Consider the following 903,487-nt stretch of genomic DNA (forward strand, 5'->3'; position numbering starts at 1 on the left):
CCATGCCCGCCGGCCGCCTCGCCGAACCCGGCGACGGGCTCGCGGGCAACGGCCGGCGCGTCCTCACCTATGCCGATCTGCGCGCCACGTGCCGGGGCACCGATCCGCGCCCGCCCGCCCGCGACATCACCCTGCATCTGACCGGCAATATGGAACGCTTCATCTGGGGCTTCGACGGCCGCAAATTCTCCGAGGCCCCGCCGATCCGCCTGGGCCTGGGCGAACGCGTGCGCTTCGTGCTGGTCAACGACACGATGATGGAACACCCGATCCACCTGCACGGACTCTGGAGCGAACTGGAAAACGGCCAGGGCGCCCACCGGCCCTACAAGCACACCATCACCGTCAAGCCCGGCGAACGGCTCAGCTACCTGGTCACGGCCGACGTGCCCGGCCTGTGGGCCTATCACTGCCACCTGCTCTACCACATGGAGGTCGGCATGTTCCGAACCGTGGTGGTGGCATGACCCACGCTTCGCTCCGGGCCGCCGCCGGCACGGCCGCGCTCCTCGCCACCCTCTCCGCCACGCCTCACTCGGCCCGCGCCCAGGCCATGGCGCCCATGCCCGGCATGCCAATGCCCGGCATGGACGCGAAAGGTACGGACGCGAAAGGCATGGACGCGATGCCCGGCATGGATGCCATGCCGGGCATGACGGACGGCCCGGCCGCCACGCCGGCCCCAACCCCGGTCCCAACCCCGACCCCGACCCCCATCCCCCCTGGGGTCACCTATGTCGGCGGCATGCCTCCGGTCATGGACCACAACACCTACCTGCACGCGCTGCTCGACCAGTTCGAGGCCCGCGCCGGCGCCCGGGGCGGCCAGTTCCGCTATGACGGCCAGGCCTGGTTCGGCACCGATTACGACAAGCTCTGGCTGAAATCCGAGGGCACGCTCGGCCCCGGCGGCCGGTTCGGCGACGGCGACCACGAACTGCTCTATGACCGCGCCGTCACCCGCTATTTCGACACGCAATCCGGCATCCGGCTCGACATCGACGACGGCCCCGCCCGCGCCTGGGGCGCATTCGGCGTCGAAGGCCTGGCGCTCTATTTCTTCCAGTTGGAGGCCACCGCCTATGTCGGCGACCACGGCGTCGCCGGCCGCGTGCAGGGATCATACGATCTGCTGCTGACCAACCGGCTGATCCTGCAACCCCAGGCCGAACTCAACGCCTATTCCGCCGCCGACCGCGCCCGCGGCACGGGCGCCGGCCTGTCCGACCTCGATACCGGGCTCAGGCTCCGCTACGAATGGCACCGCAAGTTCGCCCCCTATCTGGGCGTGGCCTATCACGATCTCTTCGGCCGGTCCGCCCGCTTCTCCCACGAAAGAGGGCAGGGGGCGCACACGCTCGGCGTCACCTTCGGCATCCGGATGTGGTTCTGACGGCCAGGGAGCGGTCCCCGGCCTGGCCGCCGCCGGAGCGACTCTCAGAACCGCATCCGCACCCCGCCGAAGACGGCGCGCGGCGACCCGGCATAGATCGACCCGGTCCGGGTCGCCAGCACGGCGGCCCCCGCCTGCCGCCCGTTGGCCTGCAGCACGTCGGTGATATTGGCCGCCCCCGCGACATAGGTCGCATCGGCCAGGTTCCGCACCTCGACATAGCCATGCAGCCGGTGCGCCCAGCCCATGCGGCGGGGCGGGTCGTAATGCAGCTCCAGATTGACCAGCCCATAGCCCGGTGCGCGCAGCCGGTTGGCATTGTCCAGCCAGTACGCGCTGCGCCACGTCACCTCGACAGAACCGCCCAGCCCCTCCAGCAGCCCGTCCGGCTGGTCGTACAGCACCCGCGCATTCAGGAAATTCGGGATCACGCCGGGAATATTCCGCCCCGACCGGTCGAAGGCGCGCGACAGCGCGCTGTTGGACAGGATTTCGGTATAACGCGTATAGATCTGGTTGTCGTAGGTATAGCTCAGCCTGACCCGCGCGCCCGGCAAGGTCCTGTGCAGCGGCGCCCACTCCGCCCCCAGCTCGACGCCCCGATGCTGCGTCGCCGGCGCGTTGAATGCATAAGACCCGACACTGTTCACCCCGGCCGACTGGCTGACCAGCTCGTCATGGTAGAATTCGTAAAACCCCGTTGCCTGCAGGCGTAATGCCCGCGACGGATGCCAGTCGGCGCCCAGATCGATCCCGACGCTGGTGGTGCTCTTCAACTGCGTGTTGTTGCCGTACGTGCCCTGCGGGGTCACGAACAGGTTCGACGTCGCCGGTGTCGCATAGGCCGTGCCGACGCGCGTATGCACCGTCCAGTCCGAGGCGGGCGCATAGACCAGCGCCGCCTCGGGCGCCAGGTTGAAGAAAAATCGGTCGGCGGTAACCCAGGTCCGGGCCTGCCCGCGCGCGCTGTAACTATACAGCGTCTCCACCGCCCCCAGGTCGGAATAGGTGCCCCCCAGCCCGATGACGGCATGCCAGCGCGGCGCGAATTGCCAATCCTCCTGGAACCGCGCGCCCAGATTCCATTGATGGCCATAGGCGGTACTGTTCAGCGCCCCCCGCGTCGCCCCGCCTTCCGGCGTCAGGTTATAGACTTGGTAGCCGAAATCCAGATAATCGAAATTCACCCCGGCAAAGCTGGTCAGGTTCGTGGCGCCGACCCGCCCGCGATTCGTGATGTCGCTGCTGACCGCATAGGAATTGTACGGGCCGACGAAACTGGTGACCGAGGTCGGCTGGTCGACATGCCGCTGGTCATAGGTGAATTGCGTGCGCCAGGTCGTCCGGCTGTCGATATCATGCTCCCAGCGCAACCCCACGATGCTGCGCCGGTCGAACCGGCCCAGCCCGGCCTGCTGGGGACTCAGCGCCCGCGTCGCGCCATAACGGCCATTCACCAGCAGATTGACCGTCGCGCATCCCGCCGCCGCCTGCGCGGCATCCGCGCATCCCGCCTGATAGGGATTCCGGCGATACTGGTCCAGCGACAGCCGCAACGGCAGGAAGGCATCCGTCACGTTATTGACGAATTTCAGGACCAGCCGGTCCGACGGCGTCAGGCTGACGCGCAGCCGCGCATTCTCCGTCGCGGTCGCATAACCGCTATTGGCGATGAACCCGTTGCTCCGCACGTCGCTGCCGAAGACCATCAGGTCATAGGCCCGGTTGCCGGCGCCCAGCGTGACGTAAGTGTTGATCATGCCGAAACTGCCGAAATCCGACCCCAGCTCCAGCCCATGGATGTCGGCGCCGTCGCGGGTGCGGAAATCGATCGCGCCATTGATCGCATAATTGCCATACAGCGTCGAGGCCGGCCCCTGGAACACGTCGACCCTGTCATAGGCATGCGGATCGATCAGGTCGGACCGCGCCGTGCCGTCGGGCTGGGTCATCGGAAACCCGTCCTCCAGCACCTGGATGTTCTTCAGGCCATAGGATTGCCGATCCCCCGACCCGCGGATCGACACCACGACGTCGCGCGGCCCGTTGCCGGCAACGAAGCTGACGCCGGGCACGGTGACCAGCATGTCCGCCACCGTCTGGGCGGCCTGCCCGGCAAAGCTGCTCCGCCCGGCGCCGTACGTGGTCTGCCCCGCCGGCGTCGCGGTGGCCGGGGCGCGCGCCACGCCGGTCACGGTAATCCGCTCGGGCCGCGGCACCGGGCGGGGGGATGGCGGCGTCGCGGCAATCTGGGCCATGGCGGCCTGGCCGCAGGCCAGCACGGCAGCACCGGCCGCCGCGCCCAGCGCGCGGCGCACGGATGGAAAAATGTCGGTCATGATGGATAAACCTGAAAAAACAGCATGAATCGCCACGCGCCGGGCGGCGCGCGGATCGCGGAATGTCTGTTCAGGTCAGGGCAGGGGGCCCCTGCGGGCAAAGCGGCGAACGCTGGCGGAACGGCGGCCCGCGCACCGGCGGAAACATCCAGGCCATGCCGGCCGGCCGGCGGTGCGGCAGCCCGACGCCGGCCAGGCTTCCCCCCAGGGCCGGCATGTCCAGCGCGTCGGCCAGCAGCATCAGCCCATCGTCACCCGCCGGGTGATGGTGCGCCGTATCCCGGCTTGCATGGTCCTGGTCAAGCACGCCGTCACACAGCACGACCAGGCCCGCCAGGTGTGCGGACGGGTCGTCCAGCACCACCTGCGGCGCCGCCAGCCCGCCCAGGGTCAGGCGCGCGACCACGGCAAGCAGGACCAGCGGCCACAACGCCGCCCATCGCCTCGCCCTGTGTGTCAGCCCGGTCATGACGGCGGCTTTACAAATTTTACCGGAAAATGACCAGGGGGCCATGCAGGCGGCCACGCAGGAGGATAATATGCTCACGCCGCCGCGACCCCCCGCGGGCTCTCTCCCGAAGGTACGAATTGGGAAAGTAATTATTCAAATCAGGACCATAAACCACAATATATTACGTCATTGAATAATTTATTTAATTTGCAAGTCACATATGAATTAAGACAGTTATGATAAACGCTCGATTGGATACCAGGATTTCATGACCAAGCGGCAGGAGGCAGCGGACCGAAACCAGGCTGGACTGGAGCGGAAGATCTGGCATGCCAGCCTCGTCGTCGGCTTCTGTGTGCTCGGCTTCGCGGTCGCGCTGATCCTCCCCGCCTACGGCGTCTACCGGCAGACCAGCCGCGACGCGGCGGACATCCGATATTTCCGGCAGGTCCTCGACACCGCCATCCTGATCTCGCACGAGCGCGCGCCGGCCAATATCCTGATGTCCACCCCTCCGGACGACCAGGCCGCCGCGCGCCAGGCGCTGCAGGATGCCCGGCACGCCACCGACCAGGCCATGGCCCGCCTCGCGGCGCCGCCCCTCCCCGCCGGCGGAGACGCCCCAGGGGATGCCCCAGGGGATGCCCCAGAGGATGCCACGGGGGGTGTCACAGGCGATGGCCGTGCCCGCCCGTTGCCGCCGGTGGCGCTGTTCCGGCGCGCCGCGGCGCGGCTCCGATCCGCCCGGCGCGACGTCGACCACATCGCCGCCCTTCCGCCCGGCGCCCGCACCACGCAGGGCGTCCAGCAGGCCGTCCTGGGGATGATCGCCGCCCGCGACGCGTTCCAGGACGCGATCGTGATCGCGATCGCCACCTCCGCCGGCGGCAGCCATCAACTGACGGCCTACGAGACGGTCGGCGCGATGATCGTCGATCTGCGCGACTATGCCGGCCGGACCGTGTCCCACATCATCGCGCCGGTCATCGCGCGCCAGCCGATCCCCGTCGCCGATCTCGCCGACAGCGACAGCGCGCGCGGCCGCGTCCTCGAACTCCGGCGCCTGCTGCTGGCGCAGCGGGGCCTGTTCGCCGACAGCGCGGCCGCGCCGGCGCTCCTCGATACGATCCAGACGGACTATTTCGGCAGCGGCCTCGCCCTGCTCGACCGGGTGATCGCCGAAGGGCGGCAATCGGGGCAATACACGATCGACGCCCGGGATCTCACGCGCCGCTACGTGGCGACCATGAATTCGATCGAACATCTCAGCGCCGTCTTCATCGACCAGATCGCCCGGCATTTCGAAATCCGGCGGCAACAGGCCCTGACCCACCTGGCCTGGATCAGCATCGCGACATGCGCCTCCCTGCTGGTCCTCGGCAGCCTGCTCCGCACCATTCGCGTCTCGGTGCTGCGCCCGCTCCTGGTCGCCCGCGCCATCATCATTGACCTCGCCGAACACGGCAGCCAGGCCCCGCTGCCGCCGCTCGGCCCATCGCACGAGATGCACCGGCTCTCCGAAGCCCTGTCCTGGCTGCGCGACAGCCTGCGCGAGCGCGAGGAACGCACCGCGGTCCTGCAGCGTGAAGCCGAGCGCGATCCCCTGACCGGCCTGTGGAACCGCCGCGCGCTCGACCGGTTCGTCCGCGCCAGGGCCCGCGGCGCGGACAAGCGCGGCGCGTGCCTGATGCTGGTGGATATCGACCATTTCAAGCGGATCAACGACCGCCACGGCCACGCCGCCGGTGACGAAGTCCTCCGTCATTTCGCCGGCCTGCTGAAATCCTGGCTCCGCGCCGACGACATCCTCGTCCGCTTCGGCGGCGAGGAATTCGCCATCCTGCTGATGACCGACGACCTCGACGCCGCGACGCGGGTCGCGCAGATGCTCAAGGCGGCGATCGAACGCACCGCCATCACCCTTCCCGGAACCGACGCCACGCTGCGCGTCAGCGCCAGCTTCGGCCTCGCCAGGGGCGCCCTGCGAAACGGGGGGTGGGACAGCCTGCTCAAGGACGCCGACACCCAGCTCTATCGCGCCAAGGAAGCCGGGCGCAACCGCATCTCGATCGCCTGAACCGCGACCGGCCCCGGCTCCCGCCGGCTCTCTCCCCGGGGCAACCCGGGCCCGTTCCATGCTTTCTGATGCACGGGCTATGCCCCGACGCGCTTTTTTGTTGCGATGCCGAGACCTACCCGCTCTGATACCCATCTGGAATCGGAGTTATTTGCAAATCTCAAATTAATTTGTAATTATATAAATTAACAAATTTACACGGTGAAAATCCGGCGGCGGGACGGCCCCTCTCCGGAATCGCACGCTCCAACCGAGGCCCGATCGACGATGGAACTGCCGGCGCTCATCTATCTTGTCGCGCTGATCGACACGGGCTCGGCCGCCGGCGCGGCCGAGGCCCTCGGCGTCGGGTCCTCGACCGTCAATCACGCCGTCGCGGCGCTCGAACAGGCGATGGCGGCGCCGCTCCTGTCGCGCAACCCGCGGCGGCGCCACGCCGCGATCGTCCCCACCGCCCACGGGCAGAGCCTCTATCGCGCATCGGTCACCCTCCTCCATTGGTGCCTCACCCTGGTCGACCCGAAGACGGCGGACCGGGACCAGCCCGTACCCCAACCCATGGCGGACACACCATCCGGCCCCGGTCTCCCGAACACATTCCCGGACACCCTCCCGGACACCTTCCCTGACGGCCCCTTCGACGGCCCGGCCCCCTCCGCCGCCGCGCTGCGCACCCTGCTGGACACCACGCTCACGCTGCGGATGATCGGCTATTTCCTCACGGTGTGCGAGGTGGGCAGCATCGCCGGCGCGGCGCGCAAGCTCTCGCTCACCCAGCCGACGCTCACGCGGCAGGTGCGCAGGCTGGAATCCATCCTCGGCGCCGCGCTGCTGGACCGCTCCGCGCACGGCGTGCGTCCCACCGCCGCCGCCCGCGCGCTGCTGCAAGGCTGCCGGCGCGCCGACCGGACCTACCGCCGGATCATGCGGGACGAGACGCTCAGCTATTTCCGCCAGTTCCGCAGCCTGCGCCTCGCCTCCATGATGCCGTCCAGCAGTGACAGCTCGCTGACGATCCTGCTGGCGAATCTCGTCCGCTTCTGGCGGGACCGCCGCTATCAGCCCACGCTCGTCATCTCCACGATCGCGGCCCCCACCCTGGTCGATGGCCTGCTCCGCGCGGAGTACGACGCCGGCCTGACCGACCTGGTCGACATCCCGCCCTGCCTCGATCATATCGACCTGGAAAGCTCCGCGCTGTTTCTCGTCTCCGGGCGGGACCGCGCGGCCCCCGCGCGGGGCGGCGCGCGCGCGGTCATCGCCGCCGGCGTCCTGGCCGTGCCCGCTTTCGGCACCGGCCTGCGTTACCTGACGGACCAGTTCCTGGACCACGAGGCCATCACCCCCGCCGCGATGATCGAAACCCAGTCCGTCTCGCTGATGCTCCGCCTGGTGGTGGACGGCACGTGCTGCGCGCTGATGCCCGCGGGCTCCTTCCGCGCGCATGAGGTCGATGCCCTGCCGCTGCCCCGGCGCTATCGCATGACCACCCGCCTGATCTGGAAGAAGGACCACGCCAACATGGCCAGCATCGAGCGCCTGCGCGACAGCCTGCTGGACATCCAGGCCCGGCGGCGTGTCCAGCCCGACGCCCGGCGGGCCGGCGGCGGCGTGGCCCGGACCGTGGCCGGAATCGTGGCATGACCCCGTCCTTCCCCGCCGCGCCTCCGGCGTCCCGCCTGCTGCCCCCACGCCTGCGCCGCCGCCGGAACGCCACGGTGGCGCTGCTGATGGCCGCCGGATGCATCAGTTATGTCGATCGCGCCGCCCTCTCGGTCGGCGGCACCACGATCATGGCCGACATGCATATGTCCTATACCGGCATGGGCTGGCTGCTGTCGGTCTTCGCCTGGGCCTATCTGGTCTGCCAGATTCCGGCCGGCCTGGTCGCCGACCGGCTGGATGCCAGGCGCCTGCTGGGCGCCAGCCTGGTGCTGTGGTCCTGCGCGCAGATCGCCTTCGGCCTGGTCGGTGGTATACCGGGCCTGTTCGTATGCCGCGCCTTCCTCGGCCTGGGCGAGGCCCCGCTGTTCCTCGCCGGTACGCGCGCCCTCGTCCGCTGGTTCCGCCCGCAGGAACGCGGCGGCCCGATCGGCCTGTTCAACGGCTCGGCGGCGCTCGGCCCGGCGCTCGCGCCCCCCGCGCTGGTGTCCGTCATGCTGCTGTGGGGCTGGCGGGGCATGTCGGTCGCCGTCGGCAGCGTCAGCCTCGTCCTCGCGGCGGCCTGGATGCTCCATTATCGCGATCCCGCCGACATGCGGCTTTCCGCCGCCGACCGGCAGGCGCTGGCCGTGCCGGATCACGAACCGCCCGCCGCGCCGGCGGCGGTGCTGCGCGACGATCTCGGCGTGCTGCTGCGCCAGCGCGCGACCTGGGTCGTGGCGGCCGGCTATGTCGGCGTGATCTACCTGACCTGGCTCTACGCCACCTGGATGCCCGCCTGGCTGCAGACCGTCCATCACCTCACCGCCGGCCGGGCCGACATGCTGTCCGCCCTGCCGCAATTCTTCGGCTTCGCGGGCTGCGTCTCGGGCGGCGCGCTCTCCGACCACCTGGCCGCGCGCGGCATGCGGCCGCTGGATGCCAGCCGCCGGCCGCTGGTCTGGGCCATGCTGGCGGCATCGGCCGCGACCGTCCTGGCGGCGGTCCATGCCGGGCTCGCGGTCTCGGTCGCGCTCATGGCGCTGGCCCTGTTCGCCGGCGGCATCGCCATGACCTGCGGCTGGACGCTGGGCACGATCATCGTCGCCGAACACCGCGTCGCGACGCTCGAAGCCATCCAGAATACCGGCGGCTCGCTGGGCGGCGCGCTGGCGCCCGCGATCACCGGCATGCTGGCCGACCGGTTCGGCTCCTTCTCACCGTCGCTGATCGTCGCCGGCCTGGTCGGCGTCGCCTGCGCCGCGATCTACCAGTTCGGACTGCGCGACGGCGACGTGGCCGCCCGCGACGCGGCGCGGCGGCCCTTCGCCACCCACGCCTGACAAGACATGTTCTGAAATAACAAGGATTGATCGTATGAAGTCACGACTGGCCCTCTCGCTCTCGACCGTCCTGGCCGGTCTGGCGATCGTTCCGGCCGTCATGCTGGCCGGCCCGGACCGCGCGGCCGCGGCCACCCCCGCGCGACCCGCTCCGGCCCATCCCGCCCCAGCTCATCCCGCTCTGGCCCATCCGGCTCCGGCCCATCCCCCCCACCGCGTCTCCCACCCGCCGCGCGGCGCGCGCGCGACACCCGCCGCCCCGGCGCCACAGGCCGAATCCATCGCCGTGTTCGGCCATGGCTCGACCCGGCAGATGACCAGCGTCACCCGCACGATGATGCGGCAGAGCGTGCCCGGCACCTCGCCCCTCAAGGTGCTCAGCCAGTTGCCGGGCGTGTTCTACCAATCCGCCGATCCGTTCGGCGCCTACGAATATTCCAGCCAGCTCTTCATGCGCGGCTTCAACCAGAGCCAGCTCGGCTTCACGCTGGACGACATCCCGCTCGGCGACCAGCAATTCAACAATTACAACGGCCTCTCCGTCACGCGCGCCATCATTTCCGACAATGTCAGCGGCGTCGACGTCTCCCAGGGCGCGGGCGCGATCGACGTCGCCTCCACCAGCAATCTCGGCGGCGCGATCCAGATCCATTCCATCGACCCGTCGCACACGCGCGGCGGCACGGTCGGCCAGACCTTCGGCAGCAACGCCGCCACGCGCACCTTCGTGCGCCTGGACAGCGGCGATCTCAACCCGTCCGGCACCCGCTTCTTCGTCGCCTATGCCCGTACCGACATGGATCTGTGGAAGGGCCACGGCTACGATTATTCCGACCAGGTGAACGCCAAGCTGGTGCAGCCGCTGCCGCGCGACTCGTCGCTCAAGCTGTTCTTCGACTGGAGTTCGATCCAGCAATTCGACTACCAGGACATGACCCCCAATTACCTGCACACGGTCGGTCCGAATCTCGCGAACTACTATCCCGACTACACGGCCGCGTACCAGGCCGCCCTCGGCCACTATCCGCAGGCGTTCCTCGCCACGAACGACCCGTTCGACGCCGCCTATTACGCGGGCACCGCCAACCGGGTGGATTATCTCGGCGGCCTCACGCTGGACGAAAACCTGACCTCCGACCTGGACTGGAAGACCACGCTCTACGGCCATGGCGATTCCGGCTACAGCACCTGGTCCACGCCCTACATGCCCTCGCCGAACGGCGCGCCGCTGTCGCAACGCATCCAGACGCCGGGCATCGCCCGCGGCGGGTTCGAAAGCGCCGCGACCTGGACGCTCGCGCGCCACAAGCTCAATGCCGGCGTGTGGTACGAATATGGACGCTTCACCGAAGGCCGCTATTTCACCCAGGCGCCGCTGCTGGGGCAGGGGACGCTGGGCAACCCGACCGGCGGCTTCCCCGCCGACCAGATCTTCGCCAATGCCTGGCAGGAAGTCTTCACGTCCAACAGCTTCGTCTTCCACCTGCAGGACACATTCACGGTCACCAGGCAACTCACCGTGAATGCCGGCTTCAAATCCATGGCCGTCTGGGCCGGCAACCGGGTGCCGGTGCAGGACGCGGTCCTCAATGGCGGCCTCGTCGCCCAGGGCGACCTGACGGCCTCCAACGCCTTCCTGCCGCAGGTCTCGGCCAACTGGCATTTCCTGCCGCATCACGAACTGTTCTTCGACGTGTCGCACAATATGCGCGCCTTCCCCCAGGACGGGTTCGGCACCAACGTGTCCGCCACCCCCTGGACCGCGTCGCAGGCCGCGTTCCAGAAAACCAGGAACACCCTGCGCCCCGAAACCGACTGGGTGTACGAAGGCGGCTACCGTTACACCAGCCCGTTCCTCAGCGCGCTCGCCTCGCTCTACCGCGTGAATTTCTCCAACCGGCTGCAGCTCATCACCAGCCAGGCCGGCATCAACCCCATCACGGCGGTGCAGAACGTGGGCGGCGTCACCACCAACGGCGCCGAGGCCAGCATGACGATCCGCCCGCTTCCGGGCCTGTCGCTCTATAATTCCTTCTCTTATGCCCACTCGACCTACGACCAGGACGTCGTCACCGCGTCGGGCATCGAACCCACCCGCAGCAAGCTGGTGCCGAACTATCCGTCCTACATGTACAAGGGAAACATCACGTACCAGTGGCGCAAGTTCGACGTGCATGTCGACGGCAACTACATCTCCAGCCGCCAGCTCACCTACACCAACGACCTGCACGTTCCCGGCTATTTCCTGGCCAATTTCGGCATGCGCTACAATTTCGGCGATGCCGGCGTGTTGCGCGGGGTCACCGCCAGCTTCAACATCTACAACCTCGCCAACAAGACCTACATCGCCACCACCAACGAACTCGGAAACAATTTCGTCAATACGGGATATAATTATTTCCTGATGGGGGCGCCGCGCCAGTTCTTCGGCACGATCAGCGCGAATTTCTGATGCGCCGCTCGGGGTTTCTGATTTTTTCCGCCTGCGTCGGCAATCTTCTGGAATGGTACGATTTCGCGGTCTATGCGCTGTTCGCGCCCTATATCGCGGCATCCATCTTCCGGGCCACGGATGATTTTTCCCGCCTGGCGCAAAGCCTGCTGGTCTTCGGGCTCGGCGCCGTCGCCCGCCCGCTGGGCGCGCTGCTCATCGGGCTGTACGCGGACCGGCGCGGGCGCGGCCCCGCCCTGCTGCTGACCTGCCTGCTGATGGGTGCGGGCACCGGCATGATCGTGCTCGATCCGCCCTATGCGGCCGCCGGGCGGATGTCCATCGTCATCCTCTGCGCCGCGCGCATCCTCCAGGGCCTCTCCGCCGGCGGCGAAATCGGCGGCGCCGCCGCCTTCCTGGCCGAACAGGCCCGTCCGGGCCGGCGCGGCCTCTCCGCCTCCTTCCTGCAGGCGACGATGGGCCTGTCCAACATGCTCGGCGCCGCCGTCGCGGCGACGCTGACCACATTCCTCGATCACGACCAGATGGCGCATTGGGGCTGGCGGGTGCCGTTCTGCATCGGGCTGGCCATCGTCCCCGTCGGCCTGGTCCTGCGCCGCGCCGCGCCGGCCGCGCCTCCGCTATCCGTCCCCCGCCAGGACCGCGCGCACCATCACGGCCTCGCCGTCCTCCGCGCCCTGGCGGGCCGGCATCGCGGCGCCCTGGCCGCCGCGTTCGGCCTCTCGGTGCTCTGGGCGGCGGCCCCCTATGCGCTGGTCATCTTCTTCCCGCTCTACGCCCAGACGGCGCTCGGCGCGTCGCCCCATGCCAGCTACGTGGCCTATCTGCTCGGCAATGTCGCCCTGGTCCTGGGCGCGCTCGCGGCCGGCAGGCTCGCCGACCGGCTGGGGGCGCGGCGCGTGCTCGTCGCGGGCGCGATCCTGCTGGCCGTGCTGCCGGCGGCGATGATGGGCGTGCTCGGCCACCGGCACGACCCGGCGACGATGGCGGCGGTCGCGGCCGGGCTCTGCGGGCTGGTCGCGCTCTTTGTCGGGGCGGCGCCGCTCGGCATCGCGGGACTGTTCCCCGCGCCGGTCCGCGCGACCGGCATCGCGCTGTCCTACAACGCCGCGACGTCGGTGTTCGGCGGCTTCGCCCCGGCCGTGCTGGCGGCGCTGGGCACGGGCATCCACGGCATCGCCGCCCCGGCGCTCTACGTCGCGGCGGCGGCGATACCCGCCCTGCTGGGCCTGGCCGCCCCGGCTTTCGCCGGCGCGGGGCTGGAAATCCCTATGGGTCATGCTGCCGAAAGCATACCCGCGCACACCCCTGGCGATGAAAGAATGGCCATGACGACACAGCGGAGGCACGGGGCGTGACCAGCGTGGTACTGACGGGCGAGGACCTGCCGCTGCCCGACCTCGTCGCCATTGCCGACGGGGCGCCCGTGCTGCTGTCCGACGCGGGCATGGCGCGCCTCGCCGCCGGCCAGGCGGTGCTCGAGGCCGCTCTGGCGCGCGGCGACGGCGTCTACGGCACCACCAGCATGGTCGGCGCCTTCAAGGACAATCCGGTGGCGCCCGAGGACCGGCCGAACTACGCGCTGCGCCTCGCGCAGTCGCATTGCCTGGGCGTCGGCGCGGCGCTGCCGGTCCGGGTGGTGCGCGCGGCGATGGCGGCACGGCTCAACGCCCTGCTGGGCGGCCATACCGGCGCCGGCCCGGGCCTCGCCCACGGGCTGCGCGACCTGCTGAACGCGGGCATCACGCCGATCGTGCCGGAATACGGCTCCATCGGCTGCGCCGATGTCGGGCTGATGGGCCATGTCGGCGCGGCCCTGATGGGCGAAGGCCAGGCCCTGGGGCCCGAGGGCGGCGCGCCCGTGGCCGTGCGCATCCTGCTGCGCCGCCACGGCCTGGGGCCGATGTCCCCGGGGCCCAAGGACATGATGTCGGTCCTGTCCAGCAACGCGGTGGGCGTGGCGGGCGTCGCCCTGGTGGCGGCCGAGCTGCGCGCCCGCCTGCCGCTGCTGCTGGGCGTCTACAGCCTGTCCTGCGCCGGCTTCGGCGCCTTCGGCATCCCGTGGGAGGCCGCGCGCCGTACCGGCATGGCGGCGGAAATCCGCATCGCGCGCTTCCTGCAGCGCATCAACCCGCCCGGCGGCTGGACGCCGCGCCGCAACCTGCAGGACCCGCTCAGCTTCCGCTGCATGCCCCAGATCGGCGGCGCCTTCCTGGCAACGCTCGACCGGGTCGAAACCGCGCTGGCGCACGGCCTCGCCCGATGCGACGACAATCCCATCCTGCTGGACGGCCGGGCGATGACCTCGGGCGCCTCGCTGCCCCTGACCCTGGCGCTGGACGCCCAGGCCCTGGTCCTGGCGCTGTGCCATTACGTCCGCGGCGTGCTCGGCCGCATCCTCGCCCTGTGCCGCGAGGACCTGTCCGGCCTGCCGCGCAACCTGACCTTCGATCCGGGGCGGCAGGTGGCGTTCGGCGCGGCGACCAAGCTCGCCGCCGACCTGTCCACCGCCATCCTGCGCGAATCCACCCCCGCGTCGCTCTACCAGGTGCCGGTCGCCAACGGGTTCGAGGACGAAGCCAGCTATCTGCCCTCCATCGCCCGCGCACTGCGCCTGCAATGCACGCTGCTCCACCCGCTCGTGGCGCTGGAGGCCATGGCCGCCCGGCAGGCGGTCCGCCTGTCCGGCGCAACCCCCGGCGGCCTGGCGGGCGAGATCATGGCCCGGCTCGCCTGCGACACGCCCTGGCTCGACGATGGCGGCGCGGTGGCCGACGCGGTCGCCCGCGCCGAAACCGCGCTGGCGGCCGTCGCCGGGCGGCTGGCGGCCGACCCCGCCCCCGAATTCCGCCACCCCGGCCCCGCGCCGGCGCCCATCGCCGAAAGGACGCATGAGGATGCATGACCTGCTCCTGACGGGCACCATCGTCACCCCGGCCGCCCTCCTCCCGGACGGCTGGGTGGCGATCGACTCCGGCCGCATCGCGCGGCTCGGCCAGGGCCCGGCCCCCGCCGCCCGCCGGGTCGTGGAGTACGGCCCGGACCTGATCCTCCCCGGCGGCATCGACGCGCAGGTCCATTCCCGCTCGCAACAGGGGCAGGAGGATTTTCTCTGGACCACCCGCGCCGCGGCGGCGGGCGGCATCACCACCATCGCGGACATGCCCTACGATGCGGGCTTCCTGGTCTGCACCGCCGACCGGCTGCGGCAGAAGGCCGCCGAGGCCGCCGGACAGGCCCGCGTCGATTTCGCCCTGTGGGGTACGATCGCGCCGGACGACGGCCCGGCCCATATTCCCGACATGGCCCGGGCCGGCGCCTGCGGCTTCAAATTCTCCACCTTCGGCACCGATCCCGAACGCTTCCCGCGCATCCCGGCCGACCTGCTGGCACGGTGTTTCGAGGCAGTGGCTCAAACCGGCCTGATCGCCGGCGTGCATAACGAGGACGATGCCATGGTGCGCGCGCGCCTCGATGCGGTGGCCCGCGCCGGCATCACCGACTGGCGCGCCCACGGCCTGTCCCGCCCGCCGCTCAGCGAAACCCTGGCCATGGCACAGATCTACGAAACCGCGGCGGCGACCGGCTGCTCGGCCCATGTCGTCCATTGCTCGGTCGCGCGCGGCTACGCGCTCTGCGCCGCCTACCGCCAGCAGGGCTTCGACACCACCGCCGAGGCCTGCATCCACTACCTGGTCCTCGACGAGGAAAACGACGTCGCGCGGCTGGGCGGCCGGGCCAAGGTCAATCCGCCGATCCGCCCCCGGGCCGAGGTCGAGGGACTCTGGGCCCACCTGGCCGCCGGCAACGTGACGATCGTCTCCACCGACCACGTGTCCTGGAGCCTGTCGCGCAAATCCGCCCCCGCGATGCTCGACAACGCCTCCGGCGCGCCGTCGCTCGAACTGCTCTACCCGCTCTTCCTGACCGAACTCTCCCGCCGGTCCCTGCCTCTGTCGCTGGCCGCCCGCCTGCTGGCCAAAAATCCCGCGCGCCTGTTCCGCATCGCCGGTCGCAAGGGCGCGCTGGCCCCGGGGCGCGACGCCGACATCGCCATCGCCCGGCGCCAGGACTGGACCTACGACCCCCAGGCCAGCCCCCACAGCATCGCGGGCTGGAGCCCCTATGCCGGCCGGCCGCTCGACTGGCGCATCGCCGCGACCTGGCTGCGCGGCGAATGCATCTTCGACGGCACGCAGGTCACGGCCGAACCCGGCCATGGCCGCTTCGTCACGCCGGACCAGTCGTGATCCCCTCCGCCTGCGTCAGGCCCGGCCGGCTGTGGGACGACCTCATGGCCCTCGCCGCGATCACCGACCCGGCGCGCCCCTATACGCGCCGCTCCTTCTCGGACCGGTTCCTGACCGGCCGCGACTGGCTGCGCGCGCGCTTCGCCCAGGCCGGCCTGGATTGCCGCATCGACGATGCCGGCAACCTGATCGGCCGCCGCGCCGGCACGCGGCCGGGGGCGGGCACGCTCATGGCCGGCTCGCACTCGGACTCGGTCCCCGACGGCGGGCGGTTCGACGGCATGCTCGGCGTCCTGGCGGCGCTCGAGGCCGCCCGGGCCCTGGCGGAGTCCGGCCTGGCCCTCGATCACGATCTCGAAGTGGTCGATTTCCTGGCCGAGGAACCCAGCGAATTCGGCCTGTCCTGCATCGGCAGCCGTGGCCTGTCCGGCGCGCTCTCCGCCGGACAGCGCGCCCTGGTCGCGCCGTGGGGCGAAAGCCTGGCCGACGCCATCGCCCGCATGGGCGGCGATCCGGCGCGCCTCGACGGCCCGCGCCGCGACGATATCCGCGCCTTCCTCGAACTCCATATCGAACAGGGCACGGTGCTCGAACGGGCGGGGCGGCCGATCGGCGTGGTCCAGGCCATCGCCGGCGTGACCCGGGTCGAAATCCGCTTCGCCGGCCGCGCCGACCACGCCGGCACCACCCCGATGGACCACAGGCAGGACGCCGCGGTGGCCGCCGCCGCGATCATCGGCTTCGTCTCCGAACGGGCCGGCGCGCTGGCCGCGTCGGGCAGCGGCCATGTCACGGCGACCTGCGGCGTGGTCGATATCGCGCCCAACGCCGCGAATGTCGTGCCGCGCGCGGCCCGGCTGGTGGTCGATATCCGCGTCTCGCACCGGCCGGTGCTCCAGACGCTGCTCGACGCCCTCCGCGCCGCCTGCGACCGCGCGGCGGACCGGGCGCGGGTGCGCCTCGCGGCGTTCACCATCCTGTCGGACAGCCACCCGGTCGCGTGCGACCCGGCGCTCGCCGCGCGCATCGCCGCCGCCGCCGACGGGCTGGGCCTCGCGCATTGCGCAATGGTCTCCGGCGCCGGGCACGACGCCGCCTTCGTCGCGCGCCTCGCCCCCGCGACGATGATCTTCGTGCCCTGCCGCGACGGGCGCAGCCATGACCCGGCGGAATGGTGCGCGCCCGACGACGCCGCGCGGGGCGCGCGCGTGCTCGCCGATACCATGCTGGCCTGCGACCGCGGGCCGTAACCGCACGAAAGGGATACCCGTCATGGGCAGAATTCTGGTCGAAAAGGACGTCGAATCCGCGATATGCGGCGGGTCGATCTTCGCCTGCGGCGGCGGCGGCTGGGTCGAGCACGGGCGCATGCTCGGCACGGCGGCGGTCAATGCCGGCCAGCCGGAACTCGTGGCCCTCGACGAAATCGCCGATGACGCCATCATCGCCACCGCCGCCGCGATCGGCGCGCCGGCCGGCACCACCGACTGGCAGATGCTGGGCGTCGATTACGTCAACGCCGTGCGCCTGGTGCAGAAGGAACTGGGCGCCCCCATCTACGGGCTGATGATCGGCCAGAACGGCAAGTCCAGCACGCTGAACGCCTGGCTGCCCGGCGCGATCCTCGGCACCAAGGTGGTCGACGCCGTGGGCGACATGCGCGCCCACCCGACTGGCGACATGGGATCGATCGGCATGGCCAACTCGCCCGAAACCATGATCCAGGCGGCCGTGGGCGGCAACCGCGCGCGCAATGCCTATATCGAGATGGTCGCCAGGGGCGCCACCGCCCGCATCTCGCCGATCCTGCGCACCGCGTCCGACATGTCGGGCGGCTTCATCGCCTCCTGCCGCAATCCGCTCCCGGCCCGGTACGTGAAACGCCACGCCGCCGCCGGCGGCATCTCCCGCGCCCTCGCACTGGGCGAGGCCGTGATCGCCGCCCGGGCAAAAGGCGGCCACGCGGTCGTCGACACGATCGTCCGGGTGCTGGACGGCACGATCCTGGCCCGGGGCCGGGTGAGCCGCAAATCCGTCACCTACACGCCCGACGCCTTCGATGTCGGCACGATCACGGTCGGTCGGGGCGATTCCGCGCTGACCCTGCACGTCATGAACGAATACATGGCGGTCGACGACGCCGGCGGCACGCGCCGCGCCTCCTTCCCCGACATCATCACCACGCTGGCGCCCGACGGCTACCCGCTCAGCGTCGGCGAAATCGCCGAGGGCACGGAACTGCTCGTCCTGCACGTGGACAGGACGAAATTCCCGCTCTCCTCCTCGGTCCTCGATCCCGCCGTCTACCCGCCGGTCGAACGCGCCCTGGGCATCGACCTGGCGACCTACGCGCTGGCGCCGGCCGCGCCGTCCATGCCGACACAAGGGGACGCTCCATGACCCATCGCCATTTCGGCCTGGCCTCCGGCACCAACCTGCGCTGTCGCGGCTGGCGGCAGGAAGGATTGCTCCGCCTGCTGGAAAACGTCCTGTCGGTCGCCGAGGACCCGGACAATCTCGTGGTCTACGCCGCCCTGGGCAAGGCGGCGCGCGACTGGCCCGCGCACGACGCCATCGTGCGCGCGCTCACGACGATGGACGAGGACGAGACCCTGATCGTGCAGTCCGGCAAGCCGATCGGCCTGGTCAAGACCCATTCCCGCGCCCCGATCGTGGTGATGGCCAACTGCAACATGGTCGGCCAATGGGCCAGGGCCGAGGAATTCTACCGGCTCGAAAAACAGGGCCTGATCTGCTGGGGCGGGCTGACCGCCGGCGACTGGCAATATATCGGCTCGCAGGGCGTCATCCAGGGCACGTACGAAATCTTCCGCCGCATCGCCGACCGCCATTTCGACGGCACCCTGGCCGGACGGCTGATCCTGACCTCCGGACTGGGCGGCATGGGCGGGGCGCAGCCGCTGGCCGGGCGTCTGGCCGGGGCGGTCATCCTCTGCGTCGAGATCGACCCCGCGCGCATCGCCAGACGGATCGACAGCGGCTATCTCCAGCACCGCGCCGAAACCCTCGACGACGCGCTAGCGCTGGCCGCCGCGGCGCAGGCGCGGGGGCAGGCCTGCTCGATCGGCCTGCCCGGCAACGCCGCCGACATCTTCCCGCAGATCCTGGCGCGCGGGATCGTCCCGGACATCGTGACCGACCAGACCTCGGCCCACGACCTCGTCCACGGCTATATCCCGGCCGGCCTGACCCTGGCGCAGGCCCGGACGCTGCGCGACAGCGACCCCGACCGCCTGGCGGCCCTGTCGCTGGCCTCGATCGCCCGGCACGTCCGCGCCATGCTCGATTTCCGCGCCGCGGGCGCCGTCGTGTTCGACAACGGCAACCTGATCCGCACCCAGGCGCAAAAGGCCGGGATCGAGGACGCCTTCGACATCCCGATCTTCACCGAGGCCTATCTGCGCCCCCTGTTCGCCCGGGCGATCGGACCGTTCCGCTGGATCGCCTTGTCCAACGATCCCGGCGACATCCGCCGGATCGACGATTACCTGCTCGAAACCTTCACCGACGACCCCTCGGTGGTCAACTGGATCACGCTGGCGCGCGACCATATCCCGGTCGAGGGCCTGCCCGCGCGCATCGCCTGGCTCGGTCACCAGGCCCGCACCACGGTCGGCCTCGCGGTCAACCGCATGGTGCGCCAGGGCACGCTGTCCGGCCCCGTGGCCTTCACCCGCGACCATCTGGACGCGGGCGCCATGGCGCACCCCAACATCATGACCGAAAACATGCGGGACGGCTCGGACGCGATCGCCGACTGGCCGCTGCTCTGCGCCATGCTCGCCTGCTCGTCGCAGGCCGACCTGGTGGCGATCCATTCCGGCGGCGGCGGCTATGCCGGCTACATGACCAGCGCCGGCGTCACGCTCATCGCCGACGGCTCGGTCGAGGCGGACGAACGCCTGCGCCTGGCGCTTACCAACGACACCAGCCTCGGCGTCATGCGCTACGCCGATGCCGGCTACGACGCGGCGCGGGACGAGGCCGCGCGCCAGGGCATCCGCCACCTGGACCTCAGGCAGGGCGGATAGCGCCCGCCGCGGCCTCCCGCGCCGGCACTGTTTGGAAAAATCAAAGATATACTCTCCCGCCACGCGCGGGCGCCGACGCGCGTCATGCCTTGTCTATGCGGCCGTTTCAAGGCAACCATGTCGAAAGGACCACCATCGACCGTGCGGGGGCACGTCGATACATTCTGGGGGGAGGGCGCTGGTTGGGGTGGAGACCGTGCCGGTCGGCTGAAGTCAGGCGGGGCATCGATACGGCCGCCCTGCTCGTCGCACTCTTCGGGCTCTGCGCGCTGGCCACGCGTTTCCTGCTGTCGGACGATTCCGGCTACTCCTCGTTCTGGTCGGCGAACGCGGCCATGCTGGTCGCCCTGCTCACCCTGCGCCCGGCGCTCGCGGCGGCCGTGCTCGCGGCCTGCCTGTGCACGAATCTGCTCATCAACCAGCTCAGTGCCCTGTCCCCGCCCGAATCCGTGCTGGCCTGCATCCTCAACGTGCTGCAGGCTGTGCTGGCCGCGCCGTTCACCCGGCGCTTCTGCGGCGCAGTCACCAATCTGATGCGCCCGCGCCGCTTCGCGGCCTTCACCGTCATCGCCCTGCTGTCCGCCGCCGCCGAGGCCGCGCTGGGCGTCGCGGTCGAACGGATCTTTCTGAACGACCCCGGGGTTCCCCTCCATGAATGGGTGCAATGGGTGCTCTGCGACGCGCTGGGCCTGCTGCTCGCCACGCCGGCCGTGCTGCATCTGGTCCGCGCATCCCCGCGCCGGCCGGCCACCCGCCCGCATGTCGACACCGGCGCGCTGACCCTGCTCCTGCTCTGCGCCGCGCTGGCGGTCCTCAGCTTCGCCTGGGCCCGCTCGCCGCTCTTCCTGTTCGTCTATCCGGCATTGGCGATGCTGGCCTTCCATGCCCGGGCCGCCTGGGTCTTCACCGCGATCTTCTTCGTCTCCATCCTCGCCTCGGCGCTGACCGCGCATGGCCTGGGGCCGATCGCCCGCCTGTCGCCGGACGGCCACCTGATGCGCGAGGACATGCTGCAGCCCTATCTGTTCTCGCTGCTGCTGGTGGTGCTGCCGATCAACAACGCGGTGGGCGAGAAGCGCCGCTACACAAGCCGGCTGCTGCTGCTCAAGGCCAATCTCGAATATGCCGCGACCCATGACGCGCTGACCGCCACGATGAACCGCCAGATGTTCGAAACGGTGCTCGGCGCGCTGATCGCCCGGCATGCCTCCGGCATCGTGCTGTTCATCGACATCGACGATTTCAAAAGCATCAATGACGGCCTGGGACACCAGGCCGGCGACGAATTCCTCAAGGCGTTCGGCGCCAGGATGCGCGAACTGGTCGGGGGCCTGCACGGCAGCGTCGGCCGCTTCGGCGGCGACGAATTCGCGGCGATCGTCCCCGGGGCCTTCTCCCCGGCCGAACGCGACCACCTCTGCGCCTCCATCTCCGACGCGCTGCGCGCGCCCTACTGCTTCGCCGGGATCACGCGGTCGGTCACCGCCAGCATCGGCGCCGCCATGATCGACCCCGGCAGCGCCGGCGCCGATGATCTCATGCGCAAGGCCGACATCGCGCTCTACATGACCAAGGCATCCGGCCGCAACGGCTACACGCTCTTTGGCATGCCGCCCGCTGCCAATGCCGTCCCGCCGCCGCCCATGATCATGCTGCAATAGGGAAAGGCCCGGACTCTTCGCCAATCCTCACCCGCCCTCATCACTGGCCTGGCCGGCGATCGGCGCGGGCGCACCGATCTTCTGCCACGTCGGATCCGGATCGAAGCGGGTCATGGCGCTGCCGAGGGCCGGTGTATCCGGCCCAAGATCCTTCGCATAGATTTCGCCATCCTGGTTGACGATGAATGTCATCACGCCGGAATTTCCCCAGCGTACCGGCCACGCGACCAGCCCGAAACCGCCCAGCATCAATCCATCGGCGATATAATCATAGGCACCGCCACGTGCATGGGGCCCCTGCGCCGTCAGCACGCGAAAGAAATAGCCATGATATGGCTGGGGCTTGCCGGTCCCGCCCGGGTGATAGCCGCCCGCGTACGCCTCGGCGACCAGCGGTCCCAGCGGGCTGGGCGGCTGTCCTTCCTCCGTGGGCCAGTAAAGCCCGTCCTGCTTGCCTGGACTGCTTAAAAGTCGTTGAGCGTAGACATGCACCTTGCGGCCATCATGCAGTCCTTGGGCATACTCGTACTGCGCGTCCACGTAGGCCAGCATGACCTGCTGCGTATACAGCTCGTTCGCGCCGATACGACGATCCAGAATTTCATCGAGCCCTGCCGGGACGTCGAAGGACCAGCCGTGCTGCGAATGGGTCAGGGGAATCGGGAAAGGCCACTGATCCGCGCCGATCGATAATATCGCTGTCCCGTCATGGATGGCGATCGCGTGGCCGGCGTCGTAGGCCGCGACGAATCTGCTCTCGCCGGCCCGATCGGCCGCCGGGTCGCCCGAACTTATGGCACGCAGCCCCGCCTCGCCGAACACCGTCCTGAGTTCGTCGCGATCGTCCGCGCGCGCGCCGAGGACCAACGCCATGATCGCGGCTTCCGGCGTGGCGAAATATTCGCCCGTCGCCGCCGGAGCCGCCGCGAAAAGCGGCAGCACAAGCGGAATGATGGCAAGCCGTCGCCGCAACGATGTGCCCATCATCAACGTCCTCCTCTCCGTCCGCCGCCACCGCGCATGCCCCCGCCACGCATGCCCCCACCGCCTCCACCGCGCATGCCCCCACCACGCGCGGCACCGGCACCGGACATGCTGGCGCGGCTTGCACGGCCCTGCGCTGCCTGCGCGCGCGCGCCCGCACCGTTGCCGATGCTCTGAAAGGCCGGAGCACCCGCGGATGCCCGACGGTTCTGTGATCCGGCTCCGGAAAATCTACCTTCCCCGCCGGTGCGTGGACTATTCCGAAGCGCTTGCGCAGTGCCGCCGCCACCGGCGGGGGGGCGGATATTCGGTCGATTGCCGGCGCCCGCATTCGGGCGCTGGATCGCCCCCGCGTTCCCTCGCCTGGTCGGGGCCTGCCGATTCTGACCGATATTGGACGTCCCGGGCGCGGCGCGGCCGCGGAACGCTTCGCGTTGTGCCGAATTGGCGCCGGTGCCGGGCCGATATTGTTGGCGCACCTGCGGATTGGCATAGGCCACGCCGCGTCGGTGGTCGGGATTATGCTGCCAGTTGCCCGAGGTCACGGCGGCACCGTTCGCGCGAAAATTATTGTAGCGGTTCGCATTGATGCCGTTGAAGCGGCTTGCGTTGATATTGACGTTGCCGGCTCCCCAATTCGGTTGCCCCCAGCCCCAAAGCGAATTTGTAATGGCGATACCCGCACCGAATGCCAGTCCGGTCGCCAGGGCCGACGCCGCATATGCACCGGTCGGCGGCGGGTAATATGCCGGCGGATAGGATGGATCGGGCCAGGTGCCGTAAGCAACGTTCGGGTCGTAGGCCGGCACGTAGACTGTATCGGGCTGCGCAGGCGTGATGACATAGTTGGGCCCCTCGTGCGTGACCGTCTGCCGCGCGGTGCTCTTGAGCGTCCCGGCAGCCTCGGCACGCCCCCGCAGCGCCTGCACGGCGGCCAGGACGTCGGACTGTTGCGCCAGGAAAGCTTCACCCAGCTTCTGCGTCCAGTCGATATTCTCGCTCATTGTGTGCAGAATGTCCGGAAACGGCACCAGCGACTTCACGCTGGCGTCCCAGTCCTGTCCATCCAGCGCCCGGATCAGCGCGTCACCTTTCAAAGTCCCGTTGCCGGGTGCCCGTACCCATCGATCGGCCATCACGATCTCAAGGGGATAGGTGGACGCCGCCAGAATCTGGGTCAGCAACGCGTCCGGATAGAGCGCGATCGGCGCGACCATCTGCCGCAGTTCTTCCTTTGAAACATGCGTCGTGGCGGCGTGCGGCGCTGCGGGCGTCTGCGCCGTGACCGATTGCGCGACGACAACGGGCGGGACCAGGGTATAGAGGGCCAGGGGCACCGCCAGTACGTATGTCCATCTCGCCACGATACAGCCTCCATTGCAGGGCGCGTTCGCATCCGGCTTCATTTGGACGACATGCCTTCGACATATGTGCCGGGGTCGCCGTCGGACCCTGTCGTTGCAAACGATGGTTCCGAATTGACGGCGGTATCGCAAAAAAGATGATCCCCACGGCAATTTGCCGCAAGAATCACTTCATGGAAATGACCAGGGCGTCTCCGCCCAGACTCAGCATCAGCCCCTTCCGCTTCGCGTGGAGATGCAACACGACGCCGGAGCCGTTTTGCAGCCACATCTGCCCGGCACTCGCGGTGCCGACGGCGAAGCCGTAACGTGCCCGTCCGTAGCTGCCGGGAAATTGCTTGATGTCATGAAGGTCGAAAACCTCCCCGGTCGCATCGACCGACGAAATGCCGAACCCACCGATACCCAGGCCGCCAAAGCGGATCGGATAGGTCTTTCCGCGGAAGGTGAGGGTGCCGTTTCCGCCGCCGCCGCTTCCGATGAACGCCACCTGAAACTCATGCAGTTCGACATAGCCGTCCGGGACGCGCCCCGACGAACCGCCCTGCTGGTCGCTCGATCCTTCCGAGCATCCGCCAGGAAAAATCGCCAGGGCGGACGCGGCAAGCAGCATCCCCGGAAACACCATTCTATGCCATCGAGAGACAATCCCTGACATGACGGGTACCTTTGCAACCAGGACCGGTATGTTGCTTGAAGGAAAACCTTCCGGATGGCCAAAGCGGCCCGTGCTCGATTCGCTCATCCGGGGCAGCGGCTCAACGGGCTGCGGACCGTAAAGGTTGAAGCGGTAACAGAGGTATGAACGGACACGCGGCCGTTTCCGGGTACGACGACGATAACCGGCCATAAGGCGGAAACTCCCGCTGATCTGGCCCGCTATGATCTGGCCTGCTACAGGACGCGGCCCGTTCGGTGACGGACTTGCGGCGCGCCCAGCCTGTGTCGCGGCATGAGAGGCATCGGATGATTGGTGCATCGGATGATTGTGGCATCAGATGATTCTGGCGGCCTTCCGACATCTGTCGATATTGAGCATCGGCGGGGTGGCGGGCATCCTGTTCCCGTCTCTCATGTTCGCGGCGGAATTCGGCTATCGCTTCGGACGGCGCATCGCTTCACGGAAATCGGAAAAGAGTACGGATCTCGCGGCAAGCGCCACGTTGACGACGGGAATGATCGGCCTGCTCGCGTTTACCTTGAGCCTGTCCATAAACTTCGCGCAGGACCGCTTCGAGGCACGCCGTGATCTCGTGCTGGCCGAAGCAAACGCCATCAGCACGGCATGGCTGCGCGCGAACTTGATCGATGGCGCCGAGTCGGCTGTGCTCGCGGCGGAAATCGAAGAGTATGCCCGCGTCGCGCTCGCCTATACCACGGCGGAGTCGAATGCGGACATCCCCGGACTGGTCGAGCGGATGGGCGCCTTGCAGGCCGGCATATGGCGCTCCATGGGCATGATCGCCCGCCATGCCTCCAATCCGGTGACGATCGCGCTGGCCAGCGCGTTGAATGACATGTTCGACCTTTTCACATCGCAGCGATTTGCGTACCAAAGCCACGTGCCGACGAATATCGTGCTGATGCTTTATCTCGAGGCACTCGCGACGATCGGTGCCCTGGGCTATCAACTGGGCCTCGGCGGCGATCGGCACATCGTCCTGACCACGTTGCTGCTGATGATGTGGTCAGGCGGCATGATCCTGATCATGGATCTGAATCAGCCGCGCATAGGAAGCATTCGCGCCGATGCCTCGCCGCTGATATGGACGATCCGGGGATTCGGCGGCCCGGCCCAGATGCACTGACCGGATGCGCTGACGGGATAAGACCGCTCCTCATTCTCGATGCCTGCCGAAAATCGCCGAAAGCAGGTACCCCCAACCCGAAAGCCCGATAAGCTGTCGAGAATCTTCACGACCGGGATCTGCCCTAGATCGGCGGCGCCTTCGCCCAGGGATAGCCGGCGCGCGCGCGCCGGTAGCCGTAACTGAACAATGCCCGCATATAGCCCTGGTCGAACGGCCTTGGCAGCTTCATGTCGAAGTCGGGGCCGATATAGGCCAGATTGAAATCGATATTGTCGCGCCGGGTCGTGTTGTACAGCCGCATGACGTCATTGATCCCGCTGGCCGTGATCATCGTGGATATCGCCCGTCCGGCGATGCCCAGCGTGCTCCGTTCCGTCGCCGCCCATTCGGGGTCCAGACGACCGTTGCGGATGACATAGGCGGTCGCCGCGACCACGGGCTGACCGGCGGCCATGCGCTGGCGCCGCAGCCGTGTCAGCGCGGCTGGGTACAAGAATGCCTGTGCGAAGGCGCCGCCGTCCACATGCATCTCCTGATAAGGCCGGCCGTCCAGGACGACGTCGAACATGGTCGGCGGAAACGCGCCGGGCACCGCGGCGGACGCCAGCAGGATGCGACGGATCGTGTTCAATGCCCGGGGGTGTCCGCTTGCGGCAATGGCGCCGATATTCCAGATCACCGGCTGCTGGGCGTCGAGGTCGGTGGTCCCGACGAAGAGCAGCCGCCCATCGGCGTAGCCGCGTGCCAGCGCCGCCAGCATGTCCGCGTTCAGGTATCGCGAGATGGTCCGGAACAGCGGGGCATTGTCGCTCATCGCGTCGTTGAACAGCGCGGCGGTGAAGAAGCGCCGCAAAAGCACGTGGGATGGCGTCAGTTCGGTATAGACGGCGCGCAATTGCGGATCATAGCCGGATCCCAGATAGGCGAACGGCGCGGTCAGCGCCCCGGTGCTGACGCCCGTCACAAGCTGGAATACCGGTCGCGTGCCCTGGTCGGACCAGCCGCACAGCACGCCCGCGCCGAAGGCGCCGTTTTCTCCGCCGCCCGATACCGCCAGCAATTGCAGCGCGGGCAGCAACGTACCCGGCACCAGGCCGCCCGTCCGCCGCATGCGCTCCAGGGCCGCCAAGACCTCGGCTTCCATGGGCTCCGTCCCGTAGAACGGGAAGAAACGCTCGTTCGGTACGCCCAGCACGCTGGCCTGGCGCGTCCGGGCCAGCGGTACGGCCGGCCCCCGCATCGGCAGGCTGCATCCGGTCAACAGGGCGGCCACGCCGCCGCCGGCGGCAAGGCCCAAAACTCTCCGACGTGCTGTCGACCCCGGCGCGTGAAGATCCGGACCGTATCCCATGGCCATTCTCGTTCGCGCTCACACCCTTCGGCATGTCCGCGGGCGGCGGCACACAAACCGGTTCGGTCTCTGCAAGACGTATGGATGTGGAAAAGTTTCCGATAATTATATCGTGTGGGCGTCACGACGGCTCGACGCTGCTCCGGCGTTGCAACCCATCGCCTACGCGTCTCGGCCCATGTCGCCGCTTCGCATGGTGATCGGCCGGTCCACCATCAGGATCGACGCCAGCCCGGCCATGACCAGCGCCGCGGCGCACATATACCACGCAACGTCGAACCGTCCCGTATACGACACAATGTACCCGGTCACGATCGGGGCGAGAAGACCGAGCGAATTGCTGAAAAGAGAAACCGAAATTACCAGAAAAATCGGCGTCATGGTGTGAAAACGCGGCAACAGGCCGATCATCACTGCCCCGCCGAGGCAGCCGGCCACGGCGCAGAGATAGAATAAGGCGGTGCTGGTTCCCGATCCGGCCACGTCGATGCGCAGAGCAAATCCGATTCTCAAGCACTGTTCTTTCCGAAACAAAACTCTTAATGACTGCCCCGCTGCGCGCCATCGGACAACGCGCCGTGATCGCGGACCGAAATCGTCGTCCCGGCAACCGCCAGGCCGCACGGGCTCGCCGGATCGCGCGGAAACAGCAGCAGCGCGATCAGCCCGCTCCAGCCGGTCTGATGCGATGCGCCCAACCCGGCTCCCGTCTCGCCATGGTAATATTCATGGAACAGCAGATGGTCGCGAAAATGCGGGTCGCTCCGCAACAGGGCGCTGCCGCCCAGGGCAGGACGGCCGCCGTCTTCCGCCGGCGCATACAAGGCGGCCAGCCGGTCCCGCAGATCGTCGGCGACTGCCGCCAGGCTCGCCTGGCGGCCCGACCCGACCGGAAACTCCACCTTGAAATCATCGCCGTAATAGCGGTGGAATTCATACAGCGAGTCGATCAGCAGGTAATTGACCGGCATCCAGACCGGCCCGCGCCAGTTGGAATTGCCGCCGAACACGCCCGAACGCGATTCACCCGGCTCGTATTCGACGCGATAGGTCTGGTCGCGATGCGTAAAGACGAACGGATGCGCCTGATGATATTTCGACAGCGACCGCACGCCGTAATCGGACAGGAACTCCGCCTCGTCCAGCGCCCGGCGCAGCAGCGCCTTCAGCCGATGCCCGCGCAGCAGCGACAGCAGGTATTCGGCGCCCTTGCCCGGCTCCTGCCAGCGCGAGATCAGCGCGGCCAGGTCCGGATGGTGCCTCACGAACCAGCGGGCCCGCTTTGTGAAATCCGGTAGCTGGATATCCGAGCCGGGCCGCAGGATCTCCACCGCGAACAGCGGGATCAACCCCACCATCGACCGCAGCCGCAGCGGCACCCGCGCGTCCGAAAGATCCAGCACGTCGTAATAGAATTCGTCCTCCGGGTCCCACAACCCGCACCCATCGCCGCAGACCCGCTCCATGGCATAGGCGATATAGAGGAAATGCTCGAAGAATTTCGTCGCGATGTCCTCATAGACCGCGTCGCCATGCGCCAGTTCCAGCGCGATGCGCAGCAGGTTCAGCGTATACATCGCCATCCAGGACGTACCGTCGGCCTGGCTCAGCATGCCGCCGGTCGGCAGCGGCCGCGACCGGTCGAACACGCCGATATTGTCCAGGCCCAGGAAACCGCCCTGGAAGATATTGCGCCCGCCGGCGTCCTTGCGGTTCACCCACCAGGTGAAATTCAGCATCAGCTTGTGGAAGATCCGCTCCAGGAAAGCAACATCCCCCTTTCCGGTCATCGCCTTGTCGATCTGATAGACGCGCCAGGCCGCCCGCGCATGCACCGGCGGATTGACGTCGCCGAACGCCCATTCATAGGCCGGCAACTGGCCGTTGGGATGCATGTACCATTCACGCGTCAGCAGAATCAGTTGCGCCTTGGCGAAATCCGGGTCGATCAGCGCGAAGGTGATGCAGTGAAACGCCAGGTCCCAGGACGCATACCACGGAAATTCCCATTTATCCGGCATCGAGATGACATCGTAATTGTCGACATGCCGCCACTCGGCATTGCGTCCGTTCACCCGGTCGCGGGGCGGTTCCGGCTGAGTCGGATCGCCCGTCTGCCACGCCGAAACATTGAAATAATAGAACTGCTTCGACCACAGCATGCCGGCGAAGGCGGCGCGCTGCACGGCCCGATGCCCCGAATCGGCAACATCCTGCTGCAGGACGGCATAGAATTCATCCGCCTCGGCGCGCCGGTCGTCGAACACACGATCGAAATCGGCGAAGGGCGCTCCCTCGGTCCCCGCCGGCCGCAGGCGCAGCCGCACGCGCGCGCTGCCGCCCGGCGGCAGCACCAGCCGATGCAGCATGGCGCATTTGCTGCCCACCCCTTCCGGATTGACGGCCGCCCGCTCGCCATGGACGACATAATCGTTGATTCCGTCCTTGAAGTAACCAGACGCCTCCATGCCGAAGATCCGGCGGAAATTCGTCTCGTTCTCGCAGAACAGGATCTCCGGTGCCCCGTCGGCATACAGGCGCAGTGCGGGAAAGAGCGGATGCGCCGTCTCCACGACATCCTCCGCCACCTTCCGGATCCGCGCACGCGCGATCTCGGTCGTCCAGCTCCACATGTTGCGCGCCCAGAATTGCGGCAGCAGATGCAGCACGGCTTCCTCAGGCCCCCGATTGACCACGGTGACGCACATCAGCGTGTCGTCCACATCCGCCTTGCCGTATTCGACGGTCACGTCGAAATAGCGCCCCTCGTCGAAAACGCCCGTGTCGACGATCTCGAATTCAGGATCACCTTGTCCGCGCCTGCGATTTTCCTCGACCAGTTGCGCATAGGGAAACGCGGCCTGAGGATATTTGTACAGCATCCGCATATAGGAATGGGTCGGCGTGCCATCCTGGTAATACCACAGCTCCTTGACATCCTCGCCATGGTTGCCCTCGGCATTGGTCAGGCCGAACATCCGTTCCTTCAGGATCGGATCACGCCCGTTCCACAGCGCCAGCCCCAGGCACCAGCGCAAATGGTCGTCCCCCCAGCCGGCAATGCCGTCCTCCCCCCAGCGATAGGCCCTGCTGCGCGCGTGATCATGCGGGAAATAATCCCAGGCCGTGCCGCCGGCGCTGTAATCCTCGCGCACCGTTCCCCATTGACGCTCGCTCAGATAGGGCCCCCAGCGCCGCCACGGCGCGCCCTCGGCAATGCGCGCCAGGCGGCGCCCCTCCGTGGTCTCGAACAGAGTGCGGCGTGGGGGGATCGCATCCATCATCGTCGGTCGAGCCTCACGGGTTGCGCGCCTCGGCCAGCATCCGCTCGATGCGGATCAGCTCGCCCAGCGACCAGGCCTGGAAAGGGCAGCCGCCCGGCACATGCGGCGGATCGCCGTCCGCGACCTCCGACACATGGCCCAGTCCAGCCGTCTCGAGATGCGCCTGCAACGGCGCCAGGAACCGCGCGCGCGCCTCCGCCCGGGCGGCCGGCCCCGCGCCGCGCACCCGCAGCCACGCCTCCACGAACGGCCCCATCAGCCAGGGCCAGACGGTTCCCTGGTGATAGGCCGCATCCCGCGCCGCCGGATCGCCGCGATAATGCGGCCGGTATTGCGGATCGTCCGGCGCCAGCGAGCGCAGCCCCAGCGGCGTCAGCAGCGCCCGTTCCACCAGGGCGACGACGCCACGCGCCAGATCGCCCTCCACCACGGGGCAAGGCAGCCCGCCCACCGCCAGGATCTGGTTCGGGCGGACGCACCCATCCGTCGCGCCGGGCCGATGGTCGGCATCGACCACGTCGAACAGCCCCCCGCTGGCCGGGTCGGGAAACCGCGCGGCGAAGGCCGCCCGCGCCGCCCGCTCGACCGGCGCCCAGCGCGCCGACCACCGCCCGGCAATGAACAGGGCATTGATCCACAGCGCCTGGATCTCCACCGGCTTGCCGATGCGCGGCGTCACCGGCCGGTCGCCGATCCGCGCATCCATCCAGGTCAACTGGCTGCCCGGCACGCCGGCACGGACCAGCCCGTCGGCATCGCAGCCGATCCCGTGCCGCGTCCCGCGCAGATAGCCATCCAGGATCGCCTCCACCGCGGCGGCCAGCACGGCTGCGTCGCGCGGCGCATGGCCGGCCGCCGCCGCCGCATCCAGGAAATCCCCGACCGCAACGACGAACCACAGCGACGCGTCCACCGCATTGAATTCGGCGACATCCCCCGCGTCGGTAAAGCGGTTGGGCAGCATGCCGCCATCCACCAGCCCCGCCCACAGGCACAGCAGCGCATCCGCCTCCTCCAGCCGCCCGGTCGCCAGCAACAGCCCCCGCATCGCGACGAAGCTGTCACGCCCCCAGTCGGTGAACCAGGGAAACCCGGCCAGGATCGTCCGGCCCCCACCCCGCCCGACCACATAGCTCGCGGCCGCCACCCCATGCGGATCCGCCGCCCCCGCACGCCGCGCGCGCTCGGCACGGGCCAACCCCTCCGCCCGTTCCGCCGCTCCCTCCTGGGCCGCGGCCGGACCCGCCGCATCCTGCCCGCCCTCCGCCTGCAGGATCAGCACCGCCATGCCGTCCGTCGGCGCGAAGGTGAACCGCCCCGGCGACGCCAGGTCCTCGACATCGTCCAGCCCGCGCGCCTGCTCCGCCCGATAGAGGAAATTCCGGTACCACACCGGCTCCGGCTGATACGCGCCGTTGCCCGCCGCGACGATCGCCGGCAGCGCGGCATAAGGCCGCCAGACGACGCACCCCTCCCGCACCGCGCTGCCCAGCGCGCAGACCGGATTCTCCCGGTGCAGCGCGTGATAATCGCGGCCCGAGAGCAGCGGCCGCACATGCAGCCGCCACGGGCCCACCCCCTCCTTGTCCAACCCCGCCGTGCCTGTCCACGCCGCGCAGGTCCACGCCGCGCAGGTCCAGCGCAGCACGGTCTCCGCCGTGTCGCGCGCCACGAACAACTCCTGGCCGATCGCGGTGCCGTCCGGCAGCACGAAATCCCAGCGCGGCCACGGCACGCGCGCAAAGCCGGCCAGATGCGCCGCGCCGTCGGGAAACACCACATCCGGCAGATAAAGCTGGGTGCTCAGCGGATAGGTGCCGGACGGCGTCTCCATCCAGACATCCAGCCCGTTCACCAGCACGACACGCCCGCCCGGCGGCCGGGTCGCGGCCAGCAGCAGCGCGTGATAGCGGCGCGTGCGCGCCCCGCCCACCGTCCCCGACGCGAAACCGCCCCGGCCGTCCGCCTCCAGCCACTCTGCGTCGCGCTCCATGATCGCCCGCACTCCCGCATGGGACATGCAGGACATCCCCGGCATCGAAACCAGGCAAGCCCCTCCCGGCCGAAATCACGATCTATTGCTCCTGGCGCCCCACATTGACCGCGCGCGCGAAATACGCTGAATTCCCCGGCGCATCGCCGGTCGAGGACCCATGGCCCAACCCAATTCCGCCGCCCCGCCCGCCCCCCAGCCTGCCATCGCGGTGCGGAACGTGACCAAGACCTACGCGTCCGGCTTCCAGGCCCTGTCCGACGTCACCCTGGACATCCGCCCCGGCGAGATCTTCGCCCTGCTCGGCCCCAACGGCGCGGGCAAGACGACGCTGATCAGCATCATCTGCGGCATCGTCACGGCCACCGGGGGCACTATCCGGGCCAACGGCCACGACATCGCCCGCGACTACCGCGCGGCACGGCGCCAGATCGGCCTGGTGCCGCAGGAACTCAGCACCGATGCGTTCGAAACCGTGCTCGCCACCGTCCGCTTCAGCCGCGGCCTGTTCGGCCGGCCCGCCGATCCCGCCTATATCGAGAAGATCCTGCGCGACCTGTCGCTGTGGGACAAGCGCGACAGCAGGATCGTGACCCTGTCGGGCGGCATGAAACGCCGGGTGATGATCGCCAAGGCCCTGTCGCACGAACCGCGCATCCTGTTCCTCGACGAACCCACGGCCGGCGTCGACGTCGAACTGCGCCGCGACATGTGGCAGATGGTGCGCGCCCTGCGCGACACCGGCGTCACCATCATCCTGACCACCCATTATATCGAGGAAGCCGAGGAAATGGCCGACCGGATCGGGGTGATCAACAAGGGACGGATCATCCTGGTCGAGGAAAAATCCCGCCTGATGCACAAGCTGGGCAAGACCCAGCTCGTGCTCCGGATGCAGGCCCCGCTGGCCGAATGTCCCGCCGCCCTCGATGCGTGGCAATTGGAATGCACGGCCGGCGGCACCGAACTGGTCTACACCTACGACGCGCAGGCCGCCGATACCGGCGTGGCCGCCCTGATGCGGCAGATCGACGCGCTGGGACTCGAAATCCGCAACCTGCAGACCCGGCAAAGCTCTCTGGAAGACATCTTCGTCAGCCTGGTGCGGAGCGAATCATGAATCTTCATGCCATCGGCGCCATCTACCGGTTCGAGATGAGCCGTACCTGGCGCACCCTGCTGCAGAGCATCGTCTCGCCCGTCCTCTCCACGACCCTCTATTTCGTGGTCTTCGGCGCGGCGATGGGGGCCCATATGCGCATGATCGACGGCGTCGCCTACGGGGCCTTCATCGTGCCGGGCCTCGTCATGCTCTCGCTGCTGACGCAAAGCATCATGAACGCCTCCTTCGGCATCTATTTCCCGAAATTCCTCGGCACGATCTACGAGGTCCTGTCCGCTCCGGTCTCGCCCCTGGAAATCGTGATCGGCTATGTCGGGGCGGCCGCCAGCAAATCGCTGATGCTGGGCCTCATCATCCTGGCGACCGCCCGGCTGTTCGTGCCCTTCGGCATCGCCCACCCGCTGCCGATGGCGGCCTTCCTGGTCCTGACCGCCGTGACCTTCAGCCTGTTCGGCTTCATCATCGGCATCTGGGCCGATAATTTCGAGAAGCTGAACCTGGTCCCCATGCTGATCGTCACCCCCCTGACCTTCCTGGGCGGCAGCTTCTATTCGATCGGCATGCTCCCGCCCGCCTGGCGGACCGTGACCCTGTTCAACCCCGTCGTCTATCTCATCAGCGGCTTCCGCTGGAGCTTCTACGGCATATCCGAAATCGCGGTAGGGATCAGCCTGGGCATGACGCTCCTCTTCATGGCGCTCTGCCTGGCCACGATCTGGTGGATCTTCAAGACGGGCTACCGCCTGAAACGCTGAACGCTGAACGCTGAACGCTGAACGCTGAACGCCGGGGGGCCGGGCAGGGCAGGGGGCTACCCCTACCGCCCCGGCCCCGGATCGCCCCGCACATTGACATGCAGAGCGTACAGCGAATGCGTCGCCGCCATGAACAGGCGATTGCCCCGCACGCCGCCGAAGCACAGATTGGCGCATCGCTCCGGCAGCGGAATATGGCCCAGCCGCACGCCCGCCGGCGTAAAGACCGTCACGCCGCCCCGCTCCGCCGCCCCAGCCGCACCACAGACGCCCCTCCGCGTCACAGCGCAGCCCATCGGCCAGTTCTCCGTCCCCGGCCGTGACCAGCACCGATTTGCGGACGATGGCGCAACGCCCGTCATCCAGCACGCAGGCCCAGATCCGGTTGGGCTCCGCCCCGGTCTCGATGACGTACAGGATCGTCTCGTCCGGCGAGAAGCACAGCCCGTTGGGATTGGCGAAATCCGCGCAGGCCAGATGAATCCCGCCCGCCGGATCGATGCGGTACAGGTTGGTCGTCGCCTCGGCCGCCGCCCCGCAGCCGCCTTCATACACGCTGCGCAACCCGTAATCCGGATCGGTGAACCAGACCGATCCGTCCGACGCGCACACCACGTCGTTGGGCGAATTCAGCCGCCCGCCCCCGACCCCGGCACGCGCGGCCAGCACGGTGATCGTCCCGTCATGCTCGGTGCGCGTCACCCGCCGCGTCTCATGCTCGCACGTCACCAGCCGCCCCCGCCGGTCGCGGCTATGGCCGTTGGCGAAATGCGACGGCGCGCGAAAGACCGATACCGCCCCGTTCTCCGCGCACCAGCGCATGACCCGGTTGTTCGGGATGTCGCTCCACAGCAGGAACCGCCCGTCGCCGAACCACACCGGTCCCTCCGCCCAGGCCATCCCGCCGGCCAGCCGCACGACCGGGCTGTCGGGCGGCACCAGCGCCGCGAACGCCACCGCATCGCCGCCCGTCATCGTTCCAACTCGCCGTCCATGCGCGCGCCCGGCAGATGGCGGGGGCGATAGGCCACCACCCCGGCCACCAGCACGGTACCCACCAGTACGCTGCTCTCGATGGCCTGGACCAGGCCATGCGTGGCGCTGAACCACGGAATCCAGAATCCCGCCAGCCCCTGGCCCAGCGCCGCGACGGCATAGCTCGTGCCCATGCCCAGCGACCGGCTGTCGGACGCGAAACGCTGCGACAGGTAATGCGGCACCAGCGCGAACACGCTGTTGCCGAACGCCCCGACCACGAACGCGCTCGCCAGCATCGCCTCCATGGTGCGCGCGGTGACGAACGGCACGATCACCAGCATCGTCACGATGAAATAGGCACCGAACACCACGCGTTCGCCCAGCCGGCCGGCCAGCGCGCCGCACAGCGGCTTGCCCAGCAACGACCCCACGCAATAGGCCGCGATCAGCGGAAAGACCTGCCCCGGCGTCAGGTGGCGCACCGTCCGCAGCAAGGTCGGATAGAAACTGTACAGCGCGGCATTCTGGAACTGCAGCACCGCCATGAACACCAGCGCCTGCACCGCCGCGCCGTCCAGCCGGAACATCCAGCGCCGCGGCGCGGCATGCCGTGTCGGGGAAGATGCCCGCGCGGCCTGCAATTTCAGCCAGACCGGGCTCTCCGCCACGTTGCGGCGGATAAAGATCGCCAGCAGCGCCGGCGCGATCCCGATCAGGAACAGCCCCCGCCATCCCCAGCGCGGCAGGATGACCGCCTGCGCCGCGGCCGCGGCAAAGAACCCGCACTCATATCCCGCCATCATGATGGACGACGCCAGCGACCGCGCGCGCGGCGGCACGCTTTCCATCAGCAGCGCGGCCGACGCGGTCCATTCGCCGCCGAAACCGATGCCGAACAGGAACTGCACCACCACCATCGCGGCATAGCTCCAGGCCAGCGCCGTCATGCCGGAAAACACCGCGAACCAGATCACCCCGATCATGAAGGTCAGCTTGCGGCCATAGCGGTCGGCCAGCCAGCCCCAGCCGGTATTGCCGAGAATCCGCCCGACGCTCTGGGCGGTGATGATCAGCCCCATCGCCGTCAGGCCGGCATTCAGGCTGCGTCCCATGTCCGGCAGGCACAGCAGCAGGGCCACCTGGTCGAACGCATCCAGAAACCAGCCCAGAAATGCCGCGATCGTCACCCGCCAGTACGGCATCAGCAATCGCACGGGACTCGCAAGCGTCTCATCCGCGTCCAGCGCGGACGGTATGGCGGTGCCTTGTGTCAGCACGTCTTGTTCTCCTGTCGCCAGGTTTTTCGTTATTCTTTATTCTTGCGCCGGAGTCCTGTATCGGATCTCGGCATCGGTCCGGCATCTGGCGTGGCTCCAGATGTACGGGCCGGTCCGGCGATCCGACAACAGCAATTCGTTCCACCGCACGTCACGATATGGTGCATCGCCCATAATATGGGTTCGCCGGCCGCCGATATCCCCCGAGCATCCCAGGATCGTTCCCGAACCATTCCCAAGCCATCTCAGGATCGCGCCCTGGTCCGCGCCGCGCGAATATGCTTACGATTCCGCATGAGCAACGATATGCCGATCACCCGCCTGACCGTTCCCCCGCTGCACGCCGTCACCCGCGACCTGGCCGCGACCGCCGGCGGCGGCAGGGCGCCCGACCTGGTCATCACCGGCGCGCGCGTCCTGTCGACCTATTCCGACCGGATCCTGTCCGACCGCGAGATCTGGATCGCCCACGGCCGCATCGCCGCCGTCAAGCCCGCCGGAAGCTGGCGACGCCTCGCCGCCGCCCCCGCGCAGCTTTACGACGCGCGCGGCGGCCTGCTGGCGCCCGGCCTGGTCGATCCGCACCTGCATATCGAAAGCAGCATGATGACGGCCTGCGCCTATGCCGAGGCCGCCTTGCTCAACGGCACCACCACGATCTTCTGCGACAGCCATGAAATCGGCAATGTCGCCGACGTGGCCGGCATCGAATGGATGCTGCAGGATGCGCGCCAGGCGCCGCTGAACATCTTCCTCACCGTGCCCAGCACCGTCCCCGCCACCGATCCCGCATTCGAAACCGCGGGCGGCGACCTCACCCCCGCCAAGATCGGCGCGCTGTTCGACAATTGGCCCGAGGCCGTGGCGCTGGGCGAGAAGATGGATTTCGTGCCGCTCTGCCTGGGCGATTCGCGCAGCCACGCCGTGGTGGCCGAGGCCCTGAAACGCGGCCGGCCGGTCAGCGGCCATGTCTATGGGCGCGAATTCGTCGCCGCCTATGCCGCCTCCGGCGTCACCGACACGCATGAGGCCGTCACGCGCGAGATCGCCGACGACCTGATCGAGGCCGGCATCTGGGTCTTCCTGCGCGGCGGCCCGCCGACCACGCCCTGGCATTCGCTCCCCGCCGCGATCCGCGCCGTGACCGAATGGGGCGCCAGCCCCAAGCGCGTCTGCGTCTGCACCGACGACCGCGATGCCGACGATCTGTTCCTCTTCGGCCAGGACTGGGTGGTGCGCCAGGCCATCGCCGCCGGCATCCCCCCGGCCCAGGCCTGGAGCATGGGTTCGCTCAATCCCGCGACCCGCTTCGGCATGGATGGCGAATTCGGCGGCCTGGGCGGCGGTCGGCGGGCCGACATCGTGCTGCTCGATGACGACCGGCAGGTCCGCAACACCTGGTACGGCGGCGCCCTGCTGGTCGAGGACCGCAAGGTCACGCCCATCCTGGACCGGCAACTTTCCCACGGGCGCTATCGCTATCCCCCGGCGGCCTACCGGACGATGCGCCTGGGTCCGCTCGCCGACCTCACGCCGCCCCTGCCGCGCGACCCCGTCACCGCCAACGTCATCCGGATCGGCCGGCCCGGCGACATCGCCCTACTGCACGAACGGATCGACCTGGCGCCGGCCCCGGACTGGCGGACCCATCTCGATGCCCATGATCTCTGTTTCGTCACCGTGCTGGAACGCCACGGCCGGCACGGCCACGCGGCGCACGGGCTGCTCCAGGGGTTCGGCCTGACCGACGGCGCGGTGGCCAGCAGCGTGGGGCACGACGCGCACAACGTCATCGTCGCCGGCCGCGACCCGGCGGACATGCGCCTCGCGGTCGAAACCATCCGCGACGCGGGCGGCGGCGTGGTCGTGGTGGCGCAGGGGCGGGTCCAGGCCCTGGTGAAGCTGCCCGTCGCGGGCCTGCTGTCGGACGAACGCGCCACCGTGGTGGCCGAACAGACACGGCGGCTGAAACAGGCGTGGAGCGCCCTGGGCTGCCGCATGCCCTATATGGGCTTCAACCTGATCCCGCTCTCCGTCGTGCCGGATATCCGCCTGACCGATCGCGGCCTGATCACCGTGCCGGCCATGCGGCAGGTCCCGCTCTTCGAGACGGCCTGACCCCCGCCGCCGGTTTGGGGCGGCGCGCGCGGCCCGTCGCCGAAACGGCAACAGCCCGTGCGCGTCTTTGTGTTGGATTTTCCGTTACGTATCCGTCATTTTCTGCCCGCCGCGCCCAGGCGTGCAACTATGCCGCGCTCACCCATGACGCGCGCAATCACGACGAAAGAATAGTCCGAAGCATGTTCCAGACCGCACCGCCGCCCGACCGCCCCCGCCGCCTCCCGCTCGTCCTTGGCGCCCTGTTGCTCGCCGCGACGGCGGGCGCCGCCCGGGCCGAACCCCGCAAGGTGATCCTCGATGATGACGGATTCAGCCTGGCGCAATGGCTGGTCATCAAGGCCCCCGAGACGCAGGTGCTCGGCGTCGCCACCGTCAGCGGCGACGTCTGGCAGAAAGAGGCCACCGCCAACGCCCTGCGCGGCGTCGAAATCGCCGGCCGCCCCGACATCCCGGTCGTGCCCGGGGCCACCGACCCGCTGCTGAATTCCGAGGCTCTGACCGAACGGTGGGAAAGCCTCTACGGCAAGCTGGTCTGGAAAGGCGCCTGGATGAAGCACTGGGTCGAACCGACCACCCAGGCCCTGCCGCCCTATCACGGGCCGGACGTCGTGCCCGACCTGCCGCTCGGCAATCCCGTGAAACAGCCCTCGGCCGAACGCGCCGCCGATTTCATGATCCGCATGGTCCATCGCTATCCGGGCCAGGTCAGCATCATCGAAACCGGCCCCTTCACCAACCTCGCGCTCGCCCAGCGTCTGGACCCCGCATTCGCCGGCCTGGCGAAGGAACTGGTCTATATGGGCGGCAGCCTCAACCCCCGCCAGACCCGCACCGATGCCGTCGCCGCGCAGTTCGCGCGCGAATTCGTCAATTCCCCCCGGCGCGAATTCAATATCCGCTTCGACCCCGAGGCCGCCAGCATCGTGCTGCGCGCCCCCTGGCGGCATATCGTCATGGTCCCCGCCGACCCCGCGACCGACACCGAACTCACGCCCGACCTCATCAAACGCCTCGGCGCCGCCGACACGCCGGTCGCCCACGCCCTGCGCACCCGTCCCGCCGGCTTCCCGCTATGGGACGAAATCGCCACCCTCGTCTGGCTCGATCCGTCCCTGATCGTAAAGAAGACCGAATTGTTCATCGACGCCAACAGCCAGTTCGGCCCCGGCTACGGCGACATCCTGTCCTGGACCCCCGGCTACGAACCCGGCCTCGGCGAACGGAAGAACATCGTGGTCCAGAAAGTGGACGTCCCCCGGCTCGAAGCCGAAATGACCACCCTCGTCGCCCGCCCCCAGCCTCCGGTCAGCGGCCGGCCCCTCCCGTGACGGGGGGCATAAAAGGACTCTTCTTTTGTCTTCCGAAAAAGAAGCAAAAAGACTTTTATTAGTTATGGAGTTCGGTGTGCGTTCGGGCACACCGGACTCCAAACAATCAAGGTTTTTTCGGTATTCAAAAGATCATATCTTGGTCGAACTTCGGCGGATGTTTCGTCCTTGTCGAAACCAGGGCGCTCAGCGCGGGCCGGAATCAGGTCGGCGATGGTCTGGACGATGACCATGGTTACGACAGTGGCGGAGGTTTCGCCTCATTGTGACCGGAGGCACCATCCGTGCGGGCAGGGCTGGAAGGGCTGTATGCGTTCGAATTGCTGCCGAAAAGTTCCGTGACGATTTCCTTGTCAAGCGTCTCTTGAGGGTTTTCGCCACTGGGCGGCGTTATCAGGTCGGTCGTGGATGCGGATTCCGTGACGGCAGATGCCGTTGAACCCGTCGATGTGGGGGTCCATCCCATGCTGGTTTCTTTGGCAGCATAGATAGCATCGGGCCGCTCGCCATCGAACGCGCTTTGTGGATCGACAAGAGAACTGCTGACCCATTCGCCGGCCCGTGGAGAGGCCGTCAAATCGTAAGAGAACGCATAATTTGTTTCAGAACCCGCGGTAGTTTGTGTCGTGGTTTCCGTGATGTTTATGGAAAGGGAAGACGTGCCGTCCACGCTTGCCAGATTTGCAATTACATTATTTTTGTTGATTTCATACAGAGCCGTTTGCAGGTCCGATGCATCGGGCGGTAGAGAACTGGTGGCTGCCTGCTCTGCTTCGTTTGCGATCGTGCTGTTGGCAATGCTGTCAACAAAATTCTGCTCCAACCCGATCAGTCTGGAACTGTATGAGTTTGGATTGAGCAGATCCGTCTCGTCGAGAGAAAAATCGGATTCCTGTTCAAGAGTATGGGCGGCTCCATAGGCGGCAATTTTTTCTTCGTCGCTGCTGGATGAACTGTTGATGACGGCAGCGGCCGCATCGAAAATTTTTGCTATGGTATTCAAACCATCGTCGTCGTTGTTCCCGGCATAATCCAATGCCTGTTGCGCTTCGTTCGACAAATCGATCGAATCGCCGTCAGCCTTCATGGTCGTTTCGGAAGAGTCTTCAGTATAATATCTTTTATTATAATTCCCAACCCCGCCATCTTGGTCCGACCCGGCCGGTATTTGTGTCCATGAACCGGACCACGAAAGATTTGTGGTCGTGATGTTTGTCATGATTGCGATATCCTCACAAGTGCGATCTATCGAATTTTTATAATGATTTTATGGAAAATAAAGGATCGAAATATGATGCTGCTTCAACAGGCCCCGATGCCTCTGCCGCGCATTGGGGTATTGTTGTCGAATTGGAAGGATATATTGGATATGCATAATAATTAGGATAGTAATAATCAAATGGTGCTATGCTGTATAGGTATGAAAATTTAGCCTCGAATGAACACCCGTAACCGAGGTTTGTCGACGACATGGCTGTGATAACAATATCGACACTCGTCTGGGGTTGACCCGTTCCCGATACGGCCATGAGCGTTTGTCCGTTTTCTATGGTAGAGTTCGTAATTTGAGGAGAAAATGTCGATGATGAGCTAACGATTTGTATTGTTACGGCACTAGATGATCCATTGTACACACTCATATTTCCCACCGTTTGGTTTTGGGCATGTGCACAAAATGGAATGATGGAAAAAAATATTCCAAAAATGGCCAAAATTGACGTTCTCGTATCGGCATATATTTGCAAATTCATTCAATCGGCCTTTGAAAAAGAAGGTAATCCAGTGGAAATTACGCTATCAAAGGCCAAGAGGTTCACCAAGGCGATGTTTTCTAAAATTTAATTTTATCACAGCCTTCCAAATATGTGCACCTTCGAAGGGAAAGACATGGTCGCAGCAGCCAGCACCTCATCCGAAAACCAGCGAAGGCTCGCGCAGCCTGCCCGGCCAAATTCCCACGTTGCCCGTAAGTTAAGACGGGCCAGAGCAGATCCAGCCCAAACAGAATCGTTGGAACGGGTGAAGATGCTCGATAAAATAACAACATAGAGTATTTCCGCTGAACCGGTGTTCAACGGAAATACTCTAGTGTCCTGCCCGAGAAATTCTTATGAGAATTTCTCGGGCCAGCAGGCCACTAAAATATTGATTCTAGTGTCCTTTCGATTCCAAAATTCGCTTGCGAATTTCGGAATCAGGACACTAGATATCGAACGGCGCGTTGTCGATCACGTTCTTCATCACGAAGAACGTGCGCGTCTGCCGCACGCTCGGCAGCGCGATCAGTTTCGCAGCGTGCAGGCGGTTGAAATCCGCCATGTCACGCACCCGGATCTTCAGGAAATAATCGAAATCCCCGGCGACCAGATGGCAATCCAGGATCGCCGGAATCTCCCGCGCCGCCCGCTCGAACGCCGCGAAACTTTCCGGCGTCGAACGGTCCAGCACCACGCCGACGACCACCAGCGCCCCCAGATCCACCTTGTCCGGGTCCAGCACCGCCCGCACCGTGCGGATATAACCCGCCTCGACCAGCCTCTGCGTGCGCCTGTGACAGGTCGCGGCGCTGACATTCACGGCCTGGGCAAGGTCGGCATTGGCCATCCGCCCATCCGCCTGCAATAGCCGCAGGATCTTGCGATCGATCTTGTCCAGCCCATCCGCCATGAAAGATCATTCCACCAGACAACGTTATAACGGACACTCATACCGTATTTGCGCCATGCATGAAAGCAAGGCCAAAAATCCAGCCCGACTTGGAAAGCACCCACCGCGATCGGAATGATAGGCTCCATGCCGGTTCCACCGCACGAGGTTCGTCATGCTGTCCCGCTTCGCCCGTTATCCGCTGACCTTCGGTCCCACCCATATCCAGCACCTGCCGCGCCTGACCGAATATCTCGGTGGCGACGTCCAGATCTATGCCAAGCGCGAGGACTGCAATTCCGGGCTCGCCTTCGGCGGCAACAAGCTGCGCAAGCTGGAATATATCGTCCCCGACGCGATCGCCTCGGGTGCCGACACGCTGGTCTCCATTGGCGGGGTGCAATCCAACCACACCCGCCTGGTCGCGGCGGTCGCGGCCAAGATCGGCATGAAATGCCACGTGATCCAGGAAAGCTGGGTGCCGCATGACGACGCGGTCTATGACCGGGTGGGCAATATCCTGCTGACCCGCCTGATGGGCGCCGAGGCGCAACTGGTCGATGAAGGCTTCGATATCGGCATCCGCGACAGTTGGCTGCGCGCGTTGGACGAGGTCCGCGCCAGGGGCGGCAAGCCCTATCCCATTCCGGCCGGCGCATCGGTCCATAAATTCGGCGGCCTGGGCTATGTCGGCTTCGCCGAGGAAGTCCGCGCCCAGGAAGCCGAGATGGGCATCACGTTCGACTATGTCATCGTCTGCAGCGTCACCGGCTCGACCCACGCGGGCATGGTGGTGGGCTTCGCCGCCGACGGCCGGGCCCGCAACGTCATCGGTATAGACGCCTCCTTCACCCCGGCCCAGACCAGGGCCCAGATCCTCGACATCGCGCAGAAGACCGCCGCCCTCGTCGAAGCCCGCCCGATCGTCGAAGACGACATCACGCTGATCACGGACTACGCCTACCCCGCCTACGGCGTCCCCTCCCGCGAAACGATCGAGGCCATCCGCCTCTCCGCCCGGCTCGAAGCCATGATCACCGACCCGGTCTACGAAGGCAAATCGATGCAGGGCCTGATCGACCTGGTGCGGAAGGGCACCTTCCCCAAGGGCGCGAACATCCTCTACGCCCATCTCGGCGGCGCCCCCGCGCTGAACGGCTACAGCTACACGTTCCGCAACGGATAGTGTCCCGGCTGCGAAATCCGCGCGCAAAAGCCCCCGGCAATCGCTCCAGAGTTGGAGAAAGGATCGCAGAGTTTGAATACGCTATCGATGGCGCGAGCGCCATTCTTCCCGTGTGATTTCCCAGATTTCAACCGGGAGGCGCCCTGACACGAAATCCCGATCGCCCGAGGCGACGATGCGCATTCCGGCGCTCTCGGAGATGCGCCGAGAGGGAATGTTGGCAATCGCCTTTGGCACCCGGAGCACCGCCCTTCCGAGTGTCTCGAACCAGTAGTCGGTCACAGCGTCGGCGGCCTCTGTGGCCAGACCCCGGCCCTGCCACTCCGGGGCGAGCCAGAAGCCTCTATTGTTGTCCGGTTCGTCCGTCAGGCTGATGATGCCGATCAGTTGATCCGCCGCGCCATTCGGCCTGATGGACCAGTGCCACGCCGTTCCTTCTTCCATCTCCGGAAGCGCCATGTCACGGATGAACGTCAGCGCGCCATCGGCCGGATACGGCCATGGGATCGTGGACATGAACTGCACGATTTCCCAGCGTGGGAAAATCTCCTGCACCGCCGCGGCATCGGAGAGATCGAGTGGACGCAAGATTAAGCGACGGGTTTCCAGTGTCGGGATCGCGGCAGTCAAAATTTCCTCCAAGCCACACTGAAATTCCATGTGCCGGCAGGTCGCGGTACAACCACTTCAGGCATTTCCACAGCGAGCTTAAATTGCACCTTGTTCGATGACGGCTGGAGCCTGAAACACGAACCCCAACGAATAAAAGTCTTTTTGCTTCTTTTTCTTCAGAAAAAGAAGATTCTTCCCCCACCCCAACGAACACCCTGCGCCGCGCCCCCTACGACACCAGGGGCAGGGACGCCTCCAGTCCCGGCACCGCGGCATGCGCTTCCAGTTGCCCGCGCCGGATCGCATGCAGGCGCAGATAGGCAAGCAGCCCCAGCGGAATCACCAGCGCCATGGCATAGCCCGGCGTCATCGGGTCCTGTGTCCGGGCGATCAGCCAGGCGGTCACCGGCTGGGTCAGGCCGCCGAAACTGGACACCGCCAGCGCATAGACGATCCCGAAGGCGAAGGAGCGGCCGCGATGGCCCAGCGCCTCCAGCATCGCCTGCCAGATCCCCACGGCCATGATGCTGGCCAGCAGGAACATGCCGATATTCAGCGCCAGTTGGCTGGCCAGCCCCGGCCGGTGGATCGCGTCGTAATACAGCGGCAGGCTGGCGGCGGCGGTCAGCAGCCCGACCAGGATAAAGGGCGTCCGCCGCCCCGGCCAGCGTATGGCAATGAAAATTCCCGCCAGCATGCCCACCACGCCGGCGGCCAGGCCCGCCGCCATGCCCGTCATCGCGGTCGCGGGCGGCAGATGCAGGACCGACACCGCGTAGCTCACGCCGAAATTCCGCAGATAGGTGCTGATCGTGATGCTGGTGATGGCCAGGAAGACGAACGGAATGACCGGCCACAGCGATGCCGGCTCGCCCGACATGAACTCACCCGAGGGGGACTCACCCGGCACGGCTCCGGCCGGCGGCGGCGCGGCGGCCTGATGGGCGACGGCGGAACGCCGCAGCACCAGCCCGACCGGCAGGATCGCCAGCCCGGCCAGGAACGGCACCCGCCATCCCCACGCGTACAGCGCATCGTGCGACAGCACCAGCGACAGCACCAGCCCCAGCAGGACCGCCAGCAGCGACCCCAGCAACTGGGTCATGTATTGCAGCGTGCCGAACACCCCGCCCAGCCGCCCCGGCGCGGCGCTGAAGATCAGCGCGGTCGCCGGCCCCACCTCGCCGCCGTCGGAAAACCCCTGCAGCAGCCGGGCAATGATGACGGCAACCGGCGCCAGCGTGCCGATCACGCGGGTCGACGGCGTCACCGCCAGCAGGAACGACCCCGCGGCCATCATCGCAAAGGTCAGCATCAGCGCCGGCCGCTGGCCATGCGTGCGCGCATACCGCCCGATCACCACCGCGCCCAGCGGCCGCAGCACGAAGCCCACGGCAAAGGTCATCAGCGAAAGCAGCAGGCTGATCAACCGGTTCCCGTTGGGAAAGAAGGCATGGCCGATCATCGGCGCAAAGAACGCATAGGCCATGAAATTATAGAATTCGAGAAAATTCCCGACACAGGCGGCGGCGATGATGGCGGGCAGGGAACGGCCCCTTTCAACCGGCTCAGGCATCTTCGGTCTCCTCGGACGATCTGCCGGCGGGCGGCGGCGCAACGCAGGCCGGCTCCCGATATGGCCACAGCCATCATTCCGGTGCAAACACGAATGCATGCGGCATCACCCCGCCGCCATTGCCCCTCGTCCCCCTCGGGGCGCGCCGCTCAGCCCGTCCCGGCAAACGGGTCTGCCACATGCGGCCACAGCGGCGCGCGCGCCCGGGGCAGGCGCAGCGCCGTCATGTCGGGCACCACGCAGCCGGCGACCGGAACGAAGACGACGTCGTCCGCGATCGCGGCGAAGGCGTTGTAGAAATGCTGCGCCGATTTCACGACGACGGCATCCTTGTCCGCCAGCGTAATACCCATGTTGCCGAACACGTCCGGCGAGAAGACCTGCTGCCGGCGCGCGGTCACGACGATGTCGATCCCGTCCACCGCAATCCACGCGCTCCGGCCCATATAGGCCGCGCCGCCGCTCAGTCCGGTCTGCACCAGATTGTCCGAACAGCGCCGCACATGGGCCGTCACGTCGATCGGATCGCCCGATGCCGGGCCGCATTTCCCTCCCAGCCGCAGCGGAAACGTCGCGCCTTCGCCCGCTTCGGTGCAGAACGCGACGGCAGCCGGGTCCCAGATGCAGCCCAGCGCCACGTTCGTCACACCATGCGCCAGCAGGTCACGCAGGATGATCGTATTGTCCGACGGCGCGCCCCCGCCCGCATTGTCCGACACGTCGGCGATCACCAGCGGCCTGGCGGGCCTGGACGCGGCGCGCGCGGCAATGCGCGCCCGCGCCGCGTCCATCGTCAGGCCGGACGGCACGCTCGCCGCCCGCATGGCCCAGATCTCCCGGCCCAGCGTCCGGGCCAGCGCCGCCGCCCGGTCCGCGTCCCCATCGGCGATCACCAGCATCTTCGCCCCGACATCCGGCACGTCGGCCCAGGGAAATCCATGGACGAACGAAACCGACAGGATGCCGTCCTTGCCCTCCAGCGCCGTCATGCGATCGACGAAGGCGCGCACCGGCCCGTGCGGCGTGCGCCAGATCCCCAGCATCCGGCAGTCGTGATACGCCATGACCGGCCGGATCGCCCCCGCCGCCGTGCGCACCGCCAGCCAGTACAGCTCGGCCGAACGCTCCCGGATATCGTCGTGCGGATATTCCTTGTAGGTGACGATCAGGTCGGCCTGTTCGCGCATCGGCTCCGTCAGGTGGCAATGCAGGTCCAGCACCGTGCCCACCACGGCCTCCGGCCCGGCCGCAGCCCGCACATGGGCCAGCACGTCGCCCTCGCAATCGTCGTATCCCACGGCCACCATCGCGCCATGCATCGACAGCAGCACGATATCGACCGGCAGCGCCGCCTTCAGGTCGCCGACGACCAGGTCGCGCAGCTCTTCATGGACCGATGCCGGCGTACGGCCCCCGGGCTGGGCGAAGCTGCAGATGCTCTCGACGACCTCGTGCCCCCCGGCCGCCGCCATCTCCCGCCAGGTCCGCAGCGGCAGGGTGGCCGGCGTCGCGGTGGCCAGGCTGCCCCCGGTCCGGTGCCATTCCCGCGCGCCCATGAAGGCACCCCGCCCCGTGACGATCGGCGAGAACGTATTGGTTTCCGTCCCCAATGTGGCAATGAAGATCTTCATGTCTCTCTCCCGTCATGCCTCTCCCGTGGTCCCGGGCGGCACGCAGCCATCCATGTCCGCCGCGATGGCGGCGCAGTCGATGCGGCCCCGGCGGCCGATGAAGACCAGGCGCGTGCCGTCCGCGCCGGCCGCGCGCGCCGGGGCCGGCCCGACCGTTACCCGCTGGCCCACCATCTGGAACAGCAGGGGCGCCGCCTCCCGCCCATGCAGGCGCAAGATCCCCTTGGCCCGCAGGATCGTGGCCGCATGGCGCTGGATCGCCGCCTGGAACGTCCCGAAATCCAGGGCCCGCGCGCTCCGCCAACTGACCGAGGCGAACAGCGACGACGCATCCGCGCCATCCTCGGCCCGAAACCGCGCCCCCTGGCGTGGCACCGTCGCGCGCGCATGGCCCGGCGCGGCCGCCAGCAGCAGCCCCGGCAGGTCCGCCGCGTCGGCCGGGCGCAGGATCAGGTCCGCCCGCTTGCGGGCATGCAGCGCCGCCAGGACCCGCTCCAACACGGCGCCGGACAGCAGGTCCGTCTTCGACAGCACCACCAGGTCCGCATCGCGGATCGACGCGGCGCGCAGCGGATCGTCGAAATAGCCCCCGTCGGCGGCCATGTCGGCGGCCATGTCGGCGGCATCCGCGACGCAGACCACGGCCTCCAGCGCCGCGGCTTGCCAGATCACCGGGTCCAGCAGCGCATCGCGCACCGCGCCGATCCGCGACACGCCGCTGCATTCGACCAGCACGGCATCCGGCGGGTCCGGCCGCGACAGCACCATCCGGATCGACGCCAGCAGGTCGCCCTGCAGCGAACAGCAGACGCACCCGTTCTTCAGCGTGACGATCCGCTCGCCGGCCTGTTCGATCAGGTCGGAATCGATGGCCAGCGCCCCGAAATCATTCACCAGCACCGACAGGCGCAGCGGCGCGCACCGGTTGACGATGCGGTTGATCAGGCTGGTCTTTCCCGCCCCCAGAAAGCCGCCCACCACCACGACCGGAACCGCCATGGCGGCACCTCCCGGCGCGCTAATGCCGCCGCCCCCGGACGGGCCGTCCGGGGGCGGCATCGCGCCGCAGCGTCCCATCGTCGATCACCGGCTGGCCATTGACCAGCAGATGGCGCACGCCCTCCGACGGCCGGTTCAACGCCGCGAAATCGGCCCGGTCGCCGATCGTCCGGTCATCGAAGACGCACAGATCGGCATCGCACCCTTCCTGCAACCGTCCCTTGCGCCGCATTGCGGGGGCGGCGGGCGCGACGATGCTGGCCGGCAGCCACGAACATTTGGCCATGGCCTCCATCAGCGACAGCATGCCGCGCTCGCGCATATAGACGCGCAGGAACCGGGCGAACGTGCCCGACGAACGCGGGTGCGACACCGCATCGGCGGGCAGGGGCCACGCATCGCCGCCATAGACCGTGCCGTCGGGCAGGGTCCAGGGCATGGCGTCCGATGCGATGATCCCGCCCGGATACAGCACCGACACGTCCAGCAGGTCCCGATGCCGCGCATCGCCCTCGACATCCAGGAAATGCCACAGCACCAGGTTCTCGGGCCGCTCGGCCCGCGCCTGCAGCAATTCGGCGCGGCTGCCGATCCGCCGCCCGTCATCCAGCCGCTGCAGCGCGTCATAGCCGCGGCCGGTCCGCTCGGGAAAGGCCGGATCGGCGAAGAACGGCGCGCCGATCACCGTCGACGCCACCCCGTACGGATAGGCCTCCACCGTCACCTTCAGCCCCTGCGCTTGCGCGGTGCGCACCAGGTCCGCCGCGCGTTCGACATCCATCAGGCTGGTACTGTTGAAATGGCAGATATGCATGCGCGCGCCGGTCGACCCGGCATAGCCGATCAGCCGCGTATAGGCCTCGATCGAACTGCGCGGATCGATGTTCGACGCATAGGCGACATGGGTATAGGTCGGCACGTCGTACTCGGCCGCCAGGCTGCAGATCCGCGAAATCTCCTTCACCCCCGCGCCGGGGACATAGGCATTCGGGATGCCGATCCCCACGCCGCCCTCATCCAGCCCCTGCCGCACGCGCGACAGGATGTCCTCCAGCTCCGCATCGCCGGCCACGGTCTCGACCCAGCGCGGATCGTCCATGCAGCGTCCCATGAAGCTCAGCGACGGCTCCAGCGTCCGTCCGGTCATCGCCGCGATACGCGCGAAGACCCAGCCGACCGACACGCCGTAATTCAGCACGCGGCCGCTGCTTTCCTGCGCGTCGTACCAGCCCGCCACCGGCAGGCTGCCGACCTCGCATTCCAGCGTGGTCGTCACGCCGTCGAACGCCTGCATCCGGTCCGCCGGAACCGATTGCCCATGGGCATGGATATCGATGAATCCGGGCGCCACGACCAGCCCCGTGGCGTCGATCTCGCGCAGGGCGGACCCCGTGACGCCCCCCACCCGCATGATCGCGCCATTGCGGATCGCAACGTCGCCGATCGCATCCAGCCGCGTCTCGGGGTCGATCAGCCGTCCCCCCCGGATGATCAGGTCGTACATGCATCCCCCTCGCGCACCGCATGATGATTATGCCCCATGGATTCTCGTTCTTTTTTGAAAAAAAGAACCAAAAAACTTTTGGACGTTAAGGGACTGCGGCATGCGCCCGGCACAAAATCCCTTAACGAATAAAAGTCTTTTTGCTTCTTTTTCTTCAGAAAAAGAAGAAATACCCCACCCATCAGAAATCACACCCGAACCGCCCGCCGACAAAGCGGGGCTCGCCGGAAATCCCCATCAGCACGGTGGTCGCCGCCACCGGCACGACGTCGATATAATGCCGGTTCAGGATGTTCGACGCATAGGCGGTGACGAACCAGCGCCCGTTCCGCGGCCTGAGGGTGATGCTGCCGCCCATCAGGAAATAGGCCGGCACGACATAGACGCCGCTTCCGCGCGGCTGCAGGCTGTCCTGCAGGTCGCGATAGGAATAATTCCCCTCGAAGGTCAGCGTATAGCGGCGGAACACCGGCCGCGTCTCGTACGACACCTGCCCGTTCAGCGTCAGCTTGGGCATGCCCATGTCGGCGCCGTCATAATTGGTATAGACCGGGCTGTAGAAACCGGTCCTGGTAAAGTTCGCCGCCACGGCGGCCGAATTCACCTGCTGGTAATCGGTGTATTTGCCGCGCAGATAGCCGATGCTCTGCGACAGGGTCAGGCCGCGGACCGGATTGGCCTCGATCTGGAATTCCGTGCCCCACAACTGCGCATGCGGAATATTGATATAGGACCCGTACGTCCCCGGCGCCCCCTCGGGGTTATAGGCCCCCAGCGCGCCCGGAATCACCAGGGTGCCCAGCATCTGCTTGTCGTGGTAGTCGTCCCAGAACAGCGCGCCGTTCAGGCGCAGCCGCCGGCGAAAGAAATCGCTCTTGAATCCGACTTCATAGGCCAGCACCCATTCGGGCTTGAAAGGCTGGATCTGCACGTTCGCGACCGTCGTGTTGGTGGTAAAGCCCCCGGGCTTCACGCCGCGCGCTATATCGGCATACAGCAGCAGGTTCGGCCGGGCCTGCCAGGACAGGCCCACCTTGCCGGAAAACTGGTTGGTCAGCGCGCCATGGGTCGGAAACGGATTGGCGCTGGCGCAGGGCGCTGGATCGGCGCCGCAATGCGCCCTCTTGGTCGCCGAGGGCAGATAATAATATTGCGCGACCGTATCGCCGACCAGGCTGCGCGTATCCGACTGGTGCTGCAGCCCGAAGGTGAATTTGACCGTATGGGTGATGTGATAATCCAGCGTCGCGAACTGGCTGAAATTCTCCTGCGGCTGGTTGTGGAAACTGTCGCGGATATAGCCCGCGGTATCGCTCATGTCGAACCAGTTCGCCCCGAAGGCGCGCGCCCGGTTATAGTACAGACCCGCAATCCACTCCAGCCGCCCGTCCAGCACCGGCCGCCCTTTCAGGCTGACCTCCTGCGAAAAGACGTTGCTGTTGCCGGCAAAGAAACTGTCCCCGGACCGAAAGGCCGACGCATCGCGATCGACATATTCATGCCGCTGCTGCTGGCTGAAATTGCCGATCGTCTGCAGCGTGGCCCAGCCCAGGTCGCGCGCCGCCTTCAGGGTAATCCCCCACGTCACGTCGTCATAGGACGGGATCGAATTCGGCGCGATGCCCACCAGCTTGGCAAAGGCGGGATTCAGGCTCCATCCCGTGGCATAGATGTTCCGGTCGCGCGGCATGTGGCTGACCGCGCTGAAATCATCCAGGATAAACCCGGCGGTGGCGTCGGATTCGTCCATCGACCAGTTCGCAATCAGGTCGATGTCGGTCTTCGCGTCGGGCTGCCAGGCCAGCCGGCCGCGCAGCGCCCCCAAATTGGCATTGCCGATCGATTGTCCGGTGACGCGGTTGAACCGATAGGCGCCGCCCTGCACGGTCTGGCCGGCAAGGCGATATTGCAAGCTGTTGGTGATCGGGCCCGAGACATAAAGCGTGGTCTTGCTCCTGTCCCGCGTCGCCAGATCCTCCGACGCACCGTAATGCAGCGTCCTGGTCGGCGCACGGCTTTCGATCCGCACTTCGCCGCCCGTATCGGCCATCCCGTGGGTAAAGCCCACCGGCCCGGGATCGACGCCGACAGTGGCGATGTCGAACATCTGCCCGCTGCTCATCGGCGACAGCGGATAGGCCACGCCGTCGAAATAGGTCATGACCGACGGCATGTTGTTCTGGGTATAATCCTCCAGCCCGATCCCGCGCAGATAGAATGACGGCGCGTTCGATCCGCTTTCCGTCTGGATCGTCAGGTTCGGCACCAGTTTCTGCAGATCCATGACAGTGTTGACATGGTGCGAGATCAGCGCCTCCTCGCTCAGCATCGTCGTCGATCCCGCCTGGTGCTGCTGCGCGTCGAAACCGAACCGGCTGGCATGGGCGACCACGTCGATCGCTTCCGGACTGGCCGCCGCCGCGCGGCGCCGCGCCGGGCGGACCGGGGCCTGCGCCACCGCGACCGCCCCGCCGTCCGCCGCCGGGCGCCGATGATGGCCGGGCTTATGGATGGGCCTCCTGCCGTCGGCCGTCGCGGCCAGGGCCCCCGGCACCATCTCCCCCCCGATCGGCAGGCAGGCCAGTGCCGTCGTCACGGACAGCACCGTCAATAATCCGGCTCGACCTGATCTCATATTCTCTCTCCGGTATATTTCTCATGGCGCTGGATGGCTGGCACGCCCGATGGGTCCGTCTCCGATAGAATGTTATTATATCGTAACAAAATAAGACATGCGGCGGCCGGGGGCCGGTTCTCAGGGCTCCAATTCTCAGGGTCCCGATTCTCAGGGTCTTGGATCGGACCGCGTGTCTATGGACGCTTCACATGCCGCCGCGCCACGGTCCGGATATCATCCGATTCCATCGATATCCTTCCGCAGCGCCTCGATATTCGCCAGCCGCTCGGCCACGCCCGGTCCCATGGATTGCTCCAGCAGCGACACCAGGCAGTTCGCGACGCACAGCGCCGTCGAATAGCTGTCGAAAATCCCCGCGCCATCCACGACGCAGCGCAGCGTCAGGACGGACGGGTTGGGGCTGGCCGGCGCGCCGATATGCGTCAGTTGCAGGACCTTGGCGTTCCGTTCCAGGGCCGCGCGCATAAGCTGCGTCAGCACCGGCGGCCGGCGCCGCATGCCCACGACGACCAGCAGGTCCTCCGCCCCCATCGTCGCGACATCCTCGCCCATCGCCATGCCAAGCTGCGGCAGGACCTGCACATTGTCGTGCAGCAGCGACAATTGCGCCCGCAGATACAGCGCGATCAGCACCGAATTGCGAAAGGCCACGATGCGGATCTTCCGCGCCTCCCGCAGCATCTGTACCGCCGCATGCAGCGTCTCGCCGGAAATCTCGGCCATCGTCCGGCGCAGATTCAGGATTTCATGTTCGGCATACCGCCCCAGGTCGTAATCGACGTCGCCGATCCGGTGGCGGCGCTGCAACGCCACCAGCGGCGACCCCAGCGACGCCTGGTCGCGGGCATGGGTGCGGGCCTGCTGGTAATTCTCATATCCCAGGCGACGGAAGAAGCGCGCCGCAGTCGGGTTCGACACATTGGCCCGCGCCGCAAGCTCGCTGGCGGTAAATCCCGAGAAATTCCCGTCCAGTTCCAGAATCACCGATGCCAGGCGCTGTTCACCGGCCGTCAGCGCGTCATGAATCTTCATGATCCGGGCCCCGATCGAAACATCTGAGTCGTCGTTCATGTGCCTCTCACCGAACGCAGGAGAAGTGAAACATAACCATCATTCCAATTTCAATATGAAAATGATTTTTCATTACGTCCTTGACACGGGGCGGGTGGATGCGGCGCAGTATGGCCGTGCAGCCGCTGGGGCAAGGGCTTCGTCATGTCCGTCGATCCTTTTTCCGTCCTCTCCCGACCGGACCGGGCGCCGCCCGCTTTCCGTCCCTGTTCCGCCGGCCGCGCGGCCGCGTCGCGCGTCATGCCCCGCTGGCCTGGATATGCCGCAACGCCCCTCCTGTCACGGCCCCGTCCGGCGGCATGAGCCGCGTCATCATCCTCGCCGCCGCCTGCGACCCGGATCGCCTCGCGCGGCACCGGCGGCCCGACATGTATCCGCTGCCCGGCATCGTGGGGACCCGATCATGACGATGACGCAAGACACGATGACGCAGGACACGGTGCCGCACGACGCGGCGTGCCGCGCGGCACAAGGCGGCGCCCTCGACCGGCTCTATCGCCAGGTCGACCGGCGCGTGGTCGCCGTGCTGGCGATCGCCTACCTGCTCGATTGCATCGACCGGATGAATATCGGCTTCGCCCAGCACCAGATCGCACAGCGGATCGGCCTGTCCACCGCCGATTACGGCGTCGCGGCCGGCATTTTCTTCATCGGCTACGTGCTCTTCGAAATCCCCTCCAACCTGCTGCTGCCCAGGGTCGGCGCGCGCCGGACATTCTTCCGCATCATGGTCCTGTGGGGCCTCGCCTCGGCCGCCATGGGCCTGCTCCACGACCGGTACGGCTTCTACGTCATGCGCTTCCTGCTGGGCGTGTTCGAAGCCGGCTTCGCCCCGGCCTGCATGTATTACCTCACGCTCTGGTACCCGCGCGACCGCATGGCGACGGTGGTCTCCGTCCAGCAGACCGCCGGCCCGCTTTCGGGCGCAATCTCGGGGCCGCTCTCCGGCTTCCTGCTCCAGGCCATGGACCATGTCGGCGGCCTGGACGGCTGGCGCTGGATGTTCGTGCTCGAGGGCCTGCCGTCCGTGCTCATGGGCATCGTCGTGCTGGCCGTGCTGTGCGACCGGCCGGCCGACGCGCGCTGGCTGTCCCCGGCCGAACGGGCGGTGCTCACCGCGCGCGCCGCCACGGCCGGCGCCTCGCATGCCGGCTTTCGCGCCGTGCTGCGCGACCGTGCGGTCCATGTCCTGGCGCTGGCCTATTTCTGCCTGATCTGCGGCCTGTACACGATCAATTTCTGGCTGCCCGCGATCATCCGCCGCGCCGGCGTGCAGTCCGACCTGCGGGTCGGGCTGCTCTCGGCCATGCCCTATCTGGTGGCGACCGGCGGCATCCTGCTGTGGGGGCGCCGCTCCGACCGGGCGCGGGAACGCCGCTGGCACAGCGCGATCCCGGCCTTCGCCGGCGCGGCCGGCTTGCTGCTGGTCATCGCCGCCGGCCATCATCTGTGGGGGGCGCTGGCCGCCCTCTCGGCCACCGCGGCGGCGCTCTACGCCGCCTACGTGATCTTCCTGTCCGTGCCGTCGGACCGCCTCAAGGGCCCTGGCGCCGCCGGCGGCTACGCGCTGATCAATTCGCTCGGCCTGCTCGGCGGCTTCCTCAGCCCGATGATCATCGGCCAGCTCGCCCGCCTCACCGGCAGCCTCGATGGCGGGCTGGCCTGCATGAGCCTGGTCGTGGCCCTCGGCGGCGTGGTGCTGTGCCTGGCGGTCCCGCCCGGGCGCCGGGCACCGGCGGCCGGCGCCGCCCTGCCGAAATAGGCCGCGCCATGTCCGTCCAGCCGAAATACGCGGTCTTCGCCCTGCTCTATCTCGGCTGGTGCGTGTCCTATCTCGACCGCGCGGCAATGACCCTGTCCGTCCCCGCCATGCTGCACGACATTCACATGTCGCCCACGCGGCAGGGGTTCGTGCTGGGCGTGTTCTATCTGGGCTATTCCTGCATGCAGATACCCGGCGGATGGCTGGCCGACCGCTTCGGGTCGAAACCCGTCGTCCTGGCCGGACTGGTCCTCTGGTCGCTGTTCACGCTCGGCACTGGACTGGTCGCGACGGCCTCGGCGCTCCTGCTCGTGCGGCTGCTCTTCGGCATGGGCGAGGGGATCTTTCCCGCCGCCAGCATCAAGGCCCTCTACGACGTGTTCCCCGCCGCCGCCCGGGACAAGGCGCCCTCGGCGCTGATGTCCTCCAACTATTTCGGCTACCTCGTCGCCCCCGTCCTGCTGCTGCCGCTGCTGGCCTGGGGCGGCTGGCGCCGGCCCTTCCTGGTCATGAGCATCGCGGGCCTCGCCTGTGCTGCGGCCTATCTGGTGCTGGCCCCGGGCCGCGCGCGGCGATCCGCCCCGCGTGCCCCCGCATCCGGCCGCATGTTCGCCGACGTGCTGCGGGTGCGGGGCATCCGGCGGCTGATGGGGGTGTGGTTCCTGGTCAGCTTCATCAACAAGGCGCTGGAAAGCTGGATGCCCACTTACCTGCTGCATGAACGGGGCGTGTCGCTCAAAGCGGCGGGCGTGCTCCTGACGCTGCCCTATGTCGCGGCGACCCTGGCGGCGGCTTCCGGCGGGTGGATCATGGCGCGCTGGTTCCGCGACCGCGAACATCATTTCATGTCGGCCAACATCATATTGTCCTGCGCGGCCTTGCTGGCCATGGCGCACGCCCCCGGCGTGAACGGCGTCGTGGCGGCGGAAACCTGCCTGTATTTCTTCAAATCCCTCGTCTTCGCCGCCATCCTCTCCCTGCCCGCGCGCATGCTGTCCGCCGATCGCGCCGGATCGGGCTTCGGGCTGATCAATTTCGGCGGCCAGTTCGCCGGCTTCGTCGCCCCGCCGGTCATCGGCGCCCTGCTGGGCGCCTTTCACAGCTATCCGCTGGTGTTTCTCAGCCTGGTGGGCGCCGGGGCGCTGGCGCTCGTCTTCAATGCCGCCTGCGGGCGCTTCCCGTCCGCCTTGCCCCTAGCGGAGTGATATCGATGGAACTCTGTGACGCGACCGCCCTGGACCTGCTGCATCTGTTCCGCACCCGCCGGGCCTCGCCGGTCGAAGCGCTCGATGCCTGCCTGGTACGGACCGACCAGGTCAATCCGGCCGTCAACGCCGTAGTGGCCGAGGACCGCGCCGCCGCCCGCGCCGCCGCCCGCCGGGCCGAGGCCGCCTGGCATCGCGGCGAACCCGACGGCGCGCTCTGCGGCCTGCCGCTGGGGGTCAAAGACACCCACGTCACCGCCGGCCTGCGCACCACCTTCGGCAGTCCCCTGTTCCGCGACCACGTCCCCGCCGCCGACCAGGCGCTGGTGGCCCGGCTGCGCGCGGCCGGCGCCGTCATCATGCACAAGACCAACACGCCGGAATGGGCCGCCGGCGGCAACACGCGCAATCCGGTCTATGGCGCCACCGGCAATCCGTTCGACCCCGCCCTGAACGCCGCGGGGTCCTCCGGCGGCTCCGGCGTGGCGCTGGCCTGCGGCATGGCCACCCTGTGCACCGGCTCCGACACGGGCGGCAGCCTGCGCAACCCGGCTGCCTATAACGGCATCGTGGGCATGCGCCCCTCGGCCGGCCTGGTGCCCAGCGAAACGCGGCCGCATGGCTGGTCCTGCCTGCCGGTCGACGGCCCGATGGCGCGTACCGTGGCCGACACCGCCCTGCTGCTCGGCACCATGGCCGGCGACCAGGCCTACGACCCGCTGGCCTACACGCTGCCCGGCCGCGCGGTCCGCGGCGGGGCCGGCGCCTATACGCCGCTCGCCCCGATCGACCTCGCCGGCCTGCGCCTCGCCGCGACCGAGGATTTCGGCACGGCCCCCACGGAATCGATCGTCCGCCGGGCCTTTCGCGACAAGCTGCCCGCCATCGCGGCCCTGTTCGGCGCGGCGGACCTGGCATCGCCCGACTGCACGGGTGCCGACGACGCCTTCGCCGTGCTGCGCGGCGCCATGTTCCTCGCCGCCCACGGCGCGCGCTATCGCGACCATTACGATCAGCTCGGCCCGAACATCCGCGCGAATGTCCAAGAGGCCCTGTCCTACACGCTCCAGGACCATGCCCGCGCCGCGACCGTCCAGACCAGGATCTACCGCGCCTACCAGGCGTTCTTCACCCGCTACGACATCCTGGTCAGCCCGGCCGTCACCGTCAGTCCCCGTCCCTGGACCGAACTCTACCCGACCGAGATCGACGGCGCGCCGACCCGCAGCTATTTCCACTGGCTGGCGCTGGCCTACATGGTCACGCTGTCCGGCCATCCCGCCATCAGCATCCCCGTCGGCACCGATGCGCGCGGCATGCCCTTCGGCCTGCAGATCGTCGGGCCGCGCGGCGGCGACGCAATGCTGCTGCGGGTCGCCGCCGCGATCGAATCCGCCTTCGCCGCCACGCCGGACCTGTGCCGCCCGGTGCCCGACATCGCGGCCCTGCGCCGCATGCCCCCCATCGCCGCCCGCCCCGGCTTCGGCGATCCCGAATGAGCGCACCCCCCGAATGAGCGCACCCCTCGTCGTCGCCGTCGGCGCGCTGGCGATCCTGGCGGTCATCGTCCTGATCGCCCGCTTCCGGCTGGAACCGATCATGGTGCTGTTCGGCGTGGCGGTGCTGGTGGCCGTCGCGACCGGGCGGATGCCCTCGGCCGGCGTCGCCTCGTTCGAAGCCGGCGCGGGCCACGCGCTGGGGCATATCGCCTTCGTCATCGCCTTCGGCACGATGCTGGGCCGCATCGTGTCCGAAACCGGCGCCGCCGAACGCATCGCCCGCACCCTGGTCGCGCGCTTCGGGCCGCGCAACATCCATTGGGCGATGATGACGGTCGGGCTCGCGGTGGGGCTTCCGGTCTTCTTCGATGTCGGGTTCGTGCTGCTGGCCCCGCTGGCCTTCGTCGCGGCACGGGCGGCCGGACAGCCGATCCTGCTGGCGGCGCTGCCCCTGGCCGCCAGCCTGTCGGCCGCGCACGCGCTCATGCCGCCGCATCCGGCGATCATGCTGGCCATCCAGGCCTATGGCGCCGGCGTGCCCCGCATGGTCCTGCTGGGGGCCATGGCCATGGTGCCGGCCGCGATCGTCGCCGGCCCGCTCTTCGCGGCCCTGGTCGTCCCGCGCCTGCGCGTGACCGGCGTCAGCACGCTCGAGGCCCAGTTCCTCGAACGCGCGACCGACCGCCTGCCGCCCTTCGGCCTCAGCCTGCTGGCCGTGCTGATGCCCGTCCTGCTGATCCTGGGCGGCATGCTTGCCGCCCGCCTGCTGCCCGGCGCCGGCGGACGCTGGCTTGCCGATTTCGCCGGCAGCACCGATATCGCGCTGGTTCTCTCCACGCTCTTCGCCTGCGTCGCCCTGGGCACCGCGCGGGGCATGGGCGGGCGCGACCTGGCCCGCCATCTGCATGACTGCCTGGCGCCGATCGCCTTCGTCGTGCTGCTGGTCGGCGCCGGCGGCGGCTTCGGCCGCGCCCTGATCGATTCCGGCATCTCGGGGGTGCTGACCGCGCTGGCCCTGCGGATGCACATGCCCGTGCTGCTGCTGGCCTGGGGGCTGGCGGCGATCATCCGTCTGGCCACCGGCTCGGCCACCGTGGCGATGAGCACCGCCGCCGGCATCCTCGCCCCCCTGGCGCATCAGGCCGGCCTCGCGGCGCCCGAGGCCCTCGTCCTGGCCACCGGCGCCGGATCGGTCGCCTTCGGGCCGGTCACCGACCCTGTCTTCTGGCAGGTCAAGGAATATCTGGGCCTCTCGGTCGGCCAGACCCTGCTGACCTGGTCCTGCATCGAGACGCTGATTTCCCTCATGGCCCTGGCCGCCGCCATGATATGTAATATATAACAATGAGTTACACAGACCAGGAGACGACGATGCCCTTCGCCACCCTGCCGACGCCCTGCGTCCTGATCGATATCGACCGCGTCACCGCCAACATCCGCCGGGCGCAGGATTATGCCAACTCACACGGCTTCGCCCTGCGCCCTCACGTCAAAACACATAAAATCCCAACTTTCGCCCACATGCAGGTCGCCGCCGGCGCCCGCGGCATCACCTGCCAGAAACTCGGCGAAGCCGAGATCATGGCCGACGCCGGCCTCGACGACATCCTGGTCAGCTACAACATCATCGGCTTCGACAAACTCGCTCGCCTCGCCGCCCTGGCCCGCCGCGTGAAACTGACCGTCGCCGCCGACAGCGCCCACACCATCGCCGGCTATCTCCGCACGGCCCGCGCCGCCAACGTACAATTCGACATCCTGATCGAATGCGACACCGGCGGCGGCCGCTGCGGCGTCCAGACCCCGGACGAAGCCGTGGCACTGGCGCAAATGCTCGACGGCGGCACCGGGGCGCGGTTCGGCGGCGTGATGACCTATCCGGCTGCCGGCAAGACCGCCCTTGCGGCCGAATGGCTCGCCGTCGCCTCGGCACGCTTCGACGCCGTAGGCATCCCCCTGCCGGTCGTCTCCGCCGGCGGCACCCCGGACCTGTGGCGCGCGCACACGCTTCCCGGCCTGACGGAATACCGACCCGGTACTTATATCTACATGGACCGCTCGCAGGTCGCCGCCGGCGCGGCCCGGCTCGACGAATGCGCGCTGACCGTTCTCTCCACCATTGTCAGCAAACCAACGCCGAACCGCGCCATCATCGACGCTGGCACCAAAACCCTGACCAGCGATCTGCTGGGCATGGACGGGTTCGGCCATGTCCTGTCCTGTCCCGACGCGACGCTCACCGGACTCAGCGAAGAGCACGGTATCCTGCGCGGCGGCGGCCTGCCGCGGATCGGCGACCGGGTCCGCATCGTGCCCAATCATGCCTGCGTCGTCAGCAACCTGTTCGACAAGGTCTATGTCGTATCCGGTGATCGCGTCGTCGACGCCGTAACCGTCGCTGCGCGCGGATGCGTGACCTGATTCTGACGCCAGTGAAACAGGACAAGCCAATGGTCAAGAAAATATTCGGGGCGGCCCATGTTCCCCTCTCCCCGGCAGTGCGTGCGGGTGATTTTGTCTTTGTTTCCGGCCAGGTCCCGGTCCGGGATGGCAAGATCGTTGCCGGCGGCGTGATCGAACAGACGCATGCGGTGATGGAGAACATCGCCTCCGCATTGCAACTGGCCGGATGCGCGATGACCGACGTCGTCAAGACCTTCGCCATTCTCAGCGACGCGAAGGATTTCGATGCTTTCAACCAGGCTTATGCCGCCTGGTTTCCGTCCGAGCCACCGGCCCGCACGACCGTCGAGGCCAAATTGATGATCGATATCGCGGTCGAGATCGAAGTTGTCGCCTATCGTCCGCTCTAGGCCTGTAAATCCGAAATCACACGGGAACCTGACGGGGTCATATCATGCGGGTGTTTGTCGCGTCCCTGGCGACTGAAACCAATACGTTCTCGCCGATACCCACCGATCGGTCGAGTTTCCTGTCCGCCTTCTATGCGCCGCCGGGGGCGCATCCGCCAACCCCCACCTTGTGCTCGGCCGTCTTTCCGGTCCTGCGCGATCGGGCGCGGCGGGACGGATTCACATTGATCGAAGGGACCGCAACATGGGCCGAGCCGGGCGGCCTGGTGCAGCGCGAGACGTTCGAAAGCCTGCGCGACGAGATATTGGCGCAGTTGCGTGCCGCATTGCCGGTAAATGCGGTCGTGCTGGGGCTGCATGGCGCCATGGTGGCGCAAGGCGAGGACGATTGCGAGGGCGACCTGATCGCGCGCGCACGTGCGATCGCCGGGCCGGACACGGTGATCGGCGCGACCTTCGATCCGCATAGTCACCTGACTCCGAAACGCGTGGAGAATCTCGATATCCTGAACGCCTTCCTGGAATTTCCGCACACGGATTTCGTCGCGCGCGCCGAACAGGCCGTGGATCTGGTGCTGCGGGCGGCCCGGCGCGAAATCCGGCCGGTCATATCCACGTTCGACTGCCGGATGATCGACGTCCTGCCGACCAGCCAGCAGCCGATGCGCGGCTTCGTCGACCGCCTGCGCGCGTTGGAAGGCCAGGATCGGATCCTCAGCGCCTCGATCATTCACGGCTTTCTGGCGGGCGACGTGCCCGAACTGGGGACGCGGATCGCGATCGTCACCGACAATGCGCCGGAACGCGGCAAGCGGCTGGCCCGGGAAACGGGCAACGCCCTGTTCGCCATGCGCGGTACGACCAGTATGCCGAAACTGGGGATCGGGCCGGCATTGGTCCGTGCCGCCGGGGCCGCCGCGACCGCCGGCGCGCCTGTGGTGCTGGCCGACATATGGGACAATCCCGGCGGCGGCGTGGCGGGCGACGGCACATTGATACTCGATGCGATGATGAAGGCCGGGATGGACGACATCGCGGTCGGGACGATCTGGGATCCGATCGCGGTCATGTTCTGCCTGGCCGCGGGCGAGGGCGCGCGGATCGCCTTGCGGTTTGGAGGCAAAAGCGGTCCCGGCGCCGGAGAACCGATTGATGCCGACGTGATCGTGCGGCGTGTCGTAGCCGAAGCCTGGCAGAGTTTCGGCGCCAGCCGGGTACCGCTGGGCGCAAGCGCGGTGGTGCGACCGGCCGGCACGCACATCGACATCATCCTGAACACCAACCGTACCCAGGCTTTCGACCCAGATATATTCGCCGGCCTGGATATCGATATCGCCGCCAAGCGCTATCTGCTGGTGAAATCGACAAATCATTTCCACGCGGCGTTCAAGCCGATCGCCGCTGAAATTCTATACGTCGATGCCGGCACCCATTATCCGTCCGATCCGCGAAGGACGCGATACCGCAAGCTGACGCGCGCCATCTGGCCGCGCCACGAAGATCCGCACGGGGCCGAGACATAGGGCAGATTCCGTTCAAACGGAATCGCGGGCCGCGGCGGACCGACACAGCGGCGGACGGCCGCCCTGTCCGGCGGAATGCATCATCTTTCGGTGATCGGCGTCGTCGGACAGGCGGTTTCAGGATTGAATTTCCGGCCCTGCCCGTCAATCATGCCGCCAAACCCACCGGGAAGGGAATATCATGTCCAATGATGGAATGACGGCGCAAATGGCGAAAAAACCGGGTTTTATCGCCGCTCTCGACCAAAGCGGCGGCTCGACCCCCGGCGCTCTGCGCCATTACGGCATCCCCGACAGCGCTTATGACGGCGAAGAGGAAATGTTCCGGCTGATGCACGAGATGCGCGTGCGTATCATGACGGCGCCGTCTTTCAGCGGGGACAAGGTCATCGCGGCCATCCTGTTCGAGCGTACGATGGACGGCTTGGCGGAAGGCAAGCCCGTCCCCAGCTTCCTCTGGGAAGATCGGGGGATCGTGCCGTTTCTGAAAGTCGACAAGGGGTTGGAGCCCGAACGGAACGGCGTCAGCCTGATGAAGCCAATCCCCGGTCTGGACAACCTGCTTGCCCGTGCGGTGAAGCTGGGCGTGTACGGCACCAAGGAACGCTCGGTCATCAATCTGCCGGATCGCGAAGGCATCGCCGCGATTGCGAAGCAGCAATTCGATCTGGCCGAGCAGATCGCAGCCCACGGCCTCGTCCCCATCCTGGAGCCGGAGGTCCTGATCAAGAGCCCCGATAAGGCGGGCGCCGAAGCGATTCTGCTGGAAGAACTGACAAGGGGCCTGGACGCGCTGCCTGGCAGTTATCCGGTCATGTTGAAGCTGACGATTCCCGAAAAACCGGATCTCTATCTGGATCTGATGACGCATTCGCGCGTGCAGCGCGTCGTCGCGTTATCGGGCGGTTATACGCGGGCCGACGCGTGCAGGCGCCTGTCGGCCAATCACGGCATGATCGCCAGCTTCTCGCGCGCATTGGTCGACGATCTGAAATATACGATGAGCGAAGAGGTGTTCGACGCGACACTGGCAGCGGCGATAGACGAAATTTACCAGGCGTCCACCGTCAAGCTTTGAAGCCCCATTGCCGCCTTCCCCCATCCGTCACGGATGGGGGAAGGCGGGGGCCGTCCGTCTATGCCGATCAGGCCGGCGCATGCCGGAAGTGATCGATTTCCTTTCATCACTCCACCGTTATTCCTGCATATATTGCGGTTTGGCGGCGCACCCGATAGGGTCATAAAAAATAATAAAAACGAGTACCTCGGACATGGATGTCGTACTAGGGGTCGATGTCGGTACCGGCAGTGCCCGTGCCGGGATTTTCACCACCGATGGCCGGAAGCTCGGTGCGGGCAGCAAGTCGACACGGACATGGCATCCGCGCCCGAGACACGTGCAGCAATCCTCGATCGATATCTGGCAGGCCGTGTGTGACAGCGTCGCCGCGGCGATCGCGGCGGCCAGGCAGAATGTCGCAGGGCCTTTGAATGTGCGCGGTATCGGGTTCGACGCGACCTGCTCGCTGGTAATGCTGGATCGCGACGGCGCGCCTCTGTCCGTCGACATGGACGGGACGCCCGGCCAGGACGTGATTCTGTGGATGGACCATCGTGCCCTTGCCGAGGCGGCGGAAATCAATTCCAGATCCTTCGACGTGTTACGTTATGTCGGCGGCGTGATCTCGCCCGAGATGGAAACGCCGAAATTATTGTGGATAAAAAGGAATCTTCCTGACCAATTCGACCGCGCGGGCTATTTTTTCGATCTGCCTGATTTCCTGACCTGGCGTGCGACGGGCGCCGATTCGCGCTCGCGCTGTTCGACTGTCTGCAAATGGACCTATCTGGCGCATCAGGACCGGTGGGATGACTCCTATTTCCGGTCCATCGGGCTGGGCGTGCTGGTCGACGAGGCCTATCGCCGCATCGGCACCGATATCCGCCCCCTGGGCGGCCGTGTCGGAGCCGGCTTGTGCGCGGAAGCGGCCGAAGAACTGGGCCTTTCCCGGGGGATTCCCATCGCCGTATCGGCGATCGACGCACATGCGGGCGGCATCGGGCTTATCGGCGCTGCGCCGCAGGCCGGCGGGGCTGCTTCGTTCGATCGCCGCCTCGCGCTGATCGGCGGAACATCGAGCTGCCATATGACGGTATCGCCGGATGCGCGTTTCGTGCCCGGAATCTGGGGCCCCTATTTCGATGCCATGGTGCCGGGCATGTGGCTGAATGAAGCGGGGCAGTCCGCGACCGGCAGCTTGGTCGATTTCATCATTGCCACGCATCCGGTATCCGACGCGCTGCGCCGGCGGGCCGAGGAAGATGATCGGACGGTCTATCAGGTACTGAACGGCATTCTGGCCATGATGGACGGCGCGGGGCCGGCGGGCGCGCAAACGCGCGACTTGCACGTCATGCCGGATTTTCACGGCAACCGCTCGCCGCATGCCGATCCGGACCTGCGCGGGATGATCAGCGGATTGACCCTGTCCGCGAGCGAGGAGGATCTGGCGCGGCTCTATCTGGCGACCATCCAGGGGCTGGCGTACGGCACGCGCGACATTATCGAGGCCCTGAATCGGCAGGGCTATGCGATCGACACGATTTTGGCGACCGGCGGCGGGACCAGGAACCCGGTGTTCGTCCGGGAGCATGCCAATGCCACGGGGTGCCGGATTTTGCTGCCCGAGGAACCGGATGCCGTCTTGCTGGGGAGCGCCATTCTGGGGGCGGTGGCGGGGGATGTGTATCCGTCGATCGGCGTGGCGATGGCGGCGATGAGTCGGGTGGGAGCGGAGGTGCGGCCGGATGGGGCGACGCGGGCGTTTCATGAGGCGAAGCTGGAGGTCTTCAGGCGGATGTACAGGGATCAGATGGATTATCGGCGGATCATGGGAAAGTAGTGGAAAGTTGGTTTTGGGGAGCGGATCATGGATGGAGCCGTGAGGCGTGTCGGGTTCGTCATGAACCTGCGGGGGCGGGCGTTGGGCAGGAAGAGGCATGGTGCCGGCATGTTGCTGTCGCCGGCTGTTGTGCTTCTTCTGGTGTGGTCGCTGGTTCCTCTGGCGATGACGTTGTGGTATTCGACACGTAATTACAACCTGGTGGATCCGACGCTGCATGGATTTTCGGGTGTCAATAATTATTGGTATTTGCTGACCGATCCGGATTTCCTGACTGCGCTTTTGAATACTGCGATTTTGGTCGGTGGGGTACTGGCGATCACCGTGGGGCTGGGGACCGTGCTGGCCGTGCTGTTCGACCAGGCGTTCCTGGGGCGCGGGGTGGCGCGGGTGCTGGTGATCTCGCCCTTCTTCATCATGCCGACCGTGTCCGCCCTGCTGTGGAAGAACCTTATGCTGCATCCGATCTATGGCGTCTATTCCGCCATGATGCGGGCGGTCGGGCTGACCCCGGTGGACTGGCTGTCGAACTATCCGCTGGCGACGCTGGTGATGATCGTGGCGTGGGAATGGCTGCCTTTTGCGATCCTGATCCTGCTGACGGCGATCCAGTCGCTGGACTCGGAACAGAAGGAGGCCGCACGGATGGACGGCGCGGGGCCGCTGGCGCAATTCCGCTTCATCATCCTGCCGCACCTGGCGCGGGCGATCACGGTCGTCATCATGATCGAGACGATCTTCCTGCTGGCGGTGTTCGCCGAGATCGCGGTCACCACGGCCGGCGGGCCGGGGGTAGCGTCGACCAACCTGGCCTTCTTGATCTATTCCCGCGCGCTGCTGCAATTCGATGTGGGCGGCGCCTCGGCGGGGGGCGTGGTGGCCATCGTGATCGCCAATATCGTGGCGGCGTTCCTGCTGCGCGCCGTCGCCCGCAACCTGGAGACCTGACGCCATGCCTGCCCGTCATGCGAGAGTGAAGCGCGCGGCCATCGGCGCCCTGGCCTGGGCCGTGGCGCTGTGGGTCTTCTTTCCCATCCTGTGGATGGGGCTGACCGGCTTCAAGAGCGAGGCCGATGCGATCTCGACCCCGCCGCAACTGATCTTCCACCCGACCCTGGCCAGCTATCGCGAGGTGTTCGCGCAGGAGAATTACTGGCATTTCGCGGCAAACAGCATCGCCATTTCCGTGCTGGCCACGATCGTGGTCCTGCTGCTGGCGATTCCGGCGGCCTATGCCATGGCCTTTCATCCCGGGCCGCGCACGCGCGGCACGCTGCTGTGGATGCTGTCCACCCGCATGCTGCCCTCGGTCGGCGTGCTGGTGCCGATCTATCTGCTGGCGCGCAATACGGGACTGCTGGATACCCGTACCGGGCTGGTGGTGATCTATGTGCTGACCAACCTGCCGATCATGGTCTGGATGCTGTACACCTTCTTCCGCGAGGTGCCGGTGCCGATCCTGGAGGCCGGGCGGATGGACGGCGCCACGCGCTGGCAGGAGATCACCCAGGTGCTGCTGCCGCTGGCCCTGCCGGGGATCGCCTCGACCGGCCTGCTGTCGATGATCCTGTGCTGGAACGAGGCGTTCTGGTCGCTGAATCTGACATCCTCGTCGGCGGCGCCGCTGCCGACCTTCATCGCGTCCTTCTCGTCGCCCGAGGGGCTGTTCTTCGGCAAATTGTCGGCGGCGTCGACGCTGGCGGTGGCGCCGATCCTGGTGTTCGGCTGGCTGAGCCAGAAGCAACTGGTCCGGGGGCTGACCTTCGGCGCGGTGAAGTAGCCGGATCATTCAATAAAAACAACAAGAACGGGGGGTGTCATGGCGACAGTGGAGTTGCGGGACGTCCGCAAGACCTATTCGGACGAGGAGATCATCAAAGGGGTCTCGATGACGATCCGGGACCGGGAATTCGTGGTCTTCGTCGGGCCGTCAGGCTGCGGCAAATCGACCCTGCTGCGCATGATCGCGGGGCTGGAGGAGATCAGCGCGGGGGACCTGCTGATCGACGGCGCGCGGGTGAACGACATGGGGCCGGCCGAGCGGGGGCTGGCGATGGTGTTCCAGTCCTATGCGCTGTATCCGCACATGAATGTGTACCGGAACATGGAATTCTCGCTGCGCCTGGCCGGCATGCCGGAGGCCGAGCGGCGGCACCGCATCGCCGACGTCGCGCGGATCCTGCAACTGGAGCCCTATCTGAACCACAAGCCGGGGCAGTTATCCGGCGGCCAGCGGCAGCGCGTGGCGATCGGGCGGGCGATCGTGCGCAACCCCAAGGTCTTTCTGTTCGACGAGCCGCTGTCCAACCTGGATGCGGCGCTGCGCGGGCAGATGCGCGTGGAACTGGCCACCCTGCATCGCCGGCTGGGGGCGACAACCATCTATGTGACGCATGACCAGGTCGAGGCGATGACGATGGCCGACCGGATCGTGGTGCTGCGCAAGGGGGTGGTCGAGCAGATCGGCACGCCGCTGGAGCTGTATCACCGCCCGCGCAACCTGTTCGTCGCGCAGTTCATGGGATCGCCGGCGATGAATTTGCTGCCGGCGCGCGTGGTGGCGCGGTCGGACCGGGAGATCACGGTGACGACCGGGCCGCTGACCGTGGTCCTGCCGATGGACGGCACGGCGCTGGAGACGGGGGCCAGCGTCACGCTGGGGGTGCGGCCCGAGCATGTCGGCCTGCATGACGGCGGCACCACGCAGGGGCTGGTGGAGATCAGCGAGCGGCTGGGGGCGGCCACCCTGCTGCATGTGCGCCTGTCCGACGGGACGCAGATCGTGGTGCAGACCGGCGGCGACAATGCCGACAGGCCCGACACGCCGGTCAGCGTCGCCCCCGACCCGGAACATTGCCACCTGTTCGACGCCGACGGCATGGCGCTGGATCATTCGGCGGCGCACCCGTTGCTGGTCGGGTCCTGAGGGCGGATATCGAGAGGAATCGGATCGTATGTACACGCAAAAGTTGCGCCTGGACGGCCGCACGGCGGTGGTGACGGGCGGCGCGCAGAATATCGGCCTGGCCTGCGTGACGGCGCTGGCGGAATTCGGCGCGCGGGTGATCATCGCCGACCTGGACGGCCGGCTGGCGGAAGGCGCCGCCGCCGAATTGCGGGCCGGGGGGCTGGATGTCGCGGGGGCGACGCTGGACGTGACCAGCACCGAAAGCGTGGACGCGCTGGCCGCCCGGCTGAAGGCGGAGGAGGGACATGTGGATATCCTGGTCTGCAATGCCGGGATCTGCATTTCCGAGGTCAGGGCCGAGGACATGACCGATGCGCAATGGCTGAAGCAGGTGGACATCAACCTGAACGGCATCTTTCGCTGCTGCCGGACCTTCGGGCGGATCATGCTGGAGCAGGGGGGCGGCGCGATCGTCAATATCGGGTCGATGTCCGGGCAGATCGTCAACAAGCCGCAGGAGCAGGCGGCCTATAACGCGTCGAAGGCCGGGGTGCATCAATATACCCGCTCGCTGGCGGCGGAGTGGGCGACGCGCGGCATACGGGTGAATGCGGTGGCGCCGACCTATATCGAGACGACGCTGACGCGCTTCGGCATGGAGAATCCGCGCCTGTACGACGCCTGGCTGGAGGGGACGCCGATGCATCGGGTGGGGCAGCCGGACGAGGTGGCGTCGGTGGTGCAGTTCCTGGCGTCGGATGCCGCCAGCCTGATGACCGGGGCGGTCGTCAATGTCGATGCCGGATTCACGGTCTGGTAGGCGAGGCGGACCGGGCGGCATGCCGCCCGGTCCTGTTGGATCCCGGTCCTGTTGGATCAGGTCCGGCTGGAGGTCATTTCTGGTAGCCGGCCTGGCGCATCGCGCGATTGGCGATGGCGTTGGCGGATTTCAGCCCGCCATCGAGGCTGGTCGCGCCGGTGAGCATGGCGGCCACGATCTGGCCGATCTGGGTGCCGATGCCCTGGAAGGGCGCGATATCGACGAATTGCGCGCCGACATAGGGGCGGGGCTGCGCGGTCTGACCGGACGGGTTGGAGTGTTCGATCGCCTGGAGGACGAAGTCCGAGAACGGCGCGACCTTCTGGTATTCCGGCGACTGGTAGGACGAAGTACGGGTGCCTGGAGGGATGTTCACCCACCCGTCGGTCTTGGCGACGAGCTGCACATACTCCTTGGACGTCGCCCATTCGATGAAGGTGCGCGCGGCATCGGCATGGGTCGAGGTCGCCGGGATCGCCAGGTTCCATGACCACAGCCAGGTCGGGCCGCCCTTGAAGACGCCGGTCGGCATGGCGGCGAAACCGACCTGGTCGGCCACGCTGCTCTGCTTCTTGTCGAACACGGTGCCGGCGGCGCTGGTGGCGTCGATCCACATGGCGCAATGGCCGGTGACGAACAGGGAGAGGTTTTCGTTGAACCCGTTGGCGCTGGCGCCGGGCGGGCCGTATTTGGTCATGACGCCGGTATAATAGGCCAGCGCGTCATGCCAGGCCGGCGTATCGATCGTGGCCTTCCAGTCCCGGTCGAAATACTGGCCGCCGAAGGCCGTGACCAGGGTGGTGACATAGGCCATGTTCTCGCCCCAGCCGGGCTTGCCGCGCAGGCAGATGCCGTAGATGCCGGCGGCCTTGTCCGTGGTCTTGGCGGCGAAGTCGCGGATCTGGTCATAGGTCGGGGCGGCGGGCATGGTGATCCCGGCCTTGGCGAACAGGTCCTTGCGGTACAGGGTCATCGCGCTTTCGGCATAGAAGGGCAGGGCGTAGAGCTGTCCCTGGTAGCTGATGCTGTCGCGCACGGCCGCGATGATGTCGCCCGCGTCGTATGCGGCGGGCAGGTTGTCGAACTTGTCCAGCCAGCCCAGTTTCGCCCAGAGCGGAACCTCGTAATTGCCGATGGTCAGAATGTCGAACTGGCCGGCATGGGTCGCGATGTCGGTCGTCACGCGCTGGCGCAGGACATTTTCCTCGAGCGTGACCCATTGCAGGTGGATGTCGGGATGGGCGGTTTCGAACACATGCGACAATTTGCGCATTTCGATCATCTGCACGTTGTTGACCGTGGCGATGGTCAGGGTCGTGTCGGCGCGGGCCGTGGCGAGGCCGGCCAGGGAGACGGCGACCAGGGAGGCGGCCCCGCCGGCGAGGAGGGCGAGGGTCCGCAGGACCGGCTTTTTCATGTCTGTCGTCATTTTTCTTTTCTTGTTTTTCTTGTTGTCGTCGGGAACGCGCGGAAGAAGAACGGCGGTCAGCTCATCCAGTTGCCGCCATCGATATTGTAGGTCTGCGCGACGATATAGTCGGCATCGGGCGAGGCGAGGAACACCGCGAGGCCCGCGATTTCCTCGGGCCGGGCCATGCGGCCGAACGGCACGGCGGCGCCGACCATGCGCTTCTTCTCGCCGGGCTGCAGATGTTCGTATTGCGCGAAGCGGCGGTCCACGTCGTCCCAATGCTCGTTGTCCACCACGCCGGGGGCGATGGCGTTGACGTTAATGCCGTATTTGATCAGGTCGAGGCCGGTGCTCTGGGTGATCGAGATCACGGCGGCCTTGGACGCGCAATAGACGGCGACCAGGGCCTCGCCGCGCCGGCCGGCCTGGGAGGCGAAGTTGATGATCTTGCCGCCCTTGCCTTTACCGCCCTTGCCTTTACCGCCCTGGCCTTCACCGTCCTTGCCTTGCGCGATCATCTGGCGGGCGGCGGCCTGCAGGGTGAACAGCAATCCCTCGACATTCACCGCGAAGACCCGCCGGTAGCTGTCGCGCGTGATCTCGACCGTGGGGGCCAGGTCGAAGATCCCGGCATTGTTGACCAGGATGTCGAGCCGCCCGTGGCGGGCGACGACATGGGCGATCGCCGCGTCGATCGAGTCCTGGCGGGTGACGTCCAGCGCGATGCCGGAATGTCCGCCGCCGGGCTGTCCGTCGCTGGGATGTCCGTCGTCCAGGGCGGCGGCCGTCGCGGCGGCGCCGTCGCCGTTGAGATCGCCGATGACGACATGCGCGCCTTCCTGGGCATAGCGCGCGGCGATCGCCTTGCCGATGCCGCGCGCGGCCCCGGTGATCAGTGCGGTCTTGCCCGCCAATGGCTTGGGGTTGGCCATTTTTATTGTCTTTCTTCCTTGGCTGGGGGATCGCCGGCGGCATGGCCGTAGCGATCCAGGACGTCCCCGACCGCCTGAAGCAGCAGAGCGTCGGGGGTGGCCGGCAGGGCGCCGGATCGGACGCGATCGTACAGGCGCGGCAGGTACTGGCTGACCAGGGTGGGGGGCAGGGGGGCGGATGACAGGCGTGCGCGCAACGCCTGTACCGCGGCCCCGGCCTCGGCCGTCGGCCAGTAATACCGGATACGATCGCTGTAGCTGAAATGGCGCAGCAGGTGCTGGGCGTCCGGAGCGCCGGGATAATGGCCGGCCCAATGGGCGGGAGCGGCCAGCATGAGGCGCTCCATCGTATCGCGCAGCGACGGCGCGCCAGGGTGCAGGAAGCCCGACATCGCATCCAGGCCGTACAGTGCCTCACGCAGCGCGAAGGTCAGTTCGGGGCCGACCTTGAGGATGGCGAAACCATCCCGCACCAGTGAGGCCAGCGCGGCGTCCGGCTGGTAGTCGGTCGAATGGGCCTCGAACACCAGGCCGGGCATGTGGTCCAGCGTGGCCGACAGGGCCCGGGCGCGGTCGGGCCGGTAGATCGCGACGTCGTCATGGCCGAATTCCACCCCCGGTTGCACGACGAGGCCCAGCACCCGGGACCAGGCGGCGGGCGCGTGTTGGGCGAAGGCGGCCTGGTGGATCCGCCAGGTGGCCAGCGCGGCGTCGGGGGCGGTCGGGGCCAGATGGTCCAGCGCCTCGGTCGCGCCGCCCGGCGTCGGGATTTCGGTGCCGATGACATAGAGCGGTCCGGTTTGGCCCGGCGTGATGCGGCCCGGCGTGACCTGGCCCTGGGTTTCGGCGCGCGCGGCCAGGCGGGCGGCGCGCTGGGCGACGATCGCGTCGGGCAGGTGCGCGGGCTCTCCCCGGCAGCCCATGCTGGCGTCGAGATGCAGCTTGCGGAATCCGGCCCGGACATAGGCGGCGATCATGTCGCCGGCCCGGGCCATGGCGTCGTCGGGCGGCAGGTGCCGCCACGGGTTGGGGCCGAGATGGTCGCCGCCCAGGATGATCCGCGCCGGCGGCAGTCCGATCCGGCCGGCGATGGCGAAGACGAAATCGCGGAAATCGGCCGGCGTCATGCCGGTATAGCCGCCATCCTGGTTGACCTGGTTGCAGGTGGCCTCGATCAGCGCGTGGGTGCCCCGGGCGCGGGCATGGCGCAAGGCGGCCTCGATCACCATCGGGTGGGCCGAGCAGACCGAGACGATCCCGCGCGGATGATCCTGGTCGCGCAGCGGGCGCAGGGCGGCCAGCGGGCCGTCGCTTGTGGCGGCGGTTTCCGGAGTCATGCCGCGGCTCCGGCGCCGTGGGCGAGTACGGCATCCAGTTCGGCGAAGGTCGAAACCCCTTCCATCGGGCCGCGGACCGTCACCGCGCGGGCGCCGGCGGCGTTGGCGTAGCGGAGGCTGTCGCGCGGGGCGCGGCCTTGCAGGCGGCAGGTTACGAAGGTGGCGCCGAAGCAGTCGCCGGCGCCGGTCGGGTCGATTTCCTGCGCCGGGCAGGCGGGCAGGTGCAGCGTTTCGCCACGGCCGTAATAGCTGGCGCCCCGGGCGCCGCGCTTGACGACGATTTCGGACACGCCGGCGCCGAGGATTTCCCGCACCGCCTCGTCCTCGGTCTTCGCGTCGGTCAGCATCATCAGTTCCGGGCCGCTGGGCAGGAAGATGTCGCAATGCTGCAGCATCATTTCCATCGCCGCGCGCATTTCCGGAATATCGAGCATTTCCTTGCGGATATTGGGATCGAAAGACAAGGTGCCGCCGCGTTGCCTGATATGTTTCAGCGCCGTCGCGACCTCATCGATGATGCGGAAGGAAAAGAGGGACGAGCCCATGACATGCAGGTGGCGCGCGCGGTCCAGCAGGCCGAGCGCCTGGTCGGTCAGGCTGACCAGGCCGCAGGCGGAATGGCGGATATTATAGACGAAATCGCGCTCGCCATCCGGCCGGTAGCGGACGAACGCGGTGCCCGTGGCCTGGTCGGGGGCGACGCGGATCGCCGAGACGTCGACGCCGTCGCGCCGCAGCCGCTCGATGTTCAGCATGCCGAAATCATCGTTGCCGACGCAGGAAACCAGCCCCGCCGGATGGCCGAGCCGCGCCACCTGGTCGATGAAGATCGCCGGCGCGCCCGAGGGATAGGGGCCGCGCAGGGCCATCGGTTCGCGGAAGCCGTGGCCGGTCTGTTCGGCCATGATCTCGGCGAGGGTCTCGCCGATGGTCACGATCATGTCCGTCATTCCCGTCATGTCCGCCGGGGCCGGGCGCGGGGCCGTGTCGGATCTCATGTCACGGGGGCTCCAACGTCTTGGGTGTCTTTACGCGTGCTGGGCGGGCGGGCTGCGTCAGCGGACCTGGCGCGCGATCGTGCGTAGAGCCGTGCCGGGTCGCCGGATGGCGGGGCGGGCGCGAAGCCCAGATCGGCGAGCAGAAATGGGGAGGGCGTGTCCGGCCGGTCCGCGGTGATCAGGAAATCGGTGGCCTGGAGCAGCACGGCGCATGGCGGGGTGGAGGCGCCGTGCCGGCCGGCGTCGAGCAGGGACGCGGTGGCGCGCGCGGCCCTGGCCGCGGCCTGGTGCAGCGGGAGCGAGGCGTTGGCGTGCAGGGCCAGGCCGGTCCGGGCGATCCAGGCGGTTTCCAGGACGAACAGGTCGATGTCGTGCAGCGCCAGCGCGCGGATGGCGGCCGGTCCGTCGATGTCCGGCCGGTCGGGGTGGCACTGGCCGCCCAGCAGATGCACCTGTCCGCCGCCATGCTGGCGGGCGGCGGGCAGCGCGTCGAGCGACGTCACGACGATGTTCAGGTCGGGCGCGGGCGGCAGATAGGGCGGCAGCAGGGCCGGCAGCGTGCCCGGACCCAGCAGTACGGTCATGGGCGGCCGCGCCAGCCGCGCCGCGATCATGGCCATGGCGCGGTGCTGCGGCGTCGAGAGCGGGCATTGCGCGTCGCGCGCGCCGTGGCGGACGGCGCCGGTCGCGCGTGCGCCGCCGCTGGTGCGGATGGCCAGGCCCTGGTCCTCGAGATAGGCGAGGTCGGCGCGGATGGTGACCGTGGAGATGCCGCATTCGCGGGCGAGCGCGTCGACCCGCACCTGTCCCTGCTGCCGGATCCGTTCGGCGATGTGCAGGCGGCGTTGCAGGACCGTGCTTCGGGTACCGATCGACATGGCGCGATCATCTTTCATATCGAAAGAAAGGACTTTCGATGTGAAGCTGTATGCGCCTGCCGGGGGGAGGGCGCAACGGCGTTGCTGCCGTTTCACGCCGACGTGTTCGGGATTTTTACAGAGTGCTTCGGACGGCCGCGGCGAAGGTCAGGGTGCAGCGCAGGCCGGGGTGGTTATCGTCCAGCGTGAGTTCGGCATCGTGCAGCCCGGCGATCGCGGCGACCAGGCTGAGGCCCAGGCCGTTGCCCGGCGTCGTGCGGCTGGATTCCAGCCGGAAGAAACGTTGCAGGACCTTCTGCCGCAGGCCGGCGGGAATGCCCGGCCCGGTGTCGCTGACGGTGATGTGGACCCGTTCGCCGGTGCGCCCCGCGTCGAGGGCGAGTGCCGCGCCGGGGCCGGCATGGGTGATCGCGTTTTCGATCAGGTTGGCCACGAGCTGGGTCAGCAATTCGGGATCGCCCTGGACCGGCAGGGGGAGGGGGCCGGGCTGGAACGTCATGGTCTGGCCGCCTTCCTCGGCGACGGGGGCGTAGGCTTCGTGCAAGGTTTGAAGCAGCGGGCGCAGGTCGAGCGCGGTGAAGCCCGCGCGCCGGCTGCCGGCCTCGATCTGGGCGATACGCAGCAGGGCGGAGAAGGTGGACAGGATGCGGTCCAGCTCGCCGCCGGCGCCGGCCAGCGCCTCGCGCAGGGCGTCGCGGGTCAGGTCGTCGCGTTCGGCCAGTTCAAGCTTCTGCCGCAGGCGGGTCAGGGGCGTGCGCAGATCGTGGGCGATGTCGTTGGTGACCTGCGACAGGTTCAGCATCAGGGTGGCGATGCGGTCGAGCATGGCGTTGAGGCTGTCGGCGAGATGGTCGAATTCGTCGCCGCCGCCGCCGCGCGCGATGCGCTGCGACAGGTCGCCATCCATGATCGCGCGGCTGGCCACGCTGATCCGTTCGACCTTGCGGGCCATGCTCATGCTGAGCAGAAAGCCGGAGACGAGCCCCAGCGCGAGGATCGGCCCCAGGCACCAGAGGAAGGCGCGGGCGAGGGACTGGCGCATTTCGGCGACCGAGTAGACGTTCAGTCCGACGAACAGGAAGCGTCCGTCGGGCAGGACGCGGCCCTGGCCGTGGAGGACGGTCGGTTCGGGATTATTTTCATGGCCCAGGCGATGGTCGCGCAGCATCAGCCGGATCCCGGGCACCGGGCGCAGCGCGTGCATGTTGCCGGCCAGCGGTTTGCCGTCGGCCGATTGCAGAAGGTACTGGAATGCCGGCGAGCGGCGGGCCAGGGAGTCGATGACCGTCTTGTACGGATCGCCGTGGAGCGCCGGGTCGGCGGCATCGGCCATCACCTCGGCCATCTCGGCGGCGATCGAGGCATCGACCTGCCGCGTCATGAAGCCGGTCGCCGACCACAGGATGACGACGAGCAGCGCCATCCCCGCCAGGGCGAAGAACGCGGCGTAGGCCAGGGTGAGGCGGAAGACGGTCGTGCGCCACAGCCGCCAGCCGCGCCGCGATCCAGCGGGCGCGCTAACCGGCAACGGGATCGGGCGCGCGCAGGCAGTATCCGGCGCCGCGGACGGTGTGGATCAGTTCGACATGGCCGCGATCGACCTTGCCGCGCAGGCGGCTGATATGGCTTTCGACCAGGTTGGTCAGCGGGTCGAAATGAAAATCCCAGACCAGTTCCATCAACATCGCCCGCGTCAGGACCTGGCCGGCATGACGCATCAGGATTTCGAGCAGCTTGAGTTCGCGCGGCTGCAGGTCGATCGCCTTGCCGGCGCGGGAGGCGGTGCGGGTCAGCAGGTCGATTTCCAGGTCGGCGACCCGCAGCACGGTTTCGCGCGGGCCGCGGGCGGCGCGCCGGCCCAGCGCGCCGACGCGGGCCGCCAGTTCGACCAGTGCGAAGGGTTTGACCAGGTAATCGTCGCCGCCGGCCCGCAATCCGGCCACCCGGTCATCGATGCCGTCCATCGTGGTCAGGAACAGGACGGGGGCCTGGAGGCCGGTGGCGCGCAGCCGGCGCACGATCGACAATCCGTCGAGGCCCGGCAGCATGCGGTCGACGATCAGCAGGTCCCAGTCCTCGGCGGCGCGTTTCAGGCCGGCATGGCCGTCGGCGGCGACGTCGATTGCGTGGCCTTCGCCGCCCAGCCCCTGGGCGATGAAGGCGGTGGATTCCGGATCATCCTCGATCAGCAGGATACGCAAATCGTCCCTCTCCCCGCGCCGCCGCCCTTTGCCGATGGGCGGACTGCCGGCACCCCGTACGCCAGGAAACCGGCGACATCGTCAAGGGGAATCGGGCGCTGCCGGCATCATCGCCGGCGCGGGAGGGGCGCGGGCGATCGGCGGGAGGTCATGGGTGCATGAACAGGCCCAGCGCGCCCGTTTCGTCCTGGCCGTGGGCCAGGCGGACATAATCCGCGATGGCGGGGTGGTGGGTTTCCATCCTGTGGCGATGGGTGGCGGTCAGGACCACGACCCCGGCGCCGGCGCCCTCGGCCGCAGCGATACCGGCGGGCGAATCCTCCCAGACCAGGCAGTCCTCGGCGGCGACGCCCAGGATGCCGGCGGCCAGCAGGAAGCAGTCCGGGGCCGGCTTGCCCCGCGCGACGTCGTCGGCGGTGATGAAGACGGGCGGAATCGGCAGGCCGGCGGCGCGCAGCCGGACCGTGGCCAGCGCGCGGGGCGCCGAGGTGACGATCGCCCAGCGATCGGTGGGCAGCGCGCGGACGAAGGCGTCGGCGCCCGGCAGGGCGATCGTGCCCTCGGCATCCGCGATTTCGGCCTGGGTGATGCGGTCGGCCTCGTGCTCGGGGTCGATGTCCGGCAGGTTCAACTGGCGGATCGTTTCGACCGCGCGGACACCGTGCAGGACTTTCAGCACCGAATCCGGCGCCAATCCATGCCCTTCGGCCCAGCGGCTCCAGACGCGGTTGGCCGAGGCGATGCTGTCGAGCAGCGTGCCGTCCATGTCGAACAGGAAGGCCGCGTAGGCACGTTGCATCGGCCAGAGGGGCATCGAGAGAGGCGGCTGAAGGGGCGTTTCGTGCTGCATCCTGTCGTGCCTTTTCGTGTCTTGCCGTGTCGTGCGCGATGTCCGGGCGGTCTGGGCAGGGGTAGACTAGCTGCAGGTGCGGCACGCCGCTACCCGGCGCGGCCGGCGGCGGCGTGCCGCCAGCTTCGATCGCGAAATGGCGGTGTACACTTTCCGGTGCGTCCTGCTGCAAGGCGCGGATGGCGGTGAGCCTGGGGCGTGCGGTGCGCGCGCGCCCCTCGGCGACGTCCATGCGCAGCCGGCTCGGCCGTGGGCGGCCACTCATTCGCCGACGGCGTCGTCCCGCCCATGATGTCGCGCAGCAGTTCCAGGGCTTGCGGTCATCATGGCTGGGGCGTCAGCCGTGCGATCCATTTTTTAGGTGTTTTGCTGCGATGATGGCGGCCCGATCTGCTAGCCCGACACACCGACACCAGAAACCCCACGGACGAACGGATCTCCGATCATGAGGGTGACGGTGCTTCGACGGTGAAGACGTCAGCTTTCTCGGCTCAACGCTTATTCTCGCCGGCCATTTTCCCCAGCTCATCGAATGCGGCTATCGGCAATGCTGAGCTTGGGCATCAGGTCGATTCCTTTCCTACTCGGTCCTGTCGAGCAGCACCTTTACGGCCTCTTTCGCCGCCACGAAGGGGGCGACTTCATTGAATACTTGAGCCAGAAGAAGGGCGCCTTGGAAGAGTATATTGATCTGGCGCCCTAGATCACCTGCCCGCTTGTATCCGGCAGCTATACAGAGTGTGGTGAAGCGCTCCTCAACCCGCCGGGGAGCCTTCGCACCATGTCTGGCGATCTCAGCATTCTTTCCAGAAAATTCCTGGCTGGCCTTAATCCCCAGACATCCACGGGTTGGCTCCTTTTCCATCATCTCCCTGCGAATATCAAAAAAGCGCAATATCTGCTCGCGGGGATCGGCATTCGATGGCAGGGGATCGAATAGCTCCCGAATAATGTCCTCGCCATAGAAGTCCAACACGGCTTCGATCAGATCTTCCTTCGATGGGAAGTATTTGTAGAGCGTGCGCTTCGAAATGCCGCTTTCAGCGAGAATGGTGTCGACGCCGGTCGCGTGAAAACCGCCATCGTAAAACCGGCTGAAGGCCAGCCGGACGATCTCCTCTCGCTTGCTCTCCGTGCCAGGCATCTCAGCTTACCCTGCTCCAATTGAGGTGCATTCCTATAGCCAATGCCCTTGACGATGTAAACAGATCGGTTTACACAGCCTGTGTGTAAACCGATCTGTTTACCGCCTGCCAAAATACCCGAAATCAGAAAAGGGCTCCCGATGTCTTATCAGAACAAAGTCGCCTTGGTCACAGGCGCCAACCGCGGGATCGGAGCGGCAATCACGCGCGAACTCCTCAAATCGAATGTCGCCAAGGTCTATGCCACGGCGCGCCGTGCTGATTCACTGCCACACTTCGGCGACAGTCGCGTGGTTCCGCTGCAGCTCGATGTGACGAGCGACACATCCGTCGCGAACGCCATTCACGCGGCGAAGGATGTCGATATCCTCATCAACAATGCCGGCACTATGGCCTACGGCAACTGGATCGACAGCGCCCAGGACGTGATCGAAGCCGACATGAACACGAATTTCTATGGTACGCTTCGTGTCACACGCGCTTTCCTGCCGCAGTTCACGTCACGGGGTTCGGGCACGATCGCCAACGTGGTCAGCATCGTCGGACTGGCGCCCGTGCCACTTCTGGCCGGCTATTCAGCGTCCAAAGCCGCCCTTCAGTCGTTCACTCAAAGTCTGCGCGGCACACTGGCCAAGTCGGGCATCACCGTCCTCGGCATCTATCCAGGCCCGGTAGACACGGATTTGGCAAAGGGCATCCCTCTCGCAAAGGAGCAGCCTGAGGTGGTTGCCGCGAAAATCATTCAGGGCATTGCCGAGAGCCAATCGTACATCTTCCCGGACGCCATGGCGCTGCAGGTCGAACTTCTCTGGGCATCCAACGGGCGCGAGCTAGAGGTCGCGCTCCGCGCCGCGGAAGAGGGTGCCGCAGCATGAAGCCGGCAATCCTTGTAACCGGCGCCACGGGTTCCACCGGAGCGTCCACCGTCCAGCAACTCCTTGATCTTGGTTATCCCGTTCGTGCCTTCGTCCACCGCGAAGATGAGCGGTCGCATAAGCTGGCAGCCGTCGGCGCCGAAGTGATGGTCGGCGACCTTCTCGATTTCCAGGCCGCGCGCAAAGCCTTCGCGGGCATGCAACGGGCCTACTTCGTGTATCCGATCTACCCCGGCGTCACGCAAGCCTCGGCACAGTTTGCTCAAGCTGCCCGCGAGGTTAAGGCAGAGTTTATCGTCAACATGTCGCAGAAGTCATCGCGTTCGGACGCGAAGAGCAATGCGGCGCTTCAGCACTGGCTCTCGGAACAGGTGTTCAACTGGGCGGGAATCCCAGTTGCCCATCTTCGGCCGACTTATTTTGCCGACTGGTCCGGGGCGTCGAGAGCCGCTTTCTAGCCCAACACCTGGATGAGGTGGCTCGGGATCATCGTGAAGGCATTTTTGCCGGCACCAATGATTTCATCGAGAAAATTGGCAAACGCCGGGTTCGCGGCAGCGCGGGCACTCTCGACGGGGTATAATGACAAGCCCGCCAGTGCCTCGCGTCCCTTCGATGCCGGGCGTGATGGCTTTGTAATGGGCGAAGGCGCCGGCATCCTCGTGATTGAGTCCTTGCATCACGCCTTACATCGCGGTGCGCCACCCCTGGCCGAACTCGTCGGCTACGGGACCAGCGCAGACGCGTATCATCTCACTGCTGGCCCGGAAGACGGCAGCGGTGCCGCACGGGCAATGCTTGCCGCCTTGAGGCAGGCGGATATCGAGCCGTCCCTGGTGCGCCACCTTAATGCGCATGCGACATCCACGCCGGTCGGGGACCGCAGCGAGATCGCTGCAATTAAAAGCATCTTCGGGCCAAAGCCCGGACTGGCGATCAGCGCGACCAAGTCGGCCACGGGTCACATGCTCGGCGCGGCAGGCGGGGTCGAGGCGATCTTCACTATCAAGGCTCTTCACGACCGAGTGGTGCCACCAACGCTCAACCTGATCGACCCCGATCCGCTCGCTACGGGTCTCAATATTGTCGGCCCGACGGCGCGACCCTGGGATTTCCAATACGCGATCTCAAACGGCTTCGGCTTTGGCGGCGTCAACGCGAGCGTTCTCTTTCGCCGCTGGGACGGGCGCTGATAATGCTCGCAACCTGGGCTTTGCGATCTCTGACAGCTGGCGCGGACTTCAAGGAGTAGAATTCATGCAATTTAGAAAGCTTGGCGGCACGGGGCTTCAAGTGTCGCGGCTGTGCATCGGCACCGGCACGTTTGGGAAACAGACTGACGAAGCCGAAGCGTTCCGCGTTCTGGATGCCGCCGCTGATGCCGGTGTGAACTTCATCGATACCGCCGACATTTATCCGGGCGTCATGGAACTGGCAGAGGTCGGCCGGGCTGAAGAAATCACAGGCCGTTGGCTGAAGGACAGGCGGGGGCAATTCATCATCGGCACGAAGGCCGGCTGGCCCATGGGCCCCTTCCCTTGGGACCAAGGTTGCTCTCGCAAGCATCTGCTTTCTGCGATCGATGAGTCGTTGCGGCGTCTGAACACGGATTATATCGATCTTTATCAATTACATCGGGATGACGCGGACACACCGTTGGACGAGACAGTCGAAGCCCTCGACATCATTGTTCGGTCGGGAAAGGCACGCTACATCGGCGTATCGAATTTCCTGGCATATCGTCTGGCACGAGCGATCGGGCGCCAGGACATGCTGCGGCTCGCGCGGTTCGTATCCGTCCAGCCGCGGTATAACCTTCTGACTCGGGACATCGAGCGCGAATTGCTGCCGCTGGCAAAAGAAGAGAACATCGCTGTAATACCGTTCAACCCCCTGGCCGGCGGCCTTCTCACCGGTAAATACAAACGGGACGACAACCCTGAGCAAGGGCGATTCTCAGCCGAGGTCGGGCGGTTTGGTGCGATGTACCGAGACCGCTACTGGCACCAGCGCGAGTTCGACACGATCGACGAGCTCCGCAGTCTAGCTGACGGCCAGAATACATCCATGCCGACAATGGCGATTGCATGGATCTTGGCCAATCCGACGATAACGTCCGTCATCCTCGGGGCAAGCAGGACGGCGCAGCTGACCGATACGCTGGCGGCCGTAGACTATGATCTCTCGCCAAATCTCAAAGCTGAATTTGACGCACTAACAGAGGCCTATCGCTGAGACGAGGGTGGAGGGTTCTGCCTGGAGAATAGAACTGAGCAACGCTGCCTGACCCCGTTCGAGGATGTTCTCGGTTGAGGAAATAGTCGAGCTTTCTACAGCACTGGCAACCATTTGAACGTCACCCAGACCCAACACCCATGGAGTTTCAGCACATCGCTTCCACAGGATAGCCAGGGGGTCTACTCCTCGGCGCGTAACTCTCGAACCCCTCGGCCGAGCCGCCTACGCAACAGGTTCCGCAGAGTCCCCGTATCATCGTACCCGACTTCACTCGCAATATGATCGAGGTCCTGCCCTAACGAGATCAGATGCTGCGCCCGTTCGACCCGCAGGTCCTGGAAGAAGGCAAGTGGGGACTTGCCGAGCACGGCCTCGGTGCGGCGTTGCAGCGTGCGCGGCGTAACAGCTAGGGCTTTCGCCGCGGCCTGCAGCGAAAAGCCCGAGGTCAGGTGCTCGCGCGCCCATCGTTCGAATTGCTCGATCAACGGATCGGCGTGCGCCAGAAAATCCGGGATGATGTATCTGGCTTGTGAGGGGCGTCGGTCGATCAGCATGAACCGCGCGACAAGCGCAGCCAATTCGGGGCTCGTCTGGCGCATGAGCCACAGGGCGAGATCCAAATGTCCCATCGCCGCCCCTGCCGTCACGATTCGGCCGGAGGCGGCTATCATACGTGTATCGTCGAGACGGACGCGCGGGTAGCGTTGTCGAAATAGTGGTGCAAGCGACCAGGTCGTGGTCGCCTCATGACCGTCGAGAAGCCCGGATTCGGCGAGCAGGAATGTTCCAATGCAAGCCGCCGCAATGCCCGCACCGCGTGCGTGCCAGGCGCGAAGCTGTATGGCCGTCTGCAGGACGTCCTCGCGATCCAAGGCCCGGAGCAGTTGCTGCGGCTGCTTGGCGTTGAGCGCTGGCACAACGACCCAGTCAGGTCTGCGCACGCGGTGCAGCAGCTCGACAGTCACCGTCAGGCCGAGACCAGTGCGGACCTGCTCCTGCAAGCCGACGACCCGTGCTTCGAACGGTGGGCGGGCGATACCTTGCATCACGGCCAACTCATTCGCCGCCGCGATGGTGTCCAGCAACACCGCCAACCCCGTGTCGAAAACGCCCTCGAGCGCGAGGATAGCAAGTCGCATGTCGCAAATGACCCGGAGATTGTCACATACGACCGTAGCCTAAGCGTCGTGGAAAATCTACGGTACGGGCTAGTGGCGCATGCAGGATGCGCAGGCCTCTGACGAATGATGAAGTGACACGATGCAACTCACGCCAGAACTCTATTTCCTTGTGCTGATCGCGTGTCTGACCGTGTTGATGTGGATTCCCCATACGATCGCCCGGGTTTTGACGCGTGGCCTCATGCCGGCGTTGCGCAACCCCGATCCATCATATACCGCCGACCCGGCATGGGCCGAGCGAGCAAGACGTGCCCACGCCAATGCCACCGAGAATCTGGTTGTATTCGCACCGCTGGTCATCGTCGCGACGCTCCTGGGCGTGCACACGCCGGCAACGGTCATCGCGGCCAAGATCTATTTTGGCGCGAGGATTGTCCATTACCTCGTCTATGCAGCCGGCATACCCGTCGTAAGGACGCTCGTCTTTGTTGTCGGCGTCGGCGCCACCTTGGTGTTCGCGGCCGCGATTCTCGGCCATGCCTCTTAGATCTGGCCACCGCGATCTCCGGAATTTCTTCCGAGCTTCGAGGACACCGTGACGAATCTCCCAATGGCGCGGGCGGCAGCACCGGTTGAGAAACAGGTAACGAGGCAGGAGCCCCTTGATGCCCCGGTATGGGCGGCTCTGACATCGGGCAATCGGGCGCTGGCCGAAGGAGGCCCACGGGCAAAGTGCTATCTGCCCGACGTTGCCCCCTTTGGGGCCATCGCGGACCGATCCGACGCATCCTTTGCTTCCCTGGTGAAGCTTGTCGCCCGCAACGGGCGGGTTGTGCTGGAGACGATGGATGCCCTCGTCCCGCCATCCGGTCTGACGGTCGAAATGCAGAAGCCGATCCTGCAGATGGTTCTGGAAACGGCACAGGTCAGTGTTCCGCCCGGCCCCGACTATGTTGATCTGAGACAGTCGGACGTGGCGGAGATGATGGACCTCGCCGCTCGCACCAAGCCCGGCCCGTTTGGCCCGCGGACGATCGAGTTGGGCCGCTATATCGGTTTTCGTTTCGACGGGGTGCTGGCTGCGATGGCCGGCGAACGGATGCGATTCGATCGCTTCGTGGAGATCAGCGCTGTGTGCGTTGACCCGGCATACCGAGGCAAAGGCTATGCCGCTTGCCTGATGATGCAGCTTGCGCGCGCGATCAGGGAACGTGATCTGATCCCGTTCCTGCATGTGTTCGAGGACAATGAGGGTGCTATCGCGCTATACAAAAAACTAGGCTTCGTTATCCGAGAGCGCTTTTTCGTCACGAGCTTACGATCGGCCTCAATATAGCGCCGTCGCGCCGGCCGAAATCTCGCGGACGAAGTCAAGAAACGCCCGAACCTTGGCAGGGGGAAGATGCCGAGACGGGTGATAGGCAATGAGCGGATATCGCTCGTCGGACCAATCGGCTAGAATCTGCACGAGTTCACCTCGTGCGAAAAAGGGTGCCATGCCAATCCCAAGACTCTGGAAGATCCCCTGACCCGCGATGCAGGCAGAGAGAGCCGCTGACGGGTCATCGGTCATGAACCGACCCGTCGGGGTCTGGATTTCGATAACCTTGCCGCCCCGGTGGAATTCCCATGAAAACGGGCGGCCGGTCTGGGGATCGCGAAACAGCAGGACTTCGTGGTGCTCGAGATCATGAGGCGTCGCCGGCATGCCGTGCTTCTCGAGATAGGCGGGCGACGCGCAAGTCAGTACCGGCACCTCAAGCATCTGTCGCGCGATCAGGGATGACGTATCCGGCGGCCCAAAGCGCACAGCCACGTCGATCCCGGCCATCATCTCCTCACGATAATTACTGGTCGTCAGATCGACGGACAACAATGGGTACCGGGCGAGAAACTCCTGCATACGCGACGCCAGCACCGTGCGTGCGAACCACGGATCGACAGAGACACGAAGGCGGCCGTTTATCAGCACCGCGGTGCCGGCCGCCTGGGCAGCAGCCTCTTCGAGCCCAGCGAGAAGCGGCATGACCTGGGCATGAAAGCGCAGCCCTTCCTCAGTCAGCACGACATCTCGCGCATTGCGATCGAAAAGGCGGACGCCGATGCGCGCTTCTAGCCGCGCAACTGCTCGACTGACACCGGAGGGCGTCAACCCCAGCATCTTCGCGGCTCGCGCGAAGTTCCCAGTATCCGTCACGGCCGCGAGAACGCCCGCCCCGGTCAGCAATCGCGTATCGAACGTCAATCCTGGGCTCCCTGCAGCAGTTCAATCTGAGCATGCATCCGCATGCCACAACAATGATTCTGAGTCACTATAACTTTGATATTAATGCTCTGGCCTCACCATCCATAGCGGCGTAGATGGACCCATCCTGGTTGCTTCGATGAGGGTGGAATGAAGGACGTATCGCGCAGAGCCCTGTTGGCCGGCGGAGAACTTCCGGCCGCTGGCGCAGCGCTTAATGGCGGTCGGGCCGCCGCATCGCAGCCACTGTCGCAAGAGCTTTGGGTAGGTATCGGCGTTCCCTTCACTTAGGCCCTACCCTTCCACGACCCGAAGATCGCTGCCCTTTACGGCACCTTCGAGCGCGGCCCCCGGGCGGCCCTCGCCTGGCCACGCTCCTTTTCCGACTAATTTCTTGGGAGTGACATCATGTACGCAATCACGGGTATCACTGGCAAAGTGGGCGGCGCGCTCGCGCGCAAGCTGCTGGCGGAGGGACATGCGGTGCGCGCCGTACTCCGTGACGCTACGAAAGCAGGTCCTTGGGCAGCGCAAGGCTGCCAGATCGCCTTTGCGGGAATGGAGGAACCGGCGCGGCTAGCGGCTGGATTTGAAGGGGTAGAAGGCGTTTTCATCCTTCCGCCTTCGGAGTTCGATCCGGCGCCAGGCTATCCCGAAGCCAGGATCGTCATTGATGCGGTGACCGCTGCGCTCAAAGCCGCCAAACCCAAGAAGATCCTCTGCCTATCGACCATCGGTGCCGATGCGCCGCACGACAACCTCCTGTCTCAGCGTACGTTGATGGAGGAGGCGGTCGGCGCGCTAGGACTTCCTGTCACCTTCCTGCGGCCGGGTTGGTTCATGGAGAATGCGTTGTGGGACGTGGCCTCGGCTCGCGAGGGCATTTTGCACTCCTTCTTGCAGCCCGCCGACAAGCGCTTCCCCATGGTGGCGACGCAGGATGTCGGATCCACCGCGGCAGAGCTGCTTGTGCAGGATTGGGATGGCGCACGTGTCGTCGAGTTGGAAGGTCCTGTGCGAGTGTCACCCAATGACGTGGCATCGGCCTTTGCGACGGCACTCGGCCGGTCCGTCCGCGTCGAAGTCGTGCAGAGATCGACCTGGGAGGAACTCTTCACATTACAAGGCATGAACCACCCTCTGCCCCGCATCCGCATGCTCGACGGCTTCAATGAGGGGTGGATCGATTTCGCTGATAACGGTGCTTCGGCAATTAAAGGCCCGACGCCACTGGCTGACGTGATCGCGAAACTCGTTCGATAGAGCGATGGCCATGCAGGCGATAAAGTGTGAGATCCGACGAAATCGTTTCAATTTTCCTGGCCTAATTTCAGGTAATCGAGCATGCTGTGGAGCTGTGGAGCTGTGGAGCTGTGGAGCTGTGGAGCTGTGGAGCTGTGGAGCTGTGGAGCTGTGGAGCTGTGGTCAGCGCGTCGCGCGACGCAGGAAGCAGGAAGCAGGTTGACGCCGAACGGTCGCGCGGTCCGCGCCTGTACTTTCCGGATCACCTGCCGTGCAGTGACGGCATCGGACGCGCCGAGCCCGAGAAAGCCGAACCCGCCCACCTCTGACATGGACGCCGCCAAGGTTGAAGTCGAAGCGTCAGAGAGTGTCCGATCTTCTGTGTATGAGTGATCTGGTCCATGCTTCACCGAAAGGAAGCATGAATGACCATCTCGAAGGAACTCCTGGACGAATTGCTGACAGGCGTGGAACGTGCTGAAGATCTGCTCGGAGACGCCGGGCTGCTGAAGGAGCTGAAGATTCGGCTCATGGAGCGTATGCTCGGTGCGGAGTTGACCGCGCATCTGGGCTATGAGGAAGGCAAGGCTGTCCGGCCGGCGCCGGCCAGACTGCCTTCATCAAGAGCCGCGACGAAGACGCGCATGGCGTCGATCCGATCCATGATTGTTCCGATCTATGCAAAACTGACTTCCATTCTGCATAAATTCACCCGAAATCGGCAACAGATTACCGTCAGGGCACGGCAATACCGCCCGTCACGACTGACAGGACCACATTAATGCACCCGCCCATCCGCACCCGCTTCCGCCATGCCCAGGTGAACGACGTTTCGGTCTTCTATCGCGAGGCTGGCAACCCCGCGCACCCGACCCTGCTGCTGCTGCACGGTTTTCCCAGTTCGTCGCATATGTTCCGTGACCTGATCCCGCTACTGGCCGAACGGTTCCACCTGGTCGCGCCGGATCTGCCGGGCTTCGGCTTTACCCAGGCGCCCGCGCGCGGCGACTATGCCTATACGTTCGACAATCTGGCCCGCACCATCGAAGGCTTCGTCGATGCGATCGGCCTGACGCGTTATGCGATCTATGTGTTCGACTACGGCGCACCCGTCGGCTTCCGCGTGGCCTTGAGCCGGCCGGAGCGGGTTACGGCGATCATCTCACAGAACGGCAATGCCTACGAAGAGGGATTGAGCGACGGTTGGGCGCCGATCCGCACCTACTGGACCGACCCGACACAGGAAAATCGCGACGCCATCCGTTTTCTGCTGACCTTCGAGGGGACGAAGTGGCAGTACGTGCATGGGGTGCCCGACGAATCAAAGGTGGCGCCGGAATCCTACACGCTGGACCATGCGCTGCTGACCCGTCCGGACAATGACGAGATCCAGCTCGATCTGTTCCTGAATTATGCCAGCAATGTTGGGCTCTATCCCGCGTTCCAGGATTATTTCCGGACCCGCAAGCCGCCTGTCCTGGCCGCCTGGGGCCGACATGACCCGTTCTTCCTGCCGCCGGGCGCGGAAGCATTCCGCCGCGACAACCCGAATGCGGACGTGCATCTGCTCGATACCGGGCATTTCGCGCTGGAAACGCATGCGGTTGAAATTGCCGGCTTGATGGAAGGCTTCCTGGGCCGGGTCATCGCGCGGACCTGATTTCAAGCCAAGGCATCGCACGGGCTGATGCACTGGTTTGCAGGGCCCTACCGGCTCTATCTCCGCCGGACGTGTCCGCAGGCGTGCCGGCCTGGGCGCGGGTCAGGCCGCGTGGGGCGCGAGTACGAAACTGGCGGTATCCAGCAGGAAGCTGCCGTCGGCCTCGATCGCGAAATGGCGGCGTACACTTTCCGGTGCGTCCTGCTGCAAGGCGCGGATGGCGGTGATCCGCGCCTGGGGCGCGCGGGTGCGCGCGACCCAGTCGGCGAAGTCCATGCGCAGCCGGCGCGGGGTGACGGCCTGCACGGCGAAGCCGGCGCGGCCGCAGGCGGCCACCCATTCGGCGATGGCGTAGTCCCGCACATGCGTGATGTCGCGCAGCAGTTCCAGGGTTTGCAACCAACTGTCGCACAGCGGATCGGCGGGGGCGACGACGTCGGCGAAGATGGCGAAGCCGCCGGGTTTCAGCACCCGGCGGGCCTGGCGCAGTCCGGATTCCATGTCGCGCCAGTGATGAGTGGAAAACCGGCACAGCACGGCGTCGAACCGGGCGTCGGCGAAGGGCAGGGATTCGGCCGCCGCCTGCCGCGTGACGATGTTGGCCAGGCCCCGTGTGGCGGCGGTGCGCGCCACGGCGTCCAGCATGTCCGGCGTGATGTCGCAGGCCGTGACCTGGCCGACATGGGGGGCGGCGCGGTAGCTGACATGGCCGCCGCCGCAGCCCAGGTCCAGCACGGTTTCCAGCCCCCGGCCGGCGACGGATCGTTCGATCTGGTCCAGGTCGGCGCCATCGGCATGGACCGCGCTGGCCACGTACTCGGCAGCGCGGGGGCCGTATCGTTCGGCGGTGAAATCCTGGTGCGTCTCGGTCATGGGGGGCTCCTGCGTGGTTGTGCCCGGATCGGCTGTCCGGCGGCGCAGGCAGGATGGTATGGCGTATAATCGGGTATAAGATCCAAATTTATACGGGTATGAAAACCACCATGACGCTTCGTGCCGCAATGCCGCCATCCGATCCGCGCCGGGCGCTGGGGGCGTTTTTGCGTGCGCGGCGCGAGGCCCTGTCGCCCGCCGACGCGGGGATGTATCCGATGCCGGGCCGTCGCCGCACGCCAGGGTTGCGGCGCGAGGAGGCGGCGCAGCTCTGCGGGATCAGTACGACCTGGTACACCTGGCTGGAGCAGGGGCGGCCGGTCGCCTGTTCGGCGGCGACCCTGGCGCGGCTGGCCGAGGCGCTGCGCCTGTCGCGGGCCGAGCGGGCCTATCTGTTCGAACTGGCGCGGCAGACCGATCCGCGCCCGCTCGATGCCGGCGCCGCGCCGTGCGTGCCGCCCGAATTGCTGGCCTTGCCCGGACTGGTCCTGGTGCCGGCCTATCTGCTGGACCGGTCCTGGTCGGTCAGGGCCGCGAACGACGCGGCGCGGCGGCTGTTCGCGGCCTGGATCGGCGGGGCGGAACCGAACCTGCTGCGCTATGTGTTCCTGGACCCGGGGGCGCGGGGTTTCCTGGATGACTGGGAGGAGAGCGCTCGGCGCATCCTGGCCGAATTCCGGGCCGAGATGGCGCGGCTGTCGGAGGATGCGTCGATCGTGGCGATGCTGGACCGGCTGCATGGCGAAAGCCCGGATTTCGCCCGGCTGTGGCGCGGCCATGCGGTGCTGCCGCGGGCCGGCGGGCGGCGGCGTTTCCATCATCCGCTGGACGGGACCGTGTCCTATGTCCAGGCGACGCTGGTTCCGGCCGGCCATCCGGACCATAAGCTGGTGATCCTGACCCCCGTCACGGAATAGGGGCCCACGGAATAAAGGCCCACGGAATAGGGGCTATGGCGGCGAGATGGCCCAGTTTTTGCGGATTGCGGACAATATAGATCGTGGCGATCCGGCTGCCGTGCCCCTCGTTGCGCCACTCCAGTGCCGTGGTCTGGGGCAGCCCGTCGGCTTCTTGCGTCACGTAGCCCGGCAGGGCGTTGACCGGCCCGCGATAGAGCAGCTTCGCCGGTCCCGGTTTCCTGGCGGCCAGGCCGGCGAACAGGCGCAGCAGCTTCTCCCGCCCCCGGATGGGATTGAGGGCGGCCGGACGCAGGCCGCCCCCATCGGTATAGGCCACGGCGTCCTCGGCCAGCAGCGTGCGCAGCGTGTCGATATCGCCCTGCTGTACCGCCCTGTAGAAGGCGTCGGTCAATCGGGCGGCGCCGGCGGTGTCGAGCGTGATGGTGTTGGGCATGATGGTGTCGGGCGCGGTGGTGTCGGGCATGGGGGTGTCGTGCAGGCGTGCGCGTGCGCGGCCGGCGGCCTTGCGGCAGGCCGTGGCGCTACGGCCCACCATCGGGGCGATTTCGGCGAAGGGCAGGTCGAACACGTCATGCAGGATGACGATCGCGCGTTCGACCGGCGAGAGGCGCTGCAGCGCCAGCAGGATGGCGACCGAGAGATCCTGCCGCCGCGCCAGGGCGGCCTCCTGCGGTGCGGCGTCGTCGTCGATCACGGGTTCGGGCAGCCAGACGCCGACATAATGTTCGCGCCGCGCCCGGGCCGAGCGCAACTGGTCGAGGCACAGGCGGGCGGCGATGGTCAGCAGGACGGAGCGGGCGTCGCGTACCGCCGCCCGGTCGGCCGCCCGCCAGCGCAGGAACGCATCCTGCGCCACGTCCTCGGCCAGGGCCAGGGAGCCGGTCATGCGATAGGCCAGGCCGATCATTTCGGCGCGGTGGGCCAGAAAGGGGCCGAGACCGTCGGGATCGGGATCGGGATCGGGATCGGGGGCGGTCAGGAGGCGGTCTCCGGCGGCGGGGCGACGGCGAAGCCGATCGCGATGCGGTTCCAACTGTTGATGGTGCAGATCAGCAGGGTGAGATCGACCTTTTCCGTGTCGGTGAAATGGGGGTTCAGCGCCTGGTACACCGCATCCGGCGCGCCGTCGGTGGCGATGCGGGTCAGGGTTTCGGTCCAGGCCAGGGCCGCGCGTTCGCGGGGCGTGTAATGCGGGGCCTCGCGCCAGGCGGACAGCAGGTAGAGGCGGGCCTCGCTCTCGCCGGCGCGGCGGGCGTCGCGCGTGTGCATGTCGATGCAGAAGGCGCAGCCATTGATCTGCGACGCCCTGGTCTTCACCAGTTCGATCAGGCTGCGTTCCAGCCCGCTGGTGGTGACCGCGCGTTCGAGGGCGAACAGGGCGGCCATGGTCCTGGGGGCGGCCTTGGCGTAGTCCAGTCGTTGGGTCATGGGACTCTCCCGTGCTGATGGGTTACGGGATCAAGACGGGACAGCGCGGCCGGATGTGACGGCGGCCCTGCTTTTTGTCGATTTTTTTATGGTGTTTTTTATGTCGGGGCTCCGGCCGGGCGGATGCGGTAGGCGCAGCGCCGGGCGCCGGAGGGGATGTGGTCGCGCCGTTCGACGACGACCGTGGGGCCCAGCACGTCCTGGAAGATGTCGTGCTCTGCCCGGCAGAAGCCGGCGCAGGCGGTGGCGGCGGCGCAGATCGGGCAGTGATTTTCGATCAGCAGGAAATGCCCCCCGGCCTCGGCGTGCCATTCGGCCATGTAGCCCTCGCGCGAGCGGATGGCCGCCAGGGCGGCGATGCGCGCGGCGAGGCCGTGGATGCCGTCCAGTTCGCGGCGATAGGCGGCGCGGGTTTCGGCCTCCCGCGCCGCGATCAGGCGGTTCAGCAGGTCGGGCCCGCCCATGTCGTGCAGGAGGCGCAGCAGACCGGCCGTCAGTTCGGCATGGGTGTCGGGGAAATGCCGCCGGGCGGCGTCGGTCAGGTGCCAGGTCTGCGCGGGGCGCCCCACGCCGCGCGGTTCGGTGCGGGTTTCGACCAGCCCGTCCTGTTTCAGCCGTGCCAGATGCTGGCGCGCGTTCTCGCCGGTCGTGCCGATGGCCTGGCCGAGTTCGGCCGCCGTCAGCGGGCCGCGCATCTTCAGCAGCATCAGGAGCCGTTCGGTGGCGGGGCGGGCGGGTGCCGCGGCGTCCGGCGGGTGGCTTGACATGGCGATTGGGAGCCTAATAAACAAAGTATATGCTTTGAAAATAGCAGGGTCGGTCGCGGTTGCAAGCGGGGCGCGGCCGGGATGGCCGGCCGCAGGGGAGTTCGGGCGATGGACGCCGCCATGTTTTCTTGTCTGCCCCTTCGCCGCCATCCCCTTCGTTCCGGGTGGCGGGCGGCCGGGCGATGAGCGCCGCGCCTGCCCGCTGGGGCGCGCTGTTTTCCGGCGGCAATGCGCCGCGGACCCTGGTGCTGGCCGGCGGCGTGGCGCTGCATGCGGTCAATCTTTATATCGCCACGACCATCCTGCCTTCGGTGGTGCGGGATATCGGGGGCCTGGATTATTACGCCTGGAGCACGACCCTGTTCGTCGCGGCGTCGATCCTGGGGGCGTCGCTGTCGGGTGGGCTGCTGGGGCGGGCGGGCGTGCGGGGCGCGTACGGGTTCGCCGCCGCGCTGTTCGCGGCCGGATCGCTGGCGTGCGGCCTGGCGCCCGCGATGCCGGTGCTGCTGGCGGGGCGCTGCGCGCAGGGGTTGGGCGGCGGCATTCTGCTGGCGCTGTCCTATGCGATGATTCGCCTGGTCTTCGCCGAGGCGCTGTGGCCGCGGGCCATGGGGCTGGTTTCGGCGATGTGGGGGGCGGCGACCCTGGTCGGCCCGGCGGTCGGCGGCCTGTTCGCCGAATGGGGGGCGTGGCGGGCGGCGTTCTGGTCGCTGGTGCCGGTGACCGGGCTGTTCGTGGGGCTGGCGGCGTCCGTGCTGCCGCGCGATGCCCGCGTGCCGGCGCCGTCGCCGCTGGCCTGGCGGCGGGTCCTGCTGCTGACCACCATGGTGATGGCGGTGTCGGCGGGCAGCGTCGGCAGCCGGCCGGGCTGGAACCTGGCGGGGCTGGCGGGGTTCGGGCTGCTGGCCGCGTGGCTGGTGCGGCTGGAGGCGGGAGAGGGCGGCGGGCCGCGCCTGTTTCCCACGGGGGCGCTGCGGCCGGGGACGAAATTGAACGCGTTGTATGCGATGATGTCGCTGCTGGCGGTGACGGTGACCACCAGCGAGATCTTCGCCCCGCTGTTTCTGCAGAGATTGCAGGGACGATCGCCGCTGGTCGCGGGGTATCTGGCGGCGCTGATGTCGGGGGCCTGGTCGGTCGGATCGGTCGCCAGTGCCGGCATGCGCGGGCCGGCGACGTCCCGCGCGCTGATCGCCGCGCCGTTGCTGGGGCTGGCGGGGATGGCGGCGCTGGCGATTCTGGTGCCCGCGCCCTCGGCCGGAGGGCGGGACGTGCTGCTGCCGATCTGCCTGGCGCTGATGTCGGTGGGGTTCGGGGTCGGGCTGGCCTGGCCGCACCTGCTGACCCGCGCATTGCAGGCGGCGCCGGCCCATCAGCGCGACCTGGCGGCGTCATCGCTGACCAGCCTGCAACTGTTCGCCACCGCCCTGGCGGCGGCGCTGGCGGGGATGGTGGCCAACCTGGCCGGGTTGAGCGTGCCGGGCGGGGTGGCGGGCACGGCGGCGGCCGCGTTCTGGCTGTTCGCCGTCTTCGCGGCCGCGCCGGCGCTGGGCCTGGTGACGGCGGTGCGGATCGTCCGGCGCGGGCGGGCGCGGGACGTCGCGACGGGGAGGGAGACGGCGGTGCCGGAGGGGTAAAAGGGGCATGGCGATGGGGGGCGGGAGGCCGCGCTCTCTGCGCTTTCGCCTCGATGCGGTGTCATCGCCATGACGTCGCCGAGGGTCCTTTTATCGGCAGATGGATGATGACCCGCAATCCGCTGGGCTGGGCGTCGCGCAGATCCAGCGTACCGCCATGCCGGCGCACGATATCGGCGACGATCGAGAGGCCGAGGCCGAAATGGGCGTCATGCCCGGCATCGGAATCGGCATGGGCATGTAGCCGGGAAAACGGCAGGAGCGCCGCGTCACGCCGGCAGGCGGGGATGCCCGGTCCGTCATCCGCGACTTCGAGACGAGCCCAGTCGCCGCCGCCGCGGACATCGACCGTCACGGCGGTGCCATGACGGCATCCATTGTCGATCAAATTGCCGATGACGCGCGTGATGCCGAGCGGCTGGCAGGAGCAGAGCGGTCCCGATGCCCCCTGATAGCGCACGTCGCGACCGACCTCGGCGAAGGATCGGCAGACATCCGCGGCCATCGTGCCGAGATCGATGTCCTGCCATGCCTCGTTCTCGTCATATCCCTTGAACAGCGCCATCGCGTTATCGAGCATGCGCGCCATGAGGTCGATATCGCGGGTCATGCCGGCCCTGCCGGACTCGTCGTCCGCCAGTTCGATGCGCATGGCCATACGGGTCAGCGGCGTACGCAGATCGTGGCCGACCGCCATGAGCAGGCGTCGTCTTTCCTCCGCCGATCGCGTCAGGCGCGACTGCATCAGATTGAAGGCCCGGATGGCCAGGCGGATCTCCGACGGTCCGCTTTCTTCCAGCGGATCGGAATCGTCCCGGGCGCCGAAGCGTTCGGCGGCTTCGGCCAGCCGTCCCAGGGGGCGCCCGACAGACCAGGCCGACCAGGACACGAGCACGCCGATACCGAGCGTGATCGTTCCCAGCCAAAGCGCCAGGGGCAGGGTCGCGAGAACGATCCCGGTGCGGCTGACATGGGCGTAGTTGCGGACAATGAACGTGACCCGCTGGTCTTCGAACACCACATGCGAGGCCCCATGCCGCCACCCGTCGGCGGCGCAGTTCGTGACCAGCGGCACCCGCCGGTCATGCGCGATCACCGTGTAGAGCGCGCGCCGGAGTGCCCGCGTCGCCAGCGCGTCGGAAAGGACCGGACAGGGCACGGAAGCGCCGCTGACGATACCGAGTCCGGGCGTCGCGAGCGAGCCGGCCACCGCGCCGCGCGCGGCCTGGGGCGTCGCCTCGATGGCGCGGATCGCGCTGGAGATGGCAAGCGCATCCGGCCACGGTCCAAGCGGAACGCCGGAATCCTTCACATGGAAGGAGACAAAGATGCCCGCCGCCAGCACCAGCGTCGCCACGCCGCTCGATCCGAGGATGAGCGCCATCTGGCTCCGCAGGGAACGCGGCAGCCTCACGCGGGCAGGCTCCAGCCCTCGGCCACGTAGCTGGCCCGGACTTCCCGGGTGATGGCCTTGGCGGCGTCCGCCATGTCGGCGTCGAGGCCATGGCGCCGTCCGAGCAGCAGGTCCAGCGTTCCGCCGATCGCCATGTGGATCGGCATCGCCGTGCCGAGGGTCACGGCCGCCGGGACGATCAGGCCGGGCTTGCGGCCGCTGTCGGCCTGCACGTCGAAGGCGATTGCCGGCCGCCGGTCGACACGGCGGGGATCGTCGAGGCGGATATGCGCCAGGAGTTCCGAGCGCCCCGCGCCGAACCCGATGACGGTCCGTTCCATCGCGTCGCCTGGATCGGCGCGCATGAGGACGACGCGCAGGACGGGCATGTCCGGCGCCGAGTCTCCAGCCATCAGGAGTGCCGCCGGAGCACCCGCTCTGCGCAGTTCGGTGACCAGGTCGGCCGCCAGGGTTGCTGTGGCCAGGGTTGCTGTGGCGAGGGTCGGCGTAGCTTGGCCGCCGGTCCCCGGTCCCGAGACCGTGACGAACAGAACCGGCGGCGGCGGCAGGGCGGCGAACGGCACGACCGCGCCGGGCTGGACATGCTGCACATGGGCGCTGCCGCAGGCGCAGAGCGGAAGCGCGACCAGAAGGGGCGCGATCCCCATACGGGACGATCGGCCGGGCCGGCGCGGGGCTGAGAGATGGTTCATGTCCCTGTTACGATCCGATGCGGCCAGCCCCCCGTCCCGCCGTGCTTCCGTCGTATTTTCCTTTTCTTTCCGCGTGGGCCCGAGCGAGTTCGATGAGGTCCGAGGGGGATCGAGCCCCGCGCCGCGTATCATGGCCGAACGGATGATATGGCGGGGACACATGACGGGATGGCGCGCCCTCCGTGCGATCGATGGCCGGTCTCCGGAATTCTCGACATGGCGCGGACAACAGGCAAGGAAGCAGGGGATGCCGGGCGAGAGCCGGAGATATGCGACGGCGTCGGACGATGAACTGCTTCGATGGTCGGGGGACGGCGACCGCCATGCCTTCGACCTGATCGTCGCCCGTCATGGCGCCTATGCGCTGCGGACGGCGATTCGCTTCACGGGTCATGCGGAAACGGCGGAAGACCTTGTCCAGGACGCATTCGTCCGCGCCTGGACCCATGTGCGGCACTTCGATGGCGCGCGTGCGCAGTTCACGACCTGGCTGTACCGTGTCATCGTCAACCTGAGTATCGATCTGCGCCGCCGCAGACGCATGGACCCGCTGCCCGATGATTTCGACATGATCGACGACAGCCCCGCCGCCGACAGCCAGCTCGCGGCCCGACAGGAGCGGCGCGCCCTTGTCGAGGCGCTGCGCGCGCTTCCCGTCCGCCAGCGCGCCGCCATGTCCCTGGTCTATGACGAGGGTCTGTCGGGCGCGGAAGCCGCGCGGCGTCTCGGCCTTTCCGCCAAGGCGGTGGAGCGGCTGCTGGCGCGCGGGCGGGCGCTGTTGCGCACGCGGCTGGCGCCGTGCGGTACCGCGGACGGAAACGCCCTGAACAAAGGATGAGCGACCATGATGAATCCTGAACGTTTCAGTGTGCTGGCGGAAACCTACGGCGCCGTGCTGGCGCGCTGGCCCGAATCCGAACGGCAGGATGCGCAGGCCCTGCTGAAAATGTCCGCGACGGCGCGCGGGATCCTGGCGGCGCAACGGGACGTGGATGACCTTATCGCGCGTGCTTTCGAGGAAGAGGCGAGCCTGTTTGCCCAGCGGGCGGCTCATGAGGATCCCGAGGCTGCCGTGACGCGGCTGCGGGCCGGCGTGGCGGGGCGGATTGCCGCGGAAGCGACGCCGAAACGCGGGCCGGGCGCGCGGTTCGGGTGGCGCTTGCCCGGCCTGGTTCCGGGGCGTGTCGCGGCGGAGAACGGTGTCCTGGCCGTCCGCTGGACGGCCATGATGTTCGGCGGCGGCGTGGTGGTGGCCGGCGGATTGTGGCTGGGCTGGATACAGGCCGGCGGCGCCCCTGTCGGCCTGTTCAACGCCCTGCTGGTCGCCCCGCTGGGAGGCGGCGTATGACGAACATGCCGCATGACGGGCGGCGCGTCCGCCGATGGGTCCTGGCCGGGTCCGTGTTGCTGAACCTGTTCCTCGCGGCGGTCGTCGGCGGGCAATATCTGCGCCATCGCACCGAGGGCGCGCATCAGGCGACGGCGCTGGCCACCTTCCTGCAGAACGCAACCGAGCATCTGTCGCCGGCGGATGCGGCGGCGTTCCGTTCGGTCCTGTGGCAGGACGCGCCACGCTATGTCCAAGCCCATGAAAACCTGGCGCGGGCGCGGGCGGATATCGACAATCAACTCCTCGCCCCCCATTTCGATGCGGCGGCGACGCGGGCGGCGATGGCGCGGTGGCAGGCCGCATGGAACGGGTTCGTCGGCGATTTCAGCGATGCGCTGGTCGAAGCCATATCGCACCTGTCACCCGAGGGGCGCCGTACGCTCGTCAACAGCGCGCCGCATCGGAAAACGGATTTTTTCCAGCTCCTGACTAGGGGGAAGTCCGCCGTCGGTCCGTAGCAGAAGGGCGGCCTGCAGCCAGGCCGCCCTTCTGCATTCACCAGACCGACGGATTTCTCCCTTATGTCGCATCGTCATTCGCGTGTCCGCTCCGGGACAAAATCGCCGCTGCCTGTCGCTTTGCTGGGATGCGGACTGCTTTTATCGGGTTGCGCGCCCTCCTTGCCGCCTGGGCCAAGTTTCACGATCATGCCCCGCCCTGGCGAGAGCTTCGCGATTTTCCAGCAGCACGATGCGCAGTGCCGGATCTATGCCCAGACGCAGACCGGCCTGTCGCCATCCCAAGGGGAGGCGTCCAGCGGGCTGCGCAGCGCGGCGCTCGGCACGGGGATCGGCGCGGCGTCCGGCGCGCTGCTGGGCAGCGCGTCGGGGAACGCGGGCCGTGGCGCCGCGATCGGCGCCGGCAGCGGGTTGCTGCTGGGTTCCGTGCTCGGCGCTGCGCGCGGGCGGCAGACCGCGCAGAGTTTCCAGCATCGTTATGACGGCGCTTATGCGCAATGCATGGTCGGCAATGGCGAGCAATTGCCGCCGCCGCCCGTGGCCTACATGCCGCCGCCTGCGATCGTCTATCCGCCGCCGGCGGTCCTCTACCCCGCGCCGTGAATAAAAAACGAGAACCGCCGTCGCATCGACGCGGCGGCTCCGTATCACGGATCGGATACAGCGTCGGAGGACCAGATGACGATGTTTCGGACTCTTTCGTACCTGGGCGGATTCGTCGCGATCTGTGGCGTGGTCATGTTGGCCATGAACGCGTTGGCCGGAGCCGCGCGGGCGCAGTCGCGGGACCCGCAGCAGGACAGGCGTCTCGCGAGCTTCCGGGCGGCGGACACCAATCGGGACGGACGGATTTCGCGAGACGAATTCGAGGCTTTCGCCCGCGCACGGATTGCCGCGTCGGGCGGGATGCGTGCGGCGATGTTCGGCCGGATGGATCCGGACCAGCAGAAAGCCCGCCTGGAGGAACGCTTTTTCCAAATGGATGACGATCACAAGGGTTATCTCACGCCCGCCGATTGGCAGCCGCAATCCTGAGCGGGCACGCCGTGCCGCGTGTCCACTTTCTTCTGGAGACAAACACGATGTTCGATCGTTTTCCGAAGTCCGGCCTCTCGGCCGCAGCCGTTGCAACTGTGCTGTCGGTCGCGTCGGCGCAGGCGGCGACGGCAACATATTGGGGGCCGCGCGGCGGCGTGACGGTGCATACGCGGGGCGCCGGACCATGCTGCTACCGCCCTCATTGGGGCGTGGGTGCCGTGGCGGCCGGTGTCGCCGCGGGCGCGGCCCTGGGTACGGCCGTGGGCGCGGCCGCGAGCCACCCGCCCTATGCTTATCCGCCCTATTACGCCTATCCCGCCTATGTCGTGCCGCGTCCCGTCATCTATCCCGCGCCGGTGGTGGTGCGTCCCCCGGTCTATGTCTATCCCGTGCCATGATTTCGGCCGAACGTCGCCCCTCATTGCCGGAGACGTGGGCGGCGCAGATACGCGTGACGGCGGCGGGCGGTGCCCTGATCGTGTTGTCCGGCTGCGCGGGGGCCCATGTCGATGGGCCGGCGACGGCGCGGGATGTCCGGCCGGTCGCCCCTGTCGCGGTGGACGTCACGTCGCGTGTGGTCCCGACATCGGCAAATGCGGGCGCGATGGACAGCACCATGAGCGCGCTTGTGGCCGGACTCGTCCAAAGCCTGCGGAAAGCCCATATCGCCGCGCATCCAGCTTCGGGCGATGAGGCGCCGCCACATGAAGCGGGCCGGGAACTCGCCCTTGTCGTCGACGTCTCCAGATTGCAGTCCCGGCAATGCCTGGACGCGGGAATCAATATTTGAGTGGCCTGCTGATCCGAGAAATTCTCATAAGAATTTCTCGGGCAGGACACTGGTCGGCTTCGGCGCCGGGAAGAGCTGTCTGCAAGCGCATGTCATGCTCGTCGATATGCGCGGGATGCGGCTGGACGCCCTGCTGGACTTCACGGTCAGGGCGGATAGCGGCGCGATGCCCGGTGTGGCCGTCAGTGCCTGGAATCCGATCGGCCTAGCAGGCTGTCGGGTTGGGTGCTGCGGTGGTGAGGCTGGAGGAGTTGACGGCGTTTACGCAGCCGTCAACCGCGCGATTCTTCGGCAATTATATGCGAGGGCGACGAGGGTCCATTCGGTTGCGGCGTTGGCGAGACCGCGGAGGTGGAAGCGGGTGAAGCCCATAGCGCTCTTGATGATGCCGAAGACCGGTTCGACGGTCTGCTTGCGTAAGGCGTAGAGGGCTTTTTCCGGGTCCTGTTGCAGTCTGGCCTTCATTTTCAGGCGCCATGGCTCGGTGATCCGGCGCGGTTCTTTGGGGGGTGGCTCTGGCCGGAAGTCATAGGGGCGCCGATCGACGGGACGCCCGATGGCGACCAGAGGGTCCACACCCCTGGCCTGCAACGCCTCGACGGCTTTGCGGCTGGCAAAGCCCGTATCGGCGAGGACGGTTCGTGGCAGGCCGATCCGCTCTTCCATACCCAGGATCGTATCGGCGAAGCTGGGCGCGTCTGCCGTGGTCGCGACAACCCTATGTTCCAGGATCAACTGGCTGCCCTCGGCACAGACCACGGCCTGGGCGTTATAGGCTTGCCGGTATTCATGCGCGTCGGAACGGCGCATCAGCTTGCTGTCCGGATCGGTCAGATTGATCTGCCGGTCAGGGGGCGGTTCGTCGTCCGGCTCTTTCGGCGGGCGGCCGCATCGTCCCTGCTTCGCATCAAAGGCCGCCTTCTTGCGTTCGTATTCGGGCCGGGCGGCCTCGGCCCGCTCGCGGGCTTCCGCTTCCAGCCGCGCACAGGCTTCATCCAGCTTGGCCTTCAGGGTCTCCCGGCGGGCCAGTTCGTCCGGCAGGGCCTGGTTGTCCGTGTCGGTCGCATCCGCCGCCTCGGCCCGCTCCATCAGGCCGGCAATATCGGTGGCCAGCATCTCGCGCAGTTCTTTCGCGCGATCATAGCGAATGGAACGGTATTTCGAGGCGTTGGCATCGATCTTCGTGCCGTCGATCGACACCGTGCCAAGCCGCACCAGCCCCATCTCGCGTGCCAACTCCAGCACGTGCAGGAACGCCGCCTCGATCGCCGCGCGGTTGCCGCGCCGGAACGTCGCGATCGTGTCGTGGTCAGGATGCAGGTTCGCCGCGACAAAGCGCATGCCGATGTCGCGATGCGTCGCCCGTTCGATCCGACGCGATGAGAATACGCCGTTCGCATAGGCGTAAATCAGCAGCCCCAGCATCAGGCGCGGATGATACTGCGCCTTGCCGCCCGTCCGCCGAGGTACTGAGAACGCCCCCAGCGGCACCCGCTCCACCGCCGCCACAATAAAATGCGCCACATCGTCCGCCGGCAGCCACGATTTCAGATCCGGCGGCAGAAGATACGGCTGCGATCGGTCAAACGGGATGAACCTGCTCATCCTCAATGCTTACCCCAGATCACCGAAAGCAGGTACCCCCCAACCCGACAGCCTGCTAGGTTGTTATTTTATCGAGCATCTTCACCCGTTCAAACGAGTCCGTTTGAACGGGATCTGCTCTAGCCGTCCATGGCGGGGTCACGATCACGCGCGAAGCCACCGGCGACGGTCACGAAAACGCCGACCGGACCGTCAAGGCGATCGTCAAAAGAATGGTCGGATATTACCGGGACAATGGGTGGCTTTCCGCTCCGGCAGGCAGCGGCTGAATAGCAGCGGCTGAATCATCGTGAATGATCGACAGGGCAAGGGCCCGTCTCGGGATGGCGGAATTCCGACCGTTCGCGCGGCATGCCGCCTCCGAAATTCATGAGACGAATTCTCGTCATGAATTTCGGAGATCGGTCGGTCGTGGAGAGGCGGTTTTACATGGCCGTTCAGTCCTGCGCGACCTGAAGCTGCTCGAGGTCGGCGATCAACCCGGGTCCGGTCGGTTCCCATTCCAGCCGCCTGCGCGTGCGGACGCTGGAGGCGCGCATGTCGAGCGCCGCGAACATGGCGAACCGTCCGAAAAACGCCTGGGCCTCGTCGGGCGCGATGGACCGGACCGGCAGGTCGAGGCGCCGGCCGATGGCGTGGACGATATCGCGCATCGTCACGCCTTCCTCGGCCACCGCGTGATATATCGCGCCGGATTCGGCCTTCTCGATCGCCAGCCTGTAAAGACGGGCCACATCGCCGACATGCGCCGCCGGCCAGTGACTCGCGCCGTCGCCGACATAGGCGCAGGCGCCTTTCTCGCGAAATATCGCGATGAGGGGCGTGATGAGGCCCTGCTTGGCCGTGTCATGAACCTGGGGAAGGCGCATGACCGAGGCGCGGACGCCCCGTGGGAGCAGCGCAAGCGCCGTCTGTTCGGAGACGCGCGGGAATGGGAAATCCGGCGGGATCTGGTCGTATTCGGTCGCAGCGCGACCCGGCTCGGCCAGTCCCGCCAATCCCCCCGTGACGATGAGGGGCCTGGCGGAGCCGGCGAGCGTGGCGCCCAGGGCCTCGATGGCGCGACGATCCGTTTCGCAACTCGCCGCGAAATTCGACCAGTCATGGACGAACGCCAGGTGGATGACGGCGTCCGAGGCTTCGGCCCCCGTGCGCAGGCTGTCGAGATCCGCGAGCGTGCCGCGCTGGATCTCGGCGCCGGCGGCGGCGAGGGCGTGGGCGCCTTCTTCGGAACGGGCCAGGCCGAGGACGTCATGCCCGGCGGCGATCAGCTCCCTGACCGTGGGAAGGCCGATGAATCCGGTGGCACCGGTAACGAATACACGCATGGGCAATGTCTCCCCGTTTCAGGCAGGACAAATCTCGTCCCGTGTCCTATGCTGGTAAAGTAGTGACGTTATCATATTATAAAGAGTACCAGGATGAGCTTGCATCCGGCCGGCGAGAAGCGCCTCGGCACGTATTTGAGGGACCGTCGGGCGAAGCTCGACCCGGCCGCCTTCGGCTTTCAGCCGGACCGCCGGCGCACCCCCGGCCTGCGCCGCGAGGAAGTCGCCCAGCGGGCCAATATCAGCCCGACCTGGTACACATGGCTCGAACAGGGGAGAGGCGGCACGCCGTCGGCGGACGTGCTGGACCGGATCGCCCGGGCGCTGATGCTGACCGATGTCGAGCGCGAGCATCTGTTCCTGCTCGGGCTGGGGCGGCCGCCGGAGGCGCGCTATCGCAAGAGCGACGGTGTTACGCCGCGCCTCCAGCGGGTGCTCGATGCGCTGGAGTCGAGCCCCGCAATCATCCGTACCGCGACATGGGACGTGGTGGCCTGGAACAAGGCGGCGACCGTCATGCTGGGGGATTACGGCGCGCTGCCGCCGGCGCGGCGCAATATCCTGCGCACCCTCTTCCTCGATCCGGGCGCCCGCGCGATGCAGCACGATTGGGAAAGCGTGGCGCGCTTCGTGATCGGGGCATTCCGGGTCGATGCGGCGCGCGGAGGGGCGGCGGAGGAGATCGCGCCTCTGGTGGATGAACTCTGCCGGCTCAGTCCCGAATTTCGGGCGATGTGGCGCGACAACGGCGTCAGCGCCGCGCCCGGCGAGATCGTCAAGCATATCCGCCATCCGCTTCTTGGGCCGTTCGCCTTCGAATATTCGGTTTTTTCGGTCGATGGGCGCCCGGACCTCACATTGGTCGTCTATAACCCGGCGACGCCGGAAGATGCCGAAAAGATCAGGTTGCTGATGAAACGCGGCTGATGATGCCGGGATCGTTCCGCGCTTTCGTTCGTGGTGCGCCGCCGGGTGCGTCGTCGCAATCATTCGTTACCCTGTCTGCTCTTCCTGTGCGGCCGGTCGATCTGCGAGGAAGGGAGAAACCGATGGAGGAGCGTTTCATGACGTCTGACGGCCTGTGTCCGGCGCGGCCCCGCCTGCGCGGCCGGGGTTGACGCGGCGCGCCATGTCCAGGACGATCGTCATCGTCGGGGGTGGGGCGAGCGGCGCCCTGCTGGCGGTCCTTCTGGCGCGCCAGGCCGATCGCCCTGGCGTGGTGGTGGTCGAGCCGCGCGCGGAAATCGGACCCGGCCTTGCCTATTCGACGCGCAGCCCGGGGCATCTGCTGAATGTCCGCGCGGCGAACATGAGCGCGTTTCCCGACCGGCCGGACCATTTTCTGGACTGGCTGCGGCGGGACCATGATCCCGAGGCCGATGGCGGCCTGTTCGCGCCGCGCATGGCATATGGGCGGTATCTGCGTTCGCTGGCGCAGGCGGCCGGCATCGTGCATTGCAGGACGATGGCGACGGCGGTGACGGTGGAGGGCGATGCCGCCCGCCTGGTCCTGGCCGATGGAACGGTGCTGGGCGCGGACCATGTGGTGCTGGCATTGGGGCATTTTCCGCCGGTCGACCTGCCGCATGTCAGCGACGATGCCGTTGCGCGGCGGATCTATTATCGGGATCCGTGGGCGGACCATGCCCCTATGCCCGATCGGGACGCGCCGGTCGTCCTGATCGGCACCGGCCTGACGGCGGTGGACATGCTGCTGCGATTGCGCGAGGAGGGGCATCGGGGGCCGGTGACCATGATCTCTCGCCATGGGTTGCCGAGCCTTGGCCATATCCCTTGCGCGCCATGCGCGCAGGCGGCCATCCCGCCGGGGACCGCGCCGGCGGCTCGCGCCTATCTTCGGGCGTTGCATGCGGCATTGAGGGACGGCGTGGCCTGGCCCGCGGCGATCGACAGCCTGCGCGGCACCAGCAACCTGTTATGGGCCCGGCTGCCGCTCTCGGAGAAAATCCGCTTTCGGCGGCATCTCTTTCATCGTTGGAGCGTGGCGCGCCACCGTATGGCGCCGTCGGTCGCGGCACGGGTGGCGCATGACATGCAGCGTGGCACGCTTGCGATCCGCAGGGGACATGTCCATGCCCTGGCGGCCGGCGGGGATGGCGGCGTCCTGACGCTGCGGACCGCGCGGGGGACGGAGATCCTCGCGGCCTCGCGCGTCATCAATTGCTCGGGGCCGGCGACCGATTACCGGCATGTCGGGTCCGCCCTTCTGCGCGGGTTGCTGCGTACCGGACAGGCGGTTCCCGGCGAGATGGGCGTGACGCTGGCGACCGGGGCGGGCGGGGCCGTACGGGATGCGGCGGGGCATTGCTCGCCGGTCCTGTCCGCGATGGGGCCGATGCGGGCCGGCACCCTGTTCGAAACGACGGCGATTCCCGAAATCCGGCAGCAGGCCGCCGAACTGGCGGCCCGGCTGGGCCGGGCATCATCGTGATCGCCGGCCACGGCGTGGGCGCTCTTGTTCCGGTGCCGCTATTCCGATGCCGCGCCGGCATGGCCCGCTGCGGTCCCGTCGAGCAGGGCGATGACGGGGGCGGCCATGGCGTCCAGCACGGCGCGTTCGGGGCGGAGGCGGGCCATGACGCGGATGCCCAGCACGAGCGCCAGCAGATGGCGGGCCAGGATGTCCGGGGCCAGCGGGGGGGCGATCGTGCCGTCGGCCTGGCCGGCCGCCACGCGATCGCGGAAGAAGGATTCGATCCAGTCCAGCCGGTCGGTCACCGCCTGGCGGCATTCGGGGTCATGGGGCGCGATCTCGAGCGCCGTGTTGACCACCAGGCAGCCCCGGCGGCGGGGATCGGCCAGCGATTCCGCGATGATCGCCTGGAAGAGTCCCATTATGGCCCGGCGCGGCGGCTGGCCGTCCGCCTGGGCGATGTAGCGGCGGACGGTGCCGTGTTCGGAATAATGCTGGAGCGCGCGGCGAAACAAGGCGCGCTTGTCGCCGAAGGCGTTGTAGAGGCTGGCGCCGGTGATCCCCATGCTGTCGGCCAGGTCGCGCACCGACGTTGCCTCATACCCCCGGGTCCAGAAGCAGTCGATCGCGGCCGCGAGCGCAGCGTCTTCGTCAAATTCCCTCGGCCTGGCCATGTGCGGCAATGCGCTCCGTTCCGGTTTTGTCTTTCTTGAATGGTTTTAGATCGATCGATACAAAAAAGGCAAGGTTCCGGCGGGACCGGTCTTCGCCGGGTGTTGGAGTGCCCTGGTGGACTGCAAGGAGATGCTATGATCCGGTTTTATTTCCATCCCACGCCCAATCCGGCCAAAATCGCCCTGTTCCTGGAAGAGACGGGCCTGGAATACGAACTGGTGCCCGTCGATACCCGCAAGGGGGAGCAGCACGATCCGGCCTTCCTGGCGATCAATCCCAACGGCAAGGTGCCGGCGATCGTCGATACGGACGGTCCCGGCGGAAAGCCGGCGCGGGTGTTCGATTCCAATGCCATCCTGCTCTATCTGGCGGAAAAGACCGGGCGGTTCCTGGGGGATGCCGAGGATCGGCCGGATTTGCTGTCCTGGCTGTTCTTCATCGCGACGGGGGTCGGGCCGTTTTCCGGCCAGGCGGTGCATTTCCAGCATCACGCGCCGGACAGGCTGGAGTACGCGGTCAATCGCTATCGCCGGGAGATCGCGCGGCATTACCGCGTGCTGGACCTGCATCTGGCCGGCCGCGACTATCTGGTGGGGGGCGGCTATACGATCGTGGACATGGCGGCCTGGGGCTGGATCCGCATGGCGTCGCGGGTGCTGGCGGTGCAGGACGATCCGCTGGGGCCCTTTCCCAATCTGCGGCGGTGGTTCCTGACCGTCGATGCCCGGCCGGCGGCGGCGCGGGCGCGGCAGGTGGGGCAGGGGCATGATTTCAAGACGGAAATCGACGAGGCGGCGCGGCGCGCGCTGTTTCCTTCGAATTATCCGGCGGATGATCCGGCAGATGATCCGGCGGGTGCGTGACGGAGGGGGCGGTGATCAGTCGCCGGCGGTGCGTCCCGCGGTGAGTGAGGCGGGCAAGGCGGTGCTGTTCGGGCAGAGGGCACCGGAATCGAAGGAGGCGGGGACCTGAAGGCCGCAACCCGAACGCCGGACGGGCTGCCGCGTTGTTGCGGCACGTCGCGCGCGGGTTTGCGCAGGATCAAGGCGGGGCGGGCCGGGCACGCGTAGAGGCGTGCATTGTCGAAGCGGCGGGAGCCGCGCGGCGATCAACTGGCGGAGCGATGTCATGAAGGCGTTCGTCTATAACGGTCCTGGCCGGATGGCGGTCGAGGAGCGGCCTGTCCCCGAGATCCGCGATCCGGGCGATGCGGTGGTGCGGATGACCAAGACCACGATCTGCGGCACCGACCTGCATATCCTCAAGGGCGATGTGCCGACCTGTCTGCCCGGTACGGTCCTGGGGCATGAAGGGATCGGGCTGGTGGAGAAAGTCGGCGCGGCGGTGACGGCGTTCAGGCCGGGCGACCGGGTGCTGATCTCGTGCATCTCGTCCTGCGGCAGATGCGCCTATTGCCGGCGGGGCATGTTCTCGCACTGCACGACGGGGGGCTGGGTGCTGGGGAACCGGATCGACGGCACGCAGGCCGAGTTCGTGCGCACGCCCCATGCCGATACCAGCCTCTATCCGCTGCCGGACGGGGTGGACGAGGAGGCGCTGGTGATGCTGAGCGACATCCTGCCGACCGGGTTCGAATGCGGGGTGCTGAACGGCAAGGTGGCGCCGGGGAGCACGGTCGCGATCGTCGGGGCCGGGCCGATCGGCATCGCCGCGCTGCTGACGGCGCAGCTTTATGCGCCCGCCCGGATCATCATGATCGACCTGGATGCGAACCGGCTGCAGACCGCGCTGCAATTCGGCGCGACGGACGTGGTCGATAGCGGCCGGGGCGACGCCGTCGCGACCGTGATGGCGCTGACCGAGGGGCTGGGGGTCGATACGGCGGTCGAGGCGGTCGGCATTCCCGCGACGTTCGAACTCTGCGAGGCGATCATCGGCGCCGGGGGGACCATCGCCAATGTCGGCGTGCACGGGACGAAGGTCGACCTGCACCTGGAACGCCTGTGGGATAGGAACATCACCATCACCACCCGGCTGGTCGATACGGTCACCACGCCCATGCTGCTGAAGAGCGTGGCGTCGCGGCGGATCGATCCGGCGCGGCTGGTGACGCATCGCTTCACCTTCGACAGGATCCTGGATGCCTATGCGGTGTTCGGCCATGCGGCGGAGGAAAAGGCGATGAAGGTGGTGATCTCGGCCGCCTGACGCGGGGTCCGGGGACGGTGTCGCTGGAGCTGGCTCGGTGGCCGCGGCTCACATGGCCAGCAATTCCTGCTGCGCGTGCGCGGCGATCACGCCGTGGCGGTCGGGGTGCAGGCCGGCGACCGTGACGGTGAGGCCGCGTTCCTGGAGCTTGGCGAGGGTCTTTTCCAGCATGCCGACCGAGGTGATGTCCCAGAAATGGGCCTCGGTGACGTCGATGACGACGGTGTGGGCCGTGGTCTGGAAGTCGATCGCGTCATAGAGCAGGTCGGCGGAGGCGAAGAAGAGCTGGCCCTTGACGACGTAGCGGTCGGTGCCGTCCGTGCCGTGGCGGGTGATCGCCACCAGTGCCATCACCCGCCAGGCGAAGAACACGCCGCTGAGCAGCACGCCGACCGCCACCCCGGCCGCCAAATCGTGGGTGGCCACCACCACGCCCACCGTCGCCAGCATGACCAGGCTGGACAATTTGGGGTGGCGCAGCAGGTCGCGCAGCGATCCCCATGCGAAGGTGCTGATCGACACCATGATCATGATGGCGACCAGCGCCGCCACCGGCACCTGGGCCACATAGCGGTGCAGCAGCACCATCAGCGCCAGCAGGAACGCGCCGGCGGTGAAGGTGGACAGGCGTCCGCGCCCGCCATAGCGCAGATTGCCGACCGTCTGGCCGATCATGCCGCACCCGGCGATGCCGCCGAACACTCCGGCCAGGATGTTCGACAGGCCCAGCCCGGTGCATTCCATGCGCGGATCGCCGTGGGTGTCGGTGGCGTCGTCGACCACGCGGGCGGTCATCAGCGATTCCAGCAATCCCACGGCGGCCATGGCGATCGCGTAGGGCAGGACGGTTTCCAATGTCGCGATATCGAGCGGCACATGCGGCAGGGCCAGGCCGGGCAGGCCGGCCGGCAGCGCGCCGAGGTCGGCGACCGTGCGGACCGGCATGCCGTGCCACATCGTGATCGCCGTCAGCACGACGATGCAGACCAGCGGCGAGGGGATCGCGTCGTTCAGCGGGGGCAGCAGATAGATGATCGCCAGGCCCAGCGCGATCAGCGCGTAGCTGTGCCAGGTCACGTGCAGCATCTGCGGCACCTGGGCGGAGAAGATCAGGATGGCCAGCGCGTTGACGAAGCCGGTGCGGATCACGGTCGAGACGAAGCGCATCAGCACCTGCAGGCGCAGCAGGCCGAACAGCATTTGCAGCAGGCCGGCCAGCAGGGTCGCCAGCAGCATGTAGGGCGTGCCGTGCCGATGCACCAAAGCGGCGGCGACCAGGGCGACCGAGCCCGCGGCCCCGGAGATCATGCCGGGCCGGCCGCCGGTTATGGCGATCGCGACGCTGATGACGAACGAGGCGTAGAGCGACACGGCGGGCGAGACGCCGGCGACATAGGAAAAGGCGATCACCTCGGGGATCAGGGCGAAGGTGCCGACCATGCCGGCCAGCACCTCGCGCAGCGGGGCATGGGCCCACTGTGCGCGGTACGCTGAGAATTGCATGAGGGAGAAGGGTCCTTTGCGCGTGATGAGGGGATGTCGTCGTTTCGCGGCCCGACGCGGCAATGGTCCCGCGACTCTAGGGGCGGGCGGACGAAAGGGCAAGGCAAGGCCGCGGCGCGTCGTGCGGGCGGGATGAAGTTTACTTTGCGATGTTCCTATTTATTGCGGAACGATCGGTGTGGAACGCTTCACCGCGATCGAAGCGGGCGGGAACGATGGCGGAAGGCGGGGGGATGCGGCTGGATCTCTTTCGGAGCTTGTGGGGTCATGGCGGGTCGTGGGCCGAGGCGATCGCCGAATTGCGCGCGGCCGGGTTCGACGGAATCGAGGCCCGCGTGCCGGCGACCTTGGCCGAGGCGCGGGAGCGGGGACGATTGCTGCGGGATGAGGGCGTGCCCTATATCGCCATCGTGCTGACGGGCGGCGGGGTGATTCCGGACCAGTCGGCCGGCGTGGCGGCGCATCTGGCGGATCTGCGCGACGGGCTGGAGCGCGCGGCCGCGCTGGCGCCGCGTTTCGTCAATGTGCTGGGCGGGTGCGACCGCTGGCCGGCGGCGCAGCAGGTGGAGTTCATTGCCCGCGCGCAGGAGATCGCGCGCGCGGCCGGCGCGAGCTGCGTCTTCGAGACGCATCGCGCGCGGATCCTGGCCACGCCGTGGGTGACGCTGGAGGTCGTCCGGCAGCATCCCGACGTGCTGTTCACCACCGATATCAGCCATTGGGTGGTGGTCAGCGAGCGCCTGCTGGATGATCCGGCCGATGATTTCGGCGCATTCGTCGCACGGGTGCATCATATCCAGGCCCGTGTCGGCTATGACCAGGGACCGCAGGTGCCGCACCCGGCGGCGCCTGAATATCGGCGCGAATTGCTGTTCCACCAGGACCATTGGGAACGGGTCTGGCGGGCCCAGCGGGCCCGGGGAATGGCGGTGACGACGATGACGCCGGAATTCGGCCCGGACGGGTACCTGCACCGCCTGCCCTTTACCGGGACGCCCGTCGCGGATCTGTGGGACCTCAATGCCTGGATGGGGCAGGCCGAGCGGGCGCATTTTTCACGATTCATGTCAGCTTGCGCGCAGGATGAAGACGATGACGACAGAGCATGATCCCTTGACCGCCCGCGGGGATTTCACGGCCATACCGGTCGTCGATATCGCCGGCTTGTACAGTGCCGATCCCCAGGCGCGCGCCCGGGTGGCGGCGGCCCTGGGGGAGGCCGCGCGCAATGTCGGGTTCCTGTATATCTCCGGCCACCAGGTCGCGCCGGAGCTGATCGGGAATGTGCGGCAGGCGGCACGGGATTTCTTCGCCCAGCCCTTCGACGACAAGATGCGCCATTATATCGGCGCGTCCGCGACCCATAAGGGCTATGTGCCGGAAGGCGAGGAGGTGTACGGCACCGGCCGTCCCGACCGGAAGGAAGCGTTCGACATCGGCTATGAGGTGCCGGGGGACCATCCGCTGGTGCGGGCGGGCACGCCGCTGCTGGGGCCGAATGACTGGCCGGCGCTGCCGGGGTTCCGCGCGGCGGCCCAGGCATATTACCAGGCGGTCTTCGCGCTGGGGCGGACCCTGTTTCGCGGCTTCGCGCTGGCGCTGGGGCTGACCGAGGGATATTTCGACGACCTGGCGCGCTTTCCGCCCTCCAAGCTGCGGATGATCCATTATCCGCATGATGAGGACGCCGAGGACGCGCTGGGGATCGGCGCGCATACCGATTACGAATGCTTTACCATCCTGCTGGCCGATGCGCCGGGGCTGGAGGTGCTGAACGGCAAGGGGGAATGGATCGATGCCCCGCCGGTCGAGGGGGCGTTCGTGGTGAATATCGGCGACATGCTGGAGGTCATGACCGCCGGGGCGTTCGTCGCCACCGCGCACCGGGTCCGCAAGGTGAAGCAGGAGCGCTATTCCTTCCCGCTGTTCTATGCCTGCGATTACCACACCCAGATCCGGCCGCTGCCGGCCTTCGCGACGGCGGGGCAGGCTTATGAGACGATCACCATCGGCGAGCATATGTGGGCGCAGGCCCTGCAGACCTATCGCTATCTCGGCCGGCGCGTCGCCGAGGGGCGGATCGCCCTGCCGGACGGCGCGCGGCGTCCGGCCAGCTTCGGCCATCTGGGCAAGGCGGGAGCGTAAGGCAGGCGTTTCGGCGCGGGCCGGGTCAGCAGGTGGATTGCAGGATCCGGCGGAAGGTTTCGGCCATCAGGCTGGCGTGGGAATCCCGCTTGACCAGGAAATGGAACTGCGTGACCAGCGGCAGGCCCGCGCAGTTCAGGCGGCGGAACTGGCCGCTGGCCTCGAGCGGGGTGGCGAAGATTTCGGGCAGGAAGCCGATGAACTGGCCGGTCAGGATCAGCAGCGCGCGCGCGTCGATATTCTCGGCCGCGGCGGAGAAGGTGAGGGTGCGCCGCGTGTCCTCCCAACCCGGCGCGGTGGCCGCGTCGGAGACTTCGATCAGGCGGTGGCCGTCCAGCATGTCGAAGGTGATCGGGTCGTCTGCCCGGGCGAAGAGCGGGTGCCGGCGGCCGCAATAGAGATGCAGCGTCTCGGTGAAGAGCGGCGTCGTCTGCAGGTTGGGTTGCACGTGCGGGCGCAGGGTGATGCCGGCGGTGGCGCGGTCGTCGAGCACCGCGTATTCGATTTCGTGCGACGCGGTCGATCGGAGGTCGATGACGACGTCGGGGTGGGCCGACGCGAAGAGTTCCAGGGCCCGGACGATGCCGGTCTCGCCATAGACCAGCATGTTGTCGGTGACGTAGAGCGTGAAGCGGCCCGACAGGATGCCGCTGGCGGAATTGACCCGGTCGCGGAACCGTTCGATGTCGCGCAGCAGGTCGGTGGTCGCGTCCAGTACCTGCGCGCCTTCGGGCGTCAGGGCGAAGCCGCCGCGCCCGCGCTTGCACAGCTTGATCTTCAGGCGGTTTTCCAGCGCCGCGATGTCGATGCTGATCGAGGATTTGCTTTTGCCCAGCGCCAGTTCGGCCGCGGCGAAGCCGCCCTTCTGCGCGACGGTGCGAAAGACGCGCAGCAGGCGCAGATCGACTTCGGCGAGCTGGCCGCTGAAGGCGGCGGCCGGGCGGGCGGCCATGCGCGCGGTCGGTCCCTTGGTCGTGGTTCTGTGCATCGTGTGGAATTATGGGTCAAAAGCCGGTTCGCGCCAAATCGCCGGGCCAGATCTTCAGGCCAGATCCTCAGGCCAGATCTTCAGGCGGTGCCCTGACACGGGGTGGCGCGTGCGGTAGGGTGATCGGACCGGTGTCGGAACGGGGTGGTGGTCATGCGGGTGGGGCTGGGTGGTTTCTTGGTGTTTTCCCTGCTCTTTTCCCTGGCTCCGGGGGGTGGGCCGCGCGCGGCGGAGAAGGCCGGGCCGATGCCGGCGGCCGCGCGGGCGCTGGTCGCGCGCCACCATATGCAGCCGATCCCGCAGGAAGGGGGCTGGTTCGCCCAGGTGCTGCGCACGCCCGAGATGCTGCCGGGCGGGGCGCTGCCCGCCCGCTATGGCGGCCGGGCGCATCCGCTGTCGACCGCGATCTTCGTGCTGGAAACGAGACGGGATTTTTCGGCCCTGCATCGCCTGGCGACCGACGAGGTGTGGCATTTCTACGGCGGCGATCCGATCCGGATGCTGCTGCTCTATCCGGACGGGCGGGGGCGGACGGTCACGCTGGATGGCGGCAACCCGCTGTTCGTCGTTCCGCAGGGTGTCTGGCAGGGGTCGATGCCGGCCGGGCCGCGCGGCTGGTCGTTCGGCGGCACGACGATGGCGCCGGGCTTCATGCCCGAGGATTTCGTGCTGGGCGATCGGGCGGCGCTGGCCCGGGCCTATCCGGGGTTTGCGGATGCGATCGCGCGGCTGACCCGGGGGGCGTCATGAGGGCGTGCCTGAAGCGGGGTGTGGGGTTGGGTCTGGGGTTGGGCCTGGGAGCCGCCATCGGTTTGCTGGCGGTTGCCGCGATGCCGGCGCGTGCGCAGGGGCTGGATGCGTCGCGTGTGCCTTTCGTCACGATCGCGCCGGGCGTTCGCATGAAGGAGCTGACCGGACTGGCCGCGCCGCTGCGTTCGGCGCGGCAGAGCGTCGCGCTGTTTCGGCTGGATGCCGGGCATGGCAATCCGTCCAGTCATAATGAGACGTCGGAGGAGATCTTCGTGATCGTCGCGGGGCGGGGCGTCGTATGGCTGGACGGCACGCCGCATCCTGTTTCGGCGGGCGACGTGGTGCGGATCGCGCCACGCGTGCGGCATCGTGCCGTGGCCGGGCAGGGGGACGCGCTGTGCTTCTATGCGATCTCGGCGCCGCCGTTCCGGCCCGACGATTATCACCTGGATGCGGGGCCGTAGGGCCCGTAGGGCCGCCGGCGCTACTCGCCCGATAATTTGCGCAGGATATGCAGGGCGGCGACGCGCTCGCACGCATCGAGGGGAGCGAGGGTCAGTTCCGTGATGCGCAGCGCCTCGGGGATGCAGGTCCGGACCAGGGCCTCGCCGTCGGGCGAGAGGGAGACGATGCGCTGGCGCCGGTCCTCGGTGTCGCTTTCGGTCCTGACCAGATCGCGGTCTTCGAGCCGGGCGACGATGCCGCGCAGGGTGGCGTGGTCGATGGCGGTCATGCGGCCGATCCGGATCAGCGGCGCGGGCTGTTCCTCGCGGATCGCGACGAGGACCGCGAACTGCACCGCGGTCAGCCTGTGGTCGGGGATCGTTTCCTGAAAGATCGCGGTGTGGCGCTGATAGGCGCGGCGCAGCAGGTGGCCGATCTGGCTGGAGAGGTCGTAGGCGGCAGGCGGCTCGGACGGTGCTGCCGCCGGTCGCGGTTCGGCGGTCGGGTGCGCCTGGGCTGCGCTGGGTAGGGTCGCCTGTTTCATGTCGTTTCCCTTGTCGCGCGTTCGCGGGCCGGTGGCAATAGGCGGCGGCGTCACCTTTGGGAGAAGATGACGCCTTTCAGAAAGACGGAATTTCGCAAGCGGCGATGGGTGGGGGACATGGAACGATTTCGTTTCGAAACGGACTTGTGTGGGGCATAAATAACGTATACGCCATAAATGGATCGACGCGGACCGGCTGGGGTGTCGCAATGGCTTTGGACCTTTCTTTTGACAGCACGGCCGCCGGCATGGCGGCGGACGGCGCGCAGGCCGATGCGCTGTATCGCCGGCTGACCTGGCGGATCGCGCCCTTTCTGTGCCTGGGGTTTCTCGCGGCCTATGTGGACCGGGTGAATGTCGGCTTCGCCAAGCTGCGCATGGCGGCCGATCTGGGGCTGGGAGAGGCTGCCTATGGCCTGGGCGCCGGGTTGTTCTTCGTCGGGTACGTGCTGTGCGAGGTGCCGAGCAATATCCTGTTGCAGCGGGTGGGCGCGCGGTTCTGGCTGGCGCGGATCATGCTGACCTGGGGCGTGGTGTCGGGAGCGATGTGCCTGGTACACACGCCCATGGCGTTCTATGCGCTGCGGCTGCTGCTGGGCGTTGCCGAGGCCGGGTTCATGCCGGGGGCGCTGCTGTATCTGAGCCAGTGGTTTCCGCCGGAACGCCGGGGGCGGCTGACGGCGCTGTTCATGATCGGGATTCCGCTGTCGAGCGTGCTGGGGGCGCCGCTTTCGGGCTTTATCCTGGCCCATTTCTCGGGGGTGGGCGGCATTGCCGGCTGGCGCTGGCTGTTCGCCGTCGAGTCCCTGCCGCCGGTCCTGCTGGGCCTGTGGGCGCTGTTCGGCCTGCCGGACCGGATCGAAACCGCGGACTGGCTGGACGCGCGGGAAAAGGGCTTTCTGCGGGAGCAGTTGCGCCACGGCCATGACGATCATGCGATCTCGCGCCTGTGGCAGGCTTTTGCCGATCCGCGGGTGTGGCATGTCGGGCTGATCGACGGGGCGATCCTGCTGGGGCTTTATACGGTGGCGTTCTGGTTCCCCACCTTTCTCAAGGGGCGCGGTGTCGCCGATCCGATGACGATCGGGCTGATTACCATGGTGCCGCATCTTTGCGCCGTATTCAGCATGGTCCTGAATGGCTGGCATTCGGACCGGACGGGGGAGCGGCGGCTGCATGTCGTGCTGCCGGTCCTGCTGGGGGCCTTTCTGCTGGGGTGCAGCGTGCTGGCCGACGGCAGCCTGGCGGTGTCGGTCTGCCTGATCGCGCTGGCCAATGCCGCGATCCTGGGGGCCCTGCCGCCCTTCTGGTGCATTCCGGCGAATTTCCTGCGCGGGCCGGCGGCGGCGGCGGGGCTGGCGATTGCCTGTTCCTTCGCCAACCTGGCAGGGTTCTTCGCCACCGGGATCATCGGTTGGACGATCCAGCGGACGCACAGTCCGGACCTGGCGCTGGTGCTGTTCGCCTGCGTGATGGCGGCGGCGGCGCTGAGCCTGTTCCTGATCCCGCGGGAGATCGTCGACCGGGCATAGAGCATTTCATCACGCATCTTCGCCCGTTCAAACGGGTCCGTTCGATCGGGACCTGCTCGGGCGGCGTGGATGCGGGAATGGTTTGTTGCCTTTCAGATATATAGCGTATACACCATTAATGCCCGGCGATGGCGCGGGCGCACGGGAACGGGATGGCGAAAAATGGTTGAATCGGTAAGAATCGGTATCGTCGGGGCAGGGCTGGGCGGCGTGGCCGCGGCGGGCCTGCTGGGGCGGGCCGGTTATGACGTAACCCTGTACGAGCAGGCGCCATCGTTCTCGCGCCTGGGGGCGGGGATCCAGTTCGGGCCGAACGTGATGAAGATCATGCGCCGGCTGGGGCTGGAAGAGCGGATCGAGGCTGTGTCCTGCCATCCGGATTTCTGGTTCAGCCGCAATGGCGCGGACGGCGCCTATCTGTCGCGCATTCCGCTGAATGCGCAGCATGACCGCTATGGCGCGACCTATGTCACCATTCATCGCGGCGACGTGCATGAGATCATGCTCGGCGCGGTCGATCCGGCGGCGATCCGTTTCGGCAAGAAGCTGGTCGATTTCGAGGAGAATGCGTCGGGCGTCGTGCTGTCCTTCGAGGACGGCACCATCGATACGGTCGAGATGCTGATCGGCGCGGACGGGCTGAATTCGCGGGTGCGCGAGACGCTGCTGGGCCCGGAAGATCCGCTGTTTACCGGCTGGATCGGCCATCGGGCCCTTATCCCGGCGGCGCGCCTGTCGGGCCTGGAGGTCGAGCCCTGCGTCAAATGGTGGTCGTCCGACCGGCATATGATGGCGTATTTCCTCGACAGGAACAGGGACGAATTCTATTTCGTCACCGGCGAGCCCGCTGCGGACTGGCCGCGTGGCGTGGCGTGGCAGCCCAGCACGCGCGCGGCGCTGCACGAATCGTTCAAGGGCTATTGCGACACGGTGCAGGCCTATATCGAGGCGGCCGAATCGGTGACCAAATGGCCGCTTTTTACCCGCGATCCGCTGCCGCTGTGGCACAAGGGGCGTGTCGTCCTGCTGGGGGATGCGTGCCATCCGATGAAGCCGCACATGGCGCAGGGCGCCGCCATGGCGATCGAGGACGCGGCGGTGCTGGTGCGCTGCATCACCGAGCTGGGCGTGGGCGACATGGCGGCGACGTTCGAGACCTATCGCCGTCATCGCGTCGAGCGGGCGTCGCGCGTGCAGCAGGTTTCCAATGCCAATACCTGGCTGCGGGCCGATGAGGATCCGTACTGGGTGTACGGCCATGACGTCTACGCCATCGACCTGAACGCCTGACCCGTCGGGACGCGCGCATGGAGCGGAGCATGCAGGAGATCACGGTGAACGGGACGCGGCACGTGGTGCAGGCGGCCGCCGAGACGCCGCTGCTCTATGTGCTGCGCAACGACCTGGGATTGAACGGCCCGAAATACGGGTGCGGCCTGGGGGAATGCGGCGCCTGCACCGTGCTGGTCGACGGCAGGGCGGCGCGGTCGTGCAGCGTGCCGGTCGGGCTGCTGGCCGGGCGCGCGGTCACGACGCTGGAAGGGCTGGTCGCGCCGGACGGAACCCCCGATCCGGTACAGCAGGCCTTCATCGACGCGCAGGCGGCGCAGTGCGGCTATTGCCTCAACGGCATGATCATGACCGTGCGAGCGCTGCTGAACGTCAATCCGGCCCCGGGCGAGGGCGAGATCCGCGAGGCGCTGCGGCATAATCTGTGCCGCTGCGGCACACACGTGGAAATCCTGCAGGCGGCGCGCCGGGCATGTGGGGTGTCGTGCGGCATGCCGTGCGGGGCGTCGCGGTGAGCGCGGCGGCCGACGGCTTCGGCGGGGGGGCGGGCTGGCTAGCGATCGTGCGGCCGCCGCAGCCGCCCGGCGGGCTGGCGGCGCGGGCGGCGCCGGCGGGCGAGGCGCCGGACGAAATGTTCGTCGTCGTGCATGCCGAAGGCCGGGTCACGGGCTATTGCGGGCATGTCGACCTGGGTACCGGCATCCGCACCGCGCTGGCGCAGATCGTCGCCGAGGAACTGGACGTGCCGTTCGGCCATGTCACGATGGTGCTGGGCCACACGGGCAGGACGCCGGACCAGGGGGCGACGATCGCCAGCGAGACCATCCAGGTCAGCGCGATTCCGCTCCGCCGGGCCGCGGCGCATGCGCGGGCCGTCCTGCTGGACCTTGCCGCGCTGCGGCTGAACCGGCCGGTGGCGGACCTGGATCTGCGCGACGGGCGGATCGTCGGCGCGCCGGCCCTGCTGCGGGATGCGCCGCTGACCTATGGCATGCTGCTGGAGGGCCAGGCGCTGCGCGTCCGGCTGGACGAGCAGGTCGCGGTCAAGACGCCCGATCGCTACCGGATCGTGGGGCGGGCGGTGGCGCGGGTGGATATTCCCGACAAGGCCACCGGGCGCGCGGTCTATGTGCATGATGTCCGGGTGCCGGGCATGCTCCATGGACGGGTCGTCCGCCCGCCTTACGGCGGTTTCGATCATGGGGGCTTTGTCGGGCACAGCCTGCGGTCGGTCGATCGCGCATCGGTCGCGCATGTTCCCGGCCTGGTCGATGTCGTCACCATCGGCGATTTCGTCGGCGTGGTGGCCGAGCGCGAGGAAGACGCGGCCGAGGCGGCGCGGGTGCTGACGGTACGCTGGGACGTGCCCGTGCTGCCTGGCCTGTCGGATCCGCCGGCGGCGCTGCTGGCCAATCCCGCCACGCCGCGCCGGCTGCTGGATCGTGGGGATGTCGAAGCCGCGCTGGACGGGTTGCCGGGCCGGATGGACCGGACCTATTCCTGGCCCTATCAGATGCATGGCTCGATCGGGCCGTCCTGCGCGGTGGCGGACTGGCGGGCGGAGGGCGTGACCGTGTGGTCCGGGACGCAGAACCCGCACATGCTGCGCGCCGACCTCGCCCAACTGGCGGGGGTGGAAGCGGCGCGGATTTCGATCGTCCGGCACGAGGCCGCGGGCTGCTATGGGCGCAACTGCGCCGACGATGTCTGCGGCGACGCGCTTTTGCTGTCGCGGGCGGTCGGCCGCCCGGTGCGGGTGCAACTGACCCGCGCGCAGGAGCATGTCTGGGAGCCCAAGGGCGCCGCGCAACTGATGCAGGTGCGCGGCGGTATCGCCGCGGACGGCAGTCCGGCGGCCTATGATTTTTCGACGCGCTATCCGTCCAATGTCTCGCCCCTGCTGGCGCTGGTGCTGACCGGGGTGGTGCCCGCCGCGACGCCGGGGGTGACGCAGATGGGCGACCGCACCAGCATCGCGCCCTATGCCTACGGCAATGCGCGGGTCACCGTGCATGACATGCCGCCGATCGCCCGGGCCTCGTGGCTGCGGGGGGTGTCGGCCATGCCGAACAGCTTTGCGCATGAATGCTATATCGACGAGCTGGCGGCGGCGGCCGGAGTCGATCCGCTGGATTATCGCCTGCGCCATCTGGCCGACGCGCGGGCGGCGGCGCTGCTGCGCGCGCTGGCCGCGCGTGCGGGCTGGGTGCCGCGCGCGGGCATGCGGCGGCCGGACGGTCAGGCGCGGATCCTGCGCGGGCGGGGCGTCGCCTATGCGCAATATGTGCATGGCACCTTTCCCGGCGTGCCGGCGGCCTGGGCGGCCTGGGTCGCCGACGTGGCGGTCGACCGCAAGACCGGCCATGTCCGGGTGACCAAGGTATGGGTCGGCCAGGATGCCGGCATGATGGTCAACCCGGCCGGGGTGCGGCACCAGGTCCATGGCAATGTCGTCCAGTCGGTCAGCCGGGCGCTGAAGGAACAGGTGGCGTTCGACGCGCGGGGCGTGGCCAGCCGCGACTGGGGCACCTATCCGCTGCTGACTTTCGACGAGGTGCCCGACATCGACGTGCTGCTGGTCGAATGCCAGGACCAGCCGCCGCTGGGGGTGGGCGAATCCGCCTCGGTCCCCAGCGCGGCGGCGATCGCCAATGCGATCTTCGACGCCACGGGCGTGCGGTTTCGCGACGTGCCCTTTACGCCCGAGCGCATCCGCGCCGGGCTGGAGGACGCGCTGGGGCCGTGGCGCGAGCCGGTCGCGCCGGAACCCGAACCGGAACCCGAACCCGAGCCCATGCCGCTGGCGGCGGCGGCGCCGGGACAGGCCGGCGGGTGGCGGCGCTGGCTGGCGCCCGGGGTGTTCTGTGCCGCGGTCATGCAGGTGACGAGCACGGCGATGCCGTGGCGGCCGGCCATCGCGCCGATCGCGCGTCCTGCGCCGTCGCTGTTTTCGGCCGCGCTGGTGGAGCGCGGGCGGCAGGCGGCGGCGGCGGGGGATTGCGCGGTGTGCCATACCGCGCCGGGGGGCGTGGTCAATGCCGGCGGGCTGGCGCTGGAGACGCCGTTCGGCATCATTCATTCCACCAACCTGACGCCGGACGAGGAGACGGGGATCGGGCGCTGGTCCTATGGGGCGTTCGCCCGGGCGATGCGTCACGGGATCAGCCGCGACGGGCGCCATCTTTATCCGGCCTTTCCCTATACGGCCTTCGCGAAGATCGACGAGGCCGACATGCAGGCGCTGTATGCCTATCTGATGGCGCAGCCGGCGGTGCGGAACGTCGTGCCGCAGACCAGGCTGGCCTTCCCGTACGCCGTCCGGCCGATCATGGCGGGGTGGAACGCGCTGTTCCACGACCCGTCGCCGTTCGTGCCCGATCCGGCGCGCTCGGCCGCCTGGAACCGGGGGGCGTATCTGGTCGAGGGGCTGGGCCATTGCGGCGCGTGCCATACCCCGCGCAACGCGCTGGGCGCCGAGCGGCGCCGGACCCGCTATCTGGCGGGGGGCGAGGCCGAGGGGTGGGATGCGCCGCCGCTGGGCGCGCTGTCGCGATCGCCGGTGCCGTGGAGCGAGGATGCGCTGTTCGCCTATCTGCGCACCGGCTTTTCCGACCGGCACGGGCCGGCCGCCGGGCCGATGGCGCCGGTGGTCGCCGAGATGGCGCAGATGCCGGAAGGCGACGTGCGGGCGATCGCGGTCTATGTCGCGTCGCTGGATCCGCGCAACGCGGCGCCGGGCGCGGCGCGCGCGGCGGAGCAGGCGCGGGAACGCGCCGAGGGCCAGGCGGCGCTGCGCCTGCGGGACAGCGCGGGCGTGGGGGAAGGGGCGCGGATCTTCGGCGGCAGTTGCGCGGCCTGCCATGAGGGCGCGGCGCCCCACATGTTCGGCGCGCGTCCGTCGCTGGCGCTGAACGGCAACCTGTTCGCCGACCGGCCGGACAACCTGGTGCGGGTGATCCTGGACGGCGTCGGGCATCCGGCGACCCCGGAGGCCGGCGCGATGCCCGGCTTTCGCGAGACCTTGAGCGATGCGCAGATCGCGGCGCTGGTGCGGTATCTGCGCGCGACCTTCGCCCCCGGCCGGCCGGAATGGACCGGCCTGCCGGGCCGGGTGGCGGCGTTGCGCGCCGCGCCGCGCCACGGGATCGTGGCCCGGCCGCATGCGGCCCCGTCGCCGCGGGGGACGCCGTGATGCGGTTCCTGCCGTCCTGGCGGCCGGTGGCGGGCCATGGCGCGGTGGCGCCGGATGAGCGCCTGCCCTGGGGGCATACGCTGCTGATGGGCGCGCAGCACGTGCTGGCGATGTCCGGCTCGACCATCCTGGGTCCGCTGCTGATGGGTTTCGACCCGAATGTCGCGGTGCTGTTCTCGGGCCTGGGTACGCTGCTGTTCTTCGCGGTGACGGGCGGGCGGGTGCCCAGCTATCTGGGATCGAGCTTCTCGTTCATCGCGCTGGTGGTCGCGGTGACGGGCTATGCGGGGCATGGCGCCAATCCGGACGTGCCGCTGGCCGCCGGGGGGATCGTCGCGGCGGGGGCGGTCTATGCGCTGGCGGGGCTGCTGGTCTGGGCGACCGGCACCGGCTGGATCGAGCGGCTGATGCCGCCGGTGGTCACCGGGGCGGTGGGAGCGGCGATCGGCCTGAACCTGGCGCCCGTCGCGGCCCAGCGGATCGGCGCGCGGCCCGCCGAAGCGGTGTTCGGGCTGGTCACGCTGCTGACGGTGGCGGTGTTCTCGCTGCATGCGCCGCCGGCGATGCGGCGGCTGTCGATCCTGTGCGCCATGGTGGTGTCGTGCCTGGTCTATGCGCTGGCCGCCAACGGGCTGGGCCTGGCCCCGCCGATCGATTTCGGCATAGTGCGGGCCGCGCCCTGGTTCGGCCTGCCGCCGCTGCGCGCGCCGCGCTTCGAGACCCATGCCATGCTGGCCATCGCCCCGGTCGCCCTGGTGCTGCTGGCGGAGAATCTGGGCCATCTGAAGGCGCTGGGGGCGATGACCGGCCGCAATTTCGATGCCCTGGCCGGGCGGGCCTTCCTGGGCGACGGTCTGGCGACGATGCTGGCGGGCGCGGGCGGCGGCACGGGGGTGACGACCTATGTCGAGAATATCGGCGTGATGGCGATCTCGCGGGTCTATTCCACCCTGGTGTTCGTCGCGGCGGCGCTGTTCGCCGTCCTGCTGGGGTTTTCGCCCCGTTTCGGCGCGGTGCTGCGGATCATTCCCGATCCGGTGCTGGGTGGACTGGCGCTGGGAGTGTTCGGCCTGATCGCCGCGACGATGGTGCGGATCTGGATCGAGCATAAGGTGGATTTCGCCGATCCGCGCACGCTGTTCACCGTCGGGGTCACGCTGATCGCGGGGGCGGGCAACCTGACGATCGCCATGGGCCAGGTCGTGCTGGGCGGGATCGCCACCGCCACGATCGCGGCCATCGGGCTGAACCTGATCCTGGGATGGCGCGGCCGGCGTCGCCCCTTGCCTTCCGAAAAGGAGTAGACGCAGCATGTCAGTCAGCGATTTCGAGATGGTCGAGGCGTGGGGGCAGGTGCTGTCCCTGTCCGGCATCGCGGCGGGGCAGACCGTGACCATCCTGACGTCGAGCGACACGCATCCGCAGACCCTGCGGACCGCGATCGTCGCCGCCCGCGCGAAGGGGGCCATCGTCAACCGGCTGGACCTGCTGCCGGTGAATGGGGGGACGTCGCTGTCGCGCGATCCGCTGGCCTATGTCGGCACCACGCCGCTGACCGGCAACAAGGCGGCGCTGGCGATGCTGAAGGCCAGCGACCTGGTGCTGGACCTGATGACCTTGCTGTTCTCGGCGGAACAGCATGAGATCCTGTCGGCGGGCGGGCGCATCCTGCTGGCGGTGGAGCCGCCCGAGATCCTGCTGCGCATGGTGCCGACCGAGGAGGATCGGCGGCGCGTGCTGGCGGCATCCAGGGTGCTGCGTGCGGCGCGGCAGATGCGCGTGACCTCGGCGGCCGGGACGGACGTGACCTTCGCGCTGGGGGAGTATCCGATCCTGGAGGAGTACGGGTTCTGCGAGCGGGCGGGACGGTGGGACCACTGGCCCAGCGGCTTTCTGGCCACCTGGTCGAACGAGGGATCGGCGCAGGGGACGATCGTGCTGGATCGCGGCGATATCCTGCTGCCGCAGAAATCCTATGTGCGCGAGCCCGTCACATTCACCATCCGCGACGGCTATGTGACGGACATCGCGGGCGGGCTGGATGCCGATCTGCTGCGGGGATACATGGAATCGTTCGGCGATCCGGAGGTCTATGCGATCTCGCATGTCGGGTGGGGGCTGCAGAAGCGCGCGCACTGGTCGGTGCTGGGCCTGTATGACCGCGAGGCCACGATCGGCATGGATTCGCGGGCCTGCGCCGGCAATTTCCTGTGGTCCACCGGTCCGAACAACGAGGCCGGCGGCACGCGCGACACGGCGTGCCATATCGATATTCCGATGCGCAACTGCACCGTCATGCTGGATGGCGACGCGGTGGTGCGGGACGGCGAACTGGTGAATGACGGATTGGGGAACGCGGCATGAGCGACAGGCTGGACGGTGGCGCGGCGCGGCGCGGCGAGAGCGACGAGGCGCTGTACCAGCGCCAGGGATTCGGGCGCGAGATGGGCATCGTCGGGCAGGTGGGGCTGCTGATCGTCGATTTCGTCAACGGGTTTGCTGATCCGGTGGCCTTCGGCGGCGGGAACATTCCGCAGGCGATCGAGCGGACGAAGCCGCTGCTGGCCACGGCGCGGCGCCTGGGCTGGCCGGTCGCGCATACCCGCATCGTCTTTGCCGATGACGGGTCGGATGCCAACGTGTTCTCGCTGAAGGTGCCCAGCCTGCTGGGGCTGACCGAGACCAGCCCGGCCAGCGCGATCGTGCCCGGACTGGCGCCGGTGGACGGCGAATATGTGGTGCGCAAGACGGTGCCGTCGGCGTTCTCGGGCACATCGCTGGCGGCATGGTATGCCCATCGCGGGGTGCAGACGCTGGTGGTGGCGGGCTGCGTCACCAGCGGGTGCATCCGCGCCAGCGTGATCGACGCGATGTCGCTGGGGTTCCGGCCGATCGTGGTGTCGGATTGCGTGGGCGACCGCGCGATCGGCCCGCATGAGGCCAATCTGTTCGACATGGCGCAGAAATGCGGCGACGTGATGGAGTACGACACGTTGCTCGCGCGCCTGTCCAATCGCTGATCGTTTCAATATTTTCATATATATATTCGGGATTCGCCATGAAACCGCTCTATCGCATCGGCCAGATCGTCCCCAGTTCGAACGTCACGATGGAGACCGAGATCCCGGCGATGCTGGCGGCCCGGCAACTGATCCGGCCCGAACGGTTTCTGTTCCATTCCAGCCGGATGCGGATGAAGACGGTCAGCAAGGACGAGCTGGCGGCGATGGACGAACAATCCGACCGTTGCGCGCTGGAGCTGAGCGATGCCCGGGTCGACGTGCTGGGCTATGCCTGCCTGGTGGCGATCATGTCGATGGGGACCGGCTATCACCGCGTGTCCGAGACGCGGCTGCATGCCCGGACCCGCGAGAACGGCGCGCCGGCTCCGGTGGTGACCAGCGCCGGCGCGCTGGTCGAGGGGCTGAAGGTGATCGGCGCGAAGAAGATCGTCGTCGTCGCGCCCTATATGAAGCCGCTGACCAGGCTGGTCGTCGATTACCTGGCGCATGAGGGGTACGCGGTGATCGATCACGTGGCGCTGGAGATTCCGGACAACCTGGACGTGGCCGCGCACGATCCGGAGCGCCTGCCCGGCATCGTGGCCGGGCTGAATTACGCCGAGGCCGATGCGATCGTGCTGTCGGCCTGCGTGCAGATGCCCTCGCTGCCGGTGGTGCCGAAGGTCGAGGCGCTGACCGGCAAGCCGGTGATCACCGCGGCGATCGCCACGACCCACGCGATGCTGGGCGCGCTGGGGCTGGAGCGGGTCGCCCCCGGCGCGGGGGCGCTGCTGTCCGGTGCCTATTGAGGAAAAGCCTTGAGGAAAGGGAGAGGATCGCGATGACCGACAGCCGGTTCCTGTATGGCGCGAACGTGCGTGCCAACGACATCCGCCAGCATTATCTGCGCTATGGCGGCACGGGTGCGCCGCTGGTGCTGATCCCCGGCATTACCAGCCCGGCGATCACCTGGGGGTTCGTGGCCGAGCGCCTGGCGGTGACGCATGACGTCTATGTGCTGGACGTGCGCGGGCGCGGCCTGTCCGAGACCGGGCCGGACCTGGCCTATGACCTGGACAGCTATGCGGCGGACGTGCGCGGCTTCATCACCGCGCTGGACCTGCCGCCCTGCGTGGTGCTGGGCCATTCGATGGGCGCGCGCATCGCCATCCGCACGGCGCGGCGGGATGGCGCCGGCATCGCGGCGCTGGTGCTGGTCGATCCGCCGGTCAGTGGCCCGGGCCGCCGGGCCTATCCGGCGCGGATCGAATGGTATGTCGATTCGATCCGCGAAGCGCGGCGCGGCATGGATGCCGAGGCGATGCGCCGCTATTGCCCGACCTGGACCGAGGCGCAGCGCCGCCTGCGCGCCGAATGGCTGCATACGTGCGACGAACTGGCGACCCGCGTCACGTTCGAGAAATTCCATACCGAGGACATCCACCAGGACATTCCGCACCTGGCGCCGCCGACCCAACTGGTCATCGCCACGCGCGGCGATGTGATCCTGCCCGAGGACGAGGCGGAAATCCGCGCCCTGCTGCCGTCGATCGCGACCGTGCGCGTGCCCGATGCCGGCCACATGATTCCCTGGGACAATCTGGATGGTTTTTGCGACGCGGTGTCGGGCTTTCTGTCCCCGGCGCGGACTTGAGGGATATGCTGGACCCATGACGGCATTTGACGGGGTGATGCGCCGCGCGGGCGGCGTTGTGTTGCTAGCCTGTCTGGTGGGGAGCGTGGCCGCGGCGCGCGCCGCCGTGCCTGTCGCCGTGTCTGCCTGTGCGCCGCGAGCGATCGGGGCGCTGCATGTCACGGACGTGACGGTGGCGGAGGCATCGGCGCAGGGCGCGGCCTGTGTGGTGACGGGACGGATCCGCACGCATGGCGCCGGGGTGCCGGACGGCAGCGCCGGATTCCGGCTGAGCCTGCCGCGCGCCTGGAATGCCAGGTTCCTGATGCTGGGCGTCGGCGGGTTTGCCGGGAACACGACGCCGTCGGCCAATGGGCGTGATATCGCCGGGGCCGCCGCGGACGGTTATGCGGTGGGGATTACCGATACCGGGCATGCGGATGCGCCCGGCACGGCGTTCGTGGACGGGCGCTTCGCCCTGGATGCCGACGGGCATCCCGACCGCGCCAGGCTGGCCGATTATGACTGGCGGGCGACCCACCAGGCGACATCGGCATTGAAGGCGCTGGTGGCACGCTATTACGGCGCGCGGATCGACCATGCCTATTTCGACGGATGTTCGAATGGCGGCCGGCAGGGCATGATCGAGGCCGAACGTTTTCCCGGCGATTATGACGGCATCATCGCAGGCGATCCGTTTCTGACCCTGCGGCTGATGCTGGGGGACATCAAGGTCCAGCAGGCCAACCTGGCCGCGCCGGACGGCCGGCTGCGGCCGTCGGACCTGGCGCTGATCGACCGGTTTACGCTGTCGGCCTGCGATGCGCTGGATGGGCGGGCCGATGGGCTGATCCAGAATCCTGCCTTGTGCCATCCGGATTTTGACCGGCTGCTGTGCCGGCCGGGGCAGAAATCGGCATGCCTGGCTCCGGCCCAGGTGCGGACGGCCCGCGCGTTCGTGGCCGACACCACGGACAGGCGGGGCGGGCGCGTCTATCCCGGTTTCGCGGTGGGTCACTGGGGTGCGGGACTGGCCGCGGCGATGCAGTTCGGCATGCAGGAGGCCGGGCCGCCGGCCGGCGCGACATGGCCCGACCATGCGGGGCCGATGGAATATCAGTTCGACGACCAGGCCTTGAAATATCTTGTCATGCGTGATCCGTCCTTTTCCCTGCTGCGTTATCCGGTCGGCCCCAGCGGCATCGTTCCCGACGCGGCGCTGGCGGCCTATGACGGCGCGGTGCGGGACGGCAATGCGGACGATGCCGGGAAGATGGCGGCGTTCCTGAAAAAGGGCGGCAAGATCATCTTCTATCACGGCTATGCCGACATGGCGATTTCGCCCTACAGCACGATCGATTTCTTCAATGCGCTGCAGGCGGCGGCGCCCGATGCGACGCGGGGCGCCAGGCTGTTCATGGTGCCCGGCATGGCGCATTGCGGCGGCGGAGTGGGGCCGGACAGATTCGATACGCTGTCGCCGCTGGATCGCTGGGTGGCGACGGGGCAGGCCCCGGCGCGGATCGAAGCCGCGCCGTCGGTGGCTTCGGGGCATGCCATGCCGCTCTGTGCCTATCCCGCCCAGGCCCGTGCGGGCGCGGGACAGGCGTGGGCCTGCCGCTGACGTAAACGGGGGTGGGGCCGAAAGCCTGGTGGTGTTTACGGAATAATTAAAAAACGATTTCGAATCGACTTGCGTCCGGAATAAGTCGCGTGTACACCACTAAATGGAACGAATGCGCAATGTCGTGACCCGAAGCCTCCATATTCCCCGGCATGGGGAGGAACGCCCGGAGCCGGACATTGTGCAGGATATCCCGAAACAGGACCGCCCTGGTCCCTGAAGGCGAGGGCGTGCCGCGTCGGGACGGGGAGGCGGCGATTGGCGATGGTGGTTTGATCCTTCGGGCGTCGTTCGAATTTTTGTAGTGTATACACTATATATTGTGGCTGAGTCCGGCCGGTTCGCGCCACGCGCGGCCTGATGACGGATATCCTTTAGGAAAGGCGGGAAGTTTTCATGAGCAGAAGGCGTTTGACCTATCTTCTGGCGACATCAATGCTGGTCTGTCCGGGTCTGGACGCCGTGGCGCAGACGGCGGCTTCGCAACCGGCCGGCAAGGCGCCGCATGCCGTGCATGGCACGGCCGCGCGGCGGGCGCCGGCCGCCGCCCGTTCCGTCGCCTATCATGGCGACAGCCAGGGTGAGTCCGTCGGCGTGGTCGGCCATGGCTCGACCCGTCAGGAACAGACCCTGACCACGGCGCAACTGATGTCGCGCATGGTGCCCGGCACGACGCCGCTGAAGGCGCTGGGCACGCTGCCCGGCGTGTCGTTCAATTCCTCCGACCCGCTGGGCGTCGATCTGTGGTCGCAGAGCTTCTATGTGCGGGGCTTCTCGGCGCTGGGCTTTACGCTGGACGGCATTCCGCTGGGCAGCCAGGGCTATGGCGGGCTGGGCGCGAACATCAACACCGCCATTTCCAACCTGAACATCGCCAAGGTGACCGTATCCCAGGGGGCCGGGGCCGTCGACGTGCCGGCGGCCAATAATCTGGGCGGAGTGATGCAGTTCTATTCGATCGATCCGTCGGACCGGCGGGGCGGCACGCTGTCGCAGACCTTCGGCAGCAACCAAGCCTATCAGACCTTCGTGCGGCTGAACAGCGGCGTGCTGAATCCGTCCGGCACCAAGTTCTTCGTGTCGTACAGCCGCACGGACGAGAACAAGTGGAAGGGCTATGGCAGCCAGTTCCTGCAGCAGGTCAATTTCAAGCTGGTGCAGCCGATCGGCCAGAGCACGAAGATGACCGCCTTCTTCGACTGGGACCAGAGCGAAGCCGATACCTATGGCGATTTGTCGAAGAACATCATCAACACGCTGGGCTATCGCGTCGATTACTACAAGCCCGACTATGCGGCGGCCTATCGCACGGCGCTGTTCGCGCATGGCCTGCCCGGCGGCAGCCTGCCGCCCGGATACGCCGGCCTGGACGACCCGATCGACGCGTCGGTCTATGACGGGCCGGCCACGGGCCACGATTATCTGGGCGGGATCAAGTTCGATTCCCAGCTTACCGACAAGCTGCGCTGGCAGACCATGCTGTATGCGCACGGCAAGTCGTGGAACGCGTTCTGGACCAACCCGTGGGTGACGTCGCCCAATGGCGCGCCGCTGGTCGAGCAGAACGAGGGCTCGCGCCAGGTGCGTGCCGGCCTGGATACCGGCCTGACCTATCATATCGCCCATCATATGGTGAATCTGGGCGTGTGGTACGAGAACAGCCAGCCGCAGGATTTCTATAAATTCTATCAGGAGCCGATCCTGGGCCAGGGGACGCCGGTCGATCCGGTCAACGCGCTGCCGCCGGCCTTTGCCGAGCAATGGCGCTATGGCTACCGTTACGACCTGGTGCAGACCCATCTGCAGGACACGTACCGGGTGACGCGCAACCTGACGATCAATGCGGGTTTCCGTTCGATCCTCTATACCGGGACCAACCACATCATCGAGAACGATCCGGCCTATACCGGCATGGCGACGCTGCCGACGGGCTCGATCTCGAACAACGCGGCGTTCCTGCCGCAATTCAGCATCAATTACCGTTTCCTGCCGCATCATGAAGTGTTCTTCGATTTTGCCGAGAACATGTCGGTCATGACCGGTTCGGGCTATAATCAGGGCAGCCCGTGGGGCGGCCCCACGCAGGCGGCGTTCGATTACACCAAGACGCACCTGAAGCCCGAGACGGCGTATGTCTACGAACTGGGCTATCGCTACACCTCGCCCTGGGCGGTCGGGCTGCTGGCGCTGTACCACACCGATTATCTGCACCGGCAAGGCAGCGTGAACCTGGGATCGATCTACAATTCGGTGTCGGTCCTGGAAAATGTCGGCAGCGTCAACATGAACGGCGTCGATGCCAGCCTGAACCTGATGCCGATCCGTGGCCTGTCGATCTATAACAGCATCAGCTATAACAGTTCGCGCTATGCCAACAACCTGAATACCGGCGATGTCGTTTATGACATCAAGGGCAAGCAGGCGGTCAATTACCCCGAACTGATGTACAAGGGCAGCCTGTCCTATACCTATCGCGGCGCGTTCGCGCATATCGACACGATGATGATGGGGCGGCGGTATCTGAGCTATACCAACGATGTGTCGGTGCCGCATTACTGGCTGACCAACCTGGGGGCCGGCTATCATTTCGGCGATTACAGCGTGCTGAAGAATGTGACCGCGTCCTTCAACGTCTATAACCTGACGAACATCAAATATATCGCGAACATGGGCGAACTGGGCAATTCCTTCAGCGGAGACGACCAGTCCATGCAGGCCGGCGCGCCGCGCCAGCTCTACGGCACGATCAGCACGAATTTCTGATCGGCGGCTTCCGGCTCCGCGCGGGATCGCGGGGCCGGATTACAGGTGGCGTGTTCGTTCCGGATGTGGGGTGGTGGCCTATGGAACCGATGTTTTCACACTGAAGTAAGATCAAAAAAATAAATATTCATAAAAAAATTTCTAAAGTCGTGTCGTTCCATTCCAATTCGATTGTCAATTCGGGATCCATATGGTGTGTCAATCAAAAACGTTTCTTGACAGAATTAATTGGAGGATCGATTAAATCTGTATCCGGGATGTCTGCCGCATCCAGGGTGAGTGCACATCGTGGAATTTCGGTCTCACCACCCATCAGTTTTTATGGAGTCTGGATTGACGTGCTGAATCTGGCTGTGATTCAAGGATTCTGCCCTTGTGAGGAGCGGATTTGGCATGACCCCGGCTATTGTGGAAATGGCGGCTGGCATTGCGGCGGATTTGCAGCGTCGGTTGCCTGGACAGCGCAAGACCCAGCGTGACAAACTCGCGCTGCTTGTCGCCACCATGCTGGACGTTCGCAGCGCCAATCTGATGGTGTTGGCGGCTTCGTTGCCGCGCGCGGCAGAACGAGCGGACATGCGTTACCAGTGGATCGCTCGGTTCATCGACAACCCCCTCGTGGTCTGTGATGAAGTCATGGAACCGTTTGCGCGCGAGGTGCTCACCAAGGCCGCCGAAGACGGGCGTGTGGTGCTGATCATGGACCAGACCAAGGCCAATGACCGCCATCAGATCCTGATGCTCTCGCTGCGTTTTGGCGAGCGCGCGTTGCCGCTGGCCTGGCGGGTCGAGGCGACGGAAGGGGCGATCGGGTTCGCTGTTCAGAAGGACCTGCTCCAAGCGGTTGCCGGCTGGCTGCCTTCCCAGGCCGAGATTTGCCTGATGGCGGATCGGTTCTACGGCACGCCGGATCTGATCGCGTTCGCCATCGCCCGAGGCTGGGGTTATCGGCTGCGCGTGAGGTCCAATCTGCGGGTCGCCGCGGGCGGCCACAAAACCTCCCTGGCCGAACATGTCACTGACAAGCGTCCCTATCTGACCGACGTCGCGCTCACCCATCGGCGTATTGTCACCAATATCGGCATCATCAACGCGCCCGGCCATGCCGAGCCGTGGATCATTGCGATGTCCGACACCCCCAGCTACCTGACAACACTGGATTACAGCGCACGATGGGGCATCGAGCCCATGTTCTCCGACTTCAAATCGCGCGGCTTCGGTCTCGAACACAGTCAGTTGCGTTCCCCCGAACGTCTCGGCCGGTTGGTGCTGGTGATGAGTATCGCTTTGTATTTCGCCGTCTCCACCGGCCTGTGCGACGCACAAACCAATCCATCAGCGGACGAAAAAAAAGCCCCAGACGTCAACCCGCGAACATGAGCCGCAGCAGGCTCTCCTGGTTCACGCGCGGCGTCCGGCGCATTGTCAGGCTCCTCCAGTTCCGCAAACCAATGCCGCCATTATGGGCATCCGGATGAAACTGATGGGTGGTGAGGAATTTCGGTAGTGATGCTGATTGGAAAATCGTGAGCAAATAATCTCAATGACATTGAACGTGGGCCGGCTTTGCGTTCGTATCGAGGATGGTTCCGATGAGTCGAGATGCCTGTTGTCGCCTATCCCACGCCGACACCCGCAACGCGTGGTGCGAGAGGTTGCACGCCGCCTTGATGGCCGGTGTTTCCGTCTTCACTCTGCTTGTCACTTATGGTGCCGCGCACGCGCAGGCCGCCGCCATCGAGGAGGCGCATGGCAGCTTGCCGCACGGGCCGGTTCGCACCGCCAAGCGTGGTCCGGCTGCACGGGGCGCACTGGTCGTCCGCCCTGCGGTCCCGGCACCGGCCGAGGCGATCAGCGTCGTCGGAAGCGGTTCCACCCGCCAGATGCAGTCGGTGTCCGCCCGCGACCTGGCCTTCATTGTGCCAGGTGTGACGCCGCTGAAGGCTGTCGGCAATCTGCCAGGTATCCAGTTCAGTACCTCGGACCCGCTCGGCATCGATCTGTGGTCGCAGAGCTTCTATATGCATGGCTTCACCAGCGACCAGCTTGGCTTCACCCTCGATGGCATCCCGCTGGGCGGGCAGGGCTATGAATCCTATAACGGCGTTCCCGTCAGCCGCTCGATCAGCAACGAGAACATCTCGCGTACCGACGTGTCGCAGGGTGCAGGGAGTCTGGATACCCCGGCCACCAGCAATCTGGGCGGTACGGTCCGCTTCTACGGCAACGACCCCAGCGACAGGATGGGGGGAGACGTCTCGCAGACCTTCGGCAGCTATGCCGCGTTCCGGACTTTCGTGCGCTTCGATAGCGGGTTACTCAATCCCAGCGGGACGAAATTCTACGTCTCGTACGACCGAAAGGCGGAAGACAAATGGCTGGGCGGGGATTCGCAGTTCCAGCAGATGGTGAACGCCAAGCTGGTGCAGCCGATCGGCGCGCGTACGACTTTCAAGACCTATTTTGATTGGTCGTGGGAGGCAGCGGCGTCCTATATCGATAACAGCCTCGAAGAGCTGAAGAAGGTCGGATACGGTATCGATTATTACTATCCCGACTACGGCGCTGCCCTGAATGCGGCGAATGGAATCTACCCGGAGCAATATAGGGACCTGTCCGATCCGAAGGATGCTGCATATTATCGGGGGATCGAGACAAGCCGGTACTATCTGGGCGGCATGAGTCTCGACAGTCGGTTGACTGATTTTCTGGAATCCAAAACAACATTCTACGGCATCGGCAAGCGCTACGATGCGTGGTGGACGTCGCCCTATGTCGGTTCGCCCTCGGGTGCGCCGCTTTCGGCGCAGGATCAGGCGATGGGCACGCAGCGGATCGGTTTTCAGACCGATCTGATCTACCACATCCGGCATCATACACTCGATGCCGGGTTCTGGTATGAGAATATGACGTTCGATCCCGCAATGGAATATTATAACGAGCCGAATAGCCCGGATGCGGCCCCATATGACGAAATCGCGCATAGAGGCAGTCCGTTCCTGACGCATTGGGCCTATGGCTTCAACACCAACACATATGTCTTTCATCTGCAGGACACGTACAGGGTTCTTCCACACTTGACGGTGCACGGAGGGTTCCGGAGCATGGTTGTCGATGCGCAGGACCATATCCTGTATAACGACGCCGGCTTTACGGGGTCGTCGCAGTTGCCGCACGGATCGCTCGATGCCGTTGCGGCGGCGTTGCCGCAGTTCAGCGCCAATTGGCGCTTCGCCCCGCATAACGAATTCTATTTCGACATATCGAAGAACATGCAGGCCTATCCGCAGAACGGATTCAACTCTGCCTCGCCCTGGGGGGCGGAAACCGTCCAGGATTTCGTCGGCCTGCGGAAAATGCTGCACCCCGAGACCGACTGGGTGTATGAAATCGGCTATCGGTTGAACGCGAGTTACGTGATGGGCCTTATAAACCTGTATCACGTCGATTTTTCAAATCGTCAGCAGGCGGTGTCGGTCGGCCCCCTGGCGGAAGCGCATGCTCTGTTCGAAAATGTGGGGTCTGTCGACATGAATGGCGTTGATGCCAGCGTGACGGTGACGCCGGTGCGGCATCTGTCGCTATATAACAGCATCAGCTACAACAGTTCGAAATTTGAAAGCAACCTGACGTCCGGCGGGATCATATATGATCTAAAAGGAAAGCAGGAACCGAATTACGCGAAGCTGATGTATAAAAATTCGATCAATTACCATCGAAATGGCTTCAGTGTTCATTTCGATACGATGTATATGGGCAAGAGGTACCTGAGTTACATTAACGATACCGCCGTTCCGTCCTATTGGCTGGAAAATTTTGGTATCAGCTACGCGTTCCGGCATGTGGCTGTAGCACAAAACCTCAAGTTCGACTTCAGCATCAACAATATCACCGATGAAAAATACATCACCAATATGGGAAGTGGCGGCAATCCCCTATCCGGTGATTACAATACGCTGCAGGTCGGCGCGCCTCGCTCGTTTTACGGGACCGTCAGCGCACATTTTTGAGGGTGGCCAGAAGTCGATCATTCCGCAACGATGCGCCAGGGTTATTTTGGATTTTCGACGGTTTGCGTCGGTATGGCTTTCAATCTCGAAAAGATTGAAACTTAACTCTCGTTTGTTGTTCCGGATGCGGTGGCTGGGGTGGTGGGTTGGTATAAAAGTTACATATTGGTTAAAAAATATAAACAAAATAGGATTGGTTCCGTTTTCGGGGCGTCTTTATAGATAGCCCGGTTGTCAGATACGCCACGGGACCATGATCCGCATTTTTCGTCCGCTCCGCGCCCTGCCTTTGTTACTTGTCGCCGGGGGATGCAGCACGATCGGGCCGACGCGCCTGGACCAGGACCAGAGCGATTATTCCCGGGCCGTGACCAGTGCGGGCAAGCAGCAGACGCTGCTGAATGTCGTGCGTCTGCGCTATGCCGACACGCCGGGTTTCCTGGACACCACGCAACTGATTTCCGGCTATCAACTGCAGCGCAATGTCTCGCTGGGCGTCGGCACCTATTCGGCCAGCCGGCCCTTTGGCGGGGCGGCGGTGCAATTCCAGGAAAGCCCCACCTTCACCTTTCAGCCGGTGACCGGCGATGCCTATGCGCAGAGCTTCCTGCGCCCGCTGCCGCCGGGCAATCTGTTGCCGCTGGTGCTGGGCGGCCTGCCGATCGACGTGCTGTTTCGCCTGGCGGTGCAGTCGGTCAATCTGATCAGCAATGCCGGCGCGCTGGGCGGCGATGCCGGGCGGGGATCGCCGGTCTTCTTCGACCTGATCTATGATCTGCGGGTGCTGCAGGTGGCCGGATTGCTGGGCATTCAACTGGAGCACAGCACGGCCGCGAACGGCAAGGAACCGGTGGCCGATCGGGTCTATCTGTCGATCGCCTCGACGGACAATGCGGCGCTGATGCCGGTCGTGCGTGAGGTGCGCCGCCTGCTGGGCATGGCGCAGGATGACGAGCGGGTTGAGGTCGTCTATGGCGGGGGCAGGCCCCGGCGCGGGCAGATCCGGCTGCTGACGCGTACCATCCTGGGGGTACTGGGGCAGATCGCCTATCAGATCGATGTGCCCGAGGACGATATCCGCTCGGGCCGCACCCGGCCGACGATCAAGCTGATCGGGCGCGAAACGCGGCCCATCGTCGTGGTGCACGTGACCAGGGAACGGCCGGAGTCGGTGTTTTCATGGACCACGTACAACCATAAATATTACTGGATCGCCGACGACGATTTCGACAGCAAGCTGGCCTTTACGATGCTGCAGATCCTGCTGGAACTGTCGAAGACCAGCAAGGGGCCCAGCACGATCGTGACGATCCCGGTCAACGGGTGAAGAGCGGGAGCGCAATCAGAACGCGGTCGAGACCGAGCCGATGACCGCGATCCCGCCGCCGACGAGGTAGAGGGGGGCGGCGCCGGCGATGGTGTGGCCGCCGACGACCACCGGGTGGGCGTTCGCGGTGACGCTCTGGATGCCGGAGAGGTAGTTTTCGGCACCGATATTGACGATATTCATCTGGATCTGCGGGTGGCGGGCGAAGCCGACGCTGTGGAAGCGATAGCCCAGCGTCATGTTGGCGGTTTCGTACGAGGGCATCTTCTGGTCGTTCATCAGGGTCGCGTATTGCGCGCCGATATAGTTGAAGCTGAAATTTCCGAAGACCGATCCGTTGTCGTAGGACAGGCCGATCGCTGCCGTGACCTCGGGGCTTTGCACCGCGGTCTTGCCGGCGGTGGGGAGCAGCACGCCGTTGGTGGCGAAATTATTGTCCATGGTGGCGTGCAGGTACTGGGCCGAGACATATGGGCTGACATGATGCCATGGCCGCAGCCCCAGTTCGACCTGCGCGCCGCGCGACGTCTTGCCGCCGGCCTGGATCGGTTCGGGGATCGGCAAATTGCCGATATAGACGTTCGACGTGACCTGGTTGTTGGTGATGTTGTAGTTGAACAAGGCGAGCGCGACATTGACCAGCCCGTAATGACGATAGCCGATTTCCTCGCCGATCGCATATTCGCCGGTCATGGGCACGAAGGACGAGGTCGGTCCCGGCCGGCCGGGCGAGAAGAGCTGGCCGTAGGCCTCGACAGAGGCCGGGGCGCGATAGGCGGTCGTGGCGTCGAGATAGATCTGGTCGTGCGGGGTCAGCCGGTAGCTGGCCGAGATCTGCGGCAGCGGCTGGGCGTAGGCGCCGCCGGCATAGCGGATGGCGCCCGGCGTGCGGTTGACCATGTCGCGGAAGATCATCAGATATTTCAGGCCGGCATTGAGGACTAGCCGGCCGCCGAGCAATTTCAGCGTGTCGGACACGTACAGCGCGTTCATCTGGTGCTGGAAATGCTGGTCGAGCGTGTTGTAGCGCACGCCGTTCGCCATCCGGATGGGATAGGCGCCTTCGTGGTTGGCCATGCCGCCCTGGGCGTTGACGCCTTCGTACCAGATCTGTTCCAGGAGATCGACATAATTATAGGAATAGCCGGCCTGAAAAATGTTGTTCCCCTTTTCCCAGGACAGGCCGCTATCCAGCACGAAGCTTTTCTGCGGCACGGGGTTGATCTGCTCGACGGTCGCCTCGCCGGGCACGCCGTTCAGGGTGAACTGGGCGGGCAGGTTCAGGTTGCCGGCCGGCTGGTTGCCGTACCAGGATCTTGTATTGTTGATGTTGGTGCCGCCGAAATAATATTCCTCGTAATCGGCGAAGGATGGGGTCAGGTGGACATGCAGCCCGTCGGCCAGCCGGGCCTTGAAGGGCAGCATCATGATGAGGGAACGCCGGGTGTACTGGTTCAGGCCGATCCAGTTATAGTCGCCACGTGTGTAGTCTTTGTCGTAATTGTAGTTGATTCCGTAGGCGTGCCAGGCCGCCATGGTCATGGGGCGGTAATTGCCCTGCTGCCAATTGTCGTAGGACAGGATGAATGCCAGGCTGGTGTCCGGCGTCCAGTCCTTGCGGATTTCGGAATCGACGTGATATTTCCTGAAGGTGCCGGAACCGCGCCATTCGTCGTTCGTAGTCGAGGAGAAGGAGGCGAAGGCCTTGATCCCGCTATGGCCGAGTTCGCCGCTGTCCAGGCGGATGAATTCGCGTTCGAGGGATTTCGAGCCGTAGGAGAGATTCGCCGTGCCGCCGAAATTGTCGGCGGCATGGCGCAGCGTGATCTTCAGCAATCCGCCCACGTCGTTATAGACCGGCGAGGTGATGTCGGGCGCGCCCTGGTTGACGGTGATCGCGGCGATATTGTCGGTATCGACCGCCGCCTGGACATAGGGCGTATAGTTGATCGAATCCGCGATCGGCATGTCTTCGTAGGTGAAGCCGATTTCGGTCTGCATCAGGCCGCGCATCGACATGGCCGTCGTCGACTGGCCCAGCGGGTCGGTGCTGGCGGCGACCACGCCGGGCAGGTTGGCGATCATCGCGATCGCGTTGGTGGTCGGCGATTGCTTGGCGATGAAGTCGCGGGTGATCGTGCTGCGGCTTTTCGCGACGGTCTGCGGCGCCATCAGGCCGCCGCCGGGCGTGGTGTTGGTGACGCCGTTGGCGGTGGCCATGCCGCCGGTCACGGTGATGTCCTCGGAGGCGGCGGGCGGGCGGGCGGCGGCGTGTCGATCCGCGGGCCTGGCCTTCTTGCGCTGCGTGGCGGCGGGTGTCGCCGCGTGGCCGGGGCGGAGCGGCACGGCCGCGCCCAGAACGATGGCGGCCGAGGCCAGCAGCAGCAGGGCGCGCGGGCTTCGTCGGAGATGCGGCGCGCCGGCGGGCAGGGGGCGGGCCGGTTGCCCCGCGGACGACCTTGTCCGGTCTTGGTCTGTCATCGGTTGGTTCCTCCGGCCAAGTCTCGCGCGGGCCGTGATCGTTCACTATGATGCGATGTGGAAATGATATGGTCCGTGTCGGGGGTCGTTCGGACGTGGCTGTCAGTCGACCGGCGGATGGTCCACGCCGCTGCCCGCGGCCTGGGGCGGCAGGACGGGCAGGATCAGTGCCGAGCGGTGGGCGGCGTCGTGCCAGATCGTCTGCGCGGCCTTGACGATGGCGGCGGAGTGTCCGAACGGTGCCCCGGTATTCGGGTTGGGGGCGAATTGCGGGAAGTCGCTGGAGGAGATTTCCAGCCTGATCCGATGGCCGGGCAGGAACAGGTTGCTGGTCGGCCAGACCTTGATCCGGTATTCGTAGATCTGGTTCGGCGTGATCGGCGTGGGGTCGGTCAGCGACGCGCGGTAGCGGGCGACGACGATGCCGTTATTGAGGTTGATCGCGCTGCCGTCGGGATGGACGTCGACCAGCTTGGCGGTGAAATCCGTATCCCTGGCCGTGGTGGCGGCATAGAGGATGACGGTGATCGGTCCCGTGACGTTCAGCGGCGCGGTCAGGACATTGCTGGTATAGACCAGGATGTCCGGGCGCTGTTCGATGGCCGATTGATCGAACTGGCCCTGCGGGCCGGAATTCCACGCGCAGCAGGAATGGCCGCCGATGCTGGGAACCGGATTGGCCGGATCATAGACGAAATGGTCGCTGGGCGCGGTCAGCCTGGCCGGGTCGATTGTGCCGTGGGGCGGCGCGGCGGGGGAAGGGGGCGTGCTGCCCGGCGGGGTCGTCGTCAGCGCGCCGTCGCCCATGACCGAGGATGCGTCCCGCGCGCTGCCCAGATACCATGTCTGGTAGGTCGTGCCGGCCACCGGCCAGCGATCGGCGACATGCCAGCGATTTTCACCCATGGTGAAGTAGTCGATGCGCGGGCCGGTCTGCACGCCGTCATCCTTGCCCTTGAGGAAATGGTCGAACCAGGCGAGCATCAATTCATTGACCGGACTGTCGGAGACGGGGCCGATCGCCTTCAGGCGCGGGCTGACCAGGCTGTCGGGCCGCCCCCAGCCCAGATGTTCCCAGGGGCCGAGGATGATGCGCTGGTTGCGCCGCGCCGCGGGGGTGCCGCCCTGGGTGCGCATGCCGTTGAAATTTTCCAGCGCGCCGGTCAGGAACGAATCATACCAGCCGTCGAAGGCAAGGACCGGCACCTGCACATTCGGATAGCGCGAACGGATTTCGAACGCTTTCCAATAGCCGTCGCGCGACGGGTGACGGATGGCGTCGTAGAAATAGGGCGCGACCTTGGGGTCGCCGGGGCGCAGGGGCGGAAAGGACAGATAGGGCGTGTCGCGCAGCCAGGCCGCCGGATTCATGCCGTCGGCCCGCAATTCGGCCGCCAGCGCGGTATCGCCGCGGTTGGCGGCGGCGCTGGAGGCGATCGTCTCCATCATCCATGGTGCGATGAAGGCCAGGCGGAATGCCCCGTCCTCATATGTCCAGCCGTCATAGTAATCCGAGCCCGTGTTGGACGGGACGATGGTCTTCAGTGACGGCGGCGACGCGGTGGCGGCCAGCCATTGTGTCGCCCCGACATAGGACGAGCCGTACATCCCGACCTTGCCGTCGGCCCCGGGCAGGCGGGCGGCCCATTCGACCGTGTCATAGCCGTCATCGCGGTCATAGCGATATTCGTAGAACGTGCCGCCGGATTTTCCCTGGCCGCGAATGTCCTGCACCACCACCAGATAGCAGTGCGAGGCGAACCAGTCCGGCGTCTGGAAGCGCGACGGCTGGACCTGCGCGGCGTCCTTGCCATACTGGGTGCGCATCAGGATGACCGGGACCGGCGCCGTGCTGTCCGGGCGATAGATGTCGGCGCGCAGGATGGTGCCGTCGCGCATTTTCGCCGGGACGTCGGCCTGTTTCGTGACATGGCAGGAACCGCGCCCCGCGGCGGCCGGCCATGGCGCGGCCCGGGGATGGCCGGGCAGGGCCTGCAATGCGGTCGCGAGCGACGTGCCATGGAGCAGCGCGCGCAGCCATCCCGATCGGGTCTTCGACAATTCTACGGTCCTTGACATCTCTCTCACTCGGTCATGTCGGCGTTCATGGTGCGTCACAGGCGCATACGGCGGGTTTATTTTAATTATTGATATATGTTATTAACATATACTTGGTCAGATTGATTGGATCCTGGAGGTGTCTTCTGATGAAGTATCCTGTTATCGAAACGTAATGGAGTGGGGCGCATGTTCGTCGTCTTGGCCCGGTGAGCCGGACCATGCAAAATCTCCTAACGAATAAAAGTCTTTTTGCTTCTTTTTCTTCAGAAAAAGAAGATGCTCTCAGCGCCCGGCCGCCTCGAGGTGTATGAAGTGTATAATGTCCCCTGCACGAAGCTTATGCATGAACGTTGCGTGGTCAAATTATAATTTCTCGTCTATGATATTGATCTAATGAATAATAGGCGCATCGATCTCAATCTGGCGACGATCTTCCTGGCCTTGTGGTATGAGCGCAGCGTCAGCGGCGCGGCCGTGCGGCTGGCCCTGACGCAGCCGGCGGTCAGCAATGCGCTGAAGCGGCTGCGCACCGCCTGCGGGGATGAATTGTTCGTCCGCACGCGCGGCGGGATGCGGCCGACGGTGCGGGCCACGATGATGGCGCCTCAACTGGAGCGCGATGTCGAACAGATCCGTCTGGCGCTGGGCGGCAGCCGGGATTTCCTGCCGGAGACGGCGACGCGGCAATTCGTCGTCGGCATGACCGCGGGCCTGGACCTGGCGGCCGGACCGGTGCTGAGCGCGATGCTCTGGCGGGCCGCGCCGCTGACGATGACGCGATTCCGGGCGCCGGAGACGCGGCAGGCCGCCGACCTGCTGGAGCGGCGGGACATCGAGCTGGCGGCGACCATTCGCGGCCTGCCGGACCATCGCTGCGCCGAAATGACGGTGGGGCGTTATCATTTCGTCTGCCTGTACGATCCTGCCGGATGCGGCCTGGGGCCGGTCATCGGGCGGGAGGAATTTCTGGACGTGCCGCATATCCTGACGGAGGCCGCCACGCGCGGCACGATCGTCGAGACGATGTTGCGCCAGGAGGGGCTGCGCCGGCGGGTCCGGGTCGTCGTCAGCAATTTCGGCGCGTTGCCGGCGTTTCTGCTGGGTCAGTACGCGCTGGCGGTGGTGCCGCATTATGTCGGCTATGCCCTGGCCCGGCAGTCCGGGCTGCATGTCAGCCCGCTGCCGGTGCCGATCACCGGCGGCGAGGTGCATATCCTGATGCGGCTCGACGGGCTGGCGGATGCCGGGCTGATCTGGCTGCGCCTGCAACTGGCCGAGGCGTTGCGCATGGCCCTGGCGGATGGCCGATAGGGGAGATCGTCATGCGGCACGGGAGGCTGGCGAGGGGTCGAAGCGCCCTTTTTGGAATCACGCGCGCAATAGCTCCGCCAGGCGGGTGAAATCCGCCCCCCTCGGGTCGGTCGCGCGCCAGGCCAGGCCGATCCGGCGTCCGGCCCGGGGGTCGGTCAGTGGGCGGCTGCAGGTCAGGGCGCCGTCGCCCGTGCGGTCCTGGATCCGGTCCTGGATCCGGTCCTGGATCGCCAGGGCGGGCATCAGGGCGATGCCCTCGCCGGCCGCGACCATATGACGCAGCATTTCCAGGCTGGGGGCGACGCGCGGGTTCGCCGCCCGCTGCGATTCGGCCGGCACGTGGCAGAGCGAGACGGTTTGCGCGCGCAGGCAATGCCCGTCTTCCAGCAGCAGCAGGTCCGGCCGGGCCAGGTCGGTGACGGAGAGTGCCCGTTGGGCCGCCAGCGGGTGGTCGGCGGGCAGCAGGGCGTGGAACGGTTCGAAGAACAGGGGTTCGGCCACCAGGCCGGGCTGGTCGGCGGGCAGGGCGATCAGGGCGGCGTCCAGCGTGTAGTCGGCCAGCGCGGCCAGGAGGGGCTCGGTGCGTTCCTCGGTCAGGCGCAGCGACAGGCCGGGCAGGCGGGCGCGCAGCAATTGCAGCAGGCCCGGGATGTAATAGGGGCCGAGGGTGGGGATGACCCCCAGCGCCAGCCTGCCGTCCAGCGGGGTCGTGTGGGTGCGTGCCAGTTCCAGTACGGCGCGGCTTTCGCGGACGACGCGCCCGATCTGGGCCAGCAGGGGGGTACCCTGCGGCGTCGGGCGGGCGCCGCCGCGCCCGCGCTCGAACAATGCGCAGCCCAGCAGGGCCTCCAGCTTGCGGATCTGTTCGCTCAGCGCCGGCTGGCTGACGCCGCAGCGTTCGGCGGCCCGGCCGAAATGGCCGGTTTCGGCGACGGTCAGCGCATATTCGCAATCGCGCAGGGAGAGGCCGGACAGGGAGGTGGTCTGCATGCCTTGCTCTATATCATAAGTATTGCCTATCGTGATGATATAGAGAATCGATTTTCGTTATTGAATGGCGTCCCTTAGCGTGCCGGTGACGCCATTGTGAGCGCAAGGGAAGAGCGAGAATGTCCGACATATCCCACAGGCCGGTACTGACCACCACGGCGGGTTCGCCGGTGCCCGACAACCAGAACAGCCGGAGTGCCGGCCCGCGCGGGCCGCTGCTGCTGGAAAACTATCAGTTGCTGGAGAAGCTGGCGCACCAGAACCGCGAGCGGATTCCCGAGCGCGTGGTCCATGCCAAGGGTTCGGGCGCCTATGGCACCTTCACGGTGACGCGGGACATCAGCCGCTATTCCCGTGCCCGCCTGTTTTCGGGAATCGGCAAGCAGACCGAGGTGCTGGCCCGTTTCTCGACCGTGGCGGGCGAGCGTGGCGCGGCCGATGCCGAGCGCGACGTGCGCGGTTTCGCCCTGAAATTCTATACCGAGGAGGGCAACTGGGACCTGGTCGGCAATAATACGCCGGTCTTCTTCATCCGCGATCCGATGAAATTTCCCGATTTCATCCGCACGCAGAAGCGCCATCCGCGGACCAATCTGCGTTCGGCCACCGCGATGTGGGATTTCTGGTCGCTGAGCCCGGAAAGCCTGCACCAGGTTGCGATCCTGTTTTCCGACCGGGGCCTGCCGCAGGGCCATCGCTTCATGAACGGCTATGGCAGCCACACATTTTCCTTCTGGAACGATGCGGGCGAGCGGTTCTGGGTCAAGTTCCATTTCAAGACGCAGCAGGGCCATCGGTTCTGGACCAATGCGGAAGGCAATGCGGTGATCGCCCAGGATCGGGAGAGCGCGCAGCGGGACCTGTACGAGGCGATCGAGCGCGGCGAATTCCCGCGCTGGACCGTCCATGTGCAGATCATGCCGGAACTGGAGGCCGAGACGACGTCCTATAACCCGTTCGACCTGACCAAAGTCTGGCCGCACAAGGATTATCCGCTGATGGAAGTCGGGGTGCTGGAGCTGAACCGCAATCCGGCGCATTATTTCGCCGAGATCGAGCAGGCGTCGTTCTCGCCGTCGAACATCGTTCCGGGGATCGGGTTTTCGCCCGACAAGGTGCTGCAGGGCCGGCTGTTCGCCTATGCCGACGCCCATCGCTATCGCGTCGGCACGCATTACGAGGCGCTGCCGGTCAACCGGCCGCACGCGGCTTCGGTCCATACCTATCATGCCGATGGGGCGATGCGCTTCGACGCGCCGCGCGGCACTGATGCGTATTACGAGCCGAATTCCTTCGGCGGTCCGGTGGAGGACCGTTCGGCCGCCGAACCGCCATTGCGCATCAGCGGGGACGCGGCCTGGTACGACCATCGGGCGGGCAATGACGATTACAGCCAGCCGGCCGCTTTGTTCCGGATGTTCGATGCCGGCCAGCGGGCGCGCTTCTTCGCCAATATCGCCGCCGCGATGCAGGGCGTGCCGCGGGAGATCGTCGAACGGCAACTGGCCCATTTCGCCAAGGCCGATCCGGCCTGGGCCGAGGGCGTGCGGGCGGCGCTGGAGGCCGCTTCGGCCGGGGCGCCGTCATATTTGAAAGAGGGCGTGGAATGAACAGGAACACGCATCGGATGCTGATCGTCCGGGTTGCGGCTGCATCCTTGTCGGTCGCGCTGTCCGCCTGTTCCATGGCGGATGGTGCCGGGGTCTGCACCAATTGCGTCAGTGACGCGAATCCCGTCGGCAATGGAAACTTCCCCTGAAAGCCGGGGCCCGGTCCGTCGCAATGTCGGCTGAAGCGACGGATCGGGCCAAGACCGCCGCTTTGCGCCGGCGGCCGCGTGGGGTCAGGGGCCGGGCGGCGTGCCGCCGGCCGGCCGGCCCGCGTGTTCGGTCACGGTTGCCGAGGGGGTGACGACCCGGTTGGTGACGGTGAATGAAACCGCGTCCATGGTCGTGATATCGACCTGGTCCCCGACCTTGAGCGTGGCCAGCAGGTCCTGCATCGGCTTTTCCCGTACGGTCACGGTGCGGGTCATCTGTGCCGGGTCGATGACGGTGACGATATGGTGCGGCGCGTCGATCGCCAGGATTCGCACCCGTTCGCGGCGAAAGGAGATCATGGTGCCGTGGGGGTGGCGGTTGGCCAGGCCCTGGGCCGAACTGACCGTTGATTCCGGCATCGGGCTGCCGGGGGCCGCGATGTCGGCGGCGATCGTCTGGAAGAAGCGGATGCGGATCTTGTCCCCCGGCTGTACGCGGGGCAGGTGGCGGGCGCCTCGCGGGATGTGCACCGTGACCAGGCCGTCCGCCTGGTCGCGCAGCAGCACCGTGCCGGTGGCCGGATCGACCGTCTCGACCGTGCCGGTGGTGACCTGGTTGCCGGTGATGGCCGAGGCCTGGGCGCGCGCGTCGTGCGCGGCCGTCGCGGACAGGGCCGCCCCGGCCCCCGCGAGAAGCATGCCCGCAAGCTGCATGACAGGGAGGATGCGGGAAGCGCCGCGTGCTTTCGTGGGAGCCGACATGTGCATTCTCGTCCTTCCTCGTCCGGAAAATGGAACGATGTCATGTTCTTATCCTGCGGCGATCTGTCAAGGTGGCGCGCATCCTGCCGGGGCAGGTCGCCCCCGGGATTCTCCCGGCTGGATCCCCCCACGGATCCCCCTTGTGGGGATTGCGTTTGATCCGTAGTGGCGGTTTGGACGATGGAGATCCGGGCCGGCGGCCATGGTGACGGTATCATGTCCGGGAAGGGAAGGAACGGTCATGTCGGGGACGCCGGTGGAACCTGGAACGCGGATAGAAACGGACAGCCTGGGGCCGGTTGCGGTGCCCGCCGACCGGCTGTGGGGCGCGCAGACGCAGCGTTCGCTGGAATATTTCAGCATCGGGCGGGATTTGATGCCGGCCGAGATGGTCGATGCCTATGCGATCATCAAGAAGGCGTCGGCCCTTGCCAATCGCGACGGCCGGAATTTGTCCGAAGAGGCGGCGGGGCTGATCTGCCAGGCTTGCGACGAGATCCTGGCCGGACGGCACCGGGACATGTTTCCGCTGCATGTCTGGATGACCGGCAGCGGCACGCAATTCAACATGAATGTCAACGAGGTGATCGCGAACCGGTGCTGCCAGATGGCCGGCACCGCGCTGGGCAGCAAGAGCCCGGTTCATCCCAACGACCATGTCAACATGTCGCAATCCTCGAACGATACGTTTCCCAGCGCGATGCATGTCGCGGCGGCGCTGGGGGTGGTGCGGCGGCTGGAGCCCGAAGTGACGGCGCTGCGCGACGCGATCGACGCCAAGGCCCGGGCCTGGGCGGATATCGTCAAGATCGGGCGGACCCATATGCAGGATGCGACGCCGCTGACGCTGGGCCAGGAATGGTCGGGCTATGTCAGGATGCTGGATGAGGCGCTGGAGCGGCTGGGGGCGGCGCTGCCGGCCTTGTACCGGCTGGCGCTGGGCGGCACCGCGGTGGGGACCGGCATCAATGCCGCGCCGGGTTTCGCCGAGGCGGCCGCCGCGCGGATCGCGGCGCTGACGGGCCTGCCCTTCGTCACCGCGCCCAACAAATTCGCCGTCCAGGGCGCGCATGACGCGCTGGTTCAGCTTTCGGGCACGCTGCGGGGCCTGGCCGGGTCGCTGTTCAAGATCGCCAACGACATCCGCCTGCTGTCCTGTGGCCCGCGTGCCGGGTTTGCGGAATTGCGGATTCCCGAAAATGAGCCCGGTTCGTCGATCATGCCGGGCAAGGTGAATCCGACCCAGGCCGAGGCCCTGACGATGATCGCGGTGCAGGTGATGGCCAATGACGTGGCGGTGGGGTTCGGCGGTGCCGGCGGCTATCTGGAGATGAATGTCTACAAGCCGCTGATTATTCATAATATCATGCAGTCGATCGGCCTGCTGCATGACGGGTGCCGGAATTTCCGGACGTTCCTGGTCGCCGGCACCGAACCGGACCGGCGGCGGATCGCCGAACATGTCGCGCGATCGCTGATGCTGGTCACCGCGCTGGTGCCGGTGATCGGCTATGACAAGGCGTCCCGCGTCGCGCACCATGCGATGGCGCATGATTTGAGCCTGCGGGACGCGGCGTTGCAGTTGGGATTCGTCAGCGCGGAGATGTTCGACCGGATCGTCGATCCCGCCAGGATGGTTGCCGGCGGAAGGGCCGAGAGCGGAAGCACTTAATCCGTATGGTATCGGCGGGGGAATCATCGCTATTGATCCTGCTGGTTCCGTAACGGCTGAGTTTAATACCGAGGGAATGTTCCGCGGCTGGATTAACGCGGCCGGAGATGTTTTTGTAGCTACCCACAAGGATGATGATTGAGTACGGCGCGACAATCAGGATGAGAACCCATTGCGCATTGGGAAATTTTGCCGGGGGTCTGACTGTTACTCATTAGGTTGCACCTCTTGCTTCACCCGTCGATCCCCCTTGCCGCCCGATCGGGCGGCAATGGAGACGTTGCCGCCGCAGGCGCTGTAGCCGATCGCCCGACGCACCCGCCCCGTTCTTCTGCTCCACCCAGGCCTGATCGTGCTTTTGATACGGGAGGCACGCGTGAATTAGATCCCATGCCGCACGCGATATTCTTTCAGCGTAGCGTTGATGAATATGCTGTCGACACCCGCAGCAGAAAGGGTCGCCGTTCGCGACAGGGGAACATTTCATGTGAGGCAACAGGCCAGGTACAGGAAACATTTTTGCTGAGGTAATGCGCGAGGCGGCGTCGGTGAGCGAAAGAGCTTGCCGATCTCACGGTCGCGATCGGGCTCGTGAACGTTTATAACCGCGTGGTCGTCGATTTTCGGGCCACACCATTGGCCGTCTGCGCTGCTGCGTTTGTTTCGTGATCAATTGACGGCTGAAGCCGACGCTCAAGGATTGGCGAATTTGAGATCACCGATCTTGGATACGATGGTCTTGAGAAGGGGGGATGTATTGGCTTCGTTGTAGCCCAGCGACAGGTCGATCGTCGGCGGAACGCCGGCGAGTGGTCTGCTGACGACAGTCGGGGGCAGCAGGTTGCGCGCATAGAGCGGCATCAGGGCGATGCCGCGGGTCGAGGTGACCAGCGACATCGCCATCGCGAGGTTGTCGACATCGTGGTCGGGCGTGAGATCGATGCCCAGTTTCGCGCCGTAGGCGTCGGTCACCGCCCTGAGCGCCGGGGACTTGTCGTGAGGAACGCCGACGAGTTCTTCCCCGATGATGTCCTCGCTGGTGACGGCACTGCGTGCCGTGAGCGGATGATCCACCGGCATCAGCACGATCAGCGGCTCATCGATCAATCGCGTGAAGACGATTCCCGGCGCGTTGCGTTCGTGCCGGAGAAAGGCGAGGTCGATCTTGCCGCGCATCAATCCCTCGGCCAGGTCAGGCGATGAGAGGCTGAGAAGTACGACCTCGGTATTCGGCAGTTCGTCACGCATGATGCGCATGACCGCCGGTAGCCAGTCGAATTCATAGCCGGTCAGGAAGCCGAGGACGAAAGACCGCTTGGCGGGCACTGCGGCGCGGCGCGTGGCCTCGACCGTCGCTTCGACCTGGACGAGTACGGCGCGCGCGTGGTCGAGAAACACGCGACCCGCGGCGGTCAGTTCAATGCCCTTTGCACCGCGGATCAGAAGCGCGCACCCAAGCTCGGCCTCGAGATCGCGCATCTGCCGGCTGAGGGATGGCTGCGCGGTATGCAGCCGCTTCTCTGCCGCGACGGTCAGGCTGCCTTCCTCGGCGACGGCGATGAAATACCGGAGATGACGAAGATCCATAATCCATACCTTACAAGCATGGATCCCAAGAAACAAAGTCTTTTTCCCCGAAGAATTCGAAGCCTATTCCTCTCTCACCGGCCGGATTGTCCAGCCGAGTTTACGCAAGCCCGAAATCCACGATGGCCGAGCCAGACAATCAAGGTATGGCATGGTCAACTGGAACATTATTTCGAATGGAGAATAACATGACTACGCCCGTCGTTCTGATCACCGGCGCACTCACCGGCATCGCCCGCGCCACCGCTTTCGCCTTCGCCGGGAAAGGGGCGAAGATCGTCGCCTCCGGCCGCCACGACGACGCGGGGGCTGCTCTCGTCGCGGAACTGCGCGCCGTCGGCGCGGAAGCGGAATTCGTCCGCGCCGACGTGCGCCACGAGGACGACGTTCGTGCCCTCGTCGATGAGACCGTCAGGCGCTTCGGCCGGCTGGACATCGCCGTCAATTCCGCCGGCACCGAAGGCACGCCCGGCCCGGCTGTCGACCAGACCCCCGAGAGCTATGCCGCGACTTTCGACACCAACGTCCTCGGCACGATCCTCAGCATGAAGCATGAACTGCGCGTCATGCAGGCTCAGGGCAGCGGCAGCATCGTCAACATCTCCTCGACCTTCGGGCACGAGGGTGGCGCCGGCGCGTCGATCTATGCCGCGAGCAAGCATGCGGTCGAGGGCCTGACCAAGTCGGTCGCGCTGGAGGTCGGCAGCCTTGGCATCCGGGTCAACGCCGTGGCGCCGGGACCGATCCAGACCGGCATGCTCGACCGCTTCACCGGCGGCGAGGAGGTCAAGGCCTATCTGGCGACCCTCAACGCCCAAAAGCGGATCGGCCAGCCCGACGAGATCGCGCGCGCGATCCTCTACATCGCTTCGGACGACGCCAGCTTCGTCACCGGTCACATCCTGACCGTCGACGGCGGCAAGTCGGCCGGCTGACCCCAAGGGGGGCCGGGCTCGAAACCCGGCCCCCGCTGGCATGTCCGACATCCCCCGTTTTCAACCCCCATTCAAAAGGTCCCGTCATGTCAAACGATCATCTGAAACTCTATGAGTCGAGCGGCTCGCCCAATTCGCGCCGTGTTCGCATCTTTATCGCGGAGAAGGGAATTTGCGTCTCGCGTATCCCCGTCGATCTCGGCGCGAGGGAGCAGTTCTCCGAAGCCTACGTCAAAATCAATCCGCGCCAGGTCGTCCCGACGCTGGTTCTCGAAGACGGGACGGCGATCGGCGAGGTGCCGGCGATCCTGCGTTATCTTGAAGAGGCCTATCCCGGCACGCCGTTGCTCGGCACATCGCCCGCGGACAAGGCGCTGGTGACGATGTGGGAACGCCGGATGGAGCTTGAGGGCTTTGCGGCGGTGATGGAGACCATCCGCAACAAGGTTCCGGGGCTCAAGGGGCGCGCAATCGCCGGCACGCACGGTTACGAGCAGATCCCGGGGATCGTGGAGCGCGGCTACCAGCGGATCGCGGATTTCCATGCCGATCTCGAAACCAGGCTCGGCGAGGCGCCGTTCGTCGCGGGCGACCGGTTCAGCGCGGCCGACATCACTGCCGTCGTCGCGATCGATTTCGCGGCCAAGGCGTTGGCCCTCCCGATCCCGGACGGGAATAGCGCGACGCGCCGGTGGTACGACAAGATCGCCGGGCGCCCCAGCTTCGCGGCCTGAACGATTGCCGCCGTCCCCGACCAGGGCGGCGGCTTAACGGTCATTCATGGTTTTCGGCGGCATATCGGAACGGAATATCCGAACGGGGCGAAGACCTGTTCGTTACACCGCGCCGATGGGCTCGTCAGCTTCGTCGTTGATGTCGATTGACCCCAGCCGGGCATTACGGCGGAGAACCTGTGGCGGCTGCCCAAAAGCGCGAAGAAATGCTCTCCTCATGTGGTCGCGGTCGCTAAAGCCGGTTTGCCGGGCCACCATGTCGATCGGATGGCGGCTTTGCTCCATGAGATTGCGCGCGCCCTCGACCCGAAGATTCTCGATCGCCTTGGCCGGAGACTGGCCCGTTTCGGCGTGGAAGGCACGGCTGAACTGACGCGGGCTGAGGTTGGCCGCTTCGGCAAGGTCGGGGACGGTCAAGGGCTTATGAAGGTTATCGCGTGCGTAGGCGAGGGCCGCCTGGATGCGGTCCGATTTCGGCGAGAGTTCGAGCAAGGTGGAGAACTGCGACTGCCCGCCGCCGCGACGGTGGTAGATGACCAGTTTTCGCGCCACGGCCTTGGCAATCTCGGGTCCGAGATCGTTCTCGATGAGCGCCAGGCCGAGGTCGACACCGGCCGTCATGCCCGCCGACGTCCAGATCGGCCCGTCGTTGATGAAGATGCGATCCTCTTCCATCTTCGCCTTCGGATAAGTCCGCTGTAGCGCGCGCGCATGAATCCAGTGGGTGGTGGCGCGCCGTCCATCCAGGAGTCCCGCCTCGGCCAGGACGAAGGCGCCGGTGCAGACCGCTGCAACCCGCCGATGACGCTTGGGCGCGTCCCGCATGAATTCGATGACGCCAGGGGTTGAGGGTGCAATCACGGCGGCACCGCCGACGACAAGCGTGTCGAACGGCTTTTCCGTGAACTGCTCTGTTTCCAGCTTCAGGCCAGTCGAGGTTTTGATCGGGCCGCCCTCTTCGGACACGTAGTGGAACGCGTAGGGCTCGGGATCGACCATAGAATTGGCCACTTCGAAGCCCGCCACCATGGCCAGCGCCATCAGCGAATAGCCGGGGTAAACGAGGAAAGCGATGTCACGCATGGCGTCCCGCCCTATGTCCTAAATGTCCGCTTATATGACATTTGAGACTTTTGGCTGCAAGCTTAGTGTCTGTCCACGGGCTCAATCACGAGCCGTCGAGACGGAGAAACACGATGAGCAGTCCATCCACCAAAGGCGTCGCCGTGATCACCGGCGCGTCGACCGGCATCGGCGCGATCTACGCCGATCGCCTCGCCAAGCGCGGCTATGACCTGATTCTGGTCGCCCGTAATGAGCAGCGGCTTCAGACGGCCGCCGCGCGCCTGCAGGCCGAGACCGGAGTGACGGTCACCCCGCTGGTCGCCGACCTGAACAATCACGCCGATCTGGCGAAGGTCGAGGCGTTGCTCCGCGACGATCCCAAGATCACCATGCTGGTCAACAATGCCGGCGTCGGCTCGGTTGCCTCGATCCTGCAGGCCGATGTCGACGAGATGGAGGCGATGATCGACCTGAACATCACCGCCCTGACTCGTCTGACCTACGCCGCCGCCCCGGCCTTCGTGGCCCGCGGCGCCGGCACCATCATCAACATCTCGTCGGTGGTGGGCGTCGCGGTGGAGGCCCTGAACGGGGTCTACAGCGCCTCGAAATCCTACGTGCTCAGCTTCGGTCATTCGCTGCAGAAGGACCTGGCCGACAAGGGCGTCCGCATCCAGACGGTGCTGCCCGGCGCGACCGCCACGGCGTTCTGGGACGTCGCCGGCTACGCGCCCCAGAAGACCGCCGAAATCACCATGCAAGCCTCCGACCTGGTCGACGCCGCCCTGGCCGGCCTGGACGCGGGCGAGCTGGTGACCATCCCGGGCCTTCACGAAGGTGAGGCCTGGACCCGTTGGGAAAAGGATCGTCGTGACCTGGCCCCGAAGTTCCTCAACCCGAAGCCCGCCCCGCGCTACCACGTCGCCTGACGTGCGCAACGCACCCCGCTAAGGCCCCCCGCCCCTTGGGGCGGCGGCCGTCACCGCAAGGCAAATCGCATGTTTCTGCTGAGCGGCTGATGCGCATCCTGCTGCGGCGCGTTTTGCGTGGCCGGCAGATAAACCGCCAATTTCAGTCCAAAATCCTCGCTGGCCTGGAATGTCGTATATTCGTAACAGATCGGGCCGTTGATTGGATGATGTAGCCGTTTGGTTCCCGATGAGGGCGCTTGGACGGCGTGGTCCTTCCACCAGTGCGCGAGTTCCTTGCACCCTGCCTGCACGCGCTCCAGCAACTGTACGAAAGCGCGATCATACGCCCAGAGGTCATAAGTCGGCCGAGACAACCCGGGAGCCGAGATGGTCGTTATTCCAGGCGCTTCACACATGGTGCCGATGGAGGCGGCGGAACGGTTCAACGAAGAACTGATTCGCTTCCTCCGAACCATCGAGACCTGAACGTCCGAGAACCAAATCCGGCCGATGTCCGGACCATGCCTTCCATGCGTCTCGGAGCCAGCCAGCGGCGGGCCTCCCCTCTCAGGAGAGCGGGCGGTTGTCCCGGCAGCCCATGGAAGGGGCCGATGGCCGATGCCGTGCGCAGGCGGTGACGGTCGTAGGGGCGTGCCTGTGTATCCACCGGAGTCCACCAGGCGATGACATTGGACCCGGATCACGCCTCGGGGGCAGCCCACCTCTGGACACTAACATCCGCCAGCGCCTCGAATATAGCCGGCGTGCGTTCCAGGCGGGCGATCGTTCGCGCGCCTTCGAGGGCCGCAACCAATGCGGCTGCGCTAGAGGATGCGCGCGCGGGAGCGAAGCCGCATCCCCTGAAATGCTCCGCAATTATCTCGGTCGAATCGACAAATCCGCGCGCTACCCGTTTGGTCAACTCGGCATCGAGCGCCGGCAGCTCGTTCGCCAGATTTTGCATGAGACATCCATACTGGAAATCGGAGGCAACCATTTCGGCCGCGAATGTACTGAAAATCCGATTAACAAAATTCAGAGCATCGCCTGTCGTCTTCGCCGAGATGTCCCGCAATACGGCAATTCGACATGCAATGTAATGGTCGATTGCTTCTTCTGCGAGCTGAGTCTTTCCGCGAGGAAAGTGAAAGTAGAACGATCCTTTAGGCGCACCGCTTTCTTCAAGGATCTGGGTCAATCCAGTCGCAGTGTAGCCTTGGATGCGAAACAGCCGTTCCGCCGCGGCGATCGCGCGAGCGCGTGCGTCAGTCTTACGTGCCATGCCGCGAATATACCACGCTTCGCTTGACTCCGCTATGGTGATCGCCATACTATGTCGATCACCATATAAAAAGTTCGGCGCCGTCTTGGCGATGGGGGCGGCCGCCTTGGTTGCGGCTTCACTGCGACCGGGCCACGCAAACCCATGGGAGGAACTGATTTGACGACACCGACATATGGCGGGGGAACGCTTCCCACGGGGGTCCGCTCGCGCATGATCCGTGGGGTCAATGGCCTCGATGTCCATATTCTCGAGGCCGGTTACGAAAGCTCAGGCAGGCCGCTCGCACTGCTTCTGCATGGCTTTCCGGATCTGGCTTACGGCTGGCGGCATCTGATTCCGATCCTGGCCGATGCCGGCTACCATGTCGTGGCACCCGACCAGCGGGGTTTTGGCCGCACCACCGGTTGGGTGAACGGCTATGATGCCCCTCTTGGGCCCTTCAGCCTCTTGAATATGACGCGTGATGCCCTCGGACTGGTTTCGGCGTTGGGGTTTCGACGGACGGCGATGCTTGTCGGGCACGATTTCGGCTCGCCCGTGGCGGCCTATTGTGCGCTGGCCCGACCTGACGTCTTTCCCTCGGTGGTGCTGATGAGCGCACCGTTCCCCGGTCCGCCGGCGTTTCCGTTCAACACTGCGGAAAGCGAGGCAGCGTCGGTCCAACCGAACAATCAATTTCAAAATTTGGCGACGGCGCTGGCGGCGCTGGACCCGCCGAGAGCGTATTATCAGCAATATCTCAGCGGGCGGCGGGCGAATGATGACATGTGGCACCCGCCTCAGGGTTTACGCAGATTTCTTCGCGCATTTTTCTACGTCAAGAGCGCTGACTGGCCAGGAAACAAGCCCTATCGGTTGAAGGGAGGAACCGCCGCAGACCTTGCACAGATGCCTACTTATTACGTGATGGATCTCGGCAAGACGATGCCTGAGACGGTGGCTCCATTCGAACCGTCCGCCGCCGAGGTCCAGGCCTGCAAATGGCTCACTGAGCCGGAACTTGGGGTGTACACGGAGGAGTATGGCCGCACCGGGTTTCAGGGCGCCCTGCAGGCTTATCGCGTCTTTTCCGACCCTGACCTAAACGCTGAGTTGCGCCTGTTTTCGGGCAAGGCGATCGATGTCCCGTCGCTCTTCATCGGCGGGAAGAGCGATTGGGGCACCTATGCGGCGCCGGGCGCGCTCGATCTTATGAGGACGAGGGCGGCGACGAGGATGGGTGGCATCGCGTTGATTGACGGTGCCGGTCACTGGATCCAACAGGAACAGCCGGCTCGGCTCGGCGCGCTCCTGCTCGCCTTCATCAACGAGGTTGGTGGGACGGATCAATGGTCAGTTCGCTGAAGCGTTCTTCGGGCTCCGCCCATCAAACGGACGCGGCACCATCGCCTGGGCCGGGGCGACCGAGACAAAGAAGGCGATCGACGCGGCGCAGTCAGCTTTCAAGGGCAGGTCGATGACGCTCGCCGGTGAGCGTGCGGCGGCGTTGCCGGGCACCTCGCGGAGCATGTCTCTGATCGGCGTGCCGAAGCTCGGCCTCGTTCGATTTGGGGGCGGCGACGTGCGAGCTTCTGGTCAGCTCGCCCCGGCCCAGGCCACCGCGTCAGCCCCTGCGGGGATCCGCACGGGACTTGAGGGATCGGTCACCGCGCGCCATACGGCTTTGGCGACATCCTGCGGATGCGTGATCGGTCCTGGTTCGCTGAATCCAGCCATGAAGCCCTTGACGAGCTACGCCGGATGCACGAAAGCCCGACCAAGACGTGGACCGTCGCACAATTGGCGAAGGAGGCTGCGCTTTCCCGTTCGGCCTTCTTCGAACGTTTCAATCGGGCCGTCGGCCTGGCACCGATGACCTACTTGCTGAACTGGCGCATGGCTCTGGCCAAAAACATGCTCCGGCGGAGCGAGGTTGGTATCGCCGAGATCGCGCAACGTGTCGGCTACGGCTCCGCGAGTGCTTTCAGCGTCGCCTTCACCCGCCATGTCGGACTGCCGCCGGCGCGCTATGCGCGGCAGCAATCCGTTCCTGCGCCCTGACCGATGCGGGCGGCGCATCCGGCGACCGAGCGAAGCGGGGAATGGCTTGACTATAAGAGCATATGCTCCTATATGCTCCGTATTGGAGCATATGCTCTTATGTTCGCGCGGAGTAGAACCATGAGCGAAGCTGACTTTCTCGTAAGCGGCGCGACGGGCCGGACCGGCGGCGTCGCCATAGACGAACTGTTGAAGATGGGTAAGCGCGTCCGTGCCTATGTGCGCGCCGATGATGAGCGGGCGGCTGCCCTGAGGGCGCGCGGCGTCGATATCGCGGTCGGGGATTTCACCGACATCGACCGGATCCGGGCTGCGATGGAAGGCGTCAAATCGGCCTATTTTCTTTATCCGATTGCGCCCGGAATCATCGGAGCCGCCGCCTATTTCGCGCAAGCCGCGAAGGAAGCGGGCGTCGCCTCGATCGTCAACATGTCGCAAATTTCGGCGCGCCGGGAGTCGGCGAGCCATGCCGCGCAGGACCATTGGGTGTCCGAACGGGTGTTCGACTGGTCTGGCGTGGCGACAACCCACATTCGCCCGACCTTCTTTGCCGACTGGCTGGTGTACCCGCATTTCGCCAAGGAAATCTGGGCGAAGAAAAAGATCGAATTCCCCTTCGAGAATGGCCGCCACGCCCCGATCAGCACTGACGACCAGGGACGAGTGATCGCCCACCTCCTGGCCAGGCCGGCGGGCCATGAAGGCAAGATCTATACCCTCCATGGTCCGGTCGAGATGAACCATACCGAAATCGCCGCCGCCATGAGCGAGGTGCTCGACGCCAAGATCGAGTACGCGCCGACTTCGATCGAGGCGTTCAAGGACAAGATGGAAAATCTCTACGGATTTCCGCCGTTCCTCGTGCAGCACCTTGTCGAGGTCGCGCAAAATTATCGCGACGGGATCTTCTCGGGCGTCAACGATGCCGTCGAGACGATTACCGGGACGCCGCCGCTCTCGGTCCAGCAGTTCATCGCGCGGAATCGCGCCGCATTCGCCTGAGCGCGATCCCGGACAGGTCGAGGTTTCAAAATGTCATACACCCAAGATGAGCGTCATCCGTTTCTGGATGATCTGACGCCTGACGCCGAACTCGTCAGCTCGGTGTTGCGCGGCTCGGTGATCGGGCGGGAAGATGTCCGGCTCGCGGTCAACGCCGTCGGAACCTTCTACGCCTCGCAGACACCGACGTTCGTTCAGACCGCCGGCTCGCGGCTTTTCATCGAATATGACGCCGTCCTGACGAGCGGCGAAAGCCTGAGCGCGAGCGTCGTCGTCGACCACAACGCCGATGGCTCTGTGCCGCGCGTGAGCGTGCGGATGAGCCCGCTGGGCGCTGTGCTGTCTCTGGCCTCTCATCTGCGGGATGCGCTCTCGAAGCAGTTGCCGGAAGGCATGTTCCTTTGAATTGACACCCGCCGGCCCGGCGCGAATTGGTTCCCGCCGGCTGCGATTCTCAAAATGGAGTTTGTCATGGACGTCACCAACGCCACCGTCTTCATCACTGGCGCAAATCGTGGTTTGGGTCTGGCCTTTGCACGTGAGGCGCGTCGTCGCGGGGCGGCAAGGGTTTATGCGGGCATGCGCAAGACGAGCGGTTTCGACGAGCCTGGCCTCATTCCGGTCAGGATCGATGTCACCGACAAGGCGTCGATCGCCGCGGCTGCGGAACTGGCGGCGGATACCACGCTGCTGGTCAACAACGCCGGCATCGCCGCCCTGATCGACGGGCCGCTGGCCGCCGATGTCGAAGCGCAGTCCGCCCGCATGTTCGAGACCAACTATTATGGCGTGGTGCGCGTCACGCAGGCCTTTGAGCCGATATTGTCGAACAAACCGCAGGCCGCCATCATCAACGTGCTTTCCGACATTGTCTGGCTTCCGCGGCCCATTCTGGCACCCTATGCGGCGTCGAAGGCGGCAGCCTGGAACTATACGAACCAGCTTCGCTTTTACCTGCATGAGCGCCGCATCCAGGTTCTCGGGCTGCATGTCGGGTTCGTGGACACCGACCTGACCAACGGGATCGACGTGCCAAAGGCCAGCCCGGATGACGTCGTGCGCCAGACCTATGACGCTCTCGCCGCCGGCAAGAACGAGATCATGGCCGACAAGGGGACCATGTTGCTGAAGAGCACCCTTGCGGCGGAGGCGCCCGGCTATATCACCCCGCCGGCCGGGCTTTCGTAGAAAATTGAAAGGGCAAAGCGATGCTGCCGGTCAGCCAGCCTCTCGGAATCGATCAATGCAATTGCTTCGCCATCAGGAAGGCGAACCGGCAGGTCTCCCGCTTCTACGATGCCCACCTTGAGCCGACGGGCCTGCGCATCACGCAATTCCTCACCTTGGCGGCCCTGAACGAGGTAGGGAGCGCGGCGGTTAACGCTCTTGCCGAACGGTTGGACATCGAACGGACGGCGATGGGCAAAATGGTCGGGTTTCTGGAACGGGACGGCTTGGTCTGTATCAGGCCCTCTGCCACGGACGGCCGAAGCCGCCTGGTCGAACTCACCGAGGCGGGCCGCCGCCTTCACGACGAAGCGGCGCCCCTTTGGCAGGAAGCTCAACGACAATTCGTGCAACTGAACGGCACGAAACAGGTTGCCACGTTGCAGGGGGCCTTGAAGAGCATTGTGACGGGCGATGATGGCCCGTGAAACGAGGTGCTTGCCTTTAGCCGGTCGCACCCCGCATAACATTCATCACCCGCAAGGAGAGCCGACCATGACATTCGTGACGACCAAGGATGGCGTGAACATCTTCTACAAAGATTGGGGACCGAAGGACGCCCAGCCGATCATGTTCCACCACGGCTGGCCGCTCAGCGCCGACGATTGGGACGCGCAGATGCTGTTCTTCCTCGGCCAGGGCTACCGCGTCATCGCTCATGATCGCCGCGGCCACGGACGTTCGAGCCAGGTCGGCGACGGTCATGACATGGACCATTATGCGGCCGACGCCTCCGCGGTCGCCGAGTCCCTGGACTTGAAGAATGCCATCCATGTCGGTCATTCGACCGGAGGCGGCGAGGTCGCGCGCTATGTCGCCCGGTATGGTCAACCGCAAGGCCGGGTAGCCAAGGCGGTCCTGGTCAGCGCGGTTCCGCCGTTGATGGTCAAGACGGACCACAATCCCGGCGGCACGCCGATCGACGTCTTCGACGGCTTCCGCGCGGCCTTGGCCGCCAACCGGGCGCAGTTCTTCCTCGATGTGGCTTCGGGGCCGTTCTACGGCTTCAACCGTCCGGGCGCGAAAATCTCGCAGGGCGTCATTCGGAACTGGTGGCGCCAGGGAATGATGGGGAGCGCCAAGGCCCACTACGACGGTATCAAGGCGTTCTCGGAGACCGACCAGACCGAGGATTTGAAAGCGATCACAGTGCCGACGTTCTGCATCCAGGGCGATGACGATCAGGTCGTGCCCTACAGGAACGCGGTCGAGTTGCAGGTCAAGCTGATAAAGTCCAGCACCCTCAAGGTCTATGCGGGGCTTTCGCATGGCCTGCTGACCGTGAATGCCGACCGCGTCAATCCCGACCTGCTCGCATTCATCCGTGGCTGAGCTTTGATCCTGGACCGTTGAAGGTCCATCAAGTCGGCGCGAGGGGCACAGTGCCCCTCGCGTGCAAGTTTAGCCGCGGGGCGGACTTTCCGATCCGGCGGAATTTCCCGCCGTAACCGCTCATCTTTTGCCGCAAAATTGTGTTGGCAAACCGCTGCACAAGGTGAAATCATTACTCCTTAACACAGACCACCTATCATGATGGTGAGGCGACTCTGTCTTTCACCGCGTCACGCCGCCGTTGCTTCCGAAGAGCGATCGTCGCCGCCAGGCGCAAGATGGCAAACCAGCTTGCCGGCCGCAGCTTGTCCAGTCCCGCCAAAATTCTCGACGCCCGGACGAGTTGGTCCGCCGGGTAATCCTCCGGCAGCTTCGAGAGAATTTCCGTTGCTTTATCGCGGTTGCGCTTGGCCATTTCCCGATCGGCGCGCGCGAGCAACATGCGCAGTTCTGTCCTTGTCGCATCGGTGCAGTAGGCTGGCTGTCCTGGCTGTTGGCGCCACGATTCTGCGAGGGAGCCGGCGTCGAACGCGTCGAACCCAAATGCCTCCACAAGAGCCATGATGGCTCTGCGGCTCGCCAAATCATCGCCAGCGACCGGTAGTGCGATGCGGCGCCGTCTCCTGCGGGCCTACATTGATCGGCCAGCCGGGATGCCATGATGCTGTTGAACGCTTTGACCACCGGTACGCCGAGCTTTCGGGAGATCCATTGAGACTCCGGAAGGCCCTGGTCGATTTCCGGGATCGCCCCATCACGTCGCGGGTAATAATTGCCGGCATCGACAATGATCGCGTCGCCAGGAAGCGAGCTGACGACCGATTTTGGCAGATCGGGAACACGACCGAACGGGATGGCAAGAACAAGGACCGCGGCACCCGCGGATATGTCCGTAATGTCGATGGGCTCGGCGCCTGTGCTTTTGGCGACATCCCGAAGGCTCGCCGGACCTCTCGAATTTGCAATCCGGACAACGTATCCGAGCGCGACAAGCCGCTTGGCCAGGCCTTGTCCAACAGGGCCAGCGCCAATAACGCCAATTTGCTGCATTTGGGTTCCCTTTCATAACTCTTGATAGTTACGAAGGTATACTGCTATGGGGTTTCCACAAGACGGCACGTTTTTGTGCTTCGGTTACAAGGAGAGAACCGATGCCACCGACGGCAAATGGACAGTCGCAGGCAGATGTGGAGCCGGTCGCTTCGTGCGCACCGCATGATGTGCTCACTCACCTTGGCGATAAATGGACGATTCTTGTGTTATCGATGCTCGCTCAAGCTCCGGACAATCGCGCAAGGTTTTCGGAGATAAAACATGGGGTGCGGGGAATTTCTCAGAGAATGCTGACTTTAACTCTGAGGATGCTGGAACGAAACGGAATCGTATCAAGACATTATTTTCCAGAAGTGCCGCCCCGCGTTGAGTATCAACTGACTTCCATGGGGAAGAGCATGCTGCATCCGATCGAAGTCTTTACGAGTTGGATCAAGGAGAACTGGCCGGCCATGGAGCAAGCGAGAGGTGCTTACGATGCTGCCGCGAGTGTCTCGAGTTGAGCCGATGCAGTTCAATGGTTTCTACCCGTTTTCAAATCACTTTTTGGAATTATTCGCCTTAGCCGGAACCACGAATTGTTCGATTCTGTCAGCAATTTTTTATTTATAGGCGAGCTCCCTTATTGTGCCCGAAGCCCTGGTTAACGCCACCATCATCTCGGCTGACGCCGGAGACATACGCGACGGACGCCGCCTGATTGAACGGGTGCCCGGCCTCGGCCGCGGGCCGCTCGCCGAAGGCTCCGGTGTTCGGATGCGACGATCGCCCAGCGAAGCTCCCGGAACTCATCCGTGCGGCAGGAACGGCCGCATCCTGCTTGTGCCGCAAGGCACGCAGATCTCCGCGCGACATCCACCTATCATTCTCGTGTTTCGACGTCGCTTAGCCGGCGTGGCAACTGGATTGCGCCAAGAAAGGTGAATGCGTGGAGGCCGCAGAGAATCAGAAACGTCCAGGCATATGCGCTCGAAACGGCGTGATCGGCGGCGTGCGGTCGCAGCTTCCAGGCCAGGAAGGTTGCGCAAACGGTCGTCATTGTAGGGCCGCCGAGACGTTGAACGATGTTCAGCGAGGTCGTCGCCATCGGTATTTTCTGTCGGCTGACCGAAGCATAGGCTGCCGTCAGCGATGGCAGGCCCACCCCGCTCATACCCATTCCCCTCAAAAGCAGAGCGGGTATGAGCACCAGCAGATTCAGCCCTCGGGTGGCGAGGTAAAGCATGGGCAATGTGGCGACGAGTGTCAGGAGAGCGCCCCCTGCGGACACGCGCCGAATGCCGAACCTATCCGTCAGCGCGCCCATGAAGGGATTGGCGAGCATCATGCCGATGCCCAGCGGCGCCAGCATCCAACCCATTTCGCCCGGCGTTCGGCCACATGCCTGGATGAGGAACGCCGGGATGAGCATCTGGCCGGCGAACATGCCGCCGTTTGAGAGGAATTGCGTGATGGCCGCCGTGGAGAAGACCTTGCCTTCGAACAGGCGCAGGTCGATCAGCGCATCGTCGCCCTTTCGTCGCGCCGTCCACAAGAAGCCGACCATCATCGCGATTCCGCCTGCCAGAATGACGCGCCCCACCATGTCGTCGAGACGCTCGGAGCCGTACAGGAACAGAACCAAGCCGGGCGAGAGCAGCGTGAGACCGAACCAGTCCAACGTCCGTCGCGTCGTCTCATGCCGGTCGCTGGGCAGGAGCAGGATCACCAACACAAGGGCGACCGCCCCGACCGGCAGATTGACCAGAAACAGCCAGCGCCATGACGCATATTGCAGGATGGCGCCGGCGATGATGGGACCGAGGACCGGCGCCAGCAGGACCGGCAGCGCCATATAGCCCGCTACGCGGGCCATGTGCTTGCCTGCGGCCCGCGCGATCATCATCTGGGTCATGGGCGCCAGGAGGCCGCCGCTGATGCCTTGCAAGACCCGGAATCCGATCAGCGAGGGCGCCGACCAGGCAAGGCCGCATAGTGCCGAGAAGAGTGTGAATGCCGAGAAGCACCACAGATAAAGCGCCTTGGCACCGATGCGGTCGACCAGCCATCCGTTCAACGGCAGAACCAGGGTGAGCGCCAACAAATAGCCGCTGGTGACCCACTGTATCGTCGACAGGCTGCTGTTCAGCTCCGTCGCAAGGCTCGACAGGGAGACGTTGACGATCGTCGCATCCAACTGTGCGAGCAAAGCCCCGAACAACGCGACGCCCGCAATTTTCCAGACCGAGGGATCGAGCCGATCGCCCGCTCTATCAGCCGTTTCAGAATCGTTCTGTTGCATGGCCGCCGTTGAACCGGCCGAAGTGCCGCGCCGAGAACAGGGAGATCAGGAATGCGCCGGCGCCCAGGGCGACCATGTCTGTCGTATTCCTCAACTGGAAATCCCCGACGCGGCAGACCAGCAGGTAGCCGACGACGATATTGAAGAAGCCCCAAAGCACATTGGTGGTCGAAGAGGACAGGCCTTGTCCTGGCGGCATTGCGAATGGGCTCTGGAATGGCCGTCCCATCATACCGCTCACGACATGCGGCACCGCATTCGCCAGGAAGAAGCCCCCGAAGAAATAAGCAAGAAGTGGGAGCCAGGACATGTCAGGCGCCCCGTGTCGATAGGAGGTCGATAATGTCTTGGGTTGTGGCGGTCTCGCCGAGCTTTGGAAAAATCCGCTCAACGCTGTTGGCATGCGCCTCCGCGCCGAGGTCGGTCATGGCGTCGACGGCGAGGGTGACATTGAAACCGAGTTCGTGGGCCTGGCGTGCGGTCGATTCGACGCCGACACTCGTCGCGACGCCGCAGACCACGACGTGGGTGACGCCGGCGGACTTCAGGTAATCCTCAAGCCCGGTGTTGGTGAATGCCCCCCAAGTTTTCTTCGACACAAGATGATCCTGCGGCTGCTGATTCAGGTCCGGCAGCAATTCGGACCAGTCCGGCGGAAGGCCGCCGCCCGAACGGCTCTGCTCCGTCCGACCCGGCGCCATCCCGACGACATTGACCAGGATTACGGGAAGATCACGTTGACGGAAGGCGTCAGCCAAACGGCTGGCGTTCTTCAACACCTCAGCGAAGGGATGGGCGCTGGGCATCGAGGCGACGATCTTCTGGAGATCGACAACGATCAGGGCGGTTCTGGGGTCGAGCTGAGTCGCAGCCATGATGGCCTCCACGGATTCGATGTTTGATTGTTGCCGCAGGCTGACCTGGGGCTCCGAGCGCATGAGGTCAGGACTCGCCGACCTGCCGGATGACGGGGATCGCAGCGACGAGCGCTTCCCGTTGAGCCGGATCGAGTTTAGCGAGAGCGCGCACCAACCAGTCCCGCTTCATGGCGCGATGCTTCGTCCTCACCGCTGCGCCAGCCTCGGTTAGCGCGAAAAGTACCTGACGGCGGTCGGTCGGATGGGGCTGCCGCTTGACCAGTCCCTCCTGCTCGAGGCTTCCTAAGATGACGCCCATAGACTGCGGCTTCATCAGTTCTGCGCGCGCCAGGTCTGCCGTGTTCATCGGACCGCCCTGCTCGAGGCGCGACAGCACACCCATCTGCGAAAGAGCCAGCTCGGTCGGGTTCGCCTCGGTGCGAAGCCGTCGCAGCACCCGGCTGATAGCGGTCGTGAAATCCTTGGCGACGATTTCTAATGATCGGTCAGTTTCATCCGTCATACCCCATGCATATTATAAGACAGACTAACTTGCAAGTTTATCTGTTTATTGCGATTGGCGCCGCAGCACGGTCAACTGACGCGGCCCGGCGTGGGCTGCGGCATAGGCCACCGCCTCGTTGGCCTCATCCAGTCCGAATTCGGCAAGGCGATACGGACGCCGCATTCGGACAGTTCGGTTCACCGGCGATGAAGCGCACGACCGAAGGTCGATCTGCGACGCGGCCGGCGAGCCGATCGATTTGGTCCTGGATTTCCTGGCAAAGTTTTCCAATGTCTCCTGACTGCGGCCAGTGACCGCGACCCGCCCCGCGCTCATCGCCAATGCCATCGCGATTCCTGCGCCGCCGAAGCCCCCGGTTCCGCCGTTGACGACAAGCGTCTCGCCAGCCTGCAGATTGCCTGCAAGTAGACCTCCGGAGGGAACCAACAGTCGGGCGAGGGCCGTCCATCGTCCGGCGTCGGTTGCCTCGATCTGACCGATCGGCGTGTCTCGCCGATCGGGTATCTGTCGGCCTGGCGTATGTTGCTGGCCAAGGCCGCTCTCGTGTCGAGCAAGCGGCCAATGATGGAAGTGGCCGAGATCGCGGGTTTGGATCGGTCAGCGCGTTCAGCACCGCGTTCAGCCGCGTCACAGGATTGTCGCCGACGGTTTACAGCCAATTGGCGGCAAGCTGAGGCGAGTCTTCAAAATTGCCGCTGGCCCGACCTTTCTGGAGATCGGACGCGTTCGCCGCAGTCAGCCGCCGTGAACCCGCAGCCACCCGGCGACGCGGTCGATCACCGGCTGTTCGATGTCATAGTAGCCGTGCGGCGATAGCGAGCCGCACGCGCTTTGCGACCGCTGGGCGCCGCCGCTGACCGGTAACAACTGCACACTCGGAGAGTGGATCATGGCCGCGACGATGCGCTCTGCCATTGCGGGAGGCGCCACGTCGCAAGCATCGTCGCGGTTGGCGACGATCAGGGCGGGGACCCGCACGTCCTGCGGCCTGGCATCGAAGACGGTCTCCGTGCTGCGACGCCCGGGAACACTCACCGACTCGGTCAGCACCACGCCTGCAATCAGCCCAGGCCCAGCCCGGGCGGCGGCGTTCATCGCCGCGATCGTTCCTTGGCTGGTGCCGACCAGGAACACCGGCGCCTGAAACCGATCCCGAGCATAGTCAGCTACGTCATCCACCAGGCGGCCGTATGCGGGAGAACTGCGCACGCCGCGCAGGTTCGCCTGATCGATGGTGTCTGGGATCACCACGGCATAGCCCTTCGCCACCCAAGCCGCCCGCGTGCGGACGACGAAATTGTTGTCGTGCCGCGGATCGCCGTCGCGCCCTACGCCAACGTCGCCCGTTCCCCCCGGGAGCATGACCAGCGTGGCGCGCGGACGAAGCGGCGCATCGAGCAGCACACGCTGGGTGACTCCATCGCCTGATGGCAGATCCACAACTTGTTCACCGGCGGCGGAGGTCGACCACGCCGGCTCGGGCTGCGCAAGGGCCGGAGTGGATACGGCAAGTAAGACTGTTGCGGCAGCGAGTAGCGAAAAGTTCAGCATGGCGAACCATCCCAGTCCTCCGTTTGTCGCTCCGCTACACCGCAGGGGATGAACGACGAGGGTGGGTGCCCAAGAAGAGACTGCCGTCCCGAACGCCGCCTTCATTCGGCTACGATGGACGATAGCTGACGTGGATTCATATAATCCCGGAAATGTACGACCTTGCCGTCCCGGGTCTTGATGAACCAGACGTAGGAGATTTCCCTGACCGTGTCGTCGGCAACGCGCCGGTGATGTCCCGTGGCTTCGACGATCAGTTCATCATCCGCTACCAGCGCCCGCACATCGCTGAGCGCGCCGAAGCGGATGAGCGATGGCAACCGGCTCATATAGCCCGCGATGGCGTCACGCCCGACAAGCTCACGCGGGGCGCCCTCGGGTGCAAATGAAAATTCGTGAACTGCCTCGGGTGCGTAAATCGTCATCCATCGCCCGATATCTCCCGCGCGAAGCCCTTCGAGCGCCTGTTCGAACCAGTCCGGCAAACAAGATGTTGGGGTCATGAGGCAACCTCGCTATAATTCGGACCATGGGTCCAACAGCCTCTTCTATATCGGACTATCAGTCCGAAACGCAAGCCGTGCGGCGTGGGCGTCGCCCGCTTTCCCCTGTCGCGATGCTGGCGGCCGCCGACAGGCTGTTCGCCGCAAGCGATGTTCCGGGGAACGTGACGATGGACGCCATCGCGGCCGCTGCCGGGGTTGGCAAGGGGACGCTCTTTCGCGCCTTTGGCAGCCGTGACGGGCTTCTCGATGCGCTTTGGGCGTCCAAGATCGCGGCCTTACGCGAGGAGGTCGAGCGGGGTGCGCCGCCGTTCGAAGCCGCCACGACGCCAGAGGAGCGGCTTGTGGCGTTCCTGGATGCGATTCTGATGTTCAAGCTGGACAACCGGCATCTGATCCGTGCCCGCGAGGTCGGCGCAGGTCTTCTGCAATCACCTCACTACCGCTGGATGCACAAGATCGCGCAAACGCTTATCGAAGATGCCACGAGCCCAACGACGGCGGACGACTCGCTCTATGTCGCCCACGCGCTGCTGGCTTCGCTGCATATCGATCTCATCGACGAACTGCTCGCGAGCGGTCTTTCGCTACAGGCGATCCGGCGCGCACAGGCCATGCGTGTCAGGGCTGTGGTCGACCACGCCGGCTCGGGCTGTGCGAAGCGCTCCGACCGACGATAGTGGGCCGGGGCCCGGCGCTGGCTACTGCTGAGCCGGCGCCAGCCAACCCTTCCCCTGCGCCAGATCAAGCGTCAGATCCCAGTGGTCCAGAAAGCCGCGTCCGATATCGCCGTCCAAGATAAGGTCGCGAACGATCGCCGCATCCCGCACCGTCACACCGGGACGAAGTGGCATGGTGAGGGGCTGAGGCTTGTCCTCCCCCGCCTTCACGCCCACGAGATCCGCGACGTGGGCGGCGATCAGGGTCGGACCATTGTTGCCGGTGTCCAGCTCCATCCAGGCGGGGCCATCGGCTGTCGGCACGGCCACGTCCACGGTAAGGGCGGCGCCTTGTGCGTCGCGTACGGGCCGTACGGTGATCCCCTGAGCGGTCTTGATGCGAGCCTCTCGGCTAGCGCTGGTTTCCAGCACGAGGCGGTGAAGGTGCGACTGGATCGTCACGGTGTGCCCGGCAAAGAGGTCCAAGCCGATGCCGCCACTCAGGGGCTGCGTGCCCGGGGGTAAGAACTTCATGAGATCGACGACAATGACTTCCGGCGCCTTGGCCTGAAAGCCGCCAGCCCGGAACGTGGCGGCGTTACAACGTTGGCTGTCCAGCCGCTCTCCGATCGCCCGAAACCCTGTGACACGTCCCCAGGGCTTGCAGCCGATAATGGCTGCAACCGTCGGTGTGACGGCGCTGACGCCCCAGCCGGTGTCAAAGAGAAAACGCCCAAGATGGCCATCGACGGTGACATCTAACGCCAACCCCACACCTGGCACTTCTTGCAAAGGCAAAACGTCGGGCGAGTCGGCCATGGCCGGCTCGCTTATCATGAACGCGCAGGCCAGAACTGCGGTTAATTTGGGAAGTTTCACGACGATCTCTTGCAATCCGTTGAACAGGAGGCGTGAACCGCTCCGGGATTGGCGGAGACCGGTTTGCACAAATTAGGCTGCCATAGGGACACGGTCTATAGCGGCGTAGAACTGTTGTTCGGCCTCGGCCGGCGTGATGTTGCCGATGGGCTCGAGGATGCGGCGGTTGTTGAACCACCCATTCCAGCGTCGCATATTCGACGGTATCGAACGATCGCCACGAGCCGCGCCTGGCGCGATGACGGCGGCGTCGACTGGGGCTTCGGTCGCAATCGGGGGTTGGGGCTCTGAGATGATTCGCACCGCACTACAGCGTCGTCGCCTGCCGATGGCCCCATCAAAAAGGGCACGGACCTGACGCGCTTAAGCTTCCGCCTCCCACTGCCATGGAAGGCGGGCATTGTGCGGCTATGCGATGGCGTGAAGCTTGCCCGGCGCGGTCCATTCGGCGCCCTTCATGAAGTCGTCGTTGGGAGTGGCCGCCAGGTGGTTGGTGTAGTTGGAGATGAGCTTGGTGGCCGCCAGGACCAGCACATCGAGCACGGACTGGTTGGTGTAGCCCGCGGCCTTGAAGGCGGCCACGTCCGTCTCACTGACGACACCGCGCTGGCGGGTGATTTTGGCAGCAAACTGCCGCAGGGCCTCCAGCTTGCTATCGGCGATGGCGCGGCCTGCCCGGATCGCTTCGATATCGGCCGGGTTCACCTTTGCCATCTTAGAAAGATTGGTGTGCCCCGCCATGCAGTAGGTGCACTCGTTTTCGTAAATGATCGAGAGATAGGCGATATTCCGTTCTTGAGCGGTGAAGCTCGTCTTCTCCGCGATACCCCACAGAGTGGCATAAGCTTCCAGGGCGGCGGGACTTTCCGCGAGCACGCGGTGCAGATTGGGCACGAAGCCCCACGCCGCCTGGACCTCATTGAGGATTTGGGCCGACTCAGTGGGGGCTGTCGTCGCGTCGAGAAGCGTGAATCCGTTGATCATGGTGAGCCTCCGTTCGAGGAAGGCTGAGAGATGAGGGCGCGCCAGCACGGCCGGTCGCCTTGATCCGTCGACGAGCGCCGACGCGCTAGCCGCGGTGTTTCTGCTGGCCAAAGGTCAGAAGGCAGATTTGCCGATAGATGCGCCGCCATCGACATGCAGCGCCTGTCCCGTGACGAAGCCCGCATCTTCGGACAGAAGAAATGCGATCGCCGCGGCGATCTCGTCGGGCTTGCCGAAGCGCCGCATCGGCACCGCCGTAAGATAGCGGCGCTCTCCGTCGGAGCCCGGCGGATTATTGGCGCGGAAGAGTTCCGTCTCGGTCGGTCCCGGTGCGACGGCATTGACGGTAATCCCCGTCTCGGCAAGCTCCAGCGCCCAGCCTCGGGTAAAGCTGGTCAGGGCTGCCTTGGCGGCCGCATATGCGGTACGCTGGATGCTTCCGAGCACGGTCAAGCTGGTGATATTGACGATACGTCCCCAGCCGCGCGCTTTCATGCCGGGCAGAAACACCTGGGCGCTTTGTACGGCGGGATGAAGATTGACCCGCATCACCTCATCGAGCGTCGGGAGATCGACCGCTCCCAGCAATTGCGGGCGAACGAGGCCGACATTGTTGACCACACCATCGACCTCGAAACGGCCGCTGAGATCGGTCAGCACCGCATTGGTCGCGGCACCGTCCCCGAGGTCGATGGGCACAAGCTCGCCCGGAAAGTCGTCGGTCCGGTGGCGGGCGATGCCGATGACGTGGTGCCCAGCTTTAACCAGGCGATGGGAGAGCGCCAAGCCTATGCCCTTGCTGGCGCCGGTGACGAGGAACGTACGAGACATCAATTTGCACTCCGTCCGGGGCTCCGGGCGCGTTGAAGATCGGAGCCCGCGTTTCCTCAGGCCGTGGCACGCGCCGCGTGACGAAGCGCGGGCAGCATGCCCGCGGGTTCAGGACGGCGTGTGTAGTCCGGGTTCACCTCGGCGTAGAGGATGACGCCGTCCTGACCGATGACGAAGCGGCCCGGCATCGGCAGGGTCCAGCTGTCATCGCCATTGAAGGACGGCAGATCGTTCTTGAGGTCCTTGTAGAGGTCGACAAGATAGTCAGGCATGGCAAAGCGCAGACCAAAGGCGGCGGCAACGTCGTTGTGCTCGTCCGAGAGGATCGGAAAGGAAAGTTCGTTCTGGCGGACCGACTTTCGGCTGTTCACCGAGGTTTGCGGTGAAATGGCAATCAGGCTCGCGCCGAGCTTTTCGAAAGCCGGGAGCGCCTCCTGAAGCGCCTGCAATTCCATGTTGCAATAGGGGCACCAGACACCGCGATAGAAGCTCACGACCAGGGGGCCATGGGCGAGCAGATCGCGCGAGGAGACCGGTTTGCCGTCCGGGTCGTTCAACGTGAACGCGGGCATCTTGTCACCGGCCTTGAGCGCGCGGCCGGCAGCGCCCGAGGCGATCAATTCCGCCGTCGCCCGATGCATGGTCTCGATCACCGAATAGGGCACGTTATACGGCGGCTTGCCCGCTTCGAAGTCGCCCTTGAAGGCGTCGAGCTTCTCTTGAAGGGTGATGATGGCGCTCCCTGATTGGCGTCTTGATGTGACGAGAATGATGCGCCCCGGTGGGGCTGCGTAGGCGGCTTTCCCGAATAGGCGTTATTCCTGAGAGGAATGCGGATCAGGCTGCGTCTGCGCGGAAGGGGTAATCCGTGTAGCCGCGCTGATCGCCGCCGTAGAAGGTCGACCGGTCATAGCGGTTGAGCGGCAGAGAGAGCCGAAGGCGCTCGGGAAGGTCCAGGTTGGCGATAAAGGCGCGGCCGAAGGCGACGGCATCCGCGCGGCCCGTGGCGATCGTTCGATGCCGTCGAATATGCGACGCTGGAAGGGGTGGACTGGTTCAACAACCGCCGCATCCTCGAGCCCATCGGCAACATCACGCCGGCCGAGGCCGAACAACAATTCTACGCCGCTATAGACCGTGTCCCTATCGCCGCGTAATTTGCCCAAACCGGTCTCCGCCAATCCCGGAGCGGTTCAGTTGCGTGGTGCGCTGGCTGACCTCGGCCGATGGACGATCGAGATCGTCAAGCGCAGCGATCGGGCCGAAGGCTTCGTCGTCCTGCCGAAACGCTGGATCGTGGAGCGCAGCTTTGCATGGCTCGGGCGCTACCGCCGCCTCACGAAGGATGTCGAGGCAACAATCTCGTCATCCCACGCGTGGTTGATGATCGCCCATATCCGCAAAGTTCTGCGGAAAATCAATCAGACCGCTTTCTGATTCAGGCTCTAAGAGACTGATATCAATGGAACAGATACCAAGGCATGGTCGCCCAGGGATTTCCGACGGCAGGCGAAGTCGAAGTGCGACATGAATGACGGCATCTTAAGCCGACCGCGCCGGCTGGGCTGCCACGGACCTGCGTTTATCATTTTCCCCGACCAGATTTCCAATCAGGTTTCGGACCCAGCGGTGGCCTGCATGCCCATGACATCTCTCGTGCCAAATCAGGCTGACATTGAATTGCTCACCTAGCCAGGGCAGGTCAACCATCGTGAACTTTTCTGATTGTCTAAGAAATAGCCGCCTGGGCACGAGAGCAACCAAATCGCTGTCTGAGACGATCTCCGGCAGGAACAAAAAGGAGGCCGCTGATACGACGACGTTGCGTCGATAGCCAAGTGTCGCCAAAGCGCTGTCCACTGGCGTTTCGAAGCCGCCGCCTTGCGGTGAGACCACGACGTGTTCCAATTCGACATATTCGTTTATTGTCATGCCCGATTTCAGCCGAGGATGACTGTGCCTTCCTACGAGGACATAACTTTCATCGAATAGGTGGTACGTCCGCAAGTGCGCGGCCGACCGTTCGGGAGTAGCGATAACGAGATCGACTTCTTTATTCCCCAATTGCTGCTCGATCAGCTCGGGTACCAGATGCCGTACCGCCACCCGTACTCCCGGCGCCGTCTGCCGGAGAGCCAAGACGAACGGCATCACCACTGCTGCCTGGATGTAGTCAGAACAGCCGATCGATACGGTCAGTTCTGCCTTGCCTGGATCAAAGTCCTGATGAGAATGCAGCGCGTTGCGCACGTGATCCAGCGCGTCTCTCAGTTGCGGCGCAAGTTCGAGTGCCTTGGCGGTCGGGATCATGCCTCGACGCGTCGGGAGCAGAAGCGGGTCGTCAAACAAATCCCGAAGCCGTGCCAGTTGCGCGCTTACAGCCGGCTGACTGAGATGCAGTTTAGTTGCCGCTTTCGTGACGTTTTGTTCGGTAAGCAGCACTTCGAGTGTCGCCAAGAGATTGAGGTCGATGCGACTGTCATCCACGCCGTCTATTCCTGGTCGCCGTTTAATCGATTTCATATATGATGGTCGTGGCGCGACACGTCAACGGCTTGGGCCGCTTGACCGGAAGGTGTCTGTGTTCGCGTCGGACCGCTTGCGACGAAAGCGATCGGCGCTGTTCTCACGATTGGTAGATGACCGCCAAACTGGAGCGTGTTGAGCCGCGCCTCGGCGACGGGCCAATGCACACCCCGTGCAAGTGCCGCAAACGTCGCGATCAGCGACTAGATATGCGTCATTTGGATACCATGGGTTAAGATAATCGATTTCACAAATCTCTGTCAGATGCCCATGTTGATGCTCGTCGGGCTTCCAATCCCGATCCGGAGGCATCGAGTGATCTTAGTCAGCATCCCATACCCGAATAGCCTAGCGCGCGGTTTGGCGCGAATCGCTGCAACGACAAGCATTCTGCTTGTGATCGAGGAGCCTCGCCGCGCCATCGACAGCGTAAGTGTCGAAATCGATGTCGGCACCACCGAGCCCAGCGCGCCCGCGCAGGCACGCAAATTTCTCGAAGATGTCCGTGTCACCAGCGCGCAAGCCCTGGCGAGAAATTGATGCCGATCGGCAACATCAATCAAGCGGACAAAGCTCCCAACAACTACGGAGATCATTTCGTGAGAAGAAATATTCTCGTCGTTTACGCGCACCCTGAACCCACCTCGCTGACACGGCAGTTGGTCGACGTGACCGCTGAGACGCTGTCGGCGGCGGGGCACACCGTGGTCCATTCCGACCTCTACGGCATGAAGTGGAAGGCGGTGTACGACGCCGATGACTTTCCGACGCGCGACAACCCCGAACGGCTGTCGTTCATCATGGAATCGGGCCATGCTTACGCAAGCGGGCGTCAGACGCCAGACGTGATCGCCGAGCAGCAGAAGCTGCTCGAGGCCGATGCTGTGGTCCTACAATTCCCGCTGTGGTGGTACGGCGTGCCCGCGATCCTGAAGGGCTGGATAGAGCGGGTCTATGCCTTCGGTTTTGCCTACGGCTATCAGAATGGCTCCAACGAGTTCCGCTTTGGCGAGGGCATCCTCAAGGGCAAGCGAGCGTTGGTCAACGTGCAGGCAGGCGGCCCAGTGGTCGATTATGGCCCGCGGGGTATCAACGGGCCGATCGAGCAACTGTTGTTCCCGCTGACTCATGGCGCGCTGTTCTACCCCGGCATGGACGTGCTGCCGACGCACGCGGTCTATGGCGCGGGTCAAATTTCCACGGCGGAAGAAGTGGAGGCGATCAAGGCAGCATGGCGTGTGCGTCTCGCCGGGCTATTCACCGACACGCCGATTCCCTTCCGGTCGCAAAACGGCGGCGACTTCCCCGATCGCCACACCATGGCCGACCATGTTGCGCCGGGCCAAACCGGCCTCGTCGCGCACTTTGCCGATCTGGTCGACTCATAAAGAGCGACACCGATGTCGCCCGCATTGATCGCGCTTGCCGTGGCGGCCTTCGCCATCGGCACTACGGAATTCGTCATGATCGGGCTTATCCCGGATGTCGCGCGCGATCTTACGGTAACGATACCCCAAGCCGGTCTGCTTGTGACTGGCTATGCCCTGGCCGTGACCGTTGGTGCGCCGACGGTCACGGCCCTTACCGGGAGGCTTCCCCGCCGCGGGCTTGCGGTTGGGCTGATGGGCCTATTCACGCTCGGTAATCTGCTTGGCGGCGCTGCGCCGACTTATGAAGTGCTGCTGGCCGGGCGGATCATGACCGGAGTGGCGCACGGCGTGTTCTTCGCAGTCGGCGCGCCGATTGCGATGAGCCTGGCGGATCGTGAGCGCGGCGCGCAGGCGGTGGCGATGATGTTCGCAGGGCTCACCCTTGCAATGGTGATCGGTGTCCCGTTCGGCACAATCGTCGGACAGAGCCTTGGGTGGCGCGCACCGCTGCTGGCGGTGGCTGTGCTCGGATGCCTCGCGACAGCGCTATTGCGACTTTTGTTGCCGCGGGAAATCCCCCACGCTCGGCCCGCCGGATTGCAGTCGCAGTTCGCCGTACTGGCGAAGCCCCGCCTCCTGGCGCTCTATTTCATCGCCATGACGGGGTTCGGCGGATCATTCGTGGTTTTCACCTTTCTCGCGCCGCTGCTGATGGAGGTCACCCATGTGTCTCCGGCCGCAGTCAGCTTGGCGCTTATGGCATTCGGCGCAGCTGCGATGGTCGGGAATTTTGGCGGGGGCCGGCTTAGCGATGCACTCGGCACGCGGCGCGGCCTGACAGCAGCGCTGGTCGGTCTTGTCCTGGCGCTTGCGGCGCTGCCCTTTTCGGCCCCGCACGTCCTGACAATGTTCACCAACCTGCTCCTCTGGTCTGCCTGCTGCTTCTGTCTTGGCCCCATCGTTCAGTCGGGCGTGGTCGCGGCCGCGGAAGAGGTCGCGCCCGACGCGGTCGCGACTGCTTCGGGCTTCAACATCGCCGCGTTCAACTTCGGCATCGCAACATTCTCGGCGATCGGCGGTCTGCTCGTGGCCGGCCCCGGTATCATGACGACGCCCTGGGGGGGCGCAGCTGCTGGCTGCGCTGCGCTTGTCGCCAGTTTGTTCGTCCGCTCGCGGCAGCCGGGGCGCATGCCGATTTCCGGAGAAAGGTCCGGTTCTGCAGCCCGATCAACCATTAATGAAAGCACTGTCTTATGAAGACCTACGTCGTGCGCGCCCCCGGCGGTTTAGATCGTCTCGAAATCGTCGAGCGGGATGACCCGGGCGAGCCCGGACCCGGTGAAGTACGCGTGGCGATCCACGCGACCTCGCTCAATTTCCATGACTTGCTCGTCGCTAACGGCGGTATCCCTACCGAAGATGGTCGTGTCCTCATGGCCGATGGCGCTGGCGTTGTCGAGGCAGTGGGCGCAGGCGTTGCCGAATTTACCCCGGGCGATCATGTCGTTTCGACTTTCTTTCCGCACTGGATCGCCGGCAGACCCTTCACCGCAGTCGGCAACTTCGCGGGGACGCCAGGCGATGGGATCGACGGCATGGCGGCGACGCATGTCGTGCGCCCTGTCTCGGCCTTCACCCGGGCGCCCAAGGGCTGGAGCCATCCCGAAGCCGCGACTATTACCACCGCCGGGCTTACCGCTTGGCGCGCGCTCGTCGTCGACGGCGCGCTGCAGGCGGGTCAAACCGTGCTGACCATGGGAGGCGGCGGCGTGTCAATCGCCGCACTTCAACTCGCCAAAGCGATGGGTGCGAATGTAGTAGCCACCTCGTCCTCAGACGAAAAACGCGAGCGCCTACGCGCGCTCGGGGCAGATCACACGATCAACTACAAAGCCACGCCCGAATGGGGCAACGAGGTCTTGCGGCTGACGGGCGGAGAAGGCGTGAGCCATGTCGTCGAAATCGGCGGGCCGGGCACCTTGCCACAGTCGGTCAGGGCCACACGGGTTGGCGGGCATATCGCGCTGATCGGCGTGCTCACCGGGCGCGAGGGTCAGGTGCCGACGATGGAGCTGATGCGCAAGCAAATTCGCCTGCAGGGATTGATCGTCGGCAGTCGGCGCGATCAGCAGAATTATATCGCAGCGCTTGAAGCGACCGGCGTCCGTCCCGTCATCGACCGCAGCTTTGCCTTCGGGGAGTTGCCCGAGGCCTTCGCCTATCAGCTGAGCGGCGAACATTTCGGCAAGATCTGCGTCGAATGGTGAAGGGTGAAGCCTCTTTTCGCGCAGAGGCGGCCCCTTCGGTGGGGCGCTCGGCACGGAGCGAGCGATGAGCAGAATCGGGCTGTCAGACGCGACGGCGACCGACGATCTCGCCGGATCGCGCGGCACCGGATGCCCACCATCGCGCAGGGATATATCGAGAGCGGCACGGGCGCCGACATGGGCTGCGCCGCAATTGCGACGCACTGGACGCGCGTACGCTGAGATCCCGCTATATGCGCGACGTTGCCGCGCGCTCGATCGCGACGGAACTCTTTGGCCGAAGCCGGCCGTCGGGATTGAGCATCACCTCGACGATCGAGGGGTCTTCGAGGAAGGCGGCGATTGCCGGGCCGAGCGCGGTGCGCAGCATGCGCGCGCCGCGTGAGAAGGCCTCGGAATGGAGCGGAGCTGCCGCCACGATCGTCCCCGTCGTTGGCCAATCGCGGCATGCGGTTGGCGACGGGGATGATTAGAAAAGGAAGAAAATGGGGTGGTTCAACAAGTATTCAGATGGCGTAGTGGCGTGGCGCAGAGCAGAGAAAAAATACTTGCGCCATGCGAAGTAGATTCTTTCGTTGATGTGAGCGCCGGGCGTGCACGATCTCTACGTCACGACGCGATCTTGCCGAATGTTGTGAGCGTGGCGCATCAATGGGCGAGTCTTGCATCGTGCAAAACCCGCCCACCGGGATCTAGCGTCCGCGGCCCGCAAAGGCCTCCACGCGCTGACGAGCGTCGCCCATCAACTTTCCCATCTGGTCGATCGTCATGTAGCGAATGTGGGTCGGTGCGGTGTCCGCGTTGCCGGCATCGAACGGCGGCTGCGGGTCGTATTCGAGCGCGAGCTGCACGCATTGCGCCGTGTCTTCGTCGCGCAGCTCGGAGATGAGGGTCAGGGCGAAATCCGCGCCCGCCGTCACGCCACCGCCGGTGATAAGGTTGCCGTCGCGTACCACACGCGCTTTCTCGGGGACGGCGCCGAAAGCGCGCAGCAAATCGAGCCACGCCCAATGCGATGCCGCACGGCGGCCGGTGAGGAGCCCTGCGGCCCCGAGAATGATCGAGCCCGAGCAGACCGATGTGATGTAAGTGGCCGTCTTGGCCAAGCGTTGCACGGCCGAGAGGTACTGCGGGTTTTCCATCGCGTTGATGCAGCCGAGCCCGCCGGGGACCAGCAGCACGTCGCATTGCTCGATGGTGTCGAGGTCGGCAAGTTGGTCGAACACCAGGCCGCCAGTCTTTACCGGCGCGCCGCCGATCGAGGCGACGATCACCGTGATGTCGGGTACCAATGTGAGGAACTGATGCGGGGCGGTGAAGTCGAGCTGCGTCACTTCATCGTAAACGGGGATCACGACCGTGGTCATGCGAGTGTCCTTTGGCCCCCCTCTCGGGCGGCCTTGCTGTTTGGGATTAGTGGGAGTGGCCTCTCGCGTTACGTCGGCACGCGATGGGCGGTTTTTGGTTTCGATTGCGGGCAACCGGGACGGGCCCGCGGCAGGTAGGCCGGGCGCGGACGCCCGGCTTATCCACGCATCAGGCGGCCTTTCGCACGCTGAGCGGCGGGAAAGCTGAATCGCGTTCCGTCGCGAAGGTGTTGTTGAAGATGTTGGTGATGAAGCTGAAAGCAGTCTCGGCGACGATATCGATGATCTGCTGATCGGTGAAGCCGGCAGCGCGCACTTCCTCGACGTCGGCGGCTTCGATGTGGCCGCGCGACTTGGCGATCTTGTAGGCGAACTGCAGCGCTGCGTCGGCCTGCGGATCGGTTGAGTGACCGTCGCGGTTCAGCTCCATGTCGTCGGCGGCGAGGCCCTGGAGTTTTCCGCCGAGGAAGGTGTGGGCGGTCAGGCAGTAGCTGCAGCCGTTCACCTCGGCGGTCATGATATGGATGCGCTCGCGGGTCTTGTGACCCAGGCTCTTGCCGAGCGTCGCGTGCATGTCGGCGATCGCCTTCAGGGCGTCCGGTGACTGCGAAATCATCGCGAAGAAGTTGGGGACCAGGCCGAGGACCTGCACATAGTTGCGCAGGATGGGCAGGGATTTGGCGGGTGCTTCTTCGATCGTGGGGATGGCGATGCGGGCCATTGTCTTTCTCCTTTGAGCGGGGCCACCTCGGCTCCGGTGAGGAGAAAATGCGACATTACGGCCAAACTAATAATACGCTCATTTCGAGACTATTGCTTTCACTGGGTGAAAGAAGATCGAGCGCCCAATAGGGTTGTCGCTCGGCTCTGAAAGGCTACCCGGCCTTCAGATCCGAAAGCGCTGCGCGGAGCTGGCTGGCGGCTAGGTCAAGGAAGACGCGCATCTTGAGCGGCATCTGACCACGGGCTGCATGGATCAGATGCACAGGGATAGGATCGACGTCGAAGTCGCCGAGCACCTGCACCAGCGTTCCGGCGCGCAGGGCATCCGCGCAGTGATAGCGATAGAGCCGGCTGAAGCCGGTGTTGCGCAGCGTCGCCTGCAATGCGGCCTCGGCCGACGTGACGGACAGGCGAGCGGTGATGTCGACAGCAAAATCGCGCTTTGCCCCCGCATCGCGAAAGGTCCAGGTCGTCGTCGCTGGGCCCGCAAAGATGACGCAGGGCAGCTTCTCCAAGTCCTTTGGATGCTTGGGGGTGCCGTGGCTGGCCAGCAACTCCGGCGAGGCGCAGACCAGCGTGTCCATCGTACCGACACGCGTCGCGATCATGCTGCTGTCCGGCAACGCGCCGAGACGCACCGCCATGTCGACGTGATCGTCATAGAGGTGGAGGTTGCGATCGGAGAGGAGCAGGCGGACGTTGATTTCAGGGAAGGAGGCGAGGAAGTCCGTGACGATTGGCAGGATATATTTCTGGCCGAACAGGAATGGCGCCGTCAGCACCAGCTCGCCGCGCGGGCGATTATATTCACCCGATGCGGTTCTTTCGACCTCATCGATCTGCTCCATGATCCGCTTGACGCCCTCGACGTAACTCGCGCCGGCGTCGGTCAGCGTGAGCTTGCGAGTCGAGCGTTGGAGGAGCTTCGTCCCCAGATGCGCCTCAAGGTCGCTGATTTTCCGGCTGACGGTCGGTAGCGGGATGTTCAGCTCCTTTGCGGCGGCAGTCATGCTGCCCCTCTCCACGGCCAGCAGCACGATCGACATCGCTTCGAGGCGATCCACTTATTTCACTCCATGTAATTTCACGGAGCCAGTCTAGTTCTTATTGCGCCTGCTGTAACTATGCCGGTTAGCCGAGCGTCGCCTGGGCTATGCGGTCGCGCAGGCGGGGAACGACAAAATCGACGAAAGCGCGGAGCTTCAACGGAAGGCGGTTCTGCCGGTCATAAACGAGATGCACCGGCCGCGGCGACGGCTCGAAGCCCTCAAGCACGACGGCCAGGCGCTGCGCTCGGACCAGTTCGGCGACCTGGTAGGAGACGGCACGGACGAGACCCGCGCCGGCGAGGGCGGCATCAATCGCCGCGTCAATCGTGTTGACGCAAAGACGGGCCCTGAAAGTCGCGTTCACCGGGACACCTTCGGCCTCGAATGACCAGGTGGTCGGCGCAGACACGCTTTCGAAGCTGATCACGTTGTGCTGCGCCAGCTCCTCCAACGTTTTGGGGATGCCCTGCGTCGCAAGGTAAGTCGGGCAGGCGCACATGACCCTTCGCACCGATCCGAGGCGGGTCGCGATCAAGTTGCTGTCCGGCAGGTCGCCGATTCGCAAGGCGACATCAACCTGGTCGTCGAGGAAGTGGGTCACCCGATCGGTCAGCTCCAGTTTCACGGCGACGTCGGGGAAGGCTTCAAGGAAGCGCGTTACCACGGGCAGCACATGCAGCCGGCCGAACATGATCGGCGCCGTCACCACGAGGTCGCCCTTGGGCTCGGTATATTCGCCGGCCGCAGCGCGCTCTACCTCGCTCAATTGCTCGAGGATGGCTTTGGCACCCGCGACGTAGGACCGGCCTGCCGGCGTCAATTCAAGCCCCTTGGCGGAGCGGATGACAAGCGTTGCGCTGAGATGCGCTTCCAGTTCCGCGACCTTGCGGCTGACCGTGGCGAGCGGCAGCCGCAATGTGCGGCTCGCCTTCGAAAGGCTTCCGCTCTCTACGGCTGCGAGCAGCACGGACATGGCGTCGAGACGGTCCAAAAGGCCTTCCGCTGAATGAGAGGTCTCCTACCGATATTAGCGTCTGCCTCTTAATCTCGGAAGGGGCGAAAAGGGTCTTCGAGAGGGACGGCAACCAAGCCGGTTCGTCCACGCCAAGGAGACCCACATCATGACCACCCAAACCTATCACCGCACCGCCACCGTCAACGGCCGCAAGATCTTCTATCGCGAAGCTGGCGACCTGGCCGCGCCGACTATCCTGTTGCTGCACGGCCTGCCCACCAGCAGCCAAATGTTCCGCGATCTGATCCCCGCCCTGGCTGACCGTTTCCACCTGATCGCCCCGGATTATATCGGCTTCGGCCACTCCGATGCGCCCTCGCGCGACGAGTTCACCTACACCTTCGATAATCTGGCCACTCACATCGCCGGCTTGGTCGATGTTCTCGGGCTGGAGGACTACATCCTCTACATGCAGGACTATGGCGGCCCGATCGGGCTCCGCCTGTTCACGCAGCGCCCGGAGAAGGTGAAGGGCTTCATCATCCAGAACGCCAACGCCTACATGGAAGGCGTCGGCGACGCGCCCAAGAGCGTGCTGCTGCCGCTGTGGGAGAACCGCACGCCCGAGACGGAGAAGCCAGCGCGCGACTTCGTGAGCATCGAAGGGACCAAGTTCCATTGGCTGGTCGGCGCCAAGGACCCCGAGGCGATCAATCCGGACAATTGGGTGCTCGATCAGGCGCTGCTCGATCGCCCCGGCGTGCAGGATTATCAGGTCGACCTGCTGGAGAACTACAAGTCCAACATCGCCCTCTATCCGGAGTGGCAGGCCGCTTTCCGCGAGCACACGCCGAAGACGCTCATCGTGTGGGGCAAGAACGACCCGTTCTTCATTCCGCCCGGTGCGCGCGCCTACCTCAACGATCTGCCTGACGCCAAGCTGGTCTGGCTCGATGCCGGTCATTTCGTCCTGGACGAAAACGGCCCGCAGGTCGCGACCGAGATCAAGACGGTTTTCGCCTAACGCTTTCACACAAGGCTGGTCGCACGGCTCCCGGCGGCCAGCCCGTTCCTGATCGAGGAGATCGGCCATGACTTCCCCAACCGACATCGTGAAATCCTTTTACGGCGCCTTGGAACGCGGAGATGCTCCGGCGGCGCTGGGGCTCCTCTCACCCGACATGGAATGGAGCGTGGTCGCCGGCTGGCCATACAAGCCTACCGGCCGCGGCCCTCAAGCAGTGGCCGAAGGCGTCCTCATGCCCGTGCTGAAGGACTGGCGTGATTATGCGCTGCACGGAAGCGACCTGTTCGCTGCTGACGGCGATAAGGTCGTCTCGATGGGCATGATGACCGGCACCCATGTGGTGACGGGCAAACGGCTTGAAGCTGCCTATGTCCATGTGTGGGAGGTCGCCGGCGGCCAAATCGTGCGGATGCGGCAGACCGTCGATACCGCCCGCGTGCTGGAGGCCAGGTCGTGAGCACGAACCCGGTCTGCGCTCTCACTCTACCGGGGGGCGTTGCGGGGTCTCCCGCAGATGGGGATGTGCCGGCGACCTCGGCGCCGGCCAGGGGGAAGGCTTTCCCCCGGCTAGATCAACGCTTCCTGCGTTCCGGCCGCCTTGCGCTTGACCCAAGGCTCGGGCGTCCGGTTCATCTCAATCAGTTCGTCAGGAAAGCAGCGTTTTTGGAACGACATCAGGTCGTCAAAGCTACCATGGAGCCAAGTGTCGTACTCGTTCGGCATCAACAGAACGGGCATCCGATCATGCACTGGCCGGATGGCCTCGTTGCAGTCCGTCATGGCGCCCGAATAAACCGGACCCCATTCCTCGCTGTCGCGCCACAATCCGCCCCAGCCAAAGATGGGCTGGTCTTTGACATTGAACCATGTGCGGTCTTCGAACCCTTCGCGCCCTCTGCTTCGGCAAAGCCCGTCACCGGGATGATGCAGCGCCATTCGGGTTTGCGCGCGAGATCGACCCAGAAGCCCTTGGCGAGATCGGCAATGTTGTTGACCGGGATGGGCTTCGATCCGGGCTTCATCATCTTCAATCGGACGGGAAAGCCCCAGGTCATCGACTGTAGAATGCGAGCGCCATCGCGTTCGCGCATCACCATGCCGGGCGTGCCCGGGTAGACTTCTTCACCGGCGTTGGAAGCTGGCGCTGTCGAGACGCCGAAGTGATCGGCAAGATCCTGCAGGCTGCTCTGCGGTCATCAGCCGTGGTCGAAAGAAGCCGGCCGCTCCAAGCGACGCCGTGCTCATCCACGGTTTGGGTCGTTGCTGCGGCGGCTGCGCGGGTTTCGCCGAGCCGAAGCAGCTCAACTGCCCACTCCTGACCGCGATTCGCGAAGCCAAAATCGATCGTGGCAGCGCCTTCTCCCGGAACTTCGTAAGTCGGTACGAGCCCGGCGCGATGCAGCGCGTATGCGAAGCGCAGCTCGAAGAGGCGATCTTTGTTCTGTCGTCCGACGCCGCCGTTAGCGTTGATTACTGCAATAATGGGCTGAGCAGCAGCAGAACCCGCCAGGTCGCTCATAGCCTTGATTGCGAGTTCAGCCTCTGCTTGGTGTCAAACGAATTGAAGAACTGACCCCTCGTGTTGCCTCATCTGAAAATGTTACTGAGGATCGTCGACGGAAAGGGAGCCGGGATATCCTCCCGCCGCGGCGGGAGGATATCCCGGTGACGCCTCTTTCCAGTGCCGACCGAGGATGAACTGTTCGGCGGCCTGGGGACGCCACGCCTTGAGAGTGATTTGAACGATCCGGAGCTGCCTGTCTCCGAAATGCCCGGGATCGATCTCATGGAGACGGCGTAGCGCCTCCGTCGCGGGCAGCGCCGGCTCCGCCTCAAGCCACGCCCGGATCTGCGCTTCGTGAGGATCGAACATACTCGGCCGTCGCGGAATGGGCTTCTGACGCCGGTAAGGGCGACGGTGCGTCGGACGGGTTTCGCCCGCCTGCCAGGTCGATAGCATCGGACTCTGCCGGTTGCACGCCCAGGCCCCGGCGGTCGACACGCCGGCCCAACTCCTCCTGCGCCGCCCGAATCTCCGCGAACAGAAGCACAGGATCGGCCGAGGCCAGCATCGCCTCGATTTTTCCCTTGTCGGTCGGGGTGACATCCGGATGAGCCAGAACACGCGCTGCCGGCGGCAGGGGCGGATGATAGCGCTTGATAACCCGCGCGCCGGTCCGCGTCTTCTCACGCAGCTTGAACGACGGCTGGAACAGATTGCCATGAAGCCGCGCAGACTCGTAGAGCCCGGCCAGGGCCGCTGCCGATTCCGCGCCGACCAGTCGGCCATACCCGACGAGCCGCCTGACGATGGCGCCGTTCTTCTGCTCAACCCAGGCCTGGTCATTCTTCCGGTAGGCGCGGGCGCGGGTGACGACCAGTCCCTGGTTGCGGCACCACGGAACCACGAGATCATTCATGAAGGCGCTGTCATTGTCGAAATCGACACCGAGCAGATCAAATGGAAACAGCTGACGCGCCCGGTCGAGAGCGGCGATCACCAGGCTGCTTTCCCGCATCAGCACCGCAATGCACTCGGTCCAGCCGGTCGCGATGTCGGTCAGCACCAGAGTCTGCACGAAGCTCCCCGTCGACGACGGACCCGAATGAGCCACGAAGTCCACCTCGACATAGCCGGGCGGCGGATCGTGCCAGTCACCGAACGTGCGCACCGGGACCGAGCGTCGAACCGCCGAACTCAGCCCGGCACGCCGCCTTTGGCCCCCGCACGCCACAATGCGAACCGGCGAGAGAAGGCGGTCCATCGTCGCCGTGCTGACAGTCAGCAACTTTTCGCGCAAATCGGCGTCCAGGCTGAGACGGCCATGCCGTTCCAGCGCTGGCAGAAGCACGGGGATCATCGCCCTGAGCCGCCTGGAGCATAAACGGTCGGAAACCTCCCACACGGCTACCAGGGCGTCGCGGACGTCGTCCCCATAGCGTGTCGCAGTCCGCTTCCCAAGGCGGGGAGGCTCCTCGTCTTTGCGAAGGAGCCGAATCGCGTGCTTGCGATGATAGCCCGTCACCGCCACGAACTCGTCGAGAACAGGCGTCTTTTCGGACCCGCCGCATGATCGGTAACGATCCCTGATCGCCGATACCAGTTCGACCCGCGTCGCCATGCTGATCCGCCTCGCCATTCTTCGCCTCCCGGCCAGAACGACAATCGACGTCATCACCAGCCCGGAACGCAAACCCTATCGGTAACATTCAGCGTGAGGCAATGCGCCCAACATCGGAAGCGACGCCAGCGCACAACCATCTCTCGCTATGGTCGCTTTTGTCGATCCCGATCGCCGTCCTCAAGGAGGCCGCCGCGGTTCCCGTGTTCTGGGTCCTGTTCTTCACCTTCTTCATCTGCGGGGCGAGTACCAACGGCTTGATCCAAACCCACTTCGTTCCGCTCTGCGGGGATTTCGGCATTCTTCCCGTGGCGGCTGCGGGCGTCCTAGCGATGATGGGGGTCTTCGATCTTTTTGGAACAGTGGGATCGGGATGGCTGTCGGACCGGTTCGACAATCGCCGGCTGCTGTTCTGGTACTACGGTCTGCGTGGCCTCTCCCTTGTCTATCTCCCCTTCTCGGACTTTTCCCTGTGGGGCCTATCGTTCTTCGCCATGTTCTACGGGCTCGACTGGATTGCGACGGTTCCACCGACTCTTAAACTGACGATCGAGCGCTTTGGCCGCGACAAGGCCAACATCGTTTTCGGTTGGATCTTCGCCGGCCATCAGATAGGCGCGGCAGCGGCCGCGTACGGCGCTGGCGTAACGCGCACGCTGCTTGGCAGCTATCTGCCGGCGTTCTTCGTGTCAGGTATGCTCTGCCTAATCGCGGCACTCCTCATAATCGTTGTGAGCAGAAGCCCGAAACTCGGCGTTCAGCCCGCGTGAGGTGCTCAAGAGTAGCTGGCAGAGTCTTCTGGCTAGCTTCCGCTCGGATATCTGGAGTTCGAGGCGCGATCAGGCCGTCCCGATGACGGCGATGGTCGGCGCGGTAATTTTCGCCCGCTCCGTCGATGACCGAGAGCTTTCCGACCAGATCGAGGCCATCAAGCGCTGGCTCCTGGCGGACTCATCTGAAATCCGCTCTCCCAGCCGTGAGACATTCTTTGCCTCAAAAGACACGTGCGGGATCATGGGCAAGGAATGCAGAGCCCGTGGGCCTTCTGCAGGGCCAACGTCATGCGCGGCGTTGCGCGTCCGCCTTTCAACACACCCTTGCTCGGCCGACACTCGTCTAAGCCCGTGGTGTCTAGGTGGTGTCTAACACAAAAAAGCGAAAGGCCGCCTTACGGCGGCCTTCTCGTAACGCTCTGATTTCCTTGGAGGAAATTGGAGCGGGCGAAGGGATTCGAACCCTCGACCCCAACCTTGGCAAGGTTGTGCTCTACCCCTGAGCTACGCCCGCATCGTGTCGGTGAACGGCGGTTTAGGGGAAAGCGGGGGGGCTGGCAAGGGGGTAAAATTCATCTGGGGCGTTTTTTGTCGTTCGTCCGCATCGGCGCTTGTGGGACGGGAGGCGGGCGACAATGTTATGGGGTATCATGGTGATGTCGTTGGGCGCGCCGGTCGGGTGACCGGGCCCGGGGACGGCCGGGCGTGGCCGGGGGCGGGCAGCGGCGGATCACCAGTCAGGCAAGCAGGATCGGGTTTCATGGAGTACATCATCGGTCAGTCCCGCACAGGACGAGGTGGCGCCGCGGCGGACGCCGTTGGCGGCCTGGTGGACGAATCGGGCGTGCCGACGGCCGCCGCTGTGGGCGCCGCCGGGGGAGGCGGCGATGCCGGATTGATCGTCGATGGCACCCAGGACAGTTTCATGCAGGACGTGCTGGAAGCCAGCCGCAGCCTGCCGGTGCTGGTCGATTTCTGGGCGTCCTGGTGCGGTCCGTGCCGCCAACTGACCCCGGTGCTGGAGAAGATCGTCCGCTCGGCCGGCGGGCGGGTGAAGCTGGTGAAGATCGACATCGACGCCAATCGCGCGCTGGCCCAGCAACTGACGCAGGTCGGGCTGCCGTTGCAGTCGATTCCCCTGGTGGCGGCCTTCTGGAAAGGGCAGATCCTGGATCTGTTCCAGGGGGCCCTGCCGGAGAGCGAGATCCGGCGCTTCGTCGAGGGGCTGTTGAAGGAAGCGGGCGGGGGCGGCATGCCGTCGGCCGACCTGATCGCCGCCGCCCGGGCCGCGCTGGAGGCCAACAGCGCCGAGGAGGCGGCCGGCCTGTTTTCCCAGACCATCGAGATCGAGCCCGAAAACCCCGCGGCCTGGGGCGGGCTGGCGCGTGCGCTGATCCTGATGGGCGACGAGGACGCCGCCGAGGGCGTGCTGGCCGACGTGCCGGCCAAGATCGCCGACCATGCCGAGGTCACCGGCGCCCGCGCCGCGCTGGAGCTGAAGCGCGAGGGACGCAAGGCCGCCGAGGCCGCCGAGGGGCTGCGCCGGCGCCTGGCGGCCAATCCGGCGGATCACGAGGCCCGCTATGAGCTGGCCGCCGCCCTGAACGCGGCCGGCAAGCGGCAGGAGGCGGCGGACGAGCTGCTGGCCATCATGCGCCAGGATCGGGCCTGGAACGACGACGCCGCGCGGCTGCAACTGATTCGCCTGTTCGATTCCTGGGGCCATGACGACCCGGCGACCCTGCAGGCGCGCCGCCGCATGTCGTCGCTGCTGTTTTCATGACGGGTCGCCCGGCGGCGGCGCGGCGTTGAGCCGGGGCGAGGATATCCCGCGCGCCCTGCCGCGTCCGCGCGACATGACGCTGGCGGATATCCCGCCCGAGCTGGGCCTGTTCCCGCTGCGCGAGGCGTTGCTGCTGCCGCGCGGCAAGTTGCCGCTGAACGTGTTCGAGCCGCGTTATGTCGCGCTGGTGGAGGATGCGCTGGCGGGGGCGCGGCTGATCGGCATGATCCAGCCGCGCGGCGACGCGCTGGACGAAGACGCCGAGGATGGAGACACCGCGGACGGGGACGCCGCGGCTGGGGACGAATTCGGATTCGCGGGCCCGGCGGCATTGTATGACATCGGCTGCATCGGGCGCATCACCTCGATGACCGAGCGGGCGGACGGGACCTATGCGGTGACCCTGACCGGGCTGAGCCGCTTCCGGTTGCTGCGCGAGGCGCGGCCGCGTCGCGGCTATCGCCTGGGACGAATCGACGCCTCGTCCTTCGCCGGGGATCTGACCGAGGGCGAAGGGCTGTTCTTCGACCGGCCGCGGATGATCGCCGCGCTGCGGCGCTATTGCCGCCGCCGCGGTTTCGGCGCGCGCTGGACCGTGATCGAGCAGATGGACGACGAGGCCCTGTTGATCACCCTGCCGATGATCTGTCCCTTCGCCACGGCGGAAAAGCAGGCGCTGCTGGAGTCGGGCACGCTGAATGACCGCGCGCGCACCTTGCAGGCGCTGCTCGATCTGGGCGGCCATGGGGTGGATGACGAGGGGCGCCCATCCTGAACGCCCGCCCCCAACACCTGCCCCCAACACCCGCCCTGGACGCCGGTCCGGCCCTCTTGCGTGACGGGTCTTCACCTCGGCCGGTCTTGGCTTTAGAACCCTGTCGAATGCGTCGCACATGGCGCGCGTCGAGCGGGAAAGCCATCTGATGTCCGAAACCGTCCAGCCGCCTCTGGATCCGCGCCTGCTGTCCATCCTGGTATGCCCGGTCACCAAGGGGCCTCTGATCTATGATCGCGAGGCCGGGGAGCTGATCAGCCGCCAGGCCAGGCTGGCGTTTCCGATCCGCGACGGCATTCCGATCATGCTGCCCGACGAGGCGCGCAGCCTGGACGCCTGACGCCGGAGGGACGGTTCAAGGCCCGGATTGTTCGAGGCCCTGATTCAGGCCTTGGTGGGGACGGACATGTTGTCGATCAGGCGGACCGTGCCCAGCCGGGCCGCCGCCAGCAGGCGCGCCGGCCGGCCGTCATAATGCGCCAGGGACGCCAGGTCGGCGTCGGCCCGCAGTTCCAGATAGTCGATTTCGGCGAAACCGCCGGCCACCAGTCGCTCGCGCGCCTGCGCCAGCACGGCGGCGACGGAATCGCCGACCGCGATCCGCCGTGCCGCGTCGCGCAGGGTTTCAGGCAGGCGCCGCGCCTGGTCGCGTTCGGGGCCGGCCAGGCGGCGGTTGCGCGACGACATGGCCAGGCCGTCGGCCTCGCGCAGCGTCGGGCAGGCGACCAGGCGGATCGGGATGTCCAGGTCGGTGGCCATCCGGCGCACGACGTGGATCTGCTGGAAATCCTTCTCGCCGAAGAAGGCCATGTCGGCCTGGCTTTGCAGGAACAGCTTGCACACCACCGTCGCCACCCCGTCGAAATGGCCGGGACGGTGGGCGCCGCACAGCCCGGCCGACACGCCGGCGACCGAAACATGGGTGGCGAAGCCCGCCGGATACATCTCGGCGACCGTGGGGGCGTACAGCACATGGACCCCGGCATCGGCCAGCAGGCGCCGGTCGTCGTCCCACGTGCGCGGATAGGTTGCCAGGTCCGACGGATTGTCGAACTGGGTAGGATTGACGAAGATCGAGACGATCACCCGGTCCGCCTGCGCCAGCGCGGCGCGCGCCAGGCTGAGATGCCCTTCGTGCAGCGCGCCCATCGTCGGGACCAGCCCCACGGTCAGGCCCTGCCGTTTCCAGTCGCGCACCGTCTGCCGCAGGGCGGCGACGGCGTCCAGCGTATGCATCGGGGGGCGCGGCATCCGTCCTGCGATCTCCTTCGGGCGTGGCGAGGTTGGTTGGCCGAGATATATCGGCGTGTTTCGCGCCCAGGGGAAGGGGGAGAAGGGAAGAGCGGAGCGCCGTTCCGCCGCGTCTTTCGCCCCGGATGGCTTCTCTGCTATGAACGCCTCGGTCCCGGCAGGAGGCATCGTTGATCCAGACCATCCGTTTTCTTGGGCTGACCGCCCTGCTGTTCTCGCTCGCGGCCTGCGGGGGCGGGGACGACAAGAAGCTGACCCAGAAGGAACGGTGGCAGAAGATGGGTTTCGAGGCCGGCCTGACCAAGACGGCGAGTCAGTAAGGGGCGGCCTGGCGGATCAGGGGAGCGGGTCCGCCCATTCCTCGGCCGGCACCAGGTCCACGCCGACCGTCAGCACGTCGTTGCCGCCGCCCAGGATCAGCCCGTGCACCGGGCTGATATCGGCATAGTCGCGGCCCCAGCCCAGCACCACGTGTTCGTCGCGCACCACGATCCCGTTGGTGGGGTCCAGCCCGACCCAGCCATGGGCCGGGCCCAGCCAGGCCGCGACCCAGGCGTGGGACTGGTCCGCCCCCAGGCGCCGCTGCTGCCCCGGCGGGGGACGGGTGCGGATATAGCCTGACATGTAGCGGGCCGGCACGCCGAGCCAGCGCAGGGCGCTGATCATCAGATGGGTGAAGTCCTGGCACACGCCCTCGCGCCGGGCCAGGATCTGGTCGACCGGGGTGGACAGGGTGGTGACCCCGGCGCGGAAGCGGAATTCGCGGTGGATCCGCCCATTGAGGTCCAGCAGGGCCGCCAGGATCGGCCGGCCGGGCGTGAAGCATTGCGCGGCATAGCGGCCCGCATCCGGGCTGGTGGCGCACATCGGGCTGTCGAACAGGAATTCCGCCGCCGCCCATGCCGCGTCGCCGCCGGCCCTGGCGGTGGCGACGATGTCCTCCCAGGCCGGGGTGGCGGTCTCGGGCGGGGGCGGAGGGAAGGCGACGTCGACCTCGGAATCGGCCAGCACGTCGAACGTCGTGTGGGGGGCTTCGTGATACAGCCAGGTGACGCGATTGCCGAAATAATCGGCGCCATCGACCCGCCGCACCGGGGCAGGCGTGATTTCGAGCCGTGTCCAGCGCACGACCTGGCCCGGCAGGTCGCGGGGGGTGACGTGGACGATATGGGCGGCAAGGTCGACCGGGCTGCCATAGGCGTAGCGGGTCAGGTGACGGACGCGATAGATCATGATTCGTCGATGGCCCCGAGTTTGGTGCCGGGTTCGCCATCGGGTTCGCCCCTGGAGCCCGCGCGGTCGGCATAGCGGCCGCCGCCCACCGCGCGCGGCGGCGTCAGCACGACGAAGTAGCGCCGGGCGATCTGCTGCCCCAGCCAGCGCAGGGATTCGCGGATTTCGTCGATCGTCCCGGGCAGGGCGGCGGCCGCCTGGTCCTGCTGCGGGGCGGCCAGCACCGTGTCCACCAGCCCGCGCAGCCGCTCCATGACCGCGTCCGCCGTGCCGGTCAGGCCGGCGCCGTCGCCCGGATCCAGCTCGGCCAGGGTTTCGGCGATCATCGCCATCTGGTAGGCGACGCCGCGCGGGTTGCCTTCGTCCAGCAGCAGCAGGTCGAGCACCGGGGCGGGCTGCAGCAGCGCGAAATAGCGCGACCGGTAGGTGATGACGCAGTCGCTGAGTTCCAGCATCAGCCGCAGCGCGCCCTCCATGCGGCCGCGCTGGGCCACGTCCTTCTGCCGCAGCACCAGCGCCGTTGCGGTCAGCAGCGCGCCTGCGCGTTCCACCCGGCGGCCCAGATCCATGAACTGGCGGCCGCCGCTGCGGACCATGTTTTCAGCCGTCAGGCCCGAAATGGTCGCGCCGAAGCGCAGGATACTGTCCGTGACGCTGCCGATCCGCTCCAGCGTGCGGCCCGGGTCGCCGGGTACCCGGGCCTCTTGCAGCCGGGCGCGCAGCGTGTCCGCCCCGTGGACGATGGTATCGAAGGTTTCGACCGTCAACCGGTCGCGCAGGCCGGCGGCGACCCGCACGATTTCGGAGAGCAGCCGTTGCGGCAGGGCGGAGTCGAAGGTGACGGCGGACAGGGCGCGCACCAGGGTCGCGTAGCCGGCGCCGATGGCGGTTTCCTCCTGCCACAGCCCGACCGCGCCGGCCAGGCGCAGCACCGTGTCCAACTCCACCCGTTCACGCGGGGAGCCGTCCACCCGGCCGACCCGGCGCGTCACCACGCGCAGCACGCGTCCGGCCTCTTCCAACTGTTCCAGATAGCGGCCCAGCCAGAAGAAATCGTCGGCCGCGCGGCTGGGCAGGTCGCCCTGTCCGCGGCGGATCGCCAGGGTCGGCGTGGGGGACACGGCGCTGCCGACCAGCTCGGCCGAGTCCTCGACCGTGACCCAGACGTCCTTGGTCACCACCGGGCCGTCCAGCGGGCTGCCCGGCGGCGTGTCGTCGTCCGGCAGCAGCCGGGCCAGCCCGCCGGGCATGACCTGCCATTGCGCCCCGTCGAACAGCGCGAACAGGCGCAGCACCACCGCCCCGGGTTCGATGCCGTTCGGCCGGATCGACGGCATGACCGAGGGGGCGATGGCCTCGACCGCCACGAAACGGCCGGGATGGCGCCGCAGCACGTCCAGCGTGTCGCCGTCCGCCCTGTCCAGCCGCTGGGCGGCCGCCTGGGGGTCGGCGGCACGGCGCAGCCACCATGCCCCGCGGTCGCCCCCCAGCAGGGTGTCGATCGCGCCGTCGATCGCGCCGTCGGAGGCCGGCCAGATCGTCCGCAGGTCGGGCAGCATGAGGTCCTGGCCCAGCAGGTGTCGGGCCAGGGCCGGCATGAAGGCGGCCAGGCCCGGGGCCTCGACCACGCCGGCGGCCGGATGGTTGACCAGCTTCACGGCGCCGCCGCGCGCCGCGTCCAGCAGGCCGGCGATGCCGGGGACCGGGCCGCCTTCCAGTTCCAGGGGGTCGACCGTCCAGCCGTCCTGGCGCAGCAGCAGCACGTCCACCCGGCGCAGGCCGCGCACCGTCTTCAGCCACAGCGCGCCGTCGCGCATCGCGAGGTCGCCGGCCTCGGCCAGCACGCAGCCCAGTTCCCGCGCCAGGATCACATGTTCGGCCCACAACGTGCCGCGTGGGCCGGGGGTCAGCAGGGCCAGGCCGGGATTGCGGTCCGCCAGGCCGGCCTGGCGGTACAGGCTGTCCTGCCAGGCATCGAAGAACGGCGTCAGGGTCCGGACCTCGCGCCCCGAGAACAGTTCGGGCAGGACGCGCGCCATCTGGCGCCGGTTTTCCAGCGTGTGGCCGACGCCGTTGGCGCGGCCCACGCGGTCGGCCGCCACGCGCCATTGGCCGTCCGGCCCGCGCACCAGGTCGACCGCGTAGAAGGACAGGAAACGGTCGATGACCGGTGCGCCGGCCGCCGCCGAAGCGCTTGCGTCCGCGCTGCCCATGCGCAGATAGCCGGGTGCGGGATAGACCAGCGGGGGCGGCAGGATGCCGGCGGACAGCAGGCCGCGCGCGCCGTACAGATCGCGCAGGATCTCTTCGAGGAGGCGCGCGCGCTGGGTCACGCCCTCGGCCAGGCGGGCGAATTCCTGCGGCGGCAGCAGCAGGGGAATCGGATCGCATCCTGCCAGCCCGCCCGCCGCGGACGGGCCGGTCTGGTCGTGCAGCGCGCGCGCGATCTGCCTGCCGCGTTCGAGCAGTTCGCGATGGCCGAGATCGCTGATGGTGCCCAGCAGCCGGCGCCAGTGCGGCCGGACGCCGCCACGGCCGTCCACCATTTCATCCAGGGGGATGCGCGCGAGATCCATGATGCTGGATGTATGGGCGAATGCCGGTCAACAGTAAACGGAATTGCGGGCCCGGCGGACCAGATCGTGGATGAAGGCCAGTTTTTCCAGAACCGGCGGCGCCAGGACGAACGGGTAGAAATCGGCCTGGCCCATCGAGCGGTTCAGGCTGTTGATCGCGTAGGTCAGGGGCATCCAGGCCCGTGCCACCGGTTCGAACGATTCGACGTCATAGGGGTCGAAATCGATGTCAGCCTGCGGCGCTGGGCTGGCCTGCGGCGCCGGATTGCCGGGAGCCTGCGCCCCGACCGACAGGCCATAGGCCCGGGCGGTTTCGAGTGTCGCGACGATGTGCAGGTAATGCGCCCAGGTCTCGGCGAAATCCTCCCATGCATGGGTGGTGGCGTAGTCGCTGACATAATGGTCCTGCCAGCCGGGGGGAGGGCCCGACTGGTAATGGTGCTGCAGGGCCGCCCGGTAATCGGCGCGGTCGTCGCCGAATATGGCGCGGCAGGCCGCCAGGGCCCCTTCGTCCCTATCCCCGCTCTCGTCTCCGCCCCCGTCGCGGACCAGCAGGTTCCAGTAATAATGGCCGACTTCGTGGCGGAAATGGCCCAGCAGGGTGCGGTAGGGCTCGCCCATCGCGACGCGCATCGTCTCGCGCGCCGCATCGTCGGCCTCGCGCACCGCGATCGTGACCACGCCGTCCTGGTGGCCGGTCATCGCCCGCGTGCCGTCCGCGGCATCCTCGAGGAAATCGAATGCCAGGCCGTCCCGCGGGTCGTCCTGCCGCGTGCGGATCGGCAGGCCGAGGCGGAGCAGCGTATAGATCAGCCGGTGCTTGGCCGTCTCCAGCCGCTGCCAGCGTTCGGCATTGCCCGGGATGGCGAGGTCGGGGATCACCCGGTTGTGGCGGCAGGCCAGGCAGAAGGCCTCGCCGCCCTCGGGCACCAGCCAGTTGCAGACGCCATGCGCGGCATTGGCGCAGAATCGGTACGTCGCCCCCTCGGCCGCCCGCACCGACAATGGGCGCCAGACTCCGCCCTTATCGTCCTCGCCCGTCGCCACGGGTTCCAGCGCGCTGAGATCATTTTCCTCGGGCAGGTACCCCAGCGTGTGACCGCACCGCTCACAGACCGTGTTTTCGAAGAACAGGACCTGATCGCAGGCCTGGCAGACGAACAGCTTCATGACGAGGGTCTCCATGCCGTTTCACGCGCTTGCACAACGTTTTGATCGGCATGGTGTTCCGCTCCGGCAGGGCGTGGAGCGTCCGGGACCCGAATGGGTTGAAGTCGGCCGCTTCGGCCTTGTGAAGTGGTTTGATATTATTATTTTTTATTAATTTATTGTAAATTTTTTAATGAATGGAATAAAAATTTTACAATACATGTTGCGAGGCAACCTGCGAGTGTTCGAGAAGACAATATGGTATCGTCAAGTTACGACAGCGAAACGGTCAGGTCGATCCGGCGGTTCCAGGGCTCGCACTTCATCACCAGTCTCTTTCAGCTTGTCTCGACCATCGGCCTGCTTCTGGCCTGTTATGTCCTGCTTTATGCGGGTCTGGCCCATGGATGGTGGGGGGTCCTGCTGCTGACCCCTCTTGCCTCGGGGCTGTCCATCCGTGTCTTCGTGCTGCAGCATGATTGCGGGCATGGATCAATGTTCAGAAGCCGGTGGGGCAACGATGCGGCTGGCCGCCTCTGTTCGCTGCTGACATTGACCCCTTATGACCACTGGAAAAAGCATCACGGCCTGCATCATGGTTCATGGAACAACATGGACACGCGCGGACGTTTGTCGGACCTGTATTCGGACTGCATGACGGTGGCGGAATATGGGAAGATGACACGCTTGCGGAGGTATATATACCGGACCAGCAAGAATCCTGTCCTTACCATCTTCCTGATGCCGCCGCTGATCTTCTTTGTTATTTACCGAATTGCGTTCGATACGCCGCGCCACTGGGTGAAGGAACGTGTCGGCGTCTATCTCACCAATCTCTGCCTGCTTATCGGGTACGGAACGCTTGCCTGGCTGGTCGGACCGAAATCCGTCGCGCTTGTCAGTTTCATGGTGATCTATCCCGCCGCCGTGATCGGTGTCTGGCTGTTCCTCGTGCAGCATAAATTCGAAGGTGTTCAGTGGTCTGGAAATCCACAATGGAATATTTTCGATGCCGCGGTGACCGGATGCTCCTTCCTGCGGCTTTCAGGAATCCTTCGTTGGTTCACAGGGGATATCGGGACTCACCACATACACCATCTGGCCCCCGGGATTCCCAACTACCGCCTGGTCGCCTGCCACGAAGCGCATCCGGTTTTTCAAAACGTAAAGATACTCACCTGGCAGGACGGAATCCGGGAGGCCTGGACCAATAAGCTGTGGGACGAGAGTGCCCAGGCCATGGTGGATCTGCGCTCTGTGCGCCATCTTTTGCAGTAGATCGGGCGGGTACATTTGAGTCGAGATTGTCAGGAAGCATCTTTGCATCGCGGCCATTCGGGTGCGGCTGCGAAATGGTGCTTGAGCCGTGACGTGGTGGCCTCGATCCCGGCATGCCAGCGATGTCCGCACATTGCGGCGTTCGGATGGTCGATCGCATTTCGCCGAAAAAGCGACATGGAAAATTTCACAAATTGGCAAAACCGGTGTATAGGTGTTTATCTGCCGATCTGGGGGTAAGCCATGTCCACCATCCGCTGGAATGTCGCGATTTCATCTGAAGTGGATCAGTCCGTTCGCATGTTTCTCGCCGCCAATGGAGGGGGGCGCAAAGGCGACCTGTCCCGTTTTATCGAAGAAGCCGTGCGGTCCTACCTGCTGGAACAGGCTGTAGACCAAGCCAAGAGAGCGACCCAGGATATGAGCGAAGCTGAACTGGCCGATTTGGTGAATGAAGCCGTGCAGTGGGCACGCGGGCACTGAATGCGGGTTGTTCTGGATACCAATATCCTTGTTTCCGCTCTGATTTACCCTTGTGGTGCCCCTGACGCGATCTATCGCGCCTGGCGGGCGCACCGCTTCGATCTGGTCACGTCCACGACCCAGCTTGAAGAACTCAGGCGCGTCAGTCGCTATCCCAAACTCCGACCGATTCTGCCGCCTCACCGTGTCGGGGCGATGATCAACAATATGCGCAAAGTATCTGTGGCCGAGCGGCTCCCTGCCTTACCGGCTGACGTGACGATCAACGATCCCGACGATACCTTTCTCCTGACGATGGTGCTGGCGTTCGATGCCGATTACCTCGTAACCGGCGATCATCGTGCCGGTCTGCTGGAGAAGGGCCGGTTTCAGAGAGCACGCATCGTTACCCCCTCAGAGTTCTGTTCCATCGTCCTTGGTTGAGTGGTTTCAGGCCAGTTTTGGCCGCCGGCCGCGCCGGCGTTCCGGCAGGCGGATGACGGGCGGCCTCGGTCGAGGATGTTCTGGCTCTGACGTTGGAGGCGCTGTTATTTTGTGAAGGACATGCCCGATGTGGCGTTTCCATTTTCAATGAAGAAGGAGGTCATTCCGATAGATTATGCCGCCCTTCATGACGATTTTGATGTTTCGGGCATTGCCGAGGATGTCTGCGTGCGCCAGGGGGTTGCCGTCCACCACGATGAGATCGGCTGCTGCGCCGGGTTGTACGATACCGAGTTTTCCTTCCATACCAATCAATTTGGCAGCGATTGTCGTCGCACTTGCAACAATGTCGAATGCGGGCAGCACGCGGGCGCGGATGGCGAATTCCTCGTTCTGCCGGGGATGGGCCGCACCCAGGAGGTCCGTTCCAAACGCCATCGTCAGTCCGGCCTCCTGCATGATCGCAAGGCTTTCCATGCCGCGGATCCGGACATCGGCGACCTTGGCGATCGACACCGGGGGCAGTCCGTATCTGTGTCCGTCGCTTGCCAATGCCTCGTATGTCACGAGCGTGGGGACGGCGATCGCACCGCGGCTTGCCGCCAGCGCCGCGGTGGGCGCATCGATGTTGTTGCAGTGTTCCAGCGAGTACACGCCTGCGCGCACAGCACGTTCGATGGCGTCGGGCATGTAGAGATGCGCAGCCACGTACGTGCCGTTGTCGCGCGCCTCCTGCACCGCCGTCTCGATCTCCGCCACGGAATATCCCTGCGCGGCGATCGGATCGGTCGGTGACGATACGCCGCCATTGGCCATGATCTTGATGAACTGGGCGCCCTCGCGCATCGTCTCGCGCACCGCGACACGCACCTCGTCCACGCCATCGGCCACGCGGCCCAGAGCGCCAAAATTGCGTGCCCAGCGCTTGGCGTCATACGTATCGTAACGAATCCGGTTATCCGCATGCCCGCCCGTGCGGGAGAGGGCCTTGCCGCAGACGATGAGGCGGGGGCCGACGATATGCCCTTCCTCGATCCCCTCCGCCAGACCACGCGTCGCGCCGCCGACATCACGTACTGTGGTGAAGCCGCGCGCCAACATGCCCTTCATGATCGGAAGCGAGCGGGCCATGGCGAGCGCATCCGGAAGCTGCGCGTTGGCGGTAAGATCCATCGTGCTGGCGACGACGTGAACATGGCAGTCGATCAGACCCGGCATCAGGGTCGCCCCGCGGAGGTCGATCACCTGTCCGGCCTTTTGGTCGAAGGCGGCATCGGTCGCGACGATCGTGCCATTCTCGACCAGGACATGGCCTTCGCGGGGCTCGCGCGCAGTGCAGTCGACGATCGACGCATTGCGAAACAGGATCTGGCTCATAACACCTCGGGTACGATGGATCTGATGATAAAGATGTCTGGGAAAAAGGTTTGCGGCCCCTAAAGCGCTTCGAGCACCAGGCGCTCGGTTCGCGGCCCGAAGAGCAGGACGACGCCGCCGCCGAGCAGCAGGGTCGCGGCGATCGCCGCGAAGACGCCGGGGACGCCGATATGCGGCATCGCTTCGGCCACCAGGACGGGCGAGACAATGGCCCCCAGGCGTCCGATCGCGGACGCGCTTCCGCAGCCGATCGCGCGGAGATGCGTGGGGAAAAGCTCGGGCGTGTAGGCGTAGAGACTGCCGTAGGCCCCGCTCAGACAGGCCGAGAGGGCGGAGGCGGCCGCGATTACGCCCGCATCGCTGCCCGCGATGCTGATCGCGCCGCCCGAGGCGACGCAACCGAGCAGAAACGACGTGATCGTCTGGCGACGGCCGATCACTTCGATCAGGGCACTGGCCAGAAGATAGCCGGGTAGCTGCGCCGCATAGATCAGTATCGAGAAGCCGAAACTATGCACCATCGTCATCCCGCGTGCGATCAGCAGGCTCGGCATCCATGTGAATACCGCGTAGTAGCTCGCTGTCAGGCAGAGCCAGACCGTCCATGCGACGAAAAGCCCGCGACGATGCCGCGCCGAAAGCAGGCCACCGCCGTAAGGCAGCACGGGGACAGGCAGTATCGCGGGCTCGGATAAGCCGGATACGGGACCCAGTACCGTGCCGCGTGCGGCGATCTGCGCCTCGATCCCGCTCATGACGCGCGCGGCCTCGTCGGGGCGCCCGATACTCTCCAACCAGCGCGGCGACTCCGGCAGCCGCCTGCGCCACCAGAGCAGCGCCAGCACGGGGAGTGCCGTCAGGCCGATCGCCTCGCGCCAGCCTGCGGGGCCGCTCGGCACCACGATCCAGCCGATCACGGCCGCCGCGACGAAGCCGCAGGAGAAGAACGCCGCCAGCGCGCTGACGAAGGCGCCGCGATATCGCGCGGCCACGAATTCGCTGAGATAAGGCGCCACGATGGCGGATTCCGCCCCGGTCCCGAGGCCCGCCAGGATCCGGCTGGCGAGGAACGCGGGATAGGACGATACGAGCGCGGAAATGCCCGAGGCCACGCAGAACACCGCCAGGGCCCCCATCATGACCCCACGGCGGCCGAACCGGTCCCCCACCGCACCGGCACCCAGGGCGCCGAAGAAGAAACCGATATAGGTCGCGCTGCCGACCAGGCCGAGCCTGGCCCCGCTCAGGGCCCATTGCGTCTTGAGCACCGGAAGCACGAAGGCGATGATCGCGGAATCGAGGCCGTCGAACGTATAGCCGGCGCCCCCGATAAGAAGCAGCACGAGATGGAAGCGCGAGAACGGCAAACGTTCGATCCGCTGGCCGATGGTGCTCATGGCGGTGCGCCGCGGGCGGCCGCGATCTCGCGGCGGAACAGGGCACGCCAATAATGCAGCAGGTCGTCGAAATAATCCTCGTCCTGCCGCAGCACCTGCTGCGCGACCATGCCGCGCATCAGGCACATCGTCGCGTTCAGGATCGTCCGTGCCTGTTGCGGCGTGAGCGAGGTGCTTCGGGCGAGATGCTCCCAGATGCGATCGAGCGCCGCATGAAACGTCGCCACGACCGGTATCAGGCGCAGCCGGAAGGCCTGATTGTTGCGGGCCTCCGGCAGATACTCCAGCGTGACGTGGAACAGCCGTTTCGCCATCATCTGCCACAGATAATCGACGATACGGTCGGTATCGATGGGAAGAAGCTCGATCCTCGAGGCGAAATCTTCCAGCGCCGAGGTCGCCTCGCTCAACTGCCACGAGATCGCGGCGACCACGAGGTCTTCCTTGTGCGCGAAATGATGGGTCAGCGCCCCGCGCGATACCTGCGCCCGTTCGGCCACGTCCTGCGTGGTCAGGCGGGTGTAGCCGTTCTCATGGAGAAGATCGATCGTCGTCTCGAGCAGCGCCATGCGCGTGGTCTCGCTGCGCTCGGCTTGCGAGCGCCGGCCGCCGGATCTCGTCTCCCGCCGCAATTGCACCTCCATGATGAATCTCCGGTCGCAGATCAAGCACGCGGGAGTGTAGCGGTGGGGTGGCCATCCCGCCAAGCCGCCGGGCGCCAGGTCATCCGTACGTCGCCAATAGGCCGCGGGCGATCAGCGGCGCCGTTGCGAGCTGAACGAGCGTTTCGAAACTTCTGAGATCGACGGAAACGAAATGGCGGGCGTCGTGCAGCAGATTGATCGTGCCGATCACCGTACCGTTCCAGCGCACCGGGAAATTGACGGCGCTCGCGCAACCGAGGGATGCGATGATCGCGTGGTCCGCATAGGCCGCCCGCACCGCATCCTCGTCCGGAGCATGAAAGATGCGCGCCTCGAACAGCGCGGCTTGGGCCCAGGGCGCGTCTGCCACCGGCTTCGCCCCGCCGATCGGATAGCGGGCCGGGTCGTTCGTCCAGACGCGCCGGCAAAGGGCCGCTTCCGGATCGTGCTGCAGGATCGTCGCAAGCCGATATCCCGGATCGTCGAAAAAGGCCGCCATCAGAGCCGAGAAGCCCGCATCGGGTTGTGGCGTGTCCGCGAAGGCGCGCAGGACGCCGGCGACGGATCGCATCAGAATTCCGCCCCCACCGTCACCATCGCCGAGAACGGCGCGGCGACATAATAGGAGGGGGTGTTGCCGGCGATCGTGGTGCCGTAGATCCCCTTCGTCATCCGTGCGTTCGGCTGGATAACGGCGACCTGGCTCAGATACGGGACATCGGAGAGATTGGCCAGATTGAGCCGGATGCTCGGTTTGTGCAGCATGCCCATGTTCGGCAGACGGTAGCCCAGTCCGAGATCGACCGTCTTGTAGGCGGGCATCGACTGGTCGTTCATGAAAGTCGCATACTGGCTGTCGACCCATTTGAACGTCAAGTTGGCGAAGAACGGGCCGCGCGTGTAATTGACGCCGAGCGTGGTGATGAATTTCGGGCTGGCGACCATGGTCCGCCCCTTCGTCGGCAGGAGATCGCGTCCTACGGCGAGGTTGTTGTCGAGGCGGGCATCGAGGTACTGGCCGTTCACATAGGGCGAGAATCCCAGGAACGGCTTGAGCGCCACTTCGGCCGTCACGCCGCGGATCGTCTCGCCGCCGGCGGAGATGGCCTGCTGGACGGGTGCGCCGTTCAGATAGGTCAGCGCCACGAGCTGTCGGTTCGTCAAGTTCATGTTGAACAGCGCCATGTCGAAATCGAACATGCCATGATAACGCATGCCGATTTCCTCGCCGATGCTGTATTCGGCGCGCGCGGAGGGATTCCCCGCCGACGTCACCTTGCCCGTCGTGACGTTGAAGGAGGTCGGATAGGTGCTCAACGTCACCGGCGGCCGCGTGTTCGTCGTGCCGTTGACGTAGAGCTGGACCTGCCGGTTCACCTGCCAGGACATTGCGACACGCGGCATCGGCTGCGTGATCGCCGACGAGTAATGATAGGGCGCGCCCGGCAGCTCGTTGGTGCCGGAGAGATAATACATCATCGCCTTCAGCCCGGCCGTGAGCTTGACCCGATCCTGGAACAGGCTCTGCGTGTCGGAGACGTAGAATTCGTTGATCTGCGAGCTTTCCTGGAAATGGTTGCCGGTATAGATCGCCCCGTTCGGCGCGCGGAGGACGTATTTGCCGAAAGCGTTGGGAGAATTGCCGTCCGAGTCGAGCGGCGTGTAGCCGCCGACCTGCTCCATGTTCCAATGGTCGTACCAGTACCCGGCGATCAAGTGGTTCGTGGTGGTCGGGTCGTATTGCACGTATGCGTTGACGCCGGTTGCGAACTGCGTCTGGTTGGAATGAACCATTGCCGGCGTAACGGCGCTCGGAAGCCCCGGATCGACCTTCTGATCGCCGAAGTAGAAAGCATTCCTGTTGATGGTCGTCTGGCCAGGGCTGTCCACCTGCGTCCAGTGAAAATACGGCGTGATGTGCAGTCTCAGATTTTCGGCAAGCGCGACTTCGTTCTGCCATGACAGGAGAACGTTCTGCCGGTTGTATACGTAAGATTTCCAGTAATTCGTGGTCTTTCCGGGGAGGTAATTCGATGCATAGGTATTTTGGGAGAAATTGTCTCCGGCCGTGTTCGATGCCTCCCAACCGGCGAGGGTGAAGGGCGCGAGGCGGGCATTGTCCCAATCCGAATATGAGATGAAGAGCGACGATTTCGCGCTGTCACGCCATTCCCTGACCGCCTTGAAATCCACATGATCGCGCGTGTTGCGTCCGGGGCCCGTGTAGTTGTCCGCAGCCGCCCGCGCGTAGGACGCGAACAGCCTGATGCCGGAATGACCGATCTCGCCGCTATCGGCACGGGCGAAGACACGCTGTCCGCGAAATGAGCCGTAGCTGTAATCCACCATGGCCCCGCGGCGGCGCGACGGGTCGCGGACGGATTCGATCAGTTCGCCGCCGGATGCGGTTTGAACGGGATCATTGATGCGCGATGTGCCGGCGATCAGGGTGATGTCGGAAATGTTCTCGTTGTCGGCCCAGGTCTCGGTGTATGGCCAGTAATAGGCCTGATCGACCCCGGGCGCCCCCTCGATGGTCCAGCCCATTTCCGTCGAATCGAGTCCGCGCACCGAAATATTGTTTCGGACCGACAGACCATAAGCGTCCGAGGAGCCGAAATTCACGCCCGGCAGGGACGCCGCGATCTGCAATGGCGACGAAGCGGCACCGCGCTGCTGAATGGCCGTTGCGCTGATCGAGTTTGTCGCCTCGGGTGCATGCTGACGCTTCATGAGCCCACCGGCGAGGGTTCGCGCGGCACTGACCTGTATTTCTTCCGGGTCTTGCTGCAGGGAGGCGGATGCCGGTTTCTTGGCCACGCCGTGCGCGGCCTTGGAGGGCGCCCCCAGTGCCCCGGAAACAGGGGGTGCGACCTGCGTCAGCACCGTGGCGCAGAGCAGGATACCGGGGCTGGAGACGATCTTGCGCATTGTGCTGATTGCCTTGGCGAGGGGGTGGTTCGCTTCATTATCGCCCTACGAATCGATATCGCAACTAAAAACATACGAGTCGGTTCGTTTTTGCGTGGGCACTGTTCAGTGCGCCGCCACGATCGGGGCGTAATTTTGCAGCCGCGCCCGAATGGCTTCAGTGCGAAGGAAACGTCCTGACCGATCGCGATTCAGATGTCCAATGCACGCAATGCGGTCCCATGCCTTTCCCCCCCCATCTACAGTAGGCGGACGGCCGGTTACTGGTCATGATTGCCGCTCGATTCGAGCAGCAGGTAATCGCCTTCGGGCGCCGAGCCGGTGCCTATCTCGACGAAGTTGCAAGCACGATAGAACGCCATCGCCGGCTGGTTGGCGAGCAGGCACTTGAGCCGGTAGCGTTTCGCCGGCCAGCCCGGCAGCGCGCGTAACAACGCCCGGCCGACGCCGCGCCGAAAATATGACCGTTCCACGTGCAGGTGGTGGATGAAATCATCCGGCTCCCAGAGCGACATGAAACCAGCAAGCCGTCCCCCTTGTCCATAAGCGACAAGCAGCCTTTCCCCGTCGGTCTGCGCGTCGAAGTCGGCCAGGGCGAATGCGCTTTCCGGTTGCCATGCAAAGGTTTCACGCCGCGAACGTAGAACAGTTCGCGCAGGGCCGGCCTATCTTCGGCGACACCATCACGTATGAAAATCGTCATCATTCTCTTGTCTGGCTGGGAGAATCCGGGAATGCAAGCTTCCGTATCCTCTTCCCCAACCCGGGGGTGAAGGGGACGATTATCCCCTTCCGGGTGTAGGGCAGCGCCCTGCGTCTCCACCCCCGTTAGAGCGCATCTTGACCTGTTCAAACGAGTCCGTTTGAACGGGACTTGCTCTGGTGTCCTGCCGAGAAATTCTTATGAGAATTTCTCGGACCAGCAGGCCACTAAAATATTGATTCTAGTGTCCTTTCGATTCCGAAATTCGCTTGCGAATTTCGGAATCAGGACACTAGGCGAACCGTCGCAGGTCCAGCGTGCGCGGCTGCTCCAGCGAGCGGGCGGGCACGGGGGCCGCCATGGGGCCCACCGTGTGGCCGAACGGGAAGAAGCGCGTGCGGCGCCGCGCCTCGGCCTCGTTCGCGTTCACCGGCCGGGTTTCGTAATTGCGGCCGCCCGGGTGTGCGACATGGTAGGTCAGGCCGCCGATGCTGCGGCCGGTCCAGCCGTCATACACGTCGAAGACAAGCGGCGACTGTGCGCCCACGGTCGGGTGCAGGGCGCTGGGCGGGTTCCAGGCCTTGAAGCGTACCCCGCCGACATATTCGCCCTGCCGGTCGGTGCGGGTCAGCGGTATGCCCACGCCGTTGCAGGCCAGCACGTAGCGTTCGTCCACCCAGCCCGAGACGCGGACCTGCACCCGCTCGGCGGAACTGTCGACATAGCGGACGGTGCCGCCCGAGCCGGGTTCCTCGGCCAGGGTGTGCCATGGTTCCAGCGCGTGGCGCAGTTCCAGCGTCATGCCCAGCAGCGGGATCGTGCCGATTTCGGGGAAGCGGAATTCGAAATGCGGCGCGAACCAGGCTGCGTCCAGCGGCGCGCCCAGCGCGCGCAGTTCGGCGATCGCGTCCTCGAAATCCTGGCGGACGAAATGCGGCAGCATGAAATCGTCATGCAGGCGGGTGCCCCAGCGGACCAGGCGCCGGTCATAGGGCTGGTTCCAGAAGGCCGCCACCGCCGCGCGCATCAGCAGCATCTGTGCCGCTGCCATCTGGTGATGGGGCGGCATTTCGAAGGCGCGATATTCCACCAGCCCCAGCCGGCCGGAGCTGCTTTCGGGGGCATAGAGCTTGTCGATGCAGAATTCGGTGCGGTGGGTGTTGCCCGTCATGTCCGCCAGCAGGTTGCGGAACAGCCGGTCGGTCAGCCAGGGCGGCGTCGGCTGGTCGGGCCGCACCTGCGCGAAGGCGATTTCCAGTTCCGCGACGCTGTCGCCGCGGGCCTCGTCCACCCGGGGGTGCTGCGAGGACGGGCCGATGAACAGCCCGCTGAACAGGTAGGACAGCGCGGGATGGTTGTGCCAGAAGCCCAGCAGCGATTTCAGCAGGTCGGGCCGGCGCAGGAACGGGCTGTCGCCGGCGCGGGCGGCGCCCATGACCACGTGGTTGCCGCCGCCGGTGCCGACATGCCGCCCGTCGACCATGAATTTCTCGGCCACCAGCCCGACCTGCCGCGCCTGTTCGTACAGTTCCTGGCTGCGGGTGACGTGCTCGTCCCAACTGGCGGCGGGGTGGACATTCACCTCGATCACCCCGGGATCCGGCGTGATCGAGAAATTCAGCAGGCGCGGGTCGCGCGGCGGCTGGTAGCCCTCCAGCACCACCTTGCGGCCGAAGGCGCGGGCCGTGTCCTCGATCGCCGCGCAGAGATCCAGCCAGTCCTCGGCCGCGTAGAGGGGCGGGAAGAAGACGTGCAGGATGCCGCCCCGGGCCTCGACCGCGAGGGCGGTCCGCACCAGTTCGGGCTCTTCGCGGCCGACCGCGACCAGATGCTCGGCGATCGCGCGGTCCAGGCCGATCCGGCCGCCACCGGGATGAGGGGGCAGGGCGGGTAGGTCGGACAGTTCGGGTTCAGCCCCGTCCGGAATGCTGCCCGGAATGCCCGGAATATTGCCCGGAACATTGCTGGGAACGCCCTGGCGCATCCATTCCGGCGCGCCGTTGCCGGCCGGCCCGGCCCGGCGGGCCAGGCCCGGATGGGGCGGCAGCGGCGCGACGGGCGCGAAGGGGTCGCGCGCCATGTCCTGGTCGATGCTGCCGTCCTCGGCCCAGAGCAGGCTTTGCAGCGGCAGGCGGAAGCCGACCGGCGCGTCGCCCGGGACCAGGAACATCAGGTCGCCGCGGAAGAACCAGCGCCCGGACTGCCAGCGCCGTACCCCGTCGCGCACCACGACGCGCAGCGGCAGCACGCTGCCCACCGGCATGTTCAGCCCGTGGCCATAGACCCGGGCCAGGCGCTCGCGTTCCAGCGGATCGCGCAGCTTGGCGTCCTCGACGATCACGTTGGCGGGCAGGCGGTGCTCGCGCCACAGATAATAGTGGATGTCCTCGTAGGCCGGGCTGACCAGGCCGGGATCGACCTGCAGCCGTTCGGCCAGCGCGCGGCAGAAGGCGGCGGCGTCCTGTTCGGTCGCGTCGTCGCGGTCATCGTCCGAGGCCAGCAGCGCCGGGTCGGTCCAGATCGGCTGGCCGTCGCGGCGCCAATGGCACAGCAGCGCCCAGCGCGGCAATTGCTCGCCGGGATAATGCTTGCCCAGCACGTGCTGGATCGCCGCCCCGCCGGACCAGAGCGGCAGCAGGCGGCGCAGCAGCCGCCCGGCATAGGCCCGCTTGGTCGGGCCCAGCGCGTCGACGTTCCATTCCGGCGCGTCCATGTCGGCGGCGGCGATGAAGGTCGGCTCGCCCCCCATGGTCAGGTCGACATCCCCGGCCTGCAGCGTCGCGTCGACCGCGCGGCCGGCCGCGAGGATCGCCTGCCATTGCGCGTCGTCATAGGGGCGGGTGGTGCGCGGCGTCTCGAGCACGCGGGTGACCGACATCGTGAAATCGAATTCGGTCTCGCATGGCTCGATCAGGCCGGTGATCGGGGCGGCGGAGGCGGGTTCGGGGGTCGCGGCCAGCGGGATGTGGCCCTCGCCGGTCAGCAGGCCGGACGTGGCGTCCAGGCCGATCCATCCGGCGCCGGGGAGATAGACCTCGGCCCAGGCATGGAGGTCGGTGAAATCCGCGCTGGGGCCCTCGGGGCCGGTCACGGGCTTCTGGTCCGCCACGAGCTGGATCAGATAGCCCGAGACGAATCGGGCGGCGAAGCCCAGGTGGCGCAGGATCTGTACCAGCAGCCAGGCGCTGTCGCGGCAGGAGCCGCAGGCGCGTTCCAGCGTTTCCTCGGGCGTCCAGACACCTGGTTCCATCCGTACGACATAGGCGATGCGCTGCTGGATCTGCTGGTTCAGCGCGACCAGCATGTCGACGGTGTGCCGGGGCGTGCGGTCGATCCCGTCCAGCAGGGTCGCGAGCAGGGGCCCCGGCGTCTCGCGGACCCGGTACGGCGCCAGTTCCCCGGCCAGCACGGGGTCATAGGCGAAGGGCCATTGTTCGGCCTGGGGCTCGAGGAAGAAATCGAACGGGTTGATCGTCGCCATGTCGGCGACCAGATCGACCGCGACGTCGAAATGGGTGATCCGCTCGGGGAAGACGACCCGCGCCTGGTAGTTGCCCGAAGGATCCTGCATCCAGTTGATGAAATGCGGTTTCGGCTCGATCCGCAGCGCGTAGGACAGGACGGGCGTTCGGGCATGGGACGCCGGGCGGAGCCGGATGGTCTGTGGTCCCAGCGAGACCGGACGGTCGTAGCTGTAGCGGGTGCGATGTGTCAGCGCGACATGCAGGGTCATGCATCGACCTTGGTCAGTGATCTTCCGGACGGACCTGTTCCGGTCCGGTGACGGTAGACCAGCTCGGCCGCCCGCGAACAGGGGAAATACCCAAAATTCACATCATCCGGCTCCGAAATGATCGCACTGTCGAGAGCGTGCCGATTGGCCCTTGGCGGCGACCCGTTTTCTTGCTTGGCTGTCTGGAAATCGGACCAGCAGGTGGGTGGACATGAATCCTTCGCGCCTGATCTCCCCTCATGCCGGGGAGAGCACGGGACAATGAGCGACCTGACAGAGCGCAACGCGCAGCCGGGGGCGGGCCTGTTCGTTTCCTACGACACGCCGGAATTTTTCTGCGAATTGATGAACCGCCGGGACATCCCCCCTGACGGCCCTCCGCCAGACGGCCCCCCCTCTGACGGCCCCTTTGGCGGCCCCCCCCTCGGCGGCCCCCTTGGCGGCGTGGCGGTGATCCGCGAGAGGCTGGCGCATTTCGGCCTGGGCGAACTGCGCCAGCGGGCCCTGGCGGCAGAGGCCGACCTGTATAACCTGGGCATCACCTTTACCGTCTATTCCGACCGGGACGCCATCGACCGGATCCTGCCCTTCGACCTGATTCCGCGCGTGCTGACCGCGGCCGAGTGGGACCATGTGGATCGCGGGGTGCGGCAGCGGGTCGCGGCGATCAATCATTTCCTGTGGGACATCTATCACGAGCGCCGGATCCTGCGCGACGGGATCATCCCGGCCGAACTGGTGCTGGGCAATGCCAATTACCGGCCGGAAATGGAGGGGCTGGACGTTCCGGGCGGCGTCTATGTCCATATCAACGGCACCGACCTGGTGCGGGACGGGGCGGGACGGTTCCTGGTGCTGGAGGACAATGCCCGTACGCCGTCGGGCGTGTCCTACGTCATCGAAAACCGCCACATGATGCTGCGCAGCATGCCGGACCTGGCCAGCGGGCTGGACCTGATGCCGGTCGACGAGTACGGGCCGCGGCTGCGCCAGGCGCTGGCCGAGGTGGCGCCCCAGGGCGTGGATGCCCCGCAGGTGGTACTGCTGTCGCCGGGCATCTATAATTCGGCCTATTTCGAGCATGTCTTCCTGGCGCGCGAGATGGGCGTGCCGCTGGTCGAGGGGCGCGACCTGGTGGTCGAGGACGGCCGCGTCTTCATGCGCACGGTCGCCGGGCTGCGGCCGGTCCATTCGATCTATCGCCGGCTGAATGACGATTTTCTGGATCCCGCGGTCTTCAATCCCGACAGCATGCTGGGCGTGCCCGGGCTGATCGACGCCTATCGCCGCGGCAACGTCACCATCGCCAACGCGGTGGGCACCGGGGTCGCGGATGACAAGGCGGTCTATGCCTACATGCCGCGCATCATCCGCTATTACCTGTCGGAAGAGCCGATCCTGTCGAATGTCGAGACCCATATCTGCGCCGAGGCGGACGGGCTGGCCTATACGCTGGCCAACCTGGAGCGGCTGGTCGTCAAGCCGGTGGGTGAATCCGGCGGCTATGGGCTGATCATCGGTCCGCATGCCAGCGCGCTGGAGATCGAGGAATTCCGCGCCAAGCTGATCGCCGATCCATCGAACTATATCAGCCAGCCGGTGATCGACCTGTCGGTCTGTCCGACGCTGTGCGAGGCGGGCGTCGAGGCGCGGCACGTCGATCTGCGCCCCTTCGCCGTGACGGGGCGTTCGACCTGGGTGCTGCCGGGCGGACTGTCGCGGGTGGCGCTGCGCAAGGGGTCGCTGGTGGTCAATTCCTCGCAGGGCGGCGGGTCGAAGGATACGTGGGTGCTGGCGTCATGAGCCAAATCATCGTCGATGCGTCGCCGGGCGGCGCGATGCCCAACCTGCTGTCGCGCTATGCCGAATGCACGATCTGGCTGGCGCGCTACATGGAGCGGATCGAGAACCTGGCCCGCCTGATCGACGTGACGGAAACCTTCGTGCGCACGCGCAGCACGGTCAGCGGCTGGCTGTCGATCATCCAGATCAACGCGGACGAGGAGCGGTTTTTCGCCCGCCACGACACGGCGTCGGAGGAGAACGTCGTCGGATTCTATGTCACCGACCGTGAGAATCCGAACTCCATCGTCTCGATCGCCCATGCGGCGCGGGAGAATGCCCGGTCGCTGCGGCCGCTGATCTCGACGGAGATGTGGACGCAACTGAACGTGTTCACCAACTGGATTCGCGGGCTGGGCGCCAGCGACATCCGCTCGGCCAATCTCTCCAGCCTCTGCGCCCGGCTGAAGCAGGATTGCCAGACCCATCACGGGATTACCGAGGGCACGTTCTATCGCGACCAGGCCTGGCTGTTCTATCTGATCGGCCGCAACCTGGAGCGCGGCGACCAGATCACGCGGCTGATCGATATCAAATATCATACCTTGCTGCCCAGTGTCGCCGGCGTGGGGTCGGAGCTGGATCTCGGCCAATGGGCCGCGGTGCTGCGCTCGGCCGCCGCCTATCACGCCTTTCGCCGCACCCTGCTGCCCGGGGACATGACGCCGGCCAATGTCGCGGGGTTCCTGCTGAAGAATGACGGATTTCCCCGTTCGCTTTCGACCAGCCTGCGGCAACTGCACTGGGCGATCGGCCATCTGCGGACCGATTACGGGCTGAAGAACGGCTATGCGGTGGCCGAGCGGGTTGAGGAGCTGCGCGCCACGCTGGCCGAGCAGACGATCAAGGACATCATCCTGCGCGGGCTGCACGAATTTCTGGACTGGGTGCAGCGCGAACTGCAGCTTGTGCAGAACGAGATTGCGCAGGCTTTCTGGCCGCCGGTCGTGCCGGCCGCCCTTTCCGCCGCCGGTCCCGCTGCGCAGGGGCAGTCCCAGGGCTGAGCGTGGCGTGATGTCGGGGAATGGCGTGACGGCCGGGGCGGGGCGCCCCCTGCCGGCCAGCCTGTATGCCGAGACCGCCCGCGCGGCGGCGCCGACCCCGGCGCTGGCCGCCGATATCGCGGTCGGCACCGTGCTGATCGGCGGCGGGATCACCGCGCTGTCGGCGGCGCTGCATCTGGCCGAGGCCGGGCATGACGTGGCGGTGCTGGAGGCCAATGTCCCCGGCTGGGGGGCGTCGGGCCGCAATGGCGGGCAGGTCAATCCCGGACTGAAACCGCCGCCGTCGCAGGTCGAACGCGATTTCGGCCCCGAACGCGGCGGCCGGCTGGCGCGGGCGGCATGGAACGCGCCCGACCTGGTGTTCGAGCTGATCGCGCGTCATGCGATCGATTGCGCGCCGGCGCGCGGCGGGACGCTGCGCGCGGCCACCGCCGACGACCAGGTGCCCGCCTTGCGGCAACTGGCCGAGGAGTGCCGGGCGCGGGGCGGTCCGGTTGTCTGGCTGGACCGGGCGGAGATCGCCGCGCGCACCGGCGCCACCCATTACCGGGCGGGCCTGCTGGATGCGCGCGGCGGGCAGGTCAATCCGCTGGGCTATGCGCGCGGCCTGGCCGAGGCGGCGATGCGCCGGGGGGCGGGGATCTATGGCGGCACCCGGGCCCTGTCGGTGCGCCGCATCGGCGGGGGCTGGCATGTTGGCACGCGGGACGGTTCGGTGCGGGCCGAGCGGGTCGTCTTCGCCACCAACGGCTATGCCGATGGCTTGTGGGATCGTCTGCGCCGGTCGGTGGTGCCGGTGTCCAGCGCGATCCTGGCCACCGCGCCGCTGCCGGAGGCCGCGCGCGCGCGCATCCTGGCGGCACGGGAAGTGCTGTACGAGCTGGGCGAGATCACCACCTATTACCGGATCGACGATGCCGGGCGGCTGCTGATCGGCGGCCGTTCGCAGTGCGGCGAGCGGAGCGGCCCCGATGCGTTTCCGTTCCTGAAGCGCCATGCGCTGCGGCTGTGGCCGTTCCTGCGCGATGTGGCATGGACCCATGGGTGGAACGGCCGGGTGGCGGTGACCCTGGACCATTATCCGCATTGGCACGAACCCCTGCCGGGCATTCTGGCCTGCGTGGGCTATAACGGGCGCGGCATCGCCATGGCGACCCTGCTGGGGCGCGAGATCGCCCGCCGCGCGCTGGGGGCGGCGGCCGAGGAGATGCTGCTGCCGCCCGGCGCGTTGCGCCCGATCGCATGCCACGGCGCATGGCCGATCGGGGTATCGGCCAAGATCCTGCAGGGGCGCGTGGCCGACGCGCTGTCGCGTCTGCGTTCGGGGGAGCGTTCGCGCGTGGGCGCCTGACGACGGGTCGGCTCGACAGCGCGGGCCGTCCCGGCCATCATCGGCGCCGCCGCCTGCCGCCGAAATCGTCCGCCGAAAGGAGCGTAGCGCGCAATGGTCTCCCGTCCTGCCGTGCTGTTCGTCTGTATGGGCAATATCTGCCGCTCGCCCCTGGCCGAGGCGGCGTTCCGAGCGGCGGCCGCGCGGCATGGGCTGGATGTCCGGATCGATTCGGCCGGCACCGGCGACTGGCACGCGGGCGATCCGCCCGACCGGCGGGCGCAGGCGGTGGCCCGTCAGGCCGGGATCGATATTTCCGGCTATCGCGCCCGGGCGGTGACCGTGGAGGATTTCCGCCGCTTCACCCATATCCTGGCGCTGGATCACGACAATCTGCGGACGTTGCGCGCGCGCCGTCCGCCCGACGCCACGGCGCATCTGTCGCTGCTGCTGGATCATGTGCCGGGCCATGCCGGCCGGCCGGTGCCCGACCCGTATTACGGACAGATCCGGGATTTCGAGACCACATGGGACCTTGTCTCGCAGGGGGCCGAGGCGCTGGCGCGCGCGCTGGCCGGTGCCCCGCCCCGGGATATCTGAACCATGGGGCGCATGTGGCGGCCGCCGGCCGTTCTTCTGCCAGCGCTTTTTCTGCCAGCGCTTTTTTTGTCGGCCCTTTGTCTGCCGGTCCTGCTTCTGTCCATGATGCCGGCCGCGGCGCGGGCGGCGCCGCCGGTCGACAGGCTGCGCCTGCCGCCGGGCTTTCATGTCGCGGTGCTGACCGACCGGGTGCCTTCGGCGCGGGAAATGGCGATCGGGGCGCAGGGCACCCTGTTCGTGGGGTCGATGTCCGCCGGGGCCGTCTATGCCGTGCCGCTGCTGCCGGGCGGCCGGGCCGGACGGGTGCGGGTGGTGGCGCGCGGCCTGACCATGCCGGTGGGCGTCGCCTTTCGCGATGGCGACCTGTACGTGTCCGAACCGCGCGACATCCTGGTGCTGCGCGGGATCGAGGACCGGCTGGACGATCCGCCCGCACCGGCGGTGGCGGTGTCCGGCCTGCCCTGGCGGGCGGGCGACCATGGCTGGAAATTCATCGCCTTCGGCCCGGACGGCAAGCTGTACGTGCCGATCGGGGCACCGTGCAATATCTGCGATGTCGGGCACCGGTTCGGCAAGCTGATGCGGATGAATCCCGACGGCACGGGGCGCGAGGATGTGGCCTGGGGCATCCGCAACAGCGTCGGTCTGACCTGGCAGGACCTTGGGCAGATCCTTGGGCAGCACCTTGGGCAGCACCTTGGACAGCCGGGCCGTTTCGTGTTGTGGTTCACCGATAACGGGCGCGACCTGATGGGGGACGATGTACCCAGCGACGAGCTGAACCGGCTGGACCATGCCGGGGAATCGTTCGGTTATCCCTATTGCCATCAGGGCGACGTGCCGGATCCGGTCTTCGGCCGGCTGCACGCCTGCGCCGAATTCACGCCGCCGGTGCTGAAGCTGGGGGCGCATGTCGCGGCGCTGGGCCTGCGCTTCTATGACGGGGCGATGTTTCCGCACGAATACCGGGGCGCGCTGCTGATCGCCGAGCACGGGTCGTGGGACCGCAGCCGGCTGGCGGGTTATCGCGTCATGACGGTGCGTTTCGGCGCCGATGGACGGGTGGCGTCCTATGCGCCGCTGCTCGACGGATTCCAGCAGGACCAGATCCCCTGGGGGCGTCCGGTGGATGTGCAGCCCCTGGCGGATGGCAGCGTGCTGGTCAGCGACGACCTGGCCGGGGCGATCTATCGCGTGACCTATGACGGCGCGGCGCGCGGCGCGCGGTAGGGCGCGCCTTGCGGCCGTCCGGCGCCTTGTCTAAGAGGCTGCTTCAGAAGCCCTGCGACCGGCGATCCGACGCGCGTTTTCTGTGCTCCGATGCCCAGGGCTTCTGATGCTCAGGGCTTCTGATGCCCAGGGCTTCTGAAGCAGCCTCCAGGGCGCGCACAGGGCAGGGGCGGTAAGGAGCAGCGATGGCGGAGACCGGCGGAAGCCCCGGAACGAACGGATCGGGCGCGGACTGCGTGCTGGACCTGATGCCCGAATCCGGGATCGGCTATCTGACACAGGCGCTGGCCGATATCGGGCGGGGCCTGGCAATGTGGCGGCTGGGCTGGGCGCTGGGCTGGGTGGATATCAAGCTGCGCTATCGCGGTTCGCTGCTCGGCCCGTTGTGGCTGACCTTCTCCACCGCCGTGATGGTCGCGGCCATGGGCCCGATCTATGGCCTGCTGTTTCATATGGACATGCGCACCTATGTGCCGTTCCTGGCGGTGTCGCTGGTGCTGTGGGGGTTCGTCAGCGGGGTCGCCAATGACGGGGCGACGATCTTTACCGGTGCCGCCGGGCTGATCCAGGCCGCGCGCCTGCCCTTTACGCTGCACGCGCTGCGGGCGCTGGTGCGCAACAGTCTGATCCTGCTGCATAACGTGATCGTCATCGTGGTGGTCTTCGCGCTGTGCGGCGTGGTGCCGGCCCACCTGGGGGGCGCGCTGCCGGCCGTGGCGCTGTGGGGGATCGACAGCCTGGCGCTGTCGCTGCTGCTGGGGGTGGTGGGGACGCGCTTTCGGGATATCCCGCCCATCGTGTCGAGCCTGATGACGATCGCCTTCTTCGTGACCCCCGTGTTGTGGGAGGCGCGGCTGGTGACGGTCGATCCGCGTTTCCTGCTGTTCAATCCGTTCTATGCGCTGCTGGACATCATCCGTGCCCCGCTGCTGGGCGCGCCGGCGGCGCTGTCGTCCTGGGTGGCGGCGCTGGCGTACAGCGTGCTGCTGTGGGTGGGCATGCTGCTGCTGTTCGCGCGCCTGCGGTCGCGGCTGGCATACTGGGTCTGACGCCATGGCCGGAATCGATGTCAGCGATCTGCAGATCGCCTTTCCCCTGTATCACGGCAATGCCGCCAGCCTGCGCAAGCGGATGGGGCGCGCCATGTCGGGGCGCCTGGGCCATGATGCGCGCGACCGCGTGGTGGTACGCGCGCTCAACGGACTGAGCTTTTCGGTGCGGCCCGGCGAGCGGCTGGGGCTGATCGGCCGGAACGGCGCGGGCAAGACCACGCTGCTGCGCGCGCTGGCGGGGATCTATGAGCCGGTGGGCGGGCGCGTGAGCGTGCGCGGGCGGATCGGCGCGCTGCTGGATACGAATCTGGGCATGGTCGCGGAACTGACGGGGCGGGAGAATATCCGCCTGCGCGGCCTGTATTCGGGGCTGGATTCCGCCGCCATCGCCGGGGTGGAGCAGGACGTCTCGGCCTTCGCCGAGCTGGGGCCGTTCCTGGACCTGCCGCTGCGTTCGTACAGTTCGGGCATGCAGATCCGCCTGGCCTTCGGCCTGGCCACCGCCGGCCGGCCGCAGGTGCTGCTGATGGATGAGTGGTTCCTGGCGGGCGACGCGGCCTTTCTGAGCCGGGCGCAGTCGCGCCTGGAACGGATGATCGAAGAGGCGGATATCCTGGTGGTCTCGACCCATCAGGCGGAGATCCTGGCGACCTGGTGCACGCGGGTGCTGTGGATGGACCAGGGGCGGATCCGCATGGACGGGCCGCCGGGCACAGTGCTGCCAGCTTATCTGGGCCGAGCCTGACCGGACATGCGCGCTGGAGGCGATCCTGCGCGCGTTTCCTGTGCTCCGGTGCTCGCGGCCATCCAGGCCGCTCCGCTCCGGTGCTCGGAAACACACGCCGGGCGCGGCCCTGTCGGGCCGCTCTCGCTCACTAGAGCATTTCCACTGAACACTGGTTCAGTGGAAATGCTCTATGTCGTTATTTTATCGAGCATCTTCACCCATTCAAACGATTCCGTTTGAATGGGATCTGCTCTAGCCCACATGTCCGGTCAGGCTCGGGGCTGTTGAAGCAACCTCCGGCGATTTCCGGGACGATATTTTCAGGATTTTCGGGGAATGGCGCGAGTGACGGGGCTCGAACCCGCGACCTCCGGCGTGACAGGCCGGCGCTCTAACCAACTGAGCTACACCCGCAGCGGCGCGGGGTTTTCGGCCCCGCATCCGTTCGTGGAGGGCGAATTAACAAAGGCGGGCGATTCTGGCAACAGGTTCCGCCGGAAAAAATGACGGCGCGATGATTCGCGCCGCCGGAAGCGGGAAACAGGCGGGCTTTCAGGCGGCGCCCGCGTCGCCCAGCGCCGCCGCGCCGTCCAGGGTGGCGGCCACGGCATGCACGGTCGCGGCGATGCGGACCGCGGTCTGGACCTGTTCGGTGGTCAGTCCGGCGTCACGGACCATTTTTTCATGGCTTTCGACGCACATGCCGCAGCCATTGATCGCCGAGACGGCCAGCGACCAGAGTTCGAAATCCAGCTTCTCGACCCCCGGGCGGCCGATCACGTTCATCCGCAGCCGGGCCGGCATCTGGGCGTAGTCGCCGCCCACCATGTGGACGAAGCGGTAATAGATATTGTTCATGCCCATGATCGCCGCGGCGGCCTTGGCGGCGGTCAGTGCCTCGGGCGTCAGGACGGATTCGTATTCGGCGACGATGGCGCGCGTCACGTCCGCGTTGCGCGCGGCGAGCGCCGACGCCACGAAGGTGCCGGCCCGCTGCTGCGGGGTGAGCGTGATGTCGTTCGCCAGCGAGCCGAGATTGAGCTTGAGATCCTTCGCGTAGTCGGGAAGGCGTTCCTTGAGCGAGTCGATCGACATGGCCAGGGCCCTGTTGCTGTGCGGCGCGGTTCGCGACCGGCCGGCCGGCCCGTCACGTTGCGACGCGGATGGAGGGGATTCGGAAAGGATGGATATGTCCGGCCGTGCCGGATGGGGCATGGGTGCGGGCCATGCCCCCGCCGGCGGGCGCCGGCGGAATCCGGTCCGGCCCCGGGGGCCGGACCGGCCAAGGTGATCAGACCTTGAGGAAGGCTTCGCCCTGCTTCCAGTTGCAGGGGCACAGCTCGTCGCTCTGCAGCGCGTCGAGGATGCGCAGGATTTCCTGCGGGTTGCGGCCGACCGAGAGGTCGTTGACGCTGACATGGCGGATGATGTTGTCCGGATCGACCAGGAAGGTCGCGCGATAGGCCACGCCGGCATCGCCCGACAGCACGCCGCAGGCGTCGGACAGTTCACGCTTGATGTCGGCCAGCATCGGGATCTGCAGGTGCTTCAGGTCCTCGTGGTGCAGGCGCCAGTTCAGGTGCACGAACTCGCTGTCGATCGACACGCCGTACACCACGGTGTCGCGGTCCTTGAACTCGCCGGCCATCTTGCCGAACGCCACGATTTCGGTCGGGCAGACGAAGGTGAAGTCCTTCGGCCAGAAGAAGACAAGCTTCCACTTGCCTTCGTCGGTCTTGTCCGAGATCTGCACGAATTCGCCGGTCAGGCCCGCGGCGCCACCGGCGACGGAGGTCAGGTCGAATGCGGGGAATTTGTCACCGATCGTCAGCATCAGCATGCTCCTTGCATCAATGGTCCTGGCGCGGCGCCGCAATGCGGTCCGCGCCGTGTGGGCTATTCTATAAGCGCCGATGGCGATATCATGCCAATGAATAATTTATATCCGGATGATCGAAGGGATCGATGACACCACTGCCCTCGGCCCAGCAACTCCGCTATCTTATTACTCTCGCCGAATTGCGCCATTTCGGACGGGCAGCCCAGGCCTGCGCGGTCACGCAATCGACCCTGTCGGCGGGGATTCTGGCGCTGGAACGGCAACTGGACGTCCAGTTGCTGGACCGCAATGTCGGCAAGCGGGTGGTGTTCACCCCGATCGGCGACGAAGTGGCGGCCCGGGCGCGCTTCGCGCTGGATTCGCTGCAGGCGGTGCAGGACGTGGCCGATGCCTCGCGCGCGCCGATGAGCGGGCTGTTGCGCATCGGGGTGATTCCGACCATCGGCCCGTTCGTGGTGCCCGGCCTGGTCGCGCGCCTGCGCCGGCAGTTTCCGCAGATCCGCGTGTCGGTGAACGAGGACGTGACCGGCAACGTGCTGGACAAGCTGGCGCTGGGCCGGCTGGACCTGGCGCTGCTGGCCATGCCCTGTCCCTGCGAGGGGGCGGAGACGTTCCCGCTGTGGCGCGACGAATTCATGCTGGTGCTGCCGGCCGGCCATGCCCTGGCGCAGTGCGAGTCGATTCCGGTCGCACGGATCGCCGCCGAGCGCATGGTGCTGCTGGAGGACGGGCATTGCCTGCGCGACCAGACGCTGGCGCTGTGCCGCCAGGAGCGGGGCTGGACGACGACCGAGGGCGAGGAGGAGTTCGTCGTGACCTCGCTCCATACCCTGATCGACATGGTGGCGGACGGGCTGGGGATCGCGCTGCTGCCGCGCCTGGCGGTGGAATCGGGCATATTGCGCGACCTGCCGGTCGTGGTACGGCCGGTCACGGGCTGCCAGGCCTGGCGCACCATCGGCCTGGCCTGGCGTCCGCGTTCGCCGCGCGCCGCCGATTTCCGTCTGCTGGCCCCGCATATCCGTCCGCCGGAGGGGAAGGCGCAAGGGGCGAAAAATGGCCCGGAAGGGCGGGAAAGTCGGGATTTTTCGGGACTGCGCGGTTGACTCTGTGCATCCGGGCCGGTATTCGGCGCGTCTTCGCGGTGTCAAGCCGCCAATGAGGATCAGGTCATGAAGATCAGAAACAGCCTGAAGTCGGCCAAGGTGCGTGACAAGGACTGCCGTGTCGTCCGTCGTCATGGCAAGGTCTACGTCATCAACAAGAAGAATCCGCGCATGAAGGCCCGCCAGGGCTGATTGTCCGGACGGCCTTGGCCGTACGGTTTCTCTTGCACGACGCGCATGCCCGCGTTCCTGGCCGGATGACCGGTCGGGGACGCGGGCGTATGTGTTTGCGCCTGCCGGCCGCTTGTGTCCTGGCCCTGTCGCTGGGAGCGGGCCTGTGCCCGTCGCGGGCCGCGGCTCCGCCGGCCGGGCAGAAGGCCCCGGTGATGACCCCGCCCGCCGGGAAGGCGGGTTCCGGCCAGGTTTCTCCTGATCGGGTTTCCCCCGGCCAGGTTTCTCCGGGCCAGGCGGTTCCGGGGAAGGCCGTTCCCGGGCAGGCGGATCTGGCGCTGCTGGTGGCCGAACTGGCCCGTGCGAATACGCGCGCCCTTGCCGCCGAACTGGAAGTGCGGATCGAGCAGGTGCGGCTGCGGCCGCTGTCGCCGACCACGCGGCTGCTGCTGCGGCGGGCCCAGGGGCATCTGGCGGCTGGCAAGCCGGTGGATGCGGTCGAGGACCTGGACGATGCCCTGGTGCTGCAGCCCGAGGTCGGAATCCTGTGGCGCGACCGGGCGCAGGCCCGGCTGGCGGCCCGTGACCTGGACGGCGCGATCGCCGATCTGGGCAGCGCGCTGCAGCATGACCCGAATGACGGCGTGGCCTGGCAGGTGCTGTCGGCGGTCGAGGAGCAGCGCGGCGACTGGCAGGCGGCCTATCGCGCGTGGCAGCACGCGATGGCGCTGGATCCGATGATCGAGGGCGGCCATGCCCATGCCGAGCGGCTGCGGCTGCGGGCCTTCGGCCAGCCGACCTGACGCGGCTTGCTTCATCCGCGCGTCCACCCCCTGTCGCCATTCGGACATTCTGTGCCATCATCCCCGTCATGACGGAGCGCACCGCATGGCGAGAGACCGCGCGCGACCGGGCGCGGCCGGTCGCGCCCGCGCCCGATCGCGCCGCGCTGCGCGCGGCGGCGCTGGCCCATCTGGCGCGTTTCGGCACCACGAGCGCGGGGTTGCGGCAGGTGCTGGAACGGCAGGTCCAGCGCTGGGGCCGCCGCGCGGCTTCCGCCGGCCTGCCGTCCGAGGATGTCGCGGCGCAACTGGCCCGGGCGTTGGACGACATCGCCCCGGTGGTGCGCGACATGGCCGATCTGGGGGCGGTGGACGATGCGGCCTTCGCCCAATCCCGGGCGCGGTCGCTGACCCGTACCGGCCGGTCGCGCCGCGCCGTGGAGGCCCATCTGGCGGCCCGGGGGGTGGCGGGGGACCTGGCCGAGACCGTGCTGGACGATGCGCTGGGCGCGCGGGGCGGCGAGGGACGGGATACCGAACTGGCCGCCGCCCTGGTCTTTGCCCGCCGTCGCCGCGCCGGCCCGTTCGCGCCGCCCTGCGACGCGGAGCCGGCTGGCGAGGCGGAGTCGGGGCAGGCGGCCGAAGCCGCGGCGCGGCGCCGGCGGCTGGTGCTGGAGGCGATGGCGCGCGCGGGTTTCGGCCGCGCGGTGGCCGAGGCGGCGCTGGACATGGACCCGGCGGAAGCCGAGGACCGGATCATCCGGATGAAATCGGCGTGACGGAGCGCCTTGCGGCATCGTGGCCGGCCCGGGCCGGGGCGCGCTGGCTGGCGCTGGTCTCGGCCGTGCCGCTGGCGGCGTGCGGGGGCGGGGGCTGGAACGGGCGGCTGCAATGCGCGCCCTATGCCCGGTCGGTCACCGGGTTGCAGTTGCAGGGGGCGGCGGCCGGGTGGTGGCGGCAATCGGCCGGGCGCTATGCCCATTCCAGCATGCCGAGCCCGGGCGCGGTGCTGGTGTTCCGCGCCACCGGGCGCCTGCCGGAAGGGCATGTCTCGGTGGTGCGGCAGGTCGAGGGGACGCGGGCGATCCTGGTGGACCAGGCCAACTGGGTGCCCGGACGGATCGATCACGGGGTGCCGGTGGTCGACGTGTCGCGCCGCAATGACTGGTCCGCCGTACGGGTCTGGTGGCAGCCGGTTCACAGCATGGGCAAAAGCGTCTATCCGACATACGGCTTCATCTCGCGCGACCTGCCGGAGCGTCCGTCACCGGATGCCTGAGCGGCGCGGGGGTAAGAGGCCGCTTGCATGACGCGCCCGGCGGGGCCATGTGATGGAGCGTTTCGGGTATGCCGCTCCAAAAAGCGGACGGTCCGGAATTTGGAATTCAAGGGCAGTTCAGCGTCGCGGCGCGGAAACGGGGATGTGTAATGGGTAGCTTGAGCATCTGGCACTGGCTGATCGTGCTGGCGGTCGTGCTGGTCCTGTTTGGCGGCGGCAACAAGATCAGCACGCTGATGGGCGACGTTGCGCGCGGCATGAAATCGTTCAAGAAGAACATGGCCGAGGACGAGCCCGCCGAAGGCGCCGCCGCAGGGCCGACGGGCCATATTGCCCCGCCGAATCCCGCCGCCGGCGCGCAGCGCGACGCCAGCTTCTCGGGCAGCGGGCATTCCTCCGGCACGCCGTGACGCATGGCGGGGCCTGCGAGAGGGCCTGACAAGGACGAGACGAGAGCCAGACGCGACCATGGATCACGTGACAATGCCCGACCCGTGGGCCGGCGCGGTGCAGGACATCATCGCGGCTGGGCGGCGGATGGACCGCTTCGGCTGGGTGCCGGCGACCGCCGGCAATATCAGCCGGCGCCTGCCCGACGGACGGATCGCCATTACCCGTTCCGGCGGCCATAAGGGGCATCTGGCGGAAGACGGCGTGATCGCGGTCACGCTGGACGGGCAGGCGGTGCAGGCGGGCGACCGGCCCAGCGCCGAGACGCTGCTGCATTGTCAGCTTTATGCCCATTCCGATGCGCATGCTCCCGAGGGGCGCGCTCCTGGGGGGCGCGCCGAGGAGATCGGCGCGGTGCTGCACGGCCATTCGGTGGCCGCGACCGTGCTGTCGATGCTGCCGGGCGAGGCCATCCTGCTGACGGGGTACGAGGTGCTGAAAGTGTTCGCGGGGCAGGACACCCACGACACGACCGTGCGCGTGCCCGTCTTCGACAACGACCAGGATATTGCCCGCCTGTCCCGCGTGGTGGCGCCGCATCTGGGCGCCATGCCGGCCGGCTATGTCATTCGCGGCCATGGCGTCTATGTCTGGGGCCGGACGATGGACGTCGCGCTGGCGCGGCTGGAAGGGCTGGAATTCCTGCTGGCCTGCGAACTGGAAAGAAGGAAGCTCGCCCCATGAGCCGCCTGACGGTCTATCGTGACGACGATCCCGATTCGCCGCTGCTGCGCACCGAGGATGCGCCCCGCATCGCCGAGGCGCTGGGCGCGATCGGCGTGCGCTTCGAGCGCTGGGACAGCCCGGTGGTGCCGCCGCGCGACGCCGCGCCCGAAGCGGTGCTGGAAGCCTATCGGCCCTATCTGGACATGCTGATGGGCGAGACCGGCGCGGGGTCGGCCGACGTGGTGCGCATCAATGCCGCGACCCCCAACCTGCCCGCCCTGCGCGACAAGTTCCTGTCGGAACACACCCACAGCGAGGACGAGGTGCGGTTCTTCGTCCATGGCTGGGGCAATTTCGTGCTGCATGTCGCGGACAGGATCTATGACGTGCGCTGCGTGGCGGGTGACCTGATCTCGGTCCCCGAGGGCATTCCGCATTGGTTCGATGCCGGGCTGGAGCCCGATGTGGTGGCGCTGCGGGTGTTTACCGATACGACGGGCTGGATCGCGCATTATACCGGCGACGACATCGCCGCGCGCTTTCCGGTGACCTGAGGGGTTGCGGCCGATGCTTGGGACGGACGCGGCGGACGCGATCGAGGCGGTGCTGCTGGACATCGAGGGCACGACCATCCCGGTTTCGTTCGTGCACCAGGTGCTGTTTCCCTATGCGCGCGCGGCGATGCCGGGCCTGCTGGCCGAGCGGGCCGCCGATCCCGCGGTGCGGGCGGCGCTGGCCGAGATCGCCGGCCTGGCCCCCGGCGTGGCGCCGCTGGCGCAGTTGAATGCCTGGATGGACCGCGACGAAAAGATCGGCCCGCTGAAGGCGCTGCAGGGGCTGGCCTGGGCCGAGGGCTATCGCACCGGGGTGCTGCGGGCGGCGTTGTATCCCGACGTGCTGCCGGCGCTGCGGTGCTGGCATGCGGCCGGGCTGCGGCTGGCGGTCTATTCCTCGGGCTCGGAGGCGGCGCAGCGCCTGATCTATGGCCACACGACCGAGGGCGACGTGACCGGGCTGTTCGACGGGTTCTATGACCTGAGCATGGGCGGCAAGCGCGACGCCGCGTCCTATCGGGCGATCCTGGCCCGCGCCGGCTGGGCGCCGGGGCGCACGCTGTTCCTGTCCGATATCGTGGCCGAGCTGAACGCGGCTTCCGAGGCCGGGCTGCGGACCTGCCAACTGGTCCGGCCCGAGGACGGCACCGTGGCGGGCGCGGTTCACGCCCGGGCGGCGACCCTGGACGAGGCCGCGCGGCAATTCGGCCTGAGGCGGGCCGCATGAGGACGCACCTGCATACCGGCTGGCGCCATGTCCCGGTCGAAATGCGGGGCATGGCCGCGGCGCTGGGCAATTTCGACGGCGTGCATATGGGGCATGCGCACCTGCTGCATACGCTGCATTCCGCCCGCCCCGACCTGGGCCTGGCGGTGGTGACGTTCGAGCAGCATCCGCGCGAATTGTTCCGGCCGCAGGACCCGCCCTTTCGCCTGACCCTGTCCGAGGAAAGGCTGGCCGCGCTGTCGGCGCTGGGCGTGCGCCAGGTGTTCGAGATTCCGTTCGACACCGAATTCAGCGCGCTGAGCGCCGAGCGTTTCGTCGCCGACGTGCTGCATGATGCGCTGGGGCTGCGGCACGTGGCCTGCGGCGCGGATTTCGCCTTCGGCCACCGGCGGGGGGGCAATGTGGCGTTCCTGGCCGACCGGGCCGAGGAGCTGGGCATCGGCCTGACGGTCGTGCCGCCCCTGTCGGATGCGGGGGGGCCGTTTTCCTCGACCCGGATCCGCCGGCTGCTGCAGGACGGCTATCCCGAGCGCGCGGCCGAGGAGCTGGGCCGCCCCTGGTCGATCCGCGGCGTGGTGCAGCATGGCGACAAGCGCGGGCGTCTGCTGGGCTTTCCGACCGCCAATGTGCCGCTGGGCCGGCATCTGGAGCCGGCGCGCGGGGTCTATGCGGTGACGGTGCGGCTGTCGGACGGGCGGTCCTGGCCCGGAGTGGCCAATATCGGCCGCCGCCCGACCATCGCCGACGGCCAGGAAAGCCGGCTGGAGGTCCATCTGCTGGATTTCGAGGGCGACCTGTATGGCGAGACCCTGTCGGTGGCGCTGCATACGCTGCTGCGTGAGGAGCGGCGCTTCGCCGGGCTGGACGCGCTGAAGGCGCAGATCGCCGAGGATGCCGCCACCGCCCGGCTGTACCTGGCCGACCTGGCGCGGCTGGGGGCGCATTCGGCGCCGTGACGCGCACAGACGCCTGACGGGGCGCGCCGGATGGCGGGGCGCTTGACCGCGGGGGGTGGGGCTCCGCATAAGGTGGGGCTTTCGCGGCCCCCGTACCGCATCACGATAGCCAGAAATACAGGGTCATGAGCGAGCCAAAGTCACAGGATCTCTATCGGGAGACGGTCTTCCTGCCGAAAACGAGCTTCCCCATGCGGGGCAGCCTGCCGAAGCGGGAGCCGGAGATTCTGGAGGACTGGGCGCGGAGCGGCCTGGACGGGCGGCTGCGCGCGCAGGCCGAGGGCCGTCCGCCCTTCATGCTGCATGACGGCCCGCCCTATGCGAACGGCAACCCGCATATCGGCCATGCGCTGAACAAGATCCTGAAGGACGTGATCAACCGCGCCCATCGCATGGCGGGCTTCGCGGTGCATTACGTGCCGGGCTGGGACTGCCACGGCCTGCCGATCGAATGGAAGATCGAGGAGGAATACCGCAAGGCGGGCAAGAACAAGGATTCGGTGCCGATCCTGCAATTCCGGGCCGAATGCCGCGCCTATGCCCAGAAATGGCTGGACGTGCAGGCGGCCGAATTCCGCCGGCTGGGCGTGCAGGCGGAATGGGAGCGGCGCTATGCCACGATGGATTTCGCCTCGGAAGCGACGATCGTCGAGGAAATCGGCCGCTTCCTGCTGAACGGGCTGCTGTATCGCGGCCTGCGCCCGGTGATGTGGAGCCCGGTCGAGAAGACCGCCCTGGCCGAGGCCGAGATCGAATATCGCGACCATGAATCCACCACGATCCATGTCGCCTTTCCCTTCATCCACGATCCGACGCCGGCCCGCGCGCTGCAGGACGTGTCGGCCGTCATCTGGACCACCACGCCCTGGACGATCCCGGGCAATCGCGCCATCGCGTTCGGGCCGGGCATCACCTATGCCGTGCTGCGGGTCGACGGCGTGACCGACAGCGCCGCGCTGGAACCCGGCGCGCGCCTGCTGGTGGCCGAGGACCTGATCGCGCGGTTCTGCGCGGCCGCCGGCATCACCGAGCATCATGTCCTCTATACCCTGCCGGGCGAGGCGCTGACCGACGCGCTGTGCGCCCATCCGCTGCGCGGCGAGGGCTATGATTTCGAGGTGCCGCTGCTGGCGGCGGATTTCGTCACCACCGATGCGGGCACCGGCCTGGTCCACATGTCCCCCGCCCATGGCGAGGAGGATTTCGCCGTGTCGGTGGCCAACGGGATCGAAATCCCGGAACTGGTGCTGGATGACGGGCGCTATGCCGCCTGGGTGCCGCTGTTCGCCGACATCCATGTCTTCAAGGCCGCCGATCCGGTCTGCACCGCGCTGTCGGCGGCGATGGTGCGGGCCAGCGAGGCCGGCGCGGCCCCGGCGGGGCTGGTGGCGCGTTCGACCATCCTTCATTCCTATCCGCATTCCTGGCGGTCGCGCGCGCCGGTGATCTATCGCGCCACGCCGCAATGGTTCATCCGCATGGATGGCGAGGGCCATCTGCGCGGCCGCGCCCTGCGTGCCCTGGAGGACGTGACCTTCGTGCCGGCCCAGGCGCGCAACCGCCTGACCGCGATGGTTGCCGACCGGCCGGACTGGTGCATCAGCCGCCAGCGCGCCTGGGGCGTGCCGATCGCCGTCTTCGTGGAAAAGCGCACCGGCGAGGTGCTGCGCGACCCGGCGGTCATGCAGCGCATCGTCGATGCCTTCCGCGCCGAGGGGGCGGATGTGTGGTACAGCGCGCCGGCCGCGCGCTTCCTGGGCGAGGGGCGCGACCCCGAGGAATATGAGCAGGTCTTCGACATCGTCGATGTCTGGTTCGAGAGCGGGTCGAGCCATCGCTTCGTGCTGGGGCGCGACGGGCTGCCCTTCCCGGCGGATCTGTACCTGGAAGGATCGGACCAGCATCGCGGCTGGTTCCAGTCCTCGCTGCTGGAAAGCGTGGGCACGCGGGGGACCGCGCCCTATCGGGCGCTGGTGACCAACGGCTTCGTGCTGGACGAGCAGGGGCGGAAGATGTCCAAGTCGCTGGGCAATGTCGTCGCCCCGCAGGACGTCAACGACTCGCTGGGCGCGGACATCCTGCGCCTGTGGGTGATGAATTCCGACACCAACGAGGATCTGCGCATCGGCAACGAGATCCTCAAGCAGCAGGGCGAACTGTATCGCCGCCTGCGCAATACGCTGCGCTGGCTGCTGGGGGCGCTGGACGGCTTTGCCGACGCCGAGCGCGTGCCGTACGAGCAGATGCCCGAGCTGGAGCAATGGGTGCTGCATCGCCTGACCGAGCTGGGCGGGCAGATCGACCGTGCGGTGCGGACCCATGAATGGGTCGGCGTCTATGCGGCGGTGCATGGATTCTGCGCCACCGACCTGTCGGCGTTCTATTTCGACGTCCGCAAGGACGCGATCTATTGCGACGGGGCGGACAGCCCGCGCCGCCGCGCCGCGCGCACCGTGCTGGACCATCTGCATCGCTGCCTGACGACCTGGCTGGCGCCAGTGCTGGTCTTTACGGCGGAAGAGGCCTGGACCGCCCGATTCGGTAACGAGAACAGCGTACACCTGCAGGCGTTCCCCGTGCTGCCCGAGGAATGGATCCGCCCCGACCTGGCCGATCGCTGGGCGAGGCTGCGCGCGGTACGCCGAATGGTGACGACCGAGATCGAGGCCGCGCGGCGCGACGGGGTGATCGGGTCCTCGCTGCAGGCCGCGCTGGACCTGCCGCTGTCCGAGGAAGAGGCTGCGCGTTTCGCCGATATCGACTGGTGCGAACTGGCCATCGTCTCGCAGACCTCGGTGACGGTCGAGCCGGGCGCGGCGTCGATCTATCTGGCCGACGGCGCAGAGGCGGGCGCCACGGAGGACGGGGGCGCCACGGTGAAGGGCGCCCATGGCGTGCCGCGCGTCTCGGTCGCGAGCGGCCATAAATGCGCCCGCTGCTGGAAGGTGCTGGACGAGGTCGGCACCCATGAGGCGCATCCCGCACTGTGCCTGCGCTGCGTCGCGGTCGTCGAGGCGGCCGGGGGCGTGCAGGGCGCATGACCGGCGATCCTTTCTCCACGATGTCCGCGCCGGCCGTCCGGCCGGACGGCGCCGGGCGGTGCCGGGCGATCGGGGCGGCCCTGTTCGCGGGTGTGCTGCTGCTGGACCAGGGCAGCAAATACTGGATCCTGCACGGGTTCGACCTGCCGGATCGCGGGTCGGTGCCGCTGCTGCCGGTCCTGAATTTCACGATGGTGTGGAACCGCGCCATCACCTTCGGCATGCTGGGCGGGCTGGCGGGGGTGGGGCGGGTGGTGTTCCCGATCGTCTCGCTGCTGATCGTGGCGCTGCTGGCGGTGTGGGTGGCGCGGACCACCCGCCCTCGGGTGGCCGCGGCGCTGGGGGCGATCATGGGCGGGGCGGTCGGCAACGTGATCGACCGGCTGCATTACGGCGCCGTGGTCGATTTCATCCACGCCCATGCCTATGGCTGGTCCTGGCCGGTCTTCAACCTGGCGGACGCGGCGATCGATTGCGGGGTCGCGGTCCTGCTGTTCGACAGCCTGACCGACCGGCGCGGCTAGAGCCATATCCATTCACACTGGTTCACGGATATGGCTCTAGCTCGTTGTTTTGGCGAGCATCTTTATCCGACCGGATGCGTCCATCCGGTCGGATGATGCGCTAGTGTCCTGCCCGAGAAATTCTTATGAGAATTTCTCGGATCAGCAGGCCACTAAAAATATTGATTCTAGTGTCCTTTCGATTCCGAAATTCGCTTGCGAATTTCGGAATCGGGACACTAGGCATCACGCGGCGAACAGGGTTCCTGACCAGAGTCCTTGCCGCAGACGGGCAGGAACGGTAAGAGGCACAATCATGACGTCTTCAGTCGCTCGTTTCGCTCCGTTCGTCCTGCTGATGGCGGGCGGATTCCTGCTGGCCGGATGTTCCGGGTCGGATGTCAGCCGGGCCTTCGGCCTGGAACGCGATTCGCCGGACGAATATACGGTGACGACGCGCGCGCCGCTGTCGATGCCGCCGTCCGAGGCATTGGCGGTGCCGCACAGCGATGCCGCGCGCCCTCAGGATGAAAGCCCGCGCCTGCAGGCGCTGGAGACGCTGTCGCCGAACGTGGCGCTGCAGGGGGCCAGCGGCGCCGCCAGCACGGGCCAGGCCGCGCTGGTGAACGAGGCCAGCAGCGCGGCGGGCGCGTCCAACCAGGGCGAGTTGGGCCAGGCCGGCCAGGGCTTCGTCGACCAGTTGATGTTCTGGCATGGCGGCGGCGCCGGCAGCGTGGTGGACGGTGCGGCCGAAAATCGCCGCCTGCGCCGGAACGCAGCACTGGGCAACAGCCCGACCCAGGGGGCCACCCCGACCTTGAAGGGCGGGTCGTAACCGCCCGCGACCGGTTCCGGCGATTACCCGCTCCGCCCTTTCCGGGCGGTTTCGGCGGCGCGGCGGTGGCATTCGGTACGGCGTAAGGCGGATTGGGCCTCTTGATGAGCGATGGTCGCGCCCTGTCCCGACCGGCATCGCCCCTTGCCCATATGCGGGACAGGATGGCCGAGGCGGATGCCGCGTTCAGGGCCGGTCTCGATACCGCCGCGACCGAGGCCGACATCCTGCGGCTTGCGCGAAACCTGCTCGGCCTGTGCGACGAGGTTGCCGAGACGCTGCGGCATCTTGTTCCGGTGAAGGCCCTGGCCTGCCGGGCCGGATGCGATACGTGCTGCCACAGTCTGATCCAGGTGAATCCGGTCTTCGCCATTCTGGCGATGGCGGAGGCGCGCCGGATCTTTTCCGCCGACCAATTCGAGATTTTGAGGAACAGGCTGGTTTCGGGCAGCTCTTTCTGCCCGTTTCTGTTCGACGGCGCGTGCGCGATCTATCAGAGCCGCCCGATGGTGTGCCGTGGCTATTACAGTTTCGACCTGGCGCTGTGCAGGCAAGGCGATTATTGCGAGAAGGATCTGGGATACCAGGGTGACGGTGCGCACGCCGCGCATCAGCTCATGATTTTTCTGTTTGCCCTGGAAAAGCGTCTCGAATCGATCGAAGAGTCTCTGGGCCTCGATTCCGGGCCGGTCTTCCTGCATGCGGCGGCGCGCGTTCTTCTGGAGGGGCCGGACGCGGCGCGGCGCTGGCGGACGGGGGAGCGTGTGTTTCCCGGCGCCTTGCTGGATGCGGCGGGCGATAATCCCTAGTCTGGTCCCATGATCGACTCGTCCAGCCTGCCTGCCCGCCCGGTGATCCGGCGCCTGTCGGAACAGGTCGTCAACCGCATCGCGGCCGGCGAGGTCATCGAGCGTCCGGCGGCGGCGCTGAAGGAACTGGTCGAGAATGCCATCGATTCCGGGGCGCGCCGCATCGCGGTGCTGCTGGAGCGGGGCGGGATCGACCGGCTGGAAGTCGTTGATGACGGGTGCGGCATGACGCCGGACGACCTGATGCTGGCGGTGGAGCGGCATTGCACCTCGAAATTGCGCGACGAGACCCTGGTGCGGATCGACACGCTGGGCTTTCGCGGCGAGGCGCTGCCCTCGATCGGGGCGGCGGCGCGCCTGCGTGTGACCTCGCGCCCCCACGGGGCCGACGGCGCCTGGCGCATCGCGGTGGAAGGCGGGATGGTCGGCGCGCCGGAACCCTGCGCCGGGCCGCCGGGCACACGGGTGGTCGTCGAGGATCTGTTCTTCGCCACGCCGGCGCGGCGCAAATTCCTCAAGAGCCCGCGGGTCGAATCCGGCCATGCCGACATCACCGTGCGCCGCCTGGCGCTGTCGGTGCCGCATGTGGCGTTTCGCCTGCAACTGGATGACCGGGTGGTGTTCGACCTGCCGGCGCAGGACATGGCGGATCGTGTTGCCGCGCTGCTCGACGCCGAAGGTGCGGACGGGATGCTGCCGGTCGAGGGGCGCAAGGGCGAACTGGAACTGAGCGGTTTCGCCTGCGGCCCGTCGGTGCATCGGGCCACGGCGGCGGGGCAGATCCTGCTGGTCAATGGCCGGCCGGTGGTCGATCCGGTGCTGCGCACCGCGGTGCGCGTGGCCTATCGCCACGTGATCGAGCATGGGCGCCATGCGGTGGTCGCGCTGTCGCTGCGGATTCCGCCCGATCAGGTCGACGTGAACGTCCATCCGGCGAAAACGGAATTGCGTTTCGCCGACGCGGCATCGGTGCGCGGGCTGGTGATCGGCGCGCTGGGCCGCGCACTGGGCGGCGGCGCGGGCGTTGCCGGGGTTCGGCCGGGGGTGCTGCAATCGCGCGTGGCGGCACCGGCGCGGATCTGGTACCCGCCGCCCGACGCGCCGTCCGTGCGGGGGAATTCGGTGCCGATCCTGTCGGCGCCGGGGCGCGATCCGTTCGCCGCCCGGCTGGAACTGGGCGCCAGCCCCGCGGCGCGGATGCTGGACGGGCCGACGGCGCCCGATTCGGTGCACGGCCCGGCGCCCGGCCCGGGATCGGGATCGGAGCCCGTGTTCCCGCCCGGCATGCCCGGCGGGTCGGTCCGGGCCCTGGATGGATTGCCGCCGGATGCGTTTCTTCCGGATGAATTTCCATTGGGGGCCGCGGTGGCGCAGGTCATGGGGACCTATGTCATCGCGGTCTCGGGCGACGGGTCGCTGGTGCTGGTCGACCAGCATGCCGCGCATGAGCGCCTGACGCATGAGCGGCTGCGCGCGCAGTATCTGGACGGCACCCTGCGGGCGCAGCGCCTGTTGCTGCCGGACGTGGTGACCCTGCCGCGCGGGCAGGCCGAGCTGCTGATGTCCTTCGCCGGGACGCTGGCGGCGCTGGGGGTGGAGATCGAGTCCTTCGGCGGCGACGCGGTGCTGGTGCGGGCCTTGCCGGCGCTGCTGGGCACCGACGATCCGGCCGCCCTGCTGCGCGACCTGGCCGAGGAACTGGCCGAGGACGATCTGGCCGGCCCGGGCGAGGCGCGGGCCCTGGACGGCAGGCTGGACGCGGTGATCGCGCGGATGGCCTGCCACGGCAGCGTGCGGGCCGGCCGCAGCCTGAACCGGGCGGAGATGGATGCGCTGCTGCGCGACATGGAGCGCACGCCGCGGGCCGGCACCTGCTCGCATGGGCGGCCGACCTGGATCAAGCTGAGCCGCGCGGACCTGGAAAAACTGTTCGGCCGCCGGTAGCCGCCAAAGGGACGGGACAAACGCCGGGATGGCGGGGCGGTTGCGCGGATTGCAAGCGGAATCGTCGCTGCTCGGCAGAACGTGAGCGGCGCGCGGCTGGTCTCGCCGACGGAACGGCGATAGGCTCGGCGGCATCTTTTCACGGACGATGAGACCGACGTGCATCCCATCCTGCTCCCGCTTGTCACGTATCTGCCGCTGGGCGGCGCCCTGGCCATCCTGCTGATGCGCGGCACAGCCGAAGCGGTCGAGGGGGCGTCGCGCTGGGTGGCGCTGTGGACCAGCCTGCTGGTCTTCGCCCTGTCGGTGGTGATGTGGGGCGAGTTCGATCCCCGGCAGCCCGGCTTTCAGTTCGTGCAGCAACTGGACTGGGCGCCGTCCTTCGGCGTGTCGTACCATGCCGGGGTGGACGGGATCAGCCTGCTGTTCGTGCTGCTTTCGACCTTTCTGACGCCGCTGGCGGTGATCGGCGGGTGGAAGCTGGTGACCACGCGGGTGCGCGACTACATGCTGGCGGTGCTGCTGCTGGAGACCACGCTGGTCGGACTGTTCTCGGCGCTGGATCTGGTGCTGTTCTATGTGTTCTATGAGGCGACGCTGATTCCGGGCAGCCTGATGATCGGTGTGTGGGGCGGGCCGCGCCGCGTCTGGGCGTCGATCCAGTTCTTTCTGTTCACGTTCGGCGGGTCGCTGTTCATGCTGCTGGCGCTGCTGGTGATGTGGAACGTCACCGGCACGACCGACGTGCCGGCGCTGATGCACCTGAATTTCCCGCGTGCGCTGCAATGCTGGCTGCTGCTGGGCTTCGTGGTGGCGTTCGGGGTCAAGCTGCCGCTCTTCCCGCTGCATGCCTGGCTGCCCGACGCCTATGCCGAGGCCCCGACGCCGACCACCGCGCTGCTGTCGGGCGTGCTGTCGAAGGCCGGGGCCTATGGGCTGCTGCGCTTCGGGGTCCTGATGTTTCCCGACGCGGCGCGGCTGTTCGCGCCCTATATCCTGGCGCTGGGGGTGGTCGCGGTGATCTATGCCGCCATCATCGCCCTGGCGCAGACGGACATGAAGCGGGTGATCGCCTATTCCTCATTCTCGCATATGGGGCTGGTCGCGGTCGGGCTGTTCACCCTGACGCCCGAGGGGGTCGACGGCGCCATCTTCCAGATGCTGTCGCACGGCGTGATCATCACCGCCCTGTTCTTCTGCGTCGCCGCCGTGGCCTGGCGGGCGGAAACCCGCTCGATCGACGCTTTCTCGGGGGTGGCGCACAAGATGCCGGTGCTGGCCACGCTGGCCATGCTGTTCGTGATGGCCAATGTCGGCCTGCCGGGTACCGGCGCCTTCGTCGGCGAATGGCTGGTCATGGTCGGCGCCATCCATGTCTCGTTCTGGGTCGCGCTGCTGGCCGGCAGCAGCATGATCCTGGGGGCGGTCTATATGCTGGTCTTCTATCGCCGGATCTGGTTCGGGACGGCCGGGCACGGGGTGGTGGCCATGCTGCGCGACCTGACGGCGCCGGAACTGGCGGTGCTGGTGCCCTGCGCGCTGGTCACGCTGTGGATGGGCATCCATCCGGGCAGTTTCCTGCGCGTCTTCGACCCGGCGGTGGTCGGGGCCTTCAATCCGCCGGCCCAGGCGGCCGCGGCGGGAAAGCTGCATCTCGCGCTGCGCTGAGCCTGCAAGCCGGGCCTGCAAGCAGAGTTCGTCCGGGTGAGCGGGCGCATGGCGGGATGGCGGCGCGTCAGCGCAGCAGGCTGTCCCGGGCGGCGGCGACCACTTCGCGGGTCAGCGCGTCCAGCAGGCGGGTGCCGATGCGCACATGCTGCCAGTAGAGCGGCACGTTCAGGAAACGCTGGTCCATCAGGCTGACCAGCCGGCCGGCCGCCAGGTAGCCGGCGACCATCGGCAGCGGGTTCATGCACCAGCCCAGCCCCGCCAGCGCCGCGTCGACGAAGGCGTTGGTCGAGGGCAGCCAATGGGTGGGGGCTCGGGACGCCAGGGTTTCGGGGACCGTGCCCAGCGTCGCCATCCATCGTTCCTGCAGATGGTCCTGCCGGTCGAAGCGCAGCATCGGCGCGCGGGCCAGGGCGGCGGTATCGACCCCGTGGGCGAACCAGCGCGCCATGAAATCGGGCGACGCGGTGGCCACGTAGCGCAGCGCGCCCAGCGGAACGGTGCGGCAGCCCTGGACGGGCGTGCGGTCGGTGGTCACGGCCGCCAGCACGTCGCCGGACCGCAGCCGTTCGGCGGTATGGTCCTCGCCCGCGACGACCAGGTCCACCAGCCGATCGCCGCGCCGGGCGAAGGCGGCCATGGCCGGCACCAGCCAGGTGGCCAGGCTGTCGGCGTTCACGGCGACGCGGATCGTCGGCGGGCCGGCGGCGGGCAACAATTCCGCCAGGCCCGGGAGGGCGGAGGCCATTTCGCCTTCCAGCAGGCGCACATGCTCGACATGCGCGCAGAGCCGTGCGCCGACCGGCGTGGCGGTGCAGGGCTGGCCCCGCACCACCAGGATCGCGCCCATGCGTTCCTCCAGCGCGCGCACGCGCTGCGACACGGCCGAGGGGGTGACGCCCAGCGCGCCGGCCGCGCGCTCGAAGCTGCCTTCGCGCACCACGGCGGCCAGGGCGGCCAATGCGGCGTAATCGAGCATGGCGAATTTAGCTGTCCTTAATCGAATATAGAAAATGAAGCTGGATTACGCTGCTTTCCCCGGCCATGGAAGGCCCCATGTTCACGCTTTCCAGCTATCTCAGCGGCTTCGGGCTGACGGCCGCGCTGATCGTCGCGATCGGCGCGCAGAATATCTTCGTCCTGCGCCAGGGGTTGCGCCGCCGGCATGTCGCCGCCGTCGTGGCGTTCTGCGCCCTCTCGGACCTGGCGCTGGTCTCGGCCGGGGTGGCCGGGGTCGGCGCGTTGCTGCGCACCGTGCCGGGCCTGGTCGGGGGGCTGACCCTGGGCGGGGCGGCGTTCCTGTTCTGGTACGGGCTTGGGGCGCTGCGCCGTGCCGTCGCCCCCGGCGCGCTGGCGGCCGAGGGGCCCGACGGGCCGGAAAGCCTGGCCGGGACCCTGGCGCGGGCCGCGTCGTTCACCTTCCTGAACCCGCATGTCTATCTGGATACGGTGCTGCTGATGGGCGCGGTCGGCGGGGCGCTGCCGCTGGCGGCGCGGCCGTGCTTCGTGGCCGGTGCCGGCACGGCCAGCCTGCTGTGGTTCCTGGCGCTGGGCTTCGGCGCCCGGCTGCTGGGCCCGTTCTTCGCGCGGCCGGCCGCCTGGCGGGTGCTGGACGGCGCGGTCGCGGCGATCATGCTGGCCCTGGCCGCCAACCTGGTCATGCGTGGCCTGGGTCCGCTGAAGCTGGTGCTGTGAGGCCGAAATCCGGCGGACCGGCGACCTGATCGACCGGGCGGGGTGAAAACCGCCCGGTCATTCCATCGGTCCGGCCATCACGTCAGTAAAGCTGGGGAACGATCATTCCCTCGGGGGTCGGCTGGCGGGTATAGTCGGGGTGATAGACCCGTTCCGGCAGGATGACCTCGGGCTTGGTGACCTCGGCATAGGGAACCAGCGACAGGAGATGCGCCATGCAGTTCAGCCGCGCGCGCTTCTTGTTCACCGCCGGCACCACCCACCAGGGCGCTTCCTCGATGTTGGAGCGTTCCAGCATCTCGTCCTTGGCCAGGGTATAGGCCTCCCACCGGCGCCGGCTCTCCAGGTCCATCGGGCTGAGCTTCCATTGCTTCAGCGGGTCTTCGATCCGCGCGCGGAAGCGCATTTCCTGTTCCTCGTCGGTGATGGAGAACCAGTATTTCACCAACTGAATGCCGCTGCGGACCAGCATGCGCTCGAATTCGGACACCGAGCGGAAGAATTCCGCATAGTCCGAGTCGGTGCAGAAATTCATGACCCGCTCCACACCGGCGCGGTTGTACCAGCTTCGGTCGAACAGCACGATCTCGCCCGCCGCCGGCAGGTGGGCAACATAGCGCTGGAAATACCATTGGGTGCGTTCGCGGTCATTCGGCGCGGGCAGGGCGGCGACCCGGCAGATGCGCGGGTTCAGGCGCCGGGTGATGCGCTTGATCACCCCGCCCTTGCCGGCGGCGTCGCGGCCTTCGAAGATGATGACCATGCGGTGGCCGGTCTCTTTCACCCAGTCCTGCAATTGCACCAGTTCGCCCTGCAGGCGCAGCAATTCCCGGAAATAGTGTTTGCGGAACGCGGCGCTCTCGTCGGAGTCCGCTCCGGCCAGCCGGCTGTCATCCAGTTCCAGCTCGATTTCCTCGTCCAAGTCGTCGAGGATCTCGTCGCGCATGCGTTCGCGCGCGTCGGCCGGGGAAATGTCCTGCCCGTGGCTCTGCCGCATAACCGTCAATCCTCGCTCCGGCTGGTGGGGTCGATGCGCATCCCGGACCGGCCGGCCGGTCCGGCCGAACGGCTGATGCGCTTGCGGCACGGGATGCAGGCCCGTGTCCGAGCCGCCTGCATAGCGCGCGCGCCGCCGGGCCGGGAGGGCGGGATTAAAATTTCATCAAACTGTTACGGTGTTGCAGGCGCGATCAGGCCTTTTCATGGCCGGACAGGCCATGATGCGCGGCCAGGCCGGCCGCGCTGCGGCTGAGCGTGCCGAGGATCTGGCCGTGGCCTGCCGGAAATATCGGTCTTCGCCCGCAAAGACGTCCTATTTTTTATTTCGGTTGATAAACTATCTTCCTGCCAATAGAACTTTGCGTACTCCAAAAGGTCGGGGTGGGGCGAGACGGGTGCATGGCGGACTGTTCCGGTCCGTCGCCCGGGGCGCGCGAAGCAGGGAGCTGCATGGTGACTCTTTCGTCCATCGACGGATCGGCCGTCGTCAGCCCGGACACAGGTCATTTGGCCGTCGGCGGCCCCGCCGGGGCCTATGGCTGGCGGCCGATCGTCGTGATGGCGATCCTGTTCTTCAGCATCGGCTTCGTCACCTGGCTGAACGGGCCGCTGATCACCTTCGTGCAGCTTGCCTTCAATCTGAGCGACGTGGCGGCGTTCCTGGTGCCGGCCTGTTTCTACCTGGCTTATTTCGTCTTTCCGCTGCCCGCGACCTATGTGGCGCGCCGCACCGGGTTGAAAACCGGCATGGCGGTGTCGCTGATGGTCATGGCGGGCGGCTCGGCCGTCTTCGGCGAATGCGTGACCGCGCGCTGGTATCCCGGCGCGCTGGCCGGGCTGGCCGTGATCGGGGCGGGGCTGTCGCTGCTGCAGATCACCATCAATCCCTATGTCAGCCTGCTGGGCCCGCATGCGCGGGCGGCGCAGCGCATCGCCATCATGGGGACTGCGAACAAATGCGCGGGCATCGTTGCCCCGTTGGTCTTCGCGTGGCTGGTGATGCGCGATATCGGCGGGATCGCGGCGCAGGTCCAGGCCGCGCCGGACCAGGCGGCGCGCGACGCCATCCTGGCGCGCTTCACCCATGCGGTGCATGCGCCCTATCTGGCGATGGCGCTGCTGCTGGCGGGCATGGCGGTGTGGGTCCTGCGCTCGCCGCTGCCGCCGATCGCGCTGGAGGGCGGGGGCCATGAGGCGGGCGCAGTGGCTGGTGCCGGGGCGGGGAGCGGCGGCCTGGCCGGCCTGGCGCTGGGCGTGTTCGCGATGTTCCTCTATGTCGGGGTCGAGGTCCTGGCGGGTGACGCCATCGGCATGTATGGACGCAGTGTCGGCCTGTCGCTGGATGTCACCAAATATCTGACGGCGCTGACCCTGGCGGCGATGATGGCGGGGTACCTGACGGGGATGGTGGTGGTGCCGCGCTTCGTGTCGCAACTGCGCTATATGGCGCTGTCCTGCGTCATGGGGCTGGTGCTGTGCGCCGCCGTGTGGTTCAGCGCCGGCCTGGTCTCGGTGCTCTGCGTCGCCTTGCTGGGATTTGCCAATGCGATGATCCTGCCGGCGCTGTTTCCCGTCGTCATGCGCCGGATGGGGCGCCATGCCGACCACGCGACGGCGCTGCTGGTCATGGCGTTTTCGGGTGGGGCGGTGCTGCCGCAACTCTATGTCCATCTGGCGCAAGGCTGGGGCACGCATGCCGCCTTCGTGCTGGTGGCCGTGCCGGCCTATCTGGTGATCCTGGGCTATTTCGGGCTGATGCGCGGGCGGGATGAGGCGGGCGAGGCGGTCTGAGGGTGCTGTTTCGTCGGCTCCCCTGGGGTCGAGGCGGGGCTATGTGCCTTGATCGGTCGGGCGTCGTATCCGGATTGGCGCTCGCGTGGGAAATGGGTTGGGTATGTCGCCGGCAAATTCGGCGATTGCCCGGGTTCTGTCGGTAGGGCGTCGGGAGGCATGCCGGGTAACGGACTAAACGCGAAGAAAGGAGACCTGCGGCTTTCGCCTCGTGTCAGACTCCCAAGCAGTTATGCCGGTTGCCCGAAAGCTGACATTGTCAGGCGAGCCGCAATAGACGGAGTTTGGGACTTTGCCGCCGTTCGTCGCTTCTTCGCCGAACGGCGGCTTTCGACGGGACCTGCCGCTTCATTTAAAGGGGCGAGGCGGAACGCGTTAAAAACCCGACCGAGGCCCTGCCGCGCTCTAACCGAGGCGTACACCGACAATTTCACCTGCCTGCACCCGAAAATCGAGCACGAGGGAATCGTCCGTGTGGGCTCCCACCGAAAATGCAGGTGCAATCGCTGCCGTGATGGCGCGATTGCCAACAATGAGGTTGTCGAACAGAGCGTTCTCACGGGCCAGGAAAGGCGCCTTGCTCTCGTATGATGACACCGCCTGAAGTTTCTCGCGCAGGGTCCGATCAATCGCCATCGTAGCCTCACCTGCGGGTAGAAACGGACGGAAATCCTCGGCGATGGCTTCGTACCGCGCCTGTTTCCCGATTTCGCGTCCGGGATAAGCGGACATCAGCTGAAAGCCACAGGCACGCGCACGCAGACAAAGCAGGATGTCATCATAGCAGCTCATCACGGTTGCCTGAACATCCTGAAGCGCTTTGAGGTACTTGCTAGAACCAAATGTATCCTTCTTCACCGCGCGGAGTGCTTCGGTTGCGGCCTGCAGATCCTTGACGAGGTGGTCATACACCTTGTTGAGTTTAGCCTCGTGCTGCTCGATCGTGTGCAAAACTTCAGGCGCCAGTTCGCCGGAGAGAACCGCCCGCGCGACCTGCCGAAAATAGCGAATGGAGCCGGTCAGCGTTGAACGGCGTTCGTCCTGCTGAAAGCGCGAGACATCGGCAAGCATCGTCTTGATCTCGTCGAGCGCCTCCTCAATGCGTTGCATCTGCTGCTGCTGAGCTATCGCGGTGGCGGCGGTCATGAAGATGGCTGGGCCGGAAATGCCGATAGCCGTTACTTGGTGAAGATCGACCATACCCTTGTGGCCCTTGGCCACCCCGACATAACCACCCACTTTGTCGCTCCAGGAAAGCGCAGCCTTCGCGCTGTAGATATTCTTCCCCGAGAGCATCTGCTCCGCACTGAAAAGAGGCTGCAATGCTGTCAGCAAAGGCGCCAGTTGACTTCTTGTACGGCCATCAGGGACCATAAACGACCAATCCCGAGCCGATTCCTCCGGGATCGCAGCGAGCGAGAAAGCATGCCGGCCGTCATCGCCGACTATGCTGACTGCGGTGTCCGGCTCAGATCGAATTGCCAGAGCCCGGCTGTCGGGACTTGGCAGTCGTCCGTCTGCGGCCACGATCCCACGCAAGTAGGCTATCTCGACCAGAGCTGAGACAAATGGAACCCAGGCGTCTGTGCTCAGCACACCCGCCGCCGACTTGCCGGCCGCACTCGCGGCCTCCCTGACCAGTGCAGCGCGAGCTTCAGGCTCCGCCGTTAGAAGATGTTGCTTGGCGAACACGTTGATGAGGATAGCCTCACGCTGGGCGACATCGAGGCCGGCAGTGGGGATGCCAATCTTTTTGCAGGCTGCAAACAGAAGTTCGTCATAGCTGTGCTTGCGACCCGCCATGCTACCCGCTTGCGCCGAAAAGTTTTCCGTTAGGAAAAGCGCCAGGCGATATATCTCATCGGCTATCTGGTCCCGATAGGTGCTGTGGTCGGGCTGATAACGCAGATAGGCGCGCGAGTGTCTTAGATAACTGAAGGGCGAACTAACCAAAAGATCCACGATTGGAGTGAGCTCTTCATTGGAGCATAGATCAAGAACGTCATAGAGGCTGATCGAATACTTTTCTTCTAACGGATCAATCATGAAGCCTCCGGATAGCCGACCCAGCGATTTGCGCGACGTTATGGCCGATTTCAGCAAAAGCTGAAGTTGAGGTCAACGATGCTGATTGGTCGTAGGCTGTCATGAACGTGAACATCTTGAATGGCTGCTTTCGGTCACCCCTCCCCGATAACCGCCATGCCGCTCCCCTCACAACCCGGACCTATGATCTATGCGAGCCGATGCCTATTTTTGGGGACAATGGTTTATCCCGCTTGAGTGATGGAATGGTGTGCGTGGCGGTTGATGGTGGTCGGTCAGCGGCCATGGGGGTGAAAGCCGGACCGTTGGGGGTCCGGCTCGGAGTGTCAGGTGTCAAGTGGCGGGCTGTTTTGAGGCGGCGTCGATCTCGAGTGCCAGGCGGGCCATTTTCAGGGCGCCGTCGCGGCTGGCGGCGCCGCAGATGAAGCGGGCCGGGTGGGCGAAGACGGCGTCGGGGACGCCGGAGATCCTGGCCAGGGCGTCCCTCTCGAGGCCGGCCCATGCTTCCGGCAGGGAGACGCGCTGGCCGAAATCGCCGCGCTTGGGCGGGATGGCCTTGACGTTCCACTGGTCGGGGCTGGCCGGGGAGACCACGTAGACGACCGGCAGGTCGTGCTCGAAAATCACCTTCTCGGTGGGCATTCCCGTTTCCATGACGAGGATGCGCTTGTCGTCGGCCTGGTCGTAGGCCGCCATCACCCGGTTCGCCGCCTTCAGCCCGGCGCGGGCGCGGTCGACCATGTTGACCAGGTGGGCGGCCACCGCGACGGCGGCGTTCGCGAAGCCCTGGGCCTCGCGCGCACGGGCCGCTTCCGGACCGTGGAGTTCGGCGGTATCCCAGGCCGGGCCGCAGGCCGACACGATGTCCGCCAGGGACAATTTTCCCATCTTCGCGACGCCGTTATCGTCCTGGTCGACCGGCAGGACCAGCGATTGGTCGATAATCTGCCAGAGCGCGGCGAGTCCGTCCGCGTCCATCGGCGTGGCGAGCGGCGTGGCGAGGATGTTGCGCAGCGCCGCGACGCCGTACGCCTTCCACAGCAATCCGGCGGCGCTGTAGGGCGTGCCGTCCGCGCGGAGCGGCTTGTCCTTCATGTGGTGGTCGTATCGGCCGTTGGACGGGTCGTACGTGCCGCCCACGTCGAACACGATGTCGGCCGAGCGGATGCGGTCGGGCGCGCGGGTGCGCGCGAAATCGAGCCGGTCGATGGGCGTTTCGGCGAGCACGCGGCCGCGCAGGTCCCCCTGCGGCGCGAGCGCGTAGTGAAGGATGACGTAGCCCAGCGTTTCGTCGACATGGAAATTCCCCGAATGGGTCAGCGCCCTGACGGTTGCCGTTTCATCTTCGAGACCGATGGGCGTGTGTTCTGGCATAGGGGCACCTGCTGAGAAACGAGGGGGCTGGCAAACGAGGGTGGATTGCCGATCGTGCCCCGTCATGCCGCACGGGCGGCCGCCAGACAATATTCGTGGCCAGACAATATTCCTTGCCGGGCCTGTCGGTCCTCCCCTGAGAGGCACCTCTGGAGGGCGCCTCTGGGGGGTGCCTCTGGGGGCGGGACGCGGCGTTTGCAATCCGGCGCGTCCTGGCGGATCATTTCGGCCGGGACACGGATCGGAAGGGCGGGTGCGGCATCATGCGGATCGAGGCATCGGGGCGGGGGATCGTCGAGCGTCCGCTGGATCCGGCACTGCAGACCATGGCGATCGACCGGGTGTTCTGGAGCCATTTCTCCCCCAACCTGGCCCCGTCCGCCTGGGTGATCGGCGTGCTGGTCGGCCTGATGGGCCTGGATGTGCGGACGGCGCTTCTGGCGCTGGTGGCGGGCAATGTGATCGGCGGCCTGCCGGTGGCGCTGTGTGCCGCCATGGGGCCGGCGACCGGGCTGCCGCAGATCGAGGCCTCGCGCCTGGCCTTCGGCATGGCGGGCAAGCGGGTGCCGGCGCTGATCAACTGGGCGAGCTGCGTGGGGTGGGACGCGGTGAACAACGTGCCGTCCACGGTCGCGCTGGTGCTGCTGGCGCGCGCCTGCGGCGTGGCGCTGCCGTTCTGGCTGGCGCTGGGGCTGCTGGCGCTGGCGCAGGTGCTGGCCGGCGCGGCGGGACACGACGTGGTGCAGGCGATCGAGAAATATCTCGGCTGGGTGCTGCTGGCGGCCTTTGCGTGTTCCGGCGGATTCGCGCTGCTGCATCTGGGCGCCGTGCCGCCGCTGCCGCACGAGGTGGGCTTGGCTGGCGGGACGGCGCGGGGGGCCGACCTGGCGCTGGCGATCAGGGCGGTGGCCAGTTTCAACCTGGCCTGGGCGGTCTATGCGTCGGATTATACCCGCTATCTGCCGCGCGGGACGCCGCCGCGCCGCATCATTGCCCTGACCTTCGGCGGGGTGTGCGCCTCGGCCCTGATGATGGAGATGTTCGGATTGCTGACGGCGCGGGCGATGGGGGATGCCTCGCCCGGCGCGGTCATTGCCGGGCTGGGCCACCTGGCCGGCCCGCTGGCGCCCCTGGCGCTGGCGGCGATCGCGCTGTCGTCGGTGGCGATCAATGCCGCCAACGACAATACCGCCGCCTATGCCCTGATGTCCGCCGGCATCCGCCTGAGCCGTCCGCTGAGCGCCGGGGTGACGGCGGGCCTGGCCTATCTGCTGTCGGTCGCGGGGGCGGGGCGGTTCGCGGCCCTGTACGAGAATTACCTGCTGCTGGCGCTGTACTGGATCGCACCCTGGTGCGGAATCGTGCTGGCCGACTGGTATGGTCGCGGCCGTGCGCACCCCCGTGACGACGCGCCGGACGGGTGGGCGCCGGGGGCGAGCCTGTTCGTGGGGGTGACGGTGCTGACCATCCTGCTGTTTTCGGCCACCCCGCTTTATACCGGGCCGGTGGCGCGGGCGCTGGGCGGTGTGGATATCGGCTATCTGGTCGGGTTCGTGGCCGCGGCGGCCGGGCAGGCGCTGCTGGTCCGGCGCGGCCGCGTGGCCCGGCCGGTGCCGGAGATTGCGTGATGCCCGATCCGATATTTGACTCGGTGTTCGACCCGGTGTTCGACCTGATTCTGCGCCGGGGGCGCCTGGCGGATGGACGGAGGGTGGATATTGCGGTCGATGGCGGGCGGATCGCCGCCATCGCGCCCCGGATCGACGCCGCTGCCCGGCAGGAGATGGATTGCGCGGGGCATCTGGTCACGCCGCCCTTCGTCGATGCGCATTTCCACCTGGACAGCACGCTGTCGGCCGGCCGGCCGCGCCATAATGCCAGCGGCACCCTGCTGGAAGGGATCGCGCTGTGGGGCGAATTCAAGCGGGAGATGGACGAGGCCGACCTGTACGACCGGGCGCATCGCCTGTGCCGGATCGCCATCGCCCAGGGCAATCTGGCGATCCGCAGCCATGTCGATATCGGCGATCCGCACCTGCGCGCGGTGCGGGCGCTGCTGCAATTGCGCGCCGACATGCGGCCCTGGCTGCAGATCCAACTGGTGGCCTTTCCGCAGGATGGGTATCTGCGCAATCCGGCGGCGCCGGCGCTGCTGGCGCGGGCGCTGGAGATGGGGGTGGACGTCGTGGGCGGCATCCCGCATTTCGAGCGCACCGCCGCCGACGGCGCGGCCTCGATTGCGGCATTGTGCCGGATCGCGGCCGAGCGCGGCCTGCCGGTGGACATGCATTGCGACGAGACCGACGATCCGGCCTCGCGCCATGTCGAGACGCTGGCCGCCGAGACCGTGCGGTTCGGCCTGCAGGGGCGGGTGACCGGTTCGCACCTGACCTCGATGCATTCGATGGACAATGCCTATGCCGACAAGCTGATCGCGCTGATGGCGCAGGCCGGCCTGGGGGTGGTGGCCAATCCGCTGATCAATATCAGCCTGCAGGGCCGCTATGACACCTATCCCAAGCGGCGGGGCATGACCCGGGTGCGGGAATTGCGCGCGGCCGGCCTGCCGGTCGCCTTCGGCCATGATTGCGTGATGGATCCCTGGTACCGGCTGGGCAGCCACGACATGCTGGAGGTCGCGGCGATGGGCGCGCATGTCGGCCATCTGATGGGCGAGGCGGATTTGCGCGGCTGTTTCGACGCGGTGACGGGCGATGCGGCGCGGGTGATCGGGCTGGACGGATACGGGCTGGCGGTCGGGCGGCCGGCCGATCTGGTGGTGCTGCAGGCGGCCGATCCGATCGAGGCGCTGCGCCTGCGGCCCGCCCGGCTGGCGGTGCTGCGCGCCGGGCGGGTGATCGCCGCCACGCCGCCGCGCGTCACGACGCTGGACCTGGACGGGGTGCAGGTGCTGGACCTGGCGGACCAGGGAGTGGACCAAGGGGCGGGAGAGTCGCGGGCGTCCGCATAGCCGGCCCGCCTTGCCGGTCCGCCTTGCCGTGCGTGTCTACCGCGCGTCTTCATGCGCGCGGGCGAACCAGGGGGTCATGCGCGCCAGGGCCTCTTCCAGCCGGTCGGTCGAGACCGCGAAGCTGAAGCGCATGAAGCGATTGCCCTCGACCGGATCGAAGTCCAGGCCCGGCGCGGTGGCGACGCCGGTTTCGGTTAGCAATCTCGTGCAGAAGGCCAGGCTGTCCTGCGTCAGGTGGCCGATATCGGCATAGATGTAGAACGCGCCGTCCGGCGGGGCGATCCGCGAGACCCCGAGCGCCGGCAGCCGTTCCAGCATCAGGTCGCGGTTGCGGCGATACATGCGGACATGGCCCTCCAGCTCCTCGCGGCAGTCGAAGGCGACCAGGCCGGCATGCTGGCTGAGCGAGGGCGGGGTCAGGAACATGTTGCCCACCCGGGTCTGGGCGGCGTCGATCAGCGCCGGCGGCACCACCAGCCAGCCCAGCCGCCAGCCCGCCATGCTGAAATATTTGGAGAAGCTGTTGACCACCAGCGCCTCGGGCTCGTCCTGCAGCACCGAGCGCACCGGCCCGACATAGCTGAGGCCGTGATAGATCTCGTCGGAGATGATGCGGATGCCCCGCGCGCGGCATAGCGCGGTGATGGCCTGCATTTCTCCGGCCGACAGCACGGTGCCGGTCGGATTGGCCGGGCTGGCCAGGATGACGCCCGCCGGCGGCGGATCGAGCGCGGCGAGGGCCGCCGCGGACAATTGGAAGCGCGCATCAGGGCCGCAGGGGATCTCGACCGGTTCGAGATGCAGCGCGCGCAGCGTGTTGCGATAGGCGACGTAGCCCGGACGGGCCAGCGCCACGCGCGCGCCGACCGGAAAGCAGCAGAGCAGCGCCATGACGAAGGCCGGCGACGCGCCGCAGGTCAGCCAGATCTGCTCGGGCGTTACCGTCACGCCGTAGGTTTCCTGGTAATGGCGGGCGATGCGCGCCTTGAGCGGCGGGCTTTCCCAATAGCCCATGGAATCACTGTCCAGCACGCGGTGCGCCGTGGCGATCGCGGCCTTGGGCGCGCCGGTCGAGGGCTGCCCGAATTCCATATGCACGATGTCGCGTCCCTCGGCGGCCAGGCGATGCGCGAGCGTGCTGAGGGTGACGGCGTGGAACGGATCGATCCGGGGGACGGTCATCGTGGCATCCAGGACAAGAGGCGAAAGGCGGGTCGGCCCGGCTTAATCGGTGGCGGTGCGGGGAACAAGGCCGGCCGCCCCTCGGGCCGCCCCACGGGTCGTAGCGCATCTTCACCCGTTCGAACGAGTCCGTTCGAACGGGATCCGCTGGCTGGCGACATGCCGGATATGGCCCTCGGGATCGCGGCATGAAAAGGCCCGGGCGTCATAGGGCCTGTCGGCGAAGTCCGTCAGGATCATTGCCACCCCGCTCCTGGCGCGGGCGTGAAGCGCGTCGCAATCCCGGGCGGTCAGGCCGCTTGCCCGGGTTTCACGCCTGCCGACCTCGTCCGGCCGGCCGCCTATGCGATGGGCGGGCGGGCGAAGCTGCCTTCGCGCAGGCTGGCTTCGATCTCTTCCAGCGACCGGCCCCTGGTCTCGGGCACGAAGCGCAGCACGAACAGGAAGGCCAGCGCGTTGATCGCGCCGAACAGCAGGAAGGTGCCGCCGGCGCCGACCGACTGGACCAAGGACAGGGTCGTCAGCGAAATCAGCAGGTCCGCCCCCCAATGGGACGCGGCGACCAGGCTGGTGCCCTTGCTGCGTACCGACAGGGGATAGACCTCGGCCCCCACGATCCAGATCGCGACCGACAGGCTGCCGACATTCAGGACCGCATAGGCCAGCAGCGCCACGACCATCAGCCAGGCATGTAGCCCGTCGGTGCGGCCGCTCTGGAACAGGACGGCCAGGACGAACAGGGCCACGCTGGCCCCCGGCAGCAGGCGCAGCATCAAGGCCCGGCGGCCGATGGCCTCGACCGCCCAATTGCCGATCAGGGTGGCGGCGATCATCGCCACGCCGACCGCCACCGAGGTCAGCAGGGCCGAGCCCTGGCCGAAACCGGCGCCGGAGAAGATGGTCGGCGCGTAATACAACACCGCGTTGATGCCGCTGAGCTGGCACAGCAGCGCGACGCCGACCGAGGCCACCAGGGCCGGCCGGATCCACGGCTTGCCCAGTTCCGACCAGGGGGCCTGCCGGTCATGGGCGTCGATGATGTCCTGCAATTCGCGTTCGGCCATGTTGTGGGTGGGACGGACCCGGCGCAGCACGCCGCGCGCGCCCTCGAAATCGCCGCGCATGGCCAGCCAGCGCGGGCTGTTGGGCAGGAACGCCATGCCCAGCAGCAGCACCACCGCCGGAATGATGCCCAGCCCGAACATCAGCCGCCAGCTTTCGTGCCGCAGCACGTAGCCGGTGATGAAGGAGACGAGGATGCCCGACACCACCGCCAACTGGAACATCCCGACCAGCCGTCCGCGCCGCGCGGCAGGGGCCAGTTCCGAGATATAGAGCGGCACGATCTGCGACGCCGCGCCGACCGCCAGCCCCAGCACGAAGCGGGCCAGCGTCAGCATCACGACATTGTTGGCCAGCGATGCCAGCGCGGTGCCCACGATGAAGACGCATGCCGCCGCCATGACGGTGCGTCGGCGGCCGCCCCAGTCCGACAGCGGGGCCGAGCCCATGCAGCCCAGCAGGGCGCCGGCGATGATCGCCGAGGTGACGATCTGCTGCCCGGCAATGCCCAGATGGAATTGCGGTGCGATCTGCAACAGTGCGGCGGAAATAATGCCGGTATCATAACCGAATAATAACCCACCGGCGGCTGAAATTCCCGCAATCACGTCGACAATCAAATTGGCGTTTGATCGGTTTTCTTGTTTCATTCCTGCAATCTATGAAACGACCGTACGAAAATCAAACAATAACACGGTCAGAAAGGCGCGGCTTGCCGCCTGCCGACGCATTTGTGATGAAGAAACGCCGACCCGGGGGGAACCTGCTGCGCCGGTTTTCGCCCGTGGGGAGCGGGCCTGGGAGGTCTCGGGCCAAGGCGGTCTCGCGGATGTGACGTCGCATCGGGCCGTGGCCGGAAGCCTGGATGGGGAGGCGGGATGGATCGGGCTTGACCCGCCCCGTGGCCGGGGGTCTATGGTTCGTCCTGTTCTCCGGGGAGTCGCATCAGGGCGGCTGAGAGAGGGGCGAGCCCCTGACCCGTCGAACCTGATCCGGGTCATGCCGGCGAAGGGATGGGAATTGAGCGCGGCGCCGGGACGGCGTTGCGGGAATGACATTTCGCGCCGGCGCGGCCCCTCGAACGCCAACGAGGAACGCGCCATGAACATTCATAACCCCAAAGACGCCTTTTCGGACGCGGGTGCGGGCACGGTTTCGGCGGACGCCGCGCCGCGCCGGCCGACGCGGGCTCCCGCGACCGGTGACGTCACCGTCGGGCCCCGGGCGGGCGGGCGTAAGGTCTATCAGTCCGGCGTGCTGTTTCCCGGCCTGCGCGTGCCGTTCCGCCAGGTCGACCTGCATCCCAGCGCGGGCGAGCCGCCGGTGACCCTGTACGATTCCTCGGGTCCCTATACCGACCCGCTTGCCACGATCGACATCGCGCGCGGCCTGGATCGGGTGCGCGAATCCTGGGTCGTCCGCCGGGGCGACGCCGAGCCCGTGGCGGCGCCCCGCCAGGTGCGGAGCGAGGATAATGGCGGCGCCACGGGCGCGCTGCTGGCCCCTGCGTTCGACGACGGCCGGCGCGTCGTCCGCCGGGCCCGGACGGGGCACGGGACGGGGCAGGGAACGGGGCGGGGGCTGACGCAACTGGAATATGCGCGCGCCGGCATCGTGACCGAGGAAATGGAATTCGTGGCGATCCGGGAGAATCTGCGCCGGGAACGGGGTGACGCCGCCCTGCGGGACGGCGAGGATTTCGGGGCCAGCATTCCGGATTTCGTCACCCCAGAATTCGTGCGGGACGAGGTGGCGAGGGGCCGGGCGGTGATTCCGGCGAACATCAACCATGCCGAGCTGGAACCGACGATCATCGGCCGCAACTTCCTGGTGAAGATCAACGCCAATATCGGCAATTCCGCGGTGCTGGGCCATGTGGCGGACGAGGTGGACAAGATGGTCTGGGCCACGCGCTGGGGCGCCGATACGGTGATGGACCTGTCGACCGGGCGCAATATCCACAATATCCGCGACTGGATCATCCGCAACAGCCCGGTGCCGATCGGCACCGTGCCGATCTACCAGGCGCTGGAGAAGGTCGGCGGCGTGGCCGAGGACCTGAACTGGGAGGTGTTCCGCGACACGCTGATCGAGCAGGCCGAGCAGGGGGTGGATTATTTCACCATCCATGCCGGGGTGCGGCTGCCCTTCATTCCGCTGACCGCGGCGCGCGTGACCGGGATCGTCTCGCGCGGCGGGTCGATCATGGCCAAATGGTGCCTGGCTCATCATCGCGAGAGCTTCCTGTACGAACGATTCCCCGAGATCTGCGAGATCATGCGGGCCTATGACGTGACGTTCAGCCTGGGCGATGGGCTGCGCCCCGGCTCGATCGCCGATGCGAACGACGCGGCGCAGCTCGCCGAGCTGCGCACGCTGGGCGAATTGACCCGAATCGCCTGGGACCATGGGTGCCAGGTGATGATCGAGGGGCCGGGCCATGTGCCGATGCACAAGATCAAGGCCAACATGGACGAGCAACTGGCCCATTGCGGCGAGGCGCCGTTCTATACGCTGGGGCCGCTGACGACCGACATCGCGCCGGGATACGACCATATCACCAGCGCGATCGGGGCGGCGATGATCGGCTGGTTCGGCACCGCGATGCTCTGCTACGTCACGCCCAAGGAGCATCTGGGCCTGCCCGACCGCGACGACGTCAAGACCGGGGTGATCACCTACAAGCTGGCGGCCCATGCGGCCGACCTGGCCAAGGGGCACCCGGCGGCGCGGCTGCATGACGACGCGGTGTCGCGCGCGCGCTTCGAATTCCGCTGGGAGGACCAGTTCAACCTGGGGCTGGATCCGGAGACCGCGCGCTGCTTCCATGACGAGACCCTGCCGAAGGAAGCGCACAAGACGGCGCATTTCTGTTCGATGTGCGGTCCCAAATTCTGTTCGATGAAGATCAGCCAGGATATCCGCGACGCCGCCAGGGCCCAGAATAACAGTGCCCAAAATGACAGTACTCCAAATGACGGGATGCTGTCGCCGGGTGAGATCGCCGCCGGGCTGGCGGAAATGGGCGCGCGTTTCCGGGCGGGCGGCGGAGACATCGACGTGGCGGTGGGCGGCGCGCCGGTCGGGGACTGACCCGGTATCGTCGTTTCCGACTGCCTTTGGCCGGCCCCCTTTTTGGCCCGGCCGTCCTGACCCGGTCGTCCGGTCAGGCGGCCGGGATCTCGGCCGCGCGGAACCGGGCGGTGGCCGGGTCGGCCTGGTAGGCATCGGCGGTGGGGTAGGGCGCGCGCGCCAGATCGTCCACCGCCGCGATGATCCGGTCGGCTTTCTCGTCGGTCATCAGCACGCTGAAATTCAGGCGGGTCCAGCCGGGCTTGCGCAGTTCCTCGCCCCGCAGGATCGCGTCGCGCAGGGCGTGCGATTCCGCCTGGCCGATTCCCAGCAGCCGGTGCGCGTACGGCCCGGCGCAGGCGCAGCCGCCGCGGGCCTGGATGCCGTGGCAATCCGACAGCATGCGCGTGAAAAGCTGCTGGTGGATCAGCCCGCCATGGCGCGGGTCGCGCACCTGGAACGAGAAGATCGGCAGGCGGGATTCGGCCCGCGGGTTGCCCAGGATCGCGAGATTCGGATTGCGGTCCCAGACCTGGCGCGCCCTTCGGTAGAGTTCGGCATGGCGCGCATCCATCCGCGCCTGGCCGATCGCCTCCTTGACCAGGAAGGCCAGGGCGGCGCGGATGTCGCCGATCACGTTCGGGGTGCCCGCTTCCTCACGCGTGGCCAGTCCCTCGGCATAGTCATGGCCCCAGGGCGAGACGAACCGCACCGTGCCCCCGCCGCTGAAGGTGGGCGTGCGGCGCGACACCGCCGCGTCGCGGACGATCATCACTCCCGACGCGCCGGGGCCTCCGATGAATTTATGCGGCGACAGCACGACCGCGTCCTTCTCGAACGGCGTGCCGGCGCGCATGTCGATCGGCAGGTAGGGGCCGCCGCCGGCATAATCCCAGACCACCCGCGCGCCATGCGCCTTGAGCAGCGCGCTGACCGCGTCGATGTCGGTGACGATGCCCGTCACGTTGGACGCCGCCGAGAAGGCGCCGACCTTCAGCCGGTGCGGATCGGCCGCCTGCAGCGCCGCGCGCAACTGCGCCAGGTCGGGGCCGCCGTGCGCGTCCTCGGCGATTTCCACGATCTCGGCGCCGCTTTCCCGCCAGGGCAGGATGTTGGAATGATGCTCGTAGGGGCCGATGAACACCAGGGGCGCCGCCCCGGCATCGCCGGCGCCCAGCAGATGGACCAGCCGGTTCAGCCCCGCCGTGGCGCCCGAGCCGGTGAAGATCGTCGAGAAACCGGCGCCCGCGCCGCACAGCCGGGCGATTTCGGCCCGTGCCGCCCGGCGCAGGCGGCTGGCCTGCTGCCCGCAGAACGAGGCCTCGGTATGGCTGTTGGCGTAATAGGGCAGGATGCGCGTCAGCACGAAATCCTCGATCTGCCGCAGTGCCCGGCCCGAGGCCACGTAGTCGGCATAGAGCAGCGGCCGGACGCCGAACGGACCGTCGATCGGCGCGCCTTCGCCGATCACCCCGTCCCGCAGGGCCGCCAGGTCGTGCGCCTGCAATGAGGCGGTGAACGTGGCGAAAGGGTTCTGCTGGTCCGGCATCCTGTCATCCATCCCGTCATGGTCCGCGTGCAATATGTCCGAGGTGAAATTAGGCGGGAAATGGCGAAGAAACTTTATCCTTCTCTGCGTTGAAACGGGATATTTTGGGTCATATGATCGGGTATGGACGAAAAACTGGATCGTTTTGATCTGTCATTGCTGCGGGCCCTGCAACGGGATGCCGCGCTGTCGCAACGTGAGCTGGCCGATATCGTGGGGCTGTCGCAGAATGCGTGCTGGCGGCGGCTGCATGCGCTGCGCGAGCGCGGGCTGATCCGGCACCAGACCGTGCGGCTGGATCCGGCGGCGCTGGGGCTGGGGCTGACCGTCTTCGTGCTGGTGCGCACGCGCCATCATTCGCGCGAATGGCTGGAACGTTTCCGCAATGCGGTCACCGCCATTGCGAACGTGATCGATTTCTATCGCATCGCCGGCGAGTACGACTACATGCTGAAGGTCGTGGCCACGGACATGAACGCGTTCGACGAGATCTATCAGCGGCTGATCGCGCAGGTCGAACTGGATACGGTCACGTCCTACATGGCGATGGAGGCGATCTGCGACCGGCGGGACCTGCCGCTGTGACGGGGCGAGGTCGCTATGACGGATGGGCGGCGCGGGCGTGGCGGACATAGTCCAGCACGGCATGCAGATCGTCCATGACGGCCAGGGCCTTGGCGCGGATATCCTCGGTCGGGTCCAGCAGGTCGGGCACGACGATCACCGGAATCCCCGCCGCATGGGCGGCGCGCGCGCCGCTGTGCGAATCCTCCAGCGCCAGGCAGCGTTCCGGCGCCTGGCCGATGCGCCGCGCGGCGGTCAGGTAGGGTTCGGGGTCGGGCTTGCCCCGCGTGACGTCGTCGCGGGTGACGATGGCATCGAAGCGCCGGTCCAGCCCGACTTGCGCCAGATGATGGTCGGTGCGGGACCGGCTGGACGAGGTGGCGATCGCGCGGGGCAGGCATTCCCGGTCCAGATAGTCCAGCAGCGGTTCCACGCCGGCCTTCAGCACAAGGCGTCCGGCCGCGACGAGGGCGCTGAGATGGGCTTCCTGCCGGGCGAAGAACGTCTCCAGCGGGAAATCGGGGCCGTACGCCTCGCGCACCAGGGCGCGGCAGCCATCGGCCGGCACGCCGACCAGCCGCCGGCAGAAGGCGGGCGGGATGTCGACGCCCAGGCTGGCCCCGGCGCCGACCAGCGCTTCGTTCGCCAGGGTCTCGCTGTCCAGCAGCAGCCCGTCCATGTCGAAGATCACGCCGTCGATCGGGCGGGGCTGGAAAGGAGACGCATCCGGCATCGTTCATCCCGTCATTGACGAAGAGGGCTGGGGAAGATGTCCCGGAAATGGGGACGGCGGGGATCATAGCGGGCCGGCCGGCCTGTGGTAACCACTTCCCTTAAACTACTCCCTGGCAACCTTTGGGGATGCCGACGCACGCGCGGGGCCGGCGGCGTGGCGCCGTCCGGTCCCGTGCCGGTTCATCTGTCGCGAGTCGTTCGGGGTCAGGCCGTCAGAACCTGTCCGCCGCGCTCTTGACCGCTCCCTTGGCCTTCTCGGCCACGCCCTTCAGTTTCTGGGCGGTGCCGCGGGCCTCCAGGCCCGGATTGTTGGTCATCTTGCCGACGCCGCGCTTGACCTCGCCGACCATCGTATCGGCATGGCCTTTCAGCTTGTCCTTCAAACCACTCATGTCCGTTCCTCCGTCATGACGGATACCGGCCACAGGCCGGCACGCGCTTCAACGTCCGGCACGGCGGATAGTTCGGAACGGCACCGGTCCGGTCAAGGCGTTGTGAGCATGCCGGATCAGCTTGCCCTATCAGGGTTGTTCGTCACCGATGGTCACGCCGTGGCCGGCCCCGTCGCCGTCGCTGCCGGAGGCCGCGACGGATCGTCCATGCGTGCCGCCGCAGGGCATGCCGCCGGAAAAATCTCCGCCGGCCATTCCCATGCCGCCCATCCGGCCGCCCCCGCTTATGCCTCCCCCGCCCATTCCACCGCCCATTCCGCCGCCGAAGCCCATGCCGCTGCCCATGCCGCCGAAGCGATGATGGCCGCCCATTCCGCCCTGGCCGGACCCGGGGCCGCAACTGGCGGAATCGCCGCCATCGTCGCCGCAGGCGGCCAGCATCGGAACTGCCAGCAGCAGGCAGCACAGGAGGAGGCGGGAATGGGTCATGATCGGGTCCGCGCGGTGCAGTGTCAGGTCGGCCGATTGTGCGGCCCCGGGCCGGCCAGGGAAAGAAACCGTATGTAACCGGCCGGGAGCGTGGATCGTTGTTGCTGATGGATGGGGCTGATGGGTGGGCGCCATGAGCGGGGCCGCTGTGAGCGGACCGGCGGACAATGTAGCTTGGCGATATTTTATGTTGCGGATGACACGACATGACCGGACGCGCCAGGGCGGAATTTTCGCGGTTTTCCCGGGAAAATTTTCCGGAACGGCCGGTTCCTGCCCTGGAAGATGAACTGGAATTAACTCCACGATCATCCGTTCGTGTAACATAAAGCGACAGTTTCGGATCTTGCCGAGTCGGATTGCGGCGGATGACGGGCCATGTCGCCGGCGCATGCCCGGATTGCCGGCCATCGGCGGAAAATGGAGCGAATTTTGCGGCCCTGCCGGCGCGGGACCTTGATCTTGTCGGGTTTTGCCCGGATGGTGTCCGGCGCGTTACAGGAGGCTGTGTTTTCGTTCAGGCGCCCCCGTCCGGGGATAATGAATTTACCGGCCCGGGACTTACCGGTCGGGGTCGATGCGTCATGACGTGGCTGGACGATTCGCCCTTCCCCGCCTCCGGTATCGGCCCGTTCAGCAAGCGGACAATCCAGGACACATGTTGCGCCGGCCACGTGACGGCGGCGCGGTCATTTTCGGCATGGTACACAGGATAGAGTATATAGAGTATGAAGACTAAAGGCGGCATCCGCATCGCAATCGCAGGCGTCGGCAATTGTGCCAGCGCCCTGATCCAGGGCCTGCATTACTACACCCCGGCGCGGGGCGCCGAGGACGTGGTGGGGCTGATGCACGAATCGCTCGGCGGCTACCGCCCGTCGGACATCGAGGTGGTGGCGGCGTTCGATATCGATGCCCGCAAGGTCGGCACCGATGTCAGCCGCGCCATCTTCGCGCGTCCGAACTGCGTCGTGACCTTCCAGCCTGAGGTGCCCGACAGCGGCGTGACCGTGCGCATGGGCGCGGTGCTGGACGGCCTGTCCGAGCACATGGCGGCGTATGACCCGCAGCGTACCTTCGTGCGTGCCGACGTGCCCGAGTCGACCAAGGCCGACATCGTCGCCGAACTGCGCCGCAGCGGCGCGCAAATCCTGCTGAACTACCTGCCGGTCGGCTCGGAGCAGGCCGCGCGCTTCTATGCCGAGTGCGCGCTGGAGGCCGGAGTCGGGTTCATCAACAACATTCCCGTCTTCATCGCCAGCGATCCGGAATTCGCGTCGCGTTTCGCCGCCAAGGGGCTGCCGATCATCGGCGACGACATCAAGTCGCAGCTTGGCGCCACCATCGTGCATCGCGTGCTGACCGACCTGTTCGCCAAGCGCGGGGTGAAGCTGCTGCGCACCTATCAGTTGAATACCGGCGGCAACACCGACTTCCTGAACATGAAGAACCAGCAGCGGCTGGAGTCCAAGAAGACGTCGAAGACCGAGGCCGTGCAGGCGGTCGCCAAGGTGCGCATGGAGGACGAGACCATCCATGTCGGCCCCAGCGACTACGTGCCGTGGCAGAACGACAACAAGGTCTGCTTCATCCGCATGGAAGGCCAGTTGTTCGGCAATGTGCCGATGGAGCTGGAACTGCGCCTGTCGGTGCAGGATTCGCCCAATTCGGCCGGGGTCGCCATCGACATGATCCGCTGCTGCAAGCTGGCGCTGGACCATGGGGTCGGTGGCGTGCTGGCCGGTCCCAGCGCCTATTTCTGCAAGCATCCGCCGGTCCAGTACACCGATGACGAGGCGCATGAACTGGTCGAGGCCTTTATCGAGACCTATGCGGTCCAGGCCGTTCCCGCCTGATGAAATGCCTGATCGTCGCCGCGGGGCAGGGTAGCCGCCTGCGTGACAAGGGGCCGCTGAAGCCGCTGGTGCCCATCCGGGGGCGTCCGCTGGTTGCCGAAGTCATCGATCGCGCCCGGCGCGGCGGGGTCGATGAATTCGTGATCGTGAACGGCTATCGCGGCGGCGAATTGCAGGTTGCCCTGGACGGCATGGCCGAATGCGAGGGCGTGCGCGTCACCCATGTGCATAACCCCGCCTGGGACCGGGCCAACGGCGTATCCGTGCTGTGCGCCCGTCCGTTCCTGGACGGGGCGTTCCTGCTGACCATGTGCGACCATGTGCTCGATCCCGGGATCAACCGCCTGATGGCGTCGCTGCCGCACCGGCCCGACAGCGTCACGCTGGGGGTCGATTACGACGTGGCGCGCATGCTGAACGATCCTGACGATGTGACGCGCGTGCGCTGCCGGGACGGCCGGATCGAACGCATCGGCAAGTCGATCGACGATTTCAACGCGTTCGATACCGGGATCTTCCACTGCACGCCGGCCATGTTCGACGCGCTGGAAAGCAGTCAGGCGGAAGGCGAGGACAGTATTTCCGGCGCGATGAATACGCTGGCCCGCTGGCGGCGCGCCCATGTGTGCGACATTGGCGGCCGGCTATGGATCGATGTCGACGATCCGGTGGCCTATGACAAGGCCGAACGCCTGATGGCGCAGGGTGCGCTCTGAAGGGGGCCGCCCCAGCCGGGAAGACGCGATGGAACAGGGACGGATAGTCGTGGCCCAGCCGGATCCGGTCAGGCGGACGTCGGAAATCGAAGAGCCGACCAACCTGTATGTCATTCATCCGGTCTCGGCCTGGCTGACGCGGCGTTTCGCGCGGCTGGGCGTGTCCCCCAACGCGGTGTCGCTGGCCGGCATGGCGGCCGGGCTGCTGGCGGGCGTCGCCTATCATGCCGGCTTTCTGCACGGTTGCGATCCGCGCGCCGTGCTGGTCGGTTTCGCGCTGATGGTGATCTGGCACGTCATGGACGGCGCCGACGGGCAACTGGCGCGCCTGACGGGCCGATATTCGCAGACCGGCAAGATTCTGGACGGGGTGTGCGACTATGTCACCTTTGCCGCCGTCTATGTGGGGCTGGCCCTGTCGCTGGCCCCGCGTCATGGCGGCTGGGTCTGGGCGCTGGTGGCGGTGGCCGGATTCTGCCACGCCGTGCAGTCGGCGGCCTATGAACGGCAGCGCCAGGATTACAATTTCTGGGGCTGGGAGCGGGGGGCGTCGCCGCTGGCCCGCAATGTCGTCCCGTCCGGCCGGCGGGCCGGGGACGTGCTGTTCGGCCTGTATGCCCGGATCGAGGCGCTGACGACCGCGCTGGGCGAAAGCGGGCTGAATGGCCGCCTGGCGGTGATGCTGGCGGCCCATCCCGACCGCGCGCCGGATATTCGCCAGCGCTACCGCGCGGCCTTCGCGCCGCAGGTGCGGCGCTGGTCGGTGCTGTCGGCCAATTACCGCACGCTGGGACTCTTTCTGTGCGCGCTGCCGGGGCGGCCGCTGGCCTATTTCGCCTTCGAGATCGTGGGGTTCTCGGTCATCCTGCTGGGGCTGCTGCGCCGGCAGCGCCGGTGCGACGCGCGCTTCCTGGCGGCGCTGGAGGGCGTGGCGGCCGAGGCGCCGCCCGCGCGCCCCGCGCCCGCGAGAGCCCTGTCCGTTAACGTCCGTTAGTGTTCAGTCCCGCGTCGTGATCAGCAGGTAGGCCGCCGACATCATCAGCAGCAGCGACGGCGTCAGCGCGGTCAGCGCCGGGTTGAGGTCGAACAGCAGGCCCAGGCGGCTGGTGATTTCCTGCCCGAGCGAGAAGATCGTGGCGATCGCCACCCCGATCGCCATGCGATAGCCGACATTCTGCGCGCGCGGCGGCCCGAACACGAACGGCGCCGCGCAGGCGATCAGCGCGATCATCGCGAACGGGATGCTGATCCGCTCCCAGAGTTCCTGTTCGTAGCGCGTGGCAGGGAGGTGATGGCGCTTGAGGTCCTGGATATAGCGGTAGAGCGCGATCGGCGGCGCGCTTTCGGGCGGCAGGCTGAGGAAGCGGATCTGCCGCGACGACAGGAAGGCGGGCCAGGCCAGGCTGTCCAGGTGATCGGTGCGGAATTGCGACGCGGCGATCGTCTTGCGCGTCACGTCGCGCAGCATCCACACGTCGTCGGCGCCGATCCGCGCCCCGGCGGCGTGCAGATATTCCGTCATGCCGCCATCGGGGGCGAAACGGTAGATATCGACGTCTTCGGCCTGGGTCTCGACGGGAAAGCGGCGCACGCTGAGGAACTGGTCGTCGCCATGGGCCCAGAAGCTTTGGCCGCGCTCGCCCGCGACGCTGGCCAGGGCGTTGTCGTGCCGTTCCTGCGCCATCTGCCGCGTCGGCGGCACGACGAACTGTGCCAGCAGGAACAGGGCCACGACGATGGGGGCCACCAGGCGCAGCACCGCGGCGATGATGCGCGTCTCGGACAGGCCGATCCCCTGCAGCGCGGTCAGTTCCGAATGTTTCGCCAGCCCCCCCAGCCCCAGCAGGCAGGCCAGCAGCATGGCGATGGGCGTGACCTGCAGGAAGCGCGCGGGACTGAGCAGCGCGGCATAGGCCACCGCGTCGGCCAGCCGGTACCGGCCGTGCCCGACCAGGGGGAGCTGGTCGACGAATTCCAGCAGGCTGAACAGGGCGGTCAGCCCCATCGCCACCAGCAGGAAGGCGCGCAGCGTCACCATCTGGATATAGCGGTCGAAACGCTTCATGCCCGGCGGACCCGGTCCGTCAGGCCCGCCGCGATCTGGTCGCGCAGCAGGAAGGCCGCCAGGGCCGCCAGCATCGCCGGCGCCCACCAGATGCCGGGCAGCGTGCCGACCATGCCATGCTGCACCCAGGTCCGCGCCGAGGTGTAGAGCAGGTAATAGACGAAGAAGATCAGGATCGCGGTGCCCAGCTTGCCGTAGCGGTTCTGCCGCGGGCGTCCGCGCGCCAGCGGCACCGCCAGCAACGCCAGCAGCAGGGTGGTGAGCGGCGTCGAAAGCCGCCACTGGAATTCCGCCACGTCGGCGGCGTCGTGCGAGCGGGCGATCCGCAGGCTGCCGGCGGCCACCGAACTGTAGCCCGGCGTGGCGGCCTGATGGCGGTTCGGATCCTGGGTCAGAGCGCGCACCGTCATGATCCGGTCCTGGCCGCCGGGCTGGGTGGCGATGTCATAGACATGGGCATTGCGCAGCACGACCAGGCGCTCCGGCGGGGTCTTTTCCGCCGGGCCTTTTGCCACCTGACCGTTTTCAGCCGGGCCGTCTTCCGTCGGGAAGCCCAGTTCGGCGTGGATGATCTGGGTTTCCTTCGCGTGGCGGATCCGCACGAAGACGTCGCGCGCCGGCGTGCCGGGGCCTTGGCGGCGGGTCAGGAAGATCACGCGCGCGCCGTTCTGCACCACATAGAAGGTGCCGGCCTGCATCGCGTCGACATCCAGAGTCAGGGCGGCGGCCTGGGACAGGTCGTGCAGCCGGTGATAGGCCCAGGGCCGGACGATCAGCGACAGGCTGCCCACCGCCAGGGCGACGGCGCCGGCCAGCACCATGACATGGCGCAGCATCATCCCCGGAGTTACGCGCAGCGCATGCAGGGCCGTGATCTCGGAATTGCCGTACAGCGTGCCCAGCGCCAGCACGATGGACAGGTACAGCGAGACCGGCACCAGCACTTCCAGCCCGATCAGCAGCTTCAGCGCGACCAGGGTCAGGATCGTATGGGCGGACAGCAGGCCGTTGACCGCTTCGGACAGGAAATCGGCCGCGCTGTAGCTGGCGAACAGGGCCATGCAGATACTCAGCATCGCCGCCATCGGCTTGCCGATTTCACGCAGCAGATAGGTCCGAATGATCAAAGGGGCATACCGTCCATGATGCGCGCCGATCCTGGCTGCCGAATTCCGGCTGTCGGTCCCGGCAGGTCCGTCCCGGCGCGGCCAAGACCAGGCATCGGAGCCGCGCGCACCCTGTTTCCGGACGGGCAGGCATCATAGGCAACCGGTTTCCGGCCGTCAAACACCGGGTCGATGGGCCGCGTTCCGGCGCGGTGCCGCCTGGTCCGCCAGCCCGTCCGGCGGCAGGACGGGCGAGCCGGTCCGCAGCAGGTGAACCAGCCAGCGGCGCGACTGGCGGCGCCAGGCGCGGCGTTGCGGCCCCCGCCAGCCGCCGGACCGGGGGGATGGCATGTCCAGCCGTTCGGTGATGGCGTCCAGGATACGCTGGGCCCGCGCCCCCCAGGTCATGGTGTGGCTTTCGGCCAGGGCGGTCCGCGCCAGCCGCCCGGCCAGCGCCGGATCGTCCAGCAGCCGGCGCAGGGTCCGGGCCAGGGCCGGCGGAGCATCCGGCTGGCACAGCAGCGCGTTTTCCCCGTCGCGCAGGACTTCGCGCACGTCGGGCGTGTTGCCCGCCACGATCGGCCGGCCGGACGCCATGTAGAAGAACAGCTTCAGCGGCAGCACCGTCGAGCCGAAGCGCGCCAGCGGCTGCAGCGACGGCGGGATCAGCAGCACGTCGGCGGCGTGGATATACTGGCCGAGGATCTCGGGCGGCTGGAAGGGGACGGCCCGGACATTGGGCAGCGCCTGCGCCATGGCCTCGATCGGGCCCTCGCCATAGGAGCCGACCAGGATGAACAGCAGGTCGGGCAGGAGGCGCGCGGCCTCGATCATCACCGCCAGTCCCTTCTTGTGGTTGACCCGTCCGGTATAGACCACGGTCTGCGCATCGGCCGGGATGTCCAGCGCCCGCCGGGCCGCGTCGCGCCCGATCGGGGCGTCCAGCCGTTCGGGTTCGAACCCGTTGCGGATGCATTGCAGCTTGTCGGCGGGAATCCCCAGCTCGAGATATTTTTGCCGCGTATAGTCGGAATGGCAGATATTGACCACGAAGCGCCGGTGGCACATCAGCCGGTACAGAAAGGGGCGCAGCGGCGGGATCTGGTCCGGCCAGGGCCGGTAATGGTCGAACACCACGCGCTGGCCGAACCGGATCGCCACCCAGGCGATCCACAGATTGCGGGTATAGACGAGATCTGCCCGGCGGAAGGCGCTGCGCCAGACGATCGTCAGCCCGCAGGCCAGATGGCGTGCCCAAGGCGGCGAGAGCGGTGCCCAGGCCCGCGCCACCGCCAGGCCCGTCGCCTGCCGCAAGGCCGCGGATGCGGCCTGGTCCGGCAGGGGCACGTGCAGCGCCGCCCCGGTGGTCAGCCGCGCCAGATAGCGCGCGGTGGTCAGGAAGACCTCGGCGTCGGCCTCGGTGCTGGGAAGCGGGTTTTCGAAGGCGAACAGGATGCGTAACGCCCCGCCTTGAACCGCATCGGTGGGGGGCGGGCTGGTCTGTGTCATGTCGAAATCCGCTTTTCGTCCCGCCAGGCCGGGCTGGCGGCGCATATGAGCGGGAATGCCGGTTGCTGTCCAGAACCGCTTCATCCGGAACCATTTTGTCCGGAAGAGTCGGGGCCGTTCGCCGGGGCTGGTACCGGCGGGCGGCGGCCGTGGCATCAGGCATCTCGCGCGGGCGTGCAACCATCTCGGTTCCGCGACGCTAGAGGTGAGTTACCGGACAAAGCGTCCTGCCCGCGCCTCAGGAGCCAACGGTCATGCCTGACCTGACATTCACTGAAATCCTGTCTCGTCTGATGGTGCTGCGCGCGCAGGTCTCGGGCCCTCATTCGGTGCCGGTCGCCCGGAACTGACTCACCGGTAATGGCATGTCGTACAGAAGTATCGGGTATTGGAGGCCGGGATTAAATCCCGAATTTGATGGTGACCATCAAATCAACACAAATTTCGTAATGTAATTTCTTTTGAAGATATTATGGCCGGGATCGTGCCCGCCACCACCTTGTTTTGAATGGAGAATGGCTATGACAGACAATGTGGCGATGATCGACAGGGACCCCCTGCTGCTGGCCGGCGCCACCGCCCATGCCCTTGAGCCCCGCGCGCTTGACGCGGACGGTTCGGCTGCGGCCGCGCGGCATCATGCGGACGATCTGATGCATCATGTCCGCGCGCCGGTCTTGACGCAGGATGAGCGGATCGGCGGAGCCAAGATGTCGCGGCCGACGCCGGCGCAGCAACTGGGCAAGCGTATCCAGGCCCTGCGGAAGGCCGCGGGCATGAACCAGTACCAATTGGCCGACCGGCTGGGCATGTCGCGGTCGGCCGTCGCGTTCTGGGAGACCGGGCGCGAGAGCAGCGCGCGCAAGCATATTCCGCGCCTGGCCCGTCTGTTCGGCGTGTCCGAGGAAGCGTTCCTGACCGACCAGCACGACGAAAGCCATGAGATGACGCTGACGTCCGACGAGCACGACCTGCTGGTGCTGTACCGGATGCTGGATGCGACGGACAAGCTGTCGGCCCAGAAATGGATCGAAAAGCGGGTCGTGCGCCAAGGCCAGTGATGCCGGGGACAATGATCTCGGAAGCACCTGGGATCCCGGACGCACCCGGCCGGGTCCGGGTCAGCGCGCCAGCGTGACCAGGATCGGCCGGTGGTCCGACGGGCCGTAGGGCAGGGCGCTGCACGACACGCAATGCAGGGCGCGCGCCACGCAGCGATCCAGGCGTAGCGGCAGGACGCCGTACATGCGGTGCGTTGCCGTTCGCGGGCCCAGATCGGTGAAGCCGGGCGGGCAGGTCGGCCCGACGGCGTTGAAATCGCCCATGATGACGTCGATGTCGGGACAGGCCGACAGGATGTGGCGGATCTGCCGCCGGTTGGCGCGCTGGCCATGGTCCAGATGCACGTTCGCGATGCGCAGTCCGCCCGTGCGCCCCTCCATATGCCCATCCATGCGGATGATCTGTGCGGCGCGCGGCGCGACCGAACGGCGGATGGGGACCGGCAGGTCGCGGCGGGTCGCGGCGGGCAGCATCAATTGCGTCGCCTGGACCGGATGCGGGCTCCACATGGCCGGGGCGTGCGGACGCGGCGGCGCCATGGCGCGGTGGTACCGGCCGCCCAGCAAGTCCGGCAGCGCGTCCAGGCCCGCCGTCGTTTCCTGCATCAGCACCAGGTCCGGTGCGACGTCCCGGATCAGCCGGGCCACGTCGTGGCAGCCGGCGCCGCGCCGTACCAGCAGGTTCCAACTGAGGATACGCAGCATGTGCCGGCCTATTGGAACCGGCACGGCCGGTCGATCGTGGGGGCCTGGTCGGTCTGGATGACCATCAGCGTCACCGGTCCGTCGCCGACATTGCCGGCATTGTGTCCGATATGTCCCCTGGCGTCACGGCGGGACATCTGGTCCTCGCCCAGCGAGAGGTCGCCGGGCCCCATGACCACGCGGGTGCCGTCCATCGCCTCGACGAACCATGTGCCGCGCAGGGGAATGATCCATTGCACCGTCGGGTCCGGGTGCCAGGTGCCGTCCCAGTGCGCCGGCTGCACGGTCGAAATGATGGTCGTGCGGCCGGGCGGCAGCCGGTCCTGCCATTGCGGGCCGGCCGGCTTCGACATGGATTTCAGGATGTAGCGGTGAAAATGGCAGCGCGTCAGGTGGCTGACGCCTTTCGAATCGGTCCAGTTGTGCCAATAGACGCCCTGCGGGGCGGCGTCGGACGCGGTTGCGTCCGCTGGCATCATCGCCGGCATCATTGCCGGCATCATTGGTGGAATCATCGTGAGCATCGTCGTCAGAATTCTCGCGCGCGCCCAGTGCGCGTGCAACCGGCGATGGAGCGGATCGGTGTCGGTCATGGCCGCATTCCTCCTGCCCGCCGATCATGCCCGTCCCGCCGTGTCCTGTCCGGTCCTTGGACTTCAAAAATCCTTTTATTTGCCTCGGGCCCGGATCGCGGGGATTCTGGACGCGATGTCTTGCGGTCCTGCCTGGCGGCCCTGCCCGGCCGGGCCCGGTCGAAAGGGGTGGGATGAACGCGGAAACGCAGGGAGCGGCGCAACCTGCCGCGGCGGCGGTGGTCGATGTCCGGGATCTCGTCAAGGTCTTCGGGACGCATCGGGCCCTGGACGGGCTGTCCTTCGCGATCGCGCCGGGTGAGATCGTGGCCCTGCTGGGATCGAACGGTGCGGGAAAATCCACGCTGATCGGCTGTCTGCTGGGGTTTCTGCTGCCCGGCAGCGGCACGGTCTCGATCTGGGGGCAGGAGGCCGGGGCGCTGGATGCGCTGCGGCGTGCCCGCATGGGCTATGTGCCGCAGGCGATGAATGCGTTCGGGTCCTTTCGGGTCGGGCAATTGATCGCCTATCTGGGCGGGTTTTACGCCAGCGTGCCGCAGGCGCCCGATCCGGCGCTGCTGGCCTGGGCCGATCTCGACCCTGCGGCGCGGGTCGGGCGGCTGTCGGGCGGGCAGAAGCAGCGCCTGGCCATCGTGCTGGCGCTGCGCCATCGGCCGGATTTCCTGATCCTGGACGAGCCGGTCGCCAGCCTGGACCCCCAGGCGCGGCGCGATTTCATGGCCCTGCTGGACGAATATTGCGCGCGGACGGGCGCCTGCGTGCTGATGTCCTCGCATATCCTGTCGGACCTGGAGAAGGTGGCGACGCGCGCGCTGTTCATGGCGCGGGGGCGCATCGTGCACGACACGCCGATGGAGCGGTTTCGCCGGGCCACGCGCTGGATCGTGCCGGCGGGCGATGGCGGCGCGGCGCCGCCCACCGGCCCCGCCGGCCCGATCGCGGATCGGCTGCCCGCGCCGCTGACCTGCCTGGGGCGCGACGCGGCGACGGGCGCGCTGCTGGTCGACGGCTGGGACGACCGGCTGGCCGACGCGCTGCAGGCCGCCTTTGCGCACCCGGTCAGCGTGCGCCATCCGGACCTGGAGGCCGCGTTCCTGGAGATCACCCGGTGACGGGGATGGCGCGGCCGGACCTGCCCTCGCCGGTGTCCGCGCTCGGTGCGGCGCTGCGCGTCTATGGCAGCCGGGCCTTCGTCACCGGCAATCCGGGGCTGCTGGCTACGGCCCTGTATCTGGTGCAGATGCCGGTATGGATCGGCCGGCTGCGTCGCCATCCGCCGGGGGTGATGCCCGATATCGGGCAGAGCGGGCATTTCAACCCGATCTTCCTGGCCGGCATGTTCGGGATCGGCGCCGTCGGGTTTCACTGCATGCGGCAGATCCGCAACCCGCTGGCCGCGACGGTGCCCGGCCTGGTCGATGCCGAGCGCCGGGCCGCATTGCTGGTCATCTTTCTGCTGTGCGCGGCGCTGGTCCTGCCCCTGGTGCTGGCCGGCGTGCCCGCGCCAGGGGCGGCGGCCTTCGTCACCCTGGCCGCGCTGGGTGTCGGCGGGCAGGGCGAGCGGGGCGAGCGCGCCTGGGTCAAGGGGGTGCGGGGCGAGCCGACATCGACGACCAGCGCCCGCTCCGCCAGATGCGGACGGATCGCCAGCACCGCGTCCCGCAGCGCGGCGACCGGCACGGCCAGGATGACGATCGGGCAGCGCGCGGCCAGGGCCAGCGGGCCGGCGGTGACGCCCGCCATCGGCGCGGCCTCGTCGGGCGGCAGGGCAGGGTCGTGGACCAGCAGGCGGCAATGGGCGCGCAGATGGACGGCGATCAGCCGCCCGAAGGCGCCGAAACCGATCAATCCGACCTGGGGCGGTCGAGGGGCAGGGAAATGGGGCAGCATGAACGGGGCTTTCTTCGAGCCGCGTCGCCGCTGGTATCCGGATAGAGTCAACCGCCGACGACGCAGCGGTTGAGTACAGAACGCAATCCCCGCCGCTATGAGAGCGGCGCGTAATAGAGTCCGGCCAGGGAAGGGGCCGGCAGGGTGGGAATCGTCGTCATGCGCGGCAGCTAGCGCCTTCTACCCCGCGCGGTCAATCCCTTCCGGCAGGGTGCCTTCCATGACGACATAGCGCAGGCCGCTCTTGACGAAGGGCGCGCCGCGCGGCGCCAGCCCGAAACGGCGATAGAATGCGACGGCGGTCAGCCGGGCATCCAGGGTGATCCCGGTGAAGCCGAGCGGGCGCAGATCGGCGAAGGCCCGTCGCAGCAGCGCGCTGCCGATCCCCTGGCCCTGGCATTCGGGCAGCACCGCGCATTTGCGCAGCCGCACCGTGCGGCCGTCGACGGGAAAGAACGACCCGCACCCCGCCAGGACACCGTCGGCGAAGGCACCGTAATGCAGCGCGTCGGCGTCGCCGGGCACCAGGCACTCCTCGGCCGTCCGGCCGGGCCACAGCACTGCCCGGCGGATGGGCATGCAGTCGGTCAGGGCGATGCGCGTGATCCGCATGTCGGGCATGGGGGTCCCTTTTCACGTTCAGGGGTGGGGGCGACCAGCAGCCAGGCGCCGGCCACCTGCAGCGGCAGCCCGGCGACCAGCATGATGAAGCCGGCCCAGTGCTGGTCCTGCAGCGGAGTCAGGTCCCACCGGCACAGCACGTCCAGATAGGGAGCGTACAGCACCCGGGGGGCGGTCATCCAGACCACCGCCACCACCGTCATCGGCACGCCGCCCAGCAGGGCATAGAGCCCCGCCCCCGGGTTGCTGCGGATGATGCGGGTGCCGGGCAGGACCTGCGCCCAGAACAGCAGGCCGGCCAACAGGTCCAGCAGGCCCAGCGGCGCGCTGAACAGCGCGTTGGCCAGCGAGCGGTCCAGCACGGCGGGCAGTCCGGTGACGATCGCCAGCCCGCCGAACAGCACGGCCGCCACGCCGGGGTCGCGCAGCCAGCCCGTGGGGGACGCAGCGCCGCCCGCTTTGCCGGGCCGGGCCAGCAGCAGGAAGGGCGGCACGACCTGCCCCAGCACCATCAGGGCGAGCGTGTATTGCGCCATCGAGGCCAGCGGGTCGCGCAGCCCCAGGCAGGATGCCGCCAGCAATGACGCCCCCGCCGCTGCAGCCGGCAGCCGGCGCCATGTCCCGCGCGCGGTCCCGGGTTGCGTGGGCCCGGGATGTCTGGAGCTGAGGACGGCGATCGCGATCCCGGTCAGGATCGCGGCGGCCATCCAGGCGCCGACGGCCAGGGGGCTCCATACGGTTCCGGGTCCATCGGTCACAGGCACATCGATCACACGCCGATCATAGGACGGACCGGATGTCGCTTGCCATGCCTGACGGGTCGCCCAGTTGCGTCATGCCGTAACGGGCCCGCATATGCCCGTCCGGCCCGACCAGCGTCAGAACCGAGAGATGGTTGATCCGACCGTCCGGGCCCGCGTCCTGCCAGCCGATCCGCCAGGCCCGCGCGATGGATTCCACGTCCCGGGGCCGTCCGGTCAGGCCGATCGGCGCCGGCCGGAAATTGGCCAGGAAATCATGCAATGCGGCCGGCGTGTCATGGGTGGGGTCCAGGGTCACGAACACCACGCGGACCCGTGCGGCGTCACGCCCCAGCCGGTCGAAGACCGGGGCCAGGGCGTTCAGCACCGTGGGGCAGACGTCGGGGCAGCGGACATAGCCGAAATAGACCAGAACGGCCTGGCCGCGCAGGGATGCCAGGTCGAACGGCCGGTTTCGATCGTCGCGGAGTTCCAGGGCGGGCGCCGCCGCGGCCGGAACGGCAGAGCCGCTGAACCGGGCGAAGTCGCGGCCGGACAGGGCGCCGAGCCGGGTGTACAGCGCCAGCACCGCCAGTGCGGCCGCCCCGGCGCAGCCTCCGCGCCAGAGCGACACCCGCCAGCGGGGGGACGTCACGCCGTGCCTACCACAGCACCCAGCCGGGCGCGCGGGTCACATGGTGCAGGAACGGCCACAGGATCGGCACATAGGCCGCGGCGGCGGCGACCAGCGTCACGCCGGCCAGGATCCAGACATGTTCCAGGGCCCGCGCCAGGGGGGAAGGCCCTGCCCCGGCCGGGGACGGCGGGGCGTCGATTGCGTGATCGGCCGGGCCGCCGATGGCCTGGGCGAAGGGAACCGGCGGCGGCGCGGCGCGGCGGCCGAACAGGATCGTGCCGAAGAATACCGCGAAGAACGCGTATGTCGCCAGCCACAGCACCACCCCGCCTGCCGCCACCAGCGCCAGCGGCACCGACGCCGCGCCGTACAGCGCATGATAGGTGCCGTGCGGCAGGGCCGAGATCCAGGCGCGGCGCGGCACGCCATACAGCCCGGCCCATTGCATGCCCACGGCGAACAGCATCATCCCCGCGAACCACAGCCAGGCGGCCGCCAGCGCCAGGCGCCGGCTGACCAGCCGCCGGCCGGTCAGATGCGGCACCATCCAGAAGGTGATGGCCATGAAGGTCATCGCCGTCACGCTGCCGACCGTGACGTGGAAATGGCCGGGGACGAAAATGGTATTGTGGACGATGGCGTCCAACTGCCAGCTTCCGTTCACGATGCCCGTGGCGCCGCCCAGGATGAAGGTCACGGCCGCCAGCACCTGTGCCGCGACGCTGGGATCGCCCCAGGGCAGGGCGCGGAACCAGCCGAACAGTCCGGTCCCGCCGCGCAGCCGCCCGGCATATTCCAGGCTGAGCCCCAGGGTGAAGGCGGTGATCAGGCTGGGCATCGCCACCGACATGGTCAGCACGACCAGAATGCCGCGCCAGACCTGCGAAAAGCCGGGGTCCGCGAACTGGTGGTGGGTGCCCACCGGCAGGGCGAACACCATCAGCAGCGCGAAGGTCAGCCGCGCCATCGGGTCCGATACCAGCTTGCCGCCCGCCTGGCGCGACAGCAGCCCGTACCAGGAAATATAGGCCGGCATCAGCCAGAAATAGACGATCGGGTGTCCGGTCAGCCAGAACAGCGTGCGGTCGATGATCGGATCGACGGCGGCGATCAGCCCGATCGACCACGGGTCGAGCTGCAGCACCAGCTCGGCCAGCGCGCCGATGCCGGCCATCACCCACATCAGCATGGTCACCAGGCTCATATAGGTGACCAGCGGCGTGACCTGGCCGGGGCGGGCGCGCTTCCACGTGGCGCGCATCGCCAGCAGGATCGGCAGCGGCATCGTGCTGCCGATCGTCAGCAGGGTCATGCCGAAATAGAAGAACGGGCTGCCCTTCAGCGGCGGATAGAACGTCCACAGCACCGAGGACGAATTGTCGAACATGGCATAGAGCAGGCAGGCCGTGCCCGCCGCCATCAGCCCGAAACAGGCGCGCCACGGCGCCAGGCCCGGCGTCACCCCCAGTTCGCGCGCCGGCAGGTAGACCAGCAGCCCGCAGGTGACGAAGAAGGTGAAGACATAGCCGTTCAGCACGCCGTGGATCGTCAGGCCCTGATAATAGGTCTGCAGCAGCGGCCGCAGGGACGGATAGGCGTTGATCCCGGCATAGTTCAGCGCCTGCAGCGGCCCGATGGTGGCGCCGACCAAAAGGGCGCCGAAGCCCGCGACCAGGAAAGCCAGCATCATGCGCCGCATGGCCGCGTCGCGCCCAATGCCTGCGTCGCGCCCGGTGTCCGCGCGCGGTCCGGTGGCCTGCGCTGCGACCTGGATATTCATGACGGGGTCCCCGTCGTGACGGCTTGCGATGGCGTGACGACGATCCGCGCGACCATGGCATGGTGCAGCATGCCGCAATATTCGTTGCAGATGATGTGGTACACGCCCGGGCGGCGGAACGTGTATTTCACCGAGCCCACCACGCCCGGCACCGCCGTCAGGTTGACCGCCGTGCCCTGGATTTCGAAACCGTGCAGCACGTCGGCGCTGGTGACGTAAAAGGTGATTTCGGCCCCGGCGGGCACGCGGATGACGTCGGGCGACCAGTGCCAGGCCCGCCCCACCACGTAGACCGCATAGGCGTTCGGCCCCGTCCGCACGATCTTGCCGTCGGCGAACGCGGCTTCTCGCGCCGGGTCTGCCGGGTCGGTGTAGAAGGCGCCCGTCGCGGACACCAGCCCGTAATCCCGCACCACATAGAACATCGTGCCGATCGTCAGCAGCGCCAGCATGACGATCACGCAGAACGTCCAGACCCGTTCGTGCCGTTCGGCCGAGGCGTGGAACGCAGCCTCGAAGGGGGTCATGCCCTGTTCCTCGCTCATCACCGCTCTCCCTGCGTCATGCGCGATGAAGGAAAATCAACGACACCAGGCCCCAGACCAGCAGGATGGCGGCCGCCAGCACGCCGCCGACCACCCAGGTGCCGACCGGGCGCACCGATCCGGGGTGTGGCGGCAGATTGCCGTTGCTTTCCATGGTCATTGGGCGTTTCCGGAGCCGCTTCCTGGGCCGTTTCCGGACAGGCTCTGGACGAAGGCGGCGACCGCCTGCATGTCGGCATCATTCATTCCCCGGACCTCCATGACCATGATCTTGCCCATCGGGTCGCGATCGCTGCCCCGTTTCCAGCGGCGCAACTGCCCCAGCACATAGGGGGCGGACTGTCCCGCCAGAGGCGGAAAGGGGCCCATGCCCTGCCCCGCCGGCCCGTGGCAGCCCGCGCAGGGCATGACCCCGGCGCCGCCGCCCCCGGTTTCGAACACCGTCTGGCCGCGGGCGTGGCGGCCGGCCGGCACCGGCACCAGTGCCTCGGCATCGGCTTCGACGGGGGCGGACTGCGCCGCGTAATAGGCTGCGACCGCGCGCATCTGTTGCGGCGTCAGTGCCCGGGCGAACGGCGTCATCCAGAAGCTGGTGCGCTTGCCGGCGGCGAAGAAGGAAAGCTGCTGCTGCAGATAGGCCGGGGCGGCGCCGGCCAGGCGCGGGATCGCCATGTCCGGCTGCCCGGCCCCGTTCATCATGTGGCAGGCCGCGCAGCCGACATGGCCGGCCTGGACGCCCCGTTCGGCGATCAGGCGGCCGGCCGCCACGTCCGGGCTTTCGGCGGCAGGTTGCGTATCCTGGGCAGAGGGTTGGGCAGGGGCATGGGCCGGCATTCCGGCCAGCAGGCAAGCGCCCGCGATCGCCAGGGCGCGTACGCGCCGCCGCCGCGCCTGTATCCTGCCCGCCAGTCCGTGCATGCCGCTCTCCCCCACGGGCTTTGCCTGGATCGCCTGCCGCGGGATCGCCGACGAAGCCGACCGGTCGTGAAACCTCGGTGTCCGGCCGCTTCACGCGGTCGCGACGGGTGCGTTTTGCACATCTTTCGCTTCCGTGACAACTGCGGCCGGCCTGGCTTCGGACGAGGGGCGGAACATGCCGCGTGCCGCGTGCCGCATGCCCCTGGCGATGACGGCGCCGGCGGTTACAATATGGTGAGGGGTAGCGCGCAATCCGTGCCGTTCGTGCATGAATGGACCGGCGGGCGCAGCGCGCCGCCAGACGGGAACGAAGTGCATGCTCCTGGCCGAAACGATTCTTGCCTCCGGCGGGCATGCGCCCGGTGTCGAGCATGTCGCGCCCGCCGACATCATGACGCCGGCCGACCGGTACCAGGAATTGTTCGTCGCGGTGCAGAGCGGCCGGGTCTTTCCGGACAGCAAGAGCTTCGTCGATTGCGTGCCGCGCCGCGCGCCCGAGGCGATCCTGCGTGCCTATCGCGCCGGCAACGCCGCCGCCGGATTCGACCTGTCGCGCTTCGTGGCGGAGAATTTCACGCCCGAGCCCGTCGTCGCCAGCCGCTATGTCTCGGATCCCGGCCAGTCGCTGGCCGCCCATATCGACGGTCTGTGGGGCGTGCTGTCCCGCCATCCGGACGACCACGCGGCCCATGGGTCGCTGCTGCCGCTGCCGCATCCGTACGTGGTGCCGGGCGGCCGGTTTTCCGAACTGTATTACTGGGATTCCTATTTCACGATGCTGGGTCTGGCCGCGGGGGGCAAGCACCGGCTGCTGCACGCGATGGCCGATAATTTTTCCTTCATCATCCAGGCCTATGGCCATATCCCCAACGGCAACCGCAGCTATTATCTCAGCCGTTCGCAGCCGCCGGTCTTTGCGCTGATGGTCGGGTTGCTGGAACGGCACGGCCTGCGCCAGGCGGTGCGTTACCTGCCGGATCTGCTGCGGGAATATGCCTATTGGATGGACGGGGCCGACGGGTTGTGCCCCGGCGAGGCCCGCCGCCACGTCGTCTGCCTGCCGGACAACATGCTGCTGAACCGCTATTGGGACGATCGCGACACCCCGCGCGAGGAAGCCTATTGCGAGGATGTGGCGACGGCGGCGGCCGGCACGCGCCCGGCCGCGGACATCTATCGCGACCTGCGGGCCGGCGCCGCGTCGGGATGGGATTTCAGTTCGCGCTGGCTGGGTTCGCCGGACGACCTGTCGAGCATCCGCACCACCGCGATCCTGCCCGTCGACCTCAACAGCTTTCTCCATCTGCTCGAACGTCAGATCGAACGGCTGAGCCGCCTGGCCGGGGACGAGGCGCGTGCCGTCCTGTTCCATCGGCGCGCCGCCATCCGCCGCCGGGCCATCGACCGGTATTTCTGGCAGCCGGAGCAGGGGGCGTTCGTCGATTACGACTGGGCGTTGATGCGGCATCGGCCGCAGGTCACGGCGGCTTCGGCCGTGCCGCTCTATGTCGGGCTGGCCAGCCATCACCAGGCGCACCGCGTCGCCGCCACCCTGGCCGAGCGGCTGTTGCTGCCCGGCGGGCTGGCGACCACCGAACAGCACAGCATCCAGCAATGGGACCGCGCCAATGGCTGGGCGCCGCTGCAATGGATGGCCATTCACGGCATGCGCCGCTATGGCCTGTATGCGCAGGCGCGCGACCTGTCCCATCGGTGGCTGGCCACGGTTGCGGGCCTTTATGCGCGCGAGGCCAAGCTGGTCGAGAAATACGCCATCGGATCGGCCCCGGACGGACTCGGCGGAGGTGGCGGCGAATATCCGCTGCAGGACGGGTTTGGCTGGACGAACGGCGTCACGCGCATGCTGCTGGCCGACTATGCCGACCACCACGCCCATCATGCCCGCGCCGGACGCGTGCGGCACTGAGGCGCGGGCCAACGATGTACCCGCACCTGATTTGGTGCGGCCCCGCCTGGAACCATCCCGCCCCATGCCGGTTGATAGGCGCACAGAGGGGGAACCGCAATGTCCAGGTTCGCGCGAGATGGCGACGGCCCCAGGCGGCCGATGCCGACGCCTAATCCGGGCCCGTTCAATCCCGACGACCCGATGCCCGACGAGGGGCCGCCGGACGACGACCCGTTCGAGCCGGATGACGATGATGCAGGGCCGGTTCTATGACATTTCCCGATCGCAGTCCCGACCCCGAGCATGAGGGGGTGCCCGGCCCCCATCCGCAGCCGCCGGTGCCCGACCAGGTTCCGCCGGGAGTCGACCCGCACAAGCCGGCGGGGCCACCGGGGCCGCCGCACCCGCACGAGCCGCCGCTGGAGCACGACCCCCATGGCGACGGCGAAGTCCGGCCGGAGCGCGACGGGTGATTGCCGCCCGGTGAAGGAGATCGGGCGAATTATGATCCCGGGTTACGATCCCGTGTTGTGGTTTGGGGCGGGTCAGATCAGCCGGGCGCCCACGATGAGCAGCACGGTTGCCAGCACGGTGCGCTGCACGCTTTCGCGGATGCGGCCGACGAACAGGCTGCCCAGGATGATGCCGGGGATCGATCCGGTCAGCAGCGCGATCAGCATGGCCGGATCGACCGACCCCAGCAGCCAGTGGCCCAGCCCGGCGACCAGGGTGAGCGGCACCGCATGGGCGATGTCCGAGCCGACGATGCGCGCGGTGGACAGGCGCGGATACAGGACCAGCAGCGCGGTCACCCCGATCGCCCCCGCCCCGACCGAGGACAGCGACACCAACAGGCCCAGCAGCGCGCCCACGAGGATGGTCAGCACATGGGCCTGCCGGTCGGTCAGGCGTTCGGAAAAGCCGGCCAGGCGCGTCATGATCGCCGCGCGGAACATGATGCAGGGCGCCGTCAGCAGCAATGCCACGCCCAGGCTGCGTGAAATCAGGTGCGTCGTGGAGAGCGACGGCGCGCCCAGCGCATGCAGGGCCAGCAAGGTCAGCGCCGCCGCGGGAATGCTGCCCGACGACAGGCGGCGCACGATTTTCCAGTCCACGCCGCCGGCAGATCCGTGCACGCTCGTGCCCACCGCCTTGGTGATGGCGGCATAGAGCAGGTCGGTGCCGACGGCGGTCTGGGGATGAATGCCGAACAGCAGGATCAGCAGCGGCGTCATCAGCGACCCGCCGCCCACGCCCGTCACCCCGACGAGGAAACCCACGCCCAGCCCGGATAGCGAGTAAAGTGGCTGAAACGCGTCACTCAAGGTCATGGACAGGTCCCCGAAAGCTGATCGATAAACGGATCGATCTCATTGCACGATATCATGAGAGTCTTACGAATTGAAATCATCGCGGTGGGATAATTTTTTAATAAACGAAAACGCATGGTGATATAATCCGCCCGCATGGTCAATGGGGCCGCGCGATGGAGAAAAGCCGCGGGCCTGTTCGCACCCGTCCGCTTCCATCACCCCCTGTTTCCGTCATATCGTGCCGGATATTGTGCCGGACAGGATACCGAGCCAGACATGGGCGCCAGACATGGGCGGCGGGGCAGCGCGGGCAAGGGGCGATATGGGGCGGATCCATCCGGCATGACCGTGCGGCGTCGATGATCCTGCTGCTTCCTCTGGCCGTTCTGGCCGTGCTGCTGTCCGGGGTGGTCTTCTGCTGGCGGCCCCTGCCGGCGATGGCCCCGGCCTGGGACGGCGCGATGGCCTGCGGCGTGGCGGCCTATGCGCTGCTGCTGTTCCTGTTCGTCCTGACGGGGCGCCCGCTGCGCCTGCCTTTCTATGACGGCAAGTTCTTCATCCGCGCGCATCGGTTGCTGGGGTGGCTGGCGGTTTTGCTGCCGCTGCTGCATGCCCTGCTGCTGCTGTGGGCCGAGCCGCTGACCCTGCGTTACCTGCTGCCCGGCGCCCCGGCCTATATGCTGGCGGGCGGCCTGGCGGCGGGGGGCATGGCGCTGCTGGGCGGTCTGGCGATGCCGGCCGCGCGGGCGCGCCTCTGGCGCAATGCCGCGTCGTTCCGGCGGGCGCATGGTGCCGCGGCCCTGGTGCTGCTGGGGCTCGCGACGGTCCATATCGCCGCCGCGCGGCTGCATGTCACGACGCGCGGGCAGGTCGCCGCCCTGGCCGTGACCGCGCTGGTCTGCGCCGTCCTGCCTTGGGTCGGCCGGCATGGCCGCCTGCCGCCGGTCGCCCCCGGACGGCGGCGGCGCGCGACATCGGCCATTGCGGTCCGCCTGTCGCTGGGGGTGGGGGCGGCGTCGCTGGGCCTGTCGCTGCTCTATGCGGAATGGCTCGGGCGCTGGGTGGCGCCGTGAAGGGCCGCGCGGCGGGATGGGGGATGACGGCCGCGCTGGCCGGCGTGCTGGCGGCGATGCTCGTCCTGGCCGGGTGGGGCTATCGTCCCCGGTCGGGGCATGCCGACCCGCTGCCCGTCATGTTCCTGCATCGGGCGCACAGCGCCTATAATTGCGTGCAATGCCATCATGACAGCCTGGATCCCGGACTGTCGGCGCTGCCGCATCGCAAATGCATCCTCTGCCATGTCACGCGGCCCGACCTGGCGGTGGGGGCGCGGGCGACATTCCATGATTTCTGCGAATCCTGCCATCTGGCACGGCGGCGCGACCATTTGGCCGCCGGTCCGATCCGCCTGTGCCACGAATGCCATACGCCCCGGCCGGGCGAGCGCGCGCAGGATATTCTTTGACGGCCTGACCGGGTCGCCGGGCGCCATGTGCGGTCCGGTTTGTGAAATATTCCTGACATGGCGTCGTGGGCTCTGACCGCGGCGCCGTGTTTTCCTTATGCTGGCTGGCTGTTTCGGGTGGACCGGGCGAGGGGTGCAAGGAAATGGCGGGATCGGCGATGCGTTGCATGTTCGGAAGCGTGGCCGGAGCGATGCTGGCGGTGGCGGCCGGCGTGAGCCCGGTGGCCGACGCGGCCCGTGCCGCGGATCCGTCCTTTGCCGATCGGGTGCGGCATGCCGATGTGTCGCGCGGGCGCGACCTGGCCGACAGCATGTGCTCGGACTGTCATAATTTCGATCGCGACGGATCGGCGATGATGGGGCCCAACCTCTATGGCCTGATGGGCACGCACATCGCCGCCATTGCCGATTACAATTTCTCGCCCGCCCTGCTGGCGCGCCGGCAGCAGGTCTGGACGGTCGATACGCTCTCTGCGTGGCTGAAGGATCCGGCCGGCTTCGCGCCGGGCACCCGCATGGGGTTCGACGGCATCGTCTCGGACCAGGACCGGGCCGATATCATCGCCTATCTGGGCAGCCTGTCCGGCGGCAAGTGACGCGCCGGAGGTTGTTCTTTTTTGAAAGAAGAACTTACGGTTTTCAGAACTCACGCCCGCCGCGCCGCGGGCAGCATCCGGCCCAGGATGCCGTCGCGCCGTACGTAATGCCGCCATAGGACGACCGCGGCGTGACCGAAGGCAAGGGCCATGATGGTCCAGGCGCCGTAGTTATGCAGGGTCGCGACGATGTGGTGGCCGGTCTTGTCCAGCCGGCAGGGGACGCAGGTCAGATGGGCGCCGAAGACGAAGAGGGGGCGCGTGCCGCTCCACCGCCATTCGAAACCGGCCATCGTTTCCGCCACCAGCAGGGCGTAGAGCGCCAGATGGACCAGGATGGCCAGCCGGTTGTCCGCCGGGCCGGCGGTCGTCCGCCGCCGCCGGGCGAACAGCCAATAGAGCCGGAAGAGCAGCAGCACGGCAAAGGCGAAGCCGATGCTGGTGTGGATGTCGCGGGCTGTGCCCTTCCAGCCCGCGCCGAACCAGGACCAGGTCTCGCCCATGGCGAATTGCAGCAGCACGATACCGGCCGTCGCCCAATGCAGGGCACGGGTGAGGCGGTCATAAGCCTGGACCGGGGCAGGGGGCACGCTGGTTGTCATGTCGATCATTTCGGTTGAGCCGTCGCAGGCTTGTAGCCGTCCGTCAGGGTGTTCAGGAAGGCGACCAGATCGTCCATTTCGGCTTCGGACAGGATCGGCTGGCCGCCGGTCTTCTGTGCGGCGAAGGGCATGTCGTCGCGATCCACATTGCCGCGCAGGTCGGGCGGCAGGCCGTTATAGGGCAAGGCCCCGTCGGGCCGGGTTCCGTCGGGCCGGATGTCGGGCTGGCGGCCGTACCAGCGCGCGGGGTCGGTATCGCGCGTGACGTAGAATGCGACCACGTCGCGCAGCGACTTCAGCACGCCGTTATGGAAGAACACATGGCGCGTCGCGACGTTGCGCAGGGTCGGGGTCATGAACAGGCCGCAATAACGGCGGTTTGCCGCATCGCGCGCCGGGGCCAGGTCGGTGCGCAGGGGGCCGCACAGGCCCATGTCGTAGCGGCCCATCCCGGCCGGCGGCCGGACCCGCGGATTGTCCGGTACGCCGATATCCTTGAAGAAGAAATCGGTGAACTGTCCGACCGAGGTCGAGCCGTCCTTGCCGGGGCCGATGCCGGCGGTGTGGCAGGAGGCGCAATTGGCGCGGTCGGCATCGTTGAACAGCGCCATGCCGCGCTGCTCCTGCGGGGTCAGCGTCGCCAGGCCGCGCGTATAGTAATCATATTTGCTGGTATAGGGGTGGAAGGACGAATCCTCGTGCTGGAAGGCCGCCAGCGCCGTGCCGATCGCCCGGATCGCCTGCTGCGGGGTGGCGAACACGTCCTGGCCGAACAAACCGGTGAACTGGCGCACATAGTCCGGATTGCGCCGCACCCGGGCCCGCACCGAATCGATGTCGGGATTGGCCATTTCGAACGGGGTGGTCAGCGGACTGACCGACTGGACCGCCACCGAGGCCATGCGTCCGTCCCAATCATAGCCGCCGCCGGGTCCGCTGGCCGATTCGTCGGGATTTTCCAGCGTGGCCGAGAAATCCGGCACCTCGTCCCTGTAGGTCAGGGTCGGCACCGCGCGGACGCCGGGAGTGTCCAGCCGGGCGCCCCCCATCTGCACCGCCAAATCGTTGCGCGGCGCATAATGATTGGCCGGATCGTGGCAACTGGCGCAGGATTGCCGGCCGGACGCCGACAATCCGGGATCGAAGAAGAGCTGCCGCCCCAACTGGGCGACAGGCGACAGGGGCGCCGCCGCCATGACCGGCGACGACGCCCCCCAACAGGCCGGGATCAGGGCGGCGGCCAGCGCCCAGACGGCCGCGCGCCCCTTGCCATGCCGCGTCATCGCGGCGGCCTTGTCCGCAATCCGGTCAACGGGCCGGGATCGCGAACATCTTGGCCATCGGCACCACCGGCGTCTGGACGAACGCGCCGTCGGCCGGCTGTACCGCGACGCCGTCATTGGCGTGGCCGATATGCTGCTTGATGCCGAACGCGTCTTCCAGCGTCCGCAGCAGCGAATAATGGTTGTACGGGGTGTCGTCCTGCACGCCCTTCACGCCGTGGTTGGTGATGACCAGCGTCGGGATGCGCCCGCCGCCCTGGTTGACCACGCCCTTGTGCGGCTGGCCGGGGGCCACGGGGTGATAGCCGCAGCAGCCCTGCACGCCCGCGCCGCCGCTGTCATCCTCGTCGAACGTCACGACGATCGCAACATTCTTCTTCGACGTCCACAGCGGCGAGGCCTGGATATGGTCGACCAGGGTCCGGACGTAATCGTCGCCGGTGGTCAGCAGAGGCGAGGGGCCATAGCCGTGGCCCTTGCATTGCGGGTGGTCCTTCATCGGGCCCGACGGGCCATGGTCGTCGTGGCACTGGTCCGGCACGAAATAGGCGAAGCGCGGCAGGCTGCCATCGGCCAGATCGTCGAAGAACGCCTGTTCGGTGCGGTTATGGGCGTGGAAATCGGGCGCTTCGCGGATATCGTCGAAATTGACCGACGGGTTGTGCTTGGACGCGTACAGCCCGCGCACGTCGGCACCCTGGTCGTCCGGCGCCGGATAGGTGGGCATTTCGGGCATGGTTTCGCCCGTCTGTGGATTGGTCGGCATGCTTTGGTTATACATCGACCAGGAAATGCCGGCCGTGTTCAACTGAGCGAAGAAGTTCGGCACCGTGAAATGGTGGGCGACATACGCCTTGGTTTTCTTGATGCCGTTGCAGGGACGGTTCATCGGCGCCATGTCCGGCTTGCCGGCCACGATGGCCTTGTCGGCCGGCTGCGGGGTGCCGTCGGCCTGGCAGTACCAGGCGTCGTCATCCAGTACGCCTTCCTGGTCGCCGGCCATCATGGCGATGTAGTTCGGCTCGCTGGGGTGGGTGATGCCGTAATAGTTCGTCGCCGAATTATATTTTTGCGCCAGCGCCGTCATGTGGGGCGAGCTGGCGGGCTGCGCGCCGATGATTTCGCCGTACTGGCGGTTTTCCATCTCGATGATGATGATGTTGTCATAGCGCGGCACGCCTTCCAGCATCGCCGCGCCATGGTGATGCGCGCCGTGATGCTGTGCGGCCAGCGCCTGGCCTCCGGTGACGAGCGCCGAGGTCGAGAGCAGGACGGCCCCCACCCGGGAGAGGATCGATCGTGTCGCCATGGCGTGTCTTCTTTCTGTGCGCATGCGCTCGAGGGAGCCGGACGCCGGCGCGATGTCCCGGCACGGATGACGCCGTCTTTAGCGCCATCAGCAACCGGGCAGAAGCGGCGAACTTTCCCTGTCATGTTAAAGTTTCAAGAAATTCTGGACGTTGATTTAAAGAGGAACGATTTGGAGATGGACGTTTCGACCATGCGGCGGGCGGCGCTGCCCTGGGTCGCGTCCTGCATGGCGCGGCCTGAATGCCAGGCCGCGACGGTGGTATTTTTTACGATTTCTTCTTGGCGGCGGCCGCGGCCTGTGCGGCCGCTTCGGCCGCCGGGTCCTGCGCCACGGTGTAGATGTCCAGCGCCGCGGGCTCGGTCGCCGTCCTGGCGTGGGCGATATAGAGCTGCTTCAGCCCGCCGACATAGGCCGAGACCTTGCCGGTCCTGGTGTCGATGCGCTGTATTTCCGAGAAATGATCGGCGTCGTCGCGATGGAAGACGCTGAGCCCCTCGGCGCCGCTGATATAGAGGCGCTTGTTCTTGCCGTCCCAGGTCTCGCCGTCGGCGGTGTCGACGCAATCGGCGGTGGACAGCAGATTGCCGGTGGTCGAGTCGATCACGAACAGCTTGCCCGGCTTGCGGCCGACCACGAACAGGCGCTGGGTCTTGGCGTCATAGGCCATCGGCGTGTTCATGTTCAGGCCGGGGATGGTCCAGATCGTCTTGAGCCGGCGGGCCTGCAGGTCGACGACGGCGATCTGCTTCCTGTCGCGCAGGTTGGCGAACAGCAGGTTGCGCCCGTGATCGACGACCATCGATTCGATGTTGGCCGACGGGATGCCGATCCGCGCGACTTCCTTGTGCTGCCTGACGTCGATGACGCTGATCGACGAGTTCTCGGAATGGTCGTTCTTGCCGCCGTTGCCGACATAGAACAGGCCGGCCTTCTTGTCGAAGACGGCTTCATCCGCGCCGGGACGCAGCGTGATGACCTTGACGATCTTCAGCGACGGCACGTCGACGACGACGCAGCCCAGCTTGTCGTCCGAAACGAAGAGCTGATGCTGGTCGGCGACATAGGCCGGGGTGTGCGGCAGGCCGAAACCGCCGGCCGAGGCGAGGTGCGTGCCGTCGCTGAGGCGGAACATCTCGGCCGTGGCGTGCTTTTCGGCCATGACCAGCAGCAGATTGTCCTTCTTGTCGATCGCGAAATGATCGAAGCCGCCCTTGGTGATTTCGGGCAGCTTGGTGCTGTGCAGGAACTGCACGGGCCCGGTATCGGCGTTCAGGGGCGCGGCCGACGCGGCGTTGCAGCCCAGGCAGCCCAGCATTGTCGTGCCGAGCAGCAGAGCGATCTTTTTACGAAACATGATGCACCTTTCTTGTCCTTGGCGTCAGTTCGCGATCGTCCCGGGGTCTTGCGGGTCGCAAGGAGGGCCGGGCGAACGGCGAAATGAATGCCGGATTTGTAGTCGGGTGCGGCGTGGCTGTGCGTGAACGTTACGCAGCAGGATTGCGGCTGATTTTTTAAAGATTTGAGGAAAATTTAACGTCAGCCGCGAGACAGGCCGGTTTCGGTCCGGTCGGGCGTCGTGCGGCTGCCGGGCAGCAGCCTGCGACGCCATTGCGCGGCGCGGCGGCTGAGCTGTTCGAGGCACAGATATACGACGGGGGTGGTGAACAAGGTCAATGCCTGACTGACCGCCAGGCCGCCGATGATCGCGATCCCCAGCGGGTGGCGGACCTCGGAGCCGTAGCCGTTGCCGACGACCAGCGGCAGCGCGCCCATCGCGGCGGCGAAGGTCGTCATCATGATCGGACGGAAGCGCAGCAGGCAGGCCTGGCGGATGGCCTGATGCGGCGTCAGGTCGTGGTCGCGTTCGGCCGCGATGGCGAAATCGATCAGCATGATCGCGTTTTTCTTCACGATGCCGATCAGCAGGATCACCCCGATCATGCCCATCAGCGAGAAATCCTGCCCGAACGCCCACAGCGCCAGCAGCGCGCCCACCCCGGCCGAGGGCAGGGTGGACAGGATGGTCAGCGGATGGACATAGCTTTCATACAGGATGCCCAGCACCATGTAGACCGCCGCCAGCGCCGCCAGGATCAGCAGCGTCTCGCTGCTGGAATTGTTCTTGAACTGCGCCGCATTGCCGGTGAAGGCGCCGTGGATCGAGGCCGGGATCTTCAGTTGCCGTACCGTGTCCTCGACGATCTGCACCGCCTGGCCCAGCGACACGCCGGTCGGCAGGTTGAACGAGACCGTGGTCGCGACCCCCTGGCCCTCATGATTGATGGCCAGCGGAATATGGCCGGCGCTGCTGAGGCTGACGACGCCCAGCGGGACCATGGTCTCGGCGGCGGTGGACACGGCCGAGCCGGTCGAGGCCGAACGGCCGCCGGCCAGCGTGTTGGCGATCTGGTTGCGGAAGGATTGCGCGCTCTGCGCCGTCGCGGCGGTGGCCGCCGCCGGGTCGCCGGCGCGGACGCGGATCGTGTTGGCCTGCGTGCCCCCCTGTGCCGCGCCGCCCGCGACGCTGACCCACACCTGGCGCAGCGAGGCCGGGTTCTGCCAGAAGCGGGGGGCAGCCTCCATCACCACCCGGTACTGGTTCATGTCGTTGTAGATGACCGAGGCCGCGCGCTGGCCGTAGGCGTCGTACAGCGTGTTGGCGATCAGTTGCGGCGTGATCTGCGTCCGCGCCCCGGCGTCGCGGTCGATCGCGACGTTCATTGCCAGCCCGCCCAGCAGCACGTCGGACGAGACGTCCATCAGTTCCGGCCGGGTCGACAGTGCTGCCACCAGCTTCTGCGTCCAGGCGTAGAGCGCGGTCGTGTCGTCGCCCTGCAATGTATAGAGATAGGCCGCGTTGCTGGGCCGCGCGCCGATGCGGATGGCGCCGCGCTGCAGCGCATAGAAGCGCGCGCCCGTCATGTCGTGCAGGCGATGGTTGAGATTGGCGATGGTGGTCGCGGGCGGATGCGGCCGCTTCGACTTGTCGGTCAGGGCGATGAACAGATTGCCCTGGTTCGACGACCCCCTGCCGCCGACGAAGCCCGCCACCCCCGCGACGTCCGGGTCCTTCTGCAGGGCGGCCAGGGTCTGGTTCATCTTCTGGTTCAGGGCGTGGAAGGAAATCGCCTGGTCGCCCATCAGCCGGCCCAAAAGCACGCCGCTATCCTCGTCGGGGAACAGGCTTTGCGGCATGGTCAGGTAGATCGCCACCGTCAGGCCCAGCGTTGCCGGCAGGCTGAGCAGCATCGGCGCCCGGTGCGCCAGCGCCCAGTCCAGGCAGCGCCCATAGACGCGCAGCATGGCCAGGTGCCCGCGTTCGACCCACCCGGCCAGCCGGCCCGCGCCGCCGCCGGCGTCGTGCAGGGTCAGCCGGGCGCACAGCATCGGGGTCAGGCTGAGCGACAGGGCCATCGACATGCACAGGGTCACCGACACCGTGACGGCGAATTCGTGGAACAGCCGCCCGGTGATCCCGCCCATCAGCAGGATCGGCAGGAAGACGGCGATCAGCGAGACGGTGATCGAGACGACGGTGAACGCGACCTCGCTCGCGCCGCGCAGCGCGGCCTGGAAGGAGGAGAGGCCGGATTCGACGTGGCGGGTGATGTTTTCCAGCACCACGATGGCGTCATCGACCACGAAGCCGGTCGAGATCGTCAGCGCCATCAGGGACATGTTGTCCAGCGAGAAGCCCAGCAGGCTGATGACGCCCAGGGTGCCCATGATCGCGGCCGGGATGACGATGGCCGGAATCAGCGTCGCGCGCAGCGTGCCCAGGAACAGCAGCACCGTCAGCACCACCAGCAGCGCCGACAGGAACAGGGTCATGCGCGTGTCGGCCAGCGACGCCCGGATGGTCTGCGAGCGGTCCATGAAGGTATGGAGCTGGATCCCCGCCGGCAGCGTGGCGCGCAGATGCGGCAATTCGGCGTGCAACTGGTCCAGCGCCCGCACGATATTGCCGCCCGCCTGCATGAAGACCATCATGACGATGGCCGGCTCGCGCCCGAAATAGCCGGCATTGCGTACGTCCTCGACAGAGTCGACGACCTGCGCCACGTCGCTCAGCCGGACCGGCCTGCCGTTGCGATAGGCGATGACCAGGTCGCGATAGGCCTGGGCGCTGCGGGCCTGGTCGTTGGTCTGCAGCGTGAAGCGCATGCCGCCCTGGTCAATGAAGCCCTTGGGCGTGTGGGCGTTGGCCGAGGCCAGGGCGGCGCGGATATCCTCGAACCCGATGCCGAACTTGTACAGCGGCAGCGGATCGATCTCGACGCGCACCGCGGGCAGCGCGCTGCCGCTGATCTCGACCAGCCCGACGCCCCGGATCTGCGACAGGCGCGGCAGCAGCAGGCTGGAGGCCTTGTCGTACAGCTCGGGCAGGGGGCGGTTGCCGGATGTCAGCGCCAGCATGATGGCCGGCGGGTCGTTCGGGTTCGCCTTGTAATATTCGGGGTTCTGCCGCAGCGTGGTCGGCAGGTCGGCGCGTGCCGCCTGGATCGCGGCCTCGACGTCGCGGGCCGCGCCGTTGATGTCGCGCGACAGGGCGAATTGCAGCGTCAGCCGCACCATCCCCTGGCTGGATTGGGACGTCATCTCCTCGAGGTCGGCGATCGCGGCCAGATGGCGTTCCAGCGGCTCGGCGACCGAACTGGCGACCTGCTCGGGCGAGCCACCGGGCTGCTGGGCCAGGACCTGGATGACGGGGAAGTCGATATTCGGCAGGTCGGCGACCGGCAAAGCGAGATAGCCCAGGACCCCGCCCAGGATGCAGGCCAGGGTCAGCAGCGTGGTCGCCACCGGCCGGCGAATGAACAATCCTGTCACTGTCATGTCGGGTATCCGCGTCTCGTCCGAAGGGGCCGGCGATGGGCCGCGATGGGCTGGCGGGGATGCTGCGCGAATGTCTCTTCCATGCTCCCGTGGCCCATCGCCTTATGTCCGTGACCGCCCTGCCTCCGTCCAGCGCGGATGGGCTAAATTATTCTCAACACTGTCGGGACGGGCGTGCCGAGGGCGGTTTTCCGCCGGTCTCGCAGCGGGGGGCTGTCCGGCATGGCGCGGGGGCGGGCAAGGCGATAGAAGGGCACATGGCATCATCCGCACCATCACGGACCGGGCTTCCGCCCGGCTGCAGGGCCTCGGGGAGGCGCCGCGCCTCGCGCGGCGGATGGTGGCTGGTGCTGTTCGCCCTGGTGGGGCGCCTGGCGCTGGGCGGGGCGGGCGTTCCGGCGGACGGCATGGCGTGGCCGCCGGCCGCGTCCGCCGTCCTGGGCGTGCTGTGCGACGCAGCCACGCCCGGCGGGGGCGCGACCGACGGGTTTGTAACTGGCGCGCCGCACCGGCATGGCCCGCATCGCCTGGCGGCCGACGGCGCGGTGCTGGCCCTGCCGGGCCAGGATCTGCCGGACGCGATCCTGCCGGTGCCCATGGTCCTTGCCGGCGGCCTGCCCGGCCCGTCGCGTGGAGGATGGATGCGCCCGCTGTCGCGCGGGCCGCCCCGCGTGACCCGTACGGCCGCCCATCCCCGAGGGCCGCCGATCCTGTCCTGACATCACATCGCATCGCCGTCGCTCCTTCCCCGTCTCCGGGGATGGTCCGTTTCGCATTGCCGTCAGGACATGCCCTTATGATCCGTCTTTTCCGCGCCGGCCCCTGGCCGGATTACCGTACCGTCTGGCGCTGGCATTTCTATGCCGGGCTGCTGTGCCTGCCCTTCGTCGCATTCCTGTGCCTGACGGGGACGCTCTATCTGTTCAAGCCGCAGATCGAGGCCCGCATCGACCGGGCCTATGACCATCTGCCGCCGCCCCCGCCGGGCGTGCAGGCCGCGACGCCGGGGGCGGCGGTCGCGGCCGCGCTGCGCGCCGTACCCCGGGGCCGTTTCCTGGCCTATGAACTGCCGTCCTCGCCCCATGCGGCGCTGCGGGTGCTGATCGGGCGGGGCGGGGATGCGGTGCGCGTCTATCTCGACCCCGTCACGCTCGTGGTGCTGAAGCGCGTGTCGGAGGAGTCGCGGTTCGAGCGGGTGGTCTTCAACCTGCATGGCCAGTTGCTGATGGGCAATGCCGGCTCGATCATCATGGAACTGGTGGCGTCCTGGACGATCGTGCTGGCGGTGACCGGCCTGTATCTGTGGTGGCCGCGCCGGGGGGCGGGGCAGGGCTGGGGTGGTGTCGTCTATCCGCGGCTGGGCGCGGGCGGGCGCACGGCCTGGCGCGACGCCCACGCGGTCACCGGCCTGTTCGTCTCGCTGTTCCTGGTGCTGTTCCTGGCCAGCGGCCTGCCCTGGTCCTTCGTCTGGGGGCATGCGCTGAAGGCGGCCGAGGATCGGCTGGCGCCGATCCTGCCGGTGCCGGGCCCCTCGGTGCCGGACTGGCAGATCGGCCATGTGCCCGCCCGGGTGGAGATCGCCGGCGGGGCATCCGGCATGGCGGCGATGCCCGGCATGGAGATGGACGGCCCGACGCGCGCGGCCATGCCGGCGGCGGGGTTCGATCCGGCGGCGCTGGATCGCGTGGCGGCGGCGGCGATGCGGCTGGACCTGCCCGCGCCGGTCCTGGTGACGCCGCCAGCCGGCGTGGGACAGGGCTGGGGCGTGCGATCCGATACGCAGAACCGTCCGCGCCGGGCCTCGGCCCGGTTTGCGGCCGACGGGCGGATGCTGTCCTTCACCCCGTTCGCGGCCAAGGGACCGGTGGACCGGATCGTGGCCTATGGCGTGGCGGCGCATGAGGGGCAATTATTCGGCTGGCCGAACCAAATGGCGAACCTGCTGGTCGCCACGGGGCTGCTGACCATGAGCGTCGCGGCGACAATCCTGTGGCTGCGCCGCCGGCCGCTCGGCCGGCTGGGGGCCCATCCGCGCCATCCGGAGGGCCGGGTCGGCTGGGGCGGGGTGCTGCTGGCGCTGGCGCTGTGCCTGCTGCTGCCGGAACTGGCGGCGTCGGTCGCGATCCTGCTGGCGGCGATGGCGGTCGGGCGCCGTTTTCGCCTGGGGTGACGAGTGCCCTGGGATGAGGGATCAGGACGCGGGCGGCAGCAGCCGGCGCAGGCGGGCGGCGATCTCGCCCGCGTCGGCGTCGACCGGGAACAGCGAGACCAGCCGGTTGTCCCCGTCCATCAGATACAGCACCGAGCTGTGATCCATCAGGTAGCCGTCCGGCGCCCGGGCGTCCGGATGGCGGCGCGCCATGGCGCGGAATTCCGCCAGCATATGGTCGATATCCGCCGCATTGCCGGTCAGGCCCACGATCCGGGGCGAAAAGGCGGCGACGTAGCGGTGCAGCGCCGCCGGCGTGTCACGCTGCGGATCGACCGAGACGAACAGGGGCACGATGTCGTCCTGCCGGGGCCCCAGCCGGGCCAGGGCCGCGGTCACGGTGGACAGGGTCAGCGGACAGACATCGACACAGTGGGTATAGCCGAAATAGACCAGCGTGTAGCGGCCGTGGAACGAATCCTGCGACACGATGCGACCCTGGTCGTTCATCAGCACGTAATCGCCGCCGATCCGGGGCGGTGTGCCGGCGCCGATCGCGGCGCGGTACAGCGCGGCGGCGCCCAGCAGGCATATTCCGGCCAGCGCGACCGCCAGCCCGGCCCGCCTGTCCCGCGATCCGTTCCGCCTCTTGCTCTTCTGCCTGTCCTGCCGCCGTGTCATGGCCCGATTATAGGCGCCTGGCCGCCCGGAGCCCAATAGCGGGGCCGGCGGTCAGCGCAGAAAGACCTTCGGCACGCCCTCGCTGTTCAGGCAGGACATCACGATCACGCCGCTCCACAGCAGCAGCGACAGGCCGGCGGCGGCGCGCGCGCGCAGCATGCCGGCCGGGCCGCCGCCCAGCGCCGGCATATAGACCCGGCGGTGGCAGAAGGCGGCCAGCGCCAGCGCCAGCGCGATCAGCAGCAGCTTGGGCGTCAGATAGCCCCGGCTGCCGATATGCACCGGGTCGTAGAAAAACAGCGCCACGCCGCTGAGCATCGCCACGGCGAACAGCGTGTGCAGCCAGGGCACGATCAGCCGGGTGATCGCGGCCAGCGCGGCATGGCCGTTGCGGCGGAACAAAGCGGCGCCGAAGATCATGTCGATGCCGAAGAAGCCCGACATGCTGATGATGTGAACGATCCGGACCAGGTAGTGAACCGGCTGCATCCAGTAATGGTACATCCGGCTGTCGAGTGCGATCAGCACGGCATAGGGCAGGCGCATGAACGCGAAAGGATGGGACATCATGGGTTTCCGCAGCGGCGAACGCGTCACCGCATAGCACGTCAAGTTGACAGTGCGAACCAGTCGCATTAGCAGCGAAGCACGATTCTGCTGGATCCGCCCATGCGTGCCGCGCCTTTCTTCCGTCCGCGCCTCTCTTTCGCCCCGGCGCGCCGCGCCCGCGGCCCGATGGCCGCCATGCGCCTGATCCTGGCGGCGGGCGCGGCGGGCATGGTCCTGTCCCCGGCCGCCGCCCTGGCGCAGGACCCGGTGCATCTGGTCGTGAAGAACCATCATTTCAGCCCGGACCATGTGACCGTCCCGGCCGGCCAGCGCTTCCTGATGACGCTGACCAACCAGGACGACACGGTGGACGAATTCGAGAGCTATGACATGAAGTTCGAGAAGATCGTCGTGCAGGGCGGCACGATCACCGTCCATGCCGGGCCGCTGCATCCCGGCACCTATAAATTCTTCGACGATTATCACCCCGACCTGGCCACGGGCACGGTGACCGCGGACGGCGCGGCGCAGGAAGGAACGCACTGAGATGCTGGGCAGTCTGCTGATCGTCTTTCGCGAGGTGATGGAAGCCGGGCTGATCGTCGGCATCGTGCTGGCCGCCACGCGTGGCATTGCCGGGCGCGGCCTGTGGGTCGCCGGCGGGATCGGGGCCGGGGTGCTGGGGGCGGCGATCGTCGCGCTGTTCGCCGGGGCGCTGTCGCAGGCGCTGTCGGGCAACGGGCAGGACGTGTTTTCGGCGGCGATCCTGTGCCTGGCGGTCGTCATGCTGGGCTGGCACACGGTGTGGATGGCCCGGCATGGCCGCGAACTGGCGCGGGACATGCGGGACATGGGCGACGCGGTGGCCAGCGGGGCACGTTCGCTGCCCGCTCTGGCCGTGGTGGTGGCCGTCGCCGTGCTGCGCGAGGGGGTCGAGGTCGTGCTGTTCCTGTACGGGATCGCGGTTTCGACCGGGTCGGGCCCGGCAGCCATGCTGGGCGGCGGCCTGCTGGGGGTGGCGGCCGGCGGTGCGCTGTCCTGGGCGCTGTATCGCGGCCTGGTGGTGATCCCGATGCGGCATCTGTTTACCGTCACCGGGCTGCTGGTCGCGGTGCTGGCGGCGGGTATGGCCAGCCAGGCGGCGGCCCTGCTGGCCAATGACGACCTGATCCCGGCCCTGGGCTATGAGATCTGGGACTCGTCCTGGCTGCTGTCCGATGGCAGCATGGCGGGACGGGCGGCCAAGGCGCTGACCGGCTATTCCGACCGTCCCACCGGCGTGCAACTGGTGGCCTGGGCGGTGACGCTGCTGGTGCTGCTGGTGGCCGGCTACCGGGTCGGCCGCCGCCCCGTCCGTGCCGATGCTTAACCTGATCAGGAAGAAAAAAACGATGATGGTCCGGAATCTTGCCGCCTTCCTGCTCGCCGTGCCGCTGGGGGGCGTGCTGAGGGCCGCGCCCGCGCTGGCGCGGGAATATCCGATCGGCGGCCCGGTCTATGCCCATGACATGGAGATCGCCGCCAATTACCTGGTGGGGGTCGAGGTCGCGCCGATGATGGCGGGCATGCCGACCGGCCCCGGGTCCATCCATCTGGAAACCGACATCCATGCCACCGCCGACAATGTCTGGGGCTTTCCGGACGGGGCCTGGGTGCCGTACCTGACGATCACCTACAGGCTGACCCGCGCCGGCAGCCCCTGGACGGCAACGGGCACGCTGCACGCCATGACCGCCAAGGACGGCCCGCATTACGCGGACAATGTCCGCATGGACGGGCCGGGGACCTATACGGTGGAATTCCGCTATGGCGCGCCCGAGGCGAACGGTTTCATGCACCATGTGGACAAGGAGACGGGCACGCCGGGCTTCTGGGCCCCGTTCGGCGAATCCTTCACCTTCGCCTATCCGCAGAAATAAATTCGGGCAGGACACCAGGGGGTGTCGGACGATGGCCCTGTGATGAACGATTCCGGCCGAGGCGCCGATATGCCCCCCGGTTTTTCGGATGATTTTCGCGACGCGCTGGATCGGCTGTTCGTCTGGCGGCGCGACGTGCGGCATTTCCGGACCGATCCGGTGGACCCGGCGGTGCTGGACCGGCTGCTGGCGACCGCCTGCCTGGCGCCCTCGGTCGGGCTGAGCGAGCCGTGGCGCTTCGTGCGGGTCGAGGCGCCGGCGCGCCGGGCGGCGGTCCGGGCGGATTTCGCCCGCTGCAACGCGGACGCGCTGGCCGCCCGGACGGGGGCGGAGGCCGCGCGCTATGCGGCGCTGAAGCTCGCGGGCCTGGATCGCGCGCCCCATCATGTCGCGGTATTCTGCGACGCTGATCCTGCCCAGGGGCGCGGGCTGGGGCGCCGGACCATGCCCCAGACCACGACCTGGTCGGCGGTGATGGCCATCCATACATTCTGGCTGGCCGCCACCGCCGCGGGGCTGGGGGTGGGCTGGGTGTCGATCCTGGACCCCGCCCGCGTCGCCGCCATCCTGGAGGCCGAGCCGGGCTGGAATTTCCTGGCCTATCTGTGCGTCGGCCATCCTGAAACGCCGGCGGATTCCCCCGAGCTGGAACGCCAGGGGTGGGAGCGGCGCAACCCCGCCCGCCGGGCCTGGATCATGCGCTGAGGCGCCGGCCGCCATGTTCGGTCCCCGGCCCGTATTCCGCCGGGACGACGGAAAACAGCCGCGCGGCGCCCTGCGGCGGCGGCGGGTCCAGCAGGCGGGGCGTGCGTCCCGCGGCCAGTCCGTCGAGCAGGCGCAGCGGCCCGCCATGCGTCATGACGCCGGCCGGCCGGCCCGCCTGCAGCATGTCCGTCCAGAACGCGCCGACGCGCCGGCGCAGCGCATGGCCGCTCTCGCCGCCGGGCGGGGCGAAACCTTCGGGGTCGGCGGCCCAGGCATCCAGCGCGGCCCGGTCGATCCGCGCCCAGGCCAAGCCCTCCCACGCGCCGAAATCCAGTTCCGCCAGGCGGGGATCGACATGCAGCGCCAGCCCGGCCCGTTCGGCGACGCGCCGGGCCGGCAGGTGGCAGCGCGCGGCCGGCGCGGTGTACAGCACGCGCAGGCCCGCCCCGCGCGCCAGCACCGCCAGCCCGTCGGCGCGGGCCTCCCATCCCGGGCGGGGCGGCAGGTCCAGCCGCCCGTAGCAGGTACCGGGCGCGACCTGCACCGGCGGGTGACGCACCAGCAGGAAGGGCAGCGCCGGGTGCATGCCGGCTGCCGGGTCGTCGGGGGGATGTGGGGTCATCGGCGCTTTCTTCACCTCGCGTCTGCGCAGGACGCCGTCGGCCGCGATCGTGCCAGCCGGCCCGGTGGCCGTCAAAGCGGATTTCGGCGGCCATCCGGCCTGGGCGGCGGCGGCGCGCCATTTTCCTGACAGGCGGATTTCTTGACAGGCGGGGCGCAGCTTCTATGAAGGGCGCGATGGTTCCGTCGCGCGCGGATGAAAAGGCGTGCGAGGATTAAAAGGGAACGCAGTGCGGGCCGGCCGGTCCAATCCTGCGGCTGCCCCCGCAACTGTAAGCGGCATGTTCACGCATCGCCGGGCGTTCGGGCCCGGGGCCACTGGGGTTCTCGTCTCCGGGAAGGCCATGCGGAACGTCTTGCCGCAAGCCAGGAGACCTGCCGTCAGCACTGATTGCGACCGGGAACCGTCGGGCGGGGTGATCCGACGGGCGAGCTGGGGATCCGTTCCGGGGGAAGGGCGGGCCCGTCTCGTCTCGTGGCAATCGCGCATGGTCACGAGAACGAAACTTGATGCACGATTTTCGACAGGTCCTGTCCCGCTCGACCTTCTTTGCCTCGGCCCTGTCCGCCGGGATGTTCGCCGGCTGGAACGGCGCGCTGGCGCAGGCGCCCGATGCGGCGGAAGAGAAGGCCGCGGCGCGGCCCGGCGCGCCGGTTGCGGCCCCGACTTCGGCCCCGATTTCGGCATCGGCCCCGGCATCGGCTCCGGCCCATGTCGCCATGGGCGCGCAGCATGTCCGGGTGGCGCTGGGCGGGGACCAGTTGCCGGAATCCGTCACCGTCAGCGCCGCCCGCCGCCCCGTTCGCATCGATGAGATCGGCACCAGCGTCAGCGTCATTACCGAAGCGGACATCGCGCTGCGCCAGCGTCGCACCCTGCCCGACCTGCTGCTGCAGGAGCCGGGGCTGAACCTGGTCCAGACCGGCGGGCCGGGGGGCACGACCTCGATCTTCATGCGCGGCACCAATGCCAACGAAGTGAAGGTGCGGCTGGACGGCATGGACATCAACGATCCCAGCAATCCGAACGGCGCGTTCGATGCCGCGCAGTTCCTGACCGACGGGATCGGCCGGGTGGAGATCCTGCGTGGTCCGCAAAGCGGCCTGTACGGCGCGGATGCGATGGGCGGGGTCATCGACATCACCTCGATCGCGGGCGAGGGGCCGATGAAGGCCACGCTGCGCGTCGAGGGCGGCAGTTTCGGCACCACCGGCGAGGCGCTGGGACTGCGCGGCAGTCGGCAGCGGTTCCATTATTCGGTCTATCTGACCCACAGCCACGTCTCCAGCGTGCCGGTGACGCCGCCGCGGCTGATTCCGCCGGGGCTGAACGTGCCGGGCAACGGCAACGACAATCGCTCGGCCAATATCCGCCTGGGCTATGACGTGACCGACAATTTCGACCTGGGGCTGACGGCGCACCTGACGCAGGCGACGTACCGCTATGTCGACAGCGACTACAACACCTATCCCCCCGAGCCGACCCAGGGCCGCAGCACCCAGAACCTGAACGAGGCCGTGGTGCGCGGCACGGCGCATCTGCGCTCGTTCGGCGGGCGGTTCGATCAGATTCTCGGCGTGGGCTACACGGCCTATCGCAGCCGCGATCTGACGGTGGACGAACCGGTGGGGCCGGACGACGGCAATCCCAGCTTCTATCGCGGCGAACGGGTGAAGATCGACTGGCACGGCACCGCCGACCTGGGCCGCGCGGGCAGTCTGCTGGTGGGGGCCGAACATATCCACGAGGCCATCCTGAACAGCCCGATCTCGGCGCATACCGATACCAATGCCGGGTACGGCCAGTATCAGGGCCAGTGGCGCAAGATCCTGTACGGCGCGGCGAACATCCGATACGATTCCAATTCGCGCTACGGCAATTACGTGACGTGGCGCGCGGCGCCCGCCATCCATGTGCCCGGCACCGGCACGGTCATCAAGGCCAGCGCCGGGTCGGGCTATCACGGTCCGTCGCTGAGCCAGTTGTTCGTCAGCTATCCGGCCTATTTCTTTTTGGCCAATCCGAACCTGAAGGCCGAGCGCCTGCTGGGCTATGATGCCGGCATCGAACAGCGCCTGCTGCGCGGGCGGCTGACGATGGGCGCGACCTGGTATCAGAGCAAGGTCGACAACCTGATCACCACCGGGCTGTCCGGCTATGACTATACCTATGTCAATGTCGCGCGGGCCCGTCTGCATGGGGTGGAATCCTTCATCGGCTGGAAGGCGCTGGACACGCTGGACCTGATGCTGAACTATACCTGGACGGTCGCGAAAAATGCCGATACGGGCCAGGAATTGCAGCGCCGGCCGGAACACAAGATCAGCTTCAGCCCCGTCTGGCGCGCCACGCGCGACCTGACGGTCTCGGGCAGCCTGGTGTTCCTGAGCCATTGGCGCGACGTCGATCGCTACGGCATGCAAAGCGATGTCCGCGCCCCCGGCTACGTCACTATCGACATCGCCGCGCGCTATCGCGTCAACCGCCACCTGTCGGTGTTCGCGCGGGCCGACAATCTGCTGAACCGGCAATATGAAAATCCGATCGGCTATCTCCAGCCCGGCCGGGCCGGCTATGGCGGCGTGACGCTGGCCTACTGACATGCGCCTGCCCGCCCGCGCCCTGCTTGCCTCTGTAATGGCCGCCCTGCTGCTGGCGATTCCGGCCATGGCGCGCGCGGGGGCGGCGGCGCGGCACCGGATCGTCTCGCTGAACCTGTGCACCGACCAGATGCTGCTGCTGCTGGTCCCGCCGCAGGACATCGCCGGCCTGTCGCCGCTGGCGCGCGATTGCGCCTATTCGATGTTGTGCGATGCGGCGCGGGCGGTGCCGACGATCCGCCCGACGGCCGAGGCCGTGGTGGCGGCCCGGCCCGACCTGGTGGTCGGCGGAAACTATACGGCGATGACCGCCCTGCTGGCGGCGCGCCAGGCCGGCTTGACGGTGGTGCAGTTCGCGCCGGCCGAGCGGCTGGCGGACATACCGGGCCAGTTCCGCGCGCTGGCCGAGGCGGCCGGCGTGCCCGAACGGGGCGCCGCCCTGGCCGGCGCGTTCGAACGGCGCCTGGCCGCCCGGCCGATCGCCCGGCCGGCCGCGCCCGGGGGCGGCGACCCGGTCGCCGCGCTCTATGCCGCCAACGGCTTCGTGACGGGTACGGGGACATTGGCCGACGATATGCTGGCCCATGCGGGGTTCCGCAACTTCGCCGCCACCATGGGGCATCGTCATGCGGCCTATCTGCCGATCGAGGATCTGATTGCCCGGCCGCCCGACCTGCTGGTGCTGATCCGTTCGGAGACCGGCACCTCGCTGGCGCAGGACCTGTTGGACCATCCGGCGCTGCGCGCGGCCTTTCCCGGCGCGCATCGCCTGTCGCTGCCCGGCCGGCTGTGGCTGTGCGGGCTGCCGCAGACGCTGGATACGCTGGACCGGCTGGCGCAGGCCCGCCAGGCCCTGGAGCATTTCGCCCTGGAGCATGTCGCCGGGGAACGTCCCGCCCCGGAATATTCCGATCCGGCGCAGGAGGCCGGCCGATGATCGATCGCCGCGACCTGCCCTTGCTGGGCGCCTTGGCCGGCGCCGTCCTGGCGTTGCTGCTGCTGTCGCTGGCCTGGGGGGATAGCCGCATCGCCTTCCTGCCGGCGCTGCGCGACCTGCTGGCGGGGCGGCACAGCGCCGGCGCGGTGATCCTGGGCGAGCTGCGCCTGCCGCGGGCCCTGCTGGCGGCGTCGGTCGGCGCCACGCTGGGCCTGTCCGGCGCGGTGCTGCAGGGCTATCTGCGCAATCCGCTGGCCGATCCGGGCATATTGGGGGTATCGGGCGGCGCGGCCCTGGGGTCGGTCCTGGTCTTCTATACCGGGCTGACGGCGGTGTCGGTGCTGATGCTGCCGCTGGGCGGGCTGGCCGGGGCGCTGCTGGCGGTGCTGCTGCTGATGGGCCTGGTGGGGCAGGGCGGGGCGCTGGTCCTGCTGCTGGCCGGGGCCGCGCTGAGCAGCTTCGCCGCCGCGCTGACGGCGCTGGCGCTGAACCTGATGCCCAGCCCCTATGCGTCGTTCGAGATCATGCGCTGGGTCATGGGGTCGCTGACCGACCGGACCTTCACCCATGTATGGGTCAGCCTGCCCGGGATCATCGCCGGCTGGATCCTGATGATGACGACCGCGCGGGCGCTGGATGCGCTGGCGCTGGGCGACGAGGTGGCGGAAAGCCTGGGCTTTCGCCTGCGCGGCGCGCGCGGGGTGCAGGCGCGGGTGATCCTGGGCGCGGCGCTGGCGGTCGGGTCGTCGGTCGCGGTCAGCGGGGCGATCGGCTTCGTCGGGCTGATCATCCCGCATCTGCTGCGGCCGCTGACCGGGCACCAGCCCGCGCGGCTGCTGCTGCCGGCCGCGCTGGGCGGGGCGTTGCTGCTGCTGGTCTCGGACGCGGCGGTGCGGCTGCTGTCGGGCGGCACGGAATTGCAGATCGGCGTGGTCACCGCGCTGATGGGCGCGCCGGTCTTCTTCCACCGGGTGGTCGCCATGCGCCGGGGCGTGTCATGAACGGCCTGCCCAGGGATGGCCTGCCCAAGGATGGTTTGCCCAGGGATGGCTTATATGTGCGCGGCGCCACCCTGTCCCTGGCGGGGCGGACGATCCTGGACGATGCGGCGGCGCGGCTGGCGCCGGGCGAGGTGCTGGGGCTGATCGGCCCGAACGGCGCGGGCAAGAGCACCTTGCTGCGCGTCATGGCCGGCATGCAGCGGCCGGATGCGGGCGGCGCCGTGCTGGATGGGCGCGACCTGGCGGCGGCGGCGGCCGGATGGCGGGCCCGGCACCTGTCCTTCCTGCCGCAGGAGGACGTGCCGCCGCCGCCGATGCGGGTCGAGGACCTGGTCGCGCTGGGCCGCCTGCCGCACCGGGCCCATCCGGAACGGGCCCGCGACCGGGAGGCGATCACCCGCGCGCTGCGCGAGACGGACCTGCTGGACCTGCGCGCGCGGCCCGGCAGCATGCTGTCGGGGGGCGAGCGGGCGCGGATGCGCCTGGCGCGCGCCCTGGCGGTCGAAGCCGCCTATCTGCTGGCCGACGAGCCGGTCGCGGCCCTGGACCCGGCGCACGCGCTGAACGTCATGGCGTCGTTCCGGCGGCTGGCGGCGGGGGGGACGGGGGTGGCGGTGGTGCTGCACGACCTGGCGCTGGCGGCGCGCTTCTGCGACCGGGTGATGCTGATGCAGGCCGGGCGCGTCGTGGCGGACGGCCTGCCGCAGGACGTCCTGACCGACATGGCCATGCAGGCGGTCTATGGTGTCGCGGTCCGGCGCATCGGCCAGGCGGTCATCCCCTGGTCGCTGACGGAGTGAGGGCGCGCAACACGGGGCGGCTCGCGCCCTGCCGCCGATTTCATGAAAGATACACAAAAGTAATGGACGGTTCCGGGTAGAAGAAGCCCGTCTTTCATCTGGGTGTGCTGTCCGCGATGAACGTGATTCTGAACGACCGGCTTGCGTCGGCCAGTTACCGGACCGTCTTCCTTTCCGACGTACACCTGGGCACGCGCGATTGCCGCGCGGATCTTCTGTCGGAATTCCTGGGCGGCATGACGTGCGAACGTCTCTATCTGGTCGGCGACATCATCGACGGATGGAAGCTGAAACGCTCCTGGTTCTGGAACAGCCATCACGATGACGTGGTGAACCAGATCCTGCGCATGGGCCGCAAGGGGACCGAGATCGTCTATATCCCCGGCAATCACGACGAGATCCTGCGCCGCTGGCTGCCGCATCAATTGGAGGTCGCGGGCATCCGCCTGTGCGAAACGGCCGAGCACGTGACCGCGGCGGGCAGGAAATTCCTGGTCCTGCACGGCGACGAGTTCGACAGCGTCGTGCGCTATGCCCCGTTCCTGGCGATGCTGGGCGACCGGGCCTATACGGCGGCGCTGATCGTCAATCGCTGGTTCAACCTAGTGCGCCGCCGGCTGGGCCTGCCCTATCGCTCGCTGTCGAAATGGCTGAAGCGGCAGGTCAAGGGCGCGGTCATGGCCATCGACCGGTTCGAGACCGCGGTGGCGGACGAGGCAAGGCGCCGCGGGATGGACGGCGTGATCTGCGGCCATATCCACCACGCCATCATCAAGGACCTGGACGGCGTGCTGTACATGAATGACGGCGACTGGGTCGAAAGCTGCACCGCGCTGGTCGAGCATCATGACGGCAGCATGGAATTGCTGGACATGACCGATGTGCGCCGCCGCCTGCCGGCGAACGCATCGCGCCTGGCGTCGCTGCTGTTTCCGGCCGGCGTCTGAATGACGCCGTCTGCCGTGGTTCTGGATCGTGCCGGGCCCGTATCGGTGGATTGTGTGTCGGCGGATCATGTATCGGCGGACCATGCCTTGCGCCTGCTTGTGATCACCGATGCCTGGTATCCCCAGGTCAACGGCGTGGTGCGCACCGTGTCGCGCCTGGCGGACGAATTGCGCGCGATGGGGGTGACCGTGTCGGTCATCGGTCCGCACCTGTTCCGGACCATCCCCTGTCCGACCTATCCGGAAATCCGGCTGAGCGTGCTGCCCTATCGCCGGTTGCGCCGGCTGATCGGGGCGTTTGGTCCCGACGCGATCCATATCGTGACCGAGGGGCCGCTGGGGCTGGCCGCGCGGCGCTGGGCGATCCGCAACGGGCGATGCTTCACCTCGTCGTTCCATACGCGGTTCCCCGAATATATCCGGGCGCGGAGCGGGCTGCCGACCCGCGTGCCCTATGGGTTCCTGCGCTGGTTCCACGGCGCCGCGGCGCTGACCCTGGTGCCGACGCCCAGCATGCTGGGCGAGTTGAGCGATCGCGGCTTCCGCCATCTGGAATGCTGGACGCGGGGTGTGGATACCGACCGGTTCAGCCCCGACTCGGCCGGCCATGACTGGCAGGCGCTGTACGGCGTTCCGGGGCCGTACATGCTCTATGTCGGCCGGGTGGCGATCGAGAAGAACCTGACCGCGTTCCTCGATCTGGACCTGCCCGGCACCAAGATCGTGGTCGGTGACGGGCCCGACCGCGCGGACCTCGCCGCGCGCTATCCCGGCGTCGTCTTTACCGGCTACAAGGAAGGCGCCGACCTGGCGGCGTCCTATGCCGCCAGCGACGTGTTCGTGTTTCCCAGCCTGACCGACACGTTCGGGCTGGTGATCCTGGAGGCCCTGTCCTGCGGCCTGCCGGTCGCGGCATTCGACGTGACCGGACCGCGCGACATCCTGCCGCGGGGTGTGTCCCCGCTCGGCGCGATCGGGCCGGATTTGCGGGCCGGCATCCTGGCCGCCCTGAACGGCGACCGCGCGGCCTGCCGGGCCCATGCCGCGCGCTTCAGTTGGAATGCCTGCGCGCGGATGTTCCTGGATGCCGTCGTCCGGGCGCAGGGGGTGAGTGTGCCGCGTTGAGGGGCGTCATTCAGCGGCGCCGGCTTCAGATCCGGGTGCCGTACAGTCCCTTGTGCGGCGAGACATGCAGGATATAGCTGTGCGGCGGAGCGGCGGCCCGGGGCCGGTCGCCGAGAGTCCAGTCGCGGATGGAATGGCTGAGTTCCAGCTCGTCATGCGGTTCCCATTCGACGGCGAAGACATGCCGCCGCCAGGACAGCGAGGCCGCGATCTGCGTGGGGGCGCGGGCATAATGCAGGGCGAGCCGATCCTGGCGGGCGATCTGCCCGCCCGCGGCGACCAGCATGGCCACCCCCGCCGCCACGGTCGCGACATGGCCGACATGGCGGAACAGGCGTTCGTGCAGATAGGGCAGGATCCGGCGCATCAGCAGGGATGACAGGATGGCGGCGGCGGCCACTGCGGCGCCGGCGGCCAATCCCCGCGCGTCCAGCAGGCCGAACGCACCGTACAGGGCCAGTTTGAGCAGATGCAGCATGATCTCGTTGGCCGCCCGGGTCGCGACGATTTCCTCCTTGCGCAGGCCCAGCCGGTAATAGAACCCGTTGAAGAGCAGTCCGACCGCACCGGTAAAGCCCGACAGGAAGCCCGCCGCCGCCCCGATGGCCGACAGCCAGGCCTGGCGCGGCGTCCCGCCATCCGCACCCTTGCCGTTCACCATATGGGGCGTCCTGCGAAAGAGCAGCGGCACATTGCCCACCAGGAACAATCCCAGCAGCAGGTTCAGATAGACCGGGTCCATGCGGCTGAGCGCCCACGCGCCCAGCATGGCGAAGGGCAGGGCGGTGGGGGCGAAATGCCGCACCACGTCCCAGCGCACCGCGCGCCGGAACGCGGCGATGCGGGCCAGCGAACTGGCGGCGGTGCCGATCGACAGGGCGGCCGGCACCTGCGCGGCCGGAACGGCCAGGCCCAGCAGCGGCATCAGGATCAGCCCGGCCCCGCCCCCCGAGACCGCGCTGAGGCCGAAGGCGAGGGTCGAGACGGCAAAGATCAGGCTCCATAGCAGCATCGGTGTCCGGGCTCCCGCGGGCGGGCCCGCTGCGCCGGGCCGCGCGGGCAGGATGCCGGATTCCGGCAGAGCCTGTCAGCTTACATTCTCCCAATCGTCCGTTCCGGCGTATCCGGCGACGTTCTTTAACGGGCGACGATTCTTAAAAAGCCCCAATCTTTTGCCGGCAGCCCTTACGGGCGGTGGGCGGCGGCCGCTATTGTGCCGCGCCCCATGACGGACGAGCCATGACGGACGACCAACCGCCCCCGCGCCTGCTGCTGGTCGAGGACGACCCCGATACGGCCGCCTATGTCCGCGACGGCCTGGCGCAGGACGGGATCGCCGTCACCTGTGCGGCCAACGGCACCGAGGGGCTGTCGCTGGTCTTTTCGCGTGAATGGGACATCATCGTGCTGGACCGGATGTTGCCGGGCATGGACGGGATGGCCGTCCTGGTCCGCCTGCGCGAGGCCGGGATCCGCACGCCCGTGCTGTTCCTGACCACCATGGACGGCGTCGCCAGCCGGGTCGACGGCCTGCGCGGAGGGGCGGACGATTATCTGGTCAAGCCGTTCGCGGTCCGGGAACTGGCCGCCCGGGTGGCCGTGCTGCTGCGGCGAGCGGGGCCGGCGCGGCATGTCACCACCCTGCGGATGGCGGGAATCACGCTGGACCTGCTGACCCGCGAGGTTACGCGCTATGGCGACAGGCTGCATCTGCAGCCGCAGGAGGTGAAGATTCTGGAATATTTCATGCGCAACCCGGGAACGGTCCTGTCGCGGCAGATGCTGCTGCTTTATGCCTGGAACGTGGATTTCCCCGTGCGTACCAATATCGTCGAAACCCATATCAGCCGCCTGCGCGACAAGCTGGGTCACGACGGACGGCAACTGATCCAAACGGTCCGCGGTGTCGGCTATATCCTGAGGGACGTGGATCTTGACCATTCCCGTGGCGGTTAGGGGGGCGGTTAGGGGCAGGCTGGACGCGCTCTATCGCATCACCTCCAGCCTGTCCTTCCGGATCGTGCTGCTGTTCGCCGGCTTTCTGATGCTGTCGGGCGCGCTGGCGATCCTGCTGTCGGGGCTGCAGAGCCAGCATTCGCTGGAAAAACAGATCCGCCGGGCCGTCCGGGCCGAGCGGACCGAGGTCATCTCGGCCGCCGGGGGGATGGACCTGGCGCATTTCCGGCCGGTGGTCCAGAACCTGGTCCGCCATGAGCCGGATTTCTTCTATCTGCTGGAAGACGGCGCCAACCGGGTGCTGGCCGGCAACATGCTGCATCTGCGCCCCCAGCCGGGCAGCCGCTGGCTGTCGCGGGCGCACCGCCAGCTTTATGGCGAACCGGAAAGCGCGATCTACGGCGAGGGCGTGCTGCTGAATGACGGCGGCTATTTCTTCGTCGGGTTGAATGCACGCTCCCTGACCGAATTGCGGCGCGATTTCTGGATCATCGTGGGATGGAGCCTGGTGGGATTCTCGGTGCTGGGGGTGGGCGGCGGGATGATCCTCAGCACCATCATCCTCGGCCGGATCGAGACGATCAGCGTGACCGCGCGCCGGATCATGAGCGGGGACATGGCGCAGCGGATTCCCTATCAGGGCGCGGATGACGAATTCGACCACCTGGCGCACAGCCTCAATGCCATGCTCGAGCGCAACGAGCGCCTGATCTCCAGCCTGCAGCAGGTGTCCAACGACATCGCCCACGACATGCGCCGTCCGCTGTCGCGTCTGCGCCGGCGGCTGGAGGCCGCCGCCCTGGCCGAGCGCCTGCCCGATGCGGCCCGCGACACGATCGAGGACGCGCTGGGCGACCTGGACGCGGCGCTGGAGACCTTTTCCTCGCTGCTGCGCCTGTCGCAGATCGAGGCGGAGATTTCGACCGGCACCTGCGCCCGAGTCAGCCTGGACGACCTGACCCGCCGGATCACGGACCTCTATGGCCCGGTGGCCGAGGACCGGGGGCAGGTCCTGATCGTGCCCGGGCCGGTGCCCGGCACCGTCGCCGGCGATCCGGTCCTGCTGATGCAGATGCTGTCCAACCTAGTGGAAAACGCCATCAACCACACGCCCGCCGGCAGCCGGATTTCCCTCGACGGACGGCTGGCGGACGGCAGGATCCTGCTGGTGGTGGCCGATGACGGGCCGGGCATTCCGCCCGACGCCCGCGAGCGCGTCTTTCAGCGGTTCGTCCGGCTGGATGCCAGCCGCTCGGTGCCCGGCAGCGGGCTGGGGCTGAGCCTGGTGCGGGCGATCGTGCGGCTGCATGGCGGGACGATCAGCCTGTCGGACAATCGTCCCGGCCTGCGCTGCACGATCATCCTGCCCGATGACGCTGCGGCCGGCGACTCGCCGCGCAGCCCGGCGGCCTGACCCGTCGCGGCGGAAGCCACGGTCTCCGGCCGCCGATCCGGTAGGGCGGCGCCTTGTCCAATCGATGGACCGAATCGTGTTTCGTATGGCAAAATATGAACACGAGGCAGGATCCGGAGCACGCAGTGAGATCGAACATCAATGGTATCACATTGACTCGGCATGTGTTTTGGTCCGATTCGGGGAGAGTTCTCGGTCGGGATGGCCGCGATATGACAGTACCGTTCCTGTTTGGATAAAGATAACATGACGTTAGGCGGCAAGTTGGGGATATATGATCAATTATTGGACGATCCCTTTATAAAGTTCCTTAAATCCATAGAAGGGTCGACCGTTCATTTTTTTCCTAAATCAGGAAATGCCGGTGACGGATTTATTTCGAGTATAACTTATCATCTTTTTGAGCATTTCAATATAAAATATATCTCTCATCCGCAGTCGGATACCGTCGAGGATGCACTTGTCCTGATCGGAGGCGGCGGAAACCTGATCGAAGGCCGGTATCATGACGTTTATGACCTGATTCAACGGCATGTCGCACGCAATCGCGTCGTGTTGCTCCCTCACAGTATCGTGGGTTTTTCGTCCATCCTGGAGCAGACATTCGGAAGCCTGACCGTTTTTTGCCGCGATGCTGTGTCGTGGCGGCTGGCCTTGCTGAACGGTGCGAATCCGGAACGCACGCATTTATCGCATGACGTCACCTTCTTCGCGGACGATACGTATTTTTCCCGTTATCTCACGCCGGGCAAGGGAACCCTTCAGGCGCTGCGGACGGACGGGGAAGCGGCCGGAGTCGCGCGCATTTCCGAGAAAAATCAGGATATTTCTCTTTCCTGGAACGGCGATTTGTGGACGTCGCCCGTATTCTGTCACCAGGTGACCGCCAGTTTGGCGGCGTTTCTTTCCCAATTCGAATCAGTATATACGGACCGCCTGCATATTTCGATATTATCGGCTTTTTTGGGAAAGCGTGTTTTTCTGGCCCCGAATGCCTATTTCAAGAATCGGGCGGTCCATGAACATTCGATGGCCGTGCGTTTCCCCAACGTGCAATTTTTCAACACGCTTCCGACCGTCGAGGAGGACGAGGCGCCGGCTGCGGAGAGACCCGAGCTCGCACCCGCCGGATCGGAACTGGACTATGTCGGAACGATAAGCGACCTGCAGAAATCGGTTTCTGAGCTTCAGGACGCCCTTGTACGGTCCAAAGCGGAATATGACGAGAAAACCGGTCTTCTGGAAGGAGAGCTGGCTGATGGAGCATCCGCCCTTTCCGTCGCCACGCAGAACCTGATGCGGACCCAGGAGGAATTGGCGCATTATCGCGAGAGCCTGGCCAGAGAGGTGGCGCTGCGCAGCCAGACCGATCGGCAGATCGAGCTGCAGCGGCATCAGTTCGAAGAAATCCTGGAAGCCAGGGATGCGTTGGAGGCGGACCTGCGCAACGAGCAGCAGCGCGAAGAGAGGCTGCGCGCCGATGAGGCGCGGCTGCGTGCCGATGCGGCCCGCAAGATCGTGGGCCTGGAGGAGAACATCCGTCATCTGCAGCGTGAGATCAGCGTGCTGCGTTCATCGACGTCCTGGCGGGTCACGGCATCGCTCCGGAATGTCGGGGAAATGATTCCCGGGCGCGTTCGTGGCTGGATGCGGGGAAATACGTGATGTCGAGTCCGGAGATCGTCTCAGCCATGCGGCCGGCTGGAGTCAGCGAGCGCATGCCCTATATTTCGCGCGCCCTGGCCGATGTGGCCACGGAGCGGCTGAAGCGGATCGGGTATTTCTCGGCGGCGGATTATCACGATCTTCACCGGGATATAAAAGAGAGCCCCTATCACCACGCGCTTCTGTTCGGAGCTTGGGAGGGCCGGCAGTTATTCAAGGGGCCTGCGATCGCGCGGGCGCTCGTGGCGGCCGAATATCTCGATCCGGCCGTGGAGACGGGCCTGTCCGAGGACGATGCGCGTTACCTTCGCCGCAGGGGCGTGGCCATCTATACCAGTTCCCGCGGGAACATCTTCATGAAGGAAATCGCCGAGGATCTGGGCCGCAATATTGCGGAACTGGAGATACCGGTGCGCTTGCTGGACGAGACCGCCGTTCCCGACAAGACTGCGATCGCGATCTACATGGCCCCGCATGAGTTCTTCTTGATCGGGCAAGGACGGCGCTGGCTGAGCGACGCGAATATCCGCGACGCCTTCATGTACAACACCGAGCAGATTCCCAGTAGCTGGTTTGCATCCGCTTTTCCTGCGCTTCTGATGGCAAAGGGAATTTTCGATATTTCGGCCTCGTCGGCGGCGCTCTTTCAGAATGCGGACATTCCGGCCATGCATTGGGAGCCGGGGCTGGAGGGGGATGTCGCCCCGTTGAGCCGGCAGGATGCGGAGCATCCTCTGGTGAAAGTCCTGCCGCGGAGTGCCAGGAACGTTTCGGTAAAATACAGGACGTGGTTCGAGCGCCCGATCGATATTAATTTCTTCGGTTCGAACAGTCCGAGGCGCGATGACGTTCTCGCCCGATGCAGCGCGCCATTTTCGCGATACGAGACCTGCATCCATTATCGGCACCAGATGCATGGGCCGGTGGGCAGGAAATTCAACGAACGCGCGCTGACCCGAGTGGCGACCCATGTCGCGCGATGCTCGAAAATCAGTCTGAATATCCACAGGGACGAGTTCTGCTATTTCGAGTGGCACAGAATGGTTCGCCAAGGAATGGCGATGGGATCCCTGGTCGTGACCGACCATTGTCTGCCGCATCCCCGTTTCAAGCCCGGTGTGCATTATTTTGAAGAAGATGCGCGCCATATCCCCAATCTGGTCGACTGGATCCTGCGTGACGAAGACGGGCAGAAGACGGCGCTGCGTCTGATCGCCGGCTCTTCTGATCTGATCTTCGATGAAGAGCAACGAAGAAATCGCACCCGAATGGCGCTCAATTTTATCCTGTCCAAGATCAGGAGGGGCGGATGATGTTCAAGCGAACCTGTCCACGCCTGATACCCTTCGACGTCCTGTTTGAAGAGTGCCGGAGTCCGCATACCGAGCTCGACTGCATCACGGTCGCCGTAAGCCTATATAATTACGATAAATTTATCATCGAATGCCTGGAATCCATCCATGAGCAGACTCACCGGAACATCGATCTGATCGTGGTGGACGATTGCTCCACGACATCGGCGCCCGTCGATGTCGTCACAGGGTGGATGAAGGAGCATCACGACCGTTTCCGGCGGACGACTCTCCTGCGTCATCGGCGCAATCAGGGGCTGGCGGAAGCGCGGAATACGGCATTCTTCCATGCGCGCACCGATCCTGTTTTCGTCATGGATGCGGACAATCAGATCTATCCGCGAGCGCTGTCGAAGCTTTATGAATTCGTCCAGTTCCGCGAGTATGACGCGGCATATACGCAGCTCGAGTTTTTCGGTGAAGAGCGGCGCCTGGGCTATGCGGATTTCTGGGACAAGGGGCGTTTCCGTTACGGAAACTACGTCGATGCCATGGCCCTGATTTCCAGGTCGGCATGGGAAGAGGTCGGAGGCTATTCCCATGTCCAGGGCGGGTGGGAGGACTATGAGTTCTGGTGCAAGTTCATCGAAGCGGGCATGAAGGCCGCCTATGTGCCGCAGATCCTTTGCCGCTATCGGGTGCATGGCACCTCGATGCTGCGCACCGATACGGCCGCCAATCATGATCGCATACGTATCGAAATGATCATGCGGCATCCCTGGCTTCAGATATAGAGCGGATCCCATTCAGACGGAATTCGTTTGGACGGGTGAAGATGCTCGATAAAACAATAACTTAAAGCATTTCCACTGAACCGGTGTTCAGTGGAAATGCTTTAAGACGCCGACACGTCTCGGCGTCGGGGTGCGTCGGGCTGTTTCACATGGAAATCTGGTGCCGACACTCGGATTTGAACCGAGGACCTACTGATTACGAATCAGTTGCTCTACCCCTGAGCTATGTCGGCACGACGCGTGCGCTATATCCGACTTGCGGCATGCCCGCAATATGTTGAATGACTATCTCCGTCACGAAATTGAATTATAGTGCGGCATGTGATGAGCGAGACGATCTCTGCCCGGGCTTCCCGTTTTCGCCGTGCGGCCGGCTGGCCGCAGCGGCCGGCGGCCATGCGGCATGTCTGGACGATCGGCGGGCTGGTCGAGTGCCGGGGCTGCGGGATGTTCCAGCGCATGCCCGCGCTGCAGCCGGGCCAACTGGCCGCATGTGCCCGCTGCGGGCAGACGCTGGAATGGCGGCGGCGGACCTCGCCGCTGCAGACGCCCCTGGCCTTCTGCATCAGTTCCTGCGCGCTGTACCTGGCGGCGCTGGCGTCCTCGCTGATGACATTGGACGTCTATGGGCGCGAGCGCACGGTCGACCTGGTGACCGGCCCGATGGAATTGCTGCATGAGGGATGGGGCGAGGCCGGGATCCTGGTCGGGCTGGTGACGGTGATCGCCCCGGCCGTCGTCATCGGCATGATGTTCGCCATCCTGTATGCGGCCAGCCGCCGCGCGCTGCCCGACTGGGCCCCCCATCTGCTGGTATGGTACGAGAAGCTGCGTCCCTGGTCGATGATCGAGGTCTATGTCCTGGGGATCTTCGTCGCCTATACCAAGCTGACCGACCTGGCCCATGTCGATGTGGGGCCCGCCGTCTATCTGATCTCGGCGCTGATGCTGACCATGGCGGCCACCGATTCCACCCTGGATACCGAACTGATCTGGCGCCATCGCCGCGTCGATTCCGTGACCCGGATGGAGGATGGGCGCCGGGTGCATGTGCGCTTCGCCCATATCGACACGATCGCCATGCCGCCGCCCAGCCATCTGGTGGCCTGCCAATCCTGCGGCCTGGTGGGCGAGCTGAACGAACCGGTCAGCAACCTGCGCTGCGTCGGGGTCTGTCCGCGTTGCGACCATCGGGTCTGGCGGCGGGCGCCCGAGACGCTGGCGCGCACCACCGCGTTCCTGATCGCGGCGATCGTCTTCTATGTCCCGGCCAACCTCTATCCCGTCATGACCTTCTTCAAGATCGGCGGGGGCGGCAGCCATACGATCATCGAGGGGGCGATCGAACTGTGGCAGGACGGCATGGTGCCGCTGTCGCTGCTGGTGTTCTTCGCCAGCATCGCGGTGCCGATGCTCAAGATCGTCAGTCTGAGCTGGATGGTGGTCTGCACCTGGCGCGGCTCGTCCTTCGCCCTGGTGCAGCGGACGCGCCTGTTCCACCTGGTTGACATTATCGGCCGCTGGTCGATGATCGACGTGTTCATGGTCTCGATCCTGGTGGCGGTGGTGCGGTTCAATTCATTGGCCAACGTCACGGCGAATGCCGGCATGGTGTCTTTCGCCGCGGTGGTCGTCCTGACCCTGTTCGCGGCATCCAGCTTCGACCCGCGGGTGATGTGGGACGCGGCCGGCCTGAACGGCCCGTCGCCCGACGGCGTGCCGTCCGCCGTCGTGCAGGCGCGTCCCGGCAAGGCCATGGCGGAGGACGGAGCGACAGAGAGCGGAACGATGGAGCCGAAGCAGGCGTGACGGACGACCCCCAAGATTTTCCCGGAGGCCGGCGCCCTGTCCCGCCCCGGGCTTCGGCCCGCAAATACCGTTTTTCGATCGTCTGGCTGGTTCCGGTGGTGGCGCTGGCCATCGCCCTCTATCTGGGCTGGAAGGGGTTCGAGGGGCGCGGGCCGGAAATCACCCTTACCTTCGATACCGGCGACGGGCTGACCGCCGGCCAGACCCAGGTCAAGAACAAGTCCGTGACGCTGGGCACGGTGCAGAATGTGCGCCTGACCCCCGACATGCGCCATGTCGAGGTCCGCGTGCGCATGAGCGCCAATGCCGCGCCGATGCTGACCGACCATGCGCGGTTCTGGGTGGTGCGGCCGCGCCTGAACGGCGCCAGCGTCACCGGGCTGGAGACGCTGCTGTCGGGGGCCTATATCGCGATGGACCCTGGCGAGCCCGGCGGGACCAGCACCACGGACTTCACCGGCCTGGAATCCCCGCCCGGCCTGCGGTCGGACGAGCCGGGCAGCACCTATACGCTGATCACCGGGTCGCTGGGGTCGATCGGTCCGGGCGCGCCGGTCTTCTTCCGCGACGTCGATGTGGGGGAAGTGCTGGGCTATACCATGCCGCCGGGCGGGGTCGGGCCGATCCTGATCCAGCTCTTCATCCGTTCGCCCTATGACAGCTATCTGCGGACCGATACGCGTTTCTGGAACGTCTCGGGCGTGCAGGTCGGGTTCGGGGCCGGAGGGCTGAAGGTCAAGCTGCAATCGATCCAGGCGCTGTTCTCGGGCGGGGTCGCCTTCGGCCTGTCGCCGCAGCGTATCGGGCAATCGGCCCCCGGGGCGCCGCGCGATTCCGTCTTCCGCCTGTACGGCAGCCAGGAAGAGGCCGACAATGCCGGCTATCGCGAGCGGCTGTCGCTGGCGACCTATCTGACCAATTCGGTGTCGGGCCTGGCGGTCGGCGCGCAGGTGACGATGTTCGGCATCCAGGTCGGAACCGTGACCGGCGTGAAGCTGGACCTGGACCAAAAGGCCGGCACCGCCCGGGTGCGCGTCGGCATGGAAATCCAGCCGGAACGCATTCTGGCGGCCGGCGAGATCCACCGTGGCGCCGGGCCTGAACTGGTGCGGGCGCTGGTCGATAACGGGCTGCGGGCTTCGGTCGATACCGCCAGCTTCCTGACCGGCGAGGCGATGATCGACCTGAATTTCGTCAGGAACGCGCCGCCGGCCACCGTCGCGGTCGAGGGCACGGCCCTGGTCATCCCCAGCAAGGCGGGGGGGATGAGCGGCGTCATGGATTCGCTCTCGACCGTCGCGGACAAGATCGCGGCGTTGCCGCTGACGCAGGTGGGCGACAACCTGAACAGCCTGCTGGCCCATTCGGACGCACGGATCAACAGCCCCGAACTCCGCCAGGCGATCGTCGCCCTGCGCGATTCGCTGCGCAGCGTGCAGGGTCTGACCAGCGATGCGCGCAGCGGCATGCATCCGCTGCTGCAGCGCCTGCCGCAGATGAGCGCGCAATTGGATGGCGCGCTGAAGAACGCGAACCTGCTGCTGGCCAGCTATGGCGGCGACACCGATTTCCATCGCGATCTGCAGCAGATGCTGGTGCAACTGGACGAGACCGCGCGCTCGGTGCGGTTTCTGACCGATTTCCTCAATCGCCATCCTTCGGCGCTGATTACGGGACGCTAGTCGATGACGTTGCCTGGCATGTCGCCCGGGTCTTTATCCGGCCCCTTCTCCGGCCGTTCGGCGTCGCGCCGAGGGGTTCTGCAGGCCGGACTCGGCCTGCTGGCCGGCGCGGCGCCGCTGGCGGCCTGTTCGTCCGATCCCGCTTTCTACGCCCTGGCGCCCTGGCCGGGGACGGCCCAGGGGGGCGCGCCGGCGGTGATCGAAATCCGCACCCCCACGGTCGCCCTGTCGCTGGATCGCGACCGGATCGTGCGCAGCGACGAGGCGTACCGGGTGCGCTTGGCCGGCGGCGCGGCCTGGAGCGAGTCGCTGCCGGGCATGATCGCCCATGTCCTGGCCACCGACCTGCAGCAGCGCCTGCCGGGCAGCGCGGTCTTCGCCCAGAACGATGCGGTGGCCACCGTGCCGCAGGCGGTGGTGGAACTGAGCGTTACCCGCTTTGCCGGCGATTCGCGCGGCTTCGCCGTGCTGGCCGGCAGCCTGGGCGTGCACCGGCCGGGGGCGGGAGGTGCCGCCGGCGCGCTGTCGCTGGCCGGGCCGATTTCCGGATCCGGGACCGGGGCCATGGTGGCGGCGCTGAGCGCCCTGCTGGGGCAGGTCGCGGACCAGGCGGCGGCGCAGTTGCGCGCGCTGCCGGCGGCTTGAGCCCGAGCGGGCGGGCCAAACGAAAAAAGGCGCCTCGCGGCGCCTTTTTTCGTGACGGGACACGAAATTTCAGAGCTTCTCGACCTGGCTGTATTCGAGATCGACCGGCGTCGAGCGGCCGAAGATCGAGACGCTGACCTTCAGGCGCGCCTTTTCCTCGTCCACTTCCTCGATCGTGCCGTTGAACGAGGTGAACGGGCCGTCGGACACGCGCACCTGCTCGCCGATCTCGAACGTGACCGAAGGGCGGGGGCGTTCCACGCCTTCCTGCGCCTGCTTCATGATCCGTTCGGCCTCGGCAGCGGGAATCGGCGACGGACGGGTCTTGCTGCCCAGGAAGCCGGTGACCTTGGGCGTGTCCTTGACCAGGTGCCACGCCTCGTCGGTCAGTTCCATGTTGACCAGCACGTAGCCCGGGAAGAATTTCCGCTCGGCGCTGACCTTCTGGCCGCGCCGCACCTCGACCACCTCTTCGGACGGCACGAGGATGTCGCCGAAATGGTCGGACAGGCCCTTCTGCGCCGCCTGTTCCTTGATGTGCTGGGCGATCTTCTTCTCGAAGCCGGAATAGACGTGAACCACGTACCAACGTTTTGCCATGGTCCGTTCCTCAGCCTCCCAGCCCAAAGAGTTCCCGTACGCCCAGGCCGATGATCTGGTCGACGACAAAGAAAAATACCGACGTCATGGCGGCCATCGCCAGGACGGCCCCCGTCGTCACCAGAGTGGCGCGACGCGTGGGCCACGTGACCTTGCCCGCTTCGGCGCGGACTTCTTGCACAAATTTCGCGGGACTGACCGACACGAAACACCCTTCTCGTAACACCACCACACGGCATCCCATCCGACGAAACCGGCGGACAGGGGCCGAAAACCACTCGCTGCATGTCGGGGGCATCGGACCCGGACCGGACGGGTCTGTCCCGACCGGCGCGGATGGCAGGGGTGGAGGGTCTCGAACCCCCAACCTCCGGTTTTGGAGACCGGCGCTCTAGCCAATTGAGCTACACCCCTGCATGCCGCCTTCGGCGTCGACCAACGGATAGCGGAAACACGCTGTCTTGGCCACCCGTGCGAACCCGGCGCAGGTTGCGGAAAAGAGTATGCCCGGCATCCAAAGTCAAGGGGGTGGATGCGATTCCTTGTCGCCTCCCCGGCGCCTCCCCGCCGTCGATGGCCGGGCATGGAGGATTCCGGTCTCCGATAGCGGGTCTGTATCCGGGATGGGCGCGGGGCTTGCCGCCGGGAACGGTTCGGGGCTATGAAGGCGCTGCTGAGCGGGCGTAGCATAGTGGTAATGCAGTAGCCTTCCAAGCTTCTGAGGAGGGTTCGATTCCCTTCGCCCGCTCCAAATTATGTTCCATGGATGTCCGCTAAGTTCCTCAATGGCTTGAGACCGAAGGGCTACCGTCGGGTCAAGTTCCACCGAGGTCCGTGGAAAGCTCCCCAAAGCACCGCGATTTAAGGCCGAGATTGAGGCCATTTTTGCGGTTACGGCGAATGCCGGTTTGTTGGTGGAGAAGATAGAGAGCGCAGGGAAACCATCCGTCCTGATCCGCGCATCGGGACGGAAATGGACGCATGGCACTCTCCGATTTCGCCGTCAGGCAGGCAAAGCCCGCGATGGCCGCGTATTCGCTTGCCGATGGCGATGGGCTGGCCCTCTACGTGCCTTCGGGTGGGGGCAAAATCGTGGCATTTTCGCTACTGCTGGCAGGAAAAGCAGAGCTGCTTATCCCTGCGTCATGGGCGCCGGACTGGGCTGTCTCAGGTGGAACGCATCTTTGGCAAGGACGTGCCGCCTGTTCTGGGCAAGCTGTCGATCTACGATGTCCGTCGTGATCACCTGCGCGATGCGCTTAGCAAGGTCGAACGGCGTGGTGCCCTCGGCGTGGCGAAGAAGATTCGCACCTGGGTTCGGTCAGATGCTCCGAATTCAATGCGCAGCATTATCTCAGAAGCCAACGAACAGAATATCCAGCGCACGCGTGATGGCATCGTGATGGCTATCGATGGAACAGACGGGCTTACGGAGTTCCGAGAACGGAACACTTGCCAAAGCCTGCGTCAGCAGGACGTGCGGCACATCCTCTATCTCGATAATCGGATTCAGCTCGCTGATCGGTGGCGGCGCATCGGAGGCCGGGATCAGGGGAACGACCATCCGGGTTGCCAGTTTGGACAGGAGTTCCGCCTGAACATCGACCACATACCCCGCGCGATGTTTGCCCGGCATGGGATAGACATCGAGACGCGCCATCAGAACGCCCGATAGTCGGCCAGCGGCAGGCCGTGCGTCTCGACATGCTCGTTCCAGGACTGGATCGCGTCACCGTTCTCGGCGAGCCAGTTTTCGCGCCTGCGGGCGGCGAGCGCCGCGACAAGACCCTGCTCGCAGGCCTGCGAGACGTTGAGGCCCAGACTGCGTGCTTCCGTCAGGAGATGCGTGGGCAGGGTGATATTGGTGGCGCGTCTGGCGCCGGGTGTTGCTGACATTGCATGGACTCCTTCCAGCAGCCAATATGCGCATAGAGAATGCGCATTTCAAGGATCTTCCACGCCTTGCTGAATTGGGGCGGCCTCGCCCGGCGGCGGTTCGTTGTCATTGGCAACCTCGCCATCCGGCGTTCGAATTCCTCGCGAACGATTTGCCGTCCCGGCAGGCGGGCCAGGACGAGGATCAGTGCGTCCGTCCGCGCCGTCATGGCTGGAGATGGAGTGGCGGATTCGCTGACGTCCGGCGGTTTGTTATCGTTGGCCGGTGATTGTGGCTCGGCGTTCGATATGCGGCTTTTGTCCGTCATCGTCCTGCCCTTTCCGTCTGGAGAGGACAGCACCATTACGCGCCGGAAAACGCAGCTCAATCAGAAAAAATCAGGCATTTACAATGGATTGTCGGTGTGTGTCGGCACGCTACGTACTGTGGCGTAGTCAGGCGTGCATGTGGCGGTGTCTTCAGCCCGAACGGGGAAAATCACAGGTTGATGATGGACGAAATTGAGAGCTGGTTCAGCGTGTGCTGGTGTTCATTGCCGCCGCTCATGGTTTTTCTTGCTGGCCGACCATTTTTAATACAGATTGTCGCCGGGCTCGCGACGCTGCCCGCCGCCTGCGCTTGGACATATGATCCGGTACGGTGAATGCGTCGTCTCCGTTATATGCTCGTACCTTTCGGACGTGGCGAACGGATGTCGGGAATGCAGGCCCTGACCTCGATCCGTCGTTCGCTACGGACGGAGATACGAATATGCGAACTCCCCACCCTAAAACGATGGCGCGTATCCTGCGTGAAGCATTGGCTGAACATGATTTGAGGATCAGCCATTCTACTGCTTTGGAACTGGTCGCTAAACAGCTTGGCCATGCAGATTGGAATGTGCTGGCTGCGCAAATAGGTCCAGATAGTTCAAATATCCAGCAGGATGCAGAGAGCGCGGCCAGTCATGGCAAAGTGCCGGAGGGCTGGTTTGTCAGCGGTCGCTCAGATTTATTTCGTCATGACTTGTTACCTGATGCCGGTCCAGATCGTAAGCCGGCTCTACTGATTGAAAGCCGCGCTCCGCAAGAGAGGGTGGCTGTCGCGAAGGCAGGCGAGTTTTTGACGGTTATGCAACGCATTTCCGCAGTGCCTTACCGAGGTAAATCAGTCAGTTTCCGCGCGCAAATAAGCTGCGTGAGCGCCATAGGCAACGGCCGAATCTGGATTCATGCGCGTGGTCAGAGCCGAGATGCACTGGCATTCGAGAATCTGGGTTTGAACCGGGGACCTGCTGGTCCGATTACCGGCACGACCGGATGGACGCACCGTACTGTCACGATCGAGGTGCCAGATGAAGCAGTGTATGTAGGATTTGGCATTTTATTTGGTTCGGGTACAGGTGTCTTTCGGGCTGCGAATTTGTCCTTTGGCCTTGCGGAAGGGGATGAACGCCCAAGCCCGCTACCAGATACACCGCGTAATCTTGATCTTGTTTTAGCCGACTGATTTGAGGTGTAAAGGTTGTCTGCTTCCATACGACGAGGGGGCAGACAGCCATTTCGCTTTTGAGGGGCTCAAATTGCGCGAACAGGGCGGCACGGCATCATGGCGGTTCCTTGAGAAGAGAAGACCGTCAGCGCGCGGGGTAGCGGAGCGGGCTGAATCGCGTGTTCGCTCGGCCTACATGCGGTGCAGGGCATGGTCGAGAGGCGCGTCGCATGGGAGTGAGTGCATGGCACCCATCTGCGCCTCCGTCGAGATGCCGATGGTCCGGCGGATCGGGGAAGCGACTCGGACGCGAGACGATTCCTCCGAGATGTTCGTGGGGCCATTCGACAAGGTCTTGAAACGAGGCCAAGTGGAAGGCTATGATGCCTTTGCAACTCAAAAAGTTGCCCGTTGACCAATGGATTAGAGGCGGAATTAAGGTTTCTTCGCCCGCTCCATCCTTTTCCGGCCTCTCATGTCCGATTTCCGTATGTTCCGCCCCGGTGTGACTGCGTCTTCCTGTGAGCGCGGCCCGCGCCCGGGTCTTGTGCTGGCCATATGCTGTCTCAGCCTGCTGCTGGTCATGATGGACGTGACGATCGTCAACGTGGCGCTGCCCGCGATTCGCGGCGCGCTCGGCGGCCGGCTGTCCACCCTGCAATGGGTGGTCGACGCTTATACGCTGGCGGTGGCGAGCCTGCTGGTGCTGGCGGGTTCGACGGCCGATCGAATTGGCCGCCGCCGCATCTTCCTGGCCGGCATCGCCCTGTTCTGCCTGGGCTCGGCCCTGTGCGGCATGGCGCCCGGCGCGACCGCGCTGGTGCTGGCCCGGGCGTTCCAGGGGGTGGGCGGGGCGATGCTGAATCCGGTCGCGCTGTCGATCGTCGCGAATGTCTTCGTCGACCCGGCGGCCCGGGCGCGGGCGATCGGCATCTGGGGCGCGATGTCGGGGGTCGCGCTGGCGCTGGGCCCCGTGGCCGGCGGCGTGCTGACGACCTATGCCGGCTGGCGATCGGTGTTCTGGATCAACCTGCCCATCGGGCTGGCGGCGATGCTGCTGACCCTGCGCTTCATTCCCGAATCGCGCGCGGCGCGGGTGCGCCCCGTCGATGGCCCGGCGCAGTGCCTGGTCGCGCTGAGCCTGGCGGCGCTGACCGCCGGGCTGATCGAGGCGCGCGATTACGGCTGGCATGCCCTGCCGATCCGCCTGGCGCTGGCCCTGTCGGCGGCCGGACTGGCCGCGCTGGTCCTGGTCGAGCGGCGGCGCGCCCTGCCGCTGCTGGATCTGCGCTTCTTCCGCGCGCTGCCCTTCACCGGGGCGATCCTGATCGCGATCTGCGCCTTTGCGATCTTCAGCGGCTTTCTGTTCCTCAACACGCTCTATCTGCAGGATGTGCGGGGATTCAGCGCCCTGCGGGCCGGATTCTGCACCCTGCCCTTCGCGCTGGGGGTGGTGGCCTGCGCGCCGCTGTCGGGGCGGCTGGTGGCGGCGCGGGGCGCGCGGCTGCCGCTGCTGCTGTCGGCGGCGGGGTTGGGGGGTGGGGCGCTGCTGCTGACCGGGCTGGCCGCCGCGACCCCGCTGGGGGTGCTGCTGGCGGCCTATGGGCTGTGCGGATGCGGGTTCGGGCTGTGCAACGCGCCGATCACCAACGCGGCGGTGTCCGGCATGCCGCGCGACCAGGCGGGGCTGGCGGCCAGCCTGGCCTCGACCAGCCGGCAGGTCGGCGCGCTGCTGGGTATCGCCCTGTCGGGGACCATGACCGGCGTGGCGATGCGCGGCGCGGCGGACGGGCGCGCGGCGATGGCGCAATTGCCCCAGGCCAGCCACGGCGTGTGGTGGGGCATGGTCGCGCTGTCGGGCGTGATCGCCGGGCTGGGGCTGCTTTCGACGGGCGCGCGGGCGCTCCGCAGCGCGCAGGCGGTCCGCGCGCTGCTGGAGGTTTCCGTCCCGCCGCCAGTCACAGGACCGACAATACGCCCCCATCGACATATAATGTCTGGCCGTTGACGAAGGACGATGCGTCCGAGGCCAGGAAGACGGCCGCCCCCTGCAGTTCCTCGACCCGGCCCCAGCGGCCGGCCGGGGTGCGCTTCTTCAGCCAGGCATTGAATTCGGGGTCCTCGACCAGCGCGCGGTTCAGCGGCGTTTCGAAATAGCCCGGGCCGATCGCGTTGACCTGCAGCCCGTGCCGGGCCCAGTCGGCGCACATGCCCTTCGTCAGGTTCTTCACCGCCCCCTTGGATGCGGTGTAGGGCGCGATGCCGGGCCGCGCCAGTTCGCATTGCACGCTGCCGATATTGATGATCTTGCCCGCGCCGCGCGGGATCATGTGGCGCGCGACGGCGGTGCCGACGAAGAAGACGCTGTCGAGGTTGGTGCGCATCAGTTCGGCCCAGTCCTCGGGCGGGAAGGCGTCCAGCGGCGCGCGGCGCTGGATGCCGGCATTGTTGACCAGGATGCGGATCGGGCCGTCCGTATCCTCGATCTTGCGCACCCCGGCCTCGACCGCCGCGCGGTCCGTCACGTCGAAGGCGCGGGTCAGGACGGTGCGCGCGCCGCCTTCCGGCGCGGTCTCGCGCAGCGTGGCGGCGGCGTGTTCCAGCCGGTCGGCGTCCCGTCCGTTCAGGATGACATGGGCCCCGGCATCGGCCAGGCCCGCGGCGATCGCCAGGCCGATTCCGCCGCTGGAACCGGTGACCAGCGCCAGGCGTCCGGTCAGGTCGAAGATCGGCAATATCGGCATGGCAGACATTTCCTGTTCATGTTTGGATTCTTATGATGGGATGTCTATCCGGACAGGAACGGCACGGCCTTGTCCATATTGCGGGCGCGGCTTTGCGCCCTTGGGGCCTATAAGTTTGCGTGAGCGAGGCGGGGCGGGAGGGACGGGCAGGCATGTCAGACACGCGGACGACACGCGCGGCCCCGGCGCCATCCCCGGCCCCCGCGCCCATTGCCGATACCGCCCGCCCTGCGTTGTCCACCGTTCCGGTGCCGGAGCTGCGGGAGCCCGGCGTGCGCCCGACCATCATGGATGTCTCGGCCCGGGCCGGGGTCTCGCGCATGACCGTCTCGCGCGCCCTGCGCGCGCCCCACCTGGTGCGCGCGGAGACGCGCCGCGCCGTCGAGCGGGCGATCGCCGAGCTGGGTTATGTCCCCGATCGCGCGGCCGAGGCCCTGTCGACCCGGCGCAGCGGCTTCGTCGGGCTGATCCTGCCGACCCTGACCAACACCAATTTCGCCGACGCGGCGCGTGGCCTGACGGAAATCATCCGCGGCGCGGGATACGAATTGCTGATCGGCTATACCGATTACGACGAGGGCGAGATGCTGCGCCATGTGCGCGACATGCTGGGAAGGCGGGCCGAGGCCCTGGTGCTGCCGGCCGGTCCGCGCGGCCCGACCCTGCGCCGCATGCTGGCGCCCGAGGCGATCCCGATCGTGCAGATGGCCGGGCTGGCCGGCCGGCCCGTCCATCCCATGGTCGGCTATTCGAACCGCGAGGCCGGGCGCATGGCGGCGCGCCACCTGATCGCGCTGGGCCATCGGCGCATCGGCGCGCTGGGCGCCGAGGGCGACGGCCTGTCCTGCGACCATCGCGGCGGCGAGCGCCTGGACGGTTTCGCCGAAGCCCTGCGCGAGGCCGGACTGTCCGATGCGCTGGTGCTGCGCATGGGCAATCCGCCGGTGTCCTTCACCCATGGCGCGCGGGCCATGGGACATCTGCTGGACCGCGCGCCGAAGGTGCAGGCCGTGTTCGCGGTGTCGGACCTGGTGGGGGTGGGGGCGCTGATGGAGTGCCACCGCCGGGGGGTGCGGGTGCCCGAGGATATGTCGCTGATCGGCTTCGGCGGGTTCGAGATCGGTCGCCAGGTCGTGCCGGCGCTGACGACGGTCGCGGTGGATTTCCGGGCGATCGGCGAACGGACCGGCCGCATGGTGCTGGACCTGCTGGCCGGGCGGCGCGACGTGCCGCGGATCGTCGATCTGGGCGTGACCCTGGTCCGGCGCGAGACCACCCTGTTCCGCGCCGCCGAGACGGCCAGGGGCGAAATGGCCGGGGCTGAAACGGCCTGGGCTGAAACGGCCGGGGCTGAAACGATCGGGGCCGAAACGATTGGAGCCGACGCAACCGTGGCGCGCATGCCGGCCTGACCGGACGGGCGGGGCGGCATGCGGACGCATCATATATTACACGGGCTTCATCGTCTTGTTGCGCCGTATCGGTCAGCATGCTAGACGCCCGGCCAGCGGCAGGCGGGAGACTCTCCCGGCCGCCGGCATGCTGGCAGTGTTCTGGATCTGGGATGGAAAGGCCGACCGTGGTTTCGGGTGGAACGACAACAATACCGATCGCCTCCGTTGCCAATGGCCTGCCTGGTCGTTACGCGACGGCCCTCTATGACCTCGCCGCCGATCAATGGCAGCTTGACGCCGTTCTGGACCAGGCCGCGGCCCTGTCGCGCCTGATCGGCGGCAGCGCCGAATTCCGCACCCTTCTGACGGATCGTACGCTCGACGTCGCCGAGGCCACGCGCGCGCTGAACGCCGTCCTCGATGCGCAGGGATTCGGCCCGATCATCCGTAATTTCGCGGGCGTCGTCGCCCGCAACCGCCGCCTGTCCAGGCTGGCCGAGATCCTTGACGCGCTGGCGGCGATCGCCGCCGCCCGCCGGGGCGAGACCGTGGCCGAGGTCGTTTCGGCCCATCCCCTGACGGACCTGCAGCGCATCCAGCTTCGGAGCCGCCTCGCCGAGGCCGGCTATTCCAAAGTCAATATTCAGGAGCGCGTCGATGCGGCGCTGCTGGGCGGTCTGGTCGTGCGCGTCGGCGCGCGGCTGTACGACACCAGTCTCCGTTCTCGCCTGACCCGCCTGCACCACGCCATGAAGGGAGCCGCGTGATGGAAATCCGTCCCGCCGAGATTTCGGATATCCTCAAGCAGCAGATCGCCACGTTCGACAACCCGGTCGACGTGGCCGAGACGGGCACCGTCCTGTCGGTCGGCGATGGGATCGCCCGCGTCTATGGCCTGCGGAACGTCCAGGCCGGCGAGATGGTCGAGTTCCCGGCCACCGGTCAGCGCGGCATGGCGCTGAACCTGGAAAACGACAATGTCGGCGTGGTCATCTTCGGCGACGATTCCGACATGCGTGAAGGCGATACGGTCGCCCGTACCGGCAAGGTGGTCGAGGTCCCGACCGGCAAGGCGCTGCTGGGCCGCGTGGTCGACGCGCTGGGCACGCCGATCGACGGCAAGGGGCCGCTGGTCGGCGACGTGATCATGAAGCGCGCCGACGTCAAGGCGCCGGGCATCATGCCGCGCCAGTCGGTCGGCGAGCCGATGCTGACCGGCATCAAGGCGATCGACGCGCTGGTGCCGATCGGGCGCGGCCAGCGCGAGCTGGTCATCGGTGATCGCCAGACCGGCAAGACCGCCATCCTGATCGACACCATCGTCGCGCAGAAGCAGGTCAACGCGCTGGGCGACGACAAGAAGTCGCTGTACTGCATCTATGTCGCGATCGGGCAGAAGCGCTCGACGGTGGCGCAACTGGTCCGCACGCTGGAGGAAGCGGGCGCGATGGACTATTCCATCGTGGTCGCGGCCACCGCGTCCGACCCGGCGCCGATGCAGTATCTGGCGCCCTATGCCGCCTGCAGCATGGGCGAATTCTTCCGCGACAACGGCATGCATGCGCTGATCGTCTATGACGATCTGTCGAAGCAGGCGGTCGCCTATCGCCAGATGTCGCTGCTGCTGCGCCGTCCGCCGGGGCGTGAGGCCTATCCGGGCGACGTGTTCTATCTGCATTCCCGCCTGCTGGAGCGCGCGGCGAAGATGTCCGACGCCTATGGCGCCGGGTCGCTGACGGCGCTGCCGGTCATTGAAACCCAGGCAGGCGACGTGTCGGCCTATATCCCGACCAACGTGATCTCGATCACCGACGGCCAGGTGTTCCTGGAAACCGACCTGTTCTATCGCGGCATCCGTCCGGCGGTGAATGTCGGCGGCTCGGTGTCGCGCGTCGGTTCCGCCGCGCAGATCAAGGCGATGAAGCAGGTTGCCGGCAAGATCAAGCTGGAACTGGCGCAGTATCGCGAAATGGCCGCCTTCTCGCAGTTCGCCTCGGACCTCGATCCGGCGACGCAGAAGCAGCTTGCCCGCGGCGCGCGCCTGGTCGAGCTGCTGAAGCAGCCCGAGACCTCGCCGCTGCAGGTCGAGGAGCAGGTCTGCATCCTGTTCGCCGGCACCCGCGGCTTCGTCGATGCGGTGGCGGTGGACCGGGTCATCGCCTATGAGCGGCAATTGCTGTCCGAACTGCGCACCGCGGGCAAGGACATCCTGGATTCGATCCGCACCGAGCGGCAGATCACCAAGGAAACCGAAACCCGTCTGACCGAGTTCCTGACGCGCTTCGGCCGTCAGTTCGCGGGCTGAGGGCAGGCCGGCATCCATGGCATCCCTCAAGGAACTTCGCGCGCGGATCGGCAGCGTCAAATCGACGCGGAAGATCACCAGCGCCATGAAGATGGTGGCGGCGGCCAAGCTGCGCCGGGCGCAGGCCCGCGCCGAGGCCGCGCGTCCCTATGCGGCGGCGATGCGCCGGATGCTGGCGGAACTGGCGGCCGGCACCCGGGGCGAGGCCGCCCTGCCGAAGCTGCTGGCCGGCACGGGGGCCGACAAGGTCCATCTGCTGATCCCGATGACCAGCGATCGCGGCCTGGCCGGCGCGTTCAACGCCAACATCAACCGCACGACGCGCGACCTGATCCGCCGCCTGCAGGCCGAGGGCAAGACCGTCCGCCTGCTGCCGGTGGGGCGCAAGGGCCATGACTACCTGATGCGGGAATTCTCGGCGCTGATGGTCGGCCATGTCCATGGTTCGGGCGGCAAGGAGGTCCCGTTCTCGGCCGCGGCCGAACTGGGCGGGCGGATCGCCGCGATGCTGGAGACGGGGGAATTCGACGTCTGTACCGTCGTCTATAACCGCTTCCGCAACGTCATGTCGCAGACGCCGACCGAATTGCAACTGGTGCCGCTGTCGGTGCCGGCCAATGACGGCGCGCCCGCGATCGACGCCCCGGCCTATGAATTCGAGCCCGGCGAAGAAGAATTGCTGGCCAGCCTGCTGCCGCGCAACCTGCAGGTCCAGCTCTATGCCACCATGCTGGAAAGCGCTGCGGGCGAGCAGGGGGCGCGGATGACGGCCATGGACAACGCCACCCGCAATGCGGGCAAGGCGATCGACCGGCTGACGCTGACCTATAACCGCACGCGCCAGACCAACATCACCAACGAACTGATCGAGATCATCTCGGGCGCCCAGGCGGTCTGAGCCGATGCCCGGACCGATTTCGTTTCCTCGCCGCAGGAGCTAACCCATGTCGGACACCACACAGTACCAGGCTCCTGTCGCCACGCAGGGCCAGTCGCAGAACAGCAACGTCGTCGGTCGCGTGACCCAGGTCCGCGGCGCGGTGGTCGACGTGCAGTTCGAGGGCACGCTGCCGCATATCCTCGATGCGCTGCACGTCTCGTTCAACGGCCAGACCCTCGTGCTGGAAGTGGCGCAGGAGATCGGTGAGCACGAGGTGCGCTGCATCGCCATGGACTCGACCGATGGCCTGATCCGCGGCGCCGAGGTCGTGGCGACCGGCGCGCAGATTTCGGTTCCGGTCGGCCCCGGCACGCTGGGCCGCATCCTGAACGTGATCGGCGAGCCGATCGACGATCGCGGCCCGGTCAAGGCCGAGAAGCGCTATACGATCCACCGCAAGGCGCCCGCCTTCGACGAGCAGGCGGCGGCCAGCGAGATCCTGGTGACCGGCATCAAGGTCGTCGACCTGCTGTGCCCCTATCTGAAGGGCGGCAAGATCGGCCTGTTCGGCGGCGCCGGCGTGGGCAAGACCGTCATCATCCAGGAGCTGATCAACAACATCGCCAAGGCGCATGGCGGCGTGTCGGTGTTCGCCGGCGTCGGCGAGCGCACGCGCGAAGGCAACGACCTGTATTACGAAATGCAGGATGCCGGCGTGATCAAGCTGGGCGAGGACACGACCGAGGGCTCGAAGGTGGCGCTGGTCTATGGCCAGATGAACGAGCCGCCGGGTGCCCGTGCGCGCGTCGCGCTGTCGGGCCTGTCGCTGGCCGAGTATTTCCGTGACGAGGAAGGCCAGGATGTCCTGTTCTTCGTCGACAACATCTTCCGCTTCACCCAGGCGGGCGCCGAGGTCTCGGCGCTGCTGGGGCGCATTCCCTCGGCGGTGGGCTATCAGCCGACGCTCGCGACCGAGATGGGCGCGCTGCAGGAACGCATCACCTCGACCAAGAAGGGGTCGATCACCTCGGTCCAGGCGGTCTATGTCCCGGCCGACGACCTGACGGACCCGGCGCCGGCCGCGACCTTCGCCCATCTGGACGCGACCACGGTGCTGAACCGCTCGATCGCCGAGATGGGCATCTATCCGGCCGTCGATCCGCTGGATTCGACCTCGCGCTCGCTGGATCCCAAGATCGTGGGCGCGGAACATTACCAGGTCGCCCGCGACGTGCAGCGCATCCTGCAGACCTACAAATCGCTGCAGGACATCATCGCGATCCTGGGCATGGACGAACTGTCCGAGGACGACAAGCTGCTGGTGGCGCGCGCGCGCCGCATCCAGCGCTTCCTGTCGCAGCCGTTCCACGTTGCTGAAGTCTTCACCGGCGCGCCGGGCAAGCTGGTGTCGCTGGAAGACACGGTGCGCTCGTTCAAGGCGATCGTCGCCGGCGAATATGACCATCTGCCGGAAGGCGCCTTCTACATGGTCGGTTCGATCGAGGAAGCGGTGGCCAAGGCCGAGAAGATGAAGGAAACGGCCTGATCGGCCATGTCCTGAAGGGGCGCCCCCCCGGGTGCCCCGGTGAGGCTTTGAAAGCCGGAAGACCGGAGCAGTTCGTGTGATTCGTCGAATGACGGAGTGCTCCAGCGTGCCGCGCGCATCGTCGCGCAACGAGGCCGGCGCCTCGTCGCGATCTGCTTTAAGGAAGACAGGCCATGCCGATTGAGGTCGAGATCGTCAGCCCCGAGAAGGTTCTCTTCTCGCGCGCGGTCGATATGGCGGTGATCCCGGGTCTGGAAGGCGACATCGCCGCCATGCCCGACCATGCGCCGATGATGATGCTGCTGCGTGGCGGTGTCGTCGAACTGCATCAGGACGGCAAGGTGACGGACCGGTTCTTCGTCGCGGGCGGGTTTGCCGACATGACGGCGACCCGCTGCACGATCCTGGCGGACGCGGCCACCGCGCTGTCCGACCTGTCGGTCGAGGCCGCCCAGGCGCGCCTGCAGGAGTTGCAGGCGTCCTATGACGCAGCGGACAAGATGGATGTACCGGCCCTGGACCTGCTGATGGCCAAGATGCAGTCGGTTCGCGCCGAGATCGAAGCCGCGGGCGGCGCGGCGGCGTAGAGCGGATCGCAGCCGCCGCGCGGCGGCTGCCGTGCGGCGCGTCAGCCGCGCCCGCGATAGCCGGGGACGTCCTGCGGCGGAATCCAGACCCCTTCGGGCGGGGTGCCGCTCTGCCAGAACACGTCGATCGGCATGCCGCCGCGCGGATACCAGTAGGCGCCGATCCGCAGCCAGACCGGATTGAGCAGATCGACCAGGGTGGTCGCGATCTGGACCGAGCATGCCTCGTGGAACGCGCCGTGGTTGCGGAAGCTGGTCAGGAACAGTTTCAGCGACTTGCTTTCGACGATCCACTGATCGGGCACATAGTCGATGACCAGGTGCGCGAAGTCCGGCTGGCCGGTCACGGGGCAGAGCGAGGTGAATTCCGGGGCGGTGAAACGCACAAGATAGCGCCGGTCGCGATAGGGCGCGGGGACGCGCTCCAGCGTCGCGTCCTCGGGGCTGGCGGGCTGGATCGTCGGCTTGCCGAGCTGGGTCAGCGTCTGGCTGCCGTCATCGGGGCGGGAAGGTGCGCTCACGTCGGGGTTTCCTTGCGCAAGAAAAGGGGCGTCGTCTCGGATCGGGGTGATGTCAGAGCCGCCTCCGGCCCGTCAAGCGTCCTGTTTGCCGCCCGTTTTCGGGCGGCGGCGCTTTCACACCGCGCGGACGCCATGGTAACAAGGCCGTATGGCGCACGCATCCAAAGCCGAATTCCCCGATCCTGTGCTGATCACCACCACCGACGAACTGACTGCCGTCATCGAACGGTTGCGGCAGGAGCCGTTCGTGACCATCGATACCGAATTCGTCCGCGAACGGACCTATTGGCCGGAACTTTGCCTGGTGCAGTTGGCCGGCCAGGCCGACGTCGTGGTGGTCGACACCCTGGCCGCCGGCATCGACCTGGCCCCGCTGGGGGCGCTGCTGGACGATCCGGCCGTCGTCAAGGTGTTCCATGCGGCACGGCAGGACCTGGAAATTTTCCTGCATCTGTTCGACCGGCTGCCGGAGTCGCTGTTCGATACCCAGGTCGCGGCGATGGTGGCGGGCTATGGCGACCAGGTCGGTTATGACAATCTGGTCTCGTCCCTGACCGGGGCGCATATCGACAAGACCCATCGTTTTTCCGACTGGTCGGCGCGCCCGCTGTCTCCGGCGCAGATCAGCTATGCCGCCGCCGACGTCACCCATCTGCGCACCGTCTATCAGGTGCTGCTGGACCGGCTGGGCCGCGAGGGGCGACTGGACTGGGTCGCGGCGGAACTGGCGGTGCTGTCCGTTCCCGCCACCTTTCGCCCGGACCCCGAGACGATGTGGGAGCGCATGCGTCCGCGCACCGCGAACCGGCGCATGCTGGGCATCCTGCGGGCCATCGCCGCCTGGCGCGAGCGCGAGGCCCAGCGGGTGAACGTACCGCGCCAGCGCCTGCTGAAGGATGAAAGCCTGCTGGAGATCGCCGCGACAGCGCCCGCCGATCCCGACGCGCTGGCCCGGATCAGGGGCGTGTCGCGCGGTTTCGCCGAGGGCAAGGGCGGCGCCGGCCTGCTGGAGGCCCTGGCGGACGCCAAGGCGCTGCCCGACAGCGCCCTGCCGCGTCCGCCGAAGGCGCGGGAGGGTCAGCGCCCGTCCCCCGCTTTGGTCGCGCTGCTGAAGGTGCTGCTGGCGGCGTGCTGCGAGGAGCATGACGTGGCGCCGCGCCTGGTGGCGTCCGCGGACGATCTCGACCGGCTGGCGCTGGAGGCCGAGCCCGACCTGCCGCTGATGCAGGGCTGGCGGCGCAAGGTGTTCGGCGACGACGCGCTGGCGCTGAAATCCGGGCAGATGCTGCTGGGGGTCGACGGCACGCGGATCAGGCGGGCCCGCATCTGACGGCCCGTCGGAACCACGACTTTCGATCGTATGCGTAACGACGGGGCCGGCTGCGGGCATGCGCTGGTTTTACAGGGGTTGTGAACAGGTTATACCCAGCCTTGTCCACAAGATTTTGTGGTCGAACTGTTGAGTGTCCCCACGATATAGGATTAGTGTCCGTGCATCCTTCGTAAGGAGAGATGGCATGGCTATGGAATGGACCGAGGAGACGATCGCCCGTCTTCGCGAGCTTTGGCAGCAGGGATTGTCGACGGCCGAAATCGGGCGTCAGCTTGCGGTGACGAAAAACGCGGTCGTCGGCAAGGCGCATCGCCTTGGTCTCCAGTCGCGCCCATCGCCGATCCGCCGTCCAGCGGCGCCTGCCCGTGCCACGGAGTCCAGGGGCATGGAGTCCAAGCCGGTTGCGGCGGCGGCACCCGCGTCCGCTGCCGCGCCGACGGCGAACGTGACCCCGCTGCATGGGGATGCGCCGAAGGTTGCGCCCATCGCTGCCGCCCCCATTGCTACGGTCCCGATCGCGGCGGAAACCGTTCCGGCCGAGGTCCGTCCGGTCCCCGGCCAGATTGCCGCTTCGGCCGCTGTCGCGCCTGGCGGTCCGACGCCTGACGCTCCGGCCGTTGCCCCGGCTGCCGCGCCGGCGGTCGCCCCGGTCCCAGCGGTTGCCGCCCGGCAGGGGGCGTCCGAGGCCGGGCCGGCCGAAACCCGTGTCGAAGCCCGTCCGCCGTTGCGCGCGGTCGGCACGCCCGCGCCGCGTCGCAGCGGCCTGACCTGTTGCTGGCCGCTGGGCGATCCGGGCACGCCGGGCTTTCATTTCTGTGGCGCGACCCCGGTGCCCGGCAAGCCGTACTGCGCCGAACATGCGCAATTGGCCTATGTGAAGCTGCGCGACCGGCGCGACAACGTGGCTTGATCGGGGCTTGACCGGGGCTTGACCGGGGCTTGCGTCAGGGGGAACTGAATACTCTCTTTGCCTGCCTGTCACGATAGAAAAAAGGCCGTTGCGGAGTCTCGATCCGCGACGGCCTTTTTTTTCGCCTGTGCGCCGGACGTCCGGCCGGATTCACGTCCGGCCGGACGGTCAGGTTCAGATCGTCTCGGGCTCTTCCGGCGCGGCGGCCGGAGCCGGGGTGTCCAGGCCGGCCGGCAGGGGGGCGGTGCCGGTGATCATTTCCAGATGGCCGGTCACCTGGCCGCCATCCTCGACTTGCAGGCGGCGGCATTTCGCCTTGCCCAGCAGGCGTCCCGTGGCGCGGATCGTCAGGCTGCCGCGCACGGTCAGCGTGCCGTCGATGGTGCCGGCCAGGTCCGCGTCCTCGACCTCGACCTCGCCACGGAACATGCCGCCATGGGCGACCTGCAGTTCCTGGGCGTGAATCATCGACGATTCGACCGTGCCTTCGACCACCAGGCGCTCGGCGTCCTGGATCGTGCCCTGCACGCTGATGCCGCGGCCCACGACCAGGGTCCGGCGGTCGAGATTTTCCTTGCGCTGGCCCTGCGGCATGCCGGGGCGGACCGGCTGGGCGGCGCCGGGAACCGGAGCGGGGGACGGGGGCGGCGCGGGAGGAAAGGGGGCACGAGCCATGGCGGCAGATTCCTTGGACGGGGGAGAAGAGGGGGATGCGGTGCCGGATGCCGCGACGGGAGAGAGGGGCCGGCCACCCGCCGGCGGCGGCGGGAAATGCGTCTGCGGACTGGCCGGGCGGCCGGCCGAGGACGACCCGCCTTGGGCGGGGGCGTCGTCTTCTGGCTTGCGTCGTTTGAACAAAAGATACCCCGCTGGTCTTCGATAGGGTGGCGCCGGGTGGGGGCCCGGCCGGTCAGGGACAGGGGTCTTCTGGAGAATCCGGGCTTTCCGGGAAAGCCGGATTTTTCGAAAAACCGATGTCAGGAACGATTACACGCAGGGATCGGAGCCGAACAAGCACCATGCGTCAAGCATCCGCACATGAAATCTGTTCCATTGCGGGCGTCTCCCTTCCGATGTTAGAGCCCGTCCGGGAATGACGGGCTCCGAGCGCGTGCCGGCGTCTGGATGACGATCTTGTCCATTTGATGGCGGGCGAACGGAAGATGCTGCCGCCGGGGCCGAAGGAGCGAAATGTCTGTGTCGATTGAGAAGGATACGGCGGACGGAGAGGCGGCGGAATGCCGGTTCGACCTTCTGGGGATCGGCAATGCGATCATCGACGTGCTGGCGCCCGTCGAACCGGACTTTCTGATCGCGCAGGACATGATTCCCGGCAGCATGATGCTGATCGACGCCACGCGGGCCGAGGCGCTGTACGACATGATCCCGCGCGAGCGGGAGATGGGCGGCGGATCGGCGGCGAATACCTGTGTCGTGGCGGCCAACATGGGCGCGCGCGTCGCCTATCTGGGCAAGGTGGCCGATGACGGCCCGGGCCGCACCTTCGCCGCAGATTTGCGGGATTCGGGCATTCATTTCCCGTCCTCGTTCCTGACCGGCGCCATCGCGCGCCGCCAGCCCACCGCGCGCTGCCTGGTCATGGTCACGCCGGACGGGCAGCGGACGATGAACACCTATCTGGGCGCCTGCGTGTCGTTCGGGCCCGAAGACGTCATGGCCGACATCGTCGCCAGCGCCCGCGTGACCTATCTGGAAGGCTATCTGTTCGATCCCCCCCACGCGCAGGACGCGTTCCGCCATGCCGCGGCGCTGGCGCACGGGGCCGGGCGGCAGGTGGCGCTGTCCCTGTCCGACCCGTTCTGCGTCGCGCGCCATCGCGATGCCTTCCGCGCGCTGGTCAGGGGACATGTCGACATCCTGTTCGCGAATGAAGAGGAAGTCTGTTCGCTGTACCAGACCGAGGATTTCGCGGCCGCCGCGGCCCATGCCGCGGCCGACACGCATTTCGCGGTCCTGACCCGTTCGGCGCAGGGCAGCGTGATCATCAGGGGGGATGAGCGGATCGACGTCGCCCCCGTGGCGACCCAGGTGGTCGACACGACCGGCGCGGGCGACGCCTATGCCGCGGGCTTTCTGGCCGGCTGGACGTCGGGCCGGACCCTGGCGGAATGCGGCCGGCTGGGCAGTGTGGCGGCGTCGGAGATCATCTCGCATTTCGGGGCGCGCCCGCTGCTCAACCTGCGGCAGGATATCGCGCTGTAGGACGCCTGCCGGGCTCTTTCATGTTCCGTTCGAGGCGTGGCGGCGGACCGCCGCCTGCCATATGCCCAGCATGAGCGCCAGGAAGGCGAAGCCCGCCGCCGGCGCCAGGCAGGCCAGCGTGGGCTGCCGCGCGCGGCCCAGGATCGCCAGTACCGGCGCGTAGCTGATGGCCCCCAGCGGCACGACATAGGTCATCAGCACGCGAAACCAGCGCGCATACAGGTCGAACGGATATTGCCCGGCCTCGACCCCGCCATAGGTCAGTACGTTCGCGACCTCCAGGCTTTCGATCGTGCGGAAGGACAGGGCCGCCTGCCCGACCAGGACCCCCAGGAAGAAGGCGACGCCGCCCGCGATCGTCCAGGCCAGCATCGGCAGGCTGAACAAAGCGGGCCGCACCTGCGCCGTCGCCAGGCCGATGGCGAGGATCGCGCCGCCCTGCGCCAGGCGGGCCAACGGCCGCAGCCGGAACTGGTGGCCCAGGACCTGCAGCACCGTCCAGCGCGGGCGCAGCAGGACGCGGTCGAATTCCCCGGTGCTCAGAAACTCCTCGCCGAACGCCTCGAAGCCGCGCCCGACCATCTCGGCCAGGGCGAATTCGACATTCACCAGGCCGTAGAACAGCGCGACCTGTCCGACGCTCCAGCCATGCAGGGTGCCGAAGCGGCGGAACAGGATCAGGATCGCGGCGAAACCCATCAGCGTGGTGGCCAGGTGCCCCGCGAGCTGCAGCGCGAAGGCGCCCGGATAGCGGACCTGACCGGCCAGCGAGGCGCGCAGATAGCGCAGCCAGAGCCTGACCCCGTTCATCCGCCCTGGACCTCCAGCCGGGCCAGGGTCCGCCGCAGGGCCGCCCGGCCGGCCAGGGTCAGCAGCGCGACCCAGGCGGCCTGCTGGCCCAGGGCCATGGCCGCGCGCGGACCGTGCAATGTGCCCAGCCAGAACCGGCAGGGCAGGTCGCCCAGTCCGGCGAAGGGCTGCAGCAGAAGCAGCACCTGCGCCTTGTCCGGAAACAGGGCCAGCGGCAGCATGTTGCCCGACAGGATCAGCGACAGCGGCGTGATGACCGCATTCGCCCCCAGCGGCGAGAGGGTGCGCACCGTCACGATGTTCAGCAGCACGGTGATGGCCGCCGAAAGCGCCAGGCCCAGCAGGATCGACAGGGTGAAGAGGACCGCGTCGGCGGCCGAAGCCGGCGCGTGCAGCGCCCATGCATCCAGCCCGGCCAGCTTCAGCGCCAGCCCGGCGAATCCCGCCATCAGCACCGCGCGCGGCACCAGCCGCCCGAGGATGCGCGCGGCGGCGCGGCAGAACCACCACCACCAGATATCCACCGGCCGCAGCAGGTCGTGCGAGACCGCGCCGCTGCGCACGGCCAGCGCGATATCCGGATCGCACCCCCACGGCATCAGGGCCAGCGCGCCCTGCATGATCCAGACATAGGTGACGGTCTGGCGCAGGGTGAACGCCCCGTGGCCTGTTCCCCCATATCCGGCATAGAAGGCGGCATAGATCATGATATTGACCGCCCCCCACCAGCATTGGGTGACGAAGCCGGCCAGGGCCGCGGCGCGGTGGCGCGTCGTCACCTGCCAGCGGGCGCGAAAGGCGGCCAGATAGGGGCGTGCGGCCATCATTCCGCGGCGCCGTGGCGTTCGTAGAAGCGGCTGATCACGTCCTCGATCGACGGGCGGACGATGCTGATGTCGGCCAGCCTGCCCCCGGCCGCGTCCAGCAGCCGGACCAGGTCGGCGGCCGGGACGCGGGCAGGGTCGAAATCCAGTTCCAGCACGCCCTCGCCGTCCGACAGGCGGGTCACGCCGTCCGGCAGCGCGATCGGGGGCACCGTCCCGTCGAAGCTGGCGACCAGCCGCCGGCCCGACAGGGTGGTGGCGCGCAGGGTCTCGAACGGGCTGTCGGCCAGCACCCGCCCATGGCCGATGACGATGACGCGCCGGGCCAGCGCCTCGATGTCGTGCATGTCATGGGTGGTCAGCAGGACGGTCGTCCCCTCCTGCCGGTTGAGGTCGTGGATGAAGGCGCGCACCGCCAGCTTCGACGGCGCGTCCAGGCCGATCGTGGGTTCGTCCAGGATCAGCAGCGGCGGGGCGTGCAGCAGGGCGGCCGCCAGTTCGGCACGCATGCGCTGGCCCAGCGAGAGCTGGCGCACCGGCTGGTCCAGGATGCCCTCCAGCCGCAGCGTCTCGACCAGCCGGGCGCGCCGCACGCGATAGGCGTCGGGCGGCACGCGATAGATGTCGCGCAGCAGGGCGAAGCCGCCATCGACCGGCAGGTCCCACCAGAGCTGCGAGCGCTGGCCGAAGACGACGCCGATCCGCCCCACATGCCGGATCCGGTCGGCCCAGGGGATCAGGCCGCCGATGCGGACATGGCCGGCGCTGGGGCGCAGGATCCCCGACAGGATCTTGATCAGCGTGGATTTTCCGGCGCCGTTCGGGCCGATCAGCCCGGTGATCGTGTGCGGCGCGATCGTGAAGCTGACGTCGCGCAGCGCCTCGATCACGCGCCGGCGCCGGGGGGCGAATGGCAGGGCCAGGGAAAAGCCCCGGGAAAAGCCCAGGGAAAAACCGAGGCGTCGCCCGGCGCCGGGGGGCCTGGCGGGGGCGGCGATGCGGTAGCTCTTGGACAGATCTTCGACGACGATGCGGGCGGGCGGCAGGGTCATGGGGTCCGGCGAGGGCTGTGTCGGGCGCGGGGCGGCCTGGGTAGTATTTTGAGAGTAGCATTTGGGGGGCGGCGTTGCGCGTGGTGAAGTTTCGCGTGCAATCCGCGCCGCTCCCCTCTATCTACCGCCGGGAATACGGAATCATCCGTCGGTCCGCTCCGTGACGCAAGGGCACGCGGGCGGCCCGGCACGCCCGTCGGGTGCCCGCGAAGGAAGTCAGGTCACACACGTTATGGATATTCGCAATATCGCCATCATCGCCCACGTCGACCATGGCAAGACGACGCTGGTGGACCAGTTGCTCAAGCAGTCCGGTTCGTTCCGCGAGAACCAGCATGTCGCCGAACGCGCCATGGACAGCAACGACCTGGAGCGCGAGCGCGGCATCACCATTCTGGCGAAATGCACGTCGGTGGTCTGGAAGGACACCCGCATCAACATCATCGACACGCCGGGCCACGCCGATTTCGGCGGCGAGGTCGAGCGCATCCTCAGCATGGTGGACGGCGCGGTGGTCCTGGTCGACGCCGCCGAGGGCGCGCTGCCGCAGACCAAGTTCGTGGTCGGCAAGGCGCTGGCCCGCGGGCTGAAGCCGATCGTGGTGGTGAACAAGATCGACCGTGGCGACGCCCGCCCGGACGAGGTGCATAACGAGATCTTCGACCTGTTCGCCGCGCTGGGCGCGAATGACGAGCAACTGGATTTCCCGATGCTCTACGCGTCGGGCCGCCAGGGCTGGGCGGATGAGGAACTGGAAGGCGCGCGCAAGGACCTGGCGCCGATGTTCGACCTGATCGTGCGGCACGTGCCGCCGCCGCAGGTGGACAAGGACGCGCCCTTCGCCATGGTCGCCACCATCCTGGAAAACGACAATTTCCTGGGTCGCGTGCTGACCGGCCGGGTGGAGCAGGGACGGGCGAAGGTCAACATGCCGGTGCGCGTGCTGCGCCCCGACGGCTCGGTGGTCGAGACCGGGCGCCTGACCAAGCTGCTGTCCTTCCGCGGGCTGGATCGCGTGCCGGTGGAGGAGGCCGAGGCCGGCGACATCATCGCGGTCGCGGGCCTGTCCGAGGCGACCATTCCCGAAACCATCGCCGCGCCCGAGATCACCGAGCCGCTGGCCTCGACCCCGGTCGATCCGCCGACCCTGTCGATGACCTTCCGCCTGAATGACGGCCCGCTGGGCGGGCGCGAGGGCAAGAAGGTGACGTCGCGCCAGATCCGCGACCGCCTGTTCAAGGAAACCGAGGGCAATATCGCCATCCGCGTGACCGACAGCCCCGAAAGCGAGGCGTTCGAGGTCGCGGGCCGCGGCGAATTGCAGCTTGGCGTGCTGATCGAGACGATGCGCCGCGAGGGTTTCGAACTGACGATCGGCCGGCCGCGCGTGCTGTTCCGCACCAACGAGGAGACGGGCGAGCGCGAGGAGCCGTTCGAAGAAGTGCTGATCGACGTCGATGAGCCCTATTCCGGCGTGGTCGTGGAAAAGATGGCCCTGCGCAAGGGCCTGATGCAGGACATGCAGCCCTCGGGCGGCGGCAAGGTGCGCCTGACCTTCCTGATCCCCTCGCGCGGGCTGATCGGCTATCACGGCGAGTTCCTGACCGATACGCGCGGCACGGGCATCATGAACCGCCTGTTCGCGGGGTACCAGCCCTGGGCCGGGCCGATCGAGGGTCGGCGCAACGGATCGCTGATCTCGTCCGAAGACGGGGCGACGACCCAGTATTCGCTGTTCTCGCTGCAGGATCGCGGCACGCTGTTCGTCGATGCCGGCGAAAAGGTCTATGTCGGCATGATCATCGGCGAGCATTCGCGGGAAAACGACCTGGAAGTGAACCCGATCCGCGAAAAGAAGCTGACGAACATCCGCGCCGCCGGCAAGGATGACGCGCTGCTGCTGACGCCCCCGCGCAAGATGAGCCTGGAACAGGCGATCGCTTATATCGAGGATGACGAGCTGGTCGAGGTGACGCCGACGGCGGTGCGTATCCGCAAGCGCTACCTGGACCCGCATGAGCGCAAGAAGCGCGAGCGCCAGGGTGCTTCCGCCTGATCGCGGCGCGTCGTCCAGGCGCGCCCGGCCAGGATGTGCGGACGGGGGGTCCCGGCCGCGCGGATCGGCCGGGTGCGCGGGGCATTTCCCAGGGAAGACATATTTCGTAATCCTTTTAAAATTGCGATTGCGTTGCAATTGAGGCAAAACTTACAAAATATCGTTTCCTTATATGATTTTAATACGAGACGAGGGCGGTCCGGCGTGCTAGCAACGGCGGGCACGGACCGTGTACGGTGTCGCTTACTCGCCCGAATCGGCAAGATAATCCCCGGCTCGCGGTCCAGGCATTGGGATGACGTCCTGATTTCTGGAGAGATTCAATGATCGTTTCGACTCGTCGGTTCCTGGCCGCCCTGTCCACCGTTGCCTTGATCGGCGCCGCCGTTCCGGCGATGGCGCAGGAAACCCCGGCAGCTCCGGCCGCGCCCGCCGCTCCGGCTGCTCCCGCGGCCCCGGCGGCGCCCGAGGCTGCGCCTGCCGCTCCGACCGCCCCGGCTGCTCCGGCCGCCCCGACCGAAGCGCCGAAGAAGCACGGCCACCACAAGCATCACAAGAAGAAGGCCGCCGCGCCCTCGAAGTGATCGCCTGATCACGCCACGGCCGGATTGCGGTCCGGCCCGGATGGAAGAGCGGAGACGCAGTCGCGTCTCCGCTCTTTTCATTTTGCGGTATAGATCCGGTGATAGCGCGCGCCCAGCCCGGTCAGCAGTTCGTACCCGATCGTGCCGGCGGCCAGGGCGGCGGCCTCGATGGGGCAATGCGGGCCGATCAGGTCCAGCGCCGTGCCGGGGGGCAGCGGCGTGTCGTCCAGCTCGGTCACGTCCACCGCCAGGCAGTCCATGGACATCCGGCCGACGATCGGCAGCCCGATCTCGGGCCGGGCTGGCAGGATCGCGGTGCCGTGGCCGCCGATCGCGCGGGGGAATCCGTCGCCGTAGCCCACGGCCAGGGTCGCGATGCGGCTGGGCCGGTCGGCGATGAAGGCCGCGCCGTAGCCCACGGCCGTGCCGGGGCCGATCATGCGCGTCTGGACGATCCGTGCCTGCAGGCGCACCACCGGCCGCATCGGGTTGGGCCAGCCGGGCGTGGGATTGATCCCGTACAGCGCGGCGCCGGGGCGCACCATGTCGAAATGCCACACGTCGCCCATGAACAGGCCCGACGACGCCGCCAGGCTGGCCGGAACGGGGGGCAGCAGGTCCCGCAGGCGCAGGAAGGACGCGCGCTGGGCGTGATTGGCCGGGTGCGCGGGCTCGTCCGCGCAGGCCAGGTGGCTCATGACCAGCAGGGGGGTGATGCCCGCCAGGGCGTCGGGCCGGTCCGCCATCGCCCGCAGATTGTCCTCGGACAGGCCGAAGCGCGACATGCCGCTATCGACCTGCAGCACGGCGGGCAGAGATGTGCCGCGCACCCGTGCCAGGCTCCGCCATGCCGCAACCTGCTCGACGCTGTTCAGGACGGGCACCAGCCCGTGCGCGTGCAGGTCGGCCTCGGTGCCCGGCATGGCGCCGTTCAGCACGACGATGGTGCTGTCCGCGTCCAGCAGGGGACGGATTTCAACCCCTTCGGCCAGGTGGGCGACGAAGAACGTCCGGCAGCCGGCGGCATGCAGCACCGGCACCACCTTCCGGGCCCCCAGCCCGTACGCGTCGGCCTTGACCGCGGCGGCGCAGACGATTCCAGGCGCGAGCCTGTCCCGCAGCGACCGGTAATTGGCGGCGAGCGCGTCGAGGTCGATGGTCAGGATGCCGCCGGCCCAGGATGGCGGCAGCGGGGACGGGTCGTCCGCCGTCAGCATGGAAGGACGGGCCGCCGGCCGCTGGCCGGCCGGCGCTGGGTGGAACGCATCGCGGGCTCCGGGGCGGGTCGTGCGGTGATCGTATTACAAATCCACCCCGTGACAAATCCCGCGTTCAGGCCCGGGGTTCGGGCTCGGGAGTCAGGTGCGGTGCGGCACGCCCTTGCTGGTGGAATATTCGAAATGCAGCGCGGTGTCGGGCCGGACGATCGGGTGGATGGCATGGGCCGCCATCGCGCCCTCGCTGAATCCCTGCAGAATCAGTTTCAGCTTGCCCGGATAGGCGGCGACGTCGCCCACCGCGAAGACGCCCGGCAGGCTGGTCTCGCAGCTCGACGGCACGACGGGAATGGTGCTGCGGATCGAATCGATCCCCCATTGCGCGATCGGGCCCAGATCGGTCGACAGGCCGAAGAAGGGCAGCAGCCGGTTGCCGGGCAGGAGGCGCCGTTCGCCGTCCAGCGTCGTCACCTCGACGCCGTCCAACTCGCCATCCGTGCCGTGCAGGCCATGCAACTGATAGGGCACCACCTTCTCGATCCGTCCGGCCGCCACGGCCTCGTCGAGCTGGCGCAGGCTTTCCGGGGCGGCCCGGAAACGGTCGCGGCGATGGACCAGCCAGATCTTCTCGGCCACGTCCTGCAGCGACAGGGCCCAGTCGATGGCGGAATCGCCGCCGCCGGCGATGACGATGCGCGTGCCGGCGAATTCGGCCCGGCGCCGGACGTAATACTGCACCGCGCCGCTGGCCTCGAATCCCTCCAGCCCGGCCAAGGGCGGCCGGTTGGGGCCGAAGGCGCCCGCCCCGGCGGCAATGATCACCGCCCGGGCATGGATGACGTCGCCTCGGTCGGTGCCCAGGGTGAAGGCGCCGCGATGGCCTGCCAGCCGCTCGACCCGGCGGCCCAGCAGGCGCGGCACGGCGAAGGGGGCGATCTGCCGGTCCAGGGCCTCGACCAGGGCCGCGCCCTCGATCGCCGGATGCGCCGGGATGTCGTAGATCGGCTTTTCCGGATACAGCGCCGCGCATTGGCCGCCGATATGGTCCAGCGCGTCGATCAGCACGCAATCCAGTTTCAGCATGCCGCATTCGAACGCCGCGAACAGGCCGGTCGGGCCCGCGCCGATGATGGCGACGTCGGTCGAAAGAGGGTGGGCGTCCGTCATGGTCGAAATCCGTCCTGATGCGCTGCTGCAATCCTGCCGACGGGTTGTGCGGCCTGCGCGGGCCGAGTGCAAGCGGGAACGGGGTCTTGTGCGCCGGCCGCGCGGGCGCGCACTATGGGCGCATGGAACAGCTCGCCGTCACCCTGCCCAGCCAGGACGCGACCGAGGACCTGGCGCGTCGCATCGCATCCGCCGCCCGGCCCGGGGACGCGATCCTGCTTTCCGGTCCGCTCGGCGCGGGCAAGACGGTGTTTTCCCGCGCCTTCCTGCGCGCCGCCTGCGCCGATCCGCAGATGGAGGTGCCCAGCCCGTCCTACACGCTGGTGCAGGCGTACGACTCGCCCCTGGGGCCGATCGCGCATTTCGACCTTTGGCGCCTGGGCGGCCCCGACGCGCTGTACGAACTGGGCTGGGACGATGCGTGCGACGGCATCGTGCTGGTCGAATGGCCGGACCGGCTGGGCGCGCTGACGCCGGCCGGGGCTCTGCACGTCACGCTGGCGGTCGCGGATGACGGCGCCCGCCAGGCCACGCTGGCCGGCTGGGCCGACCGCCCGGTCTGGGCTGAGCTGGCCCAAGGAATGGCCCAGGGAACAGCCGGGGAAACAACGGCCGGGGGAACGACCTGGGGCGCGGCATGAGCGATCGGCCGCGCCTGCCCGCGCGGGCCATGGTGTTCGCGGCCGGGCTGGGGGGGCGCATGCGCCCGCTGACCGATGCCGCCGCCAAGCCGCTGCTGCGGGTCGACGGACGCGCCATCCTGGACCATGTGCTGGACCGGCTGGACCGCGCGGGCGTGCCGGAGGTGGTGGTCAATGCCTTCTGGCAGGCCGACCAGGTCGAAGCCGCCTTGCGGCGGCGCGCCGCATCGGGCATCGGCCCGCACGTCGTGGTCCGGCGCGAGGCCGCGCTGCTGGAAACCGGCGGCAGCGCCGCGGCCGCCCTGCGCGACGGCGCGCTGGGGCCGGCCCCGTTCTTTCTGCTGAACGGCGATTCGCTCTGGCTGAACGGTCCGGTGCCCGCCCTGCACCGCCTGGCCGCCGTCTTCGATCCGGCACGCATGGATGCGCTGCTGCTGCTGGCGCGGGCCAGCCTGGCGGTGGGCGAGGTCGGGCGCGGCGATTTCGTGATGGACGCGGCGGGCCGGCTGCGCCGTCCGGCGCCGGGGGCGGTCACGCCCTATATCTTCACCGGGGTGCAGATCGCGGCGCCGTCCTTGTTCGCCGGCGCGCCGGCCGGGGCGTTCAGTCTGAACGGCCTGTGGGACGCGGCGATCGGGCGCGGGCGGCTCTATGGCATCGTGCATGACTCGGTGTGGTGCCACCTGTCGCGGCCGCAGGACCTGCCCGCCGCGACCGCCGCCCTGCGGGTCGCGCGCGATCCGGACGGGGTGGACCAGGACGTGATTCGATGAGCCGCGTGGCCAGCGTGCCGCCGCACGTGCCCTTCCTGGATCAGGTCGCAGACCGCTGGATGGCCGGAATCGCCGACGACCCGCAGCGCAGCGGCGACGGGCTGATCCTGCTGCCGAGCCGCCGCGCCGCCCGCGCCCTGACCGAGGCCTTCCTGCGCCGGGCCGATGGGCGGCCCCTGCTGCTGCCCCGGATCGCGCCGCTGGGCGGGCTGGACGAAACCGGGCTGGCGGTCGCCGCGCCGGGCGCGCTGGACCTGCCGCCCCCCGTCGAGCCGCTGCGCCGCCTGGCCACGCTGACGCGCCTGATCCTGCAGGCCGGCGACGCGTTCGGCGATGTCCGCACCATCGACCAGGCCTGGCCGCTGGCCCAGGCGCTGGCGGACCTGATGGACGACGCCGAATGGGCGGAATGCGACCTGGCCGAACGCCTGCCCCTGGCGGCCGAGGGCGATTTCGCCGAACATTGGCATCTGACCCTGCGTTTCCTGTCGATCGTGACCGGAGTCTGGCCCGCCTGGCTGGCCGAGCAGGGGGTGATGAACCCGGCCGCCCGGCAGGTCGCCCTGCTGCATGCCCAGGCGGCGCGCTGGCGCGACACGCCGCTGCCGGCCGGCGAACGGCTGTGGGCCGTCGGCTTTACCGCCGCGACGCCGTCGGTGCTGGCGGTGCTGCAATCGGTGCTGGCCATGGACATGGGGTCGGGGGAAACGGGCCGGCTGGTGCTGCCCTGGGTCGATCTGTCGCTGGATGAGGCGGACTGGAACGCCCTGCCGGACGGCCACCCGCAATCGGGCATGGCCCGCCTGCTGGCCGGGCTGGGCGTGGCCCGGGCCGACCTGGCGATCTGGGCTGATCCGCCCGCTGCCGCACAGTCGGCAACGGGGGCGGCAACGGGGCCGGCAACGGAAGCGGCAGCAGGGGCGGCCTGTCCGGCGGGGCGCGGCGCGGTGCTGGCCAGCGCGCTGCTGCCGGCGGCGGCGCTGGGCGAATGGCTGCGGGATCCGGCGCCGGCGGACCTGACGGGCCTGTCGGTCCTGCGGACCGCCGACCAGCAGGAAGAGGCGGCCGCCATCGCCCTGCTGCTGCGCCAGGCGATCGTCCGGCCCGGCCACCGTGCCGCCCTGGTGACGCCCGATCGCGCGCTGGCCGGGCGTGTCGCCGTGGAACTGGCGCGCTGGGGCGTGGTGGCGGACGACAGCGCGGGCGAGCCGCTGGGCGCGACGCCGCCGGCGGTCTTCCTGCGGCTGGTGGTCGCGGCGGTGGCGGGCGGCTTGTCCCCTGTCGCCCTGCTGTCGCTGTTGAAGCATCCGCTGGCCGCCTGCGGCCTGCCGCCGGGCGTGTGCCGGGCCTCGGCCCGCCTGCTGGAGCGCGCCGCCCTGCGCGGCCCGGCCCCCCGGCCGGGCATCGACGGGCTGCGCGACCGCCTGGCGGTGGCGCGCGACGACCCCCAGGGCGCCCTGGCCGACCGTCCCGATGCGCCCGAGGACCTGGTGGGGTTCGTCGACCGGGTCGAACGCTGCCTGGCGCCGCTGCTGTCGCTGGCCGACACGTCCGTGGCGCTGCCGGTTGCCGACCTGCTGGCGGCCCTGGTCGAGGCGGCCGAGGCGCTGGCCGCCACCGACCGGCAGGACGGGGCCGACCGGCTGTGGTCGGGCGAGGACGGCAACGCGCTGGGCCAGCACCTGGCGGCGCTGATCGCCTTCTGCGACGTGCTGCCGCCGCAGCGCGTGGCCGTGCTGGACGGGCTGCTGGCCGCGTCGATGAGCGGGCAGGCGGTGCATTCGCGCCGGGCCCTGCGTGGCCGGGACGACAATGCGCTGCATCCGCGCATCTTCATCTGGGGCCTGATGGAGGCCCGGCTGCAATCCGTCGAGACCATGGTGCTGGGCGGGCTGGTCGAATCGGTATGGCCGCCCGCGACCGATCCCGGCCCGTGGATGAGCCGCCCGATGCGTGCCCGGGTCGGGCTGCCGTCGCCCGAGCGGACGATCGGCCAGGCCGCCCATGATTTCGTCAGTTGCGCCTGTGCCGCGCCCGACATCGTGCTGTCGGTCCCCGGCCGCCGCGACGGCGCGCCCACCGTGCCGGCGCGCTGGCTGGTCCGGCTGGATGCGTATCTGGCGGGCCGCCGGCAGGCGCTGCCCGCCCATCCCGCCTTGTCCTGGCTGGCGCAGCTTGACCGGCCGGCGGACGCGCCGCGCCCCGTCGCCCCGCCGCGCCCCCGTCCGCCGCTGCCGATGCGCCCGCGCAGCCTGACGATCACCGAGATCGAAACCTGGATGCGCGATCCATACGCCATCCATGCGCGGCACGTCCTGGGCCTGCGCCGCCTGCCCGAGATCGAGGAAGCCGCGGACGCCGCCGATTACGGCAACATCGTCCATGGCGCGCTGGACCGCTGGTTCCGCCGTCCCGCCCCGGATCGCGGGGCAGAAGGGGTGGGGGCGGCCGGATTGCGTGCCCTGTTCGCCCAGGAACTGGCGGCGGCCCGGCTGCGCCCCGCCCTGGCGGCCTGGTGGGCGCCAAGGCTGGCGCGCATCGCCGACTGGGTGATCGGGGCCGAAGCCGCGCGGCAGGCCGGACGGGGTGGAGACGCACCGGTCCTGACCCGTACCGAGCAGGCCGGCCGTGCGCTGCTGACCGGCCTGCCGGGGGGCGATTTCGTGCTGCGCGGCCGGGTCGACCGCGTCGATCGCGCCGCCGACGGCGCGCTGACCCTGTTCGACTACAAGACCGGCACCCTGCCGCGGCGCAGGAGCGTCTTCGCCGGCTGGCAGTCGCAACTGGTGCTGGAGGCCGCGATGATGGAGCGCGGGGCCTTCGGTCCCGAACTGGCCGGCCCCGTCGCCGAACTGCTCTATTGGCGCCTGACCGGCGGGCCCGAGGCCGGCGAGGTGCTGCCCGTGGCGACCGGCCAGGAACTGGCGGACCTGATCGCCGCCGCCTGGGACAATCTGCGCGGGCTGATCGCGATGTATGACGACCCGGCCCAGCCTTATCTGTCGCATCCGCATCCGGACGAAAGCCCGCGTTTCGCCGATTACGCGCGCCTGGCGCGGGTGGCGGAATGGAGTGCCGCGCGCGACGAGGCCGGCCCGTGACGCCCCCGCGCGACGCGATCGGCCTGGCCAATCTCCGCCAGTCCGAGGCCTCGGACCCGGCGGCGTCGGTCTTCGTCTCGGCCTCGGCGGGCAGCGGCAAGACCAAGCTGCTGATCGACCGGCTGCTGCGCCTGATGCTGCCGCGCCCGGCGCCGGACGGCACGCTGGCCGCCGGGTCGGACCCGGCGCGGATCCAGTGCCTGACCTTTACCAAGGCGGCGGCGGCGGAGATGGCGATCCGCCTGCAAAGCCGCCTGGGGCGGTGGGTCACGCTGCCGGATGCGGCGCTGGACCGGGAACTGGCCGGCCTGTCGGTCCCGGCCTGCGACCCGACGCGCCGGGCGGCGCGGGAATTGTTCGCCCGGGTGCTGGACCTGCCGGGCGGCATGCGGATCGGCACGATCCACGCCTTCTGCCAATCCCTGCTGCGCCGCTTTCCGGTCGAGGCCGCGATCAGCCCGCATTTCACCCTGGTCGAGGACACCGATGCGCGCATCGCGATGCGCGAGGCGGCGGACAGCGTGGTCGGGACGGGGGGCGACGCGGTGGCGATCCTGGCCGGGCAGATCGGCGCGGGTGATTTCGCCGCCCTGCTCGGCGGCCTGCAGGCGCGGCTGCGGCAATTGCAGCCGGTGATCGGCGCGCTGGCGCGGGATCGCGCCGGGGTCGAGGCGGCGATGATGCGGGCGGTGGGCGCACGCGGCCGGGACGCGGCCGCCGTGCGGCTGGCCGCCTGTACGGTCCCCGGCGAATCCGTCCTGCGCGAGCGGCTGCGTCTCGTGGCCGAACTGGCCTCGCCCGCCATGCGCCGCACCGCGCAGTCCATGCTGGATTGGCTGTCGCTGCCACCCGGGGACCGCGCCGCGCAGTGGAACGTCTGGCGCGGCGCGCTGGTCAAGCAGGATGGCGAGCCGCGCCGCCGCGGCGGCCTGAACGCGAAATTCGACGAGGCCCACCCCGCGATCGGCGATGCGCTGCTGGCCGAGGCGGCGCGGATCATCGCGGTGGACGAGGAATGCCGCGCGATCGCCGTACTGCATGTCAGCATGGCGCTGCTGGATGTCGCGGTGCCGGTGCTGCGGCAATATGGCGAACGCAAGCGCGGGCGCGGCCTGGTCGATTATGACGACCTGATCGACCGTACCCTGGAATTGCTGAAGGATCCGGGCGCCGCCTGGGTGCTGTACAAGCTCGATGGCGGCATCGACCATCTGCTGCTGGACGAGGTGCAGGACACGTCGCCCGAGCAATGGGCGATCGCGGGCGGCCTGACGGCGGAATTCTTCGCCGGCGCGGGGACGCAGGATGCGGACGCGCCGCCGCGCACCCTGTTCGCGGTCGGCGACTACAAGCAGTCGATCTATTCCTTCCAGGGGGCCGACCCGGCGGCGTTCCGTCAGTGGCGCGGGCGCTTCCGCCAGCGGGTCCACGATGCCGGAAGCCTGTGGAAGGAACCGGCCCTGACCGTCTCCTTCCGTTCCACCGCGCCGGTGCTGAAGCTGGTCGACAGCGTCTTCTCGCTGCCCGAGGCCGCCAGCGGCCTGGTCGAGCCAGGGGGCGGCGTGCCCGAGCATCTCTCGGCGCGGCCGGGGCAGGGGGGGCGGGTGGAATTATGGCCCCTGACCCCCAGCGACGAATCGGGGCAGGAGGCCGATCCCTGGTCGGCCCCGCGCGAGAATGGCGGGCAATCGACCGCCGCCCAGCGCCTGGCGGACTCGCTGGCGGCCTGGATCGTCGCCGAGCTGCGCCGCCCGCCCGAGCCGGGCCGGGCGCCGCTGACACCCGGCGACGTGCTGGTGCTGGTGCCCAGGCGGTCGAATTTCGTGCGGTCGCTGATCCGGGCGTTGAAGACGCAGGACGTGCCGGTGGCCACGCTGGTGCGGACCGGCCTGGTGGACCAGTTGGCGGTGCAGGACCTGATGGCGCTGTGCGATGCGCTGCTGCTGCCCCAGGACGATCTGACCCTGGCCTGCGTGCTGACCTCGCCGCTGGGCGGCGTGTCGGATGACGGGGTGCTGGACCTGGCGGCCGGGCGCGGCGGCCGGCCGCTATGGGCCGTGCTGCGCGACCGGCATGCGGAACGGCCCGACTGGCACGCCGCCTGGACGATGCTGGCCGCCTTGTTCCGCCGCGTCGATTACGCCTCGCCCTACGGCCTGTTGTCCGAGGCGCTGGGTCCGCAGGGCGGCCGCGCCCGGCTGCTGGCCCGGCTGGGCCCCGAGGCGGCCGAACCGGTGGACGAATTGCTGTCGGCCGCGCTGCGCTACGAATCCCTGCATCCACCCTCGCTGCAGGGGTTCCTGCATTGGCTGCGTGCCTCGCAGGAGACCGTCAAGCGCGAGCCGGACGCCACCGCCGACATGGTGCGGGTGATGACGGCCCATGGCGCCAAGGGGTTGCAGGCGCGGCTGGTGATCCTGCCGGATACGGCAGGCACGGCGAAATTCGATGGCGGCATCGTCTGGGCGCGCGACGACGTGGACGGGCTGGACCTGCCGCTGTGGGTGCCGCGCGCCGAGATGGGGATCGGCGTGACCCGGGCCCTGCAGCAGAAGCTGCGCGATGCGGCGACCGAGGAATATAATCGCCTGCTCTATGTCGCGCTGACGCGGGCCAGCGACCGGCTGGTGGTCTGCGGCTGGCAGCAGAAACGCACCATTGCGGACGAAAGCTGGTACATGCTCTGCCGCCGCGGCTTCGAACGCGCGGGCGCCGAGGAACGGCCGTTCGATCTGGGTGGGGGAAGTTGGGGCGAGACCTGCCTGGTGCTGGAGGAAGCGGCGCGCGTCGCCTCGACCGAACGGCCCGCGGCGGTGCCCGCCCCGGTCTTGGCGCCGCTGCCCGGCTGGATGGGCCGGGCGCCGGACTGGATCCCGGTTCCGCCCGCCCCCGAATCGCCGCTGCTGCGCCCGCTGGTGCCCAGCCGCCCCGACGACGCGCCGCTGGGGCCGCAGCCGGCGGTACGTTCGCCCCTGGCGATCGCGCGGGCCAGCCGCCCCGCGGCGCGGGAACAGGCCCTGCGTCGCGGACAGATCATCCATGCGTTATTGCATTACCTGCCCGGGCAACCACCCGCATCGCGGGCCGATGCGGCGCGCGCATGGCTGGCCCGTCCCGGGCACGGGCTGGATGCGGCCGAGCAGGCCCGGCTGGCCGGACAGGTGCTGGCGGTGATGGAACACCCCGCCCTGATCCCGCTGTTCGGCCCGGCAAGCCGCGGCGAACAGCCGGTGGCGGGGGTCGCGGGCGGTGCGGTGATCGTGGGGCAGGTCGATCGCATGGCGGTGCTGCCGGATGCGGTGCTGCTGTGCGATTTCAAGACGAATCGCCGCCCGCCCGACGATGTGGCGGCGACCCCGGTGCTGTATCTGCGGCAGATGGCGTCCTATCGCGCGCTGCTGTCCGCCCTCTATCCGGATCGGCCGGTTCGTTGCACCCTGGTCTGGACTGAAGATGCCCGAATCATGGAACTGCCCGATTCGCTGCTGGCGTGCCATGCTCCGGACGACCCGGCCCCGGGTGGGCCCGGAGGATGGCAATCTTGAAACACGGCGGCCCGGCGCCATGTCCAGATGGAACCCGCCACTGGAACCCCCATTGGTACTCAAGGAGTAATGTGATGAGCGAAAATACCGTGGCCGTCAGCGATGCCACTTTCGAAAGCGATGTCCTGAAGGCCGAGGGGCCTGTGCTGGTGGATTTCTGGGCCGAATGGTGCGGCCCGTGCAAGATGATCGCCCCGGCGCTGGACGAGATCGGCGCTGAACTGAAGGGCAAGCTGACGGTCGCGAAAGTCAATATCGACGACAACCCGTCCACGCCCAACAAATATGCCGTGCGGGGCATTCCGACCCTGATCCTGTTCAAGAACGGCCAGCCGGCCGCGACCAAGGTCGGTGCCCTGCCCAAGAGCCAGTTGAAGGAATGGGTCAAGGGCAGCCTGTAGGGCCCTTATGGCGGAGGGTCATGGGGCCGAACCTCATGATCCTCCGCCATAAAGAGTCCCCGGCGCGTCAGGCCGACCAGTTGGCGAGGGTGGCGTGGCCGTGCGCCAGCCCGGCCCGGACGCCGGGACTGCACAGCGCCGCCAGTTCCCCCTGGTGGTCGTAGGTCGGCATCAGCCGGTTCAGCAGCGCGTTCTTCGCGGTCGCCGGGTGGAAATAGATTTCCGACAATCCGTCGGGCAGGTGCGCGGCCAGGGCGGCGACCCGGTCGGCGGTCATATGGCCGCTCCAGGCGATGCCGAAGCACCAGTCATTGGTGCGCAGTCCCGCGCGGCGGGCCTGATGGCGCAGCAGGCCGGTCCAGCGGCGCAGCACCGCCGATCCCATCGAATCGCTGTAGGTCCCGGCCCCGATCAGCGGTTCGGGCGGTTCCATCGGCACCCGGACGGCCCGCAGCCCATAGCGCAGGCCGGTGCGGATCATCATCCGTCCGACCGTGGGGTGCAGGTGCATGTGCTTGTGGGCGTTGGCGTGGTCCAGCCGCAGCCCGGTCCGGGCGAAGGCGGCGAATTGCGCCTCGATCTCGGCGGCCAACTGGCGGCGTACCGCCGGGCGAAAGAAATAATTGACGCCCAGCCTGAGCTGATTGCCCGGAAACTGCCCGCTCTGGCCGACCAGCAGGGGAATCGCGTCGTGCGGCAGGACCGAGGGCCCCTCGATCGCCACCAGATGCAGCCCGACATGCAGCCCCGGCAGCCGCCGCGCCCGCGCCACCGCATCGGCCGCCGCCGGGCCGGCCACCATCAGGCTGGCGGTCGAGAGCAGCCCGTCGCGGTGGGCGATCTCGATGGCTTCGTTGACTTCTTCCGACAGGCCGAAATCATCGGCGGATACGATGACGCGCTTCATGGGATGGGTCCCCGTCGCGCGCCGGGGCGGCCGCCCCGGCGCGCGACCGGACTCAGGCCGCGCGGCGGTCGCGCAGGAACTGGAAGAATTCCACGCCCTCGCGCAGGCGGCGCTTCATCATCTGCGGGCTGCGCACCATCTCGCCGACGATCGAGGCGATCTTCGGCGCGCGGAAATAGAATTTCCGGTAGAATTCCTCGACACTGCCGAAGATTTCGGTGTGCGACAGGTGCGGATAGTGCAGCGGCGCGATCTGCACGCCGTTCTCGTCGATCAGCTCGGCGTTGCTTTCGTCCAGCCAGCCATTCTCGGTCGCCTGGCGGTGCAGGAACGTACCGGGATAGGGCGCGGCCAGCGACACCTGCAGCGTGTGCGGGTTGATCTCGGTGGCGAACTTGATCGTCTCCTGGATCGTCTCCTTGGTCTCGCCGGGCAGGCCCAGGATGAACGTGCCGTGGATCTTGATCCCCAGCTCGTGGCAGTTCCTGGTGAATTCGCGCGCCACTTCGACGCGCATGCCCTTCTTGATGTTGTGCAGGATCTGCTGGTTGCCGCTCTCATAGCCCACCAGCAGCAGGCGCAGCCCGTTATCCTTCAGCACTTCCAGCGTCTTGCGGGGCACGTTCGCCTTGGCGTTGCACGACCAGGTGACGCCCATCTTGCCCAGTTCCCGCGCGATCGCCTCGGCGCGCGGCAGGTCGTCGGTGAAGGTGTCGTCGTCGAAGAAGAATTCCTTGACCTGCGGGAAATATTGCCGTGCCAGGCGGATTTCGGCCGCCACGTGCTCGGGGCTGCGGGTGCGGTAATGATGGCCGCCGACCGTCTGCGGCCACAGGCAGAAGGTGCAGCGCGACTTGCAGCCGCGGCCGGTATAGATCGAGATATACGGGTGCATCAGGTACCCGATGAAATAATCCTCGATCTTCAGGTCGCGCTTGTACACTTCGGTGACGAAGGGCAGGCTGTCCATGTTCTCGATCATGGCGCGATCGCGGTTATGGACGACGACCCCGTCGGCGTTGCGCCAGGAAATGCCGTCCACGTCCTTCAGGTCGCGGCCCTCGGCGATCTCCTTGATCGTGAAGTCGAATTCGTTGCGCGCCACGAAGTCGACCGGCGCGCCCTTCAGCAGGCTTTCCTCGGGCTGGACGGCGACCTTGGCGCCGACCATGCCGATCTTCAGCGACGGGTTGGCGTCCTTGAGCATCTGCGCCACCCGCACGTCCGACGCGAAGGACGGGGTCGAGGTGTGCATCACGACCAGATCGCGGTTGCGCACGTCCTGCAGGATCGGCTCCATCCCCATGCGGGCCGGCGGCGCGTCGATCAGGCGGCTGCCCGCGACCAGGGCGGCGGGCTGCGCCAGCCAGGTCGGATACCAGAAGGACCGGATTTCCCGCTTGGCCTGATAGCGGGACCCGGCGCCGCCGTCGAAACCGTCGAAGGAAGGGGGTTGCAGGAATAATGTCTTCATCATGATACGCAGATCCTCGGGCGTGGGGATTGGGGGTCCGGCACGGCCTGCTTTGCTATGTCCTTGGTCGCGTGGGCATGCGCTACTCGCCCGGCGCGACGGGGTGGGATGGAGGCGTCATAACCGAATGTGGCGCGAGATGCATCGTCTGTCCACGCCATGCCACGCGCGTGCCGCTGACGCTACCGACCATGACGCCCGCCGAGATCCAGTCCCGCACCGGCAGCATCAGCAGCGGCAGCAGGCTGCGCTGGGCCAGCAGCCGGTCCATCACGAAGGCGGTGACGGCGCGGCTGAACCAGACGGCCAGGAACACGCCCCAGCTCCAGCGCGCATGGGGTTGCAGCAGGACCGCCAGCGCGGCCCAGAACAGCGGGAGCTGGATGGCCGACGCGGCATAGCCGGCCGGCTCCAGCGTCTTCACCGTCCGGCCCCAGCGCAGTTCGTGCGTCAGCACGTCGCCGAATCCCGGTTCGCCGACCGTGGTCCAGGTCATGCACGAGGCGATGGCGATCTCCAGCCCGCGCTCGCGCACCAGCCGCCCCAGCATCGCGTCGTCGGCGACGTGGTGTACCAGGGCCGGCAGGCCGCCGATATGCTCCAGCGTCTCGCGCCGCAGCGCCATGGTGGCGCCCAGGCAGTCCTGCCGCCCCAGATAGCGCGACAGCATCACCCCGGGCAGGAAATTATGGTTGATGTGGCAGGCCGCCAGCAGGCGCGCCATGCTGGGCGTGGCCGGCAGGCCGGCATAGAGCGTCGTCGCCAGCCCGACCCCGGGCTGCGCCAGCGCGTGGACGACGTGGCGCAGATAATCCGGCGCGACATGGATGTCCGAGTCGGAGATGACCAGGACATCGTGCCGCGCGCGCGGCAGCATGTTGATCAGATTGCCGATCTTGCGATTGACCCCGTGATAGGTCGGGTCGATCACCAGGTCGATCGCAACCCCGGGATGGCGTGCGCGCAGGCGCTGCACGATGGCGATCGCCGGGTCGCCCGCATCCTGCACGCCGAAGACGATCTGCAGATACGGATAATCCTGCGTGCAGAAGCTCTCCAGAGCCTCTTCCAGCAGGGGCTCGTCGCCATGCAGGGGCTTCAGGATCGTGACCGGCGGCAATGCGTCGCCGGCGGGGACGTGCCGCTCGTTCCAGCGGAATCGGGCGACCAGCCCCGTGCCCAGCGCCGCCTGCATGCAACCGGCTGCCGCGACCAGGGTGGCCAGACCGGCGGGTGAGACAAGGGCATGCAGCGGCGCGAACATTCTCTTTCCGGCAGGGGGACGCGGGCCGTCAGCAGACGGAGGCGGGGTCGACGAAGGGGTGGCACATAGGATTCGGGCCGGCGCCGGCGGGGGCGGTCAGCCCTCGGAGAACGCCTTGACCTTCTTCTCTAGCAGCGAGATCAGGTTCTGCACATTCCCCGACGCCAGTGTCGAGCTGAAATCGGAGCGTTGTGCAGCAACTTGGCTGATGTGTGCATTCAGCAACACATCGACGATGTGCCAGCCCTGGGGGCCGGGACGCATCACGTAATCGATCTCGGTGCCGTCGGGATCGTCGGTCGAACCGATATGGGTGGTCACGATCTGGTCGCTGCCCACGGGCGAGGGGCGCGGCGCCGGATTGACGTTGAAACGGGCATCGCCCCCCGGCTTGAAGCTGGAGACGTAGCGCGCCACGGTGAACTGGCGGAACACGGACAGCAATTTCTGCCGGTCGTCCCCGGACAGCCCGCCATAGCGCAGGCCCACCGATGCCCGCAGCACGGTTTCCAAATCATAAACCTTGTCCACCACCGGGGCCAGGATCTGGGCGCGCTGGGCGAAGGAACTGCCGGTCGCGGCCTGGATCTGCTGCAACGCGGCGTAGAGCGCGCTGACGGGACCGACCGCCGCTGCCGGGGCCTGCGTTCCGGCCTGGGCCCCGGTTTGGGCCCCAGTTTGGGCAGAGGCCGCGGCGGGACCAAAGACCGGCGCGGCGACCGGCAGAACCGCCAGGCCCACGCCCAGCGCCACGGGGAGGGAAAACGTCAAGCGTCGCATCACCATCATGATTTCGGTCCGATTGTCGCCTTTAGCAAGGGTGGGGATACGCGCGCGGCGTTGCCGGTTCGAACGCCCAGGGCGTTTCGCGCGCATGCGGCGATGGCCTGTGCGTCGAGACCTGCCTCGCGATATTGGGCGTCCTGAGTGTTGTGGTCGATGAAGCGGTCCGGGAGCGTCATGGGCCGGACGCGGACGGTGTCGAGCAGTCCGTTGCGGGCCAGATGGTGCATGACGAAGGCGCCGAATCCGCCCTCGGCGCCGTCCTCGACGGTCAGCAGCACGGCATGGTTGCGGGCGAGGTTGTCGATCAGCGCGGTGTCCAGCGGCTTGGCGAAGCGCGCGTCGGCGATGGTGGGCGGCAGGCCCCCGGCGGCCAGCAGGTCGGCGGCCTTCAGCACGTCGGCCAGGCGGGTGCCCAGCGACAGGATGGCGATGCCGCCCTTTTTCGCGCCCGGACTGGCGGCCCATCTCGCGGATGATCCGTCCGCGGCCGATTTCCAGCACGCTGCCCTGTTCGGGCAGGGCCAGGCCCAGCCCGTTGCCGCGCGGATAGCGCAGCGCGATCGGCCCGTCATCGAAGGCGCATGCGGTGGCCGTCATGTGCAGCAGCTCCAGCTCGTCGCTGGGGGCCATGATGGTCATGCCCGGCAGGCAGCCCAGATAGTTCAGGTCGAACGACCCGGCGTGGGTGGCGCCGTCGGCGCCGACCAGGCCGGCGCGGTCGATGGCGAAGCGCACCGGCAGGTTCTGCAGCACCACGTCGTGCATCACCTGGTCGTAGGCGCGCTGCAGGAAGGTGGAATAGATCGCGCAGAACGGGCGCAGCCCCTCGGTCGCCATGCCGGCGGCGAAGGTCACGGCATGCTGCTCGGCGATGCCGACATCGAAGAACCGCTCGGGGCAGGCGCGGGCGAAGGCGTCCAGCCCGGTGCCCGACGGCATGGCGGCGGTGATGGCCACGATCCGTTCGTCCTGCCGGGCGCAGCGCACCAGTTCGCGGCTGAACACCGCGGTATAGCTGGGCGGTCCCGGCGGGGCCTTGCTCTGCTCGCCGGTGACGACGTTGAACTTCGCCACGGCGTGATATTTGTCGCCCGCCGCCTCGGCCGGGCGATAGCCGCGGCCCTTCTCGGTGACGACATGCAGCAGGATGGGGCCCTTGTCGTCGGCGTCGCGCAGGTTGCGCAGGATGGGCACGAGCTGGCTCATGTCGTGGCCGTCGACCGGACCGACATAATAGAAGCCCAGCTCCTCGAACAGCGTGCCGCCCGTGATCATGCCGCGGGCATATTCCTCGGCCTTCTTGGCGGTGCGTTCCAGCCGGTCGGGCAGGCGGCGCACCATCTTGCCGGCCAGGTCGCGCAGGCCGAGGAACTGGCGCGAGGACATCAGCCGCGACAGATAGGCGGACATGGCGCCGACCGGCGGGGCGATCGACATCTCGTTGTCGTTCAGCACCACGATCAGGCGCGAGGCGCCGGGCCCGGCGGCCGCGGCATTGTTCATCGCCTCATAGGCCATGCCGGCCGAGATCGAGCCGTCGCCGATCACGGCGACGACATTGCGCTCGCGATAGGCGGGATCGTGGGCGGCGCGCAGATGGTGCGCCACGGCCATGCCCAGCCCGGCGGAGATCGAGGTCGAGGAATGGGCGGCGCCGAACGGGTCGTATTCGCTCTCGGAGCGGCGGGTGAAGCCCGACAGGCCGCCCGGCTGGCGCAGGGTGCGGATGGCCGCGCGCCGCCCGGTCAGGATCTTGTGGGGATAGGCCTGGTGGCCGACATCCCAGACGATCCGGTCGGCAGGCGTGTCGAACACCGCATGCAGCGCCACCGTCAGCTCGACCACGCCCAGCGACGCACCCAGATGCCCGCCCGTCGTCGATACCGCGTCCACCGTCTCGGCCCGCAGTTCCTCCGCCAACTGCCTCAATTGCTCGATCGACAGGTTGCGCAGGTCCGCCGGATACGAAACCCGATCCAAAAGCGGAAAGCGCCCGCGCGTCGGCTCGCCGCCGGGCCCGGTACGGCCGGCTCCGAATCCGGACGTGCCGGCGGGCTGTTGGGGGGTCGGCTGATCCATGACGTTTACGCTCATTTTATGTTTGCCAGGTAGCCGCCCGGGGGCGGGCGATTCCTGATCCGGTCTGTTTGCGACGTCACCGAGCCGGATACGCGTAACGCCTTCTGGTCCGATGCGGTTTGCTTTTACTCCCGGAGCCGCAGCAAATACAGAGTCTCCCTGAAAGGTGTGGTGATTAGGGCACAGTGCGTGCGTTGGGAATTGAGTAAAGCCCCCGAATTGTCCTATACCCCCCAAAACGGGATCGCGGCGCGTCGTTCGTCCGCAACCTCGATATGAGTCTCGCGCACGGCTTGGACCGCCCGCACTTGTTATCCTCCGTGCGAACGTGTCCATAATAAGGTCACATGTTTTGAAAAAGGCCGGCGCGCAGCCGGTTCAGGAGCTGAGGTTTCATGGCCGTTCCTTTAATGCAGGCTGTCAGGGTGGGTGCTTACGTCGTCAGGCAGCACATCACCGGCCGGAAGCGCTATCCGCTCGTGCTGATGCTCGAGCCGCTGTTCAGGTGCAATCTGGCCTGCGCCGGGTGCGGCAAGATCGACTATCCCGCGCAGATCCTGAACCAGCGCATGAGCGTGCAGGAATGCCTGGACGCGGATACCGAAGCCGGCGCGCCCGTGGTCGCCGTCGCGGGCGGCGAGCCCCTGCTGCACAAGGAAATGCCCGAGATCATCCGGGGCCTGATCGCGCGCAAGAGATACGTCTATCTCTGCACCAACGCGCTTCTCCTCGAAAAGAAGATGGACGACTACGAGCCGTCGCCGTTCTTCTCGTGGGACGTGCATCTGGATGGCGACCAGGTGATGCACGACGCTTCGGTCTGCCAGGACGGCGTCTATGAACGCGCCGTCGCCGCGATCAAGAAGGCCAAGGCCCGCGGCTTCCGCGTGTCGATCAACTGCACCCTGTTCGATGGCGCCGATCCCAAGCGCGTGGCCGCCTTCTTCGACGAAGTCATGGCGATGGGCGTCGACGGCATCATGACCGCGCCGGGCTATGCCTACGAACGCGCGCCGGACCAGGCGCATTTCCTGAATCGCCAGAAGACCAAGCAGCTTTTCCGCGACATCTTCCGCCTGGGCAAGGGCAAGAAGTGGCGCTTCACGCAGTCGCCGCTGTTCCTGAACTTCCTTGCGGGGAACGAGCAATATCATTGCACCCCCTGGGGCAAGCCGCTGCGGAACGTGTTCGGCTGGCAGCGTCCGTGCTACCTGCTGGGCGAGGGCTATGCCAAGACGTTCCAGGAACTGATGGACGACACCAAATGGGACGATTACGGCACGGGCAATTACGAAAAATGCGCCGATTGCATGGTCCATTCCGGTTATGAATCCACTGCCGTGATGGACGCCGTGCGCCGCCCCTGGCACATCGCTAAGGTCGCCCTGTTCGGGCCCGAGACCGAGAAGCCGATGGCGCCCGAGATCTCGCTGGCTAACCAGCGCCCGGCCGAATACGTCTTCACCCAGCATGTCGAGGCCCGCATGGCCGAGCTTGCCGCGGCGAAGAAGCCGGCCAAGCCGCCGCGGGTCACGGTGGTGGACGCCCCGGTCGCGGCGGACGCCGCGGACTGATCTCCCCCCGGCCGGTATCCGGCTGGCGGTATCCGATCGCGTCGAGGGAATGGCGGGGGTGTCCCCGCCATTTTCCTATCGGGCGTCTTATATCGGCCGTCTTATATCGAGCGTCCGGCGCGCAACGTCGCCCAGGCGATTTCACCGCATCGCGATCTGCTTTAGGATGCGGCCATCATGATCGCGCCGCTCGTCGTCATTGTTCTTCTCGTCCTTCTCAACGGCGTCTTCGCCATGGGGGAACTGGCCCTGATCTCGGCCCGCCCCGCCCGGTTGCGGATCCTGCACCGCAACGGCGTCAAGGGCGCCCAGCGGGCCCAGCGCCTGGCCGAGGACCCGCAGAGCTTCCTTCCCACCGTGCAGGTCGGCATTACCCTGGTCTCGATCCTGGAGGGGACCTATGGCGGCACCCAGATCGAGGCCGGGCTGACGCCCTGGCTGGGCGGGTTCGCGCTGCTGCGCCCGTTCGCCCCCGAACTGTCGATCGCCATCGTCGTGGTCTCGATCACCTCGCTGATGCTGGTGCTGGGCGAACTGGTGCCCAAGCAACTGGCGCTGCGCCATCCCGAGATCATCGCCGCGCGCCTGTCGCTGCTGCTGGAAGGGCTTGCCCGGCTGGTCCGTCCGGCGGTCTGGGTGCTCGGCCGGTCGTCGAACCTGGTGCTGCGCCTGATGGGCGTGGGGTCGGCCACGCGCGAGGCCCTGACCGAGGAGGAACTGAAAGCCTATATCGCCGAGGGCGCGCAGTCCGGCGTGCTGGAGCAGGCCGAGCGCGACATGATCGAGCGCCTGCTGCGCCTGGCGGACCGGCCGGTGCGTGCGATCATGACCCCGCGGAACGAACTGGTCTGGATCGAGCGCAAGGCCAGCCGTGAGGAACTGCGCCGCATGCTGCGCCAGACCGCCTATACCCGCATCGTGGTCTGCGACGGCGGGGTGGACAATCCGGTCGGCGTCATCCTGGCCAAGGACATGCTGGATTGCCTGCTGGATGGGCGTCCCGTCTCGATCGAGGCCGGGCTGCGCAAGCCGGTGGTGGTACCCGATACGATTTCCGCCTTCGACATGGTGGAGCGGATGCGCACCGTCGCCGCAGGCATGGCCCTGGTCCTGGACGAGTACGGCTCGTTCGAAGGCGTGGTCACCGCCTCGGACCTGTTCGAGGCCATCGTCGGCGAGCATCACGAGGCCGGAGGCGCGCCCAGCGCCCATCTGGCGCCGGACGACGTGCTGGTCCTGGACGGGTTCATGCCGGTCGACGAACTGAAGGACCGGCTGGGCCTGGCCGACCTGCCCGACGAAGGCAGCTATCACACGCTGGGCGGGCTGATCCTGGCGCTGCTGCGCCGGGTGCCGGCGGCGGGAGACAAGGTGGTGTTCTCCGGCTGGCTGTTCGAGGTCCAGGAGATGGACCAGCGCCGGGTGATGCGGGTCAGGGCCAGCCGGCAGGCCTTCGCCGAAAACTGAAGGGCCGCCGGCCGAAGGCTCATCCCCCTCTGTCCGGCGATCAGTGCACCGTGTGGAAACGATGCCCGGCCAGGTCGCGCTCGGCCGCGAAGGACGGCCATTCGTCGCGGGCCAGGGCTTCCAGCGACGGGGTGGGCATGCCCAGCCGGTCGGCATAGATCCACAGATAGGTCAGCGCCCGGTGGACGTAGTCCCGCGTCTCGGTGCTGGGCAGGCTTTCGATGAACAGCAGCGGGTCGTCCCCGCAATCATTGGCCGCGTCCTGGCGGGCGATCGCCGTCGGGCCGGCATTGTAGCTGGCCAGCATCCGCACCAGGTCGCCGCCCGGCACGTGGTGGACATCGCCGCGCTGTTCGGTCAGGTGCGCCAGGTAGAGGACATAGAGCTGCCCGATCTCGAGATTCACCGCCGCATTGTGCAGCAGGGCGGGGGAGGCGGCATAGCGTCCGGCGCTGCCGGTCACGAAGCCGGCGGTGACGGGCATGATCTGCATCAGGCCATGCGCGCCCGCGCCCGAAATCGCGCCGGCGTCGAAATTCGATTCCAGCCGCGTCAGGGCATAGACCAGCGCCGGATCGACCTTGAAGCCATGGCGCGGCGACAGGGTCGGGGTGGGGAAGCGGGATGGCTGGGCGGGCCGCGTCCCGTCCCGGGTCGCCAGCAGGCCCGCCAACTGCGCCGACAAATCCTTCAGCCCCGCTTCGTCGGCCACAAGCTGGATCGAGCGGCACAGGGCGGCGTCGCCCTGCACGTCCGGCCACAGGCGCCGCAGCGCGGCCTCGGCCCGTGCCGTCTCGCCGACCTGCAGCAGCGCGAAGGCCCGGCGTCCGGCGGGCGTCGCGGCCACCGCGTCCACGTCGATTTCGCCCATCACCGGCGCGCCGGCCTGCAGCACGGTCCGGTCATCGGCCGGGATCGGGGCATCGGCCATCTGGTAGGCGTCGCGTCCTGCCGGGCGCCGGCCCAGCAATTGCGCCGCCAGCAGGCCGTAGAACGTGTGGGGGGCCGCCGCCGCGCGATGCAGCCAGGGTTGGTAGGCGGCCAGGTCGCCGGTATTCCTGTGGGCCCGCGCGGCCCAGAAGGCCGCGCCGGCCCGCACGCTGGCCGAGGTCAGTTCGGCGCGCGACGCCCCCTCGAACAGGGGTTCGGCAATGTCGGGGCGTCCCCGGCGCCAGGCCGCCAGCCCGGCGACATAGCCCGCCAGCCCGATCCGCCCGCCGGACTGGATGAAGGCATCCTGCCCGGTCCGCAGCGCCAGGGCGATCTCGCCGGCGCTGAACAGCGCCATAGCGACCTCGGCGCGCAGTTGCGCGGCATAGAGCGTGCTGATCCCCGGCGTGATCTTGATCAGATGCAGGGCGCTGCGCGCGCCCTTCGCGCCCTGTCCGGCGCGTTCGCGCACCGTGCGGTCCAGCAGCGGATTGCGGGTGAAGGCCCGGCTGGCCGGATCGTCCTCCTCCGGCAGGCGCACCGGTGCGGCCTCGCCGCCCGCCACCAGCGCCACCGCCGCCGGGGCGGGCGGCACGCCGGCCCCGTGCGGCGACAGGCCGGCCAGCAGGGCATGGATCGCCGGCGCGTCGGCCAGGCTGGAAAAGGTGCGCAGCCACAGCCGCAACTGCCCCGGGGTCGCGTGATAGGCCGGGTTCAGATAGCGGTCGGCCAGGATGTCGCCCAGCAGCGTGTCGTCCGACAGGCGCGCGGTCTCCTGGATCGCGGCGTCGAACGCGCCGTTGCGCTGCAGCATGAAAATCCGGCGGACCCGCGCGACGTCGTCGGGCGCCAGCGGCCGGGCCAGCCCGACCGGCCCGCCGCCGGGCGGTGCGATCCGCGGCACGGCCAGCGCCGTTTCATCGGCCGGCTCGCCCCGTCCGGACGGGTGCCCGTCCGGCGTCTGGGCGGCCGCGCCCTGGGCACGCAGCGGACAGAAGGCCGCGCCAGCCAGAAAGGCCGCGCCGGCCAGCAGGGCCCGGACCGCGAACTGTGGGGGGGTGTGTGTTATCCCTCGCATGGCCGAGGGGCGTCTAAGGGGTTATGCGCCGAAAAGCAACCCTTTTTGGGGCGCGATGCCAGTATGACGCCAGAACAGAAAATTAAACGCCAGGAAAAACTGCCATTTAGCGCCTGTCATCGTCAGTGAATAAATCGTGTGTTTCGGCGCAATAGACACGGTTTTCGCCTTGGTTCGAACATAGTTCCGGCGGTGTCGCGCCATATTGTTTCAGGGTGTTTGCTTGTCCTGATCCAGTGTTGTGCGCAGCAACAGAATGTCCTTCCATGCGTCGCGCCGGGCGGCCGCGCTGGCGGTCAATTGAGACGGATGGCGCATCGGCAGGACGGGCAGTTTCTCGGCCGATCCGGGCACGGTCATCGCGCGCCAGCGTCCGCGCAGGCGGGCGATGCCGCCCTGTTCGCCGGTCAGCAGCCGGGTGGGTGTATTGCCCATCAGCAGGACCCGCCGCGGGGCGGCCAGGACGATCAGCCGGTGCAGGAACGGCGCGCAGATCCGCAACTCGGCCGCCGAGGGCGGGCGTTCGCCCGGTGGCCGCCAGGGAATCACCGGCGCCACCAGCATGTCGTCGCGCGTCAGCCCCACGCTGGCCAGCATGCGGTCCAGCAGGGCCCCGCTCTGTCCGGCGAAGGGACGGCCGCTGCGGTCCTCGGCGGCGTCCGGCGGCTCGCCGATCAGCAGCAGGCCGCTCTCGGCCCGTCCCTCGGGCAGGATGGTATGGGTCGCGGTATCGCGCAGGGGGCAGTCGCCGAACGCGGCGATCGCCGCCTGCAGCGCGGCCAGCGTGGGGGCCGCCGCCGCCTGTTGCTGCGCATGCCGCACCGCGCGGTCCAGCACCGTCAGGCCGTCTTCTCCGCCGCCCGTCCGGTCCGGTGTGGCCATAGGGTGGGCTGGGGCGCGGGCTGGAGCGGTCGCGGGCGGGATGGCGTGGGCCTGCTGCCCGGCGGGGCGGGGCGCGTCGTCCGGCGGCCGGCGTTCCGGCCCGTGCGCGCGCAGGGGCACCGAGGGCGGCTCCGAGGGCGGCCCCGAGGGCAGCCCCGAGGGTAGCAACGACGGCGGCGGCGGCGCGTTCAGCCAGTCGGTCGGCCGCTCGGCGAAGGCCACGTCCGCGCCCCATTCGACATAGAGCTGCAACAGGGCGAGTGTATCCGTCATCCGGTTATATCCATGATCCGGTTTGGGCAGCCTTCCGCACGGGGTGAGTGTCCCTGGCCGTCGGCCGGGGTGGCGTCCGGGCGGCGTCCGGGGCGGCGTTTGGCAGTTTACCCGACGCAGGGTAGGGTCCGCCATCATGCAGCGTTTTCGCCTCGTATGCACGGCCATGCTGGCCACCGTGATGCCGCTCGCCGTGCCGTTTTCCTTTTGCGGGGCGCGGGCGGCCGCGTCCGTCGCCCCGGTGCCGTTTCCATCGACGCCGCTCTGGCCGGACGGGCTGTCGGGCGCGTTCCTCGTCGGCACCGTCGCGGCGATGGAAGGCGACGATGCCGTCGCGGGCGTGGCGTTCCGCCAGGCCTATCGCCTCGACCCGGCGCGTCCGGTCCTCTTGCAGCAGGCCTTTCTGTATAGCGCGCTGGCCGGCGATTCGGCGGCGGCCGGCCTGGCGGCCCGCCTGCCCGGGCAGTTGATGGCCGAACTGGTGATGGGCGACGACGCGCTGCTGGCGGGGCGCTGGGCGGACGCGCAGGCGCATTACGACCGCGCGCCGCGCAACGCGATGCTGGCGGTCATCCGGCCGATTCTACAGGCCTGGACGCTGCTGGGCAGCGGCGATGCCGGCCGCGCGCTGTCGGTGCTCGATCCCTGGACCGCGGACCGGTCACTGGGCGGGTATTATGCGGTGCATGCCGCGCTGATCGCCGATGCCGCCGGCCTGCATGTCCGGGCCGATGCCTATTTCCGCGCCGCCCTGGCCGCGTCGCCCGGGCATGACCTGTTCTCCACCCGGGCCGTGGGCCATTGGCTGGTCGGTCAGGGCCGCCGGGCCCAGGCCCTGCAACTGGTCGACCGGCTGGCCGTGTCCATCCCCGCCTTGTCCCTGGCCAAAGACGGGATCGTCGCGTCGCTCGCCCGGACGCCCGCCGCCACCCCGCGCCAGGGAATCGCCCAGGCCTATGCTTTCCTGTCCGCCCTGATCGGCCAGGAAGCCGAGCGCCTGCCCGATCCTCCCGGCCAGGACGCGCGGGTGGCGGGGCTGCGTGACCTGCGCATGCTGCTGCTGCGTTTCGCGCTGACCCTGGATCCGGCCTTCGGCCAGGCGCGCCTGATGCTGTCGGCGCTGCAATATGATGCCGGGCAGGCCGCCGCCGCCCGCGACACCATCGCGCAGGCCGCGTCGTCCGATCCGCTGGGGACGGTCATCCGGGTGCAGCAGGCGCGGCTGGACGCGGCCACCGGCAGGGCGGACGACGCCGCGCGCATCCTGCACGACCTGGTCCGGGCCCAGCCCGGGCAATCCCAGCTATGGCAGGTGCTGGGCGACGTGCAGTCGGCGCGCCAGGACTGGCCGGGGGCGATCGAGTCCTACAGCCGCGCTGTCGCCGCCCGGGGGCGTCTGTCGGGCGACGACTGGACGCTGCTGTTCGGCCGTGCCGTGGCCCTGGATCGCGCCGATCGCTGGCCCCAGGCGCAGGCGGACCTGCAACATGCGCTGGACCTGGCGCCGAACGAGGCGATCCTGCTGAATTACCTGGGATATTCCTTGGCCGAGCGCGGCAGCAACCTGCCCAGGGCCGAAACCATGCTGCGCCGCGCGGTCGCGATCGACCCGCAGGATGCGGCGATTCGTGACAGTCTGGGCTGGGTCCTGGTGTGCCGGGGCCGGGTGGCCGAAGGGCTCGGCCTGCTGGAACGCGCCGCCGAGCAGACGCCCGAGGACCCGGCGGTCAATTACCACCTGGGCGTCGCCTATTGGAAATCGGGCCGCAAGCTGGAGGCTGTCAATCAATGGCACGTGGCCCAGTTGTTGCCCGCCGAGCCCTCGGACGCGCGAAAGATCCGCGCGGCCCTGGCCGATGCGGCCCGCGAGGGCCATGACGTGTCCGCCGGCCAGGGCCGCGCGGACCGGAAGAAGGACTGAACCGACCGTGATTGGCCCGTTGCACGAATCCGCCCACGCCAAGATCAATCTCTATCTGCATGTCACGGGGCGGCGTCCGGACGGCTATCACCTGCTGGACAGCCTGGTGGTTTTCGCCGACGCGGGCGACGTGCTGAGCCTGCATCCTGCCCAGAGAAGACCGGAGACAGGAAGACCGGAGATAGGAAGACCGGAGATAGGAAGACCGGGGGCGGTCGGCCTGGATATCACCGGCCCGTTCGGCGCCGGCCTGGTCGCCGACGGCGACAGCAACCTGATCCTGCGCGCCGCCCGGCTGCTGCGTGCCGAACTGGACGATACGGATCTGCTGGCGCCGGTGCGGATCGTGCTGGAAAAGAACCTGCCGGTGGCGTCGGGCATCGGCGGCGGTTCGGCCGACGCGGCGGCGGCGCTGCGCCTGCTGCTGCGGGCCTGGCCCGGCCGCGCGCCGACGCGCGAGCGGCTGATGGCCCTGGCCGTCGAACTGGGCGCCGACGTCCCGGTCTGCATCGATCAGCTTCCGGCCCGGATGGGCGGCGTCGGCGAGAGGCTGGGCCCCGCGCCGGCCCTGCCGGCCTGCGGCCTGATGCTGGTCAATTGCGGCGAGGCCGTCGCCACCCCGGCGGTCTTTCGCGCGCGCGCGCCGCATTTCACGCCTCCGGCCGCCCTGCCGGCCGCCTGGCACGACGTAGCGGCCATGGTGCGCGACCTGGCGGCCCTGACGAACGATTTGCAGGATGCCGCCTGCATGATCTGCCCGACCATCCGCACGGTGCTGCAGGTGCTGGAGACCGCGCCGGGCTGCCGCCTGGCGCGGATGAGCGGCTCGGGCGCCACCTGCTTCGCCCTGTTCGACACCCCCCAGGCGGCGCGGGACGCCCGGGACGCGGTGCGCCGGCCCGGCTGGTGGGTATGGGCCGGCGGGCTGCATGCGCCGGCCGATCAGCGGGTGACGGCGTGATGCCCCGCTTTCGGCTGGCCGCTGGATGATGACCTGACCGCCGGAGGGAAGGCGTCAGGCGCGGCGCCGAATGGCCGCCGCCAGCACGCCCAGCCCGGCCGCCAGCGCGGCCCCGGCCAGGACGCTGCGAATCGTGGTGGTGACCAGGATCGGCATGGTCTTGCGCACGTCCAGGTCGAACCGGCCATGCGCGGCATAGGCCCCGGTCACCGGGGCGAACAGATTGTCGGGCGCGTCGGCTTCGGCGGCGTCCTTTTCCAATTGCCTTGCATAGGCATGGAGCGATTGGCGCCGGTCCATCAGAGACGGGACCAGCAGCCCCGCCGCGCGGCGCCCCAGCCCCGAAAGCCCGACCCGGACATCGCGATGCCGCCCGAACGCGGCGCGGCTGATCGCCTCGGCGGCGATTTCGGGTTCATAGACCGGCGCGGTCGGCTTCAGGCGCTTGCCGGTATGGTTGCGGGTCCAGGAGAAGCGCGGGGTGTTGATCGCCGGCAGATGCACCAGCGCCAGGTGGATCCGGTCGCCGTCGCGCAGGATTTCCGGCCGCAGGCTTTCGGTAAAGGCGCGGATCGCCGCCCTGGCGCCGCTTTCGACCGCGCGCAACGGCAGCGGCAGGGACAGCGCGGCCAGATTGACGATGGTGCCGCAGCCCCGCCGCCGCATGCGGGTCAGCGCGGCCTGCGTGCCGTGGACCGTGCCCAGATAGGTGACCTCGGTCGCGCGCCGGATGTCCGCGGGCGGCAGGGTGACGAACTGGCCGCAGACGTCGGCGCCGGCGCAATTCACCCATAGCGTGATGGGGCCCAGGCGGGATTCGATCGATTCGGCGGCGCGGTCCAGGGCGGCCGCGTCGGCGACGTCGGCGGTCACGGCCATGGCGCGGACATGCAGTTCCGCCAGTTCCGCCGCCGCGGCCTCCAGCCGGTCGGAATCGCGGCCGATCAGTGCGACGTCGCATCCGGCGCGGGCCAGGGTGCGGGCCGTGGCGCGGCCGATTCCGGCGCCGGCTCCGGTAATGACGGCGACCTGGTGGGGCATGTCTGGATGGCTCCGGGCTGACGATCACGTGCCCGCCGTGTTTGCGCCGGGATTCGCCGCGCCGCAAGCCGCCTGGCGCCCAGGGCGAGGCGCGGCTTTCGAGGCGTGGCTTCAGAGATATTTCAGCGCGACGAAGCCGCCTACCAGAACCAGGCCGAAGGCCGAGGCGACCAGGGTCAGGCGCTGTTCGATGAAGGTCTGGATCGGCGCGCCATAGGCCCGCAGCAGCCCGGCGACCAAAAAGAAGCGCATGCCGCGCGTGACCAGGCTGGCCAGCAGGAAGGGCACGATCGGGAAATGCGCCGCCCCGCTGGCGATGGTCACGATCTTGAACGGGATCGGGGTCAGGCCCTTGACCAGGATGATCCAGACGCCCCAGTGGCGGAACTGCTCCTGCATCGCCGCCAGCCGGTCTTCGGCATGATAGAAATGCACGATCGGCATCGCCACGTGCTGCAGCAGGAAGGCGCCGATATACCAGCCCAGCAGCCCGCCGCAGACGCTGGCCACAGTGCACAGCCCCGCCAGCGCCCAGGCGCGGTCGCGATGCGACAGCACCATCGGGATCAGCAGCACGTCCGGCGGCAGGGGGAAGACGCTGGCCTCGGCGAACGAGACCGCCGCCAGCCACAAGGGCGCATGCGGACTGGCCGCGAGGGTCAGGGCGCGGGCATAAAGTCGATCGAGCATCTCGGGCCGCCTGGTCGGGTGTTCGGTCGGGCGCCGCGGCATGCGGGCACGGGTCTTTGTGGCAATGCCATGCCCGGACCGGCGGCGGCAAGACGCGTCCGGCGTGCTGGCGCGATCGTGTGGAAATCGGGCCGCTGGGGATTTGACTGCCTTGGGTCGGCGCCGCGTCAGCACACCAGGGTCACGGTGACGCGCAACCCGTGCGGGGCGCGGTTGCCCAGCCGGATATCCCCGCCCAGGCCCCAGATGATGTTGCGCGCGATCGCCAGGCCCAGCCCGGTGCCGCCGGTTTCGCGGTTGCGGCTGGATTCGGCCCGCACGAAGGGTTCGAACATCCGTTCGAGATCCTCGGGCGGCAGGCCCGGCCCGTCATCCTCGATCAGGATGGTCGTCACCATCTCGCCGCGGGTCTCGCCCGCCTCGGACGGGCGCGGCGGCAGCAGCGTGACCCGCACCCCGTGGCCATAGGTGACGGCGTTGACCACCAGGTTGTTCAATGCGCGCTTCAGGCCGACCGGGCGGGCATGGATCGTCACCGCCGGCGGTTCGGCGCCGAAGCCGATCGCATCGGCGATATCGGGGTGCATTTCCGCCGCCTCGTCCAGGATGGTCTGCAGCAGCGCCGTCAGGTCCAGCTTGCCCATCGGTTCGCGCCGCGACGTGTCCCGGCCGAAGGCCAGGGTGGCCGAGACCATCGATTCCAGCTCGTCCAGGTCCATCAGGAATTTCGCGCGCAGATCGTCATCCTCGATGAATTCCGACCGCAGCTTCAGCCGGGTGATCGGGGTGCGCAGATCATGGCCGATCGCGGTCAGCAGCAGGGTACGGTCGGTCAGGAAGCGCCGGATGCGGCTGGCCATGGTGTTGAAGGCCCGGCCGGCGCGCGCGATTTCCAGCGGTCCGTCCTCGGGCAGTGGCGGCGCGTTCACGTCGCGGCCCAGCGCCTCGGCCGCCGCGGCCAGCGTGCCCACCGGCGCCACCAGCCGCCGTACCCCCCAGACGATCAGGATGCTGCCCGCCACCGTCATCAGCAGGAAGGCGGTGGGAAAGGTCGGCGAACGGAACGGGTTGGGCGGCGGCATCGTGTAATGGATGGTCAGCCAGCGCGTCTCGTCCGGCAGCAGGAAGGCCACGGCCCGTCCGGGCGTGCCCCGCTGGGCGCTGAACAGCACGTGCCGGGGCCGCAGATGCGGCGGCAGCGGCGGAATATTCTCACGCGTGTGCATGAAGGCCAGCCACGACATGCGCATCCGGTCCGCCGCCGGGGGGTTGTCCACAGCCTGGTCGATCATGTCGGGTTCGGGCCCGGGACTGAGCGTCGCGCGGAAGCTGGGCGGCAGGTGCAGCGCGTCCAGTTCCGCCGCGCGGTCGGCCGGCGGCGTCTCGACGATCGAACGATAGATCATGCCGACCCGGTTCTGGGTCTCCTGCTGGACCATGCGGCGGTCGAAATCGATCCGGTCCAGCGCATGGATCGTCAGCCCGATCGCCTCGATCACGCCCAGTCCGACGATCAGCAGCAGGCTGGTCCGCGCGGCCAGCGACCGGGGGCGCAGCCAGTCGGCGATCCGCCGCAGCCGGCCGCGCCGCGCCGCGGGGCCGTCGGGCGTGGCGCCGGACGCCGCCGGCTCCATCATGCGCGGCACGCCGCCGGAATCGACCGGGGCATCAATAACGGAGGCATCAATAGCGCTCGACATCGGATGCCAGGACATAGCCGCCGCCCCGCACCGTCTTGATAAGCTGCGCGTTGCGCCCGTTATCCTCCAGCTTGCGGCGCAGCCGGCTGATCGCCACGTCGATCGCCCGGTCGAACGGCCCCGCCTGACGCCCGCGCAGCAGGTCGAACAGCATGTCGCGGGTCAGCACCCGGTTGGCGCGGTCCAGCAGCGCCATCAGCAGGTCGTATTCCCCGCCGGTCAGCGGTACTTCGGTCCCGTCCGGGTTCAGCAGCCGCCGGCGCGACTGCTCCAGCGTCCAGCCGGAAAAATGCAGGTTCCGCTGCTCAATGGCGGTCCTGGACTCGGGCGTCTCGCCGCTGCGGCGGAGCACGGCGCGGATGCGCGCCAGCAATTCGCGGGGATTGAAGGGCTTGGGCACGTAATCGTCGGCCCCCAGTTCCAGCCCGATGATCCGGTCCGTCTCCTCGCCCATGGCGGTCAGCATGATGATCGGCACATTGGCCTGGCTGCGCAGCCAGCGCGCCAGTTCCAGCCCGCTCTCGCCCGGCAGCATCAGGTCCAGGACGATCAACTGGTAATGGCCGGCCTGCCATGCCTTGCGGGTCTCGCGCCCGTCGCGGGCGGTGGTGACGCGGAACTGGTTGCGTTCCAGGAAGCGGGCCAGAAGGTCGCGGATTTCACGATCGTCATCGACGACCAGGATATGCGGCAGAAATTCCATGCCTGTCATCCTATCGCCAAATCGCGGCCGCCGACATCCGGTGTTTCATTCGGTTGCAATGGGGACGTGGGACGAAAAACCGGCGCCGATGCGTCGAAGCCTGTGACAGCACGGCCGAGTTCGTGCAGGTATGGGGCATGGAATCTCGCCCCCTGTCCCCGGCCGTGCGTCCGTCCGGCCGTTTCGTATGTCTGGCGGTCGCGTGCGGCGTGCTGCTGGGCGCCTTTACGCTGCCGGCCGGGCCTGCCGATGCCGCCGGCCCCGCGCTGCCGGCCGGCGGTTCGCCCGGGGCTCTTGTGGGCAATCCGGTCGTCGGGGCCCCGCTGCCGGACGATTTCTTCCTGGGCGACGCGGCGCGCGACATGAATACGGGCGACGAGCCCGAACTGGCGGGGCCCGCCCTGCCGGTCGCGCGGCCGGCGGCGGCGCCGGCCCGGCCCGCCGGCGTGACGAGCCTGGCCAACCGGCATCTGGGCAGCCTGATCGATCGCGAGGTCGTGGCGCCCGACGGCAGCCATGTGGGCCAGGTGATCGACGTGCTGCTGGACCAGGACGGCCATCCCGCGGCGGCGGTGGTGGATGTCGGCGGCTTCATGGGGGTGGGCAACCGGCGCGTCGCCATCGCCTGGGACCAGTTCGTGCTGGGCGGCATGACGGAGAAGAGCCCGGTGAAGCTGCGCCTCAGCGCGGCCGAGGTCCGTTCGGCGCCGTCCTATGACGCGTCCTCGATGAACGTGACGGTGGTGCACGGGCCGCCGCCACCGCCGCCGGCCGCTCCGGCCGCCTCGGCGCCGGCCGACGCCGAGCCGCCGCCGGTCTCGGTCGAGGCCCAGCCCCAGCCGGCGCCGCCGCTGCTGCCCGATTCCGCCGGTCAGGGCAGCCGGGGCGACGCGCCGGCCGAAACGCGCCCCGCGTCGCCGCATGCGGGGCTGATGGCGCGATGATCATGGTCCATCCATATCCATACCGTGGCCGGGGGTCTTCCGGCCGGGGTCTTCATGGTCCGGGGTGCGATGCGCCGCGTCCCGGGGGCGGGCCTGCGTGAGGGTGTTTCCACGCAATAGCCAGCGTGGGCTGGACGGGCTGAATTTCTTCGTTGCGAATCTGCAGGCCGCCTTCGGGTCGTTCATCGCCGTCTACCTGACCGGCGCCCACTGGACCCAGGGACAGATCGGCGTGGTGCTGAGCATCGGTTCGGTCACCGCGATGGTCAGTCAGGTGCCGGCCGGCATGCTGGTCGACCGGCTGCGCGACAAGCACCGCGTGGCCGGATTGTCGATCCTGGCCGTGATCTTCTCATGCCTGCTGCTGGCGCTGTTTCCGCAGCAGATGCCGGTCGCGGTGGCGGAGATCCTGCACGGCCTGGCGAGCTGCACGCTCAACCCGGCGATCAGCGCGATCACGCTGGCGGTCGTCGCGACGCAGATCGCCCGCTCGGCCGGCGCCGGCGTCGGCCTGCTGGGCGAGCGGTTCGGCCGCAATGCCAGCTTCGCGGCGGTGGGCAACGCGATCGCCGCCGGCCTGATGGGGGCGGTGGGCTACTGGGTGTCGCCCCAGGCCACGTTCTTCCTCGGCGCCGCCCTGGCGGTGCCGGGATTGCTGGCGCTGATGATGATCGAGCGCACCGAGCCCGCGGCCTCGGTCAACACGGCGGCCCTGGCCGAGGGGGAGCGCGCCCCGCGCGAGATGGGACGGGTTTGGGATCTGCTGCGGGACCGGCGGCTGTTCTCGTTCGCCGTCTGCGTCGCGTTCTTCCATCTTTCCAACGCCGGCATCCTGTCGCTGGCGGCCGGGCAGGTGACGAAGGATGCGGGCAATATCGCCGAAATCGTCATCGCCGCGTGCATCCTGCTGCCGCAACTGGTCGGCGCCGTCCTGTCGCCGCATGTCGGCCGGCTGGCCGAGACGATCGGCCGCCGCCCGGTGATGCTGGTCACTTTCGCGGCCCTGCCGTTGCGCGCCGCCCTGCTGGCCACGACGACCAATCCCTATCTGATCGTGGCGATTCAGCTCCTGGACGGGATCAGTTCGGCGTCGTTCGGGGTCATGATGCCGCTGGTCGCCGCCGACCTGACGCGGGTCAGCGGGCGGTTCAATCTGTGCATGGGCATCCTGGGCCTGGCCATGGGGGCGGGGGCCAGTTTCTCGACCACCCTGGCCGGCACCGTCGCCGACCGTTCGCCGCCGCTGGCGTTCGTACTGCTGGCGGCGGCGGGGCTGGTCTGCGTGCTGCTGGTCTGGCTGCTGATGGGCGACACCAGGCACCGGAACGGGGCGCCGGCCGCGTCGCTCAGCGATCCAGCCAGGCGGGAACCGGCAGGTTCCGTTCCCGCAGGAAGGACGGATTGAACAGCTTGGACTGATAGCGGCTGCCGCCGTCCGCCAGGATGGTGACGATCCGGTGGCCCGGGCCGAGGCGCCGCGCCACCCGGATCGCCGCGGCGACATTGATGCCGGACGATCCGCCGACCGACAGGCCCTCATGGATCAGCAGGTCGTAGATCAGGTCCAGGGCCTCGGGGTCGGGCACGCGCTCGGCGTCGTCGATGGCGATGCCGTCCAGGTTGGCGGTCACCCGCGACTGGCCGATCCCTTCGGTGATGGAATTGCCGGCGATGCCCAGGTCGTTGGCCTTCACCCAGCCGTACAGGCCCGATCCCTCGGGGTCGGCCAGGACGATTTGCGGCCGCGCGCGCCCTGCGGCCGCGGCGCAATCGGCCAGGCCCAGCGCCACGCCGGCCAATGTGCCCCCGGTGCCGCAGGAGCAGGTGAAGGCGTCGATATGCCCGTCCGTCTGGTTCCAGATCTCGCGCCCGGTGGTGGCGCGATGCCCCTCGCGGTTGGCGACGTTGTCGAACTGGTTGGCCCACACGCCGCCGGTCTCCTCGGCCAGGCGGCGCGAGACATGGACGTAGTTGCCCGGATCGCGATAGGGCTTGGCGGGGACCAGGCGCAGATCGGCCCCGATCATGCGCAGGAAATCGATCTTCTCCTGGCTCTGCGTCTCGGGCATCACGATGACCGAGCGATAGCCGCGCGCATTGGCCACCAGGGTCAGGCCGATGCCGGTATTGCCCGCCGTGCCTTCCACCACCGTGCCGCCCGGCTTCAGCAGGCCGCGCCGCTCGGCATCGTCGATGATCGCCAGCGCGGCGCGGTCCTTGACCGAGCCGCCGGGATTCATGAACTCCGCCTTGCCCAGGATCTCGCATCCCGTCAGGTCCGACGCGCGCCGCAGCCGGATCAGCGGCGTATGGCCGATCGCCGCGGTCATGGTGGGCGAGGACGTGGTCCAGCCGACGGAGGACGGGTTTGCACTTTCGGCCATAAGGCAGCACCTTCTCTGCAACTGAGGCGGGATTCGCGCGCTCCGGCGCACAATGTGCATTCTTGCGATGGGAAACAAGATGATCGAGGACGTAACGCCGGCCGATAGCTGGACGGCCCTGAGGGAGCGCGGGCGCGCCCGGCTGGTCGATGTCCGCACCGAGGCGGAATGGATGTTCGTGGGCCTGCCCGACCTGGCCGGCATCGACAAGCAGGTCCTGCCGCTGTCGTGGCAGTATCTGGGCGGTCAGCCCAATCCCCGATTCGTCGAGCAGTTGCGGCAGGCCGGACTGACCGAGGACGACGAGATCTATTTCATCTGCCGGTCGGGCGCGCGCAGCCGGTCCGCGGCCATGGCGGCCCGCATGGCGGGATTCGCCCATGTCTTCAACGTGGCCGACGGATTCGAGGGGCCGCACGACGCGTTGGGCCATCGCGGCGCCGTGGCCGGCTGGAAGGCCGAGGGCCTGCCCTGGCGCCAGGGATAGAGCGGGCCGCGACTAGGCTCCCCGGTCAGGTTGCGCGGTCAGGCGCGCCGTTCAGCCGTGCTTCGGCGGGTCCACCAGGTCCGGCGGCTCGGCATCCGCGTCATAGAGCACCTGCAGCACGGCGCACCACGGATAGCGCGGGTCGTAGCTGTGGCCGGTTGCGTCCGCCAGCCTGCCGTCCGGCCCCACCGGCACGTGCGTCAGGGTGACCGCGTCGTCGACATTGCCGCCGATGATGCTGATCTGGCGGCCGAAGGGCGGGCCATTCTGGTCGGTCGCGACCACGATGCCGCAATGGGCCGGAAACCCGTACTGGGTCGGCAGGTCGGCGAAGCGCACCGATTTGCTGGCGCCGCGCCCGACACAGATCAGGTCGCCCAGCGCCGGGGCATAGGCCGCCGGGTCGCGTGCCCGCACCCCGCTTTCCGTCCCCGCCGCCGCGGCGTTGATATAGGTCGAATGGTTGGGCGAATAGGCGAAGCGGTCATTCGCCCCCGCCACCCGCATGACGTAGGAGATGAAGGCCGCCGACCAGGCATAGAAGCCGTCATGGACGAAATCGGTGATGTGGCCGCCGGCAGTGTGCTTGCCCGTCCAGGCGACCTCGGTTTCCCCGGGGTCCTGGCCGATCCACCAATATTCGCCCACGCGCTGCCACAGGCCGGGCATGCGCTCGGGCTTGACCGACGGGGTCTGCGGGTCGGGCCGCTGTTCGGGGTCGTCGTCATCCACCGGCCGGCCGAACAGCCGCCATTCCCGCATGGCGATCGCCACCACGTCCTGCCGGGTGAAGGGCTCGAAATTGCGGGTGGCGAATTCCGGAACATGCTCGTCCACCGCCAGCGGGCCCTGGCCGTTGGGATATTGGGCTGTCGGCGTGCTGGCCGGATGGGCGGACGGAAGATGCTGGCTGGCGCAGGCGCCCAGCAACAGCAGGGGCGCCATCACGACGGTCTTGCGCGGCATTGTCTCTCCATTCGGCGTGCCCCGTTCAGCGGGCCGGGCGCCGCGAGCGGACGGGCCGGCACCCTACCCATAGGGCGCGCGGCCCGGCGGGGGAAGGGTGTCGTTCACCGGAAACCGGGCGGAAGCCGGGCTGCTTCACGAAAACGGCACATAACTAAAACCGTTTTTTATTGAGCCTCCGGCGATATCGGCGTCGAGTGGGGGCGACGGGTTATCCGTCACTTGCATACGAGGGAAAGACTTGGCCGGGGTGGTCTCGCCCCGGTCTTTTTTTTGCTTGCTGCCCATCGCGTCCGTCCGGCGCTGCGTTGCCGGGCCGGAGCGCCGTCCCGGTCCTTGATGGGGACGACAGGGCATTAGTATACGAAGGAGAGAACCATGCCGATGGAAACCCTAGCCATTGCAGGCATTCCCGTTCCCGTTTCGCGAATCGCGCTGGGAACCTGGGCGATCGGCGGCTGGATGTGGGGCGGCCCCGACGATCGGCAGGCCATCGCCACGATCCACGCGGCCCTGGATCTGGGCATCAATCTGATCGATACCGCCCCGGTCTATGGTTTCGGCCATTCCGAGGAAATCGTGGGCCAGGCCCTGGCCGGGCGGCGCGACGCAGTGGCGATCGCCACCAAGGCCGGACTGGACTGGAAGGACGGCAAGCCCTTCCGCAATGCCGCCCCTGCGCGCATCCGCCAGGAAATCGAGGATTCGCTGCGCCGGCTGCGCACCGACCGCATCGACCTGTACCAGGTCCACTGGCCCGACCCCGCGGTGCCGGTCGACGAGACCGCGCGCGAATTGGAACGGCTGCATCGCGAGGGCAAGGTCCTGGCGCTGGGCGTCAGCAATTTCTCGGTCGCGCAGATGGAACAGTTCCGCGCCGTGGCACCCTTGGCCGCGGTCCAGCCGCCCTATAACCTGTTCGAACGCGCGATCGAGGCCGATATCCTGCCCTGGTCGGTCGCGCACGGCCTGGCGGTGCTGGCCTATGGGCCGCTGTGCCGCGGCCTGCTGTCCGGGCGGATGTCGGCCGACACCAGCTTCGATGCCGATGACCTGCGCAGCGTGGACCCCAAATTCCGCGCCCCGCGTTTCGCCCAGTATCTGGCCGCCGTCGCGGCGCTGCAGGATTTCGCGCGGCAGCGTTTCGACCGTTCGGTCCTGGCGCTGGCGGTCCGCTGGGTGCTCGACCAGGGGCCGACCATCGCGCTGTGGGGCGCGCGCAAGCCCGAACAGATCGCGGGAATCGATCAGGCGGTCGGCTGGCATCTGTCGGCCGACGACAAGGCCGAGATCGACCGCATCCTGGCCACCCATGTCACGGACCCGGTGGGGCCGGAATTCATGGCGCCGCCGGGCGGCTGAACGCCGGCCGAATGCGGGAAGGCGCGGCCGGCGATCGCGGCCGGCCGCGTCAATTGCCGGGCTGGTCGCCCGGCTTCGGGGTCTCGATGCGCTGCCAGGCGCCGCGGCTCTCCATGCAGCGGGCGTAATTCTGGCGCAGCCGCCGGAACTGGTTGCCCCCGCCGCCCGCCTGCAGCGCCGATCCCGACGGGGCGGCGGCAACCGAGGCGTCGGTCTGGCAGAAGGCGTCGTCCGATTTATATTCGGCGCTGTCGCGGTCCAGGATGGCCTGGTAGCCGCCGACCGAACCATAGACCGTATGTTCCTTGTGCCGGGCCTGCGCCGGATCCGTAAGGCCCGCAAGCGCGGCGAGGATCGCGCCGAAGACCACGCCTGGAACGGCGATGCGAATGGCCGGACGCTGCGGCCGCTTGCGTTCGATGACGGTCATTCTCTCTCCTGGCCGCGTCCCCGTGGCGGCATCCGTTCTATCCCTGCCCGCCGCGCGGGTGAAGGGGGCGCCGGGCGTGCGGGGGGAGGGGGGACATTGACCCTTTGCCGGGCTGTCCCCATTATTTTGCCGATATGGGGTCTCCGGCGCAGATCGGAACGGCAGCGGCGTGCCTGCCGGCGTACCCGGGCCAGTGGCAGGGAGATGACGCACCGTCGTGAGCACCGATCCTTATGAAATCCTCGGCCTGTCGCGTACGGCCAGCCAGGACGATATCCGCAAGGCATACCGCAAGCTGGCCAAGAAATGGCATCCGGACCTCAATCCCGGCGACAAGGCGGCCGAAGAGAAGTTCAAGGCGATCGGTACGGCCCACGCGCTGCTGTCGGACCCCGAACAGCGCGCGCGCTTCGACCGGGGCGAGATCGACGCGGCGGGGCAGGAGCGCGGCTGGGCGCCGCCGGGCGGCGGCTATCGCGACCAGGCCGAGGGCGCGCAGGGGTTCCGCTATTCCGCCGGCGGGTTTTCCGAGGATGATCTGGGCGACATATTCGGCTCGATGTTCGGGCAGCAGCGCGGATTCCGCCGCCGGCCACAGGGGCCGATGCGGGGCGAAGACCGCCATTTCTCGCTGACCGTCAGCTTCATCGACGCCGTCAACGGCAGCACGGCCCGTATCACCCTGCCGGGTGGGGGCACGCTGGATGTCCGCATCCCGCCGGGGGTCGAGGACGGCCAGGTCATGCGCCTGCGCGGCAAGGGGGGCGAGGGGCATCAGGGCGCGCCGCCGGGCGACGCGCTGATCACGCTCAGCATCGCCCCCAGCACGCAATATACCCGCGACGGCGACGATATCCGCATGACCCAGCCGATCGGGCTGAAGACCGCCGTGCTGGGCGGCTCGGTCACGATCCCGACGCCGGGCGGCCCGGTGGCGATGAACGTGCCCGCGCACTCCGACAGCGGCCGCGTGCTGCGCCTGCGGGGGCGGGGGGTCAAGGCCCATGCGGGGCGCGAGGCCGGAAATCTCTACGTCACGCTTCAGGTCACGATCGGCCAGCCGGACGCGGCGCTCGAGAAATTCCTGAAATCATGGACGCCTCCCGGCGGGCCGGATGGCGGGGCGGCATGACGATCACGATCGAAACCCTGTGCCTGCGCCTGGGCGGCGTTACGGTTGCGGATATCGAGCATTGGATCGATTCCGCATGGCTGCGGCCCGAGGGTGCGCCGGGCGACTACCGGTTCCATGACATCGACGTGGCGCGGGCGCGGCTGATCGCCGAACTGCGCGCCGATCCGGGCATCGGCGATGACGGCATGGGGGTGGTGCTGTCGCTGCTGGACCAGCTTTATGACGCGCGGCGGCAGATGATCCGCCTGCGTGCGGTGCTCGACCAGCCGCAGGCGGCGGACCTGCGTACCCGCCTTGCCGGCCTGCTGGAGCAATGCGTCATCTGACGGAATCGGCCGGCTTGCCCTGCAGCGCGCGGCGCTGATTCTGCAGGTGTCGGCGATGGCGGGCATGGATGGCGCGTACCGCTTCGGACATGGCGGGGCGCGGCCGGCGGGACCGTGCCGCGGGACGGGAAGCCGGGCGGACGGCGGGCGGAGGTGCCATGGAAAGACCTTGAACCTGTCTGCGAACCTGCAAGGGCCGCGCGGCGGACCTGCCGGGCGGTGGATGCAGGATCGCCCGGGCCCGTGTCGGAATTGCGGCGGGGTGTCGCCGGGTGTCGCCGGGGCGGCGGCATGGAAGCGCGGCGCCGGCCTCTGGCCTGGCGCGCCGCTTCGGGCGATAAGGCGTCATGCGCCTGATTCACACGTCAGACTGGCAGATCGGCAAGGTCTTCCGTTTCGCCGATGACGACATCCTGTCCGTCCTGCAGCAGGAAAGGCTGGAGGCGATCGGCCGCATCGGCCGCCTGGCCCGGAGCGAGGGGGCGGACGCGATCCTGGTCGCGGGCGATGTCTACGATTATGCCCGCCCGGCCGAACGGACGCTGCGCCAACCGGTCGAACGCATGCGGCAATTCCCCGACCTGCGCTGGCACCTGATTCCCGGCAATCACGATTTCCACGAACCGGACGGATTGTGGGACCGTCTGCTGCGGATGGGCCTGCCGGACAATATATCCGTGCATCTCGGCCATGATCCGGCGCCGCTGGATGCGGCGGGCACGGCCTGGATCATTCCTGCCGGGCTGGGGCATCGCCACGTCATCGGCGACCCCTCCGCGCGGATGGATGCGGCCCCGACGCCCGAGGGCGCGATTCGCCTGGGCCTGGCCCATGGTTCGGTCCGCGATTTCGGCGACGGCGCGCCCGACCATAACCGGATCGCCATCGACCGCGCCCGGCAGGCCGGCCTGACCTATCTGGCGCTGGGGGACTGGCACGGCGCGGTGCGCATCGATTCGCGGACCTGGTATTCCGGCACGCCGGAAATCGACGGGTTCGACCTGGGCGGTGCGGGCGGCGGCCAGGCGCTGCTGGTCACGCTGGACGGGCCGCGGGCCGAGCCGGCCGTCGCCGTGCATGATGTCGGCCGGTTCCGCTGGGCGCGCGAACAGGCGGTGCTGACCGGCCTGGCCGATATCGACGCGCTGGATGGCCGCCTGCGTGCCATCGACCGGGACGATCCCAGCCGCGTGCTGGTGCGCCTGGCGGTCAGCGGCGCCCTGCGCCTGTCCGAGCTGGAGGCGTACCAGGCGCGGATCGTGGGCGCGCTGGGTTCGGCGCTGCGCCTGTTGCGGATCGACGGCATGCCCGGCCTGGCACCGTCGCCCGACGATCTGGACGCGTTCGGGCCGGCCGGCGCGGTGCGCGCCGCCGCCGATGCCCTGGCCCATCAGGCGCGCGAGGGCGCGGGCGAGGCCGGCGAGATCGCCGCCGCCGCCCTGCAGCGCCTGCATCTTCTGGCCCGCGAGGGCGCGGCATGATCCTGACCGGGCTGGAAGTCGAGCAGGTCCGCCGCTTCGGCGATCCCGCGCGCCTGGCGGGGCTGGGGCCCGGGCTGAACCTGCTGGCCGCGCCGAACGAATCGGGCAAATCGACCCTGCTGGCCGCGCTGCGCGCCGTCTTTTTGCTGCCCCATGGCTCCAAGAGCCGGCCGATCGCCGAGTTGCTGCCCTATGGCGGTCGCGGCGCGCCGCGTATCGCCGTCGATTTTCTGTGTGACGGCACGGCCTGGCGTCTGGAAAAGCGTTTTTTCGGCCGCCCCTTCGCGGAACTGGTCGGCGACGGCGTCACCCTGCGCGGTGACGAGGCCGAATCGCGCCTGCACGCCCTGATCGGCGTCGAGGCCGGCAAGCGCGGCGCCGAGGCGCTGGGCCTGCTGAACGCGCTGTGGGTCGGGCAGGGGCAGAGCCTGGTGCAGCCCGATTTCTCCGACCCCGCCCGTTCGACCTTGCGCGCATGCCTCGAGGCCGATCTGGGCGCCATGACGGGGGGCGAGGCCGCGCAGAAGATCCTGGCGCGCGTCCAGGCGGATCTTTCGGTCCTGCTGGATGGGCGCGGCAATCCCAAGGGCCGCTATCGCGCCGCGATCGAGGGCGAGCAGGCGGCGGCGGCCGAGCTGGCGCGGCTGGACAGCCGCCGCCAGGTGCTGGAGGACGATCTGGAGGCGATGGAGGCGCTGCGCCGCCGCCTGGCGCATGAGGACGACGCCGACCGGCGCGAGGCGGAACGCGCCGCGCTGGCCGAGGCCAGGCGCCACCGCGACCGGCTGCGCGACCACGATAATCGCCGGCGCGAGGCCCTGGCCCTGCGCGACCATGCGGCCGGCCGCCTGTCCGCCGCCCGGCAGGATGCCGCCCGCCGCGCGGAATGGCAGCGCGAGGGCGCCGCGCAGGCCGCCCGCCTGGATGAACTGACCGCTGCGCTGGATGCCGCCCGTGCGGCGCATGCCCAGGCCCGGGCCGCCCATGCCGCGCGTTTCGCCGCCCTGCAGGACGCCGATGCGCGGCGCCAGGCCGCGCGGCGCCTGCTGGATCGTGCCGCCGGGCGGGTCGAGCGCACCCGTCTGGCGCAGGAACGGCGCGCGGCGGCCGCCGCGCGCGACCGGCTGGACCAGGCGGCGCAGAGCGTCACGCGGGCTGCCGCGCGGCTCGCGGCCTGTACGATCGACGAACGGAGCATGGCGGCGATCCGTGCGGCCGATCATGCGCTCCTGGCCGTCCGCGCCGCCAGTCAGGCCCAGGCCACCGTGCTGGACGTGGCGTTCGAACCCGGCGGCCAGGGGCGTATCCTGCTGGATGGCCGCGTGCTGGCCGACGGCCGGACGGAACTGACTGACAGCGCCGTGCTGCGCGTCGCCGGGATCGGCACCCTGCGCATCGAACCGGCCAGCCATGGGCGCGAGACGCTGCGCGCCGACCAGGCCGCGGCCGAGGCCGCCCTGCGCGAGCGGTTGCATGAGGCCGGCTGCGCCGACCTGGCGGCGGCCGAGGCGGCGATGGCGGAGCGGCGCCAGGCCGAGCTGGCCTTCCAGACGGCGCGGAGCGTGCTGGGCGGGCTGCTGGCCGAAGCGGGCCGGGAGCCCGCCACCGCCCTGGCCGAGGCGACGCGCCGCGTGGCCGAGCTGGATGCGCGTATCGCCCGGCACGCCGCCCAGGCGGGCGAGGACGGCGATGCCGGCGCGGCCGCTGACGATGGCGATCCGGCTGCAGCCCTGGAGACGGCCCGCCAGGCGATGCAGGCGGCCGAGGACCGGCACGCCGCCGCGCAGCAGGCCCTGTTCGCGCCGGACGAGACCTTGCGCCGCGCCGAGGCGGATACCGCCCGGCTGGATGCCGAGGCCCGCGCGGCCCGGGACGCGGCCGGGCGGCTGGTGCACGACCTGGCCGCCGCCCGCGCGGTGGAACCCGACGACGCGCTGGCGCAGCGCCTGGCCACCGAACAGGACGCGTTGCGCCAGGCCGAGCACGCCGTGCTGCGCATCGAGGAGACGCGCCCCGAAGGGACCGAGGCCCTGGCAGACGCGGCGATCCAGCGGCTGGACCGCATTATCCAGGATGGCCAGTCCCGCCTGACGGCGCTGAGGCAGGACATGGCGGCGCGCGAAGCCCGCATCCGCGCGGCCGAGGGCGACGGGCTGGACGAGCGGATGGCGGCGCAGGAGCGGCTGCGCGATTCCCACGCCGCCGAGCGCGCCGCCTGCACGCGTGAGGTCGCGGTCCTGCGGTGCCTGCGCGATGCGGTCGGCACGGCCGAACGCGCGGCGACCGAACGCTATCTGGCCCCGTTGAGCCGGGCGATCCAGCCGGCGCTGGCGGCCCTGTTCCCCCGCGCGGTGGCGAGCCTGGACCCCGATTTCGCGGTGTCCGGCCTGACGCGGCGCATCGACGAGCCCTTCGCCGCGCTGTCGGACGGCACGCGCGAGCAGATCGCCGTACTGGTCCGGCTGGGACTGGCCGAATTGCTGCAGGCGCGCGGCCGTCCGGCCATGCTGGTGCTGGATGATGCGCTGACCTATGCCGATACCGGCCGGCTGCACAGGATGTTCGATATCCTGACCGATGCCGCCACCCGCATGCAGGTCCTGGTCCTGACCTGCCGGACGGAGCTTTTCACCCCGCTCGGGGCCCGCCCGCTTGCGATTGAACCGGTGACGGGCGAATCGGTGACGGGCGAGCCGGTGGCGCGCCCGCCGGAATAGCTGGCCGTTTCGTTCACGAATATGTTATCATTAACAATCTTTCGTATACCGGTCATGCCGATGTTATACGGGGCGACATGCCGCATGCCTGGATCGGGCTTCGGCCGGCCAAAAGACTGAAAAAGATCGAAACAAAAAACGATCGTTTCGGAAACGATCGCCTCGGTATGATGCCCTTCCGGACGGTGCCCGGCGCCCCCCGTCCGGTTCGTTTGTAGATGGATCCGAATGACCCGCACCTTGTTCGGGACGGCGCTGCTGCTGTCCGTTTCCAGCCTTACCCTGTCCCACGCCTATGCCCAGGCGGCGCAGCCAGTTGTCCAGGCGGCGCAGCCATCTGTCCAAACGGCGCAGCCAGGTGTCCAAGCGGTGCAGCCGGTCGTTCGGTCGGCGCAGCCGGGGGGCCAGCCGGCTGCGCGACCGATGACGGTCGGGGGATATGCCAACCGCGTGCCGGCGCGGGTCGTGACGCCGGCGCAGCCCGCCGCTTCGTCCGGACAGGGCGGCTTCTTTCCGGCCAGCTATGACGACTGGATCCGCGGCAGCACCATGACGGGCGACTGGGGTGGCGCGCGCACCAACCTGGAAAATCACGGCGTGCATCTTCAGGGCCATTACCTGGAAGACGCGGCGGGCAACCCGGTGGGCGGCAAATATGCGGGCGTGCGCTACGCGCATGAATTCGGCATCGGCGCCGATATCGACCTGGCCAGGCTGATCCATCACGACCTGGGCATCTTCCATATCCTGATCACCGAGCGCGCGGGCCTCAGCCTGGCGAACGGGCCTCTGGGCGGCGCGGTCGATTCGGTGCAGCAGATCTTCGGTTCGGGCGAGACGGTGCGCCTGACGCGCCTGTCGCTGGAAAAGCACTTCAATCCCTATGTCTGGATGGAAGCGGGCTGGATCAACACCGAAAATGACTTCGGCCAGTCGACCCAGCATTGGGGCATGTCGCTGTACTGCCAGTTCCAGACCAACGCGATCTGCGGCATGCCGCAGGGCATCGCGATGAACAGCGGCTACGGCTTCTATCCCACGGCCCATCCGGGTGCGTGGATCAAGCTGTTTCCCGCCGGGAACGACCATTACCTAGTCTCGGCCGGGATCTATAACGTCGACAATACGATCGTGAACACCCATAACGGCTTCAAGCTGGGCCTGGGGGATTCGACCGGCACCTACCTGCCCTTCCAGTTGGGCTGGCATCACGGCAACGATTACCACGGCGAATACGAAGGCAACATCAAGGTCGGCGGCTACTGGGACACGTCCGAAGTGGCGATCGTGACCACCAAGATCGGCGGCTATCAGCCCAAGAACGTCGATCTGCTGGACCTGCCCACCGACCAGGTCCGCGGCCGCTTCGGCGGCTGGGTGGAAGCCGACCAGATGATCCAGCGCGACGGTCCGGGCAGCAGCCGCGGCACCGTGCTGTTCGGCTCGTTCGTCTGGGGTGATCCCCGGACCGCGCTGACGCCCTATTTCGCGACCTGGGGCCTGGTTCGCAAGGGCACGTTCGCCGACCGGCCGAACGATACGATCAGCTTCGGCGGCAAGATCGCGGTGCTGAACCCGAAACTGGCCGAATATGCCGAGACGCTGCAGCAGCAGGGGCAGAAGGCGCTCCGCCCGTCCAACGAGCCGGGCATCGAGCTGAATTACGGCTGGCGTCCGACGCCGTGGGCCACGCTGCGCCCCGGCCTGCAATATGTCTGGCATCCGGGCGGAACCAACCGCTATGCCAACGCGCTGATCATCGACATGGAAACCGGCCTGACCTTCTGACGGGCGGGTCCGGGGCCGCTGCCGGCCCCGGTTGACGGCGGATCCGGTTGACGGCGGGCCCGGCGGCAGGGAACATGCCGGCATGTCACGTCTGGATCATACATGCCCCTTTCTTGCGGTCCGCATCGCGGTGCTGACCGTCTCGGACACCCGCGTGCCGGAAACCGATACGTCCGGCACCATCCTGGCCGAGCGGATCGTCGCCGCCGGCCATCATCTGGCCGACCGCGCCATCGTGCCCGACGACGTGGACCGCATCGCCGCGCGCCTGGCCGCCTGGGTGGCCGATCCGGCGGTCGATGTCGTCATCTCGACCGGCGGTACCGGGGTGACCGGCCGCGACGTGACGCCCGAGGCCTTCGCCCGCGTGGTCGAGAAGCCGATCGAGGGGTTCGGCGAATTGTTCCGCATGCTGTCGTACCAGAAGATCGGCACCTCGACGATCCAGTCGCGCGCGACGGCCGGGGTCGCCAACGGGACCTATCTGTTCGCGCTGCCCGGCTCGTCCGGCGCGGTCAAGGACGGCTGGGACGACATCCTGGTCTGGCAGTTGGACAGCCGCCACCGTCCCTGCAATTTCGTGGAATTGATGCCCCGCCTGCGCGAACACCTGCCGCCCTCGCACGATTGAGGCGGTCATTCGCGCCATTCACTTCCGCGCCATTCACTTCATGGAGGGACGATGCGATGCGCGACAGAAAGCTGCTGATCCTGGCCGGCGATTATGTCGAGGATTACGAAATCATGGTGCCGTTCCAGGCACTGTCGATGCTGGGCTTTGCCGTCGACGCGGTCTGCCCCGGCAAGCGGGCCGGGGACTATGTCCTGACCGCGATCCATGATTTCGAAGGCGCGCAGACCTACAGCGAAAAGCCCGGCCATCGCTTTGTCCTGACGGCGGATTTCGACCGCGTCAATGCCGCCGATTATGCCGGGCTGGTCATTCCGGGCGGTCGCGCGCCGGAATATCTGCGTCTCGATCCGCAGGTCATCGCCCTGGTCCGCGCCTTCGTCGACCGGCCCATCGCCGCCATCTGCCATGGAGGGCAATTGCTGGCCGCGGCCCGGATCATCGAGGGGCGTACCGTCTCGGCCTATCCGGCCTGCCGTCCGGACATCGAACTGGCGGGCGCCATCTATGCCGACATCGCCGTCGACCAGGCCGTCACCGACGGCATGCTTGTCACGGCGCCGGCCTGGCCGGCCCATCCGCGCTGGCTGGCGCAGTTCATCGCCGCGCTGGGGGTGCGCATTTCCCTGTAACGTCGCCGGCCCGGCTTCGGCGCGGGCGTGTCATTGGGGCGGGTGACATTGGCAGGGGCGGACAGGTGTGCATCATTACGCACCTGGGCGCCGCGCCTGTCGTGCGGCGATCGCCCGTTGACAAGGGAGAATTCCGTCTTGCGCACCACCCGTCACCTGCTGGCCCGTGCGGCCCTGGCCGTCACTGTGGCGACCGGCACCGCCGCGGCCGTCCTGCCGCAGACCGCCGCCTTCGCCGCGGCGCCGCCGGCGCCCAATGCGCCGCTGAAGCTGAAATCCCTGGTCGTCACCGGCAACAAGCAGGTCACGACGGACGAGATCCTGGCCGCGATTCCCTTCCACCAGGGCGACACCGTCACGCGCAACCAGATCGACGCCGCCGTGCAGGACGTGATGGGCGTGTACCAGAAGAAGAATGTCGGCCTGAAATTCGGCGAGAAGCTGAAATTCGCCGGCAACGCGGTCAATATCCAGTGGATCATCGAGGAACAGGCCCCGCAGGCCCCCGCCGCGCCCGCGGCGCTGGTGGTCGACAAGATCGTCTTCGAGGGCAACAAGAAGATTTCCAGCGACGATCTGGCGGCGGCGATTCCGCTGCATGCCGGCTCGCCGATCGACCAGGCATCGATGGCGGCCGCGCAGACGGCGGTGCAGAAACTGTACCAGAAGCGCGACATCACCGCGTCGATCCAGGCCGTGCCCACCCAGCCGCAGGGCGACAACCATGTGATCCTGACGTTCCAGATCTCGGAAAAGTCGGGCGACTGACCCCGGCGGGCGCCCCTCGCGGGCGCCCATTGCCGGCCGCAGGGTAATTACAGCAGAGTAATTACATGTGGGAATCGGCGACCGACGGGCGGTTCAGCATCGCCATCAATTCGCGCCGCGTGTCCGAATTGGTGCGAAACACCCCCAGCATGCGGCTGGTCACCATCGACACGCCCGGGCGGTGTACGCCGCGCGTGGTCATGCATTGATGGCCGGCTTCCAGGATCACCGCGACGCCGTGCGGCTGCAGCACGTCGTTGATCGTGTTGGCGATCTGCGCGGTCAGCCGCTCCTGGATCTGCAGCCGGCGCGCATAGGCCTCGACCACCCGTGCCAGTTTCGAGATCCCGACCACCCGCTTGTTCGGTAGATAGGCCACATGGGCCACGCCGATGATCGGCACCATATGGTGTTCGCAATGACTCTCGAAGCGGATGTCGCGCAGCAGCACGATCTCGTCGTAATCATCGACTTCGGCGAAGGTGCGCGACAGAATCGCGGTCGGATCGACGCCGTACCCCTCGAAGAATTCCTCATAGGACCGCACGACGCGGCCGGGCGTGTCCAGCAGCCCCTCGCGCGACGGGTCCTCGCCGGCCCAGCGCAGCAGGGTACGGATCGCGTCTTCCGCCTCCTCGCGTGAGGGGCGGGGCAGGGAAGCCGGATCGGTCATGGTCATGGAAGGTGTCTTGCCAACGTGTCTTGTTCAGGGGGCGGCGGCTTCAGGCGGCGGTGCGGCCGGTGTCGCCCGGACCGGTCGCCGGGGTCAATGCCCGATCGAGGACCGGATCAGACGCCCGGATCAATGGATAATGGCGCGGTAATAGGGACAATCCAGGCTGAAAGGCGGGATCTCGACGTCGAACTGCCGGTGGGTCAGGGGATGGATCATGTGGAACAGCCCCCGCATGAAGCCGGTCGGCGTCTGCAATGCCGCGCCCGAGGTATATTCGAAAGCCTGGCTGGGTTCCAGGGTCGGCTGCTCGCCTACCACCCCGTCGCCATGGACATGTTCGATCCGCCCCGCCGCGTCCGTGATCTCCCATGTCCGCCGCAAGAGCTGGACCAGTTCGCTGCCGTGATTTTCGATCCGGATGCGATAGGCCCAGGTAAAGCGATGCTCCTCGGGATGGGATTGGTCGTCCAGCCAGAAGGTCCGGACGATGACGCGGATCGTGCCCGTGGTCGCCTCATAGCAGGGGGCGTGTTCCATGGCCTCGGCCAGGGCGGCATCCGGGTCGGGGTTCATCCCGGGCGGCGGCGGTCTGTCTTGGGCCATGGCGCGTGTTCCTGCCTGCCTTATCGTGCGCGGACCGCCGCCAGGCCGCGGTCCAGGTCGTCCTTCAGATCCATAATATCTTCCAGCCCGACGGAAAAGCGGATCACGCCGTCGGTGATGCCCAGCCGCGCGCGTTCCTCGGCGGTGATCTTCATGTGGGTGGTGGTCGCCGGATGGGTGACCATCGAACGGGCATCGCCCAGATTGTTCGAAATGGCGATCAGCCGCAGCGCGTTCATGAAGGCGAACGCCGCCGCCTTGCCGCCCGAGACCTCGAACGCCACCAGGGTCGAGCCGCCGCTCATCTGCCGGCGGGCCAGTTCATGCTGCGGGTGATCGGGCCGTCCGGGATAGAACACGCGCGCAATTCCCTCGGCCCCGGCCAGGTGATCGGCGACGGCGGCCGCGTTGCCGGTCATCGCCCCGACGCGCAGGGCCAGCGTCTCCAGCCCCTTCAGCATGACCCAGGCATTGAACGGTGACAATGCGTTGCCGGTATTGCGCGTAAAGGGCTGCAGCGTGTTGGCGATCCAGTCCTTGCGGCCCAGCACGGCCCCGCCCAGCACGCGGCCCTGGCCGTCAATATGCTTGGTACAGGAATAAACGACGACGTCCGCCCCCAGTTCCAGCGGCTTCTGCAGCAGCGGCGTGGCGAAGACATTGTCCACCACGACCAGCGCCCCGGCCCGGTGCGCCAGTTCGGCGATCGCGCTTATGTCCAGGATGTCCAGCATCGGGTTCGACGGGCTTTCCAGCAGCACCGCCGCCGTCGGCCGGGACAGCGCGGCCTGCCAGGCCTCCAGGTCGCCCCCGTCGACGAACGCCGTCTCCACGCCATAGCGCGGCAGCAGGTTGGCGACGATCCAGTGGCACGACCCGAACAGGGCGCGCGACGCCACCACCCGGTCGCCGGCCTTGACGTGCGACAGCAGGGCCGACGATACGGCGCCCATTCCCGTCGACGTCGCGATGCAGGCCTCGGCGCCTTCCAGGTCGGCCAGGCGGCTTTCCAGCGCCGCGACCGTGGGATTGCCGAAGCGGCTATACTGGTAATGCGTCACGTCGCCGAGAAAGGTCGCCTCGGCCTGCTCGGCATCGTCGTAGACGAAGCCCGACGTCAGGAACATCGCCTCGCTCGTCTCGCCGAACGGCGTGCGCTCCAGCCCGGCATGCAGCAGGCGGGTCGCGGGGCGATAGGCAGGGGTGGTCGAATCGTTGCTCATCATGAGCTCCCGGGAACAGAATCGTCAGAAGGGCCGGGGCAGGGGGCGTCCGGTATCGAACCGATCCGGCCGTCCCGCGTCCCGACGCGGCAATCCGACCGTGGAAACCATGACGCCCGCGGATTCTGGCGGAGTCAGGCCTCTTTAGCGCGTCTTTTTAACCTCGCCGCAAGCCGGCCGATCCAAATCACGAGGGCCCGCCGGACCGCGGTCCGCCAGACGTCTGGGTTATTGCGGATCGGGACAGGGCTCGTCAACCGTGCCGGCGGGCATGGGTCCGCCGGGTGGATTGCATGCGCGGCGGCGCTGGGTTATACGGACCGCAGCGCCGCGGGTGTAGTTCAATGGTAGAACGGCAGCTTCCCAAGCTGCATACGAGGGTTCGATTCCCTTCACCCGCTCCATAGCATCTTCTGTGGATGTCCCACCGAGTTCAACAAAAGCTTGAAATCGTGGGAAAATGATTCGGTCGGATTCCGCCGGCCTCCAGGGAGAGCGCCCTGCAGCGCCGCGATTTAAGGCCCTCGTCGCACTGCCGGTGAAAGGACGCCGCTCGATCCGGTTTCACGGTCGTTGCGGCACCTGACTGTTGTCCTTGCGATCGTTCGGGCGACGTCCGGTCCGATGGCAGAATGGTCACGCGGGGGCGATCAGCCTCAATGTCGGGAAATATGTACGGTAGCGCGCCACATCGCGGGTCAGCAATTCTTATCCGGCGATGGCGGCGTGGGCCCCGATGAAGAGGTCCGGCAAGGGGGATCGTTTCGCACCGCCACGCCGTTTATAGGCGAGGAAGGACTTGCCCGCGAGAAAAGCCGCTTCGTAGGGAGGGTCCTCCCGGTCGAACAGGGTCCGGGGAAGGGCAGCCTCGAGGTCTTCGATACGGGAATAGCGGATCGAGACCTCGGCATAGACGATCGGGGGCATAGACGATCGGGTTGATGACCGGACGCGAGCGGTCGGCGGCGCGCGCGACGGCGTCGGCCGACCATTCAAACCACCGATCGTCTTCCGTCATGATGTCGAGCAGGACATTGGCATCGACCAGGACCGATGTCATTCAGTCGCGCCGGGTCAGAGCCATGATGGCGTCGGTGCTCATGGACACGTCACCCCGGCCGCGCAGATGCGCGACAAGCCTCGCGCCGCGTGTGTCGCCGTGGCGAGGCGTGGCGCGTATCAGGCGTACGCCCTCGCCGTCGAACTCGAAATCGACGTCGGTATGCGGCAATAGCCCAGCTTTCTCGCGAATTTCGGCCGGAATGGTGACCTGTCCCTTGGAGGTAATGCGCATGACCGGATCTCCATACTCTTACTGAAGTAAGAAATCCGCCTCTCTTGCGCAAGGACTGCCTTGAGTCGGGGGCATGGTGGCGCAGTAGCGCGGTGCACGCGCCAGGCGGTGCGCGATGACGCGCGGTCAGTGCTGCGCGTGCGGGTGCGTCTTCTGGAATTGCTCGATCGATTGGCGCAAATCGTCCGTCCCGGCCGCCCGCATCGTGTCGCGATAGGCCGTGCCGCCCCATACCCACCGGTCGGTCCCGTTGATGATCAGGTCGTGCATGCCGCCATGCGTCCGGCGCGACAGTGAAACCGGGCCGCTGACCGAATCCAGCACCTTGACCCAATCCTGCTGCCCCTTGCGCAGATAGACCGACGTCGAACAGCCCGCCGACCCGCACAGGGCGGCCGATTGCAACTGCACGAACAGCGCGACCTCGCCCGCCCGGGTCGAAAGTGGGGCCGAGCCCACCAGTACCACGGGCGTGTCGCCCCGCTTCGCCGCCGCGTTCAGGTCGGATGCGCTGAGGCTGCGCGCGGTCCGGTCCAGCACGCTGCCCGGCTGCTGGGTCAGCGAGACCGGGCCGCCCGTCATGGCCTGGCGATGCGTCACATGGCCGGACGCGGCCGCGCTGCCCGATGCAAGCAACAGCGGCGCCAGCAGCAGCATCGCCGCAGGGAACGCGGGCAGGATCGCAAGGGTGTGACGGGGCGGGCGGTTCATGCGACAAGGTTCCGTCGGTTCGCGTCGGCCGGCCGACGGGCCGCCGGCCGGGATCGGCCGGGGGCGGCCAAGGTCAGATTACCCCGGATTGGCTGCCGGGCGGCAGACCACTAAAATTATTGTCTTATCCGGTGTCCACCGTGAATCCGACATCCGGCGGATTTCGGAATCCCGATTCGGAATTCCGATTTGGGGCGCCGGGCGGATCGGAGCGGAGTTGCGACACATGAACCAGGCTGAACGGACGCGGCCGGGCCTCTATCGGCATTACAAGGGCGGGCTGTACACGCTGATCTGCGTCGGCCGCCATTCCGAGACCGAGGAATGGCTCGTCACCTATCGCAGCGAGGCGCGCGGCGATTACTGGGTCCGGCCGCTGGCCATGTGGGTCGAGGACGTGGACGGCCTGCCGCGCTTCCAGCCGATCGATACGCCGGACCAGTCATAGCGTCCTGCCCGGCCACGCCGTCGTTCTTTCAGGCTGTTGCCTTTTGGAAACGGCCGCAGCACCATCGCCGCATGGTCCGATCCGTCTTCGTCTCCCGTCTTGCCGTCTTTTGTCTCGCCGCCGGCCTGACCGTCTTGCCGGCCGTCCCCCCGGCGGCGGGCGCGGCCGAGCCGCCCGATCCCGCCGCCGCGGCCTTCACGCGTCTTCGCCAGGATCCGGCCCGGCTGGACGCGGTGCTGCGCGCCCTGCCCAAGGGGGCGGACCTGCACAACCATCTGGCCGGCGCCGTCTATGCCGAGAACATGTTGGACTGGGCCGCACGGGACGGGCTGTGCGTCGCCCCCGCCCAGGGGCGGATCCTGGCGGACAAATGCGCCCCCGGGCCCGAATCGGGCCGGGTGCCCGCTGCCGACCTGGCGGCGCATCCCGACCTGCGGGCCGACATGATCGACGCCCTGTCGATGCGCGATTACGTACCTACGCCGGCCGACCGGTCCGGCCATGACCATTTCTTCGCGACCTTCGCCCGGTTCGGGCCCGCGCAGGCGGCGCATGACGGCGACATGCTGGCCGAAGCCGTCGCCCGCGCCGCCGAGGACCATGTCCTGTATCTGGAACTGATGATCTCGCCGCAGCTTGGCCCGGTCGCCGATCTGGGATCGCGTTTCGTGCTGCAGGGGGACGGTTTCGCCGATGCCGACCGGGCCATCGCGCCCGCCCTGCCGGCCCTGGTCGCCGCCGCCCGGCATCAGGCCGATGCGATGGAATCGCGCATGCGGGCCGTCCTGCAATGCGGCACGCAGGCGGCGCATCCCGGCTGCGGGGTTACGGTCCGCTATCTGTACCAGACCATCCGCACCATGCCGCCCGCCATGGTCTTTCCGCAGCTCGATTTCGGCTATGCCCTGGTCAAGGCCGATCCGCGTTTCGTCGGCATCAATATCGTGGCGCCGGAAGACGACGCGGTGGCGATGCGCGATTACGGCCTGCATATGCGCATGTTCGGCTGGCTGGCCCGTCGCGACCCGCAGGTGCGCCTGTCGCTGCATGCCGGCGAACTGGCGCCGGGGCTGGTCCCGCCCGAAGGGCTGCGCTTTCATATCCGCCAGGCGGTCGAAATCGCCGGCGCCCGCCGCATCGGCCATGGCGTGGACATTCTGCACGAGGACGACCCCGACGGGCTGATGGCCGAGATGGCCCGCCGTCGCGTCATGGTGGAAATCAACCTGACCAGCAATGACGTCATTCTCGGTGTCGCGGGGGCCGCGCACCCGTTCAACGCCTATCGCGCCGCCGGCGTGCCCGTCGCCCTGTCGACGGATGACGAGGGCGTGTCGCGCATCGACCTGACCCACGAATACGCGCGCGCGGCCGCGACCTATCAGCTCGATTACGCGGCGCTGCGCGACCTGTCGCGCAGCGGCCTGGAATACGCGTTCCTGCCCGGCGACAGCCTGTGGGCGCGGACCCGTCCCTTCCGCATGGTGGCGGCCTGTGCCGCCACGCCGTCCGGTCCCGTCCCTGCGGGCGGCGCCTGCCATGATTTCCTGGCGCACAGTCAGAAGGCCCGCCTGCAATGGACATTGGAGGCACGGCTGCATGCATTCGAGACCGGCATGATCCGCCAGGCCGCGCTGATGGACGGCCATGCGCAATCCGCCGGGCAATGATTCCCTAGTGGCCTGCCCGAGAAACTCTTGTGAGAATTTCTCGGACCAGCAGGCTACTAAAGTATTGATTCTAGTGTCTTTCGATTCCAAAATTCGCTTGCGAATTTCGGAATCAGGACAGTTGGGCAATGAAAAGAAACGCATGACGATGCCATTACGCTTCCCGCGCCTATCCCTCTCGCGTCGCCTGTCCGGCGCGGTCGCCGGCCTTGCCCTTGCCTGGGGCTTGGCGGCCTCGGCGCCGGCGTACGCCGCGCAGATTCCCGTCCGCGTCGTGGTCGTCACGACGTTCGAGATCGGCAAGGATACCGGCGACATGCCGGGCGAATTCCAGACCTGGGTGGAAAAGCTGCCGCTGAAGCAGGTCCTGCCGGCGCCGGGCACCTGGCATGGGGTCATGCGCTACAACCCCGGCCTGCAGGTCCTGGGCATCGCCAGCGGCGAGGGGCCGGAACACATGGCTTCGGCGATCACCGCGCTGGTGCTCGATCCGCGCTTCGACCTGCGCCATGCCTATTTCGTGCTGGCGGGGATCGCGGGGATCGATCCGAATTTCGGCCCGGTCGGCGCGGCGGTCTGGGCGCCGCGCGTCATCAATGGCGGCCTGGCCCACGCGATCGACGCGCGGGAAATCCCGCCGGACTGGCCGGACGGCTATACGCCGGTCCAGGGCAGCACGCCCGACGAGCGGCCCGTGCCGCCGCTGCATTCGCTGTCGGGCGACATGGCCTATACGTTCAATCCTGCCCTGGTGCGCTGGGCCTATGACCTGACGCGGCAGGTGGCGCTGCCGGACACGCCGGCGCTGCAGGCGATCCGCGCGCGCTACGCGGGTTATCCCCGGGCGCAGAAGCCGCCCGCCGTGCTGCTGGGCGACACCCTGTCCAGCGAGACGTTCTGGGTGGGCGCGCGGATGAATCGCTGGGCCGAGCGCTGGGTGGCATATTGGACCGCCGGACAGGGCGTATTCGCCACCACGGCCGAAGAGGATGTGGGCTTCATGCAGGCCCTGACCCTGCAGGCCCAGGCCGGGCGGGTGGATCCGGATCGCGTGCTGGTGCTGCGCACCGCCAGCAATTTCGACATGCCGCCGCCCGGCCAGACCGCCGCCGCTCTGCTGAAATCCGAAGCGAGCGAGGGCGGCTATTCCGGCTATCTACCGTCGATCGACGCGGCCTATCGGGTCGGCAGCGTGGTGGTGCGCGAACTGGCCCTGCATTGGGACCGCTACGGCGCGCGCACGCCCGGAACGCCGGTCAAATAGGACAGGCCGGGACTAGAGTCGTATCCGTTCACACTGGTTCACGGATACGGCTCTAGATCATTGTTTTGGCGAGCATCTTTATCCGATCAGATGATTCCATCTGATCGGATGATGCTCTAAACACCTAGCGGGGCCAGCTTGCCACGATCCGCGCGGCTAGCTGGTCCAGCACCGCTTCCGTCAGGCGGGCCGTATCGTCATCGGTCGCCGCCGATCCGTCGCGCGTGACGAAGGCGCGCTGATGCAGGATCGGCGCCCGCGGATCGTGCGGAATGATCGACCAGTCCGCATCCAGCGACGCCGTCCCGTCGCGGGTGACGTCCAGGCGGCTGACATTCACCGCCAGCCGCCAGGCCGCGGGCAGCACCTGCGGCTGGTCAGTCACGAACAGGTCGCTGCGTGCCTGGCCCAGCCGGGCGGTGATCAGGTCGGTCGCTCCCAGCGACAGCCGGCTGGCCCAGCGCCCCCGGTCGCTGCGCAGGATCCGGTTGCCCGTGCGCACCACCAGGTCCTGCCCGTCCAGATAGTCCGGCAGCACGACCCGATCCACCGTGACCGTCCTGGCGGCGGGGCCGACGGGGCCCGCCGGCTGGGCGCCCGCCGCGATGGCCGGGGCGCCCAGCGTATAGAAGCGCACCGGCGGCGACGCGCAGCCCGCCGGCAGCAGCCCCGCCAACGCCAGCCCAACCAGCGCGGCCAGGAAAGCGGGCGGCCATGAAGCCGCGCGGCGGCACTCTCGGATCGTCATGGGCGGCGTCCCAACAGCAGAAGTTGCGGGTTGCGTTCGACGTCGCCGGCAAAGCCGCGCAGCGCGGCGGCGGCGGCCGAGAGGTCGCGCAGGGTGGAATCCAGATTGGCCCGTTCGGCCGAGCGGGGCGAGGTCAAGTCCTGCAGGCCGGCCAGGCTCTGGCGCGCCTGCAGTACCGTCTGGTTGACGTTGTTCAGCACGGCATGCATGTCGGCGCCGCGCGCCTCCAGTTGCTGGGTGCCGGCGCCGGCCAGCGTGTCGATCGCCTTCAGCGTGGTGTCCAGCCGCAATTGCAGATCCACGATCGCCTGGGTCGCGGCATCGACGGCGGCGCGCGAATGGTCCGAGGTCTGGCGCACGCTGGCGACTAGCGGCGGCAGGTCGTGGTCCAGCCGTTCGGCCAGTTCCCGGATGTTCTGCATGGCGCCCCGGGCGTCGGTCGCCAGTTCCGTCAGCGGCAGTTCGGTCAGGGTTTTCTGTATTTTCTGGATTGCCGACTGGCGCATGGGGATTTCGGTCATCGTCGCGATGTCGGGGTGCAGCACCGCCGGCGCGGTGGGATCGAAATCCAGGTCGATCTCGGACTGTCCGGTCACGAAGCTCTGCAGGTTCAGCGACGCGCGCAGCCCCAGGCGGATCAGGTCCTGCAGGGTCAGCCGCACAGCGTGCCGTCCCTGGCCCGCCAGGCTGACACGGTCGGGCCGCAATTCGACCGTCACGGGGATATAGGCCGCATGCGTCCTGGCGTCGAAGGTGATGCCTATCCCGTCCACCGCGCCCACGCGCACGCCGCGAAACGTGACCGGCGCGCCGAGCGAGAGGCCCGACGTCGATCCCTGGAAGATCACCACCGCGCGCGTCGTCCGGGAGAAAAGCGAGATGTTGCCGAAGAAGATCAGCGCCGCCAGGCCCAGCGCCAACCCTCCGATCACGAATGCGCCAACCGCTGTCTGTCTGTTCGCCATGGGTCACTCGTGCCTTTCGGCTGGGGTTTCGGGGCGGGCACGGTGCATGAAAGCGAAAACCTGCGGGTCGTCGCAATGATCGCGCAGCCAGGACGGCGACCCGTGCGCGATCGGTCTGTGGCTCTGCGCGTCCAGGAAGAGCCCGTCGTCGGCGATCGCGAACAGGCTGGGCAGTTCGTGGCTGACGATCACGATCGTCGCCCCCAGCCCGTCGCGCAGATTGACGATCAGCTCGTCCAATCGCGCCGAGGTGATCGGATCCAGCCCCGCCGAGGGCTCGTCGAAGAACAGGATGTCGGGGTCCAGCGCCATGGCACGCGCCAGGCCCGCGCGCTTCTTCATCCCGCCGCTGAGTTCGGCGGGATACTGGTCGATGGCGGACAGCATGCCGACCAGTCCCAGCTTCAGTTCGACCAGCCGCCGGATGGCGGCGGCATCCAGTTGGGTGAACATCTGCATCGGCAGGGCCACGTTTTCGCCGACCGTCAGCGAACTCCACAGCGCAGCGCTCTGGAACAGCACGCCGAAGCGGCGGTTGACCGACACGCGGTGCGCGTCGTCGGCGCTCCAATAATCCTCGTCCCCTACCAGGTAGCGGCCCGTCCGGGGGCGCAGCAGCCCGATCATGCTTTTCAGGACCGTGCTCTTGCCGCAGCCCGAGCCGCCCATGACGGCGAAGATGCTGCCCCGGCGCACCGTGAAGGAGACATCCTGCTGGATGACCTTCGATCCGAAGGCCAGGGTCACGCCGTCCAGCGCCATCAGGATCTCGCGGCTGTCATCAGCCGAAGGGGCGTTGGTCGAGGGGGCGCTGGCCGGAGGGGTATCGGCCGGAGGGACGTCGGTCATGCGTCAGATCCCGATCGTGGTGGCGATCACGGCGAAGATCGCGTCCACGGCAATGACGCCGACGATCCCCACCACCACCGCCCGGGTGGCCGCCACGCCGACGTCGGCGGCGCTGCGGCCGGCGCGCAGGCCGATCCGGCAACTGGTCAGTCCGATCAGGATGGCGAAGGCGATGCTCTTGGCGAACCCGAATTCGAACTGGTTCAGCGCCACGGCATTCAGCGTCTGATGCAGATAGCCCGGGCCCGTCACGGCCAGCATGCTGATCGAGACGGCAAAACCGCCCAGCATGCCGATCAGGCAGCCATACAGGTACAGAAACGGCATGGTCGCCACCAGGCCCAGGATCGAGGGCAGGATCAGATAGCTCGATACCGGAATGCCGAACACGGTCAGGGCGTCGATTTCCTCGTTGCCCTGCATGGTCGCGATCCGCGCGGCATAGGCCCCGCCGGTCCGGCCGGCCATGATGATCGCCGTCATCACGGCCGACATCTCGCGCACCATGGCGATCCCGACCAGGCTGGCGACATAGATGTCGGCGGCGAATCTGCGCAACTGCACCGCGCCGACGAAAGCCAGGATCGCGCCGACCAGGAAATTCACCACGCTGACGATCAGCAGCGCGGACGGCCCCGCGTCGCGGATATTGTCCATCAGGTCCGTCATGCGCATGCGGCCGCGCCCCGCGAGGGCCGCCAGGCCGCCGCGCGCCGCCTCGACGCCGAGTTCGGTCATCGTCCCGATTTCGGTCAGCCCGTCGAGCGTGCGCCCCCCCAGCGCGGTGACGGGCGCGAAGGCACGACGGTGCGGCGCGGCCGGGGCGGGGGCGGATTCGGGCAGCAGATCCAGCAATTTCCGCGCCGAGTCCGGCAGCGTGTCGGCCTGTATCGCCAGGTGGTCCCGCGCGGCAAGCTGCTTGACCTGCCACAGGAACCCGACCAGCGCGGTATCCCACCGGCCCAGCGCGGCGGTGTCGAAATGGATGGGCCGGTCCGGCAGGGCCTGCCGCAGCCCGTCGGACGGCAGCGCCGGAACCCGTCCCTGCTGCGCGATCCATGCGCCGGACAGGACGATCACATTGGCGTCGTCATCGGTGCGCAACTGCCAGGCGGGCCGGTCGTGATCGCTGTCCAAGACCTCTCTCCCCGCGCGGCGGCTGCGTCCCGAGACCATCTTCGTCGGATGGCGGCGCCGCGGCAAGGGGCGTGGTGAGATCAGTATGCCGGCCGCAGCAGTACCCGCGCCTGGTCGGGGGCCACGTCGCGTCCGGCATAGGCGGCGGCCAGATCGTCCATCACCATCCGCGCGACGGATTGGCGATAATGGATCGGATCCCAGAAATTGTCGCGCGTCGCGGTCACCGGGCCCGGGATGTCGAAATCGACCACCATCGCGCGCGGCGCGGCGCGGGCGGCGGCCAGCACGGCGGCGCGGCAGGCGGCGCGTTCCGCGGTCAGTGCGCCGCCGGGCATGCCCTGCATCTCGCGCGCACTGGGCGGAAACCACAGGATCTTGACGGTGCCCGCCGGGATCGCGGCCAGCAGGGCGCGCAGCATCGGCATGGATTGCGGCGCCGGCGCCGGCCCGTCCGCCATCCGCCGGTCGACCGGCCAGCCGGCGAACAGCGCATCGACCCGGCGCCGGTCATACTGGCTGTCGGGCGGCACGAAGCTGGTATAGCCGTCCGATCCGTAGCGCTGGCGCTTGTGCCCGATCAGCCACATGAATTGGTTCGCGGCTTCCTGCACCGCGTACAGGTTCATCATCTCGGCGTATCCCCGCCAGGGCGACCCGGCATACATCCAGTCCGGCATCGGCCTGTTGGGGCCGGACAGCGCCTGCGCCGAGGCCGAGCACCAGGCGAAATCGACGTCGATCAGCACCGCGCGCGGCGCCGGATGATGGCGCAGGAACAGCCGCAGCAGCCGGTCCTGCTCCCACGGGCTGGCACTGTTCATGGCCATGTTGGCGAAGCGCGCGCCGAACGGCCGGTCCATGATCGCGGGTTGCAGCAGCCGGCCGGTCGATGTCCCGACCATCGCGGAATCGAAACGCGGACTGACGGCCAGGGCCGGCATGGTGAAGCGCGCATTGGTGGAAATCGGAATCCTGTGCCAGCGCGGCGACAACGGCAGCATGTCCCACGGATCGACGATGACGACGAACAGGAAGACCACGAGACCCGCGCCGGCCAGCGCCGCCGCGAATGCCAGCGCGAAGCGTCGCCACGCCGCCTGTGCGGAATGCGTCAGAGCGGCGGAATGGGCCGGGTCGGGCCGGGACATGTCAGAACTGGAAATAGATGAAGGCATCGGGAATCCGTCCGCCGATCAGCAACAGCAGCAATACGAAGGCAATGCCCGCCGGCACGGCCAGCAGTGTGGTCGGGCGCAGCATCCGCAGCACCGCATCCTGCGAGGACGGGCCGATCAGGGCGACGCCCAGCGCGATCCAGAACACCGCCGCGTCGCGCGGCCAGGCATGGCCTACGCCCTGCAATCCGGCCATGGCGCGCAGCACGCGCCCCGCGGTGGGAAAGTCCGGCGCGCGGAACAGCACCCACCCCACGATGACGAACAGCATCGTCAGCGCCCAGGCCGCCACGGCCGGCAGGCGCAGCGCCAGGCGGCTCGCCAGCCGCGTCCAGGCATGGTTCACCGACAGGGCCAGCCCGTGCAGCACGCCCCAGGCCACGAAGGTCCAGCCCGCCCCGTGCCACAAGCCCCCCAGCGCCATGGTGGCGAACAGGTTGGCGCTCTGCCGCACCGCCCCGTGCCGATTGCCCCCCAGCGGGATATAGAGGTAATCGCGCAGGAAGCGCGACAGCGTCATGTGCCAGCGCTGCCAGAACTGCCGGATGCTGGTCGCGCGGTAGGGCACGTCGAAATTGAACGGCAGCCGCAGCCCGAACAGCAGCGCCATGCCGATCGCCATGTCGGAATAGCCGGAAAAATCAAAGAAGATTTCCAGCGTATAGGACAGCGCCGCCACCCATCCCTGCGCCAGGTTCAGCGCCGCGCCATGCGCCGCCTGGTCGAAGAGCGGATTGCAGGTCTGGGCCAGCGTATCCGCCAGCCCGACCTTCTTGGCCAGTCCCAGCAGCAGCAGCATGGCCCCGCGTGAAAGGTTTTCCCACAGGTCCGGCCCGTGCGGGTCGGTGTCGAATTGCGGCACGATCTCATGATGGCGGACGATGGGCCCCGCGATCAGTTGCGGAAAGAAGGTGACGAATTCAAGGAAGTCCAGCGCGCTGCGCACCGGCCGCGCGCCGCGCAGCAGGTCGGCGTGATAGGCGATCTTCTGGAACGCGAAGAAGGAAATGCCCAGCGGCAACGTGATCGCCCAGGCCAGGTGCCGCCAGCCGGCCAGATGCGCCACGCTGTCGGCGAAGAAATTGGCGTATTTGAAAAACCCGAGCGTCAGCAGGTTGATGACGATTCCGCCGATCGGCCAGATGCGCCGGCGGCTGGTCGCCCAGGCCCGGCCCAGCCCCCAGTTCAGCAGGGTCAGCGCCACCAGCGCGGGCACGAAGCGCCAGTTCCAGAACCCGTAGAACAGCAGCGACGCGCCCACCAGGACGAGCTGCCGTGCCACGCGGCGTCCGGCGCACAGATGAAACAGCAGCAGCGTCGCCGGCAGAAAGCCCAGCAGGAAAGACTGAGTCGTAAACAGCATCTATAGGAACGCGGCCTTATTGGTGGCGAAAGGTCACGACCAGGACGTCGCGATAGGCCGGCTGGGCGGGGTCGATCGGCCGTACGGCGGTGACCCCGTGATAGACGCGATTATCGTCGACCAGCGCCGCGTCCAGCGGCTCGGCCAGCATGAAATGCCCGATCTCGCGCCGATGCAGGTCGTGGATGGACGTCTCGCCGCTGGCCACGTTCTCGCGCCGCACCATCAGCACCAGCACCCAGTCCACGCCGTCGCGATGCAGCCCCTCGGGCGTGGGCTCGCCCGGCTCGTCCGGGCGGGCCTCGATGCGGAACTGGTGGATCTCGGCATGCCAGATGTCCGGCTGCCCCGCCGGCGCCGTCAGGTCCGTCGCCACCCGCTGCATCAGGCGCAGGATGGCCATCAGCGCCGGGTGGGCGCCGATCGCGTCCTCGACGGGACGGAACCAGCGTTCGATTCCGCCATTCAACTCGTTGTAATCGCGGCTCTGATAATGCGGCTGGTGCTTCTTGCGCTCGATCCCCTCCGCCGAGACGGCGAAGGTCGCGTGGCGCCGCCGGCGATACCGCCCGCCATCGGCCATGTAGCGATCCAGCCCCAGCCGGTTCCAGCTTGCGGTGAAACCTTCCCAGTCCGCCAGGCCGTACGACGCCAGCATCGGGCGGATGTCGGCCGCCCGCAGGAAGCTGAATCCCTCGGTGCGCAGATGTTCTTCCAGCGGCGGAAGTTCGGGCAGCGGCGGTTCGGGCGCGGGCAGGGGCGGCGTGCTGTCTTCACTCATGGGTCTTGTCCGGATCGGGGGCGTTGGTGTTCGCGGGCGGGGCCGCGGGCCGATCCCCCTCGACGCGCAGCGGGCCGCCGCCGAAATTGCTCAGCAGGGAAACGGCGGTCGGCATCGGGAACTTGACCTTTTCCCTGACCATGCGCAGCCCCAGCCGGCGATTATATTCGCGTGACACCTTCCATTTGTTCCCCGCCGTGGTGCGGAACGAGCCGATCAGCTTGGCGCCGTTGCCGTCGGCGCTGTCCAGGCCCAGGAACGTGAAATCGGTCAGGATCATCGGCCCGAATGCCTCGTCGGCGCGCAGTTCGGCCACCTGGTCGGCCAGGATCGCCGCCACGCGGTCGGGGTCCTCGCCCAGATCAAGCATGAAGGTCACGATCACGACGTTGAAGTCGCGCGAGGTGTTGGCGACCGAGGTGACGGACGAGAACGGAATGATATGCACGTCGCCCGACGTGGTCCGCAGGCGCAGGGTGCGGATCGACAGATGCTCGACCGTGCCGGACACGCCGCCCGCCGTCACCCAGTCGCCCACCTGCATGGCATTTTCCACCAGCATGAAGAAACCGGTGATGAAATCCTTGACCAGGCTCTGTGACCCGAAGGCGATCGCCGCACCCAGGATGCCCGCGCCGGTCAGCAGCGGCGTCACGTTCAGCCCGATCTGCGACAGGGTCGTCACCGCGACGATGATGATGATGACCGTCAGCAGCACCGTGCGGATGATCGGCAGCACGGTGCGCAGCCGCACCGCGCGCGACAGCTGCTCGGTGTCTTCATAGCGCCTGACCTGCCGTTGCAGCGCCGCGTTCGCGGACTCCCACACCAGGGCGGCCACCGTGATGGCGATCAGGATCGACAGGATCGCCGCCAGGATCTGCGTGCCCAGCGTGCCGTGCAGGAAGAAGGCGACGCTGGGAATGCCCCAGGCCTGCATCAGGACCACGATCGTGACGAAGACCAGCAGGCTGGACAGCATGCGCCGCGCGAACGGGTAATAGTAATCGGCCCGCGCCTGCAGCCCCGGATAGCGTATCTCGGTCTCGTCACTGATGTGGAACAGCCGGTTCTGCGCGCCGAACGCCAGCACCGCCGCCACCCGCGACAACAGGATGACCAGGACCGTCATCAGGGTGGTACGCCAGATCCAGCTATAGCCGCCGCGCAGTTGCGTGGCCCAGACCAGCCACAGCGCCAGGTCGAACACCATGGCGGGCAGCCACCAGAACCGCGCCATATGGGCCAGGATGCTCCAGAAGGTCCGCTTGCGCAGCCGCGACGGCGGTTGCAGCGCGTTGGCCACCGGCATGCGGATCCGCCAGATGAACACCGCGATCAGGATATGCTCGATCAGCACGATCGCGCGGATCAGTGCCTGGGTGCCGCGCGGCGGCATGTGGAACAGCACGCCCAGCGACGACAGGCAGACGACGATCGAGCCCACGGCGACCAGCAGGTTCCACCAGCGGGTGACGATCCGCGCCGTGCGGTCCGATGCCCGGCACAGCCGGATCGTCGGCGATTTCGGCACCATGACCATCTCGACCAGCAGGCAGATCATCCGTGCCGCGACATAGGCGTTGGTCACCATCAGCGTGACCAGTTCGGCCTGCTCGTCGCCCACGATCGCGGCGCCCGCATAGCCGATGCCCAGGAACAGCGCCACCGGCAGCAGCTTGATCAGCAGATGCAGCAGCGAGAAGGGCACCCGCCGCAGGATGCGCAGCGTCTCGTGCTGCTTGCGGTCGTCCTGCCGCCGCGTGTCCTGCGTTTCCTGCTGGGTCTCGTCCTGCGGGGCGGGTTCGGGGCGGGCTTGCGCCTCTTCCTGCGCCTCGCGGTGGTTCAGCCGCCGTTCGGCCTCGATCGCGCGGCCGGTCACCGCCCGCAGGGGGCGGCGCAGCAGGATCGCCAGGCCCCGTTCCGCCGCCAGCGCCGCCAGGATGACCAGCCCGGCGGGGCCGAACGCGCCGAACAGCGCCTGGCGCAAATCCGGGGTCGCGAATTCGGTGCGCACCCAATGCCCGACGAACGCCAGGTCGGAAAACAGGCCGGCAAACTGGCGGGCCTGGCGGGCCGTGGCCTGGCGCATCCCCGACAATTCGCCGATGATGTCGCTGCCCAGGCTGTTGGGCTCCAGCGCCATCTTTCCGCCGCCCGGGGCGGCACCGGCCGCCGGCGCGGGGCCCGATCCCGACGTTGGCGCCGGCATCGACCCTGCCTGGGGCAGGCCCCTGGCGATCACCGACAGGGTGCGGATGAATTCCTCGCGCCTTTTCGGATCGTTCAGGACCGCCAGCGCCTGCTGCGCCTGCTGGGCCGTGATCGCGGCGGCGGGCGCTTCGGCCAGGGCCCGCCCGCCCGTGATCGACAGGACCAGGACGGCGATTGCCATCAGCATGCGTGCAAGGGCGACGGGGCGCCGGGGGCCGGAGAGGCGGGCGGAAGGAACGGGCATGAATGCGGCTTGCCTCAAGCTGCCGCCACGGGGCGGACCGTGGCGGGGTGATGGTCGGGCGCCGCCGGGTGCGCGGCGCGGCTCAGAAGATGATCCCCGGGCGATGACCTCGGACGACGCTCAATCCGCGACGATACCGATCCTTGCCCGTGCCGTCACGGTTCCGCCGTCCAGGCGGTACAGCGCGTCCAGGATGCCGGCCTGCAGGCTGCCGGGGCCGGCGGCCGCGTGTGCGGCCATTTCTCCCGCCAGGCCGATCAGCACCATGGCATGCGCGCAGGCGGCCATCGCGTCGGGTTCGACCGCCAGGCAGGCGCCGGCGATCGCGGTCGCGCTGCAGCCCAGGCCGGTGACCCGGGTCATCATTTCATGGCCGTTTTCCACCCTGGCCACGCGCGTGCCGTCGGTGATGAAATCGGTGGCGCCGCTGACGGCGACACAGGCGCCGCTGGCCCGTGCCAGGCCGCGCGCGGCCGCCAGCGCCTCGGCGGCGGCGGCCTGCGAATCGACGCCCCGGCCGGTCGGCGGCGTGCCCGCCATCCGCGCATGCAGATGCGCCAGGGCCAGGATCTCGGATGCATTGCCGCGAATGGCGCGGGGGGCGTCGGCCAGGCTTGCGACCGCGACTCGGGAGCGGAAATCCAGCACGCCCACGGCCACCGGGTCCAGAATCCAGGGCGTGCCGGCCTGTTGCGCCGCACGGGTCGCCAGCGCGATCGCACGGGCCTGCGGCGCGGTGATCGTGCCGATATTCACCACCAGGGCATCGGCCAGGGCGGCGAATTCCGCCACTTCCTCCTCGGCCCCGACCATGGCGGGTGACGCGCCCGCCGCCAGCAGCGCGTTCGCGGTGCTGTTGGCGACGACCAGGTTGGTGATGTTGTGGACCAGCGGCGCGGCGGCGCGGATTTTCGCCAGCGTGGCGGCGGCGGCTTGGGGGGTGAAGAGGAAAGCGGACATGGGCGGGGCGCCTTTCGTCGGGATCGGCGGGTTCAGCCCGGGGGCGCGAAATTGACCAGCGCCTCTTCCTGCCGGCGAATGACGCAGGTGCCGGCCAGCAGATCGTGCAGCCCCTGCTTGCGCGCGGTCCACATGACCATCAGGAAACCGATTCCCATCAGGATGAAGGACAGGAACTTGCCGAAATACCGCCCGGCCGCGCGGCCGATGGTGATCCGGCTGCCGTGAATGTCGGTCACGCGCATCCGGCAGGCCATCTTGCCCGGGGTCGCCTGCAGGCGCGAGGATTCGAACAGGATGTAGTAAAGCGCCGGCAGAATGAACTGCACCAGTTCGTACAGCCCCGACCCATGCCAGGCCGGGTGGATGAACTGATAGGAATATTCGGCCGGGATGTCGCTGACGCGGACCAGGTCGGAAATCTGGTATTTTCCGACCCCCGGTCCGCTGTTCATCAGCGTGACCGTCAGGCTGGGCGACAGCAGCAGGCCGACGACCCAGCCCGCGACGCTGATGATGCAGGCGTCGATGCCCCAGGCCAGCACGCGAAACCAGAACCCGGCATAGACCCAGACAGAGCGCGGCTCCATGCGGCCCGGCGGCACATAGGGCGATCGCGAAGCGAAAGGATCGCTGCCGGGCGGCAGATCGGACATGGAACTGTTTCCTTCCGGCAAGGGCCGCGCAATGGCCGCCAGCTACGCCAGTCAGCTACGATAGGACCCGTTGATGTCGATATAGCCGTGGGTCAGGTCGCAGCTCCATGCCACGCCGGTCCCGTTTCCCAGTCCCAGATCGATCTCGATTTCGATTTCGCTGCCCTTCATATGGGCCACGACCGGCGTTTCGTCATAATCGGGCACGACGGTGCCGTTGCGCGCGATCCACACGCCGCCGATGGCGATCGACAGCGTGTCGCGGTTGGCGGGCTCGCCGCTCTTGCCCACGGCCATCACCACCCGGCCCCAGTTCGCGTCCTCGCCCGCGATGGCGGTCTTGACCAGCGGGGAATTCGCCACCGCCATCGCCACGCGCTGTGCGGAATCGTCGCTGGTGGCGCCCGTCACCTGGATGCGGATCAGCTTGGTCGCCCCTTCGCCGTCGCGCACCACCAGCAGCGCCAGTTCCAGCAGCAGGCTGTCCAGCGCGGCGGCGAATTCGGCCAGCGCAGGGTCGGTCTCGGACTCGACCGGCGGATTGCCGGCCTGTCCGGTCGCGAACAGCAGGACCATGTCCGACGTCGAGGTGTCGGAATCCACCGTCGTGCGGTTGAAGCTGCGTGCCGCGCCCGCTGCCAGCAGCGGCTGCAGCACGGCGGCCGGCAGGGCGGCGTCGGTGGCGACGAAGCACAGCATGGTCGCCATGTCGGGCGCCACCATGCCGCTGCCCTTGGCAATGCCCTGGATCCGCACGGTGGTGCCGGCGATCGTCGTCTCGCGCACCGCGGCCTTGGGGAAGGTGTCGGTGGTCATGATGCCGCGCGCCGCATCGGCCCACCCGGTCTCGGACAGGGTGGCGTACAGCCCGGGCAGCGCATCGGAAATCTTCTGGTAGGGCAGGATCTCGCCGATCACGCCCGTCGAGGCCAGAAAGACCTGGCTGGCGGCGCAGCCGACCAGCCGGGCGGCATCGGCCGCGTTGGCCTGCGTCGCCTCGAAGCCGGCGCGGCCGGTGAACACGTTGGCGTTGCCGGCATTGACCACCAGCGCCCGTGCCTCGCCCTGCGGCAGGGCCGCGCGGCACCAATCCACCGGGGCGCCGGGGCATTTGCTGCGCGTGAACACCCCCGCCACCGTGGTGCCGGGCGCGAATTCGGCCATCACCAGGTCGGTGCGCCCCGTATAGCGGATGCCCGCGGCGGCGGCACCGAACCGCACGCCGGCCAGCGGCGGCAGGGCGGGCAACGGGCGGGCTAATGGAGAATGGGGAAGGGATTGAGCCATCGGTCCGGTCTTCTTTCTGCGCGGCTTCGGGGCGATCCTGCCGGCCCGCCCCGGCTGGGGCGGGCGGCTGTGGGCGGATGGAAAACCACCGGGCCGCCCGCCCGGCTTGCGTCGTCTTACTTCGTCGCGGGCGCCGCCGGCGTGGCCGGGATCGGCTTGCCGGTGGGGTCGTAACGGACGACCTTCACCGCCGCCACGGCCTTCTCGACCGCATCGCGGACACCCTGCTGGATCAGCTTCTGGCGGATTTCATCCCGCACGTCGGCCAGTTTGGGCACGGAGGCGGTGCGCGTGTCCAGCACTTGGATGACATGCCAGCCATATTGTGTATGGACAGGGACCTGGCTGAAGCTGTGCGGCTTCATCGCGAACGCGGCGTCCGAGAAGGCCGGCAGCATGTCGCCCTTCTTGAACCAGCCCAGGTCGCCGCCATTCTGCTTGGCCGACGCCTTGTCGGTCGACAGCTTGGCCGCCAGCGCGCCGAAATCGGCCCCGCCCTTCAATTGCTTGATGATATCCTGCGCCTGGGCCTCGGTCGCCACCAGGATATGGCGCGCATGGATCTCGGGCTCGGGCTTCTTGTTCGCGTAATTCTGCGTGTAATAAGCCTGGATCGCGGCATCGGTCAGGCCGGGCGTGACCTGCTGCGACAGATAGGCGTTCTGCAGCGCGTTGGCCGCCGCCGCGTTCATCTGCTGCTGAACCTCGGGCTGGTTCTGCAGGCCCGATCGGGTCGCCGCCGCCTGGATCGCCTTCTGGTCGATCAACTGGTTCAGCAGCATCGGGAAGATCATGTTCGGCGGGAGCTGGCGCAGTTGGGCCGGCATGGTGGCCGCCGCCTGGCGCACGTCGTCCAAGTGGATATCCTGGCCGTTCACGCTGGCGACGACCGGGTTCGGATTGGCGGGCGCCGCCGGCGCCGCGGCCGGCGGCTTGGCCGTGGCGGGGGCCGCTGCCACCGCATGAGGGACGGAGAACGCAGGGACAAGCAGGGCCGCCGCCAGAATGGAAGCCGCCGGGCTGGAAAGCCGCATATGGAAAAACCCTAACAGAATAAGAAATAAGACGCGCGGCGCATCATGGCCGAGCCCGCCTGGTCCTGCAAGGCTACCTCGGCGCCATCGCGCCGGCCGCGCCGGCTTTGCCTCGGCGGTGCTTCGACTTCGCCCGAGTTCGCCCGAGTTCGCCCGAGTTCGGTTGACCCGTGGCGGCGCGGGTCCTATCTCAGATGCCGCGCGAGAATGCCATTCCTTACAGTTCCTGCCCGCCCGGGGTTCGGCCGGGTGCGGGGCCGCGCCATTCCGGAAGGTCTACATGTTCGCCAGTCTTGCCCGTGCCCTGTTTGGAACCGCCAACGATCGCTCGCTCAAGGCGTTCCAGCGCCGCGTGCCCGAGATCAATGCGCTGGAGCCCCAGGTCCAGGCGCTGGACGACGCGGCGCTCTCGGCCAAGACCGCCGAATTCCGTGCACGGATCGCGGCGGGCGCCACGCTCGACTCCCTGCTGCCCGAGGCCTTCGCCGTGGCGCGCGAGGCCGCGCGCCGCGTGCTGGGCATGCGCCATTTCGACGTGCAGTTGATCGGCGGCATGGTGCTGCATGCCGGGCGGATTGCCGAGATGCGCACCGGCGAGGGCAAGACCCTGGTCGCCACGCTGGCGGTCTATCTCAGCGCGCTGGCCGGCAAGGGCGTGCACGTGGTCACGGTCAACGACTACCTGGCCCGCCGCGATGCCGAGGAAATGGGCAAGCTCTACGGCTTTCTCGGCCTGACCACCGGCGTCATCGTGCCCAACCTGTCGGACGAGGAACGGCGCGCCGCCTACCATGCCGACATCACCTACGGCACCAATAACGAATTCGGCTTCGATTATCTGCGCGATAACATGAAGTACCGGATCGAGGACATGGTCCAGCGGCCTTTCTGCCACGCGATCGTGGACGAGGTGGATTCGATCCTGATCGACGAGGCCCGGACCCCGCTGATCATCTCGGGGCCGGCCGAGGACAGTTCCGACCTGTACCGCTCGGTGGACGCGATCGTCCGCGAGTTGGTCCAACTGCCCGACATGTACGAAAAGGACGAAAAATTCCGCTCGGTGATCCTGACCGACGCGGGGTCGGAACAGGTCGAGACGATGCTGCGCGCCGCGGGCGTGCTGCACGAGGGCGGGCTGTACGACATCCATAACATCGCGGTGATCCACCACGTGCAGCAATCGCTGCGCGCCCATACGCTGTTCGCGCGAGACGTCGACTATATCGTCCGCGGCGGCAAGGTCGTCATCATCGACGAATTCACCGGCCGCATGATGGATGGCCGCCGCTATTCCGACGGGCTGCACCAGGCTCTGGAAGCCAAGGAGCATGTCGAGATCCAGCAGGAAAACCAGACGCTGGCCTCGATCACCTTCCAGAATTATTTCCGCCTCTATCCCAAGCTGTCGGGCATGACCGGCACCGCGATGACCGAGGCCGACGAATTCGCCGAGATCTACAAGCTGGACGTGGTCGAGATCCCGACCAATCTGCCGGTGGCGCGCAAGGACGAGGACGACGAGGTCTACCTGTCCGCGCGCGAGAAATACGAGGCGGTCAGCAATCTGATCGAGGACATCGCCAAGACGCCCCAGCCGGTGCTGGTCGGCACCACCTCGATCGAGAAGAGCGAGTATCTCTCGGAACTGCTGAAGAAGCGCGGCATCCGCCACAACGTGCTGAACGCCCGCTTCCACGAGATGGAGGCGACCATCGTCGCCCAGGCGGGCGCGCCGGGCGCGATCACGATCGCCACCAACATGGCCGGCCGCGGCACCGACATCAAGCTGGGCGGCAACGTGGAGATGCGCATCCGCCAGGAACTGGCCGAGGTGACGGACCCCGAGGAACGGGCCCGGCGCGAGGCCGAGATCCGCGCCCAGGTCGCCGAATACCATCAGATCGTCACCCAGGCGGGCGGGCTGTACGTCATCGGCACCGAACGGCACGAGAGCCGCCGCATCGACAACCAGTTGCGCGGCCGCGCCGGTCGCCAGGGCGATCCGGGCAATTCGCGCTTCTTCATCTCGCTCGAAGACGACCTGATGCGCATCTTCGGCAGCGAGCGCATGGGCGGCATGATGCAGCGCCTGGGCCTGAAGGAAGGCGAGGCCATCGTCCATCCCTGGATCAACAAGGCGCTTGAACGCGCGCAGAAGAAGGTCGAAGCCCGCAACTTCGACATGCGCAAGAACACGCTGAAATATGACGACGTCATGAACGACCAGCGCAAGGAGGTCTATGCCCAGCGCCGGGAATACATGGCGACCGAGGACCTGTCGGCCACGGTGCAGGAGATGCGCGCCGACGTCATCCACGACATGGTGGCGCGTCGCATCCCCGAACGCAGCTTCGCCGAGCAATGGCAGAGCGCCGAACTGGCCGAGGATGTGCGCCAGCTCCTGGGGCTGGACCTGCCGATCGCCGACTGGGCGCGCGAGGACGGGGTGGACGAACGCATCATCACCGAACGGCTGGAACAGGCCGCCACCCAGCTCCAGGCCAGCAAGGCCGCCAATTTCGGCCCGTCGGTGATGCGCTATATCGAAAAGCAGGTCCTGCTCGGCACCTTCGATTCGGTGTGGAAAGAACATTTGCTGGCGCTGGATCAGATGCGCCAGGGCATCGGCCTGCGCGCCTATGGCCAGAAGGACCCGCTGAACGAATTCAAACACGAGGCCTTCCAGCTCTTTACCTATATGCTGGACGATCTGCGCGCGCGCGTGACCTCGTCCATGGCGCGGGTCGAGATCGCGCCGCCGGTGCTGGACAATCCCTTCGGCGGCGTCGCCGAACTGCATGCCGACCCCGAGGTGCCGGGCCTGGCCTCCGAGCCCCCGCCGGGTGTCCTGGCCGGCGTCGGGCAGGCTTCCTTCGCCGCCCCGGCCGCCATGACGCTCGCCACCCCGATCGGCGCCGCGGCGATCATGCCCGACGATCCGTCGAGCTGGGGCGAGACGCCGCGCAACGCGCCCTGCCCCTGTGGCTCGGGCAAGAAATACAAGCACTGCCATGGGCGCCTGGCCTGATCCGGCGGGCGGTGTGCGGCAGGGCATTTTTTCAGGACGAGAGTTAGAGACGAACGATGGCGGGTCATTCCCAATTCAAGAACATCATGCACCGCAAGGGCGCGCAGGACGCGCGCCGTGCCAAGCAGTTCGCCAAGGTCATTCGCGAAATCACCGTCGCCGCCCGTTCGGGCATGCCTGACCCGGCGGCCAATCCGCGCCTGCGCGCCGCGATCTCGGCGGCGCGCGAGGTCAACATGCCCAAGGACACGGTCGAGCGCGCGATCAAGAAGGCCACCGGCGCCGGCGGCGGCGACGATTATGTCGAGGTCCGCTACGAGGGCTATGGCCCGGCCGGGGTCGCGGTGATCGTCGAGGCCCTGACCGACAACCGCAACCGCACCGCCTCGGACGTCCGCGCCGCCTTCTCGAAACATGGCGGCTCGCTGGGCGAGACGAATTCCGTCTCCTTCATGTTCACCCGCCTGGGCGTGATCGCCTATCCCGCCGCCACCGCCGGCGAGGATGCGATGCTGGAGGCGGCGATCGAGGCTGGCGCCGACAACGTCGAAACCAGCGCCGAGGGGCATGAGATCACCTGTCCGGTCGAGTCCTTCTTCGCCGTCCGCGACGCGCTCGAGGCCCGGTTCGGCGAACCGGCCAGCGCCAGGTTCGACTGGCGTCCCGGCACGGTCGTGACCCTGGACGAGGAAAAGGCTCGGGGCGTGCTGAAGCTGATCGACGTGCTGGACGAAAACGACGACGTCCAGGCCGTCTATGCCAATTTCGACCTGCCGGACGACGTGGCCGAGAGGCTGTCCGCCTGAGCCGGCGCATGGTCCGGCTGCTGGGCATCGACCCCGGCCTGCGCTTCACGGGCTGGGGGATCATCGATGTGGACGGCAACCGGCTGTGCCATGTCGCCGACGGCGTGATCGCGACCGACGGCGACGCGGCGGTGCCCGACCGGCTGCGGCGGCTGCATGACGCGCTGCTCGACCTGGTGCGCGTTCATGCCCCGGCCGAGGCCGCGGTCGAGGAAACCTATGTCAACCGCAACGGCGCCTCGACGCTCAAACTCGGCTATGCCCGCGGGGTGGCGCTGCTGGTGCCCGCGCTGGCCGGGATCGGGGTTTCCGAATACGGTGCCATGGCGGTGAAGCGGGCGGTGGTGGGCACCGGCGCCGCCAGCAAGGACCAGGTCGAGATGATGGTGCGCCGCCTGCTGCCCGGAGCGACGATCCGCCGGGCCGATGCGTCCGATGCCCTGGCGGTGGCGATCTGCCACGCCCATCACCGGGCCAGCGCACTGCGCGTCATGGCCGGGACGCGCATGGCATGATCGCGCAGTTGACCGGCCTGGTGGGACAGGTCGAAGCCGATCGCTGCGTGGTCGACGTTCATGGCGTCGGCTATCTGGTCCATGCCTCGACGCGCACCCTCGCCGCGTTGCCCCACCCGCCCGAGGTCGCGCGCGTGCTGGTCGAGACCGTGGTGCGCGAGGATGCGTTCCTGCTCTACGGCTTCGCCGAGCCGGCGGAACGGGACTGGTTCCGCCTGCTGACCACCGTGCAGGGGGTGGGGGCGAAGCTGGCGCTGGGGATTCTCTCCGCCCTGTCGCCGGCCGATCTGGCGGCGGTGATCGCCGCGGCGGATAAGGCCGGCCTGACCCGCGTATCCGGGGTGGGCGCGCGCCTGGCCGAACGAATCCTGTCGGAATTGCGCGGCAAGGCCGGCCGCATTGCGGTGCCGCCCGGCGCGGTCCTGCCGGCCGCTGCGGGCGGCGGGGTGGAGGCCGACGCGCTGCTGGCGCTGGCGGGCCTGGGTTTCCGTCGCGCCGAGGCGCAGCCGGTGGTGGCGCGCATCGTCGCGCGCCTGGATGACAAGGCGGATCTGGACGTCGTGATCCGCGAAAGCCTGCGGGACCTCGCGAAATGACCGAACAGCCCCCGCGCACCGTCGATCCCGCCCGTACCGGCGACGACGCGCTCGAGGCCGGGCTGCGCCCGCAGACCCTGGAGGATTTCACCGGGCAGAAGGCCAGCCGCGAGAACCTGGCGATCTTCATCGCCGCCGCCCGCCAGCGCGGCGAGGCCATGGACCATGTGCTGCTGCACGGCCCGCCGGGCCTGGGCAAGACGACGCTGGCGCAGATCGTGGCGCGGGAACTGGGCGTCGGCTTTCGCGCGACCTCGGGCCCGGTCATCCAGCGGGCGGGCGACCTGGCGGCGATCCTGACCAACCTGCAGCCGCGCGACGTGCTGTTCATCGACGAGATCCATCGCCTGCAGCCGGCGATCGAGGAAGTGCTCTATCCGGCGATGGAGGATTTCCAGCTCGACCTGATCATCGGCGAGGGGCCGGCCGCCCGCTCGGTGCGGATCGACCTGTCCCCCTTCACGCTGGTCGCCGCCACCACCCGGGCGGGGCTGCTGGCGACCCCGCTGCGCGACCGGTTCGGCATCCCGCTGCGGCTGGTGTTCTACACGCCGGACGAACTGCGCCAGATCGTCTCGCGCGGGGCACGCAAGCTGCAATTCGACCTGACATCCGACGGGGCCGAGGAAATCGCCCGCCGTTCGCGCGGCACGCCGCGCATCGCCGGCCGGCTGCTGCGCCGGGTGCGCGATTTTGCCGCCGTCTCGCGCGGCGGCGGGCCGGTCGACCGTGTCCTGGCCGACGCCGCGCTGTCGCGGCTCGAAGTCGATGCGCTGGGCCTGGACGGGATGGACCGCCGCTATCTGCGCCGCATCGCCGAACACCACCATGGCGGTCCGGTGGGGGTGGACACCCTCGCCGCCGCCCTGGCCGAGGCCCGCGACACGCTGGAAGACGTCGTCGAACCCTATCTGATCCAGGAGGGATTGGTGCTGCGCACCAGCCGCGGCCGCATGCTGGGCGAACGTGGCTGGCGGCATCTGGGCCTGGTCCCGCCGCCCCGCCAGCCGGGCCAGGGCGATCTGCTGCACGGGGGGGATCCGCTCCGGGGGGATGGCCCGCCGGAGGACGGGGCATGATGCACAGCATCCCGTTCCGCATTTATTACGAGGACACGGATGCGGGCGGCGTCGTCTATCACGCCCGCTACCTGGCGTTGGCCGAACGCGCCCGGACCGAGGCGATTCGCAGCCTGGGCCGCCCGGTTGCGGCCCTGATCGACGAATTCGGCCTGGCCTTCGTGGTGCGCCGGGCCGGCATCGACTATCGCCGGCCGCTGCGGCTGGACGATGTCGTGACCGTGGTCACCCGCCTGACCGAACTCAGCCCGGCCAGTTGCCGCCTGGCGCAGGATTTCCTGCGCGACGGCACGCCGTGCGCGACGCTCGATGTCCACCTGGCCTGCGTGCGGGTGGCCGACGGCCGGCCTGCCCGATTTCCGCCTTCATGGCGTGATCTGCTGAACGGATTGGCGGATTAGGGCGGGCCCGCATTCCCGGGCATGACGGGCCGTCCATGCCGGTCCGGATTTATTCGTCGGGGCAGGCGCGAACCGCCGCCGGGGGTGCTTCTGCTTTCCTGCGGAAGCCTATAAGGAACGCACTGGAGTGCAGTGTCAGGCTGCCCCGACTCGGCCGCGGCACGCGAGGCGGCACGGCCATGGGCAGAAGGTGCAGGAGGCATTTTTGGACCAAGCGGTTAACGCGGCTAACCTGGGCGCGGCTGCGTCGGGTTTGTCGCTCTGGAGTCTGTTCATCCACGCGGCGATCGTCGTCCAGCTGGTGATGATCGGGCTGGCCATCAGCAGCGTGGTCGTGTGGGGCATCATCTTCGACAAGGTCGTGACCCTGCGGCGCGTCAATCGCCAGGCGACCGAATTCGAAGACAAGTTCTGGTCCGGCGGCAGCCTGGACGACCTGTACGAATCCGACGGCGCGAAGCCCCAGCATCCCCTGGCCGCCGTCTTCGGCGCGGCGATGGGCGAATGGCGCCGTTCGGCCCGCATTCCGGGCGTCGACCTGGTGCGCGGCGGGGTGCAGGAACGCGTGGACCGCGCCATGACCATCACCGTGACGCGCGAAATGGAACGGCTGGGCCGCTGGATGATCTTCTTGGCAACCATCGGACCGGTGGCGCCGTTCATCGGCCTGTTCGGCACGGTCTGGGGCATCATGCATGCCTTCGGGTCGATCGCGGCGATGCACAATACCAATCTCAGCGTCGTGGCCCCGGGTATTTCCGAGGCCCTGTTCGCCACGGCCATCGGCCTGGTGACCGCCATTCCGGCGGTGATCGCCTATAACGTCATCAGCAACAACCTGGCGGTGTTCGAGGACCGGATGGCCGGGTTCGGCACCGAATTCGCCGCCATCCTGTCCCGCCAGTCCGAGGAAAGAGGCTGAACCATGGGCGTTTCTCTGGGCGGAGGGGGCGGTCGCCGGGGGCGCCGCCGTCCCATGTCGGACATCAACGTCACCCCGCTGGTGGACGTCATGCTGGTGCTGCTGATCATCTTCATGGTGACGGCGCCGATGATGACCAGCGGCGTGAATGTCGACCTGCCCAAGACCGACGCCGCCCCGGTGAATGCGGACACCAAGCCGATCACCGTGTCCATCCGTTCGGACGGCGCGCTGTATCTGGGCGACAATCCGGTTTCGGCCGATCAACTGGTCGACCAGCTGCGCACGGCCGCCGAGAATGATCCGGCGCATCGGATCTTCGTGCGGGGGGACGCCCATATCGATTACGGCCGGGTGATGGAAGTGATGGGCCGGATCACCGCCGGCGGCTTCACCCATGTCGCCCTGCTGGCCCAGCAGCCGCCCTCGGGCGGCGGCGCGCCCTGATTTTCCTCCGTCCTGGGAGCGTCCTCGTCGTGGTTCCGCCGCGTCGTTCCGAACGTATCCTGATGCGGCGCTCGATCGTCGCGTCCGGCGTCATCCATGCGGCGCTGCTGCTGGCGGTGATTCTGGGGCTGCCGATGCCGGTGCCCCCCGAACCGCCGCCGCCGCCGACCATCGAGATGGAATTCACCAGCTCCGACAATGGCGGCATGCCCCACAAGGCCGAGAAGCCGGCGACCAAGCCTGCGCCAGCCCCGGCCCCGGTGAAGCAGGAGGCCCCGCCGGCCCCCACGCCGCCGACCAAGGCGCCGAACGAGGAGCCGCCGCCGCCTCCGCCGCCCCCGCCCCCCATGCCGCCCCCGCCGGAGCCGAAGCCGGTGCGCCAGCCGCCGAAGCCGGTCCCGCCGAAGGTCCAGCAGCCGACGCCCGAAGCGGTGCATCAGCCGCCGCCCCCGCCGCGTCCGGCGCCGCCGCAGCCCACGCATACGACCAGCCCGCCGACGCCGCAGCCCGAACCGACCGCGCCGCCCAAGGTGCGGCAGCCGTCGCGCATCACCCAGCCGAACGAGGCGAAGAAAGCGGTGCCGGACACGCATTCGCTGCTGGCGACCCTGGATGCCTTCCGTGCGGACCAGAAACAGACCCATCCGCCCAAGGCGCGGGCGAACCCGCTGCAGGGCGGCGCGCCCGAAGGCGGCGGGGCGCCGGACGGCGACATCACCAGCGCGCTCAGCGCGGCCCAGCAGGGCGCGATCGGCAATGCGGTCCGCCGCTGCTATACCGAGGACACGGCCGCGCGCGATTATGCCACTTTCGTCGCCCATCTGGTGGTGACGGTCGATGCGACGGGCACGGCCCGCATCGTCCAGTTCGCGCCGGAAACCCAGGCGCGGATGGCGGCCGACGGGTCCTATCGCGCCCTGGCCGAACGCGCGCGCGCGGCGGTGCTGAGCCCCACCTGCGCCCAGCTGCCACTGCCAAAGGCGATGCTGGGGCAAACGCGGCAACTGAAATTCGTTTTCCGCCCATGAGGCAGCCTGCCTGCCGGACTGTCGCCCGGCCCGGGGGAGGCCAGGCTAATGCAGGCCAGGATAGTGCAGGCCACCCTGGGCGGTGCGTACGAGGAGAAGATTATGCGTCCGAATGACCTTGCGTGGATTTCCGATACCGATGCGTCGTTTTTGGCGTCCCATCTCGGCCGGCGCACCTTGATGGGGGCGGGGGCCGGCCTTGCGGGCGGTATCCTGGCCGCGCCGCTTTCGGCCCTGGCGCAGCAGGCGCCCGCCCCCGGCGCCGCCGAAATCACGGTGGACCAGGCACGCACCGCGCCGATCCCGATCGTCATTCCCGTGCTGGGCGGCGACATGGGCCAGCAGATCAGCGGCGTCGTGTCGGCCGACCTGGGCAATTGCGGCCTGTTCGCCCCGGTCAGCGGCGCGCTGCCGGTGGGCGTGCCGGATTTCGGCACCTACAAGTCGCTGGGCGCCCGCGCGCTGGTCAGCGGCACCGCCACCAGCAGCGGCGGCGCGCTGCGGGTCGAATTCCGCCTGTGGGATGTGCTGACCGGCCAGCAGATCCAGGGCACGGCCTATACCGCCGGCGTGAACGAGGCCCGCAAGATCGCCCATATCATCGCCGACGTGATCTATGAGCGGATGCTGGGCGAGAAGGGCTATTTCAACACCCGCATCGCCTATATCGCCCGCTCGGGCCCCCGCGCGCACCAGACGACGCGCCTGGCGATCATGGACCAGGACGGCGCCAACAGCCATTATCTGTCCGGCGGGCAGTGGCTGACCCTGACTCCGCGCTTCAGCCCCACCAGCGACCAACTGGCCTTCATGTCCTACGCCAACAACCGGCCGCGGGTGTATCTGCTGAACCTGGCCACCGGCCGGCAGCAATTGCTGGGCGATTTCGAAGGGATCTCCTTCGCGCCGCGCTTCGCGCCCGACGGCCGGTCGGTCGTCATGTCGGTCACGCGCGGCGCGGGGTCGGATATCTATACGGTCGACCTGGTGTCGCGCGTCAAGCGGCAGCTCACCGCCTCGGGCGCCATCGACACCAGCCCGTGCTACAGTCCCGACGGCTCGCAGATCGTCTTCAATTCCGATCGCGGCGGCTCGCCGCAGCTTTATATCATGAGCGCGGGCGGCGGCGGCGCGCGGCGCATCTCCTACGGCACGGGCACTTATGGCTCGCCGGTCTGGTCGCCGCGCGGCGACCTGATCGCCTTTACCCGCATCGCCAACGGCAGCTTCTCGCTGGGCGTCATGGCGCCTGACGGCACCGGCGAACGGATCATGACCCAGGGCTTCACGGTCGACAGCCCCAGCTTCTGCCCGAACGGGCGGGTCATCGCCTTCTGCCGTCAGTCGGCGGCCGGCCCCGGCGGAGCCGGCTTCTCGACGGGCATCAGCACGGTGGATATCACCGGTTTCCATGAGCGGCCGATTCCGGTCGGCGGGGCGTCCGACCCGGCCTGGTCGCCGCAGAACGGTTAAGTTTTAAAGACCGGAAAGGCACATTACTGTGCTTTTCCGGTCAATACTGACAGAAGATATCCGCCGCGCGCGAAGGGCATCTTGACCTGCCACCGCGTCTGGCGTTAACGGGCGGGTGGTCTCCAGTGTTCGCAACGTTCTGTCGCCCGGTTGTTGACGGAACAAAACGAGTGTCGGGACCAAGTCCTTACCCGACTACTTAATCATAATGGTTCCGTGCGGGAACCGATCTCAGGATCTAAAATAATGAGACTGAAGCTTCTTGGTGCGCTTGGCATGGCCGTGCTTCTGGCGGCGTGCTCTGGAAATAAGGAAACGGGGGCAACGACGGGTACCGGGGCCGCCGCGCAGACCTCGGGCGTCACGCCGGGCAGCGAGGCCGACCTGGTCGCCAATGTCGGTGACCGCGTGTTCTTCGACTTCAACAAGAACGCGCTCTCCAGCGAGGCCCAGGCCACTCTCGATCGCCAGGCCGCCTGGCTGGCCAAGTATCCGCAGGTCACGATCGAAGTCGCGGGCAACTGCGATGACCGTGGCACCGAGGAATACAACATCGCCCTGGGCGAGCGTCGCGCCAATGCGGCGCGCGACTACCTGGTGGCGAAGGGCGTCGCCGCTTCGCGCATCACGACGATCTCCTACGGCAAGGATCGTCCGACGGCGACCGGCGACGACGAGCAGTCGTGGGCCCAGAACCGCAACGCGATCACGTCGGTTCGCTGAGCGTCTCGGCAGACTCTCCATCTGTCCGAACAAACCGGCCAGGCGCATGTCGCCTGGCCGGTTTTGTTTTGCGCGCAGCGTTCCGTCCCCCATGTCCTTCCTTCGCGTCCGTCACGGGGCCCGCGCGGCATCTTCACGCCTTCGGGGCGCAGGTGCATAACAGGGGCGGTCTCTCTGACCTCGTATCGTCGCGTGCGATCATGGCCGGCCTGTGGGCGGTGCTGATCCACTCTTGGGGAATCCGTTCATGCGGCTTGCTGCATTCCGCCCTTCTTCGCCATTTCATGGTCGCGGCATCCGGCCCGCGCGGGCAGGGGGGCTGGCGCTGCTGGGTCTGCTGGCCGGCCTGACCAGCCTGTCGCCGCTGCCGGCCCGGGCGCAGGATGTGACCAGCCGCGAAGGCATCGCCCTGCAGGACCAGATCATGGATTTGCGCCAGCAGATCTTGCAGCTCCAGGGGGCCATGGCGTCCCAGCCGGCCGGCGGTGGCCTGCCGCCGCCCGCGGCGCAGGGTGCCGCCCCCGCGGCCAATGGCGACCTGACGGCGCAATTGCTGGAACGCGTCGCCACGCTGGAACAGCAGGTGCGCGACATGCGCGGCGAACTCGACCAGTTGACCAACCAGGTCCAGCAGCAGAACGCGGCGGTGACCAAGCAGATCGACGACATGAACTTCGCCATGCAGAATGGCGGCCATGGCGCGGCCCCCGCACCCGAATCGGCGCCGGCCGCCGCCGCCCCGGCGGCGCCCGCCGCGCCCGCGACCAGGGCCACGCCCGAAACCTTGCTGCGCGACGGCAACGCCGCGCTGATCCGCGGCGACTACGCGGCGGCCCAGGCGGCGGCGCAGAAGGTGCTGGCCGGTCCGCGCAATGCGCGTCAGGTCGACGCGCAGTTCCTGCTGGCCCAGTCGCTGGCCGGCCAGAAACAGTACCGGCAATCCGCCGTAGCCTATTACGATACCTATAATCGCGCGCCGCATTCGGCCCGCGCGCCGGACGCGCTGCTGGGGGTCACGGCCACGCTGCTGGCCCTGGGCGACAAAAGCTCGGCCTGCCAGGCCCTGGCGAAGCTGAAGGCCGAATTCTCGTCGCCCGCCCCCCGGGTCAAATCGGCCGAAGCCATCTATCGCGCTCGCGCGGGGTGCCGCTGACCGCGTGACGGCGCCCGGCGAGACACCGCCCGGGGGCCAGGGCGGAGCGGGGCCGCTGGATGACGCGGCCTTCGCGGCGGCGATCGCGCCGCTCGGCCCGTGGCTGCCGGACCGGCCGGACATGCCGCCGGTCGGGCTGGCGGTCTCGGGCGGGGCGGACAGCCTCTGCCTGGCCTTCCTCGCCGGGCGCTGGCGGCGGCGGGTCCGTGCGCTGATCGTCGATCACGGCCTGCGCGCGGCCTCGGGGGGCGAGGCCCGGCTGACGCGCGACCGGCTGCATGCCATGGGCATTCCGGCCGACATCCTGATGCTGGACGGGCTGCACCCCGGACCGGGGCTGGCCGATCGGGCGCGCCGTGCCCGCTATGCCGCGCTGGCGCGGGCCTGCCGCGCATACGGAATCGTCGACCTGCTGCTGGGCCACCATGCCGACGACCAGGCGGAAACCATCCTGATCCGCCGGCGTGCCGCCAGCGGCCCCGACGGGCTGGCCGGCATGGCGCGCGTCTCGATCCTGCCCGATATGCGGCTGGTGCGGCCGTTGCTGTCCTTCGGTCGCGACCGGCTGCGTGCCACGCTGCGCCATGCGGGGCTGGAGTGGGTCGAGGATCCGTCCAACGCGGACCCGTGTGCCGAGCGCGCGCGGGTCCGCGCCGCCCTGGCGCATGATCCCGATCGCGCGGCCCAGGCCCTGCTCGAGGCCGGCCGGCAGGGCGCCGCACGCATGGCCCGCGACGTGGCGCGGGCCGCGCGGCTTGCCGATACCGCCACGGCCGCCGTCGGCGGCTGGGTGGCGCTGCGGGGCGATCCGTCCTGCCCCCGGGATCTGGCATTGCTGATCCGCGCGGTCTCGGGGCGCGACTATCCGCCATCGGCCCGTGCCGTGGCCGCGCTGTGCGCCGGCCCCAGGGCCGTCATATCGGGCGCGGTCACTTTGGGCGGGGTGTGCCTGGTTCCGGCGGGGGCCGCGCTGCGCCGGGCCGGCCTGTCCTGGCTGCTGGTGCGCGAGGAGGCGGCGATGCAGCCCCCGGTCCCGGCCCGGCCGGGCGGCATGTGGGATGGGCGCTTCGTGCTGTGTGCGCCGCCGGGCACGGACCTGTCGGGGGTGACGATCGGCGCCGCCGGGCCGCCCGCTTGCTGGGCGCCGCGGCACTGGCGCTCCGTCTGGCCCGCCCGCGCGCTGCGCACGGCGCCGGCCCTGCACCGGGCGGGCCGGGTGGTCGCGGTGCCGGGACTGGCGATCTGCCATGCGCCGGATCTGGCGGCGGTGCGGCTGCTGCCGGCCGCGGGCGCGGCGGCGACCGAAAGCGCGCGCTTCGCCGGGGGGCCGGGGGCGGAATTCTGATGCCCGGGGCAAGAAAGACCGCTCATGGGGGTGTGAATGTGACCCGAAGCGCCTATGTATGGGTGAACATAAGGTTGAAAAGGCGCGTTGCCGCTGGTCAGAATAGAGCCGCCTCGCGTGCCCCGGCACCGTGCGGGAGCCGGGGGCGTCAGCGTATGGAACAATGGGCAAGATGAACAATTTTGGCCGGAACCTGGCCCTGTGGGTAATCATCATCGTGCTGCTGTTGCTGCTGTTCAACGTCTTCCAGCCCGGAAGCGCGCAGCACGCGTCGCAGCAGCTCGCATATTCCGATTTCATCGGGGATGTGAATGGCGGGCGCGTGCGCTCGGTCGTGGTGCAGGACCATAACATCTCCGGCACCCTGACCGACGGCACGTCGTTCGAGACCTATACCCCGCAGGATCCGACCCTGATCCCCCTGCTGACGGGCAAGGGGGTCGAAGTGGTGGCGAAGCCGCTGGACAGCGATTCGAACCCGTTCCTGCGCTATCTGATCAATTATGCCCCGATCCTGCTGATGTTCGGCGCCTGGATCTTCATCATGCGCCAGATGCAGGCCGGCGGCGGAAGGGCGATGGGCTTCGGCAAGTCGCGCGCCCGCATGCTGACGGAAAAGCAGGGGCGGGTGACGTTCGATGACGTCGCCGGCATCGACGAGGCCAAGGGCGAACTGCAGGAAATCGTGGATTTCCTCCGCGACCCGCAGAAATTCACCCGCCTGGGCGGCAAGATCCCCAAGGGCGTGCTGCTGGTCGGCCCGCCGGGCACCGGCAAGACCCTGCTGGCGCGCGCCATCGCGGGCGAGGCCAACGTGCCCTTCTTCACCATCTCGGGTTCGGACTTCGTCGAGATGTTCGTCGGCGTCGGCGCCTCGCGCGTGCGCGACATGTTCGAGCAGGGCAAGAAGGCCGCGCCCTGCATCATCTTCATCGACGAGATCGACGCGGTGGGCCGCCATCGCGGCGCCGGCCTGGGCGGCGGCAACGACGAGCGCGAGCAGACGCTGAACCAGATGCTGGTCGAGATGGACGGGTTCGAGAGCAATGAGGGCGTGATTCTGATTGCCGCGACCAACCGCCCCGACGTGCTGGACCCGGCCCTGCTGCGCCCCGGCCGCTTCGACCGTCAGGTCGTGGTGCCCAATCCCGACGTGGTCGGACGCGAGAAGATCCTGCGCGTGCATATGCGCAAGGTCCCTCTGGCCTCGGACGTCGATCCCAAGGTGATCGCGCGCGGCACGCCGGGTTTCTCGGGCGCCGACCTGGCCAACCTGGTGAACGAGGCCGCGCTGATGGCCGCCCGCCTGGGCAAGCGTACTGTCGCGATGCTGGAGTTCGAGAACGCCAAGGACAAGGTGCTGATGGGCGCCGAACGCCGCTCGCTGGTCATGAGCGAGGACGAGAAGCGCATGACCGCGTATCACGAGGGCGGCCACGCCCTGGTGGCGATCCTGACGCCGGGGGCCGATCCGGTGCACAAGGCCACGATCATCCCGCGCGGTCGCGCGCTGGGCCTGGTCATGAGCCTGCCGGAAGGCGACCGCTATTCCAAGAGCCGCGCGAAATGCCTGGGCGAACTGACCCTGGCCATGGGCGGCCGCGCGGCCGAGGAAATCATCTTCGGCGCGGACAACGTGTCCAACGGCGCCTCGGGCGACATCAAGATGGCGACCGACCTAGCCCGCCGCATGGTGTCCGAATGGGGCATGAGCGAGAAGCTGGGCATGATCGCCTATGGCGATAACGGGCAGGAAGTCTTCCTGGGCCACACCGTGACCCAGAACAAGAACGTGTCCGAGGAAACGGTCCGCGAGATCGACGACGAGATCAAGAGCCTGATCGACGCCGCCTATATCCGCGCCCGCACCCTGCTGATCGAGCATATCGACCAGTTGCATCGCCTGGCCCAGGCCCTGCTGGAGCACGAGACCCTGTCGGGCGAGGAAATCCGCCAGGTCCTGCGCGGCGAGCAGATCGAGCGCATAGTGGTGGACGATCCGATGCCGGAAAATCGCCGCGCCTCGGTACCGCCGACGCCGCCGGCCGCGCCGCTGCCCTCGCCCGGCGGTGGGGGGCTGGATCCGGCGCCGCAGCCGGGCTGAGGCCCCCATCATCGGGTCTGAACGACAGGCGGGGCCCATGCTCCGCCTGTTTTCTTTCGGGCGCGCGTCCCCGCGTTTTCTTATGAGCGCGCGTCCCCGCATTTTCTTATGAGCGCGCGTCTCCGCGCGACGAAAACATGCCACGGAAACATGCCATGAGAACATGCCGGGAAGCACGTTGTGGATGATACGCGGCTGATCGAGCCTGTGGGGCTGCTGTTCGGCCCGGACGCGCGCGACGCGGTGCGCGCCGGCCTGGCCCACGGGCTGGCCGGCGGTCCCGCCGCCTTCACCCTGGCCCGGCTGATCGGGGATGGCGCGGCGCGGCTGGTGGCGGCCGGCGATATCCCCCCCGGCTGGCTGACGGCGCTGGAGCGCGTCACCGCCCCCCTGCCATCGGCGGGTCTGCCCGATGGGCCGCTGGTGATGGGAATCCTGAACGCCACCCCGGACAGTTTCAGCGATGGCGGACGCCATGAAGCGGCCGCGGACGCGGTGCGCGCCGGCATGGAGATGGTGGCGGACGGGGCCGCCCTGCTGGATATCGGCGGCGAAAGCACGCGCCCCGGTGCGGCCGTCGTCACGCCGGGACAGGAATGGGCGCGCGTGGCCCCCGTCCTGGCCGGGCTGCGGGCCGAAATCGATCGGACAAGAATCGACGGGGCCGATATCGCCCTGTCGGTCGATACGCGCAACGCGGCCACCATGTCGGCCGCGCTGGCGCTGGGGGCCACGGTGATCAACGACGTCTCGGCCCTGGCGCATGATCCGGACGCGCTGGCGGTGGTGGTCGATGCCGCGTGCCCGGTGGTGCTGATGCATATGCGCGGCACGCCGCAAACCATGGCGCGGCTGGCGCATTACGACGACGTGGCTGTCGACGTTACGCGTGAACTCGCCGCCCGCGTCGCGAGCGCGGTCGCCGCCGGAATCGATCGCCGGCGCATCATCGTCGACCCGGGCATCGGCTTCGCCAAGAACGCGGCCCAGAATGCCGAACTCTTGTCCAGGCTGCCGATTCTGGCCAATCTGGGCTGCCGGGTGCTGCTGGGCACCTCGCGCAAGCGCATGCTGGGCGAATGGTCGGGGGTGGCGCGCGCCGCGGACCGCGACCCGGGCACCCTGGTCAGCAGCCTGCCGGGCCTGGCGCTGGGTAACACGATCCTGCGAGTCCATAACGTACCGGCGATGGTACAGGCCGTACGGGTATGGCAGGGCGCGTGGCGCTGCGATAATTGGGATCGCGGCGAAAGACAGGGACGGCCAGGGATGACCCAGGGATGACCAAGACGAGAAAATTATTCGGCACTGACGGCATTCGCGGCACCGCCAACCAGGATCCGATGACGGTCGAGATCGCCCAGAAGCTGGGGCAGGCGGCGGGGCTGCGCTTCATGCGCGGGGCGCACCGGCACCGGGTGCTGCTGGGCAAGGATACCCGCCTGTCGGGATACATGATCGAATGCGCCCTGGTCTCGGGCTTCCTGTCCGCCGGCATGGACGTCACCCTGGTCGGCCCGATGCCTACCCCGGCGATCGCCATGCTGACCCGTTCGCTGCGCGCCGATCTGGGGGTGATGATCTCGGCCTCGCACAACCCGTTCGGCGATAACGGCATCAAGCTGTTCGGCCCCGACGGCTTCAAGCTGTCCGACGAGACCGAGGCCGAGATCGAGTCCCTGATGCGCGCCGACCTGGGCGACCGGCTGGCCGCGCCGGAGAGGATCGGCCGGGCCTCGCGCCTCAACGACGCTGCCGGCCGCTATATCGAGAATGCCAAGGCGTCCTTCCCGCGCGGCCGGCGGCTGGACGGGCTGCGCATCGTCATCGATTGCGCCAACGGCGCTGCCTATCGCGTCGCACCGACCGCGCTGTGGGAACTGGGGGCCGAGGTGATTCGCATCGGCTGCGAACCCAACGGCGTCAACATCAATGAAAATTGCGGTTCCACCCGCCCGGAATCCCTCTGCGCCGCGGTGGTCGCGCACCGGGCCCATATCGGCATCGCGCTGGATGGAGACGCCGATCGCGTACTGATCGCCGACGAGCAGGGGCGCCTGATCGACGGCGACCAGATCCTGGCCCTGATCGCGCGGTCCTGGGCACGCCAGGGGCGGCTGCATTCGGCGCAGATCGTCGCGACCGTCATGTCGAACATGGGCCTGGCCCGCTGCCTGGAAGGAATGGGGCTGGAACTGGTGCGCACCGCCGTGGGCGACCGCTATGTGGTGGAGCGCATGCGTGAACTGGGCGCCAATGTCGGCGGCGAGCAATCGGGCCACATGGTCCTGTCCGATTTCGCCACCACCGGCGACGGGCTGGTCGCGGCGCTGCAGGTGCTGGCGGTACTGGTCGAGGAAGCCCGTCCGGCCAGCGAAGTCTGCCGCATGTTCACCCCGTTCCCGCAGATGCTGCGCAATGTCCGCTTCGCCGGCCGGAGCCCGCTGCTCGCTCCCTCGGTCCAGGATGCAAGCCGCCGGGCCGAGGCCACGCTGGGCACCGCCGGCCGGCTGGTGCTGCGCGAAAGCGGCACAGAGCCCCTGGTCCGCGTGATGGTCGAGGCCGAGGACCCGGCGCTGGTCGAACGCGTGGTCGGCGAAATGTGCGCGGCGATCGATTCCGCCCAGGTCGCGGCATAAACGCATGAAGGGCCGCGTTCTGGTCACAGCCGGCAGCGATTCCGGCGGCGGCGCGGGAATCCAGGCGGACATCAAGGCGATCACCGCGCTGGGCGGGTTCGCCATGACGGCGCTGTCCGCCCTGACCGTGCAGAATACGCTGGGGGTCGCGGCCGTGCTGCCCGTGCCGCCGGATTTCGTGACGCAGCAGATGCGATGCGTGATCGACGATCTGGGGGTCGACGCATTCAAAAGCGGCATGCTGGACAGGGCGGAAATCATTCTGGCGGTCGCCGATATCGTCGCCGCCCATCCGGCGATCCCCTATGTGCTGGATCCGGTGATGGTGGCGAAGGGCGGGGCGCGCCTGCTGCAGGACAATGCGGTCGAAACGCTCAGGCGGCATCTGGTGCCCCGGGCCAGCCTGCTGACCCCCAATCTGCCCGAGGCCGAGGTCCTGGTCGGCCGCCCCATCCGTACGGTGGCCGACATGCGCCGCGCGGCCGAGGAATTGCGCCACGCCGGGGCCGCGTCCGTGCTGGTCAAGGGCGGTCATCTGGAAGGCGATGAACTGACCGACGTCCTGGCGACCCAGGGCGGGATCGAACTGTTCACCGATACCCGCCTGCCGACGCGCCATACGCACGGCACCGGTTGCACCCTTGCCAGCGCGATCGCCACCGGTCTGGCGCAGGGCCTGGCGTTGCGTGACGCGGTCATCCGGGCCCGGACTTACCTTCGGGCCGCCATCGCCGCGGCCCCGGGCTATGGGGCCGGGGCCGGACCGCTGGATCACGGCGTCACCATCCGGCCGGAATGGCGCCCGGAAGGATGAAATCCGATCGTGACGGGGCGGAAGCGGCCCGTCAGGCGAATATGCCCGGACGATGAAAGGCGCGCGCCGTTCAGACGTTTCCGGGGGAACGATTCGCGGCATCGGCCATCCGCAGGATCACCGGCACAAGGCGTGAGACGTGACACGGGCGCAGCACGCCCAGTCGGCGCAGCCCCTGGATGCTGCGCGCCGCCAGCCAGGCGCAGCCCAGGGTCAGGTCGCGCGTCAGGCGGCCGCGCGCCGGAACGCCGCAGGGCGGGGCGGCGGCCTCATTGTCCGGAAGCGGTCCGTCCTCGGGTTGCCGGGCAGGGGGGGCGGCATGGCGCAAGGTGCCGGCCCGGCACCAGGCCTGCAGCGGAATGTCCGGCGCGGCCGAACGCAGCCCGCTCATGCGCGGACATCCAGCCGCCCGCGGGTCCGGGCAGGTACGAAGATCAAACAAAAAGCCATGAATCTGGCCTCCTGCCGTTCAAGCGGTTGCTCGAATCCAGGAGGCCGCCCGCTGTCAGCAGACAGACGGCACGGTCGCACCCGGACAAGGACATGGCCCGCGGACGAACCGGACACCGGGCTGGCTGCCAGGCGCCGCGTCCCCGCAGGCGATTCTAGATCGGGGTTTCATCATCGTTTCTTGTTCGGTGTATCGACGCACGAACAGCGTTCGGCCGCCGATTTCGGTCGCAGCCGGTATAATGGATCCGCCGCCCCGTTCAAGGGGAAAAACCCGCGTCGGAACGAAATCGTATCATTGGCGTTCATAGCCGGTGGAAAACCGCCGCGGAACACAATTGGCTAACTTCTGCGTGAAACCGCATGGCGACCCAGCCTTCCTCGCTCGGAATAATTGTTTTTGTTAAAAACTACACCTATAGGTAGAAATTGGTAACAGGTGAAACCTATGGTGGTTGGCATGCGCGTTTTACTCGTAGAAAGTGATGGCGTTGAAGTCGGTGATACGGCCAGCACCCTGCGTTCGATCGGTCACCCGTTCGATCATGTCGTAACGGGGCAGGCGGCCATCGCGATGCTTCAGCGCTTCGATTATGATGTCGCGCTGATCGAGCTGATGCTGCCCGACATCGATGGCTATGAAGTCCTGCGCAAGGCGCGGGCGGTGCGCCTGCACACCCCGATCCTGGCACTGTCCAGCGTCGCGACGCCCCAGGCCAAGGTGCGGGCCTTCTCCGCCGGGGTCGACGACTACATCACCAAGCCCTATCACACGTCCGAGTTGGCAGCGCGGATCCAGGCCGTGGTGCGTCGCTCGAAAGGCTACAGCCAGCCGGAATTGCGGGCCGGGTCGCTGAAACTCAATCTCGACAGCCGCGAGGTCACGGTGGGCGACCGCCCGGTACGCCTGACCGGCAAGGAATATCTGATCCTGGAACTGCTGCTGCTGCGCAAGGGAGTCGCGCTGAGCAAATATGCCTTCCTCGATCATCTCTATGGCGGAATGGACGAACCCGACATGAAGATCATCGACGTGTTCATCTGCAAGTTGCGCAAGAAGCTGCAGCAGGCGGGTGCCGGCAACCTGATCGTCACCGTCTGGGGCCAGGGCTATATGCTCAAGGACGCCCTGCCCGTCCGCCCGTCGCGGCATCCGGGGCGGGGCGCGCTGCAGCCTGCCGTTTAGTTGAGTATCTGCCATGAATCTGAAACTCTCCAGATTCATGGCAGATACTCCATAGAGCGACATCCAACCGCCCGCCTGCCATGGCGGACACGGCGTGCATTTCATCCGTGTCAGGCAAAAAAAACGCAGGATCCGAAGATCCTGCGAAGTTAACGTGATGGTTCACTGATGCGATGCCCCCATCGCCCTTTCCTTATGGCACCGCATGGCGGGATCCGACATGACCTGCATCAAGTCCCGATGAACATTTCGTAAGGTCCGCGTCACCCGGAGCGATCCCGCAACGAAGGGTGGTTGAGCCCACGGCCCGCTGCCCGTACAGTCCCGTACGGTCAGGGGCGGCCGCCGCGTGGTGCCGCTGCGGCCTTCGGGAGGCGGATGATTCATGTCGGATGCGGACAGGGCCGGGGCGGTTGGCGCGCCTGCCGGCGGCGGGCCCGCCACGTCGCGCGACCCGCGCACGCACGGGCTGTGGGAACAGACCGCGCCGGCCCCGCCCGTGACGGCGCCGCTGGCCGGCCGGGTCGCCGCCCGGATCGCGATCGTCGGCGGTGGCTTCACCGGGCTTTCCGCGGCCCTGGCACTGGCCCGGTCGGGCCATGACCCGGTGGTGCTGGAAGCGGCGGAAATCGGGTTCGGCGGGTCCGGACGCAATGTCGGGCTGGTCAATGCCGGCATGTGGGTCAGGCCCGACGACCTGTCGGCGACGCTGGGGCAACCGTACGGCGAACGGCTGCTGACCCTGCTGGGCGACGCGCCGGCCGAAGTCTTCGCCCTGGTCCGCCGCCACGCGATCGCCTGCGAGGCCCAGCCGGTCGGCACGCTGCATTGCGCCGACACGGCGCGGGGCCTGCGCGAACTGCAGGAACGCGCCCGGCAATGGCAGGCGCGCGGGGTGGCGGTGCGGCTGCTCGATAAGGCCGAAACCGGCCGCATGACCGGCAGCCCCCATTATCGTGCCGCGCTGCTGGATCCGCGTGCCGGCACGATCCAGCCTCTGGCCTATGCGCGCGGGCTGGCGGCGGCGGCGATCGGGGCCGGGGCGCGCCTTTTCACCGGCTCGCCCGTCACCGGCTGCACGCGGTCGGGCGGGCAATACCGGCTGGACCTGCCGCAAGGTCATGTGCTGGCCGACCAGGTGATCGTCGCCACCAATGCCTATGGCACAGGTCCCTGGTCGATGCTGGCGCGCCAGTTGGTGCCGGTCAGCTATTTCAACTGTGCCACGCCGCCGCTGCCCGCCGCCCTGCGCGCCACGATCCTGCCCGGGCGGCAGGGGGCATGGGACACCCGGCAGGTCATGCGCTCGTTCCGGCTGGACCATGCCGGCCGGCTGGTCGTCGGCAGTATCGGCGCGCTCGCCGGGCCGGGCCTGGCCCTGCATCGCGACTGGGCGCGGCGTACGATCGCGCGCCTTTTTCCGCAGCTTGGCCGCCAGTTCACGTCATCGGGCTTCGCGGCCGAATGGTATGGCACGATCGGCATGACCCATGACCATTTGCCCCGCCTGCACCGTCTGGGGCCGGGCATGATCGCGCTCTGCGGCTATAATGGCCGGGGCATCGCGCCCGGAACGGTGTTCGGGCGGGTCCTGGCCGACCTGGCGCGCGGCGCCCTGGACGACGGGACGGCCCCGCTGCCGGTGACCGGCATCCGCCCGCCGGGCCTTCGCGCGGCCCGCCGTATCTTCTACGAAGCGGGGGCCTGCATCGCCCATGCGGCCGATGCGCGGTAAGAGGCTGTCTCACAAGCCCTGCTGTCGGCGATCCGACGCGCGTCTTCAGCGGGCCGCTCTCGCTCGACAGCAGGGCTTGTGAGACAGCCTCTAAGATCCGGCCCCGGCGGCCCGGAAATATGCCCTCTTTTGCGATCACCTGCCGACAGGATGGAAGATGACCGACCTTGTTGCCGAAACCCGTTCCCTGCTGGCCGCGCTGGGCGTCGCGGCCGATGCCCTGACTTCTGATAGCCTGGCATCTGATAGCTTGGCGGGCGATCCATCGGCGGGCGGCCTGCCGGTACGCTCGCCCGTGACGGGGCAGGACATCGCGCGGGTGGTTACGGCCACGCCGCAGGCGGCGCGGGACGGCATTGCCGCCGCCCATGCCGCGTTTCGCGCCTGGCGGCTGGTGCCGGCGCCGCGCCGTGGCGAACTGGTCCGGCTGCTGGGCGAGGAACTGCGCGCCGCCAAGCACGCCCTGGGCCGGCTGGTGTCGATCGAAGTCGGCAAATCCCCTTCGGAAGGCCAGGGCGAAGTCCAGGAAATGATCGATATCTGCGATTTCGCGGTGGGCCTGTCGCGTCAGTTGCACGGGCTGACGATCGCCACCGAGCGGCCCGAGCATCGGATGATGGAAACCTGGCATCCGCTTGGCGTCACCGGCGTGATCTCGGCCTTCAACTTCCCGGTCGCCGTCTGGTCCTGGAACGCGGCGCTGGCCCTGGTCTGCGGCAATCCGGTGGTGTGGAAACCGTCGGAAAAGGCGCCGCTGACCGCGCTGGCCTGCCAGGCGGTCTTCGCCCGCGCCGCCGCTCGCTTCGCCGAAAGCGGCGCCCAGGTGCCGGACGGGCTGCTGGTGGTGCTCAATGGCGGGCGTGAGATCGGCGAAATCCTGGTCGATCATCCCGACGTGCCGCTGGTCTCGGCCACCGGATCGACGGCGATGGGCCGCGCGGTGGGCCAGCGCCTGGCCGCCCGCTTCGCGCGCGCCATCCTGGAACTGGGCGGGAACAACGCCGCCATCGTCACCCCGTCGGCCGACCTGGAACTGACCCTGCGCGGCGTCGCCTTCGCCGCCATGGGCACGGCCGGCCAGCGCTGCACCACGCTGCGCCGTCTGTTCGTGCATGACAGCATCCATGACGCTTTCGTCGCCCGGCTGCGCGCCGCCTACCAGTCGGTCACGGTCGGCAGCCCGCTGGACGAAGGCAATCTGGTCGGCCCGCTGATCGATGCTGCGTCGTTCGCGCGCATGCAGCAGGCGCTCGACGCCGCCCGCGCGTTGGGCGGGGTGGTGACCGGCGGCATGCGCGAAAGCGCCGATCTCTATCCGGATGCCTTCTATGTCCGGCCGGCGCTGGTGGAAATGCCCGCGCAGGCCGGCCCGGTGCTGCAGGAAACCTTCGCGCCGATCCTGTATGTCATGAAATATTCGGATCTCGACCAGGCGATCGCGCTGCAGAATGCGGTGCCGCAGGGCCTGTCTTCGTCCATCTTCACCACCGATCTGCGCCAGGCGGAACGATTCCTGTCCGGCGCCGGGTCGGATTGCGGCATCGCCAACGTCAATATCGGCACGTCGGGGGCCGAGATCGGCGGGGCCTTCGGCGGCGAGAAGGAAACCGGCGGCGGCCGCGAATCCGGTTCGGACGCCTGGAAGGCCTATATGCGTCGCGCCACCAACACGATCAATTACGGCGCGACCCTGCCCCTGGCGCAGGGCGTGTCCTTCGATATCGGCTGAGGAGGCCACGGACGATGGAGGGCATGCGCGACCTGGACGCCGCGCGGACGGCGGCGGTACTTCCGTTTGCCGCTCTGGTCGAAACGCTGGAACGCGTCCTGCCGGATTATCTCGCCGGCCGTATCCTGTGCCCCGAGCGCCAGGTCACGCAGGCCCCGGTCGAGGGCGGGGTGCTGCTGTCCATGCCCTGCGCGGGGCCGGACCTGATGTGCCACAAGCTGCTGACGGTCTATCCCGACAATCCAGCGGCGGGGCGGCCCGCCATCCAGGGACAGGTGACCTGCATCGACGGCGCGACGGGACGGGTCCTGTTCGCGATGGACGGCCCGACCGCGACCGGCCGCCGCACCGCCGCGGTGACGCTGGTCGGCATCCGCCATCTGCTGCCCCAGGCGCCGCGTCGCGCCCTGATCTACGGCACCGGGGCGCAGGCCGCCGCCCATGTGCTCGCCCTGGCCGAAACCTGGCCCGGGATCGGCCTGGTCATCCAGGGCCGTTCGGCCGGGCGCGAACAGGCGGTGGGCGAACGCACCGGGATCGCGGTCGAGGCCGCGTCGTCGGGCGCGGCATGCGATGACGCCGACGTGGTCATCCTGGCGACGACCGCCCGCGCGCCGCTCTATGACCAACCGGCGCGCGCCGGCCGCCTGGTGGTGGGGGTCGGCGCCTTTCGGCCTGATATGGTGGAAATCGGACCCGTCACCATCGGCGGCAGCGCGCTCTATGTCGACGACCCCGCCGGCGCCCCCTCCGAAGCCGGCGACTTCATCCAGGCCGGCGTCGACTGGGAGCGCGTCCATCCGCTGGCCGAAATCCTGACCGGCCACGCCCCGCCGCTGGACCGGCCGATCCTGTTCAAGAGCGTCGGCTGCGCCGCCTGGGACCTGGCCGCCTGCCACGTCGCCCGGCAGGTCATGGCCCGGGGGACGATGGCCGTTTAGAGCATCATCGGATAAAGATGCTGGCGCCGGTCACATCAGGTCGCGGGCGATCCGTTCGGACCAGTCGCGGCGCGCGACCGGCCGGCCGTTCTCGAACGCCTCCAATTGTCCGATCAGGTGGAAATGCGTCGTATCCGACGTCATCTCCGTGCGGGTGACGATCTTCGTCATCCAGCCCTCGCGCCCGGTTTCATAGCTCTGGGTCAGGACATGGCGCGCCGAGAGCGGATCGTCGTCGCAAATCGTCAGGTCCCGCTTGAGACTATGCGAAACGATGCTATCGATCCCGTCCAGGCGATAGATCCCTTCTCCGAAGACCCCGCCCTGCGCATCGGTGACGTAGCGCATCGTGCCGGTCACGCAGTCCTGCTGGCTGTACCGGGCAATTCGGCCGGGATCCAGGACCGTCATCGGTGTCGGCGGTCCATGGGCCGGCGGCGGAAAGGCGATGGCGGCGTCCTGCTCCGCCATCGCGCCGCTCCGCCGCGGCAGCAGCAGCCGTCCGTCCCGCAGTGACAGGGTCGCGGCGTGGGGGGCGGGCCAGATCATCGGCCAATAGGCGGTTCCGATCGCGATCCGCATTCGGTGCCCCGGGGCGAAGCGATGCCCGCAATCGTTCAGAACGATCGTCAGGTCGAACCATTCGCCCGGCACCCGCGGTTCCGGCGTCTCGTGGCCGTTGCGATGCGTCAGGTTGGTCACCTGATAGCTGACTCGCGTGGCCCTGCCGTCCGGTGCGACGTCCGACAGGGTCACGACCGCATGCGCCACGGGCACATCCACGGCGGCGCGCAGCTTCAGGCGCGGCGCGCCCAATATGTCGCAGGACTGTTCCAGCGCGGCGGTCTCGAAGACCAGCGCCCCCCCGCCATCCAGCCGCTGGTCGGTCGGCATTTCGCCGACGCAGCCGGTACCCATCCATTCGCCGCCGGCGCGGCCATGGCTCTGGGGCGAGCGGATGCGCATCACCGCGTCGCCGCCATCGGCCGGGCCCAGCCCATGGTCCGCGCGCAGATGCAGGGTCAGCGGCGCGATCTCGGCCGACGGCCAGGCGGTTTCGGCCGCCCACCGGCCGGGAATGGCGGCGCATGTTCCGTCGGGCGCATAGAAATCGGTGATGTAGGCGCGCAGCATCGGCTCGGCCATGATGCGGGTGTCTTTTCCCTTCAGCCAATGGTCCCACCACCGCACGGCCTCCTGCAGGAAGCCGATCGCCGGCCCCGGCGCGCCGTCATGCGGATAGACATGTCCCCACGGACCGATGATCCCGCGCCGCGGCGCCGTCAGATGTTCCAGCAGGCGCGGCACCGCGTTGGTATAGCTGTCGACCCATCCGCCCACCGCCAGGACGGGGCAGGCGATATCGGCATAATTTTCGCAGACCGAGCCGTGCTTCCAGTAGGAATCATAGCGCTGGTGCGCCAGCCACTGCGCGGGAAAGAACGGCAGGGCGGCAATCCGCTCCAGCCATTGCGCGCGCCAGTCCGGTCCCACGATCTCGGGATAGGGCGGCCGCGCCTGGAAGGCCAGCATGATGCTGCCCCACCACAGATTGTCGTTCAGCAGGCAGCCGCCCATGTAATGGATGTCGTCGGTATAGCGATTGTCGGTGGAATAGACCGTCAAGATGGCCTTCAGGGCCGGCGGCCGGCGCGCCGCCACCTGCAGGCAGTTGAAGCCGCCCCAGGACTTGCCCATCATGCCCACCGCGCCGGTGCACCAGTCCTGTTCCGCGATCCAGGCGATCACCTCCAGCGCGTCATCCTGCTCCTGCTTCAGATATTCATCCGCCAGATGCCCGTCGGATTCGCCGCTGCCGCGCATGTCCACCCGCACGCAGGCATAGCCCTGTTGCGCGAAATAGCCGTGCATCGGCTCGTCGCGCACGCGCGTGCCGTCGCTCTTGCGATAGGGAATATATTCCAAGATGGCGGGTACCGGCATGCGGCCGGCATCCTCGGGCAGCCACAGCCGGGCGGCCAGGCGGCATCCGTCCGACAGGGGGATCCAGATATGGTTCTCGATATGGACGGACATCCCATATGCTCCCACGGCGCGATGCCGATCGTGAAAGGATCTTGAAACGACAAGAAGGAAAAAAGTCGCCCGGATGCTAGGCGTCCTGGACGACGGCATGCGGGGTGCGCATGATCAGCGGCCGGCAGATCGCCATGGCGGCCACCCCCACGGCGGTCAGGGCCGCGATCAGCAGCCAATAGGCCGAAATTCCGACGCTGCCCCACATGCCGCCGATCCAGCCGCTGGCCAGATTGCCGGCGAATATGGTCAGATACCATACCGCCATCGTCATCGATTCGTATCCCGGCCTTGCCAGGCGCGAGAACAATCCCATCGCCGCCGGGCTGAAATACAGGTCGCCGACTTCCCAGCCCGCGAAATACAGCGCGGCCAGCCAGGGTGATGGCGCCCGGCCGCCCAGCACGACCGACAGCGCGCCCAGCAGGCACTGCATCGCCAGGATGATCGCCGCCCCGATCAGCATCTTCGTGCCGGGGCCGGGTTCGCGCCCGGCACGTGCCTGCGCGGACCAGCGCAGGGTCAGGACCGGCGTGCCGATCAGCACCATGGCCGGCGGTATGGCCTGCAGCCATGCCATGCCGATATCCGACGGGCCGGTGCCCAGCCAGCGGACCAGGGCATTGGCCTGCTGTTCATAGCTGATCCACAGGAAAACGGACGATATGCTCAGCACTGTCAGCAACGCGGCCGGGTGGCCGCCCGAGACGGCGCGGCGGCCGCGCGACGCCGCCCATTCGGCCTGCCGTTCCGGCAGATGCCGGGCCCCCAGGACATACAGCGCCAGGCCCAGGATCATGCCCGCCGACGTCGCCATGAAGGCCGCGTTCCACCCCGCCCTCTCGGCCAGCAGGGCGCAGACCAGGGGGGCGGCGGTGGCCCCGATATTGATCCCGACATAGAAGATCGAAAAGCCGCGTTCGCGCCTGGGATCGTCCGGTTCGTACAGATCCGCCATCTGCGCCGCGATATTGCCCTTCACCCCGCCCGTGCCGACCACGATCAGCAGCAGCGCCGCCAGGAACCAGCGCGGCGTGGTCAGCAACAGATGCCCCGCCACGATCAGCAGGCCGCCGCCGATGATCGTGGCCCGCTTGCCGAACAGGCGATCCGCCAGCAGGCCGCCGAGCAGCGGCGTCAGATAGACGAATCCCGAATATACGCCATAAAGTTCGGACGAGATCCGTACCGTTCCGGCCTGTGCGGGGTCCAGATGCAGCAGGGCGCAGACCGCCTGATATCCCGCGACATGCGTCGGCGCATCCGGCAGCACCACCGCCGTCATGTAGACGATCAGCATCGCGCGCATGCCGTAGAAGGAAAACCGCTCCCACATCTCGACCAGGAACAGCAGCACCAGTCCCGGCGGATGGCCGAACAGGATGCGCGGCGACGGTCTCGCGCCCGGCGCCGGCATCAACCCGTTGCCCAGCATGCCGGAAAATATGCCCTCTCACGCAAGGTCCGCCCTCCTGCAATCGATGCCGGCGACCCGGCATCACCTGTGGCGCCCCGGCCATCAGAGACCGGTCGTGCCGTTCACGACATATTTGCCGGCCAACGGATAGGCGGTGCCGCCGCAGGTGATGGTGTCGGCATGGACCGAATGGTTGTAGCTGATGCTGCTATAGATCGACAGGCGCGCGCGACGCGCTGGATGTGACGATCTGCTTCGGCATGCCCCCCGGCCCTATCGGCCCATCAGCGCCAGCCCTTCGGCCACCGAGACGAATTCGCCGCCCCGATCGACCCGGGCCGCGCCGAACCGGTCGACGAACAGGGCGCGCACCGCCGGGACGAAGGACGTGCCGCCGGTCAGGAACACCCGGTCGATTCCGTCCTCGGTCAGTCCCGCGTTGGCCAGGGCTTCGCCGATGGCGGCATCGAACTGCGCCAGGTCCGGCGCGATCCAGGATTCGAACTCGGCCCGCGCGATCGCGCGTTCGATCCGGATGTCCTTGTAGCTGAAGCGCAGGACCGTGCTGTCGGCGGCCGACAATGCGCTCTTCGCCGCGCCGACCGCGCGATACAGCGCCTGCCCCTGCTGGTCGGCGACCAGCATCGCCAGCGCATTCAGTTTCGCGGGGTCGGAGGCCGTGCGCGCCACCTCGGCGATCGCGCGCAGGGTCTGCGGCGTGCGCATCAGCGACAGGCGGTGCCAGCGCGCCAGGCTGGCATACCATTCGATCGGCACCGGCAGCGGCGCGCCGCCCATGATGCGATAGGTGCCGTCGCGCCCCAGTTCGGGTGATACCACCCGGTCGATGATCCGGTAATCGAACTGGTCGCCCGCGATCCCCACCCCGGCATGGCCCAGCGGAACGGCGCGCCCCGCCGCCGGGTCGAAGCGCAGGACCGAGAAATCGCTGGTGCCGCCGCCGAAATCGCCGACCAGAATGGTGGCCGGCGCCTGCAGTCGCTGCGCGAAGCGCCAGCCCGCGGCCTCGGGCTCCAGCGCCACCGCGATCTCGCCGAACCCGGCCGCGCGGAATCCGTCGCGCAGCCGCTGCTCGCCGAACGCATCGTCGGGCGCATCGCCGGCAAAGCGCACCGGGCGCCCGACAATGGCCTGCGCCTGCGCCGGATCGACCCCTGCCGCGCGCGCCAATCCGGCCACGAACTGCCCGACCAGCATTTCCAGTGTCAGGCGCCGCCCCAGCAGCCGCGTCTCGCTGAACGAGGTCTGCGCCAGGTACGATTTCATCGACATGATCAGCCGGCTTTCCGCCGGATCGTCCAGATAGGCATCGATCGCGGCGGCGCCGATCGCCTCGTGCAGCATCAGCCGCCCGCGCTCTTCCTCCTGCCACAGGCACAGCAGCGTGCGGCAGGTTTCGGATTCCGCATGTCCGGGAAAGGCGAACCGCGCCGTCCGCGTGCCGCCATCCGGGGTCGCGACCACGACGACGCTGTTGGTGGTGCCGAAATCGATGCCGATCCGGGCGCGGGGGGAGGGCGCGGTGCTGGACATCCGGCGGTGCATAGGCGCGGCCGTCCATCCTGTCCACCCGCCCATTCCAGGCGTTCCGGCGGGCTATCCCGCCCGGCGGAAGGTCAGGTTCAGCCGTGCCCGCCCCGTCGCCGGATGCTCGCCCTCGGCCAGCGTGTGGATCCCGTGATGGGCCAGGCGCGCGGGCCCGCCCCACGCCACGACGTCGCCATGCGCCAGCCGCACGCGCCGCACCGCATCGCCGCGCGCCGTCCCGCCCCACAGGAAGATCGCCGGCAGGCCCAGCGACACCGACACGATCGGCTGGCCGAAATCGCGCTCATTGCGGTCCTGATGCAGCGTCAGCCGCGTCCCGGGCTCATAACGGTTGATCAGGCAGGCATCGGGCAGGAAGCCGGAAAACCCGGCCCGCGCCGCAGCCCGCGCCGCCAGCGCGCCGAACAGCGCAGGCATGGCCGGCCAGGGCCGGCCCGACAAAGGATCCTCTGGCGTGTACCGATAGCCGCGCGCGTCCGACACCCATCCTTCGGCGCCGCAATTGGTCATGGCGACCGACATCATCCGCCCGCCCGGGGTGGACATGCGGCGAAAGGGCGCCAGATCCGCAATGTCCGCGATGGCGGCCAGCAGGTCCGCCGCCGCCGCGCGCGCGAAGCCCGCCAGCCTGATCGCCCCCGGTCCCAGCACCTCGTCCGGGCCGGGGCCCAGGTCCAGTTCCCCCAGCCCCTCCGGTTCCCGTCCCGTCCTACGCGGCATCGTGAAACACCATCCCCAGCACATGCCGCCGCCCCGACAGCACCGTGCCGACCCCATGGCGCATCGTCACGCGATATGGCCCGCGCGCGCCCCGTACCGGCCGGTGATGGACGGCAAACGCCACCGCATCCCCTTGCCGCAGCGGCACGCAATCGGCCCGGGACTGCATGCGCGGGCGCTGCTCGGTCAGGATGAAGGCGCCGCCGGTGAAATCCACCTCCGGCTGCGACAGCAGGATGGCGACCTGCAACGGAAAGACCAGCGCACCGTACAGATCCTGGTGCAGGCAATTATAATCCCCCGGCCCATAGCGCAGCAGCAGCGGCGTCGGCCGGCACTGTCCCCCCGCATGGCATGCCTGCAGGAAATCCTCGTGCCGCGCCGGAAATCGCGCTGCCTGGCCCAGCCGCGCCTGCCAGTCATTGGCGATGGTGGCCAGCGCCGGATACAGTGCCTGCCGCAATTGCGCGACCAGCGGCGGCAGCGGATAGGAAAAATACCGGTATTCCCCGCGCCCGAACCCGTGCCGTTCCATGACCACCCGGGCGCGGAACCCGTCCGCGCCATCATACAGCGCCGCCAGGTCCGCGGCCTGCGCGGCGTCCAGCAGCCCGGGCATTACCGCCCAGCCCCGGGCGTTCAGGCCCTCGGCCAGTCCTGCCTGCATCATGCCGGCATCCGTCACGGCAGCACCGCGCCCTCTCGGGCGATCAGCGCCCGCTTGCGCGCGATCCCCCAGCGATAGCCCGACAGCGACCCGTCGGTACGCACCACCCGGTGGCAGGGAATGGCCACCGCCAGCGCATTGGCGGCGCAGGCCCCGGCGACGGCGCGCACCGCCTGGGGCGCACCGATCGCCCGGGCCACGTCGCGATAGGTCGCGACCTGTCCGGGCGGGATCGCCCGCAGCGCCGTCCAGACGCGGCGCTGGAACGCCGTGCCGCGAATGTCCAGCGGCAGGTCCAGCCCGGTTCCGGGCGCCTCGACGAATGCCACGACCTGCGCCACCCGCTGCTCATACTCCGCGTCGCCGCCGATCAGCGTCGCCTTCGGAAACCGATCCTGCAGATCGCGCAGCAGGGCGTCGGGCGCGTCCCCCATCAGGATGGCGCACACGCCCCGCTCGCTGCTGGCCACCAGGATCGCCCCCAGCGCGCATTGTCCGACCGCGAAATGCAGGCTCTCTCCGGCACCCCCCTTGCGATAGGCGCTCGGCTGCATGCCCAGCGCCCGGTCCGCATGCGCATAGAACCGGCTGCTCGATCCGAATCCCGCCTCGTACAGCGCCGCGGTTACCGTGGCTCCGCCGGCCAGCGCCGCGCGCAGGCGCCCGTCGCGATGGGCGGCGGCATAATCATGGGGCGTCAGCCCGGTCTCGGCACGGAACGTCCGATGGAAATGCGCCACGCTCCATCCGCAGGCGGCGGCCAGTTCCTCGGTCGTGGGCACGGTCTCGGCCTGTTCGATATGGCGGCATGCGGCGGCGACGATCGCGCACGCCTCCGCCACGGGGGCCGCATCCGGACGGCAGCGGCGGCAGGCGCGGAAACCCGCCGCACGTGCTGCCTCCCGGCTGTCATAGATGCGCACATTCTCGGGCCGGGCGGTGCGCGACGGGCAGGACGGGCGGCAATACACGCCCGTGGTCGTCACCGCGTACCAGAATAATCCGTCCGCCGCACGGTCGCGTGCGACGATCCGCCGCCAGCGCGGGTCCTGATCGGTCGTCTCCGGCACCGGCCGGACGGCAAGGGGCATATCCATCGGCTGCATCCCGTCTGTCGTGATGTCCATGCCCTCGATCCTGCCGTCTCGCCGGTGGCCCCGCATCCCGGATCCTGCTCCCGAATTTCACCCGGTGCGCGCGGCGTGCCCCCATCCGGATCGAGGGAATATTGGCGCCGTCGCCCACCATCGCCACCATCCGGCGCAAATTCCTGGCGCACATCCTGCGCCATGCCGTGCCGCATATCCAAAAAGAACCGCCTCAATCGATATCCGGCCGGATCGCTTCGGCAGCCGGGCGCTGGGGCGCAATGTCGGCGGGGCCGACCGTATCGGCATAATGGTTGCCGAAATGGCTGCGGACGTAGTTCACCACCGCGGCCACCTGGGTGTCCGACAATTTGTCGGCGAACCATGGCATGCCGCCGAAACCGTTCAGCACGACATAGGCCGGATAGCCTGCCGCCGCGAGCTTGGGATTGCCCGCCAGCGCCGGGAAACGCGCTGCCCCTGCGGCCCCGCGTCCGTCCGCCATGTGGCAGCCCTGGCACAGTGTGCGATAGATCGCGCCGCCATCATTGGTGGCGATCGCACGCCCGGCAATGGCGTCCGCGCTGTCGGCCCGTGCCGGAACGGACAGGGCGGGGGAGATCAGCGCGGCCAGCAGGATCAGCGCCGGCAATGAGTGGTTCAGACGGATCATCAGGCGGCTCCGATCGCGCGGCGATGCAGGCGGGTGACGGCGTCCAGCGACGACAGGATCGCCCCTTCCTGCCAGCATCCGAAGAATGAGGCATGCTCGCCGGCCAGTACCAGGCGGTTATCGATCGCGCACAGGTCGCGATAATGCATCTTGCGGGCCTGTTCGCTCCACAGCGCGCAACAGCCCAGCGTCCAGGGCACGCGGCTCCATGCCACAGCGGCGCCGGTCGAAAATTCCTTGCGGTATTGCGGATGAATCACCGCGCCCTGGGCCAGCGCCGCCTCGATCCGCTCGGCCGGGCTCAGGCCCGCGAAACGGAATGCCTCGGCATCCTCATACATGTAGCCGCCCAGCAGCACCGCCTTGCCGCGCGAGAAATAGCCCGTGCTGGGATAGGAAATCTGGTTGATCGGCAGGTCGGTGAAACTGATGCCGCCATAGATCTGCTCGTCTTCCTCCCAGAAGCGCCGGTTGAATTCCAGACCGATCTTGACCGACGACAGATAGGGCACGGCGGCGATCGCCGCCTTCATCGGGCCGCCGACCTGCACGTCCAGTTGCGACAGCACCGACAGCGGAATGGTGCAGACGCAATAATCGGCCTGCGCCACGCGCGGCGCATTGCCGTGCGCCTCGTCGATATAGGACACGCTGACGCCGTGCTGATCCTGATGGATCGCCGTCACCCGGCAGCGCATGGTGATCAGGTCGCCGACCTGGCGGGCAAACCCCTTGCCGATCTGGTCCATCCCGCCCACGGGCTGAAACATCGTGGTCTGGTGGTCCAGGCTGGCATTGGTGGCCAGCGCCAGCCACAGCCCGGACCGCATCAGCGCGTCGCGCGGCAGCGGGTCGGACGGCACGGGCGCGCCGTCCGGGCCGCCGCCCTGTGGCTTGGCAAAGCCCCGGCGCTGCGACGTCATGACGCTTTTGGTATAGGCGAATGTTCCGTCCAGCATGCCGCACGCCTTCAGCGCCTGCAGCAGATGCTCCCGCTCGTCGTCGCCGACCGGCAGGTCCAGCCTGTGCTGGTCGATCGCCTTGGCCAGCAATTCCGAGGTATGGCCGGCATAATCGGCCGCGATGGTGCGATAGCGCTGCTTTTGCCCGCCGAAGGCCCCCGTCGCATGGACATAGGCGTTGAAATTGACCTGCACGAACGGTTCCAGCGCCACGCCGAACGCCCGGCAATAATGCAGCAGCGCCTGGTGGTGGTACGGGATGCGCCAGGGACCGGGATTGAAATAATTTCCGGGCGCGAAGCCGATATTCTGCGTGGCGCCGCCCAGTTCGGTAAACCGGTCGCCGCCGTGCAGGCTGAAATTCCGGCCGCCGGCACGGTCCTGATATTCCAGGATCCGCACCGAATAGCCGGCCTTGCGCAACTCATAGGCGGCCAGCATGCCCGCCAGCCCCGCGCCCAGCACCAGCACCGACGTGCCGGGCCTGGCGCCATCCAGCCTGGGCGGACCCGCGAAATCGCGCCCGGCGGCGTGGCCCAGGGCGGTCATCGCCTGATACAGCGCGGCCGACCCGCCCACCGCGCCGATCCGCGACAGAAGCTGGCGCCGCGTCTGCGGCGCAAATTCCGGGCTGCTGGTCATCCTGTTACGGTCCTTCGTCGATCTCGGGCGCCGATCTCGGGCGTCTCGTTTCGGTCTTCGATATGGCCTGCGGGCCATTTCCGCAACAGCGGGTGCGCGACGCTCCGGCATGGCGGCATTGGAAGTACGGCGCGATCTGTCCTATGCGGTCGTCATGACCGTGCTTACGCTCCGCCCCGTTGCGCGCGCCGACGCTTCGGACCTGATCCGCGCCAATCGCGACAGCCGCGATTATCATGCCCCCTGGGCCCGGCCCTTCACCGACCCGGACGGGTTCGATACCTGGTTCGCCCAATGCGCCACCGGTTCCGCCGTGGGGCTGGTCGCGCGCCATGGAGGCGATGGCGGGGTGATCGGGGTCTTCACCCTCAGCCAGATCGCCATGGGTGCGTTTTGCAGCGCGTATCTGGGCTATTACGGCATGCGGGCTTATGCGCGGCGGGGGCTGATGACGCAGGCGCTGCGCCTGACCCTGGCCCATGCCTTCGACGAATTGGGCCTGCACCGGGTCGAGGCCAATATCCAGCCCGGCAATCTGGCCTCGATCGCCCTGGTGCGCCGCGCCGGTTTCCGACAGGAGGGATTCTCCCCCCGCTATCTGAAGATCGACGCGGCCTGGCGCGACCATGAACGCTGGGCCCGCCTGTCGGACGACCCGGTAGACGACCCGGTTCCAGGCTGAAACCGGGGGCAGGGGGATGCGATCCGTCGCGGCCCCCTGCCGGCCCGGAATCAGCGCATCGTGTCGGCGGTCGGGATCTTCAGCGTTGCCGCCAGGAAGGATTCGCGCGCCTCATCCACGTGCGTGCGCAGCGCCGGGTCGGTCAGCATATGCGTGCCCGGCAGCAGCAGCAGGTTGTACGGACGCCCGGCGCGGATGAAAGCCTGCGTCAGCTTCATCGTGTTTTCGAAATACACGTTGTCGTCGGTCAGCCCGTGCATGATCAGCAGCGGTCGCGACAGTTGCGCGGCATAGGTCAGCACGTTGCTGGCCGCGTAGCCCTGCGGATCGTCCTGCGGCGTGCCCAGATACCGTTCGGTATAGGCCGTGTCGTAATCGGCGAAATCCGCCGGCGGCGCGCCCGCGACCCCCACCTTGAAGACATCCGGCCGGCGGATCGTCGCCATCGCGGTGAAATACCCGCCGAACGACCAGCCATAGACGCCCACCCGCGACAGATCCAGTTCGGCATAGCGTTTTCCCAGCGCCGCCAGCCCGTCGGCCTGGTCGCGCAACGGCAGGTCGATCAGGTCGTTCTTGGTCGCCCGTTCCCAATCATGGTCGCGCCCCGGCGTGCCGCGCCCGTCCAGGCTGACGACGATATAGCCGTGATCGGCCAGGCACTGGCTTTCCAGATATTGGCGCGGCGCCTGCAGCACCTGCTTGTATCCGGGCCCGGCATAGACCGACAGCACGACCGGATAGCGCCGCCCGGGCACGAAAGCGGCCGGGCGGATGATCATCGCATCCATGTCCAGCGCCCCGGCGCGGGTATATTGGATATGCGGCGCCAGGGTCGGGGTTTCGGCCACGCCGGGCAGGGTGGCCAGCACATGGCCGTCGCGGTCGCGCACCACGGTCGCGGCGCTGCCGTCCGCGCCCATCATGGCGTCGGTAAAGACCGCATGCCCGCCCTCGGCGAACGATGTGGCGTGCAGCCCCGGCTCGGGCGTCAGCCTGACCGGCGCGCCCCCGCGCAGCCCCAGCCGATAGACCGCGTTCTGTGTCCGGTCCGGATTGGCGGTGACGGTCACCGTTCCGCCCGCCGCGTCCACATCGTCCAGCGAGACGAAGGGCAGGTCCGGCGGCGTGATCGCGTGGTCCAGCGTGCCGTCGGCATGGCGCAGTTCCAGCCGCCATGCGCCGCCACGCTCGGCTGCCCACAGAAAGCCGCTGCCATCCGGCAGCCAGCGCGGCAGGGCGTGCCCGCGCCCCTCGCCCGAGGGCGTGATGTTGATCCAGGCCGGATCATGCTCGGTCAGCAGCGTCGCGACCCGGCCGGTGGCCGGATCGACGCGCAGCACGCGTTCCTCGGTCTGCGCGCGGTTCAGCACCACCAGCGACAGGGCGCCGCGGCCTTTCGGCCAGACCACCCGCGCCAGATAGGGGAAGGCATTGCTGTCCCACGCCACCCAGCGCGTCGGCCCGCCCGTGCGCGACACCAGGCCAAGCCGCACCCGCGCATTCGCCGTCCCCGCGCGGGGATAGCGGAATTCGACCGGCGGGGTCGCGGGGTGCTCGGGGTCGGCGATGTAATGGCGCTCGACGCCGGATATATCGGCTTCCTCGTACAACAGCGTCTGCCCGTCGGGCGCCCACCACAGCCCGTCCGGCCGGCTCAGTTCCTCGGCGGCGGCAAATTCGGCCAGCCCGTGCGTCAGCGTCTCGCTGCCGCCGCGCGTCAGCCGCACCGGGCGCCCCGCGGTGCGTCCGGTGCGCAGGCCGATCACATACACGTCGTTGTCGCGCACCGCCGCGACCTGCCGTCCGTCCGGCGACAGGCGCGGCGCGATCCAGCCCCGGCCCGGCAGGTCGGTGACCTGCCCGCCGGCGACCGCCACCTGCATCAGCCGGTCCCCCTGGCTGACCAGCGCGGTGGTCCCGTCGTCGGACAGGGCGAAATCGGTGATGCCGGTCAGCGACATCCGCGCCCGCTCGCGCCGCGCCTTCTCCTCGACCGAGAGTTTTTCGGGCCCGTCCGCCGGCCGCGCAAGTTCGACCGCGCGGCTGCCGGCCAGGTCATAGCGCCACAAATGCAGGCTGGTCTCACGCGGGCCGCTGCGCAGGAACAGCACCGATTTCCCGTCCGGCGTCGGCTGCGCGTGGCGCGGCAGGCCCAGGGTGAAATTCCGCGTCGCCGCCAGATCGGCGTAACATTGCCCTCCGCTCCCGGACGCGGCGTTTGCCGCCCCTGCGGCGGCGCCGGCCGCCAGGACCAGCCCCGGCAGGCCGAGCGCCAAATATCGTCCCAGGCGCCGGGCGCGCCCTCTTTGCAGTGCGTTCTTCATGAATGGTCCATGGTTCGTTCAGATCGACGGAACGATGAAGCCCCGCACCACGCGGCGCAAGCGGTCACGCGGCAACGAAACGAAATCGTCCGGGAAACGAGATCCTCCGGGCGCTGCCGATCCCATCGCCATCGCGCGGCTTCACCCCCTCGCACGGGACGCGCCGCTCGGATATGAGGCTGCTGTCCTCACTGATCGAAACATCCGCCCATGCCCAACCCCTTCGTCCGCCTGCTTCCCCTGATCGCCGCGATCGCCATCCTGTCCTGGGCCAGCGCCTATCCGGTGGTGCGCATCGCCTTGCGCGACCTGCCGCCCGTGCCCCTGGCGGCGATGCGCTACAGCGTGGCGGCGGTGCTGGCGGCCGCTTGGCTGGCCTGGGCGCGCCCGCCGCTGCCGGCGCCGCGCGACCTGCCGCGCATCCTGGCCTGCGGCGTGATCGGCATCGCGCTGTACAATGTCCTGTTCAACAGCGGCGAGGTCACGGTATCGGCCGGCGCCGCCAGCCTGCTCATCAGCGCCGCCCCCCTCATGGCCGCGCTGATCGCGGTGGCGACCATGGGCGAGACCCTGTCGCGCTGGGGCTGGGGGGGATCGCTGCTCAGCTTCGCGGGGGTGGTGCTGATCGCCCAGGGGCAGATCGGCGGCATCGCGTTCGGCTCGGGGGCGACCCTGGTCTTCGGCGCGGCCGTCTGCGGCGCGCTTTATACCTCGCTGCAGAAAAGGCTGGTGGTGCGGTACGGCGCCCTGCCCAGCATCAGCTACATCCTGCTGGCCGGCGCGCTGTGCCTGCTGCCCTGGCTGCCGCAGGCCCTGGCCATCATGCCGCACGCCCCCGCGCGCTGCTGGGCGGCGGTGCTGGAACTGGGCATCTTCCCCGCGGCGATCGGCTATGCCGCCTGGGCCTTCGTCATCGGCCATATGGGGGCGGCGCGCGGGGCCGGGCTGCTCTATCTGCTGCCGCCGGCCACCCTGGTGCTGGCCTTCGTCCTGACCGGCGAGATCCCCAGCCCACGCACCCTGATCGGCGGCGCGATCGTCATGGCCGGGGTCGTGCTGACCAACATGTACGGCCGCGCTCGCCCCGCCTGATTCAGCACCCCGTACCGTTCCGCGCGCCCGCATCATCGCGCGGCAGGGCCGGAAGCAGCATCGCGGCCAAGGCAGCGTCCGCGTCGCAGCGCCGGACCGGATCACGCAGTTCGGTCACGAAGCGAAAATAATCCGGCGTCCAGCCCGGCACGCCCTCGGACGATACCAGGCGATAGATATCGATCACGCTCGGGGTGGGGGCGTTGGCGGGTTCCTGTCCCAATTGCCGTCGCGCCTCGATCAGCAGCAGCGCCGGCTGCCCCGCGATGCGCCCGCGCGCGAAATGTATGCTCGCAGTCCCGTCTTCCCCGGTGTGCGGCGTATCGGTCAGATGATTCCGCAACGGCCGCTTTCGATCCGGGCCGTCATCGGCGCCGACCACGCGCCAGCCCCTTCCATCCGTCCCGCGCGGTTCGGTGACCAGAAACACGTGATAACTCCAGGCATTTCCATTATCCCGCCAAGTACGAAAGATCGCCACGTCGCCGCCATCCGTCGCCGCGCCATGCAGGATCGTCAGGCCGTCCCGCACCGTGACTGGCACCAGGTCCGTCGGCATGACCCGGGCAGCTCTCGCGTCGCCGCGCGTCGTCGCCGGCTTCATGCAGGCCGCCACGCAGAGTGGCAGCATCGTCGCGCGGCTGATCCGCCTTCCTGTCTCGAAAATTTTCCAAGACATCTGTCCACGCCTCATAATTCCAGATGCAGGAACTGGTTGAACGTGCTGGGCACGTAAGACCCGAACGCCGCCCCATCGACGAATCCGCGCCGGCGATACAGCGCCAGCGCCGCCGCGAAGGACGGTCCGCACCCCGTCTCCAGGCTCAGCCGCGTCATCCCCCGCGCCCTGGCTTCGGCGATGATATGATCCAGCAGCGCCGCGGCCGCGCCCCGACGCAAATGCGCGGGGTGGGTGCGCATGGATTTCACTTCGCCCGTCCCGTCATCCATGGTCCGCAGGGCCCCGATCGCCGCGATCTCCGCACCGTCCCACGCGCTCCAGACCGTGATCGCCGGATCGCGCAGACCGGACAGATCCAGCGCGAAGACATGTTCGGGTGGCGTGCCGGCCCGCATGCCCGCCAGATGCAGCGCCAGCAAAGCCCGTGTCGGCGCGCCGGTCAGATCGTCGACGCGAATGGAAAAATTGCGGATATTCTTCATGCTTCGCAGACTCCTCTTTCGTCGATCCTCATCGTCCGGCGCAGGAACTCCCCGATCTCGGTCAATAGTACGGCCTGATACGCCGCCCGATCGAAACCCGGTGGATCCTGCGACGGCGGAAAATCCGACCTGATCCGATGGGGTGGAAATGGACTCAGGAACGAAAAATGCCCGGCCCCCGCGACCAGCCCGCAGGCGATGCGCCCGGCATCCGGCACGCCCTGCCGCACGATATCGGCCAGCCGGGGCGGGATCAGCGTATCGTGCTCGGCGAAGCGCATCAGGATCGGCATGTCCACGCCCGACAGCGCGCCCGGCGGGCCGAACCATCGCGTCGCGGGGGCCAGCAGCACCAGCGCCGCGATGCGCCGGTCCCGCGTCACCGCGATCGGCCGCGGCGGGCCGCCGGACAGGCCGGCCCCGCCGCTCCACGGCTGGCCGCCGGCCGCCGCCAGCACGGAATAGCCACCCATGGAATGGCCGATCATCGCGACCCGCGCCGCCGGATTCGTCCCGATCATCGGGTCGGCCAGGGCGGCATCGACGCACAGGCGCAGATGGCGCGGGCGATTTTCCAGATTGGACAGGCTGCCCGCCAGCGCATTGTCATTCAGGCTGTTGCCCGGATGTTTCGGCATGGCGACGATGAATCCCTGCCGCGCCAGCCCGATAGCCAGGTCGCGATGGACCCAGGGCGTACCGCCATCGCCATGCGACAGCACCACCAGCGCACGCGGTCCCGGAACCGGTCGCCCGTCCCGCGCCAGTTCCAGGGGGTACGACCCGACATGATGCAGGCGCGGCGCGTCCCCGCTCGGGTACAGCAGATTCAGCTCGATGATTGCATCCTGCGCGATGTCCCGTACCGCCAGGCAGCGATGGCCGATCGCATGGCCCATTGCCCGGTTCTCCTTTCCCGCGCTCGGCAAGGCTTTTTACAGACATGCGGGCATTCATGACGGGCTTGCTTCCACCGCCCGCGCGGCGGCCGCTTTTCGAAGCCCGGCCCAGGTCAACCCGTAAATGCACAGGACGACAAGGACAAGTGCTCCGATCTGGTATGGTGCGATCCTCTCGCCCAAAAAGGGGACCGCGAGCGCCAAGGTCAGCGTCGGCCAGGGCGTCGTGATCGAACTGGCCAGCGACACGTCGATATGCCGGATCGCATGGAACCACACGATCAGTTCCAGGTAATAGGCCAGCCCCATAAGGATCGCCGTCGGCTGCGAGACGGCCGCAACAAGCGCGGGCAGGACGGAACGGCCCGTCGTGGCGGCGAGCAAGGCGAGGAGGAAGAGGGTCGAGATCGCAACACGGACAAAGGTGACCTGCACCGGCGTCACCGGCGTGCGGCCCAGTTCCTCCTTGATGATCACATGGGCGACGCTCCACAGGAGCGGGACAGCGAGCGAGGCCAGAAACCAGACCGAGAGAGTCGCCGCCCGTCCCGTTCCACCGGTTCCAAGATAATAGAGGGTTCCGATCAGGACCGCCGTCAGGCCCAGTTCCGCCGCGGTCTTGCGCCGCTTGAGGAACAGCGTCTCCCACAGGATGGCAAAGAGCGGATAGGCCTGAATGGCGATGGCCGCGTTCGTGGCGCCGGCCTTCTCGATCCCCAGCACGTAGAGATACGTCGACAGGCCGAACATCGTCCCGGTCATCAGCGCGACGGCAGCCATGCGTCCCGTCTCGCGCGGGGGAATGGCGACACCGAAGACGCCCCTGTCGCCTCGTATCCATTCCAGCACGCAAGCCGGCGCCGCGAAGACGACCTGCCAGACGGAGAGCGCCGCCGCGAAGGCGAGAGCGCCGACCCCGTCGGGGCGGGAGTTGGAAATGATGGGCATGATCCCCAGAAGAACGAGGCAGCCGAAGGAAAGCGCGATGCCCTTCGGGGCGGCGTGGGGCGACATTGCATTGTTCCTGAAATCATTGCATCGATTGCTATGAAAACTGCATCTTTCGTGACATGCGAAACAAGGAAAACATTGATCTGCGCGCAATTTGGCATCCCGATCTGAGCAGGCGGCGCGGACCGAAATATCTGCAGATCATCGCGGCGATGGCCGAGGACATCGCCTCGGGCGACTTGCCCGCGGGCGCGCGCCTGCCGCCGCATCGCGTGCTCGCCTGGCAGCTCGGCCTGTCGCCCAATACGACCAGCCGCGCCTATGCCGAGGGGGTGAAACGCGCCCTGCTGCGCGGTGAGGTCGGGCGCGGCACCTTTGTTCGGGTCCCATCGTCGCGACCCACGGGCGGCGAGGCCGGAGATCTGCGCCGCCAGGGTCATGGTCCTGTCGATTTGTCGCGGAACCTGCCGCTGGCGGGGCTTGCCGAGCCGCATGTCCGCCGCGTGCTCGACGAAATCGCGCGGGGACCCGGGCTGTCCGCCATGCTCGACGACCAGACCGATGCCGATCTTTCGCGGCACGCAGGCGCGGCGGCGCGCTGGCTGGCGCTGTGCGGGCTGGAGGCGGCGCCCGAGGAGATCATCGCGACGAACGGCGCCCAGCACGGGTTGTTCTGCACCCTGATGGCGCTTTGCCGACCCGGAGACCTGCTGCTGGTGGAGGCGCTGAGCTATGCGCCCCTGCGTGGCATCGCCGACCGGCTCGGTTTGAAACTCCGCGCCGTGGCGATGGATGCCGAAGGACTCTGCCCCGCATCGCTGGAAGAGACCTGCTGCGGCACGTCCCCGAAGGCGCTTTACCTCACGCCGACATTGCAGACCCCGACCGCCGCGACGCTGTCGTATGAGCGCCGTCGGGCCATCGCCCGGATCGCGCGGCGTCATGACCTGATCCTGATCGAGGACGACGTCTTCGGTCCGTTGAAGCCCGACCGCCCGGTCGCGATTGCCGTGCTCGCGCCCGAACGGACAATCTATGTCACGAGCCTTTCGAAATGCGTGGCGCCGGGACTGCGTGTCGGCTACCTTCGCGCCCCGGGCAAGCTTGGGCCGGCGCTGCGCCATGCGGTCAATCTCAGCATCTGGATGACACCGCCGGTTACGTCCGAAATCGCGGCGCGGCTCATCCTCGACGGCACTGCCGCGCATCTGATCGCGGCGCAACGTCACGCCGCCGCGCGGCGCCAGCGTCTTGCCCGGCGCGTACTGAGTGATTTTGACTATGCATCCGACCCGCATGGCCTCCATATCTGGCTGCCTCTCTCCGCCGGATGGCGTGCCGACACGTTCCGCCTGGCGGCGGAGGGATGCGGCGTTCTGGTGGCCGAGGCGCAGCGTTTTGCCGCGCATCCCGCCGACGGCCCCGAATCCGTCCGCCTCTGCCTCAGCCATGAACCCAGCGAGACGCGGTTGCACGACGGGCTCGCCGCGATCGCGACGTTGCTCCGTCCGCCACCTTTGACGGATCCCATGCTCGTCTGAACACAAGAAGACAGGATCTCGGCGCGCTGCGCCTCGATCCGCTTAGATGTTTCCCAGACCGGTTGCGTTCGGCGCATTTTGCGCGCTTGACGTCCGTTGCCAATTCCGTTCAGTCTGAATCCGGCAATGGACTCTGCCGGGCCTCATGTTTTCGGGGTCGAACCGCCCCTGTGGGCTGATGATTCCTACCTCGCCTATTGGCACCAAGGGGTGGAGTCCGAATCGAGTCATGCCGAGCCTCTCTTTTTCGTCGTGCAAGAATAACGAGGCCGCCGCCTCGCGTGAGCGCGCGCTTATTCATATTCCACGGACATATATGACGGCCTCTTTTCACCATCTGGTCGCCGGATGGTCTGCGACCCTGCGCGCGACCCTCAAATGGGCCTGCCTGCTGGTACCCATGGCGGCAATCGTCGGCAGCCTCTGCGCCCTGTTCCTTTGGCTGCTGGATGAGGTGACGACATACCGCGTCACGCACTCATCGCTGCTCTTTCTTTTGCCACTGGCGGGTATCGCGACCGGGCTCCTCTATCATTGGTTCGGCCGGTCGGCCGAAGGCGGCAACAATCTGATCGTCGACCAGATCCACGAGCCCGGAGGCGGCGTGCCGCTCCGTATGGCGCCCCTGGTCCTGGTCAGCACCGTCATCAGCCACCTGTTCGGCGCCTCCGTCGGGCGCGAGGGGACGGCGGTGCAGATCGGCGGCAGCATCGCCGGCGGCTTCGTGCGCCTGTTCCGGCTGGAAGACCGGGCGGTGCGGATTCTCCTGATGTCCGGCATCGCCGCCGGATTCGGCGCCGTTTTCGGCACCCCCATCGCCGGCGCGGTGTTCGGGCTGGAGGTGCTGGCCGTCGGCCGGATCGAATACATGGCACTCTTGCCCGTAGCTGTCGCCGCGATCATCGCCGACTGGACCTGCCATCGCTGGGGCATTCATCACGTCCCCTATCATCTTGGCTTCGCGGGTTTTCCCGACACCACGGGCGACGCGTTCCACACGGACCCGCTCCTGCTCGCCAAGGTCGGCCTCGCCGCCATTGCCTTCGGCCTGGCAAGCCTGGCGTTCGCCGAGGGCGTACACCGGCTGGCCCCTGTCTTCCGCACCCTCTGCCCCATCGCCTGGCTGCGCCCGGCGATCGGCGGCGTTCTGACCATCGTCCTCGTCTTCCTTGCCGGCACAAGGGATTATCTCGGCCTCGGCGTCGTCCCCGCCGCACCCGGCGGCGGCGCCATCGTCAGCTTCTTCGGAGCCGGCGATTTCACCTGGAGCTGGCTGTGGAAGCTGGTCTTCACCGTGACGGCGCTCGCCACCGGCTACAAGGGGGGTGAAGTCACGCCCCTCTTCTTCATCGGCGCGGCGCTCGGCCACACGCTCGCGGGCCTGCTGCACGCGCCGGTCGACCTGATGGCCGCGGTCGGTTTCGTCGCCGTCTTCGCCGGCGCGGCCAACACGCCCTTGGCCTGTACGCTGATGGGCGTGGAGTTGTTCGGTGCCGCCGATACCGTCTATCTGGCGGTCGGCTGCTTCATCGCCTATCTCTGCTCCGGCCATTCGGGGATCTATCTCTCCCAGCGCATCGGCGTCCCCAAGATCCGTCATCCGTTGATCGCCGGCGGCATGGCCTTGCGGCACGCGCGGACCCTCCTTCAGAACAGAAAATAGCGTTGCCGCATCGGCAGGGTTTCGGCGACCTCGCCCGACAGCAGCACGCCGTCGGCCCGGATGGCCTGCGTTTCGGCGTCGATCTCGATCTCCGGCATGGCGCTGTTCAGCACCATGTCCTTCTTGCTGATGCCGCCCCTTGTGTTCGAAACCACGCGCATCTGCCGCCGCAATTCCAGCCGTTCGGCGATCCCGTCCGCCAACGCGGCCTGCGAGACGAAGGTCACGCAGGCCGCCGCCAGGCTGCTGCCCAACCCGCCGAACATCGGCCGCGCCGCCAGCGGCTGCACGGGCGGGATCGCGCCATGCGCATCGCCCGCCATCGCCTGCATGATCGTCCCGCCCTTGATCACCAGGTCGGGCTTCACGCCGAAGAATGCCGGAGTCCAGATCACCAGGTCCGCCAGCTTGCCGCGCGCGACCGATCCGATTTCGTCCGCCATGCCGTGGGCGATGGCCGGGTTGATGGTATATTTCGCGACATAGCGCCGCACGCGCAGGTTGTCGTCCGTCCGGTCGCCCGGCAGCGTCCCGCGCAATATCTTCATCCGATGCGCCGTCTGCCAGGTCCGCAGCACGGCGTCGCCTACCCGCCCCAGCCCTTGGCTGTCCGACGCCATCATCGACAGCGCCCCCATATCATGCAGCATCTCGGCCGCGACCCGCGCGCCGAGCCAGCCATGCTGCATGTTCGACGGCGGAATGTTCATCGGCAGCATGTTCGGCAGCGCCGCCAGGCGGAACATCTCGGGCCCGCGCGCGCCCAGTATCGGCAGAACCGTCCGGCCGCGTGCCGCGGCGATCATGTCCTCGACCGGCTTTCCGTCGCGGTCCCCGCCGCCGTCCTCCATGTCGGCGGCACTCAGCACCGGAACATCCATCCGTTCGGCCACCGACAGGCAGGTCTGCAGGGCGGCGGCCGTGATCCCGCCTTCGCCATGCAGCATCAGGCCGGCGGCGCCGCCCCGCACCATTTCCTCCAGAGCCGCGGGACGCAGCGCATCGCCCCGCCCGGTCAGCGCCAGGTTCACCGGCAGCGCCTCCGCCGCCTGGATCATCCGCGCCAGGTGCCACGGTCCGGGCGTGCCGGGCGCCGCCATCGTGCCCGTGGCCGGCCCGGTACCGCCGCCGATCATCGTGGTCACGCCCGCCGCCAGCGCGTCCTCGGCCTGTCGCGGACCGACCAGGTGGATCGGCGATTCGATCCCGCCCGCAGTGACGATGCGCCCGCCGGCGGCGATGATTTCCGTCCCCGGCCCGACCAGGATATCGACCCCGCCCTGCTGGTCCGGATTGCCCGCCCTGCCGATCGCGCCGATACGCCCTTCGACAATGCCGATATCCGCCTTGACGATTCCCCAATGGTCGATGATCACCGCATTGGTGATCACCGTATCGACCGCGCCTTCGGCATTGGTGCGCTGCGACCGGCCGATGGCGGCATGTCCCGTCCGCCCATGACCAGGCCGGGCTTTTTCGCCACGATGCGTCAGGTCATGCTCCACCCGGACCAGCAGCGCGGTATCGGCCAGCTTCAGCGTGTCGCCCGCGATCGGGCCGGCCGTGCCGTCCCGCCGCCCCTCCGCGCGCGCCGGTATCGAGGTCATCTCTGTGCTCCTCTCGCCACGCCGCGCCATAATGGGCGGCGCGGCATCAGCGGATCGGGGTGTGAACGCGCACCGCTCTCGGGCCGTCGGGAAACAGCGCATCGACCTCGATGACCGGGATCATCTCGGCGACGCCGTCCATCACCTGCGCGCGGGTCAGGACCTGCCTGCCCGCCTGCGCCAGTTCGTCCAGGCCGCGTCCATCACGCGCGCCCTCGACCACCGCCTCGGTGATCAGGGCCACGGCTTCGGGATAATTCAGCCGCACCCCCCGCTCCAGGCGCCGGCGCGCCACCTGGGCCGCCACGGCAATCAGCAACCCGTCCTTCTCATGCGGGGTCAGATACACGGCACATCCTCTTCGCGGCTTTGCCTTCTCTAAATGCGCCGTCCCGCCGCGATTTTCCCGAGACGGGCTTCACGGTCGCGTGATGTCGATTTTTGCGCGCGGCGTTATGTTATCAATGATAACATTGCGAACAATCCCGCGGGAAAGGCGTCCAAGTCGCGAAAACACGCTGGGATCAAAAAAATCGGGACCGAGAAGAGGGAATCGCATCATGACCGCGCTGATCATCACCGCCCTCATCTGGGTCGGGCTGCATATCGGGCTGGCCGGCACGCGCCTGCGCGACCCCATCGCCCGCCGGCTTGGCGACCAGGGATTTCGCACCCTGTTCTCGGTCCTTTCGCTGGCTGCCCTCTTCGTCCTGGCGCGCAGCTACGCGGCCGCGCCCTATCGCGGCCTGTGGGTGGCGCCGGACTGGCTGCGCTGGCTGCTGGTGCTGGCCATGCTGCCCGCGTTCGCGCTGTTCGCCGGCGCGGTCCTGTCGCGCAACCCCACGTCGCTGGGCCCGCCGATCGGCCCGGAATGGCAGCCGCGCGGCATGGTGCGCATCACCCGCCACCCCATGCTCTGCAGTTTCGCGCTGTGGGCGCTGGTCCATATCATCGGCACGGGCAACGCGGCGTCGCTCATCTTCTTCGGCGCGTTCGGCGTGACGGCGCTGGCGGGCACGACGTCGATCGACGCCAAGCTGGCCCGGCGGCAGCCGGTCCTCTGGCGCACCCTGGCGGCCGGCACCTCCATCGTCCCATTCGGCGCCATCCTGGCCGGGCGCAACCATTTCGCGCCGCGCGAACTGGGCTGGTCCGTCCCGATCCTGGCCCTGGGGCTCTGGGGCGGAATGCTGATCCTGCACCCGCTGCTGTTCGGCATGTCCCCCCTGCCGCATGTCTGATAGCAGTGCCGAATGGCGGGTCAGTAAATATCCGGGAAATATTCAGGCGGGACCAGCGATATTCCGCCGATCCCGTCCGCCGCGTCACTCCGACGGCACGTGATCGCGATAGCGGTCCCAGTGGCGCAGGATTTCCGCGACCACCGGCGCGCCCGCGCGTTCATTGTTGTCGAAGGCGAGCGCCTGCCCGGGGCCTTCATCCCCCATCGAATGCGTCACGTCCATGCCCGGCGGCGGCATCGAAAAATTGCTGGCCGAACGCAGCACCATGATGCGGTTCGCATCGACGAAGCCCAGGCGCGCCAGGGTGCGCATCTCACGCTGATAGGTCTGGCTCTCCTCGTTCGTCATCACGAACAGGCCCCGGCCCCTGGTCCACAGCTTCACCCAGTTCTCCGCCCATTGCGTGCGCGGCGCACCGTGCCAGTACCGTTCGGCGCCCAGCGTCTCGCCCATCAGGACGAAAGGCGCCTTTTGCGCCTGCGGAAATCCCGTCCAGGCCGCGCGCCGCGCCGCGACCGCCGGGTCGTCCGCCAGCGCGGCGGTGCGGCTCAGCGCATAGGCCCAGCGCGCCAGCCCCTGATTCAGCGGATAGGCCTTGCTCAGTTCCGCGACATCGGTGACCGACCCGTAATGGTTCGGATTCTCCGGCAGCGTGTCGGGACGCGACGCGCCGATCGCATACAGGCCATAGGGCCAGCCTTTCGGAACGGTCCGGTCGTCGATCTCGCGCAGCGCGTCGCCATCCACCACCCAGCGCGCCCAGGCGACGCTGCCGACCGACGCCGCATGCGGATCGACACCGGATATTCCGGTAAACAGCCAGTAAGTTTTATGAAAATCGAAACGCGGATCCAGCACGAACGCCGCCAGGTCCGTCACGCCATGCCGCAGCACGATCCCGTACAGCCCGTCCGCGTTCCGCCGCACCACGTCCGGCGCCCCGCGCACCGGAACGGTCTGGTCCAGATGCTCGCGCTCGACCCAGTCCTGATACTCGCCCGGCGCGTCGCCGCGATCCGCGCCGTTTTCCCAATTGGCAACCACGACCATTTTCACGTCCTCGGCCGCCCGCGCCGTCGGGACAAGCCCGATGGCCAGCAGGCAAGCCAGGCCGGACACTGCGCCGCGCCCCGCACGCCAACGATCGTTCCTTCTCATGTCGGACTCCAACATATCCCCCAACATATACCAAATAAGACACTGATAAAACACGATAAAATTTCGTTGCGGATCGTGTAACGTACACATGCGCATACACTTAGACGGCGACCGGAGATGAACGACTCCGGCCCAATCCGAAGGCAGAGAAGCGGGTCACTTTTCCAAGACACCTTCGATGATCGGAGGTTCCCCCGGCATCGGTACCCCGGCGAGGGCATGGAGCTGCTCGTCGGTCATCTCTTCCAGCCGCAGAACTGGACCCGTATCCGCTGCCGCGACCGCATACGCTGGCAGCATCTTATGGAGCAGGGCCATAAAGAGGGCAGGGTCGCGCCTCGCCTGCTCCACAAGCCATGCCTGGCCGCCTAGCTCATCCAGCGCCCCCAGCACCATGCCCTTGAGCGCCGCTGTCGCCTTGTTCGGGATGCCCTTGCGTGAGCCGCCGTTCAGTTTGTCGTGTTTCATCGCGGCACCAGGGCAACCGAGGTCACTTTGCCCATCATGTTGCCTAATTCAGTTGATGGTGGGCGGACAACATTCCTCGGCACGCTCCAAATCCTGCTGCCGTAGATACTCAGCGTAGATCAGATACGGCCAGCCCAGTTCGTCAGGGGCGTCGGCGGCGTCCCCTTTGAAGGCGTAACAGAACGCGTGAGGGACGAAAGGTTGCTCATCGGCCTTCCAAAGCATCAGCATCATGCGTCCGGGCTGTTCAGCATCACCGTCATGGAATAATGCGAGGTAGCAATCCGGATAACGGCGCGCGAGGCTGCCAGCATCGGCAGCAACGTCGCGCAGCCATAGGGACGCCCTTTGCGATTTGAGAACAGCCCCAATTTTGCGCATATTAGTCCACTTCTGCAAAGCCTGTGTTGTGGTGTAACAACACATATTGCCAAGCTGCTGGCGTGACAGTCCTCGCCCGTAGTCCGGCGGTGCCTCGAACTTGAGGGGGAAGGCGCAGAAATCCTCTGCGGTTTGCAGTCTCATCGGTTTCCTCCTGCAAGGGTTTCCCGCCTCAAGGCCGCATATGCCGCCTGGTCACGCTGCTGTCTGGCTTCGGCGCTGCGCTGCTTGTCCCCCTCAACCATCGACGCCTTATTGGGCCGCTCCATAAATGGACCGAAAGCGCCCCTCGGTGAGCCGATCCATTTGGTGATCGTGCGGCCGGTGATGTCCTTGACTACCTCGGGCGCGACCTTCCCCTGGGCCGTCAGAGAGGCCACCAGCATTTCCCGCCGCTCCTCCAACTTGCGCTGTTCGACGAGCTTCAGGGCTGCCTTCATCTGGCGATCCTGCTCGGCCTTCGCAGCCACTATGGCCGCCTTCTCCTTCAGGGCTCTTTGTTCCTCAGCGAATCTCGCTTGCCTGAGCATCTCTTCGGCCTGCGCCACCGATATCCCACTCATGCTTTCATCTCCTTCTCTTCATAGCGATTCTTGATGACTACAACCGCCCGTTTCAGAATCGTGCGGATGACATTCGACCGGCTCCCCCATTCCATAGCGGCAATGAGATCGAGGTCAGTGACAAGGGATTCCGGCAGTTTAAGAGAAATAGCTTTGGTTTTCTCGGCCATTATATGTGTCTCCGTTTCATGACGACCTATAAGGATCGATATCGTTGTTATACTAACTGTGTATTTCTTTCACATCAAGAAGATTTTCTGTGATGTTTAAAACAATATTAGAAATGTAAACAACAAACTTCTATTCCAACCAATTCCAACTCTTTCCAACCTCTTTGGAATGGTTGGAATTGCGCATTCCAAGAAAGCAAAACGCTCTTTGGTTAAGTCATTGATTTCATTACGTTCCAAGATTCCAACCCCTAGGGGGTTGGAAGTTGGAATTCGAACCCTATGTGGGCCGACCTAATGTGGCATTATCCTGTTGGCCATCTCTTCGCCCTTACGCTGTAAGGCAACCTTGTCCTTCAGCCAGTACACCGACGAACTCGACATTCCGGTTGCCGCGATAACCTCTTTGGGCGTTCTTCCCGCCTCAAGCATATCGATGGCAAGCTCTTTCGCCGTTTTGACGATTGGGGAGGTCTGCCAGGCCACGCCATCCCCCTTCGTCTCGAGCCGCGCCTCAAACGGCGCCGCCTCGTCCCCCATGAAGCCGCGCGCCTTCTCGAAGTACCAATGGAATTTTGCCCCCTCTGCGGCCTCGTAGCCGTCAGGGCGGCGCAGGGCTATGACGGTATCGGCCACGTCCTCGCGACGGCTAGTGCCGCGCTGCTGCCCGGCCTTGCCAGCGTGGTGCACTAATAGGGACGAGATGCCCCGGCGACGCAGCGACAAGAGCATATCCTGGGATAGCTGCCAGTCATCAGCATCATTTTCCTTGCTACGGAACAGGCTGCTTATGTTGTCAAACACCACCATCGATACGTGTTGCGCGAGGTCCTCAATCCATTCGCGGCCTTCGGCTGAGGCTGGGTCCGGCAGACCATCACGGTAAAGGCCGTTGGGCAGAAATCTGAAATACGCATCGTCGGGAAGGATTGCCCCCGACCCAATGACCACCTTCCTATATCGCTCTTGCAGGTCCGCCGCCGCCATTTCGCCGTCAAGGTAAAGAACCCGGCGTGGTGCGGGCGCTGTGCCTTTCAGCGCGCTTGACCCCGACGCTACGGCGTAGGCGATTGACAGGGCTGCCCAGGTCTTCCCGATGCCACGCGGTGCATACAGCATCGCAATCCCTTCCGCCGGAAGGTAAGGATCGAGCAGCAGCGCGCGCGGAGGAATCTCCTTGCGCAAGAAGTCTGCCCCCGTAATCGGGACAGGAATCACCTTGGGAATATCAGGCTGAGATGCCCCTGTTCTCTTTGCCGTCTGTAAGATGTGTTTTCGAGCCCTCTCGGCCTGACGCATCGCGGCGGCTATGCCGCCCTGTTCAATGCAATGGGCCGAGATCGGCAGCGACGGGTTGGACAGTACACTTGCTATCTGTTCGTCGCTGTAGAATTGCCTGACCATCTCACACGCGACACCATAGACGCGCGATGACCGATCCCCTTTCGCCGGGTCCGCTGCATCGGGGTCCTCTATCATCCGCCTCAGCTTGGCGCTTGGCGGTGGGTCAAGGTAGTCCGGTCCGGCACGGGATACCGTTACCCCAGCGGAGGGGGACGCAGGTGCCTGGGCCTCTCGCGGCAGCGCTATCGGTTGAGCATCGCGGTTATGCACAAGCAGCGACGCCATCGCCTTATTGCGACCGCGCTGCCGCTTCTTCCCCGCGTTGTCGAGATGGTTGACCGTGCCGGGCAGCCGCATCACCCGGTCGATGTTGTGGCACGCGCGGTCCCCGCCATACTGCTCGGCGAGGGCGCGGTTATTGGTCTCAACCCAACCGCCGACCTTAATGTCGTCGGCATCTCTTGTCGGGTCGATCAGCCAGAAGGCTTGCAGCCCGCCGCCTGAGTCGATGACGAAGCCTGGGGGCACCTTCGCAGAGCAAAGACTTTCGCGCGTGGCGTTCTTGTCCCAATCTGCGACGTTTGGGTCTATGTCAACGTGAAGGAAGCGAGCCGCCACGATGTCGGCCTTGCTTGTCTTCCTATGGAGGCCCTCCTGCGTGACGTTGACCGACCAATACACGTTCATGCCAGCGGTGTTTTGATCCGCCGCCCAGCGTGTGGCGGCTTCCGCATCACCGCCGAACCAGCGCCCCAGCGGAGGGGACCACTGGCACCCATCACCTGGGGCAGCGAAAAGCTGAATAGAATCCTTAACGCAGTCGCGGAGGAACGACTCGATAGCTTCCGCATCAGGAGCCAAAGAATCAGTGTTGAGCGTCAACATTTATAGAAAACCACAAAAAAAGAGTTGTGAAAAACAACCCTTCTTGGTAGGTTCAATTCAGCAAGTGTCCTCCAAACTTTGCTGCTTTGGCCCTACAAGACTGAGTTGCCTGAACCCCGTCAGCTAGCCACTGACGGGGTTTCGCGTTTCAGGCGGCATGACCTACGATGGGGCCTGCCATGAGGTAGGAACCTCAACACTTGGCGCGGCGCGATATGCCGCCCAGGGGCTCGCCGCAGGAGGGAGGTTCTCCGCAAAGCGCTTCAAGCTCCCGGCGGGGACAACGGTCACGCCGCCGAGCTTGCGGGCCTCGAGCTTCCCTTCTTTGACCAGCTTCCAAAAAGTGGTCGGTTTGATCCGAAGTAAATCGCAGCATTCCTTGGTCCTGTAGACGAGTGGTTCAAGCATTGCGTCGCTCTCCTATGTAATGTCTTTTGTCAATACACACAGAAATGCGAATTGCTCTGCTTCGTCAACGATGTACTTATGGAGAAAAATATCGGCTATTGCAGTTTTTTCTCCATACGTGCGATGGCCTCCCTGGCTTGATTCTCGGCGCTGGCCTTGACCCCGAAAATGCCGAATAGCTTGGTCACGAAGTCATAGAACGGGCCATATGGCTCGCTTGTGTCCTCCCCGGCCGGCCTTGTCCCCATGGTTGGCTTGGTGCCAGTGTGCAGCATGAACACCTGATAGATTTCGTCTGTGAAGTATGCCGCAGCGTCATTTCTCGGCCTGCCCCGTCCAGCGTGGGCAGGGGGCGGACGAAGCGCGATCAGCAAGGAGGCAAGCTCTTGCTCAACATGTCGCCTCAATATCATTGCCGGGTCGTCTGCGGGCATCGCCTTCAATGCTTTCTGCAATTCTAGGGCAGCATCGCGGACCGCCTGGACCTTTTTGCTATCTGCTTTGCTGGGTGACAGTATCTTGCTGGTTGATGAGTCCTTTCTGTGTGGCGCAACCATTATTAAATGTTGCGTGTTGGCCGTCACGAAGTCTAGATAGTGAGATGAAATTTTTTTTATTTCGAATTCAATCTTGGATAATAGTTCATTATCAGAATCCGCTTGCGCGGACACTTCGGAATTTGATACGCTTTCCTTGAGCTCGGCCATGAGTGTTCCTCTCTAAGACGGCGAAAACTTGTGCCGGACGGTGACGCCCACCGTCCGGCTCTTTTTTTGTATTTACCCTTCTGGCGCGAATTGCGGGGGCTGGGGGCCGGTCCACGCCTATCCCCGTCCTTCCCGAGCGGGGACGCGTTTTACCCGCCTGGCGCGCGGTTTCACGGCTGCAACAGGGCCGGTTGCGTAGTCAGCCCAATCCTGCATTAGGGGACGCCGCCTCTCCACAAGGAGGGACCGGGCATATGCTGAATCGACCTTGTCCTTGTTTACGTGCGCCAGGGCAATCTTGCGCAGTTCGCTGGGATAGCTGGTCTTTTCTTCCGCCCAATCGGAAAAGGTGGACCGCATGCCGTGCACGGTATACGCACCAGCGCCGGCGGTCCCCAGGGCTTGGGATAGAGCGACATCAGTCAGGGCTCTGCCCGTCGAACGGCTGGGGAACACAAGCCGGTCAGGCTTGTTTCCCAGCAGAGCTACCTTAGTCAGAATCTCGATGGCGGCATCAGACAGCGGGGCGCAGTGCTCTTGACCTTGATTCTTCCGCCCCTTCATGCGCTCGGCCGGAATGGTCCAGGTCTTCTTGTCCAAGTCGATTTCGCCCCACTTTGCTCCCCTGACTTCGCTGGAGCGAAGGGCAGTCAGCACTAAGAAGCGCAACGCCAACGCCGCCATGCCATCGCTCTCGGCCAGCTTGGACATGACAAGGGGCAGATCAGCCCAGGGGATGGCGGCGTGGTGCGACACTTTGCGGATCGCCCCAGGTGCGGGATAGACGTTTTGTAGGTGGCCCTTCCAGCGGGCCGGGTTCTCGCCCTCTCGCATGTGGAGAGATTTGGCGTAATCCAGCACGATCTCGATGCGATTTCGGACGTTGGACGCGGTCGCCGTCTTCTCATGCCATATGGGATCGAGCACCTGCCGCACATGATCCGTGGTTATGGCGTTTACAGGCTTATCGCCCATGATGGGGTGAACGTACTTTTCCAGCGTGGCAGGCCACTGCGCCGTGTGCCTCGCGTTCTTCCACCCGGCCTTTTTCGCCTCGATATACTGCCCGGCCACAATGCGAAACGTGGTGTCACGTTCAATCTGTGCGGCGCGCCTGGCTGCCCTGCGTTCCTCGATAGGGTCTTTGCCCTCGCGGAGCTGGCGGCGGGCTGCCAGGACCATCTCACGGGCCTCTTTTAGCCCGATCTCGGGATACGACCCCAACCCATGCCAGCGGACACCATAGCGATGTTCCCATGACACGCTATTCGCGCCGACTTGCAGATATAATGCTCCGCCGAGACACTTGCGAACGCGCTTTTTCGTCCCCGAGACCTTCGCCCTGATGTCTTTGATCGACTTCCCGAGTTCGAGGTTTGTCCAATTAGTCTTTGGCTGTCGCCCGCGCATGGCTGTCCCTGATATACTCCTACATACGGACATACATATAAAATGCGACCAAACGCAAGTCGATCCGAACGAAAACGAACGGATGATCTTATTATCTACTGATATTGCTTGGTTTTTATGGGAAGAAATGTAGACGAGCGTTCGTATGTTTGTATTCCAACATATCCCCCTTATGTCAAAATGACGTTCCGCTTATTCCGGATCTGGAACGCGCGCGCTAGTGTCACGGCTCCGGAATCCGCAGGCGAATTTCGGAGATCCGCAGGCCATTGGAATCCTGATTCTTCTGTCCCGAAACCATCCTCCGTTCAGGCTCGTCCCATGTGCTCCATCACCGTCCGGACCGTCGAAACCGCGCAGGACCGCGACTCCTGCTTCGCCGTCCGCGCCGCCGTGTTCATCGACGAACAGCATGTCCCGCCCGAACTGGAATATGATTCCGACGACGACACGGCGCTGCATGTGCTGGTCCTGGCCGGCGGCCGGCCGGTGGGCACCGCGCGGGTCCTGTTCAAGGATGGCGGCATGACCGCCAAGATCGGCCGCGTGGCGATCGACGCCGCCTGGCGCGGCCGGGGGCTCGGCCGCCGCCTGATGCGCGCGATCAAGGATCTGCCCGCCTGCCGCGGCGTGGCCTGTTTTATGCTGGACGCTCAGACCCAGGCTCTGCCTTTCTATGAATCGCTGGGCTACGTGGCGTATGGCGAGGAATTCCCCGATGCCGGCATCCCGCACCGCGCGATGCGCAAGCGGCGTCCGGTCGCCGATCCCGCCCCTTGAATGTCCCGCCTCCCGACACCACACGCCCCGGCAGCAGGAACCGCCCGATGTCCATCGCCCCCACGCCTCAGCCTCCGTATTACGCGGTCGTTTTCACCTCCCTGCTCGGCCGGGACGATGCCGGCTATGGCGACATGGCGCGCGCGATGGCCGAAACGGCGGCCCGCCAGCCCGGCTTTCTGGGCGTCGAATCGGTGCGCGAGGGCGCGGGACCGGGCGCGCCGGGCATCACCGTCTCCTATTGGCGCAGCCTGGAGGACATCGCCGCCTGGAAGACGGACGCCGCCCACCAGATGGCGCAGCGCCTGGGGCGGCAGCGCTGGTACGCGGCCTACAAGACCCGGATCTGCCGGGTCGAGCGCGATTATGATTTCGCCGCCGGCTGAATTCGCGACAGAATCATAGAATTTTCGAAATGATTTAGACATATTGTGCGTTATTCCTGCGCTCGGCGCAGAATGACGCCTGCCCGCGTTGTCGCTTTTGCTGCCGGTCTGATAGGTGTTTCGCCCAACGTTCGCGCTTCTATTCGGGAATTTCATGAATTCTTCTTCATCAACGCCTCCGGGTGCCGCGTTGGCGCTTCCCTCCCGTGCCGCGTCTTTCAGCGTCGTCGTCGCCATCGAATTATGGGAACGCTTCGGCTATTACGGCATGCAGGCGGTGCTGCTGCTGTTCATGGTGCAGCATCTGGGCTTCGCCGACGCCCGCGCCAACATGACCTGGGGCGCCTTCGCCGCCATGACCTTTGCGCTGCCGGCCGTCGGTGGCTGGCTGGGCGATCGCGTCCTGGGCTCGCGCCGCGCCATGCTGACCGGCGCCACCACGCTGGCATTCGGCTATGCCGTGCTGGCGCTGGCCACCGTGCACGGGCAGTTCTTCACCCTGGCCATGGGCCTGATCGCCACCGGAAACGGGTTTTTCAAACCCAACGCCGCCAATCTGGTGCGCCGCATCTATGACGGCGACGATGTCGAACTGGATGCCGCCTTCACCCTCTACTACATGGCGGTCAATGTCGGCTCGACCTTCTCGATGCTGCTGACCCCCTGGCTGCAGGAGCGCTTCGGTCCGGCCTTCGCGTTCTCGGCCTGTTCCGCCGGCCTGTTCGTGGGGCTGTGTTTCTATGCGGTCCGCCGTGGCCGGCTGGCCCATGTCGGCACCGCGCCGGATTTCGCCGCCCTGCCGGCCGGGCGCGCCGTTGCGGTCTTCGCGGCCATGCTGGCGGTCATCGGCGCGCTCAGCATGGTGCTGGCCCATGCCGCGCTGGCCCGCGCCTGCGTGTTCGTCGCCGGCCTGCTGGTCCTGGGATGCTGGACCGCGATCTATTGCCGCGCCGCGCCCGTCCAGCGGCCGGGCCTGCGCATGGCCTACATGCTCTCGCTCCAGGGCATGGTCTATTTCATCTTCTACCAGCAGATGATCACGTCGCTGACCCTGTTCGCGCTGCGCGGCGTCCATGGCCAGGTCCGGCTGGGCGGCATGACCCTGTTCAGCCTGTCCGCCGGGCAGTTCCAGGCGCTGAATCCGATCTGGATCATGCTGGCCAGCCCGCTGCTGGCGTGGCTGTACCGACGCATGGCCCTGGCCGGGCGCGACCTGTCGCTGGCGCAGAAATTCGCCATCGGCTTCGCCCTGGTCACGCTGGCCTTCGTCATCTGGTGGCTGGGGGCGCTGGCGGGCGGGGCAGGGCGGGTCACGCCCTGGGTGATGATCTGGGCCTATGGCGCGCTGTCGGTGGGCGAATTGCTGATCAGCGGCCTGGGCCTGGCGGTCATCGCCCGCTACGTGCCCCGGTCCATCGGCGCCTTCATGATGGGCGCCTATTACCTCGCAGTCGGGGTGGCGATGTATCTCGGCAGCATGGTCGCCAATCTGGCGGCCATCGGTTCGGGAACGGTGGCGGCGCAGGCCGGAGGGGCGGGGGCCTATGCCGACCTGTTCCTCGACCTGGCGATGGCCGCGGCGGGATGCACCGTGCTGTTCGTCCTGCTTCTCCCCCTTGCCCGTCAATGGGATCGCCAGCATAGCTTGGTGACGACATCCACCCAGCCCTGACCCCCGCGGCAGCGCGGCCGGTCGCCGGAGAATCCTGCCTGATGCCGCGGCTGCTTCGTCTTCTTGCCCTGCTCCTGCCGCTGGGGGGTGCCGCCTGCGCGTCGGTGCCCGAAACCGGGGGGTCTGAAACCGGCGGCCCGCCCCCGGTCATCCTGGTGTCGATCGACGGATTCCGGCCCGACTATCTGGATCGGGGGGTGACGCCCAACCTGAACGCGCTGGCCGCGTCGGGCGTGCGCGCCGTGGCCATGCACCCGTCCTTCCCGTCGATCACCTTCCCCAACCATTACACGCTGGTCACGGGCCTGCGGCCGGACCGCAGCGGCATCGTCGGCAACACGATGTACGACCCCGCCATGCCCGGCATGCGCTTCAGCCTCGGCAACCGCGCCGCCGTTACCGACCGGCGCTGGTGGGACCAGGCCGAACCGGTCTGGGTCACCGCCGAACGGCACGGGCTGCGCAGCGCCACCCTGTTCTGGCCGGGGTCCGAGGCCCCGATCCACGGCGTCCGTCCCGCGGACTGGCTGCCCTTCGACGGCGCCATGCCGCCGGACGACCGGGTGGATCGTCTTCTGTCGTGGTTCGACCGTCCGCCGGCGCGGCGCCCGCGTTTCGCCACCCTGTATTTCAACCGGGTCGATCATGCCGGGCATGAATTCGGCCCCGACGCGCCGCAGACCACGGCCGCCGCCGCGCTGATCGACCAGGCGATCGGCCGGCTGGTGGCGGGGCTGCGGGCCCGCCATATCGACGCCGACATCATCGTCGTGTCCGACCACGGCATGGCCGCCACCAGCATGCAGCGGATCGTCTACCTGGACCGGATCGCCCCGGCCGGCACGTTCCGCTTCGTCACGGGCGGCGCCTATGCCGGCGTCGATGCCGCCCCAGGGGTCGCCCCGAGGGCCACCCCCGGGCAGGCGGCGCGATTGGCGGCCGCGCTGCTGGCGCATCACGACCACATGGCCTGCACGCGCCGCCAGGACCTGCCGGAACGGTTCCATTACGGACATAATCCGCGCGTGCCGGCCTTCATCTGCGTGGCCGATGTCGGCTGGATGATCGCAGCATCGGCCGCCCATCCGCCCCGCACGGTCGGCGGCGATCACGGCTATGATGCCATGGCGCCGGAGATGAACGCCACCTTCCTGGCCGCCGGCCCGGCCTTCGTCCCCGGCCGGGTCATCGGCGCCTTCGACAATGTCGATGTCTATCCGCTGGTCATGACCTTGCTGGGCCTCCCCCCGCTGCCCTCCGACGGCACGGTCGCGCCGTTCCGCCCGGCGCTGCGACAATAGGACGCGCTGGCCCATGCCGCATCGGGACCTGGCCCTGCGGATCGCGGCACGCCTCACCGGGCACGTGCCCGCTGGCGCACGACGCTTCACCACCGGCATGTGCCATTATGTGTATGAGGTCACGTTTCCCGATCACCCGCCGCTCGTCGCCCGCATCGGCCGTGATGCGGCACAGCCGGTCCTGAGCGACGCGCTGCTTTTGTCCGAAACCCTGCGGCCGCTTGGCGTCCCGTTACCTCGTATCCTGGCGCATGACGTAACGGCTACGCCGCCCTGGCTGCTGCTGGAACGCCTGCCCGGTACGGATCTGGGCGCGGTCATGGCCACCTTGTCCCCGGCTCGGCTTGCCACGGTCGCCGCCCACGTGGCCGACGCCCAGGCCATCGTCGCGCGCCTGCCGTCGGCTGGCCGCTACGGCTATGCCGCCCGGCCCGAACTGGCCCCGCATACCGCCTGGTCCAACGTGCTGCTGGACAATGTCGATCGTGCGCGGCGGCGCATCGTGGCCGCGGGCTTGTTCGATCCCGCCCTGCCCCTGCAACTGCGTGACCGTATCCTGGCTGCCCGGGCGCGGATAGACACCGTGCCGGCAACCCCTTTTCTGCATGATACCACGACCCGCAACGTGCTGGTCGCGCCCGGCGGCATGTTTTCGGGCATCGTCGATGTCGATGATCTCTGTTTCGGCGACCCGCGCTATCCGGCGGCACTGACCTGCGCGGTCATGCGTGCCTATGGCGGGCCGCTTTCTTATGTGTCGGCATGGCGTGCCCGGGCCGGCTGGCCGGACGACGACTTGTTCGGCCTGTATGTCAGCGTGTTCCTGATGGACCTGATGGGCGAACACGGCCAGCTCTTCAACGGCAATATGCTGCCCTCCGGCCCGGGGTCGCGCGCGAGCCTGCTCCACGCCTTTCAGGCCAGCCTGAACGGCGCATCGTGCGGTGAGTGAGCAACGGGGGAATGAAAAGGAGAAACATCATGGCGTATGCCGGATTCTTCAAAAGATCGGCGGCCCTGGCCGTGCTGCTCGCGCTCGGCGCGCCCGCGTCGCTCCCCATATCCGCCCGCGCGGCGGACGGGCTGTGGGCGGTCTATGACAGCGCGCTGCGCGGCGCGAAATATATCGACCTGACCCATGTGATCACGCCCGCCATGCCCGTCTGGGCCGGTTTCGCGCCGCCGGTCTTCGGGCGGGCCGAAGCCGCGACCGCCGTGCCGCCCTTCGCACGGAAGGGGCAGGTCTTCACCTATGCGGAGTCGGGATTCGAGGCCAGCCGCTATGTCCTGCCCACCGACCAGTTGGGCACGCAACTCGACCCGCCCGCCCATTGGGCACCCGAATATCCGTCGATCGACGAATTGCCGCCCACCTATACCCTGCGCCCGCTGGTGGTGATCCCGATGCAGGACAAGGTGGCGCGCGATCCGGGCTATCAGTTGCAGGTCGCCGACATCACGGCCTTCGAGGCCCGGCACGGCCGTATCCCCGCCGGTTCGGTGGTGTTCGTCCGCTCCGACTGGTCGAAGGGCTGGCCCGACCCCGCCCTGGCGCGGCAGGACCGCTTCCCGGGCGTGTCGCTGGCCGCCCTGCAATTCCTGCATCTGCGGCGGCACATCCTGTTCCATGGGCATGAACCGCTGGACACCGACGACACGCCGACCCTGGAAGGCGAGCACTGGCTGATGCATCACGGCTACGCCCAGGCCGAAGGGCTGGCCAATCTCGACCAGGTCGGCCCGACCGGCTGTCTGGTCGCCATCGGCTATCCGAAATTCCAGGGCGGCACCGGCGGCTATGCGCGCTATGTCGCGATCTGCCCGCATGACTGGCCCCACGGCGTCGCGATCGGCCAGGTGGCCGAGGCGCCGCTGTCTCGATCCGACCGCCCGCTCCATTGGGACGCCAGGGCGGGCATGCGCGTGCGATAGGCAAAAGAGGACGAGGAACGCAGAGCCGGCATGAATCATGAACGCAAGAATTTCCGCCTCACGGATCGCGCGTTGGCCGGCCGGCTGGCCTGCCTGCTGACATGCCTGGTCCTGGGTCTGGTCCAGGGGGCCTGTTCGTCCGGCCCGCGGCGCTGCGTCGTCTCCACCCTGGGCGATCTCAAGGTCATGAACGATGTCGGCCAGCCTATCGTCCGCGCGACGATCAACGGCACGCCCGTCGCCTTCCTGATCGATACGGGGGCTGCCTTCAGCATCGTGTCGCCCGAGGCCGCCGAGGCGTTGCGCCTGCCCTATACCGGCCAGTTCGTTCCCATCCAGGGCGTGGGCGGGCAGACCGTCGGCAATGTGGTCACGGTCGACCGGCTCGGGCTCGGCTCGGGCACGGCGCGCGATACGCTCTTCGCGGTGGCCGGACATTTTCCCGGCCATATAGGCGGGCTGCCGGTGGTCGGCCTGTTCGGCGGCAATTTCCTCGCGGCCACCGAACCGGTCTTCGACCTGCCCGCCCACCAGCTCGATCTGTACACCGTCTCCGGCTGCGATTCCCCCACCCCGACCTGGAGCGGCCCCACCGACATGGCGCCGATCGAGATCGAGGGCGACTCCGCGATCATGATCGACGTCCTGCTCAACGGGCATCGCGTCTCCGCCCAGTTGGACAGCGGCGCGGGCCATACGGTGATCCTGCCCGGCGATGCGCGCCATGCCGGCGTGGACCGCGCCCGCCTGTCGCAGGACCCGCACGGCCATATGCACGGGGTCGACGACAACCGGTTCGAAGCCCATCTGCACCGTTTCGACAGCCTGCAGGTCGGACACGCGATCTATTACAAGCCGTGGATCGCGGTCGCGCCGATGGAGATCGACCACGCGCTGCTCGGCGCGGACTTCCTGCGCCATAACCGGGTCTGGATCAGTTACCGGACCCAGCGGGTCTATATCCAGCGGCTGCATGCGCCCGACGGCGACCCGACCTTCCAGATCAGGCTGCGCCGGCTGCCGCCGGCCAACCCGGTTCCTGGCACCCCGGTTCCTGGCACCCCGGTTCCGGCCACGTTGTCCGCGCTGCCCCCGGTTTCGACCGCGTCGCGCTGACTGGCGTCCGTCATTCCGGTCGGATACCGTAACGGACCGGCCGGGATGGGCCGGCATGCCGCAGGGAAGGGTTCCGCATGAAGGACGTGCTGCGATTGGGGGCGGTCTTTATCGGCCTGATGGTCGGCGGCGGATTCGCCTCGGGGCAGGAAGTCATCCAGTTCTTTTCCGCCTTCGGGCGGCCGGGGCTGCTGGGGTGCCTGGTCTCGGGCGCGCTGTTCGCCGTGCTGGTGCTGGAATTGTACGCCATCGGCTGCCAGTTGCAGATCCACACCCACCAGCAGGCGATGACCCGCCTGTTCGGCCGGCGGGCGGCCCCGGCGCTCGATCTCGTGCTGTGCGTCTGCCTGTTCTGCATGATCACCGTCATGGTCGCGGGCGGCGGCGCGTCGATCCAGCAGCAATTCGGCCTGCCCGCGGCCGCGGGTTCGGCGATCATGGCGGCGCTGGCCTGGCTTGCCATGGTCTGCAACGCCAGGCGCATCGTCGACCTGGTCGGGATCATGACGCCGCTGGTCATGCTCATGGTCACGGCCATGCTCGCCTTCGCGCTGGCCCATCCGGCCCCGCCGACCGCCCCGCCGCTGCCCCCGCCGCCGCGCGCGGCCGCCAACTGGCTGGCCAGCGCCGTCCTCTACGTGTCGTTCAACGTCGCGGGGGCGGCGCCGGTGCTGCTCGTCGTCGGCGGCCAGGTCGCGCATCTCCGCACGGCGCGGCTGGGCGGTCTGGCGGGCGGGGCGGTGTTCGGCGCGCTGCTGCTCGGGCTGGCCTTCGTGCTGCACAGCCAGGACGCCCTGGTGCATGGCAGCGCCGTGCCCACGCTGCGCCTGGCCGGCAGGATGTCGCCTTTGTTCGGCGCCGCCCTGCTGCCGGTCATCCTGCTGAAACTCTATTGCTCGGCGGTGGGCATGACCTACACGCTCGCCGTGCGGCTGCAGTCATTCGGCCTGCCGCGCATGGCGGCGGCGGCCGGCATCGCGCTCGGCGCCTGGGGGATGAGCCAGCTTGGCTTCGTCGCGCTGGTCAACCGCGTCTATCCGGCCATCGGCTATTTCGGATTGGTGCTGATGGCGGTGATCCTGGCGTCGCTGGCGCGACGCTCCCTCGCGCGGCCTCGGGCCGCCTCGGCCTGATCCACGTGGATATGAAAAAATCAGTGCAGATCACGTGATTCCATAAAATAATCAATTGCTCTGATCGGCCGGCTCCGGTTCAAGCTCTGTTTCCATCCGGTTCCGCCCTGCCTTCTTGGCCCGGTACAGCGCGGCGTCGGCGCGGCCGATCAGCGCCTGCCAGGTCTCGCCCGGGCGCGCCTCGGCCAGCCCGGCGCTGACCGTCACACGGCGCGTGCGCCCCGACGACAGCGCGACCGCGCGCGACAGCGACCGCCGGATGTCCTCCATGCGGGCCGCCTTGTCTCCGTCGCCCTGCAGCACGATCAGGAACTCCTCGCCGCCGTACCGGCCGACCTCTTCGCCGTGGCGCCGGCCCAGGCGCAGCCTGCGCCCGATCTCGGTCAGCACCTCGTCGCCGGCCAGATGCCCCATCTGGTCGTTGATCGCCTTGAAATGGTCGACATCGGCCAGTCCGATCGCGAGCCCGATCGCCAGATCGGCGCCGGGGGCGTCCGCCTGCAGGCAGGCCTGCAGATGCGCCTGGATGGCGCCCCGGTTCAGCAGGCCCGTCAGGCTGTCCAGCCGCGACTGGCGGACCAGCGCCTCATGGGCCGCGCGGATCTCGGCCGTCTGGCGTTCGACGGTCTCGCGCAGTTTGCGCCGCTGCTTGATCAGCAATCCGACCCGGATGCGCCACAGCCCATAACCCGCCAGCCCGCAGGCCATGATTTCGCCGATCCGCACCTCCGGGCTCTGCCACCAGGGGCGCCCCATGCCCAGCGAAACCGCGACGATCGCCGGCTCCTGGTCGCGTCCGGGATCATAGGCCTGCAGCAGGAAACGATGCGTGCCCGGCGGCAGGCTCGGATAGCGCACGGTGTCCTCGGTCGCCTCGTTCCAGCCTTCATCCACCCCCTCAAGCCTGTAGCGGAAGCGGATCCGGCCCTCGTCACGATAATCCAGCGCGCCGAAGGTCACACGGAACGGCGCGCGGCTGAAGGCGACCGCGCGGCCGTCATAGGGGACGTCGCCCAGGGTCATCCGGCTGATCACCGGCCGCAGCGTCTCGGCGCGCCGCAACTGCTCGGGCCGCAGGATATGCGACAGCCCCCTGCTGGTCCCGACCCAGATCGTGCCGTCCGTGTCCTCGATCAGGCTGTCCTGGTCCAGATCGTCGGCGATCAGCCCGTCCGCCGCGGTCACGCGGGTCCAGTGCGCGCCGTCGAACAGCGCCAGCCCATGGTCCGACCCGATCCACACCCAGCCCCGATGGTCGACCAGCACGGCATAGGTCATGTCGGTTCCGATCTCCGACGGGCCGAAGGCGGTCAATGCCGTGATCCGGTCGCCGTCATGCGTCGCGCGATACAGCCCGCCCTGGCCGGTTACCCACAGCGTATGCGCGTCCTGCGCCGCCAGCAGGTTGGGGATGAAATCCGCCTTCGGCCAGCCGGCCCGCGCCACCGTCACGATGCCGTTGCGCCGCCGGACCAGCAGCCTGCGCCCTTCGATCAGCCACAGCGCGCCGTCCCGGTCGATCAGGCCGGACGCATAGGCCCCGCCCATCCCCGGCACCGGGACAGGGGTCGTATCCGCGCGCGCCGTATCGACCCGCCACGCCCCCGTGTCGGACAGGATCCACATATCATGCTCCCGCCCCGGCAGGATCTTGTTGATGCGGCGCATGTCGTAATTCTGCTGCAGGCCCGTCGCCGGATCCATGCGGGCCAGATAATCCGGCCCGTCATGCCACAGGCGGCCCCGATCGTCGGCGGCGATCAGGAACGCCGCCTGCGGGATCGCGCGCACGACGCGCCGCGCCGCCGTGTCCAGCGCATCGATCCCGCTGTCGGACGTGATCCAGAGCAGCCCGCCCGGCCGGCGCAGCATCTGCCAGATGATGGCGCCGGACAGCCCGTTCCGCCGGTCGAAATTCTCGAACACGCCGAACCCCCGGGTCAGGATCATCCCGATCCCCGGCACGCCGATCCACAGATTGCGCTGACGGTCGAACAGCACCACGCTCAGCGGCGCCGCGATCGGCTCCCCGTCCAGCATCCGCATCGTCCAGCCGTCGTCGGTACGGATCGCCAGTTCGCCGTCATCGGCCTGGGTCATCAACCTGCCGTCCGGCGTCCAGGCGATGGTCAGAAAACGCTGGTAGTTCTCATATTGCGTGCCGATATGCGGGACCGGCTCGACCCGCAGCGTGCCGCGCGCCGGGTCGGCCGTGATCAGGCTGCGCAGGGTGCGAGCATACAATACGCCCCGCCCGTCCTCGGCGATGGCGTCCACCCTGCGAGGCGGCGCCAGGGCAGGGACCGGCAGACAATGCAGGCTCCGCCCCGCCAGCACGCACAGCCGGCCGCCGCCCGTGCCCAGCCATAACCGGTCCCGCTCGGCATGCAGGGCCGAGACGTCCGTCAGGGTGCCTTCAGCCAGCCCCAGCGCGCTTTCCAGCGTGTCGATCCTGTCTTCGCCCCCGACCCGATGCAGGAACAGCAGCCGGTCGCGGTCGGTCATGACCAGGCCGCCCCGCCAGGGCGCGATCTTGCGGAATTCGTCGCGGCTCAGCGCCGCGTGTGCCGCCACCGGGACGAAATGCAGGCCCAGCACGGGCATGTCCTCCGTGACGGCATGGGCGACATAAATCCGGTCCAGCAGGACCAGGACCAGGTCGCCCCCCGTGGTCATGACGGCGGCCTGCGCCATGCCGCCGACCGGCAGCCCCTGTTCGGGCCCCAGGGGCAGGAACTGCCGGCCGTCGAATGCGAAGAACCCGTGCTGGGTGCCCACCAGCATTTCGCCGTTCGGCAATTGCAGGGCACTCAGCACCGCGGTGTTCGTCAGCCCGGCGGCCATGCCGTAGCGCGTCGCGGCGATCGTCTGGCTCCGCGCCGGTCTCGCGGCGGACAGCGCCAGCAAGCAGCCGAATACGATCGCAAGTGGTTGGAAATATTTATTCTTTAGAAGAAACGACACGTCAGCCGCCCTGCGTCCGGCAGACGCCCGTAAAGAGGGTGTCACTCTGTCCTCCCGTGGAACGTTCGCGACCGGTCCGCTGGCGGCGGGTGGACTCTCTTCGCCGGGTCCGGTGGCAGGCCGGCCGCCGGGCCATGCCTTCGTTGTGCAAAACGGTCCGAGAGTGCGTTGAAAAAGGTTTACTGAAATGAAACGGCCGCATTACCCCCGATCGTGCCGTCCGGGTCAATAGTCATCGTGCAGAACCTGGGGTGCAGAACCTTGGACGCAGAACCTGGGCAAGGAACCTGGTCGGCCTGCGCGTACCGATGCCCTTATTGCGCGCGTATCGTGCGCGGCGGATCGCTCACGCCATCGCCCCGTTTGCGCGGAGACGGTCCGGAACGCGGCTGATGGGCGTCCGGATGACGGCGCGCGGGATCGGCGTGCCATCGGCATGGAAACGGTCGGGAAACACCTGGTGCGGCGTCTTGCCGATCAGTTCGGCAATGCGCCGTTCGGTGCGGATGGAATTTCCGGGCCGGTGGATCGCCGCGCTGATTGCGTTGGGATTCAACCCCAATTGGCGAGAGATGCTCGCCAAACTGCCATACCGTTTCCTTAGTTCGGCTTTTATATCCTCGACATGCATTGGCCTAACGCATGGCTTTCATGCCATACTGCGTCCCCTTGTGCGAGCCGGGCCGGCGCCAACCGGCCTTTATTTTCAACCCGAGATCAGATGTTGGCGCCTGATCCACATCTCAGAGGATGCTGTGTGAGTTTCTGTATGGCAACTCCAAATGAAAAGTCCGATCTTAAAATTTCTGTAATTAATCCCTGATCGGTGGTTATCCGTTGAAATGTCTAAGAATTTAGAGATTCCATACGGCAACGCTGCCAATATGGCCGGATTCGGCCCCGACGACGCCGGCAGCGACGTAAAACGGCGGGCCGAAAGATTGCGCGCCGCCGTTCAGGCCGCCGGCGGGAATTCCCAAGTGGCAATTCGCGCCCAGATGGCGGTTGGCACGCTCAACAACTACATCGCCGGCCGCGACATGAAGGCCAGCGCCATGATCGCTCTTGCAAGAGCATGCGGCGTGCCGCTCGAATGGCTGGCGGTAGGCGCCGAAACGCCGATGTCCGATGCGTTCCGTCAGCGTCCGGGGCGGACGGCCAGCTTGCAGGACGTGCCCGCGTTCGCGCCGGATTTGATGTTCCATCCTCAATTCGGCGACCGCGAGACGATCCAGGTCAAGTACTTTGATGCAGAACCGTCCCCCGGCGCCGGAATGCAGCCGAACGATTGGGAAGACGGCAGGACCTATACGGTTTCAAGGCATTTCATCGGCAACGTGCTGGGCGCGTGGAGCAGGAATTTATTCTTCGTCCGCATCCAGGGGGACAGCATGCAGCCCTCGATCGATGCCGGGGATACGCTTCTGGTCAATTACACGCCCGCCCCGTTCGTCCAGTCGGTCTATGTCGTTGCGGTTCAAGGCCTGCTGATGGTCAAGCGCCTGTCGATCAAGGACCCGGAAACCCTCAGCGTCGTCAGCGACAACCCGCGATACGCGTCCTTCGACGTCCCGATCCGGCGCATGACCTGGTCGGCCGATGACGACAGCGCCCAGCTTCGCCTGATCGGCCGCGTCATCGGCCGCTTCCATCTGAATGTCTGAGCGGCGATGGCAGGCCTCCGGATGATCCTCCGATCGGTCCAAAGGCACCGGCGGGCGTTCCGGTGGGCTTGCGGCGCCGGCTGCGTGGTGGCGCTCCTGCTGCTCGGTCCGCGCGCGCATCCCTGGCGGGGACAGGTCTCCCTGCCGCCGGTGCCGCAGGACCCGGCGGCGCTGGATGCCTGGATCGCCGACCGCGAACGGGCCGCCGGCCCGTTGCGCCCCGATACGCGGGCCCGGATCGTCTGGGCCGATCCGGCCCATCCGGCGCGCACGGCCTGCGCCATGGTCTATCTGCACGGCTTCACCGCCAGCCAGGGCGAAGGCGCGCCCGTTCATGCCGACCTGGCCCGCGCCTTCGGCTGCAATCTCTATCTCGCCCGCCTGCCGGGCCACGGGCTGCGCGCGCCCGATGCGATGCGCGGCCTGTCGGCGGCCGGCCTGATGCAAGGGGCGGCCGCGGCGCTGGCCATCGGCCGGGCGATCGGCGATCGCGTGGTCCTGATCGGCACCTCCACCGGGGGCGCGCTGGCGCTGGCGCTGGCGGCCCAGCATCCGCGGGCGGTCGCGGGGCTGGTGCTGTGGTCGCCCCTGGTGCGCGAACGCGACGATCGGTTGGACCCGCTGTTCCGGCCCTGGGGCGTGCCCTTGATGTGGCTGGTGCATAATCACGGCCACGCCGTGACGCACGAACCCGCCATGGGCCCGATCTGGACGGGCGACGTCCATCTGGACGGCTATGTCGCGCTGGCCGAACTGACGCGCGGGCAGATGACCCGGGCGACCTTCCGGCGCGTCACCGCGCCGGTGTTCCTGGGCTATTATGATCGCGACCCGGCCCATCAGGACCCGACGGTTTCGGTCGCCGCGATGCTGGCCATGTTCGACCAGCTCGGCACGCCGCCCCAGGCCAGGCGCAAGGTGGATTTCCCCGGCGCCGACAGCCACGTCATCGTCTCTCCGCTGCGCTCGCACGCCGCCGCCGCGGTCTGCCGCGCCACGCGCGACGCGCTGCATGACCTGATGGGCCTGGACCCGGCGCCCGGGGCCGGTCCGGCGCCCTGCGCCGGAGTCGCCGCCCCGGCGCGGGGTAGCCAGCCGGATTCAGGCGGGTAGAATAGGGCCATCCGGCGCTCCGGCCGGTCAGATCGTGCTGTAAGGAATCGAAAAATGGCTGATTGTCCCGTCAAATGCCCCGTGAAGTCGCCGTGCGTGAAGGGCATCGTGGCGCTGGGCCTGGTGGTGGCGCTGATCTGCTTCTTCAAGAAGAAGGCCTGCTGCAAGGCCAAGGCCTGATCCGTTCCGTCCCGGGGCCTCTCCCCGGGACGGGTCCCCATGGCGCGGGCCTCGGGCAGGGGCCTGGAATATCAGGGGCGTGGACTGTCATGGCCCTGGAATATCACGGCCTGTCGCGACAGGATTTCGGTCCGGTCCCGATCCAGGCTCCGCTTCCGGTCCGGCGCATCATCCATATCGACATGGATGCGTTCTATGCGTCGGTCGAACAGCGTGACGATCCCACCCTGCGCGGCCGCCCGGTCGCGGTCGGCGGCAGCCGGCAGCGCGGCGTCGTCGCCGCCGCCAGCTATGAGGCCAGGCGCTTCGGCGTGCGCTCGGCCATGCCGTCGGTCACCGCCCTGCGCCGCTGCCCCGACCTGGTGTTCGTGCCGCCGCGCTTCGACGTCTATCGCGCTGTCTCGGCGCAGATCCACGCCATCTTCGCGCGCTATACCGCACTGATTCAGCCCCTCTCGCTGGACGAGGCCTATCTGGACGTCACCGTGCCGCTGGTCGCCCGCCCCTCGGCCACCGCCATCGCCCAGGACATCCGCGCCGCCATCCGGGCCGAAACCGGCCTGACCGCCTCGGCCGGCGTGTCCTACAACAAATTCCTGGCCAAGCTGGCATCCGACCATCGCAAGCCGGACGGGCTGTACGTGATTACCCCCCGCATGGGACCGCGCTTCGTCGAGGCGCTGCCGGTCGAGCGCTTCCACGGCATCGGCCCGGCCACGGCGGCACGCATGCACGCGCTGGGCATCCGTACCGGACTGGACCTCCGCGCCTGGGACATGGCCGGCCTGGCCCGGCATTTCGGCAAGGCCGCGGCCTTCTATCACGGCATCGCGCGCGGACGGGACGACCGTCCGGTCGAACCCGACCGGCCCCGCAAATCGCTGGGGGCCGAACGGACATTCGACCGCGACATCCGGGACTGGCCGCAGGCCGCCGCGGCCTTGGACGATCTGTCCGCCCGGGTCTGGCAGGCGTGCGCCCGGCGTGGATTGTCCGGCCGCACCGTCACCCTGAAACTCCGCTATGCCGATTTCAAGCAGACTGGGCGCGCGCACTCGCTGCCCGGCCCGGTCGCCGCCCAGGCCGCCCTGTCCCGGGTGGCGCAGGACCTGCTGCGTCCGTTCTTCCCGCTCAAGCAGGGGCCGCTCAAACAGGGGCCGCTCGAACAGGGGATCCGCCTGCTGGGCGTCACGCTGTCCAACCTCGATGCGGCGGAAGCGCGCCCCGGCGCGCAACTCGTCCTGGCCCTGGACCCGTCCCTGGACCCGTCCCTGGATCCGACCCTGGACCGGGGCTGAAAGGCTGCTCCACAAGCCTTTCAGCGGTCTTGCCCTCACGCGGTCTCATGCCCATAAGCTGGCACGACGCCGCCATTCCGCCGCGTCGTCATTCCGCATCGGAAACAGCAGGATCGAACGCCCATGTCGCTTCTCGTCAGAACCGCTCCCGCGCGCGCGGAAGCCTGGCGCCTCGCCTTCGCCAAGGCGGCGCCCGGCCTGGACGTCCGGATCTGGCCCGAATGCGGCGACCCGGCCGATATCACGGCCCTGCTGACCTGGCAGCCGCCGCCGGACCTGCTCGCCCTCTATCCCAATCTCCAGGTGGTCTTCTCCGAAGGGGCGGGGGTCGATCAGTTTCTTGCCCTGGGCCTGCCCGACACGATGCCCCTGGTCCGCATCGTCGACCCGGCCCTGACCGACATGATGGTGGAATACGGGGTCTGGGCGACGCTGGACCTGCATCGGCAGATGCCGGCCTATCGTCGGGCGCAGGCGGCGCACCGATGGAAGGGCCTGCCGCCATGCCTGGCCGCCGACCGCCGGGTCGGGGTGCTGGGGCTGGGTGTGCTCGGCCGTGCGCTGCTGCACCGCCTGCACCTGTTCGGCTTTCCCTGTGCGGGATGGAGCCGCAGCCCGCACGCGCTCGACGGCGTCACCTGCTTCGCGGGCCGGGACGCGCTGGCGCCGTTCCTGGCCAGGACCGATATCCTGATCTGCCTGCTGCCGCTGACCGACGATACGCGCTTCCTGCTTTCGGCGCCCGCCTTCGCGGCGCTGCCGCGCGGGGCCGCGCTGGTCAATTGCGGCCGCGGCGGCCATGTGCACGAGGACGATTTGCTGGCGGCCCTGGCCGATGGGCAGCTCTCGCACGCGATCCTCGACGTCGCCGGCCAGGAGCCGCTGCCCGAAAGCCATCCGTTCTGGACCCATCCGGGCATCACGCTGACGCCGCACATCGCCAGCGACACCGTGCCGGCCAGCGCCGCCCGGCAGATCGTCGAGAATCTCGACCGCCTGCGCCGGGGCGAATGCCCGTCGGGCCTGGTCGATCGCGGGCGCGGCTATTGAAATTCCTGCCGCGTTACTTGCCCGTCTTTCATGATATCGAGCGGACTTCAAAGTATTGACTAATTTTTAATCTTTAATAGATGTGCCGGCACGGTCTCGCATGTCGGAAGCCGCGATGCGCGAAGGGCGCGCATCCTTCGGGCATGGAAGAAAAAATGGCGATCCGCGCCTTGTCATGTTCCATGCTATAACGCTACGCATAAAGGCAGCAGACGGCTGGATATCCTGGGGTGCCGGCATCAAATCGGGACCGTGCCACTGAATACCGCAATATGCCGGCGACGGCGTGGCGCAACTGCCAAAGCAAAAACCGGCGGAGCAGCCCGGCTCCGCCTCCCTGTTGCCCCGAGGCCTGAATGCGACTCATAGCCATCGTTGACGACCGTTCAACCAACCGGACGATCTTCGCGCGGCTGGCCATGACGCTGGGCACGGACATCCAGGTCGAAGTCTTCTCCACGCCGCTCGAGGCCCTGGACTGGTTCGGGGACGACAACGTGCCCGACCTGATCATCACCGACTACAAGATGCCGCTGATGGATGGGGCGGCCTTTACTGCGCGCATCCGCAATCTCGACTGGGGCTATGACGTCCCGGTGGTCGTGGTCACTGCATATGAGGACCGCGATTACCGCATCAACGCGCTGGATGCCGGTGCGACCGACTTCCTGCTCAGCCCGGTCGACCATACCGAATTCCTGACCCGGGCGCGCAACTTGCTGCAGCTTAGCTGGCATCAGAAGCGCGCCCGTTCGCGCGCCGTGCAGTTGGAGCAGGAACTGGAAACCACGCGCCTCGCGCGGGCCGAGATCCTGCGCGGCAGCCGCGACCGGCTGCTGCAGGTGATCGACACCGTGCCGGCGATGATCAGCGCGACCGACGCCGACGGGAATTATCTGTTCGTCAACAAGTTCCACGCCCGCGTCCTGGGGCCTCGCCAGGGGCGCAACAACGCGGCCTCGGTCACCCGCGACCGGCAGGTGCTGGAAAGCGGCCTGCCCACGTCGCGCTACGAGGAAAGTATTTCCGACCGTTACGGGATGGAACGGATCCTGCTGACCTCCAAGATCCCGCTTTATGACGAGGCCAGCGGCATGCGCTACGTGCTGACCACGTCGCTGGATATCACCGACCGCAAGAAGGCCGAGTGGGAACTGCACCACTTGGCCTATTACGACCAGCTCACCGGTCTGCCCAGCCGCTCCAAGCTGGAATCCGAGATGCAGGCGCTGATGGCCCAGCGGGGCCCGAACGGCCGCCCCTTCGCGTTCCTGCTGCTCGACCTGGACCGCTTCAAGGGCGTCAACGACACGCAGGGCCACACGGTCGGCGACCTGCTGTTGCGCAAGGTGGCGGTCCGGCTGCGTACCGTCCTGCCCCATGCCGCGGTCATCGCGCGGCTGGGCGGCGACGAATTTTCCATCGTCCACGACATCGCCGACGCCGCCGACGCGGCCGAGCTGGCCGAGCGGATCGTCGGCATCTTCTCGCGCCCCTTCATGCTGGGGGACCGCTCCATGAGCGTCGGCGCCAGCGTGGGCGTCACCTTGTATCCCGAACCCGACGCGACCTTCGAGACCCTGCTCAAGCGCGCGGACCTGGCGATGTACCGCGCCAAGAACGAGGGACGCTGCCGCTACGCCTTTTTCGACCAGGGGATGGAACAGGTCTTCTCCGCGGCGACCGAGATGGAGCAGGCGCTGCGCCGGGCCATCGACAAGGGCGAGTTCGTCCTGCACTACCAGCCCGAGATCGACCTCGCCACCGGGGCCGTGTCGGGGGTCGAGGCGCTGATCCGCTGGGTGCGTCCCGGCGGCGAACTGGTCTATCCGGGCCGCTTCCTTCCGCTGGCCGAGGAGACGGGGCTGATCGTTCCCATGACGGTATGGTCCCTGCGCGAGGCCTGCCGCCAGGCGGCGCAATGGCGGCATGACGGCATTCATGTCCGCATGGCGGTCAATCTGTCGGGCGTCCTGTTCCGCCAGCACGACGTGCACCAGCTCGTGGTGGACGCCACGACCGAAACCGGCCTGGACCCCAATTTCCTGGAACTGGAACTGACCGAGACCGCACTGATCGAAAACCCCGATTCCGCAGGGCGGCAGTTGCGGGCATTGCAGATGCTGGGGGTCTCGGTCGCCATCGACGATTTCGGCACCGGCTATGCCTCGCTGGCCTATCTGACCAAGCTGCCGATCCGACGGTTGAAGATCGATTCGGTCTTCATCCAGGACCTGGCTTCGTCCTCGGGCAGCCGGGCGATCGTCAAGGCGATCATCGGCCTGGGTGAAAATCTCGGTATCCAGGTGATCGCCGAGGGAATCGAAAGGGAGGACCAGCTTCGCTGGCTCGAAGACCAGAATTGCCAGGAAGCACAGGGTTTTTATTTCGGACATCCGCTGCCCCCCGCGCGCTTCCGCACCCTCGTCGAGGCCGGGGTACTGACGCTCGCGGGCCGGGTCACCGCTCCGGCCGAACCCGGCGGGAACGCCTAGATTAAGCGTGTATCCGCCATGACCTTGAAATCCGGACGCTGAAATTCGCGAGACACGGGGTGTTCGTCCGGCCTCGGCGTCTTGCGTTTTCGCGCCGCCGCCCGTACCGACTGCGGCCATCAAGCGGCCATGTTGGCCGGGCAGGATACGGGATGGGTGCCGGTCCCCTTCCACCGTCACCGGCCGATTTCGTCCGGTGCCCGTCATCGGACGCCGCGAGTGTGTTTTATGGAGCATCTTCACGCGACCGGGCGAACCCGCCATATCGCGATCTGCTCTGGGCCCGAGAGAGTCATGACCCATGGGGGTGCGTAAAATCCTGGCGCGAATGCGGCAAGGCGGGGACGGCGAACACCAGATCGTCCTGAACCGGCTGGTCATCGCCTGCATCGTGCAGATCTATCTGCTCGGGATCTATCTGTACGGCGCGATCACGCTCGGGCGCCTGTGCGGGTTGTCGGCCATCTGCGGCACGTTCCTGCTGGGGGCGATCGCGATCGCCGTCGCCCTGCTGCTATGGCCGCGCCCGTCGCAGGCGCGCCGGATCCTGCAACTCGGCTGGGACCTCGGCTTCCTGTCGCTGGGCATGCACCAGGGCCGCATCGACGGCATCCCGCTCTATCCGATCTATCTTTGGGTGATCCTGGGCTACGGCTTCCGTTTCGGCCTGACCTACATCGCCGCGGCGGCCGTGCTCGGCGCCAGCGGCTTTGTCCTTGCAGTCCACGACCTGCCGGTCTGGCGCGATACCGGCTATCTCTTCGCGGGCCTGGTGATCGGCTTGCTGATCATCCCGCTCTATTCCGCGTCGCTGATCCGCTTTCTGTCCGATACCCGCAGACGGGCCGAGGAAGCCAGCCGGGCCAAGACATTGTTCCTGGCCAGCGTCAGCCACGAACTGCGCACGCCGCTGAACGCCGTCATCGGGATGGGCCGCCTGCTCGGCGAATCCGCGCTGGATACCGAGCAGCGCGACATGGTCCGCACCATCCGCGCGGCGGGCACCTCGCTGCTGGGCATGATCGAGGATCTGCTGGATTTCTCGCGGATCGAGGATGGCCGCATGCCCGTGCGCGCCCGGCCTTTCGCGCTGCTGTCGGTATTGAACGAGGTCCGGCGCATCGTGGGGGTCGCCGCGCACGACAAGCGGCTGCAGATCTGCATCCATGTCACCGCCCGCACCCCGTCATGGCTGGTCGGCGACGACCGGCACGTGCGTGACATCCTGCTCAACCTGGCGGGCAACGCCGTTAAATTCACCGAACGGGGCCATGTCGTGATCGCGGTGGATGGCGCCGCGCTGCCCGGCGGCGGCGTCGGCCTGCGGTTCGAGGTCTCGGACAGCGGGATCGGCATCCCCGAAGCCGCGCAGCAGCGCGTCTTCGAAACCTTCACCCAGGCGGATGATTCCGTGATCGACCGTTTCGGCGGTACCGGGCTGGGCCTGGCCATCTGCCGCCGGCTGGTCGACCTCATGGGCGGCGAGATGGGACTGCGCAGCCTGGAGGGGCAGGGCAGCACCTTCTGGTTCACGATCCGGCTGCAGGAGGCTGCCCCGGCATCGGTGCCTCCCGCGTCGGCATCCCCCCCATCGGCATCCCCCGCATCGGCCTCTCCCACATCGGCGCCGGCGGCGTGGCCCGGCCTGGTCCTGCTGACGCGCAACGCCGCGCGCTACGCGGACCTCCTCGCGCGGATCGGGCGGCTGGGCGCGCATGTCACGGTCGTGCCGTCCCCCGACGCGGCGGCGGCGCTGCTGGGCCGTTCCGAAACGCGGGCGATCCTGCTGGCCGACGGCGCCGAGACGGATGCGGGGACGGATGCGGGGACGGGCGATGCCGGCACCGCGGCTGCGCGGCCGCCCGCGATCCTGCTCGGCCCGGCGGCCGCCGACGGCCTGCCGGACGAGGCCACGCGGCGCAATTTCCTCTCGATCCTGCCACCCGACGCGGATGACGGCGCGATCACGACCGTCCTCGGCCTGGCCGCAGCCCTGATGCCCGAACGCCCCGACCCGTCCGAACCCGCCACGCCGCTGAGCGAGGGGCTCGTCGCGGCCCGTTCGCTGTCGATCCTGGTCGTCGAAGACAACATCGTCAACCAGAAGGTCCTGTGCAAGACCCTCTCCCGGGTCGGCCATCGCTGGCGCGCCGCCGCGAATGGCGAGGAAGCGCTGGAACGTCTGGAGGCGGAATCGTTCGACCTGGTGCTGATGGACCTCAACATGCCCGTCATGAACGGGATCGAGGCGACCAAGCTCTATCGCTTCTCCGAGGTCGGCGCCGGCGCCAGCCTGCCGATCGTGGCGCTGACGGCGGACGGCACGCAGGAAACCCAGGCCCGGTGCCGCGAGGCCGGAATGAACGGATTCCTGCTGAAACCGATTGAAATCGAGGCCCTGCTGCAGACGATCGATGCGCTCGTTCCCGCTTCGGCCGGGCAACGCCCCGCGCGTCCGGAACCGCTCGCCCCGCCGCCGCCGCTGGTGGAGCGGGCCGTCGTCGTCCCGTTCCCGGCCGTCACGCTGAACCGCAAGATGGTGCAGGACCTGCAGGCATTGGGCGGCACCCAATTCCGCGCCGACCTCATCGGCGATTTCCTGACCGACGCGGCGGCCATCATCGACCGGATGGCGGATGCGCTGGCGGCGGGCAAATGGACCGTGCTGTTGGACGAGGCCCATTCATTGCGCAGCGCCGCGGCGAATGTCGGGGCCGAACGGCTGACATCGCTCTGCCAGGAATGGCGGGGCTTCGACTTCAATCGGGGGGCCGGTGCGGCCCATGCCCATCTTCTCGCCATCCGGCAGGAAATGGACAAGGTGCACGAGGCCCTGTTCCCCTACACGATCCTGTCGCCCCAGGACGGCATCGCTCCATAAGGACCGGCCCCACTGGCGGGCAGACCGCGGCGCATGATCGGCCTGCGTCGCGGTTCGCCCGCCAGATGACCGGCCGCCAGATGACCGGCCGCCAGTGACCGGCCGCCGTTCAACCGGCGGCGCTGGCCGGCTCGTCGGACTGGATGCGGCGGTTCTGGGCATTGACCAGCCGCAGCATCTTGCGCAGGTCGCTCTCCGTCAGGCGCATGGCGGCGTCCACCCAGATATCGGTGACGTCGCGCAGTTCCTGATGGCTGACCGGGTTGACCAGTTGCCTGGTCCGCAGGATCGCCTCGTGCGCGTTGTAGCGCCGGTCCAGGCGCGCCAGGTGCTCGCGGACGGTCGCCTCGCCGTCGCCCGGCTCGGCCAGTACGTCGATGATCCCCATGTCATGCAGATCGGCGGCGCTGTAGGTCTGGCCGCTCAGGATCATCTTTTCGGCCATGCGCGCGCCGATGCGCCGTGTCAGCAGCGTATAGGCCCCCATGCCCGGGAACAGGTTGAACAGGATTTCCGGCAGGCCGAACTTGGCATGTTTCTCGGCCACGATGATATTGCACGACAGCGCGGCCTCGAAACCGCCGCCCAGCGCGTCCCCCTGCACCAGGGCCACGCTGGTGACGAAATGCCCATAGCCGTCGGCGTTGGCGAAGACCACGTCCACGCAGCCATGGGCATAGCGGCGCAGCCCTTCGCGGTCCTTCTGCATGATCTTCTCGGCGAACAGCGCCAGGTCGCCGCCCAGGTTGAAGATCCCCGGCACCCGCGATCCCACCACGACATAACGGAACGGCAGGCTTCCGCCCGTTGCGTCCGCCACCGCATGGATCCGGTGCTGGATCGTCCGCAGGTCGCGCAGCAGCGGCGGCGAGAAGCTGGGCCGGCCATCCGGCCGCATGAAGGTCCACAGGGTCCGCCCCGCCGGATCGAACGAAACCTCGACGTTCGGCAGGCTTTCGATCGTGGTGGGCTCGGGTACGCTGCGCAGGCCGTGCAGCGGACGCCCGGACATCAGGGTGGGGTTCAGCGCGGTGGCAATGGACGAGACGGCCTGGATGCTGGATTTCGACGACATGATCTTCTCCTGACAGGATGCCGGACGGACGCTGCAATGCACCCGATGTGCCGTCGGACCGCCTCGGCCGGCGAAAGCCTAGCTGCCAGGCCGTGTGTCGTCATTGATGATGAAGCATGCCTTGCCCGTGCATGACGAACAATCCTGATAGGTTGCCCGGAAGACACGGCCGGCCATGCCGGAGAATTTCGGCGCATCACATCGCGCCTCGGCCACCCCGCGGGTGGCCGATGGAACGGAAATACATATTTTCAATAGATTGCCGGTCATGCAGAACATCTCCGGCGACGGACGGTACAGTTGATTTTTAAATTATTTCTTAAAATCCTGCGCCATGTTCGCCGGATTTCGGAAAAGCGCCCGGCCCGTCAACCGACACGCCATCCCGCGCGCAACGCGCGGCGTGGTCAGGCGCGGACCGTCTCCGCCATGATGGGGGTGCGGGATGCGCCGGTGCCGGTGCGATAACCATCCGGATGGGCCAGGCGCCAGCGATAGGCCGTCTCGACGATTTCGTCCAGCGTCACGAAGCGCGGAATCCAGGATGTCTCGGCCCGCAACCGCGCCGCGTCGGCGACCAGCCGCGCGGGATCGCCGGGACGGCGGGGGGCCGGCAGCCACGGCACCTGGCGGCCGGTGACGCGCTCGACGCTGCGGATCACCTCCATGTTGGAATGGCCCGTTCCGGTGCCGACATTATAGACCACGCTGCGGTCGCGAATCACGTCCAGCGCCGCCAGATGGGCCTGCGCCAGATCGCTGACATGGATATAGTCGCGGATGCAGGTGCCGTCCGGCGTGGGGTAGTCGTCGCCGAACAGGTGCAGTGCCCCGCGCCGCCCAAGGGCGGCGTCGATCACCAGCGGAATCAGGTGGGTTTCCGGGCGATGGTCCTCGCCGATCCGTCCGCCCGGATCGGCGCCGGCGGCGTTGAAGTAACGCAGGCAGGCACTGCGCAATCCGTGGATACGGTCCGCCCACAGCAGGGCGCGCTCGACCATGTGCTTGCTCTCGCCATAGGGGGAACCGGGTACGATCGGCGTATCCTCGGTAATCAGCGCATCCTCGGTCTGCCCGAACAGGGCGGCGGTCGAGGAAAACACGAAACGCTTCACGCCGTGCCGGATGCAGGCATCGACCAGAGCAAAGCCCAGCCCCGCATTGGCTTCCATATATAAAAACGGATGCTGCATGCTTTCGCCGACCAGGGACAGCGCCGCGAAATGCAGGACGCCGTCCCATGGCCCGTCCGCCAGGACCGCATCCACCAGCGCGCGATCCGCCAGGTCGCCCTCGATGAACCGCACCCCCTCGGGGACGGATTCCCGATGGCCGGTCCGCAGATTGTCGAAGACCACGACATCATGTCCGGCGTCACATAATGCCGCCACCACATGGCTGCCGACATATCCCGCACCGCCGGTCACCAGAAATCGCGATCGTCCCGCCATGGCTCGTTCCTTTCGAAACATGTCGTGGCCTGCCGCCACGTCCATGGATCGTTCGAGGTGGATGAAAGGACCGCCCGGACGGACATCCGGGCGGCCATGCGTCAGTTGCGGTTATAAGTGTCCTCGATGCGGATGATGTCATCCTCGCCCAGATAGGACCCGGTCTGGATCTCGATCAGGACCAGCGGAATCTTTCCCGGATTTTCCAGCCGGTGCGTGCATTCCTGCGGCAGATAGATGCTTTCGTTCTCATGGACGGTGATCTGTTCCGCATTGCGGGTCACCAGCGCCACGCCGCTGACCACGATCCAATGCTCGGCGCGATGATAATGCTTCTGCAGCGACAGCTTCTCGCCCGGCGTCACCACGATGCGCTTCACCTGGAAGCGCGCATCCTGGATCAGGCTTTCATAGAAGCCCCAGGGCCGATAGCAGCGATTATGGCTCTCGGCTTCCCTGCGCCCGGCGGCCTGCAGCCGCGTGACCATCTTCTTGACGTCCTGCGCGCGGCTTTGCTGCGTGACCAGCACCGCATCGCGGGTCGCCACCACCACCACGTTCTCGACGCCGACCACGGCCGTCAGGATCTCGTCCGAGCGAACATAGCTGCCGGCCACGGATTCCAGGAACACGTTGCCCTGGCTGACATTGCCGCCGTCATCCTTCTTGGTGATATCCCACAGGGCATCCCAGCTTCCGATGTCGGTCCATCCGAAATCGCCCGCGATCACCGCGGCCTGGTCGGTATGTTCCATGACCGCGTAATCGAACGAAATGTCGGGCGCCGCGCGGAACGACGCCGCATCCAGGCGCTGGAACATCAGGTCGCTCGTCCGCTGCTCCACCGCCTGGCGCACCGGGCCCAGCACCGCCGGGGCATAGGTCTCCATCTCCTTCAGCAGGGTGCGGGCGGAAAAGACGAACATGCCCGAATTCCACATATATTTTCCAGACGCGATCAGCTCGGAAGCGGTCGCCGCGTCCGGCTTCTCGATAAAGCAGGCGACCTCGCTCGCCTCCGGCAGCTTCGAGAGCGGCTTGCCGGCCTCGATATAGCCGTATCCGGTCTCCGGCCGGGTCGGATGCATGCCGAACACCACGATGCGGCCGCGCTGCGCGGCGGTGGCGGCGACGGGCAGCAAATGTTCCAGCGTATCCGGACGGGTGATGACGGCATCGGCCGCCATGATCCACAGCACCGCGTCCGGATCGGTCTCGGCCGCCAGCAGGGCGGCGGCGGCGATCGCGGGGGCGGAATTGCGCCCGACCGGTTCCAGGATGATCCGCGCGTTCTCGATGCCGGCTTCGCGCAACTGCTCGGCGATCAGGAAGCGATGCTCGTTGTTGCACACGACGATCGGGGCGTCGAAATTCTCGCCGACGCCGCGCAGGGCCGTCTCCTGCAGCATCGTCTTCTCGCCCACCAGCGACCAGAGCTGCTTGGGATAGCTGGCGCGCGACACCGGCCACAGCCGGCTGCCCGACCCCCCCGACAGGATGACGGGCACGATGCGGGTCGTGCTGGCGGATTTCGTGCCGATCATCGGGAAGACGGTGTCGGACATGGTTTGGTCCCTTTCCAGTGGTGCGTGCAGCAGGACAACGGAAAATAACAGCAAAATCACGGCATCTGACGCGATAATGATGCCGGATGGGTAACAATATTGTTCAGTTCGCCCGGACGGGCCGAAAAACCTGCGTCTCTTTACGCCTTATAGTCGTCAGTCGGTCATTCATGGCCGAGGCCGCTTGCGTCAGGCCACATACATAGCACATCGCGCCGCCATGGCCAGAAAAGCGTGCCGGACCGGCTGTTGTCCCTTGACCGCCGCCTTCGGCCGCCGCCCCGATGGCCACCGCCCGGATCGACGGTCCGGGTCAGTGCTGGCCGGCGAAAAGCGGCTGGCTGCTTGCCACGGGGGCATGGCGTCCGACGATGTCCAGAAGCTGGCGCGCGGCCCGGTCCCAGGTAAACCCGGCCACGTGGATGCCGCCGGCATCGCGCATCCGTCCCCGCCGCAGCGGATCCTCGACCACCGCCATGACGCGGCGCTCGATATCCGCCGGGTCGGCCGGATCGAAATAGGCGGCAGCCGGACCGCAGACTTCCTCCAGCGACGGAATCGCCGACGCGGCCACCGGACAGCCGCAGGCCATCGCCTCGATCGGCGGCAGGCCGAACCCCTCGTAGAAGGACGGGAATACGAAGCACAGCGCCGCCTCGTACAGGGCGCGCAATTCGGTGTCGTCGACCCGGCCGATATATTTCGCCGGCTGGGGCAGGGATTGCTCCCGGTCGCTCTCCGAGAAGACCGTGCGGTTCAGCCCTCCCGTCACCACCAGATCGATGTCCAGCGCCGCCAGCGACCGCGCCAGCAGCGACAATCCACGCAGATTCTTGTGCGGGGCCAGGTTGCCGACCGCCAGCACGAACCGCCGGGGCGTGATGTCGTGCCGGGCCAGGATCGTCCTGTCGGGCGTCAGGGACAGGATGTGATCCGCCCCCTCGGTGATGACCGATACGCCGTCATCGGGCAGGCGCAGGCGCGCCTGCAATTCGCGGCGTGAAAATTCGGACACGGTGACGAAATGCGTGCGCGTATGGCGCAGGGCATGCAGCATGCCCCTGTTCCACAGCCGAAACTTGGCCGAATAGGCCTGAGGGTAGCTGAAGACCCCCGCATCATGGACGACGACGATCTGCGCCTGGCCCGCCAGCGGGGCCAGCAACGGCGCGGTATTGCCCAGGTTGACCAGCATCCCGTCCCTGGCATGCCAGGGCAGTTCGGCCTGCTCCCACGCCTGTCCGCGCAGCCGCCCGCATGAACGGGCCGGCAGGCCGTCCGCCGGGCACGCGGCGGCCCCCGGCGGCGCGAGGATATGCGCCGGGAGTCCATGCGGGGAAATCTCCAATATCCGTTTGGAGATTTCCCGTGCGAATCGCTGAACGCCGCTGATCTTCTGGGTTAGGAAACGGCCGTTGATATACAGGTTCATTGCGTCCGTCCCGACCGCTTCAGATGAAACAGGTGCCGTGGCCCCGGCGCGTTTCCGGCCGGTCCCGACCAGATCCGGCCGCGCACGTCATCGCGCGCCGCGTTGCGCCAGGACCGCGGGCAGGGTCTTCAGCAGGATCGCCACGTCATGCCATATGGCCCAGTTGCGGACATACCACCCATCCAGGCGAACCCGCTCGGCATAACTGGTATCGCTGCGCCCGCTGACCTGCCACAAGCCGCTGACGCCCGGCCGCGTCTTATAATACAGCTCGATATATTCCCCATAATGGCCGGCTTCCGCATCCACGATCGGCCGCGGGCCCACCAGGCTCATCTCCAGGCGCAGCACGTTGATCAACTGGGGCAGCTCATCAAGGCTGGTCTTGCGCAGGAAACGGCCGATCGCGGTCACGCGCGGATCGTTGGTCAATTTCTGCGTGCGGGCCCATTCGTCGGCCGCGGCCGGGTCGCGCGCCAGCAACTCCTTCAGCACCTCGGCGGAATTGACCACCATCGTGCGGAATTTCAGGCAGTGGAAATGCCGCCCGTTCATCCCCAGCCGCCGGTGCCCGAAAAAGGCCGGCCCGCCATCCAGCTTGACCAGAGCGGCGATCGCGACAAAGAAAGGCAGCAGCGCGACGAACAGGCTGGTCGCCACCGTGATGTCGAACAGGATCTTGACCGCCCGCGCCAAAGGCTGGTCCAGATTGTTATAGTACGTGAACATCACGTCGTCGTGGCTGAAGAACGACGATTTGCGCATGCCATGGACCGGCAGTTCGATGCCGCGCGGCACCAGGGTAAAGGGCACGCCGTCGCGCACCAGCCGCTGCACCGCCGCGCGGTTGACGCCATGATCCGTGTCGCAGACCAGCAGCGCGCGGCTGGCGCCGTACCGGCGCAGCACGCCCCGGCCGTGATTGTCGTCGGTCGCCGTGATGAATTCGGAAATGTCGATGTGCCCGACCGTCCGCAGGCCCGGCAGGGAATCGCTGGCCAGCGCGGCGCGGATGCCGTGGCAATGCTCATCCGCCCCGACCAGCAGGGTCGGCACCTGCCAGGCGTCGAGCCGATGCAGTGCGTGCTTGGCCACCTGCCGTCCGATCGGCGCGAACAGGGCGAAACACAGCCAGGCGCCGCCGCTCGCCAGCGCATAGGGCTGCGGAACGCGGCCAAGGATTGCGAAGCTGGAAATCAGTGCGGCGAACAGCGATGTCGAAACGACGACCCGGGTCTCATCCCAGAACGTGCCGCGATCGCGGTAATGTCCCTGCAGCCAGAAGATATAGGCAACGAAACAGAAGACCGTCGCCTGGCCGATCAGCATGTCTCGCAATGCAGACACTGTCGGAACGGCCAGCGCGACATGGTAGAAGATATGGGCGATCTGCGCGCTGATCAGAAAGACGGCAAAAAAAGACAGGGCATAGGCGACAATATCGGATGCGAAAATCAGCAGAGGTGCATTTTCGGGTACCGCAAGCGGGCGAACCTTTTCCTGCGCTACGTCGATGAATGCACGATTGTCCGGCACGGAACCCGGCACGGAAGCAGAAATATCAGGTGTAATTGCCCTGTTGTAATCTAGGGTCGTCATAATACTACCCCGTCTCTGGATATAGTTTCCATCTTATTAATAATGAATATGGCGAGAATTGGATTGGTCTGGAAAATTTGCGAAATAAAAACACGACGGCGGCATTGTTGGTTTTATTCTATTGCCGACCCATGGTTACATCAGGCCAATTTGGACAGTCTATAGATTGTTTGTCTCATGAGATGGCAAGTCGTTCCAAAATGCGTCGACCGTGAGAATTTTTGTCATGGTCGGGAATTCTCATCCGGGATGATGCGGGTGGTTGGAAATAGTTCCATGCCGGATCAAAAAAAATCCCCTCCGACCCCATGGTGGAGAGGACCATTCGCGAATCTATCATGTTGTTTTTAGTACGAAAATTCCAGCGGCTTCGGCGGAACTTTCCGATGAACCCGGCGTTGCCGCCGTTTGTGGGGGTGTATGCCGCGCCTGGGGCACCTGTTTCAGCGGCGCATCGGATCTTCTCCCGTGCATCCGATATGTCCATATCGGTTGAAACGTTTTCTCGTGATGTGCCGCCGTACCGCCACGGGCAGCGCGCAGGATAAACGCGCCACGATTTCTTCGGACGTGGCCGCGCTCCCTTGGGCGGCTTCCATAATGATTTTCTGCGGCAACAGGATTTCGATCGTGGTCGCATCGACGGGGGCGGGCCTGTCCGTGTGGCCCCAGCTTCGGACCACGTCGTACAATCCCTTGTCCGCGGCGCGCCGCAGCAAATATCCATATCCGCGGGTCAGGCCCTCTTCGGACAGGAACGCGTCCAGCCACGCCGCGCAATCCTGCCTGTCGTCCCACGGCCCGATCTCGATCGACCTGGCGTTGTTCGACTCCGCCGCCGCCCTGGTCTGGTGTGGATCCATCGTCGTCATCGCACGTCTCCCTCCGTCCGTCCGGGGCTGCGACCGACAGGCTATGGCTCCTGCTCCGATACAGGAAACAAAGGAAATAGGCGTGCCCGCGACGGGCATCCGGTACCCGCCTGTCTCTGCCCGATATGGGTGGCCGGGCCGCTTCGTGCCAGGCGCCTGGCCATCACATGCGCGGTACGTCGCCCCGCGTTCCCTCACTCTCCCTCGGCCGACGTCGATCCGCTGATCGAGGGGGGATCGCTGGCCGGGAAACTTTCGTCCAGCCCCTCATCCAGCTTCTGGTCCTTCGTCTGGGCGCCGGTGGCGGGCGTCTTCCCATTGCCGGCCGGCGTCTCCGCGGGGGGCGCAGGTCCCGCGGGCGTTTGGTTGTGCGACATGACCGCCCTCCGATGCTGGCCCATGCGATGCCGGCTCAACGCCCCGGCAGCGTCCCGTTTGCGCGATGTCACCGATGTGATTATCCCCGCCGTCATTGTCCCTGCTGTGATCGGCCCCGCATTGCACGCGGATGCCCCTGCGCGATGCGCGCGCCGATTTGACATGACGGCGGTTTGGTGATGCATGACGGGCGCGGTCGGGCCGCGTTTGGACTGCCGCGCCATCGGGGCTATGATTGGCACATGATTCCAGCTTCTCCTCGCTTCCTGCGCCTCGCCGGACCGGTTCCGGGATCCCGGGCATGACCGAGCGCCGGGCCGTGCGCCACCGGGGCATGACCCTGGCGGAAGGGGACGATGCGGCCGACTGCCTCGCATGGGCGGCCCCGCGCCGCCGGACGTTGCGCGTGCTGCGCGCGGTGGCGCGTCTGGCCGGGATCGCCGTCTGGATACCGCTGTCCGTCGGGTTCGAGGCCGGATTGCTGCTGGTGCCGGGCACCGCGAAAATCCGCTGGACTCCGGTGATCTGGGGCGGATTGTGTCGCCTGCTGTCGGTCGAGATCCGCGTCATCGGCAAGCGGGCCGGCAGTGTCGGGGGCGCTGCCGCCCGGGCACGGGGCGAGCGCCCGGTCATCTATGTGGCGAATCATTCCTCGTGGCTCGACGTGCCGGTACTGGGCGCGGTCCTGCCGTCGGTCTTCGTCGCCAAGGGCGATATCGGCGCATGGCCCCTGATGGGCACGGCGGCGCGTATCGGCCGGACGATCTTCGTCAGCCGCCAGCGCAGCACGACGGGGCGCGAGCGCGACGAAATGATCGGCCGCCTGATCGGGGGCGACAATCTCATCCTGTTCCCCGAGGGCACGTCCTCGGACGGCTCGCGCGTGCTGCCCTTTATGTCGGCCTTCTTCGCCATCGCCAAGATCCCCGCCCTGCGCAAGGGCAGCGAGGGCGAGCCGCCGCCCCTGACCTATGACGACGGCATGGCGCCGCTGATCCAGCCGATCTCGCTGGTCTTCGACCGGCTGGACGGGCTCAACGTCAACCGCAATCGCCGCCCGGTCTTCTCATGGTACGGCGACATGGACCTGGCGCCGCATCTGTGGCAGCTCGTGCAATGGCGCTCGATGCGCGCCAGCGTCATTCTGCATCCCGTGCTCGACCCGGCCGATTTCCCTGGCCGCAAGGCGCTGGCGCAGGCGGCCTGGACGGCGGTGGCCGACGGCGCGGCCCAACTGCGCCGCAATGCCGACATCACCGACCCGCCGCCCGCCCCACTCGGCCGCGATGCCGGTCGCGACCCTGGCCACGACGGGGATTGAGCAGCCTGCCAGGCTCCACAGTCCCAGTCTCCAGTCCCAGTCTTCAGTTCAGCCAGGGACCCTGCGCCGTCGGGTGCGCGGATGTTCCGGCCATTCCATCAGCACGTTCTCGACCGCCTGCGGATCGGTCCGCTCGGCCTCGGCGAACAATTCGTCCGCCCGCGCCTGGTCGCCATGCTCTTCCGCCCGCAGGGCGGCTTCGGCCAGGCGGCGCGCCAGTTCATGCTTGCCCGCCCCGGCATGGGCCGGCTTGTCGTCGTCTTCGATAAATCGGGACATCACACCCATCCTTCCCTGCGCGCGTCCGCGCGCGTTGGCCCTCGGCAAATCGTCCGCAGCAAATCTTCCGGACGGACGGATCGCGGACGCGCCGTCTCCAAATCCGTAACTGCGACAAAACACATGTAGGCGTCGGGGCGCGCACATCCATGGGGCGCCGGCAAAAGGCCGCTTGACAATGGCGGCCGGATCCCGTCTTGGGGCGTGGAACAATTTGCCCTATCCAACGTTGCGCTTCAGTCCGGACTCCGGACCTCATGTCCGGACCCCGGGTTTGGAACAGCATGGCACAAAGGTTTCTCTCACGCGGCCGGCCGATCCGGCCACGTTCGATCCTGCTGGCGGCGCTGCTGGTCCTGGGTGGTTGCTGCGCCCATGGCGGTACCGGCGACCATGTGCATCGCGGCCCGTACGGCTCCGTCGGCATGGGCTATGGCGGCTCGTAGGGGCTACTGTCGCATGCTGCAGAAAAGACCGGCTCTCGCCATGATTTGCGCACAGGCGGCGGCCATTCCTGGCATTGTTGCGTAGTTTCCATCAGGAGAACGACAATGGTCCATCTGGGGATTCAACTGGGAATGGTCGGCCTTGTGTCCGGCCTGCTCGTCGCCTGTGGCATCCAGGTCGCGCGTCTCGTCGAAACGCGGATCGACCCCGATTTGTCGGTGTTGAATCGGCCGGCCGGCCTGGACATCTGACAGCCGGACGGCAAGGCTTCGCGTTTGGTGCCGCCGCGGATAATCGCCGCCGGCGCGTCGTGACCGGCCGCGCTTTGCGGCCTTTTCTCGCGGGAGAATTCCAGATGATCCGTTCCTTCCTGATCGCCGGCATGGTCCTGGCCGTCCCGGCGCTGGCCGCGGCACCGGTCCAGGCCCGTACCGTCCCGGTCACCGGGCCGTTCGTTCCGGCCGCCGGTGCCTCGCCTGCGGTGACCGGCCGTTTTACCGGCACGCTGGATGAGAAGCGCAACCTCGTCACCTACACTATTAAATATAGCGGGCTGAGCGGTCCGGTCATGGCGGCGCATTTTCACGGCCCGGCCGATCCGGGGCAGGATGCCGGGGTCATGGTGCCGATCAAGGGGCCTTATGCCAGTCCGCTGCACGGCGCGGTGGTCATGACGCCGGAGCAGGTGACGGCGCTGCGGGCCGGCCGGGTCTATGTCAACCTGCACACCGAGGCCCACCCGAACGGCGAAGCCCGCGCCCAACTGCAGGTGCGCGGCGCCCAATAGCCGGCCGAACGCCGTCCAGGGCGGATCGTGATCGGGTGGAACCGCCCGATCGCGTGGAGACGCAATGACGTCCAGCCCGGGCAGGCCACTAAAATATTGATGCTAGAGCAGATCCCGTTCAAACGGACTCGTTTGAACGGGTGAAGATGCTCTATAAAATAATGACTTAGAGCATTTCCACTGAACCGGTGTTCAGTGGAAATGCTCTAGTGACCGGCGGTACGGGAAAACAGATTGATGATCGCCACGCCCAGGACGATCAGCACCATCCCCACGATCGCCGGTCCGTCCAGATATTGTTTCAGCCAGATCCGGTTGATGACGGAAATCAGCACGATGCCCGCGCCCGACCATACGGCATAGACGATGCCGGTCGGCATGGTGCGCAGGGTCAGCGACAGCAGGAAGAACGCCACGCCGTACAGGCCGAGCATCAGTACCGTGGGCAGCGGGCGGGAAAAACCATCCGACAATTTCAGTAAAGACGTTGCGATGACTTCGGCGATGATGGCGCCGGCCAGAAACAGATAGGAATTCACGCCCCGATCGCCCTTGTGCCCGACCCCGCGACAAAATCCGCCGCACGGTACAACAAGAAGCGCCACGCGCCCAGCCATCGTCTTCAATGCATTCGCCGTCCGACCCCCGTAGCGTTGCGTACATCACAGAAATGCCCTGTTTCCGGAATCGTTCGGATTCCAGAAACAGGGCTGGGCACAAAACGGAAGAATATTTTCGACCAATCCGCCGATCGCCGGAATCCGCTCATGAATTCCGGACGCAGAATCCCAATACATGCCGTGACGGGGCATGCCGTGACGGGGGGCGCCTAATCGGGCAACTCTCCCTCATCATGGTCTGCTCCAATGTCCTGATTCCGAAATTCGCAAGCGAATTCCGGAATCGAAAGGACATTAGAATCAATATTCTAGTGGCCTGCCGATCCGAGAAATTCTCATAAGAATTTCTCGGGCAGGACGCTAATGCCCCAGCGGAATCGTGGGCGATAGCAGGATGCTGATGACGATGGCGGCGATCATCACCGCCACGACGACGATGCCGCCCAATGTCTGCTTGGTATTGTCCGACAATCTGTGATCGGGATGGCCGGCCAGGCGTCTGCCGAACATGACATGCTCTCCAAATGACCAGGGTCCGGATGTCCGGAAACCGGTTCCGGAAAATTCTTTCCCTCAGAACGAACTTCGGGAAACCAATCCTTGGGGCGCGGGTATCGCTCCCGTCGACGGATCTGGTTGGCGCGCATGCGCGAAACAAGGGCCGGCGGACGCGCTCAGCGCGATGTGAAGCGGCCTACAGGGCCAGGACGCTCAGCACGCTTCCTTCCACGATCACGGCGCAGGCGCCCAGCACGTCGCCGGTATGCCCGCCGATCTGCCGTCGCGCCAGGCCCGCCACCAGCCCGGCCGCCACGATGGCCGCCAGGCAGGCTCCGGCCGCCCGGGACGGCGGCAATGTCAGTCCCGCCGCCAGAACCGGCACGGCCAGGCCGGCCGCCAGCGCCATGGGCGGAACGCGCGTCATGCCGGCCGCCAGCCCGTCCCGGCGGGCCGGCGGCAGTACGCCGAGCAGCCCGGCCATGGCGGCCCGGCCCAGCCCGCCCGCCACCGCCAACCCGGTCACGGGATGGGCCAGGCCCGCCAGCGCCGACGCGCGGATCAGCAGCGCCAGCACCAGCGCCAGGACGCCATAGCTGCCGACCCGGCTGTCGCGCATGATCGCCAGCTTGCGCGCCGTATCCCGGCCGCCGCCGAACCCGTCGGCCATATCGGCCAGCCCATCCTCATGCAGCCCGCCGGTCAGCAGGACCTGAGCGGCCATGGCCCATCCCGCCGCCGTCAGCCGGCCCATGCCGGCCCAGTCCAGCAGGCCCGCCACGCCGCCGCTCGCGGCGCCGACCGCCAGGCCGATCAGCGGCCAGGTCCAGGCCGACCGGGCCAGGTCGATCTCGTCTTCGCTCTCGTCCTCGCCCCCGGCCGTTCCGCGTCGCGACCGGCCGGCCGGCAGGCGCGTCAGCAGCCCCAGCCCGGCCAGCAGATCCGCGCGGCGCCTGGACAGCCAGCTCATTGCCGCGCGCTGATTCCCGCCTCGGCGAAGCTGGCCATGCCGGCGTGGCAGGCCAGGGCGGCGCGCAACAGCGGCACGGCCAGCGCGGCTCCCGATGCCTCGCCCAGCCGCATCTCCAGCGCCAGCAGCGGGGCCAGCCCCAGATGCCGCGCCAGCACGCCATGGGCCGTCTCGGCCGATTGGTGGGACAGCACGGCATGCGCCAGCCCTTCGGGATGCAGCCGGGCCAGGGGCGCGGCGGCGGCGGTACAGACAAATCCGTCCAGCACGACCGGCACGCGGTTCCGCCGCGCCGCCAGCACGGCCCCCAGGATCGCCGCCAGCTCGTATCCGCCGACCCGGCGCGCCATCTCCAGCGGATCGCCGCGCCAGGCGGCGTGGCGCGCCAGCCCGGCGTCGATCGCCGCCGCCTTGCGCGCGATGCCGGCCGCGTCGGACCCGGCGCCGGGGCCGGCCCATTGCGTGCCGTCGCCACTGAACAGGGCGGCCGCCAGCGCGGCGGCGGCGGTCGTGTTGCCGATCCCCATCTCGCCCAGGCACAGCAGGTCGGTCTGCGGCGGCACCGAAGCATGGCCGGCGGCAACGGCTGCCAGGAATTGCGCCTCGTCCATCGCGGGGGCTTCGGTGAAATCCGCGGTCGGCGCCAGTTCCGCCAGGGGAATGACGGTCAGTTGCGCGTCGGCCACCCGCGCCAACTGGTTGATGGCGGCGCCCCCTGCCGCGAAATTGCCGACCATCTGCCCGGTGACGTCCGCCGGCCAGGGCGATACGCCCCGTGCCACGACCCCGTGATTGCCGGCGAAGACGATCACCCGCACCCGTTCCAGCACCGGCGTGGCCCTGCCTTGCCAGGCGCCCAGCCAGGCGGCCAGCTCTTCCAGCCGGCCCAGGCTCCCCGGCGGCTTGGTCAGCACCGCGTTGCGCGCCGCGATGGCCTGCCGCGCCGCCGCGTCGGCCGGCGGCAGGCCGGCGCAGGCATGCCGCAGCGCGTCCATGTCGGGAAAGGCCAGGGGGTCGGGAAAGGCCGGGGGATCGGAAAAGGGGCGTGCCATGGCACCGTTTGTGTGGCGTTATGCGCGCTGATGCAAGGCGCGCGTCGCGGAGGAGACATGGAACCGGCAGGCCGCGAAGAGCCACCAGGACAGGGTGCGGGCCAAGGGACAGGCCAAGGGGAGAGCCCGGCAGCGGACCAGGCGGGGACCATCCTGGTGCTCGGCGGCGTCCGTTCGGGCAAGAGCCGTCATGCCGAGGCCCTGGTCACCGCCGGCCCGCCGCCCTGGCGCTATATCGCGACCGGCCGGGCCTGGGACGATGAAATGCGCCGGCGCATCGCCCGGCATCGCGCCGACCGGATTGCCGGATGGCAGACGGTCGAGGAGCCGCTGGCGCTTCCCGCCGCGCTGGATGACGCCGGAACCCTGCCCGTCCTGGTCGATTGCCTGACCTTGTGGCTGACCAACCTGCTGCTCGAAGACCGCGACATCCCGGCAGCCACCGACGCGCTGCTCCGGACCCTGCGCCGCCGCCCGGCCCCGACCGTCCTGGTCGGGAACGAGGTCGGGCTGGGCATCGTGCCCGAGACGCCGCTCGGCCGTCGCTTCAGAGATGAAGCCGGCTGGCTGCACCAGGCGATTGCCCGCCAGGCCGGGCACGTCGTCCTGATGGTCGCGGGCCTGCCCTTGACGGTAAAGGACCGGCAATAGCGTCGCCGCCGGTCATGCCGCGGGGGCTCGCGGCGCGCGCGCCCAGGGTGCGGTCGTGAAACGGCCGGCCAGATAGTCCAGAAGCAGCGACACCCGCGCCGGGCGCATCTGCCCGGGCGGCGTCACCAGATGGATCGCGATCGGCGTGACCTGCCATTCCGGCAGCACATTGACCAGGCGTCCGGCCATCAGCTCGTCCCAGACCATGAATTCCGGCATCAGGCTGACGCCCAGTCCCGCCAGCAGGAACGGCAGGAACGCCTCGGCATTGTTCGCGTGTAGCCGTCCGGATTGCACGATGGTGTAATCGCCGTCCTGCGCATGATGAAACCGGATCTGCCCCGGCGCCGCGGTATTGGTATAGATAAACCCCGGCATCTGCTCCAATTCTCGCGGATGGCGCGGCTCGCCCGTGCGCTGCAGGAAGGCGGGCGATGCGACCAGCGGCAGCCGCACCGCGCACAGGCGCCGCGCGCGCAGCGACGAGTCCGCCAGCGACGCGATCCGCACCGCCAGGTCGTAGCCGCCGCCGACCAGGTCCATCTGCTGATCGCTGAAGGTGATGGCGATGTCGATATCCGGATAGGTCGCCATGAATTCAGGCAGTTCCGGCGCCAGATGCGCGATGCCGAAGGTCATCGGCGCGGTCAGCCGGATCAGCCCGCGCGGATGGACCGTCTGCTCGCGGGCCTCGGCCTCGACCATCTCGCCATCCGCCAGAATCCGCGTGGCACGATCCAGCGCGCCCCGTCCCGTCTCGGTCAGCGAGAATTGCCGCGATGTCCGATGCAGCAGCGGCGAGCCCAGCCGCGCTTCCAGCCGGCCGATGGCTTTCGACACGGTGGGTTTCGAAATCTGCAATTCCTCCGCCGCCCGGGCGAAGGATCCCGTTTCCACGACTTTGGCGAAGATCGCCCATGCTTCCAGATCGGGGAGGCGCGTCATAGCGTTGTTCTGAACATGAGGGGGCCATTCTTTCCGTTTTCCAGACGATGCCGTCGTCGCGTCCCTTTTGTCCATGCATAACCCCGCCCCGGCCCGGGAATTTCCGGATCGCCCCTCCCGCCCCCCCCCGTCTTTCTCCCTGTCTTTCTCCCCATCTTTCCCCCCGTCTTTCCCCGTGTCCTGCCGAAGAGCCACGGCATGGCGCCGGGCACGCCGATCGTCGCGATCCGGGTCCTCGGCACCGGGCACGGCAGCGTGAGCACGATGGCCGGGACAATCCTTGCTCAGGCAGCCGAGGATTCCGATCCGGCCATGATCGGCGGCATCGGGCGCGACCTGTACCGGAAGGCATGCCTTCCCAGGGGAGGGGCCGAAGGTCGTGTCGAGGCACGTATGGAAGCGCGCCTGGGGCGCGTCGGGACCGTGCCGCGGGGCGGGTTCCGGATTCTTGTTTTGATTCGGCTCCGTTTCGCGAACCGTCCGGACCGGCCCGCCCGGCCCGGATGCCGTGTCCGTCGCCCGGGCGCGCCGCCCGGCACGACGGACCGGGCGCGGTAGATGAATTTCCATAAGATCATTATTATATATGGATCGAATTGAATTTGTGTTCCGCGTCCCGCCGGGCGCGACCCCACGGATGCGTGACCCGATGCAAGAAAAAAATCATCCTCTATTCTCTTTGACTTGACATATGTGCGTTCAGGCCCGAGATGATGCGGAAGAACGAGGTATTTCATGGCCTCAGTTCGGACGGGGCTCTCTGGCGCGACAGGATCGATACGGCCTTCCAGGGCACCCTGCTCGGGCGACCCGCCTGCAGCGTAACCGTGCGGCAGGGCGGGCGATGGACATCATGGCGTGCGAAAGGTTGCATCTGTATGAGTGAAGAAACGAAGACGTCCGCGCGGACGCGTCGCAAGGCGACCGCGAAGAAGAGCGAAGCCAAGGTGACGGCCGCCCCGGTCGAAGAGAAGATCGCAGCCCCGGCCTCCGAAATTGCCGAGACGCCGGTCAAGGTGAAGGGCGCGCGCAAGAAGGCCAAGGCTGCCGAGCCGAAAATCGAGCCCGCGCCGGTCATCGAACCCGCACCGGTCGCCGCCAAGCCCGCCCGCCGTGCCCGCGCACCGAAGGCCGCGCCCGAACCGGTGGTCGTGCCCGTCGTCGTGGCGGCGCCCGCGCGCCGTCGCGGCCCCGCCCGCCCGGCCGTCAAGGCCGGTCCGGTCGCGGAAGAGGTCGTGACCTCCGCCCGCAAGCCGGCCAAGGGCGCGGCCGCCCGCGCCACGGCCGCCAAGCCGCCGGCGCGCCGCGCCGCAGCGACGGCCCGAAAGGCCGCTCCGGTGGTCGAAGCGCCGAAGCCCGTGGCCAAGGCCAAGAAGGCTGCGATGGCCAAGCCGGCGAAGGCCGTCCCCGCAAAGGCTGCGCCCGCCAAGGCGCCGGCCGCGAAAGCCGCTCCAGTGAAGGCCGCCCCGGTGAAGGCTGCTCCGGCGAAGGCCGCTCCGGTGAAGACTGCTCCCGCGAAGGCTGCTCCCGCAAAGACCACTGCGGCGAAGACCACTGCGGCGAAAGCCGCTCCGGTCAAGGCGCCCAAGGCCGTCAAGGCCGCCACCAGGAGTGTGGCCGCGAAGCCCGCGCCGAAAACCGTCACGAAGGCTGCCACGAAAGAACTGGTGAAGGCTCCGGCCAAGTCGTCGGCCAAGGCCCCCGCCAAGAAAGGCGTCGCGAAGTCCGCGCCGGTGAGCAAGCGCGCCGTAAAGGGCACGCGCACCGCCGTCGATGCGTGGCGCGAAGCGCGCGAAGCCCGCAAGCAGGTCCGCCTGGCGCGCCTCGCCGCCGCGAAGGCCGCGGCCAGCGCCTGACCGGCCTGGAACCATCTGTGATCGTGCAGCAGGCGGCCTGTCTCCGGACGGGCCGCCTTTTTCCGTGCGCCGCTCCCCGCAACCGCGCCTGATGGCGCGGCAAGGCACGTTCTCTGGCATCGCCGTAAAGGCATCGTCGTAAAGACCGTGCGCCACACCGTCTTTTACGAAATCAGGTTTCGGTTGAAACCGGCTGTCCGTCCGGAAAAGCGCGGATGGAATCATGGCCGATACGGCGGCGCCCAGGCCCTGTAGCCCAGCCTCTCCACGCAGGACGGTATCATGGGGCGATGGACACGGTCGCCCCAGTCGCCCATCGGCGCAGGGCCCCTCGGTCTGGCGGATATGACGCCGGCGCGTGCCGGATCGGCCCCGGGCGCGCGGCCGCATTATGCCGGGACAGTTAAAATTTGTGTGATAATGATCGAAACGATGTGGGTGGCCACCGCAATCCGCATTCCCCGGCGTCGCCGGACATGCCCAGGCGGAGCCGATCGATCCGGTGTCAAAAGATCGGTCTGAATCATGAAAGATTGGTAAAAACCAACTGATTGCCGGCAGGGCAGGGGGCGTTCCCGGGCGGGTGGGCCAATCTTTCCGGGGTGGCCGGAAGGCCCTGCCGCGGCGTCCGGGGGCAGGGTTGCCACGAAAGTGATTTCTGCTTTAGGTCAGGCGAAGAAAGCGGACAAAAACGCGTGACAGCAATCCGCGCTGCAGTTCCCCCTTCGTTTCCCCCGACCCGCAGGTGACGGTGTCCGCCAAGACGCTGGCCCCCGCGGGTGCCCCCGGAGCCCGTGATGGTATGACGACGCCTCCCCCCGATCCGTCCCGCAGGATTTTCATGCAGGGATTGGCCGGAGCCGCAGCACTCGGCTCCGCTGCGGTGCCGGTCGGCGCCGCGCGTTCGGCCGATGCGCCGCCCTATGTCCCGACGTTCTTCACCGCCGCGGAATGGACGTTTCTGCACGCCGCCTGCGACCGGCTGATCCCCGAGGACGCGGTCGGACCAGGCGCCCTTGCCCTGGGGGTGCCCGAGTTCATCGACCGGCAGATGGATACGCCGTACGCTTTCGGAAAATTGTGGTACATGCAGGCTCCGTTCGTTTCAGGTCCGGCCAATCTCGGCTACCAGCTGCCCTATGCCCCGCGTGACATCTACCGCAAGGGCATCGCCGGGGCCGAAGCCTTCGTGCAGGCGAAATACGGCAAATCCTTCGCCGACCTCGATGCCGCCACCCGCGACGACATCCTGCGCGGGTTCGAGACGGGCGATACGCGCTTCGGCGACCTGCCGGCGCGGACCTTCTTCGCCCAGTTGCTGAACAACACGATGGAGGGCGCCTTCTCCGACCCGGTGCATGGCGGCAACAAGGGGCTTGGCGGCTGGACGATGATCAATTTCCCCGGTGCCCGCGCCGATTTCATGGATTGGGTGGACCAGTACGGCCCGCGCTACCCGCTCGGCTCGGTCTCGATTTCCGGGGAAACCGCCTGACATGGCCAGCATCAGGATGAAGCAGGTCGACGCCGTGGTGGTCGGCGGCGGCTGGGCCGGATCGATCATGGCCAAGGAATTGACCGAGGCCGGGCTGGGCGTCGTCATGCTGGAACGCGGCGCCGACCGCAGCACCGCCAGCGACGGCGCCTATCCCGGGTCGCTCGACGAACTGCAGGCCAATTTCCGGCACAAGATCTTCCAGAACCTGTCCAGGACCTCGGTCACCATCCGCAACACGCCCGACCAGACGGCGCTGCCCTATCGCCAGATGTCGGCCTTCCTGCCGGGCGAGGGCGTGGGCGGCGCGGGCCTGCACTGGTCCGGGGTGCATTTCCGCATGCCGCCCGACGATCTGGTCCTGCGCAGCAAGGTCGTCGAGAAATACGGCGAGAAATTCATCCCCGAAGGCATGAACCTCCAGGATTACGGCGTCACCTATGACGAGCTGGAGCCGTTCTTCGACAGGGCCGAAAAAGTCTTCGGCACGTCGGGCGAGGCCTACATGGTCGATGGCCGGGTGGTCGGCAAGGGCAATTATTTCGCGCCCTCGCGCTCCGATCATTTTCCCCTGCCGGCGCTCAAGGACGTCTATGGCGCCAACATGTTCCGCAAGGCGGCCGAGGCGGTGGGCTTCCACCCCTATTCCATGCCGGCGGCCAACGCGTCCGCGCAATATACCAACCCCTACGGCGTGCAGATGGGGCCCTGCAATTTCTGTGGCTATTGCAGCGGCTATGCCTGCTACATGTATTCCAAGGCCTCGCCGAACGTGAATATCCTGCCGGCCCTGCGCAGCGATCCGAAATTCGAGCTGCGCGACCGTTCCCACGTCCTGCGTGTCGAACTCGACAGCAGCAAGACCAAGGCCATCGGCGTCACCTACCTGGATCGCGACGGGAATGAGGTCTTCCAGCCCGCCGACCTGGTGATCGTCGCGGCGTTCCAGTTCCACAACGTGCATCTGATGCTGCTCTCGGGCATCGGCAAGCCGTATGACCCGGTGGCGAACGCGGGCGTGGTCGGGCGCAATTTCGTCTACCAGAACGTCACCACCACCACCGCCTGGTTCGACAAGACGGTCTATACCAACCAGTTCATCGGCACCGGCGGCGGTGGTGTCGCCTTCGACGATTTCAACAGCGAGAATTTCGATCACGGTCCCCTGGGCTTCATCGGCGGTTCGCCGGTCTGGGTGAACCAGGCCGGGATCAAGGGCATCGCCGCGGCCAAGCTCGGCGGCCCGCCGGGCACGCCCCATTGGGGGTCGGCCTGGAAGAAGGCCATGGTCGATACCTACCAGCATTCCGTCCGCATGGACGCGCACGGCACGAACATGGCCTATCGCGACGTCTATCTGGACCTCGATCCGACCTGGAAGGACGCGTACGGCATGCCGCTGCTGCGCATGACCTTCGACTGGAAGGATAACGACATCCGCATGAACCGCTATGTCGTCAGCCAGATCGCCAAGGTCACCCGGGCGATGGGCGCGCGCGACGTGCATCTGGGCCAGCGCCAGCCGGGCGAGCGGTTCGATACGCGCTATTACCAGACCACCCACCTCGCCGGCGGCGCGGTGATGGGCGAGGATCCGAAGACCAGCGCGCTCAACCGCTATCTGCAAAGCTGGGACGTCTCGAACGTGTTCGTCATCGGCGCGAACGCCTTCCCGCAGGGGACGGGCTACAACCCGACCGGCATGGTCGCGGCCCTGGCCTATTGGTCGGCCCATCATATCCGCTCGACCTACCTGAAAAACCCCGGCCCGCTGGTGCAGATGTGATGCGCTCTCGCAAATGGGCGGCGCTCGCTGCCCTGCTCGGCACGCTCGGCCTGTCGCCGGCTCTCCTCCCGGCCGCCCACGCCGCCGAATTTCAGGGCACCGAACGCCAGGGCACCGAACCGGGCGCCGATCCGGCCCTGGTGGCGCAGGGCGAATATGTCGCCCGTGCTTCGGATTGCGTGGCCTGCCATACCGCGCCGGGCGGCAGGCCGTTCGCCGGCGGCCTGTCCTTCGCCCTGCCGTTCGGCACGATCTATGCCCCGAACATAACCCCCGACCCCGGGAACGGCATAGGCAGCTATACCGAAGCCGAATTCGCCCGCGCGGTGCGCGAGGGCGTGCGGCGCGACGGCGCGTCGCTTTATCCGGCGATGCCCTTCCCGTCCTATGCCCGCATGACGGATGCGGATATCCACGCGCTGTACATCTATTTCATGCATGGCGTGGCGCCGGTGGCCAACCATGTGCGGCCCAACGACGTCATGTGGCCGCTCTCGATGCGCTGGCCTCTGATCCTCTGGCGCGCCGCCTTCGCGCCGTCGGTCAAGGCCGCCCAGGCGGCCTCGGCACGTCCCTTCGCCGACCCGCAGACGGCGCGCGGCGCCTACCTGGTCGAAGGCCCCGGCCATTGCGGCGCCTGCCATTCGCCCCGCGCGATGACGATGCAGGAATCCGCCCTGACCGCCGCGGACGGCACGCGTTTCCTCGCGGGCGGCGGCGCCGTCGACGGCTGGATTCCCGTCAGCCTGCGCGGGGAAAACCGTACCGGGCTCGGCCGCTGGTCCGAAGAGGACATCGTGGCCTTCCTCAAGACCGGGCGCATCCTGAACGGCTCGGCCTTCGGCGGCATGACCGACGCGGTGGGACACGGCACCCAGTATCTGACCGACGCCGATCTGCACGCGATCGCCCATTTCCTCAAGAGCCTGCCTGCCGGCGACACGGCGCAGCGGCCCTGGATCTATGACGCGACACTGGCCGGCGCGCTGCATTCCGGCGATGTGTCGGTCCAGGGCGCGCGCGTCTATGTCGATCGTTGCGCGGCCTGCCATCGCACGGACGGGCACGGCTATCCCACCGTCTTCCCGCCGCTGGCCGGCAATCCCGTGGTCATGGACAAGTCGCCGGACTCGCTGATCCATATCGTGCTGACCGGCGATACGGTGCGCGCAACCCGCAACGCGCCCTCCGCCTTCGTCATGCCGGGCTTCGCGGCGCGCCTGTCCGATCAGAAAATCGCCGATGTCGTCAGCTTCATCCGCAAGGCGTGGGGCAATGACGCGCCTCCGGCGCGCGCCGAGGACGTCGCGCGAATCCGCAAGGCCCTGGCCGGTAGCGAAGCGGGGGTGGCCAGCCTGCCGCTGAACTGATCGCCCGGCGCGTGCTCCTTTGCCGGAGGCACGCGCCGCTCCAGCAGAGGCAATCGGAAATCATCATGAAAAGAAAGAATTTTTCAATATCGTTTCTTTTTCGAACCGAATCGGTTCCGCTATAGAAACGAATGGACGGCGCGGTGCCCCCCTTCGTCTCTCCAGGAGTGTAGACAGAATGAATGCCCCGACCCGGACAGGCTTCGACCTGGCCGAAACCAGTCCGGCCGTACCCGATAGGGCCGACCCGCCGTCCAGCCTGCGCCGCCGCACGCTGATGATGGCATCGGCGGCGGCCGGCGCCTCCGCCCTGGCCGCCGACATGCTGGCGCCGCGCCCTGCCGCGGCGTGGGCCCTGACGGCCGACGAATCCCGCTTCCTGGCCGTGTCGCAGGCGGTCACCGGGCATGGCGACCTCAATCCCGATATCGCGGCGCGGCTTTTCGCGGCGATGGTCCGCACCTTCCCCGGCTATGGCGCGCAGGTCGAGGCCCTGGCGCGCATCGCCCGGCCCGGCGGCACGCCCGAGGAAATCCTCTCCCGTGCCGAAGAGGCCAATCTGCGCCAGGCGATGCTCGGCCTGGTCGCGGCTTGGTATACCGGCTCGGTGCAGGACAAGACCAACGCCCCGATGGTCGCCTATTACGACGCGCTGATGTACCAGCCCACGCGCGATGCCCTGCCGGTGCCGACCTATTGCTTCGGCAAGCCCGGCTGGTGGACCGAAACGCCGCCGCCGCTGGGTGTGCCGGCCGTCTCGACCGTCGCGGTGCCGCCCCCCGCGCCGCCGCCGGCGGCCGTGGAGTCCAAGGCGCCCCCGCAATCCGCAATCCTTCCGACCAAATAAGCGGCCTTCGAATACGGCCCCCCAATAGACGGCCCCAATAGACGGCCAAGGAGCATAAGCCGTGGTGCAACCTGTCTTTTCCAGCTCCGGTGACGTGACCGCCGACGTGGTGGTGGTCGGTTCCGGCGTCGTCGGCGCATTGATCGCCCACCAGATGGCCGCCGCCGGCCGTTCCGTGGTGGTGCTCGAAGCCGGACTGCGCCTGAAACGGTCGGACATCGTCGAAAACTGGCGGAACATGTCGTTCCATAACCGGGTCAATTCCGATTTCCAGGGCTTGTATCCGCAGGCGCCGCTCGCCCCGGCGCCGCTCTATTTTCCCGCCAATGATTATGTCGGCCTGTTCGGCCCGGACGGCTCGGCGTTCAGGCAGGGCTATCTGCGCACGGTCGGCGGCACGACGTGGCATTGGGCAGCGTCCTGCTGGCGGCATTTGCCCATCGATTTCCGCATGAAATCGACCTATGGCGTCGGTCGCGACTGGGCGATTTCGTACGAGGACCTGGAACCCTATTACTGTCGCGCCGAAGAGGCGATGGGTGTCTCCGGCCCGCACGATCCCGACCTGCAATCGCCCAGCCAGCGCAGCCGCCCCTATCCGCGTGACATGATCCCCTTCGGCTATGGCGACCGCCGGGTGGCCGAACTGGTCAACCCGCACGGCTTCAAGCTGGTGCCGATCCCGCAGGGGCGCAGCGTCCAGCCCTTCGGCGACCGTCCCTCATGCTGCGGCAACAACAACTGCCAGCCGATCTGCCCGATCGGCGCGATGTATAACGGCATCCAGCACGTGCAGAAGGCCGAGGACGCGGGCGCGGTGGTGCTGGATCAGGCGGTGGCCTATCGCATCGACACCGACGAGACCAACCGTGTGACGGCGATCCACTGGTATGACGCGCAGCGCCGCTCGCACAAGGCCAGCGGCCGTACCTTCGTGCTGGCCTGCAACGGGATCGAAACGCCGCGCCTGCTGCTGCTGGCGGCGAACGAACGCAATCCGGCGGGCATCGCCAATTCGTCCGACCAGGTCGGGCGCAACATGATGGACCATTCGGGCGTGCATGCGACCTTCCTGGCCAGCGAACCGCTCTGGTTCGGCCGGGGCCCGGCGCAGAGCAGTTGCATCGTCGGCCCGCGCGACGGCGGCTTCCGCAGCACCTATTCCGCCAACAAGATGATCCTGAACAATATCAGCCGCGTCGGGCCCGCGACCGAACAGGCGCTGGCGCTGGGCCTGGTCGGGCAGGCGCTGGATGACGAAATCCGGCGCCGCGCGGCCTGCGGCGTGGACCTGTCGGTCAGCCTGGAGCCGCTGCCCGATCCCGGCAACCGGCTGACGCTCAGCAAGACGCGGCGCGACCCGCTGGGCCTGCCCTGTCCCGACATCCATTACGATGTCGGCGAGTATGTCCGCAAAGGCGCCGTCGCGGCGGCGGAGCAGATCCGCCAGGTGGCCGGCCTGCTGGGCGGTACCGAATTGCGCATCACCACATCGTTCAACGCCAACAATCACATCATGGGCGGCGTGATCATGGGCAACGACCCCAAGGATTCCGTGGTGGATGGCGATTGCCGTGCCCACGACCATCCGAATCTGTGGCTGCCCGGCGGCGGCGCCATGGCCTCGGCCAGCGTGGTCAACACCACGCTCAGCATGGCGGCGCTGGGGCTGAAGGCCGCCGATTCCATCCAGGCCGATTTCCAGGGGGGCCGGGCATGATCCGCAGGATTGCCCGAATCGCCGTCGGCGCTGCCGTCACCGGTGCCGCCGCCGTCGCCCTCTGGACCGGCCCCGCCGCCGCCCAGGACGGCGGAGCCGACGCCGCGCTGGTCGCGCGTGGGCGCTATCTGGCCGTCGCGGCCGATTGCGCCGCCTGCCACACTGCGCCGCATGGCGGCAAGCCGTTCGCCGGCGGCTATGGCATCGCCTCGCCGCTGGGCAGCATCTATTCCTCGAACATCACGCCGTCCAAGGTCGCGGGCATCGGCAATTATTCCGAATCCCAGTTCGCGGCCGCGGTGCGCGACGGAATTCGCGGCGACGGGGCGCATCTCTACCCCGCGATGCCCTATACGTCTTATGCCCGGCTGACGGACGCGGACATCCATGCGCTCTACGCCTATTTCACGCAGGCGGTGCGGCCGGTGGACACCGCGCCGCCGGCAACCAGGCTGCCGTTCCCGTTCAATATCCGCGCCTCCATGATGGTCTGGAACGCGCTCTTCCTGGACGGCACGCGCTTCACGCCCGATCCGGCCAGATCCGCCCAGGTCAATCGGGGCGCCTACCTGGCCATCGCGCTGGGCCATTGCGACACCTGCCACACGCCGCGCAACGCCATGATGGCGGAAATCGGCGGCAAACAGCTCGGCGGCGCCACGCTCGGCACATGGATCGCGCCGAATATCACCCCCGATCCCGTCAGCGGCATCGGCGACTGGAGCAGCGACGACCTGTTCCGCTACCTCAAGACCGGCGACGTCCCCGGCAAGGCCCAGGCCGCCGGCCCGATGGCCGAGGCGATCGAACATAGTTTCCAATATCTCAGCGACGATGATTTGCGGGCGATCGTCGCCTATGTCCGCCAGGTGCCCGCCCTCCGGAACGCCGCCGAAACCCGGCCGCGCGACGCCTATGGCGCGATCTCGAACGGCGAGGCCCTCCAGCGCGGCGTCGCCCCGGCGTCGCTGAGCAATGGCGCGCGGATCTTCACTGGCGATTGCGCGGCCTGTCACCGCCCCACCGGCACGGGCAGCCAGGACGGGTACTATCCGCAATTGTTCCATAATTCCGCAACGGGCGCCGCGACCCCCGACAATCTGGTCGCCGCCATCCTCCAGGGCGTCGACCGTACGGTGGGCGGCCAGCATGTCTTCATGCCGGGCTTCGCGCACGGGTCCTATGTCGACGAACTGTCCGACCAGGACGTCGCCGACGTCGGCAATTACGTGCTGTCGCAGTTCGGCAACCAGGCGGTCCACATCACGGCCTCCGACGTGGCCACCCTTCGCGCGGGCGGCCCCAGGCCGTTGCTGGCACGGGTGGGCGGCTATATCGTGCCCGCGATCGTGGCCCTGGCGGTCATTATTTTGACCGTCATCATCATCATGGTCCGGGCCGGCCGGCGCATCCGCCGCCCGGCCTGACGGGCGCGCGGCGACAGGAACGGGGGAGGCAGCGTGAAACGCCGATCCATTTTAGGAGGTGCCATTCCCCTGGCCCTGGCGGCGGCCGGGCGTGCCGCCCGCGCCGCGCCGCCGGCCGGCCTGGCCACCAATACCGATCACGGATTCAATTCCGCCGGCACGTTCGACATCGTGGCCCGGTTCGCCGATCCCGGCCCGTCCGGCATCGCGATCACCCCCGATGGCCGGATGTTCGTCGGCTTTCCCCGCCACGCGGTCGACCACAAGGGCGCGACCCTGGCCGAACTGAGGGATGGCGGGCTGGTGCCCTATCCCAGCGTCGCGCTCAGCCTGCCGTCCGACCGCGCGCCGGCCGACCGGCTGGTCTCGGTCCATGGCATGACGACCGACACGCGCGGCCGCCTGTGGATGATCGATGACGGCAAGCTGGCCGGCCAGCCCCTGCGCCCCGGCGCCGCGAAGATCGTGGGGATCGATCCCGCCACCGACCGCGTCATCGCCAGCATCGTCCTGACGCCGCCGACCCTACTGCCCGACAGCCATATGAACGACCTGCGCGTCGACCTGACCCATGGCGCACAGGGCACGGCCTATGTCACCGACTCGTCCTTCGGCACGCATCCGGCACTGGTGGTGGTCGATATCGCCACCGGCCGCCAGCGCCGCGTCCTGGCCCACCACCCATCGACACAGACCGAACCCCGCTTCATGGCCGTGGTCGAAGGCCGTCCCCTGGTCTTCAACCCCAGCCACCAGACCTTCGTCTCGGGCGGGGTCGACGGCATCACCCTCAGTCCCGACAGCGCGACCTTATATTATTGTCCGCTGACCAGCCGGCGGCTTTACAGCCTGCCCACGGCGCTGCTGTCCGATTTCGCGCGCGGCGACGCCGAACTCGCCGCCGCCGTGACCGACCTGGGGGAAAAGGGCGTGGCCGACGGGCTGGCGACCGATCCCCAAGGGCGTATCTACACCACCAATTTCGAACATGATGCGATTTTCCGCCGCAATCTCGACGGCAGTTTCGACACGATCCTGCGCGATCCGCGCGTGCTCTCGCCGGACGGGATCTGCGTTCATGACGGCCATGTCTATTGCACGCTGGGCCAGTGGAACCGTCTGGCCGGCTTCAATGGCGGGCACGATCTGCGCGTGCCGCCCTATCTGCTGATCCGCTGCCCCACCGACCCGCCGGCCCCGCTCTCCAGCCTGCCGGCCTGATTTCCGCCCGGTTCTTTTTCCCGGGTTTTTCCCAGGGGTTTTTGCCAAGGGGTTTTCTCTCCGGGGGATGTACGGCAGAAAATCCGATCATGATGGATCTCGTGTCGAACATGCTCATGCCGCTGGTGCGTCGCCTGGACCCCGAGGACGCGCACGCTCTCGCCCTGAACGCGCTGATGCTGGGCTTCGGCGGCGGCGGCTTCTCGGGCCGGGACGACCCGGCCCTCTCCGTGCGGACCATGGGGCTGCGCTTTCCCAATCCGATCGGCATCGCCGCCGGGTTCGACAAGAACGCGCAGGTGCTGCGCCCGCTGGCCCGGATCGGTTTCGGCTTCGTCGAGGCCGGCACCGTGACGCCCCGGCCGCAGCCGGGCAATCCCCGCCCGCGCCTGTTCCGCCTGGCCGAAGACCGGGCGATCATCAACCGGATGGGCTTCAACAACCAAGGCATCGACCGTTTCGCGGTGCGCCTCGCGCGCCTGCAGCGCGTCTCGTCCTCGGGCCGGCCCGTCATCCGGGTGCCGGTCGGCGCCAATCTGGGCATCAACAAGACCGGCGCGGATCCCGAGCAAGACTATCCCCGCCTGGTCGGCCGGGTGAAGCATTATGCCGACTACATCGTGCTCAACCTGTCCTCGCCCAACACGCCCGGCCTGCGCGACCTGCAGCAGACGTCGCGCCTGGCCGGCCTGCTCCAGGCGATCGGCGCGGCGCATCCCGACCGCCCGCCGTTGCTGGTCAAGCTGTCCCCGGACCTCGCCCGCGACGATATCGGTCCGATCGTGGAAACGGCGATCGCGGGCGGCGTCCAGGGGCTGATCGTCAGCAACACCACCATCTCGCGCCCCGGCGGGCTCGCCAGCGCCCATGCCGGCGAGGCCGGCGGCCTGTCGGGCCGGCCGCTGCGTCCGCTGGCCGATGAAATTTTCCGGCAGGTCGCCCAGATCGCGGCGGGGCGCCTGGCGCTGGTCGCGTGCGGCGGCATCGAAACGGGCGCCGACATTCTCGACCGCGTCCGTGCGGGGGCCGATTTGGTGCAGCTCTACAGCGCCTTCGCCTATGACGGCCCCGGCATCGTACCCCGGCTGAAGCGCGAATTGCTGCGCGCACTGCATGCCGAAGGATTCGAAACCCTTGCCGACGCGAAAGGTATGGCATGATGCTGGGTCTGGAGAGTTTCGCCCCACTGGCGACGCGTTATGACGGGTTCATCGTCGATCTCTGGGGCGTCGTTCATGACGGCATTCGCCCCTATCCCGGCGCCAGGGACTGCCTGGCGCGCCTGCGCGACCAGGGGGGACGGGTCGTGCTGCTCTCCAACGCCCCGCGCCGGGTCGACGTGGTCCGCGACCAGTTGGCCCGGATGGGCGTGACCCCGGACCTGTATCACGGCATCATGACCAGCGGCGAATATACCAGAAGCCTGATGGCCGCCTGGACCGATCCCTGGTTCGCCGGACTGGGCCGCCGCATGCTGCATCTGGGCGCGCCCAAGGATCATAACCTGTTCGAAGGGCTGGACCTGGTCCAGGTCGACGATCCCGAGGACGCCGATTTCATCCTGAATACCGGCCCCGACCAGGATCGGGGCGAGGGCGCGCATGAACCCTATCTGCCCCTGCTGGCCCGTTGTGCCGCGCGCAAGCTGAAGATGATCTGCGCCAATCCGGACATGGAGGTCATGCGCGGCGGGCAGCGCCTGATCTGCGCCGGCCTGCTGGCCAGCCTGTACGCGCAGCAGGACTGCCCGGTCCGCTGGATCGGCAAGCCTTACCCCGAGGTCTATGGGCCGGTGATGGACATGCTGGACATGCCGCGCGCGCGGGTGCTGGCGGTCGGCGACGCGCTGGCCACCGACATGCGCGGCGCGCGCCAGGCCGGCATCGATGGCTGCTGGGTCCTGGGCGGTATCCACCAGGAAATGATCGGCAACGACCTGGCCCTCGCCAGGGCCGAGGCCGCAGCCGCCGGCCTCTCCCCCGTCGCAACGGTCCCCTCCTTCCGCTGGGAGGCCGGGAACGGCGCCTGAAGCACTCGGCAAAACCGCGCAGAACGTGCCGCCAGGGTTTTACCCGGCTTTTCCTCTCAGAGACTGTGCGGCAACGCGGGCTGGCGAGCGAGAGCGGAACGCAGTGGAGCGCCCGGCGTGGGTTTGCGAGCACCGGAGCGGAGCAGCCTTGTGGGCCGTGGGCGCTGGAGCGCAGCAAAACCGCGCAGAACGTGCCGCCAGGGTTTACCCGGCTTTTCCTCTCAGAGACTGTGCGGAAACGCGGGCTGGCGCGCGAGAGCGGAACGCAGCGGAGCGCCCGGCGTGTGTTTCCGAGCATCGGAGCGGAGCGGCCTTGTGGGCCGTGGGCACTGGAGCGCAGCAAAACCGCGCAGAACGTGTCGCCAGGGTTTACCCGGCTTTTCCTCTCAGAGACTGTGCGGAAACGCGGGCTGGCGAGCGAGAGCGGAACGCAGTGGAGCGCCCGGCGTGTGTTTCCGAGCATCGGAGCGGAGCGGCCTTGTGGGCCGTGGGCACTGGAGCGCAGCAAAACCGCGCAGAACGTGCCGCCAGGGTTTTACCCGGCTTTTCCTCTCGGAGACTGTGCGGAAACGCGGGCTGGCGAGCGAGAGCGGAACGCAGTGGAGCGCCCGGCGTGTGTTTCCGAGCATCGGAGCGGAGCGGCCTTGTGGGCCGTGAGCACCGAAGCGCAGGAAACGCGCGTCGGATCGCCGCCAGCCCGCGTTTCCGCGCAGTCTCTCAGGCGTGGCCGGTGGCGGCGGTTAGCTGCATCGGATCCAGATTGATCGCGGCCAGCGCCTGGCGCCATTTCAGGCTGTGGCCGCCGCCGAACAGGATGGCGTCGCTGGCCGGTGCGGGCAACCAGGCATTGCGGTGGATGATCTCGTCTTCCAACTGATCGTCCTGCCAGCTCGCATGGCCCAGGGCCAGCAGCGCCCGGCGCGGTCCGGCGCCGTCGGCGATGTCCTTCAGCACATCCTGGCTGGCGGTCAGGGTCGTCCCGTCATCGACCGGCAGGCTACCCGCGCCCGTCCAGTCCGATGAATGCAGGACGAAGCCGCGCGCCTCATCCACCGGCCCCCCGGCACACAGATCGATCCGCCGGCGCGGCGGCACCGGGTCGATACCCAATTGCGCCAGCACGTCATCCAGGCCCGGCTGCGACAGGCGACGATTGACCACCAGCCCCATCGCGCCCCGCCCCGGCGAATGCGCGCACAGAAAGATCACGCTGCGGGCGAACGGACCCTCGGCCAGGGCCGGGCTCGCCACCAGCAGCGATCCGGCCAGCGATGGACTGGCCTCGGACGGGACGGCTGTGCATGACGCGGCTGTCTCGGCGGCCGATCTCGGCGGGAATGGGAACATTTGTTCTTAGTAAAGACAGAACCATCGCCCATTGCAACCGTCACGTGCCGATTTGCCGCCTCGCCTGGAATGGCGCTTAATGCGTGCGAAGCCTTATGGGCGCGACGGGACATGCGACAGGACAAGGAGATCATCGCGATGACGAAGACGGTTTTGGTGACGGGTGCGACGGCGGGCTTCGGCAAGGCGATCGCCGAACGCCTGGTGCGTGACGGCTACCGCGTCATCGCGACCGGACGGCGCAAGGAACGGCTGGACGCGCTGGCCGAAACCCTCGGGCCGGCCCTGCTGCCTTTCGTGCTGGACATGAACGACGTCGAATCCCTGCGCGCGCTGCCCGGCAGCCTGCCGGCGGACTGGCGACAGGTCGATATCCTCGTCAACAACGCGGGTCTGGCCCTCGGGCTGGACAAGGCGCAGGATGCCGCGATCGCCGACTGGCAACAGATGATCGCCACCAACGTGACCGGCCTGGTCGAGATCACCCGCGCGCTGCTGCCCGGCATGGTCGCGCGCAACCACGGCCACGTCATCTCGATCGGCAGCACCGCCGGCATCTATCCCTATCTCGGCGCGAACGTTTACGGCGCCTCCAAGGCGTTCGTGTCGCAATTCATGCGCAACCTGCGCTGCGACCTGCTGGGCACGCGGGTGCGCGCGACCAATCTCGAACCCGGCCTGTGCGGCGGCAGCGAATTCAGCAACGTGCGCCTGGGCGACGACGCCAAGGCCGCCGCGGTCTATCAGGACACGCACCCGATCCAGCCCGAGGACATCGCCGAAACCGTCGCCTGGGTCGCCGGCCTGCCGGCCCATGTGAACATCAACCGGATCGAGATGATGCCCACATGCCAGGCTTCGGCCGGGCTTGCCGTGTTCCGGGGACTGGAGGACTAGGCGGCCATGGCGCACCCGGTCAGCCTGGACGCGCTGCTGAAACAGTGCCGGGTCGAGGACGGCGCGCGGTTCGATCCGGCGTCACATCCGACCCGCATCGCCGATCTCGAAGGCATCGGCAAATCGGACGGCAAGCACCTGCTCCGCCGGGGCGTCAAGCGCCTGTCGGAATTGCAGACCCTGCTCTATGCCAACGGCACCTGGTCGCTCCTGCTGGTGTTCCAGGCCATGGATGCCGGCGGCAAGGACGGGATGATCAAGCATGTGATGTCCGGGGTGAACCCCCAGGGCGTCTCCGTCACCTCGTTCAAGCAGCCGGGACCGGTCGAACTGGCGCATGATTATCTGTGGCGCGTCCATATGGCGGCGCCGTCCTGCGGGCGGATCGGCATCTTCAATCGCAGCCATTACGAAGAGGTGCTGGTCACCCGCGTGCATCCCGAATTGCTGGTCCGGCAGAAAATCCCCGCCAGCCTGCGCACCGACGCGATCTGGCAGGAACGGTACCAGGACATCCGGCATTTCGAGCATTATCTGTCGCGCCAGGGCACGGTGGTGCTGAAATTCTTCCTGAACCTGTCGAAAGAGGAACAGCGCAGGCGTTTCCTCCAGCGTATCGACGAGGACCAGAAGCATTGGAAGTTCTCGGCGTCCGACGCGCGCGAACGCACTCATTGGAACGCCTACCAGGCGGCGTATCACGACGCGATCCGCAACACGGCCAGTCCCCATGCGCCTTGGGTGGTGGTGCCCGCCGACCGGAAATGGATGGCCCGGCTGCTGGTCATGGAAACGATCATCCAGGCGCTGGAGGCGCTGAACATGACGATCCCCGAGCCCTCGCAGGACCTGATCGACGACATGGCGGTCGTCCGCAAGGAACTGGTAGCCGAGGCACCGAAGAAAGGTCACGCCGCATGACGCGCGGGGCAGGGGAGAGAGAAAACATGACGATTCGGCGCGCCATCGCCCGTGCGCTGGCCCTGGGCGCTATCCTGGCCTTCGGCGGCGGCGGAGCCGCCCGCGCGCAGCAGGCGATCGGCCCGTCCTGCGACAACGGGCATTTCCTGACCGTGCAGCAGCAATTCGAAGACGGCGCGCAGCGCGGCGACCAGCCGGTCCATGTCTGCGGCCGCGTCGTCGCGGTCTCGCGCGCCCGTCATACCCGCAGCGGCTGGCACGGTTATTTCTACCTGGATGTCGGTTCCGGCGTATCCATCCGCATCGTCTCGGACCTCGACCGCATGAACGCGCCCGCCTGGCCCTGGGTCGCCAGGGGCGACATGGCCGATGTCGTCGGGCGCTATTATTACGACAATCCGCGCAGCCAGGGGATCGACTGGACCCATCACGGAACCGGCCGCAACTGGGCCATGCCGGGCTACGTCACGGTCAACGGCAACCGCTACCAGTAACCGCGTCCAAGCGATCGCCGGATCGGCATCCGCCAGGCGGGGCTTTCATTCCCCGCCTGGCAGCAGGCCCAGTGGCAGTCGGTCCAGTGGCAGTCGGCCCAGCGGGCTTCAGTTCGCGGTTTCGGATTCCCGCTCGCTGCCTTCGTCGCCTTCCGCCGGGGTGTCGGCACTGGATTCGATATATTCGAAATCCAGCGCCCCGTCCTTCAGCGTGATCTTCACCGCGCCACCCTTCACCAGCCGCCCGAACAGCAATTCCTCGGCCAGCGGCTTCTTGATGTGCTCCTGGATCACCCGGCCCAGCGGGCGGGCGCCATACAGCCGGTCATAGCCGCGCTCGGCCAGCCATTCCTTCGCCGCCGACGAGATCTCGATCGTGACGTTGCGGTCGGCCAGTTGCGCCTCCAACTGGAAGACGAATTTCTCGACCACCCGGCCGACGATCTCGGGCGACAGGTTGGCGAACGGAATGATCGCATCCAGCCGGTTGCGGAATTCCGGGGTGAAGATGCGCTTGATCGCCTCCTCATCCTCGCCCGACCGCGTCTCGCGGCCGAAACCGATCGCCTCCTTGCTCAGGTCCGCGGCACCCGCGTTGGTCGTCATGATCAGCACGACATTGCGGAAATCCACGGTCTTGCCGTTATGGTCGGTCAGGCGGCCATGGTCCATGACCTGCAGCAGCACGTTGTACAGGTCCTGGTGCGCCTTCTCGATCTCATCCAGCAGCAGCACGGCATGCGGATGCTGGTCGATCGCGTCGGTCAGCAGCCCGCCCTGGTCGAACCCGACATAGCCCGGCGGCGCGCCGATCAGGCGCGAGATCGAATGCCGCTCCATATATTCCGACATGTCGAAGCGGATCAGCTCGATGCCCAGGGTTTTGGCCAGTTGCTTGGCGACTTCGGTCTTGCCGACGCCGGTGGGGCCCGAGAACAGGTAATTGCCGATCGGCTTTTCCGGATCGCGCAGCCCCGCCCGCGACAGCTTGATCGCCGCCGTCAGCGCCTCGATCGCCCGATCCTGGCCATAGACCATGCCCTTCAGGTCGCGCTCCAGCGTGCGCAGCGTCTCCTTGTCGTCCGACGACACGCTCTTGGGCGGAATCCGCGCGATCTTGGCGACGATGTCCTCGACATCCTTCAGCGTCACCGTCTTGCGCCGCCGGTTTTCCGGCACCAGCATCCGCGACGCGCCGACCTCGTCGATCACGTCGATCGCCTTGTCCGGCAGCTTGCGGTCATGGATGTATTTCGCCGCCAGTTCGACCGCGCCGCGAATGGCCTCCTCGGTATAGCGCACCCTGTGGTGCCGCTCGTAATTGCCCTTCAGCCCGCGCAGGATCTTGACCGCATCCTCCAGCGACGGCTCGGCCACGTCGATTTTCTGGAACCGCCGCACCAGCGCGCGGTCCTTCTCGAAATGCTGGCGATATTCCTTGTACGTCGTGGAGCCGATGCAGCGCAGCGTGCCCGCCGCCAGCGCCGGCTTCAGCAGGTTCGACGCGTCCATCGCCCCGCCCGAGGTCGCGCCCGCGCCGATCACCGTATGGATCTCGTCGATGAACAGGATGCTGCCCGGATTATTGTCCAGCTCGGTCACCACAGCCTTCAGCCGTTCCTCGAAATCGCCGCGATAGCGCGTGCCGGCCAGCAGCGCGCCCATGTCCAGCGAATAGATCGTGGATTTCAGCAGCACCTCGGGCACGTCGCCCTCGACGATCCGCTTGGCCAGCCCCTCGGCAATGGCGGTCTTGCCCACGCCGGGATCGCCCACATAAAGCGGATTGTTCTTGGTGCGGCGGCAGAGGATCTGGATCGTGCGCTCGATCTCGGAATCGCGTCCGATCAGCGGATCGACCTTCCCGTCCTCGGCCTTGCGGTTCAGGTTGGTGCAATAGGCGCTCAGCGCGTCCTGGTTCTTCTGCGCGGCCTTGCCGCGTTCCTCGCGCTCGCCGTCGGGATTGTCCTGCGCGCTGCCCGCCACGGGGCGGCGCGTCGACCGGTCCGGCGCCTTGGCGATGCCGTGCGAGATGAAATTGACCGCATCCAGCCGCGTCATGTCCTGCAGTTGCAGGAAATAGACGGCATGGCTCTCCCGTTCGGCAAACAGGGCGACCAGCACGTTGGATCCCGTGACCTCGTCCCGCCCGGTGGATTGCACATGGATCGCCGCGCGCTGGATCACGCGCTGGAACGCGGCGGTCGGCTTGGGGTCGACGGTCCGGTCCGACGCCAGGCCGGCCAGATCCTTGTCCAGAAATTCGGTCAGATCCGAACGCAGCTTGTCCAGATCGACACCGCAGGCCCGAAATACGGTCACCGCGTCGCTGTCGTCGACCAGCGCCAGCAGCAGGTGCTCCAGCGTCGCATATTCGTGGCGGCGCTCCCCGGCCAGGGTCAGCGCACGATGAAGCGTCTGTTCGAGATTGCGTGACAACATGCCAGGACGCTCCTTTTCCTGAACCGGGGCCGGGCCCGGAGACGGCAATCGGCAGATCAGGACTATATTTGGTATGTTTCCGCCGGAATGCCAGCGGAAAGAAAATTAATTCCCCGCGGGAAACAGGGCCGCCTTCCCGCGCGTTGCGCATTCGGGCCGCCATCCGCACGGCCCGTCTTCACGACCCGTCTTCGGCGCACCCCCCGGGCCGCCGCCCGCCTTTGTGATTCACGAGCGGATTCACGCGGCCGGCAGGCTGCATCCGGCGCTTCCGGGCCGGCATGTCAGTCCTTCTCGATCGTGCATTGCAGCGGATGCTGGTTCTGGCGTGCCAGGTCCATCACCTGCGTCACCTTGGTTTCCGCGACTTCATAGGTAAACACGCCGCACACGCCCACCCCGCGCTTGTGGACATGCAGCATGATGTCCGTCGCCTCCTCGCGCGATTTCTGGAAGAACCGCTCCAGCACATGCACGACGAACTCCATGGGCGTGTAGTCGTCGTTCAGCATCAGGACCTTGTACATCGCCGGCTTGCGCGTCTCGGGCCGGGTGCGGACGACGACGCCGATGGTCGGCGAATCGGGATTGTCGGATTGCCCGTCCGTCCCGCCGCCGCGCCGGGTCGGGCCGTTGCCGCCATGGGCCAGGACGGTCGAGGCCAGGACCGTGGGGGCTGGGACGGTTGGGGCCAGGATGGTCAGGGCCGGGATGATCGGGAAGGATGCTGCTGCCATGGGAGTACCATATTGGATAGGCGTGGCACGTTGAAAGGGGGCGCGTAATCGGAAATTAAGCACATCCCGCCACCCCCTGACGATCAAATCGCGTGACGCGTTCGTGCCCTGAATGTTCCATCGCGGGCCGCCGGGGACGGAGAGGGGACGAAGAAAAGGGATGCCGTCGGACCGCCCCGGCAAGCGCTCCCGAAGCCAAAGCGCGAAAATCTTCATGAAAAAGCAGTGTTTTCTTTCTGTTATCGCTCTTTGCTCTGGACGGGTTCCAGAAAATGGCCATAAAGTCGGCCGACAATACGGGGTTGCACACGGGGGAACGGGTGGTGGCCGATAGTTCAGTGCTGTACCACAAGCGGGGATGGTTCGCGCGCCTGCGCCGCGGCCGCGCGCTACGCGTCTCCCTCGGCCTGTCCGCCGGCTATATCGCCGTCATGGCCGGCTTCGCGCCCCGCGCCCATGCCCAATATGTAGGGCAGATCAGCTCGATCGTCATGGACGCCCGCACCGGCGCGGTCCTGTCCCAGTCCAGTCCCGATCTGCAGCGCTATCCCGCCAGCCTGACCAAGCTGATGACGCTGTACCTGGCATTCAAGGGGCTGCGGACCGGCCAGATCACCCTGGACCAGACGGTGCCGGTCTCGGCCCACGCGGCGTCGATGGAACCATCCAAGCTCGGGCTGGTGCCGGGTACCTATCTGACGGTCGAGCAGGCGATCCTGGGCCTGGTGACCAAATCCGCCAATGACGCGGCCTGCGCGCTGGGCGAACTGCTCGGCGGCGGGAGCGAGGACCGGTTCGCCGACCTCATGACCGGCCAGGCCCGGACCCTGGGCATGACCCGCACCATATTCCGCAACGCCTCCGGCCTGCCCGACCCCGACCAGATGACCTCGGCGCGCGACCTGGCGCTGCTGACGCGGCAGATCATCACCGAATTTCCGGAATATTATCATTATTTCTCGGTGCCGGCCTTCTATTTCCATGGCCGCCAGGTCCCCAACCACGACCCGATGCTGCGCATCTATCCCGGCGCGGACGGGCTCAAGACCGGCTATACCGCCATTGCCGGACGCAACCTGGTCACCTCGGCGATCCGCGACAATGTGCGGCTGATCGGCGTGGTGCTGGGCGCGCGCTCCAACCCGCAGCGCAGCGCGATCATGGCCAGCATCCTCGATGACGGGTTCCGGGAGGAGGGCGTGGCCGATGTCCGTCGTCCGCTGGTGCTGGCGCGCGCGCGGCGCGGCCGCGCCGCCATGATGCTGGCGGCCGCGTCGCGCGGCGGCTATGCGGGGCCCGAGCAGGTCGCCGAACTGCCCGCCGCGCCGCATCGCCGCGGGGTGGCCCATCACGGGCGCGGCCATGCCGTCTCTCACGTCTCGCCCCATGTCGTCCACATGATCGTCGCGGGTCATGCGGCGCATCGCCGGCACGGGCATAATCACGGCTGACCCCCGCCGAATGGGTCGGGCGGGACGCGCGCCCTTGCCTTGGCAGAATGTCCCGCGCATTTATCCCCCATTAAGGGCGCCGTTCCGCGGCTGCATTGATGGGTACGAAGGGACAACGACATGGACGGGGATACGGACGCACGGCGGGTCATTCTGCACACGCCGGAGGATTTCGCCGGCATGCGCGCGGCGGGCCAGTTGGCGGCGCGCACCCTGGACATGATCGTCCCCCATGTCCGCGCCGGCATCTCGACCGGTGCGCTGGACCAGTTGATTCATGATTTCATGATGGATCATGGCGGCGTGCCGGCCACCCTGGGCTATCGCGGCTATCCCAAATCCAGTTGCATCTCGCTCAACCATGTGGTCTGCCACGGCATTCCGGGCGAACGAATCCTGCAGGACGGCGACATCCTGAATATCGACGTGACCGTGATCCTCGACGGCTGGTACGGCGATACCAGCCGCATGTTCACCGTGGGCGCCATCCCCCGCCGTGCCGAGAAGCTGATCGACGCGACCTACAAGGCCCTGATGCTCGGCATCGCCGAGGTGCGGCCGGGCAGGACCCTGGGCGATATCGGCCATGCGATCCAGGTCTATGCCGAATCGCACCGTTTCTCGGTGGTGCGCGATTTCTGCGGCCACGGCATCGGCCGCAGCTTCCATGCCGCGCCGAACGTGCTGCATTACGGCCGTCCGGGCCAGGGGCTGGTGCTGCAGCCCGGCATGTTCTTCACCATCGAACCCATGCTCAACGCCGGCCGCCCGGACGTGAAGGTTCTGGATGACGGCTGGACGGCGGTCACGCGCGACCGGTCCCTCTCGGCGCAGTTCGAACATATGCTGGGCGTGACCCAGGACGGGTGTGAAATCTTCACCCTGTCTCCCGCCGGGCTGGACCATCCGCCCTACGACCCGCCGGCCTGACCGGCGCTTTTTCCTCTTCCCCACGTTCGAAGGATAGATGATGCGCATTTCCATGCTGCGACGCCGTATTGCCGCGACCTTGCTGGCGGGCTCCATGCTCGCGGGCGGCGGGCTTTCCGCCCGGGCGGCGCCGGTCCTGCAGAATGATGCGCTGACCTTCGGTCCGGCCGGCTCCGTGGCGGGGTCGACCCTGGCGCCGCTGGCCCCGGCGGTCGGCGCGCACGGGATGGTGGTGTCGGCGCAGCATCTGGCGTCGGAGGTCGGTGCCCGCATCCTGGCCCAGGGCGGCAACGCCGCCGACGCGGCCGTCGCGGTGGCCTATGCGCTGGCCGTCGTCTATCCGGCGGCGGGCAATATCGGCGGCGGCGGGTTCATGACCCTGCGCACGCCCGACGGCCACGCCGTCTTCATCGACTTCCGCGAACACGCGCCGCTGGCCGCCACCGCCACCATGTTCCAGGACGCCAAGGGCGCGGTCATCCCCAATCTGTCGATCCTGGGATGGAAGGCCGTGGGCGTGCCGGGCACCGTCGCCGGAATGGACCTGGTGCTGCATCGCTGGGGCCACCTGACCCGCCAGCAGGTCATGGCCCCGGCCATCGCGCTGGCGCGCGACGGGTTCGTCCTGGGCGAAGGCGACGTGCAGTTGCTCGACACCTCGACCGCCGATTTCGCGCGCGACCCCCAGGCGCGCAGGATCTTCCTGCGGCCCGACGGCTCGCGGTTGCAGGCCGGCGACCGCCTGGTGCAGGCCGACCTTGCCAGGACATTGTCGCTGATCGCCCGCGACGGCGCCGACGCCTTCTATCGCGGTCCCATCGCGGCCGACATCGTCCGGGCCAGCCAGGCGGGCGGGGGCATCCTCCAGCTTGCCGATTTCCGCAGTTACGCGCCGCGAATCCTGGCGCCGCTGACCTGCACCTATCGCGGCTACCATATCGACACCGCGCCCCCGCCCAGCGGCGGCGGCGTCGCGCTGTGCGAGATCCTGAACATCCTGTCGGGCTATGACATGGGCCGGCTGGGCCTGCACACCGCCCCCGCCATCCAGCGCGAGGTCGAGGCCATGCGCCACGCCTATGCCGACCGGCAGGACCTGGGCGATCCGGCCTTCGTCCATAATCCGGTCCAGCACCTGATCGATCCGGCCTATGCGGCGCAGGTCCGCGCCGGCATCCCGACCGACCACGCCTTGTCCTCCGCCGCCCTGCGCCCCGGCGAGGCCCAGCCCGAGAAGACCGAAACCACCCAGTTCTCGGTCATCGACCGCAAGGGCATGGCGATCTCGGTCACCTACACGCTGAATGGCTGGTTCGGCGCCAAGGTCATCGGGGGCGGCACCGGCATGTTCATGAATGACGAGATGGACGATTTCTCGTCCCGTCCGGGCGTGCCCAACATGTTCGGCATCGTCGGCAGCCAGGCCAACGCCGTCGCCCCCGGCAAGACGCCGCTTTCGTCCATGTCGCCCACCATCCTGTCGCGCGGCGGCCGGCCGGTCATGGTCATCGGCAGCCCCGGCGGCTCGCGCATTCCCACCATCGTGCTGTCGGCGATCCTGGGCGTGGTCGATTACGGGCTGGACATCCAGCAGGCGATCGACCTGCCGCGCATCCACGAGCAATGGCAGCCCACCCATGTCGAGGTCGAACAGGGCGCCCTGTCCGACGCGGTGGCCGCGACCTTGAAGCGCGAAGGCTATGACATCGCCCCCCATGCCCCGTGGGGCGTGGCCGAAGGCATCCTGGTCGGCGCGCCGCGCCTGGGCACCGGCAAGCCGGGCGACGGCCGCTATTACGGCGGGTTCGACCGCCGCCATCCCGGCGGCGCCGCAGTCGGTGAATGACGGTCGGCGAATGATGGTCGGTGAATGATGATGGGGGCCGGCGCGTCCGGTCCCCTCTCACCCGGGCCCGTCGCCCAGCCAGTCGTCGATCATCCGCCGGGCGATGGTGGTGGGCGAGGGCAGGGTAAAGCCCAGCGCCGCGTGATTGCGCACCTCGTCGCGCCCCAGCCACCGCGCCTCGGCGATCTCCTCGCGGTCCAGCCGCAGCGCGTCGCCCTGCGCGATCGCGGTAAAGGCCAGCATCAGCGCGCCGGGATAGGGCCAGGGCTGCGCGGAATGGTAGCGGATGCTGCCGACCAGCACCCCGGTTTCCTCCAGCACCTCGCGCGCCACCGCCTCCTCGGGGGTTTCCCCCGGCTCGACGAATCCGGCCAGCGCCGACATGGTGCGGCTTTCGGGGCCGAATCGCGTGCCCCGCGCCAGCAGCACCCGGTCCTGCCAATGCACCAGCATGATCACCACCGGGTCGGTGCGCGGAAAATGCAGGTGCGTCGGGTCGGCGGTGCAGACCAGGCGGTGCCCGGCCTGGTCCGCCTGGTTCGGCGCGCCGCAATTGCCGCAGAACTGGCTGTGGGCGCGCCAATGCGCCATGCCCCGCGCCTGAGCCAGGATGGCGGCCTCGTCGGCGGGCAGCAGGCCGGCGATCGGCCGCAATTCGCGAAACGTGCCGCGCGCCCTGGGAAACATCAGCTCCGGATGGTCCAGCAGGCTCAGGTCCAGCATGAACAGCGGCCGCTCGTCCAGATAGCCCAGAAAGACCCAGTTCGCCTGTTCCAGGAATTCCGGCGTCATCATCGTGGCGCGCCGCGTCGGCAGCTCGATCCGCGCCGATTCGGTGCCGTCCTGGATGATCAGGTGCCGGCCGCGCCAATACGGCACGAACAGCGTTTCCCCCCCCATCAGGTAGAACGCGATGCGCGCCGCGTCGCCGCGATCCTGCGCCCCCCGGTCCACCGGACTGCCGGAATAGAAATTTCCACCCTTCCGGCCGGGCCTGTACGGGGTCATCATCATGGCCTGCCTCTTCGTCGCCTCTCCCTCTTGTGCCCTACACCCGGTTGCGTGTTAAGAAGGCGCCGGGAGATCGGCGATGGACGGACGCCTTGCCAACCCGGTCAGGTCCGGAAGGAAGCAGCCGCAGTGAGTTTCGTCCGGGTCATCAGTCCGGTCTCCCACCCCGGCAAGCCTGCCTTCGCCGCCATCGCCCGTCGCGCCGCCCCGGTGCGGGTGTCACGCTCAGTTCGGAACCCGTAATGACCGTTTCTTCGGATCATGACAATTCCGAGGATTCGGATCTTCCCGCGCCTCCCGACGACGGTCCCGGCCTGTTCGGCGACATGCCCGCGTCCCCCGCGCCGCCGCCGGCCGCCGCCCCGTATCGCGTGCTGGCCCGCAAATACCGCCCCACCACGCTTGACGACCTGATCGGCCAGGATTCCACCGTCCGGATCCTGCGCAACGCCTTCGCGCTGGGGCGCGTCGCGCATGCCTTCATGCTGACGGGCGTGCGCGGGGTGGGCAAGACGACCACGGCCCGCATCATCGCCCGCGCGCTGAACTGCGTCGGGCCCGACGGCACCGGCGGCCCCACGGCCGATCCGTGCGGCGTGTGCGCCAACTGCGTCGCCATCCTGGCCGACCGTCACCCCGACGTGCTGGAGATGGATGCGGCCTCGCGCACCGGCGTCGACGACGTGCGCGAGATCATCGAGGCCACGCGCTTCCGCCCGATGCAGGGGCGCATGAAGGTCTTCATCATCGACGAAGTCCACATGCTCTCGCGCAACGCGTTCAACGCGCTGCTCAAGACGCTCGAGGAACCGCCGCCCCAGGTGACCTTCGTCTTCGCCACGACCGAGCTGCGCAAGGTCCCGGTCACGGTCCTGTCGCGCTGCCAGCGATTCGACCTGCGCCGTGTGCCGCAATCCGACCTGGCCGCGCATTTCGACCGGATCGCCCGCGCCGAGGGCGTCGTGTGCACGCCCGACGCGCTGGCCCTGATCGCCCGCGCCGCCGACGGCTCGGTGCGCGACGGGCTGTCCCTGCTGGACCAGGCCATCGCCCAAGGTGCCGACACTCAAGGTCATGATGCCCAAGGTCATGACGCCCAGGGTGCGGAAGCGAAGGGCGTCGTCGGTGCCGAACGCGTGGCCGACATGCTGGGCCTGGCCGATCGCGGCCGCGTCTTCGACCTGCTCGAGGCCGTGCTGGCCGGCCGCCCCGATCAGGCGCTCGCCATCACGGACGAGGCCCATGCCCGCGGCGCCGATCTCGGCGTCATGCTGGGCGACGTGCTGGAACTGGTCCACACCGTCTCGCGCCTCAAGGCCGTGCCGGCTCTGCGCCACGCCCCCGACCTGCCCGAGGCCGAGCGCGAGCGCGGCGGCGCCCTGGCCGACCTTCTGTCGGTGCCGGTGCTGGGTCGCACCTGGCAGATGCTGCTGAAGGGCCTGTCCGAGGTCGAAATGGCTCCCGACCGGCGCGAAGCCGCCGAAATGATCCTGATCCGCCTCTGCTACGTCGCCGACCTGCCGCCGCCGGGCGAACTGGTGCGCCGCCTGACGGGGGGCGAGGACGGCGATCGCGCCGGCCCCGGCGCGCCCGCCGGCTCGTTTTCCGGTCCGGCTTCTGCCCCCGCCCCGGCCCCCACCCCCGCCCCGGCGTCCGGCAGCCACTCGGCCCCCGGCCCGCACGCAGGCGCCGCGGCACAGGTCACGGCCCGTGGCGGGCTGCGGATGGTGGCCAATGGCGGCGTGCGACTCGCCGACCCGCTGCCCGAACCCGCGTTCCAGCCCGAACGGCAGCCCGCCGAAACGGCATCCCCGCCGGAAATCCAGCCCCCTCCGGAAGCCCAGCCCACGGCGCTGGCAACCTGGCGGGAGGTCGTGGCCTTCGTCTCGGGGCGCGACGCCATGCTGCACGGCCATCTGCGCCACTCCACCCATCTGGTCGCCTTCGCGCCGCTCCGGGTCGAGATCCGGGTCGATCGCGGCGGCCTGCCCGGCCTGACCCGCCGACTGGAAACCCTGCTGCGCCGCGAAACCGGCCAGGACTGGACGGTCCACGCCTCGACCGCCGAAGGCCAGCCGACCCTGGCCGAGCAGGGGGCGGAAATCATCGAATTCCACCGCGCGGCGGCCGAGGCCCATCCCCTGGTCCGTGCGATCTTCGCCCGTTTCCCCGACGCGGTCATGGGGGCCGTGACCGATCATTCGCTTGACGATTACGGCCTGCCGCCCGAAGAGGCGTCATCCGCCGTACTGGCGCCGGATCTGGAATTCGCACCCCTCGATGCCGAACTGGTGGACGAGGACGATTTGGACGCGAACGACGACAGGTAAGGAGACGACACCGATGAAGAATCTTGCCGGCCTGATGAAACAGGCGAGCCAGATGCAGGCCCGCATGGAAGAAATGCAGGCCAAGCTGGAAACCATGACGATCGAAGGCAGCGCCGGCGCCGGCATGGTCCATGTCACGCTGAACGGCAAGGGCGACATGAAGGCGGTCAAGATCGACCCCAAGCTGGCCGACCCCGAGGAAATGGAAATGCTGCAGGACCTGATCGTCGCGGCCTGCGCCGATGCCCGCAAGCAGTTGGACGAGCACGCGTCCGAGGAAATGAAGAAGGTCACGGGCGGCATGAACCTGCCGGCCGGCCTGAAATTCCCGTTCTGAGTCCGCGCGGACGACCAGGGCGGACCATATCAGGCGGACCATAAGAGGGCGGCGCACCCGATGGGCGGCACGGATATCGAACGGCTGATCGCGCTGTTGGCTCGCCTGCCGGGCCTCGGTCCCCGCTCGGCCCGCCGGGCGGCGCTGGCCCTGCTGCGCCAGCCGCAGGCCCGCATGCTGCCGCTGGCGCAGGCCATGGAACAGGCCGCGCGCTCGGTGCGGACCTGTTCGTCCTGCGGCAATCTCGACACGCGCGATCCCTGCACCATCTGCACCGATCCGGGGCGCGACGCCGGCATGGTCTGCGTGGTGGAAACGGTGGGCGACCTGTGGGCGCTGGAACGCGCCGGCGTGCATCGCGGCGTCTATCAGGTCCTGGGCGGCACGCTCTCGGCGCTGTCGGGCATGGGGCCCGACGACCTGAATGTCGCCCCTCTGCTGGCCCGGATCGCGCAGGGCGGCGTGCACGAGGTCATCCTCGCCCTCGGCGCCACGGTTGACGGCGCCACCACCGCGCACTGGCTGCAGGATCGCCTGGCCGGCTCCGCCGTGGCGGTCAGCCGGGTGGGGCAGGGCGTGCCCATGGGCGGCGCGCTGGACGTGCTTGATGACGGCACGCTGGCCGCGGCCCTGATGGCACGGCGCCCGGCATGACTCCCGGCATGACTCCCTGGCCCGTTCCCGCCGCGATTCCCCGCGTCGCCCTGATCACCGGGGGGGCGGTACGGCTGGGCCGCGCCATTGCCCTGGCCCTGGCCGACGCGGGCTTTTCGATCGCCATCCATTACCGCGCCAGCGCCGGACCGGCGCACGGTCTGATGGCCGAGATCGCGGCGCGGGGCGGCAATGCCTGCGTGCTGGGCGCCGACCTGGCCGACGAATCCCAGGTCCAGCCCCTGGTGGGGCAGGCGCGCGCGGCGCTCGGCCCCGTCGGCGTGCTGGTGAACAATGCAAGCAGCTTCGAACGCGACGAATGGGACGACGCCACCCGCGCCGGATGGGATGCGCATCTCGAACCCAATCTGCGCGCCCCCTTCGTGCTGATGCAGGAATTCGCCCGTCAACTGCCGCAGGGGGGGCAGGGCATGGTACTGAACATGCTGGATCAGCGCGTCTGGTCGCTGACCCCGCATTTCGTCACCTATACCGTGTCGAAATCCGCGCTCTGGACGCTGACGCGCAGCATGGCGCTGGCGCTGGCGCCGCGCGGCATCCGGGTCAACGCCATCGGTCCCGGCCCGGCCCTGCCCAGCGCGCGGCAGACGGCGGAACAATTCGCCCGGCAATGCGCCTCGGTCCCGCTGGGGCACGGCACCAGTCCGGACGAGGTCGCGCGCGCCGCGCTGTCGCTGCTCTGCCTGCCCTCGGTGACCGGCCAGATGCTGGCGCTCGATGGCGGGCAGCACCTGCAATGGTCCCCGGCCGCCACCGGCCACCCCCCCGAGGAATAAGGCAGACCGCGATGTCCATCTTTCCCGCATGGCCGGACCGGCCGCCGCTGCGCCGCGTGTTCCTCAAGGACATGGTGCTGCACGCCAATATCGGCATCTATCCGCACGAACAGGGCGTGACCCAGCCGATCCGGATCAATATCTCGTTCGGCGTGCCGGACGAGGCCGGCCTGACGGTCGGCCGCGACGATCTCAGCCGCACCGTATCCTACGAACGGATCGTGCTGATGGTCCGCCGGATCGTCGCCGAGGGCCATGTCCGGCTGGTCGAGACCCTGGCCGAGCGCATCGCCGCCGGCGTACTGGCCGACGAACGGGTCAGGATCGTGCGCGTGCGGGTCGAGAAGCTGGATGTCTTCGACGATCTCGACGCCGTGGGGGTCGAGATCGAACGAAGCCGGCCGCCGGCCTAGAGTCGTATCCGTTCACACTGGTTCACGGATACGGCTCTAGATCATTGTTTTGGCGAGCATCTTTATCCGATCAGATGATTCCATCTGATCGGATGATGCTCTAGCTGCGGCCGGTCCGGCGGCGAACCGCCCCTCCGCCATGGCGGAGGGGCGGCCGGTCAGTTGTCGTTGTCGTCGCTGTCGGTGCTGACGTCGATGTCGGCGCTGATCTCGTCGTCATCGTCGTCCAGGTCCGACGTGTCTTCCATCACGTCGTCCTCGCCGGTGTCCTCGTCTTCCAGGTCCACCGCGGTATCGATTTCGTCGCCCCGCGCCTGGTCGCTCGGGCTGGCGGGCGCGGCATCGGGCAGGCGCCGCAGGCGCGGCACCTCGACCGGCTGTTCGGTGCCGCATTTCGGGCACACCGCCGGGTTCTTGTTCAGATCATAGAAACGGGCGCTGCAGGAGACACAGACGCGCTTGGTGCCGAGGGTGGGCTGGGCCATCTTGAACCTGTCGATCCTGAATGGTGTGGGACGAACGCTGCGGCGAGAAGCGGCACAAGGCGGAGCCCCATGCCAGCTTGAGCGCCGCCTGTCAAACCGCGATTCGCACCGGGATTCAATCGTGATTCAAAACGCGCCCCCGGGGCCCGCGCCGCGCGGTCGTCCTTTCGTCGTTTTTTTTCGGCTGGTTTCGTCACGCCGGTGATTGACTTCGCCCCCAACAATCCGGAAGTGGATGGCCCCATGGATACCGTGCATGCCCCCGCCCCGCGCCCGCTGACCGTCCGTGCCCCGGCGGCGCCCCTCTCCGGCTCCGTCGCGGTTCCGGGCGACAAGTCGATCAGCCACCGCGCCCTGATGTTCGCGGCCCTGGCAAGCGGCGAGACCCGGATCTCCGGCCTGCTGGAAGGCGAGGACGTGCTGCGCACCGCCGACGCCATGCGCGCGCTGGGCGCGCGGGTCGCCCGCACCGCGCCCGGGGCCTGGCAGGTGACGGGGCAGGGACTCGGCGCGCTGGCCGAGCCGGCCGACGTGCTGGACATGGGCAATTCCGGCACGGCCGCCCGCCTGTTGTCGGGCATCCTGGCCAGCCACGGCATCTTCTCGGTCATGACGGGCGACGCCAGCCTGCGCGGCCGGCCGATGAAGCGCGTCACCGATCCGCTCTCGGCCACCGGCGCCACTTTCCTGTCGCGCGCCGGCGGCCGCCTGCCGCTGGCGATCCGGGGCACGGCCGATCCGGCGCCGCTCTCCTATCGCCTGCCGGTCGCCTCGGCGCAGGTCAAATCCGCGATATTGCTGGCCGGGCTGAACGCCGCCGGCACCACACGGGTCGAGGAACCGGTCGCCACCCGCGACCATACCGAAAACATGCTGCGCCATTTCGGCGCCCAGGTGACGGTCGCGCCGCTGGGCGCCGGCGGCCGCACGATCACCCTGGCCGGCCGTCCCCGGCTGGTGGCGCGGGACGTCGCGGTGCCGGGCGACCCGTCCTCGGCCGCGTTCGTGCTGGTCGCGGCCCTGCTGGTGCCGGGCTCGTCGGTCACGGTGCGCGGGGTGGGGCTGAATCCGCTGCGCACCGGGCTGTTCACCACGCTGCGCGAAATGGGCGCGGACCTGCGCCTGTCCAACGAACGGACCGAGGGCGGCGAGCCGGTCGGCGACCTGACCGCCGTCGCGGGGCCGCTGCGCGGGGTCGACGTCCCGGCCGACCGCGCGCCGTCGATGATCGACGAATATCCGATCCTGGCGGTCGCCGCCGCCCATGCCGCCGGCCCGTCCCGCTTCCGCGGGCTCGAGGAACTGCGCGTCAAGGAAAGCGACCGCCTGGCCGCGACGGTGGCGCTGCTGCAGCGCAACGGGGTCGCGGTCGACGTGGTCGGCGACGACATGCTGGTCACCGGCACCGGGGGCGCCGTGCCCGGCGGCGGCAGGGTCGAAACCCGCATGGACCATCGCCTGGCCATGAGCGCCACGGTCCTCGGCCTGGTCGCCGCGGCGCCCGTGTCGGTGGACGATACCGCCTTCATCGATACCAGTTTCCCCGGCTTCATCGATCTGATGAACGAAATCGGCGCCGCGCTGACGCCATGACGGCACGCAAGCTCATCATCGCGATCGACGGACCGGCGGCGGCCGGCAAGGGCACGCTGGCCCGCCGCCTGGCCCAGGCGCTGGACCTGCCCTATCTGGATACCGGCCTGCTCTATCGCGCGGTGGGGCGCCGGATGCTGGATGCCGGGCTGGACCCGGAAAACCACCCGGCCGACGACCAGGCCCGGCGGATCACCCTGGCCGACCTCGAACGCGACGATCTGCGCGTGCCCGAAATCGACCGCGCGGCCAGCCTGGTCGCCGCCCAGCAGAAGGTGCGCGCCATCCTGGTCGATACCCAGCGCGATTTCGCCCTGGCCGGCGGCGGGGTGCTGGACGGCCGCGATATCGGCACGGTCATCTTCCCCGACGCGCCGGTCAAGCTGTTCATCACCGCCTCGCCCGCCGCCCGGGCGCGCCGCCGCTGGGAACAATTGGCCGCCGACCCCGCCGCCCCGGACCGCGAGGCCCAGATCGCCCGCGTCGCCGCCGAATTGCAGGCCCGCGACACCGCCGATGCCGGCCGCGCGGTCGCCCCGCTGCGCGCGGCCGAGGACGCGGTGCATATCGACACCGACCACATGACGGCGGGCGAGGTACTGGCCGAGGCGCTGCGTATCGTCCGCGAACGGACGGGCTGCCCCGGGTCGGACTGCCCCGGCTCGGATTGCTCCGGGACGGGTCGCCTCCGCGCCGTGTGATCGGCGTTCCGCCGGTTTTCGGGCATCCGGCGTCCGGTTTGTGTTGACAGACCGGGGGGCGAGGGTGTCTGTGCAATCCACGCGTCGAGGCCGCCCCCCAGGGCGTTCCCCCAAGGGCATTCCATAGGGCATTCCCCCAGGATATTCCCATGAGGTAGCGGCGCGCCGTTTTTCATCGGCCGTCAGGCATGTCGCGGCACGGGCCGCGGATACAGCCGGGCAAGTCGTTCCGTCCGATCGGTGTGACGGTGCGCATGACTTCCGGTCCGCGCCGCGGTGCCGGATACGGGATCTACAGGTACCTCATGGCTTCAGCCACCTTACAGCACGCCACCGACCATTTCGGCGGCGAAGATTTCGCGACCCTGCTCGACGAGACCCTGGGCCGCGACACCGCGTTCGACGGTTCGGTCGTCACCGGCCGCGTCGTGCGCCTGACCGACGAATTCGCGATCGTCGATGTCGGCCTCAAGAGCGAAGGGCGCGTGGCGCTCAAGGAATTCGGCCCGCCGGGCGTCAGCCCCGACGTCAAGCCGGGCGACGTGATCGAACTGTTCGTCGAGCGGTACGAAGATCGCGACGGCTCGATCGTGCTGTCGCGCGAGAAGGCGCGTCGTGAGGAAGCCTGGACGAACCTCGAAAAGGCGTTCGAAGGCAACCAGCGCGTCAACGGCACGATCTATGGCCGCGTCAAGGGCGGCTTCACCGTCGATCTGGGCGGCGCGATGGCCTTCCTGCCGGGCAGCCAGGTCGATATCCGTCCGGTGCGCGACGTCACCCCGCTGATGGGCGTGCCGCAGCCCTTCCAGATCCTGAAGATGGACCGCGCCCGCGGCAACATCGTCGTCTCGCGCCGCGCGGTGCTGGAAGAGACGCGTGCCGAGCAGCGCAGCGAACTGATCCAGGGCCTGAAGGAAGGCATGATCCTGGACGGCGTGGTCAAGAACATCACCGATTACGGTGCGTTCGTCGACCTGGGCGGCGTGGACGGCCTGCTGCATGTCACCGACATCGCCTGGAAGCGCATCAACCATCCCTCCGAGGCCCTGCAGATCGGCCAGCCGGTCCGCGTGCAGGTCATCCGCTTCAACCCGGATACGCAGCGCATCTCGCTGGGCATGAAGCAGCTCGAGGCCGACCCGTGGGAGAACGTGGCGATCAAGTATCCGCCCGGTGCCCGCTATTCCGGCCGCGTCACCAACATCACCGACTACGGCGCGTTCGTCGAGCTGGAGCCGGGGGTCGAGGGCCTGGTGCACGTCTCCGAAATGTCCTGGACGAAGAAGAACGTCCATCCGGGCAAGATCGTCGCGACCTCGCAGGAAGTCGACGTCATGGTCCTGGACGTGGACAGCGCCAAGCGCCGCATCTCGCTGGGCCTGAAGCAGGTGCAGCGCAACCCGTGGGAGCAGTTCGCCGAAGAGCACAAGATCGGCTCGACGGTCGAGGGCGAGATCCGCAACATCACCGAGTTCGGCCTGTTCATCGGCCTGTCCGCGGACATCGACGGCATGGTCCACATGTCCGACCTGTCCTGGGACGAGCCGGGCGAGGTCGCCATGACCCGCTTCGAGAAGGGCCAGGTGGTCAGCGCCAAGGTGCTGGACGTGGATGTCGAGAAGGAACGCATCTCGCTGGGCATCAAGCAACTGCATGAAGACCCCGCCGCCGACGCGCTGGGCCGCGTGCAGAAGGGCGCGGTCGTCACCTGCATCGTGACCGCCGTCCAGTCGAACGGCATCGAGGTCAAGGTCGATGACGTGCTGACCGGCTTCATCCGCCGCGCCGAGCTGGCGCGCGACAAGGCCGACCAGCGCCCCGAGCGTTTCGCCGTGGGCGAGCGCGTCGACGCCAAGATCGTGTCGGTGGACCGTGCGGCCCGCAAGCTGGCCCTGACCATCCGCGGCCGCGAGGTCGAGGAAGACAAGCAGGCCATCAACGAGTACGGCTCGTCCGACAGCGGCGCCTCGCTGGGTGACATCCTGGGGGCCGCGATCCGCCGCCGCAACGCCGAGGGCTGATCGCCGCCGGCGGGCAGCGTCTCGCAGCAGGACAAGGGGGGCGGCGCCGGTCACGGCGCCGCCCCTTTTCTTTTTCATGGTCCGCTTGACGCGCCGCCCCAGGGTGTCCGATTCCGGACAGACCGTCCGTCTTCGGACAGAAGACGCCTAGGTGTCAGAATTTATATATACTTATCAATAAGATAAAATCGTCCGAAAATGCGGTAAAGTGTTTCTCGCGAGGAGAAACAGCCCATGCTCGTTACCATTTGTCAGAGCATCGTACGACAGGCCCGGCGTCATCCGCTCCATGTCGGGCTCAACGTGGCCGGCCTCGCTCTCGGGATCGGCGTGTTCCTGACGCTCGCCCTGCTGGTCCGTTATGAATATCGCTACAATGCCGGCCTGCCGGACGTCGATCGGCTGGTCCGGGTCGACGAGCACTGGACCCTTCCCGGCAGCGCGCCGAGCGAGACCGGCGACACCAGCTTTCGCGCCCTGCCGTTCCTGCGCGAGGATTTTCCGGAAATCGAGGACGCCGTCCGCCTGACGGGCACCGACCTGCGGACCGAAAGGGCGGGCATATTCAGCACCTACGTGTCCTATTTGACCGATCCCTCTTTTTTCCGCGTCTTCAAGGTGAAGCTGCTGCACGGTTCGCCGGACGACGCCTTGTCGAAGCCCGACGGGCTGGTGCTGTCGCAAGGCGCCGCGCTCAGGCTGTTCGGGACGACGGACGTCCTGGCGCGGACCGTCACGGTGAATCGCAACGGAACGAAGACGGTTCACACGGTCAGCGGCGTTTTGGCCACGCCGGAGGGTCCCGGCTTTTTGTCGAACGTGGACATGCTGGCACCGATCCCCGCACAGGAGGCGCAGACTCGCGCCTGCTACCGCTATTGGGGAAGCTCCTGCGGCGAGATCTATCTGAAACTGCGCCGGCCGGGCGATCTCGCGGCGATGAACGCGCGGCTGCGCGATTTCGTCGTCCGTCGTGCCGCCGGGCCGGGCGACGACCAGGCGTCCCTCGGCGCGCATCCGGACAAAATCTACGCGCTGTCGCTCGTCCCGCTGCGAGAGGCGCGTTTCCACGATCTGACGGTGGAAGACGTGGATGACGGCGTCGATCGGAACGTCGTCGACAGCATCGGACTGATCGGGGTTCTGGCGCTCGGGCTCGCCTGCGCCAATGCGGTCAACCTCGCCACGGCACGGTCCGCCTTTCGCGCCCGCGAGGTCGCGATACGCAAAACGCTGGGCGCCGCAAGGCATGGCCTCTTCGCCCAGTTCATGGGAGAGGCGCTGCTGATCGCCGCGATCGCCGGATTGTCGGGCCTCGCATTCTGCGAGGTCATGACGCCGATCATGGCCAGCCTGACCGGAGAGGCCATCGGGGTGCAGTACGGCTTCGTGCTCGCCATGCTGCCGCTCGTCGTCCTGGTCACCGGCCTGGCAAGCGGCTGCCACCCGGCGGCTGTTCTATCCGCCTACCATCCGGCGACCATCCTGGCGGCGGCACGGACGCCGTCCGGCGGACGCGGCGCCGCGCGGTTGCGCAGCGCGCTCGTGCTCGCGCAATTCGCCATCGCGGTCACGATCGTCATCTGCACGCTCGTCATCGACCGGCAAACGGCGTTCATGCGGGACGCCGATCGCGGCTATGTCCGGTCCGGCCTGCTGATCGGCCAGGAAATACCGTCGCGGGATGCCGGGCTCCAGCGCAGGATGTTCGACACGCTGCGCGCCGTTCCCGGCGTGGCGGCGATCACCATCGGGCAGTTGCAGCCGCGGCCGAACAGCGAGTGGCGTTCGACATACAGCTACACGGGGCCGACCGGGAAAAGCGACGTGCAGCTTCTTTTCGATCGCGTCGGTCCCGGCTATCTCGCGACCTATCGCCCCCGCATCCTGGCCGGACGCTGGTTCGATACGGCGCATGGACAGGACGACGCGCCCGCGGATGGCGCCCTCGGGAACGACGGGGGTCGCGTCAATGTCGTCATCAACGCGCGTGCCGCCGCGAAATTCGGCTTTGCCTCGCCAGGGGACGCCGTCGGCAAGGTTCTGCAGAAAGGCGGCATGCAGGCCGCGGTCGTCGGCGTCATCGACGATCTGCGTTTCGGTTCGCCGCGCGCGCCCGTCTATCCGGAAATCATCTATTTCGGCACACTCTCCAAAACGCCCTTCGATAACCCGATCCCGGCGGTCCGTTTCCAAGGCGTGACGGAATCCGAAATGGCCCGGCGCCTGAACCGCGCCTGGGCCGGCATTCTTCCCGACATCGCCAGCGATTTCCAATCGGCGGACGCGCGGACCGATGCGTTCTACAAAGGCGACGAGCGCCGGGGCCATGTCTTTACGTTGGGGGCGGCGGCGGCGATGCTGATCGCGTGCCTCGGGCTCTACAGCCTGGCCGCGTTCGCCGCCGTGCGGCGTACCCATGAGATCGGCATCCGCAAGACAATGGGCGCGACCGGGCGGCAGATCGTGGTCCTGCTGCTCCGCGACCTGCTTCGCCCGGTCATGCTCTCCTGCCTTGTCGCCTGTCCGGTCGCATGGATCGCCATGCGCTCCTGGCTGTCCGGATTCGACCAGCGCATCGCGCTCGATCCGGTCTATTTCCTGCTTGCCGTGGCCGGTGCGCTCCTGGTCGCGGTGCTGACCGTGCTGGGGCAGACGCTCCGCGTCGCCCGCGCCGAACCGGCCCGCGCCCTGAGGGCGGACTGACGGCAGCCACGGCAAGACGGGAAACCGCGATCCGCCTATTCCGCTGTTCCCGCCAGGCAGCGCGCGAACGCGGCGGAATCGTCGGGCCGATAGACCCGCGCATAATCCACCTGCATGGTCGTGGGATTGGGCGTCCGATTGATCGGCCACCCGCCGCCCAGCGCCAGGTTGATCAGGAACATCAGCGGGCGTTTATGTTCCGGCGGCGTCGGGCTGCGCCAGACCTCCCGGCGGTCGAGGTAGAAGATCGTCTGCGCCGGCGCGACCAGCACGCCGTAGGTGTGGAAACGCGCGACCAGCGTCCCGGGATCGCCCGGGGCGGTAATCACCGTGCCCCAGCCCCCGTCCCGCGCAGCCGTACGGCCGTGCCAGACATGGATCGTCGCGTGGTATTTCCCGGGAAACTGCCCGTAATATTCCATCATATCGATTTCGACCGTCTGCAGCGGCCAGTCCTTCGGCGTGCTCTCGTTCAGCCAGATGCCCGGCCAGGTGCCCGGACCGGGCGGCAGCTTCGTGCGCGTCTCGAAATAGCCGTACATCGTGGCGAAGCCGCCACCGACTCCGTCCGCCGACGCGATCAGACCCGACGTCCAGGCCCCCGCCGCGTCCCGGCGCGCGGTAATCGACAGCACCCCGCCATGGACCGAAAAAGCCGATCCCGGACCGGGATCGGTAAAACGCGCATCACCGAAATCGCCGGCCCAGGGCGTGTGCGTAATCCAGCGCCGGCCATCCAGCCTCCACGCCGCAAGGCTCAGCGTGTCGAATTCATCGTCGAAGACCGGCTGCTGGCCGCACAGTGCCGGCGCAGGTGCCCCCCCGGCGCCGGCCGCCCATGCCGGCGATGCCACGCCGGGGCAGGACAGGCCCGCGCAATACAGCGCGGCGCAGACGATCCACGCGATAGTCCCTGGCTGCTTCCCGGTCATGGCGTCCCCTTGCGGTTTTCGTTTCGCTGATCCGCCGGCGGGCACGGGACGGCCGCGCCTGCCGAAGCGCATGAAAAACCCGTGCCCCGCCGTTACGGCATGGGGGCGGGGCCCTTGACGATCTCCGCCAGATCCCCCGGCCGAATCCAGGTGCGGAAGGCCGCCTGCACCGCCCCCGCCGTCATGCCGTAATAGGCTTTCGCCGCCAGGTCCGGCGTGTCCATGGGCAGGCCCAGCCCGATCAGGTGCAAATCCTCGGATGCGATCGAATCCAGGCTGGCCCGCGCCAGCGGCAGCCCGCGCAGCAGCGATGCCTTGGCCAGGGTCAGTTCGGCGTCGGACACGGGCTGGGCCTGCATGGCGGCGACGTCGCGGATGGCGGCATCGCGCGCCTTGCCGACCTTGTCCGGGTCGGCGCCGAAGCTGATGCTGTATCCGCCGCGATTGCGCGACCAGGAAAAATGGCTGCTGACCGAATAGACATAGCCCGTCCTGACCCGCAAATCGCGATAGAGCCGCGACGAAAATCCGTCGCCCAGGATCGCGTTGCCCACGCCCAGCGCGAAATGCGCCGGGTTGCTGGCGGTCAGGCCCAGGCTCTCGGCCAGGACCGCCGTGTCCTGCACGCTGGTGCGGTCGGGCACCTGGGTGCGCGACGCCCGGCTGTCCGGCCGGCGCGGCAGATCCACCGCCGGCGTCGGACCTGCCGGCCGCGTCCAGGCGCCGAAGGTCCGTCCAACCACCGCGCGCGCCTGCTCGGGCGTCACGTCGCCGGCCACCACGATCGTGGTCAGGTCGGGGCGATAGGCCGCCTGGTAGAAACCCCGCACATCGGCCAGGCGCAGCCCCATGACATGGCGCGGGTCGGGCTGGCGCAGGCTCGGGTCGTCCGCGGGCGACACCGCCAGCTTCACCGCCCGGCCGAACAGGTAATCCGGCGTCTGCAACAGCCCGGCATAGGATTGCGCGGTCTGCATCCGCACCACCTGGAAGGCCCGCTCGGGAAAGGCCGGATGCAGTTCGTTATCCGCCAGCAACTGCATGCCGCGTTCGAAATCCGGGCTCAGCACCGCCAGGCTGAAGCCGGGGCCGGCGCTTTCGGTCGCCGCGATATCGTCCAGCGCCTTCTGGAAGGCCAGCCGGTCCAGCGATTGCGTGCCATAGCCGAACAGGTCGTCGGTAATCGCCGCCACCCCCTTCTGGCCTTTCGGCTCTTGCATGTCGGCATCCTGCCGCACCTGGCCATAGACCTGCACCGTGTGGCTGACATGCGCCGGATGGACGATCAGCCGCAGCCCGTTGGGATAGGTGAACACGCTGGGTACGCCCACCGGCGGCGGCAGGGTCAGCGTCGCCAGCGCCGCATGCGCCCAGTCCGGCAACGTCACCGGATGGTCGGGAACGGCGGCGAAGGATTCCGATCCGCCGAAACCCTTGCCGGCGATCGGCTTGCCCGAATCCTCGGGGGTCAGCAGGGCGGTGACGGCACGGTCGGGGGCCAGGATCCGCCGCGCAAGGCGGTCGACGTCGTCCACCGTCACGCGCCGCAGCGCCGCCCCCAGCGCGTCGGGCGACTCCAGCCCCATCACCGCCAGCGCCTCGGACCAGGTCTCGGCCAGACCGCTGATGCTGTTGGCCGAGAAGCCCAGCTGCGCCAGTTCCTTGCGCCGCGCGGCCTCGACCAGTTCGGGCGGGACGCCCTTCCGGCGGATCTCGGCCAGGATCGCGTTCACCTCGGCCAGCAGCGGGGTGGGGTCCGTCGCCTTCGGATAGGCCGCGACCGCGATCCCCATCCCGGCCTCCGCCTTCGGCGCATATTCGAACCCGGCAAACAGCGCCTTGCCCGCCGGCACCAGGCCGTACAGCGCGCCGCGCTGGCTGCTCAGCACGTCGGACAGGATCTGCGCCGCGGCATAATCGGCGGCGGTCGCGCCGGGCATGCGCCACGCCACGGTCAGCAGCCCCACCGGATAATCGGTCGGGAAATGCAGGGTCTGCGCCGTCACCGGCCCGGGCCGCACCGCGCTGCGCGCCGGCAGGTCGCGGCGCGGAATGTCGCCGAACGCGGCGCGCGCCTCGGCGATGGCATGCGCCGGGTCCACATCGCCCGCAATGACCAGGATGGCGTTGTTGGGCGCGTACCATTTCTCATAGAACGCGCGCAGCAGCCCCGCATCCGTCTTGTCGAAGGACGGGCGCGTGCCCAGCGCGTCATGCGCGTAGGGCGTGCCGGCGAACAGGATCGCCTGCAGGCGCGACAGATACTGGTAGCTGGGGCTGGACAGGTCGCGTGCGACCTCCTGCTCGATCGCTCCGCGCTCCTTCTCCCAGTCCGCGGGCGCCAGGCTCAGCCCGCGCATGCGCAGCGCCTCGATCCGCAGCATCACGCCCAGATCCTCGGCCGGCGCGGTATAGAAATACTGGGTGACGTTCTCGGTGGTGTCGGCATTGTAGCTGCCGCCCAACTGCGCGCCGATGGCCGCCAACTGGTCCTTGTCCAGTCCCGCGCTGCCGCGGAACATCATATGTTCCAGCGCGTGCGCCGTGCCGGGAAAACCCTGCGGCGCCTCGCTGGATCCGACCAGGTAGTTGATCTCCGTCGTCACCACCGGGGCCAGCCGGTCGCGGATCACCACCACGCGCAGCCCGTTGGGCAACGTCGCGCGCACGGCGGCGTCCGTCGGGGCTGCATCCACCGGAGCTGCATCCCCTGGGGCTGCATCCATCCGGGTCGCCGCGGGCGCTTTGTCCGGCCGGGCAGGGCCGGGCGGCGCGGCATGCGCCGGATCCGACGGCGGGGACGCGGCCAGCAGGGCCAGGGAAAGGCTTAACGCGGTGGTGGCCAAACGGGCGGTCATGATGCGCTGGGTACTCCTCGATGGCCCCGACAGCCTAGACCCGCGCGGCCTCCCTGAAAACCATGGCTGAAAACCATGACTGAAAACCATGGCTGCCGCCTTCGGTCGCTGTCGTGATACCCTCGTCCTGCCGGATCATCCCGGCGTGCGGAACGACGCGGAACGAAAGGACACGCCATGACCAATCCTCTGCCCGTCGCGGGCATGGCCGAACGCGTGGCCGGCGTGGTCAGGGGCGCGGTGGCGCGGGCGCGGCTGGTGGGCGCGGTGGTGCTGGTCTCGGTCGACGGCGCGCCGGTCGTCAGGTGCAGCGCCGGCCTGGCGGATCGCGACGCGGGGTCCGAGATGCGGCCCGACACGCCGATGCGCCTGGCCTCGCTGACCAAGCCGGTGGTGACCGCGCTGGCCCTGGCGCTGGCCGAACAGGGCCGCCTGACGCTCGACGATCCGGTCACGCGCTTCCTGCCCGATTTCCGGCCGCCTTGCGCCGACGGCTCGGTCCCGGTCATCACCCTGCGCCATCTGCTGACCCATACGGCGGGCCTGTCCTACGGCTTCGCCTTCCCGCGCAACGACAATCCCTATGCGCGCGCCGGGGTGTCGGACGGCATCGCCCAGCCGGGCATGGCGCTCGCGGACAATCTGGCCCGGCTGGCCTCGGTGCCCCTGCTGTTCGCGCCGGGGCAGGGCTGGGCCTATTCGCTGGCGCTGGACGTCGTCGGCGGGGTGCTGGAACGGGTGGGCGACGCCGGCCTGCCCGACCTGGTGCAGCGCCATATCGGCGCGAAGCTGGGCTGGACACGCAGCGGATTTTCGGTGCCCGGCACCGCCGGCCTGGCCGCCGCCTATGCCGATGCGCGCCCGGCGCCCGTCGCGATGGGCGCGCATTACGTCATGCCGCGCATCCTGCCCGACGGCGGCACCAGCGAAATCGTCTTCGCCCCCGACCGGGTGCGCGATGCCGCCTCCTATCCGTCCGGCGGCGCCGGCATGGTCGGCACCGCCGAGGAATTCCTGCGTTTCCTCGAAGCCCTGCGGACGGGCGGCGGCCCGATCCTCTCGGCGGCCAGCGCCGCCCTGTTCAGCCAAAACGCCATCGGCGACCTGCCGATGGGCCCGCTCGACCAGGGCATGCGCTTCGCCGTCGGCGCCGCCCTGGTGGACGACCCGGCCCGCGCGCGCAGCCCGCTCTCGCGCGGCGCCTTCACCTGGGGCGGCGTCTACGGCCATCAATGGATCGTCGATCCCGACCGCGCCACCACGATCGTGATGATGAGCAACACCGCGCTGGCCGGCATGGCCGGCGCCTACCCCGATGCAGTGCGCGACGCGGTCTACGGCGTATAGGGACAGGGGCGGAGACACCCCCACCCCGCCGCCCCCGTTATTCCTGATCCGGGGCCGACGCCGCATTCAACTGGATATAGCGTTCGATGCCGATCTGCCGGATCAGGTCGAACTGCCGGTCCAGGAAATCCACATGCTCTTCCTCATTGTCCAGGATCTTCAACAGCAGATCGCGTGACACATAGTCCCGCACCGACTCGCAATAGGCGATCCCGTCGCGCAGATCCTGCAGCGCCTTCTCCTCCAATTTCAGGTCGCATTGCAGGATCTCCTCGACCGACTGCCCGACCAGGATCGTATTCAGCCGCTGCACGTTCGGCAGTCCGCCCAGGAACAGGATCCGCTCGATCAGCCAGTCGGCATGGCGCATCTCCTCGATCGACTCGTCATATTCATGCTTGCCCAGCCTGGTGACGCCCCAGTGGCGCAGGGTGCGGGCATGCAGGAAATACTGGTTGATCGCCGTCAGCTCGTTGGTCAGCTGGGTGTTCAGATGGTCGATGACTTGCGGATCCTTGATCATCGCGACTCCTTGTGCGCTGCGGGCGGGGGCCCGGCCCTATCGATCGGCCCTATCGATCGGCCTCGCCGATTGGCCCCGTCGATCGGACAGACTCCCCCGGACGCGTAAAGTTGCCCGCCGGCCGCCCGCGGCGCCAGTGGCGGATCGCCCCTTCGTCCGGGATGTTAAGAATGATATTGCGAATCATTATCACTTATGGTTGAAGCAGCAGGCACAGAAATGGGACCTTCCATGTTTGTCTGCTCTTGCAACATGCTGACCGACCGCGATCTGCACGATGCCGTTGCCGGGGGCGCCACCCGCCCGGGCGAAATCTATGCCGCCAAGGGCTGCCGCGCGCAGTGCGGCAATTGCGTACCGGGCGTGCTGTGCCTGCTGCGCCGGGCCATCCAGGCACGCGCCGAAGCAGACCTCGCGGACCTGGCTCCCGCAACCTGACCGTGAAACCCGACCACGCATCCCCGGACTCCACGGCCAAAAGGGGATGCGGTCGCGACGCACCCTTGATACAAGGGCCCCATGTCTCTTGGTGATCGCGTCAATCAGTTCGATGGCTGGCTGCTGGACAGGGTCTTCCAGCCTTTCGCCGACCGCCTGCCCGAATCCCTGTCCGCAATGGCCCTGGGCATGAGCTTCCAGTTCGGCGCCATCATGCTGTCGGCGGCGTCGATCGTGGCGATGATCGTCATCGGCCACATGTCGCTCAGCGACGCCATGTTCAACGTGCTGGTCTGGTGCCTCGGCCTGGCCTTCTATACCGGCATCAACCGGGTCCGGCCGCTGGTGCGCCCCGGCCATCTCAATCCGCTGCGGGTGATGCTGGCCGGCATGCGGCCGCTGTCGATCCCGTTCGCCGTCTATGCGATCTACCAGGGCGCGACCGCCCCGCCGCATTTCGAGATCGCGCTGTGGTTCAATTCGCTGGCGAATATCATCTTCGTCGCCGGGATCTACCTGATCTCGTGCGAGATCCGCCCCCCGGGCCACCGCCAGGCCGCCCGCGCACGCTTCGGCCGCATGCAGGAACAGGGCTCGCTCTAGATTAGCCGGCGACCCCTTGCAGGCCCGAGGGGCGCGCCTCTGATCGGCCGTCGCCGACTCAGCCCCTGGGCGGCATCCAGCGATCGCCGGCATGGCGCGAATGGGCGACGAAGAAACCCAGCATCACGCCGATCGCCCCGGCCAGCGCCGCCATCCGCCACCCGGCTCCTGCCAGCACGATGGCCGCAGGCCCGATCGCCAGCCCGATTGCGACACAGGTCAGGCTCTCGCGCCAGGTCGGGCCGAAATGGCGCTCGGCCCCGCAATGGGGGCAGGCTTCCACGGTGCCCCGGACGGGCCGGTGGCAGAGCGGGCATTGCGCGATGCTGCTGGCGACGGGCTGAAGGCTCATGAATCGGGGCTCACGACAATCGGGGGCCAGGGCGGGGACCTGGGCGGGGGCCAGGGTGGGGCCAGGACGGCGCGCTCACTGATGCTCGGATTCGGCGATGCGCTGTTCGGCCGCCATGCGCCAGGGCGCGTCGGCGGGCGCGGCATCCAGCGCGCGGCGGAACAGCACGGCACTTTCGGGCGAGACATGGCCGTCCGCCAAGGTCTGCGCCTCGGCGGCCCGCGCCGCAACCTCCGGGATGAACTGGATCGCGGTCGCCGCCCGCCAGGCCGAAGCCGCGTCGGCATAATGGCCGCGTGCGGCCTCGGCCTGGCCCAGCAGCAGATAGCCCTGGAAACGGTTCGGATCGTCCGGCGCCATGCGCGCCAGCCCGGCACGCAATTGCGTCAGCAGGGTCTCGTCGCGCCTGTCCTGCGCGTGCAGCGCCGCCAGGCGCGGCGCCAGCGGCTGCGCGGGCAGCGACGGATGGCCGCACAGCAGGTACAGCCCGGTCGCCGACGCCGGGATCAGCAGCAGCGCCACCGCCAGCACCGGCGCGGGAATGCGCTGCCCGGAAGCGCGGGGCCGCGCCGCATCGCTGGCCAGCAGCCGGCGCTGGATCTCCAGCGCCGCGCCCGCATGCTCGGTTTCGGCGATCAGCCCGTCCTGCCGGTCCCGGTCCAGCTCGACCAGTTGCGCCCGATGCAGCATCAGCGCGGAATCCCGCTCGTCGCGCACCCCCGCGCGGCGGAAGATCGTCAGCGACGGCAGCAGCACCGCGGCGCTCAGCAAGACAATACCAATCCAGATCATGCCAATCTCAGCGCGCTTCAGTCAGGTCGGTCAGCCGCGCCCGCTCGGCATCGCTCAGCGGGGCAGGGGCGGGGCGGCGGCGGAAGGACAGGGCGGCCACGATCCCCCCCACTAGCAGCGCCAGCACCGGCATGGCCCACAGCAGCGCCGTGCCGACGGTCAGCGGCGGCCGCAGCCGGATGAAATTGCCATAGCGCCCGACCATCCAGTCGATGACCTGCCGGTTCGTCTCGCCCTTCAGCACGTGCTGGCGCACCACGTGGCGCAGGTCGCGCGCCAGGCCGGCGCTGCTGTCCTCGATGGATTCGTTCTGGCAGACCAGGCAGCGCAGTTGCGACCCGATCGCCTCGGCCCGCGCTTCCTGGCGCGGATCGGGCAGCATCTCCGACGGATCGTCCACCGCCGCCGCCGCCAGCGGCGACAGGATGGACAGGACGGCCAGGGCGAACGCCAGCCGGCGCATCCGCGCCCTCATCGGCGCAGCCCGGCGGCCAGCGGCAGCAGCGTGTCGCGGATCGTCCCGTCATCCAGCGCCGCCGCGTTATGCCAGCGGATCACCCCGCCCGGCCCGATCAGATAGGATTCCGGTACCCCCGACACCCCCCAATCGATGGCCGTCAGGCCCGGCAGGTCGCTGGCGATCCGCGTATAGGGATTGCCGGCCCGGCGCACGAAACCTGCCGCATCCTCGGGCTTGTCCTTGTACGCGATGCCCCAGATCGGCAGCCGCGCCTTCAGCAGGTTCAGCGCGGGCATCTCCGCGACACAGGGAATGCACCAGGACGCAAAGAAATTCACCAGCACCGGCGCCGTCAGGGCGCGCAGGTCGGCCGCCCCGAAACCCTGGCCCGGCGCCTGGTCGGGCAGGGCGAAATCCGGCACCGGCCGGTTCAGCACCGGCGCGTGGATGTCGTGCGGATCGAACGAGCCCCGGCTCATACCCGACAGCATGCGCCAGAACGCGACGCCGGCCAGGCCGGCCCCGGCCAGCGGCGCCGCCATCAGCAGCCGCCGCCGCGCGATCCCGGCCCCTTCCGCCGCGCCGCTCATTGCGCGGCCACCATCGCGGGGGCGGCGGCGCGGCGCGGCGCGCCGACGCGGACCCGGCGGTCCGACAGCGACAGCGCCCCGCCCAGCGCCATGATCAACCCGCCCAGCCACATCCACGGCGCCAGCGGGTTGTAATGCAGCCGCAGCACATAGGTCGGATCGGCATCGCTGCCATGCCGGTCGCCCAGCACGCCGTACAGGTCGGACATCAGGTTGGTATGGATCGACACTTCGGTGGTCGTCTGGTTCTGGCTGGCGAAAGTCCGCTTGGACGGATGCAGCACCGTCACCAGCCGGCCGGCATGCCGTACCTCGATGGTCGCGATCAGCGCCGTATAGTTCGGTCCCGGCGCGGCCCGCACCGCCGTCAGGGTCCAGGCATCGCCCGCCAGCATCTCGGTCTGGCCCACCCGCACTTCCACGATCCTGTGCTGCGCCTGCGACATCGCCGCCAGCCCCAGCACGCTGACCCCGACCCCCGCATGGGCCAGCGCCGCGCCCAGCGCCGCCCGCGGCAGCAGCCGCGCGCGCTGCAGGCTGGCCGCCGGCGGCAGGCGGAACAGCCGGATGCGCTCGGCGATGTCGGCGACGCTGGCAGCGATCACCCACACCGCCCCCGTGGCGGCCAGCAGCGGCAGCACGTCGCCGATCCGCCAGGCCAGCAGGACGAACGCGGCCAGCATCGCCACGCCCGCCCACCACAGCCGCCGCAGGACCGGCCAGAGCTGCGCGCGCTTCCACGGCATCATCGGGCCGAACCCCATGAAGGCCAGAAGCGGGATCGTCAGCGGCACCGTCGTGGCGTCGAAGAACGGCTTGCCGACCGAAATCGTCCTGCCGAACAGCAGCGACATGAAGGGCGGATACATCGTCCCCGTCAGCACCACCGCGCAGATCGAGCAGAGCAGGATGTTGTTCACCACCAGCAGCCCCTCGCGCGAGACGGGGGCGAACAGCCCGCCCGCGACCAGCGACGGCGCCCGCACGGCGAACAGCAGCAGCGACCCGCCGATCACCAGCGCCAGCAGCCCCAGGATGAACACCCCGCGCGCCGGGTCGTTGGCAAAGGCATGGACCGAATTCAGGATGCCCGACCGCACCAGGAACGTGCCGGACAGCGAGAACGAGAAGGTGCCGATCGCCAGCAGCACGGTCCAGATCTTCAGCGCCTCGCGCTTCTCGACCACGATGGCCGAATGCACCAGCGCGGTGCCCGTCAGCCACGGGATCAGCGACGCGTTCTCCACCGGGTCCCAGAACCAGTACCCGCCCCAGCCCAGCACGTAGTACGACCACCACGACCCCAGCGCGATGCCGCAGGTCAGGAAGCACCAGGCCGCCACCGCCCAGGGCCGCACCCAGCGTCCCCACGCGGCATCCACCCGCCCCTCGATCAGGGCCGCGACGGCGAAGGCGAAGGGCACGGCGAACCCGACATAGCCGGTGTAGAGAATCGGCGGATGGAACGCCAGGCCGGGGTCCTGCAGCAGCGGGTTCATCCCCTGGCCGTCCAGCGGCGCCGGCCAGACCCGGTCGAACGGATTGGACGTCGTCAGGCAGAAAAGCTGGAACCCCGCCGACACCCCGCCCAGCACCGCGATCACCCGCGCCCGCAGGGCCGACGGCAGGTTGCGCCCGAACAGGGCGACCGCCCCGCCGCAGATCCCCAGGATCAGGGCCCAGAGCAGGATCGACCCCTCATGGTTCCCCCACACGCCGGTAATCTTGTACAGCAGCGGCTTGGCGACCGCGCTGTTGGCCGCCACGTTCTGCACCGAAAAATCGTCGCTGATCGCCGCATCGACCAGGCAGGCGAAGGAAAAGCCCAGCGCCAGCAACTGCCCTACCGCCAGCGCGGGCGCCAGCGCCATCAGCCGCGCATCGCGCCGCTGCGCTCCCACCAGCGGCAGCACCGCCTGGCCGCCCGCCAGGCAGCAGGCCAGCGCCAGCGCGAAATTTCCCAGTTCCGGATTCATGATCGGTCAGCTTCCATGCGGCCGCGGCGCGTCGTCCTTGCGCGCGTCGCTCACGGTCATGCCGTTCCAGCTTGCCGCGTCGGGCGGCCGGCCATAGCGCGGGTCCCATTTGCCGCTGCGGCGCAGGGCCTCGGCGACTTCCTTGGGCATATAGGTCTCGTCGTGCTTGGCCAGTACCTCGCTGGCGCGGAACGACCCGTCGCGCGCCACGCTGCCCACCGCCACCACGCTCTGCCCCTCGCGGAACAGATCGGGCAGGATGCCTTCATAGCGCACGGTCACCGCCGCCTGCCCGTCGGTCACGTCGAACAGCGCGACCGGCGTGTCGCGCACCGTCTGGCGCCGCACCGACCCCGCCACCACCATGCCGCCCAGCCGGATCGTCCGGTCGGGCGGCGGCGGGCGGACACGCACCTGCGACGGCGCCATGAAGAAGACGATATTGGACGAAAACGCGTTCAGGGTCAGCGCGGTCGCCGTCCCCAGCCCGACCAGGCAGGCGCCCACCAGCCACAGCCGCCGGCTCTTGCGGGTCATGGCGCGCCCCCGTCACGGGCCTCGTCACGGGAAAAGGACGCGCTGCGCCGTCCGCGCGCGGCCGCGTCCAGGCCGGCCAGCCGCGCCTTGGCCCGGCGCAGCCGCAGCGCGGCATTGCCGCCCAGCAGGACCGCCAGCCCCAGGGCCAGCCCATAGGACGCGGCGATATAGGGCAGGTGGGTCATGCCATCGCTCCGTCCAGGTCTACCCGGCCGGGCGTGCCGCTCTCCGGCATGTCGCTCTCTGGCATGTTGCTCCGGCCGCGGCGGCTGGCCAGGGCAGCGCGCACGCGGCTTTCCATCACCGCGGCGCGCAGCCGCGCCACCACGATGGCGGCGAATCCCAGCGTAAAGCCCAGCGTGCAGACCAGCAGCGGCCACAGCATCGCCAGCGACATGGTCGGCGCGCCGGTCAGGGTAATGCTGTCGGGCTGGTGCAGCGTGTTCCACCATTGCACGCTGAATTTGATGATCGGCAGGTCGATCGCGCCCGCCAGGCCCAGGATCGCCGCCGCGCGATAGCCGCGCTGCGGCTCGTCGAACGCGCGGATCAGCGCGATATGGCCCAGATACAGGAAAAACAGCACCAGCACCGAGGTCAGGCGGGCATCCCATACCCACCAGGCGCCCCACATCGGCTTGCCCCACAACGACCCGGTGGCCAGGCAGACGGCGGTCACCGCGGCGCCCACCGGCCCGATCTCCACCGCCGCCAGGTCCGCCAGCGGGTGGCGCCACACCAGCGACAGCAGCGAACAGACCGCCAGCGCCATATAGCCCGACGAGGCCAGCCACGCCGCCGGCACATGCACGTACATGATGCGCACGCTGTCGCCCTGCTGCCAGTCGGCGGGCGAGAAGAACAGCCCCCAGACGATGCCGGCCGCCGACAGCGCCAGCGCCGGCCAGGTCAGCCAGGGCTGCAGGCGCGCGCCCAGCCGGAGAAACCGCCCCGGATTGGCATAGCGATGGAAGAAATTGCCCGTGCGTGCGGTCAGGCTCTGCGTGGCGTTCAAGACGATCCTGTTCCCTCCACGTCCCGCGGAAGGCTCCTGTCGTTGCGTCCGTCTTGCGACGGGGTGGGGGCGTTTCGCTCCCCGCTCCTACACCATCATGCGACGAAAGGCACGGGCTCTGCCGATCATGGCAGATTGTTCATATACCGGACGGCCTTATATGATCGCCTTATAATGTCGAGCGTTTGGTCCCGGCCGGCTTTCCCGGCCGAGATTGGACTGAAAGGGTCTTCCATGCTTTTCGCGATCATCTGCACCGACAAGCCGGGCGCGCTGGACACGCGCATGGCCACCCGGCCGCAGCATCTGGCCTATCTGCAGGCCTATCAGGAGCGCATCCTCCAGGCCGGCCCGCTGCTCGGCCTCGACGGCCGCCCCTGCGGCAGCCTGCTGCTGGTCGATGTCGAGGACCGCGCCGCCGCCGAGGGCTTCGCCGCCAGCGATCCCTACGCCAAGGCCGACGTGTTCGAAAGCGTGGTGATCCGCGCCTTCCGCGCCGTGTTCCGCGACGGCGCGCTGGTGGAATAGGCGCGATGGCATATTGGCTGGTCAAGTCCGAGCCCGACGCGTTTTCCTGGGACCAGCAGGTCGCCAACAAGGTCGAGCCCTGGACCGGCGTGCGCAATTACCAGGCCAGGCGCAACATGATGGACATGCGCCTGGGCGATCGCGCCTTCTTCTATCATTCGAATATCGGCAAGGAGATCGTGGGCGTGGTGGAAATCGTCCGCGAAGCCTATCCGGACCCCACGTCCGGCGAATCCGCGTCCCCCGAGTCCGCGTCGGCCGGGTCCGCGTCGGCCAAGTCCGCGACCAAGGGCGGCGGCTGGATCTGCGTCGATGTGCGCGCGGTCGGGCCGATGCCCCGCCCCGTCACCCTGGCGGCGATCAAGGCCGATCCGGCGCTGGCCGACCTGGCCCTGGTCCGCCAGTCGCGCCTGTCGGTGGTGCCGGTGTCCGACGCGCACTGGGCGCACCTGTGCCGGATGGGCGGCTGGACCGCCGGCTGACGGCGCGCCCTCCCGAAGGCGCGGCCGGTCAGGGCTGGCCGGCCGCCCCCTCGGCGCTGGGCGCGTCATAGCCGCGTCCCGGCTGTCCGGCATAGGTCGAATACATGAAGGACGCGTTATAGGGCGGGGCCACCGGCGCGTTGAACTTCACCGGCACCCCGAACAGGCTGAAATGCGACGGCACATTGTTGGCCTCGCGCGGCGTCTGCCTGGCCTCGATCGACGGCAGGCCGGGCCCCCCGGTTGCGGTCACGCGCGGGCTGAAGGACTGGGCGGTCACGTCCTCGTCCTGCACCACCTGATAGCCGTCGGGCGGCGGCGGCGCGGGCGGGTTGTCCGGATCGACGGTGGGGTCGGGCCTGGCCGCCGCCCTGGCCGCCGCATTGTCGCCAAGGATCGGGTGTACCGTCGTGTCCTGCGCCGGCGCGGCCTTGTGATGGTGGGATGCCGCCCGGGCCGCGACCGCCGGGCCGGCCGCCAGCAGCGCCGCGGCGGCCAGCAGGGGCGCCAGGCGCGGGCGCCCGGGGCGCCGTGTGGCTATCATCGGGTCCATTCGGATCTCCTTGCATGCGGCCGTATGTAAAGGGCGGTCGTCTCCCCCAGGTCAACGTATGTCCGGGTCAACCTAATGTCTCGTCAACGCATGTCTCGTCGGACCAGGGCCGCGTCCCCAGCGGGCGGCGCGGCCATGTCGTCCCTGCAATCACAACCATATACGGCGTGACGGCGCATTTGCGAGAGGGGTAATATGGACGTACAGGCAGGTTTCGCTCCGATTGGCGGGGCATTGTGGATCCGCCGCCACGCCATGCCGGCGGGCGGCGCCCGGGCGCGGACGCGGCCGGATGCGGGCAGGAGGAACGGGGAATGACCAATCGAACCGGGGGTGAGATCGCCCCGCTGGTGCTGGACGCCTCGGCCATCGCCGAATTGCAGAGCGCGCTGGAGCGCGTCGAATCGGGCCGCGGCGTGCTGGTGCGCCTCGCCGACCTGATGGGCGGGGCGGTGGGGCAGGCGGCCCGGCTTGGCCTGCGCGGCCTGGGCATGGCCCCCACGGTGCAGGCCAAGCTGAAGGGCATCGCCGAGGCCGCGATCTCGCGCGCCTTCGACGTCGCTATCACGGGCATGCGCGACTCGGCTCAGCCCCCGTCCTTGTCTCCGGCTCCATCCTCGGCCCCATCCCCAGCCCCGTCCTGGCGCGACCCGGCCATCCAGGCGGCGGTGGCCGTCTCCGGCGCGGTGGGCGGTTTCGCCGGCCTGCCCGGCCTGGTGCCCGACATCACCTTCACCACCCTGACCATCATGCGCGAAATCGCCCGCATCGCGCGGGAGGAAGGGGAAAGCCTCTCCGATCCCGACACCCATCGCGCCTGTCTCGAAGTGTTCGCCCTGCGCGCCTTCCCGGTCGGGGCGGCGGACGAGGAAAGCGAACTGGGCTATTTCTCGGCCCGCGCCATGCTGCGCGGCCGCCCGGTGGTCATGTTGGTGTCCGAGGTCGCGACCCATTACGGGCTGGGCCTGTCGCGCAAATTCGCGGTGCAGATGATGCCGGTGGCCGGCGCGCTGTGCGGCGCCTCGCTGAACGCCGCCTTCCTGTCGCATTACCGCGCCCTGGCCCGGGCGCATTTCACCATCCGGCGGCTGGAACGCGAACACGGGCCTGAGGTCCGGCGCACCGCCGAACACCTCAAGGCCAACATGACCAGCGCCAGTTTCTGAGGCGCGGGGCTCAGCCGGGACGAATCGCCTCGCGCAGCGCCGCCAGCGCCGCCGCCGCCAGATAGAACGCCCCCATGATCTGCGCCATGCGCAGGTAATGGGGCGCCACCAGCATCAGCACGCCCGCCAGCGCGGCACCGCCCAGGCAGGCGACCAGGAAGCCGATGGACGGGGAAATATGAATGGGCATGGGGTTTCCTCTGTGTTTCACCCGGTCGGGCCGCCCGGCCGGGCCGTCACGCCGGCACCGGGGTCACGGCTGGCCGGCCGGCCAGCACCGCGTCGATATTGTCCAGCGCCAGCATGCCCATGTCGGTCCGCGTCTCCAGCGTGGCGCTACCCATATGGGGGGTCATGAACAGGTTGGGCAGGCCCAGCAGGCGCGGATCGGGGCGCGGCTCGTTGCGGTAGACATCCAGCCCGGCCGCCGCCAGCCGCCCGTCCGACAGCGCGGCGATCAGCGCGTCCTCGTCCACCAGGCTGCCGCGCGCGGCATTGACGAAGATCGCCCCCTTCGGCAGCAGCGCCAGGGTCTCGGCGGTGATGACCGCCGCCGCCGCCGCGCTGCCGGGCATGTGCAGGCTCAGAATGTCGCAATGCGGCAGCATCTCGCGCATGTCGGCGAAATAGGTGGCACCCGCTTCCAGCTCCGGCGCCAGCCGCCGGCGGTTGGAATACAGGATCTTCATGTCGAATCCGCGCGCCCGCTGCGCCACGGCCCGGCCGATCCGCCCCATGCCGACAATGCCCAGCGTCTTGCCCGTGACGCGCACCCCCAGCATCTCCTCCATGCCGAAGGACCGGCCCCATCCCGCCTGCATGACGCCCAGATATTCCGCGCCGCGCCGCGCCGCCGCCAGGATCAGCATCATCGTCAGGTCGGCATTGCAATCGGTCAGCACGTCGGGGGTATAGGTCAGCGCCAGGCCCCGCGCCGCGATGGCGGAAATGTCCAGATGGTCGGTGCCGACACTGATGGTGGCGATCACCCGCACGCTGTCCGGCAGCGCCGCGACCGTTTCGGCCGTCACCGGCGTGCCGGTGGTCACCATCACCGCATCCGGCCGGAATGCCTGCGCCAGCGCCACCAGTTCGGCCGGCGTCAGCTTGTGGCCGGGGGGCGGCGGCGCGTCGTAATCGCGGGCGATCCGCGCGGCCACGGCGGCGGGCAGGCGCTGGGAATGGATCAGGCGCGGACGGATCGCGGACATGGCGGGGCCTCTCTGGTCGGACGATGCCGGCTTGTCAGGCTCCGACACGCGTCCATCTCAGGATCGAATCATTGCCCTGTCCTGTCCAGACGCGCCAGCCGGCCGGGATCGGAGCATCAGTCGGGATCGGAATCTCGGGGAGACGCCGCATGACCAGCCAGGATTCGGGCCAGGATTCGGGGGACGGCGCCATGGCGGTCACGCCGGACCTGATGATCCGCGCCTATTCGGTCGGCCTGTTTCCCATGGCGCCCGATGCCGGGACCGACCATCTGGACTGGTACGATCCGCAGATGCGCGGCATCCTGCCGCTCGATGGGTTCCACGCGCCGCGCCGCCTGGTCCGCACCGTCCTGTCCGGCCAGTTCGACATCGTCGCCGACCGCGATTTCGAGGCGACGATCCGCGCCTGCGCCGCCCCGGCGCCGGGGCGCGAGACCACCTGGATCAACGACCGGATCATCCGCCTGTTCTGCGAACTGCATGCGCGCGGCCACGCCCATTCGGTCGAAACCTGGCAGGACGGCAGGCTGGTCGGCGGGCTGTACGGGGTCGCCATCGGCGGCGCCTTCTTCGGCGAAAGCATGTTCAGCCGCGCCCGCGACGCCTCCAAGGCGGCGCTGCTCTCGCTGGCGGCGCGGCTGCGCCTGGGCGGCTTCACCCTGCTGGACACCCAGTTCGGCACCAGCCATCTGGCCCAGTTCGGCGGGATCGAAATACCCGCCCGGCGCTACAAGCGGCGCCTGGCCCGGGCCCTGTCCGTGCCCGCCCACTGGCCCGACGACCGGGCCGCCGGCACCGCCGGCGCGATTCGCGACGAAATGGCCGCCCTGCGCGGCGCATTTCGCACCTCGGACGGAAGCGGATAGACTCCCCGGCGGCTGAAATACGGCCAGACCGGAAAGAAGGAAACGCCGATGATCAACCTGATGCCGCGCCGCGCCGCCGGACGGCCCGGAATGATGGCCGGGGCGCTGCTCCTCGTGGGAATCGGGGCGGGAGTCGGGGCCGGAATCGCGCGGGCGGACGCCCAACCCGCGCCCGATTCGGCTCATTCCCCAACTCATCCCCCCTTGGCGCCGACCCGCGACGTGCAGGTCGCCTACAGCGTCCAGCCCGAAGGCGCGCCCGCGCCCAAAACCATCCAGGTCTGGTTCGCCGCCAATGGCGGCCTGATGCGCATCGACAGTCCCGAAGGCATGGGCGCGACCATCCTCGACCGCGTCGCCCGCCAGGTGACGATCGTGCTGAACCGGCAGAAGGTCTATACGCGGCTGGACGCCGGCTCCGACATCCGCAATCCGTTCCTGCTGGACCTGTCCATGCAATATACCCGCAAGGGCGACGCACGCGTCGCGGACGTCGATTGCACCGAATGGGCTATCGTCTCCGGCCGCGGCTCGGCGACCGCCTGCGTCACCGCCGACGGCGTCATCCTGCGCGAGGACGGGGTGGATGCCGAAGGCATGAAGGGGCGGCTGGTGGCCACCCGCGTCACCTACGCTCCCATCCCAGCCGGCACGTTCCAGCCGCCCGAGGGCTATCAGATGGTCACGCGGCATCGCGTCGCGCCAGGCCCCGCGGGTGCGGGGGCCGGCGGCACCGGACCGGGCGGCGACGTCGCCCGGCCGGTGACCGGCGGCGCGATCCCGCCCGGCGCCGGCCAGTGATCCATCCGACGATCGGCGCCCGGACCGCGGGACGCTTCGCCGGCCTGCTGCTGGCGGCAGCCTTGTTTCCCACGCCCCTCCCCATGTCCCTCCCGGCGCGGGCTGCGACAGTTCCTGGCGCGGACACCTCTGGCGCGGACGCGTCCGCCGCACCGTTCGTCACTCCGCAATGCGACGTGGACGTGACCTACAGCGTCGCGGCGCCCGATCCGGCGGTGCCCGCCATCCGCCAGCGCATGCGCTGGTCCAGCGCAACCCTGCGCCAGCGGGTCGATCCCGCCGGGTCGGCGACCTACATGCTCACCGACTATCGGGCCCGGACCCTGACGGTCATCGACCTCGCGCGCAACGTCCGCACGACCATCCCGGCCCCGGGCTCCGCCGTCACCCGGCCCGGACAGCGCGCGCCCGGCAGTTGGATCCACGGGGCGACGATGCTGGTGGCCGGTCAGCCCTGCACCGCCTGGCAGACCGCCGACACCGACGGCCAGGCCAGCGAGGTCTGCTACAGCGACGATGGCGTGATGTTGCAGGCCACCCGGAACGGCCACGTCATGGTCCGTGCCGAAACCGTGCGCCGTACGGCCCAGCCCGACGCGGTCTTCGCGATTCCGGCGGGACTCAGGGACCTGCCCGCCGCCCACCCCTGATGGTCCGTTCCGATCATCGGCCGTTACAATTCGTTACGGAAAAAGGGCACGCCTGCCCGCAACCGGCCCGCAAATCGCCATGGCGCCCCTGTTTTCTGTTTATCGAAGCAGGGGCGGTCCGCCGCTCCCGCGCAAGGATGAAAGGGTTGCGAACATGCGCAAGATGGTTCGTCTTCTGATGGCGGTTCCCCTGGTCGCCGGCGGCCTGGCCGCGGCGGCGCCCGCCGCGCATGCCGACTGGCGCGATCACGGCTGGCACCATGGCTGGGATCGCGGCTGGCACGATCGCGGCTGGGGCTGGCGGGGCCCGGGCTATTATCACCGCGGTCCCGGGCCGGGGGGCGCCTTTGTCGCCGGCCTGGTGGGCGGCGCGCTGCTCGGCGCGGCCGGCACCGCGATCGCCGCGCCGACCTACGCCGCGCCGCCGCCGGTCTATGTCGCGCCGCCTCCGCCCCCGCCGCCCGTCACGGTCTACGCGCCGCCGGCCTACGGCTACGCCTATCCGGCCTATTGATCGCAAGGGCCTTCCCGGGAAGGTTCCCGGGAAGGCGCTCAGGGGAAAGATGTTCAGGCCGCCGCTCGGGCGGCCTGCATCACCTCGGCGACGTGGCCGGGCACCTTGACGTTGCGCCAGGCCCGCACCAGCCTGCCTTCCGCGTCGATCAGGAAGGTCGCGCGCTCGATCCCCATATATGTCCGGCCGTACAGCCTCTTCTCGCCCCACACGCCATAGGATTCGGTCACCGCGCCGGTCACGTCCGACGCCAGCGGAAAGTCCAGCCCCTGCTTGTCGGCAAAGGATTCGATCGCCTTCATCGGATCGCGCGACACGCCGATGACCGGAATCCCCGTCCCCCCCAGCGCCGCCAGCGCCTCCTGAAAGCCGCAGGCTTCGGTCGTGCAGCCCGGCGTGTTCGCCTTGGGGTAGAAATACAGGATAAAGGGCCGCCCCCGCATCGATGCCAGGCTGACCTGCCGCCCGCGGCTGGCCGGCATATCGAAATCCGGCGCCATTGCGCCCAGGGCTGGAAAAATTGGTGTCTCGCCGTCCGCCATTGCCATTCTCCTCATGAAAAAACGCATCACTCCCCGACCGGACCGACCAGGCGGGTGAAGGCCGCCCGCACCGCGTCCGCGCGCGCCTCCATCTGCTGCAACGCCTCCGCGATCGTTGTCGCCCCCATCTCGCGCAGCAGGATCTCGCGGGTCGCGGCGGGCATGGCGGCCGCCGGATCGGCGGGCAGGGCGGTGCCGAACAGGATTCGCAGCATGCTCTGCACGCTGCGCCAGGCCCGGTCGGCCTCTTCCAGCATACGCCCCGTGCCGCGGTCCAGCATCCCCTGCCGCACCAGGCGACGCAGCGCCTTGCGCGTGTTCGGGTCGCGCGCCGCCGCGTCGCCGGCCACCAGTTGCAGCGCCTGGGCGATGAATTCCACATCCATCAGCCCGCCGGCCCGATGGCGGATATCCCATGGCCCTTGCGGCGGCAATTCCCGCGCCACCCGTTCGCGCATCGCCCGCGCATCCTCCAGGATCGCCGCCCGCGTGGCGCCGCGCCGCCCGTCCAGCGCCGCCCCGATCGCGCCGCGCAGCGCGCGGACCAGCGCCGGCGGCCCGGCCACCACCCGCGCCCGGGTCAGCGCCATGCGCTCCCAGGTCCAGGCGCTTTCGGCGTGATAGCGGCGAAACGCCCCCAGCGACAGCGCCACCGGTCCTTTCGACCCGGACGGCCGCAGCCGCATATCGACCTCGTAAAGCGGTCCCTCCGGCCCCGGCGCGGTCAGCGCGCCGATGAAGCCGTGCGCCAGCCGGACGAAATACTGCCCCGCTGGCACCGATCGCGGCGCCAGGCCGCCATCCGCGCCCCCGTCTCCCGCACCATTATACGACCGACCCGGGGCGGGCGCGTCCACCACGCTGTCGGTCACGTCGTCCGGGTGGTCGAAGACCAGCATCAGGTCCAGGTCCGACCCCAGCATCATCTCGCGCGATCCGGCCTTGCCCAGCGCCACCACCGCCATGGCGCCGCCCGGCACGCGGCCATAGCGGCGGACATGCTCGGCCGTCACGCGGGCCAGCAGCCCGCGCATCACCGCGTCGGCCAGTTCGGTGCGCGCGCGGCTGGCGGCATCGACCCCGATCCGGTGCTCCAGCCGCGCGCAGGACAGGCGGAATTCCTCGCCCCGTACCAGCCCGCGCAGGATCGGCAGCACCTGCTCGGTCGACGCCGCCTGCGCCAGGTGCTGCCGCACCAGGCCCGCGGCCGGAATGTCGGCCGCGCCGTCCTGGTCGGCGCCCAGCAGCCCGTCCAGCGCGGCCGGGGTCTCCGCCAGATGGTCGGCCAGGAAGGGCGACCCGTCCAGGATCGTGGCGATCCGGTCGATCAGCGCCGGATTGCGGTCCAGCAGGGTCAGGAACTGGACGCCCGCCCATTGCCGGGCCAGCATGGCATCGAACCGCCGCAGGCAGGTCAGCGGGTCGCGCCGCGCGCCGAACCGCGCCAGGATCTCCGGCAGCAGCCGGCGCAGCAGGTTCCGCGCCCGGTCCGAGCGCAGCGCCCGCAGCCGGTTGCCGCTCCAGCGCTGCAGCAGGCTCACCGCGTCGGCGATGTCGGCATCGGCAAATCCGGCGGCGCGCAGATGCTCGGCCAGGTCCTCGGCATCGGGATCGACCGACCGCCCGGCGCCCCCGGGCTCGGCGAACTGGCCTTCGAAGATCCGCCGCGAATCCCGCATGATCGGCAGCATCGTCCCCGCCAGGGCGCGGCCGTTCTCCTCGGCCATGAACACGGCGAAGGCGTCGAAGGCTTCCCGCGTGGCCGGCAGCTTGTGGGTCTGGTGGTCGGCCTGCATTTGCAGCCGGTGCTCCGCCCGCCGCAACATGCGATAGGTCCGCGCCAGGCTGTCGCCCCGCGGGCGGTTCAGCACGCCGGCCCGCACCAGCCGGCGCAGCGCGCCCAGCGTAGTCGGGTCGCGCAGTTCGGGCCGGCGACCGCCCCAGACCAGTTGCAGCGCCTGGGCCACGAACTCGACCTCGCGAATCCCGCCCTGTCCCAGTTTCAGGTCGTGGCCCATCAGCCAGTCGCGCGCAAGGCGCGGGTCGTGTACCATCCGCTCGCCCAGGCGCGACAGGCCGGCATGGCCGGCATTGCGGTGGCGGTCGATTCGCGCCTTCATGTCGTGCAGGTCGTCGATGACGGCGAAATCGAGGTGCCGCCGCCAGACGAAGGGCGCGATCGCGCGCAGGAAACGCCGCCCGGCCGTCACGTCGCCCGCCACCGGCCGCGCCTTGGTCATCGCCGCGCGCTCCCAGGTCTGGCCCAGGCTTTCGTAATAGGTGATCGCGGCGGGGAACGAGATGGCCGGCGGCGTCGCCGACGGGTCGGGACGCAGGCGCAGATCGGTGCGAAACACGTATCCGTCGGCGTCCCGCGCTTCCATCAGCCCGACAAGATCGCTAGTCATGCGGACGAAGATCCGGCGCAGATCCTCATGCCCGGCATGACAGGCCGGATCGTACAGCACGATCAGGTCGATATCCGAGGAGTAGTTCAGTTCCCGCGCCCCCAGCTTCCCCATCGCCAGCACGACGAAGCCGCTGCCGCGCGCCGGATGGCGGGGATCGGGCAGGACGATCTGCCCCGTATCGTGGGCTACGCGCAGCAGATGCCTGACCGCCGCCTCCAGCGCCGATTCCGCCAGGCGGCTCAGCGCCAGCGTCACCTGCTCCAGCGTCCACACCCCGCCGATATCGGCCAGGGCGATGGCCAGCGCCGCCTGCCGCTTGGCCGCGCGCATCGTCGCCGCGATGTCGGCGCGCGCATCGCGCGGCGACAGGGCGGCCAGGCTGTCCAGCACCGCGCCCATCGCCCGGTCCGGCCCTTCGGCCAGCAGCCGTGCGAACGGTACGGGGTCGCGGCGCGCCAGCCCGGCCAGATACGGGCTGTTGCCGCCCAGCATGTCCAGCAGCGGCGCCACCCCCGCGGCGCGCAGCAGCGCCGCGTCCAGCCCGTGCTCGCGCCACAGCTCCGCGACATCCTCGCGCAGCAGCGCGGCGCCGCGCGGATCGGCCGGCGCCGGCCAGGCGCGATCGGTCCAGGGACGATCCAGAGAAGCGCGATTCACGGGGGCGCGATCCATCCGGGCATGATCAGTCCGGGGGGGGCTGGCCCGACCCTGCTCGGCCGCCGGCATTTCCTCGGCGCGCCGGCGGGCATGGGCGGTCTTCGATCGGGGCATGATCCTTCATCCGGCCTGCGCGGGGGCCCGATGGCGGCCGCGCGCGGCGCACCGTGGACACGGCCATGACGCGCGGTCAAGGCCCCTCTCCCCCCGCTCCAGACGCCGCCCCTGCGCGCCGGGGCCGCCGGCGCGTCCTGTTCGCGGCGGCGGTGCTGCTCGTCGTGCCGCTGGCCGCCGCCGCCGGGCTGGCGGTGCGCCTGGCCATGGGCCCACTGGACGTCACGCCGCTCGCCCGGCTGGTCCTGCCCGCGCGCGTCCTGTCGGGCGGGGCGGGGCAGCCGCCGGTCCTGCGGCTGGATGTCGGGCAGGTCCGCGTGGGCTGGGACGGCCTGCATCGCGGCCTGGCCGCGCCGCTGGACGTCACGGCCACCGATCTGCGCCTGCTGCGCCCCGACAATGTCGTGGCCGACCAGATCGGCGCCGCGCGGCTGGTGCTGAATGCCGACGCGCTGTGGCATGGCGGCATCGCCCCGCGCATGCTCGTCCTCTCCGGGGCCCGGCTGGCCCTGCGCCGCGCGTCCGACGGGTCGGTCGGGCTGGATACCGGCCCGTTCCGCGCGGTTGCCACCCGGGGGGCGGCGGCCCTGGCGCTCGACATCCGCTTCTTCGACCGTCTGGTCGTCACCGACGGCGCGGTCACGCTCGGCGACCAGCGGACGGCCACGTCCTGGCGCCTGGACGGCCTGGCCGCCGATCTGCGCCGGCTGCGCATCGGCCTGGCGCGGGGCGTCACCGGCACTGCCGCGTTCGGCCTGTCGGGCCCGGGGCTGCGGGCCCGGCTGCGGGCCGACGGCACGCGTGACGGAACCGCCCTGTCCTGGCACGTCGCCGGCACGCCGGTCGCCCCGCGTGCCTTCGCCCCCTTCCTGCCGCAGCTCGCGGCCATCGACCTGCCGCTCGGCTTCGACGCCACGATCCGCCTGATCGCCGGCCCGCACCGCCTGCTGGCCCGCCCGCGATCGGCCGTCCTGACCCTGCATGGCGGGGCGGGGCAGATTTCGACCGGCCCAGGTCCAGGTCCAGGTCCAGGTCCAGGTTCAGGTCCGGGCCCCGGTCCGACCCCGGGCACCACGGGCACGATCCGGTTCGACGATCTCCAGGCCCGCCTGTCCGCCGATTTCGGCCCCCGATCGAGCGGCCTCCTATCCGGCCCGGCGCGGATCCGGCTGGACATGCTCCAGGCCCGCCTGCATCCGTCCGACCGCCCCGATGCCCATCCGGACGTCCCCGCGGCGGCCGATCCCGTGCTCCAGGCCGACGGCATGCTCGACGTCGCCGGCCCCACCCGCCCCGGCCTGATCCATTTTGGCCCGTCCCGTCCCGGCCCGCCCGGCCCCAGACTGCGCGCCAGCCTGCACGCCAGCCTGTCCGACCTGGATTTCGCCCGGCTCGGCGCGTTCTGGCCGGCGGGGCTGGCCAAGGGGGCGCGTGCCTGGGTCACGCGCAACATCACCGCCGGCACCGCGCACGGGCTGCATGTCGCGGCGACCCTGGCCAACGATACAGGCGCCAACGATGCCGGCTGGGGCGGCCTGCGCCTGCGCACGCTGGGCGGCGGGGTCACGGGCACCGGCCTGGAGGTGCACTGGCTGCGGCCGATCGCGCCGATGCGCGGCGTGGACGCCACGCTGGCCATCGACGGGCCGGACGCGCTGTCGATCCGCTTCTCCGGCGGCACCCAGTCCGTCGATCGCGCCGGCCGCAACGTGGACGCCACCGGCATCGGCCGCATCGCGATCGGCAACGGGTCAATGCGGATCACCGGCCTGCAGGCCAAGGACCAGATCGGCGACATCGCCGCCACATTGCACGGCGATCTGCCCGACATCATGGCCCTGCTGGCCGAACCGCGGCTGAACCTGCTGTCGCGCCACCCCCTGGGTTTCAGCGGACCCTCGGGGCGGGCCCAGGTCGCGCTGCATCTGGTCCTGCCGCTGGACGACCGGGTCGACATCGCGGATATCCGCCTGTCCAGCCACGCGGACCTCGCGCAGGTGCATCTCGGCAATGTCGTGCTGAACCGCGCGCTCGATGACGGCGCGCTCACGCTCGACGCCACGACCCGGGGCCTGACCCTGGCCGGCACCGCAATCCTGGGCGGCATGCCGGCGACGCTGCGCTACGTGATGGATTTCCGCAAGGACGCGGCGACCAGCGAATCCGCGCAGGTGCGCGCCCACCTCACGCCGGATGTCGCCGACCGGCTCGGCTACGCGGTCGGGCAGCGTTTCGCCGGCAGCGCGGATCTCGACGTGGCGTACAGCCGCCTGGCCGACGGCACGGGCCAGATCGCGCTGGACCTGGACCTGGCCGACGCCGCCCTGACGATACCGGTCTGGTCCAAGCCGCGCGGCCAGGCCGCCCATGCCTCGGTCCGGATCGGGCTGGCGCAGGGCCGCCTCGCCAGTGTCGAGGCGATTCACGCCACCGGCCCCGACCTGCAGCTCGACGGGCGGGCCAGCGTCGTGGACGGGCAGGCCCGCACCCTGGTGCTGCGCGGCTTTCGCATCGGCCGCTCGCACGGCGATGCGACCATCGGCCTGCCGCGGCACGCGACCGACCCGGTGCGGGTCGCCGTCCAGGCTCCGGTGCTGGATCTGTCGCCGCTGCTGCATCCCGGCCCGGCGCCGGCCGCGCCGAAACCGGGTCCCTCCTATCACATGCCGTCCGCCGCCACCGGCCGCGTCCAGGGGCCGCCGGGGCGAAGCTGGCTGATCGATGCCGACGTGCCCACCCTCTATTACGCCCCCGACGGGGCGCTGGCCGGCGTTCATGCCCATGTCGAGGATAACGGCATCCGCGTCACGCGGCTGCGCTTCTCGATGGCCGGCCCGTCCCCCGCCACCGCCATCCTCACCCCGCAGCCCGACGGGCGGCATCTCCGGGCCAGCGTCCAGGACCTGGGGCTGATGCTGCAGAAGCTGGGCGTGACGCAGCAATTCTCCGGCGGCGCGACGGTGCTGCAGGGCGTGTTCGACGACCGCCAGTCCGCGGCGCCCTTCGCCGGCAGCCTGACCATCGGTCCGATCATGCTGCACGACGCGCCACGCCCGGTCCGGCTGGCCAACAACGCCTCGATCTATGGCTGGATGCAGGCGCCGCGCGGGCAGGGGTTCGAAATCCGCCGCGTCCTGCTGCCCCTGACCTTTCGTGACGGCACGCTCGCGATCCATGACGGGCAGGCCGGCAACGCCTCGCTGGGGGTGACGGTCGGCGGCACGATCGACCTCGACCGCGCGCGGCTGAACCTGAAGGGCACCATCGTGCCGGCCTTCGCGGTGAACGCGCTGCCCGGCCACATGCCCGGCGTCGGACGGTTGATGAGCCCCGAGAAAGGCGGCGGCCTGCTGGCCGCGACCTTCTCGGTCGGCGGCGCGCTGGACCGGCCGGACTTGCATGTCAACCCGTTCTCGATCTTCCTGCCGGGCGTGATGCGCCGCCTGGTCCAGTAGAGCGTCGCCCGGACGGATCGGGGCAGGGAAGGGAGGATAGACGATCATGTCCGACGGATGGGAAGGCGGCCTGCTGGCGCTGGGCCTCGCGGTCCTGCTGCTGCTGGCGATCCTGCTGGCCCTGCTGCTGCGCCGCCGCGCCCGCCCGGAAGATGGCGGGCGCGGCGGCGAGGGCGACCTGCTCGCCCGCCTCTATGTCATGATCGAACGCGAAGCCGCCGCCCGCGCCACGGACAGCGAGGCCCAGCGCGCCCGGCTGGCCGAAATCGAGCGCGTGCTGGCGGCCCGACTGGACCAGTCCCGGGCCGACGTCGCCGACCGGCTGGGCGCGATCGCCCACGCCATCACCCGCGACCTCGCCGATGCCCGCATCCACCAGGGCGAGGCCCTGCGCGAGATGGCCGAAGCCTCCGCCCGGCAGATCGAGGCGATCCGCGCCACCGTCGACGAACGCCTGCACGAGGCCGTGGAACGCCAGATGCAGACCTCGTTCCAGCGGGTGCTGGAACAATTCACCGCCATGCAGAAGGCGATGGGCGAGGTCACGGCCATGACGGCCCAGATCGGCGACCTCAAGCGCCTGTTCTCCAACGTCAAGACGCGCGGCGGCTGGGGCGAGGCGCAGTTGCGCGCCATCCTGGACGACGTGCTGCCGCCCGGCGCCTACCAGGCGAATTGCCGCCTGCGCGAAGGCAGCGCCGAAATCGTGGAATTCGCGGTGCGCATGCCGGTCCGCGCCGCGTCGCCCCCCCTGCTCGCCATCGATTCCAAATTCCCGACCGAGGCCTATGAACGCCTGCTGGACGCCGTCGAGCGCGTGGACCCCGAGGCCGAGCGCGCCGCCCGCCGCGCGCTGGAGACCACCCTGCGGATCGAGGCGCGCAAGATCGCGGCCAAATATATCGTGCCCCCGGTCACGGTCGAATTCGCCGTGCTCTACCTGCCCACCGACGGGCTCTATGCCGAAATCGCCCGCATTCCCGGGCTGGTGGACGAAATCGGGCGCACCAGCCGGGTCATCGTGATGGGGCCGGGCCTGCTGCCGGCCATGCTGCGCACGATTCATCTCGGCTACGTCACCATGGCGCTCGAGGACCGGACCGACGGCATCGCCCGCCTGCTGGGCGCCACCCGGCAGGAGATGCTGCGGATGGACGGCGTGCTGGAACGGCTGGCCCGCAACGCCTCGGCCATGTCCTCGTCGATCGACGAGGCACGGCGCCGCACGCGGGTCGTGACCCGGCAACTGCGCGGACTGGACGGCGTCGATACGCTGTCCGATACCGCCCGGGCCGCCCCGACCCCGGAACCGGACCAGGAACCGGACCAGCAACCGGACCAGCAACCGGGCGAGGCCGGCGGGGATGCATCCGGCGGGGGTGAACACGAATTTAGTGGTGCGTGAAGCGGGGTACCATCATGTGTGCATTGACCATGAACGCGACGTCCAAGCCCGATCCGTCTGCCCCGGCCCAGGAACCCGCCCCCCGGGTACTGCTGGTCGAGGATGACGGCAAGATCGCCCAGGAAGTCGCCGAGGAACTGGAAAGCCGCGGCTTTTCCGTCCGCCACGAACGGACGGGCTCCAGCGGGCTGTCGGTCGGCCTCGGCGGCAATTTCGACGTCATGATCATCGACCGCATGCTGCCCGAGATGGACGGCCTGACCCTGATCGAAACCCTGCGCGGGCGGCAGGTCTCCACCCCGGTGCTGGTCCTGTCCGCCATGTCGGCGGTCGATGACCGGGTCAGCGGGCTCAAGGCCGGCGGCGACGACTACCTGACCAAGCCCTTCGCGATGGAGGAACTGGCCGCCCGGCTCGAGGCGCTGATGCGGCGCCCGAACAACACGCGTGAGACGATGCTCCATGTCGGTCCGCTGGCCATGGACCTGATCGAACGCACCGTGACCCGCGACGGGGTCGTGATCGAATTGCTGCCGCGCGAATTCCGCCTGCTGGAATATCTGATGCGCCGCCCGAACCAGGTGCTCACGCGCAACATGCTGCTCGAGGATGTGTGGAACTACCGCTTCATCCCGCAGACCAACCTGGTCGACGTGCATATCGGCAAGCTGCGCCGCAAGATCGACGAGCCCGGCGCCACCCCCCTGATCCAGAGCATCCGCGGCACCGGCTTCATGCTCCGCATTCCGGAATAGGCTGGGCGTGTCGCTCGGCGAACTGCTGCGCACGGCGACCTTCCGCCTGACATTGGCGGTCGTCGCCGCGATGATCGGCGCCGCGGCCCTGCAATTCTCGCTGGGCTACAGCCAGACCAAGACCTTCGAATTCCTCCGCTCCGACATGCTGCTGCACCGCGAGGCCGCGCTGCTCGAAGGCGAGAAGCCGCAGGATCTGGAACACAAGATCCGTGACCGCGCGACCGACGATCTGCGCGTGGTGATCAACCAGGCCGCCCTGTTCGACGCGCAGCACCACTCCATCGCCGGCGACCTGCATAAATGGCCCGACGGGCTGGTGGCGGACGGCCATGTCCGCGAACTGACCGTCTGGCCGACCGAGGACGCGCCCTACGTGCTGCGCATCCTCGCCGTCCCGGTGGCGGGGGGGCGCATCCTGGTGCTGGCGCGCGGGCTGCACATGCTCGACGAATTGCGGCTGATGATGCGCCATTCCCTGCTGGTCTCCATCGTGCCGACCGTGCTCTTCGCGCTGATGACCGGCGTCGTGCTCAGCCACCGCGCCCTGGCCCGCGTCACTGTGATGCACGAGGCGATCGACCGGATCATGGACGGCGACCTGCATGAGCGCCTGCCGTCGGGGCGCGAGCGCGACGAGATGGAACGCCTGGCCGGCAGCGTGAACCGCATGCTGGACCGGCTGGAACATCTGATGGACGAAATCCGCGATGTCGGAAACGACATCGCCCACGATCTGCGCACCCCGCTGGCCCGGGTGCGCGCCCGGCTGGACCGCGCGCAGGGCGGCACGCAGTCGGCCGACGCCCTGCGCGGGGTGGTGGCGCGCGCCATCGACGATCTCGACCAGTGCTTCTCGATCATCACCGCCCTGCTGCGCATCGGCGAGATCGAGAACGCCCGCCGCCGGGTCGGATTCGCCGTCATCGACCTGCAGGAAATCGCCGCGGACATCGTCGATCTCTACGAACCGATCGCCGAGGCCAAGCAGATCCGCCTCGACCTGCTGTCGGGCAACGCGCCGGTCCCCGTCTATGGCGACCGCGACCTGCTGATCGAAGTCCTCGCCAACCTGATCGACAATGCCATCAAGTTCACCGATGCCGGGGGCGAGGTCTCGCTGTCCGTCATCCGCTACGGCGACGGCGCGCGGCTCGAGGTCGCCGATACCGGCATCGGCATCGCGCCCGAGGAACGCCAGGCGGTGATGAACCGCTTCTACCGCTCGGACAAAAGCCGCCACATCCCCGGCAGCGGGCTGGGGCTCAGCCTGGTGTCCGCCATCCTGCGCCTGCACAACGCCGCCCTGACCATTTCGGATACGCGCAGGCGCGAATCGCGTCCCGGGGCGCTGTTCGGCATCGTCTTTCCGCCCGTTCCCACCCCCGCGCCGCCGCCGGCCTGAACGGCCCAGCCCGTCAGGCGCGGCCTGTGACGGGCCGCACGGGCGTGCTATGCGCGTTTCGCCCAATCGAACATTCTAAACCGGAATTTCATTGGCGCACCGGGGTGACATGTTAACGAAGCCGCGAGACAGCCGGGGAGCGACGACAATGCATGCAGGCGGACAGCCGGATCGGACCGGGCGGGCCATGCGCGATCGCGGGATGCGGGGCATCGTCTCCTGTCCGGCCCATTCCCTTGCCCAGGACCTGACGCGCGCATGAATTCCATCGTCGTCACCGCGCTCAAGCGGCCCTACACCTTCGTCGTCCTCTCGATCCTGATCGTGGTGTTCGGCTTCCGGGCCATCGTCCAGACCCCGACCGACGTGTTCCCCAGCATCAAGATCCCGGTGGTCGCCATCGTCTGGGGCTATACCGGCCTGATGCCCGAGGACATGTCGGGCCGCGTGATCTATTATTACGAACGCGCCCTGACCGCGACGGTCAACAATATCGAGCACATCGAAAGCCAGTCCTATTACGGGCGCGGCGTGGTCAAGGTCTTCTTCCAGCCGGGTACCGACACCTCGGTGGCGCAGACCCAGATCACCTCGGTGTCGCAGACCGTCATCAAGCAGATGCCCACCGGCATGACGCCGCCGCTGATCCTGACCTACAACGCGTCGTCGGTGCCGGTGCTCACGCTCCAGGTCTCGTCCGATTCGATGACCGCGTCGCAGATCTACGACATGTCCTCGAACCTGATCCGCCCGGCGCTGGTCTCGGTCGCCGGCGCGGCCATTCCCAATCCCTATGGCGGCCAGCCCGGCAACATCATGGTCGATCTCGACCAGTCGAAGCTGCTGGCCCACGGTCTGTCGGCCACCGATGTCGGCAACGCGCTGGGGCGGCAGAACATCGTCCTGCCCGCGGGCGACCAGCAGATCGGCGCCTTCGACTTCATGGTGCAGACCAACGCCACCCCGCGCGAGATCGACACCTTCAACAGCATCCCGATCAAGCAGGTCGGCAATTCCGTGGTCTATCTGCGCGACGTCGCCTGGGTGCATTCCGGCGGCCCGCCGCAGACCAACATGGTGCTTGTCCGCGGCCACCAGGCGGTGCTGATCGTCATCATGAAAAGCGGCGACGCCTCGACGCTCAGCGTCGTGAGCGGGATCAAGGCGCTGCTGCCGTCCGTCATCGCCACCCTGCCGCAGGGCGTGCAGATCCATATCCTCAACGACGCCTCGATCTTCGTGAAGGACGCGATCCGCGACGTGGTCCAGGAAATGGGCACCGCCGCCCTGCTGACCAGCCTGGTGGTGCTGCTGTTCCTCGGCTCGTGGCGCTCGACGATCATCATCGCCACCTCGATCCCGCTGGCCATGCTGTGCTCGGTCATCGGGCTGGGCTGGGCGGGCCAGACCATCAACGTCATGACCCTGGGCGGCCTGGCGCTGGCGGTCGGCATCCTGGTCGACGACGCCACCGTCATGATCGAAAATATCGACGCCCACCTGGAAATGGGCAAGGAACTGGAAACCGCGATCATCGACGCGGCCAACCAGATCGTCATCCCGACCTTCGTCTCCACCCTGTGCATCTGCATCGTGTGGATGCCGCTCTTCCAGTTGACCGGGGTCGCGGGCTGGCTGTTCATGCCGATGGCCGAGGCGATCATCTTCGCCATGATCGCGTCCTTCATCCTGTCGCGCACCCTGGTGCCGACCATGGCGAAATACCTGCTGGCGGCGCAGGTCGCGGCCCATGCCGACCCGCATGCCCACCACGCGCCGCGCGGTTTCTTCGGCCGCTTCCAGCGCGGGTTCGAGGCCCGGTTCACGGCCTTCCGCAACGGCTATCGCGACCTGCTGGCGCACCTGGTCGCCACCCGGGGGCGCTTCATCCCGGCCTTCCTGGGCGTCACGCTGGCGTCGATGGCGCTGCTGCTGTTCGTCGGCCAGGATTTCTTCCCCGAGATCAATTCCAACGCGCTGGCCATCCATATGCGTGCCCCCCTGGGCACCAAGCTGAACGAGTCCGGCAAGATCTCGATGCTGGTCAACGCGGAAATCCGCCGCCTGCTGCCCGGCCAGGTCGATGACATCGTCTCGAATTGCGGCCTGCCCTTCAGCGGCCTCAACCAGGCCTTCATCCCGACCCCCACGGTGGGCGCGCAGGATTGCGATCTGACGGTGACGCTCAAGCGCGAGGATTCGCCGGTCGCCGACTACCGCCAGATCCTGCGGCGCGGCCTGGCCGACCGTTTCCCCGGCACTCAGATCACCTTCATGCCCGCCGACCTGACGGCCAAGATCCTCAATTTCGGCCTGCCTTCGCCGATCGACGTGCAGGTGACCGGCCGCGACCTGGCGGATAATTTCATCTTCGCCCAGCACCTCGCCGCGCGCCTGCGCCACGTGACCGGCATCGCCGACGTCTCGGTGCAGGAACCGATGAACACCCCCACCCTGCGGGTGAATGCGCGGCGCAGCTACGCGCTGGGCACCGGCCTGACCGAGGCCGACATCGCCAACAACACGCTGGCGGTGCTGTCGGGCAGCGGCCAGGTCGCGCCGACCTACTGGCTCGACCCCAAGACCGGGGTGTCGCACCTGGTCGACATCCAGACGCCGCTGCAGTTCCTGCAGACCCTGAACGACCTGGAAACCATCCCGATCGACCGGGGCGACGGCAACCCGGCCAACGGCGCGCCGCAGATCCTGGGCGGCCTCAGCCAGCTCACGCAGACCGGCACGGCGGGCGAGGTCGCGCACTACAACATCATGCCGGTGTTCGACATCTACGCCGCGAACGAAGGGCTGGACCTGGGCGCCGTCTCGCGAGAGGTCGCGCGCGTCGTCGACGCCGCCCGCCACGACCTGCCGCGCGGCTCCAGCCTGGTGGTGCGCGGCCAGGCCGTGACGATGACCGGCGCCTATTTCCAGCTCGGCGTCGGCCTCGCCATGTCGGTGCTGCTGGTCTATCTGATCATCGTCGTGAACTTCCAGTCCTGGCTGGACCCGTTCATCATCATCACCGCGCTGCCCGGCGCCCTGGCCGGCATTTCCTGGAGCCTGTTCGTCACGCACACGGCCCTGTCGGTGCCGGCCCTGACCGGCGCGATCATGTGCATGGGCACCGCCACGGCGAACTCGATCCTGGTGGTGGCCTTCGCCCGCGAACGGATGGACGTCCATGGCGACCCGATCCGCGCGGCGATCGAGGCCGGCTTCGAACGTATCCGGCCGGTGCTGATGACCGCATCGGCCATGATCATCGGCATGCTGCCGATGTCGATCAGCAATTCGCAGAACGCGCCGCTCGGCCGCGCCGTCATGGGCGGGCTCGCGATCGCCACGGTCGCGACGCTGCTGTTCGTGCCCTGCGTCTTTGCGATGCTGCATTCCAGAAGACACCGTACCGCTGAAGGAGAACGTGCATGAGCGGCGTGGAACAGGTCTCCAGGCGCGGTGCGTCCGGCCGCGGCAGGCTGCTGGCCGGCGCCGGCGCCGTCATCGGGCTGGTCGTCGTCGTTGGCGGCATCATCCAGCGGCAGGCGCATTTCAGCACGCTGCGGCAGCAGACGGCCGACGCCGCCATCCCCCGGGTGCAGCTCATCGCGCCGTCCCATGGGCCCAGCACCCGCACGCTGGACCTGCCGGGCAACATCGCCGCCTGGTACCAGGCGCCGATCTACGCCCAGGTCTCGGGCTACGTGCATATGTGGTACAAGGACATCGGCGCCCGGGTGAAGACCGGCGACGTGCTCGCCACCATCGACACGCCGGGGCTGGACGCGCAATACGCGGCCTCGAAGGCGAATTTCGACGTGGCGATGGCGCGCTACAAGCTGGCGCAGATCACCGCCCATCGCTGGAAGGCGCTGCAGGGCACCCAGGCCGTCTCGCAGCAGGAAGTCGACGTCCAGGCCGCAAACGCCGAAGCCGAACAGGCGCAGGTCGAAGCCGCGCGCCACGACGTGTCGCGCTACGCGGCGCTGATCGGCTTCAAGCAGATCGTCGCCCCCTTCGACGGCGTGGTGACGTCGCGCCTGGCCGATGTCGGCGACTATGTGAATGCCGGCGGCGGCGACGTCTCCTCGCACGGCACCGCGACCGAACTGTTCAGCGTGGCCGACGTGCACCGCATGCGCATCTTCGTCGCCATCCCGCAGGATTACGCGGACATTATCAGCCCCAAGCTGACGGCCGACGTCACGGTCCCGCAACATCCCGACCGGGTCTTCAAGGCGTCGTTCCTCGCCACCGCAAGCGCGTTCAATGCCTCGACCCGTACGGTGACGACCGAACTGACGGTCGATAACAGCAAGGGCGAATTGTGGCCCGACTCCTACGCCACCGTCCATTTCCGCGCCCCGGGCGACCCCGGCATGCTGATCCTGCCCGAGGGCGCGCTGATCTTCCGTGCCCAGGGCATGCAGGTGGCCCTGGTCGACGACAATAACCGCATCCGGCTGCACAACGTCACGGTCGGCACCAACCTGGGCACCATGGTGCAGATCCTCGGCGGGCTGAAGCCGACCGACCGGGTGGTCAACAACCCCTCGGCCGGCCTGCTGGACGGGCAGGAAGTCCGGATCGTCGACTCCACGCCGGGCTACAACGCGCCGTCCGGCGCCGCCCCGGCCGTCGCGCACGATGCGGACACCAGGGCCATGCCGATCGACAATGCCGGCACGGAGGAGGCAGGGGCCCGTCAATGACCATCTCCAGGCCCCCCCGCTCAAGGCGTCTCCGTTCCGCCCCGCTCGCCGGCGGCCTCGCGCTGCTCACCGGGCTCGCCTCCTGCGACATGGCGCCCGCGTACCATCCGGCCAAGTTCGCCTTTCCCGACAATTGGCAGGGACAGGGGATCATGCGCTACGGCACGCCGCAGGACGGCGCGCTGCGCGGCGACTGGTGGACCCTGTTCAACGATCCGCTGCTCGACAGGCTGGAAGAACAGGCCAACCGCGCCAATCCCGATCTCCAGGCGGCGGCCGAAACCTTCACCCAGGCCCGCGACATGGCGGCCGAGGCCGAGGCCGGCCTCTACCCGCAGGTCAGCGCCTTCGCCGGCGCCGCGAAATACAAATCCTCGCAGCACCGGCTGTGGCGCGGCCATGGCTCCAGCGGCCCCGAATACATGTCGTCCGAGCAATATTACGGCACGGCGACGTGGGAACCCGATTTCTGGTCGAAGATCCGCAACCAGACCCGCATGAGCCAGCAGCGCGCGCAGCAGAGCGCCGCGGACTACGCGCTGGCGCGCCTCAGCATCGATGCCGAGCTGGCATCAAGCTACATCTTGCTGCGCGGCCTCGACGCGCAGGACGCGGTCTATCGCGACTCGATCCGCACCTACGGGCTGGCGGTGCAGATCACCCGCATGCGCCAGGCCGGCGCGATCGCCGCGGGCCTCGACGTCTCGCGCGCCCAGAACCAGCTCTATGCCACCCAGGCGCAGGAAACCGACCTGCAGGCCCGCCGCGCGGTGCTGGAACACGCCATCGCCGTGCTGGTCAACGCGGCGCCGGCCGCCTTCCATATCCAGCCCGAGCAGGCCCTGCATTTCCCCGAGGTCGCGGTGCCGCTCCTGCTGCCCTCGGCGCTGCTGGAACGCCGTCCCGACGTGGCGGCGGCCGAGCGCGAGATGGCGCAGGCCAACCGCGCGATCGGCGTCTCGCGGGCGGCCTTCTATCCCGACATCTCGGTCAACGCCATGACCGGCTTCATGGATAACGGCTTCACCCTCGCCGACCTGACCAACAGCATGTATTCCTACGCCGTCCAGGCGGCGATGCCGCTGTTCCAGGGCGGGCTGCGCCGGGCCGAATTGCAGCGCACCTGGTCCCAATACCGCCAGGCCGAGGACACATACCGCGCCACCGTCCTGGGCGCCTTCCAGGATGTCGAGGACGGGCTGACCCTGACCAACCAGCTCCGGACCGAGCAGGCACAGCAGGAAGCGGCGGTGACCGCCGCGATGCGCACCCAGAACATGACCATGACGCTCTATACCGGCGGGCTGACCAATTATCTCGACGTCGTGGTGGCCCAGATCGCCGCCCTGACCGCCCGCATCGACGAGGTCCAGGTCGAGACACGGCGCTTCCAGGCCACGGTCTCGCTGATCCGCGCCCTGGGCGGCGGCTGGTCGCGGGCGCAGATCCTCGACGCCAAGGCGATCCGCCCGTTCGGCCCCCTGCAATATGAAGGGCTGCGCGTGCCCAAGGAGGCCGGGGGCATCGCCGTCGGCACCAGCCCGGCGCTGCGCGACCTGACCGGGCCGGGGCTGACGGCGGGCTCGGCGGCAGGGTTGACAACCCCGGCCCGTTAGGGCTAGGGAGCCGCCTCTTACGGAACGCGGGAGACCGCGCCGGCCGCCTTGCGCGGCGGGCGCGGCCGCATGAACCGCGGTCCGGGTGAAACAGTCAGGAGCCCCGGATATGGCCAAGAAAATCGTTGGCTACATCAAGCTGCAAATTCCCGCCGGCAAGGCGAATCCGTCCCCGCCGGTCGGCCCGGCGCTGGGTCAGCGCGGCCTGAACATCATGCAGTTCTGCAAGGAGTTCAACGCCAAGACCCAGGGTCTCGAGCCCGGCATGCCGATTCCGGTCGTCATCACCGCGTTCGCCGACCGCACCTTCACCTTCATCACCAAGACCCCGCCGAACACCTACTTCCTCATGAAGGCCGCCAACATCAAGAAGGGCAGCTCGACGGTCGGCAAGTCCGCCGCGGTCGGCAGCGTGACGATGGCGCAGCTCCGCGAGATCGCCGAGCAGAAGAAGCAGGACATGAATGCCAACGACCTGGACGGCGCCGTGCGTATGCTGGTCGGCTCCGCCCGCTCGATGGGCCTTACGGTGGTGGAGGGCTGATCCCATGGCGAAGAATAAGCGTCTGGCCGCCGCGGCGGCCCAGGTTGACCGCAACAAGCAATATGGCCTGGACGAGGCGATCGGCCTGGTCAAGCAGACCGCGTCGGCCAAGTTCGACGAAACGATCGAGATCTCGCTGAATCTCGGCATCGACCCGCGCCATGCCGACCAGATGGTCCGCGGCCTGCTCTCGCTGCCGAACGGCACGGGCAAGACCCTGCGCGTCGGCGTGTTCGCCCGCGGCGCGAAGGCCGAGGAAGCGCTGGCCGCCGGTGCCGACTTGGTCGGCGCCGAAGACCTGGCCGAGAAGGTGCAGGCCGGCGAGATCGCGTTCGACCGTTGCATCGCGACCCCGGACATGATGGCCCTGGTCGGCCGCCTGGGTAAGATCCTGGGTCCGCGCGGCCTGATGCCGAACCCCAAGCTGGGCACGGTGACCATGGACGTGAAGGGCGCCGTCACGGCGGCCAAGTCCGGCCAGGTCGAATACCGCGCCGAGAAGGCCGGCATCATCCATGCCGGCATCGGCAAGGCGTCCTTCGACGGCGAGAAGCTGGCCGAGAACATCCGCGCCTTCGTCGACGCGGTGCAGAAGGCCAAGCCGTCGGGCGCCAAGGGCACCTATCTGCGCAAGGCTGCCCTGTCCTCGACGATGGGGCCGGGCATCCGCGTCGACGTGTCCGCCTTCTCGGCGGGCTGATCGCGCATCAGATGACGCGGTGCCCCCGGGCGCCGCGGACAGGAGGCAGGCGCCAGCGCGCCTGGTCTTCCGAACCTGTCCATGACCGGATGTGGCGCAAGCCTTGATGGACCCTCGGGGCCGCACACGGAAGACGGGGATTGCCGGATCGGGGCGGTCGCGCCGCCCGCACTGGTTGTTCCGTTGCACAGGACAGGCGAACCGGAGAGGGCGCCCCAGGGCGCGCTCTCCTAGGGTAAACCCGACCTGACAGGTTCATGCCTGGCAGGTCACGACGGAGACGGGAATTGGACCGTACGGAGAAGCGGGAGTTTGTTGCCTCCCTCGCGGCCGTGTTCGCCGAGACGTCCATGGTCGTCGTCACCCGCAATGACGGGCTGACGGTCGCCGATGCGACGGAACTGCGGCGGCGCGTGCGCGCGGCAGGAGCGACTTACAAGGTCGCGAAGAACCGGCTGGCCAACCTCGCCCTGGCAGGGACCCGATTCGAAGGCATCTCGCCGCTGCTGAAGGGGCCGACCGCATTGTCGTGGTCGGTCGACCCGGTGGCCGTGGCCAAGGTGCTTGTCGAGTTCGCCAAGACCAACGAAAAGCTCGTTCTGCTCGGTGGAGCGCTCGGCACCCAGACATTGAATGTCGATGGGGTCAAGGCGCTGGCCGAGCTTCCGTCCCTGGACACGCTCCGGGCGCAGCTGGTGGGGCTCATCTCCACGCCGGCCACGCGCATCGCGGGCGTCCTCCAGGCGCCGGGCGGACAGCTTGCGCGGGTTTTCGGGGCCTACGCCAAGAAGGACGAGGCTGCCTGAGCCAATGCGTTCCGCGTCGCGGAACGATGAAATTCGCACGATCGCGTGAAACCGGGATTGTGTTGCGCCAATCAGTGTATAAATTAGGAAGACCAAATCATGGCCGATCTGACCAAACTCGTTGACGAGCTGTCCGCCCTCACCGTTCTCGAGGCCGCCGAGCTCTCCAAGCTGCTCGAAGAGAAGTGGGGCGTTTCCGCCGCCGCTCCGGTTGCGGTTGCCGCCGCGCCGGCCGCCGCTGCTGCCGCTCCGGTCGAAGAGCAGACCGAATTCACCGTGATCCTGGCCAAGGCCGGTGACAAGAAGATCAACGTCATCAAGGAAATCCGTGGCATCACCGGCCTGGGCCTGAAGGAAGCCAAGGACCTGGTCGAGGGTGCGCCGAAGACCGTGAAGGAAGGCGTCAGCAAGGACGAAGCCGAGAAGATCAAGAAGCTTCTTGAAGACAACGGCGCGTCCGTCGAAGTGAAGTAATCTTCGGGTTGCGGGCGACCCTCGGGTCGCCGCTTCCTGTGCTACTCCAGGCGAGGGCGGGATGCCGTAGGGTTCCCGCCCCCTTGGCCGTTCTGGCGCCCTGACCTTGCGGTCTCGGGCGCCTTTGGCGGTAGTAAGGCCTGCCTTCCGGGCGGGCGGGGTGTCGGTCCTGACCGGCATCCGGGCACAAGACGGTTTGTGACGGCCCGCTTCCGGGTGCCGCGGCCAGGCGGCCGCCGGCGCGGGACGGTCCGGGTCGTCGGGATGGGGGCAGGATAGACGATGAACGCAATTACGAAATCGTTCACGGGACGCAAGCGCATCCGCAAGAGCTTCGGGCGGATACCCGAAATCGCTCCGATGCCCAATCTGATCGACGTGCAGCGCGCCAGCTACGAGGCGTTCCTGCAGATGAACGTCTCGCCTGACAGCCGGACCAATGCCGGCCTGCAGGAAGTCTTCCGCTCGGTCTTCCCGATCAATGATTTCGCCGGCCGCGGCCGGCTCGAGTTCGTCAATTACGAACTGGAAGAGCCGAAATACGACGTCGAGGAATGCATCCAGCGCGGCCTGACCTTCGCCGCGCCGCTCAAGGTCGTGCTGCGCCTGATCGTCTGGGACGTGGACGAGGATACCGGCTCGCGCTCGATCCGCGACATCAAGGAACAGCCCGTCTATATGGGCGACATGCCGCTGATGACCGACAACGGCACGTTCATCATCAACGGCACCGAGCGCGTGATCGTCAGCCAGATGCATCGCAGCCCCGGCGTGTTCTTCGACCACGACAAGGGCAAGACCCACTCGTCGGGCAAGTTCCTGTTCGCCGCGCGCGTCATCCCCTATCGCGGCTCCTGGCTGGATTTCGAATTCGACAGCAAGGACCTGATCTACGTCCGCATCGACCGCAAGCGCAAGCTGCCGGTCACCACCCTGCTCTACGCGCTGGAAGGCGCGGCCTCCGCCGCGGCCCGCGCCGCCAAGGCGGCCGAGGGCGGCGATGTCGAGGCGATGGAGATCCGTGGCATGGATGCCGACGAGATCCTCTCCTATTTCTATAACCGGGTCGTCTTCGTGAAGACCGGCAAGGGCTGGGCCCGTCCGTTCGACGCCGAGTCGTTCCGTGGGCTCAAGCTGCTCGAACCGCTGATCGACGCCGAGACCGGCGCGGTGGTGGCCGAGGCCGACGCCAAGCTGACCGCCCGCATGGTCCGCAAGATCGCCGAGACGACGAAAGAGGTGCTGGTCGGCCATGTCGGCCTGATCGGCCGCTACGTCTCCGAAGACCTGGTCAATCAGGAAACCGGCGAGATCTATGCCGAGGCCGGCGAGGAACTGACCGAGGCCCGCATCGCGGCGCTCGAGGAAGCCGGCCTCGACCGGCTGCCGACGCTGGCGATCGACGCGCAGAACGGCCCGTGGATCCGCAACACGCTGGCGGTGGACAAGAACGCCTCGCGCGACGACGCGCTGACCGACATCTATCGCGTCATGCGCCCCGGCGAGCCGCCGACCCCCGAGACGGCCGAGGCCATGTTCTCCGGCCTGTTCTTCGACTCCGACCGCTACGACCTGTCGGCCGTCGGCCGCGTCAAGATGAACATGCGCCTGGGCCTCGACGCCCCGGACACCGTCCGCGTGCTGCGCAAGGAAGACATCCTGCGCACCGTCAAGATCATGTGCGAGCTGAAGGACGGCCGCGGCGCGATCGACGATATCGACAATCTGGGCAACCGCCGCGTCCGCTCGGTCGGCGAACTGATGGAAAACCAGTATCGCGTCGGCCTGCTGCGCATGGAGCGCGCGATCCGCGAGCGCATGGGCTCGGTCGATATCGATACGGTCATGCCGCACGACCTGATCAACGCCAAGCCGGCCGCTGCCGCGGTGCGCGAATTCTTCGGCTCGTCGCAGCTCAGCCAGTTCATGGACCAGACCAACCCGCTCTCCGAGGTCACGCACAAGCGCCGCCTCTCGGCCCTGGGCCCGGGCGGGCTGACGCGTGAGCGCGCGGGCTTCGAGGTCCGCGACGTCCACCCGACCCATTACGGCCGCATCTGCCCGATCGAGACGCCCGAAGGCCCGAATATCGGCCTGATCAACTCCCTGGCGACCTACGCCAAGGTGAACAAGTACGGCTTCATCGAAACCCCGTACCGCCTGGTGCGCGACGGCGTGCTGCAGGATGGCTGGAAATACCTCTCCGCCATGGAAGAGGAAAAGCTGGTCGTCGCCCAGGCCGACGCCCGGCAGGATGCCGGCGGCCGCCTGACCGACGAACTGGTCTCGGTCCGCCGCAGCGGCGATTTCCGCCTGGTGAAGCCCGAGGAAGTCACCGCCTGCGACGTGTCGCCCAAGCAGTTGGTCTCGGTCGCGGCCGCGCTGATTCCGTTCCTGGAAAACGACGACGCCAACCGCGCGCTGATGGGCTCGAACATGCAGCGCCAGGCGGTGCCGCTGGTCCGCTCCGACGCGCCGCTGGTCGGCACGGGGATGGAAGCCGCGGTGGCGCACGATTCCGGCGCCACCATCGTCGCCCGGCGCGGCGGCATCATCGACCAGATCGACGGCGCGCGCATCGTGGTGCGCGCGACCGACGCGGCCGGGGCGACCCAGGGCGTCGATATCTATCGCCTGCGCAAATATATGCGCTCCAACCAGTCCACCTGCATCAACCAGCGCCCGCTGGTCCGCGTGGGCGACTGGGTGCGCGCCGGCGACATCATCGCCGACGGCCCGTCGACCGAATTGGGCGAGCTGGCGCTGGGCCGGAACGTGCTGGTCGCGTTCATGCCGTGGAACGGGTACAATTTCGAAGACTCGATCCTGATCTCCGAGCGGATCGCCCGCGACGACGTCTTCACCTCGATCCATATCGAGGAGTTCGAGGTCATGGCCCGCGACACCAAGCTGGGGCAGGAGGAAATCACCCGCGACATTCCCAATGTCGGCGAGGAAGCGCTGCGCAACCTCGACGAGGCGGGCATCGTCTATGTCGGCGCCGAAGTGAATCCGGGCGACATCCTGGTCGGCAAGGTCACCCCGAAGGGCGAAAGCCCGATGACGCCGGAAGAGAAGCTGCTGCGCGCCATCTTCGGCGAAAAGGCGTCCGACGTGCGCGACACCTCGCTGCGCCTGCCGCCCGGCACGACCGGCACCATCGTCGATGTGCGCGTCTTCTCCCGCCGCGGCGTGGACAAGGACGAGCGCGCGATGGCGATCGAGCGCGCCGAGATCGAGCGCCTCGCCAAGGACCGCGACGACGAACGCGCGATCCAGGAGCGGTCCTTCTATAACCGGCTGCGCGAGCGCCTGGCGGGCCAGGTCGCCGGCGCGGGCTTCAAGGGCCTGCGTTCAGGCACCGAGATCACCGAAGAGGTGCTGGCCGAGCATCCGCGCGGCGCGTGGCGCAACATCACCGTCGCCGACGACGCGGTGATGGTCGAACTCGAGGTCCTGCGCCGCGAATTCGACGCCGCCGTGGCCCGCATCCAGGCCCGCTTCGAAAGCAAGGTCGAAAAGCTGCAGCGCGGCGACGAACTGCCGCCGGGCGTCATGAAGATGGTCAAGGTCTTCGTTGCGGTGAAGCGCAAGCTGCAGCCGGGCGACAAGATGGCCGGCCGCCACGGCAACAAGGGCGTCGTCTCGCGCGTCGTCCCGGTCGAGGACATGCCGTTCCTCGAGGACGGCACCTCGGTCGATCTGGTGCTGAACCCGCTGGGCGTGCCCTCGCGCATGAATGTCGGGCAGATCCTGGAGACCCATCTGGGCTGGGCCTGCGCCAATATCGGCAAGGGCATCGGCGAACTGGTCGACGACTACCAGCGCACGGGCGAGAAGAAGCAGGAACTGCTGGACCGGCTGAAGACGGTCTATGGCGACAAGGTCTATGACGACGCGATCGCCGACCTGCCGAACGAACAGCTCGTCGAGCTGGCGAACAACCTGCGCAAGGGCGTGCCGATCGCGACCCCGGTCTTCGACGGCGCCTCGATCCCGGATATCGAGGCGATGCTCGAGGATGCCGGCGTCAGCAAGTCGGGCCAGTCGCAGTTGATCGACGGCCGCACCGGCGAGCCGTTCGAGCGCCAGACCACGGTCGGCTATATCTATATGCTGAAGCTGCACCACCTGGTCGACGACAAGATCCATGCCCGTTCGATCGGCCCGTACTCGCTGGTCACCCAGCAGCCGCTGGGCGGCAAGGCCCAGTTCGGCGGCCAGCGTTTCGGCGAAATGGAGGTCTGGGCGCTCGAGGCGTACGGCGCGGCCTACACGCTGCAGGAAATGCTGACGGTGAAGTCGGACGACGTGTCCGGCCGCACCAAGGTCTATGAGGCGATCGTGCGCGAACAGGACGATTTCGAAGCCGGCATCCCCGAAAGCTTCAACGTCCTGATCAAGGAGCTGAAATCGCTCGGCCTGAACGTGGATCTGGAGCAGAGCGGCGACTGACCCCGTCGTCGGTCATCTTCCTCTTTCTCCGTCTGTTTTCTTCTCAGGGACGGGGGCGGCCGGGCGGGCCGTCTCCGTCCAACTTCCCTCAGGGGGTTTGCGGCGCATGAACGAACTCATGAAGATCCTCGGCCAGACCGGCCAGGCCATGACCTTCGACCAGATCAAGATCCAGCTCGCCTCGTCCGAGCAGATCCGGTCCTGGTCGTACGGCGAGATCAAGAAGCCCGAGACCATCAACTACCGCACCTTCAAGCCGGAGCGCGACGGCCTGTTCTGCGCGCGCATCTTCGGCCCGATCAAGGACTACGAGTGCCTGTGCGGCAAGTACAAGCGCATGAAGTTCCGCGGCATCATCTGCGAGAAATGCGGCGTCGAGGTGACGCTGGCCAAGGTCCGGCGCGAGCGCATGGGCCATATCGAGCTGGCCAGCCCGGTCGCGCATATCTGGTTCCTGAAGTCGCTGCCCAGCCGCATCGGCCTGATGGTCGACATGACGCTGAAGGATCTGGAAAAGATCCTCTATTTCGAAAGCTACGTGGTGCTCGAGCCGGGCACCTCGCCGCTCAAGCAGTTCAGCCTGCTGACCGAGGACCAGTATCTCGACGTCATGGACGAACATGGCGAAGAGGGGATCGAGGTCGGCATCGGCGCCGAGGCGATCAAGAAGGTCCTCGAGCGCATCGACTGCAAGGCGGACAAGGAGCGCCTGCGCCAGGAGCTGAAGGAGACGACCTCCGAGGCCAAGCGCAAGAAGCTGGTCAAGCGCCTGAAGCTGATCGAGGCGTTCGCCGACAGCGATTCGCGTCCCGAATGGATGATCATGGACCTGATTCCGGTGATCCCGCCGGAACTGCGTCCGCTGGTCCCGCTGGATGGCGGCCGCTTCGCGACCTCCGACCTGAACGACCTGTATCGCCGCGTCATCAACCGCAACAACCGCCTCAAGCGGCTGATCGAGCTGCGCGCGCCCGACATCATCGTGCGCAACGAGAAGCGCATGCTGCAGGAATCGGTCGACGCGCTGTTCGATAACGGCCGCCGCGGCCGCGCGATCACGGGCGCCAACAAGCGTCCGCTGAAGTCGCTGTCCGACATGCTCAAGGGCAAGCAGGGCCGCTTCCGCCAGAACCTGCTGGGCAAGCGCGTCGATTATTCCGGCCGTTCGGTCATCGTGGTCGGACCCGAGCTGAAGCTGCACCAGTGCGGCCTGCCCAAGAAGATGGCGCTCGAGCTGTTCAAGCCGTTCATCTACTCCAAGCTGGAAAAATACGGCCACGCCACCACCATCAAGGCCGCGAAGCGGATGGTGGAGAAGGAACGTCCCGAGGTGTGGGACATCCTCGAAGAGGTGATCCGCGAACACCCGGTCATGCTGAACCGCGCGCCGACCCTGCACCGCCTGGGCATCCAGGCGTTCGAGCCGGTGCTGATCGAGGGCAAGGCCATCCAGTTGCACCCGCTGGTCTGCACCGCCTTCAACGCGGATTTCGACGGCGACCAGATGGCCGTCCACGTGCCGCTGAGCCTCGAGGCGCAGCTCGAAGCGCGCGTGCTGATGATGTCCACCAACAACATCCTCAGCCCCGCCAACGGCAAGCCGATCATCGTGCCGTCGCAGGACATCGTCCTGGGCCTGTATTATCTCAGCCTGGAAACGCCGGAATTCCTGGCGACGCCCGACCGCAACGAATATGACGCCGAAGGCCGCCTCACGGTCACCGGCGCCCCGTCCTTCGCGACGGTGGGCGAGGTCGAGTACGCCCTGTCCGCCGGCGCGATCAAGCTGCACGACAAGATCACCGCCCGGTTCGAGACGCTCGACGCCGACGGCAAGCCGGTGCGCCAGACCGTGATCACCACCCCGGGCCGCATGCTGATCGCGCAGATCCTGCCGCGCCATCCGGCGATCCCGTTCGCGCTGATCAACAAGCAATTGACCAAGAAGAACGTCTCCGACGTTATCGACGCGGTCTATCGCCATTGCGGCCAGAAGGAATGCGTCATCTTCTGCGACCGCATGATGGGCCTGGGCTTCCGCCACGCGGCGAAGGCCGGCATCTCCTTCGGCAAGGATGACATGATCATCCCGGCCGAGAAGAAGATGCTGGTCGAGCGCACTGCCGCCGAGGTGAAGGAGTTCGAGCAGCAGTACCAGGACGGCCTGATCACCGCCGGCGAACGCTACAACAAGGTGGTCGACGCCTGGTCGCGCTGCACGGACGAGGTGCAGGCCGCGATGATGAAGGAGATCTCGCGCCAGGAGGTCGGCAAAACCACCAACTCGGTGTGGATGATGAGCCATTCCGGCGCCCGTGGGTCGCCGGCGCAGATGAAGCAGCTCGCCGGCATGCGCGGCCTGATGGCCAAGCCGTCGGGCGAGATCATCGAGCAGCCGATCATCGCCAACTTCAAGGAAGGCCTGTCGGTTCTCGACTACTTCACCTCGACCCACGGCGCCCGCAAGGGTCTGGCCGACACGGCGCTGAAGACCGCGAACTCGGGCTATCTGACGCGCCGCCTGGTCGACGTGGCGCAGGACTGCATCATCGTCGAGGACGATTGCGGCACCGAACGCGGCCTGACCGTCCGCGCCGTCATGGATGGCGGCGAAATCGTCTCCTCGCTGTCCGAGCGGATCCTGGGCCGTACGACCGCCGCCGACGTGCTGGACCCCGCTTCGGGCGACGTGCTGCTCGCGCGCGACACGCTGATCGAGGAAGCGCAGGCCGAAAAGATCGAGAAGGCCGGCGTGGAAAGCGTGCTGATCCGCTCGGTCCTGACCTGCGAAAGCCGGGTCGGTGTCTGCGGCCTGTGCTATGGGCGCGACCTGGCGCGCGGCACGCCGGTCAATATCGGCGAGGCCGTGGGCGTGATCGCCGCCCAGTCGATCGGCGAGCCCGGCACCCAGTTGACCATGCGCACCTTCCATATTGGCGGCGCCGCCCAGCGTGGCGCGGAACAGTCGATGGTCGAGGCGTCGCGTGACGGCAAGGTGACGATCAACAACCGCAACGTCGTCCATAACAGCCAGAACGTCCCCATCGTGATGTCGCGCAACTGCGAGATCGTGCTGACGGACGAGAAGGGGACCGAACGCGCCCGCTACCGTGTGCCCTACGGCGCCCGCCTGCTGGTCGACGAAGGCGCGGCGGTGACGCGCGGTCAGAAGATGGCCGAGTGGGATCCGTACACCCTGCCGATCATCACCGAGCAGTCCGGCACGGTCGAGTATCTGGACCTGATCGACTCCATCACGCTGGTCGAGCGCATGGACGAGGTCACCGGCCTGACCTCGAAGGTCGTGGTGGACTACAAGCAGGCGGCCAAGGGCGTGGATCTGCGTCCGCGCCTGCAACTCAAGGACGCCAACGGCCACGTCATCAAGCTGGCGAACGGCAATGACGCGCGCTACTTCCTCTCGCCCGACTCGCTGCTGTCGGTCGAGAACGGCGCCCAGGTCAGCGCGGGCGACGTGCTGGCGCGCATCCCGCGCGAAGGCTCCAAGACCCGCGACATCACCGGCGGTCTGCCGCGCGTGGCCGAACTGTTCGAGGCCCGCCGTCCGAAGGATCACGCGATCATCTCGGAAACCGACGGCCGCGTCGAATTCGGCAAGGACTACAAGGCCAAGCGCCGCATCATCGTGAAGAACGACGAGACCGGCGAAGAGACCGACTACCTGATCCCGAAGGGCAAGCACGTCTCGGTCCAGGAAGGCGACTTCGTCCGCGTGGGCGACCCGCTGGTCGACGGTCCGCGCGTGCCGCACGACATCCTCAAGGTGCTGGGCGTCGAGGCGCTGTCGGACTACCTGGTGAACGAGATCCAGGACGTCTACCGGCTGCAGGGCGTGAAGATCAACGACAAGCATATCGAGGTGATCGTCCGCCAGATGCTCCAGAAGGTCGAGATTCTCGAGCCCGGCGACACGACCTACCTGATCGGCGAGACGGTGGATCGCATCGAGTTCGAGACCGAGAACACGAAGCGCCTGAATATGGGCGAGCGTCCGGCAGCGGCCATGCCGGTGCTGCAGGGCATCACCAAGGCGTCGCTGCAGACCCAGTCCTTCATCTCGGCCGCCTCCTTCCAGGAGACGACGCGCGTCCTGACCGAGGCCGCGACCGCCGGCAAGAAGGACACGCTGAACGGCCTGAAGGAGAACGTGATCGTCGGTCGCCTGATCCCGGCGGGCACGGGCAGCGTGATGAACAAGCTGCGCGCCATCGCCGCCGGCCAGGACCGTCAGCGCCTGGCGCAGGTCCGTCCCGCGGTCTCCAAGGCCGAATAACGGACATGTCCGTCACCCAAGCCCGTCCGGGCGAGGGCGCGCAGGGCCGGGTGGCGACACCCGGCCCTTTTTTTGACCGGTCCGGTTTGTGAATCGGCCTTATTTTCGGTACGCGCACGATTCCGCTGGCCCGAATCGCCCGGATATGGGATAGCCCGCGCGGCGTCGGTGATCTGCCGCAGCCGCATGGCTGATGCGGTGGTCCGGCAGGTGCAAATCGACCGGTTTTGTCCGCGAATCCCAAGGTAACACTTGACTCGCGGCTATCCGCTTCGTAGGTTCCGCGCCCTCGGCTAGCCCCGTCTCGTACGACGTCGTTGGCCGTCGAATGCAGCATGCAGGCATGCGGTGCCGTAGTCCCCGGGCGGGGCTGCCAAGGCCGGATGCATAAATGATGTCCAGGCGAATGAGTCTCATTCGTTGGGATTTTGTTGTGAACGACAGTCGGCAGCCCGATACGCGGTTGGCCGGCCGAATTTTGTAAGGATCGGGAAAGGCGTATGCCGACCATCAACCAGCTGATCGCCAAGGGCCGCGAACCCGCTGCCAAGCGCAACAAGGTGCCTGCCCTGCAGGGCTGCCCGCAGAAGCGTGGTGTCTGCACCCGCGTCTACACGACCACGCCGAAGAAGCCGAACTCGGCGCTGCGTAAGGTCGCGAAGGTGCGCCTGACGAACGGCTATGAGGTCGTCAGCTACATCCCGGGTGAAGGCCACAACCTGCAGGAGCACAGTGTGGTCCTGATCCGCGGCGGTCGCGTCAAGGACCTTCCCGGCGTGCGCTATCACATCCTGCGTGGCGTTCTGGATACCCAGGGTATCGCCAAGCGTCGTCAGCGTCGCTCGCTCTATGGCGCGAAGCGTCCGAAGTAAAAGGAATAACGAGGCATGAGTCGCCGTCATCGCGCCGTCAAGCGCGAGATCCTTCCCGATCCGAAATTTGGTGACGTCGTCATCACGCGTTTCATGAACGCCCTGATGTATGACGGCAAGAAGTCCACCGCCGAAGGCATCGTCTACGGCGCGCTGGAAGTGCTGCGCCGTCGCGGCGGCGCCGCGGCCGACCCGGTGGTGATGTTCCACAGCGCGCTGGACAACGTGAAGCCGGCCGTCGAGGTCCGTTCGCGTCGCGTCGGCGGCGCCACCTACCAGGTGCCCGTCGAAGTCCGCGCCGAGCGTCGCCAGGCACTTGCGATCCGCTGGCTGATCGACGCGTCGCGCAAGCGCGGCGAGAACACGATGCAGGAGCGTCTGTCGAACGAGCTGCTGGACGCGGTCAACAATCGCGGCTCCGCGGTCAAGAAGCGCGAAGACACGCACCGCATGGCCGAGGCGAACAAGGCGTTCAGTCATTACCGCTGGTAAGTGACGCAGGACCGGTCTAAAGACCGCGACGCTTCCGGTTAGGAACATTTCAACCCGACCCCGGCCGGTGGCCGAGTAACGGAGACAGACGATGGCAAAGGCTAAATTCGAGCGGACGAAGCCGCACTGCAATATCGGCACGATCGGTCACGTCGACCATGGTAAGACGTCGCTGACCGCCGCGATCACCAAGACGCTGGCGAAGACCGGCGGCGCCACCTTCAAGGCGTATGACCAGATCGACGCGGCTCCGGAAGAGCGCGCCCGCGGCATCACGATCTCGACCGCCCACGTCGAGTACGAAACCGCGAAGCGCCACTACGCGCACGTCGACTGCCCCGGCCACGCCGACTACGTCAAGAACATGATCACCGGTGCCGCCCAGATGGACGGCGCGATCCTGGTCGTGTCGGCCGCCGACGGCCCGATGCCGCAGACCCGCGAGCACATCCTGCTGGCCCGTCAGGTCGGCGTCCCGGCCCTGGTCGTGTTCCTGAACAAGGTCGATCAGGTCGACGATCCGGAACTGCTCGAACTGGTCGAGATGGAAGTGCGCGAGCTGCTGTCCGCCTACCAGTTCCCGGGCGACGACATCCCCATCGTCAAGGGTTCGGCCCTGGTGACGCTGGAAGACGGCGATCCGGAACTCGGCGAGAACCGCGTGCGCGACCTGATGGACGCGGTCGACGACTACATCCCGCAGCCGGACCGTCCGGTCGACCGTCCGTTCCTGATGCCGATCGAAGACGTGTTCTCGATCTCGGGCCGCGGCACCGTGGTGACCGGCCGTGTCGAGCGCGGCGCGGTGAATGTCGGTGACGAAATCGAAATCGTCGGCCTGCGCACCACGCAGAAGACGACGGTGACGGGCGTCGAAATGTTCCGCAAGCTGCTCGATCGCGGCGAGGCCGGCGACAATATCGGCGCGCTGCTGCGCGGCACGAAGCGCGAGGACGTCGAGCGCGGTCAGGTCCTGGCGAAGCCGGGCTCCATCACCCCGCACACGAAGTTCAAGGCCGAGGCGTACATCCTCACGAAGGAAGAGGGTGGCCGTCACACGCCGTTCTTCACCAACTACCGTCCGCAGTTCTATTTCCGCACCACCGACGTCACCGGCGTCGTGCACCTGCCGGAAGGCACGGAAATGGTCATGCCGGGCGACAACATCGCCATGGATGTCGAGCTGATCGCGCCGATCGCCATGGACGAAGGCCTGCGTTTCGCTATCCGCGAGGGTGGCCGCACCGTCGGCGCCGGCGTGGTGGCCTCGATCACGGCCTGATCGGCCCGGTCGTAACCAGAACTGGATGCCCCGGCCGGAGCGATCCGGCCGGGGTCTCCTTTGGCGGCTCGGGTTCCCCCGAACCAGTAATGTTGGACTGAACAGACGATGGACAACCAGAACATCCGCATTCGCCTCAAGGCGTACGATCATCGGGTGCTCGACAACAGCACCAAAGAGATCGTCAACACGGCGAAGCGTACGGGTGCGCGGGTTCGGGGTCCTATCCCGCTGCCGACGCATATCGAACGGTTCACCGTGAACCGCTCTCCCCACGTGGACAAGAAAAGCCGCGAGCAGTTCGAAATTCGGACCCATCGCCGGCTGCTCGACATCGTCGAGCCGACCCCGCAGACCGTGGACGCTCTCATGAAGCTCGACCTCGCCGCCGGCGTGGATGTCGAGATTAAACTCTAAGGTCCAGACGATGCGCACCGGATTGATCGCAAAGAAGCTGGGCATGACCCGGCTGTTCAAGGAAGACGGCACGCACGTGCCCGTCACCGTCCTGCATGTCGATAATTTGCAGGTGGTGGATGTCCGTACCCAGGACCGCGACGGCTACACCGCCGTGCAGCTCGGGTTCGGCAACGCCAAGGTGAAGAACGTCTCCAAGCCGAACCGCGGCCATTTTGCCCGCGCGAAGGTCGAACCCAAGAAGAAGCTGGCCGAATTCCGCGTCGCGGAAGATGCCGTGCTGGAGGCTGGCGCCACCCTGTCCGCCACCCATTTCGTGGTGGGGCAGAAGGTCGACGTGACCGCCACCAGCAAGGGCAAGGGCTTCGCCGGCGCCATGAAGCGCTGGAACTTCGCGGGTCTCGAGGCCACGCACGGCGTGTCCATCAGCCATCGTTCGCATGGCTCGACGGGTAACCGCCAGGACCCGGGCAAGACCTTCAAGAACAAGAAAATGGCCGGCCATCTGGGCTCCGAGCGCGTGACCACCCTCAATCTCGAGGTGGCGGCGGTGGATGCCGAGAAGAATCTGCTCATGGTCCGCGGCTCCGTGCCCGGCGGCAAGAACGAGCTGGTTCTGGTTCGTGATGCGATCAAGAAGGCCCGTCATGCCGAGGCGCCGTATCCGGCGGCCCTGGTTGAGGCTGCGGGCTGAGGATAGAGGGCAATGGATTACGAAATCAAAACCCTCGACAACGGAAGCGCCGGTACGGCCGTTCTTCCGGACGAGATTTTCGGGGTGACGCCGCGGGCGGACATCATGGCGCGCGTCGTGCACTGGCAGTTGGCCAAGCGCCGCGCGGGCACGCACAAGGTCAAGGGGATGGGCGAAGTCTCCGGCACGACCAAGAAGCCGTACCGCCAGAAGGGCACCGGCAGCGCCCGCCAGGGTTCGCTGCGCGCGCCGCAGTTCCGCACCGGCGGCGCCGTCCACGGCCCGGTCGTGCGCGACCACGGCTACGACCTGCCCAAGAAGGTGCGCCGCCTGGGGCTGATTTCCGCGCTGTCGCAGAAGGCCGCCGAAGGCAAGCTGGTGGTGCTGGACCAGGCCGCCGCGTCGGGCAAGACGTCCGATCTGGCCGCGAAGCTGAAGGCCCTGGGCTGGACGTCCGCGCTGATCGTGGACGCGACGGTCGACGAGAATTTCTCGCGCGCCACGCGTAACCTGCCGAAGATCGACGCGCTGCCGACCGTCGGCGCGAACGTCTACGACATCCTCAACCACGACGTGCTCGCGATCACGCAAGCCGGCGTCGAAGGCCTGAAGGAGCGCCTGGCATGACCAACGTGCTCGCTATCCGCAAGAAGGCGGAGCGCATGTCGCGTGAGGCGATGTACGACATCGTCCGCGCGCCCCTGATCACCGAGAAGGCGACCGCGCTTTCCGAGAAGAATCAGGTCGCCTTCAAGGTCGCGATCGACGCGACCAAGCCGGAGATCAAGGTCGCGGTCGAGACTCTGTTCGGGGTCAAGGTCCTGGGCGTGAACACGCTTGTCCAGAAGGGCAAGACCAAGCGCTTCAAGGGCCGCCCGGGCCAGCGTTCGGATGTGAAGAAGGCGTTTGTGCAGCTCGCCGAGGGTCAGTCCATCGACCTGACCGCGAAGCTGGTCTGACGCGGGGTAACAAGACATGGCACTGAAGCACTTTAATCCGGTTACCCCCAGCCAGCGCGGGACCGTCCTGATCGACCGCAAGGAGCTGTGGAAGGGCAAGCCCGTCAAGGGGCTGACCGAAGGCAAGAACAAGACCGGCGGCCGCAACAACCATGGGCGCACCACCTCGCGCTTCATCGGCGGCGGTCACAAGCAGTCCTATCGCTACGTCGATTTCAAGCGGCGCAAGTTCGATGTGGCCGGCACGGTCGAGCGTCTGGAATACGACCCGAACCGCACCGCCTTCATCGCGCTGGTGAAGTATGAGGACGGCGAGCTGGCCTACATCCTGGCGCCGCAGCGCCTGAAGGCCGGCGACCAGGTCGTCTCGGGCGCGCGCGTCGACATCAAGCCGGGCAATGCGATGCCGCTGGCGGCCATTCCGGTCGGCACGATCATCCATAACATCGAGCTGAAGCAGGGCGCCGGCGGCAAGCTGGCCCGCTCCGCGGGCACCTATGCCCAGTTGGTCGGCAAGGATGCCGGCTATGCGCAGATCAAGCTGCAGTCCGGTGAGCTGCGCATCGTGCGCGGCGAATGCATGGCGACGGTTGGCGCGGTGTCGAACCCCGACAACATGAACCAGCATCTCGGCAAGGCCGGGCGCGGCCGCTGGCTGGGCCGTCGCCCGCACAACCGCGGCGTCGTGATGAACCCGGTCGACCATCCGCACGGCGGTGGTGAAGGCCGCACCTCGGGCGGCCGTCATCCGGTCACGCCGTGGGGCAAGCCGACGAAGGGTTACAAGACCAGGGTCAACAAGCGTACGGACAGTCTGATTATCCGTCGCCGGAAGACCGGCAAGTAAGGGGCAAAGAAGATGGCACGTTCCGTCTGGAAGGGCCCGTTCGTGGACGGGTATCTGCTGAACAAAGCCGATGCGTCGCGCGCGTCGGGCCGTAACGAAGTGATCAAGATCTGGTCGCGTCGCTCGACGATCCTCCCGCAGTTCGTGGGGCTGACGTTCGGCGTTTATAACGGGCACAAATTCCTGCCCGTTCAGGTGTCGGAGAACATGGTGGGGCACAAGTTCGGCGAATTCTCGCCGACCCGGACCTTCACGGGTCACGCCTCGGACAAGAAGGCGAAGCGGGGCTGATATGAGCAAGCCGAAGCATCCGCGCACGCTCGCGGAAACCGAGGCGCAGGCGATTGCGCGCAACATCCGCGTAAGCCCGCGCAAGCTGAACCTTGTCGCGGCCCTGATCCGCAACAAGCCGGCGGCCCAGGCCGTGGCGACGCTCACCTTCTCCAAGCGCCGCATCGCCCAGCAGGTCAAGAAGACCCTGGAAAGCGCGATCGCGAACGCCGAGAACAACCATCAGCTCGATGTCGACCAACTGGTCGTCCTGCGGGCCGAGGTCGGCAAGTCGATCGTCATGCGCCGCTTCCACGCGCGCGGCCGCGGCCGTTCGGCGCGGGTCGAGAAGTTCTTCAGCCACCTGAAGATCGTCGTGGCCGAGCGCGCGGCCGAGGCTGAGACAACCGAGCAGAAGGCGGCCTGATCCATGGGACACAAAGTCAATCCGATCGGGCTGCGGCTCGGCATCAACCGCACCTGGGACAGCCGCTGGTACGCCGGTTCGGACTATTCTCGCCTGCTGCATGACGACCTGAAGCTGCGGACGCACCTGCGCCGCAAGCTGTCGGGCGCCGGCGTGTCGCGCGTCGTGATCGAACGCCCGGCCAAGAAGCCGCGCGTGACGATCTACGCCGCCCGCCCGGGCGTGGTGATCGGCAAGAAGGGGCAGGACATCGACCTGCTGCGCAAAGAGCTGACCCGCATGGCCAAGGCCGACGTTGCGCTGAACATCGTCGAGATCCGCAAGCCGGAAATCGACGCGACTCTGGTGGCCGAGAACATCGCCCAGCAGCTCGAGCGCCGCGTCGCTTTCCGCCGCGCCATGAAGCGCGCCGTCCAGTCGGCGATGCGCCTCGGCGCCCAGGGCATCCGGATCAACTGCTCCGGCCGTCTGGGCGGGGCCGAGATCGCGCGCATCGAATGGTATCGCGAAGGCCGGGTGCCGCTGCACACGCTGCGTGCGGACATCGATTACGGCGTGGCCACGGCGAAGACCACCTACGGCACCTGTGGCGTGAAGGTATGGATCTTCAAGGGCGAGATCCTCGCCCAGGACCCGATGGCGCAGGACCGTCGCGCCGCCGAGCAGGCTCCGCAGCGCTAAGCCGCGGGGTTTAGGACCGAGAACGGCGCCAGGCGGCGCATGAGGATTTTGAACAATGCTTTCTCCAAAGCGGACTAAGTACCGCAAGGCCCACAAGGGCCGCATTCATGGGATGGCGAAAGGCGGGACGACGCTGAATTTCGGTGCGTTCGGCCTGAAGGCCCTGGAGCCCGAGCGGGTCACCGCCCGGCAGATCGAGGCCTCCCGCCGCGCCATTACCCGTGCGATGAAGCGCGCCGGTCGCGTCTGGATTCGGATCTTTCCCGACCTTCCGGTCTCGACAAAGCCCGCGGAAGTGCGTATGGGCTCCGGCAAGGGATCCCCTGAATATTGGGTGGCCCGTGTCAAGCCGGGTCGTATCCTGTTCGAGATCGAGGGCGTGCCGCCGGACGTCGCGCGTGAGGCGCTGGCTCTGGGCGCGGCGAAGCTGCCGATCAAGACCAAGTTCGTGACCCGTATCGGAGAGGCGTGAGATGGCTAAGGCAACCAAGCCGGCCGATCTGCGTGCCAAGACCGCCGAAGAACTGGAGGCGCTTCTCATCGACCTGAAGCGCGAGCAGTTCAACCTGCGGTTCCAGCGCGCGACCGGCCAGAATGAGGGACAGGCTCGCTTCCGTGCGGTGCGTCGTGAGATCGCCCGCGTGAAGACGATCGCGTCCGAGGCGTTGAAGAAGAATGCTGCCGGCGCGGGTGCGCCGGCCGCCAGGTCCTGAAGGGAGAAGGGGCGATGCCGAGGCGCGTCCTCACCGGACGGGTGACCAGCGACAAGATGGACAAGACGGTCACCGTCCTTGTCGATCGTCGGGTTATCCATCCGCTGTATAAGAAGTTCATCCGCCGCTCGAAGAAGTACGCGGCGCATGATGAGCTGAACGAGTGCAAGATTGGGGACATGGTGCGCATCGAGGAATGCAAGCCGATCTCCAAGCGCAAGACCTGGACCGTGATCGTCCGCAACGGCGCCCCGCTGGGCTCCGCCGACGCGGCGTCCGGCGCGCAGGCGTAAGAAGGGCATAGGCTATGATCCATCCCGAGACCAACCTGGACGTCGCCGACAATTCGGGCGCGCGTCAGGTGCAGTGCATCAAGGTGCTGGGCGGTTCCAAGCGGAAGACCGCCTCGGTCGGCGACGTGATCGTCGTGTCCGTCAAGGAAGCGATCCCCCGCGGCAAGGTCAAGAAGGGCGACGTGCACCAGGCGGTGATCGTGCGCACCTCCTACCCGGTGCGTCGTCCCGACGGCAGCGCCATCCGTTTCGACCGCAACGCCGCCGTGCTGATCAACAAGCAGCAGGAGCCGATCGGCACCCGCATCTTCGGACCGGTCGTGCGTGAACTGCGCGCGCGCAAGTTCATGAAGATCATTTCGCTGGCGCCGGAGGTGCTGTGATGGCTGCGCGTATCAGGAAAGGCGACCAGGTCGTCGTCATCACCGGCTCTTCCAAGGGGACCCGCGGCGAAGTGCTGTCGGTGCGGCCGGACGACAACAAGGCGGTTGTGCGGGGCGTCGCGGTGGCCAAGCGCCACACGCGCCCCAACCGGATGGGTGAGCAGGGCGGCATCATCGAGAAAGAGATGCCGATCGACCTGTCGAACCTGAAGCTGGTCGATCCCAAGAGCGGCAAGCCGACGCGCGTCGGTTTCCGTATCTTGGAAGATGGCCGCAAGGTCCGTGTCGCCAAGGCGACCGGCGAAGTCATCGAAGGCTGAGGAGGCGGGGATGTCTGAAGTGCAAGAGACCCGCTCGGCGCCGCGTCTGCAGAAGCGTTATCAGGACGAACTGCGTGCGAAGCTGCGCGAGGAGTTCGGCTATAAGAACGTGATGCAGGTTCCGCATCTCGAGAAGATCGTCATCAATATGGGCGTGGGCGAGGCCGCGGGCGACCAGAAGAAGCTGGACGCCGCCCTGGCCGAAATGACGCTGATCTCCGGCCAGAAGCCGGTCAAGACGGTCGCCAAGAAGGCGATCGCCGGCTTCAAGATCCGTGCGGGCCTGCCGATCGGCTGCAAGGTCACGCTGCGCCGCGCGCGGATGTACGAGTTCCTGGACCGGCTGGTGACCATCGCGCTGCCGCGCGTCCGCGATTTCCGCGGCCTGCCGGCGAACAAGGGTTTCGACGGCCGCGGCAATTTCGCCATGGGCCTGAAGGAACAGATCGTCTTCCCGGAAATCGAGTACGACAAGGTCGACGATATCCGGGGCATGGACATCATCTTCGTCACCAGCGCGAAGACGGATGCGGAAGCGAAGGCTCTTCTGAAGGCGTTTGAACTGCCCTTCGCCGCCTGATCGCGGCGATTGGGGCTTCCGCCCGAAGGTCAGAAGACCTATTAGACACGTTGTTTGGAAAACCGTCGGGATGGCCCGACAGGTTCCGGAGGGTAGAACAAGGCATGGCCAAGATCTCCGCCGTAAACCGCAATGCCAAGCGTGCGCGCATGGCAGAGCGGGACAAGGCTAAGCGGATTGCGCTCAAGAACATCATCATGGACCGGTCGCTGCCGGTCGAGGATCGGTTCGACGCATCCCTGAAACTCGCAGAACTTCCCCGCAACGGCTCGCGCGTGCGCGTGCGTCTGCGGTGCAAGCTGACCGGGCGCTCCCGCGCCAATTACAGAAAGTTCGAACTGTGCCGCGTGGCTCTGCGCGACCTGGCTTCCAACGGCCAGATCCCGGGCATGGTCAAGTCGAGCTGGTAAGGGCGGGGAACGATGTCACTTTCTGATCCCTTGGGTGATATGCTCACCCGGATCCGCAACGCGCAGCGCGCGCGTCACGCGGCCTGCATCGCGCCGGCGTCCAAGCTGCGCGCCAACGTGCTCGAGGCCCTGCGCCGCGAAGGCTATATCCGCGGCTACGCGCAGGAAGAACTGCGCAAGGGCGTGGCCCAGTTGCGGATCGAGCTGAAATACCTGGATGGCGAGCCCGTCATCAAGGAGATCCACCGCGTGTCCAAGCCGGGCCGCCGGGTCTACTCCAAGATCAAGGAACTGCCGCGGGTCTATGCCGGCCTGGGCGTTTCGATCCTGTCGACGCCGCGTGGCGTCCTGTCCGATGCGGAAGCCCGCGCTGCCAATGTCGGCGGCGAGGTCCTCTGCCGCGTGTTCTAAGGAGGGATACATGTCGCGTGTAGGCAAATATCCCGTCGAGGTTCCGTCGGGAGTACAGGTTTCGATCGTCGACGGCACGTTCGTGGCGAAGGGCAAGCTGGGCGAGCTGAAGCTGCCGCTGTCTCCGCACATCGAGGCCGAGATCGCCGATAACAAGGTGTCGGTCCGTCCGGTCGGCACGGCGTCGCAGGCGCGCATGATGTGGGGTACCACCCGCGCCCTGGTGGCCAGCATGGTCCGGGGCGTGTCCACGGGCTTCTCCAAGACGCTCGAGGTGACCGGCACCGGTTACCGCGCCGCGGTCCAGGGCAGCAACCTGGTCATGAACCTGGGCTATTCGCATGACGTCGTCTATGCGATCCCCCCGGGCATCAAGATCACGACGCCGCGCCCGACCGCCATCGTGGTCGAAGGCGTGGACAAGCAGCGGGTCGGCCAGGTCGCGCTCGACATCCGCAGCTTCCGCAAGCCCGAGCCTTACAAGGGCAAGGGTGTCCGCTACGACACGGAGACCATCCGTCGCAAGGAAGGCAAGAAGAAGTAATGAGCACGCAGCAGGATCTGCGGGAGCGCCGGCGCCAGCGTCTGCGCTTCCAGCTTCGCCGCAAGGGCGGCGGGCGTCCGCGCCTGTCGGTGTTCCGGTCAGGCAAGAACATCTATGCCCAGGTCATCGACGATGCCGCCGGGCGTACCCTTGCCGCCGCTTCCAGCCTCGACAAGGCGCTGCGCGCGCAGCTCAAGACCGGCGCCGATGCCGACGCGGCCACGGCCGTAGGCAAGCTGGTGGCCGAGCGCGCCGTGGCGGCGGGTGTGTCGCAGGTCGTCTTCGACCGCGGTTCGTATATGTATCATGGGCGTATCAAGGCCCTGGCGGAGGCTGCCCGCGAGGGCGGTCTCGCCTTCTAAGGAAAGGGTCACGCACATGGCACGTGAACCGAGGGAAGGCGGCCGGGGCGGCCGCGAGCGTGAGCGCGAAGGCGACGATCTGGTCGACAAGCTGGTCACGATCAACCGCGTCGCGAAGGTCGTGAAGGGCGGGCGTCGCTTCGCCTTCGCGGCCCTGGTCGTCGTCGGCGACCAGAAGGGCCGCGTCGGCTACGGCGCCGGCAAGGCGCGCGAGGTGCCCGAGGCGATCCGCAAGGCGACCGACCGCGCCAAGCGCACGATGATCCGCGTCCCGATGAAGGAGGGCCGTACCCTCCATCACGACGTCGCCGGTCATTTCGGCGCCGGCAAGGTGGTGCTGCGCTCGGCCGATCCGGGCACCGGCATCATCGCGGGCGGCCCGATGCGCGCGGTGTTCGAAAGCCTGGGCATCAACGACGTGGTTGCGAAGTCGCTCGGGACCCGCAACCCGCACAACATGGTCAAGGCGACCTTCGCCGCGCTGGAGCGTTGCGCCAGCCCGCGCTCGGTGGCCAACCGCCGTGGCAAGAAGGTGTCCGACATCCTGGGCCGCCGCGAGGTGGCCGGTGCCGGGGAGGCTGGCGCCGATGTCTGAGCAGAAGACGATCCGCGTCACCCAGGTGGCGTCGGGCAACGGCCGCAAGCCGGGCCAGCAGGCGACGCTGGTCGGGCTCGGCCTGAACAAGATCGGCCGCACGCGTGAACTCGAGGACACACCCTCGGTGCGCGGCATGATCACCAAGGTGGCCCACCTTGTGAAGGTGGAGGGTTGACATGAACCTGAACGAACTGCGCGACAACGCGGGCGCGCGCTATCGCAAGAAGCGTCTGGGTCGCGGCATCGGGTCCGGCAAGGGCAAGACGTCGGGCAAGGGCGTGAAGGGTCAGAAGGCGCGTGAGGGCGTGTCCCTCAACGGCTTCGAGGGTGGTCAGCTCCCGCTGTATCGCCGTCTGCCGAAGCGCGGCTTCAAGAACATCTTCCGCAAGGTCTACGCCCCGGTGAACCTGGGCGCGCTGGACCGCGCGATCGAGTCCGGCAAGATCGACGCCTCGGCCGTCGTGACCGAGGACGTGCTGCGCAATGCCGGCCTGGTCGGCACGGGCAAGTTCGCGGGCGTCCGCCTGCTGGCGAAGGGTGAGCTGGCCCGCGCGGTGACCATCGAGGTCTCGGGCGCGTCCGCCACCGCCATTGCCGCGGTCGAGAAGGCGGGCGGCACGGTCCGCACCGCCGCCGCGCGTGACGAGGCCGCCGCTTCGGCGTGACGTGCCCGGAGGCGTGACCCCTCCCGGGGCACGACCCCGGGGGCCGTCCTCGCCTGGCCTTGTCTCTTGCGCCGGGGCCGAGCGACGCCTTACACTCTTTGCCGAATTGTCATGACAGCGTCCCGTTTCGTACGGCGACGCTGTTCTTGTGAAAGGACGGGCGCATGGCCTCCGCGGCCGAGCAGCTGGCTGCCAATCTGAATTTCAGCTCCTTTGCCAACGCAACGGAACTGAAGAAGCGAATCTGGTTCACCCTGGGCGCGCTGATCGTCTATCGCCTGGGCACCTACATCCCGGTCCCGGGCGTCGATGCGACGGTCATGGGCCAGTTGCTGGCTCGCCACCAGGGCGGCATCCTGGGCATGTTCGACATGTTCACCGGCGGCGCGCTGGGGCGCATGACCGTGTTCGCGCTGAATATCATGCCCTATATCAGCGCCTCGATCATCGTGCAGTTGATGTCGGCCGCCATCCCGTCGCTCGAAAGCCTGAAGAAGGAAGGCGAGCAGGGACGCCGCAAGCTCAACGAATATACCCGCTACCTGACGGTGCTGATCGCGCTCTTCCAGGCCTACGGCATCGCGATCGGGCTGGAGAACATGCACAGCGCCGCCGGCGCCGCCGTGGTGGCGCCCGGCCTGTTCTTCATCGTCTCCTGCGTCGTGACCCTGCTGGGCGGCACGATGTTCCTGATGTGGCTGGGCGAGCAGATCACCTCGCGCGGGGTGGGCAACGGCATCTCGCTGATCATCTTCGCCGGCATCGTGGCCAACCTGCCGCATGCGCTCGCCAGCCTGTTCCAGCTCGGCTACACCGGTGCGCTGTCGCCGTTCTTCGTGCTGGTCTTCCTGGTCCTCGCGGCGGCGACCATCGCCTTCATCGTGTTCATGGAACAGGCGCAGCGCAGGGTCGTCATCCAGTATCCCAAGCGCCAGGTCGGCCAGCGCATCTATGGCGGCGACTCGACGCACATGCCGCTCAAGGTCAACACGGCGGGCGTGATCCCGCCCATCTTCGCCTCCTCGGTGCTGCTGATTCCGGTGACCCTGGCCGGCTTCATGAACAGCGCCGCCATGCCGCACTGGCTGTCCTTCCTGGGGCAGGAGCTGGGGCAGGGGCAGCCGCTCTACATGCTGTTCTACGCGGCGATGATCATCTTCTTCTCGTATTTCTACGCCGCGGTCACCTTCAACCCACAGGAAACCGCCGATAACCTGCGCAAGCAGGGCGGCTTCATCCCGGGCATCCGCCCCGGCGCGAACACGGCCGCCTATTTCGACCGGATCCTGACCCGCCTGACCACGATCGGCGCGCTTTACCTGGTCGCGGTGTGCCTGCTGCCGCAGATCCTCATCAGCCATTACAACGTGCCGTTCTATTTCGGTGGCACCAGCCTGATCATCATCGTCTCGGTGACCATCGACACCGTCACCCAGATCCAGTCGCACCTGGTCGCGCACCAGTACCAGGGGCTGATGCGCAAGGCACGCGGGAAAGGCAGGGGCCGGTGAACGTCATCTTCCTCGGCCCCCCCGGGGCCGGCAAGGGCACCCAGTCCAAGCGGCTGGAGGCACGCTACGGCATCGCGCAGATCTCCACCGGCGACATGCTGCGCGCCGAAGTGGCCGCCGGCAGCGCGATCGGCCGGCAGGCCAAGGCGCTGATGGATGCCGGGCAGCTCGTGCCCGACGACGTCATCATCGCCATGCTGGAATCCCGAATCGAGCAGCCCGACTGCGCCAAGGGCTTCATCCTGGACGGCTTCCCCCGGACCGAGGCCCAGGCCGCGGCGCTCGATTCGATGCTCAAGGGCCGCCGCGCCCGAATCGACGTCGTGCTGTTCCTCGAAGTGGACGAGGACGCGCTGGCCGACCGGATCGCCGGCCGTTTCACCTGCGCCACCTGCGGCGCGGGCTATAACGACCTGTTCAAGAAGCCCACGGTCGCGGGCACCTGCGACGTCTGCGGCGGCCACGATTTCGTGCGGCGCGAAGACGACCGGCGCGAGACGGTGGCGGCCCGCCTGGTGGCGTATCGCCGGCAGACGGCGCCGATCCTGCCCTATTACGAAGCGACTGGCCGGCTGTACCGGATCGACGGCATGGCCGATATCGACAGCGTGACCGCGAAAGTGTTCGAGATCATGGATCAGATCACGAAGAAGTGATCGATATTCATTGACTCAAAAGGGCACGCGGGTATATTGCGCGCCCTCAAGGTATCGGCTCCCGCATCCACGGGGACGGGGTGCCGAGAAAACGAATCCGATTGATGATGGGGTTGTCCGGCACTGCCGGCACGTTCACGACCTGCCGGCGCGGTCCGGTATGCGGAAATGGCCCCGGCGACGATCTTTAAGGGCCCGCGGATGCGGGTGGACGAGGAGTAAGTGGCGTGGCGCGTATTGCCGGCGTGAACATCCCTACGAACAAGCGTGTGACGATTGGCCTGCGTTATATCTATGGCATCGGCCCCTCGAAGGCCGAGGAAATCTGCCGCCGTCTGGACATCCCGGCCGAGCGCCGGGTGAATGAGCTGTCCGATGACGTGATCCTGAAGATCCGTGAGCTGATCGACGGCGAGTACCGGGTCGAAGGCGACCTGCGCCGCGAAGTCGCGATGAACATCAAGCGGCTGATGGATCTGGGCTGCTATCGCGGCCTGCGCCATCGTCGCGGCCTGCCGGTCCGCGGCCAGCGCACCCACACCAACGCGCGCACCCGCAAGGGCAAGGCGGTCGCGATCGCCGGCAAGAAGAAGGCTACCCGCTAAGCGGCTTTCGCCGCACGCGCGGCCCGCGCCGGGACCTTGCCGTCCCCGCGCGGGCCGCGCCTTTGAACAGACAGGACCAGGAAGACTATGGCGAAGGCTGCTGCTCCGCGTATTCGCAAGAAAGAGCGGAAGAACATTATCTCGGGGGTGGCGCATGTGCTCTCCACCTTCAACAACACCATGATCACGATTTCCGATGCGCAGGGCAATGCGATCGCGTGGTCTTCCGCCGGCGCCCAGGGCTTCAAGGGCTCGCGCAAATCGACCCCGTACGCCGCCCAGGTCGCCGCCGAGGACGCGGGCCGCAAGGCCCGCGAGCATGGCATGGAGACGCTGGAGATCGAAGTGTCCGGTCCCGGCTCGGGGCGCGAAAGCGCGCTGCGCGCCCTGCAGGCGGTCGGATTCTCGATCTCCTCGATCCGCGACATGACGCCGGTGCCGCATAACGGCTGCCGTCCGCGCAAGCGTCGCCGGGTCTGATCCCAGGTCCCAGGTCCGGGCCCCGGGGTCCAGGATTTGGGGGCGGGTCCGTTTTTTCCGTCCGCGGCGACGCGGGCGGAAATGATTGTCATCTGGTGCCCGCCACGGGTGCCGTCTGCCTTGGTGCAGATCAGTTTTGAAAGGCCATCACCTTGGTCCTCCAGAAAAACTGGCAATCTCTGATCAAGCCGGAGAAGCTGGAAGTCGAGCCGGGCGGAGAGCCGTTGCGCACGGCCACCGTGGTGGCGGAGCCGCTGGAGCGCGGTTTCGGCATGACGCTCGGCAACGCGATCCGGCGCGTGCTGCTGTCCTCGCTGCAGGGCGCTGCGGTGACCGCGATCCAGATCGACGGCGTCCTGCATGAATTCTCGTCGGTGGCCGGCGTCCGCGAGGACGTGACCGACATCGTGCTGAACGTCAAGCAGCTCGCGCTGCGCATGCATGGCGAGGGTCCGAAGCGCATGGTGCTGACGGCCTCGGGGCCGGGCGAGGTGCGTGCGGGCCAGATCCAGACCGGACATGACATCGAGGTCATGAATCCCGACCTGGTGATCTGCACGCTGGACGAAGGCGTGAAGTTCGGCATGGAATTCACCGTGAATGTGGGCAAGGGCTACGTCCCCGCGGCGGCCAACCGTCCCGAGGACGCGCCGATCGGCCTGATTCCGGTCGATGCGATCTATTCGCCGGTGCGCCGCGTGTCCTACAAGGTCGAGCCGACCCGCGTGGGCCAGGTCACCGACTATGACCGCCTGCTGCTGACGGTGGAAACCAACGGCGCGGTCACGCCCGAGGACGCGGTGGCCCTGGCCGCCCGCATCCTGCAGGACCAGTTGCAGCTCTTCATCAATTTCGACGAGCCGCGCCCCGTCCGGACCGAAGAGCCGCAGGACGACCTGCCGTTCAACCGGAACCTGCTGCGCAAGGTCGACGAACTGGAATTGTCGGTCCGCAGCGCGAACTGCCTGAAGAACGACAATATCGTCTATATCGGCGACCTGGTGCAGAAGACCGAGCAGGAAATGCTGCGCACGCCGAATTTCGGCCGCAAGTCGCTGAACGAAATCAAGGAAGTCCTGACCTCGATGGGGCTGTCCCTTGGTATGAACGTCCCGGCCTGGCCGCCGGAAAATATCGAAGACCTGGCCAAGAGGCTCGACGAGCCGTTCTGACCGGAAAGACAGGAAGACTTCATCATGCGTCACGGTGTTGCCGGCCGGAAGCTCGGCGTTACCTCGTCCCATCGCGCTGCCATGTTTCGCAACATGGCGGTCGCCCTGATCAAGCATGAGCAGATCACGACGACTCTGCCCAAGGCGAAGGAACTTCGCCCGGTGGTCGAGAAGCTGATCACGCTCGGCAAGCGCGGCGACCTCCATGCGCGCCGTCAGGCCTATGCCCAGCTCCGTGACGACGCGATCGTCTCCAAGCTGTTCGCGGCCGTGGCCGACCGCTACAAGGCCCGCAACGGCGGCTACACCCGCGTGCTCAAGGCCGGCATCCGCCACGGCGACGCCGCCGACATGGCGGTGATCGAACTGGTCGACCGCGACGTCGCGGCCAAGGGCCAGGACAGCGGCCCGCGCCCCGAAGCGGCGGTGGAAGACGACCTGGCGGCCTGAACGCTCCGGCGTCGCACTCAGGCTCCGATCGGACCATTCAAGGGAAACCCGGCCTCGCGCCGGGTTTTTCTTTGCCCGCTCTCCTGCCGCGGTTTGAAGCCCGTGCTCGCGCTTCCTATACCTATAGTCCAGGACGCGAAGGAGACCGCGATGGCATCACGCACTGAATTCGAGGCGGCGCTGGACGAAGATGTCGGCCGCGTCCAGGACGGGCTGGACGGCCCGCTCGGCGACCCCGGGGCGCCGCTCAAGGGCGCCGCCCGCACGCTCTGCGCCTGCGCCTGCACCGCGGGCAAGGAAACCGGCGCCGCGATCCGCGACCTTACGGTCGATCAGCCCGTTACCGCCCTGCTGGTGGCGGCACTCACGGGCTTCCTTGCCGCCCTGCTCTGGACCCGGCGCTGACATCGGGGCAGGGTGGTGGCTCATTCCGATGGGAGATGTTCGGTCATGCTGAAGCTGGCGCTGTTCTTCCTGGTGATCTCGCTGATCGCCGGATTGTTCGGATTCACCGGCATCTCGGCCGTATCGGCCGGAATCGCCAAGATCCTGTTCTTCATCTTCATCCTTGCCTTCGTCGTCTTCCTTCTGATCGCCCTGCTGACGGCCAAGACGTTTTTCTGACCGCCGGTCCGGCAGTACATCAGGCGCACAAAAAAGCCCCGGAGCCGCAAGGCCCCGGGGCTTTTTCATGCCGGCCGCGCGATCGTGCGGCGGCTACTGGTTCGTGTCCTTCTGAATGAAGGATGGCAGGAACGGATTGTCGGTCTGCATCGAATCCTTCGACGGCAGGCGCGACGCATCCCAGCCCCCGCCCAGCGCCTGCACCAGGGCCACGCTGTCGACCATGCGCTGCTGCTGGATCGCCAGCGCCGATTCGGCATTGCTCAGCGCCGTGTTCTCGTTGGTGATCACGGTGGTGTAGATCTGGGTCCCGGCCTGGTACTGGTTCATCGACACCTCGACCGTCCGGTTGGCGTAATCCAGCGCGATCTGCTGCTGGGTCGCCTGCTGGGCCAGGATGCGCAGGTTCGACAACTGGTCCTCGACATTCTGCAATGCCGTCAGCACCGTCTGGCGATAGGTCGCGACCGCGCTGTCATACTGGGCGTTCGCGCTGTGCACCGCCGCCGTACGCGCGCCTCCCTGGAACAGGGTCTCCGACGCCGCGGCGCCCAGCGACCAGATCCGGTTGACCACCTGGATCAACTGCCCCACCGGATCGCCGCTGTAGGAATAGGTCGCTGACAGCGTGATGGTGGGATAGAACGCCGCCATGTCGGCGCCGATCTGGGCGTTATATTCCTCCATGGCACGCTCGGCGGCCGCCACGTCGGGGCGGCGCTGCAGCAGGTCGGACGGAACACCGACCGGGATCGCCGGAATCGTCCGGGTCAGCGTCCCCGGCTTGATCGTCAGGTCGGCCGGCGCCCGGCCGATCAGCACCGCGATCGCATGCTCGTACTGCGCCCGGGCGATGCCCGCCTGGATCAGTTGCGCGCGGTTCTGCTCCAGCAGCGTGCGCGCCTGCAGCAGCGCCGTCGGGTCGGCAACTCCGGCCTCATACTGGTTCTGGGTGATCTGCAGCGCCTGGGTGTTGAAGGCGACATAGCGCCGCAGCAATTCCTGCAGCGAATCCTGGTAGCGCAGGTTGAAATAGGCCGTGGCCAACTGCCCCTGATAGGACAGGGTGGCATTGGCCAGGTCGGCCGCGCTGGCCTGCGCCGCCGTCACCTGGCTCTGGATGTTGCGGCGGATGCGCCCCCACAGGTCCAGTTCCCAACTCGCGTTCAACCCGGTGGAATAGGTCGTCTCGGTAGTGTTGGTCGCCGCGCCGCCATAGCTGACCAGGCTGCCGCTGGACGCCGAACGCGATCCGCGCCCCTGGCTGTTGCGGTTGAAGTTCATGCTGCCGTTCAGCGTCGGGAACAATTGCGCCCGCGCGCTGTCGATCATCGCCCGGGCCTGGCGATAATTCGCCTCGTACATCTTCACGTTCTGGTTCGAGATCGCGACCTGTGATTCCAGATCGTTCAGCACCGGATCGCCATAGAGGGTCCACCATTGCGCCTTGGGCAGGTCGGCCATCTGGGGCTTCGCCCGCTCCCAGCCGGGCGCGGGCTGCAATTCCTTGAAACGGGCCGAAATCGGGGCGCTGGCGCGATGATAGGACGGCCCTACCATGCAACCCGCCAGCAGCAGCGGCGACAGGATGGCGCCCGCCAGCAGGGCAGGGCGCAGCCCGCCGCGGCGGGGGGGACGGCCAGGGTGTGAAAGAGGCGAGGGGGATGGCAGGGACAGCGTCATCCGGTTCAGACATCCTGTTGGGAGAGAGGAGCACGCCGGCCCATCAGGCCGGCGGTCAGGGAGAGGTAACGGGCGCGGCACCAGGCGCCGAGCCGGTCGAGATAGAGATAGACGACCGGCGTGGTAAACAGCGTCAGCGCCTGGCTGACGACCAGCCCGCCGACGATGGCGATCCCCAGCGGGCGCCGCAGTTCCGAGCCATAGCCATGGCCCACGATCAGCGGCAGCGCCCCCAGGGCGGCGGCCAGGGTCGTCATCATGATCGGGCGGAAGCGCAGCAGGCAGGCGGTGCGGATCGCATGATGCGGGCTCGCGCCCTCGCGCTCGGCCACGATGGCGAAATCCACCAGCATGATCGCGTTCTTCTTCACGATGCCGATCAGCAGGATCACCCCGATCATCGCGATCAGCGAGAAATCCTCCCCCGCCAGGTCCAGCGCCAGCAGCGCCCCGACCCCGGCCGAAGGCAGGGTGGACAGGATGGTCAGCGGATGGATGTAGCTCTCGTACAGGATGCCCAGCACCATATAGACCGCGGCCAGGGCGGCCAGGATCAGGATCGGCTCGTTATTGACCGATTTCTGGAACTGCGCCGCATTGCCGGCGAAGCCGCCATGGATGTCGGACGGCATATGCAGCCGGATCATCTCGGTCCGGACGATCTGCACCGCCTCGTCCAGCGGCACCCCGGTCGCCAGGTTGAAGGATACGGTGGTCGCCACCGACTGGTCCTGGTGGTTGACCGACAGCGGCGTCAGTTGCGGCACCGTGTTCGATACGATCTGCAGCGGCACCATGGTCTCGGAACTGGTCGATACGGCCGATCCGTTCGACGCCCCGTTCCCGCCGGCCAGGCTGTTGGCGATCTGGTTGCGGAAGGACTGGCTGCTCAGGCCGGCGGCGCCGCTCGCCGCCGCCGTGCCGGGCACGCGGATCGTGTTCGCCCGCGTGCCGCCGCCGGCCGTCCCGCCGGCGGTACTGACCCAGACCTGCTTCAGGCTGTCGGGATTCTGCCAGAAGCGCGGCTCGACCTCCATCACCACCCGATACTGGTTCAGCGCGTTATGGATGACCGACGCCGCCCGCTGGCCATAGGCGTCGTACAGCGTGTTGGCGACCAGTTGCGGCGTCAGGCTGGTGCGGGCCGCGGTATTGCGGTCCAGCGCCACGTTCAGCGCCGATCCCCCCTGCTGCACGTCCGACGAGACGTCGGTCAGTTCCGGATGCGCCTGCAATGCGCTGACCAGCTTGGGTGTCCATTCATACAGCTCGGTCGGCGAGTCCGATTCCAGCGTGTATTGATAGGCCGCGTTGCTCTGCCGCGCCCCCATGTGCAGCGTGCTGGGCGCCATGGCATAGAAGCGCGCGCCCACCATGTTGTGCAGCCGCCAGCCGATCCGCGCGATCGTCGTGCTGGGCGGATCGGCGCGTTCGGCCTTGTCCTTCAGCGAGACGAAGAAATTGGCCTGGTTCGCCGATCCGCGGCCGCCGATGAAGCTGACCACGTCGGCCACGTCCGGATCCGCCAGGATGGCGCGCTGCACCAGGTCCATATGGCGGGTCATGGCCTGGAAGGAAATCGACTGGTCCCCCATCAGGCGGCCCATCAGCAGGCCGGTATCGCTGTCGGGGAAGAACCCCTTGGGCATGTGGACGAACAGCGCGACCATCAGCAGCACGGTGCAGGGCAGGGACATCAGCATCACGCGCGGATGGCGCAGCGCGCCGTCCAGCATCCCGGCATAGGCACCCTGCAGCCCGTCCAGCCCCCGCTCCAGCATCCCGCCCACCCGCTGCCACAGGCCGGAGGCGGCGGCGTCCCCGCCATGCGGCCGCAGCACCTGCGCCGCCATCATCGGGCTCAGCGTCAGCGACAGGATCATCGACACCAGGATGGTGATCGACATCGTCATCGCGAATTCATGGAACAGCCGGCCCGCCACGCCGCCCATCAGCAGGATCGGCAGGAACACCGCGATCAGCGAGACCGAGATCGAGAAGACGGTAAACGCCACCTCCTGCGCGCCCAGCAGCGTGGCCTCCAGCCGCCCGGCGCCGGCCTCCAGGTGCCGGCTGATATTCTCGATCACCACGATGGCGTCGTCGACCACGAACCCGGTCGAGACCGTCAGCGCCATCAGCGACAGGTTGTCCAGCGAATAGCCCAGCAACTGCATCGCGCCGAAGGTCGCGACGATCGAGGTCGGCACCACGATCGCGGGGATCAGCGTGGTGCGCGCCGAACGCAGGAACACCAGCACCACCAGCACCACCAGCACGACCGAGATCACCAGCGTGTATTGCGTATCGGCCAGCGCCGCGCGAATGGTCACCGAACGGTCCAGCACGCTGTGCAACTGCACGCTGGGCGGCAGCGCGGCGCGCAGCGCCGGCAGTTGCGCATTGATCTGGTCGATCGTGCGGATCACGTTCGCGCCCGACTGCGCGAAGATGATCGCCAGCACCGCCTGCTGCCGGTTGTAATAGCCGGCATTGCGCAGATCCTCGACCCCGTCATTCACCCGCGCCACGTCCGACAGCCGCACCGGCCGGCTGTTGTGATAGGCGACGATCAGGTCGCGATAGGCCTGGGCCTTGCTGGCCTGGTCGTTGGTATCCAGCGTGAAGCGATTGTCGTTCTGGTCGATGAAGCCCTTGGGCGTATTGGCATTGGCCGAGGCCAGCGCCGCGCGCACGTCCTCGAACCCGATCCCGAATTTATAGAGAGGCAGCGGATTCATCTCGACGCGCACCGCCGGCAGCGAACTGCCGCCGACCTCCACCTGGCCCACGCCGCGGATCTGCGACAGGTGCTGCTGCAGGATGTTGGTCGTCATGTCGTACAGCGCCGGCATCGGCTGCGTCGTCGATGTCAGCGCCAGGATCATGATCGGCGCCCCGTTCGGGTTCGCCTTGAAATATTGCGGATTCTGCCGCAGCGACGTCGGCAGGTCGGCGCGCGCCGCCTGCAGCGCCGCCTCGACGTCGCGCGCCGCCCCGTTGATGTCGCGGTTCAGCGAGAACTGCAGCGTGATCCGCGCCTGCCCCTGCGTCGATTGCGACGTCATCTCGGTCACGTCGGCGATCGACCCCAGCCGGCGCTCCAGCGGGGCCGCGACCGAACTGGCGACCTCCTCGGGCGATCCGCCCGGCTGGCGCGCCATGACCTGGATCACCGGGAAATCGACGTTCGGCAGGTCCGCGACCGGCAGCGCGTCATAGCCGATTCCCCCCGCGATCATCAGCGCCAGGGTCAGCAGCATGGTCGCCACCGGCCGCTGGACGAACAGGCGGACGGGATTCATGTCGCCGACCGGACCGCCGCGTCACCGCCGGGCGCGCCGCCACGGCGGCGCAGGCGCAGGCTGATCCGGTCCATCAGCAGATAGATGACCGGGGTGGTGAACAGGGTCAGCAACTGGCTGACCATCAGCCCGCCGACGATGGCGATGCCCAGCGGGCGCCGCAGCTCGGACCCGGTGCCGCTGCCGATCATCATCGGCAGCGCGCCCAGCATGGCGGCCAGGGTGGTCATCAGGATCGGCCGGAAGCGCAGCATGGCGGCACGATGGATCGCGCGCATCGGCGCCAGCCCCTCGACCCGCTCGGCCTCCAGCGCGAAATCGATCATCATGATCGCGTTCTTCTTCACGATGCCGATCAGCAGCACCAGCCCGATGATCCCCATCACGTCCAGCCCGGCGCCGCTCACCTGCAGCGCCAGCAGCGCCCCCACCCCGGCGGAGGGCAGGGTGGACAGGATGGTGACCGGATGGATGAAGCTCTCGTACAGGATGCCCAGCACGATATAGACCGCCACCAGCGCCGCCAGCACCAGCCACAGCTCGTTGCCCAGGCTGTTGCGGAACGCCGCCGCCGTGCCCTGGAACGCGGTCTCGAAGCTGGCCGGCAGGTGCATCGCCCGCTCGACCCGATCGATCGCATTGGTCGCCTCGCCCAGCGCATAGCCCGGCGCCACGTTGAACGAGACCGTGGTGGCCGGGAACTGCCCCACATGGGTGATCAGCAGCGGCGCCGTGCCGCGCGTGACCGTGGTCACCGCCGGCAGCGGCACCAGGCCCGAGGTCGGCGAACGGGTCGGCCCCGTGCTGCTGCCGCCCGAATTGCCGCCGATCCCCGGCAGATACAGCTTGCCCAGCGACGCCAGGTCCTTCTGGAAGGCCGGATCGGCCTCCATGATCACCCGATACTGGTTCGACTGGGTATAGATCGTCGAAATCTGCCGCTGGCCGAACGAATCATACAGCACGTTGTCGATCGTCTGCGGCGTGATCGAGTACCGCGCCCCGGTGGTGCGGTCCAGCGTCACGTGCGCCACCAGCCCCTCGGCCTGCAGGTCGGACGTCACGTCGGCCAGCGCCGGCTCCTTCTGCAGCGCCGCGACGAATTTCGGCACCCAGGTGCGGAACTGGTCGTAATCGGGGTTTTCCAGCGAAAACTGGTACTGGGTGGCCGCCACCGTGGTGTCCAGCGACAGGTCCTGCACCGGCTGCAGATACAGGCTGGCGCCCGGGATGTCGGCGACCTCCTGCTGGATGCGGGCCGCGATCTGGCGCGCCGTCTCGCTGCGTTCGTCATGCGGCTTCAGGTTGATCAGGAACCGCCCCTGGTTCAGCGTCATGTTCTGGCCGTCGATGCCGATGAAGGACGACAGGCTGACTACGTCCGGATCCTGCAGGATGCGCTTGCCCAGTTCCTGCTGGTGGGCCGCCATCGCGTCGAACGACGTCGTCTGCGCCATCACCGAAATGCCCTGCAGCACGCCGGTATCCTGCACGGGGAAGAAACCCTTGGGAATGAACCAGGCCAGCACGCCGGTCAGCGCCAGCGTGCCCACGAAGACCAGCATCGTCAGGATCTGGTGGCGCAGCACCACGTCCAGCGCCCGGCCATAGGCGGCGATCACGCCTTCGGTCCAGCGCTCGACCGTGGCCGACCAGCCATGGGCGCCCGGCCCGTGCGGCCGCTCGCTCAGCAGGCGGGCGCACATCATCGGCACCAGGGTCAGCGAGACGATCGCCGAGATGATGATCGTCACCGACAGGGTGATGGCGAATTCATGGAACAGCCGCCCCACCACGTCGCCCATGAACAGCAGCGGGATCAGCACCGCGATCAGCGACACGGTCAGCGAGATGATGGTGAAGCCGATCTCCCCCGCGCCCTTCAGCGCCGCGGTCATGCGGTCGTCGCCCATCTCGATATAGCGGGCGATGTTCTCGATCATGACGATCGCGTCGTCGACCACGAACCCGGTGGCGATCGTCAGCGACATCAGCGACAGATTATCCAGCGAGAAGCCCAGCAGGTACATCACCGCCAGCGTGCCGACCAGCGACAGCGGCACCGACAGGCTGGGAATGATCGTCGCCGGCACGTTGCGCAGGAAGACGAAGATCACCGCCACCACCAGCGCCATGGCCAGCCCCAGCTCGAACTCGACGTCGGCGACCGAGGCACGGATCGTGGTCGTCCGGTCGGTCAGCGGCGTGATCGTGATCCCGGGCGGCAGCGACTGGCGCAGTTGCGGCAGCGCGTATTTGATGTTGTCGACGACCGAGATCACGTTGGCGCCCGGCTGGCGCTGCACGTTCAGTACCAGCGCCGGCGTGCGGTTCGACCAGGCGGCCAACTGGGTGTTCTCGGGTCCCTGCACCACGCTCGCCACGTCGCGCAGCCGCACCGGCCCGCTGTTCTGATAGGCGATGACCTGGTTCAGCAACTGGTCCACGCCCGCGATCTGCCCGTCGACCCGCAGGGTCGCCGCCTGCTGCGCCCCGTCGAACGTCCCGGTGGGCGAATTGACGTTCACATTGCCGATCGTCGTGCGCAGCGTGTCCATGTCCAGGCCGAACGAGGTCAGCTTCGGCACGTTGACCCGCACCCGGATCGCCTTGCGGTTGCCGCCCGACAGCGTGACCAGGCCCACGCCGGAAATCTGGCTGATCTTCTGCGCCAGGCGCGTATAGACATAATCCTCGACGTCGGTCAGCGGCATCGTCTTCGAGGTGATGCCCAGGGTCAGCACCGGCGTGTCCGCCGGGTTCACCTTGGCATAGATCGGCGGCGCCGGCAGGTCGGAGGGCAGCAGCATCTGCGCCTGGTTGATCGCCGCCTGGACCTCCTGCTCCGCCACGTCCATCGACATCGTCAGCCCGAAGCGCAGGGTCACCAGCGACGCCCCGCCCGAGGATTGCGACGTCATCTGGTCCAGCCCCGGCATCTGGCCGAACTGCGTCTCCAGCGGCGCGGTGACCGAGGTAGCCATCACGTCCGGCCCCGCGCCGGGATAGAAGGTCTGGACCATGATGGTCGGATATTCGACCTGCGGCAGCGCCGAGACCGGCAGGAAATGATAGCCCAGCATGCCCGCCAGCATGATGGCCAGCATCAGCAGCGTCGTGGCGACGGGACGTTCGATAAACAGGCGGGACGGATTCACGCGGGATTCTCCGGCATGGGACGACGGACCAGGGGGCGGGCGCGCTTACGGCTGGCCCTGGGACTGGCCCTGGGACTGGCCTGGAGACTGACCCTGGGGCTGGCCCCCCGACGGAGCCTGACCCTGGCCACCCTGATTCTGGCCACCATTGCCCTGGCCGCCATCATGCCGGCGATGATGCCAGCCGCCCGCGCCAGGCTGCGTGCCGCCGCCGTTCGCGCCCGCCGCCGGCGCGCCGGTGGCGATCGTGTTGCCGGCCGCGGGGATGGTGATCTTCGCGCCGGCATGCAGCCGGTCGGTCCCGTCGGTCACCACGCGCTCGCCCGCCTTCAGGCCCGATCGCACGACCACGACGTCGCCATGCGTCGGCCCGGTCCTGATGTCGCGGATCGCCACCGTGTCGTCGGGCTGCACGACATAGGCGAACGGCCCGTTCGGGCCGGTCTGCACCGCCGTGGTCGGCACCAGCAGCACGTTATGCTCGGTATTCACCAGCAGGTGCGCGTTGACGAACTGGTTGGGGAACAGCGTCTCGTCCTGGTTCGGGAAGATCGCGCGCATGCGCACCGTGCCCGTCGAGGTATCGATCTGGCTGTCCAGCACAGTGACGGCACCGTCGGCGATCTTGCGCGTATTGCTGCTGTCCCAGGCCGCGACCGGCAGGGCCACGCCGCTGCGCAACCGGTCCGCCACCGCCCCCAGCTCGGTCTCGGGCAGGGTGAAGATGACCGAGATCGGCTGCATCTGCGTCAGGATCACCAGCCCGTTGGTCTGCCCCGCGGTAACGTAGTTGCCCATGTCGACCTGGCGGATGCCCACCCGCCCGTCGACCGGCGCGGTCACGTGGCAATAGATGATCTGCAGCTTCTGGTTGTCGACCTGGGCCTGGTCGACCTTCACCGTGCCTTCCAGTTGCGCCACCTTGTATTGCTGGTCCACGGTCGTCTGGGCGGCGATGCTGTTCTGGTGCGACAGGCGCAGATAGCGCTGGTAGTCGATGCGCGCCTGGTCGAGCTGCGCGCGGTCCGACGCCAGTTGCCCCTCATATTGCTCCAGCGCCACGTCGTACGGCCGCGTGTCGATCATCGCCAGCAGGTCGCCCTTCTTCACATGCTGGCCTTCGGTGAACAGGACCCGCGTCAGATAGCCGTCCACCCGCGGCTGGACCGTCACGGTGGTGATGGGCACCACGGTGCCCAGTTCGGTCAGTTCGATCGGCATGTCGCCGCTATGCACGCTGGCCACCGCCACCGGCTGGGCCCCGGTGTTCGCATGGCGGCCATGGCGCCCGCCGCCCGTCGGCGCGTGCGGCCGCAAAAAGGCCGCGGCGATCACTCCGGCGCCGACCAGCGCGGTCCCCCACAGCAGGAAGCGGCGCCGCCGCCTGCCCCGGGCAGGGGCCGTGCCGGTCCCGGCCGCATCCGTCCGCCCCGGACCGGGCGGCGTCTGGTGCGCGGGCGTGTCCGAGGGGTCCAGTGTCGGTTTGTCCATGGTGGTCAGGTCTTCCTCAAATCCTACGACGTCCGCCGATGACGTTTGCGTCTCAACACGCGCTCTGCCGGCACTGTGTAGCAGGTACACCGGCAAATGATGTTAAATCCCTCTTATAGTCGGTGTAGAAATGTAACAGTTTGTCGGTGGCCGCCCAAGATCCGCCTCAAGATCCGCCGGCACGCTTTTTCGACGCCGCGCCCATGCCGCCATGTCGCATTTTCACCCTGGCGGATGGCGGGATCGTGGCGGAAGCGATAGCCTTGCCCCGCGGGTCGTCCCGCCGGCCCCGCCCAGGCGCGCAACCCCGGCCCGGCCGATCCGTTTTCGACCCCAAGGCGGCATGATCCGAAACAGGAGGAAATGCATGACGGACTCCAGCAACGAGGCATTCGCCGATAAGGCGGAAGGCGCGGTCCAGGAAGGCGTGGGCAAGCTCAAGGACGCGGCCGGCGGCCTGACCGGCGACCTCGGCCTGCAGGCCGAAGGCAAGGCCGACGAGATCGCGGGCGTCGCCCGCCAGGAATTCGCCGATCTGTACGAGGAAGGCGAAAGCCGCATCGAGCAGGCCGTTCTGTTCATCCAGGACCGTCCCCTGGTCTCGGTCGGGATCGCCGCCTGCATCGGCCTGCTGCTCGGGCTGCTGGTCCTGCCGTGGCGCAAGGCGAAGGCCTGAATTTCCTCCGCCCTTCGCCCCGGTCGAGTCGCAAGCGGGACAATTTTTTTCCGTTTGAAAGGACTCGTCGTGGAATCAGCATCTTGCGCAACATGGCGTAAAGATGGTTTCCATCCAGTCAGGACGTGATTCGGTGTGCGAATCGGGCGGCGGCGCCCGATGCGCCACCGATCGGGAAGGGGTGGATGCCGGATTACGCGCGTGAGTTGCAGCATGGCGGCCGAGTCGCCGGGGTGGACGAAGTCGGACGCGGACCGCTGGCCGGGCCCGTGGTGGCGGCCGCGGTGATGTTCGAATCCGGCGTGCCGCGCCGGCTGGCCGCGCTCCTGGACGATTCCAAGAAATTGAGTCCGCCGGCGCGCCTGCGCGCCTATGCCGCGCTGCGGGCCGCGCGCGGCGCGCATGTCGCAGTGGCGGCCGCCTCGGTCGCCGAAATCGCGCGCCTCAACATCCTGCACGCCGCTTTCCTGGCCATGCGCCGCGCGGTGGCGCGCCTGCCCTGCGCGCCCGACATGGTGCTGGTGGACGGCAACGCCGCGCCCGATTTCGGCTGCCCGGTCGAATGCGTCGTCGGCGGCGACGGCGAATGCCTGTCGATCGCCGCCGCCTCGATCGTCGCCAAGGTCACCCGCGACCGGCTGATGGAGCGGCTGTCGCGGCGCTGGCCCGCCTATGGGTGGGAACGCAATGCCGGCTACGCCACCGCCGCACATCGCGACGCGCTGCACCGGGCCGGCGCCACGCCGCACCATCGCGACGCGTTCGGCACGGTCCGCCAGTTGGCGCTCGACCTGGCCGCGCGGCAGGATTCCGGCCTCGGGGCGATGTCATGAGCGGCGCCGTCCTGATGGAACTGCCCCTCGACCAGATCCTGCGCGGCGACTGCGTCGAGGTGATGCAGACCTTGCCCACGGGTTCGATCGACTGCATCTTCGCCGATCCGCCATACAATCTGCAGTTGCGTGGCGAACTGCGCCGCCCCGACGACAGCGTGGTGGACGGCGTCGACGACGATTGGGACAAATTCGCCGATCTCGCGGAATATGACCGCTTCACCCGCGCCTGGCTGGCCGAAGCCCGGCGCCTGCTGCGCAAGGACGGCACGATCTGGGTGATCGGCTCGTATCACAACATCTTCCGCCTCGGCGCCATCCTGCAGGATCTGGGATTCTGGATCCTCAACGACATCATCTGGCGCAAATCCAACCCGATGCCGAATTTCCGCGGCCGGCGCTTCACCAACGCGCACGAGACCCTGATCTGGGCGGCGCGCGGGCCGGACAGCCGCTATCGCTTCAACTACCAGGCGATGAAGGCGCTGAACGACGACGTGCAGATGCGCTCGGACTGGTACCTGCCGCTCTGCACCGGGGGCGAGCGGCTGCGCAACGCCCACGGGCTGAAACTGCACCCGACGCAGAAGCCCGAAAGCCTGCTGCATCGCGTGCTGATCGCTTCGACCAATGTCGACGACATCGTGCTCGACCCGTTCGCCGGCACCGGCACGACCACCGCCATGGCCCGCCGCCTGCGCCGCCGCTATATCGGCATCGAACGCCACCCGGACTATGCCGAGGCCGCGATAGGCCGCGCCCGCCGCGAACGCCCGGTGCCGCTGGACAGCGTGCTGACCACGCCGGCCAAGCGCGAAATCCCGCGCATCCCCTTCGGCAGCCTGGTCGAACGCGGCCTGCTGCCCGCCGGCACCCTGCTCTACGATCGTCAGAAGCGCGTCTCGGCCACCGTCTCGCCCGACGGCACACTGGTCAGCGGCACGCAACGCGGCTCGATCCACAAGCTGGGGGCCCTGCTGACCAACGCGCCGTCCTGCAATGGCTGGACCTTCTGGCACCTGCAGCGCGACGACCGGATGATCCCCCTCGACACGCTCAGGGGCGAAGCGCTGACCCAGGACGGTAACGTCCAGGACAGCCACGTTCAGGACGGCAACATCCAGGCAGGCGACGTCCAGGACGGCGGCACGGGCTGACACCCCGCGCGCCTCACCCGCCGTCAGTCACCATCCAGGGGGCATTCGTCCCGGGGGCATCGTCCAGGCTGGCGGGTCAGCTCCCGCCGAAGCCCAGAAAGCCGATTTCGGGCTGCGCCGTCCCGCCATCCTGGGCATAGCGGTGGGTCGCCGTCACCATCACGCCGCTGCCGCGCTTGCCGTGGCTGCTGCCGTTGATGCTGATATGGCCGCTGCCGTTGCGCATCTCGACGCCCGAATTGGTCGTCGACGCCGCGATCACATGGCCGTCGTTCAGCGTGCGCAGCGACAGCAGCAGAAAGGTGATGTCGTTGCGGTTCAGGTCGATCGCCATGTCCAGCGGCGTCTGGCCCAGCACGTTGTGCGCTTCCATGTCCGCGCCACGGTTCAGCGCCTCCTTGGCCGCGTTCAGGCTGCCGCGATTGACCGCGTCGAACAGCGCGTCGGTCGGGTTCATGTCGCCATTGGCGTGCCCGGCGACCTCCTCGTTGGATTCCGCGCCGGGCAGGGCGGCCGGCGGGGCCGCGGCCTTGGCGGCACGGCGGGCCTCGGCCTGCTTGGCGGCGTCGGCCGCCTCGGCCTCGGCCTCCGCGTCGTCGTCGCTCTGGGCGTGGGCGAACTGCATGGGGGCGACAAACACCGCTCCGCCGGCCAGCAGCGCGATGAATAGAAGGCGGATGGCGTTTCTGGCAATCATGGATCGTCTCAGTGACACTCGTCTCGATGACAGGGGCACCCTGTCCGGGGCGGATGCTGGCCGCCAGAAGGGCGCGGGTCGGGCCGGCGCCCCTTCATAGTCCAGATCCCATGGGGATGCGACGGAAATCGCACTGCGTCCCTGTGCAATCATGAACGTTTTGCCAATGAAGCGCGTTGCATGTCCGTCCCTTCACCTTCCCTCGCGCCACCAGCCCAGCAGCAGCAGCCCGCCGGCCAGCACCGCCACCACCCAGCCCGGCAGCAGGGGCCGCGCCGTCCGCCCGGTGACCAGCCGCGCATCGCGTTGCGGAAAGCCGATCCATCCGGGTCCCGACACCGCGCCGGCGGCCGGCGCATGCAGCACGGGCAATGCCGGATGCGCCGCATCCGCGCCCAGCCAGGACACGCCGCCCCCCGTCCGCGCCGCCTGGGGCGACAGCAGGGCGGCGGTCGCGCGCAGGTCGGAAAACTCCAGCGGATCGGCGCTCACCGGGGCCGCGAAAGCGCGATGGGTGCCGTCATCCGCCGTCCAGATCCCGGGCTGCGCCGCCGGCAATTCCGCTTCCGACACCCCGGTCGCCACCGGATGCAGCGCCACGCGCCGCGTCGTGCCGTCCGGCGCGGTGATCGCCACGTCGCGCGGGCCCGTCGCTGCGGCGGTGCGGTGCGTCACCACCAGCCTGCCGTCGGCGATCGCGGCGCTCAGTTGCTCCTCCTCCAGCTCCGGCTCCTTCATCAGCCAGTGCGAGACCCGCCGCAGCAGGTCCGATTGCGGGCCGCCGCCGCCCTCGCCATGCGACCACAGCCAGATCTGGTCGGACAGCAGCAGCGCCACCCGCCCGCGCTCCACCCGGTCCAGCACCAGCAGCGGCGTATGGTCCGGACCGTCCATCAGCACCGTGCCGCGCGTGGTATCGGCCTTCAGCGCGCGATACCACGGCCCCCATTGCGCATCATGGCCGTCCGGCGCGCTGCCCGCGCCCGGCAGGTCGGCGGTCACCGGGTGGCGGTGGCCGGCCGGGGTCAATGCGGGGCGGAAACGCTGCTCGACCATGCCCCCCGCCTCGGGCACGTGCGCCGGCAGGATGTCGCCCACCGGCGTGTCCTGCAGCGATCCCGGGCCCAGGAATTCCGGCCCCCCGATCAGCAGCAGCCCGCCGCCGCCCCGCACATAGTCGGCGATGTTCTCCAGATAGGTCCGCGGCAGGATCGCCCGGTTCTCGAACCCGTCCAGGATGATCAGGTCGAACTGCCCGATCTTCTGCTGGAACAGCTCGCGCACCGGAAAGGCGATCAGCGCCAGGTCCGACAGCGGCGTGCCGTCATCCTTGTCGGGCGGCCGCAGGATGGTGAAATGCACCAGGTCGACCGACGGGTCGGCCTTCAGCAGCCGCCGCCAGACCCGCTCGCCCTGGTTCGGCGTGCCCGAGACCAGCAGCACGCGCAGCCGGTCGCGCACGCCGTTGATCCGCACCACGTCCTGGTTGTTCGCGGTCGAGACCTCGCCGGGCAGCGCCGAGGCCGTCAGCCCCACCAGCAGCGGCCCGGGCCGGGTGATCGGCAGGGTGATCTCCTGCGGCGTCCCGGTGCGGATGCGTTCGTGCAGCGGCGCCTCGCCGCCCTGGGTCAGGGTCAGGTCCGCCCGGCCGTCGGCCGCCGGGTGCGGGCCCAGGTCGTCCACCTCCACCCGCAGGGTCGCGGTCTGGCCGACGATGGCATAAGGCGGCGCCTGCAGGATGCGCAGCCGCCGGTCCGTCTCCTCGCCCTGTCCGGTCAGCAGCACATGCAGCGGCAGAACGGCGCGGCGCCCGTCGGCGCCCGCCGGGCGCAACCGCTCCGGCGGCACGGACGGCAGATCGTGGTCCTGCCCGTCCGTCACCAGGATCGCGCCGGCCAGCCGCGCGGGCGGAATGTCCGCCGCCGCCTCGTCCAGCGCCGCGAACAGGCGCGTGCCGTCATGGCGGCCGCCGCGCACCGTCACCATGCGGACCGACAGCCCCGGCAGGCGCGCCGCCTGCGCCTGGATCAGCTCCGCCGCGCGCCGGGCGACCGCCGCGCGCTGGCCGATCGCCATCGACGGCGTCTGGTCCACCACCAGCAGCGCGGTCTCGGGCAGGCTCTGCCCCACGTCGCGAATGCGCTCGGGCCCCGCCAGCCACAGCAGCAGCACAGCGCCCGCCGCCACGCGCCACAGCGTGCCGCGCGCCCGCCGCGCCAGCCCCGCAACCCCGGCCAGCACCACCAGCGCCGCCAGCCCGTACAGGACCGCCGCCGGCACCAGCGGCGCATAATCGATCGCCGTAAAATCGAGGCGCAGCGCGTGCGGGCCGGGCATCGTCATTCCCCCAGCCGCCGCAGCAGCGCCGGCACATGGACCTGGTCGGCCTTGTAATTGCCGGTCAGCGCATACAGCACCGCGTTCACCCCGAACCGGTACGCCGTCACGCGCTGCGCGTCGCCGGCCGGCATGGTGGCATAGGGCGTGTCGCCCTGCGCATCCACCGCCCAGGCATGCGCCCAGTCGCTGGCGCCGATGATCACGGGGCTGACCCCGTCATTGCTGCTGTCGCCCTCGCGCGCCACCCAGACCGGCAGCCCGTCATACCGGCCCGGAAAATCATGCAGCAGGTAGAATGTATGCGCCAGCACGTGCCGGTCGGTCAGCCGGGTCAGCGGCGGAACGTCCAGCCCCTCGGTCATCCGTCGCAGCGCCGCCAGGCTGCCCGGCGCCGGGGCCGCGAAATCGTCATGCGCCGCCTCCGGGCCGGCGGGATCGACCCCCTGCCCGTCGATCAGCAGGATCCCCCCATGGCGCATATAGGCGTTCAGCGCCGCGCTGCGCGCCGGATCGGCCTTCGCGTCCGCCGTGACCGGCCAGTACAGCATGGGGTAATAGGACAGGTCGTCGCGCCCCGGCACCACGCCGTCCGGATGGCCCAGCACGGCCGAGGTCCGGGCATTGGCATAATCCGACAGGCCCTGCAGCCCTTCGCGCGACACGTTGTCCACGTCCGCATGCCCGGTCAGGACATATCCCAGCCGCGTCTCCAGCGCGGCGCCCGGCACCGCCTCCGCCGCCCGCGCGGAGGTGGCCGGCCCGCCCGCCAGCAATACCGCCAGCCCCAGCACCGCTCGGCCCCGCTTTCCACCCAGCCGCCCCGCCCGCAGCAGCAGCGTCAGCAGCGCATCCGCCACCAGCAGCAGCAGCCCGGCGGCCACCAGGTCCGGCCCCGGCACGATGTCGCGCGCCGCGCCGCTCAGGCTCATGGTCCGGCCGATCGCCGCCTGCGCGGCCAGCGGACCGGCCGCATCGCCCAGGTTCAGCGCCCGCCGCGCCGCGCGGGGGCCGTACAGCCCGGGCGGATGGGCGGCCGACGCCGCCGCGCGGCCGAACGCATCCGCCGCCAGCGCCCGCGCCCCGGGCGGCGGCGGGCCCAGCACCGCCGCGTCGTCCAGCGTCATGTAGGGGGCGAGCATCGCGTGCCCCGCCGGGGTCTCCACCCCGGCCGCGCGCTCGGTCAGGCGGCGCAGCATCCCCACGAACAGGCCCGACAGCGGCAGGTCCGACCAGTCCGCGGTGCTGGTCACATGAAACAGCACGATCTCGCCGGCCCCCAGCGCGGCATGAGTGACCAGCGGCGTCCCGTCGGCCAGCCGCGCCCAGCTATGGTCGGCCAGTTCCGGCCCCGGCCGCGCCAGCACCTGGCGCGACACGGTCACGTCCGCCGGGATCGCCAGCCCGTGAAAGGGCGATTCGTCGGGGAAGGGGGCCAGATGCTCCGGCTTGCCCCAGGACATCGCCCCGCCCAGTTGGCGCTCGCCCTCCATCAGCGGCACGGGCAGCAGATCGTCGCGCGGCGGGGCCGCCGCCGCGGTTTCCCCGTCCGCGTCGTCCGGCGCCGCGTCGGGGGCGCCGGCCAGCGCGCCGTCCGGCACGGCATTCAGCAGCGGCCCGGCAAAGCGGACCAGCATCCCGCCCTTGCGCACCCAGCCGGCCACCGCCTGGCGGGCGGCAGGGCTGTCCAGCGCCCCGTCCGGAGCGATCAGCACCGAAAGCGGCCGCGCCAGCAGCCCGGCCACGCTTCCCTCGCGCAGTTCCGCCGTCGGCGCCAGCGCCCGCCGCAGATAGAACAGCGGTCCCACCAGCGGCGTATCGGTCTCCGCCACCCCGATCAGCCCGACCGGCCGCCGCCGGTCGCCCTCGTCCAGCAGCCGCACCCCGGCCGGCCCCGGCATCTCCTGCAGCACCAGCCGGTCGATCCGGTTGCGCAGCTCGACCGGGATCGCGGCCCGGCCCGCCGCGCGGTCCGCCCCCGCCGGCACCGCAACGGGCACCAGCGTCAGCACGCCGCCATCCGCCGTTTCGGCCCGCACGGTCCATTGCCGCGGCTGCGGCTGCGGCAGCACGTCCAGCGCCACCCGCAGCCCGTCATTGTGCGACCCGTCATTCTGCGACCCGTCATTTCGGGACGCCTCGTTTTGGGATGGGGGGACCAGCGCCGCGATCGTCGCCTCGGGCGCGCGCAGGGTCCGCACCGGGCCGATCGCCGCCAGTGCCGTGGCGAACGCCGCATCGCCCGGCCCCGCCAGCCCGTCCGTGACATAGACCACCGGCCCCCGCCACCCACCGGCCGCCAGGCGGCGCAGCGCCCGCGCCGCTTCCGCCCGATCGGTGCCCCACGGCATGGGCCGCATCGTGTCCACCATGCCGCGCAGCAGGCCGGGCGACATCACCGCGCCCGCCTCCGGCGCCGCGTCGTCCGGCCCCGGCGCCGTAGTCAGCAGCCGCGCCCGCCGCCCGGCGCGGGCCGCCCGGTCCAGCACGGCATCCAGCGCCGCCAGTCGACGCGGCCAGCCCGGCACGGCGGCCCACCCATCGTCGACGACCAGCAGCGGATCGCCCGGCAGCGCGTCATCGGCCGCCTGGCGCGGCACCACCGGCCCGGCCAGCCCGACGATCATCAGCCCCAGCGCCGCGCAGCGCAGCAGCAGCAGCCAGGGCGGCGCGGTGGCCGCCTCGGTCACCTTCGCATGCAGGCCACGCAGCAGCATGATCGCCGGAAAGACCTGCCGCCGCGGCGCCGGCGGCAGCGCACGCAGCAGCAGCCACACCGCCGGCAGCACCGCCAGCGCCGCCAGCAGCCATGGCGCCTGGAAGATCATGGCCCGAATCCCCTTCGGCCGACCCCTCTCTCCGACGGATTCTTTTCCGACAGGGCCTCATACAGCGCCAGCAGCGCCTGCTCCGGCCTCTGGTCGGTCAGGTGGCGGATCATGTCATGCCCGGTGGCGCGGCACAGCGCGGCCAGGTCCGCCTGGTGCCGCGCATAGGCGTCGCGATAGGCGGCGCGCACCCCCTCGACTCCCGACAGGGTCATCTCCGCTTCGTCCTCCAGCCCGGCAAAGCGGACGCGCCCGCCATAGGGCAGGCCGGCCTCGGCCGGGTCGTTGACCAGCAGCAGATGGGCCCGCGCCGGCCGGGCCGCCAGCCCGCGCAGCATCCGCGCCAGAGGCCCATCCCCGATCAGCCCATCGGTCAGCAGCACGACCCGCGCATGGCGGGGCACCTGCTCCGGATGCGGCAACGCCACATTGTCGGGCGCCGCAATCATGGCGCGCAGCATCGCCACCCCCAGCCGCTCCAGCGCCGCCCGCCCGCCCGGCGCGACGTCGATCGTGGCCGTCGCGTCCAGCAGCCGCACCCGCTCCCCCGCGCGCAGCAGCACCGCTCCCAATGTCAGGCCCATCAGCATCGCCCGCTCGGCCTTGGACGGCAGCGTCCGGCCGGAACGCCAGCGCATCGACGCGCTGGGGTCGCACCACAGGCACACGGTCTGCGCCGCCTCGGCCTCGGTTTCGCGGACATAGGCGCGGGCGCTCCGCGCCGATTGCCGCCAGTCGATGCGGGTGACCGGCTCGCCCGGCTGGGCGGGGCGGAACTGCCAGAAATCCTCGCCCGGGCCCGCCCGCCGCCGCCCATGCCGCCCGGCGGTCAGGCTGGCCGCGATCCGCTGCGCCGCCAGCAGCAGATCAGGCATGCGTGCTGCCAGGGTCTCCGCCGCCAGGGTATCTGGTGCCAGGGTCTCTGGTGCCAAAGTTCCAGCCGCCGGCGGCAGCGGCGGGGCACCCGATGGCGCGGCACGGGACTCGGGTTCCCGCAAGGCCACGCCGTCCGACCACGGCCGGACGCGCGCCAGAAGGCGGCGCAGGATGGCGGATCGCGTCACCGCGGCAATCAGTCCAGGGTGCCCAGCAAGCCGTCGATCAGTTCGGGCAGGCTCCTGTTCTCGGCCCGGGCGGCAAAGCTCAGGGCCATGCGGTGCGCCAGCACCGGCCGCGCCAGGGCGGCGATGTCGTCGATGCTGGGGGACAGGCGCCCGTCCATCAGCGCCCGCGCCCGGCTGGTCAGCATCAGCGCCTGCGCCGCGCGCGGGCCCGGCCCCCATGCCAGCGCCTCGCGCAGGCGCGGGTCGCTGGTGGTCTCGGGCCGGGCCTCGCGCACCAGCCGCACGATCGCGTCCACCACCTTGTCGCCCACCGGCAGCGCGCGCACCAGGCGCTGCGCCTCGGCCAGCGCGCGGTCGCTCAGCACCGGCACCGGCGCCGCGTCCTCGGCTCCCGTGGTGGCCAGCAGCATGGTCCGCTCGGCGGCCGCATCGGGAAAGGTCAGCGGAATCTGCAGCATGAACCGGTCCAGTTGCGCTTCCGGCAGCGGATAGGTCCCTTCCTGTTCAATCGGGTTCTGGGTGGCCAGCACATGGAACGGGCTGGGCAGCGCGTGGTCGGTGCCGGCGATCGCCACCCGGTGCTCCTGCATCGCCTGCAGCAGCGCCGATTGCGTGCGCGGGCTGGCGCGGTTGATCTCGTCGGCCATCAGCAACTGGCAGAAGACCGGCCCGCGCACGAAGCGGAAGCTGCGATGCCCATGCTCGTCCTCGTCCAGGATCTCGCTGCCGGTGATGTCCGACGGCATCAGGTCGGGCGTGAACTGCACGCGCCGCGCATCCAGCCCCAGCACGATGCCCAGCGTGGTGACCAGCTTGGTCTTGCCCAGTCCCGGCGCGCCGACCAGCAGTGTGTGGCCCCCGGCCAGGATGCTGACCAGGGTCTGGTCGATCACCGTGCTCTGGCCATGGATGATCCGCCCGATCTCGGCCCGCGCGGCCTGCAGGCTGGCGCCCAGCCGGTCGGCCAGGGCAATGTCGCCGGCGATGCCGGTATCGATCCCGGGGGCCGCCTCGGGGGCCGCCTGGGGCGGGGCGCGCGTCGCATCCGGTGCGGTGGCATGGGGCAGGGCGTCCGATATCGTCATCTCTTCAATCTGACATGTCTGGGGGTTTCATCAAGGTTTGATCAAGCCGTGGGGGGTTCATCAAGCCGGTGATGATCCCTATATCGGGACGAATGGTTCAACGGGCGTGGGTAGAGGCAGTTGGCTGACGATCACGACATGGGCGCCGCCAGGGCGCCGGCTGGGCTGTTGACCAGTGCGTCGACCGGCGCCGCGCTGCCTTGCCGGCCCACCGTGAAGCCCCCTGTGATGCCCGCCGTGACGCCCGCTGTGATGCCCGCCTTGGGGCCCTCCGTCATGCCGCCCGTCCCGCCGCGCCGCGCCGCGGACGCCGAACCCTGCGGCCCGCTGCCGTTCCTCGTCAAGCGCGACGGCACCTGGCTGTATCGCGGCACGCCCATCCGCCGCAAGCCGATGATCTGCCTGTTCGCCTCGGTGCTCACGCGCGACGCGCAGGGCGCCTACTGGCTGGAAACCCCCACCGAACGCGGCACCATCACGGTCGAGGACGCGCCCCTGGTCGCGGTCGAACTGCACTGGACCGGCTGCGGCCGCGACCAGGTCCTGTCCTTCCGCACCAATGTCGACCTGGTGGTCTGCGCCGGCCCCGACCATCCGATCCACGCGGACTGGGACATGCCCGGCGCGGATTGCGGCGCCGGGCCGGTCCCCTACCTGCATGTGCGCGACGGCGCGGGCGACTACGCCATCCAGGCCCGGATCGCCCGCGCGGTCTATTACGAACTCGCCGCCCTCGCGGTGCCCGGCGCCTGCCGCGGCGTACCCTGCCTGGGGGTCTGGAGCCAGAACGTCTTCTTCCCCCTCTCGCGCCTGTCCCCGGCGGACCTCCCCCAGGAAGACTTCCCCCAGGAAGACTTCCCCGCGTGACCCGCGATCCGGCGGGCGGCGATCGGGCCGGGGCAGGAGACGACGATCTGGCGGACGACGACCTGCTCGGCCGCCTGGCGGCGTCCCTGCCCGAAGGCTACGCGGGCCTGTGCCGCCTGTGGCAGGTCCTGCCGCAGGCCCGGCTGGTGGGCGGGGTGGTGCGCGACCTGATCGCGCGCCGCCCGGTCGCTGATCTCGATCTCGCCACACCCGAATCCCCCGAACGCGTGCTGGACCTGCTGCGCCGGGCGGGGATCAAGGTGGTGGCGACCGGCCTCGCCCACGGCACGGTCACCGCCGTGCTCGACGGCCGGCCCTATGAAATCACCACCCTGCGCCGCGACGAACGGACCGACGGCCGCCATGCGGTCGTCGCCTGGACCGGTGACTGGGCCGAGGACGCAGCCCGGCGCGACTTCACCATCAACGCCATGTCCTGTGGCCGCGATGGCGTGCTGCACGATTATTTCGGCGGCCGCGCCGACCTGGATGCCGGGCATGTGCGCTTCGTCGGCGACGCCGCCACCCGCATCGCCGAGGACGCGCTGCGCATCCTGCGCTTCTTCCGCTTCCATGCCCGCTACGGGCGCGGCACGCCCGACGCCCCGGCCATGGCGGCGATCGTGGCGGCGGCCACGGCAGAGACCGGCGGCCTGTCCCGCCTGTCCGCCGAACGCGTCTGGTCCGAACTGCGCCGCATCCTGGCCGGCCCCGCGCTGGTCGAGACGCTGCGCCTCATGGACCGGACGGGCGTCCTGGCACGCCTGCTGCCCCCGAGCGAAGCCGGACAGGGACACGCAGCCGGGCAGGGACACGACATACCAGCCTACGATATTCCTGCCCTGGAGCGCTTGCTCGCCTGCGGCGCGCCGCCCGATCCGGTGCTCCGCCTGGGCATGCTCGCCCGGGCCCCGGCCGGGGATCTGGCCGCCCGCCTGCGCCTCTCGCGGGCCGAGGCCGCGTCCCTGGCCGCCATGCGCGCCGGCCCGGCCCCCGATCCGGCATCGGACGACGACGCCCGCCGCCGGCTGCTGGCCGATGAGCCGGCCGATGCCCTGGTCCGCCGAAGCTGGCGCGAACAGGCGCAACGGCTGGGCGCCCCGTCGCCGGACTGGGACGCGCTGCGCGCCGACCTGCTGGCCCGCCCGCGTCCGGTCTTCCCCGTGGCCGGGCGGGACGTGCTGGCTGCCGGCGCGGCCCCCGGGCCGCATGTCGGACAGATCCTGGCCCGGCTCCGCGCCTGGTGGATGGCGGGGGGCTGCCATGCCGGGCGACGCGACTGCCTGGCCTGCCTGACGCGGCTGCTGGCAGCGCCTCCACCGCCCTCCTGACCGGCGAAACCGCAGCATCCCGGTCCGGCGCATTCGGGCCCACGATTACGTTCCATTACTTTTCTCGCCGCGGACTGCTTGTTAAAGGGCCCCATGAACGTCATCCCGCCACGGTCCTCTCCTGCGTCTCCCGGCGCGCCGCCATCCGCGGCCGCGCCCGATGCCGCCACCCCTCCGAGCACTTCCCTCCCGGCCGCCCCCGCCGCCCCGGACGGCACCACCGCCCTGCTGCGCCGCCTGTGGCGCGAGGAAGTCCGCAAACATCGCGGCCGCATCGTCTCGGTGCTCGTGCTGACGGTGCTGATGGCGTCGCTGACCGGCCTCTATCCGCTGGTCATCCAGCGCGCGCTGGACATGTTCGCCGCCCATGACCCGCGCATCCTCTACCAGGTGCCGGCCCTGGTGGTGATGATCACGGCGGCCAAGGCCCTGTCGCAATACGCCCAGACGGTGGCGGTGCAGAACCTGGTGCTGATCGTCATCCGCGGCCTCCAGGGCACGATGTTCGCCCACCTGGTCCATACCGACATCGCGCGGATCGAGCGCGAGGCCCCGGCCCAGTTGGCCGCCCGCTTCACCACCGACGCGGTGGCGATCCGCGAGGCGATGATCCGCGCCACCAATTCGCTGGGCGACGTGGTCACCGTCGCCGGCCTGGTGGTGTCGATGTTCTACATGGACTGGGAACTCAGCCTGATCGCGGCGGTGCTGTATCCGATCGCCGCCGTGCCGATCCAGCGGCTGGGCAAGCGGGTCCGCCGCGCCTCGGGCGGCATGCAGGAACGCATGGGCGAAACCTCGGCCCTGCTGACCGAAAGCTTCGCGCAGGCCCGCACGGTGCGCGTCTACCGCCTGGAGGGCAGCGAGGAACGCCGGGTCAGCCACGCGCTCGACCTGCTGCAGCATGCGTTGATGCGCATCGCGCGCGGCCGCGCGCGGGTCGATCCGCTGCTCGAGGTACTGGGCGGCAGCGCGGTCGCCGCCGTGCTCGGCTTCGCCGGCTGGCGCGCGGCGCTCGGCGGCGCGACCCTGGGCGATTTCTCCGGCTTCGTCGCCGCCCTGCTGCTGGCCGCCCGGCCGCTGCGCGCGCTGGGCTCGCTGAACGCCGCCCTGCAGGAAGGGCTGGCCGGTCTCGTGCGCATCTTCGCCGTGCTCGACGAACCGGCCGACGTCGTCGAGGCCGGCGACGCGCTCGCGCTGCCGGCCGGCAACGGCCATCTGTGTTTCGAAGCCGCCTCCTTCCGCTATCCGGACGGCCGCGTCGGCCTCGACGGGCTCAGCTTCGAGGCCCGGCCCGGCCTGACCGTGGCGCTGGTCGGCCCCTCGGGGGCCGGCAAATCCACCGCCCTGTCGCTGATCCCCCGCCTGCACGATGTCAGCGCCGGCCGCATCCGGCTGGACGGCATCGACCTGCGCGCGCTGCGCCTGGCCGACCTGCGCGACGCCATCGCCTATGTCAGCCAGGACACGATGCTGTTCGACCTGTCGGTGGCCGAGAATATCCGCATCGGCCGCCCCGCCGCGACCGACGCCGACATCCGCGCCGCCGCCCGGGCCGCCGCGGCGGAATCCTTCATCGACACCCTGCCCGACGGCTTCGCCACCCGGGTCGGGCCGGGCGGCCAGCGCCTGTCGGGCGGCCAGCGCCAGCGCGTCGCCCTGGCCCGCGCCCTGCTGCGCGACCCCCGCGTCCTGCTGCTGGACGAGGCCACCAGCGCGCTCGACAGCGAAAGCGAGGCTCTGGTCCAGCACGCGCTGGCCCATCTGCGGCGCGGCCGCACCACCATCGTGGTCGCCCACCGCCTCTCGACCGTGCGCTCCGCCGACCTGGTGGTGGTGCTGGCCGACGGACAAGGTGTCGAATGCGGCACCCACGCCGAACTGGTCGAAGCCAACGGCCTGTATGCCCGCATGGTCCGCACCCAGGCGTTTGAATTATAGACCATCCATAAATATCTTTTAAAACAACCGGTTGACCTGTTCATGCGCGGCCCGCCCCCCGGCGGGCGCGCATTTTTTTTCGCGCTTCCGCCTCCGGGGGGCGGTTGATGGATCGGACTCTTCGTGTCATGGATTGACCGACCGGTTCGGTCAACGGGGCGGCGGCGGCCACGGCGGGGCGGAAACGGGCCCGCCGCGTGATTCCGTTCGCGGCACACGCTGGAAGCAAGAGGAATCGCATGGCCGATCAAGACGGCGCAAGTTCAGGCGGCAAGCCGGACGACGCGTCCGGGAAGACTCCCAAGCCCAGGAAAGCCAACCCCGCGATCCGGATCGGGCTGCTGGCCTTCGTCGCGATCGTCGCCGTCGGGGCGGGGGTCCACTGGTTCCTGACCCGCTACGACATCGAAACCGACGACGCCTTCGTTGCCGGCCGCGCGGTGACGATCGCCCCGCATGTCCGCGGCTACATCACCGAACTGCTGGTCAACGACAACCAGTTCGTCCATGCCGGCCAGCTCCTCGCCCGGATCGACGACCGCGACTATCGCGCGGCGCGCGACAATGCCGCGGCCACGCTGGACATCGCGCGCGCCCAGGCGGCGGGCGCCCAGTACGGCCTGCTGGTGGCGCAGAAGGACTTTCCCGGCCGATTGACCGCCGCCCAGGGCCAGCTCCTGGCCGCCCAGGCCCAGCAATTCCGGGCCGAAACCGATTATCGCCGCCAGCACGCGGTCGCCCGCGCCGCCACCACGCAGCAGGATATCGACTACGCCACCGCCGCGCTGCAGGCCGCCCGCGCCCAGTTGCTCCAGGCCCAGGGCAATCTCGCCATCGCCGAGCCGGTGCAGGCCAATATCCAGACCACCCAGACCCGCGTCAGCCAGTATGACGCCCAGACGGCCCAGGCCCAGGCCCAGCTCGCCCAGGCCGTCCTGAATCTCGGCTGGACCGAGATCCGCGCCCCGCATGACGGTTGGATCTCGCAGCGCAGCATCGAACGCGGCAGCTTCGTCTCCGAGGGCCAGGCCCTCTTCTCGATCGTCGAGCCCGAAATGTGGGTGACGGCCAACTACAAGGAAACGCAGATCACCGACATGCGCCCCGGGCAGACGGTCGATATCGCGGTCGATTCCTACCCGTCGCTCCGGCTGCGCGGCCACGTGGATTCGATCCAGCTCGGCACCGGCGCCACCTTCAGCGCCTTCCCGCCGGAAAACGCCACCGGCAACTTCGTCAAGATCGTCCAGCGCGTCCCGGTGAAGATCCTGATCGACAGCGGCCTGCGCGCCGACCGTCCGCTGTCGCTGGGCATGTCCGTCGAGCCGACGGTGCACACGCGGTGAGCACCGATTCCCCCCCAGCCGCCCCCGCCGGGGCGGAAGAGCCCTGGAAGCCGCGGGGCAACCCGTGGCTGATCGCGGTCGTGGTCACGGTCGCGGCCTTCATGGAAATCCTGGACACCACCATCGTCAACGTGTCCCTGCCGCATATCGCGGGCTCGCTCTCCTCCAGCTACGACGACGCCACCTGGGCGCTCACCTCCTACCTGGTGGCGAACGGCATCGTGCTGACCATCTCCGGCTGGCTGGGCAAGCTGCTGGGGCGCAAGCGCTATTTCCTGATCTGCATCTTCATGTTCTCGGTGTCGTCCTTCCTGTGCGGCATTTCGGGCAGCCTGACGCAGTTGATCATCTTCCGCCTGATGCAGGGCTTCTTCGGCGGCGGCCTGCAGCCGAACCAGCAATCGATCATCCTGGACACGTTCCCGCCCGAAAAGCGCGCCGCCGCCTTCGGGCTCACGGCGATCGCCACGATCGTGGGGCCGGTCCTCGGCCCGGCTTTGGGCGGCTGGATCACCGACAATTATTCCTGGCGCTGGATCTTCTTCATCAACGTGCCGATCGGCCTGGCCGCGACCTTCGCGATCTCGCTGCTGCTCGACGACCCCCCGTGGGCGCGCAAGCAGAAGGCCCCGCTGGACATCGTGGGCATCAGCCTGATCGCCGTGGGCTTCGGCTGCCTCGAAGTCACCGCCGACCGGGGCGAGGACGATGACTGGTTCGGCTCGTCCATGATCCGCACCACCGCGACCTTCGCGGTGCTGGGCATCGGCGGGGCGATCCTCTGGCTGCTGACGGCCAAGCGGCCGGCGGTCGATCTACGCGTCTTCAAGGACCGCAATTTCGCCACCGGCACGGCGCTGATCGGCGCGGTCGGCGCGCTGCTCTACGCCTCGGCGGTCATCGTGCCGCAATTCGCGCAGCAGGTGATCGGCTACACGGCCACCCTGGCGGGCTTCGTCCTGTCGCCGGGCGGCGTCGCCGTCATCATCCTGATCCCGATCATCGGGCGGCTGATGAAATTCTTCAGCCTGCGCGCCCTGATCGCCTTCGGCTTCGCCTTCATGGGCGTGTCGATGTTCCTCTCGGCGCACCTGACGCCCACGATCGATTTCCGCCACCTGGTCCTGTTCCGCATGAGCCAGACCGCCAGCCTGGCCTTCCTCTTCGTGCCGATCTCGACGATCACCTACGCCACCCTGCCGCGCGCCCTGAACGCCGATGCCTCGGCGCTGTACAGCATGGCGCGCAACGTGCTGGGCTCGATCGCGATTTCCGGCTCGACGGCGATGATCACCAACCTGCGTCAGGCCCATCAGTCGCAGATGGTGCACTGGATGACGCCGTTCCGGCAGCCTTATCTCGACTATCTGGCCCGGGCGCGGCAATTCGCCGCCGCGCACGGCGTGGCCCCCGCCGCGATCGAGGCCACGGCCCGGCAGCATCTCTATGTCGAATATACGCGCCAGATCTCGATGCTGGCCTATAACGAGCTGTTCATGATCCTGGGGATGGGCGCCTTCATGGTGGTGCCGTTCTGCTTCCTGCTCTCGCCGATCCGCGGCGGCGGCCGACCCAGCGGCGGTGGACATTGAGCGGCGGATATTGAGCGGCGGGCATCGCGTATGGAAGACCAGGCCGCTCCCGTCCCATCCGGCTCAGACGGGACGATCCGCGTCGTCGCCGCGGCGATCCTCTATGGCGGCGCGCTGCTGCTGGTGCGCAAGCGCGGCACCAGCGCCTTCATGCTCCCGGGCGGCAAGGCCGAGCCGGGCGAACACGCCACCGAAACCCTGGCCCGCGAACTGGCCGAGGAACTGGGCTGCGGCCTCACGCATGCCGGCGTGGCCCTGCTCGGCCGGTTCGTCGCCCCCGCGGCCAACGAACCGGGCCGCACTGTCCACGCCACGGTCTATCGCGGCATGCTGGACGGCGTACCCCGCATCGGCGCGGAAATCGCGCAGATGCTGTGGTATGATCTCAACGGGCCCGGGCCCGATCGGCCCGGCGATATCGCGCCCGTCCCCCTCGCGCCGCTGCTCACCCGGCACGTCCTGCCCGCGCTGCGGCGTCAGGCGGGCCGCGCATAGGGCGCGAAATCCCGGACCAGGATCCGGTAGATATCGCGCTTGAAGCCGACATTGCGCTCGGGCAGCGTCGGCAGGTCGATCCATTGCCAGGCATCGAATTCCGCCGGCTGATGGCTGTCCAGCCGGATCTCGTCGTCCCGCCCGACGAAGCGCAGGGCGAACCATTTCTGCGTCTGGCCGCGATAGCGCCCGCCCATCGCGCGGCCGATCAGCGCCGCCGGGAAATCATAGCTCAGCCATTCGGGGTGCGCGCCCATGATGACGGCGGCGTCCGTGCCGATCTCCTCGCGCAGTTCGCGCAGCACCGCCGCGTCCGGCGCCTCCTCGGCATCGATGCCGCCCTGCGGGCATTGCCACACGCCCTGGCTCAGCGGCCCGCCGGCCCCGGGCATGTCGCTGCGCCGCCCGATCAGCACCTGCCCCAGCGGATTGAACAGCATGGCCCCGACATTCCGGCGATAGGGCAGGGGACGCTGACCGGGCAACCCGGCATCATTCATGCCGCGACGCCTCGGTGACCGCTCCCGTCCCGGTCCCGGCATCGGCCGAACGCGGTCCCGCCGCCATGGCGCGGACGATCTTCAGCCCCTGCTGCAACTGGAAGTCGGTCGCCGGCTTGGTCGGGTCGAAGGACGGCCAGTTCGCCGGCGGCTCGGCCGGGATCGTGGCCGCGATCGCCGGCAGGTCGGTGCGCGGCGGCGGCTTGGTGGTGTTGCCGCCCTGGTTCTTGATGATGTGCGCCAGGTCGGCCTCGCGGATGCTATAGGCCGGGTCGTCGCGGCTCTCATGCACCGTCACGTCCGGCACGATCCCCAGCCCCTGGATCGACCGCCCCGACGGCGTGTAATAGCGCGCGGTCGTCAGGCGCAGCGCCCCGTCGCCCGGTATCGGCAGGATCGTCTGCACCGACCCCTTGCCGAAGGATTTCTCGCCGACCAGCACCGCCCGCTGATGGTCCTGCAGCGCGCCCGCGACGATCTCGCTGGCCGAGGCCGATCCGCCGTTGATCAGCACCACGATCGGCAGCCCGCCGGTGATGTCGGTGCCGTGCGCGTCCCAGCGCTGGCTGTCCTGCGGATGCCGCGCCCGGGTCGACACGATCTCGCCATTGCGGATGAAATCCGACCCGACCTCGATCGCCTGGTTCAGCAGCCCGCCCGGATCCGAGCGCAGATCCACCACCAGCCCGCTCAGCCTGCCGTGGGATTCGGCCTTCAGCTTGCGGTACGCGGCCTCCAGCCCGGGGGCGGTTTCCTCGTTGAACTGCGCGATGCGGATATAGCCGACCGTGTCGTACAGCGCCGAACGGATCACCTGCAGGTGGATGATCGCGCGGGTCATGGTCACGACGATCGGCTTGGGCGTCTTCTCGCGGATCAGCGTCAGGGTGATCTTGGTGTCCGGCTTGCCGCGCATCCGCTCCACCGCCTCGTCCAGCGGCAGCCCGTCGATGTTCTTGCCGTCGATCGCGACGATGAAGTCGCCCGGCTTGATCCCGGCCCGCGCGGCCGGGGTGTCGTCGACCGGCGAGACGACGCGGATGTGGTTGTCCTCGCCCTGCACCTCCAGCCCCAGCCCGCCGAACTCGCCCTTGGTCTGGACCTGCAGGTCGCCGTACTGCTTTTCGGTCATGTACGAACTATGCGGGTCCAGCCCGCTCAGCATGCCGTTCAGCGCATTGATGATCAGGTCGCGATTCGATACCGGCTCGACGTAATTCGCCTTCACCTGCTCCAGCACATGGCCGAACAGCGACAGCAGCCGGAAATTCTCGGCCGGCGAATCGCTGTCCTTCGCCAGGCTCTCCGCCAGGGCGTGCGGCGTCAGGCCGCCGCCGACATATGAAAGCTGCGAAATCTGCGGACCAGCCGCAATGCCTGCCAGAAAGGCGCCACCAAGCAGCAGGCCGGTGCGGAACCTCATGCCGTCTCGTCTCCCGAATAACGCCGCCCCTGGCTTCGGCCCGGGTGCGGTCGGCCGCGCGCCACGGGGCGCGCCCGACACCGGCCTGCGCCGGCGTCATCCGGCAATCTTATACCGAACTCGCTCCGGGCGGAAACAGCCAACCGCAACCACCCACCCTACAGGAACGGCGCAGGGTCGATCACAGCGCCGCCGCGCCGCAACTGCACGAACAGGCTCGGCCGCCCGCCCCCGCCCGATCCACCCCCGCCCGGTCCACCCCCGCCCGACCAGCCGGGCATGGTCCCCATCGGCGCTCCCTTCGCCAGGCTCTGCCCGGCGGACACGTCCAGCGACCCCATCCCGGCCAGCACGAACCGGTAATGCCGCCCGCAATCCAGGATGACCATCTGGCCATAGGACCGGAAGGCACCGGCGAAATCGACCTGCCCGGCACAGGGCGCGCGCACCGTGGCCCCCGACGGCGGCGCATAGGTGATGCCCGTCGCCGGCCCCGCCTCGGTCGCCGCCCCCCAGCCGGTGACGATCGTCCCGGCCACCGGCGCGCCCCGCCCGGCCGGACGTCCGGCCGGCACGGCACTCAACCCGGGTCCGGGGCCCTGGGCGATCGCCTCGGCGCGGGCATGGGCGGCGGCGGCCTCGTCGGCGCGGTGGGCGCGCGCGGCCGCCTGGGCGGCCTGTTCCAGCCGCGCCTCCGCCGCCTGCTCCAGCGCCTCGATCCGCGCCACCGCATCCTGCAGGCTGGTGGCCTGCCGCGCGGCGTCCTCCGCCTGCCGCGCCGCCAGCGACGCGGCGTCGCGCGACCGGCGCTGCGTCAGGCGCGCGGCCCGCGCCGCGCGCGACACGCTGTCGCGCTGTGCCGCCTGAAGCCGCTGCAGCGCGTCCAGCCGCGCCCCCTCCTGCGCCGCCTGCGCGTCCAGTTGCGCCAGCACCACGCGCCGCTCGCGGATCGCATCCGCCCGCTGCTCCAGTTGCGCCGACAGCCCCCGCACCACCAGCAGCCCGGTGATCGCATGGTCCGGCGGCACGGGGGCGGCCAGCAGCGTGTCGGCCGGATAGCGCGCCAGCCGGGCGGCCAGCGGCAGCATCGGCCCGATCGCCGCCGAATCCCGGGCCAGTTCGGCGCGCAGCCGCGCCTGCTCGGCATGCAGCGCGCCCACCCGGTCGGCCAGTTCGGCGGTCTGCTGCTCGGTCTGCTGCAATTGCGCGGTGGCGTCGATCGTCGCCGCCGACAAAACGGCTGCCCGCGCCGCATCGTCCCGCGCCCGCGCTTCCGCCGCCGCGCGGGCGGCCGCGCGGGCGGTCAGGTCGCGGGCCTGCGCCTGCTGGCGGGCGATCAGCGCCCGCTGCGCCGCGCGGGCCTGCTCCACCGCCCGCCGCGCCGCCTCGGCCGCCGCGTCGGCGGCGACGCCCCGCCCGGCACGATGCGTCGAATGGCGATGCACGGGATTCGCCGCCGCCCAGGCGGCCTGCAACAAGGCAGCCTGCAACAGGGCAGCCGGCAGGAAGGCCGCCGCCAGCAAGCCCGGACGGATCAGTATCCGTGCTTCTCGACCAGCAGGGACTGCCCGGTCATGGCGTCCGGCTTCGGCAGGCCCATCAGCGCCAGCAGGGTGGGGGCGATATCCGCCAGCCGCCCGTCGTGCAGTTCCGCCTCGCGCACGCCGCTCAGCACTACCGGCACCACGTTCAGCGTGTGGGCGGTGTGCGGGCCGCCGGTCTCGGGGTCGAACATCATCTCGGCATTGCCATGGTCCGCCGTGACCAGCAGCGCCCCGCGCTGGCGATGCACCGCCTCCACCAGCCGCTTCAGCCCCCGGTCCACCGCCTCGACGGCCTTCACCGCGGCGCCGAACACGCCGGTATGGCCCACCATGTCGGCATTGGCGTAATTCAGGACGATCAGGTCGTACGCGCCGCTCTCGATCGCCGCGACCGCCTTCTCGGTCAGTTCCGGCGCCGACATTTCCGGCTTCAGGTCATAGGTCGCCACTTTCGGCGACGGCACCATGATCCGGTCTTCGCCCGGAAGCTGCGCCTCCTTGCCCCCGTTCAGGAAATAGGTGACGTGCGGATATTTCTCGGTCTCGGCCATGCGCAACTGGCGCAGCCCGGCCCGCGACACCACCTCGCCCAGCAGGTCGTCCAGCGATTGCGGCGGAAACAGCACGCCGATCAGCCGCGCCAGCGTGTCGCTATAGCGCGTCATGCCGACCGCCGAGGCGAAGCGCACCACGCGCTTGCGGGCAAATCCGGTAAAATCCGGCTCCAGCAGCGCATCCAGCAACTGGCGGATGCGATCGGCGCGGAAATTGAAGGACAGGATCGCATCCCCGTCCTTCATCCCGGCATAGCCGTCCAGCACCGTCGGCGGCAAAAACTCGTCGGTCGTCCCCGCCTGGTACGCCGCCTCCAGCACCGCCAGCGGGTCGTCGCCGCGCGGCCCCTCGGCCGAGACGATCGCGTCGTATACCTTCTCGACCCGCTCCCAGCGCTTGTCGCGGTCCATGGCGAAATAACGGCCGGAAATCGTCGCCAGGCTCACCCCGTCCGGCAGCGCGGCGCGCAGTTTCGCGACATAATCGCGGCCCGCATGCGGCGGCGTGTCGCGCCCGTCGGTAAAAACGTGGAACGCCACCTTCACCCCGGCCTCGGCCACGATCTTCGCCAGCGCCACCGCATGGTCCTGGTGGGAATGCACGCCCCCGGGCGATACCAGCCCCATCAGGTGGCAGGTCCCGCCGCTCTGCTTCAGGGCGGCGATCTGCGCGGCCAGTGCCGGATTGGCCGCCAGGCTGCCGTCGCGAATGGCCGCGAAGATGCGCGGCAATTCCTGCATCACCACCCGGCCGGCGCCGATATTCAGGTGCCCGACCTCGGAATTGCCCATCTGCCCGTCCGGCAGGCCGACATCCGCGCCGCAGGTCTTCAGGAACGCCCGCGGCCCTTCCTGCCACAGCCGGTCGAATGCCGGGGTCGCCGCCGCGCGCACGGCATTGTCCGACGGGTCCTCGCGCCAGCCGAAGCCATCCAGGATGACCAGCATGACGGGGCGCCGGGGAAGGGGAAAAGTCTGCTCGGACATGGATGTTCTCTCCCGTGATTTTGGCGCATGATGACACCAAATAACTGGCTTGCGAATGTCTCGCCGACCGAAAGATGCCGACCCGCCCGCCGGCGGCAGCCATCCGCCAGCCCGGCGGCAGCCATCTGATGGAGAATGCAGGATGACCGGAAAGACCGCCCCCCTCTGCGGCACGCTCACGCCCGAACAAATCCGGGTGATGCACGGGCATGGGACCGAACGCCCGGGCTCCAGCCCGCTGAATTTCGAAAAGCGCACCGGCCTGTATCGCTGCGCCGCCTGCAACGCGCCGCTCTTCCGCTCGGAAACCAAGTATGAAAGCGGCAGCGGCTGGCCGTCCTATTACGACGCCCTGCCCGGCGCGGTGGAAACCCAGACCGACACCAGCCACGGCATGACCCGGCTCGAAGTCCATTGCGCGTCCTGCAAGGGCCATCTGGGCCACGTCTTCCCCGACGGCCCGCGCCCGACCGGGCAGCGCTACTGCATCAACGGGGTCGCGCTGGATTTCGTGCCCGACCCGGCCTGATCCAGCGCGCGCCTCCGGTCTTCCCCCGCGCGACATCTGCTTTTAGTAAGGGCCCCATGACCGCACACAGCAACGCGCCTCCCTCGGCCGCCGCCCCCTCGGTGGTCGTGCTCGACCACCCGCTGGTCCAGCACAAGCTCACCCGCCTGCGCCAGGCCACGACCTCGACCGCCGGCTTCCGCCGCCTGACGCGTGAACTCAGCCTGCTGATGGCCTACGAGGCCACGCGCGACCTGCCGCTCGAAACGGTGGACATCGACACGCCGCTGGAACGCACCCAGGGCCATCTCCTGTCGGGCAAGAAGCTCTGCCTGGTGTCGATCCTGCGCGCCGGCAACGGAATCCTGGACGGCATGCTCGACCTGGTGCCGGCGGCGCGCGTCGGCCATATCGGCCTGTTCCGCGACCCGACGACGCTGGAACCGATCGAATACTACATGAAACTGCCCGACGATATCGGCGAGCGCGTCTGCATCGTCGTCGATCCGATGCTGGCCACCGGCCACAGCGCGGCGGCGGCCATCGACCGGCTGAAGACGGCCGGGGCGCGGCAGATCGTCTTCGTCTGCCTGCTCGCCGCGCCCGAAGGCGTCGCCCATCTCGCCGCCGCCCATCCGGACGTCAAGATCGTCACCTGTGCGATCGATCGTGAACTGGACGATCACGGCTACATCCGCCCGGGCCTGGGCGACGCCGGCGATCGTCTGTTCGGCACCAAATAGTCCGCCCCCGCCTTTCCCAGGCAGGCCATTCCCTGGCAACCCACCCCCTGGCAACCCACCGCGCGGCACATCGTTCTTCCCCCAGGACAAGGAGAAGAACAATGTCCGGACATACCTACAAGGTCGTCGAACTGGTCGGCTCGTCCCCCGAATCGATCGAGGCCGCGATCGCGGGCGGCCTGGCCCGCGCGGCCGACAGCCTGCACGCCATCCGCTGGTTCGAGGTCATCAGCACGCGCGGCCACGTCGTCGACGGCCGCGTCAGCCACTACCAGGTCACGCTCAAGGTCGGATTCACCCTCGACGAACACCACACCGCCTGACGACCGGCGGCCGGAGGGCGGCGGGGACCGCAAAGCCCCGCCCCCCCCTAAACCCGCCGCACGATATAGGTCTTGGCCAGTTCGCCCATGATCTCCTGCGCGTGCGCCGGGTCGCGCGCCTCGATCATCACTTCCAGTTCCGCCGCCTGCACGCTCGGCACGGTGAACAGCCGCTGGTGCGACACTTCCAGGATATTGCCCCCGGCATCGCCGATCGTGCGCGAAATATCGGCCAAAATGCCCGGCCGATCCGGAATCTCCATCTTCAGGCACAGCAGCCGCCCGTCGCGCAGCAGCGAGCGCAGCAGCGTATTGGCCAGGATGCGGCTGTCGATATTGCCCCCCGTCACCGGCAGCGCCACCCGCCTGCCGCGAAACAGCTCCGGATAGGTCAGTATCGCCGCCAGCGCGCTGGCCCCGGCCCCCTCGCTGACCTGCTTGGCTCCTTCGGCCATCAGGGTGATCGCGTCCTCCACCGCGCGCTCCGGCACCACCAGCACGCGGCCGACATGCTCGCGGATGACCGACAGCGGCTTGCGCCCGATCTGCAGCACCGCGATGCCCTCGGCGATCGTGGCCCCGCCCGGCGGCATGATCTCGTCGCCCGGAAATGCGGACAGCGAGGAATAGCTCTCCACCTGCACGCCGATCACGTCCATCTCCGGCCGCAGCGCGCGCGCCACCACCGCAGCACCCGCCAGCAGCCCGCCGCCGCCGATCGGCGCCACCAGCATGTCCAGCGCCCCCGCATCCTCCAGCAGTTCCAGGGCGAAGGTCCCCTGGCCCGCCATCACCGCCGCATCGTCATAGGGCGGGACGAAGACACGCCCCTCGCGCCGGCACAGCGCATCGGCATGCGCGGTCGCCTCGGCGAAATTCGTCCCTTCCAGCACCACGCGCGCGCCCCAGGCCGCGGTGCGCGTCACCTTGGCCGCCGGGGTGAAGCGCGGCATCACGATCACCGCGTCGATCCCCAGCAGGGCGGCATGCCGCGCCACGCCCTGCGCATGGTTGCCGGCCGAAACCGTAATCACCCCGCGTGCCCGCTCCTCGGCCGTCAGCAGCGCCAGCTTGTTCGCCGCACCCCGCTCCTTGAACGAGCCGACCGCCTGCAGATTCTCCAGCTTCAGCACGATCTCGGCGCCCGTCGCCTTCGACAGGGCGTGCGACGGCACGGTGGGCGTGCGCAGCACGCGCCCCTCGATCCGCGCGGCGGCGGCCCGGACGTCATCCAGGGTGATCATCGCCGTCGCCTCAGCGATAGGTAACGGCCAGGATCTCGTACGTCCGGTCGCCGCCCGGGGCGGGAACCGACACCGAATCCCCGATCCGCTTGCCGATCAGCGACTTGGCCAGCGGCGAGGAAACCGACAGCAGCCCCGCCTTGATGTCGGCCTCATGCACGCCGACGATCTGATAGGTCGCTTCCTTGTCCGTTTCCTCATCCACCAGGCTGACCTTCGCGCCGAACATCACCTGGTCGCCCGACAGGCTCGCCGGGTTGATCACCAAGGCCGACGAGACGATCTCCTCCAGTTCCTGGATCCGCCCCTCGATAAAGGACTGGCGTTCCCGCGCGGCATGGTATTCGGCATTTTCCGACAGGTCGCCATGGCTGCGGGCTTCGGCGATGGCGCGGATGACGGCCGGCCGTTCCTCGCTCTTCAGCTTGCGAAGTTCGTCTTCCAGCCGCTGCAGGCCATTGGCCGTCATCGGAAATTTCTGCAAGGCAAGTCCCCAGGATGAAGGTCAGTCGCGCGACTGACGTCAAAGATTGCGACACAAGCGCCGCCAAGACCGAACACGCCGGGTGCCGGGGCCCGACAGGGTCGGCCCCGGCACCCGGCGTAGGTGCAGTGCGCTCAGAACGATCCGCTAAAGTAGGATTGAAGCGGCGCGACTTCAAGCGGTCCTTCCCGCATCGCCGCGATCGCATGGGTCGCGGCGCGCGCCCCGGCCATGGTGGTGAAGTGCGGAATCCCCAATGTCAGGGCCGAACGGCGGATGTCGAAACTATCGGCCACCGACTGCGCGCCCTGCGCGGTGTTGATCACCATCTGCACGTCGCCCGACCGGATGGCGTCCACGCAGTTCGGCCGTCCTTCCAGCACTTTGTTCACCACCTCGACGGCGATCCCGGCCTCGCGCAGGCGCTGCGCCGTGCCGCGGGTGGCCAGGATGGTAAAGCCCATGTCCACCAGCCGCCGCGCCAGCGCCGGCACCGCCGGCTTGTCGCTGCCGCGCACCGACAGGAACACCACCCCCGACAGCGGCAGCCGCACGCCCGCCGCAAGCTGCGACTTGGCGAAGGCCCGCTCGAACGAGGCATCCAGCCCCATCACCTCGCCGGTCGAGCGCATTTCCGGCCCCAGGATCGTGTCCACGTTCGGAAAGCGGTTGAACGGGAATACCGCCTCCTTCACCGCCACATGCGGCGCCACCGCCCGGTCGTCCAGGCGGAATTCGGCCAGCTTCGCCCCCGCCATGACCCGCGCGCCGATCTTGGCCACCGGCACGCCGGTCGCCTTGGCCACGAACGGCACGGTGCGCGACGCCCGGGGATTGACCTCCAGCACGAAGATGTCCTGGTCCTTGATCGCGTACTGCACGTTCATCAGCCCGACGATGCCCAGCTCGCGGGCCATCGCCTCGGTCTGTTCCTTCAGTTCGCTGACGACGGCCGGCGACAGCGTATAGGGCGGCAGCGAGCACGCGCTGTCCCCCGAATGGATGCCCGCCTCCTCGATATGCTCCATCACCCCGGCGACATAGACGTCGTGCCCGTCGGCGATGCAGTCCACGTCGGCCTCGATCGCATCGTTCAGGTAGCGGTCGATCAGCACCGGCCCCGACGCGACGTCCTGGCCCGCAAGCTGCAGCGCCACGCGCATATAGCGTTGCAGGCTGGCCCGGTCATGGACGATCTCCATCGCCCGCCCGCCCAGCACATAGGACGGGCGGACGACGACCGGATAGCCGATGCGCTCGGCCACCGCCTCGGCCTCGGCCGGCGAGCGGGCGATGCCGTTGGCCGGCTGGCGCAGTCCCAGCCGGTGCAGCAGCGTCTGGAAGCGCTCGCGGTCCTCGGCGCGGTCGATGGCGTCGGCCGGCGTGCCCAGCAGCGCGATCCCCGCCGCCTCCAGCGCCCGCGACAGTTTCAGCGGCGTCTGCCCGCCATATTGCACGATGCAGCCCAGGACCTCGCCCTGCTCCTGCTCGCGGCGGATCAGCCCGATCACGTCCTCGGCCGTCAGCGGCTCGAAATACAGCCGGTCCGAGGTGTCGTAATCGGTCGACACGGTCTCCGGGTTGCAATTGACCATGATGGTCTCGAACCCGGCCTCGCGCAGCGCATAGGCCGCATGGACGCAGCAATAATCGAACTCGATCCCCTGGCCGATGCGGTTCGGCCCGCCGCCCAGGATCACGATCTTGCGGCGGCCGGTGGGGCGGCTTTCGCATTCCGGCACCCCGAACCCGCCTTCATAGGTCGAGTACATGTAAGGCGTGGCCGAGGCGAACTCGCCCGCGCAGGTATCGATCCGCTTATAGACCGGCGCCACCGCCAGACGCGCGCGCAGGGCGGCGATCTCATGCGCCTCGGTGCCCGACAGCCGGCCAAGCTGCACGTCCGAAAACCCCATCGCCTTCAGCCGGCGCAGCCCCTGCGCGTCGCGCGGCAGCCCGTCTTGCACCACGGCGTGCTCGGCAGCGACGATCTTCTGCAATTCGCGCAGGAACCACGGCTCGAAACGGCACGCGGCATGGATCTCCTCGACGCTCAGCCCGGCGCGCAGCGCCTGGGCCGCCATCAGGATCCGCTCGGGGCGCGGCTGCGACAGCGCCGCACGGAACGCATCCGGCCCGCCATCGCCCGGCACCTCCACCGGGTCCAGCCCGGCCAGCCCGGTTTCCATCGAGCGCAGGCCCTTCTGCAGCGCCTCGGCGAAGGACCGGCCGATCGCCATCGCCTCGCCGACCGACTTCATGCTGGTCGACAGCAGGGCAGGGGTGCCGGGGAATTTCTCGAAGGTGAAGCGCGGGATCTTCACCACCACGTAATCGATCGTCGGCTCGAACGAGGCCGGGGTCGAGCCGGTGATGTCGTTGGCCAACTCGTCCAGCGTGTAGCCCACGGCCAGCTTGGCCGCGACCTTGGCGATCGGAAAGCCCGTCGCCTTCGACGCCAGCGCCGATGAGCGCGAGACGCGCGGATTCATCTCGATCACCACCATGCGCCCGTCGGCCGGGTTCACGCCGAACTGCACGTTCGACCCGCCGGTATCCACGCCGATCGCCCGCAGGCAGGCCAGCGAGGCATCGCGCATCCGCTGATATTCCTTGTCCGTCAGCGTCAGCGCCGGCGCCACGGTGATGGAATCGCCGGTATGCACGCCCATCGGGTCGATATTCTCGATCGAGCAGACGATGATGCAATTGTCCGCGCTGTCGCGGACGACCTCCATCTCGTATTCCTTCCACCCCAGCACCGATTCCTCGATCAGCACTTCGGTGGTGGGCGACGCATCCAGGCCCGAGGCCACGATCTGGTCGAATTCCTCGCGGTTATAGGCGATGCCGCCGCCCGATCCGCCCATGGTGAAGGACGGCCGGATCACCGCCGGCAGCCCCACGTCCTCCAGCGCGGCGCGCGCCTCCTCCAGCGTGTGGGCGATCGTGCTGCGCGGGCTCTCGATGCCGATCGCATCCATCGCCTCGCGGAATTTCTGCCGGTCCTCGGCGCGGTCGATCACCTCGGCATCCGCGCCGATCAGCTCCACGCCGTGCTTCTTCAGGAAACCCGACTTGTCCAACGCCATCGCGGTGTTCAGCGCGGTCTGCCCGCCCATGGTCGGCAGCACGGCATCCGGCTTCTCGCGCAGGATGATCCGCTCGACGAATTCCGGGGTGATCGGCTCGATATAGGTCGCATCCGCCAGCCCCGGATCGGTCATGATCGTGGCGGGGTTGGAATTGACCAGGATCACCCGGTACCCTTCCTCGCGCAGCGCCTTGCAGGCCTGCGCGCCGGAATAGTCGAACTCGCAGGCCTGGCCGATGACGATCGGGCCGGCGCCGATGATCAGGATCGAGCGGATATCTGTCCGTTTGGGCATGGGGCGCGGGCTTTCAGACGGTCTGGTTGCTGCGGTCGATCAGGGCGACGAACCGGTCGAACAGATAATGGCTGTCCGACGGGCCGGGGCTCGCCTCGGGATGGTACTGGACCGAGAAGGCCGGATAGCGGTCGGACGCGATCCCCTCGTTCGATCCGTCGAACAGGCTGGTATGGGTCACCCGCACATCCGCCGGCAGGCTGGCCTCGTCCACGGCGAAGCCATGGTTCTGGCTGGTGATCTCCACCTTCCCGGTCGTCAGGTCCTTCACCGGCTGGTTGGCGCCCCGATGGCCGCGCGCCAGCTTATAGGTCCGCGCCCCCAGCGCCTGCGCCAGCAACTGGTGCCCCAGGCAGATGCCGAAGACCGGCTTGCCGGCCGCCAGCACGCCCCGGATCGCCGGCACCGCGTATTCCGCCGTCGCCGCCGGGTCCCCCGGACCGTTGGACAGGAACACGCCCTCCGGCCCATGGGCCAGGATCTCTTCCGCCGTCGCCGTCGCCGGCACCACGGTCACGTCGCAGCCCGCGCTGGTCAGGCAGCGCAGGATATTGCGCTTGGCCCCGTAATCCACCGCCACCACGCGCCGCCGCGCGGCCGGGGGGCTGGGCGCATCGCTGCCCGATGGCCAGTGCCACACCCCGTCCCGCCAGGCATAGGCTTCGCCGCAGGTCACCTCTCGCGCCAGGTCCATGCCCTCCAGCCCCGGCCAGGCGGCGGCCCGGGCGCGCAGCGCCGCCAGGTCGAACGCGCCGTCGGCCGGATAGGCCAGGATCGCGGTCTGCGGCCCGCCATCGCGGATGCGCCGGGTGATCGCCCGCGTATCGACGCCGCAGATGCCCGGCACGCCCCGTTCGGCCAGCCAGGCATCCAGCCCCTCGGCCGCGCGCCAGTTCGCCGGCTCGGTCAGGTCCTGCTTGACGACCAGCCCGCGCGCCGCCACCCGCGCGGCCTCGTCATCCTCCGGATTGGCGCCGACATTGCCGATATGCGGAAAGGTGAAGGTGATGATCTGCCCCGCGAAGGACGGATCGGTCAGCGTCTCCTGATAGCCGGTCAAGCCGGTCGAAAAGCACAGCTCGCCGATCGCCGCCCCGTCAGGGGTCGTCTGCGCGCCGAAGCCGCGGCCCCACAGGCTGGTCCCGTCGGCCAGCACCAGCACGGCGGTGGCGCCGTCGGGCGGGGTGTCCGCGCAAACCACGGCTGGGGTGGGAACCTGGGGCTGGGGCATCGTGGTCTCCGCTGGGTCGGACGCGCGGTCCGGTTGCAGGTCTGCAAGGCTCAGGCCGGCATGGCGCAGGATCACCGGCCAGTGCTTGGCCGGGATCGCGCGGGCCTGCCGCCATTTGCGGATGGCCTCGGTCCCGACACCGGTCAGGCGCGCGGCATTGTCCGCGCCGCCCAGACGTTCAATGATGCTTTGGATCGTCATCGGCATGGAGAATTCTTCCTTCCGGGATTATCTCCTACCAGCCTCTCCACCCCCTGGGAAGAAAATTCCCACGCGAATCGATATCCCTGGGGTGGGAAATTTTTTCCGGGCGGCCCGGGTTCGGCCGCCCCCGACCAGGTAAGGAAGACAGGATCATGTCCCTGCGCGCGCGCCTCAACGAAGACCTCAAGACGGCGATGAAGGCCGGCCAGTCCGCGCGGGTCGCCACGCTGCGCATGGTCGCGGCCAGGCTGAAGGACGCCGACATCGCCGCCCGCGTCCGCGGCGTCGGACAGGTCGGCGACGACGAGGCAACCGCGCTGCTGCGCGGCATGATCAAGTCGCGCACCGAATCGGCCGCGCTGTACCGCCAGGGCAACCGCCCCGAACTGGCCGAGAAGGAAGAGTCCGAGATCGAGACGATCCGCGCCTACCTGCCCGCCGAACTCGACGGCGCGGCGCTCGACGCCGCGATCCGCGACGCGATCGCCGCCACCGGCGCCGGCTCGATGCGGGACATGGGCAAGGTGATGGCCGAACTCAAAGCCCGCTTCGGCGCGGCGCTCGATCCCGCCCGCGCCGGCGCCGCGGTCAAGTCGCTGCTGTCCGCCTGACCGCGTGGCCCTCGACCCCGCCTTCCTGGACGAGCTGCGCGCCCGCACGCCGATCGCCTCGGTGATCGGCCGGCGGACCAAACTCGTCCGCTCCGGGCGGAACTGGAAGGCCTGCTGCCCCTTCCACGGCGAGAAGACGCCCTCCTTCTACGTCTATGACGACCATTTCCATTGCTTCGGCTGCGGCGCGCATGGCGACGTGATCTCGTTCGTGATGCAGTCCGAGGGCCGCTCCTTCCCCGAGGCGGTGGCCGAACTCGCCGCCCAGGCGGGGCTCGACGTCCCCCGCGCCACCCCCCAGCAGCGCGAGGCCGACCAGCGCGCCCGCGACCTCACCGAGGTGCTGGACCTGGTGCAGGCCGCCTGGATGCGCCGCCTGCACGCGCCCGAGGGCCGCGCCGGGCTCGCCTATCTGCGCGGCCGCGGCCTCGCGGACGAGACGATCGCCGCCTTCGGGCTGGGCTGGTCGGGCGACGGGCGCGGCAGCCTGCTGGCCGAACTCCAGCCGCACGGCGTCACCCAGGACCTGCTGCTCCAGGCCGGCCTGATGCGGGTGGACGAGGACGGGCGGCCCAGGGGCGAACTCTTCTTCAACCGCGTCATTTTTCCCATCCGCGACCGGCGGGGCGCGCTGGTCTCCTTCGGCGGCCGCATCCTGGGCGACGGCCAGCCGAAATATCTCAACGGCCCCGAAACGGCCCTGTTCTCCAAGCGGCGCACGCTCTTCGGCCTCGACCGCGCCCGCGCCGCCATCCGCGCCCCCCGCCCGCGCGGCGCGCCGCCGGTCGAGCTGGTGGTGGCCGAGGGCTACATGGACGTCATCGCTTTGCACCAGGCCGGCTTCCCCGGCGCCGTCGCCCCGCTGGGCACCGCGCTCACGGCCGAGCAGATGGAGGCGCTATGGCAGATCGCCCCGGCGCCGATCCTGTGTTTCGACGGCGACGCGGCGGGCCAGCGCGCCGCGGTCAAGGCGGCCGAAACCGCCCTGCCGCTGCTCGACGTCAACCGCACCCTGCGCTTCTGCACCCTGCCCGAGGGCGAGGATCCGGACAGCCTGCTGCGCGCCCGCGGCGCCGGCGCGGTGGCGGCGCTGCTCGACGGCGCCAGCCCGCTCGGCCATGTCCTGTTCGACCTGCTGACCGCGGGCGTGCGCGACCCCGGCCCCGAACAGCGCGCCGCCATCCGCCGCCGCCTGACCGAAGTCGCCGCCCTGATCGGCGACAAGGCGCTGGCGGCGGAATATCGCGCGACCCTGCTGGACCGGTTCTTCGCCACCTACCGCCGCGCCAATGCCGGCCCCGGCAGGCGCGGCGGCAAGGGACCGAACGGGGGAACGCACGGCGGGCTGAACGGGGGGGCACGGATCGAGGCGCCCGCCATCCCGCCCGCCGCCCCCTTCGCCGCGGGCGACGCCGCGCAGGAACGCATGCGCATCCTCACCGCCATCCTGCTGCGCCACCCCGACATCCTGCCGGAAATCGAGGACGCCTATTGCCGGCTGGACCTGCCCCCCGTCCTGGCCCGGGTGCGCGCCGCGGTGATGGACCTCGCCGCCGGCGGCGACCTGGGCGGCGCCGAGGACCTGGCCGCCCGCCTGGACGCGGCCGGCCTGGCCGGGGACCGCGCCCTGGCGCTGGCCGCCGATCCGCTGCCGCTGGCCCTCAGCGCCGCGGATACGCTGATGGCGGTCGAGGTGCGGCAGGAATGGTGGCATTTCTACGCCCTGCTCAATGTCCGCCAGTTCGGCGAGGACGTGCGCCTCGATACCGAACGGCTCTGCGCCGGCACGCTGGACGCGAAATCCTGGGCCAGCCTGCGCACCCGCCTGCTGGCATGGGAGTCCCTGCGCCGCGGCGACACGCTGACCGAGGATGCATAAGGGGGATGCATAAGGGCCCGAGGGTCCATGCGGGGTGCATGACGGACGGAAGAACGCGCGGTTTTTCGCGTCCCGCTCCGCCGGGCCCATCCCGTCCGTCCCGGTTTGGCCCCTTGACTTCCGACCCTGAATCGACCACCTGCACCACACTGAAATTGTCAGATGCGATAGAATGGCCCTTTCGTGTCCGGTGGCTTGCATCCCGCCCAGGCGGGACGGCCGGGCGGCGAAGCAGGGCCGGCACGCCGTCGCGCGGCGTGCGACGGATGGCACGGTAGCGGGTGAGGGGACAGGGCAGGCGATGGCGACAAAGACGGCCGCGAGTACGGAAGCGACTTCTGGCGATCAGGATAACGACACAACTCTGCTGGACACGCAATCCGGAGCCGTCAAGAGGCTGATCGCCCGCGGCAAGGAACGGGGCTACATCACCTTTGACGAGCTGAACGCCGTCCTGCCGCAGGACCAGATGTCCTCCGAGCAGATCGAGGACGTGATGGCGGTCCTGTCGGAAATGGGCATCCAGGTCGTCGAGAACGAGGATAACGACGATTCCGAGGCCAACCGCGAGGAAAAGGCCGAAGAGGCCGAGGCCGAGGAGGAAGGCGGCGCCGCCGGCAACGTCGATACCGAGAGCCTGGGCCGCACCGACGACCCGGTGCGCATGTATCTGCGCGAGATGGGCTCGGTCGAGCTGCTGTCGCGCGAGGGCGAGATCGCCATCGCCAAGCGGATCGAGGCCGGCCGCGACGAGATGATCGGCGGCCTGTGCGAGAGCCCGCTGACCTTCAGCGCCATCATCTCCTGGCATGACCGCCTCAAGGCGGGCGAGATGCTGCTGCGCGACATCGTCGATCTCGAAGCCATGCAGTCCGGCGGCGCCGGCCCCGAGAGCGAGGGCGCCGAAGAGGGCGAGCCGCAGGACGAATCCGGCTTCGAGGCGGGCGCCGAGCCCGAGGACGGTGATGAGGGCGAGGGCGCCGGCCTGTCGCTCTCGGCGCTCGAGGAAAAGCTGAAGCCCGAGATCCTCGCCCGGTTCGAGGAGATCGAGGAACTCTATTCCCGCCTGCAGAAGCTGCAGTCCAAGCGTCTCGAAACCCTGACCTCGGGCGCCGAGATGTCCGACAAGTCGGAGAAATCCTACGAGAAGCTGCGCGAGGAACTGGTCGGCAAGGTGCAGCAGGTGCACCTGCACAACACGCGCATCGAAGTACTGGTCCAGCATCTCAAGGAAATCTTTCAGCGCCTGAACGGGCTGGAGGGCCGCATGCTGCGCCTGGCCGAAAGCTGCAAGGTCTCGCGTGAGGATTTCCTGATCAAGTATCGCGGCAGCGAGCTGGATCCGGGCTGGATGGACATGGTCTCCGCCCTGCCGGCCAAGGGCTGGAAGAATTTCGTGGCCCGGCACGCCGACGCGGTGCGCGACCTGCGCGCCCAGGTCGCCGCCCTGTCGCAGGAAACCGGCCTGCCGGTCGGCGAATTCCGCCGCGTCTACGCCACCGTCTCGCGCGGCGAGCGCGATTCCGCCCGCGCCAAGAAGGAGATGATCGAGGCCAATCTGCGCCTGGTCATCTCGATCGCCAAGAAATACACCAATCGCGGCCTGCAATTCCTCGACCTGATCCAAGAGGGCAATATCGGGCTGATGAAGGCGGTCGATAAGTTCGAATATCGCCGCGGCTACAAATTCTCGACCTACGCCACCTGGTGGATCCGCCAGGCGATCACCCGCTCGATCGCCGACCAGGCGCGGACGATCCGCATTCCCGTGCACATGATCGAAACGATCAACAAGCTGGTGCGCACCTCGCGCCAGATGCTGCACGAGATCGGCCGCGAGCCCGCGCCCGAGGAACTGGCCGAAAAGCTGGGCATGCCGCTGGAAAAAGTGCGCAAGGTGCTCAAGATCGCCAAGGAGCCGATCTCCCTCGAAACCCCGATCGGCGACGAGGAAGACAGCCATCTCGGCGATTTCATCGAGGACAAGTCGGCCGTCATCCCCCTGGACGCCGCGATCCAGACCAACCTGCGCGAGGCGACGACCCGCGTCCTGTCCTCGCTGACCCCGCGTGAGGAACGCGTGCTGCGCATGCGCTTCGGCATCGGCATGAACACCGACCACACGCTCGAAGAGGTCGGCCAGCAATTCAACGTCACGCGCGAACGCATCCGCCAGATCGAGGCCAAGGCGCTGCGCAAGCTCAAGCACCCCAGCCGAAGCCGCAAGCTGCGCTCGTTCCTCGACGACAACTGATCGCCCCCGCCCATGTCCGCCTCGCTCGCAGCCGGCCCGGCCACCCGGGTCGCCGTCGACGTCACCTTCCTCTGCATGGACGCGCCCCCCGCCGGGCGCGCGCCCGCGCTGCCGGACGGCTATCGCATCGACCATTACCCGGCCCCGCCCGTCGCGTTCTATCGCCGCCTCTATGACGGCGTCGGGCAGGATTATTGCTGGTGGCTGCGCCGCGCCATGCCCGACGGCGAACTGGCGGCCCTGCTGCGCGATCCCACGGTGCGGGTGAACGTGCTGTGGCACGGGCAGGAGGTCTGCGGCTTCTTCGAACTGGACTGCGCGATGCCCGACGAGGTCAACCTGGCCTATTTCGGCCTGATGCCCGGCCGGATCGGACAGGGCATCGGCCGCGCCTTCCTGCGCGCGGCCCTCGACGCCGCCTGGGCCTCGGGCCCGTCCAGCGTGCGGGTCAATACCTGCACCGCCGACCATCCCCGCGCGCTCGACACCTACCTGCAGGCCGGCTTCCGCCGCATCCGCACGATCCGCGAGATCTGGGACATCCCCGACCGGCTGGGCCTCGCCATCCCCCCCGGCCTGCGCATCTGAACAGAAAGCCGAAGACCCGTCCGCCGGACACGACCCGGCTCAGACGGCTCCGAGCCGCGCGATGATGAAGCTCTCCCCCTAGCTCGCATCATCGATCAGCCGCGACAGATGAGTCTTGGCCTCGTGAATGTTGAAGGTCCGCATGGGCCGCTCCAGACTTGACCATGTAATACCGACTGGCCGCAAGACTGACGCATGGGATCTGCCCGACAAGGGCGTTGCCCTTGACCCACCAAAGGGCAGTCGCCCTTTGGAAACCCATTCGTTATCAAATGATTGGGGTGCAGGGCCTCAGGCCCTGCCGGGTCCAGGGCAGAGCCCTGGTTACGTGTCAATCTCAAGGCGGCCTTATAGTAAACGCAGTCCACTGCGGATCGTCCTCGCAACGTCGATCATGCCGTCTCGTCGGCCGAAAACGGCACGCCACCGCCATCGGGACCGCCATCGGGGCAGTTTCCCCTTGCGATCCGCCGGGCTTTGTGCTTCACACCGCTCCTTCCCTGCCGGGGCGCGGCATCGCCCCGGCTATACCCATGCCCCGCGGGAGGGGCGCCGTCCGGACCGGGTCCGGCGCGGCCGGGTTGACCTTATCCGAAGGGAGTTCCCATGCCGTTATACGAGACCGTGTTCATCGCACGTAACGATGTGTCGCAGCAGCAGGTCGAAGCCGTCGCCGACGGGATCGCCGCCCTGCTCGAAACCGACGGCGGTGCCGTCCGCAAGCGCGAATATTGGGGCCTGCGCAGCCTGGCCTACCGCATCAAGAAGAACCGCAAGGGCCATTACATGCTCCTCGGCCTGGATGCGAAGCCGGAAACGATCAAGGAAATCGAGCGCCAGCTCAGCCTGAACGAAGACGTGATGCGGGTGCTGACCCTGCGCGTCGAGGAAATCGACGAGGCGCCGTCCGTGATCCTGTCCCGCAAGGGCGACGACCGCGAGCGCGGCTTCCGTGGTCCCAAGCCCGCCGGCCGGTTCGAGAGCGGCCGCGGCGGCCGTCGCGGCTATGACGACCGCGAGGAGTTCCGGGCCCGCAATGAGCGCGAGGATTCGCGCGATATCGACGGCGAAGCGGAGTAAGAATCATGTCCGACACCACCGAGATCAATCCCGCCGCCCGTCGCACGGCCGTCGGTGCCCGCCGTCCGTTCTACCGCCGCCGCAAATCCTGCCCGTTCTCCGGCCCCAACGCGCCGAAGATCGACTACAAGGACGTGCGCCTGCTCAGCCGCTTCCTCTCCGAGCGCGGCAAGATCGTGCCCAGCCGCATCACCGCGGTCTCGGCCAAAAAGCAGCGTGAACTGGCCCAGGCGATCAAGCGCGCCCGGTTCCTGGCACTCCTGCCCTACATCGTCGGCTAAGGGGGGAAGATCATGTCCGCAGTCGAACTGATCCTGCTCCAGCGCGTCGAAAACCTGGGGCAGATGGGCGAAGTCGTGAAGGTGAAGCCGGGCTACGCCCGCAACTTCCTGCTGCCCCAGGGCAAGGCGATCCGCGCCAACGCCGCCAACCGCGAACGTTTCGAGCGCGAGCGCATCCATCTCGAGGCCCAGAACCTCAAGCGCCGTGAAGAGGCCGAGCGCCTGTCCGAGCGCATGCACGGCCTGTCCGTCATCCTGATCCGTCAGGCCGGCGACAGCGGCAGCCTGTACGGTTCGGTCACCACCCGCGACGTTGCCGAAGCCGCCACCCAGGCCGGCCTCGGCATCACCCGCGCGCAGGTGGTCCTCGAACACCCGATCAAGCAGCTCGGCCTGTACGAGGTTCGCGTGGCCCTGCACCCCGAGGTCTCGATCCCCGTCACGGTGAACGTGGCCCGCTCGGAAGAAGAAGCCGAGCGCCAGGCCCGCGGCGAGGCCATCGGCGTCGAGGTGGAAGAACCCGCCGGCTTCGTCGAGGAAGCGCTGATCGAGGAAACGGCCGAAGCCTCCGCCGAAGCCTGATCCGCATTCCCTGCCGCGGCGCCCTGGCGCCCGGCCGGGGGGCAGGGCCCGGACGCAACCGCGTCCGGGCCTTTGTCGTTGAAAAGGCTGGTAAAGATCGCGCCAGCCGTCTTTACGGATCGCCGCGCGCCCGTCATGCTCGCTCCCAAGCCGAAAGCAGGGAGGGGAACGCGGCATGACGCCGGTCATCGACAGGATCTTTCGCAGCTTCATCGCGCATGGGCGGCTGGACGTCGTCTTTTCCGACGGCACGCGGCGCACCTATGTCGGCACGCCCGGTCCCGTCGCCGGATTGCGCATCCTCTCCCCCGCCGTCGAACGCCGCCTGATCGTCAATCCCGCCCTGGCGTTCGGCGAGGCCTATATGGACGGCCAGGTCCTTCCGCTCGACTGCTCGCTCTACGACATGCTGCACGTGCTCATGTCCAACAGCATGCATGCCGGCCATGTCGGCGAGGCCGCGGCCCGGCTGGTCCGCCACGCCAAGCGCACCTGGACGCAATTCAACCCGGCCTGGCGCGCGCGCCGCAACGTCGCCCACCATTACGACCTCAACGGCGCGCTCTACGACCTGTTTCTCGATGCCGACCGGCAATATTCCTGCGCCTATTTCCCGCGCGGCGACGAAACGCTGGAAGAGGCCCAGCGTGCCAAGAAACACCATATCGCCGCCAAGCTCCGCCTCGACCGCCCCGATCTCGAGGTGCTGGATATCGGCTGCGGCTGGGGCGGCATGGCGCTGACGCTCGCGCGCGACTACGGCGCCCGCGTCACCGGCATCACCCTGTCGCACGAACAGCTCGCCGTCGCGCGCGACCGCGCGCGGGCGGCCGGGCTGGCCGACCGGGTGCGCTTCGAACTGCTCGATTACCGCGCGGTGACGCGGCGCTTCGACCGCATCGTCTCGGTCGGCATGTTCGAACATGTCGGCATCGGCCATTACCGCCGCTTCTTCCGCGTGGTGCACGACATCCTGGCCCCCGACGGGGTCATGCTGCTGCATTCGATCGGCCGCAACGACCCGCCGGGCTCGACCAATCCCTGGCTCGACCGCTACATCTTCCCCGGCGGCTATTCCCCGGCGCTCAGCGAAACCTTCGCCGCGATCGAAAAATCGAATTTGTGGGTGACGGATTGCGAAATCCTGCGCCTGCACTACGCCAAGACGATCGCCCACTGGCGCGCCCGCTTCGCCGCCAACCGCGACAGGATCCGCGCGCTCTACGACGAGCGGTTCTGCCGGATGTTCGAATTCTACCTGGCCGGGGTGGAACTCTCCTTCCGCGTCCAGGGCCACATGAACTTCCAGCTCCAGATCACCCGCGCGATCGACGCCGTGCCCCTGACCCGCGACTACATGTTCGACGCCGAACGCACCGCCCCCGCCCGGGGCGCCGCCCCAGACCCCGCTCTAGACCCCGCCAAAGGCCGGCAGCCTTTGGAAACCGATTCGTTGATCAAGTGAATAGCCGTCACGGTCTGCACAGTCTGCACACCATCAGGACTCGCTCGTGGCGACATGGCCGCGAAGCCACGGCTGCAAATGCCCGAAATCAAACGTCCCGCCGGCATAGAGGCCGAGAATAAAATCTTCCGTTTCACCGGCGCTGGCCGTCAGCCGCGCGCCGTTGATGGCCAGGAAGGTCCAGGTCACCGTCACTCGGCCAGTTTCCGGTAGAGCGGCGCGAAGGTCTCATGGCTGGCCTGGTAGGCCGCCATGACATGGGCACGCGGACGCTGCCGTTTCCGCTTCTCAATCAGGTCGGCCAGCGCCTCATCGACCAGGGCCTGGAGCTGCCGCCCTTCGCTGCGGGCCAGATCCCGCACCGCCTGCAGGATCTGCGGATCGACCTGGGTCGCGAATTTCTCACGCTGCGGGGTGGCCATGACACCTCTCCTGTTGGGTGCCGAATTATATCAACAGATCATGATGCATCAAGAAACTCCCGCCCGGGGCGCCGCCCCGCACCCCGCCAAAGGCCGGTAGCCTTTGGAAAACCGATTCGTTAATAAAATGAAGTGGGTCGCAGCGAGCCCGGCACGCTGAGGCCCGGCATAATCTGCTGAGTCAGCAAGCGACGAGGAAAGAAATAATCGCCCCGCATTGTTCCAAAAAACCTTCAAATTTGGCGGAAGGTTCGCAACAGTAGGTGCAGCGAAAGCCGATATGCTGATCAGACAGAAATAGATCCAATAAGAGCGCGAGCGGGGCGCATATATGCTATCCTGGCAAGGGGTGGAAGGACGTGAATGGGGCCAGCAAGACAGCGGCAGCGGCAGCGGCAGCGGCTGGGGATGCGGAAGCACAATGACCGCGGGCGCACAAAGCGGCGTGCTCCACTCTCATCCGTATTATGACCAGTGCGGCTTCGGTCATCAGATGGCTCGCTGACAGTTGAGGGAATGGCGCTTTGGTGTCGTTCCGCTTTTTGCTATTCCTATAAGGATTACTGTACAAGGCTAGAATTTTCGTGAATATACTGTCAGATGCATGTGTGCTGATCTGTTTATGCTTTTACCCAACCATCTGGTTGCGGCGTTTTCCAATTGATGGCACGCGATTTTTTTTGTCGGCCACATTTTTTATTTCTTTGGTTATTGTCATTATTTGTGGCCGCACTGAAAGTTATATTTCAAATATTGAATTAACTAGATTTTGTATTGGTAATTTATTTCCCTATCTTCGGATTGGGTTTACAGAGGAGTCTATTAAAACAATAGGTGCTATCTGCTTGTTAGGCTTTCTGAAGATAAAACCGACATCTCCTGATCAGGTTAAATGTTTCCTGGGAATAGGATATTTTTTCGGTTTGATCGAAGGAATATTTCGAATGCCGGGAATAGCGACTAATAGCAGAAAATTTGTGCTATCGCAAAGTATACCATTCGATATCGACATTCACTTGGCCTTGATAATTCAAGATGCTGCAGCGGTATATATTGCCTCCTCAAGAAAAGGTGGATTAAAATATTCTGTGTTAATAATGTTTGTAACATGCCTTGAGCACTCTATATTTGACTATTTCTATGTCATGGATCCACTCCAAATTTATGCAACTATACTATATTGCATTCCGATATCTGTCATTTTTATGTGCTCCATAATTTCTTTTTATTTTCTGGGCAGCGCCAAGATTACGTCACCATGGGTGCCCGTAGCAGGCGTATTTTTTACTATATTACCTTTCTTTGCTGCTTATAAAAATTTGTCGGATTTTTTCTGTAAGCAAAACATTTATATTGCGATTTTATTCTCGTTTTTGTCGGCAATTTTTGATTTTTATACTTTATTAAACCGAAAAATTGGTATTTATGTTCAGAAATGGCACGTCGCAAGACAGGTCGACGTTGGATAATTTCTTTCGCCGCGAAGTCGCTGACGGACGCCGTAATGCCAGGCTCGGGCGTGTTCAGGTCGCCAGACTCTTCCTGTAAAGATTGTGGCCTGGAGTTGTACCGGCCTGATTCTGGTAACGACGCTTCTATTCGGCTTCGAAAACTACACGTGCCGCGTTCACACCGCTGGCCAAATGACGCCGAAAGGCGACGTCCTGTCGATCGGCGCCATTCAACCCGGCATCATTGTGGCCCGACATGCTGAAGAGGGCCAGCATGTTCGTGAGGGCGATGTTCTATTCGCGAAAGATTTGGAAGAAACGTCTACAACTGGTCCTGCTCAAGAACAAGTAGTCGCCGATCTCGAACTTAGGCCCCGGCCCCATTTTCGGGGGCCGCTTCAGTTTTTGGAGATCTCCACCTCACTTCAAATCGAGGGCATTTCAGGAGGTAAGATCAGAAGATCAGGCCGTCCGGTCACGCCTCATTCCATGGGTACACGGACGGTCATGAGAGCGGAAAAACCCGGTTCGACATAGTACGTCGGCGAACTGCCTGCGATGGTGCCGCCGAGGACGCCCGTGCTGGTCCTGGCATTGTCGCTGAACCCGTAGATGCCGGTTCTTTGCGTTGAATTGTTGATGTTGTTCAGGTTGACCTGGATCGACGGGCGATTCAGGACCGCGAATTTCGGTAGCCTGTATCCCAGGATGACGCTGTTGTTGATGTATCCGGGCATTTTTTCGTCATTCATCAATGTCGCGTATTGCGAGCTGATGTATTTCACGTTCACGCTGCCAAAGAAAGTACCGTCGTCGTAGGACAGGCCGAGGCCTGCCTGGTAATGGGGGCTGGCGACCTGAGTCTTTCCGGCGGTGCGTAGATAATCGACCTGGCCGTTGCTGTCGACGGTCCGCAGGTTGTTGTCCTGGCGCGCGTCGAGATAGGCGAAGGTAACGTAAGGTGTAAAGCGGCCCCAGAGAGGAATCGTGCCGATCTGGACATCGACGCCGCGGCTGGTCTGCCCGCCGGCATTCAATTCGCGCTGGACTTGGACGCCTTCCTGATAGGTGTTGAGCGTCAGCAGGCGGTTGGTCATGTTCATGTTGAAGAAGGAAACCGAGGCAATCAGCCGGTCGCCATTATAGCGGTAGCCGATTTCCTCCTTGATTGCGTATTGGGATTTCGGGGAATTGGCACCTGTCGTCATGGCCCCGCTGCTGACGCTATACTGTTCGGCGGTCGAACCCATGAAGGGTTGCCGGTAATCGCCTTCGGCATTGATATAGACTTGGTTGGCGCGATCGAAATTGTAGCGGGCGCCGAGGGAGGGCAGCGGGATGTTTTCGCTGATTCCCATATGGGGAGTCGAACCGGGGACGTAGTTGTCGACGCCGCGCGTCACCATCACGTCCTTGAAGCCGGCGTTGATGACCAGTCTGTCCTTCAGCAGGCGCAATGTGTCCATGATGTATGGTGAATTGAGCTGATAGTGAAGGAAATAATTGTCGTAGTAATAGAGGTGTCCGTTTGCCAGACGATAATAATTATAGCTGTGGCTGAGATCGGCAGGGTCGCCGGTTTCCTGGTTGATGAAGCCCACGGGATCCTTTTCGCGCAGATTATAATTTTCGTACCAGTAGCCCAGGGTCACGGTGTTGTGGCCGTGGGTCCAGGCGAATTTCGAGTTTATGCCGCCGATATAGGTCGGGCCGCCGAAACCGGTCGAGACGAGATATTGCTGCCCGTTCTGGGCGACGCCTCCCGTTCCCTGCGCGAGATTGACGTCCACACGCTGATTGCCGAGATAGGTCTGGCCCTGCGTGAGGGTCGTGCCGCCGGGCCCCCAGCCGAAACCGTACCAGAAATACGGAGTTGTATCCCAGGTGAGGCGGGGGCTGAGCATCACATGGATGGGCGCGAGAACCGTACCTGAATAAAACAGCGATGTCTGGTTGAGCTTGTAATAGGAACCGTCGTGGATGCCGCTATAGGTCGCATCCGGGTTGATCCAGCGATATTGCCGCCATTCCTGTTGGGTCGGATAATAGTAATATCCGTTCTTGTTGTTGTTGAAGACGGATTCGAACGCGAACGTGCTGCCGTTATTAAAGGATTTGAGCAGCTTGAAGTCGACATGCTGCTTCTTGGCGATACCGGGGCCGCGCCAGAAATCGGTCGAGGCGCTGGAGTAGGACACGAAGGCCCTGATGTCCGAGTGGCCGATTTCGCCGCTGTCAAGCCTGATGAAGCCGCGATAGGTATTGAAGGTACCGTAGGTGAAATCGACCTGGGTGCGGGCTTTTTCCGACGGGTCCTTCATCTTCGTATAGATGACGCCGCCGGTGGCCGAGGTGACGGGGTCATCGGTGGAACTGGAGCCAGGCGTGATCGAGACGCGATCCATGTTTTCACTGTCGAGCATTTCCGCCTGGAATCTGCCGGCGCCGGGAGAGAGGGTGGGCGCGCCGTCGAGGACCCAGCCCATGTCGTCGACGGTGAGGCCGCGAACCATGATGCCGTTGCTGAGAATCCCGGTCGGTTCCTGGGACATGGAATTGACGCTGGGCATCATAGAGAGAAGACCGACGACGTTCGAGGTCGGGTTCTGCTTGGCGATATAGTCCGCGCTGACGGACTGGACCGATCGGGTGTCGTCGCGCCGCTGTATCATGCCGCCACCCGAAGAGATGTGCAGGTGGGCCGCGGCGACGTTGATTTCCTCCGCCTTGACACCGTGTAGGGGGGCCGAGGCGCGTTTGGTGGGACGCGGGGGCGGTTTCATGGAAACCGTCGAGGAAGCGGGAATGCTCTCCGGAAGATGGCTGCGGCTGTCCGCATGGGCCTTGGGGCCGGCAAGGAGGCCGATGATGGGAATGACGATGGAAGAGGTCGCCAACAGCGCATTTCTGTGACTCATGGGTTGCCTCCGTGGAACGTGTTTGTCGTAGACGGGCAATGATGTCTCGAGGTCTCCGGACCTGGCTGGCGAAAGGCGGGGTTTTGAGACCAGAAGAAATAAACCGGTTTATTAATAAAATGCGGTTTGATTTCCGTCAATATATTTCGATATCGTTATAAAAAATACCGTTGGAGCGTTTTTCGGAGAAATCCTTGCGAATCCGGATATTTCGAATCCTGTCTATAATTCGGAGGTGGGGCCGAAGGCCTCGATGCAGTCGTGATAGAGGTTGGTGGCGGTCAGGAGGGCGTCGACGGGACAAAATTCGTCGGTTTGATGGGCGACGTCGGGTTCGCCCGGGCCGATGATGACTGCAGGCGCATTTCCGAAGGCTGGGGAAAGGATGGCCGCATCCGTGAAATAGGGAACGGTGGCGATTCCCCGGTCGGGAATTCCGTGCCGGGTGGCGATTGTCCGGACGGCCTGTACGAACGGGTCGTTTGGCGAAGCGACGACAGGCGGGATGTCGAGGCGCTTTTGCAGCGATATCGCATTACACAGGCATTTTCGGATCGTGTCGGCGATCCTTACATGGCTGTCCGCGCTGCCGGTGCGGGCATCGACCGTGAAGGTCGCCCTGTCGGGGACGGAATTGATGTTCAGCCCGCCTTGGAACGTTCCGATATTGATGGTCGTCTTTCCGATGATCGGATCGTCCGCGCCCAGGTCGACCGCGCGGATGCGGGCGATCGCATCCGTGGCCTTGTAGATGGCGTTCACGCCGAATTCCGGCATGGCGGCGTGAGCCGTGCGGCCTTCGGCGGTGCATTCGAACCAGGCGACGCCCTTGTGCCCCAGGACGGGATAATTGCGTGTGGATTCGCCGATCAGCAGGCCCCTGAACATGCAGTCGGCCAGCAGGGGGGAGGTTGCGAGGGCCGCCGCGCCTTCGCATCCGGTTTCCTCGCCGCCGGTCAGGATGATGGTGACGTCGGGACAATGGCCGGTGTTCGCATGGTGGCGGGCGCATGCGGACATGAAGGCGGCGATTCCGCCCTTCATGTCCGAACTACCGCGCCCATAGACGCGCCCGTCGACGCATTCACCCGAAAAGGGCGGGTAGGTCCACGCCTTGCCGCCCAGAGGAACGGTATCGAGGTGGCCGGAGAAGCCGAGAGTCCCCCCCGGCCGCCGGCCAGGGGGGTGGGCGATGAGATTGACCCGGCGTTCACCGAAACCGATGACCGTAACCGCGAACCCGATGGCGTCGAGAATGCCGGCGCAGAATTGCGCGCAGGCCACCTCGTCGCCGGGTGGATTCAGGCTGGGAATTCGGATCAGGTCCTGGAGAAGCACGACGGGGTCGGTGTGTTGCCTGGTCATGGGGGTCAGGTCCGTGTCGTCAGCCAGTCGAGGCAGTTCAGCCAGAGTGTCCTGTAACCGGGCCATGCCAGGTAGTCGTCCGGCATCCAGTGGACGGACATGTCGCTGGTCCAGACGAGCGAGCGGCCGCGACCCAGGTCCCGCACGGCGATGAGGGGATGGCTGTCTTCGCCCACCGTGGCGACGAGCGTCGCGTCGGGGTGAAGCGTGACCTCGTTGTAGCCGAGAAGGGGCGGCCACGTCCCGGGCAGGCCGGCGACGACGGGATGGGCGGCATCGACGACGCTGACGGGACTACCCTCGGGCGTTTCCTGCCGGTCGTCATAGGGCAGGCAGGCGACGGGAAGGAGCCGTTCGATCGGCGTGTTGCGGTAGCGTGCCTGCCCGTTGACGCCCTGGAAGCTGAGATAACCCCCGACCATCATGATGCCGCCGCCGTTCTTCACATATTCGACGATGACCTTCAGCCGGTTGGGAAAGGCCTTGCTGTGCAGCCATGTGTCCGGATGGATCAGCAGGGTGTTGGCGCCGATGTCGGAGAGGATGATGGCGGCGTACTGAGAGAGATCCTCGACCGCCGCCGGAAACTGGCTCTGCGCCACCTCCGAGGGCATGTGCGTGACGTCGTAGGACGTGTCGCGCATAGCGTTGAGGAAGTTGACGGCACCACTATGCGCGGTGGTGGTGAAGAACTGGTCAAATCCCTTGGCGTGGCTGGCGGAACTGATCCACGATTCGCCGACGAGAAGGATCTTCTTTTTTTCCAACACGGAATTTTCTCTTTCAGAGTTGTTGTCCGCCGCACATGGCTTGCCTGGGATTCGCGACGAGGAGCTGTTCGATGTCGCGGTCCCCCAGCCCGAGGCGTTTCAGGCGGGGAACGAAATGACGCAGGATGTATCCGTAACCATGCCCTCCGTAGCGGGTGAGCATGCTCTTGAGGAATACGTCGTGCGAGACGAGGACTTTCCTTCCGTATCCTCGTTCGAAAAGTTGGACGATAGCCTTGGCGTTTTCGTCGTCGGAGGGGCACTGGGCGTCTTCCTCCGGATAATAATAGGACATGGAGATCATGTCGTATTCGAGGTAGGCGCCGCGCTCGGCCAGGCTGTGCTGGTAGCCCGGGTCGGAAAGGCTGGGGTTCATGTGGCAGAGGATCACGTGATTGAGGTCCGCGCCCTGTTCTTCTGCGATGTCGAGCATGTCGTGGGCGACGCGCCGCCAGGCGGGAAGATGGATCGAAAGGGGGACCGAGGTCTCGGCCGAGGCAATCGCGGCGGCGCGCAGGACTTTTTCCTCGTCCTTCGTCATGGTGGAGGAGATGCCGATCTCCCCGACGATGCCGGCCACGATGTCCGGCCTGTCCGCCGTGCCGCCGACATCGCGGATGATGCGTCGGGCAAGCTGGTCGGCGCTTTCCGGACCCACATAGTCGGGATGGGACGGCTGGAGATAATATCCGGCGCCCATGACGATGTTCAGCCCGGTTCGCCGGGCAATGTCGCGCAGGGTCGCGGGAGCGCGGCCGATGCCGACATTGGTCGGGTCGATCACAGTGCGGCCGCCGAGCGCACCGAATTTCTTCAGTTCCTCGACCGCGAGGTCGGCGCTGTCGAGCATGCAGTTGTCGCGGTTGCCCAGCGGGTTCATCGCGATTTCGCCCAGCATGTCCATCGCCAGCGGCCGCATCGCCCACGAGTGGTGGCAGGCACAGGAGGGCGCGACCCATTTCTTCGAGGCGTCGAGCATGATGTGTTCATGCATCAGGGTGATGCCCATCTGGTCGGGCGCGATGGGGCCGTTGACGGTCATGAGCCGGCCGCCGAGGACGCCGATGGAACCGGTTCCGGCATTTTCAGTCGTCATGATCGCTTTTCCCGATTCCGAAGATGACTCTGCCCTTGAGGGTCATGTTGATCCAGATAGCGCCGATGGTGATAAGGCCGGTGAGGATCTGGGTGAGGAAGGGAGAGACGTGGGCGAGGATGAGGCCGTTCTTCAGGCAGGCGAGGGTGAGGATGCCCAGAGCCGAGCCGATGACGGAACCGTAGCCGCCGGCGAGGCTGGTGCCGCCCAGGACGACGGCGGCGATGACGTCGAGTTCGAAGCCGACACCGATATTGGACGAGGCGCTGCCCAGCCGTCCGGTCATGAGGATGCCCGACAAGGCGGCGGCGAGGCCGCTGAGTGCATAGACAGTCAGCGAGACGCGGCGGACGTTCACGCCCGTCCGGCGCACGCCCTCCTGGTTGGAGCCGATGCCTGTGACGTAGCGTCCGAAGCGGGTGCAGTGCAGGGTGATACCGGCGGCGGCGACGCAGCCGAGCATGATGACGGCGGGGACTGGAAAGGGGCCGATCCAGCCGCGTCCCGGCCATTCGAGCAGGGGTGCGTTTTCTGGCAGCGGTAGGGAATAGCCCTGGGCGATCAGCAGGGAAAGCCCGCGAAAGACGGACATGGTGGCCAGCGTGACGATGAAGGGCGCCATGCCGATGCGAGTGATCAGAAGGCCGTTGGTCGTACCCGCTACAGTTCCTGCCAGCAGCGCGCCCGCCAGGGCCAGGACGGAAGGCAGGTGCCAGAATGTGGCAAGGACAGCCATGGCGATCCCGCTGAACGCGGCAACCGCACCGATGGAAAGGTCGATGCCGCCAGTGGTGATGACCAGCGTCATTGCCGCGGCGGAAATGAAAGACCCGGCATTCTGGCGCAGAATGGTCAGAAAGTTGGCCAGGGATAGAAAGGAGGGCGCGCAGAACGAGAAGATCAGAACGCACACCAGCAGCAGGCAGACCACGCTGGCCAGGCCAGGTTGCCGTTCGAGCAGCAGGGCGGCCTTGGGCAGGCGCATGCGCCGCGCGGCATTTTGTTGGGGCGTGTGGGGCTGCCTAGTATGCGGAACGGGCATGGAAGCGCTCTCCCACAATCAAATCGACGAGTTCTCCGATATTGGTGTCGCCGATCCGTCGCTCGGCGGCGACGATACCGTCGCGGATGACGGCGACCCGATCACAGACATGGAAGAGATCCTGGAGCCGGTGCGTGATGAGAATCACGGTCACTCCCTGGTCACGAAGTTTCTTTATTAAATCAAGAACGGCTTCGACCTCCATCACGGCGAGCGCCGCGGTGGGCTCGTCCAGGATCAGCACGCGGGGGTTGAAGGCAGCGGCACGGGCGATGGCGATTGCCTGCCGCTGGCCGCCGGACAGGCTGTCCACGCGGGCGTGCGTGTCGCGGATCACCACCCCCAGGCCCTGGAGCATCTCCGCGCTTCGCCGATGCATCGCTCCCGTGTCGAGGAAAGGAAGTCCGAGAATACGACGCGTGGGCTCACGCCCCATGAAAAGATTGCCCGCGACATCGATCGAGCCACACAGGGAAAGGTCCTGGTAGACCATATGAATGCCGGCATCCTGCGCGTCGCGCGGCGAGGCGAAGTGGCAGGGCCGCCCATCAATGAGGATCTCGCCGCTGCTCGGCGCCAGGGCACCGGAAAGGATCTTGGTCAGGGTGGATTTGCCGGCACCGTTGTCGCCTAGCAGGCCAAGCACTTCGCCGTGGCCGATGGACAGATCGACTCCGCGCAGCGGCGTGATGGCACCGAAACGGCGGGTTATGCGCCGCATGTCCACGGCCGGGGCGACGGAAGGATTGGTCATGGCTGCACATCACAGGATGCCGTGAGGATATTGGGGGGTGACGATGGTCGCGGGAACGATGATGTCGTGGGGGACTGGCATGTCGTGCAGCCAGTGGTGGACGGCCTTTACCGCCGCTTCGCCCATGCGGACGGTATCCTGAACGGCGGTGGCAAGGACGATGCCGTCGCGCAGGCCCTTGTTGATCTCAGGAGACATGTCCCAACCGGCCAGGTGGACGGTCCTGCGTGGTGGGCTGGTTTGCAGGGCGGAGAGCGCGCCGATCATGGCAGGCTCTCCGGTGGCGTAGATCAGGTCGAGGTCCGGCGCGGCGGCTAGCAGGTCCTCGGCGGCTGTCTGAGCTGAATCGAGGATGTTCTGGCCATCGACGAATCCGGATACATGCATGAAAGGCGCCTCCTTTTTCATGGCATCGAGAAAACCGCTATAGCGCAGGGTCTGAATGTACGAACCGGTGGCGCCGATGATGCCGATGCGGGTAGGCTGGACGAGGCCGGGCTGGAGAAGGGCATCGAGCAGGCGCGCGGCGGTGCGGATATTGTCGACGCCGATCTGGGCGATGGTTTTTCCGGCAACGATGGCGTCGATCGCAATGACGGGCACGTTGAAGCGGCGGGCCGTGTCGATCGCATCGCGTACACCATAGACATCGATGGCACAGAGCAGGATGGCGCTGACCTTCTGCTGAGCGTAGGTTTCGATGGCGTCGGACTGGGCGACAGGGCTGTTGTCGGCGTCGAAGACAGAGAGGGTATAGCCGAGGCGATTGCACCCGGTTCGGACGCCACGGGTGATTTCGTTAAAATATTCCGAGGATTCCGTCGTCTGCACCAGCGCGATATGCACGCTGCCCGGCTGTGGCGTTCCGGCCCGGCAGATACCCGGCAGACACATCGTTAACGCGCCGTAGAGCAGTTTTCGTCGATGAACTGTCAGCATGGCATCCGGTCCGCGGGTCGGGAGGTGGACGACGGCACCGGTTCGCTGGTTTTTGGTAAACCGGTTTATCCAATGAAATCGGATACGCATTCCGTTGTCAAGCCGTGATGATTGGGGCCGCCGTTGTGCGCGCGGGGATTGGCGATTAGTATGAGGCCCGGATCGATGCGGCTTCATGTCCCGGTCCTTGATGTGCTGGACGCTGCTGATGAAGAAAAAGGCGCCTACCATTCAAGATGTCGCCGACAAGGCGGGTCTTTCGAAGGCGGCTGTCTCGCGATACCTGAACAAATCGATCAGGCTGCCCCAGGACACGGGGCGCAAGATCGACGAGGCGGTCGAAGCCCTGGGCTATCGGCGTAACCTGCTCGCCAGGCGGCTGAGCAAGGGCGGCAGCGAGACGCTCGGGCTGGTGGTGCCCGAAATTTCCAACCCCTTCTTTTCCGAAATGGCGGAAGCCGTTGAGCAGACCGCGTCGGAGCGGGGCTATAACCTGATCCTGGGAATCAGCCGGAACCATCCGGAGAAGGAACTGGGTTTTCTGCGTTGGATCGACGATTCAATTGTCGATGGGTTGCTGTTCGTGACGAACCGGCCCGACAATCGGCGCCTGCAGCTCGAGATCCGTCGTTACGACGAAGTGGTCATTCTCGATGAGGATATTCCTGGCACAACGCAAGACAAGGTATTCTGCCATAATGTCGAAGGGGCATACGATGCCACCCGGCATCTGATCGAGACCGGGCACAGGTTGATCTTTCACGTAACGGGCCCTGCCTCCCTGATGAGTGTACAGGAGCGTCTGGAGGGGTTCCGGTTGGCGCATCGGCAGGCCGGGCTTGCGTGTCCCGACAGCCATGTCTTCCATCACGACTATACCCAACAGTTCGGTCGTGAGGTGGTCCGGGAAATTCTGGCCCGCCCCGCGCGACCGGACGCGGTATTCGCCGCCAGCGACTACATCGCGATCGGGATGCTGGAAGAGTTGCGGCGCCATGACGTTCGTGTTCCCGACGATATGTCAATCGTTGGTTTTGATGACACCGCGCTGGCCGACCTGGTTACACCGAAGCTGACGACGATCCGGCAGGATGCGGCCGAGTTGGGGCGGATCGGGACCGGACGCCTTTTGGATACGCTGGCGCGCCGCGACAAACCACGCGACATTATACGAATCGCGACGGCTCTGGTGATACGCGATTCGGTATCCCACCGATGATGTTGAGCATCCGGTAATTCCGTAGGTCTGGACAGATCATTTCACCGCTGCGAGAGCCTGATCGAGACGATAATTGCTGTGTCGGATTCGTTCAATTGCTGGATCAAAGCCGGCTTCGATCTCTTCTCGCATCGATGTTCGATCCCTCAACGCGATGACGCGATTGATCGGTGATGCGCCAGCAAGCGGGTATGGGGACGTGCAGTCACTCTGCAAAGGCGGCCATCAGTGTGTTGGGTGCACTCGACCTTGCCAGTGAGATGAGGAGAACACGGCGGGATCGGGCGACACTTGATGTCCCAGTCACGCAAGCGCTACTGGACGGCCTCCGCGAAGAATTCAAGCCCTCGATCAGTCTGCACGCGCTGTATGCCAAAGGGCATTTTGTCGATAACGCGATCAAGGAAATCGAGCGGTTTTTTTCTGTTCGACGGCGATATACGCCCAGTAATTTGTAGCGCGAGCAGTCGTCGAACTCGATCACCCGGTATGGGGCGGTTATATCGTCTCGTTCCTGCCATGACGAACCAGCACGCGATGGATTGTATCGAGTGACTGTGTCAGATCATGGAGATGCCACACCGTCGGCAGACGAAGCTCGCATCGCCACATTGCGCGTATAGTTCGACCCACCCGCGCCCGATTACTTGAAAATTAAGCAGGAAAATTGAAACGATGTCGTCGAATCTCACCCTTATCAAGGTAAGGAAGCGTATTGCGACCATTCCCTTGGTATGGGTGCGGTCATCATGGCCTGAAATGCGACACGGAACCAGCAGGGAAGAAACCCCTACGCATCCCCCCGCGCGACATGGCAGCGCGCCAGCCGGTCGAATTCCGCGATCTCCAGCGTCTCGGCGCGCCGCGCGCCGTCGATCCCGGCCGCCGCCAGCAGCGCCTCGCCGCCGATCGGGCGCAGCGAACCGCGCAGCATCTTGCGCCGCTGCCCGAAGGCGGCGGCCGTCACCTGCTCCATGGCGCGGAACAGCGCGGGCGCCGGTTGCACCGCATGGGGGATCAGGCTGACGACCGCCGAATAGACCTTGGGCGGCGGCGAGAACGCGCCGGGCGGAATACGCATCACCAGCGCGCAGCGGCAGGTCCATTGCGCCAGCACCGCCAGGCGCCCGTAATGGGGCGTGTCCGGGGCGGCGCAGATCCGCTCGGCGACCTCCATCTGGAACATCAGCGTCAGCCGCTCCCACACCGCCGCCTGGCGCAGCCAGCCCACCAGCAGCGGCGTGCCGACATTATAGGGCAGGTTGGCGACGACCTGCCGCGGGGCAGGGCACAGTTCGCTCAGGTCCCGCCGGGTGGCGTCGGCCTCCACCAGGCGCAGCCGGTCGGGATAACGCGCGGCCAGTTCGGCGATCACCGCCACCGCGCGCGGGTCGATCTCCACCGCCGTCACCGTCTCGGCGGCACTGTCCAGCAGCGCGCGCGTCAACCCGCCCGGCCCGGGGCCGACCTCCACCACATGCCGCCCCGCCAGGTCGCCGGCCAGCCCGGCAATCCGCGCCACGATCCCCGGATCCAGCAGAAAATGCTGCCCCAGCGCCTTGCGCGCATCCAGCCCATGGCGGGCGATCACCGCGCGCAGCGGCTCCAGCCCCGACCCCTGTTCCAGCTCCTGACCCGCCCCGTCCGGCCGCGCCCCTGGCGTGCGTTCAGCCGACATGCGTTCGGCCCCGGTCACAACGCGTTTCCCGTGACCTAGACCTTCGACCGCATGTCGATGATCGCCCGGCGGCGCAAATCGCGGTCCAACTGCCGCGATGCCTGCTCGACCCGCTCGTTCAGCAACTGGTCGGCAATCTCGCTGGGCGTCTGCTGGGCGAAATTCTTCTGCTGGCGCGCACAGATCATCAGCACGTCGATCCCGTCGGTGGACACCAGCGGATGGCTGGCCTGCCCCACGGGCAGGTTGGCCAGGACCTGCTGCATCTGCGGGTTCACACGCTCCAGTTGCACATCGCCCGGATTGGCCGCGCGCTTGTCGCCATATTTATGGTTCATCGCCTCCAGCTCGGCACAGGAATGCACGGTCGCCGAAATCTGCTGCGCCTCCTTCAGCATCTGCTTCTGCTGGTCGGTCGGGTTGTGCGGGTCCAGCGCGCTGGTGAAGGGCAGGAACGCCTGGCGCAGCGAAACCAGCGTGCCCATCTGGTGGCCGATGACCCGCCGCCCGCTCAGCGTCGCGATGACATAGCCGCCCGCCACGCGGATCGGGTTGGAAATGGCGCCGATCGGCATCTGCCGCGCCACCGCCACGACCTCGGGGTCCAGGCTGTCTTCCTGCATCCACCCCATCATCCCGCCTTCCAGCGCAGTCTGGTTCTGCGAGAACTGGGCGGCGACGATGGCGAACGGCGCGCCGTTGCGCAGTTCCTGGATGATGGTCTGGGTGAATTTCAGCTCGTCTTCCGAATGGCGCGGGTCATCCACCGGAATGAAGATCTCGCTGATCAGATATTGTGGCTTGCCGTCCTCCTGCCGCAGCGCCGCGTCGCGCTGCGCGATCTCGGCGGCCGTGATGCGCGCGCGCGATCCCATCTCCTCGCGCAGCACCTGGGTCCAGCCCAGTTGCACGCGGATCTGGTCGATCAGCGTGGTCAGCGAAATCCCATCCTGGGCCAGCCGGTCGCGCAATGCGTTGTGCGGCATGCCGTTGCGGCGCTCGATATCGCCGATCGCCGCCGCGATCTGCTCGGGCGGCACGTTGATATGGCGCGACAGCATCTCCGCCTGGCGCAGCCGCTCGTCGATCAATTGCCGGACGATCTGCGGGCGCAGCCGCGCCATCACGTCCTCGCTCAGGTTCAGCCCGGCCGACAGCGCGAACAGCCGCCCGCGATTATCGACGTCCCGGCGCGTCAGCACCGTGCCGTTGATGACGGCGATGATCGAATCCTGGTCGACCGCGGCCGGCGCGGCCGCCGCGACGGGGGCCGCCGGCTTCGCATGATGGGCGGCCAGCGCCGTCCCGGCGGCGCAGCCCACCAGCCCGGCAGCCAGCACCCTGGCCAGGATCGTCGAGGAAAGAACGGTCTTCTGGGGGCGTCGCATGGGGCTCGGTCTCTTACGCATCGGGTCAGCCATGGATACCAAAGGCACCGATCGTCTTGAAGGTCAGGGTGAACATGATGGTCGAATTGCGCTGCTGGCCGCCGATCGAGGTATATTGTTTGACATACATGATGTTGAAGCCGAAGCAGTCGTTCTGGTACCCGGCATTGCCGCCCATGGCGACGAATTGCTCGCGCGACAGGCTGCGCCGCACGAAACCCGACACGTGATAGGCCGCCCAGTTGGCCGACGCCCCCATCGTCAGTTCGTTGGTCTTGACGTAATAGGCCGCCGGCGGGCTGCCCGTCTGGACGTTGGTGGCATAATAGTAATAGGGCGTCACCGGTTCATAGACATAGCCCCCGGTCACATGGAAATGCGTCAGCCCGGTGCTCAGCAGCGCGTCGCCGAAATCGACCCGCTTGGCATAGGGGTCCACCCGCACGCGCCCGGTGAAATCGACGAAACGGTTCGGCGCCAGCCGCGCCCGCGCCACCACGTCGGACAGATGGTGGCTCAACCCCGAATAGGGGATGCGGTTCCGGTCGATATGCTCCTGGACGCTCTCGCCGACCAGCGTGTCGATTTCATGGCCGTTCCAGGTCCAGTTGCCATGCAGCCCGAAATTGCCGCGCAGCCCGCCATCCAGCCGGTCCGTGCCGGCATAGCGGTTCAGCGAGAACAGCGTCGAATCCGTCAGCTCATAGGCCAGGCTGTCTTCGTTGGGCATGTTGCGCGTGCGGCTGTTGCCGCTGTTGGGCGCCGCGATCACCTGGGCGATCGGCTCCAGGATCTGCGTGCCCCTTCCCTTGGCGAAGGTCCGCAGGAACGGCCAGTTCATCCGCAGCGCCATGGTCGGCAGGGCCTGCCCGCTGGTGGCCGATCGTTTGGTCAGGCCGTACAGCGGCTGCTCGTTCAGGTCGGTCGCCTGGTACAGCGTCGAATCCAGGCGCAGCGTCAGCTTCCACAACTGCCCCAGCCGGTTATGGAACGGCCGGTCCCAGTTCAGCGCCAACTGGCCCCGCTGGTCGCTCACGCCGACGGTGCGAAAGACGTAGAAATCGGTCGTATCCACCGACAGCCGCCCGCCCAGCGCATCGGGCTGCCCGAAATAGCTGTAGGTAAAGCGCGGCAGCACCCACGGAAGCTGGTTGTTGTTGATGGTGCCCTGGTTCAGGCCCTGATAGGCCTGGGCGTCCACGCGGGCATAGGCCCCGGTCCCGAACCCTTCCAGATAGACGTTCGAGGCCAGCGTCTCCTGGCCATACCCGGTCACGCGGTAATCGCGCATATAGTTCGCGGACGTCGCCAGGTTGATATTGGCGCCCGTCCGCCATTCGCGCGAGATCGATGCCTGGGCCTGCGCGAAGACGAAGCCCTGGATGCCGTGGTCGTTGGTCGATCCGGTGGTGTTGCCGAACGTGTTGACGAACGCGCCCTCGCGGTGCGTGTCATAGGCCAGCCCGGCCAGGATGTTCAGCGTGCCGAAATTCAGCGCGTTGCGGTACTGGCTGCTGACCTGCGGCCCGGTCCGGGTCGACAGCAGGGCCTGGATCGTCATGTCCGACTGCCCGTCGATCACCCAGTAATACGGGATGGTGGCATAGCTTCCCAGATACCGGTCATAAGGCGTCAGCCCCGGCGTCAGAAAGCCGCTCTGCCGCTTCACCGACGGATCGGACATCGAAAAGACGGGCAGGTACATGACCGGAATGCCCAGCATGTCGATATAGGCGTCGCGGAACTCGATGCGCTTGTGCTCGGTATCGTCGATCGCGTCATAGGCCCGCAACTGCCAGAAGGGCGGGCGCTCGGGGTGCTTGGCGCAGATCGCGCACGCCGTATAGACCGCCCGCGCCAGGTCGTTGACCTTCGCGTCCGTGCGGCGCATGCCGTTGGCGGCCAGCTTGGCGTTCTCGCTCATCAGGGCGTGCACGCGGGTCATGATGCCATTGCGCATCCCGCCGCTCAGCTCGGCATAGTCGCTGAACAGCACGGTGCCGTCGGGCTGGACCAGCGCGACATTGCCCTTCGCCGCCGCGAGGCCGGTATTGCGGTCATAGGTCACGGTGTCGGCGCGCAGCACGTGGTCGTTCTGCCAGATCTGCACATTGCCCGACCAGGTGACGATCCCGTTGGCGTTGTCGTACGTCACCTTGTCCGCCTGGAACGTCACCGGCTCGTTGCCCGAGGCCGGCGCGCCCGTCTGGACCTGGATCGGCTTGGTCGATATCGCCTGCGCATGGGCGCGATGGACCTGGATCGCCGCGCCCAGCAGGGTGCTGCCCAGCATCGTGGCGGTCAGCAGGGTTCCGCGCGCCTGCGCATGCCGGCCCGCAACGGGGCCCATAAGGCGGACTGACGGGCGGCGGGATATCGGGTTCGGCATTATCCGTCTTCTAGATGAAGCAGAAGCGACACTGCAAGGCACAGCCCGGCCCCCGTCGGCGCCCAGGCCGCCAGAAGCGGCGGCATGGCACCCGATTCGCCGAACTGCGCCGCGACCTTCGAGATCGTGAACAGCGCGAACCCCGCGGCGACGCCGCCGCCTATCATTCGCGCCACCCCGCCGCGCCGGGTCGGGCGCATCGAAAACCCCGCCGCGACCAGCGCCATCGTGCCGGCCAGGATCGGCAGGGTCAGCAGCGACTGGAAATGCAGCCTGTGCCGGATGGACGAAAACCCCGACCGGTCCAGCAGCGCGATGAATCCCGGCAGCGCCCATACCGACAGCGTGTCGGGCGAGGCGAAGCTCTCCTGCACCCGCGCCACCGTCAGGTCGGTCGCCATCACGAAGCGCCCCACCGGCTGCGGCAGATGGTCCGCCCGGATCGTCCGCGCATCCTCCAGCACCCACACCCCGCGGCCCAGGCGCCCGCGCGGCGCCTCCACGCGTAGGATCATATGGTCGGTATCGTCCAGCCGGAAGACGCTGACCCCGCTGATCTCCAGCACGCCCGCCTGCACGTGCACGCCGCGCGCATGCAGGATGGCGACCCCGTGCGGCGCCAGGCCGGTATCCGCCTGGCGGATCCACAGCGCCCCGCCCGACAGGTCCAGCGGCCCGCCGCCGCTGCGCAGATAGACATTGTCCAGCGTCTCCGCCCGCCGGTACATCAGCGACGACAGCGGCGACAGCGCGGCCGTCGCCAGCCCGCCGATCAGCAGCGCGCAGGCCAGCGGCCCGGTCAGGAACTGCCAGGCCGAAATCCCCGCCGCGCGCGCCACGATCAGCTCGGACGACCGCGTCAGCCGCCAGAAACACACGATCCCGCCCAGCAGCACCCCGAACGGCAGGATCTCGATCATGAAATACGGGACATGCAGCCCCGCGATCTCGCTGACCAGGCTGGTCGGCACGTTCGGCCGCGTCGCCGCCCGCCGGAGCAGGTCGATGAAATCGAACAGCGAGACCAGCCCCGTCAGCGACAGCACCATCGCCATCACCGCCAGCGTGAATTGCCGCGCGATATAGAAGGACAGTGTGACGGAAACGGTCATGGGCGCGCCGGCTCCGCCGGAAGCGGCCCCGCGCCCCGCGCATCGGGCCCGCTCGCACCGCGCTGCCGCAATTCCGGCACGAACAGCAGCGCCGCACAGATCAGCCCCGGCAGGATCGCCTCGATCCACATCAGCGGCACCAGCGCGATATTCCGCCCCGCCAGGTTCTGCACCAGCAGGCTCAGCGCCAGCAGCCCCACCACGCTCATGATCGCCACCGCCGGGCGGATGATGTTGCCATGGCGCGAGAACGCGCCGCGCAGCACGCTGACCAGCCCGATCATCGCGAACGAGAAGGCGGTGAACGGCGCCGTCAGCCGCCGCCACGCCTCGACCGCGAACTTGCCCCGGTCCCGGGGCGCGACCACGCGGGGGTCGGGATGCAGCAATTCGCGCAGCGACATCTCCGCCGCGTCGCGATAGCGCGCCTGGTCCCCATGCCCCGACGTCAGGTCGATCGTGTTGCGGTCGAAGGTCAGCACGTTCAGCCGCCCGGTCCGGCGGTCGATTTCCTGCCGCGACCCGTCGAACAGCACCACGCGCGGCTGCTCGCCCACCACCAGCATCACCCCGCGCTCGGCCAGGATGGTCGACGGGTTGTCGGGCTGGCGGTCGTCCTCGACCAGGATGCCGTGCAGGGTCCCGTCATGGTCGCGGCTGCGCACATAGACGGTCATCGTGTCCGACACGGGGGTGAACACTCCCTCCTGCAGCAGGAAGGCCGCCATCCGGTTGCGGATCTGGAACTCGTATTGCTTGAAGGCATGGAACGACATCGGCACGATCCACAGATTCAGGACCATGCAGGACGCGACCGACAATCCCGCGCACAGCAGCCCCGGCCGCGCGATGAAGAACGGCGACAGCCCCGCCGCCCGCATCACCGTCAATTCCCGGTCTCCCGCCAGCCGCTGATACACGAACTGCACGACCACGAAGGTCGTGATCGGCAGGATCACCGCCACGAAGGACGGCACCAGCATGCTGGTCAGCTCGACGAACACCCGCAGCGACAGGCCGCGCTCGACCACCAGCGACACGAAATGCAACGATTGCGTCAGCCAGATCAGCGCCGCCAGGCCGCCGGTCGTCGCCACCAGCGCCGCCAGCAACTGCCGCAGGACATAGCGGTCCAGCATCGGCAGCCGCGATCGCGGCGACGGACGGTCTTGGGGCGGGACGATCGACATAGGGCTGTGTAGCTCCCCCCGCGCCTCGGCGCCAGAGCCGGTCGTAACCCCGCCGGCCGTCACCCCGCCGGCCGTCCGGCCCGTCATCCCGGTCGCCCTCCCGATGGTCACTCCGATCGTCACCCCGATCGTCAGGCGGGCGGGAAGATCGCATCCGGGTTCATCAGTCCGGCGGGATCGATCGCCCGCTTGATCCGCCGCATGGTCTCCAGTTCGGCGCCGCCGCGCCACGCGGGCATCATATAGGGCTTCAGCCGCCCGACCCCGTGTTCCGCCGAGAACGATCCGTCCAGGTCGCGCACGACCGCCGCGACCGCATCCATGATCGCATGGTCTTGCGCCAGGAACGCGGCCGGGTCCATGCCCTCCGGCTGGACCAGGTTGAAATGGATGTTCCCGTCGCCGATATGGCCGAACGGCGCGGGCCGAATCCCCGGGATCAGCGCCGCGCACGCGGCACTCGCCCGTTCGATCAGCGCGGGCACCTTCGACACCGGCACCGACACGTCGTTCTTCACGCTGGCCCCGGCCCGGCGCTGGGCCTCGGCATGTTCCTCGCGCAGCTTCCACAGCGCCAGGCGCTGGGTCTCGCTCTCGGCGATCACCGCGTCGCTGACGGTCCCCGCCTCGAACGCGCCGCCCAGCACCGCCTCCAGCGCCGCGCGCAGATCGGCGTCCCGGCGCGGTGTCGCCAGTTCCACCAGCACATAGGCCGGCGCCGGCTCCGCCAGCGGCAGGCTCGCCCCGGGCACCAGCCGCGTCACCAGTTCCATCCCCGCGCCCGACATATATTCGAATGCCTGGATCAGCGCCGGGTCCTGGTCGCGAAACGCGGCGAACAGCGCCAGCGCCGCATCCGCGTCGGCCACCGCGCACAGGGCGGCCTCGACCGCCCGCGGCTGCGGCTGCAACTGCAGGATCGCGGCGGTGATAAAGCCCAGCGTCCCCTCCGCCCCCACGAACAGATGCCGCAGGGCATAGCCGGTATTGTCCTTGCGCAGCCGGCGCAGCCCATGGAACACGCCGCCATCCGGCAGCACCGCCTCCAGCCCCAGCACCAGTTCGCGCGCATTGCCATAGCGCACGGTGTTGTTGCCGCCGGCATTGGTGGCCAGCACGCCCCCGATCTGCGCCGATCCTTCCGACGAAATCGACAGCGGCAGCAGCATCCCCGCCGCGCGGGCGGCATCCTGCGCCGCCTTCAGCGTGACCCCGGCCTCGACCTCCATCGTCTGGTCCACCGGATCGATCCGCCGGATGCGGTTCATCCGCGACAGGCAGATCACGACCTCACGCCCGCTCTCGTCGGGCGTCGCCCCGCCCACCATGCTGGTATTGCCGCCCTGCGGCACCATCGCGACGCCCGCTTCGGCGCACATCGCCACGACGGCGGCCAGTGCGGCGCTGTCCGCCGGGCGCAGCACGGCGGCGGCGCGCCCCCGATACAGCGCGCGCCAATCGGTGCAGTACGGCGCGACATCCGCCTCGGCGGTCAGCATGCCGGACGGACCCAGCAGCGCGCCCAGACGGTGCAGCAGCGCGGCGGACGGGGCGTTGGGCAGCGAACGGTCGGTCATGGCAATCGGGATTCCGGTGGTCTGGGGCAGGGGGCTGGGCCAGAGAGGGCGATGGTTTGGCGGGGGGCGCGGGGGTCAGTCCGCCGCCACGGCCCGGTCGGGCAGGGCGGGCAGGTTCAGCACGTGCAGCATCTCGGTGCCGGCTATGCCGGCCAGCGCGCCGATCGCGAACGCCAGGGCCACCGCCGCCCGGCGCGGCGCCGCCGGGCGCGCCTGCATCATCGACAGCGCCGCCTGGCTCTCCGCCCGCGCCTGCTGCGTCAGGTACAGTTGCGAGCGCAGTTCCTCGTTGCGGGCCCGCGCGCTGCGCAGATCCAGGTCCAGCTTGTTCAGGCTCTCGGTCAGTTGCGAAATCCGCGCCCGCGCCGCCTGCATCTCCTGCGCCCCGGCGCCGCGCGGCGCGCGGGGGCGCGGCTGGGCGCGGGCCGGCGGGTTCGGCGCGATCGCGGTGAACAGGTTCTTCAGCGCCCCGCCGGTCGTGCCGTTGCGCCGCGCCCGGTTGCGGATCGCCTCCAGCGCGTTCGCCGACTGTCCCGGCTGGTCCTCCAGGACCAAGGCCAGGATGTCCGACAGGATCTTCAGTTCCTTGGGGTCGAGTTTGTCGCTCATGGATGCTGCGCGCGATCCCTCAGCCCGGCCGGGGCGACGCCGCCCGGCGCAGCCGGTCGCGAATGGCCAGGCCCAGCCCGGTACGCGGGATCGGCATCGCGGCAATCCGCGCCAGCCCGCGCCGCGCTCCCTCGCTGTCCAGGAAACGCAACCCCGCGAACAGCCGCGACGCCGCCTCGTCCAGATGCCCCTCGGGGCTCAGGTTCCAGGTCAGCCCCCCGCCCGGCAGCGCCGGGCCGAAGGCCAGCAGCGCCTCGTCCGGCGCGACCTCCGTGGCATCCAGCCGCACCGTCAGGCCCGGCGCGTAATGCGACGCCAGCCGCCCGGGCGCGGCCGGCAGCGTGTCGGCATAATCGTCGGGATGCGAGACCGGGCCGCAGATCTCCGCCAGCGCCTCGACGGTCACGCCGCCCGGACGCAGCAGCACCGGCGAATCGCCGGTCAGGTCCAGCACCGTGCTCTCCACGCCGACGGGGCAGGGGCCGGAATCCAGCACCGCGTCGATCCGCCCGCTCAGGCCCCGCAGCACGTGATAGGCATCCGACGGGCTGACCTTGCCCGACAGGTTGGCCGACGGCGCCGCCACCGGCCGCCCCACGGCGCGCAGCAGCGCCGTCGTCACCGCGCCGCGCGGCACGCGCACCGCCACCGACGGCAGGCCGGCCGCCGCCAGGTCCGAAATCGTGCAGCCCGGCCGGCGCGGCAGCACCAGCGTCAGCGGCCCCGGCCAGAACCGCTCGGCCAGCCGGCGCGCCAGCTCGTCCGGCGCCGCCTCGGCGAAGGCGGACTCGGCATCGGGGAAATGGCTGATCAGCGGGTTGAAGCGCGGCCGTTCCTTGGCCGCGAAAATCCGCGCGACCGCGACGTCGCTGGTGGCGTCCGCCCCCAGGCCATAGACGGTCTCGGTCCCGAACGCCACCAGGCCGCCCGCGCGCAGCAGGGCCGCCGCCCGGGCGATCCCGGCGTCATTTGCTTCCAGGCGTTCCGTCATGTCCGCGCCATCCGCTCCCTTCCGCCGGATGATAATCCCAATCGCTCACGAATGCTCCCGCTTTCCCACGCAGACGAAATGCGGATTGCGCCAGTCCGGCTTGCCATAGCGCAGCGGCGACCCGTCCAGCAGGGTCACGCTGCCGCCCGCCGCCTCGACGACCGCCTGCGGGGCGGCGGTATCCCATTCCATCGTGGTGCCCAGCCGCGGATACAGGTCGACCAGCCCCTCCGCGACGCGGATGAATTTCGCGGCCGAGCCGATATTGCCCAGATGCGCGATCCGCTGCCCGCCCAGAAACGCCGCCAGCCGCGGATCGTCGGCATAATGGCGCGATGCCAGCACCGTCAGCCCCTCGGGCGGAATGGCGCGGGCGGCGATCGCGTGCGCGCCCGATTCGTCGATGCGCCGGGCGCCGGTCGCGACATGCGCCGTGTAAAGCTGGTGATAGGCCGGCAGCGCCACCGCGCCCAGCACCGCCCGCCCGCCGCGCACCAGGCCGATATTGACGGTAAAATCATCGCGCCCGGCAGCGAATTCGCGCGTGCCGTCCAGCGGATCGACCAGCCAGAAGGTCTCGCCCGCCTCGATCCGCACCCCGGCCGCCGCCTCTTCCTCGGCGATGACCGGAATATGCGGGGCGGCCGCGCGCAACCCCTTCAGGATATGGGCCTCGGCCGCATGGTCGGCCTCCGTCACCGGCGAGGAATCGGATTTCGTGACCGTCTCGAAACCGCGCCGGCGAATGGCCCGGATCAGCTCCGCGGCCTCGCCCGCCAGCCGCGCGGCCAGGTCCAGCAATGCGGCGTCGCCGGGTTGCAGCAGAGCGGGTTGCGCAAGAGATGGAGATTCGGAATTCATGCCTCCCGCTTACTCCACTCATGGCCGCGCGTCATGCGCCTTTCTCGATACGTCTTCTCTCGATGTGTCTTCCGGAGCATCCTCTCTTCCGGCCCCTTTTCGGGGCACGCCGCCGCCGCCCCGCCGACGCGGCTTTGGACAGCGGCGCGCGCTTGCGTCATTCTGGCGTCAAATCCGGGGAACACCCGCACGTCCAGGAGCCTGACCCATGCTGCAGACCGCTTTCTCCTCCGCCGCCCTTCCGGCCGGCGGCGTCCTGGCCCTCCTGGCGGCCGAGGACGCGCCCCGCCCGGCCTCCTTCGCCGCCGCCGACGATGCGACCGGCGGCGCGCTGACCCGCGCCGTCCAGGCCGCGTCCTTCACCTTCGCCGGCGGCCGCACCTGCATGGTGCTCGCCCCCGGCGGCGGGTTCGACCGCATCCTGCTGGTCGGACTGGGCAAGCTCGCCGAATGCGGCGTCCGCGCGGTCGAAACCGCCGCCGGCGCGGCCGTGACCGCCCTGGGCAAGCTGGCCGATGCGGCCGCGATCGCCGCCGACGGCGTGCCGGCCGCGCTGCAGGCCCATGTCGCCGCCGGCGCCGCGCTGGCCGCCTACCGCTTCGACCGCTACCACACCCGCCAGGCCGAGGATGCGGCCTGGCGCCTCGCCGGCGTAACCGTGCTGACCCCCGACGCCGACCGGGCCGCCGCCGCATGGCGGGACCTGTCGGCGGTCGTGCGCGGCGTCTGCCTGGCGCGCGACCTGGTCGGCGAACCGGCCAACCTGCTGCGCCCGCCCGCCTTCGTCGAGCGGATCGAGGCCCTGCGCGAGCTGGGGGTCGAGATCGAGATCCTCGACCGCGCCGCGATGGCCGAACTCGGCTTCGGCGCCCTGCTCGGCGTCGCCCAGGGCAGCGACGCGCCGCCCTTCACCGTCATCATGCGCTGGAACGGCGCCCCCGCCGGTACGGGGGCCGCGCGCACCGCGCCCTTGGCCTTCGTCGGCAAGGGTGTGACCTTCGATTCCGGCGGCATCTCGATCAAGCCCGCCGCGGGGATGGAGGAAATGAAGACCGACATGGCCGGCGCCGCCGCCGTGGTCGGGCTGATGGCCGCCCTGGCGGGGCGCAAGGCGCCGGTCGACGTCGTCGGCGCCGTCGGACTGGTCGAGAACATGCTGTCCGGCAACGCCCAGCGCCCCGGCGACGTGGTGCGCACCTGCTCCGGCCAGACGGTCGAGGTCATCAATACCGACGCCGAGGGCCGCCTCGTGCTGGCCGACGTGCTGTGGTACGTCCAGGATCGCTTCAAGCCCCGCCTGATGGTCGACCTCGCCACCCTGACCGGCGCGATCGTCGTCAGCCTCGGGCACGAACGCGCGGGCCTGTTCTCGAACGACGACGACCTGGCCCGGCAGCTCTTCGCGGCGGGCGAGGAAACGGGCGAGAAACTGTGGCGCATGCCCATCTCCGAACCCTATCGGGACGAGCTGCGCTCCGAGGTCGCGGATTTCAAGAATGTCGGCGGCCGCCCCGCCGGATCGATCACCGCCGCCAAGTTCCTCGAACATTTCGTCAATAACGTGCCCTGGGCGCATCTGGACATCGCCGGCACCGCCTGGGCCAAGAAGGCGGCGCCCTGCACCCCCAAGGGGGCGACCGGCTTCGGCGTCCGCCTGCTCGACCGCTTCGTCCGCGACCATCATCCGGACTGACGGAAAAGGGGGGCGTCCGATGGCGGAAATCGGCTTCTACCACCTCACGCGCACGACGCCCGAACAGGCGCTGCCCGCCCTGCTGGGCCGCACGCTCGAGTCCGGCCGCCGCGCCGTGCTGCGCTGCCGCGACGCGGCGCGCGTCCGCGCGCTGGACGACGCCCTGTGGCAATCCGCCGACCCGGTCTGGCTGCCGCATGGCAGCGCCGCCATGGGCCATGGCGCATTGCAGCCGATCTGGCTGACCGACGGGCAGGACGTGCCCAACGGCGCGACCTACCTGTTCCTGGTCGACGATCTCGATTGCCCCGACGCCGCCGCGTTCGAACGCGTCTTCGACCTGTTCGACGGCGGCAACCCCGACGCCGTGGCCGCCGCCCGCCTCCGCTGGACCACGGCGCGGGCAGGGGGGCACACCCTGGTCTATTGGCAGCAGCAGGCGAAAGGATGGTCCCGCAAGGGCTGACCGGACCACCCACCCGACCCGCGCACCGCAGCAGAAGGACGATCCGCCATGATGGGCTCCGTCACCTTCCCCGATGGGACCACGATACCCGCCCTGGGCATGGGCACCTGGACCCTGGGCGATCGCGCCGACCGCCGCGCGCGGGAAATCGCCGCCCTGCGCGCCGGCCTCGACCAGGGGCTGAAACTGATCGATACGGCCGAGATGTACGGCAACGGCCGTTCCGAAACCCTGGTGGGCGAGGCCATCGCCGGCCGCCGCGACGATGTCTGCCTCGTCACCAAGGTGCTGCCCTCCAACGCCTCGCGCCGCGCCATGCCCGCCAGTTGCCGCGCCTCGCTGCGCCGCCTCGGCACCGACCGGATCGACCTCTATCTGCTGCACTGGCAGGGCGGCATCCCGCTCGACGAGACGGTCGAGGCGTTCGAGCGGCTGAAGCAGGACGGGCTGATCGGCGCCTGGGGCGTGTCGAATTTCGACGACGACGACATGGCGGCCCTCTCCCGCCTCGCGCCGGCCGGCGCCTGCGCCGCCAACCAGATCCTCTACAGCCTCGATTATCGCGGCGTGGAATTCGACCTGCTGCCGGCCGACAGGCGGCGCGGCGTCGTCACCATGGCCTATTCGCCGCTGGGGCAGGGCGGGGAATTGCTGCGCGCCCCCGTGCTGGCGCGCATCGCCGCCCGCCACGAAACCGCCATGGGACCGGCCACGCCCGCCCAGGTGGCGCTGGCCTGGGTGCTGCGCCGGCCCAATGTCGTGGCCATCCCCAAGGCCGGCAGCGTCGCCCACCAGCGCGAAAACGCCGCCGCCGCCGACATCGCGCTGTCGGACGACGACCTGGCGACGATCGACCGCTCCTTCCCCCCGCCGACCCGCAAGATCCCGCTCGCGATGATCTGACGGCCCGGCCGGCCCACATGTGCACCCACATGTACGACGGAGCGACGATTTGGGGAGCGACGATTTGGGCAGCGACGATTTGGCGGGACGATCGATTTCAGGGCACCGCGATTGCGGTATCGTGATTTGATGGTACGACGATTCGGCCGCCTTGCCGGCGGCCGGTGATTCAGGGACTGGTCGCATCCTTCCGCTCGTTCTTCTGTCCGCCCTCGCCGGGCTGCTGCTCGCCGGCCTCGCCGCCGACGCACCCGGCGCCCGCCCCGCCCCTGCCGTGCTGCTGCGCGCGGGATGGGCCGCCGTGCTGCTGCCCGCGCTGCTCATGTCCTGCCTGCCGTCCCTGGCCGCCCCATCGCGCATGCTGCCGGCCGTCCTGGCCCTGCCGCATGTCGATGCGCTGTCCCTGCCGTTCCTGCTCGTGCTCGCCGCCATCGGCCTGGCCACCGCGGCGCCCGGCACGAAACCCGACACCGCCCTGGCCTGCGCCGGGCTGACGGTGGCGACCGGCCAGCCGCTGCTCTGCTGCCTCGGCGCCGCGTCCCTGGCCGCGCTGCTGCGCCCCGCGCCGAAGGCCGCCCCCTGCATCCTCGCCATCGCCCTGGCCGCCGCGCTCCTGCCTTCCGCCTGGCGCGACGCGGCGCTTCCCCTGCCGGTCCTGGTTGCCGCCGCCGGCCTGATGGGCCTGTCGCTCCTGCCCTTCGGCGGGGCCCGCCACACGGAGCCGGCCACCCCGCGCGACCTCGCCGGGCTCGTCGCGGGCGCCTGTTTCGCGGTGCGCATGCTGGCCGACTGGCCATCCACGCCGCTTGCCACGCCGCTCGCCGCGCCGCCCGCCGCATTCGGGGGCGCCCTGACCGCCGCCGCGGGGCTGCTGTTCGCCCTGGCGGGCGGCCTGCGCGCGCTCGCGGCCCCCGATGCGGCGCGCGCGCTCGGCGGCATGCTGGCCGCCTGGGGCGGGCTGGCCCTGGCCCTGGCCGGGCTGGCGGCGGTGGGCCGCGCGGACGATCTGCCGCTGCTGGCGCTGGGGGCGTTCCGCGCCCTGGCGCTGCTGCTGGGCGGCGTCGGCATGGCGCTGCTGGCCGCCATCCTGCTGCTGCGCGACATCGGCCAGGCCGCCGGCACGCTGGCCCTGGATCGCGCTGGCGGGCTGGCCGGGCTGATGCCGCGCGCGGCCGGCCTGCTCGCCCTGTCGCTGGCCGGCGCCTGCGCGTTGCCGCCGCTGGCCGGCTTCGCCGCCTTCTGGCTGCTGCTGCATGCCGTGCTGGCCCTGCCGCGCGCCGGGGTGCTGGCGGGGGAAATCCCGCCGCTGCTGGCGCTGTGCGGCGCGGGCGCGGCGTCCGGCCTGCTGCTGCTCGCGGCACTCCGCCTCGGGACGGGCCTGCTGCTCGGCCGGCCGCGCACCCCGCGCGTCGCCGGCGCGGCCGACCCGCCGTCGGCCCGGCTGCATGTCCCGCTGGCCTGTCTCGGCGTCGCGGGGGCAATCGGGCTGCTGCCCGGCGCCTGGCTGTGGCTGACCCGCGCCGCCGGCTGGCAGGCCGCCGGATTGTCGGGCGCGGCGATTCCGGTCGGCGCGCAACCCGGACTGTTCGCCCTGGCCGCGCCGGGCGGCGGCGGCGCTTTCAATCCGGCCGGGCTGGCCCTGCTGCTGGCCGCCGCTGCCGGGCTGGTCCGCCTGTTGGCGCACCGCGCCGGCGCGGCGCCGTCCCGCCCCGCGCCCGCCTGGGCCGAGGGCGCCCCGCCGGCCCCGCCCTGGATGCCGTTCGGCGACCCGGCCACCCAGGCCGGTCCGGCTTTGTTCGCCGGCCGGCTGGACGGCGTGCTGGGCGGCGCGCGGGCCACTCGGGCTGCGGCCTGGCGCGCGGCCCGCGCGGCGCGGCGCACGGGCCGGACCGGGCGGCTTCTCGCCGACCGCCTGTCCGATCTCGCGGCGCGCCACGCCATGAAGCTGGTCCTGCTCTGGTTCGCGCTCGCGGCCCTGCTGCATCTCTGGACCCGCCCATGATCACCCATTCATGATCACCCATTCATGATCGCCTATTCCGGATGGATCGGGGGGCCGCTGGGCGGCCTGTTGCTGGCGCTGCACCTGGCGCTCATGCTGGCCCTGGCGCCGCTCCTGCGCGGCGCGATCGACGCCGGCGCCGCCCGGCTCGGCGGGGCGGCGCCCCCGCCGGTGCTGCTGCGCTGGTGCCTGATCCTGGCGCAGGCCAGGCGGCAGGGGCTGCGCGCGGCGATTGGATGCGCCACGGGCGGGGCCGACCTGCCGCCGGGCCTGGCGCTCGCCGCCGCCCTGGCTGCCTGCGCGCTGGTGCCGTCCTTCGCGCTCGGCCTGCCGTCCGCCGGCCTGTCGGACCTGCTGGCGCTGGTCACGCTGCTGGGCGCCGCGCGGCTGGCCGCCCTGCTGCCCGGCCTGGCCGCGGGCGTGGCGGCTTCCGGCCGGCAGGCGGTCGGCGGCATCGTCGCCCTGGCCCTGGCGCAAACCGTCTTTCCCCTGCTGCTCGCCGTCGCCATGCTGGCCACCGGCAGCACCACCCTCGACGCCATGCTCACCCGCCTGCACGACCCCGAGCTGGCCGGATCGCGCACGCCGCTGGTCCTGGCGGCCCTGTCCCTGCTGCTCGCCGGCTCCGACGCGCCGGCCCCCGGCAGCCCGCCCTTCGGGCTATCGCCCAACCCGGCCCCCGACCCGCCGGCCGACGCCGGCGGGCGCGACCGCGCGGCCCTGGACCTGGCATCGGACCTGTCGCTGCTGGCCTGGCTCACCCTGGCGGGCGACCTGGCCTGGCCCGCCGCGCTCGCCCTGCCCGGCGAGGTCCTGGGGGGCGTCCCGGCGGCCCTGCCGGGCGCCATCCTCGCCTGGCTCGCCCGCACCGCGCTGCTGGCGGGCGCGCTCGTCGCGGCGCGGGCGCTGGTCCTGGCGCCGGATCGGGCCGCGCGGGCGCGGCTGCTGCTCGCCCTGCTGCTCGCCCTGCTCGCGGTCGTGGTGCTCTTCGCCGGGCGGGATTTCGGCTGATGCTCCCGCTCCTGCTCGGCGCCCTGATCGTCCTTTCCGTCCTCCTGTCCGGGATGCGCGGCGCCGCCCTGCTGTGGCATGGCGGCGTCACGGCGTCGGCCCTGCTCGCCGCCGCGTGGCAGGCGCCCCGGCCGGTGCTGCCCTGCCTCGCCGCGCTGTGCGTGGCGGCGTCCATCCTGCCGCTCTCCTGGGGCCTGGCGCGGCTCGAGGACGATCCCCCCCGCCCGGGCGAGCGCACGCTCTGCCTCGCCGGCGGACTCGCCTGCGCCGTCCTGGCCGTGGTCGCGGTGCCGCGCGGCCTGCTCGACGCCGCCGGCCGGCCGGCCCTGGTCGCGGCGCTGGCCGCCATCCTGTGCGGCGTGCTGGCGGCCGCCCTGCGCCGCTCGGTGGTCGGGCAATGCGCCGGCCTGGCCGCCGCCCTGGACGGGCTGACGCTGCTGGCCGGCCTGTCCGGCCGGGGCGCGCTGCTGCTGGGGGTGGCGGCCCTGCAGGCGGCGCTGATGCTGGTCGCCTTCGTCTGCCTGCGGCGCATCGCCTGGGCCAGGGGGACGGAATGAGGGGGCGGAATGAGGGGAGCGGAATGAGGGGCGCAGGAATGAGGCACCCGGAATGAACGCCGCGCTTTCGGCCTCGCCGGTGCTGCTGCCGCTGGCCCTGTGCTGGCCCTTCCTGTCGATGGGCGCGCTGGCGGCCTGTTCGCCCGCCTCGGCGCGGCCCGCCGCGATCGGCCTGTCCGCCATCGGCCTGTTGCTCGCCGTCCTCGCGGCCGGCGCCGGCGCCGCGTGGCCCGCCACCCCGTTCGCGGCGCCCCCCGGCCTGCTGCGCCTCCTGCCGCCCCTGCCGCTGCTGGCGCTGTTCCTGTCCACCCTGCTGCCGCCCGCCGCCACCCCGCGCCGCGACGCCCACAACCAGGCCGCCCGCAACCAGGCCGCCCTGACCCAGGGACTGGCCGGCGGATCGGCCCTGGCCGCCACCTGCGCCGATCCGCTGTCCGGCGCGGTGGCGGTCGGCGGGGTCGCCATGCTGGCGGCGCTGGCCATCGCCACCACGCGCGGCGCGGCGCGGCTGGGCTGGGACATGTTCCGGCTCAGCCTGTCGGGCATCCTGCTCGCGGTGCCGGGCGCCGTGCTGCTGGCCGCGGCGCCCGGCAGCGCCGGACGGCTGGACGGGCTGGGCGGCGTGCTGCTGGCAACGGGGCTGGGCGTCGTCGCCGGCCTGGGGCCCGCCACCCCGGTCATGCTCGCGGCCGAGGACGCCCCCGCCGCCATGGCGCTGGCCCCCGTCATGACCGCGATCCCCGTGCTGCGCCACCTCGCCGTCGCGCCGGATGGGCGCGGCACGATGCTGCTCGGCCTGGCCACGATCTGGCTGGCGGCGCTGCCCATGCGCCGCGCCACCGCCCGCCGGCGCGGCCGCCTGGCGCTGGGCGGCCTGATCGGGCTGGCCGCCATCGCCGCCGGCGCCACCGCCAATGCCGCCGCCACTGCCACCGCCACTGCCACCAGCAGAATCGCGGACGGGGCCGGCGCGGCGGGCCTGGCCGCTCTGCTGCTCTCCGCCGCCCTGCTGGCGCCGCTGGCCGACCGGCCGGCCGCCTCCGCCGGCCATACGGCCCCGGCCGGCTTTCCGGCCCGGGCCTTGCGCGGCGCGCTGGCGTTCCATCCACCCTTCCTGCCGTTCGGCGGATTGCTGCTGACCCTGGCGGCCCTGACCGACGCCGCCCCCCTGCTGCTCGCCCCCCTGGTCCTCGGCCTGCTCGCCGGCCGCGCGCCGCCCCCCTCCGCCGCTACGCCCGCCGACATTCCGGCCGGCCCCCCGCCCGGCTCCCCGCCCGACCCCCCACTCGGCGCAGCCGGTCCCCTGGCCGTCGTCCTGCTGCTGGCCGCCATGACGGCGCTGATCGCCTGGTTTCTGCCCAGGACCTTGCAATGACCGCCCCCGCTCCGCCGTCCGCCGTCGCCCTGATCCGCGCCGGCGAGCCCGAGGCCGGCGCCTGGCGCTTCCGGCTCACGGAGGATGAATGGCGCGACCTGGCGCTCGCCCTGCGGCATGATCCGCTGCCCTTCGTCGGGCTGTGGGCCGACGGGCAGGACGTCCACGCCCTGTTCCTCGAAGCCGGCGAATGGCCGCTGGTGGCCAGCATCGCACCCAGCCAGGGGCGCTATCTCGCCCTGTCCCCCGTCCGTCCGGCCGCCGCGCTGCCCGAACGCTGCGTGCAGGATCTGTGGGGTTTCGCCGCGATGGAGGCCCGCGATACCGGCCCCTGGCTCGATCACGGGCTCTGGACGGCGACCTGGCCGCTCAGCGCGCGCCCCGGCCCCGTCTCCTGGCCACCCGAGCCGCCGGACTTCGCCGCGACCCGCGTCCCGTCCGGCCGGACGGTCCTCGGCGCCGGCCCGGCCGACGGCGCGCATCACGCCCCCGCCCATCTCCGGCTGGCCCTCGGATCGGGACCGGCCGCCTCCAGCCGGATCGGCGCCGCGGAATGGCGCCTGGGCTACGCCCATCGCGGCGTCGCCGCCCGGATGCGGGGGCTGGACGGCCCGGCCGCCTGCCGCCTCGCGGGGCGGGTCGCAGCCGGCGCGTCGGTCGCGCATCAATCCGCCTTCTGCCGCGCGCTGGAGGTCGCGACCCGGACCGAAATCGGTCCCGACACCCATGACGGCCGCGTCATGCTGGCCGAACTCGAACGGATCGCCACCGCCCTGCACGACGTGGCCAGGACCGTCCACGCCGCCGGGGGCGCGGCGCCGGCGGCGGAATGCGAACGCCTGCGCGAAACCCTGCTGGACCTGTATGGCCGCCTGTTCGGCCACCGGCTGCTGATGGACCTGGTCCACCCCCAGGGGATCGGGCCCGAGGACGCGGCCACCCTCGCCGCCGTTGCCCGCCGGACCGCCGAACAGGTCGAATCCGGCCTGCCGGCCATCCGCCGCGCCCTGTCCTGGCCCGGGCTCGCCGCCCGCATGCAGGGGCGCGGCGTCATGACCGAACAGGCCGCCCGCGCGCTGGGCATCGGCGGCCCCGCCGGCCGCGCCTCGGGACGCGAGGACGACCTGCGCCGCCTGGCCCACCTGGTACCCGGCTATCGCCGCGACTGGCTGGATAGCGGCGTCCGCCGGGCCGGCGACGTCGCGGCGCGGGTCGATCTGCGCCTGGCCGAAATCGCCGGCAGCGCGCGCATCCTGCACGCCGCCGCGCGGGATTTCTCTCCCGGCGCGCAGCCCCCCGGCACGCCGCAGCGCCATGACGGCGAGGGCGTGGGCTGCGCCGAGGGCCCGCGCGGCGCGGTCTGGTACTGGCTCCGCGTCGCCGGCGGCACCATCCTGCACGCCGCCATCCGCGATCCGGCCCTGGCCCAGGTCGCGGCGCTCGACCACGTCCTGCCCGGCGCCGATCCCGACGACGCGGCGATGATCGTCCGCTCATTCGGCCTGTCCGCCGCCGGGGCGGACCAGTAAGTGGACCAGTAAGTTAAAGAAAGGAGCGACCATGGCCCTGATGCGCGCGATCCTGGCCGCCCTGGCCGGCGGCCATGCCGCCCGGCGCCCCGACCTGCCTCGACTGGCGGCGCCGCGCGGGCGCCCGCTCGCACTGTTCCATGTCGAAACCGGCGGCTGCGAGGGCTGCGCGCTCGAAATCGCCGCGCTCGACAGCGCCGCCTACGCCCTGGCGCCGACCGGCATCCGCTTCGTCGCCACGCCGCGCTTGGCCGACATCCTGCTGGTGACTGGCCCGCTGACCCGCGCCATGGCCCCGGTGCTCGAATCCGCCTGGCACGCCATGCCCGATCCCCGCGCCCTGGTCGCGGTCGGCGCCTGCGCGATCGACGGCGGACCGTTCGCGGAAAATTACGCGGTGCTCGGCGGGCTGCAGGACCGCACGACGATCGACCTCGCCATTCCGGGCTGCCCGCCATCCCCCGCCGCCATCATGGCCGGCCTGGCCGCCATCCTCACCCCCGCCGTACCACGCTAGCCGTTATTTTATCGAGGACCAGAATGACACTAATCTATTGATTTTATTATTTTATTCCGAAATTCGCCTGCGAATTTCGGAATAAAAACACTAGGCCGTCCCGCCCGCCTCCGGCGCATCATCCTCGGCCTGCAGGTCCTGCGCCTCTTTCTTCAGCTTGTGAAAGCTGCGTCGGCTCAGCGGCAGCAGCGCCACATAGATCACCCCCGCGGCGGCCAGCGCCCCCCACGGATCGGCCACCAGGATGGCCGCATAGGCCCCGGTGCCCAGCATCAGCGGCAGCACATAGGCCGACGGCACCTTGAAATTCTTGAACGACCAGACCGGAATGGTCGACACCAGCAGAAACGCGGTGCCGCTCAGCGTCAGCGCCGGCAGCAGCGGCAGCCGCGTCATGGCATAGACCCCGTCCCAGCCCAGCTTGCGCGCCTCCAGCCCCAGGAACAGCGGAAACATCGCCAGCCCCGCCCCGGCCGGCGCCGGCACGCCGGTGAAGAAATTGCTGGCATATTTGGGCTTGTCGGTATCGTCCAGGCTGGCATTGAACCGCGCCAGGCGCAGCGCCATGCACACGGTGAACATGATGCAGGGCAGATAGCCATAGCGCCCCGCATCCCGCAGCGCCCACAGATACAGCACGAATCCCGGCGCGACGCCGAAGCACAGGAAGTCCGACAGGCTGTCGAATTCGGCGCCGAACCGGCTGGTGCCGCGCAGCAGCCGCGCGATGCGCCCATCCAGCCCGTCGATGCAGGCCGCAATCAGCAGCGCCACCGCCGCGTCGCCGAACCGGTCATCCAGGGCGAAGCGCATCCCCGTCAGCCCGGCGCACAGGCCCAGCATCGTCATGATGTTGGGGATCAGCCGGTTGAAGGACGGCCCGCGCACCCGCGGCCGGCGGCGCCGCACCAGCCGCCGCCGCCTGCGCCCGCGCATCGCCGAAGCCCCGGCAGACGGAGCCGCCGCAGCCGGCCCCGTCGCGTTCGGCCCCGCCGCGTTCGGCGGCGTCGCATCGGGCCCGGCGCCGCGCGGGTCGGACACGTCCATATCGGTCAGAGACGCGCCATGACGGTCTCGCCGCCCACCATCGTCTGCCCCGCCGCGACCAGCGGCTCGACGCCGGGCGGCAGGTACAGGTCGGTGCGCGAGCCGAAGCGGATCAGCCCGAACCGCTCCCCGGCCTCATAGGCCATGCCTTCCTCGGCCTCGCACAGGATGCGCCGGGCGATCAGCCCCGCGATCTGCACCACCGCCAGGTTCCGCCCGTCCGGCAGGGTCAGGCGCAGCGCGTTGCGCTCGTTCAGCTCCGACGCCTTGTCCAGGCTGGCATTCAGGAACTGGCCGGGGTGATAGGCCACGCGGGTCACCGTCCCGGCCGCCGGCATGCGGTTGATATGCACGTCCAGCACCGACAGAAAGGTTGCGATCCGCCATACCGGGGCATCGCCCATCTCCAGCGATTCGGGCGGGCTGACCTTCTCCACCGACACCACGCGCCCGTCGGCGGGGGCCAGGGCCAGGTGCGCGTCGGCGGGCGGCACCCGCTCGGGATCGCGGAAGAAATACAGGCAGAAGCCGAAGAACAGCCCGGCCGCCGTGCCCAGCCACTTCGCCGGCCGCCACGGCAGGGCCCGGCCGGCCAGCGCGGCCGCGCCGGATGCCAGAAGGAAGGGACGGGCCGCCCGATGCGGCGGCGCCAGGACGAGTTTCATGGATTGGATCAGGGACATGGGCCGAAGTTCATGAAGCGTTCGGGTCGGACGGTCAAGCACCGGCCCCGGCGACACCGCCGCGCGGGACGATCCGGCGGAACCGAGTGTGCCACGGATCGCGTCCGCGGTCAGCCGGGATCGTCATGCGGCCGGCCTCAGCCGGGTTCATAGATCCGCCGCGGCACGCGGATCAGTGCCGGGGCCGGCGCCGCAGGCATGCCGGCATACACGTCCTTGACCGCCTCGATCACGAACACGCCCCCCAGCGCGGGCAGCAGCGCATGGCCCGCCGCCTCGGCCAGGTTTCCCAGCGCCCGGTGCGCGGCCCCCATCGGCGGCAGGTACAGCGCCCCGTCATGCCGCTCGGCCCGCAGAAAGGCCCGCGACAGGCGGCGCGCGATCTGGCGCGGCGAAAAGGGCGCGCCCTGGCCGAACGGCGTGTCGTCCGCATGCGCCCACCACCCCGCGCGGTTCGGCACCACCAGCAGCAGCCGCCCGTCATCCTTCAGGATCTTCCATGCGGACCGCAGCAGCTCGTCCGGCCGCTCGGCGGTCTCCAGCGCATGGACCATCAGCACCCGGTCGAAATGCAGCTCGGGGAAGGGCAGCCGATCCTCGGCCACCATGCAGTCATGCACGCCGATCGGCGCGATGGTCGCCGCATCGCGCGTCACCGCCGTATCCAGCCGCGCCGACAGGCACATGACCGCCCCCGGGGCCGCTCCCGAGGCCGCCCCCGGCCGCGCCCAAAGCGGCAGATAGGGCAGCGTATAGCCCAGCCCCAGGATCCGCTCGCCCGCCCGGGGCGCGGACCCGGGCCCCGTACTCGGCCAGAATGTCCGCAGCCGCTGCCGCAGCAGCCGCGCGGTGTTCTCGCCCGGCCGGCTGGCATAGAATTTCGCGGCGGTGCGGATGTCGTCTTGCATCACGCCCGATTAACACAAATTGTGGAAACATGCCGCGCCAGGCCGCGCGCCCTCAGACGGAGACGACCATGGGACTTTCGATCCGCCCGATCCCGATCCTGACCGACAATTACGCCTGGTTCCTGCGTGACGAGGAAAGCGGCGCCACCGCCCTGGTCGACCCGGCCGAGGAAGCCCCCCTGGTCGCCGCGATCGAGGCCGAAGGCGGCCGGCTCGACCAGATTTTCCTGACGCATCATCATGCCGATCACGTGGTGGCGACCGACGCGCTGCGCAAGCGCTTCGGCGCGATCGTCACCGGGGCCGCGGCCGACGCCTACCGCCTGCCGATGCTCGACTACGCCGTGTCCGACGGCGACACGGTCGCCCTGGGCGACATGATCGGCACGGTGATGGAAACTCCCGGCCACACGCGCGGCCATATCGCCTATTATTTCGCCGCCGCGCCGGCCCTGTTCTGCGGCGACACGCTGTTCAGCCTGGGCTGCGGCCGCCTGTTCGAAGGCTCGGCCGAGGAAATGTTCCACGCGCTGCACCGCATCGCCGCCCTGCCGGACAGCACCCTGGTCTGCTGCGGGCACGAATATACCCTGGCCAATACCCGCTTCGCCCTGGCGGTCGACCCCGACAACGCGGCCCTGCACGCCCGCGTCGCCGAAATCAACACCCTGCGGGCCGAGGCCCGCCCCACCGTGCCCGTCCGGCTGGGGCTGGAAAAACAGACCAACCCCTTCCTGCGCGCCCCCGACGTCGCCACCTTCGCCCGCCTCCGCCGCGAAAAGGACGTGTTCCGGTAAATTATCGAATCACGGGGACTCGGCCGCGACCACCCACCCGTTTCCCGCCCTGGCGAACAGCGGGGTCTCGAACACGGCCTGAACCGGCAGGCGGACCTGCTCCGCCCAGCGCTGGGTCTGCGCCATGGCGCACGATACCGCCACCGGCACCACGCCGATCCGTGCCAGCAGCGCCAGCGCGGCGGCGATCGACCGCCCGGTGCTGACGGCGTCGTCCACCACCAGCACCCGCCGCCCCTCCAGCAGGCCGCGCAGATTGGGGTCCAGATACAGGCGCTTCCCCGCATCCGGACTGGTGATCGACGCGATGGGCTCCGACAGCCCCGCGTCGTACCAGAATTTCCGCGACGTCCCCAGCGGCACGAACCGCGCATGGCCGCAGGCCCGGGCAACGGCCGGCGCCAGCCCCAGCCCCAGGGTCGGCAGCCCCACCACGATGTCCGGCGCCAGCGCGCGGGCGCGCGCGCCCATCGCATCCGTGATCGCATCCAGCACGGCAAAGGCGGCATGATTGGCCAGGAAGGACGCCACCGCATGCACGCCGTCCGGCAACGGCCGGATCGGCAGATCCAGCAGCCGCGCGCCCACGCAGACGGTATAGCGGTCGCGAAACACCGGCCCGGCCGCGCGCTCCGTCGCGAAATCCTGCCAGAAGGACTGCGTGCCGCTCATCCCGCCTCCACCAGCGCGGCGAACAGCCGCACCGCGGGCTCCAGCACCGCCTCGTCGAAATCGAACGCCCCGTCGTGATGGCCGGCCGCCAGGTCCGCGCCGATCAGGCAATATCCCGCCCGTCCGCCCCGTGCCTGCACCCGCCGCATCATGAAGGTCGCGTCGTCGCCCCCGCCGATCGGCCATTCCGCGACGATCCGCCCGATGCCGGCCTGTGCCGCCGCCGCGGCGACCCGCGTCCGCACCGCCGGGTCGGACACCGCGCTGACCGAATGCCCGCGCGCGATCACCTCCACCGTGGCGCCCTGCATCATCGCCGCGCCCCGGATCACATGCCCGGCCCGCTCGGCCAGCCCCTCCAGGATCGCCTCGGTCTCGGCGCGGTATTCGATCTCCATGCGGGCCGTATCGCCCACCACGTTGCGCGCCCGCCCGGCTTCCAGCCGCCCGACATTCACATGGGTCACGCCGCTGCCATGGCGGGGCATGGCATGCAGGCCCAGCGCCGCCGCCGCCGCCGCCAGCAGGGCATTGCGGCCCGCCTCCGGCGCCATCGCGGCATGGGCCGGCCGGCCATGGAACAGCACGTCCTGCCTCACCGACCACAGAAACCCGTTCGCCGCCGTCGCCACCTGCCCGCTGGGCAGCAGGCAGCCCAGATGCCCGGCCAGGAACAGGTCCACATCATCCAGCACGCCGGCCTCGACCATCGGCAGCGCGCCGCGCCCCCCTTCCTCGGCGGGCTGGAAGATCAGCCGCAGCGTGCCGCGCCAGGCCGCCTCCGGCGCGGCCAGACGCTCGGCCACCGCCAGCCCGATCGCCACATGCCCGTCATGCCCGCAGGCATGCATCATCCCCGGCCGGGCCGAGGCAAAGCCCAGCCGGGCAGGGGTGTGGGCGGCATCCGTCGCCTCCTGCACCGGCAGCGCATCCATGTCGAAGCGCAGCGCCGTCACCGGCCCGTCGCCCCGCCGCAGCTCGGCCACCACGGCCGTCTGGCCGCCCGGCATCCGCGCCATCCAGCGCCCATCGCCCCCCGCCGCGATCGCCGCTTCCCGCGCCAGGGCGATCTCGCGGTCCGACGGCGGGGCCAGCATCGCCTCGGCCCGCATCACCTCGGGGCCGATCCGCAGCGCATAGCCCAGCGCGTCCAGCCGCCCGGCCACCAGCGATGCCGTGCGATATTCCAGGAAACCGGTTTCCGGATGGCGGTGCAGCGCCCGCCGCATCCCGACCACCTCGCGCGGAAAGTCGGCCCCGCTCATCCGGCCTGCACGACGCTGTCGGTGACGATCGCTCCGGTCATGCCGTCGGTAATGCCCAGGTCGGTGACGTGCGGCCCGGCGTTGCAGGCCAGGCTGGCGCCGATCACCAGCTTGATCATCACCGGCACGCCGTCCCAGGTCGAAACCGACGCGGCGGCCTCGCGCACCGCCACGAAACGCCGCGCCACCTCATCCGCCGGCTCGGTCGACAACAGCCCGCAGACCGGCAGCCGCAGCGCGGCCAGCACCTCCCCGCCGCGCGTCACCGCCATTCCGCCGCCGCTGGCGATCAGCGTGTTGGCCGCCAGCGCCATGTCGTCGGGGTCGCGGCCGAACACCGCCAGGTTGTGACTGTCATGCAGCACGGTCGTGGCGATCGCGCCGCTCCATTCGCCCCAGCCCTCGATGACGCCGATCCCGGGCATGTCCGTCCCATCACGATGCCCGGGCGCGCCATAGCGATTGAACACCGCCATCAGCGCCGCATCGCGCGGCAGCACCACCCGCCCATCCCGCACCGCCACCTCGCGCGTACCCCATTGGGTAAAGCGCGGCCTGGATACGGTCTGGATCGTCACCCGCTCGCCCCGCGCCGGAATGGCGAAACAGGACGCCGCGACCGGCGCCAGCCGCATGGTGCCCCCCGGCGGGGGCGGCGTCGCGGTGCCGGGCGCCTCCAGCATCGCCCCGTCCTGCGCCACGTGCCGGCCCGACACGATGACGCTGCCCACGGCAAAATCGCGCAGGTCGCGAAATACCACCAGGTCGGCCCGCCGGCCCGCCGCCACCAGCCCCAGGTCGCGCCGCCCCAGCCGCTGCGCGGCATTCAGCGTGGCGCAGCGCAGCGCCTCGACCGGGTCCATGCCGTACTGCACCAGCCGGCGCAGCAGATGCACGATCCCGCCCTGCGCCACCAGGTCGTCGGGAAAGATGTCGTCGGTGCATAGGGTCACGGTCTGCGGCACCCGGCCGATCTCCCGGAACGCCGCGACCGCCTCGGGCAGCACCGGCTCGTGCGACACGCGCAGTTCCAGCGTCATCCCCGCCCGCAGCTTCGACAGGATGTCCTGTCGGTCCGTCAGCTCATGGTCCGATTCGATTCCCCCCGCCGCGAAGGCCTGCAGCGCCGGCCCCTCCAGCCCGCGCGCATGGCCGCAGACCAGCTTGCCGCTCTCCAGCCCCGCCTGGACGATCCCGCTCATGCGCGGCGCGCGCTCCAGCACGCCGCGCATGTCCATCACTTCCGCCACGCCGATGATGTCCGGCCAGGACAGCATCTCGCGCATCGCCCCGGCGTCGAAATCGGCGCCCGACCGCTCCAGCCCCGGCGCCGACGGCACGCAGGACGGCGCCTCGACCAGGATCCGCAGCGCCAGCCCCCGCGCCGCCTCCACCGCCCAGCGCACGCCCTCCAGCCCGGACACGTTGCCCACCTCGTGCGGGTCCCAGCAGATCGTCGTCGTCCCCTGCGGCACCACCACGCCGGCATAGGCGCGCGGCGTGATCATGGAGCTTTCGATATGCAGGTGCGTGTCGATCAGCCCCGGCGCCACCACCGCGCCGTCCAGCGCGATGCGCCGCGCCGCGTCCTGCCGCGCGCCGCGCGGATGCACGCTGGCGATCAGCGGCCCCACCAGCCCGACATCCGCGTCGCGCAGTTCGCCGGTCGCCATGTCGGCCACCACGCCCCCGCACAGCAGCAGGTCGAACGGCGCCAGCCCGCGCGCGGCCCGCACCGCCCGGTCGCGCAGCGCGGGATCGTTCAAGTCGGTCTCGGGCAAGTCGGTCTCGGGCAAGTCGCCCTCGCGCGGATATGCGCCGGCGGCCGGGGTCGCATTCTGGTTCACGGCGCAATCCTCCCTGCGGCATCGGCGAAATCCGCAACGAAACGCGCCCGGTCGATGGCGGTGACGATCTCGACCGGCCGCTCGCCCATGTGCGGGCGCGTCTGTTCCGGCCAGACATGGGCATAGCCGCGATTGGGCCCGTGGGCCAGGTCGACATCCATATAGGCCGAGACCGAGCCTGTGACGATCGCGGGATCGACCGCGATCGCCGCCGCCAGTTCGTCCCACATCGGCTGGGGATGGTAATATTGCGTCAGATAGCGGCTCAGCCCGCCGGCATGCCGCGTCGCCCGCGCCAGGATCTCGGGCGTCATGCGCAGCGGGTTCGCCACCCCGCCCACCGAAACGATCTTCGGCCACGCCGCCGTCAGCGTGATGTCGGCGGCCTCGGGATCGAACATCAGGTTGAAATCGGTATAGTAATCGGCGCTGGCGGTCACCTGGCCCAGATTGCCGTCCACCAGCCCGCCCATGAAGACCAGTTGCCGGCACAGCCCGGCGAATTCCGGGTCCAGGCGGATCGCCAGCGCCAGGTTGGTCATCGGCCCGGCCGCCACGATGGTCACCTGGTGCGGATGGGCATGCACCTGGCGGATCAGGAACAGCGCCGCCGTCTCGCCGGCCGGCCGGCCGGCCGGGGCGCCCTCGCGCAGGGGCGGCACGGGCGGCTGGCTGTCGGGCGCATCGCCCCGCCACGCGCCCTTCCAAGGCATCACGCCGTTGGCCTTCTCCCAGGCCAGCAGGCGCGGGCGCGAATTGACCAGCGGCGCCGTCGCACCCGGCACCACCGGCACGCCCTGCACCCCGGCCAGTTCCAGCAGCCGCAGCAGATGCGCGACCTCGGCATTCTCCCACCCGTCGCCGACCGTCACGGTCAGGCCCAGCACCCGCACCCCCGGCGCGCCCAGCAGCGGAATGACCGACTGCATGTTCGTGCCGCCGGGCCCGGCGAAATCATTGTCCATGATCACCAGGGACGGCTCGGCCGCCCTGGCCGGCACCCTGGCGGACCCCATCGCCAGGCACGCCAGCAACAGGCCCCCCAGCACGCGAAATTCAGGAAACGGACCGCGCATGAACAGACTTTCAGTGATGAACCGGGGGATGAACCGGGGGATGAACCGGGGGGTGAACCGGGGAATGAAGATGGGCCGAAACGATAAAGAACAGCACGAAGACGGCGCTCAGCACCCACAGCACCGGCGACAGCGCCCGCCCGCGTCCCGCGACAATCGCCATGACGATATAGCTGAAGGTGCCCAGCGCCATGCCGTTGATCAGGTTGCTGGTCAGCAGCGCGATCATGAAGGTCAGGATCGCCGGCACGGTCTGGCCCGGATCGTCCAGGTCCAGCCGTCCGATGCCGTGAAACATCAGCATGCCGACCATCAGCAGCGCGGGCGCGGTCGCCTGCGGCGGCACGATCATGAAAAGCGGCCACAGGAACAGCGACAATGCAAATCCCGCCGCGATCGTCAGCGCCGTCAGGCCGGTACGCCCGCCCGCCTGCACCCCGGTGACCGATTCCGAATAGACCGTCACCACCGCCGTGCCCAGCAGCGGTCCCACGATGGTCCCCACCGCGTCGCTGGCAAAGGCTTCGGTCGCGCGCGGGATCGCCCCGCCGCGCTTCAGCATGCCCGCCGCGCTGACCACGCCCAGCAGGTTCGCCAGCGTGCCGAACAATTCCGTGCACAGAAAGAAGAACAGCATCGGCAGCAGATAGAAGACATGCCGCGCGACATAGCCGAAATCCAGCCGGAACGCGGTCGCCGCCGGCCAGACGGGCATGGCGAGCAGCCGCTCCGGCCAGCGCGTGATCGTGCCGCCATGCCCGTCGGGGATGAACAGCCCGGCCGCCGTCATCGCGACGATCGACAGGATCAGCGCGCCGGGAACGCGCCGCGCCACCAGCGCGGGCGTCAGGACAAAGCCCGCCACCGTCAGCAGCACGCCCGGATCGGCCAGCGATCCCATGGTGACGAAGGTCGTCTTGCTCGCCACCACGAATCCCGCATTGCGCATGCCGATGAACATGATCACCAGCCCCACGGCGATCTGGATGCCGACGCGCAGCGCATCGGGCAGCTCATGGGCGATCCGCTCGCGCCATTTCGTCAGGGTCAGCACCAGGAAAATGACCCCGGTCAGGCACACGACCGCCAGCGCCGCCGGCCAGGGCACCCCCATCTGCACCACCAGCACATAGGCGAAGATGACGTTCGACCCCATCGCCGGCGCCAGCCCCAGCGGCAGGTTGGCCAGCAGCCCCACCATCGCGCTCGCCACGATCGCCACCAGGCAGGTGGCGCTCAGCACGCTGGCCCGGTCCATCCCGGCGGCCGCCAGGATCATCGGATTCACCGCCACGCAATAGACCATGGCGGTAAAGGTGGTCAGCCCCGCCACCACCTCCCGCCCCGCCGTCGTGCCGGCGCGGCGCAGCCCGAAAAACCGGTCCAGCCGGCCGATCACCCGCATCAGAACCCCGTGCTCGCCGTGATCATGGCGGCAAATCCGCCCGCCACGTAATAGGTCGGTGTCCCCGTCGCCCCGATCATTGTGCCGTAAATCCCCCGCGTCGCGCGGGCCGACGGCGCAATCCCGGCCGGCCCCGACAGATATTTGTTGTCGCCCACATTCATCAGATTAAGCCGCAATTCCGGCCGCGCACGCCACAGCTTCGGTGCACGATAGCCGAAATTCATGTCGGCATCGACATATCCGGGCATCGCCTGGTCGTTCATGAAGGTCGAAAACTGCCGTCCGACATATTTGACCTGCGCCCCCGCGAAATAGATCTGATGATGCGCGTCGAACCGGCAGTGCCCGCCCGAGTGACCGCCGCATTGGTGCCGCTGCGGTACTGCGCGTCGTGCAGGTAATCGGGTAGGCCTCGCCTTGTGCGGCATCAGACGTTCCTCACCAATAATGTTTCAGTTTTAGCCATGATTCTGAAATGGGCTCGCGTAGATCGAGGCATTCGAGGATCGGCAAACCCTGATAGACAGGCAGCGCCCATATTGAATGGAATGTCCCCAGTGTGCGGGCCTCGCCACAAAGGCCATGACTTACCAAAGTTCCACCTACGTCGATCACGGTATGCGATGGTGCGCCCGGACCCCAAATCCAATAATTGTTATGCCCACTGATGACTCGTGACCTGTCGGAAGCAGGTTCGAAAACCTCAATCGCGGATGCCAGTCCGTAATCGCTGGCGAAGATAGGGATGTCCGCGGGAACTCCGGCAGCCGTTTTCGGCCGAAGTCGCATTACATCATATGCCAGCAATCGCCAACCATGCATGTCGGCGAAGTTTGCACCGATGGGCGCTGTGCGGCCGTATTCGGTAGGTCGGAAATGTAAACCGTGCGCCTTCAGCCAGTCACGATAAGCGAGCACAGAGCGTTCGGACAGGATGGGCATCGTGAGCGGCAGTAACGCGCAGCCCGTCATTACCAGGGCGGTCAGCATTGGCACACTGGTCAGGCGTCGCTCCGCGCCACATCTGCTCCAGGCTGCGCCGCCGGCTGCCAACATGCAAGGATCGATCGGGGCGAGATAATAAGCCTTGCCGTGCAGGACGATCATGACCAGTAGCAGAAGAAGATAGGTCACCCCAAGCCAGCGCCATCGATTGACGCAAAGCGACCAGACGAGCCCACAGATCAGAAAGATCGTTGCGATCAGGCTGGCTTGGGACGCCAGTTGAAAAACAAATTGGGTGGGCGAAAGAATAATGTTCTTGCGCTCGCGCCCATTTTTAAGAAGTTCAAGCATCGGCCAGTGGTGGAGTGCCTGCCAAACTGCGTTTGGCAACGTGATTGCCACGGCCAGAATGGCTCCGATAACGAACTGGAAGGATAGAAGGTCACGCCAGCGACCTGTTAGCAAGACGCCACCTGCGAGGCACAAGACAAGAAACAGCGCGCTGTCTTTTGTCTCCATGGCGAAACCAAGAGCAACCCCGGCCGGTATCCAGAAAGCGGCGCGGCCCTGCAGCGCTCGCGCTACAGCGAGCACGGCCAGGGTCCAAGCGGGCGTTCCAACAGCGTCTGGGCCCAACACCGTACCGAACGCAACAAGAACTGGCGCCAACGCTGTCGTTGTGCCCGTCAGGCAGACTCCCCAGAAACGTGCTCCCATGTCTCTCGCCAAGACCATCGTTGCCCATACAGTGATAGCTGCACAAGCAGCGGGTATAGCTCGCAACGTGAATAGCGAGGTGCCAAATGCTTGCGATCCTGCTGCCAGAAAAGGAACGACAAAGGGCTGGTCCACGTACCCATAATCGGGGTGGCGACCGCAGACGATAAAATACAATTCGTCACGAAAAAAACCATAATGCGGATTGCCGAATAAATGAACAAACGCCACCAAAAACGGAAACAATACTGTAAATCGTTCAAGTTCTGGCCGAAACACGGAGTTGCTCATTTCTGCCTCAATAGAGATGGGAGTCACGTGGCATCAGATTTCCAACCTCTCAGAGAATATATGACCAAAACCTCTCATTTCAAAAACAAATACCCAATAGTACGGTCAGCAGCTCATGGGGAAACGGGAAAAGTTGAAAGTGTCCGCAAACCTGTGTTTTCCCGACGGGTGGCGAGGCGCGTGCCGAAATGTGGCCCAAATGACCGATCCGCCCGCATCAGAACCCCGTGCTCGCCGTGATCATGGCGGCAAATCCGCCCGCCACGTAATAGGTCGGTGTCCCCGTCGCCCCGATCATCGTGCCGTAAATCCCCCGCGTCGCGCGGGCCGACGGCGCAATCCCGGCCGGCCCCGACAGATATTTGTTGTCGCCCACATTCATCAGATTAAGCCGCAATTCCGGCCGCGCACGCCACAGCTTCGGTGCACGATAGCCGAAATTCATGTCGGCATCGACATATCCGGGCATCGCCTGGTCGTTCATGAAGGTCGAAAACTGCCGTCCGACATATTTGACCTGCACCCCCGCGAAATAGGTCCCGTCATCGTAATCCAGCCCGACCGCCGCCTGCACGTTCGGGCTGCGCACCGCCTGCTTGCCCCGTGTCGGCAGGAAATCGGCGCCCACCTGGTAATTGCTGTCGATCCGCGCGTTCAGGTATTCGGCCGAGACATAGGGCCGGACATGGTGCCACGGCCGGGTTCCCAGTTCGACATCCACCCCGCGGGAGGTCTGGCCGCCCGCATTGATGTTCTGGGTGATCTGCGCGTTGTTGATGACGACCTGCGTCGCCACCTGCCGGTTCGTGAAATTATAGTTGAAGAACGTCACCGACCCGTTCAGCACATCGCCCTGGTAACGATAGCCGATTTCCTCCTCGATGGAATATTCGGTCTTCTGTCCGGGATTGGCCAGGGTCGTGATCGCCCCCGTGCTGGCGCTATAGGTGTTGTACAGCGCATTCAGCGTCGGCGTGCGGAAATTGGTGGCCACGCCGCCGAAGATCTGGTGATGCGCGTCGAACCGGTAGCGCCCGCCCAGGTTCGGCGTGGTGACCGCCGCATTGGTGCCGCTGCGGTACTGCGCGCCGGGCAGGTAATTGTACCCGGTGCGCGCCACCATGGTCTCCTTGATGCCCGCCTCCAGGTGCAGCCTGTCGCCCAGCGCCGCATAGCTGTCGCCGAAGAACAGCGAATTCACCTGGGTGACCGTCAGATTGTCATAGCTGGCCAGCCGCGTCCCGTCCGGCAGCGTCACGTTGCCCTGGAATCCCCAGACATTCGCCGGCCCGCCATTGGCGCCGATCATGCTGTATGGGTTGACCATGCGCTCGCGCGACCAGTCGTACCAATCGCCGAAGACCAGGCTGTGATGTCCGAAATCGACATGGATCTTCGACACCACGCCCGGCCGGTATACGTACGGCGTACCAAACGGCGTGTACATCAGCACCCGGTCGCCGATCACCCCGTTATTGTTCAGATCGATGGCATAGCGCCGCGTCCCGGCATAGACCGCTCTTTCCGACAGGACCGACGCCGAGGCGATGGTCCCGGAATTCCAGTAGAAATAGGGCGTGACGTCCAGGCCCACATGGTCGCTGATCACGATCTTCTGCGGCGCGCTCATGACGATGACGCGATAGGGGCTCTGATGCAGCTTCCAGTAACTGGTGCTGTTCGGCGCGTAATTCTCGGCGTAGTTCGCATCGCGCCCCAATTGCTGCCATTGCGCCAGCGTCGGCGACAGATAGGCCACCTTCATCGAATCGTCGAAGGTCAGGACCAGGCTGCTGCGGCTCCCCCCATCCCACTCCTTCAGCATCTTGAAATCGACATGCTGCTTGTGGTCGTCGCCCGCGCCGCGAAAATGCGGCTCCTCCAGGTGCGACCAGGAGACGAAGGCCCGCACGCCCGAATGGCCGATCAGGCCCGTATTCAGCCGGACGAACTCCCGGTGCGTATGGTACGAACCATATGACCCCGCGACCGTGCCGCCGAACGTCTCGGCCGGATCGATCAGGCTCATGGTCGTGATCCCGCCCGACGCCCCGATGACCGGCGAATCCAGGTTGGCCGACCCCTGCTGCATCGTCACCTGGTTCAGGTTCTCCGAATCCACCCATTCGGTCGGAAACGCCATGTAGGACCCGATATCGTTCAGCGGCGCGCCTTCCAGCGTAAAGCCGATCTGGTCGCTGTTCATGCCGCGTACGGTGATGTTGCCGCTGACCATGCCGTACGGATCGGCGCTGGCCACGTTCGCCCCCGGCATGCTCGCCATCAGCCGGAACACGTTCGGCGTCGGCGATTGCTTGGCGATGAAATCGCGCGTGACCTCGCTGCGATTGCGCACCCCGTTCTGCACCGTCATGCGGCCGCCGCCCACGCTCTGCCGCACCACGCTGATCTCCTCGGCCGCCTTTGCGCCGCTCCTGCCTTTCCCCGCGGCAGACGCGACGCGCGGCGGGGCGGACACGGCAGCACCCCGATGGGCGGCATCCTGGGTATCGCGGGTATCGGCATGTGCCAGACCGGGCATCGCGCCACTGGCCAGCGCGGTGGCGACAAGAAGCAGGCAGCGTTTCATCATCGGGTCCTGAAGGCAATCCTGGAGGGAAGGGCACGGTTATGGGCGCGACATTGACAGGGCGCGGGCTTTTGGCGTTCGCTCGCGGCAAGATGTCTCATGTTGTTATATGATGTCCTATAACAACTTCGGCGCCATTTCAATCCCATTCAGCAACGATCGCGAGTCCCCCATGCCGACAAGCCCGCGCGCCTTCGCCGCCTCTCTCGACAGCGCCAGCCCCGATCCGCTCTATCTGCAGGTGGCGGCCGATATCGGCCGGCATATCGGCCACGACCCGCGCTTTCTCCATCGCCTCCCGTCCGAGGCCGAACTCTGCGCTCTCTACGATGTCAGCCGGATCACCATCCGCCAGGCGCTGGCCCACCTGGCCGAACGCGGCCTGGTGGTCCGCCGCCATGGGCGCGGCACCTTCGTCAGCGCGGTGCGCCGCGACGGGCGGCAAAGCGCGATCTATTCGTTCGGCGACATCCTGGCCGGGCAGGGGCTGGCGCCCGAGACCGAATTGCTGGCCTTCGGCATGACCGCGCCTCCCGCCGAGGTGCGCGCGGCGCTCGGGCTGGGCGACACGGCGCTGGGCCTGCGCCGCGGCTTTTCCGTCAACGGAAGGCGCGTCGCGGTGACCGAGGTCCATTATCCTCCCGCCCTGGCCGAGCGGATAACCGAGGACATGGCCCGCGAAACATCCTCGGCGGAAATCCTCACCCGGCGGCTGGGGCTTGCGATCGACCATGCCGACGTGTCGGTCGATCTCGCCGCGATCGGCCCGGCCGTCGCCGACTGGCTGCGCCTGCCGCCCGCCAGCACGCTGATGCGCATCCGCCGCGTGACCCATTGCACCGGCCTCGGCCCCTGCGAGCACAGCCAGATTCTGCTCTCCACCGGCGCCGCCGCATTCCGCGTCGACGCCGAAGGCCGCATCGCCCCGGCCCTCGGCGCCGCCTGACCCCGCCCCGGGCGGCAGCTTTACGCCATATGCTGCCCGCCATTGACCGACAGGGTCGACCCGGTGATGAAGCCCGACTCCTCGGCGGTCAGAAACGTGACGCAGCGCGCCACCTCGTCGGCCGTGCCCAGCCGCCCGACCGGAATCCGTCCCACGATGTCGGCCAGGATCTGCGGCGGCACGGTGTCCAGCATCGCCGTATCGATATAGCCCGGGGCCAAGGTATTGACGGTGATGTTGTGCCGCGCGCCCTCCAGCGCCAGCGCGCGGGTCAGGCCCTGCAGCCCGGCCTTCGAGGCCGCATAGTTCGCCTGACCGAACTGGCCGGTCTGGCCGTTGATGCTCGCCATGTTGATGATCCGGCCGAAACCCTCCGTCCGCATGGCGGGCATGGTCAGCCGGCACAGATTGAACGCGGCGCCCAGGTTGGTGTCGATCACCGCGTCCCACGCCGCGCGGGTCATCTTCCCGATGGTCGAATCCCGCGTGATCCCGGCATTGTTGACCAGGATCGTCACCGGCCCGTCTTCCGCGGCGATCCGCGCCAGAGCATCCTCGCACGCCGCGAAATCCCCGGCGTCGAAGGCCATTGTCCGGATGCCGGTGGCCGATTCGAACGCCCGGGCCTCGTCCCGCCGGGCGGTATAGGTGGCGACGACACGCCGCCCGGCATCACGCAGCGCCCGGCTGACCGCCGCGCCGATCCCGCGCGTGCCGCCGGTCACCAGGGCTACGCGCGGTGTCTGGCGCTCGGCACTGATCATGGATGTTTCCCTGGTGGATGGGGCCTGGTGGACGGGGCTCGATGGATGGCGCGCCCAAACGGCGTCGCTCCGGTTTTACAGGATCTCCCGCCCCCGGCCACCCGCTTTATCCGCCCATGCGATCCGCCCGCGCGCCGTTCATCCATGGCGCAGCAGCCACGCGCCCAGCCTCTCCCACAGCAGGGCGCGGGCGCGCGGGCCGGCCACCATCCCCACATGTCCCCCCGCCACCGACAGCGCGCTCGCGCCCGGGATCAGTCCGGCCAGCACCCGCGCACTGGCGGGCGGGACGATGCGGTCGCGCTCCGGAACGGCCACCAGCACCGGCATGGCCAGCGCCTCGGGGCGCACCGCCCGCCCGCCCACTTGCCATTGCCCGCGCATCGGCAGGTTCGCGCCGTACCAGTCGCGGATGCACGCCACGGCCACCGGGGCGGCCAGCGGCACGCCGTCGCCCAGCCAATCCTCCATGGCGACAAACAGCGCCGCCTGCGCCGCATCGCGCGTCCCGGCGCCGAATTCGCGGAACTTGCGGACGATTCCCGCCGGGTCGATCGCGGCGAACGCCGCCTGCAGCGCATCGACCGGCACCGTCCCGGTCAGGGCCATCATCCCCGTATAGGGGGCCAGGATCCGCGTCAGCAGCGTCGCGATCTCCGCGCCGCCGCCCCCGGTGCCGGAAGCGGCGAAATCCCACGGCGTCGCCAGCAGCACCAGCGCGCGGACCAGCTCGGGCCGCCGTCCCGCCGCCGCCAGCGCCAGCAGCCCGCCCATGCAATAGCCGGCCAGGCTCACCGGCCCGCCGCATCGCGCGGCCACGGCTTCCAGCGCCGGCTCCAGGCGCCGCGTGACATAGCCCGCGCAATCCAGCCCGCGTTCCGCCTCGCCCGGCCAGCCCCAATCCAGCAGCAGCGGCCGCACCCCACGCCCCGCCAGGTCGCGCAGGATCGACAATCCGGCGCCCCCGTTCCCATCCCCGCCGGGCATCAGGTCCAGGATATAGGCCCGGTTCACCAGGCTCGGGACAAACAGCACCGGCCTGCCGCCGCCGGGCGCGTAATCCAGCACCCGCATCTCCCCCTGGCGCCACAGCACCGGCGGCGGCGCCGGATCGACGCGCCGGTACGGATGCCGGCGATAGGCCGCCACCCCCGCGATGAAGGCCGGATCGATGAAAGCGGGGTCGATGAAAGCGGGGTCCGGGACGGCGGACGCGCCCGCCGCCGGATCAGTCTCCCCGTCCGGTTCCCCCTCCGGTCCCCCCGGCACGGCGGCCGCGCTTCGGCCGGGGGGCGTCGCCGCCGTCGGCCCGCCCGGCCAGCCGGGCGTCCAACTGGTCCAGCCGCCGCTCGATCCGGTCGAGCTGCGCGCGGATGGCCCCCAGTTCGCCGCCGCCAGCAGGTGCAGCGCCAGCGGGCGCGGCCCACGGCGCAGCATCGGCCCCGGAGGCAAAGGCGGGAAAAGGCGGCCATCCCCCGGTCCAGGATCCTGCGTCACGATCGCGCGCTCCTTCCCCGGCGGCAGCATCCCCGGCCGCTTCCTTCTCAGCGCCCGCGGACGTCGACGCCGGGGCAGGGGTTGGGGCAGGGGCGGCATGTTCGGTCCAGAACCGCGCCACGCGCTGCATCGTCTCGGCCCATTCCCGGTCCATGCGCAAGGCGGCGCCCTCGCTCTGCCAGATCGCCATCCAGTCCCGCATCAGCGCCGCCGGATCGGGCGGATTACCGGTCATCCGTGCCCGTCTCGCGGAAAACCGCCATCCGGCCGCGCGGCGCATCGTGCATCCTGCTGCGTCTCATGCTATCCTTTCCGCTTTCCCGGCCGCATACAGGCGGCCGTGATGCATCCATCCTCGCCGGATTCGCGTTCAGCCAGGACGTGCCATCGCTTCGTTCCGCCCACCCCGTGCCGACCGACGGCCCAGCTTCGTTGATGGAGGCCATATTGCCGGATGCCAGCAGCCCGGTCGCCCCGATCGTCATCAAGAAATACGCGAACCGTCGCCTGTACGACACCGAAAGTTCGATCTACATCACCCTCGACACGCTGGCCGATATGGTCCGCGCTGGCAAGGAGTTCGTGGTCCACGACGCGCGCACCGGCGACGACATCACCCGCGCCGTCCTGACCCAGATCATCATGGAGGAAGAGACCAAGGGCCGCGCCATGCTGCCCGCCACTTTCCTCCGGCAGCTCATCCGCTTCTACGGCGACAGCATGCAGGGGCTGGTGCCCGACTATCTGGACCAGATGATGGAACAGTTCGCCGCCGGCCAGAAGCAGGTCCGCGCCACGATGCAGCGGACGATGGAAACCTTCCTGCCGCCCGAGATGGAAAAGATCGGGCGGCAGAACCTGGCGATGATGGACCGCGCCATGTCGATGTTCGCCGCCTTCTACCAGCCGGCGCCCGACCAGCCCCCGGCCTCCCGCTCCCCCGAACCCGCGCCGCCCTCCGCGCCATCCGCCGCCGAAACCATGGAGCAGGAACTCCAGCGCCTCCGGCAGGAGGTCGCGTCCCTGCGCGACGCCCTCGCTCCCTCCGACGCCGATGCCGACGCCATGGATTTCACGACGGATTTCACGGCCACCCGACAGGCACGCTCCCGATAAAGACCTGCCGCCCGCGCAGCCGCAGCGTCAGGTCCACCGGCCGGTCGCTCGGCGCCGGCCCGTCCTCTCCCCGGTTCTCGCCCGCGTCTCCCCACATGTCTCCATGCGCATCGCCCCGGGATACCCCCGGCATCCCCGCCGCCCACCGGTCGATCGCGTCGATCGCCCGCGCCAGGTCCGGCGCCACCGGCCCATCCCGGCCCAGCGCGCGCACCGTCCGGCCGATCCCAGCCACCGACAGGGTCAGGTCCCCGTCCGCCCCATCGCGTTCCAGACCCTGTTCCAGACAGGCCCATTCCAGGCTGGCCCATTCCAGACAGCAACGCCCCACCAGGCGCCCCACCAGACGCACCGACAGGGTCGACCAGGCGGCATGCACATCCTGCACCAGCAGGGTGCGCCCATCGCCCGCCAGCGCCAGCGTCAGCCCGCCATCCCGCAGCATCCCGGCCTCCGGCAGGGCAGGGGGCACGGACCACCCCAAGGGCCGCCGAAACGGCAATTCCCGCGGCAGCCACACCTGCCGGACCGACAGCGCCAGCGCCAGGCGGCTCGCCGCCGGGCCGGCCGCCTCATCCCAGACGCCGCGCCCGTGCAATCCCGCCAGGCCGAACCCGATCGACCACCCCCCCGGTCCCGTCACCCGCAGCGCCAGACGCCGGGCCGCCCAGGTCGCGTGTCCGGCCGCCATCCCGCCCGGCCATCCCGATCGTCCCGGCATCTCCGCCAGCGGCAGCATGATGCGCACGGCCTCGCCCCGGCCGCGCAGCATCCATGCCGCGTCCGGCCGCGCCGGGTCGGTCACGCGCAGCACCTGCGCGCCGTCCAGCCCCACGCGCAACTGCCCCGGATGCAGCAGCGACAGCGACAATACCACGCGCTCCGCCGCCCAGGCGGCCCGGTCACGCCCCGCCGGCCCGCCGATCGGCCCGTCCAGCGCCGGTCCCGCCAGCACGATCCGCGCCGTCAGCGGCGATCCGCCGCGCATCCGCACGCCCGTCCGCACCTGCCACCCCTGGCGGGCCAGATCGGCGCTCCAGCGCGCCACCGCCGCATCCAGCCGGCATTGCGCCACCCACCATGCCGACAGGTCGGCCAGCATCAGACACGCCACGGCCAGACATGACATGGTTAGCCACGGCACGGCCAGGCGCCGCGCCCGGCACCCCTGGACGATCCGTCTCGCCATCCGGGACAGGGCAGGGGGGGCGGGGACGATCACGCCGTTCGGTCACGCATGTCAAAAATGGCCGCGAACAACTTGATTCACATAAGATTAACATTGATGGCGCTAGGGTCGCCGCGCAGCCGTATGGAATTTATCCACAGGCGCCGCGCGCGGTTCCGGCCCTACCGTAACCCTTTGTTTCGGCCCATGCCGACTCGGCGTCAACCCTGCGCGGATAGAAATTTATTCGTTGCGAAATAAAGCACTTGCGGGATTTTCAGCCCCGGCACCCCGATCCACCCGCCCCCTGCGCCGCCGGGCGGACCGCCCGGCCCCTCTTCCAGGGGAACGACAAATCTTATTGATCGACCGAATGGGGGACAGGAACGCCCACAGAGTTATCCACAGGATTGTCCCGTGGGTCCCGGGCCGTAAATCCGCGGGACAAATCGTCCCAGGCCGCTGAGATCGCGGGAAGAATCCCGTTCCGCCCCAGGTCCGGCGGCAAGGCGGCCCCGATGGCGATATGGATCGTTCCGGGATGCTTGACAAACGCATTGCGCGACCAGCACAGGCCGGAATCCGTGGCCACAGGAATGATTGGCAGGCCGGTATGTCCGGCCATCGCGACGATGCCGGGGTGCAGCCTGGCCGTCTCGCCCGGCCGGGTCCGCGTCCCTTCGGGAAAGATGACGATCTGCCGCCCGTCCGCCGCCGCCTGCCCGGCCGCGCCCAGCAGCGCCCGCAACGCCTTCGCGCCTTCCGCGCGCCGCACCGGGATCATCCCGGCCAGCAGCAGCATCGGCCCCACCAGCGGCAGGCGCGTCAGCTCCTCTTTCATCACATAGGCCGGCCGCTCCACCAGGTTCATCCACACCAGCGTGTCGAACGCCGACTGGTGCTGCGACGCCACCAGGCAGGGCCGGCCCGCCGGCAGATGCTCCCGCCCCGTCACCACCAGCCGGATGCCGCAGATCCGGCGCAACCCGCCGACCGCCAGCCGGGTCCACAGCTTGGCATAAGGCAGCGCCAGCGACCGCGCGAACAGCCGGATCGGCCACGCCCCGACCCCCATGACCAGCGTCAGCAGCATGAAATAGACGTTGAACAGGCACGCGCGGACAAAAATCATGGCAGGCTTCTCACCTCGGAACGGCCAAGTAGGAACGATCAGGCAGGAACGATCACGCAGGAACGACCAAGCCCCCTACACGAGAACGCGCCACACCAGAACCCCACAAGGCGAGCCGCTCCCCTGATTCGGCCCGCGACGCCCGGCCCGGTCTCAGATCCGCAGGGCCAGTTCCTCCAATTGGGTCAGACAGGTCCCCCATCCCTGGAAGAACCCCATTTCCTCGTGCTTCGCCCGGTCCTGCGCGCTCTTGTGCCGCACCAGCGCGCGATAGCGCGTGCCGCCGGGGACCGGCTCCATCGTGATCTCCGCCGTCATGAAGGCTTCGTCATTCGGCCGGAATTGCGGCCCCAGGCCGTCGGTCCAGACCAGGCGCCGCTCCGGCTCCACGATCAGGATGCATCCCGGCTTTTCCGGAAAATCCACGCCCTCCGGCGAACGCATCACGACATTGAACGCGCCGCCCGGCACAAGCGCGATGTCCGCCTTGGCCACGCCATATGGCCGGGGCGCGAACCATTGCTTCAGCAGGTCGGGCTCGGTCCAGGCGCGCCATAGCTGGGCCGGGCTGGCCTTGACCGTGCGTTCGAGGACGAGGTCGAGGTCGGGGTCGATCTGGTCATTCATGTCCATGGGTATTGTCCTGTTCGGCCAGCGTTTCGACGAAGGAATCCAATTGATTCAAGCGGGTTTCCCAAACACGCCGCTCCTGTTCCAGCCAGCCTTGCGCCGCCGCCAGCGCGCCGGGACGCAACTGGCACATGCGGACCCGGCCCATTTTGCGAGAGACGACGATCTCGCTCTCCTCAAGCACATGGATGTGCTTCATGAAGCTGGGCAGGGCCATGCGATGCTGCCGCGCCAACTCGCCGACGCTGGCCGGCCCGCCCGCAAGCTGCGCGATGACCGCGCGGCGGGTGCCATCCGACAGAGAGTGAAAGACGCGATCAAGGTAAGCCATATGGCTAACTAATTGCATCCGCGCATTCCTGTCAAGTCAGTAATCCATTCGGCTAAGTTTATCCGCCGAAAGCCCAGACCGGCGAAGACGCGGGTCCCGCGTCCCCGGCCGGCCACCGCCGATCACTTCAATTGCGCGGCCGATGCGGCATAGAAGCCGTCGACGTCATGCCACAGCGCGGCGCGGCTCTCGGGGCGGGTGTACAGCATATGCCCGCCGGGATAGAGATGCAGGCCGATCCGCTCGGCGCCGACGGGGATATGGTCGCGGGTCCAGCGTGTGGTGCCGAACGGGCAGGCCATGTCGAAATAGCCGTTGGCGACGAAGACGCGCAGGCCGGGATCGATCGCCAGCAGCTTGCGCAGCAGCGCGACCTGGTCGGTCATCGGCGACCCATGGTCGCCCCAGCGCCACGCGCCGTTCACCTCCATGCTCAGCAGGTCGTACGTCAGCTCGGTGCGAAAGCCCAGCTCGTTCGCGGCATAGCCGGCGAAGGCATTGCCATAGGCCCGGCCGAACCCGAACAGCGTCGGATCGGGGCTGTCGTTGTTGTCGATCCCCTCGGGATACGGATCGGCGATGGATTGCGTGAAATCGTACAGCCCATACAGCCGCTCGCCACGGCTGCGCACGTCGTGCGACATCGGGTCCAGCGCGCCGCGCTGCTTGGCCACCACCTCTTCCGGCAGGCCCGTACGCCGGGCGATCTCGGCATAGAACGCCTGCGCCTCCGCCCCCTGCGGCGGCGCGTTCGCCAGCGTCGTCAGATAGGGCCCGAACGCATAGCGATAGGCATCGTCCAGCGCCGCCGGCGTCAATTGATGCGCCGCGTCCAGATGGGCGGCAATAAAGGTTGGCAGCGTCATGGCCGAGGCCAGCGGATTGTTGGCCGCATCCAGGAACTGCATCTGGATGGCCGGCGAGATCATGACGATGCCGTTGACGATCAGGTTCTGCTGCTGCTGCAACTGCCACGCGACCTGGATCGAACGGATGCCGCCATAGCTCTCGCCGACCAGGTAATGGGGCGAGGCCTGCCGTCCGTTCTGTCCGACCCACAGTTCGATGGCCTTGGCGAAGGCCGAACCGTCCTTGGTCACGCCGTAATAGGCGTCGGCCGCCTTGTGCGGGTCGATCGGCCGGCTATAGCCGGTGCCGACCGCGTCGATGAACACCATGTCCGTGGCCGGCAGCCAACTGTCGGGATTGTCCACCAGGCGCGCCGCCGCGCCGTCGGTGGGCATGCCCGCCGGGAATTGCAGGGCCCGCGGCCCCGCCGCGCCCAGGTTGAGGTACGCCGTGCCCGCGCCCGGCCCGCCATTGAAGAAGAACGAGACCGGCCGCCCCGGCCCCGCGCCATCCTGGGTATAGGCGACATAGAAGATTTTGGCCCCCGGCTTGCCGTCCTCGTCGCGCAGCGTCAGCGTGCCGGCATGGGCGGTATAGGCGATGGTCCGCCCACCGGCCGTATAGCGATGTTTCGTGACCGAATCCGCGGGCAGCAGCCCGGCCTGGCCGTTCTCCGCCGGCGCGGCCTTGGCCGTGTCGGCCTTCGGCGCCTCGGCCGGCTTGTCGGCGGCAAGGCCAGGGGACGCCAGACCGGGTGCCAGACAGGGCGCCAGACAGGCCGAGGCCAGCAGAAGGGCGGCAAAACGGGTTCGGAACATGAAAATCCTCTCGGTAATCAGCACATCAGAAACATTACAATCAGCGCGCCCGGACCGGCGCGGACGCCGTGGCCGGCAGGGCGGCGTTCAGCATGTCCGCCAGCCGCACCCCGGCCTGCTCCAGGCGGACCTGGATCACCGGCCACGCCGCCTGGTCGTAGGGGGCGCCCAATGCAATCCCGGGTGCAATCCCGGGGCCGTTTCCGGCGTGGGGCAGGTCGGCATAGACCACGTCGCGCGCCAGGGCATGGCTCTCGTTCGCCCAGGCGGCGACGACCGGACCCAGCGATCCGGGCAGGCCCTGCGGGGCCCAGGCCGCCGCCTGTCCCGGCGTGATCGCGTCGTTCAGGATGGCGGCCTCCTGCCGCGCGCGGGCCAGGTCGATCGCGTAATGCGGGCCGGTCGTCAGGCCGGTTTCGTGTTCCAGAATCCCCTCGTCCCACAGGGAATGCAGGTTCAGGTGCCCGTTCCGCGTCTCGCCGAAATAGCTGACCTTGACCATGTTGCCGCCCTTGTCATGGTCGCGTTCGGCGGCGTGCAGCGGCTGATGGATGTCGCCCACCAGATGCACCACCCATTTCAGGGCCGCCAGCCGCTTCGCGCGCGGCGCGCGCGCGTCGCCCAGCACGCGCAGCAGGTCCGGCAGGCGCGCCACCACGCAATTCCCGTCCGGACAATCGGCGGTGGCATAGCCGGGGGCCGCGACGTCGATATCGACATAATGCCACGGCAGGGTCTCCGGCGCCCCGCCCCGCTCAGGCGGAATATGGCCGATGCTGTCGGGCCACGAGGCGATCTGATCCATCGTCCGATGGCCTTCCAGGGCCAGCAGATCGCCCACCTGCCGCGCGGCGGCCGGGCTCAGGCGCGCCTCGGCGATATCGGCGACGATCGCATGCCCATTCCCACCCCAGGCCAGGGCCGGCCGCGCCGCTCCCGCGCCCAGGCCCATCACCAGCGCGGCACAGCCCAGCACCATGCGTATCGTCATCCCGTCTTTTCCTCCATGAACATCGAGCGGGCCATTATTCGGCGCGAAAGGGAATATGCAATCCCGGCGCGCTCTCCCCTGCCGGCTTGATTGCGCCGCGCGATCCCCTCCCATAACCTGCCGCCATGGCCCGATCCCCCTCGCCGAAATCCCCCTCATCGCAATCTCCGGCGCCGAAATCCCGCGCGCCGAAAACCGCGTCCCGCAAGCCCGCCGCGCCGGCGAAGGCGGGCACGACCCTCACCCGGGAAAACCTGCAGGCGCTCGGCGCCGAACGCCTGGCCTCATTCCTGATGGAACTGGCCGAGCACGACGCGGCCCTCGGCCGGACGCTGCGCATGGCGCTGACGGCCGCCCACGCCAGGGACCGGCTCGGCAAGGAGGTCGAGAAGCGCCTGCGCGCGATCCAGCAGTCCCGCGGGTTCCTGTCCTGGGACAAGGTGAAGCCGCTGGCGGCGGAACTGGACGCCCTGCGGCACACGATTCTCGAAGACGTCGCGGCGGCGGATATCGAAACGGCCGCGCGGACCATGCGCCTGCTCGTGGAACTCGCGCCGTCCATCCATGAGCGAAGCGACGACAACGGCTATCTGTCGAACGTGTTCTGCGACGCCGCGTCGGATCTCGGGCGGCTCTGGGGCCGCCTGCCCAACCGGAAACCGGCCGATGTCGTCGAGGATATTCTCACGCTCCTCGACAGTGACGAGTACGGCACATGCGACGACCTGCTGTCGTCGTGCCGGGCAGCGCTCGGAACGGACGGGGCGGCGCTGCTGAGGGCGACGCTCATGAAGCGGCTGCAGGCCCTGCCGCTTCCCAGGGGCGGCGAGGATTATCGTGCCATCGGCGCCCGCAATCGCATCACGCGCCGGTTGCAGGACCTGGCCGACGCCATGGACGATGTCGCGGCCTATATCGAGGCCGTCGGCCTCGGCACGCACCCGGACCGCTTCATCGGCGACGTGGCGCGGCGCCTGCTGGACAAGGGCCGCGCCCGCGAGGCCCTGGAATGGCTCGCGCGCGAACCGGCCGGGGCCGTTCGGTTCGACGGCGCAAGCGACGATCTCAGGATCGAAGCCCATGAGGCCGCGGGAGAACGGGACACGGCCCAGGCCCTGCGACTGAAAATCTTCCACACACGCCTCAGCCTGCCGCACTGGCGGGCCTACCAGCGCCATCTCGGCGACTACGACGCGATCGATGCCGAGGAGCAGGCGCTCGCCCACATCATCGATTTCCCCGACAGGGCGGCGGCGCTCGCCGCCCTGCTGGAATGGCCCGCGCTGGACGAGGCCGCCCGCCTCGTGCGTACCCACGCCGACACGCTGGACGGGCGGAATTACGCGACCCTGCGCCCGGCGGCCGAACGCCTCTCGGAGGCCCATCCCAACGAGGCCACACGGCTTTACCGCCGCCTGGTCGAGGCGGTGCTGGACCAGGCGCTCTCCCGCTCCTATTCCTACGCGGCGAAGGACCTCAAAGCCTGCCATGCCCTCGCCCCCATGATGACCGACGCCCCGGGCCTGGAAACCCACGAGGCATTCATGACGCGCCTCAAGACACGTCACAGGCGCAAGCTCGGCTTCTGGTCCCTGGTGTCCTGATTCCGGAATTCGCAAGCGAATTTTGGAATCGAAAGGACGGCAGAATCAATATTTTAGCGGCATAGCGGAGATCCCCGGCTTTCCCGACGGCGCTGGCAGCCAAACGTGTCATCGAGACGCTGATCGCGGAATCGAAGGGCCAGGGCCTGGGGCGCGCGGTCGTCCTGCTCCCGCGCACCGATAGCGTCGAGGCTGTGACCGCCGATCTCGGCCAGGCCGGCATCCGGGCGGTCCATAATGACCACAAGGCCGAGGTGGACGTTGCCGCCATCCGGAAGAAGCTGAAGCTCAGTCGCCGTCAGTTCGCGCTCTGGTATGGGCTGGAGGAAGAAACCATCAAGGGATGGGAAAGCGGCGAACGCACGCCGGACACCGCGGCCAGGAGCTATCTGCGTGCAATCGCCAACCGGCCGGACGCGGTGCGTGACGCCTATCGCGAAGCGGGATGAAGCGGCGTCGGCTCTCGATCGTGCCGGCCGGACGGGACGGACGTCACGGTCATCCCCGCTCCCCGGCCGGGGGCGTGTATTGCGCGGCAAAAGCCCGCTTGTAGGCGGGCCGCGCCTCGCCGCGGGCGACATAGGCGGCCAGCTTCGGATAGTCGTCCAGAAGGCCCGACGCCCTCAGCCGGAGCAGCACCGACACCATCATCAGGTCGCCCGCACTGAATGCGCCATCAAGCCATTCGGCATCGCCAAGGCGATCGGAAAGCGGCGTCAGCCGATCGCGAACGCGCCCCGCGACCAGCGGCAGGCGCGCCGCGCTCCAGGGCTTGTCGCTCTCCAGAAGCCTGGCGGTCGCGAGTTCGAGGATCGGCGGCTCCACCGTGTTGAGCGCGGCGAACATCCAGGTGATCGCCCGCGCCCGCGCATCGGCGTCGTCCGGCAGCAGGCCCGCATGGCGCTCGGCGACATGCAACACGATCGACCCACTCTCGAACAAAACGAGGCCGCCGTCCTCATAGGTCGGAATCTGGCCGAAAGGCTGAAGCGCCAGATGCGCGGCCTCCTTCATCTCAGCGAACGAAACGGGGCGAACGTCATAAGGCTGGCCCACTTCTTCAAGCGCCCAGCGAACGCGCATGTCACGCGCCAGCCCCCTGCCGCGATCGGGCGATCGTCTGAAGACGGTAATGATGGGGGTCATAAGGAGCCTCCGAGCGACCATCATCTCCACAAGCGTGGCTTTCGCCGTCCGGTTGCAGAAGACGAACCTTCCGGCGATGCCGGCTTTCGCAACCCGCGGCCCCGTTTCCGGGGCATGTCGGGTTTCAAGCGTTCCCCTGTCCGGTCGAGGCTGTTATTCGTAACGGGAAGCGGATATCACCAGACGCGCGTGGATGTTTTCACCGGCGGGCGTCTCAATGCCGGGACGATGCAACAGGAATTTTGCAAGTGCACGATACAGCCCTTGAACTTGGCCGCCGTTTCTTCATGCATTATGCTTCGGGGGCCGAGGACCCTCACATCCTTGACCTCGGATCGATGGACGTCAACGGATCGCTGCGTTCCGTTTGCAGTCCGGCAATGCGTTATACCGGCGTCGATATGGACGCCGGCCCCGGCGTCGATCTCGTGCTCGCGGACCCCTATGTCCTGCCGTTTGATGATTGCACCTTTTCCGCGGTGGTCAGTTCTTCCTGCTTCGAACATAGCGACATGTTCTGGCTGATTTTCCTCGAAACGCTGCGCGTGCTCCGTCCCGGCGGCTATCTTTACGTGAACGCGCCGAGCAATGGCTGGTACCATCCCTATCCGCGCGATTGCTGGCGATTCTATCCGGACTGCGGACTGTCCCTCGTCACCTGGGGCCGGCGGCAGGGAATGGACGTGCACCTGATGGAAAGCTTCGTCGCGCCACGCTCGGCGGATGGCTGGAACGATATGGTGCTGGTCTTCCGCAAGGGCGCCGGCACCGCCGATGCGGTGCCGATCAGCAGCACCCTGCCGGGCGCGGGCGGCGTCCGCGCGGCGCCCGATATCGGCGTGCTCCAGAAACCGTTCGACATGACGCCCGACATGCAGATCATCAATACCCTGCTTCAGACACTCAAACAGAAAGACGAACAGATCGCGGCGCTCGAACGGATGGTCAACGAAAGCCATCAGGCCATCGCGGCCTATCTCGCGGCACGCCCCGGCCAGCAGAACGCCCTGACGGCGGAGAAAAATCTGTGACCGCCAAATGAAACAGCAGCTTTCACCTCCCGAGCAATCCTGTATCGCCCATCAGCACGGAACCTGCTGCAACCAATGCGGCGCGAACGCTCCCGTCCAGATCGTCCCATTGCCGGAGTGCGCGATCGTCGAATTCGATCGCGTATTCAGTCATCCGGATGACGGGCCTTCAATTCCGCCAGCGTCATGCGATGGCGCGGCGCGGGGTCGGCGAGGCGTTCGCGGACGATTTCGATCAGCCTCGCGTCCTCGTCGGTCACGAGCCGCCGCTTGACGGGCGGCTGACCAGTCTCGGCGATATAGGCCAGGGTGTCGCGCAGCACGTCGGACAGGGACATGCCTTGCGCCGACAGCTTCGCAACGGCGGCGGCCTTGAGGGTATCGTCGACGCGGAATGTCACAGCGGACATGGTTGCCTCCCTGATTGCAGTACATATGTAATACATCTGTACGAATATGAAAAGCACGAAATCGGGCAGGCTCCCGAACGTACTGTCCACATCGAACGACGGAGATGACCATATGTCCGGCTGGCGGCGATCTGATCCAACCGCCGTTCGAACGGACTCGTTTGAAGGGGCGAAAATTCTAGGTAAAATAATAATTTAGGGTATTTTCACTGAACCGGTGTCCAGCCGAAATGCCCTAATGGAGGCGTCGGGCTTGATCGCAACAAGCGGCCCGGACTCAGGCAGCCTCCTCAGACAGCCTCGACCGGGTTGTAAACGGGCCACCATTGCCGCTCGCGGACGGCTTCGACGACATTGTCCGGCTTCTCCTGTGCCAGCCCCTGTTCGATCGCCTTGCGCGCCACCTGCACGGCGACGACGCTGGACGTCTCCCGCAAATCTTCGTTCGAAGGCAGCAGGGCGGCGCCGGGCGCCGTATCCGTGGCCTGCCCGGCCACGGCCTGCGCGGCCGCGAAAATCATCGCGTCGGACACCGTTGTCGCGCGCGAGACGATGGTCCCGAAACCCAGGCCCGGATAGAGCGCGGCATTGTTGGCCTGCCCGATCGTGTAGGTGACGCCCTTGTGTTCGACATCGTCGAACGGCGCGCCGGTCGCCACCAGAACCTTTCCGTCAGTCCATTCGATCAACTGCATGGGCGTGGCCTCATGCAGTTGCGTCGGGTTCGACAGCGGAAGGATGATCGGCCGTTCAACGTGAGACGCCATGTCACGTACGATGGCTTCGGTGAACAGATGCGGCGTCGTCGAGGTCCCGATCAGGATGGTCGGATGCACGGCCTTCACGACCGTCGCGAGATCGATGATGCCGGGGGCCGAGGCGATCTTGGCGCGAAGCCCGGCCATGGCCGGCCAGCGCGTTTCCGTCGCGGGCAACGTTTCGCACGGCGTCCGTGGATACTGCGCGATTTCCGCCTCCGGTCGCGCGTAATCCCTCTGGAAATCAAGCAGGTCGTCGCCCATGCCATCGGTCAGCAGACCAGGAAGATCCACCAGCCAGATCCGTCGCACGGCGTCTTGCCGGCCCACCCCGTGACGGACCATCTGGTCGCGGATCTGATCGGCGATGCCGACACCCGCCGTCCCGGCCCCGAGGATGACCACGCGCTGATCGGCCCATGACGCCCCGCTGCGTTCGACGGCGTTGATCAGGGCGCCCAGAACGATGGCTCCCGTGCCCTGTACGTCATCGTTGAAGGTCGGAACGGTGTTCCGATAACGATCCAGGATGCGACGCACATTGGTCGAACCGAAATCTTCCCAGTGCAGCATGGCCTTCGGGAACAGCTTTCGTGCCGCGGTGACATAGGCGTCGATGAACGCATCATAGGCATCGCCGCGAACGCGACTGTGCCGGTAGCCGATATAAAGCGGATCGTTCAGCAATTTTTCGTTGTCCGTCCCGACATCCAGAATCACCGGAACGACGCGATGCGGATCGACCCCCGCCGCCGCGGTGTAGACAGCCAGCTTACCGATCGAGATATCGATGCCGTTGGATCCCCAATCGCCTATACCGAGGATTTCCTCGGCATCGCTCGCGACGAGAAGATCGATATCGTCGGCCCCGGCACCGAACGCCGCCAGCCTTTCCTCGACGCTGTCGGGATCGTCGATGCTGAGGAACACGCCGCGCGGCCGCGTCATCACCTCGCTGTAATTCTCGATTGCCTCCCCGACGACCGGATCATACACGACGGGCAGCATGTCCATCATATGCCGCTGCAGAAGCGCATAGAACAGCGTGACGTTGTCGTCGTGCAGGCGCCACATGTAGATATGCTTCGCCAGATCCGTCGGCGCCGCTCTGTACGCCCGATAGGCGCGCGCAAGTTGGGGCTCCATATCCGTCGTGACGGCCGGCGGAAGCAGCCCGTTCAGGCCAAGCGCGGCCCGCTCCTGACGCGTGAACGCAGTGCCCTTGTTAAGGGCGGGATCACGCAGCACGTCATAACCGCGTGCCGTCGTCGCAATCCTGCGCCCCGCGCCGAAACCCGAGATCCGAGCCTGTCTGCTGAACATCTTGACCTCCTCGCCACTATGGTTGCCATCAGGCGATAGTCCAGTGAAGCGGTGCCGGGAACACGTTCGAACCTTGGACGAGCCCGCCTCACCCGGCAAGCCCGGCTCGCGTAATCCGTGTCCTTTCCGGACGTTCGCGTTTGCGTCATGCTGGGGGAGGGACAACGCGGCGGAACGACGCGACGCGCCGCGAGTGGCCGCGTGCCGGATATCGCCGGGTAGTTGAGGAAAAACAAGGGCTTGAATGGCTCAAAGTATCTATGAAACGACGCATGGTCAATTTAGGCCGTAGCCTCATAAGCGCGAAGCGACAGGCGCATTGAAGCCAGTTGGACCATGGCCAGGAAGTTGGCGGCAGTTTGTCGTAGCGAGTGGCAACGCGACGGAAGTGCTTCAGCTTGGAGAAAAAGCGCTCAATAAGATTGCGCTCGCGGTAGAGCCGCTTGCTGAAGCACGGCTTCCAGCGCCGGCTGCTCTTTGGAGGGATGTTGGGCGTGGCCCCCTGCTCTTGGATCAGTTCGCGGATGCGGTCGGCGTCATAGGCTTTGTCAGCCAACACGATGGTGCGAGGTCCCAGATGATCGAGAAGCGTATCGACGATCTGTCCGTCATGCGCCTGCCCAGCAGTGAGACCGAGTCGGATCGGAAGTCCTTGCGCGTCTGCCACAACATGGATTTTGGGCGTAAGCCCGCCGCGTGATCGACCAAGACAATGATCTCGATCCCCCTTTTTGCCGTCGCGGCCTGCTGATGAGCGCGAACGCAGGTGCTGTCGATCATCTGGATATTGGGACCGTCCGCCCCCAATGCCTGACAGCCTCTGCGCCAGTCAACGAATGCGCTGAAGGCCCCTCATCTCGCCATGGTAATTTCCGTTTTGACGGAATTGGCGATAAAACACTGTTCATGCGCTAGATGATGCAGTTCCGCCTGCATTTCGGCGGTCGGCGGCTCTCCCGCATAGATGATGGTCGGATTCAGTTCGACGCGGCTGACAATCATCTTTCCGTCGACCTTCTCCATCACGCCGGTCGCATTGTCGGTATAGCTTTCTACAACGATCCGCTTGGGAGCCGCGATGGAGAGAAACCACAACATGTGACAGCTCGAAATTGCCGCGATGTAGGCCTCTTCCGGATCGACATTGGCCTCGACCGAATAAGGAAGCGGAACGATATGCGGCGAAGCCGATGCCGGCACGACCTGTCCGCCGTCAAAGCGCCAAATGTGAGCGCGGCTGTAGCGCTTGTCGGTGAAGATCGCTCCGTCGCGATCCCAATTTACCTCAACGGTCATTTTCATGATCGATCCTTTGTCGGCTTGGAAAGAAGTCTTGCCGTCGTCTGAGTGAGATGACGGCGCAAATGCTGGGCTGCAGCTTCGAAATCGCGCTTCGCACATGCGGCGACGATTGCCGCGTGCTCCTCGAAAAAATTGATGCGCTCTTCGGCGCCGGGCTGCTGGTGCATCGTCGACCGACGCGATTCCCGGCGGAGCGTCGTTATCGTCCGAAGCAAGCGCGTATTCTCACATCCGCTGTACAGGGTGAGATGAAACTGCTGGTCGAGTTCCAGAATCTGTAACGGGTCGTACTCAGAGCTCAGCTCATCGTTAAGCCTTTCAGCCTTCCGCAGGGCAGAGAGCGAAAGAGACGGAAGCGATTGCTCCAGGGCAGCGACCTCCAGAATAGCTCGAAGGTCGCAAAGCTCGGCCGATTCCCGCTCTGAGAGTATGGCGACCGCTAGGCTTCGATCAGGGCGCCGTACGACCAGACCGCTCCCGAGTAATCGGTCCAGAGCTTGCCTGACGGGTTGGCGGCTGACACCGAAACGTTCGGCGATCAACTCCTGCTTGAGCACGACGCCCGGCGCCAGTTCGCCCGACTCGATCTCATCCTGAAGCTCGCTGAAAATCGACTTTGGATCCATGGATCCAAGTTAGCGCGAGCCTTCCGCCTGGGTCAAGCCCCTATCCCGATGGCAAGCACCAGTGTCAGCAAAGCCAGCATTTGCCGTCACGCTGGCTTGAGTGGATTATTGTCTGGGCCGGCAAGCGACACCGGTTGCGGCATTCAGATGTCCAGGTATGGATGGCTCTTGAATGCCCGCTTCCCGTCCATCTCGGCCGTTCCGATTTATGGGTTCACGACCTAAATCGCATTGAGATGATTATTCCATTCAATATCATTGGATAGCGCCTTTTGTAATATTTCTCTTAGAATAATGGTATCTATTGTTTCCACCTGATGCCAATCAATGGATTCGTACTGGTCTCGGGTAATGTCGGGTTCGGTCGTCATTTCGATCTCTTTAATCCACCACCGAACTATTTTTACGTATATGGAGAAAATAAAGAGGACATCAGAAAGCGTCAGAGGGAGTTTGCGATCATCTGCAAGTATCAGAAGAAGTTCATGTCCAATTTCATTCCTGATAGTATAGAGTCGTTCTATCTCATTCAATTCGCCCAGGTCGATTGCATTGGCATCACAAAACCAGTGTAGGGCGGCCCGAAAGGCCTTGTTGCTATGCTGACCATCTTTCCCGCTCCCGGTTTCCCGAATCAATCGTTTGAATTCGTTCCCTCGTATGTAGCATAACTCACCATTGCTGATTTCGATATGCTGCGAAAAGAAACCATCCACCCGATCAATAGTGTATTTTTTGAATCTTTCGAAAGTCGTCAAAATAAGCCCGGCTAGTACAAATTGTCGGCGGACGTTTGTACCGTCGTCGGTGAACACACTGTTCAGTTTTGTAAACTTATTGGAATGATCCGGCATCATTATTCAATCATGCATCAATCTTATGGGGGGATGTATTTCCTCTTAAACTTCGCATCACGAAATTTGTCCGATCTTCGACGGGTGTCCGAGGAAGCTCCCTCAAGGTATAGCCATAATGTTGATAAGTTTCGATCATAACGTCATAGGTAGCGCTGGATTCTTCGAAGGTCTGCTTTCGTTCGGCGTCCTGAGTGTAAATTTCCGCCCACGGCGGGGCAATGAATACCTGTTGATAACGGAAGCGTCGCGCCGCAGTATCAAGGTGGGATGGAACGGGAAGATCGCACAGGCGGAGATATCCGATGACATCTGGGATGCCGCGATCGAACAGGATATGTCCATTCCGTCTGGATGCCTCATGCCAGGAGCGTAGCTCCCAGCTTAGCATCAATTCAGCGAAAGCGTGGCGGTTCCGCCATGGGAGCGCTGTGCCGCCGATTTCGATCTGATCTCTGATGATGGCGCGTCCCGCTTCCGGCATATGAGGAATGCCTTGCCGAGCCAGAGCCTTGAGCAGCGTTGTCTTGCCGGAACCGGGGCCACCCGTCACGACATGGAAGCATGTGTCGAACGACGCACTCTTATGGCAGTGGGACTCAAGGTGCTGATTGACAAAAGCTGTCATGCCTGCGCTCCTCGCCGTCCTACGACGCGCGCGAACCAGGCGTGCAGGGCAGCAGCTTCTTCCAGCAATGCCAGCTTCAGGCGGTCGCGGGCAAAATTCAAGGTGACGAACGCCGTGATGTCGACGATCGAGAAGGCATCGCCGGCGACATAGGGTACGTCGCGCAACCGAATGTTCAGGTCGGCCATGAAATCGGCCAGCCTCTGGCGTCCGCGGGCGGCAAGCTCCGGGATTTGCGCATAGCCATGCGGTCCAACGAGCGCACGCCCCGCCAACCCTGGCAGGCTGTTTCGCACCGCTTCCATCGCGGCGAGATAGCCGTCGATTTCCATGCGCCGGTCCCACATGCCGATGACGGCGCGCTGTTCTGCCGTGTCACCCATCAGAGGAGGATCGGGGTGCAATTCTTCCAGATACCGGCAAATGACGGTCACCTCGCTGATCGCGGTGCCGTCGTCCAGTTCCAGTACAGGCACGGTGCAGGAAGGGTTGAGGACACGGAATGTGGACGCGAACTGCTCGCGCTTGGCCAGATCGACCGTGACGGTCGGGATCGTCAGTCCCTTCTCGGCGACGAAGAAGCGTACACGCCGTGGATTGGGGGCGGTGGGGTAATCGTAGAGCTTCATGGCAATGCCGCCCGTCGATGGTGACGGGACGGAGACTCTGATCGATCCCGGATGGCCGTGAGCATACGGCGGCGGATCAGGCCACTGACCGGACGGATCAGATACCAGTAGGGCGCGAAATGGTGCCTGGCCCGGTCTGTGACGCAAAGCACGCGGGTTTCCGTCACCAGTCGGTTGGTGCTCCCCGGACCCGACTGGATGGAGAAGCCAAGGGCAAGCTTGCAGACGTCGTCATCCCGAGAGGAGAGAAAGGCATCCGTCGAGGGGATGTCGCGCAGCCCGTAATCCGCCTGCCAGAACGAGCCGATGAGGCCATAGATCAGTGCCGTGTCGCCCCGCCGTTCCAGCACCGTGAAGTCGGCGAGGTCCAGATTCTGTTGCCGCGCGCGACCGAACAGCCGGGTGGGCGTCTCCCGCAGGCGGATGGCGGCGCGAACCAGCGGATCGTCCTCGTTCCGCCAGAGGGTCACCGCGTTCATGATTCGACTGGCCGGGGCACAGATATCCATGCAATGTCGCTCGCTGAAATCGAAGCGCGGCAGGAAATCGTCCAACGGGTTCAGTAGGATCATGAATTCTGTCTACCCAGAATGACGGAACGGTGAATTTCATCGGTCAATTCGTTGTTGATCTTGACGAGCTTGTGGATCTCGTCGGTGAGCCGAAGGACCGCCTCAGTATCCTGAAATGTTTGCAACGCCTGCTTGTCGGAGGCCTTCGTTAGGACCTGCTGCCCGACCATAACAACCGAAAGCAGGACCAACTGCAAAAAGGTCTGCGATATCCAGGAAACAAGCGCGAACGCACCCTGGTGAATGGCCTCGGGCAAGCTGACCAGCGCCAACGCGGCAAATGCGTAGGCGCAACACATCGACCCGACGATCCTTGTTATGAAGGCCGCCAACTTCCCATTGAAACCCACGGACCCGTTGTCCACCACGGGGACTCCCTCAATGCGATTTCGCACACTTCGTGGATTAGGAAGATGTTCCACGCGGCACGCCTCTGTCAGCTTCTCTCAAAATCCATGCGGGACCTCGGCTGGTCCCACATGCTCTTCGTATTTGTCGCTCGTCATATGGATTGGGTCAGGCGGGCGCGGGCACCTCGAATAGCGCGAGCCCCGCGCAGACCGTCTGGTACACGCCCATGACGGCAACGATGTCGAACAGGCCCGTTCTGCCAAAGACCTGCTCGGCGGACTGATACAGATCGTCATCGACACGGTGGCTGGTCGCAAGTTCGCGCGCGAGACGCGCGGCGATCGTTTCGTCGTCGCTCAAATCGTCAGGAATGCCGCCGGAGGCGATGACGGCGAGAGCCTTGTCGGACAGACCGGCTTCGCGCGCCACATGACCTCGGGCATAAAGCTCATACGTGGCGCCCCAGACCGCGCCGACCGTGATGATCACGATTTCTCGCACGCGCCTGGGAAGTGTCGTATTGGTTTCTTCGGCCTCCTGGAAAGCCGACAGCTTCGCCGTCACCTCGGGGTGCAGAAGGAAAAAGTTGAACGGGCCGATCAGGCTCCCGTCCTCCGTCGTCGCCTTGACTCCTATCTTGTCGGCAAAGACGATCCAGCTTTTCTGGAGCGTATCGTAAAGTTCCCGTTGCGCGTTGGTCATGGCCGCCGCGGGGACAAGCGGCAGCCGTCCGCCCAGTCCGTATTTTCCCGGGCCGTATTTTGTTTCGGTCATCGAGACTGGTCCTGTTTCGATCGTGATCGTATGGTATGTGCAGCGCTCAGCGCGACGCACCGTCTCAGGCGAATTCGACTCGGATTAACCGGGCCGGGCGAAGAACCCCGTCCGACGGGAGCTTGATTACGCCACCGTCGGTCGGGACGTAGGCGACGCGGCCATAATCATCAGGCCCGCGGCCCCAATCGATGCTGGTCGGGCCGATCAGGGCATCGGTAAAGGGGCTGCCGGCAGCGGCCTCCGAACCAGACGCGCCGGGCTCGAGCGACGCGCGTTCGATAATGTGATCGGGATGCCGCGTGATATAGGCGACGCCGCGCTTCTCATCGAGGCAGAGGTCATCCACGTTCGCGATATCCATGAGATGTTCAGGCTCGCCGACAGGTTCGAGCGTTACCGGATCGACCGCGACGCGCATGAATAGGCCCAGCGATGAGGTCGTATAATAAACATACCCGGTCTTGGGACCATACCGCAGGCCATTGATCCCGGGGAAAGGAACTTCCTGAGTCTCAGAAAACTTCACGGGCGGGTGTCCGCCGCCCGCGGCCATCGTGTCGTGCTTCAGCCAGACCCGCGCCGTGGCACCGGCGCCTCCATCCGTCAGATCAACGCGCCAGATCAGGCCCTCGACACAGTCGGCGACAAGCATCACGCCTGGGGCGAGCAGAGCGCTGCCGTTCGGACCGGCGGGCGGCTCGAATTGCAGAATCTTGGCGGGGGTCACCTTCTCACCCGGAGTCCAGCCGCGCAAGTCGAAACGGTGCAGGACCGCGTCGCCATAAGTGAAGACATAGAAAATGTCGGGCGCCGCCTCGACAAAGCTCTGCGCCAGTTGCGTCTTGTCGAAACTATGCAGCAGCAAGGGTTCGACGGGCAGGGGGCCGGTGGGGGCGGGCACATACCAAACTTCGCACTGGGGCGATGCGACGACCAGGATGGACCCATCGGCACGCACGACCAGATTCTCGGGCATGGTGTGCAACGGAAACTCGGCGATAGTCGTGATCTTCGCCGCAACGGAGCGCGTCATGTTCGTTCTCCCGTGAGATGCGCCATAACTGTAAGGCACCTTACAATTATGACGCAATGGTCCTGTTTTTGCAAGGAGCGATCGCTCTCATTCGGCGCGATCCGTCCAACCGTGAAATGCATGGCGGAACCTCATGGCGACAAGGCGCTATCATCGCGAGACGGAAGAACGATGACTATTCTTCATGGGGATGGGGTCGAGCTTTCCGATTCGTGGTGCGTGCCTGTATGCGGGCGAAGTCCCGTCTCTCGTGATTGTATCGCCCTGAATTGTCCATCAGTGGATAGAGGCGGGGGCGGCGCTCCGCCGCTTTCGATCGGGCGAAAGGAAGAAACAGAGCGGAACAACGCTGAAGGCGAGAAGCCCGATCATCATAAAGACCTCGTTATAGGCAAGGAGAGAGACCTGGCTCATAAAGGTCCGGTAAAGCCGATACGGAGCATATTGGCTTGCATTCGCGGGCGACATTCCGGCATCGAGCGCGGCTTGTTTCGCTACGGCCAGATAATGCTGGTATTCCGGCCTGTACGGAGACATCCGATCCACCAGATAGGCCTGTTGTCGTTGCTGCGCCTGGATGACTGTCGCGGTAGCAAGAGATATGGAGAGTGAGCCCACATAGTTGCGGGCCATACTGAATATTGCCGACCCATCGGCGTTCAATTCGCGGGGTAATGTCGAATAGGCGGCTGTTGAAATCGGGACGAAAAGAAAGCCGAGCGATGCTGTCTGAAATATACGAAATAACACAAGATGAGAAAAATCTATGTCCGGTGTCAGACGAGCCGACGCAAACATGCTGGCTCCCATCACCAGGAACCCTGTGGCTATGATCGCGCGAACCTGGACGACGCCCATCATGCGGCCGATGACAGGAATCATCAGGATCACGACAGTACCGCCGGGTGCCAGGAGAAGTCCGGACAGCGTGGCCGTGTAGCCAAGCACCTGCTGGGCAAATTGAGGCACGATCACCGCCGAAGCGTACAGCACGGCGCCCATCATACCCATCAGGAACGTCCCGGCCGCGAAATTCCGGTCTTTGAAGATGTCGAGATTGACCAGGGGATGCCGAGCGCGTCTGAGCCAGACAACGGCTCCGATGGTGCCGGCGACGCCACAGACGGCCATCGCGGTGACGAAAGACGAGCCGAACCAGTCTTCGTCCTCGCCGCGGTCGCACATGATCTCCAGGCCGCCGAGGCCGAGCGAGATCAAGGCAATCCCGATGACGTCCACCGGTTGACGCGCCGGCCGCTCCCACGGCGGGTCCTCCACGAGCAACGCCACCCCGATCATGGTGAGAATGCCAAAGGGCACATTGACGTAGAAAATCCAACGCCATGAAAAATTATCGACGAGATAACCGCCGAGCAGCGGTCCCATGATCGGACCTACGATCGTCGCGATCGCGGTCAGGCCGAACGCGGCACCGCGCTTGTCCGGTGGAAAGGTATCAAGAATGATGGATTGCTGGTTGGGCTGTAGGCCGCCACCGAAAAAGCCCTGCATCAGGCGGAACACGATCAGCATCGGCAACGATGTCGAAAGCCCGCACATGAATGAGCAGACCGTGAACATGGCGATACAAATCATGAAATATCGCTTCCGTCCCAAAACTTTGCCAAACCATGCCGAAATCGTCAGCACGATTCCGTTGGCGACGAGGTAGGAGGTGAGCGCCCACGTCGCATCGTCATAGGAACTGCCCAGGGCGCCGGAAATGTGTGGTAGCGCGACATTGATGATGGTGCCGTCCAGAATTTCCATGAACGCGGCCAACGTGACCGTCACCGCGATCAGCCACGGATTTGCCGAAGGGCGCCAGCTTCCGCTAGCCGCATTGGTGCCCTCGCTCATAGCGCGGCGCGTCTCGGGAAGAGGCTTAGTCCATTGATATGTTTATAGGGATCAAGATACTTTTCCATCGACGGATTACCCAGTAAGCCTATACGGCCTACAGACTATTTGTAAGGCAGCTAACAGAGTCAAGGGCAAGATGCAGATACCTTCCGAAAGAACCGTCATATCGGCAGATATCCGGCAAAAAATGGCGACGGTTCTCGACGCCGATGCCATGTCTGCCATTGAGTTGATGTTCTCCCTCCGTTCTGTCGTGCAGGGATTGGATAATGTCTTCACGCGATGGCTGGAAAAAGACGCTCTGACGCCGGGGCGGTGGCAAGTCCTTGTTATTCTATGGGCGGCGGATGCTCCCATTCCGCACCGTGTGATCGTCCAGACGCTGAAGGTAAGCCGCGCCACCGTTTCCGGCCTGGTCGAGGCCCTTCTGGCCCAGGCTTATGTTGAGGTCGCGGAAGATCCGCAGGATCGACGTCAAGTTCTTGTTGCCCTGACCTCAAAAGGCGAGCAGACGACATTGCGCTTGCTGCACGAAAATACACATCTTTTGCAGCATATATTCCGGAACATAAGGGCAGAAATTCATGAACTTAAAAATATTTTATCAAGAATAGAGGGAAACCTGAGCCGCTGACAGACGAGTTATAATGGAAGCAGTTGTCGGGGGTGGCCGACACAGTCCGGCGGGCGTTGAATGTGAGCGCATCCGCGACGCGTTGGAGGGGAGACATGCTCACCGGTTCTCGGTGCCGGATTTCGTCAACGCGCCGCTGCGGAGCAATATCCCGGAGGGTTGTCGTCGGGACATGTATGCGACGATCCGCGAGAGGCCGACTATACCACAATCGGGAAGCAGGCTGATTCCGGCCACTGTCTAATGAACCGGTGTTCAGAGGGTCGGAAGTCCGTGCGGAATTCGGCGCGGACATGTGGACCTATGTCTGCCAGGCGGGGTTCTCCCGGCTGGCGATCAATACCGTCGATTACCCCGCCGGAATCGCAATGACGGCATACCGGTGAATGATCTGTCGGCGGTCCGAACCCAGCCGGACCGCCGGGCAGCATCGCGTGACGGGACGGTTCCACCCCATCGCAGTCCGCCCTATATCTCCAAAAGCATTTTGGCCAATTCCGGCGCCACGCCGGCCTGGCGGAAATGCGCGTCCAGCCCGTCCCCGTCCACGCAGGCCAGCAGCCGCCGCATGGCGGCATGCGCGGCCGAATATTTTTTCACCGCCAGGCAGCAGGCCGCATATTCCAGAAATTCACGGCTCCTGACCAGGCCCACGGGCAGTGCCGCGGTGATCTCAAGCAGATCGTCATCGCCAAGATGGCGCCACAGATTGAAAAAACCATGAAATCCAAAGGTCCGTCCATCCGGCAGCGCGCGCTCGTACGCGAAACGGCGGGCCAGGGCCTCCGGCGCGAAAACGATGCCGAATTCGCTCTCCAGCCGGGCGGCCAGCACGCGACAGATCATCTCGTCCTCGCCCAGCCCGGCCGTCTGCTCAGGCGCGATCTCCGCCGCCGCCTTCAGCAGCTTGCGCGACCGAAGGGAGAAACCGCCATTCCCGACCCGGCGCTGCGCATGCCAGTCCCACACCGCGCCGATATAGTCATAGGCCGCGAACGCCCCGTCCCACGCCGTGCCATCCAGCACGAAACCATCCCATTGCACGATCAGCACATGGGTCGTGTCGATATGATGATGAAGATCGCGCAGGATGAAGCGCGAATACGCGTCCCGGCTGGCAAGGGCGGGAATGGCGACATGCTCGATCCCCGCCGCAAGCGTCGCAGGCCGCGCCGACGACAGAAGCACGGCCCTGTCGAACCGCATTTTCAGGCATGACCGCCGCAGCGCATCCGCCGCAAGCTGCGGCATGATGTCGTCCACCGCGCAGATCGTCAGACTCGGGGGCAGGTGGGAAACCTGCCGCGGCGGGCCCTGTGTGCCGGACGACATGCGGGGAAGCCCTCTCTCTCTCTTTCCATCCGGCGCGGCGAAGCGACGGCCAAGGGCATCCCATAGGCCGCCCACCCCACGCTGTCGAGAGCGCCCGCCCTCCGAGCGTCAGGACCTCCCGGTCACGTCTTGCCGTCTCGCATGAACAACCGTTCGAACAACGTGCGCGACCGGGCGAAGCCCTCGTCGGTCAGCACGACGGATTTCGCCTTGCCGACCGGGTTGCCGATCAGGCCCTTCTGGTAAAGACGGTCGAGCACGTCCCAGTCGAAACCTTTCCAGGCGCGGCCGTCACGATCCAGCGTCAGGGACAGCAGCGCGAGCACGGCATCGTCGATCGCGCCAATATCGATCGCGCCAATGTCGATCCGGCGCTCGGTTTCGTTCTTGCGCGGCATATTCACGTCCTTCCCCAAGCCCGCCGCATGGCGGGATCGCCGCTACCGGGCCGGCCACCCGCGCTGCCGGGCGCGATCCAGCGAATCGCGCACCACCCTGCGATGAAACGGTAGGATAAGGGCAATATACGCGCGCCCCAGCAGACGATTATAGAAGACGAGCGTGGTCACCGTCAGCCGGCGGGGCTGCCCTTGAGAGGCCGGCTGCACGAGCAGCGACACGCGGAAATCGAGATGCGCATCGTCCTCGCCGATGATGATTTCGCCATCATGCCGCGCGTACACCCGAAAGAAATTGATCCGATCGCCGCCACCGGCCCGAAGCCCGGCCGTGCTCCGAATGCCGAAGGGCCGTACAAGACCGTCCCGGACTCGCAGCAGCATCGCGACCCACGCGGCAGGCTGCGCGAAGACGTGCCGCGCGAGCACCTCCACGTCATGGGACGCGGCATCCGGCAGATCCACCGAAAACGCGTCGGCAAAATCGGCGCGGGCATAGGTCGAACGCAGCCGCGACGCCGACGGCAAGCCGACCTGCCGGACACGCGCACCGGCGGGTTCCCCGGCGGCCTCGATCGATGGACAGCGCGATGGAACGGGACAGAACCCCGGCATCGCACGATCCCCTGCAGCACGCGGCATCTCGTCCTCCCTCGACCCGACCTCTCCTGACCAGCCGCGCCATCCAAGGCACGCGATCCGAAGGATTTCAGCCAATTCATCCTGACCGCAGCACGCGGGCCGATCAAGCGACGAAGATCGTCAATCCGCCGGGGCATCGGCCCGGCGCGCGGGCCAGACATACAGCGCCGCCGCGCCGAGAGGCCCGGCGGTGTCCCGGGACGCGGCCACCACCCTGTCGCGGAACCGGAAGGAGAGCGAGACCACCGGCGTGCCGGGCGCGAGCATGCGATCGAGGAACCCCGCCAGTTTCGGCATCGGCTGGATCATCAGATAGCACGTCACGCCCGCCGCATCCGTCAGGTCGCAATCGTAAAAATTCCCCCTCCGTAGCGATACGTTGGGCAGGTTGCGGGTCCGCAGGCGCGCAATCCAATAGGGAAGGGGCGATATTTCGATCCCCCGGATCCGGGCCGTGGGAAAAGCGCGCGCCAGTGCGATCACCAGCGCGCCCCAGCCGGAGCCCAGCTCATACACGATCGCGTGTTCGGCCAGGCCGGCCTCTTTCAACAGCGCGACGACATCGGCGGCCTCGACCGAACGCGACGACAGCGGCGGAACCCCGGTAATGCCCTGGCAGAGAAGCAGCGACAGGCAGAGCCCGAACACGATCAGCAGGGCGGCGATCGAAAAATATTCAAACCCGGACATCTGGCGGCCGATCTCGCAGAAAGGGCTGGAGGAAGGAAGCCGGAACGGCCCTGGCATGCACATTACGGCGCGAAACATTTGTGAAAACCCCGCCCGGGGAAGAGGGAGCGGCCCGCTCGGCATTCATCGCTTGCCGCCGGATGTTCTCCCCAGCTCATCCATATCCGCGATGAGCCGGATCGCTCACCGCCCCCCGTTCTCCCGCCGCCCATCGGCATGCTGAGATGTCCAGGACTCCCAGAGGGGAGGGGACCCGATATGAGTCCGCAAGGCGTCGGTGAATAGCTTCAGCCGTGGAGAAGGGCGCGGCAGGGCGCGCAGCAGGTGGATTCCCGCGCGACGGGCATTCCAGGGCTCGCCATCGCACGATAGCCGGACGAGCGTACCCGCTCGCACGTCGGCCCAGACCACCCAGGCCGGGAGAAACCCGACCCCCATATGACCGAGGGCCGCCAGCCGAAGCGCCTCGAAATCGTCCGAACGGAAGGCGCATGCCGCGCCGTCGGCCCCGGGTCCGCCCAGCACATCGGCCCAGCCCAGCAGGTCGCCGCCATGCAACTTGTCGAGCAGGCGATGGACCGTCAGATCCGCAGCCCGTTCCGGCATGCCATGTGTCGCCAGATAGGAGGGGCTGGCGACAAGCAGGCGCGCCGTCTCGGCCAGCCGGGTTGCGATCAACGTGCTGTCGGCCAGGTCGCCGATACGGATCACGCCGTCCAGCCGGTCAAGCACCGGGTCCGCCATCCGCTCCGTCAGGTCGAGTTCCACCGCAAGGCCGGGATGGGCAATCATCAGCTCTTCCAGGACTGGAATAACGTAGCGCTTGCCGAAGGTCGGAAAGCAGGCCAGCCGCAGGATGCCTTCCACAGCGCCGTCGAATGCGGCGATCTCGGCGTGGATGTCGGTCAGGTCATCCAGCAGGCGCTGCCCGCGTTCGAACAGGTGCCGGCCCGCGTCGGTCGGGGTCAGGGCACGGGTCGAGCGCACCAGCAGGGTCACGCCCAGCCCATGCTCCATCGCGTCGATCTGGCGCACGATCGCAGAGGGTGTCATGCCCCGCCGGCGTGCGGCGGCCGAAAAACTGCCGCCGCGCACGACATCCACGAAGGCGGCCAGATGTTCGGCGAACCGTGGATCCTTCACGCTGCATCCCCTGTCTTTGCGTCCCGCGCAAAACCGTTTCAGATCCGCCGAGCGTTATCACGAACCGCCGCCAGGCGCATGGTCCGGCCACCGGATGAGGACGGCTCTCCCTCCCCGGCATGAACCGAAAAGAAAAGGAGTCTCGGATCATGGTCGCCCTTACCGATCATATTCTGTCGCAGTCCGCCTACAGCGCCGAAATCGATCTTCCCCTGGAACGGATCGACATCGCCGACTGGCTGTTCACCCTGCCGGAGACGGAATATCTACGCTGCTGCGCGCCCGACCATATCGCGGCAGGCATCACGACCACCGAGGATGGCCGTCGCATGTCGATCAATGTCGAGATGATCGGCACCGGGCTGGTCGTTCAGCATTACGTGGCCGAGGAGGCGACTCCGAGCTATTGCCGGATGAATTCGATCTCCGACGTGTTCACGCCCAACGGCCGCACGCAGGTCAATGTCGTCTGGGAACTGATCGCCGAGGCGATCGACGGCAAGCGCACGCGATACATCAATCGCGTCACCGCGCATCCCACCGAGGATTTCATGCAGTTCATCACCGCGCACGGCTTGGCCTATGACGACGTCGCTGCCGCGCGTCAGGCGGCGGGCGGTGATCATAACCGCCGCGAGACGCCACTCTTTGCCGCGTCCATCGCGCGTCGCGCGCTGGCCCGCCAGGCGGAGACCGTGTGATGAAGGGCGTCGTTTATGATCGCTTCGGGGCGCCCGAAATGCTGCATCTGGCCGACGTGCCGATGCCGGAATTGCGTCCGGACGACCTGCTGGTCCGGGTCGCGGCGGCTGGGGTAAACCGCGCCGACCTGATGCAGCGCGAGGGCTTCTACGGCGATCGGCATTTCGGCGAGAGCGCTTTGCTTGGCCTGGAACTGGCCGGCGAGGTGGTCGCCACCGGCTGCGCGGTGACGGCGTTCCGTCCAGGCGAACGGGTTATGGCGATCGTCGGCGGCGGCGCCTATGCCGCGTTCGCGCGCGTCGACCAGGGGATGGCGGCACGGGTGCCCGATGGGGTTTCGCTGGTTGATGCCGGCGCGATCATGGAATCCTTCGTCACCGCCTGGGAGGCGGCGTCCCATCTCGCGGCGCTGGCGCCCGGCGAAAGCGTGCTGGTTCATGCCGCAGCCGGCGGTGTCGGATCGGCGGTGGTGCAGGTGGCGCACGCCTTGGGCGCGCGGGTCTATGCGACCGCTCCGGCATCGCGCCTCGACGCGGTCCGGGGGATTGGCGCCGCAATGGTGTTCGATTATCGGACGGAGGATTTCGAAGCCCGGATCAGGGAAGAGACGGACGGCCGAGGGGTGGATGCGGTGATCGACTTCGTGGGCGGCGCCTGGCTTGCGCGCAACCTGCGCAGCCTGCGTCCAGGCGGCCGGCTGGTGCAGGTCGGTATTCTGAGCGGGGAAGACGACGCGGTCATTCCGCTGAATCTCCTGCTGCACAACCATCTGCGGCTGATCGGCACGGTCATGAAGTCGCGCACTGTGGATGAGAAGCGCGCGATGATCCGCCGCTTCGCCGAGGGCGCCCTGCCGCTGTTCGCGCAAGGCACGTTGCGGCCGTTGGTATACCGCGTCTTCCCGTTCGCACAGGCGGCGGCGGCCCATGCGGAAATGGAACGCGGCGGGGGATTCGGGAAGATCCTGCTGACTGCGCAGGCCTGATGAAGGGGAAACAAGCAGCGGCCTGACATGCCGTTCGGAACATGGACCATCGGGGACAGGGTCGATGGAGATTTAAGCCCCTCAAGGCGAGGCGGCGGATTTCCCGGGCGGCGATATCACCGCCCCCCGCCGTCCCGCCGTCCGTACGCATCCATGTCCCGCGCCAGCCCCAGGCTGGCCAGGATCCATTTGTCATATTCCGTGGCGATCACCCGCAGCGACGACACATGGTAGGGATCGCGCAGAACCGGCGGCTGGATCGGATAGGGATACAGCGTCACGTCGGGCAGCGTCCGGCCGATCTCCATCATCGCGCGGCGGATATGGTACCCCGCCGTCACCACGATCAGCGACCGGATCGCATTGTCCCGCGCCCAGGCGGCGGTTTCGTCCGCATTGCCGATGGTCGACGTCGCATGGCGCCCCAGCGTGACGCGCGCCCACATGTCGGGCGGCGGCATGGCGCCGGGCGCCACGGGCTGCAGCCGCACCGCCACACTGGCCGGCGTGGCATGCGGCGCCACGCCCGAAATCAGCAATCGCCGCCCGCGCGCGTCGGCCAGCAGCCGCAGCGACGCCTCGATCCGCCCCTGACCCCCGGTCAGCACCACGATCCCGTCCGCCCGGGGCGGCATCACCGCCGGGCGCAACGCATCATGAACGAACCAGGCAAATCCCCCCGCCCAGATCCCGCCGAACAGCACCAGGCCGGCCAGCGCCCCGCCCAGAAAACGCACAGCCGCCGCCCGCCCGCTCATGCCGGCAAGCCCCCAAGGACAGACCGTGGACGGTCGGCTCCGCTGCTCGCTGCGATCATGGGCAGGCGGCTGATGGGCAGGCGGCTCATGGCAGCCGGCGCAGCCAGCCGCGCACCGTCACCTGCGTGGTCAGCCAGCCGATCAGCGCCGCCGCCGGCGCCAGCGCCAGCAGCGTCACCACCAGCGGCACCGGCAGCACGGACAGCATCCCCATCCAGCCGCCCCCCATCCAGCCACCTCCCGGCAGGCCCGCCGGGGCAGGGGGCATGGCGGCGGCCGGCCCGTCGGCGGCAAAGGGCGCCGCCACCCGCGACAGCAGCACCAGCACCGGCAGCGCCAGCACGCTGCCGATCAATCCGCCCAAACAGGCCAGCAGCGCCGTCCGCCGTGCGAAACGCCCGGCGATATAACCGTCGCTCGCCCCCATGGCATGGATCAGCTCGATCGGCTGGCGCCGCGCCCCCAGCCCGGCCCGGGTGGTGGCGGCAATCAGCACGATCGCGATCCCTGCCACGATCAGCACCGCCAGGATGGCGCACAGCCGCAAACTGTCCGCCAGCGCGCCCAGCCGGTCGCTCCACACCGCATTGCGCTCCACCAGCGTGCCGGGCGCAAGCACCTCCAGCCGCCGGGCCAGCGCGGCACTGTCGATCCCGCCGCCGCCCGGCGCCAGATGCAATTCGATCACCGCCGGCAGCGCCAGGGCGAAATCGCCGTCCCGGCCCAGCCACGGCGCCAGCAGCGCCGTCAGTTCCGCCTTGCCCAGCCGGTGCACGCCCGACGCGCCCGGCATGTCGGCCAGCGCCGCCAGCACCGCATCCACCCGCGCCGGCGCCCCCGCCGCCCCGACCGCCATCCCTCCGGCCGGGGCAGGATCAGCCGGGGCAGGGGCGGCGGCATCGTCCGGCTGCGGCACCTGGATGGTCACGATCGACGCCGCCCCGGCCGACCAGCGTTCCGCCAGCGCCTGCGCCCCGGTCGCCCCGGCCAGCGCCAGCGCCGCCAGCACGGCCATCGCCGCCACCATCAGCGGCAGCAGCCGGTCGGGAATCGCCTTGCGCAGCGCCAGCCCATCGGCGCGCCGGGCCCGGCTCCATCGCGCCAGCCGTCCGGATTCCGGCCGGTATTCCGACATCCGCTCAGCCATCGCGCACCAGCCGGCCCTGGGCCAGTTCCAGCGCGTGCGCCGGATAGCGGCGGATCAGCGTATCGTTATGGGTGGCCACCACGATGGTGGTGCCCAAACCCGCCAGGTCGCGAAACAATTCCATCAGCCGCCCGGCCTGGTACTCGTCCAGCGCATTGGTGGGCTCGTCGGCCAGAATCAGCGCCGGCCGGTGGATCACCGCCCGCGCGATGGCCACGCGCTGCTGCTCCCCGCCGGAAAGCTGCGGCGGGCGCGACGCCGCCCGCTCGCCCAGCCCCACCCAGTCCAGGATCGCCCGCACCTCGTCGCGGATCTCGTCCTCGGGCCGGCGCTGCAGGCGCAGCGGCAGCGCGATATTGTCGAAAACCGGCAAATCCGGCAGCAGGCGGAAATCCTGCTGCACGATGCCGATCCGCCGGCGCAGCCGCGCCAGCGCCGCCCGCCGCGCCCCGTCCACCGCCGCGCCCAGCACCTCCAGCCGCCCCGATGTCGGCCGCGCCCCCAGCGCCAGCAGCCGCAGCAGGCTGGATTTCCCGGCCCCCGAGGGGCCCAGCAGCCAGCGGAATCCCCCCTGCGGCACGTCGAACGACACCTGCCGCAGCGCCGCGCCGCCCGGGCCGGCCGTGTCATAGCGAAAACTGACGTCGCGCAGCCGGATCACGCGGGCCGTCCGGACGGGCTCTTACATCTCGCGCGCGGCAATGGCGGCCAGGGTCGCGCAGACCGCGGCGGCGCCCATCATCAGCAGGCCGTCGGTCACCAGCGACCACGCGGTCAGCACATGCGACCCCACCACGATTTCCTGCGGAATGGTGCCGGCCACATGGGTCACGATGTCACGCGCCTGCGGGTCCGCGGCCGCCGCGCTGGCGCCGATCGCCCCGATCAGGCGCGGCAGCACGCTCCAGCCGACCCCCAGGATCAGCACCAGCGGCGCCAGCAATTCGGTGACCTGCTGCACGAAATAGAACAGGCAATAGAACACGGCGCACAGCGCCACGCGGACCAGGCGGCCGATGGCCAGGCGCGACGGCACGCGGCCCGCCGACGGAAGAAACCGCTCGGCGGCACGTCCCGGGTTGAAGCTGTCCATGACGATCGTCTCCGGCAACTTATGCATGGCGTGCCCGCTCTGTCGGGAACGCATCCCTGCCCGAGGTAGCCGTCACTTGTGCTAAATGCAATCTTCGGTGAATACACGATCAGGGAAACCGCCACGCGTGACAGCATTACAGCGCGCATCACAGCGCGCATCGCCGTGGCGGTCATCCGTGTCGGAGGTCATGCAACCGGGGTGTCAGGGGCCGTCGTCATCTTTCGTCTCGCAAGCACCTGCTATGCCCTGCCGGCGCCGCCGGTGCGGGAATGCATGCCTCTGCCCGCGCTCTTCCGTCCGCCCGGCACGCCGGCCCCCGTCCTGGGGCATTTCCGCCTGGGGGCCGAACGGGTGGTCGTGGTCGACCTCGCGGTCCTGCTCGGCCTGCGCGCGCCCCCGCCGGACGATGCGCCGCCCGGCGACACCGATGCCACGCTGCTCTACCGCCCTCTGCTGCTCTGCGACTCCCTTCCCTGCGCTCCCCTGGCACCGCACCGGACGGACCCCGCCGCCCGCGTGGCCTTCCTGGTCGACGGGGTGCAGGACGTCCGCCCCGCCGCCGCGCCCGCCACCCCCATCCCCGACGACATGGCCGCCGAATGGCTGACGGGGGAAATCGAACTGCCGGGCGGACGGTCCGCCCTGCTGATGGACCCGGCCCGCCTGCTGCTGGAACGCGAACGGCAGCATCTCGCGCAACTGGCCACGGCCGATTCGGTGCGCGCCGCCCTGTGGGGTGACGATATCTGGGGTGACGATGTCTGAACGCGGGCGCACCCTGGAACGGCTCGCGGCCCGCATCGTCGCGCGCACCGGCCTGCATTACTATGCCGACAAGATGGACCTGCTGGACATCATCCTGGCCCGCCGCATGGAAGCCTGCCATTGCGCCCGCCCGATGGATTATCTCTCGCTGCTCTCCGACCCCCATGGCGGCGAAACCGAATGGCGGGCGCTGGAATCCGCCGTGACGATCGGCGAGACCTTCTTCTTCCGCTACGCCGAGCAGTTCCACGCACTCGAAGCCACCATCCTGCCCGACCTGATCCGGCGCCTGCACGGCCTGCGCACCCTGCGGATCTGGAGCGTCGGCTGCGCCAACGGGGCCGAGCCCTACTCGCTGGCCATCCTGCTGCGCCGCCTCCTCGCCGCGCGGGGCGAGACGGGCTGGCGGATCGAAATCCTCGGCACCGACATCAGCCTCCACGCGCTGGACCGCGCGCGCCGGGCCGAATACGGCGCCTGGTCCCTGCGCGACCTCTCCCCGGCCGAGCGCGCCCGCTGGTTCCGCCCCGCCGACCGCGACCGGCACTGGATCCTGCGCGACGAATACCGGCGCATGGTCCGGTTCGAATACGGCAACCTCATGGACCTGTCCGCGGGCGGCGGCCCGGCGGGCCCGTTCGACCTCGTCCTGTGCCGCAACGTGCTGCTTTATTTCGAGCCCGCCCGCGCGCTGGACCTGATCCGCCTCCTGGCCGGCCGCCTGTCGCCCCATGGCTGGCTGCTGCTGGGCCATTCCGACCCGCTGTCGGAATGCGGCGCGTTCCTCGAAACCGTGACCTTCCCGGGCACGCAGGCCTTCCGCCTCCCGGGCACGCGCCTCGGCCCGCCGCCGCGTCCGCGTCCCGCCGCTTCCGCCTCGGCCCCCGCCCCCGTGCCCGTGCCCGTGCCTGTGCCCGTGCCCCGCCGCCGTCCTTCCGCCGCGCCCGTCATCGCATGCGCGTCCCTGCGCGACGCAACGGCCGCCGCCGCCGCGGTGCGCGACCTGGCCGAGGCCGGCGCGCTGGACCAGGCGCTCGCGTGCTGCGCCGCCGCCCTGGCCGACCATCCGCTGGATGCCGGGCTGCATTTCCTCTCCGGCATGCTGGCCGCCGGCGCGGGCGATCCGGCTTCGGCCGAACACGGGTTCCGCCGCGTAATCTATCTCCGCCGCGACCATGTCATGGCTCATGTCCACCTCGCCCACCTGCTGCACGATTCCGGCCAGGCGGGCGAGGGCAGGCGCCTGCTGCGCCAGGCCCGCATGCTGCTCGAACGCCTTCCGCCCGATGCCCCGGTCGCCGAAGCCGGCGGCCTGACGGCGGCCGGCCTGCTGCGCCTGATCCGCCCGGACGGCACCGATCACGATGACGAACTGCCGCAGGCCGACGCGGCGGCAGCACTCCCGGCCCTGCGCGGGACAGGGACATGACCCAGGATACGCCCAGAGACACGCCCAGAGACACGCCCAGGGACACGCCCCAGGACACATCCCTTGGCCGCGCCACGCTCTACGCGCGCGCCACGATGCAGGAACGCGCCCGCCTGTTCGCCGCGCGCGGCGAACAGGCGGGCGTCCAGGACGGGCCCCGCCGCTCCGCCGTCATCCTCGACATCGACGGCCAGGGCTACGCCATCGACGTGCCCCATGTGCTGCGCGTGACCGACCCGGCCTGGTGCGCCATGCCCATGCGGCCCGACTGTCCAGCCGGGGTGCGGGGCGTCTATGGCTATGGCGGCAATCTCTATACAGTGTTCGACCTGTCGGTCCTGCTGGGCGGCGCGCCGATGCGCGCGGCCGGCACCATGGTGCTGCTGCGCCCGGCGTCCGGCCTGTCGGTCGCGCGTTTCGCCCTGCTGGCCGGCGCCACGACGGGCGTCGCGGACATCGCGGACGCGTCCGCCGGCCCGTCCACCCCGCACCCCCTGGCCGTCCTGCCGGACGGCCGGGTGGTCGCGGCGCTCGATCCCGCGCGCCTGTTCGCCGCACGCCATTTCGGAGTCTGACCCGCCGTGACAATCGCCAATCGCCTGCTGCTCGGATTCATGGTCGGCGTGATGCTGATGGTCTCCATCGGCGTCTACGCGCTGGGCCAGATCCGCAATGTCCGCGACGAAATGACGGTGATCGTCACCCGCGACCTGTCGGTCTACCGCCAGCTCAACCATCTGCGCGCGCTGGAAAACGACCTGGTCGCCCGCCGCCTGTCCATCCTCTCCCATTTCTATGCGCGCGATTACGACAAGGGCGGCGTCGCGCTCGATGCCGCCATCGCCGACTGGGGCGCCGAGGAACGACAGGCCGAGGACACGCTGGTCCAGGCGCTCAGCGACGCCGGCCAGGCGAATGACGAGGCCCCGGTCGGCGCCCGCCGCGCCATGTTCGCCGCGATTTCCGCGCTGCTCCGCCAGGCGCTGGGCCAGGTCCGCCAGAACGGCCAGTCCGCCGACGAATTGTTCGCCGCCATCCGCCGGGGGGACGACGCCGCCGTCCGGCTGCAATCGGCCCAGCTCGACGGCCGCGACCAGGCGATCGACCGCCTGGTGACCGAGGCCGCGACCACGCTGGACGGCGGCGTGCAGGCCGGCGAGGCGCAGAGCGGCGCGTTGTACGAATTCAGCCGCCGCTCGCTCACCCTCGGCCTGGCGGTCGCGGTCATCGTGGCGCTGATCGTCACTTTCTGGACCCGGCGCTCGATCCTGGCGCCGCTCGCGGCGCTGATGCGGGTGATGGAACTGGTGGGGCAGGGCGATCTCTCGACCCGCGTGACGGTCAACGGCTCCGGCGTCGGCCGCGACGAGTTCGAACGGCTGGGCCTGGGGCTCAACCGCATGATCGACGGCCTGCGCGAAATCGCGCAGCAAAGCCGCGAGGCCACGCGCAATCTCGACGCCGCGGTCGCCGACATCCGCGCCTCCGCCCAGCAGCAGGCCGCCAGCGTCGAGGAACAGTTCGCCGCGGTCCAGGAAACCGCCGCCACGGTCGACCAGATCACCCATTCCGGCGCCCAGATCAGCAAGCGCGCGCGTGAGGTCATCTCGTCGGCCGAAATCATCGTCCACAGCTCGGCCAGCGGGCTGGAAGCGGTCGAGGAAACCGCCCGCGCCATGGCCCGCACCCAGGAAGGGGCCGAGGCCGTGGCCCAGAACATCGTGGCCCTCTCCGAACGCACCGATGCGATCAGCGAGATCATCACCGCCGTCAACGACCTGTCGGAACGCTCGCACCTGCTGGCGCTCAACGCGGCGATCGAGGCCGCTTCGGCCGGCGAGCACGGGCGCTCCTTCGCCGTGGTGGCCGCGGAAATGAAGATCCTGGCCGACCAGTCGCGCGACGCCACCCAGCATGTGCGCTCGATCCTCGGCGACATCCAGCGCGGCATCAACACCTCGGTGATGCTGACCGAAGAGGCCGTGAAACGCGTCTCGGCCGGCAAGGAACGCACCGACATCTCCTATCACACGATCGAGCGCATGACCGGCGGGATCGAGGAAGGCGTGCATGCCTTCCAGCAGATCGTCGCCTCGACCAACCAGCAGCAGATCGGCATCGAACAGGTCATGACGGCCCTGCAGAGCATCCGCCAGGCCAGCCAGCAGACGGCCGCCGGCACCCGCAACCTGGAAGCCTCGGCCAGCAATCTCGGCAGCCTGTCGCACCAGCTCCTGGCCATCTCCGCCCGCTACCGCACCTGACGGCCGTGGAAAGCCTGCAACAGGAATTGCTGGCGGTCTTTCAGGCCGAATATCGCGACCATCTCCGCGTGGTGCGCGACATCCTGGCGGCCGGCCCGCCGGACGCGCACGGCGTGGGCGAAATCTTCCGCCGCGTCCATTCGCTCAAGGGCGCGGCCCGCGTCGTCGAGCGCGCCGACATCGAATCCATAGCCCATGCGCTGGAAAACCGCCTGTTCCGCCTGACGGACGGACACCAGCCGGCCCAGCCCGACGACATCGCCGCGATCGGCCGGGCCATGGACCGGATCGACGCCGCCATGCAGGGCGCCCCTCCCGCCCCGCCGCCCGTCTCGTCACCCGCCGTCCCGGGGGGCGAGGACGCGGCGGAATCCTACGTGCAGGTCCCGCTCTCGCGCCTCGACGCGCTGTCCGGCGTCCTGCACGACGTCCTGGCCGCCGCCGGCCGGCAGGACCGGCTCTGGGCCGAACTCGACGACCTCGCCGCCCTGGCCCGCCGCCATGCCGACGCGCCGCCCGCCGACCCGGCGGCCGAACTGGCGCGGCTGACCCGCGCCCTGTCCGCCCTGTCGCGCGAACGCGGCCGCCTGGCCGGCCAGCTCGACCGCGCCATGCTGCGGATGGACGAGGACATCCGCGCCGTCACCCTGGTCCCCGCCGGCACGGTCTTCGGCTCCCTGGCCGGCATGGTGCGCCAGATCGCCCGCGAACATGCCCGCGAACACCCCTCCGAGGACGGCGACGGCGAGGTCACGGTCCGGCTGCTCGGCATGGATGTCCGCGCCGACCGCCGCGTCATGCAGGCCCTGCGCGACCCGGTGATCCACCTGCTGCGCAACGCCATCGTCCACGGGCGGGAAAGCGCGTCCCGCCGGCGGCAAGCCGGCAAGCCGCCCGTGCCGGTGCTCACATTGTCGGTCCGCATGGTCGGCGTGCGGCTCCTGGTCTCGGTCTCCGACGACGGGCGCGGCCCCGACCTCGACGCGATCGCCGCCCGCGCGGCGCAGAAGGGCCTGATCCCCCCCGACACGCAGCCCGACCCCGACACGCTGCTGGCCCTGGTCTTCGATCCCGGCTTCTCCACCCGGCCCCAGGCCGATCACCTGGCCGGCCGGGGCATGGGCCTCTCGGTGGTGGCCGAGGCCGCGCGCGCCCTGCACGGCGCGGTCCGCATGGAGGCCGGCCAACCCGACACCACCCAGCCCGACACCCAGTCCTGGGGCACGACCGTCACGATGTCCGTCCCGGTGTCCAGGCGCCAGCGCACCACCCTGCTGGTCGAGGCCGGGGGCATGACGGTCGGCCTGCCCGGGCGGGCCATCGAACGGCTGCTGCGCGTGCGCCAGGCCGACCTGCGCGTGATCGACGGCCGCACCTACATTCCCCTCGCCGACCGCAGCGATTCCGCCGCGCCGCCCGCCGAACCCGCCCTGGTGCCCGTGGTGCCGCTCGCCGCCTTCCTCGGCCGCCCCGATGCCGCCCCGCCAGTCTCCCTGCCGATCCATGACGGCGCCCTGTCGGTCGCCCTGGTCGCGGCCGAGGGCCTGCGCTGCGGCTTCGCCGTCGACCGGATGCGCGAGGTGCGGATCCTGCAGATCTCCGACGCCCAGGCGGCCGGGCTGGACAGCGAACTGGCGCCCGGCGTCGGCTGGCCGCGCGGCGACCGGCCCGTCTTCGTGCTCAGCCCCGACACCCTGCTCGGCCGCTGGAACAAGGGCGGCGCCCCCGGCCCGCGCATCGACGGTCCGCGCCTCGACGGCCTGCACATCGACGGCCCTCCCGCCGGCCACCGGCCCGCCGAACCCGCCGCCGCGCCACGCCGCCGCGCGCCGACGGTGCTGATCGTTGACGATTCGATTACCACACGGACTCTCCAGAAGACGATCCTCCAGACCCACGGCTATGATGTCCTGCTGGCGACCGACGGGGTCGAGGCCCTGTCGACCCTGCGCCGCTCGGCCCACGGGATCGACGTGATCGTGACGGACGTGGAGATGCCCCGCATGGATGGATTCGCGCTGCTGGACGCCGTCAGGGCCGACCCGCGCCTCTCCTCCATCCCCGTCGTGCTCATGACCTCGCGGAACGAGGAAACCGACATTCGCCGCGGGCTCGAAGGCGGCGCGCGCGCCTACCTCACCAAACAGGGCTTCGAACAGGGCGAATTGCTGGACACGATCCGGGGGGTGCTGTGAACCACCTCCTCGTTGCGCCGCCCCGGGTCCGCGTGCTGGTGGTCGAGGACTCCGCCGTCATCCGCCAGGTCATGGTCCGGCTGGTCCGCGGCGACCCGCGCCTGGAACTGATCGAAGCCGTCGAAACGGCCGAGGAGGCGCTGCGCCTGGTCCCCCGCCTGCGGCCCGACGTGATCTCGATGGATGTGCGCCTGCCCGGCATGGACGGTCTTGCGGCGACCCGGCGCATCATGGCGGAATGCCCCACGCCGATCGTCATCGTCTGCGACGCCTCGACCGACCCGGCCCTGCGCATCTCGATGGACGCCCTGCGCTCGGGCGCGCTGTCGGTGGTCGAAAAGCCGGCCGGCTGGCCGTCCGGTGCATCCGGCACCGCGATCGCGACGCAATTGTACATCATGAGCCAGGTGCCCGTGATCCGCCGCCGCGTGGCCCCGGTAACGATGGCCCCCGAGACAATGACACCCGGGACGATGACGCCAGGGATGATGCCTCCAGAGGCCGCCCCTCCCGCCCTGCTCCCCGTGCCGCGCCGGCTGCGCCCGCGCCTCGTCGCCATGGCCGCCTCGACCGGCGGCCCGCAGGCATTCTCCCACATCGTGGGCGCGCTGCCCGCCGATTTCCCTTGGCCGATCCTCCTCGTCCAGCATATGGGCGCCGGCTTCATGGAGGGATTCGCCGCCTGGCTGGCCACCCAGACCCCGCTTTCGGTCGGCCTCGCCCGGCAGGGCGAGGCCCTGCGTCCCGGCCACATCCATGTCGCCCCCGCCGAAACCCACCTGATGCTGGGCGGCCATGACGAAATCCGCCTGTCCGGCGCACCTCCCCTGGGCGGGCAGCGCCCGGCGGCGAACGCGCTCTTCTCGTCGCTGACCCGCATGGGGGGCGGGGCCATGGGCGTACTCCTCACCGGCATGGGCGAGGACGGGGCCACCGGCCTGCGCGACCTGCGCCGCGCCGGCGCCTACACGATCGTCGAGGACCGCAGCACCTCCATCGTCCACGGCATGCCCGGTGCCGCCGAACGCCTCGGCGCGGCCAGCGTCAGCCTGCCGCTCGGCCAGATCGCCCCCCACCTCGTCGCCATCGCCGCCGCCTCGCGCGTCCCGCACGCCGTCTCCCATGTCGATTCCCATGCCGAGAGCGGCACGACCGGGGACGCGCCGGCATGACCGCGCCCCCGCAACCGGCCCAGCAACAGGCCCCGCAGCCGACCCTGCTGCTGGTCGAGGATTCCGACACCCAGGCGCTGCGCATCCGCCGCATGCTCGAAGGCCACGGCTTCACCGTCAGCCGCGTCGCCAGCGGCGAGGCCGCGCTGGACTCGCTCGATGCCCGCATCCCCGACCTGGTGGTGGCCGATTACCACCTGCCGGGAATGAATGGCGGCCAGATGGCCCGCCAGCTCCGCATGAGCCCGGTCACCCGCATGATCCCCGTGCTGATGCTGACCGAGGGCGGCGAACCAGGGCTCGAGCGCGAGGGCCTGGAAAGCGGCGCCGACGCCTACGTGCCCAAATCCGCCGATCCGGACCTGATCGTCTTCCGCATCCGCGCCCTGCTGCGCGAGGGCGCCGGGACCGGCCCGCGCGACGACAGCCCCCTGTTCCGCCGCGCGCGGATCCTGGTGGTCGGCGGCGACGGCGCGCCCGGCCGCGACGTCGCCTCCCTGGCCGCCCTGATGCGCTCCGACGGGCACGACGTCATGGTGGCGCCGCACCCCTCCGCCGTGGACCGGCAGAGCTGGCTGGACGCGGCGCGCGGCCCCGACTGCGTGGTGGTCGACCTGGTCTCCGGCCGGTTCGACGGCATCGCCTTCTGCCGCGAACTGGACGATCTGCGGCAGAAAATCGTGGTGGGCGGCGCCGTCCCGCCACGCATCCTCGGGCTCAGCGGCGGCCAGGCCGCGCGCGGCGCCCTCTCCGCCCGCGCGTTCGAGGCCGGGGTGGACGATCTGGTCTCCGACGATGTCGAGCCCGAAATGCTCGCCCTGCGCATCCGCGCCCTGCTGCGCCGCAAGCTGCTGCAGGACGAGGCCAGGCGCATCGACCATGAACGCCAGGCGCGCGAGATCGCGGTCGAGACCGCCCGCGCCGAGGCCGCCGCCATCGCGTCCAAGGCGTCGCTGGCCGGCGCGCTGGAACAGGCCAACACCGAACTGGCCGCCGCCAACCGCAAGCTGATCGAAACCCAGAGCAAGCTGGTCCAGACCGCGAAGATGGCCTCGCTGGGCGAGCTGGTCGCCGGGATCGCGCACGAAATCAACAATCCGCTCGCCTTCATCCTGGCGCACAAGGACACGGTCGCCCGCCTGCTGGCCCAGGTGATCGACGCCGAGAAGGACGCACCCGAGAACGACATGTCCGGGGACGGCGCATCCCCCGCTGCCGCCTCGGCCGCCGCCGAACGCCGCGCCGCGCTGGCGAAATGCCGCGACCGGGTGGAATCGATGAATCTCGGCCTGCGCCGCATCCAGAACCTGGTGGTGAACCTGCGCAAATTCTCCCGCCTGGACGAGGGCCAGTTCCAGGTCATCGACGTGCCCGAGGCGCTCGAGACCGTGCTCGCCCTGCTGACCCAGAAATTCGGCGGCCATATCGCGGTCGAACGGAACTATCGCGCGCCCGACCGGCTCTATTGCCAGTCCGCGCTGCTCAACCAGGTGATCATGAACATCATCAGCAACGCGGCCGACGCCATCCTCTCCATGACCGACCAGTCCGCTGCCGCCCCCGGCGCCCCCATATCCGCCGCATCCATGCCCGCCGGCCTGATCAGCATCGGCACCGAACTGCGCGCCGCCAGCGATCGACCAAACGGCGATCGACAAAACGGCGATCGCCAGAACGGGGGCGATCGCCAGACCTACGTCTTCACCATCCGCGACAACGGCCCCGGCATCCCCCCGGACATGAAGGAACGGGTCTTCGAGCCCTTCTTCACCACCAAGCCCGTCGGGGCCGGCACCGGCCTGGGGCTCGCCATCGCCTATGGCGTGGTGCAGGCCCATCACGGCACGATCACCGCCACCGACGCGCCGGGCGGCGGCACCCTCTTCACCGTCGCGGTGCCCTGGCAGCCCGAACTGGCGGCGCTCCCCGATCCCGGGGCCCATCCCGAGGCCATGCCGCCCCCCAGCCCCGTCGGCGCGGGGGCCCCCGCATGACGGCCCGCCCCGTCGTCCTCCTGGTCGATGACGAACCCGAAATCCTCGTGGCCCTCACCGACCTGCTCGAGGATTCGTTCACGATCCTCTCCACCACCTCGCCGGCCGAGGCCCTGGACATCCTGGCCCGCCGCCCGGATGTCGACGTCATCGTCTCCGACCAGCGCATGCCGGAAATGGGCGGCGACGTCATGCTGGCCCGCGCCCGCGCCTTCTGCGACGCCCAGGCGATCCTGCTGACCGGCTACGCCGACATCGGCGCCGTCGCCGCGGCGCTGAACCAGGGCCGCATCTCGTTCTATTCGCACAAGCCCTGGGACGGCGACGCCCTGCGCGCGATGATCGTCCAGGCCGCCCACCGCCACCGGCTGGAAGGCGAACTGCACACCGAACGCATGCTGCTGCACGGGCTGCTCCGGAACCTGCGCTCCGGCCTGGCCTTCAAGGACCCCCAGGGCCGCTTCATCCGCATCAACCGCCAGGCCGCCGCCTTCTACGGCCGGGACGAGGCCGCCTGCCTCGGCCAGCGCGAGGAAGACCTGACCGACCCCGCCCAGCTCCCCGCCCTGCGTGCCGCCGAGGCCCGGATGGCCGCCGAGGGCAAGGACGAGGACGTCATCGCCTTTCCCACGCCCGGCGGCGGCACGGTCTGGCGCGAATTCACCCGCGCGCGGCTCGACGCCAATCCGGGTGCCACTCCGGGCGCCAATCCGGGCGTCGGCTCCCACTCGGTGCTGATCAATCGCGACATCACCCGCCAGCGGGAAATGGAGGCCCGCCTCCGCCAAGCCGAGAAGATGCAGGCCCTTGGCACCATGGCCGGCGGCATCGCCCATGATTTCAACAATCTGCTGACGGCGGTGATGGGCTCGCTGGAACTCGCCGCCGACACCGGCCCCCCGCTCGATTCCCGCACGGCCCGCCTGCTCGACAACGCGATGGCCGCGGCCCGGCGCGGCGCGGACCTGACCCGCCGGCTGCTGAATTTCAGCCGCCCGCGCGACCTCTCCCTGCAGCCGGTCGACGTCAACGCCCTGCTGCGGAACATGCGCGACCTGCTGATGCAGGCCGTCACCGCCCGCCGCCGCGACGGCGCCGCACCGCGCATGCCCTTCGCCATCGACGTGGGCGGCCTGGCGCCCGACGGCACCCTGCCGCCCGCCCGGACCGACGCCGGACAGCTCGAACTCGCGCTGCTCAATCTGTGCATCAATGCCGGCGACGCCATGCCCGACGGCGGCACGATCGCGCTCTCGACCCGCCCCATACATATCGACGGCCCACATATCGACGGCCCGCCTGTCGACAACCCGCCTGTCGACACGCCGCACGGCGACGGCCCGCGCATCGGCGATTCGGCCAGGGGCGACCTCGCGCCCGGCCCCTACGTGGTCGTCTCGGTCGCCGACCAGGGCACCGGCATGTCCCCCGAAACCCTGGCCCGCATCTTCGAACCCTTCTTCACCACCAAGGATGTCGGCCGCGGCACCGGGCTGGGCCTGTCGATGATCTACGGCTTCATCCGCCATGTCGGTGGCGACGTCCGCGTCTCCAGCACCCTGGGGCAGGGGACGCGGGTCGATCTCTATCTGCCCGTCCAGCAGGACGCCGCCACCCCCGCGCCGCCGCCGCCCCCCGACCCCCCCGCGCCGCGCGGCCTGCTGGCGCTGGTGGTCGATGACGAGGACGCGGTCCGCGCGGTCACCGCCGGCTTCCTGCGCGGCATGGGCCACCGCACGATCGAGGCGACGGGCGGCGAGGCCGCCCTGTCCCGCCTCTCCGACATGGAACCCGACATCCCCGACCTCGTGGTGATGGACGTCATGATGCCCCGGATGGGCGGCGAGGAAGCCGCCCGCCGCATCCGCGCCCGCTATCCGGGCACCCCCATCCTGTTCCTGACCGGCTACGCCGACAATGCCGACCTGCCAGCCGACGCCCTGATCCTGCGCAAGCCGTTCACACAGGCCGAACTGTCCGAATACATAGCCCGCGCCATAGGATCATAAACGGCGGTGGGGTCGTAAACGCGGGCTGGTGGCGATCCGACGCGGCTTTGCTGCGCTTCGCTGCTCACGGCCCACAAGGCCGCTGCGCTGCGATGCTCGCAAACCCACGCCGGCCGTGCCGCTGCGCGGCACTCTCGCTCACCAGCCCACGTTTCCGACCCCACCGCGGCCCGGGGCATGAAGCGCGCCGTTTGCGCCACTTCGTGACGCTCCGGCGCGGCATTCCCCGGCTGTCCACCCTTGTCCTGCGCGGCGGACGGCTTATCTGTTCCAGTCATGCAGACCATACACAGCACCCACCATGATCCCATCGGCTGGCACGGGACGACCATCCTGTGCGTGCGCCGCGGCCGCCAGGTGGCCATGGCCGGCGACGGCCAGGTGACGCTCGGCAACACCGTCATCAAGGGCAATGCCCGCAAGGTCCGGCGCATCGGCCCGGCGGGCGAGATCCTGGCCGGCTTCGCCGGCGCCACCGCCGACGCCTTCACCCTGCTCGAACGGCTCGAGGCCAAGCTCGAACGTTTCCCCAACCAGCTCGAACGCGCCTGCGTCGAACTGGCCAAGGACTGGCGCACCGACCGCTATCTCCGCCGGCTCGAGGCGATGATGGCCGTGGCCGACCGCGAACGCGCCTTCACCCTCACCGGCAACGGCGATGTGCTGGAACCCGAGGACGGGATCATCGCTATCGGCTCCGGCGGCAATTACGCGCTCTCCGCCGCCCGCGCCCTGGCCGAAATCGACGGGCTGTCGGCCGCCGACATCGCGCGCCGCGCCATGCGCATCGCCGGCGAGATCTGCGTCTTCACCAATCATTCCGTGATCCTGGAAACATTGGGCCAGGATACGGACGAGGCCAAAGCGTAATGGACGTCCCCAACCATTCCCCCCGTGAAATCGTCTCGGAACTCGACCGCTTCATCATCGGCCAGGCCGACGCCAAGCGCGCCGTCGCGATCGCGCTGCGCAACCGCTGGCGCCGCGCGCAGCTCCCCGAGGGGATGCGCGACGAGGTCGTGCCGAAGAACATCCTGATGATCGGCCCCACCGGCTGCGGCAAGACCGAGATCGCCCGCCGCCTGGCCCGCCTGGCCCAGGCCCCGTTCCTCAAGGTCGAAGCCACCAAGTTCACCGAGGTCGGCTATGTCGGCCGCGACGTGGAAAGCATCATCCGCGACCTCGTCGAGGTCTCGCTGACCATGCTGCGCGACCTGCGCCGGCGCGACGTGCAGGCCCGCGCCGAGCACGCCGCCGAAAACCGCCTGGTCGACGCCCTGGTGGGCGAGGGCGCGTCGGCCGACACCAAGGGCAAGTTCCGCCGCATGCTCCGCCAGGGCGAGCTTGAGGACAAGGAGGTCGAGATCGCCGTCGCCGACACCCAGGGGGCGGCGGCGCTCGGCGACCTGCCGAACATGACCCCGGGCACGGTGATCAATTTCTCCGACATGATGAAGGGGCTGATGAACCGCGTGCCCCAGCGCCGCCGCATGAGCGTCGCCGCCGCGCGCGAGGCCCTGACGCGTGAGGAAGCGGACAAGATGCTCGACAACGACGCGCTGACCCGCGAAGCCGTCGCGCACGCCCAGGATCACGGCATCGTCTTCCTCGACGAGATCGACAAGGTCTGCGCCCGCTCCTCGGAAAGCGGATTCCGCGGCGGCGACGTCTCCCGAGAAGGCGTACAGCGCGACCTGCTGCCGCTGATCGAGGGCACGACGGTCTCGACCAAATACGGGCCGGTCAAGACCGACCATATCCTCTTCATCGCCTCGGGCGCGTTCCATATCGCCAAGCCCTCCGACCTGCTGCCCGAACTGCAGGGCCGCCTGCCGATCCGCGTCGAACTCGCGCCGCTGACCCGTGAGGATTTGCGCCGCATCCTGACCGAGCCCGAACATTCGCTGCTCAAGCAATATACCGCCCTGATGGAAACCGAGGGCGTCACCCTCGATTTCTCCGACGGCGCGGTGGACGCCCTGTCCGAACTCGCCGCCGACATCAACGAACGGATCGAGAATATCGGCGCGCGCCGCCTGGCCACGGTGCTCGAACGCATGCTCGAGGACGTGTCCTTCTCCGCCGCCGACCGCTCCGGCCAGACCGTGCGCATCACCGCCGCCGACGTGCAGGACAAGGTCGCCCCCCTGGCCCGAAAGGGCGACCTCAGCCGCTTCATCCTCTAAACCCGCCCGGGACCGCGCGCCGGCGGTGGTCCGGCGCGCCGCCCACAGTCCCGAACGGCTCCAAGGCCGGGCGGGCGACGGGCCGGCGGGCATGGCGCCACCGTCCCGTCCCGGCCCGTCCCGTCTTGACCGGACGGGCCGGTGGCGCCACAGGATTGCTCCATGACCGCCGTGACCGACCCCTTCGTCAGACCCGAGGACGAAACCGCCGCCGCCGCGATCGCCGCGATCGGCGACGAGCTGGCGCTGTTCGATGACTGGATGCAGCGCTACCAGTACATCATCGAACTCGGGCGCAAGCTGCCGCCTTTCCCCGCCGAATGGACCAATGACGCGCATCGCGTCCCCGGCTGCCAGAGCCAGGTCTGGCTCGAATCCGCAACCCGCGACGGCGCGCTCTATTTCGCCGGCGCATCCGACGCCGCCATCGTCTCCGGCCTGGTCGCCCTGCTGCTGCGCGTCTATTCCGGCCGCACGCCCGACGAAATCCTCGCGACCGACCCGGGCTTCCTGCGCGACCTGGGCCTGGTCCAGGCCCTCTCGACCAATCGCGGCAACGGCGTCGAGGCCATGGCCCGCGCAATCCGCCATGCGGCAGCCCAGACGGCGGCCCAGGAGAGGGGATAAGCGTCTCTGCACGGTCCACCAATGCCAGGAGAGAGTTCGTGCAGGCGTACGGCAGGGTGATCGTTCTGCGCCATCATCCAGCTTTGAACGTCCGGAATTATTCCAAATCCGGAATGGGTTGTTCCGCCCAGGACAGGTAGAGCAGGCGGATACATTGGTAGACGACGGTCGTTGCCGTCAGGAGCACCGCTATTTCGATCGCAAGGTAGGGCAGCACGGAGTCCACCCGGAATCGCGCTGCCCGAAGGAGTTGGTACAACAACTCTATTAATCCGCTGTATGTCAGCAGCAGTGCTCCGATCAGTCCTTTCTCCCGTGCGGCAGCCGCCAGCGCCCTCTGGCGCTCGTCCTGCTCATAGACGGGCCCCGTGACCAACATGATCTTGTAGACGAGCCTGCTCGACCATAATGAGAGACCGAGTTCGACATAGAGGAACAGTGCCGGCGAAAGTCGCGGGCTGTTCGACAGCCAGGCCAGATCGACGAATGTCAGCAACAAGATCACGGCAGGCCGCCAGCGATAGCGGATAGACGCAGGATCGGGCTTCGTGTCCTGAATCTCGGCGAGGAACGGCCCTGCGATCCATTCCAGGCGCCGTGCAAAGGCTTTCGCCGGAACATCCAGAATGGCCCCAATCGAGCGATCGGGCTTCGACCATGGATTGACGGGTCCCATCAACTCTTATCCCCGGAATATTCCCCGTCCAGGGACGGGGCTTTACATCTGCGGTCGGCGTCGATCACAATATGCCCTCAATATATCAGGCGCTGTTCCTCATCGCGCGCCGCATCTGCGCCGCAACGGATTCGAACGGTTCGAGCGAGAATACCATTTCCACCTCGACGCCCAGGACGCGGCAAATCTTCAGGGCCAGTTCCAGGCTCGGCTTGTAATCGCCGCGCTCGAGATAGCCGATGGTCTGCGGATTGACGCCGACCGCCTCGGCCAGAGCACGTCGAGTCAGACCGCGCTCGGCACGAAACATCGCAATCCGATTATGCACGCGCTCTACTCCTTATATATGTTGTGTTTACACAACATATATATCCTCGTCAGCAAAATTCCGTTGTTGCCACGCCTTTCCAGGCCCTCGCTCTTCGAGCCGGCCAATGCGTCGGACCGTCCGCTCGCGCCGCAGCCAAGTCCGATGGAAACGACGACGCTGCTTGCGGGATGGCCGGCAGCAAGCCTCCGTTCGCAAGTGGCACGTCTATTTTGAGAGAGGCGACAACAGGACTTTGCGTTTACAGCGGCGAAGAAGACGAAAACCCCAACCTCACGCGCTCTCCTGCCGGTGCGCCTGGAAATGCTGGTATTCCCGCCGCACGATCGCCATCAGTTCCGGCACCGACGTCGCGCTTGCCGCGTTTTCATAGGTCACGCGCCCCCGCTGCATCAGCATGATCCGGTCGGCGATATCCAGCGTCTGCGCGTAATTATGCATGATCATGACGATCGAGATCGCATTCTCGCGCTTCAGCCGCAGGATCAGCTCGACGATCAGCGCGGCCTCGCGCGCCCCCATCGCCGCCAGCGGCTCGTCCAGCAGCAGGATGCGCGCCTTGCCGTATACCGCGCGGGCGATCGCGATCGCCTGGCGCTGCCCGCCCGACAGCGATCCCACCTCGGCCTCGACCGACGGCACGTATACGCCGATCTCCTCCAGGCACCGCGCCGCCTCGCGCCGCATCGCGCGGTTGTTCAGGACATGCAGCCCGGGATAGAGGATTTCCCGATTGAGAAAGATGTTGTGGTAGACCGACAGAGAATTGGCCAGCGCCAGGTCCTGGTAGACGCATTCGATGCCCAGCGTGCGCGCATGGTCCACCGACCGCAGGCGGGTCTCCACCCCTTCGACGAACAGCCTGCCCGAACTCGGCGGCTGATAGCCGGTCAGGATCTTCATCAGCGTCGACTTGCCGGCGCCGTTATCGCCCAGAATGCCCAGGACCTCACCCCGGCGCAGCGACATCGACACGCCGTCCAGCGCCGTGATCGGCCCGAAAACCTTGACGATGTTCTCCGCCCGCAGCATCTCCGGCCCGGCCGCCTCCATCCGGGCTCTCTCCGCAGGGGGGATGACGGGCGCCGCGGGCGTCGTCGCGATGGGCGTCGTCATGGCAGGCTCCGCATGGCGGTCTCCCTCCCGGCGTGACCCGCGCCAATGTCCCGGCCATGCCTCATGACACGGACAGACGGCGCCGGAAACGGCCGATATGGATGTTGAACAGCATGGCCACCAGGATGGCCGCGCCCAGGATCAGGTCGAAGGTAAAGGCATTGATCCCGATCAGCGTGAACCCGTCATTCAGGATGCCCAGCACGATCGCCCCGACCATCGCGCCCGCGATCGTGCCCGACCCGCCGGCCAGCGGCGTGCCGCCGATCACCGCCGCCGCCACGGCCAGGAACATGATATGTGTCCCTCCCGCCGTCGGATCGATCGACGCAATGCGGAACGCCTCCAGAATGCCGGTCAGCCCGGACAGCGCGCCGCACAGGATGAAATTGCCGACCTTCAGCCGGCGCGTCCGGATTCCGGCCTCGCTGGCCCCGGTCGGGTTCGCCCCGGCGGCGATGGTGTGCAGCCCCCAGCGCGTGTTGCGCAGCATGAAATGCATCACCGCGACGATGGCCAGCGCCCAGGCGAACTCGGCATAGCCCGCCCGGCCCAGCAGCCAGGCCAGCCGCCGCCCGGCCTCCACCTCGACCGGCGTGCCGGCCGAAATCGTCAGCGTCAGCCCGTTCAGCAGGAACAGCGTGCCCAGCGTGGTGACGAAGGACGGCACGTCCAGCATCACGGTCACGAAACCGTTCAACGCCCCCACCAGGGCCGCGCCGGCCAGCGCGCCCAGCACCGCCAGCGGATAGGGCAGTCCGGCCTGCGCCAGGAAATACATCAGGAACGGCGCCAGCGCGTACACCATCCCGGCCGACAGATCGATCTCGCCGCCGATCATCAGCATCACCTCGCCACAGGCGATGATCGCAACGGGCGCCACGAACTGCGACAGGTTCTGCACCGAGTCATTGGAAAACAGGAAACTGGAATTGGCGATCTGGAAATACACCGCCAGCACCACGGCCACCACGATGACGCTCGCCTCACGCCATTTCAGCAGCCCACCAAGGATATGCGACATCGTATTATGTTCCCCAACGCCGACCCGAAGGCGTTCTCGTTCTTTTTTGAAAAAAAGAACCAAAAAACTTCCTGATTACGCACTAATTTCAGCCAATTTGAGCAGGCGATAGGGCATGGGCGGGGTTCTGACGGCGGCGTATCCGAGGCGAGGGATCATGGAGGCGAGGTCGAAGCGGCGATTGAAGCGATAAACGAACTCGGCGAGATAGCGCGGCGCATGCTTGTCACGGATAGCACGGTAAGCTACCGGTCATGGCATTCTTGATGTTGGCGAGAGCGGTATTGACCCATTTGAAAGCAGGGTTGCGGCCTGCCTTTGGTCCCGAACCGGTCAGGATGGGATGATGGACGCACCCTGCTTCGGTGACGGCGGCGAAACAGCGTAGACCGTCACTGACCACGCTGCTGGCGGGGTCGAAGCTGTTTTTTGCCATCTTTGCGATCTCGGCCCTACTGAACCCGGCCACCCGGCGGAGTTTCAGGCGGATTGGCTTGCCTTGCGGTGTGGTTTCAACAGCGGCCACGATCGGCGTCTTGCCCGCTGATCCTCGCCCGCGCTTGCCGCCGCCGCGTTCTCCGCCGAGATAGGCGTCGTCCAGTTCGATCCGTCCCTTCAGTCGCTTGCCGGCCTCGCGTTCCATCATTACCTGCGCGAGTTTATGCTTGATCTTCCAGGCCGTGGTCTGCGTCACGCCGAGCCTGCGCCCCAGTTCGATGCTGGAGATGCCGCCTTTGCTCTGGGTCAGATGGTACAGGGCACGAAACCAGGTCCGTAACGGCACCTTGGTTGCCGCGAAGATCGTTCCGGCGATCAGCGACGTCTGCTTCCGACAGGCGCTGCATTGATACTGCCCACGGCTCTGAATGACGCTGTGCTCACGCCCGCCGCAGGCCGGGCATTCAAAACCAGATGGCCAACGCCAGCCAAAGATCACCGCTCGGCACTTCTCTTCGCTTCCGTAAAGTTCGTCAAATTGGGCTTCGCTTAGCCCTTTCTGAAACTGGACCTTGTTGCGAGCCATCGATCAAGCCTCTCGAAAACAACAAATGTTCTCGTTTTGTATCATAAATCCCTGGCTGAAAATAGTGCGTAATCAGGAAAAACTTTTGATTTTTTCGGGAAAACCTTGCCAAAACAAGCAAACTCCCTAAAACGAATAAAAGTCTTTTTGCTTCTTTTTCTTCAGAAAAAGAAGAATTCTCCTATCCCGCGGCGCGCCGGACCGCCGCCAGCACGCATTCCCGGACAGGCCTACGACTGGATCGCTCCTGACCGCGCGATAAGCTGCGCGGCGCTGGAACTTCCCTCGTAGCGGGTCTTGGTCGCCAGATAGGGCGCGACAGTCCCCTTGGTCACGAATTTCAGGCCGGTATTGATCTCCGCCGGCCCCACCAGCCCGCCCGAGACCAGATAGGCGTACATTTCCATCACGGTGTAGAAACCCTGCAGATAGGGCTGCTGGTCGATGGTGAAATCCAGGTGCCCGGCATCGATCAGGTGCAATGTGCGCGGCAGCAGGTCGAACCCGCCGCCCCGCACGCCCTTCGCCGCCAGCCCGTACTGTTCCATCGTCTCGGCCACGCATTGCGTGGTACCGCCATCGACCGAAAACAGGCCTTTGACGTCCTGATGGCCCAGGTAATAGGCTTTGACCTTGGACAATTCCTCGTTCACCGTCGCCCCGGTGGCGACGATGTCGATCTGATAGGACCGCCCGCTCTTGCGCAGCACGTCCTGCGCGCCGTCGATGCGCGGCTGGATGTTCAACTGCCCCGGCGTCGCGATCAGCAGCGCGACCCGTCCCCCCGGCACCAGGTCCAGGATGCGCTGGCCCATCATCTGCCCGGCCTTGAACAGGTCCTGCCCGATATAGGCCAGCCGCTTGTTGCCCGACCCGGCCGGCGCGTCGGCATTATAGGCGAAGACCGGAATCCCCGCCGCCAGCGCCCGCGCGACCGGCTCGTTGAAGGCATGCGGATCGACCAGGCTCACGGCGATGGCGCTGGCTTTCGCGGCGATCGCGGCATTGATCGCGCTGATCATCTCCGCCGCGATGCTGTTCTCCGATCCCGTCCATTGCGTGTCCGCGCCCACCAGCTCGGCCGCGTCCTGGATGCCGTACTGCGTCGCGGTAAAGAACGGATTGGTCGTCACATGATTGACGAACACCAGCCGAAAACGCGGATGCGCCGGCAGCGCCGCCCGCGCGGGCCGCACGCCCAGCACCGCCTGCGACGCGGCCAGGGACGCGCCCAGGGATACGCCAAGCGCCGCCGCCTGCACGACGCCGCGCCGGCCGACGCCACCCGGCGCCGGTAGTTTGATCCTGTTTGCCATCACGCTCTCCCGACAGGCCGCCTTGTCCGGCGATCTTGTTGCCCGGCGCTCTTGCTGTCTGACCTGGCGCCGGAATTCGTATCGGAACCCTTGAGACTCAAAGAGGAGCCCGCGCCTCCCAGGGCACGCGGCCTCAACATCCCACATCGTCCCGGGCCGAGACCATTGCGACGCCCGCGCCGATCAAGAACGCGCGACGGAACGCCCAACGGAACGCGTGACGGGGCAGGGGAGGGCCCCGCGGCCGGGCATCAAGACGCCGCGCGTCAGGACGCCGCGCGCAACGCCGCGCCGGCCGCACGGTCCATGCGCAGGTAACGCGGAATCGACAGCGCCAGCGGCACCGCCACGATCATGAACGCATAATGGAAATCCGCGGGCACGAAGGCCCCGTCCGTTGGTTGCCCTCCCCGCAGCGCCGCCGCCAGGCGCAGCATCAGCGCCCCGAACGCGACCGCCAGCCCGATGCAGGCCTGCTGGTTCACGCTCAGCAGCGTGCTGGCCGCCCCTTTCTCCGTGTCGCCGATATCGGCATAGCCCAGGGTCGCCAGCAGCGTGTACTGCATCGACCGCGTCACCCCGCAGCCCAGCAGCACCAGCAGCAGCACGGCCGCCGGCGTCGCCGGCACCATCGCCCCGGCCAGCAGCACGAACAGCACGCCCAGCGTCGCGTTCACCACCGCGGTGGCGCGAAAGCCGAACCGCTCCAGGATGCGCGTGGTAAAGGCCTTCATGCCCAGGTTGCCCAGCGCGAAGGCCAGCATCAGCGTCCCGGCATGAAACGCCGTCAGCCCGAATCCCACCTGCAGCATCAGCGGCACCAGATAGGGAACGGCGTCGATGGTCAGGCGGCTCAGGCTCCCGGCCAGCACCGTGACGGCAAAGGTCGGATGCCGCATCAGCCGGAAATCCAGCAGCGGATGCGCCTGCCGCGCCGCATGGCGCAGGCTGGCGGTCCCCAGCGCCAGCCCGCCCGCGACCAGCGCCCCGGCCAGCGCCAGGCCGGCATGGCTGTCGCTGGCCAGCTCGGTCCCCAGCAGGATCGCGGTCAGCGCCGCCCCACCCATCACGAACCCGCCCCAATCCATCGGCCGCCGCGCGCCGAACTGCTGCGGCACGATGGCGAAGATCACGCCCAGCACCGCCAGGCCCAGCGGCAGGTTGATCAGGAAGATCCAGTGCCAGCTCGCGAAGGTCACGATCATCCCGCCCACCGTCGGCCCCACCACGGGGGCGGCGACGGCGGGCCAGGTGATGGTCGAAATCGCCCTTATCATCCGGCCGGTCTCGGTATTGCGCACCACGATAAAGCGCCCGACCGGCACCATCATCGCCCCGCCCAGCCCCTGCAGCACCCGGGCCGCGATAAACGCATCGACACTGCCCGCCACCCCGCACAGCACCGACGACGCGGTAAAGACCGTCACCGCGCCGGCGAACACGCTGCGCGAGCCGAACCGGTCCGCCGCCCAGCCGCTGATCGGAATAAACACCGCCAGCGTCAGCATATAGGCCGTCATGCCCAGGCTCAGCGCGTTCGGCCCCACATGGAACGACCGCGCCATCGCCGGCAGCGCCGTCGCGATGATCGTCGAATCCAGATATTCCATGAAAAATGTGGCGGCGACGACATAGGGCAGCGCCCGCATCGCGCGGGCGGAGAGGGATCGGGCGGACATGCCCCATCATAACCACCATGCGCCACCCCCGAAACATGCCGATCGACAGGCTTTGCGGTGATTGCGGCTCATAATCACCGCATTCCATGCGGAGTTTCTCTGGAGGGGCGCGGTGAATGGCTGCTACATTCCCCGCAAGGAGTGCGGGGAATATGGCGCGCTATATCTACCAACAGACGGGCTGGCCGGAATTCACATGGGACGTCGCGCGTCTCTCCCATCAACTGGCGGCCGTACGCCATCGTCAGGGGCGGCTCCTGGGGCGCATGGAATCGCTCGGTTTCGATTTCCGTGCCGAGGCGGTTCTCGGGACGCTGACGGAAGACGTCATCAAATCCAGCGAGATCGAGGGGGAGCGCCTGGATCGCGGCCAGGTGCGCTCCTCGATCGCCCGGCGGCTGGGCATGGATATCGGTGCCCTGGCCCCGATCGACCGGGACGTCGAAGGCGTCGTGGAGATGATGCTCGACGCGACCCGGCATTATGCCGAACCCCTGACGCAGGAGCGTCTGTTCGCCTGGCATGCGGCCCTGTTCCCGACGGGGCGCAGCTTCATGACGCGGATCGTCGTGGGGGCCTGGCGTCATGACGGCGCGGGAGCCATGGAGGTCGTCTCCGGCCCGATCGGGCGGGAGCGCGTGCATTACCAGGCACCCACCGCCGACAGAATAGAGGCCGAGATGGCGTCCTTCCTGGCCTGGTGCAATGGCGCGCAGGATCTCGACCCGGTGCTGAAGGCCGCGATCGCCCATCTGTGGTTCGTGACCATCCACCCGTTCGAGGACGGGAACGGGCGCATGGCCCGCGCGATCGGTGACCTCATGCTGGCCCGGTCGGAACAGACGTCCCAGCGTTTCTACAGCCTCTCGGCGCAGATCCGTCAGGAACGGAGGGCGTATTACGCGGTTCTGGAGGCGACGCAGAAAGGAACGCTCGATATCACCCCGTGGCTGCACTGGTTTCTCGGTTGCCTGGACCGGGCCTTCGGCCGCGCCGAACAGGCCCTGGGCAAGGTGCTGCAGAAGGCCCGCTTCTGGGAAGACATGGCCGGGCAAATCTTCAATGCCCGGCAGCATCTCATGCTGAACCGGCTGCTGGACGGCTTCGAGGGCAAGCTGAATTCCTCGAAATGGGCAAAGATGACGAAGACATCGCCGGATACCGCCCTGCGGGACATCAACGACCTCGTCTCTCGCGGTATCCTGGCCAAGGACGCCGCCGGGGGGCGCAGCACGCATTACGCGCTGATCCTCCCGAGAGCACAGGAGGCCGAGGACGATTCCCGCGCGGAACCCGCGGCCTGATGGCGAACATGCCGGACGGGGGCGAAAAAAGACTCCCTGAAATGCCTCCCTGAAACAAAAAAGGGGGCGCGTGGCCGTCATCGGCCGCGCGCCCCCTGTCGGTCCGTCGCATCCCCGGCCCGTCAGGGCCGGGGCGCGTGGGCCTCAGGGCGTCTCGGGCAGCGCGTAGGCCACCACATAGTCGCCCAGCTTGGTGCCGAACGAGCCGTGGCCGCCATCGGCCGTCACGATGAACTGCCGCCCGTTGACCGCATAGGACATCGGGGTCGACTGGCCGCCGGCCGGCAGGCGGTCCTGCCAGAGCTGCTTGCCGGTGGTCACGTCATAGGCGCGGATATAATAATCCGCGGTCGAGGTCAGGAAGGCCACACCGCCCGCCGTCGTCAGCGGACCGCCCAGGCTGGGCACGCCCAGCTTGAAGGGGATCGGCAGCGGCGCGCTGTCGCGGATCGTGCCGTTGCGATGCATCCACACGATCTTGCTGGTCTTCAGGTCGATCCCGGCCATGAAGCCCCAGCCCGGCTTCTTGCAGGGCAGGCCCAGCGGCGACAGGAACGGGTTCAGCGTCACGCCGTACGGCACGCCGAACTGCGGCTGCACCCCGGTTTCCGAACCCGAGGGCTGCGACTGGTCGGGGTTGGCCGGGTTGTTCGGCCCGCGCGGAATCAGGCGCGACACGAACGGGATGGCGATCGGGTTGGCAACGGCGATCTGCCGCACCGGATCGACGGCCAGGCCGCCCCACTCGAACATGCCCAGATTGCCCGGGAAGACCAGCGTGCCCTGCAGCGACGGCGGGGTGAACGGCCCTTCATAGCGCAACTGATGGAACATGATCCGGCACATCAGCTGGTCGAACATCGTGCCGCCCCACATGTCCGCGCCGGTCAGGTTCTGCTTCGGACGGAAGGTCAGCTCCGAGAAAGGCTGCGTCGGCGACAGATGGTCGCCCGGCGCCGGGCCCTGCGGCACCTTGGTCTCCGGGGCCGGCACGATCAGCTTGCCGTCGCGGCGATCCAGCACGAAGATGTTGCCCGTCTTGGCCGGGGCATACAGCGCCGGCACGATCTCGCCGCCGGCGGTGCGGATGTCCACCAGGCTCGGCTGGGCCGGAATGTCCATGTCCCACAGATCGTGGTGCACGGTCTGGTACGACCAGGCCAGCTTGCCGGTATCGGCGTTCAGCGCCACGATCGCGCTGGCATAGCGCTCGGAATCCGCGCCGCGGTTGCCGCCCCAGATATCCGGCGTCTGCACGCCCATCGGGATATAGATCAGGTTCAGCTTCGGGTCATAGGACGACACGATCCACGAATTCGGCGAGTTGGGGACGAATTTGTGGGTGTCCGACGGCATCTCGTTCGGGTCCGGATTGCCCGGATCGAACGCCCAGACCAGCTTGCCGGTATAGACGTCGAAGCCGCGCGTCACGCCCGACGGCTCGCGGGTCGAATAATTGTCCATCACCGCGCCGGAGACGATCACCATCTTGTCGGTCACGACCGGCGGCGACGTCGCTTCATAGAAGCCGGCCTGCTTGAACGGCATGCCTTCGGTCAGGTCGACCGCGCCGTTGGTGCCGAAGCCCGCGCAGCGTTCGCCGCTGTCGGCATCGATCGCATACAGATGGCCGTCATTGGTCGGCAGCAGGACGCGATGCGCGCAATCGGTCGGCGCGGGCTGGCCGTCGATCGTCTGCGCGTCCGCCTTCGTCTCATGGTACGACACCCCGCGGCACGTCATGTGCTGGAAGGTCGGGCCATAGCTGATCTTCGGATCGAACTTCCATTTCAGCTTGCCGGTCGCGGCATCCAGCGCGAACAGGATCTGGTGCGGCGAGCACAGATACACGGTGTCGCGGATCTTGATCGGCGTCACCTCGTCGGTGATCTCGCCCGGATCGTGCGGCCCTTTCAGGTCGCCGGTCCGGAACACCCAGGCCACCTTCAGGTCCTGCACGTTCTGCGGCGTGATCTGCTTCAGCGGGCTGAAACGGTCGCCGAACTGGGTCCGGCCATAGGCCTGCCAGTCGGCATCGGCCATCTGGTCCGCGTCGCCCGGCGCCGGCGCGTCCTGCGCCACGGCGGGCAGGGCGCCCGCGATGTCCTGCGGGTCCTGGGTCAGGGCCATGCCCACCACGACCACCGCGGCGCCCACGCTCAGGCCCAGCGGCAGTTGCGCCGCCCGGGTGGCCGGGCCCAGGTTGCGGGTCACCGGCGGCAGCAGCAGCCAGATCCCCAGCGGCACCAGCACGTCGCCGCGCGGCGCCAGCGCCCAGAAGTCGAAACCGACTTCGCCCACGGCCCAGACCATGGTGCCGATCAGCAGGGCGGCATAGACCCACAGGGCCTCCTGCCGCCGACGAAGCAACAATACCGCCGTCACCAGCAGCATGATGCCGGCGACGACGTAGTACAGCGAACCGCCCAGAGCGGTCAGCCAGACGCCGCCGGCCAGCAGGTAGAGCCCGATCAGGGCACAGACCGCCGCGGTGATTGCAAGCACTGGCCGCAATCCTTGTGACATGTTCATCGAAAACCCAGTTTGCAGTGGAGGATCAGATCCGAACGGCGTGACAAGACCATATCGCTTTCGCGGGTCAAGATTGACAGGGCGGCGCAGATCTGACGCGCTGCGCGCACCATGCCGGCGGCTGCACGCTTCATATTGTTATCCTTGCCGTTCAGGGCTGCCGGAACGACGAAAAAACCCTGCCCCGATTTAGTACAGAACGGGGGCGGGATTTCTGTTCACGTTTTTGTGATAACCTTGTCCGGCCGTAATGCCGCCGCAATATCCCGGCCACGTTCCGCCGTCTCCCGGTGCCCGCGTCCCGTCCAGGCCCCTTGGCCAAACGCTCGTTCAAGCGCCCCGTTCAAGCGCACGTCCCAGCGCCGCGTCCGTCAGCCTTCCCCGGCGACGATCCCATGCAGCGTCGCCCGCACACCCTGGTCGCGGATGGCGGTGCGCAGCCGCGTGAACAGCGCCACGAAGGCCGCGTTCTCCCCCAGCCCCCACCCGGCGAACACCGACATGTCCAGCGCCCGCGCCGGATCGGCCTCGGCGGCCAGCGCCCGGTCCTCCGCGCCCAGATGCGGCTCGACCACCTCATAGGCCGCGCCGCCATCGTCCCGGCCGCGCAGATATTCGGCAAAACAGGCCAGCAGAAAGGCGATCCGCGTGGCGTCCGCGCCCCGCGCCAGCGTGCCCTCGGCGGTATCGCGCACGAAGACCGGCAATTTCGACGCGCTGTCCGACGCGATGCGCAGCAACTGGTCGCTGATCGCCGGATTGCGGAACCGGCGCAGCAGCAATGCGCCATATTCATGCAGTTCCATGCCCGGCGGCGCCTGCAGCAGCGGCTCGGCATCCAGGCCCAGATAGCGTTCCAGCAACGCGACGACATCCGCGTCGCGCATGATCTCGCCGACGATGCGGTACCCCATCAGCACGCCCGGCAGGCCCAGCATGGAATGCGACGCATTCAGCATGCGCAGCTTCACCCGCTCATAGGGCGCCACATCGTCGGTGAACAGCACGCCCACCTCTTCCAGCCGCGGCCGTCCGGCGCAGAACGAATCCTCGACCACCCACTGGATGAAATCCTCGCAGAAGACCGGCGCCCGGTCCTCCACCCCGCTCGCGGCGTTCAGCCGCGCCGCGTCGGCCTCGCGCACCGCCGGGGTAATACGGTCCACCATGGTGCAGGGAAAGGTCACATGGGCGGCGATCCAGTCCGCCAGCCCCGCATCGCGCGCTTGCGCCCAGCCCAGGAAGGCGGTGCGCGCCACATGCCCGTTATGCGGCAGGTTGTCGCAGGTCAGCACGGTAAAGGGCCCCGCCCCGCTGTCGCGGCGCAGCCGCAGCGCCTCGGTCACCAGGCCGAACACGCTGTGCGGCACATCCCTGGCCAGATCCTCGGCGATCGCCGGATGCTCCAGTTGGAACCGCCCGGCCTCGTCCGTGTAATACCCGCCCTCCGTCACCGTCAGGCTGACGATGCGGATCGCCGGATCGGCCAGGCGCCGGATCGCCGCCATCCGGTCGTCCGGCGCGTGGACATACTCCACGATCGACCCCACCACCCGCACCACGTCCGGCGCGTCGGCCGGACATTCGGTCAGGGTATACAGCCCGTCCTGGGCCCGCAGCGCCTCGGCCTTGGCCCGCTCGCGCGGATCGTCCATCACGCCGATGCCCACGATGCCCCACTCCGCCTGGCCCGGCCGGGCCAGCACCCGGTCCAGATAGACCGCCTGGTGCGCGCGGTGGAAATTCCCCACGCTCAGATGCGCGATCCCCGGACGCACCGCCTTGCGGTCATAGGCGGGGATGATGATCGCGGGCGGCAGCCGCTCCAGCGTCGCAGTCTCAAGAACCGGCATTCACGTCATGTCCAGGCAACAGAGGGGTTTCGGACTGCTCTAACGCGTTCCCGCCCCGGCATTCGAGGGGGGCACCGGTAACATATATATCATTAACATATCATGTGGCTTTTTCGCCCGGCGCGGCCGGACGGCCCGCCTATGCGCCGGCCGCCAGGAACCGGCGCAGCAGCAGGTCGCGCTCCACGTCCAGCGGCCCGCGATCGGCCGGGACGCGGGCGCGCCAGTACCAGTAATCCGCGTTCGCCAGGTCGCCCTCCCGCCGGTGCAGATAGGCATGGACCCGGCATTCCGCCGGGCTGCCGCCCTCGTTCACCAGGTCGTGCGCCGCCTGCCATTCGCCGCGCGCGTCGTGCCACAGCGCCCGCAGATGCGCGGGCCAGTCGGCCGGCGGCGCGTCGGCCACCAGCGAACGGCGGAATTCGGTCTCGTCGATCGGTGCGCTCATCTCCGGCAGATGGGCCCGCCCGGCCGCGCCGTCCAGCCCCCCCTGTGCCAGCCCCCCCCTGTGAACGCCGCAGCGCAGGGAACGAACCAGAGGGGCCATTCTCTCATGCCGGCTTCTCGCGCGCTGCCATCTGCGCCGTGCGCGCGAGGCCGGCCCGGATACTCACGCCTTCCGTAACGCCTCATTGATGCGCGTCTGCCAGCCGGGACCGCCTGAACGGAACTTCTCGAGCACATCCGGGTCAAGGCGCAGCGAAACCGATACCTTCTTCCCGGGATCACGCGGCCGGCCGACAGGCCGTTGAACCATGCCGGATTTCATCCTGACCGCCAGGGCCGGATGGGAATCGGTGAAACGGCGCGCCTGGGCGAGTTGCTCGTCCGTGGCCTCGGGCGCGTCCGGGTCGGCGGCAATCATGACCTGGACCTGATCTTCCGTCATGTTCCTAAGAGATTTCAGCTTCTTCATAACGCTTCCGCTCCTTCCGGCTCGCGGGCCGCATCGAAATGATCGATATCGCCTAGTGTCCTGCCCGAGAAATTCTTATGAGAATTTCTCGGATCAGCAGGCCACTAAAATATTGATTCCAGTGTCCTTTCGATTCCAAAATTCGCTTGCGAATTTTGGAATCGGGACGCTGGGTGCCCAATTCCGCGAACACAACGGCAATCGTCCCGTCGAGAAATGGACCGATGGCCATCAGGCGATCATTCTTGGCTGGGACCACGATCGACGACAGGAAGAACGAGGCTTTCAGGTCGGCGAAATCCAGACCGCGTTCATTCAGGGTCTTCAGACGTTTCGGCTCGTCCCACGTGATCGCCAGCATGGTTTCTGTATATACAGAAACCGGGTGCCGAGCAAGGGCTGTCCCAGGCTTTCGGGTGGGGGCTTGAGCCTCCCCGCGCCTTTTCCCGCGCCGCCCCCGCATCGGGGCTTGATCCGCCGCCCGCCCTTGTCTATAGCCAGCCCCCTGTTCGCGCGTCCGGGCCTGGAATGGGCATGCCCGGCCGTGACCGCCGCCTGGCCGCCGAGCGCGGCCGCGGCTTCAAGCCAAGGAGATGAAAATGCCCAAGATGAAGACCAAGTCGTCGGTCAAGAAGCGGTTCAAGATCACCGCGACCGGCAAGGTGCTGGCGGGCCCGGGCAACAAGCGCCACGGCCTGATCAACCGCTCGCAGAAGATGAAGCGCACCAACCGCGGTTCGCAGACTCTGACCGAGATGGACGGCCGCACTGTCAAGCAGTGGGCCCCCTACGGGCTGGCATAAGGAGCACCTGAGACATGGCACGTGTTAAGCGGGGCGTGACCACCCACGCCCGTCACAAGAAGGTCCTCGATCAGTCCAAGGGCTATCGCGGCCGCTCCTCCACGAACTACCGCATCGCGCTGGAACGCCTCGAAAAGGCGCTGCGCTACGCCTATCGCGACCGCCGGAACAAGAAGCGCGAATTCCGCGCCCTGTGGATCCAGCGCATCAACGCGGCCGTCCGCGAGCATGGGCTGACCTACAGCAAGTTCATCAACGGCCTGGACAAGGCCGGGATCGAGATCGACCGCAAGGTCCTGGCCGCGATCGCCTTCGACGACGCCGCCACCTTCGCCGAGATCGTGAAGAAGGCCCAGGCCGCGCTCGCCGCCTGATCTTTCCTCGCCGTCCTACGGTTCGGAACGGGCCGCCCCATATCGGGGCGGCCCGTTCTGCATTTCGGGGGTTTATTCCGCGGGGCGGACCCTGTATCCGGCCTGATCGGTAACCCACGCCCGCGTTTCGCGCCGGTTCCTTTCGTCCCCGTTCCAGCGAGGTGCCATGAACGACGATCTCGAAACCCTGCGGCAAGAGACGCTGGCCGCGCTCGCCGCCGCCGCCGACCGGCGGCAATGGGACGATGTGCGCGTCGGCACCCTGGGCAAGTCCGGCCGGCTGACCGCGCTGCTCAAGGAACTCGGCCGCATGTCGCCCGATCAGCGCAAGCTGCGCGGCGCCGCCGTCAACCGCCTGCGCGACGAACTCACCCGCGCGGTCGAGGCCCGCGGCGCCGAGATCGAATCCGCCCTGCTCAATGCCCGTCTCGCCGCCGAACGGGTCGACGTCACCCTGCCCACCCGTCCCGAGCAGCGCGGCACCCTGCACCCGATCAGCCGCACGATGGAGGAAATGGCCGCCATCTTCGGCGCCATGGGCTTCAAGGTCGCCGAAGGCCCGGACATCGAAACCGACTGGCATAATTTCTCGGCGCTCAACACGCCCGACCACCACCCGGCCCGCACCGACCAGGATACGTTCTACCTGCCCGCGCAGGCGGGCTCCGGGCGCGAGCGCGTGCTGCGCACCCAGACCTCGGGCGTGCAGATCCGCACCATGCTGGGCCAGGAACCGCCGATCCGCATCATCGCGCCGGGCCGCACCTACCGCGCCGACCACGACGCCACCCATTCGCCGATGTTCCATCAGTGCGAAGGGCTGGTGATCGACCGCGGCATCACGCTCGCCCATCTCAAGGGCTGCCTGACCGACTTCCTGCGCGCCTATTTCGGCCAGCCCGACCTGCCGGTGCGCTTCCGCGCCTCCTATTTCCCCTTCACCGAACCCTCGATGGAGGTCGATATCGCCTGGTCGCGCCAAAGCGGCGAGATCGGCGCCGGCAGCGACTGGCTCGAAGTCCTCGGCTCGGGCATGGTCCATCCGCGCGTGCTGGCCAATTGCGGCCTGGACCCGCGCGAATGGCAGGGCTTCGCCTTCGGGATGGGGATCGAACGCCTGACCATGCTGCGCCACGGCATCCCGGACCTCCGCTCGTTCTACGAAAGCGACGTGCGCTGGCTGCGCCATTACGGCACCAGCCCGCTCTCGCCGGCCCTGCTGCATGAAGGTCTGTGACCGATGAAGTTCACCCTGTCCTGGCTGCGCGACCACCTCGACACCACCGCGTCGGTCGAGGAAATCTGCGCCAAGCTGAACACGATCGGGCTCGAGGTCGAATCCGTCGCCGATCCCGGCGCCGCCCTGGTCCCCTTTCGCACCGCCCGCATCATCGAGGCCGCGCAGCACCCCAACGCCGACCGGCTGCGGGTCTGCCGGGTCGATGCCGGCCCGGGCTTCGACCCGGTGCAGGTCGTCTGCGGCGCGCCCAATGCCCGCACCGGGCTCGCGGTCATCTTCGCCCCGCCCGGCACCTACATCCCGGGCCTCGACACCACCATCAAGGCCGGCGCCATCCGGGGCGAGACCAGCGGCGGCATGCTCTGCTCGCTGCGCGAACTCGGGCTGGGCGACGCGCATGACGGCATCGCCGAACTGCCCGACGACACCCTGCCCGGCCAGTCCTACGCCGCCTTCGCCGGCCTGGACGACCCGGTGATCGAAATCGCCGTCACCCCCAATCGCGGCGACGCGCTGGCGGTGCGCGGCATCGCGCGCGACCTCGCGGCGGCCGGCCTCGGCCATCTGCGCCCCTGGCTGGCCGAAACGGTCGAAGGCACCTTCGACTCGCCGATCGCCTGGGCCAACACGTACCCCGAGGCCTGCCCCTGGGTGCTGGGCCGCACCATTCGCGGCCTGCGCAACGGGCCCAGCCCGGACTGGCTGCAGAACCGGCTGCGGGCGATCGGCCTCCGCCCGATCTCGGCCCTGGTCGACATCACCAATTTCTTCACCTTCGATCTCGGCCGCCCGCTGCATGTCTTCGACGCCGACCGCCTCACCGGCGACCGGCTGACCGTCTGCCGCGGCGCGGGCGAAAGCTTCCGCACGCTCGACGGGCGCGACCTCGTCGTCTCGCCCGACGATTGCGTCATCGCCGACGCGGCGGGCGTGCAGTCGCTCGCCGGCATCATGGGCGGCGAAGGGACCGGCGTCACCGACGGCACCACGACGGTCTTCCTCGAATGCGCCCTGTTCGATCCGGTGCGCATCGCGCTGACCGGCCGTCGCCTCGGCCTGCATTCCGACGCCCGCCACCGGTTCGAACGCGGCGTCGACCAGGCGCTGCCCGTCGCCGCCCTCCAGGCCGCCACCCGCATGATCATCGATCTGTGCGGCGGCGGCCAGGCCAGCGAGGTCGTCTCCGCCGGCCAGCCCCCCGACTGGCGCCGCCGCGCCAGCCTGCGTTTCGCGCGCATCGCCGGCCTGGGCGGCATCGACATCCCGGCCGACGAGGCCGTCGCCTCGCTCGAGGCCCTGGGCTTCGAAATCCATCGGCGCGACGCCCAGGGCGTGGTGGTCGACGTGCCGTCCTGGCGCAACGACGTCGCCACCCCGATGGCGCTCGACCAGGGGCCGGACCTGCCGCCCGACCAGGCGCGCGCCGCCGCCGAAGGCGCCGCCGCCGTCGATTCTGAATGCGACCTGATCGAGGAAGTGCTGCGCCTGCGCGGGCTGGATTCCATCCCGCCGGTCTCGCTGCCCGCGCTGGGCGCGGTGCCGCGGCCTGCGCTCACCCCGCGCCAGGTCCGCGCGGCCACCGCCCGCCGCGTGCTGGCCGCGCGCGGCATGGCCGAGACGGTGGGCTATTCCTTCGTGTCGCAGGACGCCGCCGCCCGGTTCGGCGCGGTGCCCGACACGCTGCGCCTGCTCAACCCCATCGCCGCCGACCTCGACCAGATGCGCCCGACCCCGCTGGTCAATCTGCTCGCGGCGGTCGAACGCAACGCGGCGCGCGGCTATCCCGACCTCGCGCTGTTCGAGGTCGGCCCCGGCTTCTTCGATGCCGCACCGGGCGCCGCATCTGGCGCCGCACCGGGTGCCGAACAGGGGTTGATCGCCGCCGGCCTGCGCAGCGGCCACGCCCCGCGCTTCCCCGGCCAGGCCGCCGATCCCGTCACCCTGTGGGATGCCAAGGCCGACGCCTTCGCGGCGCTGGCCGCCCTCGGCGCGCCGGTGGACGGGCTCGGCATCACCGCCGACGCGCCGGGCCATTACCATCCGGGCCGCTCGGGCGTCATCCGCCAGGGGCCGCGCATCGTGCTCGGCCATTTCGGCCAGATCCATCCCGGCCTGCTGGCCGGGCGCGATCTCGACCGCCCGGTGGTCGGCTTCGAACTGTTCCTCGACGCGATCGCCGATCCCAAGCGCCGGCGCCGCGCCCCGCCCGACCTGCCGCCCTTCCAGCCGGTACAGCGCGACTTCGCCTTCCTGGTGGCGCGCGACGTCACGGCCGAATCCGTGCTGCGCGCCGCGCGCGGCGCCGACCGCGCGCTGGTCTCGGGCGTGCGCCTGTTCGATCTGTACGAAGGCGACAAGCTGCCCGAAGGCCAGAAATCCCTGGGCATCGAGGTCACGCTCCAGCCCACCGAACGCAGCCTGACCGACGCCGAGATCGACGCCGTGTCCGACAAGGTCGTGGCGGCGGTGTCGCGCGCCTGCGGCGCCACCCTGCGCGCCTGATCCGCTCCATGACGGATCTGGATGGGACGGATCGGCACGGGACGGACCCGCATGGTGCGGACCCGCATGGTGCGGACCGGCAGGGTGCGGACCGGCAGGGTGCGGGCCCCGTTCGCCCCCGCACCATCTGGCTCCTCGCCGGCGAGGCCAGCGGCGACGTGCTGGGCGCGCGCCTCATGGCCGCCCTCCGCCGCCGCGACCCCGCGCTGCGCTTCGCGGGCGTCGGCGGCGCGCGGATGCAGGACGCCGGCCTGGACAGCCTCTTCCCGCTGCGCGACCTGGCGGTGATGGGGCTGGTCGAGATCCTGCCGCGCCTCCGCCATCTCTCCCGCCGCCTGGACCAGGCGGCGGCCGACATCCTGGCCACCCGGCCCGACCTGGTGGTGACGATCGACAGCCCCGGCTTCTCGCTCCGCCTGCTGCGCCGGCTGCAGGGGCAGGGGATTCCGCGCATCCATTACGTCGCCCCCCAGGTCTGGGCCTGGCGCGAACACCGGGTACGCGAATTTCCCGGCCTGTGGGACCGGCTGCTCTGCCTGCTGCCGTTCGAACCCGCCTTCTTCGGCCGCCACGGGCTCGAAGCCCGCTTCGTCGGCCATCCGGTCCTGCAATCGGGCGCCGACCGGGGCGACGGCGCGGCCTTCCGCGCCCGCCATCACATCGCGCCCGGCACGCCCATCCTCATCCTCATGCCCGGCAGCCGCCGGTCCGAGGCCCCGCGCCTGCTGCCGGTGCTGGGCCGCACCCTGCGCATCCTCGCCGCCATCTGCCCGGGCATCGTCCCGGTGGTCCCGGTCTCCGCCGTGGTGGCCGATACGGTGCGGCGCGGGGTGGCCGACTGGCCCGTCCGCCCCATCATCGTCACCGACCTCGACGACAAGCACGACGCCTTCGCCGCCGCCGGCGCGGCGCTGACCAAATCCGGCACCTCCACGCTCGAACTGGCGCTGGCCGGCGTACCCATGGCCGTCACCTACCGGGTCAACCCGCTCACCGCCGCCATGGCGCGGCGGCTGATCCGCGTGCCCTACGTCGCCATGGTCAATCTGCTGGCGGGCCACCGGCTGGTGCCCGAATTGCTGCAGGACCGCTGCCGGCCCGACCTGCTGGCCGCCACCGTGCACCGCCTGCTCACCGACGGGCGCAGCGCCGCGCTGCAACGCGCCGGATTCCACGCCGTCACCGCCGCGCTCGCCGCCCCCGCCGGCCAGCCGGACGATGCCGCCGCCGCCGAAATCCTGGCCCTACTGGACGCCCCGGCCTGATCCGGCCTTGCCGGCCCCGCCTGAATCCGCTCCACCTGGACCCGCCACGGCCGCTCCCGCGCCCGCATGGCGCAGCGCCTCGAACTCGCTGCGCACCACATACACCCCGACACCGACCGTCATCGCCACCAGCACCGCCAGCCAGGCCAGCTTGCCGGCCTGCGCCTTCCCGGGCGCCGTCATCGCGCTCAACCCCGCCCGTACAGCGCGTCGGCCGCGACCAGCGGCGCGCTGGTCTCCGCCAGCCCGCCGGGCCGCATGGCGTTGAAGAAACAGCTCCGCCGCCCGGTATGGCAGGCCACCCCGGTCTGCTCGACCAGCAGCAGCACCGCGTCGCGGTCGCAATCCAGCCGGGCCTCCACCAGGCGCTGCACCTGGCCGGACGTCTCGCCCTTGCGCCACAGCGCCGCGCGGCTGCGCGAATAATAGCAGACCTGCCCGGTCCGCAGCGTCTCGTCCAGCGCCTCGCGGGTCATCCAGGCCAGCATCAGCACCTCGCCGGTATCGTGCTGCTGCGCCACGGCGGCGATCAGCCCGTCGGCGTCGAAACGCACGCCGTCCAGCATCCGCGCCCGGTCCGCGTCGTCGATCACGGGGGCAGGCGAGGGAGGGGTCATCATGGGCGAAACTCCTGATACCGGACGATTGCCGACGCACGGGCGGTTGCCGGACGCAACAGACAGGACCCGCCCGCCCTTGTCCAGCCGGAACCCGGCCGCTATTGCCCCTCCGGCAGGCTCAGCCATGGCGGCAGGTGCGCACGCACCGCCTGGCCGCCGGCCTCCAGCACCGCGTCGCGATGCTCCAGCCGCAGCATCGCCAGCCCCTGGCCGTCGCGGGACGACGCCATCACGCCCGCCTCCCTGCCGTCATGGGTCAGCACCGTGCCCGGCGGCGGCAGGGCCGCCCCCGTGACCGGCAGCAGCTTGCGCTTGACCAGCCCGCGATAGTGCGTGCGCGCCGTCAGCTCCTGGCCCATGTAACAGCCCTTGGTCCAGGAAATCCCGTTCAGCGCCTCGAAATTCGCCTCCAGCAGCAGCGTCTTGCCTTCCTCGCAATCGCGCGCCCCGTCCGGCAGGCCCAGGCCCAGCCGATGCGAATCATAGGCCGCGTGATCGGCCGCCCCCGGCGCGGGATGGGGCAGGACCAGCCGCCAGCCCGCGTCCGCCAGGCGCGGATCGGGCGCGCCGATCGCCGAATCGATCATCGGCGGCACCGCGTCCCATGCCGCATGCACGGCAAATCCCGTCGGGTCGATCGACACGTCCGACCGCAGGCGATAGCGCGCCAGCTTCTGGCGCAGCATGTCGGCCTGCGCCGCCGCGCAATCCATCAGCAGCCGCTGCCCCTCGGCCTCCTCATACAGAAAGAAATCCGCCAGCCACCGTCCCTGCGGCGTCAGCAGCGCGGCCCAGACGGCACGCCCCGGCGCCACCTCGGCCACGTCGTTGGAAACCAGCCCCTGCAGGAACGTCACCCGGTCGGCGCCGGAAATGGCCAGCACCGCGCGGTCTGGCAGATGGGCAAGATGCGTCATGTCCGGATTCTGGGTCCGCCCGTCTCTCAAGGCAAGGGGGACCGGGGCAGGGGGGCAAGGGGGCGCCATATTGGTGCCGCCCCAAAAGGCGGCTAGCGTGCCCGGCATGCGGATCCTGTTCATCTCCTCCACCCGGCTGGGCGACGCCGTCCTGTCGACCGGCCTGCTGGACCATCTCCTCCATGCCTTCCCCCAGGCCCGTTTCACCATCGTCTGCGGCCCCGTTGCCCGCGACCTGTTCGCCCGCATGCCCCGGCGCGACCGCACCATCGTGCTGACCAAGCGGAAATGGGACCTGCACTGGCTGGCGCTGTGGCGCGACTGCGTGGCCACGACATGGGATCTGTGCGTCGACGTACGGGGCTCGGGCGTCAGCTTCTTCCTGCGCACGCGCCGCCGGGCGATCATGCGCGGCGGCCGCCGGCCGGGGCCGCGCGTCGCCCATCTCGGCCGCCTGCTCGGCCTGGCACCACCCCCCATGCCCGTCGCCTGGACCGACGCCGCCGACCGCGCCCGCGCCGCCGCCCTGCTGCCGGGGCAGGGCTGGCTCGCGCTGGCGCCCACCGCCAACTGGTCCGGCAAGGTCTGGCCGGCCGACCGCTTCGTGGCGCTCGCCCACGCGCTGGGGGCCGAATACGGGCTGCGTCCGGTCGTCGTCTACGGGCCCGGCCCGGCGGAACGCGCGATGGCCGCCCCGGTCCTCGCGGCACTCCCCGGCGCGATCGACAGCGGCGGCACCCTCGCTTTGCCGCAGGTCTCAGCCCTGCTGGCCCGCTGCGCCCTGTTCGTCGGCAACGATTCGGGGCTGATGCATCTCTCGGCGGCGTCCGGCACGCCCACGCTGGGCCTGTTCGGCCCCAGCCGGGTGTCCGAATACGCGCCCGCCGGCCCGCGCGCCGCCCACATCGTCGCGCCGGGGCCCGAAGGCCGCGCCCCGATCGACGGGCTCGCCGTCGCCGACGCCCTGCAGGCGGCACGCGACCTGCTGCGCCGAACGTGATAAGGCGGCCTGGATGACCCCGATCAGCGACATATCGTCCAATGACATATCGCCCAACGACGGATCGCCCGCCGGCATATCGCTTGCCGGGGCGCCCCCCTCGCGGGTCGCCCATCTGATGGCCGGCGCGGCGATGGGCGGCGCCGAGCTGTTTTTCGAACGCCTGTGCATCGCCCAGGCGGGCGACGGGCTGGACGTGCTGCCGGTGATCCGCCGCAATGCGGGCCGCGCCGCCCGCCTGCGCGCCGGCGGGGTCGAAGCGCACGAACTCGCCTTCGGCGGCCGCGCCGACCTCGCCACCGGCCTGCGGCTGCGCCGCCTGCTCAAGCGGTTCCGGCCCCGCGTCGTCGTCGCGTGGATGAATCGCGCGGCCCGCCTGGCGCCGCGCGGCGACTGGGTGCTGGCCGGCCGGCTCGGCGGGTTCTACGACCTGTCCTATTACCGGCGCTGCGACCATCTCATCGGCAATACGCGCGGCATCGTGCGCTGGCTGGTCGAACAGGGCTGGCCCGCGGCGCGCGCCCATTATCTGCCGAATTTCGCGGTCGATATCCACGGCGCCGCGCCGCGCCGCCCGGCCTGCCTGCCGCCGGGCGTGCCCTTCGTGCTGGCGCTGGGCCGCCTGCACCGCAACAAGGCGTTCGACGTGCTGATCCGCGCCATGGTCCATGTGCGCGGCGCCCACCTGGTCATCGCCGGCGAGGGGCCGGAACGCCCGGCGCTGGAAAGATTGGCGCGCGATCTCGGCGTCGCGGACCGGGTGCACCTGCCCGGCTGGTTCGACGGCACGGCCGGCATCGTCTCGGCCTGCGACCTGCTGGTCTGCCCCTCGCGGCACGAACCGCTGGGCAACGTGATCATCGAGGCCTTCTCGGCCGTCCGCCCGGTGGTCGCGGCGGCGGCGCAGGGGCCGGTCGAACTCATCACCGACGGCGGCAACGGCCTGCTGGCCCCGATCGAGGACGACCGCGCCCTGGCCGACGCCATCTCCGCGGTGCTCGCCGACCCCGCCCTGGCCGCCCGGCTGGGCCAGGCCGGCCGCGACGCGTTCGACCGGCATTACGCCCAGGCCCCGGTTCTCGCGTCGTGGCGGCGCTTCCTCGCGGACGTGGAAAAAGTCTAAGGGGGAAAAGGCTTGAGGGGAGACATCTGACATGTGCGGCATCGCCGGTATCGTGTGCGCCCGCGCGGCCACCCCGCCCGATCCGGCCATCCTCGGCCGCATGGTCGATGCGCTGCGCCATCGCGGCCCCGACGGCAGCGGCGTCGTCGCCGCCGGCCGCGCCAGCCTGGGCCATGCCAGGCTGGCCATCATCGACCTCGCGGGCGGCGACCAGCCGCTGCGCGCCGGCGCCGCCACCCTGGTCGCCAACGGCGAAATCTACAACGATCCGGCCATCCGCGCCCGGCTGGGCCCGGCCGGCTACCGCACCGGCAGCGATTGCGAATCGGCGCTCCAGCTCTGGCTGCGCGACGGGCAGGGCTACACGGCCGGCCTGCGCGGCATGTACGCCATCGCGATCACCGAACCCGGCAACCAGGATTTGGTCCTGTCGCGCGACCCGTTCGGCATCAAGCCGCTCTACGTGGCCGAGGCCGGCGGCCGCGTCCTCTTCGCCTCCGAACCGCGCGCCATCCTGGCCTCCGGGCTCGTTGCGCGCGGTCTCAGCCCCGCCGCGCGCAACGAACTGCTCCAGCTCCATTTCACCACCGGGCGCGACACCATCTTCCCCGGGATCTCCCGCGTCCTGCCGGGCGAGACGGTGCGCGTCGCCGACGGCCGCATCCTCGACCGCCGGCGCCAGCCCGCGCTGCCCGACGGCCCGGTCGAACAGCTCGGCGAGGACGCGGCCCTGGCCCGTCTCGACGCCGCCCTGACCGACAGCGTCGCCGTCCACGAACGCGCCGACGTGCCCTTCGGCATGTTTCTCTCCGGCGGCATCGACAGCACCGCCGTGCTGGTCGCCATGGCCCGGCTCGGCGGCCCGCCGGTCCAGGCCTGGACCGCCGCCTTCGACGCGCCGGGCGCCGCCGACGAAACCGAACACGCCGCCGCCCTGGCCCAGGCCACCGGGGCGCGGCACCGCGTGCTGCGCATCGATCGCGACATGGTCTGGCGCGACCTGCCCGCCATCGTCGACGCGATGGACGACCCCGTCGCCGACTACGCCATCATCCCGACCTGGCTGCTCGCCCGCGCCGCCCGCCAGGACGTCAAGGTCGTGCTGTCCGGCGAGGGCGGCGACGAGCTGATGGCCGGCTATGGCCGCTATCGCCGCGCCATGCGCCCCTGGTGGCGCGGCGGCCGCCGGATGCGCCCGCGCGGCACGTTCGACGGGCTCGACGTGCTCGGCGAGACGATGCGCGGCTGGCGCGACGGCATCGCCGCCGCCGAACGCGCGACGCTCGCCGCCCCCACCCGGCTCGCGGCCGCCCAGGCCGCCGACATCGCCGAATGGCTGCCCAACGACCTGCTGCTCAAGCTCGATCGCTGCCTGATGGCTCACGGGGTCGAAGGCCGCACCCCGCTGCTGGACCCGGCGGTGGCCGGCGCGGTCTACCGCCTGCCCGACAGCATGAAGGTCCGCGGCCGCATGGGCAAATGGCTGCTGCGCCGCTGGGTGGAGCAGGCACTTCCCGCCGCCCGGCCCTTCGCCCCCAAGCAGGGCTTCACCGTCCCGGTCGGGGCCTGGATCGAACAGGACGCGGACAGGCTCGGTCCCCTGGTCGCCCGCCAGCCCGGCATCGCCGAGATCGCGTCCGAATCCCGCGTCCGCGCCCTGTTCGCCCGCGCCTCGGAACGCCGCGCCCGCCACGCGGCGTGGACCTTGCTGTTCTACGCGCTCTGGCACCAGATCCATTTGCGCGGCATATCGTCCGACGGGGACGTGTTCTCGGTGCTCGCCGCCTGACGGCGCCGGGCAGCGGCGCGCCCGCCGGCATTCTGGAGGCAGCCTCATGCATTTCGACCTGATCATCCGCAACGGCGTCTGCGTGCTCCCCTGGGGCGAGGCGCGGACCGACATCGGTGTCACGGACGGCCGCATCGCCAGCCTGTCCGCCGGGATCGCCGACGACGCCGACCAGGTGATCGACGCTGCCGGCCTGCACGTCCTGCCCGGCCTGATCGACCCGCACGTGCACCTGCGCGATCCGGGCGACGCCACGGTCGAATCCATCCCCACCGGCACCCGCGCCGCGGCCCTGGGCGGGGTGACCACCGTCTTCGACATGCCCAACACCCAGCCCGCGATCACCGACGCCGACATGCTGCGCTGGAAGCAGGACTACGCCGCGCGCGAAAGCTGGGTCGATCTCGGCCTCTATGTCGGCGCGACGCGCGACAACACGCCCAGGCTGGGCGAATACGAGACATTCGCCGGCGTCTGCGCGATCAAGGTCTTCGCCGGCTCCTCGACCGGCAACCTGATGATCGAGGACGACGCGGGCATCCGCCGCGTGCTCGAACACGGCCACCGCCGCGTCGCCTTCCATTCCGAGGACGAATATCGCCTCCAGGACCGCAAGGCGATGTTCTCCGAGGGCATGCCCTATCGCATGCACCCCGCCTGGCGGGACGAGGAATGCGCCTTCCTCGGCACCAGGCGCATCGTCGCCCTGGCCCGCAGCACCGGCCGCCCGGTCCACATCCTGCATACCTCGACCGCCGAGGAACTGGCCTGGCTGCCGGCGCACCGCGACATCGCCACGATCGAGGTCCTGGTCAACCACCTGACCCAGATCGCCCCCGAATGCTACGACGCGCTGGGCCCGCTCGCGATCATGAACCCCCCCATCCGCGACCGCCGCCATTACGACGCGGCGTGGGAGGCCGTGCGCAACGGCACGGTCGACACGATCGGCTCGGACCACGCGCCGCACTCCCTGGCCGCCAAGGCCCGTCCCTGGCCCGCCACCCCCGCCGGCCTGACCGGGGTGCAGACCCTGGTGCCCGTCATGCTGGACCATGTCGGCGCCGGACGCCTCTCCCTCGGCCGCATGGTCGACCTCATGGCCGCCGGCCCCGCCCGGGTCTACGGCCTGCAGGCCAAGGGCCGCATCGCCCTGGGCTACGACGCCGATTTCACCCTGGTGGACCTCAAGGCCCGCCGCCGCATCACCAACGACTGGATCGCCACCCCCGCCGGCTGGACCCCCTTCGACGGCATGCAGGTCACCGGCTGGCCCCTCGCCACCATCGTCCGCGGCCACCCCGTGATGCGCGAAGACACGATTCTGGGCACCCCGGTCGGCAAGCTCGCCCGCTTCGCGCCCTGAACACCATGATATCCCATAATCCCGGCGCGTCGTTGCCGCCACGCCACATCCCGGCTATGGTCCCGGCTTGATCGGGCGGCCGGGAACCGCCCACATGGCGGAGAACGAGCAAGACGTGGCTGACGACATCTTCAGGGAAGTCGATGAGGGTTTGCGCGCGGACCGACTGCGCGCCCTGGCGCGCCGCTACGCCCTCGCGGCCGCGGCCGTCATCGGCGTGGCAGCCGCCGGCGCCGGCATATGGCAATACCAGGCCTGGCAGCAGCGCCAAGCGGATCGCGCAGCCGCCGCGACCTACTTCGCCGCCCTGCGCACGGCTGACAGCAGCCACATCATGCCGGGCGAGACGACGTCCCTGACCCCCCAGCAGCATGATGCCCTGGCCCGTCTCGCTACACTCGACGGCGCCCCGGCCGGCCTGCGCACGATGGCACGGTTCCAGCGGGCAACCCTGCTGGTCTCCAGCGGCGACGCGGCCGGTGCCCTGAGGCTGTGGAACGCGATCGCCGAGGATTCTGCCGCGGATCCGCTCCTGCGTTCCCTGGCCAGCCTGTTCTGGGTTCAGCACCAGATCGACCATGGCGACCCGGCCACCCTCCGCTCGCGCCTTGCGACGCTGGACGCCGAGGGCATGCCCTGGCGAGATTTCGCCATGGAAGCCGAGGCATTGCTGGACCTGCGCCAGGGGCACGCCGCCGATGCCCGCCGGCGCCTCGCGCAACTCAGCGCGGAAGCGGACATCCCCGAAGGGATGCGTAGCCGCGCGGGTGGATTGTTGCAGACGCTGAACGCCAATCCATTATAATCCGCCGCCTTCCCAAGCCCACGCAAGGGCGCCTTTGCAGCGCCCGTATAGAATTGGAATTGGATGCGCAGGCGCCGAGAACCGCCTTCGCTCCGCTCCCTCGCAGTGCAGGATAGACATGAACAAAGTTCTGACCCGCCGTCATGCGCTTCTGGGCGGATCGATATTGCCGTTTCTGGCGGGATGCAGCCTGTTCGAGGATGACGAGAAGCCTCTGTTGGCGGGCAAACGCATAGACGTGCTGAGCACGGGTGCCGGACTGATGGTCGACCCCGACGACCACACGCCGATCGCCGTTCCCGCCCAGACAATGGTGGCCGAGTGGCCGCAACCCGGGCGTCTTCCCACCCATGAAGGCGTCAACCTGGGGTGGAGCGGCCATATGCGCCGCGAATGGTCACGGGATATCGGCGCCGGAGTGTCCGAGCCCGACTTCATGGCCTGGGCAGCTCTTGGTTCAAACGGGCGCGGCGTCTTGCAGGCGACGCCCATCGTCTCGAACGGCCGGATTTTCGTCGGCGACGCCCAGGGGGTCATTCGCGCGTATGAATGGCCGCGCATGCGTCAATTATGGAGTTTCACCCCCAAGCCCAAGAAAATGCAGTCCAGCAATCTTGGGGGCGGGTTCGGTGTCGCGGGCGATACCTTATATATCGTAGATGGCGTCGCGCAGACCCTGGCGGTGGACGTCGCGACCGGTCACGTCAAATGGCGTATCGATACCGGGACGCCGGGACGCTCGGCACCGACCATCGCCGATGGGCGCGTGTTTTTCGGAACGATCGATGAGCGACTGTTCGCCGTCGAGGCCGCGACGGGCAAAGTTCTATGGACATATACGGCGACGCCCGCCGATACCGTCATCTTCGGTCAGCCCGCGCCGGCCGTGGTGGGAGACGTGGTCATCGCGGGTTTCGGTTCGGGCGACCTTGTCGCCCTGCGGGCCGAAAGCGGCGAGACGGTCTGGAGCGATACGCTCGGCAGCACCAACGGCCAGGAATCGACGGTTGATTTTTCTTGCGTCCGCGGCATGCCGGTGGTCGTTGACGGTACGGTCTACGCGATCAGCGCGGGTTCCATCCTTGTTGCGATGGATCTGCGTTCGGGCCGGCGACTCTGGGAACGCGCCATCGCCGGGCAGAACAGCTTGCTGGTTGTCGATAACTGGCTCTATGTGCTGTCGCTCGATCAGCAACTGGCCTGTATCGACCGGGTGAATGGTCATGTTCGCTGGATCACCCAGTTGCGTCGTTATCGCCGTGTGGCGGCGCAGAAGGATGCCATAACATGGACCGGTCCGATCCTGGCGGGCGGCAAGTTGCTGTGTGTCAGCACCCTGCCGGAAACGGGTTATGTGACCGTGGATCCGACGACCGGTGCCATCGGGGCCATCGGCAGCCTGCCGGGGATTGTCACGGTGGCGCCGATTGTTGTTGATGGCCGGCTTCTGCTGATGACCGATGACGGCCATCTGCTTGCGTATAGTTAGGAGTTGCTGAGAACGGTGGCTAAGTCTCTTTCCACGTCGGCTGGGAACGATTTGCCGGTGGTGGTGATCGCTGGCCGCCCGAATGTCGGCAAATCGACCCTCTTCAACCGGTTGGTCGGGCGGCGCCAGGCCCTGGTCGCCGACACCCCGGGCGTGACGCGTGACCGCAAGGAAGCCCAGGCTACGCTGCGGGGGCGTCGTGTGCGGCTGATCGATACGGCGGGGTTGGAAGAAGCCGCGGCCGAAAGCCTGGCGGGGCGCATGCGGGCTTCGTCCGAACTGGCCGTCGCTCATGCCGACCTGGTCCTGTTCTGCGTGGATGCACGGGCCGGGATCACACCCGCCGATGAACATTTTGCGGCGTGGCTGCGCCGGCAGGGGCGTCCCGTCCTGCTGATCGCCAACAAGGCGGAAGGGCGCGGCGGCGCTGCGACGGCCCTCGAAGCCTACGCCCTGGGACTGGGCTCCCCCCTCGCTGTTTCCGCCGAGCATGGTGAGGGCCTGGCAGATCTCATGGGGGAAATCGCGGACCGCCTGCCGCCCAAGGAAGAAGACGCGCCGGCCCCTGCGGCATCGGATGCTGCCGAACCGGACGAGGAAGATGAGCGGCCGCAAGGTCCTCTGCGCATGGCGATCGTCGGTCGTCCGAATGCCGGCAAATCGACCTTGCTGAATCGCCTTTTGGGCGAGGAACGGATGATCACCGGGCCCGAACCCGGACTCACACGGGATTCGATCTCGGTCCTGCTCCATGACGAACACGGGCCAATCCAGTTGGTCGACACAGCCGGTCTGCGCCGACGCGCCAGAATTGACGAGGCATTGGAAAAAATGTCCGTCTCGGCGTCGATCGAGGCGCTGAAAATGGCCGAAATCGTTGTCCTGGTGCTTGATGCCACGCTGGGCGTGCAGGAGCAGGATCTGCAGATCGCCCGTCTGATCGAACGCGAGGGGCGCTGCTGTGTCCTGGCGCTCAACAAATGGGATGCCGTCGATGATCGGGCTGCCGCCCGTCAGGCGATCGTTGACAGGATCGAGGCATCGCTCGCCCAGATGCGGGGCATTCCCGTCGTGTCCTTTTCGGCGCTGACCGGGGCGGGTGTGCAAAAGCTTCTGCCGGTCGTGCGGCGCGCCTATGCGATCTGGAACAAGCGCATCTCGACCGGCGAATTGAATCGCTGGTTTGAAATGATGCTCGAACGGCATAATCCGCCATTGGTGAATGGCCGGCGGCTGAAGCTGCGCTACATGACGCAGGCGAAGGCGCGGCCACCGACTTTCGTTCTCTTCGGCACACGGGCCGAACAATTGCCCGAAGATTATCAACGCTATCTGGTCAATGGTCTTCGCGAGACATTCGACCTGCCGGGAACGCCAATTCGGCTGCAACTCCGCGGAACACGCAATCCCTATACCGAGGGATAGGGCAGCACGCCGATATCGGTCGGACGACGAAAGGTTTGTCCAAAGGATAAGCCTTTCGTCGTTGACGTCAGCTCAGTGGATGAACTGGGACAGCAACAGGCAAAAGACCAGTCCCAGCACGGCGATCAGCGTTTCGATGACGGACCAGGTCTTCATCGTCTGCCCAACGGACAGACCAAGATATTCCTTGATCTGCCAGAAGCCGGCATCGTTCATCGGGCCCAGGGCGACCGATCCCGCACCGGTGACCAGCACCATCAGTTCCGGCGACGTGCCATGGCTCTGCAGCAGGATCGGTCCGACGATGCCCGACGCGGTGCTCATGGCCACGGTGGCGGATCCTGCGGCAACCCGAACGACGACAGCAAGCATCCACGCCAGCACAAGCAGGGGAACATGTGCGCCCAGGGCGAGATCGGTAATGGCCTTGGAAATCCCGCTATCGACCAGTTCACGGCCGAAGCCGCCGCCCGCACCGACCAGCAGCATGATCAGGGCTGTCGGGCCCAGACTTTCATTGGTAAAGCGCAAGATTGTCTCGCGAGAAAAACCACGCGCCAATCCAAGAACATAGAAGGACAGGATCGTTGCCAGGACCAGTGCGATGTCGGTATTGCCGACAAAATGCAGGATCGTATTCGGCAGGCTGCCGGGCGAGGCCACCACGTCGGCAACCGATCCGATCAGCATCAGCAGCACCGGCGAAAGGATGGTGAACACCGTAATCCCGAATGGCGGCATGTTTGCCGGAACATCTTTATTGGAAAATTGTTCGGCGAGAGGCGGCGGGCCCTCCAGACGCACACGTGGCGTAATATATTTCGCATAGATGGGGCCGGCGAGCGCGGCGATTGGCGTGCCGACGATGACGCCCCAGAAGATCGTCCGGCCCGTGTCGGCATGATAGGCCGCAAGGGCCAGCAATGTCGCCGGATGAGGCGGCACCATGGCATGCGTGACCGACAAGGCGGCGCCCATCGGCAACGCCAGGAGCAGCATGGGCGTTGATGTGCGGCGCGCCAGGGTAAAGACAAGAGGGATCAGCAGGACGAAGCCGACTTCGAAGAATACGGGCAATCCGATCAGCAGTCCGATGATCATCATCGCCCAACTCATTCGGCCCTTGCCGGCAACGCGCGTGATGGTCAACGCGATCTGGTCCGCCCCGCCGGATTCGGCCAGCATCTTGCCCAGCATGGTGCCCAGCGCGATGACGGTGGCAATGTGTCCCAACACGTGACCGGCCCCGGCCTCGAATGAGGCAACGGCCTTCTGTGGCGGCATGCCGGCGCCCAGTGCCAGAAGCAGGGACACCGTAAACAGCACGATGAACGGGTTGAATTTGTAGCGGCCGATCAGAAGAACGACGGCCACGATCGCCGTGGTGGCGAGCACAACTGCAAGGACTGATGACATGGAACCACGTCTGTAAAGATGAGAACACGCATCACTGCGTCATGTTCGCAGGTTGTCAATCGGGCCGCCGGTCACATCTCCGGTGAGATGAACGGTTCCTGACATTCGATATTTTTTGGCCACGGTATGACCGCGCACCCCCATATGCCTAGTCAGGCGCGGCGGTTTCGTTTCATAAGAAATTTCCCGGGCATCCGTGGCAGCGCCGCCTGGTCGCCCCCTGGGACGAAAACGGTCTGAAATAAACAGCGGCGCCAGGTTTGCGCCGTAAGAATGTGAGAACACCGGAGGAACGTCGTTATCATGTCTCTAGACCAGTCAGCCGGGCTTGTGCGGTCGGATGACGGCGTCGGCGCGGCGTCGTCGGCGCGCGCAATCGTCGTGGGCATTCTTGCGGCTCTGGCGGGGTTGATGTTCGGCCTGGACACTGGTGTCATCGCGGGTGCGCTGGGTTTCATCGGTGATGAATTCCATGCCGGCGCCCGTATGCAGGAATGGATCGTGTCGTCCATGATGGCGGCGGCGGCGCTCGGCTCCATGGCGGCCGGCCGCATCTCCTTCCATTTCGGCCGCCGGCGCGCCCTGTTGGGCGCATCCTTGCTGTTCCTCGCCGGATCCGTCGCCTGCGCGCTCGCGCCGTCGATTTCCGTGCTGATCGCCGGCCGCGTACTGCTGGGGCTGGCGGTCGGGATCGCCGCCTTCGCCGCGCCTCTCTACATTTCCGAGATCACGGTCGAGGCCGTGCGTGGCGCGATGGTGTCCTTCTACCAGTTGATGGTCACGCTGGGGATCTTCCTCGCCTATGTGACGGACAGCTTGCTGTCCTACGGGGCGCATTGGCGTTGGATGCTGGGTCTGATGGCCGTGCCGGCTGCGCTCTTCTGCCTTGGCTGCGCTGTCCTTCCCGATAGTCCCCGTTGGCTGATGATGCGCGGCGATTCGAAGCGCGCCCGCCAGGTCATGTTGCACCTGCGGCGCGACCCGACCGAAGCTGATGCCGAAATCCGCGATATCGCCCAGGAACTCCGCAAGCCTGGTGGCAATGGGGGCGCCCTGTTCTGGACGAACGCGAATTTTCGCCGGTCCGTCATGCTGGGCGTGGCGCTGCAGATCATGCAGCAACTGACCGGTATCAATGTTCTGATGTATTACGCGCCGAAGATCTTCCAGGCGGCACATTTCGGCGTTTCCGCCTCGACATGGGCGACGGCCCTGCTCGGCCTGATCAACATGGCCTCGACCGGCTTCGCCATTGCGTTTATCGACCGGTGGGGACGGCGTCCTCTGCTTATCCTCAGTTGCGCGATCATGACCGCCGCGATGCTGGGCGCCGGGGGGCTGATGATGTTGGGCGGCGATTCGCTCGCGCAGCAGATCGGAATGGTCGCGGCCCTGCTGACCTTCGTGGCGGGATTCGCGATTGGTGCCGGGCCGCTGGTGTGGACGCTCTGTGCCGAAATTCAGCCGCTGCGTGGGCGCGATTTCGGCATTGCCTGCTCGACTTTCACCAACTGGGCGGCGAACTGGCTGATCAGCAACGTGTTCCTGACCATGATGGCGGCACTGGGCGAGGCGGTGACGTTCGGGCTGTTCGCCCTGATGAACGGTCTCTTCGTCGTCATCACCCTTCTTTACGTACCCGAGACCCGTGGGGTCTCGCTCGAGGAAATCGAGGCCCGCCTGATGTCAGGCCGGCGATTGCGTGATCTGGGGCGGTGACGATGTGCCGTCTGTGAAATGCGACATCAAATGTCGTCAATCAACATGCATCCATCTTTATTGTTTCTAGTCTCCCAGCTCGGATAAAGGAGAAAGCGTCATGATCCTGAGGGAACATGAAATGATCGATATCCCGACCGGGTCCGGCCCGATGCGGCTGCATGTGCTGCGCCCGGCGGCGACGGGTCGCTTCCCGGGTGTCGTGCTGTTTTCCGAAATCTATCAGGTCACTGCGCCGATCCGCAGGCTCGCGGCAATGATCGCCGGCCTTGGCTACGTCGTGGCCGTGCCGGAAGTCTATCACGAGTACGAAGCCGCTGGCACCGTTCTCGCCTACGACCAGCCCGGGACGGATCGTGGCAACGCGCTCAAATACACCAAGCCGATCACGGCTTACGATGACGATGCCAGGGCGGCGATTGCGTGGCTGGCAGACCACCCGGCCTGTACCGGCCGGATCGGGACGATGGGGGTCTGTCTGGGTGGTCATCTGGCGTTGCGGGCCGCGATGAACGGCGCCGTGTCGGCTGCAGCCTGTTTCTATGCCACCGACATCCACTCTTCGACGCTGGGCGAGGGGCAGCAGGATGACACGCTGCGGCGGATCGGCGAAATTTCGGGCGAACTCCTGATGGTATGGGGGCGCCAGGATCCGCATGTTCCCTTCGCGGGCCGCCAGGTGATCCGCGAAACCTTCGAGGCGGCGAACGCACGCTATGAATGGTACGAGGTAAACGGCCAGCACGCCTTCCTGCGTGACGAAGGCCATCGGTACGACCCGGCCCTTTTCCTGCAATGCATGGCCTGGGTACGGTCCATGTTCGAGCGGACGTTGCGGCCCGGGTGAACACATCATGAAAATCTGGACAAAGCGTGTATTGGCCGAGGGCGAGGGATTGCATGGCCGCGCCCGCGTCATGGCGATGTTTGCTGTCGCCCTGTCCGTTCTGTTGTCGGTCCTGGACTACGCCATCGCAAACGTGGCCCTCCCGACGATCGCCCACGATATCCACGCCTCTCCGTCATCCTCGATCTGGGTCATCAACGCCTATCAGCTTGCCAGTGTATCCACGTTGCTGCCGCTGGCATCGTTGGGCGCGCGTGTCGGGTTCTCGCGGCTATGCCGGATCGGGCTTGTGATGTTCGTGATTGCGTCGCTGCTTTGCGCATCGTCACATACGTTGCTCGAACTCTCCCTGGCTCGTGCGCTCCAGGGTGTCGGCGGCGCATGCATCATGAGCGTGAATATTGCCCTGTTGCGCTTCATTTATCCGCATGCCGAAATCGGGCGGGGAATATCGCTGAACGGGGTCGTGGTGGCGTCCGGTGTGGCGCTTGGCCCGACGATCGCATCGGCTGTACTGTCCGTGGCCGATTGGCCCTGGATCTTCCTGATCAACCTGCCTCTGGGGGCCGTCGCGATGCTGGCCGCCATCGTCTACTTGCCTCGCACACCGCGCAGCGAATCGTCGTTTGACCTGGTCAGCGCGGCATTGAACGTCATGGCCTTCGGCGGAACGATTGTCGGGCTGGATAGTCTGGTTCATCACAGCGGCCGGGTTGTGGCCATCATATTGTTGCTGTCCGGCCTGACCGCCTTCGTTCAATTGGCCCTGCGTCAGGCTGGCCGCACCGATCCCATGCTGCCGATCGATCTGCTGGCCGTACCGGACTTCCTGGTCGCATTTGGCGTGGGTTTCGGGGCTTTCGTGGCTTCGAACTTCTTCATCATTTCGATGCCCTTCACGCTGGAAACGCTCCTGCATCGCTCGGCAGTGGCAACCGGCCTCTTGATTACGCCATGGCCGGTCGGAATCGTGGCCATCTCCTTTATTGTCGGGCGTATCGCCGATAACGTGCCTGCCGGCATCCTTTCGTCGATCGGCTTGGCCATCACCGGCATCGGCTTCGCTCTTTTATGTTTCCTTCCAGCCGATGCCGGCAATCTCGACATTATCTGGCGTATCGGCCTGGCCGGGGTGGGCTTCGGAATTTTTCAGCCTCCGAACAATCGGGCGATGATGGTCTCGGCGCCGCCAGGGCGTTCCGGAAGCGCCAGCGGCATGGTGTCCGTTGCGCGCCTGGCCGGCCAGACAATGGGCGCCATGTTCGTGGCGCTGACCTTCAGCATCGTCGATCGCGATCCCAACCTTAAATGCCTGGAACTGGCAGCCTGCACTGCGGGCCTCTCCGCGTTGCTCAGTGTCAGCCGCCTGCTCCGGGGTACGCTGCACCCCTCCTCGCGCCCGGGGGTCGACGCGGGGATATAGATCATGCGTCCTGCGCCGTGTTGGGCAGGACCCGATATAGCGTCGTGCGCCGTGTCGTGGCGTTCTCCAATTCCATCGTCGTTGCGATGTCGCGTGTGGTCACGGGTTCCAGCGCGTCACGTGGCAGATACGCTCTCTCCGGATCGGCGATCCACACGTCCGTCGACCGCGCCGCGTCACGAAGCCACGGGAAAATATGCTCTGTCATCGGATGTTCGTAACAGACATCCCCGCAGAGAATCAGGTCCCATCGCGGTATGCAGCCGGTCAGGTCGGCGTTGGTGACGGTCAGAGCAACGCCGTTCGTTTCGGCGTTTAACGCGATCGCGGCGGCCGCCAGAGGATCGATTTCCGCAGCTTCCACAAATGCCGCGCCGGCAAGCGCGCACGCGATGGCCGCGATTCCGCAGCCCGCGGCGAAGTCCAGCACGCGACGGCCCTTGACCAGGTCGGGGTTGTCCAGAAGATAACGCGCCAAAAGCTGCCCGCCCGGCCACGCGAACGCCCAGAACGGCGGTTCCACGCCCTGCTGTGCCAGCCACGCTTCGGTCGCCTGCCAGATCGGCGTGATTTCCGTCGCCAGATGCAAGGCAATTTCCGGTACAAGTGGCGCACGAATCATGTGGGTCTGATCGGCTATGAAGCCGCGGATATCCCGGATCGTCATCGCCCGATTAGTCCGCACAATAGAGCCAGTGCGACCGCCAGTCCTGTTTCGCGGTTGAAGCGGAACAAAGCCAGGCAGGATCTCGGGTCGGTAATGTCCAGATGCATAATCTGCCAGATCAGTGCTGCCGCAGGCAGCGGCATCGCCAGCCAGAAACCGAGGCGGCACCCGCTTTGCCATCCGGCCAGCAGCAACGTGACGAAGGCCAGGGCGTAGCAGGCGCCGACGAACAGCCGTGGCTGATGCGCCCACAGGCGCGACGTCGACTTGACCCCGATGCGCGCGTCATCCTCCATATCCTGAAAACCGTAGATCGTATCAAATCCCAATTGCCACAGGATTGTCGCGGCATAGAGAGCGATCCCGGCTGCATCGATCCGGTGCGCCGTTGCCGCATATCCCATAGGGGCTCCAAAGCCGAAAGTGAAACCCATGATAAGCTGCGGCCACCATGTCACGCGCTTTGCAAGCGGATAGAGTCCGACCAGCAGGAGCGAAGACACGCCCAAAATCCGCGCCAAGGGGTTAAGCTGCAGAAGGATCGCCAGTCCGATCGCCAGCAGCCCCAGTAGAAAGAAGGCGGCATGGCGCATGCGAAGCATGCCGGAGGCCAGGGGTCTGCCCGCAGTCCGCGCGACGCGGCGATCGATATCCCGATCCCACATATCGTTGACGACGCACCCGGCGGAGCGCATCACCAGGCTGCCGACCCCGAACAGCAGAACCAAATGAATACGCTCCATGGCCGGGACACCCCCCGGCAGCAGGATGCCCCACACGCCGGGCAGGAACAGAAGCCAGGTGCCGACCGGTCGGTCCAGCCGGGCCAGCAGCGCATAGGGGCGCAGCGGCACGGGAAGCCTGTCGACCCATCCTTCGGTCCGTATATCGGTGTGAAGCAAGGCTCAACTCACTTAATATGTTCCTCTCCGCAGACAGGTCAGGCCACGGAGGGAGGATTGATGAGGGTTTTCCACTTTCGAGAGCGCGTTCTCTAAAGCATTGTTTTTATACCATTCCACACGATGAGGCCATGCGATCTGGCGTGGATGCCTCCATGTGATGCGGCGTGGGTGTGTCGGGGTCAAGAGGTTGGTAAAGGGGCTCGTGGACTGCGCCCGAACGGAGAGATGCTGGAATGAAGGACCGCCCCCGCCTGTTTGTGAACGTGGCTGTCACACCGCCGATGCGGGCGGCATTACAGCAGGACCTGTCGCCCGGGCATGCCCACTATCTGGGAACCGTCCTGCGTATGGGAGCGGGCGATGAGGTTCTGCTGTTCAATCAACGCGATGGTGAATGGCGGGCCCAAATCGTGGATTTGCGTCGTGGCCGCGGCCAGGTGCGCTTGCTGGATCAGATGCGCCCGGCCCAACGATCCCCTGGACTGACGTTATTGTTCGCTCCCCTCAAGCGAGATGCGACGGATCTCGTCGTGCGAATGGGTACTGAATTAGGGGTGGCACATTTCCATCCGGTGTTGACGGAGCGGACCAACACGCACCGGCTCAATCTCGACCGGTTGGAGGCCATCGCCATCGAAGCGGCGGAACAGTGCGAACGTATGGACGCGCCTGTCATCAGCGCACCGGCGCGCTTGGCGTCCAGCCTGGCCGGTTGGCCGGCCGGGCAACGATTGTTCGTGGCGGCGGAGCGTCTGGTGCAGCCTATGGAAGTGTGCGAAGTCAACGCAGTATCGGATGGTGATGGATTGTTGGTTGGGCCAGAGGGAGGGTTCTCCGACAGTGAAATCGCGATGTTGCGTGCTCAGCCTTACGTCACCATGATTTCCCTGGGCCCTCTGGTCCTGCGTGCCGATACCGCGGTGGCCAGTGGCCTCTCGATGATAGGGGCTGGTCTGAGGCGTGTGTCTGGTGCAGGGTCGCGGTAACGGGCGCTGGGTGGAGCCTGATGAGGAGAGCGCGACCGCACGGTGTGGGGCGCTGTCTTGTTATATTTTCAAGGACTTAGTCGAAACTCATGTCGAATCCCGGCGAACAAGATGCGACCCCGATCGAATCGGTCACCCAATTGGCATGTCTGCTTGATGCCGGAGCCAAGTCGCCTGACCGGTGGCGGATCGGAACAGAGCATGAGAAATTCGGTTTTGTTCTGCCGGAAGCGGCGAATGAGGGGCGGCAGCCCTGGATGCCTCCCCCGTACGCGCCGGACGGTATCGCAGACATCTTGGGCGATTTGCATCGGCAGGACGACGGCGCACATTGGACGCCCATTTTCGACGATGGCAATCTCATCGGGTTGAAAGGCGTGGGAGACGCACAGGGGAGTTCGGTGTCCCTGGAGCCGGCGGGACAGTTTGAACTGTCGGGCGCGCCCTTGACCGACCTGCATGAAACCGGGCATGAGATGGCGCGCCATTTTGAAGCGATCCGTCCGATTTCACGTGCGCTTGGGGTTGGGTTCGCACCGCTCGGCTTCCATCCGATCGCCCGGCGCGAGGACATGCCGTGGATGCCCAAAAGCCGATACGCGATCATGCGTCGCTATATGCCCCAGGTCGGAACGCTCGGATTGGACATGATGCAGCGGACTTGTACGGTGCAGGTCAATCTCGATTTCGCGTCCGAGGCAGACATGGCCCGCAAGCTGCGCGTCGCCCTGGCGTTGCAGCCGGTGGCGACCGCCCTGTTTGCCAATTCGCCGTTTTATGAAGGCCGCCCCAACGGCTTCATGTCGAACCGCGCACAGGTTTGGACAGACACGGACAATGCGCGGTCGGGCATGCCTTTGTGCTTCTTCGACCCCGCATTCGGTTTCGGGGCATATGTGGAATGGCTCCTGGACGTTCCCATGTATTTCGTCGTGCGTGACGGGCGGATCCTGGACGTTGCGGGCCGTTCCTTCCGTTCCTGGATGAAAGGTGAACGCCAGCATGGCCTTGAAGGGCTGATACCGACCATCGGCGACTTCGAGGACCATCTCACGACCGCGTTCACCGATGTCAGGGTGAAGCAGTTCCTGGAAATGCGCGGGGCTGACGCCGGTTCGCCCGCCATGATGCTGGCGCTTTCAGCCTTGTGGGTGGGATTGCTCTATGACGATTCCGCTTTGGCCGCGGCCGATGCCCTGGTTCGGGAACAAGGGTGGGCCCAGTACGCCGCATTGCGTGCCGCAGTGCCCCGTCATGGCCTGCAGGCGCCGTGGGCCGGCGGTACCGTGCGCGACCTGGCGGCGCGTATGATCGAAATCGCAGCCAGCGGTTTACGCGGCCGGGCGGCGTATGACCCGAATGGTCTGGATGAAACACGCTTTCTGGCTCCGCTACAGGAAATTGCGGCCGGTGCGCCTACCCAGGCTGAACATTGGTTGCATCGTTATCACGATGCCTGGAAGGGCGATGTCACGCGTATATTTGCCGAAGCGGCGGTCTGAAGCAGCATAGAGCGTCCATGCGGAAATTCAACGCCCTCTCTGATCGAGAAATTCTTGCCCTCGCCATTTCCAACGAAGAAGAGGATGCGCGAATATATGCGGATTTCGCATATGCGTTGCGTGACAACTATCCTGACACCGCCAATATTTTCACCGATATGGTGCATGAAGAGGACGAACATAGGCGCGAGTTGATCGATTTGTTCGTTCAACGCTTCGGCTCGCATATTCCTCTCGTTCGCCGGCAGGATATTGCAGGCTTCATGTCCCGGCGTCCGGCCTGGCAGGTGCAGGGGCTGGGTATCGACGCAGTACGACGCCACGCACGGCAGATGGAGCTGGAGGCCGCGCGGTTCTATCGTCAGGCAGCTCTGCGCACGACCGACGCCGCGACGCGCAAATTGCTGGGTGATTTGGCTGCCGCCGAAGAGCGGCATGAGCAGACGGCAGGCATCATCGAACAGGCCCGGCTTCCGGCCGACAAACGCGAAAATGAGGATGAGGAAGCGCGTCGGCGCTTCGTGCTTCAGGTCATCCAGCCCGGCCTGGTCGGTCTGATGGATGGGTCGGTCTCTACCTTGGCCCCGGTCTTCGCGGCAGCGTTTGCAACGCATCAACCGTGGGACGGGTTCCTGGTTGGTATCGCCGCATCTGTTGGCGCGGGAATTTCCATGGGGTTCGCCGAGGCGTTGTCGGATGACGGCAAGCTGTCCGGCCGTGGCGCGCCTCTGCTGCGTGGCGTGATCTGCGGCCTGATGACTACGGCCGGGGGGATAGGCCACACTGTTCCATTCCTGCTTAGTCAGTTTTCTGTCGCAGTGGCCGTGGCCGTGTTGGTGGTTGTGATTGAGCTGCTCGTCATTTCCTGGGTGCGGTGGCGTTATCAGGAGACGCCGTTTGGTGCGGCCGTTGTGCAGATCATCGTGGGAGGGGCTCTGGTCTTCGCGGCAGGGATCTTGATCGGATCGGCGGGCTAGTGTTGGCTCGGTGGGGCATACTCAGGTCACAATCCTGTATGAAACGGATCTCATGATTTATTCTTCAGGCATCGTCCGTTCGGCATTGCGTCCTCTGGTCTGTGTTCTGGCGATTGGCATGGCTGACGCCAATATGACCGGCGCATTGGCCAGTGATCAGGCAGCGGCCGCGCTCTTGCCGGCGGATCGGATGTGGCTGGATCGCATTCAGACATACCTGAACGGGATCGTAACGCTGAAGGCGCAATTCCAGCAGCTTGCTCCGAATGGCAAGCGCGAGACTGGTACGGTCTGGCTCAATCGCCCGGGACGGTTGCGGTTCGCATATAACAAACCAAGCGCACTTCTCCTGGTCGCCAATCACGGACAGCTTGTCTTCAATGACAGTCAATTGGGGCAGACGACGACGCTGCCGCTGGATCACACGCCGCTGGGGTTGCTGCTGCGTCCTGTGCTGAAACTTTCGGGGGATGTGACTGTTACCAACTTTGTCCATTCTAATGGACAAGTAATCATCACATTAGTGCGAACAGCCTCGCCCGGAGACGGAAGTCTGACACTCATGTTTCGCGACGATCCGTTGTCTCTTCAATCTTGGACAGTGATTGATTCCCAAGGGCAGGAGACGCGTGTCGATCTATTCAATGCAAAATGGGGCAATGAGCCATTGCCCGATGCTCTGTTCAACACGGATATCGGCGATCAGTGACGATGTGGTTTTTTGTCCCGCCGATTCTGGGATGCCAGCTCCAGGGCTCGGGTATACACTGTGCGGCGCGGCAAATTGATGCTGGTTGCCACCAGAGTCGCGGCATCCTTGATGGACAGGGATTCCAGAGCCGCCACCAGGCGCGCATCCAGATCGTCAGCGCCCTGGTCGGTTTCAGGAGGCGGCCCCAGCAGCACGGTGATTTCGCCTCGTGCGGCATTCTCATCATACCAGGTCGCAAGCGTGCCCACCGGCCCGCGTCGTACTTCTTCAAATCGTTTGGTCAATTCGCGCGCAACGGCGGCCGGGCGGTCAGTGCCAAAAGTGCTGGCCAGGTCGGCCAGCATGGCCTGAAGCCGGTGAGGCGCTTCATGCCAAATGAGGGTCGCGGAAAAGCCCGCTTGTTCGGCGGCGCGCAAGCGCCCCAGCACGTCCCGCCGTGCGGCGCCCTTTGGCGGCAGAAAGCCTCCGAAGAAAAACGGGTGAGGCGGCAGGCCCGAGAGCGTCAACGCGGTAATCGCAGCGTTCGGGCCAGGAACCGCCGTGACTGCAATTTCCTCAGCGATTGCGGCGCGCACCAATCGATATCCCGGATCGGATAGAAGGGGGGTGCCGGCGTCCGAGACAATTGCGATACGACGCCCCTGTTTCAGAAGCTCCAGCAGCCGCGGAATGCGATCCCGTTCGTTATGGTCGTGCAGGGCTTCGGTTCGCACGGAAATCGCGCGAGCGACCAGCAGGCGAGCCGTTACCCGCGTATCCTCGCACAGGACGAGATCGGCATGTGTCAGCGTCACGATCGCCCGTTCGCTCAGATCACCCAGATTGCCGATCGGAGTGGAAACCAGGATCAATTGGCCCACACGCCCGTTCTGGTCCATCGAAGCATCTTCGATCGTGTCATCCAGGTCATGACGAGCGGGGTCGGGTTCGCTATGGGAAGCGATGTGCTGGGAGGACAAGCCCTCCGTGTTTCGGACGGCAGGCAAAGGCAGGGACGATGCAAATGAGGCAGACATGCGTAATCCGCTCGCAGAAAACGCGGGTAGATACAACATTTCCCATACAAGGCCGCAAGGGCAGACTGCTTGTCATGGCATCTCTGCTAGGGGTGGCGGCTTGTGCGGGCCCAGGACGTGAGCCGACCAGCCCTGTTCCAGCCACGCCGCAACCGCCTCTTGCTTCACAGCCGCCTGGACGCGCCATTGGGGTTCTGTTGCCCCTAACCGGCAGCAATGCCCGCCTGGGGCAGGAAATGCTTCAGGCAATTCAACTTGCATTGGGATCGCCCGGCGCTCCTCCGCTGGACGCCCGCGATACCGCAGCACCCGGAGGCGCTGCGGCCGCTGCTCGTGCGGCCGTGGAGGCCGGCGATGGAGTGATTCTGGGGCCTTTGACTGCCCATGATACGGCACAGGCATCAGAGATTGCGATGGCAGCCTCGGTGCCCGTCTTGGCCTATACGAGCGACTTGTCGTTGGGGCGACCTGGCGTTTGGGCGCTGGGGATCGCGCCGGAACAGCAGGTGGCGCGTTTGGTTATCGCGGCCCAGGCCGAGGGGCGGCAGCATTTTGCGGCCTTCCTGCCGGACAACGCGCTTGGGCGGGCAATGGGGAGTGCATTGACGCGTGAATGCGCTGCACGCAACCTGCCTGAACCAAATATTATTTATCATACATCAAGCCAGGTCAGCATTCTCCAGGGCTTGAAGACGTTATCGGATTACGACTCCCGATTGACGGCGGCTCAGGCGGTAAAGTCGATACCCCAGCCTGATGCTTCGGCCTCCGATATCCCAACGCCGAGTGGAGTGCCGTCTGTCCCTACGCAACCTTCGGCCGCTCCTGCTTCGCCGCAGCTTGCCCCACCTCCATTCGACGTATTGCTCCTGGCTGATACCGGCTTGCAGTTGGCGATGGTCATAGATGCGCTGCAAACAGTTCAAGTCATAAACGGAACACAAAAAATATCTGATAACGTATCTCCGGTACAACCAGCGGTCCCTGCAGATGGAGTGGTCCCAGTACGGATTCTTGGGACCGGATTGTGGGGAGCGTTTGCGAGCAAGCTTGGTCGGCTGCATGGAGCTTGGTATGCGGCACCTGATCCGCAGGCACGCCAGCGGTTTATCCAGGTATTTATGGCGCGTTATCACCGCCTGCCGACGCCCCTGAGCGATCTGTCCTATGATTCCGCAGCCCTGGTCGGAGCGTTGGATCGCGGGCGCCCCGGAAGTCGACCCAATGGCTATATAATCGATGCTTTGGCACGACCCGATGGGTTTGCCGGAGTGGACGGTGTTTTCGGTTTAACGCTGGACGGCCACACGTTACGCGATCTGGCCGTCTTTCAGATTCAGTCGGGCGGAGGTGGGAGGATCATCCTTCCGGCTTTGGGGCATCTTGTTCACACTCAGAGTTAATTAAGTGACAGCGGTGGCACTTTATGCTGCGGCTGTTGCGCCGCAGGGCAATACAGGGCGAATGGCGTAAAGGGCGGCCTCGAAGCGTTGATATGCTCCGAGACGATGATCACGCAGATTATCGATCAACACCCACTTCATGCCTTCGGGACGTAAAAGGTACGCTGGATCCGCGTTTTCGCGTACCCAGATCAACACATGTTCGATGGCTCCATTTTCGGATCGGGACGAGACATCGATATCGCATAGGCCCATGCAGCTGCCTGCCTCTAGCCAGCGCATCAGATATTCGCGGTGGCGTGGCAGAAAGCTCGCACGCAATGGAACGACATTGCTGATGGAGGGGGCGCCAGCCTTCGGGGTCATGCTTGTGGCCATCTGAACGTCCTCGAAAAAGAAGCGAGAGAGACGCTAGAGCGCGTTTATCGGCATTGCCAAATGGAATCTAAACGTCATCGCCGCAGAAAGAGGCAGAACTTCATTTGCGTGGCAAAAAAGCAATAATCATGAACGGAATCGATGAAATTTTAATCATATGTTTGTGCATTTGTATAAAATTTAGCCTATCAGGTATTGCCTGACTAAAGGGTCTCATGATCCTTTAAATTTCCTGATTACGCACTAATTTCAGCCAATTTGAGCAGGCGATAGGGCATGGGCGGGGTTCTGACGGCGGCGTATCCGAGGCGAGGGATCATGGAGGCGAGGTCGAAGCGGCGATTGAAGCGATAAACGAACTCGGCGAGATAGCGCGGCGCATGCTTGTCACGGATAGCACGGTAAGTACCGGTCATGGCATTCTTGATGTTGGCGAGAGCGGTATTGACCCATTTGAAAGCAGGGTTGCGGCCTGCCTTTGGTCCCGAACCGGTCAGGATGGGATGATGGACGCACCCTGCTTCGGTGACGGCGGCGAAACAGCGTAGACCGTCACTGACCACGCTGCTGGCGGGGTCGAAGCTGTTTTTTGCCATCTTTGCGATCTCGGCCCTACTGAACCCGGCCACCCGGCGGAGTTTCAGGCGGATTGGCTTGCCTTGCGGTGTGGTTTCAACAGCGGCCACGATCGGCGTCTTGCCCGCTGATCCTCGCCCGCGCTTGCCGCCGCCGCGTTCTCCGCCGAGATAGGCGTCGTCCAGTTCGATCCGTCCCTTCAGTCGCTTGCCGGCCTCGCGTTCCATCATTACCTGCGCGAGTTTATGCTTGATCTTCCAGGCCGTGGTCTGCGTCACGCCGAGCCTGCGCCCCAGTTCGATGCTGGAGATGCCGCCTTTGCTCTGGGTCAGATGGTACAGGGCACGAAACCAGGTCCGTAACGGCACCTTGGTTGCCGCGAAGATCGTTCCGGCGATCAGCGACGTCTGCTTCCGACAGGCGCTGCATTGATACTGCCCACGGCTCTGAATGACGCTGTGCTCACGCCCGCCGCAGGCCGGGCATTCAAAACCAGATGGCCAACGCCAGCCAAAGATCACCGCTCGGCACTTCTCTTCGCTTCCGTAAAGTTCGTCAAATTGGGCTTCGCTTAGCCCTTTCTGAAACTGGACCTTGTTGCGAGCCATCGATCAAGCCTCTCGAAAACAACAAATGTTCTCGTTTTGTATCATAAATCCCTGGCTGAAAATAGTGCGTAATCAGGTTAAATTTTGTGCCTCGATTTGGTGCTGGTGCGATATGAATATCATAAGCGGTGGATAGTTATCCAATGTTCTGCATTCAGATGCCTCTGCGATATACAGATTTCGGCCAGCGTCGGTGTACCCATAGCCAGGCACCGGGATGTGCACGGATCCAGCTTTCCAACCGGTTATTGACAGCCTGCGTCAGAGCCAAGATGTCGGCTTGGCGGTCGCCGCTATTGGGTAATGCGAGCGGCGCTTGGACGTGAATGCGCAGTCGCGCTGGGCCTAGCCGTTCGACATAGCCGGGGATGATTGGGCAGCGATAGCGGAGTGCGATGGAGGCCAGGGCGGGAGCAGTCATAGCGGATTGGCCGAACAGGCGGGCTTCGATCCCGTCGTTCATTTTTTGGTCCATAAGCATGCCGAGGCGTCCGCCGCGGGCCACATGAGCCAGGGCTCCGCGTGCGCCGCGTGCGCCTTTGGCGAAGAGGGGGACTGATGTTCCGATTGCTGCGTCGCGCAGGGTGCGGATCATGCCATCGATGAGGGGGTTGCCGGCGGCGCGGTAGAATGAGGCGAAGGGGAGGCCGTGGCGGGCGACGGCGGGTGGGAGCATTTCCCAGTTGCCGATATGGCCGGACACGAAGATGGCGGCGCCGCCGCGGGCGGCCTGGGCAGTGAGATGCTCGGCGCCGGTTATGTCCCAGCCGGGGCCGTTGGTGGGATTTTGGGGGAGGTGGGCGAGGTGGGGGAATTCGCCGACCGTGCGGCCGAGATTGTCCCAGACGTCGCGGATGATGGTGCGGCGGGCGATGGGATCCAGTTCGGGCATGGCGAGGCGGAGGTTGGTGTCGGCGATTTTCGAGGCGGGAAGATAGGGGCCGATCGTGCGGCAGAGGGCGCCGCCGAGATTTGAGGCGCGGACGGGGCCGAGGCGTCGGAGCAGGGTGAGGGCGGCGCGGGCGGCGAGGGCTTCGAGGCGCATCGGGAGGGTGATGCGGGGCGGGGTGTCGGTCATGGTCCGGGTTGGGTTTTCATGGTGTTGGCGAAGAGATCCAGCAGGTGGTCGGGGGCGGTGGGCTGGGGCCAGGTCAGGTGGACGCCGATGGTGATTATATCCCGATGTATATAGTTCGGCAGGCGGATGGCGTCCTTGGCGGTGGTGAGCAGGGCGGCGCCGTGGCGGGCGGCCAGGGCGCGCAGGCGGCGGATATCCTGGGCGCGGTAGGGGTAGTGGTCGGGGAAGGGCACGCATGCGGCCAGCGTGATATCCTGCCGGCGCAGGCCGTCGAAGAATTTGCCGGGCCGGCCGATGCCGGCGAAGGCGACGGCGGGGCGGCCGGCGAGGAGGGGGGCGGCGTCCTGCATGGCAAGGTCGGCGCGCAGGACCGGCAGGCTGGCAGGGAGCTGGGCGAGGGCTCCGGTTTCGTCGTCGCCGATCAGGATGGCGGCGCGGGCGCGGCTGCAGCCGGCGGCGACGGGTTCGCGCAGCGGGCCGGCGGGGAGGACATGGCGGCTGCCGAAGCCGCCGGCGCCGTCGATGACCAGAAGCGGCATGTCCTGGTGCAGGCCCGGATTCTGGAACCCGTCATCCATCACCAGGCAGTCCGCGCCCGCCGCGATCGCGGCGCGGGCGCCGGCGGCGCGGTCGGCGGAGACGTGGCAGGGGGCGAGCTGCGCGAGCAGCAGGGCCTCGTCGCCCACGTCGGCGGCGGTGTGGCGGGCGGGATCGACGCGCAGCGGGCCGCGCAGGCGGCCGCCATAGCCGCGGGTGAGGAAATGCACCGCCCGGCCGCGTGCCAGCAGGCGGGCGCCGAGATCGAGCGCGAGCGTGGTCTTGCCCGTGCCGCCGGCGGTGAGGTTGCCGCAGCACAGGACCGGTATCGGCGCGCGCCAGCCCGGCCGCCGCATCCGCCGGGCGGTGGCCAGGGCGTAGAGCGCGGCGGCGGGGGACAGCAGCCGGGCCGGCCAGCCGCCGCCCCGCCGGTCGGACCAGAAGGCGGGCGGGCGCATCAGGGCGCGATGAGCGCCAGCAGGCGCGCGGCGAGGCGGTCGGGCAGGTCCGGGTCGATCGTCGCGGCGTCCCGCGCCCGCCGGGCGGCGGCGTCCTGCCGGGTGGGATCGGAGAGCAGCGCATCGACCCAGCCGGCGAGGGCGGCGGGGTCGGGCGTGATCGCGACGGCGTCCGCCGCGCCGAGCCGGGCGAAGGCGTCGGCGAAATTGCCGGTCAGCGGGCCGGAGGCGAGGGCGGCGCCGAGGCGGGCCGGTTCCAGCGGGTTATGGCCGCCGCGCCGGCCGGGGCCGGGAAGGCTGTTGCCGAGGAAGACGATGGGGACGGCGCGATAGAACAGGCCGAGTTCGCCCAGCGTGTCGCAGATCCAGAACCGGTCGGCGGGTCCGGGCGGGGCGCCGGCGGCGCGACGGGGCGGGTTGCCGAGGCGGGACGCGATCTCGGCGCCGCGTTCGGGGTGGCGCGGCACAATGAGGGTCAGCAGGCCGGGATGGCGCGCGCGGAGCAACTGGTCGGCCTGGGCGATCTGCTCTTCCTCGCCCGCATGGGTCGAGGCGGCGAGCCAGACCGGGCGGCCGGCGAGTTGCCTGCGGAGCCGGTCCAGTCCGGCCGGGTCGCAGGGCAGGGGGGCGGCGGCGTTCTTGAGGTCGCCGGGGACGTCGACCGATCCGGCGCCGAGGGCGCGCAGGCGGGCGGCGTCCGATTCCGAGCGGGCGGCGATGAAGGCGAAATGGCCGAACATGCGCCGTGCCAGGGCCGGGGCGCGCCGCCAGCCTGCCTGGGCGCGATCCGACATGCGGGCGTTGAGCAGCGCGATGGGGATGGCGGCCCGGGCGCAGGATTCGACCAGGTTGGGCCAGAGTTCGCTTTCGGTCAGGGCGGCGGCGTCGGGCCGCCAATGGCGCAGGAAGCGGCCCAGCCAGCGGGGTACGTCCAGCGGCACGAACTGATGGATCACCCGGCCGCCCCATGGGGCGGCCTGCAATCGTTGGTCCAGCAGGGCGGCGGCGGTGACGGTCGCGGTGGTGACGAGGACGTGCAGCGCCGGATCGCGCGCCGCCAGCCGTTCGATCACCGGCAGGATCGACAGGCTTTCGCCCACGCTGGCGGCGTGCAGCCAGATGAGCCGGCCGGGCGGACGCGGGCGGGCGGTGAAGCCCATCCGTTCCCGCAACCGGTCGCGCCGTTCCTTGCCGATCGCCAGCCGGCGGCGCAGCAGCAGGGTCAGCGCCGGGGCGAGGGCGGTGGCGAGGAGGGCCCATGCATGAGTGAGCAGGGGCCGGGAGAGCCGGGCGGAGGGGGGCGCGTGGGCGGCGGCGGTCGCGGCATCGATCGCCTGGCCGATCCGATCGGCGGCGGTACCGTCGTCGCTGGTGAGGGTGATCGGCGCGCCGCAGACCATGCGGCCGCGCCCGAAGGGCAGCGGGATCAGCATCCGGTCCCAACTGCCCAGCCGCCGGGCGCGGCAGGCGGCCCCGACCGGGACGACCGGCGTGCCGGAGAGCCGGGCCAGCCCGACGAGACCGGGCTGGACCTGGCGGCGCGGGCCGCGTGGGCCGTCGGGGGTGATCACGACCAGGCTGCCCGCGCGCAGGCAGTCGAGCAGGCGACGCAAGGCGGCGGCCCCGCCCTTGCTTTCCTTCCGGCCCCCGTTCCTGCTCTTGTCCTTGCGGTCGGTCGAGCCGGCGATGGCCGCGATCCCCCACGGGGCGACGATGTCGGTGATCATCTGCCCGTCGCGGTTGCGGCTGATCAGCACATGCAGGCGCAGGGACGGGTTCTGCGACCGGGCCCACCACCACAGGGCCGGGGTGAGCACCAGCGTTTCATGCCAGAAGGCCACCAGGGCGGTTTGTCCGTCCCTGCCGGTCAGCAGGGGGGTGGCGTCGGGGTGGATGTCGAACGTCCAGCGCGTGGTGCGCAGGGCGAAGCCCAGATAGGCACGCAGCGCGGCGATGGCCAGAACGCGGAAGGCCGGGGCGCGACCGGGCCTTCCGGCCAGGAGGCGCTTCAGCATCGGCGGGCGGGAAGACGTGTCATGGCCCGGCGGTAGCATAGGCGACCGCCGGGCGGAAGGGCTCAGGCCGGGAGGCGGCCCAGGAGACGGCGCAGTCCGAAGCCTTCGGCCCGTTCGTCGCGCACCGCCGGCTGGTAGGCGGTGGTGAAGCGCGCATGGGCGCGGGCCCAGGTCGCGGGATCGTCGCCTTCGGGCAGCAGGACGGTGGAGGCGCCGCAGCGCAGTAGGAATTCGTACTGGTCCGGCAAAGGGCGGCCGGTGACGCGGATTTCGCCCGGAAAGTCCAGATGTTCGCGCAAGGCGCGGCACTGGCTGAAGGCGCGGCCGTCGCGGAAGGTGGGAAAGGTGACGGCGACCAGCGCCAGCCGGGGCAGGGCGGTGCGCAGGACGGCGATTTCGTCGTCCGGGGCCAGGGCGACGCCCAGCTTGCCGCCGGGGGGGCGGGCCAGCCCTTCCTCGAGCCGGGAGAGCGGCACGATGACTGCATCCCCGGGCACTGCATCCCCGGGCACCGCGCCCGTGGGGGGCAGCGGGTCGTCGGGGCCGACCATGGTCCAGGGGTCTTCGACGACCTGTCCGTTTTCAAGCAACGGCATAGACGGCATCCTTGAAAAGCGCGGCGCCGAGCCGCCGGTAGGTATCCAGGAAACGCTCGCCCGTGTTGCGGTGGACCAGATAGGCGTCGACCAGGCGGGCGATGGCGTCGACCGTCGCGTCCTCGGGCAGAGCCGGGCCCAGGATCTGGCCGACGGCGGCATCGTTGCCGGCCGAGCCGCCCAGGGTGAGCTGGAAGAATTCCTCGCCTTTCTTGTCCACGCCCAGGATGCCGATATGGCCGGCATGGTGGTGGCCGCAGGCATTGATGCAGCCCGAGATCTTGATCTGCAGGTCGCCGATGGTTTCCTGCAGTTCGGGGCTGGCGAAGCGGGCGCTGAGCTTCTGCGCGATCGGGATCGAGCGGGCATTGGCCAGCGAGCAGTAATCGAGCCCGGGGCAGGCGATGATGTCGCCGATCAGCCCGATATTGGCGGTGGCGAGACCCACGGCGCGCAGATCCTGCCACAAGGCGTGGAGCTGGTCCTGCCGGACATGGCCCAGCACGATGTTCTGCATGTGGGTGATGCGGATTTCGCCGAACGAGAAGCGGTCGGCGAGGTCGGCGATGCGGTCCATCTGCGCCGCGGTGGCGTCGCCCGGGATGCCGCCGTCGGGCTTGAGCGAGATGACGGCGGAGACATAGCCGGGATGCCGGTGGGGATGGGTGTTGGTGCGCGCCCAGCGGTCGAAGGCGCGGTCGGCGGCGCGGGCGGCGGCCAGGCTTTCGGCGGCGCCGGCGGGGGCGGCGAGGTCGGGCGTGCCGAAGCGCGCGCGGATGGCGGCCACCGTTTCGGGCGGCAGGCGGTAGCGCGCGCGGTCCATGGCGGCGAATTCGGCATCGACCCTGGCGCGGTAGCCTTCGGCGCCCAGGGCCTGGACCAGGATCTTGATCCGGGCCTTGTAGATATTGTCGCGGCGTCCGTACTCGTTATAGACGCGGACCATGGCCTCGAGATAGGCGAGGAGGTCTTCCTCGGGCAGGTTGTCGCGCAGATGCACGCCGACCAGCGGAGTGCGGCCCATGCCGCCGCCGACGAAGACGTCGAACACCACCTTGCCGCCGTGGCCCGGCTTGGCCACCAGCCCGATATCGTGGAAGCGCGCGGCGACGCGGTCGTGCGGGCTGCCGCTGACCGCGATCTTGAACTTGCGGGGCAGGAACGAGAATTCGGGATGCAGGGTCGACCATTGCCGCAGGATTTCGGCATGGACGCGCGGATCGACCAGCTCGTCGGCGGCCGCGCCCGCGAACTGGTCGCAGGTCACGTTGCGGATGCAGTTGCCGCTGGTCTGGATGGCGTGCATGTCCACCGACGCCAGGCGGGCGAGGATGTCGGGCGTGTCCTCGAGCCGGATCCAGTTGAACTGGAGGTTCTGGCGGGTGGTGAAATGGCCGTAATCGCGGTCATAGGTGCGGGCGATATGCGCGAGTTCGCGCATCTGCCGGGAATCCAGCATGCCGTAGGGAATGGCGATCCGCAGCATGTAGGCGTGGAGCTGCAGATACAGCCCGTTCATCAGGCGCAGCGGCTTGAATTCATCCTCGGACAGGGCGCCGGAGATGCGGCGGGCGACCTGGTCGCGGAACTGTTCGACCCGGTCATGCAGGAAGGCGCGGTCCACCTGGTCGTAGGCGTAATGCCCGACCGGCAGCGCGGGCGCGGCGTCTGCGAGGGTTTCTGCTTCAGCGGACATTGGTGGTGGCCTCGGTGAAGGGGGCGAATTCCGGATGGACGGAGGGGCCGAAGGCGCGGATGCGTTCGCGCACCGTGGCGGGCACGGGCGTGGCGCTGTCATCGCGCAGTTGCACGCCGTAGACGCCGACCACGCCGTCGGCCTGCTGGCGGGCGGCCACGGCGGCGATCACGGATTCGATTCCCCCGTTGGATCCGCCCTCGGAGCCGCGCTCGGAGCCACCTTGGGGGCCATCATTGGCGAAGACCTTGGCGGCGTCGATGCGGTCGGACCATACGCCGTCCTCGGCCAGCCAGACGATGCGCCCGTCCAGCAGCCGGTTGGCGGTCACCACGCTCGATCCGCCCGCCTGGCGGCGGTTGTTCCTGACATCCACGTGCGATCAGTCCTTGTTGCGTCCGGAGTCCGGCCGGCCCGCATCCATGATGACATGGCGTCGGCGGGCGGGGTTGTCCAGGCTGCGCCGCCCCGGCGAAGCGGGGCGGCGGCGCGGGTTACGAGCGGCGGCGGGCGGCGTCGCCCAGCAGCACGGTGCCGGCCACGTGGGCGGCCAGGCGGTCGGCGGTCTCGGCGACGCTGCCCTGGCCGGTGGCCAGGCGGAGGTCGGGGTTTTCCGGCACGTCATAGGGCGCGTCGATGCCGGTGAAGCCGGTGATGCGGCCGGCGCGCGCCGCGGCGTAGAGGCCCTTGGGGTCGCGGGATTCGCAGACGGCCTGGTCGGCATCGACGAAGATTTCCTGGAACCCCTCGCCGACGACCTGGCGCGCCAGGTCGCGGTCGGCGGCGCGCGGCGAGATCAGCGCGACCAGCACGACCTGCCCGGTTTCGGCCAGGATGCGGGCGACCGCGGCGGCGCGGCGGACATTTTCCGTCCGATCGGCTTCGGAGAAGCCGAGATCGGCGCACAGGCCGGCGCGCAGCGTGTCGCCGTCGAGCACCGACACGTCGATCCCCTGGGCGAAGAGGCGGGATTCCGCCGCGCGGGCGATCGTGCTCTTGCCCGCGCCGGGCAGGCCGGTCATCCAGAAGACGCCGCCGTGATGGCCGCGCGCCTGGGCGCGGTCCCACAGCGAGACGGTGCTGTCGGTCGGGTGGATGGCGCGGGTGCCGGTGGCGATCGCGGCCGGGCCGATCAGCGGTGCGCCGCCGACGATGCGCTGGTTGCGGTCGACCAGCACGCCGCGCCCGTCGGTGGTGCCGGGGGTGAACGGGTCGAACAGGATGCTTTCCGACGCCGCCAGGGTGATTTCGGCGAAGCCCTCGGGCGGGACGTGGTCGGCGGCGTGTTCGGTCAGATCGTCGAGGCGCACCACGGAATCGATCGAGGCCACGGTGACCTGGTGTTCGGCGGTGGCCAGGCGCAGGCGGAAGCTCTCGCCGACGCGCAGCGGTTCCTGGCGCAGCCAGAACAGGCGGGTGCGGATGCGCGCCGCGCGGACCGGCGCCGCGTCCGGCGTGTGCAGCAGGTCGCCGCGGTCGGGGATGACGTCGGGTTCGAGGGTGATGGCCACCGACTGGCCGGCGACCGCGGAGATCTGCGGCGCGGCATGCCAGCTTTCGATCGAGGCGACGCGGGCCAGCGTGCCGTGGGTGCCGATCACCAGGCTGTCGCCCACGGTGACGCGGCCGCGTTCGATGCGGCCGGCGACCACGCGCTTGTTGTCGAAGCGGTAGACGTCCTGCACCGGCAGGCGCAGCGGCAGGTCGGCGCGGCCCGAGGGGGCGGGGACCTGGGCCAGGGCCTCGGTCAGGGTCGGGCCCTGGTACCAGCCCATATGGGGCGAGCGGGCGGCGATATTGTCGCCTTCGCGCGCCGAGGCGGGGACGAACAGGCTGGGTTCGATGTCGAGCTGGCGGAGCAGGGCAGCGACCGCGCGTTCGGATTCGGCGATGCGGGCCTGGTCGTAGTCCAGCAGGTCGACCTTGTTCATCAGCACGATCACGTGGCGGATGCCGATCAGGCGCAGCAGCATGGCATGGCGGCGCGTCTGTTCCTGCGCGCCCTCGGCCGCGTCGACGACCAGGACCGCGGCCTCGGCATCGGCGGCGCCGGTGATCATGTTGCGCAGGAACTGCCGGTGGCCCGGCGCGTCGACGATGACGAACTGGCGCGCGTCCAGATGGAAGGGGATGCGCGTCGAATCGACGGTCACGCCCTGGTCGCGTTCGATCTGCAGGCTGTCGAGCAGGAAGCTCCACTCGATCTTCAGGCCGCGCTTCTTGGAGGATTCGACGATCTGCGCCACCCGGCCCTCGGGCAGGTTGTCGGTATCGTGCAGCAGGCGGCCGATCAGGGTCGATTTGCCGTGATCGACATGGCCCACGATGACGATGGGGGTGGCCGCATCCTGACGGGCCGCGATATCAATGCTCATAATTTGCCTCGGTCCGTCCGTGGGTCAGAGATAGCCGGCGACGCGCAGACGCTCGAACGCGTCCTCGGATTCGTGGTCCATGGCGCGGCCCGCGCGTTCGGACGTGCGGGTGGTCTGCAGTTCGGCGATCACTTCGGCCACCGTGGCGGCGTCGCTGTCGATCGGGCTGGTGATGTCCTGGTCGCCCAGCGAGCGGTAGCGCTTGCCGTTCCTGGCGAAATAGAGATCGACCAGCGGGATGCCCTCGCGCTCGATATAGCGCCAGATATCGATTTCGCGCCATGCCAGCAGGGGGTGGACGCGGATATGCACGCCCTCTTCATGCGGGGTGGCGTACTGGTCCCAGAATTCGGGCGGCTGGTTGCGCACGTCCCATTTGTGGCTGGAGCCGCGCGGGCTGAAGATGCGTTCCTTGGCGCGGGTGGCCTGCTCGTCGCGGCGGATGCCGGCGATCACGCCCTCGAGCTTGTATTTCTCGATCATCGCGGCGAGGCCGGCCGTCTTGCGCGCGGCCGAGCGGGCGGCCGGCGGCAGGGTCGGGTCGATCTCCTCGACCGGGGGGCATTCGCCCAGCAGCAGCTCCAGTTCCCATTTGCGCGCGTATTCGTCGCGGAAACGGTACATCTCGGGGAATTTCTTGCCGGTATCGACATGCATCACCGGGAACGGCACGCGACCGAGGAACGCCTTGCGGGCCAGCCAGAGCATGACGTTGGAATCCTTGCCGAGCGACCAAAGCATGGCCAGGGGCTTCAGCTTCCGGTACGCCTCGCGCAGGATGTAAACGCTCTGGGCTTCGAGTTGGTCGAGATCGTCCATGACGGGGGATTCTTTCAGGCGCGGTGAACGGGTGTGGCGGGCGGTGCCGGGTGTGGCGTCAGGCATGGATGCCGCATTCGGTCTTGGCCAGGCCGGCCCAGCGGCCGGCGCGCGCATCCTCGCCCTCGCCCACCGGGCGGGTGCAGGGGGCGCAGCCGATCGATCTGTAGCCCAGGCCGGCCAGCGGATGGCGGGGCAGGGCGCGGCGGGTCATCTCGGCATCCAGTTCGGCCGGAGTCCAGTGGGCCAGCGGGTTGATCTTGAGCCGGCCGTCCCGGGCGCGCTCGACGATCGGCAACTGGGCGCGGGTGGCGGCCTGCGCGCGCTTGCGGCCGGTCAGCCAGGCGGCGAAGGGGATCATCGCCTCGTCCAGCGGTTCGACCTTGCGCAGGGCGCAGCAGGCATCGGGGTCGAACGCCCAGAGCTGGCCCTGGGGGTCGCGGTCCTGGAGCTGCCGCTCGGCCGGGCGGAGGCTGCGCACGTCGCTGAGGCCCAGATGGGCGGTGAGCTGGTCGCGATAGGCCAGGGTTTCGGGGAAATGCTGGCCGGTTTCGAGGAAGAGCACCGGGACCGCCGGGTCGATGTCGGCGGCGAAGGCCAGCATCACCGCGGATTCCGAGCCGAAGGACGAAACGAGGGCGATGCGCCCGCGCAGCGGGCCGGTGAGCGCGGCGCGCAGGATGGCGGACGTGCCGCCGGCCCGTGCGTCTGCCTGCGCCCCGGCCTGCACCCCGGCTTGCGCGATGGCGTCGATGATCGTCTGGTCTATCTCCACGGTCACGATCCACATTCCCTATTGCACGAGAAATGTTCGTGCTTTTGGCCGATCTAATGCCTCTATCGCGGATATTCAAGCGGAATATACGTCATGAAGATGTAGTAATCGGCATGGCCCCCATGCGGCGGGCGTTGGCGGACGGGACCGGCAAGGGACGGCCGCCAACGCGGGACTGCGCATAATACTGCGCAGTCCTAGTGTCCCGATTCCAAAATTCGCTTGCGAATTTTGGAATCGAAAAGACACTGGAATCAATATTTTAGTGGCCTGCTGATCCGAGAAATTCTCATAAGAATTTCTCGGGCAGGACACTAGCGCGGGATCAGCGGCTCATCAGCACCGGCAGTTCGGCGTTTTCCAGGACGTGGCGGGTGACGCCGCCCAGGATCAACTGACGCAGGCGCGAGTGGGAATAGGCGCCCATGGTCAGCATGTCGGCGCCGAAATCGCGGCAGGCGGCCAGCAGGTTGGCGCCGACGGTTTCGTCGGGATTGCTGAATTCCAGCAGGTCGGCCTCGATCCCGTGGATGGCGAGATATTCCGCGGCATGGCGGGCCTCGGGGCCGCGGCGCTGATAGTCGGCGGAATAGAGGATGCGCACGGCCTCGGCCTCGGCGGCCCAGGGGAGGATGTGGTGCAGGGCGGCGGTGGCTTCCGCGGTGCCGTTCCAGGCGATGCAGATGCGCCGGCCGGCGGTCTGCGGCACCTGGCGCGGCGCGATGATCACCGGGCGGCCGCTGTCGAACAGGATGGCGTGGAGAGTCTCGGAGGAGGAGACTTCCTCGCCGGAATCGGGATGGGCGACGATCGTGACGTCGGAGAGGCGGGCGCGGTAGGTCACGACTTCGTGCTCGCGGCCCGTCATGGTGACGAAGCTGGCGGTGGCGGTGCCGGTCGGGTTGCCGTGGAAGGGCGGGATGGGGCCGGTGACGGCGATGCCGTTCTGCAGGGTGAAATGGTCGAATGCCTCGCGCACCGAGAGGGCCCGGCGCGCGCCCTCGCGCTCGGCCGCCGACATCATTTCCTCGACCATCGCGCCGGACAGGCCCTCGCCGGCCAGCGGCGCGACCTCGCGGCTGTCGGCGCGGACATGGAGTGCCGCGATATGGCCGCCGAACTGCCGGGCGAAGAGCAGGCCGGTGGTCAGGGCGCCTTCGGCATTGGAGGTTCCGTTCAGAGGCAGAAGGATTTTCTGTATGATTTTCAAGTGCATGTCTCCGTCATCCTATGAACGCGGTCCCGGGAACGAGGACCTGGCGAACGGCATCCTGGGCACAGGCTGAGATAAGAGCAGAGGAACGGGGATCAGGGATAGAGGCGCGTGACCTCCCACCCCGCGTCGCGGCGCAGCCAGACGGCGCGATCATGCAGGCGGTGGGGGCGATCCTGCCAGAATTCGATCCGGTCGGGCACCAGGCGGAAGCCGGACCAGTTCGCGGGACGGGGGATGGCGGCGCCTTCGGGATAGCGGTCCTGGAGCGCGGCGAGGCGGTCTTCGAAGATCGCGCGGTCGGCCAGGGGGCGCGACTGGTCGGACGCGATGGCGCCCAGGCGGGAGATGCGCGAGCGGCTGGCGAAATAGGCGTCGGCCTCGGCTTCGGTGACGGGCTGGACCGTGCCTTCGATGCGGATCTGGCGGCGCAGGCTCTTCCAGTGGAACAGCAGGGCGGCCTGCGGGTTTTCGGCCAGTTCGCCGGCCTTGCGGCTTTCGAGATTGGTATAGAAGACGAAGCCCCGCGCGTCGGCGCCCTTGAGCAGGATCATGCGCAGCGACGGGCGGCCGTCCGGCGTGGCGGTCGCCAGGGCCATGGCGTTGGCGTCGTTGGGTTCGGCCTGCTCGGCGTCCTGCATCCAGGCGGCGAAGAGGGCGAAAGGGTCCGATCCCAGGTCGATCAGCGCGGCGGTCATGGCGTCGTTTCCATTCCGTTATATCTGGTATGTCATGTTGAATGTCGTGTCGGTTCGCTCCGCGGGCCGGCCCCGGGGAGGCCTTGCCACGGCGGAGCCGTGCGCCGGGGGATCCGTGCCACGGGGCCGGCAAAACCGGCGGCGCGCGTTTCCTCGGATCTTGTCGCGCGCGCCCGCTTGTGCAACCACGGCGCCGATCCGATCATGCTCCCTCCAACCCCCTCCAACCCATAGGATATCCTACCATGTCAGATGGAACGTCCAAAGTCCCGGCCACCGGCACCCTCATGAAGGGCAAGCGGGGGCTTGTCATGGGCGTGGCCAATGACCGGTCGATCGCCTGGGGGATCGCCAGCGCGGTGGCCGCCCAGGGCGGCGAGCTGGCCTTTACCTATCAGGGCGAGGCGCTGGGCAAGCGGGTGCGGCCGCTGGCCGAGCGGGTGGGGTCGAGCCTGGTGCTGCCGTGCGACGTGGGGGACGACGCGGCGATCGACGCGACCTTCGCCCGGATCGAGGAGGAATGGGGCGGGCTGGATTTCCTGGTCCATGCCATCGGGTGGGCGGACAAGCAGTATCTGCGTGGGCGCTATGTCGACACGCCGCGCGAGGCGTTCCTGACCGCGCTGGACATTTCGTGCTATTCCTTCACGGCGGTGGCGCGCCGGGCCGCGCGGCTGATGAAGGCGGGCGGGTCGATGCTGACCCTGTCCTATCTGGGCGCCGAGCGGGTGATGCCGCACTACAACGTGATGGGCGTGGCCAAGGCGGCGCTGGAGGCGTCGGTGCGCTATATGGCCGCCGACCTGGGCCGGGACGGAATCCGGGTGAATGCCATTTCGGCCGGGCCGATCATGACGCTGGCCGCCAACGGGATCGGCGATTTCCGCTATATCCTGAAATGGAACCAGTACAACGCGCCGCTGGAGCGCAACGTGGCGCTGGAGGAGGTCGGCGGGGCCGGCCTGTACATGCTGTCCGACCTGGCGGGCGGCGTGACCGGCGAGGTTCACCATGTCGATTCCGGGTACAATATCGTGGGCATGAAGAATCCGTCGGCGCCCGATATTTCCGTCTCGGGCGACTGACGGCGGCGGGAGGTCCCCATGTCGCACAACAGTTTCGGCCATCTGTTCCGGGTGACGACCTGGGGGGAGAGCCACGGGCCGGCGATCGGCTGCGTCGTCGACGGCTGTCCGCCGCTGCTGCCGCTGGGCGAGGCGGATATCCAGCCCTGGCTGGATCGGCGCCGGCCGGGCCAGTCGAAATTCACCACCCAGCGGCAGGAGCCCGACGCGGTGGAGATTCTATCGGGCGTGTTCGAGGGGCGGACGACCGGGACGCCGATTTCGCTGCTGATCCGCAACACCGACCAGCGGTCGCGCGATTACGGCGACATTGCCGAGCGGTACCGGCCCGGCCATGCCGACGTGGCCTATGACCTGAAATACGGGATTCGCGATTATCGCGGCGGCGGCCGGTCCTCGGCCCGCGAGACGGCGATGCGGGTGGCGGCGGGAGCCGTGGCGCGCATCGTGCTGGGGGAGGGCGTGCGCATTCGCGGCGCGCTGACGCAGATCGGCCCGCACCGGATCGACCGGGCGCGCTGGGACTGGGACGTGGTGGAGGGCAACCCGTTCTTCTGCCCCGATGCCGCGATGGTGCCGGTGTGGGAGGATTACCTCTCGACGGTGCGCAAGGCGGGGTCGTCGGCCGGCGCGGTGATCGAGATCGTGGCCGAGGGCGTGCCGGCGGGGCTGGGCGCGCCGATCTATGGCAAGCTGGATTCCGACCTGGCGATGGCGCTGATGAGCATCAACGCCGTCAAGGGGGTCGAGATCGGCGACGGGTTCGCCGCCGCCGCGCTGACCGGCGAGGAAAACGCCGATCCGATGCGCATGGAGGACGGGCGCCTGACCTTCGGCGCGAACCATGCCGGGGGTGTTCTGGGCGGGATTTCCACCGGCCAGCCGGTAGTGGCGCGCTTTGCCGTCAAGCCGACCAGTTCGATCCTGACCCCGGTGGCCTCGGTGACGCGCGGCGGCGAGAATGTCGACGTGATGACCAAGGGGCGGCACGACCCGTGCGTGGGGATTCGCGCCGTGCCGGTGGGCGAGGCGATGATGGCCTGCGTGCTGGCGGATCATGCTCTCCGCCACCGCGCCCAGACCGGCAAATCCTGGCCTTGAACCCGTGCCGGGCGCTGCGGCGCCCGGGATGGGAAGGTGATGGAGACGCCATCCGTTTGAACGGGACCTGGCTCTGGTGCATTGTTTCGGCGAGCATCTTTGTCCGACAGGATGCGCCCATCCGGTCGGATGATGCCCTAAGCCAGCGCGCGGATGGCCCTGGCAATTCCGTCGGGATCCAGGCCCTGATTGCCTTGCTGCTGCCAGAGGCCGCCGCAGCCTTCGATGTGGACGCCAATGTGATTGTACCGTCCCCGGAAGCCCGCCCGCAGCAAGTGGCTGCCGAAGCGGCTGCCCAGGCCCGTTTTCACATTCCAGCCCTCCGCGACCAATATCCAGGGCGCCTTGGCGAGCCGGGCCATCATCGCGGGGTCGACGACGTTCAAGGTCGCCTTGTTGACGAGCCCGACATCGATGCCGTCCTCTCGCAGTCCGGTGACCGCATCCAGGGCGCGGTAGAGCGTTTCACCGAAGCTGACCACATAGCCGCCGCCGTTCTTCGCTTCCCGCACCAGGTCGTCGATACCCGGCGCGAAGGCGCGTCCCTCATAAAACCGCTTGCCATCCTCAGCCAGGATGTCCGGCACGGCCGCCCGATTGCTGAAAACGAACCGCAGCCCGGGATCCTTGAATATCCGCTTCACGCAGGCGGAGAATTGATACTGGTCCGCCGGGAAATAGAGGCGCGTCGCGTCTTCGCCGTGAAGCGGCCTGATCCCGCCATCGGCGAACATCGAATTGATGCCGAAATGGCAGGTGTTGTCCGCCATCTCGTCGACCCCGCTATGGGAGAAGTGAGCCAGCACGTTGGCGAAATTCAGCCGCGCCATGGTGATTTCGCTGACGATCATTTCGAGGAACGCGCTGAAGGTCGCGTAAATTCCCTGCTTTCCTTCGCTGGATCCGAAGCCCGCGGCGGCCGAGAAATTGCCCCGCTCCATGATCCCGGCCTTTATGAACACCTCGGGATGCTTCTTCCTGATGTGATGGAGGCCGCAGGACCCTTCGAGGTCGTTGTCGAACACCCGCACGCTGGCCCTGCGGGTCTCCTCGTCCATTCCATCCAGGATCTCGTTGACGACTTTGCCAAAATCGTCCCGGTTCTTCCCCTCGCCCGACGAGCCGCGATAGGTGAGCGGACTCTTGTCGGGCTTCGCCGCCTTGAGCATGGCGATCGCGTCGTCATAGCCGCCCCGGTTTTCGAGATAGGCAATCGCCACGTCCGTCTTCAGGGCATCGTGCGCGTGGATGTCGCCCTCGACTTTTCCGATCCCCACCGCCATCGGGCGCTTGATGACGACGGCATGCGGAGCCGGATTGTCGAAAGCCCGGCAGAGGTCGATATGCAGTGCCTCGAGGTCCTCGCCCATCGTCGTTTCCGTCGTCAGGCCATACCCCGCCAGGGTGCGCGTCAGGTCGTAGCCGGGCATGTATTCCTGGGGATGCCCCGCGATCGTGACATTGTTGTCGTCGATGAGGAGCTTGATATTGAGCCCCTGCGCGACGGCCAGGCGCGCGGCCTCGGCGTCGTCGCCCTCCATCTGGCTGCCGTCCGATCCCAGCAGGATAACGGATTTTCCCGGGTTGGCCATGGCGACGCCGTTGCAGAAGGCCCAGAGATGGCCCAGGCGGCCCGAACTGAACGCCAGTCCCGGGGTCAGTTCTTTCTCCGGATGGCCGGGCAGGCCGCTGCCGTATTCGCGATAATGCAGCAATTTTTCAGCCGGCATGTCGCCGTTCAGCACGCTCAACAGGTACTGGGTCGCCACCCGATGGCCGGCTTCGTCGTAGAAGACCGGAACGATCGGCGCGCCGCCGGCGATGAAAGCCCGCACGATCATCACCTCGGGGACGGTGTCGTACGGACCGCCGGAATGACCTGCCAGGCCCTTGGCGCCCGCCAGTGCGGTGAAGAAGACAATGGCGTCGCGGCAGATCTGGATATTGTGTTTCAACACCGCTTTCGCCTCGTCGGAAAGCGTCGTGACCCTGGGGTCCAGCCGCAGCGGCTTCAGGCGACCCAGATCGATCGGGAACGTGTCGTTCGACATCGGACTTCTCCCCGGACATGGCGACCATAAGGGAAACACCGCACGTCGCCTGCCGTTGCGTCGCGCGGAATGCCGGACTTGCCCGCCGGGTCGCCCCAGGCGGGTATCCGCGTGCTCGGCTCCTCAGGTGCTCAGGGTGGCTTCCAGCGTGATGGGGGCGTTCAGCAGCCTGGAGATCGGGCAGCCGGCCTTGGCCTTGGCGGCGAGGTCCTGGAACCGGGATTCGGTGGCGCCGGGGATGGTGGCCGCGAGGGTGAGGTGGATGCCGGTGACGGTGAAGCCGTCGGGCTGTTTTTCCAGAGTGACGACGGATTTGGAATCCAGCGCGGTGGCGGTCAGTCCGGCCTCGCCCAGGATGGCCGACAGCGCCATGGCGAAGCAGGCCGCGTGGGCGGCGCCGATCAGTTCCTCGGGGTTGGTGCCGGCCACGCCCTCGAAGCGGGTGTTGAAGCCGTAGGGCTGCGCCGACAGCGCGCCGCTTTCGGTGGAGACGGTGCCCTTGCCGTCCTTCAGGCCGCCGGCCCAGTGGGCGGTGCCGTATTTGGTGATGCGCATCGGGTCGGTTCCTTGCAGCTTGCCCGGTTGGTCGCAGGCCGTTCTCCGGGCTGTTGCCGCTTTGCCGGTGAGGGCGGCGGGTGCCCGGCCGGGGGCGAGCATAGCCCGCCGCGGCAGGGGCGGGAGCGGGCGGGGCGCACACGATGCGGTGAAGCGGGGCAGGGGCGGGGATGCGGCCCGATTGGCCGCGTCTTATCTGCCCGTCTTGCCAGATCGAGGCCATTCGATCCGGGACGGCGGTGGTCCAGGCAGTTGCGCCCAGACAGTTGCGCGTGGCGGGCGCCGGTGTCATAGGACGCAGCCTGCGCCCTTGCTGTCCCTCTTTTGTCGGAATGTCGGCCCACGCGATGGATCAGACCCTGCCTGCCCCGCTTCAGCACGAGCACATGCTGTTCCCCGAAGGGCTGCATCTGGAATGCGGGGTTCATCTGGCGCCGGTGCAGGTGGCCTATCGCACCTATGGCACGCTGTCGGCGGCGCGGGACAATGCGATCATCGTCTGCCATGCGCTGACGGGCGATCAGTATCTGGCCGAGCGGCATCCGCTGACCGGGAAGCCGGGCTGGTGGAGCCGGATGGTCGGGCCGGGCCTGCCGATCGATACCGACCGGTTCTTCGTCATCTGCATGAACGTGCTGGGCGGGTGCATGGGCTCGACCGGCCCGCGTTCGCCGCGCGGCGGAGAGGGCCCGGGGCTGGAACCCCGGAGAGTGGAACCTTGGGGGACGGAATTTCCGCCGATCACCATCCGCGACATGGTGCGGGCGCAGAAGCTGGTGATCGACCGGCTGGGGATCGCGCGGCTGTTCGCCGTCATTGGCGGGTCGATGGGCGGGATGCAGGTGCTGGAATGGGCGGCGACCTTTCCCGACATGGTGTTCGCGGCCATGCCGATCGCGACCTCGCCGTTTCACTCGGCGCAGAACATCGCCTTCAACGAGGTCAGCCGCCAGGCGATCTTCGCCGATCCGGAGTGGCATGGCGGGCGGTACTGGGAGCGTGAGGCGATTCCGGCGCGCGGGCTGGCGGTGGCGCGGATGATGGCGCACATCACGTACCTGTCGGAGGAGGCGCTGACCCGGAAATTCGGGCGGCGCACCCGGCGCGACCCGTACGGGCCGGCCAATCCGCTGTCGCTGTTCGGCGAGATGTTCGAGGTCGAGAGCTATCTGCGGCACCAGGGGTCGTCCTTCGTGCGGCGCTTCGATGCCAATTCCTATCTGACGATCACGCGGGCGATGGATTATTTCGATCTCGGGGCCGATCATGACGGGGACCTGTCGCGGCCTTTCCATGGGACGCGCACGCGGTTCTGCATCGTGTCCTTTTCCTCGGACTGGCTGTTCCCGACCACGCAGGCGCGGTCGCTGGCGCGGGCGCTGAACCGGGCGGCGGCCAACGTGTCGTTCGTCGAGATCGAAAGCGACAAGGGGCATGACGCCTTTCTGCTGGACGAGCCCGATTTCGACCGGACGGTACGCGGATTCCTGTCCGGCGCCGCCGAACATGCGCGGATCGGCTGAGCCATGCGCCTGGACCAGCGGCTGATCGCCGAGATGATCCGGCCCGGCACCCGCGTGCTGGATATCGGCAGCGGCGACGGGGCGTTGCTGGATTACCTGTTCCGCACCAGGAGGTGCGACGCGCAGGGGATCGAGATCGACATGCAGGAGGTCACGCGGTCGGTGGCCCACGGGCTGCCGGTGATGCATGGCGACGCGGACCATGACCTGGCGCATTATCCCGAGCATGCGTTCGATTACGTCGTGCTGCAGCGTACCCTGCAGGCGGTGGAGCGGCCGCGCGAGGTGCTGCGCCAGATGCTGCGCATCGGGCGGCATGCCATCGTGTCCTTCCCCAATTTCGGGCATTGGCAATTGCGGCTGAAATTGCTGCTGGGCGGGCGGATGCCGATGACGGCGGTGTGGCATACGCCGTGGTACGAGACGCCCAACATCCATCCCTGCACGATCCTGGATTTCCTGATGCTGTGCCGCGAGGAAGGATATGTGGTCGAGGAATGGATGGCGGTGGACGAGGACGGGGAGCGGGCGCCGTGGCGCCGGTCCATCCGGCTGGCCAATCTGTTCGGCGAGCAGGCGCTGTTTTTGCTGCGGCGGCAGGACCGGTGACGCAGGGCGTGGTGCGCCTGCTGGCCGGAATCGACGGGGGCGGCACGGGGACGCGGCTGCGCCTGGTCACGCCGGAGGGGGTGATGCTGGGCGAGGGGCAGGGTGGTCCGGCCAATATCGCGACCGATGCCGCGCAGGGCTGGCGATCGGTCGGTGACGCCCTGGCGGCGGCGCTGGCGCAGGCGGGGCTGGCCCGGTCGTCGTGCCATCTGATCGCCGGGGCGGGGCTGGCGGGGGCCGAGGTGCCCGGGGCGGCGGAGCGGTTTCTGGCGTTTCCGGCGCTGTTCGACCGGATCGACCTGGTTACCGACGGCTATACGTCCTGTGTCGGCGCGCATGGCGGGGCGGCGGGGGCGGTCGTGGCCGTGGGGACCGGAACGGTCGGCTTCGCCCTGGCCGGCGGGCGCGTCCGCCGGGTCGGCGGATGGGGATTCCCCCAGGGGGACGAGGGCGGCGGGGCCTGGATCGGGCTGGAGGCGGTGCGGCTGATGCTGCGGGCCAGGGACGGGCGGGTGCCGGGTTCGGCGCTGGTCGAGCGGATCTGGCGCGCCCTGGCATCCGAGGGCGGCGATCCGATGCTGTGGGCTGTGCGGATGGGGGCGGCGGGTTTCGGCCGGCTGGCGCCGCTGGTGGTCGCGGCGGCAGAGGACGGGGACGCGCAGGCGCGGGCTTTGCTGGGCCGGGCCGGCGCGGAGATCGCGCTGTTGCGGGCGGCCTTGTGCGACGCGGAGGGGTTTCGTGGGCTGCCCTGCTGCCTGCTGGGCGGGCTGGCCGAGGTGCTGGAGCCCTATCTGCCGGCGGAAAGCCGCGAGGGGCTGGCGCGGCCCCGTGGGAGCGCGATCGAGGGTGCGCTGTGGCTGGCGCGGCGGCTGCATGGGGACAGCACCGCCGGAAAAGGACTTGCGGCGGAGGGGACGAGCGGCTAGAAGCCGCCCGTGGACGGACCGCGCCTGTCCGGCTTGCTGACTTGGACGCACGTGCCTTTGGACGCGGGGGGCACGCACTGGACGGACAACAGCATCTTCCTTTCCTGACGGCTTGCGGTGAATGACAGCGTGCCCTGCGTTGCGGGGGCGCGAACCGTGTTTCGTATTTTCCAAAAAATCATTCCGGAATCCCATCCTGTCGTGTGGCGTCCGGCCTTTCCCTGGTGCCAGGAGGCGCTGCATGACCACATTTGCCGATCTTCAGCTTGCCGAGCCGCTGTTGCGCGCGCTGAACGAGGAAGGATACACGACGCCGACGCCGATCCAGGCCGGCGCGATTCCGCACCTGCTGGCCGGGCGGGACCTGCTGGGCCTGGCACAGACGGGCACGGGCAAGACCGCGGCCTTCGCGCTGCCGATCCTGCACCGGCTGCTGACCCATTCGCGCCGGGCGCACCCCAAGGGGGCGCGGGCGCTGGTGCTGGCGCCGACGCGCGAGCTGGCGTCGCAGATCGATGAGAGTTTCAAGGCCTATGCCCGGCATATGCGGCTGAGCCATGCCGTGATCTTCGGCGGCGTGGGGCAGGGGCGGCAGGTCGAGGCGATGCGGCGCGGGGTGGATGTGCTGGTGGCCGCCCCCGGACGCCTGCTGGACCTGATGGGCCAGGGGCATGTCGACCTGGCGGGGCTGGAGGTCCTGGTCCTGGACGAGGCGGACCGGATGCTGGACATGGGCTTTGTCCGCGATATCCGCCGGATCGTCGCGGCACTGCCGCGCGAGCGGCAGACGCTGCTGTTTTCGGCCACCATGCCCAAGAGCATCGCCGAGCTGGCGCATAGCCTGCTGCGCGACCCGGCGACGGTGCAGGTCACCCCGCCGTCGAGCACGGTGGACCGGATCCGCCAGGCGGTGATGTTCGTGGACACGGAGAAGAAGCGCGACGCGCTGCGCCTGCTGGTGGACTCGCCGAAGGTGGAGCGGGCGGTCGTCTTTACGCTGATGAAGCACGAGGCGAACAAGGTCGCGGCGTTCCTGAACGAGAACGGGATCGTGGCCGAGGCGATTCACGGCAACAAGTCGCAGGGCGCGCGCGAGCGGGCGATGTCGGGCTTTCGCTCCGGCGCGGTGAAGGTGCTGGTGGCGACCGACATCGCGGCGCGCGGCATCGATGTCGACGACGTGACGCACGTGTTCAATTACGACCTGCCGAACGTGCCGGAGAGCTATGTCCACCGGATCGGCCGCACGGCGCGCGCCGGGCGGGACGGCTGGGCGGTGTCGCTGTGCGATGCCGAGCAGCGGGCGTGGCTACGCGATATCGAAAAGGCGATCGGCAAGAAGGTCCCGGTGGTGCAGGAGCATCCGTTCCATTCCGACGCGGCCCAGAATTCGACGCAGAAGCCGCCCGTGCTGGGTGGTGGCGGCGGGCGCGGCCGGGGCGGCGGCGGTGGCGGGCGCCATCAGGCACGCCAGGGCGGCGGCCAGCGCGGCGGGGCGCGCCGGGTGGCGTGATGCTCCGGGACAGGCCGGCTGGTCCGGCCTGTCCGGTACGGATCGTGACGGGGTGGCGCGAGGCGCTGCCCTCGACCCATGGGGGAGGCGCGGACCTTTAGCCCCCGATCCATTGATAAGTAACAGGTTTCCAAAAGCGCCGTCTTTGGTGGGTGCTGCCGGCGCGGTCAAAGGGCGGCGGGCTTGTGGCAGACGGCCTCGATATTATGGCCGTCGGGATCGAGGACGAAGGCGCCGTAATAATCGGGGTGGTATTGCGTCCGGAGGCCGGGCGGCCCGTTGCCCCGGCCGCCGGCGGCCAGTGCGGCGCTGTAGAATTGGTCCACGCTCTGCCGGTCCGCGGCGGTGAATGCGACATGGGTACGGGTCGGCGATCCTTGCTCATGGCCGATCCAGAAGATGGGCTTGGGTGCCTCGCCATAGCCCGCGAAAGTGGCATTGTCCCCGTGGAGCCTGTCGATTCCCAGGGGCTTGAGGGCCCGGTCGTAGAAATCCTGGGCGCGGCCAAAATCGGAAACGCCGATGCCGACATGATCGAGCATGTCATTCCTCCAGTTTTCGGTCCCGTTTCTACATAATCTATTATGGTCGCGCGCGGTTTGGCGGGTGGTCGCGCCGTTCTGACGGTGCGTCGGATCACAAGGGGGCGACCCCTATTGGTGGTGCTGGGACAGGGGGTTGGAGGTCTCGTAAGCCGTGCCGAAAGGGGCCAGCCAGGTTCCGGTGACGGGGTCGTGGTCCGGGTCCTGGGTGCCGCCCAGCCGGAATTTGCCCAGCGGGCCCAGCGGGATGCCGGCATCGTCATCCTTCGGCGGCGGGCGCGACATGTCGGGGACGGGTGCCGGCGTGTAGGTTCTGTTCCCGATGACGACGAGATGTTCCCGGACCGGCGCGGGCGTGGGGGAGGCCGTCGGGGGCGCGGCCATGGCGGGGGTGGCGGAGGCGAGCAACGCGGCGCCGAGCGGGGCGGACAGGCGTGGGGCCATCGTGGTCTGGACTCCATCGGGTGCGGGTGGATGGTGCGGGCTTCGGGAGGGGGCCTCGATTATCGTTGCGTGGGCGGGTAGTGTGTCGGGCGGGAAGGCGGCTGGTCAATGGCGGTCGGCGATGGGGGCCGGCGATGGGGGATGCGTCGTCTCAAGGCTCGGGGCGGCAGTCCCTGGCCGGTGACGGTGAATGGTCGATTTGCCGGCTTGTCCGGGTGCGACGCCCCGTGATCTCGGGTTTGCGAGGCAGGCGGATTTTTTGCCCGGCGGAAAAATTATCTCGCTCAAAAGGGGGGATCGGGCATGGCCATTGGACCCACCACCGTCGCACGTGTCGGCATTATGCTGGTCAGCGCGCTGGCGACCGCGGCCATGCTGTATCTGTGCGGCGTGGCCGTCGGGACGTACGTGTCGCATGGCGGCTTCATGCCGGGCAGTTGGGTGGGACGGCATATCTGGCTGATCGTCCTGCCGCTGTTGGCGCCGTTGCAGGTTCTGGCCCGCGTGCGTGCGCGGCGCATGCGGCGGGCGAAAGGGTGAAACGGCGGGTGATTTTCGGAAGGGCGATGGTGTAGGCGCATGGCGCAATACTTTGATCGAATGAGCAAAATTCATCCCCGAAGAGTGCACCGCAACTGCGTCACCATCGCCGTCTTGGTTCCGCGCAATACGCTGCCGCCCAGGATGGGCGGCATCCTCGCCGCTCTTTGCAGGTCGCCTCTCGTCGGCGCGGACCTCGATTTTGCTCGCTCGCGTGAAGAGGGGCGCAAGGTCGATCTGTGATTATCAGCAATCTAAGATACGCTACAGCTCTCCTGTCGCCGAGCCGTCTTTGTGACGCGGCGAGGGTATTTTGACCGCTTCCAAATAGGCAATGCACATCAAAACCAGTTGCCTATGTACTGCCTGGCCTTCGGATATCGGCAGATTGCGCTCGAACACGCTACGGACGGTCCCGAAGATCGTGGTCAGGAGCGTCAGATTGACGGCCGGCAGATCAGCGAAGGCGGCGTCGGATGCGCTGGCAAACATGGCGGCGGTCGCGGCATCGACGCGGCCGCTGAACGCCTCGATCAACGGTTCGTTGTCGATCTCCACGACCGATCGATAGAGGGCGCGTGTCACTTCGACCCGTTCCGTCTTGGCATTCCAATAGGTCGTTACGAGGGCTTCGATCATTTGATTGATCGGAGCGCCACGCTGCGCCCGACAGGCGCTCTCAATTTTCTCGGCCAGCGTGTCCAGGTAACGCGCGTTCAGGGCGTAGAACAGGGCCTGCTTATGAGGGAAATACTGGTACATGGTGCCGACAGACACACCCGCCCGCTCCGCCACGCGTGTGGTCGTCAGGCGCCGGGGACCATCGACCACCAAAACCTGAATGGTCGCCTCGAAAATGGCGTCCAACGTAGCCGTCGCACGCGTCTGACGCGGCTTTTTCCTAGGGGTTAGATGGACGGGCGTGCTCAGCGCCATAAGCGAATCCTCAAACTGAATAATCCTTCATATCTTAGTTCGCGGCAAAACCGAACAGAAGGAGGGTCCGTTCATGGCCGACAGCAACCGCATCGCGCTCGTCACCGGTGCGAACAAAGGGATTGGATTGGAGATCGCCCGTCAGCTCGCGCAAGCCGGGGTCTTTGTCATTATCGGCGCCCGCGATCCCGGACGAGCCAGAGCAGCGGTCGAAAATCTTTCATCTCAGGGGTTGGCGGCACAATCTGTCCCAATCGATGTCGATGACCAGGCGACCATTGCAGCCGCCGTCGAGACGATTGGCGCGCAGCACGGCAAGCTCGACATTCTCGTCAACAGCGCGGGCATTGTCGATGTGGAGGATGGGCCGCCGACTGTATCCTCACCCGAGGCCGTCCGTAGAATCATGGACACGAATTTCATTGGCGCCTTGGCTGTGACGCAAGCGATGCTGCCGCTGTTGCGCCGCTCGTCGGCTGGGCGGATCGTCAATCTGTCCAGCTCTCTGGGTTCGCTGACGCTCAACGGCGATCCCTCGTCCCCTTATTATTCCGCACGTCTCATCGGCTACAATGCTTCCAAGGCAGCGCTCAACATGCTGACCGTCCAACTCAGCGCGGAACTGCGTGGTACGCCGATCGTCGTGAACTCGGTAAGTCCGGGCTACGTGAAGACGGATCTGACGGGGCACAATGGCTTCATGACGCCCGAAGAGGGAGCGAAACTGCCGGTCGAGTATGCGCTGCTCGGCGAGGATGCCGTTTCCGGCCGGTTCGCAGGGCCAGGCGGCGAAACCCCTTGGTAAGGATCGGCAGGCAACACGGAAAAACGCCAATTCTACGATCCAGCGGCCTTCGGCACGCTATACTACGCTAGAACTTGATGGCGGGCCGAGAACGATGAAGACGGGCAATTCGTTTTCGCTATAGCCCTCTCATGATCCCCGTTCGGCAGGTGACCTATCGTCGCCGCACCCTACGTTCCCGATGAATGCTCCACGGGCGCGGTCACTTATCCCCTTGATCATCCCGCATCACCCACCGGCGTCGATGCGAGATAGCTGTTCCGGCGCAATAATAGCAAAGCAACAGGGTAGAGGCCGGTTTAAATTCACAATTTTGCTTTGGTCTGGCTTGATGAGGGACGGGGCCGCGCGTTGTTGAAAGGTCGTTATGCGAGTCATTATCCGTGTCCTTGCCACCTTATGGATTTTCACGCTCGTAGGACATGCGAACGGGCAGCCTTGGCAAAACGCCAATCGAACTTCGGCTGGCCCCATGGAAGCTGTCGCGACATATGCGAACGGCCTGAATCCCACAGCCGTCATGGTGGTGCAGGACGGCAAGGTCATTGCTAACTGGGGCAATGTTTCTCGGAAGGTGAATATCGCGTCCGTCCGAAAGAGCTTGTTGAGCGCACTCTTTGGCACCGCGATTTCTGACGGCCGTATCAATCTCAACAGCACGCTTGCCGAACTCAGGATAGACGACAAGCCGCCGCCACTTACGGATGCGGAGAAGCAGGCAACGGTTCGCGATCTGCTCATGGCCCGATCCGGTATCTATCACCCCGCAGCTTATGAAACCGCCGATATCCGCCAAAGCCGGCCCAAGCGCGGAAGCCATTCGCCGGGCTCATTCTGGTTCTGCAACAATTGGGATTTCAACGCCCTCGGCACGATCTACAGGCAGCGAACCGGAGAGGATATTTTTCGAAGCTTCGCACAGCGCATCGCGGTGCCGACCGGCATGGAGGATTTTTCAGCAGCGGATGGCCGTTACTCTGTCGAAGCATCATCCATCCACCCAGCCTATCCCTTCAGGATGAGCGCCCGCGACCTCGCTCGCTTCGGTCAGCTTTTCCTCAATGACGGCCGATGGGACGGCAAGCAGGTCATTCCCGCCTCCTGGGTACGGGAGTCGACCACTGCCTATTCGAGCACCAATCGAGAAGGCATGGGATATGGCTATCTCTGGTGGACATTGAATCCGCAGGTGTTCGGCCCCGGTGCGGCACAGGCATCCGGCTATGGCGGCCAGCATGTCGCCGTCATCCCCTCAAAGCGGCTGGTCGTGGTGCAGGTCGTGGACCGCACCCAAAATCCCAAGCGGGCGAGTACCAGCCATTTCGTTGATTTCCTGCGCCAGTTCGTGGCGGCTGCGCCCTGACGAGCCTTCATGAGAGCGAGAGGGACGGCGCAGGCAAAAGAACGGTTCAATGGTTGGGGCATCGCCGCATCCGCGCTTCTGCACATCCTGCTAGGCGCGTTCATCCTGCTCTTGCCGACCGCTCCGAAACTGCCCGAGCAGCCGGAACAGAGCGTAGACGTGGAAATCGTCACGCTTCCCCCAGTGATCCCGGAAGAAAAGCACGGACAGCCGTCCCAGCTCCCCTTGGCGCAGCCGCAGACCGTCGAGCGGGTGGAGAAGCCGGAAGCGCGCTCCGAGACGCCAGCGCCTTCGGAGGAAAGCCGGCCCCGCGACGAAACGCCGGCGATGGTGAAGCCGTCGCGTATGTTGTCGGAGAGGTCGCTTTCCGATCCCCGGAGCCGGAAGGCTAGGAAGGAACTTGCGATGCTCACGCCGGACGAGCGGGTCGAGCAGCTATGCAATGTGGAGGCAATGGCGCAGGTCGGATCGTGGAGTAAAGACCTCAAGCCGGATCGCGTTGTTGCCTATGCCATGGCTGATCCAAAACTATCAGGAAGTTCTTTTTCCGCCGATGGTGCAGCGCTGCATAGCAAGAAGAACTGGTATCGGCTTCGTTTCAAATGCGACCTCACGCCGGATCGCAAGAAGGTCGCCGCATTCGAATTTCTCATGGGCGACCCGATTCCACGAACGGAGTGGGAGGAACACAGCCTTCCCTCCGAGGACAAGCAGCTCGATTAACTGATATGTTGCGGGTTTCGGGATTTTTCGACGAAAGCGCACAGGACAGATTCATGCGTCTATTCAATATCATTATCGTGACCCTAGCCATTTTCTTTCTTCCAGCGGGAGCCAACGCTCAATCGGCTCGACAACAATTCACCGTGCCGACCGTTAGCGGCGGGGTTCTGGTCGAGAGTTTCGGGGATTGCGCGAACGCAATCTGCCCGGCCGTTCTGATCTTGAGCGGCAGCAAAGGCTTTGGAGCGCCCGTTTATAGCGAGATCGGGCAGACGTTCCGTGCGGCGGGTTTGAATGCCTATCTCGTTCACGTCCTGTCGGCGGCTGACATTGACTCCATCGCCACGGCGGGCAGTGCGCAGGCCCGCATCGCCTATTATGCGCGGCGACTGCCGGACTGGATTTCTGCCGTTCAAGGCGTGGCCACCTATCTCGACGGTCGCCCACGTCACGGCGGTAAGGTCGGCGTTCTCGGAATCTCGCTTGGTGCGCAAATCGCTTCTGCGGCTTCGGTCGGGAGAGCCGACATTGACGCTCTGGTGCTGGTCGATGGCGGTTTCCCGAACGGCTATTCCCAACCTGTCCGCTCATTGCCACCCCTGCAATTGATTTGGGGCAGCGCCGATCGGACATTCCCCTTGTCGATCGGGCGGGAGTTGCGGCGGACGGCACAGCAGCTCGGCGGACCCGTCACGCTTGATGTTTACGAGGGCGAGGCGCACGACTTTTTCTTGAGATCGGGAAGCCGGAATGCTGGCGCTGCCCACAAGAGCGCGGCCGAGTTTCTGGCATCGCATTTGTCGCGATAGTCCTGATTTTCTGACCGGATTGCCGCAGTCTGAATTGGTTTGAGAAATCCTGTCGCGAAACGCGCTCGCAAAAGTCTGAGTTTCGCGACAGGGTTTTGCGACAGTTTGCGGCTTGCATACAGCGCTGAGATCGCGTTTCGCGCCGCCTTCCTTGGCCCCTTTCGGTGTCGATTAGGGCACGCTTCCGTTTCCGTCGGTTACGCCGAACAAGCAGTTCGGCTACCGACCTTTCGTCGCCATTCTGCAACGACCACGCAATTCCGCTGCCGTATCGATTGCGTTGATTGCATTACGCCCGCCAAAGTTCTGGCGCTTCAGTGGCGTCTCGTCTTCACGCTTTGGAAGTCCGGTTGTCTGCTTTGAGTGAGGTGACCGGAGCGCCGTCAGGCCCTCAAGGCCAAGCCGCTGTGCGGTGGCGCTAACGCGCCAGCCTTGACCGCCTGCCGCCGCCCCGGTGAGGGCTTTCCAAGCAGACAAGGGACGATTGGGGCCGCGTTCGCGATCCCATCTCCTACGGGCAAAAAGGGCGAGCGAGGCGGGATTTTAAGGAGGGCAAGATAAAGGAAACTGGCACTGTACCGCGCCGGATTTCTCGATTTCTTGTTGTCTGCACACTGGTTGGCGGGTTGCCGGTCGGCACCATGCTTTTACGCCCACGGTGTCGTGATTGGTCGGAATTTCCTGATTTTGTTGGCTCGGAAGCGGCACTCTTGCCTGATGGCAAGATAAAAGGCCGCACGGTGCGCGCCAGAGAGACGGTTGTTTTTCAATGAGTTACAAGGCGTTTTCACGAGGTGCGAGAATCCGGCGCACCGTGCGCCACGTCAGATTGCCGCGTTGTTCCAACCACTTAATGCGAGGTGCAATCCGCCGTTCCTGCGCCGTTCTCCGCTATCGTCCGCCATGCTCCCCCTGATCCAAACGATGCGCTTTTTGCCCGCCATACACAAAAATCTGGCGTTCGGGATAAGCTCATGATAGGTTACATGTAACTCATGATATGGAGGGTAATTATGGCCGCGGTGTCGAAGTCAAAGCCAGTCCGGGAGAAGGTGCGCGAGCATCGCGAGCGGCTGCGCGCACAGGGGCTGCGGCCGATCCAGATTTGGGTGCCGGATGTGCGCTCTCCCTCTTTCCGGGAGCAGGCTCGCCGACAGTCGCAGGCGGTCGCCGCGAGTGCTCACGCCCATGAGGATCAAGCCTTCATCGACGCCGTGTCCGATTGGGGCAATGAATGAGGCGCGGCGAAGTCTGGACCGTCTCCGGCGGTAAGGACTACGCGGGCAAGCCGCGCCCTGCCGTCATTGTGCAGGACGATAGTTTCGACGCCACCGACTCCATTACTATCTGCGTCTTCACCACCGACCCGACCGACGCGCCGCTGTTCCGTCTTGTCGTGGAGCCGAACGAACGCAACGGCCTGCGCGCCGCATGTCGCTTGATGGTGGACAAGATCACCACCGTTCCCAAGGCGAAGATGGGCGCGCATGTCGGGCGGCTCGATGACGAGGACATGGTGCGGCTCAATCAGGCCATGACGGTGTTCCTCGGCATGGCGGTAACGCCGAGGGCCGGAAGGGGAAAGCAGCCATGAGCTTCCTCCAACCGAGCGGCGAAAGACGGCCATTGGCGGCACATAGGCTATTCGGGATTTTGGGCGCGTCCGCGATGCTTAGGCCATGTCCCAGACGCGCGCCCATCGCAGCCGCAAATGTCGCGGGCGCGCAGGAAACGGCGCGCTTCCCAAAGACCTTTACGCCTACGCCGAGGCCCGGCCTTTGCCCCGCATCGGGCGTCCGCCCAAATGTGAACCCGAGACGTGGACCGTCACCGACGACTGGCCCGACCCGCTGCCGGTCACGCAAGCCGAGATCGACCTGTTCGAAGCATGGTTCGGCGACTTTTTCGATGAACTGTTCGGGCCGATCCCATGACCTGACAAGGAGACATGCCCCATGACCGTGCCGTTACGCGCCGCCCTTTACCTGCGCGTCTCGACGGCGCGGCAGGCCGAGCATGATGTCTCCATTCCCGATCAGCGCAAGCAGGGCGAAGCCTACTGCGCCTCGCGCGGCTACAGGCTGGTGGAAACCTATGTCGAGGCCGGAGCCTCCGCCACCAACGACCGCCGCCCCGAATTCCAGCGCATGATCGAGGCAGGCACATCCAAGCCCGCGCCCTTCAATGTTGTCGTGGTTCATAGCTTCTCGCGTTTCTTCCGCGATCACTTCGAGCTTGAGTTCTACGTGCGCAAGCTGGCCAAGAACGGCGTGCGCCTTGTCTCCATCACGCAGGAGATGGGCGACGATCCCATGCACGTGATGATGCGGCAGATCATGGCGCTGTTCGACGAGTACCAGTCCAAGGAGAACGCCAAGCACGTCCTGCGCGCGCAGAAGGAGAACGCGCGGCAAGGCTTCTGGAACGGCGCGCTTCCGCCGATTGGCTATCGTATCATCGCCGCCGAGACGCGCGGCGCGAAGGTCAAGAAGAAGCTGGAAATCGATCCGCTGCACGCCGACACCATCCGCCTGATCTTCCGCCTTGCGCTGGACGGCGACAACGGCTCCGGCCCGATGGGCGTCAAAGCTATCGTCAGCCACCTCAATGCGCGCCGTATCTTCACCCGCGATGGCGGCCGCTGGGGCATCGGCCAGGTTCACCGCATCCTGACCCGCCGCACCTATATCGGCGAACACGAGTTCAACAAGCGCACCAAGGCGAAGGAGCTGAAACCCGTCAGCGAGATCGTAGTGGTGGAAGTGCCGCAGATCATCGACCGCGCGGACTTCGACACGGTGCAAGCCCGGCTCAAGGCCCGTAATCCCAAGGTCATGCCCGCCCGCGTGGTGAGCGGTCCCACGCTCCTGACTGGCATCTGCCATTGCGCCAAATGCGGCGGGGCCATGACCATCCGCACCGGCAAAGGCGGGCGCTATCGCTACTACGCCTGCTCGATCAAGGCGCGGCAGGTCGAGACGGGATGCAAAGGCCGTTCGATCCCAATGGAGAAGCTGGACGGCGTTGTCATCGACCACATCGAGCGCGAGTTCCTTGACCCCTCCCGGCTGGAAATCGTTTTGTCCGCCGTGCTCGACCGCAGGCAGGAGCGGAGCGAGCGCCGCCGCGAACATATCGCCGAACTGAACAAGCGTGCCGCCGAGACGGAGCTACGCCTGAAACGGCTCTACGATGCCATAGAGGCCGGTGTGACCGATCTCGACGATCCGGCGCTGAAAGACCGCATCGAGGGCTTGCGCGCGCTCCGCGACCAAGCCAAGACCGATTCCGAGCGGGCACAAGCCATGCTCGACAGTTCAACGCAGCAGGCCATCACGCCGCAGATGGTGCAGAGATTCGCGGCCACCGCCCGCAAGCGGATGCGGATCGACGGCGGCGGCTACCGCCGCGATCACCTGCGCGCCTTCGCGCAGCGCGTCGAGGTCGCCGAACGCGAAGTGTTCATCAAGGGATCGAAAGACGAGCTTTTACGCGCGCTTGTCGCCATTGGAGGCGGGAAATCGGCGGAAACTGGCGTGCCCAGTTCTGTTCTGAAGTGGCGGAGAGGGTGGGATTCGAACCCACGGTACGCTTGCACGCACGGCGGTTTTCAAGACCGCTGCCTTAAACCGCTCGGCCACCTCTCCGTGGCACCTCGCTTATCCCGGTTTTCGGGGGGTGTCCATAGGTCGGGCGGTGGAACGGCCGTGGAGCGTGTGGCGCGCCCTGCTGGATTCGAACCAGCGACCCACAGCTTAGAAGGCTGTTGCTCTATCCAACTGAGCTAAGGGCGCGTGCCTGTCGGCGGCGCGTCCGCCGGTGGGGCGGACGGTGGGTCTGATGTGCCAGAAAGGGGGCGGGGCGTCCAGTTCGCGGCATCTGGTTCCGTTCGTCCGGTTCCGTGCCTCGGGTTCCGTTCGTCCGGTTCAGTGCGTCCAGTTCTGGACCCGGTCGTAGCGGAAATTGTCGGCGTAGACCTTGGGCTTGCGCACGCGTGGGGTGGGGAGTTCCAAATCGTAGGGCACCGCGTGGCGGTCGGCGTAGGCGACGGCGGATTCGCGGTCGGGGAACGTGAGGCGGACCTGTGCGCTGGTGTCGCGGCTGCCGGTCCAGCCCATCAGCGGGTCCTGCCGGCGCGGCTGGGTCTGGCCGTATTCCAGGATCCACTCATGGGTGTTGGCCTGGCCGGACTGGGTGGCGGTCTTGGCTTGCTGATAGATTCGGGCCCGCATGGAATGAGATCCCCTTTTCTTTCGCCGCGTGCTTCCGCTGCGTCTTCCCGCTGGTCGGGGCGCCCGGACTCGAACCGGGGGCCTCGTGTACCCAAAACACGCGCGCTACCAGGCTGCGCCACGCCCCGAACCCGGGGGAAGCTATGAGGCATTGGGCGGTCTGGCAAGCGGTCTGGCAGGCGGTCGGGCGAAAATTTCGCCCGAGGGGGCCCAAGGGAGGACAAGGTGGCCGCGTGCGGCCCTGTGGTGGTGGGGCCGGGCGCGTTCAGGCGGCGTCGGATTTGCGGGCGAGCGGCGGGACGAAGAGCGGCGCGGTGTCCCAGGGGAACAGCACCCAGGTGTCCTGCGGGACCTCGACGACGAACAGGTCGGTCAGGGGCTTGCCCGAGGGTTTGGCGTAGAGACAGGCGAACAGGGCCTTGGGCAGGAGCTGGCGGACGAGCTGCGCGGTCACGCCCGAATCGACCAGATCGTCGACGATCAGGAAGCCTTCGCCGTCGCCGGCCGCCGCCGGGGCCTTGACGACGTTCGGCTTGCCCTGGTGCTCTTCATCGTAGGTCACCACCGAGATCGTCTCGATCAGCCGGCAATCCATTTCGCGGGCGATGATGGCGGCCGGGATCAGGCCGCCGCGGGTGATCGCCACGATGCCCTTGAACGGGCCGCGCGGCATCAGCGTTTCCGCGAGCAGGCGCGCGTCGCGGTGCAGTTGGTCCCAGGTTACGGTCGCGTAGTTGGTGGCCATCAGAACAGCATTCCTCCATCGGGCACGGTATGGTCGGGGCGAATCAGCAGGACCTCGCCGCTTTTGTCGGGCATGTCGAGGGTGAGGACTTCGCTGTAGCATGAACCGATCTGGCGCTGGGGGACGTTGATGACGGCGCAGACCTGGCGCCCGATCAGCGTTTCCGGCGTGTCGCGGGCCGACAGATGCGTCGTGGACTGCTTGACGCCGATGCGCGGGCCGAAATCGATCCAGAGCTGGCAGCCCGGCGGGCCGTAGCCCGGGCCGGACGCCGCGGCCGACGGCCTGGCATCCGTGATCGTGCCCACCCGGATATCGAGGCGGATATCGGGGCGGGGCGTGTCCGTGGCGCGGGGCGCGTCCGTCATGGGACGGCGATCCGTGCGCAGCGATCCGTCCAGAGAGCCGAGAGCGGTGTTTCCCTTCATGGAGCGCCTTTTGCCCGGATCGTTGCCATTTGGCAAAACTTTCGTGGCGCGGCGGCGCGCGGTTTTTTCGGGCGCAGAGAGCGATTTGGGGTCGGGGTTGCTTCAACCGGGGACGATCGCGCTCTATGGTCGTGGGATCATGCCTGAGCCAGCCGACCTGAAGACCCTGTCCCGCGGCCCTGCGGGAGGGGGCGTTCCCCTGGATGCGACCGTGCCGCGCTTGTCGTTGCTTGCCCATCCGGGGCTGGCGGCCTTTCTGTCGGCGCGGCTGCTGTCCTCGTTTTCCGCGCAGGTGCAGGCGGTGGCGGTGGGGTGGCAGATCTATATGCTGACGCACAGCGCGCGGGCGCTGGCCTGGGTGGGGCTGGCGCAGTTCCTGCCGATGGTCTGCCTGATCCTGGTGGCGGGGCATGCGGCGGATCATTTCAACCGGCGGGCGATCACCGTGACCTGCCAGATCGTCGAGGCATGCGGCGCGTTGGTGATGGCGGCGGGTTCGTTCGGGCACTGGCTGACGCCCGGGGTGATCTACGGCATGGTCGTGCTGTTCGGCACGGCGCGGGTGTTCGAGATGCCCAGCCAGCAGACCTTCCTGCCGGCGCTGGTGCCGGCGGCGATCTTTCCGCGCGCGACGGCGCTGTCGTCCTCGCTGTTCCAGTTTGCCGCGATCATGGGGCCGTCGGTGGGCGGGCTGCTCTATGGAGGCGGGGCGGGGTTCTGCTACGCTGTGTGCGGCGCGGGGTTCGGTCTGGCGGCGCTGTCCACGTACCGGATGGCGCTGACCGGCGCGGCGCCGGCGCGGCGGCCGATGACCATGGAGACGCTGCTGGGCGGATTGCGCTTCATCCGTGCGCGCCCCGAGATGCTGGGGGCGATTTCGCTGGACCTGTTCGCGGTGCTGCTGGGTGGGGCCACGGCGCTGCTGCCGGTCTATGCCGACGATATCCTGCATGCCGGGCCGGTCGGGCTGGGGCTGCTGCGCATGGCGCCGGGGCTGGGGGCGCTGGCCGGAGGGCTGATCCTGGCGCGGCGGCCGCTGCAGCGCCATGCGGGGCGGCGCATGTTCGCCGCGGTGGCGGTGTTCGGCTTCGCCACCATCCTGTTCGGGGTTTCGACCTGGCTGCCGCTGTCGGTCGCGGCCCTGGCGGTGCTGGGGGCGGCCGACGTGCTGAGCATGGTGGTGCGCGGGGCGCTGGTGCAGTTGCGCACCCCCGACGAGATGCGCGGGCGGGTGTCGGCGGTGAATACGCTGTTCATCGGGTCGTCGAACCAGTTGGGCGAGTTCGAGAGCGGCATGCTGGCCAGTCTGGTCGGGCCGGTGGAGGCCGTGGTGCTGGGCGGGGTCGGGACGGTGGTGGTCGCGGTGGTGTGGATGCGGCTGTTTCCGGCGCTGCGGCGGCTGGATCGGCTGAGCGATCTGCGGCCCGGTTGAGGTGTCGCGGCCGGGCCGGCGGGCCCTTCGAACGCGGGTGGCTTTGATGCCGCCGTTCAGGCGTTGTCCTCGGTCGCGTGGAAGCGGGTGTAATCCACGGTGATCCGCCCGTCCGGTGCGGCGTCGATGATATCGACGAAGCGATGGTTGTAGAGCACGCGGTCGAACCCATAGGCGTTGCGGGCGAAGACCGTCTGGCCGGAGATTTCGTCAGTGCCGGTCACGGTGATGATGATTTCGGCCTCTTCGGCGCGCAGTGCGGCGATCGTCAGGCCGGCCAGGGGACTGGCGTCGTCGATGACGTGCAGCAGCGGGAAGGCGAAGCGCAGTACCGGGACGTGCGACTGCGCCAGGGGCAGCGGGTCGAACCGTCGCGCCAGCCGGCCGTTCGGCTGCACGATCAGCCGGGCGAGGAACATTTCCACCCCCACGGACAGGATGGGGCTGAGGCGCCGGTTGGCGATCCGGACGCCCAGATGGGTCGTGCCGTCCTCGACGCGCATCAGGGCGCGGTCGCTGAACAGGATCCGCGCCTTGGGGCGTGCGAAACGGGCGAAGACCAGGCCGGTCGCCACCGCGTTCAGGATCATGCCGCCCAGAAGCTCGCAGGACGTGATCGCGTGGGCCGCGGGACCGATCGGCGCCATCACGCCGTACCCGACGGTGGACAGGGTCTGGATGCTGAAGAAGAAGAAATCCCAGAACGCGCCGGGCCGGGTGCCCGTGACCTGGCCGGGGACCGCCATGTAGAGCAGCGCGAAACCGGCATTGATGGCGATATAGAGGACCAGCGAGGACCAGAAGAACGTGGTCCAGCGCATTGTCAGCGCGTGGTGATACAGGTCCGACCAGGCCCGGTCGGCATGGCCGATCCGGACGATGTTGTCGTGGCCGCGATCCTCGAGCGCATGATGGTTCAGCAGGCGGGCCAGGGCCTGAGGCCGGTGGGGCGCGTGCCGTGCGGCGGGCTTGTTCGGGCGGCCGGCGGTGTCTGGTCGGGTTCCCGTTCCGCTGGTGTCGTCATCCACGTGCGTTCGTCCCCTCGTAGCCCTTTTGCCGTATGACCGGCATAGGATGCACGCGGGGGCTTGCGTATCGGGGAAAGCGGCTGGGTCCCATGCGCCGGGGCCATGGACGCGCCGATGCCGACGCGAAGGCGCCCTCCGATGGGGCGTTCGGCATAGCCGGCCGATTTTGCGGCCTCGATGCGAAGGAAGGGTGGCTCCCGAAGTAGGACTCGAACCTACGACCCAGCGATTAACAGTCGCTTGCTCTACCGACTGAGCTATTCGGGATCAGCGCCGGGGCACCGTATAGCGGAGGTCCGGTTTGGTGGTAAACCCCCTTCGTGATGTTTTTTTTACGCGTCGGGCTGGGGTGGGGGGGCGCCGGGCGCATGATGGGGGAAGTGGGGTGGTGGTGGCGTAAGTTTTTGTTCTGACGTGTATCTTCACGCGGTGGGGGGCGCGCCCTACATCAGCGTCTGCGTCTTGTGCATGTTTGGTTGGGCGGCTGTTGGGGTGGGAGGATGGTGCGCCAGGATGGATGAACGAAACGGCGGGGCCGGGCCGGTGGTCGAGCGTCCGCACAGGCCGGGCCGGCTTGGGGCGGGGCGGCACGGGCTTGGCCGACGCGAACTGGTCGCGGCGGCGGGCGCCGGCGTGGTGGGCGTCGGGGCGGTGGTCGCGGGCGGGCTGGTGCTGCGTCATGCGCGGCATTCTCCGGCGGTTGCCGGCAGGACGCCGCTGGAGGGGACGTTCCGGCGGCTGGTCCTGTCCTGGCCCGCGACCAATCCGATGCTGTTCGCGGTGGCGCGGGCCAATTTCTTCGCCAGCTATCATCTGGACGTATCCCTGGCCGGCGGCGTGCCGAACGGGCGGGCGGCGATCGCCGCCCTCGCGGCGGGGCGGACGGTCGGCGCGGTGTCGCCGATCCTGACATGGCTGGATGTGTATCAGCAGGGGGGCCTGCAGGGAGGCCAGCATGGCGGGGTGCCGGCGCATCTGGTGGCCGGCCTGCAATCGGGCACGTTCCGGCTGCTGGTGCGGCGCAAGGTGAAGATCACCCGGCTGGACAATGTGGCGGGCCTGCGGATCGCGGTGACGGATCCGGACATGGCGGACCGGCTGTTCTTCTCGGTCATGATGCGGCGGAAGGGGATCGATCCGGACAGGGCCGTACAGTGGCTGACGCTGCCGCCGGAGCAGGTGGAGGCGGCCGCGCGGGCCGGGGAGATCGATGCGGTCGCGGCGCATGATCCGCTGGCGTGGCGGCTGTTGCATGCGGCCGATTCGCCGTTCTTCGAACTGGCCAACAGCGTGAACGGCAATTACGGGGCGCGCGCCAACCTGGCCCTGAGCCTGTCGGATACGTTCCTCCAGGCCGATCCGGCGGCTGCGGCGGCGCTGGTCATGGCGTTGCGCGCGGCGTCGGACTGGATCCGCGACCATCCGGCGCAGGCGGCGTCGCTGATGGCGGGGCAGGGCGATGGGACGGGGCAGGCCGATATCCTGGCGATGCTGCGCCATGAGCGGCTGGGCGTCAGTCCGGTAGGCGCCGATCTGCGGGTGCAGGTGGCGCAATATGTGGACGAGATGAAATTGCTGGGGCGGGTGCCGGATACGGTCGGTTCGGCGGCCTATGCGCGGCGGGTCTGTTTCAACGCCCTGCAGGCCGATGCGGCGCGGTCGTTCTGGCCGCTGGGAGCGGGGCCGCGTTAGGGCCACGTGAGGAAGAGCGCGCGGTCAGGTGGCGCCGTAGCGTATGTTCTGTTCCTTCAGCCAGCGCCGGTAGGCGACCGAGAGGGAGTCGGCGCGGGTGGGGATTTCGGCGCGGGGATCGAGCGGCAGCAGGCGGGGGCGCTGGTTTTCCAGGATGATCCGGTCCTGGAGGAAGATGCGTTGCTGGAACTGGACGAGATCGGCCTGCGGCGAGAAATCGTCGAGCAGGAACATGACCGGGTGGGCCAGGCAGCGATCGGGCGCGGTGGGCTGGACGAACAGGGCGATCACGTCCGGGCGGACCGGGTCGTTGGGGCAGGTCTTGTAGAGCAGCGTCACGAAGGGGGTGGCGACGCGGTAGATATAGCGGGTTTCGAGCGCCGACTGGGCCGAGCGGGCGGCCTGGGGCTGGTGGAAGCGGCAGTCGGTGGCCCAGACCTCGGTCGCGCCACCGGTCATGCTGTCGGTTGTGTCGCGGCGCAGTTCGGTGTGGTAGCGCGCGACCTCGGTATGCGGTTCGGCGCCCAGTATGCCGGTATGGACGAAGGGGAAATGCGCGAGGTCGAGGAAATTCTCGACCACGCGCAGGCCGGAAGCGTGCACCGCGACCGAGCCGCAGCAGACGAGGCGGCGGTCGGGTTCGGCGGCCTCGGGGATGGCGACGGGGGACGCGGGCGGGGTGCCGAGGCTGGTCCAGAGGCAGCCGTGGCGGAGGGCCGTCGGCAAAAGGGTGTCGCCGGCCGTTACCCGGAACGTGCCGTGATCCTGGCGGCGGATCAGCAGGTCGGTGCCGAGCAGGCTTGTGTGGTGATCGCCCGGGGGGAGATGATCGAGGAAACCGACGGCGTACCAGGCATCGCGGACGGCGCGGTCCTGTGGATCGGGGGGCGTGGGCGCTTGGGTCATGCGGAGCCTCGTCAGCGGACGTTGCGGTGATAGGGCACGCCGAGGGCGGCCGGGGCGGCCATGATGCGGCGCATGCGGTGCCAGACCACCACCGGAACGATGATGAACGCCATCGTGCCCAGATAGGGCAGCATATTGAGGAAGGCGGGCGCGATCGGCCAGTTGCGGGCCTGGCCCACATAGGCCAGCGCGGTGATCAGGCCGAACAGCAGGCCGGAGCAGGTGGCCGCGAAGGGGCGGTAGCCGGCGAAGATGACCAGGGCCAGGGCGATCCAGCCGCGGCCGGCGACCAGGCCCTCGGACCAGACGGGAACGTAGGCCAGGGTGAGGTAGCCGCCGGCGGCCCCGGCCAGCGCGGCGCCCAGGGTGACGTACCAGAAGCGGATGGAGGCGACCGGGATGCCGGCGGCGTCGGCGGCGGCGGGGTTTTCGCCGACGGCGCGCAGATTGAGGCCGTGGCGCGTGTGGAAGAGAAGTTGGGTCGCGGCCGCCGGCAGCAGCAGGTAGATGAGATAGACGAGGACGTTCTGGCCGAAGAAGGCCGGGCCGACGATCGGAATCGCCGACAGGAGGGGGATGGGCGTGCGGCCGAAGGTCACGGGCGAGGGGATGCCGGCGTAGTCATGGCCGATCGTGGCGGAGAGGCCGAGCCCGAGGAAGGTGACCGCGAGGCCGCACAGGACCTGGTTGGCGCGGACGATGACGGTGGCGAAGGCGAAGATCATGCCGCCGGCGGCGCCCGTCAGTGTCGCGGCCAGCAGGCCGAGCCAGGGGTGGGGGGTGGCGACCACGGTGATGATGGCGACCACGGCGCCCATGGACATCAGCCCTTCGACGCCGAGATTGGTGACGCCGACCCGTTCGGCCAGGACCTCGCCCAGCGCCGCGAGGGCGAGCACGCCGCCGGCGAGCACGGCGGTGGTGAGCATGCCGGTGAGCAGCGCGATCATGGCGTGGGCTCCGCGCGGGGGGCGACCGGGCGGTAATGCGCCAGTTCGTCGCCGAGGGCGATCAGGAACAGGACCAGGCCGGTGATGGCCAGCACGGTCGATGCGGTGAGTTGCTGGGTCTGGAGCACGATGCCGGAATCGAGGATGAAGGCCATCAGCAGCGCGGCGGGCAGCACGTTGAGGCAGGAGCCGCGCGCCAGCACCGCCACCACGATGCCGAAATAGCCGAAATTATTGGCGAGGCCGCCCTGCAGCCGATGGACGGTGCCGGCGAGTTCGAAGACGCCCGCCAGCGCGGCGAGGCCGCCGGAGGCCAGCATGACGGCGATGATCCTGGCGCGGACCGGTATGCCGGCATAGCGCGCGGCTTGGTCGTTGGCGCCGCTGATCGTGACCTGGTAGCCCCAGCCGGTGCGGGCCATCAGCAGGGCGAGGGCCAGCACGATCGCGAGCGCCAGGGGGAAGCCCCAATGCACCGCGCCCCAGAATTCGGGGATCTGGACCGGCAGGCGGCCGGTCGAGGCCAGCGCGCCGGTGACCCGGTCGTGCCAGGGGCCGACCGCGAGATAGGATGTCAGCAGGGCGGCGACGAAATTCAGCAGCAGGGTGGTGATGATCTCGTTCACGCCGGCATAGGCGCGGGCGAGGGTGGGTATCAGGATCCAGCCCATGCCGCACAGGATGCCGGCGAGCGCCATCAGCGGCAGGATCACGATCGCGGGGCCGGGGAGGAACAGGCCGATGGCGGCGGCGCCGATGGCGCCGGCGTAGAACTGGCCCTCGGCCCCGATATTCCAGATGCCGATCCGGCTGGTGATGGTGACGGCGGCGCCGGTCAGCATCAGCGGGGTCATGAACAGGGCCAGATCCTCGAGCCCGAAGCGGGAGCCGACGGTGGAGCGGACGACCAGGTCGGCCAGCAGGCGCGGGTCGCGCCCCGAGGCGGCGAGGAAGAGGGTGGTGACGAGCAGGGCGGCCAGGATCGCGCCGGCGCGCCAGGCCAGGCGCCGGGCGGGGGAGATGGTGGGAAGGCGTTGCAGTCGGGTGGCCATCACGCGGTCCCTCCGGCGCCGGTGCGGCCGCCCATCAGCAGGCCGATCGTTTCCATGTCCGCCGTCGCGGCGTCGATGGTCGCCATCAGCCGTCCGTGGAAGAGCACGCCGATGCGGTCGGCGACGTTCAGCAATTCCTCGAGATCCTCGGAGACCAGGACCACGGCCACGCCCTGGTCGCGCAGGTCGGTCAGGTAGCGCAGCACGGTGGCGATCGCGCCGATATCCAGCCCGCGACTGGGATAGGCGGCGACCAGCACCCGGCGGGCGATGCGGATTTCCCGCCTGGCGACCAGGCGCTGCTGGTTGCCGCCCGACAGGTTGCGGATGGGCATGGCGAAATCGGGGATGCGGACCTCGGCGGCCTGGGCGATCGTGCGGGCCAGGGATTCGGCGGCGGCCGGGCGGTAGAGGCCGCGTCCGCCGATCGGCGGGTGGCGATATTCGCGCAGCGCCATGTTCTCGGTGATGCCGAGCGCGGGGGCGAGGCCGCTGCGCAGCCGGTCCTCGGGGATATGGCCGATGCCGGCGCGGGCGAAGGCGGCGGCGTCGGCCCCGGGTACGCGCCGGCCGTCCAGCAGCAATGTGCCCGACGACAGGGGCAGCATGCCGGTGAGCACCTGGGTGAGTTCGCGCTGGCCGTTGCCGGCCACGCCGGCGATGCCGAGGATTTCGCCGCCATGCAGGTCCAGCGTGACGTCGCGCAGGGTTTCGACCCCGCGCGAATCGCGGCAGGTGGCGCCGCGCAGGCTGAGCACCGGTGCCGGGGCCACGGGGGCGGCGCCCGGCGGGCGGGCGCGCATGTCGCGGCGGGTGATGACGCGCCCGACCATGGTGGAAGCCAGCGAGGCGGGGGTGCAGTCCGGCGTGCGGAAGGTGCCGATATTGCGTCCGGCGCGCAGGATGGTGATGCGGTCGGAGATGTCCATGACCTCGTCGAGCTTGTGGCTGATCAGGATCACGGCGTTGCCCTGGGCGCGGAAGGCGCGCAGCGCGCGGAACAGTTCGCGGCTTTCGGCCGGGGTGAGCACGGCCGTGGGTTCGTCGAGGATCAGCAGCCGGGCCTGGCGGGACAGCACGCGCAGGATTTCCACGCGCTGCTGCTCGCCCGCCGAGAGGTCGGCGACGCGGGCGTCGGGGCGGACGGGAAAGCCGAACCGTTCGGACAGGGCGCGGGTACGCGATTCCAATATCGCGGCGCCGGCGCGGGCAGGGGTGTCGCGCCAGCCGAGATGGATGTTTTCGGCGACCGTGAAGGCGGGGACCAGCTTGAAATGCTGGTGCACCATGCCGATGCCGGCCTGGATCGCCTCCTGCGGCGCGGCGAAGCGCCGGCCGTAGCCGTCCAGTACGATTTCGCCGGCATCGGGCTGGTAGATGCCGGTGACGACGTTCATCAGGGTGGATTTGCCGGCGCCGTTTTCGCCCAGCAGGGCATGGATCTCGCCGGGGCGGACGTCGAGATCGACATCCTGGTTGGCGATGACGCCGGGGAAATATTTGCAGATCCCTTGCAGTTGCAGGATCGGCGGCGTGCCCGGCGCGACGGGGGGCGGGGCGTCGGGAGGCATGGCGGGGTCAGTCAAGGCCGCTGACTCCTTCCACCGGCCAGTCCCATTGATAGATCCGGTCGTCGTCCATCACCGCGCCGTCGGGCACGCGCAGGCGGCCGGCGGCGTCGCGGATCGGGCCGCGAAACGGGTTGTACCCGGCCAGGATGCGCTCGCGCATCGCATCGGCCCGGGCCGCGATGTCGGGCGGGACGGTGCGGCCCCAGGAATCGCGGTCCACGCCGTGGCCGAGGGTGAGGAAATGCGGCTGGGCCTGCCAGGTGCCGGCCAGGCGGGCGGCGACCTGCCGGACGTAATAGGCGCGGAAATCGAGCACGACCGAGCTGACATAGGCGTCGGGGCCGTATTGGCGCATGTCGGTGTTCCACATCGCGGCCTTGATGCCGCGCTGCTGGGCGACGCGGAGATAGCCCGGTTCGTCCATGATGCCGCACAGGAAGTCGCAGCCGTTTTCGGCCAGCGCGGTGCCGGCCTGCGTGGCGGCCTGCGGGTCGAACCAGGCATTGATCGAGATGGCCTGGAGCGTCGCCGCCGGATTGACCGAGCGCGCGCCCAGCAGGACCGCGTTGGCCCCGGCATAGACCGAAGGAATCGGGAACGAGCCGACGAAGCCGATCTTGTTCGTGCGGGTCATCAGGCCGGCGGCGATGCCGATGACGTAGCTGGCATACCAGTGGGTGATGTAATACCAGCCCAGATTGCCCGAGACGCCGTGTCCGTCGCATTCCATGAAGGCGACGTCGGGCGCGCGGTCGGACACGTCGCGGATGAAGTCGCCGTAATTGGAGGTGGCGATGACCATCTGCGCGCCCTCGGCCACGAACTGGCGAAAGATGCGCGTGGCGTCGGCGGAATAGGGGATGCTTTCGACATAGACGGTGCGCAGGCGCGGAAAGGCCTGGCGCACGGCGCGCACGCCGCGGTCATGCGCCGTGGTCCAGCCGCCGTCGGTGACGGGACCGGTATGCCCGAAGGCGACCAGGGCATCCGATTCGGCGATCGGTGCCAGCCGGCGCGGCTGGGCCCTGAGCGATCCGGCCATCGGCGATTGGGCCAGAAGCGGCGGCGGGCGGAGCAGGGCGCCCCCTGCCGTGCCGGCCGCGAGGCCGAGAACCTGTCGCCGCGATGTGAGAAGCCGCCCCCGCGGCCTGTACATGGTCATACCCGACCCGGAACGGTCATCGGTCCGTCATCCCCCAAATTATCTGTTCGGGCCGGTCCCACCCGGCGCCGAACACCCCCGGTTGCGCGATCGCCCCTATGCCGTGCCGGCGAGGTCGGCGGAGCGGACGCGGACGATGCCGTGCCGTTCGAGAGCCTGCCACGTGGCGGCGGGGTCGGGTGCGATCCCACGGCAGGCATCTTCGACCACGAACGTTTCAAAACCAAGGGTCTTCGCGTCGATCGCGGTGAAGGCGACGCAATAATCCAGTGCCAGGCCGGTGATGAAGACGCGGGTGACACCCAGGCCGCGCAGCCAGAATTCCAGCCCGGTGCGGGTGGTGCGGTCATTGTCGAGAAAGGCGGAATAGCTGTCGATGTCGAGGGCGCGGCCCTTGCGGATCACCATGCCGACTCGGGTCTGGTCCAGTGCGGGGGCGAGTTCGGCGCCGTGCGTGCCGGCCACGCAGTGATCGGGCCAGGTGCCGTGCGGGGCGTGGGGGCCGTGGGTGCTGGCGAAGGAGGCGTGGCCGTGCGGGTGCCAGTCCTGGCTGGCGGCCTGCTGGCCGAAAGGCAGGCGGGTGAGATGGTTGATGACCGGGATGACCGCGTCGCCGCGGGGGACGACGAGCGCGCCGCCCGGCAGGAAATCGTTCTGCACGTCGATGACCAGCAGGGCGTCATGGGCGGTGATGGGGATCATGGGGCTGGGACCTGTTCGGGGAAAGGGACGATTCGGTACAGGGATGGCACGGTTCGGCGGGGCAGGCTATCGGAGATGGCGTGAGTTTGGGGCGGGGACCCGGATGGCCCGGCGGGAACGGATGCGAATGGTGCTGGCGGGATGCGCGCAGGACGCGGCGATGATGCGCTTTGCCCGCGAGCGGGCGGCGCTGCTGTCGGTCACGTGCGTGGTGCATGAGGCCGTGCCGGAGCGGCTGGTGCTGGAGGTCAGCGGACCCGAGGCCCTGGTGGGCGCGTTCGAGATGGCGTGCCGGCTGGGGCCGCCGGGTTGCCTGGCGCCGGATATTCTGTGCGAGAGCGAGTGGGGCGAGAGCGAGTGGGAGGACGAGGCATGACGGCCGATCCGGGGGATGGGTGGCATGCGCTGATGCTGGCGATGGACCTGGAGCCGGGCAGCGTCGCGGGATGCGTGCTGCGCGGGCGCGAACTGGCGGTGTGGCGCGATGCGCGGGGCGTGGCGCATGTCTGGGATGATCGCTGCCCGCACCGGGGCATGCGGCTGAGCCTGGGATTCCTGCGCGAGGGGACGCTGGCCTGCCTGTATCATGGCTGGCGTTTCGGTCCCGACGGGCGGTGTGCGCATATTCCGGCCCATCCGGAGCTGTCGCCGCCGGCCACGATCCGGGCTGCGCCATGGGCCGCCGTCGAGCGGCACGGGCTGATCTGGGCGCGGCCGGTGGCCGAGGGGGCGGAGGTGCCGGGCGTGGAAATCGGGGCGGACGGACATGTCTGGACCGGGGCCTGGACCGGGGTGCGGTCGTTGCGGGTGGGTGCGCCCGCCGAGCGGGTGGCGGGGGTGATCGGCCTGGCGGCGGGCCGGCTGGCCGGCGTGCTGGACCGGGACGTGCATGGCGCGGTGCTGGCGGCGATCCTGCCGGTGGACGGGGATGCGTGCATGCTGCATGTGCTGGCCGGCAGCATGGCCGGGGCCGCGCGGCTGCATGCGCTGGCCGACTGGGCGCGGGATATGCGCGGATGCGCGGAGGAGGCGGCATGACGGCGCCGATGGCGCAGGAATTGGTCCTGCATGACGATGAGCTGGACGAGGGGTGCTATCGGGTGCGGCTGCTGCTGTCGCTGCTGGGGCTGACGGCGCGGATCGTCGCGGTGGACGTGGTGCCGGGCGGCCAGCAGGATTCGCCGGGATTCCGCGCCATCAGCCCGGCGGGCGTGCTGCCGGTACTGCGCATCGCGGGGCAGGATGTCTGCGGGGCGCAGGCCGCGCTGCTGGTGCTGGCTTATGGCCGGGCAGGGTGGTGGCCGGACGACGGGGCGTCCTTCGCGCAGGTGGCGCACTGGCTGGATTTCGCGGCCGGGCCGCTGCGCGCGGCGATCGCGGCGCGGCGGGCGGCTTTGTTCGGTGACGGGGGTGATGTGGCGGGGCTGTGCCGGGCGGGGGTGGCGGCGCTGCGGATCATGGAGGACCATATGGCGCGGCGGCGGCTGGACGGGGCGACATGGTTCGTGGGCGATGCGCCCGGCATCGTGGATGTGATGCTGTTTCCGTCCTTTGCGCTGAGCCGCGACTGGGTAAGCCACGATCGGGGCGCGGGGCATGAATTCCATCCGGCGCTGCGGCGCTGGGCGCGGGCGGTGCGGGAGCTGCCCGGCTTTGTCACCATGCCGGGCATTCCGGACTATAATTAAAAGTCCGCATAATTCCGCGTGATTAAGTGTCAGTTGCGGGTCGCTGGTCGGTTTCCGGGCGGCGGGGGCGGCGGGTGACGAGGAGCTGGTTGATGCGGAAGCCTTCGACATCGACCACCTCGAAGAGGAAATGCGCGGCCTCGACCCGGTCGGCCTTGCGGGCCATGCGGCGCAGGCGGTGCATGACGAGGCCGCCGATCGTATCGAAATTATGGCTGTCGGGCAGCGCGGGGATGCCGAGCTCGCGGATCACGTCGCCGATGGGGGCGGCGCCGTCGATCAGCCAGGAATTCTCGTCGCGGCGGACGATGGCCTGTTCCTCGAACGGGTTGGCCAGCCCGTCCATCAGCGCGCCCATGATGTCCTTGAAGGTGATCAGCCCGACCACCAGCCCGTATTCGTTGACGATCAGGGCGAAGCCCGCCCCATGGGTGTCGAACTGGGCCAGCGTGTCCCAGAGATTGAGCGTGTCGGGCAGGGACAGCACGTCGCGCCGCATGCGGTAGATCTGTCCCGGGGCGGCTTCGGCGGCGGGCGGTTCCTCGACCACCGCGGCGAGCACGTCCTCGGCGCGGATCGAGCCGATGACGTTGTCCAGCCCGCCGTCGCAGAGCGGGTAGCGGGAATAGGGCTTGGCGCGGACCTTGTCGCGCTGGCTTTCGGCGCTTTCCTGCACGTCGAGGAAGACGATCTCGTCCCGTGGGGTCATGGCCGAGGTGACGGAGCGGTCCTGCAGGCCCAGCACGTTCTGGATCATCTGGTGTTCCTGCTCGAGCAGGACGCCCGAGGCGGTGCCGGCGGCCAGGATCGCGCGCAGATCCTCGGGCGTGACCGGTTCGACTGTCGAGGCGGCCGGGATTTTCAGCGCGCGCAGGATGAAATCGGCGATTTTCGAGAAGATCCAGACGAAGGGATAGAACAGCCGCAGCGCGAGTGCCGGGAACCAGCCGATGGCCAGCGCCACGCGGTCGGGCGCGTTCATGGCGATGCGCTTGGGCAGCAGGTCGGCGAACAGGACGAACAGGCCGGTGACCAGCAGGAAGGACGCGGTGGAGGCGACATGGTCGGCCAGCGCGGCCCGCATGCCGGCCGCGCCCAGGATTTGCGCCAGCGGCGGGGTGATGAGTTCGCTGCTGATGACGCCGCCCAGCACGCCCACCGCGTTGAGGCAGATCTGGAGCACGGTGATGACCTGGCCGCTGTTGCGGCGCAGGCGGAGGAAATTGGCGGCCCTGGTGTCGCCGGCCTCGGCCCGGGTGCGCAGCCGGACCTCGCGCGCCGCGGCGAAGGAGATTTCGGACAGCGAGATCAGGATGCTGACCGCGATGAGCAGGATGATGGCAAGCAGGCCCGCGAGCAGGATCATGGCCGTGCCTTTCGCGTGGGAGCCGGCGACCGGGTGTGACGGCATGCTCCGCGGTCGGCGGCGGGCCGGGACGGATGGAGGGGACGGCGTGTCCCGGCGGCGGGTTTTTTCATTGCGCGCAGGATAGCGCAGAATGCCGCCGTGGGGCCAGAAGGGGGGCGGGCCAGAAGGAGACGGGCCAGAAGGGGGCGGCCGCGGATCAGGCGGGCGGCATGCCGGCGAGTTCGCGCCATCCGGCCTCGTCGAGCGTGTCGATGCCCAATTCGGCGGCCTTGCGGGCCTTGGAGCCGGCATCGGCGCCGAGCACAACCAGGTCGGTCTTCTTCGACACGCTGTCGGTGACGCGCGCGCCCAGCCGTTCGGCCACGGCCTTGGCCTCGGGGCGGGTCATGGTGGTCAGCGTGCCGGTGAAGACGATGGTCTTGCCAGACAGGTGGCCCTGGGCGGGCATGTCCTCGTCCTCGATCGTCAGGATGGCGGCGAGGTCGGCCAGCGTGTCGAGATTGTGCCGTTCCATGAAGAAGGCGGCGAGTTCGTCGGCGATGGCGGTGCCGATGCCGGTGATCGAGCCCAGGGCCAGGCGTTCGTCCGAGCCGATCTGCGTCGCGCGCAGCATCTGGTCGCGCCAATGGGCATAGGCGCCGTAATGGCGGGCCAGCAGGCGGGCATTGCTGGCGCCGATGCGGCGGATGCCCAATGCGTAGATGAAGCGGGCCAGCGGGATGGTCCGGCGGGCACGGATGGCGTTGCTGAGATTGCGGGCCGAGACTTCGCCCCAGCCGTCGCGGCCGGCGATTTCGGCCTCGTGCTCCGGCAGGCGGAAAATGTCGCCCGGGGTGCGGATCAGGCCGTCCTGGTAGAATTCGGTGATGGTGCGCTCGCCCAGCCCGTCGATGTCGAAGGCGTCGCGCGAGACGAAATGGATCAGCCGTTCGACGATCTGCGCCGGGCAGGTCAGGCCGCCGGTGCAGCGCCAGACCACCTCGCCCGGGGGACGTTCGGCGCGGGAATGGCAGATCGGGCATTCATGGGGGAAGCGGAATGGTTCGGCGCGCGGCGGCTCGCCGGGGCGGGGCGGGACGATTCCGAGCACCTGGGGGATGACGTCGCCCGCGCGCTGGATCTGCACCAGGTCACCCTCGCGGATATCCTTGCGGGTGATTTCGTCCTCGTTGTGCAAGGTCGCGCGGGTGACGATGACGCCGCCGACATTGACCGGCTCGAGGATGGCGACGGGGGTGAGCGCCCCGGTGCGGCCGACCTGGATGTCGATGCGCGTGAGGCGGGTGATGGCCTGTTCGGCGGGGAATTTCCAGGCGATCGCCCAGCGCGGCGCGCGGCCGACGAAGCCCAGCCGGTCCTGCAGGGCCAGGTCGTCGATCTTATAGACCACGCCGTCGATGTCGTATGCGAGGCCCGAGCGTTCGCGGGCGATGGTTTCCATGAAATCCTCGGCCGCGTGCGCGTTTTCGACGATGCGCGACAGCGGATTGACCGCGAACCCCCAATGGCGCAGCCGGTCGAGATAGTCCCAATGGGTGCCGGCCAGTCGGTCGGAGGCGAAGCCCTGGGCATAGGCGAAGAGCGAGAGCGGGCGCCGGGCGGTGATCGCGGGGTCGAGCTGGCGCAGCGAGCCCGCGGCGGCGTTGCGCGGGTTGGCGAACGGTTTCTGCCCGGCGGCCGCCTGGTCGGCATTGATGGCCAGGAATGCGGGCTTGGAGAGGAAGACCTCGCCCCGGATCTCGATCAGGGCGGGGGCGTGGCCGCGCAGGCGCTGGGGCAGGTCGCGCAGGGTGCGCAGATTGGCGGTGACGTCCTCGCCCTCGGTCCCGTCGCCGCGGGTGGTGCCGCGGACGAAGACCCCGTGTTCGTATGTCAGGCTGATCGACAGCCCGTCGATCTTGGGTTCGGCGACGAAGCGCAGGGTACGCGACTGCTCCTCGGTCAGGCCGAGGAAGCGGACGGCGCGGGCGATGAAGGATTCGAAATCCTCGCGGTTGAAGACGTTGTCCAGCGAGAGCATCGGCACAAGGTGGCGGTGCCGTCCGAACGCGGCGGCGGGGGCGGCGCCGACGCGCAGCGAGGGGCTGTCGGCGCGGCGCAGCGCGGGGAAGCGGGTTTCGATCGCCAGGTTGCGCCGGCGCAGCGCGTCATACTCGGCGTCGGAGACGGCGGGGGCGTCCTGTTCGTAATAGGCGCGGTCCAGGTCGTGCAGCCGCGCGGCGAGGCGTTCGAGTTCGGCGGCGGCCTGGGATTCGGAGAGCGCGTCCGGGGGCAAGGTTGCCAGATCGGGAGTTGCCAGATCGGGGGTTGCCGGATTGGGGGTCGCCGGATTGGGGGCGGCTTGCGTGTGCGACATCTGTTTCGTCTGTTTCGTTCCCATGGGCCTTACCCCCGGAGCAGGGAATCCGCCGCCGCCCGTGCGGCCTCGGTGATCGTGTCGCCAGCCAGCATGCGGGCGATTTCCTCGCGCCGCTGCGCGGGGGACAACGGTTCGGCCCGGGTTTCGGTTCGGCCCTTCGTCACGGTCTTGCTGATGCGCAGATGGGCGTTGCCGCGGGCAGCGACCTGCGGGCTGTGGGTGACGACCAGGACCTGGACGTCCTGCCCGACGCGGAAGAGACGCTCGCCGATGGATGAGGCGGTGGCGCCGCCGACGCCGGAATCGACTTCGTCGAACACCAGGGTGGGGACGGCGGAGCGGCCGGCCAGCACGACCTTGAGCGCCAGCATCAGGCGGGACAATTCGCCGCCCGAGGCGACCTTGGCCAGCGGGCCGGGCGGCTGGCCGGGATTGGCGGCGATGAGGAAGGCGGCCTGTTCGCGGCCCCTGGCGTTCCAGCCCTCGGGCGGCAGGGCGGGGAGCGAGACGAGGAAGCGGGCGCGTTCCAGGCGCAGTGGCCGCAATTCGGCGGTCACGGCCTGTTCGAGCCGGCGGGCCGATCGTTCGCGGGCGGCCGAGAGCAGGGCGGCCGCGTCCGCGAAACGGGCGCGGCGGGCGGCGACTTCGGCCTGGAGTGCGGCGATGCGGCTGTTGCCGGAATCGAGGGCGGCCAGCCGCGTGGAGAAGGCGGCGAGCAGGCCGGGCAGTTCGGGGACCGACACGCCGTGCTTGCGCGCGGCGGCGCGGAGCGCGAACAGCCGTTCCTCGGTCTGTTCCAGGAGTTGGGGATCGGCTTCGGATTCGGCGGCGAGGCGGGAGAGGTGGGTTTCGGCTTCGGCCAGGGCTTCCTCGGCGCGTTCGAGGGCGGCCATGGCCTCTTGCGCCAGCAGGTCGGCGGCGGAGGAAGAGACCGCGTCGTCGCCTGCGGCGGCATGGCCGGAGGCGTGTCCCGGGGTGGGCAGCAGCCGCTGCAGGGTGCGGCCGGCATTGCGCAGCGCGGCGGCGGGACCGGCGGCGCGCCGGTCCCGCGGCGTGAGTTCGGCCAGGGCGGCGGCGATGGCCTCGCCCCGCCGTTCGCCCTGTTGCAGCGCCTGGCGCAGGCCGGCCAGATGGGTTTCCTCGTCCTCCTGCGGGGCGAGGGCGGCGAGGTCCTCGACAGATTGGCGCAGCCAGTCTTCCTCGCGCGCCGCGCTTTCGAGCGCGGCGCGGGCGGCGGCGAGTTCGGCCGTGGCCTCCATCCAGGCGCGGTAGGTGTCGGCGGTGTCGGCCCGCAGGGCGGGCGGCACGTCGAACGCGTCGAGCAGGTCGAGATGGGTCGACTGGTCGGCCAGGCCCATCTGTTCATGCTGGCCCTGGATTTCGACCAGCAGGCCGGCGGCGCGGCGCAGCAGCGCCACGCCCACCGGCTGGTCGTTGATATAGGCGCGGGAGCGGCCGTCGGTGGCGACCAGGCGGCGCAGCACCAGGGGGTCGCGCGGATCGTCGATCAGGATGCCCTGTTCGGCCAGGACGCCGTGCAGCGGATGGTCGGAGGCCAGTTCGAAGCAGGCTGTGACGCTGGCCTGCTCGGCGCCGGCGCGGACCAGGCCGGCGCTGGCCCGGTCGCCCAGGGTAAGGCCAAGACTGTCGAGCAGGATGGATTTGCCTGCCCCGGTCTCGCCGGTCAGCACCGTCAGCCCGGGGGAGAAGGGCAGGTCCAGCCGTTCGATCAGGACGACGTCACGGATGGCGAGATGGGTCAGCATGCATCGGGCCCGCGCCGGATAGCGGTATCGGAGCGATGAGTCAGAAGATCGCGTGCCAGGTGCGCGAGAAGAAGCCGCGGCGGGGCGGCGGCGGCGGGGCCTTGTGATCCGGCGTGCCGGCATCGGACGGAGCCTGGGCCGTGTCGGGGACCGAGCCGGGCAGCGGGGTGTTGGCGGCCAGCAGATGCTTGCTGCGCAGCATGTCGTAGCTGTAGCGGTACCACTGGCTGCCGGGGTAGTTGTAGGACAGGACCGAGGCGGTGCGGCGGGCCTGATCGGTCAGGCCGAGATCGAGATAGACCTCGACCAGCCGTTCCAGGGCCTCGGGCACGTGGTTGGTGGTCTGGAAATCCTGCACCACGCGCTGGTAGCGATTGACCGCGGCCTCGTAATTCCGCTGCTGCTGATAGAAGCGGCCGACCAGCATTTCCTTGCCGGCCAGGTGGTCGCGGCAGAGATCGATCTTGAGCTGCGCGTCGCGGGCGTAGGGCGATTGCGGGAAGCGGGTGATGACCTCTTCCAGCGCGTTCATCGCCTCGATCGTGCCCTGCTGGTCGCGCCGTATGTCGGAGACCTGTTCATAATAGCAGAGCGCGCGGAGATAGAAGGCATAGGCGGCGTCGGGGCTGGTGGGGTGCAGTTCGAGGAAGCGATCGAGCTGCTGCACAGCCTCGGGATATTTGTCCTGGAGGTAGTTCGCGTAGCCTTCCATGAGCTGGGCGTTCGCGACATAGCCGGAATAGGGATAGTTCTGCTGCAGGGCCTCGAATTCCGCGGCGGCCAGGGCGTAGCGCTGGCTGTGCAGGGCGTCGATGCCGTTATTGTAGAGCGTGTCGGCCGGGGGGACATGCGCCTGCATGTCGCTGATCGCCTTCTTGTCGCCGCCGCAGGCTGCGAGCGACAGCATCAGGGCGAGCGCGGCGTACCGGGCGGCGCGGGGGCCGGTGGGACAAGCAGCGAAACGGGTGCGAATGGTGTGCAGTGACATGCCGGCTCTTCCAGTTCGGTCTGCCTTATATCATGCGCCGGGCCATGGTGAAGGCCATGGCGTCGTTTTCGCGGCGAATGAGGGGGGATTCGGCGCGGGACGGGGCATTTCGGATTGGAGGCGGATCAGAAATCGAGCGCGGGTTCGTGCCGGTCGATCACCTCCTTGAGGCAGATGAAGGTGCGCGTACGGTTGATGCCGGGCAGCGAGACGAGATAGTCGCTGTGGATCGCATTGAAGCGGTAGATGTCGGCGACGCGGATCTTGAGGAAATAATCGTATTCGCCCGAGACCAGGTAGCAGTCGATCACGATGTCCAGCGCGCGGACCGCGCTTTCGAAGGCGAGGATGTTCGCCTTGTCCAGCGAGTCGAGATTGACGCCCACCAGGACCAGCGCACCGCGCCCGACCTTGGCGGAATCGAGGATCGCGCTGAAGCGCAGGATGACGCCGCGCTCGACCAGGCGTTGCACCCGGCGAAAACATGTCGCCGCACTTTGATTGACCAGCGGGGCGAGGTCCGAGATCGGCAGGCGCCCGTTCGCTGCCAGGTGGTTCAGGATTGCACGGTCGGTCCGGTCGAGGTCGGACCTGGCAGCATCTTCCATCATGTCTCCCGATGACGTCAAAATCCTTCAGCGAGACGAAATGTAGTGAATGATTTCGTCATTTCTGTGTCGGAATATGAATGCACAATTCGTATCGCTTTCGACAATATCGCACCACACGAAATCGTGAGCAAGGAGCGACCCGTGAGCGCGCGAAGAAAATTTCTGAGAGGCCGTCCGAGATCAGAGTTTTCACGCTTCACCACGTCATAGCCGTAGCACAGGCCGCGGTGCGGCTTGCGAGGCCTTTGAGGAACAGGGCATGCGGTCCAGCGCCCGCAAGCTGATCCAGCAGATCATAGGCCGAAGGCGCTGGGGCGTCCGCAGGACGCCGATCGTACTGATACCGTTGCCGTAGACTTGGGTAAGCACGGCGATTCGAAACATGCGCGAACGCAGCCTGTCTGCAATCATTGATCCGGTTTCGGGTCAAATGCCCTGTGACGCGCATGCGTCGGCCGCGGAAGTTGAGTCCGTTCAAACGAGATCGTTTAAACGGGCGAGGATTGCTCCACACGGCCGACCTGACAGCACCGTTTCGGCCGGTCCTGTCCCCGGCCGGCTTGGCCGTCACCAGATCTTCACGCGGTCTTCCGGCTTCAGATAAAGCTTCTGTCCCGCCACGACGCCCCATGCGTCATACCATGCATCGATATTATGCATCGGCATGTTGACGCGCGCGACCGGCGGCGAATGCGGATCGACCACGATTTGCTGGCGCAGGGCGTCGTCCCGCACTTTCTCGCGCCACACCTGCGCCCAGCCCAGGAACACGCGCTGGTCGCCCGTCAGTCCGTCGATCACCGGTGCCGGCTTGCCGTGTAGCGAGGCATGATAGGCATCCAGCGCCAGCGTCAGCCCGCCCAGATCGGCGATATTCTCGCCCATTGTCAGCTTTCCGTTCACATGCACGCCCGGCAGAACCACGAATGCGTCGAACTGCGCACCTAGCCGGTCGGCAAGTTTCTGGAACCGCGCCGCGTCCGCCTTGGTCCACCAGTCGCGCAGCCGCCCATGCTCGTCGAACTTGCGCCCCTCGTCGTCGAAGGAATGGGTCATCTCATGCCCGATCACGCCGCCGATGGCGCCGTAATTGACGGCCGGATCGGCCTTAGGGTTGAAGAAGGGCGGCTGAAGGATCGCGGCTGGGAACACGACCTCGTCGAACACGGGCATATTGTAGGCATTTACAATTTGCGGCGTCATGTCCCACTCGTCGCGATCGACCGGCTTGCCCAGATGCTCCAGCCAGTATCGCCATTCAAAGGCAATCGCGCGCGTGGCATTGCCATACACGTCGCCCTTGCGGATTGTCAGCGCGTCATAATCACGCCACCTGGTGGGATAGCCGATCTGGATGGTAAAATTCTCCAGCTTGCGCAACGCAGCGGCACGCGTCGCCGGCTCCATCCAGCTATTATGCTGAAGACGGACACGAAAGGCGGTCTTCAACTCATCCGTCAGATGACCCATCTGCACCTTGTTGTCCGGTGGGAAATAGCGCGAGACATAAACCCGGCCGATCGCCCATCCCATCGCGGAACTCGTCGCGCCCACCGCCCGCTTCCAGCGCACGGGCAGTTGCGGCTGGCCGGATAGCGTCTTGTCGTTGAACGCGAACCATGCGTCGACGAACGATTTCGACAGGTTGGGCGCCGCATTGTCCGCCAGATGGAAGGCCAACCACGCGCGTAGCGTCGCGATATCCGTCGCACCGAGGATTTTCGCCTCCCCGGTGATCGCACTGGGCTCGCCGGCGATCACGATACGCTGAGTGAGACCCGCCGTCGGAATGCCCGCCGCCTGCAGCCAGATCGCCCAGTCGAAACCGGGCGCGTCCTTCCCGAGTTGTTCGACGGTGCGGGGATTGTAGCTCTTTTCGGGATCGCGCATCGCTTCGCGCGCCCAGTGAGCCTTTGCGATGACCGTTTCCAGCGCGACGATGTCCGATGCCGCCTGCTTCGCGTCCGGCCACCCGATCAGGCCGAGCATTGTCTCGACATAGGCCCGATACGCGGTCTTCTTCGCGGCGAAGGACGGTTTGATGTAATAATCCCGATCCGGCATCCCCAGACCTGCTTGGTCCAGGTTGAGCGAATACCGCGTGGGGTCCTTCGCATCGGGCTGGATCATGAGCGAGAACGGCGATGCCTGAAACGTTTCCTGGGCCGACCCGGCGAGGGCAGCGAAGGACGCGGCATCATGCACGGCACGGATCGCGGCCAGGTCGGCCGCCAATGGCGCCGCACCCGATGCCTCGACGGCCGCCTCGTCCATGAATGAGGCATAGAACGTCCCGAGCTTGCCTTCGATCGTCGTCGGATTTGCCTGCGCCTGCGACGACACGTCGTTCAGGATCGCCTGCACCCGCGTACGCGACAGTTCGGCGAGTTCGTTGAACGGCCCCCAGCTCGCCCGGTCCGGCGGAATGACCAGGTGCTCGACATAAGTACCATTGGCATAGCCGAAGAAATCATTGCCTGGCTGCACCGAAAGGTTGCGCCCGGACAGGTCGAGCCCCCAGGTTCCCAGGTGCGCAGCCGACGCGCCCGGCGTCGCTGGAACCGCCACAGTGGCGGCCGTCGCACCTCCGGTGGCCAGCATCCCGGCCAGGCAGGCCGTGCCCAGCATCGCAATTCCACCACGGCGCTCTGCGATGCCGTATTGCTTCATGAGGATCAAATCGATTTCCTCCTGGCGCACCGCGGCGCGCCGAATTGTATGGGATGGTCGTTCCGGCGCGGGACGCGCATGCCCGCGCTTAGAAATTCGCCTGGACCGTCAGCATGAACGAGCGTCCGATGATGCCGTCGAAATAGCGCGAGGTCGAGCCGATATAGGGATATTGCGGTTTCGCATCGAACACGTTGTTAATATTCAGGTTCGCCATATAATGCTTGAGAAAAGTATAGCCGATGGTTGTGTTGAACATGAAATATTGCTTGAAGTCGTTGATGGAATAGGTGTTCGGGGCGACGTTCAGCTTGTAACGGCTCTTGCCGTAGTAGATCATTTGCCACTGCAGCATGAGTGGACCGCGGAAATAATTGATATTGGTCGTGAAATTGTCGCGCGGGTTGCTGGTGTCGCCGACCTGCGCATAAGTCTGGCTGAGCAGCGTCTGGTTGTTGAAGACGTAATGCATGTAATTGACGGTCATCTCGACCGCGCCGGATTTCGGACCCAGCCCGATATCCTCGAGCGTCAGGAAGTAATCCAGCTTGGACTGCACGCCGCGCACGTGCTGGTTTGCGATATTGTAATATCCCTCGTGGAAATTGGTGATCTGGCCGGATGAATCCCGCGTGAAGGCCGAGCAGTAGGCATTCGGAAAGTTCGGCGAATCGTAGCACGCGTCCATGATCTGGGTGATGTCGAGCGACTGGATCTCATTGTGCAGATTGATGTCGATGAAATCGGAATTGATGGTCAGCCCACGCACCCAGCGCGGACGCAGGGTGACGCCGCCGGTAAAGCTGTCCGCCGTTTCGTTCTGGAGATGGGGGTTTCCGCCCGAACTGCCGAGTATGGTATAATTATTGATATTCGACGTGAAGTTGGTCGGCACGCCCGCCTTGGCGCAATTCGCGCGCCGGACGCCCGGATTCGGGCCGGACGTGATGAACTGGGGCGAACACGGATCGTTCCCGCTGTCGTAGACCGAACCATCGGGTGCAAACAGTTCCGTGATCGACGGCGCGCGGAGCGAGCGGGTATAATTGCCGTGGAACAGGACGTCGCGCGTCGGCGCATAGGTGCCTCCGGCGGTCCAGGTCCAGAAGCCTCCGGTTATGGAGTTGTTGACATAGCGTGCCGCCGCGTCGCCCGAGAATTCATAGACGCCGGGGATATGCATCTTCGGCGAAACCAGCGGAACCTCGAGTTCGGCGAAGGCCTCGTGCGTATGATAGCTGCCCGCGACAGGCGAGACCGGAATAAACGCGCCATATTGCTGATAGGTGCCATCCGGCATGGGCTCCCCGAGGAAGAAGGCCCCCGGATTGAAGCTCGTAGCCTCGCGCCTGTGCTCGTAGCCCAGGTCCCAGCGCACATCCCCCGCCGGCAGCTTGACGACGGTGCTTTTCACCTCGGCCACGATGTCGAACTGGCTGTTCGTCTGCGAGGTCTTGCTCATGGCGGTAACATAGTCGATCGCCGACTGGCTTGCGGTGCTCACGCCGAACGGATTGAGCGCCGCGCAGGTCGCACTCTCGGTGGGCAGCGGCGAGCTGACATAGCCCGGTGCGCAGCCGATCGACCCGTCAGGCAGCCTCACGGCATTCAGCGCGTTGACGAAGTTCTGCGCCACGATCATGGGCTGATAGGTCTGCGACATCGAGCGCCCGTACGTACCGGTGATATCCCAGTCGAAATGACGGCCGGCGAACTCGAAATCCCCGTTCAGACCGCCGACGAAACGGAACGTCTGCGTGTTCGTGGTGAAAGCGCCGGTCCCGTAATCGGTGTTGGCGCGGGCCAGATAGAATTGGTCGGTCGGTACCCCCTGCGCGGCAAGGTTCGAGATGATGGTGGCGCGTTCCGCTTGCGTCAAGAATGGATTGCTGGTGCTCAACACCAGGTTGCCGCTCTGCGTCCCGTCGGCGGCGCCCGTCATCGCGCTGCCGAACAGGGCGGAATTGTAGTTCGGTTGGGCGGACGTATTGAAGGCGCTTGCATCCTGGTACCAGCCTTCGAACTTCGCCTTCAAGTGATCGGTGATGTCGTAATGGGCCAGCGTGGTCAGGTTCAGCCGCGTCTGGCCGACGATCAGATTATTGTAGTTGCCGATATTGAAGCCATTCCCGCCGGAGCCTGAAATCTGGTCGCCGTTGACCGAATTGAAGGTCAGCGGCACCAGGGCGGTGCCCGTGGGGTTGAATATCAGCGTCTGTCCCGCGGCGTTCGTCACCCCCCCCAGGTTCTGGCCCGAGAGCGTGGGGTAGGTATCGGAGGTGATGGGAATGCCCGAATTGGTGAATTCCAGATAACGCTGCCCGTGTTGCAGCACGTATTGGTACGGGCTGTTCGGATCGTTGCTTTGCCCGAAATAATTGCTGTTTCCGCCGCCGAATTGCGGCCGCGCCGCGCGGGTCAGCGGAAGCTGGTCGTTATATTCGAGATCGAAGACGACGCCGCCCCGGCCATGATCGAAATGCCGACCAGCCAGAAACGCGATCTTGGCCGATCCGTCATCGAGCTTCTGGGAAAAACCGCCCTGTGCGGTAAACTCCACGCCCTGGAAATCATTCTTGAGGATGAAGTTCTGCACGCCGGCGATCGCGTCCGACCCGTAGGCGGGCGCGCCGCCGACGCTCACGGTCTCGACTTTCTTGATGAGCGAGGAGGGGATGATGGACAGATCGACCGGCGACCCCGCGACCGCGCCGAAGATCGAGGAAGACGCGTCCGAGACGAAGCGCATGCCGTTCACCAGCGTCAGCGTGCGCTGCGAGCCGAGGTTGAACATGTTGGCGAAGAACTGGCCGGCACCATAACTGCCTTGGGTCCCCATATTGGAATTGTCCGGCGCTCCATAGGCCGGGTTTTCACGCAACAACGCGGTGCCGACATTGGTATAACCACGCCGTGCCAGTTGCTCGGCATCCAGCGTTGTGGTCGGCATGATGTCGGTCAGCGCGGAATGGGCGAGGCGCGACCCGGTGACGACGATGGCTTCGGCGTTGGATGTCGCGTCAGTACGATCCGGAGCGGCGAGGGCGGTTGCATTCGTTGCCTTGATGGCGTCCGCGCGCGGCATGGGGGTGGAGGCCGGCGCGGGCGGTAAGGTCGTGACGATCTTCAACCCGCCGGATGGCGTCGCGACCACGGCCAATGCGGTGCCGCGCAAGGCGAGGCCGACCGCTGTCATCTCGGTCATCTGGCCGTCGATCGCAATCGCCTGCCTGCCTGCCACCTGATCGGGAGAAAACGCGATGGGAGTTCCGGTCTGGGCCGATATGCGCAACAAGGTTCGTGCCAACGGCCCCGGCGGCAGGGAGAAGGCGAAGGATTTCGCCTGACTGACGGAGATATCGGCGGCTCGGCCTGATGAGACCCCTGCGAGACATGAGCCCGTGAGCAGAAAAAAGGTGGATATGCCGAATAGCCGCTGGTTTCTCTTCATCTCTTCCTCATCGTTACGGACCGTTACGGTGTGGCCGTCACAAAGGATGAGGATCGAGCCGGCCAAAGTGATACCGACTGAGAAACTTTTTTTACGTCACGATCGTCACGATAAAGAATTGATCGTCACGACTCCGAAAGGTAGATGCCGGATGGAGACCGGGAAGATCTCCTCGAGTTGCGTGAGCGAACGGCGGGTATCGTTCAGCGAAAATACGCCGCTCGCCCGGATGCGCGCCGCGCGCGGCGTGATGTACAGCGCACCTCGCCAGTAGGGTGCCAACCCTGCGACCACATCGCCAAGCGTCCCGTTTTCCACGATCAGCATCCCATTGCGCCAAGAGGTCGCAAGGCCCCAGTCGATGGCCTGTTCGCCCGGTCCATTCGGCTCCAGATCGATGGCATGGCCAGCCGCCAGGGTCAGGCGCGGCCCATGCGCGGGCAGAATGGTCAGCATGTCGTCATGGGCGGTCACGATCGTCCGGCCGTCATCGCGACGGACCATGAAATCGCCGGCCAACGCACGGACCGTGCCCGCGCGGGTGGCAACTTGGATAAACGGCGATGCCGCGTCGGGGCGGCTTTCGACAAGAACCGTTCCACGCAGGAGCGTGAACGCGTTCCGCCCGCCGCCGGCGGCGAATGCGATGGCGCTGCACGGCGCAAGCGTTGCGGTGGATCGTGCTCCAAGGGCGAGTTGCTGCGTCTCGCCATGGCGGGTGCGGATATCGGCGCGCGGATCGCCCGACAGATGCCCCGGCCCGACCACCACGTCCGCCACGCATGCTGCGCCGGCGAGCGCTCCCAGCCCCCGGCGCAGCAGCGCGCGGCGTTTCACCCGGCGTAGGTAAACGTCGCCTAGAGACTGGCCACCCAGCGCCGCGCTCAGCCGCGCAAGCTGCATGTCCACGGAGTTGGACCGCTCGTTTCCGCCCTGCAGCGCGTCCGTGGATCGTGTTGGATCGGAAGCCATGATGCTTTCTATTACGAACAGGAATTCAGGAACTCAAGGCCGATCCAGCACGCCCACACAGGCACGTTCGGCGGTATCGATATATTTCCGTACCATGCTGACTGATACGTTGAGGCGTTCGGCGATGTCCTGATGGCGCAGATGGTCGATTCGGTAGAAGAAGAACGCCGCGCGTGCCTTGGGGGACACGCCGCGCAGCGCATGGTCCATGCGCTGGAGCAATTGCAGGAACTCATTATGTTCCTCGGGGCTCGGCGCTGTCTCCGCCGAAACGGTCCGCAGCGCGTCCAGATAGCTTGCCTCCAGCACGCTGCGTCTTCTCAACTCGGAGATCAAGCGCCGCGCCACGACCAGCAGAAAAGCACGCGGCTCGCGCAAGCTTTCCGCCTGCCGGGATGCGGCAAGGCGGACAAACGCCTCGGAGGCGATTTCCTCCCCCTTGCTACGGGAACCGAGCTGACGCGCCACACGCCCGGCCAGCCAGCCGAAATGCGACTGGAACAGTCCTGCCAGCGGGTCTGCATGCCGTGAATGCGTCAGGGGGTGTTTGGTCATCTCTGGTTTCACACGGCCCAACCGAACGCGACGGGCACCGGATCGTATCGCATCCCGCACGCATAAATACAAAAACAAATCGTATAATTATTGAATTTGTCCGATATATAAACTTTTTCCAAGGGTAATTTTTCTCACACGTTCTTGATATCGACTTCGTAACGTCTTCACGTGATTTCCAGCGCCGCGCCGTGTGTCCCCCGTTCAGGAAACGCTGTACGACGCTCTCTCCTGACAATCATAACGAAGCCGCAATAGGCAAGAGGCACGTCCGCTCGACCAACCGCTTTTTTTTGGAATGTGTCCCGGCGAACACCCGGTGTGGCCGGGCATGAAAAGGCGGTCCTGTCCACTGTCCCTTTGATTCCAAAATTCGCCTATGGCGAGCGGCCCGTTATCACTGGCCGGGGTGATGTCACCGGCTCCGGTCTCATACGCCTTACCATTCCGCAGCCCCAAGTAATAGTCGATCAGGATGTCCAGCGCGCGGACCGCGCTTTCGAAGGCTAGGATGTTCGCCTTGTCCAGCGAGTCGAGATTGACGCCCACCAGGACCAGCGCGCCGCGCCCGACCTTGGCGGAATCGAGGATCGCGCTGAAGCGCAGGATGACGCCGCGTTCGACCAGGCGTTGCACCCGACGAAAACATGTCGCCGCACTTTGATTGACCAGCGGGGCGAGGTCCGAGATCGGCAGGCGTCCGTTCGCTGCCAGGTGGTTCAGGATTGCACGGTCGGTCCGGTCGAGGTCGGACCTGGCAGCATCTTCCATCATGTCTCCCGATGACGTCAAAATCCTTCAGCGAGACGAAATGTAGTGAATGATTCCGTCATTTCTATGTCGGAATATGAATGCACAATTCGTATCGATTTCGACAATATCGCACCACACGAATTCGTGAGCAAGGAGCGACCCGTGAGCGCGCGAAGAAAATTTCTGTACGCCTTCGTTTCATCTTTGGCGGTGCTGGCTGCATTGCCTGCAGCCCATGGCGCTCCGGTGTCGGTGCGCAAACCGAAGGGCAAGGTGGCGGCATCCCATGCGCCGAAACCGCGCGTCCATGCCGTCGTCGCCGCGTCGGAATCGCTGGCCGTGACCGCGAACCGCAATACGTCCCATGGGATGGAGCAGACGATCACGCGCAAGGCGCTGGAGACCTTCGTGCCGGGAACCAGCGTGTTGCAGGTGCTCTCGGCCACGACGCCGGGGGTGAGCTTTGCCTCGGACGACCCGTTCGGCCTGGATACCTGGGCGAACACATTCTATATCCGGGGCTATACGCAGAGCCAGCTTGGCATCACGCTCGACGGGATCCCGCTGGGGGACGGGCAGTTCATCAATGCCAGCGGCCTGGACATCAACCAGGCGGTGATCCAGGACAATATCGGCCATGTGAACATGTCGCAGGGGGGCGGGGCGCTGGATGTCATGTCCATCACCAACCTGGGCGGCGCGCTGCAATATTATACGCTGGACCCGCGCGACAGGATGGGCGGCGACGTGTCCCAGACCTTCGGCAGCAATGGGACCTATCGCACCTTCGCCCGGTTCGAGAGCGGGGTGCTGAACCGCACCGGCACGAAGTTTTCCGCCGCTTATGCCCGAACCGACGCGGGCAAGTGGAAGGGCGCGGGCGATCAGTTCGAGCAGCAGGCGAATTTCAAGGTCGTCCAGCCGCTGGGCACGCGGGGGAAGGTCAGCGGCTATTTCAACTATTCGGAGTTCGATCAATATAACTATAGCGACCTGAGCCTGGAGATCATCCACAAGCTGGGCCAGCGGGTCGATTACTACTATCCCGACTATGCCACGGCCTATAAGGCGGCGCTGGGGCAGTTTCCGGCCGGCTATGACAGGTTGTCGGACCCGGAGGATGCGTCCTATTACGACGGGGCGCAGCTTCAGCGGAATTACCTGACCGGCATTACGACGCAATATGACCTGACCGACCGGCTGCATTTCACCAACGTGCTGTACGACCACCAGTCCGGCGGGGATTACGAATGGACGAATCCCTATGTCACGTCGCCGTCGGGCGCGCCGATGATCCAGCAGGTGGGCCATACCGCGGTCACACGCCTGGGGGCGACGGCTGCCCTGCAATACGAAATCGGCAATCACACGCTGCATAGCGGGGTCTGGTACGAGCATGTGGGCTATAGCTGGGCGCAGCGTTACTACAGCCAGCCCGTGCTGGGCCAGGGCGCGCCGCGCAGCGGAACGGGGCCCTATGACGATCCGTTCGCCACGGCCTATGCGATGCAGTTCAACACGAACACGTTCCAATATTATCTGGAAGACAGCTATCGCATCCTGCAGAACCTGCGCGCGCATGCGGGCTTCAAGTCGATGCTGACGACCACGGCGGGGGGCGCGTCCTACAACAATCCGACCTATACCGGCCAGGACACGCTGCCCAATGGCAGCCTGACGACGGCCGGCGCCTTCCTGCCGCATGTCAGCCTGAACTGGACGTTCCTGGGTAGAAACGAGCTGTTCTTCGATTTCGCGAAGAACCTGCGGGCCTATACGTACAATACGTGGCAGAGCGGCAATGCCTGGGGCGTCAACGAGATGCCGACGAACCTGAAGCCGGAGACGTCCTATAACTACGAGGTGGGATATCGCTATAACGCGAAGCGGCTGACGGTTCTGGTCAATCTCTATCACATCGACTATCGCAACCGCTTGGCCACGATCACGGTCGGCAGCCTGGTGAACGCGCACAATACCTATATCAACGTGGGCAACATGGATATGTGGGGCGCGGATGCGGGCGTGACCGTGCGGCCGCTGCCCGGCCTGGAGGTCTTCAACAGCTTCAGCTACAACAAATCGACCTATGGCCGCGACGTGACGAGCGACGGCGTGACCTATCCGGTCGCGGGCAAGCTGGAGGCGGGCTATCCGCAATGGATGTACAAGGCGAACGCGAGCTATGCGTTCGGGGATGCCCGGCTGAACTTCAACGTCAACTACATGAGCAAGCGCTATATCTCGTATGTCAACGACGCGGCGGTGAGCGGCTACTGGCTGGCGACGCTGTCGGCGAATTATCGCTTCCGGCATATTCCGCATCTTGAGACGCTTGAATTCAACCTGGGTGTCTACAACCTGTTCAATCAGCAATATGTCGGCGGCATCGGCGGCTATTCCATGTCGGGCGACACGCAGCAGCTCTTCGCGGGAGCGCCGCGCCAGATCTTCGGCTCGCTGCACGCACGGTTCTGACCCGGTCCTGACGCGCCGTCGCATGGGCGGACCCGGTTGTCCGGGCCGCCCATGCGGGCCATGTCGCGGGGGAGAGCATGTCGTGAAAGCCCGTGGAACGCGCTGGGCCGCTGATAAAGCCTCGACGTTTTTCGCATCCTGGGCAGGTGAGTGTTCTGGGATCCCTGGTAGGCTTATACGGTTGAGGAGAGTTCAGCGCCCAGCCAATTCAGATAGTCCTTGATTGCAGCTTCGTCCCGTTTGCAATACGACCATTTCAGGTGCTTCCGCACGGTGATGAAGCCGGCTTGTTTGAGAATTTCCAGATGGCGGCTAGCCGTAGGCTGTGCCACCGATAGTGCCTCAGCGATCAATGTCATGCAGACGCCGAACTCGACCGGATCGGCCGACCATTGGTGGCCGAAGTGCTTTTGCGGTTTCGCCAGCAATCGAAGGACCGTCAGGCGTTGCTCGCTCGCCATCGCTTTGATTTGGTTTGATCTATCCATAGCTGTTATCATATTGTCATTTAGCTAAATTGCAATATGAGTAGCTGTCATGCTGGACCTGCCCAATACGACGATCATAGAAGGAAATGCCGTCCGGTGGGGCAAGGCCGGCAACGGGCCACCGCTGGTGGCGCTTCATGGGACACCCTTTTCCTCGCAGGTCTGGCGTAGAATCGTGCCGCAACTCGCCGATCGCAGGACCATCTACTATTTCGATCTGGTCGGCTACGGACTGTCGGAGATGCGTGAGGGTCAAGACGTCTCTCTGGCTGTGCAGAACAAGACCCTCGCCGCTCTGTTCGCGGAGTGGGGCCTCGAACGTCCCGATATGTTGGCACATGACTTCGGCGGGGCCACGGCGCTACGCGCCTATTACATGAACGGCTTACGTTATAGTTCCTTGACGATCTTCGACGCTGTTGCCCTCGCCCCCTGGGGGTCCGCTTTGGTTCAGCATGTGCGTCAGCATGAGGCCGCCTTCTCCGGAATGCCAGACTACATGCACCGGGCGCTATTGCGCGCCTACTTGCAGACTGCGGCTTATAATCCGCTGTCCGAAAAAGCATTGGAAATCTATAGTACGCCGTGGCTCGGGCCAGTAGGCCAGCCTGCGTTCTATCGCCAGATAGCGCAGATGGATCAGAAATTTACCGATGAGGTTGAAGGACGATACGGGCGGATGGACTGTCCCGTAACAGTCCTCTGGGGGCGAAACGACGAATGGATACCCTTTGAAAAGGGCGTGGCGCTGGCTGCATTGATCTCCGACGTTGATTGCATCGCGGTGGACGATTCCGGGCACCTCGTTCAGGAAGACCGGCCCGAAATCATCGTGGCGGCCGTCCTGAAACGGCTCAACCAGGCGTAATGGCGATACGCAAGACATGCCTGCACCAGGCGGGCTGGAATTCGTGAACCGCCCCGGGGAAAATCATCATCCAACTGGCGAAGGCCGGGGCGGACAACCGGCCGTGCGGCGCGGCGTTCACCGTCGCGGTGGGCGGCATCGCGCGGCGGGTGCGGCCGAACGCGTTCTTTTGATGCGTGTTTTTGCCCGATCGGATGATTTCATCCGGTCGGGCGATGCCGGGATGCCGCATTGCCTGAGTCGGGGCCCGAGTCGGGCGCGGACATTCCGCCGGGGCGTGTTGCAGGGAACGGGTGATGTATATCGGCATCGATGCGGGTACGTCGGGGATCAAGGCGGTTCTGGTGGACGAGGCGCAGGCCGTCCTGGCGAAGCGGACCGTCGGGCTGAGCAGCCGGTCCCCGCATCCCGGCTGGAGCGAGCAGGACCCCGCGGATTGGTGGGGGGCGCTGCTCGACGCGGTGGACGGATTGCGGGCCGAGCAGCCGGCGGCGGTCGCCGCGGTGCGGGGGATCGGCCTGTCGGGGCAGCAGCATGGCGCCGTGCTGCTGGACGCGGCGGGGCAGGTGCTGCGGCCGTGCATCCTGTGGAACGATGTGCGCTCCAGCGCGGAATGCGAGGTGTTCGAGCAGCGTTTTCCCGACAGCCGGAGCGTGTGCGGCAATATCGCCATGCCGGGATTCACGGCGCCGAAGCTGATATGGGTGGCGCGGCACGAGCCGGAGATCTTCGACGCCGTCCGGCATGTCCTGCTGCCGAAGGCGTGGCTGCGCTATCGCCTGAGCGGCGAGATGATCGAGGACATGTCCGACGCGTCCGGCACGTTGTGGCAGGATGTCGGGCGCCGCCGCTGGTCGGACGATGCGCTGGCGGCGACCGGCCTGACGCGGGCCGCGATGCCGGCCCTGTGCGAGGGCACGGCGCAGGCCGGGCGGCTGACGCGCGCGCTGGCCGCGCGGTGGGGGATGGCGGTGCCGCCGATCCTGGCCGGAGGAGCCGGCGACAATGCGGCCGGCGCGGTCGGGCTGGGGGCGGTGCGGGAGGGCGATGCCTTCGTCTCGCTGGGGACGTCGGGGGTGGTGTGGGCCACGACCGAGCGTTTTCGCCCCCGGCCGGAATCGGCCATCCATGCCTTCTGCCATGCGGTGCCGGAGATGTGGCACCAGATGGGGGTGACCCTGTCCGCCGCGTCCTGCCTGGCCTGGTGGGCGGAGGTGGCCGGACGGGACGAGGCGGCGCTGCTGGCCGAATTACCGGAGCGGGTCACCGCGCCGTCGGGTGTGCTGTTCCTGCCCTATCTGTCCGGGGAGCGGACGCCCCATAACGACGCCGCGATCCGGGGCGCGTTCGTCGGGCTGGATCGGGCGAGCACACGGGCGGACATGACCCAGGCCGTGCTGGAAGGCGTGGCCTTTTCGTTTCGCGACGCGCTGGACGGGCTGGCATCGGCGGGATCGGTCCTGCGCCAGGCCGACGTGATCGGCGGCGGGGCGCGCAGCGCGGCCTGGGTGTCGATCCTGGCGTCGGTCATGGATATTCCGCTGCATCGGCTGGCGCACGGAGAGCAGGGCGGCGCGTTCGGCGCGGCGCGGCTGGCCCGGCTGGCCGCGACGGGAGAGCGCATCGCGGACATCTGCCTGCCGCCCGAGCGGATCGCGACCGTGGCGCCCGACGCGGCCCTGAGGGAGGCGTACGGGCCGGTGCTGGCGCGCTATCGGGCCCTGTATCCGGCCTTGTCCGGCCTGTCGCCGCGGCGCGGCGCCGCCTGAGGACGCCCCCAACGCAAGAGGCTTGGGCGGGGTGCGCGGATTTATGCGGCCGTTTCCGCGGGGGCCGGGCCGTCGTTCGGGCGATTCAACGCGCGCAGGGTCATGCCCGTCAGCCCGATCAGCAGCACCACGTAGAGATCGGTGGTGGCCGTGAGGCCAAGGCCGCGCACCGCGAACCCGGCGGCGAAGGCCGGCACGCAGAAGGCGAGGTAGCTGAGCACGAAATAGCTGGCCATCAGGCCGGCGCGTTCGTGGACATGGGCGAGCGGGACCAGCGCGCGGAGCGACCCCTGGACGATCAGGCCGAGCCCGGCGCCGGCGATCGCGGCCCCCGGCAGGAAGAGCGCGAGGTGCCGGGCATGAAGCCCGAGCAGGATGACGGGCAGGCCGAGCAGAACGAGGGGCGCGCCGCGCCGGAGCAGCATCATCGCGTCACCCTTGCGGTGCAGCAGCATCGCCGCGAGCGCCGCGCTCATGACCGAGGCGATTTCCCAGCCGCCCAGCAGCGGGTCGGTCGATCCGCCGGCGGCCAGCCGCGCGACGGCGGGGCCGAGCGACAGGAACAGCCCGGCGAGCGCCCAGACCGCGATATTGGCGGGCGCGACCCGGAGCAGGGCCGCGCGGGCCCGGTGGGGCACATGCACGCGGGGCCTGAGGGAGGCGAGCGCGCCCGGCTTCGGCGAGACCGTTTCGGGCAGGGCGAGGATCGCGGGAACGGCCAGTACCAGGGCGGCGAGGACCAGCACGAAGACCAGATGCAGCGGCTGGGGCGCGAAGCGTGCCAGCACGGCCGAGAACAGCGCGAAGCCCGCCATCGAGCCCATCGGCACCATGCCGCTGATCAGCCCGCCGCGCGCGCGTTCGGCGTCCTGAAGGCCCGCGCTGAGCACGCTGGTGGCGATGCCGGTGGCCAGCCCCTGCAGGGCGCGGCCCCGGATGACGTCGCCGATCCCCGCGGCGGTGGCGAATTGCAGCATGGCCAGTGCCTCGATCGCGATCGCCATGAGCGCGACGCGGCGGCGGCCGATATGGTCGGACAGCGCGCCGAAGCAGAGCAGCGCGCCCAGCAGGGTCAGGGCGTAGATCGCGAAGGCGGCCTGGAGCATCGGCACCGGGACGTGCCATTGCGCCTGATAGAGCGGAAAGAGCGGGGTCAGCGCGGCCGAGGCGCCGAGAAAGACGAACAGGACCGCGCCATAGGTCCAGAGGAGGCGTCGTGCAGGTAGCTTCGTCATGGACGGGTTCCCCCGTTAAAGCATAGGATGTGCGTTAGTCCATATTGGAGTATGCCGCATAAAAGCAATATATTTGCTTTAGAGGGTACGCATCATGTCGGTGAGACGGGTCTTGCAAGCGGGGGGGCAAGCAGGGGGGCAACCCGGGGGGCAACCCGGGGGGCGAGCAGGGATGCGACCGGGGGGGCGGAGTTTGCGCGTGCAGCAGGCCGTGCATGCGGCGGTCGGCGCGTTGATCGCGGAGGGCGGCCGCGAGACGCTGACGGTGCCGCAGATCGCGCAGCGCGCGGGCGTGACGCCCTCGACGATCTATCGCCGCTGGGGCGATCTGGCGACATTGGTGAGCGACGTCGCCCAGCGCACCCTGCGCACGGAATGTCCGATCCGGCCGACCGGCCATTTCGGTACCGACCTGGCGACCTGGGCGGAGATGTACCAGGAGGAGATGGACTCGACGCCCGGCCGGGAGATGATGCGCGACATCCTGCGCGGCTGGGACGGCGCACAGGCCGCATGCAGCCTGATGGATACGGTGCAGCCCGTTATCGAGGCGATTCTCGCCGCCGCCCAGCCGTCGGTCCGCCTGTCCGCCGCGCGCGTGATCGATGCCGTCGTCGCGCCGGTGCTGACGCGGCTGCTGTTCACGGATGCGCCGTTGCCCCCGGGGCTGGCGCGCGACGCGGCGCTGCGCGTGGCGGCGGAGGGCCGGGAGCGGGAGTAGATCCCGTTCAAGCGGAATCGTTTGAGCGGGTGAAGATGCGCGATAAAACAACGACATAGGAAGTGAGGCGGTCATGCGGACTACGTTGGCGATCGATGATGACGTACTGGTCGCAGCCAGGGCTCTTGCGCGGCAGCAGCGCAAGAGCCTTGGAGAAGTCGTGTCCGATCTGGTGCGCCATGCCTTGCGCCCCCATCCGGCGGCTCCGAGCATGCGTAATGGTATTCCTCTCCTGCCCGTGTCCGACGAAGCGACCATCGTGACGCGCGAGATCGTCAATATGCTTCGCGATGAGGGGCCGTGACGTTTCTGCTCGACGTCAAGCCCGTGGCCGGGTCGCGCCAAAGCGGCTGCGCATTGCCCCGCATGATGCGTCCCGCGCCGGACGCGTCGCTTTCGGCCCGGGTCAGCAATGTAGACAAAGTCAGTCCGAACGCGCCGGACAGGCGCCGCGGCATCGTTGCGGTGTGACTGGCCCCGGCGCGCTCGATCTTCGCGCTCGACCTTGCTGGTCATGGCGCGGCTGACGCCGGACGTATGGCCAGGCCGGACAGCGACCAGCCGCGCGGCACGCGCTCGGCGCGCAGCCGGGCGGCGAGGGTGTGCTCCAATACGGATAAGGCGATGTCGTTTTGTACCGTAGACATGATGACGCTATGGTGGATAGCGTCGATGATTCCATCCCGTATCGCCCGAGGGTGCCGATGCCCATTACCGTCCGCGACGCGACCGAGGCCGATCTTTCCGGCATCCTGGCCATCTATAACGAGGTCGTCCGCACATCCTCGGCCGTCTACACGGAGCAGGAAGCGACGCTGGAGGACCGCAAGGTCTGGTTCGCGCAGCGGGCCGGCCAGGGTTATCCGGTGCTGGTGGCCGGGCACCCGGCGGACGATTCGGTGCTGGGCTATGCCACGTTCGGCGATTTTCGGCCCTGGCCGGGCTATCGGCATACGGTCGAGCACTCGGTCTATGTTCGCGCCGACATGCGTGGCCGTGGGGTGGGCAGGGCGCTGGTCGAGCCCCTGTTCGGCCGGGCCGCGTCCCTTGGCAAGCATGTCATGGTGGCCGGGATCGACGCCGCCAATCCCGCCTCGATCCGCCTGCATGACCGTCTCGGCTTCGAGCGCGTGGGAACGTTGCGCGAGGTCGGACACAAATTCGGTCGCTGGCTCGACCTGGTGTTCATGCAGCGGTTTCTCGACGCGGGCCGCGACTGAGGGCCGGCGTCGTGCATGGCGGCGGGGTCAGGCCGTCATATGGCCCGCTCGCGCGGCCTCGATCCGGGCAATGTCGATCCGGCGCATGGTCATCATGGCGTCCATCGCCCGCTTTGCGGCGGCGCGGTCCGGATCCTTCAGCGCGGCCATCAGGATTCGCGGCACGATCTGCCACGAGAAGCCCCAACGGTCCTTGCACCAACTGCACGCGCCTTCGCTGCCGCCATTCTCGATGATCGCATTCCAGTAGCGGTCGGTTTCCGCCTGATCCTCGGTCATCACCTGGAAGCTGACCGCCTCGTTCGGCGAGAATGCGGGGCCGCCATTCCGGTTCCTGTCGTTCAGGCCCCTGCCATTCAGGCCGATGAATGCCTGGCCGAGTACGGTGAATTCGACGGTCAGCTCGCTGCCCCGTTCGCCGCCAGGGTAATCGGACGGAGCGTGAAGCACTGGTCCGACATGGCTGTCCGGAAAGGTGGCCGCGTAGAATTCCGCCGCTTTCCGCGCCTCGTCATGGTCGAACCACAGGCAGGTGACGATTTTTCCGGACATGTGCTTTCCCCAGGGGTGCTTTCCCCAGGCGCGCCTTGACGGCGCGCCATCGCCATACGCGTGCGACGTATGGCGATGGCGCTTCGCTTCAAGACCGGGTCATCCGTTCGTGACGGCTTGGGCTGTTCAGGCGGCGATGCGAAGGGGCTGCGGCTGCGGGGCGCGGCTGCGCAGGCGCCAGGCGGCGGGGTCGGCGAAGAGGGCGCGGAGCAGGCGGTTGTTCAGGGCGTGGCCGGATTTGTGGCCGGTGAACAGGCCGTTGATCGCGGCGCCGGCAAGGTAGAGATCGCCCACCGCGTCGAGCATCTTGTGCCGGACGAATTCATCCGGGCGGCGCAGGCCGGAAGGGTTGAGCACGCGCGCGCCGTCCACCACCACCGCATTGTCGAGCGAGCCGCCCCGGGCCAGGCCGGCCTTGTGCAGGGCCTCGATGTCCTGCCGCAGGGTGAAGGTGCGGCAATTGGCGAGGTCGCGGCGGAAGACCTGGCGGTCGATCCGCGTGGCGAAGGTCTGTTCGCCGATCGCGGCGGCGGCGAATTCGATCGACGAGGTCATCGACAGGCCGGGATCGCGAGTACCGGGGTCGCGGGCGGGGCGCAGCTCGGCGAAGGCGTCGCCCTCGGCCACGCGGACGGGGGCCAGGATGTCGATCACCGCGCGCGTGGCGGCCTGTTCCGCCAGGCCGGCGCAGTCGAGCAGGAAGACGAAATCGGCCGCCGAGCCGTCCAGTACCGGGATTTCGGGTCCGTCGACATCGACCAGCGCGTTATCGACGCCGCAGCCCGCGAACGCCGCCATCAGATGTTCGATGGTGGCGACGCGTAGCGCCGGGTCCCGGGCATCGCCGATCACGGTGCTGAGGCGGGTATCGACGACCTGATCGAACCGGGCGGCGATGGTGCGGCCGTCGAGATCGGTGCGGCGGAAGACGATGCCGGTCTCTTCGGCGGCCGGACGGAGGACCAGGCTGATGCGCCGGCCGGTATGCAGCCCGACGCCCACGCAGGAGATGGCGTGGCGCAGGGTCTGCTGGCGCGGGGCGCGCGAGGTCCGTGTGGCGGATGCCGGAGCGGGGGAGGATTGGACGGCGGGCGGCTGGGCCTGCCGCAGGGCGTCGTTCCCCACCATTGCCAGCATTCCGTCCATATGTGTCCCCCAGTCTTTGATCGCTTCTTGAGCGCGTTTCGATCGCGTCTTGATCGCTTAATTCTCGATCGTTCGATTTGCGTCGTGCGTTACAGCAACGACAGCATGATCTGTAGCGGGTGCGGCGCGGCGGGGCGAGTCAAGGATTATTGCTGACTGTTACGGGGTAAGGGACTGATAATAAAGACAAAATTACGCCATAATGATCGATGTCGCGCATGGCGCCGCGCCGGCCGGGGAGGGCGCGGCGCCATGGAGCGGATCAGGATTGGCGGCGCAGGAAGGCGGGGATGTCCAGCCCGACCTCGTCGGCCGAAGCCTGGCGCACCGTGGCGGTGGGCTCGGGGTCGGGCAGGGCGGGTTCGGCGCGCGGGGCCTCGGGGGCCGGCTGGCGGCGCAGCGCGCCGGTGACGATGCTGAACAGGCTGCCGCCGCGCGGGGCGGGCTGATGGACCGGTTCGGGCTGGCGCGGAGCCTCGGAGAACAGGGGGGAGCGCGGCGAAGGACGTACGCCGGCCATGTGCTGCGGGACCGCATTGGGCGAGGGCGCGCCGGGCGACGCGGCGTGCGGCGACGCGGCGTGGGACGCGGCGGCGTTGGGCGCGGCCGCGACCGGCGGGGCGTTGACGAAGTTCGGCGTCGCATGGCGCGGGGTCGCGCCGTGGGCGTCGGACGCGGCGTCCGGCGTCGGCGCGGATTCGGCGGCCTCGGCCGGAAATGCGTCGGCCGGGGCGGCGTCGAACGCGCGGACCGGCGGCGTGTCGATGCCGGTGGCGACCACCGAGACACGGATGCGGCCATTGAGCGATTCGTCGATCGCCGAGCCGAAGATGATGTTCGCGTCCTCGGCCACTTCCTCGCGGATGCGGTTGGCGGCCTGGTCGACCTCGTACAAGGTCATGTCCTCGCCGCCCGTGATGTTGATCAGCAGGCCGCGCGCGCCGGCCATCGAGGTATCTTCGAGCAGGGGGTTGGAGATGGCGTCCTCGGCCGCCGAGATGGCGCGGTTGTCGCCCTCGGCCTCGCCGGTGCCCATCATCGCCTTGCCCATCTCGGCCATCACGGTGCGGATGTCGGCGAAGTCGAGATTGACCAGGCCGGGCGCCATCATCAGGTCGGTCACGCCGCGCACGCCCATGTAGAGGACGTTGTCGGCCATCTTGAACGCGTCCTTCCAACTGGTGCGCTCGGTCGCCAGGCGGAACAGGTTCTGGTTGGGGATGACGATCAGCGTGTCGACATATTGCTGCAGCTCGGCGATGCCGGTCTCGGCGGATTTAGAGCGGCGCCCGCCCTCGAACGTGAAGGGCTTGGTGACCACGCCGACCGTCAGGATGCCGCGTTCGCGCGCCATGCGCGCGATCACCGGGGCGGCGCCGGTGCCGGTGCCGCCGCCCATGCCGGCGGTGATGAAGACCATGTGCGCGCCGTCGAGGTGGCGGGCGAGTTCGTCGGCCGCTTCCTCGGCGGCCGCGCGGCCGATTTCGGGCTTGGCGCCGGCGCCGAGGCCCTGGGTCAGGTGCGGGCCGAGCTGGATGCGGCGATCGGCCTTGCTGTGCGACAATTGCTGCGCGTCGGTGTTGGCGACGACGAATTCCACGCCCTGGAGCTGGGACTGGATCATGTTGTCGACGGCATTCGTCCCGCCGCCGCCCACGCCGATCACGGTGATGCGCGGCGTGAAGTCGGAATGATTCTGCTGCGGGATGGAGAGATTCAAAGTCATAGGCGTCTCCCGGGACGAGTCGTTGGATCGCGAGTGCCGATTCGCGGGTTTGGCTTCAGGGGGTATTGTGAATCATTTCATCATACCCTGTCGCGTATGAATTCGATGACGCGGCGCAGCAGGCCGGGCGATCGCGGTTCGGAAAGATCCAGATCGCCCAGCGCGCCGCCCGCGCCGGCCGCCCAGGCCAGCAGCCCGGCCGAGGTGGCGAAGGACGGCCAGGCCGCCGGGTCCTCGGGCAGGCCGCGAATCCCGGTGGGGCGGCCCAGCCTGACCTGGCGGTTGAGGATGCGCGCGGCCATGTTGCCCACGCCGTCGAGCAGCGAGGCGCCGCCGGTCAGCACGACGCGCCCGTCGGCGGCGCGGCCGACCCCCGCCGATTCCAGGCGGTCGCGCACCATTTCCAGTGTTTCCTCGATGCGCGGCCGGATGATCGAGACCACCTTGGCGCGCGAGACCTTGACGAAATGGTTGTCGTCGTCGCCGATCAACTGCACGGGCAGCAGGTCGAGATCGTCATCGGCGGAGAGTTCGGCCGAGCCGTACATCGTCTTGAGCCATTCGGCGCTGTCGGGCGAGGTCGAGAGCACGTGGGCGATGTCGCGCGTGACATGCATGCCGCCGACCGGCAGGCAGGCGGTGTGCAGGAGCTGGCCCTCGCCGAAGATGGCGATCGAGGTGGTGCCGCCGCCCATGTCGACCACGGTGACGCCGAGTTCGCGCTCGTCGGCGTCGAGCACCGCGAGGCCGGAGGCCAGCGGGGCGGAGACCAGTTCCTCGATCTTGAGTTCCGCGCGGGTCAGCACGGTTTCCAGGTTGCGCAGCGCCGTGGTGCTGGCGTCGATGACGTGCAGGCGCGAGGTGAGCTGGTCGCACAGATGGCCGCGCGGGTCGGCGACGCCGGCGGTTTCGTCCACCGAGAAATCGAGCGGCATCGTATGCAGGATCGAGCGGCCCTCGGACATCGCGCGCATCCGGCCCTCGGTCACCACGCGGCGGACGTCGGACTCGGTGATCTCGCGCCCGCCCACCGGCCAGCGGACATTGAACAGGCGGCTTTCGGGGTGGCCGCAGGAGAGATTGACGTAGACATTGTCCAGCCGGCGTTCGGCCATGTCCTCGGCCTGGCCCACCGCGGCGCGGATCGCGGCCTCGGCGTCGCGCAAATCGACGATGCCGCCGGAGCGGACCCCGTGCGAGCGGCGCCAGCCATGGCCCAGCACCCGCAGCGTGCCGTCGGATTCGCCGCGTCCGATCAGGCACATGATCTTGGTGGAGCCGATATCCAGCACGCCGAAGACCCCCTGCCGCCAGCCGCGCGGCGGGGTGGGCTCATCGGGCGGGGGCAGGGCGATGACGCGGCCGCCCGCGGGCGCGGGGAGGGCCGCGTCGGCGCCGCGCCGGCGGGAGCGGCGGCGGCGGGCGGGGGCCGGGTTCTCGGGCTGCGGAGTGACGACGAGATCGTTCATGCGCGCCTCCGTGGGGCGGATTCGCCGTCGGGAGGCGGCAGGTTGGGGACGGGGGGCGGAAGCGCATTGCCGTCGGGGAGAGCGCTCGGCGCGGTGCGGAGCGGGGCGGCGTGCGCGACGGCCGGATGTCCGGATGGCGGATGGTCGGGGACGGGATCGTCGGATGGCGGATGTCCGGGTGCCGGATGCCCCGGTGTCGGATGGCTGGGTGTCGGATGGCTGGGCGCCGGGTGGGCCTCGGGGTGGGCGGCGGCGGCGTTCTGCTGGCCGGGCGCGCCCGGCGCGGGGGTGCCGCCGGCCGGAGCGGCGCCCGGGTCGGGGGGCGGGGGCTGCTGGATGACCAGCCGGTCGGGCAGGCGCATGTCGATGGCGATTACCGGGCGGTCCAGCAGCCTGATGCTGCCCTGCAGGTCGGCGAGGCGCCTGAGGGCGGGGATTTCCTCGCCTTCGGGCAGCAGGATGGTGGTGCCGTCGCGCAGCAGCAGGTTCCAGCGCCGCTGGTTGACCCGCACGGCGGCGACCACGCGCCCCTGCACGGCGGGCTGGCCGGCCAGCGCGTCGAGCAGGCCGGCGGCGGCGAGATTGGCGTCCTGCCCCACCACCAGCGGCAGTTGCAGGAAGGCCTGGGCGTCCTTGCCGGTCATGCCCTGGTCGTGGACGACGGTGCCGGCACGGTCGATCAGCATGAAGCGGCCCTTGTTCTGCCACACCGCGAAGGGGCGGCGTTCGGTCAGGCGCACGATGATCGTCCCGGGCAGATGACGTTCGATCACAGAATGATCGACGAAGGGCAGGGCGTCGATCCGCCGGCGCGCCTGCTCGACCGAGAAGCCCAGCACCGGGTCGCCGATGCGCGCGCCCAGCGCGTCCTGCAGGGCGGAGGCGGACGTGAGCACGCGGCCGCTGACCTGGATGTCGGTGATGCGCAGGGGCAGCATGCTGACCAGGCGGGCGCGGATCGGGGCGAACCGTTCCTCGGAACGCATGTCGCGCAGCGTGACCGCCGCCCCGCCCGCCAGCGCGGCCAGGGTGAGCGCCAGGGCGGCCGGCCGCACCATGCGGCGCCGGCGCCGCAGGAAGATCGACAGCCGGGAGGGCCGGTCGTTGCGATTGTCGGCTGCGCGTCTCATGCGACGGTTCGTGATCCTCCTTGGCTCAAGGGTGGGGTTTCGGTGCGGGGCTTCAGGTGCGGCAGGTCGCGTGCTCGACCATCCAGCGGCACAGCGCGCCGTAGGAGATGCCGCAATGCGCGGCCTGTTCGGGCAGGAGCGAGGTGGGCGTCATGCCGGGCTGGGTATTGACTTCGAGCACGACCAGGCAGCCGGGGCGGCGGTCGGGTCCGTCGCCGCAGGACGTGTCGTCATAGCGGAAATCGGTGCGCGAGGCGCCGGAGCAGCCGATCGCGCGATGGGCGGCCACCGCCAGTTCCAGCGCCCGGGCGAAGGCGTCGGGGTGGATGCGCGCGGGCAATTGGTGGTGGGAGCCGTCATCGCCGTATTTGGCGTCGTAATCGTAGAATTCGTGCGCCTGGGACGGGTTGGGGGTGATGTCGGTCGCCGTCAGGGCGCGGTCGCCCAGCACGCCCACCGTGATCTCGCGCCCGGGGATGAAGGTCTCGACCAGCGCGCGGGGGCCGAAGGTCCAGGCGGCGGCGATGGCGGCGCGGCGGTTGGAGCCGGGGCGGACGATCTCGACCCCCACCGACGAGCCTTCGTTCAGCGGCTTGATGACGTAGGGGGCGGGCAGCGGGTCGGCGGCGGGGAAGTCGGCGATGTCGATCACCCGTCCTTCGGCCACCGGCAGGCCGGCGGCGCGCAGCGTGGTACGCGCGGCTGCCTTGTCCATCGCCAGCGCCGAGGCGCGCACGCCGGAATGGGTGTAGGGGATGTTCATCCAGTCCAGCACGCCCTGGATCGATCCGTCCTCGCCGAAGCGGCCATGGAGCGCGTTGAACACGACGTCGGGCCTGTGGTCGGTCAGGTCGGCGACGATGGCGCCGAGATCGGGGCCGGCGTCGATCACGCGGACGTCGAATCCTTCCTCGCGCAGTGCCGCGCTGATTCCGGCGCCGCTGGACAGGCTGACCCTGCGTTCGGCGGAGAGGCCGCCCATGAGCACGGTGATCTTGCGCGGTGCGGTCATGCGGGGTCTCCGGCAGGGGATGGGATAGAGGCAGGATCGGGGCGGCCGATGCGCTTGATTTCCCAATGGAGCGCGATGCCGGTGGCGGCCTGGACGCGGCTGCGCACCGTCTCGCCCAGCGTTTCAAGCTCGGCGGCGGTGGCGGTGCCGGTGTTGAGCATGAAATTGCAGTGTTTTTCGCTGACCTGCGCGCCGCCCAGGGCCAGGCCGCGGCAGCCGGCCGCGTCGATGAGCTGCCAGGCCTTGCGGTCGGTGAGGGCCGGGTCGGGATTGCGGAAGGTCGAGCCGCCGGTGCGGGCGCGGACGGGCTGCGACTCCTCGCGCGACTGGCGGATGGCGGCGATGGATCGGCGGATCTCGGCGGACGGGGCGGGGGTGCCGCGCAGGCGCGCGCGTGCGACCGCGGCGCCTGCCGGCAGGGCGGAATGGCGGTAGGCGAAGCCCAGTTCGGCGCCGGACAGGCGCAGGGTCCGGCCGTCGCGGGTGACGATGTCGGCCCAGTCGAGGATCGTGGCGATGTCGGAACCATAGGCGCCGGCATTCATCGCCACCGCGCCGCCGATCGAGCCGGGGATGCCGGCAAGGAATTCCAGGCCCGCCAGCCCGGCCTCGGCCGCGCGTTCGGCGACGACCATGTCGAGGCAGGCGGCGCCGGCCACCAGCCCGTCCGGTTCGATCGCGATGTCGGCGAAGCCGCCGCCCAGCCGGATGACCAGGCCCGCGATGCCGCCGTCGCGCAGGATGACGTTGGAGCATGCCCCCAGAACGGTCACAGGGACGTCGGGCGGGAGCAGGCGCATGGCCTGGGCCAGGTCGGCCGTATCGGCGGGCTGGAACAGCAGGTCGGCCGGGCCGCCGACGCGGAACCAGGTGCGCGGGCCGAGCGCGGCGCCCGGGGTCAGGCGGCCGCGCAGGCCGGACAGAAGGCCACGCAGCGCGGCCGGATCGGCCGCGGCGGGCGGGGAGGCGGAGGATTCGGGTGCGGCGGCAATCATGCCGCGAAGCCCCCCGACCTGGCCGCCGGGTTCTGCAGGGCGGCGAGTTCGCCGGGCAGGGCCTGGGCCCAGTTGGTGATGCTGCCGGCGCCGAGGCAGACCACGAAATCGCCGGGGCGGGCGATGGCGTTGATCATTTCCGCCAGGTGTTCGGGGCCGGGCAGCGGGACCACCGAGCGGTGGCCGCGTTCGCGCAGGCCCTCGACCAGGGCGTCGCGGCTGATGCCGTCGATCGGGGTTTCGCCGGCGGCGTAGACGTCGGCCACGATGACGGTGCCGGCATCGTTCATGCAGGTGCAGAACTCGCCGAACAGGGTCTGCAGCCGCGAATAGCGGTGGGGCTGGACCACGGCGATGACGTCGCGCGCCCCGGCCTGGCGCGCGGCCTTGAGCACGGCGGCGATTTCGACCGGGTGATGGCCGTAATCGTCGATCACGGTGACGCCGCCGGTTTCGCCGGTGCGGGTGAAGCGGCGCTTGACGCCGCGGAAGCCGGCGAAGGCCGAGCGGATGGTGGCGTCGTCGATTTCCATCTCGACCCCGACGGCGATCGCGGCCAGGGCGTTCTGCACGTTGTGATGGCCGAGCATGGGCAGGCGGAACGGGCCGGCGCGGCGGGTGCGGTTGCGGTTGCGGTTGGTCACCACGACCTCGAACGTCGCGCCGAGCTTGTCGGTGATGATCTTTTCCGCCCGGATGTCGGCCTGCGGCGAGAAGCCGTAGGTGATGATGCGGTGGTCGGACAGGCGGGGGATCATCTGCTGCACCGCCGGGTGGTCGATGCACAGCACGGCGAAGCCGTAGAAGGGGATGTTGGCGACGAACTGGTCGTAGGCGGCCTGCATCGCCTCGGCCGTGCCCCAATGGTCGAGATGCTCGGGGTCCATGTTGGTGACGACGGTGATCACCGAGGGCAGGCGCAGGAAGGAGCCGTCGGATTCGTCGGCCTCGACCACCATCCAGTCGCCCGAGCCCATGCGGGTGTTGGTGCCGTAGGCCTCGATGATGCCGCCATTGATCACCGTGGGGTCGAGGCGGGCGGCTTCGAGCACCGCGGCGATCAGGCTGGTGGTGGTGGTCTTGCCGTGGGTGCCGCCGACGGCCACCGACCAGCGCAGGCGCATCAGCTCGGCCAGCATTTCCGCGCGGCGGACCACCGGAATCAGGCGCGCGCGGGCGGCCAGGACCTCGGGATTGTCGCGCTTGACCGCCGTCGAGGTGACCACGACCTGGGCCGCGCCGAGATTGGCGGCGTCATGGCCGATCGCGACCTTGATCCCGGCGGCGCGCAGGCGCAGGACGTTGGCGTTCTCCGCGATGTCCGACCCCTGGACGGCGTAGCCCAGCAGATGCAGCACCTCGGCGATTCCGGACATGCCGATGCCGCCGATCCCGACGAAATGGATGGTGCCGATGGAAAGGGGCAGGGCTCTCATGCTGGGGTCTCCGTCTTGGCGGCTGTCGGATAGGCGGGGCGGGGCGTCCGATGCAAGCGTTCCGCGATCCGGGCTTCGATCAGGTCGGCGAAGCGGCGCGCGGCGTCGGGGCGGGCCAGGCCCCGCGCGGCGCGGGCGGCATCGGCGAGGGATGCGGGATCGGACAGCAGGGCCTGCAGCCGCTCGGCCAGCGCGGCGGCGGTGAAGCCGGGCTGGCGGATCATCCAGGCGGCGCCTTCCTGGACCAGGGCGGCGGCGTTCGCCCCCTGTTCGTCGCCGGCGGCGATCGGCAGCGGCACCAGGATGGCGGGACGGCCGGCATTGGTCAGTTCGGCGACCGAGGAGCCGCCGGCGCGGCCGACGACCAGGTGGGCGGCGGCCAGCAGGGCCGCGACGTCGGAGAAGAAGGGCGAGAGGGTGGCGCGGATGCCCAGCGCGTCATAAGCGGCGCGGACCCGGTCGATATCCTCGGCGCGGGCCTGCTGCGTGACGCGCAGGCGCGCGCGCAGGCCAGCCGGCAGGCGGCCGATGGCGTCGGGCACCACGTCGCTGAACACCCTGGCGCCCAGAGAGCCGCCCCAGACGAGGAGGCGGATCGCGTCGCCCGGCGGGATGTAGGGGGTGGCGTGCAGGGCGGCGATGTCGTCGCGGACCGGCATGCCGGTCGGCTCGGGATGCGCGTGGGCCGGCAGGCCGGCGACGCGGGCGAAGGAGGTGGCGATGCCGTCGGCGAAGCGGGCGAGCGCCTTGTTGGCCTGGCCCAGCACGGCGTTGCCTTCATGGAGGAAGATCAGCGGCCGGTCCTTGCCCAAAAGGCGGGCGCCCAGCAGGGGGGGGACCGAGGGGTAGCCGCCGAAGCCGACCACGGCCAGGGCATCGAGCCGGCGGAGGATGGCGCGGGCCTGGCGTGTGCCGCGCGCCAGAGCCAGGGCGGCGCCGGCGCGGCGGGCGAGCCCGTGGCCGGCGATGCCCGCGCCGGGCAGCACGAATTGCGGGCCCTCGGCGAAGATGCCGTGGCCGCGCTCGCCGGCGCGGCGGTCGGTCATCAACGCGATGGCGTGGCCGCGCGCGGCGAGCGCGCGGGCCAGGGCCTCGGCGGGGATGAAATGGCCGCCGGTGCCTCCGGCGGCGATGACGATCGGGCGGGCGGTCATGATTCGGTCCTCATGCCGCGGCTCGGCGGCCGCGGAAGGCGGGACGGCCGCGCGGGATGCGGCTTTCGCCCGTCCGCTGGCGGGTCAGGGCCAGGACCATGCCGATGGTCAGCGCCACCGACATGGCCGACGAGCCGCCATAGGAGATGAAGGGCAGGGTCATGCCCTTGGTCGGGATCAGGTGCAGGGTCGAGCCCATGTTGACGAACGCCTGGAGGCCGAAGCCGGTGACGAGGCCGGCGGTGGCGACGACGATGAAGGGATCGTCCTCGCGCAGCAGCTTGAGCAGGGTGCGGATGACGATCACGCCGAAGACGGCGATGATGAACAGGCAGATCAGCATGCCGAATTCCTCGCCCGCCACGGCGAAGACGAAATCGGCGTGAGCGTCGGGCAGCAGGTCCTTGACCCGCCCCTCGCCGGGGCCGCGGCCCATCAGCCCGCCATTGCCGAAGGCGCGCAGCGCGGTGTCGATCTGGTAATGGTCGCCGACATTGGGGTGCAGGAAGCGTTCGACGCGCGAGCGGACATGGGGGAAGACCATGTAAGCGCCAAGAAATGCGGCGATCATGCAGCCCACGCCGGCGCCGACGAAGAAGATGTTCAGCCCGTCGATGAAGAGCTGGGCCAGGAACACCGTGGTGATCACGCTGAGCATGCCGATATCGGGCTGCGATTTGAGCAGCAGCAGGATGACCGCGAACAGGCCGAGCGCGATGGGCATGCCCGGGAAGAAGCGGCGCAGGCGCCGTTCGGTCAGCAGCCAGGCGGTGACGACCGCGAAACAGGGCTTGAGGAATTCGGAGGGCTGGACCGACATCAGCGGCAGCGCGATCCAGCGCCGCGCGCCCTTGATTTCGACCCCGTGGACCAGCGTGAGGGCGGTGGCGCCGATGGCGACCACGAAGCCCACCGCCGCCAGGCGCCTGACGCCGCGCGGCGAGAGCAGCGAGGTGGCGGTGACGATCGCCCCGGCCAGCAGCAGGAAGATGACCTGCTTGAGGATGAACATGTCGCGCGAGGCGCCGATGCGGGTGGCCACCGCCGGGCTGGCCGCCAGCATCAGCACGTAGCCGAAGCCGATCAGGATGCCGATGCAGGAGAGCGTCACCCGGTCGACATGGCGCCACCAGCGGGCGAGATAGGATGCATCGACGCGCGAAATGGCGGCCATTATCCGTGATCCCCGTATGCGTGATTCCCGTCCTGGGTATTGGCGATGCCCTCGACCAGCGCGGCGAAATGCCGGCCGCGCTGTTCGAAGCTGCTGAACTGGTCGAAGCTGGCGCAGGCGGGCGAGAGCAGCACGACGGGCGCGCCTGTCCGGCGGGCCGCGTCCAGGGCGGCGGGGACCGCCTGGTCCAGCGTGCCGGACAGGGTGTGGGGCACGCCGTGCGCCGCCAGCGTTTCGGCGAGCGCCGGGCCGTCGCGTCCGATCAGGAGGGCGTGGGCGATCCGTGGGAAATAGGGGGCGAGGTCGGCGATGCCGCCGGCCTTGGCCAGGCCGCCCGCGATCCAGACCAGGCGGTCGTAGCAGCCCAGCGCCCGCGCGGCGGCGTCGGCATTGGTGGCCTTGCTGTCGTCGATGAAGCGGATGCCGTCGATCGCGCCCACCGGTTTCTGGCGGTGGGGCAAGCCGGGGAAGTCGCGCAGCGCCTGGGGGATGTGTGCGCGGGGCACGCCGAGGGCCAGCGCCATGGCGGTCGCAGCGGCGGCGTTTTCCGCGTTGTGGGCGCCGGGCAGGGCGGGAGAGGCGGCGAGCGGGGCGATCGGGCCGGTGGTGTCGCGCAGCGTGCCGTCCGCGCCCGTCAGGTCGGCGGGGGCGCTGCCCGAGATCGTCATGACGCTTATGCCGCGCGCGCGCAAATCCTGGCAGAGCGCGTCGGTGGCGGCGTTGTCGCCCAGCACGGCGAGGTCGCCGGGGCCCTGGCGGTCGAAGATATGCAGCTTCGCCTGGCGGTAGCCGGCCATGTCGCCGTGGCGGTCGAGATGGTCCGGGGTGAGGTTGAGCAGGCAGGCCGCATCGAAGCGCAGATCGTGCAGCCGTTCCAGCATGTAGGACGACATTTCCAGCACATAGACGCCGTCGTCGGGCAGCAGGGGCAGGGCGAGCGAGGCCGGGCCGAGATTGCCGCCCGCCGCTGCCGGGATGCCGGCCGCCTGGAGCATGTGGGCCAGCAGGGCGGTCGTGGTGGATTTGCCGTTGGTGCCGGTGATGCCGGCGAAGCGGGCGCGCGAGCCCGCGCGGCGTACCGCGCGGAACAGCAGGTCGGCGTCGGACAGGATGGGGATGCCGGCCGCGCGGGCCAGCAGGGCGACCGGGTGGGGGGCGGGCAGCAGATGCGGGATGCCCGGGGACAGCACCAGGGCGTCGAACCCGTCCAGGGTCGAAAAGGGGGCGATGGTGATGCCGGGCGCGTCGCCCGGACCGGCGTTCAGCGCGGCGCGGGCGGCCTGGCCGTCGTCCCAGGCCTGGATCCGCGCGCCCATGGCGGCGAGCGCGCGGACGACGGGCGCGCCGTTGCGGCCCAGCCCCAGCACCGCGTAGCGGTGGCCGGCGAAGAGGCCGGGGGGGAAGGGCCCCGGGATATCGGGATCGGCGGGACGGGTCGTCATCGCAGTTTCAGCGTTGCCAGGCCGCACAGGCCGAGAACGATCGAGACGATCCAGAAGCGGATCACGATCTTGGGTTCCTGCCAGCCTTTCTTTTCGAAATGGTGGTGGAGCGGCGCCATCAGGAACACGCGGCGGCCGGTGCGGCGGTACCAGAAGACCTGGATGATCACCGACAGGGTTTCGGCCACGAACAGGCCGCCGACGATGCACAGCACCAGTTCGTGCTTGACCGCGACCGCGACCGCGCCCAGCGCGCCGCCCAGGGCCAGCGAGCCGGTATCGCCCATGAAGACGGCCGCCGGCGGGGCGTTGAACCAGAGAAAGCCCAGGCCCGCCCCGACCAGCGCCGAGCAGAACACGCAGAGTTCGCCGGTGCCGGGCACCGCGTGCAGTTGCAGGTAGTCGGCGAAGACATGGTTGCCGACCAGGTAGGCGATCAGCGCGAAGACCAGGGCGGCGATGATGACCGGCACGATCGCCAGCCCGTCCAGCCCGTCGGTGAAGTTCACCGCGTTGCCGAAGCCGGAGATGGTGATCATGGCGAAGAGCGGAAAGGCGAGGCCCAGCGGCAGCAGCCATTCCTTCAGGAAGGGGAAGGCCAGATGGTTGGCGAGGTCGGCGGGCATCAGGCTTTGCAGCCAGTAGCCGCCGATCAGCGAGGCCGCGAATTCGCAGCCCAGCCGCGTGCGCTTGGACACGCCCGCCGTGTTGCGCCGGGACAGCTTGAGATAGTCGTCGGCGAAGCCGACCGCGCCGAAGGCCAGCGTGGTCAGCAGCACCGCCCAGACGAAGCCGTTGGTGAGGTCTGCCCAGAGCAGGGTCGCGCCGAACAGGGCGGCGAGGATCAGCACCCCGCCCATGGTGGGGGTGCCGGCCTTTTCCAGGATATGGCGTTCGGGGCCGAGGGCGCGGATCGGCTGGCCCTCGCGCTGGATGCGGCGGAGCTGCGCGATCAGCGGGTTGCCCAGCACCAGCGCGATCGCCAGCGCCGTCAGGCAGGCGGCGCCCGCGCGGAAGGTGATGTAGCGGAACAGGTTGAGGATGGTGATGTGTGCCGCGGCGTGGTGCTGGACGAGATCGTAGAGCATCAGGCCACGTCCGCCCCGGCCGGGGTGGTGAGGACGGCGATGACGTCGCGCATGCGGCTGCCGAGGCTGCCCTTGACCAGGATCACGTCGCCCGGCGCCACGGCGGCGCGGACCTGCGGCGCCAGGCCGGCCGCGTCGGGCGCCCAGGCGCCGCGTCTGGAGGGAGGAAGCAGGTCGAAGAGATATTTCATGTTGGGGCCGCAGCAATAGACGATGTCCGCATGCGCGAGGACCGCGGACAGGAGGGATTCATGTTCGGCGCGTGCGAAGGCGCCGAGTTCGCGGATATCGCCCAGCACGGCCATGCGCCGCGTCGCCGGGCGCAGGCCGAGCACGGAGAGGGAGGCGCGGATGGAGAGCGTGGATGCGTTGTAGCTTTCGTCGAGCAGCATGGCGCGGCCGTCGAGGATCGGCTGGTACGCGCCGCGCCCCGTGCCGGGACGGAAGGCGGAGAGGGCAGTGGCGGCAGCCGCGAGGACGCCGTCCGGGGCATGAGGATTCGGGGTATGAGGATTCAGGGCCGCGACCGCGCCCAGCGCCGTCGCGGCATTGCGGGCGAGGTGGGCGCCGGGGGCGTGCAGCGTGACCGCGACGTGCTGTGCGCCGATTCGTACCGAGAAATCGCTGCCGTCCGGACCGAGCGCGAGGTCGGACAGGCGGATCGCGCTGTCGGGCCGGCTGCCGCTGCGCCACAGGATGGCGCGGGCGCGTTCGGCACGCTCGGCGAACAGGGCCTGGCCCACCGCGTCGTCGGGGACGATGGCGGTGCCGCCGGGCGGGAGGGCCGCGATCAGGTCGGATTTTTCCCGCGCGATGGCCTCCAGGCTGCCCATATGGCCGAGATGGGCGCCGGCGATGGTGGTGATGATCGCGACATCGGGGCGGACCATGGCGGCCAGGGGGGCGATTTCGCCGGGATGGTTCATGCCGATCTCGGCCACGCACCAGGTCGCGTTCCCTGGCAGGCGCGCCAGGGTGAGCGGCACGCCCCAATGGTTGTTGTAGGAGGCGACCGCGCAATGGGTGGGGCCCAGCGCGCCCAGCGCCACGCGCAGCATGTCCTTGGTCGTGGTCTTGCCCACGCTGCCGGTGACGGCGACCACGCGGCCGGTGAAGCGGGCGCGGGCCCGGCGGCCCAGGGCGCCCAGCGCCTCCATCGTGTCCGCGACGCGCAGCAGGCGTGGATCGTCGAAGCCGGGGATCGTCCGATGGACCAGGGCGGCGGCCGCGCCGCTTGCCAAGGCCGCGCGGACATGGGCGTGGCCGTCGCTGTTTTCGCCCGCCAGGGCGATGAACAGGTCGCCGGGGACGAGGGTGCGGGTGTCGATCGATACCCCGGTCGCGGCGATCGGGGCGTCGCCGGCGAAGGTGCCGCCGGTTGCCGCTTCGAGTTCGGCGCGGGTCCAGAGCGCGGTCATGCCGCGACCCCGGCCAGGGTGCGGATGACCGACGCGTCGTCGAACGGGTGGGTGGTGGTGCCGATGGTCTGGCCCTGTTCGTGGCCCTTGCCGGCGACGACCAGCACGTCGCCGGGGCGGAGCATGGACAGGCCCTCGGCGATCGCACGGGCGCGGTCAGGGATTTCGATCGCGCCGGGGGCGCCGGACAGGACCTCGCCGCGGATGAAGGCCGGGTCTTCTGTGCGGGGATTGTCGTCGGTGACGATGGCGATGTCGGCGCGGCGCGCGGCCTCGTGCCCCATCAGGGGGCGCTTGCCGCGATCGCGGTCGCCGCCGGCGCCGAAGACGGCGATCAGCCGGCCCGTCGCGTGCGGACGCAGCGCGTCGAGCAGGCGCGCCAGGGCGTCGGGCGTGTGGGCGTAGTCGACATAGGCCGCCGCCCCGTTGGCGAGCAGGGCGGCGCGTTCCATCCGGCCGCGCACGCCCGTCAGCGACGGCAGCAGGTCGATGGCGGCCGCGAGCCCCTGGGTGCCGGGTGCGGCCAGGGCGGCGGCCAGCAGCGCGTTATCCGCCTGGAACCGGCCGGGCAGGGCCAGGTCGAGGTCGCGCGTGACGCCGGCGCCGGCGATGCGCAGGCGCTGGCCCTCGGGCAGGGGGGTGCTGTCCAGCAGGCGGATCGCATCGCCCGCCGTGCCGACCAGGCGCAGTTCCATCTGTTTGCGCGCGGCGATGGCGCGCAGGGCGTCCAGGGTCGCGGAGTCCATGTCGGCATTGGCCGCCGCCAGGGCGCCGGGGGGCAGGATGTCGGCGAACAGGCGCAGCTTGGCCGCGCGATAGGCGTCGAGCGTGCCGTGATAATCGAGATGGTCGCGGGTGAGGTTAGTGAAGCCGGCGGCGGAGAGGCGCAGCCCGTCGAGCCGGTGCTGTTCCAGCCCGTGGGATGAGGCTTCGAGCGCCACGTCGCTGATGCCGCCGCGGGCCATGGCGGCGAGCGCCCTTGCCAGCCCGACGCTGTCGGGCGTGGTCAGGACCGGACCGCAATCGGGGAGGGGGACGTCGGCGATGAGGCCCAGCGTGCCGATGCTGGCGGCCTGGCGGCCCTGGAGCCGCCAGATCTGCCGCAAGAAATCGACGGTGCTGGTCTTGCCGTTGGTGCCGGTGACGGCGACGACGTGATCGGGCTGCGCCCCGGCGAAGGCGGCGGCCAGCAGCGCCAGGGCGCGGCGCGGCTCGGGGGCGGTGATGACCGGCAGGTCGATGCCGTCGGCCGGGGTGCCGGCGGGCACGACCAGGGCGGCGGCGCCGGCGGCGATGGCGGCCGGCACGAAGGCGCGGCCGTCGGCGCGCGTGCCGGGGATGGCGACGAACAGCATGCCGGGTCGGACCTGGCGGCTGTCGGCGGTGACGCCGGAGATCGCGGGATCGATCGCAAAGCCCGGTGCCGGCGGGGCGGACAGGCCCGATACGGCCAGGAGCTGGGACAGCGGGCGGTTCATCCCCGGGACTCCGCGGCTGCCGGATGGGCGGCCTGTTCGGCGCGGGCGGCGCGCAGGCGGACGCGGGGCGATTGTTCGGCGAGCGGGATGCCGTGACGGTCGCCCTTGCGCGCGGGCTTGGGCTGGTTGCGCGGATCGCCGGGATCGTTGCCCGGGCCCAGCGCGCGATAGCCGCGCGGAACGGCGGGTTCCATCGGGATGGCGAGGGCGGCGTCGATGGCCTGGGCGTCGGCCGTGTCGGGGAACAGGCCGAGCATCGGGCCGATGCGGGTCACGATCTTGGACACGGTGGGGGCGGCGGTCCATCCGGCGGTGGTCCAGCCATGGGTCTGGGCGGTCGGCTTGGGACTGTCGAGCATGACATAGACCGCGTAGCGCGGCGCGTTCATCGGGAAGATGCCGGTAAAGGCCGAGACGTTGACATGTTTCAGGTAGCCGCCGTGCGGGCCGATCTTTTCTGCTGTGCCGGTCTTGCCGCCGACGAAATAGCCTGGGGATTCGGCCGATTTGCCGATGCCCTCGGTCACCACCAGGCGCAGGATGCGGCGGAGGACGTTCGAGATTTCAGGCGAGATCAGGCGCGTGCCGACTGGCACCGCAGCCGGCGCGGCGGCGGGGGGGGGCGTGGTCAGGACGGCTGGGGTGATGCTGGCGACCGGAGCGTTTGGCCCGTCCTGAGTGCTTGTGTCCTGAGCGCCTGTGATCTGGACGCCCGCGCCCTGGCTGCCGGCGTCGGCGATCAGGTCGTCGTGCGCCAGCAGGGTCGGGCGGACCAGGATGCCGCCATTCACGGTGGCGGCGGTGCCGCGCACGATGGCAAGCGGCGGTTCGGCGACGCCGTGGCCGAAGCCGACGGTCATGACCGTCGAGATGCCCCAGTTGCGGGGCGAGGGAATGAGGGGGCGCGCGGCCTCGGGCAATTCGATCGGCACGGGCGCGAAGAAGCCCATGGCGCGCAGCCAGTCCTGCTGGCGCTGAGCGCCGACATCGAGCGCGATATGGGCGGCGGCCGGGTTGGAGGAGTAGGCCATGACCGCCGGCAGGGAGAGCCAGGGCGCGAAATGGTCGGTCTTCATGTCCGAGATGGTGAAGCGGCCGACATGGATGGGGATGGTCGAGAACCGGTCCCAGACATGGGCGACGCCGAGTTGCAGCGCCATGGCGGCGGTCTGCAGCTTGAAGGTCGAGCCGGGTTCATACATGCCGGTGACGGCGCGGTTGAAGCGGGCATCGGGGTCGGCATGGCCGAAATCGTTGGCGTCGTAGTCCGGCAGGCTGACCATGGCGATGATCTCGCCGGTATTGACGTCCATCACGATGGCGCAGGCGCCGATGGCCTGGAACATGTCCTTGGCCGCGGCGAGTTCGTCGCGGACCACGGCCTGGATGCGCACGTCCAGCGACAGGCGCAGCGGGGTGCGGTCGGCGTTCAGGCGCTTGTCCATGGAACGTTCGATGCCGGCCACGCCGTGATCGTCGATATCGACCGCGCCCATGATGTGGGCGGCGACGCGGCCCAGCGGGTAGTGGCGGCGCTCGCCCGGTTCGAAATAGACGCCGGGAATGCCGAGATTGTTGATCGCGACTTCCTGCATCGGGGAGATGTCGCGGGCCAGGTAGACGAACTGTTTCTTCGTCGAGAGGCGGCGGACCGCCTCGGCGACGTCCAGGGTGGGCAGCACCGACTTGAGCTTCTGCGCCGCGTCCTGCGGGTCGATCATTTCCTGCGGGTTGGCATAGACCTGCGCGACCGGCAGGGAGATCGCCAGTACCTGGCCGTTGCGGTCGGTGATCGAGGCGCGGTGGACCTGCGGCAGGGCGAAATCGGCCTCCATGCCCTTGGGGTCGCTTTTGGGGATGTCGGGGACCTGCGGCGCGATCTGCCGCCGTTCGGGCGCCATCGGCATGATGACGGTGGCGAAGGCGAGCTTGAGCGCGACCGCGCCGAACAGGCCGCAGAATAGGGCGGAGACGCCCAGCAGCCGCGACTGCGTGCGCTCGCGCGCCGTGCGGGTGCGCAGGTCGTCGCCGGTGACCCGCACGTCCATCCGCGGGGGGCGGGAGGGCCCGCTCCGCATACTGTCTGGTGTGTCGGTCGGGCCGTTGGTCATGTTACCTGCGCGAGGGCATCAGTTGCTGAGGGGAACGGGCGGCGGCAGCGTTCCGGAATGTGAAAAGCCCAGGGACGACCCCCTGCCGTATCCCCGTGCCTCCTGGTACGGGACCGGCGCGGCCGGGCGCCAGGCCGCGACGGCCATCGGCGCCGGGCGGGGCGGATGGTAGGCGGCGATCCTGGTGGCCGGGTTGGCGGCAGGCGGTAGCACGGCGCGCGCGGCGTGGGCAACGGATTGTACGGCACGGCGCCCGACGTTAGGCGGCAATTCGGGCGAAAGCGCGGCAGGGTGGACAAAACGTGGAGTCGCCGGGCGGATTGGCGCCGTCGGGGCGACGGGAATCGTGGCTGAGGCCAGTAATACCGGGCGGGCCGGGGGCTGGGCCGGCTGGGCCGATTCGGGCGGCTGGCGATGCGTCGCCGCCGCCAGGATGGCGGGGGCCGGGGTTTCGTGCTGCGGGGCGGCGGGCGTCGGTTCGGCCGGGGCATGGGCCGGGGGCGGGGTCAGCGTGGCGCCGATCGCGTCACGCGGGTTGACCAGGGGCAGCGGCCGGGCGCCGGGGGCGGGCAGGCGGTCGGCCAGCGACGCCATCTGGATGAACTGGGTGGGCGCCATCGGGTGGATGTCGGGCAGGAAGCGTGCCGACAGGGCGGCCAGGCGGTCCGGCTGGTTCAGCAGCGCCCATTCGGCGCGCAGCATGGCCGTCTGTTCGCGGACATGCTGCGTGTCGGCGACGATTTCCGAGATCCGCTGGTCCAGAAGCGTGGTCTGGTGCTTCTTGGAATAGAGGAACAGCCCGGACAGGCCGGCCATGACGGCGCAGAGGAGGGTGAAGGATCGCATCATGGGCGGCGTTCCGGCTGGTTGTCGGTTATGTCCGGGAGGGGAAGGCGTTCGGCCGCGCGCAGGCGGGCGCTGCGGGCGCGGGGGTTGGCGTGGCATTCGGCCGCGCCGGGGCGCAGGGCGCGGGTGGTGAGCAGGCGGTAGGACGGTGCGGCCGCGCGGGCCTGCATCGCCCTGGGGTCGTGGCGCGAGGGGGCGGGCAGGCGCCCGGCGGCGCGGTTCAGCGCCTGCTTGACCAGCCGGTCCTCGAGCGAATGGAAGGAGACGACGACCAGCCGGCCGCCGGGGGCGAGCAGGCCCAGCGCCTGGTCGAGGCCCGCGGCGATCTGCCCGAGTTCGTCGTTCACATGGATGCGGATGCCCTGGAACGACCGGGTGGCCGGGTCGATGCCCGAGCGGTCGGCGGGCACGACCGAACGGATGATGTCGGCGAGCTGGAACGTGGTCAGGATCGGCGCCTGGGCGCGGGCCGCGACGATGGCGCGGGCGACGCGGCGGGACAGCCGTTCCTCGCCATATTCATAGATGACGTCGGCGAGGTCCGATTCGGCCATCGTATTGACGATGTCGGCGGCGGTCGGGCCGGTGTCGTCCATGCGCATGTCCAGCGGGCCGTCGGTGCGGAAGGAGAAGCCGCGCTCGACCTCGTCCAGTTGGAAGGAGGACACGCCGAGATCGAGCACCACCCCGTCGAGGGCCGGGACGTGGCGCGCCTGCAGCAGGGCCTGCATGTCGCCGAAGCCGCCATGGATCATGTGCAGGCGGGTTTCGCCCTCTTGCGCGCGCAGTTCGGATTGCAGCGCGTGGCCGCGACGGATGGCGGCGGGATCGCGGTCGATGGCCCAGAGGGTGCAGCGGGCCGCCGACAGGATGGCGCGGGCATAGCCGCCACCGCCGAACGTGCCGTCGAGATAGGCGGCGCCGTCGCGCGGCTGCAGCATCGCCAGCACCTCGGCCAGCATGACGGGGACATGGCCGGGACGGTGGCCGGCGGGGGGCGTGGTCATGGCGTTCATGCGGCGCCTCCGCCGTTGGTCCCGCCGTGGGTGCTGCCGCCTTGCTGAGCGTGATTCTGAACGTGACTATGGGCGCGGTTCTGGGCCGGCAGGGCGAGATTGCGCGAGCGGGTGCGGGCCTCGGCGCGGCGGCGTTCGGCGGCGGCGGGTTCCCAGATCTGGAAGATGCGGCCCAGCCCCATGAAGGCGACGCTGTCGGTCAGGGTGGCGTGTTCCTTCAGCGCGTCGGGCAGGATGATCCGTCCCTCGCGGTCGGCGTCGACGGGGAAGGCGTCGGCATAGAGGGCGGCGGCCATGTCGTCATGTTCGTCGGAGAACATGTCCAGCCGGTCGAGCGGCTGGCTGAGGGCCGCGAAGGCGGCGGTGGGCCAGGCCTCGATGCAGGGATGCTGGTGCGAGGGGCGCAGGACGACCAGGGCGTCGCCGGCCTGGGCCTGGGCGCGCAGGGCCGTGCGGAAGGGAGCCGGGATCGACACGCGGCCCTTGGCGTCGAGGCGGTTCTGATGGGTGCCGAGGAACACACTCACGCTTTTGCGATGCTCCCTCGGCTGGATGGTTGCGGATGCGATTGCGCATGGGCCGGCGCCCCCTGCGCGCCGGGTTTTCATGGGATATCATGGGATTTTATGGGACGTCAAACAAAACGCGCCGAAATTCTGGCAGAAAACCGCAGTTTTTCGTGGGTTGGACAAGTCGTGACAGGACTTGGTCCCAATTGTCGCAGGGGACGGACTTTGAAATGCGGCATGAATATGAATGTTTACGTTATGTTCTAGTTTGGATGTGATCAAAACGAGAACATTTTGCTGGGGGCATTTTGTTGGGGGTATGTTCCGCAGGGGACGACGAGGCCAGACGGTCTGTAAGCCGGGTTCTGTCCATCCTCGATGAAGATGGGGCGACCATTCCTCTGGGACGCGCCTTGCGGCGCGCCTCACGCGACCAACCCGAACGACGGGGCGGAGGGACCCCCGGCGGCGCCTTTGGGGGCGTCGCCTGCCGTTCCTATTCGGTCTTGCTCCCGGTGGGGTTTGCCCTGCCGCCTGCGTTGCCGCACGCGCGGTGCGCTCTTACCGCACCGTTTCACCCTTGCCCGCACCATCTCCGGCGTACCGGAATGCCGTGGGGGCGGTTTGTTTTCTGTGGCACTTTCCCTGGGGTCGCCCCCGCCGGCCGTTAGCCGGCACCGTTCCTCCGTGGAGCCCGGACTTTCCTCCATCGCGTGAGCGACAGCGGTCGCCCGACCGTCTGGCATGCGGAAACTGGCGGTCCGGGCGGCTTGCGTCAAGGGGGAATGCGCCGCATCAAGAGGCGGACGACATGATGAGGCGAGGGCGGGAGCGCGGGCATGGCGGGCGGGCCGGCGGTGGAATCGGGAATGGCGCAATCGGGCTCGGGCGCGGGCGCGGCGCGGCCGGGAGCGGCGCGATTGGAAGCCGGGCGATTGGGGCTGGCGTCGCGGCTGGTGCTGGGGCATCTGTCCGGCCGGGCGTCGCTGCGCGCGCGCCGGCCGCGCACGCTGGCGGAATTGCGGCGGGCGCTGGACCGGCCCTGTTTTCCGCAGGCCCTGTCCAGCCTGCCGCTGCGCCGGGTGATGGCGCTGCGGGTGCCGGGGGCGACCGAGCTGCGGCCCGCGCGGCTGTACCTGCCCCATGGGAAGGTGCGCGGGGCGGTGCTGTTTCTACATGGCGGCGGATTCGTGCATTGCGGGTTGAATTCGCATCACGGGATCTGCTGCCGGCTGGCGCGGGCATCGGGGGCGGCGGTGCTGTCCTTCGATTACCGTCTGGCGCCGGAGCATCGCTTTCCGGCGGCGGTCGAGGATAGCTGGGCGGCGCTGCGCTGGCTGGCGGGCGAGTCCTGGCGGTGGGGCGGCGGGCTGGCGGTGGCCGGGGACAGCGCCGGGGGGAACCTGGCGGCGGTGCTGGCGCACCTGGCTCGGGATCGGGGCGGGCCCGAACTGGCGCTGCAGTTGCTGTATTATCCGTCGCTCTACGGGGCGCGGGAGGTGCCGTCGCGGCGGATCCACGCGGAGGGATACATGCTGACGGCCCGGCTGATGGAATGGTACGCCGAGCAATATGTCCGCACGCCGGAGGACCTGTACCATCCGCTGATGGCGCCGGTCTTTGCCGAATCGCTGGCCGGGCTGGCGCCGGCGGTGATCGTGCCGGCGGAATTCGATCCGCTGCATGACGAGGCCACGGGATACGCCCAGGCGATGCGTGCGGCGGGCGGGCAGGCCGAGCTGCGCTGCTATCCGGGCACGATCCACGGCTATCTGAACATGTATTCCGTCATGCCGGCGGGCAGGGCGGCGATCCGCTTCGGCGGGCGGAGGCTGCGCTCGGCCCTGGCGGGGTAGGCCCGCGGGACCTGATGACACGGGGGGCGGCCTGATCGGCCGGCGGTCAGATCTGCTGGATGGAGGCGAAGTCGAAACTGGTCCCGGGCGGGTTCTGGCCGAGGCGGATGGTGGTCGGGCCGGCCATGGAATAAGGCGGCACCGGCAGGTTGTAGGGGGCGGGCGCGCCGATGAAGACGCGGCCGGCCAGGTCGAATTTCGAGCCGTGGCAAGGGCAGGCATAGCCGCCCGGCCAGTTGGCGACCGGGGTGGCGGGGTCCGGCGCCGGGGCATAGGCCGGCACGCAGCCCAGATGGGTGCAGATGCCGACCACCACGCCATAGTCCGGGACGATGGAGCGGTGCCAGTTGTCGGCGTAGGGCGGCTGTTGCAGCGCGCGCGACGTGGGGTCGCGCAGGCGGGCGGCCAGGGCAGGATCCCGCAGCCGGGCCAGGGCCTGGGGCGTGCGGTGGGTGATGAAGACCGGACTGCCGTGCCAGACGACGGTGATCTGCTGCCCCGGAGGGAGCTTGGAGACGTCGACATCGACCGGGGCGCGGGCGGCGCCGGAATCGGCCGGGCGCAGGGAGTCGAGGAACGGCCAGGCGAAGGCGGCCGCCCCCGCCCCGCCGGCGGCCAGCGTGACCAGGGTGAGGAAGTCGCGCCGTTTGCCGTCCGTGGGGGTGGCGGCGTGCATGGGAGGAGGATCGCCCCGGGTCGTCATGGCGCCCTTAACGCGGCAGGGGGTGGAAGGTGCCGGGCGAGCCCCAGTCGGTCTGCACCGTCTGGTCGACCCGGTCGACCCGCAGCGTGAACAGTCTGGGCAGCGTGTTCTTGAGGGCAGGGTCCTTCGCCCCCGGGCAGGAGCCGGAATGCTTGGCCATGACGTCGAAGCGCGTGGCGTCCGGCGGGTCGTTGCCGTTGACGATGAACAGCACGCAACGCCCGGGCAGGTCGGTCATGCCGTTATGGGTCACGACCGTGCGGAAATGTTCCACCAGGGCGGTGTCGTCGAACCAGTTGGCGTGGCGGAAGGTGATCTGGTCCGCCGCCTGGTCCAGCCAGCCCATGCGCGCGGCGACGACCGCGAGCAGGGCCATCGGCACGACCATGACCAGCCGCCTGACGATACGCTGGCGCATCGTCAGGCGGCCGCGGCGGCCGCCCAATTTGTTCGTGGTGTTGTTCGTGGTATCGGAAGGGGAGGCCATGCGGACGGTCAGACCATGTCCTCGTGCCACCGGTGGCCGCGCTCGGCCAGCAGGGCGCGGGCGGCGTCGGGGCCCCAGCTTCCGGCCGGGTAGGTTTCGAGCGGCGACTTGTTCTCGGCCCAGCCCTGGAGGATCGGGTCGGCCCAGCGCCATGCGGCCTCGACCTCATCCCGGCGGATGAACAGGACCGGATCGCCGCGCACGACGTCGAGCAGCAGGCGTTCGTACGCGTCGGGGTAGCGGGTGGCGAACGCCTTTTCGAACGCGATGTTGATGTCGGCCTGGCGCAGCGCCACCGAATCGGTCGGGGTCGGGTCCTTGGTCGAGACGGTCAGCATCACGCCCTCATCGGGCTGGATGCGGATGACCAGGCGGTTGGCCGCCGGCTTCTCGGGGAAGATCGACCAGGGGGTGGTCTTGAACTGGATGACGATCTCGCTGCTTTTCTGGGCCATGCGCTTGCCCGAGCGCAGGTAGAACGGCACGTTGCCCCAGCGCCAGGTATCGACCTGGGCGCGGATGGCGACGAAGGTCTCGGTGTTGCTGACCGCGTTCTCGCCGAGATCATCGAGATAGCCGGGGACGGGCTTGCCGCCCATTTCGCCGGCGCCGTACCGGGCGCGTACCGTGCTGACGGCGACGTCCTCGGGCGTGATCGGGCGCAGCGCGCGCAGGACCTTGAGCTTCTCGTTGCGCAGGCTGTCGGCCTCGAGCGAGCCGGGCGGGTCCATCGCGACCAGGCACAGCACCTGCAGCAGGTGGTTCTGGATCATGTCGCGCATGGCGCCGGACTTGTCGTAATACGGGCCGCGGCCCTCGACGCCCACGGTTTCGGCCGCGGTGATCTGGATATAGTCGATGGCGTCGGACGACCAGAGCCGTTCGAAGACCGGGTTGGCGAAGCGCAGCGCGATCACGGCCTGGACGGTTTCCTTGCCCAGATAGTGGTCGATGCGGAAAATGTGGTTTTCCGGGAAGAACCGGCCGACGCCGTCATTGATTTCGTCCGCCGAGGCCAGGTCGGTGCCGATCGGCTTTTCCAGCACCACGCGCGACTGGTCGGTGACCAGGCCCTGGGTGCTGAGATTTTCGCAGATCCGGCCGTACAGGTCGGGCGCGGTGGCCAGGTAATAGACGCGGATCCGGTCGGCGGGGGCTTCGGCCAGCAGGTCCTTCAGCCCGGGCCAGTTGCTGCCGGCCTCGGCGCCGTTCAGGCTGACATAATGCACGAGGGCGAGGAAGCGGCGCGCGAGGTCGGGGTCGAGATCGGCGGGCTTGACGAAATTCTGCAGCGCCTTCTCGGCCCGGGCCTGGAAATCGGCGCGGGAGAGGGGCGAGCGGGCGGTGCCGATGATGCGGGCCTGATCGGGGATCTGCCCGTCGCGATAGCGGTAATAGAGCGCCGGCAGCAGCTTGCGCATCGTCAGGTCGCCGGTGGCCCCGAAGACGATGTAGTCGAAAATATCGACGGGTGGGAGTTGAGCCATCGGATGCGGCCTCCTGCGCGGTTCTGATTGTTGCGTTGGACGTTTCGCGGACATGCGCGGGCCTGCCTCCATGTGCCGGGGGACCCGTGGGGGAGACGACCTGCCGTGCATCGGTTTGGGCCGGGCGAAGGGGGGCTGTCAAGTTGCCATTGACCGGCCGGCATCGTCACGATAAGCCCGCCGTTCCCTTTCGGATCGGGTGGTTTCGGCCCCTGGCCCGGTCGGACGAGCGACGTTCCACCCACGATGCTGGAGGCATGCGGTTCCATGGATGCGGAGAATTTTGCGGCTGACGACAACGCGGCGGCGGTAGGCGGCATTGCGGCGGACCGGCTGCGCAGCATCATCGAGCGGATCGAGCGGCTGGAAGAGGAACGCAAGGCCCTGGCCGGCGATATTAAGGATATCTTCACCGAGGCGAAGTCGGCCGGGTTCGACGTGAAGGTGATCCGGCAGATCATCCGCCTGCGCAAGCAGGAGCCGGCCGAGGTGGAGGAGCAGGAGACGCTGCTGGATATCTACCGCCGCGCCCTGGGAATGTGACCTTCTTACGGGATCCTTGCGCCGGCGTGGCCTGATCTGGTCACATGGGCGGAGGTCCGTTCTTTTCTGGTCGTATCGCGATGCCGTTGCCGTTCCTCGACTGGATGCCCTGGTGGTTGCAGCTGGTGCTGCTGATCCTGGGGACGTTGTTTGCCTTTGTCTGGCTGCTGATGCCCTTTGCCGTGTTCGGGGTGAAGGGGCGGCTGGACGCGCTGGCGCTGCAGATCGAGGATCTGCAGGCGGAATTGCGGGTGCTGGCGGTGCCGCCCGAGGAGCGGCGCCCGCTGGCCGCCGCGCGGGCGGCGGCGGCGGTCGCGCCGATGGTCTCGCCGGTGGTCGGTCCGGTCTCGGAGATGGCGAACGGGGCGGCCCCGGGGGGAGCCGGAGTGGCGCCGCCGCGCGTCGGCGACCCGGTCACGGCCAGCGATGCCTATGTGCCCCGTCCGGAGCGGCCGGTGAGTCCGCCGCCCGTCCAGCCGCCGCCCGTCCAGCCATCGACGACCCAGCCATCGACGTTCCCGCCGCATTCCGTGCCGCCTGGCGGTCAGCCGGCCTATCAGCCCGCGCCGCGCCCCACGCGTTTCGCGCCGCCGCCCGATGCGGTGGGACCAATGCGGCCGCCTCCGCCCCCGCCGGTCGAGCCGCCGCCGGTCGCTGCGCCGCGGCCGAGCGTGCGGGTGCCTCCGGAGGACGGGCGGCCGATGCCGCCGCAACCGACGCCTCCGCAGTCGATACCCCCGCAGTCGATACCTCCGCAGCCGGCGGCGCCGCAGTCGATGCCTTGGCATGAGCGGCCGGCCGCGCCGGAATCGCCCTATCCGCCTTATGCTCCGCCGCCGGTCGGGCCGGCGCGGCCATTGGCGGAACCCCGCGATCCGGGGCGCCGGCATGGGTACCGGGCGCGCGGCAATGACGAATGGGACGAGCCTCCGCCGCGTTCCGAGCCCACCCTGCGCTGGCCCCCGCGCACCTGAAAATCTCGTTGGCGAGGGCGGGTCGTCTGCCCGAAAACGTGGCCCGGTGAGCGGGAGCGGCGCGCGCGTCGGATCGCCGCCGGTCCGGGTTTACGGGTGGACGACGAGGTCGTCGCGGTGAATGATCTCGTCCCGCCCGCGCCAGCCCAGCAGGGGTTCGATGTCGTCGGAGCGGTGGCCGGCGATCAGGCGGGCGTCGGCGGCGGCGTAGGCGGAGAGGCCGCGGGCGATTTCGTTGCCGTCGAGGTCGGTGACCAGCACCAGGTCGCCGCGCTCGAAATCGCCGTGCACGGCGCGGACGCCGGCGGGCAGCAGGGAGGAGCCGGCGGCCAGCGCGCGCATGGCGCCCGCGTCGATGGCCAGGCGGCCGGCCGGGGCGAGGCCGCCGGCGATCCAGCGTTTGCGGGCCGAGCGGCCGTCGGGCGCGGGCAGGAACCACGAGCAGCGCGCGCCGTCGCGCAGCCGGGTCAGGGGATTGGGGTCCTTGCCGATCGTGATCGCCATGGCGCAGCCGGACTGGGTGGCGATGCGCGCGGCCATCAGCTTGGTGCGCATGCCGCCCGACGAGTAGCCGGGCGGGGGGGCGCCGCCCATGGCCTCGATTTCCGGGGTCAGGGCGGGGATGACCGGCAGGTGGCGGGCGGTGGGGTCGGTGCGGGGGTCGGCGGTATAGAGTCCGTCGATGTCCGACAGCAGGACCAGTTGGTCCGCGCCGGTCATTTCCGCGACGCGGGCGGCGAGGCGGTCATTGTCGCCGTAGCGGATCTCGGTGGTGGCGATGGCGTCGTTTTCGTTGATGACCGGCACGCAGCCCAGGCCCAGCAGCGTGTCGAGGGTGGCGCGGGCATTGAGGTAGCGGCGCCGGTCCTCGGTATCGCCGGGGGTAAGCAGCAATTGCGCGGCGACCAGGGTGTGCGCGGACAGCGCGCTGGTCCAGGCCTGGGCCAGGCGGATCTGGCCGACCGAGGCGGCGGCCTGTTTCTCCTCGAGCCGCAGGGCGCGGCGGGTCAGGCCCAGGCTGTGCCTGGCGAGCGCGATGGCGCCGGAGGAGACCACGATGATTTCGGTGCCGGCCTGGCGCAGGGCCGCGATGTCGTGGGCCACGCTGGCGAGCCAGGCAGCGCGGGGGGCGGCCTGTTCGGGGTCGACGACCAGGGCGCTGCCGATCTTGACCACCAGGCGGCGGGCGTCGGCCAGGCTGGGGAGCGGGCCGTGAACGGGGGGGGGGGACGCAGTCATGTCGCGGTGTCCCGCGCGGCGTCCTGCGGGATGGCGAGGGCGGCGGCCTCGCGTTCGGCCGCGCGCGTGGCGGTCACGCGGTCCTGGAGCAGGCGCAGCACGGCGTCGAGATTCTGTCGCGTGGCGCCCGAGAGCGTGACGACCTGGGCGCCGCTGGCCTTTTCCAGCGCGCGGCGGCGGCTGGAGATCTGTTGCGGGGTCATCGCGTCGATCTTGTTCAGGGCGATGATTTCCGGCTTGCGGGCCAGGTTTTCGTCATAGGCTTCGAGTTCGTGGCGGATGGTGCGCCATGCCTTGACCACGTCGCCGGCGGCGCCGTCGATCAGGTGCAGCAGTACGGCGCAGCGTTCGACATGGCCGAGGAAGCGGTCGCCCAGGCCCGCGCCCTCATGCGCGCCTTCGATCAGGCCGGGGATGTCGGCGATGACGAATTCCTCGGCCACCGAGAGGCGCACGACGCCGAGCTGCGGGTGCAGGGTGGTGAAGGGGTAGTCGGCGATCTTGGGCCGGGCGGCCGAGACGACCGAGAGGAAGGTCGATTTGCCGGCATTGGGCAGGCCGAGCAGCCCGACATCGGCGATCAGCTTCAGCCGCAGCCAGACCCACTGTTCCTCGCCCGGCCAACCCTTGTCGGCGCGGCGGGGGGCGCGGTTGGTGCTGGTCTTGTAATGGGCGTTGCCGTGGCCGCCGTCGCCGCCGCGGCAGAGCGTGACGCGCATGCCCGGCTTGTCGAGGTCGGCCAGCATGATTTCGCGGTGTTCGTCGAAGATCTGGGTGCCGACGGGGACCTGGATGACGACCGGCGGGGCGGCGGCGCCGGTGCGGTCAGACCCCGCGCCGTTGCCGCCCTTGCGGGCGCGGAAATGCTGCGTGTAGCGGAAATCGATCAGGGTATTGAGGTTGCCCGCGGCCTCGAAGACGATATCGCCGCCGCGGCCGCCATTGCCGCCGTCGGGACCGCCGAATTCGATGTATTTCTCTCGCCGGAAGGCGACGACGCCGTCGCCGCCGTCACCGGATTTTACGTAGATCTTGGCCTGGTCGAGGAATTTCATCGTCGTTGGTCCGGTCGGAACGAAGGGGCCGCCCGAGACGGCATGTCCGTGACAGCGTGCATATGGGGCGAGGGGGGCGCAACGCAAAAAGGGCCGGTCCCGAGGACCGGCCCTTTGCGGGTCGTCTGCGGCCCCGAGACGCGGGCGTGCTTACTCGGCGGCGATCGCCAGGGCCTCGACCGACACGTGGACGCGGCCTTCGGCGCGGCGCTCGAAGCGCACATGGCCGTCGACCAGGGCGAAGATCGTGTGGTCGCGGCCGAGGCCGACATTGCTGCCCGGCTTCATCTTGGTGCCGCGCTGACGGACGATGATGTTGCCGGCGACAACGCTTTCGCCGCCGAACTTCTTGACGCCGAGGCGTCGGCCCGCGCTATCGCGTCCGTTGCGGGATGAACCGCCTGCCTTTTTTTGTGCCATTGCCTGAACTCCTGAATCTGATCTGACCTGAGATGCCCCGGGGTGCCGATGCGCCCCGCGCGGGGTTCAGGCGGCGTTGATCGCGGCGATGCGCAGCACGGTGACGGGCTGGCGGTGGCCGTTCTTGCGGCGGCTGTTCTGCCGGCGGCGCTTCTTGAAGATGATGACCGTGTCCAGACGGTCCTGAGCGATGACCGTGGCGGTCACGCTGGCGCCGGGGACGGTCGGGGCACCGATCGTCGTGCCGGCTTCGCCGCCGACGGCGAGGACGTCATTGAAGGTCACGGTGGCGCCGGCCTCGGCGTCGAGCTTCTCGACCTTCAGCACGGTGTCCGGGGTGACGCGATACTGCTTTCCGCCGGTGCGGATGACTGCGAACATGGTTTGTCCTAACTCTTTCCGATCTCTTGGCGCGTGCGGCCCCTGGCGGGACAGGCGACGCGGCCCAGTCGCTTTTTGTTGTTGGCCATGCGGGCATGGCTGAACCCCCGTGCGAGCGGGGGGGAAGTGGGGCTTCTACAGGTGGAGCGCGCGGGACGTCAACAGGCAATGCGCGGGACAGGGCGTGAGGCGTGTGGCGGGGACTATAACATAATGAGTGAAAAACGCATCGGGGTGGCTTGCGTGCGGCCGGCACCCCCCCTATAAGCCGCATCCATCGCCGCGTTGGATTATGGAGAGGTGCCGGAGCGGTCGATCGGGGCGGTCTCGAAAACCGTTGTGCGTGCAAGCGTACCGTGGGTTCGAATCCCACCCTCTCCGCCAAACACCGCCGATTACCGCACAAATTGATCTGCTATCTCTTTAGTTATCAATATGATAGCGAGGTTCTAGCGGTGCGCTTGAAGTTACGGTTCCCGCACCACCAGCCGGGCGGTATAGCTCCACCTGAGATAACCGCCGATTATACGCTCCGACATAGCTCTCAGAAGATCGCTGCGGCTGTTTTGGACCGCTTGGCATTCTCAACTGTACAGAATCGAAGTATGAAGAAGTGGGATCACTACGGAATTTTTTGGTGTTCTAAGATGGCCAGAGCACCCCACCACTCCCGTAGGGTTTTTAAGAGCCGTTTATCGGAGGCGGCTGCCAATTACACCTCGTCAGGCACGTCCTTCTTCTTCCGCTTCTTCTTGCGGCCTTCCGCTGCCACAACCTGGTCCGCGATGAAAATCACACGCCCCGGAACGTCCATAAGCTGGAGCGCCTTCATGCCGCGCATAAGGCTGATGCGGGAGAACAAGGGCAGGTTCAGCGACCGCCCGGCGGGGTCTTTCCGGGTCACGATGCCGAAGACGATGCGGCATTTCCGGTCACGAACGAGCGTGACCATCGCATCCGCATCGCCATCGGCAAGCACTTCCCGGATAAGCGCCTCCAGCTTGTCAACGGCCTGCGGTTCCAGCCGCATCAATTCGATGGCGTTTACGCCCTGATTGAACAGATGGCTCAACTGAGCCGAGAGCGTCGAGACTTTGACATGATAGAAGGCAGCGACGCCGTCGCGGACCGCCAGCAGGTCGCAAGGCTCCACCGCGCTTTGCCCGTCCGGGCTGATATTCTTTGTATCAAGGCAGGCGATAGCCGCGTCCCCCGCCCCAACGGCCGCATTGTATTCGCCCTCGCTCGGATGATCGTAGGGCGGGAGATCGCTGTCCGCGCATAGCGGGTCGAGATAGGCGCTAAGCCGCGCGATATAGGTATCGTCGATGCGGTACCAATTGCCTTCGCAAAGATGGAAGGTTTCGCCTTGCGCGTCCTCCAGCGTCGTGTCGAAGACCAGGCTCTTGAAGATGCTGTAGCGGTCGCGGCTGTTTCCCTCCTCGTCGGTCAGGACCAGAACGTGACGGCGCAAATCCTCGACGCCCAGAGCATTCAGGTCGATCCCATGTTCATCCAGATACTCGTAGTACCGCCCGATATAGACATCGTCATAGACGAGGCTGCGCCCGGCTCCGGCGAAGGCGGCGTAGAGGTTGTCGCTGTAGTTGATGATTTCCGGAACCGTGAGGTTGAGGTCGGGATTGCGCGCGCGAAAGGCCGCTAGGAGTCGGCCGTTCAGCGCCTCGATCTGCGCCGGATCACGGACCGGCATGATGTTCTGGATGTCCGGGAAAGCGGCCTTGTATTCCTCGCTCTGATATAGATCGAGCAGCTTCTCGCACAGCGTCGCCAGCCGGTCGGCCTCGACATCCGTGCTGATACGCAAATTACTGCCGCCTGTGGCGTGCCGGAACAGTTCCTTGTGCTCATCGCGGACCTTGCCGGTCAGGCTGCGCAAGATCGTGCTGTCACGGTCGAAATCGAACAGCGTCAGCTCAGACTCGATCGGAAGCTGCGTCCGCTGGCGCTTGGCCGCACCGGGATCGAGCGTGTCGGTGCTTTTAAGCTTGTGCGGGTCAAGGCTGTTCAATGTTACCCGCAGCCCAAAATCATATTCGTAGCTGGAGTCGATCAAGTTATGGGCGACATGGCCGAAGGAGAGCGCGAAACACCGCCCGCCGACCGGCAGGAACACAAGGGCACCCTTGTTGACCTGCGTCAGGTTTTTCTCGACGTTAAAATATGACTTCCACCATGGCGGGCGCGGGTCGCTATCCAGCACGAACAGCGTTGCGCCTTCCGGCAGGCCCTGCGCGCCGATATCGTCATCGAGCGCATGGTCCTCCCGCAGCGCGTTGGCAGCATCATAGCCTTCCTTGAGAAGGTATATCGAGAAAGCCTTGCTCTTTGCCATGCCGCCCCCGGCGCGCGATCAACATCTCGCTTCTTAAACCTGCGATAGCAGAAAGAAGACGGGGACGCATGTCAATGACGAGCGGCACAAGCCTAAGTATTGCAGGCTTATTCCCTGGATATGGTGCCATCGTCCCCAAGATGTGTCCCGCCGACCGCCTGATAGAGCGCCCAAAGAGATTCCGCTGCCGAGTCGGCCAGTGCCTTCCATTCGGGATTCGCCTGCACTTGCGCGTGTTCGCAAAGCTCGCTGGCAACCGCGCGGCTTAGGAAGGATGCCATGTGCAAGACCTCATGCCGCCCGCTATCATCCATTTCCGGCATGTGCTGAACCTCGTCAGAATCCTGCTGCCATCATATTGCGAAGCCCGAGCGGCAGAACCCCGGCCCGAGAGTGGGAGGGCAGCGCCCACCTGGCCCCTGACCGGGCACTGCCGCAGGTTACATGCTATCCTGCGCGGGCGTGGATGCGGCCTGTTACTGAGACAATATTGGCGGGCTTTCGGCGCTATCAACTATACGGGGAAAGGGCCGGGTACCGGGGGCAACAGAATGAACAAGAAAACAAACAAGACCGTTCTCGAAACCATACTCGACTGGTCGGCTGACCGCCCGCTTTGGCAACGCGATGCCCTGCGCCGGATCGTGACCGGCGGAACGCCCGATGACGATGGGGTGAAGGACATCCTGGCCCTGTGCAAGAAGGAGCACGGTGCCGAAGGTATTGCGTTGGAACCGGCGGCCCTCGAAGCCGCGCATTTGCCGGCCGCCCCCGCCGGCGGCGAGTCGATAGCACTGGCAAGCGTCGGGGATATCGCCGGTGTAAACCAGCTTGCCCCCGGCCAGTCCCTACCGTTTGAAGCGGCGGGGCTCACCATCGTGTACGGGCCGAACGGGTCCGGCAAGTCGGGTTACGGGCGAGTGCTCAAGCGCGCCTGCCGCGCGCGCAAGGCGGGCGAGATCATGCCGGATGCGTACAACCCGCCGCCCGCCGGCAAAGCGACCGGCACTTTTTCGATTCTCAAGGACGGTGTAGCCGCACCGCCCGTCAGCTGGACCGACGACGGCAAGCCGGACGCGGTGCTGTCTGCCGTCAGCGTCTTTGACCGGGACTGCGGCTCGGTGCATGTGCAGGAAAAGAACGAAGTGGCGTTCAGGCCCTTCGGCTTGGATATTCCCGACGACCTCGCCGGTGTTTGCCAGGCGCTCAAGCAGAAACTGGGTGCTGAAGAAACCCAGCTCAATGCGGTCCGCGACCCGGTCTTCGATAAGCCGACGTGGAACCCGGCCACGCCGGTCGGCGCGATCATGTCGGCACTGAGCCATGACACCGATCTTGCCGCGCTTGAGAAACTTGGTGAGATGAGCGCCGACGAGCGGGCGCGGCTGGCACGCCTTGACGAAGACCTGCTGAAAAACCCGGCGGACGCTGCCGCCGAACAGAGGCTTTTTGCCGGCAATGTACGGCAGCTGATCGCTACCCTGGACAGGCTTGCCGCCGCCTATGGGGATGAAAAGCTGGCCGGGATGAAAACGCTGGCGGACGCGGCGCGGGACAAGCGGGCGGCGGCCGATCTTGCCGCGCGCGAGACCTTTGACGGCCTTTCCATTCCCGGTGTCGGCGGGGAAACATGGCGGGCGCTATGGGAGGCCGCCCGCCACTATTCGGAACAAACGGCTTATCCCGGCGCGCCTTTCCCGCCCACAGGGGACGAAGCCTGCGTCCTGTGTCACCAGGCGCTGCATGCGGATGCCAAGGACCGGCTGGGGAGCTTCGAGGCATTCGTCCGCGCGGATGCCGAATCACAAGCGGCGCGCGCCGAGCAGGACTATTCTGAGGCTCTTGCCGCATTCACGGCGCGGCAACCGGACGTGCGCGTGATCGCGCAGGCGCGCCAGCGCATCGCCCTCCAGAACCCCGGCCTTGCCCGCAAGGTTTTGCGCTTTGTCGCCAGCGCGGATTTGCGCCGCCTGAAATGCCTTCGCGCCCTTTCGACCGCTGACCCGCTAATCCTGCCACCGTTTTCGCCGTCACCGAAGGCGGAGCTGGAGGCGTTAGCGGCCACTCTGGAAGCCTATGCTGCGGAACTTGACGAAGCGGCCGACGCTGAGGGCCGCGACCGGCTGATCCTCGAACGTGACTCGTTGACGGACCGGGCGGCGGTTGCCGACTTTCTCGAAATCGCAAAGAAAGAAATCAAGCGACTTGATGAACTGCGCATTGTCCGCGGCTGCATCACTGACACGGCGACCAACGCCATCACCAAGCTCGGCAACGATATCGCCGACAATGTCATCACCCCGAAAATGCGCGACCAGTTCCAGTCGGAAATCGTCCGTCTCGCAGCGGAGAAAGTGCGCGTGGAAATCGTGCGCTCGGGCGGGCAGTACGGCTCGCCCAACTACCAGGTGCGCCTCTTTGCCAACCCGAAAGCCAAGGTCCATATGGTCCTGAGCGAGGGTGAGCAAACCTGCGTCGCTCTCGCCGCGTTCCTCACCGAACTGGCGACGGCCCAGCATAAATCTGCGCTGGTGTTCGATGACCCGGTGACATCGCTCGATCATCGCTGGCGCGAAAAGGTGGCGGACCGGCTTGTCGAAGAATCCGCAACCCGCCAGATTATCGTCTTCACCCATGACATGGTGTTCGTGAACGACCTTCACGACAAGGCCGTCCGCGAGGCTGTTCCTATGAAGCTCGTCAGCCTGTCGCGAGGGCCAGCCGGGACGGGCATGGTCACGAACGGCTTGCCCTGGCAGCACGCCGGTATCCGCGACCGGGTTGATAAGCTGGAAAAGGCGGCGCGAGAGGCGCGGAATCTGTATGACGCGAACGATGAAGAAGGATACCGGGACGCAGCCGTGAAAATCTATGACCGGCTGCGGGCGACGTGGGAGCGCGGGCTGGAAGATGTCGCCTTTGCCGGGGTCATCCACCGCCACCGGGACTATATCGACACGAAGAACCTGAAACGGGTGACTGTCATTGAAGACGCGGATGTCGAGACATTCCGCAAGAACTTCAAGAAGTGCAGCGACCTCGTGGACGCGCACGACCCGTCGCGCGCACGGGACGGCGCGGTGCCGCCGCCCGACGACATCCTTGCCGACATCAAGACTCTTGCGGATTGGGCGGATTCGATCCGGGTCCGGCAGAACGCCTTTCCGTGACCAAGCTCGTTCGCCCTGAATGCTTCGTGCCAGGGATCGTCACCCGAATGGGCGGAGACAGCATGGCTGGCTCCTTAGAGCCGGCACATCCGGCGGCATAGAGCCCGGTCCGCGCACGCGGAGGCACCACAATCTGGGCAGCCGTACAAGACGATTAAATTCGCTGCCTTACAGCAAACCGACAACCCTGTTGGTGGCCACCGTGCCAAGGCGAAAAAGCGTTTGACGCTGTGCCGAGGCCTGCCGCCACGAACGTGCAAGGTCGGACTCCCAGGGGGTCACGATCAGCTCGAAGGAACCGTTGGTCAGGCGGCGGAACATGACCGCCGCGTCGGCATAATTGAACCCGCCCTGTGCGGCAGTCGGCAGGTTCATCCGCTCCATCTTGTTATTGCCATGCCAGGTCAGTCGCCGGTCGTTCCACACGCGCGCGCCGCTGCGGAGGACGGGCTCACCGATTATCAAGTTATGCGGATAGTCGTATTGGTCGAACACGAAGCCGAAGAACCGGTGTCCGCCGCGCGGCAGCTCCAGTTGGTTGCTCGATCCGCCCTGAAGAGCCTCGCCGTGAACCCACATGGCGGCATAGTCGGCGGGGTTGATCACTCCGGTTTCAATGGCGACGCGGAACAAGGGCAACGCGGCATCCGCCACCGGTGCCGGTGCTGCTACAGGCTGTGCCTCCTGCTCGATTTCGGGGGGCGGCGGCTGGGCCTGTCGCAGGGCGGTATAGGCTGCGAGCAAGTCGTCGGTGAGAGCAGTCGTTTCAAAGCGGGCCTTGTCGAAGGCTTCATCGGCATCGGCGCGCGGAACGCCCTGCTGTGCCCATGCCGCCTCGGTATTCACGCTAAAACCGCGGCTGGTCAGGTTCGCCGAGCCGACCAGCGTGCAGCATGTTTGGGGATCGGTGCCAAAGACGTATAGTTTGGGATGAAAGGCGCGCAGCGGCATAAGCGAGCCCTGCGCCAGCCTCTGCGCGCCCGACACCAGAACAGTGGCGTTCGCCAGCCCGCGCCAATGCTGCAAGGCTTGAGGTTCGGTAAGGCCGAAATCAAAGGATGTCACAAGGGTTTTGGGCATCGCCGCGAATGCGGCCGGCCCCACGGCATTTGCGACGGCAGACAGCAATATATTCGCGCCGCCGAGCGTGACATATGCGGACGCTGCGCGGATATCGATGGCCCCCGCCGCGACCATATCAACGAGAGCATTACGCAGGCGCGCCGGTTCTGCGGCGTTCTGGACGATCAGCATACCGGAGCCTGCGTCCCGCTACCGCTGCCGCCGGATGGCGCGGTGGATGCGCCGGCCAGCGTCGACTGCGCCAATGTTTCAAGCTGCGCCAGAAGCGGCGATGCTTCAAGCAGCGTGCGCAATTTGCGGCGACGCGCCGTCAGTGCCTTGACGGGATCGGCCAGATAAGGGTCCGTCGTGCAGTGGCCGTCTGCAAGTATGGCAATATCCTTGGCAAGGACCGCGATCTGCTGATGATCGCCGTTGGCGGCATCGTATGCGGGCATCATTCTGTAGGGTAGCGTGTGAAGATGCCGCTCCCCGAAATCGCCCTTCGGGTTAAACGCGAGGGTGGCGTTGGTGAGAGCCTCGCTGTTGAGCATGCCGACCTGGTACCAGGCCTCGTCCGCGTCCGTCACAACTTTCCAGTACAGTGTCTGGTCAACGACAAGGTCCTGAGCCTGCGCAACCGGAACGCACGCCGCGCAGATGATCTTGCCGCCGGCACCGGCCAGAATGAGGTACCCGCTCATACCGAAGACTTGCTTGGAAAGCTTACCCCGCTCATCGATGCGCTGTTGGAGCGACTTGCCTTTCCCCACCGTTTTGAGCCTCTGGTTGATCGCGGCGAACCGCCGTGCGGTCTGGGTAAAGCCCTGCCTGCGGATTTCGGCCTCGTCGAGAATGCTCCACGTTCCGCCCGCCGCGCGCAGCGCCGGCAGAGCCAGCGGCGCGCGATGGACACCGAGCACGAACGGCAGCAGGTTTTCCGACTGGGCCATGCGGAAAAGAAAGCGCGGCGCGACGTGGCCGGGGAAGCGGTCTGCCGCCATTTCTTTGGCTGATTTGATCGTAAATCCCCACGCGGAAGCGCGTGTCGGCGTATCGACGCGAACCTCCGCGCCCGCATTCTGGACGATGTCCACGCAGACGGCCGTGCGCGGCATAAGGTCGGCTCCTTGCTGCGGCAGGTCGCCGCCACCGCCGGCCACGGCTGAACCGCCGCCCGTTTCGAGCACCCAGGCGCTGCGCGCCGAACCGATGGTGCGAACCGAAAAGCCTGCGGCGTTCAGCCCCGCGTCTGTCGCCACAAAGCCGCTAAACGTGCTTTGTGGAAGACCGGTCGTATTCGCTCTTTTGTGACCGACCAGCGCCGCGCCGGGATATTTGAAGGTTCCGGGCGCGACCTGCCAGATTTCGGCGATGTCGAACGGGACGGGGCGGTCGCTTGTCAGGAAATCATGCTGCCTGAGCCTTTCGTGGTGGGTGCCGTTCAGCACCGTGCCGGGTACAAGACAGGCGACGCAGGCATGCGGTCCCAAATAACGGTCGATGGCATGAAGCAGGTGCATCGTGCCCAGCTCAAGATGGAGAAAGGACTGTCCTGCGGGCTGGATGCCGTAGAGTTTCGCTCGGCCTTTCAGCAAGTCCCGGTACGGGTTGTCGGCCAGCCCGCTCATGGCGAGCCATGGCGGATTGGACACAAGCCCGTTGAAGTGGCCGGTCAGGAGCCCCGGCCTGTAGGTATTGCGCAGGATGAACGCCCAGATGCCGTTGCGCCCGGCAACGGCCAGTTCAGCCATGCGATGCGCCAGCGGGAACAACGCCTCGGAAAGCTGCTTGTAAAGCTCCGGCGACAACGTGATCCCGAACACGGCGATCGTGCCATCGAGAAAACTATCCGCGTCCGCCTTGCTGAAACCCGCAACGGTTCCGCGCTGCTGCGCATCGCGCGCCTCGTCATAGGCCCAGTCCACGATCTTGTCGAAAAATTCGCGGTATGCCGGCTGCACCAACGCTGTCGGCAGATGTACGGTCGTGCCGTCAAGCGATACCGGTATGGTATCGCTTTCGCCGACCAGCGGAACTGACGCCGAAACCGGTGTGACGGCGAACAGCGAGTCCGCATGATAGACCGGGATGACGATGGGCTTCGTCGCCGCCTTGATCTCAGCCGAGAGGCTGACGACCCAGGTCGTCTTGGCGAGACTGACCGCCAGCGGGTCGATGTCGAATCCGGTCGCCACGTCTTCAAGCTGTTCGATGGCGGAAAAGCCGAACCGGACCCGTGTGGCCTTTATGATTTCTGCGAGCATCGTGCCGGACCCGCAGCACATATCGACGATCCGGGGGCTTTCCCCGTTCGGGAGGCCGTCGATGCAACGGTCGGCAAGCAGGCGCGCGAGCCAGTGCGGGGTCCATTCCTGGCCGAGCAGCTTGCGCTGGCTGCGGCGGGCGAGCTGCGCCATAAAGCGGCCGAACAAATCCTCATCGGGATACCAGCTGAAATCGTACGCATAGAGATCGCGCTGGAGGTCGCGGGCCACCGCGACAAGCCGGTCGATGTAGGACGGGCCGAGAAGCCAGCCGAAATAATCCTGCTCGACCACATTCTCCAGCTGGAAATTGTTGCGGAAGAATTCCCCGTTCAGGATTGTCTTCAACTCGTCGTTCGTGCTGAGCACCGCCTTGCCTGTCAGTACGTTCGCGCTCAGAAGCCGCGCGAGAAGGGTCACGTAAGCTTCATCAACATATGCGGCGGTGCGGAAGGTGCCTGCCGGCCCTTCCAGATGATCGACGAACTGTGACCAGAGATCGGTGGCAAGGCTCGCCGACGGATCGGCTTTCCGCCCCTCGTCCACAAGCAACGACAAAGGCCCGGCGCTGCTCTTGTATGCGGCAGAGTCCATACCAAGGTCGGAGGCGAGGAATTCGGAACGCAACGGCCGCGACTGTTCGCGCGCCAGATGCTTCTTGATAAAGCCGCCGAGCTGCTCGGCGGACAGAACGCTGTCATCGGGTAGCTTGAGTTCGTCGATAACAACGAGCGTGATGTCGGCAGCGGTGCAGGACGATGGATCAACACCCGCTGCAAGCTCGGCATCGTAGGCGTACCATTCGACCGTGTCCGACAGTACGCCCCGGACCGTTGAAATCGGCATGCCCGCGCGGACAAGCCCCGCCGCCTGCTCCTGCACCTGCCCGTAGCCGGTATCGCGCTTGGCTGTGTTGCGCAGGTCGGATTCGTACTCAATCGTGGTCGAACCGACCAGATTGTCGATGAACCGGGATGCGGCCTTGCCTGATCCCGTGCCCACCTTGGTATGGGCTTCCGTCCCTTCGGTGTAGTTGTTGATCCAGGTCTCGTGCGTGGTGTCCGGGAACATAAGCCGCAACCGTCCCACGAACTCGCTGCGCAGCACCGCCTCGACATGACTGGCATCCCGCAGCATGCGGCAGCGCGCAATAGTTTCACGAATGCGGGCAATATCAGCTGTCATGGACGGTCCTTTGGCGGGCAGCGCACGCGGCCTCAAGGCGAGAGTCGATATGGCGCGCTACTTTCTTGAGGTCGTTTTCGTTCATACCGGGCAACGAAGCGGCCAGGATGAACATGTCGATCTGGTGCAGGGCTGACGGCACGCCCGCAGCCAGCTGCTGTCCGAGCGCGGCAAGTCTCTCGCAGTCGCGGTCCGACAAAACGGGAATCGGTACCTGACGTATGTGCGTCGCTTCGAGTTTGAGCGCGCCGCCGCCAAGCGGGGTGCCGGCGGCTTCCATCGCCGCCCGGCACCAGCTGCTGTGGAACAGGGCGTAGAGCGCATACGCTGTCCACCGCCTTTGCTCCGCCCACAGCGTTGAGAAGTTGGCATCAATCAGGACCGGCGGCTGCGTGTTCAGCGCGACGGCCGGTGTGCCGTGATTGATGCGCGGCGTAAAAATCGCAGGCAGGTGGCGCGCGGTGAAGGCCGGCAGCATGTACCAAAAGCGCGGCACGTCGCGGCCGTTCGCGGGCCGGCGGACATTGGTGCGCACGGCCGTGAGATCGGGAATGAATTGGGCCGGCTTTTTCGGGTCCGGCGCAGTCCGGGCTGCCAGCCGCACGAACGACGCGAGCTCGGGAGGCATAACGCGGGGCGGAGACACGCGCCGCTTACGATAGGCCTCCGCCGCTTCTGCGACGAGCGGCTGGTCTTCCGGCAGAACCCAATCAGACAAATCAAGTGCTCGCGTGGCCGGAACGCGCCCGTCCGCAAAGGCTTGCATATCCGCCTGACGATGAAGAACGTGGCGCAGCGCCGCCACGGGAACGCGAACCTGCATGTTCTCAAAGCTGTCCGATGTTTCGACGATGACGGTCTCACCCTCTTCGTCACCGGCCATTGCCACATAGAAAAACCGGTTACAGCCCGAACGCAAGCCCTGGCTGACCCGGATACCCGCCTGTTCGAGCGTCTGGAGGTGCGCCGGCGCCGCGCCGGGCGGCAGCATGTCCCGCAATCCTTCCGGTATCGCCGCCGGCCTTGCGTCCCCGGCGGAAAATAGCGGCAGGGCATCGCGCCTGTTTTCGGCCTTTTGGAACCAGCCCTTGCGTGCAAGGCGTTGCTCCAGTGTGCACCATTCCTCATCCAGCGCAAAGGGACGGCGCTCAATGCCCGGCACGTCCCCGTTTGCCGCGCCCGCCCATGCCGCAAAATCCCGCTCCGGTTCCGAACCGGGAAAGGCACCGCCCACAAGCGACTCTCCGCCCGCAGCCGCCGGTGCAACTTGCAGCCAGGTTGCCGGCAAAAGCGACCGGCCTGACACGGGCGCTTGCGCCTCGTCCCAAGAAAGCCGCCGCGCGATCACAAGATGCGTGCGCACCAGCGCATCGGAAAACCAGCCGGGTTGTGTATCCGCGACAATGTACTCAAGGCGAAACGAGCGCAGCAGCAGGTAGCGCACAACATCGGCATAGTCGCGCGAACGCCAGGTGGCGGGAACGACAAGGGCCAGGCGACCGCCCGGCCGTGTCAACAGGGCGGACAGGAGCCAGGCCGGTATGGAAAGATCGGCAAGGCCCGAATAGCCGTCAACCAGTGCCTGCCAGAGCGCGCGCTCGCCGCCGATCATGCGCGCATCAACAATCGCGGACAGGCCCCGGCGCACGTCACCGACACCGGCACCGTTCCCGTTTTGCGATTGGTATCTCACATAAGGGGGATTGGTGATGACGAGATCGTAGCCGGGGGTATCTAGCGCCGCGATGGCGGCGGGGTCAAAAGCACTTCCCGTGAGAATATGGCTGCTCTCCGCAGCTTCGTCCGCCTGCAAAGCCGCCATCCTGCGACCGCAGAAGGCGGCTGTTTCGGAATCAAGCTCTATTCCGTGCAGTCGGCTGAGCCGAGCTCCCCGCGCCTGCGCCGTCAATGCTGCCGCATCAAGGAGGTCGCCGTGCCCGGCCATCGGATCGATCACCGTGCGCGCGCCGGGGTCGAGCGCTAGGTGCGCGAGAAGCGCCCCCAACGGCAACCCAGTAAAGAACTGCCCCAGCCGTTTGCGCTGAGCCGGCGGCAGGCTTTCCTCAAAGGACCGCGCCGAGGACCTGATCGCGCCGACTGCGTCAGTCGCCGGCACTGCATAGAACTCCGGGCAGCGGCTGTTGCGCATACCAGCGATAGAAGACGTCCGCATCGAGCGGGACTTGCTGATGATGGCTGAGGAAATGCGTCACGAGGCGGGAGTAAAGCCTCTGCGCCGTCGCTTCGGCCGGATCATGCGCGGCGGTCGCCGCGCGGTGAAGGGCCGTTGCGACCGTCCATACACATTCGTCCGCACCGGTCTTGCTTTCGATCCGGGCCTCGGCCTTACGACGGGGCCCCAACAGGAGCACGGGATCGCCGCGCACGGCTCCTTCCGTTGTGACCTGTTTGAAGCTGCCCTGCTTCTTGTCGAGAACCCCCGCATACTCCACGTCAAAGCCCGCATCCTGGTAGGCGCGCTGCAAGGCGTTCCAGACTTCGGCGGATGCGGAATGAAACACCATCGTGGCTTTGCCGGACGGCTTCAATATCCGGCGGGCCTCGCTGAACGACTGGGTCAGCAGGTCCCGGTACTCGTCAATGGCCTTGCCTTGGTCTGGGCTAACGATGGCTTCATCTGTGCGGTCGGTGAAGGTCTTGAGCCAAGCCTCGTTTATATAACTGAGTTCGGCATAGGGTATGTTGGCTCCGAAGGGCGGGTCCGTGAATACATAGTCGATACTGCCGGACGGCAGCGCGACAGCGCAGCTAGATCCGTGGACGACTTCGACCTTGCCGCTGCCGCCGTGGATTGTCTCAAACGCCTGCGCAATTGTTGTCAGCTTGCGCCGCAATCCTGCAAAAAAGTTCTTTTCGACCGGAAGGCCGCTGACATAGAGCACGCCGGGTTGGGCGCTGGTGACGACCAGGTCTTTCTGGCCGGACTTCGCCACGACGCGCGTCATGATCGTGCCGTGCGCCGCGTTATAGCTGAGCAGCCAGAAGCGCAGCCCTTCGCGGAGCGCGCCGCGATACGATTCCACACGCTCCCACATGCGGGCAAAGATGATGAGATTGCGCCGCGTGTAGAAGTGATGAACGTGCGTAATGCCCTGGTGGTAGCCTTTTCGGTAAAGATCGCCCCAGGGGATCAACGCCTGCGGGACGCACGACGGGATCGGCTCCGCCTCAATCTTCTTGATAAGCGTCAGGTCGGCGGCCGTGGCCGGGCGCGACCAGCGTTTTTTTCCGGTCGAACCATAGACGCGGGCCATCGCGCGTCCGCGCAATGCGCGCTGCTCGCCCAGCACATCATCCTGTTCCTGCACCGTCACCCGTTGCACATCATCCATCGGCGCTTCATGGCGGCATTTCGGGCAGGAGAAGGTGGAGGAAATCTCCGCCGGATCGAGCGAAACGCACGCATCCCACAACGTGACAGAGCTGCGGCAACCGGGGCAGCGCAGCTCATCGCTCCAGATCAGGTGACGAAGGGAGCCTTTCGCGCCGGAGGGATCGCGCGCTTCATACATCCAGCCGTCTTCGCTCTCCCCGGCCGCCAGGACATCTTCGGCGGCCTTCCTGAACGCGGCAGGATCGGGCGGATTGGTCAGGGTCCGGCCGACAAACGAGCCGAGCGCGCCTAGCTCATAGAGAACGGCATTGCGGGCACCCCACTGCACGTCAAGACCAAGGCGGATCGCTTCGGCGCGCAATTCCTCGGTTGGCCGTTCACAAAGCAGCGCGGCGAGGCCGGTCGTCCCGCTGCCCCCGAACCCGTCAAACACGGTGTCGCCGGGTTTGGTATGGGCGGCGATATATAGGGCAATCGCCTCCGGGGAAATCTTTGTCGGGTAGGGAAAGGCCCCGTACAGGGCACCGGTGCGCTTTGCCGCCAGTGGCTGGCGGTAGAGGGCATCCAGAGATTTGGCGGGCATCGCCGGCGCTGCCTTGCGTGGCCTGTTTGCTGTGTGAAGCATCTGTTCGTTTTCCCCCGGCATTTTCATTTGTTTCATGTCCGCTCCGGTGCCGCTGCCCGCTTGTCCAGAGCCGGCCGCCGCACAGCCCGTGCGGGCTGCTGGTGTCGCCGCAAATATTCATGGATGGCACGCCGCACGACCCAGGACACGGATACGTCGTCCTTTTCGGCGAGCGTGTTCAGCGTGTCGTAGTCTCCGGGCGTGACGCTGACGGTGACACGGGGGCCGAGCTTTTTTGATCGATCACTCATGGCAGACCTGCTAATGTTCCCCTATTGTTCACCTTAGCGAGATGTGATTCTAATTGCAACACAGTGCATCACTTTGACTCACAAGCATAGGCTATTCTTCCGCGTTTTCATAAGCTTCGACCTGTCACCCCTCAAGGCCCAAGAGTCTCATACCCCTCGGCGCTCGCTCTGCCGCTTATAACCGTCATCGACGCGGTTTGACTTGTTCTGGTCCGGCGTCTCGCGCAGGACGGCTTTCGAGAACGGCAACTCCGCCTGTCCGGATCGCTGTCGGCCGATAGCGCAGGCGGTAAGGCCTGCACATATTTGTCGGCATGCTTGCGCTTGGTCCATTCGTCTTGTGCGACGTAGCCGGACGACCTTCGCGTCAGCGCAAGCTGCAAGGCCGGCATAGCTATGTCATCGTCGTCGAAACCCGCCGATTGCCAAACGAAAGATAAAACTTCCCCGTCGTTTCAAGAGGTTGGAAACCGTTTTCAGGATTCAATTGGGAGGGCTATAGAGTAGATGTCGTGCCCATCGGGTTCCCGCATGGCCCGCCAAAAACTGCCATTTTTTGGCATTCCCCTGAAAAATAGCTCTGATTTTTTGTGCCAATTTGTGGCAATGGTCTTTGAAGGGACTGGCACAGAAATTGGCACAAGGCTGGCATGGGCATTACGAAACGGGGTGAGGGGCAATGGTTTGTCCGCATCCGGCGACGGGGATTCATTCACACCGAGACGTGCGATTCGTACGAGCATGCGGAGACTCGGCATGCCGAGGTTCTGGCCGACATCACTGCGAACCGATATCGGGACATTCGCCGGGAGCGTGAGACGACGCAGGGCGATGTGCTTGGAAAGTATCTCAAGGACGTCACGCCGACGAAAAAGGGTGCGAAGCAAGAAGGCAATCGCATCAAGGCGTGGATGGACGAAGATATCTCAAATCTCCCCTTCATCTCCATCACACCTCGACATATTGCCGACCGGCGGAACAGGCGCATCAAGGAAGGCAAGGCCCCCACCACCGTCAATAACTCGCTCAATCTGTTGAGCGCGGTATTCAAGATGGCGGCAACAGAGTGGGGGCACAACGTTACGAACCTTGCACCGGCTTGAAGCGCGTCAAAGGCCGCAAGCCGAGGTCTGCGCATCTGACTGCCGGTGCTGAAGCCTTGTTGCTTGAAGTCTGCCGAGAAGAGGGGCGGCCTGCGTGGCTCGAATGGTGCGTTCGGCTGGCCATCGCAACCGGAATGCGCCAGAGCGAGATACGGCGGCTTGAGTGGAAAGAGGTGGCCCCATTCGTTCGGACAGATTG

828 protein-coding genes, 11 tRNA genes, 2 other RNA genes, 17 pseudogenes and 4 riboswitches (1 of these 862 only partly in view) are annotated in these 903,487 nt (G+C 67.6%); of the genes and pseudogenes, 441 read left to right on the top strand and 417 right to left on the bottom strand.

Translation table 11 applies throughout. The features are described from left to right. Window positions 1–467: the 3' end of a copper resistance system multicopper oxidase gene (locus AAC691_RS17575; protein ID WP_342627863.1), read on the top strand. The gene continues 1,318 nt to the left of window position 1, outside the view; only the last 467 of its 1,785 coding nucleotides appear in the window; its start codon lies off the left edge, out of view; its stop codon occupies window positions 465–467. Next, the gene (locus AAC691_RS17580; protein WP_408906011.1) at window positions 464–1,393 is read left to right on the top strand and encodes a copper resistance protein B; all 930 of its coding nucleotides are present in this window, start codon (window positions 464–466) and stop codon (window positions 1,391–1,393) included. The genes AAC691_RS17575 and AAC691_RS17580 overlap by 4 nt, the downstream gene beginning before the upstream one ends. Before the next feature lie 44 nt (window positions 1,394–1,437). On the opposite strand, the gene AAC691_RS17585 is transcribed toward AAC691_RS17580, so the two are convergent. Then, window positions 1,438–3,732: a TonB-dependent receptor domain-containing protein gene (locus AAC691_RS17585; RefSeq protein WP_342627864.1), complete on the bottom strand. Its 2,295-nt coding sequence runs from the start codon at window positions 3,730–3,732 to the stop codon at window positions 1,438–1,440. A gap of 70 nt (window positions 3,733–3,802) precedes the next feature. Then, complete coding sequence (locus AAC691_RS17590; protein ID WP_342627865.1) at window positions 3,803–4,201, bottom strand: hypothetical protein; 399 nt, start codon at window positions 4,199–4,201, stop codon at window positions 3,803–3,805. Window positions 4,202–4,451: 250 nt separating this feature from the next. On the opposite strand from AAC691_RS17590, the gene AAC691_RS17595 reads away from it, so the two are divergent. The 11 genes from AAC691_RS17595 (at window position 4,452) to AAC691_RS17645 (ending at window position 21,659) form a co-directional block, all read left to right on the top strand. After that, complete coding sequence (locus tag AAC691_RS17595; RefSeq protein WP_342627866.1) at window positions 4,452–6,260, top strand: diguanylate cyclase; 1,809 nt, start codon at window positions 4,452–4,454, stop codon at window positions 6,258–6,260. A 267-nt stretch (window positions 6,261–6,527) separates the two neighbouring features. Then, window positions 6,528–7,904, top strand: a complete 1,377-nt coding sequence (locus AAC691_RS17600) for a LysR family transcriptional regulator (RefSeq protein WP_342627867.1) — start codon at window positions 6,528–6,530, stop codon at window positions 7,902–7,904. Next, entirely contained in the window at window positions 7,901–9,244 is a 1,344-nt protein-coding gene (locus AAC691_RS17605) for an MFS transporter (protein WP_342627868.1), read from the top strand. Before AAC691_RS17600 ends, AAC691_RS17605 begins: the two co-directional genes overlap by 4 nt. A gap of 34 nt (window positions 9,245–9,278) precedes the next feature. Further along, the gene (locus tag AAC691_RS17610) at window positions 9,279–11,696 is read left to right on the top strand and encodes a TonB-dependent receptor domain-containing protein (protein WP_342627869.1); all 2,418 of its coding nucleotides are present in this window, start codon (window positions 9,279–9,281) and stop codon (window positions 11,694–11,696) included. Then, on the top strand, window positions 11,696–13,054 hold the full coding sequence (locus tag AAC691_RS17615) for an MFS transporter (RefSeq protein WP_342627870.1): 1,359 nt from the start codon (window positions 11,696–11,698) through the stop codon (window positions 13,052–13,054). The genes AAC691_RS17610 and AAC691_RS17615 overlap by 1 nt, the downstream gene beginning before the upstream one ends. Further along, window positions 13,051–14,601 carry an aromatic amino acid lyase gene (locus AAC691_RS17620; RefSeq protein WP_342627871.1) on the top strand — a complete coding sequence of 517 codons (1,551 nt, stop codon included), beginning with the start codon at window positions 13,051–13,053 and terminating at the stop codon, window positions 14,599–14,601. Before AAC691_RS17615 ends, AAC691_RS17620 begins: the two co-directional genes overlap by 4 nt. Next, the gene (locus AAC691_RS17625; RefSeq protein ID WP_342627872.1) at window positions 14,594–15,946 is read left to right on the top strand and encodes an amidohydrolase family protein; all 1,353 of its coding nucleotides are present in this window, start codon (window positions 14,594–14,596) and stop codon (window positions 15,944–15,946) included. Before AAC691_RS17620 ends, AAC691_RS17625 begins: the two co-directional genes overlap by 8 nt. Then, window positions 15,943–17,196 carry a Zn-dependent hydrolase gene (locus AAC691_RS17630; RefSeq protein WP_342627873.1) on the top strand — a complete coding sequence of 418 codons (1,254 nt, stop codon included), beginning with the start codon at window positions 15,943–15,945 and terminating at the stop codon, window positions 17,194–17,196. The genes AAC691_RS17625 and AAC691_RS17630 overlap by 4 nt, the downstream gene beginning before the upstream one ends. Window positions 17,197–17,218: 22 nt before the next feature. After that, window positions 17,219–18,346, top strand: coding sequence for a DUF917 family protein (locus AAC691_RS17635; RefSeq protein ID WP_342627874.1), 1,128 nt, complete (start codon window positions 17,219–17,221; stop codon window positions 18,344–18,346). Continuing rightward, window positions 18,343–19,998 (top strand): urocanate hydratase, encoded by a 1,656-nt coding sequence (locus AAC691_RS17640; protein WP_342627875.1) that lies wholly within the window; start codon window positions 18,343–18,345, stop codon window positions 19,996–19,998. The genes AAC691_RS17635 and AAC691_RS17640 overlap by 4 nt, the downstream gene beginning before the upstream one ends. Before the next feature lie 182 nt (window positions 19,999–20,180). Next, window positions 20,181–21,659 (top strand): diguanylate cyclase domain-containing protein, encoded by a 1,479-nt coding sequence (locus AAC691_RS17645; RefSeq protein ID WP_342627876.1) that lies wholly within the window; start codon window positions 20,181–20,183, stop codon window positions 21,657–21,659. 27 nt (window positions 21,660–21,686) lie between these two features. On the opposite strand, the gene AAC691_RS17650 is transcribed toward AAC691_RS17645, so the two are convergent. The 3 genes from AAC691_RS17650 to AAC691_RS17660 all read right to left on the bottom strand — a co-directional run bounded on the left by AAC691_RS17650 (window position 21,687) and on the right by AAC691_RS17660 (window position 24,752). Continuing rightward, entirely contained in the window at window positions 21,687–22,646 is a 960-nt protein-coding gene (locus AAC691_RS17650) for a DUF2950 domain-containing protein (RefSeq protein WP_342627877.1), read from the bottom strand. Next, window positions 22,646–24,007: a DUF3300 domain-containing protein gene (locus AAC691_RS17655; protein WP_342627878.1), complete on the bottom strand. Its 1,362-nt coding sequence runs from the start codon at window positions 24,005–24,007 to the stop codon at window positions 22,646–22,648. The genes AAC691_RS17650 and AAC691_RS17655 overlap by 1 nt, the downstream gene beginning before the upstream one ends. Before the next feature lie 166 nt (window positions 24,008–24,173). Then, window positions 24,174–24,752: a hypothetical protein gene (locus AAC691_RS17660; RefSeq protein WP_342627879.1), complete on the bottom strand. Its 579-nt coding sequence runs from the start codon at window positions 24,750–24,752 to the stop codon at window positions 24,174–24,176. A 253-nt stretch (window positions 24,753–25,005) separates the two neighbouring features. On the opposite strand from AAC691_RS17660, the gene AAC691_RS17665 reads away from it, so the two are divergent. After that, a complete protein-coding gene (locus AAC691_RS17665) occupies window positions 25,006–25,815 on the top strand; it encodes a hypothetical protein (RefSeq protein WP_342627880.1) in 810 nt (269 codons plus the stop codon). Window positions 25,816–25,939: 124 nt separating this feature from the next. Here the strand turns inward: AAC691_RS17665 and AAC691_RS17670 are convergent, their stop codons facing one another. The 4 genes and pseudogenes from AAC691_RS17670 to AAC691_RS17685 form a co-directional block, all read right to left on the bottom strand. Further along, window positions 25,940–27,115 carry a patatin-like phospholipase family protein gene (locus tag AAC691_RS17670; protein ID WP_342627881.1) on the bottom strand — a complete coding sequence of 392 codons (1,176 nt, stop codon included), beginning with the start codon at window positions 27,113–27,115 and terminating at the stop codon, window positions 25,940–25,942. A gap of 216 nt (window positions 27,116–27,331) precedes the next feature. After that, a pseudogene (locus tag AAC691_RS17675) lies at window positions 27,332–27,607 on the bottom strand (MFS transporter); the annotation flags it as partial. A 101-nt stretch (window positions 27,608–27,708) separates the two neighbouring features. Beyond that, window positions 27,709–30,453 carry an MGH1-like glycoside hydrolase domain-containing protein gene (locus AAC691_RS17680; RefSeq protein WP_342627882.1) on the bottom strand — a complete coding sequence of 915 codons (2,745 nt, stop codon included), beginning with the start codon at window positions 30,451–30,453 and terminating at the stop codon, window positions 27,709–27,711. A 13-nt stretch (window positions 30,454–30,466) separates the two neighbouring features. Continuing rightward, window positions 30,467–32,473 carry an amylo-alpha-1,6-glucosidase gene (locus AAC691_RS17685; RefSeq protein ID WP_342627883.1) on the bottom strand — a complete coding sequence of 669 codons (2,007 nt, stop codon included), beginning with the start codon at window positions 32,471–32,473 and terminating at the stop codon, window positions 30,467–30,469. 133 nt (window positions 32,474–32,606) lie between these two features. On the opposite strand from AAC691_RS17685, the gene AAC691_RS17690 reads away from it, so the two are divergent. Then, entirely contained in the window at window positions 32,607–33,566 is a 960-nt protein-coding gene (locus AAC691_RS17690; protein ID WP_342627884.1) for an ABC transporter ATP-binding protein, read from the top strand. Next, the gene (locus tag AAC691_RS17695; RefSeq protein WP_323989816.1) at window positions 33,563–34,324 is read left to right on the top strand and encodes an ABC transporter permease; all 762 of its coding nucleotides are present in this window, start codon (window positions 33,563–33,565) and stop codon (window positions 34,322–34,324) included. Before AAC691_RS17690 ends, AAC691_RS17695 begins: the two co-directional genes overlap by 4 nt. Window positions 34,325–34,386: 62 nt before the next feature. On the opposite strand, the gene AAC691_RS22365 is transcribed toward AAC691_RS17695, so the two are convergent. From AAC691_RS22365 to AAC691_RS17705, 3 genes and pseudogenes are all read right to left on the bottom strand, one after another. Beyond that, window positions 34,387–34,557, bottom strand: coding sequence for a hypothetical protein (locus AAC691_RS22365; RefSeq protein WP_408906012.1), 171 nt, complete (start codon window positions 34,555–34,557; stop codon window positions 34,387–34,389). Between the two features lie 22 nt (window positions 34,558–34,579). Continuing rightward, window positions 34,580–35,299: pseudogene (locus AAC691_RS22370) on the bottom strand (SMP-30/gluconolactonase/LRE family protein); the annotation flags it as partial. Then, window positions 35,296–36,579, bottom strand: a complete 1,284-nt coding sequence (locus AAC691_RS17705) for an MFS transporter (RefSeq protein WP_342627886.1) — start codon at window positions 36,577–36,579, stop codon at window positions 35,296–35,298. The gene AAC691_RS17705 and the pseudogene AAC691_RS22370, both read right to left, overlap by 4 nt. A gap of 294 nt (window positions 36,580–36,873) precedes the next feature. Here AAC691_RS17705 and AAC691_RS17710 point away from each other — a divergent pair, with 294 nt between their 5' ends. Further along, window positions 36,874–38,697 (top strand): adenine deaminase C-terminal domain-containing protein, encoded by a 1,824-nt coding sequence (locus tag AAC691_RS17710; protein ID WP_342627887.1) that lies wholly within the window; start codon window positions 36,874–36,876, stop codon window positions 38,695–38,697. A 182-nt stretch (window positions 38,698–38,879) separates the two neighbouring features. Beyond that, on the top strand, window positions 38,880–40,028 hold the full coding sequence (locus AAC691_RS17715; RefSeq protein ID WP_342627888.1) for a nucleoside hydrolase: 1,149 nt from the start codon (window positions 38,880–38,882) through the stop codon (window positions 40,026–40,028). Between the two features lie 235 nt (window positions 40,029–40,263). Here the strand turns inward: AAC691_RS17715 and AAC691_RS17720 are convergent, their stop codons facing one another. Further along, entirely contained in the window at window positions 40,264–41,247 is a 984-nt protein-coding gene (locus tag AAC691_RS17720) for a hypothetical protein (RefSeq protein ID WP_342627889.1), read from the bottom strand. 983 nt (window positions 41,248–42,230) lie between these two features. Beyond that, window positions 42,231–42,695, bottom strand: a complete 465-nt coding sequence (locus AAC691_RS17725; RefSeq protein WP_176639720.1) for an Lrp/AsnC family transcriptional regulator — start codon at window positions 42,693–42,695, stop codon at window positions 42,231–42,233. Between the two features lie 154 nt (window positions 42,696–42,849). On the opposite strand from AAC691_RS17725, the gene AAC691_RS17730 reads away from it, so the two are divergent. After that, window positions 42,850–43,860, top strand: a complete 1,011-nt coding sequence (locus AAC691_RS17730) for a 1-aminocyclopropane-1-carboxylate deaminase (RefSeq protein WP_342627890.1) — start codon at window positions 42,850–42,852, stop codon at window positions 43,858–43,860. A gap of 81 nt (window positions 43,861–43,941) precedes the next feature. On the opposite strand, the gene AAC691_RS17735 is transcribed toward AAC691_RS17730, so the two are convergent. The 7 genes from AAC691_RS17735 to AAC691_RS17765 form a co-directional block, all read right to left on the bottom strand. Beyond that, window positions 43,942–44,490 carry a GNAT family N-acetyltransferase gene (locus AAC691_RS17735; RefSeq protein WP_342627891.1) on the bottom strand — a complete coding sequence of 183 codons (549 nt, stop codon included), beginning with the start codon at window positions 44,488–44,490 and terminating at the stop codon, window positions 43,942–43,944. Window positions 44,491–44,701: 211 nt separating this feature from the next. Further along, a complete protein-coding gene (locus AAC691_RS17740) occupies window positions 44,702–46,048 on the bottom strand; it encodes an MFS transporter (RefSeq protein ID WP_342627892.1) in 1,347 nt (448 codons plus the stop codon). Window positions 46,049–46,197: 149 nt separating this feature from the next. After that, window positions 46,198–47,679, bottom strand: a complete 1,482-nt coding sequence (locus AAC691_RS17745) for a M81 family metallopeptidase (protein WP_342627893.1) — start codon at window positions 47,677–47,679, stop codon at window positions 46,198–46,200. A 12-nt stretch (window positions 47,680–47,691) separates the two neighbouring features. Then, on the bottom strand, window positions 47,692–48,678 hold the full coding sequence (locus AAC691_RS17750; protein ID WP_342627894.1) for a GTP-binding protein: 987 nt from the start codon (window positions 48,676–48,678) through the stop codon (window positions 47,692–47,694). Window positions 48,679–48,697: 19 nt separating this feature from the next. Next, on the bottom strand, window positions 48,698–50,182 hold the full coding sequence (locus tag AAC691_RS17755) for an amidohydrolase family protein (protein WP_342627895.1): 1,485 nt from the start codon (window positions 50,180–50,182) through the stop codon (window positions 48,698–48,700). Window positions 50,183–50,363: 181 nt separating this feature from the next. Next, a complete protein-coding gene (locus AAC691_RS17760) occupies window positions 50,364–52,817 on the bottom strand; it encodes a TonB-dependent receptor plug domain-containing protein (RefSeq protein WP_342627896.1) in 2,454 nt (817 codons plus the stop codon). A gap of 216 nt (window positions 52,818–53,033) precedes the next feature. Next, complete coding sequence (locus tag AAC691_RS17765) at window positions 53,034–53,891, bottom strand: MurR/RpiR family transcriptional regulator (RefSeq protein ID WP_342627897.1); 858 nt, start codon at window positions 53,889–53,891, stop codon at window positions 53,034–53,036. A gap of 98 nt (window positions 53,892–53,989) precedes the next feature. On the opposite strand from AAC691_RS17765, the gene AAC691_RS17770 reads away from it, so the two are divergent. The 14 genes from AAC691_RS17770 to AAC691_RS17835 all read left to right on the top strand — a co-directional run bounded on the left by AAC691_RS17770 (window position 53,990) and on the right by AAC691_RS17835 (window position 69,324). Beyond that, the gene (locus tag AAC691_RS17770; protein ID WP_342627898.1) at window positions 53,990–54,298 is read left to right on the top strand and encodes a hypothetical protein; all 309 of its coding nucleotides are present in this window, start codon (window positions 53,990–53,992) and stop codon (window positions 54,296–54,298) included. Beyond that, entirely contained in the window at window positions 54,295–55,653 is a 1,359-nt protein-coding gene (locus AAC691_RS17775; protein ID WP_342627899.1) for an MFS transporter, read from the top strand. Before AAC691_RS17770 ends, AAC691_RS17775 begins: the two co-directional genes overlap by 4 nt. 8 nt (window positions 55,654–55,661) lie before the next feature. Further along, complete coding sequence (locus tag AAC691_RS17780) at window positions 55,662–56,858, top strand: MFS transporter (protein ID WP_342627900.1); 1,197 nt, start codon at window positions 55,662–55,664, stop codon at window positions 56,856–56,858. 5 nt (window positions 56,859–56,863) lie between these two features. Further along, window positions 56,864–58,357 (top strand): amidase family protein, encoded by a 1,494-nt coding sequence (locus tag AAC691_RS17785; protein WP_342627901.1) that lies wholly within the window; start codon window positions 56,864–56,866, stop codon window positions 58,355–58,357. A 13-nt stretch (window positions 58,358–58,370) separates the two neighbouring features. Beyond that, window positions 58,371–59,699 (top strand): gluconate:H+ symporter, encoded by a 1,329-nt coding sequence (locus AAC691_RS17790; protein ID WP_342627902.1) that lies wholly within the window; start codon window positions 58,371–58,373, stop codon window positions 59,697–59,699. A gap of 29 nt (window positions 59,700–59,728) precedes the next feature. Beyond that, entirely contained in the window at window positions 59,729–60,778 is a 1,050-nt protein-coding gene (locus tag AAC691_RS17795; RefSeq protein WP_342627903.1) for a D-TA family PLP-dependent enzyme, read from the top strand. Then, a complete protein-coding gene (locus AAC691_RS17800; RefSeq protein WP_342627904.1) occupies window positions 60,766–61,170 on the top strand; it encodes a RidA family protein in 405 nt (134 codons plus the stop codon). The genes AAC691_RS17795 and AAC691_RS17800 overlap by 13 nt, the downstream gene beginning before the upstream one ends. Before the next feature lie 44 nt (window positions 61,171–61,214). Next, a complete protein-coding gene (locus AAC691_RS17805; RefSeq protein WP_342627905.1) occupies window positions 61,215–62,693 on the top strand; it encodes a M81 family metallopeptidase in 1,479 nt (492 codons plus the stop codon). A gap of 181 nt (window positions 62,694–62,874) precedes the next feature. After that, window positions 62,875–63,771 carry a fructose bisphosphate aldolase gene (locus AAC691_RS17810; RefSeq protein ID WP_342627906.1) on the top strand — a complete coding sequence of 299 codons (897 nt, stop codon included), beginning with the start codon at window positions 62,875–62,877 and terminating at the stop codon, window positions 63,769–63,771. A 193-nt stretch (window positions 63,772–63,964) separates the two neighbouring features. Beyond that, window positions 63,965–65,596, top strand: coding sequence for an FGGY-family carbohydrate kinase (locus tag AAC691_RS17815; protein WP_342627907.1), 1,632 nt, complete (start codon window positions 63,965–63,967; stop codon window positions 65,594–65,596). Between the two features lie 60 nt (window positions 65,597–65,656). Further along, on the top strand, window positions 65,657–66,544 hold the full coding sequence (locus AAC691_RS17820) for a sugar ABC transporter permease (protein WP_342630265.1): 888 nt from the start codon (window positions 65,657–65,659) through the stop codon (window positions 66,542–66,544). Window positions 66,545–66,548: 4 nt separating this feature from the next. Next, window positions 66,549–67,376, top strand: coding sequence for a carbohydrate ABC transporter permease (locus tag AAC691_RS17825; RefSeq protein WP_176639238.1), 828 nt, complete (start codon window positions 66,549–66,551; stop codon window positions 67,374–67,376). A gap of 39 nt (window positions 67,377–67,415) precedes the next feature. Continuing rightward, entirely contained in the window at window positions 67,416–68,522 is a 1,107-nt protein-coding gene (locus AAC691_RS17830; protein ID WP_342627908.1) for a sn-glycerol-3-phosphate ABC transporter ATP-binding protein UgpC, read from the top strand. 28 nt (window positions 68,523–68,550) lie between these two features. Continuing rightward, window positions 68,551–69,324: an SDR family NAD(P)-dependent oxidoreductase gene (locus AAC691_RS17835; protein WP_323989843.1), complete on the top strand. Its 774-nt coding sequence runs from the start codon at window positions 68,551–68,553 to the stop codon at window positions 69,322–69,324. A 73-nt stretch (window positions 69,325–69,397) separates the two neighbouring features. Here the strand turns inward: AAC691_RS17835 and AAC691_RS17840 are convergent, their stop codons facing one another. The 9 genes from AAC691_RS17840 to AAC691_RS17880 form a co-directional block, all read right to left on the bottom strand. Further along, entirely contained in the window at window positions 69,398–70,741 is a 1,344-nt protein-coding gene (locus AAC691_RS17840; protein ID WP_342627909.1) for a sugar ABC transporter substrate-binding protein, read from the bottom strand. 68 nt (window positions 70,742–70,809) lie between these two features. Next, window positions 70,810–71,667 (bottom strand): SDR family oxidoreductase, encoded by an 858-nt coding sequence (locus tag AAC691_RS17845; protein ID WP_342627910.1) that lies wholly within the window; start codon window positions 71,665–71,667, stop codon window positions 70,810–70,812. A gap of 2 nt (window positions 71,668–71,669) precedes the next feature. Then, window positions 71,670–73,004 carry a D-tagatose-bisphosphate aldolase, class II, non-catalytic subunit gene (locus tag AAC691_RS17850; protein ID WP_342627911.1) on the bottom strand — a complete coding sequence of 445 codons (1,335 nt, stop codon included), beginning with the start codon at window positions 73,002–73,004 and terminating at the stop codon, window positions 71,670–71,672. Continuing rightward, a complete protein-coding gene (locus AAC691_RS17855; RefSeq protein WP_342627912.1) occupies window positions 73,001–74,002 on the bottom strand; it encodes a sugar kinase in 1,002 nt (333 codons plus the stop codon). The genes AAC691_RS17850 and AAC691_RS17855 overlap by 4 nt, the downstream gene beginning before the upstream one ends. Then, a complete protein-coding gene (locus tag AAC691_RS17860; protein WP_342627913.1) occupies window positions 73,999–74,880 on the bottom strand; it encodes a DeoR family transcriptional regulator in 882 nt (293 codons plus the stop codon). Before AAC691_RS17860 ends, AAC691_RS17855 begins: the two co-directional genes overlap by 4 nt. Window positions 74,881–74,995: 115 nt before the next feature. Then, window positions 74,996–76,408, bottom strand: coding sequence for a HAMP domain-containing sensor histidine kinase (locus tag AAC691_RS17865; RefSeq protein ID WP_342627914.1), 1,413 nt, complete (start codon window positions 76,406–76,408; stop codon window positions 74,996–74,998). Beyond that, window positions 76,398–77,081 carry a response regulator transcription factor gene (locus tag AAC691_RS17870; protein ID WP_342627915.1) on the bottom strand — a complete coding sequence of 228 codons (684 nt, stop codon included), beginning with the start codon at window positions 77,079–77,081 and terminating at the stop codon, window positions 76,398–76,400. The genes AAC691_RS17865 and AAC691_RS17870 overlap by 11 nt, the downstream gene beginning before the upstream one ends. A gap of 148 nt (window positions 77,082–77,229) precedes the next feature. After that, complete coding sequence (locus AAC691_RS17875) at window positions 77,230–77,931, bottom strand: HAD-IA family hydrolase (RefSeq protein ID WP_342627916.1); 702 nt, start codon at window positions 77,929–77,931, stop codon at window positions 77,230–77,232. A 580-nt stretch (window positions 77,932–78,511) separates the two neighbouring features. Then, the gene (locus AAC691_RS17880) at window positions 78,512–79,075 is read right to left on the bottom strand and encodes a TetR/AcrR family transcriptional regulator (RefSeq protein WP_342627917.1); all 564 of its coding nucleotides are present in this window, start codon (window positions 79,073–79,075) and stop codon (window positions 78,512–78,514) included. A gap of 141 nt (window positions 79,076–79,216) precedes the next feature. Here AAC691_RS17880 and AAC691_RS17885 point away from each other — a divergent pair, with 141 nt between their 5' ends. The 4 genes from AAC691_RS17885 (at window position 79,217) to AAC691_RS17900 (ending at window position 82,186) form a co-directional block, all read left to right on the top strand. Next, window positions 79,217–79,951, top strand: a complete 735-nt coding sequence (locus tag AAC691_RS17885) for an SDR family NAD(P)-dependent oxidoreductase (RefSeq protein ID WP_342627918.1) — start codon at window positions 79,217–79,219, stop codon at window positions 79,949–79,951. Next, entirely contained in the window at window positions 79,948–80,409 is a 462-nt protein-coding gene (locus AAC691_RS17890) for an NmrA family NAD(P)-binding protein (protein ID WP_342627919.1), read from the top strand. Before AAC691_RS17885 ends, AAC691_RS17890 begins: the two co-directional genes overlap by 4 nt. Window positions 80,410–80,442: 33 nt before the next feature. Then, window positions 80,443–81,144, top strand: a complete 702-nt coding sequence (locus AAC691_RS17895) for a beta-ketoacyl synthase N-terminal-like domain-containing protein (RefSeq protein ID WP_342627920.1) — start codon at window positions 80,443–80,445, stop codon at window positions 81,142–81,144. A gap of 64 nt (window positions 81,145–81,208) precedes the next feature. Next, entirely contained in the window at window positions 81,209–82,186 is a 978-nt protein-coding gene (locus AAC691_RS17900) for an aldo/keto reductase (RefSeq protein WP_342627921.1), read from the top strand. A gap of 182 nt (window positions 82,187–82,368) precedes the next feature. On the opposite strand, the gene AAC691_RS17905 is transcribed toward AAC691_RS17900, so the two are convergent. After that, entirely contained in the window at window positions 82,369–83,328 is a 960-nt protein-coding gene (locus AAC691_RS17905) for a helix-turn-helix domain-containing protein (protein WP_342627922.1), read from the bottom strand. A 121-nt stretch (window positions 83,329–83,449) separates the two neighbouring features. Between AAC691_RS17905 and AAC691_RS17910 the strand changes: the two genes are divergently transcribed. Together AAC691_RS17910 and AAC691_RS17915 are read left to right on the top strand one after the other, a co-directional pair. Beyond that, a complete protein-coding gene (locus tag AAC691_RS17910; protein WP_342627923.1) occupies window positions 83,450–83,857 on the top strand; it encodes an MAPEG family protein in 408 nt (135 codons plus the stop codon). 63 nt (window positions 83,858–83,920) lie between these two features. Further along, window positions 83,921–84,646 (top strand): GNAT family N-acetyltransferase, encoded by a 726-nt coding sequence (locus AAC691_RS17915; RefSeq protein WP_342627924.1) that lies wholly within the window; start codon window positions 83,921–83,923, stop codon window positions 84,644–84,646. On the opposite strand, the gene AAC691_RS17920 is transcribed toward AAC691_RS17915, so the two are convergent. Next, a complete protein-coding gene (locus AAC691_RS17920) occupies window positions 84,638–85,555 on the bottom strand; it encodes a LysR family transcriptional regulator (protein ID WP_342627925.1) in 918 nt (305 codons plus the stop codon). The two genes, AAC691_RS17915 and AAC691_RS17920, sit on opposite strands and share 9 nt — an antisense overlap. A gap of 408 nt (window positions 85,556–85,963) precedes the next feature. Here AAC691_RS17920 and AAC691_RS17925 point away from each other — a divergent pair, with 408 nt between their 5' ends. Further along, entirely contained in the window at window positions 85,964–86,818 is an 855-nt protein-coding gene (locus AAC691_RS17925; RefSeq protein WP_342627926.1) for an NmrA family NAD(P)-binding protein, read from the top strand. A gap of 47 nt (window positions 86,819–86,865) precedes the next feature. Here AAC691_RS17925 and AAC691_RS22375 read toward each other — a convergent pair whose 3' ends face one another. After that, window positions 86,866–87,207, bottom strand: a complete 342-nt coding sequence (locus AAC691_RS22375) for a nitronate monooxygenase (protein ID WP_408906013.1) — start codon at window positions 87,205–87,207, stop codon at window positions 86,866–86,868. Between the two features lie 15 nt (window positions 87,208–87,222). On the opposite strand from AAC691_RS22375, the gene AAC691_RS17930 reads away from it, so the two are divergent. Continuing rightward, window positions 87,223–87,579, top strand: coding sequence for a hypothetical protein (locus tag AAC691_RS17930; protein WP_342627927.1), 357 nt, complete (start codon window positions 87,223–87,225; stop codon window positions 87,577–87,579). Next, window positions 87,579–88,457 (top strand): alpha/beta hydrolase, encoded by an 879-nt coding sequence (locus tag AAC691_RS17935; RefSeq protein WP_342627928.1) that lies wholly within the window; start codon window positions 87,579–87,581, stop codon window positions 88,455–88,457. Before AAC691_RS17930 ends, AAC691_RS17935 begins: the two co-directional genes overlap by 1 nt. 102 nt (window positions 88,458–88,559) lie before the next feature. Here the strand turns inward: AAC691_RS17935 and AAC691_RS17940 are convergent, their stop codons facing one another. Next, complete coding sequence (locus AAC691_RS17940; protein WP_342627929.1) at window positions 88,560–89,330, bottom strand: class I SAM-dependent methyltransferase; 771 nt, start codon at window positions 89,328–89,330, stop codon at window positions 88,560–88,562. 110 nt (window positions 89,331–89,440) lie between these two features. Between AAC691_RS17940 and AAC691_RS17945 the strand changes: the two genes are divergently transcribed. Then, window positions 89,441–90,247 (top strand): helix-turn-helix transcriptional regulator, encoded by an 807-nt coding sequence (locus AAC691_RS17945; protein ID WP_342627930.1) that lies wholly within the window; start codon window positions 89,441–89,443, stop codon window positions 90,245–90,247. On the opposite strand, the gene sigJ is transcribed toward AAC691_RS17945, so the two are convergent. From sigJ to AAC691_RS17960, 3 genes are all read right to left on the bottom strand, one after another. Next, window positions 90,237–91,283 (bottom strand): RNA polymerase sigma factor SigJ, encoded by a 1,047-nt coding sequence (gene sigJ, locus AAC691_RS17950; protein WP_342627931.1) that lies wholly within the window; start codon window positions 91,281–91,283, stop codon window positions 90,237–90,239. The genes AAC691_RS17945 and sigJ overlap by 11 nt on opposite strands. After that, the gene (locus tag AAC691_RS17955; RefSeq protein ID WP_342627932.1) at window positions 91,226–91,678 is read right to left on the bottom strand and encodes a carboxymuconolactone decarboxylase family protein; all 453 of its coding nucleotides are present in this window, start codon (window positions 91,676–91,678) and stop codon (window positions 91,226–91,228) included. The genes sigJ and AAC691_RS17955 overlap by 58 nt, the downstream gene beginning before the upstream one ends. A 98-nt stretch (window positions 91,679–91,776) precedes the next feature. After that, window positions 91,777–92,445 carry a helix-turn-helix transcriptional regulator gene (locus AAC691_RS17960; protein ID WP_408906014.1) on the bottom strand — a complete coding sequence of 223 codons (669 nt, stop codon included), beginning with the start codon at window positions 92,443–92,445 and terminating at the stop codon, window positions 91,777–91,779. A gap of 182 nt (window positions 92,446–92,627) precedes the next feature. Between AAC691_RS17960 and AAC691_RS17965 the strand changes: the two genes are divergently transcribed. After that, complete coding sequence (locus tag AAC691_RS17965; protein ID WP_342627934.1) at window positions 92,628–94,082, top strand: MFS transporter; 1,455 nt, start codon at window positions 92,628–92,630, stop codon at window positions 94,080–94,082. 61 nt (window positions 94,083–94,143) lie between these two features. On the opposite strand, the gene AAC691_RS17970 is transcribed toward AAC691_RS17965, so the two are convergent. Together AAC691_RS17970 and AAC691_RS17975 are read right to left on the bottom strand one after the other, a co-directional pair. Continuing rightward, window positions 94,144–95,466, bottom strand: a complete 1,323-nt coding sequence (locus AAC691_RS17970) for an ATP-binding protein (RefSeq protein ID WP_342627935.1) — start codon at window positions 95,464–95,466, stop codon at window positions 94,144–94,146. Between the two features lie 26 nt (window positions 95,467–95,492). After that, entirely contained in the window at window positions 95,493–96,188 is a 696-nt protein-coding gene (locus AAC691_RS17975; protein WP_342627936.1) for a DUF4410 domain-containing protein, read from the bottom strand. Between the two features lie 247 nt (window positions 96,189–96,435). Here AAC691_RS17975 and AAC691_RS17980 point away from each other — a divergent pair, with 247 nt between their 5' ends. The 7 genes from AAC691_RS17980 (at window position 96,436) to AAC691_RS18010 (ending at window position 99,864) form a co-directional block, all read left to right on the top strand. Beyond that, the gene (locus AAC691_RS17980) at window positions 96,436–97,026 is read left to right on the top strand and encodes a sigma-70 family RNA polymerase sigma factor (RefSeq protein ID WP_342627937.1); all 591 of its coding nucleotides are present in this window, start codon (window positions 96,436–96,438) and stop codon (window positions 97,024–97,026) included. 6 nt (window positions 97,027–97,032) lie between these two features. Further along, window positions 97,033–97,536, top strand: a complete 504-nt coding sequence (locus tag AAC691_RS17985; protein ID WP_342627938.1) for a hypothetical protein — start codon at window positions 97,033–97,035, stop codon at window positions 97,534–97,536. After that, a complete protein-coding gene (locus tag AAC691_RS17990) occupies window positions 97,533–98,036 on the top strand; it encodes a periplasmic heavy metal sensor (RefSeq protein WP_342627939.1) in 504 nt (167 codons plus the stop codon). Before AAC691_RS17985 ends, AAC691_RS17990 begins: the two co-directional genes overlap by 4 nt. Before the next feature lie 189 nt (window positions 98,037–98,225). After that, window positions 98,226–98,639: a glycine zipper family protein gene (locus AAC691_RS17995; RefSeq protein WP_323989870.1), complete on the top strand. Its 414-nt coding sequence runs from the start codon at window positions 98,226–98,228 to the stop codon at window positions 98,637–98,639. A 75-nt stretch (window positions 98,640–98,714) separates the two neighbouring features. Further along, a complete protein-coding gene (locus tag AAC691_RS18000) occupies window positions 98,715–99,071 on the top strand; it encodes an EF-hand domain-containing protein (protein WP_342627940.1) in 357 nt (118 codons plus the stop codon). 47 nt (window positions 99,072–99,118) lie between these two features. Next, window positions 99,119–99,472 (top strand): hypothetical protein, encoded by a 354-nt coding sequence (locus AAC691_RS18005; protein ID WP_342627941.1) that lies wholly within the window; start codon window positions 99,119–99,121, stop codon window positions 99,470–99,472. Between the two features lie 53 nt (window positions 99,473–99,525). Further along, a complete protein-coding gene (locus AAC691_RS18010; protein WP_342627942.1) occupies window positions 99,526–99,864 on the top strand; it encodes a hypothetical protein in 339 nt (112 codons plus the stop codon). 261 nt (window positions 99,865–100,125) lie between these two features. Here the strand turns inward: AAC691_RS18010 and AAC691_RS18015 are convergent, their stop codons facing one another. Together AAC691_RS18015 and AAC691_RS18020 are read right to left on the bottom strand one after the other, a co-directional pair. Further along, complete coding sequence (locus AAC691_RS18015; protein WP_342627943.1) at window positions 100,126–101,469, bottom strand: IS1182 family transposase; 1,344 nt, start codon at window positions 101,467–101,469, stop codon at window positions 100,126–100,128. A 437-nt stretch (window positions 101,470–101,906) separates the two neighbouring features. Beyond that, complete coding sequence (locus AAC691_RS18020) at window positions 101,907–102,797, bottom strand: SDR family oxidoreductase (protein WP_342627944.1); 891 nt, start codon at window positions 102,795–102,797, stop codon at window positions 101,907–101,909. A 93-nt stretch (window positions 102,798–102,890) separates the two neighbouring features. Here AAC691_RS18020 and AAC691_RS18025 point away from each other — a divergent pair, with 93 nt between their 5' ends. Further along, entirely contained in the window at window positions 102,891–103,724 is an 834-nt protein-coding gene (locus AAC691_RS18025; protein WP_342627945.1) for a helix-turn-helix transcriptional regulator, read from the top strand. 202 nt (window positions 103,725–103,926) lie between these two features. Then, window positions 103,927–105,249: an FAD/NAD(P)-binding protein gene (locus AAC691_RS18030; protein WP_342627946.1), complete on the top strand. Its 1,323-nt coding sequence runs from the start codon at window positions 103,927–103,929 to the stop codon at window positions 105,247–105,249. A 38-nt stretch (window positions 105,250–105,287) separates the two neighbouring features. Here the strand turns inward: AAC691_RS18030 and AAC691_RS18035 are convergent, their stop codons facing one another. Further along, window positions 105,288–105,905 (bottom strand): TetR/AcrR family transcriptional regulator, encoded by a 618-nt coding sequence (locus tag AAC691_RS18035; RefSeq protein ID WP_342627947.1) that lies wholly within the window; start codon window positions 105,903–105,905, stop codon window positions 105,288–105,290. Between the two features lie 135 nt (window positions 105,906–106,040). Here AAC691_RS18035 and AAC691_RS18040 point away from each other — a divergent pair, with 135 nt between their 5' ends. Then, window positions 106,041–106,769, top strand: a complete 729-nt coding sequence (locus tag AAC691_RS18040) for a glutathione S-transferase N-terminal domain-containing protein (protein WP_342627948.1) — start codon at window positions 106,041–106,043, stop codon at window positions 106,767–106,769. Window positions 106,770–107,034: 265 nt separating this feature from the next. After that, window positions 107,035–108,075, top strand: coding sequence for a zinc-dependent alcohol dehydrogenase family protein (locus AAC691_RS18045; protein WP_342627949.1), 1,041 nt, complete (start codon window positions 107,035–107,037; stop codon window positions 108,073–108,075). Between the two features lie 48 nt (window positions 108,076–108,123). Here the strand turns inward: AAC691_RS18045 and AAC691_RS18050 are convergent, their stop codons facing one another. Then, window positions 108,124–109,578 carry a SulP family inorganic anion transporter gene (locus tag AAC691_RS18050; protein WP_342627950.1) on the bottom strand — a complete coding sequence of 485 codons (1,455 nt, stop codon included), beginning with the start codon at window positions 109,576–109,578 and terminating at the stop codon, window positions 108,124–108,126. Window positions 109,579–109,811: 233 nt separating this feature from the next. Here AAC691_RS18050 and AAC691_RS18055 point away from each other — a divergent pair, with 233 nt between their 5' ends. Together AAC691_RS18055 and AAC691_RS18060 are read left to right on the top strand one after the other, a co-directional pair. After that, window positions 109,812–110,687, top strand: a complete 876-nt coding sequence (locus AAC691_RS18055; protein ID WP_342627951.1) for a TIM barrel protein — start codon at window positions 109,812–109,814, stop codon at window positions 110,685–110,687. Further along, window positions 110,671–111,723: a 2-oxoglutarate and iron-dependent oxygenase domain-containing protein gene (locus tag AAC691_RS18060; RefSeq protein ID WP_323989883.1), complete on the top strand. Its 1,053-nt coding sequence runs from the start codon at window positions 110,671–110,673 to the stop codon at window positions 111,721–111,723. Before AAC691_RS18055 ends, AAC691_RS18060 begins: the two co-directional genes overlap by 17 nt. Before the next feature lie 25 nt (window positions 111,724–111,748). Here the strand turns inward: AAC691_RS18060 and AAC691_RS18065 are convergent, their stop codons facing one another. Further along, window positions 111,749–112,711, bottom strand: a complete 963-nt coding sequence (locus tag AAC691_RS18065) for a LysR family transcriptional regulator (protein ID WP_342627952.1) — start codon at window positions 112,709–112,711, stop codon at window positions 111,749–111,751. A 153-nt stretch (window positions 112,712–112,864) separates the two neighbouring features. Between AAC691_RS18065 and AAC691_RS18070 the strand changes: the two genes are divergently transcribed. Together AAC691_RS18070 and AAC691_RS18075 are read left to right on the top strand one after the other, a co-directional pair. Next, the gene (locus AAC691_RS18070; RefSeq protein WP_342630266.1) at window positions 112,865–113,461 is read left to right on the top strand and encodes a cupin domain-containing protein; all 597 of its coding nucleotides are present in this window, start codon (window positions 112,865–112,867) and stop codon (window positions 113,459–113,461) included. After that, the gene (locus AAC691_RS18075) at window positions 113,458–113,925 is read left to right on the top strand and encodes a cupin domain-containing protein (protein ID WP_342627953.1); all 468 of its coding nucleotides are present in this window, start codon (window positions 113,458–113,460) and stop codon (window positions 113,923–113,925) included. Before AAC691_RS18070 ends, AAC691_RS18075 begins: the two co-directional genes overlap by 4 nt. A 20-nt stretch (window positions 113,926–113,945) precedes the next feature. Here the strand turns inward: AAC691_RS18075 and AAC691_RS18080 are convergent, their stop codons facing one another. Next, entirely contained in the window at window positions 113,946–114,449 is a 504-nt protein-coding gene (locus tag AAC691_RS18080) for a MarR family transcriptional regulator (RefSeq protein WP_342627954.1), read from the bottom strand. Between the two features lie 209 nt (window positions 114,450–114,658). Here AAC691_RS18080 and AAC691_RS18085 point away from each other — a divergent pair, with 209 nt between their 5' ends. The 14 genes from AAC691_RS18085 (at window position 114,659) to AAC691_RS18150 (ending at window position 135,822) form a co-directional block, all read left to right on the top strand. Continuing rightward, the gene (locus tag AAC691_RS18085; RefSeq protein ID WP_342627955.1) at window positions 114,659–115,981 is read left to right on the top strand and encodes an MFS transporter; all 1,323 of its coding nucleotides are present in this window, start codon (window positions 114,659–114,661) and stop codon (window positions 115,979–115,981) included. 162 nt (window positions 115,982–116,143) lie between these two features. Further along, entirely contained in the window at window positions 116,144–117,271 is a 1,128-nt protein-coding gene (locus AAC691_RS18090) for an FAD-dependent monooxygenase (protein WP_342627956.1), read from the top strand. A 29-nt stretch (window positions 117,272–117,300) separates the two neighbouring features. Next, a complete protein-coding gene (locus AAC691_RS18095; protein ID WP_408906015.1) occupies window positions 117,301–117,786 on the top strand; it encodes a (2Fe-2S)-binding protein in 486 nt (161 codons plus the stop codon). Further along, on the top strand, window positions 117,744–121,463 hold the full coding sequence (locus AAC691_RS18100; protein WP_342627958.1) for a molybdopterin cofactor-binding domain-containing protein: 3,720 nt from the start codon (window positions 117,744–117,746) through the stop codon (window positions 121,461–121,463). The genes AAC691_RS18095 and AAC691_RS18100 overlap by 43 nt, the downstream gene beginning before the upstream one ends. Next, a complete protein-coding gene (locus tag AAC691_RS18105) occupies window positions 121,463–122,767 on the top strand; it encodes a solute carrier family 23 protein (protein WP_342627959.1) in 1,305 nt (434 codons plus the stop codon). Before AAC691_RS18100 ends, AAC691_RS18105 begins: the two co-directional genes overlap by 1 nt. Before the next feature lie 7 nt (window positions 122,768–122,774). Then, window positions 122,775–123,827 (top strand): 2,5-dihydroxypyridine 5,6-dioxygenase, encoded by a 1,053-nt coding sequence (locus AAC691_RS18110; protein ID WP_342627960.1) that lies wholly within the window; start codon window positions 122,775–122,777, stop codon window positions 123,825–123,827. Continuing rightward, on the top strand, window positions 123,824–124,483 hold the full coding sequence (locus AAC691_RS18115; RefSeq protein WP_342627961.1) for an isochorismatase family protein: 660 nt from the start codon (window positions 123,824–123,826) through the stop codon (window positions 124,481–124,483). The genes AAC691_RS18110 and AAC691_RS18115 overlap by 4 nt, the downstream gene beginning before the upstream one ends. Before the next feature lie 38 nt (window positions 124,484–124,521). Continuing rightward, on the top strand, window positions 124,522–125,274 hold the full coding sequence (locus AAC691_RS18120) for an Asp/Glu racemase (RefSeq protein WP_281362796.1): 753 nt from the start codon (window positions 124,522–124,524) through the stop codon (window positions 125,272–125,274). Window positions 125,275–125,306: 32 nt separating this feature from the next. After that, window positions 125,307–126,119 carry an alpha/beta hydrolase gene (locus AAC691_RS18125; protein ID WP_342627962.1) on the top strand — a complete coding sequence of 271 codons (813 nt, stop codon included), beginning with the start codon at window positions 125,307–125,309 and terminating at the stop codon, window positions 126,117–126,119. 16 nt (window positions 126,120–126,135) lie between these two features. Then, window positions 126,136–127,722, top strand: a complete 1,587-nt coding sequence (locus AAC691_RS18130) for a tannase/feruloyl esterase family alpha/beta hydrolase (RefSeq protein ID WP_342627963.1) — start codon at window positions 126,136–126,138, stop codon at window positions 127,720–127,722. A 396-nt stretch (window positions 127,723–128,118) separates the two neighbouring features. Then, window positions 128,119–130,485 (top strand): TonB-dependent receptor domain-containing protein, encoded by a 2,367-nt coding sequence (locus AAC691_RS18135; RefSeq protein ID WP_342627964.1) that lies wholly within the window; start codon window positions 128,119–128,121, stop codon window positions 130,483–130,485. 393 nt (window positions 130,486–130,878) lie between these two features. Continuing rightward, window positions 130,879–131,865 carry a transposase gene (locus tag AAC691_RS18140; RefSeq protein WP_342627340.1) on the top strand — a complete coding sequence of 329 codons (987 nt, stop codon included), beginning with the start codon at window positions 130,879–130,881 and terminating at the stop codon, window positions 131,863–131,865. Between the two features lie 212 nt (window positions 131,866–132,077). Next, window positions 132,078–134,495 carry a TonB-dependent receptor plug domain-containing protein gene (locus tag AAC691_RS18145; RefSeq protein WP_342627965.1) on the top strand — a complete coding sequence of 806 codons (2,418 nt, stop codon included), beginning with the start codon at window positions 132,078–132,080 and terminating at the stop codon, window positions 134,493–134,495. Between the two features lie 253 nt (window positions 134,496–134,748). Further along, window positions 134,749–135,822 (top strand): hypothetical protein, encoded by a 1,074-nt coding sequence (locus AAC691_RS18150; RefSeq protein WP_342627966.1) that lies wholly within the window; start codon window positions 134,749–134,751, stop codon window positions 135,820–135,822. 15 nt (window positions 135,823–135,837) lie between these two features. On the opposite strand, the gene AAC691_RS18155 is transcribed toward AAC691_RS18150, so the two are convergent. Both AAC691_RS18155 and AAC691_RS18160 read right to left on the bottom strand, forming a co-directional pair. Beyond that, window positions 135,838–138,303 (bottom strand): TonB-dependent receptor domain-containing protein, encoded by a 2,466-nt coding sequence (locus AAC691_RS18155; protein ID WP_342627967.1) that lies wholly within the window; start codon window positions 138,301–138,303, stop codon window positions 135,838–135,840. Between the two features lie 102 nt (window positions 138,304–138,405). Further along, window positions 138,406–140,382, bottom strand: a complete 1,977-nt coding sequence (locus AAC691_RS18160; protein ID WP_342627968.1) for a CocE/NonD family hydrolase — start codon at window positions 140,380–140,382, stop codon at window positions 138,406–138,408. Window positions 140,383–140,757: 375 nt separating this feature from the next. Here AAC691_RS18160 and AAC691_RS18165 point away from each other — a divergent pair, with 375 nt between their 5' ends. Beyond that, the gene (locus tag AAC691_RS18165) at window positions 140,758–141,675 is read left to right on the top strand and encodes a LysR family transcriptional regulator (protein WP_176640401.1); all 918 of its coding nucleotides are present in this window, start codon (window positions 140,758–140,760) and stop codon (window positions 141,673–141,675) included. A 57-nt stretch (window positions 141,676–141,732) separates the two neighbouring features. Here AAC691_RS18165 and AAC691_RS18170 read toward each other — a convergent pair whose 3' ends face one another. Next, window positions 141,733–142,665, bottom strand: a complete 933-nt coding sequence (locus AAC691_RS18170) for a hydrogen peroxide-inducible genes activator (RefSeq protein ID WP_342627969.1) — start codon at window positions 142,663–142,665, stop codon at window positions 141,733–141,735. Window positions 142,666–142,784: 119 nt separating this feature from the next. Here AAC691_RS18170 and AAC691_RS18175 point away from each other — a divergent pair, with 119 nt between their 5' ends. Both AAC691_RS18175 and AAC691_RS18180 read left to right on the top strand, forming a co-directional pair. After that, window positions 142,785–144,275 (top strand): catalase, encoded by a 1,491-nt coding sequence (locus AAC691_RS18175; RefSeq protein WP_408906016.1) that lies wholly within the window; start codon window positions 142,785–142,787, stop codon window positions 144,273–144,275. Further along, window positions 144,272–144,424: a hypothetical protein gene (locus tag AAC691_RS18180; protein WP_176641174.1), complete on the top strand. Its 153-nt coding sequence runs from the start codon at window positions 144,272–144,274 to the stop codon at window positions 144,422–144,424. Before AAC691_RS18175 ends, AAC691_RS18180 begins: the two co-directional genes overlap by 4 nt. A gap of 84 nt (window positions 144,425–144,508) precedes the next feature. Here AAC691_RS18180 and AAC691_RS18185 read toward each other — a convergent pair whose 3' ends face one another. After that, the gene (locus AAC691_RS18185; protein WP_342627970.1) at window positions 144,509–145,186 is read right to left on the bottom strand and encodes a preprotein translocase subunit YajC; all 678 of its coding nucleotides are present in this window, start codon (window positions 145,184–145,186) and stop codon (window positions 144,509–144,511) included. Between the two features lie 241 nt (window positions 145,187–145,427). Here AAC691_RS18185 and fumC point away from each other — a divergent pair, with 241 nt between their 5' ends. After that, complete coding sequence (gene fumC, locus AAC691_RS18190; RefSeq protein WP_342627971.1) at window positions 145,428–146,858, top strand: class II fumarate hydratase; 1,431 nt, start codon at window positions 145,428–145,430, stop codon at window positions 146,856–146,858. 693 nt (window positions 146,859–147,551) lie between these two features. On the opposite strand, the gene AAC691_RS18195 is transcribed toward fumC, so the two are convergent. Then, window positions 147,552–148,481: a LysR family transcriptional regulator gene (locus tag AAC691_RS18195; protein WP_342627972.1), complete on the bottom strand. Its 930-nt coding sequence runs from the start codon at window positions 148,479–148,481 to the stop codon at window positions 147,552–147,554. A gap of 152 nt (window positions 148,482–148,633) precedes the next feature. On the opposite strand from AAC691_RS18195, the gene AAC691_RS18200 reads away from it, so the two are divergent. After that, complete coding sequence (locus AAC691_RS18200; RefSeq protein ID WP_342627973.1) at window positions 148,634–149,380, top strand: SDR family oxidoreductase; 747 nt, start codon at window positions 148,634–148,636, stop codon at window positions 149,378–149,380. Window positions 149,381–149,466: 86 nt separating this feature from the next. Beyond that, window positions 149,467–150,114 carry a glutathione S-transferase gene (locus AAC691_RS18205; RefSeq protein WP_342627974.1) on the top strand — a complete coding sequence of 216 codons (648 nt, stop codon included), beginning with the start codon at window positions 149,467–149,469 and terminating at the stop codon, window positions 150,112–150,114. 102 nt (window positions 150,115–150,216) lie between these two features. Here the strand turns inward: AAC691_RS18205 and AAC691_RS18210 are convergent, their stop codons facing one another. Next, window positions 150,217–151,197: a GlxA family transcriptional regulator gene (locus tag AAC691_RS18210; protein ID WP_323989955.1), complete on the bottom strand. Its 981-nt coding sequence runs from the start codon at window positions 151,195–151,197 to the stop codon at window positions 150,217–150,219. Between the two features lie 113 nt (window positions 151,198–151,310). Here AAC691_RS18210 and AAC691_RS18215 point away from each other — a divergent pair, with 113 nt between their 5' ends. Further along, the gene (locus AAC691_RS18215) at window positions 151,311–152,108 is read left to right on the top strand and encodes an SDR family oxidoreductase (RefSeq protein ID WP_342627975.1); all 798 of its coding nucleotides are present in this window, start codon (window positions 151,311–151,313) and stop codon (window positions 152,106–152,108) included. A gap of 50 nt (window positions 152,109–152,158) precedes the next feature. On the opposite strand, the gene AAC691_RS18220 is transcribed toward AAC691_RS18215, so the two are convergent. After that, window positions 152,159–152,536, bottom strand: coding sequence for a hypothetical protein (locus AAC691_RS18220; protein ID WP_342627976.1), 378 nt, complete (start codon window positions 152,534–152,536; stop codon window positions 152,159–152,161). A 254-nt stretch (window positions 152,537–152,790) separates the two neighbouring features. Further along, complete coding sequence (locus AAC691_RS18225; RefSeq protein WP_342627977.1) at window positions 152,791–153,420, bottom strand: TetR/AcrR family transcriptional regulator; 630 nt, start codon at window positions 153,418–153,420, stop codon at window positions 152,791–152,793. 165 nt (window positions 153,421–153,585) lie between these two features. Between AAC691_RS18225 and AAC691_RS18230 the strand changes: the two genes are divergently transcribed. Continuing rightward, window positions 153,586–154,719 (top strand): alpha/beta hydrolase, encoded by a 1,134-nt coding sequence (locus tag AAC691_RS18230; RefSeq protein ID WP_342627978.1) that lies wholly within the window; start codon window positions 153,586–153,588, stop codon window positions 154,717–154,719. Here AAC691_RS18230 and AAC691_RS18235 read toward each other — a convergent pair. After that, complete coding sequence (locus AAC691_RS18235; RefSeq protein ID WP_342627979.1) at window positions 154,708–154,884, bottom strand: hypothetical protein; 177 nt, start codon at window positions 154,882–154,884, stop codon at window positions 154,708–154,710. The two genes, AAC691_RS18230 and AAC691_RS18235, sit on opposite strands and share 12 nt — an antisense overlap. A gap of 171 nt (window positions 154,885–155,055) precedes the next feature. On the opposite strand from AAC691_RS18235, the gene AAC691_RS18240 reads away from it, so the two are divergent. The 6 genes from AAC691_RS18240 (at window position 155,056) to AAC691_RS18265 (ending at window position 158,976) form a co-directional block, all read left to right on the top strand. Beyond that, window positions 155,056–155,415, top strand: a complete 360-nt coding sequence (locus AAC691_RS18240; RefSeq protein ID WP_342627980.1) for a helix-turn-helix transcriptional regulator — start codon at window positions 155,056–155,058, stop codon at window positions 155,413–155,415. Between the two features lie 3 nt (window positions 155,416–155,418). Further along, window positions 155,419–156,417, top strand: coding sequence for an NmrA family NAD(P)-binding protein (locus AAC691_RS18245; protein ID WP_342627981.1), 999 nt, complete (start codon window positions 155,419–155,421; stop codon window positions 156,415–156,417). 30 nt (window positions 156,418–156,447) lie between these two features. Continuing rightward, a complete protein-coding gene (locus tag AAC691_RS18250) occupies window positions 156,448–156,822 on the top strand; it encodes a hypothetical protein (RefSeq protein ID WP_342627982.1) in 375 nt (124 codons plus the stop codon). A 66-nt stretch (window positions 156,823–156,888) separates the two neighbouring features. Continuing rightward, on the top strand, window positions 156,889–157,605 hold the full coding sequence (locus AAC691_RS18255; RefSeq protein ID WP_342627983.1) for an SDR family oxidoreductase: 717 nt from the start codon (window positions 156,889–156,891) through the stop codon (window positions 157,603–157,605). Window positions 157,606–157,625: 20 nt separating this feature from the next. After that, window positions 157,626–158,072, top strand: a complete 447-nt coding sequence (locus AAC691_RS18260) for a MarR family transcriptional regulator (RefSeq protein WP_342627984.1) — start codon at window positions 157,626–157,628, stop codon at window positions 158,070–158,072. Window positions 158,073–158,139: 67 nt separating this feature from the next. Next, window positions 158,140–158,976: an alpha/beta hydrolase gene (locus AAC691_RS18265; protein ID WP_342627985.1), complete on the top strand. Its 837-nt coding sequence runs from the start codon at window positions 158,140–158,142 to the stop codon at window positions 158,974–158,976. A gap of 196 nt (window positions 158,977–159,172) precedes the next feature. On the opposite strand, the gene AAC691_RS18270 is transcribed toward AAC691_RS18265, so the two are convergent. Together AAC691_RS18270 and AAC691_RS22380 are read right to left on the bottom strand one after the other, a co-directional pair. Continuing rightward, window positions 159,173–159,538 carry a hypothetical protein gene (locus AAC691_RS18270; protein ID WP_342627986.1) on the bottom strand — a complete coding sequence of 122 codons (366 nt, stop codon included), beginning with the start codon at window positions 159,536–159,538 and terminating at the stop codon, window positions 159,173–159,175. Between the two features lie 257 nt (window positions 159,539–159,795). Beyond that, window positions 159,796–160,026 (bottom strand): annotated as a pseudogene (locus AAC691_RS22380) (NAD(P)-binding domain-containing protein); the annotation flags it as partial. Window positions 160,027–160,127: 101 nt separating this feature from the next. Here AAC691_RS22380 and AAC691_RS18280 point away from each other — a divergent pair. Then, complete coding sequence (locus tag AAC691_RS18280) at window positions 160,128–160,532, top strand: helix-turn-helix domain-containing protein (RefSeq protein WP_342627988.1); 405 nt, start codon at window positions 160,128–160,130, stop codon at window positions 160,530–160,532. Window positions 160,533–160,891: 359 nt separating this feature from the next. Here AAC691_RS18280 and AAC691_RS18285 read toward each other — a convergent pair whose 3' ends face one another. The 7 genes from AAC691_RS18285 to AAC691_RS18315 form a co-directional block, all read right to left on the bottom strand. Beyond that, entirely contained in the window at window positions 160,892–162,310 is a 1,419-nt protein-coding gene (locus AAC691_RS18285) for a DHA2 family efflux MFS transporter permease subunit (RefSeq protein ID WP_342627989.1), read from the bottom strand. After that, entirely contained in the window at window positions 162,291–162,620 is a 330-nt protein-coding gene (locus AAC691_RS18290) for a hypothetical protein (RefSeq protein WP_342627990.1), read from the bottom strand. Before AAC691_RS18290 ends, AAC691_RS18285 begins: the two co-directional genes overlap by 20 nt. Window position 162,621: 1 nt before the next feature. Next, window positions 162,622–163,185: a cysteine hydrolase gene (locus AAC691_RS18295; RefSeq protein ID WP_342627991.1), complete on the bottom strand. Its 564-nt coding sequence runs from the start codon at window positions 163,183–163,185 to the stop codon at window positions 162,622–162,624. 67 nt (window positions 163,186–163,252) lie between these two features. Further along, entirely contained in the window at window positions 163,253–163,690 is a 438-nt protein-coding gene (locus AAC691_RS18300; protein WP_342627992.1) for a MarR family transcriptional regulator, read from the bottom strand. Between the two features lie 45 nt (window positions 163,691–163,735). Then, the gene (locus tag AAC691_RS18305) at window positions 163,736–164,020 is read right to left on the bottom strand and encodes a hypothetical protein (RefSeq protein ID WP_342627993.1); all 285 of its coding nucleotides are present in this window, start codon (window positions 164,018–164,020) and stop codon (window positions 163,736–163,738) included. A gap of 408 nt (window positions 164,021–164,428) precedes the next feature. After that, window positions 164,429–165,244, bottom strand: a complete 816-nt coding sequence (locus tag AAC691_RS18310) for an alpha/beta hydrolase (protein WP_342627994.1) — start codon at window positions 165,242–165,244, stop codon at window positions 164,429–164,431. A 101-nt stretch (window positions 165,245–165,345) separates the two neighbouring features. Beyond that, window positions 165,346–165,747 carry a nuclear transport factor 2 family protein gene (locus AAC691_RS18315; RefSeq protein WP_342627995.1) on the bottom strand — a complete coding sequence of 134 codons (402 nt, stop codon included), beginning with the start codon at window positions 165,745–165,747 and terminating at the stop codon, window positions 165,346–165,348. A gap of 113 nt (window positions 165,748–165,860) precedes the next feature. Between AAC691_RS18315 and AAC691_RS18320 the strand changes: the two genes are divergently transcribed. After that, window positions 165,861–166,427, top strand: coding sequence for a helix-turn-helix domain-containing protein (locus AAC691_RS18320; protein WP_342627996.1), 567 nt, complete (start codon window positions 165,861–165,863; stop codon window positions 166,425–166,427). A gap of 21 nt (window positions 166,428–166,448) precedes the next feature. Here AAC691_RS18320 and AAC691_RS18325 read toward each other — a convergent pair whose 3' ends face one another. The 6 genes and pseudogenes from AAC691_RS18325 to AAC691_RS18350 all read right to left on the bottom strand — a co-directional run. Next, window positions 166,449–167,285 carry an aspartyl protease family protein gene (locus tag AAC691_RS18325; protein WP_342627997.1) on the bottom strand — a complete coding sequence of 279 codons (837 nt, stop codon included), beginning with the start codon at window positions 167,283–167,285 and terminating at the stop codon, window positions 166,449–166,451. A gap of 72 nt (window positions 167,286–167,357) precedes the next feature. Next, window positions 167,358–167,517 (bottom strand): annotated as a pseudogene (locus AAC691_RS18330) (IS3 family transposase); the annotation flags it as partial. A gap of 176 nt (window positions 167,518–167,693) precedes the next feature. Beyond that, entirely contained in the window at window positions 167,694–168,269 is a 576-nt protein-coding gene (locus AAC691_RS18335) for a carboxymuconolactone decarboxylase family protein (protein WP_176638451.1), read from the bottom strand. A gap of 114 nt (window positions 168,270–168,383) precedes the next feature. Beyond that, window positions 168,384–169,100: an SDR family oxidoreductase gene (locus tag AAC691_RS18340; RefSeq protein WP_342627998.1), complete on the bottom strand. Its 717-nt coding sequence runs from the start codon at window positions 169,098–169,100 to the stop codon at window positions 168,384–168,386. A 56-nt stretch (window positions 169,101–169,156) separates the two neighbouring features. Then, the gene (locus AAC691_RS18345) at window positions 169,157–169,753 is read right to left on the bottom strand and encodes a peroxiredoxin-like family protein (RefSeq protein WP_342627999.1); all 597 of its coding nucleotides are present in this window, start codon (window positions 169,751–169,753) and stop codon (window positions 169,157–169,159) included. A gap of 184 nt (window positions 169,754–169,937) precedes the next feature. Beyond that, window positions 169,938–170,111: pseudogene (locus AAC691_RS18350) on the bottom strand (alkene reductase); the annotation flags it as partial. On the opposite strand from AAC691_RS18350, the pseudogene AAC691_RS18355 reads away from it, so the two are divergent. Together AAC691_RS18355 and AAC691_RS18360 are read left to right on the top strand one after the other, a co-directional pair. Continuing rightward, window positions 170,090–170,257: pseudogene (locus tag AAC691_RS18355) on the top strand (IS3 family transposase); the annotation flags it as partial. The pseudogenes AAC691_RS18350 and AAC691_RS18355 sit on opposite strands and share 22 nt — an antisense overlap. Window positions 170,258–170,294: 37 nt before the next feature. Next, a pseudogene (locus tag AAC691_RS18360) lies at window positions 170,295–170,537 on the top strand (transposase); the annotation flags it as partial. A 105-nt stretch (window positions 170,538–170,642) separates the two neighbouring features. On the opposite strand, the gene AAC691_RS18365 reads toward AAC691_RS18360, so the two are convergent. After that, window positions 170,643–171,587: a LysR family transcriptional regulator gene (locus tag AAC691_RS18365; protein ID WP_342628000.1), complete on the bottom strand. Its 945-nt coding sequence runs from the start codon at window positions 171,585–171,587 to the stop codon at window positions 170,643–170,645. Between the two features lie 435 nt (window positions 171,588–172,022). Here AAC691_RS18365 and AAC691_RS18370 point away from each other — a divergent pair, with 435 nt between their 5' ends. Genes AAC691_RS18370 through AAC691_RS18385 form a run of 4 tightly spaced genes read left to right on the top strand, consistent with a single transcriptional unit; the run spans window position 172,023 to window position 175,263 of the window. Continuing rightward, window positions 172,023–172,166, top strand: coding sequence for a hypothetical protein (locus tag AAC691_RS18370; protein ID WP_176638447.1), 144 nt, complete (start codon window positions 172,023–172,025; stop codon window positions 172,164–172,166). Beyond that, complete coding sequence (locus AAC691_RS18375) at window positions 172,166–173,014, top strand: NAD(P)H-dependent oxidoreductase (protein WP_342628001.1); 849 nt, start codon at window positions 172,166–172,168, stop codon at window positions 173,012–173,014. The genes AAC691_RS18370 and AAC691_RS18375 overlap by 1 nt, the downstream gene beginning before the upstream one ends. A 12-nt stretch (window positions 173,015–173,026) precedes the next feature. Next, window positions 173,027–174,253, top strand: coding sequence for an MFS transporter (locus AAC691_RS18380; protein WP_342628002.1), 1,227 nt, complete (start codon window positions 173,027–173,029; stop codon window positions 174,251–174,253). After that, window positions 174,250–175,263, top strand: a complete 1,014-nt coding sequence (locus tag AAC691_RS18385) for an NAD(P)-dependent alcohol dehydrogenase (protein WP_342628003.1) — start codon at window positions 174,250–174,252, stop codon at window positions 175,261–175,263. The genes AAC691_RS18380 and AAC691_RS18385 overlap by 4 nt, the downstream gene beginning before the upstream one ends. A 280-nt stretch (window positions 175,264–175,543) precedes the next feature. Here the strand turns inward: AAC691_RS18385 and AAC691_RS18390 are convergent. From AAC691_RS18390 to AAC691_RS18410, 5 genes and pseudogenes are all read right to left on the bottom strand, one after another. Beyond that, window positions 175,544–175,681: pseudogene (locus AAC691_RS18390) on the bottom strand (P-type conjugative transfer ATPase TrbB); the annotation flags it as partial. Between the two features lie 274 nt (window positions 175,682–175,955). After that, on the bottom strand, window positions 175,956–176,630 hold the full coding sequence (locus AAC691_RS18395) for a DJ-1/PfpI family protein (RefSeq protein WP_342628004.1): 675 nt from the start codon (window positions 176,628–176,630) through the stop codon (window positions 175,956–175,958). 169 nt (window positions 176,631–176,799) lie between these two features. Next, window positions 176,800–177,351 (bottom strand): peroxidase-related enzyme, encoded by a 552-nt coding sequence (locus AAC691_RS18400; RefSeq protein ID WP_342628005.1) that lies wholly within the window; start codon window positions 177,349–177,351, stop codon window positions 176,800–176,802. Window positions 177,352–177,505: 154 nt separating this feature from the next. Continuing rightward, window positions 177,506–178,417 carry a LysR family transcriptional regulator gene (locus AAC691_RS18405; protein ID WP_342628006.1) on the bottom strand — a complete coding sequence of 304 codons (912 nt, stop codon included), beginning with the start codon at window positions 178,415–178,417 and terminating at the stop codon, window positions 177,506–177,508. 67 nt (window positions 178,418–178,484) lie between these two features. Continuing rightward, window positions 178,485–179,393 (bottom strand): LysR family transcriptional regulator, encoded by a 909-nt coding sequence (locus AAC691_RS18410; RefSeq protein ID WP_342628007.1) that lies wholly within the window; start codon window positions 179,391–179,393, stop codon window positions 178,485–178,487. A gap of 130 nt (window positions 179,394–179,523) precedes the next feature. Here AAC691_RS18410 and AAC691_RS18415 point away from each other — a divergent pair, with 130 nt between their 5' ends. After that, on the top strand, window positions 179,524–180,381 hold the full coding sequence (locus AAC691_RS18415) for an alpha/beta fold hydrolase (RefSeq protein WP_342628008.1): 858 nt from the start codon (window positions 179,524–179,526) through the stop codon (window positions 180,379–180,381). 67 nt (window positions 180,382–180,448) lie between these two features. After that, a complete protein-coding gene (locus AAC691_RS18420) occupies window positions 180,449–180,841 on the top strand; it encodes a nuclear transport factor 2 family protein (RefSeq protein WP_342628009.1) in 393 nt (130 codons plus the stop codon). Window positions 180,842–180,951: 110 nt separating this feature from the next. Here the strand turns inward: AAC691_RS18420 and AAC691_RS18425 are convergent, their stop codons facing one another. The 4 genes from AAC691_RS18425 to AAC691_RS18440 form a co-directional block, all read right to left on the bottom strand. Then, window positions 180,952–181,209, bottom strand: coding sequence for an SOS response-associated peptidase family protein (locus AAC691_RS18425; RefSeq protein ID WP_342630268.1), 258 nt, complete (start codon window positions 181,207–181,209; stop codon window positions 180,952–180,954). Further along, window positions 181,161–181,481 carry a hypothetical protein gene (locus tag AAC691_RS18430; protein ID WP_342630312.1) on the bottom strand — a complete coding sequence of 107 codons (321 nt, stop codon included), beginning with the start codon at window positions 181,479–181,481 and terminating at the stop codon, window positions 181,161–181,163. The genes AAC691_RS18425 and AAC691_RS18430 overlap by 49 nt, the downstream gene beginning before the upstream one ends. Then, window positions 181,475–181,903: a hypothetical protein gene (locus AAC691_RS18435; protein WP_342628010.1), complete on the bottom strand. Its 429-nt coding sequence runs from the start codon at window positions 181,901–181,903 to the stop codon at window positions 181,475–181,477. The genes AAC691_RS18430 and AAC691_RS18435 overlap by 7 nt, the downstream gene beginning before the upstream one ends. 313 nt (window positions 181,904–182,216) lie before the next feature. Further along, window positions 182,217–183,524: a transposase family protein gene (locus AAC691_RS18440; protein WP_342628011.1), complete on the bottom strand. Its 1,308-nt coding sequence runs from the start codon at window positions 183,522–183,524 to the stop codon at window positions 182,217–182,219. An 83-nt stretch (window positions 183,525–183,607) separates the two neighbouring features. Between AAC691_RS18440 and AAC691_RS18445 the strand changes: the two genes are divergently transcribed. Continuing rightward, window positions 183,608–184,276: an MFS transporter gene (locus AAC691_RS18445; RefSeq protein ID WP_342628012.1), complete on the top strand. Its 669-nt coding sequence runs from the start codon at window positions 183,608–183,610 to the stop codon at window positions 184,274–184,276. Window positions 184,277–184,718: 442 nt separating this feature from the next. On the opposite strand, the gene AAC691_RS18450 is transcribed toward AAC691_RS18445, so the two are convergent. Further along, window positions 184,719–184,793, bottom strand: a tRNA-Gly gene (locus tag AAC691_RS18450). A gap of 246 nt (window positions 184,794–185,039) precedes the next feature. Here AAC691_RS18450 and AAC691_RS18455 point away from each other — a divergent pair. The 3 genes from AAC691_RS18455 to AAC691_RS18465 all read left to right on the top strand — a co-directional run bounded on the left by AAC691_RS18455 (window position 185,040) and on the right by AAC691_RS18465 (window position 187,177). Then, window positions 185,040–186,062, top strand: a complete 1,023-nt coding sequence (locus tag AAC691_RS18455) for a co-chaperone YbbN (protein WP_342628013.1) — start codon at window positions 185,040–185,042, stop codon at window positions 186,060–186,062. Between the two features lie 73 nt (window positions 186,063–186,135). Further along, window positions 186,136–186,837: an LON peptidase substrate-binding domain-containing protein gene (locus tag AAC691_RS18460; protein WP_342630269.1), complete on the top strand. Its 702-nt coding sequence runs from the start codon at window positions 186,136–186,138 to the stop codon at window positions 186,835–186,837. A 148-nt stretch (window positions 186,838–186,985) separates the two neighbouring features. Further along, the gene (locus tag AAC691_RS18465) at window positions 186,986–187,177 is read left to right on the top strand and encodes a Trm112 family protein (RefSeq protein ID WP_342628014.1); all 192 of its coding nucleotides are present in this window, start codon (window positions 186,986–186,988) and stop codon (window positions 187,175–187,177) included. A gap of 44 nt (window positions 187,178–187,221) precedes the next feature. Here AAC691_RS18465 and panC read toward each other — a convergent pair whose 3' ends face one another. Further along, window positions 187,222–188,088, bottom strand: a complete 867-nt coding sequence (panC, locus tag AAC691_RS18470) for a pantoate--beta-alanine ligase (RefSeq protein ID WP_342628015.1) — start codon at window positions 188,086–188,088, stop codon at window positions 187,222–187,224. 170 nt (window positions 188,089–188,258) lie between these two features. Here panC and AAC691_RS18475 point away from each other — a divergent pair, with 170 nt between their 5' ends. Next, the gene (locus tag AAC691_RS18475) at window positions 188,259–188,408 is read left to right on the top strand and encodes a hypothetical protein (RefSeq protein WP_176641191.1); all 150 of its coding nucleotides are present in this window, start codon (window positions 188,259–188,261) and stop codon (window positions 188,406–188,408) included. A 16-nt stretch (window positions 188,409–188,424) separates the two neighbouring features. Here the strand turns inward: AAC691_RS18475 and AAC691_RS18480 are convergent, their stop codons facing one another. Genes AAC691_RS18480 through AAC691_RS18490 form a run of 3 tightly spaced genes read right to left on the bottom strand, consistent with a single transcriptional unit; the run spans window position 188,425 to window position 193,067 of the window. After that, on the bottom strand, window positions 188,425–189,321 hold the full coding sequence (locus AAC691_RS18480; protein WP_342628016.1) for a transglutaminase family protein: 897 nt from the start codon (window positions 189,319–189,321) through the stop codon (window positions 188,425–188,427). Beyond that, window positions 189,318–191,897, bottom strand: coding sequence for a circularly permuted type 2 ATP-grasp protein (locus tag AAC691_RS18485; RefSeq protein WP_342628017.1), 2,580 nt, complete (start codon window positions 191,895–191,897; stop codon window positions 189,318–189,320). Before AAC691_RS18485 ends, AAC691_RS18480 begins: the two co-directional genes overlap by 4 nt. A gap of 27 nt (window positions 191,898–191,924) precedes the next feature. Further along, a complete protein-coding gene (locus AAC691_RS18490) occupies window positions 191,925–193,067 on the bottom strand; it encodes a putative zinc-binding peptidase (protein WP_342630270.1) in 1,143 nt (380 codons plus the stop codon). A gap of 13 nt (window positions 193,068–193,080) precedes the next feature. Here AAC691_RS18490 and AAC691_RS18495 point away from each other — a divergent pair, with 13 nt between their 5' ends. The 4 genes from AAC691_RS18495 (at window position 193,081) to AAC691_RS18510 (ending at window position 195,230) form a co-directional block, all read left to right on the top strand. Then, window positions 193,081–193,221 (top strand): hypothetical protein, encoded by a 141-nt coding sequence (locus AAC691_RS18495; protein WP_342628018.1) that lies wholly within the window; start codon window positions 193,081–193,083, stop codon window positions 193,219–193,221. A gap of 83 nt (window positions 193,222–193,304) precedes the next feature. Then, window positions 193,305–194,324, top strand: coding sequence for a fatty acid desaturase (locus AAC691_RS18500; RefSeq protein ID WP_342628019.1), 1,020 nt, complete (start codon window positions 193,305–193,307; stop codon window positions 194,322–194,324). 243 nt (window positions 194,325–194,567) lie between these two features. Further along, window positions 194,568–194,807 carry a ribbon-helix-helix domain-containing protein gene (locus AAC691_RS18505; protein WP_342628020.1) on the top strand — a complete coding sequence of 80 codons (240 nt, stop codon included), beginning with the start codon at window positions 194,568–194,570 and terminating at the stop codon, window positions 194,805–194,807. Beyond that, complete coding sequence (locus AAC691_RS18510) at window positions 194,808–195,230, top strand: putative toxin-antitoxin system toxin component, PIN family (protein WP_342628021.1); 423 nt, start codon at window positions 194,808–194,810, stop codon at window positions 195,228–195,230. It begins immediately after the preceding gene. A 144-nt stretch (window positions 195,231–195,374) separates the two neighbouring features. On the opposite strand, the gene AAC691_RS18515 is transcribed toward AAC691_RS18510, so the two are convergent. From AAC691_RS18515 to AAC691_RS18545, 7 genes and pseudogenes are all read right to left on the bottom strand, one after another. Next, window positions 195,375–196,607: an amidohydrolase family protein gene (locus AAC691_RS18515; protein WP_342628022.1), complete on the bottom strand. Its 1,233-nt coding sequence runs from the start codon at window positions 196,605–196,607 to the stop codon at window positions 195,375–195,377. A 59-nt stretch (window positions 196,608–196,666) separates the two neighbouring features. Beyond that, window positions 196,667–198,004: an MFS transporter gene (locus AAC691_RS18520; protein ID WP_342628023.1), complete on the bottom strand. Its 1,338-nt coding sequence runs from the start codon at window positions 198,002–198,004 to the stop codon at window positions 196,667–196,669. Then, complete coding sequence (locus AAC691_RS18525) at window positions 198,001–198,648, bottom strand: TetR/AcrR family transcriptional regulator (protein ID WP_176639101.1); 648 nt, start codon at window positions 198,646–198,648, stop codon at window positions 198,001–198,003. Before AAC691_RS18525 ends, AAC691_RS18520 begins: the two co-directional genes overlap by 4 nt. 79 nt (window positions 198,649–198,727) lie before the next feature. Beyond that, window positions 198,728–199,219 (bottom strand): GAF domain-containing protein, encoded by a 492-nt coding sequence (locus AAC691_RS18530; protein ID WP_342628024.1) that lies wholly within the window; start codon window positions 199,217–199,219, stop codon window positions 198,728–198,730. Beyond that, window positions 199,219–201,579 carry a TonB-dependent receptor plug domain-containing protein gene (locus tag AAC691_RS18535; RefSeq protein WP_342628025.1) on the bottom strand — a complete coding sequence of 787 codons (2,361 nt, stop codon included), beginning with the start codon at window positions 201,577–201,579 and terminating at the stop codon, window positions 199,219–199,221. Before AAC691_RS18535 ends, AAC691_RS18530 begins: the two co-directional genes overlap by 1 nt. Window positions 201,580–201,839: 260 nt before the next feature. Then, window positions 201,840–202,202 (bottom strand): annotated as a pseudogene (locus AAC691_RS18540) (GNAT family N-acetyltransferase); the annotation flags it as partial. Window positions 202,203–202,574: 372 nt separating this feature from the next. Continuing rightward, on the bottom strand, window positions 202,575–206,015 hold the full coding sequence (locus AAC691_RS18545) for a transglutaminase family protein (protein ID WP_342628026.1): 3,441 nt from the start codon (window positions 206,013–206,015) through the stop codon (window positions 202,575–202,577). Between the two features lie 261 nt (window positions 206,016–206,276). On the opposite strand from AAC691_RS18545, the gene AAC691_RS18550 reads away from it, so the two are divergent. The 7 genes from AAC691_RS18550 to AAC691_RS18580 all read left to right on the top strand — a co-directional run bounded on the left by AAC691_RS18550 (window position 206,277) and on the right by AAC691_RS18580 (window position 213,818). Then, window positions 206,277–207,818 carry a circularly permuted type 2 ATP-grasp protein gene (locus AAC691_RS18550; RefSeq protein ID WP_342628027.1) on the top strand — a complete coding sequence of 514 codons (1,542 nt, stop codon included), beginning with the start codon at window positions 206,277–206,279 and terminating at the stop codon, window positions 207,816–207,818. Between the two features lie 35 nt (window positions 207,819–207,853). Further along, a complete protein-coding gene (locus tag AAC691_RS18555; protein WP_408904642.1) occupies window positions 207,854–208,861 on the top strand; it encodes an alpha-E domain-containing protein in 1,008 nt (335 codons plus the stop codon). A 10-nt stretch (window positions 208,862–208,871) separates the two neighbouring features. After that, window positions 208,872–210,212, top strand: coding sequence for an FAD-dependent oxidoreductase (locus tag AAC691_RS18560; protein ID WP_342628028.1), 1,341 nt, complete (start codon window positions 208,872–208,874; stop codon window positions 210,210–210,212). A gap of 93 nt (window positions 210,213–210,305) precedes the next feature. After that, window positions 210,306–210,791: a low molecular weight protein-tyrosine-phosphatase gene (locus tag AAC691_RS18565; protein ID WP_342628029.1), complete on the top strand. Its 486-nt coding sequence runs from the start codon at window positions 210,306–210,308 to the stop codon at window positions 210,789–210,791. 102 nt (window positions 210,792–210,893) lie between these two features. After that, window positions 210,894–212,021: a PQQ-dependent sugar dehydrogenase gene (locus tag AAC691_RS18570; RefSeq protein ID WP_342628030.1), complete on the top strand. Its 1,128-nt coding sequence runs from the start codon at window positions 210,894–210,896 to the stop codon at window positions 212,019–212,021. A 185-nt stretch (window positions 212,022–212,206) separates the two neighbouring features. Beyond that, the gene (locus AAC691_RS18575; protein WP_323990019.1) at window positions 212,207–213,070 is read left to right on the top strand and encodes an ABC transporter permease; all 864 of its coding nucleotides are present in this window, start codon (window positions 212,207–212,209) and stop codon (window positions 213,068–213,070) included. 4 nt (window positions 213,071–213,074) lie between these two features. Continuing rightward, window positions 213,075–213,818 carry an ABC transporter ATP-binding protein gene (locus tag AAC691_RS18580; RefSeq protein ID WP_176639952.1) on the top strand — a complete coding sequence of 248 codons (744 nt, stop codon included), beginning with the start codon at window positions 213,075–213,077 and terminating at the stop codon, window positions 213,816–213,818. A 319-nt stretch (window positions 213,819–214,137) separates the two neighbouring features. On the opposite strand, the gene AAC691_RS18585 is transcribed toward AAC691_RS18580, so the two are convergent. The 3 genes from AAC691_RS18585 to AAC691_RS18595 form a co-directional block, all read right to left on the bottom strand. Next, window positions 214,138–214,214, bottom strand: a tRNA-Asp gene (locus tag AAC691_RS18585). 138 nt (window positions 214,215–214,352) lie between these two features. Continuing rightward, entirely contained in the window at window positions 214,353–214,895 is a 543-nt protein-coding gene (locus AAC691_RS18590; protein ID WP_342628031.1) for a carboxymuconolactone decarboxylase family protein, read from the bottom strand. Window positions 214,896–215,091: 196 nt separating this feature from the next. Beyond that, a complete protein-coding gene (locus AAC691_RS18595; RefSeq protein ID WP_323990021.1) occupies window positions 215,092–215,634 on the bottom strand; it encodes a peroxiredoxin in 543 nt (180 codons plus the stop codon). A 131-nt stretch (window positions 215,635–215,765) separates the two neighbouring features. Between AAC691_RS18595 and AAC691_RS18600 the strand changes: the two genes are divergently transcribed. The 16 genes from AAC691_RS18600 (at window position 215,766) to AAC691_RS18675 (ending at window position 231,131) form a co-directional block, all read left to right on the top strand. Continuing rightward, complete coding sequence (locus AAC691_RS18600; protein WP_323990022.1) at window positions 215,766–216,746, top strand: hydrogen peroxide-inducible genes activator; 981 nt, start codon at window positions 215,766–215,768, stop codon at window positions 216,744–216,746. A gap of 66 nt (window positions 216,747–216,812) precedes the next feature. Then, a complete protein-coding gene (ykgO, locus tag AAC691_RS18605; protein ID WP_012223099.1) occupies window positions 216,813–216,938 on the top strand; it encodes a type B 50S ribosomal protein L36 in 126 nt (41 codons plus the stop codon). Between the two features lie 89 nt (window positions 216,939–217,027). Then, window positions 217,028–217,720, top strand: coding sequence for a hypothetical protein (locus tag AAC691_RS18610; RefSeq protein WP_342628032.1), 693 nt, complete (start codon window positions 217,028–217,030; stop codon window positions 217,718–217,720). A gap of 68 nt (window positions 217,721–217,788) precedes the next feature. Continuing rightward, window positions 217,789–218,478, top strand: coding sequence for a RecX family transcriptional regulator (locus AAC691_RS18615; protein WP_342628033.1), 690 nt, complete (start codon window positions 217,789–217,791; stop codon window positions 218,476–218,478). After that, entirely contained in the window at window positions 218,475–218,978 is a 504-nt protein-coding gene (locus tag AAC691_RS18620; RefSeq protein WP_342628034.1) for a CHAP domain-containing protein, read from the top strand. The genes AAC691_RS18615 and AAC691_RS18620 overlap by 4 nt, the downstream gene beginning before the upstream one ends. Before the next feature lie 149 nt (window positions 218,979–219,127). Continuing rightward, window positions 219,128–219,388 carry a twin-arginine translocase TatA/TatE family subunit gene (locus tag AAC691_RS18625; protein WP_176641096.1) on the top strand — a complete coding sequence of 87 codons (261 nt, stop codon included), beginning with the start codon at window positions 219,128–219,130 and terminating at the stop codon, window positions 219,386–219,388. A gap of 58 nt (window positions 219,389–219,446) precedes the next feature. Next, complete coding sequence (locus AAC691_RS18630; RefSeq protein ID WP_342628035.1) at window positions 219,447–220,112, top strand: methylthioribulose 1-phosphate dehydratase; 666 nt, start codon at window positions 219,447–219,449, stop codon at window positions 220,110–220,112. Continuing rightward, window positions 220,109–220,648: an acireductone dioxygenase gene (locus AAC691_RS18635; protein WP_176641095.1), complete on the top strand. Its 540-nt coding sequence runs from the start codon at window positions 220,109–220,111 to the stop codon at window positions 220,646–220,648. The genes AAC691_RS18630 and AAC691_RS18635 overlap by 4 nt, the downstream gene beginning before the upstream one ends. Window positions 220,649–220,661: 13 nt before the next feature. Then, complete coding sequence (gene mtnC / locus AAC691_RS18640) at window positions 220,662–221,375, top strand: acireductone synthase (protein ID WP_342628036.1); 714 nt, start codon at window positions 220,662–220,664, stop codon at window positions 221,373–221,375. Then, a complete protein-coding gene (locus AAC691_RS18645) occupies window positions 221,372–222,331 on the top strand; it encodes a bifunctional riboflavin kinase/FAD synthetase (protein ID WP_176640923.1) in 960 nt (319 codons plus the stop codon). Before mtnC ends, AAC691_RS18645 begins: the two co-directional genes overlap by 4 nt. Window positions 222,332–222,456: 125 nt before the next feature. Continuing rightward, window positions 222,457–225,372 (top strand): isoleucine--tRNA ligase, encoded by a 2,916-nt coding sequence (ileS, locus tag AAC691_RS18650; protein ID WP_342628037.1) that lies wholly within the window; start codon window positions 222,457–222,459, stop codon window positions 225,370–225,372. A gap of 20 nt (window positions 225,373–225,392) precedes the next feature. After that, window positions 225,393–225,896, top strand: a complete 504-nt coding sequence (lspA, locus tag AAC691_RS18655; RefSeq protein ID WP_323993536.1) for a signal peptidase II — start codon at window positions 225,393–225,395, stop codon at window positions 225,894–225,896. Window positions 225,897–226,191: 295 nt separating this feature from the next. Further along, window positions 226,192–226,710: a DUF3035 domain-containing protein gene (locus AAC691_RS18660; RefSeq protein ID WP_323990030.1), complete on the top strand. Its 519-nt coding sequence runs from the start codon at window positions 226,192–226,194 to the stop codon at window positions 226,708–226,710. A 104-nt stretch (window positions 226,711–226,814) separates the two neighbouring features. Continuing rightward, entirely contained in the window at window positions 226,815–227,519 is a 705-nt protein-coding gene (locus AAC691_RS18665; protein ID WP_342628038.1) for a YkgJ family cysteine cluster protein, read from the top strand. A gap of 9 nt (window positions 227,520–227,528) precedes the next feature. Then, window positions 227,529–229,463, top strand: a complete 1,935-nt coding sequence (gene mutL / locus AAC691_RS18670) for a DNA mismatch repair endonuclease MutL (protein ID WP_342628039.1) — start codon at window positions 227,529–227,531, stop codon at window positions 229,461–229,463. Window positions 229,464–229,622: 159 nt separating this feature from the next. Further along, window positions 229,623–231,131, top strand: a complete 1,509-nt coding sequence (locus AAC691_RS18675) for an NADH-quinone oxidoreductase subunit M (protein WP_342628040.1) — start codon at window positions 229,623–229,625, stop codon at window positions 231,129–231,131. A gap of 67 nt (window positions 231,132–231,198) precedes the next feature. Here the strand turns inward: AAC691_RS18675 and AAC691_RS18680 are convergent, their stop codons facing one another. Beyond that, window positions 231,199–232,110 (bottom strand): LysR family transcriptional regulator ArgP, encoded by a 912-nt coding sequence (locus AAC691_RS18680; protein ID WP_342628041.1) that lies wholly within the window; start codon window positions 232,108–232,110, stop codon window positions 231,199–231,201. A gap of 77 nt (window positions 232,111–232,187) precedes the next feature. Here AAC691_RS18680 and AAC691_RS18685 point away from each other — a divergent pair, with 77 nt between their 5' ends. After that, window positions 232,188–232,826: a LysE/ArgO family amino acid transporter gene (locus AAC691_RS18685; protein ID WP_342628042.1), complete on the top strand. Its 639-nt coding sequence runs from the start codon at window positions 232,188–232,190 to the stop codon at window positions 232,824–232,826. An 82-nt stretch (window positions 232,827–232,908) separates the two neighbouring features. Here AAC691_RS18685 and ppk2 read toward each other — a convergent pair whose 3' ends face one another. Continuing rightward, on the bottom strand, window positions 232,909–233,823 hold the full coding sequence (ppk2, locus tag AAC691_RS18690) for a polyphosphate kinase 2 (RefSeq protein ID WP_342628043.1): 915 nt from the start codon (window positions 233,821–233,823) through the stop codon (window positions 232,909–232,911). Window positions 233,824–234,383: 560 nt separating this feature from the next. On the opposite strand from ppk2, the gene gluP reads away from it, so the two are divergent. Next, on the top strand, window positions 234,384–235,616 hold the full coding sequence (gene gluP / locus AAC691_RS18695; RefSeq protein ID WP_342630271.1) for a glucose/galactose MFS transporter: 1,233 nt from the start codon (window positions 234,384–234,386) through the stop codon (window positions 235,614–235,616). A gap of 405 nt (window positions 235,617–236,021) precedes the next feature. Here gluP and AAC691_RS18700 read toward each other — a convergent pair whose 3' ends face one another. Then, window positions 236,022–237,662, bottom strand: coding sequence for a hypothetical protein (locus tag AAC691_RS18700; protein ID WP_342628044.1), 1,641 nt, complete (start codon window positions 237,660–237,662; stop codon window positions 236,022–236,024). A gap of 333 nt (window positions 237,663–237,995) precedes the next feature. Further along, window positions 237,996–239,036, bottom strand: a complete 1,041-nt coding sequence (locus tag AAC691_RS18705; RefSeq protein WP_342628045.1) for an MYG1 family protein — start codon at window positions 239,034–239,036, stop codon at window positions 237,996–237,998. 263 nt (window positions 239,037–239,299) lie between these two features. Between AAC691_RS18705 and AAC691_RS18710 the strand changes: the two genes are divergently transcribed. After that, entirely contained in the window at window positions 239,300–240,664 is a 1,365-nt protein-coding gene (locus tag AAC691_RS18710) for a cytosine permease (protein ID WP_342628046.1), read from the top strand. Continuing rightward, window positions 240,664–242,007 (top strand): cytosine deaminase, encoded by a 1,344-nt coding sequence (locus AAC691_RS18715; protein WP_342628047.1) that lies wholly within the window; start codon window positions 240,664–240,666, stop codon window positions 242,005–242,007. Before AAC691_RS18710 ends, AAC691_RS18715 begins: the two co-directional genes overlap by 1 nt. Window positions 242,008–242,043: 36 nt before the next feature. On the opposite strand, the gene AAC691_RS18720 is transcribed toward AAC691_RS18715, so the two are convergent. The 3 genes from AAC691_RS18720 to AAC691_RS18730 all read right to left on the bottom strand — a co-directional run bounded on the left by AAC691_RS18720 (window position 242,044) and on the right by AAC691_RS18730 (window position 244,901). Next, on the bottom strand, window positions 242,044–243,189 hold the full coding sequence (locus AAC691_RS18720) for an aminotransferase class I/II-fold pyridoxal phosphate-dependent enzyme (RefSeq protein WP_176640507.1): 1,146 nt from the start codon (window positions 243,187–243,189) through the stop codon (window positions 242,044–242,046). 111 nt (window positions 243,190–243,300) lie between these two features. Further along, window positions 243,301–243,429, bottom strand: a complete 129-nt coding sequence (locus AAC691_RS18725; protein WP_342628048.1) for a hypothetical protein — start codon at window positions 243,427–243,429, stop codon at window positions 243,301–243,303. 101 nt (window positions 243,430–243,530) lie between these two features. Next, window positions 243,531–244,901: a sugar porter family MFS transporter gene (locus tag AAC691_RS18730; protein ID WP_342628049.1), complete on the bottom strand. Its 1,371-nt coding sequence runs from the start codon at window positions 244,899–244,901 to the stop codon at window positions 243,531–243,533. A gap of 273 nt (window positions 244,902–245,174) precedes the next feature. Next, window positions 245,175–245,283, top strand: a riboswitch (TPP riboswitch). 69 nt (window positions 245,284–245,352) lie between these two features. On the opposite strand from AAC691_RS18730, the gene thiC reads away from it, so the two are divergent. Beyond that, entirely contained in the window at window positions 245,353–247,344 is a 1,992-nt protein-coding gene (gene thiC / locus AAC691_RS18735; RefSeq protein WP_342628050.1) for a phosphomethylpyrimidine synthase ThiC, read from the top strand. A 73-nt stretch (window positions 247,345–247,417) separates the two neighbouring features. Here the strand turns inward: thiC and AAC691_RS18740 are convergent, their stop codons facing one another. Beyond that, window positions 247,418–248,872, bottom strand: a complete 1,455-nt coding sequence (locus AAC691_RS18740; RefSeq protein WP_342630272.1) for an aminotransferase class V-fold PLP-dependent enzyme — start codon at window positions 248,870–248,872, stop codon at window positions 247,418–247,420. Window positions 248,873–248,995: 123 nt separating this feature from the next. Here AAC691_RS18740 and AAC691_RS18745 point away from each other — a divergent pair, with 123 nt between their 5' ends. Further along, window positions 248,996–249,457 carry an Lrp/AsnC family transcriptional regulator gene (locus tag AAC691_RS18745; RefSeq protein WP_176639766.1) on the top strand — a complete coding sequence of 154 codons (462 nt, stop codon included), beginning with the start codon at window positions 248,996–248,998 and terminating at the stop codon, window positions 249,455–249,457. A gap of 13 nt (window positions 249,458–249,470) precedes the next feature. Here the strand turns inward: AAC691_RS18745 and AAC691_RS18750 are convergent, their stop codons facing one another. The 3 genes from AAC691_RS18750 to AAC691_RS18760 all read right to left on the bottom strand — a co-directional run bounded on the left by AAC691_RS18750 (window position 249,471) and on the right by AAC691_RS18760 (window position 251,052). Further along, the gene (locus AAC691_RS18750; protein WP_342628051.1) at window positions 249,471–250,169 is read right to left on the bottom strand and encodes an HAD family phosphatase; all 699 of its coding nucleotides are present in this window, start codon (window positions 250,167–250,169) and stop codon (window positions 249,471–249,473) included. A 214-nt stretch (window positions 250,170–250,383) separates the two neighbouring features. Beyond that, on the bottom strand, window positions 250,384–250,563 hold the full coding sequence (locus tag AAC691_RS18755; protein ID WP_176639768.1) for a CsbD family protein: 180 nt from the start codon (window positions 250,561–250,563) through the stop codon (window positions 250,384–250,386). Window positions 250,564–250,692: 129 nt separating this feature from the next. After that, window positions 250,693–251,052 (bottom strand): hypothetical protein, encoded by a 360-nt coding sequence (locus AAC691_RS18760; RefSeq protein WP_342628052.1) that lies wholly within the window; start codon window positions 251,050–251,052, stop codon window positions 250,693–250,695. A gap of 728 nt (window positions 251,053–251,780) precedes the next feature. Here AAC691_RS18760 and AAC691_RS18765 point away from each other — a divergent pair. Genes AAC691_RS18765 through AAC691_RS18775 form a run of 3 tightly spaced genes read left to right on the top strand, consistent with a single transcriptional unit; the run spans window position 251,781 to window position 254,618 of the window. Beyond that, entirely contained in the window at window positions 251,781–252,908 is a 1,128-nt protein-coding gene (locus AAC691_RS18765) for an inositol-3-phosphate synthase (RefSeq protein ID WP_176639770.1), read from the top strand. Then, window positions 252,908–253,624, top strand: a complete 717-nt coding sequence (locus AAC691_RS18770) for an NTP transferase domain-containing protein (RefSeq protein ID WP_342628053.1) — start codon at window positions 252,908–252,910, stop codon at window positions 253,622–253,624. The genes AAC691_RS18765 and AAC691_RS18770 overlap by 1 nt, the downstream gene beginning before the upstream one ends. Before the next feature lie 28 nt (window positions 253,625–253,652). After that, entirely contained in the window at window positions 253,653–254,618 is a 966-nt protein-coding gene (locus AAC691_RS18775) for a CDP-alcohol phosphatidyltransferase family protein (protein WP_342628054.1), read from the top strand. Between the two features lie 3 nt (window positions 254,619–254,621). Here the strand turns inward: AAC691_RS18775 and lptG (AAC691_RS18780) are convergent, their stop codons facing one another. From lptG (AAC691_RS18780) to AAC691_RS18790, 3 genes are all read right to left on the bottom strand, one after another. Continuing rightward, complete coding sequence (lptG, locus tag AAC691_RS18780; protein ID WP_342628055.1) at window positions 254,622–255,689, bottom strand: LPS export ABC transporter permease LptG; 1,068 nt, start codon at window positions 255,687–255,689, stop codon at window positions 254,622–254,624. Further along, window positions 255,686–256,816: an LptF/LptG family permease gene (locus AAC691_RS18785; protein ID WP_323990063.1), complete on the bottom strand. Its 1,131-nt coding sequence runs from the start codon at window positions 256,814–256,816 to the stop codon at window positions 255,686–255,688. Before AAC691_RS18785 ends, lptG (AAC691_RS18780) begins: the two co-directional genes overlap by 4 nt. Window positions 256,817–256,972: 156 nt before the next feature. Next, the gene (locus AAC691_RS18790) at window positions 256,973–258,304 is read right to left on the bottom strand and encodes a glycosyltransferase family 4 protein (protein WP_342628056.1); all 1,332 of its coding nucleotides are present in this window, start codon (window positions 258,302–258,304) and stop codon (window positions 256,973–256,975) included. Between the two features lie 521 nt (window positions 258,305–258,825). Here AAC691_RS18790 and AAC691_RS18795 point away from each other — a divergent pair. Next, window positions 258,826–259,365, top strand: coding sequence for a helix-turn-helix domain-containing protein (locus tag AAC691_RS18795; RefSeq protein WP_246285655.1), 540 nt, complete (start codon window positions 258,826–258,828; stop codon window positions 259,363–259,365). A gap of 60 nt (window positions 259,366–259,425) precedes the next feature. On the opposite strand, the gene AAC691_RS18800 is transcribed toward AAC691_RS18795, so the two are convergent. Beyond that, window positions 259,426–260,070: an endonuclease/exonuclease/phosphatase family protein gene (locus AAC691_RS18800; RefSeq protein WP_176640635.1), complete on the bottom strand. Its 645-nt coding sequence runs from the start codon at window positions 260,068–260,070 to the stop codon at window positions 259,426–259,428. An 8-nt stretch (window positions 260,071–260,078) separates the two neighbouring features. Then, entirely contained in the window at window positions 260,079–260,549 is a 471-nt protein-coding gene (locus tag AAC691_RS18805; protein WP_408906017.1) for a cupin domain-containing protein, read from the bottom strand. 287 nt (window positions 260,550–260,836) lie between these two features. On the opposite strand from AAC691_RS18805, the gene AAC691_RS18810 reads away from it, so the two are divergent. Continuing rightward, entirely contained in the window at window positions 260,837–261,775 is a 939-nt protein-coding gene (locus AAC691_RS18810) for an ABC transporter ATP-binding protein (protein ID WP_342628057.1), read from the top strand. After that, window positions 261,772–262,626, top strand: a complete 855-nt coding sequence (locus AAC691_RS18815; RefSeq protein ID WP_342628058.1) for a hypothetical protein — start codon at window positions 261,772–261,774, stop codon at window positions 262,624–262,626. The genes AAC691_RS18810 and AAC691_RS18815 overlap by 4 nt, the downstream gene beginning before the upstream one ends. 107 nt (window positions 262,627–262,733) lie before the next feature. Here AAC691_RS18815 and AAC691_RS18820 read toward each other — a convergent pair whose 3' ends face one another. Genes AAC691_RS18820 through AAC691_RS18850 form a run of 7 tightly spaced genes read right to left on the bottom strand, consistent with a single transcriptional unit; the run spans window position 262,734 to window position 267,794 of the window. Further along, window positions 262,734–263,174 (bottom strand): GNAT family N-acetyltransferase, encoded by a 441-nt coding sequence (locus AAC691_RS18820; RefSeq protein ID WP_342628059.1) that lies wholly within the window; start codon window positions 263,172–263,174, stop codon window positions 262,734–262,736. After that, the gene (locus tag AAC691_RS18825; protein WP_342628060.1) at window positions 263,141–263,947 is read right to left on the bottom strand and encodes a cytochrome c oxidase assembly protein; all 807 of its coding nucleotides are present in this window, start codon (window positions 263,945–263,947) and stop codon (window positions 263,141–263,143) included. Before AAC691_RS18825 ends, AAC691_RS18820 begins: the two co-directional genes overlap by 34 nt. Before the next feature lie 7 nt (window positions 263,948–263,954). Continuing rightward, window positions 263,955–264,569, bottom strand: coding sequence for an SCO family protein (locus AAC691_RS18830; RefSeq protein ID WP_342628061.1), 615 nt, complete (start codon window positions 264,567–264,569; stop codon window positions 263,955–263,957). A gap of 7 nt (window positions 264,570–264,576) precedes the next feature. Then, on the bottom strand, window positions 264,577–266,331 hold the full coding sequence (locus AAC691_RS18835; RefSeq protein ID WP_342628062.1) for a cbb3-type cytochrome c oxidase subunit I: 1,755 nt from the start codon (window positions 266,329–266,331) through the stop codon (window positions 264,577–264,579). Continuing rightward, entirely contained in the window at window positions 266,328–266,876 is a 549-nt protein-coding gene (locus AAC691_RS18840) for a cytochrome c oxidase subunit II (RefSeq protein ID WP_342628063.1), read from the bottom strand. Before AAC691_RS18840 ends, AAC691_RS18835 begins: the two co-directional genes overlap by 4 nt. A gap of 16 nt (window positions 266,877–266,892) precedes the next feature. Beyond that, a complete protein-coding gene (locus tag AAC691_RS18845; protein WP_342628064.1) occupies window positions 266,893–267,036 on the bottom strand; it encodes a hypothetical protein in 144 nt (47 codons plus the stop codon). After that, window positions 267,033–267,794, bottom strand: a complete 762-nt coding sequence (locus tag AAC691_RS18850; RefSeq protein ID WP_342628065.1) for a c-type cytochrome — start codon at window positions 267,792–267,794, stop codon at window positions 267,033–267,035. The genes AAC691_RS18845 and AAC691_RS18850 overlap by 4 nt, the downstream gene beginning before the upstream one ends. 316 nt (window positions 267,795–268,110) lie before the next feature. On the opposite strand from AAC691_RS18850, the gene treF reads away from it, so the two are divergent. Together treF and AAC691_RS18860 are read left to right on the top strand one after the other, a co-directional pair. Further along, window positions 268,111–269,721, top strand: coding sequence for an alpha,alpha-trehalase TreF (gene treF, locus AAC691_RS18855; protein WP_342628066.1), 1,611 nt, complete (start codon window positions 268,111–268,113; stop codon window positions 269,719–269,721). Window positions 269,722–269,972: 251 nt separating this feature from the next. Next, complete coding sequence (locus AAC691_RS18860; RefSeq protein WP_342628067.1) at window positions 269,973–270,176, top strand: hypothetical protein; 204 nt, start codon at window positions 269,973–269,975, stop codon at window positions 270,174–270,176. Window positions 270,177–270,248: 72 nt separating this feature from the next. On the opposite strand, the gene AAC691_RS18865 is transcribed toward AAC691_RS18860, so the two are convergent. Continuing rightward, complete coding sequence (locus AAC691_RS18865) at window positions 270,249–271,034, bottom strand: sulfite exporter TauE/SafE family protein (RefSeq protein ID WP_323990086.1); 786 nt, start codon at window positions 271,032–271,034, stop codon at window positions 270,249–270,251. A gap of 341 nt (window positions 271,035–271,375) precedes the next feature. Here AAC691_RS18865 and AAC691_RS18870 point away from each other — a divergent pair, with 341 nt between their 5' ends. From AAC691_RS18870 to AAC691_RS18880, 3 genes are all read left to right on the top strand, one after another. Then, window positions 271,376–272,089 (top strand): ferric reductase-like transmembrane domain-containing protein, encoded by a 714-nt coding sequence (locus AAC691_RS18870; protein WP_342628068.1) that lies wholly within the window; start codon window positions 271,376–271,378, stop codon window positions 272,087–272,089. Between the two features lie 23 nt (window positions 272,090–272,112). Continuing rightward, entirely contained in the window at window positions 272,113–272,481 is a 369-nt protein-coding gene (locus AAC691_RS18875) for a cytochrome c3 family protein (protein ID WP_342628069.1), read from the top strand. Between the two features lie 167 nt (window positions 272,482–272,648). Beyond that, window positions 272,649–273,077 carry a c-type cytochrome gene (locus AAC691_RS18880; RefSeq protein WP_342628070.1) on the top strand — a complete coding sequence of 143 codons (429 nt, stop codon included), beginning with the start codon at window positions 272,649–272,651 and terminating at the stop codon, window positions 273,075–273,077. A 50-nt stretch (window positions 273,078–273,127) separates the two neighbouring features. Here the strand turns inward: AAC691_RS18880 and AAC691_RS18885 are convergent, their stop codons facing one another. The 5 genes from AAC691_RS18885 to AAC691_RS18905 form a co-directional block, all read right to left on the bottom strand. Next, window positions 273,128–273,688, bottom strand: a complete 561-nt coding sequence (locus tag AAC691_RS18885) for a cytochrome b/b6 domain-containing protein (protein WP_342628071.1) — start codon at window positions 273,686–273,688, stop codon at window positions 273,128–273,130. Beyond that, complete coding sequence (locus AAC691_RS18890; protein ID WP_342628072.1) at window positions 273,685–274,962, bottom strand: cytochrome c peroxidase; 1,278 nt, start codon at window positions 274,960–274,962, stop codon at window positions 273,685–273,687. The genes AAC691_RS18885 and AAC691_RS18890 overlap by 4 nt, the downstream gene beginning before the upstream one ends. A 25-nt stretch (window positions 274,963–274,987) precedes the next feature. After that, on the bottom strand, window positions 274,988–276,271 hold the full coding sequence (locus tag AAC691_RS18895) for an alkaline phosphatase family protein (protein WP_342628073.1): 1,284 nt from the start codon (window positions 276,269–276,271) through the stop codon (window positions 274,988–274,990). A gap of 268 nt (window positions 276,272–276,539) precedes the next feature. Beyond that, complete coding sequence (locus tag AAC691_RS18900) at window positions 276,540–277,628, bottom strand: hypothetical protein (protein WP_342628074.1); 1,089 nt, start codon at window positions 277,626–277,628, stop codon at window positions 276,540–276,542. A gap of 182 nt (window positions 277,629–277,810) precedes the next feature. Beyond that, window positions 277,811–281,110 carry an efflux RND transporter permease subunit gene (locus AAC691_RS18905; RefSeq protein WP_342628075.1) on the bottom strand — a complete coding sequence of 1,100 codons (3,300 nt, stop codon included), beginning with the start codon at window positions 281,108–281,110 and terminating at the stop codon, window positions 277,811–277,813. 257 nt (window positions 281,111–281,367) lie between these two features. Between AAC691_RS18905 and AAC691_RS18910 the strand changes: the two genes are divergently transcribed. Next, entirely contained in the window at window positions 281,368–281,829 is a 462-nt protein-coding gene (locus tag AAC691_RS18910) for a hypothetical protein (RefSeq protein WP_342628076.1), read from the top strand. 77 nt (window positions 281,830–281,906) lie between these two features. Then, window positions 281,907–283,280, top strand: a complete 1,374-nt coding sequence (locus AAC691_RS18915) for a PepSY domain-containing protein (protein ID WP_342628077.1) — start codon at window positions 281,907–281,909, stop codon at window positions 283,278–283,280. A gap of 21 nt (window positions 283,281–283,301) precedes the next feature. Here AAC691_RS18915 and AAC691_RS18920 read toward each other — a convergent pair whose 3' ends face one another. Together AAC691_RS18920 and AAC691_RS18925 are read right to left on the bottom strand one after the other, a co-directional pair. Next, window positions 283,302–283,940: an SCO family protein gene (locus AAC691_RS18920; protein ID WP_342628078.1), complete on the bottom strand. Its 639-nt coding sequence runs from the start codon at window positions 283,938–283,940 to the stop codon at window positions 283,302–283,304. 51 nt (window positions 283,941–283,991) lie between these two features. Beyond that, window positions 283,992–284,510 (bottom strand): hypothetical protein, encoded by a 519-nt coding sequence (locus AAC691_RS18925; protein WP_323990103.1) that lies wholly within the window; start codon window positions 284,508–284,510, stop codon window positions 283,992–283,994. Between the two features lie 174 nt (window positions 284,511–284,684). Between AAC691_RS18925 and AAC691_RS18930 the strand changes: the two genes are divergently transcribed. The 4 genes from AAC691_RS18930 to bluB are packed head-to-tail and all read left to right on the top strand — an operon-like array spanning window position 284,685 to window position 287,113. Next, window positions 284,685–285,035 (top strand): cupredoxin domain-containing protein, encoded by a 351-nt coding sequence (locus AAC691_RS18930; protein ID WP_342630274.1) that lies wholly within the window; start codon window positions 284,685–284,687, stop codon window positions 285,033–285,035. 1 nt (window position 285,036) lies between these two features. Beyond that, window positions 285,037–285,858, top strand: a complete 822-nt coding sequence (locus tag AAC691_RS18935; RefSeq protein ID WP_323990104.1) for an FTR1 family protein — start codon at window positions 285,037–285,039, stop codon at window positions 285,856–285,858. 22 nt (window positions 285,859–285,880) lie between these two features. Further along, window positions 285,881–286,408, top strand: a complete 528-nt coding sequence (locus tag AAC691_RS18940) for an iron transporter (RefSeq protein WP_342628079.1) — start codon at window positions 285,881–285,883, stop codon at window positions 286,406–286,408. A gap of 42 nt (window positions 286,409–286,450) precedes the next feature. Next, window positions 286,451–287,113 carry a 5,6-dimethylbenzimidazole synthase gene (bluB, locus tag AAC691_RS18945; RefSeq protein ID WP_342628080.1) on the top strand — a complete coding sequence of 221 codons (663 nt, stop codon included), beginning with the start codon at window positions 286,451–286,453 and terminating at the stop codon, window positions 287,111–287,113. Here bluB and AAC691_RS18950 read toward each other — a convergent pair. Next, a complete protein-coding gene (locus tag AAC691_RS18950; RefSeq protein WP_342628081.1) occupies window positions 287,103–287,735 on the bottom strand; it encodes a histidine phosphatase family protein in 633 nt (210 codons plus the stop codon). The genes bluB and AAC691_RS18950 overlap by 11 nt on opposite strands. 160 nt (window positions 287,736–287,895) lie before the next feature. Next, window positions 287,896–288,132, top strand: a riboswitch (cobalamin riboswitch). Between the two features lie 175 nt (window positions 288,133–288,307). On the opposite strand from AAC691_RS18950, the gene AAC691_RS18955 reads away from it, so the two are divergent. The 6 genes from AAC691_RS18955 to AAC691_RS18980 all read left to right on the top strand — a co-directional run bounded on the left by AAC691_RS18955 (window position 288,308) and on the right by AAC691_RS18980 (window position 295,145). Then, on the top strand, window positions 288,308–290,335 hold the full coding sequence (locus AAC691_RS18955; protein WP_408906112.1) for a TonB-dependent receptor plug domain-containing protein: 2,028 nt from the start codon (window positions 288,308–288,310) through the stop codon (window positions 290,333–290,335). A 1-nt stretch (window position 290,336) separates the two neighbouring features. Further along, window positions 290,337–291,272, top strand: coding sequence for an ABC transporter substrate-binding protein (locus AAC691_RS18960; protein WP_342628083.1), 936 nt, complete (start codon window positions 290,337–290,339; stop codon window positions 291,270–291,272). Further along, window positions 291,269–292,273, top strand: a complete 1,005-nt coding sequence (locus AAC691_RS18965; protein ID WP_342628084.1) for an iron ABC transporter permease — start codon at window positions 291,269–291,271, stop codon at window positions 292,271–292,273. The genes AAC691_RS18960 and AAC691_RS18965 overlap by 4 nt, the downstream gene beginning before the upstream one ends. Then, window positions 292,270–293,073, top strand: coding sequence for an ABC transporter ATP-binding protein (locus AAC691_RS18970; RefSeq protein ID WP_408906018.1), 804 nt, complete (start codon window positions 292,270–292,272; stop codon window positions 293,071–293,073). The genes AAC691_RS18965 and AAC691_RS18970 overlap by 4 nt, the downstream gene beginning before the upstream one ends. A 116-nt stretch (window positions 293,074–293,189) precedes the next feature. Beyond that, window positions 293,190–294,020 (top strand): UDP-2,3-diacylglucosamine diphosphatase, encoded by an 831-nt coding sequence (locus AAC691_RS18975; RefSeq protein WP_342628086.1) that lies wholly within the window; start codon window positions 293,190–293,192, stop codon window positions 294,018–294,020. Between the two features lie 87 nt (window positions 294,021–294,107). Next, window positions 294,108–295,145, top strand: a complete 1,038-nt coding sequence (locus tag AAC691_RS18980) for a glycosyltransferase family 1 protein (protein WP_342628087.1) — start codon at window positions 294,108–294,110, stop codon at window positions 295,143–295,145. Between the two features lie 25 nt (window positions 295,146–295,170). On the opposite strand, the gene AAC691_RS18985 is transcribed toward AAC691_RS18980, so the two are convergent. Further along, window positions 295,171–296,157, bottom strand: coding sequence for a sulfite exporter TauE/SafE family protein (locus AAC691_RS18985; protein WP_342628088.1), 987 nt, complete (start codon window positions 296,155–296,157; stop codon window positions 295,171–295,173). Window positions 296,158–296,384: 227 nt separating this feature from the next. On the opposite strand from AAC691_RS18985, the gene AAC691_RS18990 reads away from it, so the two are divergent. From AAC691_RS18990 to AAC691_RS19010, 5 genes are all read left to right on the top strand, one after another. Further along, window positions 296,385–297,101 (top strand): response regulator transcription factor, encoded by a 717-nt coding sequence (locus AAC691_RS18990; RefSeq protein WP_342628089.1) that lies wholly within the window; start codon window positions 296,385–296,387, stop codon window positions 297,099–297,101. After that, the gene (locus AAC691_RS18995) at window positions 297,079–298,515 is read left to right on the top strand and encodes an ATP-binding protein (RefSeq protein ID WP_342628090.1); all 1,437 of its coding nucleotides are present in this window, start codon (window positions 297,079–297,081) and stop codon (window positions 298,513–298,515) included. The genes AAC691_RS18990 and AAC691_RS18995 overlap by 23 nt, the downstream gene beginning before the upstream one ends. Before the next feature lie 246 nt (window positions 298,516–298,761). Next, complete coding sequence (locus AAC691_RS19000) at window positions 298,762–300,180, top strand: polysaccharide pyruvyl transferase family protein (RefSeq protein WP_342628091.1); 1,419 nt, start codon at window positions 298,762–298,764, stop codon at window positions 300,178–300,180. Next, entirely contained in the window at window positions 300,180–301,493 is a 1,314-nt protein-coding gene (locus AAC691_RS19005; protein WP_342628092.1) for a hypothetical protein, read from the top strand. Before AAC691_RS19000 ends, AAC691_RS19005 begins: the two co-directional genes overlap by 1 nt. Further along, window positions 301,490–302,266 (top strand): glycosyltransferase family A protein, encoded by a 777-nt coding sequence (locus AAC691_RS19010; RefSeq protein WP_342628093.1) that lies wholly within the window; start codon window positions 301,490–301,492, stop codon window positions 302,264–302,266. Before AAC691_RS19005 ends, AAC691_RS19010 begins: the two co-directional genes overlap by 4 nt. A gap of 158 nt (window positions 302,267–302,424) precedes the next feature. Here AAC691_RS19010 and AAC691_RS19015 read toward each other — a convergent pair. Beyond that, window positions 302,425–302,499, bottom strand: a tRNA-Thr gene (locus tag AAC691_RS19015). A gap of 91 nt (window positions 302,500–302,590) precedes the next feature. On the opposite strand from AAC691_RS19015, the gene AAC691_RS19020 reads away from it, so the two are divergent. Genes AAC691_RS19020 through AAC691_RS19030 form a run of 3 tightly spaced genes read left to right on the top strand, consistent with a single transcriptional unit; the run spans window position 302,591 to window position 306,402 of the window. Beyond that, a complete protein-coding gene (locus AAC691_RS19020) occupies window positions 302,591–304,075 on the top strand; it encodes a paraquat-inducible protein A (protein WP_176640425.1) in 1,485 nt (494 codons plus the stop codon). After that, entirely contained in the window at window positions 304,072–305,757 is a 1,686-nt protein-coding gene (locus AAC691_RS19025) for an intermembrane transport protein PqiB (protein WP_176640426.1), read from the top strand. The genes AAC691_RS19020 and AAC691_RS19025 overlap by 4 nt, the downstream gene beginning before the upstream one ends. Window positions 305,758–305,760: 3 nt before the next feature. Continuing rightward, window positions 305,761–306,402, top strand: a complete 642-nt coding sequence (locus AAC691_RS19030) for a PqiC family protein (RefSeq protein ID WP_323990120.1) — start codon at window positions 305,761–305,763, stop codon at window positions 306,400–306,402. A gap of 69 nt (window positions 306,403–306,471) precedes the next feature. Here the strand turns inward: AAC691_RS19030 and nusG are convergent, their stop codons facing one another. The 3 genes from nusG to AAC691_RS19045 all read right to left on the bottom strand — a co-directional run bounded on the left by nusG (window position 306,472) and on the right by AAC691_RS19045 (window position 307,416). Further along, window positions 306,472–307,002, bottom strand: a complete 531-nt coding sequence (gene nusG, locus AAC691_RS19035) for a transcription termination/antitermination protein NusG (RefSeq protein WP_176640516.1) — start codon at window positions 307,000–307,002, stop codon at window positions 306,472–306,474. A 10-nt stretch (window positions 307,003–307,012) separates the two neighbouring features. After that, on the bottom strand, window positions 307,013–307,207 hold the full coding sequence (gene secE, locus AAC691_RS19040) for a preprotein translocase subunit SecE (protein ID WP_176640517.1): 195 nt from the start codon (window positions 307,205–307,207) through the stop codon (window positions 307,013–307,015). Between the two features lie 132 nt (window positions 307,208–307,339). Beyond that, window positions 307,340–307,416, bottom strand: a tRNA-Trp gene (locus AAC691_RS19045). A gap of 263 nt (window positions 307,417–307,679) precedes the next feature. Here AAC691_RS19045 and AAC691_RS19050 point away from each other — a divergent pair. Both AAC691_RS19050 and AAC691_RS19055 read left to right on the top strand, forming a co-directional pair. Then, window positions 307,680–307,753: transfer RNA gene (locus tag AAC691_RS19050), tRNA-Gly, on the top strand. A gap of 300 nt (window positions 307,754–308,053) precedes the next feature. After that, a pseudogene (locus AAC691_RS19055) lies at window positions 308,054–308,263 on the top strand (hypothetical protein); the annotation flags it as partial. Window positions 308,264–308,356: 93 nt separating this feature from the next. Here the strand turns inward: AAC691_RS19055 and AAC691_RS19060 are convergent. Together AAC691_RS19060 and AAC691_RS19065 are read right to left on the bottom strand one after the other, a co-directional pair. Further along, on the bottom strand, window positions 308,357–308,662 hold the full coding sequence (locus tag AAC691_RS19060; RefSeq protein ID WP_176640519.1) for a CcdB family protein: 306 nt from the start codon (window positions 308,660–308,662) through the stop codon (window positions 308,357–308,359). Further along, on the bottom strand, window positions 308,662–308,898 hold the full coding sequence (locus tag AAC691_RS19065) for a type II toxin-antitoxin system CcdA family antitoxin (protein ID WP_342628095.1): 237 nt from the start codon (window positions 308,896–308,898) through the stop codon (window positions 308,662–308,664). The genes AAC691_RS19060 and AAC691_RS19065 overlap by 1 nt, the downstream gene beginning before the upstream one ends. Before the next feature lie 222 nt (window positions 308,899–309,120). Here AAC691_RS19065 and AAC691_RS19070 point away from each other — a divergent pair, with 222 nt between their 5' ends. From AAC691_RS19070 to AAC691_RS19080, 3 genes are all read left to right on the top strand, one after another. Continuing rightward, the gene (locus AAC691_RS19070; protein WP_342628096.1) at window positions 309,121–309,333 is read left to right on the top strand and encodes a hypothetical protein; all 213 of its coding nucleotides are present in this window, start codon (window positions 309,121–309,123) and stop codon (window positions 309,331–309,333) included. 316 nt (window positions 309,334–309,649) lie between these two features. Then, on the top strand, window positions 309,650–310,387 hold the full coding sequence (locus tag AAC691_RS19075) for a glyoxalase superfamily protein (RefSeq protein ID WP_342628097.1): 738 nt from the start codon (window positions 309,650–309,652) through the stop codon (window positions 310,385–310,387). A gap of 472 nt (window positions 310,388–310,859) precedes the next feature. Continuing rightward, window positions 310,860–312,377: an MFS transporter gene (locus AAC691_RS19080; RefSeq protein WP_408906019.1), complete on the top strand. Its 1,518-nt coding sequence runs from the start codon at window positions 310,860–310,862 to the stop codon at window positions 312,375–312,377. On the opposite strand, the gene AAC691_RS19085 is transcribed toward AAC691_RS19080, so the two are convergent. Further along, window positions 312,328–313,113 (bottom strand): SDR family oxidoreductase, encoded by a 786-nt coding sequence (locus AAC691_RS19085; protein WP_342628099.1) that lies wholly within the window; start codon window positions 313,111–313,113, stop codon window positions 312,328–312,330. The two genes, AAC691_RS19080 and AAC691_RS19085, sit on opposite strands and share 50 nt — an antisense overlap. Before the next feature lie 152 nt (window positions 313,114–313,265). Here AAC691_RS19085 and AAC691_RS19090 point away from each other — a divergent pair, with 152 nt between their 5' ends. From AAC691_RS19090 to atpC, 6 genes are all read left to right on the top strand, one after another. Next, a complete protein-coding gene (locus tag AAC691_RS19090; protein ID WP_342628100.1) occupies window positions 313,266–314,525 on the top strand; it encodes a LacI family DNA-binding transcriptional regulator in 1,260 nt (419 codons plus the stop codon). A gap of 152 nt (window positions 314,526–314,677) precedes the next feature. After that, window positions 314,678–315,274 (top strand): F0F1 ATP synthase subunit delta, encoded by a 597-nt coding sequence (locus AAC691_RS19095; protein WP_342628101.1) that lies wholly within the window; start codon window positions 314,678–314,680, stop codon window positions 315,272–315,274. Continuing rightward, window positions 315,274–316,812 carry a F0F1 ATP synthase subunit alpha gene (atpA, locus tag AAC691_RS19100; RefSeq protein ID WP_342628102.1) on the top strand — a complete coding sequence of 513 codons (1,539 nt, stop codon included), beginning with the start codon at window positions 315,274–315,276 and terminating at the stop codon, window positions 316,810–316,812. The genes AAC691_RS19095 and atpA overlap by 1 nt, the downstream gene beginning before the upstream one ends. A 16-nt stretch (window positions 316,813–316,828) precedes the next feature. After that, entirely contained in the window at window positions 316,829–317,710 is an 882-nt protein-coding gene (locus AAC691_RS19105) for a F0F1 ATP synthase subunit gamma (protein ID WP_342628103.1), read from the top strand. A 46-nt stretch (window positions 317,711–317,756) separates the two neighbouring features. Next, window positions 317,757–319,238: a F0F1 ATP synthase subunit beta gene (gene atpD, locus AAC691_RS19110; protein ID WP_176640016.1), complete on the top strand. Its 1,482-nt coding sequence runs from the start codon at window positions 317,757–317,759 to the stop codon at window positions 319,236–319,238. A gap of 173 nt (window positions 319,239–319,411) precedes the next feature. After that, entirely contained in the window at window positions 319,412–319,825 is a 414-nt protein-coding gene (gene atpC, locus AAC691_RS19115; RefSeq protein ID WP_342628104.1) for an ATP synthase F1 subunit epsilon, read from the top strand. Between the two features lie 41 nt (window positions 319,826–319,866). On the opposite strand, the gene queF is transcribed toward atpC, so the two are convergent. Continuing rightward, window positions 319,867–320,346 carry a preQ(1) synthase gene (gene queF, locus AAC691_RS19120; RefSeq protein WP_176641542.1) on the bottom strand — a complete coding sequence of 160 codons (480 nt, stop codon included), beginning with the start codon at window positions 320,344–320,346 and terminating at the stop codon, window positions 319,867–319,869. A 148-nt stretch (window positions 320,347–320,494) separates the two neighbouring features. Here queF and rnd point away from each other — a divergent pair, with 148 nt between their 5' ends. Continuing rightward, a complete protein-coding gene (gene rnd / locus AAC691_RS19125) occupies window positions 320,495–321,676 on the top strand; it encodes a ribonuclease D (protein WP_342628105.1) in 1,182 nt (393 codons plus the stop codon). A 187-nt stretch (window positions 321,677–321,863) separates the two neighbouring features. Beyond that, window positions 321,864–322,589, top strand: coding sequence for a GcrA family cell cycle regulator (locus AAC691_RS19130; protein WP_342628106.1), 726 nt, complete (start codon window positions 321,864–321,866; stop codon window positions 322,587–322,589). Between the two features lie 174 nt (window positions 322,590–322,763). On the opposite strand, the gene AAC691_RS19135 is transcribed toward AAC691_RS19130, so the two are convergent. After that, entirely contained in the window at window positions 322,764–323,447 is a 684-nt protein-coding gene (locus tag AAC691_RS19135; protein ID WP_374729342.1) for a polymer-forming cytoskeletal protein, read from the bottom strand. Between the two features lie 333 nt (window positions 323,448–323,780). Between AAC691_RS19135 and AAC691_RS19140 the strand changes: the two genes are divergently transcribed. Beyond that, window positions 323,781–324,812, top strand: coding sequence for an adenosine kinase (locus AAC691_RS19140; protein ID WP_342628107.1), 1,032 nt, complete (start codon window positions 323,781–323,783; stop codon window positions 324,810–324,812). 18 nt (window positions 324,813–324,830) lie between these two features. On the opposite strand, the gene AAC691_RS19145 is transcribed toward AAC691_RS19140, so the two are convergent. Genes AAC691_RS19145 through AAC691_RS19155 form a run of 3 tightly spaced genes read right to left on the bottom strand, consistent with a single transcriptional unit; the run spans window position 324,831 to window position 327,498 of the window. Next, a complete protein-coding gene (locus AAC691_RS19145) occupies window positions 324,831–325,622 on the bottom strand; it encodes an ABC-2 family transporter protein (protein WP_342628108.1) in 792 nt (263 codons plus the stop codon). After that, window positions 325,619–326,449: an ABC-2 family transporter protein gene (locus AAC691_RS19150; protein ID WP_342628109.1), complete on the bottom strand. Its 831-nt coding sequence runs from the start codon at window positions 326,447–326,449 to the stop codon at window positions 325,619–325,621. The genes AAC691_RS19145 and AAC691_RS19150 overlap by 4 nt, the downstream gene beginning before the upstream one ends. Further along, a complete protein-coding gene (locus AAC691_RS19155) occupies window positions 326,446–327,498 on the bottom strand; it encodes an ATP-binding cassette domain-containing protein (RefSeq protein WP_342628110.1) in 1,053 nt (350 codons plus the stop codon). The genes AAC691_RS19150 and AAC691_RS19155 overlap by 4 nt, the downstream gene beginning before the upstream one ends. Before the next feature lie 232 nt (window positions 327,499–327,730). Between AAC691_RS19155 and typA the strand changes: the two genes are divergently transcribed. Together typA and AAC691_RS19165 are read left to right on the top strand one after the other, a co-directional pair. Beyond that, on the top strand, window positions 327,731–329,554 hold the full coding sequence (typA, locus tag AAC691_RS19160; RefSeq protein ID WP_342628111.1) for a translational GTPase TypA: 1,824 nt from the start codon (window positions 327,731–327,733) through the stop codon (window positions 329,552–329,554). Window positions 329,555–329,877: 323 nt separating this feature from the next. Beyond that, window positions 329,878–330,138 carry a hypothetical protein gene (locus AAC691_RS19165; protein ID WP_323990148.1) on the top strand — a complete coding sequence of 87 codons (261 nt, stop codon included), beginning with the start codon at window positions 329,878–329,880 and terminating at the stop codon, window positions 330,136–330,138. Between the two features lie 77 nt (window positions 330,139–330,215). On the opposite strand, the gene alr is transcribed toward AAC691_RS19165, so the two are convergent. Both alr and AAC691_RS19175 read right to left on the bottom strand, forming a co-directional pair. Beyond that, window positions 330,216–331,355 carry an alanine racemase gene (alr, locus tag AAC691_RS19170; RefSeq protein ID WP_342628112.1) on the bottom strand — a complete coding sequence of 380 codons (1,140 nt, stop codon included), beginning with the start codon at window positions 331,353–331,355 and terminating at the stop codon, window positions 330,216–330,218. 141 nt (window positions 331,356–331,496) lie between these two features. After that, entirely contained in the window at window positions 331,497–332,522 is a 1,026-nt protein-coding gene (locus AAC691_RS19175; RefSeq protein ID WP_342628113.1) for an NAD(P)/FAD-dependent oxidoreductase, read from the bottom strand. A 122-nt stretch (window positions 332,523–332,644) separates the two neighbouring features. Between AAC691_RS19175 and tsaE the strand changes: the two genes are divergently transcribed. The 5 genes from tsaE (at window position 332,645) to trxA (ending at window position 340,983) form a co-directional block, all read left to right on the top strand. Next, entirely contained in the window at window positions 332,645–333,163 is a 519-nt protein-coding gene (gene tsaE / locus AAC691_RS19180; protein WP_342630275.1) for a tRNA (adenosine(37)-N6)-threonylcarbamoyltransferase complex ATPase subunit type 1 TsaE, read from the top strand. Continuing rightward, entirely contained in the window at window positions 333,160–333,936 is a 777-nt protein-coding gene (locus AAC691_RS19185; protein ID WP_342628114.1) for a nucleotidyltransferase family protein, read from the top strand. The genes tsaE and AAC691_RS19185 overlap by 4 nt, the downstream gene beginning before the upstream one ends. Next, window positions 333,933–337,037 carry a double-strand break repair protein AddB gene (gene addB / locus AAC691_RS19190; protein ID WP_342628115.1) on the top strand — a complete coding sequence of 1,035 codons (3,105 nt, stop codon included), beginning with the start codon at window positions 333,933–333,935 and terminating at the stop codon, window positions 337,035–337,037. Before AAC691_RS19185 ends, addB begins: the two co-directional genes overlap by 4 nt. Further along, window positions 337,004–340,582 (top strand): double-strand break repair helicase AddA, encoded by a 3,579-nt coding sequence (addA, locus tag AAC691_RS19195; RefSeq protein ID WP_408906020.1) that lies wholly within the window; start codon window positions 337,004–337,006, stop codon window positions 340,580–340,582. Before addB ends, addA begins: the two co-directional genes overlap by 34 nt. A gap of 74 nt (window positions 340,583–340,656) precedes the next feature. Further along, complete coding sequence (trxA, locus tag AAC691_RS19200; RefSeq protein WP_176641413.1) at window positions 340,657–340,983, top strand: thioredoxin TrxA; 327 nt, start codon at window positions 340,657–340,659, stop codon at window positions 340,981–340,983. 67 nt (window positions 340,984–341,050) lie between these two features. Here the strand turns inward: trxA and hpnK are convergent, their stop codons facing one another. From hpnK to dxs, 5 genes and pseudogenes are all read right to left on the bottom strand, one after another. Further along, entirely contained in the window at window positions 341,051–341,890 is an 840-nt protein-coding gene (hpnK, locus tag AAC691_RS19205) for a hopanoid biosynthesis-associated protein HpnK (RefSeq protein WP_342628117.1), read from the bottom strand. Between the two features lie 52 nt (window positions 341,891–341,942). After that, complete coding sequence (gene hpnJ, locus AAC691_RS19210; RefSeq protein ID WP_176640513.1) at window positions 341,943–343,367, bottom strand: hopanoid biosynthesis associated radical SAM protein HpnJ; 1,425 nt, start codon at window positions 343,365–343,367, stop codon at window positions 341,943–341,945. A gap of 79 nt (window positions 343,368–343,446) precedes the next feature. Beyond that, entirely contained in the window at window positions 343,447–344,628 is a 1,182-nt protein-coding gene (hpnI, locus tag AAC691_RS19215; RefSeq protein ID WP_342628118.1) for a bacteriohopanetetrol glucosamine biosynthesis glycosyltransferase HpnI, read from the bottom strand. 96 nt (window positions 344,629–344,724) lie between these two features. After that, the gene (locus tag AAC691_RS19220) at window positions 344,725–345,504 is read right to left on the bottom strand and encodes an ABC transporter substrate-binding protein (RefSeq protein ID WP_342628119.1); all 780 of its coding nucleotides are present in this window, start codon (window positions 345,502–345,504) and stop codon (window positions 344,725–344,727) included. Further along, window positions 345,414–347,493 (bottom strand): annotated as a pseudogene (gene dxs, locus AAC691_RS19225) (1-deoxy-D-xylulose-5-phosphate synthase). The gene AAC691_RS19220 and the pseudogene dxs overlap by 91 nt, the downstream one beginning before the upstream one ends. A 395-nt stretch (window positions 347,494–347,888) precedes the next feature. On the opposite strand from dxs, the gene hpnH reads away from it, so the two are divergent. Beyond that, a complete protein-coding gene (hpnH, locus tag AAC691_RS19230; protein WP_176640470.1) occupies window positions 347,889–349,067 on the top strand; it encodes an adenosyl-hopene transferase HpnH in 1,179 nt (392 codons plus the stop codon). 177 nt (window positions 349,068–349,244) lie between these two features. Further along, complete coding sequence (locus AAC691_RS19235; RefSeq protein ID WP_342628120.1) at window positions 349,245–350,534, top strand: hemolysin family protein; 1,290 nt, start codon at window positions 349,245–349,247, stop codon at window positions 350,532–350,534. Window positions 350,535–350,574: 40 nt separating this feature from the next. Here AAC691_RS19235 and AAC691_RS19240 read toward each other — a convergent pair whose 3' ends face one another. Further along, on the bottom strand, window positions 350,575–352,542 hold the full coding sequence (locus tag AAC691_RS19240) for a lytic transglycosylase domain-containing protein (RefSeq protein ID WP_342628121.1): 1,968 nt from the start codon (window positions 352,540–352,542) through the stop codon (window positions 350,575–350,577). 210 nt (window positions 352,543–352,752) lie between these two features. Further along, window positions 352,753–353,697: a uracil-DNA glycosylase gene (locus tag AAC691_RS19245; RefSeq protein WP_342628122.1), complete on the bottom strand. Its 945-nt coding sequence runs from the start codon at window positions 353,695–353,697 to the stop codon at window positions 352,753–352,755. Between the two features lie 136 nt (window positions 353,698–353,833). Here AAC691_RS19245 and AAC691_RS19250 point away from each other — a divergent pair, with 136 nt between their 5' ends. Beyond that, window positions 353,834–355,618, top strand: coding sequence for a tetratricopeptide repeat protein (locus AAC691_RS19250; protein ID WP_342628123.1), 1,785 nt, complete (start codon window positions 353,834–353,836; stop codon window positions 355,616–355,618). After that, complete coding sequence (locus AAC691_RS19255) at window positions 355,572–356,579, top strand: 4-(cytidine 5'-diphospho)-2-C-methyl-D-erythritol kinase (protein ID WP_342628124.1); 1,008 nt, start codon at window positions 355,572–355,574, stop codon at window positions 356,577–356,579. The genes AAC691_RS19250 and AAC691_RS19255 overlap by 47 nt, the downstream gene beginning before the upstream one ends. Before the next feature lie 54 nt (window positions 356,580–356,633). Here the strand turns inward: AAC691_RS19255 and AAC691_RS19260 are convergent, their stop codons facing one another. From AAC691_RS19260 to AAC691_RS19275, 4 genes are all read right to left on the bottom strand, one after another. Beyond that, complete coding sequence (locus AAC691_RS19260; RefSeq protein ID WP_342628125.1) at window positions 356,634–357,620, bottom strand: SDR family oxidoreductase; 987 nt, start codon at window positions 357,618–357,620, stop codon at window positions 356,634–356,636. Window positions 357,621–357,731: 111 nt separating this feature from the next. Beyond that, window positions 357,732–358,310 carry a YqaA family protein gene (locus tag AAC691_RS19265; protein ID WP_342630276.1) on the bottom strand — a complete coding sequence of 193 codons (579 nt, stop codon included), beginning with the start codon at window positions 358,308–358,310 and terminating at the stop codon, window positions 357,732–357,734. 167 nt (window positions 358,311–358,477) lie between these two features. Then, complete coding sequence (locus AAC691_RS19270; RefSeq protein WP_408906021.1) at window positions 358,478–360,010, bottom strand: ATP-binding protein; 1,533 nt, start codon at window positions 360,008–360,010, stop codon at window positions 358,478–358,480. Then, window positions 359,994–360,713, bottom strand: a complete 720-nt coding sequence (locus AAC691_RS19275; protein ID WP_176641690.1) for a response regulator — start codon at window positions 360,711–360,713, stop codon at window positions 359,994–359,996. The genes AAC691_RS19270 and AAC691_RS19275 overlap by 17 nt, the downstream gene beginning before the upstream one ends. Window positions 360,714–360,850: 137 nt before the next feature. Here AAC691_RS19275 and AAC691_RS19280 point away from each other — a divergent pair, with 137 nt between their 5' ends. Both AAC691_RS19280 and AAC691_RS19285 read left to right on the top strand, forming a co-directional pair. Continuing rightward, complete coding sequence (locus AAC691_RS19280; protein ID WP_342628126.1) at window positions 360,851–361,657, top strand: PRC-barrel domain-containing protein; 807 nt, start codon at window positions 360,851–360,853, stop codon at window positions 361,655–361,657. A 103-nt stretch (window positions 361,658–361,760) separates the two neighbouring features. Beyond that, window positions 361,761–363,062, top strand: a complete 1,302-nt coding sequence (locus AAC691_RS19285; RefSeq protein WP_342628127.1) for an MFS transporter — start codon at window positions 361,761–361,763, stop codon at window positions 363,060–363,062. Here the strand turns inward: AAC691_RS19285 and AAC691_RS19290 are convergent. After that, window positions 363,004–364,041 (bottom strand): cysteine synthase A, encoded by a 1,038-nt coding sequence (locus AAC691_RS19290; RefSeq protein ID WP_342628128.1) that lies wholly within the window; start codon window positions 364,039–364,041, stop codon window positions 363,004–363,006. The two genes, AAC691_RS19285 and AAC691_RS19290, sit on opposite strands and share 59 nt — an antisense overlap. A gap of 79 nt (window positions 364,042–364,120) precedes the next feature. Here AAC691_RS19290 and AAC691_RS19295 point away from each other — a divergent pair, with 79 nt between their 5' ends. After that, window positions 364,121–364,528, top strand: coding sequence for a rhodanese-like domain-containing protein (locus AAC691_RS19295; protein WP_323990179.1), 408 nt, complete (start codon window positions 364,121–364,123; stop codon window positions 364,526–364,528). A gap of 51 nt (window positions 364,529–364,579) precedes the next feature. Here AAC691_RS19295 and AAC691_RS19300 read toward each other — a convergent pair whose 3' ends face one another. After that, complete coding sequence (locus tag AAC691_RS19300; RefSeq protein WP_323990181.1) at window positions 364,580–365,494, bottom strand: DUF2272 domain-containing protein; 915 nt, start codon at window positions 365,492–365,494, stop codon at window positions 364,580–364,582. Window positions 365,495–365,629: 135 nt separating this feature from the next. Next, on the bottom strand, window positions 365,630–365,782 hold the full coding sequence (locus AAC691_RS19305) for a hypothetical protein (protein WP_176640641.1): 153 nt from the start codon (window positions 365,780–365,782) through the stop codon (window positions 365,630–365,632). 90 nt (window positions 365,783–365,872) lie between these two features. Here AAC691_RS19305 and AAC691_RS19310 point away from each other — a divergent pair, with 90 nt between their 5' ends. Beyond that, the gene (locus AAC691_RS19310; RefSeq protein WP_323990183.1) at window positions 365,873–366,856 is read left to right on the top strand and encodes an aldo/keto reductase; all 984 of its coding nucleotides are present in this window, start codon (window positions 365,873–365,875) and stop codon (window positions 366,854–366,856) included. A gap of 49 nt (window positions 366,857–366,905) precedes the next feature. On the opposite strand, the gene AAC691_RS19315 is transcribed toward AAC691_RS19310, so the two are convergent. After that, the gene (locus tag AAC691_RS19315; RefSeq protein ID WP_342628129.1) at window positions 366,906–367,286 is read right to left on the bottom strand and encodes a hypothetical protein; all 381 of its coding nucleotides are present in this window, start codon (window positions 367,284–367,286) and stop codon (window positions 366,906–366,908) included. A 217-nt stretch (window positions 367,287–367,503) separates the two neighbouring features. On the opposite strand from AAC691_RS19315, the gene AAC691_RS19320 reads away from it, so the two are divergent. The 8 genes from AAC691_RS19320 to AAC691_RS19355 all read left to right on the top strand — a co-directional run bounded on the left by AAC691_RS19320 (window position 367,504) and on the right by AAC691_RS19355 (window position 376,764). Further along, complete coding sequence (locus AAC691_RS19320; protein ID WP_342628130.1) at window positions 367,504–368,418, top strand: J domain-containing protein; 915 nt, start codon at window positions 367,504–367,506, stop codon at window positions 368,416–368,418. Further along, a complete protein-coding gene (locus AAC691_RS19325) occupies window positions 368,415–368,747 on the top strand; it encodes a hypothetical protein (protein ID WP_342628131.1) in 333 nt (110 codons plus the stop codon). The genes AAC691_RS19320 and AAC691_RS19325 overlap by 4 nt, the downstream gene beginning before the upstream one ends. 347 nt (window positions 368,748–369,094) lie before the next feature. Continuing rightward, window positions 369,095–370,228, top strand: a complete 1,134-nt coding sequence (locus tag AAC691_RS19330) for a metallophosphoesterase (protein ID WP_342628132.1) — start codon at window positions 369,095–369,097, stop codon at window positions 370,226–370,228. Then, window positions 370,225–372,945, top strand: a complete 2,721-nt coding sequence (locus AAC691_RS19335; protein WP_342628133.1) for a hypothetical protein — start codon at window positions 370,225–370,227, stop codon at window positions 372,943–372,945. Before AAC691_RS19330 ends, AAC691_RS19335 begins: the two co-directional genes overlap by 4 nt. Window positions 372,946–373,173: 228 nt before the next feature. Further along, on the top strand, window positions 373,174–374,733 hold the full coding sequence (locus AAC691_RS19340; protein WP_342628134.1) for a carbohydrate porin: 1,560 nt from the start codon (window positions 373,174–373,176) through the stop codon (window positions 374,731–374,733). Between the two features lie 82 nt (window positions 374,734–374,815). Beyond that, on the top strand, window positions 374,816–375,364 hold the full coding sequence (gene moaB, locus AAC691_RS19345; RefSeq protein WP_342628135.1) for a molybdenum cofactor biosynthesis protein B: 549 nt from the start codon (window positions 374,816–374,818) through the stop codon (window positions 375,362–375,364). 56 nt (window positions 375,365–375,420) lie between these two features. Further along, on the top strand, window positions 375,421–375,996 hold the full coding sequence (locus AAC691_RS19350; protein WP_342628136.1) for a DJ-1/PfpI family protein: 576 nt from the start codon (window positions 375,421–375,423) through the stop codon (window positions 375,994–375,996). Window positions 375,997–376,134: 138 nt separating this feature from the next. After that, entirely contained in the window at window positions 376,135–376,764 is a 630-nt protein-coding gene (locus AAC691_RS19355; RefSeq protein WP_342628137.1) for a POTRA domain-containing protein, read from the top strand. 61 nt (window positions 376,765–376,825) lie between these two features. On the opposite strand, the gene folE is transcribed toward AAC691_RS19355, so the two are convergent. The 3 genes from folE to metZ all read right to left on the bottom strand — a co-directional run bounded on the left by folE (window position 376,826) and on the right by metZ (window position 379,266). After that, on the bottom strand, window positions 376,826–377,443 hold the full coding sequence (folE, locus tag AAC691_RS19360; protein ID WP_323990197.1) for a GTP cyclohydrolase I FolE: 618 nt from the start codon (window positions 377,441–377,443) through the stop codon (window positions 376,826–376,828). Window positions 377,444–377,566: 123 nt separating this feature from the next. Beyond that, the gene (gene apaG, locus AAC691_RS19365; protein ID WP_176640216.1) at window positions 377,567–378,043 is read right to left on the bottom strand and encodes a Co2+/Mg2+ efflux protein ApaG; all 477 of its coding nucleotides are present in this window, start codon (window positions 378,041–378,043) and stop codon (window positions 377,567–377,569) included. A gap of 20 nt (window positions 378,044–378,063) precedes the next feature. After that, window positions 378,064–379,266, bottom strand: a complete 1,203-nt coding sequence (metZ, locus tag AAC691_RS19370; protein ID WP_342630278.1) for an O-succinylhomoserine sulfhydrylase — start codon at window positions 379,264–379,266, stop codon at window positions 378,064–378,066. Between the two features lie 123 nt (window positions 379,267–379,389). Then, window positions 379,390–379,470: riboswitch (SAM riboswitch) on the bottom strand. A 126-nt stretch (window positions 379,471–379,596) separates the two neighbouring features. Between metZ and AAC691_RS19375 the strand changes: the two genes are divergently transcribed. Next, window positions 379,597–379,670, top strand: a tRNA-Gly gene (locus AAC691_RS19375). Window positions 379,671–379,974: 304 nt separating this feature from the next. On the opposite strand, the gene AAC691_RS19380 is transcribed toward AAC691_RS19375, so the two are convergent. From AAC691_RS19380 to AAC691_RS19390, 3 genes are all read right to left on the bottom strand, one after another. Beyond that, window positions 379,975–380,193 carry a hypothetical protein gene (locus tag AAC691_RS19380; protein ID WP_342628138.1) on the bottom strand — a complete coding sequence of 73 codons (219 nt, stop codon included), beginning with the start codon at window positions 380,191–380,193 and terminating at the stop codon, window positions 379,975–379,977. Between the two features lie 133 nt (window positions 380,194–380,326). Continuing rightward, complete coding sequence (locus AAC691_RS19385) at window positions 380,327–380,560, bottom strand: AbrB/MazE/SpoVT family DNA-binding domain-containing protein (protein ID WP_342628139.1); 234 nt, start codon at window positions 380,558–380,560, stop codon at window positions 380,327–380,329. Between the two features lie 126 nt (window positions 380,561–380,686). Continuing rightward, a complete protein-coding gene (locus AAC691_RS19390; protein ID WP_342628140.1) occupies window positions 380,687–381,271 on the bottom strand; it encodes a hypothetical protein in 585 nt (194 codons plus the stop codon). Window positions 381,272–381,497: 226 nt separating this feature from the next. Here AAC691_RS19390 and AAC691_RS19395 point away from each other — a divergent pair, with 226 nt between their 5' ends. The 3 genes from AAC691_RS19395 (at window position 381,498) to AAC691_RS19405 (ending at window position 384,653) form a co-directional block, all read left to right on the top strand. Then, window positions 381,498–381,719, top strand: coding sequence for a DUF1653 domain-containing protein (locus tag AAC691_RS19395; protein ID WP_176641908.1), 222 nt, complete (start codon window positions 381,498–381,500; stop codon window positions 381,717–381,719). Between the two features lie 71 nt (window positions 381,720–381,790). Continuing rightward, on the top strand, window positions 381,791–383,389 hold the full coding sequence (locus AAC691_RS19400) for an adenosine deaminase (RefSeq protein ID WP_342628141.1): 1,599 nt from the start codon (window positions 381,791–381,793) through the stop codon (window positions 383,387–383,389). 148 nt (window positions 383,390–383,537) lie between these two features. Beyond that, entirely contained in the window at window positions 383,538–384,653 is a 1,116-nt protein-coding gene (locus AAC691_RS19405; protein ID WP_176640722.1) for a purine nucleoside permease, read from the top strand. Between the two features lie 124 nt (window positions 384,654–384,777). On the opposite strand, the gene AAC691_RS19410 is transcribed toward AAC691_RS19405, so the two are convergent. The 12 genes from AAC691_RS19410 to AAC691_RS19465 form a co-directional block, all read right to left on the bottom strand. Continuing rightward, on the bottom strand, window positions 384,778–385,401 hold the full coding sequence (locus AAC691_RS19410) for a PqiC family protein (RefSeq protein WP_342628142.1): 624 nt from the start codon (window positions 385,399–385,401) through the stop codon (window positions 384,778–384,780). Then, window positions 385,398–386,366, bottom strand: a complete 969-nt coding sequence (locus AAC691_RS19415; protein ID WP_342628143.1) for an MlaD family protein — start codon at window positions 386,364–386,366, stop codon at window positions 385,398–385,400. Before AAC691_RS19415 ends, AAC691_RS19410 begins: the two co-directional genes overlap by 4 nt. A gap of 3 nt (window positions 386,367–386,369) precedes the next feature. Further along, a complete protein-coding gene (locus tag AAC691_RS19420) occupies window positions 386,370–387,128 on the bottom strand; it encodes an ATP-binding cassette domain-containing protein (protein ID WP_342630279.1) in 759 nt (252 codons plus the stop codon). A 90-nt stretch (window positions 387,129–387,218) separates the two neighbouring features. Beyond that, on the bottom strand, window positions 387,219–388,391 hold the full coding sequence (locus AAC691_RS19425; protein ID WP_342630280.1) for an ABC transporter permease: 1,173 nt from the start codon (window positions 388,389–388,391) through the stop codon (window positions 387,219–387,221). Between the two features lie 41 nt (window positions 388,392–388,432). Further along, window positions 388,433–389,503, bottom strand: coding sequence for a hypothetical protein (locus AAC691_RS19430; protein ID WP_342628144.1), 1,071 nt, complete (start codon window positions 389,501–389,503; stop codon window positions 388,433–388,435). Window position 389,504: 1 nt separating this feature from the next. Further along, complete coding sequence (locus tag AAC691_RS19435) at window positions 389,505–390,893, bottom strand: MBOAT family protein (RefSeq protein WP_342628145.1); 1,389 nt, start codon at window positions 390,891–390,893, stop codon at window positions 389,505–389,507. 16 nt (window positions 390,894–390,909) lie between these two features. Then, window positions 390,910–391,674 carry a 2OG-Fe dioxygenase family protein gene (locus AAC691_RS19440; RefSeq protein WP_342628146.1) on the bottom strand — a complete coding sequence of 255 codons (765 nt, stop codon included), beginning with the start codon at window positions 391,672–391,674 and terminating at the stop codon, window positions 390,910–390,912. Continuing rightward, the gene (locus AAC691_RS19445) at window positions 391,667–394,132 is read right to left on the bottom strand and encodes a mechanosensitive ion channel domain-containing protein (protein WP_342628147.1); all 2,466 of its coding nucleotides are present in this window, start codon (window positions 394,130–394,132) and stop codon (window positions 391,667–391,669) included. Before AAC691_RS19445 ends, AAC691_RS19440 begins: the two co-directional genes overlap by 8 nt. A 120-nt stretch (window positions 394,133–394,252) precedes the next feature. Further along, window positions 394,253–395,092: a hydroxyethylthiazole kinase gene (thiM, locus tag AAC691_RS19450; RefSeq protein ID WP_323990222.1), complete on the bottom strand. Its 840-nt coding sequence runs from the start codon at window positions 395,090–395,092 to the stop codon at window positions 394,253–394,255. A gap of 32 nt (window positions 395,093–395,124) precedes the next feature. Then, on the bottom strand, window positions 395,125–395,748 hold the full coding sequence (locus tag AAC691_RS19455; protein WP_176641319.1) for an RDD family protein: 624 nt from the start codon (window positions 395,746–395,748) through the stop codon (window positions 395,125–395,127). A 51-nt stretch (window positions 395,749–395,799) separates the two neighbouring features. Then, window positions 395,800–397,035: a bifunctional glutamate N-acetyltransferase/amino-acid acetyltransferase ArgJ gene (gene argJ, locus AAC691_RS19460; protein WP_342628148.1), complete on the bottom strand. Its 1,236-nt coding sequence runs from the start codon at window positions 397,033–397,035 to the stop codon at window positions 395,800–395,802. 116 nt (window positions 397,036–397,151) lie between these two features. Then, window positions 397,152–398,069, bottom strand: a complete 918-nt coding sequence (locus AAC691_RS19465; protein ID WP_342628149.1) for a peptidylprolyl isomerase — start codon at window positions 398,067–398,069, stop codon at window positions 397,152–397,154. A gap of 280 nt (window positions 398,070–398,349) precedes the next feature. Here AAC691_RS19465 and secA point away from each other — a divergent pair, with 280 nt between their 5' ends. From secA to thiD, 17 genes are all read left to right on the top strand, one after another. After that, window positions 398,350–401,100 carry a preprotein translocase subunit SecA gene (secA, locus tag AAC691_RS19470; protein WP_342628150.1) on the top strand — a complete coding sequence of 917 codons (2,751 nt, stop codon included), beginning with the start codon at window positions 398,350–398,352 and terminating at the stop codon, window positions 401,098–401,100. A 56-nt stretch (window positions 401,101–401,156) separates the two neighbouring features. Beyond that, window positions 401,157–401,906: a YebC/PmpR family DNA-binding transcriptional regulator gene (locus AAC691_RS19475; RefSeq protein WP_176641700.1), complete on the top strand. Its 750-nt coding sequence runs from the start codon at window positions 401,157–401,159 to the stop codon at window positions 401,904–401,906. A gap of 8 nt (window positions 401,907–401,914) precedes the next feature. Next, complete coding sequence (gene ruvC, locus AAC691_RS19480) at window positions 401,915–402,421, top strand: crossover junction endodeoxyribonuclease RuvC (protein WP_342628151.1); 507 nt, start codon at window positions 401,915–401,917, stop codon at window positions 402,419–402,421. After that, window positions 402,418–403,017 (top strand): Holliday junction branch migration protein RuvA, encoded by a 600-nt coding sequence (gene ruvA / locus AAC691_RS19485; protein WP_342628152.1) that lies wholly within the window; start codon window positions 402,418–402,420, stop codon window positions 403,015–403,017. Before ruvC ends, ruvA begins: the two co-directional genes overlap by 4 nt. After that, window positions 403,014–404,096 (top strand): Holliday junction branch migration DNA helicase RuvB, encoded by a 1,083-nt coding sequence (gene ruvB, locus AAC691_RS19490; RefSeq protein ID WP_342628153.1) that lies wholly within the window; start codon window positions 403,014–403,016, stop codon window positions 404,094–404,096. The genes ruvA and ruvB overlap by 4 nt, the downstream gene beginning before the upstream one ends. After that, a complete protein-coding gene (ybgC, locus tag AAC691_RS19495; protein ID WP_176641024.1) occupies window positions 404,093–404,497 on the top strand; it encodes a tol-pal system-associated acyl-CoA thioesterase in 405 nt (134 codons plus the stop codon). Before ruvB ends, ybgC begins: the two co-directional genes overlap by 4 nt. A gap of 205 nt (window positions 404,498–404,702) precedes the next feature. After that, entirely contained in the window at window positions 404,703–405,419 is a 717-nt protein-coding gene (gene tolQ, locus AAC691_RS19500; protein WP_176641023.1) for a protein TolQ, read from the top strand. Window positions 405,420–405,422: 3 nt separating this feature from the next. Then, the gene (tolR, locus tag AAC691_RS19505; protein WP_176641022.1) at window positions 405,423–405,866 is read left to right on the top strand and encodes a protein TolR; all 444 of its coding nucleotides are present in this window, start codon (window positions 405,423–405,425) and stop codon (window positions 405,864–405,866) included. Window positions 405,867–405,895: 29 nt separating this feature from the next. After that, a complete protein-coding gene (locus AAC691_RS19510; protein ID WP_342628154.1) occupies window positions 405,896–406,894 on the top strand; it encodes an energy transducer TonB in 999 nt (332 codons plus the stop codon). A gap of 102 nt (window positions 406,895–406,996) precedes the next feature. Then, complete coding sequence (gene tolB / locus AAC691_RS19515; protein ID WP_323993557.1) at window positions 406,997–408,367, top strand: Tol-Pal system beta propeller repeat protein TolB; 1,371 nt, start codon at window positions 406,997–406,999, stop codon at window positions 408,365–408,367. A 246-nt stretch (window positions 408,368–408,613) separates the two neighbouring features. Further along, window positions 408,614–409,090 carry a peptidoglycan-associated lipoprotein Pal gene (pal, locus tag AAC691_RS19520; RefSeq protein WP_176641060.1) on the top strand — a complete coding sequence of 159 codons (477 nt, stop codon included), beginning with the start codon at window positions 408,614–408,616 and terminating at the stop codon, window positions 409,088–409,090. Between the two features lie 247 nt (window positions 409,091–409,337). Then, window positions 409,338–410,243: a hypothetical protein gene (locus AAC691_RS19525; protein WP_342628155.1), complete on the top strand. Its 906-nt coding sequence runs from the start codon at window positions 409,338–409,340 to the stop codon at window positions 410,241–410,243. A gap of 4 nt (window positions 410,244–410,247) precedes the next feature. After that, on the top strand, window positions 410,248–411,588 hold the full coding sequence (gene tilS / locus AAC691_RS19530) for a tRNA lysidine(34) synthetase TilS (protein WP_342628156.1): 1,341 nt from the start codon (window positions 410,248–410,250) through the stop codon (window positions 411,586–411,588). A 172-nt stretch (window positions 411,589–411,760) separates the two neighbouring features. Continuing rightward, window positions 411,761–413,692 carry an ATP-dependent zinc metalloprotease FtsH gene (gene ftsH, locus AAC691_RS19535; protein WP_342628157.1) on the top strand — a complete coding sequence of 644 codons (1,932 nt, stop codon included), beginning with the start codon at window positions 411,761–411,763 and terminating at the stop codon, window positions 413,690–413,692. A gap of 180 nt (window positions 413,693–413,872) precedes the next feature. After that, a complete protein-coding gene (folP, locus tag AAC691_RS19540) occupies window positions 413,873–414,976 on the top strand; it encodes a dihydropteroate synthase (RefSeq protein WP_342628158.1) in 1,104 nt (367 codons plus the stop codon). Continuing rightward, window positions 414,973–416,331: a phosphoglucosamine mutase gene (gene glmM, locus AAC691_RS19545; protein WP_323990244.1), complete on the top strand. Its 1,359-nt coding sequence runs from the start codon at window positions 414,973–414,975 to the stop codon at window positions 416,329–416,331. Before folP ends, glmM begins: the two co-directional genes overlap by 4 nt. A gap of 4 nt (window positions 416,332–416,335) precedes the next feature. After that, the gene (thiD, locus tag AAC691_RS19550; protein ID WP_342628159.1) at window positions 416,336–417,145 is read left to right on the top strand and encodes a bifunctional hydroxymethylpyrimidine kinase/phosphomethylpyrimidine kinase; all 810 of its coding nucleotides are present in this window, start codon (window positions 416,336–416,338) and stop codon (window positions 417,143–417,145) included. A gap of 70 nt (window positions 417,146–417,215) precedes the next feature. Here the strand turns inward: thiD and AAC691_RS19555 are convergent, their stop codons facing one another. After that, window positions 417,216–417,536 carry a hypothetical protein gene (locus tag AAC691_RS19555; protein WP_342628160.1) on the bottom strand — a complete coding sequence of 107 codons (321 nt, stop codon included), beginning with the start codon at window positions 417,534–417,536 and terminating at the stop codon, window positions 417,216–417,218. Between the two features lie 519 nt (window positions 417,537–418,055). On the opposite strand from AAC691_RS19555, the gene AAC691_RS19560 reads away from it, so the two are divergent. The 4 genes from AAC691_RS19560 (at window position 418,056) to AAC691_RS19575 (ending at window position 423,186) form a co-directional block, all read left to right on the top strand. Further along, window positions 418,056–418,781, top strand: coding sequence for a response regulator transcription factor (locus AAC691_RS19560; protein WP_323990251.1), 726 nt, complete (start codon window positions 418,056–418,058; stop codon window positions 418,779–418,781). 385 nt (window positions 418,782–419,166) lie between these two features. Continuing rightward, a complete protein-coding gene (locus AAC691_RS19565; protein WP_342628161.1) occupies window positions 419,167–420,516 on the top strand; it encodes an FAD-binding oxidoreductase in 1,350 nt (449 codons plus the stop codon). A 157-nt stretch (window positions 420,517–420,673) separates the two neighbouring features. After that, window positions 420,674–422,245: an aldehyde dehydrogenase family protein gene (locus AAC691_RS19570; protein ID WP_342628162.1), complete on the top strand. Its 1,572-nt coding sequence runs from the start codon at window positions 420,674–420,676 to the stop codon at window positions 422,243–422,245. Window positions 422,246–422,259: 14 nt separating this feature from the next. Continuing rightward, on the top strand, window positions 422,260–423,186 hold the full coding sequence (locus AAC691_RS19575; protein ID WP_342628163.1) for a delta(1)-pyrroline-2-carboxylate reductase family protein: 927 nt from the start codon (window positions 422,260–422,262) through the stop codon (window positions 423,184–423,186). Window positions 423,187–423,216: 30 nt separating this feature from the next. Here AAC691_RS19575 and AAC691_RS19580 read toward each other — a convergent pair whose 3' ends face one another. The 8 genes from AAC691_RS19580 to AAC691_RS19615 all read right to left on the bottom strand — a co-directional run bounded on the left by AAC691_RS19580 (window position 423,217) and on the right by AAC691_RS19615 (window position 432,961). Next, window positions 423,217–425,223: a CocE/NonD family hydrolase gene (locus AAC691_RS19580; protein WP_342628164.1), complete on the bottom strand. Its 2,007-nt coding sequence runs from the start codon at window positions 425,221–425,223 to the stop codon at window positions 423,217–423,219. 76 nt (window positions 425,224–425,299) lie between these two features. After that, the gene (locus AAC691_RS19585; protein WP_342628165.1) at window positions 425,300–426,658 is read right to left on the bottom strand and encodes a peptide MFS transporter; all 1,359 of its coding nucleotides are present in this window, start codon (window positions 426,656–426,658) and stop codon (window positions 425,300–425,302) included. Between the two features lie 255 nt (window positions 426,659–426,913). Continuing rightward, complete coding sequence (locus AAC691_RS19590) at window positions 426,914–428,194, bottom strand: Hsp70 family protein (protein WP_342628166.1); 1,281 nt, start codon at window positions 428,192–428,194, stop codon at window positions 426,914–426,916. Between the two features lie 63 nt (window positions 428,195–428,257). Then, window positions 428,258–428,929, bottom strand: coding sequence for a DNA oxidative demethylase AlkB (gene alkB, locus AAC691_RS19595; protein ID WP_342628167.1), 672 nt, complete (start codon window positions 428,927–428,929; stop codon window positions 428,258–428,260). Next, on the bottom strand, window positions 428,919–429,599 hold the full coding sequence (locus AAC691_RS19600; protein ID WP_342628168.1) for a 2OG-Fe(II) oxygenase: 681 nt from the start codon (window positions 429,597–429,599) through the stop codon (window positions 428,919–428,921). The genes alkB and AAC691_RS19600 overlap by 11 nt, the downstream gene beginning before the upstream one ends. Window positions 429,600–429,610: 11 nt before the next feature. Next, window positions 429,611–430,693, bottom strand: a complete 1,083-nt coding sequence (ada, locus tag AAC691_RS19605; RefSeq protein WP_408906113.1) for a bifunctional DNA-binding transcriptional regulator/O6-methylguanine-DNA methyltransferase Ada — start codon at window positions 430,691–430,693, stop codon at window positions 429,611–429,613. A 223-nt stretch (window positions 430,694–430,916) separates the two neighbouring features. After that, complete coding sequence (locus tag AAC691_RS19610; RefSeq protein ID WP_342628170.1) at window positions 430,917–431,357, bottom strand: cytochrome c; 441 nt, start codon at window positions 431,355–431,357, stop codon at window positions 430,917–430,919. After that, on the bottom strand, window positions 431,357–432,961 hold the full coding sequence (locus AAC691_RS19615; RefSeq protein WP_342628171.1) for an FAD-dependent oxidoreductase: 1,605 nt from the start codon (window positions 432,959–432,961) through the stop codon (window positions 431,357–431,359). The genes AAC691_RS19610 and AAC691_RS19615 overlap by 1 nt, the downstream gene beginning before the upstream one ends. Window positions 432,962–433,070: 109 nt before the next feature. On the opposite strand from AAC691_RS19615, the gene AAC691_RS19620 reads away from it, so the two are divergent. After that, complete coding sequence (locus tag AAC691_RS19620; RefSeq protein ID WP_342628172.1) at window positions 433,071–433,643, top strand: GNAT family protein; 573 nt, start codon at window positions 433,071–433,073, stop codon at window positions 433,641–433,643. Window positions 433,644–433,693: 50 nt separating this feature from the next. Here AAC691_RS19620 and AAC691_RS19625 read toward each other — a convergent pair whose 3' ends face one another. After that, entirely contained in the window at window positions 433,694–435,970 is a 2,277-nt protein-coding gene (locus AAC691_RS19625; RefSeq protein WP_342628173.1) for a DPP IV N-terminal domain-containing protein, read from the bottom strand. A gap of 210 nt (window positions 435,971–436,180) precedes the next feature. On the opposite strand from AAC691_RS19625, the gene AAC691_RS19630 reads away from it, so the two are divergent. Continuing rightward, a complete protein-coding gene (locus tag AAC691_RS19630) occupies window positions 436,181–437,062 on the top strand; it encodes a DMT family transporter (RefSeq protein ID WP_342628174.1) in 882 nt (293 codons plus the stop codon). Between the two features lies 1 nt (window position 437,063). Here the strand turns inward: AAC691_RS19630 and AAC691_RS19635 are convergent, their stop codons facing one another. From AAC691_RS19635 to AAC691_RS19650, 4 genes are read right to left on the bottom strand one after another with little or no spacing between them, the layout of a single operon-like run. Further along, the gene (locus tag AAC691_RS19635) at window positions 437,064–437,741 is read right to left on the bottom strand and encodes a hypothetical protein (protein WP_342628175.1); all 678 of its coding nucleotides are present in this window, start codon (window positions 437,739–437,741) and stop codon (window positions 437,064–437,066) included. Window positions 437,742–437,752: 11 nt separating this feature from the next. Further along, window positions 437,753–438,226 carry a GNAT family N-acetyltransferase gene (locus AAC691_RS19640; protein WP_342628176.1) on the bottom strand — a complete coding sequence of 158 codons (474 nt, stop codon included), beginning with the start codon at window positions 438,224–438,226 and terminating at the stop codon, window positions 437,753–437,755. Further along, window positions 438,223–439,125 (bottom strand): serine aminopeptidase domain-containing protein, encoded by a 903-nt coding sequence (locus AAC691_RS19645; RefSeq protein ID WP_342628177.1) that lies wholly within the window; start codon window positions 439,123–439,125, stop codon window positions 438,223–438,225. Before AAC691_RS19645 ends, AAC691_RS19640 begins: the two co-directional genes overlap by 4 nt. Before the next feature lie 54 nt (window positions 439,126–439,179). Continuing rightward, complete coding sequence (locus tag AAC691_RS19650; protein WP_342628178.1) at window positions 439,180–440,139, bottom strand: DMT family transporter; 960 nt, start codon at window positions 440,137–440,139, stop codon at window positions 439,180–439,182. A gap of 56 nt (window positions 440,140–440,195) precedes the next feature. Between AAC691_RS19650 and AAC691_RS19655 the strand changes: the two genes are divergently transcribed. Next, a complete protein-coding gene (locus AAC691_RS19655) occupies window positions 440,196–441,617 on the top strand; it encodes a PLP-dependent aminotransferase family protein (RefSeq protein WP_342628179.1) in 1,422 nt (473 codons plus the stop codon). Window positions 441,618–441,730: 113 nt separating this feature from the next. Then, window positions 441,731–441,812: riboswitch (Fluoride riboswitch) on the top strand. 121 nt (window positions 441,813–441,933) lie between these two features. Then, window positions 441,934–443,280, top strand: coding sequence for a voltage-gated chloride channel family protein (locus tag AAC691_RS19660; protein WP_342628180.1), 1,347 nt, complete (start codon window positions 441,934–441,936; stop codon window positions 443,278–443,280). Here the strand turns inward: AAC691_RS19660 and AAC691_RS19665 are convergent. Beyond that, window positions 443,265–444,887, bottom strand: coding sequence for an amidohydrolase family protein (locus tag AAC691_RS19665; protein WP_342628181.1), 1,623 nt, complete (start codon window positions 444,885–444,887; stop codon window positions 443,265–443,267). The two genes, AAC691_RS19660 and AAC691_RS19665, sit on opposite strands and share 16 nt — an antisense overlap. Before the next feature lie 46 nt (window positions 444,888–444,933). Further along, the gene (locus tag AAC691_RS19670) at window positions 444,934–445,236 is read right to left on the bottom strand and encodes an urease subunit gamma (protein WP_342628182.1); all 303 of its coding nucleotides are present in this window, start codon (window positions 445,234–445,236) and stop codon (window positions 444,934–444,936) included. 211 nt (window positions 445,237–445,447) lie between these two features. Here AAC691_RS19670 and AAC691_RS19675 point away from each other — a divergent pair, with 211 nt between their 5' ends. Then, window positions 445,448–446,128: an NnrU family protein gene (locus AAC691_RS19675; protein ID WP_342628183.1), complete on the top strand. Its 681-nt coding sequence runs from the start codon at window positions 445,448–445,450 to the stop codon at window positions 446,126–446,128. Window positions 446,129–446,212: 84 nt separating this feature from the next. Here the strand turns inward: AAC691_RS19675 and AAC691_RS19680 are convergent, their stop codons facing one another. From AAC691_RS19680 to AAC691_RS19715, 9 genes are all read right to left on the bottom strand, one after another. After that, the gene (locus AAC691_RS19680) at window positions 446,213–447,289 is read right to left on the bottom strand and encodes a purine nucleoside permease (RefSeq protein ID WP_342628184.1); all 1,077 of its coding nucleotides are present in this window, start codon (window positions 447,287–447,289) and stop codon (window positions 446,213–446,215) included. A gap of 156 nt (window positions 447,290–447,445) precedes the next feature. After that, a complete protein-coding gene (locus AAC691_RS19685; protein WP_342628185.1) occupies window positions 447,446–447,757 on the bottom strand; it encodes a hypothetical protein in 312 nt (103 codons plus the stop codon). Between the two features lie 48 nt (window positions 447,758–447,805). Continuing rightward, complete coding sequence (locus AAC691_RS19690) at window positions 447,806–448,282, bottom strand: hypothetical protein (protein WP_342628186.1); 477 nt, start codon at window positions 448,280–448,282, stop codon at window positions 447,806–447,808. Then, window positions 448,279–448,701, bottom strand: coding sequence for a hypothetical protein (locus AAC691_RS19695; RefSeq protein ID WP_342628187.1), 423 nt, complete (start codon window positions 448,699–448,701; stop codon window positions 448,279–448,281). Before AAC691_RS19695 ends, AAC691_RS19690 begins: the two co-directional genes overlap by 4 nt. Then, a complete protein-coding gene (locus tag AAC691_RS19700) occupies window positions 448,698–448,871 on the bottom strand; it encodes a hypothetical protein (RefSeq protein WP_342628188.1) in 174 nt (57 codons plus the stop codon). Before AAC691_RS19700 ends, AAC691_RS19695 begins: the two co-directional genes overlap by 4 nt. 294 nt (window positions 448,872–449,165) lie before the next feature. After that, on the bottom strand, window positions 449,166–451,100 hold the full coding sequence (locus tag AAC691_RS19705) for an AAA family ATPase (protein WP_342628189.1): 1,935 nt from the start codon (window positions 451,098–451,100) through the stop codon (window positions 449,166–449,168). 162 nt (window positions 451,101–451,262) lie between these two features. Beyond that, window positions 451,263–451,508, bottom strand: coding sequence for a helix-turn-helix domain-containing protein (locus AAC691_RS22385; protein ID WP_408906022.1), 246 nt, complete (start codon window positions 451,506–451,508; stop codon window positions 451,263–451,265). 95 nt (window positions 451,509–451,603) lie between these two features. Beyond that, window positions 451,604–452,215: a hypothetical protein gene (locus AAC691_RS19710; protein WP_342628190.1), complete on the bottom strand. Its 612-nt coding sequence runs from the start codon at window positions 452,213–452,215 to the stop codon at window positions 451,604–451,606. Window positions 452,216–452,332: 117 nt separating this feature from the next. Further along, entirely contained in the window at window positions 452,333–453,625 is a 1,293-nt protein-coding gene (locus AAC691_RS19715) for a site-specific integrase (RefSeq protein ID WP_342628191.1), read from the bottom strand. 321 nt (window positions 453,626–453,946) lie between these two features. Between AAC691_RS19715 and AAC691_RS19720 the strand changes: the two genes are divergently transcribed. The 8 genes from AAC691_RS19720 to AAC691_RS19755 all read left to right on the top strand — a co-directional run bounded on the left by AAC691_RS19720 (window position 453,947) and on the right by AAC691_RS19755 (window position 461,945). Beyond that, window positions 453,947–454,405, top strand: a complete 459-nt coding sequence (locus AAC691_RS19720) for a GNAT family N-acetyltransferase (RefSeq protein ID WP_342628192.1) — start codon at window positions 453,947–453,949, stop codon at window positions 454,403–454,405. Window positions 454,406–454,452: 47 nt separating this feature from the next. Further along, on the top strand, window positions 454,453–454,791 hold the full coding sequence (locus AAC691_RS19725; protein ID WP_342628193.1) for an antibiotic biosynthesis monooxygenase: 339 nt from the start codon (window positions 454,453–454,455) through the stop codon (window positions 454,789–454,791). Window positions 454,792–454,945: 154 nt separating this feature from the next. After that, a complete protein-coding gene (locus AAC691_RS19730) occupies window positions 454,946–456,463 on the top strand; it encodes an oligopeptide:H+ symporter (protein ID WP_342628194.1) in 1,518 nt (505 codons plus the stop codon). Window positions 456,464–456,504: 41 nt separating this feature from the next. Then, entirely contained in the window at window positions 456,505–457,764 is a 1,260-nt protein-coding gene (locus tag AAC691_RS19735) for an ectonucleotide pyrophosphatase/phosphodiesterase (RefSeq protein WP_342628195.1), read from the top strand. 13 nt (window positions 457,765–457,777) lie between these two features. Beyond that, complete coding sequence (locus AAC691_RS19740) at window positions 457,778–458,716, top strand: aminoglycoside phosphotransferase family protein (protein WP_342628196.1); 939 nt, start codon at window positions 457,778–457,780, stop codon at window positions 458,714–458,716. 29 nt (window positions 458,717–458,745) lie between these two features. Further along, window positions 458,746–459,696 (top strand): cyclase family protein, encoded by a 951-nt coding sequence (locus tag AAC691_RS19745; RefSeq protein ID WP_342628197.1) that lies wholly within the window; start codon window positions 458,746–458,748, stop codon window positions 459,694–459,696. 30 nt (window positions 459,697–459,726) lie between these two features. Continuing rightward, window positions 459,727–460,812, top strand: coding sequence for a retroviral-like aspartic protease family protein (locus AAC691_RS19750; protein ID WP_342628198.1), 1,086 nt, complete (start codon window positions 459,727–459,729; stop codon window positions 460,810–460,812). A 77-nt stretch (window positions 460,813–460,889) separates the two neighbouring features. Further along, window positions 460,890–461,945, top strand: coding sequence for a hypothetical protein (locus tag AAC691_RS19755; RefSeq protein WP_342628199.1), 1,056 nt, complete (start codon window positions 460,890–460,892; stop codon window positions 461,943–461,945). Window positions 461,946–461,996: 51 nt separating this feature from the next. On the opposite strand, the gene AAC691_RS19760 is transcribed toward AAC691_RS19755, so the two are convergent. Further along, window positions 461,997–464,909: a diguanylate cyclase gene (locus AAC691_RS19760; RefSeq protein ID WP_342628200.1), complete on the bottom strand. Its 2,913-nt coding sequence runs from the start codon at window positions 464,907–464,909 to the stop codon at window positions 461,997–461,999. 346 nt (window positions 464,910–465,255) lie between these two features. Further along, window positions 465,256–465,540 (bottom strand): helix-turn-helix domain-containing protein, encoded by a 285-nt coding sequence (locus AAC691_RS19765; RefSeq protein ID WP_176640337.1) that lies wholly within the window; start codon window positions 465,538–465,540, stop codon window positions 465,256–465,258. 349 nt (window positions 465,541–465,889) lie between these two features. Between AAC691_RS19765 and AAC691_RS19770 the strand changes: the two genes are divergently transcribed. From AAC691_RS19770 to AAC691_RS19800, 7 genes are all read left to right on the top strand, one after another. Continuing rightward, window positions 465,890–466,573: a LexA family transcriptional regulator gene (locus tag AAC691_RS19770; protein WP_342628201.1), complete on the top strand. Its 684-nt coding sequence runs from the start codon at window positions 465,890–465,892 to the stop codon at window positions 466,571–466,573. Between the two features lie 84 nt (window positions 466,574–466,657). Further along, the gene (locus tag AAC691_RS19775) at window positions 466,658–467,686 is read left to right on the top strand and encodes an alpha/beta hydrolase (protein WP_342628202.1); all 1,029 of its coding nucleotides are present in this window, start codon (window positions 466,658–466,660) and stop codon (window positions 467,684–467,686) included. A 54-nt stretch (window positions 467,687–467,740) separates the two neighbouring features. Beyond that, complete coding sequence (locus AAC691_RS19780) at window positions 467,741–467,866, top strand: hypothetical protein (protein WP_281362898.1); 126 nt, start codon at window positions 467,741–467,743, stop codon at window positions 467,864–467,866. Between the two features lie 89 nt (window positions 467,867–467,955). Next, window positions 467,956–469,164, top strand: a complete 1,209-nt coding sequence (dinB, locus tag AAC691_RS19785) for a DNA polymerase IV (protein WP_408906023.1) — start codon at window positions 467,956–467,958, stop codon at window positions 469,162–469,164. 123 nt (window positions 469,165–469,287) lie between these two features. Then, a complete protein-coding gene (locus tag AAC691_RS19790; protein ID WP_342628203.1) occupies window positions 469,288–470,214 on the top strand; it encodes a glyoxylate/hydroxypyruvate reductase A in 927 nt (308 codons plus the stop codon). A 356-nt stretch (window positions 470,215–470,570) separates the two neighbouring features. Next, window positions 470,571–472,709, top strand: a complete 2,139-nt coding sequence (locus AAC691_RS19795; protein WP_342628204.1) for an EAL domain-containing protein — start codon at window positions 470,571–470,573, stop codon at window positions 472,707–472,709. Window positions 472,710–473,010: 301 nt separating this feature from the next. Next, on the top strand, window positions 473,011–475,590 hold the full coding sequence (locus AAC691_RS19800) for an ATP-binding protein (protein ID WP_342628205.1): 2,580 nt from the start codon (window positions 473,011–473,013) through the stop codon (window positions 475,588–475,590). A 109-nt stretch (window positions 475,591–475,699) separates the two neighbouring features. Here the strand turns inward: AAC691_RS19800 and AAC691_RS19805 are convergent, their stop codons facing one another. From AAC691_RS19805 to AAC691_RS19840, 8 genes are all read right to left on the bottom strand, one after another. After that, entirely contained in the window at window positions 475,700–476,665 is a 966-nt protein-coding gene (locus AAC691_RS19805) for a crotonase/enoyl-CoA hydratase family protein (protein WP_176640953.1), read from the bottom strand. A gap of 78 nt (window positions 476,666–476,743) precedes the next feature. Next, a complete protein-coding gene (locus AAC691_RS19810) occupies window positions 476,744–476,935 on the bottom strand; it encodes a hypothetical protein (protein ID WP_342628206.1) in 192 nt (63 codons plus the stop codon). A 137-nt stretch (window positions 476,936–477,072) separates the two neighbouring features. Continuing rightward, a complete protein-coding gene (gene galE, locus AAC691_RS19815) occupies window positions 477,073–478,116 on the bottom strand; it encodes a UDP-glucose 4-epimerase GalE (protein WP_342628207.1) in 1,044 nt (347 codons plus the stop codon). Window positions 478,117–478,217: 101 nt separating this feature from the next. Further along, on the bottom strand, window positions 478,218–479,681 hold the full coding sequence (locus tag AAC691_RS19820) for a mannose-1-phosphate guanylyltransferase/mannose-6-phosphate isomerase (RefSeq protein WP_323990300.1): 1,464 nt from the start codon (window positions 479,679–479,681) through the stop codon (window positions 478,218–478,220). Between the two features lie 313 nt (window positions 479,682–479,994). Continuing rightward, window positions 479,995–481,113, bottom strand: coding sequence for a glycosyltransferase family 1 protein (locus tag AAC691_RS19825; RefSeq protein WP_342628208.1), 1,119 nt, complete (start codon window positions 481,111–481,113; stop codon window positions 479,995–479,997). Window positions 481,114–481,200: 87 nt separating this feature from the next. Beyond that, window positions 481,201–482,649, bottom strand: a complete 1,449-nt coding sequence (locus AAC691_RS19830; protein WP_342628209.1) for an exopolysaccharide biosynthesis polyprenyl glycosylphosphotransferase — start codon at window positions 482,647–482,649, stop codon at window positions 481,201–481,203. A 506-nt stretch (window positions 482,650–483,155) separates the two neighbouring features. Next, window positions 483,156–483,584, bottom strand: coding sequence for a hypothetical protein (locus AAC691_RS19835; protein WP_342628210.1), 429 nt, complete (start codon window positions 483,582–483,584; stop codon window positions 483,156–483,158). A 194-nt stretch (window positions 483,585–483,778) separates the two neighbouring features. After that, on the bottom strand, window positions 483,779–483,961 hold the full coding sequence (locus AAC691_RS19840) for a hypothetical protein (RefSeq protein WP_323990306.1): 183 nt from the start codon (window positions 483,959–483,961) through the stop codon (window positions 483,779–483,781). A 335-nt stretch (window positions 483,962–484,296) separates the two neighbouring features. Here AAC691_RS19840 and AAC691_RS19845 point away from each other — a divergent pair, with 335 nt between their 5' ends. Further along, complete coding sequence (locus AAC691_RS19845) at window positions 484,297–485,283, top strand: lysophospholipid acyltransferase family protein (protein WP_408906114.1); 987 nt, start codon at window positions 484,297–484,299, stop codon at window positions 485,281–485,283. 48 nt (window positions 485,284–485,331) lie between these two features. Here AAC691_RS19845 and AAC691_RS19850 read toward each other — a convergent pair whose 3' ends face one another. Then, window positions 485,332–485,562 carry a hypothetical protein gene (locus tag AAC691_RS19850; protein WP_176640810.1) on the bottom strand — a complete coding sequence of 77 codons (231 nt, stop codon included), beginning with the start codon at window positions 485,560–485,562 and terminating at the stop codon, window positions 485,332–485,334. A gap of 284 nt (window positions 485,563–485,846) precedes the next feature. On the opposite strand from AAC691_RS19850, the gene AAC691_RS19855 reads away from it, so the two are divergent. The 3 genes from AAC691_RS19855 (at window position 485,847) to AAC691_RS19865 (ending at window position 486,796) form a co-directional block, all read left to right on the top strand. Beyond that, entirely contained in the window at window positions 485,847–486,008 is a 162-nt protein-coding gene (locus AAC691_RS19855) for a hypothetical protein (RefSeq protein ID WP_342628211.1), read from the top strand. Window positions 486,009–486,113: 105 nt separating this feature from the next. After that, on the top strand, window positions 486,114–486,260 hold the full coding sequence (locus AAC691_RS19860; protein ID WP_176640808.1) for a hypothetical protein: 147 nt from the start codon (window positions 486,114–486,116) through the stop codon (window positions 486,258–486,260). A gap of 104 nt (window positions 486,261–486,364) precedes the next feature. Further along, a complete protein-coding gene (locus AAC691_RS19865; RefSeq protein ID WP_323990308.1) occupies window positions 486,365–486,796 on the top strand; it encodes a CHRD domain-containing protein in 432 nt (143 codons plus the stop codon). 206 nt (window positions 486,797–487,002) lie between these two features. Here the strand turns inward: AAC691_RS19865 and AAC691_RS19870 are convergent, their stop codons facing one another. From AAC691_RS19870 to cobT, 4 genes are all read right to left on the bottom strand, one after another. Beyond that, window positions 487,003–487,335, bottom strand: a complete 333-nt coding sequence (locus AAC691_RS19870; RefSeq protein ID WP_342628212.1) for an SMR family transporter — start codon at window positions 487,333–487,335, stop codon at window positions 487,003–487,005. 441 nt (window positions 487,336–487,776) lie between these two features. Next, window positions 487,777–487,926 carry a hypothetical protein gene (locus AAC691_RS19875; protein ID WP_176640806.1) on the bottom strand — a complete coding sequence of 50 codons (150 nt, stop codon included), beginning with the start codon at window positions 487,924–487,926 and terminating at the stop codon, window positions 487,777–487,779. 184 nt (window positions 487,927–488,110) lie between these two features. Beyond that, entirely contained in the window at window positions 488,111–488,884 is a 774-nt protein-coding gene (gene cobS, locus AAC691_RS19880; RefSeq protein WP_323990309.1) for an adenosylcobinamide-GDP ribazoletransferase, read from the bottom strand. Then, on the bottom strand, window positions 488,881–489,936 hold the full coding sequence (gene cobT / locus AAC691_RS19885; protein WP_408906024.1) for a nicotinate-nucleotide--dimethylbenzimidazole phosphoribosyltransferase: 1,056 nt from the start codon (window positions 489,934–489,936) through the stop codon (window positions 488,881–488,883). Before cobT ends, cobS begins: the two co-directional genes overlap by 4 nt. A 57-nt stretch (window positions 489,937–489,993) precedes the next feature. Here cobT and cobU point away from each other — a divergent pair, with 57 nt between their 5' ends. After that, window positions 489,994–490,587, top strand: a complete 594-nt coding sequence (gene cobU / locus AAC691_RS19890) for a bifunctional adenosylcobinamide kinase/adenosylcobinamide-phosphate guanylyltransferase (protein ID WP_342628213.1) — start codon at window positions 489,994–489,996, stop codon at window positions 490,585–490,587. Window positions 490,588–490,599: 12 nt separating this feature from the next. Here cobU and AAC691_RS19895 read toward each other — a convergent pair whose 3' ends face one another. Beyond that, the gene (locus AAC691_RS19895; protein WP_342628214.1) at window positions 490,600–491,532 is read right to left on the bottom strand and encodes a LysR family transcriptional regulator; all 933 of its coding nucleotides are present in this window, start codon (window positions 491,530–491,532) and stop codon (window positions 490,600–490,602) included. Window positions 491,533–491,730: 198 nt separating this feature from the next. Here AAC691_RS19895 and AAC691_RS19900 point away from each other — a divergent pair, with 198 nt between their 5' ends. From AAC691_RS19900 to AAC691_RS19950, 11 genes are all read left to right on the top strand, one after another. Beyond that, the gene (locus AAC691_RS19900) at window positions 491,731–492,090 is read left to right on the top strand and encodes a hypothetical protein (RefSeq protein ID WP_342628215.1); all 360 of its coding nucleotides are present in this window, start codon (window positions 491,731–491,733) and stop codon (window positions 492,088–492,090) included. A 320-nt stretch (window positions 492,091–492,410) separates the two neighbouring features. After that, window positions 492,411–493,388 (top strand): hypothetical protein, encoded by a 978-nt coding sequence (locus AAC691_RS19905; RefSeq protein WP_342628216.1) that lies wholly within the window; start codon window positions 492,411–492,413, stop codon window positions 493,386–493,388. Between the two features lie 802 nt (window positions 493,389–494,190). Continuing rightward, window positions 494,191–494,883, top strand: coding sequence for a gluconate 2-dehydrogenase subunit 3 family protein (locus AAC691_RS19910; RefSeq protein ID WP_323990314.1), 693 nt, complete (start codon window positions 494,191–494,193; stop codon window positions 494,881–494,883). A 1-nt stretch (window position 494,884) separates the two neighbouring features. Further along, window positions 494,885–496,669: a GMC family oxidoreductase gene (locus AAC691_RS19915; RefSeq protein ID WP_323990316.1), complete on the top strand. Its 1,785-nt coding sequence runs from the start codon at window positions 494,885–494,887 to the stop codon at window positions 496,667–496,669. Further along, on the top strand, window positions 496,669–498,039 hold the full coding sequence (locus AAC691_RS19920) for a cytochrome c (RefSeq protein WP_342628217.1): 1,371 nt from the start codon (window positions 496,669–496,671) through the stop codon (window positions 498,037–498,039). Before AAC691_RS19915 ends, AAC691_RS19920 begins: the two co-directional genes overlap by 1 nt. Window positions 498,040–498,217: 178 nt before the next feature. Beyond that, window positions 498,218–498,886, top strand: coding sequence for a sugar dehydrogenase complex small subunit (locus tag AAC691_RS19925; protein ID WP_323990318.1), 669 nt, complete (start codon window positions 498,218–498,220; stop codon window positions 498,884–498,886). Between the two features lie 61 nt (window positions 498,887–498,947). After that, window positions 498,948–500,606 carry a GMC family oxidoreductase gene (locus AAC691_RS19930; protein WP_342628218.1) on the top strand — a complete coding sequence of 553 codons (1,659 nt, stop codon included), beginning with the start codon at window positions 498,948–498,950 and terminating at the stop codon, window positions 500,604–500,606. Continuing rightward, complete coding sequence (locus AAC691_RS19935) at window positions 500,603–502,033, top strand: cytochrome c (RefSeq protein WP_342628219.1); 1,431 nt, start codon at window positions 500,603–500,605, stop codon at window positions 502,031–502,033. Before AAC691_RS19930 ends, AAC691_RS19935 begins: the two co-directional genes overlap by 4 nt. A gap of 33 nt (window positions 502,034–502,066) precedes the next feature. Then, the gene (locus AAC691_RS19940) at window positions 502,067–503,254 is read left to right on the top strand and encodes an L-dopachrome tautomerase-related protein (RefSeq protein ID WP_342628220.1); all 1,188 of its coding nucleotides are present in this window, start codon (window positions 502,067–502,069) and stop codon (window positions 503,252–503,254) included. Window positions 503,255–503,343: 89 nt separating this feature from the next. Then, window positions 503,344–504,414: a quinone-dependent dihydroorotate dehydrogenase gene (locus tag AAC691_RS19945; RefSeq protein ID WP_408906025.1), complete on the top strand. Its 1,071-nt coding sequence runs from the start codon at window positions 503,344–503,346 to the stop codon at window positions 504,412–504,414. Further along, complete coding sequence (locus AAC691_RS19950; RefSeq protein ID WP_342628221.1) at window positions 504,411–505,283, top strand: TIGR01459 family HAD-type hydrolase; 873 nt, start codon at window positions 504,411–504,413, stop codon at window positions 505,281–505,283. The genes AAC691_RS19945 and AAC691_RS19950 overlap by 4 nt, the downstream gene beginning before the upstream one ends. Window positions 505,284–506,000: 717 nt before the next feature. Here AAC691_RS19950 and AAC691_RS19955 read toward each other — a convergent pair. Beyond that, on the bottom strand, window positions 506,001–506,630 hold the full coding sequence (locus AAC691_RS19955; RefSeq protein ID WP_408904538.1) for a YqgE/AlgH family protein: 630 nt from the start codon (window positions 506,628–506,630) through the stop codon (window positions 506,001–506,003). 138 nt (window positions 506,631–506,768) lie between these two features. On the opposite strand from AAC691_RS19955, the gene AAC691_RS19960 reads away from it, so the two are divergent. Genes AAC691_RS19960 through AAC691_RS19970 form a run of 3 tightly spaced genes read left to right on the top strand, consistent with a single transcriptional unit; the run spans window position 506,769 to window position 508,942 of the window. Further along, window positions 506,769–507,527, top strand: a complete 759-nt coding sequence (locus tag AAC691_RS19960) for an SDR family NAD(P)-dependent oxidoreductase (RefSeq protein ID WP_342628222.1) — start codon at window positions 506,769–506,771, stop codon at window positions 507,525–507,527. A gap of 6 nt (window positions 507,528–507,533) precedes the next feature. Next, a complete protein-coding gene (locus AAC691_RS19965; protein WP_323990324.1) occupies window positions 507,534–508,448 on the top strand; it encodes a polyphosphate kinase 2 family protein in 915 nt (304 codons plus the stop codon). Window positions 508,449–508,474: 26 nt separating this feature from the next. Then, complete coding sequence (locus AAC691_RS19970) at window positions 508,475–508,942, top strand: hypothetical protein (RefSeq protein ID WP_342628223.1); 468 nt, start codon at window positions 508,475–508,477, stop codon at window positions 508,940–508,942. A gap of 108 nt (window positions 508,943–509,050) precedes the next feature. Here the strand turns inward: AAC691_RS19970 and clpA are convergent, their stop codons facing one another. Beyond that, window positions 509,051–511,384 carry an ATP-dependent Clp protease ATP-binding subunit ClpA gene (clpA, locus tag AAC691_RS19975; RefSeq protein WP_342628224.1) on the bottom strand — a complete coding sequence of 778 codons (2,334 nt, stop codon included), beginning with the start codon at window positions 511,382–511,384 and terminating at the stop codon, window positions 509,051–509,053. A 284-nt stretch (window positions 511,385–511,668) separates the two neighbouring features. Next, window positions 511,669–512,121, bottom strand: coding sequence for an ATP-dependent Clp protease adapter ClpS (gene clpS, locus AAC691_RS19980; RefSeq protein WP_246285496.1), 453 nt, complete (start codon window positions 512,119–512,121; stop codon window positions 511,669–511,671). Between the two features lie 323 nt (window positions 512,122–512,444). Here clpS and AAC691_RS19985 point away from each other — a divergent pair, with 323 nt between their 5' ends. The 3 genes from AAC691_RS19985 (at window position 512,445) to ggt (ending at window position 516,348) form a co-directional block, all read left to right on the top strand. Then, window positions 512,445–513,572 (top strand): D-alanyl-D-alanine carboxypeptidase family protein, encoded by a 1,128-nt coding sequence (locus AAC691_RS19985; RefSeq protein WP_408906026.1) that lies wholly within the window; start codon window positions 512,445–512,447, stop codon window positions 513,570–513,572. Between the two features lie 120 nt (window positions 513,573–513,692). Next, entirely contained in the window at window positions 513,693–514,502 is an 810-nt protein-coding gene (gene map, locus AAC691_RS19990; protein WP_176641556.1) for a type I methionyl aminopeptidase, read from the top strand. Window positions 514,503–514,596: 94 nt separating this feature from the next. Beyond that, the gene (gene ggt, locus AAC691_RS19995) at window positions 514,597–516,348 is read left to right on the top strand and encodes a gamma-glutamyltransferase (protein WP_408906115.1); all 1,752 of its coding nucleotides are present in this window, start codon (window positions 514,597–514,599) and stop codon (window positions 516,346–516,348) included. Window positions 516,349–516,405: 57 nt separating this feature from the next. Here ggt and nudC read toward each other — a convergent pair whose 3' ends face one another. Beyond that, on the bottom strand, window positions 516,406–517,362 hold the full coding sequence (gene nudC, locus AAC691_RS20000; RefSeq protein WP_342628225.1) for an NAD(+) diphosphatase: 957 nt from the start codon (window positions 517,360–517,362) through the stop codon (window positions 516,406–516,408). Window positions 517,363–517,427: 65 nt separating this feature from the next. On the opposite strand from nudC, the gene ffs reads away from it, so the two are divergent. From ffs to folB, 6 genes are all read left to right on the top strand, one after another. Next, an RNA gene (ffs, locus tag AAC691_RS20005) (signal recognition particle sRNA small type) lies at window positions 517,428–517,524 on the top strand. 77 nt (window positions 517,525–517,601) lie between these two features. Beyond that, window positions 517,602–519,689 carry a DNA polymerase III subunit gamma/tau gene (locus AAC691_RS20010; protein WP_342628226.1) on the top strand — a complete coding sequence of 696 codons (2,088 nt, stop codon included), beginning with the start codon at window positions 517,602–517,604 and terminating at the stop codon, window positions 519,687–519,689. Between the two features lie 13 nt (window positions 519,690–519,702). After that, entirely contained in the window at window positions 519,703–520,026 is a 324-nt protein-coding gene (locus tag AAC691_RS20015) for a YbaB/EbfC family nucleoid-associated protein (protein ID WP_176641753.1), read from the top strand. Between the two features lie 60 nt (window positions 520,027–520,086). Further along, a complete protein-coding gene (recR, locus tag AAC691_RS20020; protein WP_323990332.1) occupies window positions 520,087–520,680 on the top strand; it encodes a recombination mediator RecR in 594 nt (197 codons plus the stop codon). Window positions 520,681–520,688: 8 nt separating this feature from the next. Next, window positions 520,689–521,477 carry an SDR family oxidoreductase gene (locus AAC691_RS20025; RefSeq protein WP_342628227.1) on the top strand — a complete coding sequence of 263 codons (789 nt, stop codon included), beginning with the start codon at window positions 520,689–520,691 and terminating at the stop codon, window positions 521,475–521,477. Window positions 521,478–521,488: 11 nt separating this feature from the next. Beyond that, window positions 521,489–521,890: a dihydroneopterin aldolase gene (gene folB / locus AAC691_RS20030; RefSeq protein WP_342628228.1), complete on the top strand. Its 402-nt coding sequence runs from the start codon at window positions 521,489–521,491 to the stop codon at window positions 521,888–521,890. 158 nt (window positions 521,891–522,048) lie between these two features. Here folB and AAC691_RS20035 read toward each other — a convergent pair whose 3' ends face one another. Further along, window positions 522,049–522,375, bottom strand: a complete 327-nt coding sequence (locus tag AAC691_RS20035; RefSeq protein ID WP_342628229.1) for a TIGR02300 family protein — start codon at window positions 522,373–522,375, stop codon at window positions 522,049–522,051. A 243-nt stretch (window positions 522,376–522,618) separates the two neighbouring features. Here AAC691_RS20035 and aroA point away from each other — a divergent pair, with 243 nt between their 5' ends. The 4 genes from aroA to AAC691_RS20055 all read left to right on the top strand — a co-directional run bounded on the left by aroA (window position 522,619) and on the right by AAC691_RS20055 (window position 529,396). Next, complete coding sequence (gene aroA, locus AAC691_RS20040; RefSeq protein WP_342628230.1) at window positions 522,619–523,968, top strand: 3-phosphoshikimate 1-carboxyvinyltransferase; 1,350 nt, start codon at window positions 522,619–522,621, stop codon at window positions 523,966–523,968. Further along, complete coding sequence (locus tag AAC691_RS20045) at window positions 523,965–524,669, top strand: (d)CMP kinase (protein WP_342628231.1); 705 nt, start codon at window positions 523,965–523,967, stop codon at window positions 524,667–524,669. Before aroA ends, AAC691_RS20045 begins: the two co-directional genes overlap by 4 nt. 305 nt (window positions 524,670–524,974) lie before the next feature. After that, window positions 524,975–526,690, top strand: a complete 1,716-nt coding sequence (gene rpsA / locus AAC691_RS20050) for a 30S ribosomal protein S1 (RefSeq protein WP_176639900.1) — start codon at window positions 524,975–524,977, stop codon at window positions 526,688–526,690. 234 nt (window positions 526,691–526,924) lie between these two features. Continuing rightward, window positions 526,925–529,396, top strand: a complete 2,472-nt coding sequence (locus AAC691_RS20055; RefSeq protein WP_342628232.1) for an ABC transporter permease — start codon at window positions 526,925–526,927, stop codon at window positions 529,394–529,396. A 35-nt stretch (window positions 529,397–529,431) separates the two neighbouring features. On the opposite strand, the gene AAC691_RS20060 is transcribed toward AAC691_RS20055, so the two are convergent. Further along, on the bottom strand, window positions 529,432–530,328 hold the full coding sequence (locus tag AAC691_RS20060) for a glycoside hydrolase family 16 protein (RefSeq protein WP_342628233.1): 897 nt from the start codon (window positions 530,326–530,328) through the stop codon (window positions 529,432–529,434). A gap of 92 nt (window positions 530,329–530,420) precedes the next feature. Further along, window positions 530,421–533,186, bottom strand: coding sequence for a M16 family metallopeptidase (locus AAC691_RS20065; RefSeq protein WP_408906027.1), 2,766 nt, complete (start codon window positions 533,184–533,186; stop codon window positions 530,421–530,423). Window positions 533,187–533,363: 177 nt separating this feature from the next. On the opposite strand from AAC691_RS20065, the gene AAC691_RS20070 reads away from it, so the two are divergent. After that, on the top strand, window positions 533,364–534,533 hold the full coding sequence (locus tag AAC691_RS20070) for a serine hydrolase domain-containing protein (RefSeq protein WP_342628234.1): 1,170 nt from the start codon (window positions 533,364–533,366) through the stop codon (window positions 534,531–534,533). A gap of 37 nt (window positions 534,534–534,570) precedes the next feature. Here AAC691_RS20070 and bfr read toward each other — a convergent pair whose 3' ends face one another. Then, complete coding sequence (bfr, locus tag AAC691_RS20075) at window positions 534,571–535,056, bottom strand: bacterioferritin (RefSeq protein ID WP_176641078.1); 486 nt, start codon at window positions 535,054–535,056, stop codon at window positions 534,571–534,573. A gap of 231 nt (window positions 535,057–535,287) precedes the next feature. Between bfr and AAC691_RS20080 the strand changes: the two genes are divergently transcribed. Both AAC691_RS20080 and AAC691_RS20085 read left to right on the top strand, forming a co-directional pair. Continuing rightward, a complete protein-coding gene (locus AAC691_RS20080; protein ID WP_176641079.1) occupies window positions 535,288–535,494 on the top strand; it encodes a bacterioferritin-associated ferredoxin in 207 nt (68 codons plus the stop codon). Between the two features lie 81 nt (window positions 535,495–535,575). Continuing rightward, window positions 535,576–536,097 (top strand): hypothetical protein, encoded by a 522-nt coding sequence (locus AAC691_RS20085; RefSeq protein WP_176641080.1) that lies wholly within the window; start codon window positions 535,576–535,578, stop codon window positions 536,095–536,097. Window positions 536,098–536,155: 58 nt separating this feature from the next. Here the strand turns inward: AAC691_RS20085 and AAC691_RS20090 are convergent, their stop codons facing one another. The 8 genes from AAC691_RS20090 to AAC691_RS20125 all read right to left on the bottom strand — a co-directional run bounded on the left by AAC691_RS20090 (window position 536,156) and on the right by AAC691_RS20125 (window position 541,819). Next, the gene (locus AAC691_RS20090) at window positions 536,156–536,449 is read right to left on the bottom strand and encodes a hypothetical protein (RefSeq protein WP_342628235.1); all 294 of its coding nucleotides are present in this window, start codon (window positions 536,447–536,449) and stop codon (window positions 536,156–536,158) included. Between the two features lie 75 nt (window positions 536,450–536,524). Next, complete coding sequence (gene ccmI / locus AAC691_RS20095) at window positions 536,525–537,241, bottom strand: c-type cytochrome biogenesis protein CcmI (RefSeq protein ID WP_342628236.1); 717 nt, start codon at window positions 537,239–537,241, stop codon at window positions 536,525–536,527. Between the two features lie 7 nt (window positions 537,242–537,248). Further along, window positions 537,249–537,704, bottom strand: coding sequence for a cytochrome c-type biogenesis protein (locus tag AAC691_RS20100; protein WP_342628237.1), 456 nt, complete (start codon window positions 537,702–537,704; stop codon window positions 537,249–537,251). Between the two features lie 8 nt (window positions 537,705–537,712). After that, window positions 537,713–538,291: a redoxin domain-containing protein gene (locus AAC691_RS20105; RefSeq protein ID WP_342628238.1), complete on the bottom strand. Its 579-nt coding sequence runs from the start codon at window positions 538,289–538,291 to the stop codon at window positions 537,713–537,715. Then, on the bottom strand, window positions 538,288–540,267 hold the full coding sequence (locus tag AAC691_RS20110; protein ID WP_342628239.1) for a heme lyase CcmF/NrfE family subunit: 1,980 nt from the start codon (window positions 540,265–540,267) through the stop codon (window positions 538,288–538,290). Before AAC691_RS20110 ends, AAC691_RS20105 begins: the two co-directional genes overlap by 4 nt. Window positions 540,268–540,273: 6 nt before the next feature. Further along, entirely contained in the window at window positions 540,274–540,804 is a 531-nt protein-coding gene (gene ccmE / locus AAC691_RS20115; RefSeq protein ID WP_323990350.1) for a cytochrome c maturation protein CcmE, read from the bottom strand. Beyond that, complete coding sequence (locus AAC691_RS20120) at window positions 540,801–540,989, bottom strand: hypothetical protein (RefSeq protein ID WP_323990351.1); 189 nt, start codon at window positions 540,987–540,989, stop codon at window positions 540,801–540,803. Before AAC691_RS20120 ends, ccmE begins: the two co-directional genes overlap by 4 nt. Beyond that, window positions 540,986–541,819, bottom strand: coding sequence for a heme ABC transporter permease (locus AAC691_RS20125; RefSeq protein WP_342628240.1), 834 nt, complete (start codon window positions 541,817–541,819; stop codon window positions 540,986–540,988). Before AAC691_RS20125 ends, AAC691_RS20120 begins: the two co-directional genes overlap by 4 nt. A 234-nt stretch (window positions 541,820–542,053) precedes the next feature. Between AAC691_RS20125 and AAC691_RS20130 the strand changes: the two genes are divergently transcribed. After that, window positions 542,054–542,347, top strand: a complete 294-nt coding sequence (locus AAC691_RS20130) for a YciI family protein (protein ID WP_176641600.1) — start codon at window positions 542,054–542,056, stop codon at window positions 542,345–542,347. 5 nt (window positions 542,348–542,352) lie between these two features. After that, on the top strand, window positions 542,353–542,829 hold the full coding sequence (locus AAC691_RS20135; RefSeq protein ID WP_342628241.1) for an EVE domain-containing protein: 477 nt from the start codon (window positions 542,353–542,355) through the stop codon (window positions 542,827–542,829). Window positions 542,830–542,857: 28 nt separating this feature from the next. Here the strand turns inward: AAC691_RS20135 and AAC691_RS20140 are convergent, their stop codons facing one another. Next, complete coding sequence (locus tag AAC691_RS20140; protein ID WP_323990354.1) at window positions 542,858–543,382, bottom strand: hypothetical protein; 525 nt, start codon at window positions 543,380–543,382, stop codon at window positions 542,858–542,860. Window positions 543,383–543,696: 314 nt separating this feature from the next. Between AAC691_RS20140 and AAC691_RS20145 the strand changes: the two genes are divergently transcribed. Further along, window positions 543,697–544,548, top strand: a complete 852-nt coding sequence (locus AAC691_RS20145; protein ID WP_323990355.1) for an EcsC family protein — start codon at window positions 543,697–543,699, stop codon at window positions 544,546–544,548. Between the two features lie 10 nt (window positions 544,549–544,558). On the opposite strand, the gene AAC691_RS20150 is transcribed toward AAC691_RS20145, so the two are convergent. Continuing rightward, entirely contained in the window at window positions 544,559–544,738 is a 180-nt protein-coding gene (locus AAC691_RS20150; RefSeq protein ID WP_323990356.1) for a hypothetical protein, read from the bottom strand. A gap of 46 nt (window positions 544,739–544,784) precedes the next feature. Beyond that, window positions 544,785–545,759 (bottom strand): D-glycerate dehydrogenase, encoded by a 975-nt coding sequence (locus AAC691_RS20155; RefSeq protein ID WP_342628242.1) that lies wholly within the window; start codon window positions 545,757–545,759, stop codon window positions 544,785–544,787. A 149-nt stretch (window positions 545,760–545,908) separates the two neighbouring features. Here AAC691_RS20155 and aat point away from each other — a divergent pair, with 149 nt between their 5' ends. The 4 genes from aat to AAC691_RS20175 all read left to right on the top strand — a co-directional run bounded on the left by aat (window position 545,909) and on the right by AAC691_RS20175 (window position 548,593). After that, the gene (aat, locus tag AAC691_RS20160; RefSeq protein ID WP_342628243.1) at window positions 545,909–546,628 is read left to right on the top strand and encodes a leucyl/phenylalanyl-tRNA--protein transferase; all 720 of its coding nucleotides are present in this window, start codon (window positions 545,909–545,911) and stop codon (window positions 546,626–546,628) included. Between the two features lie 48 nt (window positions 546,629–546,676). Beyond that, window positions 546,677–547,429 carry a hypothetical protein gene (locus tag AAC691_RS20165; protein ID WP_342628244.1) on the top strand — a complete coding sequence of 251 codons (753 nt, stop codon included), beginning with the start codon at window positions 546,677–546,679 and terminating at the stop codon, window positions 547,427–547,429. Continuing rightward, window positions 547,426–548,079, top strand: coding sequence for a hypothetical protein (locus AAC691_RS20170; RefSeq protein WP_342628245.1), 654 nt, complete (start codon window positions 547,426–547,428; stop codon window positions 548,077–548,079). Before AAC691_RS20165 ends, AAC691_RS20170 begins: the two co-directional genes overlap by 4 nt. Before the next feature lie 154 nt (window positions 548,080–548,233). Continuing rightward, window positions 548,234–548,593 (top strand): hypothetical protein, encoded by a 360-nt coding sequence (locus AAC691_RS20175; RefSeq protein ID WP_342628246.1) that lies wholly within the window; start codon window positions 548,234–548,236, stop codon window positions 548,591–548,593. Between the two features lie 53 nt (window positions 548,594–548,646). Here the strand turns inward: AAC691_RS20175 and bcp are convergent, their stop codons facing one another. Both bcp and AAC691_RS20185 read right to left on the bottom strand, forming a co-directional pair. After that, complete coding sequence (gene bcp / locus AAC691_RS20180; protein ID WP_342628247.1) at window positions 548,647–549,135, bottom strand: thioredoxin-dependent thiol peroxidase; 489 nt, start codon at window positions 549,133–549,135, stop codon at window positions 548,647–548,649. A 26-nt stretch (window positions 549,136–549,161) separates the two neighbouring features. Next, window positions 549,162–552,218, bottom strand: a complete 3,057-nt coding sequence (locus tag AAC691_RS20185; RefSeq protein WP_342630288.1) for a bifunctional [glutamine synthetase] adenylyltransferase/[glutamine synthetase]-adenylyl-L-tyrosine phosphorylase — start codon at window positions 552,216–552,218, stop codon at window positions 549,162–549,164. Between the two features lie 164 nt (window positions 552,219–552,382). Here AAC691_RS20185 and AAC691_RS20190 point away from each other — a divergent pair, with 164 nt between their 5' ends. The 45 genes from AAC691_RS20190 to AAC691_RS20410 all read left to right on the top strand — a co-directional run bounded on the left by AAC691_RS20190 (window position 552,383) and on the right by AAC691_RS20410 (window position 594,653). Then, the gene (locus AAC691_RS20190; RefSeq protein ID WP_342628248.1) at window positions 552,383–555,772 is read left to right on the top strand and encodes an AsmA-like C-terminal region-containing protein; all 3,390 of its coding nucleotides are present in this window, start codon (window positions 552,383–552,385) and stop codon (window positions 555,770–555,772) included. 46 nt (window positions 555,773–555,818) lie between these two features. Further along, window positions 555,819–557,177 carry a DNA recombination protein RmuC gene (locus AAC691_RS20195; RefSeq protein ID WP_342628249.1) on the top strand — a complete coding sequence of 453 codons (1,359 nt, stop codon included), beginning with the start codon at window positions 555,819–555,821 and terminating at the stop codon, window positions 557,175–557,177. A gap of 29 nt (window positions 557,178–557,206) precedes the next feature. Then, complete coding sequence (locus AAC691_RS20200) at window positions 557,207–557,932, top strand: response regulator transcription factor (protein ID WP_342628250.1); 726 nt, start codon at window positions 557,207–557,209, stop codon at window positions 557,930–557,932. A 7-nt stretch (window positions 557,933–557,939) separates the two neighbouring features. Next, on the top strand, window positions 557,940–559,337 hold the full coding sequence (locus AAC691_RS20205; RefSeq protein WP_323990366.1) for a HAMP domain-containing sensor histidine kinase: 1,398 nt from the start codon (window positions 557,940–557,942) through the stop codon (window positions 559,335–559,337). Window positions 559,338–559,595: 258 nt separating this feature from the next. Next, on the top strand, window positions 559,596–562,766 hold the full coding sequence (locus tag AAC691_RS20210) for an efflux RND transporter permease subunit (RefSeq protein ID WP_342628251.1): 3,171 nt from the start codon (window positions 559,596–559,598) through the stop codon (window positions 562,764–562,766). Continuing rightward, window positions 562,763–564,046, top strand: coding sequence for an efflux RND transporter periplasmic adaptor subunit (locus tag AAC691_RS20215; RefSeq protein WP_323990368.1), 1,284 nt, complete (start codon window positions 562,763–562,765; stop codon window positions 564,044–564,046). The genes AAC691_RS20210 and AAC691_RS20215 overlap by 4 nt, the downstream gene beginning before the upstream one ends. Continuing rightward, the gene (locus tag AAC691_RS20220; protein WP_342628252.1) at window positions 564,043–565,662 is read left to right on the top strand and encodes an efflux transporter outer membrane subunit; all 1,620 of its coding nucleotides are present in this window, start codon (window positions 564,043–564,045) and stop codon (window positions 565,660–565,662) included. Before AAC691_RS20215 ends, AAC691_RS20220 begins: the two co-directional genes overlap by 4 nt. A gap of 109 nt (window positions 565,663–565,771) precedes the next feature. Further along, entirely contained in the window at window positions 565,772–566,206 is a 435-nt protein-coding gene (gene rplK, locus AAC691_RS20225; RefSeq protein ID WP_176638753.1) for a 50S ribosomal protein L11, read from the top strand. 4 nt (window positions 566,207–566,210) lie between these two features. Beyond that, complete coding sequence (gene rplA / locus AAC691_RS20230) at window positions 566,211–566,906, top strand: 50S ribosomal protein L1 (protein WP_176638754.1); 696 nt, start codon at window positions 566,211–566,213, stop codon at window positions 566,904–566,906. A gap of 287 nt (window positions 566,907–567,193) precedes the next feature. Next, on the top strand, window positions 567,194–567,712 hold the full coding sequence (rplJ, locus tag AAC691_RS20235; protein ID WP_176638755.1) for a 50S ribosomal protein L10: 519 nt from the start codon (window positions 567,194–567,196) through the stop codon (window positions 567,710–567,712). 99 nt (window positions 567,713–567,811) lie between these two features. After that, window positions 567,812–568,186 (top strand): 50S ribosomal protein L7/L12, encoded by a 375-nt coding sequence (rplL, locus tag AAC691_RS20240; RefSeq protein ID WP_176638756.1) that lies wholly within the window; start codon window positions 567,812–567,814, stop codon window positions 568,184–568,186. Between the two features lie 282 nt (window positions 568,187–568,468). After that, window positions 568,469–572,641: a DNA-directed RNA polymerase subunit beta gene (gene rpoB, locus AAC691_RS20245; RefSeq protein WP_323990371.1), complete on the top strand. Its 4,173-nt coding sequence runs from the start codon at window positions 568,469–568,471 to the stop codon at window positions 572,639–572,641. A gap of 106 nt (window positions 572,642–572,747) precedes the next feature. After that, entirely contained in the window at window positions 572,748–576,935 is a 4,188-nt protein-coding gene (rpoC, locus tag AAC691_RS20250; protein WP_323990372.1) for a DNA-directed RNA polymerase subunit beta', read from the top strand. A 500-nt stretch (window positions 576,936–577,435) separates the two neighbouring features. Continuing rightward, window positions 577,436–577,807 carry a 30S ribosomal protein S12 gene (rpsL, locus tag AAC691_RS20255; RefSeq protein WP_003621118.1) on the top strand — a complete coding sequence of 124 codons (372 nt, stop codon included), beginning with the start codon at window positions 577,436–577,438 and terminating at the stop codon, window positions 577,805–577,807. Window positions 577,808–577,822: 15 nt separating this feature from the next. After that, window positions 577,823–578,299 carry a 30S ribosomal protein S7 gene (rpsG, locus tag AAC691_RS20260; RefSeq protein WP_102323162.1) on the top strand — a complete coding sequence of 159 codons (477 nt, stop codon included), beginning with the start codon at window positions 577,823–577,825 and terminating at the stop codon, window positions 578,297–578,299. Window positions 578,300–578,390: 91 nt separating this feature from the next. Then, entirely contained in the window at window positions 578,391–579,581 is a 1,191-nt protein-coding gene (gene tuf / locus AAC691_RS20265; protein ID WP_176638759.1) for an elongation factor Tu, read from the top strand. Window positions 579,582–579,689: 108 nt separating this feature from the next. Beyond that, window positions 579,690–579,998: a 30S ribosomal protein S10 gene (gene rpsJ / locus AAC691_RS20270; protein WP_007282720.1), complete on the top strand. Its 309-nt coding sequence runs from the start codon at window positions 579,690–579,692 to the stop codon at window positions 579,996–579,998. 10 nt (window positions 579,999–580,008) lie between these two features. Then, window positions 580,009–580,692 (top strand): 50S ribosomal protein L3, encoded by a 684-nt coding sequence (rplC, locus tag AAC691_RS20275; protein WP_176638760.1) that lies wholly within the window; start codon window positions 580,009–580,011, stop codon window positions 580,690–580,692. A 12-nt stretch (window positions 580,693–580,704) separates the two neighbouring features. After that, complete coding sequence (gene rplD / locus AAC691_RS20280; RefSeq protein WP_176638761.1) at window positions 580,705–581,319, top strand: 50S ribosomal protein L4; 615 nt, start codon at window positions 580,705–580,707, stop codon at window positions 581,317–581,319. Between the two features lie 35 nt (window positions 581,320–581,354). Beyond that, a complete protein-coding gene (locus AAC691_RS20285) occupies window positions 581,355–581,651 on the top strand; it encodes a 50S ribosomal protein L23 (RefSeq protein ID WP_012227954.1) in 297 nt (98 codons plus the stop codon). 16 nt (window positions 581,652–581,667) lie between these two features. After that, entirely contained in the window at window positions 581,668–582,498 is an 831-nt protein-coding gene (gene rplB, locus AAC691_RS20290) for a 50S ribosomal protein L2 (protein WP_176638762.1), read from the top strand. A gap of 12 nt (window positions 582,499–582,510) precedes the next feature. After that, window positions 582,511–582,789, top strand: a complete 279-nt coding sequence (gene rpsS / locus AAC691_RS20295; RefSeq protein WP_176638763.1) for a 30S ribosomal protein S19 — start codon at window positions 582,511–582,513, stop codon at window positions 582,787–582,789. A gap of 1 nt (window position 582,790) precedes the next feature. Then, window positions 582,791–583,195 (top strand): 50S ribosomal protein L22, encoded by a 405-nt coding sequence (gene rplV / locus AAC691_RS20300; RefSeq protein WP_176638764.1) that lies wholly within the window; start codon window positions 582,791–582,793, stop codon window positions 583,193–583,195. A 3-nt stretch (window positions 583,196–583,198) separates the two neighbouring features. Further along, window positions 583,199–583,876 carry a 30S ribosomal protein S3 gene (gene rpsC / locus AAC691_RS20305; protein ID WP_176638765.1) on the top strand — a complete coding sequence of 226 codons (678 nt, stop codon included), beginning with the start codon at window positions 583,199–583,201 and terminating at the stop codon, window positions 583,874–583,876. 55 nt (window positions 583,877–583,931) lie between these two features. After that, a complete protein-coding gene (gene rplP / locus AAC691_RS20310) occupies window positions 583,932–584,348 on the top strand; it encodes a 50S ribosomal protein L16 (RefSeq protein ID WP_176638766.1) in 417 nt (138 codons plus the stop codon). Window position 584,349: 1 nt separating this feature from the next. After that, window positions 584,350–584,589 carry a 50S ribosomal protein L29 gene (gene rpmC / locus AAC691_RS20315; protein ID WP_176638767.1) on the top strand — a complete coding sequence of 80 codons (240 nt, stop codon included), beginning with the start codon at window positions 584,350–584,352 and terminating at the stop codon, window positions 584,587–584,589. 14 nt (window positions 584,590–584,603) lie between these two features. Then, window positions 584,604–584,882 (top strand): 30S ribosomal protein S17, encoded by a 279-nt coding sequence (gene rpsQ, locus AAC691_RS20320; protein WP_176638768.1) that lies wholly within the window; start codon window positions 584,604–584,606, stop codon window positions 584,880–584,882. Between the two features lie 14 nt (window positions 584,883–584,896). Next, window positions 584,897–585,265 carry a 50S ribosomal protein L14 gene (gene rplN, locus AAC691_RS20325; protein ID WP_042059420.1) on the top strand — a complete coding sequence of 123 codons (369 nt, stop codon included), beginning with the start codon at window positions 584,897–584,899 and terminating at the stop codon, window positions 585,263–585,265. Beyond that, window positions 585,265–585,585: a 50S ribosomal protein L24 gene (gene rplX / locus AAC691_RS20330; protein WP_176638769.1), complete on the top strand. Its 321-nt coding sequence runs from the start codon at window positions 585,265–585,267 to the stop codon at window positions 585,583–585,585. Before rplN ends, rplX begins: the two co-directional genes overlap by 1 nt. A gap of 10 nt (window positions 585,586–585,595) precedes the next feature. Beyond that, window positions 585,596–586,165 (top strand): 50S ribosomal protein L5, encoded by a 570-nt coding sequence (gene rplE, locus AAC691_RS20335; RefSeq protein WP_176638770.1) that lies wholly within the window; start codon window positions 585,596–585,598, stop codon window positions 586,163–586,165. Window positions 586,166–586,269: 104 nt separating this feature from the next. Further along, window positions 586,270–586,575: a 30S ribosomal protein S14 gene (rpsN, locus tag AAC691_RS20340; protein WP_176638771.1), complete on the top strand. Its 306-nt coding sequence runs from the start codon at window positions 586,270–586,272 to the stop codon at window positions 586,573–586,575. Window positions 586,576–586,587: 12 nt separating this feature from the next. After that, a complete protein-coding gene (gene rpsH, locus AAC691_RS20345; protein ID WP_176638772.1) occupies window positions 586,588–586,986 on the top strand; it encodes a 30S ribosomal protein S8 in 399 nt (132 codons plus the stop codon). Between the two features lie 10 nt (window positions 586,987–586,996). Then, entirely contained in the window at window positions 586,997–587,530 is a 534-nt protein-coding gene (gene rplF, locus AAC691_RS20350) for a 50S ribosomal protein L6 (RefSeq protein WP_176638773.1), read from the top strand. Next, window positions 587,530–587,892 (top strand): 50S ribosomal protein L18, encoded by a 363-nt coding sequence (gene rplR, locus AAC691_RS20355; RefSeq protein ID WP_176638774.1) that lies wholly within the window; start codon window positions 587,530–587,532, stop codon window positions 587,890–587,892. The genes rplF and rplR overlap by 1 nt, the downstream gene beginning before the upstream one ends. 16 nt (window positions 587,893–587,908) lie before the next feature. Continuing rightward, a complete protein-coding gene (rpsE, locus tag AAC691_RS20360; protein WP_176638775.1) occupies window positions 587,909–588,487 on the top strand; it encodes a 30S ribosomal protein S5 in 579 nt (192 codons plus the stop codon). Continuing rightward, window positions 588,480–588,665 (top strand): 50S ribosomal protein L30, encoded by a 186-nt coding sequence (rpmD, locus tag AAC691_RS20365; RefSeq protein WP_176638776.1) that lies wholly within the window; start codon window positions 588,480–588,482, stop codon window positions 588,663–588,665. The genes rpsE and rpmD overlap by 8 nt, the downstream gene beginning before the upstream one ends. 1 nt (window position 588,666) lies before the next feature. Beyond that, window positions 588,667–589,155: a 50S ribosomal protein L15 gene (rplO, locus tag AAC691_RS20370; RefSeq protein ID WP_323990397.1), complete on the top strand. Its 489-nt coding sequence runs from the start codon at window positions 588,667–588,669 to the stop codon at window positions 589,153–589,155. A gap of 164 nt (window positions 589,156–589,319) precedes the next feature. After that, window positions 589,320–590,666, top strand: a complete 1,347-nt coding sequence (secY, locus tag AAC691_RS20375; protein ID WP_176639187.1) for a preprotein translocase subunit SecY — start codon at window positions 589,320–589,322, stop codon at window positions 590,664–590,666. After that, window positions 590,663–591,322 carry an adenylate kinase gene (locus AAC691_RS20380; RefSeq protein ID WP_176639188.1) on the top strand — a complete coding sequence of 220 codons (660 nt, stop codon included), beginning with the start codon at window positions 590,663–590,665 and terminating at the stop codon, window positions 591,320–591,322. The genes secY and AAC691_RS20380 overlap by 4 nt, the downstream gene beginning before the upstream one ends. 227 nt (window positions 591,323–591,549) lie before the next feature. Then, the gene (rpsM, locus tag AAC691_RS20385; RefSeq protein WP_176639189.1) at window positions 591,550–591,927 is read left to right on the top strand and encodes a 30S ribosomal protein S13; all 378 of its coding nucleotides are present in this window, start codon (window positions 591,550–591,552) and stop codon (window positions 591,925–591,927) included. An 87-nt stretch (window positions 591,928–592,014) separates the two neighbouring features. Further along, complete coding sequence (gene rpsK / locus AAC691_RS20390) at window positions 592,015–592,407, top strand: 30S ribosomal protein S11 (protein ID WP_176639190.1); 393 nt, start codon at window positions 592,015–592,017, stop codon at window positions 592,405–592,407. A gap of 152 nt (window positions 592,408–592,559) precedes the next feature. Next, window positions 592,560–593,579, top strand: a complete 1,020-nt coding sequence (locus AAC691_RS20395; RefSeq protein WP_176639191.1) for a DNA-directed RNA polymerase subunit alpha — start codon at window positions 592,560–592,562, stop codon at window positions 593,577–593,579. A 24-nt stretch (window positions 593,580–593,603) separates the two neighbouring features. Beyond that, window positions 593,604–594,029 (top strand): 50S ribosomal protein L17, encoded by a 426-nt coding sequence (rplQ, locus tag AAC691_RS20400; RefSeq protein WP_176639192.1) that lies wholly within the window; start codon window positions 593,604–593,606, stop codon window positions 594,027–594,029. A 150-nt stretch (window positions 594,030–594,179) separates the two neighbouring features. Continuing rightward, entirely contained in the window at window positions 594,180–594,434 is a 255-nt protein-coding gene (locus AAC691_RS20405) for a hypothetical protein (RefSeq protein WP_342628253.1), read from the top strand. A gap of 45 nt (window positions 594,435–594,479) precedes the next feature. Next, complete coding sequence (locus AAC691_RS20410; RefSeq protein WP_176639194.1) at window positions 594,480–594,653, top strand: DUF1328 domain-containing protein; 174 nt, start codon at window positions 594,480–594,482, stop codon at window positions 594,651–594,653. Window positions 594,654–594,746: 93 nt separating this feature from the next. On the opposite strand, the gene AAC691_RS20415 is transcribed toward AAC691_RS20410, so the two are convergent. From AAC691_RS20415 to AAC691_RS20430, 4 genes are read right to left on the bottom strand one after another with little or no spacing between them, the layout of a single operon-like run. Beyond that, window positions 594,747–596,336 carry an efflux transporter outer membrane subunit gene (locus tag AAC691_RS20415; RefSeq protein WP_342628254.1) on the bottom strand — a complete coding sequence of 530 codons (1,590 nt, stop codon included), beginning with the start codon at window positions 596,334–596,336 and terminating at the stop codon, window positions 594,747–594,749. Window positions 596,337–596,341: 5 nt separating this feature from the next. Next, the gene (locus tag AAC691_RS20420; protein ID WP_342628255.1) at window positions 596,342–599,641 is read right to left on the bottom strand and encodes an efflux RND transporter permease subunit; all 3,300 of its coding nucleotides are present in this window, start codon (window positions 599,639–599,641) and stop codon (window positions 596,342–596,344) included. Beyond that, on the bottom strand, window positions 599,638–602,799 hold the full coding sequence (locus tag AAC691_RS20425) for an efflux RND transporter permease subunit (RefSeq protein ID WP_342628256.1): 3,162 nt from the start codon (window positions 602,797–602,799) through the stop codon (window positions 599,638–599,640). Before AAC691_RS20425 ends, AAC691_RS20420 begins: the two co-directional genes overlap by 4 nt. Before the next feature lie 45 nt (window positions 602,800–602,844). Continuing rightward, complete coding sequence (locus AAC691_RS20430; RefSeq protein WP_342628257.1) at window positions 602,845–604,290, bottom strand: MdtA/MuxA family multidrug efflux RND transporter periplasmic adaptor subunit; 1,446 nt, start codon at window positions 604,288–604,290, stop codon at window positions 602,845–602,847. Between the two features lie 367 nt (window positions 604,291–604,657). Here AAC691_RS20430 and AAC691_RS20435 point away from each other — a divergent pair, with 367 nt between their 5' ends. The 3 genes from AAC691_RS20435 to AAC691_RS20445 all read left to right on the top strand — a co-directional run bounded on the left by AAC691_RS20435 (window position 604,658) and on the right by AAC691_RS20445 (window position 606,956). After that, window positions 604,658–604,966, top strand: coding sequence for a CsbD family protein (locus AAC691_RS20435; RefSeq protein ID WP_342628258.1), 309 nt, complete (start codon window positions 604,658–604,660; stop codon window positions 604,964–604,966). A gap of 185 nt (window positions 604,967–605,151) precedes the next feature. Then, the gene (locus tag AAC691_RS20440; RefSeq protein ID WP_342628259.1) at window positions 605,152–605,799 is read left to right on the top strand and encodes a ribonuclease HII; all 648 of its coding nucleotides are present in this window, start codon (window positions 605,152–605,154) and stop codon (window positions 605,797–605,799) included. Next, entirely contained in the window at window positions 605,796–606,956 is a 1,161-nt protein-coding gene (locus tag AAC691_RS20445; RefSeq protein ID WP_342628260.1) for a DNA methyltransferase, read from the top strand. Before AAC691_RS20440 ends, AAC691_RS20445 begins: the two co-directional genes overlap by 4 nt. Before the next feature lie 76 nt (window positions 606,957–607,032). On the opposite strand, the gene AAC691_RS20450 is transcribed toward AAC691_RS20445, so the two are convergent. The 6 genes from AAC691_RS20450 to AAC691_RS20475 all read right to left on the bottom strand — a co-directional run bounded on the left by AAC691_RS20450 (window position 607,033) and on the right by AAC691_RS20475 (window position 615,245). Next, window positions 607,033–607,653, bottom strand: a complete 621-nt coding sequence (locus tag AAC691_RS20450; RefSeq protein ID WP_342628261.1) for an ankyrin repeat domain-containing protein — start codon at window positions 607,651–607,653, stop codon at window positions 607,033–607,035. 192 nt (window positions 607,654–607,845) lie between these two features. Next, the gene (locus AAC691_RS20455) at window positions 607,846–609,990 is read right to left on the bottom strand and encodes a VWA domain-containing protein (RefSeq protein WP_342628262.1); all 2,145 of its coding nucleotides are present in this window, start codon (window positions 609,988–609,990) and stop codon (window positions 607,846–607,848) included. 2 nt (window positions 609,991–609,992) lie between these two features. Continuing rightward, entirely contained in the window at window positions 609,993–612,818 is a 2,826-nt protein-coding gene (locus tag AAC691_RS20460; protein ID WP_342628263.1) for a DUF4159 domain-containing protein, read from the bottom strand. After that, complete coding sequence (locus AAC691_RS20465; RefSeq protein WP_342628264.1) at window positions 612,815–613,882, bottom strand: DUF58 domain-containing protein; 1,068 nt, start codon at window positions 613,880–613,882, stop codon at window positions 612,815–612,817. The genes AAC691_RS20460 and AAC691_RS20465 overlap by 4 nt, the downstream gene beginning before the upstream one ends. Before the next feature lie 8 nt (window positions 613,883–613,890). Beyond that, complete coding sequence (locus AAC691_RS20470) at window positions 613,891–614,967, bottom strand: MoxR family ATPase (RefSeq protein WP_342628265.1); 1,077 nt, start codon at window positions 614,965–614,967, stop codon at window positions 613,891–613,893. Window positions 614,968–615,098: 131 nt separating this feature from the next. Further along, the gene (locus AAC691_RS20475; protein ID WP_342628266.1) at window positions 615,099–615,245 is read right to left on the bottom strand and encodes a hypothetical protein; all 147 of its coding nucleotides are present in this window, start codon (window positions 615,243–615,245) and stop codon (window positions 615,099–615,101) included. Between AAC691_RS20475 and AAC691_RS20480 the strand changes: the two genes are divergently transcribed. The 6 genes from AAC691_RS20480 (at window position 615,244) to AAC691_RS20505 (ending at window position 622,539) form a co-directional block, all read left to right on the top strand. Continuing rightward, complete coding sequence (locus AAC691_RS20480) at window positions 615,244–615,834, top strand: DUF1285 domain-containing protein (protein ID WP_342628267.1); 591 nt, start codon at window positions 615,244–615,246, stop codon at window positions 615,832–615,834. The two genes, AAC691_RS20475 and AAC691_RS20480, sit on opposite strands and share 2 nt — an antisense overlap. A 47-nt stretch (window positions 615,835–615,881) precedes the next feature. Then, window positions 615,882–617,165 (top strand): CCA tRNA nucleotidyltransferase, encoded by a 1,284-nt coding sequence (locus tag AAC691_RS20485; RefSeq protein ID WP_408906116.1) that lies wholly within the window; start codon window positions 615,882–615,884, stop codon window positions 617,163–617,165. A 93-nt stretch (window positions 617,166–617,258) separates the two neighbouring features. Continuing rightward, window positions 617,259–619,106, top strand: coding sequence for an ABC transporter ATP-binding protein (locus AAC691_RS20490; RefSeq protein ID WP_342628268.1), 1,848 nt, complete (start codon window positions 617,259–617,261; stop codon window positions 619,104–619,106). 239 nt (window positions 619,107–619,345) lie between these two features. Next, window positions 619,346–620,452: an HlyD family secretion protein gene (locus AAC691_RS20495; protein ID WP_323990424.1), complete on the top strand. Its 1,107-nt coding sequence runs from the start codon at window positions 619,346–619,348 to the stop codon at window positions 620,450–620,452. Beyond that, window positions 620,449–622,044 carry a DHA2 family efflux MFS transporter permease subunit gene (locus AAC691_RS20500; RefSeq protein ID WP_342628269.1) on the top strand — a complete coding sequence of 532 codons (1,596 nt, stop codon included), beginning with the start codon at window positions 620,449–620,451 and terminating at the stop codon, window positions 622,042–622,044. Before AAC691_RS20495 ends, AAC691_RS20500 begins: the two co-directional genes overlap by 4 nt. A gap of 30 nt (window positions 622,045–622,074) precedes the next feature. Beyond that, complete coding sequence (locus AAC691_RS20505; protein ID WP_342628271.1) at window positions 622,075–622,539, top strand: NUDIX domain-containing protein; 465 nt, start codon at window positions 622,075–622,077, stop codon at window positions 622,537–622,539. Here the strand turns inward: AAC691_RS20505 and AAC691_RS20510 are convergent. The 4 genes from AAC691_RS20510 to gpmI form a co-directional block, all read right to left on the bottom strand. After that, window positions 622,521–623,039, bottom strand: a complete 519-nt coding sequence (locus AAC691_RS20510; RefSeq protein ID WP_342628272.1) for an RNA pyrophosphohydrolase — start codon at window positions 623,037–623,039, stop codon at window positions 622,521–622,523. The two genes, AAC691_RS20505 and AAC691_RS20510, sit on opposite strands and share 19 nt — an antisense overlap. Then, window positions 623,032–624,462: a S41 family peptidase gene (locus AAC691_RS20515; protein ID WP_342628273.1), complete on the bottom strand. Its 1,431-nt coding sequence runs from the start codon at window positions 624,460–624,462 to the stop codon at window positions 623,032–623,034. Before AAC691_RS20515 ends, AAC691_RS20510 begins: the two co-directional genes overlap by 8 nt. A gap of 158 nt (window positions 624,463–624,620) precedes the next feature. Next, window positions 624,621–625,985, bottom strand: coding sequence for a peptidoglycan DD-metalloendopeptidase family protein (locus tag AAC691_RS20520; RefSeq protein ID WP_342628274.1), 1,365 nt, complete (start codon window positions 625,983–625,985; stop codon window positions 624,621–624,623). Window positions 625,986–625,996: 11 nt separating this feature from the next. After that, the gene (gene gpmI / locus AAC691_RS20525; protein ID WP_342628275.1) at window positions 625,997–627,547 is read right to left on the bottom strand and encodes a 2,3-bisphosphoglycerate-independent phosphoglycerate mutase; all 1,551 of its coding nucleotides are present in this window, start codon (window positions 627,545–627,547) and stop codon (window positions 625,997–625,999) included. Between the two features lie 142 nt (window positions 627,548–627,689). Between gpmI and msrB the strand changes: the two genes are divergently transcribed. From msrB to AAC691_RS20540, 3 genes are all read left to right on the top strand, one after another. Continuing rightward, window positions 627,690–628,076, top strand: coding sequence for a peptide-methionine (R)-S-oxide reductase MsrB (gene msrB / locus AAC691_RS20530; protein ID WP_323990434.1), 387 nt, complete (start codon window positions 627,690–627,692; stop codon window positions 628,074–628,076). 56 nt (window positions 628,077–628,132) lie between these two features. Next, window positions 628,133–628,798 (top strand): uracil phosphoribosyltransferase, encoded by a 666-nt coding sequence (gene upp / locus AAC691_RS20535; protein ID WP_342628276.1) that lies wholly within the window; start codon window positions 628,133–628,135, stop codon window positions 628,796–628,798. A 101-nt stretch (window positions 628,799–628,899) separates the two neighbouring features. Next, window positions 628,900–629,121: a dodecin gene (locus AAC691_RS20540; RefSeq protein ID WP_342628277.1), complete on the top strand. Its 222-nt coding sequence runs from the start codon at window positions 628,900–628,902 to the stop codon at window positions 629,119–629,121. 47 nt (window positions 629,122–629,168) lie between these two features. On the opposite strand, the gene AAC691_RS20545 is transcribed toward AAC691_RS20540, so the two are convergent. From AAC691_RS20545 to carA, 4 genes are all read right to left on the bottom strand, one after another. Continuing rightward, window positions 629,169–630,365 (bottom strand): threonine ammonia-lyase, encoded by a 1,197-nt coding sequence (locus tag AAC691_RS20545; protein WP_342628278.1) that lies wholly within the window; start codon window positions 630,363–630,365, stop codon window positions 629,169–629,171. Between the two features lie 10 nt (window positions 630,366–630,375). Continuing rightward, complete coding sequence (gene greA, locus AAC691_RS20550; RefSeq protein WP_176641020.1) at window positions 630,376–630,849, bottom strand: transcription elongation factor GreA; 474 nt, start codon at window positions 630,847–630,849, stop codon at window positions 630,376–630,378. Between the two features lie 134 nt (window positions 630,850–630,983). After that, window positions 630,984–634,238 carry a carbamoyl-phosphate synthase large subunit gene (gene carB, locus AAC691_RS20555; protein WP_342628279.1) on the bottom strand — a complete coding sequence of 1,085 codons (3,255 nt, stop codon included), beginning with the start codon at window positions 634,236–634,238 and terminating at the stop codon, window positions 630,984–630,986. Between the two features lie 13 nt (window positions 634,239–634,251). Continuing rightward, window positions 634,252–635,676, bottom strand: a complete 1,425-nt coding sequence (gene carA / locus AAC691_RS20560) for a glutamine-hydrolyzing carbamoyl-phosphate synthase small subunit (protein ID WP_342628280.1) — start codon at window positions 635,674–635,676, stop codon at window positions 634,252–634,254. A gap of 149 nt (window positions 635,677–635,825) precedes the next feature. Here carA and AAC691_RS20565 point away from each other — a divergent pair, with 149 nt between their 5' ends. The 4 genes from AAC691_RS20565 (at window position 635,826) to AAC691_RS20580 (ending at window position 641,005) form a co-directional block, all read left to right on the top strand. Next, the gene (locus tag AAC691_RS20565; protein WP_323990439.1) at window positions 635,826–636,284 is read left to right on the top strand and encodes a GatB/YqeY domain-containing protein; all 459 of its coding nucleotides are present in this window, start codon (window positions 635,826–635,828) and stop codon (window positions 636,282–636,284) included. Between the two features lie 4 nt (window positions 636,285–636,288). Then, entirely contained in the window at window positions 636,289–638,163 is a 1,875-nt protein-coding gene (gene dnaG / locus AAC691_RS20570) for a DNA primase (protein WP_342628281.1), read from the top strand. A gap of 301 nt (window positions 638,164–638,464) precedes the next feature. Beyond that, window positions 638,465–640,417 (top strand): RNA polymerase sigma factor RpoD, encoded by a 1,953-nt coding sequence (rpoD, locus tag AAC691_RS20575; RefSeq protein ID WP_323990441.1) that lies wholly within the window; start codon window positions 638,465–638,467, stop codon window positions 640,415–640,417. A gap of 12 nt (window positions 640,418–640,429) precedes the next feature. Beyond that, window positions 640,430–641,005 carry a GNAT family N-acetyltransferase gene (locus AAC691_RS20580; protein ID WP_342628282.1) on the top strand — a complete coding sequence of 192 codons (576 nt, stop codon included), beginning with the start codon at window positions 640,430–640,432 and terminating at the stop codon, window positions 641,003–641,005. 81 nt (window positions 641,006–641,086) lie between these two features. On the opposite strand, the pseudogene AAC691_RS20585 reads toward AAC691_RS20580, so the two are convergent. Beyond that, window positions 641,087–641,149: pseudogene (locus AAC691_RS20585) on the bottom strand (type II toxin-antitoxin system Phd/YefM family antitoxin); the annotation flags it as partial. Window positions 641,150–641,611: 462 nt separating this feature from the next. Here AAC691_RS20585 and rpsF point away from each other — a divergent pair. From rpsF to AAC691_RS20605, 4 genes are all read left to right on the top strand, one after another. Further along, window positions 641,612–642,085: a 30S ribosomal protein S6 gene (rpsF, locus tag AAC691_RS20590; RefSeq protein ID WP_176638875.1), complete on the top strand. Its 474-nt coding sequence runs from the start codon at window positions 641,612–641,614 to the stop codon at window positions 642,083–642,085. A gap of 5 nt (window positions 642,086–642,090) precedes the next feature. Beyond that, the gene (rpsR, locus tag AAC691_RS20595; protein WP_114726487.1) at window positions 642,091–642,366 is read left to right on the top strand and encodes a 30S ribosomal protein S18; all 276 of its coding nucleotides are present in this window, start codon (window positions 642,091–642,093) and stop codon (window positions 642,364–642,366) included. Window positions 642,367–642,378: 12 nt separating this feature from the next. Then, complete coding sequence (gene rplI / locus AAC691_RS20600; RefSeq protein ID WP_176638874.1) at window positions 642,379–642,948, top strand: 50S ribosomal protein L9; 570 nt, start codon at window positions 642,379–642,381, stop codon at window positions 642,946–642,948. 175 nt (window positions 642,949–643,123) lie between these two features. Further along, a complete protein-coding gene (locus AAC691_RS20605; protein ID WP_342628283.1) occupies window positions 643,124–644,413 on the top strand; it encodes a cyclopropane-fatty-acyl-phospholipid synthase family protein in 1,290 nt (429 codons plus the stop codon). A gap of 33 nt (window positions 644,414–644,446) precedes the next feature. Here AAC691_RS20605 and AAC691_RS20610 read toward each other — a convergent pair whose 3' ends face one another. Then, on the bottom strand, window positions 644,447–644,608 hold the full coding sequence (locus AAC691_RS20610; protein WP_342628284.1) for a hypothetical protein: 162 nt from the start codon (window positions 644,606–644,608) through the stop codon (window positions 644,447–644,449). Next, on the bottom strand, window positions 644,605–644,835 hold the full coding sequence (locus AAC691_RS20615) for a hypothetical protein (RefSeq protein WP_342628285.1): 231 nt from the start codon (window positions 644,833–644,835) through the stop codon (window positions 644,605–644,607). Before AAC691_RS20615 ends, AAC691_RS20610 begins: the two co-directional genes overlap by 4 nt. A gap of 584 nt (window positions 644,836–645,419) precedes the next feature. Between AAC691_RS20615 and AAC691_RS20620 the strand changes: the two genes are divergently transcribed. Next, window positions 645,420–646,304, top strand: a complete 885-nt coding sequence (locus AAC691_RS20620) for a hypothetical protein (RefSeq protein ID WP_342628286.1) — start codon at window positions 645,420–645,422, stop codon at window positions 646,302–646,304. 464 nt (window positions 646,305–646,768) lie between these two features. Here the strand turns inward: AAC691_RS20620 and AAC691_RS20625 are convergent, their stop codons facing one another. The 7 genes from AAC691_RS20625 to AAC691_RS20655 all read right to left on the bottom strand — a co-directional run bounded on the left by AAC691_RS20625 (window position 646,769) and on the right by AAC691_RS20655 (window position 655,170). After that, a complete protein-coding gene (locus AAC691_RS20625) occupies window positions 646,769–649,204 on the bottom strand; it encodes a TonB-dependent receptor (protein ID WP_342628287.1) in 2,436 nt (811 codons plus the stop codon). Window positions 649,205–649,426: 222 nt separating this feature from the next. Further along, window positions 649,427–650,569, bottom strand: coding sequence for a M20 family metallopeptidase (locus AAC691_RS20630; RefSeq protein WP_342628288.1), 1,143 nt, complete (start codon window positions 650,567–650,569; stop codon window positions 649,427–649,429). Window positions 650,570–650,574: 5 nt separating this feature from the next. Next, window positions 650,575–651,339, bottom strand: a complete 765-nt coding sequence (locus AAC691_RS20635) for a glutamine amidotransferase (RefSeq protein WP_342628289.1) — start codon at window positions 651,337–651,339, stop codon at window positions 650,575–650,577. Window positions 651,340–651,352: 13 nt separating this feature from the next. Beyond that, entirely contained in the window at window positions 651,353–652,348 is a 996-nt protein-coding gene (locus AAC691_RS20640) for a phosphotriesterase-related protein (RefSeq protein ID WP_342628290.1), read from the bottom strand. 76 nt (window positions 652,349–652,424) lie between these two features. Then, window positions 652,425–653,420 carry an ABC transporter permease gene (locus AAC691_RS20645; RefSeq protein ID WP_342628291.1) on the bottom strand — a complete coding sequence of 332 codons (996 nt, stop codon included), beginning with the start codon at window positions 653,418–653,420 and terminating at the stop codon, window positions 652,425–652,427. Window positions 653,421–653,457: 37 nt separating this feature from the next. Next, on the bottom strand, window positions 653,458–654,231 hold the full coding sequence (locus AAC691_RS20650) for an ATP-binding cassette domain-containing protein (RefSeq protein WP_342628292.1): 774 nt from the start codon (window positions 654,229–654,231) through the stop codon (window positions 653,458–653,460). 9 nt (window positions 654,232–654,240) lie between these two features. After that, the gene (locus AAC691_RS20655; protein WP_342628293.1) at window positions 654,241–655,170 is read right to left on the bottom strand and encodes a substrate-binding domain-containing protein; all 930 of its coding nucleotides are present in this window, start codon (window positions 655,168–655,170) and stop codon (window positions 654,241–654,243) included. A 175-nt stretch (window positions 655,171–655,345) separates the two neighbouring features. Between AAC691_RS20655 and AAC691_RS20660 the strand changes: the two genes are divergently transcribed. Beyond that, window positions 655,346–656,389, top strand: coding sequence for a LacI family DNA-binding transcriptional regulator (locus tag AAC691_RS20660; protein WP_342628294.1), 1,044 nt, complete (start codon window positions 655,346–655,348; stop codon window positions 656,387–656,389). Window positions 656,390–656,425: 36 nt separating this feature from the next. Here AAC691_RS20660 and AAC691_RS20665 read toward each other — a convergent pair. The 10 genes and pseudogenes from AAC691_RS20665 to cysQ form a co-directional block, all read right to left on the bottom strand. Then, window positions 656,426–657,033: pseudogene (locus tag AAC691_RS20665) on the bottom strand (hypothetical protein). A 146-nt stretch (window positions 657,034–657,179) separates the two neighbouring features. Next, window positions 657,180–658,067: a 16S rRNA (adenine(1518)-N(6)/adenine(1519)-N(6))-dimethyltransferase RsmA gene (rsmA, locus tag AAC691_RS20670; protein WP_342628295.1), complete on the bottom strand. Its 888-nt coding sequence runs from the start codon at window positions 658,065–658,067 to the stop codon at window positions 657,180–657,182. 35 nt (window positions 658,068–658,102) lie between these two features. Further along, window positions 658,103–659,455 carry a peptidylprolyl isomerase gene (locus tag AAC691_RS20675; RefSeq protein ID WP_342628296.1) on the bottom strand — a complete coding sequence of 451 codons (1,353 nt, stop codon included), beginning with the start codon at window positions 659,453–659,455 and terminating at the stop codon, window positions 658,103–658,105. Between the two features lie 25 nt (window positions 659,456–659,480). Next, window positions 659,481–661,805, bottom strand: a complete 2,325-nt coding sequence (locus tag AAC691_RS20680; protein ID WP_408906028.1) for an LPS-assembly protein LptD — start codon at window positions 661,803–661,805, stop codon at window positions 659,481–659,483. A 38-nt stretch (window positions 661,806–661,843) separates the two neighbouring features. Next, window positions 661,844–662,956, bottom strand: coding sequence for an LPS export ABC transporter permease LptG (gene lptG / locus AAC691_RS20685; protein ID WP_323990459.1), 1,113 nt, complete (start codon window positions 662,954–662,956; stop codon window positions 661,844–661,846). Then, the gene (lptF, locus tag AAC691_RS20690; protein WP_176641066.1) at window positions 662,953–664,146 is read right to left on the bottom strand and encodes an LPS export ABC transporter permease LptF; all 1,194 of its coding nucleotides are present in this window, start codon (window positions 664,144–664,146) and stop codon (window positions 662,953–662,955) included. The genes lptG (AAC691_RS20685) and lptF overlap by 4 nt, the downstream gene beginning before the upstream one ends. 131 nt (window positions 664,147–664,277) lie before the next feature. Continuing rightward, window positions 664,278–665,723, bottom strand: coding sequence for an FAD-binding oxidoreductase (locus tag AAC691_RS20695; protein WP_342628297.1), 1,446 nt, complete (start codon window positions 665,721–665,723; stop codon window positions 664,278–664,280). 75 nt (window positions 665,724–665,798) lie between these two features. Then, a complete protein-coding gene (locus tag AAC691_RS20700; protein WP_342628298.1) occupies window positions 665,799–666,332 on the bottom strand; it encodes a hypothetical protein in 534 nt (177 codons plus the stop codon). Between the two features lie 19 nt (window positions 666,333–666,351). Further along, window positions 666,352–667,323: an L-threonylcarbamoyladenylate synthase gene (locus tag AAC691_RS20705; protein ID WP_342628299.1), complete on the bottom strand. Its 972-nt coding sequence runs from the start codon at window positions 667,321–667,323 to the stop codon at window positions 666,352–666,354. A 45-nt stretch (window positions 667,324–667,368) separates the two neighbouring features. Beyond that, window positions 667,369–668,184 carry a 3'(2'),5'-bisphosphate nucleotidase CysQ gene (gene cysQ / locus AAC691_RS20710; protein ID WP_342628300.1) on the bottom strand — a complete coding sequence of 272 codons (816 nt, stop codon included), beginning with the start codon at window positions 668,182–668,184 and terminating at the stop codon, window positions 667,369–667,371. 208 nt (window positions 668,185–668,392) lie between these two features. Between cysQ and AAC691_RS20715 the strand changes: the two genes are divergently transcribed. The 9 genes from AAC691_RS20715 to AAC691_RS20755 all read left to right on the top strand — a co-directional run bounded on the left by AAC691_RS20715 (window position 668,393) and on the right by AAC691_RS20755 (window position 678,237). Continuing rightward, window positions 668,393–669,877 (top strand): leucyl aminopeptidase, encoded by a 1,485-nt coding sequence (locus AAC691_RS20715; RefSeq protein WP_342628301.1) that lies wholly within the window; start codon window positions 668,393–668,395, stop codon window positions 669,875–669,877. A gap of 19 nt (window positions 669,878–669,896) precedes the next feature. After that, complete coding sequence (locus AAC691_RS20720) at window positions 669,897–670,343, top strand: DNA polymerase III subunit chi (protein ID WP_342628302.1); 447 nt, start codon at window positions 669,897–669,899, stop codon at window positions 670,341–670,343. Between the two features lie 48 nt (window positions 670,344–670,391). Continuing rightward, window positions 670,392–671,246, top strand: a complete 855-nt coding sequence (locus AAC691_RS20725) for an aldo/keto reductase (protein ID WP_342628303.1) — start codon at window positions 670,392–670,394, stop codon at window positions 671,244–671,246. A gap of 151 nt (window positions 671,247–671,397) precedes the next feature. Continuing rightward, entirely contained in the window at window positions 671,398–673,248 is a 1,851-nt protein-coding gene (locus AAC691_RS20730; RefSeq protein ID WP_342628304.1) for a hypothetical protein, read from the top strand. A 24-nt stretch (window positions 673,249–673,272) separates the two neighbouring features. After that, window positions 673,273–674,259 carry a hypothetical protein gene (locus tag AAC691_RS20735; protein ID WP_342628305.1) on the top strand — a complete coding sequence of 329 codons (987 nt, stop codon included), beginning with the start codon at window positions 673,273–673,275 and terminating at the stop codon, window positions 674,257–674,259. Next, window positions 674,259–674,816, top strand: a complete 558-nt coding sequence (locus AAC691_RS20740; protein WP_342628306.1) for a hypothetical protein — start codon at window positions 674,259–674,261, stop codon at window positions 674,814–674,816. The genes AAC691_RS20735 and AAC691_RS20740 overlap by 1 nt, the downstream gene beginning before the upstream one ends. Window positions 674,817–674,868: 52 nt before the next feature. Next, window positions 674,869–676,191, top strand: a complete 1,323-nt coding sequence (locus AAC691_RS20745; RefSeq protein ID WP_342628307.1) for a hypothetical protein — start codon at window positions 674,869–674,871, stop codon at window positions 676,189–676,191. Then, window positions 676,188–677,720, top strand: a complete 1,533-nt coding sequence (locus tag AAC691_RS20750; protein WP_342628308.1) for a Ni Fe-hydrogenase III large subunit-like protein — start codon at window positions 676,188–676,190, stop codon at window positions 677,718–677,720. The genes AAC691_RS20745 and AAC691_RS20750 overlap by 4 nt, the downstream gene beginning before the upstream one ends. Before the next feature lie 31 nt (window positions 677,721–677,751). Then, window positions 677,752–678,237: an NADH-quinone oxidoreductase subunit B gene (locus AAC691_RS20755; RefSeq protein ID WP_323990481.1), complete on the top strand. Its 486-nt coding sequence runs from the start codon at window positions 677,752–677,754 to the stop codon at window positions 678,235–678,237. A 90-nt stretch (window positions 678,238–678,327) separates the two neighbouring features. Here the strand turns inward: AAC691_RS20755 and AAC691_RS20760 are convergent, their stop codons facing one another. From AAC691_RS20760 to AAC691_RS20770, 3 genes are all read right to left on the bottom strand, one after another. Then, entirely contained in the window at window positions 678,328–679,173 is an 846-nt protein-coding gene (locus AAC691_RS20760) for a phosphatidylcholine/phosphatidylserine synthase (protein WP_342630291.1), read from the bottom strand. A gap of 116 nt (window positions 679,174–679,289) precedes the next feature. After that, a complete protein-coding gene (locus AAC691_RS20765; RefSeq protein ID WP_342628309.1) occupies window positions 679,290–680,009 on the bottom strand; it encodes a phosphatidylserine decarboxylase in 720 nt (239 codons plus the stop codon). A gap of 95 nt (window positions 680,010–680,104) precedes the next feature. Further along, window positions 680,105–680,875 carry a methyltransferase domain-containing protein gene (locus tag AAC691_RS20770; RefSeq protein WP_342630292.1) on the bottom strand — a complete coding sequence of 257 codons (771 nt, stop codon included), beginning with the start codon at window positions 680,873–680,875 and terminating at the stop codon, window positions 680,105–680,107. Window positions 680,876–680,943: 68 nt separating this feature from the next. Between AAC691_RS20770 and gloB the strand changes: the two genes are divergently transcribed. Next, window positions 680,944–681,672, top strand: coding sequence for a hydroxyacylglutathione hydrolase (gene gloB / locus AAC691_RS20775; protein ID WP_176641663.1), 729 nt, complete (start codon window positions 680,944–680,946; stop codon window positions 681,670–681,672). A 9-nt stretch (window positions 681,673–681,681) separates the two neighbouring features. Here gloB and AAC691_RS20780 read toward each other — a convergent pair whose 3' ends face one another. From AAC691_RS20780 to AAC691_RS20815, 8 genes are all read right to left on the bottom strand, one after another. Then, complete coding sequence (locus AAC691_RS20780) at window positions 681,682–682,344, bottom strand: phosphoribosyltransferase (RefSeq protein WP_342628310.1); 663 nt, start codon at window positions 682,342–682,344, stop codon at window positions 681,682–681,684. Beyond that, entirely contained in the window at window positions 682,341–683,609 is a 1,269-nt protein-coding gene (locus AAC691_RS20785) for an amidohydrolase (RefSeq protein ID WP_342628311.1), read from the bottom strand. Before AAC691_RS20785 ends, AAC691_RS20780 begins: the two co-directional genes overlap by 4 nt. Further along, the gene (locus tag AAC691_RS20790; protein WP_342630293.1) at window positions 683,606–685,390 is read right to left on the bottom strand and encodes an adenine deaminase C-terminal domain-containing protein; all 1,785 of its coding nucleotides are present in this window, start codon (window positions 685,388–685,390) and stop codon (window positions 683,606–683,608) included. The genes AAC691_RS20785 and AAC691_RS20790 overlap by 4 nt, the downstream gene beginning before the upstream one ends. A gap of 62 nt (window positions 685,391–685,452) precedes the next feature. Further along, the gene (locus AAC691_RS20795) at window positions 685,453–686,532 is read right to left on the bottom strand and encodes a nucleoside hydrolase (protein WP_342628312.1); all 1,080 of its coding nucleotides are present in this window, start codon (window positions 686,530–686,532) and stop codon (window positions 685,453–685,455) included. A 10-nt stretch (window positions 686,533–686,542) separates the two neighbouring features. Further along, window positions 686,543–687,937, bottom strand: a complete 1,395-nt coding sequence (locus tag AAC691_RS20800; RefSeq protein WP_342628313.1) for an NCS2 family permease — start codon at window positions 687,935–687,937, stop codon at window positions 686,543–686,545. Continuing rightward, on the bottom strand, window positions 687,937–688,368 hold the full coding sequence (locus AAC691_RS20805; RefSeq protein WP_342628314.1) for a hypothetical protein: 432 nt from the start codon (window positions 688,366–688,368) through the stop codon (window positions 687,937–687,939). Before AAC691_RS20805 ends, AAC691_RS20800 begins: the two co-directional genes overlap by 1 nt. Window positions 688,369–688,378: 10 nt before the next feature. Further along, a complete protein-coding gene (locus tag AAC691_RS20810; protein WP_342628315.1) occupies window positions 688,379–689,893 on the bottom strand; it encodes a glycosyltransferase family 39 protein in 1,515 nt (504 codons plus the stop codon). A gap of 217 nt (window positions 689,894–690,110) precedes the next feature. Beyond that, on the bottom strand, window positions 690,111–692,486 hold the full coding sequence (locus AAC691_RS20815; RefSeq protein WP_342628316.1) for a TonB-dependent receptor domain-containing protein: 2,376 nt from the start codon (window positions 692,484–692,486) through the stop codon (window positions 690,111–690,113). Window positions 692,487–692,655: 169 nt separating this feature from the next. On the opposite strand from AAC691_RS20815, the gene AAC691_RS20820 reads away from it, so the two are divergent. Further along, window positions 692,656–693,429: a GntR family transcriptional regulator gene (locus AAC691_RS20820; RefSeq protein WP_342628317.1), complete on the top strand. Its 774-nt coding sequence runs from the start codon at window positions 692,656–692,658 to the stop codon at window positions 693,427–693,429. Window positions 693,430–693,449: 20 nt separating this feature from the next. Here AAC691_RS20820 and phbB read toward each other — a convergent pair whose 3' ends face one another. The 3 genes from phbB to AAC691_RS20835 form a co-directional block, all read right to left on the bottom strand. Next, complete coding sequence (gene phbB / locus AAC691_RS20825) at window positions 693,450–694,193, bottom strand: acetoacetyl-CoA reductase (RefSeq protein WP_342628318.1); 744 nt, start codon at window positions 694,191–694,193, stop codon at window positions 693,450–693,452. A gap of 138 nt (window positions 694,194–694,331) precedes the next feature. After that, window positions 694,332–695,462 carry an alpha/beta fold hydrolase gene (locus AAC691_RS20830; RefSeq protein WP_342628319.1) on the bottom strand — a complete coding sequence of 377 codons (1,131 nt, stop codon included), beginning with the start codon at window positions 695,460–695,462 and terminating at the stop codon, window positions 694,332–694,334. Beyond that, complete coding sequence (locus tag AAC691_RS20835; protein ID WP_342628320.1) at window positions 695,422–695,925, bottom strand: hypothetical protein; 504 nt, start codon at window positions 695,923–695,925, stop codon at window positions 695,422–695,424. The genes AAC691_RS20830 and AAC691_RS20835 overlap by 41 nt, the downstream gene beginning before the upstream one ends. Before the next feature lie 200 nt (window positions 695,926–696,125). On the opposite strand from AAC691_RS20835, the gene phaR reads away from it, so the two are divergent. After that, a complete protein-coding gene (gene phaR, locus AAC691_RS20840; protein WP_342628321.1) occupies window positions 696,126–696,806 on the top strand; it encodes a polyhydroxyalkanoate synthesis repressor PhaR in 681 nt (226 codons plus the stop codon). Here the strand turns inward: phaR and AAC691_RS20845 are convergent. The 6 genes from AAC691_RS20845 to AAC691_RS20870 form a co-directional block, all read right to left on the bottom strand. Next, complete coding sequence (locus AAC691_RS20845; protein ID WP_342628322.1) at window positions 696,775–698,028, bottom strand: DUF2125 domain-containing protein; 1,254 nt, start codon at window positions 698,026–698,028, stop codon at window positions 696,775–696,777. The genes phaR and AAC691_RS20845 overlap by 32 nt on opposite strands. A gap of 304 nt (window positions 698,029–698,332) precedes the next feature. Continuing rightward, window positions 698,333–699,106 (bottom strand): lysophospholipid acyltransferase family protein, encoded by a 774-nt coding sequence (locus tag AAC691_RS20850; protein ID WP_342628323.1) that lies wholly within the window; start codon window positions 699,104–699,106, stop codon window positions 698,333–698,335. A gap of 153 nt (window positions 699,107–699,259) precedes the next feature. Then, complete coding sequence (locus tag AAC691_RS20855) at window positions 699,260–699,739, bottom strand: SRPBCC family protein (RefSeq protein ID WP_342628324.1); 480 nt, start codon at window positions 699,737–699,739, stop codon at window positions 699,260–699,262. Further along, entirely contained in the window at window positions 699,726–700,085 is a 360-nt protein-coding gene (locus AAC691_RS20860) for a metalloregulator ArsR/SmtB family transcription factor (protein ID WP_342628325.1), read from the bottom strand. Before AAC691_RS20860 ends, AAC691_RS20855 begins: the two co-directional genes overlap by 14 nt. Before the next feature lie 104 nt (window positions 700,086–700,189). Next, window positions 700,190–701,734 (bottom strand): S10 family serine carboxypeptidase-like protein, encoded by a 1,545-nt coding sequence (locus AAC691_RS20865; RefSeq protein WP_342628326.1) that lies wholly within the window; start codon window positions 701,732–701,734, stop codon window positions 700,190–700,192. A gap of 40 nt (window positions 701,735–701,774) precedes the next feature. Beyond that, a complete protein-coding gene (locus AAC691_RS20870; RefSeq protein ID WP_342628327.1) occupies window positions 701,775–702,725 on the bottom strand; it encodes a S1/P1 nuclease in 951 nt (316 codons plus the stop codon). Window positions 702,726–702,850: 125 nt separating this feature from the next. Here AAC691_RS20870 and AAC691_RS20875 point away from each other — a divergent pair, with 125 nt between their 5' ends. Together AAC691_RS20875 and AAC691_RS20880 are read left to right on the top strand one after the other, a co-directional pair. Next, window positions 702,851–704,329, top strand: coding sequence for a DUF6880 family protein (locus tag AAC691_RS20875; protein ID WP_342628328.1), 1,479 nt, complete (start codon window positions 702,851–702,853; stop codon window positions 704,327–704,329). Window positions 704,330–704,523: 194 nt separating this feature from the next. After that, a complete protein-coding gene (locus AAC691_RS20880) occupies window positions 704,524–704,778 on the top strand; it encodes a transcriptional regulator (protein ID WP_342628329.1) in 255 nt (84 codons plus the stop codon). 49 nt (window positions 704,779–704,827) lie between these two features. On the opposite strand, the gene AAC691_RS20885 is transcribed toward AAC691_RS20880, so the two are convergent. After that, complete coding sequence (locus AAC691_RS20885) at window positions 704,828–705,475, bottom strand: glutathione S-transferase family protein (RefSeq protein ID WP_342628330.1); 648 nt, start codon at window positions 705,473–705,475, stop codon at window positions 704,828–704,830. A gap of 380 nt (window positions 705,476–705,855) precedes the next feature. On the opposite strand from AAC691_RS20885, the gene AAC691_RS20890 reads away from it, so the two are divergent. After that, window positions 705,856–706,506: a class I SAM-dependent methyltransferase gene (locus AAC691_RS20890; RefSeq protein WP_342628331.1), complete on the top strand. Its 651-nt coding sequence runs from the start codon at window positions 705,856–705,858 to the stop codon at window positions 706,504–706,506. A gap of 22 nt (window positions 706,507–706,528) precedes the next feature. Here the strand turns inward: AAC691_RS20890 and AAC691_RS20895 are convergent, their stop codons facing one another. The 14 genes and pseudogenes from AAC691_RS20895 to AAC691_RS20960 form a co-directional block, all read right to left on the bottom strand. Then, window positions 706,529–706,660: a hypothetical protein gene (locus AAC691_RS20895; RefSeq protein ID WP_342628332.1), complete on the bottom strand. Its 132-nt coding sequence runs from the start codon at window positions 706,658–706,660 to the stop codon at window positions 706,529–706,531. Next, a complete protein-coding gene (locus AAC691_RS20900) occupies window positions 706,653–706,916 on the bottom strand; it encodes a type II toxin-antitoxin system RelB/DinJ family antitoxin (RefSeq protein WP_110557921.1) in 264 nt (87 codons plus the stop codon). The genes AAC691_RS20895 and AAC691_RS20900 overlap by 8 nt, the downstream gene beginning before the upstream one ends. Window positions 706,917–707,206: 290 nt before the next feature. Further along, a complete protein-coding gene (locus AAC691_RS20905; protein ID WP_342628333.1) occupies window positions 707,207–708,997 on the bottom strand; it encodes an NAD-dependent malic enzyme in 1,791 nt (596 codons plus the stop codon). 281 nt (window positions 708,998–709,278) lie between these two features. Continuing rightward, window positions 709,279–709,798: pseudogene (locus AAC691_RS20910) on the bottom strand (IS5 family transposase); the annotation flags it as partial. A gap of 51 nt (window positions 709,799–709,849) precedes the next feature. Then, window positions 709,850–710,299 carry an OsmC family protein gene (locus AAC691_RS20915; RefSeq protein WP_342628334.1) on the bottom strand — a complete coding sequence of 150 codons (450 nt, stop codon included), beginning with the start codon at window positions 710,297–710,299 and terminating at the stop codon, window positions 709,850–709,852. After that, window positions 710,296–710,925, bottom strand: coding sequence for a GntR family transcriptional regulator (locus AAC691_RS20920; RefSeq protein WP_342628335.1), 630 nt, complete (start codon window positions 710,923–710,925; stop codon window positions 710,296–710,298). The genes AAC691_RS20915 and AAC691_RS20920 overlap by 4 nt, the downstream gene beginning before the upstream one ends. A gap of 221 nt (window positions 710,926–711,146) precedes the next feature. After that, window positions 711,147–711,782 (bottom strand): hypothetical protein, encoded by a 636-nt coding sequence (locus AAC691_RS20925; protein ID WP_342628336.1) that lies wholly within the window; start codon window positions 711,780–711,782, stop codon window positions 711,147–711,149. Between the two features lie 7 nt (window positions 711,783–711,789). After that, a complete protein-coding gene (locus AAC691_RS20930) occupies window positions 711,790–712,407 on the bottom strand; it encodes an AAA family ATPase (RefSeq protein ID WP_342628337.1) in 618 nt (205 codons plus the stop codon). Further along, the gene (locus AAC691_RS20935; RefSeq protein ID WP_342628338.1) at window positions 712,404–713,036 is read right to left on the bottom strand and encodes a glutathione S-transferase N-terminal domain-containing protein; all 633 of its coding nucleotides are present in this window, start codon (window positions 713,034–713,036) and stop codon (window positions 712,404–712,406) included. Before AAC691_RS20935 ends, AAC691_RS20930 begins: the two co-directional genes overlap by 4 nt. Next, window positions 713,033–713,608 carry a hypothetical protein gene (locus AAC691_RS20940; RefSeq protein WP_342628339.1) on the bottom strand — a complete coding sequence of 192 codons (576 nt, stop codon included), beginning with the start codon at window positions 713,606–713,608 and terminating at the stop codon, window positions 713,033–713,035. The genes AAC691_RS20935 and AAC691_RS20940 overlap by 4 nt, the downstream gene beginning before the upstream one ends. Then, window positions 713,605–713,976: a hypothetical protein gene (locus AAC691_RS20945; protein ID WP_342628340.1), complete on the bottom strand. Its 372-nt coding sequence runs from the start codon at window positions 713,974–713,976 to the stop codon at window positions 713,605–713,607. Before AAC691_RS20945 ends, AAC691_RS20940 begins: the two co-directional genes overlap by 4 nt. Before the next feature lie 148 nt (window positions 713,977–714,124). Continuing rightward, window positions 714,125–714,661, bottom strand: coding sequence for a carboxymuconolactone decarboxylase family protein (locus AAC691_RS20950; protein ID WP_342628341.1), 537 nt, complete (start codon window positions 714,659–714,661; stop codon window positions 714,125–714,127). Window positions 714,662–714,797: 136 nt separating this feature from the next. After that, window positions 714,798–715,769, bottom strand: coding sequence for a hypothetical protein (locus tag AAC691_RS20955; RefSeq protein ID WP_342628342.1), 972 nt, complete (start codon window positions 715,767–715,769; stop codon window positions 714,798–714,800). A 276-nt stretch (window positions 715,770–716,045) separates the two neighbouring features. After that, entirely contained in the window at window positions 716,046–717,629 is a 1,584-nt protein-coding gene (locus tag AAC691_RS20960; protein ID WP_342628343.1) for a DHA2 family efflux MFS transporter permease subunit, read from the bottom strand. A gap of 139 nt (window positions 717,630–717,768) precedes the next feature. Between AAC691_RS20960 and AAC691_RS20965 the strand changes: the two genes are divergently transcribed. Beyond that, entirely contained in the window at window positions 717,769–718,266 is a 498-nt protein-coding gene (locus AAC691_RS20965) for a MarR family transcriptional regulator (protein WP_342628344.1), read from the top strand. Window positions 718,267–718,734: 468 nt separating this feature from the next. Here the strand turns inward: AAC691_RS20965 and AAC691_RS20970 are convergent, their stop codons facing one another. The 5 genes from AAC691_RS20970 to AAC691_RS20990 form a co-directional block, all read right to left on the bottom strand. Further along, a complete protein-coding gene (locus tag AAC691_RS20970) occupies window positions 718,735–719,598 on the bottom strand; it encodes a DUF5672 family protein (RefSeq protein WP_342628345.1) in 864 nt (287 codons plus the stop codon). A 122-nt stretch (window positions 719,599–719,720) separates the two neighbouring features. After that, window positions 719,721–719,996 carry a DUF6429 family protein gene (locus AAC691_RS20975; protein ID WP_342628346.1) on the bottom strand — a complete coding sequence of 92 codons (276 nt, stop codon included), beginning with the start codon at window positions 719,994–719,996 and terminating at the stop codon, window positions 719,721–719,723. A gap of 42 nt (window positions 719,997–720,038) precedes the next feature. Further along, window positions 720,039–720,638: a DUF2867 domain-containing protein gene (locus AAC691_RS20980; RefSeq protein WP_342628347.1), complete on the bottom strand. Its 600-nt coding sequence runs from the start codon at window positions 720,636–720,638 to the stop codon at window positions 720,039–720,041. Window positions 720,639–720,758: 120 nt separating this feature from the next. Further along, a complete protein-coding gene (locus tag AAC691_RS20985; protein WP_342628348.1) occupies window positions 720,759–721,328 on the bottom strand; it encodes a class I SAM-dependent methyltransferase in 570 nt (189 codons plus the stop codon). A gap of 183 nt (window positions 721,329–721,511) precedes the next feature. Continuing rightward, a complete protein-coding gene (locus AAC691_RS20990) occupies window positions 721,512–722,471 on the bottom strand; it encodes a LysR family transcriptional regulator (RefSeq protein ID WP_176638979.1) in 960 nt (319 codons plus the stop codon). Between the two features lie 149 nt (window positions 722,472–722,620). On the opposite strand from AAC691_RS20990, the gene AAC691_RS20995 reads away from it, so the two are divergent. Beyond that, entirely contained in the window at window positions 722,621–723,172 is a 552-nt protein-coding gene (locus AAC691_RS20995) for a hypothetical protein (protein ID WP_342628349.1), read from the top strand. Further along, complete coding sequence (locus AAC691_RS21000; protein ID WP_176638981.1) at window positions 723,172–724,158, top strand: NAD(P)H-quinone oxidoreductase; 987 nt, start codon at window positions 723,172–723,174, stop codon at window positions 724,156–724,158. Before AAC691_RS20995 ends, AAC691_RS21000 begins: the two co-directional genes overlap by 1 nt. Window positions 724,159–724,274: 116 nt before the next feature. On the opposite strand, the gene AAC691_RS21005 is transcribed toward AAC691_RS21000, so the two are convergent. From AAC691_RS21005 to AAC691_RS21020, 4 genes are all read right to left on the bottom strand, one after another. After that, window positions 724,275–724,916, bottom strand: a complete 642-nt coding sequence (locus tag AAC691_RS21005) for a YdcF family protein (protein ID WP_342628350.1) — start codon at window positions 724,914–724,916, stop codon at window positions 724,275–724,277. Window positions 724,917–725,001: 85 nt separating this feature from the next. Continuing rightward, entirely contained in the window at window positions 725,002–726,063 is a 1,062-nt protein-coding gene (locus tag AAC691_RS21010) for an FtsX-like permease family protein (RefSeq protein WP_342628351.1), read from the bottom strand. Further along, entirely contained in the window at window positions 726,056–726,724 is a 669-nt protein-coding gene (locus AAC691_RS21015; RefSeq protein ID WP_342628352.1) for an ATP-binding cassette domain-containing protein, read from the bottom strand. The genes AAC691_RS21010 and AAC691_RS21015 overlap by 8 nt, the downstream gene beginning before the upstream one ends. Window positions 726,725–726,745: 21 nt before the next feature. After that, window positions 726,746–727,183: a hypothetical protein gene (locus AAC691_RS21020; RefSeq protein ID WP_246285812.1), complete on the bottom strand. Its 438-nt coding sequence runs from the start codon at window positions 727,181–727,183 to the stop codon at window positions 726,746–726,748. Window positions 727,184–727,234: 51 nt separating this feature from the next. Here AAC691_RS21020 and AAC691_RS21025 point away from each other — a divergent pair, with 51 nt between their 5' ends. The 11 genes from AAC691_RS21025 to AAC691_RS21075 all read left to right on the top strand — a co-directional run bounded on the left by AAC691_RS21025 (window position 727,235) and on the right by AAC691_RS21075 (window position 741,800). Continuing rightward, a complete protein-coding gene (locus AAC691_RS21025) occupies window positions 727,235–727,924 on the top strand; it encodes a chemotaxis protein CheW (RefSeq protein WP_342628353.1) in 690 nt (229 codons plus the stop codon). After that, on the top strand, window positions 727,917–729,353 hold the full coding sequence (locus AAC691_RS21030) for a protein-glutamate O-methyltransferase CheR (RefSeq protein WP_342628354.1): 1,437 nt from the start codon (window positions 727,917–727,919) through the stop codon (window positions 729,351–729,353). The genes AAC691_RS21025 and AAC691_RS21030 overlap by 8 nt, the downstream gene beginning before the upstream one ends. Continuing rightward, window positions 729,350–729,928, top strand: coding sequence for a chemotaxis protein CheW (locus tag AAC691_RS21035; protein WP_342628355.1), 579 nt, complete (start codon window positions 729,350–729,352; stop codon window positions 729,926–729,928). The genes AAC691_RS21030 and AAC691_RS21035 overlap by 4 nt, the downstream gene beginning before the upstream one ends. Window positions 729,929–729,934: 6 nt before the next feature. Continuing rightward, on the top strand, window positions 729,935–731,617 hold the full coding sequence (locus tag AAC691_RS21040) for a methyl-accepting chemotaxis protein (RefSeq protein ID WP_342628356.1): 1,683 nt from the start codon (window positions 729,935–729,937) through the stop codon (window positions 731,615–731,617). 5 nt (window positions 731,618–731,622) lie between these two features. After that, window positions 731,623–733,812 carry a response regulator gene (locus tag AAC691_RS21045; protein ID WP_342628357.1) on the top strand — a complete coding sequence of 730 codons (2,190 nt, stop codon included), beginning with the start codon at window positions 731,623–731,625 and terminating at the stop codon, window positions 733,810–733,812. After that, complete coding sequence (gene cheB, locus AAC691_RS21050) at window positions 733,809–734,984, top strand: chemotaxis-specific protein-glutamate methyltransferase CheB (protein WP_342628358.1); 1,176 nt, start codon at window positions 733,809–733,811, stop codon at window positions 734,982–734,984. The genes AAC691_RS21045 and cheB overlap by 4 nt, the downstream gene beginning before the upstream one ends. Beyond that, window positions 734,981–736,978: a response regulator gene (locus AAC691_RS21055; RefSeq protein WP_342628359.1), complete on the top strand. Its 1,998-nt coding sequence runs from the start codon at window positions 734,981–734,983 to the stop codon at window positions 736,976–736,978. The genes cheB and AAC691_RS21055 overlap by 4 nt, the downstream gene beginning before the upstream one ends. Beyond that, window positions 736,975–738,987 (top strand): response regulator, encoded by a 2,013-nt coding sequence (locus AAC691_RS21060; RefSeq protein WP_342628360.1) that lies wholly within the window; start codon window positions 736,975–736,977, stop codon window positions 738,985–738,987. The genes AAC691_RS21055 and AAC691_RS21060 overlap by 4 nt, the downstream gene beginning before the upstream one ends. A 276-nt stretch (window positions 738,988–739,263) precedes the next feature. Continuing rightward, on the top strand, window positions 739,264–739,857 hold the full coding sequence (hslV, locus tag AAC691_RS21065; RefSeq protein WP_176639758.1) for an ATP-dependent protease subunit HslV: 594 nt from the start codon (window positions 739,264–739,266) through the stop codon (window positions 739,855–739,857). Next, window positions 739,857–741,173 carry an ATP-dependent protease ATPase subunit HslU gene (hslU, locus tag AAC691_RS21070; RefSeq protein WP_342628361.1) on the top strand — a complete coding sequence of 439 codons (1,317 nt, stop codon included), beginning with the start codon at window positions 739,857–739,859 and terminating at the stop codon, window positions 741,171–741,173. The genes hslV and hslU overlap by 1 nt, the downstream gene beginning before the upstream one ends. Window positions 741,174–741,344: 171 nt before the next feature. Beyond that, a complete protein-coding gene (locus AAC691_RS21075; protein WP_342630294.1) occupies window positions 741,345–741,800 on the top strand; it encodes a SufE family protein in 456 nt (151 codons plus the stop codon). 97 nt (window positions 741,801–741,897) lie between these two features. Here AAC691_RS21075 and AAC691_RS21080 read toward each other — a convergent pair whose 3' ends face one another. The 7 genes and pseudogenes from AAC691_RS21080 to AAC691_RS21110 form a co-directional block, all read right to left on the bottom strand. Further along, complete coding sequence (locus AAC691_RS21080; RefSeq protein WP_176639760.1) at window positions 741,898–742,476, bottom strand: hypothetical protein; 579 nt, start codon at window positions 742,474–742,476, stop codon at window positions 741,898–741,900. 85 nt (window positions 742,477–742,561) lie between these two features. Next, window positions 742,562–742,804, bottom strand: coding sequence for a helix-turn-helix transcriptional regulator (locus tag AAC691_RS21085; protein WP_408906029.1), 243 nt, complete (start codon window positions 742,802–742,804; stop codon window positions 742,562–742,564). A gap of 273 nt (window positions 742,805–743,077) precedes the next feature. Further along, a complete protein-coding gene (locus AAC691_RS21090; RefSeq protein WP_342628362.1) occupies window positions 743,078–743,920 on the bottom strand; it encodes an ATP-binding cassette domain-containing protein in 843 nt (280 codons plus the stop codon). 61 nt (window positions 743,921–743,981) lie between these two features. Further along, complete coding sequence (locus AAC691_RS21095) at window positions 743,982–744,944, bottom strand: ABC transporter permease (protein WP_342628363.1); 963 nt, start codon at window positions 744,942–744,944, stop codon at window positions 743,982–743,984. A 75-nt stretch (window positions 744,945–745,019) separates the two neighbouring features. Further along, a pseudogene (locus AAC691_RS21100) lies at window positions 745,020–745,968 on the bottom strand (IS1595 family transposase). Between the two features lie 230 nt (window positions 745,969–746,198). Continuing rightward, complete coding sequence (locus tag AAC691_RS21105) at window positions 746,199–747,284, bottom strand: sugar ABC transporter substrate-binding protein (protein WP_342628364.1); 1,086 nt, start codon at window positions 747,282–747,284, stop codon at window positions 746,199–746,201. A 266-nt stretch (window positions 747,285–747,550) separates the two neighbouring features. Further along, a complete protein-coding gene (locus tag AAC691_RS21110; RefSeq protein ID WP_342628365.1) occupies window positions 747,551–748,963 on the bottom strand; it encodes an MFS transporter in 1,413 nt (470 codons plus the stop codon). A 152-nt stretch (window positions 748,964–749,115) separates the two neighbouring features. On the opposite strand from AAC691_RS21110, the gene AAC691_RS21115 reads away from it, so the two are divergent. Further along, window positions 749,116–750,267, top strand: a complete 1,152-nt coding sequence (locus AAC691_RS21115) for a Fic family protein (protein ID WP_342628366.1) — start codon at window positions 749,116–749,118, stop codon at window positions 750,265–750,267. A 144-nt stretch (window positions 750,268–750,411) separates the two neighbouring features. On the opposite strand, the gene AAC691_RS21120 is transcribed toward AAC691_RS21115, so the two are convergent. The 6 genes from AAC691_RS21120 to AAC691_RS21145 all read right to left on the bottom strand — a co-directional run bounded on the left by AAC691_RS21120 (window position 750,412) and on the right by AAC691_RS21145 (window position 755,929). Next, the gene (locus AAC691_RS21120; RefSeq protein ID WP_342628367.1) at window positions 750,412–752,799 is read right to left on the bottom strand and encodes a glucose/quinate/shikimate family membrane-bound PQQ-dependent dehydrogenase; all 2,388 of its coding nucleotides are present in this window, start codon (window positions 752,797–752,799) and stop codon (window positions 750,412–750,414) included. Next, window positions 752,796–752,933: a hypothetical protein gene (locus AAC691_RS21125; protein WP_323990571.1), complete on the bottom strand. Its 138-nt coding sequence runs from the start codon at window positions 752,931–752,933 to the stop codon at window positions 752,796–752,798. The genes AAC691_RS21120 and AAC691_RS21125 overlap by 4 nt, the downstream gene beginning before the upstream one ends. 237 nt (window positions 752,934–753,170) lie before the next feature. Continuing rightward, window positions 753,171–754,652: a mannitol dehydrogenase family protein gene (locus AAC691_RS21130; RefSeq protein WP_342628368.1), complete on the bottom strand. Its 1,482-nt coding sequence runs from the start codon at window positions 754,650–754,652 to the stop codon at window positions 753,171–753,173. Between the two features lie 139 nt (window positions 754,653–754,791). Next, window positions 754,792–755,199 (bottom strand): hypothetical protein, encoded by a 408-nt coding sequence (locus tag AAC691_RS21135; protein WP_342628369.1) that lies wholly within the window; start codon window positions 755,197–755,199, stop codon window positions 754,792–754,794. A gap of 63 nt (window positions 755,200–755,262) precedes the next feature. Continuing rightward, window positions 755,263–755,517, bottom strand: coding sequence for a BrnA antitoxin family protein (locus AAC691_RS21140; protein ID WP_342628370.1), 255 nt, complete (start codon window positions 755,515–755,517; stop codon window positions 755,263–755,265). Between the two features lie 103 nt (window positions 755,518–755,620). Next, entirely contained in the window at window positions 755,621–755,929 is a 309-nt protein-coding gene (locus tag AAC691_RS21145; protein ID WP_218064418.1) for a BrnT family toxin, read from the bottom strand. A 238-nt stretch (window positions 755,930–756,167) separates the two neighbouring features. On the opposite strand from AAC691_RS21145, the gene rpmI reads away from it, so the two are divergent. The 5 genes from rpmI to lpxB all read left to right on the top strand — a co-directional run bounded on the left by rpmI (window position 756,168) and on the right by lpxB (window position 761,752). Then, a complete protein-coding gene (rpmI, locus tag AAC691_RS21150; RefSeq protein WP_012554749.1) occupies window positions 756,168–756,371 on the top strand; it encodes a 50S ribosomal protein L35 in 204 nt (67 codons plus the stop codon). A 14-nt stretch (window positions 756,372–756,385) separates the two neighbouring features. Continuing rightward, a complete protein-coding gene (gene rplT / locus AAC691_RS21155; protein WP_176641204.1) occupies window positions 756,386–756,745 on the top strand; it encodes a 50S ribosomal protein L20 in 360 nt (119 codons plus the stop codon). Window positions 756,746–756,911: 166 nt separating this feature from the next. After that, window positions 756,912–757,982 (top strand): phenylalanine--tRNA ligase subunit alpha, encoded by a 1,071-nt coding sequence (pheS, locus tag AAC691_RS21160; protein WP_323990581.1) that lies wholly within the window; start codon window positions 756,912–756,914, stop codon window positions 757,980–757,982. 3 nt (window positions 757,983–757,985) lie between these two features. Next, window positions 757,986–760,487, top strand: a complete 2,502-nt coding sequence (gene pheT / locus AAC691_RS21165; protein ID WP_342628371.1) for a phenylalanine--tRNA ligase subunit beta — start codon at window positions 757,986–757,988, stop codon at window positions 760,485–760,487. A gap of 8 nt (window positions 760,488–760,495) precedes the next feature. Further along, window positions 760,496–761,752 carry a lipid-A-disaccharide synthase gene (gene lpxB, locus AAC691_RS21170; protein ID WP_342628372.1) on the top strand — a complete coding sequence of 419 codons (1,257 nt, stop codon included), beginning with the start codon at window positions 760,496–760,498 and terminating at the stop codon, window positions 761,750–761,752. On the opposite strand, the gene AAC691_RS21175 is transcribed toward lpxB, so the two are convergent. From AAC691_RS21175 to AAC691_RS21185, 3 genes are all read right to left on the bottom strand, one after another. Next, window positions 761,732–761,935 (bottom strand): hypothetical protein, encoded by a 204-nt coding sequence (locus tag AAC691_RS21175; RefSeq protein WP_342628373.1) that lies wholly within the window; start codon window positions 761,933–761,935, stop codon window positions 761,732–761,734. The two genes, lpxB and AAC691_RS21175, sit on opposite strands and share 21 nt — an antisense overlap. Before the next feature lie 5 nt (window positions 761,936–761,940). Then, complete coding sequence (gene hisI / locus AAC691_RS21180) at window positions 761,941–762,369, bottom strand: phosphoribosyl-AMP cyclohydrolase (protein WP_323993599.1); 429 nt, start codon at window positions 762,367–762,369, stop codon at window positions 761,941–761,943. Window positions 762,370–762,470: 101 nt separating this feature from the next. Beyond that, a complete protein-coding gene (locus AAC691_RS21185) occupies window positions 762,471–763,289 on the bottom strand; it encodes a folate-binding protein (RefSeq protein WP_342628374.1) in 819 nt (272 codons plus the stop codon). A 106-nt stretch (window positions 763,290–763,395) separates the two neighbouring features. Between AAC691_RS21185 and AAC691_RS21190 the strand changes: the two genes are divergently transcribed. The 7 genes from AAC691_RS21190 to der all read left to right on the top strand — a co-directional run bounded on the left by AAC691_RS21190 (window position 763,396) and on the right by der (window position 772,286). Continuing rightward, the gene (locus AAC691_RS21190) at window positions 763,396–764,289 is read left to right on the top strand and encodes a glycosyltransferase family 9 protein (protein ID WP_342630296.1); all 894 of its coding nucleotides are present in this window, start codon (window positions 763,396–763,398) and stop codon (window positions 764,287–764,289) included. Window positions 764,290–764,407: 118 nt separating this feature from the next. Further along, window positions 764,408–765,412: a glycosyltransferase gene (locus tag AAC691_RS21195; protein ID WP_342630297.1), complete on the top strand. Its 1,005-nt coding sequence runs from the start codon at window positions 764,408–764,410 to the stop codon at window positions 765,410–765,412. Between the two features lie 31 nt (window positions 765,413–765,443). After that, on the top strand, window positions 765,444–767,201 hold the full coding sequence (gene asnB, locus AAC691_RS21200) for an asparagine synthase (glutamine-hydrolyzing) (protein WP_342628375.1): 1,758 nt from the start codon (window positions 765,444–765,446) through the stop codon (window positions 767,199–767,201). A 46-nt stretch (window positions 767,202–767,247) separates the two neighbouring features. Beyond that, complete coding sequence (locus tag AAC691_RS21205; protein WP_342628376.1) at window positions 767,248–768,567, top strand: dihydroorotase; 1,320 nt, start codon at window positions 767,248–767,250, stop codon at window positions 768,565–768,567. A 115-nt stretch (window positions 768,568–768,682) separates the two neighbouring features. After that, on the top strand, window positions 768,683–769,372 hold the full coding sequence (locus AAC691_RS21210) for a hypothetical protein (protein ID WP_342628377.1): 690 nt from the start codon (window positions 768,683–768,685) through the stop codon (window positions 769,370–769,372). Window positions 769,373–769,490: 118 nt separating this feature from the next. Further along, window positions 769,491–770,861, top strand: coding sequence for a PQQ-binding-like beta-propeller repeat protein (locus AAC691_RS21215; RefSeq protein ID WP_342628378.1), 1,371 nt, complete (start codon window positions 769,491–769,493; stop codon window positions 770,859–770,861). 15 nt (window positions 770,862–770,876) lie between these two features. Beyond that, window positions 770,877–772,286, top strand: coding sequence for a ribosome biogenesis GTPase Der (der, locus tag AAC691_RS21220; RefSeq protein ID WP_176638835.1), 1,410 nt, complete (start codon window positions 770,877–770,879; stop codon window positions 772,284–772,286). A 72-nt stretch (window positions 772,287–772,358) separates the two neighbouring features. Here der and AAC691_RS21225 read toward each other — a convergent pair whose 3' ends face one another. Next, window positions 772,359–773,702: a gluconate:H+ symporter gene (locus AAC691_RS21225; RefSeq protein WP_176638834.1), complete on the bottom strand. Its 1,344-nt coding sequence runs from the start codon at window positions 773,700–773,702 to the stop codon at window positions 772,359–772,361. A 303-nt stretch (window positions 773,703–774,005) separates the two neighbouring features. Here AAC691_RS21225 and AAC691_RS21230 point away from each other — a divergent pair, with 303 nt between their 5' ends. The 3 genes from AAC691_RS21230 to AAC691_RS21240 all read left to right on the top strand — a co-directional run bounded on the left by AAC691_RS21230 (window position 774,006) and on the right by AAC691_RS21240 (window position 777,691). Then, entirely contained in the window at window positions 774,006–775,421 is a 1,416-nt protein-coding gene (locus AAC691_RS21230; protein WP_342628379.1) for a sugar porter family MFS transporter, read from the top strand. 100 nt (window positions 775,422–775,521) lie between these two features. Further along, window positions 775,522–776,268, top strand: coding sequence for a dienelactone hydrolase family protein (locus AAC691_RS21235; protein WP_342628380.1), 747 nt, complete (start codon window positions 775,522–775,524; stop codon window positions 776,266–776,268). A 7-nt stretch (window positions 776,269–776,275) separates the two neighbouring features. Further along, complete coding sequence (locus AAC691_RS21240; RefSeq protein WP_342630298.1) at window positions 776,276–777,691, top strand: MFS transporter; 1,416 nt, start codon at window positions 776,276–776,278, stop codon at window positions 777,689–777,691. A gap of 1 nt (window position 777,692) precedes the next feature. Here AAC691_RS21240 and AAC691_RS21245 read toward each other — a convergent pair whose 3' ends face one another. Beyond that, window positions 777,693–778,358 (bottom strand): 50S ribosomal protein L11 methyltransferase, encoded by a 666-nt coding sequence (locus AAC691_RS21245; protein ID WP_323990596.1) that lies wholly within the window; start codon window positions 778,356–778,358, stop codon window positions 777,693–777,695. Then, window positions 778,355–779,260 (bottom strand): 4-hydroxybenzoate octaprenyltransferase, encoded by a 906-nt coding sequence (gene ubiA / locus AAC691_RS21250; protein WP_342628381.1) that lies wholly within the window; start codon window positions 779,258–779,260, stop codon window positions 778,355–778,357. The genes AAC691_RS21245 and ubiA overlap by 4 nt, the downstream gene beginning before the upstream one ends. A gap of 236 nt (window positions 779,261–779,496) precedes the next feature. Between ubiA and AAC691_RS21255 the strand changes: the two genes are divergently transcribed. From AAC691_RS21255 to AAC691_RS21270, 4 genes are all read left to right on the top strand, one after another. Beyond that, window positions 779,497–780,249, top strand: a complete 753-nt coding sequence (locus tag AAC691_RS21255) for a 16S rRNA (uracil(1498)-N(3))-methyltransferase (protein WP_342628382.1) — start codon at window positions 779,497–779,499, stop codon at window positions 780,247–780,249. A gap of 89 nt (window positions 780,250–780,338) precedes the next feature. Continuing rightward, the gene (locus AAC691_RS21260; RefSeq protein ID WP_342628383.1) at window positions 780,339–781,751 is read left to right on the top strand and encodes a glutamate--cysteine ligase; all 1,413 of its coding nucleotides are present in this window, start codon (window positions 780,339–780,341) and stop codon (window positions 781,749–781,751) included. Between the two features lie 17 nt (window positions 781,752–781,768). After that, window positions 781,769–782,728 (top strand): iron exporter MbfA, encoded by a 960-nt coding sequence (gene mbfA, locus AAC691_RS21265; protein ID WP_176638826.1) that lies wholly within the window; start codon window positions 781,769–781,771, stop codon window positions 782,726–782,728. A gap of 52 nt (window positions 782,729–782,780) precedes the next feature. After that, window positions 782,781–783,437, top strand: coding sequence for an outer membrane lipoprotein carrier protein LolA (locus AAC691_RS21270; protein ID WP_342628384.1), 657 nt, complete (start codon window positions 782,781–782,783; stop codon window positions 783,435–783,437). Here the strand turns inward: AAC691_RS21270 and rsmI are convergent. Further along, window positions 783,431–784,456 carry a 16S rRNA (cytidine(1402)-2'-O)-methyltransferase gene (gene rsmI / locus AAC691_RS21275; RefSeq protein ID WP_408906030.1) on the bottom strand — a complete coding sequence of 342 codons (1,026 nt, stop codon included), beginning with the start codon at window positions 784,454–784,456 and terminating at the stop codon, window positions 783,431–783,433. The two genes, AAC691_RS21270 and rsmI, sit on opposite strands and share 7 nt — an antisense overlap. A gap of 74 nt (window positions 784,457–784,530) precedes the next feature. Here rsmI and AAC691_RS21280 point away from each other — a divergent pair, with 74 nt between their 5' ends. Then, window positions 784,531–785,859 carry a penicillin-binding protein activator gene (locus AAC691_RS21280; RefSeq protein WP_342630300.1) on the top strand — a complete coding sequence of 443 codons (1,329 nt, stop codon included), beginning with the start codon at window positions 784,531–784,533 and terminating at the stop codon, window positions 785,857–785,859. Between the two features lie 21 nt (window positions 785,860–785,880). On the opposite strand, the gene AAC691_RS21285 is transcribed toward AAC691_RS21280, so the two are convergent. The 13 genes from AAC691_RS21285 to pdxH form a co-directional block, all read right to left on the bottom strand. After that, the gene (locus AAC691_RS21285) at window positions 785,881–786,237 is read right to left on the bottom strand and encodes a hypothetical protein (protein WP_342628385.1); all 357 of its coding nucleotides are present in this window, start codon (window positions 786,235–786,237) and stop codon (window positions 785,881–785,883) included. Between the two features lie 236 nt (window positions 786,238–786,473). Continuing rightward, on the bottom strand, window positions 786,474–787,421 hold the full coding sequence (locus tag AAC691_RS21290; RefSeq protein WP_342627419.1) for an IS1595 family transposase: 948 nt from the start codon (window positions 787,419–787,421) through the stop codon (window positions 786,474–786,476). A 154-nt stretch (window positions 787,422–787,575) separates the two neighbouring features. Further along, on the bottom strand, window positions 787,576–788,499 hold the full coding sequence (locus tag AAC691_RS21295; RefSeq protein WP_342628386.1) for a lauroyl acyltransferase: 924 nt from the start codon (window positions 788,497–788,499) through the stop codon (window positions 787,576–787,578). Next, a complete protein-coding gene (gene lpxK / locus AAC691_RS21300; RefSeq protein ID WP_342628387.1) occupies window positions 788,496–789,494 on the bottom strand; it encodes a tetraacyldisaccharide 4'-kinase in 999 nt (332 codons plus the stop codon). The genes AAC691_RS21295 and lpxK overlap by 4 nt, the downstream gene beginning before the upstream one ends. After that, the gene (locus AAC691_RS21305; protein ID WP_342628388.1) at window positions 789,494–791,548 is read right to left on the bottom strand and encodes a glycosyltransferase N-terminal domain-containing protein; all 2,055 of its coding nucleotides are present in this window, start codon (window positions 791,546–791,548) and stop codon (window positions 789,494–789,496) included. Before AAC691_RS21305 ends, lpxK begins: the two co-directional genes overlap by 1 nt. A gap of 23 nt (window positions 791,549–791,571) precedes the next feature. Then, window positions 791,572–792,105, bottom strand: coding sequence for a DUF934 domain-containing protein (locus AAC691_RS21310; RefSeq protein WP_342628389.1), 534 nt, complete (start codon window positions 792,103–792,105; stop codon window positions 791,572–791,574). After that, window positions 792,092–793,801: a nitrite/sulfite reductase gene (locus tag AAC691_RS21315; protein ID WP_342628390.1), complete on the bottom strand. Its 1,710-nt coding sequence runs from the start codon at window positions 793,799–793,801 to the stop codon at window positions 792,092–792,094. Before AAC691_RS21315 ends, AAC691_RS21310 begins: the two co-directional genes overlap by 14 nt. Further along, window positions 793,791–794,177, bottom strand: a complete 387-nt coding sequence (locus AAC691_RS21320) for a DUF2849 domain-containing protein (RefSeq protein ID WP_342628391.1) — start codon at window positions 794,175–794,177, stop codon at window positions 793,791–793,793. Before AAC691_RS21320 ends, AAC691_RS21315 begins: the two co-directional genes overlap by 11 nt. A gap of 118 nt (window positions 794,178–794,295) precedes the next feature. Beyond that, on the bottom strand, window positions 794,296–796,176 hold the full coding sequence (cysC, locus tag AAC691_RS21325) for an adenylyl-sulfate kinase (protein WP_342628392.1): 1,881 nt from the start codon (window positions 796,174–796,176) through the stop codon (window positions 794,296–794,298). A 24-nt stretch (window positions 796,177–796,200) separates the two neighbouring features. Further along, window positions 796,201–796,995 carry a sulfate adenylyltransferase subunit CysD gene (cysD, locus tag AAC691_RS21330; protein ID WP_176641178.1) on the bottom strand — a complete coding sequence of 265 codons (795 nt, stop codon included), beginning with the start codon at window positions 796,993–796,995 and terminating at the stop codon, window positions 796,201–796,203. Window positions 796,996–797,053: 58 nt separating this feature from the next. After that, on the bottom strand, window positions 797,054–797,725 hold the full coding sequence (locus tag AAC691_RS21335) for a phosphoadenylyl-sulfate reductase (RefSeq protein ID WP_408906117.1): 672 nt from the start codon (window positions 797,723–797,725) through the stop codon (window positions 797,054–797,056). A gap of 370 nt (window positions 797,726–798,095) precedes the next feature. Then, entirely contained in the window at window positions 798,096–798,980 is an 885-nt protein-coding gene (locus tag AAC691_RS21340) for a universal stress protein (protein ID WP_176639529.1), read from the bottom strand. A 98-nt stretch (window positions 798,981–799,078) separates the two neighbouring features. Next, complete coding sequence (pdxH, locus tag AAC691_RS21345; protein WP_342628393.1) at window positions 799,079–799,681, bottom strand: pyridoxamine 5'-phosphate oxidase; 603 nt, start codon at window positions 799,679–799,681, stop codon at window positions 799,079–799,081. A 245-nt stretch (window positions 799,682–799,926) separates the two neighbouring features. Here pdxH and fabI point away from each other — a divergent pair, with 245 nt between their 5' ends. Both fabI and aroC read left to right on the top strand, forming a co-directional pair. Then, entirely contained in the window at window positions 799,927–800,766 is an 840-nt protein-coding gene (fabI, locus tag AAC691_RS21350; RefSeq protein ID WP_176639527.1) for an enoyl-ACP reductase FabI, read from the top strand. 18 nt (window positions 800,767–800,784) lie between these two features. Continuing rightward, window positions 800,785–801,867, top strand: coding sequence for a chorismate synthase (gene aroC / locus AAC691_RS21355; protein ID WP_342628394.1), 1,083 nt, complete (start codon window positions 800,785–800,787; stop codon window positions 801,865–801,867). A gap of 137 nt (window positions 801,868–802,004) precedes the next feature. On the opposite strand, the gene AAC691_RS21360 is transcribed toward aroC, so the two are convergent. Both AAC691_RS21360 and AAC691_RS21365 read right to left on the bottom strand, forming a co-directional pair. Then, the gene (locus tag AAC691_RS21360; protein ID WP_342628395.1) at window positions 802,005–803,918 is read right to left on the bottom strand and encodes a transketolase C-terminal domain-containing protein; all 1,914 of its coding nucleotides are present in this window, start codon (window positions 803,916–803,918) and stop codon (window positions 802,005–802,007) included. Window positions 803,919–804,041: 123 nt separating this feature from the next. Further along, the gene (locus tag AAC691_RS21365) at window positions 804,042–804,473 is read right to left on the bottom strand and encodes an OsmC family protein (RefSeq protein ID WP_342628396.1); all 432 of its coding nucleotides are present in this window, start codon (window positions 804,471–804,473) and stop codon (window positions 804,042–804,044) included. 347 nt (window positions 804,474–804,820) lie between these two features. Here AAC691_RS21365 and AAC691_RS21370 point away from each other — a divergent pair, with 347 nt between their 5' ends. The 4 genes from AAC691_RS21370 to AAC691_RS21385 all read left to right on the top strand — a co-directional run bounded on the left by AAC691_RS21370 (window position 804,821) and on the right by AAC691_RS21385 (window position 809,044). Next, window positions 804,821–805,996 carry a homoserine O-acetyltransferase gene (locus AAC691_RS21370; protein ID WP_342628397.1) on the top strand — a complete coding sequence of 392 codons (1,176 nt, stop codon included), beginning with the start codon at window positions 804,821–804,823 and terminating at the stop codon, window positions 805,994–805,996. 3 nt (window positions 805,997–805,999) lie between these two features. Further along, entirely contained in the window at window positions 806,000–806,605 is a 606-nt protein-coding gene (gene metW, locus AAC691_RS21375; RefSeq protein ID WP_176639522.1) for a methionine biosynthesis protein MetW, read from the top strand. Continuing rightward, entirely contained in the window at window positions 806,602–807,531 is a 930-nt protein-coding gene (locus AAC691_RS21380; RefSeq protein WP_342628398.1) for a BadF/BadG/BcrA/BcrD ATPase family protein, read from the top strand. Before metW ends, AAC691_RS21380 begins: the two co-directional genes overlap by 4 nt. A 241-nt stretch (window positions 807,532–807,772) precedes the next feature. Next, window positions 807,773–809,044 (top strand): DEAD/DEAH box helicase, encoded by a 1,272-nt coding sequence (locus AAC691_RS21385; protein ID WP_323990631.1) that lies wholly within the window; start codon window positions 807,773–807,775, stop codon window positions 809,042–809,044. A gap of 167 nt (window positions 809,045–809,211) precedes the next feature. Here AAC691_RS21385 and AAC691_RS21390 read toward each other — a convergent pair whose 3' ends face one another. Then, window positions 809,212–809,586 (bottom strand): VOC family protein, encoded by a 375-nt coding sequence (locus tag AAC691_RS21390; protein ID WP_342628399.1) that lies wholly within the window; start codon window positions 809,584–809,586, stop codon window positions 809,212–809,214. Between the two features lie 111 nt (window positions 809,587–809,697). After that, window positions 809,698–810,030, bottom strand: a complete 333-nt coding sequence (locus AAC691_RS21395) for a hypothetical protein (RefSeq protein WP_342628400.1) — start codon at window positions 810,028–810,030, stop codon at window positions 809,698–809,700. Window positions 810,031–810,333: 303 nt separating this feature from the next. Here AAC691_RS21395 and AAC691_RS21400 point away from each other — a divergent pair, with 303 nt between their 5' ends. Next, window positions 810,334–810,570, top strand: coding sequence for a hypothetical protein (locus tag AAC691_RS21400; RefSeq protein WP_342628401.1), 237 nt, complete (start codon window positions 810,334–810,336; stop codon window positions 810,568–810,570). 39 nt (window positions 810,571–810,609) lie between these two features. Beyond that, the gene (locus tag AAC691_RS21405) at window positions 810,610–810,813 is read left to right on the top strand and encodes a hypothetical protein (protein ID WP_342628402.1); all 204 of its coding nucleotides are present in this window, start codon (window positions 810,610–810,612) and stop codon (window positions 810,811–810,813) included. Between the two features lie 21 nt (window positions 810,814–810,834). Here the strand turns inward: AAC691_RS21405 and AAC691_RS21410 are convergent, their stop codons facing one another. Next, window positions 810,835–811,506, bottom strand: a complete 672-nt coding sequence (locus tag AAC691_RS21410) for a TetR/AcrR family transcriptional regulator (RefSeq protein ID WP_342628403.1) — start codon at window positions 811,504–811,506, stop codon at window positions 810,835–810,837. Window positions 811,507–811,579: 73 nt separating this feature from the next. On the opposite strand from AAC691_RS21410, the gene AAC691_RS21415 reads away from it, so the two are divergent. The 8 genes and pseudogenes from AAC691_RS21415 to AAC691_RS21450 all read left to right on the top strand — a co-directional run. Then, window positions 811,580–812,311, top strand: a complete 732-nt coding sequence (locus tag AAC691_RS21415; RefSeq protein ID WP_342628404.1) for an SDR family oxidoreductase — start codon at window positions 811,580–811,582, stop codon at window positions 812,309–812,311. 472 nt (window positions 812,312–812,783) lie between these two features. Next, window positions 812,784–813,674, top strand: coding sequence for a serine hydrolase (locus AAC691_RS21420; RefSeq protein WP_342628405.1), 891 nt, complete (start codon window positions 812,784–812,786; stop codon window positions 813,672–813,674). Between the two features lie 9 nt (window positions 813,675–813,683). Continuing rightward, on the top strand, window positions 813,684–814,397 hold the full coding sequence (locus AAC691_RS21425; RefSeq protein WP_342628406.1) for a DUF930 domain-containing protein: 714 nt from the start codon (window positions 813,684–813,686) through the stop codon (window positions 814,395–814,397). 53 nt (window positions 814,398–814,450) lie between these two features. Next, a complete protein-coding gene (locus AAC691_RS21430; protein ID WP_342628407.1) occupies window positions 814,451–815,206 on the top strand; it encodes a dienelactone hydrolase family protein in 756 nt (251 codons plus the stop codon). Between the two features lie 1,013 nt (window positions 815,207–816,219). After that, on the top strand, window positions 816,220–816,444 hold the full coding sequence (locus tag AAC691_RS21435; RefSeq protein ID WP_342628408.1) for an antitoxin MazE family protein: 225 nt from the start codon (window positions 816,220–816,222) through the stop codon (window positions 816,442–816,444). Further along, entirely contained in the window at window positions 816,441–816,800 is a 360-nt protein-coding gene (locus AAC691_RS21440; protein WP_342628409.1) for a type II toxin-antitoxin system PemK/MazF family toxin, read from the top strand. Before AAC691_RS21435 ends, AAC691_RS21440 begins: the two co-directional genes overlap by 4 nt. Before the next feature lie 85 nt (window positions 816,801–816,885). Further along, complete coding sequence (locus AAC691_RS21445) at window positions 816,886–817,140, top strand: hypothetical protein (RefSeq protein ID WP_342628410.1); 255 nt, start codon at window positions 816,886–816,888, stop codon at window positions 817,138–817,140. A gap of 21 nt (window positions 817,141–817,161) precedes the next feature. Next, window positions 817,162–818,187: pseudogene (locus AAC691_RS21450) on the top strand (recombinase family protein); the annotation flags it as partial. A gap of 576 nt (window positions 818,188–818,763) precedes the next feature. Here the strand turns inward: AAC691_RS21450 and AAC691_RS21455 are convergent. From AAC691_RS21455 to AAC691_RS21480, 6 genes are all read right to left on the bottom strand, one after another. Continuing rightward, window positions 818,764–818,853 (bottom strand) — tRNA-Ser (locus AAC691_RS21455). 70 nt (window positions 818,854–818,923) lie between these two features. Continuing rightward, window positions 818,924–819,000: transfer RNA gene (locus tag AAC691_RS21460), tRNA-Arg, on the bottom strand. A gap of 132 nt (window positions 819,001–819,132) precedes the next feature. After that, a complete protein-coding gene (locus AAC691_RS21465; RefSeq protein ID WP_342628411.1) occupies window positions 819,133–819,438 on the bottom strand; it encodes an ETC complex I subunit in 306 nt (101 codons plus the stop codon). Between the two features lie 51 nt (window positions 819,439–819,489). After that, window positions 819,490–819,566: transfer RNA gene (locus tag AAC691_RS21470), tRNA-Pro, on the bottom strand. Window positions 819,567–819,703: 137 nt separating this feature from the next. Beyond that, window positions 819,704–820,183: a xanthine phosphoribosyltransferase gene (gene gpt / locus AAC691_RS21475; RefSeq protein ID WP_176639579.1), complete on the bottom strand. Its 480-nt coding sequence runs from the start codon at window positions 820,181–820,183 to the stop codon at window positions 819,704–819,706. Beyond that, on the bottom strand, window positions 820,183–820,551 hold the full coding sequence (locus AAC691_RS21480) for a tRNA-binding protein (protein WP_342628412.1): 369 nt from the start codon (window positions 820,549–820,551) through the stop codon (window positions 820,183–820,185). Before AAC691_RS21480 ends, gpt begins: the two co-directional genes overlap by 1 nt. Window positions 820,552–820,750: 199 nt before the next feature. On the opposite strand from AAC691_RS21480, the gene AAC691_RS21485 reads away from it, so the two are divergent. Next, complete coding sequence (locus tag AAC691_RS21485; protein ID WP_342628413.1) at window positions 820,751–822,043, top strand: MFS transporter; 1,293 nt, start codon at window positions 820,751–820,753, stop codon at window positions 822,041–822,043. Between the two features lie 56 nt (window positions 822,044–822,099). Here the strand turns inward: AAC691_RS21485 and AAC691_RS21490 are convergent, their stop codons facing one another. Further along, a complete protein-coding gene (locus tag AAC691_RS21490; protein ID WP_323990644.1) occupies window positions 822,100–823,071 on the bottom strand; it encodes an ion channel in 972 nt (323 codons plus the stop codon). Between the two features lie 191 nt (window positions 823,072–823,262). Further along, window positions 823,263–823,338 (bottom strand) — tRNA-Asn (locus AAC691_RS21495). A 246-nt stretch (window positions 823,339–823,584) separates the two neighbouring features. On the opposite strand from AAC691_RS21495, the gene AAC691_RS21500 reads away from it, so the two are divergent. Continuing rightward, window positions 823,585–824,763: an ABC transporter substrate-binding protein gene (locus tag AAC691_RS21500; RefSeq protein ID WP_342628414.1), complete on the top strand. Its 1,179-nt coding sequence runs from the start codon at window positions 823,585–823,587 to the stop codon at window positions 824,761–824,763. A 24-nt stretch (window positions 824,764–824,787) separates the two neighbouring features. On the opposite strand, the gene AAC691_RS21505 is transcribed toward AAC691_RS21500, so the two are convergent. The 6 genes from AAC691_RS21505 to pncA all read right to left on the bottom strand — a co-directional run bounded on the left by AAC691_RS21505 (window position 824,788) and on the right by pncA (window position 831,106). Continuing rightward, window positions 824,788–825,669 carry an aromatic ring-hydroxylating dioxygenase subunit alpha gene (locus AAC691_RS21505; RefSeq protein ID WP_342628415.1) on the bottom strand — a complete coding sequence of 294 codons (882 nt, stop codon included), beginning with the start codon at window positions 825,667–825,669 and terminating at the stop codon, window positions 824,788–824,790. 11 nt (window positions 825,670–825,680) lie between these two features. Next, window positions 825,681–826,619 (bottom strand): ABC transporter permease, encoded by a 939-nt coding sequence (locus AAC691_RS21510; RefSeq protein ID WP_342628416.1) that lies wholly within the window; start codon window positions 826,617–826,619, stop codon window positions 825,681–825,683. Beyond that, window positions 826,616–827,671 (bottom strand): ABC transporter permease, encoded by a 1,056-nt coding sequence (locus AAC691_RS21515; RefSeq protein ID WP_342630302.1) that lies wholly within the window; start codon window positions 827,669–827,671, stop codon window positions 826,616–826,618. The genes AAC691_RS21510 and AAC691_RS21515 overlap by 4 nt, the downstream gene beginning before the upstream one ends. Beyond that, a complete protein-coding gene (locus AAC691_RS21520; RefSeq protein WP_342630303.1) occupies window positions 827,671–829,242 on the bottom strand; it encodes an ABC transporter ATP-binding protein in 1,572 nt (523 codons plus the stop codon). The genes AAC691_RS21515 and AAC691_RS21520 overlap by 1 nt, the downstream gene beginning before the upstream one ends. Before the next feature lie 7 nt (window positions 829,243–829,249). Beyond that, window positions 829,250–830,404, bottom strand: coding sequence for a BMP family ABC transporter substrate-binding protein (locus AAC691_RS21525; RefSeq protein WP_342628417.1), 1,155 nt, complete (start codon window positions 830,402–830,404; stop codon window positions 829,250–829,252). 96 nt (window positions 830,405–830,500) lie between these two features. Further along, on the bottom strand, window positions 830,501–831,106 hold the full coding sequence (pncA, locus tag AAC691_RS21530; RefSeq protein ID WP_323990654.1) for a bifunctional nicotinamidase/pyrazinamidase: 606 nt from the start codon (window positions 831,104–831,106) through the stop codon (window positions 830,501–830,503). A 127-nt stretch (window positions 831,107–831,233) separates the two neighbouring features. Between pncA and AAC691_RS21535 the strand changes: the two genes are divergently transcribed. The 3 genes from AAC691_RS21535 to AAC691_RS21545 are packed head-to-tail and all read left to right on the top strand — an operon-like array spanning window position 831,234 to window position 832,794. Further along, the gene (locus AAC691_RS21535; RefSeq protein ID WP_342628418.1) at window positions 831,234–831,482 is read left to right on the top strand and encodes a hypothetical protein; all 249 of its coding nucleotides are present in this window, start codon (window positions 831,234–831,236) and stop codon (window positions 831,480–831,482) included. Further along, a complete protein-coding gene (locus AAC691_RS21540) occupies window positions 831,479–832,144 on the top strand; it encodes a Rieske 2Fe-2S domain-containing protein (RefSeq protein WP_342628419.1) in 666 nt (221 codons plus the stop codon). Before AAC691_RS21535 ends, AAC691_RS21540 begins: the two co-directional genes overlap by 4 nt. Continuing rightward, window positions 832,141–832,794: a glutathione S-transferase family protein gene (locus AAC691_RS21545; RefSeq protein ID WP_342628420.1), complete on the top strand. Its 654-nt coding sequence runs from the start codon at window positions 832,141–832,143 to the stop codon at window positions 832,792–832,794. Before AAC691_RS21540 ends, AAC691_RS21545 begins: the two co-directional genes overlap by 4 nt. Window positions 832,795–832,816: 22 nt before the next feature. On the opposite strand, the gene AAC691_RS21550 is transcribed toward AAC691_RS21545, so the two are convergent. The 10 genes from AAC691_RS21550 to AAC691_RS21595 all read right to left on the bottom strand — a co-directional run bounded on the left by AAC691_RS21550 (window position 832,817) and on the right by AAC691_RS21595 (window position 848,309). Beyond that, a complete protein-coding gene (locus tag AAC691_RS21550; RefSeq protein ID WP_176640335.1) occupies window positions 832,817–834,160 on the bottom strand; it encodes a hemolysin family protein in 1,344 nt (447 codons plus the stop codon). Window positions 834,161–834,359: 199 nt separating this feature from the next. After that, window positions 834,360–836,519 carry an NAD-dependent DNA ligase LigA gene (ligA, locus tag AAC691_RS21555; protein WP_408906031.1) on the bottom strand — a complete coding sequence of 720 codons (2,160 nt, stop codon included), beginning with the start codon at window positions 836,517–836,519 and terminating at the stop codon, window positions 834,360–834,362. A gap of 29 nt (window positions 836,520–836,548) precedes the next feature. Further along, a complete protein-coding gene (gene recN / locus AAC691_RS21560; protein WP_342628421.1) occupies window positions 836,549–838,288 on the bottom strand; it encodes a DNA repair protein RecN in 1,740 nt (579 codons plus the stop codon). A 40-nt stretch (window positions 838,289–838,328) separates the two neighbouring features. Then, window positions 838,329–839,276: an outer membrane protein assembly factor BamD gene (locus AAC691_RS21565; RefSeq protein WP_342628422.1), complete on the bottom strand. Its 948-nt coding sequence runs from the start codon at window positions 839,274–839,276 to the stop codon at window positions 838,329–838,331. Window positions 839,277–839,401: 125 nt separating this feature from the next. Beyond that, window positions 839,402–839,887, bottom strand: a complete 486-nt coding sequence (locus AAC691_RS21570; RefSeq protein ID WP_246285367.1) for an Lrp/AsnC family transcriptional regulator — start codon at window positions 839,885–839,887, stop codon at window positions 839,402–839,404. 567 nt (window positions 839,888–840,454) lie between these two features. Next, a complete protein-coding gene (locus AAC691_RS21575; RefSeq protein WP_342630305.1) occupies window positions 840,455–842,557 on the bottom strand; it encodes a M13 family metallopeptidase in 2,103 nt (700 codons plus the stop codon). 88 nt (window positions 842,558–842,645) lie between these two features. Then, window positions 842,646–845,762, bottom strand: a complete 3,117-nt coding sequence (locus AAC691_RS21580) for a TonB-dependent receptor domain-containing protein (RefSeq protein ID WP_342628423.1) — start codon at window positions 845,760–845,762, stop codon at window positions 842,646–842,648. A 351-nt stretch (window positions 845,763–846,113) separates the two neighbouring features. After that, window positions 846,114–846,911, bottom strand: coding sequence for a FecR domain-containing protein (locus tag AAC691_RS21585; protein WP_342628424.1), 798 nt, complete (start codon window positions 846,909–846,911; stop codon window positions 846,114–846,116). A gap of 102 nt (window positions 846,912–847,013) precedes the next feature. Beyond that, window positions 847,014–847,535 (bottom strand): sigma-70 family RNA polymerase sigma factor, encoded by a 522-nt coding sequence (locus tag AAC691_RS21590; protein ID WP_176639112.1) that lies wholly within the window; start codon window positions 847,533–847,535, stop codon window positions 847,014–847,016. 204 nt (window positions 847,536–847,739) lie between these two features. Further along, complete coding sequence (locus tag AAC691_RS21595) at window positions 847,740–848,309, bottom strand: Lrp/AsnC family transcriptional regulator (RefSeq protein WP_342628425.1); 570 nt, start codon at window positions 848,307–848,309, stop codon at window positions 847,740–847,742. Window positions 848,310–848,450: 141 nt separating this feature from the next. Here AAC691_RS21595 and AAC691_RS21600 point away from each other — a divergent pair, with 141 nt between their 5' ends. After that, window positions 848,451–850,766: a TonB-dependent receptor domain-containing protein gene (locus AAC691_RS21600; RefSeq protein WP_342628426.1), complete on the top strand. Its 2,316-nt coding sequence runs from the start codon at window positions 848,451–848,453 to the stop codon at window positions 850,764–850,766. A gap of 173 nt (window positions 850,767–850,939) precedes the next feature. On the opposite strand, the gene AAC691_RS21605 is transcribed toward AAC691_RS21600, so the two are convergent. After that, window positions 850,940–851,254, bottom strand: a complete 315-nt coding sequence (locus AAC691_RS21605; RefSeq protein WP_342628427.1) for an ArsR family transcriptional regulator — start codon at window positions 851,252–851,254, stop codon at window positions 850,940–850,942. Window positions 851,255–851,303: 49 nt separating this feature from the next. On the opposite strand from AAC691_RS21605, the gene AAC691_RS21610 reads away from it, so the two are divergent. Then, the gene (locus AAC691_RS21610) at window positions 851,304–852,122 is read left to right on the top strand and encodes an alpha/beta hydrolase (protein ID WP_342628428.1); all 819 of its coding nucleotides are present in this window, start codon (window positions 851,304–851,306) and stop codon (window positions 852,120–852,122) included. Here AAC691_RS21610 and AAC691_RS21615 read toward each other — a convergent pair. Next, window positions 852,109–852,354 carry a hypothetical protein gene (locus AAC691_RS21615; RefSeq protein WP_342628429.1) on the bottom strand — a complete coding sequence of 82 codons (246 nt, stop codon included), beginning with the start codon at window positions 852,352–852,354 and terminating at the stop codon, window positions 852,109–852,111. The two genes, AAC691_RS21610 and AAC691_RS21615, sit on opposite strands and share 14 nt — an antisense overlap. A 64-nt stretch (window positions 852,355–852,418) precedes the next feature. On the opposite strand from AAC691_RS21615, the gene xylB reads away from it, so the two are divergent. Then, entirely contained in the window at window positions 852,419–853,891 is a 1,473-nt protein-coding gene (gene xylB, locus AAC691_RS21620) for a xylulokinase (RefSeq protein ID WP_342628430.1), read from the top strand. Window positions 853,892–853,932: 41 nt separating this feature from the next. Here xylB and AAC691_RS21625 read toward each other — a convergent pair whose 3' ends face one another. Continuing rightward, window positions 853,933–855,126, bottom strand: a complete 1,194-nt coding sequence (locus AAC691_RS21625) for an MFS transporter (protein WP_342628431.1) — start codon at window positions 855,124–855,126, stop codon at window positions 853,933–853,935. 199 nt (window positions 855,127–855,325) lie between these two features. Between AAC691_RS21625 and AAC691_RS21630 the strand changes: the two genes are divergently transcribed. From AAC691_RS21630 to AAC691_RS21640, 3 genes are all read left to right on the top strand, one after another. Further along, window positions 855,326–855,847, top strand: a complete 522-nt coding sequence (locus AAC691_RS21630; protein ID WP_342628432.1) for a TetR/AcrR family transcriptional regulator — start codon at window positions 855,326–855,328, stop codon at window positions 855,845–855,847. Between the two features lie 73 nt (window positions 855,848–855,920). Then, complete coding sequence (locus AAC691_RS21635; RefSeq protein ID WP_342628433.1) at window positions 855,921–856,151, top strand: hypothetical protein; 231 nt, start codon at window positions 855,921–855,923, stop codon at window positions 856,149–856,151. Further along, window positions 856,148–856,318, top strand: a complete 171-nt coding sequence (locus tag AAC691_RS21640; RefSeq protein WP_342628434.1) for a hypothetical protein — start codon at window positions 856,148–856,150, stop codon at window positions 856,316–856,318. Before AAC691_RS21635 ends, AAC691_RS21640 begins: the two co-directional genes overlap by 4 nt. 41 nt (window positions 856,319–856,359) lie before the next feature. Here the strand turns inward: AAC691_RS21640 and AAC691_RS21645 are convergent, their stop codons facing one another. Continuing rightward, a complete protein-coding gene (locus AAC691_RS21645; protein WP_342628435.1) occupies window positions 856,360–856,494 on the bottom strand; it encodes a hypothetical protein in 135 nt (44 codons plus the stop codon). Window positions 856,495–856,551: 57 nt separating this feature from the next. Between AAC691_RS21645 and AAC691_RS21650 the strand changes: the two genes are divergently transcribed. After that, complete coding sequence (locus AAC691_RS21650) at window positions 856,552–857,067, top strand: N-acetyltransferase family protein (RefSeq protein ID WP_342628436.1); 516 nt, start codon at window positions 856,552–856,554, stop codon at window positions 857,065–857,067. 27 nt (window positions 857,068–857,094) lie between these two features. Here AAC691_RS21650 and AAC691_RS21655 read toward each other — a convergent pair whose 3' ends face one another. The 19 genes and pseudogenes from AAC691_RS21655 to rnpB form a co-directional block, all read right to left on the bottom strand. Then, complete coding sequence (locus tag AAC691_RS21655; protein ID WP_176641203.1) at window positions 857,095–857,619, bottom strand: VOC family protein; 525 nt, start codon at window positions 857,617–857,619, stop codon at window positions 857,095–857,097. Window positions 857,620–857,745: 126 nt separating this feature from the next. Beyond that, window positions 857,746–858,747, bottom strand: coding sequence for a UDP-3-O-acyl-N-acetylglucosamine deacetylase (gene lpxC, locus AAC691_RS21660; protein ID WP_342628437.1), 1,002 nt, complete (start codon window positions 858,745–858,747; stop codon window positions 857,746–857,748). Window positions 858,748–859,027: 280 nt separating this feature from the next. Further along, window positions 859,028–860,491, bottom strand: coding sequence for a cell division protein FtsZ (gene ftsZ / locus AAC691_RS21665; protein WP_342628438.1), 1,464 nt, complete (start codon window positions 860,489–860,491; stop codon window positions 859,028–859,030). A gap of 80 nt (window positions 860,492–860,571) precedes the next feature. Then, window positions 860,572–861,960 (bottom strand): cell division protein FtsA, encoded by a 1,389-nt coding sequence (ftsA, locus tag AAC691_RS21670; RefSeq protein ID WP_323990687.1) that lies wholly within the window; start codon window positions 861,958–861,960, stop codon window positions 860,572–860,574. 227 nt (window positions 861,961–862,187) lie between these two features. Beyond that, window positions 862,188–863,090, bottom strand: a pseudogene (locus AAC691_RS21675) (cell division protein FtsQ/DivIB); the annotation flags it as partial. Window positions 863,091–863,142: 52 nt separating this feature from the next. Continuing rightward, on the bottom strand, window positions 863,143–864,102 hold the full coding sequence (locus AAC691_RS21680; protein WP_342628440.1) for a D-alanine--D-alanine ligase: 960 nt from the start codon (window positions 864,100–864,102) through the stop codon (window positions 863,143–863,145). Beyond that, a complete protein-coding gene (murB, locus tag AAC691_RS21685) occupies window positions 864,099–865,097 on the bottom strand; it encodes a UDP-N-acetylmuramate dehydrogenase (protein WP_323990693.1) in 999 nt (332 codons plus the stop codon). Before murB ends, AAC691_RS21680 begins: the two co-directional genes overlap by 4 nt. Then, entirely contained in the window at window positions 865,094–866,533 is a 1,440-nt protein-coding gene (gene murC / locus AAC691_RS21690; RefSeq protein ID WP_323990695.1) for a UDP-N-acetylmuramate--L-alanine ligase, read from the bottom strand. The genes murB and murC overlap by 4 nt, the downstream gene beginning before the upstream one ends. Beyond that, a complete protein-coding gene (gene murG / locus AAC691_RS21695) occupies window positions 866,530–867,687 on the bottom strand; it encodes an undecaprenyldiphospho-muramoylpentapeptide beta-N-acetylglucosaminyltransferase (RefSeq protein WP_342628441.1) in 1,158 nt (385 codons plus the stop codon). Before murG ends, murC begins: the two co-directional genes overlap by 4 nt. Before the next feature lie 10 nt (window positions 867,688–867,697). Beyond that, the gene (locus AAC691_RS21700) at window positions 867,698–868,861 is read right to left on the bottom strand and encodes an FtsW/RodA/SpoVE family cell cycle protein (protein ID WP_176641463.1); all 1,164 of its coding nucleotides are present in this window, start codon (window positions 868,859–868,861) and stop codon (window positions 867,698–867,700) included. Beyond that, window positions 868,861–870,303 carry a UDP-N-acetylmuramoyl-L-alanine--D-glutamate ligase gene (gene murD, locus AAC691_RS21705; RefSeq protein WP_342628442.1) on the bottom strand — a complete coding sequence of 481 codons (1,443 nt, stop codon included), beginning with the start codon at window positions 870,301–870,303 and terminating at the stop codon, window positions 868,861–868,863. The genes AAC691_RS21700 and murD overlap by 1 nt, the downstream gene beginning before the upstream one ends. Further along, the gene (gene mraY / locus AAC691_RS21710; RefSeq protein ID WP_176641568.1) at window positions 870,300–871,391 is read right to left on the bottom strand and encodes a phospho-N-acetylmuramoyl-pentapeptide-transferase; all 1,092 of its coding nucleotides are present in this window, start codon (window positions 871,389–871,391) and stop codon (window positions 870,300–870,302) included. Before mraY ends, murD begins: the two co-directional genes overlap by 4 nt. Beyond that, on the bottom strand, window positions 871,391–872,809 hold the full coding sequence (gene murF / locus AAC691_RS21715; RefSeq protein WP_342628443.1) for a UDP-N-acetylmuramoyl-tripeptide--D-alanyl-D-alanine ligase: 1,419 nt from the start codon (window positions 872,807–872,809) through the stop codon (window positions 871,391–871,393). Before murF ends, mraY begins: the two co-directional genes overlap by 1 nt. After that, entirely contained in the window at window positions 872,806–874,287 is a 1,482-nt protein-coding gene (locus AAC691_RS21720) for a UDP-N-acetylmuramoyl-L-alanyl-D-glutamate--2,6-diaminopimelate ligase (protein WP_342628444.1), read from the bottom strand. Before AAC691_RS21720 ends, murF begins: the two co-directional genes overlap by 4 nt. After that, a complete protein-coding gene (locus AAC691_RS21725; RefSeq protein WP_408906118.1) occupies window positions 874,284–876,365 on the bottom strand; it encodes a peptidoglycan D,D-transpeptidase FtsI family protein in 2,082 nt (693 codons plus the stop codon). The genes AAC691_RS21720 and AAC691_RS21725 overlap by 4 nt, the downstream gene beginning before the upstream one ends. 51 nt (window positions 876,366–876,416) lie before the next feature. Further along, entirely contained in the window at window positions 876,417–877,247 is an 831-nt protein-coding gene (locus tag AAC691_RS21730; RefSeq protein ID WP_342628446.1) for an ABC transporter permease, read from the bottom strand. Continuing rightward, complete coding sequence (rsmH, locus tag AAC691_RS21735) at window positions 877,244–878,251, bottom strand: 16S rRNA (cytosine(1402)-N(4))-methyltransferase RsmH (protein WP_408906119.1); 1,008 nt, start codon at window positions 878,249–878,251, stop codon at window positions 877,244–877,246. Before rsmH ends, AAC691_RS21730 begins: the two co-directional genes overlap by 4 nt. A gap of 5 nt (window positions 878,252–878,256) precedes the next feature. Beyond that, window positions 878,257–878,787, bottom strand: coding sequence for a division/cell wall cluster transcriptional repressor MraZ (gene mraZ, locus AAC691_RS21740; RefSeq protein WP_342628448.1), 531 nt, complete (start codon window positions 878,785–878,787; stop codon window positions 878,257–878,259). Between the two features lie 320 nt (window positions 878,788–879,107). Continuing rightward, window positions 879,108–879,512, bottom strand: an RNA gene (gene rnpB, locus AAC691_RS21745) — RNase P RNA component class A. A 126-nt stretch (window positions 879,513–879,638) separates the two neighbouring features. Between rnpB and AAC691_RS21750 the strand changes: the two genes are divergently transcribed. Next, the gene (locus tag AAC691_RS21750) at window positions 879,639–880,625 is read left to right on the top strand and encodes an alpha/beta hydrolase (RefSeq protein WP_408906120.1); all 987 of its coding nucleotides are present in this window, start codon (window positions 879,639–879,641) and stop codon (window positions 880,623–880,625) included. Window positions 880,626–880,671: 46 nt separating this feature from the next. Here the strand turns inward: AAC691_RS21750 and petA are convergent, their stop codons facing one another. Genes petA through zwf form a run of 3 tightly spaced genes read right to left on the bottom strand, consistent with a single transcriptional unit; the run spans window position 880,672 to window position 883,302 of the window. Continuing rightward, on the bottom strand, window positions 880,672–881,328 hold the full coding sequence (gene petA, locus AAC691_RS21755) for a ubiquinol-cytochrome c reductase iron-sulfur subunit (protein ID WP_342628450.1): 657 nt from the start codon (window positions 881,326–881,328) through the stop codon (window positions 880,672–880,674). Window positions 881,329–881,335: 7 nt separating this feature from the next. After that, complete coding sequence (locus tag AAC691_RS21760; RefSeq protein ID WP_342628451.1) at window positions 881,336–881,815, bottom strand: hypothetical protein; 480 nt, start codon at window positions 881,813–881,815, stop codon at window positions 881,336–881,338. 8 nt (window positions 881,816–881,823) lie between these two features. After that, on the bottom strand, window positions 881,824–883,302 hold the full coding sequence (gene zwf / locus AAC691_RS21765) for a glucose-6-phosphate dehydrogenase (protein ID WP_176640976.1): 1,479 nt from the start codon (window positions 883,300–883,302) through the stop codon (window positions 881,824–881,826). A 267-nt stretch (window positions 883,303–883,569) separates the two neighbouring features. Between zwf and AAC691_RS21770 the strand changes: the two genes are divergently transcribed. Together AAC691_RS21770 and AAC691_RS21775 are read left to right on the top strand one after the other, a co-directional pair. Beyond that, window positions 883,570–883,845, top strand: coding sequence for a DUF2312 domain-containing protein (locus AAC691_RS21770; protein WP_176640977.1), 276 nt, complete (start codon window positions 883,570–883,572; stop codon window positions 883,843–883,845). 80 nt (window positions 883,846–883,925) lie between these two features. Further along, window positions 883,926–884,819: a hypothetical protein gene (locus AAC691_RS21775; RefSeq protein ID WP_342628452.1), complete on the top strand. Its 894-nt coding sequence runs from the start codon at window positions 883,926–883,928 to the stop codon at window positions 884,817–884,819. 90 nt (window positions 884,820–884,909) lie between these two features. Here the strand turns inward: AAC691_RS21775 and proB are convergent, their stop codons facing one another. The 4 genes from proB to rplU all read right to left on the bottom strand — a co-directional run bounded on the left by proB (window position 884,910) and on the right by rplU (window position 887,914). Next, a complete protein-coding gene (gene proB, locus AAC691_RS21780; RefSeq protein WP_342628453.1) occupies window positions 884,910–886,058 on the bottom strand; it encodes a glutamate 5-kinase in 1,149 nt (382 codons plus the stop codon). Continuing rightward, window positions 886,055–887,113 carry a GTPase ObgE gene (gene obgE, locus AAC691_RS21785; protein ID WP_342628454.1) on the bottom strand — a complete coding sequence of 353 codons (1,059 nt, stop codon included), beginning with the start codon at window positions 887,111–887,113 and terminating at the stop codon, window positions 886,055–886,057. The genes proB and obgE overlap by 4 nt, the downstream gene beginning before the upstream one ends. A 150-nt stretch (window positions 887,114–887,263) precedes the next feature. Continuing rightward, the gene (rpmA, locus tag AAC691_RS21790) at window positions 887,264–887,533 is read right to left on the bottom strand and encodes a 50S ribosomal protein L27 (protein ID WP_176639256.1); all 270 of its coding nucleotides are present in this window, start codon (window positions 887,531–887,533) and stop codon (window positions 887,264–887,266) included. A 66-nt stretch (window positions 887,534–887,599) separates the two neighbouring features. After that, the gene (gene rplU, locus AAC691_RS21795) at window positions 887,600–887,914 is read right to left on the bottom strand and encodes a 50S ribosomal protein L21 (RefSeq protein ID WP_323990716.1); all 315 of its coding nucleotides are present in this window, start codon (window positions 887,912–887,914) and stop codon (window positions 887,600–887,602) included. Window positions 887,915–888,208: 294 nt separating this feature from the next. Here rplU and AAC691_RS21800 point away from each other — a divergent pair. Next, window positions 888,209–888,298: transfer RNA gene (locus tag AAC691_RS21800), tRNA-Ser, on the top strand. 328 nt (window positions 888,299–888,626) lie between these two features. Here AAC691_RS21800 and AAC691_RS21805 read toward each other — a convergent pair. Beyond that, window positions 888,627–890,270, bottom strand: a complete 1,644-nt coding sequence (locus AAC691_RS21805; protein WP_342628455.1) for a DUF6119 family protein — start codon at window positions 890,268–890,270, stop codon at window positions 888,627–888,629. Between the two features lie 107 nt (window positions 890,271–890,377). Further along, entirely contained in the window at window positions 890,378–890,593 is a 216-nt protein-coding gene (locus tag AAC691_RS21810) for a hypothetical protein (protein WP_233023552.1), read from the bottom strand. Between the two features lie 228 nt (window positions 890,594–890,821). On the opposite strand from AAC691_RS21810, the gene AAC691_RS21815 reads away from it, so the two are divergent. Further along, window positions 890,822–893,440, top strand: a complete 2,619-nt coding sequence (locus tag AAC691_RS21815; protein WP_342628456.1) for an AAA family ATPase — start codon at window positions 890,822–890,824, stop codon at window positions 893,438–893,440. 168 nt (window positions 893,441–893,608) lie between these two features. Here AAC691_RS21815 and AAC691_RS21820 read toward each other — a convergent pair whose 3' ends face one another. From AAC691_RS21820 to AAC691_RS21840, 5 genes are read right to left on the bottom strand one after another with little or no spacing between them, the layout of a single operon-like run. Next, window positions 893,609–894,694 (bottom strand): phospholipase D family protein, encoded by a 1,086-nt coding sequence (locus AAC691_RS21820; RefSeq protein ID WP_342628457.1) that lies wholly within the window; start codon window positions 894,692–894,694, stop codon window positions 893,609–893,611. Continuing rightward, window positions 894,688–897,954 carry an N-6 DNA methylase gene (locus AAC691_RS21825; RefSeq protein ID WP_342628458.1) on the bottom strand — a complete coding sequence of 1,089 codons (3,267 nt, stop codon included), beginning with the start codon at window positions 897,952–897,954 and terminating at the stop codon, window positions 894,688–894,690. Before AAC691_RS21825 ends, AAC691_RS21820 begins: the two co-directional genes overlap by 7 nt. Next, complete coding sequence (locus tag AAC691_RS21830) at window positions 897,944–900,103, bottom strand: N-6 DNA methylase (protein WP_342628459.1); 2,160 nt, start codon at window positions 900,101–900,103, stop codon at window positions 897,944–897,946. The genes AAC691_RS21825 and AAC691_RS21830 overlap by 11 nt, the downstream gene beginning before the upstream one ends. Continuing rightward, a complete protein-coding gene (locus tag AAC691_RS21835) occupies window positions 900,057–901,970 on the bottom strand; it encodes a DNA methyltransferase (protein WP_342628460.1) in 1,914 nt (637 codons plus the stop codon). The genes AAC691_RS21830 and AAC691_RS21835 overlap by 47 nt, the downstream gene beginning before the upstream one ends. Beyond that, the gene (locus AAC691_RS21840) at window positions 901,967–902,185 is read right to left on the bottom strand and encodes a ribbon-helix-helix protein, CopG family (protein WP_112701192.1); all 219 of its coding nucleotides are present in this window, start codon (window positions 902,183–902,185) and stop codon (window positions 901,967–901,969) included. Before AAC691_RS21840 ends, AAC691_RS21835 begins: the two co-directional genes overlap by 4 nt. Before the next feature lie 650 nt (window positions 902,186–902,835). Between AAC691_RS21840 and AAC691_RS21845 the strand changes: the two genes are divergently transcribed. Continuing rightward, window positions 902,836–903,288 carry a hypothetical protein gene (locus AAC691_RS21845; RefSeq protein WP_342628461.1) on the top strand — a complete coding sequence of 151 codons (453 nt, stop codon included), beginning with the start codon at window positions 902,836–902,838 and terminating at the stop codon, window positions 903,286–903,288. The last annotated feature ends 199 nt before the right edge of the window (window positions 903,289–903,487 follow it).

The sequence above is a fragment of the Nguyenibacter vanlangensis genome, assembly GCF_038719015.1.
Classification (GTDB): domain Bacteria; phylum Pseudomonadota; class Alphaproteobacteria; order Acetobacterales; family Acetobacteraceae; genus Gluconacetobacter; species Gluconacetobacter vanlangensis.

What these genes read in the sequence shown, in the direction of transcription:
- AAC691_RS17815 (WP_342627907.1), top strand. Translation starts at nt 63,965, where the DNA reads ATGGATGTCGTACTAGGGGTCGATGTCGGTACCGGCAGTGCCCGTGCC.
- AAC691_RS20155 (WP_342628242.1), bottom strand. Translation starts at nt 545,759, where the DNA reads ATGTCCGCGATCCGTCCGCGCCTGATCCATTCCCAGCGCCTGCCCGCC.
- AAC691_RS20515 (WP_342628273.1), bottom strand. Translation starts at nt 624,462, where the DNA reads ATGAGGTTCCGCACCGGCCTGCTGCTTGGTGGCGCCTTTCTGGCAGGC.
- AAC691_RS19340 (WP_342628134.1), top strand. Translation starts at nt 373,174, where the DNA reads ATGACCCGCACCTTGTTCGGGACGGCGCTGCTGCTGTCCGTTTCCAGC.
- AAC691_RS17770 (WP_342627898.1), top strand. Translation starts at nt 53,990, where the DNA reads ATGCGGCGCAGTATGGCCGTGCAGCCGCTGGGGCAAGGGCTTCGTCAT.
- AAC691_RS19730 (WP_342628194.1), top strand. Translation starts at nt 454,946, where the DNA reads ATGAATTCTTCTTCATCAACGCCTCCGGGTGCCGCGTTGGCGCTTCCC.
- AAC691_RS19390 (WP_342628140.1), bottom strand. Translation starts at nt 381,271, where the DNA reads ATGAACCGCCCGCCCCGTCACACCCTTGCGATCCTGCCCGCGTTCCCT.
- AAC691_RS19090 (WP_342628100.1), top strand. Translation starts at nt 313,266, where the DNA reads ATGTCAGACACGCGGACGACACGCGCGGCCCCGGCGCCATCCCCGGCC.
- AAC691_RS19560 (WP_323990251.1), top strand. Translation starts at nt 418,056, where the DNA reads ATGCGCGTTTTACTCGTAGAAAGTGATGGCGTTGAAGTCGGTGATACG.
- AAC691_RS21145 (WP_218064418.1), bottom strand. Translation starts at nt 755,929, where the DNA reads ATGCTGGCGATCACGTGGGACGAGCCGAAACGTCTGAAGACCCTGAAT.
- AAC691_RS18240 (WP_342627980.1), top strand. Translation starts at nt 155,056, where the DNA reads ATGCGTGATCGGTCCTGGTTCGCTGAATCCAGCCATGAAGCCCTTGAC.
- folE (WP_323990197.1), bottom strand. Translation starts at nt 377,443, where the DNA reads ATGACCATGACCGATCCGGCTTCCCTGCCCCGCCCCTCACGCGAGGAG.
- AAC691_RS18015 (WP_342627943.1), bottom strand. Translation starts at nt 101,469, where the DNA reads ATGAGCAGGTTCATCCCGTTTGACCGATCGCAGCCGTATCTTCTGCCG.
- AAC691_RS19925 (WP_323990318.1), top strand. Translation starts at nt 498,218, where the DNA reads ATGAATGCCCCGACCCGGACAGGCTTCGACCTGGCCGAAACCAGTCCG.
- AAC691_RS20760 (WP_342630291.1), bottom strand. Translation starts at nt 679,173, where the DNA reads ATGCGCGGGCGCAGGCGGCGGCGGCTGGTGCGGCGCCGCCGGCCGCGG.
- AAC691_RS18880 (WP_342628070.1), top strand. Translation starts at nt 272,649, where the DNA reads ATGTTCGGAAGCGTGGCCGGAGCGATGCTGGCGGTGGCGGCCGGCGTG.
- AAC691_RS19185 (WP_342628114.1), top strand. Translation starts at nt 333,160, where the DNA reads ATGAGCGATCGGCCGCGCCTGCCCGCGCGGGCCATGGTGTTCGCGGCC.
- AAC691_RS20580 (WP_342628282.1), top strand. Translation starts at nt 640,430, where the DNA reads ATGTCCGCCTCGCTCGCAGCCGGCCCGGCCACCCGGGTCGCCGTCGAC.
- rpsL (WP_003621118.1), top strand. Translation starts at nt 577,436, where the DNA reads ATGCCGACCATCAACCAGCTGATCGCCAAGGGCCGCGAACCCGCTGCC.
- AAC691_RS17590 (WP_342627865.1), bottom strand. Translation starts at nt 4,201, where the DNA reads ATGACCGGGCTGACACACAGGGCGAGGCGATGGGCGGCGTTGTGGCCG.
- rplD (WP_176638761.1), top strand. Translation starts at nt 580,705, where the DNA reads ATGGATTACGAAATCAAAACCCTCGACAACGGAAGCGCCGGTACGGCC.
- rnd (WP_342628105.1), top strand. Translation starts at nt 320,495, where the DNA reads ATGGCGCACGCATCCAAAGCCGAATTCCCCGATCCTGTGCTGATCACC.
- AAC691_RS18075 (WP_342627953.1), top strand. Translation starts at nt 113,458, where the DNA reads ATGAGGGCGTGCCTGAAGCGGGGTGTGGGGTTGGGTCTGGGGTTGGGC.
- zwf (WP_176640976.1), bottom strand. Translation starts at nt 883,302, where the DNA reads ATGGCTCAACTCCCACCCGTCGATATTTTCGACTACATCGTCTTCGGG.
- AAC691_RS20080 (WP_176641079.1), top strand. Translation starts at nt 535,288, where the DNA reads ATGTTTGTCTGCTCTTGCAACATGCTGACCGACCGCGATCTGCACGAT.
- AAC691_RS17985 (WP_342627938.1), top strand. Translation starts at nt 97,033, where the DNA reads ATGATGAATCCTGAACGTTTCAGTGTGCTGGCGGAAACCTACGGCGCC.
- AAC691_RS17975 (WP_342627936.1), bottom strand. Translation starts at nt 96,188, where the DNA reads ATGAACCATCTCTCAGCCCCGCGCCGGCCCGGCCGATCGTCCCGTATG.
- secY (WP_176639187.1), top strand. Translation starts at nt 589,320, where the DNA reads ATGGCCTCCGCGGCCGAGCAGCTGGCTGCCAATCTGAATTTCAGCTCC.
- ccmI (WP_342628236.1), bottom strand. Translation starts at nt 537,241, where the DNA reads ATGATCTGGATTGGTATTGTCTTGCTGAGCGCCGCGGTGCTGCTGCCG.
- AAC691_RS21550 (WP_176640335.1), bottom strand. Translation starts at nt 834,160, where the DNA reads ATGATCCTGCTCGCGGGCCTGCTTGCCATCATCCTGCTCATCGCGGTC.
- rpoD (WP_323990441.1), top strand. Translation starts at nt 638,465, where the DNA reads ATGGCGACAAAGACGGCCGCGAGTACGGAAGCGACTTCTGGCGATCAG.
- msrB (WP_323990434.1), top strand. Translation starts at nt 627,690, where the DNA reads ATGACCGGAAAGACCGCCCCCCTCTGCGGCACGCTCACGCCCGAACAA.
- rpsE (WP_176638775.1), top strand. Translation starts at nt 587,909, where the DNA reads ATGGCACGTGAACCGAGGGAAGGCGGCCGGGGCGGCCGCGAGCGTGAG.
- AAC691_RS21405 (WP_342628402.1), top strand. Translation starts at nt 810,610, where the DNA reads ATGGCGCAATACTTTGATCGAATGAGCAAAATTCATCCCCGAAGAGTG.
- AAC691_RS21240 (WP_342630298.1), top strand. Translation starts at nt 776,276, where the DNA reads ATGAAAATCTGGACAAAGCGTGTATTGGCCGAGGGCGAGGGATTGCAT.
- AAC691_RS18305 (WP_342627993.1), bottom strand. Translation starts at nt 164,020, where the DNA reads ATGGCATTGGCGATGAGCGCGGGGCGGGTCGCGGTCACTGGCCGCAGT.
- AAC691_RS19010 (WP_342628093.1), top strand. Translation starts at nt 301,490, where the DNA reads ATGATGTTCAAGCGAACCTGTCCACGCCTGATACCCTTCGACGTCCTG.
- AAC691_RS20460 (WP_342628263.1), bottom strand. Translation starts at nt 612,818, where the DNA reads ATGATCTTCCAGGCGCCATGGCTGCTGGCGGCGCTGGCGGTGCTGCCG.
- AAC691_RS18810 (WP_342628057.1), top strand. Translation starts at nt 260,837, where the DNA reads ATGAACGCGGAAACGCAGGGAGCGGCGCAACCTGCCGCGGCGGCGGTG.
- AAC691_RS18725 (WP_342628048.1), bottom strand. Translation starts at nt 243,429, where the DNA reads ATGATCCTGACGGACTTCGCCGACAGGCCCTATGACGCCCGGGCCTTT.
- AAC691_RS20085 (WP_176641080.1), top strand. Translation starts at nt 535,576, where the DNA reads ATGTCTCTTGGTGATCGCGTCAATCAGTTCGATGGCTGGCTGCTGGAC.
- AAC691_RS18580 (WP_176639952.1), top strand. Translation starts at nt 213,075, where the DNA reads ATGGCCGGAATCGATGTCAGCGATCTGCAGATCGCCTTTCCCCTGTAT.
- AAC691_RS17820 (WP_342630265.1), top strand. Translation starts at nt 65,657, where the DNA reads ATGAACCTGCGGGGGCGGGCGTTGGGCAGGAAGAGGCATGGTGCCGGC.
- AAC691_RS18145 (WP_342627965.1), top strand. Translation starts at nt 132,078, where the DNA reads ATGAGTCGAGATGCCTGTTGTCGCCTATCCCACGCCGACACCCGCAAC.
- AAC691_RS21005 (WP_342628350.1), bottom strand. Translation starts at nt 724,916, where the DNA reads ATGAGCGGGCGGGCGGCGGCTGTGCGTTTTCTGGGCGGGGCGCTGGCC.
- AAC691_RS19715 (WP_342628191.1), bottom strand. Translation starts at nt 453,625, where the DNA reads ATGCGCGGGCGACAGCCAAAGACTAATTGGACAAACCTCGAACTCGGG.
- AAC691_RS17945 (WP_342627930.1), top strand. Translation starts at nt 89,441, where the DNA reads ATGACGCTTCGTGCCGCAATGCCGCCATCCGATCCGCGCCGGGCGCTG.
- AAC691_RS20905 (WP_342628333.1), bottom strand. Translation starts at nt 708,997, where the DNA reads ATGTTCAGCAGACAGGCTCGGATCTCGGGTTTCGGCGCGGGGCGCAGG.
- AAC691_RS18555 (WP_408904642.1), top strand. Translation starts at nt 207,854, where the DNA reads ATGCCCAACCTGCTGTCGCGCTATGCCGAATGCACGATCTGGCTGGCG.
- AAC691_RS19750 (WP_342628198.1), top strand. Translation starts at nt 459,727, where the DNA reads ATGAATCATGAACGCAAGAATTTCCGCCTCACGGATCGCGCGTTGGCC.
- AAC691_RS20615 (WP_342628285.1), bottom strand. Translation starts at nt 644,835, where the DNA reads ATGGCCACCCCGCAGCGTGAGAAATTCGCGACCCAGGTCGATCCGCAG.
- ftsA (WP_323990687.1), bottom strand. Translation starts at nt 861,960, where the DNA reads ATGAACGATCTCGTCGTCACTCCGCAGCCCGAGAACCCGGCCCCCGCC.
- AAC691_RS19085 (WP_342628099.1), bottom strand. Translation starts at nt 313,113, where the DNA reads ATGCCGATATTGCCGATCTTCGACCTGACCGGACGCCTGGCGCTGGTC.
- AAC691_RS18200 (WP_342627973.1), top strand. Translation starts at nt 148,634, where the DNA reads ATGACTACGCCCGTCGTTCTGATCACCGGCGCACTCACCGGCATCGCC.
- lptF (WP_176641066.1), bottom strand. Translation starts at nt 664,146, where the DNA reads ATGTCGATCGTCCCGCCCCAAGACCGTCCGTCGCCGCGATCGCGGCTG.
- AAC691_RS21635 (WP_342628433.1), top strand. Translation starts at nt 855,921, where the DNA reads ATGCGGACTACGTTGGCGATCGATGATGACGTACTGGTCGCAGCCAGG.
- AAC691_RS21585 (WP_342628424.1), bottom strand. Translation starts at nt 846,911, where the DNA reads ATGCAGCTTGCGCGGCTGAGCGCGGCGCTGGGTGGCCAGTCTCTAGGC.
- AAC691_RS18165 (WP_176640401.1), top strand. Translation starts at nt 140,758, where the DNA reads ATGAATAATAGGCGCATCGATCTCAATCTGGCGACGATCTTCCTGGCC.
- AAC691_RS17755 (WP_342627895.1), bottom strand. Translation starts at nt 50,182, where the DNA reads ATGTACGACCTGATCATCCGGGGGGGACGGCTGATCGACCCCGAGACG.
- secA (WP_342628150.1), top strand. Translation starts at nt 398,350, where the DNA reads ATGTTCGCCAGTCTTGCCCGTGCCCTGTTTGGAACCGCCAACGATCGC.
- AAC691_RS20935 (WP_342628338.1), bottom strand. Translation starts at nt 713,036, where the DNA reads ATGAAGCTCTACGATTACCCCACCGCCCCCAATCCACGGCGTGTACGC.
- AAC691_RS18625 (WP_176641096.1), top strand. Translation starts at nt 219,128, where the DNA reads ATGGGTAGCTTGAGCATCTGGCACTGGCTGATCGTGCTGGCGGTCGTG.
- AAC691_RS18245 (WP_342627981.1), top strand. Translation starts at nt 155,419, where the DNA reads ATGCGGGCGGCGCATCCGGCGACCGAGCGAAGCGGGGAATGGCTTGAC.
- AAC691_RS18965 (WP_342628084.1), top strand. Translation starts at nt 291,269, where the DNA reads ATGATCGATCGCCGCGACCTGCCCTTGCTGGGCGCCTTGGCCGGCGCC.
- apaG (WP_176640216.1), bottom strand. Translation starts at nt 378,043, where the DNA reads ATGGCCCAAGACAGACCGCCGCCGCCCGGGATGAACCCCGACCCGGAT.
- AAC691_RS21420 (WP_342628405.1), top strand. Translation starts at nt 812,784, where the DNA reads ATGGAAGCTGTCGCGACATATGCGAACGGCCTGAATCCCACAGCCGTC.
- AAC691_RS19970 (WP_342628223.1), top strand. Translation starts at nt 508,475, where the DNA reads ATGACGATTCGGCGCGCCATCGCCCGTGCGCTGGCCCTGGGCGCTATC.
- AAC691_RS19005 (WP_342628092.1), top strand. Translation starts at nt 300,180, where the DNA reads ATGTCGAGTCCGGAGATCGTCTCAGCCATGCGGCCGGCTGGAGTCAGC.
- AAC691_RS21110 (WP_342628365.1), bottom strand. Translation starts at nt 748,963, where the DNA reads ATGTCCGCCCGATCCCTCTCCGCCCGCGCGATGCGGGCGCTGCCCTAT.
- AAC691_RS21195 (WP_342630297.1), top strand. Translation starts at nt 764,408, where the DNA reads ATGGCCGGCGCGGCGATGGGCGGCGCCGAGCTGTTTTTCGAACGCCTG.
- rplI (WP_176638874.1), top strand. Translation starts at nt 642,379, where the DNA reads ATGTCCGCAGTCGAACTGATCCTGCTCCAGCGCGTCGAAAACCTGGGG.
- cobU (WP_342628213.1), top strand. Translation starts at nt 489,994, where the DNA reads ATGGAACCGGCAGGCCGCGAAGAGCCACCAGGACAGGGTGCGGGCCAA.
- AAC691_RS19915 (WP_323990316.1), top strand. Translation starts at nt 494,885, where the DNA reads ATGGCCAGCATCAGGATGAAGCAGGTCGACGCCGTGGTGGTCGGCGGC.
- AAC691_RS21805 (WP_342628455.1), bottom strand. Translation starts at nt 890,270, where the DNA reads ATGGCAAAGAGCAAGGCTTTCTCGATATACCTTCTCAAGGAAGGCTAT.
- AAC691_RS18465 (WP_342628014.1), top strand. Translation starts at nt 186,986, where the DNA reads ATGTCCGAAACCGTCCAGCCGCCTCTGGATCCGCGCCTGCTGTCCATC.
- AAC691_RS18615 (WP_342628033.1), top strand. Translation starts at nt 217,789, where the DNA reads ATGACGGAGCGCACCGCATGGCGAGAGACCGCGCGCGACCGGGCGCGG.
- hpnK (WP_342628117.1), bottom strand. Translation starts at nt 341,890, where the DNA reads ATGAAGCGCGTCATCGTATCCGCCGATGATTTCGGCCTGTCGGAAGAA.
- mraY (WP_176641568.1), bottom strand. Translation starts at nt 871,391, where the DNA reads ATGCTCTACGATCTCGTCCAGCACCACGCCGCGGCACACATCACCATC.
- AAC691_RS19140 (WP_342628107.1), top strand. Translation starts at nt 323,781, where the DNA reads ATGTCTGTGTCGATTGAGAAGGATACGGCGGACGGAGAGGCGGCGGAA.
- AAC691_RS21205 (WP_342628376.1), top strand. Translation starts at nt 767,248, where the DNA reads ATGCATTTCGACCTGATCATCCGCAACGGCGTCTGCGTGCTCCCCTGG.
- thiD (WP_342628159.1), top strand. Translation starts at nt 416,336, where the DNA reads ATGAAGGGCCGCGTTCTGGTCACAGCCGGCAGCGATTCCGGCGGCGGC.
- ligA (WP_408906031.1), bottom strand. Translation starts at nt 836,519, where the DNA reads ATGTCGCACACGCAAGCCGCCCCCAATCCGGCGACCCCCAATCCGGCA.
- AAC691_RS21840 (WP_112701192.1), bottom strand. Translation starts at nt 902,185, where the DNA reads ATGAGTGATCGATCAAAAAAGCTCGGCCCCCGTGTCACCGTCAGCGTC.
- AAC691_RS21120 (WP_342628367.1), bottom strand. Translation starts at nt 752,799, where the DNA reads ATGAACATGTCACAAGGATTGCGGCCAGTGCTTGCAATCACCGCGGCG.
- cysC (WP_342628392.1), bottom strand. Translation starts at nt 796,176, where the DNA reads ATGAGCATTGATATCGCGGCCCGTCAGGATGCGGCCACCCCCATCGTC.
- AAC691_RS20215 (WP_323990368.1), top strand. Translation starts at nt 562,763, where the DNA reads ATGAGCGGCGTGGAACAGGTCTCCAGGCGCGGTGCGTCCGGCCGCGGC.
- phaR (WP_342628321.1), top strand. Translation starts at nt 696,126, where the DNA reads ATGGAGGCCATATTGCCGGATGCCAGCAGCCCGGTCGCCCCGATCGTC.
- AAC691_RS21760 (WP_342628451.1), bottom strand. Translation starts at nt 881,815, where the DNA reads ATGGCCTCCCCTTCCGATACCACGAACAACACCACGAACAAATTGGGC.
- AAC691_RS18430 (WP_342630312.1), bottom strand. Translation starts at nt 181,481, where the DNA reads ATGGTGATGCGCGAACGCGATGGCGCTCGCATTCTACAGTCGATGACC.
- AAC691_RS18565 (WP_342628029.1), top strand. Translation starts at nt 210,306, where the DNA reads ATGGTCTCCCGTCCTGCCGTGCTGTTCGTCTGTATGGGCAATATCTGC.
- AAC691_RS18865 (WP_323990086.1), bottom strand. Translation starts at nt 271,034, where the DNA reads ATGACCTTGAGTGACGCGTTTCAGCCACTTTACTCGCTATCCGGGCTG.
- AAC691_RS18805 (WP_408906017.1), bottom strand. Translation starts at nt 260,549, where the DNA reads ATGATGCCAGCGGACGCAACCGCGTCCGACGCCGCCCCGCAGGGCGTC.
- AAC691_RS20190 (WP_342628248.1), top strand. Translation starts at nt 552,383, where the DNA reads ATGACGCGCGGTCAAGGCCCCTCTCCCCCCGCTCCAGACGCCGCCCCT.
- hpnJ (WP_176640513.1), bottom strand. Translation starts at nt 343,367, where the DNA reads ATGATGAAGACATTATTCCTGCAACCCCCTTCCTTCGACGGTTTCGAC.
- AAC691_RS18765 (WP_176639770.1), top strand. Translation starts at nt 251,781, where the DNA reads ATGAAGACTAAAGGCGGCATCCGCATCGCAATCGCAGGCGTCGGCAAT.
- AAC691_RS20185 (WP_342630288.1), bottom strand. Translation starts at nt 552,218, where the DNA reads ATGGATCGCGCCCCCGTGAATCGCGCTTCTCTGGATCGTCCCTGGACC.
- hisI (WP_323993599.1), bottom strand. Translation starts at nt 762,369, where the DNA reads ATGACCCCTCCCTCGCCTGCCCCCGTGATCGACGACGCGGACCGGGCG.
- AAC691_RS20285 (WP_012227954.1), top strand. Translation starts at nt 581,355, where the DNA reads ATGTCGCGTGAGGCGATGTACGACATCGTCCGCGCGCCCCTGATCACC.
- AAC691_RS17935 (WP_342627928.1), top strand. Translation starts at nt 87,579, where the DNA reads ATGCACCCGCCCATCCGCACCCGCTTCCGCCATGCCCAGGTGAACGAC.
- AAC691_RS19400 (WP_342628141.1), top strand. Translation starts at nt 381,791, where the DNA reads ATGGTCCGATCCGTCTTCGTCTCCCGTCTTGCCGTCTTTTGTCTCGCC.
- AAC691_RS18680 (WP_342628041.1), bottom strand. Translation starts at nt 232,110, where the DNA reads ATGCTCGATTACGCCGCATTGGCCGCCCTGGCCGCCGTGGTGCGCGAA.
- AAC691_RS21435 (WP_342628408.1), top strand. Translation starts at nt 816,220, where the DNA reads ATGGCCGCGGTGTCGAAGTCAAAGCCAGTCCGGGAGAAGGTGCGCGAG.
- AAC691_RS20655 (WP_342628293.1), bottom strand. Translation starts at nt 655,170, where the DNA reads ATGCTGACAGTTCATCGACGAAAACTGCTCTACGGCGCGTTAACGATG.
- AAC691_RS17960 (WP_408906014.1), bottom strand. Translation starts at nt 92,445, where the DNA reads ATGTCAAGCCACCCGCCGGACGCCGCGGCACCCGCCCGCCCCGCCACC.
- trxA (WP_176641413.1), top strand. Translation starts at nt 340,657, where the DNA reads ATGAGCGAAAATACCGTGGCCGTCAGCGATGCCACTTTCGAAAGCGAT.
- rpmC (WP_176638767.1), top strand. Translation starts at nt 584,350, where the DNA reads ATGGCTAAGGCAACCAAGCCGGCCGATCTGCGTGCCAAGACCGCCGAA.
- AAC691_RS19305 (WP_176640641.1), bottom strand. Translation starts at nt 365,782, where the DNA reads ATGGGCAGCAAGCAAAAAAAAGACCGGGGCGAGACCACCCCGGCCAAG.
- AAC691_RS18335 (WP_176638451.1), bottom strand. Translation starts at nt 168,269, where the DNA reads ATGATCAACGGATTCACGCTTCTCGACGCGACGACAGCCCCCACTGAG.
- AAC691_RS20965 (WP_342628344.1), top strand. Translation starts at nt 717,769, where the DNA reads ATGCAGATACCTTCCGAAAGAACCGTCATATCGGCAGATATCCGGCAA.
- ybgC (WP_176641024.1), top strand. Translation starts at nt 404,093, where the DNA reads ATGATGCACAGCATCCCGTTCCGCATTTATTACGAGGACACGGATGCG.
- AAC691_RS20540 (WP_342628277.1), top strand. Translation starts at nt 628,900, where the DNA reads ATGTCCGGACATACCTACAAGGTCGTCGAACTGGTCGGCTCGTCCCCC.
- AAC691_RS18285 (WP_342627989.1), bottom strand. Translation starts at nt 162,310, where the DNA reads ATGCAACAGAACGATTCTGAAACGGCTGATAGAGCGGGCGATCGGCTC.
- AAC691_RS21135 (WP_342628369.1), bottom strand. Translation starts at nt 755,199, where the DNA reads ATGGCCCCTCTGGTTCGTTCCCTGCGCTGCGGCGTTCACAGGGGGGGG.
- AAC691_RS17720 (WP_342627889.1), bottom strand. Translation starts at nt 41,247, where the DNA reads ATGACAAACATCACGACCACAAATCTTTCGTGGTCCGGTTCATGGACA.
- AAC691_RS20660 (WP_342628294.1), top strand. Translation starts at nt 655,346, where the DNA reads ATGTCCCGGTCCTTGATGTGCTGGACGCTGCTGATGAAGAAAAAGGCG.
- AAC691_RS20055 (WP_342628232.1), top strand. Translation starts at nt 526,925, where the DNA reads ATGCTCGTTACCATTTGTCAGAGCATCGTACGACAGGCCCGGCGTCAT.
- AAC691_RS21115 (WP_342628366.1), top strand. Translation starts at nt 749,116, where the DNA reads ATGGCGCGCTATATCTACCAACAGACGGGCTGGCCGGAATTCACATGG.
- AAC691_RS18040 (WP_342627948.1), top strand. Translation starts at nt 106,041, where the DNA reads ATGATCCGGTTTTATTTCCATCCCACGCCCAATCCGGCCAAAATCGCC.
- AAC691_RS19710 (WP_342628190.1), bottom strand. Translation starts at nt 452,215, where the DNA reads ATGGCCGAGCTCAAGGAAAGCGTATCAAATTCCGAAGTGTCCGCGCAA.
- AAC691_RS19745 (WP_342628197.1), top strand. Translation starts at nt 458,746, where the DNA reads ATGGCGTATGCCGGATTCTTCAAAAGATCGGCGGCCCTGGCCGTGCTG.
- AAC691_RS21720 (WP_342628444.1), bottom strand. Translation starts at nt 874,287, where the DNA reads ATGAACCGCCCGCTGTCCCAGCTCCTGGCCGTATCGGGCCTGTCCGCC.
- bcp (WP_342628247.1), bottom strand. Translation starts at nt 549,135, where the DNA reads ATGGCGGACGGCGAGACACCAATTTTTCCAGCCCTGGGCGCAATGGCG.
- AAC691_RS20150 (WP_323990356.1), bottom strand. Translation starts at nt 544,738, where the DNA reads ATGCCCATTCATATTTCCCCGTCCATCGGCTTCCTGGTCGCCTGCCTG.
- AAC691_RS17585 (WP_342627864.1), bottom strand. Translation starts at nt 3,732, where the DNA reads ATGACCGACATTTTTCCATCCGTGCGCCGCGCGCTGGGCGCGGCGGCC.
- AAC691_RS20135 (WP_342628241.1), top strand. Translation starts at nt 542,353, where the DNA reads ATGGCATATTGGCTGGTCAAGTCCGAGCCCGACGCGTTTTCCTGGGAC.
- AAC691_RS18115 (WP_342627961.1), top strand. Translation starts at nt 123,824, where the DNA reads ATGAGCGACAGGCTGGACGGTGGCGCGGCGCGGCGCGGCGAGAGCGAC.
- AAC691_RS18970 (WP_408906018.1), top strand. Translation starts at nt 292,270, where the DNA reads ATGAACGGCCTGCCCAGGGATGGCCTGCCCAAGGATGGTTTGCCCAGG.
- AAC691_RS19835 (WP_342628210.1), bottom strand. Translation starts at nt 483,584, where the DNA reads ATGACGACGATGGATCCACACCAGACCAGGGCGGCGGCGGAGTCGAAC.
- AAC691_RS21245 (WP_323990596.1), bottom strand. Translation starts at nt 778,358, where the DNA reads ATGACGATCCGGGATATCCGCGGCTTCATAGCCGATCAGACCCACATG.
- gluP (WP_342630271.1), top strand. Translation starts at nt 234,384, where the DNA reads ATGGCGATCCTGTTCTTCAGCATCGGCTTCGTCACCTGGCTGAACGGG.
- AAC691_RS18225 (WP_342627977.1), bottom strand. Translation starts at nt 153,420, where the DNA reads ATGGCGATCACCATAGCGGAGTCAAGCGAAGCGTGGTATATTCGCGGC.
- AAC691_RS19145 (WP_342628108.1), bottom strand. Translation starts at nt 325,622, where the DNA reads ATGAACGGGGTCAGGCTCTGGCTGCGCTATCTGCGCGCCTCGCTGGCC.
- AAC691_RS18230 (WP_342627978.1), top strand. Translation starts at nt 153,586, where the DNA reads ATGATCCGTGGGGTCAATGGCCTCGATGTCCATATTCTCGAGGCCGGT.
- AAC691_RS18800 (WP_176640635.1), bottom strand. Translation starts at nt 260,070, where the DNA reads ATGCTGCGTATCCTCAGTTGGAACCTGCTGGTACGGCGCGGCGCCGGC.
- AAC691_RS17610 (WP_342627869.1), top strand. Translation starts at nt 9,279, where the DNA reads ATGAAGTCACGACTGGCCCTCTCGCTCTCGACCGTCCTGGCCGGTCTG.
- AAC691_RS21520 (WP_342630303.1), bottom strand. Translation starts at nt 829,242, where the DNA reads ATGCCTCCCGACGCCCCGCCCCCCGTCGCGCCGGGCACGCCGCCGATC.
- AAC691_RS19275 (WP_176641690.1), bottom strand. Translation starts at nt 360,713, where the DNA reads ATGGAATTTCTGCCGCATATCCTGGTCGTCGATGACGATCGTGAAATC.
- AAC691_RS21445 (WP_342628410.1), top strand. Translation starts at nt 816,886, where the DNA reads ATGTCCCAGACGCGCGCCCATCGCAGCCGCAAATGTCGCGGGCGCGCA.
- AAC691_RS19475 (WP_176641700.1), top strand. Translation starts at nt 401,157, where the DNA reads ATGGCGGGTCATTCCCAATTCAAGAACATCATGCACCGCAAGGGCGCG.
- AAC691_RS20455 (WP_342628262.1), bottom strand. Translation starts at nt 609,990, where the DNA reads ATGCCCGGCCCGCACGCGCTGCGCCTCGATTTTACGGCGATCGATTAT.
- AAC691_RS18395 (WP_342628004.1), bottom strand. Translation starts at nt 176,630, where the DNA reads ATGACCACGGTCGTGATCCCCGTTTACGATGAAGTGACGCAGCTCGAC.
- AAC691_RS21610 (WP_342628428.1), top strand. Translation starts at nt 851,304, where the DNA reads ATGCTGGACCTGCCCAATACGACGATCATAGAAGGAAATGCCGTCCGG.
- ccmE (WP_323990350.1), bottom strand. Translation starts at nt 540,804, where the DNA reads ATGACCCGCAAGAGCCGGCGGCTGTGGCTGGTGGGCGCCTGCCTGGTC.
- AAC691_RS21055 (WP_342628359.1), top strand. Translation starts at nt 734,981, where the DNA reads ATGACCGCGCCCCCGCAACCGGCCCAGCAACAGGCCCCGCAGCCGACC.
- pheT (WP_342628371.1), top strand. Translation starts at nt 757,986, where the DNA reads ATGAAGTTCACCCTGTCCTGGCTGCGCGACCACCTCGACACCACCGCG.
- tolR (WP_176641022.1), top strand. Translation starts at nt 405,423, where the DNA reads ATGGGCGTTTCTCTGGGCGGAGGGGGCGGTCGCCGGGGGCGCCGCCGT.
- AAC691_RS19440 (WP_342628146.1), bottom strand. Translation starts at nt 391,674, where the DNA reads ATGAGTGAAGACAGCACGCCGCCCCTGCCCGCGCCCGAACCGCCGCTG.
- AAC691_RS17980 (WP_342627937.1), top strand. Translation starts at nt 96,436, where the DNA reads ATGCCGGGCGAGAGCCGGAGATATGCGACGGCGTCGGACGATGAACTG.
- AAC691_RS18400 (WP_342628005.1), bottom strand. Translation starts at nt 177,351, where the DNA reads ATGGCCCGCATCGCCATCCCCACGATCGAAGAAGCACCCGCCAAATCC.
- AAC691_RS20015 (WP_176641753.1), top strand. Translation starts at nt 519,703, where the DNA reads ATGAAGAATCTTGCCGGCCTGATGAAACAGGCGAGCCAGATGCAGGCC.
- AAC691_RS18065 (WP_342627952.1), bottom strand. Translation starts at nt 112,711, where the DNA reads ATGCACAGAACCACGACCAAGGGACCGACCGCGCGCATGGCCGCCCGC.
- AAC691_RS20440 (WP_342628259.1), top strand. Translation starts at nt 605,152, where the DNA reads ATGCCGGATTACGCGCGTGAGTTGCAGCATGGCGGCCGAGTCGCCGGG.
- AAC691_RS21570 (WP_246285367.1), bottom strand. Translation starts at nt 839,887, where the DNA reads ATGATGGAAGATGCTGCCAGGTCCGACCTCGACCGGACCGACCGTGCA.
- AAC691_RS18595 (WP_323990021.1), bottom strand. Translation starts at nt 215,634, where the DNA reads ATGCTGACGATCGGTGACAAATTCCCCGCATTCGACCTGACCTCCGTC.
- AAC691_RS18940 (WP_342628079.1), top strand. Translation starts at nt 285,881, where the DNA reads ATGATGGTCCGGAATCTTGCCGCCTTCCTGCTCGCCGTGCCGCTGGGG.
- AAC691_RS21645 (WP_342628435.1), bottom strand. Translation starts at nt 856,494, where the DNA reads ATGTCTACGGTACAAAACGACATCGCCTTATCCGTATTGGAGCACACC.
- AAC691_RS17830 (WP_342627908.1), top strand. Translation starts at nt 67,416, where the DNA reads ATGGCGACAGTGGAGTTGCGGGACGTCCGCAAGACCTATTCGGACGAG.
- dinB (WP_408906023.1), top strand. Translation starts at nt 467,956, where the DNA reads ATGGCCCTGGAATATCACGGCCTGTCGCGACAGGATTTCGGTCCGGTC.
- AAC691_RS18875 (WP_342628069.1), top strand. Translation starts at nt 272,113, where the DNA reads ATGACGGCCGCGCTGGCCGGCGTGCTGGCGGCGATGCTCGTCCTGGCC.
- moaB (WP_342628135.1), top strand. Translation starts at nt 374,816, where the DNA reads ATGTCACGTCTGGATCATACATGCCCCTTTCTTGCGGTCCGCATCGCG.
- AAC691_RS18730 (WP_342628049.1), bottom strand. Translation starts at nt 244,901, where the DNA reads ATGAAACAAGAAAACCGATCAAACGCCAATTTGATTGTCGACGTGATT.
- AAC691_RS17760 (WP_342627896.1), bottom strand. Translation starts at nt 52,817, where the DNA reads ATGAGATCAGGTCGAGCCGGATTATTGACGGTGCTGTCCGTGACGACG.
- AAC691_RS21400 (WP_342628401.1), top strand. Translation starts at nt 810,334, where the DNA reads ATGGCCATTGGACCCACCACCGTCGCACGTGTCGGCATTATGCTGGTC.
- AAC691_RS17650 (WP_342627877.1), bottom strand. Translation starts at nt 22,646, where the DNA reads ATGATGGGCACATCGTTGCGGCGACGGCTTGCCATCATTCCGCTTGTG.
- AAC691_RS21425 (WP_342628406.1), top strand. Translation starts at nt 813,684, where the DNA reads ATGAGAGCGAGAGGGACGGCGCAGGCAAAAGAACGGTTCAATGGTTGG.
- AAC691_RS21820 (WP_342628457.1), bottom strand. Translation starts at nt 894,694, where the DNA reads ATGCTGATCGTCCAGAACGCCGCAGAACCGGCGCGCCTGCGTAATGCT.
- AAC691_RS19705 (WP_342628189.1), bottom strand. Translation starts at nt 451,100, where the DNA reads ATGTTGACGCTCAACACTGATTCTTTGGCTCCTGATGCGGAAGCTATC.
- AAC691_RS17600 (WP_342627867.1), top strand. Translation starts at nt 6,528, where the DNA reads ATGGAACTGCCGGCGCTCATCTATCTTGTCGCGCTGATCGACACGGGC.
- AAC691_RS18790 (WP_342628056.1), bottom strand. Translation starts at nt 258,304, where the DNA reads ATGACACAGACCAGCCCGCCCCCCACCGATGCGGTTCAAGGCGGGGCG.
- AAC691_RS21605 (WP_342628427.1), bottom strand. Translation starts at nt 851,254, where the DNA reads ATGGATAGATCAAACCAAATCAAAGCGATGGCGAGCGAGCAACGCCTG.
- AAC691_RS18740 (WP_342630272.1), bottom strand. Translation starts at nt 248,872, where the DNA reads ATGCCGGACCAGCAGAACCCTTTCGCCACGTTCACCGCCTCATTGCAG.
- AAC691_RS20755 (WP_323990481.1), top strand. Translation starts at nt 677,752, where the DNA reads ATGGCCCTGATGCGCGCGATCCTGGCCGCCCTGGCCGGCGGCCATGCC.
- AAC691_RS18310 (WP_342627994.1), bottom strand. Translation starts at nt 165,244, where the DNA reads ATGCTGAACTTTTCGCTACTCGCTGCCGCAACAGTCTTACTTGCCGTA.
- rpsG (WP_102323162.1), top strand. Translation starts at nt 577,823, where the DNA reads ATGAGTCGCCGTCATCGCGCCGTCAAGCGCGAGATCCTTCCCGATCCG.
- rplT (WP_176641204.1), top strand. Translation starts at nt 756,386, where the DNA reads ATGGCACGTGTTAAGCGGGGCGTGACCACCCACGCCCGTCACAAGAAG.
- AAC691_RS18760 (WP_342628052.1), bottom strand. Translation starts at nt 251,052, where the DNA reads ATGACCCATTCCCGCCTCCTCCTGTGCTGCCTGCTGCTGGCAGTTCCG.
- AAC691_RS20785 (WP_342628311.1), bottom strand. Translation starts at nt 683,609, where the DNA reads ATGAGCGGGGCCGACTTTCCGCGCGAGGTGGTCGGGATGCGGCGGGCG.
- lpxB (WP_342628372.1), top strand. Translation starts at nt 760,496, where the DNA reads ATGACGGATCTGGATGGGACGGATCGGCACGGGACGGACCCGCATGGT.
- AAC691_RS20815 (WP_342628316.1), bottom strand. Translation starts at nt 692,486, where the DNA reads ATGATGAAACGCTGCCTGCTTCTTGTCGCCACCGCGCTGGCCAGTGGC.
- rsmA (WP_342628295.1), bottom strand. Translation starts at nt 658,067, where the DNA reads ATGTCGGCTGAACGCACGCCAGGGGCGCGGCCGGACGGGGCGGGTCAG.
- ykgO (WP_012223099.1), top strand. Translation starts at nt 216,813, where the DNA reads ATGAAGATCAGAAACAGCCTGAAGTCGGCCAAGGTGCGTGACAAGGAC.
- AAC691_RS18905 (WP_342628075.1), bottom strand. Translation starts at nt 281,110, where the DNA reads ATGACAGTGACAGGATTGTTCATTCGCCGGCCGGTGGCGACCACGCTG.
- AAC691_RS21415 (WP_342628404.1), top strand. Translation starts at nt 811,580, where the DNA reads ATGGCCGACAGCAACCGCATCGCGCTCGTCACCGGTGCGAACAAAGGG.
- AAC691_RS18665 (WP_342628038.1), top strand. Translation starts at nt 226,815, where the DNA reads ATGAGCGATGGTCGCGCCCTGTCCCGACCGGCATCGCCCCTTGCCCAT.
- AAC691_RS20470 (WP_342628265.1), bottom strand. Translation starts at nt 614,967, where the DNA reads ATGACGATATCGGACGCCCTGCCCCATGCCACCGCACCGGATGCGACG.
- AAC691_RS18750 (WP_342628051.1), bottom strand. Translation starts at nt 250,169, where the DNA reads ATGCCGGATGCGTCTCCTTTCCAGCCCCGCCCGATCGACGGCGTGATC.
- AAC691_RS20950 (WP_342628341.1), bottom strand. Translation starts at nt 714,661, where the DNA reads ATGACCAACGCGCAACGGGAACTTTACGATACGCTCCAGAAAAGCTGG.
- AAC691_RS19240 (WP_342628121.1), bottom strand. Translation starts at nt 352,542, where the DNA reads ATGCGAGGGATAACACACACCCCCCCACAGTTCGCGGTCCGGGCCCTG.
- AAC691_RS18420 (WP_342628009.1), top strand. Translation starts at nt 180,449, where the DNA reads ATGACTTCCCCAACCGACATCGTGAAATCCTTTTACGGCGCCTTGGAA.
- AAC691_RS21370 (WP_342628397.1), top strand. Translation starts at nt 804,821, where the DNA reads ATGGATCAGACCCTGCCTGCCCCGCTTCAGCACGAGCACATGCTGTTC.
- AAC691_RS21815 (WP_342628456.1), top strand. Translation starts at nt 890,822, where the DNA reads ATGAACAAGAAAACAAACAAGACCGTTCTCGAAACCATACTCGACTGG.
- AAC691_RS19105 (WP_342628103.1), top strand. Translation starts at nt 316,829, where the DNA reads ATGGCATCCCTCAAGGAACTTCGCGCGCGGATCGGCAGCGTCAAATCG.
- AAC691_RS19845 (WP_408906114.1), top strand. Translation starts at nt 484,297, where the DNA reads ATGACCCTGGCGGAAGGGGACGATGCGGCCGACTGCCTCGCATGGGCG.
- AAC691_RS20805 (WP_342628314.1), bottom strand. Translation starts at nt 688,368, where the DNA reads ATGCCGCACAAGGCGAGGCCTACCCGATTACCTGCACGACGCGCAGTA.
- AAC691_RS20445 (WP_342628260.1), top strand. Translation starts at nt 605,796, where the DNA reads ATGAGCGGCGCCGTCCTGATGGAACTGCCCCTCGACCAGATCCTGCGC.
- AAC691_RS18570 (WP_342628030.1), top strand. Translation starts at nt 210,894, where the DNA reads ATGATGCCGGCCGCGGCGCGGGCGGCGCCGCCGGTCGACAGGCTGCGC.
- AAC691_RS19000 (WP_342628091.1), top strand. Translation starts at nt 298,762, where the DNA reads ATGACGTTAGGCGGCAAGTTGGGGATATATGATCAATTATTGGACGAT.
- AAC691_RS19935 (WP_342628219.1), top strand. Translation starts at nt 500,603, where the DNA reads ATGATCCGCAGGATTGCCCGAATCGCCGTCGGCGCTGCCGTCACCGGT.
- AAC691_RS20715 (WP_342628301.1), top strand. Translation starts at nt 668,393, where the DNA reads ATGCTGCAGACCGCTTTCTCCTCCGCCGCCCTTCCGGCCGGCGGCGTC.
- AAC691_RS20200 (WP_342628250.1), top strand. Translation starts at nt 557,207, where the DNA reads ATGAACGCGACGTCCAAGCCCGATCCGTCTGCCCCGGCCCAGGAACCC.
- AAC691_RS17885 (WP_342627918.1), top strand. Translation starts at nt 79,217, where the DNA reads ATGTCTTATCAGAACAAAGTCGCCTTGGTCACAGGCGCCAACCGCGGG.
- addA (WP_408906020.1), top strand. Translation starts at nt 337,004, where the DNA reads ATGGAGTGCCGCGCGCGACGAGGCCGGCCCGTGACGCCCCCGCGCGAC.
- rplX (WP_176638769.1), top strand. Translation starts at nt 585,265, where the DNA reads ATGGCTGCGCGTATCAGGAAAGGCGACCAGGTCGTCGTCATCACCGGC.
- AAC691_RS19465 (WP_342628149.1), bottom strand. Translation starts at nt 398,069, where the DNA reads ATGCGGCTTTCCAGCCCGGCGGCTTCCATTCTGGCGGCGGCCCTGCTT.
- AAC691_RS17995 (WP_323989870.1), top strand. Translation starts at nt 98,226, where the DNA reads ATGCCCCGCCCTGGCGAGAGCTTCGCGATTTTCCAGCAGCACGATGCG.
- AAC691_RS20430 (WP_342628257.1), bottom strand. Translation starts at nt 604,290, where the DNA reads ATGGACAAACCGACACTGGACCCCTCGGACACGCCCGCGCACCAGACG.
- AAC691_RS18985 (WP_342628088.1), bottom strand. Translation starts at nt 296,157, where the DNA reads ATGCTGCTATGGAGCCTGATCTTTGCCGTCTCGACCCTCGCCTTCGGC.
- AAC691_RS19945 (WP_408906025.1), top strand. Translation starts at nt 503,344, where the DNA reads ATGATGGATCTCGTGTCGAACATGCTCATGCCGCTGGTGCGTCGCCTG.
- AAC691_RS17930 (WP_342627927.1), top strand. Translation starts at nt 87,223, where the DNA reads ATGACCATCTCGAAGGAACTCCTGGACGAATTGCTGACAGGCGTGGAA.
- AAC691_RS20175 (WP_342628246.1), top strand. Translation starts at nt 548,234, where the DNA reads ATGCGCAAGATGGTTCGTCTTCTGATGGCGGTTCCCCTGGTCGCCGGC.
- AAC691_RS19690 (WP_342628186.1), bottom strand. Translation starts at nt 448,282, where the DNA reads ATGAGACTGCAAACCGCAGAGGATTTCTGCGCCTTCCCCCTCAAGTTC.
- AAC691_RS17685 (WP_342627883.1), bottom strand. Translation starts at nt 32,473, where the DNA reads ATGTCCCATGCGGGAGTGCGGGCGATCATGGAGCGCGACGCAGAGTGG.
- AAC691_RS18770 (WP_342628053.1), top strand. Translation starts at nt 252,908, where the DNA reads ATGAAATGCCTGATCGTCGCCGCGGGGCAGGGTAGCCGCCTGCGTGAC.
- AAC691_RS19655 (WP_342628179.1), top strand. Translation starts at nt 440,196, where the DNA reads ATGCGAAACAAGGAAAACATTGATCTGCGCGCAATTTGGCATCCCGAT.
- AAC691_RS20105 (WP_342628238.1), bottom strand. Translation starts at nt 538,291, where the DNA reads ATGAGCGGCGCGGCGGAAGGGGCCGGGATCGCGCGGCGGCGGCTGCTG.
- AAC691_RS17915 (WP_342627924.1), top strand. Translation starts at nt 83,921, where the DNA reads ATGGCGCGGGCGGCAGCACCGGTTGAGAAACAGGTAACGAGGCAGGAG.
- hpnI (WP_342628118.1), bottom strand. Translation starts at nt 344,628, where the DNA reads ATGTTCGCGCCGCTGCATGCCCTTGTCTCACCCGCCGGTCTGGCCACC.
- AAC691_RS18710 (WP_342628046.1), top strand. Translation starts at nt 239,300, where the DNA reads ATGCGGATCGAGGCATCGGGGCGGGGGATCGTCGAGCGTCCGCTGGAT.
- rpsK (WP_176639190.1), top strand. Translation starts at nt 592,015, where the DNA reads ATGGCGAAGGCTGCTGCTCCGCGTATTCGCAAGAAAGAGCGGAAGAAC.
- AAC691_RS20895 (WP_342628332.1), bottom strand. Translation starts at nt 706,660, where the DNA reads ATGACTGAATACGCGATCGAATTCGACGATCGCGCACTCCGGCAATGG.
- AAC691_RS18510 (WP_342628021.1), top strand. Translation starts at nt 194,808, where the DNA reads ATGCGGGTTGTTCTGGATACCAATATCCTTGTTTCCGCTCTGATTTAC.
- AAC691_RS20820 (WP_342628317.1), top strand. Translation starts at nt 692,656, where the DNA reads ATGCCGACAAGCCCGCGCGCCTTCGCCGCCTCTCTCGACAGCGCCAGC.
- AAC691_RS20070 (WP_342628234.1), top strand. Translation starts at nt 533,364, where the DNA reads ATGACCAATCCTCTGCCCGTCGCGGGCATGGCCGAACGCGTGGCCGGC.
- rplV (WP_176638764.1), top strand. Translation starts at nt 582,791, where the DNA reads ATGAGCAAGCCGAAGCATCCGCGCACGCTCGCGGAAACCGAGGCGCAG.
- AAC691_RS18705 (WP_342628045.1), bottom strand. Translation starts at nt 239,036, where the DNA reads ATGCCAGAACACACGCCCATCGGTCTCGAAGATGAAACGGCAACCGTC.
- AAC691_RS19455 (WP_176641319.1), bottom strand. Translation starts at nt 395,748, where the DNA reads ATGTCCGATCTGCCGCCCGGCAGCGATCCTTTCGCTTCGCGATCGCCC.
- AAC691_RS18885 (WP_342628071.1), bottom strand. Translation starts at nt 273,688, where the DNA reads ATGATCGACATGACAACCAGCGTGCCCCCTGCCCCGGTCCAGGCTTAT.
- AAC691_RS18415 (WP_342628008.1), top strand. Translation starts at nt 179,524, where the DNA reads ATGACCACCCAAACCTATCACCGCACCGCCACCGTCAACGGCCGCAAG.
- AAC691_RS17775 (WP_342627899.1), top strand. Translation starts at nt 54,295, where the DNA reads ATGACGATGACGCAAGACACGATGACGCAGGACACGGTGCCGCACGAC.
- AAC691_RS17790 (WP_342627902.1), top strand. Translation starts at nt 58,371, where the DNA reads ATGAGCGCACCCCTCGTCGTCGCCGTCGGCGCGCTGGCGATCCTGGCG.
- galE (WP_342628207.1), bottom strand. Translation starts at nt 478,116, where the DNA reads ATGGCGGGACGATCGCGATTTCTGGTGACCGGCGGTGCGGGATATGTC.
- AAC691_RS19900 (WP_342628215.1), top strand. Translation starts at nt 491,731, where the DNA reads ATGGCGCCGGGCACGCCGATCGTCGCGATCCGGGTCCTCGGCACCGGG.
- AAC691_RS20900 (WP_110557921.1), bottom strand. Translation starts at nt 706,916, where the DNA reads ATGTCCGCTGTGACATTCCGCGTCGACGATACCCTCAAGGCCGCCGCC.
- AAC691_RS21020 (WP_246285812.1), bottom strand. Translation starts at nt 727,183, where the DNA reads ATGCATAAGTTGCCGGAGACGATCGTCATGGACAGCTTCAACCCGGGA.
- AAC691_RS20925 (WP_342628336.1), bottom strand. Translation starts at nt 711,782, where the DNA reads ATGATGCCGGATCATTCCAATAAGTTTACAAAACTGAACAGTGTGTTC.
- AAC691_RS18820 (WP_342628059.1), bottom strand. Translation starts at nt 263,174, where the DNA reads ATGCCCGACATGCGGATCACGCGCATCGCCCTGACCGACTGCATGCCC.
- AAC691_RS19175 (WP_342628113.1), bottom strand. Translation starts at nt 332,522, where the DNA reads ATGACGGACGCCCACCCTCTTTCGACCGACGTCGCCATCATCGGCGCG.
- AAC691_RS19920 (WP_342628217.1), top strand. Translation starts at nt 496,669, where the DNA reads ATGCGCTCTCGCAAATGGGCGGCGCTCGCTGCCCTGCTCGGCACGCTC.
- rsmI (WP_408906030.1), bottom strand. Translation starts at nt 784,456, where the DNA reads ATGTCTGCCTCATTTGCATCGTCCCTGCCTTTGCCTGCCGTCCGAAAC.
- AAC691_RS21175 (WP_342628373.1), bottom strand. Translation starts at nt 761,935, where the DNA reads ATGACGGCGCCCGGGAAGGCGCAGGCCGGCAAGCTGGCCTGGCTGGCG.
- AAC691_RS19825 (WP_342628208.1), bottom strand. Translation starts at nt 481,113, where the DNA reads ATGAACCTGTATATCAACGGCCGTTTCCTAACCCAGAAGATCAGCGGC.
- AAC691_RS20640 (WP_342628290.1), bottom strand. Translation starts at nt 652,348, where the DNA reads ATGGGCATCACCCTGATGCATGAACACATCATGCTCGACGCCTCGAAG.
- bluB (WP_342628080.1), top strand. Translation starts at nt 286,451, where the DNA reads ATGAACGATTCCGGCCGAGGCGCCGATATGCCCCCCGGTTTTTCGGAT.
- AAC691_RS18645 (WP_176640923.1), top strand. Translation starts at nt 221,372, where the DNA reads ATGAGGACGCACCTGCATACCGGCTGGCGCCATGTCCCGGTCGAAATG.
- AAC691_RS19735 (WP_342628195.1), top strand. Translation starts at nt 456,505, where the DNA reads ATGCCGCGGCTGCTTCGTCTTCTTGCCCTGCTCCTGCCGCTGGGGGGT.
- AAC691_RS19645 (WP_342628177.1), bottom strand. Translation starts at nt 439,125, where the DNA reads ATGGGCCATGCGATCGGCCATCGCTGCCTGGCGGTACGGGACATCGCG.
- obgE (WP_342628454.1), bottom strand. Translation starts at nt 887,113, where the DNA reads ATGAAATTCCTCGACCAGGCCAAGATCTACGTAAAATCCGGTGACGGC.
- AAC691_RS20995 (WP_342628349.1), top strand. Translation starts at nt 722,621, where the DNA reads ATGGTCGCCCTTACCGATCATATTCTGTCGCAGTCCGCCTACAGCGCC.
- AAC691_RS19335 (WP_342628133.1), top strand. Translation starts at nt 370,225, where the DNA reads ATGATCCTGACCGGGCTGGAAGTCGAGCAGGTCCGCCGCTTCGGCGAT.
- AAC691_RS19165 (WP_323990148.1), top strand. Translation starts at nt 329,878, where the DNA reads ATGATCGTTTCGACTCGTCGGTTCCTGGCCGCCCTGTCCACCGTTGCC.
- upp (WP_342628276.1), top strand. Translation starts at nt 628,133, where the DNA reads ATGACCGCACACAGCAACGCGCCTCCCTCGGCCGCCGCCCCCTCGGTG.
- AAC691_RS20850 (WP_342628323.1), bottom strand. Translation starts at nt 699,106, where the DNA reads ATGATTTTTGTCCGCGCGTGCCTGTTCAACGTCTATTTCATGCTGCTG.
- AAC691_RS17880 (WP_342627917.1), bottom strand. Translation starts at nt 79,075, where the DNA reads ATGCCTGGCACGGAGAGCAAGCGAGAGGAGATCGTCCGGCTGGCCTTC.
- AAC691_RS21095 (WP_342628363.1), bottom strand. Translation starts at nt 744,944, where the DNA reads ATGTCGCATATCCTTGGTGGGCTGCTGAAATGGCGTGAGGCGAGCGTC.
- AAC691_RS18600 (WP_323990022.1), top strand. Translation starts at nt 215,766, where the DNA reads ATGACACCACTGCCCTCGGCCCAGCAACTCCGCTATCTTATTACTCTC.
- AAC691_RS19295 (WP_323990179.1), top strand. Translation starts at nt 364,121, where the DNA reads ATGATCGAGGACGTAACGCCGGCCGATAGCTGGACGGCCCTGAGGGAG.
- AAC691_RS18055 (WP_342627951.1), top strand. Translation starts at nt 109,812, where the DNA reads ATGCGGCTGGATCTCTTTCGGAGCTTGTGGGGTCATGGCGGGTCGTGG.
- ftsH (WP_342628157.1), top strand. Translation starts at nt 411,761, where the DNA reads ATGAACAATTTTGGCCGGAACCTGGCCCTGTGGGTAATCATCATCGTG.
- AAC691_RS18090 (WP_342627956.1), top strand. Translation starts at nt 116,144, where the DNA reads ATGGTTGAATCGGTAAGAATCGGTATCGTCGGGGCAGGGCTGGGCGGC.
- AAC691_RS21365 (WP_342628396.1), bottom strand. Translation starts at nt 804,473, where the DNA reads ATGCGCATCACCAAATACGGCACCGCCCACTGGGCCGGCGGCCTGAAG.
- AAC691_RS18490 (WP_342630270.1), bottom strand. Translation starts at nt 193,067, where the DNA reads ATGAAGCTGTTCGTCTGCCAGGCCTGCGATCAGGTCCTGTTCTTCGAA.
- AAC691_RS20450 (WP_342628261.1), bottom strand. Translation starts at nt 607,653, where the DNA reads ATGATTGCCAGAAACGCCATCCGCCTTCTATTCATCGCGCTGCTGGCC.
- AAC691_RS18660 (WP_323990030.1), top strand. Translation starts at nt 226,192, where the DNA reads ATGACGTCTTCAGTCGCTCGTTTCGCTCCGTTCGTCCTGCTGATGGCG.
- AAC691_RS18130 (WP_342627963.1), top strand. Translation starts at nt 126,136, where the DNA reads ATGACGGCATTTGACGGGGTGATGCGCCGCGCGGGCGGCGTTGTGTTG.
- recR (WP_323990332.1), top strand. Translation starts at nt 520,087, where the DNA reads ATGGGCGGCACGGATATCGAACGGCTGATCGCGCTGTTGGCTCGCCTG.
- AAC691_RS17850 (WP_342627911.1), bottom strand. Translation starts at nt 73,004, where the DNA reads ATGACTCCGGAAACCGCCGCCACAAGCGACGGCCCGCTGGCCGCCCTG.
- AAC691_RS20060 (WP_342628233.1), bottom strand. Translation starts at nt 530,328, where the DNA reads ATGACCGGGAAGCAGCCAGGGACTATCGCGTGGATCGTCTGCGCCGCG.
- AAC691_RS19290 (WP_342628128.1), bottom strand. Translation starts at nt 364,041, where the DNA reads ATGGCCGAAAGTGCAAACCCGTCCTCCGTCGGCTGGACCACGTCCTCG.
- treF (WP_342628066.1), top strand. Translation starts at nt 268,111, where the DNA reads ATGCTCCTGGCCGAAACGATTCTTGCCTCCGGCGGGCATGCGCCCGGT.
- AAC691_RS19755 (WP_342628199.1), top strand. Translation starts at nt 460,890, where the DNA reads ATGAAGGACGTGCTGCGATTGGGGGCGGTCTTTATCGGCCTGATGGTC.
- AAC691_RS19810 (WP_342628206.1), bottom strand. Translation starts at nt 476,935, where the DNA reads ATGACCGGCAATCTATTGAAAATATGTATTTCCGTTCCATCGGCCACC.
- AAC691_RS19820 (WP_323990300.1), bottom strand. Translation starts at nt 479,681, where the DNA reads ATGTCCGACACCGTCTTCCCGATGATCGGCACGAAATCCGCCAGCACG.
- AAC691_RS21000 (WP_176638981.1), top strand. Translation starts at nt 723,172, where the DNA reads ATGAAGGGCGTCGTTTATGATCGCTTCGGGGCGCCCGAAATGCTGCAT.
- rpsH (WP_176638772.1), top strand. Translation starts at nt 586,588, where the DNA reads ATGTCACTTTCTGATCCCTTGGGTGATATGCTCACCCGGATCCGCAAC.
- fabI (WP_176639527.1), top strand. Translation starts at nt 799,927, where the DNA reads ATGTCAGATGGAACGTCCAAAGTCCCGGCCACCGGCACCCTCATGAAG.
- AAC691_RS18480 (WP_342628016.1), bottom strand. Translation starts at nt 189,321, where the DNA reads ATGATCTATCGCGTCCGTCACCTGACCCGCTACGCCTATGGCAGCCCG.
- AAC691_RS20980 (WP_342628347.1), bottom strand. Translation starts at nt 720,638, where the DNA reads ATGCCGCGTGCTGCAGGGGATCGTGCGATGCCGGGGTTCTGTCCCGTT.
- AAC691_RS20780 (WP_342628310.1), bottom strand. Translation starts at nt 682,344, where the DNA reads ATGAGCGGCACGCAGTCCTTCTGGCAGGATTTCGCGACGGAGCGCGCG.
- AAC691_RS19675 (WP_342628183.1), top strand. Translation starts at nt 445,448, where the DNA reads ATGACCGCGCTGATCATCACCGCCCTCATCTGGGTCGGGCTGCATATC.
- AAC691_RS17900 (WP_342627921.1), top strand. Translation starts at nt 81,209, where the DNA reads ATGCAATTTAGAAAGCTTGGCGGCACGGGGCTTCAAGTGTCGCGGCTG.
- AAC691_RS18530 (WP_342628024.1), bottom strand. Translation starts at nt 199,219, where the DNA reads ATGCGATCCGTCGCCGGCGTCCTGCGCGCCTTCGCGGACACGCCACAA.
- AAC691_RS19585 (WP_342628165.1), bottom strand. Translation starts at nt 426,658, where the DNA reads ATGCTGGGCAACGGGTTGATGCCGGCGCCGGGCGCGAGACCGTCGCCG.
- AAC691_RS19235 (WP_342628120.1), top strand. Translation starts at nt 349,245, where the DNA reads ATGATCGCGCCGCTCGTCGTCATTGTTCTTCTCGTCCTTCTCAACGGC.
- AAC691_RS19865 (WP_323990308.1), top strand. Translation starts at nt 486,365, where the DNA reads ATGATCCGTTCCTTCCTGATCGCCGGCATGGTCCTGGCCGTCCCGGCG.
- AAC691_RS20605 (WP_342628283.1), top strand. Translation starts at nt 643,124, where the DNA reads ATGACGCCGGTCATCGACAGGATCTTTCGCAGCTTCATCGCGCATGGG.
- AAC691_RS19430 (WP_342628144.1), bottom strand. Translation starts at nt 389,503, where the DNA reads ATGTCCCGGCCCGACCCGGCCCATTCCGCCGCTCTGACGCATTCCGCA.
- tsaE (WP_342630275.1), top strand. Translation starts at nt 332,645, where the DNA reads ATGGAACAGCTCGCCGTCACCCTGCCCAGCCAGGACGCGACCGAGGAC.
- rpoC (WP_323990372.1), top strand. Translation starts at nt 572,748, where the DNA reads ATGAACGAACTCATGAAGATCCTCGGCCAGACCGGCCAGGCCATGACC.
- AAC691_RS20740 (WP_342628306.1), top strand. Translation starts at nt 674,259, where the DNA reads ATGCTCCCGCTCCTGCTCGGCGCCCTGATCGTCCTTTCCGTCCTCCTG.
- AAC691_RS19650 (WP_342628178.1), bottom strand. Translation starts at nt 440,139, where the DNA reads ATGTCGCCCCACGCCGCCCCGAAGGGCATCGCGCTTTCCTTCGGCTGC.
- AAC691_RS18575 (WP_323990019.1), top strand. Translation starts at nt 212,207, where the DNA reads ATGGCGGAGACCGGCGGAAGCCCCGGAACGAACGGATCGGGCGCGGAC.
- gpmI (WP_342628275.1), bottom strand. Translation starts at nt 627,547, where the DNA reads ATGTCCGAGCAGACTTTTCCCCTTCCCCGGCGCCCCGTCATGCTGGTC.
- AAC691_RS20120 (WP_323990351.1), bottom strand. Translation starts at nt 540,989, where the DNA reads ATGACCCACCTGCCCTATATCGCCGCGTCCTATGGGCTGGCCCTGGGG.
- AAC691_RS19620 (WP_342628172.1), top strand. Translation starts at nt 433,071, where the DNA reads ATGGCGGCATTGGAAGTACGGCGCGATCTGTCCTATGCGGTCGTCATG.
- AAC691_RS18890 (WP_342628072.1), bottom strand. Translation starts at nt 274,962, where the DNA reads ATGACGCGGCATGGCAAGGGGCGCGCGGCCGTCTGGGCGCTGGCCGCC.
- AAC691_RS20680 (WP_408906028.1), bottom strand. Translation starts at nt 661,805, where the DNA reads ATGGGCCCCGTTGCGGGCCGGCATGCGCAGGCGCGCGGAACCCTGCTG.
- AAC691_RS20920 (WP_342628335.1), bottom strand. Translation starts at nt 710,925, where the DNA reads ATGGATCCAAAGTCGATTTTCAGCGAGCTTCAGGATGAGATCGAGTCG.
- rplA (WP_176638754.1), top strand. Translation starts at nt 566,211, where the DNA reads ATGGCGAAGAATAAGCGTCTGGCCGCCGCGGCGGCCCAGGTTGACCGC.
- rplR (WP_176638774.1), top strand. Translation starts at nt 587,530, where the DNA reads ATGAGCACGCAGCAGGATCTGCGGGAGCGCCGGCGCCAGCGTCTGCGC.
- AAC691_RS20630 (WP_342628288.1), bottom strand. Translation starts at nt 650,569, where the DNA reads ATGACCAGGCAACACACCGACCCCGTCGTGCTTCTCCAGGACCTGATC.
- AAC691_RS19220 (WP_342628119.1), bottom strand. Translation starts at nt 345,504, where the DNA reads ATGCGCGCGAAACGCCCTGGGCGTTCGAACCGGCAACGCCGCGCGCGT.
- AAC691_RS21730 (WP_342628446.1), bottom strand. Translation starts at nt 877,247, where the DNA reads ATGATGCGATCCTTCACCCTCCTCTGCGCCGTCATGGCCGGCCTGTCC.
- AAC691_RS18915 (WP_342628077.1), top strand. Translation starts at nt 281,907, where the DNA reads ATGATCCGTCTTTTCCGCGCCGGCCCCTGGCCGGATTACCGTACCGTC.
- AAC691_RS20975 (WP_342628346.1), bottom strand. Translation starts at nt 719,996, where the DNA reads ATGCCGCGCAAGAACGAAACCGAGCGCCGGATCGACATTGGCGCGATC.
- AAC691_RS19280 (WP_342628126.1), top strand. Translation starts at nt 360,851, where the DNA reads ATGGAATCTCGCCCCCTGTCCCCGGCCGTGCGTCCGTCCGGCCGTTTC.
- AAC691_RS21080 (WP_176639760.1), bottom strand. Translation starts at nt 742,476, where the DNA reads ATGGGACCCGTCAATCCATGGTCGAAGCCCGATCGCTCGATTGGGGCC.
- AAC691_RS18440 (WP_342628011.1), bottom strand. Translation starts at nt 183,524, where the DNA reads ATGGCGAGGCGGATCAGCATGGCGACGCGGGTCGAACTGGTATCGGCG.
- AAC691_RS18125 (WP_342627962.1), top strand. Translation starts at nt 125,307, where the DNA reads ATGACCGACAGCCGGTTCCTGTATGGCGCGAACGTGCGTGCCAACGAC.
- AAC691_RS17925 (WP_342627926.1), top strand. Translation starts at nt 85,964, where the DNA reads ATGTACGCAATCACGGGTATCACTGGCAAAGTGGGCGGCGCGCTCGCG.
- AAC691_RS18100 (WP_342627958.1), top strand. Translation starts at nt 117,744, where the DNA reads ATGTGGGGTGTCGTGCGGCATGCCGTGCGGGGCGTCGCGGTGAGCGCG.
- AAC691_RS17810 (WP_342627906.1), top strand. Translation starts at nt 62,875, where the DNA reads ATGTCCAATGATGGAATGACGGCGCAAATGGCGAAAAAACCGGGTTTT.
- AAC691_RS20210 (WP_342628251.1), top strand. Translation starts at nt 559,596, where the DNA reads ATGAATTCCATCGTCGTCACCGCGCTCAAGCGGCCCTACACCTTCGTC.
- AAC691_RS19695 (WP_342628187.1), bottom strand. Translation starts at nt 448,701, where the DNA reads ATGAGTGGGATATCGGTGGCGCAGGCCGAAGAGATGCTCAGGCAAGCG.
- AAC691_RS17730 (WP_342627890.1), top strand. Translation starts at nt 42,850, where the DNA reads ATGCTGTCCCGCTTCGCCCGTTATCCGCTGACCTTCGGTCCCACCCAT.
- murD (WP_342628442.1), bottom strand. Translation starts at nt 870,303, where the DNA reads ATGACGACCCGTCCCGCCGATCCCGATATCCCGGGGCCCTTCCCCCCC.
- AAC691_RS18150 (WP_342627966.1), top strand. Translation starts at nt 134,749, where the DNA reads ATGATCCGCATTTTTCGTCCGCTCCGCGCCCTGCCTTTGTTACTTGTC.
- AAC691_RS20195 (WP_342628249.1), top strand. Translation starts at nt 555,819, where the DNA reads ATGTCCGACGGATGGGAAGGCGGCCTGCTGGCGCTGGGCCTCGCGGTC.
- murF (WP_342628443.1), bottom strand. Translation starts at nt 872,809, where the DNA reads ATGACCGCGCTCTGGACCCGCGCCGAACTCGAAGCGGCAACCGGCGGC.
- AAC691_RS17855 (WP_342627912.1), bottom strand. Translation starts at nt 74,002, where the DNA reads ATGAGATCCGACACGGCCCCGCGCCCGGCCCCGGCGGACATGACGGGA.
- cobT (WP_408906024.1), bottom strand. Translation starts at nt 489,936, where the DNA reads ATGGCACGCCCCTTTTCCGATCCCCCGGCCTTTCCCGACCCCCTGGCC.
- AAC691_RS19800 (WP_342628205.1), top strand. Translation starts at nt 473,011, where the DNA reads ATGGGGGTGCGTAAAATCCTGGCGCGAATGCGGCAAGGCGGGGACGGC.
- AAC691_RS20725 (WP_342628303.1), top strand. Translation starts at nt 670,392, where the DNA reads ATGATGGGCTCCGTCACCTTCCCCGATGGGACCACGATACCCGCCCTG.
- rpsN (WP_176638771.1), top strand. Translation starts at nt 586,270, where the DNA reads ATGGCCAAGATCTCCGCCGTAAACCGCAATGCCAAGCGTGCGCGCATG.
- AAC691_RS20165 (WP_342628244.1), top strand. Translation starts at nt 546,677, where the DNA reads ATGATCAACCTGATGCCGCGCCGCGCCGCCGGACGGCCCGGAATGATG.
- ada (WP_408906113.1), bottom strand. Translation starts at nt 430,693, where the DNA reads ATGGATATGCCCCTTGCCGTCCGGCCGGTGCCGGAGACGACCGATCAG.
- cysD (WP_176641178.1), bottom strand. Translation starts at nt 796,995, where the DNA reads ATGGACGATCTCGACCAACTCGAAGCCCAGAGCGTTTACATCCTGCGC.
- AAC691_RS21280 (WP_342630300.1), top strand. Translation starts at nt 784,531, where the DNA reads ATGGCATCTCTGCTAGGGGTGGCGGCTTGTGCGGGCCCAGGACGTGAG.
- AAC691_RS19660 (WP_342628180.1), top strand. Translation starts at nt 441,934, where the DNA reads ATGACGGCCTCTTTTCACCATCTGGTCGCCGGATGGTCTGCGACCCTG.
- AAC691_RS19725 (WP_342628193.1), top strand. Translation starts at nt 454,453, where the DNA reads ATGTCCATCGCCCCCACGCCTCAGCCTCCGTATTACGCGGTCGTTTTC.
- AAC691_RS18775 (WP_342628054.1), top strand. Translation starts at nt 253,653, where the DNA reads ATGGAACAGGGACGGATAGTCGTGGCCCAGCCGGATCCGGTCAGGCGG.
- AAC691_RS18685 (WP_342628042.1), top strand. Translation starts at nt 232,188, where the DNA reads ATGTTCACGCTTTCCAGCTATCTCAGCGGCTTCGGGCTGACGGCCGCG.
- AAC691_RS20435 (WP_342628258.1), top strand. Translation starts at nt 604,658, where the DNA reads ATGACGGACTCCAGCAACGAGGCATTCGCCGATAAGGCGGAAGGCGCG.
- AAC691_RS19965 (WP_323990324.1), top strand. Translation starts at nt 507,534, where the DNA reads ATGGCGCACCCGGTCAGCCTGGACGCGCTGCTGAAACAGTGCCGGGTC.
- atpA (WP_342628102.1), top strand. Translation starts at nt 315,274, where the DNA reads ATGGAAATCCGTCCCGCCGAGATTTCGGATATCCTCAAGCAGCAGATC.
- AAC691_RS18755 (WP_176639768.1), bottom strand. Translation starts at nt 250,563, where the DNA reads ATGAGTGGTTTGAAGGACAAGCTGAAAGGCCATGCCGATACGATGGTC.
- AAC691_RS17665 (WP_342627880.1), top strand. Translation starts at nt 25,006, where the DNA reads ATGATTCTGGCGGCCTTCCGACATCTGTCGATATTGAGCATCGGCGGG.
- AAC691_RS17615 (WP_342627870.1), top strand. Translation starts at nt 11,696, where the DNA reads ATGCGCCGCTCGGGGTTTCTGATTTTTTCCGCCTGCGTCGGCAATCTT.
- AAC691_RS21035 (WP_342628355.1), top strand. Translation starts at nt 729,350, where the DNA reads ATGACCCAGGATACGCCCAGAGACACGCCCAGAGACACGCCCAGGGAC.
- AAC691_RS21290 (WP_342627419.1), bottom strand. Translation starts at nt 787,421, where the DNA reads ATGGCTCGCAACAAGGTCCAGTTTCAGAAAGGGCTAAGCGAAGCCCAA.
- AAC691_RS20745 (WP_342628307.1), top strand. Translation starts at nt 674,869, where the DNA reads ATGAACGCCGCGCTTTCGGCCTCGCCGGTGCTGCTGCCGCTGGCCCTG.
- asnB (WP_342628375.1), top strand. Translation starts at nt 765,444, where the DNA reads ATGTGCGGCATCGCCGGTATCGTGTGCGCCCGCGCGGCCACCCCGCCC.
- AAC691_RS19155 (WP_342628110.1), bottom strand. Translation starts at nt 327,498, where the DNA reads ATGACCCTGCCGCCCGCCCGCATCGTCGTCGAAGATCTGTCCAAGAGC.
- lpxC (WP_342628437.1), bottom strand. Translation starts at nt 858,747, where the DNA reads ATGGTGGGGAACGACGCCCTGCGGCAGGCCCAGCCGCCCGCCGTCCAA.
- AAC691_RS19700 (WP_342628188.1), bottom strand. Translation starts at nt 448,871, where the DNA reads ATGGCCGAGAAAACCAAAGCTATTTCTCTTAAACTGCCGGAATCCCTT.
- AAC691_RS21595 (WP_342628425.1), bottom strand. Translation starts at nt 848,309, where the DNA reads ATGATGGAAGATGCTGCCAGGTCCGACCTCGACCGGACCGACCGTGCA.
- AAC691_RS18235 (WP_342627979.1), bottom strand. Translation starts at nt 154,884, where the DNA reads ATGCTCCGCGAGGTGCCCGGCAACGCCGCCGCACGCTCACCGGCGAGC.
- AAC691_RS19795 (WP_342628204.1), top strand. Translation starts at nt 470,571, where the DNA reads ATGCGACTCATAGCCATCGTTGACGACCGTTCAACCAACCGGACGATC.
- AAC691_RS18385 (WP_342628003.1), top strand. Translation starts at nt 174,250, where the DNA reads ATGAAGACCTACGTCGTGCGCGCCCCCGGCGGTTTAGATCGTCTCGAA.
- AAC691_RS20650 (WP_342628292.1), bottom strand. Translation starts at nt 654,231, where the DNA reads ATGACCAATCCTTCCGTCGCCCCGGCCGTGGACATGCGGCGCATAACC.
- AAC691_RS21295 (WP_342628386.1), bottom strand. Translation starts at nt 788,499, where the DNA reads ATGACCGACACCCCGCCCCGCATCACCCTCCCGATGCGCCTCGAAGCC.
- AAC691_RS20140 (WP_323990354.1), bottom strand. Translation starts at nt 543,382, where the DNA reads ATGGACCCGATGATAGCCACACGGCGCCCCGGGCGCCCGCGCCTGGCG.
- AAC691_RS21580 (WP_342628423.1), bottom strand. Translation starts at nt 845,762, where the DNA reads ATGACCGAGATGACAGCGGTCGGCCTCGCCTTGCGCGGCACCGCATTG.
- AAC691_RS18925 (WP_323990103.1), bottom strand. Translation starts at nt 284,510, where the DNA reads ATGATGTCCCATCCTTTCGCGTTCATGCGCCTGCCCTATGCCGTGCTG.
- AAC691_RS17840 (WP_342627909.1), bottom strand. Translation starts at nt 70,741, where the DNA reads ATGAAAAAGCCGGTCCTGCGGACCCTCGCCCTCCTCGCCGGCGGGGCC.
- AAC691_RS20915 (WP_342628334.1), bottom strand. Translation starts at nt 710,299, where the DNA reads ATGAAAATGACCGTTGAGGTAAATTGGGATCGCGACGGAGCGATCTTC.
- carA (WP_342628280.1), bottom strand. Translation starts at nt 635,676, where the DNA reads ATGCCGATGACGATCCAAAGCATCATTGAACGTCTGGGCGGCGCGGAC.
- AAC691_RS19615 (WP_342628171.1), bottom strand. Translation starts at nt 432,961, where the DNA reads ATGACCAGCAGCCCGGAATTTGCGCCGCAGACGCGGCGCCAGCTTCTG.
- metW (WP_176639522.1), top strand. Translation starts at nt 806,000, where the DNA reads ATGCGCCTGGACCAGCGGCTGATCGCCGAGATGATCCGGCCCGGCACC.
- atpC (WP_342628104.1), top strand. Translation starts at nt 319,412, where the DNA reads ATGCCGATTGAGGTCGAGATCGTCAGCCCCGAGAAGGTTCTCTTCTCG.
- AAC691_RS21225 (WP_176638834.1), bottom strand. Translation starts at nt 773,702, where the DNA reads ATGTCATCAGTCCTTGCAGTTGTGCTCGCCACCACGGCGATCGTGGCC.
- AAC691_RS18955 (WP_408906112.1), top strand. Translation starts at nt 288,308, where the DNA reads ATGTTCGCCGGCTGGAACGGCGCGCTGGCGCAGGCGCCCGATGCGGCG.
- AAC691_RS19590 (WP_342628166.1), bottom strand. Translation starts at nt 428,194, where the DNA reads ATGTCCAGCACCGCGCCCTCCCCCCGCGCCCGGATCGGCATCGATTTC.
- AAC691_RS18375 (WP_342628001.1), top strand. Translation starts at nt 172,166, where the DNA reads ATGCCGATCGGCAACATCAATCAAGCGGACAAAGCTCCCAACAACTAC.
- AAC691_RS20875 (WP_342628328.1), top strand. Translation starts at nt 702,851, where the DNA reads ATGGCCCGATCCCCCTCGCCGAAATCCCCCTCATCGCAATCTCCGGCG.
- AAC691_RS19350 (WP_342628136.1), top strand. Translation starts at nt 375,421, where the DNA reads ATGCGCGACAGAAAGCTGCTGATCCTGGCCGGCGATTATGTCGAGGAT.
- AAC691_RS18990 (WP_342628089.1), top strand. Translation starts at nt 296,385, where the DNA reads ATGACGGACGACCAACCGCCCCCGCGCCTGCTGCTGGTCGAGGACGAC.
- AAC691_RS19555 (WP_342628160.1), bottom strand. Translation starts at nt 417,536, where the DNA reads ATGAGCGGGCTGCGTTCGGCCGCGCCGGACATTCCGCTGCAGGCCTGG.
- AAC691_RS21105 (WP_342628364.1), bottom strand. Translation starts at nt 747,284, where the DNA reads ATGGCAAACAGGATCAAACTACCGGCGCCGGGTGGCGTCGGCCGGCGC.
- AAC691_RS20625 (WP_342628287.1), bottom strand. Translation starts at nt 649,204, where the DNA reads ATGAGTCACAGAAATGCGCTGTTGGCGACCTCTTCCATCGTCATTCCC.
- AAC691_RS18120 (WP_281362796.1), top strand. Translation starts at nt 124,522, where the DNA reads ATGAAACCGCTCTATCGCATCGGCCAGATCGTCCCCAGTTCGAACGTC.
- ruvB (WP_342628153.1), top strand. Translation starts at nt 403,014, where the DNA reads ATGACCGAACAGCCCCCGCGCACCGTCGATCCCGCCCGTACCGGCGAC.
- AAC691_RS21510 (WP_342628416.1), bottom strand. Translation starts at nt 826,619, where the DNA reads ATGATCGCGCTGCTCACCGGCATGCTCACCACCGCCGTGCTCGCCGGC.
- AAC691_RS18340 (WP_342627998.1), bottom strand. Translation starts at nt 169,100, where the DNA reads ATGTCTCGTACGTTCCTCGTCACCGGCGCCAGCAAGGGCATAGGCTTG.
- murG (WP_342628441.1), bottom strand. Translation starts at nt 867,687, where the DNA reads ATGACCGCCCGCCCGATCGTCATCGCCGCCGGAGGCACCGGCGGCCAT.
- AAC691_RS18460 (WP_342630269.1), top strand. Translation starts at nt 186,136, where the DNA reads ATGACGCTGGCGGATATCCCGCCCGAGCTGGGCCTGTTCCCGCTGCGC.
- AAC691_RS20490 (WP_342628268.1), top strand. Translation starts at nt 617,259, where the DNA reads ATGAACGTCATCCCGCCACGGTCCTCTCCTGCGTCTCCCGGCGCGCCG.
- AAC691_RS18080 (WP_342627954.1), bottom strand. Translation starts at nt 114,449, where the DNA reads ATGAAACAGGCGACCCTACCCAGCGCAGCCCAGGCGCACCCGACCGCC.
- AAC691_RS21680 (WP_342628440.1), bottom strand. Translation starts at nt 864,102, where the DNA reads ATGACCGCACCGCGCAAGATCACCGTGCTCATGGGCGGCCTCTCCGCC.
- thiC (WP_342628050.1), top strand. Translation starts at nt 245,353, where the DNA reads ATGAACATTCATAACCCCAAAGACGCCTTTTCGGACGCGGGTGCGGGC.
- AAC691_RS18500 (WP_342628019.1), top strand. Translation starts at nt 193,305, where the DNA reads ATGGTATCGTCAAGTTACGACAGCGAAACGGTCAGGTCGATCCGGCGG.
- AAC691_RS17740 (WP_342627892.1), bottom strand. Translation starts at nt 46,048, where the DNA reads ATGCCTGAGCCGGTTGAAAGGGGCCGTTCCCTGCCCGCCATCATCGCC.
- AAC691_RS21485 (WP_342628413.1), top strand. Translation starts at nt 820,751, where the DNA reads ATGCCTGAGCCAGCCGACCTGAAGACCCTGTCCCGCGGCCCTGCGGGA.
- alr (WP_342628112.1), bottom strand. Translation starts at nt 331,355, where the DNA reads ATGCTGACGGCGGACGACCCGTCCCCGCTGCCGCCATCCTGGGCCGGC.
- AAC691_RS20750 (WP_342628308.1), top strand. Translation starts at nt 676,188, where the DNA reads ATGACCGCCCCCGCTCCGCCGTCCGCCGTCGCCCTGATCCGCGCCGGC.
- AAC691_RS20885 (WP_342628330.1), bottom strand. Translation starts at nt 705,475, where the DNA reads ATGACCCCCATCATTACCGTCTTCAGACGATCGCCCGATCGCGGCAGG.
- AAC691_RS17795 (WP_342627903.1), top strand. Translation starts at nt 59,729, where the DNA reads ATGCCCTTCGCCACCCTGCCGACGCCCTGCGTCCTGATCGATATCGAC.
- AAC691_RS18255 (WP_342627983.1), top strand. Translation starts at nt 156,889, where the DNA reads ATGGACGTCACCAACGCCACCGTCTTCATCACTGGCGCAAATCGTGGT.
- AAC691_RS19905 (WP_342628216.1), top strand. Translation starts at nt 492,411, where the DNA reads ATGAGTGAAGAAACGAAGACGTCCGCGCGGACGCGTCGCAAGGCGACC.
- cobS (WP_323990309.1), bottom strand. Translation starts at nt 488,884, where the DNA reads ATGAGCTGGCTGTCCAGGCGCCGCGCGGATCTGCTGGCCGGGCTGGGG.
- AAC691_RS21480 (WP_342628412.1), bottom strand. Translation starts at nt 820,551, where the DNA reads ATGACGGACGCGCCCCGCGCCACGGACACGCCCCGCCCCGATATCCGC.
- rpsQ (WP_176638768.1), top strand. Translation starts at nt 584,604, where the DNA reads ATGCCGAGGCGCGTCCTCACCGGACGGGTGACCAGCGACAAGATGGAC.
- AAC691_RS20035 (WP_342628229.1), bottom strand. Translation starts at nt 522,375, where the DNA reads ATGGCCCAGCCCACCCTCGGCACCAAGCGCGTCTGTGTCTCCTGCAGC.
- AAC691_RS18160 (WP_342627968.1), bottom strand. Translation starts at nt 140,382, where the DNA reads ATGTCAAGGACCGTAGAATTGTCGAAGACCCGATCGGGATGGCTGCGC.
- AAC691_RS18910 (WP_342628076.1), top strand. Translation starts at nt 281,368, where the DNA reads ATGGCATCATCCGCACCATCACGGACCGGGCTTCCGCCCGGCTGCAGG.
- AAC691_RS18535 (WP_342628025.1), bottom strand. Translation starts at nt 201,579, where the DNA reads ATGCGCAAGATCGTCTCCAGCCCCGGTATCCTGCTCTGCGCCACGGTG.
- AAC691_RS18320 (WP_342627996.1), top strand. Translation starts at nt 165,861, where the DNA reads ATGCTGGCGGCCGCCGACAGGCTGTTCGCCGCAAGCGATGTTCCGGGG.
- rpmI (WP_012554749.1), top strand. Translation starts at nt 756,168, where the DNA reads ATGCCCAAGATGAAGACCAAGTCGTCGGTCAAGAAGCGGTTCAAGATC.
- AAC691_RS21625 (WP_342628431.1), bottom strand. Translation starts at nt 855,126, where the DNA reads ATGACGAAGCTACCTGCACGACGCCTCCTCTGGACCTATGGCGCGGTC.
- AAC691_RS20930 (WP_342628337.1), bottom strand. Translation starts at nt 712,407, where the DNA reads ATGACAGCTTTTGTCAATCAGCACCTTGAGTCCCACTGCCATAAGAGT.
- ileS (WP_342628037.1), top strand. Translation starts at nt 222,457, where the DNA reads ATGAGCGAGCCAAAGTCACAGGATCTCTATCGGGAGACGGTCTTCCTG.
- AAC691_RS20110 (WP_342628239.1), bottom strand. Translation starts at nt 540,267, where the DNA reads ATGAATCCGGAACTGGGAAATTTCGCGCTGGCGCTGGCCTGCTGCCTG.
- AAC691_RS18975 (WP_342628086.1), top strand. Translation starts at nt 293,190, where the DNA reads ATGAACGTGATTCTGAACGACCGGCTTGCGTCGGCCAGTTACCGGACC.
- AAC691_RS18185 (WP_342627970.1), bottom strand. Translation starts at nt 145,186, where the DNA reads ATGTCGGCTCCCACGAAAGCACGCGGCGCTTCCCGCATCCTCCCTGTC.
- AAC691_RS20735 (WP_342628305.1), top strand. Translation starts at nt 673,273, where the DNA reads ATGATCGCCTATTCCGGATGGATCGGGGGGCCGCTGGGCGGCCTGTTG.
- AAC691_RS18265 (WP_342627985.1), top strand. Translation starts at nt 158,140, where the DNA reads ATGACATTCGTGACGACCAAGGATGGCGTGAACATCTTCTACAAAGAT.
- AAC691_RS17715 (WP_342627888.1), top strand. Translation starts at nt 38,880, where the DNA reads ATGTTCCAGACCGCACCGCCGCCCGACCGCCCCCGCCGCCTCCCGCTC.
- AAC691_RS21465 (WP_342628411.1), bottom strand. Translation starts at nt 819,438, where the DNA reads ATGCGGGCCCGAATCTATCAGCAAGCCAAGACCGCCACCCAGTCCGGC.
- AAC691_RS18505 (WP_342628020.1), top strand. Translation starts at nt 194,568, where the DNA reads ATGTCCACCATCCGCTGGAATGTCGCGATTTCATCTGAAGTGGATCAG.
- hslU (WP_342628361.1), top strand. Translation starts at nt 739,857, where the DNA reads ATGGACGTCCCCAACCATTCCCCCCGTGAAATCGTCTCGGAACTCGAC.
- AAC691_RS21535 (WP_342628418.1), top strand. Translation starts at nt 831,234, where the DNA reads ATGGTGCTGGCGGGATGCGCGCAGGACGCGGCGATGATGCGCTTTGCC.
- AAC691_RS18545 (WP_342628026.1), bottom strand. Translation starts at nt 206,015, where the DNA reads ATGACCCTGCATGTCGCGCTGACACATCGCACCCGCTACAGCTACGAC.
- AAC691_RS19895 (WP_342628214.1), bottom strand. Translation starts at nt 491,532, where the DNA reads ATGACGCGCCTCCCCGATCTGGAAGCATGGGCGATCTTCGCCAAAGTC.
- AAC691_RS18795 (WP_246285655.1), top strand. Translation starts at nt 258,826, where the DNA reads ATGACAGACAATGTGGCGATGATCGACAGGGACCCCCTGCTGCTGGCC.
- AAC691_RS17625 (WP_342627872.1), top strand. Translation starts at nt 14,594, where the DNA reads ATGCATGACCTGCTCCTGACGGGCACCATCGTCACCCCGGCCGCCCTC.
- AAC691_RS21030 (WP_342628354.1), top strand. Translation starts at nt 727,917, where the DNA reads ATGTCTGAACGCGGGCGCACCCTGGAACGGCTCGCGGCCCGCATCGTC.
- AAC691_RS21430 (WP_342628407.1), top strand. Translation starts at nt 814,451, where the DNA reads ATGCGTCTATTCAATATCATTATCGTGACCCTAGCCATTTTCTTTCTT.
- AAC691_RS19310 (WP_323990183.1), top strand. Translation starts at nt 365,873, where the DNA reads ATGCCGATGGAAACCCTAGCCATTGCAGGCATTCCCGTTCCCGTTTCG.
- ppk2 (WP_342628043.1), bottom strand. Translation starts at nt 233,823, where the DNA reads ATGCGGCAGAGCCACGGGCAGGACATTTCCCCGGCCGACGCGCGCGAA.
- AAC691_RS18005 (WP_342627941.1), top strand. Translation starts at nt 99,119, where the DNA reads ATGTTCGATCGTTTTCCGAAGTCCGGCCTCTCGGCCGCAGCCGTTGCA.
- AAC691_RS17785 (WP_342627901.1), top strand. Translation starts at nt 56,864, where the DNA reads ATGGAACTCTGTGACGCGACCGCCCTGGACCTGCTGCATCTGTTCCGC.
- AAC691_RS20565 (WP_323990439.1), top strand. Translation starts at nt 635,826, where the DNA reads ATGTCCCTGCGCGCGCGCCTCAACGAAGACCTCAAGACGGCGATGAAG.
- AAC691_RS18085 (WP_342627955.1), top strand. Translation starts at nt 114,659, where the DNA reads ATGGCTTTGGACCTTTCTTTTGACAGCACGGCCGCCGGCATGGCGGCG.
- AAC691_RS17970 (WP_342627935.1), bottom strand. Translation starts at nt 95,466, where the DNA reads ATGGCGCTCATCCTCGGATCGAGCGGCGTGGCGACGCTGGTGCTGGCG.
- AAC691_RS18700 (WP_342628044.1), bottom strand. Translation starts at nt 237,662, where the DNA reads ATGATTGATCCGTTAGAAGAAAAGTATTCGATCAGCCTCTATGACGTT.
- atpD (WP_176640016.1), top strand. Translation starts at nt 317,757, where the DNA reads ATGTCGGACACCACACAGTACCAGGCTCCTGTCGCCACGCAGGGCCAG.
- AAC691_RS19580 (WP_342628164.1), bottom strand. Translation starts at nt 425,223, where the DNA reads ATGTCCGTCCATATCGAGAACCATATCTGGATCCCCCTGTCGGACGGA.
- AAC691_RS17710 (WP_342627887.1), top strand. Translation starts at nt 36,874, where the DNA reads ATGAGCAACGATATGCCGATCACCCGCCTGACCGTTCCCCCGCTGCAC.
- AAC691_RS19625 (WP_342628173.1), bottom strand. Translation starts at nt 435,970, where the DNA reads ATGAAGAACGCACTGCAAAGAGGGCGCGCCCGGCGCCTGGGACGATAT.
- recN (WP_342628421.1), bottom strand. Translation starts at nt 838,288, where the DNA reads ATGCTGACCCATCTCGCCATCCGTGACGTCGTCCTGATCGAACGGCTG.
- AAC691_RS20955 (WP_342628342.1), bottom strand. Translation starts at nt 715,769, where the DNA reads ATGACGCGCTCCGTTGCGGCGAAGATCACGACTATCGCCGAGTTTCCG.
- AAC691_RS20410 (WP_176639194.1), top strand. Translation starts at nt 594,480, where the DNA reads ATGCTGAAGCTGGCGCTGTTCTTCCTGGTGATCTCGCTGATCGCCGGA.
- AAC691_RS21810 (WP_233023552.1), bottom strand. Translation starts at nt 890,593, where the DNA reads ATGCCGGAAATGGATGATAGCGGGCGGCATGAGGTCTTGCACATGGCA.
- AAC691_RS21140 (WP_342628370.1), bottom strand. Translation starts at nt 755,517, where the DNA reads ATGATTGCCGCCGACCCGGACGCGCCCGAGGCCACGGACGAGCAACTC.
- tolB (WP_323993557.1), top strand. Translation starts at nt 406,997, where the DNA reads ATGCGTCCGAATGACCTTGCGTGGATTTCCGATACCGATGCGTCGTTT.
- AAC691_RS21565 (WP_342628422.1), bottom strand. Translation starts at nt 839,276, where the DNA reads ATGTCACTGCACACCATTCGCACCCGTTTCGCTGCTTGTCCCACCGGC.
- rplQ (WP_176639192.1), top strand. Translation starts at nt 593,604, where the DNA reads ATGCGTCACGGTGTTGCCGGCCGGAAGCTCGGCGTTACCTCGTCCCAT.
- AAC691_RS20695 (WP_342628297.1), bottom strand. Translation starts at nt 665,723, where the DNA reads ATGACCGACCGTTCGCTGCCCAACGCCCCGTCCGCCGCGCTGCTGCAC.
- AAC691_RS17845 (WP_342627910.1), bottom strand. Translation starts at nt 71,667, where the DNA reads ATGGCCAACCCCAAGCCATTGGCGGGCAAGACCGCACTGATCACCGGG.
- ftsZ (WP_342628438.1), bottom strand. Translation starts at nt 860,491, where the DNA reads ATGACTTTGAATCTCTCCATCCCGCAGCAGAATCATTCCGACTTCACG.
- mutL (WP_342628039.1), top strand. Translation starts at nt 227,529, where the DNA reads ATGATCGACTCGTCCAGCCTGCCTGCCCGCCCGGTGATCCGGCGCCTG.
- AAC691_RS18435 (WP_342628010.1), bottom strand. Translation starts at nt 181,903, where the DNA reads ATGAGCGACCTGGCGGGTTCTGCTGCTGCTCAGCCCATTATTGCAGTA.
- AAC691_RS21315 (WP_342628390.1), bottom strand. Translation starts at nt 793,801, where the DNA reads ATGTCCGCTGAAGCAGAAACCCTCGCAGACGCCGCGCCCGCGCTGCCG.
- AAC691_RS20675 (WP_342628296.1), bottom strand. Translation starts at nt 659,455, where the DNA reads ATGCGACGCCCCCAGAAGACCGTTCTTTCCTCGACGATCCTGGCCAGG.
- clpA (WP_342628224.1), bottom strand. Translation starts at nt 511,384, where the DNA reads ATGTTGTCACGCAATCTCGAACAGACGCTTCATCGTGCGCTGACCCTG.
- AAC691_RS19130 (WP_342628106.1), top strand. Translation starts at nt 321,864, where the DNA reads ATGGCTATGGAATGGACCGAGGAGACGATCGCCCGTCTTCGCGAGCTT.
- AAC691_RS19300 (WP_323990181.1), bottom strand. Translation starts at nt 365,494, where the DNA reads ATGCCGCGCAAGACCGTCGTGATGGCGCCCCTGCTGTTGCTGGGCGCC.
- AAC691_RS18720 (WP_176640507.1), bottom strand. Translation starts at nt 243,189, where the DNA reads ATGACCGTCCCCCGGATCGATCCGTTCCACGCCGTCACCCTCAGCACG.
- AAC691_RS18525 (WP_176639101.1), bottom strand. Translation starts at nt 198,648, where the DNA reads ATGGAGGTGCAATTGCGGCGGGAGACGAGATCCGGCGGCCGGCGCTCG.
- AAC691_RS18030 (WP_342627946.1), top strand. Translation starts at nt 103,927, where the DNA reads ATGTCCAGGACGATCGTCATCGTCGGGGGTGGGGCGAGCGGCGCCCTG.
- AAC691_RS19765 (WP_176640337.1), bottom strand. Translation starts at nt 465,540, where the DNA reads ATGCATGTCGAGGATATAAAAGCCGAACTAAGGAAACGGTATGGCAGT.
- AAC691_RS19315 (WP_342628129.1), bottom strand. Translation starts at nt 367,286, where the DNA reads ATGACCGTCATCGAACGCAAGCGGCCGCAGCGTCCGGCCATTCGCATC.
- murB (WP_323990693.1), bottom strand. Translation starts at nt 865,097, where the DNA reads ATGATTGCCGCCGCACCCGAATCCTCCGCCTCCCCGCCCGCCGCGGCC.
- AAC691_RS21540 (WP_342628419.1), top strand. Translation starts at nt 831,479, where the DNA reads ATGACGGCCGATCCGGGGGATGGGTGGCATGCGCTGATGCTGGCGATG.
- AAC691_RS18870 (WP_342628068.1), top strand. Translation starts at nt 271,376, where the DNA reads ATGATCCTGCTGCTTCCTCTGGCCGTTCTGGCCGTGCTGCTGTCCGGG.
- AAC691_RS21185 (WP_342628374.1), bottom strand. Translation starts at nt 763,289, where the DNA reads ATGACGCATCTTGCCCATCTGCCAGACCGCGCGGTGCTGGCCATTTCC.
- petA (WP_342628450.1), bottom strand. Translation starts at nt 881,328, where the DNA reads ATGACGACCCGGGGCGATCCTCCTCCCATGCACGCCGCCACCCCCACG.
- AAC691_RS19380 (WP_342628138.1), bottom strand. Translation starts at nt 380,193, where the DNA reads ATGCCCCCGATCGTCTATGCCGAGGTCTCGATCCGCTATTCCCGTATC.
- AAC691_RS20835 (WP_342628320.1), bottom strand. Translation starts at nt 695,925, where the DNA reads ATGACCGGTAATCCGCCCGATCCGGCGGCGCTGATGCGGGACTGGATG.
- AAC691_RS19410 (WP_342628142.1), bottom strand. Translation starts at nt 385,401, where the DNA reads ATGACGATCCGAGAGTGCCGCCGCGCGGCTTCATGGCCGCCCGCTTTC.
- AAC691_RS18060 (WP_323989883.1), top strand. Translation starts at nt 110,671, where the DNA reads ATGACGACAGAGCATGATCCCTTGACCGCCCGCGGGGATTTCACGGCC.
- AAC691_RS18920 (WP_342628078.1), bottom strand. Translation starts at nt 283,940, where the DNA reads ATGACACGGCGGCAGGACAGGCAGAAGAGCAAGAGGCGGAACGGATCG.
- AAC691_RS18835 (WP_342628062.1), bottom strand. Translation starts at nt 266,331, where the DNA reads ATGAATATCCAGGTCGCAGCGCAGGCCACCGGACCGCGCGCGGACACC.
- AAC691_RS20810 (WP_342628315.1), bottom strand. Translation starts at nt 689,893, where the DNA reads ATGAGCAACTCCGTGTTTCGGCCAGAACTTGAACGATTTACAGTATTG.
- AAC691_RS21255 (WP_342628382.1), top strand. Translation starts at nt 779,497, where the DNA reads ATGAAGGACCGCCCCCGCCTGTTTGTGAACGTGGCTGTCACACCGCCG.
- AAC691_RS18495 (WP_342628018.1), top strand. Translation starts at nt 193,081, where the DNA reads ATGCCGTTTCACGCGCTTGCACAACGTTTTGATCGGCATGGTGTTCCG.
- AAC691_RS19415 (WP_342628143.1), bottom strand. Translation starts at nt 386,366, where the DNA reads ATGGCGAACAGACAGACAGCGGTTGGCGCATTCGTGATCGGAGGGTTG.
- AAC691_RS20045 (WP_342628231.1), top strand. Translation starts at nt 523,965, where the DNA reads ATGACGGCACGCAAGCTCATCATCGCGATCGACGGACCGGCGGCGGCC.
- lptG (WP_342628055.1), bottom strand. Translation starts at nt 255,689, where the DNA reads ATGAAGCGTTTCGACCGCTATATCCAGATGGTGACGCTGCGCGCCTTC.
- AAC691_RS17695 (WP_323989816.1), top strand. Translation starts at nt 33,563, where the DNA reads ATGAATCTTCATGCCATCGGCGCCATCTACCGGTTCGAGATGAGCCGT.
- AAC691_RS18205 (WP_342627974.1), top strand. Translation starts at nt 149,467, where the DNA reads ATGTCAAACGATCATCTGAAACTCTATGAGTCGAGCGGCTCGCCCAAT.
- AAC691_RS19065 (WP_342628095.1), bottom strand. Translation starts at nt 308,898, where the DNA reads ATGTCAGCAACACCCGGCGCCAGACGCGCCACCAATATCACCCTGCCC.
- AAC691_RS18900 (WP_342628074.1), bottom strand. Translation starts at nt 277,628, where the DNA reads ATGTTTCGTAAAAAGATCGCTCTGCTGCTCGGCACGACAATGCTGGGC.
- AAC691_RS17800 (WP_342627904.1), top strand. Translation starts at nt 60,766, where the DNA reads ATGCGTGACCTGATTCTGACGCCAGTGAAACAGGACAAGCCAATGGTC.
- AAC691_RS18135 (WP_342627964.1), top strand. Translation starts at nt 128,119, where the DNA reads ATGAGCAGAAGGCGTTTGACCTATCTTCTGGCGACATCAATGCTGGTC.
- rplK (WP_176638753.1), top strand. Translation starts at nt 565,772, where the DNA reads ATGGCCAAGAAAATCGTTGGCTACATCAAGCTGCAAATTCCCGCCGGC.
- AAC691_RS21505 (WP_342628415.1), bottom strand. Translation starts at nt 825,669, where the DNA reads ATGACCCAAGCGCCCACGCCCCCCGATCCACAGGACCGCGCCGTCCGC.
- aroA (WP_342628230.1), top strand. Translation starts at nt 522,619, where the DNA reads ATGGATACCGTGCATGCCCCCGCCCCGCGCCCGCTGACCGTCCGTGCC.
- AAC691_RS19260 (WP_342628125.1), bottom strand. Translation starts at nt 357,620, where the DNA reads ATGCCCCACCAGGTCGCCGTCATTACCGGAGCCGGCGCCGGAATCGGC.
- AAC691_RS17580 (WP_408906011.1), top strand. Translation starts at nt 464, where the DNA reads ATGACCCACGCTTCGCTCCGGGCCGCCGCCGGCACGGCCGCGCTCCTC.
- AAC691_RS20985 (WP_342628348.1), bottom strand. Translation starts at nt 721,328, where the DNA reads ATGTCCGGGTTTGAATATTTTTCGATCGCCGCCCTGCTGATCGTGTTC.
- AAC691_RS21830 (WP_342628459.1), bottom strand. Translation starts at nt 900,103, where the DNA reads ATGCGCAACAGCCGCTGCCCGGAGTTCTATGCAGTGCCGGCGACTGAC.
- AAC691_RS21305 (WP_342628388.1), bottom strand. Translation starts at nt 791,548, where the DNA reads ATGCTACCGCCGGGCCATGACACGTCTTCCCGCCCGCCGATGCTGAAG.
- AAC691_RS18025 (WP_342627945.1), top strand. Translation starts at nt 102,891, where the DNA reads ATGAGCTTGCATCCGGCCGGCGAGAAGCGCCTCGGCACGTATTTGAGG.
- AAC691_RS19875 (WP_176640806.1), bottom strand. Translation starts at nt 487,926, where the DNA reads ATGTTCGGCAGACGCCTGGCCGGCCATCCCGATCACAGATTGTCGGAC.
- rplE (WP_176638770.1), top strand. Translation starts at nt 585,596, where the DNA reads ATGTCTGAAGTGCAAGAGACCCGCTCGGCGCCGCGTCTGCAGAAGCGT.
- AAC691_RS17745 (WP_342627893.1), bottom strand. Translation starts at nt 47,679, where the DNA reads ATGAAGATCTTCATTGCCACATTGGGGACGGAAACCAATACGTTCTCG.
- AAC691_RS19570 (WP_342628162.1), top strand. Translation starts at nt 420,674, where the DNA reads ATGACCGACCTTGTTGCCGAAACCCGTTCCCTGCTGGCCGCGCTGGGC.
- AAC691_RS20645 (WP_342628291.1), bottom strand. Translation starts at nt 653,420, where the DNA reads ATGCGCCTGCCCAAGGCCGCCCTGCTGCTCGAACGGCAACCTGGCCTG.
- AAC691_RS17965 (WP_342627934.1), top strand. Translation starts at nt 92,628, where the DNA reads ATGAGCGCCGCGCCTGCCCGCTGGGGCGCGCTGTTTTCCGGCGGCAAT.
- AAC691_RS19445 (WP_342628147.1), bottom strand. Translation starts at nt 394,132, where the DNA reads ATGCCCGTTCCTTCCGCCCGCCTCTCCGGCCCCCGGCGCCCCGTCGCC.
- rpsC (WP_176638765.1), top strand. Translation starts at nt 583,199, where the DNA reads ATGGGACACAAAGTCAATCCGATCGGGCTGCGGCTCGGCATCAACCGC.
- AAC691_RS21390 (WP_342628399.1), bottom strand. Translation starts at nt 809,586, where the DNA reads ATGCTCGATCATGTCGGCATCGGCGTTTCCGATTTTGGCCGCGCCCAG.
- AAC691_RS19910 (WP_323990314.1), top strand. Translation starts at nt 494,191, where the DNA reads ATGACGACGCCTCCCCCCGATCCGTCCCGCAGGATTTTCATGCAGGGA.
- murC (WP_323990695.1), bottom strand. Translation starts at nt 866,533, where the DNA reads ATGAGAGCCCTGCCCCTTTCCATCGGCACCATCCATTTCGTCGGGATC.
- AAC691_RS18280 (WP_342627988.1), top strand. Translation starts at nt 160,128, where the DNA reads ATGCCACCGACGGCAAATGGACAGTCGCAGGCAGATGTGGAGCCGGTC.
- AAC691_RS17990 (WP_342627939.1), top strand. Translation starts at nt 97,533, where the DNA reads ATGACGAACATGCCGCATGACGGGCGGCGCGTCCGCCGATGGGTCCTG.
- AAC691_RS19600 (WP_342628168.1), bottom strand. Translation starts at nt 429,599, where the DNA reads ATGATGCAGGCAGGACTGGCCGAGGGCCTGAACGCCCGGGGCTGGGCG.
- metZ (WP_342630278.1), bottom strand. Translation starts at nt 379,266, where the DNA reads ATGAGCAACGATTCGACCACCCCTGCCTATCGCCCCGCGACCCGCCTG.
- AAC691_RS19840 (WP_323990306.1), bottom strand. Translation starts at nt 483,961, where the DNA reads ATGTCGCACAACCAAACGCCCGCGGGACCTGCGCCCCCCGCGGAGACG.
- AAC691_RS21410 (WP_342628403.1), bottom strand. Translation starts at nt 811,506, where the DNA reads ATGGCGCTGAGCACGCCCGTCCATCTAACCCCTAGGAAAAAGCCGCGT.
- AAC691_RS18035 (WP_342627947.1), bottom strand. Translation starts at nt 105,905, where the DNA reads ATGGCCAGGCCGAGGGAATTTGACGAAGACGCTGCGCTCGCGGCCGCG.
- AAC691_RS17860 (WP_342627913.1), bottom strand. Translation starts at nt 74,880, where the DNA reads ATGTCGATCGGTACCCGAAGCACGGTCCTGCAACGCCGCCTGCACATC.
- rpsA (WP_176639900.1), top strand. Translation starts at nt 524,975, where the DNA reads ATGGCTTCAGCCACCTTACAGCACGCCACCGACCATTTCGGCGGCGAA.
- pdxH (WP_342628393.1), bottom strand. Translation starts at nt 799,681, where the DNA reads ATGACCGCCGCGCTGATCGACCTGGGATCGGACCCTTTCGCCCTCTTC.
- AAC691_RS20025 (WP_342628227.1), top strand. Translation starts at nt 520,689, where the DNA reads ATGACTCCCTGGCCCGTTCCCGCCGCGATTCCCCGCGTCGCCCTGATC.
- rplF (WP_176638773.1), top strand. Translation starts at nt 586,997, where the DNA reads ATGTCGCGTGTAGGCAAATATCCCGTCGAGGTTCCGTCGGGAGTACAG.
- AAC691_RS19855 (WP_342628211.1), top strand. Translation starts at nt 485,847, where the DNA reads ATGGCACAAAGGTTTCTCTCACGCGGCCGGCCGATCCGGCCACGTTCG.
- AAC691_RS21500 (WP_342628414.1), top strand. Translation starts at nt 823,585, where the DNA reads ATGGATGAACGAAACGGCGGGGCCGGGCCGGTGGTCGAGCGTCCGCAC.
- AAC691_RS21310 (WP_342628389.1), bottom strand. Translation starts at nt 792,105, where the DNA reads ATGCCGTTGCTTGAAAACGGACAGGTCGTCGAAGACCCCTGGACCATG.
- AAC691_RS19680 (WP_342628184.1), bottom strand. Translation starts at nt 447,289, where the DNA reads ATGAGAAGGAACGATCGTTGGCGTGCGGGGCGCGGCGCAGTGTCCGGC.
- rplU (WP_323990716.1), bottom strand. Translation starts at nt 887,914, where the DNA reads ATGTTCGCAGTCATCCGCACCGGCGGAAAGCAGTATCGCGTCACCCCG.
- AAC691_RS20145 (WP_323990355.1), top strand. Translation starts at nt 543,697, where the DNA reads ATGACCAATCGAACCGGGGGTGAGATCGCCCCGCTGGTGCTGGACGCC.
- AAC691_RS19805 (WP_176640953.1), bottom strand. Translation starts at nt 476,665, where the DNA reads ATGTCGTCGAAATCCAGCATCCAGGCCGTCTCGTCCATTGCCACCGCG.
- rsmH (WP_408906119.1), bottom strand. Translation starts at nt 878,251, where the DNA reads ATGACCACGCCCCCCGCCGGCCACCGTCCCGGCCATGTCCCCGTCATG.
- AAC691_RS21650 (WP_342628436.1), top strand. Translation starts at nt 856,552, where the DNA reads ATGCCCATTACCGTCCGCGACGCGACCGAGGCCGATCTTTCCGGCATC.
- pheS (WP_323990581.1), top strand. Translation starts at nt 756,912, where the DNA reads ATGAACGACGATCTCGAAACCCTGCGGCAAGAGACGCTGGCCGCGCTC.
- AAC691_RS19565 (WP_342628161.1), top strand. Translation starts at nt 419,167, where the DNA reads ATGTCGGATGCGGACAGGGCCGGGGCGGTTGGCGCGCCTGCCGGCGGC.
- AAC691_RS17640 (WP_342627875.1), top strand. Translation starts at nt 18,343, where the DNA reads ATGACCCATCGCCATTTCGGCCTGGCCTCCGGCACCAACCTGCGCTGT.
- AAC691_RS18455 (WP_342628013.1), top strand. Translation starts at nt 185,040, where the DNA reads ATGGAGTACATCATCGGTCAGTCCCGCACAGGACGAGGTGGCGCCGCG.
- AAC691_RS19525 (WP_342628155.1), top strand. Translation starts at nt 409,338, where the DNA reads ATGCGGCTTGCTGCATTCCGCCCTTCTTCGCCATTTCATGGTCGCGGC.
- AAC691_RS19330 (WP_342628132.1), top strand. Translation starts at nt 369,095, where the DNA reads ATGCGCCTGATTCACACGTCAGACTGGCAGATCGGCAAGGTCTTCCGT.
- phbB (WP_342628318.1), bottom strand. Translation starts at nt 694,193, where the DNA reads ATGATCAGTGCCGAGCGCCAGACACCGCGCGTAGCCCTGGTGACCGGC.
- AAC691_RS18610 (WP_342628032.1), top strand. Translation starts at nt 217,028, where the DNA reads ATGTGTTTGCGCCTGCCGGCCGCTTGTGTCCTGGCCCTGTCGCTGGGA.
- AAC691_RS19325 (WP_342628131.1), top strand. Translation starts at nt 368,415, where the DNA reads ATGACGATCACGATCGAAACCCTGTGCCTGCGCCTGGGCGGCGTTACG.
- AAC691_RS20010 (WP_342628226.1), top strand. Translation starts at nt 517,602, where the DNA reads ATGACCGTTTCTTCGGATCATGACAATTCCGAGGATTCGGATCTTCCC.
- AAC691_RS18315 (WP_342627995.1), bottom strand. Translation starts at nt 165,747, where the DNA reads ATGACCCCAACATCTTGTTTGCCGGACTGGTTCGAACAGGCGCTCGAA.
- AAC691_RS17905 (WP_342627922.1), bottom strand. Translation starts at nt 83,328, where the DNA reads ATGCGACTTGCTATCCTCGCGCTCGAGGGCGTTTTCGACACGGGGTTG.
- AAC691_RS21700 (WP_176641463.1), bottom strand. Translation starts at nt 868,861, where the DNA reads ATGGCCGCCATTTCGCGCGTCGATGCATCCTATCTCGCCCGCTGGTGG.
- AAC691_RS18045 (WP_342627949.1), top strand. Translation starts at nt 107,035, where the DNA reads ATGAAGGCGTTCGTCTATAACGGTCCTGGCCGGATGGCGGTCGAGGAG.
- AAC691_RS18095 (WP_408906015.1), top strand. Translation starts at nt 117,301, where the DNA reads ATGCAGGAGATCACGGTGAACGGGACGCGGCACGTGGTGCAGGCGGCC.
- AAC691_RS18840 (WP_342628063.1), bottom strand. Translation starts at nt 266,876, where the DNA reads ATGAGCGAGGAACAGGGCATGACCCCCTTCGAGGCTGCGTTCCACGCC.
- ggt (WP_408906115.1), top strand. Translation starts at nt 514,597, where the DNA reads ATGCTCGCGGGCGGCGGGCTTTCCGCCCGGGCGGCGCCGGTCCTGCAG.
- rpoB (WP_323990371.1), top strand. Translation starts at nt 568,469, where the DNA reads ATGAACGCAATTACGAAATCGTTCACGGGACGCAAGCGCATCCGCAAG.
- AAC691_RS18110 (WP_342627960.1), top strand. Translation starts at nt 122,775, where the DNA reads ATGTCAGTCAGCGATTTCGAGATGGTCGAGGCGTGGGGGCAGGTGCTG.
- AAC691_RS20705 (WP_342628299.1), bottom strand. Translation starts at nt 667,323, where the DNA reads ATGACGGAACGCCTGGAAGCAAATGACGCCGGGATCGCCCGGGCGGCG.
- gpt (WP_176639579.1), bottom strand. Translation starts at nt 820,183, where the DNA reads ATGGCCACCAACTACGCGACCGTAACCTGGGACCAACTGCACCGCGAC.
- AAC691_RS19080 (WP_408906019.1), top strand. Translation starts at nt 310,860, where the DNA reads ATGTTCCGCCCCGGTGTGACTGCGTCTTCCTGTGAGCGCGGCCCGCGC.
- AAC691_RS18845 (WP_342628064.1), bottom strand. Translation starts at nt 267,036, where the DNA reads ATGACCATGGAAAGCAACGGCAATCTGCCGCCACACCCCGGATCGGTG.
- AAC691_RS17635 (WP_342627874.1), top strand. Translation starts at nt 17,219, where the DNA reads ATGGGCAGAATTCTGGTCGAAAAGGACGTCGAATCCGCGATATGCGGC.
- AAC691_RS17680 (WP_342627882.1), bottom strand. Translation starts at nt 30,453, where the DNA reads ATGATGGATGCGATCCCCCCACGCCGCACTCTGTTCGAGACCACGGAG.
- clpS (WP_246285496.1), bottom strand. Translation starts at nt 512,121, where the DNA reads ATGGCAGCAGCATCCTTCCCGATCATCCCGGCCCTGACCATCCTGGCC.
- argJ (WP_342628148.1), bottom strand. Translation starts at nt 397,035, where the DNA reads ATGGCTCAATCCCTTCCCCATTCTCCATTAGCCCGCCCGTTGCCCGCC.
- AAC691_RS18155 (WP_342627967.1), bottom strand. Translation starts at nt 138,303, where the DNA reads ATGACAGACCAAGACCGGACAAGGTCGTCCGCGGGGCAACCGGCCCGC.
- map (WP_176641556.1), top strand. Translation starts at nt 513,693, where the DNA reads ATGGACGGGGATACGGACGCACGGCGGGTCATTCTGCACACGCCGGAG.
- AAC691_RS19270 (WP_408906021.1), bottom strand. Translation starts at nt 360,010, where the DNA reads ATGTCGAGCGCTATTGATGCCTCCGTTATTGATGCCCCGGTCGATTCC.
- AAC691_RS18270 (WP_342627986.1), bottom strand. Translation starts at nt 159,538, where the DNA reads ATGGCTCTTGTGGAGGCATTTGGGTTCGACGCGTTCGACGCCGGCTCC.
- AAC691_RS18300 (WP_342627992.1), bottom strand. Translation starts at nt 163,690, where the DNA reads ATGACGGATGAAACTGACCGATCATTAGAAATCGTCGCCAAGGATTTC.
- AAC691_RS18050 (WP_342627950.1), bottom strand. Translation starts at nt 109,578, where the DNA reads ATGCAATTCTCAGCGTACCGCGCACAGTGGGCCCATGCCCCGCTGCGC.
- AAC691_RS19385 (WP_342628139.1), bottom strand. Translation starts at nt 380,560, where the DNA reads ATGCGCATTACCTCCAAGGGACAGGTCACCATTCCGGCCGAAATTCGC.
- AAC691_RS17805 (WP_342627905.1), top strand. Translation starts at nt 61,215, where the DNA reads ATGCGGGTGTTTGTCGCGTCCCTGGCGACTGAAACCAATACGTTCTCG.
- AAC691_RS18550 (WP_342628027.1), top strand. Translation starts at nt 206,277, where the DNA reads ATGAGCGACCTGACAGAGCGCAACGCGCAGCCGGGGGCGGGCCTGTTC.
- AAC691_RS21190 (WP_342630296.1), top strand. Translation starts at nt 763,396, where the DNA reads ATGCGGATCCTGTTCATCTCCTCCACCCGGCTGGGCGACGCCGTCCTG.
- AAC691_RS18210 (WP_323989955.1), bottom strand. Translation starts at nt 151,197, where the DNA reads ATGCGTGACATCGCTTTCCTCGTTTACCCCGGCTATTCGCTGATGGCG.
- AAC691_RS20800 (WP_342628313.1), bottom strand. Translation starts at nt 687,937, where the DNA reads ATGCGGGTGATCGGCCGGCTGGACCGGTTTTTCGGGCTGCGCCGCGCC.
- AAC691_RS19250 (WP_342628123.1), top strand. Translation starts at nt 353,834, where the DNA reads ATGCAGCGTTTTCGCCTCGTATGCACGGCCATGCTGGCCACCGTGATG.
- mtnC (WP_342628036.1), top strand. Translation starts at nt 220,662, where the DNA reads ATGCTTGGGACGGACGCGGCGGACGCGATCGAGGCGGTGCTGCTGGAC.
- proB (WP_342628453.1), bottom strand. Translation starts at nt 886,058, where the DNA reads ATGACTGCGTCCCCCCCCCCCGTTCACGGCCCGCTCCCCAGCCTGGCC.
- AAC691_RS18715 (WP_342628047.1), top strand. Translation starts at nt 240,664, where the DNA reads ATGCCCGATCCGATATTTGACTCGGTGTTCGACCCGGTGTTCGACCTG.
- AAC691_RS19610 (WP_342628170.1), bottom strand. Translation starts at nt 431,357, where the DNA reads ATGATCCGTCTGAACCACTCATTGCCGGCGCTGATCCTGCTGGCCGCG.
- AAC691_RS20970 (WP_342628345.1), bottom strand. Translation starts at nt 719,598, where the DNA reads ATGTCGTCCGGCACACAGGGCCCGCCGCGGCAGGTTTCCCACCTGCCC.
- AAC691_RS19405 (WP_176640722.1), top strand. Translation starts at nt 383,538, where the DNA reads ATGCCATTACGCTTCCCGCGCCTATCCCTCTCGCGTCGCCTGTCCGGC.
- rplO (WP_323990397.1), top strand. Translation starts at nt 588,667, where the DNA reads ATGAACCTGAACGAACTGCGCGACAACGCGGGCGCGCGCTATCGCAAG.
- folB (WP_342628228.1), top strand. Translation starts at nt 521,489, where the DNA reads ATGTCCATCTTTCCCGCATGGCCGGACCGGCCGCCGCTGCGCCGCGTG.
- AAC691_RS21575 (WP_342630305.1), bottom strand. Translation starts at nt 842,557, where the DNA reads ATGAAGCAATACGGCATCGCAGAGCGCCGTGGTGGAATTGCGATGCTG.
- rplL (WP_176638756.1), top strand. Translation starts at nt 567,812, where the DNA reads ATGGCCGATCTGACCAAACTCGTTGACGAGCTGTCCGCCCTCACCGTT.
- AAC691_RS21010 (WP_342628351.1), bottom strand. Translation starts at nt 726,063, where the DNA reads ATGGCTGAGCGGATGTCGGAATACCGGCCGGAATCCGGACGGCTGGCG.
- AAC691_RS17955 (WP_342627932.1), bottom strand. Translation starts at nt 91,678, where the DNA reads ATGACCCAACGACTGGACTACGCCAAGGCCGCCCCCAGGACCATGGCC.
- AAC691_RS18140 (WP_342627340.1), top strand. Translation starts at nt 130,879, where the DNA reads ATGACCCCGGCTATTGTGGAAATGGCGGCTGGCATTGCGGCGGATTTG.
- ruvA (WP_342628152.1), top strand. Translation starts at nt 402,418, where the DNA reads ATGATCGCGCAGTTGACCGGCCTGGTGGGACAGGTCGAAGCCGATCGC.
- rpsS (WP_176638763.1), top strand. Translation starts at nt 582,511, where the DNA reads ATGGCACGTTCCGTCTGGAAGGGCCCGTTCGTGGACGGGTATCTGCTG.
- AAC691_RS20420 (WP_342628255.1), bottom strand. Translation starts at nt 599,641, where the DNA reads ATGAATCCCGTCCGCCTGTTCGTCCAGCGGCCGGTGGCGACCATGCTG.
- AAC691_RS21515 (WP_342630302.1), bottom strand. Translation starts at nt 827,671, where the DNA reads ATGGCCACCCGACTGCAACGCCTTCCCACCATCTCCCCCGCCCGGCGC.
- AAC691_RS17780 (WP_342627900.1), top strand. Translation starts at nt 55,662, where the DNA reads ATGTCCGTCCAGCCGAAATACGCGGTCTTCGCCCTGCTCTATCTCGGC.
- AAC691_RS18260 (WP_342627984.1), top strand. Translation starts at nt 157,626, where the DNA reads ATGCTGCCGGTCAGCCAGCCTCTCGGAATCGATCAATGCAATTGCTTC.
- AAC691_RS22385 (WP_408906022.1), bottom strand. Translation starts at nt 451,508, where the DNA reads ATGCTTGAACCACTCGTCTACAGGACCAAGGAATGCTGCGATTTACTT.
- AAC691_RS20855 (WP_342628324.1), bottom strand. Translation starts at nt 699,739, where the DNA reads ATGGACATGAATGACCAGATCGACCCCGACCTCGACCTCGTCCTCGAA.
- AAC691_RS18070 (WP_342630266.1), top strand. Translation starts at nt 112,865, where the DNA reads ATGCGGGTGGGGCTGGGTGGTTTCTTGGTGTTTTCCCTGCTCTTTTCC.
- AAC691_RS17890 (WP_342627919.1), top strand. Translation starts at nt 79,948, where the DNA reads ATGAAGCCGGCAATCCTTGTAACCGGCGCCACGGGTTCCACCGGAGCG.
- thiM (WP_323990222.1), bottom strand. Translation starts at nt 395,092, where the DNA reads ATGTCCGCTTTCCTCTTCACCCCCCAAGCCGCCGCCGCCACGCTGGCG.
- AAC691_RS21845 (WP_342628461.1), top strand. Translation starts at nt 902,836, where the DNA reads ATGGGCATTACGAAACGGGGTGAGGGGCAATGGTTTGTCCGCATCCGG.
- aat (WP_342628243.1), top strand. Translation starts at nt 545,909, where the DNA reads ATGACCAGCCAGGATTCGGGCCAGGATTCGGGGGACGGCGCCATGGCG.
- AAC691_RS17765 (WP_342627897.1), bottom strand. Translation starts at nt 53,891, where the DNA reads ATGAACGACGACTCAGATGTTTCGATCGGGGCCCGGATCATGAAGATT.
- AAC691_RS19095 (WP_342628101.1), top strand. Translation starts at nt 314,678, where the DNA reads ATGGAAAGGCCGACCGTGGTTTCGGGTGGAACGACAACAATACCGATC.
- AAC691_RS21725 (WP_408906118.1), bottom strand. Translation starts at nt 876,365, where the DNA reads ATGCGGAGCGGGCCCTCCCGCCCCCCGCGGATGGACGTGCGGGTCACC.
- AAC691_RS21125 (WP_323990571.1), bottom strand. Translation starts at nt 752,933, where the DNA reads ATGAAGCGTGCAGCCGCCGGCATGGTGCGCGCAGCGCGTCAGATCTGC.
- AAC691_RS19665 (WP_342628181.1), bottom strand. Translation starts at nt 444,887, where the DNA reads ATGACCTCGATACCGGCGCGCGCGGAGGGGCGGCGGGACGGCACGGCC.
- AAC691_RS17940 (WP_342627929.1), bottom strand. Translation starts at nt 89,330, where the DNA reads ATGACCGAGACGCACCAGGATTTCACCGCCGAACGATACGGCCCCCGC.
- gloB (WP_176641663.1), top strand. Translation starts at nt 680,944, where the DNA reads ATGGGACTTTCGATCCGCCCGATCCCGATCCTGACCGACAATTACGCC.
- AAC691_RS18635 (WP_176641095.1), top strand. Translation starts at nt 220,109, where the DNA reads ATGAGCCGCCTGACGGTCTATCGTGACGACGATCCCGATTCGCCGCTG.
- addB (WP_342628115.1), top strand. Translation starts at nt 333,933, where the DNA reads ATGAGCCGCGTGGCCAGCGTGCCGCCGCACGTGCCCTTCCTGGATCAG.
- rplN (WP_042059420.1), top strand. Translation starts at nt 584,897, where the DNA reads ATGATCCATCCCGAGACCAACCTGGACGTCGCCGACAATTCGGGCGCG.
- AAC691_RS19790 (WP_342628203.1), top strand. Translation starts at nt 469,288, where the DNA reads ATGTCGCTTCTCGTCAGAACCGCTCCCGCGCGCGCGGAAGCCTGGCGC.
- AAC691_RS18745 (WP_176639766.1), top strand. Translation starts at nt 248,996, where the DNA reads ATGGACGAAAAACTGGATCGTTTTGATCTGTCATTGCTGCGGGCCCTG.
- AAC691_RS20415 (WP_342628254.1), bottom strand. Translation starts at nt 596,336, where the DNA reads ATGACGCTGTCCCTGCCATCCCCCTCGCCTCTTTCACACCCTGGCCGT.
- AAC691_RS18860 (WP_342628067.1), top strand. Translation starts at nt 269,973, where the DNA reads ATGACATTTCCCGATCGCAGTCCCGACCCCGAGCATGAGGGGGTGCCC.
- carB (WP_342628279.1), bottom strand. Translation starts at nt 634,238, where the DNA reads ATGCCCAAACGGACAGATATCCGCTCGATCCTGATCATCGGCGCCGGC.
- AAC691_RS18000 (WP_342627940.1), top strand. Translation starts at nt 98,715, where the DNA reads ATGACGATGTTTCGGACTCTTTCGTACCTGGGCGGATTCGTCGCGATC.
- fumC (WP_342627971.1), top strand. Translation starts at nt 145,428, where the DNA reads ATGTCGGGGACGCCGGTGGAACCTGGAACGCGGATAGAAACGGACAGC.
- AAC691_RS18560 (WP_342628028.1), top strand. Translation starts at nt 208,872, where the DNA reads ATGTCGGGGAATGGCGTGACGGCCGGGGCGGGGCGCCCCCTGCCGGCC.
- AAC691_RS18170 (WP_342627969.1), bottom strand. Translation starts at nt 142,665, where the DNA reads ATGCAGACCACCTCCCTGTCCGGCCTCTCCCTGCGCGATTGCGAATAT.
- glmM (WP_323990244.1), top strand. Translation starts at nt 414,973, where the DNA reads ATGACCAAGACGAGAAAATTATTCGGCACTGACGGCATTCGCGGCACC.
- AAC691_RS21230 (WP_342628379.1), top strand. Translation starts at nt 774,006, where the DNA reads ATGTCTCTAGACCAGTCAGCCGGGCTTGTGCGGTCGGATGACGGCGTC.
- AAC691_RS19635 (WP_342628175.1), bottom strand. Translation starts at nt 437,741, where the DNA reads ATGTCTTGGAAAATTTTCGAGACAGGAAGGCGGATCAGCCGCGCGACG.
- rpmD (WP_176638776.1), top strand. Translation starts at nt 588,480, where the DNA reads ATGTCTGAGCAGAAGACGATCCGCGTCACCCAGGTGGCGTCGGGCAAC.
- AAC691_RS17605 (WP_342627868.1), top strand. Translation starts at nt 7,901, where the DNA reads ATGACCCCGTCCTTCCCCGCCGCGCCTCCGGCGTCCCGCCTGCTGCCC.
- AAC691_RS21655 (WP_176641203.1), bottom strand. Translation starts at nt 857,619, where the DNA reads ATGTCCGGAAAAATCGTCACCTGCCTGTGGTTCGACCATGACGAGGCG.
- AAC691_RS21440 (WP_342628409.1), top strand. Translation starts at nt 816,441, where the DNA reads ATGAGGCGCGGCGAAGTCTGGACCGTCTCCGGCGGTAAGGACTACGCG.
- AAC691_RS19075 (WP_342628097.1), top strand. Translation starts at nt 309,650, where the DNA reads ATGCGAACTCCCCACCCTAAAACGATGGCGCGTATCCTGCGTGAAGCA.
- rpsJ (WP_007282720.1), top strand. Translation starts at nt 579,690, where the DNA reads ATGGACAACCAGAACATCCGCATTCGCCTCAAGGCGTACGATCATCGG.
- rpsF (WP_176638875.1), top strand. Translation starts at nt 641,612, where the DNA reads ATGCCGTTATACGAGACCGTGTTCATCGCACGTAACGATGTGTCGCAG.
- aroC (WP_342628394.1), top strand. Translation starts at nt 800,785, where the DNA reads ATGTCGCACAACAGTTTCGGCCATCTGTTCCGGGTGACGACCTGGGGG.
- AAC691_RS21060 (WP_342628360.1), top strand. Translation starts at nt 736,975, where the DNA reads ATGACGGCCCGCCCCGTCGTCCTCCTGGTCGATGACGAACCCGAAATC.
- AAC691_RS17725 (WP_176639720.1), bottom strand. Translation starts at nt 42,695, where the DNA reads ATGGCGGATGGGCTGGACAAGATCGATCGCAAGATCCTGCGGCTATTG.
- AAC691_RS18180 (WP_176641174.1), top strand. Translation starts at nt 144,272, where the DNA reads ATGAACAGGAACACGCATCGGATGCTGATCGTCCGGGTTGCGGCTGCA.
- AAC691_RS21825 (WP_342628458.1), bottom strand. Translation starts at nt 897,954, where the DNA reads ATGACAGCTGATATTGCCCGCATTCGTGAAACTATTGCGCGCTGCCGC.
- AAC691_RS18215 (WP_342627975.1), top strand. Translation starts at nt 151,311, where the DNA reads ATGAGCAGTCCATCCACCAAAGGCGTCGCCGTGATCACCGGCGCGTCG.
- AAC691_RS19630 (WP_342628174.1), top strand. Translation starts at nt 436,181, where the DNA reads ATGCCCAACCCCTTCGTCCGCCTGCTTCCCCTGATCGCCGCGATCGCC.
- rplC (WP_176638760.1), top strand. Translation starts at nt 580,009, where the DNA reads ATGCGCACCGGATTGATCGCAAAGAAGCTGGGCATGACCCGGCTGTTC.
- AAC691_RS21750 (WP_408906120.1), top strand. Translation starts at nt 879,639, where the DNA reads ATGGCGCAATCGGGCTCGGGCGCGGGCGCGGCGCGGCCGGGAGCGGCG.
- AAC691_RS19740 (WP_342628196.1), top strand. Translation starts at nt 457,778, where the DNA reads ATGCCGCATCGGGACCTGGCCCTGCGGATCGCGGCACGCCTCACCGGG.
- AAC691_RS21360 (WP_342628395.1), bottom strand. Translation starts at nt 803,918, where the DNA reads ATGTCGAACGACACGTTCCCGATCGATCTGGGTCGCCTGAAGCCGCTG.
- rplB (WP_176638762.1), top strand. Translation starts at nt 581,668, where the DNA reads ATGGCACTGAAGCACTTTAATCCGGTTACCCCCAGCCAGCGCGGGACC.
- AAC691_RS21130 (WP_342628368.1), bottom strand. Translation starts at nt 754,652, where the DNA reads ATGCCGGTTCTTGAGACTGCGACGCTGGAGCGGCTGCCGCCCGCGATC.
- typA (WP_342628111.1), top strand. Translation starts at nt 327,731, where the DNA reads ATGGATATTCGCAATATCGCCATCATCGCCCACGTCGACCATGGCAAG.
- AAC691_RS20770 (WP_342630292.1), bottom strand. Translation starts at nt 680,875, where the DNA reads ATGCAAGACGACATCCGCACCGCCGCGAAATTCTATGCCAGCCGGCCG.
- AAC691_RS17660 (WP_342627879.1), bottom strand. Translation starts at nt 24,752, where the DNA reads ATGAGCGAATCGAGCACGGGCCGCTTTGGCCATCCGGAAGGTTTTCCT.
- AAC691_RS18930 (WP_342630274.1), top strand. Translation starts at nt 284,685, where the DNA reads ATGCGCCTGATCCTGGCGGCGGGCGCGGCGGGCATGGTCCTGTCCCCG.
- AAC691_RS19020 (WP_176640425.1), top strand. Translation starts at nt 302,591, where the DNA reads ATGAGCGAGACGATCTCTGCCCGGGCTTCCCGTTTTCGCCGTGCGGCC.
- AAC691_RS20940 (WP_342628339.1), bottom strand. Translation starts at nt 713,608, where the DNA reads ATGATCCTACTGAACCCGTTGGACGATTTCCTGCCGCGCTTCGATTTC.
- AAC691_RS21545 (WP_342628420.1), top strand. Translation starts at nt 832,141, where the DNA reads ATGACGGCGCCGATGGCGCAGGAATTGGTCCTGCATGACGATGAGCTG.
- AAC691_RS19420 (WP_342630279.1), bottom strand. Translation starts at nt 387,128, where the DNA reads ATGGCGCTGGACGGCGTGACCCTGGCCTTCGGATCGAAGGTCATCCAG.
- rpmA (WP_176639256.1), bottom strand. Translation starts at nt 887,533, where the DNA reads ATGGCACAAAAAAAGGCAGGCGGTTCATCCCGCAACGGACGCGATAGC.
- AAC691_RS17875 (WP_342627916.1), bottom strand. Translation starts at nt 77,931, where the DNA reads ATGCAGCACGAAACGCCCCTTCAGCCGCCTCTCTCGATGCCCCTCTGG.
- AAC691_RS18290 (WP_342627990.1), bottom strand. Translation starts at nt 162,620, where the DNA reads ATGTCCTGGCTCCCACTTCTTGCTTATTTCTTCGGGGGCTTCTTCCTG.
- AAC691_RS21395 (WP_342628400.1), bottom strand. Translation starts at nt 810,030, where the DNA reads ATGGCCCCACGCCTGTCCGCCCCGCTCGGCGCCGCGTTGCTCGCCTCC.
- panC (WP_342628015.1), bottom strand. Translation starts at nt 188,088, where the DNA reads ATGCCGCGCCCCCCGATGCATACGCTGGACGCCGTCGCCGCCCTGCGG.
- AAC691_RS18935 (WP_323990104.1), top strand. Translation starts at nt 285,037, where the DNA reads ATGCTGGGCAGTCTGCTGATCGTCTTTCGCGAGGTGATGGAAGCCGGG.
- AAC691_RS18105 (WP_342627959.1), top strand. Translation starts at nt 121,463, where the DNA reads ATGCGGTTCCTGCCGTCCTGGCGGCCGGTGGCGGGCCATGGCGCGGTG.
- AAC691_RS18895 (WP_342628073.1), bottom strand. Translation starts at nt 276,271, where the DNA reads ATGGCGACACGATCGATCCTCTCCCGGGTGGGGGCCGTCCTGCTCTCG.
- tuf (WP_176638759.1), top strand. Translation starts at nt 578,391, where the DNA reads ATGGCAAAGGCTAAATTCGAGCGGACGAAGCCGCACTGCAATATCGGC.
- AAC691_RS19720 (WP_342628192.1), top strand. Translation starts at nt 453,947, where the DNA reads ATGTGCTCCATCACCGTCCGGACCGTCGAAACCGCGCAGGACCGCGAC.
- AAC691_RS20870 (WP_342628327.1), bottom strand. Translation starts at nt 702,725, where the DNA reads ATGACGATACGCATGGTGCTGGGCTGTGCCGCGCTGGTGATGGGCCTG.
- nudC (WP_342628225.1), bottom strand. Translation starts at nt 517,362, where the DNA reads ATGATGATGACCCCGTACAGGCCCGGCCGGAAGGGTGGAAATTTCTAT.
- AAC691_RS21525 (WP_342628417.1), bottom strand. Translation starts at nt 830,404, where the DNA reads ATGACCATGTACAGGCCGCGGGGGCGGCTTCTCACATCGCGGCGACAG.
- AAC691_RS20890 (WP_342628331.1), top strand. Translation starts at nt 705,856, where the DNA reads ATGCGTTATACCGGCGTCGATATGGACGCCGGCCCCGGCGTCGATCTC.
- pncA (WP_323990654.1), bottom strand. Translation starts at nt 831,106, where the DNA reads ATGATCCCCATCACCGCCCATGACGCCCTGCTGGTCATCGACGTGCAG.
- AAC691_RS18515 (WP_342628022.1), bottom strand. Translation starts at nt 196,607, where the DNA reads ATGAGCCAGATCCTGTTTCGCAATGCGTCGATCGTCGACTGCACTGCG.
- AAC691_RS21385 (WP_323990631.1), top strand. Translation starts at nt 807,773, where the DNA reads ATGACCACATTTGCCGATCTTCAGCTTGCCGAGCCGCTGTTGCGCGCG.
- mbfA (WP_176638826.1), top strand. Translation starts at nt 781,769, where the DNA reads ATGCGGAAATTCAACGCCCTCTCTGATCGAGAAATTCTTGCCCTCGCC.
- AAC691_RS20065 (WP_408906027.1), bottom strand. Translation starts at nt 533,186, where the DNA reads ATGACCGCCCGTTTGGCCACCACCGCGTTAAGCCTTTCCCTGGCCCTG.
- bfr (WP_176641078.1), bottom strand. Translation starts at nt 535,056, where the DNA reads ATGATCAAGGATCCGCAAGTCATCGACCATCTGAACACCCAGCTGACC.
- lpxK (WP_342628387.1), bottom strand. Translation starts at nt 789,494, where the DNA reads ATGCGCCCGCCCGCCTTCTGGTCCGACCGGCGGGGCGGCGGCTGGCCG.
- AAC691_RS19860 (WP_176640808.1), top strand. Translation starts at nt 486,114, where the DNA reads ATGGTCCATCTGGGGATTCAACTGGGAATGGTCGGCCTTGTGTCCGGC.
- AAC691_RS18850 (WP_342628065.1), bottom strand. Translation starts at nt 267,794, where the DNA reads ATGCACGGACTGGCGGGCAGGATACAGGCGCGGCGGCGGCGCGTACGC.
- lspA (WP_323993536.1), top strand. Translation starts at nt 225,393, where the DNA reads ATGTCCGCGCCGGCCGTCCGGCCGGACGGCGCCGGGCGGTGCCGGGCG.
- AAC691_RS20720 (WP_342628302.1), top strand. Translation starts at nt 669,897, where the DNA reads ATGGCGGAAATCGGCTTCTACCACCTCACGCGCACGACGCCCGAACAG.
- AAC691_RS19060 (WP_176640519.1), bottom strand. Translation starts at nt 308,662, where the DNA reads ATGGCGCGTCTCGATGTCTATCCCATGCCGGGCAAACATCGCGCGGGG.
- AAC691_RS17750 (WP_342627894.1), bottom strand. Translation starts at nt 48,678, where the DNA reads ATGGCGGTTCCGGTCGTGGTGGTGGGCGGCTTTCTGGGGGCGGGAAAG.
- AAC691_RS20795 (WP_342628312.1), bottom strand. Translation starts at nt 686,532, where the DNA reads ATGCGCGGTCCGTTTCCTGAATTTCGCGTGCTGGGGGGCCTGTTGCTG.
- AAC691_RS18630 (WP_342628035.1), top strand. Translation starts at nt 219,447, where the DNA reads ATGGATCACGTGACAATGCCCGACCCGTGGGCCGGCGCGGTGCAGGAC.
- AAC691_RS21285 (WP_342628385.1), bottom strand. Translation starts at nt 786,237, where the DNA reads ATGGCCACAAGCATGACCCCGAAGGCTGGCGCCCCCTCCATCAGCAAT.
- AAC691_RS17690 (WP_342627884.1), top strand. Translation starts at nt 32,607, where the DNA reads ATGGCCCAACCCAATTCCGCCGCCCCGCCCGCCCCCCAGCCTGCCATC.
- AAC691_RS21270 (WP_342628384.1), top strand. Translation starts at nt 782,781, where the DNA reads ATGATTTATTCTTCAGGCATCGTCCGTTCGGCATTGCGTCCTCTGGTC.
- AAC691_RS18520 (WP_342628023.1), bottom strand. Translation starts at nt 198,004, where the DNA reads ATGAGCACCATCGGCCAGCGGATCGAACGTTTGCCGTTCTCGCGCTTC.
- AAC691_RS20130 (WP_176641600.1), top strand. Translation starts at nt 542,054, where the DNA reads ATGCTTTTCGCGATCATCTGCACCGACAAGCCGGGCGCGCTGGACACG.
- AAC691_RS19575 (WP_342628163.1), top strand. Translation starts at nt 422,260, where the DNA reads ATGGAGGGCATGCGCGACCTGGACGCCGCGCGGACGGCGGCGGTACTT.
- AAC691_RS20960 (WP_342628343.1), bottom strand. Translation starts at nt 717,629, where the DNA reads ATGAGCGAGGGCACCAATGCGGCTAGCGGAAGCTGGCGCCCTTCGGCA.
- AAC691_RS19425 (WP_342630280.1), bottom strand. Translation starts at nt 388,391, where the DNA reads ATGGTCTCGGGACGCAGCCGCCGCGCGGGGAGAGAGGTCTTGGACAGC.
- AAC691_RS19640 (WP_342628176.1), bottom strand. Translation starts at nt 438,226, where the DNA reads ATGAAGAATATCCGCAATTTTTCCATTCGCGTCGACGATCTGACCGGC.
- AAC691_RS20405 (WP_342628253.1), top strand. Translation starts at nt 594,180, where the DNA reads ATGGCATCACGCACTGAATTCGAGGCGGCGCTGGACGAAGATGTCGGC.
- AAC691_RS20700 (WP_342628298.1), bottom strand. Translation starts at nt 666,332, where the DNA reads ATGAGCGACAAACTCGACCCCAAGGAACTGAAGATCCTGTCGGACATC.
- AAC691_RS19265 (WP_342630276.1), bottom strand. Translation starts at nt 358,310, where the DNA reads ATGCTCGATCGACTTTATGCCCGCGCCCTGACCCTCGCGGCCAGTCCG.
- AAC691_RS20860 (WP_342628325.1), bottom strand. Translation starts at nt 700,085, where the DNA reads ATGCAATTAGTTAGCCATATGGCTTACCTTGATCGCGTCTTTCACTCT.
- AAC691_RS20495 (WP_323990424.1), top strand. Translation starts at nt 619,346, where the DNA reads ATGGCCGATCAAGACGGCGCAAGTTCAGGCGGCAAGCCGGACGACGCG.
- AAC691_RS19780 (WP_281362898.1), top strand. Translation starts at nt 467,741, where the DNA reads ATGGCTGATTGTCCCGTCAAATGCCCCGTGAAGTCGCCGTGCGTGAAG.
- rplP (WP_176638766.1), top strand. Translation starts at nt 583,932, where the DNA reads ATGCTTTCTCCAAAGCGGACTAAGTACCGCAAGGCCCACAAGGGCCGC.
- AAC691_RS21235 (WP_342628380.1), top strand. Translation starts at nt 775,522, where the DNA reads ATGATCCTGAGGGAACATGAAATGATCGATATCCCGACCGGGTCCGGC.
- AAC691_RS17595 (WP_342627866.1), top strand. Translation starts at nt 4,452, where the DNA reads ATGACCAAGCGGCAGGAGGCAGCGGACCGAAACCAGGCTGGACTGGAG.
- AAC691_RS19955 (WP_408904538.1), bottom strand. Translation starts at nt 506,630, where the DNA reads ATGTTCCCATTCCCGCCGAGATCGGCCGCCGAGACAGCCGCGTCATGC.
- AAC691_RS19960 (WP_342628222.1), top strand. Translation starts at nt 506,769, where the DNA reads ATGACGAAGACGGTTTTGGTGACGGGTGCGACGGCGGGCTTCGGCAAG.
- hpnH (WP_176640470.1), top strand. Translation starts at nt 347,889, where the DNA reads ATGGCCGTTCCTTTAATGCAGGCTGTCAGGGTGGGTGCTTACGTCGTC.
- AAC691_RS20475 (WP_342628266.1), bottom strand. Translation starts at nt 615,245, where the DNA reads ATGACGGAGGGCCCCAAGGCGGGCATCACAGCGGGCGTCACGGCGGGC.
- ruvC (WP_342628151.1), top strand. Translation starts at nt 401,915, where the DNA reads ATGGTCCGGCTGCTGGGCATCGACCCCGGCCTGCGCTTCACGGGCTGG.
- AAC691_RS20220 (WP_342628252.1), top strand. Translation starts at nt 564,043, where the DNA reads ATGACCATCTCCAGGCCCCCCCGCTCAAGGCGTCTCCGTTCCGCCCCG.
- rpsR (WP_114726487.1), top strand. Translation starts at nt 642,091, where the DNA reads ATGTCCGACACCACCGAGATCAATCCCGCCGCCCGTCGCACGGCCGTC.
- AAC691_RS20545 (WP_342628278.1), bottom strand. Translation starts at nt 630,365, where the DNA reads ATGATCACCCTGGATGACGTCCGGGCCGCCGCCGCGCGGATCGAGGGG.
- AAC691_RS19950 (WP_342628221.1), top strand. Translation starts at nt 504,411, where the DNA reads ATGATGCTGGGTCTGGAGAGTTTCGCCCCACTGGCGACGCGTTATGAC.
- lptG (WP_323990459.1), bottom strand. Translation starts at nt 662,956, where the DNA reads ATGACCGTTTCCGTCACACTGTCCTTCTATATCGCGCGGCAATTCACG.
- AAC691_RS19395 (WP_176641908.1), top strand. Translation starts at nt 381,498, where the DNA reads ATGAACCAGGCTGAACGGACGCGGCCGGGCCTCTATCGGCATTACAAG.
- AAC691_RS21590 (WP_176639112.1), bottom strand. Translation starts at nt 847,535, where the DNA reads ATGACCAAACACCCCCTGACGCATTCACGGCATGCAGACCCGCTGGCA.
- AAC691_RS19685 (WP_342628185.1), bottom strand. Translation starts at nt 447,757, where the DNA reads ATGAAACACGACAAACTGAACGGCGGCTCACGCAAGGGCATCCCGAAC.
- AAC691_RS18175 (WP_408906016.1), top strand. Translation starts at nt 142,785, where the DNA reads ATGTCCGACATATCCCACAGGCCGGTACTGACCACCACGGCGGGTTCG.
- AAC691_RS21835 (WP_342628460.1), bottom strand. Translation starts at nt 901,970, where the DNA reads ATGAAACAAATGAAAATGCCGGGGGAAAACGAACAGATGCTTCACACA.
- cysQ (WP_342628300.1), bottom strand. Translation starts at nt 668,184, where the DNA reads ATGAATTCCGAATCTCCATCTCTTGCGCAACCCGCTCTGCTGCAACCC.
- AAC691_RS18485 (WP_342628017.1), bottom strand. Translation starts at nt 191,897, where the DNA reads ATGGATCTCGCGCGCATCCCCCTGGATGAAATGGTGGACGGCCGTGGC.
- AAC691_RS19850 (WP_176640810.1), bottom strand. Translation starts at nt 485,562, where the DNA reads ATGTCCCGATTTATCGAAGACGACGACAAGCCGGCCCATGCCGGGGCG.
- AAC691_RS19255 (WP_342628124.1), top strand. Translation starts at nt 355,572, where the DNA reads ATGACGTGTCCGCCGGCCAGGGCCGCGCGGACCGGAAGAAGGACTGAA.
- AAC691_RS17910 (WP_342627923.1), top strand. Translation starts at nt 83,450, where the DNA reads ATGCAACTCACGCCAGAACTCTATTTCCTTGTGCTGATCGCGTGTCTG.
- AAC691_RS18960 (WP_342628083.1), top strand. Translation starts at nt 290,337, where the DNA reads ATGCGCCTGCCCGCCCGCGCCCTGCTTGCCTCTGTAATGGCCGCCCTG.
- AAC691_RS20090 (WP_342628235.1), bottom strand. Translation starts at nt 536,449, where the DNA reads ATGAGCCTTCAGCCCGTCGCCAGCAGCATCGCGCAATGCCCGCTCTGC.
- AAC691_RS21615 (WP_342628429.1), bottom strand. Translation starts at nt 852,354, where the DNA reads ATGCGGCATCCCGGCATCGCCCGACCGGATGAAATCATCCGATCGGGC.
- AAC691_RS18380 (WP_342628002.1), top strand. Translation starts at nt 173,027, where the DNA reads ATGTCGCCCGCATTGATCGCGCTTGCCGTGGCGGCCTTCGCCATCGGC.
- AAC691_RS19435 (WP_342628145.1), bottom strand. Translation starts at nt 390,893, where the DNA reads ATGCTGTTTACGACTCAGTCTTTCCTGCTGGGCTTTCTGCCGGCGACG.
- AAC691_RS20100 (WP_342628237.1), bottom strand. Translation starts at nt 537,704, where the DNA reads ATGCGCCGGCTGGCGTTCGCCCTGGCCGTCCTGTCCATCCTGTCGCCG.
- xylB (WP_342628430.1), top strand. Translation starts at nt 852,419, where the DNA reads ATGTATATCGGCATCGATGCGGGTACGTCGGGGATCAAGGCGGTTCTG.
- AAC691_RS17835 (WP_323989843.1), top strand. Translation starts at nt 68,551, where the DNA reads ATGTACACGCAAAAGTTGCGCCTGGACGGCCGCACGGCGGTGGTGACG.
- AAC691_RS21090 (WP_342628362.1), bottom strand. Translation starts at nt 743,920, where the DNA reads ATGACGACGCCCATCGCGACGACGCCCGCGGCGCCCGTCATCCCCCCT.
- AAC691_RS18020 (WP_342627944.1), bottom strand. Translation starts at nt 102,797, where the DNA reads ATGCGTGTATTCGTTACCGGTGCCACCGGATTCATCGGCCTTCCCACG.
- pal (WP_176641060.1), top strand. Translation starts at nt 408,614, where the DNA reads ATGAGACTGAAGCTTCTTGGTGCGCTTGGCATGGCCGTGCTTCTGGCG.
- AAC691_RS19030 (WP_323990120.1), top strand. Translation starts at nt 305,761, where the DNA reads ATGACGTTGCCTGGCATGTCGCCCGGGTCTTTATCCGGCCCCTTCTCC.
- AAC691_RS21260 (WP_342628383.1), top strand. Translation starts at nt 780,339, where the DNA reads ATGTCGAATCCCGGCGAACAAGATGCGACCCCGATCGAATCGGTCACC.
- AAC691_RS18295 (WP_342627991.1), bottom strand. Translation starts at nt 163,185, where the DNA reads ATGGCTGCGACTCAGCTCGACCCCAGAACCGCCCTGATCGTTGTCGAT.
- AAC691_RS17825 (WP_176639238.1), top strand. Translation starts at nt 66,549, where the DNA reads ATGCCTGCCCGTCATGCGAGAGTGAAGCGCGCGGCCATCGGCGCCCTG.
- AAC691_RS18950 (WP_342628081.1), bottom strand. Translation starts at nt 287,735, where the DNA reads ATGACCCCACATCCCCCCGACGACCCGGCAGCCGGCATGCACCCGGCG.
- AAC691_RS21775 (WP_342628452.1), top strand. Translation starts at nt 883,926, where the DNA reads ATGCCGTTGCCGTTCCTCGACTGGATGCCCTGGTGGTTGCAGCTGGTG.
- AAC691_RS19245 (WP_342628122.1), bottom strand. Translation starts at nt 353,697, where the DNA reads ATGACGGATACACTCGCCCTGTTGCAGCTCTATGTCGAATGGGGCGCG.
- AAC691_RS21215 (WP_342628378.1), top strand. Translation starts at nt 769,491, where the DNA reads ATGAACAAAGTTCTGACCCGCCGTCATGCGCTTCTGGGCGGATCGATA.
- AAC691_RS18445 (WP_342628012.1), top strand. Translation starts at nt 183,608, where the DNA reads ATGCGCCCAACATCGGAAGCGACGCCAGCGCACAACCATCTCTCGCTA.
- alkB (WP_342628167.1), bottom strand. Translation starts at nt 428,929, where the DNA reads ATGCCGCGTAGGACGGGACGGGAACCGGAGGGGCTGGGGGAACTGGAC.
- hslV (WP_176639758.1), top strand. Translation starts at nt 739,264, where the DNA reads ATGCAGACCATACACAGCACCCACCATGATCCCATCGGCTGGCACGGG.
- AAC691_RS20480 (WP_342628267.1), top strand. Translation starts at nt 615,244, where the DNA reads ATGCCGCCCGTCCCGCCGCGCCGCGCCGCGGACGCCGAACCCTGCGGC.
- AAC691_RS20865 (WP_342628326.1), bottom strand. Translation starts at nt 701,734, where the DNA reads ATGTTCCGAACCCGTTTTGCCGCCCTTCTGCTGGCCTCGGCCTGTCTG.
- AAC691_RS18250 (WP_342627982.1), top strand. Translation starts at nt 156,448, where the DNA reads ATGTCATACACCCAAGATGAGCGTCATCCGTTTCTGGATGATCTGACG.
- AAC691_RS18590 (WP_342628031.1), bottom strand. Translation starts at nt 214,895, where the DNA reads ATGTCGATCGACTCGCTCAAGGAACGCCTTCCCGACTACGCGAAGGAT.
- AAC691_RS21770 (WP_176640977.1), top strand. Translation starts at nt 883,570, where the DNA reads ATGGATGCGGAGAATTTTGCGGCTGACGACAACGCGGCGGCGGTAGGC.
- AAC691_RS20505 (WP_342628271.1), top strand. Translation starts at nt 622,075, where the DNA reads ATGGAAGACCAGGCCGCTCCCGTCCCATCCGGCTCAGACGGGACGATC.
- nusG (WP_176640516.1), bottom strand. Translation starts at nt 307,002, where the DNA reads ATGGCAAAACGTTGGTACGTGGTTCACGTCTATTCCGGCTTCGAGAAG.
- AAC691_RS20510 (WP_342628272.1), bottom strand. Translation starts at nt 623,039, where the DNA reads ATGAATGATGCCGGGTTGCCCGGTCAGCGTCCCCTGCCCTATCGCCGG.
- AAC691_RS19150 (WP_342628109.1), bottom strand. Translation starts at nt 326,449, where the DNA reads ATGATGGCCGCACGCCCCTATCTGGCCGCCTTTCGCGCCCGCTGGCAG.